Raw genomic sequence first — 916,249 nt, forward strand, 5'->3', positions numbered from 1 at the left:
GAAGGTCGCGGTCGTGGCGCTGGTCGTCATCGTCGGCGCGTTCCACATCAACACGGACAACTACAACCCGTTCTTCCCGTTCGGCATCTCGGGTGCGCTCACGGGTGCGGCGACGGTGTTCTTCGCGGTGTTCGGCTACGACGCCATGTCGACGGCCGCGGAGGAGTCGAAGGACTCGCAACGACACATGCCGAAGGCGATCATCTACTCGCTCGCCGTCTCGATGGTGCTCTACGTGCTGGCCTGCCTCGTGCTCACCGGAATGGTGAACTACAAGGACGTCGACGCGGAGTCCGCGTTCGCCACCGCGTTCGCCGACATCGGCCTGCCCGCGCTGGGCATCATCATCAGCGTCGGCGCGATCCTCGGCATCACGACGGTGCTGTTCACGTTCATGATGGGCGCGGCCCGCGTCGGCTACTCGATGAGCCGCGACGGCCTGCTGCCGCAGTGGTTCGCGAAGTCGCACCCGGTGAAGCACGTGCCGTCGCGCATCACCTGGGTGCTCGGCATCGCGTCCGCGGTCATCGCCGGGTTCCTGCCGATCGCCGAGGCCGCCGAGCTCACCAACATCGGCATCCTGCTGGCGTTCGTCGTGGTCTGCATCGCCGTGATCGTGTTGCGGTACAAGCAGCCCGACCTCCCGAGGACGTTCAGGACGCCGGGCATGCCCGTCGTGCCGATCATCGGCGTGATCTTCTCGATCTGGCTGATCACGTTCCTGACCCCGGAGACCTGGCTGCGGTTCGCGATCTGGTTCGTGATCGGCCTGATCATCTACTTCACCTACTCGAAGCGGCACTCCGTCATGGAGCGTCAGACCAGGCGGTGACGATCTGGTCGAGGGTGGAGAGCGGCACCGCGCCGCTCCCCACCACCAGGTCGTGGAACGCGCGCACGTCGAACTTCTCGCCCATCCGCGCCTCCGCCTCGGCCCGGATGCGCAGGATCTCCAGGCGCCCCACCATGTACGCGAGCGCCTGGCCGGGCACCTCGATGTAGCGGTCGACCTCCGAGATGATCTCGGGCTCGGCCATCACGGTGTTCTCGCGCAGGTAGTCGATGGCCTGCTGGCGGGACCAGCCGAACGCGTGCAGCCCCGTGTCGACGACCAGGCGTCCGGCGCGCATCGCGTCGAGGCCGAGCATGCCGAGGCGCTGCTCGTCCGACGAGTAGAGGCCCATCTCGTCCGCGAGGCGTTCGGTGTAGAGACCCCAACCCTCCAGGTACGCCTCGATGAAGGCGAACTTGCGCATGGGGTGCATCTCGGTCTCAGCCGCGATGCTCACCTGGTAGTGGTGGCCGGGCACGGCCTCGTGGAACGCCGTCACCTCGGACAGCGTGCGGCTGCGTTCGGTGGCGCCCAACGGGTTCAGCCAGTAGATGCCCGGACGTGAGCCGTCTTGCGCGGCAGGCATGTAGAACGCGATCGGTGCCGTCGCGCGACCGGCCTCGTCGACCAGGCGCACCTGGCAGTCGGCCTTCGGCATGCGGCCGAACCAGTTCGGGGCCTCGGCCTCGGCGCGGGCGATCGCCTCGGTCGCGCTCTCGACCATCTGGTCCTCGTTGTCCCACAACAGCTCCGTGCGCAACCGGCGGAAGATCTCCGGCACGTCCGTGGTGCCCCAGAGCTTCGAGCCGATCTCCGCGTACTCCTCGCGCAACGACGCGATGATGTCGAGGCCGAGGCGGTGCAGCTCGTCGGGCGTGCGCGAGGTGGTCGTGTAGTTGCGGACCAGCTTGCGGTAGTTCTCCTCGCCCTCGGGCAGCCAGCACAACCCGGCGTGCTCGTCGCTGCGGCCGTCCGTGATCGACGCCAGCTGGTCGCGGAACTCGACCACGGCCGCGCGGATCTCGGCCGAGTGATCGCCCTCCCACGGCTGGGGCGGCGAGTCCAGGAACGCCTGCACGCGCTCGACCCCGGCCTCGACGTGCCGCTGCAACGGCTTGCGGTCGGTGTCGCGCAACCGTTGCGCCGCCTGCCGGATGTAGACCGGGAACTTGTCGAGGCGTTGCGACACGTCGACCTTGGTCGCGATCATGAGCAGGCCGTTGACCGGTGCGGTCAGGCCCTGCGCGACGGTGTGCTCGACGAGGCGCGCGTCCGTGCGGTCGATGATCGCCCGGCCCTGCTGCTTGATCACCGCGAGCGTGACCGGGTCCTCGTCGCTCGACTCGGCGCGTTCGAGGATGTCGGCGATCCGCTTCAGGACCGCCTGTTCTCCCTCGACGCTCAGGTCCTCGAGCTGGTCGTCCCAGCCGGGCAGGCCGAACATCGCGGCGGACAGCGGTGACGCGTCCATCACCGCCTGGAACATCTCATCCGCCAGTGACATCAGGCCCTCCCAGACCATTCGGTGACAAGAGCGTTCAACGTGGACAACGGTACGATGCCGTTCTCCAGCACCAGGTCGTGGAACGCCCGGATGTCGAAACTCTGCCCCAGCGCGGCCTCCGCCTCGGCCCGAATGCGCAGGATCTCCAGGCGCCCCACCATGTACGCGAGCGCCTGACCAGGCGTTTCGATGTACCGGTCGATCTCGCCCTCGATCTCCGAATTGTCCATCACGGTGTTCTCGCGCAGGTAGTCGACGGCCTGCCGGCGCGACCAGCCCAGCGCGTGGATGCCGGTGTCGACGACGAGCCTGCCCGCGCGCATCGCGTCGAGGCCGAGCATGCCGAGGCGCTGCTCGTCCGACGAGTACAGGCCCATCTCGTCCGCGAGCCGCTCGGTGTAGAGACCCCAGCCTTCGAGGTAGGAGTCGACGAACGCGAACTTCCGCACGTTCGTCAGCTCGGTCTCGGCGGCGATCGAGATCTGGAAGTGGTGACCGGGCACGGCCTCGTGGAACGCCGTCACCTCGGACACCGTGCGGCTGCGCGAGGTGGCGTCGAACGGGTTCGCGAAGTAGATGCCGGGACGGGAACCGTCGAGCGCCGCGTCCACGTAGTAGGCGAACGGCGCGTTGGCACGGTCCTGTTCCGGCGTGAACCTGACCTCGCACCGCGCCTTGGGCAGTCGGCCGAACCACTTGGGCGCCTCGGCGTTCGCCCGGACGACAGCCTGCTCCGCGCTGACGAGCATGTCGTTCTCGTTGACCCACAACAGTTCCGTGCGGAGGCGGCGGAAGATCTCCGGCACGTCCGAGGTGCCCCAGAGCTTCGAGCCGATCTCCGCGTACTCCTCGCGCAGCCCGGCGATCAGGTCGTGCCCGAGCTGGTGCAGTTCGGCGGGTGTGTAGGACGTGGTGGTGTAGTCCCGGACGAGCTTGCGGTAGTTCTCCTCACCGTCGGGCAGCCAGCACAGCCCGGCCTGCTCGTCGGACCGGCCGGGCAGGCCCAGCAGCGTCTCGCGGTACTTCGCGAACGCCGGGCGCACGTCCGCGTCGCCCTCCCACTCCTGCCGGGGCAGGGCGAGGAACTTCTCGACGTGGTCCGCCCCGCTGCGGACGTGCCGGGCGAGCGGCCTGCGGTCGGTGTCGACGAGCCGGCCCGCCACCTGGTCGAGGAAGCGCGGGATCGCGTGCACCCGCTGCGAGAAGTCGACCTGCGAGGTGTAGCGGAGCAGCAACGAGACCGGCGAGTTCAGCCCGCGCGCCACGCTGTGCTCGACCAGCCGCGCGTCGATCATGGTGATGATCGACGTGGCCTGGTGCCTGATCACGTCCTTCGAGACCGGGTCCTCGTCACTCGCGTCGAGGCGGTCGAGGACGTCCGTCAGCCGGGCCCGCAGGTCGCGGTGGCCTTCCGGACTGGGATCTTCGAGTCGGTCGTCCCAGCCGGGAACGCCGACGAGCGTGGCGAAGTACGGATACCAGTCCATCATCGCCTGGAAGGTCTTGTCCGAGAGGGAGGTCACGCCCTCCTTCTTAGCCCTGTCCGGCAAGTCTGTCAGGTGGTAGGCGCGGGTGAGCGAGCCGGAGACGCTACTGCCGCCCGACGGACTTGCCGGACAGGGCTTAGCCGCGCGAGAACCGCTCGGCCAGGGATTTGACCGCTTCGGCCAGCTCGTCGCCGAGCCTGCGCACGACCTCGCCCGCGGGTTCGGCCGTCGCGAGCGGGTACGTCGTGCCCGCCCACAGCGACATGACCTCGACCTCGCCGGTGGCGCGCACGGGCTTCGTGAGGTGATGCACGTTCGGGTACGCGGCGGGCGCGTGCGGGGTGTGCTCGATCAGAAACCGGTTCACCAGGCCGCGCGCCGGACGTCCGCTGAACGCCCGCGTGAGGGCCGTGCGCCGGGCTCCTTCGGCGAGCGCTTCCCGTTGTGCGGCATTGGTTCCCGCTTCCGGGCAGCCGAGGAACGCGGTGCCGAGCTGGGCCGCGATCGCACCAGCGGCGAGCACCGCGGCGACGTCGGCACCGGTGACCAGGCCGCCCGTCGCGATCACCGGCAGGTCGACGGCGGCGCGCACGAGCCGGATCGCCGCGAGGGTGCCGTAGAGCTCGCCGCCACCGGGCGAGATGCCGTCGTCGGCGAACGTGCCGCGGTGGCCGCCCGCGTCGGACCCCTGCACGCACACGACGTCCGCGCCGATCTGCTGCGCCTGCCGGGCCTCGCTCGGGGTGGTGACCGTCACGACGATCGTGGAACCGGCCGCCTTGAGCCGTTGCACGTCGTCGACGTCGGGCAGGCCGAAGGTGAACGACACCACGGGCACCCGCAGTGCCAGCACGAGTTCGAGCTTCGCGGCGTAGTTGTCGTCGTCCCAGCGCGGATCGCCGGGGACAGCACCGACCTTCTCCGCGCAGGACTTGACGCGTTGCACGTACGACGAGATGTCCGCTGTCGGCCGTGTGCCGGGCACGAACAGGTTGACCCCGAACGGCTTCGTGGTGAGCTCGCTCGTGCGCGTGATCTTCTCCGCGAGCTGCTCGACGGTGATGTAGCCGGCCGCGAGGAACCCGAACCCGCCCGCCTCGTTCACCGCGGCGACCAGTTCGGGAGTGGAGGGACCACCTGCCATGGGCGCGGCGACAACGGGGACACCCAGCGTGGGGAACATGGAGGACAACCTAGTTGGATCGGGCGACGAATGCCTGGTGAAGGCCTGTGTTCTTGATGACGCAACGACTCCGCGCGTCGGCGCCACGTCCACAGTGGACGTGGCGCCGACCGGTTCCATCATCTAGGGCAGGGAGTCCAGATGAGGGGCGACCGTGTTGGCGAACTGCCAGTTGTTCGAAGCGTCCCAGTTGATCGACCACGTCATGGCGCCGCGGATCGACGGCCAGGTCGTGCTCGGCTTGAACGTTCCGCAGTTGGTGCCGCGGGCGAGGCAGCTGAGCGCGTTGTTGACGTTGGACGGCGACTGGTAGCCACCACCGGCACCGGACGGCGACGCGGGCAGGCCGAGGCCCACCTGGTCGGCCCGGAGACCGCTCTGGAGCTGGATGCACGCGAGCGCGGTCAGGAAGTTGACCGTGCCCTGGCCGTAGACCTGCTGGTCGCAGCCGAGCATCGTGCCGGAGTTGTAGTACTGCATGTTGACGATCGTCAGGATGTCCTTGGTCGCCAGCGCCAGCTTGAAGTACTCGGCGTTGACGTTCTGCATGTCGATCGTCTGCGGCGCCATCGTGATGACCTTGCCGCCGCCGGCGTGGATGTCGCGCAGCGCCTGACCCATGTACTGGGCGTTGACGCCGTTCTCCAGGTCGATGTCGACGCCGTCGAAGCCGTAGGACGAGATGAGGCCCTTGACGCTGTTGGAGAAGTTCGTCGCCGCCGTGCCGTTGCCGACGCTGATCGTGCCCTTCTCACCGCCGACGGAGATGATCACCTTCTGGCCGCGGTTCTGGACCGTCCGGATGTCGGCGCGGAACTGCGCGTCGGTGTAGCCGCCGAGCTGGCTGCTCAGGCCGGGGTCGAGGTTGAACGCGACCTGGCCCTGCACCGCCGTGGCGTCGGCGAACGAGACCGCGATGATGTCGTAGGTGGTGGGGACGTCGGCGAGCTTGAGAGCGCGCGCACCGTTGTAGAAGTTCTGCCAGTAGCCCGTCAGGACGTGCTTCGGCAGACCGGTGTTCGGCGGGTTGCCCGTCGTGGTGGTGGTCGTGGTCGTCGTAGTGGTGGTGGTGGACGTCGTGGTGCTCGTCGTCGTGGGCGGCGTGCCGGGGCCGTCGAGGTTGACGTCGTCGGCGTAGTAGGCGGGCTGGCCGTACCAGCCGTGCAGGTAGATCGTGACGCTGGTGGCGCTGCCGGTGGTGAAGTCGACGGTCAGCTGGGAGAAGCCGCTGGAACCGGGCGTCCAGGTGTTCTTCTCCACGCCGCCGGTGACGCCGAGGTAGACGTAGCTGCCCTGGACCCACGCGGTCAGCTTGTAGGCCGTGTTCGGTTGCACCGAAACGGTTTGCTGGCACCGCGCGTTGCTCTGGCCGACGGGCGCGCCCTGCAGGGCGTACTGGCCGGTGCGCTTGGTGCTGTTGCTGACGCTCGTGCCTTCGGTGCAGGTCCAGCCGCTCAGGTTGCCGGCCTCGAAGCCGCTGTTGGCCGCGAGGTTCGCGGCGGCGGCGTTGCCGTTGATCACCAGCACCAGACCCGCACACGCGAACAGCGCGGACAGCAGCGCTATGGCTGCTCGTCTGGCCTTGGACATGGTCCACCTCCACACATCATGCGGCGGCCATGTTGTGAGTGGACTAAAAATGGACTAGACCACTGCACTTGGTCAAGACCTGGTTTAGCTTGATGCGCGTGTTCACCCTCGAAGACGCCATCGCACTGGCCACTTCCGCGCACGACGGGCAGGTCGACAAGTCGGGCCGGCCGTACATCGGACATCCGTTGCGGGTCATGGCATCCGTGACCGGGGAGCACGAGCAGATGACCGCCGTGCTGCACGACGTCATCGAGGACACGTGGGTGACGGCTGAAGATCTTGCTTCGCGCGGCTGTCCCGAGGTCGTCGTCGACGCCGTGGTCGCGTTGTCGCACCTGCCGGAGGAGCCGCAGGAGGACTACCTGCGCCGCGTCGCCGCGAACCCGTTGGCACTCTCCGTGAAGCGCGCGGACATCGGCGACAACCTCTCCCCCGCCCGGATGGCCCGTCTCGACGACGCCACGCAGGAGCGCCTGAAGGCCAAGTACGCACGAGCCCTGGGGTTGCTCGCCGAGTACGTGAGCTAACTCGCCTTCTTCATCGGTACAGGTGCTTCTATCAGGGTGTATTATCGGATCGTAACCAAGATTGGAAGGATCCGATGACCCGCCACGACCTGTCCGTGAAGTCCCTGCGTTCGACCCTTGCCACGCGCCGCGCGGCTCGGGTGAAGCGGCAGAGCCTGGAACGGCAGTTGGCCAGCTACACCACGGAGAGCGACCGACTCGAACTGGACGCCATCCTCTCGCGGCACTCCGCGGAGGAGACCGGCGAGCTCCGTTCGATCATCAACCGCCAGGCCATGGACCGCCTCCTGCGTTCCGCCTGACGTACAAAATCCTTGGGCCACCCCGGCAACGATGCCGAGGGTGGCCTTCGCGTTTTCAGAAGAGTCGCTTGAGGGTGAGGACGTTGTCCTTGCGCGTCTCCTGCTGGCCCTCCGGCCCGACCAGCGGCCGTTCCACCACCTCGTCGGTGACGATGATCCAGTTGTCCTTGAGCCGCAGGTGGTCGAGCACGTCCTTGGTGGTCGGGAAGTAGTAGTCCTGATGCGGCGACCACGACGGTGCGGCCGCGTGCCCGCCGATGACGAGGTGCCCGCCCGGCGCGACGGCATCGGACGCGCGCTTGAGGATGCTGTTGCGTTCGCCGTCCTCCTCGACGGGCGAGTGCAGGAACTGCGCGCTGACCAGGTCGTAGAGCCCTTCGGGGAACGTGGCCTTGAGATCGTGCTGCTCCACCGAGATCTCGACGCCGGCGTCGTAGGCGTGCTGGATCGCCCGGTCCAGCGCAACCTGCGACACGTCGACGCCCAGCACCCGCCAGCCGCGCTTCGCGAGCCACACGGCGTCGCCACCCTCCGCACACCCGACGTCGAGCGCGCTGCCGGGCGTGAGCCGCTCGGCCTCGCGCACCAGCAACGGGTTGGGGTTGCCGGACCAGACCTGGTCCCGCTCCGAGTAGAAGGTCTCCCAGAACTCCTGCGCAGTCGTCATGGTGTCGACGATGCGCCCGTTCGTGCCGTTACGGCAAACTACGTTGCCGTCTTGGCAACGCCGGGGCCAGGCAGCAGATCCACGTCCCCCGCCCGCATCGGCTCACCGCAGTGGTCGCAGTGCAGCACGACGTCCGCGATCTCGCCGCACGCGTGGTGCCGGTAGAGCACAGGCGGTCCCTCCGGCGCGAGGTGGCGGTCGCCCCAGCCCTTCATGACCATGAGCAGGTCGATCAACTCGGTGCCCTTGGCCGTCAGCACGTACTCGTAGCGCGGCCGCTGGTCATACGGCCTGCGCTCCAGAACTCCTTGCTCCACCAGGTGGTTCAGCCGTTCGGTCAGCACCTTGCGGGAGATCCCGAGGTCGGCCTGGAGCTGCTCGAACCGGGTCATGCCGACCCACACGTCGCGCAGGATCAACGGCGTCCAGGGCTCCCCCACGACGTCGAGCGTGCGCGCGATCGAACACGCCATCCCGCTGAAACTGGTCCGCTGCATGGTCCCGAGGTTATCAGTTCAGGGTTCCCTTAAGGAACTGTGGCTGCTACGGTCATGGAGTCTCTTAAAGGAACCCAGATGGGAGTGGCGATGAGCAAGGTGATCGGTGCCCACGCGGTGTCGGTGGACGGCTACATCACGGGCCGCGACGCGCGTCCGGGGCACGGCCTGGGCGACGGCGGGATGCTCTTCGACTGGTACTTCGACGGCACCGTCCCGAGCACCGTCTTCGACGGCTTCAAACTGAGCGAGGCCAGCGCCCCGCTGTTCGACTCGCTGGCCGCCCGCGTCGGCGCGATGGTCGCGGGCCGCAAGACCTACGAGGACTCCGAACGGTTCGGCGGCGGCAGCCCCGTCCCGAACGCCCGAGTCGTGGTGCTGAGCCACTCTGCTGTGCCGACGCTGTCCGCACAGCAGACCCCGGCCACCACCATCGAGTCCGCGATCTCCGCCGCCCGCGACCTGGCCGACGGCCGCGACGTGGGCCTCATGGGCGGCGGCGTGCTGACGTCGGCGTTGCGCGCGGGCCTGGTGGACGAGATCGTGCTGCACCAGGTCCCCGTGCTGCTCGGCGGCGGCCGCCCGTTCTTCCAGGAACTCCCCGGCCACGTGCGCCTGAACCTGATCGAGGCCGTGCCGGCGCCGGGCGTGACGCACCTGCGTTACGAGGTGCAGCGATGAACGCCGACCTCCGCGCGCTGCTCGACGGCACCCCGATCGCCCACCTCGCCACACTTCTGCCCGACGGCGCACCACACTCCGTGCCGTTGTGGATAGGCACGCACGGCGATCACATCGCGATCCTCACGGGCCCTGCCTCGCAGAAGGCCCGCAACCTGCGCCGAGACCCGCGCGTGGCGATCTCCCTGACGCCGCCGGACAACCCGTTCCAGCCCGTGACCCTGCGCGGCCGGGTCGTGGAGTGGATCACCGGCGACGCGGCGTGGGAGATCGTGGACGCCATCGCCCAGAAGTACGTCGGCACGCCTTACGGACGCGACGAGGAACGAGTCGTCGCGCTCATCGCAGTCGCCTGAGCACGCCTGCTCCATCGCCGTGGCCCTTGAACGAGTAGAAGGCCTGGCCGTCCGGCTGCATGACCAGATCGATTCTGACCGAATCCACGCAGGTTCCCTGATATTCGATGCGCTCGACCGCACTGATCTTGTTGTCCCAGGCAGCCGCCAGTTCCCACCTGCCGCCACAACGCAGGTTCGGGTAATCCACGGAGGCAATGGTGGCACCGCTGGCCCCGCCCGCAATCACGACCTCGACCGGGTACGGATCAGAACTGCCCTGGTAGACCTGCCCGAACCACTTTCCGTGAAAGCTCTGCGGCACGGCAGGTTGCGGAGCGCCGGCGTTCACCGCAGGAGGTCTGGGTTTCGTCTGGGGTGTCGGCACCAGCGCCGCAGCGCTGGTCAACACGGTCTCCGACGCGGGCACGACGGGCGGTGTGGTGACAGGCGCCGCGACCGAGGTGATCCCGCCCTGGTCCGTCGGCAGGGTGACTGCCGCCGGTTCCTCGGTCGGCGCTGAACCAGTCCAGCCGTCGAATCCGAAAAAACCCACAACGGTCACCAAGCTCGCCAGGAAACCGACAACCGCGGCCGCCACTCCCGCACCGGCGACCACTCGTTTGCTGATCACTGAACCCGCGCCTCTCACGTCAAGCCGAATGTCCTGACGTCGAAAAGCGCAGGTGCCTTGTTACAGAACTCTTTCCACGCGAATTGGCATCCGAGGAATTCCGATGGACGTTCAGCCCAGCAACGCGATGTCCAACCGCCCGTAGTGGAACTCGCGCACCGCGATGACGAGTTCGTCCACCGTGAGCGCGCCGTCGCCGTCCAGGTCGATGCGGTCGAACGCCGCGTCGGAGTCGGCGTCGCTCAACCCCACCGCGTTCCCGAGCCACCGGCGCAACTCCACCTTGCTCACCAGCCCATCGCGGTCGGTGTCGCACAGGTCGGCGATCGCGGCGATGGCCGGGCGCAGCAGGTCGTCGAACCCCTGGTCACCCCGGCCGAACATCAGCTCCTGGTTCGCCGCCAGGTACTGCTCCTGGTTCATCGCACCAGAAGGACCGACGCCTGCGGCTTCCGCCTGGCGGCTGTGGAGGGCGATCAAAGCCTCCATCACGGCACGGCCGCGTCCGCTGCTCAGGCTCTCCCCGAACGCGTGGACGATCCGCCGTGCTTCCGCCTCGTAGTCGGAGCGGTCGATGACCCCGTCGTTGTTGGCGTCCCACTTCCGGAACCTGCGGACGTCGTTGTCATGGCTCGTAACTGAGGTCATGGCCATCGACGTTAGGCAACCGGCCCGAATGCCGACAGTCGCACGAACAGCTGAACCTGATCAGGCCCGACCGTTCGGCACGTTCTTGTGCGGCCCGAAGTATCCGACGTAGACCTTGCCGCGTTCACGCGACGTTGCGAAGTAGATCCGAGGAGCGCTCGAGCCGCCACCTTCGGCGATCTTGATGTGCGCCTGCATCTCGGTGCGGCCGGAAAGGTCCATCTCGCGGTCGACCGGAAAGATCCTCTTCGCCGCCAGCTTCGGGTTGTTCATCACCGTCTCGCTCTCCGACATGGCAAGCTTCTTCGAGGTCGCGGGCCACACGTGGGGATGACCGGACTGGGAACACCAACTCCAGAAGTCAGCCGTGCCCTCGACGTTCCGGAGCGCTTCCGCATACGCGTGCAGCGCCAGGAACGCCCGCCAGGCGGTCTGTCCCCATGCCTTCGCCTCCACCGCAGCATCGAGATCGTCGAGATCAACGCATGCGGTATCTGGGAGGCTCAGGTATTCGGACAGGATCTCCTGCGCTTGCAGGGCAGCGGTACTCGGCGAGTCGATTTCGGCTGGGTCGACGGCGTCGAACTCCTCGACGGCGGGCACCGCGGCAAGCGATCCGCTCCGCAGCAGCGCGTTCTCCTTCCACGCGACGCTGAGCCGTTGCCGCAGCAGGATGTTCTCCTCGCCGAGCGTCTGCTGATCCTCCACGAGGTTCTCGTACCTCTGGTCGAGATCCGCCTTGAGACGTTCGAGATCGTGCACCGTGGCCATCGCCAGGTCCAGCAGTTCGCGGTCTTCGCCGGACATGCCCGGCTCCAGCAGAGCGGCGGCGACCTCATAGCTCTGCGCCGCCCGCCGCACCCCTGCCCGCGGCGACACGGCGCGAAAGATCTGGGGACCGGCGTTCTCCTTCCGCAGGTATCTGGCCGCGACCGTGTAGCGGTGTCGCCATCCGTCGCTCAGCGCGGGATCAGCTCCGGGGAGGTAGATCCGGAAGGCGCCGTCCCTGACGCCGTAATCCTCACCGAGGATCTCGCCGAAATGAGCTGTCGCAACGTCATCGAGCCTGCAGACCTGGGCGAGTCCGGCGTTCTCCTCCGCCGCCCGCTTCACGGACCGCAGGTAGACGCTCTCGGCCGCGAAGCCGGGCGGTGCCAGGTGCAGCCGGTAGTCCGCGGGTAGCGCGGCGAACACCACCACCGGCAGGTCCCTGTCCAGGTCGGTGACGATCTCGGCGAGTTGTTCCGCACCGGACTCGCCCTCGTAGGTGATCGGTGACCCGGCGAGCGGTACGCAACGCCGTCGAGCGGTGCGGCTCGCTGCGAGGAGGTCCCGCACGAAGCGAGGGGAGGAGATGTTCATCCGGTCGACCTCGACGTCGTGGGAGACGACGTCGAGGTCGACCCAGATCCAGCTACCGCCCTGCCCCACCTCCTGCGTGACGGCAGGGCCTGACCAGTGCCGGACGGTCGTCGTCCACCTCACGCCATTGGCGTGCGACTCCGTGAAGGAGAGCTGGAAGATGGAATCAGCCGTACCGCTGTCTTCCCCGGCGGTGTCGACCTTCACCCGTTTCGCACCACCGTCGACGACTCCGTCAGCGAGTCCCAACCGTCCACCGGACTTGTAGCCGATCCAATGTTCCAGGGACTTCAGCAGGCGGTCTCTCACGCCTTGGTCGCTTTCGCTCCACATGCCCCGATAGACGATCGCCATATGACCCACCCCGGCTCACGTTCCCGACCGAACCTCCGCTGGATGGGTAATCGCAATCGCCCTCGGCAACGCATCATGCGTTACCCAAACGTTCGCAAGACGCCAAAGGGCCGCGTCCCCGACTCAACGGAAAACGCGGCCCTGGAAGCGAACTGATGAACCTACTTCTTGCCCTTCGGTTCGTCAGTGGACAGCGCGGCGACGAAGGCCTCCTGCGGCACCTCGACCCGGCCGACCATCTTCATGCGCTTCTTGCCTTCCTTCTGCTTCTCGAGCAGCTTGCGCTTGCGGGTGATGTCACCGCCGTAGCACTTGGCCAGCACGTCCTTGCGGATCGCGCGGATCGTCTCGCGGGCGATCACGCGGGCACCGATCGCGGCCTGGATCGGCACCTCGAACTGCTGCCTCGGGATGAGCTCACGCAGACGGGTCGCCATGCGCGTGCCGTACGCGTAGGCGTAGTCCTTGTGCACGATCGCGCTGAACGCGTCGACCGTCTCACCCTGCAGCAGGATGTCGACCTTGACGAGCTCCGCGTCCTGCTCGCCGGACTCTTCGTAGTCGAGCGAGGCGTAACCGCGGGTGCGCGACTTCAGCGAGTCGAAGAAGTCGAAGATGATCTCGCCGAGCGGCATCGTGTAGCGCAGCTCGACCCGGTCCTCCGACAGGTAGTCCATGCCGCCGAGCTGGCCGCGCTTGGACTGGCAGAGTTCCATGATCGCGCCGATGTAGTCGGACGGCGCGATGATCGTGCACTTGGTGATGGGCTCGTAGACCTCGGCGCGCTTGCCCTCCGGCCAGTCGGACGGGTTCGTCACGACGTGCTCGGTGCCGTCCTCCATCACCACGCGGTAGACGACGTTCGGGGCGGTGGAGATCAGGTCCAGGCCGTACTCGCGTTCCAATCGGTCGCGAGTGATCTCCAGGTGCAGCAACCCGAGGAAGCCGCAGCGGAACCCGAACCCGAGCGCGGCCGACGTCTCCGGCTCGTAGGTCAGAGCCGCGTCGTTGAGCTGGAGCTTGTCCAACGCCTCGCGCAGCTCCGGGTAGTCGGAGCCGTCGACCGGGTAGAGGCCCGAGTAGACCATCGGACGCGGCTCGCGGTAGCCGGCCAGCGGCTCGGTGGCGCCCTTGCGCTCGGACGTGACGGTGTCGCCGACCTTGGACTGGCGCACGTCCTTCACGCCGGTGATCAGGTAGCCCACCTCGCCGACGCCGAGGCCCTGCGACGGCTTCGGCTCCGGAGAGACGATGCCGACCTCGAGGATCTCGTGGGTCGCGCCCGTCGACATCATCTTGATGCGCTCGCGCGGCGTGATCTTGCCGTCGACCACGCGGATGTAGGTGACGACGCCGCGGTAGGTGTCGTAGACCGAGTCGAAGATCATCGCGCGGGCCGGGGAGTCGGCGGCGCCGACCGGGGCCGGAACCTTCCGCACGACCTCGTCCAGCAGCGCCTCGACGCCGAGACCGGTCTTCGCCGAGACCCGCAGCACCTCCTCCGGCTCGCAGCCGACGATGTGCGAGATCTCCTTGGCGTACTTGTCCGGGTCCGCCGCGGGCAGGTCGATCTTGTTCAGCACCGGGATGATGGTGAGGTCGTTCTCCATCGCCAGGTACAGGTTCGCGAGCGTCTGCGCCTCGATGCCCTGCGCGGCGTCCACCAGCAGCACGGCGCCTTCACAGGCCTCCAGCGCGCGGGACACCTCGTAGGTGAAGTCGACGTGGCCAGGCGTGTCGATCATGTGCAGGACGTGGTCCTGCCCTTCGAGCTGCCACGGCAGACGCACGTTCTGCGCCTTGATGGTGATGCCGCGCTCTCGTTCGATGTCCATCCGGTCGAGGTACTGAGCGCGCATCGCCCGCGCGTCGACCACGCCGGTGAGCTGCAGCATGCGGTCGGCCAGCGTCGACTTGCCGTGGTCGATGTGCGCGATGATGCAGAAGTTCCGGATGAGCTCCGGCGGCGTGAAGGTCGTGTCGGCGAACGTGGTCAAGGCAGTCCTCAACAGAAAATCGGACGGGTGTCCCCTTATGGTCCCATAGAGGGTCACGTGCTCTGCACCACTAGGGTGCGTCCGTGCAGATGAACGGTGAGGACCCCCGCCCGGACAAGGGCGCGGTGCGTGAGATCTTCGACGCCGCGGACGCCGCCAAGCTCGCCTACGAGCCCTCGATGGACGGCGACGCGGACCCCGGCGAGGTCGTCTGGGCCTGGGTGCCCTACGAGGAGGACGCCAACCGCGGCAAGGACCGCCCGCTCCTGGTCGTGGGCCACATGGGCCGCGAACTGGTCGCGTTGATGCTCTCCTCGAAAGAGCCGCGCGACGACTACTTGGAACTGGGCGCGGGCGCCTGGGACCGCGAGGGCCGCCCCTCCTACCTGCGGCTGGACCGCGTCTTCGCCCTCGACTCGGACGACGACATCCGCCGCGAGGGCGCCGTGCTGGCCCCCGCAGCCTTCGGCCAGGTCGTGGACGCCCTACGCGACCGTCACGGCTGGCGCTGAACGAACGCACGCCACGCGGGTGCGCTGAACGTCAGCGTGCCCGCGTCGGCGTTCTTGGAGTCACGCACCAGCACGTCGAGTGCGAACGACACCTCGACGCACTCGCCGTCTTCGGTGGCCCCGCTGTAGCTGCTCTTACGCCAGGTGCGGTCCTGCATCATGAAAATCCTCTCGCGGTGGGCTGACGTACTCTGCCAGCTTCCTCCGCGATTGTTCTGCATCCAAGGCGACCTCAGCCAGACGGTCGAAGAGCAGACGGGTCCTCACGATGGCGGCCGGATCCTGTACGAACACCTTCGTCAGATCGGTCTCACCGAAGGCCACCGGCATCGACTTCTCGTACTCCCACAACACACAACCGAACGACGGAACCACGATGTCCGCAGGCACGATCCGGATGACGTGTGTCTCGAACAGCAGCCGCGCGTACTGATCTTCCATAACCTGCGCGTCGCCCACCTGCTGCCGCAGCGCCAGCTCATGGACGTAGAACAAGCAGTCCGGCCGATTTCGTCGTCGCAGAAGCGTCTGCCGCGCTGCCCGAAGCTCCACGAGCACGGCGATTCGCTCCTCGGGCACGAATCCGCCCAGCCGATACAGGGCGTCGGCGTACTCCGGAGTCTGTACGAGCCCAGGTACGCCCAGCGGCGTGTAGCTGGTGATCATCTTGGCCGTGGACTCGGCGAACACCACTGTGCGCAGGTTGTCCGAGACCTGCACGATGTACTCGTCGAATGCCGTCTGGTACCGCCGCCGGAAGTCCTCGAAGAAGTCGATGTCCTTGCCGCACATCGTCAGGTACTGCACCAGGTCGATCTCGCTGGCGCGTGCCTTGCCCTTCTCGATGTTGGTGACCTTGCTCGGGTGCCAGCCCAGCCGCAGGGCCAGGTGGACGCCACCCAGGTCGGTGCAGGTCTCCCGAAGCCGGCGCAGCTCATCACCCAGAGCCCTGCTGCACGCCGTCGATGTGATCACGCTCATACGACCGACGCTAGGGATTGCAGGAGCTCCAACAAAGAGGCTCATTCGGGTGAAAACGGCTTCACGCCAGGCGCGTGATGTCGACCGTGACCTCCAACGCCGTGGCCGCGCCGCCCGAGTAGATGCCCTTCAACGGCGCCACGTCCGCGTAGTCACGGCCAAGCGCCACCCACACGTGCCTCGGTCCGACCGGCATGGCGTTCGTGGGGTCGTACCCCCACCACCCGCCGGTCCACGCTTCGATCCACGCGTGTGACTCGCCGCGCACCGTCTCTCGTAGTGCGCCGTCTTTCTTCGTGTGCAGGTATCCGGAGACATAGCGCGACGGGATGCCCATGCCGCGCAGCAGCACCAACGTCAGGTGCGCGAAGTCCTGGCAGACGCCCTTGCGTTCGTGCCACGCGTCGACGGCCGAGGTGTGCACGCCGGTGGAGCCAGGCTGGTACTTGAGCTGCTCCCACACCCATTGCGAGGCGGCGAGCACGGCCTCGGACGGCGTCTTGCCCTTCTTCAGGTCGCGCGCGATCGACAGCAGTTCGCGGTTTCGGGGCGTGTAGCGGGTGGGTTCGAGGAACTCCGTGTAGCGGTCGAGGAGGTTCTCCTCGCGCATGTCCGCCCATGTGCCCGTGGTGATCGGTTCGATCTCCGAGCTCGTCTCCACCACCGAGGACGCCACGACCTGAAGTTCCTTGTGCGGTGCGTGGAGGTCGAACGACGTGACCTCCGTGCCCCAGTAGTCCGTGTATCGGAACGCACGGGTGGCCGGCGTCGTCTCCACGCGTGAGACGACCACGTTCTGCTTGCGGTCACCGCGCGGGGTCAGCCGCGCCTCGTTGTAGGACTGCACGACAGGCGCCTCGTAGACGTAACCCGTCGTGTGCACGACACGCACTCGCCAGCTCATGGTCAGCCCACCTCGGTGTTCGTCCAGGCGACCCACGGCGCCACGTGGAAGTACTGCTGTGACACGGCTTCACCGACCTCGCGGACCGTCCGCTGCAACACGGCGAGGCGTTTCGGCAGGTCGTCGATCAGGTCGTGCGGCCGCAGGAACTCGAGTTCGCTGCGTGCCTTGCCAAGCAACCTGAGTGCCTCCGCGCGCGCACCGACGCGTACGGACGGTTGGTTCTCCAGCTGTTCCAAGCACGACTCAGCCTGGCGCAACGCGTGGAACACCGAACGCGGGAACAGCCTGTCCAACAACAGGAACTGCACCACTCTCGACGCGTCCAACGCGCCGCGGTACGTCCGTAGGTACGTGTCGTGCGCACCGGCAGACCGCAGCACCGTGACCCAACCAGGCGATGAGGCCTTGTCGCCCACACGCGCCAGCAGCAGGCGCACGATCATGTCGACGCGTTCGACAGAACGTCCCAGCACGAGGAACCGCCAGCCGTCGTCGCGGGACATCGTGGAGTCCGCGAGCCCGGCGAACATGGCCGCGCGCTCCTCCACGAAGCTGAAGAACGCGTGCGGGCCCATCGTGCGCGCGTAGGTCTGCCGTTCGGCGACGGCGTTCCACATCGCGTTGAGGCACTCCCACATTTCGGTCGACACGACCTCACGAGCGCCACGTGTGTTCTCGCGCGCGCTGTTGACCGACGACACGATGGAGCTCGGGTTCTCCTTGCTGTACGCCACCAGTTCGGTCAACGACCACACGTCGAACTGGTCGGCGCCATCGGGCGGTGTGATGCCCAGGACCGTGAGCAGCTGACGGGACGTGGCGTCGGGATCGACGGTCGCGTCCTCCAGCAGTTGGTGGACCGAGACGTCGAGGATGCGCGCCGTGTCGTCGGCTCGTTCGACGTACCGGCCGATCCAGTACAGCGACTCAGCGTTGCGTGCCAGCACTTCGCGCCTCCCTACTGCTGCTGCTGTTGTTGCTGTTGCTGGGAAGTGGTCAGCTCCGGCCCCTGCTCCGCGGCCGCCGCCTCCATTTCGGACGGTCCCGCGAGGCCCGGTTCCGCGAGCTCGCGCTCCTGCGTGGACGACTTCGCCGCCAGCACCCAGGTGTCCTTCGACCCGCCGCCCTGCGACGAGTTGACGACGAGGCTGCCCTCCGGCAACGCGACGCGCGTCAGCCCGCCGGGCAGCACGAAGATGAAGTTGCCGTCGTTCACCGCGAACGGCCGCAGGTCGACGTGCCGCGGCGCGAGCTTGTCGCCGATCTTCGTCGGCACGGTGCTCAGCTGCACGACGGGCTGCGCGATCCAGCCGCGCGGGTTGGTCTTGATCCGCTTGCGCAACGAGTTCAGCTCGCGCATCGTCGCGTCCGGCCCGAACACGATCCCGTACCCGCCGGAGCCTTCGACAGGCTTCACGACGAGCTCGTCGAGCCGGTCGAGCACGTGCGCCCGCTCGTCCGGCAGCCAGCACCGGAACGTGTCCACGTTGGGCAGCAACATCTTCTCGCCGAGGTAGTACTGCACGATCTCGGGCAGGTAGGTGTAGACGAGCTTGTCGTCGGCCACCCCGTTGCCGACCGCGTTGGCGACGACGACGTTGCCCGCCCGCGCCGCGTTCAGCAGGCCGGCGATGCCCAGCACGGAGTCGGGCCGGAAGTGCACGGGATCGAGGAAGTCGTCGTCGATGCGCCGGTAGATGACGTCGACCTGCCGTTCGCCCTCGGTCGTCCTCAGGTAGACGAAGTTGTCGCGGCAGAACAGGTCGCGCCCCTCGACGAGCTCCACGCCCATCTGCCGGGCGAGCAGCGAGTGCTCGAAGTAGGCGGAGTTCGCGAGACCGGGGGTGAGCACCACGACGTTCGGATCCGCGGCGTTGGGCGCGGCGGCGTTCCTCAACGCCCGCAGCAGATGCACCGCGTAATCGCCCACAGCGCGCACACGGTGCCGTGCGAACAGATCCGGGAACACCCGCGCCATGGTTCGCCGGTTCTCCATGACGTAAGAAACGCCACTAGGACAGCGCAGATTGTCTTCGAGAACCCGGAACGTTCCCTGCTCGTCCCGCACCAGGTCCACCCCGGCCACGTGGATGCGCACCCCGTTGGGCGGGCTGATGCCGGCTGCTTCCCGGTGGAAGTGATCGCACGACGTGATGAGGCGCCTGGGCAGCACGCCGTCCCGGACGATCTGGGCGTCGCCGTAGATGTCCGCGAGGAACATCTCCAACGCCCGCACCCGCTGGACGATGCCCTTCTCGAGCTTCGACCACTCGCTCGCGGTGATGATCCGCGGGATCAGGTCGAGCGGGAACGGCCGCTCCTGGCCGCTGAGTGAGAAGGTGATGCCTTGGTCCACGAAGGCCCGGCCGAGCGCCTCGCTGCGCGCGTTCAGGTCGTTGACCTGCGACGGAGCCACCGACTCGTACAGCGCGCGGTAGGCACTGCGCACCCCGTTGTCCGTGGAGAACATCTCGTCGTAGGCGCCGGCGTGTGGGCGTTCGGGATTCAGATAGCCGTTGAACAGCTCACCGAGCCTCGGCGCGGTGACCGTGCGGCTGCGGCGCAGTCCTGAGGTGCGGGCTCGGTGTTCCATGGTCCACATCTTCACCCCGTTCAGCCCGATTTCGCACTAGGCCGACCGGACAGAAACCTGCCGGAAACCAAGCGCGTCTCGACTGGCCACCGTTCGTTCTGCCTCGAACGAGTCCGGCGAGGCCGCACCGGGGGTGCGTGGAACACAAAAAAGCCCTGCGGGGAGCGCTTGTGGCGCTCAACCCGCAGGGCAAATTAAGTTCGGCGGCGACCTACTCTCCCACACCGTAACCAGTGCAGTACCATCGGCGCAGAAGGGCTTAACTACCGGGTTCGGAATGGGACCGGGTGTTTCCCCAACGCTATAACCACCGAAACACTATGGAAATATCAACCTGAACCCCGACCAACAGAAACCTTCTCTGCTTGGGGTCGATCGGTTCTGGTTGTTCTCCCAGAACCGCACAGTGGATGCGTAGCGTCTTTGTAACAAGTCCTCGGCCTATTAGTACCAGTCAGCTCCAACCGTTACCGGTCTTCCACCTCTGGCCTATCAACCCAGTGGTCTAGCTGGGGGCCTTAACTCACGAAGAGTGGGATACCTCATCTTGGAACGAGCTTCCCGCTTAGATGCCTTCAGCGGTTATCCCTTCCGAACGTAGCCAACCAGCAATGCTCTTGGCAGAACAACTGGCACACCAGCGGTCCGTCCGTCCCGGTCCTCTCGTACTAGGGACAGCCTTCCTCAAGTATCCTACGCGCGCGGCGGATAGGGACCGAACTGTCTCACGACGTTCTAAACCCAGCTCGCGTACCGCTTTAATGGGCGAACAGCCCAACCCTTGGGACCTACTCCAGCCCCAGGATGCGACGAGCCGACATCGAGGTGCCAAACCATCCCGTCGATATGGACTCTTGGGGAAGATCAGCCTGTTATCCCCGGGGTACCTTTTATCCGTTGAGCGACCACGCTTCCACAAGCCATGGCCGGATCACTAGTTCCGACTTTCGTCCCTGCTCGACCCGTCAGTCTCACAGTCAAGCTCCCTTGTGCACTTGCACTCAACACCTGATTGCCAACCAGGCTGAGGGAACCTTTGAGCGCCTCCGTTACTCTTTGGGAGGCAACCGCCCCAGTTAAACTACCCACCAGGCACTGTCCCTGATCCGGATCACGGACCGAGGTTAGACATCCAATACGACCAGAGTGGTATTTCAACGATGACTCCACAACCACTGGCGTGGCCGCTTCACAGTCTCCCACCTATCCTACACAAGCCGAATCGAACACCAATACCAAGCTATAGTAAAGGTCCCGGGGTCTTTCCGTCCTGCCGCGCGTAACGAGCATCTTTACTCGTAATGCAATTTCGCCGGGCCTGCGGTTGAGACAGTCGAGAAGTCGTTACGCCATTCGTGCAGGTCGGAACTTACCCGACAAGGAATTTCGCTACCTTAGGATGGTTATAGTTACCACCGCCGTTTACTGGCGCTTAAGTTCTCAGCTTCGCCACCGAAGTGACTAACCGGTCCCCTTAACGTTCCAGCACCGGGCAGGCGTCAGTCCATATACATCGTCTTGCGACTTCGCATGGACCTGTGTTTTTAGTAAACAGTCGCTTCTCGCTGGTCTCTGCGGCCGTCTCGCCCTAGCCTGCAAGAGGCTTCAAGCGCTACGGCCCCCCTTCTCCCGAAGTTACGGGGGCATTTTGCCGAGTTCCTTAACCACAGTTCGCCCGATCGCCTTGGTATTCTCTACCTGACCACCTGTGTCGGTTTGGGGTACGGGCCGCGTGAAAGCTCGCTAGAGGCTTTTCTCGGCAGCATGGGATCACTCTACTTCGCCTCAATCGGCTACGCATCACGTCTCAGGCTTAATGAGTTGCGGATTTGCCTACAACTCGCCCTACACGCTTGCACCAGTACTACCACTCACTGGCGGAGCTACCCTCCTGCGTCACCCCATCGCTTGACTACTACAAGTTCAGGTCCCGCGCTCCACATTCCATCTAGCTCCGAAGAGTTTCGACAGGTGCTTCGGGCGGTTAGTATCACAAGGTTCATCATGGGCGCGTTCACACGGGTACGGGAATATCAACCCGTTGTCCATCGACTACGCCTGTCGGCCTCGCCTTAGGTCCCGACTTACCCTGGGCGGATTAGCCTGGCCCAGGAACCCTTGGTCATCCGGCGGACGAGTTTCTCACTCGTCTTTCGCTACTCATGCCTGCATTCTCACTCGCATAGCGTCCACGGCTGGATTACTCCGCCGCTTCAACCGCTACACGACGCTCCCCTACCCATCCCGAGACAAACTCGGAATGACACAGCTTCGGTGGTGTGCTTAAGCCCCGCTACATTGTCGGCGCAGGACCACTTGACCAGTGAGCTATTACGCACTCTTTAAAGGGTGGCTGCTTCTAAGCCAACCTCCTGGCTGTCTGTGCGACCCCACATCCTTTCCCACTTAGCACACACTTAGGGACCTTAGCTGGCGTTCTGGGCTGTTTCCCTCTCGACTACGAAGCTTATCCCCCGCAGTCTCACTGCCGCGCTCTAACACACCGGTATTCGGAGTTTGGTTGATTTCGGTAAGCTTGTGGGCCCCCTAGACCATCCAGTGCTCTACCCCCGGTGAGAAACACACGACGCTGCACCTAAATGCATTTCGGGGAGAACCAGCTATCACGGTGTTTGATTGGCCTTTCACCCCTAACCACAGCTCATCCCCCAGGTTTTCAACCCTGGTGGGTTCGGGCCTCCACGCGGTCTTACCCGCGCTTCACCCTGGCCATGGCTAGATCACACCGCTTCGGGTCTAGACCACGCGACTCAAGCGCCCTATTCAGACTCGCTTTCGCTACGGCTACCCCACACGGGTTAACCTCGCCACGTAGCACTAACTCGCAGGCTCATTCTTCAAAAGGCACGCCGTCACCCCTAAAGGCTCCGACGGATTGTAGGCACACGGTTTCAGGTACTATTTCACTCCCCTCCCGGGGTACTTTTCATCTTTCCCTCACGGTACTAGTCCGCTATCGGTCACCAGGGAGTATTTAGGCTTAGCGGGTGGTCCCGCCAGATTCACAGCGAATTTCACGAGTACGCTGCTACTTGGGAACACTCTAAACAGACGCTAGGTTTTCGAGTACGAGGGTTTCACTCTCTACGCCCGTGCTTTCCAGACACGTTCCTCTAACCACACGTTTTCTGACTGTTTGTCAGCTCGGCAGAACTGACCAAGAGGTCCCACGACCCCGTACACGCAACCCCTGCCGGGTATCACACGAGTACGGTTTAGCCTCATCCGCTTTCGCTCGCCACTACTCACGGAATCACGGTTGTTTTCTCTTCCTGCGGGTACTGAGATGTTTCACTTCCCCGCGTTCCCTCCACATACCCTATGTGTTCAGGTATGGGTGACCCCACATGACTGGGGCCGGGTTTCCCCATTCGGACATTCTAGGATCTCAGCTCGGTTGACAGCTCCCCTAGACTTTTCGCAGTCTCCTACGTCCTTCATCGGCTCCTGGTGCCAAGACATCCACCGTATGCCCTTACTAACTTGCTACAAAGATGCTCGCATCCACTGTGCAGTTCTCAAAGAACAATCAGAAACCCTCGCACTACTGCGTGACGCCGGCCTGAACATCATCAGGTGGTTCATCCGCGGCAAGAGCCCGATCACTGAAAGACACTAAGCGTGTTCTCTCAGGACCCAACAGCGTACCGATCTATTCACTCAGCCCTCTCTGAACCTTTCCACGCGGCGAACCGCAGTACTCACTTCAGCGACAACTGTGTGTCAAGCCAGCCAGCATCCACTAATGAGCCCTACCCAGCATCGAGGCTGGTGCAGGTTCTGGCTTCTGCTGAGACGTTCGCTCAGAACAGAAGCAGATGCTCCTTAGAAAGGAGGTGATCCAGCCGCACCTTCCGGTACGGCTACCTTGTTACGACTTCGTCCCAATCGCCAGTCCCACCTTCGACCGCTCTCCCCCTTGCGGGTTGAGCCACGGGCTTCGGGTGTTACCGACTTTCGTGACGTGACGGGCGGTGTGTACAAGGCCCGGGAACGTATTCACCGCAGCGTTGCTGATCTGCGATTACTAGCGACTCCGACTTCACGGGGTCGAGTTGCAGACCCCGATCCGAACTGAGACCGGCTTTATGGGATTCGCTCCACCTCACGGCTTAGCAGCCCTTTGTACCGGCCATTGTAGCATGTGTGAAGCCCTGGACATAAGGGGCATGATGACTTGACGTCATCCCCACCTTCCTCCGAGTTGACCCCGGCAGTCTCCCATGAGTCCCCACCATTACGTGCTGGCAACATGGAACGAGGGTTGCGCTCGTTGCGGGACTTAACCCAACATCTCACGACACGAGCTGACGACAGCCATGCACCACCTGTACACCGGCCACAAGGGGGCCAATATCTCTACTGGTTTCCAGTGCATGTCAAGCCCAGGTAAGGTTCTTCGCGTTGCATCGAATTAATCCACATGCTCCGCCGCTTGTGCGGGCCCCCGTCAATTCCTTTGAGTTTTAGCCTTGCGGCCGTACTCCCCAGGCGGGGTGCTTAATGCGTTAGCTGCGGCACAGAGGGCGTGGAAGCCCCCCACACCTAGCACCCACCGTTTACGGCGTGGACTACCAGGGTATCTAATCCTGTTCGCTCCCCACGCTTTCGCTCCTCAGCGTCAGTATCGGCCCAGAGACCCGCCTTCGCCACCGGTGTTCCTCCTGATATCTGCGCATTTCACCGCTACACCAGGAATTCCAGTCTCCCCTGCCGAACTCAAGTCTGCCCGTATCGACCGCAAGCTTGGAGTTAAGCCCCAAGTTTTCACGGCCGACGCGACAAACCGCCTACGAGCTCTTTACGCCCAATAATTCCGGACAACGCTCGCACCCTACGTATTACCGCGGCTGCTGGCACGTAGTTAGCCGGTGCTTCTTCTGCAGGTACCGTCACTTGCGCTTCGTCCCTGCTGAAAGAGGTTTACAACCCGAAGGCCGTCATCCCTCACGCGGCGTCGCTGCATCAGGCTTTCGCCCATTGTGCAATATTCCCCACTGCTGCCTCCCGTAGGAGTCTGGGCCGTGTCTCAGTCCCAGTGTGGCCGGTCACCCTCTCAGGCCGGCTACCCGTCGTCGCCTTGGTAGGCCATTACCCCACCAACAAGCTGATAGGCCGCGGGTCCATCCCATACCGCCGGAACTTTCCACCCCCGAAGATGCCTTCAAGGGTCGTATCCGGTATTAGACCTCGTTTCCAAGGCTTATCCCAGAGTACAGGGCAGGTTACCCACGTGTTACTCACCCGTTCGCCGCTCGTGTACCCCGAAGGGCCTTACCGCTCGACTTGCATGTGTTAAGCACGCCGCCAGCGTTCGTCCTGAGCCAGGATCAAACTCTCCAATAAGGATTGTGTTTGATCGCTCCAGACGGAATATGTCTGGCATCAATCTAGTCTTGCCTCAAAGGAACTACCTCGACGAGGAGGTAATTCATATATTACTGGCTGTGTTTCGGCACGCTGTTGAGTTCTCAAAGAACACGCGCTCACCGGTTGCAGTCTCCGTTTCCGGAGGCTTTCTCTCGGGGCTGTGTTTGAAGCTTATTTGGTCTTGCTCTCCGGTGTCAAATCGGCCTCTCGGAGGCTCTTTCTCTTCCGGTTTTTTGGCCAGGCCCGTTCCGGTCTGTATTTCCCGGCCCGCTTCGCTCTGACATGGAGAACATTACACGGGGCCGTTTCGATCTCCAAATCGGGGGGTCCTGGTAACCGCCACGAGGCGGCTACCAGGACAAATGCGTCCGGCGGCGTTCGTCAGGGTGCGGAGACCCCGACGTCGGCCTTCGTCAACGGCTTCCGCACCGCCGACGAGTTGTACTCATCCGCCCCGACATCAGCCTTGCCGGCGCGCGCCTGAAGGTCGAAGTCACGCGTCACATAGGAGTAGGTACCCACCGACGCGTTGATCGCAGGACTTCCGGACGCGAGGCGCAGCAGGCCGTTCGAGTCGCGCGCTAGCTTCGGGTCCACCGTCTTGTAGCCGTTCGGCATGCCGGCGGTGCCGCCCCACACGATGTTGCCCTCGTACTTCACCGTCGAGCCGCTCATCATGTCAACGAGCTTCGAAGACGAGCCCTGAATGATGTTGTTCGCGAGCACGCAGTCCTTGGGCGCGTAAGTGCCCGTGTCGCTGTCGACCACCGCGCCCGTACCGACCAGGGTGTTGAACGCGACGGTCACGCGGTCGGGCCGGTCGTGCGAGGTGGACGACGGACCGCTGTCCGTCTCCGAGCCCTTGCCGAACACGATCGCCCTGTCCCCGGTGTTCTGCACGTAGTTGTTGAACACCTTGTGGTCGTTCCCGTGGAACCGGATGCCACTGCCGAACAGCAGGTTGCCCTCGACCGTGGTGCGGTTGCCGTGCCGCAGGACGATGTAACCCTTGCTGTCGCGAATCGTGTTGAAGCGGATCGTGTTGTCCGAGGACTTCACGGAGATGGCCTCGGGGTCGCCGTTGGCCTTCTCGAAGAGGTTGTACTCGATGATCGCGTTCGCCGACTTCGACTGCTTGTGGCTGTAGCCGAGCCGGATCGACTCGCCGCCGTTCGCGCCGGAGAAACTGTGGTTGTAGAAGTAGTTGTGGTGCACGTGGGTCCGTTGGGCGATCTCGCTGCCCGGACCGGTGATCTGCAGGTACACGCCCTCGCTGCTGCGGTTCGAGAACGTGTTGTGGTCGACCTCGACGTCGTTCGCGCTCACGGTGAGCGAGGCGCCGTCCTTGTTGCCGTTGTAGATGTTGCGGGTGATGCGGGTGGCCTGCGCTTCGACCGGGACCGTCATCGAGCTGGTTCCGTTGAAGACGAAGCCCTCGATCGTCACGTCTCGAACGGCCCCGAGTTCGAGGCCGCCCTTCTCGAACACCGTGCGGCCGACGTTCGCGGCGGCCACGGTGATGCCCGACTTGGTGATCTTGATGGGTTGTTCGGCGGTGTGCACGCCCTCGGCCAGCACGATGCGCTGCCCAGGTCGTGCGGTGTCGATCGCGGCCTGCAGGGAGGACACGCTCGAGACGCCGACGACGGCAGCGAAAGCAGGCACGTGAACGAAGGACGACAGCAGGGCGGCCGCGCCGACTGCGGCCAGTGATCGGATCATTCGCCAACTCCGGTGTTGGGTCGTCGGCGGCGGTAGATCCAAGCTAGCGCAAGATTCCGGCGGGTGGGGCAGTTCGGTACAGACCAAGGGCCGTGTCGAGCGACGGCACTCGGTCCAGTTGTCCGATGTCTGCCACCGGATGCCACTGGGCGAGGTCGGTGGTTCCACCCACCTCGCTGCGCAACTCGCCACTCACCACGCGCACCTCGTACATGATCCGAAGTGCGTGGTAGTCGCGGTCGGGGTCCAGGCGGAGCTCGGAGTCGATGCCGATCAACCGGACCACCTCGACGGCGTACCCGGTCTCCTCCTCGAACTCCCGGATGACGCCGTCGTACGGGTGCTCGCCGTGGTCGATGCCGCCGCCGGGAAGGATCCAACGTTTGCCCTTTGGGCCAAGCCAGCGCGCCAGCAGGATCTCGTCGTTCTCGTTGATGCACACCCCGTAGGCGGCCACCCGCTGCTTCTTCGCCCTCATGGCTTCCCCGCTCATGTGGCTCATCACAGCGCGCCGGCCCGCGGCGGATCAAGTCGGACATCAGCCGGTTGATTGCACGCGCCAGTGGTGTCAGGCACACAACCGCACATGGCAGAACCCCAAGACTCATCACCGTCGCGCGACGACCGGCCGGAGCGCCGCCGACGGGAACCGGACTCGTTCGTCACCCTGCTGAACGCGGCAGCGGTGGGACTCGGCGGCCTCTACGTCAGCACCGGGTCCATCGCGATCGTCGTCCTCGCGGCCGCCCTGGTCTTCCTGTTGTGCCTGATCAACTCGGCACGCGGCCGCTAGCACGCCACCCGTTCGCGTGAATCCACCGCGACGTTGCACGTTTCGCGGCTCCCGGACGCTCCAGGAGATGACGCCCAGCGAAGCGAGTGAGGAGACCGCGTGTGAGCAGGCCCCGCACTGCTGACTTCGACGGGTTCTACCGGACCGAGTTGGCGGCGTTGATCGCATTCCTGATGAAGTGCGGCTTCAGCCACCACGACGCGGAGGACGCCGCTGCAGAGGCGATGGCCCTGGCCGCGCGCACGTGGTCAGAGCTGACCAATCCTGCTGCCTGGGTCCGCACGGTCGCCTATCGAGCCGCCTGCAACGCGACGCGACGGCGCCGTGGTGAGGTCACCGGCGACGTTCCCGACTCCGCAAGCGCCATCAACATCGGTTCGCCGGCGGAACAACAGGACGTGCTTCTGTGGGCGATGAATCAGCTGCCCAGAACACAACGAGTGGTGTTCGTCTGGTACCTCGACGGCTTTCCCCTGTGCGAGATCGCGGAGAACCTCCGCATGGTGGAGAGCACCGTCCGCTCGCACTTCCGCCATGCGAGAGCTGCCCTGAAGAAACTGATCGACGACGGCAACTGGCCGTTCGACGTCTAGCGAGGAGGTGTCGAGATGAGTCACATCGATGACGAGATGGGTGACGAAGACGCGGCACGCGTCGACGCCTTGCTGCGGAACGCCGACGCGGCGTTCGTCGCCGCGGTCGAGGCGAAGACCGACGTCGAAGGCTCACTCGCCAGGTTGAAGGCACGAAACCAGCTCGCCGAGGAGACGGACATGGCGATCTTCGTCAGCTACGCGCACAGCGATGGTAGCCGGATGGCTTCCGCCCTGGTGGAGACACTGCGGGAGCACGGGCTCGACGTGGTGTGGGACGGGGATCTGTCCTCGACCACCCCCCTTTCGCTGTCGTCGTGGATGACGGAGGGCATCCGCGACCGGACCGTGCTGTGCGTACTGTCGGACGCGTACGTCCGCGCGTTCAGCGCGGACAGCCCCGCACAGTTCGAGACGAATCTGTTGCGCCACAGGTTGTACGCGCACAGGAGCACCGAGGCGTGCCCTGTGGTTCCGGTCGCCCCAGCGGGATTCGACGTGCGTCGCACGCCCGCAGTGCTGGCAAACCTCGTCGTCCACAGGTTCGACCCGGTCGGCTGTGACGTCTCGGACCTGGTGGAAAGGCTGGGCGCGGCGGGAACCGCGCCGCGTGTCACCCGAGCGTCGGCACTCGGACTACGCACCTCGTACGAGATCAGCCGCGTCCTCCGCGCGGAGGACGCTCACTCGGAGCGGGCGTGGAAGCTGCTGCACGAACTGCTCGCGAACGAGGACGGGGACGTCGATCTCGCCAGGTCCTTCGAGGTGGCGATCGCCGTCGCCGAGCAACGCGGTGACGTGAGCCTGATCCGGCAGATCACCAGGCGATGTGCGGCTGCTGCTCCCGCCCTCGGCCGCGAGCAGCCCGCGCTGCTCGCCAAGGTCATGATCTTCGGCAAGGCCTGGTACCTCGAGCGTGAGCACCGGCTGACCGCAGCTCTCGCGGCGGCAGAAGAGGGTGTCCGGCTCGCGGAAGGAGTGTCCGACCTGTGGACGCGTGCCGCCGGACTGCGGACCGTGGCTCGGCTCTACCTGAAGCTCGCGGAGCACGGACCGTCCTTCGACCGGGAGTCCCACCTGGGCACCAGCCGGTTCTGGATCACCCGCGCGCACCGCGCCGGCACCGATGAGGTGTGGGCCGCCGAGCGCATGGCCGAATGGAACTACGTCCGGTACCTGCTAACCGGCGACTCGGCACACCTGGACGCGGCACACGAAGGTCTCGACACCGCTGACGGCCTGGGGCAACCCGACGGCCAGCGAACCCTGATGCGTGCCCGGATCACCCTCGCGAAGGGACGGTTCGAGTCGGCCGCGTCGCTGCTCGCCGCTGTGCTGGCCGAGCAACTCCATCCGGAGGTCGAAGCACACGGTCACCGCCTGCTGGCCGACGTCCTGCTCCACCAGGGCGAGCGGAGCCGTGGCGTCTCCGAGCTCCTGCTCGCCATGGAGCTCTTCCAGTCGCTCGGCTCCGACCACGCCGCTGACTCGTGCTGGTGGGAGCTCGTGGGGCTGGCGCCGGAGCGCGTGACCAGAGTGCGGCTGAACCCGGACGACCTCGCGGTGCTCGCCGAGCTGACGGACGATCCGCGGATCCGGCGCCGCGCCGTCGAGGAGCACGCGAAGCGGACCATGATGCGGTTGTTCCCCGGCCGTTCGGCCGCGGACTGGGCTTCGCTGACCGACGACGCGCTGTACCGCTAGCTCCCCCGCACCGGCCCGCGCTTGCGATCACCGCGAAAAAAGTGATATCACTTAGCTACTACTTCGATAGGGGGTCAGGATGAGCGCGACGATCGAGGCGACAGTGCACATGCCCGCACCAGCCGTCCGTGAGAAGCACGCACGGGAGCTGTCGGGTCTGCCGATGTTCTTCCTGGGGTTGGCGGTGTTCGCGGTGATGGTGTGGACGATCATCAGCGGAATCAACTCCGCCGACGCGACCGGAGAGGCGCCGGTGGGGTGGATGATCGCCAGCGTTCTGCTGCTGCTGGCGGTGGCGTTGATCTGGAAGGGGCTCTTCACGGTCGCGCCCGGTGAGGTGCGGGTGTTGCAGTTCCTCGGCCGTTACGTGGGCACGGCGCGCACGGACGGCCTGCGGTGGGCGAACCCGCTCACCACGCGGGAGAAGATCTCCGTCCGGATCCGCAACCACGAGACGGCGACGCTCAAGGTCAACGACGCGGACGGCAACCCGATCGAGATCGCGGCCGTGGTCGTGTGGCAGGTCGAGGACACCGCGCGCGCACGGTTCGAGGTCGACGACTTCGTGCGGTTCGTGGGCATCCAGACCGAAACCGCCGTGCGGCACATCGCGAACAGCTACCCGTACGACAACCACGACGAGACGGGTCTCTCGTTGCGGGAGAACGCGGACGAGATCACCGAGACGCTGGCGATCGAGATCGCGGCACGGGTGCAGTCCGCGGGCGTGAAGGTGATCGAGTCGCGGCTCACGCACCTCGCGTACGCGCCGGAGATCGCCCACGCCATGTTGCAGCGGCAGCAGGCCGGCGCGGTCGTGGCGGCACGCACCAAGATCGTCGAGGGTGCGGTCGGCATGGTCGAGCTCGCGCTGGAGCGGCTCGCCGACCACGAGGTCGTCGAGCTCGACGAGGAACGCAAGGCGGCGATGGTCTCGAACCTGCTCGTCGTCCTGTGCGGGGACCGTTCCACTCAGCCCGTGGTGAACACCGGGTCGCTCTACACCTGATGGTCGATCGCAAAAGCGTTCTGCTCAGGCTTGATCCGGCGGTGCACGACGCGTTGAGCAGGTGGGCGAACGACGAGCTGCGCAGCACCAACGCGCAGATCGAGTTCCTGCTGCGACGTGCGCTGGCGGACGCGGGGCGGTTGCCCGGCGAGGCGAAGAAGATGCCTCGCCGGGGCAGGCCTCCCAAGAAGCCCGCGGAAGAAGACCCGGACGAATGAACGTCAGAGTTCCGGCCGAGCCTCCAGGTCATGGGCGCGGAAGAGCACAGCGTGCTCGACGCCCATGGCCTGGCCGCTCATCGCGGCCAGTTTCGGGATGAAGTCGGCCGGCGCGGGGTGGCCCGGGATCGCGGCCAGGTAGGCGCCGTGTGCTTCGAGTGACCGCACGCCCCGTTGCAACGGCTCCCCCGTCACGTCCACGCCGTGCGTCGCGTTCGGTCCCATCGCGGGAACCAGGTACCAGCGCGGTGAATGTGGTTCGAGTCCCTCGTCGACCTGGTCGGGGAAGACCCAGCGATTGCCCGCGTCGCGCACCGCGTCGAGGGTCGCGAGACCGGCGGCGCGGTGGTCGGCCTGGTCGAAGCCCCACGGCGCCTCGATCGCGAACGAACTGCCCAGCACCACGTCCGGCTTGAACCGGCGGATCTCGCGGCAGATGTCCCGGCGCAGGTCCAGGCCGTAGACGAGAACGCCGTCCGGGTGGTCGAGGATCGTCAGGTGCTGCACGCCGACGACGGCGCAGGCGGCCTCCTGCTCGGCGGTGCGCAGCCGGGCCGTCTCTTTTGGCGGGTTCGGCATCCCGGCTTCTCCCCTGGTGAGCAGGAGGTAGCCGACTTCGATGTTGCTGGCGGTCCAGCGGGCGATCGCCGCGGACGTGCCGTACTCCATATCGTCGGGATGCGCGACGACGCAGAGCACCCGTCTGAACGTCTCCTCAGGCAGCGCGGGCAGTGTCATCCCGCCATTTTCCTCCTTTCGGCGGGGGCTGCTGATCAGGCGTTTCACCTGCATGAAAACGCTGTCATTGAGTTCCTCCGTTCGGAGGTGTTTTGTCCGACTCCCCCTACGCGATGGTGTCCGGCGGGCGCACCGGGAACGTGGAGGAGTCTTGTCTTTGTTCTCCCGCAAGCGCGCCGGACTCGGCGTGCTGGGCGTTGCTGTGGTGATCGCGTCGCTGACACCGGCGGGTGGTCTGGCGGCGGGTAAAGAGATCTATCTGGACAGTCGGGCTTCCACCGAGCGGCGGGTCGAGGACCTGCTGCGGAGGATGACGCTCGAGGAGAAGATCGGGCAGATGGCGCAGATCCGCGTCGGGAAGCTGCGCGGTGACTGCAACAACGTCAACGGGCCGTTGGTCGACTCGTGCCTGAAGGCGGTGCTCGCCGACGCGCACGTCGGGTCGATCCTGTCCGGCGGCGGTGACGCGCCGCTCGACAACACCCCCAAGGCGTGGGCCGAGATGAACAACGCCATCCAGCGCTACGCGTTGGAGAACAACAGGTTGAAGATCCCGATCATCTACGGGTCGGACGGCGTGCACGGGCACAACAACGTCATCTCCGCGACGATGTTCCCGCACCAGATCGGGCTCGGCGCGACGTGGGACCCGGCGTTGCAGGAGAAGATCGGGGTGTCGGCGTCGAAGGCGTTGCGCGCCACCGGTGTCTTCTGGAACTTCGCGCCCGTCTCCGACATCGCGCGCGACACTCGGTGGGGTCGCTACTACGAGACCTACAGCGAGGACCCGTTCCTGTCCGGGCAGCTGGCGGCGGCGAACGTGCGCGGGCAGCAGTCCAAGGTGGACGACACGGCGCAGTTGACCGCGACGGCGAAGCACTTCGCCGGCTACTCGGCGCCGGAGAACGGGCACGACCGCGCGGCGGCGCAGATCCCGATCAGGCAGTTGCAGGACCTCGTGCTGCCGTCGTTCCAGGCGCAGTTCGACGCCGGCGTGAAGACCGTGATGATCAACTCCGGTTCGATCAACGGGGTGCCGGTGCACGCGTCGAAGTACATGTTGCAGACGCAGCTGCGCGACCGCATGGGGTTCAAGGGCGTCGCGGTCTCGGACTGGCAGGACATGCGGTACCTGGTGGACCGGCACAAGGTCGCGCCCGACTACAAGACGGCGATCGCGATGAGCGTCAACGCCGGTGTGGACATGGCGATGGAACCGTCGAACGCGGCCGAGTTCACGTCGTTGCTGCTGGCGAACGTGCGGGACGGCTCGGTGTCGCGCGGGCGGATCGACCAGGCCGTGCGGCGGGTGCTGAAGCTCAAGTTCGACCTGGGGCTGTTCGAGAAGCCGTACGTGGACCCGGCGAAGGCCGACGGCAACGTGGTGAACGCCGACCGCGACCTCGCGCGTCAGGCGGCGGCCGAAGGCACGGTGCTGCTGAAGAACGACGGCGTGCTGCCGTTGCCGACCTCGGCGAAGAAGATCGTCGTGACCGGTGAGACCGCTGATGACGTGCGGCGTCAGCTCGGCGGCTGGACCGTGGAGTGGCAGGGCGTGCCGGACGACTCGCCGTTGCCGCCGACCGCGACCGTGCTGACGGGTGTGCGCGAGGCCGTTCCCGGCGCGTCCGTGGTGCACGCTCAGACTCAGGCCGCGGCGGTGTCCGAGGCGGCGGGTGCGGACGCGGTTGTCGTCGTCCTCGGCGAGAAGCCCGGCGCGGAGGGTCCGGCCGACACAGAGAACCCGATCCTGACCCCGGAGCAACAGGCGTGGGTGGACGCGGTGCAGGCGACCGGCAAGCCGGTGGTCGTGGTGCTGCTGACCGCGCGCCCGCAGGTGCTCGGTGCGGCGGCCGACGCGAACGCGCTGGTCGCGGGCTGGTTGCCGGGCAGCGAGGGCGGCCGGGCGATCGCGGACGTGCTGTTCGGCGCGGTCAACCCGAGCGGCAAGCTGCCGATCTCGTGGCCCAAGGCGCTGGGCGACCCGACGCTCACCTACGACCAGCTGCCTGGCGCGAACACCTCGGCCGGGGCGAAGTACGACCCGCTCTACGCCTTTGGGCACGGGCTGTCGTACACGTCGTTCACGACCTCGGGGACGACGGCGTCGGTGGACCGTTCGAACGGCGTGGTCAAGTTCACGGTGGCGAACACCGGTACGCGTGCGGGCACCACCGTGGTGCCGGTCTACGTGCGTCAGCCGGCCTCACCCGTGCTCACGCCGGACGCCCGGCTGGTGGGCTTCACCCGCGTCGAACTCGCTGCGGGACAGTCGAAGCAGGTCGAGGTGTCGTTCAAGCTGGCCCAGCTCGCGCTGACCGTCGGCGACGTGGACGGTGCCGGACGGCGTGAGGTCGCGCGCGGCGGGTACGAGGCGGTGGTCGGCGCCGAGAAGGCCGCCTTCACGGTGCGCTGAGCTGGCCTGATATCCTTCGTCGTCGTGAACGCGCGGCACTCCGCCGTGGAGGAGAGCCGGTCCGTGTGGCCGGTGCCGACAAAAGCGCGTCACGAACCCCGGTTTCGACAAGAAGGGTGATGTCGCGATGGCGAACATCAAGTCCCAGCTCAAGCGGATCAAGACCAACGAGAAGGCCCGCCTTCGCAACAAGTCGGTCAAGTCGTCCCTGAAGACGGCCATCCGCAAGTTCCGTGAGGCTGCCGAGGCCGGCGACAAGGCGAAGGCCCTGGAGCTGCTGCAGGACGCGTCCCGCAAGCTCGACAAGGCCGCCACCAAGGGCGTCATCCACGCCAACCAGGCCGCCAACAAGAAGTCGGCGATGGCCCAGCGCGCGAACGCCCTCCAGGGCTGATCTCGCTCGCCGAGCTCGCATCGAGCTTCTGGAAGGGCCCCATCTCCTCGCGGAGGCGGGGCCCTTCCGCGTTTCTGGTGTAGGCGTAGTCCATGGAATCGCTTCCGCGCCTCGACTTCGTCGAACTGCACGACCTCGACGGCACGCCGCCGGTGCTGCGCACGTTGCACACGGAGTCGATCACCACCATCTACCGGCTGACGGACGCCGCCCGCGAGTACGCACGGCCGTTGGCGCTGGCTCTGCGGTCGGGCGCGGACCACCGGATCGTCGACCTCTGCGCCGGTTCCGGCGGCCCGGTGCCCCTGATCCAGCGACGACTGCACGCTCAGGGCGTCCACACCCAGGTGACGCTGACGGACCTGGTGCCGAACGTGCCTGCCTTCGACCGCGTTGCCGCCACGAACCGGCGTCGCCTGCCCGACCCGTGCTGCTCGGTCGACCACGTGCCGACGCCCGTCGACGCCACGGACTGCCGCGTCGAAGGCACGCGGACGATCTACGGCGCCTTCCACCACTTCCCGCCGCCGTTGGCCACCCGCATGTTGCAGAACGCCGTCGACGCCAGGCAGCCCATCGTCGTCGTGGACACCAAACGGTCGTGGCTCTACGTGTTGGTCTTTCCGTTCTTCCTGACGCTGACCGTGTTGCTGACGGCGCCGTTCCAGCGCAACCCGTTGCCGCGCTACCTGCTGCGGCTGGCGCTCACCTACGTCGTGCCCGTGCTGCCGTTCATGATGTTCTGGGACAGCGTCGTGTCGTTCCTGCGCATGTACGGGCGCGCGGAACTGCGGCGGATGGTCGACGGCTTGACCGACACCGGCACGTTCACGTGGACGATCGGCGTCGAACGCGGCTTCACCGGCGCCCAGTACCTGATCGGCATCCCGCGCGAGAAGTGATCCTCGGGGTCAGCGGCGGCTGTGCGCGGCGACGATCCGGAGCACGGCACGCTCCAGCGCGTAGTCGGCGTCGGCCGCCACACCCTTCACGTCGGCGTTGAGCCCCGCGACCACCTGCATCGCGTCGGCGAGCCCCGCCTGCTCCCAGCCGCGGGCCTGCGCCTGCGCCTTCTTGATCTTCCACGGCGGCATGCCGAGCGGACCGGCCAGGCTGAACGGGTCGGCCCGTCCTACAGCGGACACGCGCGCGACCGTGCGCACCGCGTCCGCCAGCGCGTCCGCGACCAGCACGTGCGGCACCCCGAGCTGCATCGCCCAGCGCAACGCCTCCATCGCGCCCGCCCGGTCACCGACGACGGCCTTCTCCGCGACCGCGAACCCCGTCACCTCGGCCTTGCCCTGGTGGTAGCGGCGGATCTCCTCGACCGTCACCTTGCCGTCGGTGTCGGACACGAGCTGCGACGCGGCCGCAGCCAGCTCGCGCAGGTTCGTGCCCACGGCGTCGATGAGCGTGGAGACGGCCTCCGAGTCGATCTTGCCGCCCGCCTGCCGCACCTCGTTGCGCACGAACGCCTCGCGCTCGGCCGGCTTGGTGACCTTGCCGCACTCCGTGACCGCCGCACCGGCCTTCTTCAACTGACCCGGCAGGTCCTTGGCCGCCTTGCTGCGGCCACCACCGGTGTGCACGACGACGAGCGTGACCCCGTCCGCGGGCGCCTTGACGTAGGAGAGCACCGTGTCGGCGACCTCCTTGCCGATGTCCTGCCCGTTCTGCAGGACGATCACGCGACCCTCCGCGAACAGCGACGGACTCACCAGTTCGGCGAGCTCGGGAGGCGTGAGATCAGTCACCTGCACGCGGGTCAGATCGGCGTTCGGGTCGACCTGGCGGGCAGCCTCGAGAGTCGCCCGAACAGCACGTTCGACCAGCAACTCCTCCTCGCCGATGACGAGGTGCAGTGACTCCGGTGCGCTCACGCTCCGCATCTTCCCACGTCCCGGATCGTGGACGTCTGTGGCTCAGCAACGGACTGGTGCCGTAGCTTGGTGACCACAACTGAACACCGCTCATCCAGAGGGGCAGAGGGAACGGCCCGAAGAAGCCCCGGCAACCGGCGTCAGCGCTGTGTGCACATACCTGTGGACGCAACTGAGCGCAGACGATCACGGTGCCAATTCCGACCCGTTCGATTTCGCGGGAAAGATGAGGAGATACCTCGCGATGACTGCTGTCACTGTGCCCACGAGCACCAAGTTCGACCTCGGCCCGGCCCGCGCGCTGTTGTGCCGTGAGTGTGGAAACGAAACCCCTCTCGCTCCTGAGTACGCCTGTCTCGAGTGTTTCGGGCCGCTGGAAGTGGCCTACGACTTCGGGAAGATCCGGCGCGAGGACATCGAGGCCGGCCCCAGGTCCATCTGGCGCTACCGCGGCCTCCTCCCCGTTCCGTCCACTGTGGAGCAGCACCCGAACACCGACCCCGGCGGCACCCGCCTGGTCGAGGCGCACAACCTCGCCAAGGCCCTGGGAGTCCGCAAGGTCTGGGTGAAGGACGACACCGGCAACCCCACCCACTCGTTCAAGGACCGCGTCGTCGGCGTCGCCCTCGCCGCAGCCCGCGAACTCGGCTTCAAGGTGCTGGCCTGCCCCTCCACCGGCAACCTCGCGAACGCCGTCGCCGCGGCCGCCGCCAGGGCCGGCTGGAAGTCCGTCGTCCTCGTGCCCTCCAACCTCGAACGCGCCAAGATCCTCATGAGCGCGGTGTACGAAGGCGACCTGATCGCCGTCGACGGCAACTACGACGACGTGAACCGCCTCGCCCAGGAACTCGCCGCGGAGAACGAGGACTGGGCGTTCGTGAACGTCAACGTCCGCCCGTACTACGCGGAAGGCTCGAAGACGCTCGGCTACGAGGTCGCCGAACAGCTCGGCTGGCGCCTGCCCGACCAGATCGTCGTGCCGATCGCCTCCGGCTCGCAGCTCACCAAGGTGGACAAGGCGTTCCGCGAACTCGGCCAGCTCGACCTCGTGGAAGCCACGCCCTACAAGGTGTTCGGCGCACAGGCCACCGGCTGCTCCCCGATCTCCGCCGCCTACAAGGCGGGCCACGACGTCATCCGCCCGGTCCGCCCGGACACCATCGCCCGCTCGCTGGCGATCGGCGCCCCGGCCGACGGCCCGTACGTGCTCGACGCGGTGCGCCGCACCAACGGCGCCATCGAGGACGTCACCGACGAAGAGGTCGTCGAGGGCATCAAGCTCCTCGCCCGCACCGAGGGCATCTTCGCCGAGACCGCCGGCGGCGTGACCGTCGCGACGGCGAAGAAGCTGATCGACTCGGGCCAGCTCGACCCCGACGCCGAGACCGTGCTGCTCATCACCGGCGACGGCCTCAAGACCCTCGACGCGCTGGGCGACACGATCGGCCCGCGCGCGACGGTTCCGCCGTCGGCCGAGGCCGTCATCAACGCTCTGCGCTAGGCAGCTGCCCGGTGGGTGCTGTCGCCATGACGGCACCCACCCAGGCTCAGCGGAGATCCGCCAGGTTTTCCTGGCTCACAAGGCGATGGCGTCGGTCTTGAGCCACCCCGTGCGCGGGAACCGTTCCAGGCCTTCGACCACGTGCGGCCCCACCGGTGTCACCGAGGCGCGCCACGCCACGATCCGTTGCGGCCACGGGGCTTCTGCCTTCAGGGCGTTGTAGTGGTAGTCGTGCCACACGTCCGGGGCGATGCGCAGGGTGTCGTCGAAGACGTGCTCTGCGGCGAGGTCGTAGGCCGCCTCCGGTGTCTCGGCCTTTGTCGGTGGGAGCACGTGCGTCATCAACGCTTTGTGCGTGATGGCGCGGGTGCCGTCGTCGAGCGATTCGCAGATGTAGTAGCCGAAATCGGGTTTCAGTTCATCGTGCGGCCACGGGGTGGCCTTGTAGTTCGTTTGCCACAGCGCCCACGCGAGGCCCGGCGTGCCGCCGGGGATCGGGTAGCGCGCGTTGAACAACCTGACCCAGACCATCTCTTCTCCTTCGTACGATTCGGTTTCCTGGCAGCACGGCCAGGTCGCCGTCCTTGTCCGTGCGCAACACCAGCGCGCCTCCGGTCCGCAGCACGTCGACCACGTGTGGGCTCGGGTGCCCGTATCTGTTGTCCGCGCCTACGCTCACCAGCGCTACCCGAGGCCGCACGGCCTTCAGGAACGCCGGCAGCGAGTACCGGGAGCCGTGGTGCGGCACCTTGAGCACCTCGGCGTTGAGGTCCCGCTCCCCCAGCAACGCCGCCTGGCCGGCCAGTTCGACGTCACCGGTGAGCAGCACCCGGCCCGCTCGCGTGTGCGCCTTGAGCACGAGCGAGTAGTCGTTCACCGTCGTGTTGCCGTCCTCGGCCACCGGTGGCCTCCGAGGACCCATCACCTCCATTTCCAGGCCTGGCAAGGAAAACCGTTCCTCTGCCTGCGGCTCGATCACCCGCACGCGCTGGGCGCGGGCAAGGGTGGCGACCTCTCGCCACGCCCACTCGGGCTCCTTGAGCGGCCCTACCGCTACCGCGCCCACCGCACGTCCGGTGAGCACGGCTTCCAGGCCGCCTACGTGGTCCGCGTGCAGGTGCGTCAGCACCACCAGCGGAATCTTCTTGATTCCCAACGTCTTCAGGCATCGGTCGACCGCGCCGGGATCGGGGCCGGTGTCGACCAGCACCGCTGTGTCCGGTGTGTCGGTGGCCAGCACCAGTGCGTCGCCCTGGCCCACGTCGCAGCTGACGACCTTCCAGCCGTCTGGCGGCCAGACCGGCGCCACCACCCTCATCGGCACCAGCACCACGAATCCGCCGATGAGCACCGCGACGACCAACGTCCGCGTCTTCTTCAGCAGCAGCAACAACACCACTGCGGCGGTGACCGCGGTCAGGGTCACCGCCCCGACCCAGCCGTCGGGCCAGCCGACCGCCGCGCCGGGCACCGACGCCGCCTGCCGCCCGACCAGCACCAGCCAGCTCACGGCGGGGCCGGCTACGTGCGTCACGACCTCGGCCGCCGTGCTGCTGATCGGCGCGACGGCTGCCGCCGCCACCCCGAGCACCGTCGCCGGTGCCACCACCGGCCCGGCGACCAGGTTGGCCACCACGGAGACCAGGCTCACCTGCCCCGACAACCCGGCCACGAGCGGCGCCGTGGCGAGGCTCGCCGCGGTGGGCACGACGATCGCCTCTGCCAGGCCGTTCGGCACGCCACGTCGTTTGAGCGCCCGCGCCCACCTGGGAGCGACGAGCACCAGCGCCGCCGTCGCCACCACGGACAACGCGAACCCCGGCTCGCCGCCCAGCGCCGGATCGTGCAGCACCAGGACGAGCACCGCCGCCGCCAGCCCCGGCACCGCCGACCGCTGCCGGCCGAGCACCAACGCCAGCAACGCCACCGCGCCCATGACCGCCGCCCGCAACACGCTCGGCTCCGGCCCGGCCAGCACCACGAACCCGACCAGCGCCACGAACGCCGCTCCGGCCGCAGGCCGAGGCCCGAGGCGCCGCGTGAGCAGGTAGACCGCGCCGCTGATGATGGCGAGGTTCGCCCCGCTCACCGCGAGCAGGTGAGCGAGCCCAGCGGTGCGGAACTCGTCCTCGATGCGCGGCACCATCTGCTCGGTGTCGCCCACCACGAGTGCCGGCAGCAGTCCGGCCTCTTCGGCGTCCAGCACCTTGCTGGCCTGCCGCAGACCGTCGCGGAGTTCCGCGGCCCAGCTCTGGTACGCCGGGGGTGGCTGCGGGTGTTGCGGCGGTCCGCGCACCCGCAGCAAGGCTGACGCCAGGTCGCCGCCACGGGGTGGGGCGAGCGTTCCCCTGACCGTGACCTTCTGGCCTGGCACCAGATCCCGCCACTTGTCCGCCGGGGCGAACACCACCAGCTGGGCACCGTCCGCCGTTGCCCTGATCACCACGTTCCCGACTCCGGCCTGGGTGCCGCCGAAGCCCTCGGCACGGATTCCTTTCGGTCTGGTGGTGAGTTCCGCGGTGAGGGTGGTGGTGCGGCCTTCGTCAGCGGCCTGGCGGAGCGGGTGGGTCTCGGCCCGGTGTACTGCCGCGCCCACCCAGATCGCGGCGACCGGGCCGGAGATCAGGAGAGCTATCGCGCAGGTCCTGGTCCACCAGGCCCTGCGCCAGGCGAGCAGGCCGAGCACACCGGCCGTCACGCCGGTCAGCACGGCTGTCTGCCAGCTCAGGAAGAGGCCGGCCAGGGCAGTCGCCCAGACCGCGGCCGCGGCGGGGACGAGGCGGAAGTCGTGTGTTGTCGGGAAGGTGCCGGCCATCAGAGGCTCTCGGTCGCGGTGGGGCGTCGCGGGTCACGCGGTTGCCTGGGCGAAGGCGGCCGTGAGGCCGGGCGGCGAAAGAGCACGCGGACGAGGGCTTTCGTTCGGTGGCCTCGGATCGCGGCTGGTGCCGCCTTGCCGAGGCCCGGGCAGCCGGGGAGACCTCGGCGCCGGGCGGTGCGGGAGAGCGCAGGTGAGCAGGTGCAGGCGCCGGGACGTGGGGTGGTGCCAGGCGGTCTCGACGTTGGTGTGGCTGGTGATGCGGACGGAGGGCATGGCTGACTCCGGTCGGTGAGCGGGAACGTGGGGGCGCCGGGAGAAGAGACGGCGGTCAGGTCTGGACCAGGCGCAGCCGGCGGAACGTGGAGCGGCGCCAGGCAGTCTCGACGATGGTCTGGCCGGTGACACGGACAGCAGGCATCGCTGACCCGGTCGGGGAGCGGGAAGAAGCAGTGCGGGGGAAGAGGCGGCGGTCAGGTGTGGACCAGGTCTGTCAGCTTGGCCAGCTTCGACTCGCCGATGCCTTCCACGTCGCGGAGTTGGTCGACCGCGGTGAAGGGGCCTTTGCGGGTGCGGTGATCGACGATGCGTTGCGCCATCACCGGGCCGATGCCGGGCAGCGCGTCCAGGTCGGCCACCGTGGCGGTGTTCAGGTTCAGCTTGGGCTGGGAACGGGGCGCTTGCGGTGCGTCGGCGGCCGGTGGGGGTGGGATGCCGACCGCGATCTGCTCGCCGTCGGTGAGCTTGCGGGCCAGGTTCAGGTTGTGCAGGTCGGTGCCCGGTTTCACGCCTCCGGCCAGGCGGACGGCATCGGCCACGCGGGCGCCGGACGGGGCGGTGACCAGGCCCGGGGCGGCCACTTCGCCGATCACGTTCACCACCAGGTCGGCGGCCGGTGCCGAGGTGCTCACCAGCGCCAGTTCGGGTGCCGGTTCGGCGGCCGGGCTCTGCCACCAACTGCCGAGGCCTATCACCGCGCACGCCACGGCTATGCCCAGGGCCAGCAGGCCTCGACGAGGGAGGGCGGGCAGGCGGAAGCGACGGGGTGGGGCGGTGTCGGCCGAGTCCTCTGATCGTGCGTGGACGAGGGTCGGATCGGCTCGCACCTTGTCGGCCAGGGCGGCGAGGCGTTCGGTCGGGAGGGGGTCCGGGTGGGAGCGGGGGGACATGCGAGGGACGCTACGGAGCGGGGTGGGTGGGGAGGTGGGGTTGGCTCCGCGGCTGTGGATTACTCGCGGGTTGTGGACAGGTCGCGATCACTCACCGGTCGCGGCCGGGGAATTGTCGGGGGTCTGTGGGATGCTGTCGGGTCCTCCCGGCAACACCACGACGCCGAGCACACCCGGTCCCGTGTGCGCGCCGATCACCGCGCCCACCTCGGAGATCACGCAGCCCGTCGAGCCGGGCAGCCGCTCGTCCAGCCGGGTCGCGAGCTCCGCGGCCCGTTCCGGCGCGGCCAGGTGGTGCACGGCCAGTCCGACGGGTCCGTCCCCCGCCGCGGCCGCCGCCAGGTCGACCAGGCGTCCCACCGCGCGGCTCATCGTGCGCACCTTCTCCAGCGGCACGATCCGGCCGTCGTCCATGTGCAGCAACGGCTTCACGGCCAGCGCGGTCCCCACCAGCGCCGCCGCCGTGCCAATCCGGCCACCCCGGCGCAGGTGCTCCAGCGTCTCCAGGCAGAAGAACATCCGGGTCTCCGCGGCAGCCGACGACGCGGCCTCCTCGACCTCGGCGTGCGAACGCCCGGCGGACACGGCCGCGCACGCGCGCAACACCGAGAACCCGAGCCCCATGCCTGTCGACCGCGAGTCGACCACGCGGATGCGGGTCGGATCGATCTCCTCAGCGGCCAGCCGTGCGGCCTCCCACGTCCCGGACAGCTCACGAGAGAGATGCACAGACACGACCGCGTCCGATGAGGACAGCGCCTCCCGGTAGACGTCGGCCATCTCACCGGGAGTGGGCCGCGACGTCGTCACCCGGCGGTGCTCCGCGAGGGCAGCGGCCAGTTCGAACGGTCCGAAGTCGACACCGTCGAGACGTCCGGCACCGTCCACCGCCACGTGCAACGGCACGACGGTGATCGCATGGCGCTTCGCGAACCCCTCGGGCAGGTATGCCGTGGAGTCGGTGACGATGGTGATGCGCACGAGCGACGAGCCTACGGGGCTCACTCCTCCGAGGGACTCAACGCCACGGACGAGATGAGGGAGGCCATCGCCGCGCCCACGAGTTCGTGCCCCTCCCAGCCCCAGTGCATCCCGTCCGGATTTCCGGCACCGGACCGCACGTGCTCCCCGATCACGGCGGGCAGGTCCAGTAACGGCACGCCTGCACCCGTGGCCCACCCGCGCACGTGCGCCACCGCAGCCGCGTGCCCCTGATGCGCGTAGGCGTACGTGGCCGCGCGATGCACCGACGGCACGATCCCGACCGCCGGCATCGTGTACTGGAGGTTCCGCACGGACTGCAACATGTCCCGCAGATACCGCGCCGTCAGTGCCGGAGGCAGCGACGCACGCGTGTAAGGCGCCAACCGAGGCTGCACGGACTGATAGCGCGCACGCACCCACCGCCGCAGCCAATCGGGCCGCACATAACGCAGCCCCTCACGCAGATAGGTGGGCAACGGCGAGGGCAACGTGTCCATGCTCCCCACCGCGAACACCAGCACGTCGGTGCGCGGCAGCAACGACCAGATCCGCGGGTCCCCGGTCAACGCCCACCAGGCGTCCCGCGCCGTCCACCCGAACCCGGCCGCGAGCTCCGCCGACCCGCCCAACTGCTCGGCACAGATGTTGTGCCACAGGCGTGGGTGGTCGGCGGGCAGCGGTCCGGACGGCCCGAAGAACGACAGCGAGTCGCCGAGGACCAGCAGTCTCAACGCGTGGTGCCCGCGTTGTACGACGTCAGCCGCCACCGGTCGTTGCGGCGGGTGAACACCGTCCAGTGGCAGTTCGAGATCCCGCCGAGCTGCGACCAGTTCTCCACCGGCAGCTCCAGCAACCGGCCGGTCAACGCGCTGATCAGGCCCCCGTGCGCGCACAGCATGACGGTCTCGGAGAACTCCGCGTCCACCTCGTGCACGACCTGGATGGCGCGCTCGGCCACCTCGACCCGCGACTCGCCGTCCGGCGGCGCGAACGTCGGATCGGTGCGCCACACCGCGACCTGACCCGGCCACTCCTGCTCGACCTCGCCGACGTTCAGCCCCTGCCACTTGCCCAGGTGCGTCTCGCGCAGCCGTTCGTCGATCCGCAGCGGGATGTCCGTCGACGACGTGAACACCCCGGCGGTGTTGCGGGCGCGTTGCAGGTCCGAGGCCACCACGATCTCCGGCTCGAACCCGGCGAGCACCGGCACGGCGAACCTCGCCTGGTTCAGACCTGTCTCGGTGAGCGCCGAGTCCAGATGACCCTGGAGACGCCCGGTCGCGTTGTAGTCGGTCTCACCGTGCCGCCACAGCACGAGTCGGCTCAGGGCCATCTGCTACCTCATTCAGCCGTCGAGTCGGCGGGGACGTCCGCTTCGAACTCGATCCGCGGGCAGTCCTTCCACAGCCGCTCCAGGCCGTAGAAGCTGCGCTCCTCGGTGTGCTGCACGTGCACGACGACGTCCACGAAGTCCAGCAGCACCCAACGGCCCTCGCGAGCCCCTTCGCGGCGCACCGGCTTCGTGCCGGCCTCCCGCAGCTTCTCCTCGATGTTGTCGACGATCGCGCCGACCTGCCGCTCGTTGGGAGCGGACGCGATCACGAACACATCCGTGATCACGAGCTGGTCGGAGACGTCGAGCACCGTCACGTCGTGCGCCTTCTTGTCGGCCGCTGCGTTCGCCGCGACCAGCGCCAGCCGTCGTGCCTCGTCGGTGGCTGCCACGTCACTCCTCTGACTTCCGGCGGACGTCGATACGCCCGCACGAGTTACTGAGGGTACCGGCGTGCGCCAACGGGTACTTCACACGCAGGCATGACGAAGGCCACCTCAGCGCCCTGAGGTGGCCTTCACCTGCGCCGAAGCTTAGAGCGGGCGGACCTGCTGGGCCTGCGGCCCCTTCTGGCCCTGGCCGACCTCGAACTCGACCTTCTGGTTCTCCTCGAGCGAGCGGAAACCCTTGGACTGGATCTCCGAGTAGTGCACGAAGACGTCTGCCGAGCCGTCGTCGGGCGCGATGAACCCGAAGCCCTTTTCGGCGTTGAACCACTTCACGGTGCCTGTAGCCAAAGTCTTGCCTTCCACGAACCAGCAACAACCCGCTGATTGTTGCTCCCCGCGCGCTCGGATGCACGCAAAATCCACTCGAACGTGGTTACGACTCGGAGTACAGGCCTGTTTTCGCGATGTACTGGACCACTCCATCGGGCACGAGGTACCAGACCGGCTGACCCGAGGCGGTCCTCGCGCGGCAGCCGGTTGACGAAATGGCCATGGCCGGGACCTCGACCAACGACACCGAGCCGGGCGGCAGGTGACGGTCGTTCAGCGTGTACCCCGGACGGGTGACTCCGATGAAGTGCGCGAGGTCGAACGCGTCGGCGGCGCGCTTCCAGGACAGGATCTGCTCCAGCGCGTCGGCGCCGGTGATGAAGAACAGGTCGGCGTCCGGGTACTGCTTCTTGAGGTCCGTGAGCGTGTCCACGGTGTACGTGGGGCCGTCTCGGTCGATGTCGACCCTGCTGACCGAGAAGCGCGGGTTCGAGGCCGTGGCGATGACCGTCATCAGGTACCGGTCCTCAGCCTCGGAGACCTCCCGCGACGCCTTCTGCCAGGGCTGACCCGTCGGCACGAAGATCACGCGGTCCAGGTCGAACCTGGCCTGCACCTCGCTGGCGGCCACGAGGTGGCCGTGGTGGATGGGGTCGAACGTGCCACCCATGACGCCGATGCGCATCAAAACAGCGTAGACCGGCGCGGGCCGCTCCCGAGGCCCAGCGCCGGTCGTGCTGATCACACCGAACGGCTCAGGGGGAGGACGAGCCGTGCGGGTCGCGGCTTACCCCGAAGCAAAGCCGCGCGCATTGGAGGAACGCGCGGGCCGCTCCCCCATGACGCGGTTGGTCCAAGATTTTTCTCACCAGGCCACGACGAGCTTCACCGGGCCTCTGACCAGCGAACCCTTCCGGAACTCGACGGGTTCGGCGAGCCGCAGACCGGGCATCCGGCGCACCAGCGTGCCGAGCGCGACCTGGAGTTCCATCCGCGCGAGCTGCGATCCGAGGCAGAAGTGGATGCCGTGTCCGAACTGCAGGTGCTGGCCGACCTCACGCTCCAGGTCGAGTTCAGCGGCGTTGGCGTACATCGACTCGTCGTGGTTCGCCGACGACACGACCACCAGCACGGCGTCACCCTCCCTCACGAGCGCGTTGCCGAGCCGGACGTCCTCGGTGGCGATGCGGGTGAAGCCGGCGCCGCTGCCCAGCGGGATGAACCGCAGCAGCTCCTCGACGGCGTTCGGGACCTTCTCCGGGTGCTCGCCGAGGTCCTTCAGCGCATCCGGGTGGTCGATGAGCGTGACGACGCTGTTCGCGATCATGTTCGCCGTCGTCTCGTGCCCGGCAACGAGGAGCGTGATGCCGAACCTGACGAGTTCGTCCTCGCTGAGCCTGTCATCGTTGTCGCGGGCGGCCACGAGCGCACTGATCAGGTCGTCCGTGGGGTGTTCACGGCGCTTGGCGACGAGTTCGGTGAAGTAGCCGTGCAGCTTCATCATGCCGTGCATGGCCTCTTCGGGCGTGTGGCCACCGACCGTGGACAACACCTGGTTCGACCACGTGCGGAAGTCGGCGCGGTCCTCGAACTGCACCCCGAGCAGTTCGCAGATGATCGTGATCGGGAACGGCATCGAGAAGCCCTCGACCAGGTCGCCGGGGTTGTCCAGGCCGTCCAGCAGCTCGTCGGTGATTTGCTGGGCGCGCGGCTTTAGTGCCTCGACGCGGCGCACAGTGAACGCCTTGGAGACCAACCGGCGCATGCGGGCGTGGTCCGCGCCGTCGTGCGTGAGGATCGAACCGCCCGGTGCGATGAGCGGCTGCATCCTCGGGACGTCCTGGTCGACCGTGCGCGCACGGCTGAATCTCGGGTCGCCCAGGACGAACTTCGTGTCTTCGTAGGACGTGACGAGCCAGCCCTCGCCGCCGTAGGGATACGTCACGCGCGTGACAGGTTCATCGCGCCGTAGACGTTCATAGGTCGGGTCGAGGGCCAGCCCGGCAGCTTCGGAGAACGGGTAGGTGGGAGCCATGTCTCCGAACGTAGAGCTACGCCTTGGGGCGCGTGTGGCCTTCTCCCCACACGACCCATTTAGAGGAAGTCAGCTCGGTCAGGCCCATCGGACCGCGGGCGTGCAGCTTCTGCGTGGAGATGCCGATCTCCGCGCCCATGCCGAACTCCGCGCCGTCGGTGTACGCCGTGGAGGCGTTGACGAACACAGCAGCGGCGTCCACACGGGCCGTGAACCGACGTGCGGCCGTGACGTCATTCGTCACGATGGCCTCGCTGTGGCCGGAACCGTACGTGGCGATGTGCTTCACCGCGTCGTCCAACGAGTCGACGACCTTCGCCGAGATGTCGAGGCTCAGGTACTCGGTGCCCCAGTCCTCGTCGGTGGCGGTCAGCACGTCCGACTGCTGGGCGAACTGCTCGTCGCCGTGGATCGTGACGTTCTCCTGCTGCAACGCCTTGGTGATGCGCGGGACGAACTCGTGCGCGACATCCTTGTGCACCAGCAGGGACTCCGCCGCGTTGCACACGCTCGTGCGCCGCGTCTTGGCGTTGAGGACGATCGCCTCCGCCATGTCCAGGTCGGCGTTCGCGTCGACGTAGACGTGGCAGTTGCCGACGCCGGTCTCGATCGTGGGCACCGTGGCCTGCTCGACCACGGCGTTGATCAGGCCCGAGCCACCGCGCGGGATCACCAGGTCGACCAGGCCGCGCGCGGTGATGAGGTGGGTGACGGACGCCCGGTCGTGACACGGCAGCAGCTGCACGCTGTCGGCCGGCAGGTTCACGCTTTCGAGTGCGTCGCGCAGGATGCCGACGAGCGCGGTGTTGGAGTGCTCGGCGGTCGAGGAACCCCGCAGCAGCGCGGCGTTGCCGGACTTGAGCGCGAGCCCGGCGGCGTCGACCGTGACGTTCGGGCGGGCCTCGTAGACCATGCCGACGACGCCCATCGGGACGCGGACCTGCTTGAGCTCGAGCCCGTTCGGGAGGATGCCGCCGGTGATCACCTGGCCGACCGGGTCCGCCAGTCCCGCAACGGTTTCCAGGCCCGCTGCCACGCCTTCGACGCGGGCCTCGTCGAGCGTGAGGCGGTCGAGGAGGTTGGCTGGGAGACCCGCTGCCTTGCCCGCTTCGAGGTCCTTCTGGTTGGCCTCGATGATCTCTGGCGCGCGCTTGCGCAGCGCGGCGGCCATCTCCTGGAGCGCGGTGTCCTTGCGCTCGCGGGTGGCGAGGACGAGTTCGTCGGCGGCGACACGGGCGCGGCGAGCTGCCGCGTGCACCTGATCGCGCAGGTCATCAGTCACGCCACACAGCTTACGACCTGCGACAATCACAATTGTCAGACCTGCCTGGCAAGCTTGCTCCCCATGGACGACATCGCGTTGCGAGAACTGGCGGAGGAACGGCTCCGGGCACTGGCGGGCCCGGAGGCGGTGCTGCGCGAGGACCAGTGGACCGCGATCCACACCCTCGTGGCCCAGCGCCGCCGCGCTCTCGTCGTCCAGCGCACGGGCTGGGGCAAGTCGGCCGTGTACTTCATCGCGACGGCCTTGCTGCGTCAGCTCGGCGAGGGGCCCACGGTCATCGTGTCGCCGTTGCTCGCGTTGATGCGCAACCAGATCGACGCGGCCGCGCGGGCCGGTGTGCACGCGGTGACGATCAACTCGGCGAACCCCGGTGAGTGGGACGCCGTGCAGGAGCAGGTGGCCGCGGGCGAGGTCGACGTGCTGCTGGTGAGCCCGGAACGGCTGAACAACCCCGACTTCCGCGATTCGGTGCTGCCCTCGCTGACGGCCTCGGCGGGCATGCTCGTGGTCGACGAGGCGCACTGCATCTCGGACTGGGGGCACGACTTCCGGCCCGACTACCGGCGGCTGCGGACGTTGCTGACGGAACTGCCGGCGGGCGTGCCGGTGCTGGCGACGACGGCGACGGCCAACAACAGGGTGGTGCACGACGTCACCGAGCAGCTGGGACTCGGCGCCGACGAGGGCACGCTGGTGCTGCGGGGGCCGTTGGACCGCGACAGCCTGCGGTTGTCGGTCGCGTTGCTGCCCACCGCCGAGTCGCGGCTCGGATGGCTGGCCGAGCAACTCGAACGGCTGCCGGGGTCCGGGATCATCTACACGCTCACGGTGGCGGCGGCGGACGACATCGCGGCGTTCCTGGCCTCGCGCGGCTTCGCGGTGGCGGCGTACTCGGGCAAGACGGAACCGGCCGAGCGTGAGCGGGCCGAGGAAGACCTGCTGGGCAACAAGGTCAAGGCGTTGGTGGCGACCTCGGCTCTGGGCATGGGGTTCGACAAGCCGGACTTGGGCTTCGTCGTGCACGTGGGCGCGCCGTCGTCGCCCATCGCCTACTACCAGCAGATCGGTCGTGCGGGCCGCGGCGTCGAACGGGCCGAGGTCGTGCTGCTGCCCGGCCACGAGGACCGGGACATCTGGGCGTACTTCACGTCGCTCGCGTTCCCGCCGGAAGTGGTGGTGCGCCAGGTGTTGTCCGCGCTGGACGGGGCGGGCAGGGCGCTGTCGACGGCGGCGCTGGAACCGATGGTCGAGCTGTCGCGCGGCAGGCTCGAGGTGGTGCTGAAGGTGCTGGACGTCGACGGCGCGGTGCGGCGGGTGAAGGGCGGCTGGGAGTCGACCGGCAGGCCGTGGGAGTACGACGGCGAGCGGTACGCGCGCATCGCGGAAGCGCGCAAGGCCGAGCAGCAGGTGATGGTCGAGTACCTGCGCACCGACCAGTGCCGCATGAAGTTCCTCCAGGACCAGCTCGACGATCCGACGTCGCACGAGTGCGGCCGCTGCGACAACTGCACGGGCGAGCGCCTGTCCGTCGAGGTCTCCGAGGTGGCAGCGGTCGCCGCCCGCGAACGCCTGCTGCGCCCCGGCCTCGACGTGGCGCCGCGCAAGATGTGGCCGACGGGCATGGGCGCGATCGGCGTCCCGCTGTCCGGCAAGATCCCGGCGACCGAGGTGGCGGCCACCGGCAGGGCGCTGGGCCGCCTCACCGACATCGGCTGGGGCAACCGCCTGCGCGACCTGCTCGCCGACGGCACCGCCGACCGCGAGATCCCGGACGACGTCTTCGCGGCGTGCGTGAAGGTGCTGTCCGCCTGGGGCTGGGACGACCGCCCGGTGGGCGTGGTGACGATCGGCTCGCGCCGGCGTCCCCAACTGGTCGGCAGCTTCGGCGCGAAGATCGCGTCCATCGGCCGCCTGCCGTTCCTCGGCACTCTCTGGCTCGGTGAGTCGACGCACCGGGCCAACAGCGCCCAACGCCTCGCCGGGCTGGTGCGGGCGGGCGAGACACCGGATCTGTCCGGTGTGGACGGTCCGGTGCTGTTGGTGGACGACCACATCGACACCGGGTGGACGATGACGGTGGCGGCGCGGATGCTCAGGAAGGAGGGCGTGACGGCGGTCCTGCCGTTCGCACTCGCGGTGACGAACTGACCTGCAGAGTTGCCCAGCCGAGCAGCCCGACAGCGATCGCGCAGACGGCGACCGCGATGAGTCCCAGCAACAGCTGGATCGACTTCGGCAGCGTCGACTGGTGCAGATGCACGTCTCCGTTAACGGCGCCCGCCTGCATCACTGTGCCTGCGGCCGCCGTCACCACGGCGTTGTCGACGATCATGGGTTCACTGCTGGCGTTCGTCAGCACGGGCGTACCTCACTGAAGAACTGTTCCGATCGACAGTGCTGAGATGCTTGCGCAACTGGGTGAGTGCACGATGTTGCGCCACCCGGACCGCACCCGGTGTCGAACCGACCGCCTCGGCAGTTTCCTCGGCGGAAAGCCCGACGATCACCCGTAGAACCACGATCTCGCGCTGCTTCTCCGGCAAGACCTTCAACAACGTGGCCATCTGGCTCGACAGCTCGCCCTGCATCGCCCGCTGCTCGGGCCCGGCCGCCGTGTCCATCGACTCCGGCAGCTCCGGCACCGCCTCAGCCCGGTTGCGCGAGAAGCTGCGGAACGAGTCCGCCACCTTGTGCGCCGCGATCCCGTACACGAACGCCAGAAACGGACGCCCCTGATCGCGGTACGACGACAACGAGGTCAGCACCGCCAGACACACGTCCTGCGCAACATCATCAGCCGACGCGAACGACCCAACGCGCGCACGGCAATACCGCACGACCAACGGCCTGATAGTGCCCAACAGCCGCTCGATCGCCCGGCGGTCACCAGCCACCGCTGCCGCAACATCATCGTTTCTGCTGTCCGCCACAACGTCGGAAATCCGAAGGCCTGGGTCGGGCTTGTCCGCTCGGAGCTTCACTTCCTTGAGCGCAGCCTCGACGTTCAACCGGTCCGCAACAGAGGCCACGAACTCCCGGTTGGCGCGGTCAAGCCAGGCGTCGACCACATGCGACTCATCCAACGTCATGCGACTCGCCCCCTTTCTCGGACTCCTGTCCCGCCGTTCCCTCGAACTCCTTCTTGAGCCGATCTTTCGCATGCCGCAAGGTCGACCGCACGGTCGCGAGGGACATGTCGAGCGCCTCCGCGATCTCAGCGTTCGTGAACGAGTCCAAGTGCCACGCGAGTACGAGCCGTTGTCGTTCAGGAAGCTTTGCCAGCAAGTATTCCACCTGAGGCTGCTCCACCACCGCCGCGAGCGTGTCCTCTGCCGAGTGATCATTGGGCGAGTTCAGCCAGCCTCCGAAGATGGCCCGTTTCACACCTTCGCGACTGCGCTGAGATGCCTTCAATGCGTTGTGATACGCGGCTTTGCGCACCCAGGCGGAGGCACAATCGATGGTGGCCCAGTTGCCCCGCACTCCGATCATCGCGTCAACAGCCGCATCTTCGGAAGTAGCCCGGTCGAAGTTCATCTTGACCAGGAAAGCAACCAGGCGCCCGAACTCATGGCGGAAGAATTCATCAAAGTCGAGCGAACTCCCCACGCTCGCGCCACCTCCTTGCCCAGGTCAGGATCAGCCGTCACTTCTGTAGTGCGCTGGGAACCTCGCCGCGTGCAAGACGTCCGGCAGATTTCGATGAACCACGTGGTCAGCTGTCGCCCGTGAACTTCACTCGGTCACTCACCGACATGAGCCAGCTGGAGTCAGGCGAGAAAACCGATGTGGTGTGGCAGTGTCGTCGCCATGATTCCGGACGTCGTGCGGTATCGGCAGGCCGATGTGCTCTCGGCGCTGCACCGGCGGTTCGGGCCGGTCGTGCGGATGGGGCCCTACACCTATCTGCTCGGGCCCGAGGCGAACCAGTTCGTGTTCGCGCACTCCGAGTTGTTCGAGGTGGAGCGGGCGTTCCAGTCGCTGGTGCCGGTGGACGGGCCCACGTCGTTGATCGTGAGCGACGGGGAGGACCACAAGCGGCGGCGGCGGTTCGTGCAGCCTGCGTTGGCTCATCGGCAGATCGCGAGTTACGTGCCGGTCATGCGGGCCAATGCCGAGGCGACGGTCGCGGGGTGGCGGGCCGGTGAGGTCGTGGACGCCTACCAGGAGTTTCGGCGGGCCATCAGGCGCAGCACGATTCATGCGTTGTTCGGCGAGGAGCTGGCGAAGGACTCGGACTTCTTCGGCGCGCACTTGCAGGTGCTGATCAACCTGATCGACCGGAATCCGACTGTGGTGACGTTGCTGCGGACGTTGCGGGCTCCTGCTTGGCGCAATGCGATGCGGGCGCGCAGGGCCGTGGACGCTCGGGTTTACCAGGCCATCGAGGGAACTCGGCAGGGCGAGTCGGCCGGGGACGTGCTGACCGCGTTGGTGCAGGGGGACGGGCTCAGCGATCTGGAGGTGCGCGACCAGATCGTCACGCTGATCGCGGCCGGGTACGAGACGACCAGTGGCGCGATGGCTTGGGCTGTGTTCAACCTGTTGCGGCACAACGGGGTGTGGGAGCGGGCCCGGGAGGACGACGAGTTCCTGGGCAACGTCGTCAACGAGACGCTCAGGCTCTACCCGCCGGCGGTGGTGTCGGCGCGGGTTGCCGCGCAAGGGTTCGAGTTCGCCGGGAAGAAGATCAAGCAGGGCACGTTCCTGCTGTACAGCCCTTACGTGACGCATCGGAGTGCGGCGGTGTTCGCGGATCCGCTCACGTTCGATCCGGACCGGTGGGTGAGCAAGCCGGCGCCGCACGAGTTCCTGCCGTTCGGGGGTGGGCCGCACCGGTGCATCGGGGCCGGGCTCGCCATGACTGAGCTCACGGTGATGTTGAAGGTGTTGCTGGAACAGCCGAAGCCCGAACTGCTCCCCCAGCGGTTGACGCCTACCGGGCTGGCCGCGATGCGGCCCAGGAACGGGCTCAGAATCCGAGCATCAGGGTGATCGTCGAGGCGAGGCAGGCCAGGCCGCGGACGTGGTTCCAGAGCGTCCACGTGCGCAGGTAGGTGGGCCAGTAGGCGTCGTCGGTGCGTTCCAGGCGGTTGTTCATCGGCACGTTCACGACCATGGTGAGCAGGAACGACCCGATGACGTAGAGCAGGCCGCCGACGATCCTGCCCTGGAAGACCTCGATCGCGCAGAGCACGGCGGTGCCGAGGAACACCAGCAGGAACACCGGGTTCTGGATGCGGGCGTTGATCCTCCGCATCGCCGCGCGGGCCTGGTCGGCGGGCAGGTCGGCCAGGCCGGGCATGACGGCGACGGAGAAGGCGAAGAACAGACCGGCCATCAGGCCGGTCAGAGTGGCTGCGATCAGCGTGATTGTCCCCATGCGGACAACTCTGGCGCTACCGGGCAGGACTCTCAATGACAATTCATCGCGCAGGCTTGCTCGTTCGTCCAGACTGAAGACCATGACGGACGCGCTGGGCGAGGCACTGCACCTGTTGAGGATGTCCGGGACGTTCTACTGCCGCAACGAGCTCACCGAGCCGTGGGGCGCGACGATGCCCGACATGGGCGACTGCCTGTGGTTCCACGTCCTCACCAGCGGGCAGTGCACCGTCGAGGTCGACGGGCAGGTCATCGGGCTCGAACCCGGCGACGTGCTGCTCGTGCCGGGTGGGCAGCAGCACCGGCTGTTCCACGGCGAGGGTGCGAAGACGCCGGTCGTCACGACGTTGCCGCACGAGTACGAGACCGAGAACTACGCGATTCTGCGGCACGGTGGTGGTGGCGCGGTGACGCACCTGGTGTGCGGCGCGGTCCGGTTCGACCACCCGGCGGCCAAGCACCTCGTCACGGTGCTGCCGAGCGTGCTCTACGTGCGGCGGGCGGACGACATGCGGGCCACCATCGACCTGATCGCCGCCGAGTCGAAGGCGGTGCGGCCCGGTGGCGAGGCGGTCATCACGCGGCTGGCGGACGTGCTGGTGATCCAGACGATCCGGTCGTGGCTCGCGAACGACCCGGCGGCGCGCACCGGGTGGCTGGGGGCGTTGCAGGACCAGCAGATCGGGCAGGCGCTCGCGCTCATCCACCGGGATCCCGCGCAGCCGTGGACGGTCGAACGGCTGGCGCATCAGACGGCGATGTCGCGGTCGGCGTTCGCGGCGCGGTTCACCGAACTCGTCGGCGAACCGGCCATGCGCTACGTCACGCGGTGGCGCATGCACGTCGCGATGAACCGCCTGAAGGACCGCGACAGCACGGTGAGCGAGGTCGCCCGCGGCCTCGGCTACGAGTCCGAGGCCGCGTTCAGCCGGGCGTTCAAGCGGATCGTCGGGGTGTCCCCCGGTCAGGCGCGGGCGGGCTGAAGCAGGTCCCAGCGGGTGCCGTAGAGGTCCTCGAACACGGCGACCTTGCCGTAGACCTCCTCGCGGGGCGTCTCCAGGAAACGCACGCCGAAAGCGGACATCCGGGCATGATCGCGGTCGAAGTCGTCAGTGGTGAGGAAGAACCCGACACGGCCACCGGTCTGGTCGCCTGCTCGTGCTCGCTGCTCATCCGTGTCAGCCTGGGCCAGCAGCAGCGACGCCCCTCCACCCGCCGACACCACGACCCAGCGCTTGTCGCCCTGCGGAGTGTCCTCGACCAGCGTGAACCCGAGTCCCTCCACGTAGAAGCGGATCGCCTCGTCGTAGTCGCGGACCACCAACGTCACCAAACCAATAGATCGCACGGCGATGAGTATCGACGACGAGAGAGGTCTACTCGCACATGGCTGACACACTCGTGCTCCTGCACCCCGGCGGCGCGGACCCCTCGGCGTTCGGGCCGCAGTACGACGCGCTCGCGGACTTCGCCCTGCACGCCCCGCATCGCGTCGACCAGGCCACCCAGGACCACACCGAGATGGCCGGTGAGACCATCAGATTCCTGGAACGCGTCGGGCCCGCGCACCTGCTCGGTTGCAGCGACGGCGCGACCGTGGCGCTTCTTACCGCCGTGATGCGTCCAGACCTCGTGCAACGCCTTGTGGTCGTGTGCGGCGTCTACCACCACGACGGCTGGCACCCGGCCACGGAACTCACGCCGATGCACCACCGCTCGCCCGCACTGACCGAAGTGGACCTCGCCAAGCTCCAGAACCGGACGCTGGTCATGATCGGCGACGACGACGAGGTGACGTTGGAGCACGCCACCACCATGTACCGCGCACTGCCGAACGCCGAACTCGCGGTCGTTCCGGGCACGTCACACGGCCTGCTGCACGAGAAACCCGCACTGTGCAACGCGATGATCGTCGACTTCCTGGCCAACGATCCGGTCGAGACGTATGCCCCAATTCGTCGCCGTGTGTGATTGGGTTCACCTATGGCGGTTACATCGGAGAAGCATCGACTGCCCGTGCGGACGCTCGTCGCATCGAGCGCCGGCAACGCCGTGGAGTGGTTCGACTGGGGTATCTACACGGCGTTCAGCATCTACTTCGCGACGCAGATCTTCCCTTCCGGCAACGAAACCGCGGCGCTGCTGAGCACGTTCGCGACGTTCGCGCTCGCCTTCTTCTTCCGCCCGCTCGGCGGGTATCTGCTCGGCCGGTTCGCCGACCTCAAGGGCCGCCGCACCGCGATGCTGCTGACGATCGTCCTGATGTCGGGCGGATCGGTGGCGATCGGGCTGCTGCCGACGTTCGAGCAGGTCGGCTGGCTGTCTCCGGCGCTGCTGGTGCTGGCGCGGATCGCCCAGGGCATGGCACTCGGCGGCGAGGTCTCGAACGCGTCGGCGTACCTCGCCGAGATCGCCCCGGCGTCGCACCGCGGCCGCTACTCGTCGTTCTTCTACATCTCGACGGGTGCGGCGGTGCTGATCGCGTCGCTGCTCGGGTTCTTCCTGTCCCGCAACCTCGACAAGGCCGCGATGGCCTCCTACGGCTGGCGCGTGCCGTTCCTGATCGGCGGGGTGCTCGGCCTGATCGGGCTGTGGCTGCGGCGGGCGCTCAAGGAGACCGAGCAGTTCGAGGACAACAAGGCCAAGGCCGAGAAGCTGCGCAGCCCGTTGCTGATGACGGTGAAGGAGCACCCTAAAGCCGTCGGGCAGATCATCGGCGTGACGCTGCTGTCGACGCTGAGCTTCTACACGTTCTTCAGCGCGCTGACGCCGTTCGCGGTGAAGACCAAGGGCGCCAACGACATCGACGTGTTCCTGGCGTTGTCGATCGGCACGGTGGTCTTCATCGCGTTGCAGTACCCGATGGGCTGGGCGGCGGACCGGTACGGCCGCAAACCGCAGATGCTCGTGTGGTCGGCGGCGATGGCGTTGCTGGTGGTGCCGCTCTCGACGCTGGTCAAACCCGGGCTGGCGAACCTCGTGGTCGTGTTCGCCGTGGGCCTCGGGCTCTACACGGCGCTCACGTCGATCGCGCCCGCGATCATGAGCGAGTTGTTCCCGACAGAACTGCGCGGGCTCGGCATCGGGGCTTGGTACAACCTGACCGTCGCGGTGTTCGGCGGCACCGCCCCGCTGGTCATCCAGGCCGTGGGCGGCACCGTCTTCTTCTGGTACGTCGCGGTCAGCGCCGTGATCACGTTCCTCGTCGTGCTGACCCTGCCGGAGACGAAGGGCGTCGAACTCACTTAGCCAGTGGCACGAGATCGTCCGCGTGCACGACCTCGCGGCGGTGCTCCAACGCCAGGTCGTGGCTCTTGCGGCCGATCAACGACGGCAGCTCCGCAGAGTCGTAGCCGACGACGCCACGGGCCACGACCTCGCCCGCGAGGCTGACCAGCTCGACGACGTCACCCGCCTCGAAGTCGCCGTCCACACCGGTGATGCCGGCCGCGAGCAACGACCGGCGGCGGCCCACGACGGCCGCGACGGCACCGTCGTCGAGGTGCAGACGGCCGTTGGCGTCGGTCGCGTAGCCCAGCCAGAAGCGGCGGGCGGTGAGGCGGGAACCCGTTGCGGCGAAAGCGGTTCCGACGTCGGCGGTGGTCAACGCACGACCCGCCTCGGCGGCACCGGTGAGCAGCACCGGGATGCCCGCCGACGAGGCCAGGCGGGCGGCGGCGAGCTTCGAGGCCATGCCGCCGGTGCCCAGGCCGGACGCGCCGGGGGCGGTGGCGTTCACACCGTCCACATCGGACGCCGAGGCGACCTCGGCGATGCGGACCGAACCCGGCTTGCGCGGGTCACCCGAGTAGAGGGCGTCGACGTCGGAGAGCAGGAACAGCGCGTCGGCGCCGACCAGGTGGGCCACCAAGGCGGCCAGGCGGTCGTTGTCGCCGAAGCGGATCTCCTCGGTGGCGACCGTGTCGTTCTCGTTCACGACCGGGACGACGCCGAGGGCCAGCAGCCTGTCGAACGTGCGTTGGGCGTTGCGGTAGTGGGCCCGGCGGACCACGTCGTCGGCGGTCAGCAGGACCTGGCCGACGGTCAGCCCGAAGCGGCCGAACGAGTTCGCGTACGCGTGCGCCAGGGTGAGCTGGCCGACGCTCGCCGCGGCCTGCTGGGTGGCGAGGTCGCGCGGGCGGCGGGAGATCTTCAACGGCGCGAGGCCCGCGGCGATCGCACCGGACGACACGAGCACCACCTGGCTGCCCGCGGCGGAGCGGGCGGCAAGGGCGTCGACCAGCGCGTCCAGGCGCGCTGGGTCGAGACCACCTTCCGCTGTGGTCAAAGAGGAAGAGCCGACCTTGACCACGATGCGGTGCGCCGAAGCGACCGCGGTTCGAGCTTGTGAGACCACGGGGGCCGTCACGGATTTACTCCTCGTCGAAGTCGTCGCCGTAGTCACCGGGCGCGCGGCGGGCCTTCTTCAGGGCCTTGCGCTCGTGGGCGCCGATGCGGTCGTTGCGCTCGAGGCGGACGTCCGTGCCACGGCCGGTCATCGTCATCGCGATGCCCGCCGGCGTGGTCGGCTCCCAGTCGAAGATCAGCTCACCGATGGTGACCTGACAACCGGGGACGGCGCCCATCTTCACGAGCTTGTCCTCGACGCCCAGCCTGTTGAGGCGGTCCGCGAGGTAACCGACGGCTTCGTCGTTGGAGAAGTCGGTCTGGCGGATCCAGCGCTCGGGGCGTTCGCCCTTCACGATGAAGCCACCCTCGACCGAGGGGTCCTCGGTCACGGTGAAGCCCTGGTCGTCCACGGCGGTCGGCCGCAGCACGATTCGGGTCGATTCCTTCTTCGGCTGGGCCTCGCGGTACTCGCGGACGACCTCGGCCAGCTTGAACGACAGCTCCCGCAGGCCCTGGCGGGACACCGTCGACACCTCGAAGACCGGCAGGCCGCGGGCCTCGATCTCCGGGCGGACGATGTCGGCGAGGTCCTGGGCGTCGGGGATGTCGACCTTGTTGAGGATCACGACGCGGGGCCGGTCCTCGAAGTTGCCGCCGAGCGCCGGGGTGTACTCGGAGAGTTCCTTCTCCAGCGCGTCGATGTCGGCGATCGGGTCGCGGCCCGGCTCGTACGTGGCGCAGTCGACGACGTGCGCGAGCACGGCGGTGCGCTCGATGTGGCGCAGGAAGTCGAGGCCGAGGCCCTTGCCCTGCGACGCGCCGGGGATCAGGCCGGGGACGTCCGCCATCGTGAAGATGGTCTCGCCCGCGGTGATCACACCGAGGTTCGGGACCAGCGTCGTGAACGGGTAGTCGGCGATCTTCGGCTTCGCGGCGGACAGCACGGAGATCAGCGACGACTTGCCCGCCGACGGGAAGCCCAGCAGGCCGACGTCCGCGACGGACTTGAGCTCCAGCACCAGGTCGCGCGTCTCGCCCGGCTCACCGAGCAACGCGAAACCGGGCGCCTTGCGGGCCTTGGACGCCAGCGAGGCGTTGCCCAGACCGCCACGGCCACCGGCCGCCGCGATGAGCTGGGTGCCCTCGCCGACCAGGTCCGCGACGACCTCGCCGGCCTCGGTCATCACCACGGTGCCGTCCGGCACGCGCAGGACCAGGTCCTCGCCGTTCGCGCCGTCGCGGTTCGCACCGGCGCCGGACTTGCCGCTGGTGGCGGAGGCGTGCGGGCGGAAGTGGAAGTCCAGCAGGGTGTGCACCTGCGAGTCGACGACGAGGATGACGTTGCCGCCACTGCCCCCGTTGCCGCCGTCCGGGCCGCCGAGCGGCTTGAACTTCTCGCGGTGCACTGAAGCACACCCGTTGCCCCCGTTGCCGGCGGCAGCGTGGATCACCACCCGGTCTACGAAGCGGGCCACGGAACTACTTCCCTTCAAGCGAACTACCAACGTTGGTCGCGGGCAACCAACTTTCTGGACAAACAACGAGGGGCGGAGCCGGGTGACCGGTTCCGCCCCTCGCAGAGGTTCTAACTACGTCGCGGAGACGGTCCTCAGACCGCGACCGGGACGATGTTGACGGTCTTGCGACCGCGCTTCGTACCGAACTCCACCGCACCCGGCAGCAGGGCGAACAGCGTGTCGTCCTTGCCGATGCCGACGCCGACGCCGGGGTGGAACTTGGTGCCGCGCTGACGGATCAGGATCTCGCCGGCCTTGACGACCTGACCGCCGTACCGCTTCACGCCCAGGTACTGAGCGTTGGAGTCACGGCCGTTGCGGGAACTGGATGCACCCTTTTTGTGTGCCATGAGAAGTCAGGTCCTCACTTACCGGTGATGCCGGTGACCTCGACGCGGGTCAACTTCTGACGGTGACCCTGTCGCTTGTGGTAGCCGGTCTTGTTCTTGAACTTGTGGATGCGAATCTTCGGGCCCTTGGTGTGCTCGACCAGCTTGCCGGTAACCGAGAACTTCGCCAGGGCGGCCGCGTCAGCGGTGACGTCAGTGCCGTCGACCACGAGCAGCGCCTGGAGGGAGATTTCGGTGCCCGGCTCGCCCTCGAGCTTCTCGACCTCGACGATGTCGCCGACAGCGACCTTGTACTGCTTGCCGCCGGTCTTGACGATCGCGTACATCAGGACGGAAGTCTCCTGCTACTCGATGGTGACGGGCCATGCGCCAACCAATCTGGGAACGGTGTTTCCACCACAGGCACCAGAGGAGGCACACGACAGGACCCGTCGGATGGCGGGCCGTCGTCAAGGTTACGGGAGTGGGTACGCCGGGAGCAAACTGGGGTGCCCCGATCACGTTTCCGCAGGCTGTGCGGTCCCTCACAACCCTTCCGGACGAACAAAACCGGGGCCGCCAGAAAGGCGACCCCGGTCTCGTTCATTCGCGTCAGTCCTCCTGAACCGGCGGCCCCGCCGGTCGCGACACGGCGCGACGACGGCGCGTGGTGGTGGTGACCACCGGTGCGGGCATCTGGACCTCGGGCTGCTTGGGCACCTCGACGACGACCGGCGCGGGCGGCGCCTCGGTCGCGGCGGGCGCACCGGCGGCACGCTTGGCCGCACGGCGCCGCGGACGGGCCGCGGGGGCCTCCACGACGGCCGCTGGGGCCTCGACGACGGGCTCCGGCGCCGCGACCGGCTCAGGGGCCGCGACGGGCTCCTGCTCGATCTCAGCGGGTTCCGGGAGCTGGGAGCCGATGCGCCCGGTCACGGCGGGCTGCTGCGCGCCGATGCGGCCGGTGACCGCGGGCTGCTGGGAGCCGATCCGGCCCGTCAGCAACGGCTTGGGCAGCTCGGGCTCGGCGACCGGCTCGACGAGTTCCTCGGTGGTCTCCTCGATCACCTCGGGCTCGAGCTCGACGGGCGCCGGGTCCTCGTGCGCCACGTGACCGTTGAGCGCCTGCTCCTCGACCACGACGGCGTCGACGACGGCCTGCGGCTCCTTGTCCCGGCCACGACGACGGCGGCGACGACGGCCGTGGCCCTCGTGCTCCTGGTCGGCCGCGACCGCGTCCTCGGACGTGTCCTCGGGCTCGCCCGGCTCGATCACCTCGGGCACGACCGGGGCCTCGGGCGCCTCGACGGACGCCTCGACGACCTCGGTGGTCTCCGCGGCGTGCTCGGACCCGCCCTTGTTGCGGCGCGACTTGCGGCCACCGCCCTGCGCCTGCTGCTGCTGGCCACCGCCGTTGCCACCGCCGCCACCGTGCGAGTGCACGGGCTCGGTGGACACGACGACGCCACGGCCGCGGCAGTGCTCGCACGTCTGGCTGAACGCCTCGAGCAGGCCGGTGCCGACCCGCTTGCGGGTCATCTGCACGAGACCCAGCGAGGTGACCTCGGCGACCTGGTGACGCGTGCGGTCGCGGCCGAGGCACTCGGTGAGGCGGCGCAGGACCAGGTCGCGGTTCGACTCCAGGACCATGTCGATGAAGTCGATGACGATGATGCCGCCGATGTCGCGCAGCCGGAGCTGGCGGACGATCTCCTCCGCCGACTCCAGGTTGTTGCGCGTGACGGTCTCTTCGAGGTTGCCGCCCGACCCGGTGAACTTGCCGGTGTTGACGTCGATGACCGTCATCGCCTCGGTGCGGTCGATGATCAGGTAACCGCCCGACGGCAGCCAGACCTTGCGGTCCAGGGCCTTCAGCAGCTGCTCGTCGATGCGGTACTCGACGAACGAGTCGCTGTTGCCGACGTGCTTCTTGAGGCGGTCCTGCAGGTCCGGCGCCACGTGGCGGACGTAGGAGTCGATGACCTCCCACGCCTCCTCGCCCTGCACGACGAGCTGCGCGAAGTCCTCGGTGAACAGGTCGCGGACGACCTTCACGAGCAGGTCCGGCTCTTCGTAGAGCAGGGTCGGGGCCTTGGTGGAGGTGCTCTCGGACTTCTCCTTGATGACCTTCCACTGGGCCTGCAGGCGCGTGACGTCGCGACCCAGCTCCTCCTCGGAGATGCCCTCCGAGGCGGTGCGGATGATCACGCCGGCGTCCTCGGGGACGACGCGCTTGAGGATGTCCTTGAGGCGCTTGCGCTCGTTGTCCGGCAGCTTGCGGCTGATGCCCGTGGCACCGCCGCCCGGCACGTAGACGAGGAAGCGGCCCGGCAGGCTGATCTGGGTGGTGAGGCGGGCGCCCTTGTGGCCGACCGGGTCCTTGGTGACCTGGACGAGCACCGAGTCGCCGCTGGAGAGCGCCTGCTCGATCTTGCGGGACTTGCCCTCGAGACCGGCGGCGTCCCAGTCGACCTCACCGGCGTAGAGCACGGCGTTGCGGCCGCGGCCGATGTCGATGAACGCGGCTTCCATGCTCGGCAGCACGTTCTGCACGCGGCCGAGGTAGACGTTGCCCACGATCGAGCCGCTGCCCGACGACGTGACGAAGTGCTCGACCAGCACGCCGTCCTCGAGGACGCCGATCTGGGTGCGGTCGCCGCGCTCGCGGACGACCATCGTGCGGGCCACGGCCTCGCGGCGGGCCAGGAACTCGGCCTCGGTCAGCACCGGGGCACGGCGGCGGCCGGCCTCGCGACCGTCGCGGCGGCGCTGGCGCTTGGCCTCCAGGCGCGTGGAACCGCGGATGCTGCGGACCTCGCTCTGCGCGGCCTCGGAGTCGGCCTTGTCGTCCCGCGCGTCCCGCACCTCACGCACGTGCACGACGGTGTTCGGCGGGTCGTCCTCGGACGTGACCTCGTCGTCCGCGCCGGTCTTGCGGCGACGGCGACGGCGGCGACGGCGGGTCGAGCTCTCGTCGCCCTCGTCGTCGGTCTCGTCGGACGCCTCGGTGTCCTCGGAGGTCTCGCCCGCGTCCTCCGCGGCGGCCTCGTCGGTCTCCTCGCCGGTCTCGGCGTCGGTGCCCTTGCCCCGGCCGCGGCCACGACGGCCCCGGCGGCGGCGACGGCGGCCGTCGGCCTCGTCGTCGCCGTCCACGTCCGCGTCGGCGTCCGCTTCCGCGGCTGCCTCGGCGGCGTCGAGCTCGTCCGCGGCGATCTCGCCGACCGACTTCTCCTCGACGACCGGCGTCTCCTCGACCACGAACGGCGAGACGGGCGCCTTCGGGCGCTCGACCGGCGTCGGGGGCAGGAAGACGGCGCTCGGCGCGGCGAAGATCGGTGCGAGCGCGGGTGCCTCGAACGCCGGGACCGCGGGGGCCTCGTAGTCCTCGGTGACCTCGCCCGTGACGACGTCGTCCCAGTCGATGAGCGTCTCGGCGACCTTCAGGGCCACGTCGCGGCTCACGCTCGACTGCGCGCTGCGGGCGACCTCACCGAGGTCGGCCAGCGCCGTCATCACGTCCTTGCTGCTGACCTCCAGCAGCTTCGCCAGCGCGTGGACCCGCAACTTGTCCGGCAGGTCCGCCAGTTCAGGGCGTGCGGCAACCACACCCTGCCCGCCGGTGCCACCGGCAGGCTGTTCCTTGTTCGACATGCAGCTCCTCCACCCCCGGGCGCGTCCCGTGAGGACGCGGCCGCGCAGGGGCCTCTCTTGTCTCTCTCCACCGCTGCTCGCGGCGGGAATCCTTGCCTCGCGCGCAGTGGCGTGGCGCCTCACCGGGCGCACGCTTGCGCAGGTCCCACGACGACGCCGCTGTCAGCGCCGCTCCTCCTGTTTGCGCGTCGCAGCTGACGCGACCTGCGCTCTCGTCAGGACTCTCTGTCCTGTTGGAGCGGGTCCACCAGCCTGCCGTCGTCATCGAGGCGTCCCTGCGCCATCCGGGTTGCTTTCGCAGGTACCGGCGGCACGAGATCGGCCACGACGCGAAGCGCATTCAGCACGTCGTCGGGTCGGACGGTAGGCGTTACCTGCCGTACGACCGTCATGAGTATCCCACACGGTTGTGACAAAGCGGTGTCATCGTGTCCCGCGTCGCTCGAACGGGGTTCGACCAGCGCCGACACGACCGCGGGCCGCACGTCGAGCATCTTCGTGCCGCTCTTGGTGAGCCGTTCGACCTCGACGGACTCCGCCGAGAGGAACACCTCCACGGCCTTGGCCAGCTCGTCGGGCGTGACCCCGTCGAGCTCGATCCGCCACTCGCTCGCGTCGATGCGCTCGGTGAGGTTGCCCCCGAGCGCCTGGACGATGTCGACGACGTCGATGCCGGGTGGCAACGCCTCGTCGAGCGCGATCTTGAGAGCCACCGGGTCGACCTTCTCGACCACGGACACCTCGACGTACTCGGCCTCGCTCGCCACGCCGGTCGGCGCGGCCCCCACCCACGACACCTTCGGGTGAGGGCTGAAGCCCTGCGAGTACGCCATGGGTACGCCTGCCCTGCGCAGCGCACGTTCGAACGTGCGAGCGATGTCGCGGTGCGAAGTGAATCGCAGCCTCCCCCGCTTGGTGTAGCGGAGGCGCAGCTTCTGCACGGCGGCGGCTGACGGGTTGTTGGGCAGGTTGCGGCTCAGTGGTGCTCCCGAGTGGTGTTCCGACGGGTGAGCGGTCCCATCGGCGCAGGCTGTTCGTCCATGAGGACGGTACCGTGAACCCGATTCAGAACGTTCAGCTTGTCTAGATCGTTGCGCGTGGCTACGGTCCGGCTGACTGGACGCCCTGCCTGACTGGAGGTCCCTGGTGCCTCTGCTCCACCGCGCCCGAGCGGCGGCGATGACCGCACTGCTCGTGGCCGGGGTATTGGCGGCGTCCCTGCCCGCCGGCGCCGAGCCGGAGTCGACGCCCGAGGCCCCCGCCTGCATCCAGCCGGGTCCGCTGCTGCGGTACCTGGTGGTGTTTCCGCAGGCCACACCCGCTGAGCAGGCCAACGCGGAGGTCGCGGGGGCGTGTGGTCTGACCACCGTCTACTACCCCCAGATCGCGGTCGCGGTGGCCACCTCGCCGGACCCCGGATTCCTGCGGCGGATCGGCCCGGAACGCGCCTACAGCGCGCAGGCCGAGAGCGTCGCCAAGCGGTCGGTGAAGCGGAAGAAGGACGACACGGAGCTCTTCCGGCCGTCCGGTGGGCGCTCGGCCGAACAATGGGACATGGATCTCATCCGGGCCCCGGAGGCGCACGAGATCACCACGGGCTCCAAGTCCGTCGTCGTGGGCGTGCTGGACTCCGGCGTCGACGCCCGCCACCCCGACCTGGTGGACGCGCTGGCCCCCGAACTCTCCGCGGGCTGCCTCACCGGCAAGCCCGACCCCACGCCGTCCGCGTGGATCCCGACGACGTCGCCGCACGGCACGCACGTCGCGGGCACCATCGCCGCCGCTGACGACGGTCGCGGCACCACCGGCGTCGCGCCTGGCGTGCGCATCGCGTCCGTGAAGGTCGTCGACGACGACGGGTTCATCTACCCCGAGTACGCGGTGTGCGGGTTCATGTGGGCCGCCGCGCAGCAGATGACCATCACCAACAACAGCTACTTCATCGACCCGTACCTGTTCACGTGCCAGAGCGAGCCTGGTCAGCGCGTCGTCTACGAGGCCGTGCGCCGGGCCGTGGACTACGCGACCTCGCGCAACGTGCTGACCGTCGCCGCCGCCGGGAACGCCGCCGCCGACCTGTCCCGGCCGGGCCGCGACTCGGTGTCGCCGACGAACGGCGAGGCGCAGACGCGGCCGGTCGACTCGACGTGCGTGGTGCTGCCCGCGCAACTCAAGAACGTGGTGGGCGTGTCGGCGGTCGACTCGGCCAAGACGAAGGCCGGGTACAGCTCCTACGGGCTCGGTGCGATCGACGTGACGGCGCCGGGAGGCGATCCGCGCACGCCGAACGGGTGCGTGCTGTCGACCGTGCCGTCCGGCTACGACTACTCGTGCGGCACGTCGATGGCGGCCCCGCACGCGTCCGGGGTGGCGGCACTGATCGCGTCGACGCACCCGGACACGGACGCGGTGTCGCTGGGCCGCATGCTGAACGCGCAGGCGCAGACGCTGGCCTGCCCGGACGACTACGACCTCAACGGCACGGGCGTGCAGGACGCGTTCTGCACGGGGTACTCCGAGTACAACTCGTTCTACGGCCACGGGCTCGTGGACGCGCTCGCCGCCGTCACGAAGTGATCGTCAACGCCTGCCTGCGCGACGGGCTCGGCGGCAGTCCGACGCTGGTGCTGCCCGACGGCGAGTTCAGCGAGGCCGAACGGCGGGCGTTGCCGGTCGAGCACGGCACCTCGCACGCCGTCTTCCTCGGACCTGAGGGCGCGGTGCGGTTCTTCACGTCCGAGGGCGAACTGCCGGGGTGCGGGCACGGAACCGTTGCGGCACTGGCGGTGCTGGCCGCCGACGGCACGCGCGAGTTCACTCTCCGGGCAGGCGCGCGGGCGTTCCGGGGCACCGCCGAGATCACTCCGGCCGGGGTCGAGGCGTTCTTCGATCCGGGCCCGATTCAGGTCCGTTCGGCAAGCTCTGCGGAACGTGACGCGGTCGTGCACGCGTTGGGCACCGACGGCTCGTGCGTGATCGCCACGCTCGGCAGGCCGCGGATGCTCATCGAGGTGCCGGACGTGGCCGCGTTGACCCCGGACCTGGACCTGCTGAAGGCGGCGACCGACGAGTTCGGACTGCTCGGCTGCTACGCCTACTCAGCCGGAAACCGGTACGCGGCAAGGATGTTCGCGCCGTCCATCGGTGTGCCGGAGGACATCGCGAACGCCAACAGCACGGCCTGCCTCGCGGCTCACCTGGCCGCGGACGTCACCGTCGACATGGGTGACTCGCTCGGCCGGCCCGCCACCATCACGGCCACCGCAACCGCGGCGGGCGTGATGGTGGGCGGGCTCGCCGTCACGGCGTGAGCGCGGGGTTCTTCACCGGCGAGCCGACACCGACCGGGGAGATCGGCAGCAGCTTGCGCCCGGTCGGCCCGACCTCGATGTCGGTGCCCATCGCGGGGCAGACACCGCAGTCGAAGCACGGGGTCCAGCGGCAGTCGTCCTGCTCGCGCTCGTCGAGCGCGTCCTGCCAGTCGGCCCAGAGCCATTCCTTGTCGAGGCCCGAGTCGAGGTGGTCCCAGGGCAGGACCTCCAGCTCCTCGCGCTCGCGGGTGGTGAACCAGGCGAGGTCGACGCCGAACTGCTCCAGCTGCTCGGCCGCCTTCGCGGTCCAGCGGTCGTAGGAGAAGTGCTCGCTCCAGCCGTCGAACCGGCCACCGTCGCGCCACACGGCCTCGATGACGTGGCCGATGCGGCGGTCGCCCCGGCTGAGCAGGCCTTCGATGAGGCTCGGCTTGCCGTCGTGGTAGCGCATGCCGATGTTGCGGCCGAGGCTGCGGTCGGCGTTGACGGCCTCGCGGAGCTTCTTGAGGCGGTCGTCGACCACGTCCGGGTCGCACTGCGCGGCCCACTGGAACGGCGTGTGCGGCTTGGGTACGAACCCGCCGATCGAGATGGTACAGCGGACGTCGTTGCGGCCGCTCGCCTGCCGACCCGCGCGGATGACGTTCTTCGCCATCTCCGCGATCTGCAGGACGTCCTCGTCCTCCTCGGTCGGGAGGCCGCACATGAAGTAGAGCTTCACCTGCCGCCAGCCGTTGGAGAACGCCGCCGACACCGTCCGGATGAGGTCCTCTTCGGACACCATCTTGTTGATGACGCGCCGCATGCGCTCGCTGCCGCCCTCGGGCGCGAAGGTGAGACCCGAGCGCCTTCCGTTGCGGGACAGCTCGTTCGCGAGGTCGATGTTGAACGCGTCGACGCGCGTGCTCGGCAGGCTCAGGCCCGTGTTGGTGCCCTCGTAGCGGTCCGCGAGGCCCTTGGTGATCTCGGCGATCTCGCTGTGGTCCGCGCTGCTCAGCGACAGCAGGCCGACCTCTTCGAAGCCGGTGGCCGCCAGGCCCTTCTGGACCATGGCGCCGATGCCCTCGATGGACCGCTCGCGCACCGGGCGGGTGATCATGCCCGCCTGGCAGAAGCGGCAGCCGCGCGTGCAGCCGCGGAAGATCTCGACGCTCATCCGCTCGTGGACGCTCTCGGCGAGCGGCACCAGCGGCTGCTTCGGGTACGGCCACGCGTCGAGGTCCATCGTGGTGCGCTTGAAGACGCGGTACGGGACCCGGTCGCGGTTCGGCACGACGCGCTGGATGCGGCCGTCCGGCAGGTACTCCACGTCGTAGAAGCGCGGGATGTACACGCCACCGGTCTCGGCGAGCCTGGTCAGCACCTCGTCGCGGCCGCCGGGGCAGCCCTCGGCCTTCCAGTTCTTGACGATCTCGGTGATCTCGAGGACGGCCTCTTCACCGTCGCCGAGCACCGCCGCGTCCACGAACCGGGCGATCGGTTCGGGGTTGAACGCCGCGTGCCCACCGGCGACCACGATGGGGTCGTCCTCGGTGCGGTTCTCGGCGTGCAGCGGGATGCCGGCGAGGTCCAGCGCCGTCAGCATGTTGGTGTAGCCCAGCTCCGTCGCGAAGCTGATGCCCATCAGGTCGAACGCCTTGAGGGGACGGTGCCCGTCGACCGTGAACTGCGGGACGTCGTGCTCGCGCATGAGCTTCTCGAGATCCGGCCACACCGCGTAGGTGCGCTCGGCGAGCACGTCCGGCAGCTCGTTGAGGATCTCGTAGAGGATCATGACGCCCTGGTTGGGCAGGCCGACCTCGTACGCGTCGGGATACATCAAAGCCCAGCGCACGGACGCCGCGTCCCAGTCCTTGACGGTCGCGTTGAGCTCCCCGCCGACGTACTGCACCGGCTTGGAGATCTGCGGCAGCAGTGGCTCCAACCTGGGGAAAACAGACTCCACACTCACACGACCAGAGTAACGGCCCTCACTGCCCGCGCCGAATCGGCGCTCAGTCCAGCAACAACTTGCCCAAACGGCGTGCCGCGACCACCGTTCCGACGGCCGACAACACCGCGAAGTACGCGACGTGCCCGAGCATGCCCCAGCCGACGACGCCCAGCGTGAGGCCGCGCATCAGTTCGACCGCGTGGTAGAGCGGCGTCCACGACACCACGGCCTGCAACCAGCCCGGGTAGACGCTGAGCGGGTAGAACGTCGTCGAGAACAGGAACATCGGCAGCACCGCGAGTTGCACCAGGTCGAAGTCCTGCCACGACCTCATGAACGTCGTCGCCGCCATGCCCACCGCCGCGAACGCGAACGCCACCAGCAGCGCCGCGGGCAACGCCAGCAACGCCCACGGCGAGAACACCAGCCCCATCCCGAGCATGACCGCGATGAACCCGGCCGAGTACAGCCCGCCGCGCAGCAACGCCCACGAGATCTCGCCGATCGCGATGTCCATCGGCCCCATCGGGGTCGTCAGCATCGCGTCGTAGAGCTTCGCGTACTTGAACTTGAAGAACACGTTGAACGTCGCGTCGTACACGGCGCCGTTCATCGCGCTGGCCGCCAGCAACGCCGGTGCCACGAACGCCGCGTAGCTGATCGGCTGCCCGTCCGGCCCGGCCACCGAGTTGACCATCTGCCCGAACCCGAGCCCGAGCGACCAGAGGAACAGCATCGGCTCGAACGCCCCGCCGACCAGCACGAACCACGCGCGCCGGTTCACCATCGCGGACCGTTCGACGAGCTTGCTCGCCTTGCCGCCGTACAACCCCGGCGGAATCACCCGCCACAACAGCCCCACGCTCGCGGGCTGAGCCTGATCGGCGCGGTCGAGGGTCTGCGTCATACCGCCAGCCTCCGGTGGAAGAACTTCACGCCGAGCACGATCCCGACGGTGACCAACGCCCCGAGGTACGCGATGTGCCCCAACGCGGGCAAGAGCCCCAACGTGCCGAACGTCGCGCCGCGCGCGAGCTCGATGCCGTGCCACGCAGGCGTCAACCACACCACCGGCACCAACCAGTCAGGCAGCTGGCTGACCGGGAAGAACGCGCCGGTGAACAACGTCATCGGCATGAGCACGAACCGGAAGATGTTGTTGAAGGCCTCGGGCTTCTCCAACGTCGCGCTGTAGGCCACCAACGGCGTGCTGAACGCGAGCCCCGCCAACGTCCCGGCCAGGATCGCGAACAGAATCCCGGGCCCGGCCGCCGCACCGAGAACAGCCGCGATCCCCACGAACACCACCGCCCGCAACAACAGCTGCGAGCCGATCCACATCACCTGCGAGTAGAGCACCTGCGCCGGTGTGATCGGCGTGGCCACCATCGCGACGAACGACTTCTGCCACATGAACTGCGACATGACGGGGAACGTCGACTCGAACGTCGCCCCCTGCACCGCCGTGACCACCACCAACGCGGGCGCGAGGTACTGCAGGTACGGCACGCCGCCGATCAACGCCGTCGACTGCACCTGCGACCCGAACCCGACCCCCAGCGCCAGCAGGAACAACACCGGCGTGAGAAAGCCCGACACCGCCGTGGCCCGCCAGTTGCGCCGGTACCAGGTCCAGGTCTTCTCGAACCCGAACCAACTCGCTTTGAGCGTCTCCATCAGTCCACCAACGTCCGGCCGGTGAGCCTCAGGAACACGTCCTCCAGCGAACTCCTGCGCACCAAACTCTGCACAGGCGTCACCCCTTGGTCGTGCACTCTCTGCAACGCCGCCTCACCGTCCGACGTGTACAACAACAGCCGGTCCGGCAACACCTCGACCCGATCGGCATACCTCGTGAGGTCGGGCTTCTCCTCGTCCGGCTGGAACCGCAGTTCCAACACCTCTTTGGTGGAGTACCTGGTGATCAGTTCCTTGGGTGACCCCTCGGCCGCGATCCGCCCGCCGTCCATCACCACGAGCCGGTCGCACAACTGCTCGGCCTCGTCCATGTAATGCGTGGTGATGATGAGCGTGACGCCCTCTTGCTTCAACCGGAACAGCCTGTCCCACAACAGATGCCGAGCCTGCGGGTCCAACCCGGTGGTGGGTTCGTCCAACAGCAACAGCTCCGGATCGTTCACCAACGACCGAGCAATCGTGAGCCGACGCTTCATCCCGCCGCTCAGCGGCTCCACCTCGTGGTCCGCCCGATCCGCCAACTGCGCGAACTCGAGCAACTCCACCGCTTTTTCCCGGCACTTCTGCCGGGACATCCCGAAGTACCGCCCGTAGATCTGCAGGTTCTGCCGAACCGTCAACTCCGTGTCGAGGTTGTCGAGCTGCGGCACCACCCCCAGCCGCGCTCTGATCTTCGGCCCGTCGGTCCCGGGATCCATCCCGAGCACCTTGAGCTCTCCCCCGGTCCGCCCGGACACGCACGAGATCATCCGCATGGTCGACGACTTCCCGGCCCCGTTGGGCCCGAGAAACCCGAACGCCTCACCCCGCCGCACCTCGACGTCGATGCCGCGCACGGCCTCGAACGACCCGAAGTGCTTGGTCAGGGCCTTGGCCTCAACGAGGTTCTCCACCCACCCGACGTTAACGAACGGGTCCGACAATTCTCACCACAATTACGATCGCCCCATGACACTGCTCTGGCTCTCGGAAGCCGACGACCACCTCCGCACCGAGATCCACGCAGTGGTCCACGACGTGGTGGCCGCAGGCGGAGCCGTCGGCTACCACTCCCCACCCTCTTACGACCGCATCTCGACCTGGCTGGACGGCGTCCTCAAACAGGTCCGCGACGGCGACGCCGCCTTCTGCGCCGTCCAGGTGGACGGCGTGGTCCGCGCCGTGGGCGTGTGGCGCCGGGGCTCAACAGCCGTCTTCCAGCACCGCGCCGAGGTCCAACAGATCATGGCGCACCCGTCGGCCCGCGGCCTGGGCCTCGGCAAGCGGGTGATGGAGGGCCTGATCGCCAACGCACGCTCCGCAGGCCTGGAAATCCTGATGCTTGGGGTACGCGGCAACAACCACGGCGCCATCGAGCTGTACGAAAGGCTCGGGTTCCGGGAGTGCGGGCGGATGCCGAACGCGATCGCCGTGGGAACCGAACGCTGGGACGACGTGTGGATGTACCTGCCGCTCGGCTACCCGGAGGGCACGACACTCAACGGCGCGACGGCAGGCGGCCTGGGCAGCAGCCCACGGCGAGCCTGACCACCCGCGAGGCCGAAGGCGAGCCAACCCGACGGCGAAGCCGAGGTGCTCTTGGCTTTTGCTTTTGTCTTTAGCCAAGCGGCTCCGCCAACGCAACCAAACCAAGCAACCGGCAGCCGCTCCAAGCAACAGGCGTGCCATCAACCCGCTCACAGCGCTGGCCCCCTGATCAGATTGCCGGGGGTCTGGGGGCAGAGCCCCCAGGGAAAGCACGCAACAGAAACCCGCCAACGCAACCCAACCACTTACGGACCAGACGCGTCAGCCCACAAACAGCAAACGGCCCCAACCGAAAACTCGGTCGAGGCCGCCGCAAAACCCGAATCAGAGGTTCGGGAACCAGATCTTGATCTCACGCTCAGCCGACTCGGCCGAGTCCGACCCGTGCACCAGGTTGTACTGAACCTCAGTGCCGAAGTCGCCCCGAATCGTCCCAGGCGTGGCCTTCTCCACGGGGTCGGTCCCACCAGCGAGCTGACGGAACGCCGGAATCGCCCGAACACCCTCGACAACGATCGCGACCAACGGCCCACCGGTGATGAAGTCGACCAGGTCGCCGTAGAACGACTTGCCGTCGTGCTCCGCGTAGTGCTGCTCGGCGGTGGCGCGGTCGGCGGTGCGCAGCTCGAGCGCAGCGAGCTTGAGGCCCTTGCGCTCGATGCGGGCGATCACCTCGCCGACGAGACCACGGGCAACGCCATCGGGCTTAACGAGAACCAGGGTGCGCTCGGACACGACGGTGTGACTCCTCAAAACAGGTCAAAACAGGTACGGGATGTGCCGACAAGCGTAACCGCGCACGTGCGGCGCTCTCCGACAGGGCTGTGACCCGGAATACTCCGCAGCGCATCTATCGCCCGCCGATGCGCCATAGTTCTGCGCGTGAGTGCAAAGCACACGGGTTCCGCCGTGACCGGCGCCGCCGTCCTCTTCGTCCTGCTCAGGCTCCTCGCGGTGTCCGGTTATAACTGGCACACGGCGTTCGCGCTCTTGCACACTCTCGCGCTGGACGACGCCCCAGGCCTGTTCCTGGGCACCTTCATGGCGGACGACCGCATCAGCACGGTCCTGCTGATGATCGTCACCCCAGCCACGTTCTTCTACTTCCTGCGCACCCGCAAAGACCCGGAACGCCCGAACACCACGGCACTCCTGGCCCTGATCGTGCTGGCAGCACTGATGGTCAGCCACACCCTGACGTACCACCGCTGGTGGCTGGCACTGGGAGCCGTGGCGATCGGCGCCGCGATGGTCCTCGCCATCCACAACGCCCGCTGGATCCTCAAGTGGTTCGCCTGGATCCTGGCCGGCTCCGCCCTCGCGGTGGCCGCGATCGTCAGCACCCCATGGGTCCCGAAGGAACGCATCAACGACGCGGAAGAGGTCTACGTCTTCGAAACGAGCCCCGGCTTCCTGAAGGTCCTCGAAGCGAAGGACCGCAAGTTCAAGATCCTGCGCACCGAGGACGTCCAGAAGCGAGAGGAACTAACCGACCACTAGTGCACCAACACGGGCTGCGCGGATCGGTCGACAGCAACCTGCCGCAACACGAACACCGCCAGCCCCAGAGCAACAGCCACCAACGAGGCCGAGATCCAGAACGCCAGGTGGAACCCGGCCGTCAACGCCTCCAACCGCCCAACCCCTGAGGCGACCAACGACGACGTATAAGACGTCGAGGTAGTGGCCAGCACAGCCAGCCCAAGTGCACCACCCACCTGCGCGGTCGTGTTCACCAGCCCGGACGCGAGCCCGGCCTCGTCGTGCGAAGCACCGGACATCGCCAACGACATCAGCGCAGGGAACGAAAGCCCCAACCCAACGCCAAGAGGCGCCACCGCGGGCAGGATGTGCGCCAAGTACGACCCGTCGACCGGCACCTGCGTGAACACCAGCATCCCGGCGAGCATGAACAACAGCCCGACGATCAGCATGTTCCGCTCGCCGTACCGCGAGTTCAGCCGAGCCGACAACGACACCGAGAACAGCGCGATAGCACCGGCGACAGGCATAAAGGCCAGCCCGATCTGCAACGGCGTGTACTGCAACACGAGCTGCATATAGAGAGTGCCAAGGAAGAACAACCCGAACATCCCGGCGACCATCGAGATCTGCACCAGGTTCGCCCCGGTCACGTTGCGAGAGCGAAACACCCGCAACGGCAGCAACGGCCGAGCAGCAGTCCGTTGGCGCACAACAAATCCCACCAGCAACGCGAGAGCAACAGCCCCAAGCCCCAACGTGTGCGCAGACCCGAAGCCGTAGTGTTCAGCCTTGACGATCGTGTACACGCCGAGCATCACCGCAGCCACGATCAACAACGCACCGACGACGTCCGCACCGGCCCGCAACCCAAGACCAACCGAGTCAGGCACGAGACGGACCGCGAAAACAGCCGCCACCAGCCCGATCGGGATATTCACGAAGAAGATCCAGTGCCACGACATGGCGTCGGTCAGCACACCACCCAGCAAGAGCCCAAGCGACGCACCCGCAGCAGCAACAAAGCTGAAGACGCCGATGGCACGGCGCTGCTCCCCCGGCTCCGGGAACATCGTCACGACCATCCCCAAGGTCACGGACGTGGCCAGTGCACCGCCCGCACCCTGCACGAACCGCGACACGATCAGCATCTCGGCGCTGAACGACAGCCCGCACAGCAGCGAGGCGACGGTGAACACGCCGAGGCCGATCAGGAACACCTTCTTGTGCCCGATCAGGTCGCCGAGACGGCCCGCGAGCAGCAGCAGACCGCCGTAGGCGATCAGGTACGCGTTCACGACCCACGCCAGCCCGGCCTGGCCGAACTGCAGGTCCTCCGCGATGGCGGGCAACGCCACGTTCACGATCGTCTGGTCCAGCACGATCATCAACATCCCCGCGCACAGCACGATCAGCGCGAGCCAGCGCGCGTCAGTTCTCGATCCCCTGAAGTCATAAGAGGAACCGTAACAGATAGTTTTGTACGGGACTATCTCTTACCCAACCGCATGACGCACGGCACGTTTCCGCGGGGGCTTCTCACACGGGGGCGGGCTGCTCAACCGGCCTTCGACCAGCCGGGTCAGGCCTCCTACCAGGCCCGATCGTTCGTCGTCCGGCAACGCACCGAGCACGCTGCTCACGACGTCCACGTACACCTCGTCGGCCTTGGCGGTCATCGTGCGACCGGCGACGGTCACCACCACCACGCGGGCGCGACGGTCCGTGGGCGACGGTTGCCGCTCGGCATACCCGGCGGATTCGAGGGCGTCCAGCGTCACGACCATGGTCGTCTTGTCGATGCCGACCCGGTCCGCGATCTCGATCTGCGTGAGACCGGCGTCCAGCGCGGTGGCCAGAACGCAGCGGGCTCGCGGAGTCAGTCCGATCTCCGCGAGCCTCGCCGTCAGCTCCGTCTCGAGCGCGTGCGACGCCCGATGCAGCAGCATCATCAGGTCAGTACACCCCGTCGTGCCCATGGACCCAACGGTAGCAAACTAATCCGAAACAAAACTATTTCTGAGCGGGACTATCGCTCCAGCACGACCACCGACCGCGCCGCACCCGCCTTCTTCTCCTCGGTCAGCGCCTTCCAGTCCCCCGCGGGCAACGTCACGGCCTGGTCCGTCGGGTACGGGTTGATCACCACGACCAGCCCTCGCCGCGCCGGATCGACGTCCGGTCCGACCGTGTCGTCGACGTGCATGACGATCACGCCGGAGGCAGCCGCAGGGAACGACACCTTCTGCTGCACCAGGTCCGCCGACCCCAGCGAGAACAACGGGGACGTCTGACGGATCCGCAGCAGTTCCAGCGTCGCGTCCAGCGAGGCCTTCATGTCGGACGAAGAAGGCTTGGCCAGGCCCAGCAACGGCTTCGCGTACGGCCACTTCGCCTCGTTGTCGGCCTTGGGCGGCAACCCGCGCCCGAAACCGTTGTCGCGCAACGACGGGTCGTAGGCGTTGAACCAGTCACCCGAGTCGTAGCTGTTGCGGTCCAACGACTTCGACCGCAGGAACTCGGTGCCCGCGTGCACGAACGGCCGCCCCTGCCCCAGCACCGCCGGCGCCAGCGACACCGTCTGCATCTTCACCCGGTCGGCCATCGACGTCTCGGGCTTCAGCTTGAACATCAACGCGTCGAACAGCGCCTCGTTGTCGTGCGCGTCGACATACGTGATGGCCTCCAACGGCTGCCCGGTGTACCCGGCGGGCGAGCCGTTGTACTGGACGTCGCGACCGGCGACCACGGGCCCGGCCGTCGACTGGAACCGGTACGAGGCCATGTTGCCCGCCATGCCCAGCTTCACCAGGTCGCTGTAGTTCTCCAGGCGCTGAGCCACGTTCCCGTTGGCAGGCGACGAGTTCACGTCACCGGCCAGACCAGACCCAAGACCCTGCACGCGCGGGTCGTCGTCGAACGGCCCGCCACCGCGCACGGCGTCCCGCAGCCGGTCGCTGAAGGTGCCGATCCCAGTACCCGCCATGTTGGCCTGGGTGGCCTGCTCGAACCGGGCGTTGCCGGCGACCTCGCCGAAGTCCCAGCCCTCGCCGTAAACGCCGATCTTGCGCCCGTCCACGCCGTCGCGCTCCACCGTCAGCGCGTCCAGAGCCGCACGCACCGCGAGGATGTTCGCCTTCGGGTGGTGGCCCATCAGGTCGAACCGGAATCCGTCGACCTTGTAGTTGCGAGCCCACCGCACCACGGAGTCCACGACGAGCTTGCCCATCATGGCGTTCTCGGTGGCCGTGTTCGCGCAGCAGGTGGAGTTCGCGACCGACCCGTCGAGGTTGAGCCGCTGGTAGTAGCCGGGCACGACCTTGTCCAGCACGGACGTCGGTGCGTCGCCGAACGCCGCCGTGTGGTTGTAGACGACGTCCACCACCACGCGGTTGCCGTTGTCGTGCAACGACTTCACCATCTCGCGGTACTGCTTCGACCGCGCTGCGCCGTTCTGCGCGTCCGCCGTGGCGTAAGAGCCCTCGGGCACGTCGTAGTGGAACGGGTCGTAGCCCCAGTTGAAGCCGTCCCGTCCGGCCACCGCGCCCACGCAGGCCTGTTGCTGGTCCGAATCCGCCGGCAGCGACGGCAGGTCACACGCGGGCGTGGCCTGGTCGGAACGCTTCTCGGGGATCGTCGCGATGTCGAACGTCGGCAGCAGGTGCACGGTGTCCATGCCCGCCGCGGCCAGCGTCTTCAGGTGCTTCATGCCGGTCGAGTCGCGGTGCGTGAACGCCTTGTAGGTGCCGCGATCCGCCGCCGGAACGGACTGGTCGTTGATCGAGAAGTCGCGCACGTGCAGCTCGGTGATCGCGCCGCCCAAGCCCTTCGCGACGTCCTTCGACCACCCGGCGGGCATCGTGCGGCTGTCCTTCAGATCCGCGAACTGCGAGTGCGTCGAGTTCACCGACAACGCCACCGAGTACGGGTCGGTGACCACGACCGTCCGCTGCCAGTTGGTGACCTCGAACTGGTAGTACTTGTTCTTCCAGTCACCGGTACCGGTCCACGAACCCGAGGCGTCGTCGCGCTTGAGCCGCACGACCTTCCGGGGTTCACCGGAGGGCTGGTCGAAGATCCGCAGCTGCACGTTCGTCGCCGTCGGGGCCCACAACCGCACCGACGCGCGGTCGTGGTCGAACGTCGGCCCGAACGTCAGTTTCGTCGCGGCGGAAGCGAACCGGTCGTCCAGCACGCCCGCGATCTGCACGCTCGTGCGGTGCCGGATCGCCCCGCCCGCGTCGACGTGCACGGCGGACAGCTTGTCCCGCAACGCCTCGTCGACGAACCCGCGCACGGCGAACACCGGCTTGCCCTTCAGGTGCGGGAACTGCGCCGGCACCTCCTCGGTCATGGGCGACAGGCGCAGCACCTTCGCGCCGTACTCGAGCCGGTAGCCGTCGGACTGCACCGAGGGCACGTCCCAGACGACCTTGTCCTTCGAGATCCAGATCGCCTTGGCCTTGGTCAGGTCGTCATCGGCGGCCGGACCGGCGTTCGGCGGCAGCAGGTAGGTCTCGTTCCCCTGCAACTGCCACACCTCGTTCCCCTTCTGCCCCAGGTCGAGGAACTGGTCGGGGCCCGGGTCCTTGGTGTCGCCGCGGTGGATGATGTAGCTCAGGCCCGCCGCACCGGCCGCGAGCGGCACCGACCAGTAGACGCCGTAGGCATCTGCGCCGTCCGGTACGCGTGACTGGTTCCAGCCCGGCGACGGCTCCGCGGAGCCGGTCCAGTGGTACATCGTCCAGTCGGTGTAGTCGCCGTCGGCGCGGTTGTAGTGGATCACCGCCCGGTTCTCGGCAGCAGCGCGTGTGGCGTGCACCTTGCCGTTCGCGACCCACGCGTGGCCGCTGATGAACTTGCCCGACGCCTCCACGGTGGTGCCGCGGACGACGGAGAAGTCGGTGGTGGGAGGCAGTTCCGCGATGCCGTTGGTGAACGGCACGTCCCCACGTCCGGCGACGCGCACGAACGCACCGGCAGCGTCACCGACGTAGTGCACGACCGCCTTGCCGGTGGCCGCCTGCTCGGACGGGTGCACGGCCGGATCGCCCTGCTTCAGCCAGATCTCCGGCGTCACGCTGGGGTCCACGAACCGGTCGACGGACGTGTCCTTCTCGTCGCCCTTGTGCGCGATGATCCCGACGGACTTGGCGCCCGGCTTCAGCTTCACCCAGGCGAACCGCCCGTAGGCGTCCTCTCCCGCGAACGGCAGCGGGGTGTTCCACTCGGTCGGCGTCTCCACGTCACCCCAGACGTGCAGGCCCCAGCCGTCGTAGTTGTCTCGCGCGTAGTGCACGACCAGCCAGTCGGGGTTCTTCGTGCCGGGGTCCGGCAACGGCGGTGCGGCCACGAGCGACACGAACGCGCCGTCCGCGCCGATCTCGCCGGACTTCGCGACCACGCGGAGTTCGACGCGCTTGCCGACCGCCGCGCCCGGAAGTGCCGACAGGTCAGCGAAAACGCGGTACGGCGCGGCGTCGTCGGTGCCGAGAACGGTCCAGTCCCGCGTGCCTTCGACGCGCGCGGCGAACGTGGCGGCGGCGTTGGGCGCGCCGATGCCGTCCGCGCGCAGTTCGACGCGCTCGTCCAGCACCGTTCCGGCCGCCGGGGCGACCAGGACGGGCGACGGCTTGGACTTCGCCACGTCGCTGGTTCCCTTGAGCACCACCGTGGACAGCGCGGGCACGGTGACCGTGACGCGGCCGTTCTGCACCTGGGCGTTCTCGAAGCCGGACGACGACACCGGCACGGTCACGGTCGCGGGTGCGGTGCCCGCGTTCGCGACGACGAGGTGTTCGCGGCCGAGGATGCGGCTGAACGCGAACACGTCGCCCTCGGCGTACCGCAGGACCTGGTTGCCGTCGCGCCACACGGGGTCCTTGTCGACCTGCGCGGCCAACGCCTTGAGCTGCTGGTACAGCGGGTGCGCGGTGTTGAAGTTGTCCTGGGCACCGGTGCGATCGGAGCCGATGAGGTTCTCCGCCATGTACTCCGGCGTCTTCGAAGCGAACATGTCCTGACGTGCGAGTTTGTCGCCACCAGTGCCCGCGAAACCCTGCTCGTCGCCGTAGTAGACGACCGGGTTGCCACGCCACAGGTACATCAGCTGGTTGCCGAGCTTGAGCCGGTCCAGCAGTTCCGCGTCGGAGATGCCCGGACGGTCGTTGCGGATCATCCACGCGATGCGGCCCATGTCGTGGTTGCCCAGGAACGTGGGCAGCGACGAGGCGTTGGAGTCGGCGTCGGTGTAGCGGTCGTCGTCCAGCAGCACCTCGCCGAGGCGCTGGGAACCCTTGCCGGACAGGAAGTTCAGCGCGCTGCTCTGGAACGGGAAGTCGAGCGTGGCCTGCATGCGGCCGTCGGTCGTGTACTTCGAGGTGTTCTCGGGCGAGGAGTCGAAGACCTCGCCGAACACGAAGAAGTCCTTCTTGCCCTTGCGGTTCGCGTACTGCTTGACGTGCGGCGCGAGGGCCTGCCAGAACTCCATGTTCACGTGCTTGACCGTGTCGACGCGGTAGCCGTCGATGTCGAGCGTGTCGATCCAGCTGGTGAAGATGTCCTTCATGCCGTTGACCACGCGCGGGTGCTCGGTCATCAGGTCGTCGAGACCGGAGAAGTCACCCTGCTCGCTCGACTCGCCGGAGAACGTCGAGTCGCCGCGGTTGTGGTAGAGCGTGGAGTCGTTGAGCCACAACGGGAACTTCGTCGGGCCGTCCTTCACCGGGGTGTACGGGAAGGACTTCTCGGCGTCGAGCTTCGGGAAGTTCTTCCTGCCCGCGTACTCGGCGAGGTCGAACGGCTTCCCGGACGCGTCCAGGTACGGCTGGGCCCCCGTGCTGACGTACTGGGTCTTGCCCTCCTCGTACTTGATCACGTCGGCGGTGTGGTTCGCGACGATGTCGAAGAAGACCTTGATGCCACGCCGGTGCGCGTCCTTGATCAGGTCGCGCATCTCCTGCGTGGTGCCGAAGTGCGGGTCCAGCTTGGTGAAGTCGAGCGTCCAGTAGCCGTGATACCCGGCGCTGTCTCCCTGCACCCAGCGGTTGAGGAACATCGGCGTCATCCAGATCGCCGTGATGCCCATGCCATCGAGGTAGTCGAGCTTCTGACGCAGGCCCTTGAGGTCGCCGCCGTGGTAGAAGCCCTTGTCAGCGGGGTTGAAGCCGTTCTCGGCGGCGTTGCTGCGGCCCCGGTCGTTTCCCGGGTCGCCGTTCGCGAACCGGTCGGGCATCACGAAGTAGAAGCGCTCGCCCCGCAGGTCGTCGCGCTTGGGTGGCAACGCGAGCCGTGCGTCCCCGTCGCGCACCCCCGGCGCTATGTCCACCACCTCGCCCACGGCAAGACGTTGCGGTGGAGCGGCAACGGCCTGGACCGGTGTGAGGGGGATGAGAACCAATGCAGCGAGCGCGGCGACTACCCGACGCATCGCGACCTCCTTGTCGCAACTTCTTGCAGGGTTGCTGCACGAAACCACGACAAACAGCGGGAAACAATACGTCGGATCCTGCAAATATTTGCAGTCAGCCTGCCGGGCGCCGGTAGGTGATCGCCATCCGCAACGGATGTGAGCGCCACTCGTTGACCGCCAGGCCCGCGAGCACGCCGATGCCTTCGACGGATTCGGCGGTGGCCGGGGCGTTGCGGCTCGTCGATCCCGCGAGCGGCCCCTCGGTGGGTGCCGGGGCGAACTGGGCGATCACCACCTGCTGGCCCTCGTGCTGCTGGACGGCCAGCAGGACGTGCGGCTCGGCCTGCTCGCCGTCGTTCTCGATCGGTTCCAGGGACAGGAACTCGCCGCGTTCGGCCGCCGCGCCCGCCATCCGGCCCGCCCACTTGAAGGCGTTCATGACGTCGTCGTCGGAGAGCTCCGCGTCCGCTTCCTGCAGCGTGACCTGCCGCAGGCGCGTGCCGTGCGCGGTCATCTGGCCATCGGTGGTGAAGCGGTCGGGAATCATCGCGTCGCCGGTCTCGACGTCGATCATGAGCATGTCCCGGAACCGGGTCTCGGCGAGCGGCGATCGGCCCATGAGGCCGCGGCCGAGCATCTCGTGCAGCTTCGGGTCGGTCACGCGCCAGAACGTGGTCTCCTCGCCGACGCGCAGGCCGACGAAGTCCCTGACCGGGAGGCTCGGCAGCGCCGTGATGAGGCGCTGACCAGGCTCGATCGGGGGCTTGGGCGGCTGAGCGCGGAAAGGCGGCAGCGAGGCGAAGCCGGGATCGACCCGTGCGGTGCGCACGACGTGATGGGCCCACGCGCGCACACGCGTCAACGGGTGGTCGGGGAACCGTGCGTCGTGGCGCGGGTCATCGCCCGCGTGGAACGGCAGCACGCCCTGCAGCTCGGGCGCGTACGGGTGCTGCATGGCCCAGCTCTCGAACCCGATCTCGGCCGCGAGCACGGCCTCGCGCGCGCCCGTCATGCCGCGTTCGACCGCGCCGAGTTGCAGCACGGCACTGCTGGCCTCCTTCGGGATGGTGAAGGAGGCGACGAACACCTGGCCGTTCGGCTGGTTCGGCAGCGGCATCTTGATGATCCGCAGCAGCGCCTGCGTTCCCCCGAGCTGGACGACGTGCGCCTCGATCAGGCAGCCGGTCTCGCCGTGGACGAGCGCGAGGTCGTGCCTGAGCTTCGGCAGGTCGTCCAGCCCGGCGGGCAGGTCGGGGACCAGGCCGTAGTAGGTCAGTTGGGCCTGGTCACCGCTGCTGTGCTGCCAGGTGTTCTGGTCGAGCTGGCGGAAGCCGGTGGTGTCGAACGAGATGGGCACCCGTCGACAGTACGGCTCCCGTCAGGCGGCCCTGAGCGTTTTGCTCCAGAGCGAGGCGCCTGTCGCGTCGCGCAGCCACACCGTGAGCTCGTGCCGCGACGCCTTGACCTCGCCGAAGTGCTGGAAGTTGTCCAGCGGCGTGGTGTTGGCGGCGGGCGGGGCGTGCACGAACACGGCCTGCGGGCCGAACGTCGGGTCGAGCGTGTTGGGACCGAACGCGCCGGAGTGCAGCGGGCCGGACACGAACTCCCAGAACGGGTCGAAGTCGCCGACCGCCGCCCGATCGGGTGAGTAGTGGTGCGCGGCGGTGTAGTGGACGTCCGCCGTGAGCCACACCGTGTTCTTGACGCGACGCTTCTTGAGTTCCCGCAGCACCCAGGCGATCTCGTGCTCGCGGCCGTTGGGGGCGCCGGGCAGGCCGTTCGCCACGCCTTCGATGTCGGTGCCGTCCGGTACGGTCAAACCGATGGGCAGATCCGCCGCGATGATCTTCCAGGTGGCGGTGCTGCGGTCGACGCTGTCGACCAACCACTTCGCCTGCTTGGCGCCGAGGATGACGCCGGGCTGGTCCTTCGGGGAGGTGTTCTTGTCCTTGTAGGTGCGCATGTCGAGCACGAAGATCTCGACGTTGCCGCCGTAGGAGAACTTGCGGTAGACGCGGCCGTCCACGGCGCGCTTCTGGTCGATCGGCATCCACTCGTGGAACGCCTGGAAAGCCCGCTGCGCCAACACGTCGACGCGCTTCTCGGTGTACTGCGGGAGGTCGAGGCATTCGGGGCTACTGAGGTTTCAGTAGACGGCCCCGCCGGGTGCGCCAACACCCGCTGACGGGGCCTCGACCTGGACACTGGAGGTCCCGGCCGTGACCCGATCTTCCCATGCTTGCAGTTCCAGGTGGTGGAGCCTGTGAGCCTCGAAGCCATCACGTGGGCGCTCAACCACGCCCCCATCCCCCGCGATCGGCGCGACGCCTCTTCTCTGGCCGTCGTCCTGCTGGGCCTCGCGAACCACGCCGATCCCCACGGCTGCAACGCTTTCCCGGCAGTGTCCACTTTGGTCCGGTACACCCGGCTGTCTGAGCGGTCCGTCCAGTACGCATTGCGTGCCCTGGAGGAACTGGAGCTGATCAGCGCGTCCGACCCGACGATCGTGGCCGCGTACGTGAAGCGCTCCGACCGTCGCCCGCGCGGCTGGGACCTGGCAGTCCACAGGACTGATCAGCCTGTGGATAACCCCCAGGACGGGGTGCAGAGTTTGCGCCCCGCTGACCAGCACGGGGTGCAAACTCGGGGCCACGGGGTGCAAACAGCGACGGCACGGGGTGCAAACCCTGCACCCGAACCGTCCTTCAACCGTCCGAAGAACCACCCCGCGCCGAGCGCGCCCAGTGGGCGCTCGGCGGTGCCGCCGGAGTGCGGGCAGTGCGACGCCCGGCCCGGTGATCCGATCAGCGCCCGCGTCATCTGGACGGACAAGGACCGCACCAGCTCCACCTCGTGCCCGCGCTGCGCGCCGCAGAGGTCCGGAGGTGCCCGGTGAGCACTCCTATCCCCATCCCCGAACCGAGTGACGAAGACGTGGAGCGCGCAGTGGCCGAGCTGGAGAAGTTCGTGGCAGGACACGCCCCGGCCGGACAGGTGGCTGACGACCTGCCCGCCTCGAAGCGGGTCCGCGAACTGCGCGCCGAGGTGGCCGAGTCGCACGCGCTGCTGGAGTTGCAGGCCGACACCGCTCCCCTGCTGGTCGACACCGACCGGGTGCGCCGCAGCCGCAAGCGCTCCGCCGAGGCCGCCCGCCTGCACGAGCTGGCGCAGGACCCGGCCGCCCGTGCCTGGCAGGCCGCCCGCATCCGCTCCGTCCTCACCACCGTAGCCCTGACCGCGCTGGTTGGCGCGCTGGCCTGGTCCACCACGGGCGTGCACCACACGCTGACCCGCACCATGACCGAACAGGGCGCGGCCTGGTGGGGCGCGTGGGCCGTGGAGCCCGTCATCTCGGCTGTGCTGCTGGTGATCGTCGGAGCGCGTGCCTTCCTGGCTACCCGTGGCCGTGCGCTCCACCACCGCCACCTGACCGTGGTCGAGTACGGCGCGCTGCTGGTGACGCTGACGCTGAACGTGTGGCCGTACCTGCCGGGGCAGGCCGACCGGTTCGACCCCATGCAGCTCCTGGCGCACGCCATCGGCCCGTTGGTGGCGGTCGGCGCGGTGGCCGTGCTGCCCATCATCTGGTCCGCGTTCGCCGCACTCGACCACGGCACCGCGGCCTCCCCTACTCCGAGCCCTACTCCCCCGGAGTACAGGGAAAACACCCCCCGCCCGGAAATCGAGGAGCAGGGGGCTACCGACCCTCGCGCCGCCGTCCTGGTGGACCGCGTCCGCCGGATGATCGCGGCCGGGGAGCTGCCCGCCAACCCGTCCGCGTCTCGGCTCCGCGAGGTGCTGGAGTGCGGCACGGACACCGCCCGCGAGGTCCGGGACGCACTGCGCGGAGGTGCCGCGTGAGCGCCCCCTATTACAAGGACACGGAGACCGGCGGCGAGCTGATCCCGTTCCCGAACGTGGCCGCCGTCGACGAGCCCCAGGCCCGCCGCGAGAACACGACGGTGGAGGCCACCCCGCCCGTGCTGGACGGCGAACTGATCACCGAGGAGGAGTACCGGCGCTCGAAGGCGCGGCGGCTCGCTGACTCGGCGGTGTCGCGCCTGCCCGCGCAGTGGCAGACCCCCGAGTCAGCCCGCCAGGCTGGCGCGGAGCTGGCGGGCCAGGTGGCGCTCGTTCCGGTGCAGTACCCGGCCGCTGTTGGGCGCGGCCTGGCGGTGTCTGCCCGCGCCTGGTGGGCGTGGGTGCGGGTCTCCGACTTCTACGAGGCTTCGAAGGCGGCCGACCGGCTGGCCGACAAGTGGCAGGAGATCGCGGTGGTGCGCCGCCGCCGGGGTGTGATCTCCCTGGTGGCCAGCGGAGTGACCGGCCTCGGCGTGCTGATCGTGGAGCTGACCGCCGGTTCCCTGCCGTTGCTGCTCACGGGCGGCGCATTTTCAGCGCTGCTGGCCGTGGCCGGACGGCGCAAGGACGGCGCTGGCGGGCGCACGACCCGCCTCGGCTCCCGCTCGCTGGCGTGGCTGATGAACGGAGACCACCTCGTGGTGGCGTTCCGTGAGGCGAAGCTGATCGGCCGGGATGAGTCGTTGATGCTGGTCAAGGCTCCGCGCCACGACGGCACCGGGTGGGCGTTGACCATCGACCTTCCACCGTCGCGCAAGGCGTCGGACGTGATCAGCAAGCGGGAAGCGCTGGCCTCCGCCCTCGCGGTGGACGAGGTGCGCCTGATCGTGGAGCGGGTGCGGGGCGATGCCGGCCACGCCGGGCGGCTGGCCCTGTGGGTGGGCGACGCGGACCCGTACGCGGCCGACCCGGTCCCGAGTCCGCTGGCCACGGCGTCGAGCTGGGACCTGTGGCGTCCGGTGCCGTTCGGCACGACGGCGCGCGGCGTGGCGGTGAACCTGCCGGTCGTGTGGACCTCGCTGCTGATCGGCGCGATTCCCCGCCAGGGCAAGACGTTCGTGGCACGCCTGCCGCTGACGGCCGCCGCACTGGACCCGCACGTGCGCGTAATCATCGCGGACGGCAAGGGCGGCAAGGACTTCCGGCCGTTCGAGCAGGTAGCGCACCGGTTCATCCGCGGCTCCAGGGAGTCCGACGCCCGGCGGCTGATCAACGTGCTGGAGGAGTGCGCCGCCGACGTGGCCGACCGGTTCGACCGGCTGGCCGAGATGGACGACGAGCTGTGCCCCGAGTCCAAGGTGACGCCGGAGATCACGCGCGACCCGGCACACCGGATGCCGCTGACCGTGATCGGCATTGACGAGGTGCAGAACTTCCTGGGCCTGGACGTGCCTCTGGATCCCGACAACCCCAAGGGCAAGAAGGTGGGGACGCGGATCTGCGAGCTGCTGACCTACATCGCGAAGACCGGCCCGGCCGCCGGGTACTCGCTGGTCCTGGCGACGCAGAAGCCGGACGCCCAGGTGATCCCGGACGGGCTGCGCGGCCAGCTCGGGACCCGGTTCGCGCTGAAGGTCATGACCTACCAGGCGTCGGAGACCATCCTCGGTGCAGGCACCTACCGGGCAGGGATGGATGCCTCCAAGCTGCTGACCAGCCACAAGGGCGTGGGTCTGCTGCTCGGCGCGGACGGCGAAACGGAGCTGTCCGCCGGGGACGCGGTGACCGTGCGGACCCACCTGCTCCACATCGCGGCCATTCGCGCGGCGTGCGAGCGCGGCCGGGCGCTGCGTGAGCAGGCCGGGACCCTCACCGGTGACGCCGCCGGAGACCACGACCTGACCCCGCTGGACCCGGCCGCAACCGAACGCCTGGCCTCCGAGGTGACCGCGAGCATCCCGGAGGCCGTGGACGCCGAACTGGTGCACGAGCTGCCCGAGGTGCTGGCGCTCCTGGCCGACGTGATCGGCGACGAGAGCGGCCTGGTGCCCACTGGCGAGTTGGCCGCCCGCATCGGCTGGGAGACCAAGCCGTTCGGGGAGGCGCTGCGCGCCGCCGGGGTGCTCTCGGCGGGCAAGCGACGGATGCCAGGCCACGACAACCCCGTCAGCGTCGCCGACATCGAGGCCGTCCGGCAGGCGATCGACAGCGCTTGAGGCCGGAACGGGGTCGGCACACACGACCGGCCGCGGTTCCAGCCGTTCCGACCTCCATCGCCGGGTTTCCGACTGCACTGATCTGCGCAAACACTGCGCGTTCCGACCTCCAGCGCGGTCTGCCCGGTTCCCCACCTACACCCCGTATGAGCCCCGAACAGGGCTTTGTTCCAACCCCTCGGCACACCGCCGAGGCCGGCCAAACCAGAGAGGACCCCATGCCCACCATCAACAGCTCCCGCGAGTTCCGTCCCGGACGCTGGCTCGTGCTTGTCGCCGCTGCGTGCTTCGCGGCCTACCTGTTCGGGGCGAACTCGGCGACGCCCACCGACTCGGCTCGTACCTCGGCCCCGGCGGCGAGCTGCCCGAGCTGACGACTCACCACGACACGAGGCCGCCCTGGCGCGTTGCAGGGCGGCCTCGTCGTGTTCGCAGCCTTAACCTTCTGTCCCTATCTACATGCCGAGCCGACTCGGCAGAACGGGGGCGGGGTGGAGGTCGGAGATGTGGCCGCCTGGGTTGCGGCCGGTATCGCGATCATCGCGGCAGCGATCGCCATGAGCAACGCGAACTCCGCCAAAACACAGGCCGGGGCCGCGCTCAAGCAGGCCTTCGAAGCAAAGAAGGCCCGTGAGGCCGCCGAAGCGCAGGTGGTCGAGGCGCAGAAGGCTGCTTCAGCCGCGGAGCAGCAGGTCGAAATCATGCGGCAGACGCAGGCCGACGAGAACGCTGACCGGCACGAGCGAGGCGGCCCAGAGTTTGAAGTCGTTGAGGGAAAACGTGCGAAGAACTCCAGGGTCGTCAAGGTCACGATGCTGTCCGGTCCGGCGGTCGTGTGGGCAACGCCGAGCTGGACCGTCGACTCTTCGCATCCTGAGACAACCGCCGAGCACCTAGGCGGAATCCAATCTGGACAGTACGAAGCACAGCGCCTGGTCAAGAACACCAGCTTTGATATTGAGCTGGGCGGTACCCCAACGACGAGGACACCCATCGTGGTCGAGGTCCACTTGCACTGCACCGATGACAACGTCCCTGGCAAGACCTGGGATCGCGTCTACTCCGTAACTCTCAAACGCCCCCAGAGTGGTGGATCAGTTTGGTAGCAGCCGCCGTAACCTGCTCGCCCACAAGAAGAAGCACCGAGCCGACTCGGTGAGATCGGAGGATCAGTGGGCGCAACGGAGTGGATCGCAATTGCGGCGGCCGTGATCGCACTTGTGGCCGCCGCGTTTTCGGCAGGGTCCATGATCGCGGCGATCCGCCAGGCAGGTGAAGCGCGCGAGTCCCGACACGCCGCGCAGGCTCAGGCGGCGGCTGCCAAGGACTCGGCGGAGATCGCAGAGTCAGGTGTCACACAGTCGCGGCGCAGCGCGCAGGCCGCCGAGGAGAGCGCGGCCGAGGCACGCAAGGCCAACGAGTATGCGAGTGAGCAACTGGCGCTTGCACGCGCTGATCGAGAGGACCGGGAACACCAGGGGCAGCGTGCCATCGTGATCGAGGTGTTGCGCACCGGTCGGCGCTACGCGAACTCGTTGGAGATGATGATCACCGTCATGGGCGCTATGCCGGGTTACATCGAACTAACCCAGATGGAAAGTTGGAACACCTTCACCGACGCTGGGTCCGCCTACGACAAGGCTCGACTGGAGGCGCGGTACGCGGTCAAGGCGTCAGACATCGCCGATGTGGTTCGAAACCTGGAGACTGTCGGCTCGATGCTGACCGAGCGGACAACCAAGCTGATCCGGAGCAAGCGCGACGCGCGCGGTCACGCCCCGCTTGAAGACATCTTGCTTGCGCTGGAAATCCCCCGCGTCATCAGCGACCGGCTGGACCGGCTGGAAGAACTGGCAAATCAGCACTTCGGTCAGTCCGGCGAGAAGGCCTAGCGGTCGACGTATCAAGCAGGTCCCCTCCCCTTGGCCAACCGCGGAGCCAGGCGATCATCGGGGGTCGGGAGCAACAGAAGTTCGTTTACAACCACCGCCAGGGAGTCGGTGAGTTCCCAGACGATCGCGTTGTCCCGGTCCACGCGGATACCAAGCGCGTCGCCCTCATCGTGAAACCGGATCGAGTCGACCCAGCCGCCCGGCCACCGGTGAAAACCGTCCAGGAACGCCTGTCCCTCTTGGTAGGGCAGGAACCTCCACCCGCCGCCCTTCAGGTCGAGCAACGGCCGCACCACCGGGAACAGTCCGACAGCGGCGGCCTCGGGAGACCCCGGCACGATCAGCGTCATGCGGCACGCTCGCTAATGGAACCGCGTTCGGCGGCCGGGTCGGGGTCGCCGACCGCCGTGCGCGGAGTAGGGAGAAGTGGCAGCGAGTCCGCGCCGCAGCGCTGGCGCAGCTCGGTGACACTCACACTGCCCGCCAGGTCGACACGCACACGAGCGACCTGGCGACGGCGTTGCTGTTCGAGACGAACGTGATGGCCCACCCAGACGATCGTCACCAACGCCACGACCCCGAGCAGGCACACGATGATCAAAGTGCCCATGCCGACGACGCTACGAATGAAGCAAGTGGATCTTTTGCCTGCGTGGCAACCTCGCCCAACCGGGCTACACGGGCAGACCAGCCCGGAACGCCATGCCCCGAAGCTCCCGCCCGACCGCGTCGCGCTTCGCCTTCACCAGCAGCTCGGCGATGATTGACCTCATGAACGGGTGCCTGTGGATACGCGCGGGCGAGATCTGCTCGGCTCGGCGCAGCATCAGCACGGCATCGTCCTGTCGGCGCGGTAGTCGCGCGAGTGCCCGCCCGAAATCGCGGTAGTACGCGGCTTGCCGAGTCGGCGACGGCAGGGCGGCCGGGTCGATTGCGGTCGCGATCCGCGCTGCCTCGGCGTGGTCGCCCGCCTCCAGCGCAACTGACATCCTCCACACGTTGACGTTCGAGACGCCAAAGCCGAGCCACAGCGGGTCGCCGTCGCCGTTGACGGCGGTGGCGAGGCCCGCGGCTTCCTCCAGCGCGGCGGCTTGGCCAACGCGGTCACCACTCGCGGCCGACACGAGGGACATCGTGAGCGTGAGCATCCCCCTCGCCGACAACTCCGCCGTCGTGGTTGTGCCAACTGCTTGCCTCGTCAGCGTCTCGGCGGCCATGTCGAACGCCCCGGCCCCCATCAGGCCGAAAGCTGTGCCGAACGCGCTGATTGCGTGCGTCACGGGGTCGTCCAGCCGCTCGGCTGCCTGCTGCGCGAGCGTCGCGGCCTGCCACGCGAGGTCCATGCTCGCACCGATGTCGGTCAGCCACGCCATCGTGCCCTGGACGTGGAGGAGCGCGAGAAGTCGAAGGACATGTGCGACATCTCGACCAGCGTCGAGGGTGGTGTGCAGGTCACGGATCAGGCCGGGGAGTTGCTGGCCGACCTCGGCGAAGCGGCACGCCCGCTGGGCGTCCAGCAGCACACCGACGCGAGCCTCCAGCAGTTCGGCCGGCATAACCTCGCCGCGTGGCTGCCTCATGCTCACCGCGAGCAGCGCCAGGCGGACCCCGTTCAGCGAACCGTCTTCCTCCAACTCCCCGGCGAACACGACGGCGGCCCCAGTGATTTCGCTGGGCGCAACCTCCAGAGCGTTGGCAAGGGAGACGATCAGAGAGCGACGGTCGAGGGCACGCTCGCCCGACTCCAGCCTGGACAGATACGAGGTCGAGATCCCCGCGAGGCCCGCGACAACCGCCAGCGACTTGCGGCGGGCGTGGCGGATCTGCCGCAGCCTGCGGCCCATCTCGCTCGTGGCGTCAGCCTGGTCAGCCACAACGGCACCCTTCCGCGCCTTCTACCCCGGATGTGGCACGTCAGCGATCCAACATCTCCAGGGTAGCCGGGGCTGCCTGGCACATCATCGGTGCGCAGCCCACCGGGACCGGAAGGCCTACGGGTGGGACGACGTGGCGACGGTCCAGCTCGGCGGGTAGGCGCTCACTCGCCTTCGACGACTAGCCACTGACCGGTACTGATTGAGGGTGGCGTGCCAGGTGGTCCTGGAGTTCGCGGTGACGGAACTGGTAGCCGATGCCTGCCTGCCGGATCAGCCCGACCTGGTAGCACCAGTGCAGGAACCGCCCAAGCCGCCAAGGCAGCCCTGGGGTCCCGAACCACCCGCGTGTGAACAGCAGCAGCGCCAGATAATGGATTCCGACCTGCCCAAACCTGATCCCCAGCATCACCCCGCTTGCGAGCCCGGCCAAGAGCCCACCCGCGAGCCAGAACCCGAGCCCGGCCATGAGCCCGCTCGTGAATCCAAGCGCAAGCCCTGTCGCGAGGTCATGTTTAATGATCTCGCGGGGATCCCAGATCACAGACGCAGCGTCGTGCTCCTGCGGGTTCTCGGTCTTGTCGCTCAGCCCGATCACGAGCCCAAGTGCAAGCCCGAGCATCAACCAGAACACGAGCCCGTACCTGAGCCCGAATATGAGCTCGACCGCGGGCTTGAGCGTGAGCATGGTCATGAGCCCGAACGCGAGTCCGACCAGAAGACTCCGGCGGCCCTTCTGGGTGCGGAGATGGCGTGTGTCGACGCGGAGGCGGCCTGTGTGGATGCGAGTCGACTCAGGCCAGATACTGCCCCAAACGAAATCGTTCCAGAGGCAACCACCAAGCGCGGCACAAGCGAACCCGAAGATCAGGACCCTCCCAGGTTCTATCTCGTTGTGGATCAGCAGAACGACAGCAGCGATGAGCCAGGTCAGAGCGGTTACTGCCAGGACGATGCCGCGAACGCGGTTGACGCCGCCGAGTGGCCACAGTTGGTGCAGTACAAGCTCGGTGCCGGACAGGGGTCCGCCGCCAAAGATGCGGCCGATGGTGGCGTTGTGGTGCAGGTAGCCGGCCAAAACCGCGAGCCACTGATGGGCCTGCTCTGCGGAGTAGGGCGTCTGTTTGTCGGACTGCACGGAGTGAGCAGTGGTGGCGGCGATGAAGTGCGCAAGCAGGTGCTCACGAACCGCGTGGTTACCGGAGGCGGCCACGCGGATCAAGGTCGCGGGGTCGCGGGTATAGCTGTTGTCGGGATTGCGCTGCTCGTAAACAACAGTGGCCAGCGACAGCCGCCATGGAGTGGACAGTCCTACGGCGAGTGGACCGCCGGGGTGGTCATCGATGGTGGACAAGACCGTCCGCCATCGGGCGGGGTTGTCCACTCGGGACTGGATGAACGCTCGGGCTTTGACAGCGTCGACGGCGTCGATGGCGACTAGGGCGGCGTCGTGGGTCCACACGTCGGCGCCAGTGAGTGCCTGGTAGTGGCCCGTCCGACAGGTCAGTACCAGCGGTGCCGCATGTCGCCCGTGTTGATAAGTGTTTAGCGCCCGCACCACGTCTGCGGCATGGGAATCATGGCCTGGGGTGTCCTCAGCGTCTACCTCGTCGAGGCCATCGATGACCGGGAGGATGAGGCCAGCATTGACGAGGGCTTGCGCGGTGCGTGAGTCCTGTTGGTATGCGGCCACCAGGTGCTGGACCAGCCAGTCACTTAATGGGTGACTTGTGTCCCAGATAGTGGCCGGAATCCGCACAGGTACCGGCTGCGCGGGCTCGCGGGTCTCCAGCAGTCCCAGCAACAGTTCCAGCGCGAGCACAGTCTTACCCGCTCCAGGAGCCCCGGTGATTACCAGGCGCTGCGGACGCAGCGCCTGGTAATAGTCCACCACTTGGGTGAGTTGGCCTTTCGCCTGGGCGTGCTGTGCAGGGTGAGCAGGGGCCGGGCGGAACGCGAAGTCCACATCGATCGTGCGGTTCTTGTTACCAAGCAGCTGTGTCCGTGCCCGGCTTTCCCTGGACCGCACGTCGTCTGCCAACCGAGCGGCCACCTCCATCACCGGCACCGGCGCTATCCGCGCTATCCGCGCTATCCGGACCGCGTGTCGTCCAGCCCACAACGCCGCTGCCAGAGCCAGCAGTGCCACTACCGCCGACACTGGGTCCACATCGCCGACTTTCGCCCCCGGCACCAGCCGCAGTCCCACCACGACTGCCACGACCAGGCACACGCCGCAGCCAAACCCGTACAACCACCCCGAACTGCCGCCCTTGGTCATAGCCTCTCCACCGCCGCCACTACATCACCCTTTAAGCCATGAACATCAGTTCATCGGCTCTTGCGGCTCCGGCATTGCACCGGCTTCGCACATGCACCCGATCTGCCTAGCGGCAGCACGCCCATCCGTCGCCGCGCGCAAGCCATCGGCCGGACAGGACAACTCTTCTGCGATCAGGTCGATCTTGCGTAGCCGAGGCCAAGGTCCTACAACCCGATGCCGGCCACCGCGTTGTCCGCCCACTGGTCCACGGTGCGCATGTAGTCGTAGAGCACCGGCGAGTTGGGGGCGTGGCCTGTGTGCTGGCTGATCGTCTTGGCGTCGTGTCCTGCTCGCCGCGCCTCCGTGGCCAGGCCCGCGCGGGCGGAGTGGCCGGTAAACCGGACGGTGACGCCCGCCCGCTCTCCCGCCGTGGTGATGATGGTCCCGATGGACTGGGCGGCCAGGCCGCCGAGGATGCGCCCGTGCCGGTCGATGCGCCGGAAAGCCGCACCCTCGGTGATGCCAGACGCTGCGAGCCATGTGCGCCAAGCCCGGACAGGACAGGTGCTCTCGTGCGAGCCGTACGGGACGGCTACGGTGCGCCCGCCGGACTTGCCGAACCGGATGGTGATCACCAGGCCCTCCGCGGCTTCCACCACGTCGGAAACCATCAGGGCGGCCACCTCGGAGCGACGGCCCGCGACAGAGAACGCGATCAGCACCACGGCCCGATCCCGGATCTGGGAAAGGGTCTCGAGGCACGCGGCGTTGATGGCGCGCAGGTGCTTGACCTCCATCGCCGGAGCCTTGCCCCGGCCGCGCGTCTCCCCTGCCTCGGCGAGCCGACGCCGGTAGCCGTTCAGGGCCGCCCTGGCGGCCTCAGTGGCGGCCTTGGGCGGCTCCGCGCCACGCTGACGGAGACCGACGACGGCACCGGCCACACGGCGGTCCACTGTCGCAGGAGCGGCCTCTTGGCGCTCCAGCCACACGACGAAGCCGACGAGCGCCCCAGCGGTCGCGGAGTCCTCCGGGATGCCCAGGGCGGTGACGTAACGAGTCCAGACCCTCCAGTCGCCTTCGTACGCGCGCTGGGTGTTCGCGGGCCGCTGGGTTCGGACGTACTCCTGGGCCGCCGTTTCGAGCGCGGCGAGGCGCTCCTCCGGGGTGGCAGGGAGGGCGTCAACGAGGGCGACCTGGACCAGATCCTGACTCACGATATGGCAACTTATCATGAGTCAGAACACGTGAGGCACGTGGGGCTCCTGCCCCTCCTCCCGCTCTCCGCGCTCTCCAGGATGCTGCTCGTTCGATGGAGCAGCGGGCAGCTTGATTCGCACCAGTCGACGCCATAGCCCTTCCAGGCCGTCCTCCTCATCCAGGAAGGATCGCGTGGTCCACCCCTCAGGCCAGGTACACACACCATCGACCGAACCACTGAGAAGCGCACCCGTGAAGTCCGGATCGAGACCACCTGCGCATTCCGCTTCCTCGAAGTTCACGACCCCCATGAAGTGCACAGCAGCAAAAGAAACTAGCTCCTTAAGCACAACACGGTTAAACCACGTGTCACCGCCGAATTTCGAGCCACTAAAGGAGACTCCGTCGCGATACTCGGCTTGCATCATGGCGTTGCCACCGAAAGTCACGTCATGAAAGGCAGCGCGACGTTCGAAAACGACGCCCTGAAACCAAGCGTCCGAAATGAACTTGGACTCATCAAAGTCAGATTGCCAGTCAAAAGACGAACGGTTGAACCATGCACCTCCATCGAAGACAGCTTCACGAAATGACACTTCCCGCACGAACACAGTGAACTGAAATTGAGTATCGCCATAGAATCTGGCGCCATCGAACCAGGCCGTATTAATGCGACAATAGTCCATGTTGAAGTTAACAAGGATGGCATCTTGAAGATCGAGATAGAGATCGCCATCCCAGTAACTCGGACCGCTCGGACCAGCGGCAGCACCGTCACGACGCAGTTCGGGCCGAAGGTGGTCAGCAAGGATTCGCTGTGCAGCGATTCTAACTTCCCCTTCCTGGAACCCTTCTTTTTCGCCCTCTCCAACAAGCGATTTAGCCAAAGTTGGATCGGCTTCCGAAGGTGCATTCATTCTGCGAACCACCGAATCGGGCGGATTATAGGGCATGCGAAGGTATGCGCATATCAGGTTAATCACGGTCTGTCGATGCTCTACATTCCCATCAGCCAACCTTTCGAGCGCATACAAACCACCAAGCCTTACGGCGGCTTTATCTGACCCCAGCTGCTCAACCGCTTTTATGTAGAGCTCCGTTAGGCGGCGCTCAGCGGCGTCGTACTTGGTATCGACGGCGGCTTTCTGCTGAACAGCCAAAGTTAGCTCCGCAGAGCGCTGACGCCGAGCGGCCAGCAACAATGCCGCTGCGCCCCCAGTCCCCACCATCAACGTTGCCGCAGTCCGGATTGCATCCAATCGTTCGGCTGGAGCAGTTCCAGAGAAGTTCACGAGAAGTAATGCCGCCGCGATGACCCCCGCGCCTAACAACACAATCGCGCCAAACACGATCGCCCGAGGCGTGAGCGCTCGCATCCGCTCCAACTCGACTTCGGGGGCAGGCTCGGACGCACTGACTGCGCGGCGGGAACGGAGCACACCAACTACGGCCGCTGCTCCGAGGAGAAGCGCCGCAAAGGGCAGGGCCCACCAGCGGCTCAACCATCCCCAAAGGGTCGGCCACCACGACCGAGCCGCCCACGCCGCCAAGCCCAATCCTGCTGCACTCAGACACCAAACCAGCACCCCCAGCCCACGCTGGCTGTCGGCGGACCTCCAGGCCTTGTAGAGCCCGACTTTTCTACTCGCTGGGGCAGCATCGCCGGTTGAAGGCGTCGCAACATCCGTCACCTCCACAGCATCGCGCGATCATCGACCGCGTTACCTGCTCTGGAGATGAGCGAACCCGACCTTCATGAGGCCTGACCAACTCCGTCGGTTCCATAGGGTCTACCGCCTCCGCTCTGTCCCAAGGGGGTACCCCTCGGGGGTATCGGCTGTGGAATCCCCCTGGGCGGGGTGCCTTTCGGGTGCGCTGCCCCTGTGGCCGGCCGGAGTCAGAGGCCCGGTCTGCTGTAGCTGAAGGCGGAGCGCAACTGGATGACGATGTCTCCCGGCCCGCCGGTCTTGCGGGCGAACACGTCCACGGTCATCTCCACGGCGTCCCGGATGCCGCCGTCCGCGCCGAGGTCCGCGGTGAGGGTGAAGCCGCCAGCCCCGGTGTACTCGAACGGCGGAGTGGTGACGACTTCCCCGTTGTCGCCGGTGACGCGCATGTAGATCAGGCCGGACTCGTTGTTGAACGAGGTCCCAAAGCCCTGGCATTCGACGTGCCGCCCCATGACGGCGGAGCGGCCGGTGAAGATGAGCCGGTCCGTGGTCTGGTTGGTCTGGATGTAGCCGCCCTGGTCTGCGCGGAACAGCATGATCGGCAGGGTCGGGAAGCCCAGGCCGCCGTGGTCGCCCTCGTGCAGGAGAGGGCGACCGTCCGCGTCGTCCATGAAGATGCGCTGACGCAACGGACGGCCTTCCTCCGGGTGAGGGTCGAACATGGCGAACGCCGTCTTCTGCTGGGGGTCGTCACGCACCAGCGAAATGCCGCGCTGGGGAGCGCCCCCACGGTTCGGGTCGCCAGGGAAGAACTCGCCGAACCACGCGAACTCCCCGCCGTATGCGCCCTTCCAGCGAGCGAGCCCTCCGTCCGCCTTGGCGTTCTTCAGCGGATTGGAGCGGAGGATCTGGTCCGCGATCCGCTTGGTGTCAGCCAGGATCGCGGTCGCGGACGGCGGAGTCGGGGTGAAGTACGCCTGGTCCATCGGGGTCTTGGACGTGGTCATGCTGGAGCCTCCATCGCATCGAGGTGGGCGGGCAGGTACAGACGCCGCAACTCGGCGAGCGCTGTCCCCTTGCCGCTGAACGAGTTCGAGTGCAGGACACGCAGGGTGGTTTGCCTTGATCCGGTCACGCGGCGACCCCCGCGCTGGCAGGTACGGGGAGCCTCGTCCTCTTGCGGTTCTTCCGTCCGGCCCTGCGGACGCCATTGGACCGCCGCATGGGGATGACCACCTCGGCCGTCCTGGTCTCTTCCGAGGCCCTGGACTGCTCGCTGGCGACCTTGGGCGGCTTGGCCACCCTGAGCGCCCATGCCTCACGTTCGCGGGCGTGCTGGGCCTTCTGAGCCTCGGCCTTGCCGCTGACTCCCATGACCTCGGCCAGGGCTTCCAGGTCGACCTCGACCCTCACCCAGGCTCCTCCCTCCACCTGGGCCGCGAGACCTTCCTCCTTGAGCCTGCCCAGCCACTTGAACACGGTCCTGCGTGCCAGCTCCGTAGAATCCACCAGCTCGGTGGCCTTCATCGGGCTCGTGACGGACAGGTGGTCGTAGAGCACGGCGGCGCTCCTGCCCAACGACCGGAACACGTCGGTGGACGCCATCGAGTGCACAGACGAGACACAGTCCTCCCCCAGGTCCCTCCTCCGGAGGGGTGTCTCATCCGTGCACTGGGTCTGGAGAGAGGAGATCGAGGGTGCCGACGTTGCGTTTCCCGTCGATGACCTGCGAGAAGGGGTGTGCACGCGGTAGGTGGTGGCGAGTGCACGGTGGCTGGGGGTGTGCACGGTGAGCCATCCCCGCGAGACGAGGGACTCCAGAGCCCGGCGGGAGGTCTCCACGCTCTGGCCAGTGCCCTCCGCGATCGTCCTCAGGGCCAGCGGGAGGACCAAGCGCCCCTGCCTCGTGGCCTTCTTCAGGATGAACTTCAGGACCTCGCGGTCTCGGACCCTGTTGCGGCCCTCCAGCACGGTCGAAGACAGCTCGGCACGGATCAGCCCCAGTTCCTGGCGGGCCTCCGAGGCGGAGATCACCGGGGGCGAGTCAGCCACGAAGGCGGACGCCTTCTCCCAGAGCTTCAGCAACTCGGCCCCGTCGCTGACGAGCTTCAACCTCATGCCGCATTCGGGCTGGGACCACTCCGTGTGGAACTTGGCCCAGGTCCAGCCCTTGTTCAGCGCAGAGGTCATCACCGCCAGAACAGCGGCCTCGGGACGCGGGTACTTCCCCTTGGTCCCGGTGCGAAGGATCTTCGACATGAGGCCCGTCAGCGGACGGGAGGCCGTAGAATTGCCCTGTTCGTTCGGGTTCTTGGAGGCCGCTCCGTCACCAGCGGGGCGGCCTTCCCCATGTGCGGTCACCGGTCTTCCCAGTGCCGCTCGACCAGGCGCGCGATGTACTCCAGGCCCTTGGGCGTGACGTACGGCGTCTTGCTGCTAACGGTCTGGCCGTGGCGCTGGTACGTGGTCACCTTGACCACGAAGCGCCCCAGGTTCACGTGCGGCTGGTACGGGGAGTTGTGGGACGGGCCGCCCTCGATCAGCACGCGCTGGGACCGCAGGAACCTGAACAGGACGTTCTGGCCCAGGCCCGGGATGCCGAGCGCCTTGGCCACGTCCGCCACCTTGTAGAGCCCGTCCGCCTGGACGAACTGGTCGTGGAACTCCACGGCCGGGCGAGCGGCTTCCAGCTCCAGCGTCCTGGACTCCAGGGCTGCCCTGGTCGCTGCCTCGCGCTCCACCGTGGCGGCCAACTCCCTCAAGGCAGCCGGGTAGTCCAGCGGCATCGCGGGTGCGGCGTGGCCAACCGAGAAGGTCCCGTCCCGGCGGATGGAGGGCAGCACCACAGAGGTGACCCACTCCTGGAAGTCCTCGGCATCGGCGGTGTTGCTCCGCATGATCAGCCGGTAGAGCCCGGCCTCGGAGATCACCGAGCGGTGCGGGTTGCCGGGAATACCGTCGCGGAACACGACGCTATTCCGATGCCGTGCGGGGACGTGCTGCTCCACGGCCGCACGTCCGTTGACGTAGCCCAGCGCAGCGGCCACGTCCGAGGCGATGAACCAGGGCTCTCCGTCGATCATGACCGAGCGGACACAGTCGGCCTCGTCCCGGCAGAACTCCTGGACGACCAGAGCGGCGTTCACTCGGCACCGCCCGCGACCGGGGCGAGCAGCGCGGCCAGCTGGGTGCGCATCGCGGGCGTAAGCGGCGGCCAACTCTCCACCGTCTCCCGGATGCGCTCTGCCAGCACAGCGGCCTTCAGCTCGGCGCGGTACTGGATCTCCTCGTCACGCCGTCCACGGGTGACTGCCATCCCCACCTTGCCGCGCAGCCGCACGACTTCCGGCGCGATCTTCCGACTGACCTTCTCCGCCATTACCGCTCTCCATTGGTGCAAGCGCGACGCCGACCAATGTGCGGTTCTCCCTGTACGTTCCGGTCGTTCCAGCTGCCTCAGGGCGTCGCTTCCGAGGTGACACCACGATAACCCGTAACCGGATGGCGATCAAACTCGAACATGCCCCTGACCTGCGCTTATACCCCCCGCCGAGGGGGGTTGTTATCGCCTGAAAGCGCAGATCAAAGCGGAATCAGAGAGCTGGAAGAAAAAAGCAAAACCCCGCCGCGCTGACACGACGGGGGCGTTGCGACGGCGTTCAGGACTCGGTGCGCGGCAGCCCCAGAACGGTGTCCGGGTTGAATTTGCGCATCCCGGCCCACCATGTCCCCACCAGGGGAGCCGACGCGATTGATCAACTATCGACCTTCGAACGGCGTTCGATCGTCACGCGTTCCAGCACGGCCAGCAAGTGGTCTTCGCGATCGGCCCACCGGCTCAGGCGTCGAACAGAAGGACCCACCTCGATCTTCTCGAAGAGGGTCTTCACCACGGAGCGTTGTCCTGCAAGGGGAAGCGATCGCCAGCGCGGCGTACCGACCTCCACAGTGAACTGGCCGTTTCCCAGCAGTTCCAAGCCTGCGGCGCAGGCTGTCAGTTCAGCCACACGCCGCTGTGCAGCGTCCAACTGCGGCTGGACTGCACGCTCAAGCGACGCAAGCGCGGCAGCTGAAATACCTTCCGGCCCGGCGAACGATTCCCTGGCTTCCACGAGCCTGGCTTGGAGCCGTGCCACCTCGACCTGCGCCGCTGACGCTTCAGCATCGGCCGGCATGAAAAGGCCGCGGGCGTCAGGGAGCGCAAGACGTTCCAAGGTCATGCGGGTGATCAGCTCATCAAGGTGATTCACACGCACCGACACGCACCCGTCACTGTTGCAACGGTACCGCGCTGGGCGGTGTTCGCCGTCAGGCTGGGCGTTCAGAAAACCACCACACGGTGCCGCGGTGCCGATGTAGCTCAAGAGGTACCTATTTGAGGCAGGAGCGGCGGCCTTGCGGTTCGGCGCAGTGAGCACGGCCACTGCTCGACGAAACACCTCTTCGCCGACGATCGGATCCCAGTTGCCTTGGTGCAGCTCACCCAAGTGGGAGCGCAGGCCGATGTATCGAGGGTGCGTGGCGAACTGCTTAACGACCCGACTCGTCCACAAGCCGCCTCTGGGGCTGGGGACACCCCTGGCGTTCAGGTCGTTCACGATGTGCCTCAACGGCTCTTCACGCGCACAGCGCTCCACGATCTCGCGCACGATCGGCGCGCGGTCATCGGGAACGTCCACATAGACCTTGCGGTCATACGGGTCGTACTGCCGCGTATAGCCGTACCCGGCGCTGCCATGAGGTTTCCCAGCGAGAGCTGCGCCAGCCATGCCGCGACGAACCACCAGCGACTTCTGTTCTGAGTCGAAGCCCGCTTCCACGCCGTCGTCCATCAGCGTGCGCCAGTCGCGCGGCACGCGAGGATCGTAGGTGCGCCCGTGCGCGGTCGCGTGGATGAGGACCCCGCGCTCGCGGCACTGGTCCACGAACGCCGCCCAACTAGCGACCGTGCGGTCTCCTCGAGACAGGTCCCACATCACGACGATGTCGAGCTTTCCGGACGCCACATCCGCGCCCAGCTTCGCCCAGTCGTCACGAGTCTTCTTGCCGAAGCGCGACGCCGAAACGAGGTCCGAGTAACGAGCGGTCTCGCTCCAGTTGCGCTGAACGCACGCCGCCGCGTTGGACCGGTGCTGATCAGCGACGGACGCGGCGTTACCTGCGGACTGACGCCCATACAGGCCAGCACGAAGGTGCGGCGTGGTCATGAGTGTTACTGTAACCCCAGTAAGCAGTAGTCCAGGATCTCGCCGGGGTACCAGTTGTTCGTGACCTCGTGGTCGCACGACGTGGGTCAACCAACTACCTTGTAGATGGGCCCCTACCAGCGAGGATGCCGAACATGAGCGCACCGACCCCTCGGACACGCCGCCGGTTCAAGAAGCAGGCCAGCACCCGCCCGCCAGTCGTGCCGTTCACGCCGGACGACGATGCCGCACTGTGCTACCTCCGGCAATCGCACTACACGGACGAGAGCCTTTCCAGCGAGGTTCAGAACGTAGAGACCCACCGCTGGTCGAACGCGTACGGCATCCCGATTGTCGTGACCGTGGAAGACCTCCACGTGTCCGGAGACCTGGAGCCCCACAAGCGAGACGGCCTCAAGACCTGGTTGTCTGACGCACCACCGAGGCCGTGGAAGACGCTGGTTGTATCCAAGCTGGATCGACTGGTTCGCAACGTCATGGATGCGCTCACCTTGTTGGATTGGCTGAGGGCGCGCGGTAAGCGGCTGATCTGCATTGCCGAAGGTATCGACTCCAGCAATTCAATGTCAGACTTCCTGATCACACTCATTGCCGCGTTCGCCCGGATGGAACGTGAGCGAATGAGGGAGCGTTTCCGCGCGTCGAAAGCGGCACTCAAGGAGGCGGGTCGCTGGGGAGGAGAAGGCCATCTCTACGGCACCATGCCCGTGCAGCTTCCTAAGGGCGGCTGGATTCTTGGACTCGATCCCTACGCCGTCAAGATTCTTCACACGCTCTCCAAAATGGCGCGACAAGGGACGAACCTCACCGGACTTTGCGCATGGCTGAACAACAATGACGTTTCCACTCCACGAAACAGGCAGCTACAGCTTGGAGCAGAGCGACGCGGGGAAGATCCCGCCACGGTCGAACTGAAAGATAAGAAGTGGCGGGGCACTACACTCCGCCGACTACTGGATGACCCAGACCTAGTAGAATTCGGCATCTTTGAACCTGCCGAACAAGCTTCGATACACGCACAGCTCGAAGAAAAGGCACGACGCAAGAAGCGGGGAAGCAACCAGCCTTACCCGTACTCAGGAATCCTGGTGTGCCCGGATTGCCTCGAACCGCTGTGGCACCAAATCACTACACTCACGAAGACGCGCAAGGACGGACACAAAGCCGATTTCACCTACAGGTATTGGCGCTGCCCGACCTGCAAGAACGGGACAGGTCTACGAGCAGAGATTGTGGAACCCATTGCCGAGCAAGCGTTCTACAAGCTCTTCGCAATGGTCCCGGTTCGCGAGCGCATCGTCCTACCGCCAACCAACCATGCCAACGAAATTGCGAAGCTAGAGCGAGAGTACGGCAAACTCATGTCGGAAGTCGCCAAGGCCAAGTCACCGGTCGACAGGCGCCGAATTTCCGATGACGGAAACAAAATCTTGGATGACATCGACACTTTGAGGGATCTTCCCGCAGATCCCGGAGGAGTCCAGTGGGTTCCGACCGATCGAACCTGGCAACAGGAGCTTGCGGGAATGTCACCAGAAGACCGACGCCTCAGGTGGCTCGAACTGGGCTTTACATTTGCAGTACAGAAGCGGCACGACGGAACCTGGCTGGGTGGCTGGCGACTACCGGAAGGATGGCAAGAAGCAATGCCAGAGGTCGCTGAATGGCGCGAGCTAATCGACTCAACAGGGCAGATTGTGACAACGGACTTGCTCGACTGGCTGAACACGAAACCGGGCGACTCACGCGCCTAGCCACACAACGGGAGAGGCCCATCCGCACACAGTGCGGATGGGCCTCTTTCATATTTCGGGCAGCACTACCCGCAGGTTCACTCCCTGTTTGACTGCTCCGGAATCAGAGCCTCACAGACTTCACTCATCCTGGCAGCCAGTTGATCGATGTTCTCACCTTCAACGAAGACCCATAGTGCACCGTCCGGAGCCATCTTGAAAGTAACCGGAACGCGCCGCTCACCGTCCTCATGCAATGCGCTAGCGGTCGCGTCATTCATCGCACAGCCGCTCTCCCCCGCCCGCAGGGAGGGAGCCCTCGGACTGCTCACCTGACGCGGGATTCACGCCTGGCGCGTCGGCGCGCGCAGGCTGGACACTGCGCCTCCCCTGGGCGTGTTCGCGCAGGCCAGCGGAGGGAGCTACGGCCAGGGAGGGGGTAGGGAAAGTTCCCTGGCTCCCTGCTGCCTCCCTTGTGTCCATTGTGGTCTCGCCGCTGTCGCCGATGCGGACGCGGTGAGCAATCGCGTCCGCGACATCTTCAGACCGGATGACCATCGTTCCATCAGATTTCCGTGGCCGGATTCCGAACCCGAGAAGTGCTGCGCGGAGGTCTCGCGCTGTCCACGGTTCGTACTCTTTGGGGTTGAGTGCTGCGAGCCGTGAGAGGACAGTTTGAGTGCGGACACGGGGCTCTCCTTCAATTGCTGACTGTATGTCGGCAAGGTGGTCGATTGGTGCGGGGTTCCCAATTTCTTTCAAATTCACGCCGGCGGTTACCGGCAAAATTTCGAGATTTGCGATTGCTCGGGCAATGATGGGGGTGACGTCATCAATACCGTCCTCGAACGGTAGATAGAACGTGCGGACGAGTTCGAACGAGTTATGCGTGACACCTACCGCGACGCATGTCCCCCGGTCGGTGTGCATCCTCAGTTCGGTTGCCCGCACACCGGCGCGATACTTCCCGGATCCCAGCAGGCCATCGTTGGCGATGTGGTCAGCGACAGCGAACGCTGTGCCGCATGAGATGTTCCGCGTGATCTCCTTCGGGATGCTGTCCTTGGTCGGCGATTGGGTGGCGAACAGAACAACGATCGCGTACTTGCGGCCACGCTTGATGAGCTTGACGGCGAGTTCCGCCGCTCGCTTTCCATACTTGGGATGCTGGAACAGTTCGTGACACTCATCGATCGCCAGAAAGAGCGGATGCAGGCCCAATCGCGGGTTGTCGGCAAGCCTGCGCGATACCTTCGGTGGTCGGCCCGGCTGCTCTCCGAGAACCCGGCCGCGCCGCTCCATTTCAACGAGAAGGTCCTCCAGGGCCTGAACGGCATCGGCGGCAACTGAGTCGTCCATTCCCATCCGATAGCGACTCAGGCGCGGCGCCAGCGGATCGAAATCTGGGCTTTCGCCCATGACGAACGCCCACAGTTCTGCGGTCGGGTCCAATGCCGCGCCGACCATGAGCACGCGGAGAAGGTTCGTCTTTCCCTGCCCCGGTCGCCCACCGACTAGCCAGTTGCTTCCGATCAGTGGCGCGTTGATGACGAGTCCGCGTTGCGTCAAGCCGAACGGAACGCCTTCGAACACGTCGACCACGCCGTCGTGTAGTAGCGGCCAATCGCCAGCGCCGCCGGAAAGTGTGCCCTTGTCGGCAATCCACAGGTCGAGCACTCCGTCTTCCTCACCTGTGGTGGGCCACGTCTCCAATGACGCGCGTCCCAGGTTCGCCGCCAGAACCTTTCGCCGGTCGGAGACCATCTCGGCTGTGACTCCGAGCGGCAGGCGGATTTGTGCTTGTGTTCCGTCGCCGTCCTTTCGTGCCGCCACGGTGTAGACGAGTTCCCCGCCACCTTTGAGAAAGGCGTTCAGCGGGGCGATTCCCAGATGTGCCAGCGCGCGGGTAGTCATTCGTTCGTCCACCCAGGACCCGGCATCGTCGCGGTCCGGCCGAGTCAGCCAGCCCGCACCCGGTGTGCGGTCGCGGCCTTCCCACACGGCCGCGCCGACAAGCCCGACCGCAGTCACCGGGGGCACCCACGGCCACGCCGCCGACACAGCGGCCCTCAGAGCGTCCCTGACGGCGTAGACGGCCCGAAGCCACCCCGGCATAGCCGAGACGTCCAGAACGGCCTCTACGAGCGCCAGGAGGACGAGCAGCGCTGTGCAGGCCGCCGCGCCGACAAGCGTCCTGCGGAGGAAGATCCCGAGCTTGGCCCACCGTGCCCGTGCATCGGAGCGGATCAACTCCTGCGCCGTGCGCCGTGCCTGGGTGTCTCCGGCCAGCCTGGCGGCCCGTGCGTCGGCCCGGAGATCCGAGTACGACGCCCATCGCCAGCCCTTGGCGATCCACCGCCCTGTTCCCCTGGTCAGGAACCACAGCAGCCGGGCCACATCACGGGGTGCTGAACGGAGTCGATACAAGATCACCGACCGTGCTCGGGTCACCCCGTCCAGGTCGCCGATAGACCTCACCGCGGTCTTGATCATGAACGGCTTTTCCTGTTGCCGCACAACGATTTCATCGTCGTCCACGATCTGTCCATCTAGGACTTGAGAGACAAGTTCCTTGCCTGGGTTTTCAAGATCATCATCCACGCCGGCCCCGACCCCGAAGATGATCACTCGCCGCTGTCACGGTGAGCGCCCGCACGAGGACCCAGGACGCGAACAACGCGGGCACCAACAGAGCGGCCAGCCGTGCCCATCCCGACGCGTCAGGGTGCGTCAGAACGAGCCACTGAACGCCAGCGATGAGCCCCGCGCCGACAAGCACCCGGCCAGTCAGCGACAGCAGCCGCGCGCCACCACGGGCAGCCTCCGCCGCCTTGCGCGCCCGCCGCACCGACAACCGCCAGCAGACCCACAACACGAGCACCGCGACCAGACCGGCCAGCACGAGCGGAGCGGACACCTCGACCCCGGTCATGGCCGCTCACCCGACCCGGTGCCGCCGTCGCGGCGTTCCTCCCAGCACTCGAAGACCTCACGCCGGGCGTCTTCCGGCAGGGGACCCCACACGCCCGCAGGCTCGTGGCCACGAGCGCGGAAATCCCACTCCAGGCACTCACGCTGAACCGGGCAGTCCGCACACACCCGCGCGGCCAACTCCCGGTCAGCCCGGAACTCTCCAGTCCATTCCGGATACTCACCACTGGTCGACAACCACCCGCACAGGCCCCGATTGCGGACCTCGTGCACCAGCTGGTCATCCGGCAGCCCGGCGAACTCGTCAAGATCGGCGGCAACCCGCTCGTAGATCTCATTCATCGACGAACACCGCCCACCGATGCGTCCGCCAGGTATGCCACCGCGCAGGCCGGAATCCACACCTGGTCGCGCCGCCACACAACGGGGAGCGTGCCAACGCGGATCGCACGGCACACGCTGGCCACACTGCCGCCCGTCAACCAGGCGACTTGCTTAATCGACAGATACTCAGAACGCGAAAGAATCACGATGTTGTTCCTTTGCTTGTGGCTTCGGCTCGCAGATTTGCAAGCCGTTGCCATCAAGTAAGGAACAGCGCAGCGGTAAGCACTATGGAAGAGTTCGCATAACTCATGCCCCAACAGGAATACCCCAGGTCAGTGGCACACCAACGAACACCAATATGCCCAGAAAGAATATTCAACCGCGACGATATGCAGGTACCGGCATAGACGTCATCGCCAGGCGGAAGCTACTTGGCACTCCTGAGGTTTGCGAACACCTCGCGGAACTCGGACCCCGCACCAGCACCATGTGCGCGCAGAGCGGTGTCAAGCTCTTGCCCGACCATGATCAAAGACGGTCGGCTCTGGCGACCTTGTTGCAAGGCCGAAAGTCCCAGGGTCGAAGCTTCTTCGACCTCTCCCTCTCGCGCCGCAATCACAGCAAGTGTCAGTTTCGCTTCAGTGTGCCGCATGGGTGACGTCATAAGACCGTCAGGAGAGATACTCCGACGGATGACTTCTAGCGCATTCCGCTTCGCGTGTTTGTTATCGCCAACGATGCGGTAGGTGTCCATTGCATAGAAGTCCCACTTCTCGGGATCAACCACGAAATGGTTCTCTGGCCTCTCCGGATACGGGAGGGTGTCGAGCAACGCACTACCGCGCTCAAGCGCAGCATGAACCTCGCTAGCCATACCCAACCTTGCGTATGCCTTCGCTTGTTGCCCGTAAAGCTGCACGGCTACAGACATAGATGACGCTGCGTCGATCCCCGCTTGTGCAGCTGGAATGACAGCACGGAAATTTCCCGCCGTCAGATGGAACCACGCGAGCATCTCATTGGACCATCCGATGATGTTTGAATCACCGGATTCGTCCCCTAGGTGCATTGCCATCTTGCGGGTTGCCTCAGCAGCAGCCTTATCCCCAAGGTCGTATTCCAAACACCCCACGAGCAAAGCCAGCATGCCCGCGTTATGAAGAAGTTCGCGGTGCTGCTTGAACGTTACCCGCTGCTCTAGCACACGAGAGATTTGACTTAGCCACAGTCGACCCTGTTCAACCAAAACAGTCGCGTCCGCATGTGCATAGTCACAACACAGCTGATCTACAGTGATCGCGATACCGTCGATTGTCGAGGAGTCGATTGCAGAGGCGCGAACCCGCGCCAATAGCTCCACTGTGTTCATTCCGGTGTTGGCGACAAGTACCGAATCGCGCGACGCGTCTTCCTGCGAATGCCCTCCACTTACTGACGGGGGCAGTATCAGTCGGCTCTCTCCGGGGAAATCGAACCACAACATATGCCGTGGTAGGTGCAATATTCGTGCGTAGTTACGGAGCAACTCAAGATTGTGCTCCTGTTTTCCGTTTTCTAGCCTGCTCACTTGGGCCTGAGTAAGGCCAAGCCAGCGGCCTAGCAAGTCCTGCGTCAAGGGCTTGCCAAACAGACGCAGATTCAGAGGATGATTTCGGTAAGCGCGAAACACATCTCCGATGTGCTGGCTTTGAAAGGCGGCCCGAAACTCATCAGTTTCAAAGAAGTCATGTCGAAGCTGAGCCGGGGGTGTGCGGAGCTCATCGCGCTGCTCACGGTGGCAGCGCGCACACTGTGCCGCCGTGTTCTCAGGCGGCAGCGTCCTACGGCAACCGGTGCATAGGCGGTTACCAAGTGGGCTGCTAGTGCTCATCCAACTCCCCCGTTGGGGTGACCAGGCGCGGCTCAACCTGATCACAGAGTACACCGCTCGACCTACCCCCGATTGAGTTAATTCAAGTCAGGGTGCGGCGGTCACACTCAGGCGTTATGCCGCGCTGGACATAAGGCATGCAAAGACTGATATGGACAAGTCGCACCCGTGTACTCAGGCTTGCCACAAGTAGCGCTTTCTTCGGCTCCAAGTAAGAGCCGGTGAGCAAGTGGAAAGTTTGCGAACAATGACAGCGGCTGAACAGTTGGTGGTCACAGCAGTCTTGACCACCGGAATGGCGGTAGTAACCCATGGCGAGACTCGATCATTTGAGTTGATAGACGCCGTGCTCTCAATGGACCACGACACCTGGGAAACTATTCTCTACGTCGGCAGTGAGGAATTTCGGCAGACAGAGGGTGGCCCCTACCCGAATCATCAGCTCCGCATCAGCGTAAATCCGCGTCGCGGTTACGCGGCGATCAACTTTCAAGATCACGATGATCCTGCGCTACCCAACGCGAACTCGTTCAATCCCGAACCTACACCCGCAGATCTATTCCTAGTTTTCAGCGGAAACACCGGAGCCGTATTTCCATCAAGCGCAGCGATAGAGGTAGAGCAGGCAAGAGCAGCCCTGCGTCAGTTTGTAGTTACACGCAAGCGTCCCACAAATATTCAGTGGCGGCCCTACGGGAGCCGGTGAGAAACCGACCACATCAACTCGTCGATGACCGGAGGTACCGCGTCGTGACAACAGTAACTTTGATTATCGGAGCAGTCGCGATTGGCTCCTGGATGTGGATCATCGGCGATGCACTGGATTGGTGGGGACGCATATCTGCCCATCGCAGGCACCGAAGGAATACCTAAGATGACAGATGAAAAGCAGCGCGAGATCGACGCACTTCCTCAATCTGACGTCGAAAGAGTCGCGGAAGCCTGGAATTCTTTGACCAATGAGCAACGAAGTGAACTGCTCCACGAACGCCGAACGCGCATGCTGAAGGAACGGGAATAACCATAAAAGTGACCAACGGTAATGCGGACACGCGCAACGCCCTAGCGAACTTGAACCCCCAAGGCATTGCACTCAAGCGTCACATTCTCGACAAACTAGCCATTTCATCGCATGCGATGACCGCATCTCAACTTGTTGTCAGCGGCGGGCCGTCTCGAAACTTCGCGTCTACTTGGTGCGCACTTCAAACGCTTGAGCGGATCGGCGTGGTTGAGATGATCCCTAGACCGTCTCCCACGCGATATGATCGCTGGCAACTCGTCCCAACCGAGAAGAAACACATCATTGCATTCCTGTCGGAGCAATCCACCTCCCCAAGGATTGAGCAGCTAAAGTTCAGCCCAATCCTAAGGGGAACCAAGAAGTTCAGGGGCGAGCTGGCCATCATTGGAGATGGCTCGTACAAGTGGGCTACGATACAGGAAATCGCCAAAAGATCTCCCGGTTGCCGCGAAGGCGCGATTCGGAAGCGTGTGATGATGCTGTTCCAAAGCGGTTACCTTGCACGCAGACTGACGGATCCAAGCAAACCAGGCCGACCCGTATACGAGTTCCGATTGAACTCAGAGGCCGACGGCCACGTGCGGCAACTACTACGAGGCTAGAGCAGGCTTGCTGAAGCCCAAGCACTGTCCGCTCATACTGTCGGCCATCCGCAGATACTACCTGAATCCGTTGTGCCACAACACATCCAGCGCGATCACGCTGGCTGGTAGGCTGTTGTCGGTTGAGACACCTCGTGGCTCATAGATGAGACCTATGAAGAATGCGTAACGGGCAAAGACTTCGGATCGATAAGCTCGTCTACAGCACACATTGGAGGCGCGCCGTGACCGGAGCAGAAATCGTCGCTGCGGGAAAAGCGATCGAGGCAGTCGGAAGCAAAGCACTAGGGCAAGACGAAAAGGTCACAGAAGCTTTGCTTCAAGCTGCTGAGAAAACGCCCGAAATGGCGGCAGCTGCCCGCAGCATGGCAGCGCGAGTCGCCGTAAAGGAACGCGTGAAGCTAAAGCTCTATCAGCCGTTCGCTCGGATGCTCGGCGTCAGCAAGGCTTACTTCGAGGACACCTTTCCGGAAGAGATGGCCGCTAAGACCGCTGATATCCCTGATGAAAACCTCATCACGCCACCCGCGAGCATTGCTGTGCCAACTCTCCAAGGTCTCAGTTACACATTCGAAGAACCAAACCTAAAGGAGATGTATCTGAACCTGCTGACGACCGCCAGCGACGACCGCCGAGCAGATACGGCGCACCCTGCGTTCGCTGAAATCATCAAACAGCTGAGCGCACGCGAGACAAAATTTCTTCATGATGTATTGAAATCGCGTTCCGTCGTGGCGGCTCAGGTCAAGAATTTGGTAGAACCTGGCGGATTCGTGGTGGTGCTGACGCATCTTCTGCCGTGGATTGATTCGGATACACAAGTGGCTACGGAAGTGGCACAAATGCCGACTTGGGTAGACAACTGGGAGCGCTTGGGGCTTGTACGTGCCACCTATACGGAATTCCGCGCAGGCGAAGGAGCGTACGACTGGGTGGCAAGTCGTCCAGAATACCTACGAACCGCCAAACAGAGTGGAATCATTGAGTTGACGTTCGACAAGGGCCTAGTTGAGGCAACAGACTTCGGGAAACAGTTTCTTCGCGCCGTTAGTTGAGAAGTTTTTGATAGCCAGCCGCAGCTTCGTTATAGGTGCTAAAACGCCGTACCAAGCAGTGACTATGCTCGCGAACCCCGGATGTGTTGGTGTGCAGGAAAAGTTCGGCGATGGCGCGCACTTGATCAAGCTGCTTGGCGCTGCTCGCCGAGCTGGTATCGTGTTTTTTGTTGACGCACTTCGTGGTCGTCCCACTGCGCGAACATCGGGACCTGGGCGGCGAAGCGCTTCACGTTGTCGTCGAGGAAGTTGTAGGCGAACTGGCCGCGGTACTCGTCGAGCGTTTCGGCCACTTTGGACTTCTCGGGCGTGACCAGGTTCCGCCAGATCCGGCCGTCCGGGAGCGTGACGCTCGCCTGCATCGGGTTGTCGGAGTAGACGCTGTCGCCGCTGTGGATGAAGAAGTCGGGCCTGCGGTCGGCCATCGCCTTGAAGATCGGCATGCCGCCGATGTCGGGGTTGATGCCCCAGCCCTGGCCCGCGACGTCACCGGACCAGACGAAGCTGACGTCGTCGCGACCGATCGGGGCGGTGGAGAAGCTGCCCGTGACCGGCGCGCTGACGCTGCGGCCGTGCAGGTCCTCGGCCGTGACGCGGTAGTAGGCGGTGCGGCCGGGCAGCAGGCCGTTGACGCGGACCTGGCCGGTGCCACCGGTCTCGGGCGTGAGCAACGGACCGCGAATCCGGCGGCAGAGGCGGAACTTCGGGTCGTTGGACACCTCGACGAGCATCCGCGAGGGCCGGTCGGCGCGCGTCCACACGATGCCGCCGTCCCAGGTGACGTCGCCGGACTGCACGCCGTGGGTGAGGGTCGGACGGTCGGACTTGGCGAGGCTGACGCCACCCGGCACGAGCGCGGCGGCCGTGCCGAGTGCGCCTGCCTTGAACAACGTACGACGGTCGAAGGTCATGCGCGGTTTCTAGTCGCCGGTTCTGGCCGGGGACCCAACCCGAGGTGAACTTCAGCAGCGGAGGTCCGTCCAGCCCGACACATAGGTCCCGCCGGGCGCCGTGACGCTCGCGACGGCCCGCGTGCACTTCTTCAAGGTGCCGGCGGGAGCACCCCAGAGTTCCTGCTTCGTGCCGCTGCGGGACTCGCTACCGGGGTACTCCTCGGTGCCGTCGATCACCGCGATCCAGTTGGTGACCTTGAAGGAGTGGTTCTGGGCCCACGAGTCCCAGACCCAGGTGTAGGCGACGTTCTTGCCGCAGCCCGCGAACTGCTTGACGGACGCGACCTTCTCCTTGTTGTGGACGACGTACCCGGTCGTGCCGATCTGCTTGGCGGACGGGCAGCCGGGGACCGTCTCGGCGTGCGCGGTACCCGTGGTGACGGACAGCAGCGTCGCGGCCAGTGCGGCGGCGAGGGCAAGTGGCTTTCTCACAGCCGCGACGCTGCGGCAGTCCGGTTATGCGGCGGTAAATCCGTTTTACGTCAGGCGCTTCAGCCAGTCGGTGATGATCTGCCGCGACGCCGGCGTCGCGTGCACCCACGTCTGGTGGTTCTGGTCGGTGTACTTGACCACGAGCCAGCGGCCGTCCTCGAAGTCGATCGTGGTGAGGAACGTCTTGGCGCGCTGCCGGCTCTCCCCGTCGCGCTTGGCCGCGTACAGCTTCGCCGTGCCCTTGCGGGGCTGCGCGAGCAACTGCCGCAACGAGATCGACGGCGACGCCTTGCCGGGCTGGTGCACGTTGATCTCGCTGGCGTGCACGTTGATCGAAGCCCCACGCCCCGCCGGCACGTCCGGCAACTGCATGGCGAGCACCTCGGGCGCGTTCTCGGGCCGGATCGGGTGCAACTGCACGAACCCGTTGTCGTGCACGGCAAGCACGCCGTGCTGCGAGTTCGCCGCCACGACCACGGGCCGAGTCTCGTTCGGCGTCACCGCGATCCACGCCGAGTAGTCGTGCTCGGCCTTGGCGATCAGGTGCAACGTGCCCCGAACGTCAGGGTGATCGAGCCCGACCCGCCGCAACTCCCCGATGACGTCGCGCTCGATGAGCACGCGCTCGTCCTCGGTCTCGCCAGGCGACTCGACACTCAGCGCAGGGTGGTACTCCCCCAGCTTCTCCTGCTTCCACAGCACGTCGAAGGCGAGGTCGGACAGTTGGATGGACGACCGCAGCACGTCACCCCCCGATCGTAGGCGGTGCGACCATCGGCATGTCGCCGATGATCTCGTTCGTGTTCTCCTCGGTGATGAGGTAGTCGGCGCTCTTGTGCTCCAGGTCGTCCTCGCCCTGGCCCTTGGCCCCTTGACCACCCATCCCGCCCATACCGGCGGCACCACCACGACCAGCGGCACCGGCAGCACCACCACGGGCACCACCAGCCGCCGACTCGCCCATGCCACCGAACACCCCGGCCTTGCCACCGGGCTGCTGCCCGGCCGACCCGGCAGTACCAGCGCTGCCGCCGATGCCGCTGCTGCCGAGGCCACCGGCGCCACCGAACTTGCCGGCGCCACCACTCATGCCACCGGCACCGCCGCCGCCACCACCGAACCGGCCGCCACCCGCACCACCGGGCCCGCCGATGCCACGGCCGCCACCGGGTCCGTTCGGACCGCCGATGTTCGGGCGCACCGGCACGCCGACGGGCGGGAGGCCCGTGGTGATCGGCCGGTCGATGACGCTGCCGACCGGCGGCTTGCCCGTGAGGTTGTCGACGATGCCGATGGGCCTGCCGGTGTTGCTCGTGTTCGTGGTGTCGACCGAACTCGTGGTCGTCGTGTCCCCGTTGGTCGTGGGAACCGTCCACCCGGTGCCGGTCGTGCTCTGCGTGCTGCTGGTCGAACTGGTCGACGAAGTGGACGACCGCGTGTGGTCGACGTTCTTGTTCCACTTCTTGTCGTCGTCCCCGCCACCGTTCTCTTTGATGACCTCGACGTTCAACGTGTCCGCGACGACACCCGGGAATTCCTTGGGGAGCTCACCGCGGTTGGTGTTGCTCGCGCTCTGGAACTCCCGGTAGACGTTGCGGTTGTACTCCTCTTCCTTGTTGTACGCGTTGATCTTGTCTTCGGTGTCCGTGTCCCACGGGCTCAGGTCGTCGTACAGGTTCGTGTCCGGCTTGGAGGCCGGCATGTTCTTGAGTTGACCCTTGTTGTGGTTGAACTGGTAGACCTGGTTCGACACCGAGTGGTCGGCCTGCCGCAACGCGTCCTGCATCTGGATCATGGCCTGGTTGATCGGGTTCGCGGCGGCCTGAGCGGCGTCCGCGCTCGCACCGGTCCACGCCTCACCCAGGGTCTCGCCGACCCGCTTGAGCCTCGACTCGATGACGGCGTAGGCGGACTCCAACTCGTTGGCCTTCTTCGCGGCTACCTCCGCCGTGCCGGTGCCCTTGCCACCATGCATCTGCGCGTAGATCTCGGCGCCGGAAAAAGCCTCCGCGCGAGAGGTGTCCTCGGAGAAACAGCTGGGCGCGGGTCGTGTCATTTCGCACCTGCCTTGATCGTCGTCATTCCCAGGTTCGCGAACTCGGTGGCCCCCGCGCACGGGTCGGCGTAGTACTTGCTCTTCTCCTCGCTCTGCAGCGAGAACATGATCGCCCGCTCGTCCGAAACACCGACGAAGAGCTCGCAGTCGCCGGACTTGCGCTCATCGACGACGAGCGCGATGGCAGCGGGATACCCCTGGACTTCCAGCGGCTCGAACACGGGGTAGGTCGAGTCCTTCTTCGCGTAGATGGACTCCAGGTTCGTGCCATCCGGCAGGATGATCATGCCGGGCGACATCGCGGCCGGCGTGAACGTGCCGGGCCACAGACAACCCGCACCGGCGGACGTGGTGTTCAGCGAGCCCTCGACACCGGAGAGTCCGTACGTCTGCAGCTGGGCCGCGGTCACCACCCCGCACGGGGCGGCTTCGGCGACCTTCACGTCGACCGGGTTCGAGACCTTGGGCGCTCCCGCACTGTTGCTCGTGCTGGTCGGCTGCGACGCGGTGGTCGGCGTGCCGCTGGTGCCACCGTTTGTGCCACAGCCCGCCAGCAGAACTAGCGCGGCGGTACCGGCGACGATGGTTCGGATGCGCAACAGCTCAATCCTTCGGCTTCGGTGTTCGGTTCGGCGGGTCACTTGCCGACCTTGCGGGCGTTCTCAGCCTCGGTCTGCTCGTACTGGGTGAGAGTGGCCTTGAGATTGTTGATCCGGGTCATCAACGTCTTCTGCAGCTGGTCGTTCGACGACTGGTGCGCAGCTCCCGCTGTGACAGCCCAGTTGTTGTAGACACCGCTCGGCCTGTCGAGCCCTGCCGGCTGAATCGCCACCAACGCTTTGCCCACGTCCTTCGCCTTCACGAGGTCGAGGTAGATCGACTCGTACTCCTTGATGGCAGCGCGCAGCGTCTCCAGATCGACCTTGGTCCCGCTCATCCCCAGCGTCCTCCCCCGTGCAGAATCGTGCGCCGATCAGCATAGCGCCAGGTGACGGGACCCGTCCCGGATTCAAAGCACGATCGGGTGAACAAGGCGGCGTGGTTGCATTGCGACAAGCAAGGGTACGTACGACGGTGCCGCCGTTAGCTCGCGCTATTCGGCGGCACCGTAAATAGTCTTTCCGAATTGTGCGAGTGCCTTCACCCGAATGCGAGTCAGGAAGCCGCGGTGTCGTTCTGCTGTTCGGCCTTCTGGGCTGCCTGCTGGGCCGGGAGGCGGCCCTCCGCCATGCGCTTCAGCAGGTCCTTGCGCAGCCACAGCATGTAGACCCAGACCAGGCCGAAGATCACGCCGATCACGCCCATCGCCGGCAGCAGCAGCCAGGTGGCGATCAGCAGGACGTGCAAACCCACGACCGCGGGGATGGCCCAGGGGCGGCGGACGAAGGCGCACATGGCGATGAAGACGACAATGAAGCCGAATGCCACGCCGCCGACCAGTGAGCCGACGCCGCCGTGCAGTTTGGCGATGACCGGGAGAGCCAGGGCCACGACGATCACTTCGAGGATGAGGGTTCCGGCCATGATGCCCCGGAACGCCTTCATCGGGTCTTTCTTCAGCGGGGCCGGGGCGGTCATGCCGGTTCCTTCCCGAACAGCGCGCGGGCCTCGCCCGCGGTCACGACGGAGCCGGTGACGATGATGCCGCCGCCGGACTGTTCGTCCTCGGTGAGGTGGATGGCTTCCTCGATGGCGTCGACCAGCCTGGGGCGGACTTCGAAGCGGTCCTCGCCGAAGATCGGGACGGCGAGGCCGGCCAGGACGTCCGGGTCCATGGCTCGCGGGGAGGAGTTGGTGGTGATCACCAGTTCCTGCACGACCGGTTCCAACGCCGAGAGGATGCCTTCGGCGTCCTTGTCGGACATGACGGCCACGACCGCGACGAGTTTGCGGAAGCCGAACTCCGACTCCAAAGCCTTGGCCAGAGCCGCTGCGCCGTGCGGGTTGTGGGCCGCGTCCACGAAGACGTTGGGGGCGCTGCGGACTCGTTCCAGGCGGCCCGGCGTGATGACGGACGCGAAGCCCTCGCGGACGAAGTCGATGTTGATCTGGCGGTCGGGGCCCGCGCCGAAGAAGGCTTCGACGGCGGCGAGTGCGATGGCCGCGTTGGCTGCCTGGTGTTCGCCGTGCAGGGGCAGGAAGATGTCCTCGTAGATGCCGCTGAGGCCCTGCAACGTGATCATCTGGCCGCCCACGGCCACGGCGCGGGAGACCACGCCGAACTCGCTGCCGAAGCGGGCGACGGTGGCGTCCACCTCGGCCACGCGGGTCAGCAGCACCTTCATCACCTCGGCGGTCTGCTCGCCGATGATCGCGACCGAGCCCGGCTTGATGATGCCGGACTTCTCCACCGCGATGTCCTCGGGACGGTTGCCGAGGTACTCGGTGTGGTCGACGCCGATCGGGGTCAGGACGGCGACCTGCGCGTCCACGATGGACGTCGCGTCCCACGTGCCGCCCATGCCGACCTCGACGACGGCGACGTCCGCCGGGGCTTCGGCGAAGGCCGCGTAAGCCATGCCGGTGAGCACCTCGAACTTGCTCATCCGGATCTCGGACTGGCTGTCGACCATCGCGATGTACGGCTCGATGTCGCGGTAGACCTCGACGTAGCGCTCCGGGCTGATGGGCTGGTTGTCGAGGCTGATGCGTTCGGTCGCGAGCTGGAGGTGCGGGCTCGTGAACCGGCCCGTGCGCAGGCCGATGCGCGTGAAGAGCGCATCGACCATGCGCGACGTCGACGTCTTGCCGTTCGTGCCCGTCAGCTGCACGACCGGGTACGACGTCTGCGGGTCGCCCAGCACGTGGGCGAGCGCCTTGATCCGCTCCAGCGACGGCTCGAGCTTCGTCTCGGGCCATCGCTGGTTGAGCTCGTTCTCGACGTCGAGGAACTCGTCGAGGTTGTTCTCCACGGTGTTTACGCCTCCGGGAGCGCGGCCAGGCGCTCGTTGATGCGGGCGATGTCGGACTCGGCGGCGGCCTTGCGAGCCTCGATGCCCGTGCGGACGTCGGCGGGCGCCTTGGCGAGGAACGCCTCGTTGCCCAGCTTCTTCGTCGTGCCGTCGAGCTCCTTCTGCGCCACCGCGAGGTCCTTCGCGAGGCGCTTGCGCTCGGCCGCCACGTCGATCGCGCCGGACAGGTCCAGCTCGACCTTCACGGCACCCTTGGGCAGGCCGACCTCGAGCGTCGCGGAGACGGTGAACTCCTCGCCCGGCTCGGTCAGGCGGGTCATCGCCCGCACCGACGGAACCTGGTCGAGCAGCCCGACGCAGCACGCGCCGCGGACCTTGCCCGCGACCTTCTGGCCCGGCTTGAGGCCCTGCTCGGAACGGAACCGGCGGATCTCGGTCGCGAGCTTCTTCAAGCCCTCGATCTCGGCCTTGGCCTCAAGATCACGCTCAGCACCGGACGGCGACGGCCATTCGGCGACGACGAGCGACTCGCCACCGGTCAGCGCCGTCCACAGCGTCTCGGTGATGAACGGGATCGACGGGTGCAGCAGGCGCAGCAGGACGTCGAGGACGTGGCCCAGCACGGCCTGCGTGGCCTCGGCGCGGCCGTCCGCGATCTGGACCTTCGCGATCTCCAGGTACCAGTCGCAGAACTCGTCCCACGTGAAGCTGTAGAGCGCTTCGCAGGCACGGGAGAACTGGAACGCCTCGAAGTTGGTGTCCACAGAGGACACCAGCGCGTCGAGCTCGTCCAGGATCCAGCGGTCGGCCGCCGTCAGCTCGTCGCGCGCAGGCAGCGGGCGAGCCACCGTCGCGCCGTTGGCCAGCGCGAACCGCGACGCGTTCCACAGCTTCGTGGTGAAGTTGCGGGAACCGGCCGCCCACTCCTCGGCGACGGCCATGTCCGAACCTGGGTTCGTGCCGCGCAGCAACGTGAAGCGCGTGGCGTCGGCGCCGTAGCGCTCCATCCAGTCGAGCGGGTCGATGCCGTTGCCCTTGGACTTCGACATCTTCTTGCCGTACTGGTCGCGGATCAGACCGTGCAGGAAGACGTGGTCGAACGGCTGGACCTCGTCCATCGCGTACAGACCGAACATCATCATCCGGACGACCCAGAAGAACAGGATGTCGTAGCCGGTCGAGAGAACAGACGTCGGATAGAACTTGCGAAGGTCCTCAGTGGACTCCGGCCAGCCCAGCGTCGAGAACGGCCACAGACCGGACGAGAACCAGGTGTCGAGGACGTCCTCGTCCTGACGCCAGCCCTCACCGGTGGGCACCTCGTCGTCCGGTCCGACGCAGACGACCTCGCCGTTCGGGCCGTAGTAGACCGGAATCCGGTGGCCCCACCACAGCTGGCGCGAGATGCACCAGTCGTGCAGGTTGTCGGTCCAGTCGAAGTACCGCTTGTTCAGCTCGGCCGGGTGGATCTTGGTGCGGCCGTCGCGGACGGCGGCGGACGCGGCCGCGGCGATGTTCTCGACCTTCACCCACCACTGCAGCGACAGGCGCGGCTCGACGACGGTGTTGCAGCGCGAGCAGTGCCCGACGGAGTGGACGTACGGCCGCTTCTCCGCGACGATCCGGCCCTCCGCGCGCAACGCGGCGACGATCGCCGGGCGCGCCTCGAGGCGGTCGAGGCCGAGGAACGGGCCGTTCGCGGTGATGGTCGCGCGGCCGTCCATGATCGTGAGGTTCGGCAGGTTGTGGCGCTGGCCGATCTCGAAGTCGTTCGGGTCGTGCGCGGGCGTGACCTTCACGGCGCCGGTGCCGAACTTCGGGTCGACGTGCGCGTCGGCGACGATCGGGATGCGGCGGCCGGTCAGCGGCAGCTCGACCTCGGTGCCGATGAGGTGCTGGTAGCGCTCGTCGTCCGGGTGGACGGCGACCGCGGTGTCACCCAGCATCGTCTCGGCGCGCGTGGTCGCGACGACGATGGACGCGTCCCCGTCGCCGTAGCGGATCGAGACGAGCTCGCCCTCGTCCTCGCTGTGGTCGACCTCGATGTCGGACAACGCGGTCTGGCAGCGCGGGCACCAGTTGATGATCCGCTCGGCCTGGTAGATCAGGCCGTCGTCGTACATCTTCTTGAAGATCGTCTGGACGGCGCGCGAGAGGCCCTCGTCCATGGTGAAGCGCTCGCGCGACCAGTCGATGCCGTCGCCGAGCCGCTTCATCTGGTCGAGGATCTTGCCGCCGTACTCCTCTTTCCACTCCCAGACGCGCTCGACGAACTTCTCGCGCCCGAGGTCCTGCCGCGACAGGCCCTGCTTCGCGAGGTCGCGCTCGACGGCGTTCTGGGTGGCGATGCCCGCGTGGTCCATGCCCGGCAGCCACAGGACCTCGTAGCCCTGCATGCGGCGGCGGCGCGACAGGGCGTCCATCACGCTGTGGTTCATGGCGTGGCCCATGTGCAGCGAGCCGGTGACGTTGGGCGGGGGCAGCACGATCGTGAACGGCGGCTTGTCGCTCTTGACGTCCGCCTCGAAGTACCGCCGGTCGACCCACCGCTGGTACAGCTCCGCCTCTACCTCCGCCGGAGTCCACGCGGCGGGGAGGTCAGGACGCTGGGTTGCGGTGTCGAGTTCAGTCACAGCCGAGAAGTCTACGGAGGCCGGGGTCTCGACTTGAAACGAGATACCTGCTAGTGGTGCGGCACGCCACGTTGCCGGTGGAATTCGCGGTCAGACGGGCGCATCGTGGTGCCGCCCCCACGTCCTCATCCTGGTTGGCTGTGGGCGTGGGGGCGGCACCGCGAGGCGTCCTGCTGAGCGTGAATTCCACCGCCGACGGGGCGTGCCGCACCACTGACGGCGCGGGCAACCCCGGCAGCCCTGCGAACGTGCTGTTCTGCGTGAACAACAAGACGGTGTCCGCCCTCAGTCTGGTCGTCATCGTCGCAGTGCTCGTCGCCCTCCACCCCTCGTGGCGCGAACCTCCCGCGATCAACCTCGCGGTCCCGTTCGCCGGCACGCCCGCCGAGCAGTGGCCCGACGGCGCCGACGGCATCGTCGTGCCGGACGACCGCCCGGTGTTCGCCCAGGTCCGCACGGCGCTCATCGCGTCCAGGACCGACCCCGAGATGATCGAACGGCACAACCCGGAGCCGTTCCTGGAGATGCTCGCCCCGCAGGTCCGCGACGAGGTCGCGAACAACCTCCCCGGCTGGACCACGCGGATCAGATCGGGCGTGCGACTGCTCGGCGTCAAGACCAGCGGCCGGATGACGCTGAGCGAGCACAACGGCCACCCGCTCGTGCTCACCGACTACGTGTTCGCCTACGCCTTCGCACCGCCGGACCCGTCGAAGCTGCGGCACCAGCGCGAGATGGTCGTGGCGAGCCGGAACCAGGTGTCGTACGCCGTCACACCGGACGGCGTCTGGCCCGCAGAGGCCAGGGGGTTCCAGTACTCGGTCGCGTGCGGCGCGGCCCGCGAGGGCTTCCTGGCGCCGCAGTTCACCGAACCGGCGCGGCCCGGCGCGGGCGTGGCGGGCGACGACCGCCGCTACTTCTCGGCCGACGGGCCGCTGCCGGATCCGGACACCTGTGCTTGATCACCCTTTCAGAGGTGCCGGACGCGAGTGACGGCGATCACAATTGGCCGTCACGGACCGTTCACACCCCTTGGGGCCCGTGTCGACGGCGCCGCCGCGTTCTTCGGGGGCGCTGGCGGCGCCGACGTCGATCGGCGTTGAATGAACACATGAGCAGCAAGCCCCCGCAGCACGACGTCGACGAGTCCGCGCTCGAAGTCAGCACCCCCAAGACCTGGGCCGCGGGTATTCCCGGCGTGCTCGTGTCGCTCGACCGCGCGGTCGAGCAGATGGGTGTCGGGCGCACGGTAAAGACGTTGCGACTGCTCAACCAGCGTGAAGGTTTCGACTGCCCCGGTTGCGCGTGGCCCGAACCCCAGGGTCACCGCAAGATGGCGGAGTTCTGCGAGAACGGCGCGAAGGCCGTCGCGGAGGAAGCCACCAAACGACGAATCGGGCCCGAGTTCTTCGCCGAGCACTCCGTCGAGAGCATGCAGACGAAGACGGACTACTGGCTCGGACAGCAGGGCCGGCTCACCGAACCCATGGTGCTGCGGCCCGGTGCGACGCATTACACACCGATCAGCTGGGACGCCGCGTTCACGCTCATCGCCGACGAGCTGACAGCGTTGTCATCCCCCGACGAGGCGATCTTCTACACCTCGGGCCGCACCAGCAACGAGGCCGCGTTCCTCTACCAGCTGCTGGTCCGCTCGTTCGGCACCAACAACCTCCCCGACTGCTCGAACATGTGCCACGAGTCGTCCGGCTCGGCGCTGAACGAGACCATCGGCATCGGCAAGGGCTCGGTGTCGATCAAGGACTTCGACCTCGCCGACCTCATCGTGGTGATCGGCCAGAACCCCGGCACGAACCACCCGCGCATGCTCAGCGCGCTCGAGGACGCGAAGAAGAACGGCGCGAAGATCATCGCGATCAACCCGCTGCCGGAAGCGGGCCTGATGCGGTTCAAGAACCCGCAGAACGTCGCGGGCGTCGTCGGCAAGGGCACCGCGCTGTCCGACGAGTTCGTGCAGATCAAGGTCGGCGGCGACCAGGCCCTGTTCCAGGCCATCGGTCACCTGCTGCTCCAGTGGGACAAGCTCGACAAGACGTTCATCGAGGCCAAGACGCACGGCTTCGAGGAGTACGCGGAGAGCCTGCGCGAACTCGACTGGGACGGCGTGCTCACCGCGACCGGCCTGACCCGCGAGCAGATCACCAAGGTCGCCGGCATGTTCGTCGACTCGAAGGCCACCATCGCCTGCTGGGCCATGGGACTCACGCAGCACAAGCACAGCGTGCCGACGATCCGCGAGATCACGAACGTCATGTTCCTGCGCGGCATGATCGGCAAGCCGGGCGCAGGCCTGTGCCCGGTGCGCGGCCACTCCAACGTGCAGGGCGACCGCACGATGGGCATCTACGAGAAGATGCCCGAGAAGTTCATGCTGGCGCTGGAGAACGAGTTCGGCATCTCCGTGCCGCGCAAGCACGGCTACGACACCGTGGATGCCATCAACGCCATGCGGCACGGCCGCGGCAAGGTGTTCATCGCGATGGGCGGCAACTTCGTCAGCGCCACCCCGGACACCCCGGTGACCGAGAAGGCGCTGGAGCAGTGCTCGTTGACCGTGCACGTCTCCACGAAGCTCAACCGCTCACACGTGATCCACGGCAAGACGGCGCTCATCCTGCCTGCCTTGGGACGCACGGAAAGCGACGTGCAGCACTCGGGCGAGCAGTTCGTCACGGTCGAGGACTCGATGTCGGTCGTGCACCGCTCGCGGGGCCGCCTCAAGCCCGCGTCGGACCAGCTGCTGTCCGAGGTCTCGATCGTCTGCCGGCTCGCGCGCAAGACGCTCGGCAAGTCGCACCCGGTGGCGTGGGAGACGTTCGAGAAGGACTACGACGTCATCCGCGAGCACATCGCCGGCGTCGTGCCCGGCTGCACCGACTACAACACGCGCGTCCGCCAGCCCGACGGATTCGTGCTGCCGCACCCGCCGCGCGACTCGCAGGAGTTCGCGACGACGACCGGCAAGGCGAACTTCACGGCGAACGAGATGACGGTCATCGAGATCCCCGAAGGCCGCCTGATCATGCAGACCCTGCGCAGCCACGACCAGTACAACACCACGATCTACGGCCTGGACGACCGCTACCGCGGCGTGAAGGACGGCCGCCGGGTGGTGTTCGTGAACCCCGACGACATCGCGGAGCTGGGGTTCTCCGACGGGCAGATGGTCAACATCATCTCGGAGTGGAAGGACGACCCGACGGGCGTCGTCGAACGCCGCGCCGAGTCGTTCCGGATCGTCTCCTACTCCACCGCTCGCGGGTGCGTGGCGACGTACTTCCCGGAGGCGAACCCGTTGGTGCCGCTGGACTCCAAGGCGGACATCTCGGGTACGCCGACCTCCAAGTCGGTCATCGTGCGGCTCGAGGCCGCGGCCTGACCTCTTCAAGCGTGCCGGACCCGGACGAACAGCCCTAACAGGCGTCGTTCGGGTTTCGGCGCGATCTTCTCCTCGGACTTCCGCACGAGCCGGCGCGCGGCCGCGTCGGTCTCGAAGTCCTGCTGACGGTACTTCGCGATAGCAAACGCTTGATCGTGTGACAGCACAGCGGATCTCCTTCGATGGGATTCGTCAGTCGGGTGCGACGGTGTGACTCAGGAAGAACCGGACGGCTCGCGCGCCTTCCGGCCGCAGTTCGGGGTTCAGGCGGCGCTCGTCGTACTTGTCGAAGAGCGTCCGCAGTTCCTCGACGAGCGCGAGGGCTTCCTCGGCGGTGACGAACTTGACCGTGCCCTCGGTGCCGACCACCTGACGCCAGTCCTCCGGCAAGAGGTCGTACTGGCGCAGCCGCGCCCGCATGCGCTCGAACTCCTGATCCAGGTAGGCCATCGACGCGGCCTCAGCCGCCATGGCCGCCTCGCCCTCCAGCCCCTCCGACGAGATGGACTGGCGCTTCGGGACGATCTTCCAGGGCTTCTGCCGGCCGGGCCCCTCGACCTCGGCGACGAAGCCGTACTTGGACAGCATGTTCAGGTGGTACGAGCAGCTCGCGACGCTCTCCCCCAACGCCGCGGAGCACTGGGTCGCCGTCTGCGGCCCCTCCTCAGTGAGCAGTTGGAGCAGCTTCCACCGGAACGGGTGCGAGAGCGCCCGCAGCGCTTTGGGGTCGGTGATCGGAGCGTCCGTCATGCCACCACGGTACGCGTATCAAGGAACCCTTAGCAAGGTTCCTTGATATAGAAGTCTTGAGTTAGCGGCTCACCAGTCCGGCGAGTTCCGGGCGACGGCCGTGACCAGAGGCAACGACTCGATCACCGGCACCCGCAGCAGCTCGGCGGGCACGTCCGGGTCGCGCACGGGTTCGATGAGTTCGCGCAGCAACGCCCCGACGACGTCGTCCGCGGACTGGTCGACCTCGTGGATCAGGTCACGCAACTGATCAGCGGCTTCGTTGAGCACGCGCGGCCGTTGCGGCTCCTCCAGCATCAACGCCGCCAGCCGCAGCACCCGACGACACGTGCGCAGCCTCAGGCTCCGGCTCGCGGACTCGCGCGTGCCCGCGAGGCCCAGGCGGCCGCGCGTGCGTTCGATCCACGGCTCGACGGTCTCGCGGCGCCAGATCGGGCCGGACGCGAGTTCCGCGTCCGGCTCGGGGATGCCGTGCGAGCGTCTCTTGCGCCACACGGCGACGAGTTGCCGACTGAGCCCCATGGCGTCGGCGATCTCCGCGATCCCGTAGAAGTCCCCCACGCCGCAGAGCGTAACCAGAGATGACGGGAGGTGTCATCAAAAATGTCTCAACTGCGCTCGAGGACGGCCCTCGCGGCGTTGTGGCCGCCGATGCCGCTGACCCCGCCGCCGCGCCGGGAGCCAGCGCCGCAGACGAAGACGTTGTCCACCTCGGTCTCGACGCCCCACTGACCGACCTGCTCGTCGGTCTCGGCGAACGGCCAGTCGAGCTCGCCGTGGAAGATGTTGCCGCCCGGCAGGCCGAGCTCTTCCTCCAGGTCGAGCGGGGTGCGGGCCTCGATGCACGGGTTGCCCGCGGCGTCCACCGCGAGGCAGTCCTGGATCGGCTCGACGAGGTGGGCGTTGAGCTGGTCGAGGTAGCGGCCCACCAGTTCGTCGCGCAGTTCGGCGTTGCGGCCCTCGAACAACGACGCGGGCAGGTGCAGGCCGAACAGCGTGAGCGTCTCGTGCCCCTGCAACGACGGCCCGAGGATCGACGGGTCGGTCAGCGAGTGGCAGTACATCTCCCCCGGCAGCACCGACGGCACCTGCCCGGCGACGCTCTCCAGGTACGCGGTCTCCAGCTGGTCGTAGGACTCGTCGAGGTGGAACGTGCCGGCGAACGCGATCCGCGCGTCCACGCCGGACTTCAGCTCGGGCAGCTTCCGGAGCAGCATGTTGATCTTCAACTGGCAGCCGGGCGCGTCGTGGACTTCCTTGCCCTGCAAGCGTCCCAGCACCGAAGGCGCCACGTTCGAGAGCACGAACCGGGCCTCGACGGTGGTGTCCCCGTACGTCACGGACGCGGTCTTGCCGTCCGACTCGATCGCGGTCACCTCGGCGCCGGTGACGATCTGCGCCCCGGCCTCACGCGCGACCCGTTCCAGTTCGGCGGTCACCCCGCCCATGCCGCCGACCGGGACCTTCCACTCGCCGGTGCCGTTGCCGATCACGTGGTAGAGGAAGCACTTGTTGGCGCGCAACGAGTGCAGCGACGAGTGCGTGCCGATCAACGCGTCGGTGGCGACGACGCCGCGCACCAGGTTGTTGTCGAAGAGCTCCTGCAGGGTGGCGCCGATCGGCCGTTCGAAGACCTGGTCCCAGACCCGGCCGCGGGTCACCGCGTCGACGTGCACGCGCAGATGTTCCCGCGACACCAACGGTTCCAGCAGGGTCGGGGCCAGCGCGGCGGCCATCTGCTCCAGGTCGGCGTACCAGCGCTGCCACCGCTGCCAGTCGTCGAGCGACCCGCACACGGCCTCGAACGACTGCTCGGTCGCCGCGCCGGGGGTGCGTTCGACCAGCAGCCCGCCCTTGCCGTTCGGCGTGTAGGACGAGGCCGAACGAGACTTCAGCGCCAGGTTCAGCCCCAGGTCCGCCACGATCCGGTCCGGCAGCAGCGAGACGAGGTACGAGAAGCGCGAGAGGCGGGCGTCGACGCCCTCCCACGGTGAGGCGCTCACCGCGGCCCCGCCGACGTGCGGCAGCTTCTCCAGCACCCTGACCGACTTCCCCGCCTTGGCGAGGTACGCGGCCGCCACCAGCCCGTTGTGGCCGCCTCCCACGATCACGACGTCGTCCATGCCCCGAGATCCCTCCCACGTAGCCTGGTCGGTGGGGAACATAGCGGTCCGAAGGAGATGTGCACATGGGCCGAGTGACGGTGCGCCGAGCGGTCGAACGGGTGTCGTCGAGCGGTCGTCGCCGCAGAGTCGACGCGCTCGCCGCCGAGGAGCCCCTGGAACTGCGGGTCAACGGCAAGGCGCTGGCGGTCACGATGCGCACGCCCGGCCACGACGTCGAGCTCGCGCACGGCTTCCTGCTCAGCGAGGGTGTCATCGGGTCGTCCGCCGACATCTCGATCGCCCGGTTCTGCGAGGGCACCGGGCCGGACGGGCTGAACACCTACAACGTGCTGGACGTCGCGCTGGCCGAGGGCGTGCCGCCGCCGGACACCGGGGTGGAGCGGAACTTCTACACCACGTCGTCGTGCGGGGTGTGCGGCAAGGGCGCGCTGGACGCGGTCAAGCTCAAGACCCGCTACTCGCCCGCGTTCGACGAGGTCAGGGTCACGCCCGAGGCGTTGACCGGGTTCCCGGACGCGTTGCGGGAACGGCAGAAGGTCTTCGAGAGCACCGGCGGGCTGCACGCCGCGGGGTTGTTCGTGGACGGCGAGCTGCTGGTCGTGCGCGAGGACGTCGGCCGGCACAACGCGGTCGACAAGGTGCTGGGCTGGGCGGTGCTGCAGAACCTGGTGCCGTTGCGCGGCGCGGTGCTGATGGTGTCCGGGCGAGCGTCGTTCGAGCTGGTGCAGAAGGCCGCGATGTCCGGGATCCCGGTCCTCGCGGCGGTGTCGGCACCGTCGTCGCTCGCCGTCGAACTCGCCGAGGAGCAGGGTATGACGCTCGTCGGGTTCCTGCGCGGCGACTCGATGAACGTCTACACCGGTGGGGAGCGCGTGGTTGAGACCGCTTGACGGGGTCGTGGTGGTGAGCCTGGAGCAGGCCGTCGCCGTGCCGTACGCGACGCGGTTGCTGGCCGATCTGGGCGCGCGGGTCATCAAGATCGAACGACCCGGCGTGGGCGACTTCGCCCGCCACTACGACTCCGCGTGCGGCGAGGTGTCGTCGTACTTCGCGTGGACGAACGTCGGCAAGGAGTCGGTGTCGCTGGACATCACCCATCCCGACGGCCGCGAGGTGCTCGAACGACTCGTGGCGCGGGCGGATGTCCTGCTGTGCAACCTTTCGCCGCGTGTTTGGGCACGTTTGGCGTTGGAGCTGTCGTCGTCGTTGATCGTCGGTGAGCTGTCCGGCTACGGCTGGAACGGGCCCTACGCGGACCGCAAGGCGTTCGACGCGCTGGTGCAGTCCGAGGCGGGGCTGGTGTCGCTGACCGGCGAGGGCGACGTGATGGCGCGCGCCGGCATCTCGGTCGCGGACATCGCGGCGGGCGTGCAGCTCCAGTCGGCGGTGCTGGCGGCGTTGCTGCACCGAGGCCGGACGGGTGAAGGCGCCCGGCTGCGGTTGTCACTCTTCGCAGCGATGGCCGAGTGGATGCACCAGCCGATGCTCTACGCCGCCGGCACCGGTGCGGCGGCTCCCCGTTCGGGCGCGCACCACCCGAGCATCGCGCCGTACGGGCCGGTGGCCTGCGCGGACGGCTCGGTGCACCTGGCCGTGCAGAACGACGGGCAGTGGCAGCGGCTGTGCGGGCTCGTCGGACTGGGTGCGGAGGAGAGGTTCGCCACAGTGGCGTCCCGCGTGGAGCACCGGATCGAGCTGCAGAAGCTGCTCGAACAGGCCTTTTCGGGCCTCACCGCGGCTGAGTTGCTCGTCACGTTGGACGAGGCCGACGTGCCGTGCGCGCTGACCCGGCCGATCACCGACCTGCCGTCGCACCCGCAGCTCGACACATGGGTTGACGTGCAGGTTCCCGGCGGAACGGCCCGGATGCTGGCGCCGCCGGTGGCCGGGTTCGAGTGGTCAGCGGGTGCGGTGCCCGGGCTCGGCGAGCACAATGAGCGCGTGCTGACGTGGCTGGGCTATTCGGGTGAGGAACTGTCCTCGTTACGCGTGCGTTCCGTCCTCTGAGAAGGAAACGAGGAACGGTGCCCACGCGATGAGGTGAGCATGGGGGAACCGAGGTACAGCCGCCGCACCCTCCTCGCGGCGATCGGCGTGGTCATCGCGACAGCCACCGGCGTCGCGACGTACGTGTCGTCGTCGTCCACGGGTGTCGTCGAGCAGCAGATCGCGACGGCGGACAAGGTGCGTGCTCCTGCTCCTGCCGCCGCGAAGCCGTTGATCCGCTTCGAGCGCGTGTACTCGGCCGCCCGCCACCGCGAGGTCACCCTCGCCTTCTACCTGCCGTCCGGCGTCAACCCGCGCGGCCTGCCGATGTCGATCCTGCTGCACGGCCTGAACGGTGACGCCCGTCACGCCGCCGTCGGTGAGCTTCCCTCGGTGCTGGCCACCGCCGTCGCCAAGGGTTCGGTGCCCGCGTTCGGCTTCATCGCGGTCGACGGCGGCAACAACTACTGGCACGAGAACGTCCCCGGCGACGACCCGATGGCCATGCTCCTCGACGAGATCCCCCGCTGGCTCAAAGAACGCGGCTACGGCGAACCGTTCGCGGTGACCGGTACGTCGATGGGGGGCTTCGGCTCGTTGCTCTACGCGCGCCGCCGTGCCGAACGAGGCGACCCGATCGCGGCCGCCGCGGCCATCTCCCCCGGCCTGATCACGACGTGGCCGGAGATGGCGAAGCGCCGCGCGTTCAAGAACGAGGGCGAGTGGGCGTCGCTCGACCCGTTGCGCCACCTCAAGGCCACCGGCTCCACCGCGGTCGGCGTGTGGATCGGCGACCGCGACAAGTTCATCGAGGGCACCCGCCGCTTCATCCGCGACGCACGACCGTTGGTGGGCACCGTGAAGGGCGGCGGGCACGACGACGGGCTGTACCGGAAGGTGACGCCCGACGTCGTCCAGTTCCTCGCGAAGTACGCGAAGCGCGCCGTCTAGACCCTGGCGGCCGCCCTGCCCCAGTGCAGGTATTTCGTGCGGTTCTGCTCGTCGCGTCCACAAAGGACGAGTACCGGGTGGTAGCCGTCTTCTTCTTGCACGGCGATGAGAGCGTCGTCGCGCAGCCCGGTGTACTCGTGCTCGTCGTCGTCGACCAGCGTCTTCCAGATGTCGTCGAGGGGCACGAACCTGAGCCGCACCGTGCCGCCGTCGCCCTCGGTCACGTGCGCCTCCAGTCCGGCCGACCGGTAGACCCCGACCACCTTCTCGACGTCGACCGGCACCGGCACGAGCGGCGGCGTGGGCAGGGGATTCGGCTTGATGCCGACCTTGTCGCCCAGCACCTTCTCGTGCACGGCGCGCACCAGCGGCAGGCTCTCCCCGCCGTTGGTGAGGACCGCGATGGCGAGTCCGGCTTCGGGGATCACCCGCAGCGACGCCTCGAAGCCCAGCGTCGATCCCGTGTGCGCCAGGCCCTTCCTGCCGTCGGCGTAGGTCTGGACGACCCAGCCGAGGCCCTGCTTGCCACCCGACCCGAAGTTCGGCAGCGTCAGCTGAACCTCTTGCATGGCCGCGAATTCGTCCGACTCGATGTGCAGTCCGGCGAACTCGACCAGGTCGCGTGCGCACATCGCCAGCGCGGTGCCGGCCGGTGCGGCGGCCTCGGTCAGGTACTTGTCGGCCGGAGTGCGTTCCTTGCCGATGTGGCCTGTGGCGATCTTCTGGTTCTCGTACTCGGCGAAGGTCGTGGCCACGGTTTTGAGGTCTCGTTCGTCGGCGATGCGTTCGCGGACGACTTCGTGGAAGGGCTTGCCGCGCAGGACTTCTACGATTCTGCCGAGCACTACGAACCCGCTGTTGCAGTACGTGTAGAGCTCACCCGGCTCCACCACCTGGCGTGCGTCCGCCATCAGGTCGACGTACTTCTCGACCTTGTCGTCGCCGTTGCCGGTGTCGAACCAGAGATCGCCGTCGAAGCCGCCGGTGTGGGTGAGCAGGTGCCTCGGCGTGATCGTCCTGGCAACGTTCTCGTTGGCGAGCTTGAAGTTCGGCAGCACGTTTCGCACCGGCTGGTCGAGGTCGAGCAGGCCCTCGTTGACCAGTTGCACCACCAGGGTGGCGGTCCAGATCTTGGTGATCGACCCGATCTGGAAGGCCGATTCGGTGGTCACCTCTTCGTTGGTGACGTTGTTCAGGACGCCAGCGGCGGTTTGTGTGACTTCGCCGTTGTGCAGGACGGCTACCTGGGCGCCGACGATGTTGTGCTGGGTGATCAGGGCGTCCAGGTCTGGCAGTTCGTTGGTCATGCATCCCCCAGGATGTTTCGACTAGCGAGGTGAGAGTGGCACCGTCCTCGAGCGCACCCACTTGAGCACCGCGGGCCATTCGCCGTAGCCCGCGTCGATGTTGATGTGGCCGGCGTTCGGGAGCACGTCCAGTTCGATCCTCAGTGCTTCCGCCAACTGCTTGGCCTCGGTCATGGAGCAGTGCGGGTCGCCTTCGCCCGCGATCAGCCTTGTTTCGGTGGCGGCTCGGCGAAGGTTGGCCGGGTCCAGTGGGGCCGGGAAGAAGGACTTGATCGCCGGTTCCGGGTGGTCCAGTTGGGGCGGGGCCACCAGGAGGACTCGGTCTACGTGGGCGATGGTGTGGCGGGCCGCGTGGTGCAGCCAGAGGTAGCAGCCCAGGGAGTGGGCTACTACTACGCGTTCCCGGTCTGTTGGGAGGGCTTCGAGATGGGTGTCCAGTTCGGTCAGCCAGGTGTCCCGGTCTGGGGCTTCTGGGCTGCTGAAGTGGGGCATGTCGGCTAGGCCGCCGTGTTCGCTCACGGTTTGGGCTAGCCAGCGCTGCCAGTGGCCTGGGCCTGAGCCGGTGTAGCCGTGGAGCAGGAGGACGTGGGGCAGCGTCATGGTTGTCAGCGTAGTCGCGGGGTGGGTTTTCGGGGTTCCGGCCGCGTTCCAGCGGGGTTGGTTGCGTTTGTTGGTTGGGCTGCGGTTGCGAGGGTGCTCGCGTAGGTCGTGACGAATGAAGTGGGTTGCGATTGGGGCTTGACCTTGAGCCTCTGGCGGGATGCGTTCGCGGCCTCAAAGCCGGGGTGAAAGCGCCCCGGCCGGACCGAGACAGGTTGGCATCCCGCCCCTCAAGGTCAAGCCCCAATCGCCAAGAACGACGGAACCGGTTCCCGATGGGGTAGCAGCCCGTTCGGGCTCGCTTCGCATCGCCACGCCAGGATTCGTAGGTGGTTGGGGTTGTGTTGGTGGCTGCCGGTTGGCACCGCGCGCCAGGCTTGCGTGCGTGGTCGGCCTGCGTTGACGATTGCGGTTGAGGGCGCCGCCATCCCCCGACTCGGCCACTCAGCCTTCCCGCCGCCCTTCCCACCCCTGCCCTACTTTCCCCAGCCGCCTGCCCTCTGCTTCCCTGAGCCGTGTCTGCCCCCTGTTTCCCGTCTTCTCCCTCTTCGCCCCTCATCTGTCCGAAGTGGGCGACCCCGGCCGTCCCCCAGGCATGACAAAGGGGCGCCGGTGGAGATCCACCGGCGCCCCTTTGGCTGTGCTGTTGAGCCCTACCTAGGCCGACTTCTCGCGGCGCTCGCGGCGCGAGGGCTGCCGGGCCACGATGGTCGGGTTCACGTTTTCCTTCACCGTTTGTTCGGTGATGACCACCTTGGCGACGTCCGTGCGGCTCGGGATGTCGTACATCACCGGGAGCAGGACCTCTTCCATGATCGCGCGCAGGCCTCGGGCTCCTGTGCCTCGCAGGATTGCCTGGTCGGCCACTGCTTCCAGGGCGGTCTTGGTGAACTCGAGTTCTACGCCGTCCATCTCGAAGAGCTTCTGGTACTGCTTCACCAGGGCGTTCTTCGGCTCGGTGAGGATCATCACCAAGGACGGCTTGTCGAGGTTCGTGACGGAGGCGACCATCGGCAGACGCCCGATGAACTCGGGGATCAGGCCGAACTTGATCAGGTCCTCCGGCATGGAGTCGGCGAAGTAGTCCGCCGCGTCCGTTTCCGCCTTGGAGCGGACCTCGGCGCCGAAGCCCAGGCCTCGCTTGCCCACTCGGTCCTGGATGATCTTCTCCAGGCCCGCGAAGGCTCCTGCCACGATGAACAGGACGTTCGTCGTGTCGATCTGGATGAACTCCTGGTGCGGGTGCTTGCGGCCGCCCTGCGGGGGCACCGAGGCGGTGGTGCCTTCCAGGATCTTCAGGAGCGCCTGCTGCACGCCCTCGCCGGAGACGTCGCGCGTGATCGACGGGTTTTCACTCTTTCGAGCGATCTTGTCGACCTCGTCGATGTAGATGATGCCCGTCTCGGCGCGCTTCACGTCGTAGTCGGCGGCCTGGATGAGCTTCAGGAGGATGTTCTCGACGTCCTCGCCCACGTACCCGGCCTCCGTCAGCGCCGTCGCATCGGCGATGGCGAACGGGACGTTCAGCATCTTCGCGAGTGTCTGCGCGAGGTAGGTCTTGCCGCACCCCGTCGGGCCGAGCATCAGGATGTTCGACTTCGCCAGCTCGACGCCGTCGTCACGACCCTCGCGCCCGCGGTCGCCCGCTTGGATGCGCTTGTAGTGGTTGTAGACGGCGACGGAGAGGGTGCGCTTGGCATCACTCTGGCCGATGACGTACTGGTCGAGGAACTCGTGGATCTCGGCGGGCTTCGGCAGCTCGTCGAGCTTCACGTCGCCGGCTTCCGCCAGCTCCTCCTCGATGATCTCGTTGCAGAGATCGATGCACTCATCGCAGATGTAAACGCCGGGGCCGGCGATGAGCTTCTTCACCTGCTTTTGGCTCTTTCCGCAGAAAGAGCACTTCAGCAAGTCGCCGCCGTCACCGATACGCGCCATGACCGCTGACCTATGTCCCCTCCGGCGCACACCTGCTGTAGTGCGCCTGCTGACTTGCTGTGGCAGTCCCACTGGCTGTGGGTGCTGAGCCCGTTCTCCTGACGGTACCTGGCCGACCCCGTTTCCGGGGAGGACCAGCGGCCCCTCGACGCGCCGATCAGGCCTGTTGACCGTCACATCGGCGTGTCGGATGGGTGCTCAGTGCCCGAGCTCTGGGGTTTCCCAGAGCTCGGGAACCTCGCTCAGGACTTGGCGGAAAGCTTGCGGTAGGGCAGCACCGTGTCGACGATGCCGTACTCCCTGGCCTCTTCGGCCGTGAGGATGCGGTCGCGCTCGATGCTCTCGCGAACCTCCTCCGCCGTCCGGTTCGTGTGCCGCGCCAGGGTGGTCTCCATCAGGCGGCGCACGCGCTGGATCTCGTTCGACTGGATCTCCAGGTCGGACACCTGACCGTACGCGCCCTCCATGGAGGGCTGGTGGATCAGGATTCGCGCGTTGGGCAGCGCGTGGCGCTTGCCGGGGGTGCCGGCGGCCAGCAGCACCGCGGCGGCCGAGGCGGCCTGGCCGAGGCAGTACGTCTGGATGTCCGGACGCACGAACTGCATGGTGTCGTAGATGGCCATCAGCGAGGTGAACGAGCCACCCGGCGAGTTGATGTACATCAGGATGTCGCGGTCCGGGTCCTCGGACTCGAGGACCAGCAGCTGCGCCATGACGTCGTTGGCCGAAGCGTCGTCAACCTGCACGCCGAGGAAGATGATGCGCTCCTCGAACAGCTTGTTGTACGGGTTCGACTCCTTCATGCCGTAGCTGGTGCGCTCGACGAACGACGGCAGCACGTACCGCGACTGAGGGGCGTGGAACTGGCTCACTTCGAGATTCTCCTCAGCTGCTAGTTGCTCGAGCCGACCGGCTGCGCGCGGGTGACGACCTTGTCGACGAAGCCGTACTCAAGCGCTTCCTGCGCCGTGAACCAGCGGTCGCGGTCGGAGTCGCGGGTGATGGTCTCCACGGTCTGACCGGTGTGCTCGGCGATGAGCTCCGCCATCTCGAGCTTGGTGCGCGTCAGCATGTCCGCCTGGATCGCGATGTCCGCGGCCGTACCGCCGACACCGGCCGACGGCTGGTGCATGAGGATGCGCGCGTGCGGGAGCGCGTGGCGCTTGCCGGGTGCACCCGCGGAGAGCAGGAACTGCCCCATCGAGGCCGCGAGGCCCATCGCGTAGGTGGCCACGTCCGGCTGAATCAGCTGCATCGTGTCGAAGATGGCCATGCCCGCCGTGACGGAACCACCCGGCGAGTTGATGTAGAGCGTGATGTCCTTCTCGGGGTCCTCAGCGGCGAGAAGCAGCAGCTGAGCGGTGATCTGGTTGGCGATGCCCTCTTCGACCTGCGATCCCAGGACGATGATCCGCTCGCGGAGCAGCCGCTCGTACACCGAGTCGTTGAGGTTCATCCCGGCGGTGGCCGACCGCATCTCGGGGGTCGGGAAGGAGTGCTGCGTCACGTCTGCCTGCCTTACTCCAGGTGGAACGAATCTGGAAGCAAAAAACTCTCTGCGATCGACCTTAACGAAGGCGGGCGGCGTCAGATGCCCGACACCGCCCGCGTTCGCTATCAGCTGTATTTACTCGAGCTCGCCCACTCGCGGGTAGGGCGGCTGAGTCGCCCGTCTGAAAGGGGCTTCGCCCCTTTCAGACGACCAACTCAGCCCTCCGCGTCCTCTTCGGACTTGGTCTCGCCGAAGAGCTCGTCCAGGTCGAGCTTGGTACCGCTGCTGTCGGACACCTCAGCCTGGCGCACGACGCTCGCGAGCGCCTTGCCCCGGCGGACGTCGGCGAAGATCGCGCCGAGCTGGCCCGACTGCTGCGCGCGCTTGACGTACTCGTCCGGGCTGATGCCGAAGCGCTGGGCCTGGTAGATGATCCGCTCGGTCAGCTCGCCGTCGGACACCGTGACCTGCTCGGCGTCGGCGATCGAGTCGAGCACGAGCTGCGTCTTCACGGCCTGCTCGGCGGCGGTGCGGAGCTCGGTGTCGAACTCCTCCTCCGTCTGGCCCTGCTCGGTCAGCCACGCGGCGAACTTCGCGTCGTCGTGGTCGAAGGCGTGCACGGCGTCGTGCTTCCGCGCGTCGATCTCGCCCTGGACGATGCCCTCGGGCAGCGGGACCTCGGTGGTCTCCAGCAGCGCCTCGAGGACCTTGTCGCGGGCCTGGACGCCCTGCTGCATCTTCTTGACGCGGCCGAGGCGGGTCTGCAGGTCCGCCTTGAGCTCCTCCAGCGTGTCGAACTCGCTGGCGAGCTGCGCGAACTCGTCGTCGAGCTCGGGGAGCTGGCGCTCCTTGACGGAGCTCAGCACGACGGTGACCTCGGCCTCGCGGCCCTCGTGCTCACCGGCGACGAGCGTCGTGGTGAAGGACTTGGACTCGCCCTCGGACGCGCCGACGAGCGCGTCGTCGATGCCCTCGACGAGCTGGCCGGAGCCGACCTCGTAGGACAGGCCGCTGGTGCGCGCCTCCTCGACCTCTTCGCCGTCGACGGTGGCGGACAGGTCGACGATGACGAAGTCACCGGTCTCGACCGGGCGGGTGACGCCGGTCAGCGTGCCGAAGCGGGCGCGCAGCTCGTCGAGCTGGGTGGTCACGTCCTCGTCGGTGACCTCCTGCTCGTCAACGGTCACGGCGAGCTCGCCGAACGCCGGCACGGTGATCTCGGGACGGACGTCGACCTCGGCGGTGAACTCGAGCGTCTGACCGTCCTCGATCTTCGTGACCTCGAAGTCCGGACGGCCGAGCGTGCGCACCTCGCCGGCGTTGACGGCCTCCAGGTACTTGGCCGGGATGGCCTCCTGGATGACCTCGTCCAGCACCGGGGCGCGGCCGATGCGGTTCTCCAGAACCTTGGCGGGGGCCTTGCCCGGGCGGAAACCGGGGATGCGGACCTGCTTCGCGAGCTTCCGGTACGCCTGGTCGAAGTTCGACTTGAGCTCGTCGAACGGCACCTCGACGTTGATCCGGACCCTCGTCGGGCTCAGGTGCTCGACGGTGCTCTTCAACGTGGACTCCTCGATACGAACAAGAACGTGCAAGACAGCCGGTACCGCCACTCGGGACGCCCGGATTCCCAGCGAGTCTAGGCGAGACCCGCGCTGTGACCGCCGCCACCCCGCTTTGGCCGCTGACAGGGCCTCTCGCAGGCCGCTACGTTCGGGCCCAGCGGCCCTTCTGGTCCGCTATGGGGGCTTCATCCGTGATCCTGGGGGACACGCATGCCGAAAACTTCCGCGCGCCTGCTCGCCGCCGTCGCAACGACCGCCGCGCTGCTCGCCACGACCGTCCCGGCGTCCGCCGCCGAGACTCCACAGGCCACCGCGGTCGCGTACGCGCTCACCGACCACGGCACCACGACCGAGGCGTTGACGGCGGAGAACGCCGACCTCACCGCGCCGCACCTCGCGTCCGGCTACACGGACGCCCACGTCGGCTGGGACATCCGGATGTCCGACGAGGCCTACAGCCCGGGCCTGCCCGAGCAGCCGTTCGTCGCGCGGGCCTCGGAGTCGCAGACCGAGGCGGGGGCGTCCGTCGGCGGCTTCGTCTCGGTGAACGACCGGCACCCGCGCGGTGTCCCGTTCGTGATGCTGAAGGTGGGCAACCTCAACGCCGCCTGTCTGGCTGGCGGCCCGGCCTTCACCGGCGGCGCGGGCGGCCCCGAGCTCTGGGTGCGCCAGGACTACCGGCAGCTCGAGAAGGTGCAGGACATCTCGTGGACCCGGCAGATCGGCGTCCTGCGCGCGCACGACCCCATATCCTCCGGCCTGCGGATCCAGACGACGGTGCGGGCGACCCCGATCACGTCGGTGAGCCAGCTCGCCGCCTACCCGCAGTTCGCGAAGTACGCCGGCCGCACCAACACCGCCGTGATCGGCTACGAGATCGAGGTCGTCCAGGCGGCAACCGAGAGGTACACCGTGCTCGTGGCCGCCGCCGCGGCGTGCTGACACCCGCTCCACAACGCCGTCACCCATCGCGGGTGGCGGCGTTTTTTGTTCGTTCAGCAAACGACTTAACTGAAAAGAGTCGGGCAACTACGGCCCGTCGAAGGCGGCAGTTCCAATTTCACTCTTTTGGCCGCAACCACGATTCCAGACCGATCAAGATGACTCCATAAGCACTAATCGGCGCCGCAGGGCGGACAGGTAGCGTTACTGCTCCCGCACCATCCGTAACAGGACCACGGGAACGAACGAGAAAAAGTCGTCGCACCGTTTTACCCCGAGGATCCGCCTGATGGAGACACGCCAGCTTCTCGCGTTCACGACCGTGGTTCAGACAGGGAGCTTCACCAAGGCCGCTGCCACGCTCAACTGCTCGCAGCCGACCATCACCACCCGCATCAAGGCGCTCGAGGAGGCCCTCGGGGTCGTCCTTTTCCGGCGCCTCCCCAGAGGTATCCAGATGACCTCCGCAGGCGTGGAACTACTCCCGTTCGCGCGAAACATCATCAACCTCACCGAAAAGGCCCGAAAAGCCATCACGATGAACGGCGAGCCGCACGGCAAACTCGTCATCGGTTCCGCACAGAGTTTGACCGACTACCGTCTGCTACCGCTCATCGAATACATGTGCTGGCGCTACCCGTCGGTCCAACTCTCGCTGCACTCGCGCAACGCCCTGAACAACCTGAACTCGGTCCGGGACGGCCAACTCGACTGCGCCTTCTTCATCGGCGCCATCGAACCCCGCGAGGGCCTGGAAACCACGGTGCTCTGCCCCGAACCCCTCGTCATGGTCGCGGGCCCGAACCACATGCTCACCCAACGCCAGTCGCTGGCCGAGGACGACCTCACGAGCAGCACCCTGATCAGGGCCGAGAACGGCGCGTCCTACCACGAGCTCTTCGAGCACTCCCTCGGCTACGACGACACGAGGGCCCCCGTCCTGGAACTGGACTCGGTGGACGCCGCCAAGCGCGCAGTGGCCTCAGGCCTGGGCATCGCCCTGATGCCGGAGGTGACCGTGTCCGCCGAACTGTCCGACGGCAGGTTGGTCCGCTTGCCCTGGTCCCCGACGTTCCGCGTGTACACGCAGTTCGGGTGGCGCCAGGACAACTCGACGAACCCGGCGGTGACGGCCCTGGTGTCGGCGGCGGCGCAGGTGGTGAGCGACCAGGTCGCCTCGCTGACCTGACGCAGCCGGGGCGAGGCGGCGACCGACGTGGCCTGGTGAGGCGACCTGTGCGAGACAGCAGAGCGCAGCGGCTGAGCGCTGGGTTGACGAGCGCTGGGTTGACGAGCGCTGGGTTGACGAGCGCTGGGTTGACGCGCGCTGGGCAGCCGGGTTGGCAGCCGAGACCTCGGTAGCCACCCAAGACCCAACGGCAATGCCGAAGGCGAGCCGACAGTCTTGGCTGAACTGATCAGCCGGTGTGGTGACGTGCGGTGTCAAGGTGCCCACGTACGCGTGGGATTGGGGCTTGACTTTGGGTGCGAGGTGCTTCCACTCGTGGCTCGGCCGGGCGCTTTTCAGCCCGGCCCTTTCCGGCCGACCAGCGCCTCGCAAGGGCCCCGAAGTCAAGCCCCAATCCCTGTCGACGCGCCAGCGGCGATGCCCGGACCACGCCCGTCCAGGTCTGCCCAGCCACCGCATCACCGAGGCGCCACCCCGGAACTCCCCCGCACCACCAACTCAGGCAGCACGTCCTGCACATCCGTGGGCAACGCCCCACCGATCACCGACATCAACGCCCGAGCCGCCCGAGCCCCGAACGCGAACGTGTCCCGGGACAACGCCGTCAACCGCCCGTGCTGGCTCAACACCGAATCGTCCCAAGCCACGATCGACAACTCCGAAGGCACCGAAACCCCCAGCGAGGCAGCGACTTCCGCCCCGGCCACCGCCATCACGTCGTTGTCGTACACGATCGCGGTAGGCGGCACCGAAGACGACAACAACTCCCGAGTGGCAGCAGCCCCGGACTCGGCCGTGTAATCCCCGGCGACCACCACACCGTCCACAACGGACGAGGCGAACGCGGCATCCCGCCGGACCGTGTGCAGCAACGACGACAACCCGGCCACCCGAGCAATCCGCCGATGCCCCAACGACTTCAGGTACTCCACCACCGAAGTCATGGCCGCGTAGTCGTCAGCCCACACTGAAGCCAGCGACCCGTGATGCCCGGACCCGCCGACAACAACGGCGGGCAACCCCAAAGACGGCATCAGCGAAACCCGGGGATCGGACACCAGCAGGTCGACCAGGAACACCCCGTCGACCCGGTGCTCAGCCCACCACCGCTGGTACAGAGCGATCTCTTCCTCCCGCGAAGCGACCACCTGCAACAACAAAGCGCACGACATCTCGGACTGCATGCCGGCGATCAGCTGGAAGAAGAAGGCCTCGTCCCCCAGAGCACGAGGCGGCCGCACCAGCACCAGCCCGACGGCATCAGCGGACGCCGACGACAACGCACGCGCGGTCACGGACGGCCGGTAGCCCAGCGAGGACGCGACGTCCAGCACGCGGGCACGGGTCGACTCCGACACGCCCGCGCGGCCGTTCAGCGCCAGCGACACGGCGCCCTTGGAGACGCCTGCCGCCGCGGCGATGTCCTTGATGGTCGGCCTCTTCACAGCACGCGCACCCTGTCCGGAACGAGACAACAAGACGTTCGGAGGCTAGCCGGAGATAAACCGGTTTAGCTAGGGTCCGCGACCAAGGAGGTGGGTGTCAATGAAGAGGCGCACGTTCCTCGCGGGCCTGGCGGCGGTGCCCGTGGCGGGATGCGGTCTGTCCGGCACGTCGAGCACCAACACGGCCACGAACGGGCAGGTCACGGGCGAGATCACGTTCCAGACCTGGTCCCTCAAACCCAAGTACACCGACTACGTCAACGGTGTCATCGACGCGTTCCAGAAGCAGCACGCGGGCACCACCGTGAAGTGGGTCGACCAGCCCGCGGACGGGTACCTGCAGAAGGTCATGGCGGACGCCAGTGCGGGGAGTCTGCCCGACGTCATCAACGTGCCGCCGGACCTGAGCTTCCCGCTCGCCAAGGCCGGGCAGCTCGTGAACCTCGACGAGAGCCTCAAGGACGCCAAGCCCGAGTACCTCGAGAACGCCTGGCAAGCGTTCGAGGTCCCCGGCAAGGGCGGCTGCTACGGGTTCCCGTGGTACCTCAACACCGGGCCGATCTTCTACAACAAGGCCCTGTTCCAGCAGGCGGGCCTGGATCCCGATAAGCCACCGAAGGACTTCAAGGAGCTCGAGGCCACGGCGCTCAAGCTCGCCGAGAAGAAGGTCGCGATCCTCGGGCAGACGCCGAGCATCGCCGACTTCGGGCTGTACGGCGTCACCCTCTTCAAGGACGACAAGTTCGCCTTCAACGAGCCCAAGGGCGTCGAGTTCGTCGAGACCTACAAGCGGATGTACGACGCGGGCGCGCTCATTCCCGAGGCGCTCACGCAGAACTACACCGGCGCGGGTGCGAAGTTCATGGCGCAGCAGACGGCGATGAACCCCGGCAGCGCGTACGACCTCGGCAAGTTCAAGACGGACGCGCCGAGCCTCTACGGCAATATCGGCATCACCACGCCCATCACGAACACGGGCAGCGCCAACATGTTCCTGCACGGCGTGAGCGTGCCGACGAGCAGCAAGAACCAGGCCACCGCGCTGGCGTTCGGGCGGTTCGTCACCAACGCCGACAACCAGGTGAAGTTCGCGAAGCTCGCCTCGATCTTCCCGAGCACGTCCAAGGGCGGCGACGACCCGTACTTCACCACCGAGGACGGCACCGACGAGGCACGGGTGCGCGTCGCCGCGGCCAAGCAGCTCAAGACCGCGGTGAACTACACGCCCGTCCAGTTCAGCGACCAGATGCGGGAGGCACTCCTGCAGCAACTCGCGGACGCCATGCTCGGCAAGAAGTCGCCGAAGCAGGCGCTGGACGACGCCGTCACCGAGTGCAACCGGCTCCTGAAGTAGGAACCATGACCCATCGCCCGTACACACCGTGGCTGTTCCTGGCCCCAGGACTGGTCATCTGCGGCCTGTTCGTCATCTTCCCGTTCATCAACATGATCGTGCTCGCGTTCACCGACGCGAGCGCGCTGGGCGGCGGCCAGTTCACCGGTGCGGACAACTTCGTGCGGATGCTCCAGGACCCCAAGTTCTGGGCGGCCGCGCGCAACAGCGCGCTGTACATGGCGGGCGTGGTCCCGCCGCTGGTGCTGTTGCCGCTGCTGATCGCGATGCTGGCGCAGAAGATGGTGCCGGGCATCGGGATCTTCCGGACGGCGTTCTTCACACCGGTGATCGCGTCCACGGTCGTGGTCGGGCTCATCTGGACGTGGCTGCTCGACAGCCGCGGCCTGGTGAACAGCGTGGTGGAGGCGTTGGGCGGCACCAGGATCGGGTTCCTGACCGACTCGACGCTCCTGCTGATCAGCTCGATGGTGGTGACGGTCTGGCGCGGCCTGGGCTACTACATGGTCATCTACCTGGCCGCGCTCGCCAACGTGCCGAAGGACCTGCACGAGGCCGCGATGGTCGACGGCGCGGGACCGGTCAGGAGGTTCTGGTCGGTCACCGTGCCCAGTCTGCGGCCCACGATGGTGCTGGTCGCGGCGCTGAGCGCGGTCAACGGGTTCCGCGTGTTCTCCGAGATCTACCTGCTGTCGGGCGGCACCGGCGGTCCGGGCGGGGCGAGCACCACGCTGGTGATGCTCATCCAGTCGGTCGGCCGCGGCCTCACCGGCGAGGTCGGGTACGCGTCGGCGCTCAGCGTGGTCCTGTTCGTGATCCTGCTGGGCCTGCTGCTGATCACCCTGAAGCTCAACCGCAGGGAGGACCAGCTGTGAAGCGCGCCCACGCCTTCCTCGCGCTGCGGTACCTCGGGCTGCTCGCCATCCTCGCGATCAGCATCGGACCGTTCCTGTGGCAGTTCGCCACCAGCATCAAGGGCCCGAACGAGGACGTCTTCGTCCCCGACTTCATCCCCGACGACCCGACGTTCAGCAACTACGCCGCCGTCGCGGACGTGGTGCCCGTCTGGACGTTCGCGCTCAACTCGCTGGGCGTGGCGAGCGTCAACGTCGTCACGAACTGCCTGGGCGCCGCCATGGCCGGCTACGCCCTGGCACGCCTCAGGTTCCGCGGCCGGAGGTTCGCCGCGGTGGTCTTCGCGAGCAGCATCCTGGTGCCGTTCGAGGCGATCATGATCTCGCTGTTCCTGGTGATGCGCGGGTTCGGCCTCACCAACACGCTCACCGGCGTCGTGCTGCCCGGCGCGATCGCCGCGCTCAACGTCCTGTTGCTGCGCAACGCCTTCCTCGCACTCCCCGCCGAAGTCGAGGAGGCCGCGATCATCGACGGCGCCAACGCCTGGCAGCGCTTCACCCGCCTCGCGCTGCCGTCGGTCAAGGGCACGCTGGTCGTGGTCGCGTTGTTCTCGTTCATGTTCAGCTGGGACGACTTCCTGTGGCCGCTCATCGTGCTGAGCGACCAGGAGAAGTACACGCTCACCATCGGCCTGGCGTACCTCCAGGGCACGTTCGTGCAGAACCAGCGGCTGGTGGCGGCGGGCACGATCATCGCCGTCGTGCCGCTCATCCTGCTGTTCCTGTTGCTGCAGAAGCACTTCTTCCGCGGAGTGGGAGAAGGCGCGATCAAGGGCTGACACCCCGAGGAGCTCAACCTTGCGTTTCGGCGTGAACTACACACCCTCCCAAGGCTGGTTTCACCACTGGCTCGACTTCTCCCTCGACGACGTCAAAGCCGACTTCGAGTCCATCGCGGGGCTGGGCCTCGACCACGTGCGGGTGTTCCCGCTGTGGCCGGTGTTCCAGCCCAACCGGGGACTCGTCCGCCCGCAGGCCGTCGACCAGCTCGGAAAGATGCTCGACGCCGCGCGCGACTGCGGCCTCGACGTCCAGGTCGACGTCCTGCAGGGCCACCTGTCGAGCTTCGACTTCTACCCGTCGTGGGTGCAGACCTGGCACCGCCGCAACATCTTCACCGACCCCGACGTGATCGACGGGCAGCGCTTCTACGTCCGCACCCTCGCCGAGGCGCTCCGGGACAAGCCGAACTTCCTCGGCTTCACCCTGGGCAACGAGGTCAACCTGCTGACCGAGTCCAACCCCTGTGCGCCCGAGCAGGCCGGCGAGTGGATCGACGCGCTGCTCGCCGAGTGCGATCGGTCGGCGCCGGGCCGCCCGCACGTCCACTCCGAGTACGACGCCGTCTGGTACGAGAGCGAACACGCGTTCCTGCCCGAGCACGCCGCCAACAAGGGCGCGATGACGACCGTGCACTCGTGGGTCTTCAACGGCACGGCGCAGCGCTACGGCTCGATGTCACCGGAGAGCGTCCACCACGCCGAGTACCTGGTCGAACTCGCGAAGGCGCACGCCGAGGACCCCGAACGGCCCGTGTGGCTGCAGGAGGTCGGCGCCGCCCAGCCGGAGATCACCGCCGAGCAGGCACCCCAGTTCGCCGAGCAAACGCTTGCGAACGTGTTGACCTGCTCGAACCTGTGGGGCATCACGTGGTGGTGCTCGCACGACGTCGACCGTGCGTTGGTGGACTTCCCCGAACGCGAGTACGAGTTGGGGTTGTTGACGACGGAACGCAAGGTCAAGCCGCTCGGCGAGGCGATCGCCCGGATCGTGCGCGAGGCAGTGCACGAGCCGGCCGAACGCACGCCGATCACGCTGCACGGCGACCGGCCCGCGTGGGGGCCGGGCGGTGCTTTCTTCGAAGAGTGGATGAGCCTCGCGCGGCAGGGCGTGCGGGCTTCGATCAAGCGGGGCTGAACCAAAGGGGATCGAGCACTGTGCACGACGAACGCGCGCTGCTGGAAGAACGACTCAACCGCACGCTGAAGGAACGCATCCGCCCGGCCGTCTACGGCGAGACCGCACCGCTGGAACTCGCCGTCTGGACCGTCCCGGACGAGCCCGTCCCGGTCGCCGAAGCGCTCACCGCCACCTACGCACCGGCGCAGGTCGGCGACGACTGGGGCGCGCCGTGGAGCACCAGCTGGTTCCGGCTCACCGGCACCGTCCCGCAGGCGTGGGAGGGCAAGCAGGTCGAGGTCGTGCTGGACCTCGGCTTCACCCACCCCGGCCCCGGCTTCCAGTCCGAAGGCCTCGCCTACACAGCCGACGGCCTGCCCATCAAGGGCATCGAGCCGCGCAACACCTACCTGCCCGTCGACGGCTCGGAGGTGCTGTTCTACCTGGAGGCCGCGGGCAACCCGACGATCCTCGACTTCCACCCGTTCCTGCCGACCCAGTTGGGCGACAAGGAGACCGCGGGCACCGAGCCGTTGTACAAGATCCTCAAGGCCGAGCTCGCGGTGTTCCAGCCGCAGGTCTGGCACCTGATGCTCGACATCGAGGTCCTCCAAGGCCTGATGAAGGAGCTCCAGGACCACGACCCACGGCGGCACAAGATCCTGCACGCGCTGGACCGGGCGATGGACGCGCTCGACCTGAACGAGGTCGCCGCCACCGCCGATCTCGCCCGGGAAGAGCTCGCGGGCGTGCTCACGTTGCCCGCCAACGCCTCCGCGCACAAGGTCTCCGCGATCGGCCACGCGCACATCGACAGCGCCTGGCTCTGGCCGCTGCGCGAGACGGTCCGCAAGTGCGCCCGCACGTTCTCGAACGTCACCAAGCTGATGGACGAGTACCCGGACTTCTACTTCGCGTGCTCGCAGGCCCAGCAGTACGCCTGGATGCAGGAACACCACCCGCACGTCTGGGACCGCGTCCGCGAGAAGGTCCGGAGTGGACAGTTCGTACCGGTCGGCGGCATGTGGGTCGAGTCGGACACGAACATGCCCGGCGGCGAGGCGATGGCCCGCCAGCTCGTGCACGGCAAGCGCTTCTTCCTGGACAACTTCGGCGTCGAGACCGAGGAGGTCTGGCTGCCCGACTCGTTCGGTTACAGCGCGGCACTCCCCCAGCTGATCAAGCTGTCCGGCTCGCGCTGGTTCCTCACCCAGAAGCTGTCGTGGAACCAGATCAACAAGTTCCCGCACCACACGTTCTGGTGGGAGGGCATCGACGGCACCCGGATCTTCACGCACTTCCCGCCCGTCGACACCTACAACTCCTCGCTGTCGGGCGAGGAACTCGCGCGGGCCTCCCGCCAGTTCGCCGAGCACGCCAAGGCGTCGCGCTCGCTCGTCCCGTTCGGCTACGGCGACGGCGGTGGCGGTCCGACCCGCGAGATGATGGAGACCGCGCACCGCGTCGCGAACCTCGAAGGCTCGCCGACGGTCAAGGTCGAACCCCCGCGCGAGTTCTTCCAGGCCGCGCAGGACGAGTACCCGGACGCGCCGGTGTGGGCGGGCGAGCTGTACCTGGAGAAGCACCGCGCCACCTACACCACGCAGGCCAAGACCAAGCAGGGCAACCGCCGCAGCGAACACCTGCTGCGCGAGGCCGAGCACTGGGCGACGGCGGCGGCCCTCCAAGGCGCCGACTACCCGTACGAGGACCTCGACCGGTTGTGGAAGACCGTGCTGCTGCACCAGTTCCACGACATCCTGCCCGGCAGCTCGATCGCCTGGGTGCACCGCGAGGCCGAGGCCACCTACGCCCGCGTCGCGTCCGAACTGAAGGCCCTGACCACGCGGGCCATCGACGCGATCAAGGGCGACGGCGACGAGCCGCTGACGTTCGACGTGTTCGGCGGCGACGCCCCGGAACCGTTCGCCACCCCGGTGGACGGCGTGCTGGACAACGGCAGGCTGCGCGTCACGATCGACGCCGACGGCATCGTCACGTCGATCCTCGACCTCGAGAGCGACCGCGAAGTCCTGCCCCCGCACGGGTTCGCGGGCATGCCGCAGCTGCACCGCGACAACCCGAACCAGTGGGACGCCTGGGACATCGACCCGTTCTACCGCAACTGGAAGGCCGACCTGATCCCGTCCGAACGCCTCGACGGCGCCGACGGCGTGGTGGTGCGGGCCAAGTTCGGCAACTCCGTGCTCACCCAGACCATCCGGCTGCGCGAGGGTGCGAAGCAGGTCGACTTCGAGACCGAGGTCGACTGGCAGGAGCGGGAGAAGCTGCTCAAGATCGCGTTCCCGCTCGACCTGCGCGCCGAGGTCTCCACGGCGGAGACGCAGTTCGGCCACCTGCACCGCCCGGTGCACACCAACACCTCGTGGGAGGCCGCGAAGTTCGAGATCTGCGCCCACCGCTTCCTGCACGTCGGCGAACCCGGCTACGGCGTCGCGGTGGTCAACGACTCGACCTACGGCCACGAGGTCACCCGCACCACCCGAGAAGACGGCGGCACCACCACGACCGTGCGGCTGTCCCTGCTGCGCGCGCCGAGGTTCCCCGACCCCGAGACCGACCAGGGCGAGCACAGCTTCCGCTACGCCCTCGTCATCGGGGACCTGCCCGCCGCCGTCGACGCGGGCTACCGCATCAACCTGCCGCCGCGAACCGTCCGCGGCTCCCAGGCGCCGGTACCGCTGGTGCGCACGGACGACCCGGCGGTCAGGATCGAGGCGGTGAAGCTGGCCGACGACCGGTCCGGTGACGTCGTCGTCCGGCTCTACGAGGCGCACGGCGGCCGGGCCCGCGCGGCGCTCACCACGTCGTTCGACTACCAGCGCGTCGAGGAGACCGACCTGCTCGAACGACCGCTGGCCGAGGCCTCGGCGGACGTGGCGCTGCGCCCGTTCCAGGTGTGCACGCTGCGGTTCTACCGCTAGGCCGATCGAGTGATTCCGAGGGCGGGGCGGCAACCGGCGCCCCGCCCTCGGGCGTAGGGAGGCGGGACTTCGCGTCGGGGAGGCGCGGAGAGGAGAGGGGGAGCTCTCGCATGCCTTCGCAGAACACCGTCGAGGCCACCAGGACGTTCGAGAACCCGGTCGCCTGCCGCTACGACAGCGTCGCCGGGTCGGTCTGGCGGTTCCGCACTCTCACCACCTGACCACCGGGGGAAGAACCATGGGACACCTCACCAGAACACGCGTCGCGGCCGCCGCGGTGGCCGCCGCGCTGATGGCCGTCGTGCTGCCCGGCGTCGCGCTCGCGGCACCGGCCAACGACGACTTCGACCACGCCACCGCGATCACCGCGCTGCCCAGCACCACGACGACCGACACCACCGGCGCCACCGAGGCACCGGACGACCCGCGCCGGATCTGCGGCGGCTACCACGTCACGAGGACCGTGTGGCTGCGCTACACGCCCACAGACGACGCGTTGGTCAAGCTGAGCCGCCTCGCCGACGACAAGTACAACACGTTCTTCGTGGTCTTCACGGGCACCCGCGGCGCGCTCACCCCGCTGCCGAACGCGTGCTCCGCTCCGTTCCCCGCCGAGAAGGTCTTCCACGTCAAGGCGGGCACGACCTACCACGTCATGGTGGCAGAGCAGGAACTCGGCCTTCCCGGGCCGTCGACCCTGTCGCTGGTGCCGTTGTCGCACGCCCCGAACGACGACCGTGCGAACGCCGCCCCGCTCGCCCTGCCCTCGCAGGTGCAGGGCGACCTCGGCCGCGCGTCGGCGGAACCGGGCGAGGCGCCGCCGAGTTGCCGTCCGGAAGCCACCCAGTCGCTCTGGTACCGCTACACCGCGACGAGGACGCACTGGGTCAACGTGGACGTCTCCTTCAAGGCCGTCAGCGTGCACCGCGCCGATCTGTCCGAAGTGGACTGCGTGCCCGGCGGCTACGGCGGCAGCGTGTTCGCCGCGGTCGAGGGCGAGACCTACCTCATCCGGGTGGCGGACACCGAGCAGAACGCGGGACCGGTGACGTTCGACCTGCGGGAGGCCGACCCGATCAAGCCGAGCGCCTGGTCCTACCCCTACAACCCCAGCGTGTTCGACGACGTCACGTTCGACGTCGGCGCGGGCGACCGCCACGGCAAGCCCCTCGTCCGCGCCGTGATCGACTTCGGTGACGGCACCACGCAGAACTACGTGCCGGGCCAGGAAGTCCGGCACCGCTACACCCGCGACGGCGTCTTCCCGGTCACGGTCACGGGCTCCACCGCGGACGGTCGCACGGGCACCGGCGGCACCAGGCTGGTCACGGTCGACACGCACGACGTGTCGGTGGCCGGGTTGTCCGTCCCCACCTCGGCACGGGCCGGGCAGACCAAGTCGCTCGAGGTCTCGCTGGTGAACCGGCAGCAGGCCGAGGACGTCCGCGTCACGCTCCACCGCGTCGACGAGTCCGGGCAGGAACAGCAGATCGGCCAGGCCGTCCAGCGCGTCGAGGCGTCCCCGACCGGCGAGGTCGACCTCCCGTTCGCCTACACCTACACCGCGCAGGACGCGGCGCTGGGCAAGGTGGCGTTCCGGGCCGTCGTGACGCTCGAGAACCCGGACGTGCGCGAGGCCCGGCCCGGCGACAACGAGGCGCGGGCGACCACGACCTCGGTCCGTCCCGCCGCAGTTGGGAAAGCGCTCACCGACTGAGCGACGTCGATCCAGACGTAGACCGAACGGCGCGATTCGCGCCGGCAGCGCAACAAAGTGGGGGTACTTTCGCATGCCTTCTTGGAGATCGATCGCGGTCGTCGCCGCGGTCGCACTGGGACTGATCACACCGGGTGTCGCGCACGCGGCACCGCCGACCAACGACGACTTCGACGCGTCGACGCCGATCACCTCGGTGCCGTTCGCGACGCAGATCGACCGGACCGAGGCCACCAGGGCGCTCGACGACCCCCAGACCTGCGGGCACCGGCCGGCCGAGGGATCCGTCTGGTTCCACCACACCGCGGCCGCGGACGGCACGTTCCGCGTCGACGTCGACGGCAGCGACCTCGACGTGCAACTGTCGCTTCTCACCGGCACCCGCGGTGACCTGCTGTCCGCCGGGTGCGCGAGCCCCGGCTACCCGCGCACCTTCCGGATGTCCGCGGGCCAGACCTACTACTTCATGGCCGCCGACGGGTACAACGGCCGCGGCGTCACCTTGAAGGTGGGCCTGCAGAAGCTGACTCCCCCGGCCAACGACGACTTCGCCGACGCGCAGCCGGTGACGTCGCTGCCGTTCTCCGCACCGCAGCCCGACTTCGCCACCGCGACCGCCGAGCCGGACGAGCCGTGGACCCCCGCGTGCCCCGGCGTCGGCGAAGGCGGTGCGTCCGTCTGGTACTCCTACACGCCGACCACCACGCACTCGGTGCACGCCCAGATCTACAACAGCGGTCCCGTGCTCGGGGTGTACGAGGGCTCGTCCCTCACCGCTCTGCGCAACCTCGGCTGCGTGAACCCCAGCTACTGGGAGGGCAAGGCGTTCCGGTTCGTCGCGGGCACGACGTACCACCTGCAGTTGCAGTACAGCTTCTACTCGGCCGACGAGGCCACGCTGCACCTCTCGGAGGCGCCGCCGCTGGAGACGAGTCTGTCCCGGGTGGAGGGAGAGCGGTCGATCTTCCAGGACGTCACCTTCTCGGTGTACCACCAGAACCACGACGGCCAGCCCGTCACGACGGAGTGGGACTTCGGCGACGGCACGGTCCTCGCACCGAGCACCGACACCCAGAAGGCGCACCGCTACACCCGGGACGGCACCTACACCGTGACGGCCAGGGCGACGTCCCAGGACGGCCGCACCACGACCTCGACCACCCCCGTCGTCGTGAAGACGCACGACGTCGGCATCGCGAACTTCGGCACGCCGGGGTCGGCGCGCGCGGGAGACCAGAAGACGATCAACGTCAAGGTGTCTAACACCCGCTACCTGGAGAAGAACACCGTCGTCACGCTCTACAAGTGGGGCGAGCACGGCTGGCAGTCGATCGGCGTCCTCGCGCTCGACGTGCCGGCGCACCCGACCCGCAAGGTCACCTTCCCGTTCGCCTACACCTTCACCGCGGAGGACGCGGCCAGGGGCAAGGCGAACTTCCGCGCCACGGTCTCGCTGACGTACCCGGCCTTCGACGCGCTGCCGATGGACAACGAGGCGATCGGGACCGCGACGACCGTCCGTCCCGCCGCCACCGCCGGCTCCGCCACCGCGAACTGAGAAGGGGGAGATCATGTTCAGACGGGCAGGCCTGATCGCCATCGCACTCGCCGTCACCGCGGTGTTCGCACCCGCCGTGGCCCACGCGGCACCGGCCGGTGACGACTTCGACTCCGCCACGGAGATCACCGCGTTGCCGCACAACACCACCATCGACACCACCGGCTCGACCAAGGCCGAGGACGACCCGAACCCCTGCTACTTCTGGGGCGAGGGTTCGGTGTGGCACAAGTACACCGCGCCGGACGACGGCCTGCTGCGCGTCACGGCGCGCAGGGGCACCTGGGGCTCGATGCTCGCCGTCTACACCGGACAGCGCGGCTCCTTGAACATCGAACCGAACGCGTGCGTCCAGGACGGCAACTACACGGTGCACGCGACCGCGGGCACCACCTACTACTTCATGGTCGTCGACTACGACGAGGACTACAGCGGCCCGCTGTCGTTCTCGGTGCGCCAGGCCACGCCGGAACCCAACGACGCCAAGGCTTCCGCGACGGCCGTGGCGGTACCGAGCGAGCAGCAGCCCGACCTCACCCTCGCCACGGCCGAGCCGGGCGAGGCGCCGCCGACCTGCGACACCACGGCGACCCGGTCGGTCTGGTACCGCTACACGCCCACCCGCGCCAAGGTCGTTCAGGTGTCGGGCAACGTGATCAGCGTCCACCGCGCGGGCGAGACGGCCGAACTGACCTGCGCCCAGCGGTACTCGAAGGCGCTGTTCTCGGCCGCTGCCAACGAGACCTACCTGATCAGGGCGGCCACGTCCCCGCACACGACCGACCGCGTCCCGGTCCTGCTGCGCACCGCTCCGGACATCACGACGTACCTGTCCACCTGGCCGCAGACCCCGAACGTGCTGGAGGACACCTCGCTGGGCGTGAGCGTGAGCGACGGCAACTACCTGCCGTTCACGAACGCCACGATCGACCTGGGCGACGGCACGGTCCTGCGCCCGACCAACGACCAGAACGTGAAGCACCGCTTCACCAGGGACGGCGACTACCGGGTCACCGTCACGGCCACGGTCGCCGACGGCCGCACCGCCACGTCCACGCGCACGTTGAGCGTCCAGACGCACGACGTGTCGGTGGTGGCCCTGTCGGTCCCGGCGACGGCGCGGGCCGGGCAGACCAAGCCGATCAAGGTGTCCGTGGCGAACGTCCAGCGCGACGAGGACGTCACCGTCACCCTCTACCGCGTCGGCGCGAACGGCGAGGAGGAGAGGTCGATCGGCACCCTCGTCCAGCGCGTCGTGGCGTCGGCGCAGGGCCGCACCGAGTTCCCGTTCGCCTACTCGTACCGCGAGGAGGACGCGGCGGCGGGCCAGGTGACGTTCCGGGCGCGCGCCGAGGTGCCGGGCTACGGCTACCGCGGTGACGACAAGGGCAGCGACAACGAGGCCCGCGCCACCACGGCGTCGGTCCGTCCCGCAGCCGGCGGCAGCGTCCTGGTCAACTAGCAGGAGCGACTGAGCCCCCGCGACCCCTCAGGTGAGGTCGCGGGGGCTCTGCCGGGTCTGCCTCAGGCACGGGTAAGGGGTCCGGCGGCGGCGCCTTAGGTGATCGTCCGATGTGACGGCCCACCCCTCAGGAGCAACCTCAGCGTTGTCGGAAAACGAACTGAGGAGTGAGTCAGATGGAGTGGACGCCCGAGGCGATCAAGGCGGAGATGGACTACCGGCAGACCGCGCTGCGCGAGGACGCGCGTCGCGTGCAGGAGTTCTACCGCAACGGCGGCAAGCCCCGTTCGTGGTGGCACCGCATGACGCACCGGCACGAGCCTGAGGTCCCCGCCGGACAACAGGCTGCATGATGCCGGGGGTAGTCGTAAGGGGTGCGGTTCCTCTCGTCCAGGAACCACACCCCTTACGGCCTTTCCAAGCTCTGGCAGCTACGCCTTGCCGGGCAGCCACGCCTTGATCTTGTCGGCGTTGGCCTCCGCCCACTTCTTGGCGGCGTCCTCGGGCTTCATCTTGTCCTCGGCGATGAACTTCGCCACGGCGTTCTGGTCCTCGTTGGTCCACTTGAAGTTCTTGACCAGCTGGAAGGCCGGGCCGTTGGCGTCGGCGAACTTCTTCGACACGATCTTGTCGAGGTCGTAGTCGGGGTAGTCGCAGGCGACCTTCTCGGCGTCCGCGTCACAGCCCGCCTTGTACTCGGGCAGCTTCACCTTCTCGAGCTTGACCTCGTTGAGCAGCCACTGCGGCGAGTAGAAGTAGCCGATGACCCACTTCTTGTCCTTCTCCGCCTGGCGGAAGGCCTGGATCAACGCGGTCTCGCTGCCGCCGTAGACGACCTTGTAGTTGAGGTTCAGGTTCTTCACCAGAGCCTCGTCGTTGGTCACGAACGACGGGTCGCCGTCGAGCAGCTGGCCCTTGTCGCCGGACTCGGACGTCTTGAACTGCTCGGCGTACTTGTTGAGGTTGTTCCAGTCCAGGACGTCGGGGTGCTCCTTGGCGAGCCACGGCGGCACGTACCAGCCGATCTGGCCCTTCACGCCCGTGGAACCCGCGCTGACGGCGGTCTTCTGCTCGTCGATGTACTTCTTGCGCAGGTCGTCGTGACCCCAGTTCTCGACGACGGCGTCGACCTCGCCGGTGCCGAAGCCCTGCCAGGCCACCTCTTCCTTGAGCTCCTTCTTGGTGACCTTGCAGCCCAGTTCCTTCTCGGCCACGTACGCGAGAATGGCGGCGTTCGCCTCGTAGCCGACCCACGGGTTGACCGCGAGGTTGAACGTGCCGCAGTCGCCGGTCGCACCCGAGGAGGTGTCACCGACCTTGGCGCCACCGCAACCAGCCAAAGCGAGTGCTCCGACGAGCACTGCTCCCAGCACGCTGTGCCTTGCCACTTTCCAGACCTCCTAGTTGGTCCACCGCTTGGCGGCCGCCTGGGTGAGGCGGTCGAGCATCACGCCCAGCACGACGATCGCGAGTCCGGCCGCGAGCCCCTTGCCGTACAACTGGCCCTGCGAGAACCCGGCCACCACGTCGTAACCGAGCGCGCCGGCGCCGACGAGACCGCCGACGACGACCATCGAGAGCACGTAGATCAGCCCCTGGTTGGCGGCGAGCGTCAACGCGCCGCGCGCCATCGGGAGCTGCACCTTCACGATCGTCTGCCACGAACTGGACCCCAGCGCCGTCGACGCCTCGACCGTCGCGGGCGACACAGCGCGGATCCCGTCCGCGATGATCTTGATCGCCACCGGGGCCGCGAACACCACGGCCGCGATGATGGCGGTGAAACGCGACGCGGAGAACAACGCCAGGAAGGGCACCAGGTAAACAAACGCCGGCATGACCTGCGCGGCGTCGAGCACCGGCCGGATGAACCGGTCGGCACGCCTGCTGCGTCCCATCCAGACACCGACGACGATCCCGAGCAGCATCACCATGATCGTGGCGACCAGCGTGGACGCCAGCGTGATCATCGAGTCCTGCCACAGGCCGGTCGCGATCAGCAGCGCGACGCACACCGCCGAGATGATCGCCGGCCGCACACCGCCGATCATGAACGACACCGCGACGATCACCAGCGCCACCAGGAACCACGGCGACTCGGCCAGCAGCGCCTGCAGCGGGTTGATCAACGCGAACGTGACGAAGTCCTTGAAACCGTTGGTGAGCACCGGAAGCGAGTCCTGCGCCCACTCCGTCACCGCGGTCGCGCCCTTGTTGATCGAGCTGCCGATCTCCACGTCCGACTGGAACTCCGCCGCCCACAGGTAGGTGTACGAGAGGTACACGCACACCGCCGTGACGCCGGCACCGCCGAACAGCGCCCAGCGCGGCAGTTTGCGGCGTTCGGTCGCGGCCGTCGTGACGCGGTCCAGCACGATCGCCAGCACCACGATCGCGAGACCGGCGTTGAACGCCGTGCCGACGTCGAGCGTCTGCAACGCCTTCACGACGGTCTTGCCGAGGCCCGGCGCGTCGATCAGCGCGGCGATCGTGACCATGGACAACGCGGCCATGATCGTCTGGTTGACGCCGAGCACGATGGTCTTGCGCGAGGACGGCAGCAGCACCTTCACGAGCGTCTGCTTCCGAGTCGCACCAAGGGATTCACTCGCCTCGACGGTGTTGCGCGGCACCGACCGGATGGCGTGCGCGGTGATCCGGATCGCGGGCGGCGCCGCGTAGATCAGCGTCGCGATCGTCGCGCTGGCGGGCCCGATCAGGAAGAACAACGTGAGCGGCGCCAGGTACACGAACGTCGGCATCGTCTGCATGAAGTCGAGCACCGGCGTCAGCACGCGGTTGGCCCGGTCGGACAACCCCGCCCAGATGCCCAGCGGAATGCCGATGAGCAACGAGATCACGACGGCGGCGAGCGTCAGCGAGAGCGTGTCCATGCTCTCCTGCCACAACCCTTGCAGGCCGAGGAAGACGAAGCCCGCGATGGCCAGCAGCGCGATCCGCCAGCCGGCGACCGCGAGGCTCACGAACCCGGCGATGGCGACCACGCCGAGCCAGCCGATCACCGGCACGGGCCTGCCGAACGACGGCTGCGCGATCATGGCCTGGATGAACGTCACGAACTCGTCGATGACGAGCCGGATCTCGTTGAAGAAGTAGAGGAACACCGGGTTGGAGTTCCTGGACGCGCCCACGGCGTCGTTGACGCCGTTGATCCACCGGTGCAGCGGGGTGAGGTCGGCGGCGCCGAGCGACAGCGTCCCCACGTTGCGGAGCACGACCCACAGCACGAGCCAGGCGAGGAAGATCCCGCCGAAGATCAGCGACTTCTTGTACTGGAGCAGGCGCGGTTGTTGCCCGGAAGAGGCGGCGACGGCAACCATGTCACGCCTCCCCGGCCACGACCCCGAGGATCTCCTCGTCCGCGACCACGCCGAGCAGTTCGCCGTCCCGCACGACCTTCACGGGCTTGTCGGCGCTCAGCACGCTGCGCACCGCTTCCCGCACAACGGTTTCCGGCGCGAGCTCAGGCCCGTCCAGGTCGTCGTCCGGACGCGGCGGCCGCATGATCCACTTGAGCGTCAGCACGTGCGAGCGCGGCACGTCCTTCACGAAGTCGCGCACGTAGTCGTCCGCGGGCGCGCCGACGAGCTCGTCACCGGTGCCGACCTGCACGACCTTGCCGTCGCGCATGATCAGGATGCGGTCGCCCAGCTTGAGCGCCTCACTCAGGTCGTGGGTGATGAAGACCATCGTCTTGCCGACCTCGCGGTGCAGCCTGATCACCTCGGACTGCATGTCGCGCCGGATCAGCGGGTCGAGGGCCGAGAAAGGCTCGTCGAAGAACAGCACGTCGGGGTCGCCCGCGAGTGCGCGCGCGAGGCCGACGCGTTGCTGCATACCGCCCGAGAGTTGATCCGGATAGGACTTCTCGTAACCGGACAGTCCCACGAGATCGATTACTTCCTGTGACCGTTCTCCGCGTTTCGCACGCGGTACCCCGCGGATTTCCAGGCCGTAACCGACGTTGTCCGTCACCGTCCGATGCGGAAGCAGACCGAAGTGCTGGAACACCATGGAGAACTTGTTCCTGCGCAGGTCGCGCAGTCGTTTCGCGTCCGCGTCGAGAATGTTCTCGCCTTCGAACATGATCGTGCCCGCGGTGGGTTCCACCAACCGCGTCAGGCATCTGACCAGTGTGGACTTGCCTGAACCGGACAATCCCATGACCACGAACATCTCGCCGGGAGCGACGTCGAAGTCGACTCCTCGCACAGCGGCGACGGAACCGGTGCGGTCCATCAGCTCCTGCCGTGACAACGCTTTGAGCTCGTCCGAGGCCACCAGTTGAGATGCGTTGGGGCCAAACACCTTCCACAGGTCCCTGACCGAAATCACGGGATCCACGCCAAACCACTCCGACCTGTTGCGGACTGCGCACACCGTTTCTCGATGCGCGACAGCATTGACCTTCGCACGGGTACGGTCAAGGTCTGATACAAATCTGATCCCTTGTGGACAGCCGATCATCCCATGACTTGACGCAGTCCGATCGATGGGGAAAAGCTGAACTGAGCGGTCTTCTGCACCGCCCTCTCCCCCCGATGAGGAGCCGTTCGTGCAAGCCCCCAGAATCGCTCTGGCAATGACGTTCGTGTTGACAATTGCCGGTTGTGGCAGCGGATCAACGGCGTCACCGCGCTCCAGCTCGGCAGCACCCACCGAGCCCTGCGACTCCATCACCATCGCGGTCAACCCCTGGGTCGGCTACGAGGCCAACGCGGCGGTCGTCGCGTACCTCGCCGAGAAGCGACTCGGCTGCAAGGTGACGAAGAAGGAGGTCGACGAACAGACCGCCTGGCAGGGCCTCGACTCAGGCGAGATCGACGTGATCCTGGAGAACTGGGGTCACGAGGACCTGAAGCAGAAGTACATCGACGAGAAGCGCACCGCCGTCCGGGTCGGCCCGACCGGCAACAAGGGCGTGATCGGCTGGTACGTGCCGCCGTGGATGAAGAAAGAGTTCCCGGACATCACGAACTGGCAGAACCTCAACAAGTACGCGGACAAGTTCAAGACCGCCCAGTCCGACGGCAAGGGCCAGGTGCTCGACGGCGACCCGTCGTTCGTGACGAACGACGAAGCCCTGGTCAAGAACCTGAACCTCAACTACAAGGTCGTCTACGCGGGCAGCGAGCAGGCGTCGATCAAGGCGTTCCGCCAGGCAGAGGAGAAGAAGACGCCGCTGATCGGCTACTTCTTCGAACCGCAGTGGCTGCACCTCGACATCGAACTGGTCAAGGTCGACCTGCCCGAGTACACCGCCGGCTGCGACGCCGACGCCACCAAGGTGGCCTGCGACTACCCGCGCTACGAGCTCGACAAGATCGCGTCCAAGAAGTTCATCGACAAGGGCGGCCCCGCTGCCCGGCTCGTCCAGAACTTCCAGTGGAGCAACGACGAGCAGGACACGGTCGCGTCGTTCATCGCGAAGTACAAGATGTCGCCGGACGAGGCGGCGAAGCGGTGGGTCGAGGCCAACCCCGACCGCGTCGAGGACTGGCTCACCAAGGCCAAGCCGTAACTTCCGTCCTCAACTCTTGCCGCGGGACCACCACTTCTCGTCGGGGCCGGAGATGTCCTCGACGCTGAGCCTGCGGACGGACCCCGCTCGTTTGAGCCGGGCCACCAACTGGTCTTCCCGTTGCGCGAGCCGGCGGTAGATCTCCACGGCGGAGGTCTCCTGCCGGCTCTGCTGCGTCTGGGCCTGCTGCGTCTGTGCCGGACTTGCCTGGGCCTGCTGCGCCTGGATCGTCTGGGCACGTCTTTCGACGGTTCGCCAGTTTCCGAGGAACTCCAGCGTGAGGTCCGCGACGGCCTGTCCGGCGTGGGCGGTCAGCGTGTCGGCGGGCGAGGCGAACCGTCCGGCGTGGAACGCCAGGTTCCTGGTCACGTAAAGCCACTCCAGCAACGCGGCCGCCGTGTCCTCCTGTTCTTTGAGCCACCCGGCGAGCACCTTGGAGTCCGCGAGCCGCGCACGCCACAGTTCCGTGAGGTCGTGCACCAGCCCGCCCTCGCTCTCGGCGAGCGCGGTGATGGCCTTTTGGGCAGCTTCCAGGGGTGCGTTCGGGCGGTTGTGCGGGATCAACGCCTCCAGCCACGCGTCCACCGACTTGAGGTGGTGCTTCACCCCGACCGTCGGCACGTGCGCGTCGAGCGGTTTGCGCAGCTCGGTGTCGTGGTTGGTGACCACCACGTGCAGGCTGATGAGGTGCTGCCGCAGCATCTGCAACGCGCACGCCTTGGCGAGCCACGGAATCTTGCTCGGGTCGAGCCCGGTCGCCTCCAGCGCACTCCACGCGAGCCCGGCGCTCGCCATCGGCGCGTCGACCTGCCGGGCGAGGTTCGCGACCCGCATCGCGCTGCGCAACTCCTCCGGCCAGTACGCGGTGAGCGGGTAGGCGTTGTTGACGGTCCGCTGGTGCTCGGTGCCGCGCGTGACCCGCCCGCCGGGCCCGCTGACCTGCCACACCGGCGCGATGTCCAACTCGGTGAGCCGCTCCCCCGCCGCATACTGGTCGAGCACCTCGCTCAGCACCCGGCGGCCTTTGAGAGCGGCCGTGTGCACGTCCGAGGAATCGACCGGCAACCGCACCAGCACCGACGACCCGGTGACCGCGTCCTTGAGGAAGTCGTCCTTGGGCAACCTGTTGCGGTGCAACGGCTCCTGCCGAGCCTGCGGCAACAGCTCGTCGAGGTGCCGCAACACCCGCGCGCCCCGCACCACGAGCGCCACCACGTGCCTGCGCCGCGCGGGCCACAACACCTCACCCAGATCGTGGTCGCGCTTCTTCAACCACCGCACCAGATCCGCGCGCAACTGCCGCCCGTCCCTGCCGTGCACCGCCACGACCACCGCCACCTCGGCGACCATCCTGGAGCGCAGCGGCAGCTCCACCCCGTTCCACAGTGGACCGATCCACTTCTGCACGGCCTTGCGCAACCCCTTGGGATCGAGCTTCGCCGCAGCCGCCGCCGTGACCAGAGGATCGACCTTCTGCCCGTCCCGCGCGATCTCCGCGTCGACCTTCACGAGAACGCGCCGCGCCTTCGCCAACTCCAGCCCACCCCCGTGCGCATAGGCGAGCTTGGCGGCGTCCATGCACGCGATCGACGTGGCGATGATGCGCCGCAACAGGTTCCACCGGGGCTGGTCCTCGGCAGCGTGGCTCTCCAACGCCGTCTTCGCCCGCGTCACCGCGAGAAACGCACTGTTGAGCCCGGCAACGTGCTCCCCCAGGTGCGCGTCGGGGTCGAGCGCCCGCAACACCCCCTGCAACAACGCCCGCTGCCCGCGATCGAGCCCGGCGTCGTCGAAGGCGAGCCGCAACCGGTCGTCCAGGTACTGATAGCGCACGTGACGCACCATAGAGGTCATGGACAACCGGAAAGCGGTCTTCGCGGGCCTCGACGGCCAGCCCCTGGCAGGCAGACTCGAACTGCCGCCGGGCGAGGTGAAGGCAACAGCCGTCTTCGCCCACTGCTTCACCTGCGGCAAGGACTCGGTCGCCGCCAGCCGCACAGCCCGCAGCCTCGCCGCCCGAGGCGTGGCCGTCCTCCGCTTCGACTTCACCGGCCTGGGCCAGTCCGGCGGCGACTTCGCCAACACCACCTTCACGTCGAACGTCGACGACCTCGTCTGCGCCGCCAACCACCTCCGCGACACCATCGGCGCCCCGAGCGTCCTCATCGGACACTCGCTGGGCGGCGCCGCCGTCCTAGCCGCCGCCCACCGCATCCCGTCGGTCAAGGCCGTGGTCACCATCGCCGCCCCCGCCGACACCAAACACGTCGAACACCTCCTCGGCTCGTCCAAGGAACAGATCGAGGCGCTGGGCGTCGCCGAGGTGCGGCTCGCCGGGCGCCCGTTCCGGATCAGCAGCGACTTCCTGCTCGACATCAACCAGCAGAACCAGACGGCCTGCATCTCGGGCCTGAACCGCGCCCTGCTGGTCATGCACTCACCGCAGGACGACACGGTCGGCATCGACAACGCGCGGATCATCTTCGACCTGGCCCGGCACCCGAAGTCGTTCGTGTCGCTGGACGGGGCGGACCACCTGCTGACGAACCGCGCGGACGCGGACTACGTGGCGGAGGTGCTGACGGCCTGGGCCAGCCGCTACCTGGTGACGTGAGCCCCGAGAAAGCCGAAAGCCCTCGACCACGTGCTTCGTCGAGGGCTTTCGTCCACCGTCGGGGCGACAGGATTTGAACCTGCGACCCCCCGCTCCCAAAGCGGGTGCGCTACCAAGCTGCGCCACGCCCCGGTTGTACCCAGCTTACCGCCACCCGCTAAGGTATCGATCGCAGCCCCGAAAAGGGCCGCAAGCGGGCGTAGCTCAATGGTAGAGCCCTAGTCTTCCAAACTAGCTACGCGGGTTCGATTCCCGTCGCCCGCTCGAGACCGAGGCCGACCCTATGTCTGCGGATTGCGCAGACCGGGTCGGCCTCTCGTCTTTTATCTGGGGGCCGAGCCCCCAGACCCCCACGCCGGGGGCACGCCCCCGGACCCCCATCAGGGGCAGCCAGGTGGGCTGCGGACCCGGCTGAGGATTCAGCCGCGTTGATGTGGCCAGAGACCTCGTGAGCCGGGTCACGCGGAGGCTATGCCGATCTGGGTGTGGCGGTGCGACGGTGACTCGATTTCGTCTACTACGGCCAGTGCGAAGTCCTCGTAGGTCAGTGCGTCGGACGGGTTGGCGGCACTGCGGCGGTAGCGGCCGGTGGGGGTGCCGCCGAAGTTGCCCGCCGGGCTCATCACCAGCCAGTCGGTGGTGGAGGCGGCGAGGACATCGATGCCCGCGGCGTGGCCCAGGCAGAACGGGCGGTGTTCGGCGGGGAAGTCCGGGCTGTCGATCACGCGGACTCCCGGTGCGGTTTCCAGCAGGGTGTAGATGCCGACCACGATGATTCGGTTCACGCCGGACGTCACCAGGGCGTTCGCGGCGGCGGTGTAGAAGTCGGCCGGGTCCTGGGTCAGGTCGACCACTGAGCTCACGGCCACGTCGTGGCCCGCGGCGGACTCTGCGGTCAAGCCTGGGGTGCGGCCTACGCGGGTTACCGAGTGGCCTCGGGTTTCGGCGAGGGTGGCGATCTGGTGGCCCGCTTTGCCGGACGCTCCGAAAACAACGATCTTCGTCATGGGCGCGAAGGTAGGGTTCGGGGTGCCGGTTTCCGCAACGATATCGGGGGTGAGCTGGTGCGATGCACGCATGAGCTGCCGTACCAGATCGGTGGTCGGTGGACCGCGCACGTGCTGCGGGGGCTGGAAGGCGGGCGGCTGCGGTTCGGGGAGCTTCGGGGCCTGATGCCCGGGGTGACGGCCAAGGTGCTGACCGAGACTTTGCGGGCGATGGAGCGGGACGGGACGGTTTCGCGTGAGGTGTTCGCGGAAAACCCGCCTCGGGTCGAGTACGAGTTGACGGCGCAGGGGCGCAAGGTGCTCGGGCTGCTCGACCTGTGTTGTGAGTGGGCGCGAGAGAACGTGGTGGTGACGTGAGGCTCGAACAGATCGTGCTCGACAGCAACGACCCGGCGCGGCTGGTGCGGTTCTGGGCCGAGTTGCTCGGGGGTGAGCCGGTCGAGCGCGAGCACGGGTGGGCGCACGTCGAGCCGCCCGGCGGGGTGCGGATGTCGTTCCAGCCGGTGCCGGAGCGCAAGGACGTGAAGAACCGCTTCCACCTCGACTTCGAGGTCGACGACATCGAGGCCGCCGTGGTGAAGGCGGTGAGTCTTGGGGCCACTCGCGACGGTGTCGTGCACACCGACGAGAAGGGCAGCTTCCAGGTCATGCGCGACCCCGAGGGCAACGAGTTCTGCTTCGTGCGCTGAGACAGCGTCATGCGGTGAGACCGCGTCGTGCGGTGAGATCGCGTCGTGCGGTGAGCGGCGGGGCTAGTGGAAGGCGCGCCAGAGCGCCTCACCGAAGCGGATCGCGAGGACCACGAGCAGCACGCCGATCGCGAAGCTGATGAGGCACCGGACGATGACCAGCAGTTTGGTGCCCTTCATGCCGCCATGATTTATCGCTGCCGGGCAAGAACAACAGAGCCCAACGGGACCAATACGATGCCGTTGTGACCGACTGCCTGTTCTGCCGCATCGTCGCGGGCGAAATCCCGGCGACCGTGGTGACGGAGACCGACACGACGCTCGCGTTCCGCGACATCGACCCCAAGGCGCCCACGCACGTGCTGGTGATCCCCAAGGAGCACCACACGGCGATCGGGGACGTCGACCCGGCGCTCGCGGGGCAGATCCTCGCCACCGCGCACCAGGTCGCGAAGTCCGAGGGCGTCGACGAGTCCGGCTACCGGCTCGTCTTCAACACCGGCAAGGACGGCGGCCAGACCGTCTTCCACGTGCACTGCCACGTCCTCGGAGGCCGCGGCCTCAGCTGGCCTCCGGGATAGCCATCTCCTGGACGAACCGCGCGTCGACCGGGTCACCGTGGCCCGGCACCACGACGCGCGGGTCGAGTTCCAGCAGCAGGTCCAGGACGTGGCGCCAGTTCGACGGCGTCGCGTCCGGTCCTGCCTGTGCGGGCGCGCCCTGCTCCACCAGGTCGCCCGCGAACACGACGCCGGCGTCCGGCACGTGCACGACCACGTCGTGCGAGGTGTGCGCGGGACCGAAGTGGTGCAGGTCGACCCGGCGGCCACCGACGTCGAGCGTCACCGACTCCCGGAACGTGTGCGTCGGCGCGACGAGCGTCCCCGTGAACGGCTCGTCGTGGTACTTCGCGCGCTCGACCAGGACGCGTTCGTCCACCACGCACTCCTCGTGCGCCCACACCTCGCACGGCAGGAACGCCGCGGTCGCCAGCACGTGGTCGAAGTGGTTGTGCGTCAACACGATCCGCGACGGCCGGACCTCGGCGGCTAGTCCCGGGTCCATGCCGGAGTCGACGAGCAGCGAGTCGCCCGAGCCGACGACGAGACCGAGCGTCAGGTCCAGTTCGGCGTGCCGCCGGACGAACACGCCGTCCGCGATCTCGATCACCGCGCCACTCCGTCGACGGACACGCCGTCGACGAACAGACCGTCGACCAGCATCGGCGCGGCGGCACTCACCTCGAGTTGCACGGCGAGTTCCACGTCGGCGGCGTGCCCGTGCTCGATCAGTTCCCGCCCCGATCCGCAGTTGCGCACGGCCTCCGCGACGTCGACACCCCGGAACGCGGCGATCGCCAGTTCCGCCTCGGGCGACGCCTCGCCGTCGAGCGAGGCGAGCACGGCACCCGCACCCAGGTAGTCCTCGACGCACGGCCGCAGCCCGCTGGCCACCCCGCCACCCGTGCGGGCCATGTTGAAGCCCCACTGCTCACCGCCGGGGATCAGGCCGATCGTCTCCCCCAGCTCCTGCGCCCGCTTCGCCACGGCGGCGGCGTTGCGCAGGCAGGCCGCCAGCACGTGCGCCCCCGTCTCGGCCGCCAGCGCGCACAGGTGCGAGCCGTTCGGCGAGTGCAGGTCGACCAGCCCTGTCGCCCCGACGAGTGATGCTGGTCGCAACGACGCCCGCGACTCCGGTGTGAACCGGAACGGCCGCAGCCGGCCACCGCCCCCGACCACGATGTCGACGGACGTGGTGAACGCCAGCACGTCCACCACGATCAGCACGTCACAGCCCCGCAGCGCGTCGACGCCTCCAGGCCCCCATTCCAGCTTCAGCTGGTACCCCTCTTGGCTGAACACATCCCCCAGCGTGTCAGACTCCGTGACGTGCGCGTTTATCTGGCAGCAGACCACGCTGGCTTCGAACTGAAGTCCCACCTGTCCACGGCTCTCACCGAGCAGGGCTACGAGGTCGTCGACGTCGGCGCCCACGAGTACGACGCCCAGGACGACTACGTGTCGTTCTGCGTCGACGCGGCCGAGAAGGTCGTCGCGGACCGCGCCAACGGCGGCGACAGCCTCGGCGTCGTCATCGGCGGTTCGGGCAACGGCGAGCAGATCGCCGCGAACAAGGTGAAGGGCGCCCGCGCCGCACTGGCGTGGAACACCGACACCGCACAGCTCGCCCGTCAGCACAACGACGCGCTGCTCGTCGGCATCGGTGCCCGCCAGCACACGACCGAGGAGGCGACCGAGATCGTGTCGGCGTTCCTGCGGACCCCGTTCTCGGGCGAGCCGCGGCACCAGCGCCGCATCGACCAGGTCTCCGCCTACGAAGACAAGCGTGCCTGAGACCCGTGACTGAGAACCGTGCCTGAAGGCCACACGCTGCACCGCCTCGCGCGGCTGCACCAGCGCCGGTACGCGGGCAGGCCCGTGACCGTGACCAGTCCGCAGGGACGCTTCTCGGCGTCCCTTGTGGACGGTCGCACGCTGGTCCGCGCCGAGGCGCACGGCAAGCACCTCTTCCACGTCTACGGCCCGGACGCGATCGTGCACGTCCACCTCGGCCTGTACGGGACGTTCACCGAGTCGCCGCTGCCGGTCCTGCTGCCCGTCGGCCAGGTCCGCATGCGGATGGCCGGCGAGACGCACTGGACCGACCTGCGCGGTCCGACGGCGTGCGAGGTGCTCAACAAGGACGAGGTCAAGGCGATCCGCGAACGTCTCGGGCCCGACCCGTTGCGCCGCGACGCCGACTCCGACCGCGCCTACGAGAAGATCATCCGGTCGAAGCAGCCGCTCGCCGTGCTGCTGATGGACCAGAAGGTGCTCGCGGGCGTCGGCAACGTCTACCGCGCCGAGGTGCTGTTCCGACACAACGTGAACCCGTTGCTGGTCGGCAACAAGGTCAGCCGCGAGCTGTGGGACGTGCTCTGGGACGACCTGGTCGTGCTGATGAAGGACGGCGTGAAGGTCGGCCAGATCAACACCGTCCGGCCCGAGCACATGCCGCGCGCCATGGGACGTGCTCCGCGTGTGGATCGGCACGGCGGTGAGGTGTACGTCTACCGCCGTGCCGGGGAGCCGTGCCTGGTCTGCGGCACCGAGGTCATGAGCGCGGAACTGGCTGCCCGCAACCTCTTCTGGTGCCCCGCCTGCCAGCCCTGAAGATCAACTTCAGAAAAGGGGTGGTGGTGACTTTTCGGGTGTGGCTGGAAAGTGCTCAGTTCGTGAGCGCTTTCCACTGATCAGAAGTCGAAGCCACCCATGTCGCCGAAGTCGAACCCTCCGGCGTCGCCACCCACGTCGGCGACGTCGGAAACGCCACCCATGTCGCCCATGTCTCCCATGCCGACGTCACCCATGCCCGCGTCGCCCATGCCGTAGTCGCCGACTCCGTGCATGCCGGAGAACATGGCGTCCATCAGCAGGAACGTGCCCACGCCCCACGCACCGGCCACGAGCGCGGGCTTCCACCACGGCTCGGAGTACCAGCCACGCGGCACCGGACGTCCGGCGACCATGCCGCCGGGGTAGTAGTAGGGCGTGCCCTGACCGGAGTGCGGCGAAGCGGCGTACTGGTGGCCTTCGACGCTGACCTGACGGTCCTCGCTGACGGCACCCGCCTGCTTCTGGCTCGCGCTCTCGGGCAACGCGGGGCCGGGGTCCATGCCCATCGCCTCGCGCGCCGCCCGCACGTAGTGCAGGCCTTCCATCGCGGTCTCGGTGACCAGCTTGGCCTGCGGAATCGTGCGGGCCTGCTCCATCTGCGAGCCGGCGGCGGTGAAGCGTTCGGACGCGTCGGCCATCGCCTGGGTCGACGCGGCGTTGCTGCCGGTGAGGCTCATCACCTGCCCGCCCAGTCGTTCGACCCAGCGGCGGGCCTCCGCCTTGGCGTCGTCGAGCTCCCGCGCCTTGCGCGCGTTGCTCTGGTTGACCAGGTAGAACACCCCTGCGATCAGCAGCACCACTACGACAATCCACACAACTGTGCCCACGGCTTTACCTCCCACGGCAGCTGAAACGTCAACGAGCACGCACGGCCGTGAGTTCCGTCAGAACACCTCGGGGCAATGCGGCTCACGTGCGCCGAGGAACGCGATCGTCAACGCGTCGACGTGTCCGGGCGTGTGCTCGACCACGCGGTGTGCACGGCTGAGCACGGAAAGCCGCGCACCGCCGAGGAACGCGCTACCGAGCGCGGCGATGTCGAGCGTGACGTCCGCCGGGTCGTCGGTCTTCGCGACGACGGCCTCGCCACCCTTGATCGTGAGGCGCCAGCGGCCGGAGTTCCACGGGCAGAAGGTGTCCTCGACCTCCAGCACGGTGTCCACATCGGACGAGTAGTGGCGCAGCGGGAGGGCGCGGTCGATGTCGACGATCCTGATCCACAGCGCGTCGGTGGCCTCGCGGCGCACCTTCCGCGGGTTGTCGACCATGTGCAGGATCGGGTCGTCCCAGGCGGTGTAGAAGGAGATCTCGCCCGCGAGGTCCATGTCGAGCAGGTACCGGTAGAGGTCCGCGTTGGCCTGGTCGGTCTCGCACATCAGCTCGCGTACGTGCAGTTCGCTCGCCGGGCCACCTGCGTCGCCCTTGTACTTCACCCGGAAGACCACGTAGCCCTCAGGATGCAGGCAGTAGCGGTACGAGGTGAGGCCGCCGCGGTCCATCTCGCGGTCGGCCAGTTGTACGTCCCAGGTGTGCTCGACCCGGCTGAGGAAGCCCGGACGCGTCTTGCGGACCCGTTCGTAGATCTCGCGCATGACGGGCAGCGCTTCTTCTCGCGACACCTGACGGATCCGTGTGTCACTCACGCGCACACCGCTGTGGAACGGCATACGCGTCGGCATCGTGAGCATGGCGAGGCTCGTCGTGTACTCGCCGTACCCGTACCTGCGGTAGATGCCGCCTTCGGACGCCCACAGCATCGCGAGCGGCTCACCACCGTCGTGCATGCCGTGCAGCTGTGTCTTCATCAGCAGCGATGCCACACCACGGCGCCTATGGCCGGGTTTCACCGACACGACCGTCACCGCGCCGGCCGGTGCCTGCCGGTTGCCGGGAACCGTGACCTCGCGGGTCAGGATCCCGGCCGTGCCGATCATCTCGTCGCCGTCGAACACGGCGTGCGCCCGGTCGTGCTCCAGGACCTTGAGCCACTTGCTGTCCTCGCCCATCGCGTCGGACAGGAACGCCGCCGCCATGACCTTCTGGAAGTCGTCGACGTCGGACTGGGTGATGGTCCTGATGCTCAACTCGGTCATACCGGCAGTGATACCCCGGTGTGACCGCCGTCGCAGCTCAATTACCGCTGGACCGACTTGACCTCGCAGAACTCGTCCAGCCCGAAGCGCCCGAACTCGCGACCGTTGCCCGACTGCCGGTACCCGCCGAACGGCGCGCGCGTGTTGAACGCACCACCGTTGATGTCGACCTGGCCGGTCCGCAGCCGCTTCGCGATCTTCATCGCCCGGTCGGTGTCCTGGGAGAACACGGCGCCGGCCAGCCCGTAGACGGTGGAGTTGGCGATGCGGACGGCGTCGTCCTCGTCGGTGTACGGCATGACCGAGAGCACCGGCCCGAAGATCTCCTCCTGCGCGATCGTCATCTCCGGCGTGACCCCGCCGAACACCGTCGGCGTGACGTAGAACCCTTGCGGCAGCGGCGCTTCCGGTCCGCCCGCCGCCAGCGTGGCGCCTTCCTCGACGCCCTTGTTGATGTAGCCGACGACCCGGTCGCGCTGCGCCTTCGACACAGCCGGGCCGATCCTGGTGGACGGGTCTGCCGGGTCGGCTGACGTGTACTTCTTCGCGGCTTGGGCCGCCAGTTCCAGGGCCTCGTCGTGCTTGTCCGCCGGCACGAGGAGCCTCGTCCACGCGCTGCACGCCTGGCCGTTGTTCATGAAGGAGTTGGCCACGGCGATCTTCACGGCCCGGCTCAGGTCGGCGTCGTCCAGCACGATGCACGCCGACTTGCCGCCGAGTTCGAGCGCGACCCGTTTGACGGTCTCGGCCGCGACCGCCGACACCCTGCGACCCGCCTTCGTGGAGCCGGTGAACGACACCATGTCGACGTCGGGGTGCTTCGCCAGCGCCTCGCCGACCACCGGGCCGGTGCCGTGGACCAGTTGGAAGACACCTGGTGGAACGGCGTTGGTGATGATCTCGGCCAGCAGGTCCGCGGTGTGCGGGGCGAGTTCGCTGGGCTTGAGCACGACGGTGTTGCCGGCGGCCAGCGCCGGGACGACCTTGGCGACCATCTGCTGGAGCGGGAAGTTCCAGGGGGTGATGGCGGCCACGACGCCGATCGGTTCGCGGAAGACCAGCGAGTTGCCGATCTCCTCCGGGTCGAAGTAGCCGTTTTCGACGGCCTCCGCGATGCCTTCGGCGATGGCGATCGGGTTCGTCGCCTGGACCTTCTGGCTGAAGGTGATGGGGGTGCCCATCTCGCGGGTCATCGTGGCGGCCAGTTCCGGGGCTCGGTCCTTCAGGCCGTCGATGATCGTGCGGATGGCTTTGGCGCGTTCTTCGATCGGGGTCTGGGACCAGGTGTCGAAGGCTTGGCGGGCGGTGGACACCGCTTGGTCCGCGTCGGCCGGGGTGCCTTCGCGGAGGGTGCTGAGCACTTCCTCGGTGGCGGGGTTGACGACCTCGATCACGGCAGGCCTCCAGGCTGGATGTGACACCTCTTCGCTGACTGTGGGTCAGCCTGTCACATTCGGGTGGGGTGGTCACGGTGGAGGGGTTGGAAGGGCACGGCTGGGGGCGGGTTGGGGCGGCTGCGATGGGGCTGTCGCTGCCAGGCGGCGTTCCCTCATCACGCGCAGGTGCACTGCGGCCCAGGTCCGGTAGGGCCGCCACGCCTCGGACACCTCGGCCAGCGGGCGGCCGTAGCGTTCGGCCACCTCGTCGGTCAGGCGGGTCTCGTTGTGCGGCACGGCGTCCGGGGCGTTGGCGCCTCGCAGGACCACCAGTTCTGCCGCGAACGGGCCCAGGCCCTTCACCTGTTGTACGGCCAGTACGGCTGCGGCGGGCTTCATCGCCCGGAGTGTGGCGGCGTCGAGCAGGCCGTCCAGGGCCGCTTCGGCCACTGCGCGCAGGTATTCGGGTTTGCGGCCCGGTAAGTCGAGGTCCAGGGAACGCAGTTCTGCGGGCGCTGGGAAGACGCCGTCGCGCAGCAGCGACGTCTTCAGGGCACTGGCTTGGGACATTCGGAGGCGTTGGGAGAGCACCGACCAGGCTGCTGCCTCGTACGGCGAGTAGAAGCCGCACGGGCGCAAGCCGGGCAGAGCGGACTGGGCTGCGGCTATCACCGGGTCGCGGGCGGCCACGTCCGGCCAGGCTCTGCCGTCCACGTCCAGGGAGAGGAAGCGGCATGCCTGGGCCGCCGCCGCTTCCGGGTCGGCGGGGCCGGAGACGGACAGGAGGGCGGTGGGGCCGCGTTGGGTCACGGAGACCTCGGCGCGGCGCCACTCGCCCTCCACCAGGAACGTCGCCCGCAGCGCCTCTTTCTCGCGCGCGGGCAGTGCGGAAGGGGTGAAGCCCTCCCAGAACGACCTGGACGTTACCAGTGACCAGGGGCCCTGAACTGCTACTTCGACGTGGTGGGTCATGTCTGGGGACGCTAGCGGCGACCCCTGACAGAAAACCGGCGAGCAGCGGTCAGCTGAAGTCCAGGTCACCCGTCCGAGTGCGCTTGAGCTCGAAGAAGTACGGGTAGCCGGCCAGCAGGCGGGCGCCGTCGTAGATCTTGCCCGCCTCTTCGCCGCGCGGGATCTTGGTGAGCACCGGGCCGAAGAAGGCGACGCCGTCGATGTGGATGGTGGGCGTGCCGACGTCCATGCCGACCGGGTCCATGCCGCGGTGGTGCGACGCCCTGAGCTCCTCGTCGTACTCGGTCGAGGTGGCGGCCTCGGCGAGTTCGGCGGGCAGGCCGGCGTCCGCGAGGGCCAGTTCGATGACCTCGGTGAAGTCCTGGTTCTTCTCGTTGTGGATGCGCGTGCCCAGGGCCGTGTACAGCTTCGGCAGCACCTCGTTGCCGAACTTCTGCTCCGCGGCGATCGCCACGCGGACCGGGCCCCAGCCCTTGGTCATGAGCTCCTTGTACTGCTCGGGCAGGTCACGGCCCTCGTTCAGCACCGCGAGGCTCATCACGTGGAAGCTCAGGTCGATGTCGCGGACCTTCTCCACTTCGAGGATCCAGCGCGAGGAGATCCAGGCGAACGGGCAGAGAGGGTCGAAGTAGAAGTCGACCTTCGCCTTGTCGGTCATGCGTGCCCCTTAAGTCTCTGTGGACGGTTATCGCCCCATCAGCCCAACGAGATCACCCTGTCATCTCTTCCCGTACGCCGGTTCCGTGATTGGATGCGGGAGTCATAACCATTCCCGACGACGTCAGCGCGTAACCACACGCGTGGCAGACGAGGTGACCAGTGGCCGCGCCCAACCTCACCCGCGACCAGGCTCAGGACCGTGCTGAGCTGCTGGAAGTGGAGTCCTACCGGATCGAGCTGGACCTGACCGACGGCGGCGGAAAGCCGGGTTCGGACACGTTCCGCTCCACCACCACCGTGGTGTTCCGCAGCCGGACTCCGGGTGCTTCCTCGTGGATCGACATCGTGGCGGCGACCGTGCACCGCGCTGTGCTCAACGGAAGCGAACTCGACGTCTCCTCCTACCGCGAGGAGGACGGCATCCCGTTGCCGGACCTCGCGGAGACCAACGAGCTCACCATCGAGGCCGACTGCCGGTACATGAACACCGGCGAGGGGCTGCACCGGTTCGTCGACCCCGTCGACGGCGGCGTGTACCTGTACTCGCAGTTCGAGACCGCAGACGCCAAGCGCATGTTCGCGTGCTTCGACCAGCCCGACCTCAAGTCCGTCTACTCCATGAAGGTGACGGCACCGCACGACTGGAAGGTCATCTCGAACGGCGAGATCACCGCCACCGAGGCCGGTGAGGGCGGCGCGGACGTGCACACGTTCGCCACCACCAAGCCGATGTCGACCTACATCGTGGCCCTCGTCGCCGGTCCCTACGCGGAGTGGCGTGACGAGTTCGTCGAGGGCGACTTCAAGATCCCGCTCGGCCTCTACTGCCGTGCCTCGCTCGCCCCGCACATGGACCACGAGCGGCTGTTCACCGAGACCAAGCAAGGTTTCGGGTTCTTCCACAAGGCGTTCGGGGTGCAGTACCCGTTCGGCAAGTACGACCAGTGCTTCGTGCCGGAGTTCAACGCGGGCGCGATGGAGAACGCGGGCTGCGTCACGTTCCTGGAGGACTACGTCTTCCGCAGCCGCGTCACCCGCTACCTCTACGAGCGCCGCGCCGAGACCGTGCTGCACGAGATGGCGCACATGTGGTTCGGCGACCTCGTCACCATGCGCTGGTGGGACGACCTGTGGCTGAACGAGTCGTTCGCCACCTGGGCGTCCGTGCTCGCGCAGGCGGAGGCCACCGAGTACCGCCAGGCCTGGACGACGTTCGCGAAGATCGAGAAGTCGTGGGCGTACCGGCAAGACCAGCTGCCGTCCACGCACCCGGTCGCCGCGGACATCTCGGACCTGCAGGCGGTCGAGGTCAACTTCGACGGCATCACCTACGCCAAGGGCGCGTCGGTGCTCAAGCAGCTCGTCGCCTACGTCGGGTTGGAGAACTTCCTGGCGGGCCTGCGGGTCTACTTCGCCAAGCACGCCTGGGGCAACGCCACGCTCGCCGACCTGCTCGGCGCGCTGGAGGAGGCGTCCGGCCGCGACCTGTCGTGGTGGAGCGCGCAGTGGCTGGAGACGACCGGCCTGAACCTGTTGCGCCCCAAGTTCACCGTCGACGCGGACGGCAAGTTCACCGAGTTCGCGGTGCTGCAGGGCGGCGCCCGTCCGGGTGCCGGTGAGCTGCGCACCCACCGCATCGCGATCGGCGTCTACGACGACGACGGCAGCGGCAAGCTCGTCCGCACGCACCGCCACGAGCTGGACGTCACGGGTGAGCGCACCGAGGTGCCCGAACTCGTCGGCGTGCACCGCGGCAAGATCGTGCTGGTCAACGACGACGACCTCACGTACTGCACGATGCGCCTCGACCCGGACTCGCTGGCCGGGTTGATCGACCACATCTCCGACATCGCCGAACCGCTGCCGCGCACGCTGTGCTGGTCGGCCGCGTGGGAGATGACGCGAGAGGCCGAGCTGAAGGCCCGCGACTTCGTGAACCTGGTGCTCGGCGGGCTGGGTTCGGAGTCCGAGGTCGGTGTGGTGCAACGACTTCTGCTCCAGGCTCAGACCTCGCTGTCGTCCTACGCGGACGACTCGTGGCGCGCGGAGGGCTGGCGCCGGTTCGTGGCGAAGGCCCTGGAACTGGCGCAGGCGGCCGAGCCGGGTTCGGACCACCAACTGGCGTTCGTGAACGCGCTGGCGTCGTCGGTGCTCGACGACGCCACGGCGGAGATCCTGCGCGGCTGGTACGACGGCTCCGCCGGACTCGAAGGCCTCGAGGTCGACACGGACCTGCGCTGGCGGCTGCTCCAGGCGTTGGTCGCGCACGGCAAGGCCGACCTGCCGGAGATCACCGCCGAGGAGGAGCGCGACCCGACCTCCACCGGTCATCGCCGCGCCCAGTCGACCAGGGCGCTGCGCCCGACGGTGGCGGCCAAGGACGAGGCGTGGGACCGCGCCGTGAACGACGACGAGCTGCCGAACGCGGTCAGCGAGGCGATCATCGCGGGCATCTCCCACCCCGGCCAGAAGGAACTGCTCGCGCCGTACGTCTCCCGCTACTTCGCCGACGTGAAGGGCGTGTGGGACCGCCGCACCTCCGAGCGCGCGCAGTCGATGGTCGTCGGCATGTTCCCGGCGTGGTCGATCACGAAGTCCACTGTGGAGGCAGCCGACGCGTGGCTGGCCGACGAGCACCCGCCGGCGCTGCGCCGGCTGGTGTCCGAGGGACGTGCGGGCATCGTGCGCGCGTTGGCCGCGCAGGAGTTCGACCGGTCCTGACGTTCTGCTCGTGGAAGCCCCGTAATGCGTTCGCGCGTTGCGGGGCTTTCCCGTAACTTCGGGCGGCCTGGGAGGTTTCTTGACACTGCCGTTTCGCTACGAAGTCTTTCGCGACGTACACGGTCACGACGAGGAAGTGCTCGTCCGGGCCGTCGATGCCGAGGGCCTGTTCGCCGACACCGTGGTGCCCCCGCGGGAACTCCTCGTGTTCCGCGGCTGTCCACCCGACATCGCCGAGTCGTTCCACGAGGTCTTCGGGTTCGAGGTCGCCGACGACGACGGCATGTACCAGTGGTGGGCACTGGGCGACGTGACCGTGCACGCCGTGACTCCGGACGGCGACGTCTTCGCCACGGCGTCACCGTGCTTCTTCCCCTGGGGGTCAGGGAAATCGTCCGGCGAGACGCGGTACCTGTTGCGGCGTGGGAACTCCCAGGACCGGCGATGCGCCTCGATCGACGGCTTTCCCCGCACGGACGGAAGTCCCGACCGCTGGCCACCCGTGCGCCTCATCGGCTGCGAGATCGCTCAGCCGGTCAGGGACGTCCTCGAGCGCCCGCACCTCTGGCACGAGCACTCGGAAGAACTTCGCGCGCTGGACGTGAACGGACGCGAGATGGCCGTCGTGCCGTTCGGCGTGGAGATCCTCGACGCCGAGCCCTCGTCGCTGGGTGACGGGCTGCTCGACATCACCTTCAGCCAGTCGCACGTCCTGGACGCGCGGTCGTTTCCGAAAGCAGGCGGACGGCCGGCGTGGGAGCGCTGGCGGGCGGGAGTGCCCACCCAGCCGAACCAGTGGGCCGGACTCAGCACCCAGGCCCGCAGCGCGTGGCTCGAACTGCTGGTGAGCAGCGACGACCGACCGGACGGATGGAGCGGCGGCGGGGTCTTCCACCTCGACGGCCGGCACGCCACCGACTCCCCCGGCCTCTTCCTCGCGTTGAACGAGGGGTTGCTCGGGCCGGGCGCGTACTTCGGCAAGTGGCGCCACGACGTGGAGGACCACCTGCACCTGCCGTGTTGCGGTCCCCCGCCCGGTGACATCACCGTGGTGTGGCACCACGCCGACGTCGCGCGGTACGCGGTGCCGGAAGAGTTCGAATGGGCCGTGAAGACGTTGGGCTACAGCGTGAACCTCGTGCTCGACTAGACCCGAGGAGGTCCTGGTGGCGCTGCCGATCCGCTACGAGGTCGTGCGCAGGTGGGTGGATGACGAGGACGTGCTCGAAGAGGTCCTCGCGCGGGTCGTGGACGTCGACGGGTTGTTCGAGGACGTACCGCCGGCGCCGCGAGGAAGACTCGTGCTGCGCGGCTGCACGGCCGGAACGCTAGACGGCGACGTGCAGCTGGAGGTGCAGGGGTCGCCGGACAGCGAGCTGTGGCGGCTGGCCGACCTGGTCGTGCACGCCGACCTCGGCGACGGTGACCTCGTCGCCACGGCCACCGCGACCTGTCTGCTCGACAGCGAGGACCTCGGGCCGTCGCCGCGGTTCATCCTCTCCCAGCACTCCAAGGAGATCGGCACTTGCGTTGCGGTGGAAGGACTTCCGCGCGAACACCGGGGTGTGGCGCCACCCGTGACGTTGATCGGGTGCGACACGCCTGAGCTCATCCGGCCCGGCAGGCCCGATGGCGAGCGTGGGCCGTACGTCGGGTTGCGCGCGTTGGACCCCGACGGACGGGTGGTGGCGCACGCGGGGGTGGCGCTGGACGTCGTGTCGGTGAGTCCGTCGGCGGTCGGCGAGGGGCTCTTCGACGTCGTGCTCGACCAGTCCGGGGACGCCTGGCACATCGCGGAACGGCCGGTGCCCGCGGCGCGCGGGGCGTGGCGGATCTGGATGGAAGGCGTTCCGGCGCAACGGAACCTGTGGGCGCCTCTGTCGAGCGAGGGCCGGCTGTGGTGGAACGAGATCGCCGCCAAGGCCCGGCGCAACCGGCCGGTGGCGGGCGTGCACGACGTCGACGGCACCTACGCCAACGACGAGTGCGGCGTGCACCTGGCGTTGAGCGAGGCGCTGGTCGGGCCCGGCGACTACCTCGGTGGCGTGCACAGCATCACCGGCGCGTACGAGGAGTGGTGGTTCGTCCCGGGCATCACGCTGGTCTGGCACCAGCCGCGGGTGGCGCTGGAGTCGGTGCCGGAGCACTTCTACGGGTTGATGAAGTACCTGCTGCGCAACGGGGTCGAAGTCCTCTTCGAACCGTCCGAACCGGACTTCAGCTACCGGCTCGACCGCGGGGTCGAGCTCGGCGGGCTCGTCGACCGCTGGATCACCGGCTGGGCCAGGGCCGCCGAGATCGACCCGCCGGACGCGTTGCTCGACAACTGGCACGTGTGGGCCGACCTGCCCGGCCGCGAGGAGGAACGGGTCCTCACCGGCGACGCGATGGTCGCCGAACACGCCGAGGACGTGGCGCTGAACCCGGTGCCGACCTGGCTGACCGTGCCGACGCGGTCCCCCGACGAGGTCGGCCTCGTCGTCGAGGAGGCGGGGCTGGTGCTGCGCGAGACCGAGGCGTTCATGGTGCGCGGACTCCTCGACCACCCGGCGCCGAAACCCCCCGACGGCTACGAGCTCCGGGTGACGCCGGGGGACGTGATCGAGGTCGTGGTGACGTGCGACGGCGAGGTGGCGGCGAGCGGACGCATGGCCGTCGTCGGGGAAGACGCCGTGCCGCACGACGTCAGGACAGCTCCGGACCATCGACGGCGCGGGCTCGGTAGCGTCGTGATGGGTGCGCTGGCCAGGGAAGCGGTAAAGGCGGGCGCGTCGGAGGGCCTGCTGTGCGCGACCGACGACGGCTGGCACCTGTGCCGGAAACTGGGCTGGGACACGATCTGCGACGTGGTGGTCGCGTCGAACGACAAGGGGGAAGCATGATCGGTGAGCTGGTGGAGCGGTGGCATCGCGGCTGGATCGCGGCGGACGGCCTCACGTCGTCCTGGCGCGACGGCTACCTGGTCGTCCACGTGAACCGGTCGCACCGGATGTTCGAGTGGATCGCCACCGACGACGCGACAGTCGGCGATCTGGCCGCGATCGTGGTCGCGGCGGAGGAACCGAGCTGGCTGAGCGTGCCCACGCACGCGCCGGAGAAGGTGGTCGCGGAGATCGAGGCCGCCGGGCTGACCGTGGCGCGGCCGGACGAGACGTTCATGCGCCGGAACCTCGCCGATCATCCCGCGCCGCAGCCGCCGTCCGGGTACGCGGTGGAGGTGAGCCGGGACCCGGTGATCAGGGTCCAGGTGCTCGCGGACGGCGAGGTGGCGGCGAGCGGGCTGATGGCCGTCGTCGGGGAAGACGCTGTGGCGCACCGGATCGAGACCGCCGAGGACCATCGGCGGCGCGGGCTCGGCAGCGTCGTGATGGGCGCGCTGGTGCGGGAGGCGGTGCGGGACGGGGCGACGACCGGGTTGCTGTTCTCGTCGACCACGGGCGTGCACCTCTACCGCAGCCTCGGCTGGGAGAAGATCTCCGACCTCGTGGTGGCGCAGAACCAGGTCAACGGTTGAGGTCGTGCCAGATCCGGGCGGTCCTCGACCAGTACGTCCGCAGGTCGACGACCTCCAGGTTCCGCACGTCGTCCTCGCCGCCGACGAAGAGCGGCTTGCGGTAGCCGACGCAGTGCCCGGCCGGGACAGGTTCGGGATTCCGTTGCCGCCACAACGCGTACAGGTCGGTCCTCAGGAACCAGTTGGGGTCTTCGGCCACGGCCTCGTCGACGGTCTCGTAGTCCATCTCGTAGAAGTCGGCCTCGGCGGGATCGAACACCCAGGGTTGGCCGAACTGACGGCCCAGCCAATCGCCCCCGATGACGTCGAACCCGTCGAGGCGGGGCTCGGGGAACATCTCGCGCACCATCGCGTACGCGGCCTTGGCCTCTGACGCGTCGTACTCGTACCAGAGCATCGCGGAACCCCCAGAACGCGGAAAACGCCCCCGGCAACACACCGGGGGCGTTCGGAAAGAGCGTGGATCAGGAACGGGGCGCGGCGCCCGCCTGGTCGGTCAGCATGCGCAGGCCCGACACGAGGCCGCCCGCGAGGTCGCCCTCCTTGAAGGACGCCACCATGCTCATCACCGCGAGCTTGGCGCCGCGGTCGGCGAGCCTGCGGTGGGACTCCTCGCCCGTCACGATCTCCACGACGCGCTCGCCCGGCGACACGGCCAGGAGCACGTGGTGCGAGGGACGCTCGGTGGAGCCGTGCAGCTCCTGCGCGCGCTCGTGGGCGTTCGCGCCCAGCTCGCCCAGGTACACGCTGAAGTCGAGGCCCGTGGAACGGCTGGACAGCGTCAGCGCCTCGTCCAGCTGCGCGAGCTGGGACGGCGTGAAGGGCAGCTCCGGGGCGTGCGGCTCGTACATCTTCGCCGCGGACACCCGGCCGCTGTTCGTCACGACGGCGCCGAGCGGCAGCGAAGCCGGGTCGACTGCCTCGATCGCCTTACCAGTTGCCACGTGCGCCTCCCTTGGCGGTCGAGTCCGAGGTACCGGACTCGGCAGCACTGTGGTGGTCCGCGCTCAACCCGGCCGGGTTCGCGCTCCACCACACCGGGGCGTAGCCCCACTCCTGGCCGGGCCGGTACCGGGGAATCCGGGTGGCCTTTGGCCTCACCGTCAGCAGCGTGATCACGCCGTAGATCGCCAGCGGGATCAGCGCGAAGACGAGAACGGTCTCCACGATGGTCACGGCGGGTACGGTAGCCGAACTCAGCCGCGCGTGAGCGGCCGGGCCAGCAAGATCGCGGTGAATCCCACGATCGAGCCCGCGACGAGGTAGACGGTGCCGAGCGAGGTGGCCTGCGCGAGCGGTCCGGCGAGGCCCGCGCCGATCGGCGAGAGGCCCCAGGCCAGCACCCGGTACGCGCTGGTCACGCGGCCCATCATCGGGCCGGGCGTCAGGCGTTGGCGACGGGTCGCGGACAGCACGTTCCACCCTGCGGACGCCACGCCGAACAACACGCACGCGAGCACGGCCACCGTCAGCCAGGGCGTGGCCCCGAACAACGCGAACGCGCCGCCGAGCAACAGCAGGAAGCCGACCATGACCCTGCCGGAACCCCACCGCCGGGCGAGTCGCGGGGACAGCCTGGCACCTAGCAGAGCACCTGCCGCCATGCACACGACCAGGAACGGAACCACCGGTTCGGCGAGGCCGAGTACCTGGATGGAGTAGAGCGCCAGCATGGCGTTGATCGCGGCCGCGCAGACAGCTGTGATTGCAACGGCAACTACCAGTGACCGCAGGCCAGAGGTCTGGACCAGGAATCTGGTGCCCTGCACGAGCTGACCTCGAAGATCACCACCGGAGCGCTCCGGGGCGACGTCCGGCACGCGGGACACGAAGATCGCCGCGGCGACGAACGAGAGCGCGTCGAGCGCGAAGCAGGCCGCCGGTGCCCACCAGAAGAGCCCAGCGGCGGCGAGTGGGCCCGCGAGGTCCATACCAACGGTCTCGACCGTGACGAACCGGCTGTTGGCCGCCTCCAGGTCGCCCTCCCCCGCGAGCTCGACCAGGAGCACCTGCGAGGCCGAGTCCGCGAACGTCTCGGCGGAGGTCAACACGAAAGCCGTGGCGCACAAGACGACGACCGTGGCGTGTCCGGTGTGGACGGCCAGAGCGAGCAGTCCGGTCACCCCGGCGCGCAGCCAGTGGGCCACGACGACCACGGTTCTGGGTCTCCAGCGATCCACGAGCGCGCCGGCGGGCAGCGCGACGAGCAACCACGGCAACGCGAGCGCCACGGCCACCGCGGAGACCGCGAGCGGGCTGCGGGTCGTCGCGGCGGTGTACAACGGCAGCGCGACGATGCGCACGCCGTCGCCCACGAGCGAGACCGCCCAGGCCGCGGTGAGCGCTCGGAAACCCCGTCCATGCACGCCTTTTGCCGTATGACGCACGTCACGTTCCATCAGAAGGAACGCTACAGAGCGTGTCCATACCGGCCAGTAAGGCCAATGAGCCCTCTCGTGCGGCGCAGCGGTTACACCCGGTCAGGCCTCACCCGGTCGGAGGCGAACGGGTGCCGGTTTGGGGTCTTGTTCCCGGATCACCCACCTCTTAGCTTTTCACCTATACGGGTCTTGCGCACCCGCCACTGACGAGCTGGAGGACACAAAATGTTCACGATGACCCGCCCCCAGGCCGTGACCTTCACTCTTCCGAGCTACAAGGACGATTCAGTGCGTATCACCGCTAGTGACTCCGTCCGGATCACGATGGACGACTCCGTTCGGATCACCATGTCCGATTCGGTGCGCATCACGGCGAGCGACTCCGTCCGCATCACGATGGCAGACTCGGTGCGCATCACGGCGAGCGATTCGGTCAGGATCACGATGGACGACAGCGTCCGGATCACGGCCCTCGACGACTCCGTCCGGATCACCGCTCAGCAGGACTCGGTGAGGATCACCGCGCGTGAGGACTCCGTGCGGATCACCATGGACGACAGCGTCCGGATCACCGCGCACGACGACTCGGTGCGCATCACGGCGCACGACGACTCCGTCCGGATCACGGCCCACGACGACAGCGTGCGCATCACGGCGCAACAGGACTCCGTGCGCATCACGGCCCACGACGACTCCGTGCGCATCACGGCCCACGACGACTCCGTGCGCATCACGGCCCACGACGACTCCGTGCGCATCACGGCGCACGACGACAGCGTGCGCATCACGGCACGCCGCGACGACTTCTCCCTCGCGGCCTGACCTGTCCCGCCGAAGAGCGGCCGATCAGGCCGCCGGTTCACCCAGGTACGGCAACCACTGCGGATCAGCCTCGGCCACGCCGGCGAGCAACCGCCAGTGCGGGCCCCGCGGCGCCGCCGGAACGACGCGCAGCCGCCAGCCCAGTTCGGACAGGAGCTTGTCCGCCTTGCGGTGGTTGCACTTCGCGCAGCAGGCGACGCAGTTGGTCCAAGTGTGAGGTCCGCCACGCGAGCGCGGCACGACGTGGTCGATCGTCTCGGCCCGCCCGCCGCAGTAGGCGCAGCGATAACGGTCGCGGTGCATGAGCCCGGCACGGGTCATCGGCACGCGGCCGCGATAAGGCACGCGCACGTAGGAGCTCAGCCGGATCACGGACGGCACGAGCACCTCGGACTTCGACGAGTGCAGCACCAGCCCGGAGGCGTCTCCGTGCACGACTTCGGCTTTCCCGCAGACCACCAGCACGACCGCGCGGCGCAGTGACAACGCCGTGAGCGGCTCGAACGTGGCGTTCAGCAGCAGGACCTTGCGTCTACCCCAGGGGTAGACCGCCGGCGTAGGACCGGAACCTCCCCCGTCTCGATCCCCATCCGGCACGGCCCGCAGCTCGGGCTGATTTCGGCATGGGAGGACCGTCGGCGCCGTCTCGCCTGGTAGCGAGCCGCCGATAGGGGTCGGTTGTCGGTCTGGCACGCGACCACCTCCACCGGTTCAGCCATAGGAGACCACACTTACCAGGAAAAAATCACGTGTGATAAGTGACGCGTCACGGATGTGTGATCAAACCTGGGGTGAACCAACTCCCTATCGGAGATGGTTTTCAAGAGCCCGCTACTCTTGACAAGGTGACAGAGGCTCCTTCCACACCACTGCCTGCGACGATCACCTACCCGATCGCCGAGCGGCTAAACATCGCCGAGCAGATCCACGGGCGCACCGTCGCCGATCCCTACCGGTGGCTCGAAGACACGCAGGACCCCCGCACCGCGGAGTGGTCGCAGGCGCAGGACGTGCTCACCCGGTCCTGGCTGGACGCGATGCCCGGCCGCGAACGCCTGGGCGCGCGCCTCAAGGAGCTGATGCGCACCGGGTCGGTGTCCACTCCGGCCTCCCGCGCGGGCAGGGCGTTCTTCACCCGCCGCGGCCCCGAGCAGGACCACCCCGTCGTGATGGTGCGCGAGGCCGACGGCACCGAACGCGTGCTGTTCGACGTCAGCGCGCTCGACCCGTCCGGCCGGACCACGCTCGACAGCTGGTCCCCCAGCCTGGAGGGCACGCGCCTGGCGTACCAGGTCTCCGTCGGCGGCGACGAGCACTCGTTGCTGCACGTCATCGACGTCGAGACCGGCGAGCACATCGAGGGCCCGATCGACCGGTGCCGCTACTCCTCCATCGGCTGGCTGCCCGGCGGCGAGGAGTTCTTCTACGTCCGCCAGCTCGACCCGGCGTTGCTGCCCGAGGACGAGAAGCTGTTCCACCGCCGCGTGTGGCGTCACCGCGTGGGCACGGACCCGGAGACGGACCTCAACGTCCACGGCGACGACCAGGCGCACACCTTCTACTACTCGCTCACCGTCTCGCAGGACGGCCGCTGGCTGGTCGTGAGTGGCGCACCGAGCACGTTGAAGCACGACTCCGTGTGGATCGCGGACCTGCACGGCGACAGCGCACTCAAGCCGATCGTGCTGACCGAGGACGGCGTGCAGTGCTCGGCGTCGGTCGCCCGCGACGGCAGGCTCTACCTGCACACCAACCACGGCGCGCCTCGGCAGCGTCTCTGCGTCGCCGATCCCGAGCACCCCACCGAGTGGACGGAGCTCATCGCCGAGGAGCCCGACTCGGTGCTGGACGGCGTGCGCTGGTTCGACGGCGACCTGGTCGTCCTGCGCACCCGGCACGCGGTGTCCGAACTGCACCTGCACGACGCGGCGACTGGCGCGCACCAGCGGGAGATCCCGTTGCCCGGCCCCGGTTCGCTGCACGGCATGTCCGTCGTGGACTCCCGCACGGAACACGACCAGGACGTGCTGTGGTTCGGGTTCACCGACTTCGTCACGCCGCAGTCGATCTTCCGGTTCTCCAAGACCACCGGCGAGACCGTGCTGCACGAGGCCGCGCCCGGCCGGGTCGAGCTGCCGACCGTGACGACGCAGCAGATCGCGTTCACGTCCAAGGACGGCACTACGGTCCGGATGTTCGTCGTGAGCGGCGAGCAGAAGCCCGACCTGCCCCGTCCCGCGCTGGTCACCGGCTACGGCGGCTTCGCGATCGGCCGCGGTCCCGGCTACAGCGCGACGACGCTCGCGTGGGTCGAGTCCGGCGGCGTGTGGGTGCACGTGTCGTTGCGCGGCGGCGACGAGGAGGGCGAGGAGTGGCACCTCGCCGGCATGCGCGCCAACAAGCAGAACGTGTTCGACGACTTCCACGCCGCCGCCGAACGCCTGATCCGCGACGGCTGGACCACGCCGCAGCAGCTGGCGATCATGGGAGGCTCCAACGGAGGCCTGCTCGTGGGCGCCGCCCTGACGCAACGGCCGGAGCTCTACGCCGCCGTGGTGTGCTCAGCGCCACTGCTCGACATGGTGCGCTACGAGAAGTTCCTGCTCGGACGGCTGTGGGCCGACGAGTACGGCAGCGCAAGCGTTTCCGAGGAACTGGGCTGGCTGCTCTCCTACTCGCCATATCACCAAGTGGTAACGGACGTTGAGTATCCTTCGGTCTTGTTCACGGTGTTCGAGTCGGATTCTCGTGTGGACCCCAACCACGCCAGGAAGATGTGCGCAGCTCTGCAGCACGCTTCGTCAAGTGATCCGACCAAGCACCCGGTGCTGATCCGCCGCGAGACCGAAGTCGGTCACGCGGGCAGGTCGGTCAGCCGGACGGTGTCTCTCGCCGTGGACCAGCTGACGTTTCTCGCGAATGCCACCGGCATGGAGTTGTAGGAGGGCACGACCACGTGACCAGTCCCGTGGATGACATCTCGGACAAGACCGCGCAGGCGGTCGGGTTCTTCGAGAAGTACGGACCCGACATCATCGCGGGCAGCATCAAGATCGTCGTGATCCTGATCGCCGCCTTCATCCTGCGGGCCATGCTGCGCAAGGTCATCGACCGGATCACGACGCCCGGCAAGGAAGGCAAGAAGCCGGGCCTGCTCAAGCCGTTGCGGGAACGCGCTCCGCAGGCGCTCGGGAACCTCATCTCCGAGCGCCGCGAGCAGCGCGCCCGCACGATCGGCTCGGTGCTCAAGTCGATCGTCACGATCATGATCTTCGGGATCGCGTTCCTCGAGATCCTGATCGTGGTGAAGCTCGACATCACGCCGGTGCTCACCTCCGCGGGCATCCTGGGTGTCGCGATCGGTTTCGGCGCCCAGAACCTCGTGAAGGACTTCCTCGCCGGCATGTTCATGCTGCTGGAGGACCAGTACGGCGTGGGTGACGTGGTGGACCTCGGCCCGGCGACCGGCACGGTCGAGGCGGTCGCGCTGCGCACCACCACGATCCGCGACACCGGCGGCACGGTCTGGTACGTCCGCAACGGCGAGATCCTGCGCGTCGGCAACTCGTCGCAGGGCTTCGCGGTCGCCGTCGTCGACCTGCCGCTGAGCTACGGCGCGAACCTCGCCGAAGCCACCCAGGTGCTCGACCGCACGGTGCGCGAGGTGGCCGACAAGGACCCGCTGAAGGCGGACATCACGGCCAAGCCCGAGGTGCTCGGCGTCGAGAAGTTCACGCCCGAGGGCATCACCCTGCGCGTGACCGTGAAGACGCGCCCCGGCCGGCAGTGGGCGGTCCAGCGCAACCTCCGCGCGCAGCTCATGCCCGCGCTCGAGGAGGCCGGCTTCACCGCCAAGTAGCCCAAACCTCGGGACCGAGTGAGTTAGAACACCCATTCGAGACGGTGATCATCCGGCGTCCTGCCAGTTCACACCCCTATGGCAGAGGCAACACCCGGGGCGGCCTGCGCGCGGCGGCCCCGGTGAGTCAGGATGAGCGGGTGGGAAACCCCGTGAGCTTCTTCGAACAGGTCGGTGGCGAGGAGACGTTCCACCGCATCGTCGCGCGCTTCTACAAAGAGGTGAAGTCCGACGAGATCCTCCTCCCGCTGTACCCGGAAGAGGACCTCGGACCTGCGGAGGAACGGCTGCGGCTGTTCCTGATGCAGTACTGGGGCGGCCCCCACACCTACTCGGACAACCGGGGCCACCCGAGGCTGCGGATGCGCCACGTGCCGTTCAAGATCGGTCCGATCGAACGGGACGCGTGGCTGCGCTGCATGAGGATCGCCGTCGACGAGGCCGGTCTGGACGAGGCTCACCGCAAGCAGCTCTGGGACTACATGGAGATGGCCGCGAACAGCTTGATGAACAGCTTTTCGTGACCGCCCATCACCCGATCGGGTCCTTTAGCAGCGAGACGAATGGCAGGATGACCCCCCGTGCGACGATCCTCCGACCTCAGCCCTGAGATCGCCGAAGAGGCCGCCTGGTGGCGTGACGCCGTCTTCTACCAGGTCTACGTGCGTTCCTTCGCCGACTCCAACGGCGACGGTGTCGGCGACCTCGAGGGCATCCGGTCCCGCCTGGGCTACCTGGAACTGCTCGGGGTCGACGCCCTCTGGCTCACCCCGTTCTACCGGTCCCCGATGGCCGACCACGGCTACGACGTGGCGGACCCGCGGGACGTCGACCCGTTGTTCGGCGACCTGGCGGCGTTCGACCGGCTGGTGGCGGACGCGCACGAGCACAACATCCGCGTGACGGTCGACCTGGTCCCGAACCACACGAGCGACCTGCACGAGTGGTTCCAGGAGGCCCTGCACGCGGGCCCGGGCAGCATGGAACGCGCCCGCTACATCTTCCGCGACGGCCGCGGCTTCGACGGCTCGCAGCCGCCCAACAACTGGGTGTCGATCTTCGGCGGCCCCGCCTGGACCCGCGTCCAGGACGGCCAGTGGTACCTGCACCTGTTCGCGCCGGAGCAGCCCGACCTCAACTGGGAGCACCCCGAGGTCCGCGCCGACCTGGAGCAGACGCTGCGCTTCTGGCTCGACCGCGGCGTCGACGGCTTCCGCATCGACGTGGCGCACGGCATGGCCAAGCCCGAGGGCCTGCCGGACATGAACCTTCAGGTCCAGGCGCCGGGCGTGCTGTCGGACGACGCGCACGACCCGCGGTTCGACAACGACGGCGTGCACGAGATCCACCGCATGATCCGCAAGGTCATGGACGGCTACCCCGGCACCATGGCCGTCGGCGAGATCTGGGTGAAGGACGACGAGCGGTTCGCCGCCTACGTCCGCCCCGACGAACTGCACCTCGGCTTCAACTTCCGCCTCGTCGAGGCCGACTTCGACGCCGACGCGGTGCGTTCGGCGATCGAGCACTCCCTCGGCGCGGTCGCCCTGAGCGGCACGCCCGCCACCTGGACGTTGTCGAACCACGACGTCGTGCGGCACGTGACCCGCTACGGCGGCGGCACGGCGGGCGAGCAGCGGGCCCGCGCGATGACGCTGGTCGAGCTGGCGCTGCCGGGCGTCATCTACCTCTACAACGGCGAAGAGCTCGGCCTGCCGAACGTGGAGCTGCCCGACTGGGCGTTGCAGGACCCGACCTGGGAACGGTCCGGCCACACCGAGCGCGGCCGCGACGGCTGCCGCGTGCCGATCCCGTGGGAGGGCACCACCCCGCCGTTCGGCTTCTCGACGGCCGTCAACACCTGGCTGCCGCAGCCGAACGAGTGGGACCACCTCACGGCCGAGGCGCAGCTGGAGGACCCGGGCTCGATGCTCTCGCTGTACCGCGAGGCGCTGGAGCACCGGAAGTCGCACGCGTCGTTCGCCGGTACCGAACTCGAGTGGTACGGCGCTCCGGCGGGCTGCTTCGCGTTCCGGCGCAAGGGTGGCGGGCTGATCTGCGCGCTGAACACGTCCGGTGCGTCGGTGCCGCTGCCGCCCGGTCAGGTGCTGCTGTCGTCCGGCCCGATGGACGGCGACCAGCTGCCGCCCGACACGGCCGTCTGGCTCGTCTGAGGTCTGGTGCTGGGGGCTCTCACGCCCCCAGCTTCTCCTCCACGGCGAGCAACGCCCCGAACACCAGCACCAGCGCGGCGACCTGGGCGATCGCCAGCCACAACCCCACCGGGATGGTCGCGAGGGCGAGCACGGCCGCGAGCACGCGCCACCGGTTCGTGCCGATCCCCATGCGGTGCCGGAAGAACACCTGTCCCGCCAGGAAGATCGCCGCTCCCCCGCCCAGCGCGAGCGCGCCGCTCAGGTAGAGGTGCTCGGTGGCGTGCCCGATGGTCTTCTTGATGCCGACGCACACGACGACGACGCCCAGCAGGATCGGCGCGTGCGCCCAGCCGAACGCCGAGAGCGCCGCCCGGGACCGTTCCACCTGGGACATGTGCGTGAGGGCGTGCTCGGCGCGCATGTCCTGTTCGCGACCGAAGTGGCACCACCAGAGCTGGTAGGCGAGCGCGAGGCCGAGCAGAGCCGCCACGACGAGTGGGACGGTGAGCGGCAGGCCCGCCGCCCCGATGCCGATGGCGATGATCGACTCGCCGATCGCGATGATCACCACGAGCCCGTGCCGTTCCACGAAGTGCACGGGCCTGATCCGGAACTCGCCGTGCCGCCGGTTCACGTACGGCGAGACGACCATGAGCACGACCGCGGCCGTCCACGCCGCGGCCCGCGCGACCGGCGGCAGGAACCCGCCGACGAGCACCAGGCCGGCGGAGCCGAGGTTGAACGGCGCCAGCCGGGCCATCGCCGTCGCGGAACCGGGCCCGCCCGAGGCGAGGAACAGCCCGGAGTGCACCAGGTTCACGATCAGGTAGCCGATGCCGAACGCGGCCCCGGCGGCGCCGAACGCGTTCGGGATCGCCAGCGCGATGACCAGGAACCCGCCCATGCCGACCATCAGCAGCAACCGGCGGACCGTCGTGTTCGGGGGCACCGAGTTCGTGAGCCAGACGTACCCGAAGTACATCCACAGGATCACGAACAGCATGATCACGACCTGCCCGAAGCCCAGCGGCGACGTGTCGTCGGCGAGCTTGCGAGTCAGCTGCGTGATGGTGAAGACGAAGACCAGGTCGAAGAAGAGCTCCAGGGTGGAGACCCGGTACTCCTCCTGCTGCTGCGGTTCGGCTGACACGCGCGACATGGTGCCACGCGCATCAGCCTGGTGCGCAACGATTTCCGCGACCCGAAACCTGGAGCTTACTCCAGGTAGGACAAAAGCCCCGGAACGGATGTCCCGGGGCTTTCGCAGTGCAGACCTGTCAGGCGAACGTGCGCACCTGCGACCAGTTGCCGCCGAGGTCCCAGCTCACTCCGCCGAACGGCACACCGCCGGGGTTGACCAGGGAACCGTTGCCGTACACCGACAACTTGCCGGTGGGCTCGACCGCGACGATGTCCGCGTAACCGTCACCCGTGGCGTCCATGACCGTGAACTGCTTGACGCCGGACCAGTTGCCGCCGCGCACGCGCCACGTCTCCCCGGTGAACGGGCGGTGGTCGCCGATCAGCGACGCGTTGTTGTAGCCGAACAGCTCACCGTTCGCGTCCACCGCGATCAGGTCGCCGTAGCCGTCGCGGTTGACGTCGGAGACACCGAGCTGCTTGACGCCGCCCCAGCCCGTGCCGAGCTTCCACGTCTGGCCGCCGAACGGCTTGCCGCCCGGATTCACCTTGCTGCCGTTGGCGTACACCACCAGCGCGCCCTCGGCGTCGACCGCGACCAGGTCGCCCCAGCCGTCGCCGGTCACGTCGGCGATCGCCAGCTGCTTCACGCCGGCCCACGAACCCTCGTACTTCCACGTCACGCCGGTGTACGGCCTGCCGCCGGGGTTGACGACCGATCCGTTGGCGTAGACGGACAGGCTGCCGTCCGCGTCCGTCGCGACCAGGTCGGCGTACCCGTCACCGGTCACGTCACCGGAGGCCAGCAGCTTCGCCGAACGCCAGTCGCTACCCGAGATCCGCCACGTCTCCCCGGTGAACGGCTTGCGGTCACCGCTGACGAGCGACGCGTTGTTGTACCCGAAGAGCTCTCCGTTGGCGTCCACCCCGATGAGGTCACCGAAGCCGTCGCTGTTGACGTCGCTCACCCGGTCCGCCGGGATCGCGACCTCCGCGATCAGGGACCGCGCCTTGCTCTCGACCTGGTCGTACCGGTCGGGGAACGCCGACCGCTGCACGTCCTGGGCGACCTGGCCCGGGGTGAACCCCGGGTTGGCGCGGGCGCTGTTGATCGCCCGCTTGAAGAACTCCCCGGAGGCGTGCTCCACGTTCTGCACCTGCTCCGGCGTGCCCCAGCCCATCGACGGCCGTTGCTGGAACACCCCGAGGGAGTCCCGGTCGCCGCAGGGGAGGTTGTTCATGCGGGACTCGACCCAGCCGGTCTCGAATCCGGCGAGCATCACCTTGTCCGACACCCCCATGTCGCGGCCGACCCGGTAGACGGTCTTGGTGACGTTCAGGTCGCGCTCGGCGGGGATGGTGCAGTCGGCCGCAAGGCCTGCCGTGTCACCGGGCCTCGCCACTGCTTCGGTCGCGGCGCCGGTAATCGTCGCGGCGGCCAGGACACCGATCACAAGTCGCTTCAGGACAGACATCTCATCGCTCTTCTCAGTGAGGTTCGTGATCGGGGATCAGGCGAAGGTGCGGACGGCGGACCAGTCGCCGACCGACATCCACGTGCGGCCGGAGAACGGCACGCCACCGGGGTTGACGAGAGAACCGTTGCCGTACATGGACAACTTGCCGTCGGGCTCGACCGCGACGATGTCGGCGAAGCCGTCGCCGGTGGCGTCCATGACGGTGAATTGCTTGACGCCGGACCAGTTGCTGCCGCGCACGCGCCAGGTCTCCCCGGTGAACGGGCGGTGGTCGCCGATCAGCGACGCGTTGTTGTAGCCGAAGAGTTCACCGTTGGCGTCCACCGCCACGATGTCGCCGTAGCCGTCGCGGTTCACGTCGGAGACGCCGAACTGCTTGACCGAACCCCAGGAACCGTTGTACCGCCAGGTCTCGCCACCGAACGGCTTGCCGCCGGGGTTCACCTTGGTGCCGTTGGCGTAGACGACCATGGCGCCGGTGCGTTCGACCGCGACCAGGTCACCCCAGCCGTCACCGGTCACGTCCGCGATCGCCAGGTGGGAGACGTTGCTCCAGTTGCCCTCGTAGCGGAAGGTCTCGCCACCGCTGAACGGCTTGCCGTCCTGGTTGACGACCGAGCCGTTGCCGTAGACGACGAGCGAGTTCCCTTCGACACCAACGAGATCCGCGTAGCCGTCACCGGTCACGTCGCCCGAGGCGAGCGTGCTGATACCGGACCAGTTGCTGCCCTTGTAGCGCCACGTCTCGCCGGTGAACGGGGAGCGGTCGCCGCTGACGAGCGAGGCGTTGTGGTACCCGAACAACTCGCCGTTGCCGTCCACGCCGACGAGGTCGCCGAACCCGTCGCTGTTGATGTCGCTCACCCGGTCCACCGGACGCGCGTCGGCGATCTTGTTGTAGCGCCACGGCTGGTAGTTGCCGCTGAAGTACGGGTAGGGGATCTCGCGGCGCACCGTGTGCCCGGGAGAGCCCGCCTGCTCGATGCCGATGTAGCGGGTCCTGGCCTCGTTCGCCCACGCCTCGAAGAGCACGACGTGGCCGGCGGCGCCTCCCGTTCCCGGGCCGAGGTTGCCGAGCACGTCACCGGGCATGAGGTCGTCCTTGGCGATCCGGGACGAGACGCCGGGGATGGTCACCGTGGTCAGGCTGCCGCCGAGCTTCCACGCCATCGACACGAAGCCGGAGCAGTCCGACCGGTACCCGCCGAACGAGCCGTTCATGTCGTAGGGCACGGGACCGTTGTTGATGGCCGTGAGCCAGGACTTCGCTCTGTCGATCACCTCTGCCCTGGTGATCGCCTCGTTCACGGCGGAGGCCGAGAGCGCGGACACAGCGAGTCCGGAGTCGGTGCCCTGACCGCCGGCGACCGGTGCCGCCGAGACGGGGTGCGCCAGCCCCAGCACGGCCAGCGCGGCGATTCCCAGTCCGATCAGCTTCTTGCTCTTCATGTTGTCCCCCAAGGGCTTTCGCGAACCTGATGTTCGCGGTGCTGGGGACTACTCTGGGCGGGACGCCTCCAAGCGATCTGAAGATCGGATTTGAGGTTCCTCTTCACGTGCCTCGCGGGCGCCGAACCGCTGGAAGATCGCCAGTGCCTCGGTCCACGCGGCCCGGTCGCCGAGCATCGCCAGGTCCCGCAACGTCCGCGCGCGGAACAGCGGCAGGGCCAAGGCGTCCCACCACCTCAACGACTGTTCGAGGTGCTCGCGCGCCTCGTCGAGGCGACCCTCGGCGAGTTCCAGCTCGCCGAGGGTGCGCAGCATCAACGCCTGCCCGAACCCGTCCTGCATCTCGTTGCACGTGACGAGGCACGCCGCCAGGTCGTCCCTGACCTCGGCGCCCCGGCCCAGCCTGATCCTGACCTTGGCGAGCGACTGCACGGCGTACGCCGTCATGAGCCGGTCCCCGGTGTCCCGCAACAACTCCAGCGCCCGCGCGCAGCACTGCTCCGCCTCGGCCAGGCGCCCGGCCGCGCGGTGCACGATGCCGACCGACCGCAACGCGATCGCCTCCGCCCGGCGGTCACCGAGCCGGCGGTAGGCCTCCCAGGCCCGCAGCGCCTGGTCCAACGCCGCGGGCAGGTCGCCCTGTTCGGTCAGCACGCGACTGATCCCGTGCACCGCCTGGGCGATCGCGGCCGGTTCGGTCAGGTCCGGCAGGGCCTGCTCCAGCGACGCGAGGGCGTCGGCGAGCCTGCCACGTTCCCGTTGCACGCTGCTCAGCACCAGCCGGACGCTCGCCTGGCCGCCCTGGTCCCCGCAGCTGCGGTACGCGCTGATCGCCCGCTCGTAGTAGTCCTCGGCCTCGTCGAAGCGGTCCTGTTCGAACCGCAGCCAGCCGAGGCCCGCGAGCAGCCTGGCCTCGCCCGCGCGGTCTCCGGTCCTGCGGGCCGCGCCGAGTGCGGCGTCGTGGGTGCGCCACCAGAGGCCGAAGAGGTTGTGCACCGCGAACCTGGACGAGCACAGCGCGGCGGCGAGTTGGGTGGCGTCGCCGCTCAGGTCGAGCTCGCTCAGGCGTTCCGTCGTCGTGACGAGGCCTGTCTGCTCCTGCGCGAACCAGTTCTCCGGATCGGCGAGCAGGTCCTCGATCGACCGTTCGTCCAGGTGGGGCACGGCTTCCGGGCGATCGGTGGCGAACGCGGCGTGCGGCATCCGCGCGCCGGCGATCCGCACCAGCGCCAACGCCGAGTGGGCCGCGCGGGAGGCGGAGGCGTGGACGTCCTCCGGTGGTTCCTCGGTCTCCCCGCGCTCACGGGCGAACGCGCGCGTCAGGTCGTGCAGGTGGTAACGGACCATGCCGCCGTTCATGGACATGTCGACGAGCTGGGCGTCCATGAGGCGTTCGACGGCTTCTTCCGCTTCGGGCAACGGACGGTCGAGGAGCGCGGCCAGCAGCCAAGGCCCGAAGTCGGGCACGCCCAGCAGCCCGAGCCGGCGCAACGCCACCCGTTCCCGTTCCGGCATGCCGTCGTAGCTCAACGCGAGACTGCCCCGCACCTCCAGATCGCCGACCTGGAGTTCCCGCAACACCTCCCGCTGATCGGAGAGACGCTCGGCGAGCCTGCGCAACGGCCACAGCGACCGCGCCGCGAGCCGGGCCGCCGCGATCCGCAACGCCAGCGGGAGGTGCCCGCACAACCGGACGATCCGCAGCGCCTGCTCCCGGTCCGCCTCGACCCGCGCCCCGCCCGCGACCTGGCCGAGCAGGTCCAGCGCCTCCTCGTCGTCGAACACGTCGAGGCCGAGGTGGGAGGCGCCGCCGAGGCCGTCGAGGCGCTGGCGGCTCGTGACGAGCAACGCGCACTGGCGTCCACCGGGCAGCAACGGCCGGACCTGCTGTTCGTCGGCGGCGTCGTCCAGCACGACGAGCACCCGCCGTTCGGCGAGCAGCGTGCGGTAGAGCTGGGCGCGTTCCTCCAGCCGGTCGGGGATGGCGGCGTTCGCGACGCCGAGAGCACGCAGGAACGCGGCGAGCACGTCCGCCGGTTCCGTGCGGACCTGCTGCAGTCCACGCAGATCGGCGAACAGGCGGCCGTCGGGGAACTGGTCGCTCGCCCCGTGCGCCACGTGCACGACGAACGCCGACTTGCCGATCCCCGGCTTGCCCGAGATCACGCAGAGCCGCACGCCTGCCCGCAACCGCCGGGTGAGCTCGTCCGCCTCGCGCGCACGGCCGGTGAAGTCGCCGATGCCGTACGGCAGCTGGTCCGGGCTGGTCGACGGCTCCGGACGCGCCGGTTCCTCGCCCCGCAGCACCTTCTCGTGCGCCGCCCGCAGGTCCTGCCCCGGTTCGACGCCAAGTTCGTCGAGCAGCAACTGCCGTCCGTCGCGGTAGCGGGCGAGGGCGTCCGCCTGCCGTCCTGCCTGGTGCAGCGCGAGCATCAGCAACGCGCGCGTGCGTTCCCGCATCGGGTGTTCCGCGAGCACCGAGGTGAGCGGACCGATCAACGCCTCGCCCCGGCCGAGCCCGAGCTTCGTCTCCGCCGCGTCCTGCACGACCGCCAGCCGCAGTTCGTCCAGGCGGAGCCGTTCGTTCTCGGCGTGCAGGCCTTGTGCGCCGCCCAATGCGGGGCCGCGCCACAACGCCAGCGCGGCGTCGAACCGGTCCACCGCCTCGTCCGGTGCGGCGTCGGCGAGCAGGCGGCGGCCGTCCTCGACCAGCCGGGTGAACACGTGCAGGTCGATCTCGTCGGGTGCCGCGGTGAGCAGGTAACCACCCCCGCGCCGGTCGATGACGTCCCCGAGCGCCCGCCGCAACGCCGACACGTAGGTGTAGAGCGAGGCTCTGGCCGTCTCCGGCGGTTCGTCTCCCCACACCGCGTCGACGAGGTGGTCCGCCGAGAGCACCCGGCCCGTGTTGATCGCCAGCAGCGCGAGCAACGTCTTCGGTTTCGGCCCGCCGAGGGGGACGGGTCTCCCGTCGACATCAGCCTCCACCGCGCCCAGCAGTCGAAAACGCACGCAATCCCCCAGGACCGTCCGACCATCAGACTGACTACCTCGGCAGCCTGAGTCACTTTAATGATCGAACGGCCGACTGTAGGCTGCCCTCATGGCGGACGTCAACGAGGGCGCGAGCACCCCTGCCGCGGTGCCGCGGACGTTGGCGGAGAAGGTCGACCACCTGTTCCGCGAGGTGCACCCGCGCGGCCGGAAGCCCTTCACCCACCCCGAGGTCTCGGTCGCGACCGGCCTGTCGACGGGCCTGCTCTCGGCGTTGCGCTCGGGCAAGAACACGAACCCCACGAAGGACACGATGCAGCGGCTGGCCGAGTTCTTCGGCGTGCCCGTCGCCTACTTCTTCGACGACCAGACGACCGAGCAGGTCGCCGCGCAGATCGGGCTGGCGGCCGCGATGCGCGACGCCGGGGTCGCCAGCGCCGCGGCCCGGATGGTCGGCCTGTCATCAGGCAGTGTCGACGCCGTGCGCGCGTTGACCGAGCAACTGCGCAAGCTGGAAGGGCTGGGATGAGACGGGCCAGGAAACTGGACCTGCCGCGCCCGTTCGACGTGCACGAGCTGTGCAACCGCGTCGGCGCCGACAGAGGCAGACCGATCGTGCTGACACCATTGCCGATGACCCTGCTCGGACCGTGCGGCCTGTGGCTCGCGGGAGAGCGCGCGGACATCGTCTGCTACGAGCAGCGCACGTCGGCGTTGCACCAGGAGCACATCATCCTGCACGAACTCGGTCACATCCTGCACGAGCACGAAGGCGCCGAGACGATGAAGGACCTGCTCCCCGACCTGAGCGGGAACACCGTGCGGATCATGCTGGCCCGCCAGCACGAGACGTTCGGCAACCGCGCGGAACGGGAGGCGGAGGACTTCGCCTTCGCCGTGCTCGCGCGGGCCAGCAGGTCCACGGGATTCCACAGCACCCTGGAGGACTGACCGTGGCACCCGCGATCGCGGCCCATCTCGTGCTGGTCGCGGTCATCGCGGCGGGTGCGCTCAGCCGGTTCTTCGCGTGGCGGCGCAACCCGTCCGACCGGGCCGTGCGCGCGGTGTTCTTCGCGTTGGCCTGCTACGGGATCTCGATGACGCTCGGGCTCGCCGCCGTCTACTGGCCGCTGTACCGCGTGTTCGGGGAGATCCCCGGTTTCCCGCAGGTGGTGCAGCACCTCGCCAACATGGGCACGGCGTTCTTCTCGCTGGCGTTCCTGCTCGCCGTGGTCAAGCCCTCGGTGGCGCTGACGTCCCGCGTCAGGCTGCTCTGCGGCGCCGCCGTGGTGACGTTCGTCTGCTACCTGCTCGGGCCGTTCCGGCTCGGGTTGCCGTTGCTCCCCGAACGCGGTCACGCCGACACGGGTGTTCTCGCCTATGTGTTGTCGTGGCAGCTTTACTGCGCGTACGCGACCGCCGACGCGTTGCGGCTCGTGTGGACAGGCCGTTCCCGTGAGCGCGGGGTCATGCGGGCGAGCCTCACGTTGCTGGGCATCGGTTCCGCGCTCACGCTCACACACGCGGTGCACAAGATGGTGTACGCGACCGCCGTGTGGCTCGGCACTCCTCCTCCGTGGGCGGACCACGGACTCTCCGGCATCCAGATCGTCCTGGTCGTTCCCGCGGGGTTGTGCACGCTGGCCGGACTGATGCTGCCGTCGGCGAGCGCGGGCGCACGCAGGCGTCGGCTGCACTGGCAACTGGCGCCGTTGGCCACCGCGCTCGATGTGCCGGAACGCGGCGGGTTCGGCTCGCGCACCCGGTTGCTGAACCGGGTGATCGGCATTCGCGACGCGTTGATCGGCCCGGTGCGTTCCCGATTGGACGCTGCCGTGCACGACGCGGCGCTGGCGCACTTCGTCGGTACCGGGATGGCCGAGTCCGACGCGCGTGCGTACGCCGAGGCCGCGTCCATCGACGCGGCCCTGCACGGCGGTCAGGGAGGCGAGCCGCCGTCGTTCTTCGCGCCCGCTCCCGAAGACGAGGCGGAGTGGCTCGCCAGGGTGAGCACCGCCTACGCCGAACTTCAGACGAGCAGCGGCAGCATGGAGTGGCGGCGCCGGACGACCGCGCCATAACGGGCGTCGATCCGCACCCACGAGTCGGTCGCGGTCACCCGGACCTCGCCGTCCTCGCCGAGGAAACCCATGCCGGACAACGCGAACAGCACCCGCAGCGGGATCTTCACGTCGAGACCCGAGCCGCTGACGGTCAGCACCGTCTGGTCCAGCAACGAGGCGGGCGGCGTGCCCTGCGGCCCGGTGTTCTCCCGTGCCACCTCGACACCGTCGTCGGCGATCTTCGCGACGACCTCGACGGGCAGCCGGTCGACCACGAGCCAGCCCTCGACGGGCGGCAGGGCCGAGCGCCACATCAGGTCCTTGGCGGGGCCGGGGTCGATGCGTTCGTCGCGCATCACCGCGAGGCCGGTCAGCAGTTCCGAACCGGACACCGTGACGTCCGCCGGATTCGCCTGTCCCGCAACGGTTCGCGTCGCGAGCGCGTCGAACGGCGTGGCCACCCACGCGTCGAGCAGCTCGTCGTTGCGGTTGCGCAGCCGGACGACGGACTGACCGTCGAGCCGCACCGCCCGCGCGGCGAACGCGCCGAGGTCGTCTCTCTCGGCCGCGTCGGCCAACACCAGCTCAGGCACCATTTCCCCCTGCCCGCCACCCGGCGAGAAAGTCGCGCTCGGCCTCGGTCAGCCGGCGCGGACGTGCTGTCGTCACGTTGTAGGGCGCCATGAGCGTTTCCGCCCTGACCACCACCGGGCTGTTCACGTCACGGCTGCCGCGCACCACGTAGTCGAGCGTGAGCGACGCGGACTTGAGCTCCCGCACCGACATCTCGACCATGATGTCCTCGCCGGTGAACACGATCGGCGCGAGGTACTCGATCACGAGCTTCGCCACGACCATGCCCTCGGCCAGTTCCTTGACGCCGTGCCGGGCGGCCTCGGTGAACAGCAGCTCGATGCGGGCCTCTTCGAGCAACGTCACCGTGTTCGCGTGGTTGACGTGGCCGAACGCATCCATGTCCGACCATCGCGGCCGCACACCAGTGACGAAGACACCCATGCAGGGACCCTACCGCCCGCGAACCTTCACAGGACCTCCACACCAGGCGATTGAAAATCGATAGGCAGCTGTCGATACTCGATCTATGTCTCGCGCAGTCGTGTTCTTCCTGCAAGCACTGCTCGCCTTCGCGTTCCTGTGCGGTCTCTTCGCGCAGGTCGCGGTGATCCCGGCGACCGCGGCGAACGAGGTCGAGAACTTCCCGCCGTACGAGTCGGTGAGAGTGCCGCTCGTGGTGCTGGCGATCGTCTTCGTGGCGTGCCTTCAGCTCCTCGCCGTGGCACTGGGCGGAATGCTGCACCGGGCCGGTCAGGGCACCGTGTTCGAGTCCGGTGCGCTCACGTGGACCAGCGTCGCGATCAGCGCCCTCGCCGCGGGCGCCGTGGTGCTCGCCGGGTTGTTCGTCTACGTCACGTTCACCGACATCCCCTCCCCCGCCGACGGCATGGAGGTCCTGGGGCTGTGGATGGGTTCCGGGGCCGGCACGGTCGCCGCGATCGGGGTCGCGCTGCTCGTCGTGGTCGGACGGCAGTGGCTGGGCCGCGCGATCGCCCAGCGCGCGGAACTCGAACAGGTCGTCTGACGTTGTAGGAGTAGCGCCGTGGAGGGGATTCCTTGGTGCAACAGAGAACCGGGGCGTCGCGGAGGGGATTCCGCGGCGCCCCGGTTCTGTTCGCTCTGCCTTACCTGACCATGCTCCGCACCTGGCGTGCGGCGACGGACAAGGTCGCCAGGTCCAGCTGGTGCACCCGATTGATCTCCTCCAGCGCACCGCGCGACCGGGCCAGGCGGGAAGCGTTGGCCTGCTCCCACTTGGTGATCTTCTCGGTCGCCGTGTCGTCCTCGTCGCTCGCCCGCAGGACGTCGACGGAGATGGCCCGCAGCGACGAGTAGAAGTCGTCGCGCAGTGCCAGGCGGGCCAGCGCGTGCCAGCGGTTGCCGCGCTCCAGGCTCGTCACCGAGTCCAGCATGTGGTCGATGTCGAGGTGGTCGGAGAGCTCGAAGTACAGCTCGGCCGACTCGCGGTGCGACCGCTCCGGGCCCATGCCACCGGCCGGGCCGATCTCGCGTTCGGCGAGCTCGGCGATCTCGGTGACGTCCAGCAAGCCGTACATGTAGAGCAGCGCCGCGACCTTGCGCGCGAGCTCGGCCGGCACGCCCTGTTCGACGTAGCGGTCGGCCTTGCCCGCCACCACGTCGAGTTCCTTGCCCTTCAACAGGTCGAAGGCGAACGGGCTGAGCTCCTCGACCACGCGGCGGAACCGGTTGATCGTCGAGCCCACGGCGAGCGGCTGCGGCCGGTTCGACAGCAGCCAGCGCGACGCGCGGTCGAGCAGGCGGCGGGTCTCCAGCACCATGCTGTCCTGGACGTCCGTGGCCACCACGCTGTCCAGCGCCTCGATCTCGCGCCAGATCGACGGGAGGTCGAAGACCTGGGTGACGACGGCGTACGCGCGCACCGCGTCCGTCGCCGACGCGCTCATCTCCTCGGCCAGGCGGAAGGCGAAGGAGATGCCGCCGCCGTCCACGACCTCGTTGACGACGACCGTGGTGATGATCTCGCGCGCCAGCGGGTGGTTCGGGATCGCGGCGCCGAAGCGTTCGCGCAGCAGGCTCGGGAAGTAGTCCGGGAGCTTGCGGGTGAACGTGTCGATCGTCGGGATGTCGCTCGCCAGCAGCTCTTCCTTCAGGGTGAGCTTGGTGAACGCGAGCAGCGTGGAGAGTTCCGGTGAGGTGAGCCCTTCGCCGGCCTTCTCCAGCGCCTTGAACTCCGCCGCGCTCGGCATGGCCTCGAGCTTGCGGTTGAGCGCGCCGCGGGCCTCCAGGTCGGCCGTGAGCCGCGCGTGCACCGAGAGCATCGGGGCCGCGTGCGCCCGGCTGACGCCGAGGACGTTGTTCTGCGAGTAGTTGTCCGCCAGCACGAGGTCGTTGACCTCGTCGGTCATCTCCGCGAGGACCTCGTTGCGCTGCGACTGCTCCAGCGACCCGTCCCGGACCAGGTGGTCCAGCAGGATCTTGATGTTGACCTCGTGGTCGGAGCAGTCGACGCCGGCGGAGTTGTCGAGGGCGTCGGTGTTGACCTTGCCGCCCCGGCGCGCGAACTCGATGCGGCCGCGCTGGGTCAGCCCCAGGTTGCCGCCCTCGCCGATGACCTTGACGCGCAGCTCGTCGCCGTTGACGCGGATCGCGTCGTTCGCCTTGTCACCGACGTCGGCGTGCGACTCGGCCGACGACTTGACGTACGTGCCGATGCCGCCGTTCCAGAGCAGGTCGACCGGCGACAGCAGGATCGCCTTCTTGAGCTCCGGCGGGGACAGCTTCGTGACGCCCTCGTCGAGGCCGAGCGCGACGCGGGCCTGCTCGGAGATCGGGATCGACTTGGCCGTGAGCGGGAAGATGCCGCCGCCCTCGCTGATCAGCGTGCGGTCGTAGTCGTCCCACGACGAGCGCGGCACGTTGAACAGCCGCACGCGTTCCGCGAACGAAGAGGCCGCGGTCGGGTTCGGGTCGATGAAGATGTGCCGGTGGTCGAACGCGGCCACGAGCCGGATGTGCTCGGACAGCATCATGCCGTTGCCGAACACGTCACCGGACATGTCGCCGATGCCGACGACGGTGAACTCCTCGGTCTGCGTGTCCACGCCGAGCTCGCGGAACGAGCGCTTCACGCTCTCCCACGCGCCCTTGGCCGTGATGCCCATGGCCTTGTGGTCGTAGCCGATCGAGCCACCGGACGCGAACGCGTCGCCCAGCCAGAAGCCGTAGCTCTGGCTCACGCCGTTCGCGATGTCGGAGAACGTCGCGGTGCCCTTGTCGGCGGCCACGACCAGGTACGTGTCGTCGGCGTCGTAGCGCACGACCTGCGGGGCGGGCACGACCTCGTTGTTGATCAGGTTGTCGGTGAGGTCGAGCAGGCCCGAGATGAACATCTTGTAGCAGGCGATGCCCTCGGACATGAAGTTCTCGCGGTCGATGCCGGGGTCGCCGGTGGGGGCGATCGGCTTCTTGACGACGAACCCGCCCTTCGCGCCGACCGGCACGATCACGGCGTTCTTCACGGCCTGCGCCTTGACCAGGCCGAGCACCTCCGTGCGGAAGTCCTCGCGGCGGTCGGACCAGCGCAGGCCACCGCGCGCGACGGAGCCGAAGCGCAGGTGCACGCCCTCGACCCGCGGCGAGTACACGAAGATCTCGAACTTCGGCCGCGGCTGCGGCAGGTCCGGGATGGCCTGCGGGTCGAGCTTGACCGACAGGTACGGCCGGGCGTTGCCGTCCGCGTCGCGGAAGAAGTAGTTCGTCCGCAGTGTGGCGTTGATGAGGCTGAGCAGGCTGCGCAGGATGCGGTCCGCGTCGAGGCTCGTCACGTCGTCGATCAGCTTGCCGATCTCGGTGACCATCACCTCCGTGTGTGCCGCACGCGTCGTGTCGTCGAGCGCCGGGTTGTACCGGGCCTCGAACAACGCGACCAGCGCGATCGCCACGGACGTGTGCCCGAGCACCGCGTCCTCGATGTAGTCCTGCGAGTACGGCGTGCCCGCCTGGCGCAGGTACTTCGCGTACGCGCGCAGCATCGCGGCCTGCTGCCAGGTCAGACCGGCCTGCAGCACCAGCGAGTTGAACCTGTCGACCTCGGCCTCACCACGCCAGACGGCGGCGAACGCGTCCTGGAACCGCACCCGGACGTTGTCCAGGTCGGCCTCGGACAGCTGGGCCAGCGCGGCCTTGTCGATGCGCAGGCCGAAGTCGTAGATCCAGCACTGCACGCCGTCTTCGCGGGCGATCTCGTACGGCCGCTCGTCGACGACGATGACGCCCATGCGCTGGAGCATCGGCAGCACGTCGGACAGCGTGATGCCGTCGCCGGTCACGAACAGCTTGAAGCGCCGCTCGCCCGGTTCGGCGTCCTCCGGCACGTAGAAGACCATGTCGAGGCCGCCCTCGACGAGCGCCTCGATGCGCCGGTAGTCCTCCAGGCCGGTGGAGGCCGGGAAGTCCTCCTTGTAGGCCTCGGGGAAGACCGTGGAGAACCGCTGCCCCTGCTCGGTGGCCGACTCGGCACCGAGGTCGCCCTCGTCGCCGACGACGGCCTCGATCATGCGGTCGTCCCAGCTGCGGACGGCCTCGGCCAGCTTGGCCTGGATCGCGTGGACGTCCGGCTCCAGCGTGCGCGCCGGGTCCGTGTGCACCATGAAGTGCACGCGGGCCAGCGCCGACTCGCCGATGCGCGCGCTGTACTCGAGGTTCAGGCCGCCGAGCTCGGCGAGCAGCACCTCCTGCATCGCGAGGCGGCTCGTCGTCGTGTAGCGGTCGCGCGGCAGGTAGACCAGGCAGCTGAAGAACCGGCCGAACGGGTCGCGGCGCAGGAACAGCCGCAGCCGGCGGCGTTCCGCGAGCGCGATGACACCCGTCGTCGTCTGGTAGAGCGTGTCCGCGTCGACCGAGAACAGCTCGGTGCGCGGGTAGTTCTGGATCACTTCCAGCATCCGCTGGCCCGAGTAGGACTGGAGCGGGAAGCCGGCGCGGTGGATGACGTCGCGCACGCGGCGTTCGACGACGGGGATGTCGAGGACGTTCTCGTGCAGCGCCGTGGTGCTGAAGATGCCCAGGAAGCGGTGCTCGCCGGTGACGTTGCCCTCGCCGTCGAACGTCTTCACGCCGACGTAGTAGGGGTAGACGCTGCGGTGCACGCTGCTCTGCGCGCTCGCCTGCGTGAGCACCAGCAGGTCGGGGCTCAGGGCCTGCTCGCCCTTGTCCGGCCCGGCGGTGAGGCTGCGCGCGGCGAGGCTGTCCTGGCGCAGCACGCCGAGCCCGCTCGCGAGCACCGCCCGCAGCGCCGGTTCGCCCTCTTCCTGCACCAGCTCGTACTGCCGGTAGCCCATGAACGTGAAGTGCCCGTCCGCGAGCCACTTGAGCAGGTTCGCGCCGTCCGTGGTGTCCGCGGACGAGTCCTTGCCCAGCTCCTCGGCGAGCTGCAGGGCCGTCGTCACCATGCGGTCGGTGTCCTCGACGACCTCACGGACGTCGGTCAGCACCGTCAGCAGCCGGGTCTCGAGCTCGCGGGCGCGATCGGGGTCGGTGATGAGGTCGACCTCGATGTTCATCCACGACTCGGCCAGCGCGTCGGCCGGCGGATCAGCCGGGTCGGCGGTCGGCAGCACCTCGGTGCGCTCGCCGGTGACCGGGTCCCGCCGCACGACGACGATCGGGTGCACGACGCGTTGTACCTGCACGCCACCCCGCGTCAGCTCGGAAGCGACCGAGTCGACGAGGTAGGGCATGTCGTCGGTGACGACCTGGACCACGGTGACAGGACACTGCCACCCGTCGGTCCCGCGCGTCGGATTGAGAATGCGCACCGCGGCGCGTCCGGGAACGCGGCTCTCGGCGAGCTGGTAGTTCGACCGCACCGCACCGACCAGGTCCACCGGGTCGTCGTCGTTGACTTCCTCGGCGGGCACATGGCGGTAGAACAAGCGGATCAGGTCTGCGAGTTCGGGGGCATTGGCGGCGGCCCGTTCGATCAATTCGTCACGGACCTGCTCAGGACTGGCCGTTGGACTTCCGCCACCCGCGGCGGGGGCCGCGGAGACGTCGTCGGTTCGGGTCGGGGCTCCAGTCGAGGTCATCTTCAGGCGACTCCACGCTATCCGGCACCTCTGTGTGCCGGGTCCGGCCCCACCATAGATGGAGTGGCGGCCGTCACCGGCAACGGGAGGGGCACTGACGGACCACTGAATCGTGGGCTGAATCGAGTCACTTCATCAGTGGTGGCAAGGCATTCCGCATCGTCGGGCGAGCACGACCCCCGGCATCCCCCGCCGGTCTCCGCACCCACCCCTGCACAGCATTCATCCGATCATGGGCCCAGCGACGTCGTGACCACCGCCGAACCACCACCCCGCCCACCGCCCGCCGTCTCCAGGACACCGCTGCTCCACCAGCCGGGTGCCCACCAGACCCCGCCCCCAGACCACCCGGCCGAGCTTGGGCAAGGCTTGAGGTGTGGCGCTGACCACCTCACCGGTTCGGCAGCGTCCACTCCGGCGGCCCATCCGGTCGGACCCGACGAATCGGACCCGTCGTCTCACTGTCCGCAGGCACCCCGACGGGCACGATGGGCCCCGTCTTCTCCTGCTCGGATTCCCCCGGCACCGCACCCAGCACGTCCGCCGCCTGTACCGGCTCGGTGGCGGGCGCGGGCTCGGCAGCGCCCCAGTCCGGCGCCGCCAGGTCCGTGACCTCGAGCTGCTCCTCGTCGGAACGCCGCCCCGTCTCGTACGCGACCAACGCCTCGGCCAGGAGGTCGGCAAGACTCATCTCGCTGGGCCGACGCCGACTGCTCGGCCGCCCCGCCGAGTCCGCGTCCCCGGACCCGACCGCACTCACCTCACCGGCCCCAACGCTGTTGGGCGCTGCGCTCTCGGTGGCGAAGAAGTCGTAAGCCGAGTCCACGCTGGGCTCACCAACAGGCCCGAAGCCGGTCTCGGTCGGAGCGTCGACGAAGGCGGGCTCGCCGGACTTGGCCCCGAGATCGGCACCGGCCGAGCCGGCCGCCGCCTGGTCGGACCCGGAGCCCACGTCAGACTGGCCGTAGCTGGAGCCCTTGCCGAAGCCGGAGTCGAACCCGGCCTCCGCGCCGTAGCCATAACTGGTGGCAGAGCCGGACTCCTCGCCGTGGGCGCTGCCAAAACCCGCCCCGGCACCAACACCCGACTCCGAGCCCTGGCTCGCACCCAAGCCCGAGTCCCGACCTTCGCCAACCCCCGACCCAGCACCAAAACCCGAGTCCATGCCCTGGCTCGTACCAAAACCCGACTCCGCGCCGAAGCCCGAGTCCGTGCTCTTGGGCGTGCCGAAGGCCGGGTCCTTGGGGCTTTCGCTTGAGCCGTAGAGGGATTCGGCGTAGCCGAGTTGGCTGCCGAAGCCTGCCTGCGTGCCGAAGGTCGGCTGGGTGCCGAAGGACTGCGTGCCGAAGCTCGTTTGCGTGCCGAACGTGGGCTGCTGCTGGTCGGGCTGCTGCACCGGAGGCGTCGGCGGGGTGTCGTCGTCCTCCACGTCCGCCGAGCTCAGGAACGTCGTCGACAGCAGGTCCGGTTCCTGCGGCGCCGGGATCTCGGACGGCGTGGGGACCGTCGGCACCTCGTCCGGAAGAGGCGGGAGGGGCGGGAGGGGTTTCTCGTCCGGGTCCGGGGTTTCGGCCGGTGGGGTGGGGACCGAGGCCGTCACGGCCTTGGGGGTGCTGAAGTCGAGGCTGCTGAAGTCCAGGTCCGGGAGGTTGCGCTCGTCCGGGTCCTGGGTGGCCGCGGGGAAGCCCACTGCCGGGGTGTGCAGCGGGTAGGCGGGCTCGTCGTCGACGTGCGGGCCGAAGTCCGGGGTCGCGGGCGGGCGGGAGAACGCCGCCGAGAGCTTCGAGCGGGTCGCGCTGTCCGACGTGTTGTGGTCGGTGAAGTAGCTCGGGCGGGGCGGGGCTCCCGCGTCGGCGAAGTAGTCCTTCTTCGGCTCGTCCTGGGAGAAGGACGACGGCGGTTCCACCCGCCACGACGGGGTTTCCGACTGCTGCTCTGCTTCCTGGGCGCGGCGACGGCGGCCACCCGCGCGCAGGCCCTGGGCCTTGAGCATGTCGAGGACGCTTTCCGACTGCGGTCTCGACTCGTCCTCGTGGGCGGCGGCTTCCTTCGCCGCCGCCGCGCGTTCCTCTGCCAGGCGGGCCACCTCCTGGTGTGCCGCTTCCTGGCGGGCCACGTCGCGGCGGACCGCCTCCTGGCGCGCTGCCTCCCGGCGGGACTCCTCCTGGCGGGTGTTCTCCTGGCGGATCGCTTCCTGCCTCGCCAGCTCCTGGCGCAGAGCGTCCTCGCGGGCGGCTTCCTGCCTCGCGGCCTCCTGGCGGGCCGCCTCCTTGCGCGCGGCTTCCTGGCGGGCCGCTTCCTGGCGGGCCGCTTCCTGGCGTGCGGCCTCTTCGCGAGCGGCCTCTTGGCGGGCAGCCTCCTGGCGTGCGGCTTCCTCGCGGGCCGCCTGATGACGGGCCGCCTCTTCGCGGGCCGCTTCCTGGCGTGCGGCCTCCTGACGGATCGCCTCCTGCCTCGCCAACTCCTGGCGGGCGGCGTCCTCGGCGGCCTGGGCCTCGCGTTCCGCCTGGGCTCGCTGCTCGGCGCGGGCCTGGCGTTCTTCCTCGATCTGGCGGCGGGCCTCGCGTTGCAGCTCCATCAACTGCTGCTCGACCTTGCGCTTGCGCTCCTGCTCCACGGTCAGCGGAGGCTGCTGTTGTTGTTGCGGGGCAGGCGGTTCGGGATCGGCCGGCACCGCCGGGATCTCGGCGATGGTGGTCGGGCGGTCGTCGTCGATCTCACCCGCGGCCACTCGGGCGGCCCGGCGGCGGCCGCTCACCATGGCGCCCGCCGAGGCGATCAGGCCCGAGGCCGGGACGGTGCGGTCAGACGGAGAAGGGGAAGGGGTAGACGGCAGGGAGGCGGGTGGCTGTTCCACGGATTCCGGCATCTTGTCATCGGGTTCGCCGAACGGCTGGACCATGCGCCACCGGTCGGCGGCGTGCTGGCGGGCCGCGGACAAACCTTCCACGGTCATGTCCTCGGCAGCGCGCCGGACGCGCTTGTTCAGCCCATCGCCCTTGCGGACCTGGACCGGGCGCCACTGCCGGAGTTGTTGCTTCAGTGCGGCGGACAGCACGCCGTCGGTGACCACCTGCATGCCCTCGACCGGGCGGAGCAGGCTCGCCAGCTGCTGGTGCAGGTCGGACGGCTGGCGGTGGACGCCGGAGAACTCGGCGGCGAGGCGGGCGCGCACCGCGTAGACGGCGCGGGCGCGGCGACGTTCGGCGGCGTGGGCGGAGCGCAGGTTCGTGAGCGCGTCGGCCAGTTCACCGGACACCTCGTGCACGTGGGCCAGCGCGAGCAGGCTTTCCGCGAGCAGGGTGTCGAGCTGGTGGCGTTCGGCGCTCGCCGCGGCTTCCCGCAGCATTTCGCGGGCCAGTGCGACCCGGCCGGCAGGCAGGTGCACGCGGGTGGCGAGCGCGAGGCGCAGCCAGCCCGTGTCGGACGCCGACGGCGCGCGCACCGGACGCTCCAGCACCGGGGTGCCCACGTCGGTCGCGTCGAGCAGGCGGTTCGCGTCCATCAGCGAGAGCGCCAGTTCCAGCGTGAGCCGGGCGACGCCCTGACCGCTGTCCGCGGCCGGATCCGAGAACCTGCTCAGCAGGTCGAGGCCCTCCCGCGCCGCACCGATGGCGGCGGCGAGATCGCCCCACCTGCGGTGCTGCGCGGCCTGCACCGCGCGGATCAGGCCGCGCAGCAGCAGACGTGCGTCCTCGTCGAGCGTCGTGTCGGCGACGTAGAGCTGGTCCGCCTCGGCGAGGGCCAGCGTGGCCTCGTCGCCGCGGCCGACCGTCACCAGGCACTCGCTGGCCTGCACCAGCGCCGACGCCCGCAGTTCTGCGGGCACGTCCGGCGCTTCGAGCACCGGCGCGACCGCCGCGAACCCCGTCAGCGGGGCTCCCACGGACCGGGCGCACTCCGCGAGTTCGACCCGCAGCAGCCACCCGGTCTCGTGCTCACCGGCCTTCTCGGCCGCCTTCAGGGCGTCGATCGCCCGGTCGGCGATCCTGACGCCGCGGCCCACGCGGTTGCCCGCGAAGACCACCAGCGACTCCGCCCGCAGGCGGTCGGCCTCGTCGCGGCGGGTCGAGGCGAGCGCGACCGCGCGCTCTCCCAGCACCAGAGCGAGCTCCGGTGCGCGCCAACGCAGCATCCAGGCGGGCACGACCAGCGTGCTCACCTCGACGTTCGCCTGCGTCTCGCCCCTCGCCGCCACGACGTCGCCGTTGCCCTCTCAGTCCCGTGTCAACTTGCGGTACGTGACACGGTGCGGCCTCGCGGCGTCGGCACCCAGGCGTTCGAGCTTGTTCTTCTCGTAGCCCTCGAAGTTGCCCTCGAACCAGTACCACTTCGACGGGTCCTCGTCGGTGCCCTCCCACGCGAGGATGTGCGTGGCGACGCGGTCGAGGAACCACCGGTCGTGGGAGATGACCACGGCGCAGCCGGGGAACTGCTCGAGAGCGTTCTCCAGCGAACCGAGGGTCTCGACGTCCAGGTCGTTCGTCGGCTCGTCCAGCAGGATCAGGTTGCCGCCGAGCTTGAGCGTGAGCGCGAGGTTCAGGCGGTTGCGCTCACCACCGGACAGCACGCCCGCGGGCTTCTGCTGGTCCGGCCCCTTGAAGCCGAACGCGCTGACGTACGCGCGCGAGGGCATTTCGACGTTGCCGACGTGGATGTAGTCGAGTCCGCCGGACACGACCTCCCACACGTTCTTCTTCGGGTCGATGCCGCCGCGGTTCTGGTCGACGTAGGACAGCAGAACCGTCTCGCCGACCTTCACGCCGCCCTGGTCCGGCTGCTCGAGCCCGACGATGGTCTTGAACAGCGTCGTCTTGCCGACACCGTTCGGACCGATGACACCGACGATGCCGTTGCGCGGCAACGTGAACGACAGGCCGTCGATCAGGACCCGGTCGCCGAAGCCCTTCTTGAGCTTGTCGACCTCGACCACGACGCTGCCCAGACGCGGGCCCGGCGGGATCTGGATCTCCTCGAAGTCGAGCTTGCGGGTCTTCTCCGCCTCGGCCGCCATCTCCTCGTAGCGGTCGAGACGCGCCTTGGACTTGGCCTGGCGGGCCTTGGCGCCGGAGCGCACCCACTCCAGCTCGTCCTTGAGGCGCTTCTGCAGCTTCTGGTCCTTCTTGCCCTGGACCGCGAGACGCTCGGCCTTCTTCTCCAGGTAGGTGGAGTAGTTGCCCTCGTACGGGTGGGTCTTGCCGCGGTCGATCTCGAGGATCCACTCGGCCAGGTTGTCCAGGAAGTACCGGTCGTGGGTCACGGCGAGCACGGCGCCGGTGTACTGCGCGAGGTGCTGCTCCAGCCACAGGACGCTCTCCGCGTCCAGGTGGTTGGTGGGCTCGTCGAGCAGCAGCAGGTCGGGCTTGCTCAGCAGGAGCTTGCACAGCGCGACCCGGCGGCGCTCACCACCGGAGAGCTTGGTGACGTCGGCGTCGGCGGGCGGGCAGCGCAACGCGTCCATCGCCTGGTCGAGCTGCGAGTCGATGTCCCACGCGTCGGCGTGGTCGAGCTCCTCCTGGAGCTTGCCCATCTCCTCCATCAGCTCGTCGGAGTAGTCGGTCGCCATCAGCTCGGCGATCTCGTTGAAGCGGTCCAGCTTCACCTTGATCTCGCCCAGGCCCTCCTGGACGTTGCCGAGGACGGTCTTCTCCTCGTTGAGCGGCGGCTCCTGCTGCAGGATGCCCACCGTGTAGCCGGGGGCCAGGTAGGCCTCACCGTTGCCCGGTGTGTCCAGCCCCGCCATGATCTTGAGCACGCTCGACTTGCCGGCGCCGTTGGGACCGACCACACCGATCTTCGCGCCGGGGTAGAACATGATCGTGACGTCATCGAGGATGACCTTGTCACCGTGCGCCTTGCGCACCTTTTTCATGGTGTAGATGAACTCGGCCATGGCGGCGATCGTAGAGCGGTGCTCAGAGGCTCCTGACCTCGGTCGCCGACAAGCAGCCGCCCACCCCCGGAACCAGCGTCACGCGAGTCGGTGACCTGCTCGTTCCGTTCGAACGTGAACGGTTGTCGACGATCGGTCCTCAGCGGCCCCGATCTACGAGCTTCCCTCCTTCTTCGTGGATCTCGGTACGTACATCTTCTCCGGCGCGCGCTACCCGATCGGGTGGCTTCCCGAAGTCCGGCACACGGTTGCCCCGAACGGCTCAGAACGGAACCGGTTCCTCAGCAAGATCTTCGGCGGCCCGAGGCTCAACGAGCGGAGCGGCGCCCAGTGACTGCACGCGGCTCAAGTCCAACCCGATGTGCATCGCGTCGAGGTTGAACGCCTGCCGCTTCACGTCGTCCTTCTCGTACACGCGAATCCGCAGCTTGCCCTGGACGATCACCGGATCGCCCTTGGACAGCGTGGTCTTCACGCTGTCGGCGAGCTTGCGCCAGCACGAGACGCCGAGCCACAGGACCTCGCCGTCCTCCCACTCGCCGGTCGCGGTGTTGTACCGGCGCTCGGTCGAGTTGATGCGGAAGAACGCGTTCGACTTGCCGTCCTCGCCGTGTTTGTACGTGATGTCGCTGACGACAGTGCCAACGCAGGTGATCATCGTGGAATTCCAGGACATCGGGCTCGCCTCCAGGTCGCGGGGTCGTGGTCCAGATTGCTCCGGGGACGGGCGGGCCGGGTGGGGTCGCGGCGGATCTGTGGACAACTCACGAGCTGTGGACAGGTCGAGATCTTGAACGGCCTCGAACCCGGGAATTGTCAGGGGTCTGTGCTAGTGCGCCACTAGGGCGGGCGCGAGTGAGTGAGCGCCCACTCATTGACATGAGTGAGTGCTCACTCATACAGTTGCGGACGTGTCAGAGGAACCACGCCGCCGCCGCGCCCCCGCGATGAGCCCGGAAGATCGCCGCGAAGCGATCGTCCAGGCGACGCTGCCGCTCGTCGTGAAGGCCGGCGCGAACGTCACCACCAGCCAGATCGCCGCCGCGGCCGGAATCGCCGAGGGCACGGTGTTCCGCGTCTTCAAGGACAAGGCGGAACTGCTCGACGCGTGCGTCCAACGCGCGCTGCGCTCCGACGAGGAGATCGCCCTTCTCGACGCCATCCCGTCGGACGTCCCGCTCGAGGAACGCCTCGTCGCGGGGGTGGCGGCGTTCAGCGGCTACCTCGACCGCATGTGGGGCCTCATCGGCACGTTGCGCGAGTCCGGCTACCACCCGCACGACGGCGACCACCAGAAGCACAAGGGACCGCCGGTCGGCATGCAGCAGCTGTCCGACGCCGTCTCCCGTCTCTTCGGCGACGCGGACCTGCGCGTCAGCCCCGACCTCGCCGGGCGCATGTTGCTCGGCACCGTCTTCACGAACCGCATGGGCTCGGGCTTCGGCCAGACCGCCGCCGAACCGGCCGAGGTCGTCGAGCTCTTCCTGCACGGCGCGCTCAAGGGGGAGACCAGATGAGTGAGCTCATGATCGAAGCCCACGAGGTGAGCAAGAAGTTCGGTGACGTGACCGCGCTGGAAGGCGTGAGCGTCACCGCGAAGAAGGGCTCCGTCCTGGGCCTCCTCGGCCACAACGGCGCCGGCAAGACCACGCTGGTCAACGTCCTCACGACGATGTTGCCGCCGTCCGGTGGCAGCGCGCGGGTCGCCGGGTTCGACGTCGTGAAGCAGAGTCACGACGTCCGCAGCCGCATCGGCCTGACCGGCCAGTTCGCCGCCGTCGACGAGCAGTTGAGCGGCCACGACAACCTCGTGCTGATCGCCCGCCTGCTCGGCGCGAGCCGCAATCAGGCCCACGCCCGCGCCGACGACCTGCTGGAGCAGTTCGACCTCACCGACGCCGCCAAGCGCAACGCCAAGACCTACTCCGGCGGCATGCGGCGGCGTCTCGACCTGGCCGCGTCGCTCGTCGGCAACCCCGAGGTGCTGTTCCTGGACGAGCCGACCACCGGCCTCGACCCGGCCAGCCGCCTCGCGATGTGGGAGATCGTCGAGAAGCTCGTCGCGGACGGCACGACCGTGCTGCTCACGACCCAGTACCTCGACGAGGCCGACCGCCTGGCCGACTCGATCACCGTGCTGTCCCACGGAAAAGTCGTCGCGTCGGGCACGTCTGCCGAACTCAAGGCCCAGGTCGGCCAGCGCACGGTGACCGTGACGCTCGACTCGGTGTCCGAAGTGGACAAGGCGTTGCAGGCCATCAACTCCGTGGGGCTGCACCCCGTCGCGGAGGGCCTAACGCTCACTACGCCCGTCAGCGCGTCACGCGACCTTGCGACGGTCGTGCGCGCGTTGGACGACAACGGCTTGGAGGCACACGAGATCGGCCTCAAAGAGCCCACTTTGGACGACGTCTACCTCACGCTCGCCGCGAACTGAAGGGGGAATCATGGCGACTTTGACCTGGCACGGCAGCAGTTACCCGACCCAAGTCCTCGTGCTGACCGGCCGTTCGCTGCGCGCGTTGTTGCGCACGCCCGCGCTCGTCTTCTTCAGCATCCTGCAGCCGTTGATCATGCTGACGCTGTTCAGCCAGATCTTCGGCAGCATCACGTCCACGGCGAACTTCCCGCCGGGCATGAGTTACATCGACTTCCTGCTGCCCGCGATCCTCGTGAACACCGCGATGCAGTCCTCTCTCGCGTCCGGTATCGGGCTCGTGCAGGACATGTCGAACGGTGTGCTCGCACGGTTCCGTTCGCTGCCCATCCGCCCGAGCACGGTTCTGTTGGCGCGCAACCTGTCCGACGCCGTGCGCACCGCGTTCCAGCTCGTGCTGATGATCGCGTTCGGCGTGCTGGTGTTCGGTTTCCGGCCGGACGGCGGCGTGCTCGGCACCCTCGCCGCACTGGGCCTCGCCCTCGTCGTCGGCTGGGCGCTGAGCTGGGTGTTCATCGCGATCGCCGCGTGGGTCCGCAAGGCGGAGCTCATGCAAACCGTGGGCTTCCTGGCGATGTTCCCGCTGATGTTCGCGTCCAGCGCGTTCGTGCCGGTCACCGGCCTGCCGGGCTGGCTGCAGGCGATCGCCAAGGTCAACCCGCTGACCTACGCGGTCGACGCCGCCCGCAGCCTCGCGCTCGCCCACCCCGTCACGGGAGTGGCCGGCGCGCTGGTCACGAGCGGCGTGATCGCGGCGATCGGAGCGTTCTTCGCGGTCCGCGGGTTCCGCAGGCCGCTGTCGGTCTAGTCCTTGCCCGCCATCTTGCGGAGCATCGCGTTGTAGGCCTCGAGGTCGGCGTCACCATCGGCGTCGGCCTTGCGGTCCAGCCGCTTCGCCTCCCGGCCGTCCTGCCGCGCCCATTGCGTGAGCAGGGCGACCATCACCACCAGCAACGGGATCTCCCCCGCCGCCCACGCGATGCCGCCACCGAGCCGCTGGTCCTCCAGCAGGTTCTGCACCCACGGCAGCGCGAGGCCCCGGTAGAACTGTTCGCCGATGACGTTCGCCGAACTCATCAGCACCACGCCGAAGAACGCGTGGAACGGGATGGACGCGAACAGCAGGCCGAGTCGGCCGAGCGGCGGCAGCTTGTTCGGTGACGGGTCCACGCCGATCACCGGCCAGTAGAAGACGTAGCCCGCGAGGATGAAGTGGGCGTTCATCGCGAGGTGCGCCCAGTGGAACGGCAGCGCGGCCTCGAAGAGTCCCGAGAAGTACAGCGCGTAGAACGACCCCACGAACAACGCCAGCGCCACAAAGGGGTTCGTCAGCAGCCGTGCGACCGGCGAGTGCACGAACGCGAGGATCCACTCGCGCGGGCCCGGCACCTCCTTGCCCACCGGCAACGCGCGCAACGCGAGCGTGACCGGTCCACCCAGGACGAACAGGATCGGCGTCAGCATGGACAGCACCATGTGCGCTTCCATGTGCACGCTGAACATCGCCGGCGAGTACTTGCCCATGCCCGACGACGTCGCGAACAGCAGCGAGAAGCAGCCGCACAGCCACGCGACCGTGCGGCCGACCGGCCACTTGTCGCCGCGCTGCACGAGCCTGCGCACGCCCAGCACGTACAGCACCGCGAGTGCCACGGCCGCGGTGCCGAAGATCAGGTCGAAGCGCCAGTCGAACAGGATCGCCGTGAGGGTGGGCGGTCCGTCCAGGTCGTAGCCGATGGCGATCTCGGTGCGGCTGGGCAGGTCCGTGCTGCCGCCGGGCGGAGGCGTGCGGGCCAGCGCCACGGCCAGGCCGATCGTGAACATCATCAGCAGCACTTCGAGGCCGGCGAGCTTGAGCAACGCGCGCGGCTTGCCGTCGACGACGCCCTTCACGCCGCGTTCGCGCTGGAAGTAGCCGAACACGCCGAGCAGCAGCAGGCACGCGAGCTTGCCGAGGGTCAGCCAGCCGTAGGTCGAGGTGACGAGGTCGGTGGGGGTGATGCGCACCAACGCGTTCACCACGCCGGAGACGGCCATCACGATCCAGCAGACCAGCGCGATCTTCGAGAATCTCGTGGCGGCCAACGGGAGGTGCGCGCCGCCACGCCTGCCGTGCGCGAGCAACGCGATCAAACCGCCCACCCACAACACCGCGGCGACGAGGTGGAACAGCAGGCTGTTCGTCGCCATGTCGTGCGAGCCGCCCGACGACGAGTGTCCCGTAACTGCAACCGGGATCAACGCGAAGATGGCGCCGAACAGCAGGACGGTCGTCCATCCCCACGTCAGCACCAGACGGCAGCCCAACGCGAGCAACGCCACGATGATCGCCGTCAGCAGCCACGCCTTCGACTGCTCCAGCAGCATCGCCGTCGCGATCATCTGGCTGAACGTGAACGAGCTCACCGGACGATCGATCGCGGCCGCTGTGGTGAACGGCACGGACAGAAGTGCGCCCACGAGCCAGACGAGCGCGAACCACCCGGCGGTGCGCATCGCGGCGTAGCCGTCCGCTGCGAGAGTGCCCGACTTCTGCGGTGGCACGAGGAAAGCCGCCAGCAACAACGAGCCGATGGTCACCACCGCGCCCGTCTCGGTCAGCACTCGCACGATCTGCACACCGACTGGCGGGTTGCTCTCGAACGAGCTCAACGCGACAGCCGCGAGCGCGGCCACCGCGAAGCCGATTGCGACGAGGGGCACCAAACCCGTTCTGGTGGAGCGTTCGATTGGCACGCCCCGGAGCCTACGACCCTCTAGTGTTGCGCCGTGTGAGACGTTCTCTCCCTCTCCTGCTCGTGCTGCTCTCGCTGACCGGCTGCGCGTACTCCATCCAGGGCGAACCCGTCGCGGCACCGCTGCCGCCGCTCGCCATCGCGACGCCCCGCAAGACCGCTGGAGTCGACCCGTGCGCCCTGGTGACGGAGAAGGACCTCAAGCCGCTCGGCACGCTGAAGTTCAACCCCGTGCCCCGTACCGAGCTCGCGAACTCGTGCCTCTACACGCTCAAAGAAGGCCCTTACGTGCTGGTGGCGGTGCCTTACCGGTCGTTCGACCAGTCGAAGAAGTCACAGCCCACGGGCAGTGAGGTCGACACGGCCAAGCACGCCACGTGGCTGAGCTGCGGCCGTCAGGACAACGACAAGACGAAGGACATGGTGTGCACGGCCACCATCGCCGTCACGCGTGAGGAGTCGTTGATGGTCGCCATCGGCATGGGCGGCGACGCGACCGAGAGCAAGGCGAGCAAGGCACTGGAGCCGCTCCGCGCCGAGGCCCTCAAACGGATGCCGCCTGCCTAGCGGCCCTCCTGGCCAGCCAGGTCGCCGGGATGATCAGCGCCGTGACGAGCGCCACGAACCCGAGCGACAGCACGAGCGAACTGACGTGCGCGAGACCACCCACGATCGGCGGGCCCGCGAGGAACCCCGTGTAGGCGATGGTCGTCACCAGGCCCAGTTCGCGTTCGCCGCCGCTGCCGTCCGCGCGTTTGCCGGTCTCGCTCGCGAGGTCCATGACCACCGGGAACGAGAACGCGAGCCCCAGTCCGGCCAGGCCGAACCCGGCGTAGCCCGCGACCGGGAACGGGACCGCGACGACGAGCGCCAGGCCCGTCGCCGCGAGCGCACCACCAGCGGCGAGCAGGCGGTGCGGGCCCAGCCGACGTTGGATCGGTTCGCCGAACCATCGGGCGAGCGCCATCGTGACCGAGAAGACCGCATAGGCGTAGGCGCCCGCAGCGTCCCCCATGCCCCGCTCACGCACCATGAACAACGCCGACCAGTCCGCCGCCGCCCCTTCCGCAATGGCACTGCACAGCGCGACGCACGCCAACAGCCAGAGGACCGGGCTCTTGAGCACGTTCGCTCGTTCGGTGACTTCTTCCCGATGACGCTCCCCCACTCCGCCGGGGATGTACTTCGCGATGAGAGCGGTGACAAGCACGCCGACGACCGCCGCCACGAGGAAGTGCCGCATAGGCGTCCAGTGCGCCTGTGCGGCGGCGGCACTGCCCAACGACCCGATGAGACCGCCAACGCTGAACCCGGCGTGGAACTGCGGCATCAACGGCCGTTGCAACGCCCGCACGACGACGACCGCGGCGATGTTCATCGACACGTCCATCACGGCGATGCTCGCTCCCAGCGCAACGAGCGTGAGTCCGAACTGGACCGGTGACTGCGACAAGGCGAGCACGGGCAGAAGCAACGGACTGAGGAGACTGCTCGCTATCAGCGCGCCACGGCTGCCGTGCACCGCGCAGTACCGCGCCGCCAGCGGAGCCGTGAACGCCAGCCCGGCGCTCGCCCCGAGCAACGCGAGCCCGAGGCTGCCCACCTCCGCGCCGATCTGCTCGGCGAGCGCGGGCACGCGGGCGGCCCAGGTGCCGAAGACAGCGCCGTTCAACAGGAACGCGACGAACGCGGCCAACCGTGGGGACATGCGCACCAGCATGACTGAAGCGCTTCAGCAACACCAGAGATTTGGGCCCTATCTCTCGCCTACGATGCTGCTGTGGACTCCGACCGCCGACGCAGGCCGACGCTGGACACCGTCGCCGCCGCCGTAGGGGTCTCCAGGGCAACGGTGTCGAACGCGTACAACCGGCCCGACCAGCTGTCGTCGTCGTTGCGCGAACGCATCCTCGAAACGGCCCGCACGCTCGGCTACGCGGGCCCCGACCCGGTCGCCCGCTCCCTGGCCACCCGCTCGTCCGCGGCCGTGGGCTTCATGCTGCCGCAGGGTCTGTCCGGCGCGTTCTCGGATCCCGCCCTGTCGATCGTGCTCGACGGCCTCGCCCAAACCGTCGACGGCCACGACCACAGCCTCGTGCTGATGCCAGGAGACGCCACGGGCGGTCCGCGCCCATCGATCGTGTCGCGCGCACAGGCAGACGTGATGGTCGCCTACTCCCTGCCCGACTCGGCCCCGGCCCTCGACGCCGTAGCGGCCCGCGGCCTCCCGTTGGTCGTGATCGACCAACCCGAACTCCCCGACGCCGCCCGCGTCGAAGTCCAGGACCACGCCGGCTGCGCCGCAGCCGCCGCACACCTCCTCGACCTGGGCCACCGCCGCTTCGGCGTCCTGACGTTCGCGCTGCGCCCGGACGGAGTATCCGGACCGGTCTCGCACGAGCGCCGTTCGGACGTGCCGTTCCGCGTCAGCCGCGACCGACTGGGCGGCTACCTCGACACTTTGGAAAAAGCCGGGGTGGAACCGGACAATGTTCCGGTGTGGGAGGCGCGCGGCAGTGATCGCGAGCTCGGACGACTAGGCGCGCGGTGGCTTCTCACCCGCACGCCGCGCCCGAGCGCTTTGCTGTGCGCGTCGGACCAACTGGCCTTCGGCGCCCTCCAAGCAGCGCGCGACCTGACGTTGACCGTCCCAGGGGACCTTTCGGTCGTCGGCTTCGACGACGTCCCCGAAGCGGCCTACAGCGACCCGCCGTTGACTACCGTGCGTCAACCCCTGGCCGACAAGGGCCGCAGAGCCGGCGAGCTGGCACTGAAATTACTGGCCGGCGCGAGACCGCCCAGGCCGACGAGACTCGACGTTTCCCTCGTGGAGAGAGCCTCAACGGCCCCACGGAAGTGATCCGCGTCACGTTTAGACAGTTTTCGTCACCCATTTGGACGTAGGGCGGAAACAGTCGATCGACTCCGGACGATGAGTCCGGTGGGGGCACCGGGCGACCACACTTCGTGGCCGCTCTCGCACCCCTCCAGCCTCTGTAGCTCAGTGGAGAGAGCGAGGGACTTCTAATCCCGAGGTCGCAGGTTCGAATCCTGCCAGGGGCACTGGAACAGAAGGCCTCTGACCTGCATGGACAGGTCAGAGGCCTTCGTCATTCTTGATCTCGCCGCCCATTCGTGGAGCCACCCGTGGAGCCGAGGGGCGTCACCTGACCGACGGCTTGTCGGGGCTGCTGGATACTTCGGCGCGTGGACAAGACGCGGTTGGGGATCTGGCTGGTTGTCGGTGTGCTGGTGGTGCAGACGGCGGCGAGTCTGTTGTGGGGCGCGGATTCGACGCTGACCGGCATCGCGCTCGCCTTCAACGCGGTCGCCGCCGTGTCGACGTTCCTCTTCGTCAAGCGAGGTGGGCAGGCCGCCTGGGTGGTGGCCGGGTGGTGTGCCGGGTTCTTCGGGTGGCACGTGCTCGGGTTGGGTGAGCTGGCCGGGTGGTGGACGACCGGGCTGGAGGCCGCCTACCTGATCGGTGGGCAGTACCAGCTGTCGGTCGTCTACCAGGCCGTGTTGGCGACGGCTTCCGGGTTTGCCGTGCACCTGTTGTTGCCTCGTCAGCGCCAGGTGTCGGAGACGTAGGCGTCGAAGGACTTCGCCGGGCGGCCTAGGAGGCGGGCGATGTCGTCGGTCGGCGTGGCCATCACGCCGTTGCGCATGCCCTCGAACATGCCGTTCAGTTCGGTGGCCACCTCCTCCGGCAGGCCGTGGGCCAGCAGGGCTTCGCGGTAGGCGGCCGGGGTCAGCTTGACCAGGTCGATCCGGCGACCGGTGGCTGCGGCGATCTTGGCGACGGCTGCCTCGAAGGTGACGCCTTCCGGGCCCGTCAGGTCGTAGGTCTGGGCGTTGTGGCCTGGGGTCAGCAACGCCAGGGTGGCCACTTCGGCGATGTCGTGGACGTCCACGAACGGCTCGGGGGTGTCGTCCACGGGCAGGGAGAGGACGCCCGCCTCGACCTCGGACTGCCAGATCTGCTCGGAGAAGTTCTGGGTGAAGTTGTTGGCGCGCAGGATGGTCCAGGCAAGGTCGCTCTCGCGCACGGCCTTCTCTGCCGCGTGCATGCCCTGGAAGACGTTCGGTGGGGTCTGGTCGAGGCCGCGGCCGGAGAGCAGGACCAGGCGGGTCACGCCGGAGGCGGCGGCTTGTTCGGTGAACGGGGCTGCGGCGGCTGGGTCTTCCGGGGCGATCACGTAGGCGGCGGTGGCGCCGTCGAGGAACGGCTTCCAGGTCGTGGAGTCGGTCCAGTCGAAGCCGGTGGCGCGGGACGCCTTGCGGACGGCGGCTCCGGCGGTTTCCAGGGCGGTGACCACTCGGCGGCCCGTCTTGCCGGTGGCGCCCAGGACGAGGATCTGTTCAGTCATGGCACCGAGCCAAGTCGCTCAGGACCCGGAAGCACATGGGTGAGCGTTCATCGATGATGTTCGATCGTTCGGGCCGTATCGTGGGGGCATGGAGCCGTTCGACGAGCTGTTGCGCGGGGTGCGCGCCGAGGGTGCCGGGGTGTGCCGGGCCGACATCGACGGGACGCACGTGTTGCCCGGGCTCACGTTGTACGCGGTGGCGTCCGGCGAGTTGGACGTGCAAGGGCGGATCGCCAAGGCCGGGGACATCCTGGTGGTGCAGGAATCCGTTGCGGCACGGGGACGTGCGTCGGTCGTGAGCGGCTCGTACAAGATCAAGGGGGCCGTGGCGAAACGGCTCACCGCGGTGTTGCCGGACGCGTTGGTGGCGCCGGGGACCGACGGCTGTGCGGAGTTCTACGGGTCGGTGGACGTCGACGCGCCTGAAGTGGTCATGGATCGGTTGCTCGACTGGTTCATGGTGTGCGCGCTCAGGGAGTGGTTCGACCGCGAGCACGGGGACGGGTGGCTGGCCGCGCTCGCGGACGCGGTCGTCGGGCCGGTGTTGCAGGCGATGCACTCACGGCCTGAGCAGGCGTGGACGCTCGCCTCGCTGGCCAAGGAGGCCGGGGTGGCGCGCACGACGCTGGCCGGTCGGTTCACCAAGATGGTCGGGGTGCCGCCACTGACGTACCTGACGCAGTGGCGGATGGCGGTGGCGGCCGACCTGCTCGCCGAGTCGTCCGCGACGGTGGCGGCGGTCGCGCGCAAGGTCGGGTACGCGGACGCGTTCGGGTTCAGCGCCGCGTTCAAGCGGGTGCACGGCTTCAGCCCCAGCGAGTGCCGCACGCGGTGCGCCGCGAGCGCGTGACCTCCAGGCAGCAGCGCACGAAGTCGGCCGCGGCCTCACCGGCGTCGGGCAGCCACGCGACGGCCACCTCGCTCGGACTCACGCCCGTCACCGGCACGTAGACGACATCGGGGCGGGAGTGGAAGTGCGAGGCGGACGACGGCACGAGCGCGATGCCGTACCCGCCGGCGATCGCGCTCAGGAACTCGTCGGGGCGTTCCACCACCGCACCGATGCGCACCTCGCGACCGTCCCTTTCGGACACCGCCAGCCAGTGATCGCGCCAGGCACCCTTCAACGCGGGCGCGACGATCACCGGTTCGTCCCGGATCTCGTGGAACGGCACGGAGTCGCGCCCGGCCAGCCGGTGCGTGGAAGGCAGTGCCACACAACGGGATTCGCTGAACAGCGCCCGCACGCCGAACGTCTCCTCGCCCGGAAAGGGTAATCGCAGCAACGCGACCGGCACCTCCGCCGCCGCGAGCCCCGCCGTCGGATCCGACCACGGCGCCTGCCGCAGGTCGACGCGCCAGCCGGGCCGGATCCTCCCGAACGCCGCCACGATGTCCTGCGTCGCGTCGTTCGCCGCGCTGCTCAGGAAACCTACGCGCAGCACACGGGCGGCGCTGCGCGTCTCGCTCACGGCGGCATCCCAGCCCGCGAGCACCGGCGACACGCGCGCGGCGAGGACGTGCCCCGCCTCGGTCAGCTTCATCCCGGTGCTGGACCGCGTGAACAGCCGCACGCCGAGCTGCGATTCCAGGTGCTTGAGCTGCTTTGTCAGCGACGGTTGCGACACGAAGAGCCGGTGCGCTGCGCGCGTGAGGTTGCCCTCTTCGGCGATGGCGGCGAAGTACCTCAGCAGCCTCGTGTCGACGTCCATGCCGTCAGGTTAGGAAGACGGACATCAACCACGAGTGAGCACACGAGAGAGTTGGTGATCTACGAGGTCCACCGCGACTTCCGCCGTGACCTGACCTATCAACACCTGAAGCATCAAGCCGTCGACGAACGCCAGCAACGCCTTGGCTTCCCGTTCCGCGTCACCGGGACCGCCCGCCGCGGTGATCATCCCCGCGAGCCACGTCGCCATCTCGCCGCTGCCCCGCCGCAACGGCTCCCCCAGCCTCGGCTCGACCACGGCGTGCGCGAGGAACGCGGCCAGCACCGGCGCCTCCTCCCGGGCCGCCTCGCTCAACGGCAGCAGCTCCAGCAAGACCGCGCGCAGGTACGCGGCGGGGTCGTCGGCACCGACCGCGCCGAGCCGGCTCGCCACCCGCTCGCTGACGAGCTCGAACGCGAACATCAGCATCTCGTCCTTGCTGGCGAAGTAGTGCTGGACGCGCCCCATGGACACCCCGGCCTCCGCCGCCACGTGCCGCAGGCTCACCGCGTCGAGGCCCCGGCTCGCGATCAACCGGCACACGGCGTCGCCGATCTGGCGCCGGCGTTCGTCGTGGTCCACCTGCTTGGGCATGCACCAACTCCAATGCGATCGCATTGCACAGTACCCGTCCCGTGTTTTACGATGCGTTCGCATTGCAAAAACGTGAAGGGGGACGTCATGCAACTGTGGGACTTCGCGGCGCTGACCTACTACAGAGCGCTCGACCGGTTCACCGGGCCGCTCAACCGGCTCGCGGTCGAGAAGCTCGAACTCAGGCCAGGGGACGCCGTGCTCGACATCGGCTGCGGCACCGGCGCGCTGATCCCGTCGCTCGTCGAAGCCGTTGGGCCACAAGGTCGTGTGGTCGCGATGGACTTCAGCGCGCGCATGGTGGCCATCGCCAAGAAGCACGAGAAGTGGCCGAACGTCGAAGTGCGTCAGGCCGACGCCTGCACAACCGATCACGGCGCCGGGCAGTTCGACGCGGCCGTGGCGCTCGGGGCGTTCAGCGCGATGCCGGACGTGCCGGCGGCGATCGCGAACGCCGCCGACGCGCTCAAGCCGGGCGGTCGGATGTTCGTGTTCGACGTGCGGCTCAAGCGCGACACCCGCTCCACCCGGTTCCTGCGCACGGCCTACCGCCTGATCGCCGGGTTCACCGGCGCGGACGTCGTCGCCGAACTCAGGAAGGTCTTCGAGAGCGTCGAGCCGGTGTTCGCGGTCGAGGGCGAGACGACGACCACGGTCATGGCCACGAAGGTCACGGATACGGCCACCCGTTCGCCTTGCACACCTTCCCGTCCTGAGGGATGAACGCGCCCTGGGAGACGCCGTTGGTGATGCGCACGATCTCGTCGTTGGACACGCTGAACGTCTGCTGCATCATCACCGGCGCCAGCCCGCCGTTCACGTCGCACGGGCGGTGGCCCTGCCCGAACGCGTGCCCGACCTCGTGGTTGACCATGTACGTCCGGTACTCGTTGAGGTCCGGCAGGAACGCCACGGCTCCGCGCGTCCAGCGAGCTGCACTTAAGTACACGAAATTGCCGTCACGACAGGAAACATCGACCGGGATTTCGTACCCGCACACGTTCCGTGCGGTCTGTTGTGACGTGAAACGTACACGCACAGACGCGGCACCGGTGACGCGGCGCACCGAAAGCGCGCCACGGGCCGTCCAGCCTCGTGGGTCCGTCAGCGTGCGGTCCACGAACGCCGAGAAGGCCTGCTCGTCGACGGTGATGCCGTCCTCGATCTCGACGGCGTAGGTGCGCACCGGGCCCGTGCCAACGACGTCACCGGTGCCGGGGACCACGTGGAACGTGCCGCTGCCGGCGACCGGGAACTCGGGGCCGTCGGGCAGGTCCGAGCTCGACGCGTACACGCGGGGCGGAGGCGGCGGCGCTGCAGGGGCGGACGGAACCGAGTCGGGCGTCTCCGACGAGGGCACCGGTACCGGGACGGTGGTCGGTGCGGCGGCGGGCGAGGTTTCGCCGGCCAGCTGGGCCGTCGTCAGCAGCAACGCCGTCAGACCGACCGCCGCCAGAGCCAAGTGGACCTTCATGTCGGCAACACTCGCCGGAACTGATGAAGAACCTGTTTACGTCTCACTTGCCTGTCGTGAAGGACTGCATACTGCGAACTGTGTGTGCCCACATTCTCGTCGCCGAGGACAACGTTCATCAGGCTGAACTCGTCCGCCGGTACCTGGAGCACGACGGGCACTCCGTGGTGGTCGTCCACGACGGACGGGCGGCGATCGACGAGACCCGGCGCCGCAACCCCGACCTGCTGGTCCTGGACGTGATGATGCCGCTGGTCGACGGCATCGACGTGATGCGCGCCATCCGGGCCGAGTCGGACGTGCCGATCGTGCTGCTCACCGCGCGGTCCACCGAGGACGACGTGCTGCTGGGGTTCGACCTCGGCGCCGACGACTACATCACCAAACCGTTCCGGCCACGGCAGATGGTCGCGCGCGTACGCACGATCCTGCGCCGCACGGGCCGTGCGCGCGAAACGAACGCCACGGTGCTCAAGGTCGGCGACCTCACCGTCGACCCGATCCGGCACGAGGTGCGCATCAAGGACGAACTGGTGAACCTCACGCCCGCCGAGTTTCGCTTGCTGGCCAAGATGGCCGCCCAGCCGCAACGCGTGTTCACCCGCGAACAGCTGCTGGAGGACGGTTTCATCACCGCGCGCACGGTCGACGTCCACATGATGAAGCTGCGGCGCAAGATCGAGCAGGACTCGCGGCGGCCGGAACGCCTGCTCACCGTCTACGGCATCGGATACAAGCTCGTATGAAAAGCCTCCTCGTCCGGTTCTTCCTGTTCTCCCTGGTGATCGCGGCCTGCTCGATCGCGGTCACGGCGTGGCTCGCGTCGCAGGCGACGACCGGCGCGATCCGGCAGGAGCAGGGCGAAGCTCTCGAGACGGACGCCCAGATCTACGACGCGCTCGTCGGGTACGCGGCGTCGCACCAGGACTGGAGCCAGGCCAGTTCCACTGTGGATGATCTGGCCAGGACGTACGACCGCCGCATCGCGCTGACCGACCAGAGCGGCAAGAAGCTGCTGGACACCGGTGACCAGAACGCTCCACAGCTGCCCATCACACCCAGGGCGCTCATCGACCCGTTGAACGTCAACGGCAAGATCGATCCACGGGCCGTGGGGCCGTTCATGCTCCACGACGACGAGAAGCGCAAGCTGCGCTCGTACGCGGACCAGCTCGTCCAGTGCAGCGGCAGAGTCGAGATCGTGGAAGCGCCGAACGGCAGGCCGCGGATCGTCGGCCTGGACCCCGGCAGAACTTCGGTGTGGGACACGTGCACCTCCGGCGAGTACCTCCAGACGCTGACCACGACGGAGGAGGCGGGCTACCGGGAGCTCCAGGGACACTTCATCGCATGCCTGGCGACGTTGCCGGGCAACGCCCAGCTGCCGGCGAAGGCACCGGGCCGGGTGGACGTGCTCGACTGGGACGTGGTGGTGCTCGAGGGCACGACGCCCGACGTGGTGCAGTGCATGGACAAGGCGCGGCGCGACATGCTCAAGTCCTACGTCGCCGCCCCGGCGCAGATGTTCCTCACCGCGCGGGCGGGGGACTCACCTCAGCCGATCGACCTGTCCACGACCGGCGCCACGCGAATCACGCTGGTGGCGCTGGGGATTCTCGCGATCGCCGGGTTCGCGTCGTGGGTCACGGCCACGCAGCTCGTGCGTCCGATCCGGGCGCTCACCGCCGCTACGAAACGCACGGCCGAAGGGGATCGCACGGCGCGGGTCGACGGGGGCGGGGGTGAGATCGGCCAGCTGGCGAAGTCGTTCAACGCCATGTCGGAGAAGCTCGCCGAGACCGAACGGCAGCGCCAGGCGATGGTGAGCGATGTGGCGCACGAGTTGCGCACGCCGTTGGGCAACATCACCGGCTGGCTGGAGGCGACGCAGGACGGACTGGCCGAGCCCGATCCGCACCTGATCGCCATGCTGCTGGAGGAATCCCTTCTGCTGCAACGACTCGTCGACGACCTGCACGACCTGGCTCAGGCCGACGCGGGAACGTTGCGGCTGCACGCCGAGCCGATCGCGCTCGACGACGTCGTGGACCAGGTCGTCAACGCGCAGCAGAACCGCGAGATCCTGCTGCGCGCCGAGACCACGCCGGTGAACCTCACCGCGGACCCGGTGCGATTGCGGCAGGCGCTCGGCAACCTCGTCGCGAACGCCGTGCGCTACACGCCGCCGGGGGGCGAGGTGGTCGTGAAGCTGTTCCAGTGGCAGGACCGGGCGATCCTGGAGGTCGTGGACACCGGGACCGGGATCGCGCCCGAGGACGTGCCGCACGTGTTCGACAGGTTCTGGCGGGCGGACAAGTCGCGCAGCCGGCGCACGGGTGGCAGCGGGCTCGGGCTCGCGATCACGCGGCACCTCGTGGAGGCGCACGGCGGTGCGGTGTCGGTGACGAGCAGGCTCGGCGAGGGCTCGACGTTCCGGATCAGCCTGCCGCTGGCATGAGGCCGAGCAGGTCCATGTTGATCATCGCAGCGGCCTGCGCGCCCTGGGCGGCGGCGACGATCACGATGGCCGTGGGGTCCGTGACGTTGCCTGCTGCGTAGACGCCAGGCACGCTCGTGCGGCCCTTTGTGTCCGTGCGCACGAACGGGCCCGCCATCGTCTCCTCGGTTTCGGCACCCAACGCGAGCAGGAACTCGTCGCGCGGTTTGACCGGCGCGGAGTACACGAGCGCGTCGGCGGGCACGCGTTCGCCGTCCGAGATCACCGCGACGAGGCGGTCGTCCTCGACCTCGATCGCGTCGACGGACGGCACGTGCGTGACGTCGTCGGACCACTGCCGGACCAGCGCGACCTTCATCTCCTCGCCGAACACCGCGAGCTTCTGGTCGCGGACCTCCCAGCCGTGGCAGTACGGGCAGCCGAAGACGTCCCGGCCCCAGCGTTCGCGCAGGTTGTCGGGCACCTCGTCGACCAGGCCGGTCGCGAAGAGCAGGCGGCGGGCGCGCACCGTGCGTTCGTTCAGGTCGACCGCGAACCCGTCGTCGAGCTTGGTCACGCCCAGGACGTCGTCGTTGACGATCTCGCCGCCGTAGCCCTCGACCTCGGCCCGTCCGTGCTTGAGGAGCTCCAACGGCGAGAGGCCGTCACGAGAGAGGTAGTTGTGCATGTGCGCGGCCGGGGCGTTGCGCGGCTCGGCACCATCGACCACGAGCACGCTGCGGCGCGCCCTGGTCAGCATGAGAGCGGCGCTGAGTCCGGCCGCTCCTCCTCCAATGATCACCACGTCGTATGTCATGGTTCGAGAGTGCGGTCGACAGCCCAGTTTTGGCAAAGTAAGTTGCCGTTATGGCAACAACCGTGGGGCAACGGCTCGCCGCGCTGCGGGCCGAGCACGATCTGACGCTGGCGACGTTGTCCGAGCTGACGGGCATCTCGAAGTCGACGCTGTCACGCCTGGAGACCGACCAGCGCAAGCCGACGCTGGAACTGCTGCTGCCGTTGTCGCGGACCTACCAGGTGACGCTGGACGACCTGGTCGGCGCGCCGGAGGTGGGCGATCCGCGGGTGGTGATGAAGCCGCGCGAGCTGGACCACGGCCGGGTCGGCATCCCGCTGACGCGCTCGATCGGGCCGCTGCAGGCGTGGAAGATGATCCTCTCCGACCCCGACCTGCACGAACCGCGCGTGCACGAGGGCTACGAGTGGTTCTACGTGCTGAGCGGGCGGATCCGGCTGCGGCTCGGCGACAAGGAGGTCGTGCTGCGGGCGGGCGAGGTCGCGGAGTTCGACTGCCGCCAGCCGCACGCGCTGTGCAGCGCGGACGGCAAGCCCGCGGAGATCCTCAGCCTGTTCGGCAAGCAGGGAGAACGCATCCACACCCGCGCGGCGCCGCCGAACAGGTCATAGTGGGGGCATGTGCCGAAACATCCGGGTGCTCCACAACTTCGAACCGCCGGCGACCTCCGACGAGGTGCACGCGGCGGCGTTGCAGTACGTGCGCAAGGTGGGCGGGGCGGCCAAGCCGTCCGCGGCGAACCAGGCGGCTTATGACAAGGCGGTCGCGGCTGTGGCGGCGGCTACTCGGGAACTGCTGGACGCGTTGGTGACGACTGCGCCGCCGAAGGACCGCGAGGTGGAGGCTGCCAAGGCCAAGGCTCGATCGGCGGAGCGGTACGCGCGTTAGCTGTGGATGGGTAGGTGCGCACGGCTGGTGGTGGCACACGGTTCGCCAGTGGGGCGCGACCGGTGGGGTGCGCACGATCGCCAGACGCACATAGCCGTGCGGCGCGCACGGCTGTCAGGTGCGCGTGGGCGTTAGTTGCGTACGCGGGTGTCGAGGTACATGCAGATCAGCTTGGCCGCGATGCCCGCGGAGCCGACGATGAACGCCTGGTCAGGGCCGAGCGTCACGGCGATGGCCCACAGCAGCAGTGCGATCAGCACGAGGATGACGGTCACCTGCACGGCGTGTGGCCAGTGCCCGACCGACGTCAGCCACCTCTCCAGCTGCCGCGGTTGCGGAACCTCTACGTCACCCGCTCTATCGGGTGAACGCTCCGCCTTTACCGCCATCGTGCTCCCTCGCCGTGATTCCTCCTGACGAACTCCATTCTCCCGAGTTGATCTTCTACGGAGTGTTACTTCGGCAGGTCGTGCGGTGAGCGTTCGGTGAGCGTCGGCGAACGGCAGACGAACGGTCATCCGCATGATCGGTTCCCGGTCCGTCACCGTCCGTTTACCGATTGCGATCTACGTCGCAACTCTGCGTGTCACCTATTCGAGCGAATGTTCAACAATACGTAACCGTTGCTCCGTTTGGCGTAGGCCGATTTTTGTCAGACCCCTTCGATAACGTCAGGTGAAGCTCGCGGTACGAGGGGAGAAAGCGTTGCCGGACAACAACGTCAGCGTCACCGCACTGTCGTTCACCGAGTACGTCATGAGCGGCCAGCGTGGACGCATCAACATCGTTTCCGAACAGCGGGGGATGTACCTCGCCGCCGACACCAGGGTGTGCGGGTTCTACAACCCGATCCGCGACGCCATGCGACGAGCGGTCAACTCGACCGAGCCGGAGATCGAGCTCAAGAAGGCGATCATGAACGCCAACCGCACGGGGCAGCCGCGGGCGTTCGAGGAGATCGCCGACGGGTTCCTGCCCTGGCTCGGGGCGTTCAAGGCGACCGGCGTGCCCGTGGAGGGGGCCACCTACCGCGCCGGCGAGCTCACCTTGAAGGTGCGGCCGCACCTGGGGCTGCGCAAGAAGGACGGCACGTCGTACGCGGTGCTCGTGCACACCAAGGAGGCGCCGCTGACGCGTGAGGCGGCGAACGTGGCGTTGCGGATCTTGCAGCACACGGTGGCGGACACGCTGCCGGACGCGACGCCGATGGTGCTCGACGCGCGGCGCGGCAAGGCGTACCAGATGCCCGCGCGGACGAACCTGGGGAAGCTCGACGTGCTGATCGCCGCGGAGGCGATGGGGTACGTGACGCACTGGAAGCTGTCCGGCCTGTTCGAGTCCGTTCAGGTCGGGTAGGGAAAGACCCGGTCTCGGGGGAGGCCGGGTGAGAGGAAGAAGCCGACGCGGCCCGTCTGGGGGGTCGGGCCGTGTCGTCGGCACACCGGAGGGGGATCTCTTGTCGAGGAACGCGGACCTCGTCGCGCTGCTGGGGTGGGAAGCGCGACGTGAACCCGGGTTGTCCTGGGACGACGCCGAGGAGCACGTGGGGTTCGCGTTCCCCGGCGATTTCAAGGAACTGCTGGGGACGTTCGGCACCGGCGTCTTCGACCACGTCGTCGAGGTGATCTCACCCGTCGAGGACGAGGAGTCGCTCGACGTCTTCTTCAGCGACGTCTACGAGTCGCGCGAGTTCGACGGGCTCGTGCAGTGGGGCAAGGCCGGTCGGTGCACCCTGTTCTGGCGCACCGACGGCGAGCCCGACCAGTGGACGATCACCTGGTGCGACGCGGAGTTCGCCGAGTGGGAGAGCTACGACGGGCCGACGACCGCGTTCCTGTTCGACCTGCTCACCGGCAAGATCAGCAGCCGGTTGATCGACTTCACGCCGACCCCGAAGCCCGGTTTCTGGCCTGACTAGCAGGCTTTGAGCATCGTGGCGAGGGCGTCGTGCTCGGCCTGGTCGACGGTCAGCTTGTAGGTGATCTTCACCGAGATCCAGTGCTGCGCGTAGGTGCACCCGTACGCCGCGACCGGAGGCTTCCACTTCGCCGGGTCCTGATCACCCTTGGAGCGGTTGGACTTCGCGGTCACCGCCAGCAGCTGGATGCCGCCGAGGTCGTTGGCGAACGCCTTGCGCTCTTCGTCGGTCCACTTGTCGGCGCCGGACCGCCAGGCCTCGGCGAGCGGGACGGTGTGGTCGATGTCGACCTCGCCCGCCTCCTTGATCACCACGCCGTCGTAGACGCTGTTCCAGGTACCGGAGACGGCCTTGCAGTCCTTGTCCGTCTTGACGTCGGTGCCCTGCTTCTGCAGCACGATCTCCCTGGTGTCGCAGGAGTTTCCCTGCGAGGCCCAGTGCGGGAAGCGGTCGCGGCTGTAGCCGGCCATCTTGCCCTCCGGCGCGATCTTGAGTGCGCCGAGATCGGACGAACCGGCCGGAGCGGACCCGGTGGTCGGGGGCGTGGTGGGCGAATTCTCCTGCGATGACTGGAGATTCGTGAGGTACCAACCCGCTGCCAGCAGCAGTACGAAGACCACCAGTGACGTCACCGCCGCGCGATTCATGCGGCAATGATCGACCATGCGGATCACGGGGCGGTCACCCGGCCCGTGATCCGCATGGTCGATCATGGCGTTCGTGCTGACGAACACTCCCGCACCGGGCATCGTGATCAGGTGAGACTCGACCTCAAGCTGACGGGCTGCCGGGCCCTCACGATGGACCCGGCCCGCCCCGCCGCGCACACGATCGGCATCTGGCAGGGCCGCATCGCCGGGCTGGACTCCGACGTCGCGGACCTCCCGGCCGCCGAGACCGTCGATCTGGGCGGCGCCGTGGTGCTGCCCGGTTTCATCGACGCCCACACGCACCTGGCGTGGAACGGGCGCCGCACCACCGACATCACCGGCGTGACGACGGTCGAGGGCGTCCTCGACCGGCTCACCCGATCACCGGGCACGGGCTGGATCGAGGCGTCCGGCTACGACCGGCGGATCATGGACCGCCCGCTCACCGCCACCGACCTCGACCGGATCAGCGACGGCAGGCCGGTCTACGTCGCGGACCTCTCCGGGCACGCGTGCGTCGTGAACTCCGTTGTGCTGCACCAGCTTCCGGAGATCACGAGTGACGGGTGGCTGACCGAGAACGAGCAGCTGGCCGCGCGCACGTTGCGTCTCCCCTACTCACTCGACGAGATCGCCGACGAGCTGCACACGAGCGCACAGCAGGTGCTCTCCGAGGGCGTCACGATGTGCGCGGAGGCGGGCATCGGCGCGGGTCTGATCGCCAGCAGCCCGCTCGAAGCCGCCGCCTACCAGCGAGCGCAGCTGCCGATCCGCGTGCAGCTCATGGTGTCCGCGCACGTCCTGCGCGACGTCACCGCCGACCCGGCCGACGGGATCCCGCGCGCGATCGACCTAGGTCTGCACACCGGGTTCGGCGACGACATGCTGTCGTTGGGGGCCATGAAGCTGTGGACCGACGGCGGCATGATGGCGCGCACCGCCGCGTTGTCCGCGCCTTACGCCGGTACCGACAACTCCGGTCAGCTGGCTGAGCCCGAGGAGTCCATGCGGGCGGCGATCGTCGACGCGCACCACGCCGGGTGGCAGCTCGCGATCCACGCGATCGGCGACCGGGCCGTCGACTTCACCTTGGACGCGCTCCAAGAAGCGCAGCGGCAACGGCCGCGCGCCGACACCCGGCACCGGATCGAGCACTGCGGTCTGGTCCGTCCCGAGCAGCTGAGCCGGATCGCCGCGCTCGGCGTGGTCCCGGTGATCCAGCCGGCGTTCCTGTGGGCGTACGGCGACGACTACAGCGAGATCATGGGCGCGGAGCGGGCACCGTGGATGTACCGCGGGCGGCGTTCCTCGACCACGGCATCACGGTCGCGGGCAGCTCGGACCGGCCGGTCGCGGACGGGGCACCGTTGCGCGCCATCGACTTCATGGTGAATCGGCGCTCGTCCGGCGGCCGGTCCGTCGGTCCGGACGAGGCGATCACGGTCGAGGAGGCGATCCACGCGTACACGCTCGGCAGCGCCTACGCGTGCCGCAAGGAGCACGTGCTGGGCAGCCTCACGCCGGGCAAGCTCGCGGACCTCGTGGTGCTCGGCGACGACCCGCGCACCAGCGACGCGATCGCGGAGATCCCGGTGCTCGCGACGATGGTGGGCGGCTCGTTCCGCTATCAGCGCGGGACTACTGGAGGTGGAACGTCGCGGCCAGCGTCGTGAGCCGGTCGGTGATGTCCGCGTGGACGTTCGTGCGGCGCACCCAGTTCTCGCTGCCCGACGAGGCGGACGGCGTCGTGCCGAGCGGCGACACCGCGTCCGTCACGCCGTACTCCAGCCGGTAGGCGAGCACGGCGATCGCCGACTCGAGCCAGAACGACGGGTCCGGCGTCGGGATCTCGCCGAGGCCGACCCGGAACCACACGGGCATGCGCGCGTACTGCCCGAGCGCCTCGGAGATGCGGCGCGCGGCGGCGTCCTTGATCTCGCCGCGGGCCTTGCCCCCGGCGAGCACGGCCTCGGTGCGCCACTCCTCACCACCGGCGTCCTCGTCGGCCTCGAGCCGTTCGGCGGCCCGCTGCGCGCTGGGTTCGTTGGCGTTGATCAGCCACTCCATCTGCCGCACCTCGTGCGACAGCGCGTCCCGTTCGAACCGCGGCACCCGCCCACCGTCCAACTTGGACCTGGCGTCGTCGCGCCGCGCCTTGAGGCCGTCGAACTCGAGCACCTCCTGCTTCAGCTCGACGCGGGCCGGGTCGGCGAGGATCTCCTGTTCCGCGTCCCACGCCTTGCGCAACGCCTCGACCAGCGGTTCGACGTCCCCGCTGACGGCGTCGAGGTCGGCGAGCGGCCCGTCACCCGCGCCGGACAACCGCCGTTCGAGCACGGTCAGCCGAGCCGTGACACGTTCGAGCTCGGCCGTGAGCTGACCGACGTGACTGATCAACGTGGCGACCTGCGGCTCGACCACGTCGAGCCGTTCCTTCTCCGTGGGCACGCGACCAGCGAACCGGACGCACGCACACCACAACAGCGGGCAGGCACCGAATGCACGCATTAGGGACGACGTTCCGCCCACCCGTGGCACGACCCCTCACAGACCGTCACAACAGGGGTGAATCGTCCCGAAACGAGGTATTAATAGGAGATGGCGACCTCCGTTACTGAGACCGAGCGCAAGTACGAGGCACCATCGGACGCGAGTCTGCCGGACCTCACAGAGATCACCGGCGTGGCGACCGGCCCGGAAGAGTTCGACCTCGAAGCCACGTACTTCGACACCGACGACTACCGCCTGGCCCGCGCCGGCGTCACCCTGCGCAGGCGCGTGGGCGGCACCGACGAGGGCTGGCACCTCAAACTCCCGGCAGGCGAGGACTCACGGCTGGAACTCCGCGTCCCCCTGGGCCGCGCGACGAAGAAGCCCCCGAAGGACCTCTCCTCCCTGGTCCGCGCACACACCCGAGGCGACACCCTGACCCCGGTGGCCGAGATCCGCACGAACCGCCGCCGCTGGCAACTCACCAACGGCGACGGCGACATGCTCGCCGAGGTCGTCGACGACGTAGTCACCGCCCAAACGATGGGCTCCTCGACCACAACGACCTCGTGGCGCGAGATCGAGGTAGAGCTCGGCGAGAGCGGCGACCGCGACCTCCTCGACACCGTGGAACGCCACCTGGGCGACGCGGGCATCCACCCGTCGTCCTCGAAGTCCAAGCTCTCCCAGGTGATCGGCGTCAAACGCGACTCCGGCCCCACCATCGGCAAGAAGTCCACGGCAGGCGAAGTGGTCCTCGCCTACCTCTACGACCAACGCGCAGCACTTCAAAACCAGGACCCGCGAGTCCGCCGCAACGAGGACGACGCGGTCCACCAGATGCGAGTGGCCACCCGCCGCATGCGCTCGGCCCTCCAATCCTTCGGCAAGATCGTCGACCGCGCCGAAACCCGCGCCCTGACCGACGAACTCAAGTGGCTGGCCTCAGTCCTGGGCACCGCGCGCGATCTAGAGGTACTCCGCATGCGCTTCACCGACGGCCTCCACGCCCTACCACCAGAACTGGCCCTGGGCGACGTGGCGGCCCGCCTGACCCGCCACTTCGCACCACTGGAAGCCAAGGCGCACAAGGACTCCGTAGCCGCACTGGACAGCGCGCGCTACTTCGACCTCCTCACCGCAATCGACACGCTGCTAGCCGCCCCTCCTCTAACCAACGCCGCCTCGGGCAAGGCCCGGGAAGTCCTGCCGCGCCTGGCGGAAAAGGCCCGCCGCCGCCTGGACGCACGCGTACAGGACGCGCTGGCCACAACCGACAGCGACGAACCACTGCACGAGGCCCGCAAGGCAGCGAAGCGCCTGCGCTACTCGGCCGAGGTGGCAGAGCCCGCGCTGGGCAAGCACGCCAAGGCCCTCCGCAAGCGCGCGAAGGACGTCCAAACGCTGCTGGGCGACCACCAGGACTCGGTCGTGGCACGACCAGTGCTGCTGGAGCTGGGCCGGGGAGACGAGAACGGCTTCACCTTCGGCCTCCTGTACGGCCAGGAAGTGGAACTGGCGCACAAGACGGAGGCAGCACTCCCAGCCCTGTGGCAAAAGCTGAGCAAGGAACACCTCTAACGCACCGAGGCAGGCTGACGCAGAGGTCCCCTCTGATTTCGGCTCCCCCGCGACCCAACGTACAGACGGGGTCTGACAGCCAAGGCGATCAAGAAACGCCAAACGGAACGCGAAGCCGAAGGCGAGCCGACCCGACGGCGAAGCCGAGGTGCTCTTGGCTTTTGCTTTTGCTCTTAGCCAAGAGGCTTCGGCGGTGGGGTCCCATCACGAGTCGCGCCACAGCACTTGCTGCACCAGAGCAGGGGTGTCAAACGGACACGCTTTTCGTCCGTTTGACACCCCTGCTCTGGTGTGGCCCGCTCTTGGCTCGACTTGTGATGGGACCCCACCGCCAACGCAACCAACAACGCAACCGGCAGCCGCCCAACACAAACAGGCGTGCCATCAACCCGCGAGCGGCGCTGGCCCCCTGATCAGATTGCCGGGGTCTGGGGCAGAGCCCCAGGGAACGCACGCAAGGCGAACCCGCCAACCCAACAAGACCACCTACGGACCCCAGGCGCAGGCCCCCGAAATTGGTCTAAACCTTGACACCCACCACACCCCCTGAAACGGTGATTGAACGCCGCCCCCGCACCCCCAGAACCACAGGAGGACGGACGGCGTGACCACAAAACTCAAAGCAGCGCTAGCAGCGCTGTTGATCGCCGGATCAGGAGCGCTGGTGACCGAAACAGCAGCGGCGGCCCCCGCCACCACCCTGCAGGAACTGGTCCCCCAACCGGCCCAGCTCCAACCCCGCCCAGAGATCACCTTCACCCTGACCGCAACAGCCAAGATCCAACTCTCCACCCCGGATGCCAGGCAACCGGCCGAGCTGCTGGCAGGCATCCTCCGCCCAAGCACGGGCTACGCACTGCCGATCACCGACACGGTCCAAGGCGACGGCATAGTCCTGACCTCAGGCGCAGACCCGAAAACGGGCCCAGAGGGCTACCAACTGGACGTGACCCCCAAGCAGGTGGTCATCCGCGCCAACACCCCAGCAGGCCACTTCAACGCCGTACAAACCCTGCGGCAACTCCTGCCAGCAAAAGCAGAAGCCAAGACCAAACAGCAGGGCCCCTGGCAAGTCCCAGGCGCCAGCATCCTCGACCACCCCAGGTACCACCACCGAGGCGCGATGCTGGACGTCTCACGTCACTTCTTCACGCCAGACCAGGTAAAGCGCTACATAGACCAGATCGCCGCGTTCAAAATCAACTACTTCCACCTCCACCTGAGCGACGACCAGGGCTGGCGCCTGGAGATCAAGAGCTGGCCGGAACTGACGAAGATCGGCGGCAGCACCGAGGTGGGCGGCCGGACCGGCAAGCTCTTCTACACCCAGGACCAGTACAAGGACCTGGTCGCCTACGCCGCGGCCAGGGGCATCACCACGATCCCCGAGTTCGACGTGCCGGGCCACACCAACGCCGCCCAGGCCAGCTACGCCGAACTGAACTGCGACGGCAAGAAGCGCCCCCTCTACACCGGGACCGAGGTCGGGTTCAGCTCGCTGTGCATCAACAAGGAGATCACGTACAAGTTCGTGGAGGACGTGATCAGGGAGGTAGCCGCCATCACGCCGGGCCCGTACCTCCACATCGGCGGTGACGAGGCGCTGTCGACGCCGGACGCCGACTACCAGACGTTCATGAACCGGGCCCTGCCGCTCGTGAAGAAGTACGGCAAGACCACGGTCGGCTGGCACGAGTTCGTCAAGACCACCAAGGACACCAGCACGATCCCGCAGTTCTGGGGCACCACGACCACCGACGAGAACGTGGCCGCAGCGGCCAAGCGCGGCAACAAGGTGCTGATGTCCCCGGCGAACCGCATCTACCTCGACATGAAGTACGACAAGAACACCAAGCTGGGCCTGGACTGGGCGGGCCTGGTCGAGGTCAAGGACTCCTACAGCTGGAACCCCGGCGCATACCTCAAGGGCGTGGCGGAACAGAACGTCCGCGGCGTAGAGGCTCCACTGTGGACCGAGACCATCAAGACCTCACAGGACATCGAGTACATGGCCTTCCCGAGGCTCCCGGTGGCGGCCGAACTGGGCTGGGCCCAGGCGAGCGTCCACAACTGGGACCGGTTCGCACCGCGGCTGGGTGCGCAGGCGCCGCGGTGGAAGGTCCAGGGGATCGGGTTCTACGCGAGCCCGCAGGTGCCCTGGAAGAAGTGACCCAGAAGGGGTGACCAGGAACTAGAAGTAGCCCTGGCCCCGGTCCGAGTAGCTGACGACCAGGTGCTTGACGCGGCGGTACTCGGCGAGCACGGCGGTGTTCGCCGGGTAGGCGTAGTAGTTGTTGACCCACACCCGCTCGGCGCGCAGGTCCTGGCCGACGTTGTGCGCGAGCACGAGGTCGCGGCACCAGAGGCCGGCGCCGAGTTGGGTGGCGGCCTCGTTGGCGATCTTCACGGCGTCGTCGCGGTCGTCGAAGCGCGTCACGGAGACGACCGGGCCGAGCAACTCTTCGGCGAACACGGCGGAGCGGTGGTCGCCTTCGAAGATCGTCGGCTGGACGTAGTGGCCGGAGGCCTCGCCGCCGAGCACCAGGCGTGCGCCCTCGGCCTTGCCCCGTTCGACGTACGCAAGAACTCGATCGCGCTGCGCAAGACTCACGACGGCGCCGACCATGGTGTCCGTGTCGAGCGGGTCGCCGAGGCGCAGCGACTGCGTGCGGACGGTCGCGAGGTGCAGGAACTCCTCGTAGACGGCGGTCTGGATCAACGCGCGGGACGGCGCCGTGGGGATCTCGCCCTGGTTGGCCGCGAACATCGCGAACCCTTCCAGGGCCTTGTCCAGGAAGTTGTCGCGCTGTGCCAGAACGTCCGAGAAGAAGATGTTCGGACACCGCCCGGCCACCACCGGGTGGTCGTCTGAGCCGGTGACGACGTTGACGACACCGGGCGGCAGCAGGTCGGCGATCACGCCCAGCAGGACGTGGATCGAGGCCGGGGTCTGCAGGGCGGGCTCCAGCACCACGGCGTTGCCGGCGGCCAGTGCGGGGGCGAGCACGCGGCAGGCGTTCATCAGCGGGAACGCCCAGGAGATGCGCTCGTGCACGACGCCGAGCGGCTGGAACGAGCGGTAGTCGACGGCCTGGCGGCCCAGCTGCTCGATCTCGCCGTTCTCGGTGCGGATGATCGCGGCGTACTGCCGGAACAGCTCGATCAGCATCGGCAGGTCGGCGACCAGGGCCTCGCGGACCGGCTTGCCGTTGTCCCAGGTCTCGGCGACGGCGAGTTCGGTCGAGTGCTCCTCGACGCGGTCCGCGATCTCGCACAGCACGGTGGCGCGTTCGCGGGCCGTCGTGCTGCCCCACGCGCGCGCGGCGCCGGTGGCCGCGTTCAGCGCGCGGGCGCGGTCGGCGTCGGTGCCGCGGGCGACCTCGGTGAACACCTCGCCGGTGACCGGCGTGACGTTCTCGACGTACTCGCCGTTCACGGGCGCCACGTAGTCGCCGCCGATGAAGTGGTCGTACCTCGCCCGGTACGCGACCACGCTGCCGGACTGCCCCGGTGCCGCGTACTGCGTCATGTCGACTCCTCGCCGAAATTCCTTGCCAAAAAGGTGCCCACCGGCTGGACGGGGTGGGAGAAATGAGAAAGTAGGCAGCAGAACGTTGCATGCTCGTTGCAAGACGTGGATGGATCAGTGACCCACGAACCCGGGCAACACGCACTGTTGCTGAGTCGAGTCAGAGATGCCGTGTTGAGTGGTACTCGCACGGTCAATTCGCCACGCTCAGTGATTTCCGCGTCGTGGCAACGGTCACTCGCCGCCAACGTCGATCCCGACCTGCACACGGCCCCCACCGTCTTCGCCGCGGACGAACTGTCCGACCTGCGCGAACGGCACCCGCTGCACCCGACGCTGCCGATTCTCCGAGAAACCCTGCTGGGCTTCGCCGAGGAGGCGAAGCACATCATGATCGTCGCGGACGCCCAGGGACACATCCTGTGGTGCGAGGGCTCCAAGGACACCCGCGGCAGCGCTGAAGACGTCGGCCTCGCGGAGGGAACGCTCTGGTCAGAGCGTGCGGCGGGAACGAACGGCATGGGCACCGCGCTCGCCACCAACGCCCCCGTCACGGTCCACTCGGCCGAGCACCTCGTGCGGACCTACCACCACTGGACCTGCGCGGCGAGCCCCATCCGCGACCCCGACACGGGCACCACGATCGGGGTCGTCGACCTGAGCGGCCCGATCGAGACCGTGCATCCCTCGATGGTGGCGCTGGTCTCGGCATCGGCCCGCCTCGCCGAGTCGGAGATGCTCGTCCGGATGCACGCCCAGGACGAGGAACTGCGGGCGCGCAACATGCGGCACCTCATCGCGTTGCGCGGCGAACCTGGCGCACTGCTCAGCCCGACGGGCCGGGTCGTCGCCGTCGAGCCGTACGGGCTGCTGCCGCCCCGCGTGGACGTGTCGAGGGACCGCGTCGAGCTGCCGGACGGCCGGGAAGCGCTGCTCGAACCCCTGGCCAACGGCTACCTGCTGCGCATTCCACGCCAACGGCACGTGCGGCGCCGGATGCTGTCGCTGTCGTTCCTGCTGCCCGAGCCCAAGGTCGTGCTGGACGGCCGCGAGGTGCCGATCTCGTTGCGGCACGCGGAGATCCTCTGCGCGCTGACCCTCCAGGGCAGGCTGACCGCGGACCAGCTCGCCCTGCACCTCTACGGCGAGCGCGGCAACCCGACGACGGTGCGCGCCGAGCTGCACAGGCTGCGCGCCCAACTCGGCACCGACGTGCTCGCGACCAGGCCCTACCGCCTCACCGCCGACGTCGAGACGGACTTCCTCGGCGTCCGCACGGCCCTGCAGAACGGCGACGTGCCGCTCGCCACCAGCCGGTACCGCGGCTCGCTGCTGCGCCGTTCCGAGGCTCCCGTGGTGCTGGCCGAACGCGACGACCTCGCGACCGGCGTGCGCAAGGCGGCCCTGCAGCGCGGCGACGCGAACGCCCTGTGGACGTTCACCCAGACCGACTCCGGCGAACACGACGTCGAGGTGCTGGAACAGCTGGTCAAGCTGCTGCCGGCGGACGACGTCCGGCTCGCCCTCGCGACCGCCCGGCTGCGGAGGCTCAGTCAGGACGATTGACAAGACTCTCAGAAACTGAATATCTTCCTTGCTAAGAGACTTGGTGAGGGGAGCTTGTCATGCGCGTGCTCGTCATCGGAGCGGGGACCGGGGGTCTGTGCCTGGCGCACGGTCTGAAGAAGGCCGGCGTGGACGTGGCGTTGTTCGAACGCGACCGCACGCCGCGCAGCATGCTGATCGGCTACCGGGTCGGGATCAGCCCGGACGGCAGCAAGGCGCTGCACAGCTGCCTGCCGCCCGAGGTGTTCGCGGAGTTCGTCCGCACCACGGCCCGGCCGCCGAAACACATAGTGATGCGCACCGAGAAGTACAAGGAACTGCTGGTCGGCGACATCGCGACGGACCTCGACGACAGCCGCAGCGAGAAGTCCGTGAGCCGGATCGCGATGCGCACGGCGTTGCTGAACGGCCTGGACGACGTCGTCCGGTTCGGCCGCACGTTCACGCACTACACGCAGAACGACGACGGCACGGTCACCGCGTTCTTCGACGACGGCACGTCCGAGACCGGTGACGTGCTGGTCGGCGCGGACGGCGCGCAGTCGAAGGTGCGTCGCCAGCGCCTGCCGCACGCCGGGGTGGTCGACACCGGCATCACGTCGATCGCGGGCAAGCTGCCGATGACCGACGAGAACGTGCAACTGCTGCCACCCCTGGCCGACGGCGGCATCACGCTGCTGTTCGGGCCGCAGGGCGAGTTCGTCATCGTGCACGTCATGCGCTTCGACGGCACGGGCGTCGAGGACGACTACATCATGTGGGGCTACGCGGCCTCACACGACAAGTTCCCGGACATGAAGGGCATGAGCCAGGCCGAACTCAAGCAGGTCGTGCTGAACCTCACCCCGAAGTTCCACCCGAACCTGCGCGCGTTGTTCGCCGGTGCCACGCCGGAAACCGTGTTCCAGATCAGGGTCCGCACGTCCGAGCGCCTGAAGCCGTGGGAACCGAGCAACGTCACGATGATCGGCGACTCGGTGCACCTCATGACCCCCGGCCGCGGCATCGGCGCGAACACGGCGCTGCGGGACGCGGAGTTGTTGTGCCGCAGGCTCGTCGAGGCCCACCAGGGTCGTGACGCCGTGCAGGCGATCGGCGAGTACGAGCGGGAGATGGTCGAGTACGGCTTCCACGCCGTGGAGGCGTCGCGCGAGATGATGGACGGCCGCAGCCTGGTCCACAAGCCCGTGATCGGACGGGTCGCGGCGGCGTTCCAGCGGACGTTCCTGCGCGTGACGAACGCCGTGCCGCCGCTCAAGCGGAAGATGCTGGCCGAGGACGCGGCGGAGCGTGATCACGTAAATTCTCCGCATGAGGTCGTTCACGCCGGGTGAGATCGTGGTGCGGCGTGAGGTGCTGCACGGCAAGGTCTGGTCGGAGATGCCCACCAGGGTGATCGTCGACGAGCCGGGCCTGCTCGCGGTGTTCGTGGAACCGGGCACCCGGCTCACCTACCCCGACCACCACCACCCGCACCCGTGGGACAAGCCCGAACGCGGTTTCTGGCGCGGCCACGGCAAGCTGATGCTGCACCGCCCGCTGGACGCCTACTCGGTCGACCTGTTCTGGAAGGGCGACGACCGGGCGTTCGGCAACTACTACCTGAACCTCCAGGCGCCCTACCGCCGCGTCGAGGACGGCTTCGAGACCCTCGACCACGCGCTCGACTACACCCTCGCGCCCGACGGCACCTGGGAGCAGCGCGATCTCGACGAGTTCGAGGAGCAGGTCGCGTCCGGCAAGTACTCGGCGCAGGAGGCCGAGGAGATCAGGGCGGAGGGCCTCAAGATCGAGAAGATGCTGGCGTCCGGCGAGATCTGGTGGGACACCGCCTGGGCCGGCTGGCAGCCATCAGTGGACTGGCGGTGAAGGTTCGGCCGCTGACCTTCGACGCGCTCGTCGCCGTGATCGTCGACCAGGTGTCGGAGCTCGACGGACGGGTGCGCGTGCTGGTCGACGGCGCGCCCGCGGCCGATCCCGCCAAGCTCGCGGACGCCGTCGTGGAACCGTTGCGCGCCTTGGGTCGCGCGGTGCAGCGGGTGTCCCTTCAGGACTTCCTGCGCCCGGCTTCGGTGCGGCTGGAACACGGCCGCACCGACCCGTACTCGTACCGGCACGACTGGTTCGACTACAAGGGTCTGCAACGCGAGGTCCTCGACCCGGCGATGGACGGCAGGCTGCTGCCCTCGTTGTGGAACGCGGCAACCGACCGGGCGAGCCGCGCCGAGTACGTCGACGTGCCGGAGAACGGCGTCGTGCTGGTCGACGGCACGTTGATGCTCGACCGCTGGCTGCCCTCAGAACTCACGGTCCACCTGTGGCTCTCCCCCGGTGCGTTGAAGCGCAAGACCACCGAGGAGTGGACGCTGCCCGCGTTCGACGACTACGACCCGGCGGCCGACCTCTTCGTGCGCTACGACCACCCCGAACGGCCGGGCCTGGTCGAGTCGTGAACCGACTCTCCTCCCGCGGACATAGGCGGGGCAGAGAGGAGGGTCCGTGACCGACGAAGAACTGTGGGCGCAGGTCCGGGCAGGTGCGAGCGAGGCGTTCGGGCTGCTGTTCGAACGCCACGCCCAGGCCGTGTTCGCCTACTGCCTGCGCCGCACCGGCACGTGGTCCGTCGCCGAGGACCTGGTGTCCGCGGTGTTCCTGGAGACCTGGCGCAAGCGCAAGTCCGTGGAGGTCGAGGAGTCCCTGCTGCCGTGGCTGTACACCGTCGCCCTCGGCGTCACCCGCAACCATCAACGTGCTCGCACGCGCTACAAGGCCGCGCTTGGCAAGGTTCCGCCGCAGCACGCCGACGACGACCACGCCGATGACGTCGCACGGCGCGTGGACGCGGAGGCGCGCACACGAGCGGTGATCGCGGAACTGGAGAAGCTGCCCGCCGGGGATCGGGAGGTGCTGGAGATGTCCGCGTGGTCGGACCTGAGCCAGGTGCAGATCGCGCAGGTGCTCGGCATCCCGCTCGGCACGGTGAAGTCCCGACTCGCACGAGCGCAGCGCGTGGTGCGCGGCGCACTGGTGGAGGAGGCGCTGTGAACATCACCCCCGAGATCCCGCAGCTCGACCCGCTGCGGCTGCAGACCCGCAAGCACGCGCTGCTCAACGAGATCGACGCGAAGCCGTCCCGCCGCTGGTGGCGCTTCACGGTGCCCGCGACGGTGCTCGTGGCCGCCGTCGCCGTGACTCTGCTGCTGTGGACCCCGACGAACCAGGACGCCGCCGCGTGGTCGGCCGAACCGAGGGCGCCCGGTGACCTGGGCCCCATGATCGCGGCGTGCACGAAGTCGCTCGACCGGATGGACGCGGACCGCGCGGCGGGAGGGCTGCCGGTCTGGCCGGGCCCGCGTGAGCTGGCGGTCACCGACCAGCGCGGCGCCATGACGATGCTGGTGTTCGCCGCTCCGCAGTCCGAGGCGCTGTGTTACGGCACACCGCAGGGCGTCGGCCTGAACGCCCACGGCGAAGTCGAGGAGCGCGAGCCGCTCGGCGACCGCCTGTTCGCCGACTTCGCCCCGCAGGTCGGCATCACGGAGGTGGACACCGGCACCAGCACGACCGTCCTGACCGGCCGGGTGAGCCCGAAGGTCGGCAAGGCGATCGTCGTCACCGAGGACGGGATGGAGGTGACCGCGAGCCTCGGCAACGGCTGGATCGTCACGTGGTGGCCCAGCCTGGGCAAGCCTCAGCAGGTTCGGTTGTATGACGTAGCAGGCACTCTGCTGCAGACCGCCCCGATTCCCGTTCGGCGCAGGTAGTCTGCAGGGCATGTGGCGGCCGGAGACCAAGACGCGAGCGATGTTGCTGCTCGCCGTCTTCCTGCCTGCCCTCTACGCCTTCACGTTGTTCTCGTCGCCGACCGAGGTCGTCGCGGCCGTGACCGCGCTCGCCCTCGCCTTGATCGTGGTCGTCGCGCTGGTGCCGCTGTCGGTGGCACCGGCGCGGTCGCTCTCGATCCGCGAACGAGCCAGGCGATCAGCCCAGTTGAGGCTGCGAAACCCTGACGCAGCAGGCAAAGCCCGTCCCCGAGCACCGGGATGCCGGACGTTCTGACACGTCCGCAGGATCCCCAACTCAAGACGGAGAACCACTCCCTTGTTCGCTGACCTGGGCGCTGCCCTGGCGAGCTTCGGCATGCCCGCGCTCGCCATCGTGCTGTTCACCATCGTCGTGCGGCTCGTGCTGCACCCCTTCTACCGCGCGGCCGTGCGCGGCGAGAAGGCCAAGGCCAAGCTCGCGCCTGAGATCCAGAAGCTGCAGAAGAAGTACGGCAAGGATCTGATGCGGCTCTCCGAGGAGTCGCAGAAGATCTACAAGAAGAACGGCGTCTCGATGTTCGCGGGCATGCTGCCGATGCTCGCCACGGTCCCGTTCTTCATGGTCATCTACCAGGTCGTCACGACGCCGAACCCGTTGCTGGAAGGCACGTTGTTCGGCATCTCGCTCGGCTCGCACTTCACGACCGGCTTCGCGTGGGTGTTCTTCGCGTTGTTCGGGCTGCTCGCCGTGGTCGCCTATCTGACCGTGCAGTGGCAGAAGTCGCGGATGACCACGACACCTCAGCCGGGGTTCATGACCGGGCTCTTCAAGGTGCTGCCGTACGGGACGATCCTGGTCGCGGCCTACCTGCCGCTGGCCGCCGGGTTGTACCTGCTCACGACCACGACCTGGACGATCGCGGAACGGGCGTTGCTCTACCGCATCCTCAGCTGAAGCTGGGCGATGAGCCGGACGAGCGGGTCGTCGAGGTCGAGGTCGATGCGCTTCAGCCGGTACCGCAACGTGTTGGGGTGCACGTGCAGACGGTCTGCCGCCGCGCGCACGTCCCCCAACGCGTCGAGGTAGGCGAGCAACGACTTCGCGAGTTCGGGGTCCAAGGCGTCGATCCGCGGGTCTCGGATGCGCGGATTGTCCTGCAACAACGCCAGGATCTCGCTCACCAGCACCTGGGAGCGGACGTCGGCGAGCGTCGCCACCTCGGCGTCGAGGTCGCGGGCCATCGCGTCCAGCACGCGTTCGGCCTCCTGCCGGGAGATCTGCGCGTCGTCCAGAGTGGACACCGTGGAGCCCACTGCGGCCTGCACGGCCGTGTGCAGGTGACGGCGTGCAGTCGTGACGATTTCGCGTGTAAGGCTCAAGAGTTGGGCGTTTGGGGCGAGGTCCGGCAGCAGGACGTAGGTGCGGCCGTTCGACTCGCTCACCAGGGCGCTGCGCCGGTACGCCGCCGCGTGCACGGAGATCAGGCCGGTCATCTCGGCGCGGCGGAGTTCGTGTTCGCTGCGGTCGCCCTCGCTGCTGCGCACCGCGAACACCACGACGGCGCAGGGTTTCTTCGGGTCGGCGCCGATCTGGCCCGCGACCGTGGCGGCGTCCATCCGGCCGGTCAGCAACGCCGCGAGGAGGTTCTCGCGGAACCTCGACGTGGGCTGGTTGCGCTGTTGGATGAGGTGCGGGGCGGTGACGCGGGCGGCGCCGAGCAACGCCCGTTCGGCCTGCTCGGTCAGCGGCTGGTCGCCCTCCTGCACCCAGATCGTGCCGAGCGGCTGCTGCCCCGCGTGGATGCCGACCGCGATGCGGCGGCGGATGCCCAGCTCAGGGCGTTCGTCGATGCGGACGACCTCCTCGCCGGAGCGGAGCAGGTTGTAGACGCCCCACTCGCGCAGCATCTTGAGGTACGGCTCGGGGCCCTGACGGCCGAGGATCGAGAGCCGGCGCAGTTCGTCGACCTCGTCGGACGAGCGGGAGTAGGCGAGCACGCGACTCGCGGTGTCCTCGATGCTGACGATGCCGCCGGTCAGCGTGGCAATCGTTTGCGCGAGCGCGAACAGGTCACCGAGCACCTCGCCGTCGTCGGTGGTCGTGCTGAGGACGCCCTTGGCGAGCGACTCCAGGTGACCCCAGCGGACCTCGGGTCTGACCTCCAGCAACGCCACGCCCGCGTCCGTCGCGGCCTGTTCGAGAGCCTGCGACGACTCCTTGACGGCCACGGCGGCGGCCTTCGCTCGTCCGGCAGCCCTGATCAGCGGCAACGCGGCCCGGCCCCGTGCGCCGATCAGCAGCGCGAGGTCACCTGCGGCAACATCGGGCGGGTCGTCCGGATCCATGATCACGACGTCGCGCACGTCGACCTCCAGGCCGAGCGGGGCGACCTGGAGTTCCACGAGTGGATCACCGAGTGCGATCAGGATGTGCCGAAGACTCATAACCTGTCCGATCGTACATCTGACCTGGTGAATCTTGGCGGTTCGCACAACGGTGGCGAGGTCGCGCGGACTTACGGTTTGCGTACCGAACAAGCCCAGAAGGAGTTGCGAGTGGACGCGGTCACCCAGGTTCCCGCCCCGGTCAACGAGCCGGTCCTGCAGTACGCCCCCGGTACCCCGGAGCGCGCCGAACTGCAGGCCAAGCTGGTCGAACTCCAGAAGGAGCCGCTCGACCTGACGCTGACCATCGGTGGCGAGCAGCGCATGGGTGGCGGCGAGCGGTTCGACGTCGTGCAGCCGCACAACCACCGCTCGGTCCTCGGCACGCTCGCCGGCGCGACCCAGCAGGACACGACCGATGCCCTGCGCGCGGCCCGCGAGGCTGCCCCGGCGTGGCGCGCGATGTCGTTCGACGACCGCGCGGCCATCATCCTGCGCGCCGCAGACCTGCTCGCCGGTCCGTGGCGGCAGACGCTGAACGCCGCGACGATGCTCGGCCAGTCGAAGACCGCGATCCAGGCGGAGATCGACTCGGCCTGCGAGCTGATCGACTTCTGGCGCTTCAACGTGCAGTTCGCCCGCAACCTGATGGCCGAGCAGCCGATCTCCTCCCCCGGCGTCTGGAACCGCACGGACCACCGTCCGCTCGAGGGTTTCGTCTACGCCATCACGCCGTTCAACTTCACCGCGATCGCCGGCAACCTGCCGACCGCGCCCGCGCTGATGGGCAACGTCGTGCTGTGGAAGCCGTCGCCGACCCAGTCGTTCGCCGCGCACCTCACCATGCGGCTGCTGGAAGAGGCGGGCATGCCGCCCGGCGTCATCAACCTGCTGCCCGGTGACGGCCTCGCGGTGTCCGAGGTGGCGCTCGCCTCCCCCGACCTCGCGGGCATCCACTTCACCGGCTCCACCCCGACGTTCCAGCGGCTGTGGGCGCAGGTGGGCGCGAACATCGCGAACTACCGCTCGTACCCGCGCATCGTCGGCGAGACCGGCGGCAAGGACTTCATCCTCGCCCACCCGTCGGCCGACCCGGACGTGCTGCGCGTCGCGATGATCCGCGGTGCGTTCGAGTACCAGGGTCAGAAGTGCTCCGCCGCGTCGCGCGCCTACGTGCCGCGCTCGGTCTGGAACAAGATCAAGGACCAGTTCCTGGCCGAGGTCGACGCGCTGACCTACGGCGATGTCACCGACTTCTCGAACTTCGGTGGCGCGGTGATCGACCGCCGTTCGTTCGACAAGCTGTCGGGCGTGCTCCAGGCCGCTCGCGCCGACTCCTCGCTGGAGATCGCCGCCGGTGGTACGGCGGACGACTCGGACGGCTTCTTCGTGCGGCCGACCGTGCTGCTCGGCACCGACCCGACGAACTCCGTGTTCACCACCGAGTTCTTCGGTCCGGTGCTCGCGGTCCACGTCTTCGAGGACGCCGACTACCTGACCGTGCTCAAGCAGATGGAGAGCGCGGCTCCGTACGGTCTGACCGGTTCGATCATCTCGCGTGACCGCACCGCCGTGGCGCACGCGCAGGAAGAGCTGCGGTTCGCCGCCGGCAACTTCTACGTCAACGACAAGCCCACCGGTGCCGTCGTGGGCCAGCAGCCGTTCGGCGGCGGCCGCGCGTCCGGCACGAACGACAAGGCGGGGTCGGTCCACAACCTGCTCCGCTGGGTCAGCCCGCGCTCCATCAAGGAGACCTTCGCGGCGCCCACCAACCACCTCCACCCGCACCAGGGCTAGATCCGGCCCTCCTGAGTGAGGGGAACGTCCATGTGCCACAAGCGTTTGGACGTTCCTCTCACCTTTCACACCCTGAGGACGTGAACTATGTTGCGCTCCAGCCTTCTTTTCGCGGCCCGCAACGCGAGCGCCCGCAAGCTCGTCGAGTCGACGCCGCTGACCCGGCCCGTCGTCGAGCGGTTCGTCGCCGGTGCCGATGTCTCCTCCGCGATCCACGCGACCGCCGAGGTGCTCGCGGACGGGCGTCTGGTGACGTTGGACCACCTCGGTGAGGACACCTTCGAGGAGTCGCAGGCCAACGCCACCGTCGAGGCGTACCTGACGTTGCTGGCGCGGCTGGAGTCGTCCGGGCTCACCGAGGGCGCCGAGGTGTCGGTGAAGCTGTCGGCCGTCGGGCAGTCGCTGGCCGTCGACGGCGAGAAGATCGCGTTGGAGAACGCCCGGCGCATCTGTGCCGCCGCAGCTGTCGTCGGCACGACCGTGACGCTCGACATGGAGGACCACACCACCACGGACTCCACCCTGGGCATCCTGCGTGAGCTGCGGGTGGACTTCCCGTGGGTGGGCGCTGTGCTGCAGGCCTACCTGCACCGCACCGAGCAGGACTGCCGCGACCTCGCGTACGCCGGATCGCGCGTGCGGCTGTGCAAGGGCGCGTACCAGGAGCCCGCTTCCGTTGCGTACCAGGACAAGCACGAGGTCGACCTGTCGTACGTGCGCTGCCTGAAGGTGTTGATGGAGGGCGACGGCTACCCGATGGTGGCCTCGCACGACCCGCGCCTGATCGCGATCGCCGCCGACCTGGCCGCCGCGCGCTCGAAGGACACCTACGAGTTCCAGATGCTGTACGGCATCCGGCCCGAGGAGCAGCGCCGCATCGCGGCCGAGGGCAACCGGATGCGCGTCTACGTCCCGTACGGCGACGAGTGGTACGGCTACTTCATGCGCCGCCTGGCCGAGCGTCCGGCGAACGTGGCGTTCTTCGTGCGTTCGCTGCTCACGAAGAGCTGAGCTCCGCCGCGGTCTCCAGCGCGAACCGCAGCTTCACCGGCTCACCTGCCTCGCGGAGGATCTCCGCCGCGTGGTGGGTGAGCCGGAGTGCTTTGGCCGTCTGGAACTTCGTCTCGGCGCAGAGCATGCCGTAGATCGTCACCAGGTCCGCGTAGTCGACGTTCGGTTCGACGCCGGACAGGTGCCAGAGCACGACGGCGGTGTGGGCGGTGTTGCGCGCTTCTTCCCGGCGTTCCGCGGCGCGAAGGCGGCACACGTACCGTTGCAGCGCCGAGAGGTAGACCGTCGGGGCCGTCTTCGTGCGCAGTGCCGCGCAGACCTCGACGCTGAACGCGGACATCCGCACCGCACGGACGTGGTGGTCCGCATCGGACAGTGCTCGGGCCGTGTTCTGCAGTGGTGGCGCCAAAGTCGTGCCGAAGTACTCGACGAGCTGGTGCGGCAGGCGTTGACAGAGGTCGAGGCATTCGTCCGCCGTGCGCAACGCCTCCTCGTCCTGGTCGCGCAGGAGTTGCTGGTCCACCAGCGCCGTCAGGGCGACCACCAGTCCGGTCTGGTGGCGCACCCGGTCTTCCTCGGTCAGTTCTCGTTGCACGGCAACGGCTTCCACCGCCGCGTCGACGTCGCCGACGACCTTGGCGACGTTCAGCAGGGCGCCGGCCAGGCCCGCCCGGTCCCCCGTCTCGCGCCAGAGCATGACGGCCTCGCGCGCGGTGAGGGCGGCGTCGACGTCGTCGGCGAGTTCGAGCAACGCCTGGCTGCGGCGGACCAGCGCGTCGGCAAGGTCCTTGCCGAACGTCTCGGGGTGCGCGACGGCGAGGTGGCGGAAGAGGTCCACGGCCTCCTTGAGCGCCTCGTTCGCGGCACCGGCCCGCCCCAGGTCGACGAACATGGTGCCCGCCGCGACGAGGTTCCGCGCGAGTTCGGGTTCGAACCTCGGGTCCTCCTGCGCGACCACCCGCCAGTTCGCGATGGAGAGCTGCATCGAGTCGGCCGCGTGCTGCCGGTTGCCCTCGAACTGGAAGCGGTGCGCCATCACGGCGGCGACCCGCGCGAAGTCGGCGCGGAAGAGCGCCGGGTGGCCCTTCGCGAGTTCCTGGAAGAGCAACGTGGCGTGGCTGATGGCGCCCGTGGCCTCCTCGTCGCGGCCGAGCGCCTGGTAGCGGTAGCTGATCTGCTCCAGCGCGGACGCGAGTTGCGGGGTGCTCTCCGGATCGGCGAGCGCGATCTCACGCCAGAGGTCGATCGCCTCCTCGGAGACCTCGAGCACCTCACCCATGCGCCCGGCGTTGATCAGCCGCAGACCCAGGTCACCCAGCGCGTCCGCGAGCAGCGGCCGGTTCTCCTGGTCCTGTTCGACCAGTTCGCGGTAGCACTCGACCTCGGCCAGGGAGGCGTCGACGGACTCCTGGCGCAGGCCGCACACCATCGTGCGGGCGCTGAGCATGCCGTACATCTCGGCGCGGTCGAGGACGTCGGTGGCGCGGTCGAGCAGGCGGCGGGTGAGGATCGAGCCGAGGGCGTCGGTGGCGAACCGCTCGTCGCGGAACACCTTGCGCGCGATGGTCTCCAGCGTCGCCGTTGAGCCCGTCTCCGCAGCGATGCGGAGGCTGTCGCGGGCCATGTCGTGCACGACCTCGGGCTCGCCGGTGATCAGCTCGTCGAGTTTCGGGCGCAGCTGCGGCCAGCGTTCGGTGGCGCGGGCCAGCAGGTCCGGGTCCGGGGTGGCCGGGGTCGCGACGGCCAGGTAGTCCTCGGCGATGCGGCCCGTCTTGCGGCCGTCGTCGCGCTTGAGCAGCTGGCGGACGAGCTGGGTGCGGTTCACGTCGCACGGGTCGCCGTGCACGACCGTCAGCGCGGCCATGTGCAGGTCGAGCACCGTCTCGTCGGCGATGTTGGGTGGCGGTTCGTCCGGCGCGGTGACCGTGAGCTGCTTCGCGAAGTGCTGGCAGGCGAGCGTGAACGACTCGGCTCTGTCGTCGAGCGTGCCGGGGAGTTCCAGGTCGGTGACCTCGTGGTCGAAGTCCGCGATGCGCTGCCGGGTGGAGGACCACCACCAGCCCGTGGTCCGCGCCGCCAGCAGCACCCGCGTGCGCGCCGGACCCCCGCGCAGCGTCTCCTGCAGGAGCAGGAAGACGTCCTGCCACGGGAGGCGGTCGGCGTCGTCGATCAGCAGCAGCCTGCCGTGCTCGTCGTCGTCCCAGTGCTCCTCTGCGAAGTGTTTGAGGAGCCTGGTCTTGCCCGCACCGGCAGCGCCGTGCAGCAGCAGAGAGGCCTGGGGCGCCGGACTGTCGCGCCACCGCATGAGTGTGCGCAGTTCGGATTCTCTGCCGTGAAAGGGGACCACCTGATGGGTGGGATCCAGCAACGCGGCGACGCTGAGTGCTCGGTCCACTCCTTCATAGTCGGTCGCAGGTCAGGCCAGGGGTAGCAAGACCACACCATCGTGGTCTTTTCCTGTTTTTCTTTCACCCCAACGCCTACTGGCTTGGAGAACGTCCAACGGCTAGCTCCCCGACCAGGCTGCAAACGTTTCCAGTTCAGCCTGGACTGAAATTGTCAGACCCTGTCGGCACAATTCGGGGTGTGCTGGTCGCTCTGGTCGCCGAGGGCGACGGTGCGGGTCGGTGGCAGAAGCTGAACGACGACGGGACCGCGGCGGGGCCTGTCATGTCGGCTTCGTCGCTGGCCTCCGCCGTCGCGTCGCTGGAACGCGCCCATCGGCCGCGCTGGGTGTGGGCGGACACGTCCGAGATCTACCCCCTGCTGCTCGCGGCCGGGGTGCGCGTCGACCGGTGCTGGGACCTGCACCTGACCGAGTCGTTGCTGCTCGGCGCGGAGGGGCGGCACCGGGAGCCGAAGGAGCTCGCCGGGGCGTTGGCGCGGGTGCTGGGCGTCGAGGCGCCGGCGGACGTCGGGCCGCCGAAGAAGGACGACGCGCTGATGTTGTTCGGGCCGGAGCCGGTGGTGCTGCCGGGCGACACCGATCCGCTGGCGGCGTTGTCGCTGGTTTTCCGCGCCCAGCAACGGAATCCGGTGCTGGGGCTGTTGGTCGCGGCGGAGTCGGCCTCGGCGCTGGTGGCGGCGGAGATGACGTTCCACGGCCTGCCGTGGCGCGAGGACGTGCACAACCGGTTGCTGGAGGAGGTGCTCGGACCTCGTCCGGCGCCGGGTCAGCGGCCGAAGTTGTTGCAGGCGCTGGCGGATCAGATCCAGGAGGCGTTCGGCGGGCGCGAGCTCAACCCGGACGCGCCGGCGAGCATCGTGAAGGCGTTCGCGCGGGCGGGCATCGAGGTGCCGTCGGCGCGGCGGTGGGTGTTGAAGAAGGTCGATCATCCCGCTGTCGCACCACTTCTGGACTACAAGGAGCGCGCACGGCTGTGGGTGGCGCACGGCTGGACGTGGCTCGACGCGTGGGTGTCCGGGGGACGGTTCCGGCCGGATTACGTCGTCGGCGGCGTGGTTTCCGGACGGTGGGCGTCGCGCGGCGGGGCGGCGTTGCAGATCCCCCGGCTCATGCGGCAGGCCGTGATCGCGGACGACGGCTGGTGCCTCGTGGCGGCGGACGCCTCCCAGCTGGAACCGCGGATTCTCGCTGCCCTGTCAGGGGATTCGCGGTTGATCGAGGTGTGCACGGACGACGACCTCTACGCGGCGCTGGCCGAGGACTCGTTCAAGGGCGAACGGCCGCGCGCGAAGATCGCGATGCTCTCGGCCATGTACGGCGGCACCTCGGGCGAGGCCGGACCGTTGCTCGCCGTGCTGCGCAAACGCTTCCCCGTCGCGGTCGGCTACGTCGAGGCGGCCGCGCAGGCCGGCGAGCAGGGGCGGATGGTGCGCACGCGGCTCGGGCGCACGTCGCCGACGCCGTCCGCGGCCTGGCAGGAGCTGACCGGCGGCGCCGACGACTCGGGGAACGTGTCGAGCTCGTCGCGGCAGGCGGCGCGCAACTGGGGGCGGTTCACCCGCAACTTCGTGGTGCAGGGCAGCGCGGCGGACTGGACGGCGGCGTTGCTGGCCGTGCTGCGCACTCGCCTGCCCGCGGACGCGCACCTGGTGTTCTTCCAGCACGACGAGGTGCTCGTGCACTGCCCTCGCGAGGACGCCGACGCCGTGATCGAGGCGATCGCCGATGCCGGGCGTGAGGCGACGCGGCTGCTGTTCGGTGACACGGCCGTGCGGTTCCCGATGAACGCCGTGCCCGTGACCTGCTACGCCGACGCGAAGTAAGTCCAAACGAGACGATCCGCAACCTAGGCCGTGTCCGGCGAGTTCGTCGGGCGACAGTAGCGACCGAGGGCCCCGGAGACAGCACCGCCGCCACGCCCGAATACGCCCGGTATGAGGGCACGGCGGCGGCACTGCCTCCGGGTCGCTCGCCCGCGCCTGTCACCTGACGAACTCGCCGGACACGACCTGGGCGCGATTTGTTCCGTTAGTCCGAACGGGCGCTTGTTCTTGCACCGTGAGAGCGCTCTCATAAGTGGACTGCACCCGTGACAAGGAGGTCACTCGCGCATGAGGCAACGCCGCCGCATCCTCGCGGCCACGACAGCTCTTATTGCTGCGGTACCCCTGGCGATCGCCGCCATGTCCGCCAACGCTTCGATCCCACCCCCTGCTGCGGGATGGACGCAGGTGTGGGGTGACGACTTCAACGGTTCGAACGGATCGCTGCCGTCGAGCGCCAACTGGATCATCGACACCGGCCACGGCTACCCCGGCGGACCTGCCAACTGGGGCACCGGCGAGATCCAGAACTACACGAACAGCACCAACAACCTGAAGCTCGACGGCAACGGCAACCTGCGCATCACCGCGTTGAAGGACGGCGCGGGCAACTGGACGTCGGCGCGCATCGAGACCCAGCGCTCGAACTTCAAGCCACCGGCGGGCGGCAAGCTCGCCATCGAGGGCCGCATCCAGATGCCGAACGTGTCGGGCGAGGCCGCGCTCGGCTACTGGCCGGCGTTCTGGACCCTCGGCTCGCCCTACCGCGGCAACTACTGGAACTGGCCGGGCATCGGCGAGTTCGACATCATGGAGAACGTCAACGGCATCAACTCGGTGTGGGGCGTGCTGCACTGCGACGTCGCCCCCGGCGGTGCCTGCGGCGAGTTCACCGGCATCGGCAACTCGCGGGCGTGCCCCGGTTCGTCGTGCCAGAGCGCCTTCCACACGTACCGCTTCGAGTGGGACGACGCCGCGAAGACGTTCACGTGGTTCGTCGACGGCCAGTCGTTCCACCAGGTCACGCAGGCTCGTGTCGGCGTGAACGTGTGGAACGCGATGACGTCGCACGCCGGCCACTTCATCCTGCTCAACCTCGCGATGGGCGGCGCGTTCCCGAACGCGCTCAACAACAACCAGCCGACCCCTGTCGCGGCCACGCAATCCGGGCACTCGATGGTCGTGGACTACGTGGCGGTCTTCTCGGCTGGTGGCACTGTCCCGACCACCACCACTACGACCACGACGTCGAACCCCGGCGGTGGGGGTTCCGCGTACAACGAGCTGCAGGCGGAGAACGCGTCCGAGCGGTCCGGCGGCTCCGTTGCGCCCGGTGATGGTGGCTCGGGCGTGCATCAGATCGCGAACGGCGGCTACCTGAAGTTCTCCGGCGTGAACTTCGGTTCGGGTCCGGCCCGGCAGTTCTACGCCCGCGTGGCGTCGGGTGCCGGTGGTGGCGTGAGCGGGTTGGTCGAGGTGCGGCTCGGGTCGCGCACGGCCACGCCCGTCGGGTCGATCGCGGTCGGCAACACCGGTGGGTGGGACGCGTGGAGAACCATCCCCGCCAACATCTCGAACATCACCGGGACGCACGACGTGTACGTGACGTTCACGAGCGGGCAGCCTTCGCCGTACGTGAGCGTGAACTGGGTGAAGTTCGGAACCTGACCCTCGGTTCGCGGCCCCTCTGGGCCATCCGCTAGGCTCTCATCCGCACGACCACGGATGATTAGCTCAGCGGGAGAGCACTACCTTGACACGGTAGGGGTCACTGGTTCAATCCCAGTATCGTCCACTTGAGAACGGGGCCTCAGTTTCCGAGGCCCCGTTTTTCTTATCCCAGGTTGTCGCCGTGGGTCAGGGTCTCCCAGGCGACGAACAGGTTGTTGGTGCCGTGTGGACGGCGCTGCGTCGTCCACGTCTCGGTGTTGGGCATGGGGTTGCCGAGGCGGTTGTGCATGGCGTTGAAGCCGACCTCGGTGATCGGGCCGAGTCCTCGTTTGACCGTTCCGCCGCAGAGCCACGACGGCGGACCGTTCAGTTCGTACGTCGCCTGGAATCCCAGTGCTTCACGCAGCCGCGTGCCGATCTCCGGGTAGAGGTCGACGCCCTGGATCCTCGTGGTCTCGGCCACGTGCGAGATGGCGGACAGGCCGTATCCCGTGTGGACGAAGTCGCGGCAGGTCTCCTGGGTGAGGCCGTTCACGAACGTGGACTGGTTGTGCCAGAAGCCGATGATCTTCTCGCGGGTGTTGAGGTTATTGCTGGGCACGGTTTTCGGCAGGGCGCCGTCCGAGGTGAGGTAGATGAACGCCGGGACCCGAGCGCGGTAGAGGCTGATGCCGCGGTCGTAGATGGCCTTGTCGTCCAGGAAGACCCCGATGCCGACGATGGCCTCGGCGATGCTGAGCTCCCAGTTGCCCGTGCGCGGGTCGCTGCCCTGGATCTCGTTGTAGTAGACGTTTCTGAGCATGGTGCCGAAGCGGGCGCTGTTGGGCCAGTTCCCGTAGACGTGCTTGATGATCTCGGCAGCGCGCGGCCAGCTCGAGCCCGCCCACGCGGTTTGCAGGTGGGCGTTGTCGTGGGTGTGGTCGCGGATGGTGTTCGACCAGGCGTCCATGATCTGGATGGCCTTGTTGGCGTACCTCGCGTCCCTGGTGACGTACCAGGCGAGCGCGTGGGTGTAGGCGGCGATGGCGTCTTCGCGTTCGTCGGTGCACCCGTTGTTGGGGTTGCTCACCGGGCCGCACTCCACGACCGCCCTGGGGTGCGGCGTGTAGCTGAGGGAGGCGTAGCGGGAGCCCATCATCGCGTCGTACGCGCGCTTCTGCGGCTGGGTGCCGGCGTTGACTCTGGTGCGCATGACGTCGAGCTGGCCTTTGCTGACGAGCACACCGGGGTGGGTGAACGTGGGCGGCGCGGCCTGGGCCTGCGGGGCTCCGGTCAGGGTGAGCACCACGGCCGCGATCAGGGGCAGGGTTCTGCGGGGCATTCGGGGGTCCTTCGGGTCGTCTCCTCCGTTGGCGACGGCGTCCCTTTGGTACCACGAATGACAACGTTTGCAGCGACCGGAAACAGGTACGGTCTGGATGTGTACGCCGAACGTCCTGCTCCTGCGGGTCTGGCCTGTCTGTGGACGCGCACGGTGTCGGTCCCGACCGTGCAGCGCGTGGTACCGGACGGCTGCACGGACCTGATGTGGGCGCCTGGTTCCGGGGCGCTGATGGTGGCCGGGCCGGACACCGCCGCGCAGATGGCTTCGGTTTCGGCTGGGACGTTGTACGGGGTGCGGTTGCCGCCCGGGGCTTTTCCCTCGGTGTTCGGGGTGCCCGCTCATGCCGTTCGCGACCTGCGGGTTCCGCTGGCTGAGCTGGTGCCGTCGGCTCGGCTGGACTCGTTTTCCGCGATGGTGGCGTTCTGCGCTTCGCGGGTGGTCGTCGATCCTGCTCTGGCCGCTACCGCGTCCTTGTTGCGGACTTCTGATGTGGCTGCCGCTGCTTGGGAGATCGGGCTGAGCTCACGTCAGCTGCGCCGCCGGTGCCTGGACGCGTTCGGCTATCCGCCCAAGGTGCTGCAACGGGTGCTGCGCTTCGACTCGGCGGTGCGGCTGGCGTGGGCTGGTGAGCCCTTTGCTTCGGTTGCGGTGGCGGCCGGTTACGCGGACCAGGCGCACCTGGCCCGCGAGGTCCGTGCGCTCGCCGGGGTGCCGTTGGGTCAGCTGATCCGGCCGTAGCGGCGCAGGGTCAGCAGGGCGTCGACGGTGGCGATGGACCGCCATTCGAAGGTGACGATCGGCGTGAAGGCCGGGAAGCCGAAGGTCCAGCCGCCGTCTTCCTGCTGTCCGTCTTGGAGCTGGTCGAGGTCCTTGGCCAGCTCTTCCTCGGTGAACCACGCTGTCGCGAGGCTGGTGGGCTTCTGCGCGAACTGGTGCAGCTCCAGGCCTTCGCCGTCCGCGTAGCCCTCGGTGCTGGGCTTGAGGTGCTTCAGCCTCTCCGCCGCGAGCTCGGCCCGTGCCCGGTCCGGCACCTCGTCCAGGAACATCGCCGCACCGCGCAGTTCGTACGGGTGCGTGTCTTCGAGCTTCTCGATCTCCTGCCAGCAGTAGTCGGTGGCCCGGTCGAGCCACGGGTCCGTTGCTTCAAGGGCGTGCAGGGCTGCGGCGATCTGCGAGGTGAGGAGCAGTCCGCCCTGGTCGTCGGCCTGCACCCACGGCGCCTTCGGGTGGTCCTTCGACGTGGACATGCCGAACGGCACGCTGCCGTCGGGGCAGGTGGCGTTCAGCCAGGTCAGGACGCTCTCGGCGTGCTCGGGAGCGTTCACGGCGGCGAAGGTCTGCAAGGCCCGCAGTGCGTGCAGCGGCTGGCTGGTGGGCCCGCGATGATCCGGCTCCAGGCCGTGGCCGTACCCGCCGTCGTCGTTGCGGTAGGCCAGCACCGCTTGGACCACGTTCGCGGCAGTTCCGCCCTCGAAGGCGTGCTCGAACCAGCGTTGTTCCAGCGTGCGGGCGTTGTGCCAGAGGAAGTTCCTCGCTTGCTCGATCATGCGTCGAACCTATGCGGCCGGGTGACTCACAGTCTTGAACGAATCGGCCATGTGACCTGATCAGCTGGTTCGTTCGCCTCCGCTTGGAACCGGTCCTATGCGAAAATCCTCTAACAGGGGTGTGGAGTTCTTCTGAGGGGAGCTGGCCGGGATGCTGATGTTCGACGCACTCGTTCCCGTGAAGGCAGCCGGTGCTGCCATGGGCGCGGCCGCTGGAGCAGCGGCAGGCGCAGGTGGCGGCGGAGTCGCGAAGTTCAGCGTCGACCCCGATCAGGCCCAAAAGATGATCGACGGCCTGAAACAGGCCGTCGCGAGGCTGGTGGAGCTGCGGACGGACAGCGAGCTGATCCAGTCCAACGGCGCTCCCGGACCGGACCCCTACAGCGGTTATGCCACCCTCGCCATGCGCAAGACCGCAGGCGCTGAGCCTGGTGGTTACCTCTGGGCGAACGACGCGGCCCAGAAGGCCTTGGAACAGACCATCAAGAACATCGAGAAGGCCCTCGCCGAGTACCGGGCCTCCGACGACGCGGCGAAGTCCGCGATGAAGGGCTGACGAGATCTTGAAGCGCATGACCGCCCTGATCACCGCCGTGCTCGCCTTCGGCGCCCTGACGGGCTGCACGGGCACCACGACCAACGGCAGCCCCACCACCGCCGGCTCCACGGGAGCCCAGGAGACGGGTAGCACGCCCACGTCGTCGGACGAGTCACCGTCGGGTATGAGCATCGAGAAGTACGTGAACGCCCCCTGCGACACTCTGAAATCCGACCAGGTGACGACGCTCGGCACCGTCCAGCCCGGCGTGGTCGCCGCCGCTGCCGGTGGTCTCGGCCAGAAGTGCACTTGGCGCGGCCAGGACGTGATCAAGAACTCGACCTACACCGTCGTCGTCACCAAGGACAAGGACTTCGACAGCAGGGTCGACGGCGTCAAGAGCAACGGGGTCTTCGCCGAGAAGAAGATCGACGATGTACGCGTCGTCTCCACCGACGGAACCGACGCGACGATGTACTGCCTGACCATGTTCCCGACGTCCAAGACCGACTCGGTCACGGTGCAGATCGCCACCGCTGCGGACGAACGAGCGACCAAGAAGCCCTGTGACGAGACTGAGCGGGTCGCACAGCTGATCATCACAAACCTGAAGGGGTAGCGAGATGGCTGGGGATGAGCCGAACATCGGCGGTTTCGCCGTACTCCCCTTCGCGGGCGGCGAGACGATCTACAAGTGGTTCGAGAACGGCAGCGGGCCGAGCCAGAGCACCGCGGTGACCTCCCAGTCCTGGCGTGATCTCTCGACCGGCCACGGCGACGTGGCCCGGCTGATCGAGAAAGCGGTGAGCGACTCCGGCGCCGCGTGGGAAGGCTCGGCGGGTGACGCGGCTCGTGGCGCGACGTCACCGCTCGCGACCTGGGCGACGGTCACCGGTGAGTCGGCGACCCAAGCGGGTACCAGCGCGGACGCTGTCGGCGAGGCGTACGTGAACGCCCGGAACGCGATGGCCATGCCGCCCAAGGTCCCGGACAAGCCGTTCCTCAACGACATGGCCTGGTGGGACACCGACTACGACAAGGCAGTCGACAAGAACCAGCAGGTCAGCGAGCAGAACATGCGGGCGTTCAACCAGTACGGGAGCGCCGTCACCGCAAGTGCGAACAACCAGCCCACGTTCATCTCGCCCAACGCCGACGACGCGAGCGTCCAAGAGGGACCGCCCGACGGCAAGTACAAGATCGACGAGGTCGGCCCCGGCAAGAACACGCCGCCGGGCATCGGCGGCAACCCCGGCGGTGGCGACCGCAGCGGCGTCGGCACCGGCCAGGACGACGGCACCAGCCTGTCCGGCTGGAAGCCGCCGACCGACAGCACGAACCCGGCCGGCATCGACGACAAGTTCCCGACCACCCCGCCGCCCGACGACGGTCGCAACCGGCCACCGACCAACATCGGTGACCCGAACGTCCCGCCCGGCGGCAGGTTCGACCCGAACGACCCGCGCCGTCCCGGTGGACCGCTCGACCCCAACAACCCGCGTCGTCCCGGCGGGCCGCTCGACCCGAACAACCCGCGCAACCGTCCCGGTGGCCTGAACGGTCCCGGTGGCGGCGGCGGTGGTGCCGGCGGCGGCCGTGGCGGTGGCGCAGGTGGTGGCGCCGGCGGTCTCGGCGGTGCCGCGGCTGCTCGCGGTATGGGCGGGCCCGGTGCCATGGGGGCCGGGGCAGCTGGCTTCGGTGGTGCGGCCGGCGTGGCCGGTGAAGGTGCCGGCCGTGGTGCCGGTGGCTTCGGGCCTGCCGGTGCCGGTGCGGCTGGCGCTGCCGGACGTGGTGGCGCGGCCGGTATGGGTGGCGGCATGGGTGCTGGTGGCGGTCGCGGCGAGGGTGCCGAGGACGGCGAGCACAAGTCCGCCTCGTACTTGCAGGAGACCGAGGACATCTTCGGCGACGGAACGATGGTTGCTCCGCCGGTCATCGGCGGATAAGGGGGAAACGTGCTGCGGAGCAGGGTCGCCATCCCTGTCACGGCGCTCTACCAGGCGTGGCAGGCCGCGGGTCTGCCGACGATGCACCGTGCGCTGCTCACCCAGGTCGACTTCGACGAGGGACTCCTCGAGTCGGGCGACGTGAGTGAGCTCGAACGGCTGCAACGGTCGGCTTGGGCGCAGCTCGAGCAGTACGGGCTCGCACGGGGCGGACAGATCCACCCGGATCTGACCAACGCGTTGCGGCTCGTCGTCGAGGCCGGGGTGGAGTACTGGGCGTTCTTCAGCCTGAAGGACGGGCCCCAGCAGAGCGTGCTGGTCGTGACGAACGGGCAGGACGCGCTGCGGATCCTGCTCACGCCGGACCAGCAGTTCGTGCTCGAACCGGTGCGGGCGGACGAGGCTCCGCAGGCACTGGTCGGCGCGCTGCCGCCGACCCCGGCGGGCAAGGGCAACCCGATCACGCTCCCCGAGGACGCGTTGCAGCAGAAGCGGCAACCGTCCTATGAGGACACCGGGTCGTTCATGCAGCAGAGCAGGCCGACGAGCACGCCGAACGACCAACTGGTCGCGCAGCTGCGGGAGATCATGGGGCAGCCGCGCACGGGCGGTGGTCAGGTGTTCTCCGCCAAGCGCGACCACCTGGGCCGCAAGCAGCGCTGCGTCAACCCGCTGACGTACATCGACACGCCGAGCGGGCGGTACCTGGCGGCGAAGAGCGAAGGCTGGCTGCGGGTGCAGCCAGCCGACTTCAGCACGTTGGCGCGGATGACCGCGACGATGCCGTAGCAGAACTCAGGAGAACCGCAGCGCGTCCGGCCCCAGGTCGGCCGGGCTGCGGTGACCCGAAAGCCCCAGCGTCAGGTCGAAGTCCGCGAGCAGGCTGCGCAGCACGTGCTTCACGCCCACCTGCCCGCCGTGCGCGAGCCCGTACGCGAACGGCCGCCCCACCATCACGGCCTTGGCCCCCAGCGCCAGCGCCTTCACGATGTCGGCGCCGGTGCGGATGCCCGAGTCGAACAGCACGTCGACCTGCTCCCCCACGGCCTCCACGATCGACGGCAACGCGTCCAACGACCCGACCGCGCCATCCACCTGACGCCCGCCGTGGTTGGAAACGACGACACCGTCCATTCCGTACTCAACGGCCTTGCGCGCGTCGTCCGCGTGCTGGATTCCTTTCAGGACAATGGGTCCGTCCCAGTGCGAACGCAGGAACTCCAGCTGGTCCCACGACTTGTCGGTGCCGGTGAACAGCTGCACCCACCGCAGGATCGCCATCGGCAGGTCCTCCTCGGGCGACTTCTGCAGTCCGGCGCGGAAAACCGGGTCGCTGAACGGAATCGCCGTGCCGACGCCCCGCAGGAACGGCAGGTAGGACTGGTCCAGGTCGTGCGGCCGCCAGGCGAGCGTCCACGTGTCCAGCGTGACGACCAACGCCGTGTACCCGGCCTTCTTGGCACGCTCCAGCAACGACGCGCACACGTCGGGGTCGTTCGGCCAGTACAGCTGGTACCAGCGCGGCCCCTCACCGGACGCCTCCGCGACCTCCTCGATGGTGTGCGAGGACGCGGTCGACAGCACCATCGGGATGCCGAGTTCGGCAGCGGCCCGCGCGGTCGCCAGTTCGCCGTCCGGATGCAGGATCGACTGCACGCCAACGGGTGCGAGCATCACCGGCGCGGGCAACTCGGTGCCCAGCACCGACACGCCGAGGTGCCGTTCGGTCGCGTTGGTCAGCATCCGCGGCACGATCCGCACCCGGTCGAACGCCTCGCGGTTCGCCCGCACGGTGGCACCCGAGCCGGCACCTCCCGCCACGTACCAGAACGGACCGGGGCCGAGCCGATCGCGCGCGGACTGCTCCAGCGCGTCCGGGTCGGTGGTGAACGGCGGCACGGTGCCGCCGAGCCCCTGGAGGTAGATCTCGTTCTGGTACGCGGCGAAAGAGGTCATGCCGCCTACTGTGCTACGGAACGACCGGCGCGCACTAGACCCTCGCGGACGTCGGACGCTTCCGCGCCACCGCCTGCCGAGGCCAGCGCGACTCCAGCCAGATCGCGATCGGAGCCGCCGTGACCACTGTGGACACCGTGCCCGCGATCAGGCCGATCAGCAGCGCGATCGCGAAGTCCGCGAGCGAACCGTCGCCCAGCACCAGCAACGCCGCCAGCACGAACAGCACGCCGATGCCGGTGTTCACGGTGCGCGGCACGGTTTGCACGACGGCGTCCGACACCACGTCCGGATACGCGGCCTTCAACCGGGACCCGCGCAACTCGCGCAGGCGGTCGAAGACGACGACGGAGTCGTTGACCGAGTAGCCGATCACGGTGAGCAGGGCGGCCAGGAACACGCCGTCCGCGGTCTTGCCCATCCACGCGAAGAGTCCGATCAGCACCAGGACATCGCTGATCAGGGCGGCGACCGTGGCGAGGCCGAGGCGCCAGTCGAAGCGGATGGCCAGGTAGACCAGCTGGGCGGCGACGGCGATGGCGAGGCCGATGACGGCGTTGCGGCGCAGTTCGGACGACAGCGACGGGCCGATCAGCTCGTTGCTCGACTGGCGGGCGCCGCCGTCGACGGCCGAGGAGACGACCTGGCCGATGCGGTTGGACGTCGCGTCGTCGATCGGGCCGGTGCGCAGCGACACCTCGTTGCCCGAGGACGACACGACCACGTCGGAGAAGCCCGCGTCGGCGAGAGCGGTGCGCACCCGCCCAGCGTCAACGCCGCCACCCGCGGTGAAGTCGAGCATGCGGCCGCCGGTGAACTCGACGCCCAGGTTCAGGCCGCGCACGAAGAGCCCGGCGAACGCGACCAGCACCAGGACGCCTGCGCTGATCAGCCACCGCGACGGCCGTCGGTACAGCACGACGGACAGGCGCTGGCGGACGTAACCCAACGTGTGCAGGCCGCTCAGGCGAGGTCGACGAGCCACGAACCGCGAGCCGATCACCCACACGACGAGCACACGGGACAGCACCAGGGCGCTGAACATCGAGGCCAGCACACCGATGGTCAACGTGACACCGAAGCCCCGCACGGGACCGGTGGCCAGCCAGAACAGCAGACCGGCGGCCAGCAACGTCGTCACGTTCGAGTCGGCGATCGCGCTCAACGCACCGCGGAAGCCGTTCTCCGAGGCACGGCGCAGATTCGGTTTTCGCGCGTACTCCTCGCGCGCTCGCTCGAAGATCAGGACGTTCGCGTCCACCGCCATGCCGATCGCCAGCACGAAGCCGGCCAGACCGGGCAACGTCAGCGTCGCCCCGATCGCCAGCAGCCCGGCGTAGGCGACACCGGCGTACCCGACCAGCGCGACGACGGCCAGGAAGCCCGCGAGCCGGTAGGCGAACATCAGGAACAACGAGGTCAGCGCGATACCGATGATCGCGGCCTTGGCGCTGGCCTCGATGGCCTCGGCACCCAGGGTGGCGCCGACGGTGCGCTGTTCGATCACCTCAACCGGCACGGGCAACGCGCCGGAGCGGATCACCAGGGCGAGTTCCTTGGCTTCCGGCTGGGAGAAGCGGCCGGTGATCGTGGTCGCGCCGCCTGCCTGGCCACCGCCGCAGGGCGTGTCGAGGCTGACCTCGGGCGACGAGATGGGCTTGCCGTCCAGGACGAACGCGATCTGACGGCCGGGCGTGCCGGACGGTTCGCAGGCCGCCTCGCCGGTGACCTTCTGCCAGGTCTTCGAGCCCTCGCCCTGGAACTGGATGTTGACCACGAAGCCGGGGCCCTGCGGGTTGCTGTTGGACTGCGCGTCCGAGATGCCCTCGCCGGTCATCACGGTCTGGCCGTTGCGCTGCACGGTGAGCTGCGCGGTCTGGCCGAGGACCTTCACGGCCTCTTCGGGGTCCTGCACGCCGGGCAGTTCGACGACGATCCGGTTCTCGCCGGAGCGGGCGATGACGGGTTCGGCGACACCGAGGGCGTCGACGCGGCGGCGCAGGACCTCCATCGACCGGTCGGCGGCGTCGGAGTCGCCCTGGGCCTGGAGCACGATCTGGGTTCCGCCGCGCAGGTCGAGGCCCAGGCGGGGATCTGTGGTGAGCAGGAGGAATGCGGATGCGACGAGGACCCCGAGCGCTATGAGACCGCGCACGAGCAACCCTCGTCGCGCGTTTTCGCGCGACATGGGTGAAGGAGCCTTCCGATGAAGAAAGTGGTTGCTGGAGAAGGAGATTCAGCGACCGGAAGGCGGTGAACGAGCGGGCTGAGGGGTCCAGCGGATGCCCTCGGGCGTGCGGTGCACGCGCCGGGCGAACGCGACGACGAACCGGATCGGCAGCGCGGGCTTCGCGACGGGCGGCACGTCGGACGCCACCTGGGCCTGCGGCACCTGGGCGGCGTGCGGGTTGTGCGGTTTGGGAGCGGTGACCGGGAGGTTCGCGATGTCGTGGCCGTGCTGGATGACGGCACCGGTGATGGTGGGCTCGACGGGCGCGCCGACGATGAACAGCTGTCCGAGGAACAGCAGAATCGCGAGCGCGACCGCGTTGCGACGCATCACCGCTTCCTGCCTCCACCGACGTAGACGAGCGCTCCCCCCACGACAGCGCACAACCAGGAAAGCACAAGTGGCTGCATCGTCGTAGCCCCGAAGAACAACGCGACGGTCCAGCCGACCAGGATCAGGGCCGAAACACCCAGCAAGGACACCGTGACGGCGAGCTTGCGCAGGCTGAAGAGCAACTTGTACGGACGCAGCCGCAGCCCCACGACCAGGCAGCACAGCACCAGCGCCCCGGTGAAGAACCCCAGGTAGGGCGTGGGCCGGGGCATGCCCGCGATCAGCGCGAGTAAACCGCCGCCGATGAGCAGCAACGAGAGAGTGCGCAGCGCACGCCACACCTGCACCTTGTTCAGCTGCACCTGCACGGGCCGTGACGAACGCCGCCGCTGCACGGTCGCGAGGTTCGCCTTGGAGTCCGCGTCGGACGGATCGAGCTTGATCGCCGCCCGGTACGCGTGCTCGGCGGTGCCCCAGTCGCGCATCCGCAGCGCCGCGTCGCCGAGCACCTGGAACGCCCGCGCCTCGCTCGGGGCGAGCTGCGAGGCGTGCAGTGCCGAGTCGAACGCCTCCACGGCGCCCTCGGGCGAGTCGGCGAGGACCTCGGCGAGCACGACGTAGCCGCGCCAGTCGCCGGGTTTGCGCCGCACGGACTCGCGGGCCGAGACCGCCGCCTCGGAGTGCCGGCCGAGGTCGCTCAACGCCAGCGCGGCCAGCCGTTGCGGCCAGGCGTCGCTGTCGAGGACCATCGCGCGCTTGGCCGCGTCCAGTGCCTGGTCCGCCTCACCCACGTCCAGGTGAGCGGCGGCGAGGCGGCACCACGCCTCGGAATGCCGAGGGTTCGCCGCCACGAGGGGCCGCAACAGGTCGATGGCCTGCCGCGGCTTCCCCGAGGCGGTGAGTTCGGCGGCACGCAGGAGCACCGCTGTCATCGGCTCGGACACGCCGCACAGTGTGACAAAGCGGTCCACGCCCCCGAACGGGTGACCTCCGGCGGGAGTCGCCGAGGTCACCCGTCAGGTGCTCAGCCCGCCGTGCCGAACCAGCGCGCGAGCGCGTCGTCGAGCGACGCCTGGTCCTCGCCGACCCACGCCACGTGCCCGTCCGGCCGGATCAGCACGGCAAGCACGTCGAGGTCCTCGCTCACGTCCACGACGTGGTCGACGCGGTCCGCCCAACCGCCGACCGACACCGTCCCGGCCTGGTCGAGCAGGATCGCGCGCCCCGCGTGCATCTGCGCGTACAACCCGCCGCGCTTCAGCGAGAGATCTCCGATCCGCTTCCCGACCAGCGGGTTCTCCGAGCCGAGGTCGTAGCGCACCGCCACCGCGATGATCTTCTCGATCAGGTACCGGTTGACCTCCTCGAACTGCACGAGCTCGGTGAACACCCGCCGCACCGCCTGCGGTCCCGGCTCGACCTTCATGAGTTCGATCTGCGCGCGGGTGTTGTTGAGCACCTCCTCGGCGACCGGGTGCCGCTCGGCCTCGTAGGTGTCCAGCAACCCGTCGGGTGCCCACCCGTGCACCGCGCCCGCGAGCTTCCAGCCCAGGTTGAACGCGTCCTGCACGCCCAGGTTGAGTCCCTGCCCACCGGTCGGCGGGTGGACGTGCGCCGCGTCGCCCGCGAGGAACACCCGGCCGGACCGGTACCGCTCGGCCTGGCGGGTGGCGTCGCCGAACCGGGACAGCCAGCGCGGCGAGTGCACGCCGAAGTCGGTACCGGCGACATTCACGAGCTGCTGCTTCACGTCGTCGAGGGTCGGCATGACGGCCCGGTCCTCGTTGACGCCGTCCGCGGGCACGACGACGCGGTACGTCGCGGTGCCGCCGATCGGCCCGATGCCGAACCGCTTCTGCGTCTTGCGGACCTCCAGCATCAACGGCATCGCCTCCTCCCACGGGATGCCGATCTCCATCTCGCCGAGCAGCGTCTCCACCCGCGACGGCTCGCCCGGGAAGTCGATGCCGGCGAGCTTGCGCACGGTGCTGCGGCCGCCGTCGCACCCGACGAGGTACCGCGCGCGCAACGACGTGCCGTCCGCGAGCGTGACGGTCACGCCCTCGTCGTCCTGCGAGAACGCCGTGACGGTGGCCCCGCGCCGGATCTCGGCGCCGACTTCAAGAGCGTGTTCGGTGAGCAGGCGCTCGATCTGCGGTTGCGGCAGGCCGAGCACCACCGGGTACTTCGTGTCGAGCTTCTCCGGCGCGGGCCTGTCGATGCCCGCGAAGAACCCGGCCAGCGGATGGGTCGTGCCCTCGTCCAGGAACCGCTCGGCGAGGCCGCGCTGGTCCATCACCTCGATGCTGCGCGCGTGCAGACCGAGCGCCTTGACGACCTTCGTCGGCTCGGCGTCCCGTTCCAGCACCAGCACGCCCACTCCGTGCACGCGCAGCTCGGAAGCCAGCATCATGCCGGTCGGTCCACCGCCGGCGATGATGACGTCGATCATGGAGTCTTCCCCATTTCCCCAGGTAGATGACGTTGGCCGGGAAATGATGAAGTAGACCCGGGGTCTTGTGGCAAGACCCCGGGTGCGCTATATGTTGAAGTGGGAGGAGAGCGCTGCTCTCCTTTTTGCGTTTTCGAGGGTCAGCGAAGAAGCCCAGCCGCGTTCAGGTGGGCGAAGATGATCCGGTCCACGGGTGAGATGCGCTCCGCGTCCGCGGTGGTCAGCCAGGCGAGTTCCTCGATCTCGGCCGATGCCACCGGTTCCCCGTCGAACGACGCGGTGTAGCAGGTCATCCGCACGGTCACCCCCGACGAGTGGCCGTGTGCCTGCGCTTCGAACGTTCCCACGTGCTCTGCCGAGCCGGCGTCGATGTCGACGGACAGCTCCTCGCGGATCTCGCGCACGAGCGTCTCGACGTCGGACTCCCCCTGCTCGCGCTTGCCGCCCGGCAGGTAGTACGTGTCCTTGCCTCGCGACCGGGTGCCGAGCACCTGGCCGTCCTTCAGATAGATCCAGGCCACCTTGTCGATCACGCGACCGACATTAGGCGGTGGCCAGCTCCTTGACCACGCGGTGCGCGTCGGCGAGCGACTCGACGGCGAGTTCGCGGAACTGGTGCATCTGCGGCACGACGTCCGCCAGGGTCAGCTCGGCGTGCACGAACTCCAGGTTCTGGTCGAGGCCGACCATCGACAGCACGGCCCGCAGGTACGGCTCCTGGAAGTCGAACCCCTCACGAGGCGTGCCCGGCTTGTAAGAACCACCCCGTGCCGTCACGACCACGACGCGCTTGCCGCCCCACGCGAACGTGCCGTCCTCACGGGCGAAGTGCTCGGACGTCGCGACCTGGTCGATCCACGCCTTGAGCGTCGACGGGATCGAGTAGTTGTACATCGGCGCGCCGAGCAGGATCACGTCCGCCGCGTCGATCTCCGCGATCAGGCCGGCCGAAATCCCCTGGTCAGTGCCGTCCTTGTGCGGGATGGGCGACGCGTGCAGGTCCCGGTAGGTGTAGCCGGAACCGGGGTTCGCGGCACGCCAGTTCTCCGCGAACGCGCCGGAGACCTCGCGGGTCACGGACCCCTCGTACCGAATGCTCGTGTCGATGTGAAGCAGATTGGTCATGCCAAGAACATACGATCGAAGAACTTCCGAGTCAAGATGTTCCGATCCAAGAACATCTCTTCTGGGATGTAGGATGGAACACATGGAGGAGCAGCCGGAACTCATCGAAGCCTGCCTGGCGAAGTGGGACATCAACTGGTTGCTGCACCGCGCCGCCCAGCGGGTCGGCGCCTCGTTCGCCGAGGAGATCACCAAGTTCGGCATCTCCCTGCGCGGCCAGCTCGTGCTCCAGGCGCTCGCCAACGAAGAGGTCCAGCGCACGCAGCTCAAGCTCGGCGCGATGCTCGGTCTCGACAAGACCACGCTGACGAGCGAACTGGACAAGCTGGAGCGCGCGGGACTCGTGATGCGCGTGCCCGACCCGAACGACCGGCGCGTGCGCACGCCGGTCATCACGGACAAGGGCCGGGCGCTGCAGAAGGAGGCCGGTGACGCGCTCGCCGAGGTCGAACGCGCCTACCAGGCCCGGTACTCCGCCGAGGAGATGGCGGTGATCCGCAAAGTCCTGCAGGACCTCTCGCGGGGCGAGGGTCCACTGCAGGGTTCCTGCATCTAGGCCGAGTCCGGCAAGTCCGTCGGGCGCCAGTAGCGGCCGAGGGACCCGGAGACAGCACCGCCGCCACGCCCGAATACGCCCGGTATGAGGGCATGGCGGCGGCACTGCCTCCGGGTCACTCGCCCGCGCCTGACACCTGACGAACTTGCCGGACACGACCTAGACGAGGGCGCCGAGGTCGGCTTCCTTCAACTGCTCCGCCGTCACGGTCGCCTGCGCGTCCACCAACGCCTTCAGCGCCGTCCCGTGATCCCACACGTTGACGTTCATCGCCGCCCGCAACCGGCCGTCGCGCAGCCAGAACGCGATGAACTCCCGCGCGGCCAGATCACCGCGCACCACCAGTTCGTCGTCGGGGTCGGCCAACCCCCGGTACTCCATGCCGAGGTCGTACTGGTCGGTGAAGAAGTACGGCGACTTCACGTACGGCTCGTCGAGGCCGATCAACGACCCGGCGGCGTGCGTGCCCTGGTCCTTCGCGTTCGCCCAGTGCTCGACGCGCACCCGGCCGCCGTAGCGCGGGTGGTCCTGCGCCGCGATGTCGCCGGCCGCGAACACGTCCGGAGCGGAGGTGCGCAGCACCGCGTCCACCGCTACGCCACCGGAAGCCAGCTCCAGACCGGCGGCTTCGGCCAACTCCAACCGCGGTGTCGCTCCCACGGCCAGCACGGTCACGTCCGGGTGCAGCTCGGTGCCGTCGTCCAGCCGCACGCCGGACGGCGAGAAGCCCGCCACCCCGGTGCCCAGTTTGAACTCCACGCCGTGCTGTTCGTGCAGGCCGCGGAACATCGCGCCCATCTCGGTTCCCAGCACGCGCACCAGTGGTTCGGCCAGCGGGTCGACGACCGTGACGCGGCAGCCGTGCGTGCGGGCGGCGGAGGCGACCTCGCAGCCGATCCAGCCCGCTCCGATGATCACGACGTGCCTGCCCTCGCGCAGCGCCGACTTCAAGGCCACCGAGTCGTCCAGGGTGCGCAGCACATGTCCTTGTGCGCCAGGCAGAACGCGCGGGCGCGACCCCGTGGCGAGCAGCAACCGGTCGTACGTGCGGACCGCGCCGTCCGAGTCGACGATCGTGTGGTCGTCCGGCCTGAGTTCCAGCACCGAGACGCCGAGCTGGAGGTCGATCTCGTTGTCGGCGTAGAAGCTCGGCTCGTGCACCCAGGCCGGTTCGGCAGCCTTGCCGAGCAGCACGTCCTTGGACAGCGCGGGAAGTTCGTACGGGCGGTGGTGTTCGGTGCCGAACATCGTGATCTTGCCGCCGTACCCGCGGTCGCGCAGCGCGCCCGCCGCCGAGGCACCGGCGAGACCCGTTCCGACGATGACGATGCGTTGCGGTTCCGCCATTTTCACCCCTCCAGGTGACCTATTCTCGTCCCAGCTGCGACGCTAACCGCAGCTCGGCGCGGTCGCCTGACGGAGTACCCGAAACCTCCGTCATGACGAACGGTGACGCACGTCTCTCTGACGTGAGCACCGGTGGGACCGCGCCGGCGCACCGATTGAGCTGGAGGAAGAAACCCGTGGGAGCCAAAGAGGAGTGGCAGGTGAGCTGCCGCGACATCGCTTCGCGCCGACGGGACATGACGGTGTTCGTCAGCCAGGGGCACATCGTGATCACCGTGCCGCCGGGCGAGGCCGCCGTCCTGACACCACTGGAGGTAGGCCGGTTGCGAGCGGCGTTGCGCGATGCCGTCGTGAGCGCCTCCAACACCGACGTGTGACCGCCGTCACACCGTTATCTACTCGCAAGTAGGTTGATGGCAGAGTGGGTCGCATGGTGACCCGCGTGCTGCTGACCCTGGTCAAAGCCGGAGTGATCCGGCCACTCGGCCCGCGAGGGCTCGTCGGCACCGTGCGCGGGTACCTGCACTGGGACATCACCCTCGCGTGGGGGTACCAGACGGGCGCCGGGCGGCACCCGGACCGGGCCGCGATCGTCGACGACGACGGTGTGCTCACGTACGCCGAAGTCCACGAACGGACCAGTCGACTCGCGCATGCCTTCCGCCCCAAGGAACGCGTCGGGCTGCTGCTGCGCAACGGCCGCGCGTTCATCGAGACGATGACGGCGTGCACGAAGGTCGGCGCCGACGCCGTGCTGCTCAACACCGGCCTGAGCAAAGGACAACTGGCCCAGGTCGCCGCGGACCAGAAGATCGACCGGATCGTCGCCGACCGCGAGTTCGCCGGCGTGCTCCCGGACCTCCCCGCGCTCTTCGCCGACGAACTCGAAGGCCTGATCGCCAACGGCCCGCGCACCGCACTCCCCCGCCGGCCTCCGCGCGGACGGCTGATCATCCTCACCTCCGGCACCACCGGCACCCCGAAGGGCGCCCGGCGTCCGGAACCCGCGAGCCTCGCCCCCGCCGCCGCGCTGCTGTCCCGGATCCCGCTCAGACACGGCGACGTCATCTCCATCACCTCGCCGCTCTTCCACGCCTGGGGCCTCGCCGCGTTCCAACTCGGCCTCGTACTCGGCGCCACCCTGGTGCTGCGCCGCAAGTTCGACCCCGCCCAGGCTCTGCGGGACGCCGACAGGTGCACGGCGATGTTCGTCGTTCCCGTGATGCTGCAACGCATGCTGGAGACCCAGCAGCGGCCGAAGCTGCGGATCATCGCGTCCAGCGGCTCCGCCCTGCCGCCGAAGGTCGCCGCCCGCACGCTGAGCGAGTTCGGCCCGGTGCTCTACAACCTCTACGGCTCGACCGAGGTGAGCTGGGCGAGCATCGCGACGCCCGAGGAGATGCTGAAGGAGCCGGGCACGGCGGGCAAACCACCGCTCGGCACCAGACTGGCCATTGTGGACGACCAAGGCAAACCCGTGGCGCAGGGCGAAACCGGGCGGATCTTCGTCGGCAACGAGATGCTCTTCGACGGTTACACCAACGGCACCAGCAAGGAGTCGCTGAACGGCCTGATGTCGACCGGCGATCTCGGCTACCTCAAGGACGGCCTGCTGTTCGTGGCCGGACGCGACGACGAGATGATCGTCTCAGGTGGCGAAAACGTTTACCCGCACGACGTCGAGGACCTCCTCTCGACGATGGAGGGCGTCACGGAGGTCGCCGTTCTGGGCGTGCCGGACGACGAGTGGGGCCAGCGCCTCGCCGCGTTCGTTGTAGGCGCAAAAACACTTACGGCCGACCAAGTGCGCGACCACGTGAAGGCGAACTTGGCGCGATACTCCGTTCCTCGCGATGTTTTCTTCGTCGACGAGCTGCCCCGCAACGCGGCCGGAAAAGTGTTGAAACGTCAACTCCGAGACCACCAGTAGGCTCGCCCCCGGAGTGAGGGGGCTTCACCATGACGGTTCCCGGCAGGACCGCGGATCCGCGGTCCAACGCCGTGCACAACCTGCGCGAGGCAAGAATCGCCCTGGACGAGGGCAGGCCGGGCGAAGCGTTGGAGTACGCCGAAAAGGCGGTGGCCGCGTTCACGTGGCTGGACGACGTCGAGGGCGTCGCGGAGGGCGTGCTGACGCAGTCGGTGGCGCTGGGCAAGCGGGGACTCTGGCCGAGCGCGCTCGACACCATCGACAAGGTGCAGGAGATCGCGACCGCCAACCGCCACATCGGACTCCAGGCGCGGTGCAGCTTTTCCCGTGCGGTGGTGGAACTGCGACTCGACTCTCGGGAACGCAGCTTCAACTCGTTCGCCCGCGCGCTGGGACTCGCGGAACTCACCGGGGACAACGAGCTGATCGGCTCCGTGCTGTTCGAACAGGCACGGGTGATGCGCATGCAGTACCACGAACACTGCATGATCCGGACCGAGGAGAGCCGGTGCAGCCTCGACGGTGAGCCGTGCGTGCGCAAGCTCCGGCGCGCGGAAGCGTTGTGCGCTCAGGTCCGCGACCGCTGGAAGACGCTCGGCGACCCGGTGCGGATGGCGATGGTCAACGTCCTGCTGACACACGTGCGCATCGATCTGGGTGAACTTGACCGCGCACACCGCAGCTGGCAGCGCGCTGACCAGTTGCTTGCCGGAAGGAACCGCCCGGTGGCCCGCGCGGAGGCGTTGATGGCACGGGCCAGGCTGAGCGGCGCGCGGGCCCGCTACCCCGAGCAGATCTCCCAGCTGACCCAGGCCGCCGAACTCGCGATGAGCTGCCTGGCACGGGAAGTCGCGGTGCACGCGCACCAGCAGCTCAGCGAGGCGCACGAACGCGCGGGCGACCTCGAACGCGCGTTGCGGCACGCACGCCTGCAACTGGAGCAGTACCGGTTGTGGGAACTGCAGGAAGGCCGCGACCTGCTGCGGATGAGGGAGCACGACCTGTCGTCGCGGCTCGTGGAACAGTTGGCGCACAGGCGTTTCGAGCCCAAGCGCGAGGACGCCGTGGTGCGCGTCCCGAACGCGGCGGAGCTCCACGAAACCGGTACCGCGGAACACACGAACACCCGGATCGCCCGCGCGTTGCGAGCAGGACTCACCAAGCGCGGCATCGAGGTGCTGCGACTCGTGGCGGCCGGGGCGAGCACGGCGATGATCGCGGAGTCGCTCGGCCTGTCCCCCAAAACCGTGCAGAACCACCTGCAACGCATCTACACGACGCTTGACGTCAACGGCCGCGCCGGCGCCATCGTGTGGTGGATGAACCTGACGACCGCCTAGTCATCTATTGTCAAGTTATTGACAATTCGTCCGGCCGGCCTTGTTGACCATCGCCCGTTCGGCCGCTTGCCGCTGACCGGGAACTGCCGATTCCTGGGTGATTTACCCATGTTGCCGCGGTGTAATTGGGTGATGTCATGGGTAACTGGTCTGTGTCATGCTCCGTTAACAAGGTGTCCAGTTAATGAGTGAGGGCCGGTCATGACGAGGCAACACCGCCGCGGAGCACTAGTGCTTGCGCAGCGCGATGCGTGCCACGTCCCGCCACAACAGCGGATCGACGCCCTCGGGGTTGATGTTCTCCAGCAACCCGGCCAGTGCGGCCCGCGCGTCACCACCGCCGGACGGCTCGACCTCGTCGGCCGCCCGCACCAGCAGGAGATGGCACCGCAGCTGCTGTTCCGAGTCGAGCCGGCCGGTGGCGAGCGCGCCCTCCGCGAGGGCGCGGGCCCGGTCGACCTCGCCGTCGCGCAACGCGAGTTCGGCCCGCAACGCGCGGGCGTGCGCGAGCAGACCGTCCTGCCGGCGCATGGCCGCGGCCGTCGTCTCCACCTTGTCCAGCAACACGACCACGTCGTCGAGGTTCGTGCCGGGCGTGCGCAACGCGATGGACGCCCCGGCGAGCCGGACGCGGCAGCGGTACTCGGGATCGCCGTCGAAGTCGTCCAGCATCGAGACGGCCTCGCGGATGCAGTGCGCGGCCTCCATGCGGTCGCCCAGCCTGTCCGCGACCTTGGCGCGCGCCCACCACGTGGAGATCGCGAGCCGGTCGCGGCCGAGTTCGGGCAGTCGCGCGGAAAGCTGGTCCACGACCTGTTCGGCGTCGGCGAGCCGGCCCGCGAAGGTGAGTTCCGCGCACAACGCGATGAGAGCGCGGGTCTGCACGCGCCGCACCCGGTCGCCGTCACCACCGGCCAGCTCGACGGCTTCGCTCGCGGCCTTCACGGATTCGGCCGTCCGGCCGAGGCGCCGCAACGAGGATGCGCGCAGGATCTCTGCGAGCGCGTCCACCGCCGGACCGGGAGACCACGACTTGCGCAGCTTCGCCGCCGCCAGCAGCAGACCCTCGTGGTCGCGCTGCCTCGCGAGCATCACCAGGCGCGTCCAGCGCACGCACCAGCCGAACATCTCCTCGTCGGACCGCTTTCCCAGCGTCTCCAGCAGATCGACGGCCAGCACCAGGTCGCCGTCGTGGTACGCGAGCAGCGCCTCGCACCACGCGAGCGCCTCGTCCTGCATGGCGGTGCGGTCCTCGTCGACCATCAGCTCGGAGGGGTCGACGCCGAGCACCTCGGCGAGTCTGCGCACGACGGTGGGCGACGGCACCCGTTCACCGGACTCGAGCCGCGACACGTAGCTCATGGAGACGCCGGGGCATGCGAGGTCCTTTTGCGACAAACCCCGTTGCAGCCGGACCGCCCGCAACCGCGCGCCGAACCTCGTCAACGACTTCCTGCCCTCATCCACGGCCGCCACCTAACGAAGGAGCCCCTTCCATGAAGTTGAACACTATCGCTCGAACCGTCGCAGCCGTGATCCTCACTTTGGGGGCCGTGGTCGCGATGGCCGGCGCGGCCTCGGCGGACGACCCGGACGCCGCGTTCACCCCGCCGTACGCCTCCGCCTCCGTCCAGCCCTGATCGACCGGCCGGGAGCGGTCCTGCCTCCCTCGCAAGCAGGACCGCTCCCGGCCACCGACACACCAATTGACGCACCTGGCCACATCACCAGGTACGCGTGGTGCACCCTTGTGGGGTGACTCTGCAACTGCGCACGCCTGCACACCAGGTGAGTCCGAAGTCGGTCCTGCTGTGGACGATGCAGGCCGCCACGTTCTGGCTGGTGCTGTTCGTGCCTCAGCTCGTCGTCTTCCTGCTGGTGAGCAGGCCGCCGACGTGGGAGCTGGTGCTCATGGTCGCCACCGGTGTGGTGGGCGTCCTGCACACCGCGATCGAGCCGAGCTGGCGCTACCGCGTCCACCGCTGGGAGACCACGCCGGACGCCGTGTACACGCTCTCCGGCTGGCTGAACCAGGAGTGGAGAGTCGCACCGGTCTCGCGGATCCAGACGATCGACACCAAGCGCGGGCCGTTCCAGCAGATGCTCGGCCTGGCCACGGTGACGGTGACGACGGCGTCGGCCGCCGGTCCCGTCGAGATCGAGGGCCTGGAGCACGAGGTCGCGCAGAGGCTCGTGGTGGAACTGACGAACACCACCCAGGCCACGCCGGGTGATGCCACGTGACCGCCGAGGTTCCCGCCGAACTGCCCACGACCGAACTGCCCGCGGCGCCGGAGTTCGCCGAGCCGTTGCAGGAGTGGCACCGCCTGCACGTGCGGATGCTCGTCGTGCGACCGCTCAACGAGGGCATCGCGATGCTGGTGCCGATCTTCGTGCTGCTGTTCACCGGCAACGGCGAGAAGTGGCGGCTCATCGCGTCCGGCGCGACGGTCGCGGCGATCCTGGCGTTCAGCTACCTCATCTGGCGCACCACGAAGTACCGCATCACCGACGAGCAGGTCGAGCTGCACACCGGTCTGTTGACCCGCAAGCAACTCGCGGTGCCGCGCGATCGCATCAGGACGGTCGACCTCACCTCCAAGCCGGGGCACCGGATCTTCGGGCTGTCGGCGGTGCGGATCGGCACGGGGCAGCAGGACGTTCCCGGCACGGACGGGCTGACCCTCGACGCGGTGACGCAGCAGGAGGCCGAACGGCTCCGCTTGGTGTTGCTGCAGAAGGGAGTCGCGCCCCGAGCCGCGGCGACCGAGGGCTCGGAGGCAGAACCGGTTCCGCTGCCCGAGTCCGAGGTGATCTCGCAGCTCGACCTGAAGTGGCTGAAGTTCGCGCCGCTGTCGTTGTCGGGGCTCGTCGCGGTCGGCGCCGTCTTCGGTGTGCTGTCGAACTACGCCGACGACATCGGCCTGCACCCGGTGCAGGACCTGTGGGTGTGGCTGTTCGAGAACCCGAGCCTCGCGCTCTTCGCCGGGTTCCTGGTCGCGCTCGCGGTCATCGGACTGATCCTCTCCGTGCCGCTGTACATCCTGCAGTTCTGGAACTACCGGCTGACCCGCGAGCCGGACGGAACCGTGCGCGTGCAACGGGGTCTGCTCACCACCCGCTCGGTTTCCGTGGAGGAGCAACGCCTGCGCGGCGTCGACATCCAGGAACCGCTGCTGGTGCGCGCGGGCAAGGGCGCGAAGCTCGCCGCCGTCACCACGGGCCTGGGTTCGAAGGGCGAGAGCAACCTGCTGCTGCCGCCCGCGCCGTTGTCGGTGGCCCACCAGGTTTCCCGCGACGTGCTGAAGGTCGGCAACGACCCGACGACGTTGCGGCTGCGCAAGCACCCGTTCGCCGCGTTGCGCCGCAGCATGATCCGGCACACCGTGCCGTGGATCGTGATCGCCGTGGGGCTCGCGATCTTCGCGCCGTCGTGGGCGTGGCCGATCCCGGTGGCGATCCTGCCGTTCGCCGCGCTGGTCGGCTGGGACAACTACCGGTCGCTCGGCAACGCGCTGGACGAGCGTTATCTGGTGACGCGCAACAACTCTCTCGTGCGCAGCACGGTCGCGTTGCAGCGCACAGGCATCATCGGGTGGCGCATCCACCAGTCGTTCTTCCAGCGCCGCAGCGGGTTGATGACGATCGGCGCGACCACGGCGGCCGGTGCGGGCGTCTACCACGTCACGGACGTCGGCGCGTCCCACGGGCTTGCGCTCGCGGACGAGGCCGTGCCGGATCTGTTGCGGCCCTTCCTGATCGACACCGAGGCCAAGTCCACTGTGGAGTGACTAGGCCGAGCGGAAGGTCTGGCGGTAGGCGCTCGGCGAGACGCCGACGCTTGCCGCCAGCTGCTGCCGCAACGCGGCCCCCGTGCCGAACCCCGCGTGGTTCGCGACCTGGTCGATCGGCAGGTCGGTGGTCTCCAGCAGGTGCCGGGCCCGGTCGACGCGTTGCTGGGTCAGCCACTGGCCGGGCGACATGCCGGTCTCGGCGCGGAACCGGCGGGTGAACGTGCGCACGCTCATCCGCACCTGCCCGGCCATCGCGGCCAGGTCCAACGGTTCTTGGAGCCGCTCCAAGGCCCACTCGCGGGCGAGCGCGGTCGAGGTGTCCGGGTAGGTCGGCACGGGCCGGTCGACGAACTGGGACTGACCGCCCTGCCGCCACGCCGGGACGACGCAGTAGCGCGCGATCCAGTTCGCGACCTCGCTGCCGTGGTCGGACCTGATGACGTGCAGGCACAGGTCGATGCCCGCCGCGACCCCCGCCGACGTGAGCACGTCGCCGTCGTCGATGAACAGCACGTCCGGGTTGAGCCGCACCTTCGGGTAGAGCCGGCGGAACTCGTCGGTGGTCCGCCAGTGCGTGGTCGCGGGCCTGCCGTCCAGCAGCCCGGCCGCGGCCAGCACGAAAGCCCCGGTGCAGATCGACATGATCCGCCGCGCGTTCGTCGTCGTCAGCACCTCCAGCACCGCCGGTTCGAGCCACCCCTCGCGCGCCGGTTGGTAGTGGGTGCCGGGGACGAGCACCGTGTCCGCGTCTTGGAGCACCTCCAAGCCGTGCTCGGGCGCGATGGTGAAGCCGCCCGTCGTGGGGATCGGGCGGCGGTCCGGCGAGCACACGACGACCTCGTAGCGGTCGTGGAGCCGGGCGAACATGTGCGTCGAGCTGCCGAGGTCGAACGCCACCGACTGCTCCAGGGCGAGAACGGCGATCCGGTGCATGGCCCGATTCTTTCACATGTTGGCCATCGGGCCACTGGTTGACCGATCGAGGATCACCGAACCTTGTCGGCGTGAGACTGCATTGGGCCTGGGTTGTCGCAGGCGTGTCCTTCATCGCCCTGGTGGGCGCCGCGTCGTTCCGCGCGGCGCCGGGAGCGTTGATCGAGCCGTTGCGGGCGGAGTTCGGCTGGTCCACCGGCACGATCTCGCTCGCCATCTCGATCAACCTGTTGCTGTACGGACTGACCGCGCCGTTCGCGGCCGCGCTGATGGACAAGTTCGGTGTCCGGATCGTCGTCACCTACGCGTTGACCATGGTCGCGATCGGCAGCGGCCTGACGGTGTTCATGACCGCGTCCTGGCAGCTGATCCTGCTGTGGGGTGTCGTGGTCGGGCTCGGCACCGGCTCGATGGCGCTGGCGTTCGTCGCGACGATCACCGGGCGCTGGTTCGTGAAGCACCGCGGCCTGGTCACGGGCGTGCTGACGGCCGGTGGCGCGGCCGGGCAGCTGGTGTTCCTGCCGACCGTGGCGTGGCTGTCGGAGAGCTACGGCTGGCGGCCCGCGTCGCTGGTCATCTGCATCGCCGCGCTGGCCGTGGTGCCGCTGGCCGCGTTCTTCCTGCGCGAGTACCCGCGTGACGTGGGGCTGCTGCCGCTGGGCGCTTCGGAAGACACTCCCCCACCGCCGTCCGGTGGGGCCGCTCGACGGGCTCTGTCCGCGTTGACGTCGGCCGCGAAGACCCGGCCGTTCTGGCTGCTCGCCGGTGGGTTCGCGATCTGCGGCGCCTCGACGAACGGCCTGGTGGGCACGCATTTCATCCCCGCCGCGCACGACCACGGCATGCCGACGACGACCGCCGCCGGGCTGCTCGCGCTGGTGGGCGTGTTCGACATCGTGGGCACGATCGCGTCCGGCTGGCTGACCGACCGCGTCGACTCGCGGCTGCTGCTCGCGGGCTACTACGCGTTGCGCGGCCTCTCGCTGATGCTGTTGCCGCAGCTGTTCGGCGAGTCGGCGCACCCGTCGATGCTGGTGTTCATCATCTTCTACGGCCTCGACTGGGTCGCGACGGTGCCGCCGACCGTGGCGTTGTGCCGGCAGTACTTCGGCATGTCCGGGCCCGTCGTGTTCGGCTGGGTGTTCGCGTCGCACCAGCTGGGCGCGGCCATCGCGGCGTCCGCGGCCGGCCTCACCCGCGACCACCTGGGCAGCTACGACCTGGCCTGGTACGTCGCGGGCGGGCTCTGCATCGGCGCGGCGGTGCTGTCAGCGTCGCTTGCGCGAAGTCCCGAAGAGCCCTCGCGTGATCTCACGAGCCAGGGCGCTGCCCGCTGACCGCAGGAACGACTTGACGGCGCTGTTGCCGAGCACCTTCTCGACCATCCCCGGTTCCTCCTTCTCCCGTCGTTCGGCAGGAGGAGGTTCCGGGGCCTGTTCTTCTTGCGGTGGCGCGACTTTCGCCATCAGCTGTTCGTAGGCCGACTCGCGGTCGATCGTCTCCGCGTACTTGCCGTGGAGATCTGAGCTTTGAGCGGCCTGCTTGATCGCGTCGTTGCCGATGGTGTCCATCAACGAGCGGGGCGCGCGCAGCCGGGTCCACGCGACCGGCGTCGGCGCGCCCTTCTCGCTCAGCACGGTGATGATCGCCTCACCGATGCCGAGCGACGTGAGTGCCTTCTCCAGGTCGTAGTGCGGGGTCGTCGGATACGTCTTCACCGTGCGCGCCAACGCCTTCTGGTCGTCCGGCGTGAACGCCCGCAGCGCGTGCTGGACGCGTGCGCCGAGCTGCGACAGCACGTCGTTCGGGATGTCGGTCGGCAGCTGGGTGCAGAAGAAGACGCCGATGCCCTTGGACCGGATGAGCTTCACGGTCTGGGTGATCTGGTCGAGGAACGCCTTGGAGGCGTTGGAGAACAGCAGGTGCGCCTCGTCGAAGAAGAACACCAGCTTGGGCTTCTCGACGTCCCCTTCCTCCGGCAGCGTCTCGAAGAGTTCGGCCAGCAGCCACATCAGGAACGTCGAGAAGAGCGCCGGGTTGCCTTGCAGCTCCGCGAGTTCGAGCAGGCTCACGACGCCCTTGCCGTCGCGTTCGCGCATCAGGTCGGCCGGGTCGAGCTCGGGTTCGCCGAAGAACCTGTCGCCGCCCTGCGCCTCCAGGTTGACCAGGGCCCGCAGGATCACGCCCGCCGTGGCGCTCGAGACACCGCCGATGCCCTTGAGGTCCGCCTTGCCCTCGTCGCTGGTGAGGTGCTGGATGACGCTGCGCAGGTCCTTGGTGTCGAGCAGCGGCAGGCCCTTCGAGTCGGCCCAGTGGAAGATCAGGCCGAGCGTCGACTCCTGCGTGTCGTTCAGGCCCAGCACCTTCGACAGCAGGATCGGCCCGAAGCTCGTGACCGTCGCCCGCAGGGGCACACCCATGCCGCCCGTGCCGATCGACAGGAACTGCACCGGGAACGCCGTGGACACCCAGTCGTCACCGGTGTCGGCGGCGCGGGTCTTGGTCCGATCGCTCTCGGCGCCCTGCTGCGACAGGCCGGACAGGTCGCCCTTCACGTCCGCCATCAGCACCGGGACGCCGTTGTTGGACAGCTGTTCGGCGAGCAGTTGGAGGGTCTTCGTCTTGCCGGTTCCCGTTGCGCCTGCGACAAGTCCGTGGCGGTTGACCATGGACAACGGGATGCGGACGTGTGCGGTCGGCTCGACCTGGCCGTCGACCAGCACAGCACCCAGTTCGATGGCCGCGCTCTCGGACGCGTACCCAGCAGCGATGTCACCCTGAGCCGTCATGCACGAGGAGCGTAACCAGGTTGCCGCACGCCGCCACTCGAAGTTGAGCCCCAGCGCAGTAATGTTCGGGGCGTGATGGATCGTCTGGTGTGGATCGACTGCGAGATGACCGGACTCGACTTGGGCAAGGACGCTCTGATCGAGATCGCGGCACTGGTCACGGACGCCGAGCTCAACGTGCTCGGCGAGGGTGTGGACATCGTGATCCACGCTCCCGATGACGTGCTGGCCTCGATGCCGGAGGTCGTCATGGAGATGCACGCCAAGTCGGGCCTGACCGAGGAGGTGCGCGCGTCCGCCGTCTCGCTGGAAGAGGCCGAGGCCGCCGTGCTGGCCTACATCAAGGAGTGGGTGCCGGATCCCCGCACCGCTCCCCTGGCCGGCAACTCCATCGCCACCGACCGCGGCTTCATCGCCCGCGACATGCCGGCGTTGGACGCGCACCTGCACTACCGCATGGTCGACGTGTCGTCGATCAAGGAGCTGTGCCGGCGCTGGTACCCGCGCATCTACTACGCGCAGCCGGGCAAGGGCCTCGCGCACCGGGCGCTCGCCGACATCGTCGAGTCGATCCGGGAGCTCGCGTACTACCGGCGCACGGCGTTCGTGCCGCAGCCGGGGCCGTCGACCGAGCAGGCCCAGGCCGTGGCCGCTGACCTGCTGAAGGACGTCAAGTAGCCCCCTGATTTTTATCTCGGTGGATGCTGTTGCTATGCTTTCCGTGCTGGTCAACGACCGGCAATGGTGGGTGTAGCTCAGTCGGTAGAGCACTGGGTTGTGATCCCAGGTGTCGCGGGTTCAAGTCCCGTCACTCACCCTTTGTCGAAAGGCCCTCGCGGTTTGCGGGGGCCTTTCTTCACGTTCAGGGAGTCTTCATGACCACGCTCGTCGCCAAGGACCTCGCCGCCGGTCACGGTGACCGCGTCCTGTTCACCGGCCTGGACCTGGTGGTCGCTCCCGGCGACGTCATCGGCCTCGTCGGCGTGAACGGCGCGGGCAAGTCGACGCTGCTTCGCACGCTCGCCGGACTGATCCCGCCCGAGTCGGGCCGCGTGGCGCTGAACCCGCCGTCCGCCAACGTCGGCCACCTCGCTCAGGAACCGGAGCGGTTGGCGGGCGAGACGGTGCGCTCGTTCCTGGCCCGGCGCACCGGGGTGGCTCTCGCGCAACAGGTGCTGGACGCGGCCACCGAGGCGTTGACCGCGGGCAACGACGAGGGCTACTCCGAGGCGTTGGACCAGTGGCTGGCTCTGGGCGGCGCGGACCTGGAGGAGCGTTCCCTCGAAGTCGTCGCCGACCTCGGGCTCACCGTCGGTCTGGACGCCCTGATGACCTCGCTGTCCGGCGGTCAGGCCGCGCGGGCGGGCATGGCGTCGCTGCTGCTCAGCCGCTACGACATCTACCTGCTCGACGAGCCCACCAACGACCTGGACCTCGACGGGTTGGAGCGGCTGGAGAAGTTCGTGACGGGCCTGCGCGCCGGCACCGTCCTCGTGTCGCACGACCGCGAGTTCCTGGCTCGCACGGTCACCAGCGTCCTGGAACTCGACCTGCACCAGAACGCCGTGCACCTCTACGGCGGCGGCTACGAGTCGTACCTCGAAGAGCGCGCGCGTGCCCGCCAGCACGCCCGTGACGACTACGAGGAGTACGCCGACACCAAGTCGTCGTTGGAGGCCCGCGCGCGCATGCAGCGCTCGTGGATGGAAAAGGGCGTGAAGAACGCACGCCGCAAGGCAGGCGACAACGACAAGAACGCCCGCAAGTTCCGTGCGGACGCCACGGAGAAGCAGGCCTCGAAGGCCCGTCAGACCGACCGCATGATCGAACGCCTCGACGTCGTCGAGGAGCCCCGCAAGGAGTGGGAGCTGCGGATGGAGATCGCGTCCGCTCCCCGCTCCGGCGCCGTCGTGGCGTCACTGCGGGCGGCCGTCGTCTCGCGCGGTTCGTTCACGCTGGGCCCGGTGGACCTGCAGATCGACTGGGCGGACCGGGTGGCGATCACCGGCGCGAACGGCGCGGGCAAGTCGACGTTGCTCGGCGCTCTGCTGGGCCGCGTGGAGCTCTCGTCGGGCTATGCCACGTTGGGCTCCGGCGTCGTGGTCGGCGAGGTGGACCAGGCGCGCGGCCTGTTCCTCGGCGACCTGCCGCTGGTGGAGGCGTTCGAGGAGGCCGTGCCGGAGATGAACCCTGCCGACGTGCGCACGTTGCTCGCGAAGTTCGGTCTGAAGGCGGCGCACGTGATGCGTCCCGCGGCGTCTCTGTCACCGGGTGAGCGGACGCGGGCGGCGCTGGCGTTGTTGCAGGGCCGCGGGGTGAACCTGCTGGTGCTGGACGAGCCGACGAACCACCTCGACCTGCCCGCGATCGAGCAGCTCGAGTCCGCGCTGGAGAACTACCCCGGCACGTTGCTGCTGGTCACGCACGACCGGCGGATGCTGGAGGCCGTGCAGGTGAACCGTCACCTGACCGTTTCGGGCGGCCAGGTGACGGTGTCCTAGCTACCCGCGGTTGCCCTGGACCCAGGTCTCCCACGGGACCTGCCAGTCGCCGAAGCCGTCCCACGACTCCAGGGCCGGGCCACCGGAGTTGACGACGGTCACGACGTCGCCCTGCTTGCTGTTGTCGAACACCCACTTGGCGTTCTCGGGCGACAGGTTGAGGCAGCCGTGGCTCACGTTGCGCTTGCCCTGGTCGCCGATGGACCACGGCGCGCTGTGGAAGAAGATGCCGCTGTTGGACATGCGGTAGGCCCAGTCGACCGGCGTCTTGTAGCCGCCGTTCTCCAGCGCGAGGCCGTACGTGGTCGAGTCCATGATCATGTGGTCGTGCTTCTCCATCAGCACGTACGTGCCGGTGGGGGTGGCGTCGGCCGGCTTGCCCATGGAGGTCGGCATGGTCTTCACGACCTGGCCGTTGACCTTGACGTTGACCGTGTGCGCGCCGCCGTCGGCCTCGTAGATGACCTCGTCGCCGACCGTCGTGGTGATCGTGCGGTCTTCCTGGCCGTAGATGCCGTCACCGATGTGCTTGCCGTAGACCTTGATGTTCATCGTGATCTTGGTGCCTGACTTCCAGAACGCCTGCGGACGCCAGTGCACCTCCTTCTTGTTGAACCAGTAGAAGGCGCCCTCGACCTTGGGCTCGGTGGTGATCTCCAGCATCTTCTCGGCCGCGACCTTGTCGGCCACCGGCTCGTCGAAGTAGAAGGCGAGCGGCTGCCCCACGCCGATCGTGGTGCCGTCCTGCGGGTTGGTCGAGACGTAGGTGAGCGTGCGCGGCTTCACCGTGGTGAAGCTGGTCTCCTTGGTCTCGGACTTGCCGTCCTCACCGGTGGCCGTGGCAACGAGCTTGTAGGCCTTGGAGTAGCCGAGCGGCTCGGTGTTGTTCCACTGCGTCGACTCGGGGTTCATCTTGCCCTCGACGACCTTGCCGTCGGCGTTGGTCAGCTTGACGTCGGTCAGCTTCCCGTCGGCCGCCGTCGCGATGACGGGCAGACCGGGCGCCACGTCGGCGGAGCCGTTGGCCAGCCCCAGCGTCAACGTGACGGGTTTCGGCGGAGGAGGGGCAGCGCTCGACTCGCCGCCGCTGCCGCCACTGGCCGCGTCACCGCCGCCCGAACAGCCTGCGATCAGCATCACAGCGATTCCCGCTGCGACCACCCCACGACCGCGCCTGCTCCACATCCCCATCGACGTACTTCCGATCTGCTTGTCGCCCGCTCCCGAGACTGCCTGCACGAAGTCGTTTTGGCGTCCCCCGACTAGGTGACGACACGGGATGGGCCGAAGTTGCGCGAGTGGCCGGATCGTTACGTGGCCGATGCACCCGCCAAACCTGCGCTGACCAGCCGATTGGGAGCGCGCTGAGGCGCTGTGCTAACGTTCTTCACGTCGGAACGAGCAAGCCTCCGGCACACAAACAAGCGCCGCTAGCTCAGTTGGTTAGAGCAGCTGACTCTTAATCAGCGGGTCCGGGGTTCGAGTCCCTGGCGGCGTACTCCAGAGAAGCAGGTAGAGATTCGTCTCTACCTGCTTCTCTGCTTTTCCGGCTCACCCGAATTCTCCGTTTCGTGGTTCTGGTTCAGAGGAACAGATCCGCGGGTCGCGGAGTTGGGGGCTGGTATGAGTCAACTCGTCGACCGCACGATCGCCGCCCTGCGTGCCGAGCACGACGTGCTCGCCGGTCTCGTCCGCACCTTCACCGACGAGCAGCTGGCGCTCACCAGTGGCGCCTCGGAGTGGACCGTCGCCCAAGCCCTGTCGCATCTCGGCAGCGGTGCGGAGATCGGCCGCGCGCCGATCGCCAGGGCCGCCGGCGAGGACGTGACGGCCGAGGACAACCAGACGATCTGGGCCCGCTGGGACGCGGCCACGCCGCGCGCGCAGGCCGAGGGCTTCCTGGAGCACAACGCTCACTGGCTCGACGTGGTCGAGGCGCTCACGCCCGAACAGCGCTCGTCGCTGACCGTCGACCTCGGGTTCCTGCCGGAGCCGGTGCCGCTGCTGACCGCGCTGGGCATGCGGCTCAACGAGGTGGCCAACCACTCGTGGGACGTGCGCGTGGCGTTCGACGCGCACGCCGGAGTGCACGCCGACTCGGCCGCCGTGCTCGTCGACCTGCTGGACGGGCCGATGGGGTTCCTGCTGGGCTTCTTCGCGAAGCCGGCCGAGCTCTCGGCTCCCGTGTCCGTCGCGATTCCCGGTGGCGGTCTGGTGATCGACGACGCGGTCGCCGTGGTGGACCACCTCGAGGCGCCCTCGGCGACGTTCGACGGGCCGCAGGAGGCGTTCGTCCGTCTGATCAGCGGCCGTCTCAAGGCACCTCACGACAACGGCGTCACCGTCGAGGGCGCTGTCACGCTCGACGACCTGCGGCGTGTGTTTCCCGGTTTCTGACGGACAAGGTCAGGGTGCGGCCGGCGGGAGGTCCATGATGCCGGTGGCCTGCGACCAGACGCAGCGCCACGTGCCGTCGGCGTTGGTGTAGACGTCGGTGTGCCAGGCCTCGTGTCGTGGGATGTCCGCGCCGTGGACGGTGAGTTCGATGACGCAGCGGTAGCGGAGGACGACGACGTCGGTGCCGACGACGGCGTCGACGTCGCCGATCAACGCCAGCTCCCGGTAGGCGACCCGCCCGGTGTCGAGGAGGTCCAGGTACTCGGCCTTCGTCCACACGGTGCCGGTCGGGTTGCACAACCGGTACTCCTCGGCGTGCAGGCGGTCGTAGGTGCCGCGGTCGACGTCGAGGAGACATCGGATTCGGTCCTGCTCGGCCTTGATCACCTGGCTGGCCACGTCGTCGGTCATGCCCGCTCCTGTTCCGCTGCGATCCGCCGGCCACCCAGCTTGCCGCAACAGCGCTTTCCGGCCGGTCAGAGCCAGCCCTGCCGGGACGCCTGCACGCCGAGCTGGAACCTGGTCTGCGCGCCCAGGACCTCCTGCAACCGGCTGATCCGCCGGGCGATGGTCCGTTCGCTGACGCCGAGTTCGCGGGCGATGGCCTCGTCGGTCAGGCCGGCCGACAGGTAGGTCAGCAGCTGCCTGGTCTCGCGCTGCGGGGTGCCGCTCGCCTCGGTGCTGTTGGTGATCGGCACGGCCATGCGCCAGAACGCCTCGAAGAAGCCCACCAGGCCGGACAGGAACGGCGAGTCGTGCACGACCACCGCGGCGATGTGCGGCTTGCCCGCCGTCTGCGCGCGGGCGGTCACCAGGGCCCAGCGGTCGTCGACGATCGCCACGTTCATCGGCACGTGCGGGAAGACCCTGGCCTGTTCGCCGGCGGCGACGCACCGTCGCACCATGTCGAGGGATTCGGCGTCGTGCAACACGTGGGCGCCGTAGATGACCTGATAGCTGACGCCGCGGGCGAGGGCGTCGAAGAGGCCGTCGACGATCTTGTGGTCCTCGGTCGAGAGGTTGCCCAGGGTCATGGCCCTGACCTGGTTCCTGGCGTCGGCCTGGATGCTGTCGAGGACGGCCCTGCCCGCTTCGGCGGACGGCAGCAGTTCGAAGTCGGTGCGGCCCGCGACTCCTCGCGCCCACAGCTGGGACAGCAGTTCCGCGCTCTGCCTCGCCAGGGCGGCTTCCTGGGTGTGGCGGTCGGCCAACGTCTCCATGGCGAGCCTCGGCGGCGCGGGGATGATCGTTCCCTCGGTGTGCTCCACCAGCCCGATCTCGGACAGTTCGGCCAGGGCCGCGGTCAGCTCCTCGTCAGTGAATCGCAGCCGCGCGGCGAGGTCGGCCGGGGTGCACGCGCCCGCCTCGACGAGGTCGAGGTACGTCTGCTCCGCTGCCGCCGAAAGACCGAGGGCCTGCAGGGGCTGCATGGAGCACTTTGTACCACCGGGATCGTCCCAACAGGACCCCAAAGCAGGCCGGGGACGCGTCCCCGGCCTGCTTCAGCACTCAGAGTCCCTCGGTCGTGCCCGGAGCGTCCGGCGCGACCAGCAGCGGGAGCTGCTTTTCGAACAGCCGCGCGAGGAACAGCGTCGGCATGACGTGGCCCTGCTTGCGGGCGCCGTCGGCGACGCCGTAGCCCCACTCGGCGGCGCGCACCCGCTGGTTCGGGGTGCCGTGGTGCGCCGGTGCGTCGAACTTGCAGTCGCCGAGCTGGGAGAACACCTGGACGAACCGCTGCACGCGCTTCCACTGCATGTTCGCGCCGCGGGCGTGGGTGAGGTAGTACGCGGCGAACCCGTCCGCCATCAGTTCGGTGCGCCTGCTCGCCTCGGGGCCGGTCAGGTCGGTGGTGAACAGGTTCCGCTGGTACTGCACGTGGTGGGCGTACTCGTGCGCCAGGATCGCCTGCGGTGCGACGTCGCTCAGGCCGACCGCCTGGAAGCCCGCGAGGACACCGTCGCCCAGGACGATCTGCGGCGGCAGCTTGCCCACGCCCGGGATCTCCGCGGTGTCGAGGGCGAAGGCGTTGAACGTGAAGGCCGGGTGCCGGCCGTGGTCGAACCTGTCGACGTCGACGAGCTGCACGACGTTGGCGGCGAGGCCCGCCGAGGTCGCCGCGTCGAAGCCGAAGCCGACGGTGAAGACCCTGGTGAGGCGCGCGGTGTCGAGGAGCATCGTGCTGCGCAGCGCCCGGAGGCGGATCTGGCGCGGGTCGACGTCCCAGAACTTCCCGAGGTCGCGGAACGTCTTGGTGATCTGGTGCGTGAACGGGCCGAACGTGCTGCTCGCCTCGTCCGGGAACAGGACGGTGTCGAGCAGCGGCAGCTGGGAGACGAAGTCGACGAGGCCCTGGTCGGTCGGCGCCCAGTCGCTCTTCTGCGCGGCGAGCCAGTCCCGCAACGGCGTCGAGGTCGAGCACACGTAGTCGGCCGGGTCGATCGCCTCGGCACCGAGCCGCTGCACGAGTTCGTCAGCCTGTGCCACCACCGACGCCGGGATGCCCGCGAACGACGACTCGGCGGGCGCGGCCTGGGCCCCGGCCGGTACCGCCGCCAGTCCGAGGGCCAGCGTCGTGGCGGCCACCGCGAGCCGCCGCGCAATGGACGTTCTCATCGTTCTCCTCAGGGCTGTGGGGGCGGGGTGCGGCCAGTATCGGCAGCGCACAGCGGCGAAATCGAGGCCTCGCGCTGACGGAAAGCGGCATGGCACCAACACGCCAACGCCCTGCGGTGAGCCGGACTGGTTCCCGTTCCCGGACCTCAAGTGGTCCCAGATCCCGGACCGGAACGGGGTTAGTTTTGGAGTCACATCGGCACGCGGTGCCGCTCACTCCGACCGAGGACGACGACATGCTGGCCATCACCGTTCAGGACAAGGGTGCCGGTCCCGCCGGGCTCACCCTGACCGACCGCCCCCACCCGCACGCCGCGGAGAACGACGTCGTCGTGCGGGTGCACGCGGCCGGGTTCACGCCCGGCGAACTGGAGTGGCCGGGCACCTGGACCGATCGGGCGGGCCGCGACCGGACGCCCAGCGTGCCCGGCCACGAGCTGTCCGGCGTCGTGACGGAACTCGGCTACGGCACCACCGGTCTCACCGTCGGGCAACGGGTGTTCGGGCTCGCCGACTGGACCCGCGACGGCTCGCTCGCCGAGTTCACCGCCGTCGAGGCCCGCAACCTCGCCCCGCTGCCCGCGGACGTCGACCACACCGTCGGCGCCGCCCTGCCGATCTCCGGACTCACGGCCTGGCAGGCGTTGTTCGACCACGCCCGGATCCAGAGTGGACAGACGGTGCTGATCCACGGCGCGGCGGGCGGGGTGGGGTCGATCGCCGTGCAACTCGCGCGCCGGGCCGGAGCGCACGTCGTCGGCACGGGCCGGGCACACCACCGCGACCTGGCGTTGAGCTTGGGCGCCAACGCTTTCGTCGACCTCGACACCGAACGGCTGGAGGACGCGGGCGAGGTCGACGCGGTGCTGGACGTGTTCGGCGGCGAAGTCCTCGAACGCTCCGCCGCTCTCGTGCGCGCGGGCGGCACGCTGGTCACCATCGCCGAGCCCACCGAGGCGCGGCCCCGCGACGGCCGCACGATCTTCTTCGTGGTCGAGGCGGACCGGCGGCAGTTGACCGAACTCGTTCAGCTCGTCCGCGAGGGCAGCCTGCGGGTGCTCGTCGGGGAGAGGTATCCGTTGGCGGAGGCGGTGACCGCGTTCACCGCGAAACACCGCGGCGGCAAGCCGATCATCGTGGTCGACGGGCACTGACGGCCGTGCGGGCGGACCGAGAACCTCGGTCCGCCCCGGTCACGAGGTCAGCACTTCCAGAAGTTGTACCAGTTGCGGCCCGGCTCGTAGCTCGTGCAGAAGAGCCCGCTGCCGTTCACCCACACCTTGAGCAACCGGTATCCGGAGCTCGGCTGGAAGTAGAAGCTGTCGATCTTGTCGGCACGGCCGTTGGTCAGGGGACGCCATCCTCCACTGCCCGGCCAGATGTGGATGACGACCCGGTCGCTCCTGACCGCGAACACCTCGTCCCCCAGACGGTCGAGGTTGTAGTCCCCCACCGCCGCGGCGGGAGGACCGCACTTGATCGCGACCCGGTACCCCCAGGCAGTGGCGAAGCAGCCGTCTTCGGACTCCGTGACGGACACCGCGGACTCGTTCTGCACAGGCGCGGCCTGTGCCGCCGGAGCACCGACCACAAGTGCCGCGAAGGCGCTCGCCGCGATGAGGGTTTTCCAGAGTGTGCGCATGGGATTCCTCCTTGAAAGAGCGGGCTCAGTAGACGTTGACGCCGTGCCGGGCGAGCACTCGCGGCAGCTTCATGACGTAGGTGTTGGCGCCCGTGGGCAACGGGCACTGGCCGGGACCGCCGGAGTGCAGACCCAGTCCGGCCGTGCCGTGCCAGACCGGTCCGCCGCTGTCGCCGGGCTGCGCGCAGGCGCTCGACGCGATGAGATCGTGCAGCCTGGTGCCGTCGCGGTAGGTGACGGTCGCGTGGAGGTCCTTGACCAGGCCGCACTTCAGGTGGGTGGTCTTGCCGCTGCGGCAGACCTTCTCGCCGAGCTTGGCCTCGCGGGAGGTGGTGATGTCCTGGTAGCGGCCGTCCCACAGGTCGGCACGGCCGTACTTGAGAATCGAGGTGCCGTTGTACTTGACCACGGCGTAGTCGTCGGTGCCGTACTTCGCGACGATCACCGTGCCGATCGGGTTTCCGTCCTTGTCGCGGACGACGTCGCCGACGTGACCGCAGTGCCCCGCGGTCAGGAAGTAGAACGTGCCCGCGGGACTGACCGTGTTGAACCCGAGCGAGCAGGGCGAGTTGCCGACGAGGATCTCGTTGCCACCGTTGATCTCGCTCGCGGCAGGCAGGAGCTCGTCGTCCACCCGCACGACCTGGACGGCGTCGCCGTAGCGCTTGAGGCGTTCGGTGAACTCGGCCAGCTGAGTGCCGGTGACGTTGTTGTAGTAGGTCACGAGCACGCGGCCGGCCTCGTGGTCGACGTGCCACGCGGTGCCGGGCACCAGCAGCTCCGGGTCGTCGTCCAGCGACGCCTTGACCTCGGCGAGCTGGGTGGCGCTGAACGTCTGTTCAGCTGCCGCGGTGGTGTAGCTCGCGGTCAGCGTCGCGGCAGCCGCCGTGACCGCGATGAGCAGCTTGAGGGCTCTCGCCATCGTCGTCCTCCCCTGTGTGACCAGGTCCTTTCCTGGTCACGGGGGCGAACCTAGGCCGGTCCTCTCACAGGTCTCTAACAACGAGGTGCGGCGGCAACCGCAGGCTCTCCGGGCGCAGGCCGAGTTCGGCCAGCGCCTGCTCGGTTTCCTCGCGGTAGCGCGTCGCAGCGGCAGCGTCACCCATGGCGTCGTGGGCGATGTGCAGCCGGGCGAGGGTTCGTGCCGCTTCCACGGCGGAGTCCAGACTTCGCCACGTCCTGAGCGACCCGAGCGCCACCTCGGCCGCCTCACGCCAGCGGCCGCGTGCCGCCAGCAGGTCGAAGCGCTGACGCACGGCCGTGGCGAGCAGGTAGTCGTAGTGCAGTTCCTCGCCTGCCCGTTCGGACGCCTCGACGTACCGCTCGGCGGCGCCCCAGTCCCGACGCTGGACGGCGACCTGCGCCAGCACGACCTGGGCGAACGCGACACCCACGTCGTCACCGATGGCAGTGGTGACGTCGAACATCTCCGACGCCGCCGCCTCGGCTTCGACGAGTTGACCGCTCTCGACCAGCGCGGTGCCGTGACTGTGGAGTTTGAGCGCGAGCTCACGGGTCGGGCCCGCGTCCCGCCCCAGCGCGACGGCCTCCGCGGTGTGCGGCACCGCCGAGCTGGGACGGCCCAGGTCGACGAGCGCGTTCGCGAGTCCTCCCAGGCAACTCGCGAGCAGCGCCGGGTCCACTTCGGACGCTCGGGCGCAGCGCACCGCCTGGTCGAGCCAGCCCATCGCGGCGTCGAGCCTGCCCGCCAGCCGTTCCGCGCGGCCCGCCTGCCACAACGCCATCGCCTCGGCCTCGGCGTCGTCGAAGTGCCGGGCGAGTTTCAGGTGCTCGGCGGCGATGCCGGGCAGCTCGGTGAGCAGGTCGAGCTGGCTGCACGACTCGTAGAACGCGGGCAGCAGCCGCAGCAGCAACCGGTCGTCACCGCGGACGTGATCGGTGACCCGCCGCAGCAGTTCCTCGCGCTGGAGGTCGTAGGAGTGCACCGTGTAGAAGCCCGACAGGCACAGGACGAGGTGCCCGGCGAGGTCGGTGGCGTCGAGGTTCAGCGCCGTCCCGACCGCTGCCTCGAGGCCGAGTCGCTCGATCTCGAACCACTCCGCCGCCATGTCCGCGTCGAGGTCCGGTCCGGACGGAGGTGGCGGCGGGGCACCGAGTTCGGCGGCGTACGTCGTGCCGTGCGGGACCAGTTCGTCGGCGGCGGACGCCAGCGCGAGCCAGCCGGACACCATCCGGGTCGTGGCCCGGTCGCACGCCTCGGCGCCGTCCTCGGCGAGAGCGCGCTCACGGGCGAAGTCGGCCACCAGGTCGTGCAGCCGGTAGCGGTGCTGTCCCAGGCCGTCCTGCCCGGCCGGTTCGACGAGATGCGCCTCCACCAGCAGGTCGAACTCCTCCGCCGACGGCCGGCCGAGCAGTTCGTCGGCCACCCAGCGCGGCCAGTCGGGCGCGGTGACGAGGCCGAGGACGCGCAGCAGCTGCCGGGCGTCCGCGGGCAGCGGGCGGTAGCCCAGCGAGATGCTCGCCCGCACGTCGAGATCGCCGACCACGAGTTCGTCCAACCTGGACCGTTCGTCGGCCAGCCTGGCCCGGAACTCGCCCAGCCCGGCGTCCTCGGTGAGCGTGAGCCGGGCGGCCGCGATGCACACGGCGAGCGGGAGGTGCCCGCAGAGGCGGACGAGCTCGCGGGCCGCCTCCGGTTCGGCCGCGATGCGCTCAGGCCCGGCGATCCTGGCGAGCAGCGCGACCGCGTCGGCCTCGGCGAGCAACGGCACCGGGTACCGGTCCGAGTCGAGCAACGCTCCGAGCTGCCGCCGTGATGTCACCACGCTCGCGCACCGTCCGGTGCCCGGCAGCAGCGGGCGCACCTGCTGCTCGCTCGCCGCGTCGTCCAGCACCAGCAGCACGGCGAGATCGGCGAGCCGGCTCCGGTACAGCGCGGTCCGTTCGGCGCGGTCCGACGGGAGTTCGGTGCCGTCCACGCCCAACGCGCGCAGCACGGTACCGGTGACGGCGTGCGGATCGGCGTGGTCGGCGTGCGCGCCGCGGAGGTCGACGAACACCTGCCCGTCCGGGAACCGCCGGGACAGCTCGTGGCCCGCCGCGACGGCCACCGCGGTCTTGCCGATCCCGCCCGCGCCGACCAGGACGACGACCGGAGGCGAGTCCTCCGAGCTGCTCAGGGACCGCACGACACCGGCGAGCAGCACCTCCCGGCCGGTCAGTCGCGCGGTCCTGGGCGGGAGCTGGCGCGGCCGCCGGGCCGGTGCGCGCAGGGGCACGGGCACCTCGTCCTGGAGGATGCGCAGTTCGAGGTCGCGCAACGCCCGGCCCGGTCCGATGCCCAGTTCCTCGGCGAATTGACGACTCAACTCGCGATAGGCCTCCAACGCCTCGACTTTGCGGCCGACGGCGGCGAGCGCGAGCAACCGGATCTCGTGCAGGCGTTCCCGGAAGGGGTTTTCGGAAATGGCGTCGACGACTTCGCGCACAATCGCGTCGAAATCGCCGAGGCGCACCATCACTTCCAACCGGGCCTGGACGGCGGCTGCCTTTTCCTCCTGCAGAACCTGCCTCAACCCCTCGGCCCAGTCGCCGGGAACGTCGGCCAGCGCGGTACCCCGCCACAGGCGCAGCGCGGTGGTCAGCGCGGCGACCGCGTGCCGGTCGTCTCCGCTGGTCGCGGCGGCCTCCACGCCCTGACGGAACTCCACGAGGTCGAGCCGGTGCCCGGTCAGGTCGAGCTCGTAGCCGGCGGGGCGAGTGACGATCAGACCCGCCGGGCAAGCATTGCGCACCGCGCTTATCGCGTTGTGCAGCTGAGCCTTGGCCGATTCGGGCGGATCAGACCAAACGACGTCCGCCAACCGCGTCACCGGCACCGGACGGCCGTCGTTGACGAGCAACACGGCGAGCAGCAGTCGTTGTCTACCGCTGAGCGGGGCGGATCCCGCGGGCCGGCCGTCGTCGAACGGACCGAGGATTCCGAAGTCGGCCATCGCACACCCCCGTGCGAACTTAACCGACCCGCGGGACCGGCGAAGCACGATCGCCGGCCTCGGCGCACCCCGTCGAGCCACACCGGACCGGGAAGAGTCCCGGTAAGAAGTTCGTTTCGGCCCGCACGCCTATTCTCGCGGACTTTGAATCGACTTCTGCAAACGATGCCACTTCCCTAATTCACATATCTGACTTTTCACATCCTCGAACGTTTTTCACGAATTTGGACACAGGTATTGACCAGCACTCTGTTCATTATTAACAATTCCACCCCGCAGTGTGAGCCGCCACACACGCATCCGTCGTCGACCAGTTCATGGAGGCATGTGTGTCCCGAAATCCAGGCTTACGACGAGCAGCCGTGCTCGGTGTCGTGGGCACACTCGCCGCGGCGGGCATCGTCGTGCTGGTCAACGCGGCCGGCGCGGCTCCCGGTGCCGGTGCGCTCACCAACCTCGACACGTCGTCGGGCAACCGGCGGGCCGCGGTCAGCGGGCTCTACGACTGGAGCAAGGCCGGTTACCGGGGTGGTCAGAACCTGCCCGGCGCGGGTGACGTCAACCCCAGCGCGGCCTGTCAGATCACCGCCGCGGAGCTGGCGAGCCAGTTCAACGTGCGGCCGAACGACGGCGCGGACGACTCCGCCGGTCTGCAGGCGGCCATCGACTCGATCAGGACCACCTGCTCGCCGTCCGCGAGCTACACCAAACTCAGCCTGATCACGCTGCCGGCCGGTGAGCTGGCCGTGTCGCGCGAGCTGCACGTGGACGCCGACTACCTGATCGTCCGCGGTGCCGGCAAGGACGCCACGAAGATCACGTACCGGCCGGACGCGAACACGCTCTACGACGCCCTCACGCCGGACGGGTCCGACTGGGACGAGGACGGCATGGTCTCCGGCGCGGGCAAGGGCGGCTGGCTGTGGCCGGGCCGCGGCCTGTTCCGGGTGCAGTCGCGCGGGGTCGACCCGAGCTACGCGAGCGACTACGCGGCGGCGCCGGAGAACCGCAAGGACATCTTCGAGGGCACCGTGAACGTGCACTGGAAGGTCGGCGCGAAGGTCGCCACGGCCGCGAAGATCGGTGACCGCACGATCGCCGTCGCGTCCGCCGGCAAGATCAAGGTCGGCGAGTTCGTGAACGTCCGCGCGGCCAACTCGGTCAAGTTCTACGAGCAGCAGCAGGCGACCGGCACCGAGTGGCCGATGCTGAACATGCACATGCGGCAGCAGATCTTCACGGTCACGGCCGTCTCCGGCAACACGGTCACGCTCGACAAGCCGCTCGAGTTCGACGTCCCGGTCACCTCCGTCTCGGACGGCTCGGCGCCGATCGCCGGTGCCCCGTACGACTCGAAGGTCTCGCCGCTGGTCGACCCCGTCGTCGGCGTCGGCTTCGAGGACTTCGGCTTCACGCAGGCGATGCCGGGCCTCAACCAGGCCGACTCGATCAACAACTACGGCAACATGGCGCCCGCCGCCGAGATGCACGGCATCGTCTTCAAGTGGGCCGCCAACTCGTGGGTCAAGGGCATCCGCGCCGACATGACCGGGTCGCACCCGATCGTCACCGAGGAGGCCAAGAACCTCCAGATCGTGAACAACGAGCTCGACGGTTCGTGGAACAAGGGCAAGGGCGGCAACGGTTACTTCCGCGGCTCCCGCGTGTGGGACTCGCTGTACGCCGGCAACACGTCGCGCAACCTGCGCCACTTCACGTTCCAGTGGTCCGCCTCGGGCAACGTCGTGATCGGCAACGACTTCGACTCCGACCTCAACCTGCACGGCGGCTGGGAGCGCAACAACCTCTTCGAGCTCAACACCGTCCGCGTCCCGTACGCGCACCGCTCGGCCAACTGCCGCGCCAACTGCGGTGAGGAGGGCGGCGGCGGTCCCGACAACTCCAACTGGTTCCCGATCTGGTGGGGTGCGGGCAAGAAGGCCGTGAAGTGGTCCGGCGCGTCCGGTCCCCGCAACGTCTTCTTCAACAACCAGATGACCAAGCAGACCGCGACCGGTGGCCCGTTCAACGACTACTACGCAGACCGGTCGCGCATCTACCAGTTCGGCTGGAACGGCACGGCCTACCAGCACCTGGACGTCAACGGCACGCCGATCACCGACTGGGCGTCGAACGAGCAGCGCGACTTCACCAACGGCCACGGCATCGACGCCACCAAGACCGACTCGCGGGCGTCGCTGTTCCTGAACTCGGTCAACGGCACCCCGCCGACCAACACCACGACGTCCACGACCACCAGCACGACGACGACCACCACGACCACCACCACTACGACCACGACGACGACCAACCCGCCGACGGGGTCGTGCCTCACCGCGAAGGTCACCCAGACCTCGGTGTGGAACGGCGGCTACGGCGCCGACGTCACGCTGACCAACGCCTGCGCCACCGCGACGAACGGCTGGACGGTCGAGTTCGACCTGCCGTCGGGCACGAAGGTCAGCAGCTCGTGGAGCTCGGTCCGGACGAACTCGGGCCAGCACTACAAGTTCACCAACGCGAGCTTCAACGGCTCCATCAAGGCGGGCGCCACGGCGAAGTTCGGCTTCAACGCCTCGGGCTCCGGTCTCCCGACCGGCTGCACCGTCAACGGCAACTCCTGCGGAGGCAACTGATGCGCGGCATGAGAGCACTCACGCTGGGCGCGATCGCCGCGACAGCAGCGGCATTGCTGAGCGCCGCACCGGCACAGGCCGCGGCCGTGCTGAAGGCGACGATCACGCAGACCTCGGTGTGGAACAGCGGCTACGGCGCGGACGTCACGATCACCAACACCGGTGACACCGCCAGCACGGGCTGGACGCTCGAGTTCGACCTCCCGTCCGGTACGACGATCTCCAGTTCCTGGAGTTCGGTCAGGACCTCGACGGGTCAGCACCACAAGTTCACGAACGCGAGCTTCAACGGCAGCATCAAACCGGGCGCGTCAGCGAAGTTCGGCTTCAACGCGGCGGGCGGCAGCCTCCCGACGAACTGCACGGTCAACGGTGCGTCGTGCGGTGGTGGCGGCAACCCCCCGGCGGACACGCAGGCCCCGACCGTCCCTTCCGGACTGAGGTCGACCGGCGTGACGTCGGGCTCGGTGTCACTCGCCTGGACCGCCTCCACGGACAACGTCGGCGTCACCGGGTACGAGGTGCTGCAGGGCGGCGCGGTCGCCGCGACCGTCACCGGCACGTCGGCCACGGTCACCGGCCTCTCCCCCGCGACCGCGTACTCGTTCTCGGTACGCGCCACCGACGCGGCGGGCAACAAGTCGGCGGCGAGCACGGCCGTGAACGCCACCACCAGCCCGGGCAGCGGCGGCGGCACCACCGTCAACGTCTCCACGGCGGCGGAACTCCAGTCCGCGCTGGCCGGTGCCCAGGCGGGTCAGACGATCAAGCTCGCGGCGGGCACATATCGCGGTTCGTTCCTCGCCAACGGCAAGGCGGGCACGTCGTCGCAGCCGATCACGTTGAGCGGCCCGGCGAACGCCGTGCTGATCAACGACGGCCCGACCGGCGAGGCCCCGTCCTGCCCCGCGCCCACCGCGGGCTGGGACTCGGGTTACGGCCTGTGGCTCTTCAACTCCCCGTACTGGAACCTCACCGGGTTCACCGTGCAGGAGTCGAAGAAGGGCATCGTGCTCGACAACTCGCACCACACCACGATCGACTCCGTGTCGGTGCACCACCTCGACGAGGAAGCGGTCCACTTCCGGCGTTCGTCGGGTGACAGCGTGATCCGCAACTCGACCATCACCGACACCGGTCTCGTGCAGCCCGGCTACGGCGAGGGCGTGTACCTCGGTTCCGCGAACTCCAACTGGGCCTGCCACGGCAACAGCGGCGGCATCGACCGCAGCGACCGGATCCAGGTGCTGAACAACCGGATCGGCCCGAACGTCGCGGCCGAGGCGATCGACGTCAAGGAAGGCACCTACGACGGCATCATCCGGGGCAACACCTTCAACGGCACCGGGATCACCGGCCAGAACTCGGCCGACTCCTGGGTCGACGTGAAGGGCATCAACTACCTGATCGAGGACAACACCGGCACGTTCCGCAGCCCCGGCACGTTCGCCAACGGCTACGAGACGCACAACACCAGCACCACGCCGAGCCTGCCCAACGGCTGCGGCAACGTCTGGCGCAACAACCGTTCCGACCTCGGTGGTGTCGGTCAGTACGCGATCAACATCACCTCGGTGTCGAAGTGCACGGCGCAGCCGAACGTCGTCTACGCCTCCAACACCGCGACCGGTGCGGTGAAGGGCCTGACGAACGCCAAGGTCACTCCGTAACCACCCCTGCGCGGCCGATGCCCGGCGGACGCCGTCCCGCCGGGCATCGGCCGTTTCCCCAGCTCTGCTCAGTTCTGTTCCGCGACGAGCCAGCACAGGCAGAACGGGTGACCGGCCGGGTCCGCGTACACCTGGAAGTCGTCGCCGGACTCGTTTCCGCGAGCGGGCTTGAGCACTGTCGCGCCCAGCGCCATGACCTGCTCGTGCGCCTCGGCGAAGTTCTCGACCCACAGGTCGAAGTGGATCTGCTGCTTGACCGGCCCGTCCGGCCACGTCGGCGGGGTGTGGTCGGGCGCGTGCTGCACGCCGATCCTCGGTTCGCCGCCGACCATCACCATGTGCCAGTCGCCGTCCTCCTCGACCGTGCCGCCCAGCACCCCGGCCCAGAAGTGACTCTCCGCACCGAGATCTGCGGCGTCGAACGTGACAACCTGGAATTTGATGCGCATCACCGCATCCTGCCAAGGATCTTCTGGGGGCACCGATGGAACGAGCGCTTTACGACGAGATCGGCACCGGGTACGCACTGGGCCGCCGGACCGATCCGCGCTGGATGTCCGAAATCCTCAGGGCTTTGGGCACGGCGGAGACGATCGCCGACATCGGCGCGGGCACCGGGTCGTACGAACCGGAAGGCCGCACGATCATCGCGGTCGAACCGTCCGGAGAGATGATCAGGCAACGGCCGCCGGACGCGTGCCCCGCCGTGCGAGCGGTCGCGGAGTCGTTGCCGCTCAAGGACAACGCGGTCGACGCCGCCCTGGCCGTGCTGACCGTCCACCACTGGACGGACTGGCGTGGCGGCCTCGCCGAACTGCGCCGGATCGCGCCGGTGCGGGTGGTCCTCGCCTACGACACGAGCCTGCACGCGGACTTCTGGTTCGTGCGCGAGTACGTGCCGGAGATCGCCGACCTGGAACGGACTCGGCCGTCCGCCGACGACATCGCTCACGAACTGGGCGCGGTGAGCGTGACGCCGCTGCCGGTGCCGTGGGACTTCACCGACGGCGTGTTCCCGGCTCACTGGCGCCGCCCGGAGGCCTACCTCGATCCACGGGTGCGCGCGGCGTGTTCCGCGTTGGCGCAGACGGATCCCCAGGTCGTCGACCGCGGCATCGGCCGGCTGCGCGAGGACCTGTGCAGCGGCCGATGGCACGCCGATCACGCCGACCTGCTGGAACTCGACGCGTGGGACGCGGGGTTCCGGCTGATCGTCGGCTAGGCCCTGTCCTGGTCAGGACCACTCCGGCGCACGCCCCAGCGCGGCCAGGATCCGATGCAGCGGGTCGTCGTCGTTCGAGGTCACGGCGGGCGCGAACGGTGCGCCCGGCTCTCCGCGGCCGGCGTCCGGCACCGACAGGGCGATGCGCAGCGCGGGCTCGGCCAGTTCCGGGGCCAGCCGGTAGTCGAGGCCGAGCGAGCGCGCGACGTCCCAGCCGTGCACGACGTAGTCGATGAAGTGGAACCCGACGGCCTGGAGCGCCGGGAAGCTCGCGCCGAACTCCGGCAGGTCGAACACCCGTTGCGGCACTTCGGGTTCCGCGAACGCCGCGAGCAGGTCCGCCGCCGCCTCGACGTGCTCGGCCACGGTCGCGGGCCTGACTTCCCAGACCGTGAGGTCGTTGCCGTTTCCCCTTGCCGCAGCAGCGAAACCGCGGTGCTGCGTGGTCATGTGGGCGAGCAGGTCGGCGAGTGTCCACTCGGCACACGGGGTGCGGTTGCCCAGGTCGTCGGCGGACGCCTTGGACACGAGCTCGACGCTGGTCTCCACGGCGGTGCGGTGGAGCTTGAGCAGGTCATTGATAAGCATGTGCTTACGATAAGCATGCGCATACGATCTGCGCAAGGTCGCTATCATGCGCACTGTGGACGGCCGGCGACGTGACCTCGCGGCGATGATCGCGCCGCTGCAACGCGCGCTGGTCGCCGCCGAGCAGCCGGTGCTGCGCGCGCACGCCCTGAGCATGTGGGGCTACGTCGTGCTGGACGCGCTCGAAGGCCAGCCGGTGCGCACCCAGGTCGCGCTCGCCGAGGTCATCGGCGCCGACAAGAGCCGGATCATCAGCGTGCTGGACGAACTGGAGAACGAGGGCCTGCTGGAACGCACGCGCGATCCGGCGGACCGGCGGGCCCGGCTCGTGAGCATCACCGCCGAGGGGCGCCGCCGGCACGGCGAGGTCCAGGCCGAGATCCAGCGCGGCGAGGAACGCCTGCTCGCGCGGCTGGCCCCGGCCGACCGGGAGACACTGCTGCGCACGTTGGCGTTGCTCGCCGACGAGGCGCAGAAGCAGGACTGAGGAGGGAAGCCCCGTGCCCGACCTGCACGCGCTCTACCGCGACCTGCACGCACACCCCGAGTTGTCGTGGCAGGAGTTCCGCACGGCCGGAGTGCTCGCGGATGCCCTGCGGCCGTTGGGGTACGAGGTCACGACCGAGATCGCCGGCACGGGCGTGGTCGGCGTGCTGCGCAACGGCGAGGGCCCGACGGTCATGCTGCGCGCGGACATCGACGCGTTGCCCGTGCTGGAGGCGACCGGACTTCCTTACGCCTCAACTGTCCGTGCGACCACTTCGGACGGTGCGGACGTGCCAGTCGCGCACGCGTGCGGCCACGACATGCACGCCACCTGCCTGATCGGGGCGGCCGAACGGCTGGCTACCACCCGTGACGAGTGGTCGGGAACGCTGCTCGTGGTGTTCCAGCCCGCCGAGGAGCTCGGTCAGGGCGCGCGGGCGATGGTCGACGCGGGGCTGTTCGACCGGTTCGGCACGCCGGAAGTCGTGTTGGCACAGCACGTCAGCCCGTTGCCCGCCGGGATGATCGCGCACGGCAGCGGACCGGTGATGGCGGCCTCCGACTCGGTGCGGGTGACGCTGCACGGGCGCGGCGGTCACGGTTCGGCGCCCGAGACGGCGATCGATCCGGTGCTGATGGCGGCGCATTGCGTGGTGCGGCTGCAGGGCATCGTGTCCCGCGAGATCGCGCCGTCCGAACGGGCCGTCGTCACGGTCGGGCGACTCCAGGCGGGCACCAAGGAGAACGTCATCCCGGACACGGCCGAGATCGGCGTGAACATCCGGTCGTTCAACGAGCACGTCCGCGGCATCGTGAAGGCCGCCGTGGAACGGATCGTGCGGGCCGAGGCCGCCGCGTCCGGTGCGCCGCGCGAGCCCGAGTTCGACTGGTACGACGGCACTCCCGTGCTGGTGTCCGATCCGGACGCCACCACGAGGACGATGGCCGCGTTCGCCGAGCACTTCGGCAAGAACAACCTGATCCCCGGCGCGGTGGTGAACGCGAGCGAGGACGTCGGCGTGTTCGGTGCGGCGGCGGGCGTGCCGACGGTGTTCTGGTTCCTCGGCGGCACGGACTTCAGCAAGCGCGAACCCGGTCAGCCCGTCGCGATGAACCACGCCCCCGAGTACGCGCCGGACCTCGAACCGACGCTCACCACCGGGATGGACGCCCTGGTCGTGGCCGCGCGGACCTGGCTGGGCCAGGCCGTGTCCCGAAAGTTCGTCGGGCGACAGTAGCGGGCGAGGGCCCCGGAGACGGTGCCGCCGCGATACCCGAATACGCCCGGTATGAGGGCACCGCGGCGGCACCGTCTCCGGGTCTCTCGCCCGCGCCTGTCACCGAACGAACTTTCGGGACACGGCCTAACGCGCGGCGATGCCGTCGTACATGACCCTTCTGAGCGCTTCGCTCTGCGCCGCCTGGGCATCCGGCGTGCGCAGCGACGAGATCGCGGTGCCGAGGATCATGCCGTTGATGGCCCGCGAGGTGTTGTCGACGTCGAGGTCCGCGCGCAGGTAGCCGAGCTCCACGCCGTGCGTGAGGTACGCGGCCGTGAGCGAGGCGGCCAGGTCGAACAGGTCGAGGATGCGTTCGGCCATCGCGCGGTCGATGCCGGGCGCCTCGAACAGCAGCAGGCGCGGCACCCTCGGGTCCTCGCCGAAGATCTTGCCGAGCGACTCGCCGATGCGCGCCGACTGCTCGCGATACTCGGCCAGCGTCGACACGGCGTCCGGGGCGTTCTCGGCGGTGAGGGCGCCGGTGACGCGGCCGACCAGGTCGTCCACCACGTGGTCGACGATGTCCCGCTTGTTCTGGAAGTAGCGGTAGAAGGTGCCGTGCCCGATGCCGAGCCGCGCGGCCACGTCGGCGATGCCCGTGGCGTGGTAGCCGCGGTCCGCGAAGCAGTCGAAGGCCGCGTCGATGATCTCGCGGCGCAACTCCTGCTTCTTGCGCTCGGCGCGGCTGACGGGCTCGGCACTGGACGTCATGGCTCCGAGTCTATGACCTGCGCGCTCTTGTGATCATGCGGCGAACTGACATACGGTTCCGAAACTGACACGCGATTCCGTTTCAGGGTTCGGGAGGCAGCGATGCACGACGCGGTGATCGTCGGCGCGGGGTTCGGCGGCATGGGCGCGGCGATCGAGCTCAGGCGGCTCGGGTTCGACGACCTGCTGATCCTGGAGCGGGAGGACGACCTCGGCGGCACGTGGCACGTGAACCGCTACCCGGGACTCGCCGTCGACATCCCGTCCGCGACCTACTCGTACTCGTTCGAGCCGAATCCACACTGGTCACGGCTGTTCGCGCCGGGTTCCGAACTCAAGCGGTACGCCGAGCACGTGGCGGTGAAGTACGGGCTGCGGCCGTCGATGCGGTTCGGGGTGACGGTGACTTCGGCGCACTGGCGCGGAGACCACTGGGAGGTCGTCGCCGGGGAGTCGGTGTTCACCGCGCGGTACCTGGTGACGGCGACGGGGTTTCTGTCGATGCCGAAGATGCCGGACATCCCCGGCGTTTCGTCGTTTGAGGGTCGAGTGGTGCACACGGCGGCGTGGGAGCCCGTCGACCTGACCGGCAAGCGGGTGGCGATCATCGGCACCGGCGCGACCGCGGTGCAGCTGATCCCCGAACTGGCACGCCAGGCGTCGGAGTTGACGGTCTTCCAGCGCACGCCGATCTGGGTGAGCCCGAAGCCGGACTACCCGATTCCTCCTGCCGTGCGCACGTTGTTCGCACGGCTGCCGTTCGCGCAACGGGCCGTGCGGTGGATCGGCAACGCGGTCCTGGAGCTGATGATGATCTCCGGGGTCGTCCGCTACAAGCAGCTGCGGGTGGTGAACCGGCTGGCCGAGCGGTGGTGTCTCCGGCATCTGCACCGGCAGGTCCGGGATCCGTTGCTGCGTCGCAAGCTCACGCCCGACTACTCGTTCGGCTGCAAGCGCCCGACGTTCTCGAACGACTACTTCCGCACGTTCACCCGGCCGCACGTGCGCCTGGAAACCGATGGCGTGGAACGGATCGACGCGCGCGGCCTGGTGACTTCCGGTGGTCGAACCGATGTCGACGTGCTCGTGCTGGCCACCGGCTTCAACCTGTGGGACACCAACTTCCCGGCGTTCGAGGTGATCGGCCGCGACGGCAGGGACCTCGGCGCGTGGTGGCGACAGAACCGCTTCCAGGCCTACGAGGGCGTGACGGTGCCGGGGTTCCCGAACTACCTGTCGCTCAACAGCCCGTACTCCTACAGCGGTCTGTCGTACTTCACGACGATCGAGTGCCAGATGACGCACATCCGCCGCCTGATCACGGGGATGCGTTCGCGTGGTTCGTCCGTTTTCGAGGTCACACAACGCGCGAACGACGAGTTCCTCGACCGGATGCGGTCGAAGGTCACGCAGAACACCGTGTTCTCGCTCGGCCAGTGCGCCACGGCCCACAGCTACTACTTCAACCAGCACGGCGAGGCGACGCTGCTGCGGCCGACCTCGACCGTGAGCGCGCACCGGGCGGCGGGCTGCTTCCCGTTGTCGGACTACGACTTCACCCCTGTGCGCACGGCGACCCCGGCATGACCCGGCGCGGTCTCGCGATCGGCTGCGGTGGCACGCTCGGGTTCGCGTGGACGGCCATCGCGTTGCAGGCCGTGGAACAGGACCTGAGCTGGGACGCCCGGACGGCCTCGGTGCTCGTGGGCACCTCGGCGGGGGCGGAGATGGTGGCACTGCTGGGTTCCGGGCGTTCAGTCACCGACGTCGTGCACGCGCTCGGCTCCCCCGGTCCCGGCATCCGGCCACCGTTGCCCCGTCTGCGGTGGCCGGCGCTGGGGTTGCTCGGCCGCCGCGACCTCGATCCGTTGGGACGGCTCGCCGGACTGCTGCCGGAAGGGGGCGGTGACGCCACCTGGCTGCGCGAGTTCGGGGCGCGGCTCGCCGGTCCGAACGGCTGGGTCGAGCACCCCGCCACCTGGATCGTCGCCGCGGACGCCCGGACCGGTGAGCGCGTCGCGTTCGGTTCCCCTGGTGCGCCGAGGGTTCCGCTCGGAGAGGCGATCGCGGCCTCGTGGGCGATCCCCGGCTGGTTCCCGCCGGTCTCCCTGGCCGGACGCCGGTTCGTGGACGGCGGCACCGTCTCGTCCGTCTCCGCCGACCTGGTCGCTCCGCTCGAACTGGACGAACTCGTCGTCGTGGCACCGATGACGAGCCGCGACCCCGTTCCGGCCCGCGGACTCACGCGGCTGGAACGGGTGCTGCGGCGCCGGATGACCCGCGGGCTCGACCGCGAACTCAGGACGGTGGCAGGCACTCGGGTGATCCGCGTCGAACCCGACCAGGCCGCGCTCGCCGCGATGGGCTTCAACTTCATGGACCACCGCCGTCTGCCCGCCACGATCACCGCTGCCCGAGGAGTCCTCTCATGACCCGCTACCCGGCGATCGACCTGCGCGGTGCGACCGTGGCCGTCACCGGTGGCGCGCAGGGCATCGGCCGCGCCACCGCCACGGCGTTCGCGGCCAGGGGCGCCCGCGTCGTGATCGGTGACCTCGACCTGGACCAGGCACGGCGGACGGCGGCGTCCATCGGAGCGGTCGCGCACCCGCTCGACGTCACGGACCTGGTGTCGTTCAAGGCGTTCCTGGACGCGGCGGGCGAGGTCGACGTGCTCGTCAACAACGCGGGCATCATGCCCAACGGCGGGTTCCTCGACCTCGACGACCGCGTCGGCTGGGCCACCGTCGAGGTCAACCTGTTCGGGGTCGTGCACGGCCTGCGGCTGGCGTTGCCGGGAATGCTCGCGCGGGGCTGCGGGCACGTGGTCAACATCGCCTCGCTGGCGGGGAAGTTCCCGGTGCCGGGCCTCGCGATGTACAACGCCAGCAAGTTCGCCGTCGTCGGGCTGACCGCCGCCACCCGCCGCGAGTACGCCCGGCGCGGTGTCAGCGTGAGTGCGGTGCTGCCGTCGGCCGTCGACACCGCGCTGGCGTCCGGGCTCGACATGAAGCCGATCCCCAAGGTGACGCCGGAGGAGATCGCTCGTGCGGTGATCGGTTCGGTGGCGCACCGCAGGGCCGAGATCGCGGTCCCGCGCTACGTCGGCGCGCTGGCAACGCTTTCGGCTCTCACCCCGGAGCCCGTCCTCAACGCCGTGCGCCGGCTCGTCCGCGACGACCGCGCCCTGCTGCCGGACTCCGGCAAACGCGCCACCTATCGCGCACGGCTCAACGGGAACTTCTCCGGGCAAACCGACCATCAAGCCTGACAAAGGAATGCACGGACGCAAGTCCCACAAATGCGCACGAATGATTTGTGTGAATAAGTTAGTCCTTGTTAACGATCTCGCTGCGACTCATCCTTTCGTTGCCCTGACTGAACATTCACCTCGACGGACACCCGGCTCCCCCTGCAACCGAGGGCCGGGTCTGTTCGCCCTGCAACGAGGAGAAAAATGCAAGCGAGACGTTCTCTCGTGCTGGCCGCTGCGGGTTCACTCGTCGCCGCCGTGCTCAGCCCGCTCGGCAGCCCCGCCTCCGCCCAGCCCGTTCCGTCCGCCGAGGCGCTGGCCGTCGACGCGGCCGCGAGCCTCGTCGCGAACCGCCCGGCCGAACTGCACGCCGGCGCGGACGACGCGTTCGTGCGGCACGGCGTCATCTCGTCCACCAACGGCCTGAAGTACGTGCCGTACGACCGGACTTACAAGGGAATGCCGGTGGTGGGCGGCGACTTCGTCGTCGTCACGAACTCCACCGGCCAGGTCCTCCAGACCTCCGTCAGCCAGAACGCCACCATCAACCTGCCCGCGACCAAGGCTTCCGTCAGCAAGGCGCAGGCCGAGGCCACCGCCCGCACCACGATGTCCACTGTGGACGGCGTGGGCGCGGCCGAGCAGGTCGTCTACGCCCTCGACGCCGCACCGGCGCTGGCCTGGAAGGTCACCGTGACCGGCCGGGACGCGGAGGGCCCGAGCAAGCTCGACGTCGTCGTGGACGCGCTGAGCGGCAAGGTGCTGCGCAAGCAGGAACGCGTCATGCACGGCACCGGCACCAGCGGCTGGAACGGCCCGAACCCCGTCACCATCGCCACCACGCACTCCGGTTCGAACTACTCGCTCAAGGACCCGACGCTCACCAACGTGAGCTGCCAGGACGCGGCGAACAACACGACGTTCACCAAGACCACCGACACGTGGGGCAACGGCACCCAGACCAACCGCGAGACCGGCTGCGTCGACGTGCTGTTCGCCGCCCAGGCCGAAGCCAAGATGCTCTCGCAGTGGCTGGGGCGCAACGGTTTCGACGGCAACGGCGGCGGCTGGCCGATGCGGGTCGGCCTGAACGACCAGAACGCCTACTACGACGGCAGCCAGGTCCAGATCGGGCACAACAGCGCGGGCCAGTGGATCGGCTCGATCGACGTCGTCGCCCACGAACTCGGCCACGGCATCGACGACCACACGCCCGGCGGCATCTCCGGCGCGGGCACCCAGGAGTTCGTCGCGGACGTCTTCGGCGCCACCACCGAGTGGTTCGCGAACGAGCCGTCCCCCTACGACACGCCGGACTTCCTGGTCGGCGAGACGATCAACCTGGTTGGCCGCGGCCCGATCCGCAACATGTACAACCCGTCCGCGCTGAACCACGCGAACTGCTACTCGAGCTCCATCCCGAACACCGAGGTGCACGCGGCCGCCGGCCCCGGCAACCACTGGTTCTACCTGCTCTCGCAGGGCACCAACCCGACCAACGGCCAGCCGACCAGCACGACGTGCAACAACACGTCCGTCACGGGCCTGGGCGTCGAGAAGGCCATCAAGATCTTCTACAACGCCATGCTGCTCAAGACCTCCAGCAGCTCCTACCTGAAGTACCGCACCTGGACCCTCACCGCCGCCAAGAACCTCTACCCCGGCAGCTGCGCGGAGTTCAACACGGTCAAGGCCGCCTGGGACGCCATCAGCGTGCCCGCCCAGTCCGCCGACCCGACGTGCAACGCCACCGGCACCGTGACCGTCAGCAACCCGGGCAACCAGTCCACGGCCGTCGGCACCGCGGTCAGCCTCCCGCTGTCGGCCAGCGGCGGCACCGCCCCGTACACCTTCTCGGCCACGGGCCTGCCCGCCGGCCTCGCGGTGAACGGCAGCACCATCTCCGGCACCCCGACCACCGCCGCCACCTCGAACGTCACCGTGACGGCCACCGACAGCGCCGGCAAGACCGGCACCGCGTCGTTCTCCTGGACCGTCGGCTCCACCGGCGGCAACTGCTCGGGCCAGAAGCTGCTGAACCCGGGCTTCGAATCCGGCACCGCCTCCTGGACCGCCACCTCGGGCGTCATCGGCCAGCACAGCGCCGACGGCCAACCCGCCCGCACCGGCACGTGGTCGTCGTGGCTCAACGGCTACGGCTCCTCGCACACCGACTCGCTCTCCCAGTCGGTGACGATCCCCGCGGGCTGCAAGGCATCCCTGACCTTCTACGTCCACATCGACACCCGTGAGACCGGCAGCACCGTCTACGACAAGCTGACCGTGACGGCCGGAACCACCACGCTGTCCACGCTCTCCAACACCAACGCGGCCGCGGGCTACGCCCTGAAGACGGTCGACCTCTCGTCGTTCGCCGGCCAGACCGTCGCGCTGAAGTTCACCGGCGTCGAGGACGCGTCGCTCCAGACGTCGTTCGTGATCGACGACACTGCGGTGACCTTGAGCTGAGACTTCCAGTGCCGCGTCAGTCGGCCTTTGCCCCGTATTCGGTGATCAGACGGTCGCATCGTGGCGGCCTGCTGAGCATCGAAGACGCGGCGGAGGTCGGCTGACGCGGCACTAGTCTGAGCACCTCAATGGCGAGAGGTGCTCCATGAAGAACCAGGTGTACGCGGTTGCCGCGATCGTGGACTCGATCGCGGCAACCGTGCGTCGCGGCAACGTCCGTCCTGTGACGAAGACCGCACTGATGCCCGCCCTCGCCCTGGCCACCCCTCCCCGAGACGCGGGCATGGCCGTGGGCCTGGCCGGCTCCTGGGCAGGCGACATAGCCCTGCTGGGCGACACGGACCGGGCATTCCGGACAGGACTCTTCAGCTTCCTGGCCGCCCACCTCGGCTACACCGCTGCCCTCGCCCGCCGTTCCACCCCAGGAACCCGCAAGGCAGTCCTCCCGATCGTCGCGGCCTCGTCCGTCGGCGCGGTCGTGTTCGCCCGGGCAGCGGGCCCGCTCGGCAAGCCGGTGGGCCTCTACGCGTTGACGTTGGGCACGATGGTGGCCGCCGCCTCCACCGCCCGAGGCACCGGCGCCCGGCGCGTTCTCGGTGGTGCAGCACTGTTCGCGGTCTCCGACGCCCTGCTCGGCGCAAGCCGGTTCGTCCTCAAAGGACGCGCGGCGCGGGTCGCGTCGGCAGGCGTCATGCCGACCTACACAGCGGCCCAGTGGCTCCTGCACACGGGGGTCGCGGCGTCCGGCAGGTGACCCCCGCGAAAACTCTGTGGAACCCCCGTGCTAACGTTCTTCACGTCGGAACGAGCAAGGCTCCGGCACACAAACAAGCGCCGCTAGCTCAGTTGGTTAGAGCAGCTGACTCTTAATCAGCGGGTCCGGGGTTCGAGTCCCTGGCGGCGTACTCCAGAGAAGCAGGTAGAGATTCGTCTCTACCTGCTTCTCTGCTTTTCGGGCGGTGGGCGCGCCCCTGACGGCTGCGGTCGCCTTTCGCGGTCAAACCAATCCGCGGCGCGGAAGACGCCGAATCACCGGTGTGCGCGGCGCGGCTTGAGCGCTGGAGTCCATCGGGAGGCCGATCAGCGTGTATCAGACCGGCATCGTGCTGATCGCGGTGATCGCGGCCGTGTCACTGCTGCCGTCACCCGCGCCGGCGTTGTGGGTGGTTCGTGCTCTCACGCTGAGCCTGGCGCCTCCGTTGGCGCTGTTGGCGATCGTGTTGGCGGTGGTAGCCGCGTTCCAGGGGGACCTGGTCTTCGCGGTCGTCGCCGCTGTCGTCGCCGGCGCGCAGGTTTGCGTTGCCGGGGCGCAGTGGGGGCAGGCGCTGGCGATGGGTGCCCGCCCCTCGTTGGTCGCGGCGTTCTTGGACCTCACCGGGTTCCTTCGGGCGCGGGCGCCTGAGACTCGTGAGCTCATCTCCCGCGACGGGGCTCGTCTGCCGCTCGGTGTCTGGCATCCCGCGGACCGCGCCGGCACGGGGCCCGCGGTCGTGCTGGTGCACGGTGGTGGCTGGGCGGGCGGTAACTGGCGGCAGCTGCGCGCGTATGCGAACTGGTTGGCGGACAACGGGTATCGGGCCGTCTGCATCAGTTATCGGCTGGCTCCGCCGGGGCGGTGGGACGTGGCGCCGTTCGACGTGATCGACGCGGTGCGCTGGGTCGAGGAGCACTCCGCCGAGCTCGGCGTCGACCCTCAGCGGATCGCGTTGTTCGGTTCGTCCGCGGGTGGGCACCTGGCGTTGCTCGCGGCGAGCCTCGACGAACGGCCGTGCGCGGTGGTGTCGGTTTACGGGCCGGTGGACCTGCTGTCGCTCTACGACGTGTTGCGCCGCAGGCGGATCACGCCGGTCGATCGGGAGGTGTCGCCGTTGGTGGACTTCCTCGGTGGTGCGCCGCAGGAGGTGGCGTCGCGTTGGGAGTGGAGCTCTCCTGCCGCCCATCTCGAATCCGCACCGGCACGTATCTGCGTCGTCACCGGCGTGCAGGACCAGTGGGTGCCGTTGGAGACGATCACGCCGTACATGGTGGCGCCGGAGTTGCCCACGCTCGTGGCGCTCAAGCGGGCAGACCACTGCTTCGACCTGGTCTGGGGTTCGATCCCCGCGCAGACCGCGCGCTTCGCGATTCTCGAGTTCCTGCGGCAAGCCTTCGCGGGCCGCTGACGCCGGAGCGTCAGCGGCCCTGACGGTCACTTCGCGAACGCCACGCCGACGACGTCGCCGCCCGCGAGGCCGACGACCGAGGCGCGGCCGGTCTCCAGGTTGATCTTCACCAGGATCGAGCCTCCGAGCAGGTTCAGTGCGGGGCTCACGGCGGCGAGGGCGTGGTGCCGGCCGTTGACGGTGGCGATGTCGAAGCCGTTGGTCTTGTCGACGTCGACGCCGAGCTTGCCGACGGTGAAGAGCTGGCCGGTGTTCGGCGAGACGACCGGGGTGACGCCGACCGCGGTGCCCTGCGTGACGAGCGTGTCCTTGGCGCTGTCGAGGTCGTAGAGCGTGGTGGACGTGGCACCGGCGACGCTGTTGGTGTAGCCGGCCCCGGACACCCTGGGGGTGGTGCCCGCCGCGCGGTCGCCCGGTGCGTAGGCGAGGGGGCCGTCCGTCGCGGCGAGGGCGCCGGTGTCGGGGACCAGGCGCAGGTTCTGGCCGGTCGAGGTGACCAGGCGGATGCGGTCGACGGTCGGGTTGAAGTCGAACCCGATCGCGGTGCCGGTGAGGGCGAGCGGGGTGCCGACGGCGGTGGCGCGGCCGGTGCGGGTGTCGACGGTGTAGAGCTGGCCGGAGCGGCCGATCGCGTAGAGGACACCGGTGGCCGGGCGCACGTCGATGCCCGCGAGCCGGTCGTGCTTGGCCAGCCCGGTGACGCGGACGCGGTGCTGGGCGAACAGCGGCGAGGACCAGGTCCGGGTGCTCAGCACGCCGTCGCCGGTGAGCAGGTGGACGCGGAGCTGGTCACCGGACGCCGAGGCGGGGGCGGCGCCGAGGACGCCGGCGAGCAGGGCTGCGGCTGCGGCGATGGCGGTCGTGCGAGCGATGCGCATGGTTTCTCCCAGAGCCTGTGAACGCGGAACACAGGTGTGTACGACGCGACTCCTCCCGGCGTTGAAGCACGAACCGAACAAATCAGACCCATCCGCGCCGCACCCGGTGACGAACTGGCTTTCAGGCGCGTCGACGGGGAGCTCATGGCGATCATCGGCAGGAGAGCGGACCTGGACCTGCGGGAGGTCTACGCCGCGCACGGTCCTGAGCTCTACCGCTTCGCCCTGCGGCAGCTCGGCGACGGACCGGCGGCCGAGGAGGCCGTGCAGGAGGTGTTCCTGCGGGCCTGGCGGTCCGCCGACCGCTTCGACCCGGACCTCGCGAGTCTGCGCGTGTGGCTGTTCGCCATCGCCCGCAACGTCGTCGTCGACGAGGCTCGGGCGCGTGCCCGGCACCACCGGCGGCTCTACGCGGCAGCGGCGGACCAGCCGGGGAACGTCTCCGATCACGCTGACGCGGTGCTCGACCAGCACCTCGTGGAGCAGGCGCTGCTCAGGATCAGCGACAGCCACCGCGTGGCCCTCGTGGAGACTTACCTGCGCGGCCGGTCCTACCGGGACGTGGCGGCCGAGGTGGGCGTCTCGCAGGTGACGTTGCGCAGCCGGGTCTTCTTCGGCCTGAAGGCGTTGCGGCTGGCGTTGGAGGAGATGGGGGTGCGGCCGTGACCGACTCCGTGCACGAGCGACGCACCGAACTGCTCGGCGCCTACGTGCTCAACCAGCTCTCCGGCCACGAACTCACGGCGGTCGTGGACCACCTCGACCACTGCGCGGACTGTCAGCGCACGGTCGCCGAACTCTCCCCCGTGGCACGCGCGTTGGCCGGAGTGAATCCCGACGACGTCTCCGTACCTGCGCATCTGGAAGAACTGGTGGTGCGCAGGGTCGGAGCCAGTCGGAGGCGTCCGGCTCTGCTGCTCACGGCCGCCGCAGCCGTGGTGATCGCGGCGGGAACGACCTGGTGGTTCCTGCGCCCGGCCGTGCCACTCGAACCGGTCGCGCTCGTCCAGCAGGCTCCCGGGGTGAGCGCGGAGGCGTCGCTCGTCCCGCACACGTGGGGTGTCGAGATCAAACTCGACGGCCGGGGGTTCGCCGCCGGGCAGACGTACCGGGTCACCGTCACCGGCTCCGGCGGCGAGGAGGTGTCCGCGGGGTCGTTCGTCGGTACCGGCGAGAACCTCATGCACTGCAACCTGAACAGCTCGGTGCTGCGCGCGGACGCGGCGGGCTTCGTGGTGCGGGACGCGGCCGGCGCGATCGCCCTGTCCTCGACGTTCCCCCGGCGCTGAAACCGTTCTGAGAGCGCGAAAAAGCGGGACCGGCTCGCACCGGCCCCGCTTTGTGATCACCTGATGGTCACGCCTTCACGGAGTGCTTCTTCCCGTGGGTCCAGGCCATGGCGTCGCCGCCATCGCCCGCCGGACCGGAGTGGCCACCGACCGTGTTGCTGTGGTTGGACGCGTCGCCGGTCGGACCAGTGGCGCCGGTGTCACCGGAGTTGCCCGAGGTGACCTCGGTCCAGGACTTGGTGCCGTGGTTCTTCCAGTCGTGCTTCCAGCCCTTGTGCTTCCAGTTGTGGTGCTTCCAGCCGTGGCCCTTGTCGCCGCGGTGGTCGTTCCACTTCTTGTTCTCGGTCTTCACCACGGCCGAGTTGCCGCCGGTGTCGCCGGAGTTCCCGGAGTTGCCCGAGTTGCCGGTCGTGGCGTTGTTCGAGCTGGTGGCGTTGCCGCCGTTGCCCGAGTTGCCGCCGTTGCCCGCGGTGGCCTCGGTGGAGCCGTTGTTGCTGTGCTTGCTCCACTTGCCGTGGTTCCAGGACTTCTTGCCCTGCTCGGTCATCGCCCACGCGTTGCCGCCGTCACCGGCCGGGCCGGAGTTGCCGCCCAAGGTGGCGCTGTGGTTCCACGCGTCACCGGTCGAGCCGGTGGCACCCGTGTCGCCCGAGTCGCCGGACGTGACGGTGGTCCAGGACTTGGTGCCGTTCCAGGACTTGCCGTGGCCCTTGTCCGAACCGATGGTGCGCACGACGGCCTTGTTGCCGCCGGTGTCGCCCGAGTTCCCGGAGTTGCCCGAGTTACCGGTCGTGGCGGAGTTCGAGCTGGTGGCGTTGCCGCCGTTGCCCGAGTTGCCGCCGTTGCCGGCGGTGGCCTCGGTGGAGCCGTTGTTCTTGTTGTGGTGGCCCCACTTCTGGTCCTTGCTCACGGCCTTGGCGTCGCCGCCGTCACCGGCGGGACCGGAGTTTCCACCCACGGTGTTGCTGTGGTTGGACGCGTCACCGGTCGAACCCGTGGCACCGGTGTCACCGGAGTCGCCCGAGCTGACGTTGGTGTGGCACTCGGCCAGCACGCAGAGCCCGTAGGCGCTGTTGCCGCCGGTGTCACCCGAGTTGCCCGAGTTACCGGAGTTGCCGGAGGTGGCGTTGTTCGAGCTGGTGGCGTTGCCGCCGTTGCCCGAGTCACCGCCGTTGCCGGCGTTGGCATTCGCGTTCTGCGCACGGCCCGCGGCAGTGGCGTCGCCGCCGTTGCCCGCCGCACCGGAGTTCCCGCCCACCGTGTTGCTGTGGTTGGACGCGTCACCGGTCGAGCCCGTGGCGCCCGTGTTCCCGGAGTTGCCCGAGCTCACGTTGGTGTGGCACTCGGCCAGCACGCAGAGGTTCGTCGCGCTGTTGCCGCCGGTGTTGCCCGAGTTCCCGGAGTTGCCCGAGTTGCCGGACGTGGCGTTGTTCGAACTGGAGGCGTTGCCGCCGTTGCCCGAGTTGCCGCCGTTGCCACCGTTCACCACCGAGTGCACGACGTCGCCGACGCCACCGAGCAGGCCGTTGCCGCCCGTGTCAGCGCTCGCCATCGCCGTTCCGGCCAGGAGGAAGCCTCCCGAGAACGCCGCGGCCAAGAGGCCGCGTTTCACATAGCTGTGCATTGCTGATCTTCTTCCTGTCAATCAAGCTTGGTGATCTGGTCTGCTTGGTTGCCAGGACTGATCAACTGGGATGACTTCGGCCGTAGTAGTAGCACCACGACCCGTGGACCTGGTGATCCGCGATCACCACGGGCGACTCGCCGTCCGGATGAACCCCTTGTGTCGCAGGGAGATCCGAGACAGTCGCGCCCGCCGATCCGTTGGAGGACGCCGATCCCGTCGTGCCGGGAAGTAGCGCGAACGGCACGTCAGGCGACTGCTTCTGCGGCGCCTCAACGGGGGGCGCCACGTCAGGTGCGGAGATCTGTTGCCGCTGCGGGGTTGCCCCCACCGCGACCCGATCGGGCGTTGCCGGAGAACGAACCTCCCGCACCTCGACCGGCACCTGCGGAACGTCCGGGACGGCAGGCACGGCGACCGGTGGCATGACCTCCTCCGCCGGAGCGGAAGGTGTCGTCACCAACGGCTGCGCGGCGCGAGCCACGACCGGCACGTCCTGCACCGTGTTCACCACGGGAGCGAGCAGCGGCGCCGTGACGGGGTGCAGTGGCTCCGCCACCGGGCCCAGGGCCCGCACGGCTGTGTCCACGGTCGGTGCGAGCGGTGCCAGCACCGGACCGGTGACCGGTTCGGCTGCCTTCAGCACCGGCTTCACCACCGGGTCCGCCACCGCGGTGACGGTCCGGGTGACCGGCGCGACCGCGTCAGCCACCGGCACGAGCGCGTCGGTGACGGGCGAGACCGCCTCGGTGACGGGCGAGACCACGTCGGTGACCGGTGCGACGAGGTCGGCGACCCCGCCCAGCAGGCCGGGTGAGTCACCCTCGTCGGCACTCGCCACTCCTGCGGACAGGAGACCGAATCCGATCAGGAATCCGGCCACACCGAGTGTCCGCCGAATCACTCTGGAGCATGTCGACTTCATGTAATCACCCCCTCTCGACGAATCAGCACCTGTACATCGAGGGATTCGATGCACCACGGTCGCCGGTTCACTCGAAAGTGGAAGTTTTTCTTCAGTCGCAGCTCAGAGGCTCAAACAAATCTGAAACATTTGTTTCCAACTACTTTGGGACACAAATTAACGCCGATAACCTCGACACACGGTGATCGCCAATCCGGTGACGGGCCGAGCCCCTGTGCGTCCGGTTCCAACAACAGACGCACAGGGGCGTGCGTGGCGCCGTCCCGAGCCGGCTGAACCGCATCTGGCGGATCCGCGCGCAGTACATCCGTAGCGCGGTGCGGCATCGGATCGGTGCCGTGCAGCCGTTCCACCCGATGGAGTGACTACTTCGCGACGGTCAGGTCGACGTCTTCGAGCGCCCGCTCCAGTTCGCGCCGGTTCTTGGCACCGAGCTTGTTGCGGATGCGGGTGACGTGGTGTTCGACGGTCTTGGCCGAGATGAACAAGGCGTCGCCGACCTCGCGGTAGGTGAGCCCGTCGCGGACGAGCGCGGCTACTTCCTGCTCGCGGTCGCTGAGCACCTCGGCGTTGCTCTGCCCGCTGCTCGTGCCGTGGAACTGCCGTGCGATGTCGAGCAGCTGTGTCATGGCCTTGCGATCGGTGGTGTGCATGGCGGCGTGCCCGGCCAGTCGCGCGGCGTCCGCACGCAGACCGTGAGCACGCAGCTCCTGCGCCACCGTCTCCACGCGCACGTGGTCGACCTCGCCCCGGCCGGCACGGCTCCAGCACCGTGCGCCGGCGGCGAGTGCGCGGGCGAACGGCAAGGCCTCTGCGGCGTCTTCGAGCGCCGCGGTGTGTTCCTCGGCCGCCGCGTGGTCGCCGAGGAGCAGCGCCGCGTGGAAAGCGTGCCACCGCGGCAGCACCGACCACAGTGGAGGGTTGCCGAGGTCGCCGAGCAACGTCCACGCCTCCGTCAGGTGTGCTTCGACGCGGTGGAACTGGCCGATCCTGGCCGCGGCGACGGCGATCTCGGTGAGCGGGAGGAGCGTGTAGAGGTCGACGGGGTGCACGACGAGCGCCTGCTGGGCCGGTTCCCACGCGGCGCGCAGAGCGTGGAGGTCACCGGTGCGGCGGGCGGCGCCCAGCTCCAGCGCCGCGGCGAACAACGCCTCCCTCGGTTCTCTTGCCGTCTCCGAGGACAGGAAGCGCTGCGCTTCCTCGACATCACCGCACAGCAGTTCCGCGGTGGCGAGCAGCAGCCGGTGGCGGTCCGCGTGCAGCCCTCTGCCGTCGTCGCCCTGGACGGCTTTGGTCAGCAAGGACTTCGCCACCGTCAGCTCGCCCGCGTGCACGCAGATCAACGCGGCGAGCGCGGTCGGGCTGTCGGGCTGCACCGAGGCGCGGGACCCCGCCTGGTTCACCCCGGCCGTGGCGACAGCGGCGGAGACGGCGGCCATGGGTGGCCCGGTGACGGTGTCGAGCACCACGGCGGCCAGTCGTTGCCCAAGCGTGTCGGTCAGCGAGCCGCCGTGCTGCGGGCCGAGCCGGACCGCGCGAGCCTCCTCGAGGCGTCCGGCACCGAGCAGGCCGGTCACCGCGAACCCCAGGGCCAGTGCGTTGTCCGAGCGCCGCAGCAGCTCGCCGCCGCGACCGACCTGCCCGCGCATCGTGAGCACGGTGGCGGCGACCAGCAGTTCGTCCGCGTGGTCGAGGTTCACGGCCTCCACGGCGCCGTCCAGGTCGCCGCTGAGCGCCCGTGCTCGGGCCACGTCGGCGGACGTGCCGGTGCCGGTGGCGGTGAACAGCCGCGCGGCCAGCGCCGGGTCGTCGTTGATCACCTCGTGGCCGGCGGCCGAGAACACGCCGAGAAGGCCCGGATCCGCCACTCCGAGTGCCAGCAGCTGTTCCGCGTAACCCGACACCGGTCGCGCACGTCCAGCCTGCGAGAGGGCGAGTTTGCGCAGGAAGTCCGCGCGCTGTTCCGCAGGAGCGAGAGCGGTGACGGCGTCGGCCGCGACGGGAAGCGGGGTCCCGTCGAGCTGGAGCAGGCTTTCCGACCGCAGTGCCTCGACGGACTGCGACACGGTGCCGGGGTCCAGCGCCAGCACCGTCGTGAGCAGGTCGACGTCGAACGGCGCGCCCAGCGCCAGGGCCAGCAGCAGATCGTTCGCGGCAACGGACAGCTCGTCGAAGTGACGGGCGAACGCGGCGCGAGGGTCGGGAGAGAGTTCGTCCAGCACGAACCTCGGCGTGCCGCCGGTGCGCCCGTGGAGGTGGTGCGCGAACGCCTCGCTCACCTCGGTGCCCAGCGCGTGCGCCGCGAGGGAGCGGACGTGCTCGCGGGACAAGGGCCGCAGCTGCAGCCGGACCACGGAGCCGGGAAGCGCGGCGACGAGACGGGTGAGGGCGCGGTTGTCCGGCCACAGCCGATGGGCGACGGCGAGCCGGGCCCCGGCCGCCGCCTCGCGGAGCAGGCGGTCGACGTCGTCCTCACCGAGAAGCTGCCCGTCGTCGACCGCGGCGGCGTCCTCGAAGGTCCGCAGGACGGTGGTCTTGCCGCATCCGGCCGGACCGGTCAGCACGACGTGGTCAGCGGCACGGGCGCGTTCGAGGGCGCGGGTCGTCCCGCTGTCGAGCAACAAGGGACCGGCCGACAGCGGGGACATGAGCGCGTGAACCTCCTGGTGCCTACTCGTACCCCAATACTTCGGAGCATCACCCGTTCGAGTTTGGTCACGGCTCAAAGATCAGGACATCCCCCTAGTCCCCTACTCGCGGTGCCTGCGATCCCCCATGCACGCCCGCAGGACCAGACCAGGCATGTCACCCGATGCGGCGAACGGCCGGTTCTTCGTAACTTTCTGTGGCACAAGCTCAACGACGTGATCTGGAGTTCGACGTGACCCTGCCGCAGACGCTGCACGACTTCACCCTCGGCCTGCTCAGCGACCCCGACGCCCGGTCTGCCTTCCAGCTCGACCCGCAGGGCTCGCTCGACGCCGCCGGTCTCGGTGACGTGGCGCCGGCCGACATCCAGGAGCTGCTGCCGCTCGTGCTCGACTTCGCCCCGGTCACCGACCTCGGCGACTTCGGCTCGTCGATCTCCGGTCTCGACCTGGACCAGCAGCTCGACCTGATGAGCACGGTGCACAACACCGTCGGCCAGCAGATCGACGACAACACCGTCTTCGGCGCGGTCTCCGGCCTGACCGCCGCGGTGCACGGCGTGACCACCGGCTTCGACGTGCTCTCCGACCCGACGAGCACGCTGGACGTCATCGGGAACACCGAGATCACCGACGTCACCAAGACCGTCACCGACCTCGACGTGACCAACACCGTCGGCGACATCACCAACGGCACCGAGCTGCTCGACACCACGCACGTCACCGACGTCGTCGGCGACGTCACCAGCGGTGTGAACGCCGGCAACCTCGGTGTCGAGGACGTGCTCAACGGCGACGTCACCTCGGTCGTCGGCAACGTGACCGGCAACGACCTCTCCCTCGACCACGTCGGCAACGTCACCGACGTCGTCTCCAACGTGGGCAACCTCGGCGACGTGACCGGCGTCGGCCACGTCGGGGACATCGGCAACATCGGCGACGTCACCGGCAACCTGGGCGACGTCAACGTCGGCGGCGTGCTGAACGACCTCGACCTCGGTCTCTGATCCCTCCCGCACCACCAAGGCCGCCCCGACCGCGCCCCGGGGCGGCCTTGTCGCGTTCACCCGAGGGCAATCCGATGATCGGACCGCTCCGAAGTAGGAGCGTGAACCGGGGAACAACCAGTGCGATCAACCCGCACCTGCTGACCGGTGCACACGCACTCGGTGCACTGCCCGATGCCGAACGCGACGAGTTCGAGGCGCATCTGGGGCGGTGCCCGGCCTGCACCGACGAAGTGGCCGGGCTGCAGGAGACCACCGCCCGGCTCGGCAGGGCCGTTGTCCACGTCTCTCCGCGTGCGCTGCGGCCTCGTGTGCTCGGCGCCGTCCGGTTGGTCCGGCAGGCACCTCCGACGTCGGAGATCACGACGTTTCCCACGCGACGGCAAGGTTTTCGCCGCGCCGCGGCCCTCGTCGCCGTTGCCTGCGCCGCCGCTGCGGTGGTGGCCGGCGTGCACAGCGCGTCGACCACACCGACCCGCACGTCCCCGGTGACTCCGCCACGCACTCGGGTCGGTGATCTGCTGGCGGCACCGGACCTGCGCCTCGCCACAGCGGGAACTCCGTCCGGCACCGTGGCGATGTCGCACGACCGCGACGAAATGGTGTTCCTGGCGGACGATCTGCCCACGTTGCCTGCTCGTCGCGCGTACCAGCTGTGGCTGGTGGGCGATCAGGACACGCGGTCGGCCGGGCTCCTGCGGCCGGCGGGCTCCGCGACGTCGTCGCTGGTGTCGGGTATCGCCGGAGTGCGTGAGGTCATCCTCACGGTCGAGCCCGCGGGTGGATCACCCGGCCCGACGGGCGCACCGGTGCTGACGATCGTGCTTCGCTGAAGCGGACCGCAGACGTGAAAACTCCGGGAACCGCAACACAGTGCGGTTCCCGGAGTCGCGGTGACTGCTACCCCTGGAGATGTCAGGCGGGGAGCAGCACCGAGTCGATCAGGTACACGGTCGCGTTCGCGGTGTGCACGCCGCCGCAGATCACGTTGGCGTCGTTGACCTTCAGCGCGTCCTTGGTGCCGGAGACCTTGACGGTGCCGGTCTGGACGGTCTTCTGGTCGCCGACGATCTTGTCGGGCGTGATCTGGCCGGGGACGACGTGGTACGTGAGGATCTTGGTCAGCAGAGCGTCGTCGGTCTTGAGCTTCTCGATGGTGGCGGCGTCGATCTTCGCGAAGGCCGAGTCGACCGGCGCGAAGACGGTGAACTCGGCACCGTTCAGCGTCGAGACCAGGTTGACCTTCGGGTTCAGCTTGCCGGAGACGGCGTCCACCAGGGTCTTGAGCAGCGGGTTGTTGCTGGCGGCAACCGCAACCGGGTCAGCAGCCATGCCCGCGACGGAACCGGCGCCGGACGGCACCTGCTTCGCGTAGTCCGCACAGCCGGGACCCACGAGGTCCTTGGCCGGGTCGGCCATGGCGGCGGACGAGGTGGTGGTCGGGGCGGCCGCGGTCGAAGAGCTGCCACTGCTGGCCGTGTCAGCCGAGCCGCACGCCGCGCCGAACAGGGCGAGCGAGGCGGCGCCGACGGCAAGGGCGATGTTGCGGACGGACTTGTTCATGACGAGACATCTCCAAGGAGTGTTCGGGCAGTTGCTGACCGTGATTCGGCACCCCTCGGGGAACGGATGGGTCTGGTTATCGACCTGTTACCAATCGATCCGCAAATGGCCCGCCACCTGGGGAAAACGCCCACAGTCCACAGTCGACGATCAACTCTGGCACTCCTCGCGCCGCCGTGACACTTCCGGGGGCGAGGGCAATCCGGGGCGTGATCGGCCGCGAAGCACCGACATCACGCACTTCCGTCAACCCGAGTAGGGCTCCCCCATGTTGACCCTCGCACTGATCGGTCTGATCGGCGGCCTGGTCACCGGTATCTCGCCGTGCATCCTGCCCGTCCTTCCCGTGATCTTCTTCTCCGGCGGCACGCAGAGCGCTCGGACAACGGAGCCGGCGGCAGGTGGAGTGGCCGTGGCGACCAAGCCGGCGTCGCGTGCCCGCCCCTACCTCGTGATCGCGGGGCTCGTCGTCAGCTTCAGCCTCGTCACCCTGTTCGGCTCACTGCTGCTGTCGATCCTGGGCCTGCCCCAGGACGTGCTGCGCTGGGCCGGAATCGTCGTGCTCGTGCTGATCGGCATCGGCCTGATCGTGCCGCGCTTCGAGCAGTTGCTGGAGAAGCCGTTCACCTGGATCCCGCAACGCAACCCCGACGCGAGCCGCGGCGGCTTCACCCTCGGCCTCGCGCTCGGCGCCGTCTACGTGCCGTGCGCCGGTCCCGTGCTCGCCGCGATCACGGTCGCGGGCTCCACCGGCAGGATCGGCGTGGAGACCGTGGTGCTCACGCTGACCTTCGCGCTCGGCGCCGCGATCCCGTTGCTCGTCTTCGCCCTCGCCGGCCGCCGCGTCTCCGAACGCGTGCAGGCGTTCCGCAAGCGCCAGCGGGGTATTCGCATCACCGCAGGCGTGGTCATGATCGCGCTCGCGATCGGACTGGTGTTCAACCTGCCGCAGTTGCTCCAGCGCGCGATCCCGGACTACACGGCCTCGTTGCAGGACAAGGTGAACAACTCCGAGCAGGTCAAGAGGGCGCTGAACCTCGGCGGGCTGGTCAACGACCAGAACAAGGACCTCGACAAGTGCTCCGACGGCGCACCCGAGCTCGAATCCTGTGGCACCGCACCGGATCTCACCGACATCCAGCAGTGGGTCAACTCGCAGCCCCTGGAGCTCAAGGCGTTGCAGGGCAAGGTCGTGATGGTCGACTTCTGGGCCTACTCCTGCATCAACTGCCAGCGCTCCATCCCGCACGTCGTCGCGTGGGACAAGGCCTACCGCGACGCCGGGTTCCAGGTCATCGGTGTCCACTCTCCCGAGTACGCGTTCGAGAAGGAACCCGCCAACGTCGAGGCCGCGGCGAAGAACTTCGGCATCACCTACCCCGTCGCCCTGGACAACAACCTGGGCACGTGGACCAACTACCGCAACCGCTACTGGCCCGCGCATTACCTGATCGACGCGTCCGGGACCGTGCGGCACATCAAGTTCGGCGAGGGCGACTACCAGGTCACCGAGAAGCTCATCCGGCAGTTGCTGAACGACGCCAAGCCCGGCGTCCAACTCCCCGCGGCCACCGAGCTGCAGGACGACACCCCCGTGGTCGCCGACATCACCCGCGAGACCTACCTCGGCTCCACCAAGCGCGTGAACTTCGCCGGCACCGAGGAGTACACCAGCGGCGAGAAGTCCTTCCAGTTCCCCGCGAAGCAGGACCCGGACAGCTTCGCGCTCGCGGGCGACTGGAAGCTCGACACGCAGTCCATCACGCCCATCGGCGCATCCGGGCAGATCAAGCTGAACTACCGCGCCAAGGAAGTCCGCATGGTGTTGTCCGGCAAGGGAACCGTGACGATCCAGGACTACGGGAAGACCACCACCATCCAGGTCGACGGCACCCCGAACTCCTACCAGCTCATCTCCACGCCGACGATCCAGGGCGGCTCGCTCACCGCGACCGTCAGCGCCGGCGTCCAGGCCTTCTCCTTCACCTTCGGATGATCAGGAACACCACCATGCAGCTCGACGACGTCACCACGGACTCCTTCGACACCAACGTTCTCGGCGCGGACAAGCCCGTGCTCGTCGACTTCTGGGCACCCTGGTGCGGCCCGTGCAAGCAGCTCAGCCCGGTCGTCACCGCCCTCGCCGAGGAACACCAGGACAAGATCTCGGTCGTCAAGGTCGACATCGACGCCAACCCGGACATCGCCGTCCGCTACAGCGTTCTCAGCATCCCCACGCTGATCCTGTTCTCCGGCGGCGAGCCCGTCGCCACCCTCACCGCGCCCCGCAACCGCGCCACCATCGTCAAGGCGCTGTCCACCTGGCTCTGAACACCAGCAGAGACGACGCGACCCCGGCGGCCTGGCGGCTACCGGGGTCGCGTCGTGTCCGGATCAGACCATCGAGATCGCGAGCACCGGAGTCGTCGTCGGTGCGGACGAACCGCCGCTCGGTTCCACGGTGAGCGCGATCGCCTGAGCGCCGGCCACCCTCTCGGCCACCACGGGCTCGCCCCGCACCAACCCGGCCGAGCGCGGCCCACCGGACTCGACGACCCACAGCTGGTACACGCGATCCGTTGGCAACGCAGGCAATCCGTCCGCGATGAACGCCGCCTTCCCTAGGCGCGGCGACATCACAACGGTCCCATGGCCACCACCGGATCCGTTGCCGCTCAACAACTTCACATCGGCAGCACCGAGCAGCTCCGACACCTGGCCGTAGCCGGTCGCAGACTGCCGCAACGCGTCGAGCTCGCTGCGGTACTGCGCACCCTGAACCCCGACCACGATCGCCACGAGCACACTGGCCGCCGCCGCGAGCACACTTCCGCGCACCAGCCACCGGTTCCGAGTGGGCAGCACCGGTACAACCGGCACCGGAACAGGCTCCTGCGGCGGCAGCTGACGCGTGGCCACCACCGCCGTCAGCACCTGGGCCCGCAACCGCGGGGGTGGCGCGACGTCGGCGACCGCGCCGAGAAAACCAGCGGTCGCCTGCAACTCGGCGACTTCCTGGGCACACGACGAGCAACGCGACAGGTGCGCCTCAAACTCCGCGCGTTCGGCATCGGACAAGGCGTTCATCGCGTACACGCCCGTCAACATGTGCAGATCCGACGCCGTGCTCACACCGTCACCCCGAGGCAATCCCTCAGCCTGATCAGCCCGTCCCGCATCCGGGTCTTCACCGTGCCCAGCGGAACGCCGAGCAAGCCGGCCACCTCCGGATAGCTGTGGCCCTGGTAGTAGGCCAGCACCACGGACTCACGCTGCAGCTCCGTCAGGAACTTCAGACACCGCCGGACCTTGCGCTGCTCCAAGCGTTCGGTCACCTGCTCGACGACCTCGTCGAACGGCGTCGTCACCCCCAGCGCGCCGACCCGTTCGTCACGGATCGAAGCCGCCTGGGCCGACCGCACCCGATCCACCGCGCGCCGGTGCGTCATCGTCATGATCCAGGTCATGGCCTTGCCCCTGCCGGGGTCGAACCGGCCGGCGGTCCGCCACACCTCCAGCATGACCTCCTGGAACACCTCCTCGGACTGCGCCTGATCCCGCACCACCCGGCGCACCAGCCCGAACACCGAACCCGACACCACGTCGTACAACTGCCCGAACGCCGCCTCATCACCACGGGCCACCCGCAACAACAGGTCATCGGCGCCCGCAGGCCCCTCGAAGTCCTCAGAACCACGCAGGACTGTCGACTGCGCCCGCTCTCGCTCCAGCATCGAGCTCCTCATCGTCACCTGCCCGGCTCGCATTCGGAGCCGACGCCTACTCGGATGGGTGAGGCGCGCGTCACGTCGATGCGGCCGCCAGACGGCGCCACACATCGCGGGTCAGAGGGCAGTGGTCGACACCGGCCTACCACCCCGGTCCCGCGTTCACTGAATCGCTGACACCATCGAGTGAATCAACCGCCACATCGACACACGGCAGGACCAATCCTCGACCAGGGGGGTGCCTACCGCTGGGCTTGGCCGAGGTTTCTCCGGAAGTGGTCGAGGATCTCGCAGTCGCAGGAACCCAGCAGCTTCACCGAGGACCGGGAGAGCAGGTCCCAGGACAGTCCTCTGTCCTCGATCCAGTTCCGCACGGCGGGAAAGGCGCGCCGGTGGTCGCACTCCGCGCTCGCCAGCCGTTCCCGCAGGTGGTCCACGAGGACCTGGCGGTCGTCCGGCGCCAGGTCGAGCCGCCGGTCCGCGCGCCGGACCTGGTCCGCGTAGAACTCCTCCCGCCGGCCGCGGGCGACCGGTTCGGGCAGCCCGGCGGCGTGCAGCCGCGCTTCGAAGACCTTCACCCGGAACCGCTCCAGCGACAGGACGGTGGTGAAAAGGCCATCGGTGGGCAGGACGGCGATCTCGTGCCTCTCCCGGTGGAAGCGCTCGAGCGCCTCGTCCAGCAGCACGTCGACGTCGACCGGGACGGCCGGACCAGCGTCCTCGAACCCCATCGCCTCGGCGGCCATCACGGCCAGCCGGGGGTGCGGCCACAACGGGACCAGGGCGTTGTCCTGGTCGTCGATCTCCAGCAGGCCGGTCTCGAAGTCCCACGCCCACACCGTCCCGGTGGCGGCGACGGTGCCGAAGAAGTACTCGTCGCGGCCAGGCCGGTCTCCGGACCACAGTCCCCGCGCCTCGTCCTCCGACAACGGCGAGATCGTGGTCATCGGGTCTGCTCCTCGACGTGCGCGGTGTGGTGGGCGAACCTTATCCGGCCGGAGTGACGGGAACCGCCGCTTCGAACCTGCTCGTTCCGCTTCGCCGCTGATGGCCTCGGACCCGAAACCGGCATCCACCACTGCGTGCCCTGTTCGGTCGTTTCCGCAACGAGCACTGCGAGTAACGACGCAAGCGGCGAACGCGACTGAGATGGTGATCTGCACAAGGCGATCGCTGTTCTGTCAGCGGCTCGACCGCGGCCAGGAACAGGCGAAGCCGAAAGCGCGGCGAGGGAGCGACACGGTGCGGCCTAACGTGTTTGTCGGGGTGGGTATTGACCACTACGCCTCCGCGACGGGGTTGACGAACCTCGAACACGCCGTTGCCGATGTCAAAGCGGTGGCAAGCGCACTCGTGCCGCCGTTCGCCGGCGAACCGTTGATCGATGCTGACGCCGATGCGGTGCACAAACGCCTTCGGTCGATGAACGGCAGCGCTGCAGGCGGAACGTTGGTGCTGATGTGGAGTGGCCACGGCGCTGAACTGGGCGGACTGCGACTGGCCACCGCCGACGAGTTCGACGGCGTCGCCGCTTCGGAGGTGATCCGCGCTTGTGTGTTGTCCGGTGCGAGTCAGTTGCTGTTGGTGATCGACACCTGCAGTGCGGCGGCCGCGCTGGAATCCGCAGCGATGGCCCGTCAGCTGTTGCAGCAGTTTCCCACGTCCGATGTTCGGGCCTGGCTGGGAATCCTGGTGTCGTGTTCGGCAACGGACGTGGGTGCTCGCGACGGGGCATTCGGCCCTTTGCTGGTGAAGTTGCTGACCGAAGGACCGGATTCGGCGGACCAACAGCGTCGCTGGTCGAAGCACAACAACCAGATTCTGGGCGAGGATCTGGGGCTGGCCCTGTTGGAGGAGTGGTCCGGTGTCGATCACCGACCGGAATTCCTCAAGGACGGGCATCCGCTCGCGATGATTCCAAACCCGTTGTACGACGACGGCGCGCCGGAGGAAGTCGTCGAACACCTCCTGCTCGCGGCGCGGGGCGGCGGCCCCGGCGACGAACAGTCGTGGTTCACCGGCCGGACCGCCGAAATGGACGAAGTGGTGGCCTGGGTGCGCTCCCGCGAGGCCGGCGTGCGCGTGGTGACGGGGTCCGCGGGTACCGGCAAGTCGGCTGTGGTCGGGCGGGTCGTGTCGTTGTCCAACCCGCACGAGCGCACCCGTTTGCAGTCGCGCGATGAGAACTGGGGACACGACGATCCCGGTGTCCGATCGGTCGCGGCACATGTGCACGCGCGAGGGTTGACCGTCGAGAGAATCGCCGAGCTGATCGAGTGGCAGCTGATCCGCGCGAAGTTCCTCGAACCGTTCGCGGACGGCCGGCGCAACGCGGCAGACCTGCTGGGAGCGGTGCAACGAGCCGTGGAAGGCGGCCGTGCCACACCGGTTGTGGTGATCGACGGGCTGGACGAGGCCCGCGGCCAGGCGTTCGCCATCGCCGAGAACCTCCTCCTCCGGCTGGCACCGTTCGCGACGGTGGTGGTCTCCACCCGGCCGGTGACGCATCAGGACGGATCGGCGTTGCTGGACAAGCTCGCCCCGGCAGCCGTGCTGGACCTGGACAGCGAGGACTGCCTGGAATCGGCGCGAACCGCGATCGGTGACTACGTGCGCAAGCGCCTGACCGGCGTCGACCAGACCATGGACGCGTCCATGGTGGCCGCGCACCTGGCCGGCGTCGCACTGGCGGCGGCCGACCGGCCGTTCCTGTTGGCCAGGGTCATCACCGACCAGCTGCGGGCGCGCCCGGTGAGCACCGTCCGACCGGAGTGGCGGGATCGCGTGGCGGGGTCGACCGAGGACGCCTTCGACGCCGACCTGAGCCGCATCGCACCACCACCGGGCAGCACCCTGGACGGCCCCACCGCGCGGCACCGGGCACGGACGATGCTGATCGCGCTGACGTGGGCGGTAGGAGCCGGCTTCCCAGAACAGGAATGGCTGACCGTCGCCTCCGCGCTGACCGAAACCGCCCTGGACCGCGACGACGTGAGCTGGGTGCTGGACCAACTCGGCCGCTACGTGGTGCAGGACGGCGACGCGGGCGTGGCGGTGTACCGGCTCGCACACCAGAGCTTCGCCGACCACCTCCGCCCGCCGTACCGCCCGACCGGCCAGCACCCGTTCAACCCAGCCGCTCTCCCGGTGAGCGTGGCGCTCATGCAGCAGTACGACCAACTGTTGACCGACGGGGTGTCGGCAGAGACACCGGCGTACCTGTGGAGCTACACCTGGGTGCACGCGGCCAGCGCGGGTTTCGAGGGACTCTCCGGGCTGCGCGAACTCGCCCGTGCACGGCCTGAGCTTCAGCCTGATGTCGCCATGGCCGCACTCCAGACGGGCAACATCGCCGCGGTGTGGGGGCGGAGGAACGAAGCTGTTGCTCCGGCCGAAGAAGCAGTCGCGATCTACCAGGCATTGGCCGAAGAAGTCCCCGCCTACGCCCCCGACCTCGCCAACGCACTGGACAACCTCGGCATCAGCTACGGAGAGGTCGGCCGACGCGGCGAAGCTGTCTCTCCGGTCTTGGCAGCGGTCGCGTTCTACCGGGCACTAGCCGAGGAAAACCCCGCCTACCTCCCCTACCTCGCCGGCTCGCTGAACAATCTCGGCATCCGCTACAAGGAGGTCGGCCAACGCAGTGAAGCCCTCCCGCCGACCGAAGAAGCGGTCAACCTCTATCAGGCACTAGCCGACGAAAACCCCGTGCACCTTCCCTACCTCGCCAGCGCACTGAACAACCTCGGCATCCGCTACAGCGAGGTCGGGCGGCGCGGCGAAGCTGTCACGCCGACCAAGGAAGCGGTCGAGCTCTACCGGGCCTTGACCGAAGAAAACCCCGTGCACCTTCCCTACCTCGCCAGCGCGCTGAACAACCTCGGCATCCGCTACAGCGAGGTCGGGCGGCGCGGCGAAGCCCTCCCCCCGACCGAAGAAGCGGTCGAGCTCTACCGGGCCTTGACCGAAGAAAACCCCGTGTACCTCCCAGAACTCGCCAGCGCACTGAACAACCTCGGCGTCCGCTGCGTCCAGGTAGGACGACGCGGCGAAGCCCTCCCCCCGACCAAAGAAGCGGTCGAGCTCTACCGGGCCTTGACCGAAGAAAACCCCGTGTACCTTCCCGACCTCGCCGGCGCACTGAGCAGTCTCGGCATCAGTTACAACCAGGTCGGACGACGTAGCGAAGCTGTCGCCCCAGCCGAAGAAGCAGTCACGCTTCGCCGGGCACTGGCCGAAGAAAACCCCGCCTACCTCCCCGACCTCGCCGGCTCGCTGAAGAACCTCGGCATCACCTACAGCGAAGTCGGACGACGCGACGAGGCTGTCACTCTGACCGAGGAGGCAGTCAAGCTCTACCGGGCACTCGCCGAAGAAAACCCCGCCTACCTCCCCAGCCTCGCCGGCGCACTGAGCAGCCTCGGCATCCGCTACAACGAAGTGGGACGAGGTGACGAGGCCCTCTTCCTGACCGAAGAGGCAGTCAGGCTCTACCGGGCACTCGCCGAAGAAAACCCCGCCTACCTACCCGACCTCGGCGGTGTGCTGAACAACCTCGGCATCAACTACAACGAAGTGGGACGACCCGACGAGGCCCTCTTCCTGACCGAAGAGGCAGTCGAGCTCTACCGGGCACTCGCCGAACAGAACCCCGCCTACCTCCCTGACCTCGCCGGCACGCTGAACAGCCTCGGCGTCCGCTACGACCAGCTCGGACAACCAGACAAAACCATCGCTTCGACCGAAGAAGCAGTCACGCTCCTTCGGGCGTTGGCTGAAGAAAACCCCGCCTATCTCCCCGGCCTCGCCAGCGCGCTGAACAACCTGGGCATCAGCTACGTCCAGGTCGAGCAGCAGGGTGACGCCCCGATCGAAGAAGCAGTCACGATCTACCGAGCACTAGCCGAACAGAACCCCGCCCACCTCCACGACCTCGCCAACACGCTGAACAACCTCGCCGTCAACTACAGCGAGGCCGGACGACACAGCGAAGCTGTTGCTCCAGCCGAAGAAGCAGTCACACTTCACCGGGCACTGATCGAAGAAAACCCCGTCTACCTCTCCGACCTCGCCGAAACACTGGAGAACCTCGCCAGACAATTGGCAGCCGTCGACCGTCGCGACGAAGCCGATGCGGTCTGGGCAGATGCGCTGGCCACGGCAGGCAAGCGAAACCAGATGGCGCTCCTGCTCTATCGAGCCGCGTACGCGCAGCCCGGTGACCCGAGATCAGCAGCATGGTTGTACGCGGTTGTGACGGAAGGAGGTCGCGAGTCGATGGGCCCCGCGCGCTCGATCGCTCGCCGTCACCGGGCGGCCAACCCCGAGCCGTGGGAACGAGCATGGACCGCCGTTGCCCACTCACCACTGCCAACCTGGCTCGTTGTCGACCCGGACATGCTCTCGGTCGCGTCCGGCTGGATCACCACCGAGAACTACGAAGACGAGCGCGATTACCTGGCCGCCCACCCAGAGATTCTGGACGACACGTTCGACCTGGCGATGGAGGAGGCCGTGCTCGCGGTCCCCGAGTCCGAGGCAACCCGCCACACCGAACTGCGCGCTGCCGCACGTTCCATCGGCGTCATGGCCGCCTACCGGCCTGTGCTCGTCGCTCTCCTGGCCCAGGCCTTCGCCTTCGCCGAAACCACCGAACGGCAACGCCTTCTGGCGGACCGCAAGCCGGACCTGCTCGACGATCTGTCGCTGGCTCGGCTGACAATGATGGCTGAACAGACAGAAGAAGACAGCCGGCCAGCGGTGGCACTGGCGTTGCTGCACTTGGCTCGGGCCAAGCCAGACGACGACCTCGCCGACGTCTTCGCCGCGCTCGACACCGGGCAATTCGCGACCCTGCTGCACGCCGCCGCCAGCGAACTCGACGTAAACATCATGCGCAACCTCGCGTTCGTTGCCCTCAGCTCCGCCCGCACTGCCGCAGATGCTGCCGAAGCGGGGTTCCACCTCTCGCTCGTCGCCGTGATCGAGGAACACAACTCCGCACCACTGTTCCTTCGCGAGGCGATCAAGCTGGCGCCCGAAAAACGCGACGCGTGGATTGCGCGGATCGCCGAACTCGGTGCGACTCGCCCCGCCGTGCTGGCGCTCATCCCGACGCTGATGGAGCCGAACTCCGACGACTGACAAGGACCTCGGCGCGCACGCGAACACACGAGTGGAGCGGGTGAGCCAATTCACCCAAATGCTCCTTTGTGGACGGACAGATCATGACCTGACCACAGGTGGAAGCTGGGATTTCCCTACTCCGGCACGACTTTTGATGATCGGATGCGCCTTCGGCGTTGCGCGCAGACACCGGGTTCGATTGGGGGGCGACGGTTGGACCTTCTCATCTTTTGTCGTACGTTCGCCGCACCGAAGTCGCCCGAACTGGCGTTCAGGCGGATCAGCTGTCACGCGGCCAGGTGCAGCGCGGTGTCCAGCAGGCGGTGGGCGAAGCCGGTCTCGTTGTCGTACCAGCCGCTCACCTTCGCGGTGCGGCCACCGATGACCTTGGTCAGGCCCGCGTCGAACACGCAGGACGCCGTGCTGCCGACGATGTCCGACGACACCAGCTCGTCCTCCGCGAACTCGAGAACGCTCGCGAGCGGGCCCTCGGTGGCGGCGGCCGCGAACGCCGCGTTGATCTCCTCGACGGTGGTGTTCCTGCTCGTGTGCACGGTGAGGTCGGTCAGCGAACCCACCGGCACCGGCACGCGGATCGCGTAGCCGTCCAGCTTTCCGGCCAGTTCCGGGAGGACGAGGCCGATCGCCTTGGCGGCGCCGGTGGTGGTCGGGATCAGGTTCGTCGCGGCGGCGCGGGCCCTGCGGAGGTCCTTGTGCGGGGCGTCCTGCAGGTTCTGATCCTGGGTGTAGGCGTGCACGGTGGTCATGAAGCCGTGGTCGATGCCGACGGTGTCGTGCAGAACCTTTGCCAGTGGTGCCAGGCAGTTCGTGGTGCAGGAGGCGTTGGAGACGACGGTGTGGACGGCCGGGTCGTAGGCGTCGTGGTTGACGCCGTAGGCGAGGGTGAGGTCCTCGTTCCTGGCCGGGGCGGAGATGATCACCTTGCGGGCGCCTGCTTTCACGTGGGCGGCGGCCTTGGTGGCGTCGGTGAAGACGCCGGTCGACTCGATCACCAGGTCCACGCCGAGGTCTGCCCACGGGAGGGCGGCCGGGTCGCGTTCGGCCAGCACGGTGATCTTGCGGCCGTCCACCGCGATGGAGTCCTGGCCTGCCCGCACGTCGTGGCGGAGGACGCCCGCGGTGGAGTCGTACTTGAGCAGGTGGGCCAGGGTGGCGGCGTCGGTGAGGTCGTTGACCGCCACGATCTCCACGTCGTCGGTGCGGGACAGGGCGGCGCGCAGGAAGCCGCGGCCGATGCGGCCGAAGCCGTTCACGCCGATGCGCAAGGTCATCGTGATCCCCCTCTGAAGCGATTCATAACCGGTCTAGGCGGTTACGCTAGGCAGAGCGCGCGTAACCTGTCAAGGCGGTTAGGATTACGGGCATGGCGTTTGTGTTCATCGGTGGCCACGTGGCGTTGGACCTCATCGGCACCATGGGGCGCTGGCGCACGGAACGGATCGAACTGCTCGACGGCCCCGACCGGCTGGCGCGGTGGTGCGTCGACGCGGGCGTGGTCGACGACGAACCCGTGGTGCGCGTGGCGGATCTGGAGCGGGCACGAGCGTTGCGGGCCGCGATCTACCGGCTGGCCACCGGGTCCGGCGACGGCGAGGACCGGCGGACGGTGAACGACGTGGCCGCTGCCGCTCCGGTCAGTCTGCGGCTCGGCGACGACGGTGCCGCGATCCGCAGCGGTGACATCGGTTCCGCACTGTCCACTGTGGCCCGTGCCGCCGTGGAACTGTTGACCGGACCGGAGCTGGAGAACGTGCGCGAGTGCGGGTACGACACCTGCACCCGGCTCTACGTCGACCACTCCGCACGCGGCTCGCGGCGGTGGTGCGACATGAAGAAGTGCGGCAACCGGGCCAAGGCGCAGGCTTTCCGCGACCGGCAGAACCTCACCGCCCGGTGAGTGCCGTGACCTCCTCGTCGGTCAGCTGCGCGCCGCGTTCGAACGCCCGCGCGAACGCCTGATCACCCAGCGCGGAACGGGCTGCACCACCGATGCGGTCGACGTCTCCGCGTTCGGCCGGTGGCAACGGCGCGTCGACACTGCGACGGGCCGCGTCGGCAGCCCCGAGCAGCACTGCCGCGCGTTCCGGGACGACGGACGCGCCCGCAAGACCTTCCAGCGACAGGGCCAACGCCCGCGGTTCAGCGAGTTCGCGGGCCAGGTCGAGGCCGCGCAGGTGGTGCGCAGCGGCGGTCTCGGGGTCGCCGCGCAGTTCGGCGAGAAAACCGAACTCCGCGCACAGCAGGTGATCGCCCGCCGGCGAGGAGAGGTCGGCGTGGTCGTCGCGGATGCGGGTGAGGTGGTGCTCGGCGGCGTCGAGGTCGCCGGAGCGGCGGGCGCCCAGCGCCAGGCCCATCTCCGCGTGGATCTGGCCGTAGCTGTAGCCGTGGTCGACGGCGATGCGGTGGGCTCGCTGGTGGAGGTCGCGCGCCCTTTCCCAGTCGCGGTCGAGCAACGCCAGGCGGCCCAGGCCGGACAACCGGGCGGCCACTTCCGCTTGTAGCCCGAGCTCTCGCGCGATCGTCAAGCCCTCGTGTTGCAGGCGAGCCGCGTAGCCGTAGTCGCCCTTGATCTCGGCGAGGGTGGCCAGCGACGGGATGGTCTGCATCTCGCCCCAGCGGTCGCCGAGGTCGCGGAACAACTCGGCGCTGCGGCGGCCGTCTCGCCCCAGGGCGGCCAGGTCACCGCGCACCAGGGCGAGCATCGCGTTCAGGCCCAAGGAAGCAGCGATGCCCCAGTGGTCACCGTCCGCGGTGAACCGGGTCAGGGCTCGGGTGTTCACCTCGTGGCTCGACGCCACGTCCCCCGCGCTGAACAGGCCGTAGGCGCAGAGCCACGACGCACGGGCGGGCACCTCGAACTCCACCGCCGCCACGTGGTCGCCGTTGAGCAGGGAGAACGCGCCGTGCAGCGCGGCCAGTTCCGGCGTGCCGGCACCACCGCGCAGGACGGACGCGAGTGCGCGGCGGCCCTCGGTCAGGCGGCCGCGCAGGAGCCACCACCACGACAGGGCCTGCACGAGCCGGACGGCCTCGGGAGATCCGCCGGCGTGGTCCAGGGCCGCACGCAGGTTGCCCGCGTCGGCGTCGAGGCGGGTGAGCCAGATCCGTTGCTCGGCACCGCGCAACAACGGTTCGGCGCGTTCGGCCACCGCCAGGTAGTGCCGGAGGTGACGGTCGCGCGCCGCGGTGAAGTCCGCCATCTCGTGCAGACGTTCGGTGGCGTAAGCGGAAACGGACTCCAGCAGGCGGTAGCGACGCCCCGCCGGACCCTCCGCCACGACGACCAGGGAACGGTCGACCAGCCGCGTGACGAGGTCGAGGACTTCGGCCCGGGTCACGCCGTCGCCGGCGCAGACCTCTTCTGCCGCACCGAGATCGCAGCCGTCGCTGTGCACGGCCAGGCGGCGCAGCACGATGCGTTCCGGCGCGCTGAGCAGCTCCCAGCTCCAGTCGATCATCGCGCGCAACGTCTGCTGGCGGGCGGGAGCACCGCGCCGGCCCAGCGTCAGGATCGAGAACCTGTCACTCAGCCGCACCGCCAGTTCCCGCACGCCCAACGCGCGCACGCGGGTCGCCGCGAGTTCCAGGGCGAGCGGAATCCCGTCCAGGCGGTGGCAGATCTCGGCGACCGCGGCGAGGTCGGCCGGATCGCAGTCCTCGAGCCGGGAAGGAAATCCGGGTGCGGATGAGGCGGCGCGCGTGACGAAGAGCCGGTGCGCGTCGTCACGCGGCAGTGGTTCGACGGCGAAGACGCCTTCCCCCGCCAGGCCGAGAGGTTCCTGACTGGTCACGATCACCGCGAGGCCACGGGCGTTGCGCAGCAACAGATCGGTGAGCTCGGCGGCCGCGTCGATGACGTGCTCGCAGTTGTCCAGCACCAGCAACGTCCGCCGGTCGCGCAACGCCGTCGCCAGGCGCTGCACGGACGTCGTCTCACCACCGGCGGAGCCCGGCAACGGCGCGTCGTCCCGGATGCTCAGCACGGCCGCGATCACCTGGGCGAGGTCCGCGACCGCAGCCGACCGCAGGCCCGCGAACTCGACGAACCACACGCCGTCCGGGAAATCCTCGGGCCGCACCAGCGCTTCCTGCGCCGCCGCGGCGACGGCGAGGCTGGACTTGCCGACGCCGCCCGGCCCGGTGAGCGTCACGAGCCGGGCCGTCGACCGCAGTTCGGCCAGCTGCGCCAACGCCTTCTCCCGCCCGACGAGCGGCGTCAGGGCGTTCGGCAGGTTCGTCTGCACCGGCCGAACGACCACCTCGGCCACGCTCTCCCCAGGCGCTCCCAGTTCGGCGTCCTGGCGCAGCATCGCCTGGTGCAACGCGCGCAGCTCGGGGCTCGGGTCGATGCCCAGTTCCTCGGCCAGCCGGGTACGCAGGTCCTCGTACGACGTGAGCGCCTCACTCTGCCGCCCGGTCAGGTACAACGCCCGCATCTGCACGGCCCGCAGGCTTTCCCGCAACGGGTGCGCGGCCACGACGGACGCGAGTTCGCCGACCGCGAGCGCGTGGTCACCGGCCTCCAAGCGGGCCTTCGCCTGCTCCTCGACGACCGACAGCCGCAACTCGGTCAACCGGTGAGCCGCCGACCGCACGAACTCCTCGTCCGCGAAGTCCGCGAAAGCCGCGCCACGCCACAGGTCCAGCGCCTCGGTCAGCACCGAGGCCCGCGCAGACGAGTCCACTGTGGTCCGAGCCTGGGCCACCAGATCGCGGAACCGAGATGCGTCCAGATCCCCGGCGCCGTCGAGCCGCAGCAGGTACCCCGGTGGCTGCCGGACGATCCGGTCCCTGCCGAGGATGCGCCGCAACTGGGAGATCTTCGCCTGCAACGCTCCGGCGGGCTTGCCCGGCGGGTGATCACCCCACAGGTGCTGGATGAGGGTGTCCGCGGCCACCGGGTCGCCGTCCTGCGCCACCAGCGCCGCGAGCAACGCCCGCACCTTGAGCTCCGGGACGGTGACCGGTTCCCCCTCCTCGTCCCACACCGCGAGCGGGCCGAGCACCCCGAACCGCATGCACCACTCCCCTGATGTCACGTCGTGATCGACCGCAAGCCGATCGTAAGCGAGTCCGAAGCCCCTCCCGGCACGGTGGCCCAACACGTGGGAGGGAGCGGAACGCATGACGAAGTACGCGGGCACACGGGCAGCGGTCGTCGTGGCGGCGGGCGACATCAGCCTCGCCATCGCCAAGCGACTCGCCGAGGGTGGCGCGCGGGTCGTGCTGACCGCGGACACCGAGGACAGGCGCGCGGAGGCACGAGCCGAAGTGGGTTCGGCGGCGCAGGCCGTCGCACCGGCGGAGGTCACCGCGGCCCTCGGACACCAGCGCGTCGACTTCCTGTTCACCGACGCGGTGGCGGGCACGTCCCCGCTGCTGCCGGGGCAGCGCCGAGGAGGTGGCCCGCGTCACGCTCTTCCTCGCCACCGAGGCGACGTGCACCACCGGCGCCCACGTCCCCGTCGACGGTGGCCTCAACCACCGATGATCACGTCCGCAGGAGAACCGGAGCACGCCACATGAGTGCAACACCAGAAACCACTTATGGCACGGGTTCCGTGCCAGCAGCGGGGACGGACGGACAGCGGCTGCCCCGGTTCGCCCTGCTGTCCCTCGCGACCGCCGTGTTCATCACGAGCCTCACCGAGACGTTGCCCGCGGGCCTGCTGCCGGCGATGAGCGGGTCGCTCGGCGTGAGCGAGTCCGCGACCGGCCAGACCGTCACGATCTACGCCCTCGGCACGGTGCTGACCGCGATCCCGCTGTCGTCGATGACGGCGGGTTGGCGGCGCAAGAAGCTGCTGCTGACCTCGATGGCGGGCTTCGCCGTGGCCAACACGGTCACGGCCGTGTCGTCGGTCTACAGCGTGACGATGGTGGCCCGGTTCGTCGCCGGTGTCGCCGCCGGTCTCGCGTGGGCGTTGCTCGCGGGCTACGCGCGGCGCATGGTCGCCACCCACCTGCAGGGCCGGGCGATCGCGATCGCCATGGCCGGCATTCCCGTGGCGCTGTGCCTGGGCGTGCCCGCCGGTACGTTCCTCGGCCAGGTCGCGGGCTGGCGCACGGCGTTCTGGTCGATGACCGTGCTGACCGTGATCCTGCTGGTCTGGATCGTGGTGGCGGTGCCGGACTACCCCGGCTCGAAGGCTGGCGAACGGCCGAAGATGCTGGCGACGCTGAAGGTTCCCGGTGTGACGCCGGTGCTGTTCGTGACGCTCGTCTTCGTGCTGGCGCACACGATCCTGTACGCCTACATCGCGTCGTTCCTCGCGGGCCTCGGCATGGGTGACCAGACCGGTCTGGTGCTGCTGATCTTCGGCATCGCCTCGATCGTGAGCATCTGGCTCGTCGGCGCCCAGATCCACCGCAGGCTGCGGGCGTTCTCGGTAGCGAGCGCGTTGCTCGTCGCGGTCGCGGCGCTGATGCTCGCCACGATCGCGAAGGACCCGCTGCTCGTCTACGTCGCCGCGGCGCTCTGGGGTCTCGGCTGGGGTGGCGTGCCGACGCTGTTGCAGACCGCGGCGGGCGACGCCGGTGGCGAGTCTGCGGACGCGGCACAGGCGATGCTCGTCACGTTGTGGAACGTCGCGATGGCCGCCGGCGGTGTGATCGGCGGCCTGCTGCTCGATTTGAGCGGAAGCGGTTCGTTCCCGTGGACGGTGCTGGTGCTCGTGTTGCCGGTACTCGCCGTAATCGTCGCCTCGAGCAGGCACGGTTTCCCCGCACAGCACACCACCGGCTGATAAGAGCACGTCAGCTCAGTCGAGGAACGGCCGCCGAAAGCCGCACGATTGCGCGGCTTTCGGCGGTTGTTGTCGTCGTGCGGCCACTCGCCGGTCCCGGATTTCGCGATTTCACGCGACGTTCCGGAAGAAATTCCGTGCCGCAGACAATCAGGCGGGGAGCAGAACCGAGTCGATCAGGTAGACGGTCGCGTTGGCGGTGTGCACGCCGCCGCAGATCACGTTGGCGTCGTTGACCTTCAGCGCGTCCTTGGTACCGGTGACCTTGACGGTGCCGGTCTCGACGGTCTTCTGGTCGCCCACGATCTTGTCGGGCGTGATCTGGCCGGGGACGACGTGGTACGTGAGGATCTTGGTCAGCAGAGCGTCGTCGGTCTTGAGCTTCTCGATGGTGGCGGCGTCGATCTTCGCGAAGGCCGAGTCGACCGGCGCGAAGACGGTGAACTCAGCGCCGTTCAACGTCGAGACCAGGTTCACCTTCGGGTTGAGCTTGCCGGAAACGGCGTCCACCAGCGTCTTGAGCAGCGGGTTGTTCGACGCCGCCACCGCCACCGGGTCAGCGGCCATGCCCGCGACGGAACCGGCGCCGGACGGCACCTGCTTCGCGTAGTCCGCACAGCCGGGGCCGACGAGGTCCTTGGCCGGGTCGGCCATGGCGGCGGACGAGGTGGTGGTCGGGGCGGCCGCGGTCGAAGAGCTGCCACTGCTGGCCATGTCACCCGAACCGCACGCCGCGCCGAACAGGGCGAGCGAGGCGGCGCCGACGGCAAGGACGGTGTTGCGAACGGTCTTGTTCATGACGAGACATCTCCAAGGGGTGATCGAGCAGTTGCTGCCCGTGATTCGCCGCCCCTTGAAGGGCAGATTGGCGGGGTTATCGATCCGTTACCAAACAGCCCGCGTTTCCCCGGACACCGAACAAAAGACGACTCATTCAGGACCGATCCAAAGACGCGTCTGCTGCGAACACCAAGCGACAACGCAGTGGAGAGGACCTCGGATGCCAGAGCGTGAGCGGGCGCTGCAAAGCCTGCAGAGCACTCCGCGGGACGTCGGCCCCACCGCCGACGAGCTGCTCCCCCTGGTCGCCCGGGGGGACGAGGCCGCGTTCGAGCGGCTCTACGACGTGGTGTCCGGCTCGGTGTTCGGGCTCATCAGACGGGTCGTGCGCGACCAGGCGCAGTCGGAGGAGGTGTTCCAGGAGGTGATGCTCGAAGTGTGGCGGACGGCGACCAGGTTCGACGCCGAACGCGGCAGTGCCACCGCCTGGATCCTCACGCTGACGCACCGCAGAGCCGTCGACCGGGTGCGGTCCGCCCAGGCGGCGACACATCGCGAGGACCGCGCGGCGCGGCTCGATCCGGGCAGGCCGTTCGACGAGGTGAGCGAACAGGTCGACGGCAAGCTCGAGCAACGCCAGGTGCGCCGCTGTCTGAGCTTCCTGACCGAACTGCAGCGCGAGTCCGTGCTGCTCGCCTACTACCAGGGCTACTCCTATCCGGAGGTCGCGAGCCTGCTGGGCATCCCGCTCGGCACGGTCAAGACCCGGATGCGCGACGGCCTGATCAGACTCCGAGACTGCATGGGGGTGACCGGATGAGGACCACATCCGCAGATCTGCACACGCTCACCGGTGCCTACGCCGTGAACGCGTTGTCGGACGACGAACGCACCGCGTTCGAGGCGCACCTGGCCGGGTGCGAGCCGTGCTCGCTGGAGGTCGCCGAACTCGCCGCGACCGCAGCGCGACTTGGTGCTGCCGTCGAATCGCCGCCACCGCCTCAGTTGCGGGCCCGCGTGCTCGCCGCCGCGGCCGAGACGCGGCAGGTCTCCCCACACGTCACCAAGATCTCCGACCGCAGGAGACTCAGGTGGGCCGGCGGGTTGCTCGCCGCCGCCTGCCTCGCCGCCGTGGTCGTCGTGACCGTGCAGAACGTCGAGACCGCCGACGAACGCAGGCTGGCGCAGCTCTCCAGCGAGTACAGCCGGTTCTCGGACCTGCTGTCCACTCCGGACGCGAAGCTGATCAGCGGCACGGCACCGAACGGCGCCACCGGCACGGCCGTCATCTCGGTCAGCCGGGACGAGGCGTTGTTCCTCGCCAAGAACCTGCCCAAGCCGGCGGACGGCAAGACCTACCAGCTCTGGTTGCTCGGCAGCGGCGGCGAACGCTCTGCGGGACTCGTCGCGCCGGGCTCGGGGCCGACCGTGGTGACGGGACTGACCGGCGCCGACCAGGTCGCGCTCACCGTCGAACCGGTCGGTGGGTCGGAGAAGCCGACGACTTCCCCGGTGATGTCGATGAACATCGTCTAGCAACCAGGGCAGTCGTTGTCCTCATTCGACGTCATCATGCTCCGCATGATCGGACGTTGGCACGGCCTGGTGATCGACTGCCCTGACCCGCAAGGGCTCGCGGAGTTCTACGAGAAGTTGCTCGGCATGGTCCGGGTCCAGGACGACGGCGCGTTCGTCGTCATCGGTGACGCCCCGGACCGGCCCGGCGTCGCGTTCGCGCGCGTCGAAGGGTGGGTACCGCCGAACTGGCCGGACGAAACCGCGCACATGCATTTCGACGTGCGGGTGGACGACCGGGAGTTGGCGGGCAAGCAGGTGCTGGAACTGGGTGCGCGCAGGCTGCCCGGCGGTGGCGAGTCGTTCGACGTCTACGCCGACCCCGCCGGGCACCCGTTCTGCCTCGTGGCCTGGTGACTTACGTCAGGCGGAAGCGCAGGACGTGCGCGTCCAACGGCAGCGCGTTCGTCTCGACGAGTTCGAACCCGGCCTCGGCGAGCAACGCGCGGTAGTGCGACTCGGTGCGCTCACGGCCACCGGTGTTGCACATCATGTGGATGTCCCACGGGATGGCGAGCGACTCGGCCCCGCCGTTCTCGGGCAGAAGTCGTTCGATCACCAGGAGTTCGGCGTGCGCGGGCATGTTGCGCGCGCACGTCGCCAGGATCGTGCGGCACTGCTCGTCGTCCCAGTCGTGCAGCACGCGCGACAGCAGGTAGATGTCACCGCCGCCGGGCAGAGCACGGGTGAAGTCGCCAGGCACCAGAGACACGCGGTCCGCGAGGTCGGCGAGGCGCGGTTCGGCGGCCGCCAGGGCGTTCGGCAGGTCGAGCAGCACGCCCCGCAACGCCGGATTCGCGTGCAGCACGCGGGAAAGCAGCTCGCCGTTGCCGCCGGCCACGTCCACGACCGTGCGGGCGCGGGAGAAGTCCACGACCTTGGTGACGCCGGTGAACATCGCGTTGCTCGCGGCCATGGAACCGTGGAACAGCTCGGCCAGCGCCGGATCGCCCGCCATGTGCGCGAAGTGGTGCGCGCCGAAGGCTTTCGCGTACGACTCCTCACCGCTGCGCACGGACTCGGTGAGTTCCGCGAACGACCGGTAGAACGGGCCGCCGTACATCAACGCGAGCGGGCGCATCGACCCGGTGAGGTCCGAGCGCAGCAACGTCCCGAGGTCGGTGAGGCCGTACCGCTCGCCGGCCACGTGCACGACGCCGAGGGAGTCCAGGTACCGCAACAACCTGGCGAGCGCCTGGGGTTCGGTGCCGGTGGCGGCCGCGAGACCCGGCAGGTCCTCGATCGTGCCGAGGTGGTCGAGCAACCGCAGTTCGGCCGCCGTCGCGATGGCCTGCGTCGCCCACGCGCCGGTCAGCAGGCGCAACAACTCCGTACCCGCGCAGGACTCGCGCTGGTGCACGGCCTGCAGCTGCGGGAATCGCCCGGCCGCGATCAGCTCCAGGCGGCGGAACGCGAAGTCGGCGCTGTGCTCGTCGCGGAAGTAGAGGACCGAGTTGTTCTCGTAGCCGTTGTAGCCACCGCCGTCCGGGCGCATCACGCCGGCGATCATCGTGCGCAATCCGCGCAGCAGCACCGGATCCGGCCTGCGCACGGCCAGCGCGACGTGGTTCTCGTGCTGGTGGCGGCGTTCGTCCTCGGCGATGTGCGCCAGCTCCGGCGGCGTCACCATCACGAAGATCTCCAGCTCGCACGGCCAGCCGTTGCGATCGGGCACGGGCGCGCGCAGGATGCCGATGTTCAGGTCGGCGACGGGCACGGAGTAGCGGGCGCTCAGGCGTTCGCGGACGACGACGCTCGGGGTCATCGTGCCGACCTGGAGGCCGAGGCGGGCGAGCTCGTCCGTGAGCCCCACCAGGGTTTCCGGGAAGATCAGCAACGCGGCGTGGTCCAGGGACGCATGCCGCGTAATGGCGACGCGCTGGTCCTTGGGCAGCGACGGCACGGCGGCGGCGAGCGCCGTGTGCGTGTCGTGCCTGCCGATGAGGGAGATCGCGGCGGTCAACCGGCCGAGGTCGGCGGCGGCGATGACGGGTGTTGTGGTCGAGATCATGATGGCGGTTCCCGGTGGCTCAGATGCCGACGTAGTGCTCGGCGAAGAAGTTCTGGTGGGCACGGCAGTCGCGCAGGCTGTGCAGCCGGGCTCGCCGCAGAGCGCGGTGGAAGTCGTCGTCCGGCGCGTGCAGGAGGTCGATCATCCAGCGCGAGAACTCCTGCGCCCGCCAGACGCGGGGCAGGCAGGTGCGCGAGTACTCGGCCAGCGGCCGTTCGTCGTCGCGCAGCAGAGCCGAGGTGAGCGCGGACGCCAGCACCTCGGCCTCCATGATCGCCAGGTTGGCACCCTTGGCGGCGGACGGGCTGATGTGGCTCGCCGCGTCCCCGACGAGGAACAGCCTGTCGTGCTGGATCTCCTCGCCGACCTCGGAGCGCAGTCGCACGACCCGGCGTTCGATGATCGGGCCTTCCTTCAACTGCCCGAAGTCGTCGACGCGCATCCGGGTGCGCAACGCGGCCCAGATCCGTTCGTCGGACCAGGCCTCCTGGTCGTCGCCGGGAGGGACCTGGAGGTAGTAGCGGGTCACCTCGGGGCTGCGCGCCATGTGGCCCGCGAAGCCGTCGTCGTGGATCGCGTACGTCACCGCGGCCATGCTCTGCGGTGCCTCGGCGAGCACGGCGAGCCAGCTGATGCCGTGGTCCGCGACGGAACGCCGACCGGGCACCGCGGTGCGCGAGATGCCGTTGCTGCCGTCGCACCCGGCCAGAAACCGGCCGCCGACAACGCTTTCGCCCTGCTCGTCGCGGTAACGGATCGTCGCGGTGCCGGAATCCACACCGGTGACGGTGACACCGAACCGGATCTCGCCGCCGCGGTCGAGGTACTCCGCGATCAGGTCCGTGACGAGATCCTGCTGCGGGTACACGGTGTGCACCTCACCCCGTCCGAGAGCGGAGTAGTCGAGCTCGAACTCCCCGTCCTCGCCCCGGAAAGCGCAGACGCCGTGCGACCGTCCTTTGTGGAGCATCCCGGCGCCGAGGCCGTGCTCGGACAGCACACGCGCACTGTTCGGACCCAAAAAGCCTGCCCTGGCGCGGGTTTGCACCTGCTCCCGGCTCGCCCGTTCGACGACGAGGGTGCGAATCCCTTGCGCCTGCAACAAGTTGCCTAACACGAGCCCCGCCGGCCCCGCGCCCGCGATGAGCACGGTGGTGGTGTCGACCACGCCTGTTGGTCCTCTCTACCGATCAATTTCGGCAGCACTGGACCTCAACGCCGCGTGCGCGTGCGCGCGGCTCGCCGGAGATGAAGATCATGATCACTCCATCGTGTCCGTGCGGAACGACGCGGTACCGGTTTCGGGGCCGCCGCTCGTGGTTGGTAACAACTTCATCGGCCGTGCATGACTTCGTCGCCGCCATCCGGCATTCTGCGCAAATGGTGCTTCGCCCGGCGAGCGACTTCGCCCAGTTGTCCGTCCTGATCAAACAGGCCGGTCTCCTCGAACGACGACGTGGTCACTACTACGCCCGGATCGGGGTGAATCTCGCCGTCTACGCGGCGACCTGGGTGGCGTTCGCGCTGCTGGGCGACTCGTGGTGGCAACTCCTGGTCGCGGCCGTCCTGGCGGCGATGACGACGCAACTCGCGTTCATCGGCCACGACGCGGGCCACAAGCAGATCTTCGCCTCGCGGCGGTGGAACGAGGTCGTCGGCTACGTCCACAGCGGCATCGTGGGCGTCAGCTACGACTGGTGGGTCGGCAAGCACAGCCGTCACCACGCCAACCCGAACCACGAGGACGAGGACCCGGACGTCGACATCTCGGTGCTGGCGTTCACGCAACGCCAGGGCGAGGCGAAGAGCGGCGCGCTGCGCTGGATCGCGTCGAAGCAGGCCGTGCTGTTCTTCCCGTTGCTGTTCCTCGAAGGCTTCGCGCTGCACTGGCACTCGATCCGCCACTCCGGCCGCGAACGGGTCGTGATGATCGCGAACGTCGTGGTGTACCTCGCGGTGGTGTTCTGGGTGCTCTCCCCCGTCTACGCCGTCGCGTTCGTCCTGGTGCACCAGGCGTTGTGGGGCTTCTACATGGGATGTTCCTTCGCCCCCAACCACAAGGGCATGCCGGTGCTGTCCGCCGGGCACACGCTCGACTTCCTGCGCAAGCAGGTGCTCACGTCGCGCAACATCCGCGGCGGCTGGTTCACCGACGTCCTGCTGGGCGGGCTGAACTACCAGATCGAGCACCACCTGTTCCCGAGCATGCCCCGGCCCTCGCTGCGGCACGCGCAGTCGATCGTGCAGAACTTCTGCGCGCAAAGGGGCATCTCGTACGCCCAGTGCGGCCTCTTCCGCTCGTACGGGTACGTGCTGGAACACCTGCACGAGGTCGGCACCGCTTTGTCCGAAAGTGGACAGAGGTCGCTCAAAACGCCCGCCTGACCCCCAGGCACTGATTTCCTCGGTTCGGAGAGTCCGAACTGGGGAGTTCAGATGCACAAAAGGCTATTTGGCGTGCTCACGGCCGGTGTGGCCATGGCTCTGGTGGCCGGCGGGCAGTCTGCGGCAGAGCCCGTGGCGACGCCGGTCCAGCCCGATCCGATGCTCGCGTTCCTGCCCGCCGAGGCGCAGGTCGACTGGGCCGCCGTGCAGCGCGGCCGGGACGTTCGCAAGCAGAACCGCGCGCAGTCGCGGGCGGCGGCGAAGAGCGCGAGCCAGCCGTTGAGCTACACCGAGAAGGAGACCGGACAGGGCGCGAACGACGCGCCCTCGAAGGCCGAACACGTGGCCGGCTTCGGCACGGGCCGCGGCAAGAACCCGAAGCTCACGATCACCGGTGGCCTCGCGGGCGACCCGGCGATCCCGGTCGCGCAGCCGTTCGCCGAGACGAACGACGCCATCCCGCTCGCGAGCGCGGTCACCTCGCCGCTGAAGACCAGCGGCAAGATCGGCGACGGCCCGCACGGCAGCACCGGCAGCGGTGCCAAGACCGGCGACCACGACTTCTACAAGCTGTCCGGTGGCACGACGGGCAAGACCGTCGTCGTCACGACCGACACGCCGTCCGGTGACCTCGACACGCTGCTCGTCACGTTCGACGCGAACGGCATGCTGCTGCAGAACAACGACAACCTCGCCGGCACCACCGACAGCAGGCTCGTCGTCGGTGTGCCCGCCGGTCAGGACGTCTACGTCCTGGTCACGTCGGCCGGTCCGGGCGGCATCCCGTCCGACCCGATGAAGCCCGGCACCGGCAAGCAGGTCCTCACCGAGGGCGCCTACGACATCACGTTCGCCGAGAGCGAGCCCGACAAGGACTACTTCTCGGTCGACCTCAAGGCCGGTGACGTGCTCGGCGCGTCGGCCGCGGGCAAGGCGACCAGGGTCGTGATCCACGACCCGGCCGGGCGTGAGGTCTTCGGTTCGTCGCAGGACTTCAGCTTCCTGTACGCCGACAACTCGCCGCTGCCCGCCGGGGGCAACGCCGTCGCGGACTTCGTGGCGCCGAAGGACGGTCGCTACACCGTCGGTGCCGAGAACGGCGACGGGCGCTACGACGTCACGGTCGAGGCCTACCGGCCGGGCTCCGAACTGAACCCGCGGCCCGAGGTGCTCACGGTCTTCCTCGACTTCAACGGCGCGCGCGTCAACACCCGCGTCTACAGCAACGAGCCGACGGCCGGCAACAAGGACCTCTCGCCGTTGAAGAAGTTCCTGCCCGGCTGGGGCCTCACCGACGCCGACGAGAACAAGATCATCGACGGCGTCGTCGCCACCGTGCGCGAGAACATCGAGAAGGACCTGGCCGCGAAGGGCACCAACAAGCGGTTCGGCGTGCGGATCCTGAACAGCCGCGACCACGCCGACCCGTGGGGCCAGCCGAACGTGAGCCGCGTCGTCGTCGGTGGCTCGATCGCCGAGTCCGGCATCCAGACCGTCGGCATCGCGCAGTCGATCGACGCGGGCAACTTCGGCAAGGAGGAGACCGCGTTGGTGCTGCTGGACATCCTGAGCGCTCCGGCCGCCCAGACCGGCACCTCGCTGAACCGCTACATCACGCCCGCCAGCGACAAGACCACGTTCATCGGCCGCGCGATCGGCAACATCGTGGCGCACGAGGCCGGTCACATGTCCGGCAGCTGGCACACCGACCAGTTCAACGCCCTCGACGCGATCATGGACCAGGGCGGCAACCCGAAGGGCATGTTCGGCGTGGGCCCGGACGCGATCGGCGGCACGGCCGACGACGTCGACGTGGACTTCCACGAGGACGTGCTCAACCCCAACGAGGGCTTCACCGGCCTGGAGGACACCCTCAACCGCACGGCCTGGGGTTACACCAAGGGCAGCAACTGACGGTCCGATTCCCGCCAGATTCTCTGCGGTGATCCCGGCAGGCTCGACGGCATGGGATCACTTGAGGGGAAAGCGGCTCTCGTCACCGGCGGGAGCCGCGGCATCGGGGCCGCGGTGGCGCGGAAGCTGTCCGAGCTCGGCGCCCTGGTCGCCGTGACGTACCAGAACACCAAGCCGGACAACGGTTTCGCGATCCAGGCCGACAGCGCCGACCCGGACGCGGTGGTGGCGGCGGTCGACCAGACCGCCGTCCACTTCGGACGGTTGGACGTGCTCGTGAACAACGCGGCGGTCTTCCAGGTGGGACCACTGGACGAACTCGGCCGGGAAGAGTTCGACCACACCATGGCCGTGAACGTGCGCGCGCCGTTCCTCGCGGCGCGCGCGGCGGCCAAGCACATGGTGCACGGGGGAAGGATCATCAGCATCGGCAGCAACGTCGCCGTGCACGCGCCGTTCCCCGGCTTCGCCCTGTACTCGGCGAGCAAGACGGCGCTGGTCGGGATGACGAAGGGACTCGCGCGGGACCTGGGCCCGTCGGGCATCACCGCGAACGTCGTCAACCCGGGCCCCACGGACACGGACATGAATCCGGCGGACGGCCCGATGGCGGACACTATCCGCGGCCTGACCGCGCTGGGGCGTTACGGGAAAGCAGAGGAGATCGCCGCCGTCGTGGCGGCTCTGGCCGGCGAGGCCGGTGCGTACGTCACCGGTGCCAGCATCAACGTCGACGGTGGCTTCACCGTCTGACGGTCACCACCCGACGGGCAGGGCGTGCACGCCGTAGATGTTCATGTCCGTCCTGAGCTTCACCTCGCGGGCGGGTACCGCGAGGTGCAGGCTCGGGAACCGGCGCAGCAACCCCTCGAACCCGGCGCGCATCTCGATGCGGGCCAGCTGCTGGCCGAGGCACTGGTGCACACCGTGTCCGAACGCCAGGTGGCCGCGGGCGTTGCGGTGCACGTCCAACTCGTCGGCGTCCTCGTACCGCGCCGGGTCGTGGTTGCCCGCCAGCAGCGACAGCACCACCATCGACCCCTCGCGGATCGTCTCCCCGAAGAACTCGACGTCCTCCGCCGCGTACCGGAAGAAGATGTCGCCGACCGCGAGGTAGCGCAGCAGTTCCTCGACGGCGTCGGGGATCAGCTCCGGGTTCTCCCGCAGCGCCGCGAGCTGGTCCGGGTGCTCCAGCAACGCGAAAGTGCCCAGCGCCAACATGTTCGCCGTCGTCTCGTGGCCCGCGAGCAGCAGCAGGAACGCCATGCCCGTCAGTTCCTCGAGGCTCAGGTCCTCGTCCTTCGCGAGGTCCGACAGCAGGTCGTCGGCCGGTTCCGCGCGCTTGGCGGCGCACAGCTCGTACAGGTAGGTGTTCATCGCCATGTACGCGGCCATCTTGTCCTCCAGGTTCACCTGCCTCTCCATGAACTTCGAGGAGTTGTGCTGGAAGCTGTCTCGGTCGGCGTACGGCACGCCGAGGATCTCGCAGATCACCAGGGACGGCACGGGCAGCGCGAACGCCTGCACGAGGTCGACCGGCGGGGTGAGCTTCGCCAGTTCGTCCAGCTGCCGTTCGGTGATCTCGTGGATGCCCTCTTCGAGAGCCTTCATCCGCCGGACCGTGAACGCCCCGGTGAGCTTGCGGCGCAACCGGGTGTGGTCCGGCGGGTCCATCGCGATGAACAGGCCGGGCGTCTGCGGGACCGGTTCGGTCATCTCCGGCATGCCGGGCGTCGGGAACGGCACGTGGATGATGCCGAGGTCCTGCCGGCTGCTGAACCTGGTGTCGGACAACGCTTGCCGGACGGCGTCGTAGCCGGTGATCAGCCAGCCCTCGTGGCCGTCGGGGAAGAGCATCGGGCTGACCGGACGCGACGCGCGCACCTTCGTGATCTCGCTGGGCGGATCGAACGGCGTGACGTCGCGATCCATGGGAAGACCGTGCAACATCAGAGGTTTCTCCTTCAGCGGGTGGATTCGCGGTTGAAGAGCTTCTTGGACCAGAGGAAACCGCCGACCCCGATGACGACGCACCAGGCGAAGGCGATGTAGCCGCTGTTGCCGATCTCCGTGCCCATCAGCAGGCCGCGAAGGGCGTCGATGAACGGGGTGAACGGCTGGTATTCGGCGAACCAGCGCAGCACGGTCGGCATCGAGTCGGTGGGCACGAAACCGTTGCCGAAGAACGGAAGCAGGATCAGCGGCAGGCCGACGTTGCTGGACGACTCGACGGACTTGCTGACCAGGCCGAGCGCGGCGGAGAACCAGATCAGCGCGAACGACATGCCGATCAGCAGGCCGGCGATCACGAGCCACTCCAGCGCGTTCGCCTGCGGCCGGAAGCCGATCGCGACCGCGATGCCGAACACGAACGTCATGGCCAGCACGGTCTGCAGCAGGCTGCCCACGACGTGTCCGGTGAGGACGGACACCCGCGCGATCTTCATGGTGCGAAAGCGGTCGACGATGCCCTCGGTCATGTCCATCGCGATCGAGATGCTCGTGCCCTGCACGGCCGCGGTGATCGCCATCAGGATGATCGTCGGCGTGACGTAGTTGAGGTACTCGGCTCTGCCGCCGCTCGGACCGCCGAGGCCCGCGCCGAGCGTGCCGCCGAAGACGTAGACGAACAGCAGCAGGAACACGACGGGCATGATCAGCAGCTGGAACGTGAGCGACGGGTAGCGGACCATCCGCTTGAGGTTGCGGCGGATCATCGTCGCCGAGTCGGTCAGGACGTAGGTCATGGCTGGCGCACCTTCTCGGTCAGGGCGAGGAAGACGTCGTCGAGGTCGGGGGTGTGGGTGCTGAGCGAGTCGACCTGCACCGAGTTGTCGTCCAGGTGGTCGAGCAACGCCTTGAGCGAGCGGACGCTGCCGTCGCTCGGCACGCGCAGGGCGAGCGCGTCGCCGTCGCGGCTGGCGTCGCGGACGACCCGGAGCGCGGCGTCGAGGTGTTCGAGGTCGTGGAACTGCAGCAGGACGTGCCCGCCGGGGATGCGGCGCTTGAGCTCGTCCGCGGTGCCCTCGGCGACGATCTTCCCGTTGTCCAGCACCGCGATCCGGTCCGCGAGCTCGTCCGCCTCCTCCAGGTACTGGGTGGTCAGGAAGATCGTGATGCCGCTCGCGACCAGGTCCCGCACGATGCCCCACATGGTGCGGCGGCTGCGCGGGTCGAGGCCCGTGGTCGGTTCGTCGAGGAAGATCACCTGCGGCGTCCCGACCAGCGTCATGGCGAGGTCGAGCCGGCGCCGCATGCCGCCCGAGTAGGTGCTCGCGGACTTGTCGGCCGCGTCCACCAGGTCGAACTGCGCCAGCAGCTGCTCGGCCTTGCGCTTGCCATCGGCCTTGCCGAGGTGGTGCAGGTCGGCCATGAGCTTGAGGTTCTCGCGGCCCGTCATCAGGTTGTCGACGGCGGAGAACTGGCCGGTGACACCGATCGCGGCCCGCACGTCGTCGGGGTCGTTCGCCACGTCGTGGCCCGCGACGGACGCGCTGCCGCCGTGCGCCGCGATCAACGTGGAGAGGATCTTGACGGTGGTGGTCTTGCCGGCGCCGTTCGCGCCGAGCAACGAGAAGACGGTGCCGCGCTGGACGTTCAGGTCCACGCCCTTGAGCACCTCGGTGTCGCCGTACGAGCGGCGCAGGCCTCTTGCCGTGATCGCGTTCAACGTCGTTCCCCTCAGGCGCGGCGGACGGAGATGTCGCCGAAAGCGGTGTGTGCGGTGACTTTGACGGTCTGCGCGGCGCCGCCGGGACCGTCGCTGCCCTCGAGCGTGTTGCTGACGCGGCCGAACGAGGTCTTGGCGTCGATCCACGCGGCGGTGCCCTCGGCGATGCCGAGTTCGATGCCGCCCATCGCGGTGTTCAGCGTGACGGTGTCGCGGACGACCTCGCCGACCTCGATGGAGCCCATCGCGGTCCGGGCCTCCACCAACGCCCCGGCCCGTTCGACGTTGATGTCGCCGTTGGCCGAACGCGCCCGCAGCTCGCCCTCGACCGTGCCGACGTCGATGTGGCCGTTGGAGTTCTTCACGACCAGCGCGCCCCGGACCGTGCCGATGCGGAGGTGACCGCTGCCGGTCTTGACCTCGGCGTTGCCGGTGACCGCGCCGACCTTGACCTGCCCGGCGCCGGTGTCGGCCTTCAGCGCGCCCGTCCGGTCGAGGTGGATGTTGCCCGCGGACAGGTCGACCTCGGTCACGCCGAGCACGCCGCTGGTGCGGACGCTGCCGGCCGTCACGTCGAGGTCCACTTTGGACCCGGCGGGCAGCTCGATCGTGATGTCGACCGACCTGGTCTTCTTCGAGAAGTCGAACGTCCGCTTCGGCCCGCGCACCATCAGCGTGCCGTCGGCGTAGTCGACGGTGGTCTTCCGCGCGGCCTCCACGTCCGACGAGTCGTGCGCGTCGGACGGCCGCACCTCGACCGTCGTGGTGGTGCGGTCGGTCGCGACGATCTGGACGTGGCCCGCGTAGACGTCGAGCAGTACGGAAATCGGTTCCGGCGTGTCGAAAGAAGGCATGGCTGTCCCCTCAGAAGGTGGTGGTGGAACATCCCCGCAGGTCGGGGCGAAGTGGTGAAAGGCTGTGGTTAGCGGACCCAGCCGACGAAACGCGTCGAGCCGGTGATCTCGGACGTGATGGTGTCGGCGAGGGTTTCGCGCTTCGGGCTCAGCTGGGCCGACGCGGCGCGCACGAGCCACGCGTTGATCGAGCGGCCCTCCTTGGCCGCGGCCTCGTCGATGGCGGCCTTGAGCGGCTCGGGCAGCCGGACGTTGATGCGCACGGTGGTGCCGTCGTCGAACCCGGCCGCGACGTCCTCGGCGGGCGGCGCGGGAGCGGGCTCCGGCGCGGCGGCCGCGGGCGTCGGCGTCTGGCGGTTCACGACGAACTTCGGGTCACGGCCCCGCAGCAGCACCTGCACCGAGTCCGGTGCCAGGTCCGCGGTGATCTCGTCGGCGGCCGCGGACAACGCCTCGAGCAGCGCCAGCCGGATCGCCGACTCCATCGTCACGGTCAACCGCTCGACCAGCGCGTTCGCTTCGTCACCGCCGGTTTCGACGGCGGTCAGCAGCTCGCGACCGAGGGAAGCCACATACGGGGTCAGATCCATGGCACCACTATGGCACACGGTGGCACCACCAGCAAGCAATTCTGGCTCAACTTGGCACCATTTTGGCTCACTGCAGGTCAGCGGCGGTGCCACGATGGCTCAGGGGCGGCTCAGGCGAGCGCCGCCTCGAACGCCGCGAACGTCGGCGTCCCCTTCGCGCGGTCCAGCACCGCGAACACCACGTGCTCGAAGTAGCGGTTGTCCCGCAACGCCAGCGCGAAGATCCGCGCCACCGCCTCGGGCTCGTTGCCGAACACCCCGCAGCCCCACGCCCCCAGCACCAGTCGCCGGTGCCCGTGCGACGCCGCCACGTGCAGCACTCGGATGGCCCGCCGCAGCAACGCGACCTCGATGCCCTCGATCCGGTCCGGCTGGCTGCGCAGGATCGCCGTGCGGTTCGGCGCCGCGGCCGTCAGGAACGAGACCGCGTACGGCTCCGGCAGCAGGTTTCCCCTGTCGTCCTTGAAGACCGGGACCTGCGGCGAGTAGATCACCCGGTCGCTGTAGGTCAGGTCCTCGTGGGCGCGGTGGAAGGCGTAGAAGTCGCCGGCCGCGCGCAGCGTGAGGTAGAGCGCCGATCCCCTGGCGACGCTCTCCTCCTGCGCCTGCGCGCCGTTCAGGAAACCGCCGCCGGGGCTGCGGGCCGAGGCGAACACCAGTGCGGCCACGTCGCCGCCGAGACGGCGGGTGGCGTCCAAAGTGGACTCGTTGGTGACGTCGATCCGCACAGCGGACACCTGCGGCGGCAAGGAAAGCACCTCGTCCGGCAGATGCAGGCGAGTTCCGGCGACGGCCGGGGCGACGACGACGCGCACCTCGCCCGCCGGAGTGGAGTAGGAGCCTCGCTCCGAGATGGCCACCGTGTCGTGGGCGATGGCGCGCAACCTGCTGCTCATGATGTCCCGAGTGTGACCGGCGGGCAGCAGGCGGCCAAGCGAGTTAAATCCGGGCGTAGACCTCGGCCACGGCGGCGAAGGCCTCCTTCGGTTCCCAGGTGCCGTCGTCGTACACCTTCACGATGCCAGGGCCTGCCATGTCGAGGTCGCGGCTCGGGTCGTCCGGCCGGTGCGGGTGGCTGGCCAGGGCGAACAGGTAGACGAACGCCGCGTCGACGCCCGCCACCTCGAACGTCTCCAGCACCTCGCGCAGGTACGCGGCCTGCTCGGCCTCGTCGCGGACGTAGCCGTCGAGCACGCGCACCGCACGGCCGGAGGCGTCGTTCTCGACGATCTCCATGCTGCGCGGCGCGACAGCTCCCGACCCACGCCACGCCGCCGTGCCGAAACCGGTGATCGCGACGGGTTTCCCTTCCGCCACCACGTTTCTGATGCTCGCCTCGTACACGTCGGCGACCTCGGCGGACCGGATCAGCTCGAACGACTTGATGTCGAAGATCTCCCAGTCGGGGTTCTCGAACGGGATGCAGGCGTAGGTGACCTTGCCGCCGAAGTGCTGCCGCACAACGGACACGGCCGACGCCAGGAACTCGCGCAGCCGTTCACCGGCCTCCCGCATCCGCTCGGGATGTCCCAGCAACTGCCCCACTCGATCCAGCACGTCGTCGCCGGGCAGGAAACCGGAGTTCATGACGCTGAGCTCGACGCCCGTCACGAACACCACCTCGGCACCAGCCGCCCGCACCCGTTCGGCACGGACGGCGCAGTCGGTGAACAGCGACAGCATCTCGGCGGGCGTCAGTTCCAGCGGATAGGGCGAGAACCAGACCTCCAGCCCCAGGTCCGCCGCGATCTCGGCGGCCCGCTCCAGCCGTTCGGAATCACCACCGACGAGGTGGACGGCGGTGCAGTGCAGGTCGTCCCTGATCACGGTCAGGTCCGCCCGGACCGCGTCGAGGTCGAACTTCGGAACGGAGTTCTCTCCGTGGCGCACGAAACCCGTGTCGTACGCAATGCCTTTGGCGCGCATGCCCCAGAGGGTAGGCGCGAAAAGTGCGTGCGCGCAAGTTTGCACTGACGAAGCTACGAGGGCCAGACCAGCAGCACCGGGCACGTCGCGTGGTCGACCACGAACCGCGTCGCCGGACCGAGGCTGCGCGGACCGGCGTGGCTCACGTCCCCGTCGCGGCACAGCACCAGCAACGACGCACCTTCCGCCGCCGCGACGACTTCGTGCTCCACCCGACCGACCCGCGTCCGCGTCTCGCACGGCACCCCGAGGCGTTCGGCGGCGGCCGCCAGCAGGCGCGTCGAGTGGTCGGCGGCGAGGTCGTCCATCCGCGTGCCGGGGTCCAGCGACGACCGTCCGAACAGCCCGGCGAACGCCCCGTGCGCCGCGCCCGGCACGTCGTGGTCGCTGACGTGCAGCAACAGGAAGTCCGAGCCCTCGTACCCGCGGGCCGCGTCGACGCAGTCCTGCCAGGTGTCGTCGGCGATCCACACGACCACCGTCATGGTCATCCTCCGATCAGCTGCAGGGACGCCCACAGTGCCACGACCGCGCCGACCAGGGTGGCAGGCACGGCGAGCAGACCGAGCTTCGTGAACTCGCCCAGGTTCACCTCGGTGTCGTGGTCGTGCACGATCCGCCGCCACAGCAACGTCGCGAGCGAGCCCGCGTAGGTGAGGTTCGGCCCGAGGTTCACGCCGAGCAGCACCGCCAGCACCACCCCCGGCCCGAACGGCGCGACCAGCGGCAACAGCACCAGCACGGCGGGCAGGTTGTTGATCACGTTGGCGAGCACGGCGGCGACCGCGGCCACCCCGAGCAGGGCGAGCAGCCCCGTGCCGTCCGGGATCGCGTGCCGCAGCAGGTCGTCGAGGCCGTTGTCGACCACCGCCCGCACCACGATCCCCAGCCCGAGCACGAACGCGAGGAACGGCAACGACGTCGCCTTCAGCACCTTGGTGACCGTCGTCCTGCGCAGCGCCAACGCCCGGCCCGCCATCACGAGCGCGCCCGCGCAGGCCGCCCACGCCGGGTCGACGCCGGTGGCCGACGCGACCACGAACCCGACCAGCGTGAGCCCGACGACGGTCAGCGCGAACACCGGCAGTTCGGGCGCGGGCTGCGACAACGGCGCGTGCACCGGCGCGTCCAGGTCCGTGCGGAAGAACCGCCGGAACACCAGGTACTCCACGCCGATCGCCACCACCCACGGCAACGCCATCAGCGCCGCGAACCGCGTGAAGCTCAACCCGCTGGACGCGAACGCGAGGAGGTTCGTCAGGTTCGACACCGGCAGCAGCAGCGACGCGCTGTTGGACAGGTGCGTGCACGCGTAGACGTGCGGCTTCGGCCGGACACCGAGCTGTGCGGCCGTGGCGAACACGACGGGCGTCAGCAGCACGACCGTCGCATCCAGACTCAGCACCGCCGTCGTCACCGAGGCGGTGACGAACACCCCGCCGAGCAACGTCCGGGGCCGCCCACCGGACGCCCGCGCCATCCACGTGCCGCAGGCGTGGAAGAGCCCCTCGTCGTCGCAGAGCTGGGCGAGCACGAGGATCGCGGCCAGGAACCCGATCACGGGCCCGAGCCGCACCGCCTCGTCCACGGCGTGCTCGACCGGCAGCATCCCGGCCACCACGACCAGGATCGCGGCGGGCACTGCCACAACGGCCTCAGGCCAGCCCCACGGCCGGACGACCGCACACACCAGAACGGCCACCAGCAACAAAACGGACAGCGCGAGCACGGGAATCCTCCTGCGCCGGAAGGGATTCCCGGCCGCGCTGACTCTAGGTCCTGCGTGCGCCTAGCTCATCTTGGCCGCCGCGCTCTTGATCGCCTGCCGGATCCGGAAGTACGTCCCGCACCGGCAGACGTTCGCGATCTTGTCGATGTCCGCGTCCGTTATCTGCTTCTTCGTCCGGAGCAACGCGGCCGCGGCCATGATCTGCCCCGGCTGGCAGTACCCGCACTGCGCGACGTCCTGCTCCAGCCAGGCCTCCTGGACGGGGTGCAGGTCGTCCCCGGACGCGAGCCCCTCGATCGTGGTGACCTCCTGCCCCGCGCACTCCGCGACGGGAGTCACGCAAGGCTGGATCTCCGCGCCGTTCAGGTGGGACGTGCAGGCGCGGCAGACACCGATGCCGCAGCCGAACTTCGGCCCGCGCACCCCGAGCTTGTCGCGCAGCACCCAGAGCAGGGCCATGTCGGCGGGCGCCTCGACGGTGACCGGCTTCCCGTTGACGATCATGGTGTAGTCAGGCATGACGCTCCTTCAGCGCGGGAACGGCTCGAAGTCGACCGGGAAGTTGATCGGGAAGCTGCGCGGCACCACACCCGTGGCACGGGCGTAGGCGTTGGCGATGGCACCGACCGCGGCCGGCACGCCCAACTCCCCCGCGCCGCCCGGTTCGCCCGTCGCCGGCATCACGTGGATGCGAACGTCGAGCGGGGCGTCCTTCTGCCGGGCGTAGTGGAACTGCGAGAAGGAGCCTTCGAGCGGCAGGCCCTTGTCGATGTGCAGACCGGCGCGCAACGTGGTGGAGATGGCGTCGGTCAACCCGCCGAGCATCTGCGCTTCCAGGCCGCGCGGGTTGATCGGACGGCCGACGTCGACCGCGATCGTCGCCTTGACCACGCGCGGGTTCTTCGGGTCGCGGGCGTCGATCTCGACCAGGCAGGCCGTGCACGACTTGTACTCGTCGTGGAACCCGATGCCCTGGGCGAAACCGCGAGGCATCGTCTTGCCCCACTGGCCTTCTTCCACGACCTTGTTGAGCACGGCGCGTTGGCGGGCGCTCTTCAGGAACTCGCGGCGGAACGCCACGGGGTCCTTGCCGAGCTTCGCGGCGAGCTGATCGACCAGGATCTCCTCGGCGCCACGGGTGTTCGCCGAGTAGACCGACCGCCACGAGCCGGTGTGCATGCGCAGCGGCACCTCGTTGAGCAACGACGTGACGACGCCGAAGTTGTACGGCACCTTGCACGTCGTGAGGAACACCGTCTGCGCGAACGAGAGGTTGCCCGCGACCGGCAGCTTCGCGGCGGTGGCCGTGAGGATCTCGCCGAGGCCGTGCCGGAAGTCGGTCTCCACAGACGCCACGCGGTGCTCGAACGTCAGCACGTTGCCGAGCGCGAACGTCGCCCGCAGCTTGTGGTGACTCGCCGCGCGGGCCCGGCCGTGCCGCATGTCGTCCTTGCGGTCCCACATCAGCTTCACCGGGCGCCGCAAGGCTTTCGAGATCTGCGCGGCCTCGATCGCGGCGTCGAAGAACAGCCTGCGTCCGAACGACCCGCCGCCCTGCATGACGTGCACGGTCACCGCGGACTCCGGCAGCCCGATGGCCGCCGCGATGGTCTGCTTCGCCACGATCGGCGACTTCAGCCCCGCCCAGATCTCCGCCCGGTCCTCACGGACGTCCGCGATCGCCGAGTTCGTCTCCATCGGCGCGTGGCTGACGAACGCGAAGTCGAACTCCATGTCGACGTGCTGGGTCAGCAGCGGCGGCACGATGAACGGCAGCGCGGCGGCCTTCAGCTTGTCGCGGATCTCCTTGTCCGACAACGCGTCGATCGTGCCCGCGTTCCAGGTGACCTTCAGCGCGTCCCGGGCGGCCATGGCCTGCCCGAACGTCTCGGCGACCACCGCGACCCCGGTCGGCACGACCCCGATCGCGAGCACGCCGGGCATCGCCTTGGCGGCCGCCGAGTCGACCGACTTCACCGACCCGTTGATCGTCGGCGGGCGCCGCACGACCGTCGGCATGGCGCCGGGCACGTCCTGGTCGAGCGTGTACTCGAACTGACCGGTGACCATCGCGCGGGCGTCGATGCGCGACTGCGGGGTGCCGACGAGCCGGTGTTCCGAGGCCGGTTTCGGTTGTGCGGCAAAGACTCCGGTGAGCTGCGCGGCCGCCGACGTCAACAGGCCGTAGAGGATCGGCCGCCCGTCCGGCAGGATCACCGCACCGTCGCGGGTGGACAGCCGGTCGACGGCCACGCCGTGCTGCTTCGCCGCCGCCGCGAGCAGTCTGGCGCGGGCCGCGGCCGCCGCCTGCCGGACCGGTCCGTAGACCGACCGCATCGTGTTGGAACCACCGGTGAGCTGGTTCATCAGCAACTCGGGCCGCGCGTCGGCCAGCGTCACGCGCACCTTGCCCAGCGACAGGTCGAGTTCCTCGGCGACGAGCATCGCGCACGCCGTGGTGATGCCCTGGCCGACCTCCGCACGGGGCAGGTCGAGGGTCACGACGCCGTCCTCACCGACGCTGAGCACCGCGAGCGCGCCCGCCGTCGGAGTACCGGCCAGGATCAGAACATCGCCGAGATCCAGGATCTCGGCCGGTTGCGGCAGCGTCGGGATGACGGCCTCGGCCGTACCGGGAACCGCGACGGTGAGCACCGGCGCGGCGACCAGGAACGTGAGGAACTGCCGACGACGAACCGGGACCCGCGTCTCGGGGACCGGGACTTCGTTGTCACAGGTCATGTACTCGTCAACGACATCCGGCGGAGCAGGGTACGACTGTCAGCCGATCGAGTTCAGGCCGAACAGCCGATCACCGTAACTGCGTCTCCGCAGGGGACGATCTGCCGTACATGAGACGATTAGCAGTACTGCTGCTGGCACTCTTCCTGGTCTCTCCCAACGTCCCCGCCCTCGCGGCCGCCGGCCCGATGGCGATGATCTGGGCTCCGACCGAGCAGGCCTCGGTCCCGTTGAACGAGCCGCTGCTCGTGATCGGCGGCGCCGTCAACGGCGAGTCCGGCGGCATCACCGAGGTCGAGTTCTCGACCGACCACCAGACCAACTGGACGCCCGTCGACGCCACCGGCGAACGCTGGTCCGTCCTGCTCTGGCCGTCCGTCCCCGGCCCGCTGACGATCCACGCCCGCGCCAAGACCGCGACCACCACCGGCCCCGTCACCGTGTCCCGCACGATCTACGTCGGCGGCACGACCGTCCCGCCGTTGCAGTACGAGACCTCTCTCTACCTGAACGACACGCACAGCCCCACCATCAACGACCCGGACGAGCAGGCCGTCGAACTCGGCATGCGCGTCGCCTTCGACCGCCCCGGCTCCGTGACGGCCCTGATCATCAGGCGCGGCAACTACACCGGCCCCGTCACCGCGCGAATCTGGGCGGACGGCACACTGCTGGCCGAGCAGGAGGCCCCCGGCGCCGCCTACAGCCAGCGGATCACCTTCAGCACACCGGTTCCCGTGACCGCGGGCACCGAGTACGTCGTCTCGTACTACACACCCGCCGGCGGTTACCGGGCGACGGAGAACTACTTCACCGGCAACATCGTGCAGACGCCGTTCAAGATCCCACCGAACGCCGGGGTGTACAGCTACACCGGCGGCTTCCCCACCGACACGTGGTTCGGCAGCAACTACTGGATCCAGCCGGTCTTCAAGCCCTAGTCGGCTTCCACGACCCGGCGCTTCAACACCTTCTCGGCGCCGCCGGTCGCGACCAGGAGCCGCACCAGCGCGCGTTTGGTCTCCTCGTCACCGTGCACGTCCAGTTCGCGCCGGAGCCGGCGGCTGTCGTCGACCAGCCGCCGGCCCTTGTCGGTCAGCTGGGCGCGCCGGATCCGGGCGTCCGCGCGGTCCGGCACGCGCCGCACGTACCCGAGGCGTTCGAGCTCCAGCAACTGCTTCGAGGCGGCCTGCTGCGTGACGCCGAGCAGGTCGCCGAGTTCGCCCACCTTCGGCTCCTCGTCGACGAGGTGCTGGATCACGTAGCCGTGCGACATCCGCACGCCCTTGTGCCCGATCTCGTGCAGCCGCTTGATGATCTCGTCGTTCGCGGAGCTGCCCGCGAGGTACGCGAGGGTGGCGATATCGATGCCCATCAGGTCCACAGCCTGCATCCTGACATTGACAACCAAGGTTGTACAACTATGGTTGTGAATATGAATCCAGTCGACCTCGCCACCTCGTTGCACCGCGCGCTCGAAGCCGGGGAATCCGGCTCCGCGCTGCGCCGCCACTTCACCGCCGACGCGGTGACCGTCGAGCGCCCGAACCTGATCAAGCCGCACGGCGCGCGCTCGCCGTTGGAGGAGATGCTCGCCAACTCCAAGAAGGGCGCCGGGCTGCTGGCGAGCCAGAAGTACGACGTGCACTCGGCGTTGACGGCGGGCAGCACCGCGATCCTGCGGCTGACCTGGACCGGGGTGCTGCGGGACGGCCGCGAGCTCGTCGCGCACATCGCCCAGTTCGTGGACACGCGCGACGGGCTCATCAGCTCCATCGAGACGTACGACTGCTACGAGCCGTTCTGAACTCCTCCCCCTGCCAGCGTTGGCGCAGCAGCCGATCGTGCGACGCCACGACGACCGCGCCGGGGTAGTCGGCGAGCGCCGCCTCCAGTTCCTCGACCAGGGCGAGCGACAGGTGGTTCGTCGGCTCGTCCAGCAACAACACGTCAGACTCCTGGTTCAGCAACCGCGCGAGCGCCAGCCTCCGCCGTTGCCCGACCGACAACGCACCCACGGGTGTTGCGAAGTCGTTGCGGTGGAACAAGCCCAGCGATTCGAGCCGCTCCGCGCTGCCACCGAACGCCTTGAGCAGCGGCTGCTTCGGTTCGTGCACAACGGTTTCCTGCGGCAGGTACCCGACGGCACCGACCGCTGCCCCGGCCAGCGCCCTGAGCAGCGTCGACTTGCCCGACCCGTTCGGTCCTGTCACCAGAACCCGTTGCCCTGCCTCGACTTTCAGCTCACCGAACGCCACCACCACACCCTCGCTGATCGCCGCGTCGAGCGGAGCGTTGAGGCGCAACGGTTCCGGCGGCTTCGGCACCGGATCGGCACGCAGCCGCTCCAGCCGTTCGGACGCGCTGCGCACCCGCGTCCTGATGGACGCCTGCACGCGCCGCCCGTCGCCGTTGTACTTGCACTTGTTGTGGTCGGGGATCGGACGCCCCGGCGCGACGCGATGTGCTGTCGTGCCACGCCATTCGGTCCAGTGCCCGATCTCGCCGACCCACTCCGCGTACGCCTGCTCCCACCGCTGCCGCGCCGCCCGCTTCCCGGCGACGTACCCCGCGTACCCGTTGCCGTACCGGGTGATCGTGCGGTTCTCCACCTCGACGATCGCGGTGGTGACGCGTTCCAGCAGCAGCCGGTCGTGCGTCACCACGACGAGCGTGCCCGTGTGTTTGCGCAGCCGGTTCTCCAGCCACGCGAGCGCCTCGTCGTCGAGGTGGTTGGTGGGTTCGTCGAGCAGCAACAACTCGGGTTCGGCGCTCACCACACCCGCGAGCGCCAACCTGGCCTTCTCGCCGCCCGACAAGGTGCCGAGCGTGCGGTCGCGGCCGAGTTCCCCGAGGCCCAGCACGGACATCGCGGCCTCGACCCGCGCGTCGGCCGCGTAGCCGTCGCGCAGTTCGAACGCCGTGAGCAGCTCACCGAGTTCGTCCAGCCTCTCTTCTTCGGCCGCGACCGCGATCTGCTGTTCCAGCAACCGGATCTCGACCAGTGCGGCGTCGATCGCGTCGCCGACGGTCGCGTCCTCGGGCAGGTCGAGCACCTGCCCGAGGTAGCCGACGCCCTGCGCCACCACGCTGATCTCACCGTCGTCCGGCACGTCCTGCCCGGCGATGATCCGCAGCAGCGTCGACTTGCCGGAGCCGTTCTCACCGACCACGCCGAGCTTCTCGCCGGGCCTGACCGTGAGCGAGACGGCGTCGAGCACGCGCTTGAACGCGTAGTTCCTGGTGACCTTCCTGATCGTCAACTGAGCTGACACGAGTTACCACCCCCAATAACCTAACCCATGTTGCCATACGCTGTACGAGGCCGCCACCTTGATAGACTGACACCCATATCTACCTGGGGGTTTGCCGTGAATCGACACGTGCGCACGATCGACGACGTGATGGCTTTGCTCGACGATCTGCTGCCCGCGCAGCCCGGCGACTGGTGGGACCGCTTCTACGCGGACCGCACCCGCGAGGTGCCGTTCTTCGTCGCCAAACCGGACGAGAACCTGGTCGCGCACGTGGAGAGCGGCGTGGTCAAACCCGGCCGCGCGCTCGACGTCGGCTGCGGCCCCGGCCGCAACGCGCTCTTCCTGGCGCGCAACGGTTTCCAGGTCGACGCCGTGGACATCTCGACCACCGCGATCACGTGGGCGCGCGAACGTGCCGAGGGCCTCGACATCGACTTCCGGCACGGCGACGCGTTCACGACCGAGGGCTCGTACGACCTGATCTACGACTCCGGCTGCTTCCACCACCTGCCACCGCACCGCCGCGTCGGCTACCTCGCCCTGCTCGACCGCGCGCTGGTCCCCGGCGGCCACTTCGCCCTCACCTGCTTCACGGCCGAGGAGGGCACCGCCGTCCCGGACGCCGACCTGTACCGGGCAGGGCTCGCCGGCGGCGTCGGCTACACGCCGGACGAGCTGCGGTGGATCTTCCAGGACCTCGCCGAGGTCGAGCTGCGCCGCATGACGGAGGAGCCCGCCGACTCGCCGCGGTTCGGCAAGGACTTCCTGTGGACAGCGCTGTTCCGAAAGGACTAGTTGCAGCCAACGGACGTGCGCGTCCGGCAGGCGGAATGGCCGGGCGTCGCCACCTGCGAAAGTAGGGACATCCCCCTGCTCCAGTAGGTGATCCAAGGCACAAAACCGCCAGTATCGTCAGCCGCGTGAGGCGAGCCGCCGATGTGGCGCCGGCGCTGCTCGTGGCAGCGCTGGGGATCTCGCGCGAGTTCACCCTGGACCTGCCGTCGCGGCTCGTGGTCGCGTCGCTCTCCTTCTACGTGGCGATCCACCTGCTGTCGGCGGCGGCGCTGTGGTGGCGGCGCACGCGTCCCGTCGAGTCGAGCCTGGTGATCGCGTTCCTCTCGTTGCTCACCCCGACCTACGCCTCGCTGGTGTCGGCGTACTCGGTCGCCGCGCACGCGCCGAGGTACCGCTGGCTCGTGTTCGCGCACCCCGTGACGTGGGCGATCGGCGCCGGGGCGTGGGTGGTGCCGCACCTCGCCGGGCCCGGCCTGATCGTGATCGCCGGGCTCCTCGGCCTCTACCTCGGCACGCGGCGCAGCCTCGGGCAGGCGCTCGCCGAACGGGAACGGGAGTTGCTGACCGAGCGGGTCCGCGCGGACCAGCGCACGAGGCTCGCCGGCGAGATGCACGACGTCGTGACGCACCGGCTGAACCTGATGATCCTGCACGCCGGGGCGTTGCGGATCGCCGCGCAGAACGACGGCACGCGCACCGCCGCCGAGGAGTTGCGCACGGCGGGCTGCCAGGCGTTGGCCGAGATGCGCGACCTGGTCGGCGTGCTGCGGTCGGGCCAGACCACGCGGATCCCGGACGTGCTGCCGGACCGGTTGTCCCGGCTCGTCGCCGACTCCGCGCTGGAGGTGACGCTGACCGAGCACGGCGACGCCGACACCATCTCCCCCGCCGTGCGCCGCACGATGTACCGGGTCGTCCAGGAGTCCCTGACGAACGTGCACAAGCACGCACCGGGTGCGCACACGGAGATCACGATCCACAGTGGACCGAGCACGGTCCGCGCGGTCATCCGCAACACCCGGCCGTCCACCGCGCCCGGCCTCGCGCTGCCCGGCACCGGCTCCGGCCTGCTGGGCCTGCGCGGCCGCGTCGAGATGGTCGGCGGCACCCTCACGGCCGGTCCGACCGACGACGGCGGGTTCGAGGTGGACGCCGTGCTGCCCGCGTTCGTGCCGACCTGATCACTCGTCGCCGGCGCGCACCGCCCGGCACGCGAGGTGCACGGCGAGGCGTTCGTCCGGGTTCAGCAGGCTGACGCCGAGCAACTGCTCGGCCCGGTTGATCCGCTGCGCCACGGTGTTGCGGTGGACCTTGAGCCGCACCGCCGCCGAGGACGTCACGGACTCCTCGTCCAGGTAGATCGCGAGGGTGCGGAGCAGCTGCCCGTCCTCGACACCCGCCAGCGGTTCCAGCAGCCGCGTCGCCTGCTCGACCAGCGCAGGCGTCTCGGCCGCCATCGACAGCAGCCGCCGCACGCCCAGTTCGTCGATGTGCACGACCTTGGCCGTGCCGGTCATCGCGGCGGCCTCGCGGGCCTCGGCGAGGGTTTTGCCCACGCCGGAGACGCCGGGGTGCGGGCGGCCGATGCCGGCGACGAGCGGGCAGCAGCCGAGCGCCTGGGCGATCCTCGTGGTCAGCTCGCGGTGTTGCGACTGCGGCGGTTCGGAGTCGTTGGTGAGCCAGAAGCTCCAGCCCTCCGCGCCCTCGACCAGCTGGCCGTGCAGGCCGCGCCGGGAGAGTTCGACGCGCAGCCGTTCGGTGTCGAGCTGGCCGGGCGTGGCGGGCACCGCGTAGATGCCGGTGTGCCAGCCGTCGAGGCGCCAACCCGCCAGCACGGCCTGCTGCACGAGCTGCGGCGGCACGTCGTCGCCGCAGGCGAGGAGTTCCGCCAGCAACGAGCCGCGCGACCGGGCCTGGCGTTCGGCTTCGAGGCGTTCGGCGGCGACCCAGCTCCCGAGCGCCCACGACGCGACCTGGCTGATCTGCAGCACCGTCTCGGCCCAGCGCTTGTTGCGGCCGCGGCCGTGCGAGACGAGCCACAGGTGCACGTGCCCGGTCCGGTCGGTCTCCACCGGCACCGCGACGGCGAAGCCCTCCTCGATCTCGGCGGTGGCGGCGACGGAGCCCGCGAGCAGGTCCGGCGGCAGGCCGGGCGGGGAGACGCCCTCGATCGCCGTGCCGTCCGCGCTGATCACCGCGCAGCTGACGTGCAGTTCGCCGGTCAGGATCGTGATCACCGAACGCGGGTCGGTCCGGCTGCGGCCCAGGCGTGCGGTGACGGCGTTGAGCAGCCTCGCCGCGCTCAGCTCCGGGCGCCGCACGGCCGTGCGGAGGGCGTCCGCGACCAGCAACGGGTCGTCGGCGGTGATCTCCAGCAACGGCACGCCGAGGCGGTTCGCGAACGAGGTCGTGGCGGCAGAGGGCGGCTGGTAGGCGCCGGTCGTCGGCTTGCACAGCACGACCGCGCGGACATCCGCGCTGTAGGCCCGGCGCAGCGCCACCTCGACCAGGTACGGCTGGTGCCCGGTGAGGATCACCAGGTCGCCCGCCGCGCACGCCTCGACGGCCGTGAGGTCCGCCGCCAGCCGCACGTCGCCGACCTCGGTGTCGACCCCGCGTGCGCCCGCGAGCAGCTCCGTCTCGCCGAGCACGCCGATCTCCAGCAGGTCCCTGACGGTGAGGGAGCCGGCGTCCTCGATCACTCGGCGCCCCGGAACGGCACGTAGCCGAGGTCGTAGCCGAACGCCCTCGGGTCCACCCTGGACCGCATCTCCTCCGGTACCCATTCGGGTGGCGATGGGAGCGCTACCACGTCGATCACCGCGCCGAACCCGAGCCGTTCGGTGGTCAGCGGCTGACCGGTCTCCGCGTCCAGGCAGCACAGCAGATCAGGCGTCGTGACCAGCGGTTCGCCGTCCGCGAGCGCGACGAGGTACTCACCCTGCATCTCCAGGCGCACGTACGCATCGTCGGCGTCCAGGCGGCGCAGCGCCACCGTTCCGCGCGGAAAGTCGCCGACAGATTCACGCCAGACCTCGACGACTTTGCCTCGAACGAGGAGAAAACCGCCGGATTTCCGGGCCCGTTCCTCGACGGAGAGCTCCTTGCGCGCCCAGATATCCCCGAGCGAGAGCGCTCTCGCGAGCGAGCCCGTGATGCCCGCGCTGATGGCGTCCGCGAGCTTGAGCGGCTTCGCGACCATCATCGCCCAGCCGCCGAAGTCGACCATGACGGTGCGGGCGAGCTTCTCGATGCCGGTCGCGTCCAGCACCGCGCGGTTGCCGCCGGGTTCGGTGATGGCGAGCGGGGTCGTGGGCAGGCCGGCCGCCGCGTACGTCGTCTGGTCGATGCGTGGGAACGCTCTCCCCATGCCGTCCACGTCGACGTAGGGCAGGCCCAGCCGGGCGGCCAGGATCAGCGGCAACAGGCCGTTGCACCCGCCGATCTCCCACCCGATGACGGCCGTGACGGGCGTGGAGTCGTGCGCCTGCAACGCCTTCAGCGCCTCTTCGGCCTCCCGGCCGCTGGGCAGCTTCTCGATCATCACGGTCGGCGCGCCGATCAGGCCCACCCGGATGCCGTGGCCGTCGAGGTCGGCTTCTTCTGCCGTGAGGACCGTGATCGGGCCGCTCTGCCGGATCTCGTGCCGCAGCATCGCGGCGAACGCGTGGGTCTCGTGCTCGCCACCCCCGCCCCCGCTGCCGAGCACGACCACGCCGAGGGCGAGCTGGTCCACCTCGTCGGGCCCGAGCAGGTGCATGGGCGAGACACTAGGCCCTGTCCTGCAAGTCTGTCAGGTGGCAGGCGCGGGTGAGCGAGCCGGAGGCGGTGCCGCCGCGATGCCCTCATACCGGAGGTATTCGGGCGTCGTGGCGGTGCCGCCTCCGGCTCCCTCGGCCGCCACTGGCGCCCGACAGACTTGCAGGACCGGGTCTAGTGGCCGGGCAGCAGATCACCCACCGCACGCGCCCGCACCCGGCTCGCGTTTCCCGGGAGGTAGGCGAGCGGGATCTCCTCGACGTCGACGATCCGCACGCTGCCCGCCCTCGCACCTGCGGCGACAGCCCGGTCGACGGCCTCCTGCCTGGCCCCGTCGAGCACCTCGTCCCTGGTGCCCGGCGCCATCGTGAACACCCGGTCGACCTCGCCGCCGACCTGGGCGATCGCGGCCCCGATGGCGCCCGCGAAGGCGTGATGTTCCGGGCGGACGATCTCGCTGGCGCCGTCAAGCCGTTGGACGAGCGCGCTGCCGCCCCCGACCAGCACGACCGGCAACGGTTCGGGACTCGTGCGCAGGCGGTCGAGCCGGTGAGCGATCTGGTCCTGGATCCGGTCGAGCGTGTCGTGGACGAACGTGCGGTCGAGGTGGCGGGTCCGTTCGCGGTCCCCGATGTCGGCGTGGCCCGCGGCGACCACGACGTCGGTGGCGGTGAGCGTGTCGCCGCCGAAGACCAGGGCTTCGTCCGTCAGCCGGTAGCCGACGCTGTCCGGGCCGATCCGGTCTTCCCTGATCACGCTGCCGCCGCCGATGCCCACCGACAGCACGTCGGGCATCCGGAAGTTGGTGCGCACGCCGTTGATCAGCACCTCGGACGACGCCTCGCGCGGGAAACCGCGGTGCAGCACGCCGATGTCCGTCGTGGTGCCGCCGACGTCGATCACCGCGCAGTCGTCCGTGCCGGCCAGGAAGGCGCCGCCGCGCATGGAGTTCGTCGGCCCGGACGCGAACGTGGCGACCGGGTGGCGGCGCGCGTGGTCGAGGTCCATCAGCGTGCCGTCGTTCTGGCTGAGGTAGAGCGGGGCCTCGACGCCCTGGGCCTTGAGGGAGTCCGCGAGGCCGTCCGCGATCTGCCCGGCCAGCACGCGCAGGGCGGCGTTGATGATCGTCGCGTTCTCCCGCTCCAGCAGGCCGAGCCGCCCGATCTCGTGGCTGAAGCTGACCAGCAGTCCCGGCACGCGCGCGGTGAGGATCTCCGCGGCCCGGCGCTCGAACTCGTTGCTGACCAAGGAGAACACCGACGAGATGGCGACGGACTCGACGTTCTTGGCGGCGAGGTCCTCGGCCACCGCCTCGAGTTCGTCCTCTTGGAGCGGTGAGATGACCCGGCCGTCGTACTCGTGGCCGCCGTGGCAGAGGTACGCGTGCCCGCCGATCGCCTGCCGCAGCCGTGCCGGCCAGTCGACGAACGGCGGAAGTGCCGTGGTGGCGGGGAGTCCGAGCCGGACGGCGGCCGTGCGAGCGAGGTCGCGGCCCTCGACGACGGCGTTGACGAAGTGCGTGGTGCCGATCATGACGGCGGTGATCTGCCGCGGTTCGAACGCGTGCCGCAGCCCGCTGACCGCCGCGACGATCCCGCCCGTCACGTCGGCGGTCGTCGTCGCCTTGCACGAGGCCAGCACCGTGCGCCCCCGCACCAGCACGGCATCGGTGTTGGTGCCGCCGACGTCGATCCCGATGTGCACGTCAGGCAGCCTTCGCTTCGCCGATCTTGCGGGTGGTGGCCCGGCGCGTCCGCATCTGCAACAGGTCGAGCCGCCCCGCCGTCACGTACAGGCCGAACGCGAGCACGAGCGAGTTCAGACTGGACTGCCCGAACGGCAGCACCTCGCCGAGGATCGCCGAGGCGGGCCAGATGACCACCGTCGCGGGCACCCACGAGGGCGCCGACCGGGGCACGTGCGGGCGCGTCGAGATGATCTCGTTCCGCCACCGCCGCACCACGTGGTACTCGGCCATCATGATCCCCGCGACCGGCGGGAACACCACCCCGAGCAACACCAGGAAGTGGCTGAACTGCTGCACGATCCCGGCCGCCGCGAGGAAACTCCCCGCGCACCCGACCATGACCGTCACCTGCGCGCGGCTGATCCGGAGGCGGAACACGGCGTCGACGAAGTTCACGAGCCCGAGCGAGGCCGAGTAGAGGTTCCAGTCGTTGATCTTCAGCACCGCCGTGACGACGATCAGCGCCCCGATCCACCCACCGGTCCCGGTCACCACCCCCAGGACGTCCGTGGTGCCGAGCCCCCGCGCCAGCAACACCCCGACCAGGCTGATGACCCACTCGCCGGCCGTGATCCCGAGAACCGTCTGCTTGACGACGTCCCACCCGTTGCGGTGAAAGCGCGTCATGTCCGGCGCGATCGCCGCCCCGACGATGAAGCTGCCGGTCACCAACGTGATGGCGGTCAACATCCCGATCGAGTTGACCTGACTCCGACCGACCGCGGCACCGACATCGTCCACGTGGACGAGCAACACCCACCCCAGCAACGCCAGGAACGCGGGCACCGCCACGTACGAGGTCCACGCCATCCACCGAAACCCGTAGGCCGCGATGACCGTGACCAGGATCCCGAACGCCAACGCCCACACCGGCGCCGGCAACACCCCGGCCGTGCCGGCAAGTGCGGCCCCGGCCAGCCCGGTCTGCACCCCGAACCACCCGGTGCACGACAGGGCGATGATCAACCCCAGCACCGCCGACCCGGCGTGCCCAAAACCGGTCCACCGACTGAGCAGCGCGGTGGAAAGCCCTTCCCGCTGCCCGACGACCCCCACACCGACCGCGACGACGCTGAGCAGCACCGCCCCGATCGTCAACGCCAGCACCGCGTCCCAGAACGACATCCCGAACCCGAGCGTCGCCCCCAACAGCAACTGGCTGAGCGCCGTCGTCTGCCCGAACCGCTGCGTGGCAACGGACAACCACCCGTGCCGCGCCTGATCCGGCACCCGGCTGAGGGCCTGATCATCACGCCCGAGAAGAGCGGCCACAACCATCCCTCCGCCCTGTGATCGACAACCCGGACAGTAATAGCCCACCCACGATCGAGCTACAGACAATCTGCACAGTCGACTGAATCACCACGTTGCGATGCGCACACCCACGTCAATTCATCGCCAACGCAATACGCCTGCGCGCCACCAACCGAGTCTGGTGCACATCCAGACTCACCCCGAGCCCAGGCCGCCGCTCAAACCGGTCATAACTGCGGCTGAGCAGCCAGTGAGCAGCCACCGGAGTGATCAACTCCAACCGCATCTCATCCCGCAACCTGGCGAGCGCCTCCTCGACCTGCCGCGTGAGAAAGGCGTGCCGAGTCAAGCTCCCGCTGATTTCGTCGATCATGAAAACCATCGCATGAGGCACATCCCCGTACGCATAACTGCACAGCAGTGCCAAATATCCCGCGTCGATCGACCGGTCCCCGATCCAGCACTCCCCGAATGAAAGCGCTCCCAGATCCCACTGCGGCCCGGGCTGATGAGCAGCCGCCTCCTTGGCCCAGCTCCCGGACCGCCCGGGAAGGAGATGGCCGAGCGCGGTGAGGAGCGCGGCGCTGCGCCTGCTCGGCACCTCGTCCAGGTGCCTCACGACCACTTCCCAGAGTTCTTCGTTGTCGGCGAAGGGGCCCGCGAACGCGCTGACCTGAAGCTCGACCTCCAGCGGATCGGTCAGCTGGGGCAGGGGGCGACCGGCGTCCACCACCGCCTGCTGCATGGGGGTCAGCCTCGTCCGCATGGCGGGAGATTAGGCCGATCGGCGCAAGGCGGGGCGTTCGTCGATCAACGCCACCACGGGGATCACCCCATCGTGATCACCACCCGCTCCCCTTCCACGCCCCGCGAAACCAGACCCACGTCACTCGTTTGGGTATAGCCTGATCAGGCTGTCACGCGTGGTGATCTTGGGGGAGATAGTGCCGCTCGTTCGAGGCTCGGCCGCTGGTCTGTTGTCGCAGGCACGGCAGGGCGTTCTGACCTCTCGGCTCACGAAGGCCCAGTTCGACCGCTTCGGCTACGTGTCGGGTGAGATCCAGTCGTGGAGCGAAAGCCCGCGGGCGTTGCTGGAGGCGATGGTCTCGGCTGGGCTCGGGGAGAGCGAGGTGTTGCTGGAGTACACCTTGCCGCGTTCGTCGTTGCGGATCGACGCTGTCGTCTGCGGTACCAATCCCGTGACAGGTCGTCCGTCCTACGTGTTCGTCGAGCTGAAGCAGTGGGAGAACGTGCACTCCGTGGTGGGAGGGCTCGTCCGGCTGTCCGCGAAGGACAAGCTCCGCTCACATCCCGTGGACCAGATCCAGGGCTACTGCCGCTACGTCCGGCACTCCATCCCGTTGATCGCGGAGGAGGAGAAGCTCGTCAGCGGACTCGCCTTCCTGCACAACGCGAAGCGGTCGCACGTCGAACTGTTGCTGGACCGCGGACAGGACCACTGGGGCGAGCTGTACACCCGCGAGGACCTGTCGGACTTCGAACGACGACTGGCCGAGCTCATCGACGCACGCCGCTCGCACGAGGACAACGAAGGCGTCGCCAACCGGTTCCTCGCGTTCCCGGTGCGGCCTTCCGCGAAGTTCATCGAGATCGCCAAGGAGGCGGTGGTCAACCGCAGGCTGTTCCCGCTCGTGGACCAGCAGCTGACCGCCTACCGACGCGTCGAGAACGCCCTGGTCGGGGCGGACGAGCACGTGCGGAAGACCGTCGTGGTCGTGGTCGGAGGACCGGGTTCGGGCAAGAGCGCGATCGCGCTGAGCCTCGTGGGTCAGTTCGAGGCGCTCGACCTGAGGGGCTACCACTCGACCGGCTCCCAGTCGTTCACGGAGACGCTGCGCCGCGACCTGGACCCGGGCAACGACAACGGTGTGCGGGCGATGTTCAAGTACAACAACAACTTCCAGACCCTGAATGGCCGCAGGATCGACATCATCGTCAGCGACGAGGCCCAGCGGTTGCGCCGGTCCAGCACCCGTTCCGGCTCACGCGGCCAGAACGACGACCGGCCGCAGATCGCCGAGGTGATCAACGCGGCGCGGGTGCCCGTGTTCCTGCTCGACGAGAACCAGCGCGTCCGCGCGGACGAGGTCGGTTCGGTGACGGAGATCAGGAGGGTCGCCGAGCAGCTCGGCTGCCGGGTCGAGGTGATCAACCTGCGCGGGCAGTTCCGTTACGGAGGCTGTGAGGCGTTCGACGGCTGGGTGGACCGTCTGCTCGGGATCGTCGACGAACCTCCCCTGGTCTGGTCCGAGGTCAACTCCCCCAGCGGGTTCCAGGTGCACGTGGGTGAGTCTCCGCGCGACATGGAGAACTGGATGCGGGACCGCAAGGGTCCAGATCAGAGAGCACGCATCACCGCGGGGTTCTGCTGGCCCTGGGAGTCCCGGCGAGACCTGGAAAATCCCGAGATCGTGATCGACGACTGGAAACGCTGGTGGAACTTCCGCGAGCGTCAGCCGGATGGTCCCAAGCACGTCTACTGGGCCACTGACGACGGCCTGCGCCAGCAGGTCGGCTGTGTCTACACCGCCCAGGGGTTCGAGTACGACTGGGCAGCGGTGATCTTCGGCAAGGACCTCGTGTGGCGGGACGGCAGGTGGGTGGCGCAGTTGCGCGAGTCCCACGACAAGAAGGCCAAGGAGATCCCGGCTCTGTTCCCCGAACTCGTGCGCAACGCCTACCGCGTCCTGCTGACCAGAGGACTGCGCGGAGTGACCATGTTCTCGGTCGACCAGCGGACGCAGGAGCACCTTCGGGCGATGGTCGGCCCGAGCGCCACTTGATCAGTTAGCCTCGGGATCGCGGCCCGCCAGGCACCGGTTTCGTCCGATTCCGTCGCTGCCTCCACCCGTGTGTGGATCACGCATGCCCATTGGGGGGACCGTCCGTGGCTCTCGTCCGCAAGAGTGCCGAAGCGCTGCTCGCCGACGCGCTGGAGAACCGGCTGCACAAGCTGCTCGAGGACCAGGCGCGCATCCAGTTCGAGGCCGGGGTGAGCGACGGCGAGGTGCGGTCGTGGCAGAACAGCCTGCCCGCGTTCCTCGGCGACCTGGTCGACGCGGGTCTCGGTCACGTCGAGGTCCTGCTCGAGCACAAGCTGCCGCACAGCCCCAAACGCGTGGACGTGGTGCTCTGCGGCCGGAACCCGGCGCACGGCAGGGCTTCGTACGTGCTGGTCGAGCTCAAGCAGTGGTCGAAGGCGGAGCCGTACGGCGACGATCTGGTGAAGATCGACCACTACTCCCAGCCGGTGCTGCACCCGGTCGAGCAGGTGCGGCGCTACTGCGAGTACCTGGTCGACTCGACGCCGGCCCTCGCCGAGCAGCCGGGTTCTCTGCACGGCGTCGCCTACCTGCACAACGCCCGCGAGGCCGGCGTCTGGCGGATCTCGGAGTACGCGGTCGACGAGTTCGGCGATCTGTACACGCTGGACAGCAAGAGCAGGCTGACCGACCGGCTCCGCTCCGTGCTGAACGAGGACGCCGCGACCAGGGACGGTGCTCGCCAGGCCGCCGACGAGTTCCTCGGCATGCGCCACGCCCCGTCCAAGCCGTTGCTGACCGCAGCGGCCAAGGAGCTCCAGGAACGCGAGCAGTTCGTGCTCCTGGACGAGCAGCAGGTCGCTTACCGCCTGGTCACCAAGGCCGTGGAGAAGGCCCGTGCGTCACGCAAGCAGACCGCGGTGATCGTGCTCGGCGGCCCTGGTTCCGGCAAGAGCGTCATCGCCCTGAGTCTGCTCGGCGAACTCGCTCGTCAGGGACGGACCGCGCTGCACGCGACGGGTTCCAGCTCGTTCACGAACACCATGCGCAAGCACGCGGGACGTCGCAACCGCCGCGTGCAGACGATGTTCAAGTTCTTCAACGACTTCATCGACGTCGAGCGGTTCGGGCTCGACGTGCTCATCTGCGACGAGGCGCACCGCATCCGCGAGACCAGCGTCAAGCGCTACACCCCGAAGGCGGTGCGGGAGAAGGCGCGCCGGCAGATCGAGGAGCTGCTCGACGCCGCCAGGGTGCCGGTGTTCCTGCTCGACGAGCACCAGACCGTGCGTCCCGGCGAGATGGGGTCGCAGGTGGAGATCGAAGCCGCGGCGGAGGCGGCCGGCTGTGACGTCCAGGTCGTCCGGCTCGGCGGCCAGTTCCGTTGTGGCGGCTCCGAGTTCTTCGACGCGTGGGTCACAAGGCTCATCGGCGTCAAGGGCACGCCCGCGCCGTGGTCGTCGCTGGTCACCCGAACCGATGACGAGTTCGTGGTGCGCAGCGCGGAGTCGCCGCGGGAGATGGAGTCGTGGCTGCTCGACCGGCAGGCCAAGGACGGTGGCACGGCGCGGATCGCCGCCGGGTACTGCTGGAAGTGGAGCGACCCGGTGACGAAGGAAGGCACGAAGGTCCTCGTGCCGGACGTGCGCATCGGCGACTGGGAACGGCCGTGGAACGCGAAGCCGGAACAGCGCGTCCCCGACGCGCCCGCCTCGCACTACTGGGCCAGCGACGAACGCGGCTTCGGCCAGGTCGGCTGCATCTACACCGCCCAGGGGTTCGAGTACGACTGGGCCGGGGTGATCTTCGGGAAGGACTTCGTCTGGCGGGACGACCACTGGGAGTCGCGTCGCGAGCACTCCCACGACCCCGCCGTGAAGAAAGCTGAGGAGCTGCACTTCGCCCGGCTGATCCGGAACACGTACAAGGTGCTGCTGACGCGCGGGATGCGCGGGGTGTGCGTCTACTCCGAGGACCCCGAGACCCAGGAGCACCTGCGGGCCATGTCCGCCTGATCGGTACCGGGATCTCGTTGCGGAGATCGGCGCCGCCCTGTCACCCGAAAGCCCTACTCCGACAAGCTACGGTGACACAGGTGACGACGTTTCCACGGGTGCCCGCGGACCTGTTCCGCTTCACCACGGCCCCGCACGCGGAGCTGCACACTGCGGTGATGCGCGTGTTCGGGGTGGCGAACGAGCGCCTGGAGACCGTCCTCACCGCCGATGACGTGCAGCAACGGCTCAGGGGTGTCGGCTGGGCCGAGCAGGTGACGGACGACGACCTGCTGGCGTCGCTCAACGCCCTCCGTCAGTGGGGGCTGCTCGACGCGAGTCAGCACCGGTACGGGCTGACAAAACTCGGCGAGGCGGCGTGCGAAGGGCTCAAGCACGCGCTCACGTCGCTGGCCACCAACGGGTCGTTGCAGACGGCTGTGCTGGACGCGATCGCGGGCCGGCTCGACGACCTCGCGGAGCCGCTCAGCGACGGGCGGGTGTTCAGCGCGTTGATGGAGCTCGAAGGGCACCTCGACGCGCTCACCAGCGGGACTACGCGGTTCAACGCCGAGTTGCAGCGGTTGCTGCGAGACGAGCAGGCCGACCTCGCCACGTTCCAGGACGTCAAGCGGACGACGGTCACCTACCTGCGGGATTTCATCGCTGACCTGGACGGGCGCAAGGCTCGGATTCGCGATGCTGTGGAGAAGCTCGATCCTGCGGAGTTGCACGCCAAGGCGCTCAACGGGGCGGGGGTGCTCCACGACGAGACGTGGTTGTACGAGCGCAAAGAGCGGTGGAAGAACCTCAAAGCGTGGTTCGTGGACAACCCTCCGCGCGTGGACGAGTTGCAGGACGTGTCGCGCAAAGCGATCGTGCAGCTGCTGCGTGTGCTCGATCGCATTAGTGAGCAGCGGAAGAAGCCTACGAACACGTCTGCCGACTTCCGGGCGTTGGCCGAGTGGTTCGCGCGGACCGAGACCGAGGACGAGGCGCACGAGTTGTTCAACGCGGCGTTCGGGCTCTACTCGTCGCGGCACGCTCATCTCGCGCACGCGGACGGCGAGTTGTTGCCCACCGCCGAGGCTTGGGAGAACACGCCGCCGGTGCCCGTGTCGCCGCAGTTGCGAGCCACCGGTAAGCAGGAGCACATCGGGGCCACCGGGAAGGTTCGCGACGTCGAGGAGGTGCGGCGGAACCGGCGGGAGCAGGCGGAGAGAGAGCGTGCGGAGCTGGAGCACGCCTGGTCGCTGATCCAGACGGACGGCGCGATTCGGATCTCCACGCTCACGAACCTCGACCACGACACGTTCCACCGGCTCATCGACCTGGTGGGGCGGGCGCTCGGCAGCGATCCGGACAGCACCGGCACGCGCACGGCCGGCACCAGTGACGGGCGGATGCAGATCAACCTCCGCAACGCCCGCGGCTGGGCGACCATGACCACCCAGAAGGGCACCTTGAGCGGGCCTGACTACGTGATCGACGTGCAGAGCCGATGAGCCGCACGGGGAACCAGCTCGCACGGTTGGAGAGCGAGGAGGTCGCGCGTGGTGTGCGGCTGTTGCTCGCACGGCCGTTGCTGACCGCACGGCAGGATCACGACGGGTTCGACGTCATCAGAAGACGGCGCGAACCGATCACGAAGTGGTTCGACTACTACTGCGGCTGGCGGGTCGTGGTGGAGCCACGGGCCGGATACGCGCGGTTGTTCAAAACGACGTCACGGCCTGATCGCACTCGTCCGGCGTTCGATCGCAGGAGGTACATCCTCCTGTGTCTGGTGTGTGCGGAGTTGCTGACCACACCGACGACGACGCTCGACGACCTGACGGCGCGTCTTCCTGACTTCGACTCGGCACGGCGCAGTGACCGCAACGCGCTCAACGACGTTCTGTCGTTCCTCGAAGAGCACGGTGTGGTGGAGCTGAACGAGCAGGTCCACGCCGATCCGACGCTGATCACGCGGCTGCTGGCCGCGCCGGTGCCGCCCTCCACTGTGGACACGGTCGAGGCGCTCACCACCGAGACCCGCTACGACACCGCGCACCGCAGCCTGTGGCAACGGCACTCGGTGATGCGCAGGCTCATCGACGACCCGGTGGTCTACAAGGACGACCTGAGCGTGACGCAACTTGCGTTCCTCAGTTCGCCGGCCGGGCGCAAGGTCGTCCAGACGGGCATCACGCTCGCCGGCTGCACGCTGGAAGAGCGCAAAGAGGGGTACGTGGTGGTGGACACCGACGCCATCGCCACGGACACGAGGTTCCCGGACGACGACAACAACGCGAAAGTCGCCGCGTTGTTGTTGCTCGACCGGTTGGCACGAGGGCCCGCCACGACAGAAGATCTCGTCGAGGAATCACGCGAGCTGCTCACCAGGTTCCGCACGTGGGCGAAGGCCTACCAGTCGGACGGTGGCGCGGACAGGCTCGCGGCGGACGGGATCGAACTGCTGGAGGCGTTCGGGCTCGCGCGCACGGAGAACGGCACCGTTCACAGGCTGCCCGCCGCAGCCCGGTACGCGGTCGAGGAGCTGAATGACTGACCGGTGGCAACCCAGCCGCGCCGGCATCATCAACGTCTGGCGCTACTACGACGAGATCTTCTCGTTCTACCAGGGCAGATTGCTGCTCAGAGGCCCCAACGGCACGGGCAAGTCCAAGGCGCTCGAGCTGCTGCTGCCGTACCTGTTCGACGCGAACCTGCGTCCGCACCGTTTGTCGACGTTCGGCAGTGCGGACCGCACGATGCACTGGAACCTCATGGGCGAGGGCAGCCAGGGCAACAGCACGCGCGTCGGGTACGTGTGGCTCGAGTTCCAGCACGGCGAGCAGTGGTTCACGTGCGGCGCGCGCCTCCAGGCCACCACGAACACGTCGAACGTCGGCGCCACCTACTTCACGACGTCACAGCGGATCGGCGACCTGGCGCTGGTGAACGAGTCCGGGCGCCCCCTGACCACCACCGACCTCACCGCGGCCATCGGCGAGCACGGTGTCGTGCACACCTCACCGGTCGATTACCGGAACACGGTGCGGACGACGTTGTTCCCCGGTGTGAGCGAGCAACGGTACGACTCGCTGATCACGGCACTGCTGCAACTCCGCACGCCGAAGCTGTCCGAACGGCTCGACCCGAGCGTGCTGTCGTCGTTGCTGTCCAAGGCACTCCCGCCGCTCGACCAGTCTGATCTGACCGAGATCGCGGAGGGGTTCGAACGGCTCGACCGGCGGCGCGAGGGATTGCGGCGGCTCGACGACGAGATCACCACCGCCGGACGGCTGGCGGACGTGCAGCGCGTCTACGCCCAGCGGGTGCTCTCCGTGGCGACGAGGGCGTTGGAGTCGTCGACCGAGCAGCTTGAGGACCTGACCAGGGCCGCGCGCATGAGCGAGCGCCGCTACCAGCGGCAGATCACGCTGACCGACGAGGCGTTCGACCAGCTCGCGGCACTCGGACGGGAGGCGAGCGCGGTCGACGCGGAGATCTCCGGCATCTCCGACCTGCCCGCCTACCAGGAGGGCAAGCAGCTCGACCTGTTGCGGCAGCAGCTTTCCGCCGCGAGCCTGCGTGCGTCGGAGGCGGCCGCACACGCCGCGAAGCTGCGCGCACGGGCCGTGGCGGACGAGGAACAGGCCGGGCAGGCCAAGACCGATGCGGCCGCACGCGCTGATGAACTGCGACGGTCCGCCACGGTCGCACGGGAAGCCGCCGAGCGGGCCGGCATGGCGTCGGTGTTCGAGGAGATCGACTCCGGCGGTGACGCACGCACGGGACGACAGCTGCTCACGGCGGCCGTTGAGGCCCGTTCGGCCGAGATCAACTCGATCACGCGCACCGTTGCCGCGCACAAGAGAGCTGTCGACGCACGGGACGCCACCCGCCGACGGCTCGATGAGACGCGCGACGAGCTGGAGCAGGCCAACGAAGCCGAGGTCGTGGCGCAGAAGGCGTTCGAGCAAGCGTTTGCGAAGTTCCTCGCGGACTTCGACACGTGGTCGCGCGGCTGCGCCGAACTGGACATCCACGAGCACGGCCAGATCGTCGAGGCCGCCGCGATGGCGCGGGAGGAGTTCAGCCGCATAGAGGCTCGGCTGGACGAGACGCGCGAGACGTTGAACAGCCAACTCCTGCAGTACCGGTCCATCCGCGAGAAGCTCGCCAATCAGGTCGATGTGCCACCACCGGCGCCATACACGCGTGACGGCGCCTATCGCGCGTCGGCCGCAGGTGCTCCGTTGTGGCGTCTGGTCGACTTCCGCCAGGGCACCCCACCGGCCGTGTGCGCCGCGGTCGAGGCCGCGCTGGAGGCGTCCGGCCTGCTCGACGCGTGGATCACGCAGGACGCCTCGTTCGACGTGTCCGCCCACGACCGCTTCGGCGAACCGCTGCTGGTCAGCCCCGCCGCCGGCACGACGCTGCTGGAGGTGCTGGCCACCGAGGACGAGCGGTGCCACCGGTTCCTGGAGACCATCGCGTTCGGCGACACGGCGTCCGGGCACGCGGCCGCGATCGGCGCGGACGGCACGTGGCGCCTCGCGAACGCGCACGGCAGCTGGGCCAAGCCCTTCCCCACCTACATCGGCTCCGACGCCCGCAAACGCGCTCGCGGCGGCCGAATCGCCGAACTCACCGGCCTGATCGAGCAGCTCGCGACCGATCTGTCCGGGGTGGACGCCGCGCGCAACCAGATCGCCGTGCGCCGCGCGACGCTCGCGGGCGAACTCGCGCGGCAGCCCTCGAAGGACCCGATGGAGGTCGCCGAGGAGCAGCGCGACAAGGCCCAGCTGCGGTGTGCGGCGCGTCAGGACGCCGTCGCGGCGGCCACGAGGCTGGTGGCCGAGGCGGAGGCCGCCGTCGCCCGGCACACGGTCAGCACCGAGGTCCCCGACGCCGCGGAACTCACCGCGTTCGGCAGCGCCTGCCACCACTGGCTCGACGACCGGCACGACGCGTTCACCACCGAGGCGTTGTCGATCGAGGCGGGCAACCGCGCGTCGCTCTCCAACACCCTCGCCGGCGAGGCCGAGGAGACGTCGGCCGCCCGTCAGCAGGAGGCCACCGACCTCTCCATCACGCTGGAGACCGTCGAACGGGCGGCGGGCGCGGAGTTCCACGCCCTCGACCAGCAGCTCATCTCGTTGCGCGCCAAGGCACTCGAAGTCGCCGAACAACGCGACCTACTGCAAGACAAGCAAACGGGCCTGGCGCGCACACTCGGCACGTTGGAGGAGAAGCGCAAGAACGACACCGCACGTGCCGCGGAAGCCAGCGTGGTGCATGAGGCGGCGGAAGCGCGCCATCGCCACCTGACCAGCGCGCACCTGCCCGCCGACGCCGGGGAGGTGCCCGACGTCATCGTCGACCCGCGCCTGATCCGCGACTCGGAGTCCAAACTCAGCATGGCCGTGCACGAGGCGCAGCAGCAGCTGGCCGGACGCATCGAACTGTCGCTGGATCCCGACGACGACGTCACCGTGTTGACCGCAACGCTGGACGGCGCGCGCATGGGTGCGCACGCCCTACTACAGACGTTGAAGGCCGAACGCGACCGCGTGCGCACGCACATCACGGACGTCGAGCGCGACCTCTTCGACCAGACCCTCACCGGCGACACCCGCCGGCACCTCGCGCAGCGCATCCAGGCCGCGACCGCGCTGGTCGGCACGATGAACCACCACCTGGCGCGGGTGCGGACCGCGTCGGGCATCCGCGTGCAGCTCGACTGGCAGGTCGATCCGCAACTGCCGCCGGGCACCCGCGAGGCCCGCGACCTGCTGCTGCGCTCAGACCTGAACGACGACGAACGCGCGTTGCTGCACCAGTTCTTCCGTGAGCGTGTGGAGGAAGCACGCGCACACGACTCCGCAACGGGCTGGGAACAACAACTCGCGCAGGTGCTCGACTACACGACGTGGCACCAGTTCGTCGTGAAGGTCGACAGGGGCGAGGGCTGGGTTCCGGTCACCAAACGCGTGCACGGCGCGTTGTCCGGCGGTGAGAAGGCCATCGTGCTGCACCTGCCGTTGTTCGCCGCAGCAGCAGCGCATTACCACGTGACCCCGACCGCACCCCGGCTGATCCTGCTGGACGAGGTGTTCGTCGGCGTCGACGCGACCAACCGCGGCCAACTGCTGGAGCTGCTGGTCAACTTCGACCTCGACTTGGTGCTTACGTCGGACCACGAGTGGTGCGACTACCGGGAGCTGACCGGCATCGCCATCCACCAGCTCACGACCGGTACGGACGGAGACGACGCCGTCACGACCGTGCGCTTCACATGGGACGGACACAGCCTCACGGCCGATGACTGAACAACGCCAACAGTTCTCGTTGGTCGTCGTTGAGCGCTGAGTGGGGCCGCGGGTAGATCTCCGCGGCCTCCCACAGCTCTTCGCGCACGCTGGACGCCGTGCCGATCTTGCGTCCACGCGCGCGCAGGTCGTCCATGATGTCGTTGGCGTCGAACAGGTACACGGCGTCGATGACCAACGGCCGTGCGGTGCCGACGGAACTCGCCGCGACCGACTTCGGCCCGGTCAGCACGAGGTAGACCTCCGGCCCGCCCTCTTCCTTCAGGTCGAGGATGTTCTCCCGCTTCGGGTACCAGCGGATGGTCACCGTGCGGCCGTCCGGCAGCCGTCCGTCGATGCTCGCGTTGGCCTGCGGTTCCAGGGCTATGCCGAGGATCCGTGCCGCGATCCAGTCGCCGAGGTGCCCGGTCGTGGCCGGACGCCTGATGCACGCCGACAGTGCCGCGTCGACCCGGTTGCGTTCCCCGATGAGCCCGGCCACGCGCCTCACGTCCTCCGTCATCGCGACCCGCTCAGCTGACCGAGCAGCCCGGCGAACAGGTCCTCGGACACGATCGGGATTCCGTACGCGCGCGCCTTGTCCGCCTTGCCGGACATCGAATCCGGGTCCGCCGCGATCACCACCGCGGTCTTCTTCGTCACGCCCGCCTTCACTGTGAGACCGGCGGACAGCGCCCGGCTCTCCCACACGTCCCGGCCCTCGCGCATCTCGCCGGTGAACACGACGAGGTCGCCCAGCGAGAGCCGAACCGATCTGCGCAGCGCACTGTCGACTTCGACGCCGAGCAAGGACGCGACCAGCCGCAGGTCGGCCTCCTCGTCCGCGGTCACCCGGCCGTCCGCCCACGCTGCCTCGGCCAGGGCGGCGAGGTAGCCGCGGTGCAGTTCCATCACCTGCGGCAGGCCGAAGTCGAGCGCGTGAGCCACTTCGAGCAGCTCGTCCTGTTCCTCCGGCGACAGGTGCCGGTCGACCAGCGCGCGGTCGAGCACGTCGAGGTACTCGTCACCCGACGACATCTCCACACGGGGCAGCAGTCGCACGAGCTTCGCCAGGAAGTGCTGTTCGGCTCCGTGCGCGTGGCCGCGTTGCACGGCGAACGCGTTGACGGTGCGCGGCACGGTGAGCCGCACCGGCTCCACGTGCCCGATGCGGTCCAGGCACAGTGCGAGCAGTCCCGCCGACGCCCGTGCGTCGTGCAGTGCGGAGTGCGCGGTTCCCATCGGGACTCCGGCCACCTCACAGCACGCGGCGAGGGAACGCGACGACGCGCCGAGGTGACGACCGGCGAGGTTCATCGTGCACAGCCCGGCCGGCGCGGCGAGTTCGTGGCCGAGCCGGGCGAACTCTGCCTGCAGGAACCGCAGGTCGAACGACAGGTTGTGCGCGACGAGCACCCGTCCCGACAGTCGCGCGGCGAGCTCACCGGCGATGCCGGCGAACTCGGGCGCACGCCGGGCGTCTGCGGCGCTGATGCCGTGCACGCGCTGGGCGCCGAGATCGCGGCGGGGGTTGACGAGCGTGCACCACTCATCGGTCCGGCGACCGGATCCGTCGAGGTGCACGACGGCGACCTCGATCACCCGGTGGTGCTGACCTGGGGAAAGCCCGGTGGTCTCGACGTCGACGACCGCGTACCCGTTGCTCATGCCCGGCCTGTCGTTCGGACCCGTGCCGGACGTTATCCCTGACCGCCCGCGTCATCCGATAGGACCAACGCGAGCTCGCCGCGGGTCGTGATGCCGAGCTTCGAGTAGGCATTGGACAGATGGTTGTCCACGGTCCGAACGGAGATCACCAACGACGACGCGATCTCCTTGTTCGTGAGTCCCCTTGCAGCCAGCACGGCCACTTCGCGCTCACGGGGCGTGAGTGGCGTGAGCGTCAACGCGGCCAACGCCGGTGTGCGCGCACCTTCGCACAGGGCTGCCAACCGACCGGCCAGCGCTCGGTTGCCCGACTCTGCGGCCGCTTCGGCCGCGAGCAACATGAACCCGGCCTCCTCGAACCGCGCGGCCACCGCTTCCAGGCCCGCGGAGTCGTTGCGCACCAACGCCTCCGCGTGCGCGGCGAACACCGGCACCAGCAGACCCGTGAGGCTGGAAGCGAGTTCGCGCAACCGTTCGACCACGTCAGCAGCGCGTCCGAGGCGCACGGCCTCGTGCAGGAGCAGGGCCTCGGCGGCGAACTCGCCGTGCTCACGGGCCTCGGCCGCCCCGTCGAGCGGAGACGCGCCGCCGGCCCAGATCCGTGCCGCCCACAACCCGTGCCGGTAGATCCGCATCCCTTGCGGTGCATGCTTTTCCGCCTCGGCGAGCAACTCTCGCGCGTCGTTGCCCAACATCGCTTCGACCTGCGCGAGTTCGCAGAGCCTCGGGAACGGCTGGACGGGACGCGCCTCGTGCAGCCACCGGCGGGCTTCGAGCAGTCGTCCACCCGCCCTGGCGAGTCCGGCGCACGACACCGCCCAGCTGGCCCGCATGGAGTCCCATTCGGCTTTCGCCCGATGTGCCTGCACGGCAAGACGTTCCGCATGGCGCAGATCGCCGTGCATGGAGTGCACGAACACCTCCACGAACACGTTCATCGTGGCGCCCAGCCCGACCTCGGGCACGGCCGGCACGACCGGGAACGGCCCGACGTACCGCCCCTGCACCACGTCGATCATCGCGAGGATCGAGGCCTCGCTGGGGTCGGACGCCGTGAGCAGCTCACGGGACTCGTCGTACTTGCCCGCGAACAGCAGCAGCGCTGCCCGTGCCACCGGCATCACGTCCATCGCGGCTGCTTCGTCGCTGCGGCCGAGGCCCCAGCCGAGGTTCATGGCGCGCATGGTCCTGATCATGATCGGGTCGTCGTCGGTCGCGACCATCGCGAAGACCTCTTCGGCCTCCGCCGGACGGTCCGTGAACAGCAGCACGAGCGCCAACAGCCGTGCGGCCTCCACACCGCCGCCGATCAACCATGCGGCGCGTGCGAGTCGTTCTGCCAGAACAACACCACCCGCAGCGCTGGCGATGTTCCCGGCCTTGAGCAGCAGTGCCGGATCGTCTGCCGTACCGCTTTCCAGCCGCAGCACGGCTACGCGCAGCGGATCATCGAGCAACGAAGCCAGGTGCCGTTGATGGTTGCGCTTGCGCAGAGGAGGGCATTGCGCGCGCAACACCTCGCCGTACAACGGATGTGCGAGCCGCAGCCCTTCATCCGTCACGGTCACGAGGCCGTCCAACGCTTCCGAAGCGGCGAGGTCCAGTGGCTCACCGAACGCCAGCAACTCGAGCACGCGGCGTTCTTCGTCGGGCACGGCGGCGAGGTGTGCCTCGATCAGCTCGACCAGCCGTGGCGACAACGGCAGCGGACCGTCCAACGACCACACACCGCCGTGCGACACCCACTGCGCGGCGAAGTGCATCTCTCGCAGCAGCAACATGTTTCCGGCCGACGCAGTCCACAGCCGATCGGCCGTGGCGCTGTCCAGCACACCGCCGAGCACGGTCTCCAGCACCTCGACCACCGCCGCACGGCCGAGCGGGTCGAGTTCGATGCGCGGCAGCAGTTCGTCCTTCCAGAGCGCCACCACCGGGTCGGGTGCGCGTTCGCCCGACCGCAACGTCGCCACCACAACGGATTCGCGGTGTTGCACGAGTTGGTGCAGCAATCCGGCTGACGCGTCATCGAGCAGATGAACGTCGTCCACCACCACGACCCGCCCACGCAACGCTGCCCGTGCGCCGGTCAGCATCGCCAACGGCGAGGAGTCCGCTGACGGCAGGAAGGGCGCCATCACGCCGAGTGGAATCTCCGACATCGCCGCCGTGGCACGCAAACGGACGTCGCACGCCACCTCGTCCAACAGCCGTGTCTTGCCCACGCCCGCTGGGCCCGCCACGATCAGCCCCGCGCCCCGCACCGCACGCCGGACCGCGGTCAGTTCGGCGTCCCTCCCCACGAACGGCCACCCCATGCCCCCAGGCTAGGCCGTGTCCTGCAAGTTCATCGGGCGGCAGTAGCGGCCGAGGGCCCCGGAGACAGCACCGCCGCCACGCCCGAATACGCCCGGTATGAGGGCAGGGCGGCGGCACTGCCTCCGGGTCACTCGCCCGCGCCTGCCACCTGACGAACTTGCAGGACACGACCTAGGTGATGGGCGGCGGCAAGATGGGTGATCACCTACTCATGCCTCTGACCAGCGCGAACACCACGATGAGAGCATGAACTTCTTCACCGATCCGACCCCGTACTTCGACCGGTGGCGCGAGCAGGGACCCGCGGTGGTCGAGACCCCGGACGGCCAGCGGTCCTGGATGATCAGCCGCTACGAGGACGTCGTGCAGGCACTCGGCCACCCCGGTCTCAGCAGCGCGGTCATCCCCGGCGGCATGCTCAACCACACCGATCCGCCGGAGCACACGCGGCTGCGCAAGCCCATCGCGCGCGCGTTCACCACACGGCGCATGGAAGCCCTTCGGCCGCGTATCGAGGAGATCGCGAACGAACTCCTCGACGCGTGGCAGGGCGCGGAGGAGGTGGACGTCATCGAGACGTTCGCCCATCCCCTGCCCATCACCGTCATCTGTGAACTTCTAGGTGTGCCCGAAGAGGACAGAAATGAGGTCCGAACGCTCTCCGCGGAGCTGCTCGAGCCCGCGACGATGGCCGAGGCGTTCGGCAGGTTCGCCGCGTACGTCGAGCGGCTGCTCGCGATCAAGGAGCCCGGTGACGACGTCATCACCGAGCTCCGCGACGAACCGAACCTGGTGATGACGCTCGTGTTGCTCATCACAGCAGGGCACGAGACGACCGTGCAGCTCATCGGCAACGGTCTGTTCGCGCTGTTCCGCGATCCCGCGCTGAAGCGGGCGCTGATCGAGGACCCCGCCCTGGTTCCGGACGCCGTCGAGGAGTTCCTGCGCCTCGACGGACCGCTGTCGCTGGGCGTGGGTCGTGTCGCCACTGCCGACGTGGTGATCGGAGGGGTCACGATTCCGAGATCTTCGCAGGTCACCGTCTCACTAGGAGCGGCGAACCGGGATCCTTCCCGGTATTCCGATCCGGACGTGTTGCAGCTGGGTCGAGACCCACACGTCGCGTTCGGTCACGGCATCCACTACTGCGTGGGGGCGCGGCTTGCTCGTATCGAGGGTGAGATCGCCTTCGTAGCGCTCCTTCGGCGTTTCCCGGAACTCGTGCTCGCCGCTGAGCCCGAGTGGAGGGAGTCATTCATCCGAGGCTTGGGATCATTTCGCGTGCGACCGAAGCCTTGACGGCGGCACGGGCGGCCGACAGGTCGTCGACAGCGTAAATCTCCGGGCAGGACGCGATGACGAGGTCCTTGTCTGACGCAACAGTCAGCAAAGAAACTTTCTCGGTCAACGACTTGGCCTGCCGGACAACTCCCTTGGAGTCGACGCGGATCAGCGTGACCCACGTCTCTGACCAGGGAAAGTCGGCAACAGCGCTGGATTTGCGCAGGCCTTCCACATCGAACTCGGCAAATCTGGGCATGACACCAAGATAACGAGTCGAGGTAGCGGAAAGGCAAAGATCACCCCTTTACCGCAATGCCGCCAGCAGATGGGACAGGTTGACGCCTACGGCGTCGGCCAACCGGCGCACGACTTCCGGAGCGGGTGCCAACGGGTGTGTCTCGCGGGTGAACGGCAGGCCTTCACCGCCGGAAAACTTCGATTGCGGCGTAACGGGCGCGAGGATCGGGTAGATGCGCCAGCGCGGCACCTTCGAGTCCGCCATGGCGAGCGTGTTCTCGTGCCACAGCATCACGGTGGATTGCTTGATGTTGCGCGCGAGGACGCAGCCGTGGCCCGTGAGCGTGATCGCGCGCGCGGCGGCCCGTACCGCGTTGCGGAACTCGCCTTCCACGACCCACACGCCGTTCATGAACTCTGCCGTGAAGCCCTCGGTCTCCAGCGCGGCGATCGTCTCGGCGTGCTGGTCGTCCGCTGCGGCCGTGGCGAGTTCCACGACCTCCTGGACCTCCGAGGCCGTCACCACGCGCGCACCGGCCTCCGTGGAGTGGTGCAGGAGGCGTTCCACGTGCCGGTCCTCCGCGTAGGCCGCCCACTCCTGGGCCTTCTCCCACGCCGACCGTGCGATGACATCGGCCTCGGAACCGCCACGCAGCCGTGCGTCCTGAAGCAGCTGTGCGAGCACCACTGCGATGACAGAGCTCAACAGGGCGTCGTCACGCGTCTCGTCGTCCTCGGGCACGAGAGAGACGACCAGGTCGCGCAGTTCGGCACGCCAGCTCTCGTCGCCCGCCCACACGCCGATGGCGAGCAGGTTCAGGTAGTGGTCCGCAAGTGCCATCCGCACGAGCAACGGCTGGGCGGCCGCCTCGCGCGCGTCGCGGCGCGCGGTCACCTTCAGCTGCTGCCGTTCCGCGGGATCCACCACGCTCACGCGGATCTTGTCGAGTTCGTCGAGGAAGTCGTCCCACCGGTCATCCGAAAACCGGGCGAAGACGTCGTCCACCTGATACCTCCAGCTCACAGTCGAGCGACGGACTCGATTACTCGTCTGGTGCGCGCCACCTCGTGCGCGCGAAAGACCGCGGCGCCCGCCAACGCCGCGATCGCAGTCGCGACGAGGGTGCCCTCGACGCGCTCGTGCAGTTCCACGCCGAGGGTCTCCCCGACGAAGTCCTTGTTGGACAACGCCATCAGCACCGGCCACCCCGTCGCCACCAAGGCGTCCGTGTGGCGCACCAGCGCGAGGCTGTGCCATGTGTTCTTGCCGAAGTCGTGTGTGGGGTCGATCAGCACGCTCTTGCGAGGCACACCGAGTGCGACCACCCGTTCCGCGCGCGTCGTCGTCTCCGCCACGACGTCCGCCACGAGGTTCGGGTAGCTCACCCTATGCGGCCGGGTGCGGGGCCTCGCACCGCCCGTGTGCGAGCAGACATACCCGGCGCCGTACTCCGCGGCGACCACGGCGAGCTGCGGGTCCGCACCCGCCCACGTGTCGTTGAGGAGGTCGGCACCGGCCTCGCAGACGAGCCTGCCGACGTCCGCACGCCACGTGTCGCTGCTGATGATGAGATCCGGGTATGCGGCGCGCACGCGTGCGATGAACGGCACGACGCGACGCACTTCCTCGCTGGAGTCGACCAGATCTCCGGGACCGGCCTTCACGCCGCCGATGTCCACGATGTCCGCGCCCTCGTCCACGACGCGGTGCACGGCCTCCATGGCCACGTCCTCGGCGTAGGTGGCGCCCCTGTCGTAGAACGAGTCGGGGGTGCGGTTGATGATCGCCATCACCAGTGCGCGGTCGCGGACGACCGTCCGGCCGCGGAACTGGAGCTCGATCACATCCCGTGTCTACCAGGTGGTCCCCGACCTGTGCACATGGCGGACGTCTCATACTGCGTGGCGTGGAACTGGTGAAAGCGGTCGATGCGCTGTGGGAGCGCGGTTGGCTGCCGTACGACGTGCGCGAGATCGTGGCGCGTTCTCTCGATGAGTCCGCCGCCTCTCTCGTGGTGGACGTGATCGCTTTGTCCTGTTCGCCGCATGCGGCGACGACCGTGCACCCGCGGTGGCAACGTCAGCTGGACGAGATCGGCGCCTCCGTGTGGTGGGAGGGACCGCTGCTGGAGGCGTGGGCGTCGCGGCACATCGAGACTCGTTCGTACGCCGAACGCACTGCTGCTGAGCTGTTGAAGTTCATCGGTCGTTTGCCGTCGTTGCCGCTCATCCTGCCGTTGCCGGGTGACGCGCTGATGTCCGCCGTGCGCGCGGGGCTCGATCCCAAGGTGCTCAACCGCGTGCGTGGCCTGCTGGCGAAGGCCGAGTCCACGGCGTTCCCGGAGGAGGCCGAGGCGCTGTCGGCCAAGGCGCAGGAGCTGATGAACCGGCACGCGCTGGAGCGGGCGATGCTCGACGCGGACCTGCCGGCGCAGGCGACCTCGCGGCGGATGTGGCTCGACAAGAGCTACTTCAAGGAGAAGTCGCAGCTCGTGCACGTGGTGGCCGAGGCGTTCCGGTCGCGCGCGGTGGCTTACGACGGGTTCGGGTTCGTCGCTCTCGTGGGCGACGAGGTGGACTTGGAGAGCGTGGAGCTGTTGTCGACGTCTCTGCTCGTGCAAGCCACACGGGCGATGGTCGCCGTCGGTGGCAAGTCCGGAAAGGGCAGTGAGGCGCGTTCGCGGCCGTTCCGGAAGTCGTTCCTGGTGGCCTACGCGTCCCGGATCGGCGAACGGCTGACGGTGGTGGAGGAGACGCCCGTCGTCGAGGACGAGCGGTTGTTGCCGGTGCTGGCGGAGCGCAAGCAGGCCGTGGACACGTTGTTCGAGCAGATGTTCACGCGGACGCGCACCTCGCGCGTGACGGTCCGGTCGGCCGCCGGGTGGGGCGCGGGCCGTGCCGCCGCGGACGCCGCGGACATCGGCACCGGTCGCAGTGCGGTGACCTCAGGCTGACCGGCCACCCCTTCGAGTGAACTCCCGCCAGGAAAGGGCGGCCGAAGGGCTCCACCCCGGATTTCCCGTCAGACCCCCTCCCTAACGTCGACCCCATGACATCCACCTACCACAACGAAACCAAGCTCGGCGAAGTCAGCTACCGCCTGAGCGCCACCACCGACACGACCGACGCGATCGTCCTCGACCTGCTCGGCTCCCTCGACTCCGGCGAGGTCGTGGCCGACGGCCGCCTGCGCCTCCCGGTGGAGGGCGGCTCCACCGTCGGCAAACTGCTGGCGCGGGTCCTCACGGCCCACACCCGCCTGCGCACCCGCCCGTCCCGCCACGCCAACGCCAACCAGCCCTGGACCGACACGCTCGACTCCGAACTCCGCACCGAGTGGCTCACCGCGCCGGAACCCGACGCGGCCAAACTGATCAGGTCGATCGCCGACGACATGGCCCGCTCCGCCACCGCGATCCGGGCCCGTCTGGCCCGAGTCGGCTGCGACCCGGACGTGCCAGGCCGCGAACTCTCCCCCGCCGCGGCCACCCTGCTAGGGGCGACCTCAGGGCAAAGTCAGGGAAAGACCTGATCCGCCGTTCAGGCCCCCGGGCGGAGGCTGGAGTAGCAAGCACCAGAGCCTCAGGGGGTACACAGTGGAAATCGGCGGCCTGTTCACAGCCCTGCTCTTCGGAGCCATCATCGGCGGCCTCGGCCGCCTCGTGGTCCCGGGCAGGCAACACGTCTCGCTGCTGGCCACCATCCTGGTGGGCATCGTCGCCGCCCTGCTGGGCACGGCAGCCGCCACGGTCCTGGGCGTGTCCGACACCCCGGGAATCGACTGGATCGAACTGGCCCTCCAGGTGGGCCTCGCCGGCGCCGGCGTGACCCTCTGGGCCAACCGCTCCAGGCAAAAGCTCCCCCGCTGACCCGACCACCAGGGCAAGGGCGGCCCCGCCGCCCACCCACACCCGGCACCACCCCGCACCGCCGCCAGACCCGAGCCGCCAGGCCCGCCGAGCGCACCCAAGCCACAGCGCCCGGCCCGCCAGCCTCAGCCGGGTCAAGGCGGCTGGGCGAGTCGAGGCGGGACCGACGAGTCGAGGCAGCCATCTTCCACACCGCTCGCGCCGCATTCACGTGGCGGAAGCTCGCTGCCTTGGCACGGCTGAGCCGCGTCAGTTTCGCGTCCCACGTGCGCGGCTGAGTCGCGCTGCCTTCGCGTACCTCGACGAGCCGAAAGCTCGGGGGCACAACGGGTTCCGCAGCATCGGAGGCCAGCATCAACCGAACCCCTACAGGTCCGGCGATTCAGCTTTGACGAACACCCGCCCGGTCTTCGGACACTCGCCCTCGCGGTCCATCTGGGCTCCGTCGTCGAGATCCCGCGCGCCCAAGCCGTCGCCCCGCCGCCAGGCCGCCCTTCCGCTCCCTCAGACCCCTTCCGTTCCCTGCCTCGTGCCGTTCCCTCACACCCGAGCCGTTTCCGTCCCATGCCCGTTCCCACCCTTCGAGCCGTTCCCACGCCACCTTCACTCACGCGCGACGAGCCGCCAGCCGTTGCGCCCCAACCATCAGGAGGCCGCGCACACCCCAGCTCACCCCAGATGATCAGCAGACGTTCATCCACCAGACGACTCCGTCAGCCACAATGCGCGCCTCCGAGAGCGTGATGAGGAGGACCAGTGGTCCGGTTGTGCACAGGCCTGGTGGCCGTGGTGTTGCTCGCGTCCGCCGCGCCCGCCCAGGCGTCGGCGCCGTCGCGGTTCCAGCGGTTCGACACGATGTCGGTGTTCCGGAACACCTCTGCGGGTGGGCACACGGCGGCCGAGATCGCCGCCGCTACGGCGGACGGCAGGCTGGTGGTCTACACCGACTCGCCTGGTAGACGGATCGGGTTCGCGAAGACCGGGTCGAAGTTGACGCCCGACGGGGTGTTGGCGATGCCGGGTGAGCCCACGTCGGTGGACATCGTCGGCAACCTCGCGTTGGTGGCGGTGAACACGTCGGAGTCGTTCACGGCGCCGTCCGGTTCGCTGTTGGTGGTGGATCTGAAGAGCCGCAAGGTCGTGGCCAGTCACGAGTTGGGTGGGCAGCCTGACTCCATCGACATCTCGAAGGACGGCCGGTACGCGGCCATCGCCATCGAGAACGAGCGGGACGAGGACGTCAACGGCGGCGCGATTCCGCAGGCGCCCGGTGGGTTCCTCACCATCGTGGACATCAGGCAGGACCCGGCGAAGTGGCAGCTGCGCAAGGTCGAACTGACCGGCATCGCCGAGGTCGCGCCCGGTGACCCCGAGCCCGAGTACGTGAGCATCAACGGCCGCAACCAGGTGGCGGTCACGTTGCAGGAGAACAACCACATCGCGATCGTGGACCTCAAGTCGGGCCGGATCACCAAGCACTTCTCGGCGGGCTCGGCGACGGTCCGGAACGTCGACACCGAGGACGACGGCAAGTTCGACCCGAGTGAGACCGTCACGGCCGCGCGGGAGCCTGACGCCGTCGCGTGGCTCGACGACCACACGCTCGGCACCGCCGACGAAGGTGACTACCTGGGCGGGTCGCGCACGTGGACCGTGTTCGACGCCGACTCCGGCAAGGTCGTGTTCTCGTCGGGCAACGACCTGCAGCAGATCGCGGTGAGGCAGGGGCAGTACCCGGACGGGCGGTCGGACAACAAGGGCGTTGAGCCCGAAGGGCTGGCGGTCGCGACGTTCGGCAGGGACAAGTACGCGTTCGTCGGGTTGGAGCGGGCGAACCTCGTTGCCGTCTACGACGTGAACAACCCGCGCAAGCCGCGGTTCCTGCAGGCGCTGCCGACCGGGGTGGGGCCGGAGGGTCTGCTGCCGATTCCGGCCACCAACACGCTCGTCGTCGCGGCGGAGGAGGACTCGGCCGAAGACGGCATCCGGTCGTCGCTGAGCGGGTACGAGCTCACGCGCACGCCGCTCGCGGTGTCGTTGCAGCGCAACCAGGGGACGCCCTCGATCGTGTCGGACGGCATCAGTTTCGGTGCGCTGTCGGGGCTTTCGGGCATTCCCGGCAACTACCGCGACGTCGTTTCCGTCACGGACGCCGCCTACACGCCGACCCGCATCCTGACGATCGACACGGTGCAGGCGCCGGCGAAGGTGCGCAAGGCGTTGACGCTCACCAAGGACGGCAAGCCGGCCGGCTACGACGGTGAGGGCATCGCCGCGCGGCACAAGGGCGGGTACTGGATCGCGGTCGAGGGTGACGGCAAGCAGAAGCCGAACCTGTTGCTCGAGGTCGCCGCGAACGGCGCTGTCACCAAGGAGATCCCGCTGCCCGAGGCGGTCGCGAAGACGGCCACCAGCAACGGGTTCGAGGGCGTGACCACCACCGGCCACGGCAAGAACGAGCAGGTGTGGCTGGCCGTGCAGCGCGAGTGGAAGGCCGACAAGACCGGTCAGGCCACGCTGGCCCGGTACACGCCGGCGACCGGCGAGTGGGCGTTCGCCGCGTACCCGCTCGACGCGCCGCAGGCCGGTGCGTGGATCGGCCTGTCCGAGATCACGGCGTTGAACGACCGCACGCTGCTCGTCCTCGAACGCGACAACCAGCGCGGTGACGCGGCCAGGACCAAGAAGGTCTTCCGCGTCGACATCAGCACCCTGAAGCCGGTCACCGCGGGCGCTGAAAAGCCGGTGGTCACCAAGAAGCTCGCCGAGGACCTCGTCCCCGCGCTCAAGGCCGACGGTGCCGCCACGCACGACAAGCCGGAAGGCCTGGCCGTGATCGGCACCTGGCCGCTGCAACGCCTCGTCGGCGTCGTCGACAACGACGGCCTCGAGGACGCGCCGGGCGAGTCGGTCTTCCTGCGCCTCGGCTGGGTTCGCTAGTCGGCGGGCTTCAACGCGAGGTAGGCCGGGCGCACCAGCTCGGCCAGCGAGTCTCCACCCACGGTGATGGGCACGGAGTCGAGCTGGTCGAGCACCGCGTCCGGCCGCACCGCCGCGGTCGGGTCGCCGAGGTTCAGGCTCGTCGTGGTCTGCTTGTGCCAGAACGTGTCCAGGCACCTCGTCAACGGCGGTGCCTCCTCGCGCGCCGGTGCCGCCAGCGTGCTGCCGCGCAGCGTCCGCAGCCGTTCCAGCAGCTCCTCACGCCCGCGCCCGCGCCACGCGAGGATCTCGAACGGGTCGTTGTCGAACGACTCCGCCAGCAGGTAGCAGGTTGCGGCGAGGTGCTTGCACGGCACCTCCCAGTCCGGGCACGAGCAGTCCATCGTCAACTCGCGCTGAGTGGCGGGGAACAACCCCAGCCCGAGCGACGCGAACAACGACTCGATGTCCGTCGGCATCTCCCCCGCCAGCAACTTGGCCGCGTACAAGGCCTTCCCGGCCAGCGCGTGCTCGATGCGCTGCCACTCGGCACCGGTGAACGACTTGATCGCGATCCGCGCCTTGTACGGCGTCGGCCGCGACCCCTGCACCAACGCGACGACCATGCTCGTGGACAACGTCAAGGACAGGACCTGGCCCTGCCGCGCGTAGTTGCGGCCGCGGGTCAGCCGCCCGCCCATCCCGAACGACTCCAGCACCTCGACGAACCGCCGCGACCACCACGTCGCGCCGATGTCACCGCGCTGGCTGCGCGCCTTGATCCCGTTGTCCGCCTTGATGGTCCTGCCGTACCGGGGCCGCTCCCCGGACCAGTGCTCACTCACCGACGGCCTCCCCCGACAACGACAGCAGGTCGCGCAGCTGGGCCGTCGACAGCTCGGTCAGCCAGTTCTCACCGGCGCCGACGACCAACTGCGCCAACGCGCGCTTCTCCTCGATCATGGTGTCGATGCGCTCCTCCAGCGTGCCGATGCACACGAACTTGCGCACCTGCACGTTGCGTTGCTGCCCGATCCGGAACGCGCGGTCGGTCGCCTGGTCCTCGACGGCGGGGTTCCACCAGCGGTCCAGGTGAATCACGTGGTTCGCGGCGGTGAGGTTGAGCCCGGTGCCGCCTGCCTTGAGCGACAACAGGAACAGCGACGGCCCGCGCTTGTCCTGGAAGCGCTCGACCATCCGGTCACGCGAAGCCTTGGAAGTGCCGCCGTGCAGGAACAGCACCTCGGTGTCGAAGCGCGCGGCCAGGTACGGCACGAGCATGCTGCCGAACTCGGTGAACTGGGTGAAGCACAACGCCTTGTCGCCCTCGGCGAGCACTTCCTCCAGCACCTCCTCCAGCCGCGCGAGCTTGCCGGACCGGCCCGCGACGCGGGAGCCGTCGCCCAGGAAGTGGGCGGGGTGGTTGCAGACCTGCTTGAGCTTCGACATCGTCGCGAGCACGAGTCCGCGCCGCTCGATGCCCTCGTCCACTTCCTCGATCTTCTCCAGCATGTCGTTGACGACGGCCTGGTACAGCGACGCCTGCTCGGGGGTGAGGTTGCAGAGCTGGCGCATCTCGACCTTGTCCGGCAGGTCGCTGATGATGCGGGGATCGGTCTTCACCCGCCGCAGCACGAACGGGTTCGTGATCTTGCGCAGGCGAGCGGCGGCGTCCTGGTCGTTGTGGCGCTCCACGGGAACGGCGTAGCGGGCGCGGAACGTGTTGACCGTGCCGAGCACGCCGGGGTTCGCGAAGTCCATGATCGACCACAGCTCGGCCAGCCGGTTCTCGACGGGCGTGCCGGTGAGCGCGACGCGGTGCCGTGCCTTGAGCTGCCGCACGGCCTGCGACTGCCGAGTGGCGCTGTTCTTGATGTTCTGCGCCTCGTCCAGCACCACGCGGTCAAAGACCAAGTCCCCCAACGCATCCGCGTCGCGTGCGGCCAGCGAGTACGTGGTGAGGATCAGGTCGTTGCTCTCCACGGCCTCGCGCAGCGCGTCGCCGTCCAGCCGGTCCGCGCCGTGGTGCACGTGCACCTTGAGCTCCGGCGTGAACCGCGCCGCCTCGCGCTGCCAGTTGCCGACGACCGACATCGGGCAGATCAGCAACGTCGGCGGCCGCTTGCCCTGCGCGCGGTTCAGCGCCTCCAACGCCAGCAGCTGCACGGTCTTGCCGAGACCCATGTCGTCCGCCAGGCACGCGCCCAGGCCGATCTTGTCGAGGAACGCGAGCCACGCCAGGCCGCGTTGCTGGTACGGGCGCAGCCGCGCGCCGAAGTTCTCCGGCGGGTCAACGGGTTCCAGCTGCTCGTCGGCCCTGCCGGTGAGCAGGTCGCCGAGCCATCCGTCCGCTTCGACGTCCACCAGCGGCAACGGCAGACTTTCGTCCGCCTCCGTCAGTCCACTGTGGAGCATGACCTCGGCCGCCGTCATCTGCCCGCCGCCGCGCTTGAGGAACGCGAGCCCGGCCGCGAGCCGCTTCTGGTCGACCTGCACCCACTGGCCGCGCACCTTGACCAGCGGAACCTTCGCCCTGGCCAGCTCGGCGAGCTCGGCATCGGTCAGCGTGTCCTCGCCGAGAGCGAGCTCCCACTTGTAGTCCACAATAGACTTCAGGCCGATCTCGCTCTCCTTGGCGACGGTCCCGGCCGTGCCGCGGCTCTTCGTCGTGAGCTTCAGGCCGAGCTTCGTCGTCTGCTGCCACCACGACGGCAGCAGCACGCCGAACCCGGCCTGCGCCAGCGCGGGCGCCGCGGTCAGGAACCGGTACGCGCCCTCCGCGCCGACCTCCAACTCGGAGGGGTGCTGGCCGCGCAACGCCTCGTCCAGGTCGGGGTGCAGCTTGCTCGCGCGCCCCAGGTCGGCGAGCAGGTGCTCCTGCGGCGCGGGGATCCAGCGGCGCAGCACGCCGTCGTCCGCGAACCACACCTGCTGCGCGGGCACGAGCACGCTCGGTTCGTCGACGGCCTGGAGCAGGAACTCGACGGCCCACTCCTCCTCGTCGCGCTGCTCGGGCGAGCGCAGCCGGAAGCACGTGCGCACCGGACTCTCGTTGCCCGCGCTGGTCCGCCACCGGTCGAGCTGCTCGCGCAGTTCGTAGAGCTCGACGGGGTCCGCGTCGAACGTGGGTTCGCCGGTGAGCGCGGCGAGCCACGCCTCAGCGGTCGTCCTCTGTCGTTGCGGAGCAAGTGCCACGCCTTCGAGACGGTCGCGCACCTGTTCGTCCACCGCGGTCGTGAGTGCCGCACGGACCAACTCACCGGGGTCGCCGGCGATCTCCTCGCAACGGCATGCGGGCGGCATCGCTGCCTGCAACGCGGCGAACCGCGCCGAGTCCGTTCCCGACAGCACCGGAATCCACCGCGCGCGGGGCTGATCCGGCGCGACGGCGGGCAGCACGCGGCCGCGTTCGACCAGGTCAGCGGCGAATCCTGCCACGTCGAACACGAACCGCGCCGAGTCGCTCAGCCGCGTCTCGGCGGGACGTTCCGGGGTGCCGTGCAGCCGGACCGCGGGCACGCCCCACTGCCGCAGTTGCACCTTGCCGCGCGGGGCGCGCCCAGCGGTGAGCGGGTCGCGCACCAGCTCCGGCGACGCCATCGGACCGGACGAGAACGACGGCAGCAGCAACGCGCGGGTGGTCGCTTTGAGCGGCTCCAGGCCGAGCGCGGCGGTCAGCGTCTCGGCCGTCGCGGCGAACGGATGGGGCGCGTCCCGTCTCGTGCTGTCGCTGCGGGCAGGCAGCCCGGAGTCCTCGGCCCACAGCGCAAGGACGCCGTCGGTCGTGCAGAGGCCATGCAGTACGAGCACCTTTGAACCCTATGTGCTCACATTGGTGCCATGGTCGAAGACTCCCCTGTCGTGCTGGACGGTCAGTCCCTGAACTCCGACGACGTGGTGCGCGTTGCGCGGTATCACGCCCCGGTGACCCTCCACGCTGATGGACTCGCACGGCTCGATGCGTCGTGGCACGCCAGCCAGCGTCTCGTGGTGCGACGACAGGTGTACGGCCGTACGACGGGCGTAGGCGCGAACCGCGACCAGATCGTCAGCACCGAGGGCTGGGCCGAGCACGGTCTGCGCCTGCTGCGCAGCCACGCGGGCGGTCTCGGCGGCATGCTGCCCGAGGAGCAGGTGCGCGCGATGATGGTCGTCCGCCTCAACCAGTTGCTGGCGGGTGGCGCCGGCGTGCGGATGGCCGTGGCCGACGCGCTGCTGGCCGCGTTGAACAGCAGCTGCTACCCCGGCGTCCACGAGTACGGCGCGATCGGCACCGGCGACCTCACCGCGCTGGCCGAGACGGGCCTGACGTTGCTGGGCGAGCGCTACTGGCTCGGGTCCACCCAGACGCCGGACCCGATCGAACTCGACTCGGGCGACGCGCTGGCGTTGATCAGCAGCAACGCCCTGACGATCGGCATGGCGGGCCTCGCCTGGCAGGACGCGCACCACCTGTTGAAGGCCACCCAGGTCGTGGCCGCGCTGTCGTTCCTCGCGGTCGACGGCGCCGTCGAGGCCTACGACGAACGCGTCCACCTGGGCCGACCGCACCCCGGCCAGGTCGCGGTCGCCGCCGAGATGCGCCGCCTGATCGGCGAACCCGCACGGCCACCGGCCCGCATCCAGGACCCGTTCGGCTACCGCTGCTTCCCGCAGATCCACGGCCCGGCCGTCGACGCCGCCACCGACCTCAGCCGCGTGCTGGACGTCGAGTTCAACGCCGCCGCCGAGAACCCGCTGATCGTCGCCGACCACTTCGGCCCCGAGGACGACGCCGCGTACCACCACGGGGCGTTCCACAGCGCGTACCTGGGCCAGGCGCTCGACCGCCTGCGCCTGGCGATGCTGCACACCGGCCACATCTCGACCGCACGCCTGGCAACGCTGGTCGAACCGAACTTCACCGGCCTGCGCCCGTTCCTCGCTGAGGGCGTGCGCGGTAGTTCGGGCGTGATGATCCTCGAGTACAGCGCCAACTCGGCCCTCGCCGAAGTCCGCACCCTCGCCGAGCCCGCGAGCATCGGCAACGCCGTGGTGTCGCGCGGCCAGGAGGAGAACTCGAGCTTCGCGTTCCAGTCGGCCTCCCAGGCGCTGCGCTCGCTGGGCGCGTTCCGCCTGGTCCTCGCCTGCGAGGTGGTGGCCGCCGTCCGAGCCCTGCGCCTGCGCCGCATCGTTCCTTCGTCGCCGGGTTTGCGCGCCGCCTTCGAGGCGGCGGAGGCGAAGCTCAACCCCGACATGTCCGACCGCCAGCTCAGCCCGGACGTGGAGGTGGCGTCCGCCCTGCTCGACGACTTCGCCGCCGTCTGACCCTTGATCTCGACCAATCTGGAGCTTTTACGGTGGGGTGCGACCAGGTTGTTCGAGGTGGGGGTTGCAGATGCGGGCGGTTCGCGTGCACGAGTTCGGCGGAGCCTCGGTGCTCCGCGTGGAAGAGATCGAGGCACCCTCGGCGGGCCCGGGACAGGCCGTGGTGGCCCTGGAGGTCGCCGACGTGATCTTCCTGGACACCCTGCTGCGCGGCGGCTGGGGCCAGGAGTACTTCCCGCTGACGCTGCCGTACGTGCCGGGTCTCGGCGGCGCGGGCGTGGTGCTGTCCGTCGGACCCGACGTCGACCCGGCGTGGGTGGGCAGGCGCGTCATCGCCCGTGGCGCCGGTGCCTACGCCGAGCAGGTCGCCTTCGCGGCCGAGAACCTCGTCGCCGTGCCTGCCGACCTGCCGTCCACGACGGCGGCGGCCATGATCCACGACGGGGCCACCGCTCTGTTGTTGCTCCGCCGGGTGGAGATCGTGCCGGGCGCGTGGGTGCTGGTGTCGGCGGCAGCGGGCGGCGCGGGGTCACTGCTCGTCCAACTCCTGCGTGACGCCGGAGCACGCGTCATCGCCGCAGCTCGTGGCACGCGCAAGCTGGAACTGGCCCGTGAGCTGGGTGCCGAGGTGACCGTCGACTACTCCGTGGACGGCTGGCAGCACCAGGTCCGCGAGGTGTCCGGGGGCGTTGGTCTTGCCTACGACGGTGCGGGTGGCGCGCTCGGCCAGGCCACGTTCGACGCGGTGGCCGAGGGCGGGCGGTTCGTCACCTACGGGTCGTCGGACGGGCTCACCTCCATCGACCCGGCCGAAGCCTCGCGGCGGCGGGTGCAGGTGGACGACGTGCTGGCGGCTGGAGCGCCGGCTCCTGATGTTGTGCGGGAACTCCTTTCCGATGCGCTTGCCCTCGCGGTGGAGGGGCGGATCCGGCCGGTGATCAGTGCCACGTATCCGTTGGTGGAGGTGGAGAAGGCTCACCGGGCGCTGGAGGAACGCACGACGCTCGGCAAGTCGCTCCTGCTGATCTAGTGGCGGCAGGAGGGTGGGGCTGGGACGGCGGGTAGGTGGAACCATGGCGAGCGAGCGGGGTGGCGGTCAGCCCCCTGCCACGCTCGGGAGGATCTGCACCTCCGCCCCCTCCGGCAGCGGTGTGCCCGGCCCGTCCAGCCGGCGGCATTCCTCCCCGTTGACGTAGAAGTTCACGTACCGCCGCAGGCCCGCCCGCTCGTCCCGCAGCCTGCGGTCCAGGCCCGGGTAGCTGGCGGCCAGCACGTCCAAAGCAGCGCCGAGGGTGGCTGGAGGCGGTACGTCCACCTCCAAGGAGGCCGCGCCGTCCACCGCGCCTCGCAGCACGCCGGGGATCAGCACCTTCACCTTCATGCGGGGACCACCGCCGCTCGCACCGACATGACGTCCGGCAGGTGGGCTGCCACCTGGTGCCAGGTGTCGCCCTCGTCGGGGCTGGCGTAGACCTCGCCCGAGCGGGAGCCGAAGTAGACGCCGGAAACGGGAGCGTCGTCGGTGCACATCGCGTCCCGCATCACGGCGCTCCAGAAGGTGTCCGGCAAGCCGGCTCCCAGCGCTGTCCAGGTGGTGCCCGCGTCCGTCGAGCGGTAGACGCGGCACTTGCCTTCCGGTGGGAAGCGGCGGCCGTCGGCTTCGATCGGGAAGGTGAAGATCGTGTCCGGGTCGTGCGGGTGGACGACCATGGTGAAGCCGAAGTCGGTGGGGAGACCGGCGGCGATGGACTGCCAGGTGTCGCCTCCGTCGTCGCTTCGGTAGACGCCGTGGTGGTTCTGGGCGTAGAAGCGGGAAGCCAGCGCAGAGTGTTGGGCCACCTTGTGGACGCACTGACCGAACTCCGGCCAGGGGTCCGGGTAGAAGTACGCCTTGATGCCCTTGTTGCGGGCTTCCCAGGACTTGCCGCCGTCGGCGGTGCGGTAGACGCCGCCGGTCGACATGGCCACGAGCATGCGGTCCGGGTCCACCGGGTCGGGGACGATCGTGTGGATCGCCTGGCCGCCGAACCCCTCACCCCAGTCCGGGCGGTGCGGGTGGTTCCAGAGGCCCTCGACGAACTCGAACGAGCGGCCACCGTCCGAGGACTTGAACAGGGCGGACGGCTGGGTGCCCGCCCAGACGACGCCCGGCTGCGAGGCGGGGGCCGGTTGGAGCTGCCAGACGCGTTCCAGGGAAGCGTCCTCCACCGGGAACGCGATCGGGGGCGTCTCCGACTCCTCCCAGGACGTGCCGAGGTCGTCCGAGATGGAGACGCCGGGGCCGAAGTGCGGGGACGAGACGCCGGCCAGCAGGCGCAGGCCCTCGCGGGAGTCGAACGCGACGGCGTACACCTCCTGCATCGCGTGGTGCGGGCCGTCGACCTGCCACGAGACCCGGTCCTCGCTGCGGGCCAGCCACAACCCCTTGCGCGTCCCGATCGCCACCACCACCGTCATCGCCATGCCCGCCTCTCGAACCGGAAGATGTGATGTGGAGCACGCTACGCCGGGGGTCTGACAATTTCTGAGCAGGAGGGAAACCCCACGTAGACCCACAAGTTACTCACTGGTAGCGTCCGAACGCAGAGACGCAAGGAGGCGCACAGTGCTGCTCGACCCGAACCACTACGACCCGGCCCACCTCGACGACGAGACCCGCCGCCTGCTCAGGGCGACCGTCGACTGGTTCGAGGCCCGCGGCAAGCGGCAGCTCATCGCGGACGCGCAGGACAAGGTCTGGTACACCGAGTTCCTCGACTTCGTGAAGCGCGAGAAGCTCTTCGCCACCTTCTGCACACCGGCGAGCGTCGACGGCACCAAGCGCTGGGACGCCGCCCGCAACGCCGCGTTCAGCGAGGTGCTCGGCTTCTACGGCCTGCAGTACTGGTACGCCTGGCAGGTCACGGTGCTCGGCCTCGGCCCCATCTGGATGAGCGGCAACGAGGAGGCCAAGCAGAAGGCCGCCGCGCTGCTCGACTCCGGCGCCGTCTTCGCGTTCGGCCTCTCCGAGAAGGAGCACGGCGCCGACGTCTACAGCACCGACATGATCGTCACGAAGACCGAGAACGGCTACGAGGCCACCGGCGGCAAGTACTACATCGGCAACGGCAACGTCGCCGGCATGGTCAGCGTCTTCGGCAAGCTCGCCGACTCCGACGAGTACGTCTTCTTCGCCGTCGACAGCCAGCACGAGAAGTTCGAACTGGTCAAGAACGTCGTCGACAGCCAGATGTTCGTGAGCGAGTTCAAGCTCGACGGCTACCCCATCACCGACGCCGACGTCCTGCACCGCGGCCCCGACGCGTTCTCCGCCGCGCTCAACACCGTCAACGTCGGCAAGTTCAACCTCTGCACGGCGAGCATCGGCATCTGCGAGCACTCGTTCTACGAGGCGATCACCCACGCGCACAACCGGATCCTCTACGGCAACCCGGTCACGAACTTCCCGCACGTGCGCCAGAACTTCGTGGACGCCTACGCCCGCCTCACCGCCATGAAGCTCTTCGCGGACAGGTCGGTCGACTACTTCCGCACCGCCAACGAGAACGACCGCCGCTACCTCCTCTTCAACCCCATCACCAAGATGAAGGTCACGAGCGAGGGCGAGCAGGTCATCGATCTGCTCTGGGACGTCATCGCGGCCAAGGGCTTCGAGAAGGACACCTACTTCACCCGCGCCACGGCCGACATCCGCGCGTTGCCCAAGCTCGAGGGCACCGTGCACGTGAACCTGGCCCTGGTGCTCAAGTTCATGCCGAACTACCTCTTCAACCCCGCGCCATACGAGGCTGTCCCGACCCGCCACGACGCGAGCGACGACGACTTCTTCTGGCACCAGGGCCCGGCGCGCGGCCTCGGCAAGATCCAGTTCCACGACTGGGAGCCGATCTACGCCGAGCACGCCCACCTGCCCAACGTGGCGCTGTTCCACGAGCAGGCGAAGGCCATCAAGACCCTGCTCACGACGGCCGCGCCGGACGAGGCCCAGCAGAAGGACCTCGACTTCCTGCTGAACCTCGGCCACCTCTTCACCCTGGTCGTCTACGGCCAGCTCGTGCTGGAGCAGGCCAAGATCACCGGCACCGACCAGCACGTGCTGGACCAGATCTTCGACGTCCTGGTCCGCGACTTCGCGGGTTACGCGACCGCCCTGCACGGCAAGGCGAGCAGCACCGAGGCCCAGCAGCAGTGGGCCGTGAGCCAGATCCGCAAGCCGCACGTCGACCAGGCCCGCTTCGACGCCGTCTGGCAGCAGGTCGAGGCGCTCTCCGGCCGCTACGAGATGCGCCCATAGCAGCACGAAACGAGACGTCAAGGGGGCGGAGCCGACAGGTTCCGCCCCCTTGACGCATCCGTTCCACAAACGTTTACATGAAGGCCTGCCGCCGCACTCCACGAGCACCGAGGGAGCGCGCGCAAAGTGGATCACCGCAGATGGCGCACGGCCGCAGCAGCCACCCTGATCGCCACGACCCTCCTCACCCCGACGGCACGGGCGGAGAAACCAGAGCTGGCCCTGACCCCGCCGATGGGCTTCAACAACTGGAACAGCACGCACTGCCGCAACGACTTCAACGAGGACATGGTCAAGGGCATCGCCGACATCTTCGTCAGCAAAGGCCTCAAGGACGCGGGCTACGAGTACGTCAACATCGACGACTGCTGGGCGCTCCCCGAACGCAACGCCCAGGGCGACCTCGTCCCCCACCCCACCCGCTTCCCCAACGGCATCAAGGCCGTCGCCGACCACGTCCACTCCAAGGGCCTCAAATTCGGCATCTACACCAGCGCCGGAACCAAGACCTGCAACAAGGAAGGCGGTTTCCCGGGCGGCCTCGACCACGAGACGCAGGACGCGAGGCTGTTCGCGAGCTGGGGCGTCGACTACCTCAAGTACGACAACTGCAACAACCAGGGCGTGGACGCGAAACTCCGCTACACCAGGATGCGCGACGCCCTCGACGCCACCGGCCGCGAGATCGTGTTCAGCCTCTGCGAGTGGGGCCAGAACAAGCCGTGGGAGTGGGCGAAGGACGTCGGCCACCTCTGGCGCACCACCGGCGACATCAGCGACAACTGGAACTCCATGGTGTCGATCGCCAAGCGCAACATGGAACTCGCCGACCACGCGGGCCCCGGCCACTGGAACGACCCGGACATGCTCGAAGTCGGCAACGGCGGCATGACGGACACCGAGTACCGCAGCCACTTCAGCCTCTGGTCGATCATGGCCGCCCCGCTGCTGATCGGCGCCGACCTGCGCAAGGTCACGTCGGAAACGTTCGAGATCCTGGAGAACCGCGAGGTCATCGCCGTCAACCAGGACAAGCTCGGCGTCCAGGCCAAGGTGCTCAGAAACACCGGCGGCAACCACGTCCTCGTCAAGCCGCTGAGCAACGGCGACAAGGCCGTCCTGCTGTTCAACGAGAACGACAGCGCCACCGACATCTCCGTCACCGCAACGGAGTTGGGCCTCAGCAAGGCGCACGGCTACCAGATCCGCGACCTCTGGGCCAAGACCACCACGCACTCCGCGGGCGAGATCAGCGCCGCCCTCCCGGCCCACGGCTCGGCGATGTTCCGCGTCAGCACGGCGAAGAACTGGTACTCCTACCCACCGGCCGTCACCACCTCAGCCAACGGCGAAGTCCTTTACCCAGGCGCACTTCCGCTCGTCCAGCCCGGCAAGACGGTCACCTACACCACCTCCGTCACGAACACCGGCCGCCTGCCGATCGCCCTCGTCCAGGCCACTCTCCAGGTCCCCCAGGGCTGGACCGCGAAGACCACCACGAGCTTCAAGGCGATCCTGCCCGGCCAGAAGAGCTTCCGAACCACGTGGAAGGTCCAGGTCCCCGCGAACGCCCAGCCGGGCAGGTTCGCGCTCACCGCGGGCTTCACCTTCCACAGCCCGCACGAGCACAACCCCGTGATCAGGCAGTACGCCGCCGAGGCACTCGTACCGGGCGCCGCACCGAAGGGCGAGAACTTCGTCAGCGACCTGAAGTGGTTGCGCGCCACGAACGGCCACGGGCCAGTGGAAGTCGACACCACCAACGGCGAGGCCAAGCAGGGTGACGGCGGCCTGATCACGGTGCGCGGCAAGGTCTACGCCAAGGGCCTCGGCACCCACGCCCCGGCGCACGTCGAGTACTACACCGGCGGTGACTGCGAGAAGCTCACCGCCACCATCGGCATCGACGACCGGAAGGTCAACCCGCTCAGCCTGGTGAGCTACGAGGTCTGGGCCGACAACAGGATGGTCTACGACAGCGGCCCGGTCAGCGGCACCGACGCCGCGAAGCAGTTGGAGGCCGACATCTCCACGGCGACGGTCACCAGGCTGATCGTCAAGGACGGCGGCAACGGCAAGTCCTACGACCACGCCGACTGGGCCGACCTCAGGATCATCTGCTAACCCGACCGGTACCGCTCCAAAGCCGCGATCAGGAGTTCGAGCCCGAACTCGAACTCCTGGTCGTGGTCGTAGGTCCCCAGCTCGTCGATCACCCCGGCGGACAACGGGAACGCCGACACGTCGACGTCCCCGTACGGCGACAACGCGATCCCGCCGAGCTCCGGCGACGTCGCGACCTCGCGCATCAGCGTCCCCAGCAGGTACGACACCATCGCCCGCATCATCCCGACGGCGATCTTGCCGCGAAAGCCCGCCCGGTCGAAGTTCAGCAGCGCCGACTCGATCGTCCGGAACCCCGCCTCGGAGCTCAGTCGCCGGGTCGCCAGCAGCACGAACGCGCGGGGGTGCCGTCGCGCCAGCTCGCGCACCGCACGGGCGTGCGCCCGGATGTGATCACGCCAGTCGTCGCTGTCCACGTGGTACGGCTGCGCGTCCGCCATGATCCGCTCGGCCGCGAGGTCGACCAGCACCGCCTTGTTCGGCACGTGGTTGTACAGCGACATCGTGCCCGCGCCCAGCTCGGAGGCGAGCCGCCGCATCGAGACGGCCTCGACGCCCTCGCGTTCGATCAGCCGCACGGCCGCATCGACGATGCGGTCGCGGGTCAACGGTTCACGAGTGGAGGACACTGGCGGAGACCATACGACGTGGAGTAGCTTCCCTGCGACGTACGGCGTACGTAGGAGGGTCAGCCGGCATGACCGAGTCCAAGGCGCTCAGAGCGCTGCGTGAAGCGATCGTCTTGGAGCACATGGAGTCGCAGAACCAATTCGACTTCGACACCTCCCTGAACACGTTCCCCCACCCCCGCTACGAGATCATGGCGTCCGGCCAGGTCCTCGACGGCGTGGACGCGGTCTGGGACTACTGGCAGCGCACCCGCGCGGCGTTCCCCGACCAGCGCAACAAGGTCATCGACGTCCACCACGCGGACGACGCCGTGATCCTGGAGTTCGAGCTGCAGGGCACGCACCTCGGCAGCCTCACCGGCGAGCCGGTGACCGGACGGTCGTTCAAGGTCAGAATGGTCGGTTTCTTCCTGTTCGACAAGGACGTCCTCGTCTGCCAGCGGGTCTACGGCGACACCGCGACCGTGATGGCCCAGCTGGGCATGCTGGACGTGCCGGAAGAGTTCTAGAAAACCACCCGAACCTCCCCGACGACCTGTCCACCTCCTGACACGGGTACGGACAAGGATTCCTTCGCGGGCGACACGTCAAACCCCATGGCCGCCAACGCGGTGAGCCCGATCGCCGTCGTGGCGCGGGGATTGCCGTCGAGCACCTTCACCGCCACGGCGTGCCCAGCCGCCGTCGCGAGCACCAGCACGCCCTCCGCACCGCCCTTGGCCACCACGCCCGGCAGTTGCTGCATGATCACCGTGTTCACGTGCCCGGTTCCCCCGACGTACTCGGGAAATCCGCGCATCGCGTCGGCCACGGGCGTGCGCACGAGTCCCTGCATCGCGCGCGCCAAGCCGTGCAACGACAACGCGAACACCGGCGCTCCACAGCCGTCGATCGCCGTGTGCACGACGGACTCGCCGGCCAGTTCCTCAAAAGTCCGCAACACGAGCTGTTGCAACGGATGCGACGGCTCCAGATAGCTCTGCGTGGGCCACCGCGCCGCCACGCACGCCGCCAGCATCGCCGCGTGCTTGCCGGAGCAGTTCATCCGCACCCGCGACGGCTCGGTCACCCGTTGCCGCGTCTGCTCGTCCTCCGGCCACGACGGCGGGCAGCGCAACAACCCCACCGGCAGCCCGCCCAGCAGTTGCATGACGAGCTCGACGTGCCGGTTCTCCCCCGTGTGCGACCCCGCCGCGATCGCCAGCGAGGGCCCGGCGAGCGGTGCTCCCGCGGCCAGGCACGCCAGCGCCTGGAACGGTTTCATGCACGACCGGGGCAGCACCGGGTCCTCGACGGCGCCGACCGACACGCCCACGGCACCGTCCGGCAGCAGCCCGACGACGCTGCCGTGGTGCAGGCTCTCCACGAACCCGGACCGGGTGACCTCAGCGAGCAGTGCGGGCACGGGATGCCTCCAGCCGGTGGGCCAGCCTGGACAGCGCCAGGTTGACCACGAGGTAGACGAACGCGACGACGAGGAAGGTCTGGATCAGCAGGCCGTTGTAGTTCGCCAGCACCCGGCCGTTGAACAGCAACTCGGTGTAGGACACGACATAGCCCAGCGAGGTGTCCTTCAACAGGCTGACAGCTTGCGTCACGAGCAACGGCGTCATGTGCCGCACGGCCTGTGGCAGCACCACGAACCGCGTCACGACCCCGTCCGGCATGCCGAGCGAGAGCCCCGCCTCCCGTTGCCCGGGGTCGACCGCCTCGACGCCCGCCCGGAAGATCACCGCGTACGACGCCGCGTGCGACAGGGCCAGCGGCACCACGAGCTTCCAGAACAGCGGCAGGTTCACGCCGAACGACGGCAGCACGAACAGCATCACGTACACGAGCAGCAGCACCGGAACCGTGCGCATGACCTCGGCGTACGCGCGCGTGAACCGGTTGGGCCGCAACGCGAGCAGCCCTCCCGCCATCGCCAGCACACCAGTCGCACACGCCGCCACCACCGTCGAACCCAGGCCTTCAAGCAGATAACGCCACACGGGCCAGGTCAGATACGGCTTCCACCGAACTGGCTCCAGCTGGCCGTTCGCCGCGAACCGCCACAACCCCAGCGCCACCAGGCCGAGCAGCACGACAGCGGACGCCGCGGAGATCCAGAAGACGCGGCGGCGGAACCGGGGACCGGGAGCGTCGAACATCAGGCCAGCCGCCATTCCAGCACGCGCGCACCGAACCCGATGCCCGCCGCCATCACCAGATAACAGAGTCCGACGCCGGTGAACACCAGCAACGGCTGGGCGATCTCCAGGTTGATCCGTTGCGCCGCACGGGTCATGTCCACCACTCCGACCACGCCGGCCAACGCCGTGGCCATCGTCAACGCGATCGCGATGTTCGCCAACGGCTGCACGACGTTCTTCACCGCCTGCGGCAGGATCACGTGCCGCAACGACTGCCGGAACGTGAGCCCCAACGCCCGTGCGGCCTCGCCCTGCCCCGACGCCACGGAGTGCACGCCCGACCGCAACGCCTCCGCCACGAACGCCGCCTCGTACAGCGCGATCGCCGTGAAAGCCGTCCAGAACAACGGCATCTTCACACCGACCTCGGGCAGCCCGAACACGAACAGCACCAGCCACGCGAGCAGCGGCACGTTGCGCCACACCTCGACGTACACCGCCCCGACCCCGCGCAACAACGGAACCGGCACGATCCGCAGCACCGCGACCAGCAGTCCGACGACGAGAGCACCGCAGAACGACAGCAGGGTCAACGCGATGGTGTTCAGAAAGCCTTCGAGCACCAGGCTCATGAGACGATCGCGGGTGGCGCGGGAGGAGCGCCGGTGACCACGGTGCCGATCGTCTGCTGCCAGACCTCCTGCCACAGCCCGGACTTGCCGATCTCGCGCAGCCAGTCGTTCACGAACTTCGTGAACTCGGCGTCGCCGTGCTTGATGCCGATGCCGTACGGGTCCTCGGTGAACGGCTCGCCGACGAGTTCGAGTTCGGAGTCCTTCGACGCGTCCGCGACTAGAATCGCCTGGTCCTGCACGTAAGCATCGCCGCGGCCCTGCTTGAGCGCCGTCACGCACTCGGGGTCGGAGCCGAACTCGACGATCTTCGCGGTCGGCGCGGCGTCCTGAACCGCTTTGACACCAGGGGTGTTCGCGCCGACGATCACCGTCTTGCCCGCCAGGTCAGCGGGTTTCGAAACACCGGTCGTGCCCTTGCGGACGGCGATGGCCTGCCCCGACTGGTAGTACGGCCCGGCGAACGACACGCGCTCCTGCCGTGCGGGCGTGATCGTGTAGGTCTGCAGGATGACGTCGACGGTCCCGTTGGCCAGCAACGGTTCGCGCGTCTCGGACGTCGCGGTGAGCAGCTCCGTCGAGGGCTTGCCGACGATGTACTGCGCGAGCAGCTTGCCCAGGTAGGCGTCGAATCCGGTGAGCTCGCCGCTGATCGGGTCGAGCTGGGACAGCAGCGGGGCGTCCTGGGAGCCGCCGATGAGCAGCTTTCCCCGCTGCTTGATCCGGTCCACTGCCGAGCCAGGGGTCACCTGACCTGCGTAGACGGGTGCTTTGGCCACCAGGGCATCGATCTTGCTGCCACCTGGCACCGACTCGGCACCGCCGGAACACCCGGCCACGAAGAGCAACAGCACGGCTACGAACAGTCTCCCCATGCCCCGAAACTACTGATCGCGTTCCAACGTGCACAAGACGCACCAAAGCCGCCTGTCCTATACAGGACAAGCGGCTTTGGTGTGAGATCAGCTGTGCTGATCAGTCAGACTCAGACGGCGCGAACGCCCTGGGCCTGCGGGCCCTTCTGGCCCTGACCGATCTCGAACTCGACCCGCTGGTTCTCCTCGAGAGCCTTGTAGCCGTTCATCTGGATCTCGGAGTAGTGGACGAACACGTCGGCGCCACCGTTGTCGGGGGAGATGAAGCCGAAGCCCTTCTCCGCGTTGAACCACTTGACGGTGCCCTGTACTGCCATCTTGCTACTTCTCCTCTAACAGGTGCCGGATCGCGCTCGCGACCACCGGGTCAAGTCGAAAGAGCGCTCTCTCCGGAACCTGGAGAAACCGCACAACTCGCGACCTCGTTCCGCGAGCGGGGTTTGTCCACGAACACGAAACGTACGACCTTGGACAGTCAACCACGCCTCCCTGGTCGCAGTCGAGCCATCAATCTCACTGCTACCGTGAGACCCCGAACGACCGCACGGAGGTCCCGGTGTCCGAGCTGACGACGATGTCGATCACGGTCACCGTCGCGCCCCACGCCGCCGGATCCCTCTCCGCTCTCACCTCCAAGCAGGTCGCCGTCAGGCCCGCGAAGCGCCCCCGTCACAGCGACGGGAACTCCGTTCACAACCAGATCGTGGGCACGGTGCTCCAGATCGGGAACGTGCACGGCAACGTCAACATCAACGACAACCGGTAACCTGGAGGGTCGTTGACCCAGGGGGCCGTGGTGTGACCGGCAGCGAGAGACTGCTCTTCTTCTTCATCGGTTTGGTGACCACCTTCGTGTTCATCCGCATCAGCGTGCGCATGATCAGGGCGAAGGTCCGCTGGTGGCCGGGAAACTTCGTGCACGGCGACACGCACGTGCATCACGTCGTGTTCGGCACGGTGCTGATGCTGCTGTCCAGCGTCACGGGTCTGGTGATCCCGGACGACATGTACGGCGCCAGGCTGGCCGCCGCGGCCGGGCTCGGCGTGGGCGCGGCGTTGGTGCTGGACGAGTTCGCGCTCATCCTGCACCTGCGGGACGTCTACTGGACCAAGGCGGGCCGGCTGTCCGTCGACGCCGTGTTCCTCGCCATCGGCCTCACCGGCACGTTCCTGCTGGGCGCCCGCCCGCTCGGCTACGACGAGGTGCTCCAGCTCAACCCGGAGACGACGCCCGCGTCGACGTTCACGCTCCGGGTGATCGCGATCGGGGTGAACCTCTGCTTCGCGATCGTGGCGCTGCTCAAGGGAAAGATCTGGACGGGCCTGCTCGGTCTGCTCGTCCCCGTGGTGCCCGCGGTGGGCGCCGTGCGGCTCGCACGGCCAGGATCGCCGTGGGCGCGCTGGCGGTACCCCGAGGGTTCGCGGAAGCTGAGCCGCGCCTACCGCCGGGAGGCGCGGATCAGACAGCCGATCATCCGGGCGAAGATCGCCGTGCAGGAGTTCATCTCGGGCCGTCACGACCTGCCCGACCAGGACAGGCCGTAGAGCGCGGTGGCGTGAACCCTTGCGGCCGGTTCACGCCACCGCGCTCACCCGCCGACGATGTCCTGCTGCGCGCACACCGGTCCGAGATCGCCGGCGCACAGTTCGGCCGCCTTCACGATCCCCTCGGTGACCAGTCCGCGCACCGAATCCTTCTTGACCAACGTGGCACCCAGCAGCACGGACTTCATGTCGCGCCGCGACACGGGGTCCCGGAGGTTGCCGGTGGCGAGGTCATCGGCACCGTCCAGGTCGCCCTTGGCGATGGCGATGGCGAGCCGGGCGGCCGCCTCCGCCTCGTCGCGCACCGGCTTGTAGACCGTGACGCACTGGTCGCCCGCGAGCACCGCGCGCAGACCGTCGATCGTGGCGTCCTGTCCCGTGACCGGCACCTTGAGGTTCTTCTTCTTGAGCACCGCGATGACCGCGCCCGCGAGGCCGTCGTTCGCCGCGACCACGCCGTCGACCTTGCCGCCGTTCTCGTTCAGGATCTGCTCGAACAGCTGCCCGCCGAGTTCGTTGTCCCAGTTGTCGACCGGCTGCGACTTCACCAGCTTGAGCGCGCCGCTGTCGTACTTCGACGACAGCCGCGACTTCTGGCCCTGGGTGAAGAGCGTGGCGTTGTGGTCGGTCGGCGCGCCCTCGATCTCGATGATCTGCGCACCCGGCTTGCTGCCGAGGCACTCCAGCAGACCGTCGGCCTGGAGCTGGCCGACGTTCACGCTGTCGAACCCGACGTGGTACTCCGCCTGGCCGCCGAGCGTCACCCGGTCGTAGTCGATGACCGGGATGTTCGCGGCTTTCGCCTTCTTCTGCACAGCGAGGCCGCCCGCCGCCGACAACGGCGTGATCATCAGGACCTTCACCTTGCGCCGGATCATCTCGTCGGCGATCTGCGCGAACTTCGCCTCGTCGCCCTCGGCGTTCTCCATGAACGGTTCGATGTCCGCGTAGTTGAACGCCTGCGTGAGCAGCGGCCGGTCCTGCTCTTCCCAACGCGCGGAAGTCGTTCGGTCAGGAAGGATTACCCCGACGATTGGTTTGGGACCGCGCGTGGGCAGCGTCGGAGAACCCTGACCAGCACTACCGCAGGCAGAGAGGAGAAAGAGCAGGCACGCCGACGATGCCATTACCCGTCTTCGCATAATCGCGAAGTCCAGCGCTTGAATCTTGTTAAGTCAAGATTTCTTCTCATAACATCACGCTCCGCTTCCGATCGGCTACAGTTCGATTCCGTACGAAAGGTGCTGATGCGAGGCGAATTTTCGTGTCAGTGTGTCCAACTTGGGCGGCAATCGGGGGCCGCGCCGATGTTGTTGGATCCAGCCCTGACCGGGTGTGAGGAGACAGCTAGGTGAGAACGCGCAGAACCGTGATGGCGGTGGCGGCAACGGTGTCGCTGATCGCCGCGGGCACTTCGGCGGCGGGGGCCGCGCCGGCCACGACCGGGCCGGCGACGGAGTACACCGTCCTTCTGGAACAACCCGGTAACCGCGACTTCGCGATCGACGCCGTGGAAGCGGCCGGTGGCGAGGTCCTGCGGAGCAACGACGCCGTCGGCCTGCTGACGGTCAAGGCGCCCGCGAACGGCTTCGTGGAGAAGGTCTCCGCTTCGAAGGAGATCGTCGGCGCCGCGCGGACCACGCCGATCGGGCACGCGCCCGCGGCGAAGGCCGCGAAGATCAAGCAGGACAACGTCGAGAAGGAGAACAAGGGCGAGAAGCCGAACAAGGCTCCCGCCCAGCAGGGCTCGACCGCCGGCATGGACCCGCTCGACGGGGACCTGTGGGGTCTGAACCTGGTGCGCTCCAACATCGCCCGGGCCAAGCAGGCCGGCGACAAGCGCGTGTACGTCGGCATTCTCGACACCGGTGTGGACGGTTCCCACCCGGACATCGCGCCGAACTTCAACAACGAGCTCTCGCGCAACTTCACCATCGACATCCCGAACGACTCCGATGGTGGCGTGTTCGACGGCCCGTGTGAGTTCCGCGGTTGTGTCGACCCGGCCAACTGGGACGACGGCGGCCACGGCACGCACGTCGCCGGCACCATCGGCGCCGCTGCCAACGGCTTCGGCATCTCCGGTGTCGCACCGGGCGTGTCGCTCGTCAACATCCGCGGCGGCCAGGACGCGGGCTCGTTCTTCCTGCAGCCCGTCGTCGACGCCCTCACCTACGGCGCCGACATCGGCCTGGACGTCATCAACATGTCGTTCTACGTCGACCCGTGGTACATGAACTGCGCCAACGACCCCACGGCCACCGCCGAGGAGCAGCTGGAGCAGCGCACGATCATCAAGTCCGTCCAGCGCGCGTTGAACTACGCGCACAAGAAGGGCGTCACGCTGATCGGCGCCGGCGGCAACAATCACGAGGACCTGGGCAAGCCGCGCCAGGACGTCGCGAGCCCGAACTACCCGCCGGGTCACGCCCGTCCGCGTCCGGTCGACAACGCGAACTGCCTGAACCTCCCGACCGAGGGCAACCACGTCATCTCGGTGTCGGCTCTCGGCCCGTCGACCCTCAAGGCCGACTACTCGAACTACGGCCTCGAGCAGACCGCGGTCTCGGCTCCCGGTGGTTACTTCCGCGACGGCCTCGGCACGCCGTGGTACCGCACCAACGAGAACCTGATCCTCTCAACCTACCCGCGCAACGTCGCTCTCGCCGAAGGCGCGATCGACGAGGCCGGCAACATCACGGAGGCGGGTCTCGCCGTCGGCGTGAAGAAGGCCGTGCAGGGCGACAAGGTCGGCTACTACCAGTACCTGCAGGGCACCTCGATGGCCGCCCCGCACGCCGCTGGTGTCGCCGCGCTGATCGTCAGCCAGTACGGCAAGAAGGACAAGAAGAACCCGGGCCTCACCCTCGACCCCGACAAGGTCGAGAAGGTCCTGCTCAAGACCGCGACGCAGCGCGCCTGCCCGAACCCGCGCACCGTGTCGTACGTCAACGTGGGCCGTCCGGCCGAGTTCGACGCCACCTGTGAGGGTGACGCGAAGTTCAACGGCTTCTACGGCCACGGCATCGTGGACGCTTACGGCGCTGTCACCCGTGGTGGCCAGTTCCTGTAAGTCCTGGTAACGCGACAAAAGGCCCCCGGTGTCTTGCCGGGGGCCTTTTGCGTGCGACGAAAGTGGACCGTCCCCGACACCTTCGTCGGAAAGATCCGTTCTGCCTTGACCGTGCCGTAGCGGCATAGTTTCAACTGGGTCATGTCAGCGAGCCGGAGAGGAGGAACGTCGTGGGGTGGAGCACCAGTCAGCTGGCCGATCTCGCCGGCACGACGTTGCGCACGATCCGGCACTATCACGACGTGGGCCTGCTCGCCGAGCCGGAACGCCGCGCCAACGGCTACAAGAGCTACGGCGTGGACCACCTCGTGCGGGTGCTGAGGATCAAGCGCCTCAACGACCTCGGGTTGTCGCTCACGCAGATCGCCGAACTCGGTGACGGCGACGAGCACCCCCGTGAGGCGTTGCACGAGCTCGACGCGGAACTGGCCGCGCAGATCGAACGCCTGCAACAGATCCGCGCGGATCTCGCGCTGGTCCTGCGGCAGGAGACACCGACCGATCTGCCGCCGGACGTCGCGGCGATGATCGCGGACGCGAACCTGTCGCCGCAGGACCGGTCGTTCACGGTGGTGCTGGCCCAGTTGCTCTCGCCGGAGACGCTGGCGCGCTACGCCGAGACGTTGAAGGACTACTCGCGGGATCCGTCGGTCGTGGCATTCGACAACCTGCCGGAGGACGCGGACGAGGAGACCCGGCAACGCGTGGCGGACGGCATGAAAGCGATGCCGTACATGGCCGAGATGCGGGCCGCGTTCCCGGATCCGGCCGGCCTGTACAGCGACGCGCCGCGCGGTGTGGAGCACGCGAGACGCACGGTCATCAAGGTCCTGGTCGAGCTCTACAACAAGGCCCAGCTGGACGTTCTCGTCCGCATGAACGGCTGACTTTCATTGGTTTGGCGCGCCGAGGGGGCGCGTCGTCGGGGAGGTATTTGCTAATGCGAAAAACGATGTCGCTGGCCGCGGTGGTGACCGCGGCAGCAGCACTGGTGATCACGCCGGGGGTGTCGTCGGCGACCACGCCGATCACGGAGATCAAGTGGGCCGCGTGCCCGTCCGACGTGGCGCTGGAGGGTCTCGAGTGCGGGACCATGCAGGTGCCGCTCGACTACCGCAAGCCGGAAGGCCGCAAGACCGAGGTGATGATCTCGCGCCTCGCCAGCAAGAGCCCGGAGAAGCGCAGGGGAATCCTGCTGACCAACCCGGGCGGGCCGAGCGAGGGCCTGACGTTCCCGTTCGTGCTCAAGGCTTTGGGCCTGCCGCAGAGCGTGCTCGACGCGTACGACGTGATCGGCATGGACCCGCGCGGCATCGGCTACAGCTCGCCGTCGACGTGCGACATGACCGAGGAGCAGATGGCGGACGGCAGCGTTCCGCCGTACGCCAACAACTCCGCCGACGTGCGGCAGCGCGCCGCCGAGGTGAAGCAGATCGCCGAGCAGTGCCTGAAGTCGGCCTCGGCCGAGGCGTTGCCGTACAACACGACGCAGAACATCGCGCGTGACCTGGACACGGCCCGTGCGGCGCTGGGCGAGAAGAAGGCGTCGTTCCTCGGGTACTCCTACGGCTCGTACCTGGGTTCGGTGTACGCCACGCTGTTCCCGAAGACCTCCGACCGCGTCGTGATCGACAGCAACCTGCCGAAGACCGGCTGGGACGTCGAGGGCGGCCGGCTGATGGGCCGCGGCGTCGAGGACACGTTCCCGGACTTCGCGAAGTGGGCGGCGGCGCACCCTGAGTACAACCTGGGCACGACGCCCGCGCAGGTGAAGGCCAAGTTCTTCGAGCTGGCCGCCCGCCTGGACAAGAAGCCTTCGGTGGAGGGCATCGACGGCAAGCTGTTCCGCTTCACCGTCTTCACGAAGCTCTACGCCACGGGTGACGCGACGTTCAAGAAGATGGCCGAGTCGTGGCAGGCCTTCGACACCGGCAAGCCGCAGCCGCCGGAGGAGTACCCGCCGGTCGCGCGCGTGCAGGCCCTGCTGGCCGGTCGCCTGAACGTGATCTGCGGCGACTCGGCGTGGCCGACCTCGGTCAGCACCTACGAGCGCAACGTCGCGATCGACCGCATCAAGCACCCGATGTTCGGTGCGGCGGCCGCGAACATCCAGCCGTGCGCGTTCTGGCCGAAGCCGGTCGAGAAGCAGGTCCTGCCGTCCGAGAAGGGCCCGCGCAACGTGCTGCTGGTGCAGAACGAGCGCGACCCCGCGACGCCGCTGGTCGGCGCCCAGTCGACGCGCCGCGCGTTCGGCGACCGGGCCGCGCTGATCACCATCGACCAGGGTGGTCACGGCGCCTACGCGCTCGGCAAGAACAAGTGCGCCAACGACAAGGTCACCGCGTACCTGCTCGGCGGCGAACGTCCGAACGACACCAAGTGCGCAGCTGAAACTGGCTGATCACTGACAGGGCCGGTCCGCTTCCCGCGGGCCGGCCCTTGTCGTGCGAGCGCTCTCACGCTAGCTTGGCTCCCGCACCAACGTCGCCGCCGAGTCCACTGTGGAACGGAGCGGCATGAAGACGTTTACAAGGCTCACCGCAACACTCGTCTGCGCGGCGGCGTTGATCACGCCAGGCACCGCCCAGGCCGCGGACCTGAACGACCCGGCGCTCAAGGACATCGCGATGCAGCTGGTGTCCAGCGCGGAGAACTCCTCTTTGGACTGGCGCGCGCAGTTCGGCTACATCGAGGACATCGACGACGGCCGCGGCTACACCGCGGGCATCATCGGCTTCTGCAGCGGCACCGGCGACATGCTCGACCTGGTCCGCCTCTACCGCGACTGGTCCCCCGGCAACGTCCTGGAGAAGTACCTCCCGGCCCTGGAACGCGTGAACGGCACCCCGTCACACGACGGCCTGGACCCGAACTTCCAGCAGGACTGGCGGCAGGCGGCCCAGGACGGCACGTTCCAGGGCGCCCAGGAACACGAACGCGACCGCGTCTACTTCACCCCGTCCGTGAACAGGGCGAAGCAGGACGGCGTCCAAGCCCTCGGCCAATTCATCTATTACGACGCAATCGTGATGCACGGTGACGGTTGGGGCGATCTGGACTTTTCGTCCATCCGCCAACGCGCCCTCAACACGGGCGCCCGCCCGCCGGCTCAGGGCGGCAACGAAACCCAGTGGCTGCACGCGTTCCTGGACGCCCGAGTGTGGACCATGAAGCAGGAACCGGCCCACGAGGACACCAGCCGCGTCGACACAGCCCAGCGCCGCTTCCTCAACGAGGGCAAGCTGAACCTGGAACGCCCCCTCCAGTGGCACGTCTACGGCGAGCAGTTCGACATCAGGTGACCTGACGATCCGGCGGAAGCGTTCACACACAAGCGTTTCCGCCGGATTGCCTCCCAGAACGGCAATTGTCCGTTTCGCGAATTAGTAAAGACTCTTGCCAATAAAGGTCTACACCCCTTACCGTTGCTCCCACGCCGCCCGGGCCCCCACAATCCCTGCCCCGGAGGGAACTTCGTGAAAATCACTGGTCGCCTCGCGGCCGCACTGCTGACGTGCGCCGCTCTCTTCACCACCACCGTTGGCACCGCCTCAGCAGCCAACCTCGACGAGCCGCGCCTCAAGGACATCGCGATGCAAATCGTGTCCAGCGCGGAGAACTCCTCCACGGACTGGAAAGCGCAGTTCGGCTACATCGAGGACATCGACGACGGCCGCGGCTACACGGCGGGCATCATCGGTTTCTGCAGCGGCACCGGCGACATGCTCGACCTCGTCGAACTCTACAAATCCCGCAAGCCCGGCAACGTCCTGGAGAAGTACCTCCCGGCGCTGCGCAAGGTGAACGGCACCGACTCGCACTCGGGCCTCGACCCGAACTTCACCAAGGACTGGAAGACCGCGGCCAAGGACTCGACCTTCAAGGCCGCCCAGGAATCCGAGCGCGACCGCGTCTACTTCAACCCGGCCGTAGCCCAAGGCAAGGCCGACGGCGTGCGCGCCCTGGGCCAGTTCGCCTACTACGACGCAATCGTCGTGCACGGCGACGGCGGCGACAAGACGAGCTTCACCAACATCCGCAAGCGCGCCCTCGGCAAGGCCAAGCCCCCGTCACAGGGCGGCAACGAAACCACGTGGCTCAACGCCTTCATGGACGCCCGAGTCTGGGCCATGAAGCAGGAAGCGGCCCACGAGGACGTCTCGCGCATCGAAACGGCGCAGCGCGTCTGGCTGAAGGCGGGCAACTTCGACCTGAAGACCCCGCTGAAGTGGAAGGTCTACGGCGACAGCTTCAGCATCAACTAGCAAGCAAGCACAGCACCACAGCAGAAGAGGGACGCTCCGACAGGGGCGTCCCTCTTCGCTTTCAACTCACAACGCAACCGCAGTCGCCAACGCAAGGTGACCACCGTCTTAGCCCGGCGCGCGCACGCAACCGGCGGCCACCAACGCACGCCAACCACCTACGAATCCTGGCGTGGCGACGCGAAGCGAGCCCGAACGGGCTGATCAGCTCTGGGAACCGGTTCCGCCGTTCATGGCGATTGGGGCTTGACCTTGAGGGGCTGGATGCCAACATGTCAGCCCGGCCGGGGACGCTTGTGGACCCCGGCTTTTGAGGCCGATCAGCATCCAGCTAGAGGCTCAAGGTCAAGCCCCAATCGCAACCCACTTCAAACGTCACGACCCGCCGGACCACCCTCGCAAGGTGACGGAACCTCAGGAACGCAACCAACCCCGCTGGAACCGCCACCCAACGCACGCGACTCGACCCGACGACCTACAGCTGAGTCCAATCCAACACAGGCGCAGCAAAGTCCCGAATCGATGCCAGCAACCCGAGCCGAGCCGCCTTCACCGACTCGTCCTCAGCCATCACCAGCACCTCCTCGAAGAAGGTGTTGATCGGCCCGGTCAGCCCCTCAACAGCAGCAAAGAACGCCGCCAGCCCGACACCGTCCCGGGAAACCCCGTCGAACGCCTTGTGCAGCGCCACCTCGGCGGGTTCCGACAACACCGAGGCGTCGTAGGAGGCCTCGACATCCGACGGCACGATCCGCCGGACCCTCTGCAACGCCGCCACCAACGCGTCAAACGACTCATCCCCGGCCAACGCTTCCAACTGCGAAAGCGTCTCATCCGCCAGCACCGGCGAATCGGCCAACGGCAACACGGCCTGCACGAACCGGTGCTCGTGCCCGGCATCCAGCAACGCCTGCTCGTACCGCCGAACCGCGAACTCCCGAGCGGTCTCCAGAGCCTCGGCAGAAACCGAAAGCCCCTCGGCGGCAAGCGAAAGCGCCACCGGCAACGTGATCGCCCGCAGATCGGGGAACGCCCGAAGCACGGTCACCGCGCCCAGAGCCGCCCGCCTCAACCCGAACGGGTCGGAAGACCCGGTCGGCTGAGCGCCGATCCCGAACAACCCGGCCAACAGGTCGAACCGGTCGGCCAACGACAACAACGCCCCGGGCACCGACGAAGGCAGCGTGTCACCGGCAGAACGCGGCAACTCCATCTCCCACAACGCCACCGCGACCTCGGGCGTCTCCCCTGCCCGGACCGCGTACTCGCGCGCCATCACACCGGCCAGCGACGACAGCTCGATCACCATCTGCGACCCGAGGTCGAACTTGGCCAGCGCACCGGCCCGCGCCAACGTCTCCCCGTCCACCTCGACGACGGAAGCGAACCGTGTGGCCAGGGCGGCGATCCGCCCAGCACGATCCGCCATCGACCCGAGCTTGTCCGCGAACGTCAGCTTCGCCAGCCCGGCCTTCATCTCCTCCAACGGCGTCTTCAAGTCAGCCCGCCAGAAGAAGGCAGCGTCCTCGTACCGAGCCCGCAGCACAGCCTCGTTGCCCGCTCGAACCAGATCAGCGTCCACAGACCCGTTGGCCACAGCCACGAAGTGCGGCAACAACGACCCGTCAGCCGCGCGAACCGGCAGGTACCGCTGGTGCTTGCGCATGACGGTGGTCAGAATCTGACCGGGCAGCTCCAGGTACCGCTCCTCGAACGACCCGAGGATCGGCGTGGGCCACTCGACGAGGTTCGTGACCTCGTCCAACAGCCCGTCGACCTCGACCACACCCCCAACCGAAGCGGCCAGTTCCTGAGCGGCCGAAACAATCGAGGCGGCCCGCACCGAAGCATCAGCCTGAATCCCGTGCGAGACGAGGAACTCCAGGTACCCGTCGGCAGACGAAACCGGCACAACCGGCGCGTCCGCAGTCCGATGCACCCGCGTAGAAGTACCGGCGGACAACGAAGAAACAGAAACCGGCACCGGCGTCTGCCCCAGCAACGCGAGCAACCACCGAATCGGCCGGGTGAACGACAGCTTCGGGTCGTTCCACTTCATGTTCTTCTCGGCCCGCAGCTCGACAACGACCTCGGCCAGCAGCCCGCTCAACACCTCGACGGCCCCACGCCCGGCATCGGTCTTCGTCAACGCCACGAACTCGACGTCGTTCTCGACCACCCGCCCCAGAGCGGACACCTCGACACCCTGACCACGAGCAAAGCCCTGCACGGCCTTCGTCGGGTTCCCGTCCGCGTCGAAAGCGGCAGAAACCCGAGGCCCTCGCACAGTCCGCTCGGCGTCCGGCTCGCGCGGAGAAACAGCAGGCACCACAACGACAATGCGACGCGGCGTGCCGTGCACGGTCACCTCGCCGTGCGTCAACCGCGTACCGGAGAGCTTCCCGGCAACGGCCTCCCGCACCGCGGCAACGGTCCGAACGACCTCAGCGGGCGGCAGCTCCTCGGTACCGATCTCGAACAACAACGTCGAAGGCGCCACAACGTCCTCAAAGGACGAAGGAGGAGCAACGACCGCCGGCAACGCGGCAACCCCGAGTGGATGCCCGAGCTCGGCCCGGCGCTCGGCCCACAACCCGGCCACCTCACGCGCCAGCCCGCGCATCCGGCCGAACGCACGCGCGCGCTCGGTGGTCGAGATCGAGCCGCGCGCGTCCAGCACGTTGAAGATGTGCGAGCACTTCAGGACGAAGCTGTGCGCGGGCACCGGCAGGCGCGCGTCCAGCATCCGCCGCGCCTCGGCGGCGAACTCCTCGAACAGGCGCTTGTTGGCCTCGACGTCGGCGTCGTCGAGGTAGTAGCGGGACATCTCGTACTCGGCCTGGCCGAACGCCTCGCCGTAGGAGATGCCGGGTGCGTAGGCGATCTTCTTGAAGTGGTCGACGCCCTGCAGCGCCATCATGATGCGCTCGATGCCGTAGGTGATCTCCACCGAGACGGGGTCGAGCGTCATGCCGCCGGCCTGCTGGAAGTACGTGAACTGGGTGATCTCGAGCCCGTCGAGCCAGACCTCCCAGCCGAGGCCCCAGGCACCCAGCGCCGGCGAGGCCCAGTTGTCCTCGACGAAGCGGACGTCGTGCGCGCGCACGTCGATGCCCAGCGCCTCCAGCGAACCGAGGTAGAGCTCCTGCGGGTCGCCCGGGTCGGGCTTGAGGATGACCTGGAACTGGGTGTGCGTCTGCAGCCGGTTCGGGTTCTCGCCGTAGCGGGCGTCGTCGGGCCGCACGGACGGCTCCACGTACGCGACGCGCCACGGCTCGGGACCGAGCACCCGCAGCACGGTGGCGGGGTTCAGCGTTCCCGCCCCGACCTCGGTGTTGAACGGCTGCACCACGATGCAACCTCGGTCGGTCCAGTACTTGGTCAGCGCGAGCAGCGCGTCCTGCATCGTCAACACGGCAACGAGTCTACGAAACAGACAAAACCGCTGGTCAGGGGGTCTGAATCGGGTGGTCTCCGCCACTGTGTCACCCTGTGCACAACCGAGTGGACCTCCCGCACGTCTACTTGGAGTACCCGGATGTGCTGAGAGGAGTGGGTGTGGACAACCGGCCGCCGCGGCCAGGAGACCCGAACGGGAATCCCAGGCGACCCTCCGCCACCCCGCGCCCCCAGGCGGGCCAGCCCCGCCGCCCGCAGACGCCTCCGCGTGCCTCTGACCAGCCGCCGAGCCGGCAGCCGGGCCGGGCCGATCCGCCCCGCAGGGATCCCCAGAAACGTGCGGAACCGCCGCGCGGCCAGGCGTCCAACCGCGGCGAACCTCCGCGCCGGGAACCGGTGAAGCGCTCGGAGCCTCCCCGCCGCGAACCCCCTCGGCGTGACTCGGCCGCCCGCAGCGAACCTCCCCGCCGCACGTCCGCGGACCGCGAGTCGGCCAACCGCTCCGAGCCGCCGCGCCGGGCGTCCGTCGGCCGCACCGCCCCTCCCCGCGCCACGTCGTCGGCGCCGCGCCCGCGTCCGGTCGCCGACCGCCCGACGGTCCGCACCACGCCCGCGCAGGCGAAAGCCGCCGCACCCCGCCCGCGCCCCAGGCCCGCGGCCGCTCGCAGGCCGAGCAGCGCCCAGCGTGGCGCGTCCACCGGCGCCAAGATCTTCCTCAGCATGCTGTCGGCCACGATCCTGCTGGTCACCGGCATCGCGTGGCAGAACCTCACGGCGTTGACCGACGGTCTCACCAAACAGGACCTGAACCTCGCCGAGGCCGCCGAGAAGCCCGCCGACGGCGCGGTCGACATCCTGCTCGTCGGCATGGACAGCCGCACCGACTCCAAGGGCAACCCGCTGCCGCAGGAGATCCTCAACGAACTGCAGGCGGGTGGCAGCGACGACGGCGGGTTCAACACCGACACGCTGATCCTGCTGCACATCCCGAACGACAGCGGCAAGGCGTACGCCGTGTCGTTCCCGCGCGACTCCTACGTGAAGATCGCGGGAGGGTTTGGGCGACACAAGATCAACTCTGCCTACGGCTACGCCAAGAACGAAGCGGCCGAGAAGCTGCAGGGCAGCGGCAAGCAGGGGCCGGAGGTCGAGATGGAGTCGCGCAAGGCGGGCGCGAACAACCTCATCCAGACCATCCAGGACCTGACCGGCGCGACGATCGACCACTACGCCGAGGTCAACCTGGTCGGCTTCTACGAGATCACCAAGGCCATCGGCGGCATCGACGTCTGCCTCAACACCAAGGTCCGCGACAGCTTCTCCGGCGCGAACTTCCCGGCGGGCCAGCAGACCATCGAGGGCAAGAACGCGCTCGCGTTCGTCCGGCAGCGCCACGGCCTCCCGATGGGCGACCTCGACCGCGTCGTGCGCCAGCAGGTCTTCATGGCGGGCCTCGCCAAGAAGATGCTGTCGGCGGGCGTGCTCACGGACAGCACCAAGCGCAACGACATGATCAAGGCCGTCAGCGGCGCGATTGTGCTCGACGACGGCTGGGACATCACCAAGTTCGCCCTGCAGATGAAGGACATGACGGGCGGCAACATGACGTTCCAGACGATCCCGACCGGCAGGCCGGACCTGGAGACGCCCGAGGACGGCTCGGCGGTCGAGGTGGACGCCGCCGACGTCAAGACGTTCGTCAAGAACCTGGGCAAGGCACCCGCGTCGAACGCCCCCGCCGACCCGAAGTTCGACAAGGCCTCGGTCACCGTGGACGTCCGCAACGCCTCCGGCAGGCCCGGCCTCGCGGCCACGGTGCTCAACTCGCTCACCGCGAAGGGCTTCACCGGCGGCCAGACGGGCAACGCCGACGCCATGGCGAAGTCGGTCGTCCGCTACGGCAAGGGCGGCGAGGCGGGCGCGAACGCGGTCTCCGAGGCCCTCGGCGGCGTCAAGATCGAAGAGGACGTGAACGTGCCCGCCGGCGCGGCCCGCGTCTTCCTCGGCTCCGACTACTCGGGTCCCGGATCGCAGGGTTTCGCCGGATCCGGACTGCTCGCCCTGGACGGTGCGCGTCAGCAACCGGCTGACCCCGCGGCCCCTCCGCCCATCTCCGCAGACGGCGTGCGCTGCGTAAACTGATACTGAGAGTAGAGATGTATAGCCCGTTCGGGGGATTCTCCCAGTAAGTTGCGTAAGCGACGAAGCACCAGCGCCTTCCATCACCGTGAGACCCGCTCACGGGGTGGAGGGACCAGTGCAGACTGCGAACGGCCAAATCGACACAGCGGCGTACCAGCGCGTGCTCGGTGATGAGATCCGCAGCCTTCGCAAGCAGCGCGGATGGACCCGCAAGGAACTGAACAAGCGGTTGCAGACCGAGATCTCGCTGCAGACGCTCGCGACGTACGAGCTGGGCACGCGGCAGTGTTCCGTCGTGCGCCTGGTGGAGATCTGTCACGCCCTGGACGTGCCGGCGCACGAAGTCCTCGCTCGTGTGCACGAACGCTTCTTCGGCGACACCCCGGCAGGGCACCTGACGCTGAGCCTCACCGCGATCGCCGCGAGCGACAACCCGCGCATCCTGCCGTTGAAGCGGTGGGCGGCGGGCCGGCTGCACGCGTTGCCGCCGGGTGCGTCCCCGGAGATCCACCTCGATCTCCCCGCGTTGGAGAACATGGCTCAGCTGTGCCAGTTGCCGACGGTGGAGCTCATCCGGATCCTGCGCGGACTGAGCCGGTAGTTGTACCGAACCCCGTTCACACCAACGCTGGCGGCCGTCCGAAAGGGGCAAAACCCAACGCCGGTAGAGTCTTTGGGGTGAACGATTCCCCCGCCCGCCTCCCTCTGCGGACCGCAGCCGCCGTGAAGCTGGGCAACCTGAGCTCCACGTTGTCGCAGAAGATGGGCCTCGGCGCCGGTGGCATGATCGGCGGCCGGGTCGCGCTGAAGCTCGACCCGCAGGCGCTCGCCCGCCTCACGCAGGGCCGCAACGTCGCCGTCGTCACGGGCACCAACGGCAAGACCACCAGCACGATGATGCTGGCGAGGGCCGTGGGCGCGCTGGGCGAGGTCGCCACGAACCACAGCGGCGCGAACATGCCCGACGGCCACGTCACGGCGCTCTCGAAGCAGCCGGACGCGCCGTACGCGGTGCTGGAGTGCGACGAGGCCTACTTCCCCGCCGTCGCGGGCGCCAGCCACCCGTCGGTCGCGGTGATCCTGAACCTGTCGCGCGACCAGCTCGACCGGGTCGGCGAGGTCCGCACGATCGAACGCTCGCTGCGCGACGCCATCAACAAGCTGCAGAACTGCACGATCGTCGCCAACTGCGACGACGTGATGGTGACGAGTGCGGCTTGGAACGCCCCCAAGGTCGTGTGGGTCGCCACCGGCACCGGCTGGCACCACGACTCGGCGAGCTGCCCGCGCTGCGGCAGCCCGATCCGCTGGCAGGGCGAGCACTGGCACTGCACCGGCTGCGACCTGGCGCGCCCGCACCCGAGCTGGATCACCGCCGACGAGGCCATGATCACGCCGGAGCACCGCAAGCTGGAGCTGCGCCTCACGCTGCCGGGCAAGTTCAACCAGGCCAACGCCGTCATGGCGGCCGCGGCGGCCCACTCGATGGGTGTGCCCGCGGACGAGGCGGTGCGCCGCCTGCGCGGCGTCTCCAACGTCAGCGGCCGCTACCGCACGATCCAGCGCAACGGCCGCAGCGCGCGCCTGCTGCTGTCGAAGAACCCCGCGGGCTGGAGCGAGACGCTCACGGTCGTCAAGGAGGCCAACCACCCGGCCGTCCTGGTGATCAACGCCCAGGAGGCAGACGGCCGCGACCTGTCGTGGCTGTGGGACGTCCCGTTCGAACGCCTGCAGGGCCGCACGGTCATCGCCGCCGGCGAACGCGCCACCGACCTGGCCGTGCGTCTCACGTACGCCGAGGTCCAGCACACGATCGTGCCGGACCCGTTGAAGGCCATCGACCAGATGCCCCAGGGCGCGGTCGAGGTCATCGCCAACTACACCGCGTTCCGCGACTTGAATGCCAGGGCTGCCGCTGATGAGTGAGTCGACAATCCAGATCGCGCTCGTGCTGCCGGATCTCCTCGGCACGTACGGCGACTTCGGCAATGCCGTGGTCCTCGAGAAGCGCATGAAGTGGCGCGGCATCAAGGCCGAGATCGTGCCGATCAACTACGGCCAGCCGGTGCCGGACTCGTGCGACATCTACGTCGTCGGCGGCGGTGAGGACACCGCGCAGACGCTGGCGGTGAAGCACCTGCGCGAGCACCCCGGTCTGCAGCGGGCCGTCACGAAGAACGCCGTGGTGCTGGGCGTGTGCGCCGGCATCCAGATCTTCGGCGAGAGCTTCACCCGCGCCGACAACGTCACGCACCCCGGCATGGGCCTGATCGACTCGTCCTCGCACGCGGGTGGCAGCCGTGCCATCGGCGAGGTCGTGGCGGAGCCGGCGAACGGCCTGTTCGCGGGCCCGTTGATCGGCTTCGAGAACCACCAGGGCCGCACCACGCTGGGCCCGGCCGCACGGCCGTTGGCGCACGTCAAGGTCGGTACCGGCAACGACGGCAGCGTCGAGGGCGCCGTGCAGGGCCGGATCGTCTGCACCTACCTGCACGGCCCGGTGCTGCCGCGCAACCCCGCGCTCGCGGACATGCTGATCGAGTGGGCCACCGGTACGAAGGTCGCTCCGATCGACCTGCCCGCCGTCACCGCTATGCGGGCTGAGCGGGTTCGGGCAGCCTCTTAGCAACACCTGGCCAGATCACGGCCATCACGTAGTCGGTTGCGAGCGCAGGTCCTACTTTGGGCCTGCGCTCCATCCACACAGCGAGCCGTTCGGTCGCCCCGACGACTATCTCCGCGAACGCCTCGGACTCCAGCGGGTCGATGTCCGGCGTGAACGACGCCAGCACGGCCCCGATCATGTCCGTCTGCTGCTGACGGATGCCTTCCACCTCTTCCTGTGCCGACGGCACGGCCACGGCCGCCTCCTGCCGCAGCAGCGCCCACGACTTGCGGTGCTCGTCGATGAACTCGAAGAACGCCAGCAGCCCCAGCCGGAGGAACTCCTCGGGGTTCTGCGCGCCCGAGATCGCCGCCGCCGTCTTCTCCCTCAACTCGGTGCGCGCCCGGTGGATGCACCCGATGAGCAGGCCTTCCTTCGAGCCGAAGTACTCGTAGAGCATCGGCTTCGAGACGCCGACGCGTTCGGCGATCTCGTCCATCGACGTGGCCAGGTACCCCTGCTCGGCGAAGATCTCCTCCGCGACCGTGAGCATTTGAGCCATGCGCTGGGCCTTGGGCATGCGGCGCCGCGGAGCAGTCACGAAAGGAGTCTACCGCTCGTAACTTACTTCGAGTAACCTACTGCGAAGTAGCCACCGCGAGCGGAGGGACTCCCCCATGCACCGAACGACGAAAGTGCTCGTCATCGGCACCGGCTTCTCCGGCCTCGGCATGGCCATCGAGCTGAAGCGCCGCGGTGAGCACGACTTCGTGGTGCTGGAGAAGGCCGCCGACATCGGCGGCACCTGGCGGGACAACTCCTACCCTGGCTGCGCGTGCGACGTGCCGTCGCACATGTACTCGTTCTCGTTCGAGATGAACCCGAAGTGGTCGCGGATGTTCGCGCGGCAGGGCGAGATCCAGGACTACCTGCTGGGCGTCACCGAGAAGTACCGGCTGCGGCCGCACATCCGCTTCAACACCAAGGTGTCCGGGGCGCGGTGGGACGACGAGGCCAAGCTCTGGACCGTGACGACCGAGCAGGGTGACACCTACACCGCCCAGGCGCTGGTCGCGGGCGTCGGCGCGTTGCACATCCCGAACGTCCCCGAACTGCCGGGCATCGAGAACTTCACCGGCAAGACGTTCCACTCGGCGCAGTGGGACCACGACTACGACCTGACCGGCAAGCGCGTCGCCGTGATCGGCACGGGCGCGTCGGCGATCCAGTTCGTGCCGAAGATCGCGGGCCAGGTCGCGTCGATGAAGATCTTCCAGCGCACGCCGCCGTGGATCATGCCCAAGGCCGACCGGTCGATCAACGGCTGGGAGCAGAAGCTGTTCCGCGCCTTGCCGTTCACACAACGGGCGTACCGCAACTTCGTGTACTGGACCCGCGAGTCGTCCGCGCTGGGGTTCGCGGTGAACCCGAAGATCATGCAGTTCGCGCAGGGAATCGCGTTGCGGCACATGAAGAAGCAGGTGCCGGACCCGGAACTGCGCCGCAAGCTCAAGCCCGACTACACGATGGGCTGCAAGCGCGTGCTGATCTCCAACGACTTCTACCCGGCGCTCGGCTACCCGAGCGTGGACCTGGTGACGGACAAGGTCTCCGAGGTGCGCGAGAAGTCCGTCGTGGACAGTGCGGGCGTCGAGCACGAGGTCGACGTCATCATCTACGGCACCGGGTTCCACGTCGTCGACTCGTTCGACTACCTGGACATCCAGGGCAAGGGCGGCGTCGACCTCGCGAAGCAGTGGCGCGAGAAGGGGATCGAGACCTACTTCGGCATCACGGTCTCCGGCTTCCCCAACCTGTTCTTCCTGCTGGGCCCCAACACCGGACTCGGGCACAACTCGGTCGTGTTCATGATCGAGTCCCAGATCCGGTACATCTCCCAGTGCCTCCGGCTCCTCGACCAACACCGCGCAGCGGAGCTGGACGTGCGGGTGGAGGCCCAGCAGGAGTTCAACCGCGAGATCCAGCACAAGCTGTCGAAGGCCGTCTGGACGCAGGGCGGCTGCAAGAGCTGGTACCTCGACGCGCAGGGCGTGAACCGCACCGTGTGGCCGGGCTTCACCTGGCGGTACTGGATGCGGACCAAGCGCGTGCGCGCCGAGGACTACGTGCTGACCTCGGCCAAGAAGGCTACGGCTGCACGATGACCTTGAGGGCGGTCCGCTCGTCCATCGCCTGGTAGCCCAGGGCGACGTCGTCGAGCGAGACCGTCCGGTCGAAGACGGGGCCGGGGTCGATGCGTCCGGCGAGGACGTCCGCGAGCAGCTCGGGCAGGTACGCGCGCACCGGCGCGACGCCACCACCGATGTTGATGTTGCGGCCGAACAGCTTGCCCAGCGGCAGCCCCGGCATCTCGTGCGGCACACCGACGTACCCGATCTTGCCGCCGTCGCGCACGATGCCCATCGCGGTCTCCCACGACTGTTCCGTGCCAACGCATTCGAGCACCGCCGACGCACCGAGCCCGCCGGTCATCTCCTTGATCCGCTCGACGGCTGCCTCACCGCGTTCGGCGACCTGGTCCGTGGCACCGAAGAGGTGAGCGATCTTCGCTCGGTCCTCGTGCCGCCCCATGGCGATGATCCGCTCGGCCCCGAGCCGCTTGGCCGCGAGCACACCGCACAGGCCGACCGCGCCGTCCCCGACGACCGCGACCGTGCTGCCGGGCCCGACCCCCGCGCCCACGGCCGCGTGGTGACCGGTGCCCATGACGTCGCTGAGGCTCAGGAACGCGGGCAGCAGCGCCGCCGGGGCGTCCGAGGGCACCCGCACGAGCGTGCCGTCGGCCTGCGGCACCCGCACCGCCTCGCCCTGCCCGCCGTCACTGCCCTTGCTGCCCCAGAACCCACCGGCGCGACAGGACGTCTGCAACCCGGCCTGGCAGTACGCGCATGTGCCGTCGCTCCACACGAACGGCGCGATGACGCGGTCGCCGACGTTGACGGACTTCACCGCGCTGCCGACCTCCTCGACGATGCCGAGGAACTCGTGCCCGATCCGCTGCCCCTCCTGGCGCTTCGCCACGCCGCGGTACGCCCACAGGTCGCTGCCGCAGATGCACGCGAGCTCGACCCGGACGACGACGTCGGTGGCCTCCTGGACGGCCGCGTCCGGCACCTCCTCGACGCGGATGTCCTTGGTGCCGTAGATCGTCGTAGCCCGCACGCGGAGCCCTCCTCATGTCTCGTTGCCCAACCGTTACATCGTCCTCCTGTCCTGGCGTTTCCGCCGAATCGAGACACTGTGGAATTGCTTACTCATGCTTAGTATCGAGGCGTGATCACTGACCTCGTGCGGGCGCGCGGAATCCGATATGCGACGTCTTCCCGTTTCGCCCCACCGACTCCCGTCACCTGGGACGGCGTTCGCGGTGACGAGCGCGGCCCCGCCTGCCCGCAGCCCCCGTCCGCGCTGCTGGCCGTCGTCGGGAACTCGGTCGAGGGCCTGGAGTTCTCCGAGGACTGCCAGGTGCTCTCGGTCACCGCTCCCGCCGACGCGGCCGGCCTGCCCGTGATGGTCTGGTTCCACGGCGGCGCGTACGTGACGGGCAGCGGCGAGTCGTTCAAGTACGAGACGTCGTTGCTCGCGTCGGAAGGCGTGGTGGTCGTCAGCGTCAGCTACCGCCTGGGCGTCTTCGGCTACCTGCGGGACAACCTCGGCCTGCAGGACCAGTTCGTCGCGCTGCGCTGGGTGCGCGACAACATCGCGTCGTTCGGCGGCGACCCGGCGAACGTCACGATCTTCGGCCAGTCCGCGGGCGGCGACTCGGTCTACGCGTTGATGCTGACCGACACCGAGTCCCTGTTCCACCGCGCGATCATGCAGAGCGCGCCGCTGGGCACCCGCAGCCCCGAACGTCCCGAGATGACCGCGGCCCTGCAGGCCGCCATCACGGTCGACGCCTCCACGTCCGCTGCGGACGTGCTGGAGGCACAGCTGGCGGCCGTCGCCTCGTTGGGTCCGCAGTTCGTCCCGTCCGGCGGCATGCCGTTCGCCCCCGTCGTCGAGGGTGACCTGGGCGCGGCGGCGTCCCGGATCGAACTGCTCATCGGCCACACGGCGGACGACGGCAGCCCGTACGTGCCGAGCCGTGAGCACTGGGAGGCGGTCACCGAGCTGATCTTCGCCGGCGGCGCGCGGTCGTTCGTGGCGGACTGGACGGCCGCGGGCGGTGAGGTGGCGACCTACCTGTTCAAATGGGCACCGGAAAACGCCCCTCTGGGCTCGTGTCACTGCATGGAACTGCCGTTCCTCTTCGACCCGGAGCCCTGGCTGGGGGCGGGCATGCTCGCGGGCGCCAAGCCGGACCCCGAACTCGCGCAGACGATCCGGAGCACGTGGGCGGGTTTCGCCCGCGACGGCCTGGCCGCGCTCCCGTCCCGCACGCTTGAATTCGGCGGGTGACCGACCTCCGGACCACCTTCGGTCAGGACGCGGCCCGCTACCGGCGGGCCCGTCCGACCTACCCTCCCGCGCTGTTCGCCCACCTGGCCGGTCCGCGCATCCTGGAGATCGCTCCGGGCACCGGCCAGGCCACGCTGCCGTTGACCGCCCTGGGGCACGTCACGGCCGTGGAACTGAGTCCGTCGCTGGCCGCCCTGGCGCGCGTGCACGCCCCCGCCGCCGACGTGGTCGTGGCGGACTTCGACCACTGGCCGCTGCCGGACCCGTTCGACCTCGTGGTGTGCGCGACGGCGTTCCACTGGCTCGACCCGGCCACCCGGATGTCCCGCTGTGCCGCGGCGTTGCGTCCGGGAGGGACGCTGGCGGTGATCTCGACCCATCACGTGGCAGGCGGCACCGAGCAGTTCTTCGTGGACGTCCAGCGGTGCTACGAGCGCTGGGATCCCGCCACACCACCGGATCTGCGTCTCTCCCCCGCCGCCGCTATCCCCCGGGAGTTCGACGAGAGCGATCTCTTCGACGCCCCCGAGTTCCACCGGTTCGAGTGGGAGCAGGCCTACGACACCGAGGCGTACGCCGACCTGCTCCTCACCTACTCGAACCACATCGCCCTGCCCGCCCGCGACCAACTGATCGCGGACATCAGGGCGTTGATCGACACCCGGCACGGCGGCCGGGTCGTGAAGCGGTACCTGACCCAGTTGGCCGCCGCTAGGCGCAGGTGATCCGCGGCGTGGCCCAGTCGCCGTGGTCGGAGTTGATGCCGTCACCGGCGTCCGTCAGCACCAGCCGCAGGTTCTCGGCGTCGGTGAGCGCCGCGGTGAGCTTCTTCGCCGCGTCGCTCCCGGTCAGCCGCCCCGAGTCCGCCACCTTCACGTCGTCCGCGAACACCTGGAACACCACCGACCCGCGGCCGGCGGCCACCTCGTCGTCCACGCCGACGTCCACCGCCAGCGAAGAACACTTGCGCCCCAGGTAGAACTCGATCGACGAGGCCGCGTGCGCCCCGAATCCGCGCGCGTGCGCGACGCCGTTGATCGTGATCGCGCGCCCGTCACCGGCGCCCTGTCCGCCCACCGACCGGTCGATCTCGACGGGGCCCCAGCCGTTGCTCGACGACGACGCCCCGAACGCCGACAGGTCCGAGACGCCGGCGGGCGGGGTCGGGCGCGGGCCGTTCGACGAGACGCGGTAGATCACCGTGGCGTGCGAGGGGACCGAGGCCGAGATCGTGCCCGTGGTGGTGCGGATGGTCTTGGTCCAGAGGTCCTTCAGCGTGGCCGGGCCGGACATGCCGATCTCCGCCAGGGAGGTGGAGATCGTCTGGGTGGAGTCCGACTTGTTGAACAGCGCCACCGCCCTGTCGCCGCCGGCGAGGGGCTTCACGATCACGTCGACGCCGGACTTGCCGGTGGTGCGGATGCGTTTGCCCTGCACGCCGAGCTTGTCCTGGTCGACGGCGATCACGTCGCGGTTCTCCAGGATCGTGAACGTGTCCGCGGAGACCTTGCGCAGGTCGGAGCCGATGAGCAGGGGCGCGGCCATGATCGCCCACAACGAGAAGTGGCTGCGGTACTGGACGGCGCTCATCTTGCCGTTGCCGACCTCGAGCATGTCGGGGTCGTTCCAGCGGCCGGGTCCGGCATAGGAGTCCAGCACCACGTTCTTCTCGTAGATGTCCATGGTGCGTGGCCAGGTGTCATTGATGTCGCCCGTGGTGCGCCAGAGGTGTCCCGTGTCGGAGGCCCACTCCCACGGCTTGTTCTGACCCCATTCGCAGAGTGAGAACACGATCGGACGGCCGGTCTTCTTCAGTGCGTCACGCATCTTGCGGTAGCGCTGTTTGGCGTCCACGCCCTGGTTGTTGCAGTTGTCGTACTTGAGGTAGTCGACGCCCCACGACGCGAACTGCTGCGCGTCGGACTCCTCGTGGCCGAGGCCGCCCGGGAAACCGTTGTCCTTGTTGCAGGTCTTGGTTCCGGCGCTGGTGTAGATGCCGAACTTGAGGCCCTTGGAGTGGACGTAGTCGGCGACGGCCTTGATGCCGTTGGGGAAGCGGGTGCGGTGGGGAACGAGCTTGCCCGCGGCGTCCCGGGTCTTCTCGGCCCAGCAGTCGTCGATGTTCACGTACTCGTAGCCCGCGTCCTTCAGGCCCTTGCTGACGAAGATGTCCGCGATGCCCTTGACCATCGCCTCGTTGAACTCGGCTCTGCAGGCCGTGGTGTTCCAGTTGTTGAAGCCCATGGGCGGGGTGAGGGCGAGGCCGTCGGGCAACGCCGTAGCGGCGGGCACAGCGCCGAAGCTGACCAATGTGGATAGAACCACCAGTGCGACCGTGCGCATGAAGAACCTCTTCCGGTGAGTGGTTCGCAGTCCGCACGCGACGAGTTCGGCTGGTTCGCAGTGATCTTCAGGTTTCCGACAGGAAGCGGAAGACATCCGATGGCCCGGTCGCTTTCCCGGTTGGGACACCCGCACCAACCGGCGGCACCGCGACCTCGACGACCCCGGAAAACCCTTTCTGCCGAAGACCATCACCCACTCCTCGCCCGCGCATGACGACTGCTCACGTTCGGCCGCGCGGCGAGGCAGCCTGGCCTGGACAAGTCGAAAGGTAGGAGTTCTGGGGTATATCGCGCAAGACCCAACCAACAACAACACAAAGCAACAACCGGGTGCTGCTCACCCTGCAAGATGGGCAAGACGCCTAGGATGTCCCGCCAAAGGGGCGGGGAGGACACGCACGAGCCGTGCCCTGGTACGAGGAGGTGGCATGGCCGTGTCGACAACGGCGTTCAACGAGGGAAGGACCCCGCAGCGGGGTCGTCCTCGGGACGCCAGCAGGGACGACGCTTTACGTCAGGCAGCGCTGGAGGTGATGGCCGAGGTCGGGTACCGGGCGCTCACGATGGACGCCGTGGCCGCCAGAGCCAGGGCGGGCAAGGCGACGATCTACCGGCGGTGGGAGTCGAAGCTCGATCTCGTGATCGACACGTGCACCCAGCTCGCCACGCAGAACCTCGCGGCACCGGACACCGGGTCACTGGCCGGCGATCTCCGCGAGTTCCTCTCGTCGTTCGCCGCGTTCCTCTCGGGACCGATCGGCAAGGCGGCTCAGGCGCTCGTGGGCGAACTCCCGCACGAGCCGGAGCTGGCGGCGGCGTTCCGGGAGACGTTCCTGATCTCGCAACGCGACGTGCTGCGCGGAATTCTCGACCGGGCCGCCGAACGGGGTGAGCTCAAGGCGGACGCGCCGCGCGGCATGGCCGTCGAGATCGCGGGCGCCGCGTTGATCTACCGGCTGATGCTGACCGGGGACCCGCTCGACGAGCCGTTCGTGGAGAAGGTCGTCGAGCAGGTGCTCCTGCCGTTGGTGCGGGTCGTCTAGCGGAAGAGCTTGCGCACCAGCGCGAAGCCGACCACCGCGCCGACCGCGATCAGCGTGTACTTGACCTTGGGCTGGTTCAGCACGTCGAGCACGGACGACTTGCCCTGCTCGACGAGCTTCTGCGGGTTGGCGCGCTCGCTGAGCTCGTCCAGGGTGGCGGCCAACGCGGCGCGAGCCTGCTCGATCTCGCGCTGGATGGTGTCGGGATCGCGAGCCACATGTCCTCCTAGCAGCGGTTCTGCCCGCAACCGTAGTGGACGGTCAGGACGGTGGCTTCGCGCGACCCGCGAGAGCGAGTCCACGGAGGGCCTATAGGCTTCTCCGCGAGGGGTCGTAGCCCAATTGGCAGAGGCACTGGGTTTAGGTCCCAGCCAGTGGGGGTTCGAGTCCCCCCGACCTCATTGATCTGCGGTTTTCAATGGTTCGCCGCGGGGGCTGGCCCGCGGCGAACCGCCCTCAGGTTAGCGGTCGGGGTACCGGGTGTATCACCAGCGAACTGCTCCGCGAGGCGTTCGCGGCCGTAGAGCCGCACGGACTCCAGTTGCTCGAACCGGCCCGCTCCGGTGAACGTCAGCAGCGACTTCGCGACCAGCGCCGACAGCAGCACCAGCACCCGATCCGACGGCAGGTCGCACGCCTGCACCGCGCCGTCGAGGCCGAACCCGCCGGGTGTCTGCGAGATGCACCTCAGGACGTGCTGCTCGTCGGCGCTCAGGCGGTCGTAGCTCCAGCCGATCGCGGCGCGCAGGCTCTGGTGGCGGACGGCGGCGGTGCGGTTGCCGCGGTTCAGCAACTCCAGCCGGTCGTCCAGACGCGCCAGGAGTTCCTGCACCGGCAGGACGGTCACGAGCCGCGCCGCGAGTTCGATCGCGAGCGGCAGGCGGTCCAGCCGGGTGCACAGGGCGGCGATCACGTTCCGGTCGCCGAGCCGCAGCCCCACCTGGTTCGCGCGGGCCCGGTCGGTGAACAGGTCGACGGCGTCCGTGCTCGACAACGGCTGCACGGCGAACAGGACCTCGCCCGGCACCCGCAGCGGTTCGCGGCTCGTCGCGATCACCGTGAGGCCGGGGCAGCCGAGCAGCAGCGGTTCCAGCAGGGCCGCGCACTCCCGCGCGACGTGCTCGCAGTTGTCCAGCACCAGCACGGTGCTGCGGGTCGCCAGGGCGCGCACGAGCGTGCTCAGCACCGGTTCGGCGGTCTGCTCGCCCAACGCCTCCGCGCACGCCCGCGCGACGTCCTCGGCCTCGTCGAGCTCGACCCACGTCGCACCGTCCCCGGCGAACTCCCTGAGCAGCCGGCTCTTGCCGACCCCCGCCGGGCCGACGAGCGTCAGCACGCGCGTGTTGATCCTGTCGAGACGGACCAGTTCCGCGTCGCGGCCGATGAAACTGTCCAGTGCCGTAACGGGTTCGTGGACGCGCTGCCGGTAGGCACGTTGCCGGCAGGCGTTCGAGCAGTACCTCGCGTGTCTGCGCCGGGAGGTGGCGGTCGCGGTGCCGCAGATCGCACACGTCCCCACCAGGTCAGCCATCGAACCCGATCGTAGTCAAACGATCAGCCGCCCGGAAAGGCCTTTCCCCCGGGTTGTGGACCAACGGCCCTCGACCGCGTATACATCGGATGTGTCGCCGCCGCGACCGACGTCTGGAAGGACTGGGCATGCGGTTGTCCACCGCGCGGCGGCACGTGGCGGGAGCACTCGTCGCCGCGCTCGCCATGAGTGCGTTAACTCCAATTGCAGCAGCAGAAAACTCAACTTGGACGAAAGCTGTCGTCACGCTGTCGAACGGCATCCCGAGCCTGTCGGTGACCCGAGGCGGGGTGACGGTGCTGGAACCGAGCCCGCTGGGCGTGGTGACGGAAAGAGCGGATCTTTCGTCAGGCCTGCGGTTCACCGGACGGACCGAACGGCGCGTGGTCGAGCACTACACGGCGTCGTCGGGCAAGCAGCGGCAGCGTTCGGTGGTCCACCGGGAGGAGCGCTACTCGTTCGCGGGAGCGGCCCGGATGGATCTCGTCGTGCGGACCGCGGCGGACGGCGTGGCGTACCGGTACGAGCTTCCGGCCGGGCTGGGCGACGTGCTGCGCGAGACGTCGGCGTTCCACGTGCCGCCGTCCGCGACCGGCTGGATCGCGAAGTACCGGCGTGACTACGAAAACCCGTTCGTGCAGACGAACGCGGCGGCGGCCGAGACGGCCGAGTACCTCCATCCCGCACTGTTCGAGACGAACGGTGTCTACGCGCTGCTCACCGAGTCCTCAGTGGACGGACGTCATTCCGGCGCTCGTCTCGCACACACGGCAGGCTCGGGCGTCTACTCGATCAAGTACTGGGACGAGCGGGTGGCGGTGGAAGGCGCCTGGCAGTCGCCGTGGCGCACCGTCGTCGTGGGACCGCTTGCGGACGTGTCGACGTCGACCCTGGTGGACGACCTGGCACCGCGCTCGAAGGTGCGCGACACGTCGTGGATCAGGCCGGGCAAGGTGTTCTGGAGCTGGCTCGCGGGCGGGCGCGAGGCCGGGCAGAGCCTGGCGATGCAGAAGCAGTACGTGGACTACGCGGCAGCACACGGATGGCCTTACGCACTGGTCGACGCGGGTTGGTACTTCGACCCGAACTGGGACTACGACCCCACGTGGGAGCAGACGTCGTGGATCCCGTCGCTGATCTCGTACGCCTCCGCGCGCGGCGTGAAGATCCACCTCTGGGTGCACTACGACGAACTCGACACCCCTGAGGAGAGCGCGGCACGGCTGGCGCTGTTCGAACGCTGGGGCGTGGCGGGCGTGAAGATCGACTTCATGGACTCCGACGGCCAGGACCGCTACCGCTGGTACGACCGGATCCTCGCCGAGACCGCCGCGCACCACCTGCTGGTGAACTTCCACGGCTCGACGATCCCGCACGGCATCCACCGCACCTGGCCGCACGTGATGACGATGGAAGCCGTCCACGGCGGCGAGAAGTCCTCAGGTCTCACCGGCGCACACCTGACGGCGTTGCCGTTCACGCGCGGCGTGGTCGGCGGAATGGACTACACACCGCTGGCCTGGCACCGCCCGTCCCGCACCACCTCCGACGCACACGAACTGGCGCTGACGGTGATCTACGAGTCGGGCCTGGCCAACCTGGCCGGACGCCCGGAGGACTACGCGACGCGACCGCTGGCCTCTCGTTTCGTCGACCAGGTGCCCACCGCCTGGGACGAAACCCGCCTGCTGGCCGGACGCCCCGCCGACTCGTCGGTGTTCGCCCGCCGTTCCGGCGACCGGTGGTTCATCGGCGGCGGCTACTCGGGCCCCGCCCGAACCGTGTCAGTCCCTCTCTCCCTGCCCGCCGGCCGCTGGCTGGTGGAGATCACCCGAGACGGCCCCGCCGGCCTCGTCTCAGAGTCACGAACCATGCGCTCTGGCGACGCACTAACGCTGGACGTGGTGGCCAACGGCGGTTTCGCAGCCATCGCGTGCCGCGTGGGCTCGCGCACCTGCGCACGCCCGATACCCACCGTGCCTTCGACTTCGGTGTCAGCCTCCGCACGAGGCTTCGTGGTGAGCGGCCTGTTCACAACCGCGGCAGACGCACGGAACGTCACGCTCGCACCGCGCGTACCCGCCGGCTGGTCACTACAGGGATCTCCCGCAACCGCACGGGTCGTGCGCCCAGGCCAAGCCCTGTCCGGCACCTGGACCGTCGTGCCGCCCGCCTCCTACGGCTACTTCGACATTCCGGTGGTCGCGTCCTTCAACGGCGGCGTCGAATCCGAACAGACAGCCCGCGTGCACGTGGTGCGCCCCTTGCCAGACGGCTGGTCGTACCTCTCGGACCGCGCCTGGACATCAGCCACCGGCGGCGACGGCCCGGTAGAAAAAGACCTGTCCAACGGCGGCCCAGCCGCCGGTGACGGCCGAGGCATCGCCCTACGCCGAGCCACCTACAGCAAGGGCCTGGGCACACACGCGTCGTCCGAAATCACCTACACCCTGAACGGCCAATGCAGCACCTTCGCCGCTTCCGTAGGCGTGGACGACGAAGCGGGCCTGGACGTGGCCCGCCAACGCACCGGCGGCACGGTGACGTTCGAGGTATCGGGCGACGACAAGGTGCTGACCACCACGAACACGCTAGGCGTGCGCTCCCCGGCCACCGACCTGACCGCAGACCTGACCGGCGTGAGGACTCTCACCCTACGAGTTCGAGACGGCAACGACGGCACGCAGAACGACCACGCTTCCTGGGCAGACGCAAGGATTCACTGCACCTGACCCCACACCCTGAGAGTGGGGTGGGGTTTTCCCCACCCCACCTTTGCGGTTTACCCCAATGTCCTCCACCCCCGCACTCCGTAACTTGGAACCCATGAACCTCGTCGACTGGGTCACCGACCTGATGCACACGGCCGGTGCACCCGGAGCGGCCTTGGCGATCGCGCTGGAAAACCTCTTCCCGCCGCTGCCAAGCGAGGTCTTCCTCCCCCTGGCCGGCTTCACCGCCGCCCAAGGCAAGATGTCCCTGCTCGACGCCATCCTCTGGACCACCTTCGGCTCAGTGGCAGGCGCCATCCTCCTGTACTGGATAGGCGCACTACTGGGCCGAGACCGAGTACGAGCCATAGCAGCCAAAATGCCCTTGGTCAGAGTGTCCGATGTGGACAAGACCGAGGCCTGGTTCCTCCGCAACGGCTACAAAGCGGTCTTCTTCGGCCGCATGATCCCAGTCTTCCGCAGCCTGATCTCAATCCCAGCAGGCGTAGAACGCATGCGCTTAGCCCCGTTCCTCGCCTACACAGCAGCAGGCAGCCTCCTCTGGAACACGGCCCTGATCCTGGCGGGCTACCTACTAGGCGACAACTGGCACCTGGTAGAGCAATACGTAGGCCTAGCTTCCAAGGTCGTCCTAGCCCTGGCCGCCGTAGCAGCAATCATCTTCATCACCACCCGCCTGACCAAGCGCCGCGCCAACTCCAACACCTAACCCAACGCTCACCAAACCGCACCGAGCTCACCGCGCCCCAGCTCCACCCCAGACGCGCACTCCTGGCAACAGCCCCGGCGGGCTGCGTGGAACGCACCATGCCGGGCGAGGTGACAGAGCGCGAGGCAACCAAGAGCCAGGCACACAAGGCGGCCTGTGTAGCCGAGCGACAGGCAGCCGAGCGACAGGCAGCCGAGCACCAGGCAGCAGAGCGCCAGGCAGTCGAGCGACAGGCAGCCGAGCACCAAGCCGCCGAGCACCAAGCCGCCGAGCACCAGGCAGCAGAGCGCCAAGCAGGCAAGAGCTGGCTAGCCGAGAGCCGACTAGCCAAGAGCTAAGCAACCAATGGCTTGAGGAGAACGAAGCCGCAGGCCAGACCGACCGAGCGCAAGCATCGCGATGGCGCAGCCGAGCCACCCAAGACCCAACGGCAACGCCGAAGGCGAGGCGTCCCTCTTCTTAGGCTCACCACACCGCCCGCCACACGCAATGGCGAAGCCGAGGCGTCCTTGAGTTTCTTGGCTCAACGCGCACCCGAGCTACGCAATGCCGAAGGCGAGCCGACACTCTTCTTGGCTCTGGGTAAGCGGTTTCGGTGACGTGCCAACGAAACCCAGCCACGCTGCAACGGGATTGGGGCTTGACTTTGGGTACGAGGTGCTACCACCAGTGGCTCGGCCGGGCGCTTTTCAGCCCGGCCTTTCCGGCCGACCAGTGCCTCGCAAGGGCCCCGAAATCAAGCCCCAATCCCTATCGACGCGCCAGCGGCGATGAAACGACCCGTCCCGTCTCAAGTCTTTGCACCCAACGCAACCACCACCCCAGGCGACCGAACCACAGCCCCCAGAAGCCAAGAAACTAGCCAGCCCTCACCAAGCCCAAGTACCCGACCAACTCCCGAACAGCCGCCCGCCCAGCCCGATTAGCCCCAACAGTGCTGGCAGAAGGCCCATACCCCACCAAATGAATCCGAGGATCCGACACAACCCGAGTGCCATCCACCTGAATCCCACCCCCAGCCCCCCGCAAATGCAACGGCGCAAGATGCTCAAGATCATGCCGAAACCCGGTAGCCCACAAAATCACGTCGGCATCGAACCGCTCCCCAGACCCCCACAAAACCCCAGCAGGAGTGACAGAAGAAAACATGGGCCACCGCTCCAAAACCCCAGCCTCACGAGCAGCCCGCGTCTCATCATTCAACGCCAGCCCGGTAACACTGACCACACTCCGAGGAATCAGCCCGGCCCGCACCCGCTCCTCCACCATCCCGACAACCCACCGCCCGTAATCCTCACTGAACGGCCCCTCCCGCCAAACCGGCTCAGTACGCGTAACCCACCGAGTAGCAGCAGCAACCGGAGCGATCTCCATCAACAGCTGGGTAGCCGAAGCCCCACCCCCGACAACAACCACCCGCTGACCAACGAAGTCGGCCGGCCCGGAGTAGTCGGCAGTGTGAAGCTGACGACCGGCAAACGTCTCCTGCCCGGGGTAGTAGGGCCAAAACGGCCGCCGCCAAGTACCCGTCGCGTTGATCAACCCGCGAGCAGCCCACACCCCACCAGACGTCTCCACCTTCAACAACGCCCCGTCGTCAACGACAGAAGTGACGTTGACCGGCCGAACCACAGGCAGGTCAAAGAGCTGCTCGTACCGCGCGAAGTAAGAAGGAATCGCCTCGTTGGCCCGCGACTCGGGCGAAGGCTGCTCGAACGGCATCCCGGGCAGCTCATGGATCCCGTGCACAGTCCGCATCCGCAAGCTCGGCCACCGATGCAGCCAGGCACCACCCGCACCGGAGTTGGCGTCCAGCACCACGTGGTCGACACCGCGTCGCTGCAAGAAGTAGGAGGCGGACAGGCCCGCCTGTCCCGCGCCGATCACCACCACGTCCGTCACATCCACGTCAACCGAAGGAGGGCCTCACTCCTTCTCCCCCTGTGAGCGACAAAACATCAGGCAAAAGGTCAGGACCACCGCTAGCTTCCGGGGGCGTGCACCTACTTCTGACGATGGCGTTGCTCGCGGCCCCTGTTCCCACCACCACGGCGTCCTATGCGGTCTACGACCGGATCACCCACACGTTGACCGGACGAGACGTGCACAAGCAGGTCAGATCTGCCTCGCTCGTGAAGATCCTCATCGCGATCGAGCAGTTGGAGACGCGGGGGGACGACCCGCGCATCGAACCCATGTTGCGGGTCAGCGACGACAACTCGGCCAGTGAGCTGTGGGTCGAGAACGGCTGGGAGCAGCTGGTCGTGCGGGTGGCCGAGAGGTTGGACCTCAAGGACACGCGGCCGCCGGAGAACCGCGGCATGTGGGGTTACACGGCCGTGAGCGCCTACGACATGGTGAAGGTCTACCGGTACCTGTTGGAGGACGCGAAGCCCAAGGTGCGACACACGATCATGGGGCACCTGCAGCGGGCCGAGAAGTGCGCGTCGGACGGGTTCGACCAGTCGTTCGGGTTGCCGTCGGCGACGTGGCACCCGGCGTTCAAACAGGGCTGGTCGGGATTTGGTGACCCGACGAAGCCGTGCGTGGACAGGCCGAGGCCGCGGCTTCAGTGGGACCTCGACACCAAGTCGCCTGCGCTGCACACGTCGGGGACGTGCCTGTTCAGCATCGTCGTGGTGCTGACGCTGCACCCCGAGGGCACGACGTACGAGAAGGCTTCGAAACGAGTTACCCGGCTCACGGAAGAAGTCACGAAGTATCGGTGTTGATCGATGTATGAGCCGTCTGAGTGAGATCCCGCTGTCCGTTCTCGACCTCGCGCCCATCGCGTCGGGATCGGACGCCACGACCGCCCTGCGGAACTCGCGGGAACTCGCTCAGCAGGCAGAACGCCTCGGCTACCAGCGCATCTGGTTCGCCGAGCACCACAACATGCCGGGCATCGCGTCGTCCGCGCCGGCCGTGCTGATCGGGCACATCGCGGACTCCACCGAGACGATCCGCGTCGGGTCGGGCGGCGTGATGCTGCCCAACCACCCGCCACTGGTGGTCGCGGAGCAGTTCGGACTGCTGGAGGCGTTGCACCCCGGTCGCATCGACCTCGGCATCGGGCGCGCGCCCGGTACCGACCAGAAGACGGCGCGGGCGTTGCGGCGCACCGAGGCCGGGCTGTCGGCGGAGAACTTTCCGCAGGAGCTCACCGAGCTGATCAAGTACTTCGAGGGCACGGCCGAGCTCAACGCCGTGCCCGCCGCGGGCAACAAGCCGCCGATCTGGCTGCTGGGCTCGTCGGGGTACAGCGCGCAGGCCGCCGGGCTGCTCGGTCTGCCGTTCGCGTTCGCCCACCACTTCAGCGCCCAGAACACGTTGCCCGCGCTGGCGTTGTACCGGCGGCACTTCCGGCCGTCCGAGGTGCTCGACGAGCCGTACGCGATGGTGTGCGCCTCCGTGGTCGTCGCCGACACCGACGAGCAGGCTCGCTACATCGCCGGTCCGGGAGCGCTCTCATTCGTGAAGTTGCGGCAGGGCAGGCCCGAGCCGCTGGCGACTCCGCAGGAGGCCGCGGACTACCCGTACACCGAGATCGACCAGCTCGTGATCGAGGACCGGATGGCCAACCAGATCATCGGATCCCCCTCAACGGTCCGCTCCGGACTGGACGAGTTGCTGGAGTCGACGGCGGCCGACGAGCTCATGGTGACGACGATCGTGCACGGGCACGATGACCGTCTGCGTTCGTTCGAACTCCTCAGCGAGATCGCCGAACGGACGCCTTCGCTGGGCCGTTCAGCCGCACATACGTGAGTCGGTCAGGCGTGAGCTTCACGTTTCGTACGACTGACGCTGCTCTGAACGGGTGATAAACGGCTCCGCTTGTAGCGCGCGGCACACAGTGGGCGATGATCGGTGTGAGCGCGCACGCCCCCCGACGCGCTCCCTAGCTTCACCCAGTGGTCTCGACCACTAGGACGGCGTGGGGCCGGCGCACTCTGTGGCGCCGCCCACGCCGCCCATCACACTTCGGCCACGGCCCGGCACCAGGTCCGCTTCAGAGGCCACTTTCGTTCGCACTACTCCCTTCGGCACCGTCACAGTTGACGTGAGTCGCTCACACCCACCGCCGGGGTGGGAAAGGGGAGTTCGTGAAGTTCGCCAAAACGGCCGCGGGCCTGTGCCTGCTGGTGGCCGTGGCGGGATGTGCGGGCCCCAGTGTCGCCGTCACCCCCGACGAGAACCTGACCGTGGAGCAGCGAGCCGAGACGCCCAACGCGTCCACGTCCGCCGCCTTCGGCACACAACGCGTGTGGACCTCGGGCCTCTCCGTCGTCGTGTCCGCTCCGCGCTCCCTCTCACCGTCCGAGACGGCCATCCCACCGGCCAAGCGCACCGCGGTCTTCACGATCACCGTCTACAACGGCTCCAAGACGCCCTACCGGCCCTCCCAGCTCGCCGTGAAGGCGACGGCGGACGACCAGCAGGCCGCAGAGCTCCTCGACTCCGTGCAGGGCCTCAACGGCCTCGCCTCGGCCATCGCCGAACTCCCGCCAGGCCGCGACACGCAACTCCAGCTGGCGTTCGCCGTGCCGGAGACACCGGTGCGGATGAAACTGACGATCCAGCCGGGTGGCCAGGACCAGAACGCGCCGACCGTCTTCGAGGGCCAGGCATAGTCTCTGGGGCATGACCAGTCGTCTCGAACCTGGTGACACCGCGCCCGCGTTCACGCTGCCCGACAGCGAGGGCAAGCCGGTGTCCCTGTCCGACTACCTCGGCAAGTCCGTGGTCGTGTACTTCTACCCGGCCGCGAGCACCCCGGGCTGCACCAAGCAGGCCTGCGACTTCCGCGACAACCTAGGCGTGCTCGCCGAGTCCGGCTACGAGGTCGTCGGCATCTCCCCCGACAAGCAGGCGAAGCTGGCGAAGTTCCGCGACGAGGAGGGCCTGACCTTCCCGCTGCTCGGCGACCCGGACAAGACGGTCCTCACCGAGTGGGGCGCGTTCGGCGAGAAGCAGAACTACGGCCGCACCGTCCAGGGCGTCATCCGCTCCACGTTCCTCGTCGGCCCCGACGGCAAGATCGTCAAGGCCATGTACAACGTCCGCGCCACCGGCCACGTGGCCAAGCTCCTGCGCGAACTCCCCGCCTGATTTCCGCCTGATTTCCTCCGCAGAGGTGCTGCCGCCGTCGTTTTGGTTGCGACGGCGGCATCTTTCTGAGGTATGGTCGAGGCGAGGGCGTGCAACAAAGCCGCCTCTGTTCCGGTGAGGGTGATACACCGTGTGTCGTTTGACGGCACCTAGCGGCCCCGACATCCCGTCTGATTTCGTCTTGCGAGTCCACTTCCCCACGCGCGGCGGCTGACCAGGCCTAACGGCCTCAACGTCAACCGTTCTCTTCAACACGCATGCCAAGCGCTGCGTGCATTTCGTGCTGGGAAAATTCAATGCTCAAGTGGATCCTGCTAGCCCTCGCGGTCGCAGCAGAGGTTTTCGCGACCCTCTGCCTCAAATACTCCGACGGCTTCACCAAACCCTGGCCGGTGGCCGGCCTCGCAACGGGCTTCCTCACCGCCCTCTACCTCGAATCGCTAGTGATCAGAATGGGCGTCCCGGTGGCCATCACCTACGCGATCTGGGCAGGCGCGGGCATCGCCCTGGTGGCCATCACCAGCCGAGTCCTCTTCGCCGACCCCCTCAACCTCGCCATGCTGGCGGGCATGGCCCTGATCGCCGCAGGCGTCTGCGTCGTGTCGGTGGCCTCGCACGCCCAGGCAGCCGTCTAATCTCGTTTGGGTGGGCTTAGAAATCCAGGCCGTCTCCCGTCTCGGCCAGTCAGTAGCGATGCGCGCCGCCACCGAGTGGCTGGCCGTCCACACCGACGAGCGCACAGCGTCCCTGACCGAACTGGCGGCAGCCGAACTATCCAAGCCCACCCAACGAGCCAAGCTGGACACCCTGATCCAACACATAGGCCACCAGGTGACCGAGCAGTTGGAATCGGCCCTGGAACGCTTCTCCGACAACGAAATCGCCTCCGCCCTGACCGCAGTGACGGAGGCGATCTCGTCCATCGACCTGTCCGACGCCGCCCTGCTCGCAGACGATGCCGACCCCGAGGCCCTGGCCCAACGCATCCGCCGCTCACTGCCACGCACGGACCTGGGCCGCTGCTACGAACTGGCACTCGACCAGTCCTGCCGGTACCTGGTCGAGATCATCAGAAGCCTCCCGGCCTTCCAGCCGAGAGCACTGGCCGAGGTTCTGTCCCGAGCGAGCGTGCAGGCCGCGCAGTTGGACGACGTCCTGGGCCGCCTCCCCCGAACCTCGCTCTACGCACCGCAGGGCACCGACAACGACGCCGAGTTCCGCGACGAGTACCTGCGCTACATCGGCGCGACCCTCGACCGCCTGGAACTCCTGGGCCTGTCCATGAAGGACCGCCCGCGCCTCGCGCTGAGCGTCGCCTACATCAGCCTCACGGTGACAGGTCAGCAGAAGCGGCACGACACCTGGTTCAACGAGCCCGACCATCGAGCGCACTCGGGAGTCCGCGTCGAGTCAGCCCTGGTCGACCGAACTTTCGTGCGCGGCGGAGCCGGTTCCGGCAAGACCACCCTGCTGGACTGGCTCGCCGTCACGGCCGCCCGCGGCGGTTTCACCGGCAGCCTCCAGGACTGGAACGGGTTGGTGCCGTTCCCGATCCGCCTGCGCGAGCACGCCGACGCGCCACTCCCGACCAAGCCGGAGAAGTTCGTCACCGGATGGCTCGCCGGCATCATGCCGCCGGGGTGGGTGCATCGAGTTCTTCGGGCAGGCAAAGGACTTCTGCTCGTGGACGGCGTCGACGAGGTGCCGCCGCACAAACGTCAGAAGGTCCGCGAGTGGCTGCGCGAACTCGCACAGGCCTTCCCCTCGGCACGAGTCGTCGTCACGGCTCGCCCGGCCGCCACGGACGAGAAGTGGTTGGCGGAGCTGGACTTCTGCTCCGTCGAGCTGGAACAGATGAGCCCCGGCGACGTGAAGATGTTCCTCCAACGCTGGCACGAAGCCGCCAACGCCCCAGAAGAAGCGCAACGACGTCTCGTCACCCAACTGGAAAGCCGTGAGCACCTACAGGGCCTGGCTTCGTCCCCTCTGTTGTGCGCGATGTTGTGCGCGCTGAACCTAGGCAGGGTCTCGGAACTGCCGCAGAACCGCATGGAGCTGTACGCGGCAGCCCTCACCATGTTGCTGGACCTGCGCGACGCCGAACGGGGAATCGCCCGCATTCTGACCGCCTCCGACAAGACCGTGCTCCTGCGCGACCTGGCCTGGCGGCTGACACTGGGCGGACTGTCCCAACTCCCGACCAGCAAGATGCGCGAACACGTGACGCGCAAGATCCGGTCAATGCCCAACGTCGACCACGCGCCAGAAGAGGTCGTCGCGCACCTGCTCGAACGCAGCGGCGTCATCCGCGAACCCGTCCCCGGCCGGGTCGACTTCGTGCACCGGACCTTCCAGGAGTACCTCGCCGGCGAGGAAGCGATGCAGGACGACCAGGTCGACACCCTGATCTCGCACGCCATCTGGACTCCTGGACCCAGACGATCGTGCTCGCCTGCGGCCACGGCCAACGCACCCAGGTCACCGAACTGCTGAACGGAGTGCTCGCCAGAGCCGACCGAGAACCGCGCAAGGCCCGAAGGCTTCGCCTCCTCGCCGCAGCGTGCCTGGAGACCGTCACCGACGTGGACGGCGACGTGTGCGACCGGATCGACGCGATCATCCGCGACCGGATCGTCCCCCCTCGCAGCAAGCGGGAGACCAAGTCGCTGTGCGCGATCGGTAATCGCCTGCTCCGGTATCTGCCCGCATCGCTCAACGGACTCTCCGAAGCCGTGGCGACCGCGACCGTGCACAGCGCCGCACTGGTCGGCTCGCCGGAGGCGATGACCAAGCTCGCCGCATACGCAAACGATTCGCGCAACGCCGTGCAGGAAGCACTGCTGACTGCCTGGCCCAGCTTTGATCTGGAACGCTACGCGGAAGAGGTGCTCGCGGACGCACCACTCAACGAGGGCATCACCAATGTCGAGTCGGTCCGGTTCTTCCCCCACCTATTCCGGCTCCGGCATCTGAAGGGTGTGGACGTCTGGCTGCCGCCGAATGAGCCTCAGTTTCACTTGCGCGACTTGGCGGAACTACCGTCACCGCGCTACCTGTACTCGTGGGTGAGCGGGGACATCGATCTGAGTCCGCTTGCTCCCACGAAGCCGCATTTACTCCAGTTGATGGGCGCCAAGCGCTACTCGAACCTGGAAAGCATCCCAGAGGTGAAGTTCTCGCTCGGCCTATACCAGCAAGAGCCCTGGCGAAGTCTCGACTTCCTGCGCGGCAGGCGGGTGCGAAGCCTCCACCTCAGCGGCCTGGCACCTGACTGCGATCCGCGGGCGCTCACCGAGGTGATCGGCCTACGCGCCATGTACTGCGAGAACTGGTATGACGCGGAGGTCTTTTCACTGGTGCCGACACTGACCAGGCTCACACTGAAAGGGGCCGCGCCGATCGACCTCCGCCCGTTGCGAGACCGATCGCTCACGCTGGCGTTGCGCAGGCGTTGTACTTACGTCGGGGTCGATGAACTCGGCCCCGACGTGAAGGTCGAATGGCGCGGCTAGGCCAGCTTTCGAAGGTGCGGCACGAGGAGCTTGAGGGCGCGGCCACGGTGGGACTCCGCGTCCTTCTCCTCCGCCGTCATCTCGGCTGAGGTGATCTCGTACCCGGACGGCACGAAGATCGGGTCGTAGCCGAACCCATTGGTGCCACGACGAGCGCGCAGCAACGTCCCCCGCCACTCACCCCGAACCACAACCTCGTCGCCGCCAGGCACCACAAGAGCGACCACGGACACGAAGGCGGCACCGCGGCGCTCGTCCGGCACGTCGCCGAGCTGGCCCAGCAGCAGGTCCAGGTTCGCGTCGTCGTCGCCGTGACGCCCGGACCAACGAGCCGACAACACACCAGGCATGCCGTTCAACTCGTCCACGGCAAGACCGGAGTCGTCCGCCACCGACACCAGTCCGGTGGCGGCAGCGGCGTCGCGGGCCTTGGCCAGGGCGTTGCCCTCGAAGTCCGGCGCGGTCTCGGGTGCCTCGGGGAACTCCGGCACGTCCGAAAGGGACAGCACCTCGATCCCAGCGAGATCTTCGGCCACCACGATGCGCTGGAGTTCGCGGAGCTTCTTCGCGTTGCGGGAAGCCAGCAGGAGCTTCATCGCTTGCCGCCGGACTTCGGCTCGGGCAGCACGCCGGGGTAGGGCAGAGCGAGAGCCTCGGCCTGGATGCGGTTCAGTTCCGCGCAGCCCTGCAGGGCGATGTCGAGCATGCGGTCCAAAGTGGAACGGGCGAAGGTCGCGCCCTCGCCGGTGCCCTGGACCTCGATCAGCGTGCCCGCGTCGGTGGCGACGACGTTCATGTCGACCTCGGCGCGCGAGTCCTCCTCGTACGGCAGGTCCAGCCGGACTCGGCCGTCGACGACGCCGACGGACACGGCGGACACCGCGCACGACAGCGGTGCGGGGTCGGCCAGGCGGCCGGCAGCGCCCAAATACGTCACCGCGTCGGCCAGGGCGACATAAGCGCCGGTGATGGCGGCCGTGCGGGTGCCGCCGTCGGCCTGGATCACGTCGCAGTCGATGACGATCGTGTTCTCGCCCAGCGCCCTGAGGTCGATGCAGGCCCTCAAAGAACGGCCGATGAGGCGCGAGATCTCGTGCGTGCGGCCGCCGATGCGGCCCTTCACGGACTCGCGGTCGCTGCGGCTGTGCGTGGCTGAGGGGAGCATCGCGTACTCGGCGGTCACCCAGCCGAGGCCGGAGCCCTGCCGCCAGCGGGGCACGCCTTCGGTGACACTCGCGGCGCACAGCACGCGGGTGTTCCCGAACTCGATCAGGACCGAGCCCGCGGGCCAGGTCTGATATCCACGCGTGATCCGGATGTCACGCAACACGTCGTCGTATCGGCCGTCGCTTCGCACCACGGGCCCTACCCTAATGAACCCTGCGGAGCGCCTTGGCGTAGGGAGAGACATGCTGACGATCGACGGTATTCCGCTTCACCCGTTGCTGGTGCACGCGGTGGTCGTGCTGTTGCCCCTCGCGGCGCTCAGCTCGATCGCGATCGCCCTGGTCCCGAAGTGGCGGCGCAAGTACGCGTGGCCTGTTCTCGGGGTCACGCTGGCCGGTGTCGCCGCTGTTCCGGTGGCCAAGCAGGCCGGTGAGGACTTCCAGGCGGCGCTCGAGCGCAACGGCGTGCAGAACCCCCTCATCCAGACGCACGCCGACCTCGGCACGATGTTGCTGCCCATCGCGCTCGGCTTCGGTGTCGCGGTGATCGCGCTGCTGGTCGCCGGTCGGCTCGCGGACCGCGAACGGGACGCCGAGGCACCCACTACGAAGACGTGGCGGGTGATCTCAGTCGTGGTGTCGGTGCTGGTGGTGCTGCTCGCGGTCGGCACGACGGTGCAGACCGTGCGGGCCGGTCACAGCGGTTCGGAGGCCGTCTGGAGCGGCGTCGGGAGCTGAAGCGGCGAGGTCGCCGACTGCTTCAACGTGCGCGTGACCGTGCAGAACTGCTCCACGGCACGACGGACGACGACCTCCAGGGCTTCCGGGTCTTCGACGGCGGACAGGTCGTACGAGAGCGTCACGGGGATGGAGATCACCTCGTTGCCGCTCTCGGACTGCACCGCGTCCGCCTGGGCTGTCAGCTCCTCGCCGCCTGTTCTGCGCAGGATCAACGTCTCCGACGTGACCATCGCGCACCCGGCGGCGGCCGCGACCAGCAGTTCCACCGGGCTGAACGAGCCCTCCTGGCCCTTGCGCCCGATCCGCACGGACGCACCGCGCCCGTTGGAAGCGACGAACTCGTGCTCGCCGACCCGCTCGATCTCGATCATGTCCGCTCCCCCACCTCGTACCGGCCGCCCTGCACGACCAGCTCACTCGGCCCGCCGAACGCCGACCGGGCCTCCTCCAGCACGTCCTCCCGCGACGTCCACGGCGGCACGTGCGTGATCAGCAGCCGGCCCACCCCGGCCCGCTCGGCGAGCTCACCGGCCTCGCGCCCAGACAGGTGCAGGTCCGGCTGGCGGTCCGGGGCGTGCGTCCAGCTCGCCTCGCTCAACAGCACGTCCGCGCTGGCAGCCAACACGTCCAAGGCGGCACAGGGCCCGCTGTCGCCGGTGTAGGCGAGCGTCACGCCGCCGTGCGAGATCCGGAACCCGTAGGCCTCGCAGGGATGGGCGACCACGGCGGAGTCCACGGTGAACGGTCCGATCTCGACCCGCGACCCCAGGCCGTGGAAGTCGAAAACGTCGCTGAAGTCCAACGAGGACCGCTCGGCGGCGTTCGGCGCGTAGGCGGCGACGAACCGCGAGGGAGCCTCCGCGGGCGCGTAGACCGGCAACGCCGAGGCAGGCGGCACCGGGTGGTACTTCCTTGCCACGTAAAGGGAAGACACGTCGACGCAGTGGTCGGGGTGCAGGTGCGAGAGCACCAGCGCGTCCATCGAGAACAGCGGCCGTTCCTCCTGGAACCGCGACAGCACGCCGTTGCCGAACTCCAGCGCCAGCGTGAACCCCTCGGCCTCCAGCAGGTAACCGGAGGCGGCCGCGCCGGGGCCGGGAATGCTGCCGGAGCAGCCGAGGACGGTCAGCAGCACATCAGCCCCACTGTTCGAAGGTCGGCAGGAACCGGGCGGCGAGCTTCGCGAACCGCTCGGGCGGCCCTGTGCACGTCACGCGGTGGATGGCGGGCTCGGTGGCGAACTCGTCCCGCTCGGTCAGCAGCCGGACGACGTCCTTGACCGTCTCCTCGGCGCTCGACACCAGCGTCACGTGCTCGCCCATGACGATCTGGATCACGCCGGTCAGCAACGGGTAGTGCGTGCAGCCGAGCACGACGGTGTCGACGTCGGCGCGCTGCAACGGTTCCAGGTACGCCTGCGCGAGCCCGAGGACCTGCCGCCCCGACGTGATGCCGCGTTCCACGAAGTCGACGAACCGCGGACAGGCGGCCGCCGTCACCGTCACGTCGCGGGCCGCCTGGAACGAGTCCTGGTACGCGTGCGAGTTGATCGTGCCGAGCGTCGCGATCACGCCGACACGACCAGAGCGAGTCGTCATCACCGCGCGCCGCACGGCGGGGAGGATCACCTCGACCACCGGCACGTCATAACGCTCACGGGCGTCGCGGAAGCACGCGGCGGAGGCGGTGTTGCACGCGATGACCAGCATCTTCGCGCCCTCGTCGACGAGCCGGTCGCAGACCTCCAGCGCGTGCTTGCGGGCCTGCGCGATCGGCAGCGGCCCGTAGGGACCATGCGCCGTGTCGCCGATGTAGTGGATCGGCTCGCCCGGCAACTGGTCCATGATCGCGCGGGCGACCGTGAGGCCGCCGACGCCCGAGTCCATGATCCCGATCGTCACGCCGTGAATGTAGCCGGTGCGCTCGTGCGGCGGTTGTCACGAGACACACCCCACGCAGCCAAAACTCCGCCGATTGCGCCGAACAGGTGGCCTTCCCACGACACCCCGGGCTGGCCCGGCAGCACGCCCCAGAGCGCCGCGCCGTACAGCGCGAACACGCCGACCGCGATCAGCAACTGGAGCCACGAGCGTGCGAAGATCCCGCGCACCAGCAGGAACGCGAGGAACCCGAACACCAGCCCGGACGCGCCGATGTGGCTGCCGGGACTGCCGAACACCCAGACGCCCAGCGCCGACGACAACCAGATGACGGCGGTGATCTGGAAGAACTGCTTCAGGCCACCCGAGTTCGCGAGGAACCCGAGCAGCAGCAACGGAACGGCGTTGCCGGTGAGGTGACTCCAGTCGCCGTGGATCAACGGCATCCAGAGCAGGTTGTCCCACTCGCTGAAGTTGCGCGGCAGCACGCCGTCGTCCTCCAGCGAGCCGCCGGTGGCCACGTCGTAGGCCTCGACGACGTAGAGGAAGCCGACGAAGCCGGCCACGACGAGCAACGACAGCACTGGATGCGGCGGTATAACCCGTTTCGCTAGCGCGGTGCGGTCCACACAACCAGCGTACGTGCAGTTTAGGGTGGTTGGGTGGCTATCGAAGTAGCGGTGCGCACGTCCGCTCAGTTGGGCGAAGGTCCTACCTGGGACCACAGCAGCTCCACGTTGCTGTGGGTGGACATCCTCGCCTCCGAGGTGCACCGGTACGCACCGGCGCGCGACGACGACGCGGTGCTGGTCATGCCGCAGCACGTCGGCGCCGCCAAGCCGCGATCGCACGGCGGCATCGTCTGCAACCTGCGCGACGGCATCGCGCTGGTCGACCGCGACGGCACCAAGTCCTGGCTCGTCTACTGGGCGCGCGAGGGCGTGCGCGGCAACGACGCCGGCGTCGACCCGTCGGGCCGCCTCTGGGCCGGCACGATGCGGTACGACCAGGCCGCGAACGAGGGCTGGCTCGCCAGGATCACCGGTGAGGGCGCCGCGAAGGTCATGGTGGACAAGGTGAACACGAGCAACGGCGTCGGCTGGAGCCCGGACGCCACGCTCATGTACTACATCGACACGCCGACCCGTCGCATCGACGTCCTCGACTTCGACAACGCCACCGGCACTGTCGCGAACCGCCGCCCGCTCGCCCACGTCGGCAACACCGACGGCTCGCCGGACGGGCTCACCGTGGACGCCGACGGGTGCGTCTGGGTCGCGCTGTGGGGTGGCCGGGCCGTGCGCCGGTACACGCCGGACGGCGTGCTCGACCGCGAGATCGAGGTGCCCGTCGACAACCCCACGGCGTGCTGCTTCGGCGGCCAGGACTTCACCGACCTCTACGTCACGTCGGCCCGCTCCGGCCTCTCGGACGAGGCGTTGATGGACCGTCAGCTCAACGGGTCCGTGCTGGTGCTGACAAACGTCGGCCAGGGGGTGCCGAGCGTGGCGTTCAACGGCTAGATGCTCTCGCGCTTCATCGGCCGCACGAAGCTGCTCGCCGACCTGCACGACCTGCTCGCCGATCATCGCCTCGTCACGTTGACCGGCGCCGGTGGCGCGGGCAAGACCAGGCTGGCACGCGAGATCGCGGGCACCGTGTTCGTGGAGCTGGCGACGATCAGCCGTCCGGACATGCTGCTGCGCGGGGTCGCCGAGGTGCTGGAGGTCGAGGACAGCGCGGTGCCCGACCACCTCGCGGACCGCAAGACCGTGCTGGTGCTCGACAACTGCGAACACCTGAAGGACGCCGCCGCCGACCTCGCCCAGCGGCTCCTGCACAGCGCTCCCGGGCTCACGATCCTCACCACCAGCCGCGAACGGCTCGGCGTGCCCGGCGAACGCGTGCTCGTGGTGCCGCCGCTCGACGTCCCGCCCGCCGACGCCCCGATGAGCACGGCCTACGAGTCGGTCGCGCTGCTGGCCGACCGGGCACCGAGCTGGCAACTCACCCCGCAGAACTGGCCCGACGTGGTGAAGCTGCTGCACCGGGTCGCTGGCCTGCCGCTCGCCATCGAACTCGCGGCCGTGCGCCTGCGCGCCATGCCGCTCACCGAGGTCGTCAAACGGCTCGACGACGAGATGAAACTGCTGACCCGCAACGACCGGGTGGCGTTGCCGCACCACAAGACCCTGCGCGCGGTCATGGACTGGAGCCACGACCTCTGCACGCCGGAGGAGCAACGGCTCTGGGCGCAGGCCTCGGTGTTCGCGGGCGGCTGGGACCTCAGCGCAGCCGAGGCCGTGAGCGACTCCGACACGGTGCTGGACGACCTGGACGGACTCGTCGCCAAGTCGATCGTCACGTTCGAGCACGATCGCTACCACCTGCTGGAACCGTTGCGGCAGTACGGCGCCGACCGGCTCGGCGACGACCGCGCCGCCGTGCTCAAGCGCCACCTCGACCACTACGGCGAACTCGTCCGGCACGTCTCGGCGGGCTGGATCACCGACACCGCGCTGGTCGGCCTGCTGCGGGTGGAGATGGCGAACGTCGAGGCCGCGCTGGAGACGAGCCTGGGCGAACCCGGCCGTGCGCTGGAGCTCGAGTTCCAGCTCGCCCGCATGCACGGCGCGTTCTTCGCGAGCGGCTGGCCCGAGCAGTACCGCAGGCTCCGGCGCGCGCTCGAAGGCGGCGCCCGCGACCATTGGCACCTCGAAGCGCTCACGTTCTCCGCGTCGCTCGCCCTCACCCTCGGCCGTCCCGACGAGGCGGCGGAGTTGCTCGCCGAGGCCGAACAGCTCAACGGCGAGTTCGCGGGCGTGTTCTACGCACGCGGCGAACGCCAGTGGTTGCTGGACGGCGACTACACGGCGCTGGCCACGATGCGCGAGGCACGCGCCCGGTTCGAACCCGAGCGCCAGGTGATCTTCTCCGTGCACATCGCGATGGCGTCCGCGCTGCTCGCCGAGGAACCGGAAGTCCGCGCGGACATCGCCGACCTCGCCGCGACCGCCGAGGGCAACGAGATCGCCGTCGGCGGGCTGCTGATGGCTCAGGGCGTCGCCCAACTCCGGTTCGGCTCCCCTGACGACGCCGCTGACCTGCTGCGAAGCGCCCTCGCCCGGCAACGCGACAGCGGTGACCAGTGGGGTCCGGTCTGGGCCGTCGAGGCACTCGCCTGGGCGACGGCGGCGAGCGGGCAGGCACGCCGGGCCGCCCGGTTGCTCGGTGCCGCGGAGGCCGCGCAACGGCTGACCGGCCGTCCGCTCGCGAGCCACGAGACGTTCCGTCAGATGCGCGCGGAGGCCGTGGCCAGGGCCCGCGACCCCGAGTACCGCCGGGAGCACGCGGCGGGCGTGGGACTCAGGTCGTTCGACGAGATCTTCGCGGTCGCGCTCGGCGAGGACACCGTTCCGCTCACGCCGGCGCAGCTGGAAGTGGCGAAACTCGTCGCCGAAGGCCTCACCAACCGCGAGATCGCGGCACGGCTGCACAAGTCGCAGCGCACTGTCGAGACCCAAGTGCAGCAGATATTCGCAGCTCTGGGAATCAAGAAGCGCGTTATGATCGCTGCACGGCTCAACCTGAGTTGATGGGCGCCATACGTAGGCAGTCTTGCGGTTTATACGGATGTGCGCTCGCTCGCCGGTGAACTACAAAGAAGCAGTTCACCGGCCCGCACGAGCATCTGGGGGGATGCACATGAGTGAAGATCTGGCCTGGAAGGGCGCCTGAGTCAGCAGGCTTCCATCACGCCCAGAGGTGGCCGTCGAGCTTGGCGGCCGCCTCGTCCAGCGTTCCGGCGTAGGCGCCCGTGGACAGGTACTTCCACCCGGCGTCCGCCACCACGAACACGATGTCCGCGGACTTCCCCGCCACCTCGGCCTTCTGCGCCACGGCCAGTGCCGCGTGCAGGATCGCGCCCGTCGAGATGCCGGCGAAGATGCCCTCGGTCTCCAGCAACTGCCGGGTGCGGCGCAACGCGTCGTAGGACCCGACCGAGTACCGCCCGGTCAGCACCGACTCGTCGTACAGCTCCGGCACGAAGCCCTCGTCGAGGTTGCGCAGCCCGTAGACCAGCTCGCCGTACCGCGGTTCCGCGGCGATGACCTGCACGTCCGGCTTGGCCTCGCGGAGGAACCGGCCGACGCCGACCAGCGTGCCCGTCGTGCCGAGACCGGCGACGAAGTGCGTGATCTCCGGCAGGTCCTTCAGGATCTCCGGCCCCGTGCCGCGGAAGTGCGCCTCCGCGTTCGCCGGGTTCCCGTACTGGTAGAGCATGATCCAGTCCGGGTTCTGCTTGGCGAGTTCCTTCGCCGTGGCGACCGCCTGGTTCGACCCGCCGGCGGCGGGCGAGAACACGATGCGCGCGCCGTACGCCTGCAGCAGCTGCTTGCGTTCGGTCGAGGTGTTCTCCGGCATCACGCACACCAGGCCGTAGCCCTTGAGCTTCGCGGCCATGGCGAGCGAGATGCCGGTGTTGCCGGACGTCGGTTCGAGGATCGTCGCGCCGGGACGCAGAATTCCGTCCCGCTCCGCCGCCTCGATCATGGCCAGCGCGGGCCGGTCCTTGATCGAGCCGGTCGGGTTGCGGTCCTCGAGCTTCGCCCAGATGCGCACGTTCTCGGACGGCGACAGGCGCGGCAGGCCCACCAGAGGCGTTCCGCCGAGCGCGTCGAGGAGCGATTCGTAGCGGGCCATGTCGAAGATCAGCCGCCTGCGACAGCCGGGAGGATGGTGACGTTGTCGCCGTCCTTCACCGCCGACTCGAGGCCGCCGGAGAAGCGCACGTCCTCGTCGTTGACGTAGACGTTGACGAAGCGGTGCAGGACACCCTCCTTGACCAGGCGGGCCTTGAGGCCGCCGTGGTTGTTCTCGAGGTCGTCGATGATCTCGGCGAGCGTCGTACCGCTGGCGGACACCGACTTCTCGCCCCCGGTGTGGGTGCGCAGGATCGTCGGGATCGACACGGTGACTGCCATGGTGGTTCTACCTCCGGGAAACGGGTGCAACTCAGGATTCGATGATCTTGACCGGTTCCTCGGTCACGACACCGTCGACGATGCGGTACGACCGCAGCTCGTGCTCGATCGGGTCACGCGTGGAGATCAGCACGTAGTGCGCCTGCGGCTCGCCCGCGAACGAGATGTCCGTGCGGGACGGGTAGGCCTCCGTCGCGGTGTGCGAGTGGTAGATGACCACCGCTTCCTCGTCGTTGGCCTGCATCTCGCGGTACACCTTGAACTGCTCGGCGGAGTCGAACCGGTAGAACGTCGGCGACCGCTCCGCGTTCTCCATCTCGATGATGCGCTCAGGGCGATCGGAGCCCTCAGGCCCCGCGATCTGCCCGCACGCCTCGTCGGGATGATCGCGGCGGGCATGGGCCACCATCGCGTCCACCAGGTCACGGCGAATCACCAGCACGTCCCCAATCCTACGGGCTGGCGGGAGTTGTCTCGGTATGCGAGATACCGGCGCGTGCACCTGGTTTAACCTGGCGCGATGCGCTTCACGAAGGAGATCGTCCTCGACCGGCCGATCGAACGGGTGCGGGTCCTCACGTCCGATCCCGCGCACCTGCACGAGTGGCAGCCCGACCTCGTGAGCATCACCCAGCACAGCCAGACGCCGGGCGCGGCCGGTGCCACGGCGACGTTGGAGTACCGGCACGGCAGGCTGGAGGAGACCGTGCTGGCCGCGAACGCCGACGAACGCGCGTTCCGCTACGAGTCGCGGGCGCAGGTGCACACCGTCAGCTACCGCTACGCCCCGCTGCCCGACGGCCGCACGCTGCTGACCTACACGAACGAGATGCGGCTGTCCGGGGTGCTTCGGCTCTTCACCCGCCGGATCACGAGGGTGACGCGCGAACGGGCCGAGCAGGGCCTCGACCGCTTGAAGGCGTTCGTCGACAACGCCTAAAGGTCGCGGAACGCCGTCACGCCGTTCAACGACGTCGCCTCGCGCACCCCGGACACCACGGCCTCCGCGAACACCTCGGCGGCTGCGGCGCACAACGCGTCCAGCGCGAACACCCTCGGCTCCACGAGCGGCACGGCCCCCGTGGCCAGCGCGAACACCGTGTCGCCGTCGAACATCGAGTGCGCGGGCCGCACGGCGCGGGCCAGTCCGTCCTGCGCGGCCATGGCGATCCGGCGGCACTCGGCCTTGGACAGGTCGGCGTCCACGGTGACCACGCCGATCGTGGTGTTCAGGCCGTCCGGCTTGCGTTCGGGCAACTCCACCGCGGTCGTCCCCAACTCGGGCAGCCACGGCAGTCCGGACGCCCGGTCGACGACCTCGCCGGCCGCGTTCACCACGGCCAACGCGCCGATCTTGTGCTCGCCGACCTGCCTCACGGCCGCGCCGACGCCACCTTTCAGAGCCCCGACGCGGGCTCCGGCACCGGCGCCGACGCAGCCGAGTTCGAACGTCTCGGCCGCCGCCTCGCAGGCCGCGTGGCCGAACGACGAGTCCGGCCGGTTGCCCCACTCGGACATGGGCAGGTCGAAGATCACCGCGCCGGGCACGATCGGCACGACGTGGTGCGGTTGCGCGCCGACCTGGAAGCCGATCGAGCGTTCGGAGAGCCAGCGCATGACGCCGTCCGCCGCCGCGAGCCCGTAGGCCGAGCCGCCGGACAGGCACACCGCGTGCACCTGCTGGACCAGGTTCGACGGGTCGAGCAGGTCGGTCTCGCGGGTGCCGGGCGCGCCGCCGCGGCCGTCCACGGCACCGACGGCTCCGCCGGGCACGAGCACGACGGTCGTGCCGGTGGCCCAGCCGTCCTCGATGCGGTGGTGGTGCCCGACGAGAACGCCGGGAATCACGGCATCATCGCTTCGACCAGCGTGTCCTGCACCCAGGTCAGCCAGTGGTACACGCCGAGGTGCGGCGAGCGCGGGTCTTCCGGCGGCAGCTCGTCCGGCATGTCCTCGGTGACGTCGAGCGCCGTCCCGAGGGCCAGCCGGACGTCGTTCAACGACGCCATCCACGCCTCGGCCTGCGCGATCGACAGCCGGATCTCCCCGCCGTCGGGCGAGCAGGTCTCCAGCACGACCTCGGCCGCGTTGGTCTTGTGGTCGAGCAGCTCCGGCTCGTGCAGCGAGCGCAGCGCCGCGGCCGAGTTGACCTCGTCCGGGTCGGGCGCGTCGTCGTCGAGCCGGTGGAAGTCGGGCAGCAGCCTGCCGAGGATCGGGTCGTCGGGTGCTTCCGACGGGCCCGTCCTGATGCCGGTGAGCTCGGCCAGCTCGTCCTGGGGCGCTTCCTCGGCGCGGGCGATCAGCATGTCCTGGATCTGGCTGACCAGACCGCGCACGACCGCGGCCTCCTGCCGATCCAGCCTGCCGACGACGACCTCGCCGTCGCGGATCCACCTCTTCACGAGGCCCGCTGCATGGTCGCCCAGAGCCCTGCCGCGTGGAGCTTCGCCACGTCGGCCTCCACCTTGTCCTTGGTCCCCGATGTCACGATCGCCTTGCCCTTGTGGTGCACGTCGAGCATCAGCTTGGTCGCATGGTCCCTGCTGAACCCGAACAGCTTCTGGAACACGTACGTCACGTAGGACATCAGGTTTACCGGGTCGTTCCAGACCACGGTCTGCCAGGGGCGGTCCTCGGCGGCGACTTCCTCACCGACGGCCTCCGGCTGCGTCCGTTCCTGTTCGACGGGCGTGGTCATACCGCCAATGGTGTCATGTTCGCCGCAGTGACGGAGACCGCGTGCGGGTAAACCACCTGCGACCTTAGGGTTGGTGACCATGAACTCGACGGCGTTGCTGACCGACCACTACGAGCTCACCATGCTCGCGGCCGCGTTGCGTGACGGCACTGGTGACCGTCCGTGCGTGTTCGAGGTGTTCGCCCGCAGGCTCCCGGACGGACGGCGCTACGGCGTGGTCGCCGGCGTGAACAGGCTGCTGGACGCGATCGCGGACTTCCGCTTCGGCGAGGAGGAGATCGACCAGCTGCGCCGCAACGCGGTCGTCGACGATTCCACTTTGGAATGGCTCGCGAACTACCGGTTCTCCGGCGAGATCGACGGCTACCCCGAGGGCGAGCTGTACTTCCCCGGTTCGCCGATCCTCACGGTCCGGGCGTCGTTCGCCGAGGGGGTCGTGCTGGAGACGCTCGCGTTGTCGATCCTCAACCACGACAGCGCCATCGCGTCGGCCGCCGCCCGGATGGTGACCGCCGCGAACGGCCGTCACATGATCGAGATGGGCTCCCGGCGGACGCACGAGGAGGCGGCCGTGGCGTGTGCCCGCGCGGCCTACCTGGCGGGCTTCCACGCCACCTCGAACCTCGAAGCGGGCCGCCGCCACGGCATCCCGACGGCCGGCACGTGCGCGCACGCGTTCACGTTGCTGCACGACACCGAGGAAGAGGCGTTCGCGAGCCAGGTCGAGGCGCTCGGCGTCGGCACGACGTTGCTGGTCGACACCTACGACATCTCCGAGGGCATCAAGAAGGCCATCGCCGTCGCGGGCCCTGAGCTCGGCGCGATCCGGATCGACTCGGGCGACCTCGGCGTGATGGCCAGGCAGGCCCGCGACCAGCTCGACTCGCTGGGCGCCCGCAACACCCGGATCGTCGTGTCGAGCGACCTCGACGAGTACGCGATCGCCGCCCTGCGCGCCGAACCCGTGGACGCGTACGGCGTCGGCACGTCGGTCGTCACCGGCTCGGGCGCGCCGACCGCGGGCATGGTCTACAAGCTGGTCGAGGTCGACGGGCGGCATGTCGAGAAGCGCAGCACGTCGAAGCAGTCGCGCGGCGGCTGGAAGAAGGCGCTGCGCCGGCACAAGGACACCGGAACGGCGCTGGAAGAGGTCGTGTTCCAGGCCTCGGCGCAACCCGAGCTCGGCGAGTACGACAAGCTCGTGCAGCTCCCGTTGATGCGCGGCGGTCAGCAGACCGACGAGGTCCCGGCGCTGGAGCAGAACCGCGAACGCCTGCGCGCGGCGCTGGTGAGCGTGCCGTGGGAGGGCCTCAAGCTCTCGCGCGGCGAGCCCGCGATCCCGACGATCTACCTGGAGGGCTGACATGACCAAGGCGCTGATCGTCGTGGACGTGCAGAACGACTTCTGCGAGGGCGGCTCGTTGGCCGTGGCCGGTGGTGCGGCCGTGGCGGCGGCCATCTCGCAGCACATCGCCACCTCGGCGTACGACCACGTCGTCGCGACGCGGGACTACCACGTCGACCCCGGCCCGCACTTCTCGCTGACGCCGGACTTCATCGACTCGTGGCCGGTGCACTGCGTGGCGGGCTCGCCCGGCTCGTCGTTCCACCCGGAGCTCGACGTGTCCGGCATCGAGCAGGTCTTCTCGAAGGGCCGGTTCGCCGCCGCCTACTCGGGTTTCGAGGCGGAGAACGACCTCGCGGGCTGGCTCACCGACAAGGGCGTGACCGAGGTCGACGTCGTCGGCATCGCGACCGACCACTGCGTGCGCGCCACGGCGTTGGACGCGCACCGCAACGGGTTCCGCACGACGGTCCTGGTGGACCTGACGGCGGCCGTGGCCCCGACGACCCGCGACGCGGCCGTCGAGGAACTGCTCGCCGCGGGTGTCCGGGTTTCCTAGGTCTTACGGCGTCGGTGAGCAGGCCACCGTGCCGACGGTGACGGTGCCGGTGTAGCCGGACGACGGTTCGAAGGTGATCTTCAGCAGCGTCATGCTGATGCTGCCGTCGTTCGGCTCCGGGAACACCGTGTCGGTGAACTTGGCCTTGGCCAGCACGGTGCCGCTCTTCGACACGATGTCGTGCACGTAACCGGGCTTGATCTCCTTGGGCAGACCGGTCCAGCCGGACATCGCCTTGAGCTCCCAGCCCGCCGACGTGCCCTTCTCGTCGGCGGTGCAGGTGATGCTCCACTCGCCGATCTTGAGCCGCGGTCCGCCCGGACCGCCCGCGAGCGCGGTGAGCGCGGACAGGTCGAAGCCCGAGCCCTTCGCGACGGACGTGGTCTTGGACGTGAGCTTGGCCGCGTCCACGATCTCGGTCGTGCACGTCGACGTCGTCGGGCCGATGGCGAGACCGGTCCGGTTCACGGCCTGGCTCCCGCCGCTGACCGTGCCGGCCGCCTCCGGGTTCACGTCGCACACGGCGAGCGGCGCGACCTTGTAGGCCTGGTCGGCCTTCGCGAAGTCGGCCGACCCCGCCGACGCCGTTCCGGGCGGATTGCCCGCCAGTGCCGGGGAGGCGGTCGCCAGCGTCAACGCGACCACCGCGCCCGCGATCGAACTCCTGCGCATTTTTCGCATTGCCTCGTTTCCCACGGCCCGATAATGGTTGTGATGGGGTGCGCTGATAACGCCTCGGCACCCCATGTCACCCATTCGTGTAGGCAATTACCTGACCGAGTGACACCTTTCAGCGGACTCCGGCCAGGGTGGCGAACGGCTCCCGGCGCGGCAGGGCCGTCGGGAGTCCCGCCAGCCTCTCCAGGGCGGAGCACACCCGCACGGCGGCACGCCCGTCGCCGAACGGGTTGCGCCCCAAGGGGAGCCGCAACCGGGAGCCGAGCACCCAGCCCGCTTCGGCGAGGATGCGGGTGGTGTCGGTGCCGACGAGCCAGGCGCACCCGGCGTCGACGGCGAGCATGCGTTCGGTGGTCTCGCGCAGCACCAGGACGGGCACGCCGAACGACGGCGCCTCCTCCTGGATGCCACCGGAGTCCGTCAGCACGAGGGACGCGCGCTTGAGCACGCGCACGAGGTCCGGGTAGTCGAGCGGGTCGGTGATGACGACGCGTTCGTGGCCACCCAGCAACGACACGACCTGTTCGCGCACACCGGGGTTCGGGTGCGCGGGGATCAGCACGTGCAGGTCGGGGTGGCGGTCGGCGATGGCGCGCACGGCGTTGAGCACGCGCATGAGCGGGCGGCCCCACGACTCGCGGCGGTGCACGGTCAGCAGCATGAGCCGGCCGCCGGTGGCGTCGAGGGTGCGTTCGAGGGCCACGAGGTCGGGGCTGCGCGCGGGCAGGTCGAGCGCCGCGACGCGTTGCACGGCGTCCACGACCGTGTTGCCGGTGACGACGATGTGGCTGTCCGGCAGGGATTCCTCGTTGAGCGCGTTCGCCGCGTCGTCGGTCGGTGCGAGGTGCAGCGACGTGATGCGGGAGATCATCTGCCGGTTCCCCTCCTCGGGGAACGGGCCGTAGAGGTCACCGGTGCGCAGCCCGGCTTCCAGGTGTGCCACGGGAATGCCGCGCCAGAACGAGGCGAGGGCCGCGGCCAGCGTCGTCGTGGTGTCGCCCTGCACGAGGGTGACCGCGGGGTCGCGTTCCTCGAGGAGGGCGTCGAACTCGGGCAGCAGCCGCGAGACCAGTTCGGCCTGCGTGCCGTTGTCGCGGGGCACGTCCAGCCGGATGTCCGGCACCAGGTCGAACGCGCCGAGCGCCTGCTCGACCATGCCGGAGTGCTGTCCGCTGTGGACGATCGTGGGGTGCAGGCCGGGGTGGCCGCGCAGGGCGATGGCGACCGGGGCGATCTTCAGTGCTTCTGGCCGGGTACCGGCCACCAGCAGAACCTCTTTGCTCACCGTTGCGTCCTCTTTCTCGCGGGAGACCGGGGAGGTCCGTCCCGGGGCCGGGGGCAACCCCTGGGACGGACCCATGTCAGCCAGCTCGGTTCGGTCTGGCCTGAGCGGGGACGGCACGGCGCCTCTTCCTCGTGGCGTGCAACAAGAACGCACCCACGGTCAGGAAGACGACGCCCGCGACGATCCACCACGTCACGTCGGCGCCGGTGACCGCGAGGGCACCCACGCCTGTGCCGACACCCACGCCGGTACCGGGGACCTTGTACATCTGCCGCTCTCCTCAGGCCGCGTTCAGCGACGCGCGACGGCGCAGCGCCACGAAACCGACCGGAGCGGCGACGACACCGAGCAGGCCGAGGCCGATCCACAGGCCCGCCCCCGACGCCATCGGGATGGGCAGGCCGGCGGGGCCGCACGTGGCCGACGAGATGATCACGTCGCCCGTGCCGATGCCGCCGAGCACGCCCTGCAGCAGCTTGATGTGAATCGCGTTCACCGTCAGGCTGCCGTCGTTGTTCTTGATCTGCTCGTTGAAGATCACTTCAGCGATCTTGATGCCCGCCAGCTGGACGTCCAGCTTGGTGTTCGCGGCGGGGTCGGCGTTCACCTGGCCGAGCTTGCCGAGGTTGACGCCCGCGAGCTTCGCCTTGCCGGTCAGACCCTTCTGGGTCGCCGAGCACTCCGCCTCCACCAGTTCGGCGGAGATCTTCCCGGTGACCTTGGAGAGCAGGTCGACCCGGACGTCCGCGGTGCTCGCTCGCGAGTAGACACCGCCGGACTTCTCGTCACGCGACGCCGAAGCGTTGATGACACCGGTCTTCAGAATCCCGGTGAGGTCGACGCCTGCGAACGTGTTCTGCGTGGGACCGTTCGCATTGGCTGCGGCGAACGGCTCCGCGTTGACCGCGGGGCTGCCGAGCAGCGTCACGTTGAGCTTCGCACCGTAGGCCGAGGCGTCCCCCGGAGCGGCAGAAGCGGGTGCGGCACCGACCAGGAGTGCGGCAATCGCGATGACTCCGGCCAGTCCCGTCATTCGGACTCGCATGAAACTCCTTCCCTTGATTCCTCCGGCTCCCAGGGCGTGCTGATACCAATCTGGTTTCACGCTTTCCGGGGGCAATTACCGGCATCGGCTTTCTTTCGAGGGAACTGAGGGTTACTCCCCGTATCGGGCGACACGACCACTCGTCTCGACCAATCGGCGCCACTCATCGTGGGTTTTTTGATCAATTTCCGGTTACGGCGTCACCCGATCCGGGGGTGAGGGATGACGGTGCGTCTACCGATGGATGGTCAAGTAGCCCGTCTGGGCGCTCCCTCATCGGTGGAAAGGATCTTCGGGTGACGCTTGCCCTGCGCCGCACCGCATTCCCGAGCCGGGTGACCGTGGTGGTCCTGCTCGCCGTCGCGGCGGGACTCGTGTTCGCGCACCAGCTGTACCGGACGGTGGAGATCTCGCTGTCCGGCGCGGTCCTGAGCGTCATCAGCTCGTACGGCGTGGACGTGGTCCCCGAACGTCAGACCGTCTACTTCGGACTGGGGTCGGACACTCCCCTGGGTCTGCGGATGACGCCCGAGTGCACGTCGGCGTTCCTGGTGCTGCCGCTGATCGTGGTCGGCGCGGTGATGATCGCGCTGCGGCCGCGGATCCAGGCGCGGGTCCTGTTCGCACTGGGCGTCGCGGCGCTGGCGGTGGTGATCGTGAACCAGTTCCGCGTGTTGACCCTGGTGGGGTTGGTGAACTGGCTCGGTGTCGACACCGGTTACTACTGGGGTCACACGCTGCTGGGATCGATGGTGAGCGTGTTCGGTGGCGCGGCCGCGTTGGTCGCGTTCGTCTGGCTGGCCACCCGGAAGTGAGCCTCGACCTCGTCCTCGGGTTCACGCAGGCGCTCGCTCTGACGATGAGCGTCGCCTTCGTGACGTACGTGTTCGTGATCGTGGTGCCGTACCTGCGGCGCAAGCCCGCACCCGTGGGCGAGCCGTCGTCGTTGGAGTGGCACTTCTTCGTGCCGTGCCGCGACGAGGAGGCCGTCATCGGCGGCACGATCAGGTACCTGCGCGAGACGTTCCCCATCGCGCACGTGTGGGTCATCGACGACGACTCCGACGATCGCACCGCCGGTGTCGTGCGGACGTTGAAGCGCAACGGCGGTGTGCGCGATCCGCAGATCCATCTCGTGCAACGCCAACGGCCGTACGCGCGCACCGGCAAGGGCAACGCGCTGAACGACGCCTACCGCACGTTGAAGATGTGGATGGGCCGTCGTGCCGACGCCGACCGCGCGATCGTCGTGGTGGTGGACGCGGATGGACGGCCGGCGCCGAACTGCCTGGAAGTCTGCGCGGCGACTCATCTCTTCGGCAATCCACGCATCGGTGCCGTCCAGGTGGACGTGCGGATGATCAACGCTGGCTTGAGACAACCGGGTGTGACCTGGTGGCGTCGGGCGTTCGGTGCCGGACTGGTGCGGATGCAGGACCTGGAGTTCCGCACGGCCATCGCGGCGATCCAGATGTCGCGCGGTGCGACGGGCACGATCTCCATGGGCGGCAACGGACAGTTCACCCGACTGTCCGCTTTGGACTCCATCGCGGGCCCGACCGGGTCACCGTGGCGCGGGTCGTTGCTGGAGGACTTCGAACTCGGCGTGCACCTGCTGACGGCGGGATGGCACACGGGCTTCTCGTTGGACACTCACGTGAACCAGGAGGCGTTGTACTCGTTGCGGCGTTTCCTGGCTCAACGGACCCGTTGGGGTCAGGGAACCATGCAGTGCATGCGGTACCTGCGCCGCATCTGGGACTCCGAGCACCTGACGACGTTGGGGGCGGCGGAGATGATGTACTACCTCGCGCAGCCGTGGATGCAGTTGCTCGGCACGCTGATCTACCCGATTCCGATGGCGATGATGGCGTACCGGTTCGTGGTGTCGCCGTCGGAAGTCGTGTCGTGGTTCTTCGACGGCGCGTGGATCCTCTTCACCGTGTACGGCGCCTTTGGTTTGTTGCCGTTCGTCTTGTGGGGACCTGTCTACCGCGCGCGTTGTGTGCCCGTCGGGTTCTGGAAGTCCATCATGTACGGGTTCGGCTACGCGCTGTACATCTACACGTTCTACATCACATCGTGGCGCGCGCTGATCCGGTTGGTGCGCGGTAACAACGGCTGGACGAAGACGCGCCGCAACGACGACCGCGTCGCCGGCAAGGTCGCACTCGATGTGTGACCGGTCACTTTGCGGACATGGAACAAAGACGTTCTCGAGTCGGCGTGGTTAATCTCAGGTTCTCTCGATTCCGCCTGGGAGGGAACGTGACACTCGCACTCGCGCCCCGTCGCACCGTGCTCGCCGACTTCGTGCCGGGAGCCCTCGTCCGCGACCTGACGCTCGTCGTCGCCGGTGCCGCCTTCACCGGACTCGCCGCTCAGGTGGCGCTGCCGATTCCGGGCAGCCCGGTTCCGCTGACGGGCCAGACGTTCGCCGCACTGCTCGTCGGCGCTTCACTTGGCTGGCAACGAGGTGCGACCTCGATGCTGCTGTACCTGATCGCGGGCGTCGCGGGCGTGCCGTGGTTCCAGGGAGGCTCGTCCGGCGTCCCGGTGTCGCTCGGCTACGTCGTGGGCTTCGTGTTCGCCGGTGCCCTGGTGGGGTACCTGGCCGGACGCGGCGGCGACCGCACGCCGTTGCGCACGATCGGCCTGATGGCGCTGGGCAACCTGGCGATCTACTCGGTGGGTGTGCCGTGGCTGATGGCCGCCACCGGCATGTCGTTGGGCAAGGCGCTGGCCGTCGGCGTGCTGCCGTTCCTGATCGGCGACGCGCTGAAGATCGCCCTCGCCGCGGGTGTGCTGCCGGGAGCCTGGGCGCTCGTCCGCCGTCGGTAGCTTGGACCGGGTGGTCACACCTGGGGAGTACTTGTCTTTCTTGGATGCGCGCCTGCCGGGCCTTGTGGCAGGTGCGCATCTTTAGATCGGCGAGCAGCACCTTGACAACCCGAGCGCGCCGTTGGCCTCGTGTTGCGAGGGGTCGGGTGGTCAGCCCCCGGGAGGGCCCTGCGCTCCCAACACCGCACGAGATCGTCAGCAAGTCCCGCACGGCGAACTGGCCGCCGCCCGCTGGCCCGACCTCCCGATCTTGGAACTGGTCGCCTCACGCCGAGGCTCGGCCGTCCCGCTGAAGGTCTCGCACGCCCTCGCGTCCCTCGACCTGTACGACCGGATCATGGCCGACGTAACGACGTAGGCCCCGCGGCCGAGAAATCCGCGTGACGACGCATACCCCCGAAGAGCTGGGCTGCCTCGCGGGCGGCCCGGCCCGCGCGGCCGAGGTCGCCCTGGCCCGCCTGATCCAGGCAGGCCTGGTCCGGGTCTCGCGCGAGGGCGTGCTGAGCGCCGTCCACGTGCCGGGCCAGGGCCCCGCGACCCCGCTGGAGGCCCAGATCCTGCGCGGTCTGCGCCACGGCCGTCTCCTGAACGACGTCATCTACGGCGCGTTCGCCTCCCCCGAGGCCGACGGCCTGCGCACCCACCTGATCAACCGCAAACTCCTGCGCCGCCGCCGTTCCTACCGGCCGCGCCTCTACCCGTGGCTGTTCCTGCTGACGCCACTCCTCTTCATCGCCGGAGTGCTCAGCGCCGTGGCACCGGACCTCCTGGTGGACTTCCTCGACTTCGCGCCGCCGCTGACCGAGTTCCCGTTCTGGTACTTCTTCGCCGCCGGTGTCGTCGCGCTGATCTGGGCCTCGGTCCTGCGCGCCCGCGACCCCGGCCGCCTGCGCACCCGCGCCGGGTACGTGCTGGTGAAGCGCGCCCAGAACCGGGCGAACTCCCGCGACCCGATCGGCGCGGTCGCGGCCCGAGGGTTGCGCGGCCGGGCCGGTGGGATGGCGATCGCGGGCATGTTCGGGCTGTCCGCGCTCGCGATCGGGATGTTGCCGGGGCGTGAGACGACGTCCAGCAGCAGTTGCGGTGGCGGGTGCTCGTCGGACAGCAGCTGTTCGTCGGGTGACAGCGGGGGCAGCAGCTGTGGCGGCGGAGGATGCGGCGGCGGCTGTGGTGGAGGCGGCGGCGACTGAGCCCCGGCTTCGGGCCTCGGCCCACCGCCACAGCTCCTCGAGCACATCCTGAAAACCGCCTTCCTCTCGCGGGTCCGGCGAGACTGTCGGACCTGCCGGGTACGGTCTCTCTCGTGCCTGAAGTTCCCCCCACCCTGAGCCTTCTCGAAACCGCCGTCCACGCCGTCGGCGGTGCGGAGCGCCCTGGTCAGGTGGAGATGGCCGAGGCCGTCGACCACTCGATCCGCACGGGCGAGCACCTCGCCGTGCAGGCGGGCACGGGTACCGGCAAGTCGCTCGCCTACCTGGTGCCGTCCATCCGGCACGCGGTGGCCGAGGACGAGACGGTGGTCGTGTCGACGGCCACGATCGCCCTGCAGCGGCAGCTGGTCGACCGGGATCTGCCGCGGCTGTCGAAGGCGCTCAAGAAGGACCTGGGGCGGGAGCCCACGTACGCGATCCTCAAGGGCCGCCGTAACTACCTGTGCATGCACCGCGTGCACAACGGGGCGCCGGACGAGCCCGAGGAGGACGCGCTGTTCGACCCGTTCGCGGTGTCGAAGCTCGGGCGTGAGGTGAAGCGGCTGCACGAGTGGTCGTCGGACACCGAGACCGGTGACCGCGACGAGTTGGTGCCCGGTGTCAGCGAGCAGGCGTGGCGGCAGGTGAGCGTCACGGCGCGGGAGTGCCTGGGCGTCAGCAAGTGCCCGATCGGGGCCGACTGCTTCGCGGAACGGGCGCGCGCCGAGGCCGGCAAGGCGGACGTGGTGGTCACGAACCACGCGATGCTCGCCATCGACGCGTTGGAGGGCTACCAGGTGTTGCCCGACCACGACGTGGTGGTGATCGACGAGGCGCACGACCTGGTCGACCGCATCACGTCCGTGGCGACGGAGGAGCTGAGCGGGTCGAGCGTCGGCATGGCCGCGCGCCGCTGTGGCCGGCTGATCGACCAGGACATCGCGGACACGCTGGCCGAGTCCGGCGACGGGCTCGCGATGATCCTCGAGGACATGCCGTCGGGCCGTCTCGACGCCCTGCCGCGCGCCCTCTCGGGTGCGCTCGCCGCCACCAGGAACGCGGCGCACAACTGCATGGCGGCCATGGGCTCGGAACGCAAGGAGGACCCGGACGGGGCGACGGCGCGCAAGCTGGCCCTCGCCCTCCTCGAAGAAGTGCACGACTGCGCGGTGCGGGTGCTGGAGGCGTTCGACGAGGAACGCGACGTCGTGTGGGTGTCGGGCGACTTCAACCAGAAGGCGCCGTCGTTGCGGGTCGCCCCGCTCGGTGTCGGCGGGCTGCTGCGGGAACGGCTGTTCGCCAAGCGCACCACGGTGTTGACGTCCGCGACGCTCACACTCGGCGGCGCCTTCGACACGATGGCGCGCCAGTGGGGGCTGCCGCCGTCGGAGAAGGTCCGCAAGATCGAGGGCGCGGCCACCGAGAAGGACATCGACGGTCCGAAGTGGACGGGCCTCGACGTCGGCTCGCCGTTCCAGCACGGCACGAGCGGAATCCTCTACGTGGCAAGGCATCTGCCGCAGCCGGGCCGCGACGGGCTGCCGCCCGAGTACCTGGAGGAGATCGAGGGCCTGGTGAACGCGGCCGGCGGGCGCGCGCTCGGCCTGTTCTCCTCGACGCGCGCCGCCAAGGCCGCCACCGAAGCGCTGCGGGACAGGATCGACTACCCGATCCTCTGCCAGGGCGACGACGCGACGGGCCTGCTGGTCAAGAAGTTCTCCGAGGACGAGCGCACGTGCCTGTTCGGCACGCTGTCGCTGTGGCAGGGCGTGGACGTGCCCGGCCCCAGCCTCCAGCTCGTGATCATGGACAGGATTCCGTTCCCCCGGCCGGACGACCCGCTGGCGTCGGCCCGGCAGAAGGCGGTGAGCTCACGCGGCGGCAACGGCTTCCTGACCGTCGCCGCCACGCACGCCGCCCTGCTGATGGCCCAGGGCGCGGGCCGTCTGCTGCGGTCGATGTCGGACAAGGGCGTGGTGGCGGTCCTCGACCCGCGCATCGCCACGGCCCGCTACGGCGGTTTCATCCGGGCTTCGCTGCCGCCGTTCTGGACGACCTACGACCCCGAGGTCGTCCGGGCCGCGCTCAAGCGTCTGGACGCTGCCCAGACGAAGTGATCCGTTCGATCAACTCGTCGCGGAAGGCCTCGGCCTCCGTCACGTCCTCGGAGGCGTCGGCCTTCTTCAACGCGCCTTCGAGGATCTTCAACGCCTGCCGCTCGTCCCCGCGCGCGTCCGCCTGCCGTGCAGCGTTCTCCATGGCACGGGCCAGCGGGGTCTTCGCCTCGGGCTCCTGAGCGGCCTTGCTGAACCGGACCCAGTTGCCGCCCGGATCGACGACGACGAACCCGGTGTACCGGTCGTTGCGCAGCCGAGGCCGGGTCATCCGCGGGATGCCGGCGATGAGCACCTTCTTGTGCACCGCGCGCATCCCCGCCGCAAAGGCCTCGTACAACGGCCCGGTGTCCTCCACGATCACCACACACGTGCTGTGCGACTCCTCCGGAACATGTCCGGGCATCCCGTAAAAGTGCAGGTTGCAGTCTTCGCGCCGCATAGCCACGTACGGGTTCGGCTTCGTCTGCCGATAGGTGACGGAGAAGCCGAGCATCTCGTAGAACGACGCCATTTCGTCGATGTCCACACACGGCAGGAGCGGGATTGTCAGTTCGTTGGCCACCGCCCGAAGCTAAGCCCGAATCACTCAAAACGACACGGAGCAATTTGCTCAAGCGAATAGTAGAACGACCCCGCCCACCAACAACAACGCCGACACCACGGCGAGCATGAGCACCCGCTTCCGAGGCGTCCCGGCGTGCTTCAACGCAATCCCCAACGGACCGACCACAACGGCTCCTCTCCCAGGCATCACGACAGCGGCCCGCACCGCCCCGAACGCCACCGACCACGGCGACATCCCGAGCTCACGAGCCCCGACCACGTCCGCTTCCCACTGCTCACGCCAGCGCGCGTCCGACGCCACGACCCGCACCAACCACAACGCGACCCTCATTGCGCCGCCCGAGGCACGAACCGAGGAGCCGGCGCGGCACGGGCCACGACCTTGCGCGCCTCAGCGGCCCCTTCCGGAGTCAGCCGGTACATCCGCCTGCGCGGCCCACGCCGTTCCGCGTCGTCGTCCCAGGCAGACGTCACCCAGCCGGCCCGCTCCAGCCGGTCCAGCAACGGGTAGACGCTCCCGGACGGACGGCCGGTGAGCTTGATGATCTCCAGCCCCCACCGCGGCTCGTCGGCGCCCAGCAGCACCTCGAGCACGTCGACGGTGGCCTTGCCGATGCGTTGCAGTGGCTCCACGCCACTAAGACTACCTATGTAGATTAAGCCGTTCAAGCAGCTCTTCGCGGAACTCCAGCGCCGACGCCCGCTCCTCCTCCGAAGCGTGCACCTCCCGCACCAGCGCCCCTTCGAGGATCTTCAACGCCTGCCGCTCGGCCCCGTGCGACCCGGCCAGCGTCACCGCGTTCGTCAACGCCCGCGACAGCCCGTTGCGCCCCGGCTCCTGCCGCTCCCGCACCGCCGGCACCACGCGCACCCAGTTCCCACCGGGGTCGACCAGCAGGAACCCGTCCCGCCGGGGCCTGGTCATCCGCGGGATCCCGCTCAGCAGCACCTGCCCGTAGACGGCCCGCATCCCCGCCGCGAACGCCTCGTACAGCTCGCGCGGGTCCTCGGCCTGGATCAGGCACGAGCTGTACGACGACGTGACGTCGAACCCCGGGATGCCGAAGAAGTGGAGGTTGATCTCCTCCCGCCGCACCGACAGGTACTCGTTCGGGCGGTACTGCCGGTACGTGACGGTGAACCCGAGCATCACGTAGAACTCGGCCACCTCGTCTATGGAGGCGCACGGCAGCAGCGGGATCGTCACCTCGTTGGCCACGTCGCCAAACTAGCGCCGCAGGTCAGCCGTCGACCAGCAATCCACGTAACGGTCCTTGCAATCTTCCGGCACGACGGGACACACCGGGCAAGGACGTCACCCGGCCGGACCCCTCCAGCTCGGTCCGCCACACCTCGTCGACGACGCGGTGCGCCGGGCCGGAAACATCCGCCTCCAAATGTTCCGACCACAGCCGCAACCGCGTCGCCCGCACGACCGAGGCGTCGTCGGTCACGACGTTCACCTCGGTGTCGTTGAACAACGAGTGCTCGTTCAGGTTCGCCGACCCGATCGACATCCACCGATCATCCACAATGGACAACTTCGCGTGCACGTACACCGGCGCATCACCATGCGCCACCAGTGTTGCGGCCACCAGACGATCATCAGTGTCCGCGTCGAGCAACCGGCCGAGCTGGCCACGGGTGGTGTCGGCGCCGTTGCTCGGCTTCTGCGGCAACAACAACACCATCCGGAACTCGTCCGACGGCGGCCGCCGCAACTTCTCCAGCAGCACCTCGGTGATCTCCGGCGACCACAGGAACTGGTTCTCCACGTAGATCAACGACTCCGCCGCCCGCAGCGCGCGCAGGTACGAGTCCAGCAGGCTGAAGTCGCCGTGCGGGGCGAACGAGTACGTCTTCTCCGGGATCGTCCGCACCAGCTGCACCGACGACGACCCGGCCTCGGGCGGCACCTCGGGCGCGGGCAGCGTCTCTCCCGCGATCTCCAGCCACCGCGCCGCGAAGTGCGCCGCCACCTCGGCGACGACCGGGCCCTCCAGCTTGGCCACGTGGTCGTGCCAGCCCAGGTCGCGCGGCGGGTGCTCGGGCGAGTCGTGTCGGTCGCCCTCCACCGCCGTCATGTCGAGGCCGCCGACGAACGCCACGTCGTCGACGATCACGACCTTCTCGTGGTGGCAGTGCATCGTCCGCTCCCGTGCGTCCAGCTCGCAGCGGACGGCACCGGAGTCCCAGAAAGCCTTCTGCGCGGCCAAAGCACGCTTGCGCGTCGGTTCGAACATCGGCACGGGCGGGCCCGCCCACATCAGCACGCGCACCGGAACCCGTTCCGCGGCAGCGGAAAGCAGCTCGCGCAACTGCGGCGCGCCCGGCTCGCGGGTCAGCCGGAAGTCCGGCGACGCGTGCCAGTTCGCGATGTGCACGTACTTCCGCGCATTCTCGATCGCCTTGGCCACCACGGGAAACGCCGTGGCGCCGTCGACCAGGATCTCGACGGAGTTCCCGTGCTGCACGGGCCGGAGCGGCGTGAACCACCCCGTGCTCTCGCCGTCGAGCACCTCGCCCCACCCCAGTCGCCGCAACCGGCGCGTGTGGTGCGAGCACAGCATGTTCTCCAGCCCGTCGCCGAGCCGGGCGTCAAGAACGTCGAGTAAGCCCACGAAACGCGGATTTACCCGTTTCGCCCGTACCTAAACGGCGATGACCGTCGTCGTGCCCGGCTCGACCTCCGTGAAACCCGCGTCCCGCACGGCCACGACGTCCCCGCGCGCCACCAGCGAGTCCCACTCCGCGACGGACGGCGTCCGCACGGCACAGCGGAAGTCGAGCGCGGTCCACGCCTTCAGCTCGTCCACGGACAACGTCGGCGCCAGCAGCATCGACGCGTGCCCGACCTGCGCCGCGAGCTTGCCGGCGGACATCTCGACGCGCGGGTTCACGTACAGCAGCCGCGCGCCCTCGGGCACCGCGCCCGGCTCGTCGAACGGCAGGTCGGACCCGGAGATCTGGAGCTTCGCGACCTCCCGGGGCGTCTCCGACACCAGCACCGGCAGCAGCGAACGGACCGAGGCGCCGTCCACCGTCACCGTCACGCCGGGCAGCTCCTGCACCGCCTCCCACTGCACCCCACGAGCCCGCCGCGACACCTTGCGGATCCGCCCGGCCACCCACGAACGCACGGCCTCGTGCCACTCCCCGTCGACGTCCGCGCGGGGATCGAGGCACACCGCGACCGCCGAAGCAGCCGCGGCCTCCAGCAGCGCCGTCCGCGACGGCGGGTCGACGCGTTCGATGCGCAACACCATCGGCATCGCGCGGACTTCGGACTCGGTCACATTTTTTCTGGCTGCGTAGTACTCGGAAGCGATCAGGTCGAGGATCATCACAGCCGGGTCAGCTCCAGGCCATCGGCGGCGTCGGCGGCCTCCACCTCGGCGCGCGTCACGCCGAGGATGAACAGCACGGCGTCGAGGAACGGGTGCGACAAAGCGGTGTCGGCCACCTCGCGCAACGCGGGCTTGGCGTTGAACGCGATGCCGAGACCGGCGGCGTTGAGCATGTCGATGTCGTTCGCGCCATCCCCGACCGCCACGCACTGGGCGAGCGACACGCCCACCTCGTCGGCGAACCGGCGCAGCGCCACGGCCTTGCCCGGCCGGTCGACGATCTCGCCGATCACCTGGCCGGTCAGCTTGCCGTCCACGACCTCCAGCGTGTTGGCCGCGCAGAAGTCGAGCTGGAGCTCGTCGGCGAGATTGGTGATCACCGACGTGAACCCGCCGGACACCACCCCGCAGAAGAAACCGAGGCGCTTCAGCGTGCGGATCGTCGTGCGGGCACCTGCCGTGAGCTCCAGCGTCGCCCCGACCTCCTCCAGCACCTTCTCGTCGAGGCCCTCCAGCAACGCGACCCGGCGCCGCAGCGACTCGGCGAAGTCGAGCTCCCCGCGCATCGCGGCCTCGGTGATCTCGCGCACCTGCTCCTCGCACCCGACGTGCGCGGCCAGCATCTCGATCACCTCGCCCTGGATCAGCGTGGAGTCGACGTCGAACACCACGAGGCGCTTGGCCCGGCGGGTGAGCCCGGCCCGTTCGACGGCGATGTCGAGCCCGACCCGCACCGACACCTCGGCCAGCGCCGAGCGCAGCGCCGCGTCGTGCTCCATGGTGTCGTCCGCGACGGAAACGCGCAGTTCAAGGCCCGTGACGGGGTAGTCGGCGACGCCGCGGATGGCGTCGATGTTGACGCCCAGGGACGCGAGCCGGCGCGCGACCTCGGTGAACGCCTTCGCGGTGACCGGGCGGCCGAGCACGATCAGCACGTGCGACGACTCGAGGCGCGCGGTGCGCTTCGAGTCCGCGCCGATCTCGATCTCCACGTGCATCGAGACGGTGGCCATGGCCTGCTCGACCGACTCCTGCAGGCCCTCGGGGTCGTGCTCGGTCGAGACCAGCGCGCCGAGCACCAGGCGTCCCCTGATCACGACCTGCTCGACGTCCAGCACCTCGACGCCGTGGCGGGTCAGCACGGCGAAGAGCACCGAGGAGACACCGGGCTTGTCGGGACCGGTCACGGTGATCAGCACGGGCGTTTTCACGTCGTCGTCTCCTCGTCAGACGCGACGAGCCCCGGCCGCGCGAGGCAGCCGGGGCTCGTCGTTGAACCTGTGAAGAGCAGGTTACTTGTCGTGGTCCGGGTCGTCCTTCTCGGACGCCGTACCCGACTTCATGGCGGCCGCGGCCAGCTCCGAGGGAGCGGGCTTGGCGTCCTTGTGCGCGATCGTCTTGCCGGTGAAGGTCACGTGACCCTCGTTCCGGATGCGTTCGATCATGTGCGGGTAGTGCAGCTCGAACGCCGGGCGCTCCGAACGGATCCGGGGCAGCTCGGTGAAGTTGTGCCGCGGCGGCGGAGACGAGGTCGCCCACTCCAGCGAGTTGCCGTAACCCCACGGGTCGTCCACCGTGACGACCTCACCGAAGCGGTAGCTGCGGAAGACGTTCCAGATGAACGGCAGCGTCGACGCGCCCAGGATGTAGGCACCGATCGTGGAGATCATGTTGAGCGTCGTGAAGCCGTCGGACGCCAGGTAGTCGGCGTACCGGCGCGGCATGCCCTCGTTGCCCAGCCAGTGCTGGACGAGGAACGTCGCGTGGAAGCCGAGGAACGTCGTCCAGAAGTGCAGCTTGCCGAGCGGCTCGTCCATGAACCGGCCCGTGATCTTCGGGAACCAGAAGTAGATACCCGCGAAGGTCGCGAACACGATCGTGCCGTAGAGCACGTAGTGGAAGTGCGCCACGACGAAGTACGTGTCGGACACGTGGAAGTCGATCGCGGGCGCGGCCAGCAGGATGCCGGACAGACCACCGAAGAGGAACGTGACGATGAAGCCGATGCTGAACAGCATGGGCGTCTCGAACGTCAGTTGGCCCTTCCACATCGTGCCGATCCAGTTGAAGAACTTCACACCGGTCGGAACAGCGATGAGGAACGTCATGAAGGCGAAGAACGGCAGCAGCACGGCGCCGGTCGCGTACATGTGGTGCGCCCACACGGCGACGGACAGGGCCGCGATGCCGAGCGTCGCGTAGACCAGGCCGTTGTAACCGAAGATCGGCTTGCGGCTGAACACCGGGAAGATCTCCGACACGATGCCGAAGAACGGCAAGGCGACGATGTAGACCTCCGGATGCCCGAAGAACCAGAAGAGGTGCTGCCACAGGATCACACCGCCGTTGGCGGGGTCGAACACGTGGGCGCCGAGATGCCGGTCCGCCAGCAGGCCCAGCAGGGCCGCGGTCAGGATCGGGAACGCGAGCAGCACGAGCACCGACGTCACCAGGATGTTCCAGGTGAAGATCGGCATCCGGAACATCGTCATGCCGGGCGCGCGCAGGCAGACCACGGTGGTGATCATGTTCACCGCGCCGAGGATGGTGCCGAGACCACCGACCACCAGGCCGGAGATCCACAGGTCGGCACCCGCGCCGGGCGAGTGGATGGCGCTCGACAGCGGCGTGTACGCGAACCAGCCGAAGTCAGCCGCGCCACCGGGCGTCACGAAGCCCGCCATCACGATCAGGCCACCGAAGAGGTACAGCCAGTACGAGAAGGCGTTGAGCCGCGGGAACGCCACGTCGGGCGAGCCGATCTGCAGCGGAAGGACGAAGTTGGCGAAGCCGAACACGATCGGCGTCGCGTACAGCAGCAGCATCACGGTGCCGTGCATCGTGAAGAGCTGGTTGAACTGCTCCTGCGAGAGGAACTGCATGCCGGGCCGGGCCAGCTCGGTCCGCATCAGCATGGCCATCGCGCCGCCGACCATGAAGAAGGCGAACGAGGTGACCAGGTACATGATGCCGATTTGCTTGTGGTCCGTGGTGCGGAACATCCGCAGCAGGAAGGACCCCTTGACCGCAGTGCGCGTCGGATAAGGACGCGTTGCGATCGGCTGCGGGGCTACGGCCGTCACGGTGCCTCCAGGCCTTGGTGGGACCAGTCGTTCGGGAAACTCCCCGGGATATTAGACGGAGCCGATCAGCTCCATTCGGGTGGGCCACGGCCGGTGGCCAGCGGCGTAGCGCAGGTCACACGTATCCTGCCGCCGTGCTCCGAATGCTCGCTGTCGCATCTGTCCTGTTGCTGGCCGCCTGTGGCTCTCCGGCCACGCACAACTCCGCGGACGTCGAATTCGCCCAGGGGATGGTCCCGCACCACGAACAGGCGCTCGAGATGTCCGGCCTGGTGGCGTCCCGCACGGAGAACTCGCACGTGATCGACCTGGCCAAGCGGATCGCGGACGTGCAGCAGCCGGAGATCGACCGGATGAACGGCTGGCTGCGGACGTGGAACGCGCCGGTGAAGGCGTCCTCGCACACCTCGCACGGCCACACCGAGGACCACGGCATGGTCGACCTCGGCAACCTGGCCGACCTCGACGGCACCGAGTTCGACCGCCAGTGGCTGTCGCTGATGATCCAGCACCACCGCGGCGCCGTGGACATGGCGCGCAAGCACCTGACAGCCGGCACCGACCCCGAGACCCGCAAGCTCGCCCAGGACGTCGTCAGCCACCAGGAGAAGGAGATCGCGGAAATGGAGTCGTTCCTCCCCCAAGGCTGATGCCAACCTTCTCGGCGTGAACGTTCATGGGTCCGTGCGCGCCGCCGTCTCGTTGGCGGCCTCGCACGGCGTGGTGTGCACCGATCCGGTGGTCCTGAAGGCCGCGAGCAACGTCCTTGTGCACCTGCGCCCGGCCCCGGTGGTCGCCCGCATCGCCGGCCGCACGGCCCTCATGCGCCCCTCGGTGGCCTCTCACTTCGCCCGTGACCTGGCGGTGTCGACCTTCTTGGCTCAGCGCGGCGTGCCGGTCGTGATGCCGTCTGATGAGCTCCCCGCGGGCCCTCACACCCACGACGGCTTCGTGGTGTCGTTCAGCACGTTCGTCCCCCACGACCCGGACACGAGGCTCCCCCGCCACGACGTCCTGAAGCTGCTGCCCGCACTGCACGCCGAACTACGGCACTACGACGGCCCTCTACCCGTGCGCGGCCCTCTGGACGATCTGGAGAACACCCTCACCTATCTGGGCGACCTGAGCGTCCCCTTGGAGCCGCTCCAAGCCCAGTTCGCCGAACTGCGGTCGCGCTGGAACCTCCTCGACGTCCAACCGCTGCACGGCGACGCGCACCACGGCAACGTCATGGTGACCCCGTCCGGCCCGGTCTGGAACGACTTCGAGGACACCTGGCGCGGCCCGATCGCGTGGGACCTGGCCTGCGCCATCGGCCCCAACGACGAAGGAGCCGCCCAACGCGCCGTAGAGACCTACGGCGGCGGAGCGACTCCTTCAGACGTGGAGTTCCACCTGGAGCTACGCAGCTTCTTCGCCACGCTCTGGGGCGTGTTCAAAGAGCACAGCTAGGCGCGACGCCTGCGCATCACCAGCACGAGCGCGGCACCGGCAGCCACCAGCGCTGCCCCGAACCCGACCAGCCACGTGGACCCGAACCCGGTGGCCGCGAGGTCGTCGACCTCAGCCACCGGCACGGGCGCAACCGTGGTCGTAGTAGTGGTGGCCGCAGTCTCTTCGCTCGAAGACGACGGCACGGATGTCTCACTGGTCGTAGTAGTCGTCGACGACGAGCTCGACTCAGTGGTGGTCGTAGTCGTGGTGGTGGTCGTGGACGTCGGCGAAGACGAGCTGCTGGTGGGCGGCTCCTCTTCCTTGATGCCGCACCCGAACCACTGACCGATCTCGGGCAACTCACCGCCGTTGAGCACCGGCGCGCGCAACTCGTTCCACGGCACGTCACCGAGCTTGTCGACCAGGTACACGTTCAGCAGGTCACCAGACCGCACCACCATGCCCGTGACCTTGACGTCCGCGGGCAACGCGGTGATGTTCAGGTACTTGGTGTTGTCGCCGCCGCTGTAGGTGAACCCGTCAGGCAGGACCACAGACCCGGTGAGCCCGCCCACGGTGCAGGCCTCGGGATGGTTGACGTCGACGAACTTGAGAAAGGCCTGCGCACGCGGGTCGTCCGTGGTCGCCTCGTCGGCGAACGCACTGGTGGCCAGCACGAGGGAGGCAACGGCGGCCAGCGCGGCAGAGGCGAGCAGGCCGGAACGTCTCAGGGGCGTCAAACGCATCGGGTCACTCCGTGGGGTTGGCGGATGCCGCGATCTAAGACGATCGACGTCCCCCGAACGGCTTAAATCACGATCAACAGTGATCCCGTTGGCCGAGTTGTTACTGCTCTGTGAAGTGGCGTCCCAAACGACCGAACGCCGGACGGGGCCCGCGAAGTGGCCCCGTTCCGGCGTTCGAAGATCAGGTGGTGATCAGCCCTGCTGGCCCTCGGCGGGCTTCACGTAGACCGTTCCCCCGGTAGGCATGCGCCTGAACCACTGAACAGGGGTGACCGGCTGGCCGATCACCGGGCCCACGCCAGGAACGGGGTGGGCAACAGGCGTGCCGGTGTTCTGCGGGAACTGCGGCAGGCGCGAAGGCTGGTTCGGGGAGGTCATTGTTCCTTCTCGGGAGGCGTTTAATTTACCTGGGGCGACCCGACGATCGAAGTGCGGAGCAACCAGCCGAGTGCGGTTCTGAGTCTCTCCGCCGCAGTGGCGGAGTCGATCTTCCATTCCTCGGTCGCCCGGGCGAGCATCCACCCGAACGTTTTCTCCGCCCTATCGTTGCGCCACTGGCCCAGCACCCAGCTCGAATCTGCGTCGAGCCAGAAGATCTGGGGCGGTTGTGCCGCTCGTCCCACCACCACACGACCTGAGGCAGTGCACTTGTGGCGCACGTCCGGGAGCAGGAAGAAGTGGAGGTGAACTGCAATCTCAGGGGATAGTGTGACACCGTCCACTTGGGACGGCGCAACAACCCTGCCACTGAGTTCATCCGTGTCGCCCCGGAAGGCGTGAAGGAGCCAGCGCGCATCCGCACGCAGGTCGGTTTCATGCGCGTGCAACCACGTGCCGATCTCTCCGGCGCGTTCACTTGCTTTCGCCAGCAATGAATCCGGGCCGAGTTGTTCGGGACCGATTGACGCATTGAACTGCGCAAGGCAGCTGTAGGCGTGCCATGCCGCGAACGTCTGTTCCAGTGGCCACTGTGCACGCGACCACGAAGTCACGAAATAATCCGCGTCTTCGGCGTTCAGGTCAAGAAAATCTTTTGCGATGGCAAGATCGAAGAACTTTTCGTGCGCACCTTCGTGCACCAACGCTTCGGCGACCTCCATCGGGAGGCCGGGTTCGTCGATCAGCACGAGTCCCGGCGCGTACCGCGACGACGCCGACACCAGTCCGCCGGAGGTCTCGCGCTTGAGCACCGCGAGCATCGAGACGTGCGCGAGCAGGTCCTCCGCCATCTCGGGCGCGAGCTTCCGCAGCAGCAGGACGCCCTCTTCGACCACCACCATCGCGCGCTCGAACCGTTCGCCGTCGGCTTCGGTGAGCGGCTCCGGCTTCGCGCCGGGAGGGGCGACGATGCGCAGCGGGTCCTGGAGCATCTCGGCCGCCGCCGGGTCCGCGGCGACGTGCACGCCCGCGTCCCGCACCTTCATCGAGGCGACCGCGGTCAGCCGATCCGGGTCCAGCTCACCGTGACCGGCGAGCACCCTGCCGATCTCGAATCGGACGATCGGGTGATCCGCGAGGTTGTCGGACAACTCCGTGCCCGGCGCGAAGATATCGACCGCAAGGCGATAAACGGCGCGTCTCTCGTCCACCAGAGCGGGCGCAGGAACCAGCGCCGCATGCAGCGAGTGCACCGCGAACTTGCTCATGGTGGGCGAACCCATGCCAACGACCCCTACTCACGTCCCCCGACGCCATGGAGTCATGACCGCGCCACGTCGACGCAGCCCTGATGGCCGGAAATTAGACCACACAGTGACCTCCACAACACAAAAGCAGGTGCCCCGGTCGCGTCCTGTGGTCGACGCGTCCGGGGCACGGTTCAGGTTGGTCTCATCAGCCGAACATGATGCTGGTGACGTTCACGAAGCCGACGACGGCCAGCGCGACGACCGAAACGGCGATCATCGTGATCACCGTCCGCCAGCCGATGGCGGTGACGGCGACTGCTACGGCGGCGGCGATTCCGAGTGCACTCCCTGCGGACATCTCGTTCCCTCCCGACTAGGCGAGCACGTGCTCCCAGGTGTGGGCGGTCCTGGGCGTCTCGCCATGGACTAAAGGGTCCCGCGTTGTAGGTTGTCTGTCAACGGTCGCCAGGTTGCCAGACAAGTTGCAACCCGAGGGCAACAGGCCTAAGCTGGACCAATGCCCGCCGACGACGTCCATCTCGGCGAGAGCTGGTCGCTCTCGCCTGATTCGCGACGGCCCCTCCCGGAACTCATCGAGCAGAAGCTCCGCGAGCAGATCATCGGCGGCACCCTCAAGGCGGGCGACCGCCTCCCCACCGAGCCCGAGCTCGCCCGCAAGCTCGACGTCGCCCGGTCGTCGCTGCGCACAGCCCTGCAGCGACTCCAGCTCCAGGGCATCGTCGAGGTGCGCCGGGGTCTCGGGTGGTACGTCCGCCGCACCGATCTCGCCGCCGTCGAGGAGCACCTCGAGGGCAGGCTCGCCGCGCGGCAGTTCTCCCAGACCGACCTGCTGGAAGTGCGGATCGCGCTGGAGACCACCGCCGCGTCGCTGGCCGCCGTGCGCGCGGGCGACGGTGAACTGGACGAACTCGCGAAGCTGAACCAGCGCTACCAGCGCGCGCCGATCGACGACATGCAGGAGGTGATCGAGTCGGACGAGGAGTTCCACTCGGCACTGATGCGCGCGTCGCACAACGAACTCCTCGAGCAGATGTACCACGCTCTCGTGCCCGGTCTGCAGGACTGCAAGCGGCAGGCGCACCCGACCCGCGAGATCCACAACCGCTCCGCGAACGAGCACGAGCAGGTGATCTGGTTCCTCCGCCGGCACGACGAGGTGGGCTCGAAGAGCGCGATGACCACCCACCTGCTCGGGCTGTACAACGACGTGGCGTCCGACGACACCCAGCCGCGCGCGACGCTGAGCACCTACGTCGGGGTGTCAGACAACCCCATCTGGGGCAAGTCGCGCTGACGTCGCGCTGGTACGACACGGACCGAAAGGGTCTGGCGCTGAACCCCCTTCACTCCCACCATGTATGGACAACGGGGTGGAGTGAGGGGGCGGCGACCAGGTGGTGGCGGCGCGCAGACAACGACAAGCGCTGACCGTCGCGTTCCTGCTGTTGCTCGTCGCGGCCGTCGACCTGACCGCGGTCCTGCTCTGGCAACCCACCTCCCGCAGCCTGCTGCACGACGTGCTCGTGGTGCTCTGGCCGTTGCCGGCCCTGGCGGGTTTCCTGCTGGGCACCTACGAACTCTTCCTGCACCAACGGCTCGTCACCGAACTCGGCCGCATCTCCGGCCCCGGCATCGTCGAGCACCTCCTGCCGAGCGACGTGCTGCGGACGTTCCTGACGAAGATCTACGGCAGCGGCCAGCAGAACGATGACGTGGTGTCCGGCGTGCTCGGCGGCAGCGGCATGCGCCCCAAGGGCGACGACCTGACGATCAGCACCCGCACCACCGTCCGCCTGGAACTGCAGGGCGTCGACACGCTGACCTACCACCTGACCACGACCCAGTCGCACCAGTTCCGGCACAGCGTCCCGGTCGACAGGTTCGTCATCTTCGCCACCAGCAACGCCACCCTGCGCGACACGATCAGCGCCGCTTGCCGCTACCCGCTGTTCGAGCTCTACTTCATGCCGGACGCCTCGCTGTTCCTCGACTCGGTCGACGACATCCGCGACTCCACCAAGATCTCCATCGACTACCTCGACCACGAAGGCCAGAGCCGGTCCGTCGAACCGAGCCAGATCCCGCCCGTCGAGGTGCGGTTCGACCAGTGGGCGAACTACCTGACGTTCTTCCGGGAAGCCATGGCCCCGCTGCCGAAGCTCAGTCCGCTCGACCACATGAGCGACCTGCGCATCCTGGAGTGCGACCTCAGCGGCATCGCCGACGACCACGTGGTGCGCGCGATCCTCGGCCTCACCGTGTCGTCACGTTCCTTGCAGCGCACCAACGACGGCTTCGCGTACTGGCAGTCGCCCTACCCGTCCTACGTTGACACGATCAGCTTCGACGCCACCGAACTCGCGGTCGACCACTCCCCCGGGCACGAGTTCCGCATCATGCCGTTCACGTTCCGGTCGGGCACGGAGGCGGCGCACTGGCTGCGGCCGGACCAGCTCGGCGATCTGGACGTGCGGTCGTGGATGCTGCCGGGGCACGGGGTGGCGCTGCTGTGGCGGGAAGCGCGCAACCGCTGAGAAGTCGGCTGTCCGCACGCCGAACGGTGCCGCCGCCGACCGGGTGAACCTCGCTTGCAAGCGGACGCAAGAAATTGCGTACACTTGCGCCATGACGCAACGGAGGCTGGCCGAGGTCGCGGCCAAGGTCGGGGTCAGCGAGGCCACCGTCAGCCGGGTGCTGAACGGCAAGCCAGGCGTCTCGGACGCCACCAGGAGTGCCGTGCTCACGGCACTTGACGTGCTGGGATACGAGAGGCCGACGCAACTGCGGGGCGAACGGGCCCGGCTGGTCGGGCTGGTGTTGCCCGAGCTGCAGAACCCGATCTTCCCCGCGTTCGCGGACGTCGTGGGCAACGCGCTCGCGCAAAGGGGTTTCACGCCCGTGCTGTGCACCAGGACGGCTGGTGGTGTCACCGAGGCCGAGTACCTGGAGCTGCTGCTGGAGCAGCACGTCAGCGGGATCGTGTTCGCCGGCGGGCTGTACGCGCAGAAGGACGCGAGCCACGGGCACTACCAGCAGATGATGTCCCGGAAGTTGCCTGCGGTGCTGGTCAACGCCGCCATAGACGATCTGGCGTTCCCGCGGGTGTCGTGTGATGACTCGGTGGCGGTGGAGCAGGCCTACGGGCACTTGACGTCGTTGGGGCACAAGCGGATCGGGGCCGTGCTCGGGCCGCCGGACCACGTGCCGAGCCAGCGGAAGATGCTGGCCATCGAGAAGTGCGGCGGGGCCGATGTCGAGCACGCCATGTTCAGCCTGGAGGGCGGGCAGGCCGCGGCGACCAAGCTCGTGCAGCGCGGGGTCACGGCGATCATCTGCGCCAGCGACCCGTTGGCGCTCGGTGCGATACGGGCCGTGCGGCGGGCCGGGCTCGACGTTCCCAAGGACGTGTCGATCATCGGGTACGACGACTCGGCGTTCATGACCTGCACTGATCCGCCGCTCACCACCGTGAGGCAGCCGATCGAAGCCATGGGCAGGGCGGCGGTCGAGCTGTTGGCCAACCAGATCTCCGGCAACGCCGTGGCGCCGGACGAGTTGCTGTTCGAGCCGGAGTTGGTGGTGCGGGCGTCCAGTGCGCCGGTGAGGTAACGAACGCAGTCAGCTTCTTGCGAGTTTTCGTCTGGATATTGCGTTCAGATGTAACGGGGACTTATGGTCGCCGTCACATCGACGCGCTCGCGAGAAGGGCGGCCCCACCATGAAGAAGTCCGCTGCCGTGCTGATTGGCGGTGTCCTGGCGCTAAGCACCGTCGGCTGTGGGAGCGGTTCCACGACCGAGCCGGGCGGCAAGGTCCAGATCAACATCAACGGTCAGCCGCCGCAGACGCAGGCGTTCGACCGCAAGGTGTTCGACGAGGACGTCGCCGAGTTCGAGAAGGCGAACCCGGACATCGACCTCGTGCCGCACGAGGGGTTCATGGACCCGAAGACGTTCAGCGCCAAGCTCGCCGGCGGTCAGCTGGAGGACGTCTTCTACGTCTACTTCACCGACCCCGCCGCGCTCATCGCCCGCAAGCAGGCCGCGGACCTGACGGACTACGTCAAGGACGTGCCGCACTACGGCGACATCAAGCAGGAGCTCAAGGACGTCTTCACGGTCGACGGCAAGGTCTACGGCCTGCCGACGGCGAACTACACGATGGGCCTGCTCTACAGCCGCACCAACTTCACCAAGGCGGGCCTCGACCCCGACAGCCCGCCGAAGACGTGGGACGAGGTGCGCGCCGCCGCCAAGAAGCTCAAGGACGCCGGTGTCACCGGGTTCGCCGAGTACAGCAAGAGCAACCAGGGCGGCTGGCACTTCACGACGTGGATGAAGTCCGTCGGCGGTGACATCGCCAAGAAGGACGGCGACAAGTTCGTCGCGGACTTCAACAACGACAAGGGCAAGGAAGTGCTGCGCAGGCTCAAGGAGATGCGCTGGGACGACAACTCCATGGGCGAGAAGCAGCTCCTGGAGATCGGCGACGTGCAGAACATGATGGGCGCCGGGCAGCTCGGCATGTACCTGGCCGCGCCGGACAACGTCGCCGCGATCGTCAACCAGTTCAAGGGCAAGTACGACGACTACGGCCTGGCCGCGATCCCGGAGCAGAAGGGCACCCTGCTCGGCGGCGAGGGCTACATGATCAACCCGAAGGCCTCGCCGGACAAGATCAAGGCCGGCCTGAAGTGGATCCAGTGGAAGTACCTGAACCCGGACCGCCTCGAAGGCAACCTGCAGAAGTACAAGGACCGCGGGCAGCCCGTCGGCCTGCCGATCCCGCCGATCGCCGACGTCTGGACCGGTGAGCCGCGCAAGAACCAGGAAGACCTCAAGGCCAAGTACGCCACCATGCCGGTGAAGAACTTCCAGGCCTATGTGGACGGTTCCGAGTCGACCAAGGGCTCGCTCGAACCGCCGCAGGCGCAGCAGGTCTACGCGATCCTCGACACCGTCGTGCAGGCGGTGCTCACCAACAAGGACGCTGACCACGCGGCACTGCTGAAGGACGCCGAGACGAAGGTCAACGCTGTTCTGGCGCAGGTGAAGTAAGTGCGGCGCCACGTCACCGCGTACGGCTTCCTGAGCCTCGCGCTGGTCGTCTTCGCGATCTTCTCCTGGTGGCCGATCGTGCGCGGGGTGGTCCTGAGCTTCCAGCAGGTCAACTTCGTCACGAGCCCCGACTGGGTCGGCTGGGAGAACTTCGAACGACTCTTCGCCGACCCGCTGTTCGGGGTGGCGTGGCGCAACACGCTCTACTTCACGCTCCTGGCGCTGCTGCTCGGCTTCGGCGTCCCGTTCCTCACGGCCGTGGTGCTCAACGAACTGCGGCACGCCAAGGGGTACTTCCGCCTGCTGGTCTACCTACCGGTGATGCTCCCGCCGGTCGTGACGGCCCTGCTGTGGAAGTGGTTCTACGACCCGGGACCCGGCCTGTTCAACTCGGTCCTCAGAGGACTGAACCTGCCGACGCTGCAATGGCTCGACTCGGCCGACACCAGCATGATCAGCCTCGTCCTCGTGATCACCTGGGCGAACATGGGGTCGGCGACGCTCATCTACCTGGCGGCGTTGCAGACGATCCCCGGTGAGCTGTACGAGGCCGCGGACCTGGACGGCGCCGGCATCGTCAAGAAGGTCTGGCACATCACGATCCCGCAGACCAAGTTCGTGATCCTGATGCTGTTGCTGCTCCAGGTCGTCGCGACCATGCAGATCTTCACCGAGCCGTTCATCATGACCGGCGGCGGCCCGGAGGAGTCCACGGTCACCGTGCTGCTCCTGCTGTACCGCTACGCCTTCTACTACAACGACTTCGGCACCGCGAGCGCGCTGAGCCTGATCCTCTTCGCGGTGCTGGGCGTCTTCTCCTTCCTCTACCTCAAGATCACGAAGAAGGCCGACGCATGAGGACTCTCACCAGGGGCACCGGCCCGCTCTACTGGGTCGTCCTCGCCGGCACGCTGGTCCTGTTCACCGCCGCGTTCCTGCTCCCGCTCGTCTGGGTGCTGCTCGGCGCGTTCAAGCCACCGGCCGAACTGGCCCAGCAGCCGCCGACGATCCTGCCGCAGACCTGGGAACCGGGCGCGTACGCCGAAGCCTGGAACTACATGGAGCTCGGCAAGTTCTTCATCAACACGCTGGTCGTCGCGATCGGCGCGTGGGCGGTGCAGATGGCCGTGATCGTCCCGGCGGCCTACGCGCTGAGCAAGCTCCGGCCGATCTTCGGCAACGCGATCATGGGCCTGATGCTGGCGACGCTGATGCTGCCGTCGACGGCCGTGCTGGTCCCCGTCTACCTCACGCTCACCGATCTCGACCTGCTGAACAACCCGGCGGGCATCTGGTTGCCGGCCGCGGCCAACGCGCTGAACGTCTACCTGCTCAAGCGCTTCTTCGACCAGATCCCGGAAGAGCTCCTCGAAGCGGCCAGGATCGACGGCGCGAACACGTGGACGACCCTCGTCCGCATCGTGCTGCCGATCTCCCGCCCCATCCTCGCCGTCGTCTCGATCTTCGCGGTCGTGGCGGCGTGGAAGGACTTCATCTGGCCGCTGCTCGTGTTCCCCGATCCGGCGAAGCAGACGCTCAGCGTCGCGCTCCAGCGCTTCGCTCCGGACACACCGATCAACCTCCTGCTCGCGGGCCTCGTGCTGGCGAGCCTGCCGATGGTGGCGCTGTTCCTGGCGTTCCAGCGGCACATCCTCGCGGGGCTCACCGCGGGCGGCGTAAAAGGGTGAAAGGAAACACCAGATGAGTTGGTGGCGGAACGCTTCCATCTACCAGGTCTATCTGCGCAGCTTCGCGGACGGCAACGGCGACGGCATCGGCGACATCGCCGGCCTCCGCGCCAAGCTCCAGCACATCGCGAGCCTCGGCTTCGACGCGATCTGGCTCAACCCGTGGTACCCGAGCCCGCTCGCCGACGGCGGCTACGACGTGGCCGACTTCCGCGACATCGAGCCGGTCTTCGGGTCGCTCGCCGACGCCGAGAAGCTCATCGCGGACGCGCACGGCCTGGGCATCCGGATCATCATCGACCTCGTCCCGAACCACGCGAGCGACCAGCACCCGTGGTTCAAGGACGGCCTGTGGGATCGCTTCCACATCCGCGACACCGAGGAGCTGCCGAACGACTGGCAGTCGCGCTTCGGTGGTCCCGCGTGGAGCAAGCTCGAGGACGGCCGCTGGTACCTGCACCTCTACGCGGCCGAGCAGCCGGACTTCAACTGGGAGAACCAGGTCGTCCACGACGAGTTCGAGGACATCCTGCGCTTCTGGCTCGACCGCGGCGTCGACGGCTTCCGCATCGACGTGGCCGACGGCCTGGTGAAGGACTTCAGCAAGCCCAACGCCGACCTGCCGTACTCCGACCAGGACGGCGTGCACGAGATCTACCGGCGGTGGCGCCAGATCGTGGACGAGTACGACGGCGACCGCATCCTCGTCGGCGAGATGTGGCTGCCGGACCCGGTGCGGTTCGCGCGGTACCTCAGGCAGGACGAGATGCACAGCGCGTTCAACTTCGACTTCCTGTGCTGCCCGTGGAACGCCGACGAACTGCGCAAGGTCGTCGACAGCACGCTCGCCGCGCACGAACCCGTCGGCGCGCCGCCGACCTGGGTGCTGTCCAATCACGACGTCACGCGGCACGTGACCCGCTACGGCCGCGAGAAGACCGGTTTCTCGTTCGCGGACCGGCAGCACGGCGCCCCGAGCGACTTCGACCTGGGCACGCGCCGGGCCCGGGCGGCGATCATGCTCACGGCCGCGCTGCCCGGTGGCGTCTACGTCTACCAGGGCGAGGAGCTCGGCCTCTGGGAGGTCGAAGACCTGCCGGACGAGCTGCGCGAGGACCCGGTGTGGCACCGCTCGGGCTTCACCGACCGGGGCCGCGACGGCTGCCGCGTGCCGCTGCCCTGGTCCTCTGAGGACGGTCCGAGCTGGCTGCCGCAGCCCGCGAACTGGCAGCAGTTCTCGGTGTCGGCGCAGCAGGACGACCCGGACTCGATGCTCGCCCTGTACCGCCAGGTGTTCGCGCACCGCCGCGGTATCGACGGCGGCCTGGAGTGGCTCGACCTCGGTGAGGACGTGCTGGCGTTCAAGCGCGGCGACCTCACGTGCGTCGTGAACCTGTCGGACGCGCCGATCGAACTTCCGGCCGTGCCAACGTTGTCAAGCGTCCCGCTGGAGGACGGCAAGCTGCCGTCGGACGCGGCGGCCTGGCTGAGCTGACGGGCGAAACCCGGCAACAAACCAACAGGTACCGGAGCGGTTGTGGTCGAAAGATGACCACGACCGCTCCTTCGTTTCTGCCCAGATGGGGGCAATACGGGCACCGTCTCACCGTGATTCGGGCGTGCCCGGACGCATCGACCTGCGTGAACGACCCGTTACACAGTGCGAGACGGGCAAAAGTCGGGCAGCATCTCAATCAGTTGTGGTGCCGACCACAGTGTTTCAAGGGTGTTTCATCTATGCACGGCCCGAACGGGCAACCCGAGAGCCGAATGGGCAGGTGACATGCGAGCCGAGGAACGCAAGCGCCGCATCCTGGCCAGGGCCCGCGCCGACGGCCGCGTCGACGTGGTGGAGATGGCGCAGGAACTGCACGTCGCGCCCGAAACGGTCCGACGCGACCTGCGCGTGCTCGACGAGCACGGCCTGGTGCGACGCACGCACGGTGGCGGTGTCCCGGTCGAGAGCGCCGGCTTCGAGACAGGACTCCGGTTCCGCGCCGGGTCGCACGTCCCGGAGAAGCGGCGGATCGCGAAGGCGGCCGCCGAACGGCTCGACGACGCCGAGACCGTCTTCATCGACGAGGGCTACACGCCGCAACTCGTCGCGGAGGCGTTGCCCACCACCAACCCGCTCACGATCATCACCGCGTCGCTGCCGACCGCGGCGGCGATGTCCGAGCACCCGTCGTGCACCGTCCTGCTGCTGGGCGGTCGCGTCAGGGGCCACACACTGGCCACTGTGGACCACTGGACCACGAGGATGCTCGGCGAGATGGTCATCGACCTCGCGTACATCGGCGCCAACGGCATCTCCCGCGAGCACGGTCTGACCACGCCCGACCCGGCGGTCGGCGCGGTGAAGGCCAAGGCGCTCAGCGCGTCCCGCCGAAAGATCTTCGTCGGGACGCACACGAAGTTCGGCGTCTCCAGCTTCCACCGGTTCGCCGAGGTCTCCGATCTGGAGGCGATCGTCACCGACAGCGGCCTCACCGCGCACGAGGCCCACCGGTACACGCTGCTAGGCCCCAAGGTCGTAAGAGCCTGATTTCTCTTGGGCCCTGATCTGCTGCCCTCCCTCCTCGGGCACGACATCCCCCGTCTTAGACGTGCCCGGAAACCCTTGAAAGGAACCGACGATGTCGTCGATTCGCACACTCGGAGCCGCCACCGCGGTGTTGCTGCTCGCATCCGCCTGCTCGGGCGCGGGAGGCGGAGGCGGTGGTGAGAACTCGGTGAACGTCCTGATGGTGAACAACCCGCAGATGCAGGACCTGCAGAAGCTCACCGCGGACAACTTCACCAAGGAGACGGGCATCAAGGTGAACTTCACCGTGCTGCCCGAGAACGACGTCCGCGACAAGATCAGCCAGGACTTCTCGAGCCAGGCCGGCCAGTACGACGTCGCCACGATCTCCAACTACGAGACGCCGATGTACGCCAAGAACGGCTGGCTCGCGCCGATGGACGACTTCGTGTCCAAGGACAGCGCGTTCGACCAGGCCGACATCCTGGAGCCCATCAGGCAGTCGCTCACCGCGGCCGACGGCAAGGTCTACGCGCAGCCGTTCTACGGCGAGTCGTCGTTCCTCATGTACCGCAAGGACATCTTCGAGGCCAAGGGCGTGACGCTGCCCGAGAAGCCGACCTGGCAGCAGGTCGCGGACGCGGCGGCGAAGGTCGCGACGCCCGAGGTGCGCGGCATCTGCCTGCGCGGCCAGCCGGGCTGGGGCCAGGTCATGGCGCCGCTCACGACGGTCGTGAACACCTTCGGCGGCACGTGGTTCACCAAGGACTGGCAGGCGCAGGTCAACGCGCCGGAGTTCAAGGAGGCCACCAAGTTCTACGTGGACCTCGTCCGCAACCACGGTGAGAACGGCGCCCCGCAGGCCGGTTTCGCCGAGTGCCTCAACAACATGACGCAGGGCAAGGTCGCGATGTGGTACGACGCCACGGTCGCCGCCGGTCTGCTCGAAGCGGCCGACTCCCCCATCAAGGGAAAGCTCGGCTTCACCCAGGCGCCGGTCGTGAAGACCGACAGCTCCGGCTGGCTCTACACCTGGGCGTTCGGCATCCAGAAGGCGTCGAAGAAGCAGGACAACGCCTGGAAGTTCATCTCCTGGGCGTCCGGCAAGGGCTACGAGGAGCTCGCGGGCAAGACGCTGGGCTGGTCGAAGGTCCCGGACGGCAAGCGCTCCTCGACCTACCAGCGCGCCGAGTACAAGCAGTCCTCCGGCTCGTTCTCCGCGATGGCCGAGGCCGCGATCAAGAGCGCGAAGCCGCTCAACCCCGGTGTGCAGGAACGTCCGGCGCCCGGCATCCAGTTCGTCGGCATCCCCGAGTTCACCGACCTCGGAACCCAGGTGTCGCAGCAGATCAGTTCTGCTATCGCGGGAGCGGTGAGCGTGGACGACGCGCTGAACAACGGTCAGGGTCTCGCAGAGAAGGTCGCAGCCAAGTACAAGGGACAGTGACATGGCAGTCCTGACTCGCGCGGAGCGGCCGGTGGACAACCGGCCGCCCCCGGTCCCCCGCAAGGGCTACTCGAAGTGGGCGCGGCGGGCTCCCCTGCTGCCCGCGCTCATCTTCCTGATCATCGTGACGCAGCTGCCGTTCGTCGCGACGCTCGTCATCTCGTTCATGAAGTGGAACTCGCTCGACCCCACCAACCGCGGGTTCGCCGGGTTCGACAACTACATCAACGTCTTCACCGACCCCGATCTGCGGTCCTCGGTCGTCAACACGATCGTGCTCACCGCGTCGGTCGTGATCATCAGCCTGGTCCTCGGGCTGGGGCTCGCGCTGTTGCTGGACAAGAAGTTCGCGGGCCGCGGCTTCGTCCGCACGCTGCTGATCGCGCCGTTCCTCGTGGTCCCGGTGGCGGCGGCGCTGATCTGGAAGCACGTGCTCTACAACCCGGAGTACGGCCTGTTCAACGGAATCCTGAACTGGCTGGGCTTCGACGCCCAGCCGGACTGGATCTCGAACATGCCGATGAGCGCCGTGGTGCTGTCGCTGGTGTGGCAGTGGACGCCGTTCATGATGCTGATCCTGCTGGCGGGCCTGCAGTCCAAGCCGATCGAACCCGTCGAGGCCGCGACGATCGACGGCGCGTCGTCGTTCCAGATCTTCAAGTACCTGACGTTCCCGCACCTGCGCCAGTACCTGGAGCTCGGCGGGCTGCTCGGGTCGATCTACATCGTGCAGAACTTCGACGCGGTCTTCACCATCACGTCCGGCGGTCTGGGCACGGCGAACCTGCCGTACATGATCTACCAGACCTTCTACCAGGCCCACGAGTACGGCGAGGCCTCCGCGGCCGGCGTCATCGTGGTGGCGGGGTCGATCATCATCGCGACGTTCGCGCTGCGCACGGTGTCCTCGTTGTTCAAGGAGGAGAAGCGATGACCGCGCGACTGGTCAAACACGGCTGGGGTGTGCTCGCCTGGCTCGCCGGCATCGTCTTCTTCGCGCCGGTGGCCTGGATGTTCCTGACCTCGCTGCACAGCGAGTCGGACGCGGCCACCAACCCGCCGTCGCTGCTCGCGCCGATCACGTTCGACGGGTACGCGGAGTTCTTCGACTCCGGCGCGTGGCCGCCGCTGATCAACTCGTTCAGCGCCTCGATCGGGTCGACGATCATCGTGCTGCTGCTGGCGATCCCGGCCGCGTACGCGTTGTCGATCAAGCCGGTGGAGAAGTGGACGGACGTCCTGTTCTTCTTCCTCTCCACCAAGATGATGCCGGTCGTCGCGGCGCTGCTGCCGATCTACCTGATCGCGCAGTTCTCCGGGATGCTCGACAACATCTCGTTCCTCACGCTGCTGTACTGCTCGATGAACCTGCCGATCGCGGTGTGGCTCATGCGCTCGTTCCTGTCCGAGGTGCCCAAGGAGATCCTGGAGGCCGCCGCGATCGACGGCGCCGGGCTGCTCACGATCCTGCGCCGGGTGGTCGCGCCGATCGCCATGCCCGGCATCGCCGCGACGGCGTTGATCTGCTTCATCTTCAGCTGGAACGAACTGCTCTTCGCACGGGTGCTCACCGGTGTCGTCGCCGGTACCGCTCCCGTGTACCTCACCGGGTTCGTCACCTCCCAGGGCCTGTTCCTGGCCAAGGTGTGCGCGGCCGCGGTCGTGGTGTCTCTGCCGGTGCTCATCGCCGGGTTCGCCGCCCAGGACAAGCTCGTCCAGGGCCTTTCGTTGGGAGCGGTCAAGTGAAAGCAGCAGTGATCACGGGCGTCGGGTCCGTCGAGGTGACCACTGTGGACGATCCCAAGTGCGGTCCGCGCGAAGTTGTCGTGGACGTGGCTGCCTGTGGACTCTGCGGTACCGATCTGCACATCCTCCAGGGCGAGTTCGCTCCCACCCTGCCGGTCGTGCCGGGCCACGAGTTCGCGGGCACGATCGTCGAGATCGGGTCGCAGGTGAACGAGCTGCAGGTCGGCGACCGCGTGGCCGTCGACCCGTCGCTCTACTGCTTCGAGTGCCGGATGTGCCGCAACGGCATGAACAACCTCTGCGAGCGCTGGGCCGCCATCGGTGTCACGACGGCCGGTGGCGCGGCGGAGTTCGCGGTGGCGCCCGTCGCGAACTGCGTGAAGCTGCCTGACCACGTGCGGCTGGAGGACGCGGCGCTGATCGAACCGCTGTCGTGCGCGGTCCGCGGCTACGACGTGCTGAAGTCGAAGATGGCGCAGCGGGTGCTGATCTACGGCTCGGGCACGATGGGCCTGATGATGCTCCAGCTCGGCAAGCTGACCGGCGCGTCGTCGATCGAGGTCGTGGACCTCAACGAGGAGCGCCTGAAGACCGCCGTCCAGCTCGGCGTCACGTCGGTGGCCACCTCGGCGGACGAACTGGACCGGTCGCAGGGCTGGGACCTCGTCATCGACGCCACGGGCAACGAGAAGGCCATCCAGGACGGCATCAACCGGGTCGCGAAGGGCGGCACGTTCCTCCAGTTCGGCGTCTCGGACTACTCCGCGCGGGTCACCATCGAGCCGTACAAGATCTACAACCAGGAGATCACCATCACCGGCTCGATGGCGGTGCTGCACTCGTTCGAACGGGCGGCGGACCTCTTCGCGACCGGAGTACTGGACCCCGAGATCTTCATCAGTGACAGGGTGCCGCTGGACGACTACGCGTCGGCGTTGGACCAGTTCAAGGCGGGTGTGGGCCGCAAGATCCAGGTCCTGCCGTGAGCTGATCTGAGAAAGTTCTCGGAAGTTGCGGGCACTCGTGTATCTGGGCGAGTGCCCGTGACTCCTTCCTGGCATGTCGAAGTCCGGGCAGAAATTGGTACCGCCGTACTTTTCGCACATGTCCGACGAAGAGCTCCTCGCCTGGTACGCGGAGCTTCAGGCGCGCGCGGTCAGCCCGCCGCCTGGGGACGTCGATTTCGACCACGTCCACAAGGCCGCTGAGCCGGTGACCGTGGAGCAGTTGCGGCACCGCATCATGACCTTCCAAGGCTGGCCGGGTGGACTGTCCACCCTCGACGCCGGTTCTCCGTTCCACAACCTGTGGCACTGGCTCAGCGACTGACGCGGCGCGAGGTAACCCTCGCCCGCGTCATTGGTGCGTTGGTGGCCATCTGTGTGCTCTACGCCGTCGTGCACACGGTGGTCACCGGCACCGTTTCGCATCCGCGGAACTGGCTGGTCGCGTTCGCCTGCACCCTGCTCGGGGTGCGGGTGATCGGCCACGTCCGCAGGTCGCCCGTCGGGTGGCTGCTGCTGGTCATGGGCGCGTTCGGCGGGATCGCCGTCGCGGTCGCGGGCCAGCCCGCCGACCACCCCGCCCGGTGGGTCGAGGCGTGGATCTGGTGGCCCACGTACGCGTTGCTGCCCGCGGTGGCGCTGGTCTTCCCGAACGGCAGGCCGTTGAGCAACCGGTGGTGGGTCGCCATCGGTGCGTCGCTGTTCAGCGCTCTCTTCGGCACGATCGGGATCGCCTGGGCGTCGTGGAGCGATCCGGCGTCGTTCTGGCAGTCGGACGGTGGCGGGTTCGCGAAGACGATCACGCTGGTGTCCGTGCTGGCGGCGGGGGTCGCGGTGATCGCGGCGGTGGTGTCCTTGGCTCTGCGGTGGCGGAGGGCTGAAGGGGACGAACGCCGGTTGCTCGTGTGGGCGTTCGCGTTGCTGACGTTGGCCGGCGTGGCGACCGTGGTGGAGACCACGGACGGACACGTCGCATGGATCGTTGGTGTGCTGGCGTTTCCTGCGGCGGCGGTGATCGCCATCGTCCGTTATGGCCTCTACGACATCAGCCTGCTCATCCACCGGTCGTTGCTCTACGGCTCGTTGACGGTCGTGCTGCTGCTGGTCTACCTCGGCGTGATGGTCGGCGCCGGTGAGCTGTTCACCAGTGACGCCGAGGTCATCGGGGTGGTCGCGGCGGGACTGGCGTTCGCTCCTATTCGGTCTTGGGTGCAGCGCAAGCTCGACCTGTGGCTCTACGGCCAGCGTTCCGATCCTTATGCCGCGTTGTCGACGTTGAGCGAGAAGCTCGAACGGTCGAACGACGTGCTGCCGACGGTCGCGGCCACCGTGGCCGAGTCGTTGAAGCTGCCGTACGTCGCGATCCGCGGCGGGTCGGTGCTGGCCGAGCACGGACGCAGCCGGGGCTGGCCGCAGCTCCGGTTCCCCATGACGTACCGGGGAACGCAGGTCGGCGACCTCGTCGTGGAGCCGCGCGCACCCGACGAACGGCTGAGCGACCGCGAGCTGAGCCTGCTGGTGGACCTGGCCCGGTCGACCGCTCCCGCCGCGCAGTCGATCAAGTTGACCGCCGATCTCCAGCTCGCCCGCGAACGGCTCGTGCGGGCGCGCGAAGAAGAACGGCTGCGGTTGCGGCGCGATCTGCACGACGGCGTCGGCCCGGCGTTGGTCGGCATCCGGTTGCAGCTCAAGGCGTTGCGCCGGTCGTTGGGCGACGTGCTGGACCCGGTGCTGGCCGACGTCGACACGACGGCCGTCGAGGTGCGCAGTCTCGTGGACGGGCTGCGGCCGCCGATCCTCGACCAGGGCCTGGCCCTGGCCGTGCGGGACGAGGCGGCGCGGTTCCACGGCGACCTGCGGGTAGAGGTGGAGGCCGAGCAGATCGACGGCCTGTCCGCCGCCGTCGAGGTCGCCGCCTACCGGATCGTCGCGGAGGCGCTGACCAACACCGCACGCCACTCCGGCGCGTCTCGTTGTGTGATCACCGTGCGCACCGACGGCGACCTGGTGGTGGAGATCGTGGACGACGGCACGGGCGTCGCGGCGGATTCCAAGCCGGGTGTGGGGCTGGATTCGATGCGTGAACGCTGCGCCGAACTGGGTGGATCGTGCACAGTGGGACCCGCGCAACCACACGGCACTCGGGTGGTGGCTCGGATCCCGTTGGAGGCCCAGTGACGCGGGTAGTGATCGCGGACGACCACCCGGTGTTCCGCCGCGGTCTGAAAGCGTTGCTGGACGGCGAGGACGGCCTCGAGGTCGTCGGCGACGCGGCCGACGGCGCCGAGGCCGTGCGCGTCGTCCTCGACCTCGAACCCGACGTCGTCGTGATGGACCTGCACATGCCGGTGCTCACCGGGGTCGAGGCCGCGAAGCAGATCCGCGAGGTCCTGCCCGGCATCGGAGTCCTCGTGCTGACCATGCACGAGGACGACGAGTTGGTGTTCGCCGCGATGAAGGCGGGCGCGCGCGGGTACCTCGTGAAGACGACGGACGACGACGAGATCGTGCGCGCCGTGCAGGCCATAGGAGCCGGTGAGGCGATCTTCAGCGCCACCATCGCCCAGCGCATGATGGGCTACTTCACCGCGATCTCGTCGTCGAAGGTCCTGGCGTTCCCCCAGCTCACCGACCGCGAACGGGACGTGCTGGAGCTGATGGCGTCCGGACTGGACAACCCGTCGATCGCGTTCCGGTTGTCGTTGTCGGGCAAGACGGTCCGCAACCGGGTGTCCGCGATCTTCACCAAGCTCCAGGTGGCCGACCGCGCCCAGGCCATCGTGCGGGCCCGCGAGGCGGGACTCGGAAGTCCCTCCTAAGTCGGGACACCGGTCACCTGACGGCGGGACCAGGCCCCCGATTGGATCGGCTTTCCGCCGAAGGGGGCCCAATGGACATCACCTGGGACGTCGCACACGCGCGGCTCAGCCACGACCGCATGCTGCACATCGCCAAGGCGCTCATCTCGATGCGCCCCGAGACAGTCACCCTGGGCGGCGGCGAACCGCTCGGCGTGCCCGGCCTGTTCGAGATCGTCGAGCAGTTCCGCGCCGCCGGCATCGACGTCGTCCTCCGCACGTCCGGCAAGTCCCTGCACCCGTCGATGGTGCGCACGCTGCTGGCGTCGTGCGCGCGTATCGAGGTGTGCGCCATGGCGTTCACGCACGCCATGCACGCGTTGCACCTGCTCGACATCGGTGCCGCGAAGCTCTCTTCGCACGCTCAGTTCGGGCTCGACGCCACCGGCATCCGGCGCGGGTTCGACCGCCTGGAGGACTTCTGCGCCACCACCGCCTTTGAGATGCCTCGGCTCGCGTTCATCGCGTTCAGCGACACCATCGGCCCGGACCACGCGCAGTACCTGCAGTCGCTGGCGCCGCAGTCGGTGCGGGTGACGGTCGAGACCGCGGACACGTCGGTCGTCAGAGCGAGTTGAGCAGGGCGCGCCAGGCAGAAGTGGAGAACGCGAGAACGGGACCGCTCGCGTTCTTCGTGTCCCGCACGAGGGCGTCCTGGGCAAGCGACACCTCCACGCAACTTCCTCCACCATCGGCGTTGCTGTAGGTGCTCTTACGCCAGGTCCGTTCCGCGGCCATGGGGATCCTCTCGGAGTGCGCTGACGTACTCCGCCAGCTTGCGCTTCGATTGTTCCGCATCCAGAGCCACGGCATCCAGCCGCTGAAAGAGACGCCTGGTCCGTGCCACGGCAACGCTGTCCTGCGCATACACGTTCGCAGTGTCAGTCTCGCTGTACACGACCGGCGACGCCTTGCCGAACTCGTACAGCGTGCAGGCGGAGCGGAAAGCACTCACGCTCGCAGGCACGATCCGCAGGATGTGGGTGTTGAAGAGCAGGTGCAGGTACTGGTCCTCCCAGAGCACCGCATTCCCGAACGGCATCCGCAGCGCCAGTTCATGCAAGTAGAAGACGCACTCGGGGCGATTCGGCCTCCGCATGATCGTCTGCCGTTCCATGCGTGCCTGGACGAACCTCTCGATGTCCTCCGGCGCCTCGATCTGGCCATCGACGAACAGCTCCTGGGCATAGCCCCTGGTTTGCAGGAGTCCGTGCACGGTCATGATGTCGAGTGAGGTGATCTTCGTGGCCATCGCCTCGGTCATCGTGAGGGTGCGCAGCTTGTCCGGCATCTGTGCGAAATACAGGTCGAAGGCGTTGTAGTAGCGGCGCCGGAACTCCTCCACGAACTCGATGTTCTTGCCGCACGTCGCCAGGTACTGCACGAGGTCGACCTCGCTCGCCCGCGCCTTGCCGAGCTCGATGTCGGACACCTTGCTCGGGTCCCACCCCAGTTGGACGGCCATCGCACGGCCGTTGAACTGCGTGGACGTCTCCCTCAGGTGGCGAAGCTCGTCACCGAGATCCCGGCTGTACGGGGTGGAAATGATCGCGGTCATACCCGGCGACGCTAAGGAATGGATTCACTCCATGCCACGGGCTCGTTCGGGTGAAAACGTGCTGCCCTATGGCGCCGTGTGTCGCGCACGGCGCCATAGGTCCTGACCTGCGCATTCATCCGATCGTGGAATGGAATTCGAACAGGTGTTCATGCCACGATGGACGCATGACAGCACTCGGCCTCTCCACTCCGCTTGAGCTCCTCGACGAGCTCAGGCGGAAGGTCCGCGCGCTCAACCAGCTCCAGTTCCAGGTTCTGCAGCTCATCGGCGCGCTCGATCAGCAGGGCGCGGCGGAAGCGCTGGGCTACAAGGATCTGGTCGAGGTCTTCAAGCACGCGCTGCGCTGGGACCCCAAAGTCTCGCGCCGCAAGGTGAAGCAGGCCCAGGCCCTGTGCCCCTCGATCACGCCGACGGGCTCACCGATCGCCCCGGCGCTGCCCGGAGTGGCGGCCGCGATGGCCGAGGGAGAGCTGTCCGAGGACCACGTCGAGGTGCTGGCCGAGGCGATGGCGGGGTTGCCCTCCGTCGCGGAGGAGCACGTCGTCGGCTACGCGCTCCAGCACGAACCTCGCTCGGCGAAGGCGTTCTGCAAGGAGCTGGCGTACCGGCTCGACCAGGACGGTCCGGAGCCCCGCGAGCCGGAGCCGATCCAGCCGAGGAACTCCCTGCGGCGTCAGTGGAAGGGCGGCCGGTACCTGCTGTCCGCCGATCTGGACGCCGAGACGGGCGCGAAGCTGGACGCGTTGATCGACCCGCTGGCCAAGCCGGAGCCCGGTGACCTGAGGATGGCACCGGAGCGCGAGGGCGATGCCCTGTGCGAGGTGGTCGACCTGGCGCTGCGCGGCAGCGGCGACCGGATCCACGGCGGCGACCGGGTCCAGCTGACCGTCACCGTCGACTACGACAAGCTCCGCGAGGGCATCGGCACCGCGCTGCTGGACAACGGCGACCGCCTCCCGATGAGCCGGGTCCGCAGGATCGCCTGCGACGCGGCCGTCATCCCGGCCGTGCTGGGCAGCCGCTCCCAGATCTACGACGTGGGCCGCAAGACCCGCACGATCAACGCGGGCCTGCGGCGAGTCCTGGTGGCGCGTGACAAGGGCTGCGCCTTCCCCGGATGCACCAGACCGCCGAAGCACTGCGAGGCGCACCACATCAGGTTCTGGGCAGACGGCGGCGAGACCAACGCGGCCAACCTCGTCCTGCTCTGCCGCCGCCACCACGACCTGGCACACCACTCACAGTGGCAGATCCAGATGTTCGAAGGCCGCCCGGCCTTCCGGCCTCCCGCGTTCATCGACCCGCTCCGAAGGCCGAGAACGAACGAGATCCGCGCCGCCTGACGCGGCACCTCGCCGGGCCGAACGTCCGCGGCAACGTCTTCCGAACCGTCAGAAGACGTTGCCGCGCAACGCGAACACGTTCTCCACCGCGCTCCCCGCCCCGAGTGCGAGCCGCAGCAACACCCGTGCCTTGCGGGGACACAACCATCCGGCCATGACGGCACCGCGTCCGATCAGGTCCGCCTCGGACCCGACGAACCCGTAGGTGCTGCGGAACGTCGTCCCCGCACCGGTCCTGCTCGCCACCACGACCGGGAACCGGGCCCGGGAGATCGCCTCGGCCATGCCCGCCGAGACGTGCCCCACGCCCGTTGCCGCGACCACGACACCCTCGACGTCGAACCAGTCGAGGATCGCGCCGTCATCGTCCACAGTGGCCTCGACGAGCGGCACGGCCGGCGCTTCTTCGGGTCGTGGCAGCGCGGGCAGCTTGTGCGCGGGGTGGAAGTACTGCGGCACGCCCTCGATGTTCAGCCCGGCCGGTCCGGGGAACGACTGGAAGGCGTTCATCAGACTGCTGTGCGCCTTGCGAACCCACCGCGCGGCGTGGATCTCGTCGTTGAGCACCAGGAGTGCGCCGCGCCCGCGTGAGTTCGGGGCGCCGGCCGCGGACACCGCCGCGGCGAGGTTGGCGGGGCCGTCCGCGCCGGGCAGTCCGGGGTGCCGCATCGCGCCGGTGACGACGACGGGTTCGTCGTGCGGCCACAGGCAGTCGAAGAAGTACGCGGTCTCCTCCAGCGTGTCGGTGCCCTGGATGATCACGACACCCCGTGCGCCTTCTTCGACCTGCCCGGTGGCCCAGTCGAACGCCTCCAGCAGGGTGCCGAACGTGAGCGAGGCGCCGGGGATCGTGGCCAGCGTGGCGATCTCGCCGACTTCCAGGCCCTGCACCAGGTCCTGCGCGCCGAGCGTGGGCGTCACCGCGCCGGAGCCGGTCATCGTGATCGTGCCGCCGAGCGAGGCCACCGCCACCCGAGAGTCCATGCGGGTCACTCTAGGGTGGTTGGCATGACCGGACCCTCGGCGTGGCCACCGATCCCGATCAGGACCGACCGGCTCGTGCTGCGCGAGTCCGAAACAGCCGACCGGGACGCGTTCGTCGAGTTGTTCTCGTCACCGGAGGTGGGCACCTACATCGGTGGCTCGAAGCCGCGCGACGAGGTCGACCGCACCGCGCCTCCGATCCCCGGCCGGCGGCACGGTGTCTTCGTGGTCGCGCTGGACGGCGCGATGATCGGCATGGTCTCGTTCGACCCGCTGGACGAGAAACGGGAGCTGGGTTACCTGTTTCTGCCGTCCGCGTGGGGCAAGGGCTTCGCGTACGAGGCGTGTACGGCAGCGCTGGACTGGTACGCCGCCGCGCACCCCGACGAGCCTCTCGTGAGCGTGACGCAAACAGCCAACACGGCTTCAATGCGTCTCCTGGCGAAGCTGGGCTTCACCGAGGGCGAGCGCTACGAGGCCTTTGGCGCCGAGCAGTGTCACTGGCGCCAGTAGGTGATGTTGCGGAAACGGGCTTCCGCCCGCCCGCTGCCGTGGTGGTAGACGCCGTTCTTGAAATAGCGGTTGGCCGGTCCTTCGTCCTGCGTCGTCAGTTTCAGCGAGCCGTTGAAGTAGGTGCGGATGGCGCCGCGGCCGCTCGCGTTGGCGGTGTGTTCCACTCGAATGGTGAACCACTTGTTGTAAATGCCCGTCGCGACGACCTGGTTGCTGTCCTTGCGCAACGTGCCGCCGTTGATGTTGGCGACGTTGAGCATGATGTCGGTCGCCCGCGTGCCGGCCGGGCGGTTCTCGCGCAGGATCTGCACGACCGTCGGGCCGCTGACGCCGCTGGGGATGTAGATCTCGCCCTGCCACGCCCGCGAGCCGCTCGTGTACTCCTGGTTGAAGCGGAGCTCGGTGCGCGGATCCGTTGGGCTGCCAGGGGTGTGCGGCTGGTCGTAGTCGTACACCCACATCGTGTGGATGCCGCCTTCGAACTTGTAGCGCGCGCTCTGGGCGAGGTTGTGCGGCTTCTGCACGGTGTAGCTGTACGGCGCCGACACCCATTGTGCGGACGGCGGCTGAGCGAGGGCCTGAGCCGCCGGTGCCACGAGCAGGGGTGCGGTCAAAGCGAGGGCGAGCACGGAGCGTCGCGTGTGGAGCGCAGGGGTTTCCACGGTGAATCCCTCCGACCTTCGATAAGTGGTCTGTACCACTTTGGGGTCAGAAGGCGGAGGGATCAATACCTGATTCAGAATCCGGGAAAAGATTCAGGTGGATGAACTTTTCACATTCCTGAACGGATCTCGTCGAACGTCGGGAACTTCTTCGCGATGTCGCTTCCGGTGAAGTTGCCGATCCACCCGTCGTCGTCGTGGAAGAACCGCACCGACACGTAGTCGGGTTCGGTGCCCATGTCGAACCAGTGCGTCGTGTTCGCCGGAACGCTCAGCAGATCGCCCTCGGTGCAGAACACCGCGTAGACCTTGTCGCCGATGTGCAGGTAGAAAACGCCTGCGCCACGGGCGAAGTAGCGGTCCTCGTCGTCGTCGTGCGTGTGCTCGGCGAGGAACTTGTTGCGGAACTCCACGGCCTTCGCGCGGTACTCGTCCGTGTCGGCCGGAGCCATCTCCATCGCGTCGACGTAGGTGTACCCCTCCGTCTCGCTGACGCGGGCGATGTCCTTCTCGTAGGCCTGCAGGGCGTTCTCGGCGGTGACACCGTCCACAACGGACCAACGGCTGAAGCGCACGCCGTGCTCCTTGAGCGCGGTGGCGATCTCCTCGGCGTCGGTGGTCCGCAGCACGGTCTCCTCGGGGCCGGTCTCCGGCCACACCGTCAGCAGCGTCATGAGTTGCTCCCCGTCTGTCGTGTCTTCACCTTGAAGCGCAGCAACCACTCCAGGCATTCCAGGCGGTGCCGTGCCTGCATCAGGTCGGCGCCCCACACGTACACGCCGTGCCGCGCCACGATCAGCGCGGGCACCTTCGGGTCGAAGCCCTTCTCGAACGCGTCGCCCAGTTCGACCATGTCCTGGGAGTTGCGCACGACCGGGATCACGACCTCCTCGTGGTCGTAGCGGCCGAACCCCTTGAGCATCTCGAGGTCCTTGAGCACCACGCCGTCCGGCCAGTGCTCCGCCGCCACGACGGGGGCGAGCGCGTGGACGTGCACGACGGCGCCCGCTCCGGCCACGTCGGCGATCCGCGCGTGCAGACCCGCTTCGGCCGACGGGACCTTGCCGCTGTCCACCGCGTTGCCGTGCACGTCGATGACAACGCTGTCCTCGGCGGTGATCTCGCCCTTGTCGACGCCGCTGACCGTCACCGCGAGGCGCAGCGGATCACGTTGCAGGACCACGGAGAGATTGCCGGACGTGCCGCGCATCCAGCCCATCTGCGCGTAGCGGATGCACTCGTGCGCGAGCTCCGCCGTCACGAGAGTTCCCACACGGTCGGGTGGGGCGTGAAGTCCGCGTTGCCGTAGGGCTCGCCCGCGCGCGCGACACCGACCGTCTTCCAGCCCGCCTCCTGCGCGGCGTGCAGCTCCGCAGGAACGTCGCTGTAGAACGTGATGTCGTCGCTCTGAAGCGTCTCGGCGATCTTGTGGTACGACGCGGCTTCACGCTTCGGACCGGCGTTGACCGTGTCGAAGTGGTGCTCCAGCAACGGGGTCAGGTCGCCGTCCGTGGTGTGCTGGAAGAACGCGACCTGGCCTGCGACCGAGCCGCTGGAGAAGATCGCGAGCTTGATGCCGTCGCCGTGCCACTTGCGGATCGCGGGGACGACGTCCGGGAAGAACTCCGCCACCAGGTCGCCCTGCGCGTAACCCTGCTGCCAGATGAGGCCCTGCAACGTCTTGAGGGGCGTGACCTTCTGGTCGGCGTCCATCCAGTCGTGCAGCGCCTTCACGACGTCGTCGTGCCCGGCGAGTTCCTTGATCTGCCGGACGGCGTCGGCGACCACCGGGTCGTCACCGTGCTGCTCGATCCACGGCCCGAGGCGCGGGCGCGCGTAGTCGTAGAGGACGACCAGCACCTGGTCCGTCGCGCTCAGCGTGCCCTCGATGTCGAGCACGACCCACTTGCTCACCGCTGTTCTCCCTCGTAGTACTCGTCGAGCTGACCGGCGCCGTAAACACCCCGGTCCGTCACCACTGTGGTGACGAACCTCGGTGGCGTCACGTCGAACGCCGGATAGTGCCCTTTCACCCTCGGCGTGGCACTCGGCCTGCCCAGCACCTGCAACACCTCGGCGCCGTCGCGGTACTCGATCTCCACGTGGTCCGCGGTGGGTGCGTGCAGGTCGGGCGCCTGCACCTGCGCGTGGAACGGCACGCCGAACGCGTGCGCCGCCACGGCCAGGCCCAGTGTGCCGACCTTGTTGATGACGTGCCCGTCCATGGTGACGCGATCGGCCGCCGTGACCAACGCGTTCACCTGACCGCTTTGCAGAACTGCGGCGCCCATGCCGTCCGTGATGAGCGTGGTGTCGACGCCCATCTCGATCAACGTCTCCGCGGTGAGCCGGGCTCCCTGCAGGTAGGGCCGGGTCTCGGTGCAGAAGAACCGCAGCCGCTTACCTTGGTGCTGCGCCGCCCTGACCGTTTCGGTGAGGTACAGGTCGGCCCAGCAGTGCGTCATGACCGTCGCGTCGTCGGGCAGCAGGTTCGCCGTGTGCTCCCCCAGCGCCTGGCTCTTGGACCGGTACCGGCGGTCGCCCTCCAGCGCGCCGGTCAACGCCTCCTGGACGTCCTGCGCGGCGTCCACGTGCTCCAGGACGACTCGGGTCGCCTTGCGCAGAGCGTTGTTGGTGCGCCTCGTGTTCTCCAGCAGCAGAGCGGTTTCACCCAGCTGTGCACGAGCCTGCTCGAACGGCTGGTTCTCGAGCGTGCGCGCCTTGAGGACCATGCCGAACAGGACCGCGAAGTACGGGCCGGAGGACTGGGTGACCATGTCCTCGATGGCCCGTGCGACCTCCTCGGCCGTGCGGCACAGCACCCACTCGCGTTCGAACGGGAACCTGCGGCGGTCGAGGATGAGCACGCCGTCGTCGGTGAGCCTGACCGAGTCGGCGAGCACCGGCTGCATCAGCTGTACCCGGTGTAGGCGGGGCGCGCGCCGGTCAGGAAGTGCTCGCCGACCTCGCGGGCCTTGTAGACGACCGGGTCGTGCAGCGTGAGCGTGCGGGCGTTGCGCCAGAAGCGGTCCACGGCGTACTTGGCCGCCGTGCCGCGCGCGCCGACCTGCTCGAAGATGCGGCTCGTGACCTCGTTGACGAGCTTGGTGCTGACGACCTTGGCCTCGGAGATGGCGACCGCGACCTCGGCGCGCTTGGCCGGCGTCAGGTGCCTGCCGAGTTCGCTCGCCTCCCAGAGCTTGCGGGCGGCGTCGTCGGCGAGCAGCCCCGCGGCCCTCGTCTGCGACACCATCTCGCCGTACGCCACCACGATGTACGGGTCCTCGGTCGCGGCCTCGACCCCGCTGACGAACCACGGGCGGGTCTTGGTGCGGGTGTAGTCGGCGGCCTCGGCGAGCGCGCCCTCCGCGAGGGCGACGTAGATCTGCGCGAGCACCAGCTGGAAGCCGATGGCGGCGAGGCTGATCCGCGGGTCCTCGTTGGCGGGCTGGACGCCGAGGATCTCGGTCACCTCGACGTTCTCGAAGTTCACTCCGCCGGACGCGGTGAGACGCTGACCGATGTTGTCCCAATCGTCCAAGTAGGTGATTCCGGTCGCTTTGCCGTCGAGCAGGAACGTGAGTTTTTCGCCGTTGTCCGTGCGGGTCGCGCTGACCACGAGCCGGTCGGCGACGGCCGCGCCGGTGGCGAACGTCTTGCGGCCGTTGAGCGTGAAGCCGGTGCCGTTGGGCGTGAGTTCGAGGGCCGCGTCGAGCGGGTTGCTGACGCCGGCCCAGAACTGGTCGGGCCGGTCGCTGAAGGGCGAGTCGAACAGCCCGCTGCGCCAGATCTGCAGGTAGTGGTACCCGAGGAGGTGCCCGACGTTGGCGTCCGCGGCGCCGATGATCCGGCCGACCGCCTGCTGGACGGACCACTCACGCACGTTGAGAAGGCCGCTCTGACGGAGCAGTTCCACCTCTTTGGTGGGTGGCTGGTTGGCCCGGTCCCTGTCCGCCGCGTCGGACCTGAGCGTCGCCGCCACCTCGTGCGCGACGTCCAGCCAGTTCGTCATTCCTGCTCCTCTCGTGGTGCCCGGTCCAACTTACTTCTTCACACCACTGGGCTAACCACGATGTGAGAGTGACGTTCGCCTGGCAGACTGCGCGCGAACCTCGCTCTGGCGGGGGTCCAACATCTAGGGAGCATTCGGTATGGCGCAGGGCACCGTGAAGTGGTTCAACGGCGAGAAGGGCTTCGGATTCATCGCGCAGGACGGCGGCGGTCCGGACGTGTTCGTGCACTACTCGCAGATCTCCGGCACCGGCTTCAAGTCGCTGGAAGAGCAGCAGCGCGTGGAGTTCGAGATCGGCCAGGGTCAGAAGGGTCCGCAGGCGCAGGACGTCCGCGCCATCTGATTTGCCTCGGGGCCCGCTCGGCGTTCTGCCGGGCGGGCTCTTTTGCGCCCGGACGGCCTTGAAAGCGGCCCTGACCTGGGCTTCCGGAATTGTCAGACCCGTCTGTCATCGTGATGGAGTCAGCTCGTTTGGACCGCCACGATGATCGGAAGGTCTCCCATGCCGCACTCTCCACAGGCTTCGGAACGTGCACTCGCCCAGGAGGCGCCCACCTCGCACTGGTTGCGGAAGTCGCTCAACAAGGCGGCCTTCCTGCTGGCCGCGGAGACCGGCCGCCATCCGGGGTCGGTGAACGTGGAGGTGAACCGCGTGATGGGGGTGGAGCGGCGGGCCGAGGCGAGCAGGGACCAGTTGCGGCGCGGGCTGAAGCACGTGGGCGATCAACTCAGAGCGTTGACCAAGGCGACCGAGCCGAGCACCGCTTCGAGCGGCGACCCGCCATTCTGAAGGCGCCCCCCGCACGAGAAAGGCGCCGCGACCCGTCAGCCGTGACGACCAGCAGCCAGACGGGCACGGCACTCCAGGATCCACCTGGTGCCTACTCGACCTCGGCGCTGTACCACTTTCCGGGCGCATAGATCGCGACGGTCGGGCGAGTCGTCCTCTTCTCGACAAACGCGCCCTTGACGAACAGGTGTCCGTCCTCAACCTCTACCGCTTCCCCGCCGGCGTGGGTTGCAGTCTCGGCACGGTTGTTCGCAACGTGGTGGTAGCTGACTTTGACTGCCATGAATCCATGGTCCTTGCGTTCCTGATGTTTGGCGCCACTCGATCAGGTGATCTGGTGCAGCATCGCCACGTTCGCCCTGCTCACGCCAGCAGCACCCACCAATCCAACAGCGCTGAGGCTTGCAGTGCCATGACGAACGCTTCATCCGGCTGACCACTGCACGAGAAAGGCGCCGCGACCCGTCGGTCGCGACGCCTGTACTTCCCGCCGCGGGATGTCGACGAAGAAGGCCCGCAAGTCCCCTGCGAGCAAGTGGCAACCGAGGGAGTCGAACCCTGCGCGGCTTGTGAAGGCGGCGCTCAAGTACCGGCCCGAACCCTTCGGCTGGGCGACGGCTGCCGTGGAGTTGTGCTGGTCGGGAGCGTTCTCCCGACGTTTGCTCTCACCAGGTAGGAGCGGCTCGTGTTGCGTGGGATACCCGAAGTGTTAAACGTCCAAACGCTTGAGGACGTTTCATGTTTCACTCGGGTGGGTGACCCTGGTCACCGTGCGACTCCTCCCTGCCATCGCAGCCCTGCTCCTCCTACCGCTGGTGCCCGCGACCGCCGAGGCGGCTCCCGCAGGCACGTTCTACGTCACCAGTGTCCGGACCGGCCTCAACGTCGCCCAGAGCGGCAGTGGACTGGCACTGCACCGTCCGAAGGGCAACGAGGACCGCCAGCAGTGGCGGCTGAGCGACGGGAGGTTCGAGAACACCGACTCGCCGGGCCAGTGCATCACCCGCCAGCTCACCATGGGTTCGTGCTCACAAGGGGATACGGTTCACGAGCCTCGTCAGTTCGGTGATCAATGGGAATTCTTCGCCCTGGGCGGTGAGACGCGGTGGTACCTGACGCCGGTCACCAGTCAGACGAGCCCGATGCCGGCGGATCCCCGGCTCGACCAGATGACGTTCCTGACCGCCCACAACGCCTACGCGAACGGGGTGGACGGCGGGTTCGCGCCGCCGTTCGTCAACCTCGCGAAGAACCAGACGCGCGGCATCGTGCAGCAGCTCCAGGACGGCGTGCGCGGATTCATGCTGGACATCCACCAGACGCCGGACGGCGCGATCCTGTGCCACAACAGCTGCACGCTGGTGAGCAAACCAGTGGCGCTCAACGTCGACGTCCAGCGGATCGTGGACTTCCTGAAGAACAACCGCAGCGAGATCGTCACGGTCTTCCTGGAGGACTACGTCGACGCGAACACGTTGAGGAACGAACTGCGCAAGGTGCAGGGGCTCAACGACGTCCTGAACCGAGCAGAGGGCGTGCAGCAGAACGGGTGGCCGACGCGCAGTCAGATGGTGAGCAGCAACAAGCGGTTGCTCATCTTCACCGACCACGGCAAGGACGGGCGCGAGGACTCGGGCGTGCTCTACCAGAAGGACTGGACCGTCGAGAACTACTGGTCGATGGGTTCGGGACTCGGCAGTTCCGACTGGTCCTGCTACAGCCGATGGGATGAAAAGCCGCTCACGGCCACGGGCAACTTCCAGCCGTTGTTCGTCATGAACCACTTCCGCGACGTTCCGTTCACGAGCACGGCGACGACCGACAACGGCAAGCTCGGCAACCGCGCGCAGCAGTTCTGCCAGCCTGCGGCCAGGAAGAAGCCGAACTTCCTCGCCGTCGATCTCTACCACCTCGGAAACGCGGCGCAGGCCGTGCAACAACTCAACGCATACGTATATAGGCCGTAGCCCAAATCGTGGGAGTTGTACGCTCCGCGCATGGCCTCGATCCTGTTCACGCGCGGAGCGCCCTCTCTCGACATCATCGACCAGGAAGGCCTGCGCGACGCAGCGCAGAAAGCCTTCACGGACGACCCCGGCGGCACCTTCGCGTACGGCACGAGCGTCGGCTACGTGCCGTTGCGCACCTGGCTCGCCGAGCAGCACGGTGTCGAGCCGGAGCAGGTGCTCGTCACCAACGGCTCGATGCAGGCCGACGCGTTCCTGTTCGAACTGCTCGTCAGCAAGGGCGACGACGTCGTGGTCGAGGCGCCGACCTACGACCGCACGCTGCTGAACCTGCGCCAGCGCGGTGCCAAGATCCACGCCATCGAGCTGGAGACCGACGGCATCAACGTCGACGCGCTGGAGGCGTTGCTGGAGAGCGGGGTGCGCCCGAAGCTCGCGCACATCATCCCGAACTTCCACAACCCGGCCGGCTACACGCTGTCCGAGGCGAAGCGCGCGCGTCTGCTCGACCTCGCGGCCAAGTACGACTTCGTGCTGTTCGAGGACGACCCGTACGTCAAGGTGCGCTTCGAGGGCGAGCCCCTGCCGACGATGCTGTCGCAGGACAAGAACGAGAAGGTCGTCTACGCGTCCTCGTTCTCGAAGACGATGGCGCCCGGCATCCGCTGCGGTTACCTGGTCGGCCCGAAGTCCGTGATCAAGTCGATCCAGGACATCGCGACCACCACGTACATCTCGCCGAACATGGTCGCGCAGTCGATCGTCAACTCGTACTGCCGCTCCGGCCGTCTCGACGAGTCGGTCAAGAACGTCCGCGAGGCCCTCCGCGCCCGCAGGGACGCCCTGGTCACCGCACTGCGGCGGGAACTGCCGGAGGCGGTCTTCACCGCACCGCAGGGCGGCTACTTCATGTGGGTCGAGCTGCCCGGCGTGTCGATCGACAAGCTGGTGCCGGTCGCCAAGGAGCACGGCGTCGAGTTCGTGAAGGGCTCCGACTTCCTGCTGGAGGGCGGCGACAACGCCATCCGCCTCGCGTTCTCGGGCGTCACGCCGGAGCAGATCGACGAGGGCATCACCCGCCTCGGCGCGGCGGTCCGCGCGCTCTGAAACACCTCGAAAGTGTCAGTTACTGCCAAAACTTCTGGCAGTAACTGACACTTCGCGCTACCGTGGCGCTGTGGACACCTTGACCACGCGCGCCGCGAAGGACCTGCGCACCCGCCTCGCGATCCAGGAGGCGGCCATCGCCCTGTGCCTCGTCCAGGGCTTCGCCGCCACGTCGACCAGGGCGATCGCCGACCGCGCGGGCATCTCCGAGCGCACGCTGTTCCGCACGTTCGGCAGCAAGGCCGCGATCTTCTGGTACGACGCCTTCCTCAGCCGCGTCGTCCGCGCGCTCTCCCCGGACCCCGATCCCGTTGTGGCGCTCCAGAAAGCCGTCCACACGGCCATCGACACCATCACCGCGGAGCAGTGGTCGCTGGAGCTGGGCCGTCGCGCGGTGATCATCCAGGAGCCGGATCTCATCGCGACCGGGACGCAGGAGCTCAACACCGGAGCCGCCCAGATCGCCGCGATCCTCACACCACCGCTCGCCTCACCCGCACAAGCCTTCGACCTGGTGCTGTTCGCGCGGTTCGTGGTGGCGGGCATGGGCGCTGTGCCGATCCACGCGGAGACCACCCCCGCCCAGTGGGGCGCGGAACTGGAACGAGTCGTGCACAAAGCGGCACACGGCGCGCTGGAGCGGCCATGAAGCTGATCACCGACCCGAACACGCTGGCGAACCTCAGCCACGACGAGGCCGAGTGGGCGCCGTCGGGCACGCCACAGGCGGCGTTCCGGCCCGAGTCCACTGAGGACGTTCAGGAGGCCGTGCGGCACTGCGCCGCCAACGACATCCCGATCGTGCCGCGCGGCGCGGGCACCGGTCTGTCCGGTGGCGCCAACGCCGTCGACGGCTGCCTGGTCCTCGATCTGAGCCGGATGACCGGGATCGTCGAGATCGACCGGGACGACCTGCTCGCCGTCGTGCAACCGGGCGTCGTGAACGACGACCTCAAGAAAGCCGTTGCCGCAGAAGGACTCTGGTACCCACCGGATCCGGCGAGCTCGCCGTGGTCGACCATCGGCGGCAACGTCGCCACGAACGCGGGCGGCCTCTGCTGCCTCAAGTACGGCGTCACGCGCGACTACGTCCTCGGCCTCGAAGCGGTGCTGGGTGGCCCCGTCCCGTACGGCACGGCGGTGAGGCTGGGCCGTCGCACCACCAAGGGCGTCGCGGGCTACGACCTGACCAGCCTGCTCGTCGGCTCCGAGGGAACGCTGGGCGTCATCACCGAGGTCACGGTCCGCCTCCGCCCGGCCCCACGCCCGCCCGCGACCGTCGTCGGCGCGTTCGACAGCCTCGTCGCCGCAGGTCAGGCCGTTGCGCTCAGCACCGCCCGAGGCCTGCAACCCGCTGCATTGGAACTGATCGACCGCGCGTGCCTGCAGGCCGTGGAGGACTGGAAGCACCTCGGCATCGAGCCCACCACCGAGGCCATGCTGCTGGCCAGGGCCGACACCCCGGACGACGCCGACGGCCTGGAAGCCGCCTTCACCGACGCGGGCGCGGCCTGGACGGAACGGTCGACCGACTCGGCCGAGGCCGAAGCCCTCTTCGCCGCCCGCCGGCTCACCTATCCGGCACTGGAACGCCTGGGCCCGCTGCTCACCGAGGACGTGTGCGTGCCGAGGTCGGCGATTCCCGCCATGCTCGGCCGGATCGAGGAGATCGGCGCCCGGCACGAGGTCCGGATCGCCACCATCGCGCACGCCGGCGACGGCAACCTGCACCCGTTGCTGATCACCCCGCCCGGCGACGACAACGCCCGGCGAGCCGCGCAGGCAGCGTTCGAGGACATCATCACCGAGGCACTGGCCCTCGGCGGCACCGTCACCGGCGAGCACGGCGTGGGCCTGCTCAAGCGCGACGGCATGATCCGCGAACTGGGCCCGGACGCGCACGCGCTGCATCGGGCCGTCAAGCAGACGTTCGACCCCCTGAACCTCTTCAACCCGGGCAAGGCCTGAAGGAGGCAGTCATGCGAGTACCGGTAGACGGCGGCGACCTGGCCGTGGAGATCCACGACGGCGACACTCCCCCGGTGCTCGCGATCCACGGCGTGAGCGGCAGCCGCAAGCTGTGGAACTGGGTGGCAGCCCACGGCTTCTCCCTGATCGCCCCGGATCTGCGCGGCCGCGGCGACAGCGCGCACGTCCCAGGAGCGGGCATCTCCCAGCACGCCGACGACGTGCTCAACGTCCTCGACGCGCTGGAACTCCCCTCGGCCACCGTGATCGGCATGTCCATGGGCGGCTACGTGGCCGTAGACCTCGCCGTGCGCCATCCGAACCGAGTGCGCGCGCTCGTGCTCGTGGACGGCGGCCTCCCGATGGCCGCACACGCGCACATGACCCCAGAACTCCTGGAAGCAGCCTTCGCCCCACAGATAGCGGCGCGCGAACGCACGTGGACCGCCGACGAGTACCTCACCGTCCAGGCGACGCTGAACCCGTTGATCGATCCCACCGACCCGTTCATCCGCGAGTACTTCGCCCACGACCTCACGGAGGACGGCCGCCTCAGGCTCCCGGCCGAGACGCTGGTGGCCGACGCGAAGGACGTCATCTTCGGCGCCTCGCGCTGGCAGGAACTGACCGTGCCGACGTGGTTCGTGCACGCCGAGTGGAGCACCGGACCGGACACCCCGCCCGCCTACACCGTCGAGCAGGCCGCCGAGTTCCGGGCCGCGCTGCCGGTCCTGCGGGAACCGATGTTGATCAACGAGGTCGACCACGGCGGCACGGTCATGACCCGCTCCGGCGCCGCCGTCACCGCGGAAGCGCTGGCCGACGCCCTGAAGTGACCGGACGGGTCGTCCACGCCTGACAGACCGGACCGTCTCCTGCGCCACACCTCTTGGCCTTCAGCCTGCGCGCGAGTTATTGTGTACACCAATGATTAGTACACCAAGTATCCCGGAGAACCCGCTCGAACTCGAGCGGCAGGTCTGCTTCGCGCTGGCCGTGGCCAGCCGGACGGTGATCGCCGTGTACCGGCCGATCCTGGAGCCGCTGAACCTCACGCATCCCCAGTACCTGGTGATGCTGGCGCTCTGGGAGCGGTCGCCGCGGACCGTCAAGGACCTGAGCAACGCGCTGCAACTCGACCCCGGCACGCTCAGTCCGCTGCTCAAGCGGCTGGAGGCGATCGGGTACGTCGAGCGGCAACGGGACAAGACGGACGAACGCGCGCTCGCCCTCACCCTGACCGAGACGGGTCAGGAGCTGCGGAACGAGGCGCTGAAGATTCCCTTCAAGGTCGTGGAGCAGCTCGACATGACGTTCGAAGAGCTCGCGCAGCTGAACCAGGTGCTGCACAAGGTGATCGCGAAGGCGACGCGATGACGCCGAACCTCGCACTCAAGGTCTGGTACTACGCGGGCGGGCGGTTGCCGCAGCAGTACCGGGAGTTCGTCTACGACGACGTGACCGGTCCGAAGTGGCTGTTGCGGTTCACCGTGCGCAGTCTGGTGCAGGTCACGCCACTCACGACGGCCATCACGCTGGCGCTCGTGTTCGGACTCGGCTCGGCGTGGCCACTGGCAATTGCGTGCGGTGCGCTCGGTTTCGTTGTAGGACTGTACTTCGCGTTGTCGTATGCACCTGAAAGTGTGGACTACCGGCTGACGAAGTACGGGTACCCCAGAGGTTCGGCGACTCAGGGACGCCGGGAGCGTAACGCCGCCAAGGACAGCGTTCGACAAGCGAAGTACGACGCGGTCTGGCGGCGATCCGAAGGGTAGAGACCTATGGCCTTGCTGAACGATCAGTTCGAGTTCACGAGGCCACAGGCGCTCACGCTCACAGCGGGCGTGCTGCAGTTCGCACTGGGCTGGTTCGACGTGTTCGGTTTGGACCCCAACTACCACGTGATCCAGGTAGGCGTTGGGGCGCTGGGGATCGCGATGGCGTGGCGGCACGATCTCGCGCGCATGTACGGACTTCTGCTGTTGCTCGGGTTCGGCATGTTGGCGTTCTCGCTCAACGACGTGACAACCGAGAGCTTTCTCGAAGTTCGCACGGCGTTGATCGGCCTCATCATCACGCTGGCCAGGCCGGCAAAGCGCGTTCCGCACTGACGTCGCGCCCGACGGAACGCAACGCGGTCAGCGTCGCGTATCCCTCCGCCAGCAACGCGGTGTCCGTTCCGGGTACCAGCGACTCCTCGGCGTAGACGTGCACCAGCTCCACCTCGTTGTCACCGACGTCGTCCACGCGGCTCTGCACGGCACCGAACCGCGCCAGCTCCGCCCAGCGAAGTCCTTGCACGTCAACGACGTTCGGCACGTTCAGCGAGAGCACGGACGCGGCAGGCAGGTCCAGCAGGAACGGCAGCACGACGCGCACCACCTCGCCTGCCTTGTCCCACAACGGTTCGGGCCCGTCCAAACCGACGTCGAGCGACACCGCGAGCGACGTCACGTCGCTCAGGTGCGCGGTCAGCGCGGCGCCGACGGTGCCGGAGTGCAGGATCGCGCGGCCCACGTTCGCGCCCAGGTTGATGCCGGACAGCACGACGTCGGGCTTGCCACCGAACCCACCTCGGCACGCGATCAGCGAGATCAGGCCGGGGTGCGCGGCCACGGCGTAGGCCTCCACGTCCAGCCCCGGCAACTCCCGCCGGTTGCTGACGACGCGCCCTGAGTCACCCAGCGCCGCGACCGACGCACTGGTGCCGCTGGCCTGTGCGACGGGCGCCGCGACCACCACGTCCAGACCGCACGATTGGGCGGCCTCGGCGAGCACGTGCAGGCCGGGAGAGTCGATTCCGTCGTCGTTCGTGATCAGCGCGCGCATCAGTTCATTCCTCGATCGGCTCCAGTTCCACGCGGGTGCTGAGCTCGCGCACGGCGTCACCGCTGCCGCTGCCCAGGCCGTGCCTCGTCACGTTCACCGCTCCCGCGGCCGCGCCGAGCTTCACCGCGTCCGTCAACGACATACCCAGCGCGAGGCCCGCCGAAATTCCCGCGGTCATCGAGTCACCGGCACCGCGTGTGTCGACGGGTTCCAGCTTGGGCATCCGCACCAGGTACAGCCGGTCTTCGAGCAGCGCCAACGCCGGTTCGTCGGCACGGGACACCACGACGCCGTGCACGCACGAGGAAGCGATCTCGCGGGCTCGCTCGATCAACTTGGCCAGGTCCTCCTCCCCCAGTTCCTCGTGCGAGACCTTCACGACGTGCGGACCGCCGCGCACGGCCTCGGCCAGCCGGTCGCCGGCGAGATCGACGATCACGCGGCAGCCGTTGGAGGTCAGGTCGGAGGTGAGGCGGAAGTACGTCTCGTGGGGCAGCACGCGGTCGTCGGAAGGTCCGCTCAGCACGGCGGTTCCGGCGCGCATGCCTTCCACCAGAGCGAGTTCGTAGACGTCGTCCAGTTCGTGCCGGGACAACGCGTCGGGCAGCATCTCGACCATCTCGGACCGGCTGCCGTCGCGGCGATCGTGCACGTAGGCGCCGTTGCGGGCGGCGACCAGACGTGACTTCAGCTCGACGTGCTCGCCTTCCAGGAGCGTGTGCAGCACCCGGCCTGTCTCACCGCCGAACGTCGCGCACACGACGGCCTCGACGCCGAGGGCGGCGATCATCCTGGACTGCCAGAAACCCTGGCCGCCGGCGTGCAGGTGCACGTCCGGCTCACCGTCGAGGTCCTCGACGGTGACGGTCAGCTGAGGGGACGGGGCAAATACGGCAACTCGGGCATCCACGACGTTCTGGTACCCGGTGCGGGCGGAGTTCACCCGCACCGGATCGTTCAGAGATCAGCAGGCGCCGCCGTCACGCCAGACGCCCCACTGACCGGTGGTGCCGGGCTCCTCGCCCCGCGTCCACCACTGCGCGGTCCACTTCTTGCCGTTGTGCGACACGACGTTGCCGCCGGTGTAGACCTTGTCGCGCTCCCACGCGGGCTGGGTGCACGGGCCGGGGCCCGGGCCGCCGCCGGTGTCCCACGGGACCTGCGTGGACTTGTAGAAGTTGATGCCCATGGTGGTCCAGCGCGGACCCTGGGCACCCAGCCTGACCTTGAACTGGTCCCAGTTGTGCGTCGACCACGGCGACCAGCCCAGTTCGGCGATCGCGCCGAGCCTCGGGAACGCCATGAACTCGATGTCCTTGCCCGTCACCAGCGTCTCGCTCCACAGTGGAGCTTCGACGCCGCGGACGGCGGACTCGGGCACCCCGCTGACGTGCGTGCCGGGGTTCCAGTCGTACGCGGTCTGGACCTCGATCAGGCCCGCCCAGGACAGGCCGAGCGGCGTGCTGGAGTTGTACTTCATGTCCAGGTACGCCTTGTTCGCGGGCGACATGATGACCTTGTGGCCGCGTGCCGCCGCTGCCTGCACCACGGCGTTGGACGTCGAGGTGCCCCAGTACTGCGGCATCGTGGCCGTGTCGGTCGTCGTCTTCACGAACTCGTGCCAGCCGAGCGCGGTCTTGCCGTACTTCTTGACGAGCGGCAGGGTCCGGTCCATGAACGTCTGGTAGTCCGCGTCGGGGGTCGAGTGCGCCTCGTCGCCACCGATGTGGAAGTACGGACCGGGCGTGAGCGCGGCGATCTCGCGGATCACGTCCTCGACGAACGTGTAGGTGATCTCCTTGTTCACGCACAGCGAGGAGTAACCGACCTCGATGTCCGTGCGCAGCGGCGGGGCCTGACCGTTGCAGTTGAGCTCCGCGTACGACGCCAGCGCGGCGTTGGTGTGGCCGGGCAGGTCGATCTCGGGGATCACCGTGATCTTGCGCGACGCCGCGTACTGCACGATCTCGCTGTACTGCGCCTTGGTGTAGTAACCGCCGGGGCCGCCGCCGACCTGCGTGCTGCCGCCGTACGTGGCGAGCCGCGGCCAGCTGTCGATGACGATCCGCCAGCCCTGGTCGTCGCTCAGGTGGATGTGGAAGTAGTTGATCTTGTAGAGCGCGAGCTGGTCGATGTAGCGCTTGACCGTCTGGACGGAGTGGAAGTGGCGGGCCACGTCGAGCATCGCGCCGCGGTACGAGAACCGCGGGTAGTCGACGATCGCGGCACCCGGCACGGTCCACGGACCGGCCTGCGCGGTCGTGCTCTCCACCTTGGCGGGCAACAGCTGCCGCAACGTCTGCACGCCGGCGAACAGGCCTTCCGAGGTGTTGGCGCGCAGCACGATGTTGTTCGCCGCCACGTCGAGCTGGTAGCCCTGCTGACCGACCGTGCCCGGCGCACCCGAGAGCAGCAACGAGATGCCGTCCGCCGGTGTGCCGGACGTGTCGGACACCGGGAACGCGTAGCCCGTCGACGGCCGCAGGATCCCCGCCAGGAACGTGCCGACGTCCCGTGCGGCCGGGGCTGTGTAGATCTTCGTGCCGGCCGTGAGGGTGTGCGTGACACCGCTCTTGGCCTGCACCGAGACCGGGACGGGCACCAGGCTGTTCAGTGGTTCCGCGGCTTGCGACTGCGCGCTCACGGACAACGCCGCTGTGACAGCGATGACCGCGGCGAGAACGCGAGTTCTCACGACTCCTCCTCACGAGTCGGGGGCGGCGACCCTGTGCTCAGGGTGCTCAAACATCCCTTTTGTCGTCAATGGTCTGGGCCAATTCTTTGTTCGAGACCTGCTCGGACGCGGCCTTCCGCGCGACACCGCCCGTTCGGCACAATCGCGCGGATGGGGGACTTCCAGAAACTGATCGACGACACCGTGCCGCGGATCGAGGCGTTGATCCCGGCAGATCCGGCCGCACTGATCGGCCGCTACGCCACCCGCGGAGCCGAGCACCACGGCTGGGCCACGTCGGTCCTGCAGCAGGCCCTGCAGCGGTTCCCGAGCCTGCCCGCCGAACGCCTGCTGGGCGCGCTGGAACTCGCCGTCGCGCAGCTGGACCTGACCGCGCCCGCCGACCTGATCGCCGGTCTGGCACCGCCGAGGGACGGCGCCTTCTCGTACGTGAGCTTCGAGGGCCAGAGCGCTCTGTCCTCACCGATCACGCTCGTGCTGGCCCTGCACCAGGGCATCGACGACCTGATCATCAGGCACGTGCGCGCGGCCGTTCCGGACCAGAGCGGCATCACCGGTGACGAGGACGCGATCGTCGTGCGGCGCGGCCGCGCTCACCTGGCCACGGCCGTGGTCGTCGCGCGGGCGATCCTGAACGCCGTCGGCACGCCGTTCGCGAAGGATCCGGTGGCGGCCATCGGGTTCGGCATCGCCGCGACCGCGGAGATCGTCCCGGACGTGCCGATGCCGGCCGCGTACACGCTGGCGTTGCTGGAGAAGCGCCGCCGCGACTACATCGGATCGTCCTGGCCCACCAAGGCGTCCGTGGCGAACCACCAGTTCGCGCTCGCCGAGGAACCGGGCGAGGCGACGGACTTCGGCGCCACCGGCCTCGCCGCCCCGATCGAGACCGGGTTCGCCGTGCGCACCGGCATCGAGGAGGGCCAGGTCGACGTGTCCGTCCGGACGCTGATGCAACCGCCGGAGCCGCAGGACCTGGAGGACTGGGACGAGGTCGTCGAGATCAGCTACACCGCGGTCAACGGCGACGCGAAACTCGGGCACGGGACCACCGCGCCGTGGCCCGGCGAGTTCCGCGCACGGGTCTGCGCGAGCGGCAGGGACGACGACGGTGAGCGCTACGAACTCACCATCTGGCAGGCACCGCAGGCGGATCCGTTGGTGCACAAGGCGACCGACCGCGTCGGGCACGCGCTGCGGGGTGAGCCGCTGCCGCCGCCCGTCCCGCGACCGGACCGGCCGTACCGGTGGATCGAGGAGGAACTCCCGGTGGCGGCCACCCTCACGATCGTCACCGGGCTCGACGTGGACGACGTGGTCGACCACTTCGACGAGGACTCGTTCGCGATCGAGATCGACGGCGGGGTGCTTGTGGTCGAGCACAACGACTACCGGGGCACGAACACGGACGTGCTGGAACACCTGTCCCGCAACGGGAAGGCCGCGAGCCACTACTGGAACGTCAACCGGCTCACCCGGCTGTCGTTCGCCCGCGACGGCCGGGTGCTCGGGTCGTGCGAGCCGATGGAGGAGGCGGACTTCGGAGACGACCCCGAGGTCCTGGAAGCGTTGCGGGACATCAGCTTCGCGGACTGGCGGCACACCGACGCCAAGGGGATCGCGGCGGCGGTGAGGTTCACCGGCACCGCGATCCCCGAGGCGGACGTCCGCGCGGCGATCCAGGACTCCCGTCAGTAGGTCGGCAGGCTGAGGCTGTTGACGACGGCGGCGAACTCCTCGGTGGGTGCGCCGCCGTTGATCTGGTTCTTCAGCGCCATCTCCTGGTTCGCGAGGACGTACGGCCGCAGGACCTCCTCGTAGCGCTGGAAAACGGTGGAACGGTCGCGGGCCAGCTCACCGGCGAGCACGTACGCGCCGACGAGCGCCATGCTGGTGCCCTGCCCGGACAACGGCGACCCGCAGTACCCGGCGTCGCCGAGCAGCACGACGTTGCCCGTGGACCACGACTCCATCCGGATCTGGCTCATCGAGTCGAAGTGGAAGTCCGGCGCCTCCCACATGTGCTTCACCGCGGTCGGCCACACCCACCCGGCGCCTTCGAACTTCGAGGCCAGCAATGCGCGCTGCGCGTCGACGTCGCGGTAGTCGAAGTCGATCTCGCCGTTGAAACCCATGTACACGCGGCATTCCGAGTTCGACCGGGCGCTCATGATGCCGCCGCCCACGACGTCGCCCTGCTGGAACGTCTGCCAGTGGTCGAGGCCGAGGAAGTTCGGCGCGGTGAAGACGGCGAGGTTCAGGCCGAGGTGCGTGATGAAGTCCGACTCGGGACCGAACGCGAGCCGCCGGACGTTGGAGTGCAGGCCGTCCGCGCCGACGATGACGTCGAAGTCGCGCGGCGCCGCCTTCTCGAACGTCACGCGGGTGCCGTCGATCGCGGTGATGCTGTCGTCGAACAGGTACTCCACGCCCTCAGCCGCGTCGAACAGCATCTTGGCGAGGTCGTCGCGCAGCAGTTCGACGTCGGGGCTCGACAGGTCGCCGCCGCTCAGGGTGTGCGTGATGGAGCTGAACAGCTCGTTGCCGTCGGCGTCGACGACGTTCATGCCACGCATGTTGGTGCTGAACGACCGCAGCTGGTCACCGAGGCCCATCCGCTCGATCACCTCCAGCGCCGGGCCGCGCACGTCGATGGCCTGGCCGCCGGGCCGCATCCCCCGGTGCCGCTCGACGACGGTGACCTCGAAACCGTGGTGGCGCAGCCAGTAGGCGAGGGCGGGGCCGCCGATGCTGGCGCCGGAGATCAGGACGTTCTTCATGGTGTTCCCCCTGTGAGTCGGTGTGTGCTCACAAGGTGCCGACCAGCACTGACCATCGGCTGACCGTCCGCCGTCAGCGGTGGTCAGGCTTTGACAGCGACCCCCGCGAAGGGCACTTCGTTGATCTCCGCGTTGGCCGCGAAGTCACCCGCGCCGTCCGGCCGCCACGACGGGCAGCCGACCAGGCCGGGCTCGACCACCTCGAACCCGCCGAAGAACGCCATCACCTCGTCGTGGGTGCGCGGGAACGCCTGGTTCGCGGTGCTCTTCACGTTGTAGGTCTGCACGGCCTCGTCCATGCCGGCGGGCTTGGCCTCGGCGGACGCGTGCGACACGGCGAGGAAGCTGCCGGGCGCGAGCCGGTCGCGGTACTGCCCGACGATCGTCACCGGGTCCCACTCGTCCGGCACGAAGTGCAGCACCAGCAACATGAACAGGCCGACGGGCTGGTCGAAGTCGAGCAGCTTGCGGGTCGCGTCGGCGTTGAAGATCGCGTCCAGGTCGCGCAGGTCCGCCTGCACGACGGCGGTGTTGCCGTTGCCGGAGAGGATCAACTCGCTGTGCGCCACCGCGACCGGGTCCCTGTCGACGTAGACGACCCGGCAGTCGGGTGCCTCGGCCCGCACGATCTCGTGCAGGTTGCCGACGGTCGGGATGCCGGAGCCGATGTCGAGGAACTGCCGCACGCCGTTTTCGACCATGTGGAGCGCCGCTCTGCGCAGGAACGACCTGTTCAGCCGTGCCGCGTCGCGCACGCCCGGCATGATCTGCAGGATCTTCTCGCCCAGTGCGCGGTCCGGGGCGAAGTTGTGGCCGCCGCCGAGCCAGTAGTCGTACACCCGTGCCGGTGACGGCACCGTCGTGTCCACACCCGGAGGAACCCAGCCGGAGTCGTTGCTCACCGACTGAGCGTATCCGTGCGCGCCAGACCGGACGAACGAACGAGCATCCGATCGTGTGTATCTGCTCGCCACCACTGGACGGATGGCCCTAGTTTGTTCGGGGTCGCACGAGAGGGTGGTGGTGATGCCGAGCGTCACGACGGTGCCGGGCCGCTGGCCCCTCGTCGGGCACTCCGTCAAGCTGCTGCGCGCACCGGTCGAGTTCCTCGCGTCGTTACCCGCCAACGGGGACGTGGTGAAGGTCTTCCTCGGTCCCCTGCCGGTGCACATGGTCACCTCCCCCGCGCTGGCGCTGGAACTGCTGGCGTCGGACAAGTTCGACAAGGGCATCGTCTTCGACAAGATGCGCCCGCTCTTCGGCAACGGGCTCGCGACGTCGAACGGCGCGTTCAACCAGCGGCAGCGGCGGATGATGCTGCCCGCGTTCTCCCGCGCGCGGGTCTCGACCTACGCGGAGAACGTGATCACGACGCTCGCGACCGAACTGCGGGACTCCTGGCACGACGGGCAACGACTCGAAGTCGACGCCCTCATGCAGGACTTCGTGATGACCGTCGCCGGGCGCACGTTGTTCTCCGCCGAACTCGGCCAGGAGGTGCTGACCGAGATCAAGCGCTCCATCCCGATCATGCTCAAGCACGTACTGGTGCGCGCGTTCTCGCCGGGTTTCGTGGAGAAGCTGCCGCTCAGGGCCAACCGCGAGTTCGACGAGGCCGCTGCCCGCCTGCGCAAGGCGATCCCCGCGGTGATCCTGAACGCGCGGGAGGAAAGCACCGACCACGGCGACCTGCTCTCGGCCCTGCTCGCCGCGCGGGACGCGGACACCGGCGAGGCGATGACCGACGAGCAGATCACCGACGAGGTCGTCACGATCCTCACCACCGGTGCCGAGACGACGGCGGTCGCGCTGGCCTGGTTCTTCCACGAGGTCGGCACCAGACCCGCTGTGCGGCACCGGTTCCACGCCGAGGTCGACGCCGTGCTGGGTGGCCGGCCGGCGACGTTCGACGACGTGGCGAAGCTCGAGTACACCGGCCGGATCATCAACGAGGTGCTCCGCCGCACCCCGCCGGTGATCCTCATGCGCCGGGCCCGCGAGGACGTCGAGATCGGGGGCGTGCTCGTGCCGAAGGGCTCGGAGATCGCTGTCTCCCAACACACTCTGCACCGCGACCCGCGCTGGTTCCCCGACCCCGACGGGTTCGACCCCGACCGCTGGGAACCGGAGCGGGCGGCGACACTGCCCAAGGGCGCGTTCATCCCGTTCGGTGCCGGATCGCGGTTCTGCCCCGGACACTTCCTCGCCCACACGGAGATCGCGATCGCCGCCGCGACGATCGCGACCCGCTGGGACCTCGTCCCCGTTGCGGGACACCGCGTCTACGCCCAGGTGAAGGCGACCATGCAGCCGAACCAGCTGCCTATGGTCGCCACGAAGAGAAAGCCTCACGCGTGAAACTGCTCCCCGTTCTGGCGGCCGTGCTGGCGCTGACGTCGCTCACGCCCGCCGCGCACGCCTCCGGTGCCGACTGCTCGCTCACGACGCTCCCGGTGGCCGGGCCGAACGGCACCGCGACGGTCTCCGGTCAGCTCTGCAAGCCCGCGGGCGCGAACCCGGACACCGTCCAACTCCTGGTGCACGGCGGCACGTACAACCGCGCGTACTGGGACCTGCCGGGTGTGCCGGAGTCCTATTCGTACCAACGCACGATGGCGCGCGAAGGCAGGGCGACGTTCGCCGTCGACCGGCTCGGCACCGGTGCCTCGTCGCACCCGCTGAGCCTGCCGCTGCTGATCTCCGTCGAGGCCCGGTCGATGCACGAGGTCGTGCAGCACCTGCGGGCCGGACGCGTCGGCGGTACGGCGTACCGCAAGGTCGTCATCGTCGGGCACTCCGTCGGCTCCGGCATCGTCGCGCTGGAGGCCGCGACCTACCGCGACGTCGACGGCGTCGTGTTGTCCGGCATGACGCACATGCCCGCCGTCCCGGTGCTCGCTCTCGGTGCGGCACTGGGACTTCAGCCCGCGTTCCTGGACAACGTGCTGGCACGGCTGGGCAGCGACCCGCTCTACTTCACGACCCGGCCGGGCGCACGAGCCGGGTTGTTCTACGCGATGGGCGACGCCGACCAGGCCGTGGTGAACGCGGACGAGGCCACGAAGGACCAGGTTTCCGTACCGGGCATGGGAACCGTGGCGGTGTTCGGCATCGTGCTGCCGACGACGCTCGGCATCACCGTCCCGGTGTTCCAGGCGGTCGGCAGCGAAGACGTGTTGTTCTGCGGCCTGTTGGCGTTGCGCGACTGTTCCAACGCGACCTCGTTGCGCGCTCAGGAAGCCCCTTACTACGCACCGGAAGCGCAGCTCCAGACGTACGTGCTGCCCGGCGCGGGGCACTCGCTCGGCCTGCACCGCAACGCGGAGGACTACCGAGCGGCGACCCGCGCCTGGCTGAGCTCTAAGTTCGGGATGTGAAGCTCAGCGACGACGTGCCGAGGCCGGACGGTCCCTGGTGGAACACCGGGTACCCGCCGGTCTCGTCGTAGCGGCTGGTTTCCTGGTGCCAGTGGATGATCCCGACGATCCAGTCCTTCAGCTCGTCGGCGTACCGGGTCAGCCCGGCCCGTGCCCCGGAGTCGAGGGCGAGATCTTCGAAGAGGCGCGGCAGGTCCGTTTCCACCGACCTCACGAACTGGTCGAGGCGGGCGTCCATCAACGCGTAAGTGATCTCGAAAGCCCTTGATTGGGAGACCCCGAGGAAGTTCTCGACCACCCGCACCATGTTGTGCACTTCGCCCTCGTGCTGAATCTCCTTCGAGTACGAGAAGACGTCGTTCAGCATCGTGCAGTAATCCATGGCGGACCGCTCCATGGTCTGCACGACCCGCGTTCCCCACAGTTCGGCGGGCACGGTCGCGGAATGCGAGAAGCGCGACAGCGAGGTCGTCAGCTCGGAACCGAACGTGCTGCGCCGCATTTCCACGTAGTCGATCGGATCGGGGATGCGGTTGAAGTGCATGTTGATCACTTCCCACACCCAGGCGTCGAGCATCGCGTCCACGGTCTCGCGGAACGTGGCACGGAAACCCGAGGTCATCGACCCCGCGGTCCGCTGCCAGAGATCAGCGAGCGACACCTCCATCGCGTTCGCGGGAACGACCACCGGCACCAGGTCCAATGGCATGCAGGCCTTCAACCGCGCCGTTTGCGCTTTCACTCCCGCGAGATTGCGCGAGGTGCCGTACCAGAGCGGGTAGACGTCGTCGGCGTACGTGCCCCAGGTGAGCCAGCAGCCGGACAGGAACAGCTCCTGCGGCGTCGCGTCCGGGTCGATGCCCGCCGAGCACAGCGGGAAGTCGTACCCGCGCACCTTGGCCTCGGTCCAGACGCCCTCGCCGGTCATGCCGTGCTCGACGGCCCACGCGACGACCTCGTCGCGGGCCTGGTCGAGGTGCGGCGCGAGGACCAGCGGGAACGGCACGTCGAAGCGCGGCAACGTGTACGGCTCGACGGTCTTCGGCGTGCTGGAGAACTGCCTCAGCCGTTGCGGCAACGTCTTGGCGAACGACCCGAGAACGCCAGGACTCCTCTGCGGCGCCGAGTTCATGTACCGGGACGACCGCAGGTGCCACTCGTGCCCGCCCGCCTGCCAGTCCTGCAGGCCCTTCACGTACCCGAGGACGGCCGCGCGCCCGATGGGGTCGATGGCGTGCTCGTCGAGCAGCAGAGGCACCTCCGTGAGCGCCGTGTGCTCGAACTGGTGCAGCCGGGACGTCAGCAGGTCGTTGACGGCCTCCGCGGCCTGCTGGGTGGGCAGGCCGAGGAACTTCTCGAACACCAGCACGCCGTTGGACAGCTCGCCCTCGTCGCACACCTCGCGTTCGTACGAGAACAGGTCGTTGCGCAGGTGGACGGCGTCGCTGAAGGTGTCCCGCAGCACCCCGATCGGCCGTGACCCCGCGATCGACGCCGGCACTTCAAGACCGACGGCGTGCTCGACGAGGTTCGCGCTCCACGGCGCACCGCCGACCTTGCGCCGCATCTCGACGTACTCGATGGGGTTGGAGAGCCGTTTCGAGCTGATGTTGTGCAGCTCCCACATCGACTCGTCCAGCAGGTGCTTCGTGTTGGCGGCGAACCGTTCGCGCCAGTCGAGCGAGTGCCTGCCGACCGTGCGGCGCCAGAGGTCCGCGAGGCCCTTCTCGACGGGGTTCTCGGGCGTGGCCGTGATGACGCCGTTGACGGGCATGAACAACGGCAGCCGGTCGAGGTAGACCTGCGCGCCCGCGATGTCCGGGCTGCGCTTGTACAACTCGACGAAGTGGTCGTCGAAGTAGAAGACCCACACGTACCAGTCGGTGATCAGGTCGAGCGTCTCGCCGTCGCAGTCGGGGTGGGTGTAGGCGCAGAGCAACGCGTAGTCGTGCGACTCCAGGTCCTCGGCGGTCCAGATGACCGTCCCGTGCTGCGGCACTTCGACCATGTCCATCTCGCGCGCCCACGCCCTCGTGTGGCTGCGGGCGCGTTCGAGGTTCGGATTCAGCCTGGCCGGATGGGGCGTGTAGAACTCCGGCAGCTGGAACGGCTGCATGTGCGTTGGACCTCCGCGCGTCGGGCTGGACGCACTGCACGCAACCAGCCCGGCGCACGAGAACGCCAGATGGTGAAACCTTGATCCACACGAGCGTGGACGAGCGTCGCCCGTTCAGCCCAGCGGAGTCAGCGCACCAACGACTGAGCGCTGAGTTTCACCGCGAACGGGAATTGCAGTTCGATGATCTCTTCGCCGTCGGAACGGCCCTGTTCGACGTACACGCCGTTTTCGAGGTGCAGGCACCGCAGCCACGGCTGGTCGTAGTCGATCATCCAGTAGTTCGCGCAGCCGACTTCCTGGAACTTCGCCCGCTTGAGTTCGAGGTCGACGTGTCGCGTGCGCGGCGACAAGACCTCGACCGCCAATACCGGCGGCCCGATGAGCGCCTGCTTCGAGAACTGCTCGCGCCGGCCCACCACCAGGTCGGGGATGAAGACCGTGTCGTCGGCGAGCACGACGTCGACCGGGGCCGGGAGGACCTCCAGCTCCGGTGGGCAGGCAGCGGTCAGCGCCACCAGCAGTCGGGCGACGACCCGCTGGTGGACCGGTCGGGGTGAGGGGCTCATGACGAGCACCCCGTCGACGAGTTCGAAACGGTGCCCGTCATCAGGCATCGCCTCCAAGTCCGCCCACGTCAGCGGTCTGCCGTGGGGAAACGTCGGGACACCACCCATGGTGCGTTCCACCCCCGTGTCGAGGCCACTGTCCGCCGGACGGGTCCCGGCGATGCCATTAGACAAGACTGGTCCGATTCTCACGACTCGCAAGCCCCTTTTGGCCGACCCCGCACCACTGCACGCACACGTCTTCGTCACCACCGTCCCGCTAGGTGAGCGGCGAATGGTCCTGCCGTGGAGACTCTCACCCGGACGGAGCAGCAAGATGGTTTCAATCGAACAAGTGGCTAATTTTTGATCAATTTTCGGGCGATTTTCGGTAACGTCATCCACCCTGCCAATTGCTCGCGAATGCGACCCTAACGGAATCTTACGGGGGAGCCAAGCACTCGGTTGGAGCAATAGCTCACACCAAGCTCACCTCCACAAGATCCAAAAAGGCCGCACGCATTTCCTGGAGTACCCGGGTTCACTCTTTCTCAGTCTCACCCAACGACCTCGCGTACGCGTGCAGCAGGTCCGGCAGCCGGAACCGGCCGCGGCCGTGCGCCTCGATCAGGCTCGCGCTCTCCAACGAGGACAGCGGCCCGCGCACGTCGTCCACGCCCATCAGGCCGGACGCGGTGTGCGCGGTGAAGTCGTTGCCGGGCAACGATCCCAGCTGCCGGAAGAGCTTGGCCGCATCCGCCGGCAACGCGCGCACCGACCGCTCGAACGCTCCCGTCACCGCCGCCCGCCGGTCGCCGTTGATCGCGAGCAACGCCAGTCTGTTGCCCCGCACGAGTTCCGCGACGGCGTCGGCGATCCGGTCGGGCCCGAGGTTCGCGACGGCGATGCGGATCGCGAGCGGCAGGTACCCGCACACCGCGGCGAGTTCGGCGACGGCGTCCGGTTCTCCCCCGGTGAGCCGGGTGATCAACGCGTGCGCCTCGTCCGGCGGCAGCAGACCGAGTTCGACGGGGTGGGCGTCGTCGAGGGCGGTCAGTCCGCGCAGGTGGTTGCGGCTCGTGACGACCACCGCGCACCCCGGCGTGCCCGGCAGCAACGGCCGGACCTGGTCCTCGCTCGCCGCGTCGTCCAGCACGATCAGCACCCGGCGGTCGGCGAGGACCGATCGGAACAGCCCCGCCCGTTCCCCGGTCTCCACGGGAATCCGGGCGACGCCGAGCGCGCGCAGGAACTGGGCCAGCACGTCCGCGACCGTCGGGGCCGGAACGTCGTCGTGCGCCCGCAGGTTCACGTAGAGCTGCCCGTCGGGGTACCGGTCGCGCACCCGGTGCGCCCAGTGCACGGCCAGCGCCGTCTTGCCCACGCCGGGTCCACCCGTGATGACCGCGAACGCACCCGCGTCCAGTTCGTCCACACAGGACTCGCGACCGACGAACGCGGCCGGGCGAGCGGGCAGCTGCGCGGGCGCGTCCGGCGCGGGCGAACGCTGCTTGCTCAGGATCGCCTGGTGCGCCTTGCGCAGCCCGTGCCCCGGTTCGACGCCGAGCCCGCTCGCGAGCAGCCTGCGCGTCCGGTCGTAGAGCTCCAGCGCGTCGGCCTGCCGATCGGACCGGTGCAGCGCGGTCATCAACTGCTCGACCAACTGCTCGCGCAACGGGTTCGCGGCGACCAGCACGGACAGGTCGGTGACCACCTGCGCGTGCTGCCCGAGTTCCAGCTGCATCGCGAAGCACTGCTGCGCCACCACGATCCGGCGTTCGTCCAGCCGTTGCGCCTCGGCCAGCAACGCCCGGCTGGTGATCCCCTCCAACGCGGCCCCGCGCCACAACGCCAGGGCCGCCCGCAGCACCCGCACGGCCTCCGCGGGCTCGGCGTCCCGCGCCGCGGCCACGTGCCGTTCGAACGCCACCGCGTCGAGCCCGGCCGACCCGAGCACCAGCCGGTAGCCGGGCCCGTCCGTGACGATCGCGGACGGCGCCCCGAGGGTGACGCGCAGGTCGCCGACGGACTTCTGGATCTGGTGCCGGGCCGTCGAGGGCGGCTCGCCGTCCCACACGACGTCGACGAGGTGCGTCAGCGGCACCACCCGGTCGGGCGCGAGCAGCAGCGCCGCGAGCACCTTCTGCCCGCGCACCCCGCCCAGCTCGAGCCGCACCGCGCCGTCACGAGCCTCCACCGGCCCCAGAATCCCGAAGTCCACGGGCGGCCACGGTAGGCCAGTTTTCCGGCCTCACCGCCGTGAGAGCGAGCCCACCGCCCCGTTTCCGAGCATTGCGGCCCGTCTCCGGAATTCGGGCGTGTGCTCGCCGTGGGGACGAGGTGTGGGCGGCGTTCCCGACCCTCGGTGGTGTTCACCACCGAGGGGAGCTGGAGATGCGCAGGACCGGGGACAGGGTCGGGCAGTGGGTGGCGTTCGCCGTGGTGGCGGCGGCCGTGGTCATGCTGGTGGTGCTGGGGCTGACGCTCTAGCAAGCGTGGCTCGCGTGACAGCGAGGACACGAGGCCGGTGGTGGCGCTCCGCCGCCTCCACCGCCTGCTTCGCGTAGCGGATGGCCGCCTCCCGGTCGCCGAGCGCCAGGTGTGCGGCGGCGAACTGATCGAGCACGCGTGCCTCGCTCCACCAGCGGCGCGTGGTCCTCAGTTCCCGGAACCGCCTCAGGTAGCCGACCGACTCGGCGGGCCGGCCGCCGGTCAGGGCTTCGAGCGACAGAGAGAAGTACAGCGTCATCTGGCCTACGTGATCGCGTCCCTCCCTCATCGCGGCCAGCACGGCTTCGTCGTCCGGCAGGTTCGTGTACTCCCGGCAGAGCCTCGCGACGTCCCGTGCCAGCGCCCCCGCGACGGCGTGGTGGCCCATCTCGTAGCGCCACCGGGCGAAGTCGGCCAGGGCGAGCGCCTCGCCCCTGCGGTCACCGCACTCCCGGTAGCCGGCGAGCGACCGTTCCATGCAGGCCAGGCACTCGTCGTCCCGGAAGGCGTCGAAGTGCACGTGGGCGATGTTGTTCAACGTCACCGCGAGCTCGCGGACGTCACCCCGTTCCGACACGAGTTCGGCTGCTTCCAGCATGTGCGTCAAGGCCTGCTCGGTCCGCCCCAGCTCCGCGTGGTTGATGCCGATGTTGTGCAGCGCGTTGGCCACTCCGGTGGGCGCGTCCGCCTCTCGCATGAGCACGAGACCGCGTTGGAAAAGCTCCATCGACTCGTCGTAGTCCTGCCGTTCGCGCGCGATCATGCCGAGCATCCCCGTCGCCGAACCCTCGCCGCGCAGGTCGCCGATCTGCCTCATCAGGACGATCGCCTCGCGCAGGTGTTGCTCGGCCTTCGGGTTGCCGTCGTCCATGTGCGCCGCCCCCAGGCCCCGCAGCGCTGCCGCACGCGCCTTCAGGTCGCCGAGCGCGTGTGCGGCCGCGAGCGCGACGCTCTGCAGCTCGATGCGTTCGCGTCCGGATCCGCCCATCCACAGGTAGTGCGCGAACTTGTTCGGCAGTTGCCAGGCATGCTGGTAGTGCCCTTCGTACGCGGCCAGGTACACGGCGGCCCTGAGGTTGTGCCGTTCCGCCTCCTGCCACACGAGGGCCTCGACCGGGGTGGTGAACACCGGCGGGTCGACCGGCACACGGGTCACGGCGGAGTGGAACTTCGGGCGGCCGGGGGCGATCTGCCCTGCCGAGTTCTCCGCGCCGAGCAGGTAGTGGTCGAGGATCCGGACGATCGCCGCGTCCCGTTCCTCCGGCCTGACCAACGCCTTCGCGTGGTCGGCCAGCAGGTCGTGGAAGCGGTAGCGGCCGTTCTCCTTCTGCTGCAACAGGTGCGCGTCCAACAGCTCTTCCAGCAGTCGTTCGGCCTCCACCCGCGTCGAGTCGATCACGGCCGCCGCGAGGTGTGCGTCCCAGTCCTCGCCGGTGTGCAGCCCGAGCAGCCGGAACAGCCGTTGCTGCGGCGGCGTGAGTTGCTGGTACGACAACGAGAACGCACCCGCGACGCTGCGTTCGCCCGCGGCCAGTTCGGTCAGCCGGTGCTCGGACAGGCGGCGCACCAGGTCCCGCGCCGACCACGCCGGACGGGTGCGCCAGCGGGCACCGGCGATCCGGACCGCCAGCGGCAGATGGCCGCACAGCCGGACGATCTCGCGTGCCGACTCGTCGACGTTCGCGCGTCCGGAGATGCTCGCCAGCAACGCCAGTGAGTCCTCCTCGGACAGAACGTCCAACGAGATCGTGTGCGCGGCATCGAGGTCGACGAGCCGGCGTCGACTGGTCACCAGCACAAGACCGGTGCCGGGCAGCAGTGGACGGACCTGGGAGGCGCTGCCCGCGTTGTCGAGCACCACGAGTGCCTTGCGGTGCGCCATTTCCGCGCGCCACCGGGCGGCCCGCGCGTCCAGTCCGTCCGGGATGTCCTGCGCGGGCACGCCCAAAGCGGTCAGCAACGCCAGCAACGCGTCCGACGGCGTGCGCGGCTCGACGCCCTCGGTGTAGGAGTGCAGGTCCACGAACAGCTGCGCGTCCGGGAACCTCTCCGCGAGCCGATGTGCGGCGCGCACGGCCAGCGTTGTCTTGCCGATGCCCGCCATTCCGTCGATCGCGGTGATCGCGACACATCCGGACGGCACGGCGGCGATGATCTCGTCCAGGTCCTCGCCGCGGCCCGCGAAGTCGGCGATGTCGCCGGGCAGGTCGTTGCGCGCCCTCGGCCGGTTGTCCGCCGTCAGCACCTGCCGGTGCGCCTTCTGCAGGTCCTTGCCCGGGTCGAGGCCGAGTTCCTCGGCGAGCCGGCCGCGGATGTCGTCGTAGGCCTGCAACGCCTCGGTCTGCCGGTCGCAGCGGTGCAGCGCCACGATCAGCTGCGCCCACATCCGTTCCCTGGTGGGGTGCTGACTCGTCAACGACCGCAGTTCGGGCACCAGCCGCTCGTGCGCGCCGGACCGCAGATCGGCCTCGATCCGCGCCTCCAGCACCGCGAGGTACTGCTCCGTCAACGCGGGCACGTGGTCGCGTTCCAGCGCGTCGCTGCCGATGTCCGCGAACGGCCTGCCGCGCCACAACGCCAGCGCGGCACTCGGCTCCAGCGTGCCGAACCGGTGGACGTCGACCTCGTCCGGCCGCACGTCGAGCAGGTACCCGCCGGGCTTGGTCAGCACCAGGCCGGGCAACGCCTCGCGCAGCCGCCCGACCGTGGTCTGCAGGGCGTTGCGCGATCCGCCGACGAGCTCGACCAGTTCGTCGACGCCGACCACCTGGCCCGCGCGCATCAGCAACGCCGCGAGCACGACACGCCGCTTGCCGGGAGAGACGTGGACGCGGCGCCCGTCGAGCACCACGTCCAACGGCCCGAGGAGGCCGAAAGACCTCACGCCCACTGGTCCCAGTGCACCATCTCGTCGTGCGGCTTGCGCTTGCGCCGCAACGGCGAGGCGCCCTCGGAGATGCCCTCCTCGGCGGAGTGCCCGATCGCGATGACACCGATCGGCGTGTACATCTCGGGCACCCCGTACGCCTCGCGCAACGCGGGCCAGGTGTCCCTGTCCGTCCCGAAGAACACCGCGCCGAGGCCCTCGTCGACGGCGGTCTGCAGGATCAGCAGCGAGGCCATGCCGGTGTCGATGTCCCAGTAGGGCACCGGCCACCTGTCCTCGGTGAGCTCGGCGAACGCCTTGTCGGGCTCCGCGTACCGGTCGAGGTAGACCTTCTTGGCCGAGAACGGGATGACGACGAGCGGCGCGCTCTTCGCGTCCTCACCGCTCCACCACTCGAACATCTCGGAGAACTTCGTCAGCGACTCTCCCCGCAGCACCAGGAACCCCTGCCCCTGGGAGAACCCGGCCGACGGACCGCGCACGGCGTTGCGCATGATCCGCTGGACGCTCTCCTCGCTGACGGGCTCGTCGGTGAACTTGCGCACCATCCGCCGACGGCGGACCACGTCCTGGAACTCCACGTCTACCCCCAGAGTTGAGTCGACCCCGACCGTATCAGCGGCCGGGGTCACCCACCTGGAACCACTAGAGCCTGCGCAGACCGGCGAGAACGCGTTCGAGCAGCATGCCGTCGGGCCGGTCGCCGCCGAACGACGACGCCGTGCGGTGCACGTCGATCAGCCCGTGCCCGGCCATGTCGCCGAGCAGCACCTTCGTGACGCCCAGCGGAAGCCCGCGCAGGGCGGCGATCTCCGCCACCGAACGGGGCTGCGCGCACAACGCCAGCACGTCCTGGTGCTCGGGCCGGACCGCGGTGGACGAGAACTCGTTCACCGACACCAGGGTCTCGATCTCCAGGTGCACGTCGGACGTCGTGCGGCCACCGGTCCACGCGTAGGCGCGGACGATCGACGACGACGCGTCGAAGCCGGTCTCCACGGACGGCAGCGGCGGTACCGCGGGGAACGGCTGGAACGGCGCCGTCGCGTACGGATCCGGCTGCTCCGGCGGCGGTTCGGGCGCGCGCTGCGCCTTCTTCTTGCCGCGCCTGCGGATCCGTTCGCTGTCGAAGCTGAAACCGCTGATCAGGTCACCGAAGTTGACCTGATCGTCAGGCTCTCTGCTCATGCGAGCTCAGCCCGCAGTTCCGGTGTGAGCATCTGGCCCACCTGGCGCGTCACCACGGTCATCTCGTAGGCGATCTGGGCGACGTCGGCGGACGACGACGCCAGCACCGCGAGGACCGAGCCGTCGCTGATCGAGGACAGCAGCATGACGCCCCTGTCCATCTGCACGACGGTGCGGACGACCGCGTCGCCCGCGAAGACGTACGACGCCGACTCGGCGAGGGACACCACGCCCGCCACGATCGCCGCGAACTGCGGTGCGACGTGCTCGGGCAGCTTCGAGGACGAGATCAACACCAAGCCGTCCGCCGAGATCACCACGGCGTGTTCGATGCCCGGTGTGCGTTCGGCGAAGTTGGTGACCAGCCAGCCGAACTGGTCCACCTGCGTGCTCATCGACTCTCCTGGTTTTCGGGAAGGCCGCGTTGCACACCCCGCTGGAAGGCGTTGAGGAAACCTCGGGCCGATTCCGGCGACTGGCGTGCGGGTGCGGGGGGAGGTGGCGGTGCGGCGGCTTTCGTCTGCTGGAACCACGACGCCTGCTGCCGTTCGATCGCCTCCCCTCGGAAAGACTCCCAGGACTCTTCCCGTCGTGGTGCCAGTTCGGCCGGAACCAACACGATCGCGCGAGTCCCCTTACCTTGTTTGGCATCCACACGTACCACGATCTGGTGGCGTGCGGCGAGCCTGCCGACGACGAAAAGTCCCATTTCGCGGGAGACCTCGACGTCGACACCCTCCCCCGCGGCCTCGAGGCGGTGGTTCACCGCGGCGAGTGCCTCGGGGTCGATGCCGATGCCCTGGTCGACCACGTCGATCTGCACGATGTCGCCCGCCTCGATCGACGCGCTGATCGCGACCTGCGAGTTCGGGGGCGAGAACGACGTCGCGTTGTCGAGGAGTTCGGCGAGCAGGCGGACGAGGTCGCTCGCCACGTACCCGACGACCTCGGCGTTGGGCGCGGTGTGCACCATCACCCGTTGGTACTGCTCGATCTCCGCCGCCGCCGCGCGCAGCACGTCGGTGAGCGGGATCGCCTGGTGGAACCGCCGGGCCACGTCGCCGCCGGAGAGCACCATCAGGTTCTCGTTGTTGCGGCGCATGCGGGTCGCGAGGTGGTCGAGCTTGAAGAGGTTCGCCAGCTGGTCCGGGTCCTCCTCGAACTTCTCCAGCTCCTCCATCAGCCTGAGCTGGCGTTCGACGAGGCTCTGGCTGCGGCGCGAGAGGTTGACGAAGATGTTGCGCATGTTGGCGCGCATGCTCGCCTGCTCGATGACCGACTTCACGGCCTGCTGGTGCACCGCGTCGAACGCGCGCGCCACCTCGCCGAACTCCTCGGTCGTGTCGACCGGGACGGCCTCGATCTCGGTGCTGCCGCGGCCGGTCGCGACCATCTCGGGCAGCTTGGTCCACGCCACGTCGAGCGCGGAGCGGCGCAGCGCGTTCAGCGAGCGCAGCAGGTAGCGGCCGACGACGAAGCCGACCGTGGCCGCCAGGATGAGGCTGGCGAACAGGATCGCGGACGCGGTGCCGGCGGCGTCGCTGGACTCGTCGCGCAGGCGGTTCGCGGTGTTGCGCAGGTCGTCCTGCAGACCGGTGACCACGCTGTCCATCGCCGTGACGACGGCGCCGGTGGCCTTGGTCCAGTCCTGCGTCGCGATCGGCAACGGCTTGGGCCGGTTGTTCGCGTTGTTGTTGCCGGTGGCCGCGGCGTCCGAGGTCGGGTGCAGCACGGCGGCGGCCAGCATCGTGCGCTGGGCCTCGATGTCCGGGCCGCTGAAGTTCTTGCCGTAGACCTTCATCTGGTCGGGCGTCGCGAGGGCCGCGAACTCGTCCGCGATGTAGCCGAGCTTGACGTTCGACTCGACCAGCGCGCGAACCTCGGCGTTGGTGAGCTGGCCGCGGGTGAGGCCGGACAGCACGACGGCCTGCTGGTAGAGCACCTGGTCGCGGACGTGCACCACGTGGTGCAGGCCCATCGCGGTGCGCAGCAGGGCGGCGTCGCCGAACTCGCTGGCCATCACCTCGTCGACGTCGAGCAGCGAGTCGGTGAGCTCGGAGTAGATCTTGATCACCGCGGGGATGTCGTTGCTGCTGCGGTCGCGCAACACCGTCAGGTCGCCGATGCGGTTCTGGACCTCGGTGATGCGGGCGGTCACGACCTCGCTGAGAGAGGTCCTGCCGATCTGGTCGCGCAGCACCGCGCGGGCGTCGTCGGTGCGCTTGCTCTGCTCGGAGAGGGCCTCCGGACCGACGCCCTCGGCGACGATCCGCCGTTCCGCCTGCACGCCCTCGATCACGGGGATGAGGGCGGCCCGGACCTTCACGAGCCGTTGCAGCGCCGCGTAGGAGTCAGCGCGCTCGATCTGGGAGTTGATGAGCACGACGCCGGCGCCCACCGCGATGGTGACCGGAACGATCAACACCGCGGCGAGCTTCACCGGCAGGCGCCAGTTGCGCCAGTTGGCGAACTTGGTGAACATCAGACGAAGAGCTTGGCCGCGTTCAGGAAGAGCCGGTACAGCCCGTAGGCGAGGGGCAGCCCCACCCACAGCCAGGCACCGACGAGCAACAACCGCTGCTGGGAGCTCACTTCTTCACCACGCCTTCCGCGTCTTCCTTAGCGGCCGCGTCGGCCTTCTCGGCGGCTTCGGCCTCGTTCCACTTGGCGACGGTGTCGTCGTCACCCTGGGGCGACGGCTCGTCTGCCTCGACGGCGGCCTTCGGCTCGTGGAACTTCGGGTTGACCGGGCGGATCAACTCGTTCGCGACGAAACCGACGACCAGCAGCGAGATCATGATGTAGAACGACGTCGCGTACAAGTCAGGACCGGTGTGCCCGGCCTTCTTGCCGGCGTCCGCGATGGCGTTGACGATCAGCGGCCCCAGGACACCGGCCACGGACCACGCCGTGAGCAGCCGGCCGTGGATCGCGCCGACCTGGTAGGTGCCGAACAGGTCTCGCAGGTACGCGGGGACGGTCGCGAAGCCCGCGCCGTAGAACGACAGGATCACCATCGCCGCGATCACGAACAGCGGCGTGCTGGTCGAGCCGACGGTCAGCAGCACCAGGTAGAGCAGCGCGCCGACGCCGAGGTAGAGGCGGTAGATGTTCTTGCGGCCCACGATGTCCGAAGTGGACGACCAGACGAACCGGCCCGCCATGTTCGCGGCCGACAGCAGCGCGACGAAGCCGGTGGCGGCGGTCGCGGCGACCGGCGTCGAGGACTCCTTGAAGAAGTCGACCAGCATCGGGGCGGCCTTCTCCAGGATGCCGATGCCCGCGGTGACGTTGAAGCAGAGCACGACCCACAGCAGCCAGAACTGCGGCGTCTTGATCGCGTTGTTCGCGGAGACGTTGTGCGAGACCGTCGCCTTCGGCTTGTCCTTGAGCAGCGCCTCCTTCTCCGCGGTGAACTCCTTGGAGGGCAGGCGGATCAGCAGGACGCCGAGGCTCATGAAGACCGCGTACGCGACGCCGTGCACGAGGAAGGCCTGGCCGATGCCCGACGTGGTGGAGCCGAACGCCGTCAGCATCGAGGTCGACCACGGTGACGCGATCAGCGCGCCGCCGCCGAAGCCCATGATCGCGATGCCGGTCGCCATGCCCGGCCGGTCGGGGAACCACTTGATCAGCGTCGAGACCGGCGAGATGTAGCCGATGCCGAGACCGATGCCGCCGACGAGGCCGTAGCCCAGCACGACGACCCAGTACTGGCCGGCCCACACGCCGAGAGCCGAGATCAGCAGACCGGAGCAGAAGGCGATGGTGGACATCAGCATGGCCCAGCGCGGACCCCGGCGTTCCACCGTCGTGCCGAGCACGGCGGCCGAGAGCCCGAGCATGACGATGCCGAGCTGGAACGGCAGTGCGGACTGCGTTCCGGTGATGCCCAGAGATTTCTCCAACGGCGTCTTGAAGACGCTCCAGGCGTAGGCCTGACCAATGGAGAGATGAATCGCCAGAGCTGCGGGCGGAACGAGCCAGCGGTTCCATCCGGGAGGCGCGACTTGGCGTTCGCGCGCTAAGAACCCCACTTTATCCCCAACCGTCACCACTTAATGCGGACCGGCCGATCCTAGGACAGGTGCACACGTGCGACAACGGCCTTGACCAAGACTTCAGGTGTTGCACACGGTGCAACTCTTGACCGTCCACTTGACACAAACCCTGGTTCGAACCATTTGAGACGAATGGGCTCACCGGTTTTCAGTCCGGTTTCGGTCCGGTCCCGCTCCGCCATTGGTCCGGTTTCGCCCGGTTCACGGGTCTCCGGCACGTTGACTGCACACGTGAGAGCGCTACAGTGGGCCCGCACACGAGGGGCAGGGGTACATGACCAAGGCGATGAGGTCGCCTGGCGAAGCGCACCACGAGTACCGGGAAATCCGGGGTTTCGCGTCGTTCGACGACCCCGAGACTTTGTCGTACGTCGATTCCGACGGCAACCCGAAGTTCGAGGCGATTCGCCAGACCGATGAATTCCGCACTCTTCGGCGCCGTCTCACGACGTTCATCTTCCCGATGACCGCGCTTTTCCTCACGTCCTACCTGACCTTCGTGCTGCTGTCCGCGTACGCGAAAGACTTCGTCAGCACCAAGGTGATCGGCGTGATCAACCTGGGCATCCTGCTGGGTCTCGGACAGTTTGTGACTTCGATCATCATCACGCTCGGTTATGCCCGTTACGCAAAGCGACGGCTGGACCCGCAGCGGAAATTGCTGGCAGAGAAGACAGGCGTCGAGGAGTAAGGCATGCCCACCACCGGCAACCCGGTGCTGAACCTCAGCGTCTTCGCGGTGTTCGTCCTGATCACCCTCTACATCGTCTACCGCGCCTCGAGCCGCAACGTGACGGCCTCGGACTACTACGCCGCGGGCAGCTCGTTCACCGGAGCCCAGAACGGCGTCGCGCTGTCCGGCGACTTCCTGTCCGCCGCGTCGTTCCTCGGCATCTCCGGCGGCATCGCGGCCCACGGCTACGACGGCTTCCTCTACTCCGTCGGCTGGGTCGTCGCCTGGCTCGTAGGCCTCCTGCTGATCGCCGAGGGCCTGCGCAACACGGGCCGCTTCACCGTCGGCGACGTCCTGGCGTTCCGCATGCGCCAACGCCCGGTCCGCGCGGCCGCGGCCAACGCCACCCTGGTCATCTCGTTCTTCTACATGATCGCGCAGATGGCGGGCGCCGGCGGCCTGATCGCGTTGCTGCTGAACGTGACCTCGAAGTGGGGCCAGGCGATCCTGATCGCCCTCGTGGGCATGGTCATGGTGCTCTACGTGCTGGTCGGCGGCATGAAGGGCACCACCTGGGTGCAGATCATCAAGGCCGTCCTGCTGCTGCTCTGCGTGACGTTGATGAGCGTCTTCCTGCTGGGCAAGTTCGGCTTCTCGCTGTCGGCGATCATGGACCAGGCCACCGACAACAACAAGCTCGGCGACGCGGTCCTCGACCCCGGCGCCAAGTACGGCTTCAGCGCGATGTCCAAACTGGACTTCGTGTCGCTGGCCCTGTCGTTGGTGCTCGGCATCGCTTCGCTGCCGCACGTGCTGATGCGCTTCTACACCGTGCCGAACGCCTCCGAGGCGCGCCGGTCCGTGGTGTGGGCGACCTGGACGATGGTCATCTTCTACCTGTGCACGCTGGTCATCGGGTTCGGCGCGATGGCTCTCGTCGGCACGGACAAGATCGCCGCCGCTCCTGGCGGCGAGAACTCCGCCGCGCCGTTGCTGGCGTTCGAGATCGGCGGGGCGGTGCTGCTCGGTGTCGTGTCGGCGGTGGCGTTCGCGACGATCCTCGCCGTGGTGGCCGGGTTGACGTTGGCCGCTTCTGCTTCGTTCGCGCACGACGTGTACGCCAACGTGATCAAGCGCGGGAACGCCGAGCCGCGGCGGGAGATCCGGGTTGCCCGGTTGACTGCCGTGGTGGTCGGCGTGTTGTCGATCATCGGTGGGATCGCGGCCAACGGGCAGAACGTGGCGTTCCTGGTGTCGTTGGCGTTGGCGCTTGCCGCTTCGGCCAACCTGTCGACGATCCTGTACACGATCTTTTGGCGGCGGTTCAACACCGTTGGGACGTTGTGGAGCATCTACGGCGGGTTGGGGTCCTGTCTGGTGCTGATCATCTTCTCGCCGGTGATGTCCGGGGCTTCGACCTCGATCTTTCCCGGCGTTGACTTCGCTTGGTTCCCGTTGGGGAACCCCGGGTTGGTTTCGATCCCGTTCTCGTTCCTTTGCGGGTTCCTGGCGACTGTGTTGTCCAAGCGGGAGCCGGAGTTGGATGGGCGGGCGGCTGAGATGGAGGTTCGGGCGATCTCCGGGATCGGTGCCCGTACCTAGGGTTCGGCCGCTGTGGTCCGGGTGCGTGCGGTCTGTTCCTGTTCCAGAGCGGGGTGGGTTGCGTTCTGTTGGTTGGGCTGCGGTTGCGAGGGTGGTCCATCAGGCAGTGACGAAGAGCGGGGTTGCGATTGGGGCTTGACTTCGGGGCCCTTGCGAGGCGCTGGTCGGACCGGAAAGGGCCGGGCTGAAAAGCGCCCGGCCGAGCCACGAGTGGTAGCACCTCGCACCCAAAGTCAAGCCCCAATCGCCATGAGCGGCGCAAACCGGTTCCCAACCTGATAGCAGCCCGTTCGGGCTCGCCTTCGGCTTCGCCACGCCAGGACTCGTAGGTGGTGGGGTTGCGATGTCGGCTATCCGGTTGGCACCTCGCGCCTGGCCAAGACGGTGGTCGCCTTGCGTTCGCGACTGCGGTTGCGTGCGCCTAGGCCTTCGGGATGATGCCCGACTCGTGCGCGATGATCGCTGCCTGCACGCGGTTCCGGACCCCCAGCTGGCGGAAGATCGTGCTCACGTACACCTTCACGGTGCCTTCGACCACGTAGAGGCGCGCGGCGATCTCCGCGTTCGACAGGCCCGCCCCCACCAGGCCCAGCACCTCGCGCTCGCGGGCGGTCAGGACCTCGATTCGTTGCTGGGCAAGCGGTCTTGGCCTTGCGTGGGAGAGTTGGTCCACTACGCGCTTGGCCACCAGGGGTGAGAGGAACGCGCCGCCGCTTGCCACGGCGCGGACGCCCGAGATGATTTCCTGCGGGTCGCCCGTTTTCAGGACGAAGCCTGCCGCGCCCTCGGCCAGGGCTCGGGTGATGTAGGCGTCGTCGGCGAAGGTCGTGAGCATCAGGGTGCGGGTGTCCGGGTGGCACTCTTGGATCACCTTGGCCGCGTCCAGGCCGTCGAAGACCGGCATGCGGATGTCCAGGACGGCCACGTCTGGGCGGTGGCGGGCCACCAGGTCGATGGCCTGGCTGCCGTTCTCCGCCTCGGCGATCACCTCGACGTCGCCTGCGGTGGCCAGGACCGCTTTCACGCCGAACCTGACCACCGGTTCGTCGTCGGCCAGCACGACCCTGATCAACCGCTTCTCCTGACGAGCCACTGTTTTGACACGAGTCGATCATTCCGGAAGCAGAGTTGGTGCAGGTCGTGGCGGTCGCCGTCGAACGGGTTGGGGTGCGTGCTGTAGTAGCGGCACTCGGTGTTCGGGGGTGCGGTGAGGCCCAGCGGGTTGTCCACTCGGGTGCGGAGCGGGAGGTCCAGGGTGTCCTCGTCCTGCCCGAGTTGTGCCCGTTCGAACTGGGCCGGGGTCAGGACGGACGTCACGGCGTCGAACACCATGTAGCCCGGGACGCCGATGGCGATTCCTGCGCACACGACTGAGGTGATCAGCATCGTTCTGCGCGCGCTCTTGCGGATCTCCTCCTCTGTGCGTTCGCGGCGGACGTGGGTGGGGGTGGTGCTGGCGCGTGGGCGTTCTGGGAGTTTGGCTCGTACTTCGAAGCCGCCGTCGTCGGACGGGGCCGCTTCGAACCAGCCGCCTACCAGCGCCACTCGTTCGGCCAGGCCCACCAGGCCCTTGCCGCTGCCCACCGCGTGGGTGCGCGGGGCCGGGCCGTTGGTGATGCGGAGTTCCAGGTTCGCGGTCAGGGTGACGGTGACGTGGGCGCCTGGGGCGTGTTTGATCACGTTCGTCAGCGCTTCGGCCGTCACGCGGTGGACGGTGCGGGCGATGATGCCGTCGATCGCGGTTTCGCGGTGGTTGGTGAGAGCTGCGTTCAGGCCGCTTCTGGCCACTACTTCTTCCAGCGTTGCCACCGGTTCGTCCTCGTCGGCGCGCAGCACCTGCATGACGTCGGCCAGGCGTTCGGCTGCGGCGGTGACGCTCGCACGGGCCGTTTTCGCCGCTTCGCGTTGCTGGGACGTGAGGGTGGGTTCGAGTTCCAGGGCACCGGTCAGCAGGGCTGCGCGGGCCAGTTCGTGGCCGACCAGGTCGTGCATTTCGCCTGCCAGGCGGGCACGTTCGGCGTTGCGGGCGTTCTCGACGCTGCGTTCCAGCAACGCCGCGTGCTCCCAGCCGACGTCCTGGAGTTCCACGTAGCGGCGGCGGAAACGGCCGATCGTCCACGGCACCACGCCCAGCACGCCGATGCCGGACGTGACGGCCAGCGCGGTGTCCGAGCCACCGCGTTCGGTCAGCGCCACGACCACGCCGGCGATTTCCGCCAGGGTCAACGTGATCGCGGTCGCGCGCGGGTCGTGCGCGTGCCGTCCGGCGAGGAAGCTGAGCAACGCCAGGGCCGGTGCCAGCGCGAGCACACCGGTGGCGCTGTCGAACTCGACCCGCAGCAGGTAGCAGAGCAGCCAGGCGCCGAGCCCCAGGCCCAGCGCCACGGCCGGTCTGCGGGGCACGACCAGGAACGCGGCGGCGAGGATCACCAGGTACAGCAACAACTCCCAGACCGGGAGCCGGCCAGGACGGGACGTCGCCGCCGCCGCGACGACCAGTGAACCCGAGCCCGCCCACAGAACCAGCCGCAACCACACGGCACCCATCATCGCAGTCGCTGCATCACCACGGTCGGCGCCTCCTCCGGGCGCGACGCCTTCGTCGGGAGCTTCTTCTTCAGCAGCACCGCGATCGCCCACGACACCAACGCACCGAGCGCGAGCCCGGCCAGCACGTCGTGTACATAGTGGACACCCACGACCACGCGCGACGCCGCCGCCGCGATCGCGCACACCGCCGCGATCCAGCCGTAGGTGCGGTGCAGCATGAAGATCGCCATCGCGGACGCACCCGCGATCACCGAGTGGTTGCTGGGGAACGACCAGTCGTCCGGCGCGGGGCACTCCGCGATCGACGGCCTGGTGCGGCACGGCCGGTCCTCCCGCACGACCAGCTTGATCACCTCGCTGATCGCGTACGCCACCACGACCCCGGCACCGGCGAGGAACGCCCGCAGTTTGTGCTGAAACCACAGCATCAGGAACATCAGCGCGAACACACCGAGCACCGCGTCGGTGCCCACAGTCAGCCAAGTCACCCAGCCGAAACTACGAAGACGACGACCTGGGCGCCCCTGCCCTTCGGAACCGGCTGACCCTAACTTTCGACAGGGAATGCGGCGTCTGTTCGGTCCGCACCAGGCCCGGTGGTCGGGGCGCTCGCCATGCTCAGGACCAGGTCGTAATAGCCCTCCGGGTTGTCCGCCCCGGACCGCCCGTCGATCAGCTCCCGCACGACGTCGCAATGCCCGGCGTGCTGCGCCGTCTCGGCCGTGACCCGCGCGAGCAGGTGCCCGAACGTGGTGGTTCTGCGGTGTTCCGGCCACCACGGGACCGACGCGGGCGCGTCGAGCGGTAACTCCGCGATCGACGCGTCCGAGTGCTGCCAGGCCGCCCGGTAGAGATCTAAGAGGTACTCCCTGCTCTCGTCCGGCTTGGCCCACATGTCGCCGTTCTGCCAGATCGAGCCGTCCTCGACCCAGGGCAGCAACGGCGCCGGCCGGCCCGAGCTGGCGCCCAGGTAGCCGAACTCGATTCCGGTCAGGTGCTTCACCAGCCCGAGCAGGTTGGTGCCGCTGGGCACGAGCGGGCGCCGGACGTCGAACTCGCTGAGCCCCTCCAGCGAGCCGACCACCGAGTCGCGGCACTCCTGGAGGTAGTGGCGGAGGTCGTCGGCAATCATCCTCCGACCGTAGCGCCGGGGTCTGACAGTCCCACTCGTTCGTGCCGATCCAGGTCAACGCCGAATCGCTCGAATCTCGCTCAAGTTCCGCTTGAGCGCCCGTTCGTCTAGGACACAAGCTGACCTCAAGTGGTCCTAGAGTCCTTCATGTCGGGACAAACGAACGAAGGACAGAAGCGATGACCACCACCGAGATCCTCACCGGCGAGCGCGCGGACCTCCTCGAGACGCTGCGGCAGCACCGCTGGTTCCTGACGTTCACCGCGCAGGGCCTCACCGACGAGCAGGCGTCGTCGAGCCCGACCGCCAGCGCCCTGTCCATCGGCGGGCTCATCAAGCACGTCGCGTCGGTCGAGGAGAACTGGGTCAAGTTCATCGAGCACGGCACGTCGGCCATGGAGTCCGACCCCGAGTCGACGGACTACGAGAACCACGAGGCGAACTTCCGGATGGAGCCGGGCGAGACGCTCGAGAGCATCATCGCCCGCTACAACGAGGTCGCGGCCTACACCGACAAGCTGGTCGAGACGGTCGACATGGACCTGTCGCACGCGCTGCCGGCCGCGCCCTGGTTCCCCGAGGGCAAGACCTGGTCGGCCCGGCGGGTGTTCGTGCACATCGTGGCGGAGACCTCGCAGCATGCCGGGCACGCGGACATCATCCGGGAGACGATCGACGGCCAGAAGACGATGGGCTAGGCGACACCGCCTAGGGCTTGGGCGGGCTGAAGGCCGACAGGAACTGGTCCCGGAAGTCGCTCATCCGCGACACCGGTGCCGTTCCTCCCGGCCGGATCCCCTCGTCCCACTTCCAGTCGGCGACCTTCTCCAGCACGGCGGGGTCCTTGGCCACGATGGTGATCGGCACGTCCCGCGAGGCCCCCTCGCCGGTCACCATCTGCGCCGGCTGGTGGTCCCCGAGGAACACCATCACCAGGTTCTCGTCGCCGTACTTCTCGAGGTACGAGATGACGGACTCGAGCGAGTACGAGATCGAGTGCGCGTAGTCTGCGCGCACCGCGTTGGGGTCGCGGCCGAAGATGGACTCCGGCGGGTCGTTCGAGGCGGGCATGGTGCCGTAGATCGAGCCGTCGCCGATCTTGTCCCAGTCCACGAAGTCCGGGGTCGGTGACCACGGCGCGTGCGACGAGACCATCGGGATCGCCGCCATCACGGGGCCGGTGGCCTTGGCGCGTTCGTTGCGCTGGAACGATTCCAGGGTGAACTGGTCGGGCGTCGTCGCGTAACCGAAGCGCGGCCCGGCGTACCCGAGGTCCTGGGCGGCGTAGATCTCGTTGTAGTGGAAGAAGTCGCCCTCCGGCCAGGCCTGGGTGATGCCCGGGACCACGCCGACCGAGCGCCACGAAGATTCGCGGAACGCGCGGGGCAGGGTCAGGCGGTCGGAGGCGACGAGGTTGCGGTAGCGCTGCTGGTTGTCGATCCACAGGCCGGACAACAGGGTCGCCTGTGCCATCCAGCTGCCGCCACCGGCGGTCGGCGAGGTCAGGTAGGCCGAGCGGGCCGAATACCCGGCCGCTTTCAGACGGTCGTTGCCGGAAGCGAGTTTCGCGGCGACGTCGGGCATGTCGAGGGCGGACTTGCCGTAGCTCTCCACGAACGTGAAGACGACGTCCTTGCCCTGCAACGAGGACAGCAGGTCGGGGTGACCGCGGAACGCGTCGACCGAGGCTTCGGCGGCGAACACCTCCTGGTCGTGCAGACCGGCCTGAACGCGCCGCGCGTGGTCGACGAGAGAGGTCGCGGCGGCGTCGGAGTAGACGGGAATCCCGGGAACCGCAAGCGAAACGCACGCCACGGCGACGAGAGCGACGGCGCGGATCGCCACGGGGCGGCGTCCGGCGGCGACGGAACTGAGGCGCAGCACGGAAAGCGCGGCCAGCCAGACGATGCCGACGACCAGAGCGACGGCCAGGCCGATGGCGAGCACGGAGGCGAAGCGGCCGAACGTCACGTCCACGAAGTCGATGGCGGGCACCAGCAACGGCCAGTCCAGCACGAGGTCGAACGGCCGGTACAGGACCATGTCGAAGCCGATGTCCATGATCTTCACGACGGTGAAGATCCCCAGAGCGACACCGCCCACCACAGCGAACGGCTTGCGGTAGCGGTCCGGCAGCAGCACCAGCACCATGACGCCGATCAGGCCCTCGAGCGGCACCCGCAGGAACGCCTCCCACGAGAACTTCTCCAGGTCGTTCGGGGCGATGAGCACGAACAACACGAACAGGCCGGCCAGCACCGTGACCGTCCGCCGCAGCAACATCCTCACCGAGACTCCCCTTTCCCGAACCCTATGAGGTAAACGCGGCGCGGCCCGTGGCCGGTTCAACTGCTCTACCATCGGGTTCGTGACTCGCCCGCACGTTCTGCTGAGCGTCGCCGTCAGCCTCGACGGCCACATCGACGACCGCGGCACCGAGAGGTTTCCGCTTTCGAACGCCGAGGACTTCGACCACGTCGACCGTATGCGTGCGGAGTCGGACGCGATTCTGGCCGGGGCCGAGACGTTGCGCCGCGACAACGCGCGGCTGCTCGTCTACAGCGACGAACGGCGTGCGCGGAGAATAGCCGACGGCAAACCCGAACTCCCGCTGCGGGTCACCGTCACGAGGAGTGGCGACTTCGACCCTGAGCTGCGGTTTTGGCACTGCGGCGGCGCCAGTCTGGTCTACACGCAGACCGCCAGGACGACGGTCGACCACCTCACCGAAACCAAAACCTTCAGCGAATTCTCAGAGATTCTCGACGATCTCGGCGCGCGCGGCGTGAGAAAGCTCATGGTCGAAGGTGGCACGAGCATTCACACGGCGTTCCTGCGAGCCGGACTGGCCGACGAGATCAGGGTCGCGGTGGCGCCGATGCTGATCGGACAGGCGACGGCCCCGCGTTTCGTGAATCCCGCCGAATTCCCCGGTGGACCGGCACGCCGATTCCACCTGGAGGACGTCACGAAAGTCGGGGACGTCGCGGTGCTCCGCTACTTCCCGAAAGTCACTTCCGAACGAGCTTGAGCGCCCCGAGGATCTGCTCGCGGCGGTACGCGGCGATCACCAGCGCCCACCCGACGTAGATCAACGGCCACATCGCGCCCTTGAAGCCGCCGTTGGTCACCAGGAACACCTCGGTGAACGCCGCGCCGGCCATGATGCCCGCGAGCGCCAGCGCCGCCAGCCCGCAGATGCGCGGGATGAGCAGGCCGATCGCGGCCGCGATCTCCAGGGTGCCGGTGAGGTAGCGGAACCACTGGCCGAACCCGATGTCGTCGAACTTCGCGACGAACTGGTCGGTGAACAGCGAGTAGCCGTTCCGCACGAACTCCACGGCGAGCACGATCTGCAGGATCCAGACGACGACGTTGCCGATCTTCGCCGCGGTAGAGGTCTGCTCAGACATGGCGGGATTCTCCCACCGAAACGGGCGCGTTGTTGTACAGCCACAACACATCGCGACCGAACGACCACACCAACGATGCCAACGCGAGACCAACGAGCACGCCCGCGAACGGCAGCAGCCCGGACGCCGCCACCACGAGGAAGATCCCTTGCACCGCAGCGACGACCTTGCGGGCGTAGCTGGCCGGCAGCGGCGCGTTCATCCAGCGCAGACGCCACGACGCGGCCACGAACACGTACCGCATCAAGCCGATCGCGAGCACCCACGGGCCCAGGTGGACGGCCACGTACGCGCTCAGCACCAGGATCAGGAACGCGTCGACCTCCATGTCGAACCGGGCGCCCAGCGCGGTCGAGGTGCCCGTGCGGCGAGCGACCTGACCATCCACCCAGTCGAGTGACAACGCGACCGCCGCCAACGTCACGACCAGCGCGACCGGAACGTCCTGACCTGCGCGGTCGGCCACCAGAGCAGTCACCGCGCCGACCATCAGACCGCGGGCGAGCGTCACACGGTCAGCCGGGCCGAGAGCTAAGACGCGATGGCGCTGCATGCCGTAGCCGAGGAACGCCCAGGTGGCGAAGCCGTAGGCGAGACCGGCGGCCCAGCCGAGCGGACCGAGACCGGCGGTGGCACCGACCACGGCCAGCGCGAGGACCTGGAACCCGGCCCAGATGGCAGGCTCCCGCAGGACGGGTGCCGTCCTGGTGTGCTGAAGTGTGATCATCAGGTGCCCCTAACGAACTTCGTGCGGCGGAGGTGTTGTGAGTGACACGTACGGCGAGTGCCTTTTGGCTCAATGAATCGGGAAAAGGGGAAGTTCGGCAGGTCACACTGGCCGAGCCCGGTCCCGGTGAGGTCGAGGTGCGCACGCTGTTCTCGGGGGTGAGCCGCGGCACGGAGACCCTGGTGTTCCGCGGTGGCGTGCCGGAGAACCAGCACGCGGTGATGCGCGCGCCGTTCCAGGAGGGCGACTTCCCGTGGCCGGTGAAGTACGGCTACCTCAACGTGGGCGTCGTGCAGAACGGGGACCTCAAGGGCCGCACCGTGTTCTGCCTCTATCCACATCAGACTCGGTACGTCGTCCCGGAAACGTCGGTCACGCTCGTGCCGGAGGCGGTTCCGGCCGAACGCGCGGTGCTGGCGGGCACCGTCGAGACCGCAGTGAACGCCGTGTGGGACGCACGGCCGTTGATCGGTGACCGGATCGCGGTCGTCGGTGGCGGCATGGTCGGCTCGAGCGTCGCGGCGGTGCTGGCGGCGTTCCCCGGAACCCGCGTCGAACTCGTCGACGCCGACCCCGCCAGGGAGGAAGTTGCCCGAAAGCTCGGTGTCGGCTTCGCGCTTCCGGGCAACGCGCTCGACGGATGCGATCTGGTGTTCCACGCGAGTGCGACCGAGGCGGGGCTGTCCACCGCGCTGAACCTGCTCGCGCCGGAAGGCCGGGTGATCGAGCTGAGCTGGTACGGCGACCGGAAGATCTCCGTGCCGCTGGGCGAGTTCTTCCACTCGCGGCGGCTCACGATCCGCAGCAGTCAGGTCGGCGTGGTCGGCCGTCCCGACCGCACCTACGCCGAACGCATGGCGGTCGCGCTCGACCTGCTGGCCGACGCCAGGTTCGACGCGCTCATCACGGGCCACAGCCCGTTCGAGGAACTGCCCGAGGTCGTGCCGAAGCTCGCGGACGGTGAGATTCCGGCGCTGTGCCACCGGATTGACTACGGTCGGGACCATGTTTCCGAGTGACACCACGGTCGACGTCCGCGGTAAGAGCGTGGCCGTGCTCCCGGTCGGCAGCACCGAGCAGCACGGCCCGCACCTGCCGCTGGCGACGGACTCGGTGATCGCGTGGACCATCGCGTCGGCGATCGCCGAGCGGTACCCGGAGGTCCGGCTGCTGCCGCCGATCCAGTTCTCGTGCTCGCAGGAGCACGCCGACTGGCCGGGCACCGTCAGCATCTCCGCGCGGACGTTGATCTCAGTGGTCGACGACATCGCCGAGTCCTTGCGGCGCACAGGAGTCACGCACGTGGTGCTGGTCAACGGCCACGGCGGCAACTACGTGCTGTCGAACGTCGTGCAGGAGGGCGAGGGCCTGGCCCTCTTCCCCGGCCGCGACGACTGGGCGTTCGCGCGGGAGAAGGCCGGCATCGAGACCTCGGCGTACAGCGACATGCACGCGGGTGAGCTGGAGACCTCGATCCTGCTGCACGCCCACCCCGATCTGATCCGTCCTGGCTACGAAACCGCCGACCACCTGGCTGAGGACCGGCGGCACATGCTCACCCTGGGTCTGGCTCCGTACACGGAGTCCGGCGTCATCGGGCGGCCCTCGCTCGCGTCAGCGCGCAAGGGCGAGCTCCTGCTCACGGGACTCGTCGACTCGTTCCGTCACTACCTGGACCTCTTCGGCCCTGGCCCGGCGTGACAGGAACAGCACGACCGCGCCGGGCAGAGCGGCGATGAGCGCCAGCACGCCGTAGACGATGCCCGTGGTGAAGCCCTGCGCGGCACCGAGACCGGCGGCCCCGAACGCCACAGCGAGGAACGCCTCGCGCGGGCCGAACCCGCCGATGTTGACCGGGATCGCCATGATCAGCAGCGCCAGCACGACGACCGGCGCGAGCTGGGTGACCGTGGCGTCCGACCCGGCGGCGCGGGCGGCCACCAGGAACATCGCCACGTACCCGGCGACCGTCGCGGCCGACAGTCCGATGACCGCGGGCCACGTCTTGAACGACAGCAGCCTGATGCCGTCGGCCAGGGTGTTGACCAGGGCCTTCCGCACCGGGCGGATGTTCCAGCCGATCACGACGGCAACGGCCAGACCGGCGAGGATCGCCGCGACGGTGGTGCCGCTGAGCTCGAGGTCGAGGCCGGGCGCGGGGTGCGTGAGCAGCACCGCGAGCCCGATCCCGATGAGCACGACCTGGCCCGCCATGCGCTCGAAGAACACGGCGCGCACGCCCCGTCCGACGTCGCCGGACTCACGGCCGTGGTTGACCGCGCGGTGCACGTCGCCGAGCACGCCGGCGGGCAGCACGGCGTTGACGAGCTGGGCGCGGTAGTAGTCGCTGACCGCGTTCTTCATGGTCAGCGGCAGGCCGAGGCGGCGCGCGACGAGGACCCAGCGACCCGCGCTGAGCACCGTCGTCACGAGCCCGATCGCCAGCGCGGCGGCCACGGAGAACGCGTCGATGGCGCGCAGTCCGTCGAGGAACGCCCCGGTGCCCAGGCGAACGCCCAGCGCCACGAGGATCCCGGCCGCCAGCAGCAGGCGAAGCCAAGGCCAGAACTTCTTCATCACACAGCTCCCGGTAGTGCCAGCAGGTCGACGTGGTGGACCACCGCGGAGGCTGTTGACCTGCGACGCAGGTACTCGGAGGCCTCGGAGGCGAGTGCGGGTTCCTGCTCCACCGCGGCACCGACCCAGCCCTTCAGCCATTCCTGCTGAAGTGCGTCGCCGTTCATGCGCCAGGGGCTCGAAGCCGTCCGAACCGAAGCGCCGGCTGCCACGAATGCCTCTTCAGCAGCAGCTGGTGCATCAGGTCCGAGCAGACGGCGCCCGTCCACGACGCGGCGCTGGTGAGCGTTGAACGCGTCCTGGAAGGCGGCGTCGAGCGGCTCGGCCGGATCGATGTCGATTCGGCCTGCCACCGAGAGCGTGAACAGAGCGGGCACATGTGCTTCTACGCATGCAACCGCCAGAGCGTTCATCTCGTCAGTAGTGAGCAAGTCGAGCAGTGCGGAGCAAGTGACCAGGTCAGCACCCGCGAGATCGGCGGCTGTCAGGGACGTGAGGTCGCCCTCCCGCGTTTCGGCGGTGACGTTCGGCAGCGCGCTCATGCTGGCCTCCGCCAGCCCGAGCAGCCGGGGGTCGCGGTCGTGCAGCACCCAGTGCTGTACGCCGCCGAGCCTGCCGGCGAGCCATCGTCCCATCGATCCCGTGCCACAACCGAGGTCACGGATCGTCAGGGGGTTTCGGTTCACCAGAGTTTCGCGGACGTCGTCGGCGAGCTCGGTCGAGCGTGCCTGTGCGTCGGCGTTTTCCCGCAGTGCCAGCCATTCCGGGGCGAAGGTCATGGCCGGAGCGTAGCCAGCACCCTCCGCAGGTCCTCTGTGGATCGCTCCCAAGTGGACAGTCGAGCCCGCCTGGCGAGTGCTCTGGACCGCAGATCGGCCCGGAAATCCTGATCTTCAAACCAGCGCGTTAGTGCAGCTACCAATGCACTTTCATCCCCGGCCGGAATCAGCAGGCCGCCGTCTCCCAGCGCGTCCGGAACAGCACTCGCGATGATCGGCAGACCGTGCGCGAGGGCCTCGGTGACGACCATGCCGTACGTCTCGGCGCGGGAGGCCAGCACGAAGAGGTCGGCACTGGTGTATGCGCTGGTCAGAGCCTCGCCGGCGAGTGGACCGGGGAAGCTGACGCGGGCGTCGCGCGGGAGTTCGCGCAGGAATGGCCGGTGCGGGCCCACACACGTCAGCCGCCAGTCGCGGTCGATCGTCCGCAACGCTCTGACCAGCAGGTCGTGGCCTTTGCGGGGTGTGATGGACGCGACGCAGAGCAGGTGGTGGACGCCGTCCGTGCCGTGGGCGAGCGGGGCCGGATCGGTGCCGGGAACGACGACGTGGACCTCGCTGAGGCCGTGCCGTTCGGCGATGTTCCTGGCGGCCGTCGGACTCGTCGCGATGACTGCACGCGCGGCCCTCAGGACCTGCCCTTCCTTGTCGTTCAGGAGGGCGGCGGTGGCGGGGTCGAGTCCGGTCTCGTCGGCCAGGGGCAGGTGGACGAGGACGGCGATTTCCAACCGACGTGTGTGAGGGACCACGATCTCGGGTAGTCCGCAGCTCACGAGACCGTCGAGGAGCACGACGTCTCCGTGCGGGATCGCCGCAAGCGCTTGCTCCAACGCGGTGGGGTCGGCTGGACGCGGCCAGTCACCAGCGACGGTCAGACGGGTCATGCCGGCGCTCACGCGCAGGTCGTAGACGTTGCCGCCGCTGGGACTGCCCGGATCCTCGACGTCAGCCGGAAGGACGAAGTGCACGTTCGTAGCCGGCCCACGCCACGTGTGACTCGTGGAGTGTGACGGCGATCGCATCGATCCCGTGAGCGCCCTCACCGAGAGCACCTTCGGCGATCTTGTCCGCCAGCTGGTCGGCGATGTGCTTCGCGAGCCATTCCGTGGACGTGTTGATGCCCGCGAACTGGGACTCTTCGTCCAGGTTGCGGTAGTTGAAGACGGCCAGGACCTTGTTCAGCTCCTGGGTGGCGAGTCCGATGTCGACGACGATGTTGTCCGAATCGAGCTCAGTCCGTTTGAACGTTGCGTCCACCAGGAACGTTGCTCCATGCAGACGTTGTGCTGGACCGAAGACCTCGCCGCGGAAACTGTGCGCGATCATCACGTGATCGCGGACGGTGATGCTGAACAGGATGACCTCCGCTGTGCGGTCGGGTTACGGTGCGACCTCCATCCGAGCGTAGCTGCACGTTCGGAAGGCGCCAGGTGACAAGGGGACCGTAGATGTTCGAACAGGCCTTCAGTGACGAAGACGTGGCGGAGTCCGACCTGGTGACCCGCCGTGGCACTTTCCGCGCAGTGGCGTTCCGCGCGGACGGCAGCGAACACATGGCTTTGGTGTACGGCAAGACGAAGCTGCGCGAGAACGTCCTCGTGCGCATTCACTCCGAGTGCATGACCGGTGACATCTTCGGAGCGATGCGGTGCGAGTGCGGCGAGCAGCTCGACGCGGCGTTGAACACCATCGTGCGTGAGGGCAGCGGAATCCTCGTGTACCTGCGCGGGCACGAAGGCCGTGGCATCGGGCTGGTGGCGAAAATCCGGACGCACGTGCTCCAGGACGAGGGACTGGACACGTTGGACTCGGCGACCTCGCTCGGCCTGCCCGTCGACGTGCGTGACTACACGCCTGCAGCGCGCGTGCTGAAGCATCTGCGCGTGCAGTCCGTACGGCTGATGTCCAACAACCCCGACAAGATCGCGGCTTTGGAGTCCAACGGCATTCCGGTGACAGCGCGCGTGCCGTCGTTGATGACGCCGAACCAGCACAACATCGCGTATCTGACGGCCAAGCGCGACCGGCTCGGGCACGACCTGCCGCAGGTCGACTCCTTCACCCTGCCGCACGCCGCTGACCGTTGATTATCCGGCACGCGAAGCACAGAATGTGCCGATGCTGGCGCTGCGTGCTGCGCGTGCGTTCGACGGTGAGCGGTCGATCGCCGGTCCCGTCACGGTCGTCACCGAGGGCGGGAAGATCAAGGCCGTCGAGCAGGGTCATCCCGACGTCGCCGGTGCCGAGGTGGTCGACCTCGGCACCGCCACCGTCCTACCGGGACTGATCGACACCCACGTCCACCTGTGCGGGGACAACAGCGTCGACGCCCTCGACCGGTTGCCGTCGTTCACGCCCGAACACCTGGACGACGTGATCGCCGACGGCCTCGCCCGCCACCTCCGGGCAGGCGTCACCACCGTGCGCGACCTCGGTGACCGCTCGTGGGCCGTGACGGACCAGCGCGACCGCCACCGGCAGCGCGTCCTCGCCTCCGGGCCTCCCATCACGAGCCCGCGCGGCCACTGCTGGTCGATGGGCGGGGAGGCCGACGGCGACGAGGCGCTCCGCCGTGCCGTGCGCGAGCGCGCGGAGCACCGGGTCGACGTCGTCAAGATCATGGCCAGCGGCGGGTTCGCCACCCCCGGCACGATCGTCGACGACTGCCAGTTCACCGAGCACGAACTGCGCGTGGTGGTCGAGGAGGCCCACTCGCTCGGCCTCCCGGTGACCGCCCACGCCCACAGCCTCACGGCCGTGCAGCACGCCGTGGCCGCGGGCGTCGACGGCATCGAGCACTGCACGTGCCTGTCCGGCGGGGCCATGGTGATCCCCGTCGAACTGATGGACGCGCTGGCGGAGGCCGACATCGCCGTCTGCCACACGCTCGGTGCGACCCTCGCCCCGCCTCCCCACATCAGGGAGGCGTTCGAACGCGTCGGGATGAGCATCGCCGCGAAGATCGCCGCGGTCGGCCGGATGTACGACCACGGCGTGCGCACCGTCTCCGGGACCGACGGCGGCATCGGCCCTGGCAAGGCGCACGGGATCTCCGCTCACGCCCTCGGCAACATGGTCGACGCCGGCATGCCCAACGCGGCGGTGCTCGCGAGCGCCACGAGTCAGGCGGCGCGGGCGTTGGGGGTGAGCAAGGGGATGCTGCGCCCCGGCTGGGACGCGGATGTGATTGCCGTGCAAGGAGATCCCATGCGGGACATCACGGCGTTGCACCACGTGGGGACCGTGGTGATCGGTGGTCAGATCGCGACGACCGTCTTGCCGACCGACCGTCGCGAGTAGACGTGGTCCACCGCGTTCAGCGCTTCGGACAGCGGGAAGACCTTGTCCACGGCGGGTTTGACGTCACCGTTCTCGACGAGGACGCGCAGCTCGTCGAAGATGTCACCGCGTTCCGCCGACATCAGCGGGACGAGCTTCTTGGAGGAGAACAGGTTCAGGACGGGCGCGGCCATCATCTTGTGGAAGCCGCCGGTGATCTTCCCACCGGTCTCCGCGCCCACGAGCACGATCCGGCCGCGGTCGTTGGTCGCCTTGCGCAACCTGCCGAACGGCCTGGCGCCGCCGCAGTCGAGGATCAGGTCGTAGGTGCCGCTGAAGTCGGCGACCGTGTAGTCGAAGACCTCGTCCGCACCTAGTTGCCTGGCCAGTTCGACCTTGCGTGTGCTGCACACGGCCGTTACGTGCGCACCCATCGCCTTCGCGATCTGCACGCCGTACGAACCGACTCCCCCGCCCGCGCCGAGCACCAGAACCCGTTGCCCCGCCTTGACTTCACGCAGTCCCTGGAGTGCCGTTCCGCCGGAGATCGGTACCGCCGCGGCCTCGGAGAACGAGACGTTGTGCGGCTTGCGGGCGAGCCTCGTGACCGGAGCGACGGCGTGTTCGGCGAACGACCCCTCGCACGTGCCGAACACCTCGTCGCCGAGGTGGAACTCCGTCACGCCCGGCCCGACCTCCGTCACGACACCGGCGACGTCGCGTCCCGGCACGATCGCCTTCGGTGCGCGGAAGCCGAACCCGAGGATCCGCAACAGGTACGGCCTGCCGGTGAGGATGTGCCAGACGCCCATGTCGACGCCCGCCGCCCGCACCTCCAGCAGAACCTCGCCCTTCCCAGGCACAGGCACATCGAGGTCACCGAGCACCGCCGATCCGTATCTTCGTTGCACGACAGCCTTCACAGCTCTTCCTCCTCCGGGTACTGGAACACGTCTTCGAGCGACACCTTGAACACGCGCGCGATCTTGAAGGCCACCTCCAGCGAGGGCGAGTACTTGCCCTGCTCGATGGCGATCAACGTCTGCCGCGTCACGCCGATGGCCGAGGCGAGGTCGGCCTGCTTCATCTCGTCGTGCGCGAACCGCAGCGCGCGGATGGAGTTCGTGACTTTCGTGGGCTTCACAGCATTCCCCGCCGGTAGAGCGCGAGCTTCGCCATCGATCCGAGCACCGCGGACAGCACGAAGCACAGGTAGAGGACGTTGGCGATCCAGAAGTAGGGCGCTTCGACCATCGCGAGGGCCATCGCCGAGATGCCGCCGATGACGACGAACGACTGCCCGACGTGGTCGCCGAACCGGGCGATCTCCTGGTCTCGTTCGTCGGCCTGCAACCCGTCGTTGCGGGAGGCGATGCCGAACCAGATGCCCGACACGATGCCCGCGACGATGCCGAACCCGATCGTCCACAGCATCGCGCCGATGTAAGGCGCGTCACTCAACGGTCCGTCCGGTCTGCCGTTCAGGACAAGCACGACGTACACGCCATAACCGACCAGGGAGATGACCGCCAGGGCCCACGCCCGCTTTTCCTCGAACGCCATGGTCCCGCTCCTGATGTCAAAGAAACCTGACACGACCAAGGTAAAGCTACTTGGACACCGTGTCAAACATCTTTGACTCGCCCGCTTGATGATCGACGCGTCCGGATGGCGGTCGACTACCTCCGATCGGACCCATTAGCGTGCGGCGCATGCTCCGTCCGATCCTTGTTGCGTGCGCGCTTGCCCTCACGGCCTGCGGCCACGCAGTGACGGCGGAACCACCCGCCGTCGCGCGCACGCAGCCCCCGTCGCACACCCCGGCCGCAGCGCCCCTGGTCGCGACGCCCGAGGTCTGCCCGCTGCCCGACAGTGGCTTCGAGTGCGACTTCCAGAAGAAGCTGAAGGCGGCCCAGGACTACGCCGAGACCAGGCCAGGATCGGTCGGCTTCGTGCTGCGCGACCGCAAGACGGGCGCGATCTGGCGCAACTCCCACGCCGGCGACATGACGTGGACCGCCTCCACCATCAAGCTCGCCATGGTCGTGAACCTGCTGGAACGCCACCGCAACGGCGTCATCAAGCTCAGCAGCGAGGACCGCCGCCTGATGACCGCCATGCTGCACAGCTCGGACGACAACGCGGCCGACACCCTGTGGAAGCGCTACGGCGGCGCCACCTTCAACGCGGCGTTCGGCAAGTACGGCATGACCGAACTGGTCCCCCAGCGCGGCTACTCCTCGGCGTTCCCCTACTGGGGCTTCGAGAAGTGCACGGCCAACGACCTGGACCGCCTGATCAACTACGTCCTCGACCAGGTCCCCGCCGACGACCGCGACTACATCACCGGCCAGATGCGCCAGGTGGGCCCCGAACAGCAGTGGGGCGTCTGGGGCCCGGACGCCGGCGCGAAGAACGGCTGGTCGGAGGAAGACGGCGGCTGGGTGATGAACTCGGTCGGCTTCGTGGGCACCGACGCCCGCTACACGTTGGCCATCATGAACAACCTCAAGGGCGAAGGCGCCTACGACGAAGGCCGCGCCACCGACACCGAACTGACCCGAATCCTCTTCCGCTGAGTCCACTCAGGACTCTGGTGACTCCCACAGGCAGAGCACGGAGCCCTCGCTGTCCTTGACGTACTGCGAGAACCCGAACTCCCCCACCTGCTCCTTGTCGTTGAGCAACTCACCACCGGCAGCCACGACCTTGCGCGCCGTGTCGTCGACGCTGTCCACGTCGATGATCAGCACGGGCCCGCGCACGAACTCGGTGCGCGGCGAGATCCCACCATCGGCGTCCTCGACGTCGACAGCCTCACCGCTGGCGTTGACCAGCACGTAGTCGAACGGCAACCGCTGCGCCGACCACCCGAACACCTCGCGGTAGAACGCCGTGGCCCGCTCCAGGTCGTCCGCGGGCACCTCGAACTTGACCCGCCTCATCGCGCGAGATCCGGCACCGCGGCAACAAGTTCCTCGGGCGCCGACAACCGCCACGCCTCGAACACGAGCTCGTTCACCTCGTCGGCCTCGACACCCTCGAGGTACACCACGACCCACCCGAACCCGCCGGCCGTGAACTGCACCTCGAACACGTCGGGCCGTTCCGCCACCAGAGCCAACTGCTCGGACAGCGTCTGCTTCAGCCCGACCGTCTGCGTGCGCGGCCAGTAGTACCCGAACACCTTGCCGCGCACGCGGAACGTGTCGTGCTGCTGCCCGGAGGACCGAGTCGCCTCGGCGAGCCCGTCCACGATCTTGAAGAGCTGTTTGTTCGTCGTCGCCACTACCGACCCCCAAAGCCGAAGGCAGAAAGTATAAATCCGGCTTTCAGGACGTGTGAGCGGCAATCCTCCTCACGTGATCGGCGACCAAGGCGGCGTGCGACAACGGCGTGCTGAGGTCCTCGACGTCACCGTTGGTCGTGTAGTCGAGCAGCACGACGTCGGCGGTCTCCGCCAACTCGCGCAACTGCTCCACCTCGGCCCGCAACCTCTGCTCCAGCACCCAGCGGTACGCCGGTAAGTAGATCTCCTGCCGGGCCGTCCGGTAGTCGAGCAGCCGCTCGCCCTCCAGCCCCGCGCGGTGGCCGCGCACCGACCCGAACCGGCGGACCGTGCGCTTCAACCCCTTCATGGAGGTGACGGCGAGCTTCGACGGGTCGACGTCGGCTCCCTCGAAGACCTTCAGCGCCTGCCAGAGACCTTCGACGGACTCGCTCGTCACGCCCGGCGACAGCGGCACCGGGATCTGGCCGTGCGGGTAGAACGGGCTGAAGCGCACCCACGGGTCGGGGCCGCGGGAGGTCACGTCGATGACCACCGCGTCCGGGCGCTTCACCTTGCGACGCTTGCTCGCGACTTCGATCGGCATGGGTCGAGGATGGCAGGAGGGTCTGACAATTTTCGGCGGTGCGGGGCGTGGACTCAGAACTTGGTGAGCTCGTACAGCTTCGCGCCGTTCGAGCCGTAGACCACCGCGTGGTCCGCCTGGTCGAACTCGATCTTGAAGGTCGCCTGGTTCGGCCCCTGCTTCACCATCAGCGAGTAGCGGTTCTGCGCGTCCGGCGCGGAGGACAGCGTGCAGCTCATCGGCCCGCCGATGTCGAGCGGCTTGCCCTGGTGGTAGTAGAAGCCGTCGCACTGCGCGCCGTTGCCACCGAACGTCTTCGTGCCGGTGCCGTCCGACGCGGTCCAGGTCCCGACCGCTTTCGAGGTCACCTCGGTGCTGTCGGCGGCACCGCTGTCCCCGGTCATGTTGACGATCACAGCCTTGCCGGCGAAGAACAGGGCGACGATCGCGACAGCGGCCACCAGGATCCCGCCGAAGTTGACCTTCTTGTTGTGGCTGTTGCGGACGTCGCGTCCCGCGATGGTGCCGTTCCCGCTCGCGTTGATCGAACCGCCTGCGGAGATCCCCGCACCGGACTCCTCGTCACGCGGGGGCATTCCGGACTGTGGCTGCACGTTCGTCTCCCTCTGGTCGACAGTCCCCGCCACTCCACCACCGGAGACGGGCGCCGACTGGCCGCAGTGCGTCACGTGCGGCACTCACGTCGGTTTTCGTTATGGCACGACCTGCTTCCCCAGCTCACCCAGATCGCGGATCGAGATGCGTGACCTGTCTACGGAGACGAGATTATTCCGCTTCAGTTGTGCCAATGCGCGACCTACCGACGAACGCGAGATTTCCAGTTCTTTGGCCAGTTCCGCCTGCGATCCGATGTAGACGACCGGATGGACCGTCGCGTGCTCGAACAGAAATCGCGTCACCTTGGCTGCCGCACCGCCACCGCGTTCGAGCAGGTTGGCATCGGATTCGCGCAATCGGGTCGACACGACCGCACTGAGAAGACGTAGCACACCGGGACGCACCGAGATGACGTCGTCGAACTTCTCCCGCGTCAAAACAAGAGCGCGCACCTTCGTCGCCGCCATGACGGTGGCAGACCTGACGCCTTTGTCCAAAAATGCCAGTTCGCCGATGATGTCACCTGATCCCCGCACGGCGATGACCCGTTCGCCGTCCTCGCTCATGACGCGCACCCTGCCGCTGAGCAGGACCATCACCTCCGATCTGCGGGCAGCCGCCTTGATCACCGCCTGCTTCCGGTCGATCAACACCTCCTTGCCGGCCGACGCGATCATCGTGCGTTCCGGCTGGGTGAGCCGGCACCAGAAGCTGTCCGCGCGCTGTTCTCTCGTGACGATGTCCAATTCGGGAGTGCGCAAATGTCCACTTCCTTCGCCAGCGGGCAAACCCGCATGCACATCGTTGGCCATCACCGAAACGCAACGAAAACATACGGGTGTTCACACGACAGGAGCAACTGCGTCACACATCGCCTGATCCGAGCGATGACTGGGATTGCCGCACTCACCGAACGATCAGGACCGAACATGACAGCCACCCAAGTCGTCACCTCGGTGACCCGGGAACATCGCGACGGCAGTTTCTGGCACCGCCTCACCGAAGTGGAAAGAACGGCGTTCGCGGCGAACGCGCAATTCCGGTACTTCGCCAAGGGCTCCGAGCTGATCTCCGCCGGCGACCGGAGCAAGTGGGCCGCCGTTATCTACAGCGGACGGGTGCGCATCGTCGACGACGAGCGGAAGGTCGTCGGGATGCGCTGGGCGGGCGACATCGTCGGCGAGCAGGCGGTGATCGACGCGAGCGCGCGGCCAGGCGCCGTCCTCGCGGACACGAACGTCAGGGCGATCCTGCTCGGCAAGCAGGAACTCGAGGGCCTCTTCGCGCGGTTCCCGCACGCGGTGCTGGCGTTGTGTGCCGTGGTGTCCGAACGGCTGCAGGAGGCAGACCGACTCCTGCAGAACCAGGCGAACGACGCGTTCACGCGCGTCGTCGACTCACTGGTGCACCTGGCCGGGCAGGTGCGGGGCGACGAGCACGGGCTGCTGCGGATCCCGATCGGCTCCCAGTCGGCGTTCGCCGAACAGCTGCGACTCTCGAGGGAATCGGTCGTGCGGGCGTTGCGCACGTTGCGCAGCCGACGTCTCATCTCGACCGATCGCCGCGGTGTGGTCGTGGTGCACGATCTCGCGGCTCTCCGCGCGACATAACGGTTGGTGGCCCCAGTGCCGCACGTGACGCAGAAGTCGCGCCACCCAGTCGGGCGGGATGTTGCAGTAACCGGCATGGATCCCCTTCCCGGCTTGGTGCTCACGTTCGACGTCCGGTCCTTCAGCGGTCAGCGCAACGAGACGATGCTGTCCACTCGGGAGACGCTGTACCGCATCGTGGCCGAGTCGTTCGATCACGGCGGTGTGCGCTGGGAGGACTGCGCACACGAGGATCGCGGCGACGGAATCCTCGTCGTCGTGCCGGCATCGGTGCCGAAGACGACCGTCCTGGGCTCCGTCCTCACCGAACTGGTGCACCGCATCTCCAACGCCCCCGTCAACGCCGACGGGACCGGCCTGGAGGTGCGCATCGCCGCACACGGTGGCGAGATCCACCGCGATGCCAAGGGTTTCGCCGGATCGGACGTCATCCTGCCGTTCCGGCTGCTCGACTCGCGCGAGTTGCGCGACGCACTGGCCGGGTCGACCGCGCGCTGCGTCGTCATGGTGTCGGACTCCTTGTACGAGAGCACGGTGCGCCACGACTACCCGGGAATGGCCGGCCGCGCGTTCCACCCCGTCGAGGTGCGAGTGAAGGAGACCAGCGTGCGGGCATGGCTGCACGTGCCAGGAGCCGCGACGCCCGCACCGGCCGCACCACCACCCGTGTCGCCCGAACCCGCGGTGGCACAGCACAACGGCGCCCGCATCAGCGCGGGCGGGGACATCAAGGTCGAGAACGGCGTTCTCGCCGGACGCGACGTGATCACGACGGAAAGCCACCGCGATCCTCGGTGGCTCAGACGAGAGGACAACCAATGAGAAGGCTGCTGGCACTGGGTTTCGTCATCACCCTGACCGCGTCTGGCTGTGGCCTGCTGGACACCAAGCACAAGGTCGGCGAGTGCGTGCACACCCGCACGTCCCTGGGCGGCACCGACATCACCAGCACCGACTGCCCCACCAAGAAGGGGATCGACCCGGGATCGTTCACGAACCCGGTGTACAAGATCACCGCCGTGCTCGACTACGAGCAGAGCTGCCCGAACGGCCGGTCGTTCGGTGGCATCGAGCTCAAGCACGAACCCGATGACGCGGTCTACTGCCTCGCCCTGGCGGCGGGCCTGTGAACAAGGACACCGCGTTCACGGTCGTCGACCTCGTCGGCCAGCTCCCGCTCGGCTACCTCTCCCCAGAGGACGAGAAGCGAGCCCAGGCGCTGCACCGCATCCTCGTGCAGCACCACGTGCAGATCGTCGGCGTGAACCGCACGACCCTGCTCGACCGCGTCATCGAGCTGCTCGACGACGACCCCGCCTTCCGCCGCTCGGTCACCGCCCAGCTCGCCACCACCGGCACCACGATCTCGGCCGGCGGGTCGATCACCGCGTCGGGCAACGGCGTGATCGCCGGTCGCGACGTCGACCAGAGCAGGCACACCCAGCACAAGAAGACCAACTACGGCGGCATCCTCGTCGCCGGTGTGGCGGTCGTGGCCCTGTTCCTGGTCGGCAAGACGGTGATCAACAACCTGGGCACCGACGAGCCGAGCACCCCCGGCACCTCTTCGGTGCTCACCGGCAACCACACCTGCCGCGACTTCCTCGCCGCCGACCAGCCCACCCAGCTGGCGACGTTGAAGCGCATCTACCTGGACGCGGGCGACGCGGAGCGCGCCGGCGACCCGTTCATCATGCAGAACGGCCAGTACACCTGCGGACAGGCACCGAACATGAAGCTCTCCGGCCTCGCCCGGCGCTGATCTCGAACGGAGCAGGCCATGAACATTCGTTTGCTCACGTGCGCGCTGCTCGCCGTGACGACGACCGCGTGCGGCACGATCGCCGTCGGGCCGCCCGACCCCGAGTTGCCCGAGATCATCGCCCCGGCGCAGATCACGCTGAAGCCGCAGGAGGTCGCGAACCTCCCCAAGGGCAGGGACGGCTTGCCGCACAACGCCATTCTCGCGTGTGAGGTGATGGACTGGCCCGTCGTGCACGCCTTGATGGGCCGGGAGTTCCGGCACCAGGAAGGCTACGACGACGAGCACGAGGCGCGGGACTGCCGTTCCCACATCGAGGACATCGACTCGGGAAAGGGCATGGTGGCCGCGACCAGGACGGACCGCTCAGACGCAACACCCTTGTACGACAGCCTGAAGGCGTTCGCCGAGGAGAAGGACATCCTGGAGGAGTACACCGGACGGAAGCCGAGCACCGTCCGGGAGTGCTTCTGGCTGCGCGACTTCCTCGATCACTCGCTGAACACCGGGATGGTCTGCCGCGACACCAACAACGTGACCGTGCACTTCATCATCAACCTCGGGATCTCGAAGGCCGACACGATCAAGCTCATGGCCGTGGCGCTCGCACGATCTCGGGCGTACTTCGAGGCGTACCACCGCTAGGCACGCGGCTGCGCTGCGTCAGCACGACGCAGACGAGCACGACCGCTGCGGTAGCGAGAGCGGGCCAGCCGACCGGTTCGCCGAGCACCAATGCCGACCACACCAGCGTCAGGACGGGTTGGGCCAGCTGGATCTGGCCGATCTTGGCGACTCCACCCGCGGCCAGGCCCGCGTACCAGGCGAAGAAGCCCAGGAACATCGAGATCAGTGCCACGTAAGCGAAACTGAGCCACACGACGGTGTCGGCGCGCGAGAAGTCCGCTGTGTACAAGGAGACCGGGATGGTCACCGGCAGCGAGACGACCAGCGCCCAGCAGACGGTGCGCGCGCCACCCAGCTCACGGGAGAGCGCGCCGCCCTCTGCGTAACCCAGGCCGCACAGCACAACGGCGATCAGCAGGTACGCGTCGGCGAGGCTCAGCGAGCCGGAGAAACCGCCACCGGTGGCCACGAACGCCAGCACCGCGAGCAGTCCGGCGCCGCTGGCGAGCCAGAACGCGAGAGGCGGGCGTTCCCCCGCCCGCGCCACGGCCCAGATCGCCGTGGACATCGGCAGCACGGCGATCACGACGGCGCCGTGGGCCGAGGTCTGCGTGGTGAGAGCCAGCGACGTGAAGAGCGGGAACCCGATCACGATGCCGAGCGCGACGATGAGCAGACGGCGGACCTGTGCTGCCGACGGCAGCGGTGCGCGCGATAACGCCAGGTAGCCGATCGCCAGCAGGCCGGCGACGAACGCGCGTCCGAACGCGACGAACCACGCGTCCAGACCTGCCACGGCCAGCCGGGTCGCCGGCAGGGAGAAGCTGAACCCCAGCACGCCGAGCGCGCCGAGTGTTACCCCCGCTGGCACGATAACGTTACTCTTGGCTCTCATGAATGAGGATAACGCAGCCGTCCGCGTTATCGAGGACCTGAGAGCAACGGCACGTGCCGGTCGCGCCGGCGACCGCATGCCCTCGGTGCGCGACCTGATGGCACGGCACCGCGCCTCGCCCGCGACGGTCCAGCAGGCCATCCAGCGCGTCGCCGCGGAAGGTCTCGTCGAGGTGCGGCCCGGCCGGGGCAGCTACGTCGCCCAGCGCGCCACGACGGCGAGCCACGACCTCTCGTGGCAGGCCGTCGCGCTTGGCGAGGGCAGGCCCGGTGAGGACCTCGTGGCGAACCTCGTCGCGGTGCCCAAACCCGAGGCCATCCCGCTGACCAGCGGCTACCTCGACCCCGACCTGCAGCCGACCGACGCGCTCGGCGCCGCGCTCAGCCGTGCGGCACGCCGCCCGGCGAGCTGGGGCCGCGTGCCGGTCGAGGGCAAGGAGGAGCTGCGCGCGTGGTTCGCCAAGGAGGCGGGCGGCGAACTCAGGGCAGGCGACATCACCGTCTGCGCGGGTGCCCAGGAAGCACTCGCGACCGTGTTCCGCGGTCTCGGCGAGCGCGGTGACGCCGTGCTCGTCGAGTCACCCACCTACCTCGGCGCGATCGCGGCCGCCCGCGACGCGGGGCTCAAGGTCGTCCCCGTGCCCGCGGACCAGGACGGTGTCCGCCCCGACCTGCTCCAGGCCGCGTTCGAACGCACCGGCGCGAAGGTCTTCTACTGCCAGCCGTTGCACGCGAACCCGCACGGCGCCGTGCTGTCCGACGAACGCCGCACGGAGGTCATGCGGATCGTCCGCCGGGCAGGCGCGTTCCTCGTCGAGGACGACTGGGCGCGCGGCTTCACGATCGACGGCACCGCCCCGCCGACGCTCGTTTCGCAGGACACCGACGGCCACGTCGTCTACGTCCGCTCGCTCACCAAGGTCGCCGCGCCCGGTCTGCGCGTCGCCGCGATCGGTGCCCGCGGCCCTGCGGGCACGAGACTCAAGAACACCCGGTCCCGACAGGACCTGTACGTCGCCGGGCCGTTGCAGGAGGCGGCGATCGACTTCGTGACCTCCCCCGTCTGGCGGCGGCACCTGCGCACGCTCCAGCAGTCGTTGAGGACCAGGCGGGACGCTCTGACGCGCGCGGTCGCCGAGCACCTGCCCGAGTTCGAGATCGCCAGGTCGTCCGGCGGCCTGCACCTGTGGGCAACCCTCCCCGACGGTGTGGACGATCTGGAGCTGACGGCGGCCGCGGCGGCACGCGATGTCGTCGTCGTTCCGGGACGGTCGTGGTTCGCCGCTGAACCGCCGGGCAGTTTTCTTCGTTTGACCTACGGCGGCGCACCGGAACACGTGCTCGCAGAAGGAGTCCGGCGCCTCGCCCACGCCGTGTCCACTGTGCGGAGATGACCACTTCGAGTGAATTGCATCGTTCGTTAACTTGACTCAATCCAGAAAAGACGGCAGGGTGGCTGCCGTGCCCACGGCTTCCGATTTCGAGCGCTTGTTGCGTGGAGCGTCGCTTCGGGTGACGGCTCCGCGGATAGCTGTGCTGTCCGCGGTGCACGCCCACCCGCACGCCGACACGGACTCGATCATCGGTGTCGTGCGTCAGAACCTCGGCGCGGTCTCCCACCAGGCCGTGTACGACGTGCTCCGCGCGCTGACCGGAGCCGGCCTCCTGCGAAAGATCGAACCCCAGGGCTCGGTCGCCCGCTACGAGGCGCGCGTCGGGGACAACCACCACCACGTCGTCTGCAGATCCTGCGGCGCCATCGCCGACGTCGACTGCGCGGTCGGCCACGCGCCATGCCTGGACGCATCCGACGACCACGGGTTCGTCATCGACGAGGCCGAGGTCATCTACTGGGGCTCCTGCCCCGAGTGCACGACCGCCGCGAAAAGTTCCTGAACACCCGGAAGGATTCCCGTGTCCGACAGCACTGACGCCAAGCTGGCCGATCTGAACGTGGAGGAGGCCGGCGGCTGCCCGGTCGCGCATGGTCGCATCAGCCACCCCAGCGAGGGCGGCAGCAACCGAGACTGGTGGCCCAACCAGCTCAACCTCCGGATCCTCCGCAAGCACCCCGTCCAGGCCGACCCGTTCGGTGGCGAGTTCGACTACGGCCAGGCGTTCCAGACCGTCGACCTGGACGAGCTGGCGCGCGACGTCGACGCCGTCCTGACCGAGTCGAAGGACTGGTGGCCCGCCGACTTCGGCCACTACGGCCCGTTCATGATCCGCATGGCGTGGCACAGTGCGGGCACGTACCGCACCCACGACGGCCGCGGTGGTGCCGGCGCGGGCATGCAGCGCTTCGCCCCGCTCAACAGCTGGCCGGACAACGGCAACCTGGACAAGGCCCGCCGTCTGCTGTGGCCGGTCAAGAAGAAGTGGGGCCGCAACGTCTCCTGGGCCGACCTGATGATCTTCACGGGCAACCGCGCCCTGGAGACCATGGGCTTCGAGACCTTCGGCTTCGCCGGTGGCCGCGCGGACGTGTGGGAGCCGGACGAGGACGTCTACTGGGGCCCGGAGACCACGTGGCTCGGCGGCGACGCCCGCTACAGCGGTGAGCGCGACCTCGAGTCGCCGCTCGCGGCCGTCCAGATGGGTCTGATCTACGTCAACCCCGAGGGCCCCAACGGCACCCCGGACCCGCTCGCCGCCGCTCGCGACATCCGCGAGACGTTCGGCCGCATGGGCATGAACGACGAGGAGACCGTCGCTCTCATCGCCGGTGGCCACACCTTCGGCAAGGCGCACGGCGCCGGTGACCCGGACCTGGTCGGCGCGGAGCCCGAGGGCGCCACGATCGACGCGCAGGGCTTCGGCTGGATCAGCACGCACGGCTCCGGCAAGGGCCGCGACGCCATCACCTCCGGCCTGGAGGTGACCTGGACGCAGCAGCCCACCAAGTGGACGAACCTGTTCTTCAAGAACCTGTTCGAGTTCGAGTGGGAGCTCACCAAGTCCCCGGCGGGCGCGCACCAGTGGAAGCCGAAGGACGGCGCGGGCGCCAACACCGTGCCCGACCCCGAGGACGGCACGCTGAACCGCGCGCCGGAGATGCTGACGACCGACCTCGCGCTGCGCATCGACCCGGTCTACGAGCCGATCTCGCGCCGCTTCGCCGAGGACCACGCGGCGTTCTCCGACGCGTTCGCTCGCGCGTGGTTCAAGCTGACGCACCGCGACATGGGCCCGATCCAGCGCTACCTCGGCGCGCAGGTGCCGCAGGAGGAGCTGATCTGGCAGGACCGTCTGCCGGTCGTCGACCACGAGGTCGTCTCCGCTGACGACGTGGCGTCGCTCAAGGCCAAGATCCTCGAGACCGGCCTCTCGGTCTCGCAGCTCGTCAAGACCGCGTGGGCCTCGGCCTCGTCGTTCCGCCAGAGCGACAAGCGCGGTGGCGCCAACGGTGCGCGCATCCGCCTCGAGCCGCAGCGCGGCTGGGAGGTCAACGAGCCCGACCAGCTCGCCCAGGTCCTGCGCACGCTGGAAGGCGTGCAGGAGGCCTTCAACTCCGCGCAGTCCGGCGGCAAGAAGGTCTCGCTGGCCGACCTGATCGTCCTCGGCGGCGCCGCGGCGATCGAGCAGGCCGCCAAGGCCGCGGGCCACGACGTCGAGGTGCCGTTCCTCGCGGGCCGCGCCGACGCCACCCAGGAGCAGACGGACGCCGAGTCGTTCGCCGTCCTGGAGCCGACGATCGACGGCTTCCGCAACTACCGCGGCAAGGGCCACCCGCTCCCCTCGGAGTACCTGCTCGTCGACAAGGCGAACCTGCTCGGCCTCTCCGCTCCGGAGCTGACCGTGCTGGTCGGCGGCCTGCGCGTGCTGGGCGCCAACCACGGCGGTTCGACGGCGGGCGTCCTCACGGCCAAGCCGGAGACCCTGACCAACGACTTCTTCGTGAACCTCCTCGACATGGAGACGGAGTGGAAGTCGGTCACCGAGGACCAGGAGAACTTCGAGGGCCGCGACCGCGCCAGCGGTGCCGTCCGCTGGACCGCGACCCGCAACGACCTGGTGTTCGGCTCCAACTCCGAGCTCCGCGCCGTCGCCGAGGTCTACGCGAGTGACGACGCCTCCTCGAAGTTCGTCACGGACTTCGTCGCGGCGTGGACCAAGGTCATGAACGCGGACCGCTACGACGTCTGATCCAGCTCCACCCCGGTACCCCAGGCCACTCCCCCGGCCTGGGGTACCGTCGTCTTCATGGGGGTGCGCATCTCGGGCACGGTTCTGCCTTCGCGCGAACAGGTCTCGTTCGTCGTGTCCGGCGACCGCCTGCACACCGAACCGTCCACTCAGGACCCTGGCCTGTGGCTGCTGCCCGGCCTCGTGGACGTGCACTCGCACGCGGGCATGGAACAGCCCGGCGACACCTACTCGCACACCCAGTTCCGCCGCCACATGCTCGACCACCTCGCGGCCGGCGTGCTGACCGTCCGCTCCCCGGGCTCGCCCGACCCGATCCGCGACCGCCCGGACGACCCGGACCTCCCCCACCTGGTGCGAGCCGGAGCGTGGCTCGCCACCCCAGGCCGCTTCTTCCCCGACTACGGCCGCCGCGTGACCGAGGCAGACCTGGTCACCGCCGCCGTCGAGGAGGCCTCCACGGGCTGGTGCAAGGTGATCGGCGACTGGATGCCGGACGATCCCCCAGTCTCGCTGGACGTCCTGACCGCCGTCGTCACCGCAGTGCACGCCATCGGCGCCCGCGTAGCCGTGCACTGCCAAACCGAAGCCGGCTGCCGCAACGCCGTGCTGGCAGGCGCGGACAGCCTCGAACACGGAATGCACCTGGACCACTCACTCCTTCCTCAGATGGCCGCCCAGGGCACCGCCCTGGTCCCGACCTTCACGACGTTCGCCAAGATCAGCGCCGACATCCCCGACACCGTCGACCCCCGCGTGCGCGACTGGCTCCTCACCGGCTGGGAGCACGCGTTCCCGACCGTCCGCGCCGCGCACGAGGCAGGCGTGACGGTGCTGGCGGGCACCGACAACAAGCCGTGCGGCGAAGTCGCGGGCGAGATCGCCTGGCTCATCAAGGCCGGGATGCCGGTGGAGGCGGCCATCGGCGCCGGCTCGTGGACCGCGCGGGAGTGGCTCGGCCTGCCGGGCCTGACCGACGGTGGGTACGCCGACGTGGTCGCCTACGACGCGGACCCGGTGCAGGACCCGTCGGTGCTGACGCGGCCGAGCCGAATCATCCTGCGCGGCAAGGTCATCGCCTGACCCGACCGACACGCGAAGCCCGCTGGGACACACGCGGGTTGGCGCCGAACACACGTTTACGCGGCCGAACCCGTTGCACGGCAAGGCCATCGCCTGACTCGACCAGCACGCAGCGCCCACCGGGCCGACGGCCTCACGACACGAGCCAGCACCGGCACAAGGTGGCGCGGTTGGACCTGGTGCGTGGCGCGGTCAGCGGCTGATTCGGGGTAACACCTCCGTCGACTCCGGGTCGGCCTTGCGGGGTTGACGCAGGCGGGTGACCACGAACAGGGTCAGGGCTAGGGCCACGGCGGCTATCACCAGCTTCTGGAAGATGCCCGCGTAGGACTCGACTCGGTGCCAGTTCTCGCCCAGCTGGTAGCCGGCCACCACGAACGCCGTGTTCCAGATCAGGCTTCCCAGGGTGGTGAGCAGCAGGAATTTCGGGAAGTTCATGCGCTCTACGCCTGCGGGTAAGGAGATGAAGCTGCGGAACAGCGGAATCATTCGGCCGAAGAAGACTGCTTTTGTGCCGTGGCGGGTGAACCAGGCTTCGGTCTTGTCGAAATCGGTGACGCGGACCAGAGGAATGCGTGCGACCAGGGCTCGGGTTCTGGTGCGGCCCAGGAGCATGCCCGCGAGGTAGACGATGACGGCGCCGGCCACTGAACCCAGGGTGGTCCAGAAGAGTGCTGCGGGCAGGCTGAACACGCCCTTGCTGGCGGAGAAGCCTGCTAGCGGGAGTACCAGTTCGCTCGGGATCGGCGGGAAGAGGTTGTCCAGGCCCACTACTACCGCGGCGCCCACGCCTCCCAGCGACTCCATCAGCGAGACGGCCCATTCAGCCAGCATTGTTTCCCCTCGGGTGGTGGTGAGGTCTGCTGGGATTCACGCTAGGAACGGGGAGGGCGGCGGGCCATGAGGTTGTCCGTCGGGAATCGTGGGGGAAACCGCAGGGCAATACTGTGGTAAACCGCAATGCCGGGTCGGCTGGGGGTCGGTACGGTGGCGAATGTGCATCAGGAAGGGCAGCTCAGTGCTGGTTCACTGGTCCGGCGCTGGTTCCGGATGCTCCTCGGGCTGATGATCGGGTCCGTGACAGGAATGGCCGGGCTCGCGGCCGCCGCCGCGGATGTCGGCGTGGTCCGGCTGACCGAGTACGAGCTGGGCCGGATCGCGCGCTTCGACCAGGCCGTGCACACCAATCCCTTGACGCGTAGGGGATGCCGCCGCTACCTCGCGGTGCGGTGGCTGGTCGGAGCGCTCGGTGCGGGCGTGATCTACATGCTGGTGTTCTGGTATGGCGTGGCCGTTTCGATGGTGACGGCGTGGCTGTTAGGAGGTGATTGGGGCTTCATCGAGGAGGACGACCGTGTTTCGCTGGGACTGATCCTGCTGGTGACGGTGCCGGGCGTGTTGGTCATCTTCGTGACGACGGTCGGTGTGGCGGGTGTGGCGGCGCTGGAGAGAAGGCTCGCCACGGCGCTGCTCGGGACCAGTCAGCAGACGTTGCTGCGGCAGCGCGTCGCCGAGCTGACGAGCACCCGGGCCGAGGTCATCGAGGCGATCGACGACGAGCGGCGGCGCATCGAACGCGACCTGCACGACGGAGTCCAGCAGCGTCTGGTCGCGCTCGGCATGCTGATCGGCAGGGCGAAGCGCGCGAGGAGCGAAGGGCACATGCACGCGTTGTTGCAGCAGGCGCACGACACCGCGAGCGAGGCGATCGACGAGCTGCGCGAGGTCGCGACGCGTGTCTACCCTTCGGTGCTCGACCACTCTGGTCTGGCCGCGGCACTGGAGGCGTTGGCGGAGCGGGCGAGCGTGCGCGTCGACATCAGGAACGAGCTGACGGAGTCTCCGGGCAAGGCGCTGGAGGCGGTGATCTACTTCGTGGCGTCCGAGGCGGTCACCAACGCGGCCAAGCACGCCGATCCGTCGGTGGTCGAGATCTCCGTGTGGTCGAGCGGGTCCGAGGTCGCCGTCCGGGTGCAGGACGACGGGGTCGGTGGCGCGGACCGCAGCGGGTCCGGGTTGTCCGGGCTCGCCAGGAGGGTCAAGGCGGTGGACGGCGCGCTGGACGTGCTCAGTCCGGTCGGCGGTCCCACCGTGATCTCCGCGAGGTTGCCGTGCGCGTGATCCTCGCTGAGGACTCGACGTTGTTGCGCGAGGGCCTGATCCGGTTGCTCGCCGAGGAGGGGCACGAGGTCGTGGCCGCCGTCGGCACGGCTCCGGAGCTGCTCAAGGCCACCGAAGAACACCGGCCGGACATCGTCGTCACCGACGTCCGGATGCCGCCCGGTCACAAGGACGACGGCATGCGGGCCGCGCTCGAGATCCGTGAGCGGTGGCCGGAGGTGAGCGTGCTGGTGCTGTCGCAGTACCTGGAGAACCGCTACGCCACCGAGCTGATCACCAGCACCGGCGGCAAGGTCGGCTACCTGCTCAAGGACAGGGTCGCGCAGGTGGACGAGTTCCTGGAGGCCCTGGAGAGGGTCGCGGCGGGCGGCGCGGCGTTCGACCCCGAGGTCGTGCGCAGGCTGCTGACCAGAACGACCCACGTAGACCCGCTCGAAACCCTGACAACGCGAGAGAAGGAGGTCCTGGAACTGATGGCGCAAGGGCTCACCAACGCCCGCATCTCCACCCAGTTGCACATCTCGCAGAGCGCCGCCGAGAAGCACATCAACGCGATCTTCGACAAGCTCGGCCTCTCCGGGTCGTCGGGCATCAGCCGCCGAGTGCTGGCGGTGGTCCGCTACCTGGGCAGCTGATGGGCGTCGAGGAGCTGCTCGCCACGCCGGGCACAGAGGTCGCCCGTGGCCTGTTCAACGATGCCGTTGTGCTGCACGGAGAGTGGGTGGCGCGGTTCCCTCGGCACAGCCTTCCCGACGCACGACGGCGCGCGCGGGCATTGCGGCTGATCTCCTCGCTGGAGCTGCCGTTCGCGGTGCCCGAGGTCATCGAGGACAGGCTGGACCTGCCGCTCGGCGAGGCCCACGTCGTCATCTCGTACGTGGCCGGCGAGCAGTCGGAGACGGCGAGCGACGAGGCCGTCCGCGAGGTGCTCGACGCGCTCGAGAGCGTCGAGTTGAGCGATGAACTCGTTGCCCTGCTGGACGAACCGTTGTTGCACGCCGGCGGCCGGAGTGCGGCTGAGTCGATCAGCGAGCTCGTGTTCCCGCTGTTGACCGAGGACGAGCGCGGGCAGGCTTCGCAGGTGCTGCGGCGGTGCGCGGAGCTGCCACCGGCCAGGAGCTTCGTGCACGGCGACCTGGCACCGGTGAACCTGCGGTGGCACAACGGAAAGGTCAGCGGGATCATCGACTGGGACTTCGCCTGTGCCGGTGACCCGGCGCTCGACGCGGCGGCGTTCGCGAACTACGGCTGGCCGGTGGTCAGGCGTGCCCGGCCCGAACTGTACGAGCGGGCGCTCACGCACGCGGCGATGTTTCCGTTGACGGGCGCGGTGTCCGCGCTCCTGCAGGGCGGAGACCCGGCGAGGTTCCTCGCCTGGTTTCGGCGCCGCTGCTCGGTGCGCGAACACCCGCCACTCGGCTAGCTACTGCCAGGACGCCGGGATGAAGACGTCGAAGCTGCGGTCGGAGAGCCCCAGGTGGTCGCGCCTGGTGACGATGGCGCACGTCACCTGGGCGCAGTCGAGGTTGCCGCCTGCCTGCTTGATGTGGATCTGCGCGGTGAACGAGCCGTTCGCCGCGATCGTGGCGGTGCCGCCGGGCAGGTTGGTGACCCAGGCCGAGGGGCCCACGCCTGTGCCGCCCTGTCCGTCGCCGCCGAGGCAGGGAGTCGGTGCCGCGCCGTAGCTGTAGTCGTCGGGCACCTGGCACAGCGCCACGTAGTAGCCCTTGGCCGGGTCGTAGCCGGTGCCGGTCACCGTGATCGTCTCGCCGGCCACGACCAGGTCGGTGGCGTTGGAGGCGCTCAGGGTGTGGCCGTTGCGGGAAGCGCTTCCCGGAGCGGCCGCGGCGGGCACGGCGGTGGTCACTAGAGCAGCCGCGACGGCCGCCATTGCCAGCAGTTTCCTTGCCATCACTCGTCCTTGGTGTGAATAGGAACTCGGATGTGGTGGGACCCTCACCCTAGACGCTTAGGTAAGGCTAAGTTAAGTTCAAAGAGTGAGAATCTGGGTGGTTGTGCTCACGGTCGCACTGGTCGCGGGATGCACCGGGCCGGTGAACCGCAACGCGCCGACGGTTCCGGCGGGTGATCCGAGCAGAACGCCGCTGGAACAGCTGGAACCGGTGCAGGATCCGCGCCAGAAGTCCGGTCCCGGCACCGCGACGGTGGCGGTGCCGGACGTCGTGCCGATCACCGGCGACGCACGTCCGGTGTTGCCCACGACGGTCACCGACGCGCAGGACACGCAGGTCACGGTGGCCAGCGCCGACCGGATTCTCGCCTTCGACATGTACGGCACGCTCGGCGCGACGGTGTTCGGGCTGGGCCTCGGCGGGCGGATGGTCGGGCGCGACACGTCGACCGGATTTCCTGCTGCCGCACAGCTTCCGCTCGTCACGACGAACGGTCACCAGCTCAACGCGGAGGCGATCCTCGCGCTGCGGCCGACCGTGGTGATCACCGACACCACGCTCGGGCCGTGGGACGTGGTGTTGCAGCTGCGGGACTCCGGCATTCCCGTGGTGGTCACGGACTCTCGGCGGGCCGTCAACAACGTCGGAGACCTGATCAAGCAGGTCGCCGACGCCCTCGGCGTGCCCGGAGAAGGCGAGAAGCTCGCCTACCGCACGACCGTGGAGATCGAGAAGGCCAAGATCACGGCCCAGCGGCTCGCGAACGGGTCCGGGCTGCGGATCGTGTTCCTGTACGTGCGCGGCCAGTCCGGGGTCTACCAGATGTTCGGGCAGGGCACCGGCGCCGACGAGCTGATCAGCGCGGTGGGCGGGGTGGACGTCGCCACCGAGGTCGGGTTGCAGGGTTCGAAGCCGATCAACCCCGAGGCGTTGTCCAAGGCCGCGCCGGACGTGATTCTGGTGATGTCCAAGGGACTTCAGTCGGTCGGCGGGGTCGACGGCATGGTCGCGGTGCCCGGTGTCGCGCAGACGCCCGCAGGGCAGAAGCGCCGGATCGTCGACATGAACGACTACCAGGTGCTGAGCTTCGGGCCGTTGACCGCCTCCGTGATCGACGGCCTGGCCAGGGCGTTGTACACGTGAGGTCGCTGCTCTTCCTGACGCTCGCCGGTCTGCTGTTCGGGGCCGTGCTGCTGTCCGCGTCCGTCGGGCAGTTCCCCATACCTGTCAACGATGTCTTCGCGTCGCTGTTCGGCAGCCCGGCCGCCGATCCGATGGCCGAGGCGACGCTGTGGAACGTCCGGTTCCCGCGCGTGGTCATGTCGATCGTCGTCGGTGCCGTGCTGGGCGTGGCGGGTGCGTTGATGCAGGGCGTGTTCGGCAACCCGCTCGCGGAGCCCAGCGTCGTCGGGGTTTCAAGCGGCGCGGCCGTCGGCGCGTGTCTGACGATCGTGTTCCAGCTGAGCTTCCTCGGTCAGTTCACGACGCCGGTGATCGCCTTCGCGTTCGGGCTGGCCGCAACGCTGCTCGTGTACTCGTTCGCCCGGTCGGGCGGGCGCACCGAGGTCGTCACGTTGATCCTGACCGGCGTCGCGGTGAACGCGGTGGCGGGCGCGGGGATCGCGTTCCTGACGTTCCTCGGCGACCAGCAGGCACGGGAGCAGATCGTGTTCTGGCAGCTCGGCAGCATCGCCGGTGCGCGCTGGAGTTACGTCTGGACGGTGCTGCCGCTCGCGGTGGTGGGCGTCGTGCTGGCCGCCGTGCTCGCTCGCCGGCTCGATCTGCTCGCGTTGGGCGAACGGCCCGCGCGGCATCTCGGCGTGAACGTCGAACTGCTGCGGCTCGGGTCGATCGTGCTGGTGGCGTTGATGGTGTCGGCCGCGGTGTCGTTCACCGGCGTGATCGGGTTCGTCGGACTCGTGGTACCGCACCTGATCCGCATGATCGTGGGGCCGGGCCACCGCGTGCTGTTGCCCGCCAGCGCTTTGGGCGGCGCGCTGCTGCTCGTCGCCGCGGACCTGGGCGCGCGCGGTGTGATCACGTTCGTGGACCTGCCGATCGGCATGCTGACCGCGCTCGTCGGTGGACCGTTCTTCTTCTGGCTGCTGCGCCGGACCCGGCAGCAGGCGGGTGGCTGGGCGTGAAGCCGGAGATGTTCTGCGAGAACGTGTCGGTGCGCCTCGGCAACACCGAGATCCTCCGCGATCTGAACCTCACGGTGACCTCCGGCGAGGTGCTGGCGCTGGTCGGGCCGAACGGCGCGGGCAAGTCGACGGCTCTGGCCGTGCTGGCGGGAGACATCAGGCCGGACGCGGGTTCGGTGTGGCTGGACGGCAAGCCGCTCGACGAGTGGTCCGCACGCGAGACCGCCCGGCGCAGAGCCGTTCTGCTGCAACGGATCACGCTGTCGTTCCCGTTCACCGTCGCCGAGGTGGTGCGGATGGGCCGCGCGCCGTGGGACGACGACGGGGACGTGGTCGCGTCGGTCATGGAGCAGACCGAGATGACGGCGTTCGCCGGGCGGAAGTTCACGACGTTGTCCGGTGGCGAACAGGCTCGTGCCGCCCTGGCCCGCGTACTCGCGCAACGGGCCGGGGTGCTGTTGCTGGACGAACCGACCGCCGCGCTCGACATCCGGCACTCGGAGCTGGTGTTGCGGACCGCACGGGAGCAGGCGGCGCGGGGCAACGCGGTGCTGGTGGTGTTGCACGACCTCGGGATGGCCGGGGCGCACGCGGACCGGGTCGCGGTGATGGCCGAGGGGTCGATCGTCGCGGACGGGCCGCCGGGCGAGGTGCTGACGGAGGGGTTGCTGAGCGAGGTGTACCGGCACCGGGTCGAGGTGCTGGCGCATCCGCGGACGGGGCGGCCGGTCGTGCTGCCGTGGAGAGGGGAAGCATGACGCCGAAAATTGTCGGTGCCGTCTGGAAGAATAAAAGCAAGGGGACCCCCCGGAGGGGACCCCTGCGAAAGCTTGCGGCGCAAGCGATGTCGGTGGCACGTCGGGGTGCAGCGGCGCGTCGGGGTGCAGCGGCACGTCGGGTTGTGGTGGCGCGTCGGGGTGCGGCGGCGCGTCGGGGTGCGGCGGCACGTCGGGTTGTGGTGGCGCGTCGGGGTGCGGCGGCGCGTCGGGGTGCGGCGGCACGTCAGGGCATGGCGGCACGTCAAGGTGCGGTGGCACGTCGGGTTGTGGCTGCTCTAGTGGCCGTGGCCGGGCTGGTCGTGGTGACGCCGTCAGCTCAGGCTCAGGGGGCGCGGGTTGCCGCGACGCCGGCCAGCGCCGATCCCGAGTACGCGACCACGTTGTCGTTGCGCGGCAGCGGGTTCCAGTCCGTCAAGAACGGCTACGGCGGCATCTACGTGTTCTTCGGGTGGGTGGCGGAGCAGTGGCGGCCCAGCCAAGGGGGCGCTTCCGGCACGACGATGCGGTACGTGCAGGACCGCGAGGCCAAGGACAACAACGGATATCAGCGGTTCATCTCGTTCCCCGGTGGGGAGACCGAGCAGGCGGCCAACGGGGTCGTCAACGCGGACGGCAGTTGGACCGCGCAGCTGAACGTTCCCGGGGCCAGGTTCAGGACGGCCGGGCGGGACGGGGCGGTGTCCGAAGTGGACTGCACCAAGGTCACGTGCGGGGTCATCACCATCGGGGCGCACGGCGTGGTGAACGCGAACAACGAGACGTTCACGCCGATCAAGTTCGCGGTGCCGAACCAAACCACTCAAGCGCCCCCTAAGCCCACCACGACAACAACAACTACGACCACGGCTGTCCCGACGACGAGCACGACCACCACCACAGCGACGACTACAACGACAACCACGACTCAGCCTGAGGTTCAGCCCGCAGCCCAGGCCAGTCCGGACGAACGGCCCGGCTGGCTCATCGGAGGCGGCATCGGTGCCGCCGTGCTGCTCGCGGCGGGTCTCGTGTGGTGGCTGCGGTTCAGGAAGGGCAAGACCGATGCGTAGGACATTCGCGGTGCTCGCGGTCGCCGCGGCACTCGTCACCGCCACACCGGTGTCGGCCCAGGAGCAGATGACGCCGTCGGTGACGGTCTCGCCCAACGTCAGCGGGTTGCACCCGGACGGCGAGAAGATCACCCTCAGCGGCGCCGGGTTCGACCCCAAGGCCAACGACGGCAAGGGATGGGGCGTCCGGGTCGGGCCGAAGCGCGACGGGTGGCGGGACAAGACGACGACCACCAGCCAGTACTCCAAGCTGCTCAAGGAGAACTGGGCGGTCGGCATCAACCTCAAGGCCGACGGAACGTGGCAGGCGACGCCCACCGTCAAGGCCAACTACAAGGTGGGCAGCGAGGAGTTCAGCGCGGCCACCGAACAGCTGTACCTGATGATCTTCAGCTGGGACAGCCCCGACACCACGAGGGACCTCGTGATTCCGTTGCAGTTCAACGGGGTCACCTCACCGTCGCAGCCAAGACAAGGCAGTCTCAGCTGGAAGGTCACGGACAACGGCACCGGCACCCCGAGCGACGGCACGATCAACCACACCTGGCCGCTCGCAGACAGCACGCCGACCACCCTCAGGTTCGGCGGCAGGATCGACGTGCCGGCCCGCATCACCAAGCCCACGATCGACCTCGTGAACAAAACGCTGACGGTCGACGTCAACGGCGTCACGACGAAGTTCGCCGACTTCAAGGGACAGCCGGTCTACAACGGCAACAACGCCACGCTCCAGGCCGAACTGACCCTCACCGAGCAGGCCACCACGGCGCTCAACGGCACACCACCGGCGATCACCGCAACCATCACGTACCCGGTCGCCGCCCCCACCCTCACCCTGCAGCAGTCCGAAGTCGAGCAGAACGGCACGCTCTCCTTCACCGCCAACGGTTTCGCGGGCAACGAGCAGGTCAGCCTGGACGACCTCGGCACGTTCACCACGAACGCGGAGGGCAGCGTCCAAGCACAAGCACGGACCACCAAGGCACCGGGGCAGCACACCGTCACCGCCACCGGCCTCACGAGCAAGCGCACCGCGAGCGCCACCTACACGGTCAAGGTCAAGGGCTGTGAGGCGACGACCGTCGACAAGGGCACGGTGCTGTGGGGCTTCAAGAAGAGCTTCCGCGACTACATCGGCAAGGGCAGCGGCAACAGCATCACCGGCACGAACGGCGCCGTCGTCACCGACCAGGACGCCACCCCGAACGCCAACGGCGTCACCACGGGCGCGCACCAGTACGCGTTCCAGAAAGCGCAGTTCACGTCCAAGCAGCAGTTCGAGGTCCAGTTCCAGGGCACGATCACGTTCAGCTACCCGGCCCACTTCTTCACCATCCACCTCAGCAACCCGAAGGTCGAAGTCACCAACGCCACCGGCAAGCTGAAGGCGGACGTCGAACTCCAGACCAGCGGCCAGACACCGGGCAAGCCGACGAAGCTGACCGGCGTCGACCTCGCTGACCTGGATCTCCGCAACGCCACCACCAGCGACAACGCCGGTGTGCTCACCGTCACAGGCATCAAGTCGACGCTCACGAACTCCGAGGCGTTCGCGGGCTTCTACGGCGCGGGCGACAAGCTCGACGACCTCACGCTCACGCTGGGTTCGTCCTGCGCTCAGCTGCCCGAACAGCCAGGTCCGGCAGCGATTCCGCCGGCGCAAGCTCCTCAGGACCTCGTGCCGCCGCTCGCGTTCCGTCCGCAACGGCTCGCGAACACCGGTGCGTCTCCGCTGGTGGCCCTCGCGCTGGGAATTGTGCTGGTGGGCAGCGGAATCGCGCTGCTCGTGACGACTTCACCCGGACGGAGGACTTGATCACTATGATGGGTGGGTGCCCCTGAGTCGTCGACCTCTCGCGTTACTCGCTGCGCTCGCGCTGGTCAGTGCGGTCACGGCGTGCACCAACGCAGCGGTCGGCGACCCGGTCGGGAGCCAGCTGGACGCGCAGAAGCCCACGTCAACGAAGAAGACGCCCCCTGCGGCACCTCCCCGGGACAAGATCAACCTCACCACCGAGAACGGTCGGCAGAGCGCCGGGACCGTGCTCGCGGGGGCCGGGGACGCGCCGTACAACTACGCGCCCGCCGTCATGCTCGACAACGGCCGGGTGCGGGCGTGGTGGTGCAGCCAGCTGAGCGCGGCGCCACCCGGTGGCGACGACATCCTCTACAGCGAGGGACCGGCCGTCGGTGGACCGTTCACGACGGCCGTTCCGGTGTTCTCGGGCAGCGGTGGCAGCTTCGACGCGATCCACACGTGCGACCCGTCGCTGATCAAGATCGGCAGCAAGTACTACCTGTACTACACCGGCGCCGCGCGGGACAACCACGCGAACGGCAGCTCGGTCGGCGTCGCCTCCAGCCCCGACGGCATCAGCTGGACCAGGGAGAACGGCGGCCAGTCGATCGTCGCCCCCGCCGGGGACAACTTCCGCGAGAACACCTACGGCGCCGGTCAGCAGTCGGCCGTCTACGTCGACGGCTGGGTGTACCTGATGTTCACCGACACCACCGGCCTCGCCTCACACCAGAACGGCGCCGGCCAGTACGTGCTGCGCTCGAAGGACCCGACGTTCGCCACGGGTGTCGAGGCGCTCGGCAAGCAGGGCTTCAAGCCGGTGACGTCGAACAACCAGCCGCGCACGCGGTCGATCGTCGAGGCGTTCAGCGCGGACTGGATGTGGATCGAGGCGGTCTCGTCGTTCGCCATCGCCCACGAGACCGACGCGGGCACGACCATCACGTTCTGGAACAAGGACTTCACCCGGCACCCCTTCGAGCCCGTGACGATCACCGGGCCCTGGAAGGAAGGCCCCGGCCTGCTGCGCACCCCCGAGGGGCACGCGCCGGTCGACCCCAAGGACCCGTGCGGCCGGGTCGCGCTGGACGTGCTGCGCGGCACCATCGAGGGCCCGGCGGGTCCGACGAACATCTCCCACTTCGGCTTCGACGCCGTCGGCCTCAAGGGCTGCGCGACGGCGGCGGAGGCCAAGGTCCTCAACGGTTTCGCGGTGCCTTCGCCGGAACGCACGCTGGACGTCGTCGTGGGCACCAACGTGATGCGGTTCGAACGTCGTTCGGTGGCCGAGAAGTTCGCCCGCGGTGTGCTCGGCACGCGGCCGCAGGGCGTCGACTCGCTCAAGCTCACGGTCACCGTGCCCGCGGGAGCGCCCGCCGTCACGAACCCGGACGGCGAGGTCGGGCTGCTGCTCGGCGAGAAGCTGTGGGTCGTCGGCTCGGCGCAGGTCGCGACGTTGAACTCGTCGCAGATCACGCCGGTGTCCATGGACCAGTGGGCCAAGTACGAACGCCTGCCGGATCTCGTCCGGCGCTGACCGGATACGTTCTCCCCGAGGGTCGAAATCGGACATGGGGGACCGGGAAGTGGCAATCACGACGCAACGGCCGAGAGCGCTCGCGGACAGCGTGGTGCCGGTGCCGGACGAACCGCGGCACGAGCTCGCCTGGCTGGGGTTCTCCGCCGCGTTCGTGGCCTCGGTGGCGTTCCTGCTGCTCATCCCGGCCGGTTGGTCCCGGCTCGACCACCTGTGGGCCGAGGACGGCGCCCGGTTCATGGTCGACGCGGTGCGCTCCCCCGTCCTCACGAACCTGGTCGACCCGTACGGCGGCTACCTGCACGCCTTCCCGCGGCTGGTCGCGCAGGTCGTGGCGCTGCTGCCGTTCGAGTGGACGGCCGCGGGCTTCGCGGTCGGTGCCGCCGTCCTGCGCGCGCTGATCGCGCTGATCACGTTCGCCGCGTCGAAGGCGTACCTCCGCTCCACGCCGATGCGGTTCGCGCTGGCAGCGCTGGTCATCGTGTTGCCGGCGGGCAACTCCGAGACGCTGAACAACGTCACCAACCTGCACTGGTTCCTGCTCTACGGCGTCTTCTGGGCGTTGCTGTGGCGCAACGCCCCGCGCGTGCCGGTCGCGTTGTTCGTGGTGCTCTCGGCGCTGACCAGCCCGTTGGTGTTCATCCTGGCGCCGATCGCGCTGGTGCGGCTCTTCCAGCCGCGCAAGGAGGTGCCGATCGCGTTCCTCGTCGGACTGGTCGTGCAGGGCGTCACGATGATGGTCGCCGACCGCACGCCGTACTCGCACGACGAGGTCGACCCGGTGCAGGTGCTGCTGGCGAGCCTGCTGCGGGTGCCCGTGGTGGCGTTCACGGGGTCGGAACGGGTCAGCGACTTCTACCCGGCGCAGGGCAACCTGGTGATCATCGCCGCGCTGCTGGTGGCGGCCGTGCCGATCGTCGCCGGACTGCGGTTCGGTGACCGGGCCGGGCGGACGCTCGTGCTCGTCGCCACCGCGTACAGCATCGTGCTGATCGTGGCGTGCCTGGTGCTGAACTGGGCGCAGGTGCTCCAGGTGCAGGCGCCCGACGTCGTGATGGCCGGGCAGCGGTACAGCATCCTGCCGTGCCTGTTCCTGTTCACCGCGATCTTCGTCGGACTGGACGCGACGCCCGCGAAGACCTGGGAGCGAGCCGTCGTCGCCGGCAGCCGCTACCTGATCGGAATTCTCGTGGTGGTCAGCGTCTTCGCCCACCTGCGGGAGCCCGCAACCGTGCTGGACGGCGTCCCGTGGGACGAGAGCCTCGCCCGTGCGCGGGCGGAATGTTCCGCCGGCGCAACGGAAACGCGGTTGGAGCACGAGCCGCAGGGATGGTTCTTCATCGTCCCGTGCGAGTCGGTGCGCTGACGAAGTCCCGGAACAAAGTCGGCGGCTTTCCCGTCACGTCCTCGACCGTCGTGGTGACCCGATCCTCTGCGCCACCACGGATGTCCTCGTCGAGCCGCGCCAGCACGGCCGCGAAATCCCTGGGCAGACCAGCGGAAATTCGTTCGGTCAACTCGAGAGTGCTCACCGAACGGTGTCGCACGGGCCTGCCCGTGACGTCGGTGATGATCGCGGCGGCATCGGCGTAGCTCAACGCCTCCGGGCCGGTGAGCACGTGATCAGTGTTGTGCGGCAACGGATCGGTCAACGCCCGCGCGGCCACGGCGGCGATGTCGGCGGCGTCCACGAACCCCACCCGGCCGTCGCCGGTGGCCGTGACGATCTCGCCCGCCTGCACGCCCGCCGCCACCGGGTGGTCGCCGGTGAAGTTCTGCATGAACCAGGACGGGCGCAGCACCGCCCACTCCGGCAGGGTGCGCACGAGTGCGGGGAGAGCGCCCATCCCCGTGGCGCTCTCCGGCACCGCGGACGAGCTCAGCAGTACCACCCGCCGCACGAGTCGCGCTCGAGCGAGCATCGACTCGACCACCGGAACGGGGTCCACGACCCCGATCGGGGGGATCAGGTAGATCTTTCTTATCCCGTCCAGCGCGGGTTCAAACGTCGAGGGGTCGTCCCAGTCGAACCTGACGTGGTTGTCCCCCACCGGCTTCCTGGTCCCGACCAGGGCCTCGGGCAGCAACGACGCCAGTCGGCTGCCGGTCGTGCCGGTACCGCCGATGATCAGCACGCTCACGCTGCCAACTCCTGCGCCAGCAGCGGGTTCCAGTAGTCGCGGTAGTTCAGGATCTCGCCGTCCCTCAGGGTGATCACCGCGATGTACGAGGCGCGGTAAGGCTTTCCGGTCGCGACGACCACGCCTTCCGCGTCGAACTCGGCCACGAGCACGTCCGGGGTCTCGTGCACGACCTGCTTCGGGAACGACCTGATGTCGAGCATCTTCGGGTAGTCGCGCAGGTAGTCCTCGATGGCGGCACGGCCCTCCAGCCGGGCGGGCCAGCCCGGTGGCGCGAACGGGAACTCCATCACGCCGTCCTCGGCCCACAGGCCCGCGAATCCGATCATGTCCTTGTCCAGCAGCAGTTGCAGCGCCCTCGGGATGAGGTCCACGAAAGCTCCTCCGAGAAGAAATGGACGAGACGGTCCCGTCCCGTCCAAAGTTAGACGGAACGGGACCGTCTCGTCCAGTCCTATGATGTGTGCCATGACCAAGCGCACCCCCACCGGCGCCGCCGTCCTGCAGCCCCAGGTGACGCAGGCGATCACCGAGGCCGTGTTCGAGGAACTCGCTCTGCACGGCTACGCGAGGCTGTCGATGGAGGCAGTGGCGAAACGCGCGGAGGTCGGCAAGAGCGCCCTGTACCGGCGCTGGCCGTCCAAGCAGGACATGGTGGTCGCGGCCCTGTCGGAGTTCTCCGTGCCGCTGGCCGAGGTGCCGGACACCGGCTCGTTGCGCGGCGATCTGCGCGCGACCGTCCAGGCCGTGCACGACTGGCTGACGCACCCGCGGTTCGCCACGATCCTGCCCGACCTCACCGCCGAGGCCGTCCGCAACGCGACGTTGTCCGAGGCGATCGCGGCGACGATCGGCGAACCCCGGCGCGCGCTCGGTGCGACGACCCTGCAGCGCGCGGTGCAGCGCGGCGAGCTACCGGCCGACTTCGACGTCGAGATCGCTCTCGACCTGGTCGCGGCGCCGGTCTACTGGCGGCTGTCCGTCCGCCGCGCACCCGTGGAGCCCGACTACCTCGACCGGCTCGTCGACCACCTCGTGCGCGCCCTGAAACCCTGATCAGTGCTGGTAGCTGGGGTAGTCGACGTACCCGGACGGCGCGGAGAACCACGTCTCCCGCTCGGTGCTCACGAGCGGCAGCCCGAGCCGGAACCGTTCGACCAGGTCGGGGTTGCCGAGGTAGGCGCGGCCGTAGCTGATCAGGTCGGCGCCGTTGGCGAGCCACCGCTCCCCCTGCTCCAGCGTGCTCTCGACCGGCCCGATCTGGCCGCCGGGATTCAGGATGAACGCCGTCGGCCACGCCTTGCGCAGCCCCATCAACGTCTCGTCGTCGGTGGTCGCGAGCACGTGGACGTACGCGATGTCCGGCAACGCCTTCAGCAACGAGCCGTAGAGCGCCGGCACGTCCTCCTCGACGATCCCCTGGATCTCGCCGCCGGGCGAGAGCCGGATGCCGACGCGGTCCGCCCCGATGGCGTCGACCGCGGCTTCGACGGCCTCCACGGCGAACCGGATGCGACCGGAACCGCCGTAGTGATCGGTCCGCTCGTTCGCGCTGGACGAGAGGAACTGCTGGATCAGGTACCCGTTGGCGCCGTGCAGTTCCACGCCGTCGAACCCGGCGTCGACGGCCCGCCGCGCCGCGTCCCCGAACGCCTGGACCTGCTCGCCGACCTCGCTGGTCGAGAGCGCGCGCGGAACGGGTGCGGGCGCCATGCCGGACGGGGTGAACACGTCGGTCCCGGCCGCGATCGCCGACGGACCGACGGGGTGGTGCCCGGCGACGTCGGCGTGCCCGATGCGGCCGCCGTGCATGAGCTGGGCGAAGATCCGGCCGCCGTTGGCGTGCACGGCGTCGGTGACCACGCGCCACGCCTCGACCTGCGCGTCGTCGTGGACGCCGGGCATGGACGGACCGGCCTGGCCCACGGCGTTGGGGTGCACGCCTTCGGTGACGATGAGCCCGGCCGTCGCGCGCTGGGCGTAGTAGGTGGCCGTCTCCGCCGTCGGTACGCCGTCAACGGCCCGTGCGCGGGTCATCGGCGCCATCACGAGGCGGTTCGGCAGGGTCAGGTTTCCGAGTCGGTAGCTGGTGAGGAGCATGCCGTCTAGGCTAGAAACCTGACATTGACGTCAGAGGTAGCTTTTGTGGCGGAGGTCTCAATGCGAATCGGTGAGCTGGCGGAACGCACGGGCGTGAGTGTGCGGGCGTTGCGCTACTACGAAGAGCAGGGCCTTCTCGCCGCCGAACGCAGCGGGAGCGGCCAACGGCGTTATGCCGAGAACGCCGTCGACCGCGTGAAGCTGATCCAGCAGCTCTACGCCGCCGGGATCACCAGCGCGGCAATCCTGGAGATGCTGCCGTGCATGGTCACCGGGATCGCGTCTCCGCAGGTCCTGGCCAAGCTGCGGGGCCACCGGTCGTCGGTGATCAGGCAGATCGAGGAGCTGCAGGAGACGCTGCTGCGGCTCGACACGGTCATCGAGGGAGCCGTGTCGAGCCACGAGACGGGCACGCCGTGCACGGGCAGCAAGGCCGTGCTGGATCCGGATCAGATCGTCGCGGTGTCGATGACGAACCGGTAGCGCACGTCGCTCGACAGCACCCGGTCGTACGCCGTGTTGATCTCGTCGGCGTTGATCAGCTCGATCTCGGCGCCCAGGCCGTGCTCGGCGCAGAAGTCCAGCATCTCCTGGGTCTCCGCGATGCCGCCGATGATCGACCCGGCGAGCGTCTTGCGCTGCATGATCAGGCTGAACAGGTTCAGCGAGATCGACTCCTCCGGCGCACCGACGTTGACCATCGCGCCCTCGGTCTTGAGCAACGACAGGTAGGCGCTGAAGTCGAGCGGCGCGGAGACCGTCGAGATGATCACGTCGAACGTGCCGGCGAGCTCGGCGAACGTCGCCGGGTCGTTGGTGGCGCGGAAGTCGTGGGCGCCGAGCTTGAAGCCCTCTTCCTTCTTGCGCAACGACTGCGACAGCACGGTCACCTCGGCACCGAGCGCGACGGCGATCTTGACGCCCATGTGGCCGAGGCCGCCCAGGCCGACGATCGCGACCTTGCTGCCGGGGCCGACGTTCCAGTTCTTGAGCGGCGAGTAGAGCGTGATGCCCGCGCACAGCAGCGGCGCGGCCACGTCCAACGGCAGCGCGTCGGGGATGCGCACGGCGTAGTTCTCGTCGACGACGATCTGCTTCGAGTAGCCGCCGTAGGTGACTTCGCCGTTGTAGTCGGTCGCGTTGTAGGTCTGCACGTGACCCTTGGCGCAGTACTGCTCCAGGCCGCGCAGGCAGTAGTCGCACTCGCGGCAGGAGTCGACGAAGCAACCGACGCCGACGCGGTCACCGACGGCGTACCTGGTCACCTCGGCACCGACCTCGGTGACGACGCCCGCGATCTCGTGACCGGGGACCATCGGGAAGGTGGCCTGCCCCCAGCCCTCGTTGACCTGGTGGATGTCGGAGTGGCAGATGCCGGCGAACTTGATGTCGATCAGGACGTCGTGCGCGCCGACCGCGCGACGCTCGATGGTGGTGCGCTCCAGCGGTGCCTTGGGTGCGGGAGCGGCGTAGGCAGCGACGGTGCTCATTCTCGGTGTCTCCTCGGTTTCGGTGTCGACGACGACACTGCTCCCGTTCGCGAGGGCTACCCAGACACCTGGTTTTCGTACGTCCCGCGTGCCTACCACCAGCAGTAGCAGGCACGATTTTGCAGGTCCGGGGATACTCGGGTGCATGGACGTAGACCCGCGCACCGAGCTGAGCGAGTTCCTGCGCAGCCGCCGGGCGCGGCTGTCCCCCGACGACGTCGGCCTGCCGCGCTACGGCCGCACCCGTCGCGTACCCGGCCTTCGCCGCGAGGAACTGGCGCAGCTCGCGGGCGTTTCCGTGGCGTACTACACGCGCCTTGAGCAGGGCAACGGCCGCAACGTCTCGGACGAGGTGATCGACTCGATCTCCCGCGCGTTGCGGCTGACCGACGCCGAGTACACGCACCTGCGCAACCTCACGGCGTGCCCGTACGACACGACCAGCAGGAAGAAGCGGAAGAACCACACCCGCGAGGTCCGGCCGGCGCTGCGGCACCTGCTCGACACCGTCACCGTGCCCGCGTACATCGGCGGGCGGCGCACCGACATCTACGCCTGGAACCCGATGGCGGCGGCGTTGTTCGGCGACTGGAGCGAACTGGAGCCGCGCGAGCGGAACTGGGCTCGGCTGATCTTCCTGAACCCCACCGTCCAGCGACTCTTCGTCAACTGGGAGAGCAAGGCCGCCGACATCGTCGCGTTCCTGCGGATGGACGCCGGCTGCTTCCAGAACGACCCGGACCTCACCGAGCTGATCGGCGAGCTGTCGCTCAAGAGCGAGCTGTTCCGCCAGCTCTGGGCGCAACACGACGTGAAGGAGAAGTCCTTCGGCACCAAGGTGTTCCGGCACCCGCTGGTCGGTGACATGACGCTGTCGTACGAGACGTTGCGGATGCCGAGCGAACCCGAGCTGTTCCTGAGCACCTACCACGCCGAACCGGGCACCGCGTCCGCCGAGGCGTTGCAGCTGCTGGCGAGCTGGGGCAAGGACGCGACGCGGGTGTCTGCTAAGACTCAGGCATGAGGACACCGCGTCTGGAGATCGAGTACTGCACCCAGTGCCGTTGGCTGATGCGGGCGGGCTGGACCGCCCAGGAGCTGCTGACGACGTTCGTCTCGGAACTGGGCGAGGTCGCGCTGATCCCCGGCACCGGTGGCGTGTTCGACGTGCGGCTCGACGGCGAGACCCTGTGGTCGCGCAAGGCCCAGGAAGGCTTCCCGGACCTCGCCGTGCTCAAGCAGCTCGTGCGCGACCGGGTGGCACCAGAGCGTTCGCTGGGCCACACCGATCGCAAAGCATCAGATTCCTGACGCCAGGCGCGCGTTCTCGGCGGCCTGCGTCACCGTGGCACCGACGCCTTCGAAGAAGATCGTCGGCTTGGTGCAGCTCGCCTTGACCTTGTAACCACCGGAGACGGTGGAGATGAAGTCGTGCGAGCAGTGCCGGTCCGGCGCGATCTCCTTGAGCAGCCGGGCTTCCCTGGCCGCGTCCGTCAGCGTGGTGCCGTAGGCGTCGGCGAACGAGGTCGGGCTCGTGCAGGTCAGCTTGAACTCGTATCCGCCCGTGACGGGGCTGCTCAGGAACCCGCTGCACAGCGGTCCACCGTTGTTCTGGAACTGGCGCAGCAGCAGGCCTTCCCTGTTCGCGTCGCCGACCGTCGTGCCGAAGCCGTCGATGAACGCGGTGGGGCTGGAGCAGTGCAGCTTGACCATGTGCCCGCCCGGGGTAGTTCTCGTGTTGCTGACGGAGCACGGCCCCGCGGCGTTCGCCGGTCCGGCCGCGACGACCACGCTGCCGAGAGCCAGCAGGACACCTAATAGCGTTGCGCGCATTCGGTTCTCCCCCTTCGGTTTCGCACCAACCTCTCGCGCCGGGCCGACGGGGTCAATCGGGCAAAACGCCTGCCGCACTGGGCCTTCTGCGAATTCCCTGCGGCATGGGCGCGTGGCTCGTATCGTGACGGCCGTGCATCCGAACCAGGGTTGGCAGGTCCAGCAGGGACACGGTCCGGGATACGGCCCCGCGCCCGGCTGGGGACAGCAGCCGTTGCGGCCGAGCGTCGCGCCGGCGTTCCTCGCGGGTGGACTGTGGCTCGCCGTCGCCGTGCTGTGCTTCGTGCTGGCCGGGCTCAACTCCGCCGACGGCAAGGGCATCCGGCAGACCCCGGAGGCCGCCGTCGCGTTGCTGGGACTCGCGTTCGGCCGCGGTTTCATCGCCAACGGCGACCCGGCGATCGTCGCCACCTACGTCGCGGGCGGGGTGGTGCTGCTGTTCGCCGCGTTGCTCTTCGCCCGGCTCGGGTTCGCACGGTGGGTGCTGGCCGCGCTCGGGTTCCTGGTGGTCGCGTACTACGTGTTCGCGGTGGTGCGGCTGACCATCAACAACGGCGGCACGTTGATCATCGTGCCGGGGATCGCGTTGATGCTGTGGCTCGCGGCGTCGATGGTGTCGGTGCTGCCGCCGGTCGGCCGGGCGATGCGATGAACGACGCGTGGTCCGGTTACTCGTTCACGTGGCCTGCCGTACGACGACTGGCGGTCGCTCGGGTTCGACGTGCACGTCGTGCACACGGAGCTCGACTTCGCGTTCCGGCGGGACGGGGAAACGGTGCGCAGCGGTGGCCTGGTCTACGCGACCGTGTCCGCGGAAGGACGTGCGGCGATCGCGTTGCCCGCCCGGCTCGTCGAGATGCTGGGCGAGGTGCGGTCGATCAGGCCGTCGAGATGAACCCCTTCGACACCATCCAGTCGCGGGCGACCGTTCCCGCGTCCTTGCCGTCCACGTCCACCTGACGGCACAGCTCGATCATCTGCTCGTTGGTGAGCGCGGCGCTGACCTCCTCGAGCGGTCCGCGGATCTGCGGGTACCGCTTCAGGAACTCCGCCCGCACGGTCGGCGCCACGTTGTACTGGGGGAACGCCTTCTTGTCGTCCTCCAGCACGCGGAGCTTCTGCGCGGCGATGCGGCCGTCGGTCGTGAACACCTCGCCGATCGGGCAGGTGCCACCCGCGATGGCCGAGTAGATGGTGCCGATGCCGAAGTTCTTCACCTCGGTGGTCGGGAAGCCGTAGACCCGTTGCGCGGCCGGGAAACCGTCCTGGCGGCTGGTGAACTCGGTCTCCAGGCAGAACACCGCCTGGTCCGGGTTCTGGGTGAGGAACGCGGCCATGTCCGAGGTGGTCTTGAGGCCGTGCTGCTCGCCGTAGGCCTCGGTGACGGCGAACGCGTACTGGTCGTTCAGCGGTGAGTAGGCGAGCCACTCGACGCCGAACTGTTCCAGGTCCGCCTTCTTCGTCGCCTCGTACTGCGCCTGTTCACCGCCGGTGACCGGGAGTTCGTTGCCCTGGTAGTTGATCCAGCCGGTGCCGGTGTACTCCCAGGTGACGTCGACCTCGGCGTTGAGCAGGGCCTGCCGCGCGGTCTGCGAGCCCTTGAGGTCGGTGAGGTCGATGACGTCGGCGCCCGCGGCGGACAACGCCATCTCGGCCATGTAGCCGAGCAGGATGTTCTCGGTGAAGTCCTTGGACCCCACGGTGATCTCGACGCCCTGCAACGCCTGGTCGGGTTTGATCGAGCCGGGCAACACGTCGTACGGCAACGCGCTGTTGACGTCCAGGCCACAGCCGGACAGCACCAGCACCGCGGCCAGCAGCAGCCTCTTCACCTGACCCCCTTGGGGCCGAACCAGTGTTCCATCACCGCGCCGGCCCAGTCGACCAGCAGCGCGAGACCCGCCGCCAGTGCCGAGCCGGTCACCAGGACCTTCATCAGGTTCAGCTTGTAGCCGGTGTCGATGAGCAACCCGAACCCACCGGCGTTCACGAACAGTCCGAACGTCGCCGTGCCGACCGCCAGCACCAGCGAGGTGCGCAGGCCGGCGAGGATCAACGGCGTGGCGAGCGGGAACTCCACCCGCCACAGCACGCTCGACGCCGACATGCCGATGCCGCGCCCGGCGTCCACAAGGGACGGATCGACCTGCTGGATGCCGACGATCGTGTTGCGCAGCACCGGGAGCAACGAGTAGAACGCGAGCGGCAGCGCGGCCACCCACAGACCACCGGACGCGCCGGTGACGAGGAACCACAGCACCAGCACACCCAGCGCGGGCGCGGCCTGGCCGACGTTCGCGACCGCCAGCAGCACCGGCGCGAGCCAGCGCGCCCACGTCCTGGTGGCGAGGATGCCCGCCGGCACGGCCACGGCGACCACGATCGCGGTCACCACGACCGTCATCATCAGGTGGTCGTACAACGCCGTGAACAACGACTTCGCGTTGAGCGTGCTCTTCTCGGTCGCGGTCAGCTCTCCGCTGAACACCCACACCAGCACGCCGCCGACGATCAGCAGCACCGCCAGCGGCTGCGCCCAGAACCGGATCCGCTCGGCCGTCATGCGTTCGACCTCAACTGCTGCACGACCTCGGTCACCGTCGCCAGGTCGACCGTGCCGACGTACTCGCCACGACCACCCGTGACGACCGCACGGCCGCCTTCGTTGACGATGGCCTCCAGCGCGTCGCGCAACGTCGACTGCACCGACACCGAGTCCTGCACCGGCTGCCCGATGCGCTCCAAGGACGTGGCGCGGCGCAGGTCGTTCACCCGCACCCACCGCACCGGCCGGTCACGCCGATCGAGCACCAGCACGAACTTCGCGTCCCCGGCCTCCACAGTGGACGGATCGGCGTCCACCCGGACGGTGACCGCCTGCCCCAGCTCGACGTCCCGCACGCGCATCAACGTCAACGCCTTCAACGACGCGCCCTCACCGACAAACCCGGCGACCGTGTCGTCCGCGGGATTGGCGAGAATCGCGTCCGGTGTGTCGTACTGCAGGATCGTGGACCGGTCACCGAGCACGGCGATCTTGTCCCCGAGCTTCACGGCCTCGTCGAAGTCGTGCGTCACGAACACGATCGTCTTGCGAAGTTCGTTCTGCAGCCTCAACAACTCATCCTGCAGATGGCCACGGGTGATCGGGTCGACCGCGCCGAACGGCTCGTCCATCAGCAACACCGGCGGGTCGGCCGCCAACGCCCGCGCCACCCCGACCCGCTGCTGCTGCCCGCCGGACAGCTGCCGGGGAAACCGATCACCGAACTCACCGGGATCGAGCCCGACGAGATCCATCATCTCCTCGACCCGAGCCGAGGTCTTCTTCTTGTCCCACCCCAACAACCCGGGCACGATCCCGATGTTCTGCGCCACCGTGAAGTGGGGGAACAACCCGGCCTGCTGAATCGCGTACCCGACCCGCCGCCGCAAATCGTCCGGGTCGATCTTCAACGCGTCCTCGCCACCAATGGTGATCTTCCCGGACGTGGGCTCGATCAACCGGTTGATCATCCGCATGGTCGTCGTCTTCCCACACCCCGACGGCCCGACGAACACCACGATCTGCCCGGCGGGCACGACCATGGAGAACTCCTCGACCGCCGCGGCCTTCTGCCCCGCGTACCGCTTGGTCACGTGGTCGAGCTCGATCTCAATCCCTTTTTCAGCCACGGACGCCCCTCGACACGGTGAAACGGTTGACCAGCACGTAGACGCCATCGAGCACCAGCGCGAGGATCACCACGCCGATCGTCCCGGTGAGAGCCTGGTTCATGGAGTTGGCACTCCCTGCGTTCGCGAGCCCGGAGAACACCTCGGACCCCAACCCGGGTCCCTTCGCATAGGCAGCGATCACCGCGATGCCCATCAACATCTGCGTGGCGACCCGCATTCCAGCCAGAATCGCGGGCCACGCCAACCGCAACTCAACGCGCGTCAGCACCCCGATTCTGCTCATCCCAATGCCTCTAGCGGCATCGCTCACAGCCGGGTCCACTCCGGCCAGTCCCACGATCGTGTTGCGCACGATCGGCAACAGCGCATAAAGCACCAGAGCCACCACCGTCGTGTCCGCGCCAAGGCCGAACACCGGAATCAGCAACGCCAGCAGAGCAAACGACGGAATCGTCAAAATGGTGCTCGCCAACGCCGTGGCCAGCGCCGATCCGGCCGGACTCCGATAGACCAGCACGCCGATCAGCACACCCAGCAAAGCCGCCAGAACTGTGCACTGCACAACAGCACTGACGTGCAGGAACGCTTGCAAAGACAGCCGATCCCAGCGATCGGCTACGTACTCCAGCAGATTCATCCTCGTGGCCCCGCCCTCGAAGTTGGCGTCCACCCAACACCATTGTGGACGGAGCGGCAACCATCGGTCATGAATGCTTATACCCGGATGGACGAGTTTCAAACCTGGCAATCACGGCAAGTGAGCGGCGGGCCAACCGCAGTCGCCAACGCAAGGTGACCACCGTCTTGGCCCGGCGCGAGGTGCCAACCGGACAGCCGAAGACGTAAGCCAATCACCTACGAATCCGGGCGTGGCGAAGCCGAAGGCGAGCCCGAACGGGCTGATTCCTGTCTGGGTAGCGGTAACCCCGCTCATGGCGATTGGGGCTTGACTTTGGGTGCGAGGTGCTACCACTCGTGGCTCGGCCGGGCGCTTTTCAGCCCGGCCTTTCCGGTCCGTGAAGCGCCTCGCAAGGGCCCCGAAGTCAAGCCCCAATCGCAACCCCGCTCTTCGTCACGACCCGCGCGCCCACCCTCGCAACCGCAGCCCGACCAACAGAACGCAACCAACCCCGCTGGAACAGGAACCCACGCACCCAACGGAACCAACGGAGCCACGCCACAGCCTCCACCGGCCTTCGAGCCCGAACTCATACGTTCTTCAACAAACGAAACACATCCCGCACCCGCCCACGTCCGCTGACCGCTTGGGGGATTTCTGAGATGTCGCACGAAGCTGAAGTGGACGGCGGCTGCCTCCCCGACCTGCTCCGCAAGCAGGTCGAGGAACACCCCGATCGCACGGCCGTAGTCTTCGGCGCGGAGAGCATCAGCTACGGCGAGCTCTTCGAACAAAGCTCCGCCCTGGCCACCCACCTCCGCAGACTCGGCATCACCGAAGACGACTGCGTGGGCATGTTCGTGGAACCGTCGCTCGACCTCGTGGTCGGCGCCTGGGGCATCCTGTGCGCGGGCGGCGCCTACCTGCCGCTGAGCCCGGAGTACCCGGAAGAGCGCCTGCGCTACATGATCGAGGACTCGCGCACGAAGGTCGTCGTCACCCAGCGCGAACTCAAGCAACGCCTCCAGGAACTCGCCCCGGCCACCACGCGGATCGTCACGCTCGACGACTGCGACGAGGCGTTCGACGACGGGTTCTCGCCCTCGCACACCAGCCTCGCCTACATCATCTACACCTCGGGCAGCACGGGTCGTCCCAAGGGCGTGATGATCGAGCACCGCAGCATCGTCAACCAGATGCTGTGGCTGCACGACGCGCACGGCATCGACGGCACGAAGCGCGTGGTCCAGAAGACGCCGATGAGCTTCGACGCAGCCCAGTGGGAGATCCTCGCCCCGGCCGTCGGCAGCACCGTCGTCATGGGGCGACCCGGCATCTACCGCGACCCCGAGATGCTGATCGAGACCATGCGAGAGCAGGGTGTCACCACGCTCCAATGCGTGCCGACACTGCTCCAGGCGTTGATCGACACCGAGGAGTTCCACACCGTCACGAGCCTCAAGCAGGTCTTCAGCGGCGGCGAAGCACTCTCCCGCACACTCGCGCAGGCGTTCGTCCAAGACATGCCGAACGTCAAGCTCATCAACCTCTACGGCCCCACCGAAACGACGATCAACTCGTCGTCCCACGTGGTCGACCCGGCCGAACTCGCCGAGGCCCCGAAGTCCATCTCCATCGGACTACCCGTCGCACAGACCACGTACCTGGTGCTCGACGAGAACCGCAACCCAGTGACCCCAGGCGAGATCGGTGAGCTGTACATCGGCGGCATCCAGGTGGCCCGCGGTTACCTGCACCAGCCGGAACTCACCGAGGAACGCTTCGTGGACGGCATGTTCCGCACCGGCGACCTCGTCACGCAGAACCTCGACGGCACCGTGCAGTTCGCCGGACGCGCGGACAGCCAGGTCAAGCTGCGCGGCTACCGGGTGGAGCTGGACGAGATCCGGCTGGCGATCGAGACGCACGACTGGGTGCGCAACGCGGCGGTGATCGTCAAGGAGGACGAGCGCACCGGGTTCCAGAACCTCATCGCGTGCGTCGAGCTGAACCCCAAGGAAGCCGCCCTGATGGACCAGGGCAACGCGGGTTCGCACCACCAGTCGAAGTCGAGCCGCCTCCAGGTGCGGGCGCAGCTGTCGAACCCCGGCGTGCGCGACGACCTCGGTGGCAGGCAGAGCTTCGAGCTGCCCGGCGAGGAAGCCAGCTGCCTGCAGCGCAAAGTCGTGTTCTCCCGCAAGTCCTACCGCTTCTACGAAGGCGGCCAGGTCACCGACGCCGACCTCGTCCGGCTGCTGGAGCGCAAGCCGATCGGGGCGGGCTCGAAGGACCCGAAGAGCATCCACTTCGCCGAACTCGGCGAGATCCTGCGGTACTTCGGCGCGCACTTCAGCGACCAGCGCCTGCTGCCCAAGTACGGCTACGCGTCACCGGGTTCGCTCTACGCGACGCAGCTGCACCTGGAACTGCACCACATCGCGGGGCTGCCGGCCGGGCTGTACTACTACCACCCGCTGCGTCACCAGCTGGTGCTGATCCACGACCTGCCGGAGAGCTTCGAGGCCAAGGCCAAGCTGCACTTCATCGGGCGCAAGGCCGCCATCGAAGCCGTGTACCTCAACAACATCCAGGAAGTGCTGGAGATCGAGACCGGCCACATGGTCGGGCTCTTCGAGGAGGTCCTGCCCGGCTACGGCCTCGACGTCCAGGCCTCCGAGCACACCCCGCAGACCAAGGACCTGCTCGACGTCGCCGAGGAGGACTACTACCTCGGCACGTTCGAGCTGTGCGCCTACACCGGGCTGCGCGAGGACGACGTCGACGTCTACGTCCAGACGCACCCCGGCCGCGTCACGAACCTGCCCGGCGGCCAGTACCGCTACGCCGACGGCGAGTTCGAGCGGGTGTCCGACGAACTGGTGCTGCGCAAGCACGTCATCGCCATCAACCAGGCGGTGTACGAGCGGGCGAGCTTCGGCGTCACCGCCATCAGCCGGTCCACAGAGGACTGGCGGCGGTACGTCGACCTCGGCCGGACCATGCACCGGTTCTCCGCCAACGACGTCGACCTCGGCTTCATGTCGTCGGGCTACAGCTCGAAGTCGGACAACGACCTGCCGTCGGCCAAGCGCATCAACGGCATCCTCGCGGAACTCGGCGAGGAGCCAGGCCCGTCGTACTTCTTCCTGGGCGGCAAGGTCTCCTACGACCAGCGCCGCAGCCCCGGCATGAAGGAAGACGTCGTCCACATGAAGGGCCCGGCCGAGCTGATCCGGGACGACCTGGTGAACTTCCTGCCGGACTACATGATCCCGAACAAGGTCGTGGTCCTCGACGCGCTGCCGCTCTCCGCGAACGGCAAGATCGACGTCAAGGCCCTGGAGGCGTCCGACAAGACCAACGTCGACGACCAGGACCGCCCGTTCGTCGCGCCGCGCACCCTCACCGAGCGCCGCATCAGCGAGATGTGGAAGAAGCTGATGAAGCGCGAGACCGTCTCGACGCACGACGACTTCTTCGAGACCGGTGGCAACTCGTTGATCGCGGTCGGCCTGGTCAACCGCATCAACAAGGACTTCGGCACGAGCCTGCCGCTCCAGGTGCTCTTCGAGTCGCCGACGATCGAGCAGCTCAGCAGGAGGGTCGACGGCCTGCACGAGGGCCCGATCTCGCGGCTGGTCCCGTTGCAGCCCAACGGCGACGACGTGCCGGTGTTCTGCTGGCCCGGCCTCGGCGGCTACCCGATGAACCTGCGCACGCTCGCCAGTCGTTCGGAGCGCCCGTTCTACGGCGTGCAGGCGCACGGCATCAACGAGGGCGAGACCCCGTACGGCACCATCCGCGAGATGGCCGCGGCCGACATCGAGGCCATCAAGAAGGTCCAGCCGGAGGGTCCGTACACGCTGTGGGGCTACTCCTTCGGCGCGCGGGTCGCGTTCGAGACGGCCTACCAGCTCGAGCAGGCCGGTGAGCAGGTCGAGAACCTCTACCTGATCGCGCCGGGCTCGCCGAAGGTGCGGTCGGAGCGGGACAGCGACGAGGCCTCGTACGCCAACACCGCGTTCGTCACGATCCTGTTCTCGGTGTTCGCGGGCAGCATCACCGACCCGCGCCTGCAGCAGTGCCTGGAGATCGCGCAGGACGAGGACAGCTTCGCCGCGTTCATCAGCGCGGAGATGCGGGACCTCGACAGCGAACTCGTGCGGCGGATCATCAAGATCGTCACCGAGACGTTCTCCTTCAAGTACACCTTCAGCGAGCTCGCCGAGCGCACCATCGCCGCGCCGCTCACGATCTTCAAGGCGCAGGGCGACGACTACTCGTTCATCGAGGGCAGCGAGGGCTTCTCGATCACCGAGCCCACGATCGTCGAGCTCGACGCCGATCACTACAGCCTGCTGCGCGAACCCGACATCGACGAGCTGCTGGCGTCGATGCGGCAGAACGAGACCGTGCAGAAGGAGATCGCCCAGGTGCCGGTGCTGCTGTCCGACGAGCAGATGGCCGAGCTGATCGCGGCCGTCACGAAGGCCGTCACGCTCGCGATCGCGGGCGGCCAGTCATAAGGGGGACGTCGTGCCACACGTGAACATCAAGCACTTCCCTGCCCCGCTCAACGAAGAGCAGGCGTCCGAGCTGGTCTCGGCCATCACCGAGGCGGTGACGAAGGCGTTCGGCTGCACGGAGGACGTCGTGTCGATCGCCCTCGAACCGGTCGAGCGGCAGGCGTGGCAGGACCAGGTCTACGCGCCGGAGATCGTGGAACGGAAACACCTCCTGCACAAGACCCCGAGCTACTGAGGTGCCGATGAACATTCCCCTTGTCTACAGCGAGGAAGTGGCCGAGGCGATCACGTCCGGGCAGCCCGTCGTGGCCCTGGAGTCCAACGTCATCACGCACGGCCTCGACTACCCGGACAACGCCGAGACCGCACGCCGGGTCGAGGACGCGGTCAGAGCGAGCGGCTCGGTCCCGGCCACCATCGGCATCGACAACGGCCGGATCCTCATCGGTCTCACCGAGTCCGACATCGAGCGGTTCGCGACCGTCAAGGGGATCCCGAAGGTCAGCAGCCGCGATCTGCCGATCGTGCTGGCCCGCGGCGGGATGGGCGCGACCACCGTCGCGTCCTCGGTGATCGCCGCGCAGCTCGCCGGGCTGAAGTTCTTCTCGTCGGCGGGCATCGGCGGGGTACATCGTGGCGCGGAACGCACGATGGACGTCTCGTCGGACCTCGTGCAGTTCACCCGCTCCAAGGTCGCGGTGGTGTGCGCGGGCGCCAAGAACATCCTCGACCTCGGGCTGACCATGGAGTTCCTGGAGACGCACTGCGTGCCGGTCGTGGCCTACCGGTCGGACGACTTCCCGGCGTTCTACTGCGTGTCCAGCGGTCTGCGCGCACCGCACCGGATCGACGACCCGACAGTGCTGGCGAAGGCGATCGAGAACCACTGGGCGCTCGGCAACCCCGGTTCGTTCCTCGTCACCACGCCGACCAAGCAGGCCGACGCGATCGACGGCGCCGAGGTCGAGTCGGTGATCGCGGAGGCCGTCGCCCGCGCCGAAACCGAAGGCGTGTCAGGACAAGCCATCACGAAATACCTTATGCGTGCCGTAGACCGCGCGACGGAGGGGCGTTCCGCGAAGGCCAACATGGCGGTGCTGATCAGCACCGCCGAGGTCGCCGGAGAACTCGCCGCCGCCCACGCCAAGGAGTTCGCCTCATGACCCGCCGATGCGCCATCTTCGACCTGGACGGCACGCTCGTCGACACACCCCGTGGCATCGTCACGACGTTCGCCGCCGTGTTCGCCCAGCTCGATCTGCCCACAGTGGACTCGGGAGCCATCCGCGGCACGATCGGACTGCCGCTGCCCGCCGCGTTCGCGAAGGTCCTCGGCACGGCCGAAGACGAGCCGGTCGTCGCGCAGTGCGTCGAGCTGTACCAGGCGACGTTCCGCCGGATCGTGCTGCCGATGGCGACGCAGCTCGTGTTCGCCGGCGTGTACGACGGGCTGAAGTCGCTGCGGGAAGAGGGTTTCCTGCTCGCCGTGGCGACGAGCAAGTTCATCGTGAACGCCGAGGCGCTGCTCACCGCAGCCGGTCTGCGCGAGGAGTTCGCCGTCGTCGTCGGCGCGGACCAGGTGGCGAAACCCAAGCCGGACCCGGAATCGGGGTTCGTCGTGCTGCGCGAACTCGGGGTGGCACCGGCCAACGCGGTGATGGTCGGCGACACCACGCACGACGTCCTGATGGCGCACGGGGCGGGCATGGCGTCGATCGCGGTGTCCTACGGCGTGCACAGCGTCGACCAACTGCTCGGCGCCAACCCCACCTGGCTCGTCGACTCCTTCGCCGGGGTCGTGGCCGCCGTCAAGGAGTGCTCGTGACCTCCATCGAGGCGTACCTGGAGAAGAACGTCCACGTGTTGCCGCAGACGAACCAGCTGCGCGCGATGCACACGATCGTCCGCGACCGGGACGTTTCGCGGGAGGACTTCGTCTTCTACACCGAGCGGATCAACCGGCTGCTCATCGAGGCAGGCCTCGACCTGCTGCCGTTCGAACCGCACGACGTCACCACCCCCGTCGGCGCGACCTATCACGGGTTGCGCGCGACGGAGAGGCTCGTCGGCGTCCCGATCATCCGGGCCGGCGAGAGCATGGAGGCCGGGCTGCGGGCGGTCGTGCGGGGCGCGCGGATCGGCAAGATCCTGATCCAGCGCGACAAGACGACCAAGCTCCCGAAGCTCTACTACTCGAACCTGCCCGACGACATCGCGTCCCGGCAGGTGCTGCTGCTCGACCCGATGCTCGCCACCGGAGGCACCGCCAACGCGGCGATTCAAGTGCTGCTCGACCGGGGTGTGTCAGAAGAGAACATCGTGTTCGTCACGTTCATCACGGTGCCGGAGGGCATCGAGGCGGTGTGCTCGCGGTTCCCGCGGGTGCGGATCGTGACGTCGGCGATCGAGGAACGACTCAACGAGAACGCTTACATGGTGCCGGGAATCGGTGACTTCGGAGATCGGTTCTTCGGCACGGACGACTGACGGGGGCACGACCATGAAGGGCAACCGGCTGCTGGCCGACTCCGCGATCACGGCGCTCGCGCCGATGATCTGGGGCAGCACCTACATCGTGACGACCCAACTCCTGCCGCCGGACCGGCCGCTGCTCGCCTCGGTCGTCCGCGCACTGCCCGCGGGCCTGATCCTGCTGCTGGTCGGCCGGGTCCTGCCCAAGGGCCTCTGGTGGTGGCGTGCGCTCGTCCTCGGCACGCTCAACATCGGCGCGTTCTTCTTCCTGCTCTTCCTGGCCGCCTACAAGCTTCCCGGCGGGGTCGCGGCCCTGGTGGGCTCGGTCCAACCGGTGATCATGCTGGGGCTCGCGGCACTGGTGCTCGGCGACAAGATCCGGCTGCCGCACGTGCTGGCCTGCTTCGCCGCCACCACCGGCGTCGCGTTGCTGGTCCTGAAGGCCACCGCGGCGCTGGACGTGGTCGGCGTGGTCGCCGCGATCGGCGGGGCGATCAGCATGGCGTCCGGGGTCGTGCTCACCAAACGCTGGCAGCGACCGGCCGGGGTCAACGTGCTGATGTTCACCGGCTGGCAGCTGACCGCGGGCGGGCTCGTGCTGCTGCCCGCGCTGTTCCTGCTCGAAGGCCTGCCGAGCTCGATCAACGGCACCAACGCGCTCGGCTTCGGCTACCTGATCGTGTTCGGCTCGCTCGTGGGCTACTCGGTGTGGTTCCGCGGCACCGACCGCGTGCCCGCGATCGGCCTGTCGTTCCTCGGCTTCTGCAGCCCGATCATCGCCACGGTCCTCGGGTTCGTGTTCCTCGGCGAGACGCTGTCGTTCCTGCAGTTCGTCGGCGCGGCGATCCTCATCGGCGCGATCCTGCTGGTGCAGCTCACGCCGACGAGGAAGCCGGTGCTCGACGAACCCGTGCGCGAACTTCAGCGCACGACGTCGTAGACGAACTTCTGGATGCCGTTGCCGTAGGTCTCGCTCTCGACGACCTTCAGCAGCTGCTTGTCCTTGTCGGTCTCGCTGAACAGGCGCTTGCCGGCGCCGAGGATGACCGGGAACACCAGCAGGTGGTAGCGGTCGATCAGGCCGGCGTCGGACAGGTTGCGGTTCAGCGTCGCGCTGCCGTGGATGGAGATCGGGCCGCCCTCGGTCTCCTTCAGCGCGGCCACGTCGTCCAGCGAACGCAGGATGGTGATGTCGCCCCAGTTGTCGACCAGCTGGTCCTCCTTGAGGGTGCTGGAGACGACGAACTTCGGCATCACGTTGTACTTCGGGAAGTACTCGAGCGTCGGCCACACCGGGGAGAAGCCCTCGTAGCTGACCCGGCCCATCATCATCGCGGTGGCCTCGTCCTGCTCACGGCCCTTGAGCTCGTAGGCGGCCTCGTCGAACTCGACGTCCTTGAACGTCCAGCCGGAGCTGCGGTGACCGGGCTCGCCACCCGGCGCTTCGATGACGCCGTCGAGGGACATGAACGCGGTGGCGATCAGGGTGCGCATTGTGGTTCTCCTCGGTGTTCGCACTTGCTTCTCATCAGTGCGTCGAACGGGAGACTACGTAAATCGACATCCGTCGCGAGGAATTTTCCGGCGTGCGTGTCGGCGGCGCTGAACACCCCACCGAGTCCAGCGCCGCCGCTCGGGTCAGGAGTCTTCCCGCTGGTCGGCGCGCTGACATGGGGGCTCAGCCCCCAATTAACGGGCGGGCGTGGGCGATCAGCTCGGCCCGGTTCTGGCAGCCGGTCCGCGCCTTGAGGCTCCCCACGTGCCGTTCGACCGTGCGCGGCGACAGGAACAGGCGTTCGGCGATCTCGGCGTTCCCGAACCGTTCGACGACCAGGCGCAGCACCTCGTACTCGCGGACCGTCACGCCTGCCCGGCGCAGCTCGGCCGGGACCGTGTCGTGGTCGCGGCGGCGGCGTTGCTGGGGTGCGCCCGCCTCGCGCAGCACGGCCCGGCAGGCCGCGGCGACGGCGGGCACGCTCAGGGCGTGGAAGTACTCCTCGGCCTCGCGCAGCCACTCCAGCGGCTCACCCCAGCCGTCCTTCAGCGCTGACTGGCCCGCGAGCCTGAGGCCGAGGTACCGCGGCAGGCCGAGGCCTCTGCTGAGTTCCAGGGCTTCTGCTGCTGCGGCGGTTGCCTGGGCCGTGTTGCCTTCACGGCCGTGCAGGATCGCGTTGCTCCACGCGAAGTAGGTGCGGTGCAGCTGGACCTGCGACAGGTGCGACTCGGCCAGCCGTTCGTGCTCGGGACGGCCCGCGAGGCCGTGCGCGACCCTCGTGAGCAGCCTCGGGCCCTGGTAGAAGGTGCCGCGGAGGATGCGCGGCTCGGTGACGGCGTTCTCGATCTCGTCGAACTCGGCCAGCGCCCGCTCGTGCTGTTCCTCCATCAACGCACAGACCGCCGAGCTGTACGACCAGATCTCCTCTGACCCGCCGTGGTCGCGCAGCTGGGCCAACGCGCGGTCGGTCGCCTTGCGGTCGCCGTGCATGGCCGCGATGCCCGCCTCGATGGCGACGGCCAGTGCTTTGAGCGCGTGCAGGCCCAGCTTCGCGGCGGCCTCCCCGGCGCTGCTGCCGTACCGCGCGGACTCCTCGTACTCCCCACGCACCAGGTAGGTCGCGCCGAGGTGCAGGTCAGCGGCTATGAGGATCACGATCGCGCCGGTGTCCAGCGCGGCCTGGCGGGCAGCCAGAAGGCTGTCGACGCCGGTGGTCAGGTACTTGTCGGTGATCCCGAGTTCCAGCAACGCCCGCAGCCGCCACGCCGCGAGCCCGTGCTGTTCGGCCGTGTGCAGCCAGCGCTGGATGTGCTGCCGGGCCTCGGCGAGATCCTGCCCTCTCGTGCACCGGGTGAGCACCTCGAGGGCTTCGCAGACGATCTCCGGGGTGCCCGTCGCGGCGGCGCGTTCGGCCAGGGCGCGGACCTTGGGCAGCAGGTCGAGCTGGTTCAGGCCGAGCAGCAGGGTCGCCTTGACGACGTCGATCTCCGCGCAGGTCTCCCTGGTGGCGGCGAGCAGGTCGAGGCCGCGTTCCCACTGCCCCGCGACGGCGGCGACCCTGGCCTGCGCGAGCGTCACCGCTGCCCTTCTGGCCTGCTCGGCCTTGGCCGCGGTGAGGGCTTGCTGGAGTCGTTCTCCGAGCGCGAAGGCCCGTGCGCCGTTGTCCGCCGGGACGACCACGGCGGCCAGCGGCAGGACGTCGGCGAGCGCGGTGAGCAGGTCCGCGGTGAGGTCGGGATCGGTGGTGAGGGCCTGGCCGCGTTCGAGCAGCTCGACCGCCGTGCCGTACCGGCCGAGCGCGGCGGCGTGGTGTGCCGCTCTGGCCAGGGTTTGAACGGCTTTCGCCGGTTCGCCACCCCGCTCCCACAGTTCGGCGATGAGCTCCAGTTCGTTGGGGCGCAACGACTCCGTGGTCTGCGCGGCTCTGCGGGCCAGGGTGGCGCGGGCGGTCGGCGTCATCCTGCCGGTGATGGCGTCGGCGGTGAGCGCGTGCCGGAACTGGTTGCCGTGCACGAGCTGCGCGCGTTCGGCGGCTTGGAGCGGGGTCGCGCCGGTGAGGGCCGTGACGACGTCGAGCGGGAACGTCTGCCCGAAGATCGCGGCGGCTTCGAGCACCGCGACCGTCTCGGGCCCGAGGGCGTCGACCCGCTGCACCGTGGCCGCGGCGACCGTGGGTGGCACTGCGCGCAGGTCGCCGTTGAGCAGCTCCTCCACCACGAACGGCACGCCGTCGGACACCTTGACGAGGTGCCGCAGCACGTCCTCCGGCGGAGGTGCGCCGAGGCAGTGGCGGGCGAGTTCGGCGACCTCGTCGTCGGTCAGCCCGGTGAGCCGCACCGTCGACGCCGTGCGCCTCGCCGTCGCCGCGTCCGCGAGTCGTTGCGCGCCTTCGGGATGCGGGCGCAGAGTGGCGACGACCAGCACGGGTTCGTTCCCGATGTTGTCGAGCAGGTAGTCGACGACGGCCAGCGTCTCGCCGTCCGCCTCGTGCAGATCTTCCAGCAGCAGCACGGTTTTCTCGGCCGTGAGCAGCCTCAAGACCGCCTCTGCCCTGACCACCGCGGGGTCCGGCACCGCCGCCGGGGCGTCCGGGGTCATCCGCAGCAGCACCGGCAGGTACGCGCCGAGCTGTCGTTCGTCCGGCGCGACCTTCCGGAACGCCGACAGCACCGCCTCGCACAACGCCCGCAGCGGCACCGCCCGGCTCGCCCGGCCCCTGAGCACCCGGAACCCGCTCCTGGCGGCCTGCGCCGCGGTGTCGGACGCCAGCCGCGACTTGCCGATCCCCGGTTCGCCCACCAGGAACACCGCGCCGCCTTCGTGCTGGTCGGCGCGTGTCAGGGCGGCCCGCAGCGCTGAGGTCTCCTCGTCACGACCGACCAGCACCGGGGACTGCATGGCGCCCGAGGGTACTAGGGCGCGTGGTGGTCAGGAATCGAGAAGCGCGGCTCGGCGGACGCTCTTACCGTTGTCCTCACCAGACGAGAGGGAGGGCAGCGAGATGGCCGGCAGCAAGGGGATTCGCCAGTTCCACCGCGTGGTCAGCATGGTCTTCATGGCCACCGTGGTGTTCACCGCGGTCGCGCTCACCGTGAACGCCGAGGCGATCTGGGTGTCGTACGTGCCGTTGCTGCCGCTGTTCGTCCTGATGGGGACGGGCGTCTACATGTGGTTCCTGCCGCAGCTCGCCCGCCGCCGAGCGCGCCGGGCCACGGCCTAGCCGTTCAGCCGAGCCCGGATGTGGTCGAGGGTGGTGTTGAGCGCCACCCCGTACACCGCGATCCGGCACGCCAGCCGCCACAGCGTCGCGTCCGTCGGCGCCACGGCGAGGCCGACCACGAGTTCCCGCACGAGCCGCCGGGTCTGCGCGACCAGCACCCCGACGCTCTCGGTGATCTCCCCGAACGCCGCCGACACCGAACTCAGGCCCCGCAGCGCCTCGACGTTGTGGCTCATCAGCCGCACGTGCTCGTCCGCGCCGGTCCACTCGGGCACGTCGGCGTCGAGGAAGTCCTCCAGCTCGTCGGCCATGGCCTGCTGCTCGGCGGCGATGTTGTACCAGGTCTCGGCGTGCGCGGCGACGACGTCCGGCAGGCCGGTGAGGTCGTCCAGCACGGCCCGCAGCGGCCCGATCCGCTCCAGCGCGGCGGTGGTGGTCTCCTCGACCGGCGCGACCAGCGACGGGAGTGCCGCCTCGCGCACCGGGTCCTGGGCGGGCGCGCGCACGCCGTAGAGGTCGTAGAGGCCGGCCACGATCAGGCGGAGGTTCTCCTCGACGTACGCGACGAGCTCGTCCTGCCGGGCGTGCTTCTCCAGGACCGGGTGGATGATCCACCGGCAGAGCCGGCCGTAGACGGTCTCGTCGCCGACCACGACGGCGCTGGCCTCGTGCACGGCCGCGAACCTCAGGCGCACGGCCTCGACCCGGCCGGCGTGGCGGACGATCTGGCCGGTCACGCGCCTCCCTCTGGTCGCCCGAAGACGCAGGCTAGCAGCGTTGGGCTGAGTCCATGGGGGACAACGAGAACACGCCGCGCCTGGACGTGAACAGATTCGCCGGCAAGCCGTCTGACGGCCGGGCCGCGACTTGACTCTGCACCGTGGTGCAGGGTCGATCGTGGCCCGCATGACTCCTGTGGCCCGTTGGGGCAAAGCCGGTGCGCTGTACGACCTGGTGGCGAGCATCGCGTTCGTCACGCCGTGGAGCGCCGCTCTGGCCCTGGACCTGCTGGGTACGCCCCGCAGTTCGCAGACGCTGTTGTTCGCCACGCTGTTCGGCACCGTGGTGGTGATGTGGTCCGTGGTGAGATGGCTGCGGCCCGAGCCGTTGCTGATCGCGGCCGACACGGCCGGACGCGCGCTGTTCAGCGTCTGGTTCGCGTGGGCTCTGTGGCAGGGGCACACGCCGGCGCTCGCGGGATTCCTGGCGCTCGAACTGTTCTGGGGCGCGGCCCAGCTGCGCGCGTTGGTGCGCGGGTAGTTTCCGGTGGTGCGCATATCCGAACTGGCCCGCGCCGCCGGGGTGGGCATCAGCACCGTGCGGTTCTACGAACGCCGAGGCCTCGTCCTGCCGTCCGCCCGCTCGCACGGCGGCTACCGGCACTACGACCAGGAGGCGTTGCGGCGGTTGAAGTTCATCCGCCGCGCCGCCCGGCTCGGCTTCACCCTCACCGAGGTCGAGCAGTTGCTCACCGCCTCCGTCGAGCCTGACGTCGGTGACGTGGTGAGCGTCAAGGTCGCCGAGATCGAACAGCGGATGCGCGACCTGGAGAGGGTGCGGCTCGCGTTGCTCGACGTCGCCGAGAACGGCGTCCGGGCTCAGTGTCCGGTGGTCGCGGCGCTGAGCGACTGAGCGCGTTCGACGGCGAAGGCCCGCAGCAGGCCGTGCAGCACGTAACGACCGGGGCGCCGCTCGATCAGCAGGTGCTCGCGGGCCAGTTCCGCGAGCAACGGCCTGACCCGCGGCGTCCCCGCGGTGACGTCCTCGTCTGCCCTGAGCCCGAGCACGCGGAACAACCGCGCCGCCTCCGCGCTCAGGGTGCTGTAGGACTCGGAGAACGCCACGCGGAGGGTCGAGTCACCACCGTCGAACGCGTCGAGACCCTCCCCCAGTTCCGCGGCCACCTCGCGCACGTCGAACCCGCCGCACGCCAGTCGCGCGGCCACGGCCGTCAACGCCAGCGGCAACCCCGCACACCGCCGGACGATCTCGTCCACGGCCTGGACGTCGCCGAGCCGTTCCGCGCCGAGACGTTCGACCAGCAAAGCTCGCGAGTCCTCAGTGGACATCAGGCCCACGGCGACGGGGTGCGCGCCGTCCGCCGCGACGAGTCCCGTCAGCCGATCACGACTCGTCACCAGCACCAACGACCGGGGAAACCGCCGCAACAACGGCCGCACCTGCTCCGCGTCCCGCGCGTTGTCCAGCACGACGAGCATCCGTTCGCCCGACCCGTCGGCACTGGCCGAGCGCAGGTCGACGTGCGTCTGCCCGCCGGGAAACCGATCGGCGACCCGGCGTGCCCAGTGCAACGCCAACGCGGACTTGCCGACCCCCGCGGTTCCGATGATCGCCACGAGAGAACGCCCACCGGCCAGTGCGGCGTCGAGGGCGGCGAGTTCCCGCTGCCGCCCGGCGAACGAGGGCACGGCGGGTAGTCTCGCGGGAGTGACCAGGTTCGCGGTGAGGATCTTCCGGTGCAGCGCCCGGAGTTCCGGCCCCGGGTCGGCACCGAGTTCGTCGGCGAGTCGCACCCGCATCCGGTCGTAGCGCAGCAACGCCTCCGCCTGCCGCCCGCCGCGGCACAACGCCAGCATCAGCTGGCCCGTCACCCGTTCGTCCAACGGGAACGTCTTCGCCATCCCCTCCAGATCGGCGAGGTCGGCGGGCCTCCCCTGCGCCAGCAGCAGATCGTTCCGGTCGAGCACGGCAGCGAGTCTGCGGGCCTCCAGCGCGGAACGGACGTCCGCGAGCCACGGTGTGTCCACAGTGGAGAAAGGATCGCCCCGCCACAACCCGAGCGCCTCGTCGAGCAGGCTCAGCGCGTCGGCGGAGGACCTCGCCTGGCGCACCAGGGCGTCGAACCGGTGCAGGTCCACCGACAGCGGGTCCGCCGTCAGCACGTAACCCCCAAGCCTGCCCACGATCCGCACACCGTCGGTCAGCACCTGTCTCAGTCGCGACACGTAACCGGCGACGGCGTTGCGCGCCCGGTGCGGCGCCCGCGCTCCCCAGACCCGGTCCACCAGCACGTCGACCGGCACCAGCCTGCCCGCCTCCACCAGCAGCACCGCCAGCACGCTGCGCTGCCGGGCGTGCCCGGCGTCCACCAGCCTGCCGCCGACCCGGACCTCGACGTCGCCGAGCAGTCCGAACTCCACGCCACACTCCCCCTGACCAGCTGATCACATGATTGCCGAATCCCTGCCGAACACCGGGAGGAAATGCTCGTCCACGACAGATCGGGCGCAGGGATCCGATCGTCAGCAGACCTTCGGAGGGCACAATGTCCAGGACGCTTCTTCGCCGCGTGGGCGCCGCGATCGTGATGACGGCCGCCGCGCTGGCGTTCGCCGGTGCGGGGACCTCGTCCGCGGCCGTCACCTACGACCTGCTCCGCAACTCCAACAGCGCCAAGTGCCTCGACGTCGCGGACGGCAGCGACAGCAACAAGGCCGCGATCGTCCAGTACACCTGCGACGCGTCGAAGTCCCACCAGCAGTGGACGCTGGAGCAGGTCGGCGACGGCAGCGGCGCCGTGCGGATCAAGGCGGCCCACAGCGGCAAGTGCGTCGACGTGTGGGACTCGAGCCAGGACCCGACCGCGGACGCCACGCAGTACACGTGCAGCCCCACCAAGTGGAACCAGCAGTTCCTGGTGGAGACCACCGCGTCCGGCACGATGAAGTTCCGTGCGCGTCACAGCGGCCTGTGCCTGGAGATCGAGGGCCGCAACTTCAACAACAAGTCGAGGCTGCACCAGAACACGTGCATCACCCATCGCGCCCAGGAGTTCACCATCGGCTGATCACTCCTCCGCAGCGGCTTGTGCCTCCGGCAAGAGGCACAAGCCGCCTTTTTCGGTGTTCGCTCGTAGGCTGTCGGGCGTCGGTGGCGAACGGGAGGTCTGACGGTGGCAAGCGAGACGGTGACCGTGCTCATGGCCGAACTGGCCGCGCTCGACGACCCGAAGATGCGCGCGGTCAACGAGAAGCACGGCGACGACCACGGCGTGAACCTCACGAAGCTGCGCGCGATCGCCAAGCGCCTGAAGACCCAGCAGGACCTCGCCGTCGAGCTCTGGGCCACCGGGGACACGGCCGCGCGGCTGCTGGCGTTGCTGATCAACCGCCCCAAGGCGTTCACGCACGACGACCTGGACGCGATGCTGCGCGAGGCCGAGCGCCCCAAGGTGCACGACTGGCTCGTGAACTACGTGGTCAAGAAGTCCCCGCACTGCGAGGCGTTGCGCGTGCTGTGGTTCGCCGACGACGACCCGGTGGTGGCGAGCGCGGGCTGGGCGTTGACGGTCGACCGGGTGGCGAAGCAGCCGGACGGTCTCGACCTCGACGGGCTGCTCGACCGCATCGAGAAGGACATGAAGGACGCGCCGCAGCGGTTGCAGTGGGCGATGAACCACTGCCTGGCGCAGATCGGGATCGAACGGCCGGAGTTGCGGGCTCGGGCGCTGGAGATCGGCGAACGCCTCGAGGTGTTGAAGGACTACCCGACGCCGGCTGGGTGCACGTCGCCGTTCGCACCGGCGTGGATCGAGGAGATGGTGAAGCGCAAGGGATAGCGCCGGGCTAGAGCCAGCCGCGTTCCCTGGCCGTGTTCGCCGCCTCCGACCTGTTGCGCGCCCCCAGCTTGGCCATCGCCGTCGACAGGTAGTTCCGCACGGTCCCCTCGGCGAGGTTGAGCCGGGCCGCGATGTCCGCGTTGCTCGCCCCCGTCGTCACCTCCTGCAGCAGCTCGCGTTCCCGCGGCGTCAACGGGTCCGCGCTGTCCCACGCGGCCATCGCGAGTTCCGGCGCCACCACGCGTTCGCCCGCGTGGACCCGCCGCAACGCCGACACCAGCTCGGCGATCGGCGCGTCCTTCAGCACGTACCCGGCCACGCCCGCGTCCATCGCCCGCCGCAGGTACCCGCTGCGCGCGAACGTCGTGATGATCAGCACGCGCGTCGGGTCACCCCGCTCGCTCAGCGCCTGAGCCACGTCGAGGCCTGTGCGGCCGGGCATCTCGATGTCGGTCAGCAGCACGTCCGGGCGGTGTTCCGCGACGGCGGCCAGCGCCTCGTCGCCGTCCCCCGCCGTCGCGACGACCGTGACGTCCGGTTGCAGGTCCAGCAACTGCGCGAACGCGCCGCGCACCATCGCCTGGTCCTCCGCGAGCACGACCCTGATCACGTGGCCACCTTCAGCGGGACGGCGATGGTGACGGTGGTGCCGGCCGAGGCGGTGCGGGCGACCAGGCCGCCCAGTGCGGCGATCCGTTCGCGCATGCCCGTCAAGCCGTTGCCCTCCGGCGCGTGGCCGCCGACGCCGTCGTCCGCGACGACGAGCCGCAGTTCGCCGTCGCGGGCCTCGACGGCGATGTGGCACGTCCGAGCGCGGGCGTGCCTCGCCACGTTCGTCACGGCCTCGCGCAACGCCAGCGCCAGTTCGTGCTCGGTCGAGCCGACGATCACGAGCTCCGGGTCGCGCCGCATGACGACCTCCACGCCCAGGCTCGACAACGCGGCCCGTGCGGCCTCCAGTTCGGTGTCGAGGGACGCGGTGCGCCAGCCGCTGACGGCGTCGCGGACCTCGCCGAGCGCCGCCCGCGCGGTCCGTTCGATCTCCGCGGCCTCCTCCTGCGCCCGGGACGGGTCCGCGCTGACGAGCTGAGCGCGCACGATGATCGCGGTCAGCGTGTGGCCGAGCAGGTCGTGCAGGTCGCGGGCGATGCGTTCGCGTTCGGCGAGGGTGGCGAGGTGCTCGATGCGGGCGGTGCGGATGCGCAGGTCCGACTGCTCGCGTTCGCGTTCCGACCAGTCGACCTGCACGACGCCGATCAGCCACAGGAAGATCAGCGACGGCAGCAGGCCCCAGATCCGGTACGGCAGCTCGACCGTCGACACCACACCGAACAGGCAGATCAACGCCGTCAACGCCACGAACCAGCGCATCGCCACCCGCCGCGACTCCGCGAGACCCGCGAACACCCCGGCGTAGACGAAGAGCACCGCCGCACCGGTGTTGAACGGCGTGACCAGCGCGCCGAGCACGACCGTCGGCACCAGGCAGCGCCAGCGGATCAGCTCCGGGCGGTACCAGGCCAGCACGTACATCGGGACGAAGGCCACGACCACGACGGCGACGAGCGCCCAGTCCACCCAGTCCGTGGCCGGGTCGAAGATCGGTGCCCACAGCAGGTTGCCCAGGTAGATCAGGTGCACCCAGCGCGAGAATCCCACGACTTTTCTCATGACCGGGCATGACGATACGACACGCCCGCGGCCACCGCAGCCACCGCGGCGAAGGCCAGCAGCACCAGCACGTGCGTGAGCACGGGACCGCCGTTGAGCTGCGCGCGGGCCAGTTCGGACAGGTGGTAGTTCGGCAGGAACGCCGCGATGTCGCGGAAGAACGGCGGCATGATGTCGAGCGGCATCCACAGTCCGGACACGACGGACGTGGGGATCATGATCGCGTTCAGGATGGCGGCCCCCGCGCCCGCCTTGACCTGGAACCCGATCGCGAGACTCACCAACGCGAACGGCAACGAGCCGACCACCAGCACGACGCCGAGCTTCAGCAACGCGAGCACGGGCGCGTTCAACGATCCGGTCAGCGCCGCCGTCGCCGTCATCGCGACCAGCACGCCGGCCGCGTAAGGCAGTGCTGCCACCACTTTCGCCGTGAGCGTCACGCCGATCGGCACCGACGACACCTGCTTCGCGCGCAACCAGCCGCGTTCCCGGTCGGCCGCGACGCCCAGGCCGGGATTCATCAGCACCACCGAGATCACGCCGAACGCGCCGAACGTGGCGATCATCTGGGTGCCCGCGGACAGCCCACCGCTGCTGAACTTCCCGAACAACGACACGAAGAGCGCGAAGAACGCCACCGGCATGACCACCGAGAAGAACAGGGCGGCGGGTTCGCGGACGATACCCCTCAGCTCGTCCGCGACCTCCACCCCGAAGACCTGCCTGGTCATGCCGCACCCCTCTCGATCAGTCCCGCCACCGCTTCCTCCAGCCCGGCACCCTCGACCCGCAGGTCGGAGAGTCCGGGGTCCTGCGCGAGCAGCACCCGCAGCAACGCTTCCGGCGTGCGGGTGCCGAGGTGCACGTGGTCGCCGTCGTTGCGCAGCGACACGACACCGGGCAGCGCTTGGAGCTGCTCCAAGCCCAGCCCCGTCCGGGCGATGACGGTGCGGTCGGGCAGTCGCGCGACCAGTTCGTCCGGCGTGCCCTGGGCGACGACCCGGCCGCGGTCGAGCACCACCACGCGGTCGGCGACGGCCGAGGACTCCTCGATGAGGTGCGTGGTGAGCAGGACGCCGACGCCGCGCTCGCGTCGTTCGGCGAGGATCTGCCAGAACCGCTTGCGCGCCGGGACGTCCAGGCCCGCCGTCGGTTCGTCCAGGACCAGCAACCTCGGGTCGCCGACCAGCGCCATCGCGAGTTGCAGCCGTTGTTTCTGGCCGCCCGACAGCTTCACGGCACGGCGCCCGGCCAGGTCCGTGAGGTCGAGCTCGGCCATCACCGGACCGGCCGCCGACCTGGGCTTACCCGCGCGCACCGCAGCCCCGATGACCAGTTCGGACACCTTCAACGTGGTCGGGAACCCCAGCGACTGCTGCACCACCCCGAGCTGCCGCCGCGTCGCCGCGATGCGCGGGTCTCCTCCTCCGACACGCACCGACTCGCCGTGGTGCGGCAACAGTCCGACGATCTGGTTCACCAGCGTCGTCTTGCCCGCGCCGTTCGGCCCGAGCAACGCCACGCACTCCCCCGCGCCGACGTCGAGATCGACGCCGTCCAACGCTTTCGTGGCGCCGTAGTTGTGTCGCGCCCCTCTGACTTCGAGCACCGTTTCCATGCCTCAAAGCCTGATCGGAACGGCCTCCGCGCAGTAGTGAAGGCGAGTCACGAGGTCCGGATGACAAATGTCATTCGGGACGGACGGCCTGCGCCCTCGGGTACTTGCGGCCGGGGATCGGGGCGGGCGAGCCGGTGAACGACACGGGCGTGCCGGCGAGCAGCAGCGTCAGCCCGTTCGGCAGTTCGTCGCGCGAGACGAACCACGAACTGCCGCGGGTGTCCGTGATGAACCCGTGCGCCTGCCCGGTCTTCCAGCTGGCGACCGTCCCCTTGCGGCGGCCGCGCGGCGCCCCGACCGGGGACGCGACGGCCTGCGAGGACCGCACGAACGCGCGCCGCAGCGGGTAGTCGGCCTGGTCACCGGGGGCGAACAACGAGTCGAAGCCGGGCGTGAACGGGGTCGCGGCCCGCAACGGCGCGGCGGTGCGCGGGGTCCACGCGGGAGGCTTCTCGACGGTCTGGATGTCGACGACCGGGACGATCACGTGCACGCCGCGTCCGGTGAGGCGCTGGGCCAGCGGGGCGAAGTCCGAGTCACCGGTCAGCAGGACGACCCACTGCAGCGGCCCGGTCATCGCCCGGTCCCACGCCTCCAGCGCGAGCAGGACGTCGACGCCCTTCTCCTTGCCGTTGTGCAACGGCAGGTCGTGCCGCGTGATGCCGGCGGCGGCCAGGGCCCGGTCGAACGACTCCGCCGGGGTGTCGATGCGGCCTCGGACGTAATGCGCCTCCGCGACCACGCACTCGTCCAGAGGACGACCCGTCTCGGTGTGGACGTACCAGCGCACCGCGTCGTGCAGGCCGTCGAGAGAGATGCGCGCGCCTCTGGGGTGCGCGGTGGCGTAGAAATCGCTCAGGTAGGCGAACCACGTGCCGTCGTAGAACACTCCGATCCGGACGGTCTCACCCACCGGTCGAGATTACTACTTCCTCTCGAACGTCGAGTGACCAGGCGCGACCGGGAGCTCCAGCAGCTGGTTCGCGACGTCCAGGAACTCACCGCCGCACTGCCACATGGTCAGGTCCGGGTCCACCACGAACGGGTCGGTGGGGTCCGCGTCCTGCTCGGCCACGCGGTAGGCGAGCGCCTCCCGCTCGGAGTACGCGAGCACCGTCTCGTTGGTGCCGCGCCACACCCTTCTGAACATCACCGCGTTGACGCAGGTGAAACGATCTTGCACGACGGTTCGCCGGAACCCGCGACGCAGCAACAACTTCATGCATTCCTCGACGCTGCTCACAGTCACCGATCCTGCCTGGGCGCAGGCGTGCACCCCACCGTGTATCACTCGATAGGGTCAAAACTTTCGGGCACGTGCACAACCGGGGCGTCCCTCTTTCGTGCAGAGAACCAGACCGGAACGGGCTATCGCGCCCGCCGACCGGATGCGCAAGCCTCTGGCGGTGGTCGACATCCCTGCCCCGAAGCCCGACGCCCCGCTCTACGACCGTGCCGCGACGCAGATCCCGCGCATCGCCGAGAAGGTGCTGGAGGCGTTCTTCGCCCGGTCCGCCACCTATAGGCAGCTGCCGCACCAACTCGTGGACCGCGAGATCACCGAGGCCGTGACCAGGCACCTGCAGGTCTTCCTGCGTGCGTTGCGGGAACAACGCCCGCCCGCGCCGGAAGAGCTGGACATGCAGATCGCCACCGCCGTGCGACGCGCTCAGCAGGGCGTTCCGCTCGACATCGTGCTCAGCACGTACCACGTCGCGGCGACCGTGGGCTGGGAGGCGATGGCCGCCGTCGCGGAGCCGGACGAGATCCCCGACCTGCTCGCGACCGTGCCCGCGCTGCTGCGGTACCTGAGCGTCGCGGTGCCCGCCGTCGCCGGGTCGTACCTCGGTGAGCAGCAGGCCCTGCACGCCGAACGCCGCGAGGCAGGCCGTGCGCTGGTCGCGGCGTTGCTGACCGGTCGTGAGGCCGAGCCGCTGGCCGAACGGATCGGGCTGGAGCTGTCCGGGCACCACGTCGTGGTCGCCGTACGGGTCGAAGCACCTTCCGTTGCCGATGGCTCCGACGCACGGTTGGCCGTTCATGGGCTCGTGCGACGTCTACGGGCCGAACTGCCCAAGCACGCCCTCTCGGCGTTGGACCACGACGGCGGCACCGTGCTCCTACCTACTACGGCCGACGCCGTGGACCTGGAGATGGACGCGGCCGGTGAGCTGGTCCGCAACCTGCTGACGGCAGCGGGCACCAACCTGACCGGCGGCATCGCGGCGGCGGAGAGCCGTGAGGACATCCCGGCGGCGGCCCGGCAGGCGGCGGACATCGCCGAACTCGCCCAACGCCTGGGGCGCGCACCCGGCGCGTACGTGCTGGACGACGTGCTGCTGGAGTACCAGCTCTGCCGCCCCGGCCCCGGCCGCAAACGCTTGGCACGCGTGATGGACAGCCTGTCCGAACACCCCGACCTGCTGCACACGTTGCGGGTGTTCATCAACAGCGACCACAACCGCCACCGCACGGCCGAGGAACTGCACCTGCACCGCAACACGCTGAACTACCGGTTGCGGCGCGTCGCCGAACTCACCGGCTACAACCCGGCCGATCCCACCGACATCAGGCTGCTCTCGGCGTCGTTGATCGTGCACGACCTGCGCGCCTGAAACGGTTCCAAGGCGAGCGCACCGGAGTGCGCTCGCCTTCACGGGGTTGCGTATCAGTCGCCGTGCGGGTTCTGCACCGAGACGTGGACGTGGTCGTAGTGACCGGCCGTCACGCCACCGACGTTGTAGTTGCGCCAGCCCTCGGACGCGCGGGCGACGCTCCAGATCTTGCCCTGCCAGATGACGTACCGGACGTCGAGCTTCGAGGCGTGCTTCTGCAGCCAGTAGGCGAGCTTCCAGCCCTGTGCCTTCTGCGCCTCGGTCGGGTAGGTGCCGATCGCGTTGGAGATCGTGCAGTCGAGCGCGTTACCGGTGTTGTGGTTGCTCGTCGCGGACTCGTAGCTGCGGTAGTCGCCCACCCAGCACTGCTTCTCGCCGGTCTTCGAGGCGATCTGGTCGTCGATGAACTGCGTGCGCTTCGTCGCCTGCGGCGCGCGGGCCGTGGCCGACGGGTGCGGGTTGGTCTCCGGCGTCGGGTAGGTGCCCGGCGACGGGTCGGGGTCGTTGCCGGCGTCACCGATGCGGTGCGAGGCGTTCTCGTTCTTGAGCTCCGCCTTCAGGTTTCCCTTGGCACCGGCGGCGAAGGTCTGCTTCGCGCCACCGTAGTTGCTGTTGTAGAAGACCGTGACGGCCTTGGTGGTCTTGTTCCAGACCGACGCCGCGTTGTTCTTGACGCAGACGCCCTGCCCGTTGCCCGCGCTCTTGAACTCGTAGCAGCTCGGCTGCGAGTCACCGTAGTCGGCGATCGAGCCGGCGAAGTCCGACACCGATCCGGCCTGGTCGCTGTTGTAGAACAGGCAGAACTCGCCCGTCTCGCACGACCCGTTCCGGTCCGTCGCCGCCTGCGCGACGCCCGCCCCGAACGACGCGCTCACCAGCGCGCCCATCAACGCCACAAAAGTCATTTTCTTCAGCACGGAACCGAGCATCGCGAGGCGCGCTGACATCCCGCTGACACCGGCAGCAACTGATCTGTCAGGGCACACTGGAGGCATGAGCGACAGGTGGAGCGCACTGCCCGAACGCCCGGAGCCCGCGGAGTGGGTGGCCGAGAAGGACACCAACCCCGTCCCGGGCGCCATCGAGGAAGCCGAGGGCGACCGGGAGCTGCGGGAGGCGCGGCACGTGATCGAACGAGGCTTCTAGTGGTGTGGCTCGGAACGTTGCTGGGGGAATTCGCGGTCAGACGGGTGCATCGTGGTGCCGCCCCCACGTCCTCGTACTGGTGGTACGGGGGCGTGGGGGCGGTGCCGCGAGGTGCCCTGCTGAGCGTGGATTACCTCGCCAACGTTCCGAGACGCGCCACTAGCTACTCGCAGGCGACGCCGTCACCGTCGCGGTCGAGCTTCGAGCTGTAGCCCGGCTGACCTCGGTAGAGCGGTGCCGCTCCGGCCGCCCTGGCCGCCGCGCAGTTCGCGTAGTACGCGGGTGCGGGCGCAGGTGGTGCGGGCGCGGGTTGCGGTTGCGGCTTGGGCTGCGGCACGACCGGTTGCGGTGCGGGCTGCTGCACCACGGGCGGTGCCACGACCGGCGCGGGCTTCACGTCGAGCCCGCCGCACGACGGTCCCCAGAACCCCGTGGCCCCGGCCTTGGCCGTCGCCTGAGCCGTCTGGATCGCCGCCTCCGCGCCGTCGAGCGCGCGGGCCACGCCCTGGCTCGCCGCCAGCACCGCGTAGTCGGTGCCGTCGAGCAACGTCAGGCTCGACGCCGCCGCCTGCACCGGCTTGCCCACCAGCGTCTTGGTGGCGAAGTCCACAGCCGACGCCGCCCAGCACTCCCCCGGCTGCGCGAGCCCGGACACCAGAAGCTTGGTGCCGTTGGACAACATCACCGTCCGACCGTCCACAACGGACTCCACGGTCACCGGCGGCGCGGTGGTCGTCGTCGTGGTGGTCGTGGTCGTCGTGGTGGCGGACGAGGAGAGGCCGGTCGCGAGCTTGGTGGGTTCGGCGGTGCCGCACGCGGACACCACGAGCACGACCCCGGCCGCGAGCGCGGCTCCCTTCGACAGCTGCGTGAAAACGGTCATGGCCGCCACATCGCGACCTTCGCCATCCGTTGTTACACAAGTCCATTCGACTGGGCATAAAGCGCGGCCTGCGTGCGATCCCGCAAGCCGAGCCGTCCGAGAATCCGCGAGATGTGGTTCTTCACCGTGCCCTCGGACAGGTGCAGCCGGTCGGCGATCTCCCGGTTGGTGGCGCCCGAGGCCACGAGCCGCAGCACCTCGACCTCGCGCACGGTCAACGGTTCGCGGTCACCGGTCCGTTCCAGCGCCGCAGCCAGCCGCAAAGCAGCGGCCGGATCGAACTGGGCCACCCCGGCAGCGGCCAGCCGCACGGCCGCCGCGAGTTCCTGCGACGGCAGGTCCTTCAGCAGGTAGCCGGTGGCGCCCGCGCGCAACGAGCGCACCACGTAGTCCTCGTCGTCGAACGTCGTCAGCATCACCACGCGGCACGACGGCGCGCGGCGGCGCAGCACCGCCACCGCCTCGACGCCGTCCATGCCGGGCATCCGCACGTCCATCAGCACCACGTCCGGCGCCAGGAGCACCGCCTGTTCCACGGCCTCGTGCCCGTCGGCGGCGGTGCCCACGACCTCGATGCCGGGCTGCAGGCCCAGCAACGACGCGATGCCCTCACGGATCAGCCGCTGGTCGTCGACGACCAGCACGCGCGTCACGCCGGCCCCGGGATCGTCACGGTCAGCACCGTTCCGGCCGGCGTGCTGGCCAGGTCGACGCGGCCGCCCGCGAGCGCCACCCGTTCCCTCATCCCGAGCAACCCGAACCCCTCCGCCGCCGCGCCCATGCCCCGCCCATCATCGGTCACGGTCAGCACCGCGCGCTCGGTGTCCAGCGCGAGCGCGACGGAGATGTGCGTGGCCGAAGCGTGGCGGCGAGCGTTGGTGATGCCCTCCTGGGCCGCCCGGTACAACGCGTGCAACGCGCCCGTGCCAAAGGGATCCGGCGCACCGCTGACCGTCAGCGTCACGTCGCCCGCGGCCAGTTCCTCCAGCGCGGACGGCAGCGAGAACGACCGCAGCGACCTCACCGACTCGCGCACCTCGGTCAACGCACGCCGCGCAGACCGCGAGGCGTCCAGAACAGCCTCTTTCGACGTGTCCGGCGACCGGTCGTGGAACGCGGAGGCCTTCTCCAGCTGCACCACGATCGCGGTCAGGTGGTGGCCGAGGTCGTCGTGCAGGTCGCGCGCCACCCGCGCCCGTTCCGCCGCCGCCGACAGCTCGGCGATCGTCCGTTGCGACTCCTGCAACCGGATGCGCCCGTCCCGTTCCCGCACGGCCACCGCCGCCATCGTCAGCGTGAGCACCAGCCCGACCACGAACATCACCAGGTCGGACGTCTGCTCGAGGTGCGCGTACCAATCCGGCGTGCTCACCACGGCAACGGCCAAACACACAACGGCCAGCCCGACGGCCACCCGCAGTCCGAACGCGAAGTAGGCCGTGAAAGGCACCAGCAGCAACAACAACCGTGCGAGCCCGGAACCGTCCACAAAGGCCAGTCCGACGTACAACGCGGTCCGCACCGCCAACAACCCGGCAGCCACCAGACGAGGCGTGCGCACCGGATACCGGCGAAACTCGAACACGTCCACGGCCACCAACAGGAGAAGCCCGCCGACCAGCCACGGCAACCGGGTGTCGCCGAGCCCGGACACACCGGCGTACACCCCCGCGACCAGCACGGCGGCGCACAGCACCGGCGACACCCAGAACGCCGGTCGCGAGGTGTTCATGCCGCTCAGGCTAGTGCCGGACGAGCAGACCAGACCGAAACCGACAGCCACACCAGCACCGCCGCGCACGCCACGTGCACCAGCGCGGACACCGGCGTGTCCGGCAGCACCGCGAACACCGCCAGCAGCACGAACCCGATCCCGTACCCCCAGGAAGGCACCGCCGGGAACACCCGCGCCCGCACCAGCGACACCCCGAACAGCACGCTGCCGACCACGAACACCAACGACCCGGCCTTCAGCACCAGAGCCGTCAACGGCGCCACCGGCCCGGGCGAGAAGAAGATCACCAGGTTCAACGCGAACGCCACCCCGGTGAAGACCCCGAGCCCCAGCAGGTTCGCCGCGAACGCGAACGCCCCGAACTGTCCCGACGCGTGCGCCTGATGCCCGTGCAACGCGAGCACGGCCGGTGCCCCGAAGGCCGTGCCCAACCCGATCACCGCACTGGTGAACGCCGTCTCGCCGGTGAAGGCCTCGACGGCCCCCGGCACCCCGATCGACAGCGCGAGCACGATCCCGCACGCTGCCCCGAACCTCGGCAAGTAGATGTTGTCCGTCACGCCGTCGAAGCTACGAAGACTCCATCAGCGCCCAGAAGTCCCGACCGGCCAACACAATCGCCGGAGGTCATGCCGTCAGGGGTGCCGTTCGGCACGTGCCTCCAGGTACGCCGCGACCCGCTGCACGCCCTCGGTCAGGTGTTCCGGCGAGGCCGCCAGCGACAGCCGCACGTAACCCTCGCCCAAGGCCCCGAACGCCGTTCCCGGCGCGATCGCCACCCGTTCCGAGGCGAGCAGCCCGAGCGCGAAGTCCCGCGCCGCACCGGGACTGGCGTCGCGGATGTCGACCCAGCCGTAGAACGCACCCGCGGGCGTCGGCATCACCAGCCCCGCCGACTTCGCCAGCTGCGCCACGAGGTCACGGCGTTCGCGGTAGCACGCCAGCATGTGCGCGACGCAGTCCTGCGTCCCGTCCAGCGCGGCGAACGCGGCGTGCTGGGTCGGCGCGTTGACGCACGCGACGATCGTCTCCTGCACCTTGGTGATCGTCGCGGCCACCGTGCGCGGCACGACGAGGTACCCGATGCGCCAGCCCGTCATCGCGTAGGTCTTGGAGAAGCTGTAGACGGCGATCGTGCGTTCCGGCGCGAACACCGCCGGGCTCGTGCACGGCGCGTCGAACACGATCTCGTCGTAGCACTCGTCGGAGATCAGCCAGAGGTCGTGCCGCCGCGCGAACTCCGCCAGTGCCTCGATCCGCTCGCGATCCGCGACCGTGCCGATCGGGTTGGACGGCGAGTTGACCACCAGCACCTTGGTGCGCGGCGTGACGAGGCCTTCCAGCACTTCCAGGTCCGGCTGGAACTCCGTGGCCGCCGTCAGCGGGTAGTGCACCGCCGAAAGTCCTTGGAGCTGGGCCATCATCACGTAGTTGGGCCACGCCGGGTCCGGCAGCAGCACCTCGTCGCCGGGTGCCGCCAACGCGGCCAGCGCGGCGTAGATGCCCTGCGTCGCGCCCTGGCTGACGAAGACCTGCCCGGGATCGGCCGCGAACCCGTTGCGCTGAAACACCTTCGCGGCCAAAGCCTCGCGCAGGAACGGCAGCCCGGTGTTCGGCACGTAGTGCGTGGCACCGTCCGAGGCCGCCCGCAGCCCGGCCTCGACGACGTGCGGCGGCGTGGCGAAGTCGGGGTCGCCGATCTCCAGCCGGATCACGTCCGGGCGGCCGAACGCCAGGTCCATCACCTCGCGGATGCCGGAGGCGGGCAGGGCTGTCGCCAGCGGGTTCACCCGGCGGCTCCTTCCGTGGTGCGGCGGCGGATCGTGGGTCCGAGCAGGAGCTGACCGCAGGCGGCGGCCAGGCACAGTCCGAAGCAGGTCAGCCACAGCACTGGTGCGCCGTGGACGAGCAGCTGCGTGCCACCCAGCGGCGCGGCGAACGCGGCCACGCCCCAGGCCGTGCCGTACACCCCGTTGTAGCGGCCGCGCAGGTGAGCGGGCGCGAGATCGGCGACGAGCGCGACGCCGACCGAGTGGATGATGATCTCGCCCAGCGTCCAGACGACCACGCACACCGCGTACGACCACGTCGTGGACGCGAAAGTCATTGCCCCGTAACCGATGCCGAGCACGGTGATGCCCACGGCGAGCGTCCGCGACCGGTCGAGTCCGCCGAGCCGATGCCCGATGAACGGCTGCATCACGACGATCGCGATGCCGTTGATCGCCATCACGATGCCGTAAGAAGCCGTCGACAGCCCGTCGGCGTTCATCGCCAACGGCAGTGTGGCCAGGCATTGCAGGAACGCGAACCCGGCGATCAGCGTGATCACGAAGACGGCGAGCATCGCCCGGTCCCGCAGCACGTCCGCGAAGCTGCCCGGCTCGGCGTCCTTCGCGACGACCCGCGAGCCGGTCTCCGGGATCGCCCGCCACACCAGCAGTCCGAAGAGGACGCACGTGGCGGCGTTGGCCCAGAACAACGTGCTGAACCCGGCCTTGGCCATCGTGCCGCCGAGCACCATGGCGACCGAGAAGCCCAGGTTCACCGCCCACAGCAGCAATCCGAACGCGCGGGTGCGTTCGGCGGCCGGCACGAGGTCGGCGACGATCGCCTGGGACGCAGGCCGGAACGAGTCGATCGCCAGGCCGAGCACCGCTGAGCACACGACGATCGCGGTGAGGCTCTCGGCGTACCCGAGGGCGAGCATCGTCGCGCCGGTGACCAGCATGCCGCCGGTCAGCGTGGCGCGACGACCGACCCGGTCGGCCAGGATCCCGCCGATGAGCTGCGAGAACATCTGCCCGACACCCACCACGGCGAGCACGACGCCCGCCGTGGTGACCGGCAGGTTCCGGCCGTTGGTCAGGTAGAGCGAGAGGAACGGCAGCACCATCGTGCCGAGCCTGTTGACCAGGGTGCCGGTCCAGAGGAACCAGAACGCCCTGGGCAGCCCGCCCAGTCTGGTGTGGACGAACTCAGCTGTTGCCGTCACCGCTCGATCCCTTGAAGGAACTGAAGGACTTGGTCAGCGCGCGCACGGTCTCGTCCGGCCCGACGAGCCCGACGGCGATCACGTCGAGCTCCTCCGTGCCGGACTTCCCGACCAGCTCGACGTAGGAGTCGAAGCTGTTGCTCAGTCCCCTGCCCGCGCTGCTGAACACCGCGTTCGGCACCCCCGCCTCGGTGGCGGCGCCGACGAGCTTCGTGACCTGGCCCGGCCGTCCGGTGAGGATCACCGTGTTGAACCGGATGCCCGCGTGCCGCACACCGTCGGCGTCGGTGACGCCCTTGCCCTCGAACAACTCCGGCTCCAGGTGGGCGAGCTGGCCCATCAGGATCGCGGCGGCGTTGGCCACGGCGGCGGCGTCGAGCGTCTTGTGCACCACGATGGCGGCACGGAGCAGGTCGGTCACACTTGATCCTTTCGGCGGAACACCACGAACCCCATAGGTGTGCCTGCGGACAACACCTTGACGGTGCGCAAACCGTAGTGGTCGGCCGAAGTCTGGTTCGTCACGGCGCCCGCCGGACCGTCGTGCTCCACGGCCTCGCGGCAGGCCGCGCTGTTCGACGTGGAGTACACGGCCTTGGTGACGCCGAGGGTCTCGACGAGCGTGCGGGTGGCCGGGTGGTGGTAGACGACGTCGAGTTCGTGCTCCTGCGTCCCCTCCGGCACGGCGAACACCATGTCCGGCAACGTTCCCAGGAACGTCTCGACCGCGTGCAGCACGGGGTCGAAGAAGAACCCGCGGATCTCGGGGTAGGCGGAAGGCACGAGCAGCACGTCGTGCCGTCCCTCCCGCACCCCGTCGGCGGCCAGTTCGAAGGCCGGATAACCGACCACCGATCTGGCGCGCCCGCGAGCCCACTGACGGCCGACGGTGACGCTGCAGGTCAGTCCGGCGGCGTCGTCGGCCAGCGTGGCCACGGAGTCGAACGGCGGGTCGAAGGCGAGGTCCTCGTGGAAGGCGGCAAGTCCTTGAGTCACCTGAAGCGGTCCCCTCAAACAGAATCGGTCAGTTCGTAGAAGCCCGCGCCGTCCAGGTACCTCGTCGTGCCCAGATCGCGCATGACGATCTCGTCCACCTCGTGCATGAAGGTGACGATGATCGGATAGGTCGTGTCGTCCACCGTGCGACGCAGGTGCTGGCCCGGTTTCGTGAGCTCCCACATCTCGTGGAAGCTCTCCAGCGCCTTGATCTGCTCGATCGCGCGGTAGCTCTTCAAAGTGCCCTCGACCGGTGAAATCAGTGCGGCCCAGGAGTAGTAGCGCTGGATCTCGTAGTCCTCGTCGGCCCGCGCGGTGAACCGGTCGGGACGCAGGCACGCGTCGACCAGCCAGTCGAACTGCGACTCGCCGATCGCGAGGCGCGCGTAGTGCGGCAGGTCGCCGCCGGACAGCCGGGCGCCGACCTCGATCAGGCACGGCCCCTGCGGCGTGAGCTTGAGCTCGACGTGCGCCGCCCCGTGCCGGATGCCGACGGCGTCGAGCACCGCGAACGCGTACTCGACCAGCGCGTCGTGGCGCGGGCCCCGGCGCGGCACCAGGTAGCAGGCGCCGGACAGGTCCGTGATGCCGTTGACCGAGAACCGCTGGCTCTTCCAGATGTCGCAGACGTGGTGCCGTCCGTCGAGGCTCACCGTGTTGATGATGAACTCCGCGCCGATCAGGTACTCCTGGGCGACCACGACGTCGTTGTCCTCGGAGAACAGGTTCTGCCGGCTGGTGATCGCGGTCAGCGCGGCGACGGACTGCTCGGGCGTGTCGCAGAACGACACCCCGTCACCACCGGCGCTGCGCACGGGCTTGACGACGATCCGTCCACCGAGCTCGCGGTGCCACCGCGCGAGTTCTTCCGGGTCACCAGTGCGGATCTGCTTCGCCGCCTTGAGCCCTGCGGCCCGGACGGTCTCGACCATGGTCGCCTTGTCCCTGCGCGCCAGGCTGAGAGCGGTTCCATTGCCGGGCACGCCGAGCGCCTCGGCGAGCACGTCGGTGAACGCCACCCCGTACTCACCGCCCGCGACCACCGCGACCGGGTCGTACTGCCGCAGCACCTCGACGGTCTTCTCCAGATCGCCGTCGTGCACCACGTTCTCGACGTAGTTCTCCAGCGTCGGCGAGGACGACCGGTACACGCCGGGCGCGTCGGGTGCGCTCTGCACCCGGACGCACCGCGCACCGGCGGCGATGAAGGCGGGAGCGATGTGCCGCGCGGTCTGCGGCACGCCGTGGTCAGCCGTCTCGTAGGTGTCCACGAGCACGACGAAGTCGTCGTCCAAAGTTGTTGCCCCCACTGGCATTCGAAGGGCGCCGGCCTCCCCAGGCAGCGCCAGCCGCGAACCTACCCGCGCGCCGAGCGTGGCGTGATGTCACAGCGGCTAATTGCCGATCGAACCACCCGATCAGCCTAGAGTGCCCACCATGTGGGCACTTCTCCGTCCACAGAGGACGATCAACCTCGCAATTCCGTCACGGCGGACAGCCCGCCGTACCGCGCGGCGAGCGCGGTGCCGATCGACGCCAGGTGCTCCAGCACCCCGGGCGGCCCGGTCACCTCGAGCCAGTCGACCAGCCCGGCGAGTTCACCGGCCAGCGCGTACTCGCTGTACCCGCGGATCACCACCTCGACGCGCCCACCGGCCGCCGCGCCCACTTCGAGCCGGTCCCCTACCACCATCCGGAGCAGCCCCGTCGCGTGCGGCACGCACAGCGCCCGCACCTCGACGGGCGTGCGCTTGCGGTCCACCTCGTCGGCGATCTCCCGCCAGCTCTCGGCCAGGTCGAAGCCGTCGGGCCGCTCCACCGGTTCGTCCGTCGGCTCCGCGCTCCACACGCGGTCGATCCGGAACGTCCGCCGCCCCGCCTCCGTCCCGGCGACGAGGTACCACGACGGCCCCTTCGCGACGATGCCCAGCGGATCCACGGTCCGCACGGTCTCGGCACCAGCCCGGTCGGCGTACCCGAGCCGCACCCGCACCCCGCGAATCACCGCGTCCTGCACCTCGTCGAGGAAGCGCGGCGGCCGTTGCTCGACCCGGCCCGCACCCCACCGCCCCGGATCCACGACCAACGACGACGAAGCCGCCTCCGCCTGCCCCCGGAACGGCTCCGGCAGGGCCTGCACGAGCTTGCGCAGAGCCGCTTTGACGGCCGGCGTGGCCGCCGTTGCCTGCCCTGCCACCAGGAACAACGCGCGCGCCTCACCGGCGGTCAACCCGGACAGGTCGGTCCGCGCACCGCCCACGAGCCGCCAGCCGCCACCTCGCCCCTGCACGGAGTACACGGGCACCCCGGCCATGCCCAGGGCGTCCAGGTACCGGCGAGCGGTCCGCTCGGACACCTCCAACTCCCGGGCGACCTCCGCCGCCGTCACCTGCCCCCGCCGTTGCAGCAGGAGCAGGACGGCCACCAACCGGTCAGTCCCCACGCCGGCAACATTCCCACGAAAACCGGTCACGAGCTGACCGGTTTCACTCCGCAAGATCCCCGCCATGACCTCTTTCCCGAAGCCCACCCTGATCCCGGTCAACGGCGTGGAACTCGAAGTCTTCGAAGCCGGCACCGGCACGCCCGTCGTGCTCTGCCACGGCTGGCCGGAGCACGCCTACTCCTGGCGTCACCAACTGCCCGCCCTGGCCGCCGCGGGCCACCACGTCATCGCCCCGAACCAACGCGGTTACGGCAACTCCTCACGCCCGTCCGAGGTGACGGCCTACGACATCGCACACCTGACCGGCGACCTGATCGCACTCCTCGACCACTACGGCTACGCCGACGCCACGTTCGTCGGCCACGACTGGGGCGCCTACGTCGTGTGGGCGCTGGCCCGCCTGCACCCGGCGCGCGTCAACAAGGTGATCAACCTGAGCCTGCCGTACCCCGATCGCGCGGCGATGCCGTCGATCGACTTCATGGAAAGCGTGCTGGGCGGCGACAACTACTTCGTCCACTTCAACCGGCACCCCGGCGTGGCCGACGCGCTGTTCGAGGCGAACACCGCCCACTTCCTCCGCAACCTGTACCGGACGCCCGCGTCCGCCATCCCGTTGATCGACCTGGCCACGGCGGAGCTCCAGCCCGGCGAGCCCGTGCTGACCGAGCCCGACCTGGCCGTCCTCGTCGACGCCTTCACGTCGTCCGGCTTCACCGGCGGCATCAACTGGTACCGCAACTTCGATCGCAACTGGGACCTGCTCCAGCACGCGGACCCGGTCGTCCACCAGTCCACGCTCATGATCTACGGCGACCGCGACACGATCCCGAAGTCGCCGAACCTCGAGGACTTCGTGCCCGGCGTGGACGTGATCAGCCTGGACTGCGGCCACTGGATCCAGGAGGAACGGCCGGACGAGACGACGCAGGCGATCACGAAGTGGTTGGCGCAGGAGGACTGACCGCTTCACCAGGCGCCGGGGTGGGAGGCATCGGGCGGGCCCCGCCAGCCCGGGAACGTGGGCCAGACGGGCAGGAACTTCTGGTTGGGATCGGGTGGCAGGAGCAGCGGGGCGCCGGTCTCCTGCTTCTGCGAGGCCGGGTGCCGCGAGCAGGTGGTCTCGTGCGCCGACGGTTCGAAGTCGGGGATCCACTGCCCGCACTCGGAACAGTACGACTGCTCCAGCAACGAGGTCTGCTGCTGGTCCTGGCGCACTCGTTGCGCTGCCTCGGTTTCCAGGCGCGACGTCCACAGCGCGCGCCGCAGCGGGGTCAGTTCCGGGTTGACGTCAGCCAGAGCGGACTTCCACTCCTGCAACGTCGGGCAAGTGTCGAGACCGCTGGACCACCAGAGCCTGCGGAACAGCGCGCCGAGCTGCGGCGCCTGACCGTCGAGGGCCGCCGCCACGGCGTCGAACTTCGCACCAGGCCTGCACAACTCGCGCGGGGCGAACAGGCTGTCGCTCATGGCGGCGGCCCTCAGTTCCGGGTGCTGCCAGACGACCATCTCGGTCAGCAGGACACCGCCCGCGAACCGGTCGCCGTACGGGTTGCGGCAGCCCAGGCCCACGTTCTTCGGGTGGGCGTACCCCGCAGTGCCGTCCGGCGGGGACCGCACCTCGACGAACGCCGGGTGGTACATGTCCTCGACGTCGATCAGCTCGATGCGCGGCCAGCCGTCGAGGTTCTGGACGAACACGTTGCTGCTCGAGATGTCCGCGTGGACGTACTCGTCGGACTCCAGCGCCGCGAGGACCATCGCGGTGTACCTCGCGAGCGCGAGGCAGTGGTCCTGTGTGAGGACGCGCCTCGACTCGATCAACGCCGTCCACGGTTCACCGTCGATCCACGGCATGAGGATCGCCCACGCGAGGCCGGGTTCACCGATGTCCTCGGCTTCGGCGACGTCGATCCAGCGCCGGGAGCACACGCTCAGCCCCGGCCTCGTCTTGAGGCTGTTGAGCTGGATGCTGGTCAGGATGTTCTCGCTGAGCGCGTACCGCTTCTTGAACACCTTCAGCGCCATGTGCCGGCCGTCGCGGATGACCTTGTAGACGGTCGCCTTCTTGCCGACACGAGCGTAGGCGACCGGATCGCCCGTCCTGAGGTAGTCGTCGGCCACCAGCCGCAAACTGCCCGTCTGGAGCTTCATCGGCTGCGACAACCACTGATGGCCCCGGAACTCGTGGTAGCGCGCGCTCACTGCCGGTACGTCCGCACGTCGCCGACGTGCAGCCAGGCGCTCTCCCAGTCCGTCCCGGCCGACCGCAGGTAGACCGAGTACTCCTGGTGGACCTCGACCTGGGCCTCGTTCCGGCGGAACGGCACGATCTTCAGCCTGCCCTCGTCATCGACCAACTGCACGTGGTACGTCTTCGCGCCACGCACCGCCGTCCAGCGCAGGTGCAGAAGCGAGTGCTCCTGGTCGTAGTCGACCTTGACGTCGCGTGGGGGCTTGGCCACGGCCCTGTACCTGGACACTTCAAAGCGCAGCTGACGGGATTTCGGCTCGATCGTGTGCTCGACCAGCGGGTTCTCGATCATTCTGCGGTCGCCCCACCTGCCTGGCTGAGCCGCGGCCAACGCTCGCAACCGCACCCAGCTGGTGCTTCCCGGCAACTGCGGCAGCACGAACGCCGTCGTGGTCAGCAGGTGGTAGTCGATCGGGTTCTGGAATCCCAGGTCCTCGCCGATCTGCAGGTGGTAGCCGACGGCTCCGGTCGTGCTGGTCCAGCGCAGTACGCCCTCAGTCAGGTGCCACTCCGGCGGCTCGGGCCCGTCGACGACTTCTTCGTCGGCGTTCTCGTCCTCTACGCCTTCCCCTTCAGCCCCTTCGTCTTCTTCGGGTGCGAACGCCTCTTCGGTGCCCCCCTCGTCGGCCGGCGTGTCGACCGGAGGCATCGCGGACGTGTCCAGTGCGATGTCGACCAACGCCGTGTCATCGGAGCTCGCCTTCGCGGCCAGCCCGGCCAGGACCGGTTCCAGCTCGGCGTCGGACAGCCTGACCACCGAGGACAGCCCTGCCAGCACTCCGTCCGAACAGGCGATGACGCGCGCGGCCTCGTCCGCCGACATCACCCTGGTCTGCACGCGACCACGCGGACCGAGCCGGGTGGACCAGCGGTCGGCGGTGCTCCCGGTCAGATCCAGCTCGCTGCCATCCGGTGCCACCACGCGCAGGCAGGCGTCTCCGAGCCAGGCCAGCGCGACCTGGGCGGGTCCCTCCTCCGGCCAGTCGATCCGGCCGCAGGCGAGCATGGCCTCGCTGCCGTACTTGCGCTTCTCCTCGAGCACCTCGCGCACCAGACTGTTCGGGCGTCCCGGGATGCCGAGTTTCAAGATCATCGGGTGGAACTTCTTCGCGATCCACTTGAGGTAGTCCGTCAGCTCGTCGCGCAACTCCGACTCGGACCGCGGCGGCGGTCGTCCGAACATCCAGCCGGTGACCAGGCGGGCCAGCATCTCCGCGGCACGATCTCCTCTGAACGAGGAACCGACTCCGTCGGTGACCGCGAAGCAGATCCGATCCGGCTCGTGTTGCACGACCAGGAAGTCCTGCGTCGGTTCGCTGCGGCTCGCGCTCTCCGCGGATCTGTCGACCGCCAGCCTGACGACGGCCCGTGCCGTCTCGATCCGGGTGAGAGGCTGGCGAAGATGCGGGTTCGGCTCGAAGTAGCCCAGCGTGAGTTTCCCTGCTTGGTCAGCGTCGGACGATGAGGTCATGCCTGCACCGCGCCTCTCAGACCGTGGGAGTCATGCCGGACATGGTGAACGCGGCCTCGATCATCTCCGGCGTGTCGCCCGGGAACATCAGCCGCGCGTCCGGCCGCAGGCTGTACCCCTTGTCGCTGAACAGGTTCAGGTAGCTGGCCGGGATTGGTGACGACATGGAGAACAGCTGCTTGGCGGTGTCCCCGCTCAAGTCGTCCTCCGACACGACACCGGGCCACTCGTAGGGATCGGTGACGGGCCGGTGCAGCGCGTCCGCGTCGAAGAACACGTTCTCCACCAGCACCGGGCCGTCCGGGAAGGCCATCTGCTTGATGCGTTCGACCACGGGCAGCGGATCGTCGCCGTTGTACTGGCCGTCGGTCAGGTGGCAGACCAGCGGTGCCGGGCAGTCGCGCAGGGCGGCCCGCTCGCCGATGATCAGCTGCTCGGCCGCGGCGAACGCCTTGGCCGTGTTGGTCAAACCGCTCGGTTCCAGCACCGGAACGCCGCGTTCGACGACGTCGGTGATGGCCCGCGGCCCGCCGAGCACGTCCTGGACCTGCCCGTTGTAGGCGTAGATAGCGATCCGGTAGCGCGGCGCGGGCACCGGTCCTTTCATGGACCGGATCACCATCTCGCGGACGACCTGGGTGAGGGTGGCGGACACGAGGTGGATCTTGCGGACACCGTTCACCTCGGCGTTCATCGAGGAGCTCTTGTCGAGCAGGTAGATGATCAGCGCCGGCGCAGTGCTCGTCGCGGCGACTTCATAGGGCATCGTTCACACTCCTGGCAGGGGCGGTGGGAAATTCGTCGGTGGGAATGCACACGTCGGTCGCCGCGGCCACCTCGGCGGCGACCCTGCCGAGGTACTCCACGATCTCGCCGGGCGACGGGAGCCCGCGATGCACCGGAATCACCTCGAAGGAGCACTCCGTCGCGACCTCCGCGCCCCAGTCGGCGACGCGGCGCGGCCAGTCGGCCGGGACCGCCGTGCGCCCGGTCGCGATCCGGAAGTGGCGCTCTCCCTCGCTGATCAACCGGATGAGGCGGTTCACCGCCGCGTCACCGAGTTCGGCGGTCTGCTTGACCTCGCGCAACCCGGCCCGGAACCGCGTCAGGTCCAGGACCTCCGGAGTGGACGCGGACTTCGTCTTGGGTGGAACTGGCTTCGTCTTGGGTGACTCGGGCTTCGGCTTGGCTGACACGGGTTTCGGCTGTCGCACGCGCACCCGGCCGGTAGCTGTCGCGGACACCAGCGCGCTGTTGCTCGTCTTGCCCCGCACGGCGATCGTCACCTTGCCCCCGCGATCGCCGTAGTGGTTGCGGAACTCGATCTGACGTTCCTCGTCCGGCACGAGCGCGAACGGCCCGCACAGCTGCGTACCGGAGGCGTCGGTCACCTCGATGACCTCCACCGGTTCCTGACCGTCGTTGGTCACCGCAACGGTCCAGATCACCTCGGTATGAGGCGCGACCCGTCCTTTGTGCGGCTTGACCACGACCGCGAGGGAGCCGACGACTTCCGGATCCCGTTGCCCCGAAGGCACTTCCCCTGCCGGCGACTCCCCCACGCCCAGCGCCGTGAGTGCCTGCTTCGCACGTTCGCGGACGCGGTTGCTGTCGTCGGCCTCGGCCACGCGCCGCAACTCGGCCACCGCGACCGCCTCGAGTCCGTCCTCGGTGCCTGCCAACAGCTCTGCCTCGAGTTGCTCCACGCCCGCGATGCGCCCCTTGGGCAGCTGCTGCCTCATCAACGCGACGTAGTAGTCCGGCAGCGCGGCCTCGGCGTACGCGGCGTTGCGGAACAACTTGTACCGCGAGACCGGCTGCCCGTCCTCCTGCTTCGGCGAGTGCACCTCGGGCAGCGTCCCGCTCCCGCCGTGCTGGTCCGCGATGAGCTGCCGGACCCGTTCGCCCACCATCTCCAGCGACAGCAGCGGCCCCTTCTTCTCGATCCCGCACCGCAGCACCTTCAGCACAGCCCCCGAGAACATGGTGTAGCGGGAGCCGTTCGGACTCAGCGCCACGTCGTCCTTGGAGGACGCCGCGAGCAGTGCCGTACCGGAACTGGGAAACACCGCGGACACCTTCGTCTCGATCAGATCGCCGGGATCGTCGGTCTGGAACTCGCGCAGCGCCTCACCGGCAAAACAGCAGTCGAGGATCACGTAAACCCGCTTGCCGAAGTACCGCTTCACCACCTGGGCGAGAGCACTCACCCGCAACCCGCCGAGCTCCTCGAACTCGGCCCGCGTGCTGCGCAACGTCAGGTAGTAGTCGCGCTGACTGAGAAAACCACCGTGACCGATGTAATAAATGATGAGGTCGGTCGCGGTGGCCTCGTGCTCTTTCAGGAAATCCCCGATGGCATACCCCAGCTCCGCCACGCACTCCTCGCTGTCGAACAGGTTCTTGACGTGGTAGACACCACGACCAGGCTGCCCGGAGAAGTACGCGGCGATGTCCTCGGCGGAGTTGCGAAACGCCTCCGACCTGCCCAACTTGGGCAGTCCGGGAAACTCGCCGGCGCCGAGGATCAGGACCAGGTGCACAGGGGATTCGGTCACGGAGCGCCGATCGACGACCGCAACGCCTCGGCGGTCTTCGCCACGTCGATGTTGGACGCCGCCGACCCGCGAGCGATGACCTCACCACCGTTGGTCTTGATGACGACGGAGTCACCGCGCTTGGCCACATACGTGTAGATCGCCTTGGCCACGATGATGGCCACCTCGGTACCGAGCACGAGCAGCAGCGTGGCCCCGAAGTCCTGCGTGTCCTCACGTTCCTTGACCACGCTCACCTCAGCGCGCCCGCGCACCACCTGCTCGATGGCGGCCTGCAGCTCGGCGGCGGCCCGATTGCCCTCCGCAGCCGTCAGACCCTCGAACTCGACGCGGACAGCCGCGGTCGGCTCGACCTGCATCTGATCATCTCCTCGTTCGGACCGATACGCACTGCCCCCTTGCATCGCCGCACCCGCCGAATTCGTGACGCTGATCGGGTCACAAATGTGCGATCCCCAAACCAAACCCGCGACCAGTGCGCCAATCGAGTGAAAACAACCCGATCGAGTGACGAACTACGCGCGTCCGGCGATTCAAGCCTGAAGCACGTTAGCCACGAAGCCGTCAATGTCGCCAAAGTCGCGCAACAATCCGCCGTGCCAATAGTTGGACAAGCCTTCGGCCAAGGATTGGCCACTTTCCAGCTCAAAGCGAATAAACGGCAACCCGAAGGCATACCTCGGTAACGCCGCATAGGACTTCGCGATGTCTTGACCAGAATCCGGCAGGAGATCGCACGGAACAGCGAGCCGCTGCCGCACCGCACACCCGGCAACGCGCCGCTAGTTGGCTCGCATGCGTCTGGTGTCGTACGCCCACATCGCGATCTCCACGCGGTTGCGGGCGCCGAGCTTGGTCATCAACGACGCGACGTGGAACTTGACCGTGCTCAGGCCGACGTAGAGCTCGGCGGCGATCTCGGCGTTGGTCCGGCCGCGTGCCACCAGCGCGAGCACTTCCTCCTCGCGTTCGGTGAGCGGGTCGACGGGCTGGACCGGCATCGCCGGCGACTGGTCGGCGAAGATCGCCAGCAGTCGGCTGGTGACGTTGGGGGCGATCAGCGCGTCCCCGTTCGCCGCCGCGTGGATGGCCTGCACGAGGAGTGCCGGGCCGGCGTCCTTGAGCAGGAACCCGCGGGCGCCGGCGCGCAGGGCTCCGAGGACGTACTCGTCGAGGTCGAAGGTGGTGATCACGACTACCGCCATCGGGTCCGGCACGTCCGGGCCGGCCAGGCGCCGCGTCACCTCCACGCCGTCGATCCCTGGCATGCGGATGTCGGCGAGGAGGACGTCGGGGCGCAGCCGGGTCGCCAGGTCGAACGCCGCGAGTCCGTCCGCCGCCTCCCCCACGACCTCGATGTCGGGTTGCGCGCCGAGGATCATCACCAGCCCGGCGCGGACCAGGTCCTGGTCGTCGGCCACGACAACGCGGATGCTCATCCCAACGCCTCCACCGGCAGCACGGCCTCGACCACCCAGCCGCCCTCGGGCCCCGGTCCGGCGGTGAGCGATCCGCCGAGGAGCTGGGCGCGTTCGGCCATGCCCAGCAACCCGTACCCGTGCTCCGCGGCCGGCTCGGTCCGTCCGTCGTCGCTGACCCGCAGCCTCACGACGGCGCCCTCCCGACGCACGTCGATCCTGACTCGGGTCGCGCTCCGGGCGTGCCGCACGGCGTTGGTCAGCGATTCCTGTGCCAGCCGGTACAGCGCGGCGTCCACGGGTCGTGCCAGCCGGGTCAGCGAACCGTGCAGCGAGACCTCGACGGCGGGCGTCGCGTCGGTGCGCGCCAGAGCCGGCAGATCCGCCACGCCCGACTGCGGTGAGTAGGCGACGGCTTCCTCTTCTCGCAGCACCCGCACCATGGTTCTCATCTCCGCCAGCGTCCGCGACGCCTCGGACTCGATCGCGGCCAGGACCTCGGCGGCCTTCTCGGGCTGGATGCCCGCGACCACTCCACCGGCCTGCGCCTGCACCGCGATGGCCGACACGTGGTGCGCCACCGTGTCGTGCAACTCTCGCGCCAACGCCACGCGCTCCTGATTGCGGATCTCGCGCTGCTGGCGGTGCCAGAGGTCCGCGCGATAGCGGAACACGGCCGCGAGGGCGACGAACAACAACAAGAGAACGCTGCCACCGAAAGCATCGGCCCAACCCGCTGCGGCGACGTACATCCCCAGCGCGACAACGGCGGCCACGAACGCCGTCCCCAGGACCATCTCCCGCCCCGACCCCCACCGCACCAGCGAGTAGAGCAGGACCAGGACGGCCATCATCGAGTAGAGGCCGATGTCCCCGGAGTACGCGGTCAGCTGGAGCACCGAGAGCAACCCGACGAAGCCCCACCCGACCAGAACGGCGGTCAGGGGGCGGGCCCGCCGCCAGAACAGGACAGGCGCCAGCCCCAGGGCGAGCACCGTCACGAGGGGCTGCCAGGCCAAGCCGGGCCGAGCGACGCCCTCGGCCAAAGCCGCGACCGCGAACACCCCCACCAGCACCCGGTCGAGACGACCGACGGGTGGCGCGTCAGCGGGTCGCGGCTCCCGCCAGATCGAACGCCAGACAGTGACCACGGCACCAGCCTAGGGATCGTCGCGCCCCGGCGTACCAGCCAAAAGAACAGGAGCGAGCCCGTGCCATCGGCCAGGCGAACTCCGGCCTCCGGACCGGGGCGCCCGCGGCCGGGCTCGGCGATCGTGGGGACCTGCCGATCTTCACCCACGACCACGGAGCACATGATGAGCACACGTCACCCCGCCACCCTGGAAGACGAGCGGGTCTCAGTGAGAGTCAAGCTCGCCGCAGCGTGGGCGAGCCTGATGTTCCTGTACGTCTACGTGGACATCCTCAACTTCTTCACCCCTGGCGTCATCGAGGAGATCCGCGCCGGCAAGGTCTTCGAGTTCGACGTCTCCCAGACCTTCTCGACCTCGGCGCTGACGCTCATGTCCGTCCCGGCCTTCATGGTCTTCCTGTCGGCGACGCTCCCCGCCCGGGCGAACCGCATCACGAACCTCGCCGTCGCCGCGCTCTACGTCCCCGTCACGGTGTTCAACGCGGTGGGCGAGTCCTGGCTGTACTTCTACGGCCTCGGCATCGTGCTGGAACTGGTCCTTCTCGCCCTCATCGTGCGGTACGCCTGGAGCTGGCCCCGCACCGCGTCGTCGACGACCCGCCTGGACCGCGGACCCGTTCGCGCCCAACAACAAGCGTGACCAAGCACCAAAAACAAAAGAACCCCTCTGATCCGCGTAATCGCAAATCAGAGGGGTTCTTCGAAAAGTGGAGCTGAGGGGACTCGAACCCCTGACCCTCACACTGCCAGTGTGATGCGCTACCAGCTGCGCCACAGCCCCTTGAAGGTCCACGTTCCCGGCGGGTTTCCCCGTCGTTCTCGTGTGGCAATACCGTACATCACCTGTGCCACAAGATAAAAATCGGGGGTATCCAAAGCGCATTCGGCCTGGTAGGACCGGGTGATGACCGCCGGAGCACCTCCCAGCACCAAGATCGGGGACATGGCCCCCGAGGCCCTGCGTGAACTGCAGGAACAGCGGCTGCGCGCCATGATCGACCTGCTGCTGAGCACCGACAACCTGCAGGCGCGCAGACTGCGGGAAGTCGGAGTGACGCGCGGCACAGATGTGCGGCTCGACGAGATCGGCGGCCTGCCGACGATCAGCAAGCAGGACCTGTGGGACCACTACCCGTTCGGGCTCCGAGCCGCGGCCGAAGAAGACATCGTCTGCGTGCACGGGTCGTCGGGAACGGGTGGCCGGCCGACGCTCATTCCGTACACCGCGAACGACGTGGAGGTCTGGTCCGAGGTGATGGCCAGGGCGCTGGAAGGTGCTGGGGCCACCAGGAAGTCGACCGTCCACAACGCGTACGGCTACGGGCTTTTCACGGGCGGGCTCGGGGTGCATCACGGCGGGCTCAGGCTCGGGGCGACGGTCATCCCGATGTCCGGCGGCATGACGGAACGGCAGGTGCGGCTCATCGAGGACCTGAAGCCGGATGTGTTGTGCTGCACGCCGTCCTACGCGCTCAGGCTCGCCGAAGACCTCGACCAGAACAACTCCGTCAAGGTCGGCATCTTCGGCGCCGAGCCGTGGACTGACGAGATGCGGCGGGAGATCGAGCAACGCCTGGGCATCAGGGCGTTGGACATCTACGGGCTGTCGGAGATCATCGGGCCCGGGGTGGCGTGCGAGTCGTTGGACTCGGAGGGGCTCCTCAACATCGCGGAAGACCACTTCTATCCCGAGACGCTGGACGGCGAGCTGGTCTTCACCACGCTCACCAAGACCGGGATGCCCCTGCTCCGGTACCGGACCGGGGACGTGGCGACGCTGCACGAACCGAGGAACGGCCCGCTCCGCCGGATGAGCAAGCTCAAGGGGCGCAAGGACGACATGCTGGTCATCCGGGGTGTGAACGTGTTCCCCACGGAGATCGAGGCCGTGGTGCTGGAACTGGCGAGCCCGCACTACCTGATCGTCGAGGACCGCCGGACGACGACGGCGCAGCTGCACGTCGTGGTGGAGTCCACTGAGGACGTCCGAAGCAGACTGACGGAGAAGCTCAAGGAGCGGCTGGGGATCACGTGCCGCGTGCTCGTGCTCGAGCCCGGGAAGGTGCCGCGGACCGAGGTGGGCAAAGCACAGCGCCTGGCCCGGTGGACGCAGGGCCAGGCGCCGATCAACGGTCTTACCTAGTCAGGTCGGACAGCCAGTTCTTGTTGTCCAGGTCGATCAGCTTGCCGCCGGAGGCGACGCTGGGCGTGCCGCGGAAGCGGCCCGACTCGGCGTCGCGCAACGCCGGGTCGTTGCTGGTCTTGGACATCAGCTCGTCCAGCTGGGTCTTGTAGGTCTGCGAACGCACGCAGGACTCGAAGCCGGTGGCAGTCACGCCGACGTCCTTGCCCAGCTTGATGAGCTGGTCCTGGGTGTAGCCGGCTTCGCCTTCCTCGGGCTGCTTGGCGAACAGCGCCGCGTGGAACGCGTTGAACTTGCCGTCGTCGGCCACGCACAGCGCGGCGTTGGCCGAGTCCGTCGAGTAGCCCTCGGGGCTCGACAGGCGGTTCAGCATCGGCAGGATGTTGTACCGGATCTTGACCTTGCCGTCCTCGACGGCCTTCTTGATGTCGGTGCCGTAGGTCTTCTCGAACGTGCCGCAGATCGGGCACAGGAAGTCCTCGTACACGTCGACCGTCACGGTGGCGGTGTCCTTGCCGACGAGGACGGTGTTGCCCTCGCGGACGGCGGGCGCCGAGATCGTGTGGTCGGCCGGTGCCAGCGGAATGGCGTCCGTGGCCGACGTGTCGGGTTTCATCTGCTGGAAGACGACGTACCCGATGACGGCGACGGCCAGCACCGCGACCACGGCGATGCCGGCGATGACCTTCGTCCGGTCAGAACCGCCACCCGTGCCGCGTGCGGCGGCCACCGCGAGCGCGGCCTGCTTCTTCTTCCGCGCACTGCGCTCTGCTCCACCCACGGCGACGAGGGTAGCGACACAAACTAAAAGAAAGCTGAGCGCGCAATCACGCTTCAGGGTGACGTGGCTTGCCGCCGACGCGTTCGCCGGTCGGGACCTCGGCACTCTCGTCCAGCGCACCGCACTCCGGCGCCACGGCTGTGGCCGTGTGCTCCTCCTCATGTGTGGGCAGCGTCTCGGGCGCGACGAACCAGAACACCACGGACAGCAGCAGCGCGGCACCGGTGATGGCGAACGACGCCTCGAAGCCGAACGAGTCGGCGAGCACACCCGCCATCATCGGGCCGATGATCGCGCCCAGGTCCGTGACCATCTGGAACCCGGCGAGCACCGGTCCACCCTTGCCGCGCGCCCCGATGACGTCGGCCACCACGGCGTTCTGCGGCGGGTTCAGCAACCCGGCACCGGCGCCCGCGACCAGCGAGGCCGCCATGAACGTCCACAGGTCGCCGCTGAAGCCCATCCAGACCGTCGCGAGACCGCTGATGATGAGCCCGGCGATGGCGACGGGCTTGCGGCCGCGGGTGTCGGCGATCCGGCCGGACAGGAACAGCATCGCCGCGTTGCCGGCCGCGAACACCGACATCGAGATGCCCGCGACGGCCGCGCTGTGCTCCAGGGCCTCGATCACGAACACCGGCACCAGGGAGATCCGGACGCCGAACACGGCCCAGCCGTTCGCGAACCCGGACGCCAGCGCCGCGCGGTACGCACCGTGCCGAACGGCCTCACGCACGGACATCGGCACTTCGGTGTTGGTGCGGTCGATCTCCACCAACGTCGAACGGCGCAGGAAGAACCAGACCACGAACGCCGCGAGGCACAGCAACAGGCCGTACGACACGAACGGCACCCACAGCCCGAACGGCACGAGCCCGGCGCCGACGATCGGCCCGGCGATGTTGCCGATCAGGAAGCCCGCCGCCCACATCCCCGACGCACGTCCGCGCATCGGCGCCGGCGTGATCCGGATCAGCAGCCCCAGCGCCGCGACCGTGAACATCGTCGACCCGACGCCCGCCAGCGCCCGCCACGACAGCATCTCGGCGTAGCTGGACGAGAACCCGCACATCGCGGTGCCGACGGCGACGATGAGGATGCCGGCGATGTAGATCTTCGGCTCGCCGAACCGGTTGACCAGCTTGCCGCTCACCGGCGCGAACGCCAGCCGAACGAACGCAAAAGCGCTGATCAGAGCTGCAACAGCCGTGTGACCGACACCGAACGATGACGCGTACACCGGCAGAACGGGTGCCACGATTCCGAACCCCACGGCGATGATGAAGCTCGCCGCGACCAGAACCCACACCTCGACCGGTAACCGATCGCGCACAAAGCCTCCCTTAGCCCTGCTAAGGATATGTCACGCGGCAACTAAGTAACTCAGTCGAGCAGCTCATCCACTCTGCGTACATAAGCAGTCACGGGATACGCCGCAACGAACCCGCACGCCTCGGCGAACCGCTCCCCCGGACCCTCGTCGACCTGCGACGCGACCAACATCGCGCCCGCAGACCGCAGAGCCGACACCGCGGACACCACCAACGACTGCCCCACGCCCCGACGCCGCCGCGCCGGACGCACCACGCACTGCTCGACCAGGCCCACACCACGCTCGGCGAACCCCGACACGAATCCGCCGATCCGGTCGCCGTCGTCCACCACCAGGAGCAAACACCGCGGGTCGTCCAATCGATGCCCGAGCCAGCGCCCCAATCGCGCGCGGTTGCCGACCAGCTCGTCCGACAGCAGGTCGACGATTCCCATCAGATCAGCGTCGACAGCCCGTCTGACCTGCTCAGACGCCGAAGCGGCACCCCGGTGCACGACCGTCAGCAACTCCTCGACGGCGTACCAACCGGCGTCGTCGGCGATGCCCTCGATCTCGTCCACAGTGGTCGGCGACGCGTACACGACGGCCTCCGCGCGCCCCACGTCCGCGAACGTCTGCTCCAGCTGCAACAGCGTCGACGCGACCTCGACCGATGTGCCATCCAAAGCGCAGCCGAAGTTGCCGGACGGCAGCGGGTTCTCGCGGTTGATCACCACGGCGGCGCTGCCGACCTTGCCCACCTTGCCGTAGCGAACCGCGCCGGACGCGAGCCGCGCGCCCTCCACCAGGATCGCGAGGGACCGCGACTGGTAGGGGTCGAGCAGTTCCGGGTCGTCGGGGTCGCGCAACGGGTCAACCAACGCGGCGGTCCTTCCACTGGGCACCTGGACGCAACGCGCAGTCCAACAGGAACACGCCAATCGTCGCCCATGCGAACGGCGCGAGCACCGCCGAGGCCTGCGGCTGCCCGATCCGCCGCACGAACTCGCGGTGCGGCACGGCCTGCGCGAACCAGGCGAGCCACGACCACGGCGACTGCGGCCGCAGCACCGGGAGCAGCCCGTACGCGAGGTGCAGCAGCCCGGCGGCGACCAGCAGCGGACGCCCCCACGGCCCGAACATCTCCCGGAACGCCGGCTGGATGCTCTTGCGCAACGACCGCCAGCAGTCCCCGAAGGTGTCGATGCCCGAGGTCGTCAGCAGCATCGAGGCGTCGATGAACCGCGGCACCCCGCCGGAGTCCCTGATCAACGTCGCGAGCCCGACGTCGTCCGCGTGCGTCCCGGCCAGCGCCTGCCACCCACCGGCGGCCTCGAAAGCAGCCCGTCGCACCAGGATGCAATGCCCGACGGCCAACGCGGTCGGCCCGCGACCGTCCGGCGGCGACCCCTCGAACACCAGCGTGTTGAACGCGGGCAGCAGGAACCACCAGGCCGGCCCCGCACCACGCCCGGACGACGACACGAGGTCGGCACCCAGTTCCACGGCCGACGCCACCAGCCGTCCCACCAGGTCGGGCGTGCACGTCACGTCGGCGTCCACGAACAACAACCACTCTTCGTCCTGAGCTGCAGCAACGCCCAGGTGCATCGCGTGCGTCTTGCCTGCCCAGCCGTCAGCGGGCCCGGAGGACTCGATCACCTCGGCCCCGAGCGACCGCGCGACGGCAGCCGTCCCGTCCGAAGAGGCGTCGTCGACGACCACGACGCGCACACCGGGCTGACCGACCAGCCCGGGCAGCAGCCGCGGCAACGTCATCGCCTCGTCCCGCGCGGGCACCACCGCCAGCACCGAGGCGAGCACCGACGCCGTCGACACCGAAGGCACGTGCTTCCACTGCGCGAACATCCGCCCGGACCTCGCCACGGACGCGAGCGCCGACACCACGCCGATCATCCCCATGCGCCAACCCTGACACACTCACAGACGTGGACCTGCCTGATCTCCCGGTGAAATCCGTACTCCCCCAGCTGCTGGAGCAACTCCAGGAGCGCGGGGCGGCCGTGCTGGTCGCGCCTCCGGGCACCGGCAAGACGACGCTGGTCCCGCTCGCCCTCGACGGCAAGGTGATCGTCGCCGAACCGCGCCGGATCGCCGCACGGGCCGCCGCCGCGCGGATGGCGAGCCTGCTCGGCGAACCCGTCGGCCACACCGTGGGCTACTCGGTCCGGGGCGACCGCAAGACCAGCAGGCACACCCGCATCGAGGTCGTGACGAGCGGCCTGCTGGTCCGCCGGCTCCAGCACGACCAGGAGCTCAAGGGCGTCGGCACGGTCCTGCTCGACGAGTGCCACGAACGCCACCTCGACGCCGACCTGCTGCTCGCGCTCCTGATAGACGCCAAGTCGGGACTCCGACCGGACCTCAGGATCCTCGCGACGTCCGCAACGGTTGCCGCGCAACGACTCTCGGACCTGCTCGACGCCCCGGTCCTGACCTCCGAGTCGCGCATGTTCCCGACGCAGATCACCTACGTCCCACCGGCCCGCAACGAGCACGTCGAGAACACCGTCGCCCGTGCCATCACCAAGGCACTGTCCGAAGTGGACGGCGACGTGCTCGCCTTCCTGCCCGGTGTCAAGGAGATCAACCGCACCGCCCGGCTCCTCAACGCCGACACGGTCATCCTGCACGGCCAGCTGAACGCGCAGACGCAGGACGCCGCGCTGAAACGAGGCAGCCGCCAACGGGTCGTGCTCGCCACCAGCATCGCCGAGTCGAGCCTCACGGTCCCGGGCGTCCGCGCGGTCGTCGACGCGGGCCTCGCCAGGGTTCCGCGCGTCGACCACCGCCGCGGCCTCGCCGGTCTCGCCACGATCCGCGTCTCCCAGGCGGTAGCCGACCAACGAGCCGGACGCGCGGGCCGTGAGGCACCGGGGCGCGTCTACCGCTGCTGGCCAGAACACGAGCACAGCACGCTCCCCCGCTACCCCGAACCGGAGATCAAGACCGCCGACCTGACGAGGCTCGCCCTCGAACTCGCGGTCTGGGGCACCCCGGACGGCAGCGCCCTGAACTGGTGGGACGCCCCGCCGGAGGGTGCGCTCAAGGCCGCGCAGGAAACGTTGAACGCCATCGGCGCGCTCGACCCCGGCCGCCGCGACCGCATCGCGAACATCGGCCTGCACCCGAGGCTCGGCCGCGCCCTCATCGACGGCAGCGCGCTCGCCGGAAACCGGACCGCCGCCGAGGTCGTCGCGCTGCTCGACGACAGCACGCACCACAACACGAGCTACCTCGCGGACGCGCTGAAGGCCCCCGGCAAGTGGCGCCAGGAGGTCAAGAAGCTCGAAAAGCTCGGCAGCAACCCACAGGGCAACGGCGACCCGGCGCTCGTGGTGGCCCTCGCCTATCCCGAACGGCTGGCCAAGCGCAGGTCCAAGAACAGCAACATCTACCTGATGGCCAACGGCACGGCGGTCGAGCACACCGACTCGCAGGCCAAGTGGCTCGCCGTCGCGATCGCCGACCGCGAACCCGGCAGCAAGCACGGCCGCGTCCGGCTGGCCGCGCCCGCCGACGAGGAACTCGCCATCACTGCGGCGGAAGCGTTGGTGCACACCGAGGACGACATCCGGTGGGAGAAGGACGTGGTCGCGAACGAGGTCCGCAAGCTCGGTGCGATCACCCTCGACGAACGTCCGCTCAACGACCTCGCCAAGTCGCAGCAGGCACTCCGGATCGGCCTCGAGACCGAGGGCCTGGGCCTGCTCAAGTGGCCCGACAGCGCCATCAAGCTCCGCGAGCGGATGGCGTTCCTGCACCGCACCCGCGACTGGCCGAGCGTCGACGACGAGGCCGTGATCCGCGCGATCGACCTCGGCAAGGCGAAGAAGCGCGCGGACCTCGCCAAGATCGACACCACGTCGTTGCTGCGCACCATGCTGCCGTGGCCCGAGGCGGCGGACTTCGACAAGCTCGCGCCGGAACGCATCGGGCAGGGCAAGGTCGACTACACGCAGGACCAGCCCGTTCTCTCGGTCCGCATCCAGGACGCCATGAAATGGGCGGACACACCGGAGATCGCCGGAATTCCGGTGGTGGTGCACCTGCTCTCGCCCGCCGGTCGGCCGACGGCGGTGACGAGCGACCTCAGGACGTTCTGGCGCAACGGCTACCTGCGAGTTCGCAGCGAACTGAAGGGCCGCTACCCCAAGCACCACTGGCCGGAACGCCCCTGGGACAAGAGCAAGAAATCACTTTGAACCATTAGGAATCGAACAACGTTAATCTCTCTTATGGCGCACATCGCGATCTTCCTGATGCCCGAGCGAGGACACTTCCTGCCCGCGCTCGGAATGATCGCGGAACTCGTGCGCCGGGGTCATCGGGTGAGCTGCCCGGCCACCCCGCGATTCGCCGCCGCCGTGACGGAGTGCGGCGCGACCGCGATCCCCTGCGAGTCGACGCTGCCCGACGACCTGCCCGGCTCGTTGCTCGACGCCGCCCGGCTCGCGCTGGCCGAGGCCGAGTCGGCGTTGCCCCAGCTGGAGGACACGTTCCGGGACGACCGGCCGGACTTCGTCGTGTGGGACATCGCGGCCTGGTGCGGTGGCGTCATCGCGCACCGGCTGGAGGTGCCGAACGTGCTGCTGGAGGTGTTGCTGACCAGCAACGAGCACTGGTCGCTCGGCACCGAGGTGATCCCGCCGCGCACGTTCGACCCGGCCGCGATCCGGTTCTTCACCAGGGTGCACGCGTTCGTCGGCAGCTCGCTGCCCGAGTTCGTCGCGGGCGCGCGCCGCCGGATCGCCTTGTTCCCCAGGGAGTTCCAGCCGCACGGTGACACGTTCGGCGAACACGTGACGTTCGCCGGGCCGTGCCTGACCGAACGCGGATTCCAGGGCACGTGGGAACCTCCGGCCGATCGGCCCGTCGTGCTCGCGACGACCGGCACGCAGGTGTGCGCGGACGCGGCGCGGGGAATGCCGTGGCACCTGGTCACGAGGGGCAAGGTGCTCAGCCCCGCGCTGAACGTCGAGACGCACGACGAGGTGCCGCAGCTCGCGGTGCTGGAACGTGCCAGTGTGTTCGTGACGCGCGGCGGCATGGGAGGCGTGATGGAGGCGTTGCACCACGGCGTTCCCATGATCGTCATCCCGCACATGGCCGATCAGCGGCTCAACGGCCAGCGCGTCGAGGAGCTCGGACTCGGTGTGCTGCTCGACACCGTGACCGTCGAGGGGGTCCGCTCGTTGGTGAGTCAGCTGTCGTCGGACTCCGCGATCTCCGCGCGTGTGAAGGACATGCAGCGGATGATCCACCGGGCGGGCGGGAGCACGGCCGCCGCGGACGTCGTCGAGGAGGAGCTGGCGCGGTGAGACGGACCTGGGACGACGCTGTCCGCACGTTGGGTGGCGCACCGGACGCGGGTGACCTGATGGAGCGCTACGCCGAACCGCACCGGACGTACCACAACACGTTCCACGTGGTCTCGGTCGTGCGCGACTCGTCAGCGCTGGCGGATGCCTTCGCGTTCACCGTGGAGGAGCGCGCGATCCTCGCGCTGGCGGCCTGCGCGCACGACGTGATCTACGACGGCAAACCCGGTGAGGACGAACGCGCTTCGGCCGCGTGGGCCCGCGAACGCCTGGCAGGCCTGGAAGAACCGACCATCGCCCGCGTGGAGTCGTTGGTGCTGGCCACGATCACGCACTCGTCGGACGACCCGCTGGCGCACGTGCTGCTCGACGCCGACCTCGCGATCCTCGGTTCGGAGCCGGAGCACTACGAGCGGTACAGCGCGGCCGTGCGGCAGGAGTACGCGCAGTACGACGACGAGACGTGGCGCGCGGGCCGGTCGAAGGTGCTGAAGACGTTGCTGGACCGCGAGGTGCTGTTCGTGACCGAGCCCGCGCGGCAGCTGTGGGACAACGCCGCGCGGACCAACCTGGCCCGTGAGCTTCAGTCCCTCGCGTAAAGCACCTTCGTCGCGGTGGTGAACCTGCTGACCGTCTCCGGGATCGGCTCGATCCCGATGCCCGGTCCCGTCGGCACGCGCATGAACCCGTCCTGGAGTTCGAACGGCTCGGTGAGGTCCTCGGCGAAGTAGCGGCGAGAGGCCGAGACGTCGCCGGGCAGCACGAATCCGGGCAACGCGGCGAGCGCGAGGTTCGGGCCGCGGCCGACGCCGGTCTCCAGCATTCCGCCGCACCACACCGGAATCCCGTGCGCGACGGCGACGTCGTGGATCCGGCGCGCCTCCAGGTACCCGCCGACCCGCGCGGGCTTGACGTTGATCACCCGGCACGCGTCGAGCGCGATGGCCGTCGCCGCGTCCTTGGCAGAGGTGATCGACTCGTCCAGGCAGATCGGCGTGCGGATGCGTTGCGCCAACAGCGAATGACCGCGGATGTCGTCCTCTTCGAGCGGCTGTTCGATCAACAGCAGGTCGAACTCGTCGAGCCGGCGCAGGTGTTCGGCGTCGGCCAACGTGTACGCGGTGTTGGCGTCGACCTGCAACAGCACGTCCCCGAACCGTTCGCGCACCGCCCGCACCGGTTCGACGTCCCAGCCCGGTTCGATCTTGAGCTTGATCCGCGCGTAGCCCTCGGCCAGGTAGCCCTCGACGTCGGTGAGCAGCTCGGGGATCGAGTCCTTGATCCCGACCGAGACGCCGGCGGGCACTTTCTCGGCCGTGGCACCGAGGTAGGTGCCGATCGACATCCCGAACGACCGCAGCTCGGCGTCGAGGATCGCGGTCTCCAGCGCGGCTTTCGCCAGCTTGTGGCCCTTGATCGCGTGCGTCCGCGAGGCGACCTCGGCCGTGGTGATCTCGGGCGTCACCCGCGGCACGAGGTGCTGGTCCAGCACCAGTTCGGCGGCGCCGACGAACTCCGAGCAGTACAGCGGTTCGGGGTCGGCCGCGAACTCCGACCAGCCCTCCGCCGCGTCCGTGACCACCCGCAGCAGGAACGTGTCCTTGGTCGTCATCGTCCCGAACGACGTGCGGAACGGCGTCACCAGCGGAATCGCGACGTGCAGCAGTTCGACCCGGTCGATCCTCACGGCCGCTCCAACTCGTACCAGCCCTCGCGGGACATCGACGTGGCCACGAAACCCTGCGCGAAGGCGTCCACGAACACCTCGCGCACGGCCTCGCGCCACTGCTTCGCCTGCTCGGGCGACTCCTTGCGCACCCGCACGACGTCGTGCGGCACCCGGCACCAGATCCGGTCGCCGTCGGTGCGCGCCAACGGTTCCCCGTCCGGCGCGATCGCCGTGACCTCGCCGGACGGCACCGACTCGTGCGGCTCGCGCGCCCCGGCGAGGTCCCACCGCACGGTCAGCCGGTCGCTCTCGTCGCCGTCGTTCACGCCGTCGCGCATCGGCCCGTAGAAGTCGACCGTGTACTCGGTGACGACGGCACCGAGCTTGACCAGGTTGAACCGGGCGTTGCGCGCGATCAGCGGGTCGTAGGTCCAGCGCATCGACTTCGCGCCGAGCCCGACGGCCCAGTCCTTCTGCGCGAGCTTCAACGGCTGCCCGACGCCGGACCGCGCGGCCGCGATCATCGAGTACACCGAGCCGTCCGGACAGAAGAGGCCCGTCGTGGCGCCGATCAGCTCGTCGCCGTCGAACGCCCCGATCGTCGCGCCACCCGCGTGCCTGATGCAGTGCAACGTCTCGGAGGACAGGACGTCCTCGGACGTGTCCCAGACCTCGGCGTAGTACCTGCTGACGGCAGCGATGCCGGCGACGTCAGTGATCACCTGGAACCGCAAGGCGTGCCTTCCTGACGCTGTAGGCGAAGTAGATGACGAACCCGAGCGCCATCCAGGCGAGGAACGCGATCCACGTGTCCAGCCCGAGGCTGAACATCATGTAGACGCAGAACCCCAGTCCCAGCACCGGCGTCACCGGCGAGAACGGCACCCGGAACGTGCGCTTCCGGTCCGGTTCGGTGCGGCGCAGGATGATCACCGCGACGTTGACCAGCGCGAACGCGAACAGCGTGCCGATGCTCGTCGCGTCGGCCAACGACCCGAGCGGCACAAGTGCGGCCAGCACCGCGATGAACAGGCCGACGATCACCGTGTTGGCGAACGGCACACCGGTGCGCGGGCTGAGCTTCGCGAAGATCGACGGCACCAGTCCGTCCCGTGACATCGCGTACAGGATGCGCGTCTGTCCATAAAGAACGGTCAACACGACCGACGTCGTCGCCACCACAGCACCGATCGACAGCAGGATCGGCCAGATCGCGCCGTCGACGTTGTCGGTCAGCACCCGGCTGAGCGCCGCCTCCGTGCCCTCGAACGTCTGCCACGGCATGGCACCCACGGCCGCGAGCGCGACGGCGCAGTACAGCGCGGTGATCACGACGAGCGAGATGATGATCGCCCGCGGCAGGTCGCGCTGCGGGTTCTTGGCCTCCTCACCGGCGGTCGACGCGGCGTCGAACCCGATGTAGGAGAAGAACAACGTGGCCGCACCGGCGCTCATGCCCGCGAGCCCCAACGGGAACAGCGGCTGCAGGTTGCCGGCCTTCAAAGCGGTGAAAGCGACGGCGCAGAACATCAGCAGCGCGCCGACCTTCACCCACACCAGGATCGTGTTGGTGCGCGCACTGCCCTTGGAACCGCCGAGCAGCACCAGCATCGAGATCACTACGACCAGCACCGCCGGGACGTTCACGATCCCGCCCGCGCCCGGCGGCTGGCTCAGCACGTCCGGAATCCGCAGCCCCGTCACGAGGTGCAGCAGTTCGTTGACGTACTGCCCCCACCCGACCGCGACGGCCGCGACCGACACGCCGTACTCCAGCACGAGGCACCAGCCGCAGACCCACGCGACGATCTCGCCGAGCGTCGCGTAGGTGTACGAGTAGGACGAGCCGGACGCGGGGATCAGGCCCGCGAGTTCGGCGTACGACAGCGCGGAGAACAACGCGGTGATGCCGGCCAGCACGAACGACAGCACGATGGCGGGCCCGGCGAGCGGCACCGCCTCCCCCAGCACGACGAAGATGCCGGTGCCGAGCGTGGCCCCGATGCTGATCATGGTGAGGTGGCCGACACCCATGGTGCGCTTGAGTTCGCTGCCAGGATGAGTCAGCTGGTCGATCGGCTTGCGCCGCAACACCCGCGCCCCGATGCGCTGTTCGTTGCTCATCCGGACAACCTAACGCCCACCGATGTGGCTAACGGCCACCAACAGGGCGGAACGTGCGGCGGTATGTGTCGGGAGGCACACCCACGGTCCGGTGGAAGTGCCGCCGCAACGTCGTGGCCGTGCCCATCCCGGACGCCTCGGCGATCTGGTCGACGCTGTCGTCCGTCATCTCCAGCAACTCCTGCGCGCGCCGGATCCGTTGCGTGTGCAGCCACTGCAACGGCGTGGTGCCCGTCACCGCCCTGAAGAGCCGGGCGAGGTGCCGCGAACTCATGTTGGCCTGCCGCGCCAGGTCCTCGACGGTGATCGTCTGGTCGAACCGCTTCGACACCCACTCGAACAGCTCGGTCAGCGGGTGTCCCTCGCCCGACGGCACCGGGGCCAGCACGAACTGCGCCTGCCCGCCGTCGCGGTGCGGCGGCACCACGAGCCTGCGCGCCGCCGTGTTCGCCGTGGCCGTGCCGTAGTCGCCGCGGATGACGTGCAGGCTCAGGTCGATCGCCGCCGCCTTGCCCGCGCTCGTCAGCACCTGGCCGTTGTCGACGTACAGCACGTCCGGATCGACCTCGACCCGCGGATACCGCCGGGCCAGTTCGTCGGTGTGCCCCCAGTGCGTCGTCGCCCGCAGCCCGTCCAGCAGCCCGGCCTCGGCCAGCACGAACGCCCCCGTGCACAACGACACGATCCGCGCGCCCTTGTCGTGCGCGGCTTTCACGGCTCGCACCAGCTGCGGATCAAGCGGCTGCTCAACGTCCTCGACGGCGGGCACGACCACGGTGTCCGCTTCGGGCAACCGGTCGAGCGGCAGGTCGGGTTCGAGCGTGAACCGCCCGACCCGCACCAGCGCGTTGCCGCAGATCCTGACCTCGTAGTCGAGCTGCGGCGCGGTGAAGATCTCGTACGTGGCGGTCAGCTCGAAGTGCAGCATCCCGGTGGTGACGGCGAACGCGAGCATGTCCGAAAGTGTACGCATCGTGTCGTTCCAGACACTAGCTCGCTCCCACTCCCGGGGCTTGAATGGTCCACATGGGACACAAGATCGCGGTCTACGGCGCGTCTGGCACGACGGGCCGCTTCGTGGTGGCAGAACTGGAAAAGCGCGGCCACGAACCGCTGCCGTTCGGCCGCGCCCAAGCCACCGCCGACGACCCGGCAGCCCTCGACCGCGCGCTGGCAGGCGCCTCGGCCGTGATCAACGCGGCGGGCCCGTTCGCGGTCACCGCCCTCCCGCTGCTCGCCGCCGCCGAACGCGCGGGCGTCCCGTACGTCGACGTGGCGGCCGAGATCGAGGCGAACGCGGACACGTTCGCCCGCGGCGCCTCGATCCCGGCAGTGCCCGCGATGGCGTTCTTCGGCGGCCTGGCCGACCTGCTCGTCACCGCCGCGATGGGCACGTGGACGTCCGCCGACGCAGCCCACGTCGCGTACGGCCTGAGCGGCTGGCAGCCCACCGCGGGCACGCTCGCCGCCGGCCAGGTCTCCCGCGACCGCCGCGCCGGGCAGCGCGTCCGGTACCGCGACGGGGCCATGAGCTACCACGACGACGCCCCACCGACGCTCACCTGGGAGTTCCCCGACGGCCCCCGCCAGGTGATCGGTGAGTTCTCGATGGCCGACGTGGTCACGATCCCGAGCCACCTGGCCATCCCGTCCGTAACCGACTACATGTCCGTGGACGCCGCCGAAGGCCTCCACTCCGCCTCAGAGCGCACCGAGCCGGAGACCTTCGTCGTCGACGTGCGCGTGCGTTCAGGTTCCGAAGAGCGTCGCCTGACCGCCTCCGGCCGTGACATCTACGCCGTGAGCGCCCCTCTGGCCGTAGAAGCCGTCGAGCGCCTGCTGTCCGGCCGCTTCAACGCCACCGGCGTCGCCTCGGCCGGCGCCATGTTCGACGCCCCGGACTTCCTGGCGTCTCTCTCCGACGTCATTCAGGCCAAGCGCTCTTCGTGATGATGTCGACGAAGTCCTTGCGCTGGAAGGAAGGATCGAAGTGCGCGAGCACGTCGTCGTTCATCGTCCCGTACGTCGTGTCCGGCCGATGGGCCATCCCGTCGTAGAACGCCTTCAGGATCCGGTTCTTGAAGTCGGGCCGCGGGTGCGCCGCCACCACCTCGGCCCGTTGCTCCGCAGTCACCTCGTCGAGCCCGATCCCGAGCACGTCCGTCTTGACCCCCAACGCCACCGCCACGACCTCCGGCGACAGGTGCAACGGCACCTCGGGCGTCGTGTGCAACGCGATGGCCAGCCACACGTTCCGAGCGTCCTCTTCGGACCGTCCGTGCTCCAGCAGGAACAGCCGTGCCGCCTCGGCCCCGTCGATCTCGAACCGGATGTCCTTGGACGCGTACGACTCCGTGAGCCCCAAGTCGTGGAACAACCCGCCCACGTAGGCCAACTCGAGATCGACGTCCAACCCTCGTTGGGCCGCCTTCAACGCGCCCCACAGGAACACCCGGCGCGAGTGGTGGAACAACGTGTCGTCAGTGACCTTGCGCACGAGCGAGGTGGCCTCGCGCGCCAACTCCGTGTCAGGAACAACCACACCTGCGATGACCTCTGCCATGGCTCAATGCTCTGGTCACCGCGACAGACTTCCCACCGTCAATCCCGACCGACACCCCACAGATCCGGACATCACCCGCGGGTGCTCCCGAACCGAGCCCGGTACTCACTCGGCGACGCCCCGAACCGCGCCACGAACACCCGCCGCATGGTCTCGGCGCTCCCGAACCCGGCCAGCTTCGCCGCCCGAGCCACCCCGTGTCCAGCGTCCAACAGGGCCTTCGCATGATCCAACCGAACCTGCTCGACGAACCGCGCGGGCGTGGTCCCCAACTCACTGGCGAACAACCGAGCCAAATGCCGAGCACTGACCCCCACCCGTGCCGCCAACGCGGCAGCACTGTGATCCAACGCGGGCTGCGCCGCGACCACGTCCACCACCTCCCGCAACGCGGGCGTGCCGGGCCGCCGCACCTCCAACGGCGCCGAGAACTGCGACTGCCCGCCGGGCCGCTGCATGAACATCACGAGGCTCCGCGCCACACTCCGCGCCAGGTCAGCCCCGTAGTCCTGCTCGACCAACGCCAACGCCAGATCCATCCCGGCCGACACCCCGGCGGACGTGAACACCCCGGCGTCCTCGACGAAGATCGCGTCCGGCACCACCTCGACCGAGGGATACCCGCGAGCCAACCGAGGCGCCTGCTTCCAGTGCGTGGTGGCCCGCCGCCCGTCCAGCACTCCGGCCGCAGCCAGCGCGAACGACCCGGTGCAAATCGACACCAGCCGCCGAGCCCGAGGCCACAACGCCTGAATCGCCTCGACCAACTCCACCGGCACGCCACGCCGGATCAGCACCTCACCACCGGCCACCACAACGGTGTCCGGCTCCACCACGTCACCGGCCGCGCCATCCACCGGCAGCCGAATCCCGACCGAGGTGTCGACCGCCTCCCCGGACGGCGACACGTACCTGATCACATACCCGGCCCCGGCCGCGTTGGCCTCGGCGAACACCTCGGCAGGCCCGGTGACGTCGAGCATCTTGGTCCCGTCGAACACCAGGAAGACGACCGACCGCCGCGCCACTACGCCTCCGTGTCCGGGTCAGCCGCGCCGCCGCGGCTGGAACAACAGCCGGATGACACGACCGTCCTGAAAGACGGCGATCGAGGAGAACAGGCCGGACTTGACGTCCCGCGCCCGCAACGCCGCCGCACGTTCGTCACCGAGAAGCCAGTCTTCCAGCAACTCGGGCAGCGCGAACCGGAGCGTGAACGCGCTGGGCTCTCGCGCCGGCACGATCACCCAGTCGCCGGTGACCTCGCGGCGCCTGGCGAACTCGATGTGCACCGGGACATCCGGCCCGTGCTCACGGACGTAATCGGAGAAGGCAGCGGGATCGTCAGGCCTCAGGGCCAACACGAACGGCGCGGCCGGAAAACCGAGGAGCAGCCTGCCGCTCTCCCATCCGCCCAGGTCCTCTGTGATCTCAGCGAGCTGGTAGTCAGGCAACTGGTGGGGCTCGCGCCGCGCTGGGTTCACCTCGGACGCGAAGACCGCACGTCCACCGCGCTCTGCGCCGACCTGCCGATCAGGGAACGTGTCCGCGGTCCAGGTTCCGAGAGCGAGCCTGAACGCCGAGCGGACTTGACCAGTGGGAAACGACGTTGTCTGCGTCGCTTGAGCGAGCGTGAGGAGCTGCCGTGCCGCACGGTCGGCCACAACGAGAAGCCTGGCGAATGCAGGGCTGGACAGATCGACGAGAGAGATCTGCTGGGCCAAAGCGAACTGCTGAGCAGGCTTGGTGAAACCGCTCGTCGAGAACAGCGTGTACCGGTAGTGGTAACGCCGCACCGGTATCGCACGAGCACCCGCCGCAGCCGTCGAAAACTGCTCGTTCACGTCGTGAACGACACCGTGCGCGTTGCGAACGTCGAACAGCCCGGTCTTCCTGCTGCGGTATTTGGCCTCCACGAAGATCCGCACCGGCAGAGAGAACGGCACTGGCAACGTCAGCTCACCGAGCACGTCAGCTTGGTGGTCAGCACCGCGCCCTCGCACCAGCAACCCGTGCGCGCCACGCTTCAACGCCTCGGGATCCTGATCCTCGGACACCAACAGCCGATAGCCGTTGTCGTACAAGAGCCGCGCCAACAACTCCTCAAGCACATACCCACGAAGCGCAGCGACACCAACCACAACCGCAGACTAGGCCGCACAACGCAGGCTCGCCCGATGTCGCGAAGCGACGAGGCGACAGAGCGCAAGCCGAAGATTGGGCCTACCGACGCCGAAGGCGAGGTGGCCGGGGGTCCGGGGGCTTGCCCCCGGCGTGGGGGTCTGGGGGCTCGGCCCCCAGAAGACACCCGAGAACGAAAAAGGTGAGCGCTGTCCGCGAACAGCGCTCACCGAGAGTGGAGGTGCCGGGAATCGAACCCGGGTCCTGTGGCGGTTCATCAGGGCTTCTCCGTGCGCAGTCCGCGATGTCTCTGCTTGACCCCACCAGTCATGCGGACGAGCTGGTGTGACGGGCCCAGTCGCTGTGAGTTTCCCCAACAGTCTCCGCGACCGAGACTGCGAGTAAGCCCTCTAGCTGATGCCGAACACTAGGCCGAAGGCACTCCTAGGTCGACAACCACTAGCTCTGCTGTCAGGCAGCGAGAGCGTAAGCGGTGCGCTTGTCGTTAGACGTGGCGCTTATTGGTTTGCGATGACGCTTGCGGTGGTCTCTCGCCTGCACCGGCACGCTTCCCCTGAATCAACGTCCACAGTCGAAACCGTTCACCCCCTTGTAGTGGTACGCATAGCATAACGAGTGTGGCGACTGAGTTCTTCCCGAGGCTGGTAGGGCTGTCCCCACCCCGGACCGGATAGCTAGCCAGATGGTCTCTGACCAGCGGGAACGGCACGATGGACGGTATGAGGAAACCGAACGCGCTCGCAGCCGGGGTGTACCTGCTGACCAACTTGGTGACAGGCATCCTGTGGTTCACCCTCACGGTGGTGCTGATGGTCGTGGGGTTCGCGACGTCGGTGCTGTGGGTCGGGCTGCCGATCTTGTGGGCGTCGATGTACGTGGTGCGGGGCGCCGCGACGATCGAGCGTTCGTGGGTGCGGGCGGCGTTGCGGACGGACATCCCGCGGCCGTACCGCGACAGGCCGGACGGGTCGTTGTGGCAGCGCTGGAAGTCGCAGTTCACGGATCCGGCGACGTGGCGGGACTTCGGTTACCTCGTGCTCCTGCTTCCCGTGGGCATCGTGGAGTTCGCCTCGGTGCTCGCGATGTGGGCGGTGGCGGCGGCGTTCCTCGCGGTGCCGTTCTGGATCGGTGAGGCGCCGTTCGCGGTGATCGTGGGCGAGTTCTGGACGATCGACAGCTTCGTGTCGGCGTTGCCGATGGCGGTGGTGGGTTTGGCGCTCATTCCGTTCGCGGCGCTCGGCACGCGGTGGATCGGCACGCTGCACGGCAGTTTCGCGAGGGCGATGCTCGGGCCGACGCGGGCCGACGCGCTCGCCATCGAGGCGGAGCGCCTCCAGTCGAGCCGTGCGCGTGGTGTGGAGGCTGCGGAGGCGGAGCGCCGGCGCATCGAACGCGATCTGCACGACGGCGCGCAGCAGCGGCTCGTCGCCGTGGCGATGGGCCTGGGCCGAGCGAAGTCCAAAATGGACTCCGATCCGGAGGGTGCGGCCGTGTTGATCGCAGAGGCGCACGCGGACGCGAAACTCGCCATCAAGGAGCTGCGCGACCTTGCTCGGGGCATCTACCCGTCGGTCCTGGGCGACCGGGGCCTCGACGCCGCGCTCAGCGCGCTCGCCGCCCGCGTCCCGATCGAGGTCGATCTTCAGGTCAACGTGGAGCCGCGGCCGCCGACCTCGGTGGAGAGCGCCGCGTACTTCACCGTCGGCGAGGCGCTCACGAACATCACCAAGCACTCCAACGGCACCAGGGCGACCGTGCGGGTCAACCGGGTGGACACGGGGGTGCTGGTGGAGGTCACCGACAACGGTCAGGGTGGCGCGGAGCTGAAGCCGGGTGGCGGTCTCGCCGGGCTCGCGGACCGTGCTGCGACCATCGACGGTGTGGTTGTCGTCGTCAGCCCCGTGGGTGGGCCGACCGTGATTCGAGCGGAGTTGCCGTGCGCGTGGTGATCGCCGAGGACTCGGTGCTGCTGAGGGAGGGCGTGCAGCGGTTGCTCGCCGACGAGGGCATCGAGACCGTCGCGGCGGTGGAGAACGGCGACGGGCTGCTCGACGCCGTCACCGAGCACCGGCCTGACCTGTGCGTGGTGGACGTGCGGATGCCGCCGACGTTCACCGACGAGGGGCTGCGGGCCGCCATCGAGTGCCGCCGCCGCTATCCCGGGCTGCCGGTGCTGGTGTTGTCGCAGTACGTCGAGGAGCGCTACGCCGTGGAACTCCTCGCGGGCGGCGCGAGTGGTGTCGGGTACCTGCTCAAGGAGCGGGTGGCGGACGTGAAGGAGTTCGTCGACGCGGTGCGCAGGGTCGCGGACGGCGGCACGAGCATCGACCACGAGGTGATCACGCAGCTCATGGTGCGCAGCAAGAAGAGCCCGGTCGACAAGCTCACGCCGCGCGAGCGCGAGGTGCTCGGGCTGATGGCCCAGGGACTGTCCAACACGGCCATCGCCGGCACGCTCGTGGTGTCGGACGGCGCGGTCGAGAAGCACGTCGGCAACATCTTCGCGAAGCTCGGCCTGGAGCCGTCGAACTCGGAGCACCGGCGCGTGCGGGCCGTGCTCGCCTACCTCGACAGCTGAAGCAGACGGGCGCCGTTGTCGTGCAGCACCATCTGCAGGGCGGCGGCGTCCAGGCCCCACGACCTGATGGCGTCGATCTGCACCTCGTACGGGTACGGGATGTTCGGGAAATCGCTCCCCAGCACCACACGGTCCGCGAGCCCCGCGACACGCGCACGCCAGTCAGCCGGCAACGGCGCCATGGCCTCCGAGAACGGAACGCCCACCATCGTCGTGTCGACGTGCACGTTCCGATAGCGCTCCACGAGGTCCAACGCGCCTGAGTAGTCAGGCATCCCCGCGTGCGCGAGCACGGCCGTCAGCCGCGGGTGCTGCTTCAGCACCTCTTCGAACACGCCGAGCCCCGTGTGCTCACCGGGGTACGGCCCGTCGCCGCAGTGCACGACGACCGGCACGCCGGACTCCGCGAGCTGCCCCCACACGCCGTCCAGCAGCGCGTCCCTCGGGTCGTAGGCACCGACCTGGACGTGCGACTTGAAGCAGCGCGCACCGGCCTCCAGGGCCTTGCGCACGTACGCCTCGGCGCCGGGTTCGGCGTAGAACGTGCCGGTCTGGACGGCCTCGGGCACGCGGGCCGCGAAGTCCGCCGCCCAGTCGTTCAGCCACTGCGCCATGCCGGGCTTGTGCGGGTACACCAGCGGCGCGAACGCGGAAACGCCCAGCTCCCGCAGTGCGGTGAGCCGGGCGTTCTCGTCAGTTCTGTACTGGATGAACCAGTCGACGCCTGCTTCGCGCACGCGGTCGAAGTAGGCCCAGACCTTGTCCAGGACGTTCTGCGGCATGAAGTGGACGTGCACGTCCACCAGTGCCGCCGACGTCATGAGTAGCGGCCCTTCAGCGCCCGGCCGTGGGCCTTGGCGATCTCGCGGTTGGCGTCGCGCTTCGCGAGGTCCTGGCGCTTGTCGTAGGCCTTCTTGCCCTTCGCGAGGGCGATCTCGACCTTGACGTAGCCGTCCTTGAAGTACATCTGCAACGGCACGAGCGACAGACCGGACTCCTTGGTCTTGCCGATCAGCCGTTCGATCTCCGCCTTGTGCAGCAGGAGCTTCCGCTTGCGCCGGACCTCGTGGTTCGTCCAGGTGCCCGCGACGTACTCCGGGATGTGCAGCGCGTGCAGCCAGATCTCGCCGTCGTCGACCTGGGCGAAGGCGTCCACGAGGGACGCCCGTCCCATGCGCAGGCTCTTCACCTCGGTGCCGACGAGCTGAATGCCCGCCTCGTAGGTGTCCAGAATGGACCAGTCGTGCCGAGCCTTGCGGTTCGACGCGATGACCTTCTGCCCGCGTTCCTTGACCATGACGACCAGTTTAGGTGGTCGGCAAAATTCTTAAAGCCGCACGTAGAGACGTAGCGTCACGTAGCCGGTCGTCGCCGAGATGACTATCGCGACGAGGAACAGCCAGGGCGACACGATCAGGATGTCCAGGTACCCGATCGGCGGGATGATGCCGGACTCGGTGAGGTTTCTGGTGATCCGGTCGAGGAAGAACGCCTTGAACAGCACCAGGCCGCCGACCGCGGTGACCGAGCCGATGATGCCCGCGACGACCGCCTCGATGAGGAACGGCAACTGCGTGTACCACCGGGTCGCGCCGACCAGTCGCATGATGCCGACCTCGACGCGGCGGGTGAACGCCGACACCTGAATGGTGTTCGAGATCAGCAGCAGCGCGGCGAACGCCTGGATGAGCGCGAGGATCAGGGCGACGTCGCGCATGCCGTTGAGGCCCTCGAAGAACCTCTCCAGGAACTTGCCCTGGTCGTCGACGCCCTTCACGCCCGGCTTGCCCTCGAACGCCGTCTTGATGACGTCGGTGCGCTCGGGGTCCTCGAGCTTCACCCGGAACGTGGCGGGAATGGCTTCCGGCCGGGCGAGCTTGAGCAGTTCGGGCTGGGCCTCGAAGATGCGCTTGAAGCGCTCGAAGCCCTCGTCGCGGTTCTGGAACACCACCGTCTCGACGCCTGAGGTCGCCTCCAGGTCCTTGCGCAGACTCGCGCACGGCTGCTGGGTGCAGTCCTTGTCGTTGGCGCTGACGTCGTTCGTGAGCAACACGGAGACTTCGAGCTTGCCCGCGTAGTTGGCCTGCATCTTGTCGACCATGCGGACGACGAGCAGGCCACCGCCGAGCAGCCCGAGCGAGATGGCGGTCGTGAGGATCATCGCGATCGTCATCGTGACGTTCCGGCGAAGTCCGGTGATGACCTCGCTGAACACGAAGCTGGTACGCATCGGGGGCGGGGTTCCTTGGGGGTCGGGGATCTAGGGACGCTTAACGGCCAACGCCGTAAACGCCGCGCGCGTCATCACGGACGACCTTGCCGTACGAGAGCTCCACGACGCGGCGGCGCATCGAGTCGACGATCCCGTGGTCGTGGGTGGCCATGATGACGGTCGTGCCGGTGCGGTTGATCCGCTCCAGCAGCAACATGATGTCCTGGCTCGTGTCGGGGTCCAGGTTTCCGGTCGGCTCGTCGGCGATCAGCACGAGCGGGCGGTTCACGAACGCACGGGCGATCGCGACGCGCTGCTGCTCACCACCGGACAGCTCGGTCGGGAACCTGTCCTCCTTGCCGTCGAGGCCCACCAGCTGCAGCACCTCCGGCACCACCTTGACGATGGTGTTGCGGGGCTTGCCGATGACCTCGAGCGCGAAGGCGACGTTCTCGGCGACCGTCTTCGTGGGCAGAAGACGGAAGTCCTGGAACACGCAGCCGATCGACTGCCGCAGGCGGGGGACCCGGCGCCGCGACATCTTGGCGACGTCGAAGTTGGAGACGTAGACGCGTCCCCTGGTCGGCACCTCTTCGCGCAGCAGCAGGCGCAGGAACGTCGACTTGCCGGAGCCGGAAGGCCCGATCAGGAAGACGAACTCGCCCTTTTCCATCTCGACGGACACGTCGTCGAGCGCAGGACGCGTGGAGGTCTTGTAGACCTTGGAAACGTGTTCGAGACGAATCACGAGGCGCGAGTCTACTCATGGCCGGGGTAAAGCCCCCGTTCCGGTTAACTTCTCGCCCCGGAAGGGGTCAATCCCACCAGTTGAAGAGGGCTTGTCCTGCGGTTTCGGGCCGCCAGTAGCGCACGTCACGGGCGTCGAGCAGGGGCCAGTCCGCGGCCCTGAACGGCCGGTGCAACTCGGCCGGCGTCCGGACGGTCAGGCCCAACTCCTCAAGCACGCCCGTGAGCGCCGCGTCGTCGGCGAACACCAGCGGCTGCCGCTCGTGGTCGTGCGTGAGCGCCACGTCACCTGCGTGCGTGAGAAGTACCGCGACCGTGGGCCTGTGGTCGCGGTACTCGACGTACGCCGCGTGGAAGTTCGGGGTGACGTGCGGCTCGCACCAGCGCGTCACCGCTCCCCCGGCACGCCGCGCGGCCTCGTGGACGAGGCCGCGGAACTCGGCTACGCCTGCTGGGACTGCTTGCGCCACCGGATGCCGGCCTCGAGGAAGTCGTCGATCTCGCCGTCGAGCACCGCGGACGGGTTGCCGACCTCGTGCTCGGTGCGCAGGTCCTTGACCATCTGGTACGGGTGCAGGACGTAGGAGCGCATCTGGTTGCCCCAGCTGGAACCGGAGTCCTTCAGCGCGTCCATCTTCGCCTGCTCCTCCTGCCGGCGGCGTTCGAGGAGCTTCGCCTGCAGGACGTTCATGGCCGTGGCCTTGTTCTGCAGCTGCGAGCGCTCGTTCTGGCAGGACACCACGATGCCGGTCGGGATGTGCGTGAGGCGCACCGCCGAGTCCGTGGTGTTGACGCCCTGGCCGCCGGGGCCGGACGAGCGGTAGACGTCGACGCGCAGGTCCTTCTCGTCGATCTCGACGTGGTCGGTCTGCTCGACGACGGGCACGACCTCGACGCCGGCGAACGACGTCTGGCGGCGGCCCTGGTTGTCGAACGGCGAGATGCGCACGAGGCGGTGCGTGCCCTGCTCGACGCTCAGCGTGCCGTAGGCGTAGGGGGCGCTGACGCGGAACGTCGCGGATTTGATGCCCGCCTCTTCCGCGTAGGACGTGTCGAACACGTCGACGCCGTAGTTGTGGCGCTCGGCCCAGCGGGAGTACATGCGCAGCAGCATCTCGGCGAAGTCCGCGGCGTCGACGCCACCGGCTTCGGCGCGGATGGTGACGAGGGCGTTGCGCTCGTCGTACTCGCCGGACAGCAGCGTGCGCACTTCGAGCGACGCGATCTCGTCGCGCAGCTTGGCGCGGTCGTTGTCCGCGTCGGCTGCCGCGTCCGCGTCCTCTGCCTCTTCGGCGAGTTCGTAGAGCAGCGGCAGGTCGTCGAGGCGCTCGCGCAGGCCGGTGACGCGACGCAGCTCACCCTGCTTGTGGGAGAGCGCGCTGGTGACCTTCTGCGCCTTCTCCTGGTCGTCCCAGAGGTCGGGGCGGGCCGCCTGCTCCTCCAGGTCCGCGACAGCGGCGCGCAGCGCATCGAGGTCCAGCACCGCCTCGATGCTCGAAAGGGTGGCGGAGAGGTCCTTGATGTCTGCTTCGACGTCCGGGTTCACGCAAAAAGATTACGCCAGCACCGGTCACTGTTCGCGACCGGTGCTTCGCTGGCGTCCCCTCTCACGGGAAAGGGGAGGACGTCTCAAGCCGTCGGGATGGCGTCGAGCAGCTTGAGAACGGCCTTCGCGTGAGCGAGACCGAACTCGGCCACCGCCTTGGCGTAGGGGTCCTCCGCCGTCTTGGCCGCGCTCTTCGCGCTCTCCTGTTCCTGACCGTACGTCGAGCGTGCGGTCGTGATCAGGGACTCGCGCTGCTTCGCGGTCAGCGAGCCGGCGTGCACCAGGCGCAGGATGAGCGGGCTGCGCAGGTGGTCCGGGCCGGGCTCGGACAGCAGCCAGTTCTTGAAGGCCTTCTTGCCCGCGGCCGTCAGCACGTACTGCTGGCTGGACCGCGGTCCCTGCTTGCCGAGGCGCAGCAGGCCTTGGTCAGCCAGCGCGGGCAGCTCGCGGTACACCTGGGAGCGGGTCACGCTGAAGAACGCGCCGAAGCGGTCTCCGGCTTCCGCCACCAACTGGCCACCGGTCTTGGGTCCGTCGTGCAGCAGCCCGAGCAGGGCGGCTGCGGTCGCATTCAGGTCTGACACGCCAACAACGTTCCCACGTCTGGGGGAAGCTGTCCACAATGGTCAGCCGTTCTGTCCACAGTGGCTGATCACCGGGCTAGTCTGATGGGCCATGCGGAGCAACGAAAAGTCTCGCTGAGTAAGCGGCAGTTTCCGAGCCTCACGCGTTTGGCCTCTTGACCGTCTGTGTCCATCCCGGATGGAAAAGTCCTTTCGCAGAAACGAAAGTCCCCCGCTCTCACTCGATCGGCGGTACGGGACTCACCGGCCGGAGCCACCCGAATGGACGGACGAGCGCTCTCGTCGCACGACCTGGTGAAGCCCGCGCGGACCTCTTTCCCACGCCTGAAGTTCCGGGAAAATGATCATTGCCATCCAGGCGCAGTAGGACTACGGAGGTCGGGGACCGTGAAGAACCTGAACTTGAAGTGGCTGGACCACAAGAAGGTCGCCGCGCACACGCGGGCGTGGGTGACCGGTGGCATCCCGGAGCAGGCCGGCAAGGACGAGTGCATGGTGTGCGGCAAGCAGATCCGCAAGCACCGCACCGTCAACGGCGAGGGCCGCATCTGCTCCAGCATGCTGTGTGCCCAGTACTGGGCGGAGAACATGACCTGAAAGACCCCGCCCGCGCGCGACCAGGCCCCCGTACGACTCATCTGCGGGGGATTGGGGTTCGGGGGCTCGGCCCTCACCGCACAAAGCAGAAGGCCCGGTTCACGTTGACCGTGAACCGGGCCTTCCGACTAGTAGCGGGGACAGGATTTGAACCTGCGACCTCTGGGTTATGAGCCCAGCGAGCTACCGAGCTGCTCCACCCCGCGCCGCTTCTAGCTTTTTGTTGCTGTCTTGCTGTTGTAAGTAGAACTATACACGCCCTGGAAACCTGTTTTTCACCACCCCCCTCTAACCGCGTTTCCGCAGGCAGAGGGCCTCTCAGCAAGCTCAGGGCCGCAATCCGGCAAACCTGCGCCCGCCCGCACGCTCTGGTCAACCTACGGGGGTCTGGGGGCTTGCCCCCAGGGTGGGGTTTGGGGGCTCCGCCCCCAATGTGAAATGCGAAAAAGCCCTGTCAGCGATTTCCGCTGACAGGGCTCTCCCACTTTGTAGCGGGGACAGGATTTGAACCTGCGACCTCTGGGTTATGAGCCCAGCGAGCTACCGAGCTGCTCCACCCCGCGTCGGTAATTGGAACTCTACGCGGGGTGGAGCAGGTAATGCAAATCGTCAGGTCAGCCTGACGGTGTGGGGCTCGGCACAACCGACGACTGGCCCGTGGAGGGCGACGACGGCGCACCGGTGTTGAACTGCTTGAAGCGCTTCGACGCCTCGTCCAGCTTCGCGTACGCCTGGCCGAGTTCGGTGAAGTTGCCGCTCGACTGCGCCCGCTTGATGTCGGCCAGCGCGGTGTCGATGTCGTTGATCGCCTTCTGCAGGTCCGGGTTCAGGTTCCCGTTGGCAGGCGGCGTCGACGGCGGTGTGGACGGGTTGCTGGTGTTGCCGTTGCCGTTGTTGTTGTCGCTCGGCGGCGGCACGACCGCGCCGGCCCCGCTCAGCACCTGGTCCAGCGCCTCGTTCAGCGTGGACGCGTACCCGACCCGGTCGCCGTACCAGACGAGGACCTTCGACAGCTGCGGGTACGAGGTGTTGTTCGACGCCCGCTCGATGTAGACGGGCTCGACGTAGAGCAGCGCTCCGCCCAGCGGCAGGGTCAGCAGGTTGCCGTAGACGACTGTCGTCTTCTGCTGCGTCAGCAGGTTGAGCTCACGACTGACGTTGTCGGACGTGAGGAACTGCGTCTGGATCTGCTGCGGGCCCTTCGCGTCCTGGTTGAGTTGCAGGACGCTGATCTTCCCGTAGTTGTCCGGGTCGGAGCCGACCGAGACGTGGGCCGCCATGAACTCGCGGTTCTCGCGCACCAGAGGGCTGGTCAGCTGGAAGCGGACCTTGCTCGGGTCGCTCGGGTCACCCGCGAGGACGTAGAACGGCGGCTGGGCGTCCCGGCGCTTGCTCGCCGCGTCGCGCTGGGCGTCGGCCGTCGTGATGTTGTCGATCGTCGGGTCCTGCGGCGGTGCCCAGTAGGCGACACCGGAGTAGAAGTCCGACGGCGACGAGACGTGGTACTTCGACAGGATCTGCCGCTGCACCTTGAACAGGTCCTCGGGGTAGCGGAAGTGCTGGCGCAGCTCGTCGGAGATCTCGCTGCCCGGCTTCACCGTGTTCGGGAAGACGCCCATCCACGCCTTGAGGACCGGGTCCTTGTCGTCGACCTGGTACAGGTTCACCGTGCCGTCGTACGCGTCCACAGTGGCCTTGACCGAGTTGCGGATGTAGTTGACGGGCTTGTTCTCCTGGGAGATCACCAGCGATTCGCCGGTGAGCGAGTCGTTGGTCGCGTCGCCGAGCTGGGTGCGCTGCGCGTACGGGTAGTTCTCGAGCGTGGTGTAGCCGTCGACGATCCACGTGATGCGGCCGTTGACGACGGCCGGGTACGGGTCGCTGTCGGCGGTGAGCCACGGCGCGACGGCCTGCACGCGTTCGCGCGGGGTGCGCTTGAACAGGATCTTCGAGTCGTCGGCGATCGACTGGTTGAAGAGGATGTTCCGCTCGCCGTAGTACGCCGCGAACGCCATCTTGTTGAGCAGGCTGCCGATCGGGACGCCACCCGCGCCGGTGTAGGTGTAGGACTTGGCGTCGGTGTCGTACTCCGCCGGCTGACCGGCCGGGCGGCCGCCGACGATCGAGTAGTCGGTCTGGCCGAACAGCTCGCCGTAGTACGTGCGGGGCTGGTCGACCTTGATGCCCTTGGGGTCGTTGCCGACGTCGCCGTTGGACTTGACCTCACCGGTCTTGAAGTCCGGGTAGCCGCCGTTGGACTCGTCGGCGACCGCGTTCACCTTGTTCGCCTCGGCGTAGACGAAGCCGTTGCCGTGCGTGTAGATGAGGTGCTGGTTGATCCAGTCGCGCTGGCCCTGCGGCAGGCTGTCGAGCTTGAGCTCGCGCACCGCGACGATGTAGTCGCGGAGCTTTCCGTCCACTGTGTACCGGTCGACGTCGAGCTTGTTCGGGAAGCCGTAGAACGGCCGCAGCTGCTGGAACTGCGTGAAGGTGCGCGAGAGCACGGCCGGGTCGAGCAGGCGGATGTTGCCCAGGGTGGCCGCGTCGTTGGTCTTGATCTGGTCGTTGGTGACGTTCTGCTTGCCGTCGTACGGCTTCGTCTCGACCTTGTCGTCGGTCAGCCCGAACGACTGCCGTGTCGCCGCGATGTTGCGGGTGATCGACTCGGCTTCCTTCTGGATGGCGTTCGGCTTGACCGAGAACTGCTCCAGCACCGCGGGCCACGCGGCACCGACGAGCACGCTCGACAGCACCAGCAGCACGGTCGCGATGGCGGGCAGCTGCACGTTGCGCATGAACGCGCCCGCGAAGAACGCCACGGCGCAGAACACCGCGATGCACAGCAGGATCAGCTTGGCGGGCAGCACCGCGTTGAGGTCGGTGTAGCTCGCGCCGACGAACTTCTCGTTCTCGTGCAGCAGCAGCGTGTACCGGTCGAAGAAGTACGCGACGGCCTTCAGCAGCACGAACGAGCCGGCGACGAGCGCCAGGTGCAGTCGCGCGGGACCCGAGAGCTGACCGCCGCGACCGGCCAGCCGGATGCCGCCGAACAGGTAGTGCGCGATCACGGCGCCGATGAACGACACCGCCGTGGTGATGAACAGCCACGACAGCAGCCACTCGTAGAACGGCAGCTGGAACGCGTAGAAGCCGATGTCGTGCCCGAACTGCGGGTCGGTCACGCCGAACGGCTCAGAGTTGAGGAACAGCTGGATCTGCTGCCAGTCGGCCTGCGCCGACGCGCCGGCGATCAACCCGACGAACACGGGGATGCCGATCGCGAACAGCCGCATCCGCCGCATCACGACGGTCCGGTAGCGCGCCACCGGGTCGTCCGGCCCGGACACCGGCACGAACACGGGCCGAGCGCGGTAGGCGAGGAAGAGGTTCAGCGCGACGATGCCACCGACCACCGCGCCGACGGCCACGAACAGCCCCAGGCGGGTGAGCAGGACTGTGCTGTAGACGTCGCGGAATTTCACCTCGCCGAACCACAGCCAGTTCACGTAGGTGTCGAGCAGCCGCGATCCCGTGATGAGACCGAACAGGAGCACAACACCCACGATGAGCAGTATTCGGCTGCGTCGGGACAGTTTCGGCAGTCCGACCGGAGGCCGTGTGGCCACGAGGCACGCTCCTGGATCGCGGTAAATCGATACGTACGTTTAGTCCAACTCTACGGACGACGCCCTGGGTTCCCGTGAAGTCCGCCGTCTTACGATGACACGCGTGTCAGCGAGTGAAACGCCAGCGGTCATCCTCCCCACGGTCGCCCGTGAGGTAGAGCAGTTCGTCGGGTCGGGCGGCTGGGAGCAGCCCCCGCAACTGTTCGCCCTTGTGGCCACCTCGGACCTGCTCGCCCAGCAACCGGAGCTGGCCGACCAACTGGACCCGGAGTCGAGCCCGCTGACCCCGATCGCCCAGGACTCCCTGGAAGGCGACCTGGGCGACGCGCTGGCAGGCATCGAATGGCCCCCGGTCGTCACCGGCTGCGCCCTGGCCCAGGAGATCGTCGTCCTGCCGCCCGAGGCCGAGACCGAACTGAGCCACGGCGAACTCGACGACGAGGCGGCCCGCCAGTTCGCGGCAGCACACCCGGCCCGCCGCGAGGCCCGCCTGGTAGCCGCGGTCCTGCGCGACGGCAGCGTCTCGTGCGTGCTGAGGCTGCGCGGGACGGTCGAGGTGCCAGAGGAGGTCGTCGAGCACCCCGAGCTGGCGCCCAACCTCACCGACGCCCTGCTCGCCACGCTGCGGCCCTAGTCGTCACGCCCCCAGGCTGGCACAACCCCGGCACGACCTCGCGCCGGGGTTGTCAAGTCGTTGCGCGCTGTTCGCGGCAAGCGGACACCGCACCCGCGGCGTGACGGTGACGGAGGAACTAGTGGAGCTCGAGGTCGTCGGGTGCGCCACGCCTTTCCCCGGGCGCGACCGTCCGTGCTCCGGCTACGTGCTGTCCGAGGGCGATCGCAGAGTCCTCCTCGACTGCGGATCCGGCGTCGTCGGCCATCTGAACCCCGGCGAGCTGTCCTGCGTCTGGATCTCTCACCTGCACCCGGACCACTTCGGCGACCTGCCGGCGTTGGCGAACTGGGCCCTGAACACCCCTGGAGCGGTACGTCTCCCGGTGTTCGGCCCGCGGGGGTGGGACCGCCGCCTGAACGTCTTCCTGACCGGCGATCCGGACAGCGGCACCGCGAGCGACGTCTTCGAAGTCGGGTACGTGTCCGACGGGGCCCGCATCGACCTGGGAGACCTTCGGCTGGAGTCCAGGGCGGTGCACCACTCCGTCGAGGCTTACGGCGTCCGGGTCACCGGCGCCGACCGTTCGTTCGCGTACTCGGGTGACACCGGCCCGTGTGCAGCGCTCGTCGATCTCGCGCTCGATGCCGACCTCTTCCTGTGCGAGGCCGGTTCGACCACGCCGAGCGAACACCACCTGACGATGCGGCAGGCCTACGAGATCGCCGTCGCCGCTCGGGCAGGAGAACTTCTCCTCACCCACGTCCAGGAGACCTCGACGGCGATCGTCGAACCGAGCGAGTTGCCGACGAGCCTCGCGCGGCCGGGTGAGGTGCGGCCGATCGGGCCTCGCACGGCGAGCTGAGCTCCGCCGGCCGGAACGCGCGAAAACTGTCAGACCCCCCTGAGTACGTTGAGATGCGAGGGGATCCCAGCTCAGGGGTACCCCTGCGTCAGCTTGGGGGAGCAGACTTTGATCATCAAACCGACCGACAACGGCCGCGAGATCCCGTGGATCGACGACTGGCTGCGCCCGGTCGTCCGCCTGCACCAGTCGCCGGGCACACCGGCGCGGGCCGACAGTCACAGCGGCGGCCCGATGCTGTGGCCGAGCGACGAGCCCTGGCCGCACTGCGACGGGTCCTCGCACGGGACCGGCTACGACCTCACCGCAGAGCAGGTCGAGTTGGTCCGCGGCCGCAGCACGCCGTTCACCGGCGCGATGCAGCTGTACCGGCGCGACTTCCCGGAGCTGCCGTTCCCGGACGGCACCGACCTGCTCCAGGTCTTCCTGTGCCTGCTCGAGCACGAGGAGATCTACGGCCCGGACGTCCACCTGGTGTGGCGCGCGGCCGGCGAGGTCACCGATCCGCTGGCGGAGCCGCCCCTCCCGGAGGTGGTGGATCCCGTCTACGCGATCTGGCCGTGCGTGTTCACGCCGTGCCGCTCCCACGAGTACCCGATGCACTACGAGATACCGCACGAGCTGCTCTACGAGCTCGAGTTCGCCCAAGCCCCTGACTTCAGAGGGGGTCCCGTCGAGTGCTGGCCAGGCCACGGCGACAGCACGAAGATCGGCGGCTGGACCCGCTGGTACCGCGGGATGCCGGGCGGCGAGACGTGCCCCGACTGCGGTGCCCTCCGCGTTCAGATGCTCGCGCTGGCGTCTTCGGAGAACGAGTGCCCCGCGTGTGACCGACCGGAGGGCAAGGCCGGCTGGCGGCTCGACGGCAGGGACGACACGGTGAACGTCTTCGCCTGCCCGAAGGACCCCCGGCACGCCCTGTGGGTGGACATCCAGTGAGTGATGGGGACCCCGCGCGGGGTCCCCATCACCACGTCAGCACTTCGGCGTTTCCTTGCCCGCGTTGAGGGCCTCGAGCGACGACACGGCGTCGGTCAGGGTGTCGACCTTGATCAGCTTGAGGCCCTCGGGCGTCTGCTGCTTCGCCTCGTTGCAGTTGGCCGCGGGCACGAGGAACGCCTCGGCGCCCGCCTCCTTCGCGGCGACCATCTTGAACGCGATGCCGCCGATCGGGCCCACCTTGCCGTCGCCCGCGATCTCGCCGGTGCCCGCGATGGCCTTGCCGCCGTTCAGCTCGCCCGGCGTCAGCTTGTCGACGATCGCCAGCGCGAAGATCAGGCCGGCCGAGGGGCCGCCGACGTCGGACAGGCTGATCTTGATCTTGAACGGCACGTCGGCGCGGTCCACCGGCGAGATGCCGATGAAGCCGGCGGGGCGGCCGTCGTCGCGGGTGCCGAGGGTGAGCTGCGTCGACTGGGAGGTGCCGTCCTTCTCGAACGCCACCTCGATGCGGTCACCCGGCTTGGTGTTCTCCAGCGCCGAACTGACGTCCGCGGCGCTCTGCACTTGCTTGCCGTTGACCGAGATGATCCGGGCGCCGAGCGGGATGACGTTCTCCGCCGGGCTGCCCTTGGTGACCTGGTTCGCGATCACCATGCCCGGATACTTCAGGTAGTTCAGCGCGGCGACCTCGGCGGCGGTCTGCGACTCGCTGAACGCCCGCTCGTTGTTCTCCTGCACCTCCTGCTCGGACTCGCCGGGCTTGAAGAACTCCTCGCGCGGGGCCAGCGCGTAGCGGCCGGAGAGCCAGAGGCCGAGCGCGCCGAACAGCGAGACCTCGTCGGTGAGCGAGACCGTCGTCATGCGCAGGGTTCCCTTGGTGGGGAAGGTGTCCTGCCCGTCGACCGACACGACGTCGGTGTCCTTGACCTTGCCGAGCACGTCGTAGGTCGGGCCGGGGCCCAACGCGACGTACGGGACTCTGGCGAAACCGCCGAGCAGTCCGAGCGCCGCCACCACTAGGAAGCTGACGATCAGCGTCCACGTCCGGCGGGTCAGTCCGCGTTCCCTCGGCGGGAGCGCGGGTGGGGGTGCGGTCGTGACGGTTTCACTCACGGCTGAACAGCGTACGACCATGTCTATCCGCGTACGGTAGAGGCATGAGTGACGTGCCGTTCGGGTTCAGCCCGCACGACCCCGACGACAAGAGCGGGAAGCCGGGAGACAACCCGTTCGACTTCAGTCAGCTGGGCAACATGCTCAGCCAACTGGGCTCCATGCTGAGCAACGCGGGGTCGTCGAGCGGGCCGGTCAACTACGACCTCGCCAAGCAGATCGCGTTCCAGCAGCTGTCCTCGACGACGACCACGATCGGGTTCGGCGCCGACCAGTCGAGCGCGGTCACCGACGCCGTGCACCTGGCCGAGATGTGGCTCGACCCGGTCACGTCGCTGCCCGCCGGCACCCGCACGACCCAGGCGTGGACCGCGCGCGACTGGATCGAGCGCACCATCCCGACCTGGCAGCGCCTGTGCGACCCGGTCGCGCAGCGCATGTCCGGCGCGTGGGTCGAGGCGATGCCCGCCGAGGCCAAGCAGGCCGCCGGCCCGTTGCTCGCGATGCTCGGGCAAATGGGCGGCATGGCGTTCGGCTCGCAGCTCGGCAACGCGCTCGCGCAACTCGGCTCCGAGGTCCTCACCTCGACCGACGTCGGCCTGCCCCTCGGGCCCGAGGGCACCGCGGCCCTGCTGCCGGCGAACATCGAGAAGTTCACCGAGGGCCTGGAGCGCCCGGCGTCCGAGGTGATGGTGTTCCTCGCTGCCCGCGAGGCCGCCCACCAGCGCCTCTTCACGCACGTGCCGTGGCTGCGGCAGCGCCTGCTCGACACCGTCGAGGAGTTCGCCAAGGGCATCAAGGTCGACACCTCCGCCCTGGAGCAGCTCGCGGGTCAGATCGACCCGTCGAACCCGGCCTCCATCGAGGAGGCCATGGGCTCCGGTCTGCTCGAACCGCAGACCACCCCGGAGCAGAAGGCCGCTCTGGAACGGCTGGAAACCCTCCTCGCTCTCGTCGAAGGCTGGGTCGACGTCGTGGTCGACGCCGCTGTCGCCGACCGCCTGCCCGGCGCGCCGGCACTGCGCGAGACGCTGCGCCGCCGCCGCGCCTCGGGTGGTCCCGCCGAGCAGACGTTCGCAACGCTCGTGGGCCTGGAACTGCGCCCACGCAAGTTGCGGGCCGCCTCCGCGCTCTGGAAGCTCATCGGCGACCAGCACGGCGTCGAGGTGCGCGACAGCGTCTGGGAGCACGCCGAGCTCGTCCCGACCGCGGCCGACCTGGACGACCCGCTGGAGTTCGCCGAACGCCTGACGAACACCCGCAAGGCGCTGGAAGACCCGATCGCCGAGCTGGAGCGCACGATGCGCGAGGACGAAGGCAAGCAGGAGGGCGGGAACAAGCCCGAAGGGGCCTGACCCGCTTCCCGCACACCGCGCCTGGTGAGGACCTTCCTCACCAGGCGTGTTGCGTTCGAGGACCTGGTGCTCGCGTGCTCGTCGACCATGCGAAACGCCCGGCGCGCACACCCGCGCCGGGCGTTTCGCGTTCGTCAGATCTCAGTCTTCGGTGATCCCTAAGCCTGCGGCGGCTGAGAGACCTTCCAGGTATCCCATGGCTCGCTCGGTCTTCGGGTAGCGGTGAACCCACTCCCAGAAGTCCTTGCCGTGCCCTGGGACGAGCAGGTGCGCCAGTTCGTGCACCAGCACGTAGTCGAGCACCCACGGCGGCACGTCGCGCAGCCGTTCGGACACGCGGATCGTGCCCTCCGTCGGCGTGCACGACGCCCACCGCGTGCGCATGGGCGGCACCCAGCGCACGCTCGCGGGCTCCGCCAACGAGTCCAGGTACCGCGCCGACAGCTCGGCGCACCGCGCCATCAACGCCTCGTCCGACGTGCGCGCAGGAGACTTCCTGCGCGTCTCGCTGCGCTGGAGGCGGCTCAACATCTCCGCCACCCAGTGCTTCTCTTCCCCCTTGGTCATCCGTGCCGGTAGGAGGACGACGACGGTGTCACCCTCCCGGTACGCGCTGACCATGCGGCGGCGCCGGGGGCTCCGCCGCACTTCCACCCGCGGTTCGGCCATGGAGTCACCGTAAACGTCGCCACCGACAATTTTCCGCCCCCAACCGGCGGCAGGCCCGCACCCGGCGGGTGAAGTTCCACCGAACGGCGGCTGGACACGCGCGGAAACGACATGCGCGGTTTCGCACGCTTGCAGAGGTACCGTCGCGCCAAGGTCCCCGAGTGTGTCCGCACTCACAACTGCAAGGGAGGGGCTGTGGCCGAGTCCTACAACGGCTATTGCGTCAAGTGCCGCGAGAAGCGGGACTTCGACGGCAACGTCGAGGAGACCAATGGTCGGCGCATGGCGAAGGGCACCTGCCCTGTCTGTGGCACGAAGATGACGCGGATCCTCGGCAAGGCCAAGGTCTGACGTTTTGGCTGGCAGGGGGCCTCGCCCCCTGCCAGTCTGTACCGCTGTGGAGACAAGACCCAGAGTGCGTGCCGGACTGGCCGTGGTCCGCAGATCCGCCGGTGTCGTGCAGGTCGGAACCGACCCGAAGCACGCCGTGGTGATCGACTCGCTGTCCGACGCCCTGGTCGAAGAGTTGATCAATCTTGACGGCCGGCTCACGGTCGCTGAACTGGGTGAAAAGCTGAAATCCCGAGGCGAGAGCCTCACCCGGTTGAGTGAAGTACTTGAATCGCTCGACCAGGCGGGCCTGCTGGAGCCCGGCTCCCCCGCGAAGAGCGGGACGGCCGCGGTGCACGGGTCGGGACACCTTGCGCTTTCAATTACTTCGCTTCTAGCTGAATCAGGCGTGCAGCTCGCGCACAACGCCGATTTGACCGTTTTGGCGGCGACGCTGGTCCCCGACCCGAACCTCGTGAGCACGCTGATGGCGTTCCGTACGCCCCATCTGGCCGTGCGCGTGCGTGAGGGCGTGGCGATCGTGGGGCCGCTGGTGCTGCCCGGTCGTTCGTCCTGCTTGAACTGCGCCGACCTGCACCGCACCGACCAAGATCCGCAGTGGCCCGAGATCGCGGCCCAGCTGGTCGGCAGGCCCGCCTCCTACGACGTGCTGTTCGCGTCGGGAACGGCGGCGCTGGCCGTGGCGCAGATCCTGGAGTCGCTGAGCTACCTGACGGGCCGCGACCAGGCACCTCCGCCCGTGGTGAACGCCACGGTCGAGCTCGACCTCGCGACCGGCGTCGCTGAGAGGCGTAGCTGGTATCCGCACCCTGACTGTCAGTGCTCCGCACATAACATGGCCGAGTGACCGAGATTCCGCGCAAGGCCGTGCAGCGCACCGCCAAGCTGGCGAGCCTCCCGCTCGGGGTGGCAGGCCGGGTTGTCGGCGGCTGGGGGAAGCGACTGACCGGACGCGCGGCCGACGAGGTCAACGCCGAGGTGACGGCCAAGACGGCGGAGCAGGTGTTCGCGGTGCTCGGCCAGCTCAAGGGCGGCGCGATGAAGTTCGGCCAGGCCTTGAGCGTGTTCGAGGCGGCGGTCCCGGACGAGCTGGCGGCCCCGTACCGCGAGGCGCTGACCAAACTGCAGACCGCGGCCCCGCCGATGCCCGTCCGCACCACGCACCGCGTGCTCGCCGAGCAGCTCGGCACGTCCTGGACGAAGCGCTTCAAGTCGTTCGACGACTCGCCGGCCGCGTCGGCGTCGATCGGCCAGGTGCACCGCGCGGTGTGGCACGACGGCCGCGACGTGGCGGTGAAGGTCCAGTACCCCGGCGCCGACGAGGCCCTGCGCGCGGACCTGAAGCAACTGCTCCGGTTCTCCCGGCTGCTGCAGGCGATCATGCCCGGCACCGACGTGCGCCCCCTGCTGGAGGAGCTGCGCGACCGGTACCTGGAGGAGCTCGACTACCGCGACGAGGCCGCCAACCAGCGCACGTTCGCGAAGGCGTTCGAGAACGACCCGCACGTGCTGGTCCCGCGCGTGATCGCCTCGGCCCCCAAGGTCATGGTGACGGAGTGGACCTCGGGCGTCGGCCTCGCGAAGATCATCCGCGACGGCTCGGTGGAGGACCGCGACCTGGCGGGCCAACTCCTGGCCGAGTTCCACTTCTCGGCCCCGTCCCGCTCGGGCCTGCTGCACGCCGACCCGCACCCCGGCAACTTCATGCTGGGCGACGACGGCCGCCTGCGCGTGATCGACTTCGGCGCCGTGGCCCGCCTCCCCGACGGCCTCCCGAAAACCCTGGGCCTGATGACCCGCCTGGCGCTCGACAGCCGTTCCGCGGACCTGGTCGACCTCCTGCGCACCGAGAACTTCATCCGCGAGGGCATGGAACTGCACGGCGAGGACGTCCTCGGCTACCTGGCCCCGTTCGTCGAACCGCTGCGCACCGAGTCGTTCCACTTCACCCGCCGCTGGCTCCAGTCGCAGGCCGAGCGAGTGGGCGACCTCCGCAGCCCGGACTCACAAACGGGCCGCTCCCTGAACCTGCCGCCGCAATACCTGCTCATCCACCGCGTGACGATGGGCGCCACCGGCATCCTCTGCCAACTGGACGCCCACGTAACGGCCCGCGAAATCGTGGCCCGCTGGCAACCAGGATTCGACGACTAACTCGTCCGAGTGAACCGCCTCGAAGTTATCCACAGGTTGGTTCTCAGCCCGATTCAGCCCAGTCATCGTGGTCCACGATGACTCCATGACCTCGATCACCACCACCGCTGAACTGCGCAAATCCGGTCTCTCCCAGCGAGCGATCCACCGCGCCTGCACCCCGTCGGGCCCGTGGCAAAAACTGCTGCCCGGCGTGGTCCTGACCACCGTGTCCCCACCAACCCGCCTGGACCGCCTGCGAGCAGTCCTGTCCTTCGTGGGCCTCACCGCAGTGATCACCGGCGCCGACGCCCTGATCCGCCAGGGCGCCACCCTCCCCCTCCCCCGCCACATCCACGTGCTGGCAGGGGTGAACGCGCGCCGAGCCCACCCCTGGATCCTGCTGGAACGAACAACCCGCCCACCCGAAGTAATCGAACGCCACGGCCTACGCCTGGCCACCCCGGCCCGAGCAACCCTGGACCTGGCCCGCCGCGAAACCAACCCACGAGCGGTGGTGCACCTCTTCGACGCCGTGGTGGACGTCCGCCTGTGCACACCGCGCGACCTGCGGGAGGAGCTGGAATCGGCCTGCCGCCGAGGAACGTCCCTGGCCAGACAGGCCTTAGCCCACCTCTACCCACCGTGACGCCCACCAGCCGCCACCGATGGGCAGGCAAGCGGCTGAGCTCGGAGGAAGGGGCCGACCGCGAGAGCCAACGGCCAAGGCCGACAGGCTGCCCTCGGCGAGCCAGTGGTCGACGGCAGTGGTCGACGGCGAGGAGAGAGAACGCGAGGGCGAAGGCCGAGAGCGGAGAGCTGAAGCGTCGGCGGAGGGCGAGAACTGAAGGCTGTGGCGGGCTGGTGCTGGTGCTGGTGCTGGTGCTGGTGCTGGTGCTGGTGCTGGTGCTGGTGCTGGTGCTGGTGCTGGTGCTGGTGCTGGTGCTGGTGCTGGTGCTGGTGACGACACCGAAGCCGATGGCAGGGATCGGGCGACAGGAGCCAACGGCAAGAGCCGACGGGACTCCGAGGCCAGGCGCACGCACGCCAACCGCAGTCGCCCAGGCAAGGTGACCACCATCTTGGTCAGGCGCGCGGTGCCAACCGACGGCCACCAACGCACGCCCACCACCTACGAATCCTGGCGTGGCGAAGCGAAGCGAGCCCGAACGGGCTGATCAGCTCTGGGAAGCGGTCCCGCCGTTCATGGCGATTGGGGCTTGACCTTGAGGGGCTGGATGCCAACCTGTCTCGGTCCGGCCGGGGCGTACTACTCCCCGGCTTTTGAAGGCCGCGAATGCATCCAGCTAGAGGCTCAAGGTCAAGCCCCAATCGCAACCCCGCTCATTCGTCACGACCTACGCAAGCACCCTCGCAACCGCAGCCCACCCCAACAGAACGCAACCAACCCCACTGCGAACCGGAACCGGCCAAAACAACCCGCCCCGCAACCAGCAACGCCCCAGGTCAGCGCCAGTACTCGTCAGGCAACTTGCCTTCGATGTCCCGAACATGGGCCTTGGCACAAACCTGACACAACCACCGCACCCCACCCCCAACCCGCTCCGAAGACCAAGCCAAGAACTCCAACTCGGAAACGGAGGACCGCAACCGCCCACACCGATGACAAGCCGCACCAGCCACCGCGGACGAACTCACCGCCGTCTCACCGCCGCCGCCCAACGTGCACAGTGTCGGTCTCAAGCAAGAACACGTCCTCCCGCACCCCGAGAAACTCGGAATCGGACGGATTGAGCAACCGGCGCAACGCCTCCCGATCCCCAGGATGCAACTGCGGCCCGGCGATCTCAGCCAGCCAGGTCAACCGATCGACAGCCCAGTCCCGCACCAACTGCTTGGCCGGCGCCGGATGATCCACCACAAAGCTGAAGGCGCTGATCTCACCAAGCCCGGCATCGGCCAACGCCACGTTCCACCCGACAGGCAGCCGCACCGACCCGGCCATGCCCTCGCGCATGGACACGAACCAAGAAGCGCGGGCCGCAGCCAGCCGATCCTGCAAACCAGGGGCACCCACCCCCAGGTCCCACGGCAGGAAGCGAGTCTCAAGGCCACCCTCGGCCACCGCCAGCCAACCGCCAGGTGCCAAGGCGGCGACCAGACGGCGGAGGCCTCGCTGCTGGTCGGGAAGGTGGTGGACCACGCGGGAGCCCCAGATGAGTTCGACGGGGCCGGCGAACGACAGCGGGTCTTCGGAGGCCAGGTCGGCGAGGACCGGTTTGATCTGGACGACGCCGTCGGCTTCGGCTCGGGCCGCGGTGCAGGCTGCGTCCAGCAGTTCGGGGGTGGCGTCGACCAGGACCAGGACGCCTCCGCCGTGCTCTCGCAGCGCGGAGACGAGGGGGACGCTCATGGTGCCAGCGCCGCAGCCCACGTCCATCACCACCGGTGAGTCGGGTAGTGGCTCGACGAGTCTGCGGGCGACAGAGGACAACGCCTCCGCCTGCAGGGAGCCGTAGCGCCTCATCGCGTGGAGGCGGGAGGACCAGTCGATTCCGTCGTGTGTGTGGTGCGGCACAAAGGGGACGGTACGGAGGAACGGCGAAGGCCGCCATCCACCTTCTCGTGGATGACGGCCTCAGCTCGTGACTGTCAGAGGTCGAAGCGAGCCGCTCTGCGTCCCGCCCATCGCGACAACCTGCGCCAACGTTGCGCTGCCGCGAGGCGGTTCGCCACGCGTTGCTCTTCAGCGAACCTCTGGGCTTCTTGTATTCGTATTCGCACGAGTTCTTCGGACAGAGACATGGGAGTCAGACCCTCGTTCAGGTAGGCGGGCATTGCGCTGTGGTTGAGCTGCGAGGTGTTCACGCCGCCGACTCCGTCCTGCTGGCCGGAACAACTGCCGCGTCCTTACGCGGACGGCCACGCGGCCGCTTCCGCGCGATGACGACACCACGCTCGAAGATCTCTCCACCCCAGACGCCCCACGGCTCGTGACGCGCGATCGCGCCGGCGAGGCACTCGGCGAGGACCGGGCAGGTCCCGCAGAAGGACTTCGCCTTCTCCAGGTCAGCTGGAGCGTCGGCGAACCAGAGGTCGGGGTTGTGGGTGCGGCAGGGGATGTCGAGCCCCTCCGCGAGGTCCGGAAGTGTCTCGCCCGTGAGCGGGACAGTCGCGGTCAACATCAGGTGTTTCTCCTTGTGTGGGGTACTGCAAAAACACGAAAGCCGCGGACTCTGTGCGAGTCCGCGGCTTTCGTGAGCCTGGTGGTCCTTCGACCCCTCTATGGGGTCGGCAGGAGCCTTCTCACTTGATGCGCGGACAGCGCATTCGTGTAGTTGTGGACGGCATCGATGACCGGCAGCACGGTGGGCTGCTCGTTGCGCAGTTCGGCGCCGATCAGTGCGCTGCCGCCTCGCAGGGCGGTGCCGCGCTCGCGTCCCTTGAAGCCGACCGGCTTCCGGACAGAGCTCTGCCACATCGCTTGAGCGGCGGCAGACGTGCAGAGGCCCTCGGTCAACGGGAGGCCGAGCGCGCGCGAAGTCAGTGAGAGCTTCACAACGGTCACCTCCGACATAGAGAGCTCTGCGTAGAGAGCTAGTAGTAGTTCTTCTTCCCCAGACGGGTCCTCCGGACCCGGCATGAGCAGGTTATGACCCTGTCCCACAGGCTCGCAACCTATTTAACGAAACTTGTCCCGATCAGGTGGCGGAGTACCCGACACCGGCCCGGACCAGCCCCAACACGTCGTCACCGAACTTGTCGAGCTTCGAGGCGCCGATGCCCGAGATCGCGACCAGTCCGGCCGAATCCGTGGGTCGCTGCTCGGCGATCGCCATCAGGGTCGCGTCGGTGAAGACGACGTACGCGGGCACCTTCAGCTCCCGCGCGCGTCCCGCACGCCACTGACGGAGGGTCTCCAGCAGCTCTTCGTCCACATCGGACGGGCAGGACCTGCATCGGCCGAGCTTGACGGCCTGCGCCTCGACCAGCGTCGACGCGCACACCCGGCAGGTCGGCTTCTCCTTCTTCATGAGAGGTGGCCTGGCCGCTCCGGCAGATACCCGCGCGGCCGGGTGGTTCTCGGGCACCAGGTTGTAGAGGAAGCGGGACCGGCGGCGGTACTTGCGTCCACCGGCGGCGCGCGCCAACGCCCACGACAGCCAGATGTGCTCACGCGCGCGCGTGACACCTACGTAGAGAAGACGTCGTTCTTCTTCGATCTTCGCGTCGTCGCCGTCGGCGTACTGGATCGGCATGGTGCCCTCGACCAGGCCGACGAGGAACACGGCGTCCCACTCGAGGCCCTTCGACGCATGCAGCGACGCCAGCGTCACGCCTTCGACCGTCGGCGGGTGCTGCGCCTCGGCCCGCATGTCCAGCTCGACGCAGAACCGCGGCAGGTCGGCCTCGGGAGACGCGGCGGCGAACTCCTCGGCCAGCTCGACCAGAGCGAGCAACGACTCCCAACGCTCTCGCGCGCTGCCACCGGTCGGCGGCTCGTCGGTGAGGCCGACGCGGTGCAGCGCGGACCGCACCACCTCGGGCAGGCTGCCGGACACCTCGCCCGCCGAGCGCAGCGTGATCATCGCCTGGCGCACCTCGGCGCGCTCGAAGAAGCGCTCACCGCCGCGCACCAGGTACGGGATGCCGAGCGACGCGAGCGCCTGCTCGTACACCTCGGACTGGGCGTTGACGCGGTAGAGGATCGCGATCTCGGACGCGGCGACGCCCTCGTCGAGCAGCGTCTTGACGCGCCCGGCGACGGCGTCGGCCTCGGCAGGTTCGTCGTCGAACTCGTGGAACCGCGGCTTCGGCCCTTCCGGCCGCTGCCCGATGAGGTTCAGCCGCGAGCCCGCCGGACGGCCGCGCGCCCACTTGATCACGTCGTTGGCCAGCTCCACGACCTGCGGCGTCGACCGGTAGTCGCGTTCGAGCCGGACGACGACAGCCTCGGGGAACCGGCGGCCGAAGTTCAGCAACGGCTGCGGCGAGGCGCCCGCGAAGGAGTAGATGGTCTGGTTCGCGTCACCGACCACCGTCAGGTCGTCGCGCGCGCCCAGCCACGAGTCGAGCACGCGCTGCTGCAACGGCGTCACGTCCTGGTACTCGTCCACGACGAAGCAGCGGTAGCGGTCGCGGAACTCCTGGGCGACCTCGGCGTTGTCCTCCAGCGCGCCCGCCGTGTAGAGCAGCAGGTCGTCGAAGTCGAGGAGCTGTGCCTCGTTCTTGAGCTCCTCGTAGGTCCGGTAGAGCTTCATGATCTGCTCGGCGGGCGCCGGGATGTCCCGCGCGGCACGAGACGCGGCGGCCGGGTAGTCCTCCGGCGCGAGCAGCGACGCCTTCGCCCACTCGATCTCGCTGGTCAGGTCCCTCAGCGCGTCCGACTCGGTCGGCATGCCCAGCCGGGTCGCGGCGCGGGCGACGACGCGGATCTTCTGGTCGACCAGCTCCCAGCGCGGACCACCGATGACGCGCGGCCAGAAGTACCGCAACTGGCGTGATGCGGCGGCGTGGAACGTCACGGCCTGTGCGCCGTGCACGTCGAGAGAACGCAAACGCGTGCGCATCTCCCCCGCGGCACGCTTGGTGAACGTCACGGCCAGGACCTGCGTCGGAGCGACATGACCACGTTGGCAGAGGTAGGCAATGCGGTGCGTGATGGTGCGCGTCTTGCCGGTACCGGCACCCGCGAGCACGCAGACCGGGCCGCGCGGAGCCTCGACCGCTGCGCGCTGTTCCGGATCGAGACCCTCCAGCAACGCGTCCATCCCGGCAGTCTCGCAGACGGCCGATGCGAGTCTGATACCACCGCGCCGTATCCTGTCCACATGGCTGGTAAGCAGGACAAGGCGGCGGCGAAGGAAGCGACGAAGGCTCGCCGCGCGGCTTCACGCGCACGGCGCAAGCAGATCTTCGAGGCGTTCAAGATGCAGCGCCGCGAGGACAAGGCGCTCGTGCCGATCATGCTGGGCGCGGTCCTGGGCGTCACCGCCATCGCCGTGGTCCTCGGCCTGGTCTTCGACGCGGTCTGGATGTTCGTGCCGCTGGGCGTCGCGATCGGCGCGCTGCTGGCCGTGATCATCTTCGGCCGCCGCGTCCAGAGCAACGTCTTCCGCAAGGCGGACGGCCAGCCGGGCGCGGGTGCCTGGGCCCTGGAGAACCTGCGCGGCCGCTGGCGCGTCACGCCCGCCGTCGCGAACACCACGCAGCTCGACGCCGTGCACCGCGTGCTCGGCCGTCCGGGCGTGGTCCTGGTCGCCGAGGGTGCCCCGCAGCGGGTGAAGCCGCTGCTCGCGCAGGAGAAGAAGCGCATCTCCCGCGTCGTCGGCGAGACCCCGATCTACGACTTCATCATCGGCACCGAAGAGGGCCAGGTCCCGCTGAAGAAGCTGCAGTCGACCCTGATGAAGCTGCCGCGCAACATCACGGCCGCCCAGGTCGACACCCTGGAGACCCGCCTCGCCGCGCTGGCCAGCCGCGGTCCGGCCCTGCCCAAGGGCCCGATGCCGGCGGGCGCCAAGATGCGCAACGTCCAGCGCGCGATGCGCCGCCGCTGACCTGCTGAGCCACCGAGCACCAGCTCCCACCACGTGAAAGGGCCCGCCGCACATCCCGTGCGGCGGGCCCTTTCACGTGCGAGGACGTTCTGAACCCGGCTAGCGGACCTTGATGACCACGGTGCCCGCGGCCTTGTCGTGCAGGCAGCGCCCGTCCGAGTCCCAGACCAGCGCCGGGATCAGCGGGAAGATGAGGACGGTGCGCAGCAGCGCGCGCGGCAGGTGCACGAACTGCTTGCCGTCGATCCGCGCCACCCGCAGGCCGAGCAACGCGTGACCGGGCGTGAACCCGAAGAACGCGACGGCGACGGTGGTGATGACGAACCAGGCGAGCAAGCTCCAGTTCTTCGGTAGGTCGGGCTGCGTGAACAGCGCCGCGACCCCGGCCGAGAGCAGGAAGTCGACGAGGATGGCGAACGTGCGCCGCCCGATCGAGGCGATGGAGCCCGGCCCGTCCTTGGGGAAGCCGTGCCGCTCGCCGCGCCAGCGCTGTTGCGTGCCGTCGTTCGAGCCTTCACCCGGAGACAGCACTGAGTCGGGTCCTGACAGCCACGAACCGGTCCACCTGCTCACCCCACCAGAGTAAAGCCGTGCTCAACGGGTGAGCACGTCCAGGTCGCCTTGCCCCTTCGGACCGCCCCGTTAACACTGGCGAAACATCCGAGTGACGGACGGGCAACACCGCCCGCATACGGTCGCTCGTGATGACAAGCCGTTGTCCATAGTCAAGGAGTCGACGAGGGTGTTCAAGAATTCCGACGAGGTGCTGAAGTTCATCACCGACGAGGGCGTCAAGTTCGTCGACGTGCGGTTCAGCGACCTGCCCGGTGTGATGCAGCACTTCACGCTGCCGGCCAAGGCGTTCGACGCTGACGCCATCGAAGAGGGTCTCGCCTTCGACGGCTCCTCCGTGCGCGGCTTCCAGTCGATCCACGAGTCGGACATGCTCCTGCTGCCCGACCTCTTCACCGCGCGCCTCGACCCGTTCCGGATCGAGAAGACGCTGATCGTCAACTTCTTCGTGCACGACCCGTTCACGCGTGAGGCGTACAGCCGCGACCCGCGCAACATCGCGCGCAAGGCCGAGCAGTACATCACCGACTCGGGCATCGCCGACACCGCGTACTTCGGTGCCGAGGCCGAGTTCTACATCTTCGACTCGGTCCAGTTCGACACGACCGCCAACTCCGCGTTCCACAAGATCGACGCGGTCTCCGGCTGGTGGAACACCGGCCGTGAGGAAGAGGGCGGCAACCTCGGCTACAAGGTCAAGTACAAGGGTGGCTACTTCCCCGTCACCCCGAACGACCACTACGCCGACCTGCGCGACCAGATGGTCCTCAACATGGAGGCCCAGGGCTTCACCGTCGAGCGCGCGCACCACGAGGTGGGCACCGGCGGCCAGGCCGAGATCAACTACAAGTTCAACACGCTGCTGCACGCCGCGGACGACCTGATGCTGTTCAAGTACATCATCAAGAACACCGCCTGGCAGGCCGGCAAGTCCGTCACCTTCATGCCGAAGCCGCTGTTCGGCGACAACGGCTCAGGCATGCACACGCACCAGTCGCTGTGGAAGGACGGCCAGCCGCTGTTCCACGACGAGAGCGGCTACGCGGGCCTGTCCGACACCGCCCGCCACTACATCGGCGGCATCCTGCACCACGCGCCGTCGCTGCTGGCCTTCACCAACCCGACGGTCAACTCGTACCACCGCCTGGTGCCGGGCTACGAGGCCCCGGTCTCGCTGGTCTACTCCCAGCGCAACCGCTCGGCGTGCATCCGCATCCCGATCACGGGCAACAACCCGAAGGCCAAGCGCGTCGAGTTCCGCTGCCCCGACTCCTCGGGCAACCCGTACCTCGCGTTCTCCGCGATGGTCATGGCGGGCCTCGACGGCGTGAAGAACAAGATGGAGCCGCCGGCCCCGATCGACAAGGACCTCTACGAGCTCCCGCCCGAGGAGGCCCGCGACGTCAAGCAGGTCCCCGCGACGCTGGACGCCGTGCTGGACAACCTCGAGGCGGACCACGAGTTCCTGCTCGAGGGCGGCGTGTTCACGCCGGACGTCATCGACACCTGGATCTCGTACAAGCGCGAGCAGGAGATCGACCCGCTGCGTCTGCGCCCGAACCCCTACGAGTTCGCGCTCTACTACGACGTGTGATCGGTTGAGCTTCACCTGGAAGGCCCGGCAGGACTCCTGCCGGGCCTTCCGGCTGTCTAGGCGCTGTCCTGTAAGTCTGTCCGGTGGCAGGCGCGGGTGAGCGAGCCGGAGGCGGTGCCGCCGCGATGCCCTCATACCGGAGGTATTCGGGCGTCGTGGCGGTGCCGCCTCCGGGTCCCTCGGCCGCTACTGCCGCCCGACGGACTTACAGGACAGGGCCTAGGCCCCCAACAGCGTCGCCTTCGACGAGACGCCGTTGATCCCCTCGCTCACCCGCACGTTCGACACGAGCACGTCCGCCTCGCCGCCGGTCGGCAGTTTGATGCGCGCCTCGCCGCCGGTCAGCTCCTCCGCGGCCGAGCCGGCACCGGACAGCTGCCACATGCCGGCGTCGTTCACCGTCTCGATCAGGTCGACCCGGTCCAGCTCGACCGCGTTGCCGTCGGAGTAGACGAGGCGGGCCGGGCCGGAGTAGCTGAACATCGCGGTTCTCCCTGTGAGGTCGGCGTCGACATGTACACGGACGCGGTACCGCCTCCCGTTCAAATGAGAACCGCAGTGCCGCTCAACGAGATCGCGTCGATCCGAAAAGGACTGAGATCACGTCGGCGCGCTCACCGCGCTGCGAGCTTCGAGCGAACCTCCATCAGGGCCTCGCCGAGCAGGTTGAGGCCGAGCCACTGCGACGGATCCGACGCACGCGGGTCGGTCGCCACGAGGCCGATGCCCCACACGCGGTCCTGCGGGCTGGCCTCGACCAGCACGCGGGAACCCGTGCCCAGCAAGTAGGTGCGCAGCGCCGGGTCCTGGCCGAACTTGGCCAGGTTGGCGGCGACGACGATCTCCATGCGCGCGGAAACCCACGCGGCATCGGAAAAACCAGCTACCTGACGCCCCAGAGACTTGGCCTCGGCCGGAGTCCGTGCCGCGAGCACGCGACGAGCGATGTCGGCGTCGTCGAACAGCAACGCCTTGCGCCACATCATGTAGTGCTCGGCGGACGTGAACGTTTCGCCGTCCGCCTCGAAGGTGCACGGCCACCACTGCGACAGGCATCCCTTGCCGATGCCGCCGTCGCGTTCGGGCTGGTGTCCCCAGAAGAACAGGTACTTCATGGCCCGGAGACTAGGCGTCCTAGCGCAGCGAGTCCTCGGGATTTTCGTCCGGCTCCGGCATCTCCGGTTCGCGCCAGGCCTCCGAGCGCGTCGGGCCGTTGGCACGCAGCTCGTTCTCGATCTCCTTCTTCAGGAGGTCGTCCTTCGCGAAGCCGTGTTGGTCACTTCCGCGTTGAGTCATGCCCTGGGCGTACCCAGGTCATGTCGGAAAATCACTTCGGCAGCGGGATTCCGGTGACCGTGATCGCCGCGCCGGTCGGGGCGAACTGGCCGGAGATCGACGAGAACGTCAGGGTGAGTGACTTCACATTCGCGCCGAGCTTCTCGTCGAGCACGACGGTGCCCGAGGCGGTGGTGCCCTGGATGACGGGGCCTTCCCACTTGCTGCTCGACGCCGCGTAGGTGCGGTTCAGATCGTCCAGGACCGCGATGCCGACGACGGGGAGGGTCATGCGGGCCTGGGAGGCGTTCGTGGCCGTCACGAAGAGCTTGACGCGGCTGTTCGCCACCTCGACGCGGGTGACCTCTATGGTCAGCATGCCGCGCTGCTGCTTGAACGAACCCGTGCCGACCTTCACCTCGGCCGACGGCTCTGTCGTTTCCAGTGCACCGTCAGGGGTTTCGACGACGTTCGTCGTGGTCGTACCGGTCGGGTTGGGCTGAGCGGCCGAGTTCTCACCGCTCAGTGCGAACTGGATGACACCCAGTAGCGCGAGCACACCAACGGCAACACCCGCGATCGTGACCGCGGTCTTCGTTCCGCGCGTGACGCGACGATGCTGCATGACTTCCTTCGTTGGACCCCGGGATGCCCACAGCTCCCCCTCTGGGCGCGCCTAGTCTCATCTCGATTGGGTGAAACGTCAATGCGCTAGTGTCCGCGCGTGTCTCAAGATGTCGCCGAATTCACGGCTCCGCAGCTGCTCACCACTCACATCTTCGACTCCGCTGGAGACGCACTCGAAGCGGTTCAGGCCGCTGACGTGCTCGACCTCGGTGTCCGCGTCTACAACCGGCTCGTGCCCGACGTCGACGACGCGGAAGCGTTGGAGGAGGAGTGGGTGGTCGAGGTCTACACCAGCGCTCCGGCCGTGGACCCCGAATCCGACGAGGACTGAGCAGTTCCAGAACTGGGGGCACCCCACCAGGAGTGCCCCCAAACCTGAAGAAATACCTGAAGATTTCAGACGGTCAGCACAACTTTTCCGCGCACATGGCCACCTTCGAGCAGCTTGTGCGCCTTAACGGCCTCTGCCAAGGGAAAAGTCTGCTGCACCTCGACGTGCAACCGCCCCGCGGCGACCAGGTCCACCAGCCACTGCGTCTGCTCGGCGTTCGGCCGGGCCCAGGTGTTGACCACGCCGTTCTCCAACGCCCGCGGTCCGTCCACAATGGACGTCATGCGCGCCCGGTCGCGCACCAGTTGCAACGACTGGTCGAACGCGAGCCCGCCGGCGTTGTCGATCACCACGTCCACCTGGCCGTCGCCGCCGACGAGCTCCGCGACCGCGTCCACCAGCGCGTCTCCGTACGCGACGGGCTCGGCGCCGAGCGAGCGCACGAAGTCGTGGTTGCGCGGCGACGCGGTCCCGAGCACCCGCGCCGCGCCGAGTTCACGGGCGATCTGCACCTGGAGATGCCCGACACCACCCGCGGCCGCGTGCACCAGCACGACGTCCCCGGAACCGGTTCCGACCGCCTTCAACGCCTGCAACGCCGTCAGCCCCGCCAACGGCAGCGCCGCCGCCGACACGTTGTCCACGGTGGACGGTTTGCGCGCCACCAGCCGGTCCGGCAACGAGATCAACTCGGCGTAGGCACCGAACTGGACGTGGTCCTTGCGGGCGTAAGCGAGCACCTCGTCGCCGGGCTTCCAGTCCTGCACGCCGATGCCGACGGCCCGCACGACCCCGGAGACGTCCCAGCCGGGGATCAACGGCATGTGGTGCGGCATCAGTCCGCTCAGGTACCCGGCTCTGATCTTGAAGTCCACCGGGTTCACCCCGGCCGCCCGCACCTCCACCAGGACCTGGTCGGGCCCGAGCAACGGGTCGGGCAGCTCCTGCAACGACATGACCTCGGCATCGCCGAAGTGGGTCAACGCGATCGCTTTCACGGTTTCTCACCGTAGAAGACACGCTCCGCCACCGCACGCGCACGGCGGGTGGTCCTGCGGTACGACTCCAGGAACTCCCCCGGATCGCCGCCGAGTTCGTGCCCCATCACCGACGCCACCGCGACGAGATCACGCCCGGACGTCGGCAGTTGATCAGATGCCTTGCCCCGCACCAGCGTCACGGCGTTGCGCGCCTGCGTCGCCAGGTTCCACGCGGCGGTCAACGCCGTCGCGTCCTCCTCCGCCAGCAGCCCGGCCTCTACGGCGGCGGCCATCGCGGCCATTGTGGACGGTGTGCGCAACCCCGGCACCGCGCCGGAGTGCTGGAGCTGCAACAACTGCACGGTCCACTCGACGTCCGCGAGCCCGCCGCGGCCGAGCTTGGTGTGCGTGCTCGGGTCCGCGCCGCGCGGCAGCCGTTCCGCGTCGACCCGCGCCTTGATCCGCCGGATCTCCCGCACGGACGCCGCGTCGAGCCCGTCGGCCGGGTAGCGCAACGGGTCGATCAACGCCTCGAAGTCGGCACCCAGCGACGCGTCGCCCGCGATGAACCGGGCCCGCAGCAACGCCTGCTTCTCCCAGATCTCCGCCCACTGCCGGTAGTACGCGCGGTACGACTCGAGCGTCCGCACCAGCGGCCCCTGCCGGCCCTCCGGCCGCAGATCCGCGTCGACCTGCAACGGCGGGTCCTGCGACGGCGCCCCGAGCAGCCGCCGGATCTTCTCGACGACCCCGCTCGCCCACTTCACCGCGTCAGCGTCGGACACGCCCTCGTGCGGCCTGCACACGAACAGCACGTCCGCGTCCGACCCGTACCCGAGTTCGTGCCCGCCGAGCCGCCCCATGCCGATCACCGACAACGCGGCGACCGGCTCGCCGGACGCGCGCACCGCCGCGTCCAAAGCGCTTTGCAGCACCGAACTCCACACCTCGGACAGCGACACGCACACCGTCTCGAGCGGCATGAACCCGAGCAGGTCCGCGGCCGCGATGCGCAGCAACTCGTGACGTCGCAACGATCTCGCCGCCGCGATCGCCCGCCCCGGTTCGCCGTAGCGGGAAACGGCGCTGCGCAACGGTTTCCCGATCGCGTGCGGATCACCGCCGACCAGCGCCTCGGTGTCCGCGAGCAGCCGCAACACCTCCGGCGCGCGCACCAGCAGGTCCGGCACGAGCCGGGACGTGCCGAGCAGCACCGCGAGCCGTTCGACGACCGCGCCCTCGTCGCGCAGAAGCCGGAGGTACCAAGGGGTTTCCGCGAGCGCCTCGGACACCTTCCGGTACGCGAGCAGCCCGCCGTCCGGGTCGGGCGTGCCGGCGAACAGGTCCAGCAGCACCGGCAGCAACGCACCCTGGATGCGCGCCCGCCGGGACATCCCCTGCGTCAACGCCTGGATGTGCCGCAACGCGCCGTCCGGCGACGTGTACCCCAGCGCCGCCAGCCGAGCCACGGCTTCCTTGGTGGTGAGCCGCAACGCTTCCGTCGGCACCCCCGCGACCGACTGCAACAGCGGCCGGTAGAACAACTTCTCGTGCAGCCGCCGGACCTGGTTGGCGTGCCTGCGGAACTCCGCCAGCAGCACCTGGCCCTCGGACTTCCGCCCGTCCGCCGCCAGCCCCACCGACCGCGCCAGCCAGCGCAACGCCGCCACGTCGTCGTCGGCCGGGAACAGGTGCGTGCGCAGTAAACGCTGCAACTGGAGCCGGTGCTCCAACGTGCGCAGGAACCGGTACGAGCGCCCGAACTCCGCCGCGTCCTCACGCCCGACGTAGCCGCCCTGGCCCAACGCGGCCAACGCCGCCGTCGTCGCCTGGATGCGCAGGTCTTCGTCGGAACGCCCATGCACGAGCTGAAGCAGCTGCACGGCGAACTCGACGTCCCGCAACCCGCCGCGGCCGAGTTTCAACTCGCGGTCCGCGAGCCCGGACGGCACGTGGTCCTCGACCCGGCGCCGCATCGCCTGCACGTCCTCGACGAAGTTCTCGCGCTCGGCCGCCGTCCACACGTAGGGCCGCACGACGTCGAGGTACGCCTGCCCGAGCTCGGCGTCACCGGCGACCGGCCGTGCCTTCAGCAACGCCTGGAACTCCCAGGTCCGCGCCCACTTCTTGTAGTACGACGCGTGCCCGTCGAGCGTGCGGACGAGTGCGCCCGCCTTGCCCTCGGGACGCAACGCCGCGTCGACCTCGAAGCACGACTGACCGGCGATCTGCATCATCGTGCTGGCCAGCCGGGTCGCCACGGAGAGTTCGCCCTCGGCGACGAACACGACGTCGACGTCGCTCACGTAGTTCAGCTCGTTGGCGCCGCACTTGCCCATCGCGATCACCGCGAGTCGACAGCGATCAGCGCCGTTGACGCGTTCGGCCGCGAGCTTCAACGACGCCCGCAACGCCGACACGGCCAGTTCGGACAGTTGCTCGGCCACCGTGTCGTACGGCACGAACGGCAGGTCGGGCTCGACGACGTGCGCCAGGTCGTTGGCGGCCACGAGCAGCAGCTTCGCCCGGTACTCCGTGCGCAACACGTCGTCTTCGGCCAGCTCCAACGACACGTTGACGTCGTCGGTCAGCGAACGCCACCGGTCGGGGTTCACGACGAGGAAGTCGGCGAGCGCCGTGGACGAGCCGAGCACGGCGAGCAACCGCCCGCGCACCACCACGTCGTCGTGCAGCGCGGCCGAGAGGGCAGCCCAGTCGGCGACGTCGTGCAGACGTTCGAGGCCCCGCAGCGCGAGGTCGGGATCGGGGCAGCGGGACAGCGCGTGCAGCACGGCCTCGGCACCGTCGGAGGGCCTGCGGTCAGCCCACAGACCGAGGCCGCGCAGCACTTCCTCGCTGCGCGGCTCGGTGAGCCCGAACCGGGCTGGAGACGCGTGGCGGACAGGTTCGCTCATTGTGAGCCAACCCTATGCCCCGCAACGTCAGAAGACGATCAGAGACAACCCGTAGAGCACCACGGCGACGCACCCGGCGAAGCTCGCGTACGCGGGCACCTTCTTCTCGCCGGACAACGCGCGGATGCCGACGACGAACAGCGTCACGACCAGAACCGTGACCAGCAGCGTGGCGCCGAAGACCTGGACGAGCGCCATCCAGTCGACCTTCATGCCGCCACCTTGTGCAGTTCGGCCTGCGCGGCCACCTCGTCGACGATCTGCTCGGGCTTCACCGGTTCGCGGCGGGCCAGCAGCCAGATGCCGAGCGAGACGACGGAACCGATGACGGCGACGCCGACGATGCCGACCGTGCCGGTGGACGCCCACTTGCCGGCGAGCGCGCCGACGATGCCCGCGGCGGGCAGGGTGAGCAGCCAGCCGGCGGCCATCTTGCCCATGGTTCCCCACTTGACGCCGCGGCGGTCGCGGCCGAGACCGGAGCCCATGATGCCGCCGGACGCGACGTGCGTCGTGGACAGGGCGAAGCCGAGGTGCGAGGACGCCAGGATGGCCGTGGCGGTGGAGGTCTGCGCCGCGAAGCCCTGCGCCGGTTCGATGGTGGTGAGGCCGCGGCCCAGGGTGTGCGTGATGCGCCAGCCACCGAGGTACGTGCCGAGCGCGATCGCGAGACCGGCGCTGACGATCACCCAGGTGGGCGGGCCGGAGCCGGGCGCGAGCGAACCGGACGTGATCAGCGCGAGCGTGATGATGCCCATCGTCTTCTGCGCGTCGTTCGTGCCGTGCGCGAGGGAGACGAGCGAGGCGGACGCGACCTGGCCGACCTTGAAGCCGGTGTGCGCGGTGCGCGGGTCAGCTGCCTTCTTGAGGCGGTACACGATGATCGTGGCGATGGCCGCGACCAGGCCGGCGACGAGCGGCGCCACGATGGCGGGCACCAGGACCTTGTCGACAACCTTGGCGAAGTGGATGGCGTCCACACCGGACGAGACCCAGGCGGCACCGATCAGGCCGCCGAACAACGCGTGCGACGAACTCGACGGCAGCCCCGCGTACCAGGTCACGAGGTTCCACATGATCGCGCCGACCAACCCGCCGAAGATGATCGCGGGCGTGATCTTGGCGTCGTCCACGATGCCGCCGGAGATGGTCTTGGCCACCTCGACCGAGAGGAACGCGCCGACGAGGTTGAGCACCGCCGACAGCGCGACCGCCGTTCTGGGCTTCAGGGCGCCAGTGGCGATGGAGGTGGCCATGGCGTTGGCCGTGTCGTGGAATCCGTTGGTGAAATCGAAGATGAGAGCAGTGACGACGACGATGATCACTACAAGTGCGGGATCCACACTGATCCTCCGGCTGGATCGAACAAGCTGTCCAGGAGGTTACGGTACCGCCAACGGAGGATGTCTTAAAACCTACGAAAGTAACGTCACACCAACGGAAGTTGTGTGCCGAAACCTCCTGCGGGCGACAGTTCTCCCCGAACGAGTTTGGCGAATCTGGCCACGAACGGCTGCCACACCTCTTCGATGTCGCGGTGCGCCTGCTCGAGGAACTCCTGGTCGAAGTGGTGAGCCCGCGCACAGGCCGCCGATTCAGGGTCCTTGGCAGCCCAGTTCAAGACGATTTCCGGCGTCGTCTCGATGTGGAACTGAAGGCCGTAAGCGCTCTCCCCGACCCGAAACGCCTGATTCGGATATTTGGGAGATGCCGCGAGGTGTTCCGCGCCGGGCGGCAGCAGGTGCACCTCGTCGTTGTGGAACTGCAGGACGTCCGGGGTGAACGGCAGGTCCACGAACAACGGGTCCATGCCCGCCGCGTCCCGCTTCGCCACGAGCAGCACGCCGACCTCCGGCCCTTGTGGACCCTTGCGCACCTGACCACCCGTGGCGGCCGCGAGCAGCTGCGCGCCGAGGCAGATCGCGAGCGTCGGCAGCTTCTTCGCGACCGCGCTGGACAGCAGCCGGCGGGCGTCCGCGAGCCACGGGTGGTCGAGGTCGTCGAGCGCGCCCATCTCCCCGCCGAGGCAGATCACGCCGTCGTAGCCGTCGAGGTTCGCCGGCGCGGGCTGGTCCTTGAGCGGCACGAGGTCGAGTTCGACGCCCTCGGCGTCGAGCCAGTCCCCGAGCTTGGCCAGCGGGTCTGACTGCGAGGGCTGCAGGACGAGCAGGCGCGGTGCGTTCACGCATTTGAGCCTAGGTGCACGGTGGTCAGCAGTGACACGCGACCTTGGTTACCACCGCGCCGTCGAGCTGGTCGGACTCGACCGGGTAGCCCGCGTCCCGCCAGGCCGTGATGCCGCCGGAGAGCCGCTTCACCCGGTAGCCGCGCTGGGCGAGCGCGAGGGCTCCCTTGGTGGCGGCGTTGCACTGGAAGCTCTCGCAGTAGCAGACGTAGACGAGGTCCGGATCGAGGTCGAGGGTCTCCGGGAGGTCGCGGTAGGGCAGGTTGATCGCGCCGGGGATGCGGGCCTGGGCGAACGCCTCGGGCGCGCGCGTCTCCACCAGGACGTAGCCGGTGACGGTGCCGTCCTGCAGGTCGCGGTGCACGTCGTCGGGGTCGGCCTCGAACGCGAGCTCGGCGGCGAAGTGGGCAGCCGCGGTGCGCGGGTCGGCGGCGGGGAAGCGCAGTGCGTTCGTCATGCCGTTGATCCTGCTTGGCTGGTCGTGCCGCGGACATGTCGAAGTCCAGGCGTTCGGGCCGTTCTTCCTATGATTTCCAGGTGGAACTCGACGCGGTGGACTGGAAGATCCTGTCGTTGCTCCAGCAGGACGGGCGGATGTCGTTCACGGAACTGGGCCGGCAGGTGTCGTTGTCCGCGCCCGCTGTGACCGAACGCGTGCGTCGGCTGGAGTCCCTCGGGGTGATCACCGGGTTCACCGCGGTGGTGTCGCCGGCCCGGCTGGGGTTGCCGATCGAGTCGATCGTGCGGGTGCGGGTGCGGTCGCTGGACACGCCGCGGTTCCGTTCGCAGGTGCTGGTGCTGCCGCAGATCCTCGACGCGGACCACGTGACCGGCGACGACTGCTGGCTGCTGCGGGTCGTCTGCCGGTCGATGGTGGAGTTGGAGGAACTCGTCGAGGTGATGCAGCGGTACGGCGACACGACGACGTCACTGGTGTTCTCGTCGCACGTGCGCAACCGAGCGCTGGCACCGGAGCTGTTCGACTAGCTCTGCCACCACAACTCGGACCAGTCTTCGACCGGCTCGTAGCCGATGCGCTGGTAGATCGAGTTCGAGACCGGGTTGCTCAGGTCGGTGAAGAGCAGGACGGCGATGGCGCCCCGGTCGAGGGCCCACTGCGTGACGGCGGCGGTGGCTGCGGCGCCGTAGCCGTGCCGGCGGTGCTCGGGTGGGGTGTAGACGGGACCGACCCTCGTCATGCCGGCTTCCGGGAGGCTGCCCGCGGCCCAGGCGACGGGGGTGCCGTCGATCTCCCAGAGGAGGTGGCCGCTGCCGAGTTTGAGGGAGCCGCGCATGGCTTCGGTCGTGCCCTCGTTCGGCGCCTCGGGGACGGCCTCGATCAGGAACTCCCTGCGCCAGGCGCCGAGGAGGTCGACGTCGTCCTCGGTGGCGAGGCGGCCGGTGCCGGGGACGGTCGGCGGGGCGAGCGTGCCGAGTCGGTAGAGGCGGGTGGCGAGGGATTCGCGGTAGTTCTTGCCGGTGGCTGTGGCGAACGCCTCAGCTCTGTCCTTCGGTCCGGTGACGCCGGGACCGTCCGGGTCGATGTCGTTGATGATCTGCACGGCCAGTTCGGCCGCGGCCGGGGGCAGGTCGGCCACCTGGAACGGCCACGGTGGGGTGCGGACCAGGGAGCCGATCACGTTTCCGTTGTCGTGGAAGGTGATCAGGGTCGGCGGGAGTTCGGCCGGCAGACGTCGGATGCGGTTGAGCGACGTCAGTGCGACGGTGTTCCTGACCGGATCGGCGGTCAGCCGTTCGTGGGTGGCGGCGTCGAACGACGCCAGGTCTGGGTGCACAACCGCGTCCATGGCTTCCATCAGACCAGTGGAGGCAAGCGAAATAGTCCGAACATGCCAGAAGACCCCTGAGGGGAGCACCCGAAGTGCTCGACCCTCAAGGGTCTTCTGGAATTAATGTTCGGCGACGACCTACTCTCCCACACCGTAACCAGTGCAGTACCATCGGCGCAGAAGGGCTTAACTACCGGGTTCGGAATGGGACCGGGTGTTTCCCCAACGCTATTATCACCGAAACTCTATGGAATTTTACCTGCGGCGATCGGTTGCCGCTCGGTTCTTCCAGAACCGCACAGTGGATGCGTAGCGTCTTTGTAACAAGTCCTCGGCCTATTAGTACCAGTCAGCTCCAACCGTTACCGGTCTTCCACCTCTGGCCTATCAACCCAGTGGTCTAGCTGGGGGCCTTAACTCACGAAGAGTGGGATACCTCATCTTGGAACGAGCTTCCCGCTTAGATGCCTTCAGCGGTTATCCCTTCCGAACGTAGCCAACCAGCAATGCTCTTGGCAGAACAACTGGCACACCAGCGGTCCGTCCGTCCCGGTCCTCTCGTACTAGGGACAGCCTTCCTCAAGTATCCTACGCGCGCGGCGGATAGGGACCGAACTGTCTCACGACGTTCTAAACCCAGCTCGCGTACCGCTTTAATGGGCGAACAGCCCAACCCTTGGGACCTACTCCAGCCCCAGGATGCGACGAGCCGACATCGAGGTGCCAAACCATCCCGTCGATATGGACTCTTGGGGAAGATCAGCCTGTTATCCCCGGGGTACCTTTTATCCGTTGAGCGACCACGCTTCCACAAGCCATGGCCGGATCACTAGTTCCGACTTTCGTCCCTGCTCGACCCGTCAGTCTCACAGTCAAGCTCCCTTGTGCACTTGCACTCAACACCTGATTGCCAACCAGGCTGAGGGAACCTTTGAGCGCCTCCGTTACTCTTTGGGAGGCAACCGCCCCAGTTAAACTACCCACCAGGCACTGTCCCTGATCCGGATCACGGACCGAGGTTAGACATCCAATACGACCAGAGTGGTATTTCAACGATGACTCCACAACCACTGGCGTGGCCGCTTCACAGTCTCCCACCTATCCTACACAAGCCGAATCGAACACCAATACCAAGCTATAGTAAAGGTCCCGGGGTCTTTCCGTCCTGCCGCGCGTAACGAGCATCTTTACTCGTAATGCAATTTCGCCGGGCCTGCGGTTGAGACAGTCGAGAAGTCGTTACGCCATTCGTGCAGGTCGGAACTTACCCGACAAGGAATTTCGCTACCTTAGGATGGTTATAGTTACCACCGCCGTTTACTGGCGCTTAAGTTCTCAGCTTCGCCACCGAAGTGACTAACCGGTCCCCTTAACGTTCCAGCACCGGGCAGGCGTCAGTCCATATACATCGTCTTGCGACTTCGCATGGACCTGTGTTTTTAGTAAACAGTCGCTTCTCGCTGGTCTCTGCGGCCGTCTCGCCCTAGCCTGCAAGAGGCTTCAAGCGCTACGGCCCCCCTTCTCCCGAAGTTACGGGGGCATTTTGCCGAGTTCCTTAACCACAGTTCGCCCGATCGCCTTGGTATTCTCTACCTGACCACCTGTGTCGGTTTGGGGTACGGGCCGCGTGAAAGCTCGCTAGAGGCTTTTCTCGGCAGCATGGGATCACTCTACTTCGCCTCAATCGGCTACGCATCACGTCTCAGGATATATGCCTGGCGGATTTGCCTACCAGACTCCCTACACGCTTGCACCAGTACTACCACTCACTGGCGGAGCTACCCTCCTGCGTCACCCCATCGCTTGACTACTACAAGTTCAGGTCCCGCGCTCCACTGACTTCTAGCTCCCGAAGGAGTTTCGAAGGGCTTCGGGCGGTTAGTATCACAAGGTTCATCATGGGCGCGTTCACACGGGTACGGGAATATCAACCCGTTGTCCATCGACTACGCCTGTCGGCCTCGCCTTAGGTCCCGACTTACCCTGGGCGGATTAGCCTGGCCCAGGAACCCTTGGTCATCCGGCGGACGAGTTTCTCACTCGTCTTTCGCTACTCATGCCTGCATTCTCACTCGCATAGCGTCCACGGCTGGATTACTCCGCCGCTTCAACCGCTACACGACGCTCCCCTACCCATCCCGAGACAAGCTCGGAATGACACAGCTTCGGTGGTGTGCTTAAGCCCCGCTACATTGTCGGCGCAGGACCACTTGACCAGTGAGCTATTACGCACTCTTTAAAGGGTGGCTGCTTCTAAGCCAACCTCCTGGCTGTCTGTGCGACCCCACATCCTTTCCCACTTAGCACACACTTAGGGACCTTAGCTGGCGTTCTGGGCTGTTTCCCTCTCGACTACGAAGCTTATCCCCCGCAGTCTCACTGCCGCGCTCTAACACACCGGTATTCGGAGTTTGGTTGATTTCGGTAAGCTTGTGGGCCCCCTAGACCATCCAGTGCTCTACCCCCGGTGAGAAACACACGACGCTGCACCTAAATGCATTTCGGGGAGAACCAGCTATCACGGTGTTTGATTGGCCTTTCACCCCTAACCACAGCTCATCCCCCAGGTTTTCAACCCTGGTGGGTTCGGGCCTCCACGCGGTCTTACCCGCGCTTCACCCTGGCCATGGCTAGATCACACCGCTTCGGGTCTAGACCACGCGACTCAAGCGCCCTATTCAGACTCGCTTTCGCTACGGCTACCCCACACGGGTTAACCTCGCCACGTAGCACTAACTCGCAGGCTCATTCTTCAAAAGGCACGCCGTCACCCCTAAAGGCTCCGACGGATTGTAGGCACACGGTTTCAGGTACTATTTCACTCCCCTCCCGGGGTACTTTTCATCTTTCCCTCACGGTACTAGTCCGCTATCGGTCACCAGGGAGTATTTAGGCTTAGCGGGTGGTCCCGCCAGATTCACAGCGAATTTCACGAGTACGCTGCTACTTGGGAACACTCTAAACAGCCATCGGGTTTTCGAGTACGGGAGTTTCACCCTCTACGCTCACGCTTTCCAGACGTATTCCTCTAACCACAATGGTTTTTGACTGTTCGCTAGTCCGGCAGAACTAGCCAAGAGGTCCCACGACCCCGCGAATGCAACCCCTGCCGGGTATCACACAGACGCGGTTTAGCCTCATCCGCTTTCGCTCGCCACTACTCACGGAATCACGGTTGTTTTCTCTTCCTGCGGGTACTGAGATGTTTCACTTCCCCGCGTTCCCTCCACATACCCTATGTGTTCAGGTATGGGTGACCCCACATGACTGGGGCCGGGTTTCCCCATTCGGACATTCTAGGATCTCAGCTCGGTTGACAGCTCCCCTAGACTTTTCGCAGTCTCCTACGTCCTTCATCGGCTCCTGGTGCCAAGACATCCACCGTATGCCCTTACTAACTTGCTACAAAGATGCTCGCATCCACTGTGCAGTTCTCAAAGAACGAACGGTCATCATCTCTTCTGTGCTGCTCGCCTGCTGGCCTTGAAGGCCGGCGGTTCGAGCGCTGAGATGACCCGATCACTGAAAGACACGAAGAGCGTGTTCTCTCAGGACCCAACAGCGTACCGATCTGTTCATCCAGCCCTCCCGACACCTTTCCACGCTCCGAAGAGCAGTACTCACTGTCGTGACAACCGAACGTCTAGCCAGCCAGCATCCACTAATGAGCCCACCCAGCATCGAGGCTGGTGTGGTTCTGACCGATGCTCGGAACGTTTGCCCAAGATCATCGGTAGATGCTCCTTAGAAAGGAGGTGATCCAGCCGCACCTTCCGGTACGGCTACCTTGTTACGACTTCGTCCCAATCGCCAGTCCCACCTTCGACCGCTCTCCCCCTTGCGGGTTGAGCCACGGGCTTCGGGTGTTACCGACTTTCGTGACGTGACGGGCGGTGTGTACAAGGCCCGGGAACGTATTCACCGCAGCGTTGCTGATCTGCGATTACTAGCGACTCCGACTTCACGGGGTCGAGTTGCAGACCCCGATCCGAACTGAGACCGGCTTTATGGGATTCGCTCCACCTCACGGCTTAGCAGCCCTTTGTACCGGCCATTGTAGCATGTGTGAAGCCCTGGACATAAGGGGCATGATGACTTGACGTCATCCCCACCTTCCTCCGAGTTGACCCCGGCAGTCTCCCATGAGTCCCCACCATTACGTGCTGGCAACATGGAACGAGGGTTGCGCTCGTTGCGGGACTTAACCCAACATCTCACGACACGAGCTGACGACAGCCATGCACCACCTGTACACCGGCCACAAGGGGGCCAATATCTCTACTGGTTTCCAGTGCATGTCAAGCCCAGGTAAGGTTCTTCGCGTTGCATCGAATTAATCCACATGCTCCGCCGCTTGTGCGGGCCCCCGTCAATTCCTTTGAGTTTTAGCCTTGCGGCCGTACTCCCCAGGCGGGGTGCTTAATGCGTTAGCTGCGGCACAGAGGGCGTGGAAGCCCCCCACACCTAGCACCCACCGTTTACGGCGTGGACTACCAGGGTATCTAATCCTGTTCGCTCCCCACGCTTTCGCTCCTCAGCGTCAGTATCGGCCCAGAGACCCGCCTTCGCCACCGGTGTTCCTCCTGATATCTGCGCATTTCACCGCTACACCAGGAATTCCAGTCTCCCCTGCCGAACTCAAGTCTGCCCGTATCGACCGCAAGCTTGGAGTTAAGCCCCAAGTTTTCACGGCCGACGCGACAAACCGCCTACGAGCTCTTTACGCCCAATAATTCCGGACAACGCTCGCACCCTACGTATTACCGCGGCTGCTGGCACGTAGTTAGCCGGTGCTTCTTCTGCAGGTACCGTCACTTGCGCTTCGTCCCTGCTGAAAGAGGTTTACAACCCGAAGGCCGTCATCCCTCACGCGGCGTCGCTGCATCAGGCTTTCGCCCATTGTGCAATATTCCCCACTGCTGCCTCCCGTAGGAGTCTGGGCCGTGTCTCAGTCCCAGTGTGGCCGGTCACCCTCTCAGGCCGGCTACCCGTCGTCGCCTTGGTAGGCCATTACCCCACCAACAAGCTGATAGGCCGCGGGTCCATCCCATACCGCCGGAACTTTCCACCTTCAATCATGCGATCGAAGGTCGTATCCGGTATTAGACCTCGTTTCCAAGGCTTATCCCAGAGTACAGGGCAGGTTACCCACGTGTTACTCACCCGTTCGCCGCTCGTGTACCCCGAAGGGCCTTACCGCTCGACTTGCATGTGTTAAGCACGCCGCCAGCGTTCGTCCTGAGCCAGGATCAAACTCTCCAATAAGGATTGTGTTTGATCGCTCCAGACGGAATATGTCTGGCATCAATCTAGTCTTGCCTCAAAGGAACTACCTCGACGAGGAGGTAATTCATATATTACTGGCTGTGTTTCGGCACGCTGTTGAGTTCTCAAAGAACACGCGCTCACCGGTTCCAGTCTCCGTTTCCGGAGGCTTTCTCTCGGGGCTTGTGTTGAAAGCTTAGCTCGTTCGTTTTCGCTTTGTCAAATCGGCCGTTTCGGCTTCTTCTTCGCGGCGCAAACTCGCTTCGCATTCAGTTTTTGCTTGGTTCAGAAGTTATCTGAGTGGCTTTCCCGGTGTCAAATCGGGGTCATTTTCAGATCCCGGACAGCACGTTAGGCCGCTTATTTACTTCTGGGGGTTTGACGCCGTGAGACTTTACCCGGCCCGATCCGCGGTGTCAACCGCTCGTTCCGGGGTCTCGCTTGCGACTTGGAGAAAGTTACTCACGGCGTGGATCAAAGTCAAATCGCCTGGTCAGCGGGCTGCTTGATCGGCACGGACGGCGCCGGACCAGCCGGCTTGGCGCCAACCGGACGCGGTCGCAGCCACAAGGTGATGGAACGAAGTCCCTCCATCGCCCGCACGATCTGGTCCGCGGGCGCGGGCTGCCGGGTCGCCACCGGGACCAGGTCGTAACCCCAGACGCCGAACTCCTTGAGCACCGTCACCGGATCGTCACCGAGATCCGCCGTCGCAGTCGCGGAGAACTCGATGAACACGTGCGGCCTGTCTCGACGCAACAACCGGACGAGTCCCGCGAGAGCACGATGCCCACGTCCAGGCGTGTCGACCCGCACGACGGAAAGCTTCATGCCCTGCACAAGTGCGATCTCTTCGAGCGCCTTGTCCAAGCGCACGGCACGAACGCGTGCGACGTCTTCGCCCGCGTCGGCCGGCAACGGCGACACGGACACGCCACCGGTCAACGTCGGAGAGACCGCGAGCTCGCCCGCGCTCTCCCACGCCGCGCCCTCGACCACGGTCAGACGAGAGGCAACAGCAGCAGGGAGGTTCGCGGAAACGTTGTGCTTCAAAAGCGCGGCTGCGGACGCATCCGGCTCCACGGCGACAACGGCACCCATCAGCCCGAGCCGCGACAACACGCGAATCGAGTGATAGCCGACGTACGCGCCGACGTCGAGGAAGATCCCGTCCGGCTCCAGCACGGAATCGAGCAGTTCCGCGAGGTCCGGCTCCCACACGCCGTTGGACGACAACAGCGGAAGCATGAACGCGTCGTCGGAGGGCAGTCGCATCATGCCCGCGTCGCACAACACCAACGACGAACGCACCTCAGGCGCGTCCCCGGAAGACTCGTGCTGACGAACCACCACGCGCCGCAACGCGTCCGCGGTCTGTTGTGCCTGGTGAGCGGTGCGCAGAGCGGCGTCGAGCCGGCTGTCGCGCTCGCGGAACACCTCGACGACCTTGGACTCGAGCCCGTCGATGCGGTCCAGCGTCCGGTCCAGGGCCACGGTCAGCTTGTCGATCCGCTCGGCCAGGACCTCGTCCGACTTCGCGCGCTTGGCGGCCTCGGCGACGACCGCGTCCTCCAGGTCCCGCTGGCGACGGCCCTGACCGGCCATGTCCGCGCGCACGCGCACGACCCCGTCGTCGATGCCGACCAGCTGGTCACCGAAGTGCGCCTGGCGTTCGGCGACCTGCTCGACCTCGGCGCGCAGGAGCTCCAGCTCACCGGCTCCGACGCCGGCTTTCAGCGCCTCCTGCCGGTTGACCAGCTCGGCCACCGTGCGCTCGACCCCGTCGATCAGGGTGTGCAGCACCTGGCGCATGTGGTTGTCGTAGTGGTCCAGCGCTCGCAGCACGACCTTGCGCAGCGCGGGTGCCATCGGCGTCCGGCTGGGACCGTCCACGGTCGGCTGCCGGAGTAACGCGTGCTTGGCCGACTGCAACGCGAGCATCGGGTCGACCTCGGCCTTGGGCTTCGGCCGACGGGCGCGCCAACCGCGGTACGCGTGCTCGACGCGTTCGCGAAGAACCTCGGCAACGCGCGCAACGGAACGCGCGGACAGCACGTGGTCCCGTGCGGCTGCACCCAGCGCAACGGCCGTGGGCAGGTCATCTGCCAACGAGCGCAACAACTTCGCGGCAGCCTGAACGTCCGGCTCGGCGCCCTGGTGACACGGCACGAGGACAGCCGTCTTGCCGAACAGCTCGGCAACGGCACCGTGACCGGACGCCACCACCGGTACGCCACGCACGGCGAGTTCGGCCAGACGCAACGAGATCCGGTCGTCGGCCCCACCGCGGTGCAACGACACCACGGCGTCGGCGACCTCGGCCACGTCGAGCCCGTCGACCAACGAGATCCGCTGGTCAGAGGCTGTGGCGAGACGCAGCCGCTCGGCCGCCTCCGGGTGTTCGAACGCCCCCGACACGGCGATCCGCAGTTCGACGTCGGTGCGATCGGGGAACGCCGTCAAGAACGCCGACACGGCCCCCAGCACGTTGCCGGACCTGTCGAGAGAGTGGTCCGCTATCGCCGCGAACACCACCACATCGCCAGCAGAGTGCTCACGGGCACCAAGGTCGTGCACGGGCACAGGCACCACACGCACGACGGGCCCGCCGATGCGTTCGGCAGCAGCACGCGACACGTCTGACGACAGCCAAAGTTCATTAACGCCCGTGCGGTCGTCCGCAGCCGTGGCATCCAGTGCGACGTCCACGACGAAACGTCCGGAAGGCACCTCGTCAGAAGAAGATGCCCGCAGCACAACGGGATAGCCAGCTTCGGTCGACACGGGCAGTCCGGACGCACGCGCGGCGGCGAGCATCAGGTCGACCAACGACCCGGACCCCACGACGGACACGCCGAGCTGGTCGAGCAGCGCCGGCCCTTCCGACCGCGGCTGCGGCACGGCGGGCGCCGGCAACCGGCCGGACCCCACCCCGACACTGGCACACCACTCGCGCCAGGCGTCCGCGTCCGCCCCGTAAGGCGCCGGGAACTGCTGCTGCAACGCGGCATCGGCACGCCACACGGCGTCCGCCCACCGCGTGCCACCGGTCTCGGTCGGCTCGCACGCCCAGATGAGGAACCCACCACCACCGTCCTCACCGAACGCGGGCGGTGGCGGCGCGGCGGAGGCCCGGTAGTCGGCGCGCAGCTCGGACGGGATCTGCGTCCCGTCGATCAGCGCGTCGAACCGGTACGGCACGGGCGCGACGGTCCAGCCGCTGCGCACGAGTTCGGCGCGGTAGGACTGGCAGAGCTCGGCGACCTCGGGGTGTTCCGACAGCAGCACGCGCGGCCGTTCCGCGAAGTCGGCGGACAGCAGCCACGGCCGTTGCGGGTCGAACCCCCGGAAGTGGACGGTCAGCAGGTCCTGGCCCACGACGGCCAGCGCCCCGGACTCGGTGCGGTGCAACGGCCGGTCGGCGACGTTCCACACGGACAACCCGACCCGTGCGTCCCGCACGACGTGATGCGGCACGATCGCGGGCATGTCCAAAGAGGTCAGGTAGGGCTCGGCCCCCGGACCGACCGCGATGAACCCGGGGTCGAACGCCCCGAGTTCGTGCAGGTCGGCGGGACCGGGCTGCAGACCGTCGGACGCCAACGGCCGCAACGTGCGCGGCAGCAGCACGACCGGCGCGGTGCGCAACGCCTCCACGACGAGCTTCGTCACCGACCCGAACACCTGCACCCACGGGTCGAGGTACAGCACGGGCATGCCCTGCGACAGCAACGCCTCGAGCAGCCGCGGCATCATCGCGGCCTTCAGCCCGGCCGCGTCCAGCGACGTCGCCAGCACGTGCAGTTCGAGCTCGTCGACACCGATGTCGAGCGGCGTCATCAGGCCCGGCCCCGAGTGCTCCGGCTGCGCGTCGACGATCAGCGCGACGAACCGGCCCTCGGGGTGCTCCGCGAGGAACGAGCTGGACAGGACCTTGACCGCCGGGAGTTCCGCCGCCGTCGCGACCGTGCACGCGCAGATCGTCGGCTGGAACTCGGGAACCTCAGTCACGGAGAGCACGTAGCTGCCTCACAGCATGGGAAGAAGTGTGCGCAATTCGTACGGGGTGACGCTTCGACGGTACGCGTCCCACTCCGTCCTCTTGTTGCGCAGGAAGAAGTCGTAGACGTGCTCGCCGAGCGCCTCGGGGAGCAGCTCCGAGTTCTCCATCTCGGCGAGCGCCTCACCCAGGTTCTGCGGCAGGTTCGCGTACCCGGCCGCACGGCGTTCGCGGTCGGTGAGCGACCACACGTCGTCCTCGGCGGGCGGGGGCAGTTCGTAGCCCTTCTCGATGCCGCGCAGGCCGGCGGCCAGGATCACCGAGTAGGCGAGGTACGGGTTGCACGCGGAGTCGAGCGAACGGACCTCGACGCGGCGGGACGACGACTTCCCCGGCGAGTACATCGGCACACGGACCAATGCCGAGCGGTTCGCGTGACCCCAGCACACGGCCGTGGGTGCTTCACCGCCGACGATGAGCCTCTTGTACGAGTTGACCCACTGGTTCGTGACGCCGGAGATCTCGCGCGCGTGCTTGAGGATGCCCGCGACGAACTGCTTGCCGACGTCGGAGAGCTGGTACGGGTCCTCTTCGTCGTAGAAGGCGTTGCGGTCACCCTCGAACAACGAGAAGTGCGTGTGCATCCCCGAGCCCGGCTGGTCGGAGAACGGCTTGGGCATGAACGAGGCGCGCACGCCCTGCGTGATCGCGACCTCCTTCACCACGTAGCGGAACGTCATGACGTTGTCCGCCATGGTCAGCGCGTCGGCGTAGCGCAGGTCGATCTCCTGCTGGCCGGGCGCTCCCTCGTGGTGGCTGAACTCGACGGAGATGCCCATGGCCTCCAACGCCTCGATGGCGTGGCGGCGGAAGTGCGTGGCCGTCTCGTGCGAGGTCTGGTCGAAGAACCCGCCGTTGTCCGCCGGCTCGGGCTCGCTGCCGTCGCCCGGCAGGCCCTTGAGCAGGAAGAACTCGATCTCGGGGTGGACGTAGCAGGTGAACCCGGCCTCGCTGGCCCTCGACAGGGTGCGGCGCAGCACGTGCCGCGGGTCGGCCCACGACGGGGACCCGTCCGGCATGGTGATGTCGCAGAACATGCGCGCGGAGTAGTTCGTGCCCTCCGGTGTCTGCCACGGCAGCACCTGGAACGTGCCGGGGTCCGGCTTCGCGACCATGTCCGACTCGTAGACGCGGGCGAAGCCCTCGATCGCGGAGCCGTCGAACCCGATGCCCTCGCTGAAGGCGCCCTCGAGCTCGGCCGGTGCGACCGCCACGGACTTCAAGAAGCCCAGGACGTCCGTGAACCAGAGCCGGACGAACCGGATGTCGCGTTCCTCGAGCGTGCGGAGCACGAACTCCTGCTGGCGGTCCATAGAGCGCAGCTTAAGGGCTGGGGTGACTCTACGATCAACGCATGTCGGCACGTTGGTTGTTGGTTTGCGCACTCGCCCTGCTCACGAGCTGCACGTCCGGGGGAGATCTCCCCGATGGTGCGACCTTGCTCTCGAAATCGGCCGAGTCGATGAGCTCGGTGAAGAGCGTCCACTTCACGATCAAGGTCGACGGCGAGCTGCCGGACGTGCCGGTGAAGGAGGCGGACGGCGACCTCACGTCGGCCGGTGACTCCAAGGGCACCGCGAAGGTCACGTTCGGGGGCAGCCTGCTGTCCATCGAGTATGTGCTGACCGGCGGGAACCTGCACTTCAAGGGCCCGACGGGCGGGTTCACCAAGCTGCCGGCCGCGTTCGCCGGCCAGGTGTACGACCCGTCGGCGATCCTGAACCCCGAGAAGGGCGTCGCGAAGGTCCTCTCGTCCGCGAAGGACGCCAAGACCAAGTCGTCCGGTGACGTGTCGGTGGTCGAGGCGACGGTGCCGAAGGACGTGGCGGCCGGGCTGGTGCCGGGCATCTCCGCGGACGTGAAGTCGACGTTCTCGATCGACAAGGACAACAAGCTGAAGAGCGCGTTGTTCGAGCTCCCCGGTGGGCAGAAGGTCGACATCGGCCTCACCGACTTCGACAAGCCCGTCACCGTGACGGCGCCTGCGTAGGCCCTGTCCTGCAAGTTCGTCCGGCGAGAGGCGCGGGCGAGCGACTCGGAGACGGTGCCGCCGCGGTGCCCTCATACCGGGCGTATCCGGGCTCTGCGGCGGTGCCGTCTCCGAGTCCCTCGGCCGCTACTGTCGCCCGACGAGACTTACAGGACAGGGACTACATGAGACGAGTCGCTCTCGCCGCGTCCGGCGCGGCTGTGCTGCTGGGGGCCCTCGACGCGTACGTCGTCGTCGGGGTCCTCACGGACATGGTGCGTGACCTGGGCATCGCGGTGAACCAGCTGGAGCAGGCGACGCCGATCGTCACCGGCTACCTGCTCGGGTACGTGGCGGGCATGCCGTTGCTCGGGCAGCTGTCGGACCGGTTGGGGCGGCGGTTCGTGCTCCAGGTGTCGTTGCTCGGGTTCCTGGTGGGCTCGGTCATCACGGCGTTGGCGGCTGACGTGCCGTTGCTCGTTCTTGGGCGCGTGGTGCAAGGACTCGCTGGTGGCGCGCTTCTGCCCGTGACGATGGCACTGGTCGCGGACCTGTGGGAGGAGCATCGGCGGTCGTCCGCGTTGGGGACCGTCGGTGCTGCTCAGGAGCTCGGGTCGGTGCTCGGCACGCTCTACGGCATCGGGGTGGCGTCGCTGTTCAACGCCATGCCGTTGTTCGAGGGCTGGGAGCCGCAGAGCTGGCGGTGGATCTTCTGGATCAACATTCCGTTGGCGGTCATCGCGATGGTGATCGTGCAACGGACCGTGCCGAACACACGGCGCGAGGTGCGCATCGACGTCGTCGGTGGTGTGTTGCTGGCCGCGGCGTTGTCGTTGTTGGTGGTGGCGCTCTACAACCCGACGCCCGCTGAGTCCGTGCTGCCGTCGTGGGGCTGGCCGACGCTCGTGGCGGCTTTCGTCGTGTTGGGTGCCTTCTTCTTGTGGGAACGCCGTGCGTCCGTGCGGCTCATCGATCCCGAGGGCGTGCAGTGGCGGCCGTTCTGGGCCGTGCTCGGGGTGTCCTTGGCGGCCGGTGCGGCGTTGATGGTGACGCTGGTCGACGTGGAGTTGTTCGCGCAGACCGTGTTGCGGCGGGACTCGGCCTCGTCGGCGACGCTGCTGACGCGGTTCCTGATCGCGTTGCCGATCGGTGCCGTGCTCGGCGGGTTCCTGGCGTCCCGGGTGGGCGACCGCTGGGTGTCGTTCGGCGGCCTGGCGATGGCGTCGGTGTCGTACGTGTTCATCGCGCAGTGGCCCGCTGACGTCAGTGGGCTCGTTCTCACGCGTGACCTGGCCATCGCCGGGTTCGGGCTGGGCCTGGTCATCGCGCCGTTGAGCGGTGCTGTGCTGCGTGTCGTCCCGTCAGTGCGGCACGGCGTGGCGTCGGCGTTCGTCGTCGTCGCGCGCATGACGGGCATGCTCGTCGGTGTGGCGGCGTTGTCCGCGTGGGGACTGCACCGCTTCCGCGAGCTCACGGCAGACCTGAACACACCGCTGCCGTTCGGCGTGGAGAAGGCCGAGTTCGAACGGCAGATGGCCGAGTACCAGCGCGGGCTCACCGACGCGCTGCTCACCGAGTACCACGAGATCTTCCTGATCACGGCGGTGATTTGCGCTGTCGGCGCGCTGGGATCGATCCTCCTGCCCGGGAAGACTCAGCAGACGGCGTCCGTTTCCGGCAGCCTCAAGTCCGCCAGGTAGTTCGTGCCCACGGTGTCCACGCAGTTGATGCCCGCGAGGAACGCCGTGTGCTGGTTGCCGTTGTACGTCAGCAATCGCGCGCCAAGTGCGCGGGAGAGGTCCACGCCGGACTGGTAGGGCGTCGCCGGGTCACCGGTCGTCGAGACGACCAGCACCTGGGGCAGGCCCTGCACGTTCGGCGCGTGCGGTTCGGACGTGTGCGGGGCGGGCCAGAACGCGCACGGGCCGAGCGCCGTCTCGTCGGTGGGCACCGTGTCGTTGCCGAGGAGTTCCAACAGCCTCCGACGGTTGGACTCCAGGGTGGCGCGGTCCTTGATCGGCGGTTCGTCGACGCACCGGATGGCGACGAACGCGTCCTGGATGCGGCTGTAGCTGCCGTCCTGGGCGCGGCCGAGGTACTGGTCCGCGAGCTGGAGCAACGTGGTGCCCTTGTTCTGCTTCAGCTCCTGCAGGCCCTTGAACGCCGTCTCCCACAACCGGTCCGTGTACATCGCCTGGATGATCGCGGTGTTCGCGTCGGAGTGGGACAGCTTGCGGTCGCCGACCTGCATCGGGTTCTTCTTGAGCGGCTCGATCAGCTGGCGGAACTTGGACTCCGCCGTGCTCGTGTCCCTCCCGATAGGACAGTCGCGCTGGGCGCACCAGCCGGCGAAGCGCTGGAACGACTCCTCGAAGCCCTGAGCCTGACGGGCGGACGCGGCCACCTTGTCGGCGTTGGCCTCCACCGCGCCGTCGAGCACCATCGCGCGTACGTTGCGAGGGAACATCTCGGCGTACAACGTGCCGATGCGCGTGCCGTAGGAGTAGCCGAGGTAGCTCAGCTTCTTCTCCCCCAACGCCGCGCGCAGCACGTCGACGTCACGCACGACATCGCGCGTGCCGACGTTGCGCAGCAGGTCGATGCCACTGCGTTCGGCGCAGCGCTCGACGAAGAACTTGTTCTCCTGTTCGGTCTGGTTCGCGCTCTCACCCTTGGGCCGCAACCGTTGCGCGTCCCGTTCGGCGTCGGTCAGGCACTGGACGCGGGGCTGGCTCGCCCCGACGCCGCGCGGGTCGAAGCCCACGACGTCGAACCTCTTGCCGACCGGGTTGTTCGGCTGCATGTTCGCGACGTGCGACATGCCGGAACCGCCCGGTCCGCCGGGGTTGAGCACGAGGGAACCGACGCGCCGGTCCTTCTCGGTGGCGGGACGGCGCAGCAGTCCGACCGTGATCGTGCCCGCGTCCGGCTTCTCGTAGTCGAGCGGGACCTGCAACCGCGAGCATTGGATGCCCTCGCGCTCGTACAGGCCCTTGCTCTTCGCATCGGTCGCGTAGGGCTGGCACGCGCCCCACGACAACACCTGCGCGTAGAAGCGCTCGATGCCCTTGCGCCCGGCGACGGGGCTGCCGTCGATGTGCGCGTAGGACGTGGACGTGGTGAGCACAACGATCAAGGCGAACAAGGCCGCGGTGACTCGGGATCGCCTCTTCGTCATTAGGCGCACCGGGTTCCGTCAGCGGGCAACGTCTGGTCGATCAGGTACTTCACGCCCGCGGTGTCCACGCACCGGTCGCCCTGCAGGAAGACCGTGTGCTGCACGCCCTCGAACGTGAGCAGCCGCGAGTTGAGCGCTTTGGCCAGGTTCACGCCGGCCTCGTACGGCGTCGCCGGGTCGCCCGTGGTGGAGATGACGAGCAGCGGCGGGATGCCGTCGGCCTTGGGCGGGCCGGTGCGGGCGGTCACCGGGGCGGGCCAGAAGGCGCACGAGTCGAGAGCCGCACCGGCGGGGTTGCCGTCGTCGAGGAACGGCGCCGCCTCCTTGTACTTCTTCGCGGTCTCCAACAGCGCGTTCTTGTCCGTCAGCCGTGCGTCGTCAACGCAGTGCACGGCGTTGAACGCGTCGGTGATGGTCGAGTACTGGCCCTGCTCGTCGCGGTCGAAGTACGCGTCGGCGAGGCGCAGCAGTGTCGTGCCCTTGCCGTTCTTGAGCTCGATCAGGCCGCTGAGCAGGATCGGCCAGAGCTGCTCGGAGTACATCGCCTGGATCGCGGCGGTGATGGCGTCGTTGTACGACAGCTTGCGGTCGCCGACGTTCACCGGCTTCTGGATCAACGGGGTCGTGAGCTGCCGGAAGCTCGCGTTGGCGTCATCGGCCAGGGGGCAGTCTTTCTTCTCTCGGCACCACTTGACGAACTCGTCGAACGCCTTCTGGAAGCCGGCCGCCTGGGCGACCAGCGACGCGAGCTGGTCCTGGGTCGGGTCGACGGCTCCGTCGAGGACGAGCGCGCGCACGTTCTGGGGGAAGGTCTCGGCGTACTCGGTGCCTATGCGGGTGCCGTACGAGTACCCGACGTAGCTCAGCTTCGCGTCGCCGAGCGCAGAGCGGAGGACATCCATGTCCTTAACTACGTCCCGCGTGCCCAAGTTGGCGAGCATTGCTGCCCCGAATTTTGTCCCGGCGGCACACTTCTCGGCATATGCCTTGTTCTCTTGCTCCGTTTGGGCGATTCCGGCCGGACTCGTGTCCGTGTCGAGGTCCAAACGCTCCGCGTCGCGCTCCGGTCCGGTGAGGCACTGGACGGCCGGTTCGCTCGCGCCGATGCCCCGCGGGTCGAATCCGATGAGATCGAACTTCTCCGCGAGCTCGGTCTTGCGGTACTCGGTGATCATGCCCGCGGCCGACGCCATGCCGGACGCGCCGGGCCCGCCGGGGTTGGTGAGCAACGAGCCGATCTTCTGCCCGGTGGCCTTGTACCTGAGCACGCCGATCGAGATCGTGTCGCCCGTCGGCTTGCTGTAGTCGAGGGGGACCCTCAGGCGTGTGCACTCGACGTCGCGCTTGGTGCCGAACGCGTCCCTGCTGGAACCGGTCGTGGCATAAGGCGCGCAGTTCTCCCAGCCCAGCTTCTGGCCGTAGAACTCCTCCAGACCGGCGGGCACCGTGCCGGCCGGGCCTGACTTCTCGAAGCTCACGCCGGGCTTGGACGTCCCTTCGATGATCGTCGTGCAGGACGCGAGCAGCGGAATGACGAGCAACACGCTCAAGAGACGGACCACAGCCCGATGGTATGGGAGATGATGAGGGCATGCCGCAGCTTCGGATCGCGCTCGCCCAGGTCAACGCCACTGTCGGCGATCTCCGGGGCAACGCTTCGCTGGTCGTGGACTGGACGCGCAAGGCCCGTGAGGGCGGCGCGCACCTCGTCGTGTTCCCCGAGATGGTGCTGACCGGTTACCCGGTCGAGGACCTCGCGATCCGCACGTCGTTCGCCCGCGCGTCCGCCGAGAAGCTCGAGGAACTCGCGCGCACGCTGGACGACGCGGGCCTCGGTTCCGTGGCTGCGGTCGTCGGCTACCTCGAACACGACTCGGTGGGCCCGCGCAACGCCGCCGCCGTGCTGCACGGCGGCCGTGTCGTCGCCCGGCAGTGCAAGCACCACCTGCCGAACTACGGCGTGTTCGACGAACGGCGCTACTTCAAGCCCGGCTCGTCGCTCGACGTCGTGCGCGTCAACGGCGTCGAGGTCGGCATGGTGATCTGCGAGGACCTGTGGCAGGACGGCGGCCCGATCACCGCACTCGGTGACGCGGGCGTCGACGTCATCGTGTCCCCGAACGCCTCCCCGTACGAGCGCAACAAGGACGACCTCCGGTTGCCTCTCGTCGCCCGCCGCGCCGCCGAGGCCGGCGCGCCCCTCGCCTACTGCAACCTGGTCGGCGGCCAGGACGAACTCGTCTTCGACGGCGACTCCCTCGTCGTCTCCGCCGAGGGCCGCCTGGTCGGCCGCGCACCGCAGTTCGTCGAGCACCTGATGTTCGCCGACTTCGACGTCCCCGGCGACCGGGACTGCGAGCAGGGCCAGATCGGCGACTTCTACGTGCGCCGCGTGTTCCTGTCAGACGCTTCCCCCGCGTACGAGCCGCTGCCCGCGCCGCGCGTCTTCGAACCGCTGTCCGACGAGGCAGAGGTGTGGCACGCCCTCGTGACGGGCCTGCGCGACTACGTGCACAAGAACGGCTTCCGCTCCGTGGTGCTCGGCCTCTCCGGTGGCATCGACTCGGCCGTGGTCGCCTCTCTGGCCGTGGACGCTCTTGGCGCCGACGCGGTCTACGGCGTCTCGATGCCGTCCTCCTACTCGTCCGAACACTCCCGCTCAGACGCCTCGGACATGGCCGCGCGCACCGGCCTGCACTTCACCACCGAGCCGATCGGCGAGATGGTCTCCGTCTACGTCTCGCAGCTGAAGCTGTCGGGCCTGGCCGAGGAGAACATCCAGGCCCGCTGCAGAGGCATGCTGTTGATGGCGTTGTCGAACCAGGACGGCCACCTCGTCCTCGCGACGGGCAACAAGTCCGAACTCGCCGTCGGCTACTCGACGATCTACGGCGACGCGGTGGGCGGCTACGCCCCGATCAAGGACGTGCTGAAGACCCTGGTCTGGGACCTGGCCCGCTGGCGCAACGCCGAGGCCGAGAAGCGCGGCGAAACCCCGCCGATCCCGGAGAACTCGATCGTCAAGCCGCCGTCGGCCGAACTCCGCCCCGGCCAGGTCGACACCGACTCGCTGCCGGACTACGAGGTCCTCGACGCCCTGCTCGACGACTACGTCCACGACGACAAGGGCTACGACTCCTTGATCGCCGCCGGGCACGCACCCGAGCTCGTGGACCGGGTGCTGCGGATGGTCGACAAGGCCGAGTACAAGCGCCGCCAGTACCCGCCGGGCACGAAGATCTCGAACAAGGCCTTCGGCCGCGACCGCCGCCTGCCGATCACGAACGGCTGGCGCGAAGGCTGAGCACTCCACTCGCGGAGATGCCCTCGTAGACGCGGGCGTACTTGCCTTCGGGCTGGTCGTAGTAGTCGGCCAGCCCGCCGTGCGTCGCGATGAGCGTCGTACCGGCTTGCCACCAGGAGTCGGCGACGCCGCGCACCTCCTCGACCGGCTCGAAGCCGTCCAGATCCGGCTCGTCCATCTTGCTGATCTTCTCGGCCTCGACGGTGGCGTAGTAGGCGAGGGCGAGGGACTCGATCCAGCCCTCGACCGACTCGTGCAGGGCGGTGAACTTGCCGCAGCCGAGCCCGAACTCGCCGTCCGGTCCGATGTCGAAGGTGTAGGGCAGGGCGCTGCGGGAGTGGCCCGCGTCGAATCTGTCCGCACCGTCCGCGCCGGTCGGCAGATCGGCGGCAAAGCAGCGCGGTCCGCCGTCGTAGGCGAGGGACGGTGGCAGGACGAGGCCGCCCCACCGTTCGTGGTGCTCCGCCGCCCGGTCGATCACGGACTCGCTCATGCCTGCTGCCCGCCACCGTTCTCGGTCGAGCGGCGGGACGTCGACGCGGTGGCCGTGCGTGGTGACGAAGTACCGGGCCAGGTAGCTGAGGGGCACAGGACCAGATTCTGCTGCACGTCACGCGAACCCAACCGCAGTCGCCAACGCAAGGTGACCACCGTCTTGGCCCGGCGCGCGGTGCCAACCGGACAGCCACAGACGTAAGCCCACCACCTACGAATCCTGGCGTGGCGAAGCGAAGCGAGCCCGAACGGGCTGATGCCAGGTTGGCCAGCCGGTTACGCCGTTCATGGCGATTGGGGCTTGACCTTGAGGGGCTGGATGCCAACATGACAGCCCGGCCGGGCGCTTTCAACCCCGGCTTTTGAGGCCGATCAGCATCCAGCTAGAGGCTCAAGGTCAAGCCCCAATCGCAACCCACTTCATTCGTCACGACCTGCTGGACCACCCTCGCAACCGCAGCCCGCCCAACAGAACGCAACCAACCCCGCCCCAACAGGAACCAACCCGCAAACAGGAGTAGAGCCTGCTCCACCGCGCACACCAACCCTGGCCAGCTACGTTTCTCCACATGAAACGGATCTGGGCAGCACTGGTCTACCTGGCGACCGGTCTGCTGACGGCCATAGCGTCGTGGCTGGCCATCGGCGTGCTGCTGCTGTCCGTCGTCGTCCTCCCGTTGCTCCCCATCACCGCGCCGCATATCCGTCGCATCGTGGACTTCGACCGACGACGAGTGGCCCGCCTGACCGGAGTCGAACTCGCCTCGCCGCCCCCGCTCGACGGCCCGTGGCTGCACCGCGCCCAAGGCGTGCTGGCCGATCCGCACAGCCGGCGGGACGGCCTGTGGCTGATCACGCACGCCCTGGTCGGGACCCTGCTGGGCTCGATCGCGATCGGTGTGCCGGGCGCGCTGGTCCAGCAGCCGTTCGTGTTGTTGCTCTGGTGGACGGTTCCGGGTGGGTTCGAGAACTCGTTCGGCATCTTCGTCGACTCCTGGGGCATGGCGCTGCTGAGCATCCCCGTCGCGATCGTGCTGGGGTTGATCGTCACGCAGCTGCCGAGGCTCGCCACCTTCGACGCCACCCTCGCGGCCAGGATGCTGGCGGCGCCCAAGGCGTCGCTGGAGAAGCGCCTCGCCGAGGTGGTCGCCACCCGCGCCGCAGCCCTGCAGGCCCACGGCGCAGAACTCAGGCGCATCGAACGAAACCTGCACGACGGCACGCAGAACAAGCTGGTAGGCGTGGTCATGATGCTCGGCATCGCCGAACGCACCCTCAAGCAGAACCCGGACAACGCCGTACAGGCCCTCCTCAGAGCGCAGGACGCGGCAGGCGACGCGCTGGAAGAACTGAGGAACGTGGTGCGCAGCATCCACCCGCCGGTGTTGGATGATCTGGGCCTGGACGGCGCGATCCAGGCGCTGGCCGCGCGATGCCCGGTGCCGTGCGTGCTCACGGCCGAGCCGCTCGGGCGGTTGCCCGCGGCGGTGGAGGCGGCGGCGTACTTCGCGGTGGCGGAAGCCCTCACCAACGTGGCCAAGCACAGCGGGGCGCAGCGGGCCTGGGTCAGCCTGAACATCATCAAGGAGCAGCTCACCGTCATCGTCCACGACGACGGCAAGGGTGGGGCGGACGAGAAGCAGGGGACGGGGTTGGACGGCATTCGCGGCAGGGTGGCGGCGTTGGACGGCAACGCGGAGGTCACCAGTCCTGAAGGTGGGCCCACGGTGCTCACGGTCGTGCTGCCGGTGGGGAGGTAAGGCGATGCGGATCGTGATCGCGGAAGACGACGCGTTGCTTCGTGAGGGGCTGACGTTGTTGTTGCGCAACGAAGGTCTCGACGTCGTCGCGGCCACCGACAACCCGGACGACCTGTTGAAGGCCGTGGCCGAGCACGAGCCGGACATCGCCGTGGTCGACGTGCGGATGCCTCCGACGTTCACGGACGAAGGTCTGAAAGCCGCGGTCGAGGCCCGACGCAGGCACCCCGAGCTGGCCGTGCTGGTCCTGTCAGCCTGGGTCGAGCAGAGCTACGCGCACGAACTGCTGGCCGGCACGAGCGGTGGCGTCGGGTACCTGCTCAAGGAACGGGTCGGCAAGGTCGCGGACTTCCTCGACTCGTTGCACCGCGTCGCGAACGGCGGCACGGCGCTGGACCCCGAGGTCGTGTCGCAACTCCTGGTGCGCCGCAAGGCGGACGACGCGCTCAGCATCCTCTCGCCGCGCGAACGTGAGGTCCTCGGCCTGATGGCGCAGGGACTGTCGAACGCCGCCATCGGCGAGCAGCTCGTCCTCAGCGCCGGAGCCGTGCACAAGCACATCGGCAACGTGTTCCTGAAGCTCGGCCTCAACACCGAGGACGGCTCAGGAGACCGCAGGGTCCAGGCCGTCCTCGCGTACCTCGATCACTGAGGCCGGACGAAGGGGAAGAGCACGGTCTGCCGGATCGACGTGCCGGTCAGCATCATCAGCAACCGGTCGACGCCCATGCCGAGCCCGCCCGTCGGCGGCATGCCGTGCTCCAACGCGCGCAGGAAGTCCTCGTCCAGTTCCATCGCCTCGACGTCACCCGACGCGGCCTTCAAGGACTGCGCCTCCAGCCGTCGCCGCTGCTCCAGCGGGTCGGTCAGCTCCGAGTAGGCGGTGCCGATCTCCGCGCCGAACGCCACCAGGTCCCAGCGTTCGGCGAGCCGCGGATCGACGCGGTGCTGCCGGGTCAGCGGTGACACCGACGTCGGGAAGTCGATGTAGAAGGTCGGGCCGACGGTGGACGCCTCGACGAACGAGTCGTAGGCCTCCTGCACGAGCTGCCCGTGGTCCCAGTCCTCGTTGATCTCCACACCCCGCGCCGCCAGCAACGAACGCAGCTCCGGCACCGAGGTCGAAGGCGTGACCTCCACCCCCAACGCCGAGGAAACCGCCGTGTAGACCGGAATCACCGGCCACTCCCCCGAGATGTCGAACGTGCCCTCCGGCCGATGTGCGACCTCGGTGCCGAACGCCTCCCGCGCCGCGTGCTGGATCAACGTGCGCACCAGGTCGAGCATGACCCGGTAGTCCGCGTAGGACTGGTAGGCCTCCAGCATCGTGAACTCGGGGTTGTGCGTCGCGTCCGCGCCCTCGTTGCGGAAGTTGCGGTTCAGCTCGAACACCCGGTCGACGCCCGCGACGCACAGCCGTTTCAGGTACAGCTCCGGCGCGATCCGCAGGTACATGCGCATGTCGTAGGCGTTGATGTGGGTGACGAACGGCCGTGCGTTCGCGCCGCCGTGCACGGCCTGAAGCATCGGCGTCTCGACTTCGAGGTACTCCTGCGCGTGCAGGAACTCGCGCACGCTGCGGATGACGTCGCTGCGCAGCTTCAGCAGGTGCGCGGAGTCGGCGTTCACCACCAGGTCGAGGTAGCGCTGGCGGACCCGGGCCTCCGGGTCGGTGAAGCCCTTCCGCTTGTCCGGCAACGGATGCAGGCACTTCGCGGTCATCGACCACGACTCCACCCGCACGGAGATCTCGCCGTGGTCGGACTTGATCACCCGGCCCGTCACGCCGACGTGGTCCCCCAGGTCGACGTCGGACTTCCAGGACGTCAGCGCGTCGCCCAGCGAGTCCACCGACAGCATCAGCTGGATCTCACCGCTGAAGTCGCGCACCCGCGCGAAGCAGAGCTTGCCCATCTCCCGCAACGCCACCACGCGCCCGGTGACTGAGACCTCCTCGCCGAAGCGTTCCCGGGCTCCCGCAAGGAGATCCGAGCGTTCGAAGCCCACCGGGTACGGGTCGACGCCGGACGCCACCAGCCGTTCGACCTTCGCGATCCGCACCCGCACCTGCTCCGGGCGGCGCACGGTCTTCGGTTCGACGCGCAGCGCGTCGATCTCGGCCACGCGCGCCGCGAACTCGTCGCTCACGTCCGTCTTCTGCAACGCCCGCTTGCGCAACGACCGCAGCGACGGCACGAACCCCTCGGCCACACCGGCCGCGATGCTGACCCGCGGCAACGACCGCGAACGCTGGTAGCAGAGGAAACGCGGCTCCCACTCCGGCAGGTACTTGGCGTTCGAGCGGTAGAGCGACTCGAGCTGGAAGAACCGCGACGCCAGCGACAACACCCGCCGCCACGCCCGCAGCACCGGCCCGGCGCCGATCTTCTCGCCCTCCTCGAACACCGCGCGGAACATCGCGAAGTTCAACGAGATCCGTTGCACGCCAAGGTGTCCGGCGGCGGCAGCGAGCTGGGCGACCATGTACTCGTTGAGGCCGTTCTCCGCCGCACGATCACGGCGCATCAGGTCCAGCGACACACCACGACGGCCCCACGGCACGAACGACAGGAGCCCGCGCAACGCACCCGACGCGTCGTAGGCCTCGACCATCACGCAGCGGCCGTCGCTCGGATCTCCCAAGCGCCCCAACGCCATCGAGAACCCGCGCTCGGTCTCTGCACCGCGCCAGGCCTCGGCCAGGTCCAGAATGGACGCCATCTCGTCGGGCGCGATCTCGCTGTGGCGGCGGACGCGGGTGGTGTACCCGGCCCGTTCGACGCGCGACACCGCCTGGCGCAGTCCCTTGCGTTCCGGACCGGCCAGCACGAACCGGCGGACGTCCAGGATCGCCTCGTCACCGATCTCCAACGCCTTCAGCCCCGCGTCGGAGTAGACCTGCGCACCGCGTTCGGAGGCACCGAGCACACCCGGCATCCAGCCGTAGGTGCGCGCTTCGGAAAGCCACGCCAGCACCGCCTCCGGCCAGTGCTCCTCGTCACCGATCGGGTCGGCCGAGGCCAGCGTGACACCGCCGATCACCCGGTACGTCAGCGCGGCCCGGCCCGAGGCCGCGAACACCACGCTCTTGTCGCGCCGGGTCGCGAAGTAGCCCAGCGAATCGGGTTCGCCGTCGGCCGCGAGCAGGCGGCGCACGTCGAGCTCCTGGTCGCCGCTGATCATGCTCTGGCTGCGGACACCCCGGAAGAACAGGTACATCGCGCGGATCGCGACCAGCGCGCCGAGCAGACCCAGCACGACGCTCAGCCACTGCGGACCTTCGGGGATGTCCAGCCGTCCCAGCCGGACGACCTCACCCGTGGCCTGGTTCGCCGCCCACGCGAGCTTGTCGGTCTGCGCGACGAGCTTGCCGGGGAAGATCTCGGTGAGACCCCAGCCCACCAGCACCAGGGCGATCATGCCCAGCACGAACGACGCAAGCGCTTGCCGCCACGCGCCGCGGGCCAGCCGGGCGGGGAACGCCTCGCGCACCACGAACAGCAGCGTCACCAGCACCAACGACGTCGCGACCCCGATGCCGAGAAACACCCAGTGCGGCTTCTCGCCGTCGTCCAGGACTTCTTCAGGTGCCAGGGCCAAGATGACCATGATGAAGCCGACCAGCAGCAGGCCCATGACCTGGAACAGCAGCAGCGTCCACAGCGCCGCTCGCTTGTGCCTGCGCAGGGCGGCGCCGAGCACGAAGAACACCATGGCGATGAACAGGTTGCCGTCGATCGGCAGGCCGAAGAAGTACCCGATGCCGTCCGCGACGTCGGTGAACCAGCTGTCCTCCGGCAGAATCACTCTGAGCAGCGACAACACCCCGGCCAGTTGCACGATCGTCGCGATCGCGCCCGCGGTCTTCCACTTCCACGCCGGTGCCACTTCAACTCCCGAGGTCTGCCGATGACCGCCATGATTCCGTCTTCTGCCGGACGGGTGCATGTCGCGACCTCCGGGCGTGTCGACGGTCCGGTCGTGGTGCTCAGCTCAGGCCTGGGCGGGGCCTGGTTCGACTGGGACCGGACCGTGCGGCTGCTCGCACCACACGCTCGGGTGATCGTGTTCGACCGGCCGGGGCTCGGCCTGAGCGGTCCTGCCCGGCGCGGGCCGTCGCTGGCGCGCGAGGTGGCGGTGCTCGACGCCGTGCTGCGCGGGGTGCCGCGGGCGATCCTGGTCGGGCACTCGATGGCGTCGATGCACGTCGAGGCCTACGCCCGGCTGCGGCCGCACCGGGTCGACGGGGTGGTCCTGCTCGACCCGGACGCGGAGACGCCGGGCGCGGGAGCCCCGTTCGACGTGTCGGCGGTGGTCGCGCAGGGCGTGCGGGCGCTCGGCAGCCGCTGGCTCGGCGCGCGGATCACCCAGCGGTACGGGCACTCGTTCCGCAACTGGCTGACGGCGGTCTCGACGCTCGGGATGACCGATCCCGCACCCTCTGACCTGGTCGAACTCGTCTACCGACGGCCTGGCGTCGGGCGGGCGGCGCTGTGGGAGCTCGCGTCTTACCCCGGTCAGGTGGCGACGCTCGAACGGTTGCGCGCGCGGCGGCCGTTGCCCCGTGTGCCGTGGTTGGTGCTCACGGCCGGACGCAAGGTGTGGCCGGAACACCGGTCGTTGGCGGCCCTCGTGCCGTGGGGACGCAACGTGCCGGTGCCCGGCAGCCGTCACATGATCCAGATGGACCGGCCGGACGCCGTGGTCATGGCCGTCCGGGAGGTGCTCAGGGGTCTGCCCGACCGCTGAGCAGGCAGAACTCGTTGCCTTCGGGGTCGGCGAGCGTGTACCAGCTCGCGTCCTCGGCCTGGCCGATGTCGACCCTGGTGGCGCCGAGCGCGAGGAGTCGTTCGAGCTCCTCGTCCTGCGTGCGGTCGGTGGCCCTGACGTCGATGTGCAGGCGGAGCTTCTGCAGCTTGCGGTCGGGGTTGCGCAGGAAGAGCAGGGTCGTGCGGCCGTCGAGCTCTCCGATCTCGACCGACACCTCGTCCCGATCGAGCACCTCGTACCCCAGAACCTCGGCCCAGAAACCCGCGAGGCGTTCGGGATCGGTGCAGTCCAGCACCAGTTCAGTGATTCGCGCTGCCACGCGTGTGACGGTAGCCGCATCCCTGTTCCGTTTCTGGCCAACGGTGCCACTCTGGTGTTCGGCAACCGTGCACCAAAGCGCCCGGGGACCCGCTTGCGGGCCTCGAGGAAAGGAACGGTCGACGATGACCACTGCCGAAGTTTCCGCGCCGTACGGGTCCGGAGCGGGCCAGAAGCCCCCGGCCAAGCGCGTTCGCGTCCACCACCTGCGGGAGATGAAGGAACGCGGCGAGGCGTGGCCCATGCTCACCTCGTACGACACCTTCAGCGCCTCGATCTTCGACGAGGCCGGCATCCCCGTCCTGCTGGTCGGTGACTCCGCCTCGAACACCGTGTTCGGCAACGACACGTCTCTGCCCGTGACGGTCGATGAGCTCATTCCGCTCGTACGGGCCGTGACGCGTTCGGTCAAGCGCTCTCTCGTGGTCGCTGACCTGCCGTTCGGCTCCTACCAGGTGTCCGTCGAGCAGGCCGTCGCGACGGCGGTCCGGTTCATGAAGGAAGGCCAGGCGCACGCGGTCAAGCTGGAGGGTGGCGCCTACTTCGCGCCGCACATCCGCGCGATCACCGCCGCGGGCATCCCGGTCATGGCGCACATCGGCTTCACCCCGCAGTCGGAGCACCAGCTCGGCGGCTACCGCGTGCAGGGCCGGCACGACAACCACGACGTCGTGGTGCAGGACGCGATCGCCGTCCAGGAGGCCGGAGCGTTCGCGGTCGTGCTGGAGATGGTGACCGCCGAGGTCGCGAAGCAGATCACGCACGACCTCGTCATCCCGACCGTGGGCATCGGCGCCGGGCCGGACACCGACGCCCAGGTGCTGGTGTGGCAGGACATGATGGGCCTGAACCGCGGCAAGGCGCCCCGGTTCGTGAAGCGCTACGCGGACATCGGCAACACCATGCTGGGTGCCGCCCAGGAGTTCGCCAACGAGGTGCGCGGGCAGCAGTTCCCCGGTCCGGAGCACACCTTCCACTGATCGTTCGTGCGGCTTGTTCGTGCGGCTAGCGGGTCCAGGCCTCCGGGTCTGGGCCCGCGGGCACGATGCCCGTCGGATTGATGCCGTGGTGCGTCACGTAGTAGTGGCGCTTGATGTGGTCCCAGTTCACCGTGTCTGCGAACTGCGCGTAGAGGCGTTTCGCGTACCGCCACAGGTTCGGCATCTCGATGAGCTTGTTCCGGTTGCACTTGAAGTGGCCGTGGTAGACCGCGTCGAACCTGACCAGCGTGGTCCACAGCCGGATGTCGGCCTCGGTGAGCTGGTCGTTCACCAGGTGGGTGCGGGTCGAGAGGTGGGCTTCGATGCGGTCGAGTTCTCGGAAGAGGGTCGTGTACGCCTCCTCGTAGGCCTCCTGTGACGTGGCGAAACCCGCCTTGTAGACGCCGTTGTTGACGTTGTGGAAGATCGGCTCGATCCACGCGTCGATGTCGGCTCGCAGGTGTTCGGGGTAGAGGGTGCTGTCCGGGCGCCACTTGAGGCTGAAGTCCAGGGTGAGCTGCGGGTAGTCGTTGGTGACGACCTGGTTCGTGGTGGTGTCGATCAGCGCCGGGACGGTGACCCGGCCCTCGTAACCCGGGTCGGCGTTGTCGTAGGCCTGTTTGAGGTGGTCGAGGTGCAGGACCGGATCGGTTTCCTCGAACCGCCAGCCCTTCTCGTCGCGGATGGGATCGACGACGGCGAGCGAGATGTCGTCCTCGAGGTTCAGCAGCTTGCGGACGATGACCGCGCGGTGCGCCCACGGGCAGGCGAGGCTGACGACCAGCCGGTAGCGGCCCGGTTCCGGCTCCGGGCGCGCGGTGAAGCGGTTGGGCTGCCGGACGAACGCCCCCGTGGTGGAGGTCTCCTGCGAGAACTGCGCCATGTGGTCGACCATAGGCCCATGTACCCGGAGATCGAGCCTCACGCGTCAGGCCACCTGGACACCGGCGACGGCAACCTCGTGTACTGGGAGGAGTGCGGCAACCCGTCCGGCAAGCCCGTGGTCTTCCTGCACGGCGGGCCCGGCGGTGGTTGTTCGCCGTCGCACCGGCGGCTGTTCGACCCGTCCGCCTACCGGATCGTCCTGTTCGACCAGCGCGGGTGCGGCCGGTCGTTGCCGCACGCGTCCGCATCGGACGATCTTTCGCTGAACACGACCTGGCACCTGGTTGCCGACATGGAGCTGCTGCGCTCGTCGCTGGGGATCGAGCGGTGGCAGGTGTTCGGCGGTTCGTGGGGTTCGACGTTGGCGCTGGCCTATGCCGAGACGCATCCGTCGCGGGTGCCGGAGTTGGTGCTGCGCGGTATCTTCACGCTGCGTTCGTCCGAAGTGGACTGGTACTACCGCGGCGGGGCGGCTCAGCTCTTCCCCGATCTGTGGGAGAAGTTCATGGCGCCACTGGCCGGGCTGTCCGGGGATCCCGTGGAGTTGTACGCGCGGTTGCTCGCCGATCCTGATCCTGCCGTGCACGGTCCGGCGGCTGTCGCCTGGAGCACCTGGGAAGGGGCGACGGTGACGTTGTTGCCGCGGCCTTCTTTGGTGGCCGAGTTCGCCGAACCTTCTTATGCGCTGGCGTTCGCACGGATCGAGAACCACTACTTCGTGCACGGCGGGTGGCTCGAGGAGGGACAGCTGATCCGGGATGCGTCTCGCTTGAAGGACATTCCCGGCGTGATCGTGCAGGGGCGGTACGACATGGCCACGCCGGCGGTGTCCGCGTGGGATCTCCACCGGGCGTGGCCGGAGTCGTCGCTGGTGCTGGTGCCTGATGCCGGGCACGCTTACGACGAGCCCGGCATCCTGGCGGCGTTGCTGGAGGCGACGGATCGGTTCCGCTCCTAGCGCAGGCCGTTCCACTTGGCGGTGGCGGTCGTGCAGGTCGCCACCGTCACCTGGGCTGTGAGGCACTTGTTGGTGCCGACGTTGCGGAACTGGAACGACGTGCCGGTGGCGATGCGGCGCCACCGTTGGGTTCCGCTTGCAGTGCAGGCTTGGCCTCGGACGTCGCCCGCGGTGGTGGCGGTGAGGCACTTGTCGGTGGCCATGTTGTGCGGCCAGTCGACACCGCCGCTGATCGGGACGATCCAGCGCTGGTCGTTCGAGACCTCGTTGCAGAGCTTGAGGATCACGTCACTGCCGGTGTCGGCCAGGCACCGGTTGGTGCCCGCCAGTTGGTAGACGACGACCGGCTCGGCGCTGGCCGGGACGGCGGTGAGGGTGATCGTGGCGGCGGCTGTCGCGATGATCGCGGCTAGTTTCCCCATGGGGCCGAATCCTGGCAGCGGTTCGGGTTCGGCGAATCCCCCTGCGGTTGTCAACCCTGGCCGTAGTCGAGTGCCTTGCCGAGACCAGCTCTTGCTTCCACGAGCGAAGGCCCGTACCAGGTGAGGTGCCTGCCGTTGACGAGCGCGTACGGCAGGCCCGGGAAGCTCTCCGGGCCGTCGTCGTGGGTGAAGACGTACGGCTCGTCGGGGAGGATGACCAGGTCGGGCTTCTTGTCGTTGAGGGCTTCGAGGGACGGGCGCGGGTAGCGTTCTTCGTCCGCGGCGTAGACGTTCTCGATGCCCAGCCTGCGCAGCACGTCGGTGGCGAACGTGTCCCTGCCCACGACCACCCACGGCCTGCGCCAGACGGGGATCAGCGCGGTGAGTTTGGTGGGTTTGGTTTCCTGCCAGAGGCTTTCGGCTTCGGTGAGCCAGTCCGGGGTCAGGTCCCAGGCCAGGTTGAAGAGTCTCTTCAGGGAGTCCAAGGCCATCGGGACCGTCTTCGGGGCCTCGGTCACCCAGACGTTGATGCCGTTGGCACGCAGGCGTTCCACATCCTCCGGGCGGTTCTCCTCGGAGTTCGCGATGACCAGGTCCGGCTGGAGTTGCATCACCTTGTCGACGTCCGGGTACTTCGAGCCGCCGATTCTCCGGACGTCCAGGTCTTCCGGGTGAGTGCAGTAGTCCGTCGCGCCGATGAGCGCTGCGGGAACTGAGCGCGCGACGGCCTCGGTGATCGAAGGGACCAGGCTGACCACTTTGTTCGGCTGGTCCAGCGGGACCGGCTCACCGAGGTCGTCGGCGGGGAGCATCAGACTCCCGTGATCTTCAGGCCGGCGTGCGTCTTGTAGCGGCGGTTGACCGCGATCAGGTTGGCGGTGAACGCCTCGACCTGGTGGGCGTTGCGCAGGCGGCCGCCGTAGACGCCGCGGAAGCCCGGCACCAACTCGGCCAGCTCGCGCACGGTGTCGGTGGCCTCGCGGTCGTCGCCCAGGACCAGGACGTCCATGTCCACTTCGGACACCGTGAGGTCGGCGAGCAGGACGGCGGAGACGTGGTGGAACGCGGCCGTGACCTTGGACTCCGGCAGCAGCAGCTCGGCCTGCTGGGCGGCGCTGCCCTCGGTGACGGGCAGGGCGAACGGGCCCTGCTTGTCGAAGCCGAGCGGGTTGACGCAGTCGATGACGATCTTGCCCGCCAGCTGGTCGCGCAGGCTGGTGAGGAGGTCGCCGTGGCCGTCCCAGGGGACCGCGATCAGGACGATGTCCGAGTCTGCGGCGCAGTTGGAGTTGTCGGCGCCTCGGACGTCACCGCCGGCCGCGTCCACGATCTCCTTGGCAGCCAGTTCGGCTCGGTCGGCGCTGCGGGAGCCGATGATCACCTTGAGGCCCGCCTTGGCCCAGCGGATGGCCAGGCCCTTGCCCTGGGCTCCGGTGCCGCCTAGGACGCCGACTGTGAGGTCCTTGATGTCTGTCACCCCTGCATCTTCACACGTCGGTGGGTGGGAGGGGTTGTGACCTTGGGTTGGGGGTGGGGGCCAGCTTGCGTTGGGGCTGCGGTTCGGTCGCCTCGGGGTGGTGGTTGCGTTGGGTGCAAAGACTTGAGACGGGACGGGTTGCGTCATCGCCGCTTCGCGACGATAGAGATTGGGGCTTGACGTCGGGGCCCTTGCGAGGCGCTGGTCGGACCGGAAAGGCCGGGCTGAAAAGCGCCCGGCCGAGCCACTAGTGGTAGCACCTCGCACCCAAAGTCAAGCCCCAATCTCGTTGGTGCGTGGCCGAGTTGGGTGCGTACGTCACCTCACGCGCTGCACGTGTGGCCTGAGAGGGACGGCTCGCCTTCGGCATTGCGTAGCTCGGGTGCGCGTTGAGCCAAGAAACTCAAGGACGCCTCGCCTGCGGCATTGCCGTTGGGTCTTGGGTGGGCTCGGCTGCGCCATCGCGATGCTTGCGCTCGTTTGGACTCGCCTTCGGCTTCGTTCTCCTCAAGCCATTGGTCACCTAGCTCTTGGCTGCCCAACTCTCCGCAACCTGTCGCTCCACGACTCCACACTCGGGCGCCCTGCGCTCCGCAGCCCTGCGCTCCGTGGCCTCGTGCCGTGTTCTGTGGCCTCGTGCTCTCTGCGGGACGGTCACGCCCGTTCGAAGCGCACCTTGCGATTGGCGGCGTCGGCCTCGGCCAGGCGCACCGTGATGCGCTCGCCTTCCGGCAGGCGCTTGCCCGTGCACTTGGCGAGGACCGGAGGTTCGGTCACGAAGACCTCGGCCTCGTTGTCGCCGGACCGGAGGACGGCCGCGTCGAACTCCTGGCCCACCCTGTCCGCCAGCACCCAGGCTTCGACCTGGTCGGTGGCTGCTCGGTCCACCTTCGAGGCGAGGGAGTCCGAGGAACCCATGAGTGACGGGAGTTCCGGGAGGGCTTCGGACAGCCACGTCGGGAGGGGGTCTCCTGCGGTGACGGCCAGGCAGACTTCGGTGGCGAAGCGGTCCACCAGGCGGCGGAGTGGGGCCGTGACGTGGGTGTACGGGGCCGCTACGCCTGCGTGGGTGGTCAGGTCGGGGGTCGAGCCGTTGAAGGTTACGTAGCCCGCGCCTCGGAGCAGGCGGGTGGCGTCGGTGAAGAGGGCCAGGGCTTCGGGGGTCGTGGGGTCCAGGCCCGCCAGGAAGGCGCCTGGGGTTTGGGACGCGGGCCACTTCACGTGGAGGGCGGCGGCTGACTTGCGGAGGGCCTTCACGGCCTCGGCGTCCGGGTTCGGGAGGGTGCGGAGGACGCCCACCTTGGCGGACAGCATGATTTCTGCTGCGGCCATGCCGGTCATCAGGGAGATCTCGGCGTTCCAGGAGTCGACGTCGGCTCGGGGGCGGGCCACCAGCTTCCAGCCGGAGCCGTCGTGTTCGATTTCCTGTTCCGGGAGTTGGAGTTCGATGGCGCCGCGGGTTACGGCGTAGGCGCGGCGCAGGGGGCCGAAGGACGCCAGGGCCGCTACGGACGGGTGGGGGTTGCCCGCGTCGAAGGAGGCCTGGACCTCGGCGTAGTCGAACTGGGCTCGGGAGCGGACCAGGGCTCGGCGGACCTGGACGTTGGTCGGGAGGCCCCTCGCGTCGCAGGTGAAGGTCCAGAGGACGGCCGGGCGGGTCACGTTCGGGAGTAGTGAGGCCGCGCCTTCGGAGAGGGTCGTCGGGTGCAGCGGGACGTTGCCGTCCGGGAGGTAGATGGTCTGGCCCCGGCGGCGGACCTCGGTGTCCAGCGCGCCGCCCGGGGTGACGAAGAGGCCCAGGTCGGCGATGGCGTAGTGGACGACGAAGCCGTCGCCCTCCTGGGTTACGCAGAGAGCCTGGTCGAGGTCTTTGGCGCCCGGTGGGTCGATCGTCACCAGCGGGATCGACGTGAGGTCCTCGCGGTCTCCCGGTGGACGGGAGACCGCTTCCTCCGCTTCGGCCAGGACGTCTGCCGGGAAGGCGGACGGCAGGCTGAATTCAGTGCGCAGGTTGTCGAAGGACACCTCGGCACGGCCCGTGCGGATCACCTGGGTAGCCACCCGCACAGATTAGGAGGCGAGATCTGCTCCTCGCCGCCGCCTCGCCAAGCAAAACCGAGCAAAGCCGGGCAAAGCCGAGACGGAGGAACTAGTCCTCGTCGTCGCCGCGCCACTTCTTGTCGGACTCGTCGGCCTTGCGGGTCTTCTCCCTGGCGATCTCCAGGGCCCTGGCCGCGGTGGCCTCGTCCGGGTAGGGGCCCATCCGGTCCCCGCCCCGGCACCCCTTGCCGTGCTCCACCGTCTGGTGGGTCAGGCAGAAGTACCACCCGCTCGTGTCGCTCTCGCTGTCACTCATACGCGTTCGCCTCCCAAAGGCGCCGGGAATCCCCGCGGCGGCGTCGACTGGTTGGCGTTGGCGTACTCCGACGGGATCGGATCCAAACACGAGACCAGCACCGTGCGGTCCTCGGCGTTCTCGATCTTGCGGCCGGAGCGGTCACGGTAGACGAGAGAACCGTCGGAGTCGATCTCCATGATCGCGCCGACTTCGGCCAGCTGTTCCTCGTCGAGGTCGGCCAGCTTCTCGTAGCGGGACGGCACCACGCGGTAGACCGGCCACTTGAGGTGCCCGTACGTGCGGTGGAAGTCCGCGAGCAGGTGCACGAGGTGCTGCTGCCACGGCAACGGCATGGCCTCGGCCAGTGCTCGTGGGATCACCACGTAGTCGGACGAGACTCCCGGTGCTCCGGCCGCCGTGTAGTCACGCACTGGTGTGCTCGACGCGGGTGGTCCGGAAGGCCTCGGGATGGGGTCGTGGTTGAACATGCAGCGCCTCCCCGCGATCTACACGCCCGGCCGGACGGCCAGCGGCATCAACTCGTAATAGTCCCAGTTGAGCTTGCTGATCTTCACGACATCACCCGTTTGAGGTGCGTGGATGTACTCGTCTCCGCCGAGGTACATGGCCACGTGGTGCACCGTGCGCGGGTTCGACGTGTCGGTCGCCCAGAAGATCAGGTCGCCTGCCTGGGCCTCGCGCACCGGCAGGTGAGCGCCGCCCTTCTCGTACTGGTCGTTCGCGACGCGCGGGATCTGCACGCCCGCCGCTCCGAACGCCTTCACCAGGATGCCGGAGCAGTCCCACGCGTCCGGGCCGTTGCCGCCCCACAGGTACGGCTCGCCCAGCTGCTGCTTGGTGAACTCGATGGCGATGCCCGCCGCGTTCGAGGCCAGCAGGAACTCGCCCGCGCCCGCGCCGCAGCCCGCCGGGTCGGCGATCTCGCCCAGTTCGCTCAGCAGGAAGGCGGCCATGGCCTCCCAGTTGTGGTAGCGGTCCGGGAACGCCGACCGCTCGACGGCCTGGGCCGAGTCACCGGGACGCTTGTTCTCCCAGTCCGGCACCTTCAGCAGCACGTCGTAGAACTTGTTGATCGCGTACGTCGGGTCGATCACCTCGGCCGGCGTGCCCCAGCCCATCGACGGTCTCATCTGGAAGATGCCGAGCGAGTCGCGGTCGCCGTAGTTCAACGGGCGCAGGCCCGACTCGGTCATGCCCGCCTGGATCGCGATCTGCCACGCGAGCGGCGGCAGCTTGCGTTCCTGGCCGATGGAGATGATGCGCGCGACGATGTTGCGCTGTTCGTCGTTGAGGCGCGACGCGTCGTGGCGGCCCCTATCGCCGCCGCCCGCGTCCCACGGGCCGATGGCGGCGTTGCAGCTCATCCGCTGGAAGTTCGCGCCCACGGCGGGGTTCGTGGAGTTGCTCACGACCTGCGTGACGCCCGAGGTCGCGACGACGACCACGATGATCGCGCCGATGGCTCCGAGCAGCAACATGAGGCGCATGGCTCAGTCCGCCTTCGTGTAGCTGTTCACACGCCATTCCTTGGACGGCGTCTTGACCAGCGTGATCACGACCTTGCCCGAGTCGGTGCCCACCTCGAAGTCGGCCGACGACACGAAGGACTTCTTCGCCGTGACCTTCTGGGTGATCCTGGTGGGCACGTTCTTCGGGTCGATCGTGGCCATCTGCGCGAGGAACTCCTCCGTCGTGTACGGACGGAGCTGCGCGAGCCACTTGTTCACGTCGTCGTCCGGCGGCGGCTTGATCCAGTTCTCCGCCCACAGCTCGGCGATCAGCTGCGCGTCGGCCTGCGGCGGCGCGGCGGACGCGGAGATCGACGGCGGCGGCTGCTTGGTCGGCAGCGAGGCACCACTGCTGCCCGGCAGCTGGCCGACCTGCGTGCCCTGCGACGACGTCGAGTTCTGGCCCGCCGCGTTCGGGTCGGCGGGTTTGCGGTCGAGGACCTTCGGGATGATCACACCCAGCGCGACGACGAGCACCACGAAGATGATGATCGAGGCAGCCAGGTGCCGCGGGGAACGCAGCGGCCATCCCCACAGCCTGCGGTAGACCGCGGCACGGCCGCGGTTGGTACGGATCGGCACCTACGCCTCCCTTCAGTTGTCCCTGACTTCGAAACCGCGCGACGGTCGGTAGATCACGTGCACCGGACGCCCTGCCACCACTTCTGTTTCTGCCCTGCGAGGTTCCTGCACCGGGGCGGAGTAGGCGTTCGAGCGCGACGGCACGAGCACCGCGTCGTCGACCCGGTCCCACTGGCGGTCGGTGACCGTCGGGCTGTCCACCACGCGCGACCGGGCGGCGGGCAACGCGGCCGGACCGGACCCCGACGGCAACGCGCCGGCGCGGACACCGGACCCGTTCGGACCGCTGACGATCTGTCCGGGCACCGAGTCGCGGTCGAGCCGCTGCGCCGTCGCCATGACCGGGCTGGACGCCTCCGGGCGCACCCGGCCGCGGCCGCGCTGCGGCACCTCTTCGCCGTTGGGGTCGTTCTCCCGCACGGACTCCCAGAACTCGTCCTGGGGCGTGGGGCCCTGCTGCCTCTTGCGGCCCATCATCTTCGACCAGACGCCACCGCTCATCGGCAGGACGTTGCCTGCGGAGCCGACGGACATCTCGACCATCTGCCACATGCGCCGCAACGGTTTGCCGATCACGAAGCACACGAGTGTCAGCATCAGGCCGAGCAACGTCCTGGTGAGCAACGAGAGCCCGGTCGCGTTGAAGATCGCCTGCAACAGCAACGCGTGGACACCCGCGAGGACCGCGAGCACCAGCACGTTGAACACCGTCACGGCGGCCGCGCGGGCGACCTTGCGCAGCAGGTCGTGGTGCAGCAACGCGACCAGACCGATGAGCGGCCCGGCGAGCGTCAGGATGCGCAGCAGCAGCTGGGCCAGCAGCACCGCGGCCTTCGCGAACAGCTGGAACAGAGAGAACGCGATCGACTGCAACAGCGCGAGGAAACCCGCGCCGGTGCGGCTGCCGTCGGTGCCGTCGAAGTAGCCCTTGGCCGTGCCGAGCTGGGCTTCGAGCGCCTTCCACTCGGACTTCTTGGCGTCGAGCGCGGCCTGGTCGCCGTCCTTGCCCTCGGCGATCTCGGCCGTGGTCCACGCCTGCGCCTTGAGGATGCGCGGGCCGTACTCGGCGGCCTGCGGTGCCTCGGGCGTGCCGAACGCTCCGCGCAGCCAGCTCTGATAAACGACGGCGTCGTGCAGTTTCGTTGGTAGTACGTGAAGTGTGCCTTGTTCTTCAGGCGCCTCGATGAACCCCGCCTGGATCTCCGATGTCTTGGAGACCAGCGTGTTGTCGAGGAGGTTGTAGAACTGGGGTAGGGCCAAGGTGGACGTTGCCAGCCACATGGCCGCCAACGCCCAGAGCCCGCGTTTGGAGATCGTGGCGAAGTCGCCGGTCCAGATCTGCCGGAACATCAGGATCGCGAGGATCAACGCCACCAGGCCGAACCAGCGCAGGTAGACGTTGTCGTAGACCTTCTGCACGCCGTTCTTCACGGCGTCGTCCAGCGGGACCAGCAGACCGCGGCCCATCACGGTGTAGTGCAACGCGTTCGTGGCACCGACGATGTTCTTGCCGATGCTGAAGAGCTCGTTGCCCGCCCACGTGTCGAGCGTGGCGTTGGCGTCGGGCAGGACGTTGCACTTGGCGTTGTAGTTGTGCCACACCATGCCCGCGTAGCCGTACTCGAGGTACGGCGTGCCGGGCAGGCCGTTGCCGACGGGCGGGTCGAGCGCGCCGACCATGCCCGCGCCGGGACGTTCCGGATTCGGTGCCTCGCCACAGGTTTGGGCGTGCGCCATCGGGGCACCCAGCACCACCTGAAGCGCCAGGATCGCCGACACGAGGGTGAGCGACTTGGCGCGTGCTGACGCGCGCAGCGCGAACCGCCGCCTTGCCCAGAGCAAGGCGGCGATCGCGAGCACGATCGTCAGCGCGGTCATGCGCCGCCGTCCCGGCGGCGGTTGGACCCGTCACCGTGGCCCACCAGATGGGCCTCTTCCTCCGTCAGTCCGAGTTCCATGTCCGCCGCCAGTTCGTCGTCGATCTCGTCGGGCACGTAGGCGGGCGGCTGGGGAGCCGCGTTGTCGTCCGCCGGCACGAGTTCGGCACCGGATTCGCGCTTGGCGTCCGGCGTCGTGTCGAGGGCGTTGCGCAGGTGCTCGAGGTGCGGTCCGCTGAAGTCGATGCGGATCCGCTCCACGCCACCGGCGCCGTCGCCGAAGATGAACTGACGGGGCGCGCGGTCGCGTTCGGTCGCGGTGCGCTCGCCACCGGGGCGGCGGCCCAGCGAGGCGATGACCTGCTCGTAACCGGCGCCGACCGGCACCTTGAGCAGCCGCAACGCGTCCGCCTGCGCCTGGTCGTCGTCGAGCCTGCCGACGAAGACCGAGTCGAGCAGCGCGACGAAGCCCTGGATCTTGAGGAAGTCGGCCGGGATCTGCGAGGAGAGCAGCACGCGGACGTTCCACTTGCGCGAGTCACGCGCGAAGCGGTTCATCAGCACGCGACCGGTCGGGACCTCGGAGAGGAAGAACGCCTCGTCGATCCAGACGCCCTTGCGCTGGTCCTTCGGCTTCTCGTAGATCGAGCGCTGGGTGAGCCAGGCGGCGAGGTTCAGCATCTCGACGCCGAGCGACTCCGCGTCCGTCCAGTGCTCGCGGCCGACGCCGTCCTTCGGCAGGTTCAGGCCCGCCATCGTCAGGACGGTGAGGCGGTCGTCGCGCACCTCGTTGTACGGGTCGTGGTTCTCCTCGGGGATGAGCAACGACATGCGCTCGCGCATCTCGTCGAGGAAGTCCGCGACGACGACGGCGTGCTCGTGGTGCTCGGACGCGTCCCGGCGCAGCGCCTCGAAGACGAGACCGGGGTGGGCGTCGAAGCGGCCACCGACCGTGCGGACGGCACGCAGCAGCACGATGCGCGTCTGCGGGAGACGGGCGACCTCGAACGGCAGCAGACCGGTGAGGACGTCCAGGACGAGACGGCGGCGGGTGGCGGCCGCGAGGGCCTTCTCCCGGCGCCAGGCCCGTTCGGGGTCGTCCTCGTCGAGGAAGTGCTCGATCATCGGCTCGGCGACCACCCGGTACGGGTTGAGGATGCCGGGCTCGGCGTTGAGCAGGTTGATCGGACGGGCGTACGGGCGCAGCTCGGGCAGTTCGCACAACGCCGAGAGCGGGCCGGACGGGTCGAGCAACGTCCAGTGAGCCCCGGCGCGCAGGGTCTTGTAGACCATGCCGCCGCCGAGGAACGACTTGCCGGCGCCGAGGCCCGCGACCATGGCCGTCAGACCCGAGGCGTCACGGAGTTCCTGCGCCATCCACGGGTCCCACGCGACCGGACGGCGGGTGGCCGTGACGGTCTCGCCCAGCAGGATGCCGCGGCGGTCACCGACCTCGGCCGTCGCCGTCGGCACGGCGGACGCGGCCCACAGCACGCTGCCGCGCCGCAGGTACGCGCCGTTGGACAGCGGTTCGCCGGGGATGAACTCGCGGGCGATCGCGAACTGGGCCTCGGGGTGCTCGATCGCGACCTTCGGCTTGTACAGCTCCAGCAACGACTGGGCGAGCCGCAGCGCCTCGCGCTCGGTCGGGCCGGAGACCGCGAGCCGCCACCAGCTGCGCACCCGGGTGCCCAGCGCGGTGAAGCCCGACGTCATCTCGTCGTCGATCTCCAGCACGCGCCCGGCCTGGCGGGCGAGCGACTGCGGCGGTTCGAGCTCGTGCTCGTCGGTGTAGTGGCGGACCTGCGAGCGGACCTTGCTCATCTGCCGCGACAGCTCGCCCGACACCTCTTCGGGCTTGCGCACGTAGATGCGGGCGGACCACTCGACGCTCGCCGGGAGGCGGTCGGCGCGCTGCACCCACGGGTCGTCGACCTCGGGGATCTGCAGGCCGTGCATGAGCCCGACGGTGAGCACGGCGACGTGCCGCTTGACGCCCGCGTTCGAGCCGGTGCGGCCGCGGACCGTGACGGTCGGCGAGTAGGGCTCCTGGTGGAAGTCGGCGGCGTCGGTGAACGACGCGAGGTCCTCCGGTTCCCAGGCGGCACCCGGCACGGCGGGCATGTTGCGCGGCGCGGGCAGGCCCAGCGAGCACGACCTGTGCATCAGCCAGGACATCTCCTCGGCCGTCGCGGGACGGCCTTCGAGACCGGCGGACCCGATGACCTGGTCGAGGTGCTCGACCTCGGAGTCCAGCGCCACGAGTTCGGCGTCCACGGCGTCCGGGAAGACCTTGCGCAGCACGGGGGCGGCGCGTTCGACGGCGCGGTCCATCATGTTGCGGGTCTGCACCTGGACGCCCAGGTAGACCTCTTTCTCCGCCATCGAGCGGCCCATCAGCTGCTGCTGCTCGCCGACCATGTAGTCGTCGAACGACAGCGTGCCGGGCGTGTCCGGCAGGCGCTTGACGGCGTTGTGCACGTGCGCCTCGGCCCACATGCGGATCGGGTACGGCCGCGTGGTGACGCGCAGGTGCATCCAGCGGCCCTGCAGCTCGGCGTACTGGCCCGCGATGGCGGCGATCAGGTCCTGGCGTTGCGAGTCGCTGCGGAACGACCAGCGCTGCGGCGCGAGCCGGTACCAGGCGTAGACCTCCTGGCCGGTGCGCAGCAGGTGACCGTCGATGCTGCGGGCGCTGATCGACGGCGTGTAGCTCGGCACGGCCTGCTCGCCGGGCAGGCGGCGGCCGCGCTTCGAATACGCGGCTCGGTCACGCTCGCGGGGGTCGGCCGCGGCGTGCTGGGCGATGTGCTGGGCGGAGCGACGGTCACGGTCTCGCCGGCGTCCGAACACCGCGAACCTCCTTCTTACGGCTGGCTGACGTCCGGCGGGGCTGGGCCTGCTGTCTCGCCCGTTGTTTCTTGCTCAACTTGGGACGAGGCCGCTGCGGGGTGACCCGGATCCGGGCGGCACTGGCCGCTCCGCCGGTACTGGCCGTGCGCTCTCGAGGTGCGGTGAGCTCGCGGACCCACATCGACATGACGGCCGTGAGGGGCCGTTCATGGCTGATCCGCTGGGTGATGAACCTGGTGAGGATGATCGTCGCGACGAGGGCCCACGCGGTCGAGAAGAACCCGAACCCGACGCCCATCTGCCGTTCGATCGTGAGTACGACGAGGAAAACGACGATCCCGACGCCCCACGCGACGTATCGCGCGCGCCAGGGAAATGTCGCTTTGGGCGGACCGAGCCAGACGGCGTCGACCCGGTAGACCTCGTCGTCGGTGCGAACCCGCACGTGTCAGCCTCCGACGAACAAACCGGCGAGCCACTGACCGATGTTCGCGCCCGCGTCGGTAGTGACGGCAAGACCGATGATGGCCAGCGCGACGATCACGCCACCGAGGCGGCGCATGACGCCCGCGTTGTCGCCCTTGCCACCACCCAGCCAGAGGAGCAGCAGCGCGACCGTGAGCAGGAGCAACGGGACGATGTTGTCCAGGATCCAGGTCCGGACGTTGCCTGTGCCCGGCACCTGCGGCTGCTGCTGAGCGAGTGTCACCAGGTCCATGGCGGTCATTTCTTACTCCAGAGTGCGCTGGGGCTTGCGCTACGAGTAGAACACGAGTTCGTCACGTCGTGTGGGGCTGTTGCTGCGGGGTGTAGATCATCTGGCCGTTCCCCCTGGGAGGAATTACGTCTAATCTGGCCGACACATCATCACTGAGGAGAGGTCAGTGGGGAACACCCGGATGAAGATTCTCTCCGTCGCTGGCAAGGTTCACCCGACTGCGAACGCCCTGGTCACCCACAGTGCGTGCGTCTCAAACACGCGCACGTGTACACCCATGTGAACGCCCAGATCGGCCGGTTCGCCGCCTCCGTGGCAGACACGGTGGGCGCGCTCCGGAGCCACGACTCCGAGGAGATTCGTTCATGCTCGAACCTGACCTCGTGCCGGATGGAAGTGTGGACGGAATCACAGCCTCCCCTAGTGCTCCAGGCGTGGACGAGCCTACCGGGCAAGCCACGCAATCCCGGCGCCGGGTCCAGCGGACGATCAACTTCGACCGCGAGGTGCTGGAACGGGCTCGGGCGGCGGCCACCTACCTCTCTTCCTACGAGCCTCAGGCGGGGGTTCGGTCGCTCGCGGACATCGTGAATCCGGCGGTGCTCGCCTACGTGACGGAGTTGGAGGAGCTCTACAACGCCGGGGAGCCGTTCCGGCCGGTGCTGCGCATGCCGTCCGGGCGTCCCGCGAACCGGTGAGACCTCAGGTCGCCGTCTGGTTCAGCGACCGGTACCTGGCGAACTGGGCGACGTAGTTCGCGAGCAGCGCGAGATCGACGCCGAGCACCACCCACGTGACCCAGTTGGTGTTCACCGCCGCCAGAGGTATCGCCACCACCGCCGGCGCGATCGCGATCAGGGCGAGCGACAGCTGGTACGGCAGGAGTCGCCGGGCAAAGCGGTACTCGGGCTCGCGCTTGTTGACGTGCCAGCCCACGAAGCCGTCGATCCGCTCGGCCAGCGGCCCTTCGAACCGCCTGCGGAGATACCGCGAGATCTCCGCGATCTGCACGTTGTGGAAGAGGATCAGGGTCCCCAGCAGCAGCGAGACCAGCGGCGAGACGAGCAGGAGCGCTCCGCTCTTCCGGTCGATGCCGAAGCCGAGGACCGCGGAACTGACGGTCACCGAGCAGACGACCAGCGACGTCCGGTGATCCATCTTCTTGAGGATCTCGTCCCGCAGCGACTTGTACTCGGCCAGCAGGACATCGGCGGCGAACTTCGGGTCGGCCAGCACCTGTTCCAGGTCAGGCCGATCCCCGGCTTCTCGAAGATCTTCAGACGTCACGCCTGTCCACTCGTCGCACACGTCAGTCCCGTTACCCGAACCGGTGAAGCCCGGCGACCTCGCGGCCACCGGGCTTCGGTGCGTGTTCAGGCACGGGTCCTAGCTGGCCCCGGAGATCCTCCAGAACCACCCGGTCGAGGCGTAGTCAGGCCCGACCGAGCCCTTGCCCCAGAAGTAGTCGTCGTAGTTGCCCAGCCCACCGCTGGCCGGCAGGTAGACGCCCATGGTGGCCCACCGGACCTGCGCCGGCTGGGTGTCGATGCTGGCCTGCGCCCACGCGTCGCGGACCTTCATCGGGTTGTTCCACCACAGGAACGGCGAGCGCCACATGTAGTGGCCGAACTTGCCGCCGTGGTTCGCGGAGTTGTAGCTGACGGTCGTGAAGCTGTTGATCTGGTGCAGGCCGCGGAACGCCTGGCCCCAGCGCTGCGCCCAGGTCTGGCCGCCGGTGTTGTCCTCCAGGATCAGGCAGGTGAAGAGGCTCATCCACTCGACGTCGTTGTTGCCCCAGCGCGCCTCGGTGTTGGCGAGCTTGGTGTCGTTGTGGTTGGAGCAGCCGGTGAAGTAGAAGCCGGTGCCGCTGCCGTGGCCCTGCCAGTAGGTGAGGTCGACGTTGTCGGTCCAGGTGGTGTCCTGGCCGCCCGCGAACGCCGGGTCCTTGAAGTCGCTCTCCCACGCGTTGCCGTCGGTCCAGCTGAACGAGCGCGAGATGCCGTGGTTGCTCGCCTCGGTGTTGAAGGTGCCGATGTTGGCGACGGTGTTGGGCAGGCCCGAGCAGTTGCCGGTGCCCTCGCTGCCGACCTGGGTGCCGGCGGCCTGGATCTTGAACTGGGACTGGGCCTCGGGGCGCGGGTCCTGGACCGGGCCCGGCTGCGGCAGTTCGGCACCGACCGCGGCGGGCAGGGTGATCGCCTGCGGGGCGCCACCGTCGGCGTTGCGGCCGGTGCAGCGGAACGACGGCTCGACCTTGTCCGCCTTCTCCTCCAGCGGCGCGGCCACGTAGACGTAGCTGGCGTCGGCCTTGACCTCGCCGCCCAGGTACTTCTGGCACAGCTTCGCGCCGAAGGTGAGGTCGTTGACCTTGACCGAGCCGGCCTTCTCGTAGCTGCGGGCGGCGTGGCTGACCGCCGTGACGCCCTGCGCGTCGAACGAGACGCGGATGTTCGCGCCCTCGCCCTCCAGCGGGATGCCGCCGAGCTGGAACGTGTACGAGACGCTCGTGTCGAGGTTGGCGGTGAGTGCGTTGCGGCCGTTGGGGTCCGCGAGTTCGAACGTCGTGTGCTGCGCGGTCGGCGTGGCGTTGGCGGGCAGGACCCCCGCCTCCCTCAGGCCTTCCTGCGCGCGCTTGGCGGCCTCTTCGGTCGGGATCGTCCTGATGCGCTTGATCGCCTCGGTGTCGAGGGCGGTCTGGGTGGTGGCGTTGCCGTCCTCGTCCGGCTTGCCCTGTCCTTTGTCGACGGTCGGCAGGTACTGGTAGCGCTGCTCGTCCGCGAAGGAGACCGCGCCGGCCTCCGATCTCTGGACGTCTTTGAGCCCGAACGCTCTCTGCAGCTTCTGCGCCTGCTCCTGGTCGAGACCCGAACTGGTCACCCCGTAGACGGGCAGTTCCGTGGCGTCGGCGGTCGCGATGCCGGCCGCTCCCGCGGTGACGAGGCTGGACAGGGCCAGCACCACCGTCAGCTTGCGTTGCATGTCTCTTCCCTCCCTTGGGGACGGCCGGCTGCAGGGGCCGGCCGTCTGTGAGGAGGATGTGGACGATTTTGCGGTGATACCCAGAGTGGCCAGTTGGCACGGCCGCACCACTCGAACGGCCGAAATTCTGTAACACCCTTGGGGCAGCGGCGAATCTAGAGGCGGACAGCTGGGTATTTGATGCCCGCGCCGGTGTTCAGCACGACCACTTCGTCTTGTGCGTTTAGCCATCCGTTAGCGCGCAACGCCCGTACGGCACTGATCGTCGCGGCGCCTTCGGGGCACAAGAACACGCCTTCGAGCCGTGCGGTCTCGGCGCGGTCCTGAGCGATCTGTTCGTCCGTGACCGCGATCGCGGTGCCATTGGTTTCTCTGATGGCCTGCAAGATGATGAAGTCCCCCAACGGTTTCGGCACGTTGATCCCGAACGCGTCGGTGTACGCGGCGTCCCAGAAGGTCGACTCCGCCCTGCCCTCGTCGAACGCCTTCACGATCGGCGCGCAGCCGGTGGACTGGACGGCGACGAGCCGCGGCAGCTTCCCGGTGATCCACCCGAGCGCCAGCATCTCGTTGAGCGCCTTGTGAATCCCGATCAGGCCAACGCCACCGCCGGTCGGATAGACGATCACGTCGGGGACGCGCCAGCCGAGTTGCTCGACGATCTCGTAGCCCATCGTCTTCTTGCCTTCGATGCGGTACGGCTCGCGCAACGTCGACGCGTCGAAGAGGTCGACGTCCGCGATGGCCTTGCCGGCGTCGGCGATGGTGCCCGGCACGATCCTGAGCTCCGCGCCGCTCGCCTCGACCTCCTCGCGGGTGATCAGCGGGGCGTCCTCGGGCATCGCGATGACGCTGCGCAGACCCGCCCGCGCGGCGTACAGGGCCCAGGCGGCGCCCGCGTTGCCGTTGGTCGGCATCTTGATGCCCTCGATGCCGAGTTCCTTGGCCCGCGCGACCCCGACGGCGGCACCGCGGGCCTTGAACGAGCCGGTCGGGATGAGCGATTCGTCCTTCATGAGCACGGTCGCGTCGAGGTGCCTGCTGATCGCCGGCAGCGGCACGAGCGGGGTCATGCCCTCGCCGAGGCTGAACGCCGGATCGGGGTCGCGGACCGGCAGCACGTCGCGGTAGCGCCACAGCGAGTTCTCGTCCGTGGGACGGCCGACGCGCGTGAGGTCGTAGCGGGCGAGCAGCGGCGACGCGCACTCGTGACAGAGGTTCTGGACGGCGTTGGCGTCGTGTTCGCGGCCGCAACGGGCGCATTCCAGATGCGAGAGCATGCTCACATGCATACAGGCGGATGAGCCGGCATGTAAGCCGGATCCTGTTCGTGGGACCGAGGTCCCAGTCGGCGGCCATCCATCTGGGCCTGCCGTTGCCGACAGGCTCTAGCGGCCTACCCGCGAGCATCGGGCGGGCAGCCCTCGAACGCTCGCGCAGGCACCGTCCCTTGCGTTCGGGTGCCCTCTTGGCCTTGCTCCGGGTGGGGTTTACCTAGCCGCCCCAGTCACCTGGGGCGCTGGTGGTCTCTTACACCACCGTTTCACCCTTACCGCGGCTTGCGCCGTGGCGGTCTGCTTTCTGTGGCACTGTCCCGAGGGTCGCCCCTGGTTGCCGTTAACAACCACCCTGCCCTGTGGAGTCCGGACTTTCCTCGACACTCGCGTGCCGCGGCCGCCCTGCCGACTCATCCGCGACCCGAGGATATCCCAGCGTCTGGAACCGGTTGTCCACTGGTGCGGACGTTGGTTGACTCTGGGGCTATGACACGACGTCGCCACGTCGACTACGGCCGCGTGGCAGCAAGCCTGTGTTGCCTCCGCTGAAGGTGCTCGTACCCACGACGACCTCAGGGAGTGCCCCGTCATGTCCGATGTGCTGATCATCTCGGCCGCGCCGTCCCACGCCGCGCCGACCGGAGTCGTCGTGGAGCACGTGGCCGAGGTGCTGCGGGCGGCCGGGCACCGCGTGTCGTTGCTCGACGTCCGCTCCTTGCCCACGTTGTCGCTGCTCACTGAAGACCTGCGGGATCCGGAGATCGCGCAGGCGGTGAGCAGCGTGCTGTCGGCGGACGGCGTGGTGGTCGCTTCGCCCGTCTACCGCGCCGCCTACAGCGGGCTGGTCAAGGCCCTGCTCGACCTCCTGCCGAAGAAGGCCCTGCGCGGCCGTGCGGTGCTGCCGCTGGCGACCGGCGGCAGCCAGGGCTTCCTGGTGGCGATGGACTACGCGCTGCACCCGTTGCTCGCGGCCAAGGGCGCGGACCAGGTGGTGCGCGGGGAGTTCGTGCTGGACCAGCACGTCGGGTCGGCGGAATCGGCCGCCGCACTGGAGGCGGCGGCCGACCGGTTCGCCTCGGTGCTGACCCCGCGGCTGCGCAAGGTCAGCTGAGGTCGTTCCGCTGCCGGGTTTCAGAGCTCGCGGACGAAGTAGGGCCGCGTCTCCACCCAGCCCTTGCCCGAAGCCCCGTTGAGGACGCCGCCGCCCTGCTCGGACAGCGTGTACCAGGACTCGACGTAGTCGGGGTCGTCGGTGTATTAGCTGTCCGGGATGGCGTCGAGCACCGCGCTGACCAGCGGGATGTACGCGCCGCCGTCCACAATGGTCAGCAGCGCGGCGGCCAGCGCCTGGGCGAGCGCCTTGTAGTTCGTGTCGCCGTCGTCCTCCATCAGGACCACGTCGGCGAGGTCGTACTTGTAGTTGTTCCAGTGCACCAGCAGCTGGTTCGGGGAGTACGTCGTGTTCTCGTCGTCGAGGTACGGCATCGTGACGGGGTCGACCCTGACCTTGCCGTCGAGCCCGAACCCGGACACCAGCGCGAAGATCTCCGCGTCACCCTTGAACCAGGGCTCCTGGACGTCGCTGACGCTGATCCTCGTGACCTGGGTGGCCCAGTAGCCGGCGAGCTGCCGCGTCCGCTCGGTCGGCATCCCCTGCTTGATGACGTCCATGCCGCGTTGCACGGCCCGTTCGACGTCGATGTCGATGATCGTCAACGGCTGATTCGGCTCGTGCGCGGTCGTCAGCTCGTGGACGTTGCCCTTGCGGTCGTACGCCTTGATGGTCTTGGCGTTGTCGTCGTCGGGGGCGGCGGCGACGAGTGGTTCGCCCGTGGTCGTGCCTGCCCTCCGGAACGTGATCAGGCCGCGTCCGTCCGGCAGTCCCTTGGCCTTGGCGATCTGCCGTTCGGCGTCGGCGACCGCGATGCCGCCTCGGGCGAGGCCGTCGAGGATCTCGCCGACGCTCCTCGGCGCCGCGGCCGCCGTGCCGGTGGGCACGACGGCGGCGACCAGTGTCAGAACCACGAGAGTTGCGCGCAGGGTGTTGGCTCTCATGTCTCCGGATCGTGGAGCGGTTCGTTGTGTTCGACAAGCCGCCGATCGACTACTCAACCGCAGGTCAACCCAGGTGTGAGGTGTCGTTCACCAGCTTCACCGACGCGTGCCCGTCCGGGTAGAACTCGGCGATCGACACGCCCGTCAGATCCAGGTGCATCCGGAAGAGGAACTGCGGCCCGACGTCCAACGCCTGCCGGAGCATCGTCTTGATCGGCGTGACGTGGCTGACCAGCACCAACGTCTTCCCGCCGTACCGCGCGATGATGTCCGTGCGCGCCTTCCGCACCCGCGCGTGCACCTCGTCGAAGCTCTCGCCGTTGGGCGGCTTCTGCGCCGTGTCCCCCAACCACCTGCGATGCACCTCGGGGTCTTTGGCCGCGGCTTCGGCGAACGTAAGCCCCTCCCAGTCGCCGAAGTCCGTCTCGATCAGCCCCTGGTGCGTGACGACCTCGAGCTCGATCTTGTCCGCGAGTTTCTGGGCCGTCTGCTGCGCCCGTTGCAACGGAGACGAGATGATCCCGGCAATCCCGTCCACAGTGGACAGCCTGGTCGCCGCCTTCTCCGCCTGCTCCAGCCCGGTCTCGGTCAGCGGGTGGTCCCCGCGCCCGGAGTACCGCCGGTCGACGGACAACCTCGTCTGCCCGTGCCGCAGCAGGATGATCCGCGTGGGCTCCCCCACCGCCCCGCTCCAGTGAGGCTGCTTGGCTCCTTCGGCCTTCTCGGGCGCGGCGGCCTCGGACTTGGCGGCTTTGGTCTCGCCGTCCATGGCCTCGTTGGCCAGCCGGTCGGCCTGCTTGTTCCGTTCGCGCGGAATCCACTCGTAGGTGACCCGAGGCAACGCCCCGGCCACCTCCTGGGCCTCGCGGTTGAGCGGCTGCATCGAGGGGTGCTTGACCTTCCACCGCCCCGACATCTGCTCGACGACGAGCTTGGAGTCCATCCGCACGTCAACGCTGTCCGCCCCCAGCTCGACCGCGGCCCGAAGCCCCGCGATCAGCCCCTGGTACTCGGCGACGTTGTTGGTCGCGACCCCGATGAACCCCTTGCGCTCGGCCAGCGTCTCGCCGCTGAGCTTGTCCCGCACCACCGCGCCGTACCCGGCAGGCCCGGGGTTGCCACGCGACCCGCCATCGGCCTCGACGATCACCTTCACGGGCCGATCGTAACCCCGCGTTCAGACCCCTTCCGGGACCCTGTATTCTGTTCACGTAAGTCTGGGTGGCGGAATGGCAGACGCGCTAGCTTGAGGTGCTAGTGCCCGTAAGGGCGTGGGGGTTCAAGTCCCCCCTCGGACACAGGTTGAACCCCCACGGAGTTGATGGAGACATCAGCTTCGTGGGGGTTTTTGCTTGTGCGGGACTTGCCTCAATTCGGTTGCCGCCCTACGGCAAGCTGAGGCGATGCGGCAGATGACGGTGCTCGGCGGCTGCGGCGCGTACCCGGAACCGGGCCGGGCGTGCAGCGGTTTCCTGGTGGAGTGGGACGGCTTTCGATTGGTGCTCGACCTGGGCTACGCCACCCTCCCCCGGCTGCTGACCCACTGCCCGGACGCCGACGTGGACGCCCTCGTCATCACCCACGAGCACCCCGATCACTGCATCGACGTGCACGGGCTGTTCCGGATGTTGCTCTACGGCGGGACCGGACGCAGGCTGCCGCTGTACTGCACACCGGGCGTGCTGACCCGGTTGGGCGGGCTGGAACCGGAGGTCGACCTGCGTGCCGTTTTCGACGTGCACGAGCTGCCCGGCGTCTACCAGGTCGGCCCCTTTCAGCTGACCGGCGTCCTGCTGCCGCACTACGTTCCCAACGCGGGTGTCCGGTTGCAGGCCGGTCAGACGATCCTCGCCTACACCGGGGACACCGGCCCCGACGCCGTGCTGACCGAACTCGGCCGGGACGCCGACCTGTACGTCATGGATGCCACCGATCGCGTCGGTGAGTCGCAGCGGCCGCAGCGGAACCTGCTCACGTCCGAAGAGGCCGGGTACTGGGCCACTCAGGCAGGTGCCCGCAGGCTGATGCTCAGTCACTTCTGGCCTGGCAACGACCGGGTCGCCGCCGTGTCCGCTGCGCGACGCACGTTCGCCGGCGAAGTGCTGACCGCCGAGGAAGACCTCGTCGTCCCGCTCGATGTCCATTAGAGAAGCGCCCCCTAGTGGACGCGGCTCTGGCGGACCGAAGTCAGGACGTGCGGGACCTCAGGATTCCCTCGACCGCCTCGCACAACGTGTCGCCGATCGGCCCCGGATCGGTCAGGCAACCGGCGGCCATCGCTCCGTCGCGCAACATCACGAAGTGCCGTCCGTCGAGTTCGGCAGGGCTGTCGCCAACGCGCGCAAGCAGGTCCGTCACGGTGTCGAGGAACCATTGGCGGTGTGCCAGCACGGCCTGGTGCACTGGGTGGGTGGGGTCGGCGTACTCCGCGACGGCGTTGAGGAACGCGCAGCCGCGGAAGCCCCCGCTCTGGATGTGCCCGGCGATCCCCTTCGCCACGGCGCGCACGGCGTCGGCGTCGGTGGTCGCCGCCTTGACCCCCGCTTCGACGTTCTGGCGAGTGGCCCGGTCGGCCTCCGCGAGGTAGGCGAGGACCAGCTCCTCCTTGCCGGCGAAGTGGCGGTACATGGTCGCCCTGGTCACCTTGGCCTCGGCGAGGATGCGGTCCACGCCGACGGAGTGCAGGCCTTCGGAGTAGAACAGGCGGCTCGCCGTTTCCAGCAGGCGGTTGCGGGCCTCGGAGATGGTGCTGGTCACGCCTCCAAGGTAACAGAGAGAACGTTCGGTCTTGACAACTTCGGCGCGACGGTGCCAGGCTCAGGACATCAGCAGAAAGAACGTTCTCCCTACCGCAAGGACTGAAGCCGTGAGCACCGTTACCGAGTCACCCAGCCTCGCTCCCGCCCTCCGCACGCTCTACTTCGTCCGCTTCGGCTTCGCGATCGTGTGGGCGACGCTGCTGTTCGTCACCGGCAGCGAGATCGGGCTGGTCAGCGGCACGTTGCTGGTGCTCTACCCGCTGTTCGACGTGGCGGCGATCGTGATCGACAGCCGGACGTCGCGCGGCAAGGCGTCGCTCGCGCTCTACGCGAACATCGCGGTCAGCCTGGCGGCTGCGGCCGGGCTGGCGTTCGCGGTGACGTCCGGGATTCCCGCCGTGCTGCGGGTGTGGGGTGCGTGGGCCGTGGTGTCCGGGGTGGCTCAGCTCGCGGTCGCGCTGGTGCGGCGGGGCATGGGCGGGCAGTGGCCGATGATCCTCAGCGGCGGCATTTCGACGCTCGCCGGTACGTCGTTCGTGTTGATGGCCGGGGCTGAGAACGCGACGTTGAGCAACCTCGCCGGGTACGCGGCGATCGGCGGCATCTTCTTCCTGGTGTCGGCGCTGCGCCTGCGCAAGTGAGCCAAGAAGCGCAAAGCCCCTCTGACCGGATGAGGTCAGAGGGGCTTTCTCACGCTGTCGCTATTCGGGCTGCCACTCGGTGACGTCGGCGTGGTTCAGGCCGTCGGCGCGCAGCAGCTCCAGCGCCGCCTCGCTGACCACCAGCCGGCCGATCCGGTCGGCCCCCAGGTCGTCGACCCCGGGCGTGCCGTCGACCACCAGCCACCGGAACTCCGGCAGCTCGACGCCGGGGTTGAAGAGCTCGAACTGGTCGTGCTTCGTCACCTGCACGTCCGCCAGCCGGAAGCTCCGGAACCCCGCTTCCTGCAACCTCGCTGCCGTCTTGGGCACCACCATGTGCTCACCGGCGGCCGTGACGATGCAGTCACCCAGCCAGTCGGCCGCCTCGTAGTGCAGGTGAGTGACCACCGGCACGCCCGAGGAGTGGTCGAGGACCGCGTCGTCGCCCAGACCACCCGACACCTCGGGCCTGATCATGTAATAGCTGCCCAACTCAGGCACTCCGTTCAACGCTTGCGCGGGACCATCCAATGGCCCAACTCGTCATCGACAAAGGTCGCATGGTCCAGGACCTCCTGCCGGGTCGGCGTCCTGCCTGCCGCCTTCATCCGGTTGTAGAACCCGTCCCACATGATTCTGATGGCGCTCAAGTGCACGCGGCTGTTGATCTCCCCGCCGGGGAAACCGCGCAGGTTCTCCTTGGAGTGGATCTCGTCCCAGCTGAACAGGTTGGGGTACAGGTTCTGGACCTGCTTCTCGATGGCGTGGTGGACCCACATGCCGACCGGGCTGATACCGGTGTCCTTCTCGTAGATTTCGCGGTACTTGTCGCTGCCGCCGGCGTTGCCCACCGATGCCGGCGTGCGGATCGGCAGGTCGGCGCCGAGCGACGGCATCTGCTTCACCTTCTTGCAGTCGACGGTGTCCTTCCCGATGTTGTGGGTGAGGACATCGACTTGCCCGGCCTGCACGAAGTAGGTGTGCAGTCCGTCGACCGTGAAGTTGTAGACCAGCTGCGCCCTCGAGAACGACCTGGTGCCGGTGACCGTCGCCGGGCGGTTGTCCGCCGTGGTGAAGGTGTAGCCGGGCTTGAGGTCCTCCGCGTGCTTCCACTCGTTCAGCGACGAGACCCAGAACGGGTGTTCGTCCGTGGCGACCATCGAGCCCGTGCCGGAATCGGTCGACACCGTGATCTCGTAGAGCTCGCGGTCGGCGACGTGCGAACGGACGTCGGTCACCTCGCGCGGGCCGGTCGTGCCGGTGGTCGGGTCGGTCGCGAGGACGACGTCACCCACCTGCATGGACGCGATCGGCTTGCGCTCGCCGGAGGCCAGCAGCACCGGCGTTTCGCCGCTGAAGCTGTTGGAGTCCCACGACAACGGGCAGGAGGCTCCGGCGGCCGCGTTCTGCTTGGCGTCCTTGCCCCTGTCGCCGGCGCCTCTCTTCTTGCGGCCGCCGCCCGCGATGTCGAGGATGTCCTCCGCGTAGGGAACTCCCAGGGTGGCAAGGGTTTCCGCCACCTGGGCCTGCGCGGCCTCCTTCACGACCTCCTTGCCGACGCCCAGGATCGCCGTCCTGATCGTGTCGTAGACCTTGTTGAGGTCCTGCACGTTCGTGACCGCGGTCTGGACGATGCGGGCCGGGGCGTTCGGCATCGCCGAGATGATGTTCTTGGCGTTCGCGATGCGCGGCTTGAGAGCAGCCTTCAACGTCGGGATCGGGTTGGTCTTGACGGCCCTGGCGACGGCTGCCTTCGCGGCTGCCGTACGTCGCACCGCTGCCTGGTAGGCCGCTGCTGCTGCCGCGGCTCTTCGTGCTGCCGCTTCTGCTGCCAGCTTTCTGGGATCGGGCAACGACTTCGAGGCGTTCGGGACGTCCGTCTTCTTCAACGGCATGCCGTCCGGGCCCTTGCCGGCGTTGGGGCCGTCGGGGCGCCTCGGGTGCGGGGCGTCCGGGCTGCGCGGGGTCGGCACGTTGTCGGCGCCGCGCATGGCGTCGTAGCCGCGGTTGCCCCACTTGGCCGCCGTGGCTCCCCAGCCGCCGAACGGGATCATGCCCGCCGCGGACAGGGCGGCGTCGGTGTAGTTGCCCTCGGCGAGGTACCAGACGGCGTTGATGCCGTCGGCGATCTCACCCAGGCCCGGGACGAGGCCCGCTACGTCGAGGACGGTGTGGCCGACGGTGGAGATGTTGTCGCCCACCCACGACACGGCGTCGCTGAACCAGTTGTGGCCGTTGGGGTCGAAGCCGTTGACGGGTGAACCGACGCCGTAGGCGTAGCGGTTGAAGCCCGCCGAGCCCGGACCGCCCTGGTCGACCGAGTCACGCGACGAGAAGCTGCCGGTGGACGGGTCGTACCAGCGGGCGCCCATGTTGACCTGGCCGCTGTCCGGGTCCGTCCAGTCGCCCTGGAAGCCCACCGCGCGCTTCGTGCCGGACGAGGCGGTGACCTTGCCCCACGGGTCGTACGCCGCCGAGTCCTTCAGCTGCGCGGCCGAGGCGTCGAGGCCGCCGACCACGTCGCCGTGCTTGTCGGAGAGCAACAAGCGCTTGTCCGCACCCGAAGACAGCGACAGGAGTTCGCCGCCGGCTCCTCGGCCGAAGATCGAGTCCGAGTCGGACACCGGGTCCTGGCTCGCGCCCGAGTACTTGAACTGCTTGGAACCGCGCGTGACCGGGCGGTCCATGCCGTCGTAGGTGTAGGTGGCGGCGCCGACCTTGGTGAGGCGGTCGAACGCGTCGAACTCGAACTTCTCCTCGAGGCCCGACGACGTCCGCGACTCACGGGTGCCGCGCGGCGTGTACTTGTAGGTGTAGTCGCCGTCGGACAGCACGCGGTTGCGCGCGTCGAAGGTCGAGGTCTTGGCGCCGTTCTGGATCCGGTTGCCCGACTTGTCCCACGCGTAGGCCGTGGTGGCCCCACCCGAGGTCCAGGACGTCATCCGGCCCAGGTCGTCGTAGCCGTAGGTCTGCTCACCGCCGCCGGCGGTGCCGGTGGTGGTCTTCTTCTTGAGGCGGTCGGCCAGGTCGTACTCGTAGCCGACCGACGCCAGGACACCACCGGTCGAGTTCTTCGTGACATCCGAAGTCTCGCGGCCCAGGTCGTCGTAGCCGAACGTGCGGACCCTGCCCGCGCCGTAGTTCATCGACTCGACCAGGCCGGCCGGGTTGTAGCCGAACGCCACCAGGGCGCCGGTCACGCCGTCCTGCGCGGAGTTCAGGCGGCCGTTGACGTAGCTGAACGACGACGTGCCCGAAGCGTCCGTGCGGGTCGAGAGGCGACCGACCTCGTCGTAGCCGAAGGTCGCGTCACCGGACGGACCCGTGGCCGAGGTCAGCAAGCCTCGCGTGTTGTAGGCGTAGGTGTTGTCGACACCGCCGGGAGCCGACACGGAGGTCGGGCGGCCGACGAGGTCGTAGTTCACCACGCGGTCCGGAGTGGACACTGACGTGCCCGCGCCGGTTTCCTTGCGCATCCGGCCCAGGGCGTCGTACTCCCGCGTCCGCGTCACGCTGCCGGGCGCGGTGAGGGTGGTCGGCCTGCCCGAGCTGTCGTACGTGGTGGTCCACGTGCGGTCGGCGAGGCTCGGGTGCGTCGGAGTGGACGGTTCGATGACCGATTCCGGCTTGCCCAAGGCGTTGTAGGTGTAGAACGTCGCGTTTCCGCGGCCGTCCGTCACGCGCGTCCGGCGGCCCGAGGTGTCGTAGCCGTAGGACGTGGTGATGGACTCGGTGGCCGACACCGGCTCTTCCAGCGAGGTGAGCTGGCCGAGCGCGTCGTAGGTGTTCCTGGTGACCTTGCCGAGCGGGTCGGTCGCGGTCAGCACGTTGCCCGCGACGTCGTGGGTGTACCTGCCCTGCCGCAGCACCTGGCCGTTGGGGGCGAGGCTCAGGTCCATGACCTTGTTGCCCGCCTGGTCCAGGCGCTGGTACCCGGCACGGCCCTGGGCGTCGCGGGTGTAGACCTGGTTGCCGAACGAGTCGTAACCCAGCTGCGTCACGACACCGGCGGCGTCGGTGACGCTGGTCTTCTGACCCAGCGCGTCGTAGCCGAAGCGGGTGACCTCGTTGCGAGGCGACGTCACCGTTTCCAGGTTGCCCTTGGCGTCGTAGCCGAACTTCGTCTCGAACGCCGCCGGCTGCGGCTTCGTCTCGAGCACGGTCTGGGTGACCGCGCGCCGGAACTGGTCGTAGGTGCGCTGGGTCGTGCCGCCCGTCGGGTCCTGAGTGGACAGCAGGTCACCGGTGTCGGTGTAGCTGTAGCGCCACGAACCACCCGGCGTCGTGCGCTCGTCCGGGTTCGGGTCGCGCTTCTCCACCAACCGGCCGCGCTGGTCGTAGTACATCCAGATCGACGCACCGGACGGATCGGTCGTCTTCACCGCGCGGCCCATCGCGTCGTACTCGACGGACGCGACGCCGGTGACCGGCGAGCCGGAGCCCGGTGCCTGGTACGACGGCGAGGTCGTGCGAACCGCGCGACCGGCCTTGTCGTAGGCCATGCTCATCACGCCGCCCGCGGGGTTGCGGATCTGCGTGACGTCACCGAACGCGTTGTAGCCCGTGGTCGAGACCGGCCGGGTCACCGACGGGGACTGACCGAACTGCTCGGTCGTCACCGGAGGCGAGATCATCGAGATCGAACGACCGCGCTCGTCGTACTTGTACTCGGTGGTGTGGTTCGCCTCGACGGCACCGGCGACGTTGCCGAGCGGCGCGATCACCGACGTGACGAGGTCGCGCTGGTCGTACTTCTTGCGCGTGACCACGAGCCCGGCCGAACCGCGCGTCGACTCCTTCACCTGACGGCCGAACGCGTCGTACTCGAAGTCCACGACCTCGGCGAACGCCGCGGTGAACGCACCGGTGTTGGAGTGCGCGCCCGTGTTGGTGACCTTGGTGATGTTGCCGCTGGTGTCGTAGGAGTAGTCGGTACGGCGCCGCAGCGTGTCCGGTTCCTGCGTGGAGGACTTCAGCCTGCCGGTGGCGTCGACCTCGTGGACGACGACCTTGCCGCCCATGCCGACCTGACGGATCAGGTTGCCCGCCGCGTCGTACCTGTTCTCCTGGATCGTGATCGCCGGCGTGCCGGACTTGTTGTCCGCCCGCGCCTTGATGTCCTTGACCAGACCGTCGGCGTAGTAGGACGTCTCGGTGCGACGACCCATCGCGTCGGTCTGCACGATCAGCTTGCCGCTGTGGTCGTACTGGTTCGACTCCAGCACCAGGTCCGGCAGCGGTTCGTCCGGGTCGAGCGGCTCGAAGCCGGTGGCGCCGGGCGTGATCGCCTTGCCGTGGTTGCCGACGAGCCGCACCTGCGCGACCTTGTTCCGGGCCGTGTAGGTGTAGACGGTCTTCACGCCGTTGGCGTCGATAGCCCACGTGCGGTTGCCGAAGACGTCATAACCGAACGACGCCTCGTTGCCCTCCGGCCCGATCGTCTTGGTCATGCGGCCGAAGTCGTCGAACTCGAACGTCGACCTGCGGGGGTTGCCGGGGTCCTGCGAGTCGACGAGCTCCGCCGCGGTGGTGTTGCCGTCCGCGTCGTACTCGGTCTTCGCCGTCTCCGTGTGCGTCACGCCGGTGACGGCGTTCTTGGTCGCCGGGTAGGTCACCTCGGTGACGCGGCCCAGCTTGTCGTACTGGTAGGACGTCGTCGCGCCGCCCGGGACGGCGTCGGAGATCTCCGTCGCGGTCTTCTTGCGGCCCAGCACGTCGTAGGTGAACCGGGTGAGCATGCCGGCCGGCGACTTCGTCTCGGCCAGGTCACCGTTGCGGTAGTACCTGTTGACCGTCGTCGCGCCGCGCGGGTCGGTGGTGGACTTCAGCAGCCGCACCGGTTCCGCGGCGGGGCTCTGCGGCGTGGAGTCGAACGCCGGCGTCGACCCGTCGGTGTAGCGGTGGATCGTCGAGCCGCCGTCCGGGTTCGTCTCCTGTTCCAGGTCACCGAAATCGGTGTACGTCGACTGCGTCAGGTAGGTGTTGTCCGTCGGGCCGGACGACCGGGCGTCGCGGGTCTCGACGAGCTTGTCCGCGCGTGGATCGGTCGGGTCGGCCGTGGGCGCCTGGTACTTGTAGTACGTGGTCTGGCAGTCCCAGGTCTCGTCCGCGCGCTTCTCCCGGCAGCTGACCTTCTGCGTCAGGTTGCCGCGCTCGTCGTGGATCAGCTGGGCCTCGTTGCCGAGTTCGTCGCGGATCTTCTGCTGGAAGCCCGACTTGTCGTACTCGAACAGCCGGACGCCCAGCGCCACGACGAGACCGCCGCACGAGGTGATGCCGTCGGCGTTGGTCACGCAGTCGCGGCCGACCATGTCCTCCGGCCGGACGGCGGCGCCGATCGGCGTCACCTGCCGCAGGATCCGGCCCTTGAGGCCGTCGAAGTCGTAGTACTGCGGGCGGTTGCCCGGATCCACCACCCGCACCGAGCGGATGATGTTCTCCTCGTTGCCGCCCACCGTCGGCACGCCGAGCTGCCAGCGGCCGCCGTCGCTGTCCACGTACTCGCGCATGCGGTCGTGCACGTGGTCGTAGCTGATCTTCGCCGCCACCCGGTCCGTGCTGCTCGGCATGGTGACCTCGGTGATCTGGTCACCCGCCGCCTGCGCGGCGTAGTGGGCCGCGACCTGGCTCAGGCCGAGCGGACGCGCGTAGAACGCGACCTCGTCCACGAGACCCGCGAACGACGTGCGGCCCGAGGCGATCGACGGCCACGAGCCCGTCGAGTTCGCCGCGCCGACCTGCGCGAACTGGAGCAGCGCGTGGTCGATCGGACCGTCGAGCGGCGTCGTGTTGACGACCTTGCCGTCGAGGTACAACGTCTGGCTGGCAACGGAACCCGAGAGCACGACGTGGTGCCACTTGTCGTCGTTCACGGTGCCGGTCGACGTGATCGGGTTGATCCCGCCCTGCCAGAACTGGCCGCGCAGCTTGCCGTCGGAACCGACGTAGAGCAGCGGGACACCGCGACCGGGCGTCTCGCCGATCGCCTTGTCCTGGTAGCCGACCAGCGGACCGGCCGAGGTCGTCTTGAACCACAGCTCGATCGCGAGGTCGCGGTGCTTGTTGACCTGCTTGTCCGGCAACGCGACGTGGCTGCCGCCGCCGAGGCGCACGGCGCGGTCGTCGCTGCCGGTCAGCGCACCGGTCTGGTTCTGGTTCGGGGCGCCGACGCCGACGAACTTGCCGAGGTCCTTGTTCAGCTTGATGCTGATCTGGCTGTTCGCGTCGTCACCGCCGGCCTCGCCCAGCCGCCAGTAGGAGTCGGGGCGGGAGTCCAGCACCGTGCTGCGGTAGTGCGACCCCTTCTCGTAGTTGTAGCGCGTGCACTTCCCCGTCGGGTCGCACACCTCGCGCAACTGGTCGGCGTCGTAGACGTACTTCCACTCCAGCCTGGCGCCGTCGACCTGCTCGGTGCGCACCCACTCGACGTGGGTCTGGTCGGCGTTCCAGGCGAAGGACAACGAGCGGTTGCTGGTCCTGCTGACGACCTTGTCCAGCAGCTGCTTGCCGTTCTCGGTCTTGTACTCCAGCTCGACCAGCCGCGCGGCGCTGTCCTTGATGGACGCCAGCAGGCCGGAGGTGGTGAAGCCGTAGACGGTGCGGTCCTTGTCGACCAGCTTCCAGTCCGAAGTGGACTTGACGAGCGTGGCGGCACGACCGGGCGGCGGGGTGAAGGACCCGTCGGGGTTCTTGCCGAACCGGACCTGCTGGCCGTCGGGGTAGGTGACCACGACGTTGCCGCTGCCGTCACCGTCCTCGACGATCCGCATGTCGTAGCGGGTCGACCAGCCGCTGCCGAACGTCAGCTTCGCCCGCGGGTCGAGGCTGTTGTAGGTGCGGGCGACGTTGAGCTCGGGGCCCGCGGTCGCGGCGGCGGCGTCGATCGCCGCGGTGGTGTAGTTGCCGACCATCGGGTCGAACCCGAGGCCGTTGCCGGTGTAGGGCGCGTTGCCCATCCGCGAGGTGACCTCGGGCTGCGGCACCGACGCGAAGAGCCTCGACCAGTCGGTGTACGGGCTCTCGCTGTTGCCGTCCTTGGCCGCGACGTGCCAGAGGTAGACGCGGTCCCAGCGCAGCTTGCCCTCCGGCACCGTCCAGTAGGCCGGGTTGATGAAGCCGGAGTCGAAGCAGCCCACGGCGTTGCCGGCCTGGTCCTGCTCGCAGACCTGGAACTTGTAGCTGATGCTGTCGTTCTCGTGGTCCTCCGCCTTCGCCCACAGCTGCGGGCGCAGCGTTTCCACGCTCCAGCCCGACGGCGGGTACTGGTCGGTCACGACCGGCGGGAGGTTGAAGACCTCCAGCGTGATCCGGCCCGGCGCCACCTGCTCGTCGGTGAACGTCGTGTTCCCGTGCCGCATGGTGAAGTCGAAGATGTACTTGCCGTACGGCAGTTTCTCGATCGCCGCTTCGAGGGTGACCTCGTCGCCGCGGTTCACCGTGCCGGGCAGACCGGCCGCGGACTTCACCGCGACGAGTTCGTTCGTGGTGGCGTTGAAGACCTTGTACGCCAGGTCGTAGTTGCCGGGGGTCCAGGCGTTCGCGCCGGTGTTGCGGACCTTGACCTTGATCTTGCCGCCCTGCTGGCTCGTCAGCGGCGGGTCCGGGATCGGCTGGTCGATCTTGTACTCGGCGTTGTACGGGCTGTGCGTCACGAACAGCTTCGGCGGGTTCGCGGTGCCCGCGCCGACGATCTTCTTCCACTGGCTGCCGTTGCTCTGGTTCTGCGCCTGCAACGCGATGCCGTTGTTCGCACCGCCGTTGGCCCAGCCCTGCACCAGCTGCTCGCCGCCGACGCCGAGGTCGATCAGCTCGGGCGCGGCGGGACACGCCGACCGCGTCTGCCCGACCGACATGAAGCCGTGCGAGAACGACCCGCCGCCGATCACTCCGCCCAGCCCGGGACCCTGGTTACCGCCACCGTTGAAGTCGCCGGCCACCGACCGCACCACCATCGGCTGCGGACGGCACGTCGCCGAGTCGAAGTTCACCAGCTGGAGCTGTGCGCCGAAGATCTTGTGGTTGCGCAGGGTCGTGCTCACCGCGCCGAACCGCAGCAGCGCCGTCTTGCCGGAGCCGATGGTCAGCTCGCCGGGCACCGCGTTCTGCCCGATCTGCCGGGCCTCCGGCCTGCCCTCGAACACCGTCGGGTCGACCAGCACCGGGTACACCCGCGCCGGGTCGTCCAGCCACGCCGAGTCGAGCGACACCCGCAGCGTGCGGCCACCGTCGGTGATCTCGTACTTCACCCCGAACGACTGCGCCGGAACGACGTCCTCGACGCGAGGCGCGGAATCGGTCATGAAGCCGGGCGGGATGGTCAGCCGTTCGCGGCCCGTCCCATCGGACAGCACGACGGAGCCGTCCACGACCTTCGCCGTCAAACCCTTGAGGCGCAACGGGAAGTCCCACGACCGCGCCGCAGCCCGGTCCTTCAGGACCAGGATCTCCTTGGCACCACCGGGAACCGACTCGACGCGCAGGTCGGCGTGGTCGGCCACGCCGGGGTAGGTGACGGTCGTGCCCGTTTGGACACCCGCGCTGCCACGGGCGCCCGCGAAGCCGTAGGCGAACTCGTGCGCGTCGTCGAGCTTGATCGTGACGAGCGCCGGGGCGTCCGCCTTGCCCGCGAGCTGCACGGAGACACCGTCGGCCTTGTTGCGCCACGAACCGTTCTCCGCCAACAGAGACGGATCGATCGGCGCCCAGGTGCCGTCGGCCTTGCGGTAGTTGAGCGGCGTGTCGCTGAACTCCGTGGTCCGCGTGCCGTCGGTGTTGCGGTACGTCGTCTCATTACGCGCACGCGAATCCGGGACGCTCGTCTTCGAGTCGAACCCGGTCACGTTGCTGGGGCCCTGCTCCACCTTCGCGGCGTTGCGGACCCCCTGACCCGGCGTGCCGAACTTCGGCCGCGGGTACTTGGCCATCTCGGAGACCGGCAGGCCGAGGTTGCCCTCACGGCTGTCGCTCTCGGAGGAAAGACCGTCCGCGGTGCCGCCGTCCTGCTGGGCGGCGAGCCCGCGGGCCCTGTCGAGCTGCTCGGCGAGCTCTCGACCGGCGTCGGTGAACCACGGCAGCAACGACGTGATGCCCGGCCCGCCGATCCCGATGACGAGTGTCACGGTGAGCAACAGTCCAAGGACAGGAACCAGGTACTTGGGCGCGCGGAAGCGCCCGGCTCTCCGGCCGGTCATAGTGATCTTCCCCCAGGAAGTGAGGCCCCCAGATGCAGGCGGACCGGAGCATAAGACGCTAAACGCCGTCTTTACAAGGGATGTGCGTCTGGTCACCTTGTGTAACGAAGAACGTCTGATGAGAGGTTCGTCCGCAGGATTCCCTTCCGGGGATTTCGTCTGCTACAAAGCGTTCCGTCAGCATCCTCTGGGGGATGTCCACTGCTACCTGCCGCGCGACGAGCGCGTGCTTTGGCATGTCCGGAATTGGGGGACCAACAGCCATGACCAGACCCGAGCGCGGGTCGTGGAGACGCTGGACGCGGGTGCTTCTCGCCGCCGCCGTGGGGATCGCCGGCCTGCCGGTCCTCATGAGCGGGGCCAACGTCGCCCACGCCGTCGACACGATCTTCTGCAAGCCCACGGGCAACGTGTTCGTGAGCATGAACAACAGCCCCGGCCTGAACCTGCGCACGACCAACGAGCCGTCCGCCGGGTACAACCAGTGGACGGACCAGGGCATCGGCTGGGGCTGGGACTTCCACTTCTCCGCCGGTCCCGACGGGTACATCTGGTTCACTTTGGACAACGGCGAACTCCGCCGCCACCGGTGGATCGACGGCGTGGGCTGGGCCGACAACGGCATCAGCAAGCTGATCGCGACCGGCTGGGGTGGCTGGAACCTCCCCCAGTTCCGCAACCGGTTCACCGTGGACAGCACCAACACGCTGTACACAGTGGACGACAGCGGAAGCCTGAAGCAGCACAAGTACAACGAGACCACCGGCCAGATGGCGACCAAGGTCATCGAGGCGGGCTGGGGCAAGTACGACGTGGTCTTCGCGGCCGGCGCGGGCGTCCTCTACGCGCGTGACCCCGCGGTCCAGGGCGGCACGCTCTACCGCTACCAGTACGACGACGCCTCCGGCACGTTCACCCAGCGCGAGAAGAACATCGGCTGGGGCTGGAACGGCTACAAGCAGATCACCTCGCCCGGCGGCGACATCATCTACGGCACCTTCCCCGGTGGCGAGACCTGGTGGTACCGCTGGATTCCCGAGAGCGCCGAGAACCCGACCGGCCGCTCCGAGCGCGGTGGCTCCGGCGAGTGGAAGCAGAAGATCAGCACGTGGGGCGACGTCGACGAGATCGCCCCGGCGGTCGACACGTGCAGCATCAAGCCGATCGCGTCCGACGTGGTGTGCAAGCAGGACGCGAACATGTGGGGCTCGAGCCCTGACGCCGGTCTCTACCTGAAGAAGTACCTGGAGCCCGAGAGCGGCCTGACCGCGTGGGACCACTCCACCGGCCGGATCGGCAACGGCTGGAACAACATGCGGTTCATCGCCGGTCCCGACGGTTACAAGTACCTGATCCTCGCGGACGGCAAGGTCGCGCGGCACCGCTGGATCGAGGGTGTCGGCTGGGACAACGGCGGCGTCAGCAAGGAGATCGCGACCGGGTGGACCGGCTGGACCGATCCCCGGTACATCAACCGGATCACGGTCGACACCAACAACCACTTCTACGCCGCGCTCGCCAACGGCCAGCTCCAGCACAGCACCTACACCGAAGCGCCCGGGACCGGGGCCGTGACCTGGACCCAGGAGGTCATCGACGACGGCTGGGGCAAGTACGACCAGGTCTTCGCCGCGGGTGACGGCGTGCTCTACGCCCGCGACCCGAACATCGGTGACGGCACGCTGTTCCGCTTCCACTACGACTACAAGAACAAGCGGTGGATCGAGTACGGGCGCAACGTGGGCACCGGCTGGAACGGCTACACGCAGATCCTCTCGCCCGGCGCCGACATCGTCATCGGGCACGCCGGTCCGGACACCTGGTGGTACCGCTTCGACAACGCCACGAAGAGCTTCACGAACGGCGCGGAGAACACGTGGAAGGAATACATCATCTGGTGGGAAGGTCTCCAGCAGATGATGATCGACGTCGACGCGTGCAAGCTGAAGAACCCCGAGAAGATCACGCCTCCGCAGACGCCCGCCCCGGGAGTCGACAAGGCCGAGATGATCTACAACGCGCACAAGTCGCGGTTCGAGATCGCCTTCGCGGACGAGAACGGCTCGGTGAAGAACTACTACCAGCAGGTGTCGAACAGCGAGTGGCTCACGGTCAATCCCTTGTCCAGCACCGGGTACACCGGCCGGGCGACGCTCGCCCAGCAGGAGGACAACAAGATCGTCGTGATGGCGCGCGGCACCAACGCCCAGACGAAGGCCTTCGTCGAACCGGCGCCCAACTCGGGCACGTTCGTGTGGTCGCAGAAGGACGTCAAGGGCGCGCTCAACACTTCGCCGATCCTGGTGCGAGGTAACAACAAGCTGCTCACGGCGTTCGCACTCGACGGCAACAACAAGCTGTGGTTCGCGGAGCAGTTCGGGATCAACGGCGAGTTCAAGCCGTGGCGTCAGGCCACCGCGCCCGACACCTACAACATGTCCGGCGAGATGACGATCGTGCCGTCCGGTGACGGCTTCGAGATCGCCTACACGAGCGTCACCAACGTGGTCGCGGTCAAGAAGTTCGTCAACGGCGCGCTGAGCCCGCACCGGGTCGCCTCCGGCATCACCGCCGCCGGCGCTCCTGCCGCGGTCGTGTTCGCCGACGGCAAGGTCCAGCTGGTGGTCCGCGCCAACGACAACAAGCTCTACACGCAGAAGGAAGGCGCGTCGGGCTTCGCCGGCTGGACGAACATCAGTGGTGCCGTGCAGTTCACCGGCTCCCCCGAGGCGTTGCTGAACAAGTTCAACATCGTCGAGGTCGTGGCGCGCGACACCAACGGCGGGATCCACCGCGGTGGCCAGACCGCGCCGGGTTCCACGACCTGGCGGGTGTGGCACTACATCGCCTCGGACTCGCAGTACGACGTGTCGTTCGCCGCCGGCGCGAACAGCGAGCAGCGGATCTTCGCTGACACCGGCAACGGGAACTACATCCTGGCCGAGGCGCCGCCGTACGCCTCGGAGCCGAACCTCGCCATGTCCTCGGACGCGGCGACCTCGCTGGAGAAGTCCAGCAGAAAGGTTCCCGCCAACGCGACCGAGCACAAGCTGCCCGAGAAGTAGCACTGGGCTGAAGTAGCACCGCGCTGAAACGAGAAGGGGGCCGCCCGCCTGGGCAGCCCCCTTCTTCGTGCTCCTGGGTTACAGGCCCGATTCCGTGGTGCGGACCAGGATCGCGCCGCACTCCTCGCAGCGCACGACCTCGTCCGCGGCCGCGTCCCTGACCTTCGCCACGGCGCTGCGGTCCAGCTCGATCCGGCACGCGCCGCAGCGGCGGGACTGGATGAGGGCCGCGCCGATGCCGCGCTGCTCGCGCTGGCGGTCGTACGCCTTCAGCAGGTCGTCCGGGAAGCCCTTGGCCATGACCGCGCGGTCGGCGGTGCGGCGGGTCTCGACGGCCTCGAGGTCGGCCAGCGCCTCGTCGCGGCGGCTGGTGGCGGCCGCCAGGGTCTCCCCCGCCTTGTCGAGTTCGACGCGGGCGAACGAGACGTCCGCCTCGACGGCCTCGCGGCGTTCCATCAGCTCCAGCAGGTCGTCCTCGAGGATGCCCTGGCGGCGCTGCAGGGTCGCCAGTTCGTGCTCGAGGTCGGTGAGCTGCTTCGCGCCGACCGAACCCGACTGCATCAGCTTGCGGTCGCGCTCCTCGCGGGCGCGGACCTGGTCGATCTCGGTCTCCTGGCGCTTCACGTCGCGGTCGAGGTCGCCCAGCGTCGTCTCGACGGCCACCAGCGCGTCCTGCTTGGTGCGCGACAGCTGCTCGGCCTCGGCGATCTCGGCGATCTCCGGCAGCGTGCGGCGACGGTGGGTGACACGCGACAGTTCGGCGTCGACCCCGGCGAGGTCGAGCAGCCTGCGCTGCACTGCTGGGTCGGCTTTCACGCATGTCCTCCTGCTGATGGGCTCGTGGCACCGACGGTCCACGGATCGGTCCGGCGAGTGGAGACGAGTACGTCGACCCTACCGCCGAAGGCCTGCCGCAGGATCTCCGCCGCCTGCTCGCACCACGGCCACTCGCTGGCCCAGTGCGCGACGTCCACCAGCGCGGGGCCGCCGGACTCCAGGTGCTCCGACGCCGGGTGGTGCCTCAGGTCGGCCGTGACGTAGGCGTCGACGCCCAGGTCCCTGACCGCGCCGAGGTAGCTGTCGCCCGCGCCGCCGCACACCGCGACCCTGCTGACCAGGCGTTCCGGGTCGCCCGCCGCGCGCACGCCCTGGACCGTGGCGGGCAGGGCGTTCGCGACGCGCTGGGCGAAGACCTTCAACGGCTCGGGCTCCGGCAGGGTGCCGACGCGGCCGATGCCGGTGCCGGGCGCCTCCGCGGGGTCGAGCGGGCCGGTGATCTCGAGGCCGATGGCCTTCGCGAGGGCGTCCGAGACGCCGTTGAGGGCCGCGTCGGCGTTGGTGTGCGCGCAATACAGCGCCGCACTGTTCCGGATCAGCTTGTGCACCAACGCACCCTTGGGGTCGTCGGCCGGAACGCCGTTGACGCCGCGCAGCAGCAGCGGGTGGTGGGCGATCAGCAGCTGCGCGCCCGTTTCGACCGCTTCGTCCACAGTGGACGCGGTGGGGTCGACGCAGACGAGGATCCTGCTGACCTCCTCGCCGGGATCACCGCAGACCAGGCCTACCGCGTCCCACTTCTCCGCGGTCTTCGGCGGATACGCGGACTCCAGGACCGCGATCACGTCGGCGAGCTTCACACCAGTTCCTCCATCACTACCCGCAGCGCGTCCACGAACACCGCGAACTCCTCCGGCGGCCGGATCGCGACGCGCACGTAAGTGTCGTCCAGTCCGGGGAACGTGTCGCAGCGGCGGACCGCGATCCCCTTGTCCCGCAACGCCTGCCGCGTGCCCCTGGGCGCCCTGAGCAGCAGGAACGGCCCGTTCGGGGCAACGACGACGAGGTCTTGGAGCTGCTCCAAGGCGTGCTGGGCGTACTGCTGTTGCTGCCGCGCGAACTCCGCCGACTGCGCGAGCGCCTCCGGTTCGCAGCACGCGGTGATCGCTTCGAGGGTGAGACTGCCCACCGGCCAGTGCGGCCTACCGTGCGCGAGCCGCGCGAGGGTCTCGGGGTCGCCCAGGAGGTACCCGGCCCGCAGGCCCGCGAGGCCCCAGGTCTTGGTGAGGCTGCGCAGCACCAGCACGTCCGGGTCGTGCGCGAGCGACTCGGGTTCGCCGGGAACGGCGTCCATGAACGCCTCGTCGACGACCAGCCGGCCCGGCAGCGCCTTGATCCGGCGCGCCTCGTGCAGCACGGAGGTGGGGTTCGTGGGGTTGCCGATGACGGTCAGGTCGGCGTCGGACCGGACGTGCTCCGGCAGCCGGAAGTCGCCGTCGAGCAGCACGTGGTCCACCGGAATTCCGGCATCGCGAAAAGCCACCTCCGGCTCGGTGAAGCCGGGGTGGACGATCGCGGCACGGCGCGGCGCGAGCTTCGGCAGCAACGCGAAGCCCTCGGCGGCACCGTTGAGGAGCAGAACCTCGTCCGGCGAGCGCCCGTGACGGCGTGCGACGGCCTCACGAGCGCGCAGTTCAGCCAGGTGCGAGGGGTAACGCCCGAGCTCGTCGAGCGCCGCGGCCAGCCGTTCGCGCAGCCAATCGGGCGGGTGCGGCACCCGCACGTTGACGGCGAAGTCGGCGAGGCCGGGTGCGGCGTCGACGTCACCGTGGTGGCGCAGGTCTGGGCTGGTCATCGCCGGAAATGGTAAGCGATGGGCTCAGACCGGCACGTCACTGCATGTAGCGGCGGAGCTCGGTGAGGTGGCTGATCAGCTCGTCCAGCTGGAAGGCGTCGAGCTGCGCGGACTCACCGGGCGGGGTGCGGAAGCAGACGCGACCCTTCTCGTTGAGGTACACCTCGAACGCACGACGGCGCCCGAGGGCGTCGGTGCACCCGATGATCTCCCGTTGCGGGGGCACGTCGGTACCTGTCTGCATGGGCGGCCTCCATGTCGTTTGTCCGTACATCTTGCGACAACGGTTGAGCGTTACCGTGCGGCGGTGCTCACTCGCCGATCTTCTCGGCGGGCGGCCAGGCTCTGCGCCGTCGTCTCCCCAGTAGAGGCCGGCTGCCTGCATCGTGTCCTTGAGCCTACTGGTGCAGCACGCCCGCGACGTCGGGAACGGTGCACCTGTTACCCGCTGTGCGCAACCAAATCCCATAGGCTGCAAGACATGCACGTCTCGTTCGTCTGCACCGGCAACATCTGTCGGTCACCTGTCGCCGCCCTGGTGTTCCGGGAATGGCTGGCCCGCGAAGGCCTTTCCGACCACGTCGAGGTGTCGAGCGCCGGCACCGGCGGCTGGCACGTCGGCGACCCCGCCGATCCGCGCGCCCTGAAGACGTTGGCCGACAACGGCTATCCCACCGACCACGTGGCCGCGCAGGTGGGCCCGGCCCACCTCGACGCGGACCTGTTGGTGGCCCTGGACTCCGGTCACGCGCGTGCGTTGCGCCAGATGGTCGAGCCGGACCGCGTGCGACTGCTCCGTTCGTTCGATCCGGACGCCGACGGGGTGGACGTGCCGGACCCGTACTACGGCGACGCGGCCGGGTTCGACGAGGTGCTCTCGATGACCGAGGCGGCGATGCCGGGGTTGATCGCGTGGGTGCGCGAGCGGCTCTGAGGACGAAGGTGGGGACGCCGTCGGCCACTGCTGCCGAGGCGGCCGGGCTGCGGTGGTTGCGCGTCGACGGCGGGCCGCCGGTGCCGGTCGTGCACAGCGCTCTCGGCGGTCGGTTGGTGATGGACGAGATCCCGCACGGCCCGCCGAATCTTCAGGCGGCCGTGACCTTCGGGCGCCGTCTTGCTGCCTTGCACCTCGCTGGGGCCGAGGCTTTCGGGTCACCGCCTCCCGGTGGGCCGCGTGAGGCGACCATCGGGATGGCGGCGATGGTGAACGAGCCTGCTGCCGAGTGGCCGTCGTGGTTCGCGTCACACCGCATCGCGCCGTACGCGCATCAGGCGGGCGTTGACGTGAGCGAGGTGTGTGCGCGGATCGACTCGTTGGCCGGTCCTGCGGAACCGCCTTCTCGGCTGCACGGCGACCTGTGGGCCGGCAACGTCCTGTGGGGCGCGGACGGGCAGGTGTGGCTGATCGACCCGGCGGCGCACGGCAGGCATCGGGAGAGCGATCTCGCGATGCTCCAGCTGTTCGGGTGTCCGTTCCTCGACCACGTGCTGGGTGCGTACCGGGAGGTGGCGCCGCTGGCCGATGGGTGGGAGGCGCGCGTGCCGTTGCACCAACTGTTCCCGCTGCTCGTGCACGCGGTGCTGTTCGGCGGCGGGTATCACACGCAGGCCGAGGCCGCAGCTCGCGCGGCTCTGCGGTCGTGACCCAGTTCCACGAGGTCCGGCTCACCCGATCGCGCGTTGCGTTTGTTTCGAATACTGCGGATACTTCGACTGGAGGGAAGGAGGAAACCGATGAGTTCCGCAGCATTGCGAGCCGTGCAGCCTGATGCCGAGGACGTCGTCACCGCTCACGCCGCGCTGAACAGGGTCAAGGCGTACCTGCACGATCACCTCGACGAGGAGGGCGACGTCCGCGTCCGGGTCGAGGAGAACGACGACGTCCTGGTCCTGCCACGCGCTGCAGTCGAGCTCTTCGCCCAGATCCTCGCCTACATGGCCGCAGGCCACGGCGTGTCCGTCGTGCCCGCCGACGCCGAGTTGACCACGCAACAGGCCGCAGACCTGTTGAACGTGTCACGCCCGTACCTGATCGGTCTGCTGGAAGCCGGCGAGATCGAGTACCGCAAGGTCGGCAAGCACCGCCGCATCAAGGCCGCGTCGCTGGTGGAGTACATGCGCAACGACGACCAACGTCGGCGCCGCGCCGCCGACGAGTTGTCCGCGCTCACGCAAGAGATGGGCATGGCCTGAGTGAGTTTCGTCGTCGTCTACGACGCCAACGTTCTGTATCCGAGCACTTTGCGAGACCTGCTGATCCGCATCGCCGCAGCGGGTCTCGTCCAGGCCAAGTGGACCGATCAGATCCTCGACGAGGTCTTCCGCAACATCAGGAAGAACCGGCCGGACCTCTCCGAGCAGCAGCTCCAGCGCACCCGATCCCTGATGCTCACCGCGGTCAGGGATTGCCTGGTCACGGGCTATGAGCGACTGATACCCGCGCTGGACCTGCCGGATCCGGACGACCATCACGTGCTGGCGGCGGCGATCAGGGCACGTGCGCAGGTGATCGTCACCGACAACCTCAAGGACTTCCCAGCGGAGTCGCTGGGCGAATGGGACGTCGAAGCCAAGGACGCGGACGACTTCGTCATCGACCAGATCGGACTCGACGCCAAAGTCGTCTGGAGTTGCGTTCAGCAGATCGCGAACTCGTGGCGCAATCCGCCCGGCACGGTCGAGGACGTGCTCGCCTCGCTCGAGCGCTGCGGACTGGTGCAGTCAGTGGCCGCACTCAGGGCGCTCTGACCGGTCAACTACCGTGAGGTCGTGCGGTTCAAGTTCCTCCTCAAGCCGGGCTGGCTGGCGCTGACCCTGGCCGTCTGGGTGTTCGCGGGTGCCTGCATCTACTTCCTGTCGCCGTGGCAGTTCGGCCGCAACGACGAACGGCAAGAGCAGAACTCCGCCATCACCAAGTCGCTGAAGAGCGACCCCGCGCAGTTCGGGGCCCAGCACGACGAGTGGCAGAAGGTCGAGATCAAGGGCCGCTACGTGCCGGAGCTGGAAGCTCTCGCCCGACTGCGGACCGTCCAGGGCGAGGCGGCGTTCGAGGTCATCACGCCGTTCGAGACCACGACGGGCCACAAGATCCTGATCGACCGCGGGTACGTGCGGCCGATCAACGGCATCAAGCCGCCGAACTTCGACGCGCCGCCCACGGGCGAGGTCACGCTCATCGGGCTCGCGCGGCCGAACGAGTCGAACGACCAGCCCGCGTTCGAGCAGGACGGCCGCAAGCAGATCTACTCGATCAACAACAACGCGGTCGGCGCGGGCATCGAGCCCGGCTACTACCAGCTGATCGAGAACCAGCCGGGTGCGCTCGACACGTTGCCGCTGCCCAGGCTCGAGTCCGGGCCGTTCTTCTCCTACGCGCTGCAGTGGATCGCGTTCGGCGTGATGGCGGTCGGCGGGTGGCTCTACTTCACGATCCGCGAGGCACGGCCTGGTGGCGTGCTGTACGAGGGCCGGACGAAGAAGAAGTCGATCGCCGAGCTACTTGCGGAAGAGAGCGATGAAGGCGCTGACGAACCCCGCGCCGAAGCCGACGACGCGGGACAGCTCCACGGCTCGCGTCACGTGACCTGAGTCCGGGTTGCGGCCGTGGCCGAGCACCGGGCGTTCCTCGACGCCGTGCGCGTAGACCGTGCGGCCGCCGAGCCTGATCTCCAGCGCTCCGGCGAACGCCGCCTCCACCTGGCCCGCGTTGGGCGACGGGTGGGCTGACGCGTCGCGGCGCCAGGTCTCCAGCGCCTGCGAGGCCGAGCCGCCGACGACCGGGGCACCGCCGACCGTCAGCAACGCCGCGAGCCGCGACGGCAACAGGTTCAGCACGTCGTCGAGACGAGCCGACGCCCAGCCGAAGCGCAGGTAGCGCGGCGACTTGTGGCCCACCATCGCGTCCAGGGTGTTGGCGGCGCGGTAGCCCAGGAGCCCGGGGACGCCGGCGACGGCTCCCCAGAACAGCGGCGCCACGACGGCGTCCGAGGTGTTCTCGGCGACGGACTCGACGGTCGCGCGGGCCAGGCCCAGCGTGTCGAGCCGGGAAGGGTCGCGGCCGCAGAGCGAGGGCAAGCGGTCCCGGGCCGCGTCCAGGTCGCCGTCGGCCAGTTCGCGGCCCATCGACGTGCCCTCGGTGGCGAGCGAGTTGCCGCCGAGCACCACCCAGGTGGCCAGGCCGGTCGTCAACGCCTGGGCGAGCCAGTGGCGGCGCGCGGCCCGTTCGACGGCCACGCCGAGCGCCACGGTGCCGCCCACGAGGACGGCGGAGTGGATCACTCCGGCGGCCTCCGAGTCGCCGTAGAGCTTCTTCTCGACCGCCGCGGCGGTCGACCCGAATGCCGCTACCGGGTGAAATCGGCGTGGATCACCGAAGACCGCGTCCGCCGCCACGCCCAGCAACAACCCCAACGCGCGACCCGCGCCCACGGCATCCTCCCCAGCTCGTCGAAGGCACGGTAGCGCCGCATCACACCTGCGCGCGCATTAGGGTGGCCGGTCGTGGAGCACAAGCGGCTGAAGTTGTACGCCTACCTGGACGCGCGCGATCACCAGCGCACGTACCTGGCGATCATGCGGCTGTTCACCTCCACGTTGCTCGCGGATCTCTCCGCAGGCGAGGTCGCCGGAGCACTGGCCGGGCAGGAGCGCGAGGGCCGCGTCGAGCAGGGCGAGAGCCGCATCGAGAACGTCATCAACCGCCTCAAGCAGCTGGTCGAGTGGGGCAACCTCGTCCAGGGCCGGCGCGAGGTCGTCGCGGCCAGCATCGCCGAGTTCCAGCACGGCAGCGTCCGCTACCAGGTCTCCAAGCTCGCGGTCCGCGTCCAGCGCGACGTCGACGAGCTGCTCAGAGTCCCGGAGGGCGCCCGCGAGGTGTCCCGCGAACTCCTCCCCGCCATCGAACGCGGCCTCAACGAGCTGGGTGGATCTCTCAGCGTCGCCCTGCTGAACGAGGGCGACAAGACCAAGGAACTGCTGGCCGAACGCGTCACCACGCTGTTCCTCCAGCACGCCGAACTCGCGGCGACGGTCCGCGACTTCTACGCCTACCTCGGCCAGGTCGTCACCAGGAACCACCTGGCACCCGAGGAGATCGCGGGCTTCCGCAACCTGCTGGTCGAGTACATCCAGCGGGTCGTCGAGGACGTCCTCAAGTACACGCCCCCGATCGCGGAAGCCCTGGCCGGACTCACCAAGGCACGCAGCGAACTCGTCCGCCTCCTCGGCACCGACCTCGGCCAGAACGTCGAACGCGCCCGCGGCCGCACCCCGGAGGACTGGCAGGAGCTGACCGACTGGTTCGTCGACCGGCCGGGCCGTCCGAGCCAGGTCACGGCTCTCAGAGAAGCAACCGCCCGCGCCATCGGCAGCCTGCTCGCCAGCGTGAAGCGCGCGACGTCCGGCGGTGGCCTGCTGCCGGGACGCCGGGCCGAACTCCTCAAGCTCGCGAGCTGGTTCCAGAACTCGACCCGCGAAGAGGCGCACGAGATCTACGCCTCGGCGTTCGGGCTCTACAGCGCACGGCACCTCTCCCCCGCCCCCGAGCACGACTCGGACAACGAACGCACGCCGTGGCGCGACGGCCCGGTCTGCGACGTGACCGTGTCCGTCCGCACGAGAGGCGACCGGGGCGGGCGCGGCAGGCCGTCCAGGATCCTCGACGACCCGATGACCGAGCAGTCGCTGCTGGCCGAGGCGCGCGAGGCCGACGAGATCCGCGCCCGGCACGTCGCCGAGCTCACCCAGGCCGCCGGGAACCTGGAGAACACCACGCTCACGCACGGCGCGCTGGAGGTGTTCTGCGAGCTGCTGACGCTCGCGATGGCCCAGCGCGACTCGCCGAACGACAGCGGGTCGGCCAGCGACCCGGTGCGCGGCCTCAAACTCGAGATCGCCCACGGCACCACGACGCAGATCCGCTCCGCCGCCGGGACGCTCACGCTCCACGACGCGACGGTGGCCCTGAAACGATGAACCACTTGGACAACCTCTCCGACATCGACGCCGCCAACGTCGTGCGGTGCGCGCGCACGTTGCTGCGCCGCCCGTTGCTGCGCAGCGAAGGCCCCGACGGCGAACTGCTCAGCCTCGTCTACCGGCACCGCGCGGTGCTCCAGGACCTGTTCGCGGGCCTGCTCGGCTACCGGCTGGTCGTGGAACGCCGGTTCGCACGCCTCTACAAGTCCGGGCCCGGCAACGACGACACGCGTGGTGTGCTCAGCATGTCCCCGCGCGGCTACGCCTACCTGGCGCTCACGCTCGCGGTGCTGACCGGCATCGGCCGCCAGACGTTGCTCAGCAGGCTGGTGGCCGACATCCGTTCCGCCGCAGCGGAAACGGGCATCGACGCACCGGACGACATCGGCGAACGGCGGGCGCTCACGGCCGCGCTGCGGCACCTCGTGTCGCTGGGCGTGCTGCACGAGACCGAGGGTTCGGTCGCGCAGGACGTGCTGCCGCAGGAAGCGCTGATCACGATCGACACCGACCTGCTGGGCCAGCTCGTCACCGGCCCGGTCGGCGAGGCGACGTCCCCGGCCCACCTGGTCGAACTCGCGGCACGCCCCGGCCCGCGCGGGATCGAGCACGCCGTGCGGCGCAGGCTCGTCGAGACGCCGCTGGTGCTGTACGCGGACCTGCCGGACGAGCAGGCGGAGTGGCTGCGGCGCAACCAGCGCAAGGAGACGGCGTTGCTGGAGCAGGCTTTCGGCCTGCACACCGAGTGCCGCGTCGAGGGCGTGCTGGCCGCCGACCCCGAGGACTTCCTGACGGACCTGTCGTTCCCGGGCGTCTCGACGGTCGCGCGCATCACGCTGCTGGCGTTGCCCGACCTGCTGGGCAGCGAGGACGAGGACGCACCCACCCGGCACGTCGTCACGGTCGAACGGCTGCGCGAGGTCTGCGCCGGTCTGGTCGAGGACTATCCTGCGGCGTGGTCGAAGCAGTTCACCGACGACCTCGACCGGCTGGTCGCCGAGGTGACGGAGCTGTTGCGGCGCATGGGATTGGCCGTGCGGCTGGACGACGGCGCGTGGTCGGTCAGCGCGGCGGCGCACCGCTGGCTGCCCTCGCCCGACGGCGACCCGGAACGCGAACGTGAGCAACCCGAACCCGTTGTGGTGCAAGAAGTACCGAGCTGGTCCCTGTTCGACGAGGAGAACGTTTCATGAGCAGGTGGCGGCTGCACCGCGGCGGCGTGGTCAACATCTGGCAGTACACCGAGCAGACGTTCGACTTCTCCGGTGGCCGCGCGATCTTCCAGGGCACCAACGGTTCCGGCAAGTCCCGCACGCTGGAGCTGCTGCTCCCGCTGTGCCTCGACGGCGACCTGCGCCAGCTCGGCTCGAAGGGCTTCGACACCGTCAGCCTGCGCCGCCTGATGCTCGACGACTACGACGGCGGCCCGAACCGCATCGGCTACGCGTGGGTCGAGCTGATCCGCGAGGCCGCTGACCACAGCGGCAACGAGTACCTGACGTGCGGGCTCGGCGTGAAGGCGTCCAAGACCTCGCAGGCCATCACGGACTCGTGGCGGTTCGTCACGCCCATGCGCGTCGGCACGGAACTCCAGCTGGCGGGCCCGGAACGCGTCCCGCACGGCCCGGCCCAGCTGCGCGACCTCATCGGCGCGGACTGCATGTTCGAGGAACCGGCGTTCCGCGCGAAGATCGCCGAGACCGTCTACGGCGTGCCCGCCGCGCGGTACGGCGACCTGCTGCACCTCCAGCGGACGCTGCGCAACCCGGACGTCGGCCTGAAGGTCCTCGAAGGCCAGCTCGAACAGATCCTGTCCGACGCCCTGCCGCCGCTGGACCAGGCGATGGTCGAGCAGCTCGCGACGTCGTTCGACGACCTGGAGTCGATCCGCGAGAACATCGTCCGGCTGTCCTCTGCGGACAGTGCGCTGACGACGTTCCTCAAGACCTACAGCGACTACGCGTTCGGAGGGCTGCGAAGCGCCTCCGAACGGCTGGAGGCCGCCGAGAAGTCGGTGACGAAGCTGCGGCGTGAGCAGGCGAAGCTCAGCCAGGAGCTCGACCTCACGCGGATGGAGCGCTCGGCGTCCGAGCAGGCGCTCACCGACATGGAGACCGGCGAGCAGCAGGCAGAGGAGACCATCGCGGCGCTGAAGGAGCTGCCCGCGTTCCGCGACCTCCAGGACCTCAAGACGCGCGAGAACCTGGTGGCGGAGAAGCGTTCCTCGGCCGTCGCCGCGCTCGAGACCGCGCACCGCCAGCGCGCGCAGGAGGACGCGGCCGTCGACAACGTGCTGCGGTTGCTGCGCAGGCTCGCCGAGGACCTCCAGGCCGCGGACGCGTTGAGCGACCCGTTGCGGGAGAACCTGCGGCTGGCGGGCATGGACGCCGACTTGGCGCCGGACGTGCCGCAGGTCCCGGCCGCCGAGGCCACGGTGACCACGGACTCGGTGCGCGCCAAGCCCGATCCCGAGGCCGGGCCGCTGCCGATCGAACGCCGGGTGCCGCCCGCCGCCGCGACCGAGGACGTGCTGGCCTCGCTGTCGTCCGTGATCGACCAGACCTCCGGCATCGCTTCCCTGGCACGCCAACGAGGTGCGCTCGCGCTGGCGTTGCACGAGCAGGCACTCGCCCTGGACGCGCAGCACCGCGAGGTGGAGTCGTTGCGGCAGAAGGCCCGCGACGCCCAGCTCGGCGCGACCGAGTCGACGTCGATGCGCAACCAGGAGATGCAGGAGCTGGCCGAGGTCGTGCAGGCCTGGCTGGAGCAGGTCGAGGTGTGGACGACGAGCGGCCCGCTGCTCGACGATCGCCCCGCCGGTGCGCTGACGCTGCCGCAGACCGCCGACCCGGCCGCCGCGAAGACGTTGAGCACCACCGCCCGCGAGTGGGCGGGACCGCTCGTGCAGGCGGCCCGCGACGCCGCGCACGCGTTCACCCAGCAACGCGCGGACCTGCGTGCCCGCCTCGACACGCTGGACGAGGAACTCGTCGGCCTGCGGTCGGGCAACGAGCGCGTGCCGGTGCCGGGTCAGTACACGTCCGCGACCCGTGATGTGGCGGTGGGAGCACCGTTCTACCGGCTGGTCGACTTCGTGCCGTCGCTGACCGACGACGAACGCGCCGGGCTCGAAGCGGCGTTGCAGGCGAGCGGACTGCTGGACGCCTGGGTGAGCACGGCCGACGCCTCGTTGGAGGACGTCCTGGCCGTACCGCGACCGGCGGCGGACGGGCGGTCGCTCGCCGACTACCTGGTGCCCGCGGTCGAGGGTTCGCCGGTGCCCGAGGAGTTCGTCGCGGACCTGCTGCGCGCGGTGTCGCTGGACGACATGACGACCACCGGCGACTGGCGCACGGGCGTGCTGACCGGCCGCTGGACCAAGCCGGAGGCCGAGTTCATCGGCGCGGGTGCCCGGCAGGCCGCGCGCGGCCGTCGAATCGGTGCCCTGGAAGAGGAACTGGCCGACCTGCGCGACCAGCTCGGCACCGCCGAGGACGAACTCGCCCGCGCCCACGAGCACGTCGCCACCTGGGAGGCGCACCTCGCGGCGTTCCCCGCCGACGGCGAGCTGATCGCGAAGCACAGCCGCGTCCAGGCCGCCGACGAGTCCGCCGCCCGTTCGCAGCAACGCACGTTCGAACTGCGGGAAGCGTTGGAGAACGCCAACTCCCGGCTCGAAGCCGCGCGGTCGGAGCTGACCCGGCAGGCCGGTGACGCCGACCTGTCGTCCGACACGGAGGCGTTGCGTGCCGCCCAGGCCGCGGCCTCCGAGGCCCAGCGCACGGCCGACCTGCTCGGTGACGCGGTCAAGAGGCGTTGTCAGGGCACGATTTCCGACCTCACCGACGCCTCGCACCGCTACCACGAGGCCGTCGCCGACCGGCAGACCGCCGAGATCGACGCCGACAGCCGGTGCGTCGACTACGCGGCCCAGGCCGGAACGCTCGCCGAACTGACCGACGCGGTCGGCGGCGAGGCCAAGGAGATCAGCGAGCAGCTGACGTCGTTGGAGAAGTCGCGCAAGAAGATGCGCGAGGACCTCAAGGGCGTGCGCGAGAGCATCACGACCGCGCGGGAGCAGGCGGCGAAGCTGGCGGCGTTGCTGGAGACCAACTCCACGCAGGTCGCCGAGTCCGAGGACGCGCTGGGCCGCGCTTCCGCGAACTTCACGGCGACGGTGCGCGCACCTGGCCTGATCGCCGCCGCGTTCCCGGACCTGGGCGGCGGCGAGGCCGCGGACCAGAGCGGTTCCACCCTCGACGCCACCGTCCGTCAGGCCGTCGCCGACACCCCTGACCGGCGCGGCGGCACCGAGGCCACCGTCATCGCGAAGCTCCAGGCGTTGCAGACCTCCCTGGCCGGCAGCCACGACATCGCCGCCGAACAGCACGCGGGCCTGCTCACCGTCACCGTGACCGGCGAGGAGGGCGCGAAACCCGTCGCCGTCGCCGCCCGCCAGGTGACGACGAAGCTGACCGAGCAGCGCGGCTTCCTCGACGAGCAGTACCAGGGGATCTTCGCCGACTACCTGATCCGCGACCTGGCCGAGTGGCTGCGCGGCCAGATCACCGTCGCCGAGGACCTCACCAAGCGGATGAACGAGGTGCTCGGCCAGGCACGCTCCAGCCAGGGCGTGCACGTCAAGCTCGCCTGGAAGTCGTCCAGCGCGTTGGACGACGCGACCCGGCAAGCGCTTGCGCTGGTGCGGTTGCCGTTCGGCGAACGCACGCCGGAGCAGGACGCCACGCTGCGCCGCGTCTTCACCGAGCGGATCGAGAACGAACGCGACGCGCACTCCGGCGGCTACGCCGAGATCCTGTCGCGCGCCCTCGACTACCGCACCTGGCACCAGTTCACGGTCACCGTCGCCGACACCGGCCCCGACGGCGGCCCGCGCGAACGACGACTGAAGCAACTCTCGTCCGGCGAGACCCGCCTGATCTCGTACGTGACGCTGTTCGCGGCGGCGGCGAGCTTCTACGACGCGGTCAGCGACGAGTTCGACCCGCTGCGCCTGGTGCTGCTCGACGAGGCGTTCGAACGGCTCGACGACCCGACCATCGCGCGCATGCTGGGGTTGCTGGTCGACCTCGACATGGACTGGGTGATCACCTGGCCGAGCGGCTGGGGCGTGTCGGACAAGATCCCGAGGATGCACATCTACGACGTGCTTCGGCCCAAGAACGGCCGGGGCGTGGCGTGCACGCAGACGACGTGGGACGGCGCGGCGCTGGACCGGATCGACCCCTAGGCGAACGAGGGAGTACCGCGGCGGTGCGGACGACTTCCCACCGCCGCAAGCCTTTGCGGCGTCCAGATGTCGTCGCGGTCGTTGAGGCTGAGCTCGCCGCCGCGGCGGAGCAGCCACACGACTTCGTAGTCGAAGTGCAGCACGGCGTCGCCGGGCACCTCGTCGAGCACCGCGATCGTCCGGCGGACCACGTCGTCGAGCTGGCGAGCGGTGTCGGTCTCCTTGTCCAGCCGGAACACGACCCAGACCGTCGGCGCGAACCCGAGATCGGACTCGACGACGCTCCACGGGCTGGGCTCGGTCGCCCCCACCCTGAGCCAGGTGCCTTCGGCGACGGCAACACCCTGCAGGAGCTGCCCCAGCGTGACCTCCGGGTCCCCCGGCAGCACGGGCAGCCTGCGCGCGACCTGGTCCGCCGACAGCGAGGTCGCGATGTCGAGGCTGTACGAGAGGGCCATCTGTTGTTCCTCGCCTACGGGTAGATGTGGAGCACGTTGCCATTCTTGTCGATCACAATGGCTTCCTTCAGCCCTTCGACGGGCCAGTCGCGCAACTGAGCGCGCAGCGCGTCAGCGCTCACGGTGCTGTCGCCCAGGTTGACCACGACCCGGTCGGTCTGTTCCGCCTCGACCTTCTTCTTGACCCGGTCGGCGACGTTGCGCACCCTGTCGGTGTTCGGGGCGACGTTGTCGAAGACCTTGCCCTCGATGAGGTAGTCGGGGTTCTTCCGGCCCGGCACAGTCGGGTTCTGCTCGATCTTGTACCCGGCCTGGGCGAGTTTCGTGGCCGACTCGTTCTCCCGCTCCAGCGCCCGCTTGTTCTCCGGTGCCTCGTTGTCCCGGATCCTCGTCGGGTGCCCGTCCGGGGTCGCGTCAGGATCCGGTGCGCCGGACGGGGACGTGTGGTCGGGATGGCCACCAGTACCGGGCGGGTCGTTCGGGTTTTTCGGCGGCTCGCCACCACCGCCGTTGCGCCCGGAGAACTCGTCCATCTTCTTGCGGATCTGCTGGAGCAGCTCGCCGAGCCGCTTCAGCAACGGCTTCAACTTCTCGAACGCCCGCAGGAGCTGCTTGATGATCTGGGCGATGCGAGCAGCCCACTTGGCTGCGGCCGTGGCCGCCTGTGCCGCCACGATCGGCGCGCCGACCACGGTCAACGCCTCAATGGCCCACACCACGCACCGTCCGACGAGGTCGGCGATCAGGTCGCGGACGGTCTCCCGCACCACGCCGACGAGCACGCCGGCCATCTCGACGGCACCCGCGATGCCGCTGGACGCCTCGGCCGCACCGCCGAGCAGCGCGGCCGTGTCCGCGGCACGTTTGCGGTAGGCGTCACCGGCCCTGCCCACCCAGCCCGTCGTGTCCCCGACCGCCTCGCGCTCGTACTCGGTCTTCACCTGGCTGACGGCCTTGGCGACGTTGTTCCACGTGCGCGCCTGCGCGGCGACGCCGTCCGCGTTGCCCGCCAACTGGTCGAGGGCCTCCTGCAGCGGTCCGACGTGCTCGATGACGAACGAGATCAGGTTCGACGCCACCGACCCGATCGGGTCCATGTAGAGGCTGAGCGCCTCCAGTCCCGTCGTCGCCGCGCCGAGACCGATGTCGGCCCAGTTGCCGCTCTGGATGCCCTGCACCAGGTCGCTGATCGACTCGAGGATCCCGATACCGGTGTACCACTCGGTCGAGTCTTCCTCCGGCGAGATCAGCGGGTTGCCGGTCACCGCATCCCCTGGAACTTCTGCTTCACGGCGCCTTCGCGGGTCTCGTAGTCCGCGGCGGTGGCGCGCAGGTTCTCGGACGTCGACGCGAGCCCCTCCTGACAGGCCCGCAACGCCTGCCGAGCCGTCTCCTCCAGCTCGTTGAAGAACGAGGGCAGGAACTGGCAGAGCTCTCCGTAGGTGTCGTCGGACATCGCGTTGTTCGCGGCGTCGACAGTCTGCCCGAGGGTGGCCCCGTGGCGATCAACCTTGGCGGCGTGCGCCCGCAACTCGGCCGGCGCGACCTCGAAACCGGACATGACGTTCCCCCAGACCGTCAGCGGTAGACCGAGCCGAAACCCTCGTCGTCCGGGCGGCTGGCACGCGGTGACTGCTCGGCTGCCGCGCCGAACTTCTGCTCGTAGTACCCGGTGATCCGGCTCCCCGCCTCGTCGCCGACGACCTGCCCCGCCACGGCGCGGACCCGGCCGGCGATCTTCGCCTTGGCCTGGTTCACGGCGATGAGGAGCTGGCGGCCGAGCTCGTCGGGCGAGGTGTTGATGACGCGTTCGGTGAACTTGGCGTCCACCAGCACCCCACTCGCGTCGATGGTCACGGTGACCGCGCCGTTCGGACTGCTCTCGCTGATCCGCACCTCGTCGACCTCGCGCTGGAGCTCCTGGTACCGGGCCGCGTTCTGCTCGAACCCGGCCACCCACTCGTCCAGGCCCCGCTCCACGTCGGCCGGATCGCCCCCGAAAAGGTTCATGCCCTGTGTCATGTCGTGGCCTCCCCGTCACCGAACGCACCGAAGACCTGCGTCTGCGCGCGGCGAATCGGCATCGGTGGACCCGATCAAGCCGCTAGAACGGCACCTCGGTGTCCAAGGGAGCGCTGCCGCGGCCACCGATGACCCGGCAGAACTCGACGGCGTCGAACTCCAGCTCCGGCCCGTCGCCCCAGGTGCCACCCGCCGGCCCGGTCAGCGTCAACGCGACCGGGCGACCGTGCCGTCCGAACCACTCGCGCACCACGTCGTCGACCAGCACACCGTCGTGCTCGGCGGTGAGGTCGAGCGGCTTCGCGACGGCGAGTGCGATGTCGGTGCGGTGCATCCACGGGTCGCGGGTCATGATCACGTCGGACAGGAAGCCGAGCGTCCACGCCTCGTCGGCGCCGTTGACGCGTTGGGCGCCGGGCATCTTCCTGGCGCGCACGAACCTCGGCATGCGGCGGCGTGCCCGTGCCGCCTTCGGGGCCACCTCGGCGAGTCTGGCGACGATCTCGGCCGGGGTGAGGTTCGCGCGTTCCTCGACCTGCAACGCCGTCAGCTCGTCGATGAACGCGCCGGCGCGGGCCTGGGCGGCCCTGACCTGGCGGAGGTTCTCGCGCATCGACGCGGACATCTCGGCCATGCCGAGCACGTGCGTGGCCATGGCGCGGACGTCCCAGCCGGGACAGCAGGTGGGTTTCGCCCAGTCATCCGGGTCGAGGCCGGCGAGCAGGGCGATCGCCCGGTCGTACTCGGTCGCGGCGAGTCGCATCGCGGTGTCGCGGTCGAGCGCGGACGTGCGGGGTCTGACGGCGAGTGCGGTGGTCATCTCGAACTCCTCAACGAAGGTCCTGGCAGGCCGAGCTCGTCGGCGAGCATGTCGATCACGCGGGGAAGCTGCTTCAGCCAGCGGTCGCCGCCCGGTTCGTTGGCGAGCTGGCGGTCGAGCAGGCCGCCGCAGAGCGCCAGGAACAGGTCGACGTCGGCGGACTCGGTGACGCCGAGGCCGCGCGCGATCTCCCGCAGCAGGCCCATGACCTCGACGGACGGGGCGTAGGCGGCCTCGGACGGGGTGAAGCCGGGGACGGCGTGCTGGTTGAGCAGCTGGTAGCGGGCGGGGTCGGCGAGCGCGAACGCGAAGAAGTGCTCGGCGATCGAGAGCAACGCCTCGCGCGGCGCGGCGGGCAGCACGTGCTGCCTCATCTCGTCGAGGTAGCGGGTCCAGCCCTGCCCGAACATGGCGTCGTAGATGGCGTTCTTCGAGTCGAAGTGCGAGTACAGCGACGGTGACCGCATCCCGATCATGGCCGCTACCTCGCGCAACGTGACGGCTGCCAGGCCGTCGCGGCGCGCGATCTCCCACGCGGCGTCGACGATCTCCCGCCGGGTCGCCTCACGCCGTTCGGCTTGCCTATCACGATTAGGCAGAACGCTCATGGTTAGGGAGAGTCCCCTCACCAGGGCTTTCTGTCAAGGCTTAGCGGCATGGCTCGAAACGTCGCCGTGCGAACTCGTGGTCAGACGGGCGCATCGTGGTGCCGCCCCCACGTCCTCGTACTGGTGGTACGGGGGCGTGGGGGCGGTGCCGCGAGGCGCCCTGCTGAGCGCGAGTTCGCCGCCGACGTTTCGAGCCATGCCGCTAGGTTGGTGGGCGTGAACCTGGACTCCCCCGAACTCGCCGAGTTCTGGCGCCTCGCCCGCGAGACCGTGGAGGGCGGCGGCCGGTCGGCGTTCAGCTTCCGCGTGGAGGACGCCCGCACCGCCGCCGTCCTCGGCGAACTGCTGCGCAAGCCCGTCGCGCACCCGGCTCGCCGGCAGATCTCGTTGGCACGCCTGGACGAACACGTCCGCGCGCACGGCAGCACGTTGCCCGAGGTCCTGGAATCGGTGCACGGCAGGCCGATCGCGCTGTCCACCACCGAGGAAGCGTCCACAGCGGACGCCGTGCTGAAGTTCGCGTTGCGGGAACACGGCCTGCTGCAAGAACCCTGGGCCGCCGAGTGGATCGAGCACGTCCGCCGGTACGGCAAGATCCCGCAGCCCGCGCTGCCGATGATCGCGAACCAGGCCGCGGCGATCCTGGCGAAGCTCCGCCCGCAGCCGCGCCGGTTCACCACCCGCTTCGCGTTGGCGGGCAACGACCTCGACGAGGGCCGCCCGCTCACCCGCGTGCTCGCCAAGGCGTTGCAGCTGGCCGGGACCGACTGGGAACGCTCCGGCGTGCTGCCCGACGCCTACACCGACCCGGTGCTGACCTCGCAGGGCTACCTGACGCTCAACGACACCCTTCAAGCCGACGAGATCACCGTCGTGCGCAGCCCACGGCTGCTGGAGTCGGGCGTGCCCGGCCCGTTGATGGTGCTCCCGCACGGCCTGACGCCACAGGCCAAGCACCACCTCAACGACAAGACCGTGTTGTGCCACAACGACTTCACGCCTGAAGGCCTCCAGATCACCAACCAGGTCCTCGCCTGGACCGGCGGCACGGCGTGGCGCATGTCCGCCGCCGACTACCGCGAGGCCGTCGCCACCTCGATCGCGCGCGGCGTCGAACTGCCGACCCTGAACACGCATCCCGAACCCGCGAGCTGGGACCCGGACCTGGCGGGCACGATGGCGACGACGGGCCTCGTGGTCACCGAGGAACACGTGCTGCCCTCACTACTCCGATAAGCGCACACCACGGCGTCGAACTGCCAAGATGAGGTGCATGAAGCCGCACCACTGGCCGTTCGTCGCGTTGGGCGTGTCGGCCGCCGCCGCGATCACGTACGTCGTCCTGCACCCGAACGCGACACCCGCGATCAACATGGCGATCATCGTCGGCGTCCCGTTCGTCGTGACGTACCTCGTCCACCTGGTGTCGAAGCGCGCACCCGGCAAGGTGCGCTTCGAGTTCCGCGTGGACCCGCGGCCCACCTGGTACTCGGACGCCGTCGACGTCACCGCCACCGGGCTGGAGATCAGGGCGGTGTCCGGGGGCGGACGACTGGACGCCTCCGGACCGAGAGAGGTGTCGTACGGCTTCGGCGACCTCCTCGGCATCAGCACCAGGCCCGCGGTGCCCGGTGAACGGCCGTGGATCACGCTGATCGACGGCCGCGGCTTGCCCGTGCCGCCCGGTGAGGTCGTGGTGCTGCGGACCACCAGGGGCGAGCAGGTGCTGCCCGTCGACGAGCCGCAGCGGTTCGTCGACCTGGTGCGGTCCAAGGTCTCCAGCCTGGCCGAGGTCCACTCCGGTCCCGCCGTCGTCGCCGGTCCCAGTGTCGTCGCCGAGACCACCGAGGTCGGCGAGGCTCCTCCCGTGCCCGGACGGCCGACGACTCCGGTGCAGGGCCCGGCCGTGACGCCCGCCGGGCCGTCGCTCGTCGTGCGGTGGCTCCTCGGCGCCGCGCTCGCGCTGACCGGGACCGTGGTGCTGCCGGTGGTCGCGCTGCTCCTGGTGCCCGGCAGGACGTGGCCCGCGATGGCCTTCGCGGGTGTCGCGGGCGTGGTGTGGGTGCTGAACCGGAACGTGCCCCACGTGTGGGGCCGGGTGGCGTTCCTCGCCGTGCCGGTGAGCGTGTTCTGGTTGATCGGCACGCGCAACTTCGTCTGGATCCCGGTCCTGCTGGTGCTGTGCCCGCTGCTGGGTCACCTCGGCGCGCGGATGTTCCGGCTGGGAGCCGATCTCGGCCGCACCGTCGAGGTGGAAGTGCCGCTGCGCAACGGAACGACCCTGTACGTGCAGCGGGATCGCTTGGTGCACAAGCTGAACAGGTCGTACGACGGTGGCGTCTACCCGCAGGCCGTGTGGCTCGGCGACCTCACCGTGGTGCAGCCCGGCACCGCACCGGACGAACCGTGGCGGGTACCCGGCGGCGTTCCCCTCCGGCTCGGCGGCGGACCGATGGTGCGGCTCGTGGCCCGCCCGCAGCAGTGGCTGCTGCCGCTGGACCAGGCCGGCGAACTCGCCGAGTTGATCAGGTCGCGGCAGGGCGCGCCGAGCCGGCCGGGCGTCGCGTCCGTCGAGGAGTGGCGCGACCTGCACCAGTGGGCGGTGCGGCGGACGACCGGCACGTACAACGGCAACTTCCGGACCACCGGCATCGGCTGGCGGCTGTGGAGTGCCGCCATCGCCGGCAGCTTCGCCTGGATGCTCCTCACCACCGGGCCGATGGTGTGGATCGGCGGCGTGATCGCCGTGCTGACCGCGGGCCTGCTGGCCGACTGGTGGCGGGTGCGCGGGCGGATGCGGCTCGCCGAGCACAACGTGCTCCCGCCGGGCAGCCCGGACTGGGGCGAGACCCGTGCGGATCACGCCCCGATCCCGGGCTGGCAGCCCTGGCGGTAGCTACTTCTTCGGTGGCGGCGGCGGTGGTGGCGGGTCGGGCAGGTCGAGGCGCCCGACCATCTGCGGCGGGTTCGCCGAGGACTTCACCCGGTAGTCGCTGTCGTGCGGGTCGTTGACGTTGTTCGGCCCGATCTGGCCGCCGGCGTTGTGCATGCCGGCCTCGCCGCCCGAGGAGAAAACTCCGCCCTGGTGCGGGTTGTTCGGGATGTTGGCCTGCACCGTCGCCCCGTCCCGGGTCGTGAAGGTGTGGCCCTGGGTGTTCGCTCCCGAGGTGTACTGACCGTCCGGCGACGTCGTGTTGCCCCAGGTGTCGACGAGTCCCGCGTGCCGTTGCGACATCCCGCCGATCGCGCCGCCGACGCTGCCGGAGGTCGCGCCGGACACGATCGCCGTGCCGAAGTCCTCCAGCGAGACCTTGCCGTGCGCGACGTTGGTGAGGACGTTGCCGGCCGCGCCCGAGACTGCGCCTTCCACCGCACCGCGCGTGGCGGCCTGGACGAAGTTGCTGGTCGTGCCACCGATCGCCCCGCTCACCGCGCCGACTCCGCCCGACGCGACGCCGGCGGCGACGCCTGCGATGCCCGCGTCGACCGTCTTGCCGAAGTCCCACGACTGCCGGTCGCCCTTGGCGAACTGGAGGGCCTGGATGGCCACGTCGGACCCGACGTTGATCGCCAGGTTGACGACGATCTGCTTGAGCAGCTGCTGGAAGAGCGACTGCACGGTGATCCGCGTCGCCGCCTGCGCGATCGGGACGCCCGCCGTCGACGCGCCGAACGTGGCGACCGCCGAGGCGATCATCGCGATGATCTGCGCCAGCAGGATGCTCAGCGCGATGATGATGCTCATCTTCGTGTACTCGATGCCCAGCGCCGCGTCGTTGCAGCCTTCCGCCAGGTCGGTGCAGAGCTGTTCGAGGCTGACCAGGTAGGCGTCGCCGCCCTCGCCGAACTTCTGCCAGTGCTCCTTGAACTTCTCCGCGGTCTGCCCGCTCATGCAGCCCAGCGCGGCGGAGGAGGCACCGTTGCCGTCGCCGAGCACCTCTTCGACGGCCTGCGCGGCCGCCTTCCACGCGTCCCGCATGGCGCGCAGCTTGTCCTCGTCACCCTCCGGCCAGCTCGCGCCGACGACGATCGGGGTGAGCCACTGGACGGCTTCGGGAATCTCGATCGCCACGGCTCACTTCCCTCCCATCGACTTGGCGTTCGCCTTGTCGGCGGCTTCCCAGGCGTTCGCGGACTCGTCGAGACCCTTGCGGATCGCGTGGATGCCCTCGGTCAGCAACGGGAACGCCTTGCCGCCGGAGTCGGCGAGGGGCAGGTAGGTCTTGGCGAACTCCTGGCCCGCCTCGTCACCGCCCCAGCAGCCGTTGTTGGCGTCGAGGACGGTGCGCAGCGCCTCCCACGCGGTCTGGAGCTTGTCGCCGGTCGCCGAGAACTTCGGCGAGGCGGCCCGCAGCGCCGTGGGGTCGACCTCGAAGCCGGTCACCAGCTGGTCCCTCGGCGGTCCATGAAGGACTCCGGCGGCTCGTCTTCGTTGTGCTGCTGGGGTTTCGGCGCCACGATCGGCGGCGGTGCCGGGATGAGGTCCTTGATGGACGGCATGCCCGGGAAGATGTCGGGCAGGTCGGGCACGTCCTCGGTGAACGGGCTCAGCAGGGCGTCGGCCTGCTCACGGGCGTGGAGGGCGGCCTGCTGGATGGTCGCGACGACGCTCTGCCCGAGCTTCTCCGGTGTGCTGCGGGTGAACGCGGCCGGCGCGAACGTGACACCGGTGACGATGCCGCCCGCGTTGACGGTGACCTCGACCAGTCCGTCCGGCGAGGTCGCGCGCCCGACCTTGGCCATGGCCTCGGCCTGTGCCTGCTTCAACCCTGCGGTCTGCCGTTCGAGGTTCGCGAGCATCGTGTTCATCTGGTCGCGCAACGCCGCGTTGCGCGCTTCGAACTCGGAGTTGTTCATGGGACCCCCTTCCCATAGGTGTCGTGGGTCTCACTAGACCACACCGGGGGAGGCTATTCGGCGCAACCGGGGCGCGCAGGAGAATCGGCCATCCCGGTTCCGGCCGGGTCAGCCTGCCAGCCGTTCGACGAGCAGCACCCCGCCGATGCCGATCATCATCGCTCCGCTGACCCTGCCGACCACCTTCGCCACCCCCGGCCGGGTCGCCAGCACGAGCCGCGCCGAGACGCCCACGGCCAGGTAGACCGTCAGGCACAACGCCATGTGCAGCACGCCGAGCACCGCGGTCTGCACGCCGACCGGCCAGCTCGCGGCAGGGTCGATGAACTGCGGGAACAGCGAGACGAACAGCAGCATCGCCTTGGGGTTGAGGCCGCTGATCCCCGCTCCCTTGAGCACCACCCGCCCCGGCGAGGACGCCAGCGTCTCGGCCGCGCCCGGTGCCGCGGGCCTGGCCAGCACGCCGAGTCCCAGCCACACCAGGTACGCCGCGCCCGCCACCGTCAACGCCGTGAGCAGGCCCTGCGAGCTCGCCACGACCACGACCAGCCCGGCCACCGCGAGCAGCGTGTAGCCCGCGTATCCGGCGACCAGCCCGAGCACGGCGGGCAGCACGAACCGGCCGCGCAGCCCCGCCGCGATCGCGTACGCCCAGTCCGCTCCCGGGGTCAGGACCAGCAGGAGGTCCACCGCCAGGAACGCCAGCACAGTGCTCAGTTCCATGCTGGAAAGGCTAGGAAGCAACGGCTCGAAGGTGTTCCCGTCTTTGCCCGCGTTGGAGCCGCACAAGGGTAAGAATGTGCCGATGGACGCCGTTGACCGACAGATTCTTGCCGAGCTCCAGCAGGACGGCAGGCTGACCGTCACCGACCTGGCCGCGCGGGTGAACCTGAGCATCTCGCCGTGCCACCGCCGGCTGCGCGATCTCGAACGCGCCGGGGCGATCCGCGGCTACCGGGCCGTGGTGGACCCGGCCGCGGTGGGCCTGAACTTCGAGGCGCTGGTGTTCGCCACCGTGCACTGGGAGAACGAGAGCACGGTGGCCGACTTCGAACGCGCGGTCGCCGCGATCCCGAACGTCCTGCAGGCGCAACGACTCTTCGGCGAACCCGACTACCTGCTGCGCATCGCGACGGCGGATCTGCCCGCGTACCAACGACTTTATGACGAGGAACTGGTGAAGCTGCCCGGTGTGCGGAGGATGAGGTCGACGGTCGTCATGAAGCACGTGGTCGACGACCGTCCACTCCCCTAGCTAGCCGCGGGACCAGCTCTGCAACATCCGGAACGCGATCGACGCGCCCCCGGCGAGCCCGAGGCCGGGAACGCTGCCCGGCTCGTCGATCGCCTTGCGCACGTCCGCGCGGGACACCCACTTGGCCTCCGCGATCTCGCCCTCGGCGAGCCGCAGCGGTTCGGCGGGGTCGGCCACGGCCTCGAACCCGATCATCAACGACCGGGGGAACGGCCACGGCTGCGAGCCGAGGTAGCGGATGTCGCGCACGGTGACCCCGACCTCCTCGCAGATCTCCCGCGCCACGCAGGCCTCCAGCGACTCGCCCGCCTCGACGAAGCCCGCCAGCACCGAGAACCTGCCCTCCGGCCACTCCGGGCCGCGCGCGACGAGCACCTGGTCGGCGCCGTCGTGCACGAGGCAGATCACGGCGGCGTCGGTGCGCGGGTACTCCTCGCGCCCGCACCCCGAGCAGACCGAGGTCCAGCCCGACTTCTCCAGCACGGTGCGCGCGCCGCACTTGGCGCAGTACTTGCCCAGGCGGTGCCACTGGAACAGCGCGGCGGCCGTCGTGAAGAGGCCCGCCCACATGTCTTCCAGCGTCGCGCCGGCCTGGCGCAGGTCGAGCCACTGCGGTTCGTCGGTGAGTTCGGCCGGGCCCCAGGCGCGGCTCGGCGGCGTCACCTCGTCGTCCTCGGCGGGCATCAGCACGGCGAAGTACGCCACGCCGTCCTGCTGACCCAGCAGGACGGCGTTCACCGGCGGAAGGTCGCCGAACTCCAGTGCGGGCCGGTCCGCGAGCCGCGTGCCGCGGTCCGCGACCAGGGTGCGGCCGCGGGTGTCCACGACGATCATCCTGGCCTTGGGCCAGAGCGCGGCGAGCTGCTCGTCGTCGCCGCGCAACGGCTCACACCTGTCGACCGTCGACCGCGACAGCGCGGGCAACCCGAGGAGATCGAAACTCACTGGAACGAGACCCCGCCGAGGGCCGCGAGCTTCGGCTTGAGCTGCTCGGCGTCACCGACGAGCACACCCGTGAAGTTGGCGGGGGCGAAGAAGTCCAGCGCCGCCTGCGCCACCTGCTCCGCCGTGACGGCCTGCAGGCGTTGCGGGTGCTCCACCAGCCAGTCGATGCTGAGCCCCAGACCGACGAGGTTCACCAGGAACGACGCCAGGCCGCCCTGTGACGACGTGCTGGTGAGCAACGTGCCGACGGCGTAGCTGCGCGCGGTGTCCACTTCGGACTGCGACGGCGGCACCATGCCGAGCCGGGCCAGTTCGTAGCGGGTCTCGAGCAGCGCGGCCGCCGTGACGTCCGACGCGGTGTCGGCGTCGATCAGCAGCGTCGCGCCGTGCACGGTGAACTCGGGGTGCGACCGGGCGCTGTAGGTGTAGCCCTTGTCCTCGCGGATGTTCTCGACCAGCCGCGAGGAGAAGAACCCTCCGTAGACCAGGTTCGCGAGCTGCAACGCCGGGTAGCGCTCGTCGGTGCGCGGGATCGACTGCGCGGCAAGGCGGATCTGCGACTGCACGGCACCGGCGCGGTGCACCAGCACGACGTCGCCGCCCTTGACCTCGGGCAGCGGCGGCAGCTGGACGGCCTCGCCGTCACCCTGCCACTCGCCGAGCGTGGCGCCGACCTGCTCGACGGCGCGTTCCGGGTCGACGTCGCCGACGACCACGAACACCGAACCGCGCGGCAGCAAAGCCTTGCCGTGCAACGCGGCGACGTCCTCGCGGGAGACGGCGGCGACCTCGTCGGCCTCCGGCATCTCCTTGGCGAACGGGTGGTCGCCGTACAGGATCTTCTGCAGCGCCTCGCGGGCGATGACGCTCGGCTGCGAGCGGGCGATCGTGATCCGCTCGACGAGCCTGCCGCGTTCGCGCTCGACCTCGTCGGCCGGGTAGGACGCGTTCTTCAGCACGTCGCTCAGCACGTCGAGGACGGTGCCGAGACCGGACGCGAGCGCGTTGCCGGTGAAGCTGAGGCGCTCAGGGTCGACCACCGAGTCGAGTTCACCGCCGACCAGCGCCAGTTCGGTGTCGATCTGCACGCGCGAGCGGGACTCGGTGCCCGTGAGGACCGTGTTCGCGAGGATCTCGGCGATCGCGGAGTGCTGCGAGCCGACGCTCGTGCCGGACGGGTCGGCGAACGGCACGCGCAGCCGCACCTCGACCATCGGCACGTTCGGGCGGCGCACCGCGATGACGCGCAGACCGTTGGGCAGCGTCGCGTCCACAGTGGACAGCTTGGCGGGCGGTTTCTGGCTGCCCAGCTCGGGAAGCGGGCGCGGGCCGATCTCGGTGCGCCCGATCTCCTCGGCGGATCGGTGGGTCTTTGCCGAGGTCACTGGGCTCCTCCGGTGGGCTTGACGAAGAGAAGGGCGCGGGCGTCGGGACGCAGCGCCTTGGCCGCGGCGGACACCTCGTCGACGGTCACGGAGGCGATCCGCTCAGGCAGTTCGTAGATCAGCTCGGCGCGGCCGAACAGCAGCTCCGCGGAGCCGAGGCCCAGCGTGCGGTTCGTGAGCCGGTCGTGCTCCTTGTGCATGGTCGACGCCCAGCGGGCGGTGACCTTCGCGAGCTCCTCGGCCGACGGCGGCTCCTGCGCGAGCTTCTGCAGTTCCTCGTCGATGGCCGCGATGACCTGGTCCGCCGAGACCTCGTTGGTGTGGATCGCGGTGATGCTGAACGTGTCCGGGTCGCGCGCTTCGAGCGGGCCGAACAGGCCGCAGCCGGCGTTCAGGTCGATCACGATGCCCTCGCGGTGCACCAGTCGCTGCTGAAGACGCGAGCTGTCGCCGTCGGTCAGCACGCCGGCGAGCACCAGGTACGCGAGGTAGCCGTCGATGTCGGTGACGGGGTCCGGCACGCGGTAGCCGATCGCGATCGCGGGCAGCGGGGCCAGCGCGTCGCCGTGCTCGTGCCGCACCTCGCCCTGCGGGGCGGGCTCGGCGAACGAGGGGCGCTCCGGGCGCGGCCGGGCGGGCACGTCGCCGAAGTGCTTCTCCACCAACGTCTTCGCGACCTCCACGTCGAGGTCGCCCGCCACCGTCAGCACCGCGTTGGCCGGGCTGTAGTAGGTGTCGAAGAACTCCGCGCAGTCGTCGACCGTGGCGCTCTCCAGGTCGACGAAGTCGCCGTAGCCGTTGTGGGCGTTGGCGAACGTCTTGAACAGCACCGCCGGCAGCAGGATCCAGGGGAACCCGCCGTACGGGCGGTTGAGCACGTTGAGCCGGATCTCCTCCTTCACCACGTCGATCTGGTTGCGGAGGTTCTCCTCGGTGAGCTTCGGCGCGCGCATGCGGTCCGCTTCGAGGAAGAGCGCGCGCTCCAGGGCCGCGCTCGGCAGCACCTGGTAGTAGTCGGTGTAGTCCGGGTGCGTGGACCCGTTGAACGTGCCGCCCGACGACTGCACGTGCCGGAAGTGGGCCAGCTTCTCCAGACTCTCGCTGCCCTGGAACATGAGATGTTCGAAGAGGTGCGCGAAGCCCGTGCGCCCCTCCGGCTCGGAGCGGAAGCCGACGTCGTAGTGCACGCTGACGCCGACGACCGGTGCGCCGGCGTCGGGGGCGAGCACCACCCGCAGGCCGTTGGGCAACGTGAACCTGTGCAGTTCGGGTGAGGCCATGCGGCAAGCCTACGGGTTCGGCGCCCGGAGCGATCGCAGGTGGCCCGCCTGGGCGAGCACGCCGTCGAGCGCCCCGAGGAACGCGGGGAAGCTGCGGCGGAAATCGCTCGCATTGCCGTACCAGTAGAGGTCCTGCTGGCTCTGGCTCTGCCCGAACGTCGTCAGCCAGCGCTCGGTCTCGCCGAGCACCACCGCGTACGGCAGCGAACGGGAGAAGACGAGTTCGCGGTCGGCCTCCGGCACGTCGTCCGGCGTCACTCCGTGGAGGTACCCGCGCAGGCCTCGGACGTGTTCGAGGAGTTCGCTGCCGCGCTTGGTGCGGGCGGGCATGGACCGCGCGCCGAGCGCGAGGGCCACCCCGCCGACGGCGACCGCGAGTCCGAAGAGGGCGTTGCCGACCGTGAGCGCGAGCACGACCGTGGCGACGACACCTGTCGCCGCCAGCGCGATTCCGGCCCACCAGAACTTGGTGCGCTCGGCGTCCGGGCGGCGCACGAACCAGCGCTTCTCGACGACGTCCTCGTACAGCTTGTCGCGCACGGCGGCGAGGTTGATCTGCTTGCCGCGCAGCTCCGCAACGCTGACCGCCTCCACGTTCGGCGGCAGCAAGGCCTCGGCCACCGCCCGTTCGTAGCCGGACAGCGAGGCGTCGAGGGGGTTGCGGCGCACGATCTGCCAGTCGTGGCCGTCGGTCTCGGTGATCCACAGGTAGTTGCGGACGGCGAGGTCGATCACCGTGGCGGTGACGTCGACGACGTCCACGTGCTCGTCGACGACCGTGCCGACCTGCCCGGGCAGCACACCGTCCGGCGAGGCGAACGCGACCCGGTTCTGCTCGTCGCGAACAAGAACGCTGACCGCGCCGACGTCACCGGCGAGCGCGGCGGCGTCCCGTCCGCGCAGGTACCAGAGCAGCGCCACGCCGCCGAGCAACAGGAGCAGGAGCACGCCCAGCGCCACCGCGCTGATCGGCGTGAGCGCGAAGGCGGCGAGGAACCCGGACTGCTCGACCACGACCGCGTTCGGCGGCACGACCCCGGCACTGAGCCCGATCGCGATGTCGATGCGTTCCTGGGGCGCGAGCTTGATCTCCTGCGCCCGCACGCCCTTGCCGTCCGCGAGGTCCGCGCTCGTGCACGGCTGCGACGACCCGACGGGCCCGGCGAGGCAGTTGACCGACGTCGGCGAGTCCGGCGCCGAGAACGACACGGCGACCCGGTCGAGTTCGGCGTCCCAGCCACCCGCGACCTGCCAGCGCACCTCCAGCGTGTCGCCGACCGGCGCCACCGCCCCGACGACCGTGTAGGTCAGCGTGGACGTGCCTTCGAGCGTGACGCTGAACGTGTCGTCGGTCGTGTCCGTGCTGCCCTTGCCGTCGACCTTGGCGTCGGTGACCTGGTACTGGCGTTCGAGTTCGTTGCCGACGGCCAGTCGCAAGGGGACGGTCCTCTTCACCGTCTTGCCCTCGGGCACCTGGACCGTCTCGGTGACGGACAGCCGGGCGTCCCGCTCCAGCTTCATCCGCACCTCGGTGCTGACCGTCCCGGGAAGCGGCTGCGCGAGCGCGCCACCAGCCGTCACGACGGACCCGACGGACGTCAGCGCGGCGGCGACGAGGACCGCCGCACCCCAGTTCTTCAACACGGCTGCGGACAATAGCGGAGTCCTCATATGCTCCGGCGGACTTTCGAACAGACGCCATCTGGGGGATCTTCGGCGATGACGCAACCACCGCCGCCGGACAACGCACGACCAGGCAACTGGCCGCCGCCGCGCCCGGTGGGGCCGCCGCCTGTTCCGGCACCGCCGCCACTGCCTCCCCGCCCGGCGTCGGGCCCGCACCAGCCGCCGATGGGACCGCCCGCCGGACCGCAGAGGGCTGGGGGCGCACCCGCCGGACAGCCGCCGACGCACCCGCAGGGCGGAGGCAGGCCGAGCGGACCGCAGGCGGCCGGACCGCAAGGTCCGGGAGGCTGGCCGTTGGGTCCGCCTCCTCCTTATGGCACGCCATCTCCCGTAGGTGCGCCACCTCCGTACGGCCAGCCGCCCGCCGTGGGCGCGCCACCTCCGTACGCGCCCCCACCCTCCGTTCCCGCCTACGCCCCGCCTCCCGGCCGTGCCCCGCTCCCACCGCCGCGCCCCGTCATGCCGCCACCCCGCGCGGTCATGCCCCCACCCCAGCAGAACTGGGGCCACCCAGGCGCGTTCGCACCGCCGCCCTACCCGATGGCCCCACCGCGCCGCAGCAACAGCGGCCCGATCGTGGCCCTCGTCCTGGGCGGCGTGGTGGTCCTCGGCCTCGGCGCGATCGGCGTCTTCGCGGCCGCCCTGAACAGCAAGGTCAAGGACACGGGCTACTCCAGCTACACGACCTACAGCCCCACCTACACGTCCGAAGCGACCACGACCACCACCACGACCACACGGCCCACCACACCGACACGGCAAACGAGCACCCAGCAGACGCCGGTCGGCCCGAAGGCCGTCTACAAGCTCGCTGACCACCCGATCTTCAGCACGAACATCGGCGCCAACGACTTCGACTCGTGTCCGTTGCCGCAGATGGAATACAGCCCCGCCGGGGAGAAGCGGTTCCTCGAGGCCGCGTTGCCGTGCATCGAGAAGGCGTGGCAGCCGGCCCTCAAGGCGGCCAACCTGCCGTACCAGCCGGCCGAGTTGCAGGTGTTCACCGGCACGACGCAGACGCCGTGCGGGAGCAGGCAGAACAACTCCACGGCCATGTTCTGCCGCGGCGTCATCTACTGGCCCGGCAACTACTACGCCAACGAAGGTGGCACGACGGTGCGGCATCCCGGCGTGTACCTCGGGCAACTGAGTCACGAATACGGGCACCACGTGCAGTGGTTGACGGGCATGATGCGGGCGGCCGATCAGGCGCAGTACGACGTCGGCGGGTTCGACACCCCCAAGGGGCTCGAGCTGAACCGGAGGCTGGAGTTGCAGGCGACGTGTCTCGGCGGGATGACGCTGGCGCCGTTCTCGCACAAGAACGTCGTGCCGATCGAGGTCGTGAACACCGGGCTGAGCGACGCGGGTCAACGTGGCGACTACGACCGAAGGCCCGACCACGGCAGTGCGCCCAACAACGACCGGTGGGTCATGCACGGCCACAAGCAGAACAACATCAAGGCGTGCAACACGTGGGCGGCGAGTGCGGGGGACGTCTCGTGAACCGAACCCGCGACTCGCGCGTCTCATCAACGTGGGCGGGACGCGTTAGCCCGGTCGGGGGACACGCGATCTCCGTCCGCCTATGCTCGTACCCGACCCAGGATGACCAATGGGGGGACCTCAGGCGATGACGCAACCACCGCCGCCGGGCAATTGGCCGCCGCCGCGCCCGGTCGGCCCGCCACCGATGCCCGCACCACTCGGGCAGCGTCCGCCACAAGGCCCGTATGGCGCGCCACCACCACAGGCACCGCCGTACGACGCACCGCCGCCGTACGGCACGCCACCACAAGGCATGCCGCCGCAGGGTCCGCCGCCACAAGGTCCGCAGGGCATGCCGATGTACGGCACGCCACCGCAAGGCACGCCGCAGGGTTACTACGGCCCGCCGCCTCCCGGCCCGGTCATGCCCCCGCCGCACCCGCAGTGGGGCGGCCCGCAGGGGTACGGCCAGTTCCCGCCGCCGCGCCGCAAGAGCAGCGGTCCGATCATCGCCCTCGTCCTGGGCGGCGTCGTGATCCTCGGCCTCGGCGCGGTCGGCCTGTTCGCGGCGACGCTGAACAGCAAGGTCAAGGACACGGGCTACTCGAACTACACGACGTACAGCCCGACCTTCACGGTCCCCACGACCACGGAAGCGGCCGAAACGACGACCAGCGCCCCGCGCGCGCCCTCGTCGAGGACGCCCTCCGCCCCGCAGACGCCCGCCGGTCCGAAGGCCGTGTACGCGCTCGCCGACCACCCGTTCCTCAAGCCGGGGTTCGGCGCGAACACGATCTCGGGCTGCGCGCTGCCGGCGATGGACTACTCGCCCGCCGGACAGGACAGGTTCCTGCGGGCCGCGCTGCCGTGCATCGAGAGCATGTGGAAGCCCGCGCTGCAGGCGGCGAACCTGCCGTACCAGCCCGTTGAGCTGCACATCATCACCGAGCAGGCGCAGTACCCGTGCGGCACGGTGCGGCCGGACCAGACGGCCCGGTACTGCCAGGGCGGCATCTACTGGACGGCCAACGCCTACGCCGCCGAGCGCAACCCGAACAACCCGAACCACCCCGGCAAGTACCTCGGACAGCTCGCCCACGAGTACGGCCACCACATCCAGTGGCTGACCGGAATGCTCAAAGCGTCGGACCGCGCGCAGTACGACGCGGGCGGGTGGGATACTCCGAAGGGCCTCGACCTGAACCGCCGGATGGAGCTGCAGGCGACCTGCTTCGGAGGCATGTCGCTGGCCCCGTTGTCGCACGGCGCGATCCCGATCGACGTGATCAGGGTGGCGCTGACGGACGCGGGCAACCGCGGCGACTACGACATCTATCCGACGAAGGACCACGGCACGCCGCAGAACAACGCGTCGTGGGTGGACCGGGGCTACAAGTCGAACAAGGCGTCCGAGTGCAACACCTGGGCAGCCGACGCAGGAGCCGTCTCCTAGGAAGGGGAGAGCGTGACCCAACCAGCGAAGAACAACCCTGTCCTGCTCGCGGGAGTGTTCGTGCTGGTGGTCGCGTTCGTCCTCGGAATCGGTCAACTGAGTCGCCCGAGAGTGGTGACGGGGCACGCGCTGGCGGGGTCGAAGCCCGCGTCGACGACGCCGACCGAGCCGTCCACGCCGATCCGCCCGCGCGCGGTCTACCGGCTGGCCGACCACCCGTTGCTGGTCAAGCCGGTGACGATCGCCCCGGCGACGTGCGCGCTGCCGCAGTTCGGCGTCGCGGACGAGCAGCTGGCTGCGTACTACGCGGCGGGCGTCGACTGCCTGGACGCGGCGTGGGGCCCGTTGCTCCAGGCCGCGAACCTGCCGTTCGACAAGCCCGTCCTCGACGCCTCGCCGACGTTGAAGGACGGCCCGTGCGGCGCCGCCCCGGAGTCCGACCACGCGGTGGCGTACTACTGCGGCCGCAACCGCACGATCTACATGCCCACGGCCCGGCTGCGCGACAACGGCGGCGGTGAGGCCCCGGCGACCCACCTGGCCACGCTCGCGCACGAGTACGGCCACCACGTGCAGGCGTTGACCGGCCTGCTGCGGGCAGCGGACCTGAAGATCACCGACGCGGGCGAGAAGACCCCGGCCGGCCTCGAGATGTCCCGGCGGATCGAGCTGCAGGCGAACTGCTTCGCCGGCATGTTCCTCGCCGCGGCGGCAGGGCGCGGTTCGGTGACGGCGGGCCTCGCGCGGTCCGCCCAGGAGGACTTCCAGTACGCCATCGAGGAAAAGCCCGAGAACAACGCGCACGGGTCCGCCAAGAACCAGGCCCAGTGGGCGGGCGCGGGCTTCAAGGCCAACTCGACGGACGCCTGCAACACCTTCGCGGCGACGCCCGCGGCGGTCGGCTAACGCAGGTAGGTCTGCTCGTCGACGTGCCGCGTCGGCGTGCCGAGGAACACCTTCAGGTCGTCCGGCGGGCCGTACACCAGGTTCAGCGTGGTCAGCTGGTAGTTCCAGCCGCCGTCCCGAGGTCGTCCCCACCGGTGGTTGAGCTGCCAGCGCACCCACTCGCCGCGCGCCAGCCGGACCGGTGACGGCCGGTTCCTCCGCCGGGGCGTGGCGATCATGGTGTCCTGCAACTGCACGGACAGCACGTCGTCGTCCTCGCGCAGGGTGAGCGTGATCCGGTCGATCTCGTCGCGCTCCTTCTCCCACACGGGCGTGAAGTCGGGCTCGCTCAAGCGGATCTCGTGCATCGCGGGCCTCAGGTGCGGCAGCGCGAACCCGACCGGCGCGGCGTTGCGGCGGGTCGCCTCGGCGCCACCTCGGGAGCTCTTGCTCCACACGGTCTTGACCAGCTGCACCACCACGTCGACGTCCACGCCGTCGATGGAATCAAAGAGCGCCGGGCGTGGCGACCGGATTTACGGCGGGCAAGCGCACCCGGAAGACCGCACCGGACGCCGACGGCTCGCAGGTCAGGTCACCGCCGTGCGCCCGGATCACGCCGCGCGCGATGGCGAGCCCGAGCCCCGACCCGCCTGAACGGCGGTCGCGGGCGTCGTCGAGCCGCACCAGCCGGTCGAAGATCCGTTCCCGTTCGGCGTCCGGCACGCCGGGCCCGTTGTCGGACACGGTGAACCCGGTCAGGTCGACCCGGATCCGGACCGTCCCGCTCGGACCGGTCGCCTGCCGCGCGTTGTCCACGAGGTTCGCCAGCACCTGCGCGAGCCGTTGCCCGTCCCCGACGACCGCGACCGACACGCCCTCGGCGGTGATGTCGAAGTCCGGTGCCACGAACCGGGTCCGCGCCACCTCGGCTTCTGCCAGCCCGAGCAGGTCGACGGACTCGCGCTGCATCTCGTACCCGGCGTCGAGCTGCGCCAGCGCCAGCAGGTCGTCCACCAGCCGTCCGGCCCGGCGTGCCTCCCGCACCAGCAGGAACGACATCTGGTCGCGGTCCGGCGAGTCGACGGGCGCCTGCACCAGCGCCTCGGCCACGGCCTGCACGCCGGTGATCGGCGTGCGCAGCTCGTGCGCGGCGTCGGCGACGAACCGCCTGGTCCGTTGCTCGGAGCCTTCCAGCGAGTCGAGCATCCCGTCGAACGCGGCCGCGGTTCTACCCAGTTCGGTGTCCGTCCGCGACGGGTTCAGCCGCCCGCCCCGGTGCCCGGCCGCGATCGACTGTGCGAGCGACGTCATGGCGTCCAGCGGCGCCAACGCCTTGCGCACCGCCACGACGATCAGCAGGCCGGTGACCCCGATCGCCACGAGCCCCAGGATCAGCAGCAGCTTGCGCAACCGGTGCTGCGCGTTCGAGATCGCCTCGGTGTCGGCGTAGAAGGTGACCTTGTTGCGGCCGATGACGCGGTTGCGCGCCTCGAACTGCCCGTCGGGCTTGACCCCGATCGTGGTGCCGTTGGGCTGTTCGATGGTGACGTGCACGTTCCGCTTGGTCAGCAGGCCGACGACCTCGGCCGGGCGGCGACCGTTCTTCAGCATCTCGACGGCGCGGTTCTCGGTGTTGACCAGCACCCCGTCGACGTCGCGGGAGGACTGCGTGGCGAACGTCCGGTCGACCGAGATGACCAGCGCCACCAGCACGAGGAACAGCACCAGCAGCACGGACACCACGACGCGGCGGCGCAACGAGACCGTGCGAAGGTTCATTCTTCGGCCCGCAGCACGTACCCAAGGCCGCGAACGGTGTGCACGAGCCGCGTGCCGTGTTCCTCGATCTTGCGACGCACGGCGCTGACGTGGACCTCGACCAGGTTCGGGTCGTAGTCCTCGTAGCCCCACACGGCCGTGAGGATCTGCGTCTTCGACACGACGCGTCCGCGTTGCGCGGCCAGGTAGACGAGCAGCCGCAGTTCGGTCGCGGTCAGTTCGATCGGCTGGTCGGCGCGCATGACGACCCCGGCGTCGGCGTCCACGACCAGGTCACCGACCTGCACGGTCGACGGCGTGCGACCGAGCCTGCGCAGCACCGCGGACACCCGCGCGACCAGTTCGGCGAGCACGAACGGCTTGCCCACGTAGTCGTCGGCACCGCCCGCGAGCCCGCGCAACCGGTCGGGCACGCCGTCGCGCGCGGTCAGCATCACGACCCCCGCGCCGGACGACCGGCGGATGACCTCGAGCAGCTGGAACCCGTCCCGTCCGGGCAACATCACGTCGAGAACGACCAGGTCAGGCCGGAAGCGGCCGAGGTCGGCCTCCAGCTGGCGCCCGTCCAGACGGTGCTGCACCTCGTACCCGGACTCACGCAGCGCGGACGACACCGCAGCGCCGATCGCCTCGGCGTCCTCGATCACCAACACCCTGGCGGACACCCCTCCATTCTGCTGATCATCCGGACTTCGGGCGACTCGCCTTCAGCTGGCCCTCAGTTTGCCCGCGCACCCTGAGGCGCATGTCGAAGAAATCAGCGTGGGCCGGCGCCATCGTCGCGGCCGTCGGACTCACCGTCGGCGGCATCGCCGTCGCGACTGCGGCCGAGGGTCACGACGGCCCGCCCGCGGCGTTCGCCGAACGCCACCCCGGCCCCGGCGGTCCCGGTCACCCCGGCAAGCCCGGCCGCGCGGACAAGGCCAAGCTCAAGGACAGCACGCTCGTCGTCGGCCGCGTGAAGAGCGTCGAAACGGGCAAGCTCGTGATCACCAAGGACGACGGCAGCGAAGTGTCGTTGACCACTGACAGCGCCACGAAGCTGCGCGGCGGCGACCTCGCGGGCCTCAAGGCCGACCAGCGCGTGACCGTGCGCGTCAAGGACGGCAAGGCCCTGAACGTGGCGCTGGCCAAGGCCCAGACCCGCGGCACGATCAAGGACGTCAACGGCAACAACGCGACGCTCGTGCAGGTCGACGGCCTGCAGACGCCGCTCGACCTGTCGTCGGTGACCGAGAAGCCGAAGAACGGCGACCTGGTCGCGGTGACCGGCACGGTGTCGGACGGCAAGACCATCAAGGTCGACAAGCTCCGCCAGCTGCCGAAGTAAACCTGGGCTCCACGCGGGCCGCCGCGTCTGCGAACATCGCAGTGTGGCGGTTCCGCGAAGCCCGGACAGATGGGTGTTCATCCTGCTGGTCGTCGGACTGGTCGGGATAGGTGTCGCGGTCGCGCTTCTGGTGCCCGCCAAGGTCCTCGGCGCTGAGGAGCCCCCTCCGCCGGTGATGGCGACCGTCGTCGAGAGCGGGTCGTGCGGGTCTGGCATGGACACGGTCGAGTGGGACGCGGACGGGTCCAAGAAGCAGGCCAAGTTGGACGGGTGCGGGCACACCAAGGGCGAGACGGTCGAGATCGTCAACACCGGTGGCGAGATGGTGTCCTCGGCCGCGTCCGTCCCGGTTGGACTGCCGGTCGGGCGTCGGCTCACTGCCCTTTTGTTGTGCATGGCCGCGCTGGCGGGCGGGTTTTACGCGTTTCTGTTCCGGTATGCGCCTTTGCGGGCGCCGGCCGTGCTGCCGGCGCCGCGTCAGGGCTGAACCGGGTCGGGTCCGCTCACTCCTCGCCGGGCGGCGTCACCTTCTTCACGTACAGCAACCGGTCCCCAGGCTCGATCGCATCGGCCTCAGGCGCGTCCACCCGGTACAAGGTCCCACCCCGCACCACACCCAGCACGATGTCCGGCAGGTGCCGAGGCGAACCCCCGATCTCGCCGGGTTCGACGTCCCGTTCGGAGATGGCGAGCCCCTGGTCAGGCGTGAGCAGATCCTCGACCATCGCCACGACAGACGGCGTGGCAGTGGCCATGCCGAGCAGCCGACCAGCCGTCTCGGACGACACCACCACCGAGTCCGCACCGGACTGGCGCAGCAGGTGCTCGTTCTCCCGCTCACGAACGGAAGCCACGATCTGCGCCTTGGGCGCGAGTTCGCGGGCGGTCAGGGTGACCAGCACGGCCGTGTCGTCCCGGTTCGGGGCCACCACGATCGCGCGGGCCCGAGCCGCACCCGCCACCCGCAGCACGTCGTTGCGCGTGCCTGAGCCGTGCACGACGACGAGGCCCTTGGCCGTGGCCGCGTCCAGCGACTCCTGCACGGTGTCGACCACGACGATGGAGCCCGGGTCCACGCCGTCGCCGAGCAGTGCGGCTACCGCGGACCGTCCCTTCGTGCCGTAACCGACGACCACCACGTGGTCCCGCACAACCCGCCTCCACTTTTGAATGCGCAACGCCTGACGGGAGCGCTCGGTGAGAACTTCTAGTGTCGTGCCGACCAGCACGATCAGGAACAGGACGCGCAACGGTGTGATGACCAGGACGTTGACCAGGCGTGCCGTCGACGACGCGGGCGTGATGTCGCCGTAGCCGGTCGTCGAGAGAGAGACGGTCGCGTAGTAGAAGGCGTCGAGCAGGGAGACGCCGTCCTCGTTCACGTCGCGGTAGCCGTCGCGGTCCAGGTACACGATCATCACCGCGAGCAGCAGGGCCGCCATCGCGCCCACGACGCGCTTCAGGATCGCGCGGACAGGGCTTTCCACCTTGTCCGGCATCCTGATCACGCCGACGAGCGAGTGCGACGCTTCCTCGGACAAGCTCATCGGGACAACCTCTTCGCGATCTCCGCTCGGGCGAGCGTCCGCCACAGGTGGGCAGCCGCCTCCGCGCCTTTGAGGAGCAACGGCACCACTACGCGCTCGTTCGGCGCGTGGACGCGATCATCCGGCAACGTCGCGCCGAGGTACACGAGGGGCACCCCCAGGAACTGCTGGAGCACCGCGGCCGGGCCGGAGCCGCCTGCCCTGGCGAAGCGAACCGGCTGGTCGAAGGCCAGGTCCATGGCCTCGCGGACGGCCTCGTTGGCCGGGTCGTCCGGGCTGATCGCGTACGGTGGCACGCCCTCGCCGCGGAAGCTCACCTCGGCGCGGATGCCGGGCGGGGTGTGCCGCTCGACGAACGCGCCGAGCTGCTCGCGGACCCGGTCGGGGTGCTGGTCGGGCACCAGGCGGAAGCTGATCTTCGCGGTGGCGGAGGCCGGGATGATGGTCTTCAGGCCGGGACCGGTGTAGCCGCTGCTGATGCCGTTGATCTCGGCGGTGGGGCGCACCCAGATGCGTTCGAGGGTGCTGTAGCCGGTCTCGCCGTGGGTGGCCTGGGCGCCGCCGCCGTTGTGCCGCAACCACTTCTGCTCGTCGAACGGCAGCGAGGCGTAGTCCGCGCGTTCCGCTGCGGACGGTTCGCGGACGTCGTCGTAGAAGCCGTCCAGCTGGATCCTGTTGTCGTCGTCGTGCAGCGCGGCGATCAGTTTCGCGAGTGCCGTCGCCGGGTTCGGAATGGCGCCGCCCGCGCGTCCGGAATGGACGTCGTCGGTGCCGCCGAAGAATGTGATCTCTCCGCCGAGGACGCCGCGTTGCCCGGTGTTGACGGTCGGCGCGTCGCGTTCGTGCAATGCGGTGTCGGTGAACACGACGAGATCGCACGCGAGCGATTCGGAATGATCTTCGAGGAGCTTTCGCAGGTGCGGCGAGCCTGATTCTTCCTCGCCCTCGACGAACAGCTTCAGCGTCACGCTCGGCGCTTTCTGGCCAGTTGCCGCCAGATGTGCCAGAACGCCGAGCAGGTGCATCGCGACCTGCCCCTTGTCGTCGCTCGCGCCACGCCCGCGGATCTCGTCGCCGCTGATCACGGGCTCGAACGGCGGGTGCTCCCAGCGCTCGACCGGGTCGACGGGCTGCACGTCGTGGTGGCCGTAGACCAGCACGGTCGGGGCCTGCGGATCTTCGGCGGGCCAGCACGCGAACACGGCGGGAAGCGCCGGTCCGTCACCCCAGACCGCGACCTCTGGCCAGCCGTCGGACCTCAGCCGGTCCGCGAGCCAGTCGGCGGATCTGCGCACGTCGGCGTGATGCGCGGGGTCGACGCCGATACCGGGAATCTTGATCCACTCGCACAGCCCGGCCACGAACGAATCGGCCAGGGCGGCGACGGCCGCGCGTTCACGAAGTTCGGAATGACGAGAATCACCTGCCACGCCCGTGGACAATAGGCCAGCCCCATCTCGCCTACGCGGCGTAGGCATGACATGGTGACGCCATGGAACCAACCCGTTCCCGAACGCGGTCGGCCCTGGCCCTGGCCGCGCTGCTGGGCCTGGCAGGAGCAACCCACTTCGCCAGGCCGAAGCCGTACGACGCGATCGTCCCCCGCTCGCTGCCCGGCACCCCGAGGCAGTGGACGTACGTGTCCGGCGTCGCGGAGCTCGCGGTCGCCGCGGCCGTCGCCACCCCGCGCACGCGCCGTCTGGGCGCGTTCGCCGCTGCCGCGTTGTTCGTGGCCGTCTTCCCGGCGAATGTGAAAATGGCTCTGGATTTCCGGGACAAATCCCCCAAAGCCCGCGCCATCGCCTACGGCCGCCTGCCCCTTCAGATCCCGCTCGTCGCGTGGGCCTGGAAAGTGGCGAAAGCGTCCCCATGACCACCCTGGGTAATCCTTAACCAAGTGTCCCGCAAACGCTGTCATTTTCCGCGCGAGGAACCTTAGGATGCGCCCTGTGCACACGCTTCTCCAGCGCGCCGCCACCGCTCTCGGCTGGGACGGAGTCGTCGTACCCGACGTCGCCGTCCTGGGCCAGCAGGTGTCTGCGGTCGTGCGCCTGCTGCCTGACGTGCACGAGTGGAGAACCGAGAACGGCTGGCCTCCCAGATCGGACCCGTCCTGGTTCCGCTCCTGGTTCGAGCCGGAGGCCCACGACCGCCTCCCGGTGGCCGCCGTCGAACTCGTGGGCGTGCTCGTGAGCGAGTCCACCACGGATCGCGCGCTCCAGTCGTGCGGCACCCTGCTGACCCTGGCCCCGTGCGCGGTGATGCTCCCCCGCACCGACGAGTCCCAGGCCTGGTCGTTCATCGAACTCGACTACTACGGCATCGGTGTCGTGGTCGCCGACGACACCTCGGCCGACCTGATGGTGCCGCCGGAGGACCGTTCGCCCGAGTTCGGACCGTCCCTCTTCGGACGGTGGCTGCTCGAGGTCCTCTACGAACGCGTGCTGAAGGAATCGCACGCGCCCGCGAACTCCACCCAGCAGGCCTGAGCCGCGCAACGCACCGGTAAGGCCTTTCCAGACCCGAACCTCACCCTACGGACCGGATGAGGTCCTTCAGGCCCTGCTCGTCCAGCAGGTCAGCCGGTCGTTCCGTGTGGTCGTGCCGCACGTAGTGGAACGCTGCCCGCACCTGCTCCAGCGGGACCCCCATCAATGCCGCCCACGCCAGCCGATACGCCGCGAGCTGCACCGACAGCGCCGGCATCGCCTCGGCGTCCGGAACCGCGCCGGTCTTCCAGTCGACGACCGTCCAGCCGTCCGGGTCGCGGTAGACGGCGTCCATCCGGCCGCGCACCGAGATGCCGTCGAACTCCGCCTCGAACGGCACCTCCACGTCGTGCGGGGTGCGCTCGGCCCAGTCGCTCGCGAGGAACGACTCCTTCAGGCGTTCGAGGTCGGCGTCCGGTGAGGCGTCGGCGTCCCCGGCACCGGGCAGTTCGTCGAGGTCCAGCAGCCGGGTCGCGCCGAAGCGGTTCTCCAGCCACGTGTGGAAGGCCGTGCCGCGGCGGGCCAGCGGGTTCGGCGGGAACGGCAGCGGGCGGCGCAGGCGGCGGGCCAGCAGGTCCGGGTCCTTGGCCAGCTCGACGAGCTGCGACACCGACAGGTGCTCGGGCAGCAGGACCTGCTCGCGGCGGTTCTGCGACGCGGCGCGTTCGGCCAGCAGCACGTCCACGTCGGCCGCCCAGCCCTCCGGGTCCGCGTCCTCGGGCATCTCCGGGTCGTCGGGGACCACGTCGTCGGGCAGCGGTTCGGGCTCCGGCGGGAAGTCGTCGTCCGGGGGCTCGTCGGTGGGCGGCGGGTAGTCCTCGTCCACGACCTCTGCCTGCGGTTCCTCCTCGTCGAAGATCAACGCCAACGGCTCGGGCGGGGCATTGCGCAGCTGGTCGAGGGCGGCCAGCACCATCTCGGCGCCCTCGACGACGGCGTCGCGGCGCTTGCCCAGCGGGTCGGCGGGCCAGATGGACGACTTCACGTCCTCGGCCAGCGGGTTCGGGGTGTCCGGCTCGGGTTCGGCGGCCCAGACGCTGATGTCGCCGGGCGGGTTCTCGCGTTCGAACACCTCGTGCATCTCGCGCAGGAACACCGACGGGCCCTTCGGCTTGTCGCCCGCCTCGGACCACCAGTGCCCCGACATCAGCAGGCTGTGCTCGGCCCTGGTCACCCCCACGTAGAACAGCCGCCGCTCCTCGACGAGCCTGCGTTCCTCGAACTCCTCGGTGTGGATCGCGAGCGCCTCGTCGACCTCCTTGCGGTTGTAGCCGGCGGACAGCTTCAGCACCGGGAGGTCGGCCGAGTCACCGCGCAACGACGCGGGCAGCTCGGTCACGTTCTTCAGCCAGCACGAGGACTTCTTGCGGCCCGGGAACACGTCGCGGACCAGATGCGGCAACGCGACGATGTGCCACTCCAGGCCCTTCGCGGAGTGGACGGTGACGATCTGCACGCGGTCCTCGGAGACCTCGACCTCGCCGGGTTCCAGGCCGTCCTCCGCGTGCTCGGCGGTGTAGAGGTAGTCGAGCAACGACGGCAGCGTCGCCGACGGCGAGGCTTGAGCGAAGTCCGCGACGACGTCGGAGAACGCGTCGAGGTGCGCGCGCCCGACCATGCCGGGCCGCGACATCGACTCGATGTCCAGCAGCAACGTGCGTTCGACGTCCGCGACGAGCTCGGGCAACGGCTGGTCGAGCCTGCGCCGCAACGCCGCGAGCTCACCACCGAGCCGGCGGACGCGCCGGTAGCCGTCGGGCGAGTACGCGTCGGGGTCGCCGGGATCGTCCAGCGCGTCAGCGAGGCCCGCCTGTTCCGCGTGCTCGCCGGGCAACGCGTCCGCGAGCACCATGAGCGGATCATCCACAACGGACTGTCGGGGTGCGACACCGGCGAGTTCGCGCGCCCTGGACCACAACGCGGCCAGGTCGACGGCCGCGAGCCGCCAGCGCGACCCGGTCAGCAGGCGGGCGGCGGCCGTGCCGGCCAACGGATCGACCAGCACCCGCAGCGCCGACACCAGGTCGCGCACCTCGGGTTCGTCCAGCAGACCGCCGAGACCGACGACCTCGACGGGCAACCCGCGTTCGCGCAGCGCGGCCGCGATGGCGGCCATGTCCGAACGCCGCCGCACCAGCACGGCCGCGGTCGGCGGCACGCCCTCGGCGTCGAGGTGCGCTTCCCACTGCGCGGCCAGGTTGTCCGCCATCCAGTCGAGCTCCTGGCGGATGTTCTCGTGCAACGCGAGCCGCACGTCACCCGGCCCGGCACCCGGCCGCGCGCGCAGTTCCTCGACGTCCAGCCCGGCCTCGCGCAACGGCAGCGAGACGGCGTTCGCGAGTTCGAGGACCTCCGGCGGGTTGCGGAAGCTGGTCAGCAGCCCGAACTTCTTCGTCGGCGGGAAGTCGTCGGCGAAGCGCGGCAGGTTCGCCGCGGACGCGCCGCGCCAACCGTAGATGGCCTGCGCCGGGTCACCCACCGACGTCACCGGCATCGGCTCGCCGTCACCGAACAACGACCGCAGCAGCACGCGTTGCGCGTGCCCGGTGTCCTGGTACTCGTCCAGCAGCACCGCGCCGTACCGCTCGCGTTCGCCCGAGGCCACCTCCTCGAACTGCGCGAGCTGCGCGGCCAGCGACATCTGGTCGGCGAAGTCGAGCGCCGCTTCCTTGCGCTTGCGCTGCTGGTACGCGTCGAGCAACGGCAGCAGCGCAATGCGGAGGCGTTGCGCCGCAACGACTTCCTTGAGCTTCTCCGGCAACGCCTCGCGCTGCCGCGGCGCGCGCGGGGCGTTCTCGATCAACGCCGTCAGCGCGGCGGCGTGCAGTTCCAGCTGCTCGGGCGTCACGAGGTGCTCGCCCAGCTCGCCCGCCAGCGACAGCAGGTAGCCCGTGATCGTCGCGGGCACCTTGTCCGTGTCGAGGTCCTTGGCCCACGTCGACACGACCCGGTGCGCGAGTTGCCAGGACGCCGTCTCGGTGAGCAGCCGCACGCCGGGCTCCACCGGCAACCGAAGCCCGTGCTCGGTCACCAGGCGACCCGCGTAGGCGTGGTAGGTCAGCACCACGGGTTCGCCGGTCAGCACGGACATCTTGCGCTCGCCGCTCGGGTCGAGTTCGTCCAACAGGGACGATCCCGCAAGCCTGCGCAGCCGCGCCCGCACACGGTCCGCGAGCTGCCGCGCGGCCTTGCGCGTGAACGTCAGGCCGAGCACGCGATCGGGCTGCACGAGCCCGTTCGCCACCAGCCACACGACCCGCGCGGCCATGGTCTCGGTCTTGCCGGCACCGGCGCCCGCCACGACCAGCGCGGGCTGCGCGGGTGCGGCGATCACCTCGGCCTGCTCGGGAGTCGGCTTGTTCAGCCCGAGCGCCTCAGCGATCTCAAACGGGCTGACGGTCACCGGTACATCTTCCTACCCGCGCCCAGCGCGCCCGCACCACCCGGGACGGTGTGTTCGCCGACCGTTCCGCACCTGGTCGCGAGGCCCGTGCCCGCCGTTCTGCAGCTGGTGGTGTGGCGTGGGCCCACTGCTCTGCAACCAGCAACGCCGACGGCGTGCCCGCGCTCAGCGGAGCGCATCACCCCACTCCCCCGCACAACCCGCACGAGGGCTCGGGGGCGGCACCACGCCACACCCGTCCGACCGCGACTGCACCAACACCGGCACCGGTTCCAGCCGCACCACCAAACACGCAGGTCAACGACGCTTACTCACTCACCTGACGCCCGGAGGGGTGCACCGGGCACGTCGTGCGCGCCGGGCAGCGGTCGCAGTCCGCGTTCTCCCTCGCCGTGTACTCGGGCCCGAGCACGGACTCCGCCGCGCCCTGCACGACCTCGAGCCACGCCTGCACGCCCTGCTCGTCGAGCGGGGCCTGGGTGCGTTCGACGGCTCCTGTCTTCTTGTCCTCCTTGGCCACGTAGAGCAGGCGCGCGCCGCCTGGCTCCGTGCCGAGTCCGATGTGGGTGAAGCCGCCCAGCGACGACGCCAGCTGGTACACCGCCAGCTGCGGGTGTTCCTGCGACGCCTCCTTCGACACCGGGTTCTTGCCGGTCTTGAGGTCGATCACGACCGGGCGGCCGTTCTCGTCCTTCTCCAGCCGGTCGACGCGGCCCCTGACCTGCAACCACGGGCCGCCGTCGCGCTTGGGGACCTCGACGACCATCTCCTCCTCGACGGCGACCTGGGTGAGCTGGGTGCGGCTCATGGTCAGCCAGGCGAGGAACGTGTCGAGCATCTTCTCCACGCGCAGGCGTTCGCGGCGGGAGAACCAGGGTGCGCCCGCGTCCACCGCGGCCCACGCCTCGTCCAGCTTCTCCCGCAGCTGCTTCGAGTCCGCGCCGCTGGATGCGGCCTGCGCCAGGGCGTGGACCAGGGTGCCGGTGACCGAGGCGAGTTCGGCCGGGTCCTGGCCGCCGTGCCGTTCGACGACCCAGCGCAACGGGCACTTCGTGATCACCTCGATGGTCGAGGGCGTCACGCTGACCTTCTGCTCTTCCGTCCACAGTGGAGCGTCGACGGACACCTCGGCCAGGCCGTACCAGGACTCCGGGTGCGCGCCGGGAACCCCGGCCTCGGCCAGCCTGGCCAGCTGAACCGCGGCCCGTTCGCGGCGCTCGGGTGGTTCGGTGTCCGAGCAGACCACCCTGCGCAGCTCGCCGACGAGTTCGCCGAGCACCAGACCGCGTTGCGGTCGGTGCAGTTTGCGTTCGTCCTCGGCGGACGACTCGATCTCGTCGAGGAACCGCGACGGCTGCTCGTCCTCGCCGCGGACCGCGCTGATCAGCAGCTTCGAGCGCGCCCTCGACGCCGCGACCAGCAGCAGTCGCCGTTCCTCGGCGAGGATCGGCGCCACCGCGGACACGGACGGCTCCAGGCCCGCCAGCACGTCCACCATGCGTTCGACGCCCAGGACCGTGCCGCGCAGCCTCAGATCGGGCCAGCTGCCCTCCTGAACTCCGGGCACCGCAACGACTTCCCACTCACGTCCGGCCGCCGAGTGCGCCGTCAGCACCGACACCGCCTCGCCGGTGGGCGCGGAGGCCGCCAGCGTGTCGCCGACGATCCGTTGCGACTCCAGGTAGTCCGCGAACCCGGCCACCCCGGACCCCGGCAACCTGTCGACGTACTTGGCCGCCGCCTCGAACAACGCCACGATCGCGTCCAGATCGCGGTCGGCCTGCATGCCGGGCATCCCGCGCCGCGCCGACTGCGCCACCCACCGCTCCTGCAGACCGGTCGCCGTCCACAGGTCCCACAGCACGACCTCGACGGACTTGCCCGACTCGATCGCCTTGCGCGCCAACGCCAGCAGGTGCCCGATCCGGCGCGCGGGCATCGACTCGACGTCCTCCAGCGCCGCCAGCCTGTCCGCGGTCTCCACGACCTCGACCAGCAACTCACCGCTCGGCCTGTCGCCACCCGCGGCCATCTCCAGCCGGCGCAGACCACGCCGCAACCTGCGCAACGCCAACGGATCCGCGCCACCGTAGCTCGACGACAGCAGCATCGACGCCGTGTCCTCGTCCATCGATCCCGGCGCCGCCGCGGCCCTGATCAACGCCAGCAACGGCCGCACCGAAGGCTGCTGCGCCAACGGCAACTCGTCCGACGACACCGACACCGGCACGCCCGCCGCGAGCAAAGCCCGTTGCAGCACCGGCAACGACAACATCGCCGACCGCACCACCACGGCCATCCGCGACCACGGCACCTCGTCGGCGAGATGCGAGCGCCGAAGCTGGTCCGCCACCCACGCCGCCTCCTGCGCGGACGACGCGAGCAACCGCACCTGCACCGACCCCTCACCGTCCACGGGGTCGACGGTCCGCGACGGCGAAGCACCGGGCAGCCGGGCGGCCAGCCGCGCCACCGCGTCCCTGACCTCGGGCATCATCCGGTGCGACTGCCTGAGCACTACCGTCTCGCCGTCCGCGTCCCGGAGGATCTCCGGATCGGCCCCGCGGAACGTGAAGATCGCCTGGTCCGGATCGCCCGCCAGCACGAACCGCGCGGCCTGCGACCCCAACGACCGAATCAGCGAGTACTGCATCGGATCGAGGTGCTGCGCGTCGTCCACCAGCAGGTACCTGATCCGCCGCCGCTCCGCGAACAACAGGTCCTCGTCGTTCACGAACGCCGCGTAGGCCGACGACACCAACTCGGCCGCGTCGTAAGCGGGCGTGTACGCCGTGGCGGAGTCCATGCCGGACAACAGGTTCACGGCCTCGTACTGAGCCCCGAACCGCCCGGCCGCCACCCACACGTCCCGCCCGTGCTGCTCACCGAGCTCGATCAGGTCCTCGGGCCCCAGCCCACGTTCCGCCGCCCGCAACAGCAGATCCCTGAGCTCGTGCGCGAACCCGGGCAACTCCAACGCCGGCCGCAACCGCTCCGGCCACTGCAACGCCCCCAGCTCGACGTCACCGGCCAGCAGCTCACGCACCATCGCGTCCTGATCGGGCCCGGACAACAACCGCGGCGGCGGCTCCCCCATCAGCACCGCCTGGTTGCGCAACACCGCGAACGCGTACGAGTGCACCGTCCGCACCAACGGCTCGCGGATCGCCTGCAGCCGGCCCGTCAGCAGCTGCGTGATCCGCGCCCGCAACGCGACCGACGCACGCCGGTTCGCCGTGAGCACCAGCACGTTCTCCGGGTCGGCGCCCTGCTCCAGCACGACGTGGGCCGCGAGTTCGGCGAGCAACGTCGTCTTGCCGGTGCCGGGACCGCCGAGCACGCGGACGAAGCCCTCGGTGTCGAAGACGCGCTGGGCAGCGGCGTCCCACCGGGGACGCGGGCGCGTCTCCGGCTTCCGGCGGACCAGCTGGGGTGCAAGTGCCACACACCGATTGCACCACGCACCACCGACAAGATCGTCGAGGCGGGGGTCGGCGAGGCGTGAAAGCAGCGGTGAGCGGGCTGAGGTGACGGTCGGAGGCAGGCCTGCGAGATGAGCCGGCGGGCGAGCGACGGGTGGCGGGGCAACGGCGGCGGGCGGCCGCGTGTGGCGCGCGAAGCAGGCATCTGGTGTCAGCCAGCGGTGGCGGCCTCACTTCCGGCGATACCGCGCCGCAAGATCCCCGACCACACCTCCCACCCCGGAACTGCGCAGTTCAGAGGCATGAACCGCCCCTCCACCTCCAGTTCGTCCAACCCCGATGCGGCCCCGAACCACCCCCGCAACCGATTTCGTCTACCTTCTTGACAGATAGCTGTGGTCTAGTCCACTTTTAGAAACGTTGTGAGCCCCCTCACTGCCAGCTCCGCCGCCCTGGACCGAGCAGTCTTTGGAGGACTGATGAAGCGGTTCCTCGTCGGCGCTGTCGCTGCCACCTGCGCGGCGATCATGCTGCCCACGACCGCCCAGGCGGCCGTCAACCCAGTGCTCGCGGCCCCCTACCTCTACCAGTGGGGCGGTCAGCCGAACCCCGCCACGGTGATGCAGCAGACGGGCATCAAGGCGTTCACCCTCGCCTTCATCCTCAGCGACGGCACGTGCAACCCGAAGTGGGACGGCAGCCGCTCGCTGACCGGGTCGGACAGGACCCTCATCAACAACATCCGCGCGGCCGGCGGTGACGCGGTGCCGTCGATCGGCGGCTGGTCCGGCAACAAGCTCGGCCAGTTCTGCTCGAGCCCCACCGCACTCGCGGGCGCCTACCAGAAGGTGATCGACGCCTACCAGCTCAAGGCGATCGACATCGACATCGAGGCCGCCGAGTTCGAGAACAACACCACGCAGGACCGGGTGCTCGGCGCACTCAAGATCATCAAGCAGAACAACCCGAGCGTGAAGACCGTCATCACCATGCCGACGGACCGCAACGGCCCCAACTCGTGGGGCAAGCGCCTGATCACGCGCTCCAAGGAACTCAACGCACCCGTCGACACGTGGGCCGTCATGCCCTTCAACTGGGGCAGCAGCGGCGACATGGTCGCCTACACCAAGACCTCGGTCGACGGCCTGAAGAACCACGTCAAGTCGACGTTCGGGCTGACCGACGACGCGGCGTACCGGCGCAGCGGCCTGTCGTCGATGAACGGCAAGACCGACACCGGCGAGACCGTCACCCCGCAGAACTTCCGCGACATCGTCACCTGGGCGAACTCGAAGCACCTGTCCCGGGTGAGCTTCTGGGCGGCGAACCGGGACCGCGGTAACTGCGGAGCAATGAGCTCCTCATGCAGCGGCATCAACCAGCAGACCTACGAATTCACCAAGGCGCTGGCGAAGTTCACTGGTTAGACAGACTCCTCCGGTGGCCGGACGTGACCCCGACCCCGTCCGGTCACCGGAGTTCCACCACGAACTCGGCGGCGTCGCGCGCCACCCCGAAGTGGTCTCCGGTCGCGAAGTCCGCACCGGCGTCCCGCCACCACGCCGCCTGCTCGGCGTCCCCGATCCCCTCGACGGCGATCCGCACGCCGCGTTCGCGCAGCAACGGCAACAACGCCGCCACGTAAGGAGATCGTGACGCCACCAGGTCGCGAGCCACCCGCACGGCGCGCACCGGCACGTCGGACGCGAGCAGACCGAAGTCCAGCGGTCCCATGCCGAAGTCGTCGATCGCGGTCAGCACCTTCATCCTGGTCAGCACCGCGAGGTTGTCGACCGCGTCGGGCAGCACGAGCACCCCGCCGGGCACGCTGATCATCAGCATCTCCGGCGGCACGCCGATCCCGTCGAGCACCTCGACGACCCGGGACACCAGGTCCGCGTCGGACGCCTGGTGCGCCGTGAGCCGCACCGCCATCGGCAGGTCGAACTGCCCGCGCTGACGCCACCACGCCGCCTGTCCACCGGCGACCTTCAGCAACCAGCTGCCCAGCGGCAGGATCAGGCCGGTCTGCTCGGCGAGCCCCGCACAACGGTCGTGGTCCAACGGCCCGGAAGCCGTGTCCCAGAAGAACTCCGCCTCCACGCCCGCGACGGAACCGTCGGCCAGTCGTACGACCGGCCGGTACCGCACGGTGATCTCGCCGTTCTCCCACGCGGCCGGCATCTCCACGGCCAGCGCGTCGTCGCGGCGTTCCTCGGCGTCCTGGCCCGCGTGGAACAGCTCCCACTGCCCGCGCCTGCCCTTCTTGGCACGCCGCAGGGACCGTTCCGCCGAGCGCAGCACGTCGAGCGGTTCGGTGTCGCTCGACGGCCGGTGCACGACACCCGCGCTCATCGACGCCGACAGCCCGTGGCCGTCGACGAACGTCGGCTCGGACATCAGGTCCTCGTTGATGCTCTTCATGATCGTGTCGATGCGGGGCGTCGTCGCCGTGTTCTCCAGCAGAACGCCGAACTCGTCGCCGCCGAACCGCGCGATCATGACCTTCTCGCCCGCCAGCAACGTCTTCAGCCGGCCTGACACGTGCTGGAGGTACCGCTCGACGACACGGCCGCCGAAGCTGTCGCGCAGCATGCCGAACGCGTCGAGGTCGAGATGGAAGACCGTGATGCCATGCTCGGGATCGGCCTTGCGCAGCGCCGTTTCCAGCTGCGTCGTGAAGAACTGGCGGTTCGGCAGGCCGGTCAGCGGGTCGTGCAGCGACTGCCGCTTGAGCTCGCTCTGCAGCAGTTCGAGTTCCGTGCCGTCCTCGACCACCACGACGAAGTGGCTCGGCTTGTCGTCGGCACCGCGCAGCATCGACGCCGTCAACGTCACCCGCGCGGACTCGCCGTCCTCGCGCAACAACCGCTGCGACTGCTGGACGCGGTCGACGGCACCGCCGGCGAGGTCGGTCATCGCCTCGCGCAGCATCTCGGTGAACGCGGGCTCGATCAGGTCGAGCAACGGCGTGCCGACGAGCTCGTCCGGCGTGCGGCCGAGGATCTGGCCGATGGCCTCGTTGACGGTGATCAGGCGCCCTTCGAGGTCGACGATCAGGACGCCGTTGGTGGACGACGTGACGACCTCGTTGAAGCGGGCCTCGCTCTCCTTGAGGTTCCAGTTGGCGTCGCGGACGGCCTTGAGCAGCGACCGCTGCATGCTCTCCTGCTGCGCCAGCACGGATTCCGCGTTGGCCGCGGTGAACCCGGCACCCAGCGCGCCCATCGCGAGCGCGATCCGTTCCGCGTACTGGCTGACGGGCTGGAACTCGGGCAGCGAGAGCAGGCCCTTGCCGAGCACCTCCGCGGTGCAGCGCAGGCCGTGCTTGCCGAGGTGACCGAGCGTCGCCAGATCCGCGCCCGCACCCTCGATCGGGGTCGTGGCGAACGGTTCGGCGTGCAGCATCGAGCACAGCGCGTCCAGCCGGAGCGCCAGTTCCTGGTCGAGATCGTCGCGTCCCATCGGAATCGCGACGGAACCGAGCAGCTTGTAGGACCATTTCCGGGCAAGCGTCATCCGCGCCCGCGCATTGTCCTGCGGCGAGGGCGTTACACGAGTTATTCGACTCGGGTTGGACATTCGGGGCTGCCTCGCAATGGGCTCTTGAGGTACGGCAGTTTACCCACGCACTGTCGATCCCACCTCAACCGGCAGCGTGAATCGACTTCACTCTATAGAGGACGTCTATGGCTTTCGACCCACGCCCGCGAACGCGATCCTGTTCACCGCCGGGTCGTCGGAGATGTCACCGGGACCACCAGGTCGCCATTCGGCGAATTTGACCAGACCCGGTTCGACCAGCTCGAAATCACCGAAGAACGACTCGATCTCGCCCCGATCACGGTAGGTGATGTTGTCGCCGCCCGACTTGGCCAGCCTGGCCGTGACGGAGCGGGCCTCCTCGTTGACGTGGTCACCGGCCATGTGCGAGATCGCGAGGTAGCTGCCGGGCGCCAGCGCCTCGCGGTACCGCTTCAGCAGGCTCTGCGGGTCGGCCTCGTTCGGCACCCAGTGCACCATGAACAGCATCAGCACCCCGATCGGCTGGTCGAAGTCGAGCAGCCGGTTCGCCTCCCCGCTCGCGAGGATGCTCTCGGGATCACGCATGTCGGCCTGCAGCACGCCGACGTTGTCGTTGCCGGCGACGATCAGCTCGCCGTGCGCCACGGCCACGGGATCCCGGTCCACGTACAGGACGCGGCACTCCGGAGCCTCGTCCTGCGCGACCTCGTGCACGTTGGCCACGGTCGGGATGCCCGAACCGATGTCGAGGAACTGCCTGATCCCCTGGTCGGTCATGAACCGGACCGCGCGCCGCAGGAAGGCGCGGTTCAACCGTGCCGCGCTGCGCGAGTTCGGCATCATCTCCTCCGCCTTGTCGCCCATCACGCGGTCGACCGCGAAGTTGTGCGCGCCGCCGAGCAGGTAGTCGTACACGCGTGCCACGCTCGGCACCGAGACATCGACGCTCTGCGGAATCCAGTTCTGCCCGTCGGACACGACGACCCACCCTCTTCAGGTTGCGGACGCACTAGCTTAGTCACGCACAAACCGGACACGTTTACGCCGCAAGTGTGAACGCAAGCCACCCGATCGGGCACTGTCACTCTCATCCGAACGACTCATAGGGTGACTCGATCTCTTTCCGCCTCGCGTAGGAGCGATGATGTCTGTCCCGGTGGCACCCGGAAGGCTGCCGTTCCTCGGGCACACGTTGCCAATGCTAAGGAAAAGATTCGCTTTCACCGGGAATTTGCGTGATCAGGGCGAACTCGTCGAAGTGCACCTGGGTCCGTTGCGCGCGTTATTCGTGGCAAGTCCGCGGTTGACGCACCAGGTGCTGGTCACGGACGCGTCGAAGTTCCACAAAGGCCGGATGTACGACAAGTTCCGCCCGTTCGTCGGCAACGGCCTCGCGGTGTCGAACGGGTCGTTCCACCTGCGCCAGCGCCGGATGATGCAACCGGCGTTCCACCGCGACCGGATCGCCGGGTACGCGGAGATCATGCGCCGCGCGGCCACCGACGTCGTGGACGGCTGGCAGCCTGGCGAGGTCCGGCAGTTCGAGGCCGACATGCAGGGCCTCGCGGTCACCATCGTCGGCGAGGCGCTGTTCTCCACCGAGATCGGCAAGAAGGCCATCGACGAGGCCCGCCGCTCGGTCTTCGTGATCATCCGCAACGGCATCATGCGCGCGCTCTCCCCGGGGTTCGTGGAGAAGCTGCCGATCCCGGCGAACCGCGAGTTCGACGAGGCCATCGCACGGATGCGCGCGATCGTCACCGAGGTGATCGAGAGCCGCCGCGACGACGAGACCGACCACGGCGACCTGCTGTCGACGTTGCTGATGGCCCGCGACCCCGAGTCCGGCGAACCGATGACCGACGAAGAGGTCTTCGACGAGGTCATCACGCTGCTGACGGCGGGCATCGAGACCACCGCGCTCGCCCTCGCCTGGATCTTCCACGAGATCGCCACCAGCCCCGAGGTCGAACGACGGATCCTCGCGGAGCTGGCCGAAGTGCTGGGAGACCGCGAGATCACCGTCGACGACGTGCCGAAGCTGGCCTACGTCGGCCAGGTGGCGCAGGAGGTCCTGCGGAAGTACCCGCTGTGGCTCGTCATGCGCCGCACGGCCGTCGAGGTCGAACTCGGCGGCGCGGTGCTGCCGCCGGGCACCGAGGTGATCCTCAGCCCGCACACCATGCACCACGACCCCGTGAACTTCCCGGACCCCGAGCGGTTCGACCCCGACCGCTGGGCTCCCGGACGTGCCAAGGAACTGCCGAAAGGCGCGTTCGTGCCGTTCGGCGGCGGCATCCACCAGTGCATCGGCAACCACTTCGCCCTGACCGAGATCGCCATCGTGGTGGCGACGGTCTGCCGGCGCTACCGGCTCGTCCCGGACCGGCCGGTGCGCACCAAGTTCACCAATGCGGCATACCCCAACGACCTGATGATGAAGGTCGTCCCCCGCTAGCTGGAAGGTTGTCCCCCCATGCGTTTCCGTCGGCTTTGTGCCGCCGTGCTGCTGGCCGCGTTCATACCGGTGTCCACGCCGGCGAACGCTGCCCAGACGACCTGTGAGGACGTCTACACACCCGTTCAGTTCGGACTCATCAAGCAGACGATGTACGGCCGTCTGTGCGTGCCTCAGGGCGCGAAGACGGTGCAGGTGCTCGTTCCCGGCGGCACGTACACGAGCGGCTATTGGGACATCCCCGTGGACGGCGACAAGCGGTCGGTCGTGCGCGCGATGAACAGCGCGGGCGTCGCGACGATGGCCGTGGACCGCATCGGTTCCGGCAAGTCCACCAAGCCGTTGAGCATCCTGGTCGACGTGCCGAACCAGGCCCAGGCGGTGCACCAGATCATCCAGAAGCTGCGGCCGCGGTTCTCGAAGGTCCTCGTCGGCGGCCACTCCATCGGCTCGGCCATCGCGATGGCGGAAGCGGGCACCTACAAGGACGTCGACGGCGTCCTGATCACCGGCATGACGCACCAGTGGGACTACGTCCGCGCCGTTCCCGCGCTGACGAACCTGATCCCCGCACTGCTCGACACGAAGCTCTCCGTGCGCGGCCTCGACGTCGGCTACCTGACGACGGTGGCCGGCAGCCGGTACCGCATGTTCCACGCGCCCGGACCCGAGGTCCCGGCCGTGAACGCCTGGGACGAGGCGAACAAGGACGTCGTGTCGGCCGGCGAGTTCGTCACCACCGCGCTGATGTCGAACCTCGTGCTGCCGGTCAGCGCCGCGATCAACGTGCCGGTCATGACCATGCAGACCTCTGACGACTACTTCTGCGGAACGCCACCGCTCGGCGCCGACTGCTCGTCCGGTCCGGCGCTCGTGCGTTCGGAGAAGCCCTTCTACCCCAGGGCTCCGCGCGTCGACGGGTTCGTCGTCAGCGGGTACGGGCACGTCTTCAACTTCGACACGAAGGTCGCCGACAACTACCACGCGGCACTCGTCGCCTGGCAGCGCGGCATCTAGTCAGGCAGCGTGCGCAGGAACTCCCCTGCGTCCTTGGGCGAACCGAAGTGGGGGCCGATCGCGAGGTCGGCCCCTTCTGCTTGCCACCACTTGGCCTGCTCGGCGGTCTCGATGCCGTCGACGCACAGGTTCACGCCGACGTCGTGCACGGCCTGGATCAACGCCGTGGAGCGCGGGTCCTGGCGTCGCACCAGGTCTTTCGGCACGAGCACGGACACGATCGGCAGGTCCGTCAGCCACACCAGGTCGCGCGGCCCGAGCCCGAAGTCGTCGAGTGCGATCCGCACGCCCATGTCCGCGAGGGTGCCGAGGTTGTCGGCCGCGTCGGCCACGCCCAGCACGCCGACGGGCATGGTGAGCGTGAGGCGTTCGCCGGGCATTCCGGTCTCCTCCAGCACCTTCGCCACCCGCGACACCATGTCCGCGTCGGTGGCCTGGTGGTGCGTGAGCCGCACGCCGAACTGCTGGTCGAGTTCGCCGCGCTGCCGCCACCACTGGGCCTGGCCCGCGGCGATGCGGATCAGCCACTCGCCCATCGGCAGGATGAGGCCGCTCTCGTCGGCGAGGGCCGCGCACCGGTCGCTGAGATCCCAGTGCAGCACCGCTTCCACGCCGACCAGCGCGCCCGTCGCCAGTTCCCGGACGGGCTGGTAGGCGACACCGATGTCGCCCTGTTCCCACGCGCCCGGCATGACGACGGCCAGCGCGGCGTCCCGGCGTCCGGCCGAGTCCTCGTTGGTGTGGAACAACTCCCACTGGCCGCGCCGGTCGCGCTTGGCCTGCCTGAGTGCGAGGTCGGCGGTGCGCAGCAGTTCGACCGGGTCGACCTCGGGTGACGGCTTGTGCACGACGCCCGCGCTCACCGACACCGCCAGGCCGTGGTCGTCCACATAGGTCGGTTCGCCGAGGTCGGCGTTGATGGCGGCCATCGTGGTCGCGATGTCCGGCGTCTGCGGGGTGTTCTCCACGAGGATGCCGAACTCGTCGCCGTCGAACCGGGCGACCATGGACTTCTCGTTCGACATCACCGCGCGCAGCCGGCGGGCGACGTGCTGGAGCAGGTGCTCGCCGACCCGTGCGCCGAGGCTGTTGCACACCAGGCCGAACGCGTCGAGGTCGAGGTGGAAGATCGTCACGCCGAGCGCGGGGTCGGCGCGGCGCAGCGCGGTTTCCAGGTGGGTGGTGAAGAACTGCCGGTTCGGCAGGCCGGTCAGCACGTCGTGCAGCGACTGCCGGCGCAGTTCTCCTTGCAGCAGCGCGAGTTCCGTGTCGTCATCGGCCATGACCAGGACGTGACTGGGCTTGCCCTCGTCGTCGCGCAGCAACGATGCCGTGAGGGTGACCTTGGCGAATTCGCCGTCACCGCGCACGAGTTGCATCGGTTCGCGTTCGAACTCGCCGCGCTCGCCGAGGACGTGTTCCATCATCTCGCGGAACACGACGATGGAGGTCGGCGCGATGAGTTCGACCAGGCGGGTGCCGGGTTCGGGCTGACGTCCGATGATCACGCCGATGGACTCGTTGCCCCAGGCCAGTCTTCCGTCGAGGCCGACGATCAGCACGCCGTTGGTGGACGAGGACGCGATGCCCTCGAACTTCGCCTCGCTCTGGCGCCGGTCGCGTTGCGCGTCGTGGGCGGCCTTGAGCAACGCCTGCTGCATGCTCTCCTGCTGGTCCAGGATCGCGCGAGCCCTCGCCGCGGTGAAGCCGCACGTCAGCGCTCCGATGCCGCCGACGACGCGGACCGTGTGCTGGTCGCTCGCCCGGAACTCCTGCAACGCCAGCAGACCCTTGCCGAGCACGTCGACCGTGCGCTTCAGCCCGGGCTCGTTGACGTAGCCGAGAGCGACGAGCCGCTCGCCCACCTCCTCGAACGGAGCAGGGTCGAACGGTTCGCGGTGCAGCGCCGCGCACAATGCGTCGAGCTGAGCGCCCAGTTCGGCGTCCAGCTCGTCTCTGCTCAGCGCGACCACAACGACGCTGCTGAGCAAGTAGCTCCACTTGCGCGACAAGGCTTCTCGCGCGCGGACGGCGGCGGTGTCCGTGAGTGGAGCGGCATCGGGTCTTCGGCTTGGTTTCGTCATTCCCGTTGCCCTGTATGGGTTGGAGAGTGTCCGGGAGTTTACCTACCGGCAGTCGACACCCATTGCGCCAACCGTGTGATCCTCCGACACTACAGCGTGGTTTCAGTCCTTACGACCGACCCCAGCGTACAAGAACATGTTCATCGACGCCTCGTCAGCGAAGTCACCAGGTCCGTCGGGACGCCACTCGCCACAGCCGACGAGACCGGGTTCTACCAGCGCGAACCCGTCGAACAACGCGCTGACCTGCGCGTGCGTCCGCATGTGCATCTGATCGGCTGACCTGCTCTGGTTCACGACCGCGGCGGCCTGGTCGACGCTCTCGTCGATCTGGTCCTTGGCGACGTGCGTCATCACGACGAAGCTGCCGGCGGGCAGGGCGTCGCGGTAGTGGGCGACGAGCTTCTCCGGGCTGTCCTCGTCGGGCACCCAGTGCAGCATGAGCAGCATCAACAGCCCCACCGGTTCGTCGAGGCGCAGCAACCTCTTCACCTCGGGACTGGCCAGCACGACCTCCGGATCGCGCATGTCGGCCTGCACGATGGCAGCGTTTTCGTTGTCAGCCAACAACAACTGGCTGTGCGCGTACGCGACCGGGTCCTTGTCGACGTAGACGACACGAGCGTTCGGGTCCCGGCGCTGCGCGACCTCGTGCACGTTCGCGACGGTCGGGATGCCAGACCCGATGTCGAGGAACTGCCGAATTCCCTGGTCCATCAGGAAGTTCACCGCCCGGCCGAGGAACCGGCGGTTGAGTCTGGCGACGTTCTGCAGTCCGGGTACGAGCTTCTCGATCTGGGACCCGACCTGCCGGTCGGCGGCGAAGTTGTGGGCACCGCCGAGGATGTAGTCGTAGACGCGGGCCATGCTCGGGACGGTCGTGTCGATGCCGAGCGGAACCCAGTTCTGGGTCTCTGCCACGGGGAACACCTCTTCGGTTTCGTGGCTGTCCGGGGAAGACGCACGACTGTAGCCACCCGAGCGGCCTGTGCACTGAACCATCCGAGTGATGGTGGAACCACCCGATCAGGCACTGTCGTCTTCGTCCAAACGGCTCCTAGGGTGGTCCGTCCCCATATGGCCCAACTCCGCAGGAGTCCGGATGCCAGTCCCGGTGGCTCCCCACCGCTGGCCGCTGCTCGGACACACCCCGGCGATGCTCGCCCGGCGCGCCAAGTTCACCGACGCGCTGCACGAACACGGTGACGTGGTGCGTCTCGACCTCGGCCCTCTGCGCGCGCACTTCGTGACCAGCCCGGCGCTGACCCACGAAGTGCTTGTGTCGCAAGGATCGAAGTTTCGAAAAGGCGCCATGTTCGACAAGTTCCAGCCGTACCTCGGTTCGGGACTGCTGCTGTCGAACGGCGAACACCACCTGCGCCAACGCCGGATGATGCAACCGGCGTTCCATCGCGAACGGATTGAAGCGTATGCCTCGACAATGGCTCGTGCTGCTACTTCGCTGGCTGCGCGGTGGGAACCAGGCGAGATCCGCGTCATCGAGAACGACATGCAGGAGCTCGCGGTCACCGTCGTCGGCGAAACCCTCTTCTCGTCGGCGATCGGCCGCCACGCCGTCGAGGAGGTCCGCCGGTCCGTCTTCACGATCATCCAACAGGGCATGATCAGGGCGCTGACCCCGACGTTCGTCGAGAAACTCCCCCTCCCGGGCAACCGCGAGTTCGACGCGGCCATCGCCCGGATGAAGTCCGTTGTGCTGCAAGTGATCGAGAGCTGGCGCACCGACGCGACCGACCACGGCGACGTCCTCTCCATGATCCTGCTCGCCGAGGAAGACGGCGCCCGCATGACGAACGACCAGGCCTACGACGAGGTCCTGACCCTCCTGACCGCAGGCATCGAAACCACCGCGATAGCCCTGGCCTGGGCGCTCTACGAGGTGTCGATCAACCCGGACGTCGAACGCCGCCTGCACACCGAACTCGACGAGGTGCTGGGCACCCGCCAGCCGACCTACGCCGACCTGACTTCCTTGCCCTACACCACTTCGGTAGTCCACGAAACGCTGCGCAAGTACCCGATCTGGTTCGTCATGCGCCGCACCCTCACCGAAGTGCAGCTGGGCGACGCCACCCTCCCCGAGGGCGCCGAGGTGATCATCAGCCCGCACGCCCTGCACCACGACGAGCGCTACTACCCGAACCCCGGGCTCTTCGACCCGGACCGCTGGACCCCGGCCTTCACCTCGTCGCTCCCCCGAGGCGCCTACGTCCCGTTCGGCGGCGGCACCCGCCAGTGCCTGGGCAACACCTTCGCCCGAACCGAACTGATCATCACCCTGGCCACCATCGCCACGAGATGGCGCCTCATCCCCACCCGTCAGGCCAAGGTCAAGTTCACCTCGGCCCCGTACCCCACCGGCCTGCTGATGAAGGCCGTCCCCCGCTAGGAGAGATCCCCCATGCGTTTCCGCAGGCTCTGCGCCACCGCGCTGCTCGCCACCGGAACCCTGTTAGCCCCCACCACCCCGGCAACAGCCGCCACGACGTGCCAGGAGGTCAGCTACCCGGTCCAAGTGGGCCTGACCCCGCTGATCACCACCCAGGAAACCATCGCCGGCACCCTCTGCACCCCAACGGGCGCAACGACAATCCAGGTGCTCATCCCCGGCGGCACCTACGACCGCACCTACTGGAACGTGGGCTTCGAACCCGAAACCCACTCCTACACCCAGTCCCAGAACAAAGCAGGCTTCGCCACCCTCGCCCTGGACCGCCTGGGCACCGGCAAGAGCTCAAAACCCCTCAGCGCCCTGGTAACCGCCTCCACCCAAGCGAGCGCGGCCCACCAGGTGATCGAAAAACTGCGCCCGCGCTTCTCCAAGGTGATCATCGCGGGCCACTCCATCGGCTCAGCGATGGCGATGATCGAAGCGGGCACCCACCAGGACGTCGACGGCGTCCTGATCACCGGCTTCACCCACAAGATGAACTACATCACCGTGGTCCCAGTACTGGCCAACATGATCCCGGCGGGCCTGGACCTCGGCTACCTCACCACGGCCCCCAACACCCGCTACAACTCGTTCCACAAACCGGGCCCGCTGATCCCAGGCTCCATCAACTTCGACGAGTCCACCAAAACCGTCTTCGCCGCAACAGAAGCCGTCGACACGATCCTCCTGAACACAGTGATCATCCCGATCAGCCGCCGCATCACCGTCCCGGTCTTCCTCGTAGTAGGCAACGACACCCACTTCTGCAGCGCAGGCGTCCCCTTGATGGGCAGTGACTGCTCCTCACCCGCCGCCCTCAAAGCAGACGAGGCGCCGTTCTTCCCAGCCACCCCACGCCTGGACACCTACGTCCTCAACGGCTACGGCCACTCCATCAACTACGCCCCGAACGCCCCCGACTACCACAAGGCAGTAGCCGGCTGGGCCAAGAGCATCTAGCTAGACTCACCACATGGACGAAGAGATCCACGAGCGAGTCCGCGACTTCATCAGGGCCATCCCCCGCGGACGAGTCGCCACCTACGGCGACATCTCCGATCTCGCAAAGGCGCCGTCCCCCCGCCTGGTGGGCCGCGTCCTGCAGGAAGACGGCCACGACCTCCCGTGGCAACGAGTCCTGAAGGCCGACGGCACCTGCGCCCCACACCTCCGCGACACGCAACTCCAACTCCTCCACGAGGAGGGCGTGCCGAACCTGGACGGCAAGGTCAACCTGCGGGAGTACCGCTGGGAAAAGGCCCGCAAGGAAGACACAGGCCCCACCGGCCTCTGGTAGGCACGCACGCAACCGCAGTCGCCAACGCAAGGCGACCACCGCCCAAGCCCGGCGCGCGCACGCAACCGGCAGCCACCAACGCACGCCCACCACCTACGAGTCCTGGCGTGGCGACGCGAAGCGAGCCCGAACGGGCTGATCAGCTCTGGGAAGCGGTTGCGCCGTTCATGGCGATTGGGGCTTGACCTTGAGGGGCTGGATGCCAACCTGTCCGGTCCGGCCGGGGAGCTTCTATCCCCGGCTTTTGAGGCCGCGAATGCATCCAGCTAGAGGCTCAAGGTCAAGCCCCAATCGCAACCCCGCTCATTCGTCTCGACCCAACGGAACCACCCTCGCAAGGCGACGAAACCCCAGGGACGCGACCAACCGCCTCCCAATACCTCCGCACCAACGCAGCAACAACCAGCGGATGGTCCCCAACAGGCTCAGAAACCAACTCCGCCCCACTCGCAGCCAACGACGAGTGGAACACCCCAGGCGCCAGCAACCACGAAGCAATCACAACCCGCCCGGACAACCCAGCCACCACATCGGCAATCCGAGGCGAGGCAGTAGCCACGTACCCAACGGCACAGGCCCCCACCATCTCAGCCGCCCGCCGAACCGTGGCCAACGCGGACACATCAGAAGACCCAGCAGCAGCCAACACCACAGAATCCCCAGCCCGAACCCCAACCTCAACCAACCGCTCCCGAACAGCCGGCACAGCATCCAGCCCCAACGGCGGAGTCACCACAACCCCGGCCCGCCCACCAACCTGCTCGGGAATGTCAACCCGAACGTGATACCCAGCAGCCAAGAACACCGGCACCACAACACAAGGCGAGTCCACAACAGACCGAACAGACGGCTCGAGCACATCCGCATAAGCAACAACCACAGGCACATCAACAAGTTCCTGCACCCGACCAGCAACCGCAGCACAAACCGCAAGCCCGCGAGCATCCCGAGTCCCGTGAAATGCCAACACCAGCTTCATACGGGCTCCCTCACACAGGCTCCATAGCAAGCCGATACCCCCGCTTGACGACGGTGCACACCATCTGCGGCGCCCCCAAAGCAGTCCGCAACCGCCCCACAGCAGCCTCCACCGCATGCTCCTCCCCACCGGAAGGCAACGCAGCCAACAACTCCTGCCGAGAAACCACCCGCCCCCGAGCAGCCACCAACGTCCGCAACACCGCCATGGGCGCAGGAGCAACAGGCCGCAGTTCCCCGTCGACCACCACAGCCTGAGCCCGCATCTCCATGTCCCGAGAAGCAATCCGCAACCGCAACGCCCGAGAAGGCAACTCCACAGCCAACTCCCGAACCATCGACCCGATCCGAGACCGAGCAGGCTGCACAACAGGAATCCCTGCAGCGACCAACGGCCCAGCGGTGATGGCCCCCACCCCCACCACCAGCACATCCCGCCGCAACCGAGAAACCAACGCCGCAGAATCAGGCGCAGACCGCAACACCGAAGCAGCAGCAGGCGCCGAAGTGAACGTCAAAGCATCAACAGACCCGGCAACCACAGCATCGATCAACCGCAACAACGGCCCGGAATTAGCCGGCGGCTCCCACCGATAAACGGGAATCTCGACGACATCGGCCCCAGCCGCCACCAACGACCCGACGAAATCCGGCAACGGCTCCCCGTGCAGCTGAACGGCAATCCGCTTCCCGGCAACCCCAAGACGCAACAGGTACTGCAACAACTCGGCATTGGACTCGGACGAAGGCGACCAGGCCTCCACCAACCCAGCCGCCCGCACGGCCCCCTTGGCCTTGGGCCCACGCGGCAACACCACGGCCCCTTCCAACGCCCGGTGCAACCGAGCCGCGAGCCCCCATCCCTCAGCAGCCTCGAACCACCCGCGAAACCCGATAGCCGTGGTAGCAACCACCACATCAACGGCCGACGACACCAACTCCAACGTCGCAGCGTGCAGAGTCGCGTCATCAGGCAAAGGCACGATCCGCAACGCAGGCCCGTGCATCACCGAGGCCCCCTTGCGCTCCAGCAACGCAATCAGCTCGTCCGCACGACGAGCCGCCGTGACACCGATCGTGAAGCCGGCCAACGGCAGCGGCCCGGTCATGTCAGCTCCACGACACCGTCACGCACGCGCACCCCGTGCACGGCAACGGAAACCGAAGGCGAGTCCAGGCACTTGCCGGTGGCCAGCGAAAAGGCCTGCTTGTAGACCGGCGACACCACCACGGCCTCGCCGCCCCGATCGCCGACGATCCCGCGGGACAGCACGGCCGCCCCGCTGAAGGGATCGATGTTGTCCAGGGCGTGCACCGAGCCGTCCGCGGTCAGGAACACCGCCACCTGCGATCCGTCCGGCAACAGGGCCGCGACCCCCTGCTCCGGACGCAGAGCCTCAACGCCACAGACGATCACCTGACGACCTCCGGTATTCCCAAGGACACGGGCACGCGCTGTCCCCGCTCCGCACGGAACGAGATGGTGGGGTCGGGAACCCCGGGGGCGTTCACGAACGAGGTGAACCGGGCGAGCTTCTCCTGGTCCTCCAGCACGCCGCGCCACTCGTCGGCGTAGTCGTCGACGTGCGAGGCCATCGCGGCCTCCAGCTCGGCGCAGATGCCGAGCTTGTCGTCGACGACGACCTCGCGCAGGTGGTCGAGGCCGCCGTCCAGGCCTTCCAACCACACCGAGGTGCGCTGCAACCGGTCGGCCGTGCGGATGTAGAACATCAGGAACCGGTCGATGATGCGGATCAACGACGCGGTGTCCACATCGGACACCAGCAGGTCGGCGTGCCGGGGCGTGAAGCCTCCGTTGCCGCCCACGTAGAGGTTCCAGCCGTTCTCGGTGGCGATCACGCCGAAGTCCTTCGACCGCGCCTCCGCACACTCACGTGCACAGCCCGACACCGCCGACTTGAGCTTGTGCGGCGACCGCAACCCGCGATACCGCAGCTCCAACTCGATCGCGAGCCCGACGGAATCCTGCACCCCGTACCGACACCACGTCGTACCGACGCAGGACTTCACCGTGCGCAACGACTTGCCGTAGGCGTGCCCGGACTCGAACCCGGCGTCCACCAACCGGCGCCAGATCAACGGCAACTGGTCCACGGTCGCCCCGAACAGGTCGATCCGCTGCCCGCCGGTGATCTTCGTGTAGAGCCCGAAGTCGCGGGCCACCTCACCGATGACGATCAGCTTCTCCGGCGTGATCTCGCCGCCGGGAATGCGCGGCACGACCGAGTACGTCCCGTTGCGCTGCATGTTCGCGAGGAACCGGTCGTTGGTGTCCTGCAACGAGACCTGCGAGGCACCGAGGATGTGCCCGTTGCCCAGCGAAGCCAGGATCGAGGCCACCGCAGGCTTGCAGATGTCACACCCGCGACCGGTCCCGTGCCGCGCGACGAGCTCGGAGAACGTGGAAACCCGAGTGGCCCGCACGATCTCGAACAGCTCGGCCCGCGAGTGCGTGAAGTGCTCGCACAACGCCTTGGACTGCTCGACCCCGCACTCCGTCAGCAGCTTCTTCAACATCGGCACGCACGAACCGCACCCGGTGCCGGCCTTGGTGCACGCCTTCAACTCGGCCACGTCACAGGCAACCCCGGACACGATCGCGTCCGTGATCGTCTGCTTGGTCACCGCCAGGCACGAGCAGACCTGCGCGTCAGCAGGCATCTCGACGTCAACTGCCCCACCGGGCTGCAGCAGTGCAGCCGGAATTTCCTTGCCCACCAACGGCCGCAGCGACAGGTAGGAAGAAGCGTCGCCGACCAGCACGCCACCCAGCAACGTCCGGGCGTCGTCAGACACCACGAGCTTGCTGTAAGTGCCGGCGACAGCGTTGTTGACGACGACCTCGAGCGCTCCCTCGGTGGCAGCGTGCGCGTCACCGAACGAGGCCACGTCCACGCCGAGCAGCTTCAGCTTCGTGGACACGTCCGCACCGGGGAACGTCCGCGCACCACCGGCGAGCTGGTCCGCGACCACCTCGGCCATCGAGTAACCGGGCGCCACGAGTCCGTACGTCACGCCTTCGACCGCAGCGCACTCACCGATGGCGAACACAGCGGGATCAGCCGTCCGGCAGGCCTCGTCGACCAGGTACCCGCCGCGTGGCCCCAGTTCCAGCCCCAGGTCGAGGTCGGTCCGCGGCCGGATGCCGGCGCTGAACACCACGACGTCGAGGTCCAGCTCCAGGCCGGACGCCAGCCGCGCGATCAACCGCGACCCGTCCCGTTCGATGGACGAAGCGGAGGTCCCGGTGTGCACGGTCAGGTCGAGCTTCTCGACCAGCCGCTTCAGCAACGACGCACCGCCGTCGTCGACCTGGATCGGCATCAGCCGCGGCGCCAGCTCCACGACGTGCGGCGACACTCCCATGCCGCGCAACGCGTTGGCGGCCTCCAGCCCGAGCAACCCGCCACCCAGCACCATCCCGGACTTGCGCCCAGGCCGGGACGCGGCCTCCACGGTCGTGCGGATCGCGTCCAGGTCGTCGATGGTCCGGTAGACGTGGCAACCGGGCAGGTCGCGGCCGGGCACCGGCGGCACGAACGGCACCGAGCCGGTCGCGAGCACCAGAGCGTCGTACGGAACCTCGACACCGGAAGCCCCGACGACCACGCGCCGTTCCCGGTCCACCGACACGACCTTCTCGCCGAGCCGCAGCTCGCAGCCGGTCAGCGCGGGCAGTTCCAGGCCGTCCGAGCTCCAGCTGTCCACATAGGACGACAGCGCCACCCGGTCGTACGCGGGGCGGGATTCCTCGCCGAACACGACGATCCGCCACGCGGAGTCGCGCAGGAGGTCGACGAGCCGGTGGCCCACCATGCCGTGGCCGATCACGACCAGCGTTCGAGTCATCGGAGTCCCTCCTTCCGCCCCGGCATCGTCACCGGGCCGTGTGTCATCCCCAGGTCTGCTGTGTGTCGGCGCGGTAAAGCGGCCGCGGTCACACGCCCGCGTGGGCGAGCGACGGACGTGCCGCGAACACGGTGCGGCGCAGGTAGAACCACCAGGTGGTGGCGAGGCAGAGGCCGTAGAAGACGAGGATCGCGGTGAGCGCGGGCGTCAGCGTCTTCGAACCCTCCAGCGAGAACTTGAAGACGAGGTTCACCAGCACGCCACCGGCCGCGCCGATCGCGCCCGCGATGCCGACCACGGCGGCGGCCTGGCGCTTCGCGGACTTGTCGTCGGCGGACTGCGTGCGGAAGATCGCCGGGATCATCCGGTACGTCGAGCCGTTGCCCACGCCCGCCAGCACGAACAAGGCGATGAACGAACCGAAGAACAGCGCGAAGTTCTTCGTGTCGACGCTGAGGATGACGCCCAGGGTGCCGATCGCGAGCCCGACGAACGTCCCGAGCGTCACCTTGGCGCCGCCGATCCGGTCCGCGAGCCACCCGCCGAGCGGCCGGGCCACCGACCCGATCAACGCACCGAGGAACGCGAGCGCCACCCAGCCCTTGTGATCCGCGAAGGCGAGCTTGATCAGCGACGGGAACGCGAACGAGAACCCGATGAACGATCCGAACGTCCCGATGTACAGGAACGACATCACCCACGTGTGCTGGTTCGACAGCGCGAGCTTGTACGACTGCCCGTCCGGCTTGGCCTGCGTCAGGCTGTCCATGAAGAACCACGCGCAGGCCGTCGCGACGACGATGAACGGCATCCAGATCAACGCCGCGTAGGCGAGGTTGACGCCGGTGCCGATGGTGATCACGATCGGCACGAGCAGCTGCGTGATCGCGACGCCGAGGTTGCCACCGGCCGCGTTCAGGCCGAGCGCCAGCCCCTTCTTGCCCTCGGGGTAGAAGAACGAGATGTTCGCCATCGAGGACGAGAAGTTGCCGCCACCCAACCCCATCGCGGCCGACGTGAGCAGGAAGAACCAGTACGGCGTACCCGGCGTGCTGACCGCGTAGGTGAGCATCGCGCACGGGATGAGCAGCAGCCCGGCGCTGATCGTCGTCCACGCCCGGCCACCGAACCGCGGCACCGCGAACGTGTACGGCACCCGCAGCGCCGCGCCGACCAGGTTCGGCACGATCAGCAGCCAGAACTGCTGGCCCACGCTGAAGTCGAAGCCGACCGACCCCAGGCTCACCACCACGATGCTCATCAGCACCCACACGCTGAACCCGAGGTTCTCCGCGAGAATCGAGAACGCCAGGTTCTTGCGCGCGATCCGGCGGCCCTTGCTCTCCCAGAACTCGGGCTTCTCCGGCTCCCAGTGGTCGATCCAGCTCATTGAAGTCCTCCGCGGGTCGGCGTTGCCCGGAAACCTAAGAACCGCGCGTTACCAGGACGTTCTGGCCGATGACGGCGACGGCAACTCCGCCGCACATCACGCCGGGGCCGGCTGTGAGGCGCCGAGCCAGTCGAGCAGTCCGCACACCGCGTCCTTGCACCCACCGCACCCGGTCGTGGCCCGCGTGGCCTCCGCGAGCTGCGGCAACGACTCCGCCCCCGCCCGCCACGCCGACACGATCTGTCCTTTGGAGACGGTGTTGCACCGGCAGATCACCGCGCTGGACGGCAGATCGGCGGGCGACGCGGCCTCGGCCGGCAACGCCCTGCCGAGCAGGAGTGCGAGCCGGTCCGTCGGCGCCGGGATGCCCCGGTCGTAGAGCTGCGTGATCGTGGCGGCCGCGTCCGGCGCACCGAGCACGATCGCGCCGGCCACCCGGTCGTCGCGCAGCACGAGCTTGGCGTACCGGCCGCGCGAAGGTTCCTGGAAGCACAGGACTTCCGAGTCGGGACAGTCGACGTCCACGTGCACGTCCCCCAGTGCCGCCAGGTCCACGTCCCGCGCCTTGAGCCTGGTGACGACGGATGTGCCGTTGTACCGGGCGGCCGGGTTCGCGCCGGTCAGGCGGTCGGCGAGGACTGCGGCCTGGTCCCACGCGGGTTGCACCAGACCCGACACCGTGCCGGGGTGCTGGGCGCAGTCGCCGATGGCGTGGATGCGCGGGTCGCTGGTGCGGAGCGCGTCGTCGACGACGATGCCGCGATCGACTTTCAGCCCTGCCTTGAGCGCGAGGGTCGTTTCGGCGCGCACGCCTGCGGACACCACGACCAGTTCAGCCGGGACGTGGGTGCCGTCGTCGAGGACGAGGCCGTCGCCGGGCAGGTACTTGGCGGCCAGGGCGTTCAGGCGGAACTCGATGCCGAGCTTGCCCAGGGTGCGGGCCAGGACGCCGCCGGCGCCGGGGTCGAGTTGGCGTTCCATGAGGTGGCCGACGGGGTGGACGACGGTGACGAGGCAACCGCGTCCGGCCAGGCCTCGCGCTGCTTCGATGCCGAGGAGGCCGCCGCCGAGAACGACCACGGGGGCGCCTTTGTCGGCGGCGGTCGCGATCTGGGCGCAGTCGTCGAGGGTGCGGAAGGCGACGACTCCGGGGGCGAGCTTGCCGTCTTCGAGAAGGCCCTCGGCCGGTGGGACCCAGGGGACGCTGCCGGTCGCCAGGACGAGCGCGTCGTAAGGAACTGCTTCACCAGAACCGAGTTCGATCGTTCGCGTGGCGCGGTCGATCCCCACCACCTCGGTGCCCAACCGCAGGTCGATGCCGTGCTCCGCCGCCCACCCCTCGTCGTGCAGCCGCGTCGACTCCGGCGTCATCGCCCCCGCCACCACCGTCGACAGCAGCACCCGGTTGTAGGCGGCGTGCGGCTCCGCACCCACCACGGTCACCGACACGTCCGGGTCCCGGCGGCGCAGTTCGTCCGCCAGCCGCGCACCCGCCATGCCGTACCCGACGATCACGACTCGCCTCATGCCCGCTCCAATCGCACCGCGCACACCTTGAACTCGGGCATCCGGCTCGTGGGGTCGAGCGCGGGGTTGGTGAGCAGGTTCGCCCGCCCGTCACCGGGGAAGTGGAACGGCAGGAAGACCGCGTCGGCCCGCATGCTCGGCACGCAGCGCACGACCGCCGTCACCGTTCCGCGCCTGGACACGACGTGTGCCAGACCGTTCGGAGTCAGCCCCGCGCGCGAGGCCGTGTCCGGGTGCATCTCCACGTACATCTCAGGAACGGCCTTCATCAGCTCACCGACGAGCCGCGTCTGCGCGCCCGACTGGTAGTGCTGCAGGACGCGGCCGGTGGTGGCCTGCAACGGGTACTCGGCGTCCGGCGGTTCGGCCGGGCCTCGGTGGTCGACGGGGACGAAGCGAGCCAGGCCGTCGGCATGCGCGAACCGGTCGAGGAAGAGCCTCGGCGTGCCGGGGTGGTCGACTGAGGGCACCGGCCAGTGCAGCTGCTCGGTCTCCAGCCGCTCGTACGTGATGCCCGAGTAGTCGGAGAGGCCGCCCGCCGATGCGCGCCGCAGTTCCTCGAAGACCTCTTGCGGCACAACGGGAAACCCGTCGGGGACACCCAGCCGAGCAGCCAACCCGTTCAGCAGTTCCAGGTCGCTGCGGACGCCGGGAGGTGGGTCGAGTGCCTTGCGGCGCCTGATGATCCGGCCCTCGAGGTTGGTCATGGTGCCGTCTTCCTCGGCCCACTGCGTCACCGGGAACACGACGTCGGCCATCGCCGCCGTCTCCGACATCACGAAGTCCGCCACCACCAACAGGTCCAGCGACCGCAACCGGTCGGCCACACCGGACGCGCGCGGTGCCGACACCACCGGGTTGCTGCCGAACACCAGCATGGCCTTGATGTCCTCGGCGACCAGCAGTTCGTACGCGCTGCGGCCGGGACCGGGCAGCCACGAGACACCCCAGACGTCCATGATGTGCTGCCGCGCAACGGGATCGTCGATCTTGCGGTAGCCCGGCAACTGGTCGGCCTTCTGCCCGTGCTCGCGGCCGCCCTGGCCGTTGCCCTGCCCGGTCAGGCAGCCGTAGCCCGAGCCAGCGCGGCCGGGAAGTCCCAAGGCCAACGCCAGGTTGATCCAGGCCGAGACGGTGTCGGTGCCGGACGCGTGTTGCTCGGTACCGCGCCCGCTCAAGATGTACGACCGGCCTGCCAGCATGTGCACGGCGGCGCGCTGGTCCGCGGCGGAGACGCCGGTGACGCGTTCGGTCTGCTCCGGCCACCACGACGCCGCGACGCGCCACGCGTCGTCGAAACCCGTTGTGCGCGCGGAGATGTACTCCTTGTCGATCACGCCCTCGATGACGGCGGTGTGCAGCAAACCCAGTGCCAGTGCCAGATCGGTGCCCGGTGCGGGCTGCAGGTGCAACGTCGCCCGCTCGGCGGTGGCGGTGCGGCGCGGGTCGATGACGATCAGCCGCGCGCCTTCGAGGTGCCGCAGGAACGGCGGCATCGTCTCGGCCGGGTTCGAGCCCGCGAGCAGCACGGTGTCCGCGGTGCGCAGGTCCGTCAACGGAAACGGCATCCCGCGGTCCAGTCCGAACGCCTTGTTGCCCGCCGCGGCGGCAGACGACATGCAGAACCGGCCGTTGTAGTCGATCTGCGAGGTCTTCAAGGCCACCCGCGCGAACTTGCCGAGTGCGTAAGCCTTTTCGTTCGTCAGCCCGCCGCCGCCGAACACGGCGACCTCGTCGGGCTCGTAGAACTGGATCCGCGACGCCACGTAGTCCAGCGCCTCGTCCCACGACACCGGCACGCCGTGCAGCAGCGGAGTGGTGAGCCGGCCGGGGTGCCGCAGCAACTCCCCCGCCGTCCAGCCCTTCTGGCACAGCCCACCGGGACCAGGGGCCACCTGGCCGTCGATGACGCTCATGGAGCACTGCAGCGCGCAGTAAGGGCAATGGGTCACGCCTCCGAACGCTAAGAAGCGCTCGTTAACCCAAAGCGATGCAATGTTTCGTCAGTGGAAATTGGCCCGCTCAGAGCAGTGCGGTGACGAAGTGAGCAGCTCGTTCCAAGCCCGCAAAGGACTGCGGCGTTGACAACGGGTGCAGCGCGTGCACGGCGAGCCGGAACATCGTCGCCCGCACCAGCGCCTGCTCCCACTCGGCCTGGTGGCTCCAGCGGTGGAACAGACCGGTGTCCGCGCCACCCCACGCCACGGCGTCCACGGCGATCACGGCCGCGGCCCACTCGGCGGGACGCCAGTACGCGGTGAAGTCGATGACGGCCGGCGGGGCGTTGCCCGCGAACAGCACGTTGCCGAACAGGTCCCCGTGCACGACCTGCGACTGCAGGTTGGTCGGCTTGCGCAGGTCCTTCAGCTGGTCGAACAGCCGTCCGCCGAGATCGGCGTCGAGCGGCACGTCCTCCTCGCCCCACGCCTTGCGGTCCGCGACGGCGAACACGTCGGTGCGCGAGTCGAGAAACCGGGGCTTCGGCAGTTCTGCCGTGGCCTGGTGCAGGCGCTGGGCGACGGCGATGACCTCGTCGTGGCGCGGTTCGGCCCGTCCGGCCAGGAACTTGGTGGCGGACCAGCCGCCGACGACGTACCGGCCGTCGGTCGACCGCAAAGGCCTGCCGATGCGCAGGTGGTGGACGTCGAGACCGTCGAGGGTCTTCGCGATCCAGGTGGCCTCGGCGGGCTTGGGCGCGGGCCTGATCGTGGCGTCACCGCACCGCCAGGCCGGGCCGCCGTCGATGAGCTCGGGTTCGGCGTCACGAGCCCCGAACGCCGCACGCACGTGCGCTGGGGGCGGTTCGGGGGAGCGGGTCACGGTCGGGCACGCTACCTGCTTAGACCGTCCGGGTGGTGGATCACGGCACGTGGTGATTCGCGCCGCCACTCGAAAAGCCGAACGAGTGACGGGTGCTTTCGGGTGTCAATGCCCCCGAAAGCAGCAGTGTTCGATCGCCCCTGCTCCGCAGATGGCGGCGAGTTCGTCGAGAAGTCGGTCGTCCGGCCGAATCGTTCTCGTCGGATTGGGCTGCGCCGAATCCGACGAGAACGGTTGACCGGACGACCGACACGAACTCGCGAGCGCTAGTACGTCGGCAGGCTCGGGTCCACCTCGCGGGCCCACGCCAGCACGCCGCCACCGACGTGCACGGCGTCGGAGAAGCCCGCCTTGTGCAGCGCCGCCAGGGCCTCCGCCGAGCGCGCACCGGACTTGCAGTGCAGCACCAGCGGCTTGTCCTGCGGGAGTTCGGAGAACGCCTCGCCGGACAGGATCTTGTCCTTCGGGATCAGCACGGAACCGGGGATCCGGACGATCTCGAACTCGTGCGGCTCGCGCACGTCCACCAGCAGGAAGTCCTCACCGGACTCCTGCTTGTGCTTGAGCTCGAGCGGCGTGATCGTGTTGCCCGCGGCCGCCTGTTGCGCGTCCGTGGACACGACCCCGCAGAACGCCTCGTAGTCGATCAGCTCGGTGATCTTCGGGGACTCCGGGTCCTTGCGGATCTTGATGGTCCGGTACGACATCTCCAGCGCGTCGTAGACCATCAGGCGGCCCAGCAGCGGGTCGCCGATGCCCGTGAGCAGCTTGATCGCCTCGGTCACCATGATCGAGCCGATCGACGCGCACAGCACGCCCAGCACGCCGCCCTCGGCGCACGACGGGACCATGCCGGGAGGCGGCGGCTCCGGGTAGAGGTCGCGGTAGTTGAGGCCCTGGCCGTTCGGGGCGTCCTCCCAGAAGACGCTGACCTGGCCCTCGAACCGGAAGATCGAACCCCACACGTACGGCTTGCCCAGCAGCACCGCGGCGTCGTTCACCAGGTACCTGGTGGCGAAGTTGTCGGTGCCGTCGAGGATCAGGTCGTAGTCGCGGAAGATCTCCAGCGCGTTCTCGGAGTTGAGGTGCGTCTGGTGCAGGATCACCTTGACGAACGGGTTGATCTCGGCGACCGAGTCGCGCGCCGACTCCGCCTTCGGGCGGCCGACGTCGGACTGGCCGTGGATCACCTGGCGTTGCAGGTTCGACTCGTCCACGACGTCGAAGTCCACGACGCCGAGCGTGCCGACCCCGGCCGCGGCCAGGTACAGCAGTGCCGGGCTGCCCAGGCCGCCCGCGCCGACGACGAGCACCTTCGCGTTCTTCAGCCGCTTCTGCCCGTCCACCCCGACGTCCGGGATGATCAGGTGCCGGCTGTAGCGCGCGACTTCTTCCTTGGTCAGCTCCGCGGCTGGCTCAACGAGCGGCGGAAGCGCCATGCTGGTCCTCCTCGACGAATGTCTCCGTGTCCGAGACAACGTCTACCCTGCCTCGACTCTTCCCCGTTGGAAAGCTGTCTCAGCCTGCGGGAAAGGCGTTCGTCTTGCACACCTTGCCGTCGGCGGGCACGACGTCCTGGCCCGCGTTGAGCTGCGCGACGAAGTCGTTCGCGACGCCGAACGTCTGCTGCATCATCACGGGGGCCGGCGCGTCGTTCTCCTGGCAGGCCGCGTGGCCGTTGCCCAGAGCGTGCCCGACCTCGTGGTTGATCACGTAGGTGCGGTATCCGGCCAGGTCGGGGCCGTAGACCATGGCACCGCGGACCCAGCGGGCGACGTTGATGACCACGCGCTTCTGACCGGGGTTGTAGCAGGAGGTCTCGAACGGGATCTCCTTGCCGCAAAGCGTGTGCGTGGTCTTCGTGGTGGTGAGCGTCACGGTGAAGTCGGGGTTCTGGTTCCCCTCGACCCGCTGCAACGCGACCTGCTTCGTGCCGATCCAGCTGCGCGGGTCGGCCAGGATGCCGTCGATCGTGCGCGCGAACGCGGCCGCGTCGTCGTTGTAGTCCGCCGCGTTGACGCCGTCCTCGATGGCGATCGCGTACTTGCGGAACTTCTGCGCGCCCGCGTCACCGATGCGCTGACCGGCGCCGGCGATGGCCTTGAACGTGCCGACGCCGTTCTCCGAGAACGCCGGACCGCCCGGGAGCTCGGCGGTCGGGATGTTGAGCACCGGCTTCTGCTTCGGCACCTCGGAGGCGGGGACCTCGGGCGTGCTGGCGGGCGTCTCGGCGGCGTTCGTGCTGCCGGTCTCACCGCCAGCGCCCGTCTTGGGCTGGACGGTGTCGAGCACCACCAGCGCCGTCAGCACCAGCAGCACGGGGATCGCGTAGATCCGCCACCCGTAGTTGGAGACGAGTTTCTTCATCCCGCTCTTCTTGCGCGGGCGTCGCATGGCCTGGGTCGCATCCGGTTCCCAGGCGGCCGCGAGCGGTTCCGCGCTGGTCCGCCGCTCGCCGCGGCGGTAGCGGTCGGAGGGCGGCACAGGACGTCCTCGCTCGGGGGCGCGATTCACGTCGTCCAGGGTCCCACATCCCCCGTATAGCCGTCGTTCGTCACCATGTGTGTCGGTCGACCGCCTCCCACATGCCCAGCACGGCCCTCGCCACGGTGGCGGGCCGCTCCATCTGGGCGACATGGCCGGTCTTGGGGAGCACGAGCAGTCGCCCCTTGGGCAGCAGCCGCGCGGTCCGCGGCCCCTTCTGCACGCTGACGAGCCGGTCGTTCTCGCCCCACAACACCAGCGTCGGCGCCTTGACCAGCGGCAGCAGCCGCCACAGCGACTTCGGGCCGGGCGTGAGCCAGCTCTGCATCAGCCCGAACGTGCTGCGGTTGAGCGCCTGCCCCGCCCACTTCTGCCGGGCGCGCTCCTCGTTCTCCTTGATCGACTCCTCGATGCGGTGGTCCGGCACCACGCTCGGGTCCGCGAAGCACAACGTGAGCATCTGCCGGGTGCGTTCGTGCGCGGTGAGCTTGGCGAGTTCACGGCGGACCTTCGACCCGATGATCGGCAGCACCGCGAGCGCCATCCGCGGGTCGGACATGCGGTCGAGCCGCGGCCTCAGGTCGGGCACCGCCGGCGAGACGAGCGTGAGCGTCCTCACCAGATCCGGCCTGCTCGCGGCAACGATGACCGAGATCGCGCCACCCATGGAGTTGCCGAACAGGTGCACCGGCTCGTCGAACGTCTCCAGGTACTTGATGACCGTGCGGGCGTGCGTGGCGAGGCTGAAGTCGTACCCGGGAACCGGCTCGGACCGCCCGAACCCGGGCAGGTCGACCGAGTAGCCGCTGACGTGGTCCTTGAGCTGGGTCGCCAGGTCCGTCCAGTTCGTCGCCGACCCTCCGAGCCCGTGCACGTAGACCGCTTTCGGCCCGTCTCCCGGCGTCACCCTGACGTGCACCTCATGGCCGTCCACCTGGTGCAACTCTCCAGGCCACGGCGTTTGCGACGTGTCCAGCGGAGGCAGCGAGACGGTGGACAACGGGGCAGGAATCAGGGTGCTCACCAGACCAGGATGCGGGAAATCGGGCGCAGATGGTTCCCGCATGTGGGCTACCAGCGAGTAAGGTTGCGCTCAGCCTCGGTCAGGCAACCCCTCTCCGACGGCGCATCACTCGTGCTGGAGGCACCATGACGGAGACGGCGCAGAGCGCACCCGCAGGCAGGGGCGTTCGACTGCCGCGCACCGCCCGCCGCGCGCAACTTCTCGCGGCCGCGCAGGACGTGTTCGTCGCCAACGGCTACCACGCCGCGGCGATGGACGAGATCGCCGAGCGAGCAGGCGTGTCGAAGCCGGTGCTGTACCAACACTTCCCGGGCAAGCTCGAGCTCTACATGGCACTCCTCGAGTCCCATGTGGACGAGCTGGTCGGCCGCGTCCGCACGGCCATCGGCTCGTCGTCCGACAACAAGCTCCGCGTCCGCGCCGCCGTGGCCGCCTTCTACGACTTCGTGGACGGCGAGGGCCAGGCGTTCCGCATGGTGTTCGAGTCGGACCTCCGCTCGGAGCCGTCCGTGCAGTCGGCCGTGGAACGCGCGACCACCGATTCGGTCGACGCGATCACCGAGACGATCACGGCCGATGCCGGGCTGGACGAGGAACGGGCTCGGTTGCTGGCCGTCGGGCTGGTCGGGTTGTCGCAGGTCACCGCCCGGTCCTGGCTGGCGGACAACCGGCGCGTGCCCAAGGAGGACGCGGTGGCGTTGATCTCCAACTTGGCTTGGCGCGGCATCGGCGGCGGGTTCCCGCTCCAGCACTGACCGCACGAAAAAAGGGCCCGCGAGTGCGGGCCCTTTTTCACATCAGCGCGGCTATGCGTCTCGCCACGTCCTCTGACCGTTCCAACGGCAACATGTGCCCGGTCCTCGGGTAGATCACGAACTCGGCCGACGGCAACGCCTCCGCCAGCACCCGCGAGTGCCGCATCGGCGTCAGCACGTCCCAGGACCCGGCCATCACCACCGTCGGAATGTCGGACAGAACAGCCAAAGCCTCCCGCCGCTGATGCAGCGTGAGCTCCTCCCGGATCCCGACGAACGCCTCCCCGGAGGTGTTCCCGGCCATCGCCGCGGCGGCCCGCACATCAGCCCAGCGCGGCCGACGCCCGAACGTCACCCGCAGCCCGGGTGTGATCACCCGCCCGAACCCGACCCGAGCCCGCTTGCCCAGCCACTTCCCGGCCAGCCGCTCCACCGCGAGCTGCCGGGGCAGGTTCCCGCACGAGGTCGCGATCAACGCCACCCCGGACACCCGCGAGAACAACTCTGGCCGTTGCTCGGCCAACGCCATGATCGTCATGCCGCCGAGCGAATGCCCGGCCAGCACGATCCGCCCGGTGGGCGCAACGGACTCCAGCACGGCAGCCAGATCATCGGCCAGCTCGGAAATGGTCCCGGAACCCGAAGACCCACCGTGGCCGCGCACGTCGTACCGCACCACCCGGCCAGGCAGTGCGGCGGCAACGCGGTCCCAGGTGGTCAGATCCATGGTCCAGCCGTGCAGCAACACAGCGGTCACGTCGGAGGACGAAGGCCCCGACGTGACGATCTTCAGACGATCAAGAACGAGCGACGCCATGCGTGCATCCCCGGCTTTCCGACGAGTCCGGCCTCCTGCAGGAACGACATGATCCGTTCGCCCGACCAGCGGATGGTCTCCTGGAACCGCGGGTTGCCCAGCGCCTGGCGGTGGGCCTCGCGGACGTCCAGACCGACGGCCGCGTAGACCTCGGGGTTGATGATCGTGCGGGTGATCATCATCGACACGGTCGCGATGAGCCACTTCTGGTACGGCTTCTCGAAGCCGCGCAGGCCTTCCATGCCGCGGGTGAGCTCCTCGCGGGCGAAGCGGACGTGGCGGGCCTCTTCGAGCACGTGGATGCGGTTGACCATGCGCACGAGCGGCTGCACGGTCTCGTCGTTCATCGCCTCGCGCTGCAGGCGGTCGAGGATCTCCTCGGCGACCAGGATCGAGCCGTACATCGCGGGGCCGTAGCCGATGGTCGGCAGCAGCTTGCCCAGTCGGTGCGTGTGCTGCCTCGGGCCGTAGGGCGGGCAGCCGATGCGTTCGACCAGGCGCGCGAACATCGTCGAGTGCCGGCACTCGTCGGCCACCTCGGTGAGCGCGTACTGGGCGTGCCGCGAGGTCGGGTCGGTGTTGTAGACGACCTTCACCAGCATCTGCATGAGCAGCAGTTCGAACCACAGGCCGACGGACGCGATCGACGCGAGCTCGTGCTTGGACAGCTCGATGCGCTGTTCCTGGGTCAACGTGTCGTAGAGAGGCGTGCCGTAGAGCGAAATGCGCTGTTCAGGGATGTAGAAGAGGCCGTCCACCAGAGGTGCGGACCAGTCGATGTCCACCTCGGGGTCGTAGAACTTCTCGGCGGACGACTTGAGCAGCCGTTCCGCGGTCTTCTCCCGATCGGCGACCCTCATCGATTGCCCTCCCCGGTAAGTGTTACTTGAGGTAACGGTTACTTCTGGTAGCGTGCGTCACATGGCACGCACTGTCAAGGGGCCGGACGCGCGACGTGAGCGGTGGAAGGGTCATCGCGAGCAGCGCCGGGCGGAGTTCGTCGAGGCCACGATCGCCGTGGTGGCCAAGAAGGGGCCGGACGTCGGCATGGACGACGTGGCCGCGGAGGCCGGCGTCAGCAAACCCGTGCTGTACCGGCACTTCACCGACAAGTCCGACCTGTACCTGGCAGTGGGTCAGAAGGCCACCGAGGTGCTGATGGACCGGATGGGGCCCGCGCTCGCCGCGGAGGGCTCGATCCGCGACCGCATCACCAACATCGTCGACGCCTACCTGTCGGTCATCGAGGAGAACCCGAACCTCTACCGGTTCGTCGTGAAGGGCTCCTTCGCGGACCGGCCGGTCGAGAAGGACGTGGTGGCGGAGGACAAGAACCTCATCGCCGCGACGCTGGCCCGCCTCATCGGCGACTACCTGCGCGCGTTCGACATGGACTCCGGCGGTGCCGAGCCGTGGGCGCACGCGCTGGTCGGCATGGTGCAGAACGCCGGCGACTGGTGGCTCGACCGCCAGACCATGTCCCGCGCGAACCTGAGCGACTACCTCGCCACGATCATCTGGCACGCCCTCGACGGACTGCTGCGATCGGCAGGGGTCGAGATCGACCCCGCAACGCCACTCACCCCTCTGCGATTGGTGGACTGATGAGCGAGCACGAGCACGACGAAGAGGGCTACACCGGCGCCGCCACGCTCGTGTTCGGCGAGGACGAGGTCGCCGTCGAGGTCGAACTGCGGGGCTACTTCCAGCCGATCGACGGCCGCTACCACTGGTACGGCCGCGTGAAGAAGAACGACGACGTCACGAGCCGGGTCGAAGGCGGCGCGCGGTCCGCGTTGCTGCGCACCCCCACCGGGCAGGCGGAGGGGACGCTCACCGACCAGGACCCGTGGGGCCGGTACCGGGTCGGTGGCATCTCCACTCCGCCTTACAAGATCGAGGAACCCGCCGAGCACTAGGCTCGGCGCCTCATCCACACACCCACGACCAGCAGGATCAGACCGAACGCCGCCAACGGCAGAGCCGGGAAACCGGTCCACGCGATCGGCGAGTCATCCCGCACCTTCACGGTCGCCGAGCAGCGGGGATCGGACCCGCCGGGCTTGCAGTTCGAACCCGGCACGTCCGACGTCACGACGTTGCGCAGGTCCCCGGCACCCGAGGCGGTCACCCAGTACGTGACCGTCGCCGAAGCACCGACCGCCAGCTCACCGCTCCAGCTCAACACCGGTGACGCGAACGTGCCCGCGTCGGTGCCGCCCCAGGTCGCGTGCTTCAGCACGTCGGCCAGGGAGTCGTCGAACGACGCGGAAACCGGTGTCTGCCCGGTGTTCCGCACGGTCACGGTGTAGGTGATCCGGTCGCCCGGCTTGGCCTGCGCCCGGTCCGCCTTCTTCACGATCTCCAGCCCGGACACCGGCGTCTCGGTCACGCAGTCGTCAGGGCAGTTCGACGGCGTGTCCGACGTGACCACGTTGCGCAGCTTGAAATCGCCGGTCGGCGGGTCGTTCACGCGCACCCGGTACGTCACCGACTTCGTGGCGCCGATCGCCAGCTCGCCACTCCACGTCAACCGCGGCTTGCTGAACGTCCCGGCACTCGTGTCCACAAAGGACGCGTCGTCCAGCACGCCGCTCAGGTCGTCCACGAACGTGGCCGGGGCCAACGTGGTCTGGCCGGTGTTCGTGACCGTCACGGTGTAGCTGACGAGGTCGCCGGGTTTCGCGGACGTCCGGTCGACCTTCTTCACGATCTCCAGCCGCGGCACCAGCACCTCGACCGAGCAGCCCTCGCGGCAGTTCGAGCCGGGGGTGTCGGACGTGACGACGTTCTTCAGCCGCAGGTCGCCCTTGCTCGTGACGGTCACCGAGTACCGGACCGTCGCGGACGCGCCCTGGGCGAGGTCGCCCTTCCACGTCAACCGAGGCGCCGCGTAGACCGCGAGCCCCGAAGTCGAGGCCGCGTCACCGTTGTAGGTCGCGTCGTCGAGCACCTCGGTCATGTCGTCGACGAACTCCGCGTCGCGCAGCATCGTCGCGCCGGTGTTGGTGACGACGATCGTGTACGTGACCTTCTCCCCCGGCTTGGCCTCGGCCCGGTCAGCCTTCTTCACGATCTGGAAGCCGGCGATCGGGGTGTCCGTGGTGCAACCGTCCGAGCAGTCGGTGTCCGGCACGTCCGACGTCACCACGTTCTTCAGCCGCTTGTCGCCGGCACCCGTCACCTTCACCGAGTACGTGACGGTCACCGACGCACCGACCGCCAGGTCACCGGTCCACGTCAACTGAGGCGCCGCGAACGACACCGAGCCGCCAGAAGCCGCCTGGTCACCGTTCCACGTCGCGTCGTCCAGCACACCGCTCAGGTCGTCGGTGACCGTGATTCCACTGTGGACCGTCTTGCCGGTGTTGGTGATCACGACGGTGTACTCGACGTCGTCACCGGGCTTGGTCGAGGCCGCCGAAGAGGTCTTCACCAGCTTCAGCCCCGCGATCGGAGTCGAAGTCGTGCAGTCGACGCACTTCCCGCCCGGCGTGTCGGTCGTCACCACGTTGTCGAGGCTGAAGTCGCCGGTCACCAGGTTCTGCACGACGACGGTGTACTTCACGGTCGCCGTCGCGCCGACCGGCAGATCGCCGGTCCAGGTCAGCTTCGGCGCGGCGACCGTCACCGTGCCGCTCGACGCCGACCAGGTCCCGAACGTCGCGTCGTCCAGCACCTTGCTCAGGTCGTCGGAGAACGTCGCCCCGTCGAGCTTCGTCTTGCCGGTGTTCCGGACGGTGACCGTGTACGTGACGGTGTCGCCCGGCTTGGTCGACTCCACGTCGACGGACTTGCTGACCTCCATGCCCGGCAACGGGGTCGAGGTCGAACACTTCGGGTCCGTCGATCCCGGCGGGCAGTTGCCACCGGGGTTGTCGGACGTGACGACGTTGTTCAGCAGGTGGTCACCAGCCGCGGTCACCTGCACCGAGTACGTGATCACGGCCTGCGACCCGATCGGCAGCGCACCGGTCCAGGTCAGCTGAGGCGCCGCGAACGTCACCTCGCCCACGGTCGCCGCCGCGTCGTCGTTCCAGGTCGCGTCGTCGAGCACGCCGGTCAGGTCGTCGCGGAACGAGGCGTTCTGCGCGGTCTGGCCGGTGTTCCGCACGGTCACGGTGTACGTCACGACGTCACCGGGCACCGGGTTTCCGGGCGAGACCGCCTTCACGATCTCCAGGCCCGCCACGGGAGTGTCGGTCGTGCAGCCCTCGGAGCAGTCGGTGCCGGGAGTCTCCGACGACACGACGTTCTTCAGCCGCTTGTCCCCCGCACCCGTCACCTTCACCGAGTACGTGACCGTCACCGACGCACCGACAGCGAGCGAGCCGGTCCACGTCAGCTGAGGTGCCGCGAACGACACCGAACCCGCCGACGCCGCCTGATCGCCGTTCCACGAAGCGTCGTCCAGCACACCGCTCAGGTCGTCCGACACCGAGATTCCACTGTGGACGGTCTGGCCGGTGTTGGTGATCGTCACCGTGTACGTGACGGTGTCACCGGGTTTCGTCGTCGCGGGATCGGCCTTCTTCACCAGCTTCAACGAAGCCACCGGCGTGTCCGTCGTGCAGCCGTCGACGCAGTCGTTGCCGGGCGTCTCGGACGTGACGACGTTCTTGAGCCGCTTGTCACCGGCCCCGGTCACCTTGACCGTGTACGTGACGGTCGCGGTCTCCCCCACGGCCAGCTGCCCGGACCAGGTCAGCACCGGTGCGACGAACACACCGGCGCTCGTGCCGACCCACGTGGCGTCGTCCAGCACGCCCGTCAGGTCGTCGCGGAACGACGCGTCGAGCACGGTCTTGCCGGTGTTCCGCACGGTCACCGTGTACGTCACGACGTCGCCCGGCTTGGTCGACGCGGGCTCGGCGGTCTTCTTGATCTCCACGCCGGAGACCGGGGTCGTGGTCGTGCAGTTCGGCACGCAGTTGTTGCCGGGGGTGTCGGAGGTGACGACGTTCGTCAGCTCGTGATCACCCTTGCCGGTCACGACGACCGTGTACGTGATCGTCGCCGACCCGCCGATCGGCAGCGTGCCGTTCCAGGTCAGCACGGGCGAGGTGAACGTGCCCGCGCTCGTGCCGCCCCACGTCGCGTCGTCCAGGACCTTGGTCAGGTCGTCGCGGAACGAGGCGTTCAGCTCGGTCTGGCCGGTGTTCCGCACGGTCACCGTGTACGTCACGACGTCACCGGGGTTCGCGGACTTCCGGTCGACCGTCTTCACGATCTCCATGCCGGGCAACGGGGTCGTGGTCGAGCACTTCGGATCGGTCGAGCCCGGCGGGCAGTTGCCGGGCACCTCGGTGCTGACCCGGTTGACCAGCTTGTGGTCGCCCTTGATCGGGTCGTCGACGCGCACGACGTACGTGACGGTGGCCGTGGCGCCGATCGCCAGGTCGCCGGTCCACGTCAACGTCGGCGCGACCAGCGCGACGGTGCCCGGCGTGGCCTGCCCGGACACCCAGGTGGCGTCGTCGAGCACGCCGGACAGGTCGTCGGTCACCTTCTCGCCGGTCAGCGGCACCTGGCCGGTGTTGGTGATCGTCAGCGTGTAGGTCACGGTGTCGCCGGGGTTCGCGGCCTGCCGGTCGACCTTCTTCTCGATCGTCAGCTCGCGGCCGGGCGTCTCGGTGCTGCACGACGGATCCTTCGAGCCCGGCGGGCAGTTGTTGCCCGGGGTGTCCGAGGTGATCTTGTTGTTGAGCTTCTTGTCGCCGGGGTTCGGGTTCTTCACCGTCACCGTGTAGGTGATCGTGGCGGTGCCGCCGATCGGCAGGTCGCCCTTCCACTCCAGCCGCGGCCACACCAGCGTCACGGCACCGACCGTGGCCTGCGCGTCGTCGTTGTAGCGCGCGTCGTCCAGCACCTGCGTCAGGTCGTCGGTGAACGACGCTCCTGTTTGGACGGTCTGGCCGGTGTTGGTGACCCTGATCGTGTACGTCACGGTGTCGCCCGGCACGACCTGGTCGCGGTCGTCGGACTTCTCGATGCGCAGACCGGCGATCGGCGTGCTGGTCGAGCACTTGTCCCCGCCCGGGCAGTTGGCGCCGGGCGTGGTGGACGTGATCACGTTGTCCAGCTTGAAGTCCTGCGGGTCGCCGACCTTCACGGTGTAGGTGACGGTGGCGGTGCCGCCGACCGCGAGGTCACCGGTCCAGGTCAGCCTCGGCGCGGTGAACGTCGCGGAACCCGTTGAGGCCTCGGCGGAAACCCACTCGGCGTCGTCCAGCACCTTCGACAGATCATCGGTGAAGGTCGCGCCCGCGACCGGGGTCTTGCCCGTGTTCCGGACCGTCACGGTGTACTTCACGACGTCGCCGGGCTTGGCCGACTCGCGGTCCACCGCCTTCTCGAACTCGACGCCGGACACCGGAGTGGTCGTCGTGCAGTTCGGCACGCAGTTGTTGCCGGGCGTGGTGGACGTGACGACGTTCGTGAGCTGCTTGTCGCCCTTGCCGGTCACGACCACGGTGTAGGTGACCGTCGCCGACTCCCCGACCGCCAGCGCGCCGGTCCAGGTCAGCGTCGGGGCGGCGAAGTTCGCGGTGCCCGCAGAAGCCGTTGCGGAGCCCCAGGTCGCGTCGTCCAGGACCTGGGTGAGGTCGTCGGCGAACGAGGCGGCGAGCGGCGTCCTGCCGGTGTTCCGGACGGTGACCGTGTACTTCACGGTGTCACCGGGGTTCGCCGACTGCCGGTCGACCTCCTTCTTGATCTCCACCCCGGAGACCGGCGTCGACGTGCGGCAGTCCGCGTCCGTCGAGCCCTCCGGGCAGTTGTTGCCGGGCGTGGTCGACGTGATCACGTTGTCCAGCAGGTGATCGCCCTTGCCGGTCACCTTGACCGTGTACGTGATGGTCGCCGAACCACCGACCGCGAGCGAGCCGGTCCAGGTCAGCACGGGCGAGGTGAACGTGCCCGCGCTGGTGCCGATCCAGTCGGCGTCGTCCAGCACCTTCGACAGGTCGTCGGAGAACGTGGCGTTCAACGGAGTCTTGCCGGTGTTGGTGACTTTGACCGTGTACGTGACGGTGTCACCAGGGTTCGCGGACTGCCGGTCGACGGCCTTCTCGATCTTCAGGCCCGCGACCGGAGTGGTGGTGCCGCACTTCGGATCCGTCGACCCGGGCGGGCAGTTGCCACCAGGAGTCGTGGACGTGATCGCGTTGTCCAGCTGGAAGTCGCCCTTGACCGGGTTGGTGACGCGCAGCGCGTACCTGACCGTCGCGGAGCCGCCGATCGGCAGGTTGCCGGTCCAGGTCAGCTTCGGCGCGACGAACTCGGCGGTGCCGGACGACGCCTCGGCCGACACCCACTCGGCGTCGTCGAGCACGCGCGCCAGGTCGTCGGTGAAAGTGGCGCCCTGCCAAGGAGTCTTGCCGGTGTTCGTGACGGTGACGGTGTACGTCACGGTCTCGCCGGGGTTCACCGACTGCTTGTCGGCCTTCTTCTCGAAGCTGATGCCGGACACCGGGGTGTCGGTCGTGCAGCTCGGCACGCAGTTGTTGCCGGGCGTGTCGGACGTGACGACGTTGGTGAGCTGCTTGTCGCCGTTGCCGGTGACCACGACGGTGTAGGTGATGGTCGCGGACGCACCGACGGCCAACGCGCCGTTCCACGTCAGCTTCGGGGAAACGAAGTTCGCCGTGCCAGAAGAAGCCGTTGCGCTGCCCCAGGTGGCGTCGTCGAGCACCTTGGTCAGGTCGTCGACGAACATCGCGTTGAGCTGCGTCTTGCCGGTGTTGGTGACCTTCACCGCGTACGTGACGGTGTCGCCGGGGTTGGCCGACGCGCGGTCGACCGACTTCTCGATCTTCAGGCCCGGCGTGTTCACCGTGGTCGAGCAGTCGGGGTCGGTCGAGCCGACGAGGCAGTTGCCGGCGCTGCTGACCACGACGTTGCGCAGCTGGTGGTCGCCGGTGATCGGGTTCTTGACCGTGACGGAGTAGGTGAGGGTGACGGTCTTGCCCTTGCCGATGTCACCCGACCACGTCAGTTTCGGGGCGGTGTAAGAGATCGAGCCCGAGGTCGCGGCCTGGTCGTTGTTGAACGTGGCGTCGTCGAGCACCTGGGTGAGGTCGTCGGACACGCTCAGCCCGGTGACGTCGGTGGCGCCGGAGTTGGTGATGGTGACCGTGTACGGCACCTGCTCACCGGGGTTCGCGGTGGTCTTGGTCGTGGACTTCTTGATGTCCAGGCACTCGACCGGCAGGCGGTAGTCCTCGACCTCGCCGCTGTCCGCGAGGCCCTTCTCGTTGCGCACCTGCTCGAGGTTGTAGCTGGCCCGGAAGCGCGCGTAGGTGTTGCCGCACTTGATTCCTCCCGGGATCTTCCAGGTGATCGTGACCGACGTGGCACCGGCACCGAAGTCCGTGCAGGCGCGTTCGTTGCCGCTGTCGAACGTGCCGTTGCCGTTGAAGTCGATCCACGCGCAGACGCGGCCTGATTGCGAGGCTCCGGAGAGCTTCACCGCGACCGAGTAGTCCTCGCCGGCGTTCGACCTGGCCAGGCGTGGGAACGTCGCCACGCCGTCGTCGAGGTCGTCACCGTTGGGCAGGTTGTTGTCCGCGCCCGCCGCCACGGCCTTGGGGCTCGGCGACGTCGACCCGGTGTTGATCACCGTCGGGTTGTCGGCCGACACACCCGAGCCCAGGACGAGGTCGCTGATCGTGTGACTCGCCGCGGCACCGGTGTCGTAGCTCGCCGGGGCGTCGCCGAAGTCCTCGTCCACGGACACACCCGCGACGTAGAAGTCGTCGGTCGCCGTGCTGCTGTTGGTGAGCATGTCGACCTGGAAGCTCACGGAACTGATGGTGCCGTTGAGCTTCACGCTGCCGCACGACGCGGAGGCCTGCCTCGCGCCGTTGGTGTTGCACGTGACGTTGAGGTTGCGGTTGGGCGCCTCGATGCGGGTGCCGTTCTGCCCGATCGTCATGTTCATCGCGCCGTCGAGCGGCCCGCTCAGCGTGACTCCGCCCGAGGTCAGCGTGTGCGCGACGTGGGTGCTGCCGGTGTTGCCGATGGTCGCGCCACTGCCCGCGATGTGCAGCACCGGGTTGAGCACCGGCCGGTTGAACGAGAACGTCAGCGTGCCCCGGTTGAAGCAGTCGACGAACGCGGGACACCCGGTGGCCGCCGCCGTCAGGCCGATCAGGGCCGTGGAGGCGGGGATCTGCGGCCGGAAGTTGCCGGGCACCGCGCCCCGGTCGCCGGGAGGCGAGTTCAACGTCGTCAGCCGCAGGTTCGCCCCGGACACCGACGCCGTGACCTGCGTGCCGGACGACAGCGTCGACCGCGCGGAGGCGTTGGTCGCGGGCAGCCCCGACGACGAGGACCACGACCCGGCGGCGTGCGACTGGTACGCCTGCGCGGGCAACGAGAAAGTCGTTGCCGAAACCACGAGCAACAAGGCCAGCAGGGCGGCGCGCATAGCACTCCTCAGCAGCGTGACGACCCGATCACGCTATGTGCGCGCACATGCCTCTACCAGCGCATTCACCGCTTCAGGCGACTGTGACGCGGCGCCGGAATGCGAGTTCGGAGACCGTGCCCGATACTGCGCGGTCTCGAAAGAAAGGGCCCCGGTCGCGATGACCGGGGCCCTTCTCGTGCTAGCTGACTCAGGCGCCGAACCCGACCTTGCGCGAGTCCTGCGGGCCGATCTCCACGTACGCGACGCGGCCAGCGGGCACGACGAACCGCGCACCCTTGGCGTCCACCAGCGACAGCACGCTGGACTTGCCGGACACCGCGTCCGCGACCAGGGCTTCGACCTCGGACGGGTTGAGCTCACTGGTCACGACGAGTTCCCGCCCGCTGTCGGCGACGCCGATCCTGACCTCCACGCTGACCTCCGTGCTCAAGAGAAAAATCTAGGGCCGAGCCTACCTAGCCGAGACCCAGCTGCGTCATGCGCCGCGCGTGCGACTGCTGAAGCCGGCGGAACAGCTGACCGATCCCGGCGAGGTCCCCGGACCCCCTGATGATCAGCTCCGAGAGGCCGTCCCGCTCCGCCACCACGTACTGGGCCTGCGTCAACGCTTCGCCGAGCAGCCGCCGGCCCCACAGCGCGAGCCGGTCGCGCACCCGCGGATCGGCCTCGACGGCGGCCTGGACTTCGCGTTCAGCGAACGCCGAATGACCCGTGTCGGCGAGCACGTGGAGCACGAGCTCCTGCGTCGGCTCGTCGAGCCACGTGGCCACCTCGCGGTAGAAGTCGGCCGCGAGCCCGTCCCCCACGTACGCCTTCACCAGCGACTCGAGCCACGACTTGGGGCTCGTCGACTCGTGGAACGCGTCGAAGCCCTTCACGAACGGCGCCATCGCGTCCTCGATGGCGATGCCCTCGGTGGCGAGGTGCTTCTGCAACTGCGTGAAGTGACCGATCTCGGCGGCGGCCATCTGCGCGAGCGCGGCACGCCCGGCCAGTGTCGGCGCCGAACGCGAGTCCTCAGTCATCCGGTCGAAGGCTGAGAGCTCACCATATGCAACCGCTCCCAGAAGATCGACAACACCCTCCGCAACACCCATGAGACCGAACTCTAGTAGTCAAATGTGTCTTGGCAGGTAGAATGGCCTTGGACGCCCGGCGTGACGAGTGTGACGAACCGCCGCGAGGCGCACGAAATGGTGCGCGTACACCTTTCCCGCAGCTGATCCTCCAAGCGCGGTCGAGAGGCCCGGCAGGGCTCGTACGCGCTTGGTACGAGAGAGGCTGATCACCCTGACCGCTGAAGTAGAAGCACATCTGGACCCGGTTCTCCTGGAACACAGCGAGGCCGGAGTCGTCGAAGAAGACACGTCGCACCCGTTGCTGGCAGACGCCCCGGTGCAACCCACTTCCCCGTCGTTCGCCGAGCTCGGAGTCCGCGACGAGATCGTCAAGGCGCTCAGCGAAGCCGGTATCGAACGCACCTTCGCCATCCAGGAGCTGACGCTCCCCATCGCGCTCGCGGGTGACGACGTCATCGGCCAGGCGCGCACCGGCACCGGCAAGACCCTCGGGTTCGGCGTACCGCTGCTGCACCGCGTCGAGTCGCCCGGTGACGGCACTCCGCAGGCCCTGGTGGTCGTGCCCACCCGTGAGCTGTGTCTCCAGGTCGCGCACGACCTCACCGACGCCGGCAAGCACCTCGACCTGAAGGTCGCCGCGATCTACGGCGGCATCCCCTACGAGCGGCAGATCTCCCAGCTGCGCAAGGGCGTGGACGTCGTCATCGGCACGCCCGGCCGCCTGCTCGACCTCGCGGAGCAGCGCCACCTGGTGCTCGGCAAGGTCCGCATGCTGGTGCTGGACGAGGCCGACGAGATGCTCGACCTGGGCTTCCTGCCCGACATCGAGCGCATCCTGAACATGGTTCCGGACGAGCGGCAGACGATGCTGTTCAGCGCGACCATGCCGGGCCCGATCATCACGCTGGCGCGGACGTTCCTGAACCAGCCGACGCACATCCGGGCCGAGGAGAACGACGCCGGCCAGACGCACGAGAACACCTCGCAGTTCGTCTACCGCGCGCACTCGATGGACAAGCCGGAGATGCTGGCCCGCGCGCTGCAGGCCCGCGGCCGGGGTCTGACGATGGTGTTCGCGCGGACCAAGCGGACCGCGCAGAAGGTCGCCGACGACCTGACCGAACGCGGGTTCGCCGCGGCCGCCGTGCACGGTGACCTGGGCCAGGGCGCGCGCGAGAAGGCGCTGCGGGCGTTCCGCAACGGCAAGGTCGACGTGCTGGTCGCCACCGACGTCGCCGCGCGCGGCATCGACATCGACGACGTGACGCACGTCATCAACTACCAGTGCCCCGAGGACGAGAAGACCTACGTCCACCGCATCGGCCGCACGGGCCGTGCCGGGCGCACGGGCGTCGCGGTCACGTTCGTCGACTGGGACGAGACGCACCGCTGGGCGTCGGTCAACGACCTGCTCGGCCTCGGCGCGCCGCTGCCGGTGGAGACCTACTCCACCTCTGACCACCTGTTCTACGACCTGGACATCCCGACCGGCTCGACGGGCAGGCTGCCGCTCAGCCACCGCACCCGCGCGGGTCTCGACGCCGAAGAGGAGGAGCAGCTCGACACCGGCAAGCGCAAGCGCCGTCGTCGCACCGGCTCCACCCGCTCCGGTGAGGGCCAGGCGCCGGAGGCGGCGGAGGAGACCCGCCCGAAGCGGACCCGGTCGCGCACGCGCAGCCGGGCAGGCGTGACGCCGGAGGGTGGCGAGCAGACGCAGGTCAGCGCGCCCGAAGGGGCCGAGAAGGCCGCCTCCGACAAGCCGCGCAGGCGTCGGCGTCGTCGAACCTCTGCCGAACAGGCCGCTCCTTCGGCAGACTGATCACCATGTCGTCCCCCGGTTCCGACGTCACCGAGGTCGAGGACGTCCTCGACGAGCCCGCGCACGAGAGCGCGGCGCCCGTCGGGGACCGCCCGCCCGCCCGGTCCTGGCGCACGCGCGCCGACTTCATCGCCATCGCGTTGATCGCCGTAGTCTCGATCACCGCGTCCGCGCTGACCTGGGCGTTCAGTGATGCTCGCGCCACGACGTCGGTCACCGGGCCGTCGTCGTTCGAGCAGCTGCCCGACGTGGCGAACCTGCCGCCCGCGCTCGCCGAGGTCTGGCGAGCGGCGAGCGGCGCGACGCTGTCTCCCGTGGTCGTGCAGACCGCGTCGAAGGAGACCGGCGAGGAGAAGCCGTCGACCGTCGTCACCGGCACCGGTGGCGAGGTCAACGGCCGCGACCCGCTGACCGGGGACGTGCGGTGGACGTACTCGCGCGACCTGCCGTTGTGCACGGTCAGCACGGCGTGGGGCCGGGCGATGGCGCTCTACTCCAAGGGCACGAACTGCTCGGAGCTCACCTCGCTCGACGGCGTGACCGGCGAGCGGCGGGCCCAGCGCAACGGGGACGCCGAGACCGGCACCGCGCTGCTCAACGAGGGTTCGCACCTGATCACGACCGGGTCGAAGTTCGTCGAGGTCTACCGGCGCGACGACCTGGTGCGGTCGCTGGAGTACGGCGGCCTGCGCGCGATCGTGAACCCGAACAAGCAGCCGCGGGTCGGCTGCACGTACGGCTCGGTGGCCGTGACGACCGGCAAGTTCGCGATGATCGAGCGCTGCCCGGACGACGCGTCCGACCGCGTGACGATCCTCAAGCCGAACCCCGACAAGTCCGACGAGCCCAAGGTGTTCGGCAGTTCGGTCACCGGCGCGAAGAACGCCCAGGTCGTGGCCATCACCGAGAAGTACGTCGCGGTGGCCGTGCCGAACCCGAGCCGGGTGCTGATCTACGACGCCGAGACCGGCAACCAGATCAACGAGGCACCGATCGACGTGCCGGAGTCGGACTTCACCGACCCGCCGAACCACGTCTCACGGGTGTTCACGACGAAGACGAACGCCTTCTGGTTCACCGGATCGCGCACGGTCTCGCTGTCGCTGGAAACGCTCACTCCACTGTGGACCGCCAACGACACGCTCGGCGCGGGCACCACGCTCGCCGGCCGCGCGCTCATCCCGGTCAAGGACGGGCTGCGGGTGTTCGAACAGGCCACCGGCGCCGTCGTCGGCACGTTCCGGGTGAACCGCGAGGGCCACACCGGGCCTGTGCAACTCGCCACAGCGGGTCCCGTTGTGCTCGAGCAGCGTGGCGAAACCCTGGTCGCGCTGCGATAGTTCAGCTCGTGTACTCGCAGCTCAGCCCGCACCGGGCGCAACGCGTCGACTTCCCGGGCCGTTACGGCACGATCGCGGCGCTGCGCGCGCCCGCCATGGGTGACGACGCGATGCGCACGACCGTGCTGCTCGTGCCGGGCTACACGGGGTCCAAAGAGGACTTCGCGCCGATGATCGATCCGATCGCGGACGCGGGTTTCGAGGTCGTCGCGATCGACCTGCCCGGCCAGCAGGACTCCGACGGCCCGGACGACGAGGCGCTCTACCGTCCCGCTCCGCTGGGTTCGGTGATCGCCGAGCTGATCGGGAAGATCGCGGCGGACGGCCGGAAAGTGCTGCTGCTGGGCCATTCCTACGGTGGTCTGGTGTCACGGGCGGCGGTGTTCGCGGGTGCGCCGATCGCGGGTCTGACGCTGATGTCGACGGGCCCGTCCGAGCTGCCCGCCGGCGAACGCCGGATGGTGCTGGACGTCGGCGAGCACGTGCTGGCCGAGCAGGGCGTCGAGGGCACGCAGAAGCTGAACGAGCTGCGCTCGCAGCAGAACCCGGCCTACGCGGCGTTGCCGCAGGAGCTGAGGGACTTCTACCGCAACCGGTTCCTGGCCTCGCCCGCCGCCGCGTTGCTCGGCATGGGCAACGGCCTGCGCTACGAACCGGACCAGGTGGCGAAGCTAGCCCGCACGTTGCGCTCGTCCGGCACGCCCTGTCTGGTGGTGTGCGGTGACGCCGACGACGCGTGGACGCCCGCCACCCAGCGCGACATGGCCGAACGCCTCGACGCGGACTTCGCCGTGCTGCCCGGCGGCGTGATGCACTCGCCGAACACCGAGGCGCCGCTGGAACTCATCGCCACGCTGCTGCCGACGTGGCGGGCCTGGCTGACGTCGTAGAACGCCGGCCAGACCCCTGGACCCGTCGAACTACTTGACGCCGATGTAGCGCTCGTCGAAGGCGTTGTTCGGGTAGGCCTGCAGATCGGCCTTCACGTACGCCTTGTTTCCCTTGACGAACGCCTTGGTGGACGCGGCGACGGTGACCTTCACCGTCTCGAACCCGCCCGTGCAGGTGACGCCCTTGGACCCGCCGCCGGTCGCCACGTTGCCGTTGCCGACGGCCTGCGTCGCGCTCACGTACATGTACGCCGACGTCGAGGTCACCGGGCAGACGTAGGTCACGTCGACCTCGATCGTCGCGCCCTTGGCCCTGAGGTTCGCGGGCGCCTCGACTCTGACCAGCGACTGCGAGGGCGACTGCGCGCTCACGTCCGCCATGACCGGCGCGACGGACGCGAGGATCGCGCCCCCGGCGACGGCGAAGACGGCGAGCGACTTGCCCCCGGACAGCTTCTTCATGGTGTTGCGGTCCCCTCTTCCATTCCGTCCGTTGTGGACGGAAACCCCAATCCGGCGCAGAGTCCGGCGACGATCAGAACCACGGGCAGGTGCCACAGGAAGTCGAACCCGCTGTGCACCAACACCACCACCACAGCCGCGAACGCCCCGGCGTGCAACGGCGTGCTCTTCTTCCCGCCCCACATCCGCACGAGCACGGCACCGATGACCGCGAGTGCCAGCGCCAGCCCCACCACGCCGAGCTCGACAAGCACCTGCAAGTACTCGTTGTGCACATAACGCATCACACGGGCCCCTTCGTCGCCTCGGACGAAGAAAAAGATCGCTTCCCCGGGCCCGGTACCGATCAACGGCTGCTGCCCGACGAGCTCGAACGCCGCCTCCGTGGCCTGGCTGCGGTCCGGCGAACTGAACGAAACCCGCGTGGCCAGCCGGTCGGCGAAGGCGACCGCGATCGCCGCAACCCCCGCCGACACCACCACGGCCACCGGCAACAGCAACTTCTTCAGCCGCGGCAACCCCACCGCGACAACCGCGCCCGCCACCAGCCCGGCGAACGCCAGCAACGCCTGCGGCTCCTCGTCGACCCGCATGGTCGGCAACAACGCGGCGACGGCGGCAGCGGCACCGAGCAACGGCGGCACAGCCCGCTCGACGGTCTCCTTGACCCCCACCAACACCGCGAGCACAACCAGCCCGACCAGCACCGCGATGACCCCGGCACGACTCATCGTCGCCCCGATCCCCACGCAAAGCAGGAACCGCATGACGTTCATCAACAACGAAGTCTTCAACACCAACGACAACACCGCCGCAGCCGCCATGACCGCAGCAGCAGCGTTGGGATAGGTCAACGTGGAAGCGGCCCGCGCCAGCCCCTCCGCCACCGTCGTCCACCCCGGCACCCGCCACACCACAGCGACCCATCCGGTCACCCCGACGAGCGCCCCGACCCCGACCACCACAGTGGCGAGCAACTCCCGTTGCTCCCGATCACCCTGCGCCGCAACGACTGCGGCTCCGACGAACACCGCAACGGCCACCGCAGAAGGCACCCCGCTCAGCACATCGCCGGCGAGCACCCCGCGCCCCAGAGCCCAAACCGCAAACGCTCCCCCAAGCGCCGCGAGCGCGCCGAGCCGAGGCCGTGCCACCACAACAGCAGCCACGACCAACACAGCCGACAAAATCCGCCCAGGCAGGTAGTACCCACCCTGAGCAACAACGGCAGCCGCGAACCCGGCGACCACCAACAACGCGGGCACCGACAACGAATCACGGCGCGCGCCGACAACGTCCCCCACGGCCACCGCGTCCCCCAAGGCTCGCCGAACCCGCTCCCCAAGCGGATCGACTGCACTGTAGGTGCCCGACGACCAGGACGGAAGCACAAATAGCGAACCGATGCACCAACCGCCCACCTCAGGCGGCTAGCACCGACCTATGCCCACCAGAACGTCCACAACGTGACCCCGCTGACCACAAACACCCCGAGCGAGGCCACAGGCGCCCGCCAATCGGCATACCGATCGGCCACAACCTGCCCACCAACCACCAACACAGCAGCCACGACGTGGGCAACGACAGACAACGTGCCGGGCCCGGGCAGGTCACGCGTGTTGGCGTAGAACTGGACGCCGATGTTCCCCAGGGCGAGCAGCACCAGGCCTACCGCGAGCACCCCGCTCACAGCACGCAACAACCCGAAGACCCGCGAGGGCCGCTCAGCCACGTCCACTTCCACCTCCGCCACCCTACGGGTCCGCCCGATTCCAGCCAGTCAGGCCCCGAGCTCCCCCAAGCCGAGACCACCGCCGCCACAGTGGCAGACGCACGACCGCGGCCCTGGTTCCAGCCGGGGCGGGAGTGCGAGGTGAGGTGGGGCCGGGTGAGGTGGGCAGAGCTCTAGCTGGCCGAGCGCGAGGCAGCCGAGAGCCGGGTAGCCGGGAGCTAAGCGACCAATGGCTTGAGGAGAACGCGGCCAAAGGCGAGGCGTCCTTGAGTTTCTTGGCTCAACGCGCGCCCGAGCTACGCAATGCCGAAGGCGAGCCGACCGTCTTGGCTGCACCGATCAGCCGGTGTGGTGACGTGCGGTGTCAAGGTGCCCACGTACGCGTGGGATTGGGGCTTGACTTTGGGTGCGAGGTGCTACGCCTGTCTGGGATCGGCCGGGCGCTTTTCAGCCCGGCCTTTCCGGCCGACCAGCGCCTCGCAAGGGCCCCGAAGTCAAGCCCCAATCCCTATCGTCGCGAAGCGGCGATGAATTGACCCGGCTCGTCTCAAGTCTTTGCCCCAACCTACGGCGCCAACAGATCCCAAGGCTCCAACGGCGGCACAGCAGCCTGCCCCTCATCACAACTACGCCGAAAATCGCACCACTGACACTGCCGCCCCACCACAGCCGGAAACAGAATCTCCTGATCCCCACCGGCCTTCAAAGTCTCCGCAGCCAGATCGATCTCATCGGCAGCCTCCTCGGCCCGCCGAACATGCCGCCCCAACGACTCCTCGGTGTGCTCCCACACCGCAACCGACCCGGACGGCAGATGATGCAACTCCACCCGCCGACAGGGCTTCCGCAAGGTCCGCCGAGCCGCCAAGGCGTACAAAGCCAACGCCTGCGACCCGCGAGCATCATCAGAAGTCAGCACGTGCCGCCCGGTCTTGTAATCCACGATGACCAACTCGCCATCGCGGTAGTCGATCCGGTCGACCCGCCCCTCGGCCACGATCCGCTCGGTAGGGGAAGAAACCCACCGCTCAACCCCGAGCGGCTCGAAGTCGACATCCAACGAAGAAACATAATCGTGCACCCACTCCTGAGCCCGCCCCCGGTACTCAGCAGCCTGGTCCACGTCCCGGAACCCGTCCGACTTCCACTGCCGCCCCACCAACGCCACCGCCTGGTCAGGCGTGCGACGGTCAGCGGGCAGATCAAAAAGTGCCTTCAGCGCGTTGTGCACCACCGCACCGAGGGTGTTGTGCGCCCAAGCACCGCCCCGAGGCGGCGAGGGCCGGTCCAGGTACGTCATCCGGTACCGGCGCGGGCAGCTCGTCCACGTCGAGAGCTTCGCGGGCGTGACGCGCACCAGCCGGCGCGGTGCGGCGGTGCCGAAGTCGAAGCCGAGTTGTTCCACCCCAACCAAGTTACTCACCACCCCTGACAGAAAATGAGGGGCATGGAGATCTGGCACAACCCGCGCTGCTCGAAGAGCCGCGCCGCGAAGCAACGCCTCGACGAGGCGGGCACCGACTACACCGAACGGCGCTACCTCGAGAACCCACCCACCGCGGCCGAACTCGACCACGTCCTCGAGCTCCTCGACAAGCAACCCTGGGAGATCGCCCGCACCAAGGAAGCCGCCTACCCCCAGGACCTCGAGCACGACCGCGCCAAGTGGATCGCGCACATGGTCGCCAACCCGAGCCTCATCGAGCGCCCGATCATCATCGACGGAGACCAGACGCGCATCGAGCGTTAAGCGCCCGCGATGAAGCCCTGCACGGACGACGCGACGAGCTGCACGGCGATCGCGGCCAGCAGGAGGCCGGCGATCTTGGCCATCAGCAGGATGCCGCTCTCCTTGAACACCTTGATCAGCAGGCCGGCGGACCGCAGCGTTCCCAGCAGCACGAGGTGCACGGCCACGATCGCCGCAGCCAGCGCGAAGTACGAGCCCCACGCGCCGTCGGCCTGACGCACGAACACGATGGTCGCCGCGATCGCACCCGGACCGGCCAGCAGAGGCGTCCCCAACGGCACGAGGGCGATGTTCACGTCCTCCACCTCGGGGTGGTTGGTCGCGCCCTTGCCCGTCAGCAGGTCCAGCGCGCGATCAGCAACAGCAGCAACCCGCCCGCACCCTGCAGGGCGGGGATGCCGATGTGCATGTAGGCGAGGATCGAGTTGCCGGCGACCGCGAACAGCGTGATCACCAGGAACGACACCAGCACGCCCTGGCGCGCCGCCTGCTTGCGCGCCTCCCGCGACTTGCGGCCGACCAGACCCAGGAACACCGGCACGGTGCCCGGAGGGTCCATGATCACCAGCAGCGTGATCGAGGCCTCGATGAACAGCCGCACGTTGAACACCGCACCACCGCCCTACCCGACGAGGATCTTGGCTCCGGTCGCCTTCTCCGCCAGAGCATCCAGCATCTCCGGTGCCGTCGTCTCCGCGCCGAGCCGCACCGTCTTGTTCGTGCCGTGGTAGTCACTCGACCCGGTGACGATCAGTCCCAGCTGATCAGCCAGCGTCCGCAACGACCGCCGCGTCTCCAGGTCGTGGTCCGGGTGGTCCACCTCGACACCGGCCAGACCGGCGGACGCCAGCGAGGACACCACCGAAGGCGCCACCACGGGACCGCGGGACCGGGCGAACGGGTGCGCCAGCACGGTGACGCCGCCCGCCTCGGTGATCATCTCGATCGCGCGCTCGACGGGGGTGTCCGTGCGACCGACGTAGTACTGGCCGCCGGTCAGGAACGTCGCGAAGGCCTCGTCGACCGACGACACCACGCCGGCCCGGATCAGCGCCTGGGCGAGGTGGGGGCGGCCCGCGGGGGCGTCGAACGGCAGGCGCGACATCAGGTCGACCGGGTCGATCGGGAAGCCGTCGGCCTGCATCATCTCGGCCATCTTCTGCAGCCGCGAGCGCCGTTCCTCACGCAGGCGTGACTGTTCCTTCATCAACATGGCGTGCGTGGGGTCGTACAGGTACGCCAGCAGATGCACGGTGATGGTGTGGCCGTAGCCGTCCGCCGAGGAGCACGAGAGCTCGGCGCCGCGGACCAGCCGCAGGCCAGGAGGCAGTGCGGCGGTGGCCTCGGCCCAGCCGGCCGCCGTGTCGTGGTCGGTGATCGCCACCGCGTCGAGCCCGGCTTGCGCCGCAGCCTTCACCAGTTCGGCAGGGCTGTCGGTGCCGTCGGACTCGGACGAATGGGTGTGCAGATCGATGACCACGTCGTCCAGTGTGGACGACGTGACGAACGACCCGCGTTACGGGACCATCTTCTTGCCGCGCGCGGCGCGCTGGGCCTTGATCATCGAGAAGCGCTCGGCCTGGGCCTTCTTGTCGCCGAAGGTCAGCTCCGAGATGGCGTCGTAGACCTCTTCGGGGTCCGGCAGGAACTCCAGGCGGTTCAGCGCCTGGATCTGACCTGCCGACTCCACGATGAGCGTGCCGTAGCCGAGCATGCGCCCGCCCACCGTGCGCTCGTAGGTGAGGTCGGTGACCTTGCTGATGGGCATCATCGCAACCTTGGTCTCGAAGACGCCCGAGGTCAGCATGAAGCGCTTGTCGGTGACGACGATGCGCTCCACCCACCACTCGATGATGAAGTACGAGAGGCGCAGCAACACGAGCAGCGCCCCGTACCACAGCACGTTCTGGATCACGCCGGCGTCGGCCGGGAGCAGGTACGAGATCATCATGAAGCCGGCGAGCAGCGCCGCCGCCTCCAGGACGTCCCAGATCAGGTAGGACCAGTGCCTGCGCACCCGGATGACCCGACGCTCGCTCGACAGCAGGTAGTCGTCCGGATCACGAGGTGCGAACATGCGCTACCAGCCCTTCCTGGTACCAAGACCTGCTCCAGGCCACCGCACAGGTGGCTGGTACCAGACTAGAAGACGGAACGCACAAACGTGATCAGTGCCTCGGCCGCCGTGCGGAGCGAGTTGAGGATGTTCTGCACGAGTTGGGCCGCCTGCTGGGGCTCCGCGATCAAGAAGAACAGCAGCAAGGCGATTCCAGCGAAAGTGAGAATCTTCTTCAAGTTCACGGTGTCCACCCCGTCCGCGTCGCACCCGTTTGGCGCCGTTCGTGACCGTTGTACAGCACGATTCAGCACCTTGGGAGATTTGTACCGCAGCCGGGGTAGCGGACAGCACCGCCATTCCAGTGTGACTACGCTTCGTGATCGTGACCGCCAGCAGCAAGCGCACGATCCGTTGCGTCGGAGCCATCGTTTTTGACTCGTTTGGGCGACTCCTGCTCGTGCGACGCGCCAACCCGCCTGGTGAGGGCATGTGGTCGGTACCAGGCGGGCGCGTGGAGCCAGATGAGACGGATGAGGCGGCCGTGACTAGGGAACTAGTCGAGGAGACGGGACTCTCCGTCACCGTCGGGCGCCTGGTCGGCTCCGTTGAGCGACCGTCCCCGAACGGGGTTTACGCGATCTTCGACTACGAATGCCAGGTCACGTCGGGTGTGCTCCGAGCGGGCGACGACGCATCGGATGTCGCTTGGGTCGACAGTGCGACCTTGGACACACTTCCGACCACCGAAGGGCTCGTGGAAGCGCTCTCCGAGTGGAACTGCCTGCCCAAGGCCTGATCAGGGTTCACGCGATCGGGGCGGGCGTTCAACGCCAAACGAGACGTTGCCCGTGGGCCTCGGTGGTGGCCAGAGTGGTCACTTGCACGCCTGACTCACCGACACGGATGAGGCGCAGCTCACCGTCCTCGTGCGCGGCCCACCAGACATCCTTCCCCAATGCGGACAAAGCGGGTGTGAGGTCCAGTCCCGAGCCGCTGGAGATGACGACCAGCGGAACGTCGATCGGCTCGACGGCCTTGGCGAGGTCCGCGACGGGGTCTCCGGCCACGAGGCGCGGCGGGTTCTTGCGCAGCACCCCGGCCGCCACCCCGAACAGCCGCAGCCGCTCCGGCTGGTCGGCCCACACACAGGCCTCCAGCCACGCGTAGGCGTCCTCGTCGGCCAGGTCGGCCGGTGCCACCCCGATGCCCGCCTTCGCGGCCACCTTCACCGTCTTGGGCAGCTTCGGCAGCACGGCGCCCGGCGCGAGCTCCAGCGCGCAGTGCAGCCCCAGCGCGGCCTTGGCCGGTCCGGCGACGACCTGGCCCGCCTCCGCGGTCTGGTAGCGGTACGAGTACTGGTCGAGCCCGAGCAGCAGGCCCGCGGTCGTCGCGACCTCCACGAGCCCGATCGGCCCGCCCGCCTGCTTCGCCGCCGCCGCGACGGCCGGGTAGAGCAGGGCCGCGCGCCGCACCTCGTTCGACTGCACGACCTGGGTGCTCACGAGCGCGCGGACGCGTTCGGCACGTTCCAGCACGAAGTCCCGGAACAACGGCCAGGTGCTCTCGTCCGCGCCATAAGTGCCGCCGAGCGACGGGTAGTAGTTCGAGAGCTGGTGGAACGGCTCCGCCTGCACGAGCCGATGCGCCGCCGCCAGCAGGAGTTCGCCCGTGGCGTTCTCCTCGCCGGCGGCGGTCAGCAGGTCGGCGACCTCCGGATCCGCCGCAGCGCGCGACGCGAGGTGCTCGTAGAGCGGCGAAGTCGCCGCAGCCTCCTCCGCGAACGCTCTCAAGCGCTGCTGTGCCAGATCCAGAGAAGTCACGTCACTACCCCAAAATCAGTTGGAGACGGGTTCAGGGCGCCCCGGCTGCTCTCCACCGCGGGCCTCGCCGTATGACTGCTTCGGCACCATGACCTTGCGCCTGAAGATGCACACGACCGTGCCGTCCTGCTTGTAGCCGCGAGTCTCCACGTAGACGACGCCCCTGTCGTCCTTCGACTTGGACGGCGTCTTGTCGAGCACCTCGGTCTCACCGTAGATCGTGTCACCGTGGAACGTGGGCTTCACGTGCCGCAGCGACTCGATCTCCAGGTTGGCGATCGCCTTGCCGGAGACGTCGGGCACGGACATGCCCAGCAGCAACGAGTAGATGTAGTTGCCGACGACGACGTTCTTGCCGAAGTCCGTCGTGTTCTCCGCGTAGTTCACGTCCATGTGGAGCGGGTGGTGATTCATCGTGAGCAGGCAGAACAGGTGATCGTCGTACTCCGTCACCGTCTTGCCCGGCCAGTGCTTGTAGACCGCTCCGACCTCGAACTCCTCGTAGTACCGACCGAACTGCACCGCGCCTCCAACTACGTGTGATCGAGATCTGCCACAGGTGGGGAGACAGTCTTTACGCGGAGGGAGTACCCTCGGCAACCGGTGTGTGAGGATTTCCACCACCAGTGACTTCGCCCCGAGGAGGTGAGGACCCCTAAATGAGCAAGGACCCCCACCCTGCCAGTACCAGGCGCGTCCTCTCCGAGGTGGCTCTCTAGATCCCTTTCTGGATCGTTTCGCCGTTCCACCCGGTCAGGACGCCCGTCGTGCATCTGCACTTCACGTCGGCGCGTGTGTACCTGGAGGAACTCACCATGCCCAGCCTGCCCTCGATCCGCGGACGCGGACACCAGCGCGGCCCTGCGGGACAGGCCCCGCACGTCCCCGTGCCGTTGTCGGCGTACGTGGTCGACTGCGCCGTGTACCTCGACGGCAAGCGCTTGCCCGGCCGCTGGACGCACACCGACGCCGTCAAAGAGGTCCGCAAGCGCAAGGACGGCTTCGTGTGGATCGGCCTGCACGAGCCGGACGCGGAGCAGATCGAGGGCATCGCCGAGACGTTCGGGCTGCACGAACTCGCGGTCGAGGACGCGGTGCACGCGCACCAGCGCCCGAAGCTGGAGCGGTACGACAACACGCTCTTCATGGTGTTCAAGACGGTTCGCTACGTGACGAACGAATCTCCCGACACCGCCAACGAGATCGTCGAGTCCGGCGAGATCATGGTGTTCCTGGGCAAGGACTTCGTCATCACCGTGCGGCACGGCAACCACTCCGGCCTCTCCAAGCTGCGGCACGTGCTGGAGGCCGACCCGGAGCGCCTGGAGATCGGCCCCGCCGCGGTGATGCACGCGATCGCCGACCAGGTCGTCGACAACTACCTCGAGGTGACCGACCACATCGAGGACGACATCGACCGCATGGAGGAACGGGTCTTCGCGCCGCGCACCGAGGTGAGCGCCGAGCAGATCTACATGTTCAAGCGCGAGGTCGTGGAACTGCGCCGTGCGGTCATGCCGCTCGCGAACCCGTTGCGCCGCTTGGCCGAGGGCTACACGCCGCTCATCCCCGAGCAGGTGCGCGCGTTCTTCCGCGACGTCGACGACCACCTCACCGAGGTCTCCGAGCGCGTCACCGCGTTCGACGAACTGCTGACGACGCTGGTCGACGCGACGCTCGCGAAGATCACGCTCCAGCAGAACACCGACATGCGCAAGATCACCTCGTGGGTCGCGATCATCTCCGTGCCCACCATGGTCGTCGGCGTCTACGGCATGAACTTCGAGTTCATGCCGGAGCTCAAGTGGAGGTTCGGCTACCCGCTGATCCTCAGTCTGATCCTGGTCGCCTGCCTGACGCTCTACCGAATATTGCGCCGAAATCGCTGGCTGTAGTCCCGGTTTCGCTCGCTTTGCTCGTTGTAGAAGAGGTTTGTCATGACCAGAATTCTCACCAACATCCGCTTCTGGATCCTCGCGTTCCTGCTCTGCTGGATCACCACCGTGTTCGTGCTGATCAGCGGAACTCCCTGACGTGCTCGCGCGGATGAGGAACATCAGGTTCTGGCTGCTGGCGCTCCCGGTGGCCTGGATCGTGATGGTGTTCGTCTCCGTCGCGGCGTGGCCGGATCCGGGCGCCGAGTCCCCGGACGCGCTCGCCGCCGAGGTGACGAACGCGTTGCGGGCACACGACTTCCACAAGTTGCAGCCGTTGCTCGCACTCGGCGGCGAGGACGTGGCGCAGTCGACGACCGACCAGTTCCAGTCCGCTCAGGTGGAGCGCGGTTCGTACCGTGACGGTGCCGTCGTCGTCGAGTACACGCATGACGGCACGCGCGCGGAGTTCCGGTTGCCCGTGGAGTTCCAGGACGGCCGGTACGTGATCAACCCGGTGATCACTCCCAAGGGGTGACGTTCCAGGTGAACGGCGTGCCGTGGCCCGCTCCGTGGCCGAGGTTGAGCGAGATCCCGGCCGGCCAGAGCCGCAGCAGCAGTTCGAACCGGTAGTCGTCGTCCTCAGCCGACCGGCGCGGCTCGAAGACCAGCAGTGCCAACGGTGTCGTGGGTGTCGCCTTAGCGGCGGCGTCCGCGAGCACGGCCCTGCCCATCGCCCGGTCGGCAGGCGAAACGTACTGCCACACAACGGAATGCCACACGACGGTGAGCACGTCGCGTTCGGCGCGGGCGAGCTGTTTGGCGAGCCACTCGGGTCCCGCCGACCGTTCGACCTTCACGGGGTCGGTAGCGGCGAGGTCGAGGGCCTGCTTGAGGCGGTTCCACCGGTCGACCTGGTCCGCCCAGACGAACGAGCTGAGGTGCAGCCGTCCGTCCTCTGTGGACACGTCGACCGGGGTGAGGTCGCAGCCCGCCCTGCCGACGACGCGGAGGGTGTGGTTGAGATCGGCGGGCGGCGTGCCCGTCCACTCCGGGTTCAGCACCAGCAGGCTGTCCGGGTCGCCCAGCACCCGGTCCGGAAGCTGGTAGCCGACGTGGTGCGGGCGCAGGTTGAGGCCGCCGCTCGCGCCGACCTCCAGCAACCGCACGCAGAACGGCACCTGCCGTCCGGCGGCCTTCGCGGCCTCCTGCGCGGCGACCAGCAACCCGCCGTACAGGGGCGCGCTGCGGCCGGGTTCGTTGGTCTGCACGACCGTGGCCTGGATGCGGTGCCGCAGCAGGTCGGCGTGCTCGGTGAGGGCGGGCAGCGCGTCGTCCCAGAGCGTCGGCAGGTGCGGCTGCCCGCCGACCGACGGGTAGTGCTTCGCGAGGGCCGGCGCACGCCCTTCGAGCACGAGCCGGTGCACGGCGCCCGCGAACCGCAGCCCGGGCACGGTGCCTTCCCGGTCGCGTTCGGACCCCGCCATGATCCTGGTCGTGACGCCGCCTCTGGCGAGGTCGTCGGCCGCGTCGGTGAGGAGTCGCTGGGTCAGCGGACTGCGGTCGCGGCAGCCGTGGGCGGCCGCGGCGAACAGCTCGGCAAGCACGACGCTCACGCTAACGGCAGCGCTCGCTCCCGTCATGTGGTGAAAGACCTGATTAGGCTGGCTTGATGGTGCGGGTTCTGGTGGTCGCGGACGAGGTCGTCGAGGCGCTGTGGACCGACCAGGTGCACAACTACGACGTGGACCTGGTCCTCGCGGCGGGCGACCTGCCGTTCGACTACCTGGAACACCTGGCCAACGCACTCGACAGGCCGCTGGTGTTCGTCCCCGGCAACCACGACGCCGACCTCTCGGGCTACTCGAACGTGCGCGGCCTCTGGACCAAGGCGGGCGTGCCGGTCCGCTGGCCAGGTCCAACCGGTGCGGTGAACGCGGACGAACGCGTGATCGACGTGGCCGGGCTGCGCATAGCGGGCCTCGGTGGTTCGATCCGCTACAACAAGGGCCCGAACCAGTGGACGGAACGGCAGCAGGCCCGCCGAGCCCGCCGGGTGACCAGGCTGGCGGCGTGGCGCAAGCTGCGGGACGGACGTGGCGTGGACGTACTCCTGACCCACTCACCCCCGCTCGACTGCGGCGACGAACCAGACGCCCCACACCGAGGCTTCGCCTGCCTGGGCGCGTTGGTGTCGCGCCTGCAGCCCACGCTGATGCTGCACGGCCACATCCACCCCCACGGCCACGCGCGCCCGGACCGTTTCGTGCGCTCGACGCGCGTCGTGAACGTGGTCCCCCTGAAGGTGCTGGAGGTAGGGCGATGAGACGCGACACCGGCTTCCCCGCCGCCGACGCCGAGAGCGACTTCCTGCGGGCCCGCCGCAGCCAGGTGATGTCCCGCCTCGCCACCTGGCTCCGCCGCGAACCCGACGACGTCAACATCATGCTGCCGTTCCACGAGGTGGTAGAAGCCCTGGGCATGGCCTCCGAGAAGCGCCTGGGCCTCCAGTCCATCCGCCTGGACTCCATCGTCGGCAGCGTCGACCGCACCCGAGACTTCGACCGCCGCTTCCGCCCGACCTCGGGCCGAGTCCGCGAACGCTGGCAACGCCTGGCCCAAGCGGCCCGCCGAGGCGAACCGGTCCCGCCCATCGAGGTCTACCGCATCGGCGAACTCCACTTCATCATCGACGGCCACCACCGCGTCTCCGTGGCCCACGCCCTGGGCCTCGAGACCATCGACGCGTACGTCACCCAGGTCATCACCCGCCTCAACTCGTCCGGCATCCGCTACCGAGGCGACCTGATCGTGAAGGACTACCGCCGCCTGTTCCTGGACCGAGTCCCGCTGACCGGCGAGTCCCGCGCGGCCGTGGTCCTCTCCGACCCGTGGCATTACGCGCAGTTGGGCGAGCACGTGGAGGCGTGGGGCTTCCGGCTGATGCAGGACACCTGCACGTTCCTGGACCGGGGCGAGGTGGCGCGCCGGTGGTACGCCGACGAGTACCGGCCTGTGGTCGCGATGTTGCGGCAGGCGGACATGATCGGGGACCGCACCGAGACCGAGGCGTACATGTGGGTGGCGGCGGAGCGGTACCGGCTGATCCGGACGCACCGGTGGGATGCGGAGGTCATCAACGCGGTGCGGGAGGAGAGCCGGTCGCAGGGGCGGGGGCCGCGCGCCTAGTGGTGGAGGGCGGGGGCTGAGGGCTGGGTTGCGGAGCGCCAGGTTGGCCAAGCGCAGGGCAGCTGAGAGTTGAGTAGCCAAGAGCTATGCGACCAATGGCTTGGGGAGAACGACGCCGAAGGCGAGGCCGACCGAGCGCGCGGATCGCGATGGCGTAGCCGAGCCCACCCAAGACCCAACGGCAATGCCGAAGGCGAGCCGACAGTCTTGGCTGAACCGATCAGCCGGTGTGGTGACGTGCGCCCGCAACGCAACCACGTACGCGTGGGATTGGGGCTTGACTTTGGGTGCGAGGTGCCACCACTCGTGGCTCGGCCGGGCGCTTTTCAGCCCGGCCCTTTCCGGCCGACCAGCGCCTCGCAAGGGCCCCGAAGTCAAGCCCCAATCCCTGTCGACGCGCCAGCGGCGATGAAATGACCTGTCCCGTCAAGGTCTGCACGACCACCGCATTGGTGACCATCACCGAGGCGCCACCCGAGGCCCCTCGGCATCAGGCAACGGCCGAGCCTGATCCAGCACCTCATCCGTGTACTTGTCCAACAACCGAGTCCCGATCTGCTGCGAATACCCGAAAATCACCGCCCACAACAACAAAGCAGCAGCAGAAGGAATCCCGATCAGCCCACTCGTGACCCCGGCCCCCAACGCCAAGATCCCCACCACGGCCAACGCCGCCCCGAGCATGATCTTGATCAACGCCTGATACCCGATCATCACGTAGGGCGACAACGAGGGCCGCCGCCGCAACAACAACACGACAGCGGCCAGCACAGCCCCAAAAGCCCCCAACACCTGCACCAACCAAACGTCCACACCGGACGCCCGAGACCCACCACCGGGGCACACCGTCGGCAGCGCGTTCTCCTTGGGATCAACGCACAACGGGATGATCCCCGGCCGCAGGATCCCCACGACGCCCAACACCGTGTTGATCACGAACAACACCAGCGAAGCCGCGATCAGCTTGTTGCGCAACGCCCGCGACCCGGCATGCGCGAAGTCCGAGTTGTCGTAGGCGGCCCGCAGCGCGTCCACCACGATCGCCCGCTCCACCGCAGGCGTGAACTCCCCCGGCCGCAACGCCTCCAGCGCACGCCGCCGCGGATCGTCCTCGTCCAGGTACTGCGCCACCCGAGCCCGCAACCCGGGCAGCCGCCCCAGGAACCCGCGCTCGGCCGAGATCGTCGCCACCTCGGCCTCGTGCAGAGCACGCCAGGCGCGCTCGATGTGCCACCCGGACCACCACGACGGCACCGCCCGCCACCAGGGATCCCTGGCCCCCAACATCGCCTCGACCACCGCGGCCTGTTCCAGGGCCGTGCGCCGCCACACGTCGCCCTCGGGATCGACCGGGTCGGGCGGGCCGAGCGCAGCCAGATCCGCGCGGACCCGGTCGAGCCGGGACTGCACGACGAGTCGCCAGTCGGTGACTCTGGGTTTGCGCTCCGCCATGTGCCGATGGTGACAGGCACCCCCGACAATGTCGGCGGCCATCCGTGTGACGTGCGGAAACGTCACCGAAACGCCTCAGTGCGTGATCAGGTCAGCGGTTCGAAGAGGGTGCGGTCCCGCAGGTTGTCCTCGGGACCGAAGACGGGCAGGTTGATCGTCTGGACGCTCCGGCCGCTCAGCCACTCCACGATCAAGGCCGCGAGCGACAGCGGCAACGGCGGTTCCTGCTCGTCGGGATCCCCATGACGCTCCAGGAAGATCAATGGCCAGCTGTCCGGATCACCGGACGTGAGCCAGCCGAACTTGTCGCCCTCGATGTTCTCCCCGAACGGCAGGAACCCTCCCGGCTCCGGCCACATCGGCAACGGCTGCTCGTCGGAAATGCTCCGCGCGTCCTCGATCGCCTCCGGCGCCAGAAGAGGAAGGCCGCGCTCGTCCAGCGGCGTCCACAGGAACAGGCCGCGGCCGAACGTCCCGCCGCCGTACACCTTCATCAGCGCCACGTAGTCGGCCGGGAGCGCGGTGCCGAGTTCAGCGAACAACCAGTCCCACGACCGGTTGCCGGCAACAGGCCGAGCGGGCGGCGCAACGAGTCGCCACAACGCTTTCAGATCGTTCTGCACGCCGAACTGCTCCTCTCTAACGGTCGTGGAACCGAGCGACCCACGCGTGTGCTCGGGAGAACTCACCGGCGGCGTCCCCGCTGTACCCCCAGGGCCACTGCGACGCGCGCTCACCGCCACGCGCGAGGTGCGCTGCGAGCCGGTCCGTCACGAAGAGCTTGAAGTAGTAGTTCGCGAAGATCTGGTGCGCCCACGGGGAACGCGGGTGGTCGTCGGGGCCGGCCAGCAGGCGGTCGGACGCCGCGTCGATCTCGGCGCGCTGCTTCTTCAAGTACGAGCGGGTGATGGAGTGCCACATTCGCACCGCGAAGCTCGTCTTCCAGGTCAGGTACACCTGCATCTCGATGTGCGCGGTCGGGATCAGCGCCAGCATCGGATGCCCGTCCGGCAGGCCTTCGACGGCGCCGCGGGCGAAGCCGTACATCTCGTCGTGGCTGCCGTACCACTTGGCGCAGGCCGCGTGCAGGCGGCGGAACGACGCGTTGAACAGGTCGGGGACGCGCTCTACGACCTCGTCGTAGACGTCGGCGGCTTCGCGGCGGTACTCGGGCATCGCCACGGCCATCGACATCATCAACGCCCACGGCTGGACGTCCTCGGGGTCGAGTTCGGCGGCACGCTGCAACGTGCGGTGTGCGGCGGCGGAGAACTTGCGCAGGCCCGTCCACTGCCCCTCGCTCGTCCGGTCGGCGCCCGCCGCGCCGCGCGACTCCCAGCCCGCGACGGACTGTGCGCTGCCGAGCAGCAGCAACAGGTCCACGTTGTCCGGTTGTTCTTCGGCCGCGTCGAGCAACCGGGGCAGCACGGCGTTGCCCACGCCGCCCAGCACGTCGAACGCGAGTTCGCGGCGGTGCGGGTCGGCACGGACCAGGGCGAGCAGGCGGAGCGCGGTGTCGATGTCGCCGGAGACAAGAGAAACAGCCGCGTGCATGAGTTCGTCGTCGTCGAAGTCCACGCCGACGTAGGAAGGGAGCTGGGAAACCACGCGCGGAAGCTAGCACCGCGTCAAGCGCGACTGTCCACAGTTGACCAAAAAGAGCGGTGCGGGAGACGCTCCCCCGCGTCCCCCGCACCGCTGCGGGCTAGGCGGTCTGCGAAGGCTCCACCAGCGCACGGAGCCGGGGAGGCATCCTCTTCTCCAACCCGTACGGTTCGAGGTGCGCCTGCAGAACGCCCGTGAAAGCCCGCTCCACGGAAGCCGTGTCCCAGTTGTCGCTCTCCAGGATCGGTTGCTTGAAGTACGGCTGGCCGACGATGTGCAACTGCCTGCCGTTGCAGCGGATCACCTGGCCCGTGATGCCCTCCGCGCGGTCGGAGAGCAGGAACAGCACGAGCGGCGCCACCTTGCCCGGCGTGCGGTCGGCCGGGATGGCGCGCAGGGAGCGTTCCGACTTCCACACCATCCGCGTGTGCGCCACGGGGCACACGGCGTTCACGCGGATGCCTTCGGCTTCGAGGTCCAGCGCCCACGAATAGCTGAGCGACGCGACCGCGCCCTTGGTGGCCGAATAGGTCGCCAGTTTGCGCTGTCCGAAGGAGGCGCCGGAGGAAATGTTGATGATCGAGCCGCCGCCGGTGGCGCGCATCGCCCGCATGGCCGCGATTCCGGTGTAGATGACGCCCAGGACGTTCACCTCGACGACGTGCTTGATCGTCTCCGGGTCGTCTTCCCACGGCGCTGTCTCGTAGTTGAGGCCCGCGTTGTTCACGAGGCCGTCGACGCGGCCGAATTCGTCCAGGCACAGGTCCACGATCTTCGCGGCCTCGCTGGGGTCGGCGACGGTGTGGTTCGAGGCGACGGCGCTGCCGCCGAACTCGCGGATGTGCTCCGCGACCCGTTCCGCCAGGTCACCGTCGTTGTCGTTGACCACAACGGACGCGCCGGCGAGGGCCGCGTGCATGGCGTAGGCCTCACCGAGGCCTCGTCCGGCTCCGGTGATGACGACCGCTTTCCCGTCCAGGATCCCCATTGCACGCTCTCTTTCAGTCGGGCGGCGGTTCCCCGGAAGCCCCCTGTGGTCCTTAGTACCCGCCTTCGACAAGCGTGCTGACGTTCCGAAGGCGCGTACTCCATGTTTCGACGAGATGTCGCTGCCGAGCGCCCAATGGCGAACCCAGTTCGGCAGGGCAGATGACCCCGACTGATCGGCCCGGGCGAACCCGAGTCTTTCGTCCTAATCCGATCGAGTGACATAGAAAGAGCCGCCTTCCCGGAGGGGGAAGGCGGCTCGGTAAAACGAGAATTCACCGTTCCGTGTAGGTCAGGTTCCTGCCGTTCGACGGATCGAAGAGCTGCACCTTGTCGGCGTCGAACCAGATCTCCGAGTCCTGGCCCTCGGCCGCGCCGGACGCCGACGACAGGCGCGTCACGAGCGAGATGCCGTCACCCGGCACGTCGTCCGATCCCGCGTCCGCCGCGAGCTCCTGCAGCTCGGCCGAGGCCGCCTGCTCGCCCGTGAGGTTGAAGTAGGCGTACTTGTCCGAGCCCATGGACTCCAGCACGTCCACGTGGGACGTGAACTTGCCGCCCGCCGACAGCTTCGCGGGCTCGACCAGTGCCGCGTCCTCGAAGTGCTCCGGGCGGATGCCGAGGATCACCTCGCGGGGCGCGTCGGCGCCTTCGAGCAGCTGCCGCACCCGGTCCGTCAGCGTCACGTCGCCGATGACCGACCGCAGCGCGCCGTTCTCCAGCGACGCCGGCACGAAGTTCATCGACGGGGAGCCGATGAAGCCCGCGACGAACAGGTTCGCCGGCTGCTCGTAGAGGAACTGCGGCGCACCGATCTGCTGCACGACACCGCCGCGCATGACGACGACCCGGTCGCCGAGGGTCATGGCCTCGGTCTGGTCGTGCGTCACGTACACCGTCGTCGTGCCGAGCTGCTTCTGCAGGCGCGACACCGAGGTGCGCATCTGCACGCGCAGCTTGGCGTCCAGGTTGGACAGCGGTTCGTCCATGAGGAACGCCTTGGGGCTGCGCACGATCGCGCGGCCCATCGCCACGCGCTGCCGCTGGCCACCCGACAGGTTCGACGGCTTGCGCTCAAGGTGTTGGGAGAGATCCAAGATCTCCGCCGCCTCCTTGACCTTCTTCTCCACCGTCGCGTTGTCGACCTTGGCCAGCCGCAACGGGAAGGCCATGTTCTCCTTGACCGTCATGTGCGGGTACAGCGCGTAGGACTGGAACACCATCGCGATGTCGCGGTCCTTGGGCGCCTTCTCGTTGACGCGCTGCCCGCCGATGCGCAGCTCGCCGTCGGTGATGTCCTCCAGGCCCGCGATCATGTTGAGGGTGGTGGACTTCCCGCAGCCGGACGGTCCGACGAGGATGATGAACTCCCCGTCGGCGATCTCCAGGTTGACCTCCTGGACGGCCAACGCGCCGTCCGGATACCGCTTGGTCACCTTGTCCAGAACGATCTCTGCCATTGGTCAACTCACCCCTTGACGGCGCCGGAGGTCAGGCCGGCGACGATCCGGCGCTGGAAGAACAACACGAAGAGGATGATCGGGATCGTGATGACCACGGCCGCGGCCGCGATCGACCCGGCCGGGTCCTCGAACTGCGAGCTGCCGGTGAAGAACGACAGCGCCACCGGCACGGTCCGCGACTGCTCGGTCGAGGTGAGCGAGATCGCGAACAGGAAGTCGTTCCAGCAGAAGATGAACACCAGGATCGCCGTCGTGAACACGCCCGGCGCGGCCAGCGGCGCGATGACGCGACGGAACGCCTGCCCCGGCGTCGCACCGTCCATCTTCGCCGCCTTCTCGAGCTCCCAGGGGATCTCGCGGAAGAACGCCGACAGGGTGTAGATCGCGAGCGGCAGCGCGAACGTGATGTACGGCAGGATCAGGCCGGGCCACGTGTCGAACAGGCCGAGCGAGCGCTCGATCTCGAACAACGGCGACACCAGCGAGACCTGCGGGAACATCGCGATCAGCAGCGAGACGCCCACCAGCAGGTTCTTGCCGGGGAAGTCGAGCCGCGCGATGGCGTAGGCGGCCATCGTGCCGAACACCACCGCGATCGCCGTCGCGATGACCGCGATGCCGATGGAGTTGATCAACGCGCGGGTGAACTCCGACGTCGAGAAGATGTTCTGGTAGTTCTCCAGACTCCACTCGCGCGGGATGAAGTTGCCGTCCGACAACGTCGCCGAGGACTTGAACGACAGCGACACGATCCACAGCACCGGGAACAGCGCGTAGATCACGACGACCGTGTTGAGCACGCCCCAGCCCCACTTCTTGGCCGGGGTCTCCGCTCCTCCGATGCCCGCCATCAGCGCTTCCCTCCGTCGTCACTGCCGGGGGCAGCGGTGCCGAAGAGCTTGATGAACACGAACGCGATGATCGCGACCATGATGAATATCAGGACCGACATGGTCGATCCGATACCTAGGTTCAAGCCCTTGATGAGGTTGTTGTAGGTCAACATCGACACCGACGACGTGCCCTGCGAACCCGCGGTGAGCACGAAGAGGTTGTCGAAGATCCGGAACGCGTCGAGCGTGCGGAACAGCAACGCCACCAGGATCGCCGGCTTCATGATCGGCACGGTGATCTTGATGAACCGCTGCCACCCGCTCGCGCCGTCCATCGCGGCGGCCTTGAGCAGGTCGTCCGGCACCAGCGCCAGGCCCGCCATCAGCAGCAGGGCCATGAACGGCGTGGTCTTCCAGATCTCCGCGATGCTCACGACGATCAGCGCGGGCACCTTCTCCGTCAGCACCGGGTCGCCGCCCAGGGCCTCGGCGAGGTAGCCGGTGCCGGGCGTCCAGGCGAAGCGCCAGGAGAACGCGGCCACGACCGTGACGATGCCGTACGGGATCAACGTCGTCGTGCGGACGATGCCCCGGCCGACCAGCGCGCGGTGCATGATCAGCGCGAGCGACATGCCCAGCACCAGTTCGATCGCGACGGTCACGACCGTCAGCACGACCGTCACCCACACCGCGTTCCACCAGTACGGGCTGCTGAGCACGGTGATGTAGTTGTCGAACCAGATCCACTCGGTGCGGTCCGGGAACTTCAGGTCGAACCGCTGCATGGACAGCAGCAGCGAGTAGAGGATCGGCCAGCCCGTCACCGCGACCATGGTGAGCGCGGCGGGAGCGCAGAGCAGCCAGCCGAGCCTGCGTTCGGCCTTCTTGCCCTCGCTCAGCGCCACCTTCTTCTTCGGCGGCGCTGATTCCGTTGCGGCATCAGGCTTTTCGGTCACAGCGTGGCTCACGGCAACACTCCCTTCGAGTCGAGAGCGTCCTGGAGTTCCTTGCGCAGCCTGTCTCCCGTCGCCTGCGGGTCGATGCTCGCGGGCGGCGACAGGATGGTGGAGATGACCGTCGACGCGTTCTGGTACGCGGGCGTGCGCGGCCGCACACTCGCGTTCTTCAGCGTCTCCTTGATGTCGTCGCGCATCGGGTACGCCTCGGCCATCTCGGGTTCGTCGTAGACGGACTCGATGGTCGGCGGCACACCGTCCTTGAGCGCGGCGAGCTTCTGCGCTTCGGCACCGCGCAGACACAGCACGGCGTCGAACGACTCGTCCGGGTGCGTCGTGTAGTTGCTGACGGCGTAGTTGATCCCGCCGACCGTGACCTTCGCGGAGTCACCGCTCACCGTGGGGTACGGCGCCCACTTGAAGTTCTTCGCGAAGTCCGGCTTCTTCTGCGCCGCCGCGTAGACGTACGGCCAGTTCAGCTGGAACGCCGCCTCGCCGTTCTCCATCGCGAGCCGCGCGTTGTCCTCGGCCGCGTTGGAGAAGGACGGGTCGATCGCACTCGACGTCGCCAGCTTCTTCAACGCCGCCAACGCTTCCACGGCCTTCGCGTCGACGACGGCCTTGGTGCCGGTGTCGTCGATGATGGTGCCGCCGTTGGAGTTGACGAGGGTGTTGTACAGCACGACGAGCCCCTCGTACTGCTTGCCCTGTCCCACGATCCGGCCGGGCTTCCCGTCCGCCACCAGCGCCTCGGCCATCGAGATCATCTCGTCCCACGTCTTCGGGGGCGTGGGCACGAGATCAGAGCGGTACCACAGCAGCTGGACGTTCGTGTTGTCCGGAGCCGCGTAGAGCTTGTTGTCGTAGGTCGCCGTCTCCAGTGGAGTCTTGAGCGTGCCGTTCTCCACCTGGGACTTGACCGAGCCGGTGAACTCCTTGAGCCACCCGGCCTCCGCGAGCTCCGCCGTCCACGTGACGTCGAGCCCGAGCACGTCCATGCTGTCGTCTTCCGCCGCCAGTCTGCGCACCATCTGCTCGCGCTGACCGTCCGCCTCACGCGGCAGCTTGTTGTAGACGATGTTGTAGCGCCCGCCGGCCTTCGCGTTGCAGCTGTCGACGATGGCCTGGAAGTTCTCCTGCGGGTACTTGTAGACGTTCACGGTGATGCCTTGGTCGCCAGACCCGCACGCCGCGAGAGTTCCGGCCGCGAGAACCGCGGCACCCACTCCGGCGGCGAGTCGATAGCGCCTTGTCGCACCCATCGGCCCTGCCTCCTTCCCGACTGCACGGAGGAGCCAGACCGCAGCGCCCGGCACCCCTTCGTGCCACCGGCCGCACCGGGCGGACCGGTCAAATGAAACTAAGCCGGGTGATCACGGGCCGCAACCAAAGGAAGCAACGATTCAGAACCAATGGCCTTATGAAACCTTTAAGAGCTCGGGTTCACCGGCCGCATCGCGAGCTTCGCGAGCAGGTCACGGCCCTTCTCGGCGGACTTGGGGTGACACAGCACGTCATACCTGTTGGCCACCAACTGGGACGCTGACTGGAAATCCCTCTTGCCCTTCGCCGACCCGTACCCGACAGCCGCGAACACGAGCCCGAAGAACACACCGGTGATCAGACCCGTGAGCACCGGCCCGACCGTCACCCCCGGCTCAGGGCTGAAGAGAGTGAGCAGCAGACCCACGAAGAGACCGAACCACGCGCCGCTCGCCGCGCCGGTCATCAGCACGCGGCCCCAGGTGAGCTTGCCGGTGATCCGCTCGACCAGCATGAGGTCGACGCCGACGATCATCACGTCCTGCACCGGGAAGTCCTCGACGGCCAGGTGGTCCACCGCGCGCTGGGCTTCCTCGTAGGTGGCGTAGGACCCGATCGGCCAGCCCGTCGGCGGGGTGGGCAGACGGGGAGGGACGCCGGGTCGGTTCGGATTGGCGAACGGACTCGTCACGGGGACCACCTCTGTCGGACGTGCTGATCGTTCCATCCTGCCAGTGCCCGGTGCGCGACGCCGATACGCCTAAGGGTGTTTTGCCGGGATCGTGACGCCGGACCCGGTCCGGCGCGGTTCACGCGGTGCGGAACGAGATCGTCGGCCCGTAGTCCTCGGGGTCGTCGCTCACCGTGAAGACGAACTCGCGGCCGGGCATCCTGAGGTTCAGCGCCGCCTGCCACATCTCCGCGATCTGACGGGCCAACCCGGACAGGAACGCCGACTCCGGTCCGGGTTCCGGGCTGAAGGCGTCCCACAGGTGCAGGTGGTTCACCACGCCCTCGACCGCGCGCACGTCACCGCTCAGCTGGTCGAACCACAGGTCGACACCGGACGGTTCGAACGTGAGGCCCAGGAAGACGCCACCGCGGTACTCGACGAAGGCGGGCCAGAAGAGCAGCGAGAAAGCGGCCGCGTCGCTCACCGATGCGTTGGCGCGCAGGTACGTGCGGGGGTCCGTGTCGACGAGCCAGTCCTTCAGTCCCGGGAGCGCACTGGGTTCCACCCGCGCATCCTAGGAGGCGAAGACCGGTTCGAAGCGGTGCGGGCGTGCGCCCTGGACAGGTCAAACGTGGTTCCGGACCACCTCCGACAACCTCGGCGCGCTTTCGGTGTCACCCAGCGCCTCGCCCAGCTCGACCAGCCGCACGTAGTAGTCGTGCTCGATCTCCAGCTGGGTCGTCGAAGATCCAGCTGCACATCGTGTCGAACGCGAGCTCGACCTCCCCGGCCGCGACCGATTCCTGAACGTCGGCCCTCACCTCGTCGCGCGTCAAGGGCGACTCGGCGAGCAGGCTCAGGACGGCTGCGTGGAGTCGACGAGAATCCATGACAGCTGTTCTAGCGCGTGAACGCCAGCTCGAACCGGTGCGCGAACGCCCGGTACGACCGCGCGTACACGTCCCGGCTGTCCGCCACCCGCTCGCGTTCCTTCTTCAGCACCTCACCCGCCGCACCCGCGTTGCCGTTCAGCACGTGGATGATCGCGAGCTTGCGTGCCCGTTCGAAGTCGAGCAACGACTCGGGCTTCGCGACGAGCTCACGCGCCACCGTCTCCCACTTCGCGTACTTGTCGACGTACGGCTTGCCGAACTTCAGAATCGAGGCCACCAAAGCGGAAGCGACTGCCGCGTGATCCCCGTCGGGCGGGAAGTTCCAGTGCCACACCGGTTTCTCGCCCATCAACGCTCCCACCGGCATGGAAATCATGGGCGTGGCGGGGATTCCGACGCCCAGGGCGCGGCACACCTCGTCGTAGCGGCGGAAGCAGACGCCGACGAGCGGGGTCAGGTCGAGGGAGCCGGACACGCCGAAACCGAGCCAGCCCGCCACGCCGTCGCCGCGCTCCTGGAGCCAGGCGTGGCCGCGGCGGACGAAGCCGGTCGGGCGCAGGGCGGTGTCCACGGCGACGAGCACATCGGTTTTCGGTGAAGGCCTCACGAACGACAGGGTCCCAAACGAAGCCGCATCCCGCCGGTCAACCCGTGGTCACCCGGTCCGCGGGCGGGAGGTGCGTGGGCGGTTCGTCGGTGACCCAGGCGTACTCGATCGCCGACAGCCTGCCGCCGGCGGTCCACAGCAGGATCTCGCCGACGTACTCCCCCGCCACGTGCACCGGGGCGTCGATCGGGAGGACGCCGTCGGGCACCTCGGCGGCCGGGCCGGTCGTGTCGACGTCGAGGCTGGCCGAGCCCTCGTACCAGGGCTTCAGGACGCGGACGTGGTCGAGTTGCCCCAGCAGGCCGGGGGCGCCGGTGGCGAGGATTCGGGCCAGCAAGGCACGTTCCGAGGGCGCCAGCGGGCGCGGACCGCCGTCGAAGGGCAGCAGGCGCAGGAGTTCGGCGGCGAGCCCTCGTACCTCGGCCCACTGCGGCGACTCCGCCAGGGCGTCGACGTGCCAGACCGGGCCGGGACCGCTCATCTCGTCCAGCAGGGCGTCGATGCGCTCGGCCACGGCGACGGTCTCGGGACCCTGGCGCAGCAGGTGGTGCTTGACGTCGTCGAACTGCAGTGCGAGCTCGTCGGCGGACGGCGCGGTGCCGATCGACTCCAGGTACTCGCGTTGTGCCTGCGCCGGCAGCGCGAGCCGTCGCACCGGGTTCACGAGTCCGTCCTCGGAACGCACGGGCACCCCCTCAGTGCAGGACCGGGCCCAGGAACTCGGCCAGCTTCCGCACGACGTCCGGCGGCACCTCGTCCAGGTGCTCGGTGAGCTGCAAAAGTATGCGGCCGCCGCCGAGGTGTTCCACGGAATAACAGGGCGCCGTGGAGCAGACCTCCTGCACGCCGCCCAGCGCGGCGACCTGGCGCGGGCCGAGCAACGTCGCCCAGTGCGGGCCGCGGGCCAGTTCGGCCGCCATGAACAGCGACTCGTCCAGGCCGACGCCGACGGACACCTCGTGCGCGGTCCGCACCCCCACCCGGTCGAGCGTGATCCAGCCGCCCGAGGCCTGGACCAGGGACGCGCCGGTGCGGAACGCCGACAGCCACTCCCCCTGCACGGCGTGGGAGATCCAGCCGCCGAACAACGTCCGCGAGGCCGTGACGACGATCTGGTGCGGGAACGCCGGGTCGTCCTTCAGCAGGACCTCGGCGGTCCAGCCGTCCTCCACGAGTGGCAGGCCCTGCGCGTCGAGTTGGACGAGTTGCACGCGCAGGAACGACGGGAGGTCGTCCAGGGCCGCCGCCCACGACGATCGGGTGAACTCGCCCGTCGAGAGCCGCAGCCGGGCGTATCCGGGCGGGCCCCAGGGCGTTGTGTCAGAGGGGTCGTAGTCGCGCGCCACCGCCACGAGTTCGTCGATCGAGGCGGGGCACAGCGGGGCGAGCAGGTCGGTGAACAGCGCGCCGAACCACTCGGCCAGCGCAGGACGGTCGACGCCGAAGAACGTGTCCAGCTCCAGGCGGACGACGTGTGGCGGCGACACAGGTCTCGGAAGCGTCAGATCTGTGCTCAAAGTGAGCGAACCTTATGGGCCGCAGGCGAAATCCGTTAGAGGCCAGTTCCGTGAAAGATTGGCCCCTAACGGGTTAACCGCGAACTTCGTCCAGGGCCTAACCGCGAGACTGGTAGTCGCGGAGCAGGCCGCGACTGATGATCGTCTTCTGGATCTCGGACGTGCCCTCGCCGATCAGCAGGAACGGGGCCTCGCGCATCAGGCGCTCGATCTCGTACTCCTTGGAGTAGCCGTAGCCGCCGTGAATGCGGAACGACTCCTGGGTGACCTCGGCGCAGTACTCCGAGGCGATGAGCTTGGCCATCCCGGCCTCGACGTCGTTGCGCTGGCCGGAGTCCTTCAACCGAGCCGCGTTCACCATCATCAGGTGCGCGGCCTCGACCTTCGTCGCCATCTCGGCGAGCTTGAACGCGATGGCCTGGTGCTCGGCGATGGCCTTGCCGAACGTCTTGCGCTGCTGCGAGTAGTCGATCGCGAGCTCGAACGCGCGGATCGCGATGCCGCACGCGCGGGCGGCCACGTTCACGCGGCCCACCTCGACGCCGTCCATCATGTGCCGGAAGCCCTGGCCGGTGACGCCGCCGAGCACCTGGTCCGCGGCGATCTCGAAGCCGTCGAACACCATCTCGGTGGTGTCGACGCCCTTGTAGCCCATCTTGTCGATCTTGCCCGGGATGGTGAGACCGGGCAGGACCTCGCCGTAGCCCTCGGGCTTCTCGACCAGGAACGTCGTGAGGTTCTGGTGCGGCTTCTCGGCGCCCTCGTCGGTCTTCACCAGCACGGCGGTCAGGTTGGACGTGCCGCCGTTCGTCAGCCACATCTTCTGGCCGTTGATGGTGTAGCCGCCCTCGGAGCCCTTGACCGCGCGGGTGCGGATCGCGGCGACGTCGGAGCCGAGTTCGGGCTCGGACATGGAGAACGACCCGCGCACCTCGCCCGCGGCCATCCGCGGCAGGTACTTCTCCTTCTGCTCGGGCGTGCCGTGCTGCTTGAGCATGTGCGCCACGATGAAGTGGGTGTTGATGACGCCGGAGACGCTCATCCACCCGCGCGCGATCTGCTCGACCACCAGCGCGTACGTCAGGAGCGACTCGCCCAGGCCGCCGTACTCCTCGGGGATCGTCAGGCCGAAGAGGCCCATCTCCTTCATGCCGTCGACGATGTCGGCGGGGTACGTGTCGCCGTGCTCCAGCGTCTGGGCGTGCGGAATGATCTCCTTGTCCACGAACGTGCGCACGGTCGCGAGGATTTCTTCCTGGATGTCCGTGAGACCCGCGGTCTGGGCGAGGCGCGCCATCGCACTTCCCTTCCAAGGCTGAGGTTACCGGCGAGTATGGACCGGTTAACGCTCGTTTGCGACCGGGGTGTGCTCTCCACAACACACTGGAACCAGCTGTACCGAAACAGCATCCCTGACAGGTGTAATCACGCACCCACGCGCGACGAACCCGAGGGCGCGACCTTAAGATCCCGGCTCACACGTCCAGGGGGAGCAAGATGACCTACGACCCTTACAACCCGAAGCAGCCGGGTGACCCGTACGGCCAGCAGCAGCCTTACGGCCAACAAGCGCCCTACGGTCAGCCAGGCGCTTACGGTCAGCCAGGCCCGTACGGCCAGCCGATGTACGGCTACGGCTACCCGCCGCCCATGCCCAAGCCGCAGACGAGCGCGATCGTGTCGCTGGTGCTGTCCATCGCGGGCTTCGTGACGTGCGGCGTCTCGTCGATCGTGGGCGTCGTCTTCGGCCACATCGCGATGGGGAAGATCAAGCGCGGCGAGGAGGAGGGTCACGGCCTGGCGCTCGCCGGCATCATCGTCGGCTACTGCGTCCTCGGCGGCTGGCTGCTCTACCTGGGGTTCTACCTCTTCGTGATCCTCGCGGTGTTCAGCGGCGCCAACTACAACTGAGCCGCGGGCTCACCCCGCGAGGGCGATCTCCAGCGCGCCACCGCAGTGGCGGCAGACGTCCGCGAACACGTGGACGTCGGCGGCACAGCCGGGGCAGCTCCGAAAGCTGCGCTCCAGCAGGTCGTCCTCGCGACGTTTGAAGAGCCGCAACCGTCTGCTCGTCTTGCCGTTACTCGAACGTGACATGACGACGAGCATGCACCCGCACCGGGGCATGATCGCAAACTCTCGTCACGGATTGTGCCCCACTTCACCCGTTTTGAACGCAACCTGTGACGGTCGAACACGTCCAGTAACAGTTGGGGTGAAGTAGGGCACAATCAGTAACGGATTTCAGTCCTCCGGCGGCGTCCACACGTTCGCGCGCGCCATGCCCGCGGCACGGCCCTTGCCGGAGATCACCAGCGCCATCTTGCGCGACGCCTCGTCGATCATTTCGTCGCCGAGCATCACCGCGCCCCGCTTGCCGCCCGCCTCGGACGTGTAGAACTCGTACGCGTCGAGGATGTTCTCGGCGTGGTCGTAGTCCTCCTGCTTGGGACTGAAGACCTCGTTGGCCGCGTCGATCTGGCCGGGGTGCAGCACCCACTTGCCGTCGAAACCGAGTGCGGCGGAGCGGCCGGCGACGCGCTTGTAGCCGTCGACGTCGCGAATCTGCAGGTAGGGGCCGTCGATGGCCTGCTTGTCGTGGGCCCGCGCGGCCATCAGGATGCGCATCAGGATGTAGTGGTAGGCGTCGCCGACGTCGTAGCCGGGCGGCTGTTCGCCGACCACGAGCGACTTCATGTTGATCGACGCCATGAAGTCCGCCGGGCCGAAGATGATCGTCTCGACGCGCGGGGACGCGGTGGCGATCGCGTTGACGTTGTTGAGGCCCAGGGCGTTCTCGATCTGCGCCTCGATGCCGATCTTGCCCACCTCGTAGCCCATGGTCTTCTCGATCTGCGTGATCATGAAGTCCAGCGCGACGATCTGCTCGGGCGTCTGCACCTTCGGCAGCATGATGCAGTCGAGGTTCGCGCCCGCGCCCTCGACGACCTCGGTGACGTCGCGGTAGGTCCACTCCGTCGTCCAGTCGTTGACGCGCACGACGCGGGCCTTGTCGCCCCAGCCGCCCTCGTTGAGCGAGGCGACGATGGTCTTGCGGGCGTCCGGCTTGGCCAGCGGGGCGCAGGCGTCCTCCAGGTCCAGGAAGACCTGGTCCGCCGGCAGCGTGCGGGCCTTGTCGATCATCTTCTGGCTGGATCCCGGGACCGCCAGACACGAGCGACGGGGACGCTGCTGGTCGACCACTGGAGTACCTCCTCGTACCGGCCGGTAACTATGTGCGCCACAGTGGCACGCATCAACTCCGGGCGCATGTTCCATGAGTCCCGTTTCACAGCACCATGGCACGCTGAACCGGTGGAGATCACTCGAATCCTGGACGCGGCGCTCCGCAAGGCCGCTGCCGTCTGGATCACCTCACCGGGCCACGAACCGCGTTTGGTCCACGCGCATTGGCGTGCCGACGCGCTGTGGGTCATCTCCGGCGGCACCGAACCGACCGCGCCGTTGAGCGACGGCGCCGAGGTCACCGTCACCGTGCGCTCCCCCAGCACGCACTCGCACCTCGTCGACGCCCAGGCCGTCGCGCACCTGACCGAGCCGGACGACGAGACCGCGCAGGCCCTGCGCACCGCCCGCCTCAACACGAAGCCGGAGTGGGAAGCCGTGTACCGCCTGGAGTTCAGCTCGTGATCACCGTCCCCGCGGGCTTCGGTGAAAGCCTCGGCGAGGGCTCTGCCTCCTGGGCGGCGTCGTTGCCGAAGCTCGCGACAAAGGCGTGCGCGCGCTGGCGGTTGACGCCGGATGGCCCGCTGATGAACGGGTTCTGCGCGGTCGTGCTGCCGGTGCGCCAGGCCGACGGGCACCCGGCCGTGCTGAAGCTGACCTGGGTCGACACCGAGACCGAGCACGAGCCGCTGGCGTTGAGGCTCTACGACGGCAACGGCGCGGTCCGGTTGCTGGACCACGACGGCGACCTCGGCGCGTTGCTGCTGGAACGCCTCGAACCGCACTCGCTGGACGACGAACCGGTCGACCTGGCCATCGGCGTGATCGGCGACCTGATGCGCCGCCACCGCGGAATCCAGGCGCCGGACGAGATCCGGCGGTTCACCGGCGAGCTCGAAGATCACCCGGCGGTGCCTCGCAGGCTGCTCGACGCCGCCCGCGAGGCCGGCACGCGGCCGATGGGCACGACGCTGGTCAACGAGGATCTGCACTACGAGAACGTGCTGCGCGGCGCCCGCGAACCGTGGCTGATGATCGACCCGAAGCCGTTGTCCGGCGATCCGGAGTTCGGCGTGCTTCCGTTGCTGCGGAACAGATTCGACGAGATGGACGGGCGAAAGGGACTCGCCGACCGGTTCCACGCGATCTGCGCCGCGGGCGAGCTGGACCCCGAAGCGGCCAGGGACTGGGTGCTGCACCGCGCCGTGACGAACTGGATCTGGTGCCTGGACGACGACGAGGACACCGTGATCTGCGCCGAGATCGCCGGGTGGGCGGCCAGAGCGTGATCTAGCCTGGTCGTCGTGGTGGCCGTGAACAGGATCTACATCGCTCAGCTGGCCGGACTTCCCGTCTTCGGCCCCGATGGCGAACCCATCGGCAAGGCCCGCGACGTGGTGATCAGCCTCCGCATCGACCGGCAGCCGCCGCGGGTGCTCGGCATGGTCGTGGAACTGGTGACGCGCCGGCGGATCTTCGTGCCGATGCTGCGGCTGACGTCGATCGAGCCGAACGCCGTGACGCTCGCGACCGGGTCGGTGAACCTGCGGCCGTTCCACCAGCGCGTCAACGAGGTGCTGGTGATCGGCGAACTGCTCGACGCCAAGATCCAGCTCGAGGACAGCGGCACGGCCGCGGTCGTCGACGCCGCGATGGAGCTGACCCGCACCCGCGACTGGCGGATGGTGCGCGTCGCGGGCCGCGAGCGCACCGGCCGGTTCAGCCTCAAGGGCCCGGTGCAGGTGTGGCGCTGGGAGGACGTCGGTGGCCTGAGCGTCAACGAGATCGCGGGCCAGCCGCAGGGCGCGCAACAACTCGTCGCGGTCTTCGAGGGCATGCGCGCGGCCGACGTCGCCCACGCGTTGCACGAACTCCCGCCCAAGCGCCGCCACGAGGTCGCCGACGCGCTGGACGACGAGCGGCTCGCCGACGTGATCGAGGAACTGTCCGAAGAGGACCAGAAGGACATTCTCTCGCACCTGGACGAGGAACGCGCCGCGGACATCCTGGAGGCGATGAACCCGGACGACGCGGCCGACCTGCTCGCCGAACTGGCCGAGGGCACCAAGGACCGGCTGCTCGAACTGATGGAACCCGAGGAGTCCGAACCGGTCCGGCGCCTGCTGGAGTACTCGTTCGACACCGCCGGCGGCCTGATGACGCCGGAGCCGATCATCCTCACGCCGGACGCGACGATCGCGGAAGCGTTGGCACGAGTGCGAAATCCCGACCTCACGCCCGCGCTGGCGTCGATGGTCTTCGTCTGCCGCAGCCCGTCCGCCACTCCGACCGGCCGCTACCTCGGCTGCGTCCACATCCAACGACTGCTGCGCGAACCACCGTTCGACCTCGTCGCCGGAGTGCTCGACACGAGCATGGCGTTCCTGTCGCCCGGAGCGTCGTTGAGCGACGTGACCCGCTACTTCGCCACCTACAACCTGGTGTGCGCCCCGGTGCTGGACGAGGACGAGCACCTGCTCGGCGCCGTCACCGTGGACGACGTGCTGGACCACCTGCTGCCGGACAACTGGCGCGAGACGGGACTGAGCCATGCCTGAACTGCTGCCCCGGCGCAGACTCGACCAGCCGCGCGGCCCCCGTGGCTGGCGGCTCTCGATCGACCCCGACACGTTCGGCCAGTTCTCGGAACGGCTCGCGCGGTTCCTCGGCACCGGCAAGTTCCTGTTCTGGCAGACGCTGATCGTCGTCGCGTGGATCGTGGTGAACCTCGTCGCGGTGTCGCTGCGCTGGGACCCGTACCCGTTCATCCTGCTCAACCTGGCGTTCTCGACGCAGGCCGCCTACGCCGCGCCGTTGATCCTGCTCGCGCAGAACCGGCAGGACGACCGGGACCGGGTGTCGCTGGAGGAGGACCGGTCGCGAGCCGCGCAGACCAAGGCGGACACCGAGTACCTGGCGCGGGAACTCGCGGCGGTGCGGCTGGCGCTGGGTGAGGTGGCGACGCGCGACTTCATCCGGGGTGAGCTGGAGAAGCTCGTGAAGGAGCAGAACAACCTGAAGAAGGTCAGGCCCTGACCTGTCCACTCGCGACCAGGTCCGCGAGGACCTCGTGGATCGCGGGAGCGGTCTCGGCGTGCGCCCGGTACTCGTCGCGGGTCACGTACGTCAGTTCGGCGATCTCACCTGTGGGCTGCGGCGTGCCTCGGAGGGCGGCCGTGAAGCAGGTCATGTCGACCATCGCGCCTTCGCCCTCGCCGTACGCCGGGGCGACGTAGCGCTCGAGTTGCGAGGGTTCGTCGATTTCGACGCCGAGTTCTTCCCTGACCTCCCGGCGCACGGCGTCCACGAGGGACTCACCGGGTTCGATCTTGCCGCCGGGAAGGTAGAAGGCCTTCTTGTTGCGTGAGCGCACAACGAGGAGGCGGCCAGCCTCGACGTGCACCAGTCCCACCACCGTGATCATGGGGTCACGGCAACACGTCGTCCGCGGCGAGGCGGTCGCACGTGCGGCCGAACGCCTCGAGCTCACCGGGGCCGAAGCTCTCCCCGAAGTGCTCGGCGACGCCGGCGAGGTGGGTGGCGGAGGCACTGCGCAGACGCTCAGCGCCAAGGGGTGTGAGCACGGCCACGATGCCGCGTCCATCACCGTCGGCGCGTTCGCGTCCGACAAGACCAGCACGTTCCAAACGGTCCACGAGGCGGGTCACGCCAGAGCGGGACAGCAGGACGGCATCGGCCAGTTCGGTCATGCGCATGCGCATGGAAGGCGTCTCGGCCAGTTGAACCAGCACGTCGTACGCCGCGAGCGATAGGCGCTGCTCAGCAATCAGTTCGGCCTCGAGGACCCTCGTGATCCGTGCATGCGCGCGGAGGAACGATCGCCACACCCCGAGCTCGACACGGGTGGGCAACCGGGAACTACCCGATTCCGGCACGGACGTCGATGTTACGGACAGCGCCCCCGTGGCTACGACCTGGCCCTGTGCTGCAAAGTGACCGGCCGGTAGGACGGGCACGAACCGGACGTAGCATGGATCGGTGACCACCACGCAGCCCCGCCCCACCGTCGAGGACGTCCGCAAGGCGCTCGCCGGGGTGCAGGACCCTGAAATCCGCCGCCCGATCACCGAGATCGGCATGGTCAAGGACGTCGAGGTCGGCACGGACGGCGCCGTGGTCGTCGGGGTGTTCCTGACCGTCGCGGGCTGCCCGATGCGCGACAAGATCACCGCCGACGTCACCGCGGCCGTGTCGGCGCTGGAAGGCGTCGCGTCCGTGCGCGTCGACCTCGACGTGATGAGCGACGCCCAGCGCACCGAACTGCGGAAGACGCTGCGCGGCGGCACCGAAGAGCCGGTCATCCCGTTCGCCCAGCCCGGGTCGCTGACCCGCGTGTACTGCGTGGCATCGGGCAAGGGCGGCGTCGGCAAGTCCTCGGTCACCGTGAACCTGGCCGTGGCGATGGCGGCGCGGGGCCTGTCGGTCGGCATCGTCGACGCGGACATCTACGGGCACTCGATCCCCCGCATGCTGGGCGCCGACGGCCGTCCCACCCAGGTAGAGAAGATGATCATGCCGCCGCAGTCGCACGGCGTGAAGGTCATCTCGATCGGCATGTTCACCCCGGGCAACACCCCCGTGGTGTGGCGCGGGCCGATGCTGCACCGCGCGTTGCAGCAGTTCCTGGCCGACGTGTTCTGGGGCGACCTGGACGTGCTGCTGATCGACCTGCCGCCCGGCACCGGCGACATCGCGATCTCCGTCGCACAGCTGGTGCCGAACGCCGAGATCCTCGTGGTGACCACGCCTCAGCAGGCTGCGGCGGAGGTGGCCGAGCGGGCCGGGTCGATCGCTCTGCAGACGCGGCAGCGGGTGGCCGGGGTCATCGAGAACATGTCGTGGCTGGAGATGCCCGACGGCTCGCGCATGGAGGTCTTCGGGACCGGGGGCGGCACGGCCGTCGCGGAGTCGCTGACCAAGGCCATCGGGTCGGACGTGCCGTTGCTCGGGCAGGTGCCGTTGGATCCTCGGTTGCGGGAGAACGGGGATTCGGGGACGCCGATCGTTCAGGCGGTGCCGGAGTCGGCTGCGGCTCAGGTGTTGACCGGGATCGCCACGAAGCTTTCGGTTCGGTCGCGTGGGCTGGCTGGGCGGTTGTTGAACGTTTCGCCTGCTGGTCGCTGACGGTTCGGCTCGCCTTGGGCGAGTGGTCTTGTTGGCGCGCAAAGAACTTCGACGAGCCGGGTCATTTCATCGCCGCTTCGCGACGATAGGGATTGGGGCTTGACTTCGGGGCCCTTGCGAGGCGCTGGTCGGACCGGAAAGGCCGGGCTGAAAAGCGCCCGGCCGATCCCAGACAGGCGTAGCACCTCGCACCCAAAGTCAAGCCCCAATCCCACGCGTGCGTGGCTGGGTTTGTGCTGGTACGTCACCACACCGGCTGATCGATCCAGCCAAGACGGTCGGCTCGCCTTCGGCATTGCCGTTGAGTCTTGGGTGGGCTCGGCTGCGCCATCGCGATGCTTGCGCTCACACGGCCTGGCCTGCGGCTGCGTTCTCCTCAAGCCACTGCTTACCGAGCTCTCGGCTAATGAGCTCTTGGCTGCCTCGCGCTCGGCTGCCTCGTGGTCCGCAGCCCTAGCGCTCGCGTCAGCGGCCTTCGCTCAGGTCGCGTCCGGGTCGTAAGGCGGCCGCTCCCCAGGCCCCAGCGGCCGCTGCTCCGCGGCGGGCGGGGTCGAGGGCGTCGGGTAGCCGTTCGACTTCGTCGTGGGCTCCGGGTCCTCGAACAGGTGCTTGGTCACCGCGCGCTTCGGGTCGAAGTTGCGCAGTTCCCGCAGGTCCTCGAGGGGCTTGCGGAGCGACTCGAACTCCGGGCCCATCTCCTGCTTGAGCTGTTCGCGCGCGCCGGTTGCGTACTCGCGCACCTGACGCACTGTCTTGCCCAGCCAGGCCGCGGCCGATGGCAGGCGTTCGGGCCCCAGGATGAAGAGACCCGCGACGACGATGATGAGGATCTCTACCCATCCGATGCTGTCGAACACGGGTCCCAGCCTACTTGTCAGTCGCTCTTGAGTGTCACGTCGAGTTTGAGCTCACGGCCCTGGCGCGCAAGCGTTACCTGCACCGTTTGACCGATTTCGTGCTCGCGGACCGCAACGACCAGTTCGGCGGCGTTGCGGACCATGCGGTTGCCGACCCTGGTGATGACGTCGCCCTCCTGGATGCCGGCGGCCGCCGCGGCGCCGCCTGCCGGGACGTTCTGCACCTGGGCGCCCTCGGAGGTCTCCGCGGACACCGACTTCACGTTGACGTTCATGTCCGCGTGCTTCACGGAGCCGTTGCGGATCAGCTCCTGGCTGATCTTGCGGGCCTGGTTGCCGGAGATCGCGAAGCCGAGGCCCACGGAGCCGCCGGTTTCGGTGCGGATCGACGAGTTGATGCCGATCAGTGCGCCGCGCGAGTCGACCAGCGCGCCGCCCGAGTTGCCCGGGTTGATGGCGGCGTCGGTCTGGATCGCGTCGTAGGTGACCTGGGGGCCGCCGTTCTCTCCCGCCGCGGTGACCGGGCGGTGCAGGGCGGAGACGATGCCCTCGGTGACGGTGTTGGAGAGTTGGAGGGGCGAGCCGATGGCGATCACGCTGTCGCCGACCTGGAGTTCGTCGGAGTTGCCGAACTGCAGGACCGTCGGGTTGGTGACCTCGACCTTGATGACGGCCAGGTCGGTCTTCGGGTCGCGGCCGACGACGCGCGCGGCGGCTCGGGTGCCGTCGGTGAAGACGGCGCTGAGCTTCGCGGACGAGTCCTGCGCGGCCGGGGCGACGACGTGGTCGTTGGTCAGGATGTAGCCGCCGCCCTCGATGACGACGCCGGAGCCGACGCCCGCGACGTTGGCGCCCTTGAACTCGATCGAGACGACGCTCGGGGTGACGCGCTTCGCGATGTCCGAGATGGAACCCGCGGGGCGTTCCTTGCCCTGTTCGACCTCGGCCAGGGTGACCGTCGAGTCGGTGAGCGGGTTGCCGGCGCGGCCGATCAGCCAGCCGACCAGGCCACCGAGGGCGCCGAGCACCAGGGCAACGGTCAGCAGCAACGCCATGGCCGTCGGCTTCACGCGGCGGCCGAAGAGCAGCTCCGGGATGCTCAGCTGCGGGCCGGGTTCTGGCTTGCGCTCAGGTTCGCCAGGCGGGTCCTCACCGACGGCGGGCGGGCCGATCACGGCGCCGGACGTCGGGTCGCGCCACGGGTCACCCGCGGGCTTGTCGCCCCAGAACACCGGGTCGATGTCCGGGTCCGGGTCGGAGGTGGGCTGCGGCGGGCGCTGGAGCAGTTCGGAGGAGCCCTGGCGGCCGAACGCCGTCACGAGGGACTCGGGAGGGGGCGGCGCGGACTCGACCTGCGTGACGGGCACGTCGCGGGCGGCGAACGCGCTGTCGACGCCGTCCGGGCGACCGAAGGCCGTGGCGTACGCGGGGTCGACCGGCGGCTGCACCAGGGGCCGTGGCCGGAGCCTGCGGTGCGCTCCGTCGTCCACTCCGGAAACGGGTGTGGACGTCTGGCCGTTGGGCGACTGCTGGCTCATCTCTCCCCGGTTTTTCGCTCAGGAGTGCTGAACTACAGCGTGCCTCACGAACAGTGAAATGGCTGTCAGGGGGTGGTCGCGAAGACCGCGCCGACGTTCTGCGGTGCCGGAGCAGGCGCGGGCGCGTCGCTGCTGTCGGGCGTGGTGAACGCGAGGGCACCGAGCAGCATGCCGCTCACGACGACCCCGGCTCCCTGGCGGGCGCGACGGCCGCTGAACCAGCCGTTGCTGCCCAACGGTCTCGAAGACCCGAGCACCGGACCCGTGCCGAACGCGGGCTTGTCCGTGCGCTGAACGGCGACGAACTGGCCGTCTTCCGTGATCGCGAGCCCGTCCGGAGCGGACGGCAGCTCGACTTCCTGGGGGATCGCACCGAGCCTGTCGAGCAACGACGCCGGCGCCGTGGGCGCCGAAGCGGTGCGCACGGCCGCGCGCGCCTGCTGCTGCGTGAAGGTCTCGAAGGCGCAGAACCCGCAACGCTGGATGTGCGCGGCAGCTCGTTCGTGGGCGGTCGAGGAAAGCTCCCCGTCCACGAACGCCACCACCGCGTCCAGCGCGAGGTGCCCCTCAGGAAGGCCCCAACCACGGAGGTCGGTCATGCAGAGTCCTCCAGCAACGATTCCTGACGACGGCGCTCGAGAGCGACCTTCAGAGCCTGGCGGCCCCGATGGATCCGACTCCTCACGGTACCCATCTTCACCCCGAGCGTGGCGCCGATCTCCTCGTAGGAGAGACCTTCCACGTCACAGAGCACGACCGCGGCGCGGAACTCCGGCGGGAGCTCGTCCAGCGCGGCCTGCAGATCGGGGTCGAGGTGGTTCTCGTCGTAGATTTCCTCGGGGGACAGGTCGTCACCCTCGAGGCGGTCGTTGTCCTCGGGCAGCGCCTCCATGCGCACGCGCGAACGCCTGCGTGCCATGTCGAGGAAGAGGTTGGTGGTGATGCGGTGCAGCCACCCCTCGAAGGTGCCCGGCTTGTACGACGCCAACGAGCGGAACACGCGGATGAACGTCTCCTGCGTGAGGTCCTCGGCGTCGTGCTGGTTGCCGGTCAGACGGTACGCGAGCCGGTAGACCCTGTCCGCGTGCTCGCGGACGATGGAGTCCCACGAGGGCGGCGTCCAGTCAGCCGTCTCGATGGGAGCGACGGCCTCAGCTGAACTCGACTGCGTGCGCATCAGGTGTTTCGGCACCTCCATGTGGGCCGCCCGGCGACCCTTATGCGGCTCAACGGGCGACGGGTCCGGCTTGTTCCCGACTAGAGCCTGGCTTCTTGCTTCTGTACCTTCTCCTGCCCGGTTTAAACGATCGTGAGAACTGGCTGAGAGCACCCTGAGAATCTCGGTTCGGGCCGCGTTCACCCGTTTTGGGCACAGTTGGCACTAACCTGCTAGACCGTGACCACGGAATCGGCCCTGCGGGAGTACGTCGAGCAGTACCTCCCCGAGGACGACGTGCACCTGGCCGCACGTGCACGCGGCGAGGAACTGGGCTGCGTGCCCATCGGCGCGGGCGGAGGCGCCGCCCTGCGGTTCCTCGCGACCGCACTCCAGGCCCGCGCGGTGGTGGAGATCGGCACCGGAGCGGGCACCAGCGGCCTCTACCTCCTGGCGGGCATGCCGCAATCCGGCATCCTGACCTCGATAGACGTGGCCTCCGAGCACCAGCGAGCAGCCCGCCAGGCCTACGCCGCGGCAGGCATCTCCCCCTCGCGCACCCGCCTGATCATGGGCCAGGCACTCGACGTCCTGCCTCGTCTCACCGACGCGGCCTACGACCTCGTGTTCGTGGACGCCCACAAGCCCGAGTACCCGCAGTACCTCGAACACGGCGTCCGCATGCTGCGACCGGGCGGCGTCATCGCGTTCGACAACGTCCTGTGGCACGGCTCGGTCGTGGACCCGTCGGCACGGGACGAGTCGACGCAGACGATGAGGGACATCGCGCGCCTGGTGAAGGAGGACGACCGCCTGGTGCCGGTGATCCTCCCGCTGGGCGACGGCCTGCTGGTCGCCGCCCGACGTCCCTGACAACGCGAAGCCGAAGGCGAGCCGACCCGACGGCGAAGCCGAGGTGCTCTTGGCTTTGAGCCAAGAGGCTTCGGCGGTGGGGTCCCATCACGAGTCGCGCCACAGCTCTTGCTGCATGCCTGGAGGGGTGTCAAACCGCCACGCTTTTCGGCGGTTTGACACCCCTCCAGGCATGTGGCCCGCTCTTGGTGCGGCTTGTGATGGGACCCCACCGCCAACGCAACCAAACTACGAAACAGGCAGCCGCTCTAAGCAACAGGCGTGCCATCAACCCGCAGGCAGCGCTGGCCCCCTGATCAGATTGCCGGGGGTCTGGGGGCAGAGCCCCCAGGGAAAGCACGCAACGCAAGGTGGCCGCCCGCAAGGCGACCACCTACGGACAGGGCGACCACCTACGGACAGCGCGACAGGCCCGGTCAGTAAGCCCGAACACCCTTCCCCAACACAGTCACCCCACCAGCGGACACCGTGTACCGCTCCCGATCCATCGGCGCGTCCACACCGATCAACGCCCCATCTGGCACAACAACGTTCTTGTCCAAAATGGCCCGCCGAACCACAGCGCCCTTGCCGATCCGAACCCCGGGCAACAACACGGACCCCTGCACCACCGACCCGACTTCAACAGTCACATCGGACGAGATCACCGACCCGTGGATCTTCCCGGAGATGATCGACCCGGGCCCCACCATCGAGTCCTCGGCAGAACCACCGGCGATGAACTTGGCCGGCGGCAACGGCGGCGTAGCCGTCCGAATAGGCCACAACTGGTTGTACAGGTTGAAGATCGGATGGACCGAAACCAGGTCCATGTGCGCGTCGTAGTAGGCGTCGATCGTCCCCACGTCACGCCAGTACCCGCGGTCCCGATCCGTAGCGCCGGGCACGACGTTGTCCTGGAAGTCGTAGACGTGCGCCTTCCCCCGGTCCACCAGCATGGGGATGATGTCGCCACCCATGTCGTGGTCGGAGTCGGGGTTCAACGCATCCCCACGAAGAGCGTCCAGCAACGCCTCCGTCGTGAAGACGTAGTTGCCCATCGAAGCGAAAGTCACTTCGGGGTCGTCCGGCACGTGCGGCGGCTCGGACGGCTTCTCCAGGAACCGGGTGATCTTCCCCGACGCGTCCGAGTCGATGCACCCGAACGCCTTGGCCTCGGCCCGCGGCACCCGGATGCCGGCCACGGTGACGGCCGCGCCCGACTCGATGTGCTGCGCGATCATCTGGCCGGGGTCCATCCGGTACACGTGGTCGGCGCCGAAGATGACCACGTGGTCGGGCTTCTCGTCGTGGACCAGGTTCAAGGACTGGAAGATCGCGTCGGCCGAGCCCGTGTACCAGCGCGGGCCCAGGCGTTGCTGCGCCGGGACCGGGGTCACGTACTGACCGAGCACATTGGACAGGCGCCACGTCGTCGAGATGTGGCGGTCCAGTGAGTGCGACTTGTACTGCGTCAGCACGCAGAGCCTGGCGAGGCCCGCGTTGACCAGATTCGACAGCACGAAGTCGACCAGCCGGTAGTTGCCCCCGAAGGGCACAGCCGGTTTCGCGCGGTCGGCCGTCAGCGGCCATAGGCGCTTGCCTTCACCACCGGCAAGCACAATTCCGAGAACGTGCGGCTGCCCCTTCACAGCATGTGACCCTATCCGTGCGATCGTTCTCGAACCAGACGCAAAGTGGCCAGTCCCAACACCTACGCGAGTGATCTACGGTGAGTGCGTGCGAGTTGCGCTGCTGACCCGGGAGTACCCGCCGGAGGTTTACGGTGGAGCTGGCGTGCACGTGGGATTCCTCGTGCCCCATCTTCGCGAGCTCGTGGACGTCGACGTGCACTGCTTCGGTGCGCCCAGATCCGACGCCACGGCCCACAACGCCCCGCACAGTCTCGAGCAGGCCAACGCGGCCCTGACGACCCTCGCGGTCGACCTCGAGATGGCCGCCGCGATCTCCGCGGCGAACCTCGTGCACTCGCACACCTGGTACGCCAACATGGGCGGTCACCTGGGCAAACTCCTGCACGGCATCCCGCACGTGGTGACCGCGCACTCGCTCGAACCGCGTCGTCCGTGGAAGGCCGAGCAGCTCGGTGGCGGGTACCGGATCTCGTCCTGGGCGGAGCGCACGGCCTACGAACACGCCGACGCGGTCATCGCCGTGAGCGACGGAATGCGGGCCGACGTGCTCGACGCCTATCCCGCGCTCGACCCCGCCAAGGTGCACGTCGTGCGCAACGGAATCGACAGCAACGCGTACCGGCCCGTTCAGGAAACGGACGCGCTGACGTCTCGTGGAATCGATCCCACGAAGCCGATCGTGGCCTTCGTGGGAAGGATCACCCGCCAAAAAGGTTTGAGCCATCTCGTCGCCGCCGCGCACGAGATCGACCCCGAAGCGCAGATCGTGCTGTGCGCGGGGGCACCGGACACGCCGGAGATCGCCGAGGAGATCCGGACGGCGGTCAGCGCACTCGCGGAGACGCGGGCGGGCGTGTTCTGGATCCAGAAGATGCTCCAGCCCGCCGAGGTGCGGCAGATCCTCAGCCACGCGACGGTGTTCGTGTGCCCGTCGGTCTACGAACCGCTCGGCATCGTGAACCTGGAGGCGATGGCGTGCGGCACGGCGGTCGTCGCGAGCGACGTCGGCGGCATCCCCGAGGTCGTCGTGCACGGCGAGACGGGTCTGCTCGTCCACTACGACGAACATGATTTGTCGACATATCGACACCAGCTCGCCGAATCGATCAACGAACTCGTCACAGACCCCGCACGGGCGCAGCGCTTCGGAGTGGCCGGGCGCGCACGGGCTGAGCAGGACTTCTCGTGGTCGACGATGGCCGCGCAGACCGTCGAGGTGTACCGCAGTGTGATCTGAGACACACTCTTCCAGGGCAACCCTGAAGAGTGAGCACCGCCTTTAACCAGTAGTGACGTTTCGGTTTCAACTGGTGAGGGGCGCGAGGACTGTGCGTTGTGCGGTGCTGGGTCTGACGGTCCTCCTGGCAGCGACCGGATGCGCCACATCAGCACCCGCGTCGCAGCCTGCGTCCATCCAGGTCACGATCGACGGCAAGAAGCTCGCCGACGCCCCTGACCTGCAGGCGAGCGCCGAGGCCCAGCTCGCGTACACGCTGGAGTACGGCTACGTGGCACGGGCGGGCGCGGCCGCGGTCAGCTGCTGGTTCGCGAAGACGGGCGTCGAGTCCGAGGTCGACAAGCGGCTGTGGTGCGGGCCCGTCCAGGTCCCCGGCACCGGTGCCGGCACCGACTGGGTGCCCGTGCCGCTGAAGGAAGTCACCAAGACGGATGACGAGGTCCGTTACGAGGTGCAGTCGCCGCAGGTGCCGGAGAAGGGCAACCGGAGCAACCCCGGCGGCACCCTCGTGCGCACCGACGGCAAGGAGTTCGACCCGTCGAAGCAGCAGGACATGACCGCCGGACGCGACTTCCTCGCCGTGCTGCCCGACGACGGCAAGCGCAACAACGTCGACCTGGGCCTCGGCAACGCCGACGTGAAGCTCCGCGACGACCTGCTCGGCGTCGCCGTGACCGGCTGGGCCAACCCGGACATCTGGTACACGTCCGAGGGCACCGTCCGCGCCGAGGCCGGGTCGAAGCTGCGCGTCATCCGGATGAAGGTCGAGAAGTTCAACGAGACCGACAGCGGCTTCACCCGCACCAACTGGCAGGGGTTCGCCCCGCAGCCGTCGGAACTCTCGCTGGAGGTGCCGGGCAAGCGGCAGACCCTCCCGGCCGATCGGCTGCCCGCAACCGGCTCGGTGTTCGTCGTCTTCACCGTGCCGGACCCGCAGGAGGGCACCGAGTCGCTGGTGCTGAGCACGCTCGGCGCGAAGTCGCTGGAACAGCGGGTCGAGGTCCAGACGGGCAAGCGCTCCGACACCCCGCCGCCGGTGCTGCAGCGCGCCGCCGCGCCCGGCCAGTTCCAGGAGCACACGCAGAAGATCCGCTTCGGCGACCGCGAACTCGGCATGAAGGTCACCGGCGTCCGGCTCGGCCGCCAGCGCCCGATCAAGCTCGGCGAGAGCCAGTACGACGTGGCCACGATCTCCGCACCGGACAAGGCGCTGCTGGAGGTGCGGGTCGAGGCCGTCGGCAACCTGCCGGACACGGCGGGCGGCCTGCTCACCAAGGACCTGATCACCGTGACGCTGCCGGACGGCTCGACCGCACGGCAGGTCGGCGCCCGCTACGACGGCGGCCCGCTGCCGTTCGCGGTCGTCGTCGAGATCCCGGCGGACACCCGCTCGGTGTCGGTCGGCATGGTCGAGGGCGCCCCCGACCTGCCACGCCTCGGCACGACCACCATCGCGCCGGTCGACTCGCGGGTCACCCTCGCGCTGGAGTTCTGAGCGAGCATCGCGGCGAGCGCGAGCCAGCCGAGGATCACCAGCACCAGCCCGCCCCAGCCCCACTCCTCGTAGGAGGTGGCGCCGGACGTGCCGCCGACGCTGCTGCCCAGGTAGAACCCGGCGAGGTAGAGCCCGGACGCCTGGCCGCGGGCGTGTGAGGGAGCCCTGGCCGCGACCCAGCCGCTGGCCGTGGTGTGCGAGGCGAAGAACCCGGCCGTGACGATCGCCAGCCCCAGCGGCACCCACACCAAGCTCGCGAGGGCACCCAACGCCAGGACGCCGATGCACAGCAGCAGCACGCGCCCACGGCCGTAGCGGTCGGCCATCCTGCCCGCGACCGCCGCCGCCGTGCTGCCGAAGCCGTAGAAGAGGAACACCAGCGTCTCCAGCCACGCCGGGCCGCTGAGCTGGAAGCCCGCCACGTTGTAGAACGAGATGAACGCGCCCACGAGCAGCACGGCGACCACGTACAGCGAGAGCAACACGGGGTCCCGCAAAGCCGCCCGCATGCCGCTGGGCGCCTGCTTCGGCCGGGCGTGCTGCTTGGGCAGCAGGAACACCACGATCAACGCCGCCACCAGCCCGAACGCCCCGGCGAGCAGCACCGAGTGCCGCCAGCCGAGCCAGTCCGTGGTCATGCCCGTGACGAGCCGCCCGGTCATGCCGCCGAGGCTGTTGCCGGCGATCATCGCGCCCACCGCGGCACCGAGGCTCTTCTTCTCCAGCTCGTCCGCCAGGTACGCCATGGACGCGGCGGGCACGCCGGCGGCCGCGATGCCCTGCAACACCCGCAGCGCGAGGAACACCTCGTAGTTGGGCGCGAACGGCAGCACCAGCCCGAGCACCGCCGCCACCAGGACGCTGACCACGATCACCGGCCGCCGCCCGACGCGTTCGGACAGCATCGCGATCGGCACGACCACCGCGGCCAGCGCGAGCGTCGCCGCCGAGAGCGCGAGCGAGGCGGCGCTCGGCCCCAGCCCGTACTCCGCCGCGATCTGCGGCATGACCGCCTGCGGGGTGTACAGCAACGCGAAGCACGCGAACCCCGAAGCGGCGATGGACGTGGTCAACCTGGTCACGCATCTGACGCTAAGCCATACGTCCAATACGGAAATGCGTGAGAATCAATCCATGAACGAATCGGACCTGGCCCCGAAGCTGGCGGTGCTGAAAGCGCTTGCCGCGGACGAGCACGTGACTCGCGTCGCAGAACGCGTCGGGCTCCCCCAGCCGACCGTCAGCCGCTGGATCGCCGAACTCGGCGAGCAGCTCGGCGCGCCGCTGCTGGTGAAGACGGGCCGCCGGGTCCGCCTCACCCGCGCGGGCCGGTTGCTGGCCGAGGCCGCCACCCGGTCGCTGGCCGCCCTCGAACCCGGTCTGCGCGAGGTCGAGGAGGAGCTCGACCCCGAGAAGGGCCACGTGGCGCTGGGGTTCCTGCACATGCTCGGCCGCGCGATCGTGCCGGAACTCGTGCGCAGCTACCGCGCCGAACACCCGCACGTGCGGTTCAGCCTCGTGCAGAACGCCCGCCACGCCGTGGTCGAGAAGCTCGTCGCCGGCGAGATCGACCTCGCCCTCGTCGCCCCGCCACCGGTCGGGCCGGAGTTCGAGTCGATCGTGGTGTTCGAGCAGCCGCTGATCGTCGTGGTGCCGGCGGGGCACCGGCTGGAGTCGCGCAAGGCCGTGCGGATCGAGGACATCGCGGACGAGGACCTGATCACCCTCGAACACGGCTACGGCCTGCGCCAGATCACCGACGACATGTGCGCTGCCGCAGGCATCACGCCTCGCTACGTCTTCGAGTGCCAGGAGATCGAGACGGTGCGCGGGCTGGTGGCGGCCGGACTCGGCGTGGCGTTGCTGACCCACGCCGAGTTCGTGCCGCCACCGGGCCTGCGGGAACTACCGCTGACGCCGCGGACGGGCCGGATCTTCGGGTTGGCCTGGTTGAAGGACAACCCGCTGCCGCCCGCGGTCAGGGCCTTCCGGGATCACGCCCTGAAGATCCACGGCGTCGAACGCTGAACTGTCTACCGCTGAACCGTCGTGCGCCGGCTCACCGGCTCCAGGTCTGCGACCGCTGCCACGTCCGCAGGTACGACTCCGCCCCGCTCAGCATGTCCTGCACCAGCTGGTCACCGCCGAGCTGGCGCACCTTCTCCACCCAGTCCGGCAGCAGCCCGATGTGCGCGCCACCGTCCACGTTGATGTCCCACACCCGCTCGCCGGTCCGCTGCCGGTCCACCAGCGGCCCGTCCGGGTAGCTGCGGAACGGGTAGGTCACGCCGGTCTGCGGTGCCGGGTGCGACCCCACGCCGTTGTAGTCGGAACCGAACCCGATGCCCACGTCGTACTTGCGCCGCAACGGTTCCGCGGCCGCCGCCTGGGACACGTAGCCCTCGGGCGAGTTCTCGTAGCCCGCGACGAACCCGCCGAGCGAGTAGACCTGCTCGGTCCACTGGGCGTCCATCCAGCTGTGGCTGGACACGATGCCGGGGTACTTCGCCTGAGCAGCCAGCTCCAACGTCCGACCGGCCGCCTTCACGCTCATGTGGTCGATCTCGATCATCATGTGCCGCTTCATCATCGCCTGCACCGCGTACTCGCCGAGCGACGTCAGCCCGCGCACGTTGCAGCGCTTGGCCGGGTCGTAGGCGGGCGCCACGGCGGAGGCGGGGATCAGCGCGTTCGGGCCGACCGTGCCGATCGGGTTGTCCTGCTGCGGGCCCTTGCAGACCTCGGTCTGCCACCACTGGCCGGTGCGCAGGAACTGGCCCGCGTTGATCACGCCGCCCTGCGTGCCCGAGTCGAACCGGACGCCGCACAGGGCGTTGTCGAACTTGTGGCACAGGAACGCGCTGCGCACCCCGAGCGCGTACATCTCGTCGAGGCCGCGGTCGATGTCGGACCTGTTGCACAGCGGGATGTCGAGGAACGTCCGGCAGCCGAAGATCTCCGAGGTCTCGATGCCGAGCACGACCGCGAGCTTGCCCTGGGTGATCACGTCCCGCGCCTGCTCGGCGGACGTGACGATGCGGAACCAGCCCTTGCCCGCGCCACCGAACATCTTGTCGATGAACGTCTGCATCTCGTAGGTGCGCTGCGCCTGCAACCGGACGGACTGCATCTCGTCGCAGGGCTTGTCCTTGAACGGGTGGATCACGCACAACGTCGCGTTGCTCGTCAGGTCCTGCACCAGCACGCGCTGGCCGCCGCGCCACGCCCGTTCCAGCCAGGCGTAGTAGTTCTGCTGGTGCGAGACCGTCGTCGAGGACGGCCAGTCCTTGAACGTCGGCCAGCCCACCGGGTCGTGGCCGTCGAAGTCACCGGTCACGATCGCCTCGAAGATCGCGCCGAGGCCTGCCGGGTGGTGCTCCGAGCAGTCCTTCAGCGCGTCCGCGATGCCCTGCTCGGAGAACGGCTTGCCGCAGATCAGCTTGCCGCCGAAGCCCTCGTTGGTCATGAGGTGGTTGTGCGCGTCGACGAACCCGCGCACCCTGCCCTGCCCGTCGACGCCCTTGAACGGCTCTCCGGTCACGTTGATCTGCGAGTCCGGGGCGGGCCGCGCCACCGGTTCCCACCACGGCGTCGCGGCCGTGGCGGGGGATAACGACGCTATGACCAACGAGACGGCGAGGGCCAGGCGGAGTAACACAGGGAGCTCCTCTACGGCGTTGTGAAGGAGCTCACATCATGCCGTGGAACGCCACCGTCTCGTATGGCCCGTTCGTAGGTTAACGCGAATATTTTTCAGCCAACTGGACCAGCGTGCGTGCGCCGAAGCCCGTCGCACCCGCGACGACCTCGTCGTAGACCTTCTCCGACCGCGCCGGGCCGGCGATGTCGAGGTGCGCCCACGGCACGTCCCCCGCGAACTTCTGCAGGAACAGTGCCGCCGTGATGCCACCCGGTCCGGGCGGGCACTGCTTGTAGTCCGCGATCTCGCTGGCGACGGCACCGACGTGCTCCTCCAGCAACGGCATCCGCCACCACTTCTCGCCGACGCCCGCGCCCGCCTCGACGACCTCGGCCGCGAGCTCGTCGGACGCGCTGAACACCGCGCCGGTGCGCAGGCCGAGCGACACCTTCATGGCCCCGGTCAGCGTCGCCACGTCCACGATCAGGTCGGGCTTGAGGTTCTTCACCGCGTACGCCATCGCGTCGGCGAGCACCATGCGGCCCTCGGCGTCGGTGTTCTGCACCTCGGTCGTCTTGCCGCCGTAGTGCCGCACGACGTCGCCGGGCCGGTAGGAGTTCGCGCCCACGTGGTTCTCGGCGCACGGCACGAGCCCGGTGACCCGGATCGGCAACTGGCGACGGGCCACGGCGAGCAGCGCGGAGATCACCGCGCCGCCACCGGCCATGTCGGTGCGCATGAGGTGCATGCCGTCCGCGGGCTTCACCGAGATGCCGCCGGTGTCGAACGTGATGCCCTTGCCGACGAACACCAGGTGCGGCCCGGTCGTGCCGTAGGTGAGTTCGATGAACCGCGGCGGGCGGGCCGAGCCGCTGCCGACCGCGAGCACCCCGCCGAAGCCCTGCTGCGCCAGCCACTTCTCGTCCCGCACGGTCGCGGTCAGGCCGTCGACCTTGTCCGCGAGCTTCGCGGCCGTGGTGGCGAGCCAGCGCGGGTCCTTGACGTTGGACGGCGTGTTGGCGAGGTCACGGGCGAGCGAGGTGGCGGTGGCGAGCGCGTGGGCCTTCAGCGCGGCCGACGTCAGCACCTCCTCGAACCCGGTGTCGCCGGTGACGAGCCGCAGCGAGCCGACCCGCTTCGGGGCCTCCTCGGCGGTGACCTTGAACCGGTAGCCGCCGAGCGCCGCGCCGAGCACGAACGCCCGCACCTTGTCGCCGTCGAAGTCCGGGGTCAGCAGCACGTCGGCGGTCTTGGGGGCGTCCTCGCCGCTCAGCGCGCGCACCAGCGACGCACCGGCCGCGCGGTAGTCCGCGAGCGAGCCGGTGCCGACGCCGAGCGTCCAGGCCTCGTCGTGGCGGACCGTCTCGCCCGCCTTGCCGGTGAGGTCGGAGACGTCGATGCCGTCGCCGCCCGGTCCCAGCGCCGGTCCCGTGGCCGTGAGCACGACCTGCGGAACGGCGCGGCGCGAGGTGGTGGCCACCTCGACGTCCACGAGCTTGCTCGGCACTGACGGCACCGTCGACGCCACGACTGGACCTCCCCTAACGCATTAACGACCGTTCATTCTCACCCCGGCGTGGTGACCGCCGGCCTCCGCCCCCGTCACGACCCTGCGAGAACGAAGCGATGCCCCGGTCTCCACTGTGGAAACCGGGGCTCGACAGCTCCTCGCCGGGGTGCCTCAGCCGGCGGCGGCCTTCAGCGCGTCGCCCAAGGCGCTTGCCTCGTCTGCCGACATCTCGACGACAAGGCGCCCACCACCCTCAAGCGGCACGCGCATGACGATGCCGCGCCCCTCCTTGGTGACCTCAAGGGGACCGTCGCCGGTCCGGGGCTTCATGGCCGCCATCGCGTGCTCCCTCCGTCAACATCTTCCCCGTCCGGCCAGGCCGGATCTGCTCCATTCTCCCCTATCGCGACTCAGGGGCGAAACCGAACCGATCTTTTGGCGAGTCCGGGTGACGGTTGTCGATCTTGACTTGTGCCTGATCAACACCTGTATCCACGACACCACAACACTATCCGTTCCGAAGATCGTGCCGGGCGATTCCGCCCGAGGAAGGTCACGACGGGGCGACGGCCGCCGCGATCACCGCGACCCCGCACGACCTCGTGGCGGGCGTGACAGACTGGGCCGGGTGCGAGCCCGTTCCGCGCTCTTCGACGTCTACGGCGGCCACCTGCGCGACCGCGGTGGCGCTGCCACCATCGCCGCGCTCGTCCGGTTGCTGGAGCCCCTCGGTTTCGCCGCGCCCGCCGTCCGCACCGCCGTCTCGCGCACCGTCCGGCAGGGCTGGTTGCAGCCGACGCGGCTCCCTGACGGGCCCGGATACGCGATGACACCTCGCGGGGAACGCCGTCTGGACGAGGCCGCCGCCCGCATCTACCGCACCGGGCCGTCCACCTGGGACGGTCGCTGGCACGTCGTCGTGTTGGAGGAGATGCCGGGCCGTGACTCGCGCGACCACCTGGCGTCCGAACTGCAACTGCTGGGCTACGGCGCGCTCGGTCCTGTGACGTGGATCGCGCCCCGGCCGTCCCCCGAACTGGCCGACGTGCTGGCCGCCGAGAGCGTCCCGGCACGAACTTTTCACGGTTCACACGACGGTGGCGACGCCGACCTCGCGGCGAAGGCCTGGGACCTCGCCGAACTGGGCCGCGACTACGCCGGTTTCGTCGCGCACTGGCACGAGGTCGTGTCCGATGTGGACGAAACGGACGACGCGGCGGCGTTCGCGGCCTCGCAGCAGCTCCTGCACGCGTGGCGGAAGTTCCTGTTCCGCGATCCCGGTCTTCCTGCTGAACTGTTGCCACCGGACTGGCCGGGGCACGCGGCAGCGTCGTTCTTCGACGAACAGACCCTGCGGCTGGCATCGGGCACGAGTCGGTTCGTCGACGAGTGCCTGCGGCCGGTGCGCAACGTTTCCACAGCTTGATGGAGGTCCAGTGTCCGAGCTCCTCGTCGAAGACGCCGACGGTGTGCGCACGCTCACGTTCAACCGCCCCGAGTCGTACAACGCCTTCACGACCCCGCTGAAGGAGGCGTTCCTCGCCGCGTTGCAGGACGCGGCGGCGGACGCTTCGGTGCGCGCGCTGGTGATCACGGGTGCGGGCCGGGCGTTCTGCGCGGGCCAGGACCTCAAGGAGCACATCGGGCTGCTTCAGGCAGGAGACCCTGCCCCGTTGAACACGGTCGAGAAGCACTACAACCCGATCGTGCGCGAGCTGATCGCCATGCCGAAGCCGGTGATCGCCGCCGTCAACGGCAGCGCGGCGGGCGCTGGCGCGTCCATCGCCTACGCGGCGGACCTGCGCATCGCGGGCCAGTCGGCGAAGTTCCTGATGGCGTTCGCCAACGTGGGCCTGACCGCCGACTCGGGTGCGTCCTACACGCTGCCGCGGCTGATCGGGTACGGCCGCGCGATGGAGATGATGCTGCTCGCCCAGCCCGTCGGCGCCGAGGAGGCGTTGCGGGTCGGCATGGTCAACCAGGTCGTGCCGGACTCCGAACTGCTGTCCACCGCGCACCTGCTGGCCGCGAAGCTCGCCAAGGGGCCGACGACGGCGTACGCGAAGATCAAGGAAGCGCTGGCGGCGGCCGCGGACGGGACGCTGGAGGACGCGCTCGAGGCCGAACGCCGCACCCAGGCCGAGTGCGGCGCGACCGAGGATCACCGCGAGGCGGTCGACGCGTTCGTGAACAAGCGGGCCGCGAACTTCAGCGGGAAGTAGCGGGTTTCTTCGCCCGGAAGCACGCCGAGATGTGGTCGTCGACCATGCCGGTCGCCTGCATCAGCGCGTAGCACGTGGTGGGGCCGAGGAACTTGAAGCCGCGCTTCTTCAGTTCCTTGGCCATCGCCTTCGACTCGTCGGTGATCGCCGGCACGTCCGCGAACGTCTTCGGCCGCTTGTGCTTGGCAGGCGCGAACGACCACAGCAGCGCGTCCAGGTCGACGCCCTCCGACACGATCACCTGAGCGTTGTGGATGGCGGCGTCGATCTTCATCCGGTTGCGGACGATGCCCGTGTCGGCCATCAGCCGTTCCACGTCGGCGGGCCCGAACTCGGCCACCAGCTTCGGGTCGAATTCCCCGAAGGCCGCGCGGAACGCCGGGCGCTTGCGCAGGATCGTGATCCACGACAGGCCGGATTGGAACGCCTCCAAGGACATCCGCTCGTAGAGCTCCGGCGTGCCGTGCAGCTCCACGCCCCACTCGGTGTCGTGGTACTCGGCGTAGTCCGGGGTCGAGTCGCCCCACGGACAGCGGACGATCACCGGTACTCCTCGGCGAAACGGGCGAAGCGCTGCAACGAACGCTGCAACAGCAGCACGAAGACCGGCTTCACCAACGGGTAGAAGAACGGCACGTCGAGGCGTTCGCTCCACACGAAACGACTGCCGCGCACGGCGAACACGCCCGTGCCGCGGACAACGCGGCCCAGGTGCAGGACCTCGACGGCGTGCGGCGGGTCCCAGCGGGTGATTCGCATGCGGTCGCTGACGCCGAACGTGCGGGCGTCGATCTCGCTGCCGACCGACCGGCCGTCACCGGAGACGACGGACACGGTCGTGCCGAAGATCCACTCCGACTGGCGTTCCCAGTCGGACATGGCCCGGAAGATCGTTTCCGGCGGGGCGGCGACCTCGACGGTCAGCTCAAGCTCGGTGGTGCTCACTGCTCTCCAGCTCCTCGACGCGCGCCCGCAGCGTCTCGACCTCGGCCGAGAGCCGTTGCAACGCCCAGTCGACCTCGGTCATCTTGTAGCCGCGGAAGGCCTGCTGGAACTTCAGCCCGCGCACGTCGTCCGCGGTGATGCCCTCGGACGGCAGGCGCGTCGGCGACGCTCCGGGCGGCAGCGGCGCGAGCTCCTCGCCGCGCCCGAACACCAACGCCGCGAGCAGGAACACCACTGCCGCGACGGCGATCATCACGATCAGGTAGATCAGGGCGTTGGTCACGCGACGATCGTGGCACAGCTCAGGCTGCGGCGAGCGAGCAGACCGAGGCGAACGATCACGATCCAGGTGATCAGGCTCGCGATCGACATCGGCAGCGACTGCACGAGCCGGGCCGCGTCGACGTGCGCGGTGGCGGCGATGATCGAGATGTTGCCCAGCAGCACGGCCCCGACGGCCCCCAAAGCGACGCCCGCACCGATCTTGGCCAGCAGTTTCGTGTCGAACCGGCGCGCGAGCACACGGCCGAGGATCAACGCCACCAACGCCACACCGGACGCGATGCCGCTCGTCAGGTCGTTGGCCTTGGCGATGAACAAGTACCAGGGCGGCGGCATCGCGCCGAAGTCCTGCCACGGCCCGATGAACAGCATCCGGCCGTACTCCCACGTCATGTGCATCAGCGGCAACACGATCGCGAGCCACACGAGCGTGCGCGTGCCATAAGCGACGGCGAGTTCGGCCTGGTACTCGTTGGCGATCTCGCGGACCGGCCCGAACTCCTCGACCGCGCGCCGCTGCGCCTCGGTCTCGTCCAGGCCGCGGTCCAGGTGCGCCTCGGCCGCGTCGGTGAGGCTGTCCCGCGTCTCCGTGAGCATGTCGCGGACCTGCTTCTTCGAGCCCCGCAACCGCGACCCGAGATCGGACACGTACCTCTCGATGACGTCCGCTGCCATCACGTCTGCGCCCACTTGCCGTCACCCCCCAGCACCCCGTCGATGACCGTCGTGAACTCGCGCCACGCGCTGCGCTCGGCGTGCAGGGCTCGTTGCCCGGCCTGCGTGAGCTTGTAGGTGCGGCGCTTGCGGCCGCCGACGGTGCTCCAGTCGCTGACCACGTGGCCGGCCCGTTCCAGGCGCCGCAACGCCGGGTAGACGGTGCCGGTCGGCAGGTCGAGCGCTCCCCCGCTGCCCTGCTGCAACGCCTCGATGATCGCGTAACCGTGCAGCTCCCGGCCGTCGAGCGTGGCCAGCAGCAACGCGTCGAGATGACCGCGGAGCGCGTCGGGCTTCATGGGTAGCGAGTCTACTGATGCACGCCCTCGGAGTGGCCCCTGAAATCTGCGCTCAGGGACAGCCCTGAGATCCCCCTGAGATGCGATCGGAAGCCTTAATAAGTAGCCGCGCTACACATAGCGTCTCTACCCATGAGCGCAGTAGACCTCGCCCGCCTCCAGTTCGCGTTGACGACGTCGTTCCACTTCCTGTTCGTGCTGCTCACGCTGGGTCTCGTCACGTTGCTCGTGATCATGCAGACGCGGTTCACGATCACCGGGGCGCCCGTGCACGAGCGGATGACGCGGTTCTGGGGCCGCGTCTACGTGATCAACTACGCGCTCGGGATCGTCACCGGCATCGTGATGGAGTTCCAGTTCGGGCTCAACTGGTCGGGCCTCGCGACCTACGCCGGCGACGTGTTCGGGGCGCCGCTCGCGCTGGAGACGCTGATCGCGTTCTTCCTGGAGTCCACGTTCCTGGGGTTGTGGATCTTCGGCTGGGGCAAGCTCAACCGCTGGCTGCACCTGGCGTTGCTGTACCTGACGGCGCTGACGGCGTTCGCGTCGGCGTTCTGGATCATGGCGGCGAACGGGTTCCTCCAGCACCCGGTCGGCTACCGGATCGACGGCGACGTGTTGCGGCTGGACGACTTCGGCGCGTTGCTGACGAACCCGACGTTCACGTCCGCGCTGATGCACGTGATCTTCGCGGCGATCACGGCCGGCGGCGTGTTCATGACGGGTGTCTCGGCGTACCACTTCATCAAGCGGACGCCGGAGGTCGACTTCTTCCGCCGCTCGCTGCGGATGGGCGTGTGGACGACGGCGCTCGCCACGCCCTCGCTGATCGGCGCCGGTTTCGCGCAGTTCCCGGTGATCTCGCAGTACCAGCCGGGCAAGTCCGAGGCGACGCCGTGGGTCGGCGCGCCGCTGGGATTCATGATCATGATCGGGATGACGCTGACGACCGTCAGCTGGTTCACGCTGCCGCTGCTGTTCCGCGACGCCGTGATCCGGATGCGCTTTCCGTTGTACCTCATGGTGATCGGCATTCCGCTGCCGTTCGCGGCGGCCATCTTCGGGTGGATGTTCCGGGAGATCGGGCGGCAGCCGTGGCTGATCTACGGGCTGTTGCGCACCGAGGACGCCGTGTCGCATGTGGATGCTTCGCAGATCCTGTTGTCGCTCATCGTGTTCACGTCCCTGTTCGTGGTGCTGGCCTTCGTCGACTGGGCGTTGATCGCGCGTGCGGTCCGTCGCGGTCCGGACGTGGCGCCCGCCCCTGTCTCGCCGTTGGTGGTGACGCTCTGATGGAAGCTCTCTGGTTGACCGTGCTCGGTGTGCTCGCGGTCGGGTACTTCGCGCTGGCGGGGTTCGACTACGGCTCGGGGTTGCTGCTGCCGTTCCGGCCGCGCGAGGTCGTGCTGCGGCAGATGAACCCGTTCTTCCTGGGCAACGAGGTGTGGCTGGTCGCGGCGATCGGCGTGCTGTTCGCGGCGTTCCCGCGACTCGAAGGCGAACTGCTCTCCGGCGCGCACAGCACGTTCACGCTGGTCCTGGCCGGGTTGGTGCTGTTCATGGCCGCCGTGCAGCTGCGGTTGTGGTGGTGGCTGGTGTTCTCCGGCGCGTTGATGGTGTCGGTGGGTTGGGGGCTCTTCCTGGCTCACCTGCTGCACGCGCCGTGGCCCGTCGCGTTCGTCATGCCGGTGTTGTTCGCGGTGCACGGCTGGGTGTTCCAGGCGCGGCGCTGGAAGGTCTTTCCCTTTACGGCGGCGTTGTGCGCGGTGCCGATCCCGCTGGCGTTCTCGTCGATCGACGTCACCGGGCTGATGGCGCACTCCGACACGCTCGGTCTGCTCGCCTGGGTCGCGATCCCGATCATCCCACTGGTGGTGGTGCTGCAATGGTCGATCGTCGCCATCTCCTCGCGCTGATCCCGATCCCGTTCCTGGTGCTGGCGCAGGCCGAACTGCTGGCGTCGGTGCTGAGCGGCGGATCGGGACTCGCCTTGCTGTGCCTGGTGATCGGCGCGCGCGTGCTGGTCTGGTGGGGGCATCGCGTCCTCGCGCATCGGGCCGCCGAACGCACCCGAGCACGCCTGCGCGAGGCGTTCCTGCGCACTCCCGGCACCAAGGCCGGCGAGGTCGCCACGCTGGTCACGCGCGGCGTGCACGACGTGACGCCGTACGTCGCCGGCTATCTGCCGCAGCAGGTCCTGGCCGTCGCGGTGCCGCTCGCGGTCGTGATCAGGCTGGGGTTCGCGGACCTCACCGCGGCCCTGACGATCCTCGCGACGCTGCCGTTGATCCCGATCTTCGGTGCGCTGGTCGGCGCGCACACCCGCGAACGCACGGCCCGGCAGTGGGACGCCCTGGCCACCCTCGGCGGCCACTTCCTGGACGTGGTCAAGGGAATCGGCACGCTGCGGGCGTTCGGGCGGGCCGAGGCGCAGTCCGCGACGGTGCGCAACCTCGCGGCCCAGCACAGGACCGAGACGATGTCGGCGCTGCGGATCGCGTTCCTGTCCGCGTTGGTGCTGGAGGTCGTGGCGACGATGTCGGTGGCGCTCGTGGCCGTGCCGGTCGGGCTCCGGTTGCTCGACGGCGGGGTGCCGTTGCAGACCGCCCTGCTCGTGCTCTTCCTCGCACCCGAAGCGTTTCTGCCGCTCCGGGCGGCCGGAGCGCAGTACCACGCCAGCGCGCAGGGCCGTGAGGTGCTCGCGAAAGTCCCGCAACACAAGGAAACCGGCGGCCAGACGCCACCCGATCTCGCCGGCGCGGAGATCGTGTTCGACAGCGTTTCGGTCCGCAGCCTCAGGAACTTCTCCCTCACCATCCGGCCCGGTGACCGGATCGCGCTGGTCGGTCCGAGCGGCGCGGGCAAGAGCACGATTCTGGGGCTGCTGCTGGGGTTCGTGCAGCCTGACGACGGACGGGTGCTCGTCGGCGGTGTCGACCTGAAGGACATCGACCACCGCCAGTGGCTCGACGCGCTGTCGTGGGTGCCGCAACGCCCCACGCTCGTCCCGGCGAACCTCTCGTCCGGCGAGCAGCAACGCGTCGCCCTGGCCACCGCCCTGGACCGGCGCCAAGCCGGCTTGTTCCTGCTCGACGAACCCACCGCGCACCTCGACGCGGACACGGAATCCCTGGTGCTCAAGGCTTCACGCGAGTTCACCCGCGGCCGCACCGCCGTGATCGTCGCGCACCGCCCGGCACTGCTGAACGAGGTCGACAGGGTGGTCCACGTATGAAGCTCGCGATCCTCGTCGGCACGCTCGCCGAACTGGCCGGCGTCGGCCTCACCGCCACCGCGACGTGGCTGATCATGCGCGCCGCCGAACACCCGCCTATGCAGGCGCTGACGGTGGCGATCGTGGCCGTCCGCACGCTCGCCCTCGCCAAGGGCGCCCTGCGCTACCTCGAACGCCTGACCAGCCACAAAGCGGTGCTCAGCGAGGCCGTCGAACTGCGCGGGAAGGTCTACGACGACCTCGCGCGCCGCAAGCACGTCCCGTCCGGCACCGCGCTCACCCGCATCGTCACGAACGTCGACCAGCACCTCGACACCCGGCTCCGCGCCACCCTGCCGTGGCTCACCGCGGCCCTGGTCGGCACCGTCGTCGCGGTCTTCTCGGGCTTCTCGCTCCCGTTGATCGCCGGCCTGCTGATCAACCTCGCGCTCCTCCCGTGGCTCGCGATCAGGAACCCGCGCGACCTGACCCCGTTGCGCGCCAGACTGACCGACCAGACCACCGAACTGGTGCACAGCAAGGAAGAGCTGATCGCCTACGGCCTGTTCGACGCAAAGTTCGCCGCAGCAACCAAAACCGCGAAGGAACTCTCTCGCCGGGAACGCACCAGGGACCTCACCCCGCTGGCCATCGCGGTCCAGTTCGCCGCTGCCATCACGATGCTCGTCCAGCACGAACCGGCGTGGCTGATCATGGCCGCCGTCGCCACGTTCGAGATCACCATCCCGCTGGCGGCCCTCACCAAACCCAAGCCGGAACCCACCGACGAACCCGAGCCCGCGACCACCCACAAAACCCCTGACCTGCACGGACGTACCGCAATCGTCGGCCCGAGCGGTGCCGGCAAGACCACCCTGCTCAACGCGATCGCGCACGACCTGGAACCCAGCAGGGGCGCGCTGGCCGACGCGCACGTCTTCCACACCACGGTCCGCACGAACGTCCTGCTGGCCAAACCCGATGCCACGCAACAAGAACTCGACAGGGCCGCGCAGATCACCGAGCTGGACCTCGACTGGGACCGGGTCGTCGGCGAACGCGGCGAGGAGATCTCCGGCGGTCAACGCCAGCGCCTGATCCTCACCAGGTCGGTCCTGGCCCGCCCCGAGGTCCTCCTGATGGACGAACCCACCGAAGGCTTGGACCCGCTCCAAGCAGACCGGGTCCTCGCGAAGATCCTGGACGACCACGGCGGCACCGCCCTGGTCGTCACCCACCGGACCGAGCAGCTAGCCCTTTTCGATCACGTGCATCATCGGCGGCCGATCGGCGACGACGACGTCAGTCGAGTCGGGTAGCCACTCGCCGCCGACCTGCACGAACTGCGTCAGCGGACCAGATTCGGCCGCCACCCCGCAGCGGGCCAGCGCCGTCCCCATGATCTGCGACGACATCGCGCCGAGCTGCAACAACGACCGGTTCCGGTGCTTGCGCACCCCGAGGTTCACCTGCGCCAGCGCCGCCAGCCCGTGCATCCGGTGCACGTCCAGCAGCAGTCCGATCTCCACCCCGTACCCGGCCGCGAACGGCACGGACTCGAGGAACGACCGGGTGGCCGCGTACTCGCCGCCGAGCGGCTGCACCACCCCGGAGAGCTCCGGCCGCAACGTGTTCAGCAACGGCCGCGCGACCAGTTCCGTGACGCGCCCGCCGCCGGAACTCTCCAGCCGCAACGGCCGCCGGTAGAACCCCTTCACCAGGTGCACGTCCGCGTCCAGCAGCAACGGCCCGAGCAACGCCGTCACGAACGCCGTCTCGGGGTCCACCAGGTCCGAGTCGAGGAAGACGATCAGGTCCCCGGACGTGGCCGCCAGCGACCGCCACAGCACCTCGCCCTTGCCGGGCAACGGTTCCAGCCACGGCACGACGTCCTCGCGCAGCACCACCCGCGCCCCGGCTTCGGCGGCGACCTCGACGGTCCGGTCTGTAGATCCGGAGTCCATCACCACGAGTTCGTCGACGAGGGTCCCGAGCAGCGGCCTGACCACGGCGACGACGTCACCGACGGTCTCCTCCTCGTTCAACGCGGGCAGCACGACGGACACCGTCCGCCCGCGCTTCAACGCCACGAGCTCGTCGACGGTCCAGGACGGCTGCTGCCAGGTGTGCGTGGCGAACCAGGCTTCGACTGCGGGCAGCATCAGGCCAGCGCCCGCATCGCCCGGACCGGCGGCCGGGTCCCGACCACACTCGCCACCATCTCCACAACCTTCCTCGCCTGCCGTACGTCGGACGCACGAACGGCCCGTGCGCCGGACATCGCAGCCACCGTGGCGGCCGCCAGGGTGAAGTCCTCGTCCCCTGGGGGGATCGTCACGACGTCCAACGTTTCGGTGAGCGACGGCATTTCCAGCTCGCCGTCGAACTCGACGACGTCGGCTCCGTCGGCGACCACCTGAGACAGGGCGTCCGCGCTGGTCAGATGCGCAACGACCAGCACGCGGTCTTTCGGCAGCTCAGTGACGCGGAATCGGTTCACGCCACCCAGCGTAAACACCTCTCCGCAGGGTGACCTGGCTCACACGGTCTTGCTACCCATGAGTAGCAGCCTGGTTTACTCCGCAGTAACAACCCTGTGTGATCTACGTCATGGTCAAGGAGGACCAGCGTGCGACGATCACTTGTTTTGGTCCTGGTACTCCTCACAACCCTGCTCGGTGCTCCGGTCGCCGCAACGGCCGCTCCGGGACACCAGATCTCCTACCGCTCGATCCCCGGCGTCGGCGGCACCACCCTGAAGGCCCTCGTCGTCGAACCGACCGGTCAGGGCAGCGGCCCGTTCCCGCTGCTCGTCATGCCGTCCAGCTGGGCGGTCCCCAACATCGAGTACGTCGGCGCGGCCGCGAAGCTCGCCAAGCAGTCCGGTTACGTCGTCGTGAGCTACACCAGCCGCGGCTTCTGGGACTCGGGCGGCACGATCGACGTGGCGGGCCCCGAGACCGTCGGTGACGTCAGCAAGGTCATCGACTGGGCCATCGCCAACGCGCACGCCGACGGCACCAAGGTCGGCGCGGCCGGGATCTCGTACGGCGCGGGCCAGTCCCTGCTGGCGGCGGCGAACGACAAGCGCATCAAGGCCGCCGCGGCGCTCAGCACGTGGACGGACCTGGCCCGGTCCCTCTACCCGAACAACACCGTGAACAAGCAGGCCGTCGAGGTCCTGCTCGCCGCGGGCAAGGCCACCGGACGTCCCGGTCCCGTCCTCCAGGCGGCCGAGGACGCGTACCGCGACGGCAGGTTCTGGGAGGTCGTCCCGATCTCCGCCGAACGCTCGGCCGCGTCCAAGGTCGCGCAGATCAACGCCAACGGCACCGCCGTCATGCTCGGCAACGCCTGGAACGACGGCATCTTCGCGCCCGGCCAGATCGCCGACTTCTACGGCGAGCTGACCGGTCCGAAGCGCCTCATGCTCTCGCCGGGCGACCACGCCACCGCCGAACTCTTCGGCGCGGCAGGCCTCCCGAACGAGATCTGGGAGTCTGTCGGCCGCTGGTTCGACAAGTACGTGAAGGGCATCGCGAACGGCATCGACACCGAACAGCCCGTCCGGCTCAAGCCCAACAACGGCGGCGCCTGGCGGACGTTCGGAGCCTGGCCCAACGCGAACTTGGAGACCCTCCAACTCGACGGCAAGCGCATCACCGCGGGCTGGGGCACGGTCGCCGACAGCGGCACGATCCTGCTCTCCGGTGCCCTGCAAGGGTTCCTGAACATCCCGACGGGCGTCTCCCTGCCGTTCGTCGACCGGAACGTCGCCGGTGTCTGGAACGGCCCGGCGTACTCCCGCACCACCACCCTGGCGGGCACGCCTCGCCTCAACCTGACGGTCACCCCGAGCGCCGAGACCACGACCCTCTTCGCGTACCTGTACGAGGTGGGCCCGCTGGGCCTCGGTGCCCTGATCACGCACAAGCCGATCAAGGTGACCGGCGCGGGCCGCACCCAGACCCTCGACGTCGAACTCGAGCCGACGGTCTGGAACGTCGACGGAGGCAACCGCCTCGCACTGGTGATCGACACGGTCGACCCGCGTTATCTGACGGAATCAACTCGCGGCTCAACCGTCACCTTCGGACCGTCGAGCCTCACGGTTCCGAAGGCGTAAGAATGTCCGGGTGGACCTCACCCGGCAACAGGTGCTCTTCCACCGGATCCATCAGCACGAACTGGACCGGCGGACCAGCGACGCAGACGAGCTGGCGGTGTTCTCCCTGGGCGTCCAGGACAACACCGCCGGCTCGGCCCTGCTGAGTCTCGCCGCCAGGCTGAAAACACCGACAACAGACGACTTCACCGTCACCTGGTCCGTCCGCGGCGCCCCGCACCTGCACCGAGCAGGCGAACTGAAAGCGTTCTCCCGGGCCCTCTGGCCGTGGAGCGACGCCGACGCGAGGGCCCGAGCCGCCCGCCCCAAAACCGACGACATGCTGGCCGCACTCCGCCACATAGCCACTGCGATGCGCTCGATCGTCACCAAGCCGATGACCAAGGGCGACCTCAGCAAGGCCCTGACTCCCCTGGCCCCACAACAAACGGTCGAAGCCTGCCGAGGCTGCGGCACCGACCACGTGAGCGACCCGATCTTCCGCCTGGGCGCCCTCCCGGCAGGCCTGCGCATCCTCCCGGAGGAGAAAACCGTCACGTTCGAACGAATCCACGGCTGGCCAGGCGTCCCCCGCAAAACCGCAGGCTTCGACGAACTGATCCACCGCTACCTGACCCTGCACGGCCCGGCCGGACCGTCCGAAGTGGCCAGTTACTTCGGCACCACAGTCCGCGAACTCAAGAAGCGCTGGCCCAAGGAGGGCCTGACCGAAGTCACCGTCGACGGCACGCCCGCCTGGCTCCCGGAGGGCCTGGAGATCGCCGACGCCGAACCCCCGGACGTCCGCCTGCTCCCACCCACAGACCCGTACCTGCAGGCCCGCGACCGAGACCTGCTCCTCCCGGACAAGGCCGCACAAAAGGACATCTTCCGCATCCTGGGCCGCCGAGGCGCCATCCTGATCGACGGCGAGATCGCAGGTTCCTGGCAGGGCAAAGTCGTGTCCGGCAAGCGCTACGAGGTCACCGCGACCCCGTACCGCCCACTCCCCGACCTGCTGCCGGAAGCCGAACTCCTGGCCCAGGCCAAAGGCCTAAACGACGCAAGCGTCAAGAGCAACTGACACGTCGTCCGTGACGATCAACGACGTCAACGCCGCGTGCGACACGAACCCCTTGTCCCGCAACTCGGTCAACCACTCCACGAGCCCCTTGTAGTGGTTGTCGACGTCCAGCAACACCACGGGCTTCCCGTGCATCCCGAGCACCCCGGCCGTCCACACCTCGAAGAACTCCTCGGCGGTCCCAATACCCCCAGGCAGGGTGAGGAACGCGTCCGCCTTGTCGTCCATCATCTTCTTGCGCTCGCGCATCGTGTCGACGACGTGCAACTCAGTCGACTCGCGGTCCGCGATCTCCCGCGTGGCGAGTCCCTTCGGGATCACCCCGTAGGTGTGCGCACCACCGGCCCGCGCCTCCCGGGCGACCGCGCCCATCATCGAGGTCTGCCCGCCACCCCACACCAGATTCCAGCCGCGGGCAGCGATCTGACGCCCCACCTCGGCAGCCAAATCGACATAACTCTGGGGAACGGTGGCGAGGCTTCCGCAATACACAGCTACGTACATCAGTCTGAAGTCCACTCCTGACGGGGAAGGCCGCACACTATCGCTCAAGGCCCCACGACAGCCACGCAAATCGCGGCGAGCACCCAACCGCAGTCGCGAACGCAAGGCGACCACCGCCCAAGCCCGGCGCGAGGTGCCAACCGGACAGCCGAAGACGTAAGCCAACCACCTACGAGTCCTGGCGTGGCGAAGCCGAAGGCGAGCCCGAACGGGCTGCTACCGCGTTGGGAACCGGTTCCGCCGCTCATGGCGATTGGGGCTTGACCTTGAGGGGCTGGATGCCAACATTTCAGCCCGGCCGGGGACGCTTGTGGACCCCGGCTTTTGAGGCCGATCAGCATCCAGCTAGAGGCTCAAGGTCAAGCCCCAATCGCAACCCACTTCTTTCGTCTCGACCCGCGCGCCCACCCTCGCAAGGTGACCGAGCCCCAGGTACGCGACCAACCCCGCTGGAACGCGAGGCGACGCACCCAACTAGACCCGCGCACCCCAACTAGTGCGCGTCAGCCCAAGCCTTGTGCGCGTCCTTGACCACCCGAACCGCATCATCAATGTCATCAGTCAGGTGCAACAGGGCGAGGTCCTTCTCCCCGACCTTCCCACCCTCCAGCACCGAGTTCTGGATCCAGTCGTACAGCCCCTGCCAGTACGAGGTCCCGAACAACACCACCGGGAACTTCGTGACCTTCTTCGTCTGCACCAACGTCAACGCCTCGAACAACTCATCAAGCGTCCCGAACCCACCCGGCAGACAGATGAACGCCTGCGAGTACTTGATGAACATCGTCTTCCGCACGAAGAAGTACCGGAAGTTCACCCCAAGATCGACCCAGGGGTTCAACCCCTGCTCAAAAGGCAACTCGATCCCAAGCCCGACAGAAAACCCACCGGCCTCAGAACACCCCCGGTTGACGGCCTCCATGGCCCCAGGCCCACCACCGGTGATGGCGGCGAACCCGGCCTCGGCCAGAGCCGCCCCGAGGTCACGCCCGATCTGGTACTCGGGATGATCCCGCCCGGTCCGAGCCGACCCGAACACGGTCACGGCCGAAGGCACCTCGGCCAGCGCCCCGAACCCCTCCACGAACTCGGCCTGGATCCGCAGCACCCGCCACGGGTCCGTGTGCACCCAGTCCGACGGACCGCGGGAGTCCAGCAGCCGCTGATCAGTGGTGGTGCGCTCGTCCTTGCGGTCACGCCGCAGCACGACCGGTCCGCGCTGCTTCTCGGTGGGGCGCTCGTCCACGGCGCCGTTCTTGTCTTCGTTCATCACTGAGATGCTAGTGATCAGCCCAGCAGAAATCGCTTAAGCACGTCGAAACACCCGGTGATCTGCTGGACCGGCACGTGCTCCTCCTGGGTGTGCGCGAGCGTCGGGTCGCCGGGACCGAAGTTGACGGCAGGCATCCCCAAAGCGGCGAACCGCGCAACATCGGTCCACCCCAGCTTGGCCACCGGCGAACCACCGGCAGCGGCAACCAGCTCACCAGCGGCCGGCGACTCCAGCCCAGGCAGCGCACCACCGGCGAAGTCCGTGACCACGACGTCGAACCCGGCGAACACCTCGCGGAGGTGCGCCTCGGCATCAGCGACCGAACGATCCGGCGCGAACCGGTGGTTCACGGTCAGCACGGCCGAGTCCGGCACGACGTTGCCCGCGACCCCGCCGACGACCTTCACGGCCTGCAGACCCTCGTGGTACTGGCAGCCGTCGATCAACGGCTGGCGCGGCACGTACGTCTCCAACCGCCGCAACGCCTCGCCCAGGCCGTGAATCGCGTTGGAGCCCATCCAAGCCCGCGCGGTGTGGGCGCGCTTGCCCGACGTGCGGATCTCGATCCGCATCGTGCCCTGGCACCCCGCCTCGACGACGCCGTTCGACGGTTCGCACACGATCGCGAGGTCGCCCAGCAGCCATTCCGGCAGGTCGCGCTGGATGCGGGTGAGGCCGTTGCGCTCGGCCTCGATCTCCTCGCAGTCGTAGAACACGAACGTGAGGTCATAAGCAGCAGACGAACTCAGAGCGGCCAGGGCGAGCATGACCGCGTCGCCGCCCTTCATGTCCACGGTGCCGCAGCCGTGCAGGACGTCGCCCTCGCGGCGGCTCGGGAAGTTCTGGTTGATCGGCACGGTGTCGAGGTGCCCGGCGAGCACGACCCGGCGCGACCGCCCCAGCGTGGTTCGCGCCAGCACGGCGTTGCCCGATCGGGTGATCTCCAGATGGGGCGCGTGCGCGAGCAGCGAGCGTTCGACGAGGTCCGCGATCTCCGCCTCCTCCCCGGACACGCTGCGCACATCCACGAGCGCGGTCGTCAGGTCGATCGGGTCGGCGAGGAGATCAAGGGTGTCGGACACGCGGTTCACCCTACTCAGCGCGCTTGGGCGCTAGGCCGTTCAGCCGATACGGTACGGCGCGTGATCAAGCGCACACTCCTGGTCATCTCCCTGCTCCTCACGACCACCTCCTGCGGCGAGGCACCCGCCGCGTGCGACCGGCAGTGCGGCGAGATCCGGACGCTGTTCACCGCGCCCTGCGGTTCGCAGCACAGCTTCACGCCCGCCGACTGCGCCGGGTGGGTCGAGGACGTGAGCTCGATGACCCGCAGGCTCGACAGGTCGTTGCAGGGCAAGCACGTCCAGGAGGACGTCAGCGAGGTGCTGCCGCGGCTCATGACCGCGGTCGGCGACTTCGAGGCGCACCAGTGCGGCGAGGTGCGCGTCGACAACGTCTCCAGCACCGACGCGCGCCAGTCCAAGTGCAACGAGGCCCTCATCGCCACCCGCGGCGACCTGGGCTCGCTCTACTTCAGCGCGGACGTTCCCGACTGACCCGGTGCTGCTCCTGGCTCGCCACGAGTCAACGCACCACCCGGTGCCGCCCGATCGGCACCACCATCGGTGTCGCCGACACCGGGTCCTGCACGATCCGGCAGTCCATTTCGAACACTTCGCGCACGACGTCCTCGGTCAGCACGTCGTTCGGCGCCCCCTCCACCACGATCCGCCCGGCCCGCAGCACCAGCAGGTGATCGGCGTACCGCGCGGCCAGGTTCAAGTCGTGCAACACAAGAGCAACCGTCGCGCCCTCGGCCTCGTTCAGATCCACCAACAGGTCCAACACCTCGACCTGATGCGTCACGTCCAGGTACGTCGTCGGCTCGTCCAGCAGCAACACCGGCGTCCGCTGCGTCAACGCCATCGCGATCCACACCCGTTGCCGCTGCCCACCGGACAGCTCGTCGACCACCCGATCCGCGAGGTCGAGCGTGCCGGTCGCGACCAACGCCGCCGCCACCGCCTCGTCGTCCTCGGAAGTCCAGCGGTGCAACCACCCCTGGTGCGGGTGCCGACCACGACCGACCAGGTCCGCGACCGTGATCCCCTCAGGTGCCGTCGGCCCCTGCGGCAGGATGCCGAGCAGCTTCGCGACGTCCTTGCTCGGCATGGTGTGGATCGGCGTGCTGTCCAGCAAAGCCGCGCCGGACAACGGGTGCAGCAACCGCGCCAGCCCCCGCAGGTACGTCGACTTGCCGCAGGCGTTCGGTCCCACGATCACGGTGATCTTGCCGGTGGGCAGCACGGTGGTCAGCGAATCGACCACGCGCCGATCGCCGTAACCCAGCGACAGGCCTTCCGACCGCAACTCGGGCGGCGTCATCGGTTTCCTCCTGAACGGTTGCCAGAGGCGAGCAGCCACAGCAGATACGGCCCGCCGACGATGGCGGTGACGACCCCGACGGGGAACGACAGTCCAAACGGCAGATGGGAACCCGCGTAGTCGGCGACGAGCACGACCAGCGCGCCCACCAGTCCGGCGGCCAGCAGCGCGGGCCGTCCGCCGCCGGTGAGCCGCGCGGCGATCGGCCCCGACACGAACGCGACGAACGCCACCGGGCCCGCCGCGGCCGTCGCGACCCCGGCGAGGCAGACCGCCACGCCCAGCAACGCGATCCGCCGGCGCTGCGCGGACACGCCCAGCCCGGTCGCGAGGTCGTCGCCGAGTTGCAGCGCCGCCATCGCCCTGCCCAGCACCAACGCCGCCGGCACCAGGACCACCACGGCCGCCAGCAACGGCCACACGTGCGTGTAGTCGCGGCCGTTGAGGCTGCCGGTGAGCCACACCAACGCTTCCTGCGCCGCCCGCACGTCCGCCGTGATGAGCACGAACGACGTGATGCTCCCCAACACCGCGCCGACGCCGATACCCACCAGCACGAGCCGATACGCGGGCGCTCCTCCGTGCCGAGCCAGCAGGTACACGAGCAGTGCCGTCGCGAGCGCACCACCCAACGCGCTGAACGAGAGAACCGCAGCGCTCGCCCCGAAAACGACACCCGCCAGCACCGCCGCCGTGCCCGCGCCGACCGTGATGCCGATGACGTCGGGACTGGCCAGCGGATTGCGCAGCAGCCGCTGGAACACGGCCCCGGCCACCCCGAACGCGAGCCCGACCAGCAGCCCCACCAACGCCCGCGGCAACCGCAGCCCCAGCACGACGTGGTCGACGCGCGGCACGCCCTGGCCCGTCAGCGAGAGGAACAGGTCCTGCGCCGACACCGTGAACGACCCCGTCGACAGCGTCAGACAGAAGACGAGCACGACCGCGACGATCAACCCGACGCACGCCCGGAACTCGACGCGATCACGCCGTTTCCGCGCGGCGGCAACAACAGCGACGGGGTTCACAGCTCAGCAACCTTCCGTCGCCGGGCAAGCAACACGAACACCGGTCCGCCGATCACCGCCGTGACCAGCCCGACCTGCACCTCGCCGGACGGCAGCAGCACCCGCCCCAGCACGTCGGCCAGCAGCAACAACAACGCCGCCAGCAACGCCGAGTACGGCAGCAGCCAGCGGTGATCCGGCCCGGTGATCAGCCGGGCCACGTGCGGCACCACCAGCCCGAGGAACCCGATCGGCCCCGCCATCGCCGTGGCCGCACCGCAGAGCAGCACCACCGACACTCCACAAAGGATTCGTGCGCTGCGGACGTTCAGCCCCCACGAGGTGGCGACGTCCTCGCCGAGCGCCAGGGCGTTCAACGACCGCGCCGCCCCGAACGCGAGCAACGCGCCCAAAGCGAGGAACGGCACCCCCTGCACCGCGACGTCCATCCCGCGCCCGACCAGCGAGCCGACCTGCCAGAACCGGAAGTCCTCGAACGTGGTCAGGTCGGTGAGCAGCACTGCCGTCGTCAACGACCCCACGACGGCGCTGAACGCGGTCCCGGCCAGCGCCAGCTTCATCGGGGTCGCGCCACCCCGGCCGAGCGATCCGATCAGGTGCACCACGACGGCGGCGAGCGCGGCACCGGCGAGCCCGAACCACACGTAGCCGGTCAGCGTGGTCAGCCCGAACACCTGGATGCCGAACACGACGAACAGCGCGGCGCCCGAGTTGACGCCGAGGATTCCCGGGTCCGCCAACGGGTTGCGGGTCATGCCCTGCACGACCGCGCCCGCGACGCCGAGCGCGGCCCCGGCCAGCAGTCCGATGACGGTGCGCGGCAGCCGCAGTTCGGAGATCACCAGGTGGTCGACGCTGGCGGGGTCGAACGCCACCAGCGCCTGCCAGATCGTCGCGAACGGGAGATCGCGGGTGCCCACCACCAACGACAGGAAGGCAGCCGCGACCACCGCACAGGCCAGCAGAACCAGCCCGAGGGACTTCGTCACTTGTCGAGCGCCGCGGCGAACAGCGGCACCGTCTTGTCGAGGGCCCAGGCGAGGCCGGGCACCGAGTTGCTGGAGAACGCCTGCGAGACCTGGCGGTCCTCCAGCAGGACGCTGCGTCCGGCCTTCACCGACGGCACGGCCTGGAACAGCGGGTCGGCCTTCACGACGGCGGCGGTGTCGCCGAGCGCCTGCATCACCGTCAGGTTCGCGTCGAGGAGGGCGAGCTGCTCCGCCGACACCTTCACCGAGAAGCCCGTGGTCTTCAACGCCTCGATCGCGGGCGAGTTCGTGAACCCGAGCTCGGTCATGAAGTCGACGCGCCCGGCACCCTTGATGTACGCGGCGTACGCGTCGGCGTTGCGGACACCGACGACGACGGACGCGCCCTTGAACTTCGGGTGCTCCTCGGCGGCCTTCTTGAACTTGCCTTCGAGGTCGGCCTTCAGCTGCGCGGCCTTCTCGGTCCTGCCGACGGCCTTGCCGATCATGTCGAGCTGGTCGCGCCACGACGTCAGGTACGCCTCGGCGCCGGCGGGGATGCCGACGACCGGCACACCCAGCTTCGCGAGCTGCTCCTGGCGTTCCTTCTTACCGCTCGCCTTGGTGTCGAGGATGAGGTCCGGCGACAACGCGGCCAGCGCCTCCAGGTCGACCTCCTGCGTGCCGAGCATCTTCGGCGCGGTCGTGTACTTCTCGGTCACCCACGGCCCGAGCCCGTCCTTGCCGACAGCCAGCCAGTCCGCCGCGCCGACCGGCTGCACGCCGAGCGCGAGCGCCGTCTCGGCGTCGCTCCAGCCGAGCGCCACGACCCGTTGCGGCTGCTTGGGCACGGTCACGTCACCGAACGCCGTCTTGATCGTGACGGGGAACTGGCCCTCACCGCCGGAGTTGCCCGTCGCGGGCGCTTCCGGGGTCGTCGAACACGCCGTGAGCGCCAGTGCCGCGAGCGCCGCGGCGAGGAGGGACCGGAAGGTGCGCATGCGGGAACTGCTCCAGCCGAGTGAGTAGTAGTAATTTATCTTGGACAGATTAAGGCAGCCTTGCCTAAGTGAACATGGCTGTGAGGGCACGTCACACTTCCCCGCCGGACGGTGGCGGGCAGGGTGGTCGGACTAAGCTCGGTTGCCGTGAGCACCGCATACGGCATCGGCCTGGCCACTGTGACCCCGGACGGCACCGTCCTCGACACCTGGTACCCGTCCCCCGCACTCGGTGACGTGGAGCCCGGCACGACGCGCGTGTCGTCGGCCGAGGTCGCCGAAGCCCTCGGCGAGGCCGCCGCGAAGCTGCTCGGCGAGGACCTGGAACGCGGCGTCGAGATCGTCGGCGTGCAGGTCGCGATCGACCTGGACGCGGCCCCGCGCGACACCTACGACGTCTGGCTGCGCCTGCACCTGCTGAGCCACCGCCTGGTCCAGCCGCACGGCGCGAACCTCGACGGCCTCTTCGGCCTGCTGACCAACGTCGTGTGGACCAACCACGGCCCGTGCGCGGTCGACGGCTTCGAGCAGACCCGCCTGCGCCTCCGCGTCCGCGGCCCGGTGACGGTCTACGGCGTGGACAAGTTCCCGCGCATGGTCGACTACGTGGTCCCGTCCGGCGTCCGCATCGCCGACGCCGACCGAGTCCGCCTGGGCGCGCACCTCGCGTCCGGCACCACGGTCATGCACGAGGGCTTCGTGAACTTCAACGCGGGCACGCTCGGCACGTCGATGGTCGAGGGCCGCATCTCCGGCGGCGTGGTGGTAGGCGACGGCTCGGACGTCGGCGGCGGCTCGTCGATCATGGGCACCCTGTCCGGCGGCGGCAAGCAGGTCATCAGCATCGGCGAACGCTGCCTGCTGGGCGCGAACGCGGGCCTCGGCATCTCGCTGGGCGACGACTGCGTCGTCGAAGCGGGCCTCTACATCACCGCGGGCACGAAGGTCACACTTCCGGACGGCGAGGTCGTCAAGGCCCTGTCCCTGAGCGGACAATCGAACCTGCTGTTCATCAGGGACTCCGTCACCGGCACGGTCCGGGTGTTGCCCCGCAAGGGCACCGGCGTCGAACTGAACACGGCCCTGCACGCGAACGACTGAGAGACGCCCGAAACTCGGTGCCAGGGGCCGGTCTGCCGAGGCAGACTGGCCCCGGCCCATCTAGAGGGAGGTGCACGTGCTGAAACAGCGACTGGAGTTGAACGCTCGCGCCGCCATAGAACGTGCCCTCCAGGGCGCGCAGTCCGAGGACTCCTTCGTGGAGTTCAAAACCCAGTGGCCGGTGGACCACGGCAAAGCGGCCCGCCAGATCGCCGCCCTCTGCAACGCGGCCAGAGGCTCCGAAGCCATGTGGATAGTCGGCGTGGACGAGAAGGGCCGCTACGTCAAAGGCGCCCCAGCCGAAGAACTCTCCTCGTGGTGGCCCCGAGTAGAGAGCCACTTCGACGGCGTGGCCCCAGGCCTCACCACCGTCGCCTTCGACTGGGCGCGCGGCCGAACAGTCGTCGTCCTCTCCTTGCAGACGGACAACGCCCCGTACGTCTTCGTCACGAAAAAAGAGCCTTACAGCCGCGAAATCCCGTGGCGCTCAGGCGAACGAACCCGCTCGGCCCGCCGAGGCGAAGTCCTGGAACTCCTCGTCCCGAAGCTCGACATGCCGGGCTGGGAGTTCGTGAGCGCCCGAGCAACCCTCAGCCAGCACTCCCCGACGCTGCGCTTCGAGGGCGACCTCTACCTGGAAACCAACCAGCCTCTGTCTCTCCCCCACCACCGTTGCCACTCCTACGCCACGTACGGCCTGGACAGCGAAACGGTGGACCTGGCCTTCAGCTTCCGCACGAACACCCGCGACGTACGCGCCGTCGAACGCGTGGTGCGGGTGGCCGAGCCTGCCGTGCTGCACGTGAGCGCGGACGCGGACGTGGAACTGGACGCGTTCGCCGACCTCTGGGACCTGCACTGGCACCTGGTGCTCGGCCTGGGGTTGAGCGGGGAGGAGATCAGCACCAGCGTCCGCCTGACGACAGACGCGGTGCCACCAAACCAGTTCACCCGCCGCGTGTGGTCAGCCCTGAAGCCCTAACAGCACGCACCAAACCGCACTCGCCAACGCAAGCCGACCACCGCCCAAGCCCGGCGCGAGGTGCCAACCGGACAGCCGAAGACGTAAGCCGCCCACCTACGAATCCTGGCGTGGCGAAGCCGAAGGCGAGCCCGAACGGGCTGATCAGCTCTGGGAACCGGTTCCGCCGCTCATGGCGATTGGGGCTTGACTTTGGGTGCGAGGTGCTACCACTCGTGGCTCGGCCGGGCGCTTTTCAGCCCGGCCTTTCCGGCCCGACCAGCGCCTCGCAAGGGCCCCGAAGTCAAGCCCCAATCGCAACCCACTTCAGACGTCACGACCCGCGCGCCCACCCTCGCAAGGCGACCGAACCCCAGGAACGCAACCAACCCCGCTGGAACAGGAACCGGCCAACGCAAGCCGACCCGACGTCAGCCCTGCAACCGCTCCACAGCAGCCGTAATCCGCTCATCCGTAGCAGTCAACGCAACCCGGACGTGCCGTTCCCCAGCGGGCCCGTAAAACGTCCCAGGCGCGACCAAAATCCCACGATCGGCCAACCAGGACACGGTCTCCCAGGCGTCCTCGCCCCGAGACGACCACAGGTACAACCCAGCCTCGGAGTGAGAAACAACAAACCCGGCCGCCTCCAGCGCGGGCTTCAACACCGAACGCCGAGCCAGATACCGCGACCGCTGCTCAGCAACGTGCGAATCATCCTCAAGCGCAGCCCGCATGGCTTCCTGCACAGGCCGAGGCACGATCATCCCAGCGTGCTTCCGCAGCTCCAACAGCCCGGCGATCAACTCGGCATCCCCGGTGATGAACCCGGCCCGATACCCGGCCAAGGACGAAGACTTCGACAACGAGTGCACGGCGAGCACGCCGTCAAAGGACGAAACCACCGACGGGTGCAACACCGAAACCGGCGAAGAATCCCAAGGCAACGCGAGATAACACTCGTCCGAAGCCACCACAGCACCCACCGCACGAGCGGCGGCAACGGCGTCCCGCAGTTGCACGGCGGAGAGCACGCGCCCAGTCGGGTTGGAAGGCGAATTGAGCCACACCAGTTTCGTCCCGGCCGGCGGCGCCTCGCCATCGGCCAGCCGCACCACGGACGCCCCAGCCATCAACGCACCGACCTCATAGGTCGGATAAGCGACAGCAGGAACAGCCACCACGTCACCGGGCCCAACCCCGAGCAACGTGGGCAACCAGGCCACCAGCTCCTTGGACCCGATCGTCGGCAACACAGCGGCAGCGGACAACCCGAAGATCCCGTACCGACGCTCCACCGCGGCGACGAAGGCAGCACGCAGCTCAGGAGTGCCATGAGTGGTCGGATAGCCGGGAACGTCAGAGACCGACGACAAAGCCGCCTGGATCACATCGGGAACCGGGTCCACGGGCGTGCCGACCGACAGGTCGACCACGCCGCCGGGGTGCTTGCGCGCCTTGGCGGCGTGGTCGGACAGCTGGTCCCACGGGAAGTCCGGCAGCGCCGGACCCCTGCGTTGGATGATCAATGCCCCTCGGCCTGCGGCTCGAGCGCCTTCACGAACTCCGGGTCGGCACTGACCTTGCCGACCTTGGACGCGCCACCGGGCGAGCCGAGTTCGTTGAAGAAGTCGACGTTCGCCTTGGTGTAGTCCTTCCACTCATCGGGGACGTCGTCCTCGTAGTAGATGGCTTCCACCGGGCACACGGGTTCGCACGCGCCACAGTCCACACACTCGTCGGGGTGGATGTAGAGCATCCGGTCGCCTTCGTAGATGCAGTCGACGGGGCACTCTTCGATGCACGCCTTGTCGAGCAGATCTACGCACGGCTGGGCGATCACATAAGTCACTGCGCTCTCCAACTTCATCTGGTCCACACCGCGCAAGCCGGAGAGTACGCGGCGCATACGAGTATCACCCGGTCAGGCTTGCCTTAGCTATGTGGTGCGCCCCGCCACAACTCCCGCTCGGAAATCCTCTCGCCAACCTAGTCAGGATGGAGAGGTGCACACCGTGGATCACCTGGAATCGCTCTGCGCGCGAGCATGGCCTGCCCTGGCAGAAGTTCCGCTCGGAAACTGGTTGATGCGCGCCGCCGAAGGCTTCACCGGCCGCGCGAACAGCACTCTGACCTGCGGCGATCCCGGCATACCGATACCGGACGCCCTGATCGCCGTGGAGAGGTTCGCCCGCGAGCACGGCATCAAACCCACCGCGCATGTGGTGAACGGCTCACTCGCCGAACCCGCGATCGAAGCCGCTGGTTGGAGGGTCGATCTGGATCATCCGGGCGGGTCGGAATCGCTCGTGATGACCGGTCCGCTGGAGAAGTTCGCGCAGGGCGTAGCCGAGAGTCGTGATCTTCCCGGATGGTGGGAACTGACGGCAGGATCCGAGACGACCGCCGCCCAGCGCCACGTCCTCGGCAGCGGCGGCAACGTCTGCTTCGCGAGCATCGAGGACAACGGCACGGTCATCGCCGCCGTGCGGGGCGCGGTCGTCGAGGACCTCCTGCACGTCGCGCGGCTCGCCGTGCGGCCATCACACCGCCGTCAGGGCCTCGCGCGGCGCCTCATGGGCGAGCTGGCCGGCTGGGGGCTCGAGCAGGGCGCCACGACGTGCGTGCTCCAGGTCGCCGAGCACAACGAACCGGCGATCCGCCTGTACGAGGACCTCGGCTGCACCGAGCACCACCGCTACCGCTACTGGATCCCGGCGGTCTCGTAGAGGCCCGGGCGGTTCGCGGCGTTGCGGGCCATCACGGCCCCGACGGCGACCGCGCCCGGCAGCGCGCCACCGGCGATCAGCAGCAGCGTCCGCCAGTCGCCCAGCAGGAACTGCCCCTGGCCACCCGGCTCGAAGAAGCCGAGCACGAAGATCGTGAAGAACCACACGATCAACGGAGCCGCGGCGGCCAGGACCCGGCTCGACAGCCCGGCCGCCCACTGCACCAGCAACGGCGTGGTGACCACGGCCACCACGATCGTCACGGGGAACGGCAGGTCCGCCAGGCGCGGCAGCAGCGTGCCGTCCAGGCGGACCGGGAGGAAGAACGTTTCCAGCAGGGCGAGCACCGCTGCCTCGACGCACAGAAGCAGCAGCAGAACCACTCGCCAGCTAGCGGTCACCCAGTCCTCCGAACAAGTCCGCGGCCGCACCCTCCGGTGAGCCCTTGGCCAGCACGTAGAACTCGCCGCCGACGATCGGCTGCGCGATGTTGTTGGACAGCGCATATCCGCCGTCCCACACACTGACCTGCGTCGAGTGTGCCCTCAAGGCACGCCTTTTAGCCGTCAGGTGCTCCGAAACGTCGACAACCGTTGTGATCTCTTCATCCGGCGTCACCGGGAGTTCGCCCGGCTCGGGCAGCCGGAACGCCTCGGGGACGTTCTCCAGCGCGGCCACGCCGGCCTCGGTCGCGTCGCGGGACGTCACCGCGTAGAAGACCCGCTCGACCTCGGAGACCTGCGCGCACGCGGCGACCGTGATCTCGTGCGCGCGGATGTGGTCGGGGTGTCCGTAGCCGCCGAACGCGTCGTAGCTCACGACGACCTGAGGCTTGACCTCGCGCAGGATCTCGACCAGCTGAGCGGTCTGCTCGTCGAGCGATCCCTGGACGAACGCGCGCGCCTTGGCGTTGGACGGCACGTCGACCATGCCGGAGTCGCGCCAGCGGCCGATCCCGCCGAGGAACCGGTGGTCGGTCACGCCGAGGGCCGCGCACGCGGATCTCAGCTCGCCGACCCGGTATCCACCGAGCTGATCGGCCTGGTCGGCGGCCAGGTGCGCGAGCGCGGGCGGGATGATCTCGCCCTCTTCACCGAGGGTGCAGGTGATGACGGTGACGTGCGCGCCGGCCGAGGCGTAGCGCGCGATGGTGCCGCCAGTCCAAAGACTCTCGTCGTCGGGGTGGGCGTGCACGAAGAGCAACCGCGGTGGGGCAGTCAGGGTCACTGAAACAGAGTAAAGGCCGCCCTCATCAGTTGATAAAGGCGGCCTTTGCTAACGGTCCGAAGACACAGGTATTACTGCTACACGACCGAACGTTCCTCGGCGAAGTGGCAGGCGGACAGCGTGCCGTCCGGCCCGCCGCGCCTTTCCAGCCGGGGTTCTTCGGTGGCGCAGATGTCCTGCGCCTTCCAGCACCGGGTGCGGAAGCGACAGCCCGACGGCGGATTGACGGGCGACGGCACGTCCCCGGTCAGCACGATCCGCTGGCGCTTGCGCTCCGCCTTCGGGTCGGGCATCGGCACGGCCGACAGCAACGCCTGCGTGTACGGGTGCATCGGCTTGTTGTAGATGGCCTCGCGCTCGCCCATCTCGATGATCTTGCCGAGGTACATGACCGCGACTCGGTCCGAGATGTGCCGCACCACCGAGAGGTCGTGCGCGACGAACAGGTAGGCCAGCCCGAGCCGTTCCTGCAACTCCTCCAACAGGTTCACGACACCGGCCTGCACCGAGACGTCCAAAGCGGACACCGGCTCGTCCAGCACCAGGAACCGCGGGTTCAACGCCAGGGCGCGGGCGATGCCGATGCGCTGGCGCTGGCCGCCGGAGAACTCGTGCGCGTACCGGCTGCGGTGTTCGGGGTTGAGGCCCACGAGCTCCATCAGCTCGTTGACCCGGCGCTGCACGCCGCCCTCGACACCGTGGATCACCAGGGGTTCCGCGATGATGTCGTTGACCTGCCACTTGGGGTTCAGCGACGCGTACGGGTCCTGGAAGACGATCTGGATGTCCTTGCGCAACGGCCGCAACTGCTTGGTGCTCATGGACGTGAGCTCGCGGCCCTCGAACTTCACCGAGCCCGAGGTCGGCTTGTGCAGCTGCAGGATCGCGCGCCCGGTCGTGGACTTGCCGCAACCGGACTCGCCGACGAGACCGAGCGTCTCACCGGGGTGCAGGGTGAACGACACCCCGGACACGGCCTGCACCGTACCGACGTTGCGCGGGATGATTCCCTTGCCGCGCACCGGGAACTCCTTGACGAGGTCGGTGACCTCCAGCAGCGGAGCGGTCACTTCGCCTCCTCATCGGTTACCAGCGAGCCGTGCACGGCGGTCACTTCGAGCGACTCGTCGGGGTTGGCCGCGACGAACGCGGCCGGGTTCTCCACCGAGCCGATCTCCTCGTGCAGGAACAACCGTTGCGGCGTCTCGATCGTCGCCAGGTGCTCCCAGCGGTGGCAGCGCGTCGTGTGGTTCGCCGCGCCCGCCTCCTCGAGCATCGGCTCCCACTCGTGGCACACGTCGGTGACGAGCGGGCAGCGCGGCGAGAACGAGCAGCCGGACGGCAGGTTCACCAGCGACGGCGGCGCGCCCTTGATCGGGGTGAGCCGCTTGCCCAAAGTGGACGGATTGGGCACGGAGCCCAGAAGTCCCACGGTGTAGGGCATCCGCGGCCGTTCGAAGACGTCGTCGACCGGGCCGGACTCGACCACGGTGCCGCCGTACATCACCTGCACGCGGTTGACCATGCCCGCGACCACGCCGAGGTCGTGCGTGATCATGACGATCGCCGCGTCGGTCTCGGACTGCAGCCGGAGCATGGTGTCGAGGATCTGCGCCTGCACCGTCACGTCGAGCGCGGTGGTCGGCTCGTCGGCGATGATCACGCTGGGGTCGTTGATGATCGCCATCGCGATGACCACGCGCTGCCGCATGCCGCCGGAGAACTCGTGCGGGTACTGGGCCGCGCGCTTGTCCGGCTGCGGGATGCCGACGAGTTCGAGCGCCTCGACCGCCTTGGCCCACGCCGCCTTCTTCGACACGTCGTGGTGCGCGCGGTAGGTCTCGGCGAGCTGCCACCCCACGGTGTAGACGGGGTTCAGCGACGTCATCGGGTCCTGGAAGATCATCGAGATGTGCTTGCTGCGGAACGGCTGCATCTGCTTGTAGGTGCGGCCGTTCAGCTCCTCACCGCGGTAGCGGATCGAGCCTTCGATGACGGCGTTCTTGGGCAGCAGGCCCATGATCGCCATGGAGGACACCGACTTGCCGGAGCCCGACTCGCCGACGATGCCCAGCACGTCGCCCGCGTTGAGGTCGAACGAGACGTTGCGCACGGCGCGGACGTCGCCGTCGTCGGTCGGGAAGGTGACGCTGAGGTCCTTGACCGAGAGCAGCGGCGCGGTGGTGTTGGAGGGCAGGAAGTCCTCCGTCAGTTCGGAAACACTCATCAGGCACGCACCTTCGTCTGCCTCGGGTCGAACGCGTCGCGCAGGCCGTCACCGATGAAGTTGACGGCCAGGGAGAGCGACACGAGCACGATGAACGGACCCCAGAAGAGCCACGGCCGGTTCATGAACTGCCCGTAGTTCTCCAGCACGATCACGCCGAGCGAGGTGTCCGGGGGCTGGACTCCCAGTCCCAGGAACGACAACGCGGCCTCGGTGAGCACCGCGGCGGCGATCGCGAGCGTGGCGTTGACGGTGATGCTGCCGATCATGTTCGGCACGAGGTGCTTGAAGATGATCCGCGGCGTCGAGGCGCCGCACGCGCGGGCGGCCTCGATGAACTCCCGCTGTGCCAAGGAAAGCGTCTCACCCCGGGTGATGCGGGCGATCGACATCCAGGCGAACGCGGCGAGCACGAGCGCGACGACGTACCAGCTGCCCGAGAACCCCTTGACGACGATCGCGGCGACCGCGATCTGGGGGATGATCAGCAGCAGGTCGACGAGGCGCATCAGCGCCGTGTCGACGAAGCCGCGCAGATAACCGGCGAGCGCGCCGAACGTCACGCCGATCGCCGTCGCCAGCGCGGCCACGATCAACGCGATCTGCAGCGAATAACCGGTGCCGCGCATGAGAAGCGCGAGCATGTCCTTGCCGACCTGGGTGGTGCCGAGCGGGTGCGTGCCGCTCATCGGCTGGTAGGACTTGCTGCTCACGTCCTCGTAGTCGAACGTCCAGATGAACGGTCCGAGGAACGCGAACAGCACGAGGAAGACGAAGACGCCGAGGCTCACCATGGCGAGCCGGTGGCGCAGGAAACGCCGCATGACCAACTGGCCCTGCGTGCGGGTCTTGGTGGCGTCGAACTCGTGGGAGTCGGACTGGGGAGCGCTGTTCACCACGCCGCCCTCGGACGCCAAGTTGATGTTAGCCAAGGCGAATCCTAGGGTCGAGGATGCCGTACACGACGTCGGCGATCAGGTTGAACAGCACGATCAGGGTGGCCGTGACCGCGAGCCAGCCCATCAGCATGGGCGGGTCGAACTGCCGCACGGAGTTGACCAGCAGCGTGCCCATGCCGGCCCAGCCGAACACGGTCTCGGTGATGATCGCGCCGGACAGCACGGCACCGAAGTTCAGCGAGAACAGCGTCGACACGGGGATCAGGGCGTTGCGGAACGCGTGCCGGAAGATCACGCGGCTCTGCGAGATGCCCTTCGCCCGCGCGGTGCGCACGAAGTCCGAGTGCAGGATCTCCAGCATGGAGGCGCGTTCGAACCGGCTGTAGGCGGCGAAGCTGATCAGCATCAGCGCGACCGTCGGCAGCAGGAACGTGCCGGTGTACTTGAAGATCACTTCGCCGAAGCTGCCGCTGAAGCCACCCGGCCGCGGGCCCGCGGTGGTGAGCCAGCGGTCCAGCCCCATCGACTCCAGGACGTTGTTGAACTGGATGCCGTAGTTCTTCACGATGACCGCGACGCAGAAGATCGGCATCGAGAACATGAGGAACGCGGTGCTGGTGGCGAGGTAGTCGAAGATCGAGTACTGGCGCACGGCGGCGAGCACGCCGACCGAGACACCCAGTGTGAGCGCGAGGAGTTCGGCGCCGATGACGAGGCGGCCGGTGGTCCACAGCGCGTCGGTGACGGCGGGGAAGACGGCGGTCTTGGCCTGACCGAGGGCGATGCTCTGGCCCCAGTCACCGGACAGGAAGTCGGTGAGCCAGTTCCAGTAGCGGATGACGACGGGCTGGTCCAAGCCGAGGGCGACCTCGGCCGCCTTGAGGTCGGCTTCGGTGACGCCGGGCCGGAATCGCATCTCCGCCAAGGGGTTTCCGGCGGTGGCGACGAGGACGTAACAGGCGAAGCTGCCGATCAGCAGGATGGGTATCGAGATCAGCAGGCGCCGGATGATGTAGCGGATCACGGGCGGGCTCCTAGGGGGCAACCCGGCTCGGGCGGGGCCGGACTCGTGGTCCGGCCCCGCCCGGTCAGGCGTTGCGCACTTCAGCTATGGCGATTACTTGGTCTGCCACTCGTTGGCGTTCCACAGCGCGCCGTAGTAGCTCTGGAAGTACACGCGGTCGAGCTCCTTGAAGGCCCACATGTTCGGCATCTGGAAGAGCGGAAGCGAACCGTAGGCGTTCGCGATCTCCTCATCGGCCTTGGCGAAGAACTTGAGCGACTCGGAGATCGACGTCTGCGAGACGGCCTCCTTCATGGCGGCGTCAGCAGCCGGGACGCTCAGGTTCTGCCAGTTCTGGCCACCGCCGGTCTCGTAGATCGACTTCTTGTCGCTCTTCAGCGGGCCACCGGACCACGCGAACAGCGCGACGTCGTAGTCACCCTGCGAGACGCGCTCGTCGAGGAAGTTCGGGTCGGTGTCGTCCTTGACCTCGATGCCGGCTTCCTTGCACTGGCCCTGGATCAGCTCGACGGTCTGCTTGCGCCGCGGGATGTCGGTGTGGCTGATCCGGAAGGAGGCACGCACGCCGTCCTTCGCGAACACGCCGTCCGCACCCTGCGCCCAGCCGGCGTCGGTGAGGATCTTCTTCGCCTCGGCCGGGTCACCCTTGGCCTTGTCGGCGTAGACGTCCTTGTAGCCCTCGTCCTTCGGGAAGAAGATCAGGCTGCCGAGCGGCTTCGCGTCGGCCTGGACCTCGGTGACCAGCTTGTCGATGATGTCCTGGCGCTTGACGCACATGAAGAACGCCTTGCGGATCTCTTCCTTGGCCAGCACCGGGTTCTTGAACTGGATGTCCAGGTGCTCGAACGACAGGCCGGGGCCCGCGCCGAACGTGATGCCCTGGGCGCTCAGGCCCTTCAGCTTCGTCGCGGCGTTCGCGTCGGGCTGGGCCATGGAGTTGACGGCGACCTCACCGTTCTCCAGCGCCTGCGCCTGCGCGACCGGGTCCGGCACCGCCTTCAGGATGATCTTGGCGGGGCCACCGGGCTTGCCGGCCCACTTCGGGTTGCGCTCGAGCGTGACCGACTGGTTCGGCTCGAAGGCGGTCAGCATGTACGGGCCGGCGCCCGGCATGAGGTCCTTCGTGAAGCCGTTCCACTTCTCGTTCCAGAAGTCAGCAGCCTTCTGGATTTCGGCGGGATCGGAAGCCTTGTTGAGCTTGGTGATGTCGGCGATGCCGGCGTTCTTCTCCAGGATGTGCGCGGGGAGAACGTCGTTGTTGAACAGGCCGATGTAGTCCGGGTACGGCGACTCGAAGGAGCCGACGAACGTCTGGTCGTCCTTGCACTCACCGGTCATCAGGTTGTACCCGGTGGTGCCGGCCGCCTTGAAGAACTTGCTGGCGTCGGCCTTCTTGGCCGAGTCGCTCTGGGTGAACCACGCCATGTAGAAGTCGTCGCAGTCCCAGGCCTCGCCGTCGGACCAGGCAACGCCCTTCTTGATCTTCCAGGTGACGACCTGCGGAGACTGCGAGGTGACCTCGACGCTCTCCATGACGTCCTTGTTGAGGCTGTACTTGTTGTTGCCGTTCAGGATGTGCGCACCCGGCTGTGCGAGAACCAGCGCGAACGTGTTGTAGGACTGGTTGGCGTCCTCGGTCGCGTTGTTGTACGACGTGAACGCTTTGTCCGTAGAGACGACGATCTGGTCGCTCTGCTTGGTGTCCGGCGCGGTGTACCCGTCCCCGGACTCACCGCGTGCGACAGCCATCTCCGCGATGGTGGCGTCGCCACCGTTGGCGTCGCTGCTGCCACCGCCGCCGCCACCGCAGGCACCCAGCACGAGAGACGCGCTGGCCACCAGCGCGATCGCCGGCAGTGCTTTGGTTCTCCTCATCGACACGTGCCCTCCTAGCACTGGGCGGCGTGGCCTGGTCGGCTTGCACGCCCATAACCGTGATGTGCCATACGCGCCCCGAACCGGCACATCGTGGGCAGCACGGTAAGAACCCGCTGAGGCGGTGGTCACTACCTGGGAGGGCGATCGTGACCCAATGGAAACAGGTTGTAGCGCGGCGCAATGGCCCGATTACCGGGCGCGTGCGTTCGTTGACCGGGCGCCAGAAATTCTGTCAACGAGAACGGCCGAACGTAGCAACGGTTGAACAGCCCGCGCAAACGATTTCCGGCCCCCCGACTACTTGTCGAGGCGCCGCCATTCGGGTGCACCGCTGAGCACGCCCGCGAGGGGTGCCCCGGTTCCGACTCCCGAAACCATCGTGGGCAGAACTCCGAGCAGATCGACCACCTGGAACAGCGGCACCGACACCGCCTGAGCCCCGATCAACGGCTCG

The 916,249-nt window shown here is 68.5% G+C and carries 853 protein-coding genes, 12 tRNA genes, 6 rRNA genes, 2 other RNA genes, 6 pseudogenes and 1 riboswitch (2 of these 880 cut by a window edge); of the genes and pseudogenes, 378 read left to right on the top strand and 501 right to left on the bottom strand.

Annotated features, from left to right (window positions below):
* Positions 1-832, top strand: the 3' portion of a protein-coding gene (locus JNUCC0626_RS24160) for an amino acid permease (RefSeq protein WP_394613049.1). The gene continues 587 nt to the left of window position 1, outside the view; only the last 832 of its 1,419 coding nucleotides appear in the window; the start codon falls outside the window, past its left edge; it ends in the stop codon at positions 830-832.
* On the opposite strand, the gene JNUCC0626_RS24165 is transcribed toward JNUCC0626_RS24160, so the two are convergent.
* From JNUCC0626_RS24165 to JNUCC0626_RS24180, 4 genes are all read right to left on the bottom strand, one after another.
* On the bottom strand, positions 807-2,336 hold the full coding sequence (locus JNUCC0626_RS24165; protein ID WP_394613050.1) for a DUF885 domain-containing protein: 1,530 nt from the start codon (positions 2,334-2,336) through the stop codon (positions 807-809). The genes JNUCC0626_RS24160 and JNUCC0626_RS24165 overlap by 26 nt on opposite strands.
* Positions 2,336-3,859, bottom strand: a complete 1,524-nt coding sequence (locus tag JNUCC0626_RS24170; RefSeq protein ID WP_394613051.1) for a DUF885 domain-containing protein — start codon at positions 3,857-3,859, stop codon at positions 2,336-2,338. The genes JNUCC0626_RS24165 and JNUCC0626_RS24170 overlap by 1 nt, the downstream gene beginning before the upstream one ends.
* Before the next feature lie 100 nt (positions 3,860-3,959).
* Positions 3,960-5,006: an NAD(P)H-dependent flavin oxidoreductase gene (locus JNUCC0626_RS24175; RefSeq protein WP_394613052.1), complete on the bottom strand. Its 1,047-nt coding sequence runs from the start codon at positions 5,004-5,006 to the stop codon at positions 3,960-3,962.
* 123 nt (positions 5,007-5,129) lie between these two features.
* Entirely contained in the window at positions 5,130-6,596 is a 1,467-nt protein-coding gene (locus tag JNUCC0626_RS24180; protein WP_394613053.1) for a chitinase, read from the bottom strand.
* Between the two features lie 98 nt (positions 6,597-6,694).
* On the opposite strand from JNUCC0626_RS24180, the gene JNUCC0626_RS24185 reads away from it, so the two are divergent.
* Both JNUCC0626_RS24185 and JNUCC0626_RS24190 read left to right on the top strand, forming a co-directional pair.
* Positions 6,695-7,126 carry a phosphohydrolase gene (locus tag JNUCC0626_RS24185; protein ID WP_394613054.1) on the top strand — a complete coding sequence of 144 codons (432 nt, stop codon included), beginning with the start codon at positions 6,695-6,697 and terminating at the stop codon, positions 7,124-7,126.
* 74 nt (positions 7,127-7,200) lie between these two features.
* On the top strand, positions 7,201-7,428 hold the full coding sequence (locus JNUCC0626_RS24190; protein ID WP_382439506.1) for a hypothetical protein: 228 nt from the start codon (positions 7,201-7,203) through the stop codon (positions 7,426-7,428).
* A 55-nt stretch (positions 7,429-7,483) separates the two neighbouring features.
* On the opposite strand, the gene JNUCC0626_RS24195 is transcribed toward JNUCC0626_RS24190, so the two are convergent.
* Both JNUCC0626_RS24195 and JNUCC0626_RS24200 read right to left on the bottom strand, forming a co-directional pair.
* Entirely contained in the window at positions 7,484-8,095 is a 612-nt protein-coding gene (locus tag JNUCC0626_RS24195; RefSeq protein ID WP_394613055.1) for a class I SAM-dependent methyltransferase, read from the bottom strand.
* Between the two features lie 38 nt (positions 8,096-8,133).
* Positions 8,134-8,592, bottom strand: coding sequence for a winged helix-turn-helix transcriptional regulator (locus tag JNUCC0626_RS24200; protein WP_394613056.1), 459 nt, complete (start codon positions 8,590-8,592; stop codon positions 8,134-8,136).
* Between the two features lie 90 nt (positions 8,593-8,682).
* Here JNUCC0626_RS24200 and JNUCC0626_RS24205 point away from each other — a divergent pair, with 90 nt between their 5' ends.
* A complete protein-coding gene (locus tag JNUCC0626_RS24205) occupies positions 8,683-9,273 on the top strand; it encodes a dihydrofolate reductase family protein (protein ID WP_394613057.1) in 591 nt (196 codons plus the stop codon).
* Positions 9,270-9,629, top strand: a complete 360-nt coding sequence (locus JNUCC0626_RS24210) for a PPOX class F420-dependent oxidoreductase (protein WP_394613058.1) — start codon at positions 9,270-9,272, stop codon at positions 9,627-9,629. The genes JNUCC0626_RS24205 and JNUCC0626_RS24210 overlap by 4 nt, the downstream gene beginning before the upstream one ends.
* On the opposite strand, the gene JNUCC0626_RS24215 is transcribed toward JNUCC0626_RS24210, so the two are convergent.
* The 4 genes from JNUCC0626_RS24215 to lepA form a co-directional block, all read right to left on the bottom strand.
* The gene (locus JNUCC0626_RS24215) at positions 9,613-10,242 is read right to left on the bottom strand and encodes a hypothetical protein (RefSeq protein WP_394613059.1); all 630 of its coding nucleotides are present in this window, start codon (positions 10,240-10,242) and stop codon (positions 9,613-9,615) included. The genes JNUCC0626_RS24210 and JNUCC0626_RS24215 overlap by 17 nt on opposite strands.
* 111 nt (positions 10,243-10,353) lie before the next feature.
* Positions 10,354-10,890: an EF-hand domain-containing protein gene (locus tag JNUCC0626_RS24220; protein ID WP_394613060.1), complete on the bottom strand. Its 537-nt coding sequence runs from the start codon at positions 10,888-10,890 to the stop codon at positions 10,354-10,356.
* 60 nt (positions 10,891-10,950) lie between these two features.
* Positions 10,951-12,606: a hypothetical protein gene (locus JNUCC0626_RS24225; protein WP_394613061.1), complete on the bottom strand. Its 1,656-nt coding sequence runs from the start codon at positions 12,604-12,606 to the stop codon at positions 10,951-10,953.
* Between the two features lie 161 nt (positions 12,607-12,767).
* Complete coding sequence (gene lepA, locus JNUCC0626_RS24230) at positions 12,768-14,603, bottom strand: translation elongation factor 4 (RefSeq protein WP_394613062.1); 1,836 nt, start codon at positions 14,601-14,603, stop codon at positions 12,768-12,770.
* 89 nt (positions 14,604-14,692) lie between these two features.
* On the opposite strand from lepA, the gene JNUCC0626_RS24235 reads away from it, so the two are divergent.
* A complete protein-coding gene (locus tag JNUCC0626_RS24235; RefSeq protein WP_382439812.1) occupies positions 14,693-15,115 on the top strand; it encodes a type II toxin-antitoxin system PemK/MazF family toxin in 423 nt (140 codons plus the stop codon).
* Here the strand turns inward: JNUCC0626_RS24235 and JNUCC0626_RS24240 are convergent.
* The 10 genes from JNUCC0626_RS24240 to JNUCC0626_RS24285 form a co-directional block, all read right to left on the bottom strand.
* A complete protein-coding gene (locus JNUCC0626_RS24240) occupies positions 15,100-15,276 on the bottom strand; it encodes a DUF397 domain-containing protein (protein ID WP_394613063.1) in 177 nt (58 codons plus the stop codon). The genes JNUCC0626_RS24235 and JNUCC0626_RS24240 overlap by 16 nt on opposite strands.
* Positions 15,251-16,096, bottom strand: coding sequence for a helix-turn-helix domain-containing protein (locus tag JNUCC0626_RS24245; RefSeq protein WP_394613064.1), 846 nt, complete (start codon positions 16,094-16,096; stop codon positions 15,251-15,253). Before JNUCC0626_RS24245 ends, JNUCC0626_RS24240 begins: the two co-directional genes overlap by 26 nt.
* 61 nt (positions 16,097-16,157) lie before the next feature.
* The gene (locus JNUCC0626_RS24250) at positions 16,158-17,000 is read right to left on the bottom strand and encodes a transglutaminase family protein (RefSeq protein ID WP_394613065.1); all 843 of its coding nucleotides are present in this window, start codon (positions 16,998-17,000) and stop codon (positions 16,158-16,160) included.
* Between the two features lie 2 nt (positions 17,001-17,002).
* Entirely contained in the window at positions 17,003-17,950 is a 948-nt protein-coding gene (locus JNUCC0626_RS24255; protein ID WP_394613066.1) for an alpha-E domain-containing protein, read from the bottom strand.
* 11 nt (positions 17,951-17,961) lie between these two features.
* The gene (locus tag JNUCC0626_RS24260) at positions 17,962-19,596 is read right to left on the bottom strand and encodes a circularly permuted type 2 ATP-grasp protein (RefSeq protein ID WP_394613067.1); all 1,635 of its coding nucleotides are present in this window, start codon (positions 19,594-19,596) and stop codon (positions 17,962-17,964) included.
* Positions 19,597-19,794: 198 nt separating this feature from the next.
* A 5S ribosomal RNA gene (rrf, locus tag JNUCC0626_RS24265) occupies positions 19,795-19,911 on the bottom strand.
* Positions 19,912-20,020: 109 nt separating this feature from the next.
* Positions 20,021-23,106 (bottom strand): 23S ribosomal RNA (locus tag JNUCC0626_RS24270).
* A 340-nt stretch (positions 23,107-23,446) separates the two neighbouring features.
* Positions 23,447-24,963, bottom strand: a 16S ribosomal RNA gene (locus JNUCC0626_RS24275).
* Together the 16S, 23S and 5S rRNA genes form the textbook arrangement of a ribosomal RNA operon.
* 405 nt (positions 24,964-25,368) lie before the next feature.
* Positions 25,369-26,709 (bottom strand): polysaccharide lyase 6 family protein, encoded by a 1,341-nt coding sequence (locus JNUCC0626_RS24280; protein ID WP_394613068.1) that lies wholly within the window; start codon positions 26,707-26,709, stop codon positions 25,369-25,371.
* A 43-nt stretch (positions 26,710-26,752) separates the two neighbouring features.
* The gene (locus tag JNUCC0626_RS24285) at positions 26,753-27,202 is read right to left on the bottom strand and encodes an NUDIX hydrolase (protein WP_394613069.1); all 450 of its coding nucleotides are present in this window, start codon (positions 27,200-27,202) and stop codon (positions 26,753-26,755) included.
* Between the two features lie 93 nt (positions 27,203-27,295).
* Here JNUCC0626_RS24285 and JNUCC0626_RS24290 point away from each other — a divergent pair, with 93 nt between their 5' ends.
* From JNUCC0626_RS24290 to JNUCC0626_RS24310, 5 genes are all read left to right on the top strand, one after another.
* Positions 27,296-27,502, top strand: a complete 207-nt coding sequence (locus JNUCC0626_RS24290) for a hypothetical protein (protein ID WP_394613070.1) — start codon at positions 27,296-27,298, stop codon at positions 27,500-27,502.
* 101 nt (positions 27,503-27,603) lie between these two features.
* Positions 27,604-28,095, top strand: coding sequence for an RNA polymerase sigma factor (locus tag JNUCC0626_RS24295; protein ID WP_394613071.1), 492 nt, complete (start codon positions 27,604-27,606; stop codon positions 28,093-28,095).
* A gap of 15 nt (positions 28,096-28,110) precedes the next feature.
* On the top strand, positions 28,111-29,799 hold the full coding sequence (locus JNUCC0626_RS24300) for a TIR domain-containing protein (protein WP_394613072.1): 1,689 nt from the start codon (positions 28,111-28,113) through the stop codon (positions 29,797-29,799).
* Between the two features lie 79 nt (positions 29,800-29,878).
* Entirely contained in the window at positions 29,879-30,808 is a 930-nt protein-coding gene (locus JNUCC0626_RS24305) for an SPFH domain-containing protein (protein ID WP_394613073.1), read from the top strand.
* On the top strand, positions 30,808-31,026 hold the full coding sequence (locus JNUCC0626_RS24310; RefSeq protein WP_394613074.1) for a hypothetical protein: 219 nt from the start codon (positions 30,808-30,810) through the stop codon (positions 31,024-31,026). The genes JNUCC0626_RS24305 and JNUCC0626_RS24310 overlap by 1 nt, the downstream gene beginning before the upstream one ends.
* Before the next feature lie 3 nt (positions 31,027-31,029).
* On the opposite strand, the gene JNUCC0626_RS24315 is transcribed toward JNUCC0626_RS24310, so the two are convergent.
* Positions 31,030-31,764 carry a PIG-L deacetylase family protein gene (locus JNUCC0626_RS24315; RefSeq protein WP_394613076.1) on the bottom strand — a complete coding sequence of 245 codons (735 nt, stop codon included), beginning with the start codon at positions 31,762-31,764 and terminating at the stop codon, positions 31,030-31,032.
* A gap of 151 nt (positions 31,765-31,915) precedes the next feature.
* Between JNUCC0626_RS24315 and JNUCC0626_RS24320 the strand changes: the two genes are divergently transcribed.
* The 3 genes from JNUCC0626_RS24320 to JNUCC0626_RS24330 all read left to right on the top strand — a co-directional run bounded on the left by JNUCC0626_RS24320 (position 31,916) and on the right by JNUCC0626_RS24330 (position 35,476).
* The gene (locus JNUCC0626_RS24320) at positions 31,916-34,180 is read left to right on the top strand and encodes a glycoside hydrolase family 3 N-terminal domain-containing protein (protein ID WP_394613077.1); all 2,265 of its coding nucleotides are present in this window, start codon (positions 31,916-31,918) and stop codon (positions 34,178-34,180) included.
* Positions 34,181-34,307: 127 nt separating this feature from the next.
* On the top strand, positions 34,308-34,574 hold the full coding sequence (gene rpsT, locus JNUCC0626_RS24325; protein WP_394613078.1) for a 30S ribosomal protein S20: 267 nt from the start codon (positions 34,308-34,310) through the stop codon (positions 34,572-34,574).
* Positions 34,575-34,666: 92 nt separating this feature from the next.
* Positions 34,667-35,476 carry a hypothetical protein gene (locus JNUCC0626_RS24330; RefSeq protein WP_394613079.1) on the top strand — a complete coding sequence of 270 codons (810 nt, stop codon included), beginning with the start codon at positions 34,667-34,669 and terminating at the stop codon, positions 35,474-35,476.
* A gap of 9 nt (positions 35,477-35,485) precedes the next feature.
* On the opposite strand, the gene holA is transcribed toward JNUCC0626_RS24330, so the two are convergent.
* Positions 35,486-36,463: a DNA polymerase III subunit delta gene (gene holA / locus JNUCC0626_RS24335; protein ID WP_394613080.1), complete on the bottom strand. Its 978-nt coding sequence runs from the start codon at positions 36,461-36,463 to the stop codon at positions 35,486-35,488.
* Positions 36,464-36,541: 78 nt separating this feature from the next.
* Positions 36,542-36,687, top strand: a riboswitch (SAM riboswitch).
* A gap of 11 nt (positions 36,688-36,698) precedes the next feature.
* Between holA and thrC the strand changes: the two genes are divergently transcribed.
* Complete coding sequence (thrC, locus tag JNUCC0626_RS24340) at positions 36,699-37,955, top strand: threonine synthase (RefSeq protein WP_394613081.1); 1,257 nt, start codon at positions 36,699-36,701, stop codon at positions 37,953-37,955.
* A gap of 75 nt (positions 37,956-38,030) precedes the next feature.
* Here the strand turns inward: thrC and JNUCC0626_RS24345 are convergent, their stop codons facing one another.
* From JNUCC0626_RS24345 to JNUCC0626_RS24395, 11 genes are all read right to left on the bottom strand, one after another.
* On the bottom strand, positions 38,031-38,486 hold the full coding sequence (locus JNUCC0626_RS24345; RefSeq protein ID WP_394613082.1) for a hypothetical protein: 456 nt from the start codon (positions 38,484-38,486) through the stop codon (positions 38,031-38,033).
* A complete protein-coding gene (locus tag JNUCC0626_RS24350) occupies positions 38,374-40,770 on the bottom strand; it encodes a DNA internalization-related competence protein ComEC/Rec2 (RefSeq protein WP_394613083.1) in 2,397 nt (798 codons plus the stop codon). Before JNUCC0626_RS24350 ends, JNUCC0626_RS24345 begins: the two co-directional genes overlap by 113 nt.
* Before the next feature lie 473 nt (positions 40,771-41,243).
* Entirely contained in the window at positions 41,244-41,939 is a 696-nt protein-coding gene (locus tag JNUCC0626_RS24355; protein WP_394613084.1) for a helix-hairpin-helix domain-containing protein, read from the bottom strand.
* Positions 41,940-42,026: 87 nt separating this feature from the next.
* Positions 42,027-42,920, bottom strand: coding sequence for a DegV family protein (locus tag JNUCC0626_RS24360; protein WP_394613085.1), 894 nt, complete (start codon positions 42,918-42,920; stop codon positions 42,027-42,029).
* Positions 42,921-42,940: 20 nt separating this feature from the next.
* Positions 42,941-43,654 (bottom strand): diglucosylglycerate octanoyltransferase, encoded by a 714-nt coding sequence (octT, locus tag JNUCC0626_RS24365; RefSeq protein ID WP_394613086.1) that lies wholly within the window; start codon positions 43,652-43,654, stop codon positions 42,941-42,943.
* Complete coding sequence (locus tag JNUCC0626_RS24370; protein ID WP_394613087.1) at positions 43,651-44,256, bottom strand: histidine phosphatase family protein; 606 nt, start codon at positions 44,254-44,256, stop codon at positions 43,651-43,653. The genes octT and JNUCC0626_RS24370 overlap by 4 nt, the downstream gene beginning before the upstream one ends.
* Before the next feature lie 8 nt (positions 44,257-44,264).
* Entirely contained in the window at positions 44,265-44,648 is a 384-nt protein-coding gene (gene rsfS / locus JNUCC0626_RS24375; RefSeq protein ID WP_045316502.1) for a ribosome silencing factor, read from the bottom strand.
* Between the two features lie 141 nt (positions 44,649-44,789).
* The gene (gene cspE, locus JNUCC0626_RS24380; protein WP_030468099.1) at positions 44,790-44,993 is read right to left on the bottom strand and encodes a transcription antiterminator/RNA stability regulator CspE; all 204 of its coding nucleotides are present in this window, start codon (positions 44,991-44,993) and stop codon (positions 44,790-44,792) included.
* Between the two features lie 85 nt (positions 44,994-45,078).
* Positions 45,079-45,660 (bottom strand): nicotinate-nucleotide adenylyltransferase, encoded by a 582-nt coding sequence (gene nadD / locus JNUCC0626_RS24385; RefSeq protein WP_382444478.1) that lies wholly within the window; start codon positions 45,658-45,660, stop codon positions 45,079-45,081.
* A 180-nt stretch (positions 45,661-45,840) separates the two neighbouring features.
* Positions 45,841-47,010: a cytochrome P450 gene (locus tag JNUCC0626_RS24390; protein ID WP_394613088.1), complete on the bottom strand. Its 1,170-nt coding sequence runs from the start codon at positions 47,008-47,010 to the stop codon at positions 45,841-45,843.
* Between the two features lie 16 nt (positions 47,011-47,026).
* Complete coding sequence (locus JNUCC0626_RS24395) at positions 47,027-48,325, bottom strand: glutamate-5-semialdehyde dehydrogenase (RefSeq protein ID WP_394622086.1); 1,299 nt, start codon at positions 48,323-48,325, stop codon at positions 47,027-47,029.
* Positions 48,326-48,355: 30 nt separating this feature from the next.
* Here JNUCC0626_RS24395 and JNUCC0626_RS24400 point away from each other — a divergent pair, with 30 nt between their 5' ends.
* The gene (locus JNUCC0626_RS24400; protein WP_394613089.1) at positions 48,356-50,443 is read left to right on the top strand and encodes a RecQ family ATP-dependent DNA helicase; all 2,088 of its coding nucleotides are present in this window, start codon (positions 48,356-48,358) and stop codon (positions 50,441-50,443) included.
* A 188-nt stretch (positions 50,444-50,631) separates the two neighbouring features.
* Here JNUCC0626_RS24400 and JNUCC0626_RS24405 read toward each other — a convergent pair whose 3' ends face one another.
* Together JNUCC0626_RS24405 and JNUCC0626_RS24410 are read right to left on the bottom strand one after the other, a co-directional pair.
* The gene (locus JNUCC0626_RS24405) at positions 50,632-51,225 is read right to left on the bottom strand and encodes a sigma-70 family RNA polymerase sigma factor (protein ID WP_394622087.1); all 594 of its coding nucleotides are present in this window, start codon (positions 51,223-51,225) and stop codon (positions 50,632-50,634) included.
* 145 nt (positions 51,226-51,370) lie between these two features.
* Positions 51,371-51,904 (bottom strand): RNA polymerase sigma factor, encoded by a 534-nt coding sequence (locus JNUCC0626_RS24410; protein ID WP_394613090.1) that lies wholly within the window; start codon positions 51,902-51,904, stop codon positions 51,371-51,373.
* Between the two features lie 201 nt (positions 51,905-52,105).
* Between JNUCC0626_RS24410 and JNUCC0626_RS24415 the strand changes: the two genes are divergently transcribed.
* Positions 52,106-53,290, top strand: coding sequence for a cytochrome P450 (locus JNUCC0626_RS24415; RefSeq protein WP_394613092.1), 1,185 nt, complete (start codon positions 52,106-52,108; stop codon positions 53,288-53,290).
* Here the strand turns inward: JNUCC0626_RS24415 and JNUCC0626_RS24420 are convergent.
* A complete protein-coding gene (locus tag JNUCC0626_RS24420; RefSeq protein WP_394613093.1) occupies positions 53,268-53,678 on the bottom strand; it encodes a DUF1772 domain-containing protein in 411 nt (136 codons plus the stop codon). The genes JNUCC0626_RS24415 and JNUCC0626_RS24420 overlap by 23 nt on opposite strands.
* An 82-nt stretch (positions 53,679-53,760) precedes the next feature.
* Between JNUCC0626_RS24420 and JNUCC0626_RS24425 the strand changes: the two genes are divergently transcribed.
* Positions 53,761-54,663, top strand: coding sequence for an AraC family transcriptional regulator (locus JNUCC0626_RS24425; RefSeq protein WP_394613094.1), 903 nt, complete (start codon positions 53,761-53,763; stop codon positions 54,661-54,663).
* On the opposite strand, the gene JNUCC0626_RS24430 is transcribed toward JNUCC0626_RS24425, so the two are convergent.
* Positions 54,645-55,010 (bottom strand): VOC family protein, encoded by a 366-nt coding sequence (locus JNUCC0626_RS24430; RefSeq protein WP_430623478.1) that lies wholly within the window; start codon positions 55,008-55,010, stop codon positions 54,645-54,647. The two genes, JNUCC0626_RS24425 and JNUCC0626_RS24430, sit on opposite strands and share 19 nt — an antisense overlap.
* 56 nt (positions 55,011-55,066) lie before the next feature.
* Between JNUCC0626_RS24430 and JNUCC0626_RS24435 the strand changes: the two genes are divergently transcribed.
* Positions 55,067-55,651 (top strand): alpha/beta fold hydrolase, encoded by a 585-nt coding sequence (locus JNUCC0626_RS24435; protein ID WP_394613095.1) that lies wholly within the window; start codon positions 55,067-55,069, stop codon positions 55,649-55,651.
* Between the two features lie 12 nt (positions 55,652-55,663).
* Entirely contained in the window at positions 55,664-56,929 is a 1,266-nt protein-coding gene (locus JNUCC0626_RS24440) for an MFS transporter (RefSeq protein WP_394613097.1), read from the top strand.
* On the opposite strand, the gene proB is transcribed toward JNUCC0626_RS24440, so the two are convergent.
* The 6 genes from proB to JNUCC0626_RS24470 all read right to left on the bottom strand — a co-directional run bounded on the left by proB (position 56,922) and on the right by JNUCC0626_RS24470 (position 64,468).
* The gene (gene proB, locus JNUCC0626_RS24445; RefSeq protein WP_394613098.1) at positions 56,922-58,049 is read right to left on the bottom strand and encodes a glutamate 5-kinase; all 1,128 of its coding nucleotides are present in this window, start codon (positions 58,047-58,049) and stop codon (positions 56,922-56,924) included. The genes JNUCC0626_RS24440 and proB overlap by 8 nt on opposite strands.
* A gap of 4 nt (positions 58,050-58,053) precedes the next feature.
* Positions 58,054-59,505, bottom strand: a complete 1,452-nt coding sequence (gene obgE, locus JNUCC0626_RS24450) for a GTPase ObgE (RefSeq protein ID WP_394613099.1) — start codon at positions 59,503-59,505, stop codon at positions 58,054-58,056.
* 134 nt (positions 59,506-59,639) lie between these two features.
* Positions 59,640-59,897: a 50S ribosomal protein L27 gene (gene rpmA, locus JNUCC0626_RS24455; RefSeq protein WP_330855589.1), complete on the bottom strand. Its 258-nt coding sequence runs from the start codon at positions 59,895-59,897 to the stop codon at positions 59,640-59,642.
* Positions 59,898-59,911: 14 nt separating this feature from the next.
* Positions 59,912-60,223 (bottom strand): 50S ribosomal protein L21, encoded by a 312-nt coding sequence (gene rplU / locus JNUCC0626_RS24460; protein WP_030479431.1) that lies wholly within the window; start codon positions 60,221-60,223, stop codon positions 59,912-59,914.
* A 265-nt stretch (positions 60,224-60,488) separates the two neighbouring features.
* On the bottom strand, positions 60,489-63,527 hold the full coding sequence (locus JNUCC0626_RS24465; protein WP_394613100.1) for a translation initiation factor IF-2 N-terminal domain-containing protein: 3,039 nt from the start codon (positions 63,525-63,527) through the stop codon (positions 60,489-60,491).
* A gap of 215 nt (positions 63,528-63,742) precedes the next feature.
* On the bottom strand, positions 63,743-64,468 hold the full coding sequence (locus JNUCC0626_RS24470) for a TIGR03936 family radical SAM-associated protein (RefSeq protein ID WP_394613101.1): 726 nt from the start codon (positions 64,466-64,468) through the stop codon (positions 63,743-63,745).
* A 205-nt stretch (positions 64,469-64,673) separates the two neighbouring features.
* Here JNUCC0626_RS24470 and JNUCC0626_RS24475 point away from each other — a divergent pair, with 205 nt between their 5' ends.
* On the top strand, positions 64,674-66,104 hold the full coding sequence (locus JNUCC0626_RS24475) for a S8 family peptidase (protein ID WP_394613102.1): 1,431 nt from the start codon (positions 64,674-64,676) through the stop codon (positions 66,102-66,104).
* Complete coding sequence (locus JNUCC0626_RS24480; protein ID WP_394613103.1) at positions 66,101-66,838, top strand: PhzF family phenazine biosynthesis protein; 738 nt, start codon at positions 66,101-66,103, stop codon at positions 66,836-66,838. Before JNUCC0626_RS24475 ends, JNUCC0626_RS24480 begins: the two co-directional genes overlap by 4 nt.
* On the opposite strand, the gene JNUCC0626_RS24485 is transcribed toward JNUCC0626_RS24480, so the two are convergent.
* Genes JNUCC0626_RS24485 through JNUCC0626_RS24500 form a run of 4 tightly spaced genes read right to left on the bottom strand, consistent with a single transcriptional unit; the run spans position 66,828 to position 71,362 of the window.
* Positions 66,828-68,789: a TIGR03960 family B12-binding radical SAM protein gene (locus JNUCC0626_RS24485; RefSeq protein WP_394613104.1), complete on the bottom strand. Its 1,962-nt coding sequence runs from the start codon at positions 68,787-68,789 to the stop codon at positions 66,828-66,830. The genes JNUCC0626_RS24480 and JNUCC0626_RS24485 overlap by 11 nt on opposite strands.
* Before the next feature lie 43 nt (positions 68,790-68,832).
* The gene (locus JNUCC0626_RS24490) at positions 68,833-69,678 is read right to left on the bottom strand and encodes an ABC transporter permease (RefSeq protein ID WP_394613105.1); all 846 of its coding nucleotides are present in this window, start codon (positions 69,676-69,678) and stop codon (positions 68,833-68,835) included.
* The gene (locus tag JNUCC0626_RS24495; protein ID WP_394613106.1) at positions 69,675-70,448 is read right to left on the bottom strand and encodes an ABC transporter permease; all 774 of its coding nucleotides are present in this window, start codon (positions 70,446-70,448) and stop codon (positions 69,675-69,677) included. Before JNUCC0626_RS24495 ends, JNUCC0626_RS24490 begins: the two co-directional genes overlap by 4 nt.
* Positions 70,448-71,362, bottom strand: coding sequence for an ABC transporter ATP-binding protein (locus JNUCC0626_RS24500; protein WP_394613107.1), 915 nt, complete (start codon positions 71,360-71,362; stop codon positions 70,448-70,450). The genes JNUCC0626_RS24495 and JNUCC0626_RS24500 overlap by 1 nt, the downstream gene beginning before the upstream one ends.
* Before the next feature lie 55 nt (positions 71,363-71,417).
* Here JNUCC0626_RS24500 and JNUCC0626_RS24505 point away from each other — a divergent pair, with 55 nt between their 5' ends.
* Positions 71,418-71,996 carry a GNAT family N-acetyltransferase gene (locus JNUCC0626_RS24505; protein ID WP_394613108.1) on the top strand — a complete coding sequence of 193 codons (579 nt, stop codon included), beginning with the start codon at positions 71,418-71,420 and terminating at the stop codon, positions 71,994-71,996.
* Between the two features lie 324 nt (positions 71,997-72,320).
* Here the strand turns inward: JNUCC0626_RS24505 and ndk are convergent, their stop codons facing one another.
* A complete protein-coding gene (gene ndk / locus JNUCC0626_RS24510) occupies positions 72,321-72,731 on the bottom strand; it encodes a nucleoside-diphosphate kinase (RefSeq protein WP_330270318.1) in 411 nt (136 codons plus the stop codon).
* A gap of 147 nt (positions 72,732-72,878) precedes the next feature.
* Here ndk and JNUCC0626_RS24515 point away from each other — a divergent pair, with 147 nt between their 5' ends.
* A complete protein-coding gene (locus tag JNUCC0626_RS24515; RefSeq protein ID WP_394613109.1) occupies positions 72,879-73,496 on the top strand; it encodes a hypothetical protein in 618 nt (205 codons plus the stop codon).
* Here JNUCC0626_RS24515 and JNUCC0626_RS24520 read toward each other — a convergent pair.
* The 5 genes and pseudogenes from JNUCC0626_RS24520 to JNUCC0626_RS24540 all read right to left on the bottom strand — a co-directional run.
* Positions 73,493-74,887 carry a DHA2 family efflux MFS transporter permease subunit gene (locus JNUCC0626_RS24520; protein ID WP_394613110.1) on the bottom strand — a complete coding sequence of 465 codons (1,395 nt, stop codon included), beginning with the start codon at positions 74,885-74,887 and terminating at the stop codon, positions 73,493-73,495. The two genes, JNUCC0626_RS24515 and JNUCC0626_RS24520, sit on opposite strands and share 4 nt — an antisense overlap.
* A gap of 87 nt (positions 74,888-74,974) precedes the next feature.
* On the bottom strand, positions 74,975-75,457 hold the full coding sequence (locus JNUCC0626_RS24525) for a MarR family winged helix-turn-helix transcriptional regulator (protein WP_394613111.1): 483 nt from the start codon (positions 75,455-75,457) through the stop codon (positions 74,975-74,977).
* Between the two features lie 50 nt (positions 75,458-75,507).
* The gene (gene pulA / locus JNUCC0626_RS24530) at positions 75,508-80,907 is read right to left on the bottom strand and encodes a pullulanase-type alpha-1,6-glucosidase (RefSeq protein WP_394613112.1); all 5,400 of its coding nucleotides are present in this window, start codon (positions 80,905-80,907) and stop codon (positions 75,508-75,510) included.
* Positions 80,908-81,001: 94 nt separating this feature from the next.
* Positions 81,002-82,246: a hypothetical protein gene (locus tag JNUCC0626_RS24535; RefSeq protein ID WP_394613113.1), complete on the bottom strand. Its 1,245-nt coding sequence runs from the start codon at positions 82,244-82,246 to the stop codon at positions 81,002-81,004.
* Between the two features lie 21 nt (positions 82,247-82,267).
* Positions 82,268-83,014 (bottom strand): annotated as a pseudogene (locus tag JNUCC0626_RS24540) (alkaline phosphatase D family protein); the annotation flags it as partial.
* Between the two features lie 138 nt (positions 83,015-83,152).
* On the opposite strand from JNUCC0626_RS24540, the gene JNUCC0626_RS24545 reads away from it, so the two are divergent.
* The 6 genes from JNUCC0626_RS24545 (at position 83,153) to JNUCC0626_RS24570 (ending at position 88,798) form a co-directional block, all read left to right on the top strand.
* The gene (locus tag JNUCC0626_RS24545; protein WP_394613114.1) at positions 83,153-83,785 is read left to right on the top strand and encodes a helix-turn-helix domain-containing protein; all 633 of its coding nucleotides are present in this window, start codon (positions 83,153-83,155) and stop codon (positions 83,783-83,785) included.
* Positions 83,782-84,750: a hypothetical protein gene (locus JNUCC0626_RS24550; protein WP_394613115.1), complete on the top strand. Its 969-nt coding sequence runs from the start codon at positions 83,782-83,784 to the stop codon at positions 84,748-84,750. Before JNUCC0626_RS24545 ends, JNUCC0626_RS24550 begins: the two co-directional genes overlap by 4 nt.
* Positions 84,747-86,906, top strand: a complete 2,160-nt coding sequence (locus JNUCC0626_RS24555; RefSeq protein ID WP_394613116.1) for a cell division protein FtsK — start codon at positions 84,747-84,749, stop codon at positions 86,904-86,906. The genes JNUCC0626_RS24550 and JNUCC0626_RS24555 overlap by 4 nt, the downstream gene beginning before the upstream one ends.
* Positions 86,907-87,124: 218 nt before the next feature.
* Positions 87,125-87,280, top strand: coding sequence for a hypothetical protein (locus JNUCC0626_RS24560; RefSeq protein WP_394613117.1), 156 nt, complete (start codon positions 87,125-87,127; stop codon positions 87,278-87,280).
* A gap of 132 nt (positions 87,281-87,412) precedes the next feature.
* Positions 87,413-88,012 carry a hypothetical protein gene (locus tag JNUCC0626_RS24565; protein WP_394613118.1) on the top strand — a complete coding sequence of 200 codons (600 nt, stop codon included), beginning with the start codon at positions 87,413-87,415 and terminating at the stop codon, positions 88,010-88,012.
* A 66-nt stretch (positions 88,013-88,078) separates the two neighbouring features.
* The gene (locus tag JNUCC0626_RS24570; protein ID WP_394613119.1) at positions 88,079-88,798 is read left to right on the top strand and encodes a hypothetical protein; all 720 of its coding nucleotides are present in this window, start codon (positions 88,079-88,081) and stop codon (positions 88,796-88,798) included.
* An 11-nt stretch (positions 88,799-88,809) separates the two neighbouring features.
* Here the strand turns inward: JNUCC0626_RS24570 and JNUCC0626_RS24575 are convergent, their stop codons facing one another.
* From JNUCC0626_RS24575 to JNUCC0626_RS24630, 12 genes are all read right to left on the bottom strand, one after another.
* Positions 88,810-89,148, bottom strand: coding sequence for a hypothetical protein (locus tag JNUCC0626_RS24575; protein ID WP_394613120.1), 339 nt, complete (start codon positions 89,146-89,148; stop codon positions 88,810-88,812).
* Positions 89,145-89,408 carry a hypothetical protein gene (locus JNUCC0626_RS24580; protein WP_394613121.1) on the bottom strand — a complete coding sequence of 88 codons (264 nt, stop codon included), beginning with the start codon at positions 89,406-89,408 and terminating at the stop codon, positions 89,145-89,147. Before JNUCC0626_RS24580 ends, JNUCC0626_RS24575 begins: the two co-directional genes overlap by 4 nt.
* Before the next feature lie 64 nt (positions 89,409-89,472).
* Entirely contained in the window at positions 89,473-90,672 is a 1,200-nt protein-coding gene (locus JNUCC0626_RS24585) for a helix-turn-helix domain-containing protein (protein ID WP_394613122.1), read from the bottom strand.
* Between the two features lie 181 nt (positions 90,673-90,853).
* On the bottom strand, positions 90,854-92,953 hold the full coding sequence (locus JNUCC0626_RS24590; protein WP_394613123.1) for an NACHT domain-containing protein: 2,100 nt from the start codon (positions 92,951-92,953) through the stop codon (positions 90,854-90,856).
* Between the two features lie 206 nt (positions 92,954-93,159).
* Positions 93,160-94,149 carry a tyrosine-type recombinase/integrase gene (locus JNUCC0626_RS24595; RefSeq protein WP_394613124.1) on the bottom strand — a complete coding sequence of 330 codons (990 nt, stop codon included), beginning with the start codon at positions 94,147-94,149 and terminating at the stop codon, positions 93,160-93,162.
* A gap of 21 nt (positions 94,150-94,170) precedes the next feature.
* Positions 94,171-95,508 (bottom strand): pentapeptide repeat-containing protein, encoded by a 1,338-nt coding sequence (locus tag JNUCC0626_RS24600; protein ID WP_394613125.1) that lies wholly within the window; start codon positions 95,506-95,508, stop codon positions 94,171-94,173.
* A gap of 521 nt (positions 95,509-96,029) precedes the next feature.
* Entirely contained in the window at positions 96,030-96,809 is a 780-nt protein-coding gene (locus JNUCC0626_RS24605; protein WP_394613126.1) for a hypothetical protein, read from the bottom strand.
* A complete protein-coding gene (locus JNUCC0626_RS24610; protein ID WP_394613127.1) occupies positions 96,806-96,937 on the bottom strand; it encodes a hypothetical protein in 132 nt (43 codons plus the stop codon). The genes JNUCC0626_RS24605 and JNUCC0626_RS24610 overlap by 4 nt, the downstream gene beginning before the upstream one ends.
* Positions 96,934-98,163 (bottom strand): hypothetical protein, encoded by a 1,230-nt coding sequence (locus tag JNUCC0626_RS24615; RefSeq protein WP_394613128.1) that lies wholly within the window; start codon positions 98,161-98,163, stop codon positions 96,934-96,936. Before JNUCC0626_RS24615 ends, JNUCC0626_RS24610 begins: the two co-directional genes overlap by 4 nt.
* Positions 98,160-98,948, bottom strand: coding sequence for a phage antirepressor KilAC domain-containing protein (locus JNUCC0626_RS24620; protein ID WP_394613129.1), 789 nt, complete (start codon positions 98,946-98,948; stop codon positions 98,160-98,162). Before JNUCC0626_RS24620 ends, JNUCC0626_RS24615 begins: the two co-directional genes overlap by 4 nt.
* On the bottom strand, positions 98,945-99,181 hold the full coding sequence (locus JNUCC0626_RS24625) for a hypothetical protein (RefSeq protein WP_394613130.1): 237 nt from the start codon (positions 99,179-99,181) through the stop codon (positions 98,945-98,947). Before JNUCC0626_RS24625 ends, JNUCC0626_RS24620 begins: the two co-directional genes overlap by 4 nt.
* A gap of 376 nt (positions 99,182-99,557) precedes the next feature.
* Entirely contained in the window at positions 99,558-101,009 is a 1,452-nt protein-coding gene (locus JNUCC0626_RS24630) for a recombinase family protein (protein ID WP_394613131.1), read from the bottom strand.
* A gap of 134 nt (positions 101,010-101,143) precedes the next feature.
* Between JNUCC0626_RS24630 and JNUCC0626_RS24635 the strand changes: the two genes are divergently transcribed.
* Positions 101,144-102,763, top strand: coding sequence for a recombinase family protein (locus JNUCC0626_RS24635; protein WP_394613132.1), 1,620 nt, complete (start codon positions 101,144-101,146; stop codon positions 102,761-102,763).
* A 252-nt stretch (positions 102,764-103,015) separates the two neighbouring features.
* Here the strand turns inward: JNUCC0626_RS24635 and JNUCC0626_RS24640 are convergent, their stop codons facing one another.
* The 4 genes from JNUCC0626_RS24640 to JNUCC0626_RS24655 all read right to left on the bottom strand — a co-directional run bounded on the left by JNUCC0626_RS24640 (position 103,016) and on the right by JNUCC0626_RS24655 (position 107,567).
* Complete coding sequence (locus JNUCC0626_RS24640; RefSeq protein ID WP_394613133.1) at positions 103,016-105,370, bottom strand: hypothetical protein; 2,355 nt, start codon at positions 105,368-105,370, stop codon at positions 103,016-103,018.
* On the bottom strand, positions 105,336-105,674 hold the full coding sequence (locus tag JNUCC0626_RS24645) for a hypothetical protein (protein WP_394613134.1): 339 nt from the start codon (positions 105,672-105,674) through the stop codon (positions 105,336-105,338). Before JNUCC0626_RS24645 ends, JNUCC0626_RS24640 begins: the two co-directional genes overlap by 35 nt.
* Entirely contained in the window at positions 105,671-106,015 is a 345-nt protein-coding gene (locus tag JNUCC0626_RS24650; RefSeq protein WP_394613135.1) for a WhiB family transcriptional regulator, read from the bottom strand. Before JNUCC0626_RS24650 ends, JNUCC0626_RS24645 begins: the two co-directional genes overlap by 4 nt.
* 412 nt (positions 106,016-106,427) lie before the next feature.
* Positions 106,428-107,567: an XRE family transcriptional regulator gene (locus JNUCC0626_RS24655; RefSeq protein WP_394613136.1), complete on the bottom strand. Its 1,140-nt coding sequence runs from the start codon at positions 107,565-107,567 to the stop codon at positions 106,428-106,430.
* Between the two features lie 598 nt (positions 107,568-108,165).
* Here JNUCC0626_RS24655 and JNUCC0626_RS24660 point away from each other — a divergent pair.
* Together JNUCC0626_RS24660 and JNUCC0626_RS24665 are read left to right on the top strand one after the other, a co-directional pair.
* Complete coding sequence (locus JNUCC0626_RS24660) at positions 108,166-108,576, top strand: Imm1 family immunity protein (protein WP_394622089.1); 411 nt, start codon at positions 108,166-108,168, stop codon at positions 108,574-108,576.
* 1,144 nt (positions 108,577-109,720) lie between these two features.
* Positions 109,721-110,551, top strand: coding sequence for a DUF4393 domain-containing protein (locus JNUCC0626_RS24665; protein WP_394613137.1), 831 nt, complete (start codon positions 109,721-109,723; stop codon positions 110,549-110,551).
* A 176-nt stretch (positions 110,552-110,727) separates the two neighbouring features.
* On the opposite strand, the pseudogene JNUCC0626_RS24670 reads toward JNUCC0626_RS24665, so the two are convergent.
* The 9 genes and pseudogenes from JNUCC0626_RS24670 to JNUCC0626_RS24710 all read right to left on the bottom strand — a co-directional run.
* Positions 110,728-111,462, bottom strand: a pseudogene (locus JNUCC0626_RS24670) (alkaline phosphatase D family protein); the annotation flags it as partial.
* A 51-nt stretch (positions 111,463-111,513) separates the two neighbouring features.
* On the bottom strand, positions 111,514-111,936 hold the full coding sequence (locus JNUCC0626_RS24675) for a hypothetical protein (RefSeq protein ID WP_394613138.1): 423 nt from the start codon (positions 111,934-111,936) through the stop codon (positions 111,514-111,516).
* Positions 111,937-111,981: 45 nt separating this feature from the next.
* Positions 111,982-112,680, bottom strand: coding sequence for an ESX secretion-associated protein EspG (locus JNUCC0626_RS24680; protein WP_394613139.1), 699 nt, complete (start codon positions 112,678-112,680; stop codon positions 111,982-111,984).
* A 1-nt stretch (position 112,681) separates the two neighbouring features.
* Positions 112,682-113,992, bottom strand: coding sequence for a hypothetical protein (locus JNUCC0626_RS24685; RefSeq protein WP_394613140.1), 1,311 nt, complete (start codon positions 113,990-113,992; stop codon positions 112,682-112,684).
* On the bottom strand, positions 113,989-114,591 hold the full coding sequence (locus JNUCC0626_RS24690) for a DUF3558 domain-containing protein (protein ID WP_394613141.1): 603 nt from the start codon (positions 114,589-114,591) through the stop codon (positions 113,989-113,991). The genes JNUCC0626_RS24685 and JNUCC0626_RS24690 overlap by 4 nt, the downstream gene beginning before the upstream one ends.
* 38 nt (positions 114,592-114,629) lie before the next feature.
* Positions 114,630-114,929: a PE domain-containing protein gene (locus JNUCC0626_RS24695; protein ID WP_394613142.1), complete on the bottom strand. Its 300-nt coding sequence runs from the start codon at positions 114,927-114,929 to the stop codon at positions 114,630-114,632.
* Positions 114,930-115,147: 218 nt separating this feature from the next.
* The gene (locus JNUCC0626_RS24700; RefSeq protein WP_394613144.1) at positions 115,148-115,570 is read right to left on the bottom strand and encodes a DUF4233 domain-containing protein; all 423 of its coding nucleotides are present in this window, start codon (positions 115,568-115,570) and stop codon (positions 115,148-115,150) included.
* Positions 115,567-116,904, bottom strand: coding sequence for a bifunctional tetrahydrofolate synthase/dihydrofolate synthase (gene folC / locus JNUCC0626_RS24705; protein ID WP_394613145.1), 1,338 nt, complete (start codon positions 116,902-116,904; stop codon positions 115,567-115,569). The genes JNUCC0626_RS24700 and folC overlap by 4 nt, the downstream gene beginning before the upstream one ends.
* Before the next feature lie 5 nt (positions 116,905-116,909).
* Positions 116,910-119,537, bottom strand: a complete 2,628-nt coding sequence (locus JNUCC0626_RS24710; RefSeq protein ID WP_394613146.1) for a valine--tRNA ligase — start codon at positions 119,535-119,537, stop codon at positions 116,910-116,912.
* Between the two features lie 179 nt (positions 119,538-119,716).
* Here JNUCC0626_RS24710 and JNUCC0626_RS24715 point away from each other — a divergent pair, with 179 nt between their 5' ends.
* Together JNUCC0626_RS24715 and JNUCC0626_RS24720 are read left to right on the top strand one after the other, a co-directional pair.
* A complete protein-coding gene (locus JNUCC0626_RS24715) occupies positions 119,717-120,499 on the top strand; it encodes a hypothetical protein (protein ID WP_394613147.1) in 783 nt (260 codons plus the stop codon).
* Positions 120,500-120,648: 149 nt separating this feature from the next.
* On the top strand, positions 120,649-122,937 hold the full coding sequence (locus JNUCC0626_RS24720; protein ID WP_394613148.1) for an FdhF/YdeP family oxidoreductase: 2,289 nt from the start codon (positions 120,649-120,651) through the stop codon (positions 122,935-122,937).
* 5 nt (positions 122,938-122,942) lie between these two features.
* Here the strand turns inward: JNUCC0626_RS24720 and JNUCC0626_RS24725 are convergent, their stop codons facing one another.
* From JNUCC0626_RS24725 to JNUCC0626_RS24740, 4 genes are all read right to left on the bottom strand, one after another.
* Entirely contained in the window at positions 122,943-123,104 is a 162-nt protein-coding gene (locus tag JNUCC0626_RS24725; RefSeq protein WP_394613149.1) for a hypothetical protein, read from the bottom strand.
* Between the two features lie 25 nt (positions 123,105-123,129).
* The gene (locus JNUCC0626_RS24730; protein ID WP_394613150.1) at positions 123,130-123,687 is read right to left on the bottom strand and encodes a winged helix-turn-helix domain-containing protein; all 558 of its coding nucleotides are present in this window, start codon (positions 123,685-123,687) and stop codon (positions 123,130-123,132) included.
* A 69-nt stretch (positions 123,688-123,756) separates the two neighbouring features.
* Entirely contained in the window at positions 123,757-124,248 is a 492-nt protein-coding gene (locus JNUCC0626_RS24735) for a hypothetical protein (RefSeq protein WP_089922227.1), read from the bottom strand.
* Between the two features lie 47 nt (positions 124,249-124,295).
* The gene (locus tag JNUCC0626_RS24740) at positions 124,296-125,810 is read right to left on the bottom strand and encodes a phytoene desaturase family protein (protein WP_394613151.1); all 1,515 of its coding nucleotides are present in this window, start codon (positions 125,808-125,810) and stop codon (positions 124,296-124,298) included.
* A 65-nt stretch (positions 125,811-125,875) separates the two neighbouring features.
* On the opposite strand from JNUCC0626_RS24740, the gene fdhD reads away from it, so the two are divergent.
* From fdhD to JNUCC0626_RS24755, 3 genes are read left to right on the top strand one after another with little or no spacing between them, the layout of a single operon-like run.
* Complete coding sequence (gene fdhD, locus JNUCC0626_RS24745; RefSeq protein WP_394613153.1) at positions 125,876-126,703, top strand: formate dehydrogenase accessory sulfurtransferase FdhD; 828 nt, start codon at positions 125,876-125,878, stop codon at positions 126,701-126,703.
* Positions 126,690-127,820, top strand: coding sequence for a CaiB/BaiF CoA transferase family protein (locus tag JNUCC0626_RS24750; RefSeq protein ID WP_394613154.1), 1,131 nt, complete (start codon positions 126,690-126,692; stop codon positions 127,818-127,820). Before fdhD ends, JNUCC0626_RS24750 begins: the two co-directional genes overlap by 14 nt.
* Positions 127,821-127,859: 39 nt before the next feature.
* Positions 127,860-128,750 (top strand): alpha/beta hydrolase, encoded by an 891-nt coding sequence (locus JNUCC0626_RS24755; protein ID WP_394613155.1) that lies wholly within the window; start codon positions 127,860-127,862, stop codon positions 128,748-128,750.
* Here the strand turns inward: JNUCC0626_RS24755 and JNUCC0626_RS24760 are convergent.
* The 6 genes from JNUCC0626_RS24760 to tig all read right to left on the bottom strand — a co-directional run bounded on the left by JNUCC0626_RS24760 (position 128,747) and on the right by tig (position 135,649).
* Positions 128,747-130,057: a serine hydrolase domain-containing protein gene (locus JNUCC0626_RS24760; protein WP_394613156.1), complete on the bottom strand. Its 1,311-nt coding sequence runs from the start codon at positions 130,055-130,057 to the stop codon at positions 128,747-128,749. The genes JNUCC0626_RS24755 and JNUCC0626_RS24760 overlap by 4 nt on opposite strands.
* A gap of 21 nt (positions 130,058-130,078) precedes the next feature.
* A complete protein-coding gene (locus JNUCC0626_RS24765; RefSeq protein ID WP_394613157.1) occupies positions 130,079-130,657 on the bottom strand; it encodes an RBBP9/YdeN family alpha/beta hydrolase in 579 nt (192 codons plus the stop codon).
* 657 nt (positions 130,658-131,314) lie between these two features.
* The gene (clpX, locus tag JNUCC0626_RS24770) at positions 131,315-132,595 is read right to left on the bottom strand and encodes an ATP-dependent Clp protease ATP-binding subunit ClpX (protein ID WP_191305687.1); all 1,281 of its coding nucleotides are present in this window, start codon (positions 132,593-132,595) and stop codon (positions 131,315-131,317) included.
* A gap of 242 nt (positions 132,596-132,837) precedes the next feature.
* A complete protein-coding gene (locus JNUCC0626_RS24775; protein WP_382436920.1) occupies positions 132,838-133,467 on the bottom strand; it encodes an ATP-dependent Clp protease proteolytic subunit in 630 nt (209 codons plus the stop codon).
* A gap of 20 nt (positions 133,468-133,487) precedes the next feature.
* Complete coding sequence (locus tag JNUCC0626_RS24780; RefSeq protein ID WP_394622090.1) at positions 133,488-134,072, bottom strand: ATP-dependent Clp protease proteolytic subunit; 585 nt, start codon at positions 134,070-134,072, stop codon at positions 133,488-133,490.
* Between the two features lie 230 nt (positions 134,073-134,302).
* The gene (tig, locus tag JNUCC0626_RS24785; protein ID WP_394613158.1) at positions 134,303-135,649 is read right to left on the bottom strand and encodes a trigger factor; all 1,347 of its coding nucleotides are present in this window, start codon (positions 135,647-135,649) and stop codon (positions 134,303-134,305) included.
* Between the two features lie 213 nt (positions 135,650-135,862).
* Here tig and JNUCC0626_RS24790 point away from each other — a divergent pair, with 213 nt between their 5' ends.
* Positions 135,863-136,594 (top strand): hypothetical protein, encoded by a 732-nt coding sequence (locus JNUCC0626_RS24790; protein WP_394613159.1) that lies wholly within the window; start codon positions 135,863-135,865, stop codon positions 136,592-136,594.
* Between the two features lie 289 nt (positions 136,595-136,883).
* Positions 136,884-137,783 (top strand): LysR family transcriptional regulator, encoded by a 900-nt coding sequence (locus tag JNUCC0626_RS24795; protein WP_382444424.1) that lies wholly within the window; start codon positions 136,884-136,886, stop codon positions 137,781-137,783.
* Between the two features lie 458 nt (positions 137,784-138,241).
* On the opposite strand, the gene JNUCC0626_RS24800 is transcribed toward JNUCC0626_RS24795, so the two are convergent.
* Positions 138,242-139,228, bottom strand: a complete 987-nt coding sequence (locus tag JNUCC0626_RS24800) for a LacI family DNA-binding transcriptional regulator (RefSeq protein ID WP_394613160.1) — start codon at positions 139,226-139,228, stop codon at positions 138,242-138,244.
* A gap of 100 nt (positions 139,229-139,328) precedes the next feature.
* Between JNUCC0626_RS24800 and JNUCC0626_RS24805 the strand changes: the two genes are divergently transcribed.
* From JNUCC0626_RS24805 to JNUCC0626_RS24845, 9 genes are all read left to right on the top strand, one after another.
* Entirely contained in the window at positions 139,329-140,582 is a 1,254-nt protein-coding gene (locus tag JNUCC0626_RS24805) for an ABC transporter substrate-binding protein (protein WP_394613161.1), read from the top strand.
* A 5-nt stretch (positions 140,583-140,587) separates the two neighbouring features.
* Positions 140,588-141,457, top strand: coding sequence for a carbohydrate ABC transporter permease (locus JNUCC0626_RS24810; RefSeq protein WP_394613162.1), 870 nt, complete (start codon positions 140,588-140,590; stop codon positions 141,455-141,457).
* Positions 141,454-142,275 carry a carbohydrate ABC transporter permease gene (locus JNUCC0626_RS24815; protein ID WP_394613163.1) on the top strand — a complete coding sequence of 274 codons (822 nt, stop codon included), beginning with the start codon at positions 141,454-141,456 and terminating at the stop codon, positions 142,273-142,275. Before JNUCC0626_RS24810 ends, JNUCC0626_RS24815 begins: the two co-directional genes overlap by 4 nt.
* Positions 142,276-142,306: 31 nt before the next feature.
* Positions 142,307-143,413, top strand: a complete 1,107-nt coding sequence (locus JNUCC0626_RS24820) for a glycoside hydrolase 5 family protein (protein ID WP_394613164.1) — start codon at positions 142,307-142,309, stop codon at positions 143,411-143,413.
* A gap of 20 nt (positions 143,414-143,433) precedes the next feature.
* On the top strand, positions 143,434-146,340 hold the full coding sequence (locus tag JNUCC0626_RS24825) for an alpha-mannosidase (RefSeq protein WP_394613165.1): 2,907 nt from the start codon (positions 143,434-143,436) through the stop codon (positions 146,338-146,340).
* Between the two features lie 238 nt (positions 146,341-146,578).
* Positions 146,579-148,057, top strand: coding sequence for a PKD domain-containing protein (locus tag JNUCC0626_RS24830; RefSeq protein ID WP_394613166.1), 1,479 nt, complete (start codon positions 146,579-146,581; stop codon positions 148,055-148,057).
* A 73-nt stretch (positions 148,058-148,130) separates the two neighbouring features.
* A complete protein-coding gene (locus JNUCC0626_RS24835; RefSeq protein ID WP_394613167.1) occupies positions 148,131-149,615 on the top strand; it encodes a PKD domain-containing protein in 1,485 nt (494 codons plus the stop codon).
* A 13-nt stretch (positions 149,616-149,628) separates the two neighbouring features.
* Complete coding sequence (locus tag JNUCC0626_RS24840) at positions 149,629-151,077, top strand: PKD domain-containing protein (RefSeq protein WP_394613168.1); 1,449 nt, start codon at positions 149,629-149,631, stop codon at positions 151,075-151,077.
* 176 nt (positions 151,078-151,253) lie between these two features.
* The gene (locus JNUCC0626_RS24845) at positions 151,254-151,430 is read left to right on the top strand and encodes a hypothetical protein (RefSeq protein ID WP_394613169.1); all 177 of its coding nucleotides are present in this window, start codon (positions 151,254-151,256) and stop codon (positions 151,428-151,430) included.
* Between the two features lie 78 nt (positions 151,431-151,508).
* Here the strand turns inward: JNUCC0626_RS24845 and JNUCC0626_RS24850 are convergent, their stop codons facing one another.
* Genes JNUCC0626_RS24850 through JNUCC0626_RS24860 form a run of 3 tightly spaced genes read right to left on the bottom strand, consistent with a single transcriptional unit; the run spans position 151,509 to position 155,379 of the window.
* Positions 151,509-152,465, bottom strand: coding sequence for an ABC transporter substrate-binding protein (locus tag JNUCC0626_RS24850; RefSeq protein WP_394613171.1), 957 nt, complete (start codon positions 152,463-152,465; stop codon positions 151,509-151,511).
* Positions 152,466-152,477: 12 nt separating this feature from the next.
* Positions 152,478-154,418 (bottom strand): ABC transporter permease, encoded by a 1,941-nt coding sequence (locus JNUCC0626_RS24855; protein WP_394613172.1) that lies wholly within the window; start codon positions 154,416-154,418, stop codon positions 152,478-152,480.
* Between the two features lies 1 nt (position 154,419).
* Positions 154,420-155,379: a quaternary amine ABC transporter ATP-binding protein gene (locus tag JNUCC0626_RS24860; RefSeq protein WP_394613173.1), complete on the bottom strand. Its 960-nt coding sequence runs from the start codon at positions 155,377-155,379 to the stop codon at positions 154,420-154,422.
* Between the two features lie 274 nt (positions 155,380-155,653).
* On the opposite strand from JNUCC0626_RS24860, the gene JNUCC0626_RS24865 reads away from it, so the two are divergent.
* Complete coding sequence (locus tag JNUCC0626_RS24865; protein WP_394613174.1) at positions 155,654-156,619, top strand: ABC transporter substrate-binding protein; 966 nt, start codon at positions 155,654-155,656, stop codon at positions 156,617-156,619.
* Between the two features lie 9 nt (positions 156,620-156,628).
* Here JNUCC0626_RS24865 and JNUCC0626_RS24870 read toward each other — a convergent pair whose 3' ends face one another.
* Positions 156,629-158,452, bottom strand: a complete 1,824-nt coding sequence (locus tag JNUCC0626_RS24870; RefSeq protein ID WP_394613175.1) for a hypothetical protein — start codon at positions 158,450-158,452, stop codon at positions 156,629-156,631.
* 19 nt (positions 158,453-158,471) lie between these two features.
* Between JNUCC0626_RS24870 and JNUCC0626_RS24875 the strand changes: the two genes are divergently transcribed.
* Complete coding sequence (locus JNUCC0626_RS24875; protein WP_394613176.1) at positions 158,472-159,233, top strand: alpha/beta hydrolase family protein; 762 nt, start codon at positions 158,472-158,474, stop codon at positions 159,231-159,233.
* Positions 159,234-159,291: 58 nt separating this feature from the next.
* On the opposite strand, the gene JNUCC0626_RS24880 is transcribed toward JNUCC0626_RS24875, so the two are convergent.
* Positions 159,292-159,365, bottom strand: a tRNA-Pro gene (locus JNUCC0626_RS24880).
* A gap of 61 nt (positions 159,366-159,426) precedes the next feature.
* On the opposite strand from JNUCC0626_RS24880, the gene JNUCC0626_RS24885 reads away from it, so the two are divergent.
* Positions 159,427-159,497, top strand: a tRNA-Gly gene (locus JNUCC0626_RS24885).
* 194 nt (positions 159,498-159,691) lie between these two features.
* On the opposite strand, the gene JNUCC0626_RS24890 is transcribed toward JNUCC0626_RS24885, so the two are convergent.
* Positions 159,692-160,240: an NAD(P)-dependent oxidoreductase gene (locus JNUCC0626_RS24890; protein ID WP_394613177.1), complete on the bottom strand. Its 549-nt coding sequence runs from the start codon at positions 160,238-160,240 to the stop codon at positions 159,692-159,694.
* Between the two features lie 57 nt (positions 160,241-160,297).
* Between JNUCC0626_RS24890 and JNUCC0626_RS24895 the strand changes: the two genes are divergently transcribed.
* From JNUCC0626_RS24895 to JNUCC0626_RS24905, 3 genes are all read left to right on the top strand, one after another.
* On the top strand, positions 160,298-160,597 hold the full coding sequence (locus tag JNUCC0626_RS24895) for a winged helix-turn-helix transcriptional regulator (protein WP_394613178.1): 300 nt from the start codon (positions 160,298-160,300) through the stop codon (positions 160,595-160,597).
* Positions 160,594-160,929: a VOC family protein gene (locus JNUCC0626_RS24900; protein ID WP_394613179.1), complete on the top strand. Its 336-nt coding sequence runs from the start codon at positions 160,594-160,596 to the stop codon at positions 160,927-160,929. Before JNUCC0626_RS24895 ends, JNUCC0626_RS24900 begins: the two co-directional genes overlap by 4 nt.
* Positions 160,930-161,174: 245 nt before the next feature.
* Complete coding sequence (locus JNUCC0626_RS24905) at positions 161,175-161,510, top strand: histidine triad nucleotide-binding protein (RefSeq protein ID WP_394613180.1); 336 nt, start codon at positions 161,175-161,177, stop codon at positions 161,508-161,510.
* Here the strand turns inward: JNUCC0626_RS24905 and JNUCC0626_RS24910 are convergent.
* Together JNUCC0626_RS24910 and JNUCC0626_RS24915 are read right to left on the bottom strand one after the other, a co-directional pair.
* Positions 161,491-162,099, bottom strand: coding sequence for an MBL fold metallo-hydrolase (locus tag JNUCC0626_RS24910; RefSeq protein WP_394613181.1), 609 nt, complete (start codon positions 162,097-162,099; stop codon positions 161,491-161,493). The genes JNUCC0626_RS24905 and JNUCC0626_RS24910 overlap by 20 nt on opposite strands.
* Entirely contained in the window at positions 162,096-162,791 is a 696-nt protein-coding gene (locus JNUCC0626_RS24915; protein WP_394613182.1) for a 2-phosphosulfolactate phosphatase, read from the bottom strand. The genes JNUCC0626_RS24910 and JNUCC0626_RS24915 overlap by 4 nt, the downstream gene beginning before the upstream one ends.
* A gap of 27 nt (positions 162,792-162,818) precedes the next feature.
* Between JNUCC0626_RS24915 and JNUCC0626_RS24920 the strand changes: the two genes are divergently transcribed.
* A complete protein-coding gene (locus tag JNUCC0626_RS24920; RefSeq protein WP_394613183.1) occupies positions 162,819-163,283 on the top strand; it encodes a ribose-5-phosphate isomerase in 465 nt (154 codons plus the stop codon).
* 18 nt (positions 163,284-163,301) lie between these two features.
* Positions 163,302-164,102, top strand: a complete 801-nt coding sequence (locus JNUCC0626_RS24925; protein WP_394613184.1) for an Fpg/Nei family DNA glycosylase — start codon at positions 163,302-163,304, stop codon at positions 164,100-164,102.
* Between the two features lie 80 nt (positions 164,103-164,182).
* On the opposite strand, the gene JNUCC0626_RS24930 is transcribed toward JNUCC0626_RS24925, so the two are convergent.
* From JNUCC0626_RS24930 to JNUCC0626_RS24950, 5 genes are all read right to left on the bottom strand, one after another.
* Positions 164,183-164,932, bottom strand: a complete 750-nt coding sequence (locus JNUCC0626_RS24930; protein WP_394613185.1) for a hypothetical protein — start codon at positions 164,930-164,932, stop codon at positions 164,183-164,185.
* A 57-nt stretch (positions 164,933-164,989) separates the two neighbouring features.
* Positions 164,990-166,198 (bottom strand): GNAT family N-acetyltransferase, encoded by a 1,209-nt coding sequence (locus JNUCC0626_RS24935; RefSeq protein WP_394613186.1) that lies wholly within the window; start codon positions 166,196-166,198, stop codon positions 164,990-164,992.
* A 41-nt stretch (positions 166,199-166,239) separates the two neighbouring features.
* A complete protein-coding gene (locus JNUCC0626_RS24940; RefSeq protein WP_394613187.1) occupies positions 166,240-167,592 on the bottom strand; it encodes an aldehyde dehydrogenase family protein in 1,353 nt (450 codons plus the stop codon).
* 72 nt (positions 167,593-167,664) lie between these two features.
* Entirely contained in the window at positions 167,665-168,546 is an 882-nt protein-coding gene (locus JNUCC0626_RS24945; protein ID WP_394613188.1) for a DNA-3-methyladenine glycosylase family protein, read from the bottom strand.
* Between the two features lie 49 nt (positions 168,547-168,595).
* Positions 168,596-169,204: a DsbA family protein gene (locus tag JNUCC0626_RS24950; RefSeq protein ID WP_394613189.1), complete on the bottom strand. Its 609-nt coding sequence runs from the start codon at positions 169,202-169,204 to the stop codon at positions 168,596-168,598.
* Positions 169,205-169,365: 161 nt separating this feature from the next.
* On the opposite strand from JNUCC0626_RS24950, the gene pepN reads away from it, so the two are divergent.
* From pepN to JNUCC0626_RS24970, 4 genes are all read left to right on the top strand, one after another.
* Positions 169,366-171,927 carry an aminopeptidase N gene (pepN, locus tag JNUCC0626_RS24955; RefSeq protein ID WP_394613190.1) on the top strand — a complete coding sequence of 854 codons (2,562 nt, stop codon included), beginning with the start codon at positions 169,366-169,368 and terminating at the stop codon, positions 171,925-171,927.
* A gap of 79 nt (positions 171,928-172,006) precedes the next feature.
* Positions 172,007-173,077: a hypothetical protein gene (locus JNUCC0626_RS24960; protein WP_394613191.1), complete on the top strand. Its 1,071-nt coding sequence runs from the start codon at positions 172,007-172,009 to the stop codon at positions 173,075-173,077.
* 16 nt (positions 173,078-173,093) lie between these two features.
* Positions 173,094-174,809, top strand: coding sequence for a GNAT family N-acetyltransferase (locus tag JNUCC0626_RS24965; RefSeq protein ID WP_394613192.1), 1,716 nt, complete (start codon positions 173,094-173,096; stop codon positions 174,807-174,809).
* On the top strand, positions 174,806-175,441 hold the full coding sequence (locus JNUCC0626_RS24970; RefSeq protein ID WP_394613193.1) for a GNAT family N-acetyltransferase: 636 nt from the start codon (positions 174,806-174,808) through the stop codon (positions 175,439-175,441). The genes JNUCC0626_RS24965 and JNUCC0626_RS24970 overlap by 4 nt, the downstream gene beginning before the upstream one ends.
* Here JNUCC0626_RS24970 and JNUCC0626_RS24975 read toward each other — a convergent pair.
* The 4 genes from JNUCC0626_RS24975 to JNUCC0626_RS24990 form a co-directional block, all read right to left on the bottom strand.
* Positions 175,431-175,838 carry a hypothetical protein gene (locus JNUCC0626_RS24975; protein ID WP_394613194.1) on the bottom strand — a complete coding sequence of 136 codons (408 nt, stop codon included), beginning with the start codon at positions 175,836-175,838 and terminating at the stop codon, positions 175,431-175,433. The two genes, JNUCC0626_RS24970 and JNUCC0626_RS24975, sit on opposite strands and share 11 nt — an antisense overlap.
* Before the next feature lie 67 nt (positions 175,839-175,905).
* A complete protein-coding gene (locus JNUCC0626_RS24980; RefSeq protein WP_394613195.1) occupies positions 175,906-176,385 on the bottom strand; it encodes a DUF5130 family protein in 480 nt (159 codons plus the stop codon).
* A complete protein-coding gene (gene ctaJ / locus JNUCC0626_RS24985) occupies positions 176,372-176,617 on the bottom strand; it encodes an aa3-type cytochrome oxidase subunit CtaJ (RefSeq protein WP_285638576.1) in 246 nt (81 codons plus the stop codon). The genes JNUCC0626_RS24980 and ctaJ overlap by 14 nt, the downstream gene beginning before the upstream one ends.
* Positions 176,618-176,637: 20 nt before the next feature.
* Positions 176,638-177,840, bottom strand: coding sequence for an MFS transporter (locus JNUCC0626_RS24990; RefSeq protein WP_394613196.1), 1,203 nt, complete (start codon positions 177,838-177,840; stop codon positions 176,638-176,640).
* 270 nt (positions 177,841-178,110) lie between these two features.
* On the opposite strand from JNUCC0626_RS24990, the gene JNUCC0626_RS24995 reads away from it, so the two are divergent.
* Positions 178,111-178,644 (top strand): DUF2345 domain-containing protein, encoded by a 534-nt coding sequence (locus JNUCC0626_RS24995; protein WP_394613197.1) that lies wholly within the window; start codon positions 178,111-178,113, stop codon positions 178,642-178,644.
* Between the two features lie 24 nt (positions 178,645-178,668).
* On the opposite strand, the gene JNUCC0626_RS25000 is transcribed toward JNUCC0626_RS24995, so the two are convergent.
* Positions 178,669-179,241, bottom strand: coding sequence for an HNH endonuclease (locus JNUCC0626_RS25000; RefSeq protein WP_382445422.1), 573 nt, complete (start codon positions 179,239-179,241; stop codon positions 178,669-178,671).
* Positions 179,242-179,489: 248 nt separating this feature from the next.
* Here JNUCC0626_RS25000 and JNUCC0626_RS25005 point away from each other — a divergent pair, with 248 nt between their 5' ends.
* The 4 genes from JNUCC0626_RS25005 (at position 179,490) to JNUCC0626_RS25020 (ending at position 184,677) form a co-directional block, all read left to right on the top strand.
* Positions 179,490-181,586 carry a prolyl oligopeptidase family serine peptidase gene (locus tag JNUCC0626_RS25005; protein ID WP_394613198.1) on the top strand — a complete coding sequence of 699 codons (2,097 nt, stop codon included), beginning with the start codon at positions 179,490-179,492 and terminating at the stop codon, positions 181,584-181,586.
* Positions 181,587-181,621: 35 nt separating this feature from the next.
* Positions 181,622-182,503 carry a mechanosensitive ion channel family protein gene (locus JNUCC0626_RS25010; RefSeq protein WP_394622091.1) on the top strand — a complete coding sequence of 294 codons (882 nt, stop codon included), beginning with the start codon at positions 181,622-181,624 and terminating at the stop codon, positions 182,501-182,503.
* A 140-nt stretch (positions 182,504-182,643) separates the two neighbouring features.
* Positions 182,644-183,027, top strand: a complete 384-nt coding sequence (locus tag JNUCC0626_RS25015) for a globin (protein ID WP_382445420.1) — start codon at positions 182,644-182,646, stop codon at positions 183,025-183,027.
* A gap of 57 nt (positions 183,028-183,084) precedes the next feature.
* A complete protein-coding gene (locus JNUCC0626_RS25020; RefSeq protein WP_394613199.1) occupies positions 183,085-184,677 on the top strand; it encodes a glycoside hydrolase family 13 protein in 1,593 nt (530 codons plus the stop codon).
* Positions 184,678-184,696: 19 nt separating this feature from the next.
* Here the strand turns inward: JNUCC0626_RS25020 and JNUCC0626_RS25025 are convergent, their stop codons facing one another.
* The 4 genes from JNUCC0626_RS25025 to JNUCC0626_RS25040 form a co-directional block, all read right to left on the bottom strand.
* Positions 184,697-185,809 (bottom strand): low temperature requirement protein A, encoded by a 1,113-nt coding sequence (locus JNUCC0626_RS25025; RefSeq protein WP_394613200.1) that lies wholly within the window; start codon positions 185,807-185,809, stop codon positions 184,697-184,699.
* 127 nt (positions 185,810-185,936) lie between these two features.
* A complete protein-coding gene (locus tag JNUCC0626_RS25030; RefSeq protein WP_394613201.1) occupies positions 185,937-187,274 on the bottom strand; it encodes an FG-GAP repeat domain-containing protein in 1,338 nt (445 codons plus the stop codon).
* Between the two features lie 36 nt (positions 187,275-187,310).
* Positions 187,311-188,726, bottom strand: a complete 1,416-nt coding sequence (locus tag JNUCC0626_RS25035) for a hypothetical protein (protein ID WP_394613202.1) — start codon at positions 188,724-188,726, stop codon at positions 187,311-187,313.
* A gap of 48 nt (positions 188,727-188,774) precedes the next feature.
* The gene (locus tag JNUCC0626_RS25040; protein WP_394613204.1) at positions 188,775-191,738 is read right to left on the bottom strand and encodes an AfsR/SARP family transcriptional regulator; all 2,964 of its coding nucleotides are present in this window, start codon (positions 191,736-191,738) and stop codon (positions 188,775-188,777) included.
* A 91-nt stretch (positions 191,739-191,829) separates the two neighbouring features.
* Between JNUCC0626_RS25040 and JNUCC0626_RS25045 the strand changes: the two genes are divergently transcribed.
* From JNUCC0626_RS25045 to JNUCC0626_RS25055, 3 genes are read left to right on the top strand one after another with little or no spacing between them, the layout of a single operon-like run.
* A complete protein-coding gene (locus JNUCC0626_RS25045) occupies positions 191,830-192,249 on the top strand; it encodes a helix-turn-helix domain-containing protein (RefSeq protein ID WP_394613205.1) in 420 nt (139 codons plus the stop codon).
* The gene (locus tag JNUCC0626_RS25050) at positions 192,246-192,671 is read left to right on the top strand and encodes a hypothetical protein (RefSeq protein WP_394613206.1); all 426 of its coding nucleotides are present in this window, start codon (positions 192,246-192,248) and stop codon (positions 192,669-192,671) included. The genes JNUCC0626_RS25045 and JNUCC0626_RS25050 overlap by 4 nt, the downstream gene beginning before the upstream one ends.
* 2 nt (positions 192,672-192,673) lie before the next feature.
* Positions 192,674-193,801, top strand: a complete 1,128-nt coding sequence (locus JNUCC0626_RS25055; protein ID WP_394613207.1) for a DUF6545 domain-containing protein — start codon at positions 192,674-192,676, stop codon at positions 193,799-193,801.
* Here JNUCC0626_RS25055 and JNUCC0626_RS25060 read toward each other — a convergent pair.
* Entirely contained in the window at positions 193,750-194,376 is a 627-nt protein-coding gene (locus JNUCC0626_RS25060; RefSeq protein ID WP_394622092.1) for a hypothetical protein, read from the bottom strand. The genes JNUCC0626_RS25055 and JNUCC0626_RS25060 overlap by 52 nt on opposite strands.
* Complete coding sequence (locus JNUCC0626_RS25065) at positions 194,369-194,800, bottom strand: acyl-CoA thioesterase (protein WP_394613208.1); 432 nt, start codon at positions 194,798-194,800, stop codon at positions 194,369-194,371. The genes JNUCC0626_RS25060 and JNUCC0626_RS25065 overlap by 8 nt, the downstream gene beginning before the upstream one ends.
* 85 nt (positions 194,801-194,885) lie before the next feature.
* Between JNUCC0626_RS25065 and JNUCC0626_RS25070 the strand changes: the two genes are divergently transcribed.
* On the top strand, positions 194,886-195,383 hold the full coding sequence (locus JNUCC0626_RS25070) for a DUF2975 domain-containing protein (RefSeq protein WP_394613209.1): 498 nt from the start codon (positions 194,886-194,888) through the stop codon (positions 195,381-195,383).
* Positions 195,384-195,483: 100 nt separating this feature from the next.
* Here JNUCC0626_RS25070 and JNUCC0626_RS25075 read toward each other — a convergent pair whose 3' ends face one another.
* The 4 genes from JNUCC0626_RS25075 to JNUCC0626_RS25090 all read right to left on the bottom strand — a co-directional run bounded on the left by JNUCC0626_RS25075 (position 195,484) and on the right by JNUCC0626_RS25090 (position 206,978).
* Positions 195,484-200,427, bottom strand: coding sequence for an NAD-glutamate dehydrogenase (locus tag JNUCC0626_RS25075; protein WP_394613210.1), 4,944 nt, complete (start codon positions 200,425-200,427; stop codon positions 195,484-195,486).
* Positions 200,428-200,818: 391 nt separating this feature from the next.
* Positions 200,819-204,625 carry a hypothetical protein gene (locus tag JNUCC0626_RS25080; RefSeq protein WP_394613211.1) on the bottom strand — a complete coding sequence of 1,269 codons (3,807 nt, stop codon included), beginning with the start codon at positions 204,623-204,625 and terminating at the stop codon, positions 200,819-200,821.
* 18 nt (positions 204,626-204,643) lie between these two features.
* The gene (ettA, locus tag JNUCC0626_RS25085) at positions 204,644-206,320 is read right to left on the bottom strand and encodes an energy-dependent translational throttle protein EttA (protein WP_394613212.1); all 1,677 of its coding nucleotides are present in this window, start codon (positions 206,318-206,320) and stop codon (positions 204,644-204,646) included.
* Positions 206,321-206,582: 262 nt separating this feature from the next.
* A complete protein-coding gene (locus tag JNUCC0626_RS25090; protein WP_394613213.1) occupies positions 206,583-206,978 on the bottom strand; it encodes a single-stranded DNA-binding protein in 396 nt (131 codons plus the stop codon).
* 253 nt (positions 206,979-207,231) lie between these two features.
* Here JNUCC0626_RS25090 and JNUCC0626_RS25095 point away from each other — a divergent pair, with 253 nt between their 5' ends.
* Genes JNUCC0626_RS25095 through JNUCC0626_RS25105 form a run of 3 tightly spaced genes read left to right on the top strand, consistent with a single transcriptional unit; the run spans position 207,232 to position 209,565 of the window.
* Positions 207,232-207,837, top strand: coding sequence for a TetR/AcrR family transcriptional regulator (locus JNUCC0626_RS25095; RefSeq protein WP_394613215.1), 606 nt, complete (start codon positions 207,232-207,234; stop codon positions 207,835-207,837).
* Positions 207,834-208,757 carry an ATP-binding cassette domain-containing protein gene (locus JNUCC0626_RS25100; protein WP_394613217.1) on the top strand — a complete coding sequence of 308 codons (924 nt, stop codon included), beginning with the start codon at positions 207,834-207,836 and terminating at the stop codon, positions 208,755-208,757. The genes JNUCC0626_RS25095 and JNUCC0626_RS25100 overlap by 4 nt, the downstream gene beginning before the upstream one ends.
* Positions 208,758-208,767: 10 nt before the next feature.
* The gene (locus tag JNUCC0626_RS25105) at positions 208,768-209,565 is read left to right on the top strand and encodes an ABC transporter permease (protein WP_394613218.1); all 798 of its coding nucleotides are present in this window, start codon (positions 208,768-208,770) and stop codon (positions 209,563-209,565) included.
* Here JNUCC0626_RS25105 and JNUCC0626_RS25110 read toward each other — a convergent pair.
* A complete protein-coding gene (locus JNUCC0626_RS25110; protein WP_394613219.1) occupies positions 209,562-211,493 on the bottom strand; it encodes a cytochrome c oxidase assembly protein in 1,932 nt (643 codons plus the stop codon). The genes JNUCC0626_RS25105 and JNUCC0626_RS25110 overlap by 4 nt on opposite strands.
* 35 nt (positions 211,494-211,528) lie before the next feature.
* Between JNUCC0626_RS25110 and JNUCC0626_RS25115 the strand changes: the two genes are divergently transcribed.
* Positions 211,529-212,059, top strand: coding sequence for a hypothetical protein (locus JNUCC0626_RS25115; RefSeq protein WP_394613220.1), 531 nt, complete (start codon positions 211,529-211,531; stop codon positions 212,057-212,059).
* Here the strand turns inward: JNUCC0626_RS25115 and JNUCC0626_RS25120 are convergent.
* Positions 212,037-213,200, bottom strand: a complete 1,164-nt coding sequence (locus JNUCC0626_RS25120; RefSeq protein WP_394613221.1) for an MFS transporter — start codon at positions 213,198-213,200, stop codon at positions 212,037-212,039. The genes JNUCC0626_RS25115 and JNUCC0626_RS25120 overlap by 23 nt on opposite strands.
* Positions 213,201-213,272: 72 nt before the next feature.
* On the opposite strand from JNUCC0626_RS25120, the gene JNUCC0626_RS25125 reads away from it, so the two are divergent.
* From JNUCC0626_RS25125 to JNUCC0626_RS25135, 3 genes are all read left to right on the top strand, one after another.
* Positions 213,273-214,352, top strand: coding sequence for a LacI family DNA-binding transcriptional regulator (locus JNUCC0626_RS25125; protein ID WP_394613222.1), 1,080 nt, complete (start codon positions 213,273-213,275; stop codon positions 214,350-214,352).
* A gap of 130 nt (positions 214,353-214,482) precedes the next feature.
* A tRNA-Arg gene (locus JNUCC0626_RS25130) sits at positions 214,483-214,555 on the top strand.
* A gap of 144 nt (positions 214,556-214,699) precedes the next feature.
* Positions 214,700-215,083 (top strand): hypothetical protein, encoded by a 384-nt coding sequence (locus JNUCC0626_RS25135; protein WP_394613223.1) that lies wholly within the window; start codon positions 214,700-214,702, stop codon positions 215,081-215,083.
* Here the strand turns inward: JNUCC0626_RS25135 and JNUCC0626_RS25140 are convergent.
* On the bottom strand, positions 215,059-215,862 hold the full coding sequence (locus JNUCC0626_RS25140; RefSeq protein ID WP_394613224.1) for an NAD(P)H-binding protein: 804 nt from the start codon (positions 215,860-215,862) through the stop codon (positions 215,059-215,061). The two genes, JNUCC0626_RS25135 and JNUCC0626_RS25140, sit on opposite strands and share 25 nt — an antisense overlap.
* 88 nt (positions 215,863-215,950) lie before the next feature.
* Here JNUCC0626_RS25140 and JNUCC0626_RS25145 point away from each other — a divergent pair, with 88 nt between their 5' ends.
* Positions 215,951-216,712: an AraC family transcriptional regulator gene (locus tag JNUCC0626_RS25145; protein ID WP_394613225.1), complete on the top strand. Its 762-nt coding sequence runs from the start codon at positions 215,951-215,953 to the stop codon at positions 216,710-216,712.
* Here the strand turns inward: JNUCC0626_RS25145 and JNUCC0626_RS25150 are convergent.
* The gene (locus JNUCC0626_RS25150) at positions 216,669-217,574 is read right to left on the bottom strand and encodes a LysR family transcriptional regulator (protein WP_394613226.1); all 906 of its coding nucleotides are present in this window, start codon (positions 217,572-217,574) and stop codon (positions 216,669-216,671) included. The two genes, JNUCC0626_RS25145 and JNUCC0626_RS25150, sit on opposite strands and share 44 nt — an antisense overlap.
* A 24-nt stretch (positions 217,575-217,598) precedes the next feature.
* Positions 217,599-218,168, bottom strand: a complete 570-nt coding sequence (locus tag JNUCC0626_RS25155) for a TetR/AcrR family transcriptional regulator (protein ID WP_394613227.1) — start codon at positions 218,166-218,168, stop codon at positions 217,599-217,601.
* An 87-nt stretch (positions 218,169-218,255) separates the two neighbouring features.
* Between JNUCC0626_RS25155 and JNUCC0626_RS25160 the strand changes: the two genes are divergently transcribed.
* The gene (locus JNUCC0626_RS25160; protein WP_394613228.1) at positions 218,256-218,891 is read left to right on the top strand and encodes a class I SAM-dependent methyltransferase; all 636 of its coding nucleotides are present in this window, start codon (positions 218,256-218,258) and stop codon (positions 218,889-218,891) included.
* Here JNUCC0626_RS25160 and JNUCC0626_RS25165 read toward each other — a convergent pair.
* Complete coding sequence (locus JNUCC0626_RS25165; protein ID WP_394613229.1) at positions 218,839-219,642, bottom strand: DUF3152 domain-containing protein; 804 nt, start codon at positions 219,640-219,642, stop codon at positions 218,839-218,841. The genes JNUCC0626_RS25160 and JNUCC0626_RS25165 overlap by 53 nt on opposite strands.
* Positions 219,643-219,722: 80 nt before the next feature.
* On the opposite strand from JNUCC0626_RS25165, the gene JNUCC0626_RS25170 reads away from it, so the two are divergent.
* A complete protein-coding gene (locus tag JNUCC0626_RS25170) occupies positions 219,723-220,388 on the top strand; it encodes a response regulator (protein ID WP_394613230.1) in 666 nt (221 codons plus the stop codon).
* Complete coding sequence (locus tag JNUCC0626_RS25175) at positions 220,385-222,100, top strand: sensor histidine kinase (protein WP_394613231.1); 1,716 nt, start codon at positions 220,385-220,387, stop codon at positions 222,098-222,100. The genes JNUCC0626_RS25170 and JNUCC0626_RS25175 overlap by 4 nt, the downstream gene beginning before the upstream one ends.
* On the opposite strand, the gene JNUCC0626_RS25180 is transcribed toward JNUCC0626_RS25175, so the two are convergent.
* Positions 222,081-222,896: an NAD(P)/FAD-dependent oxidoreductase gene (locus JNUCC0626_RS25180; RefSeq protein WP_394613232.1), complete on the bottom strand. Its 816-nt coding sequence runs from the start codon at positions 222,894-222,896 to the stop codon at positions 222,081-222,083. The two genes, JNUCC0626_RS25175 and JNUCC0626_RS25180, sit on opposite strands and share 20 nt — an antisense overlap.
* Before the next feature lie 50 nt (positions 222,897-222,946).
* Here JNUCC0626_RS25180 and JNUCC0626_RS25185 point away from each other — a divergent pair, with 50 nt between their 5' ends.
* The gene (locus JNUCC0626_RS25185; RefSeq protein ID WP_394613233.1) at positions 222,947-223,507 is read left to right on the top strand and encodes a helix-turn-helix domain-containing protein; all 561 of its coding nucleotides are present in this window, start codon (positions 222,947-222,949) and stop codon (positions 223,505-223,507) included.
* 7 nt (positions 223,508-223,514) lie between these two features.
* Positions 223,515-223,784 carry a DUF2277 domain-containing protein gene (locus JNUCC0626_RS25190; protein WP_285638524.1) on the top strand — a complete coding sequence of 90 codons (270 nt, stop codon included), beginning with the start codon at positions 223,515-223,517 and terminating at the stop codon, positions 223,782-223,784.
* Between the two features lie 131 nt (positions 223,785-223,915).
* On the opposite strand, the gene JNUCC0626_RS25195 is transcribed toward JNUCC0626_RS25190, so the two are convergent.
* Positions 223,916-224,059, bottom strand: a complete 144-nt coding sequence (locus tag JNUCC0626_RS25195; protein ID WP_394613234.1) for a hypothetical protein — start codon at positions 224,057-224,059, stop codon at positions 223,916-223,918.
* A gap of 400 nt (positions 224,060-224,459) precedes the next feature.
* On the opposite strand from JNUCC0626_RS25195, the gene JNUCC0626_RS25200 reads away from it, so the two are divergent.
* Entirely contained in the window at positions 224,460-225,140 is a 681-nt protein-coding gene (locus tag JNUCC0626_RS25200) for a hypothetical protein (RefSeq protein WP_394613235.1), read from the top strand.
* 100 nt (positions 225,141-225,240) lie between these two features.
* Positions 225,241-225,702: a hypothetical protein gene (locus JNUCC0626_RS25205; protein ID WP_394613236.1), complete on the top strand. Its 462-nt coding sequence runs from the start codon at positions 225,241-225,243 to the stop codon at positions 225,700-225,702.
* Here the strand turns inward: JNUCC0626_RS25205 and JNUCC0626_RS25210 are convergent.
* On the bottom strand, positions 225,699-226,349 hold the full coding sequence (locus JNUCC0626_RS25210) for an HNH endonuclease family protein (RefSeq protein ID WP_394613237.1): 651 nt from the start codon (positions 226,347-226,349) through the stop codon (positions 225,699-225,701). The genes JNUCC0626_RS25205 and JNUCC0626_RS25210 overlap by 4 nt on opposite strands.
* A gap of 153 nt (positions 226,350-226,502) precedes the next feature.
* On the opposite strand from JNUCC0626_RS25210, the pseudogene JNUCC0626_RS25215 reads away from it, so the two are divergent.
* A pseudogene (locus JNUCC0626_RS25215) lies at positions 226,503-228,025 on the top strand (amidohydrolase).
* Here the strand turns inward: JNUCC0626_RS25215 and JNUCC0626_RS25220 are convergent.
* On the bottom strand, positions 227,991-228,800 hold the full coding sequence (locus JNUCC0626_RS25220) for a hypothetical protein (RefSeq protein ID WP_394613238.1): 810 nt from the start codon (positions 228,798-228,800) through the stop codon (positions 227,991-227,993). The pseudogene JNUCC0626_RS25215 and the gene JNUCC0626_RS25220 sit on opposite strands and share 35 nt — an antisense overlap.
* A 150-nt stretch (positions 228,801-228,950) precedes the next feature.
* Between JNUCC0626_RS25220 and JNUCC0626_RS25225 the strand changes: the two genes are divergently transcribed.
* Entirely contained in the window at positions 228,951-230,423 is a 1,473-nt protein-coding gene (locus tag JNUCC0626_RS25225; RefSeq protein WP_394613239.1) for a CHAD domain-containing protein, read from the top strand.
* 604 nt (positions 230,424-231,027) lie between these two features.
* On the top strand, positions 231,028-232,593 hold the full coding sequence (locus JNUCC0626_RS25230; RefSeq protein ID WP_394613240.1) for a beta-N-acetylhexosaminidase: 1,566 nt from the start codon (positions 231,028-231,030) through the stop codon (positions 232,591-232,593).
* A 21-nt stretch (positions 232,594-232,614) separates the two neighbouring features.
* Here the strand turns inward: JNUCC0626_RS25230 and JNUCC0626_RS25235 are convergent, their stop codons facing one another.
* Positions 232,615-233,952 carry an aldehyde dehydrogenase family protein gene (locus tag JNUCC0626_RS25235; RefSeq protein WP_394613241.1) on the bottom strand — a complete coding sequence of 446 codons (1,338 nt, stop codon included), beginning with the start codon at positions 233,950-233,952 and terminating at the stop codon, positions 232,615-232,617.
* Positions 233,953-234,162: 210 nt separating this feature from the next.
* On the opposite strand from JNUCC0626_RS25235, the gene JNUCC0626_RS25240 reads away from it, so the two are divergent.
* Genes JNUCC0626_RS25240 through JNUCC0626_RS25275 form a run of 8 tightly spaced genes read left to right on the top strand, consistent with a single transcriptional unit; the run spans position 234,163 to position 240,237 of the window.
* The gene (locus JNUCC0626_RS25240) at positions 234,163-235,518 is read left to right on the top strand and encodes a GAF domain-containing protein (protein ID WP_394613242.1); all 1,356 of its coding nucleotides are present in this window, start codon (positions 234,163-234,165) and stop codon (positions 235,516-235,518) included.
* Positions 235,519-235,577: 59 nt separating this feature from the next.
* Positions 235,578-236,852, top strand: coding sequence for an FAD-dependent oxidoreductase (locus JNUCC0626_RS25245; protein ID WP_394613243.1), 1,275 nt, complete (start codon positions 235,578-235,580; stop codon positions 236,850-236,852).
* Positions 236,830-237,387 (top strand): DUF402 domain-containing protein, encoded by a 558-nt coding sequence (locus JNUCC0626_RS25250; RefSeq protein ID WP_394613244.1) that lies wholly within the window; start codon positions 236,830-236,832, stop codon positions 237,385-237,387. Before JNUCC0626_RS25245 ends, JNUCC0626_RS25250 begins: the two co-directional genes overlap by 23 nt.
* On the top strand, positions 237,384-237,971 hold the full coding sequence (locus JNUCC0626_RS25255) for a uridine kinase (protein ID WP_394613245.1): 588 nt from the start codon (positions 237,384-237,386) through the stop codon (positions 237,969-237,971). Before JNUCC0626_RS25250 ends, JNUCC0626_RS25255 begins: the two co-directional genes overlap by 4 nt.
* A 46-nt stretch (positions 237,972-238,017) precedes the next feature.
* A complete protein-coding gene (locus JNUCC0626_RS25260; RefSeq protein ID WP_394613246.1) occupies positions 238,018-238,563 on the top strand; it encodes an RNA polymerase sigma factor in 546 nt (181 codons plus the stop codon).
* Positions 238,560-239,282 carry a hypothetical protein gene (locus tag JNUCC0626_RS25265; RefSeq protein WP_394613247.1) on the top strand — a complete coding sequence of 241 codons (723 nt, stop codon included), beginning with the start codon at positions 238,560-238,562 and terminating at the stop codon, positions 239,280-239,282. The genes JNUCC0626_RS25260 and JNUCC0626_RS25265 overlap by 4 nt, the downstream gene beginning before the upstream one ends.
* A gap of 10 nt (positions 239,283-239,292) precedes the next feature.
* Entirely contained in the window at positions 239,293-239,577 is a 285-nt protein-coding gene (locus JNUCC0626_RS25270) for a DUF6412 domain-containing protein (protein WP_394613248.1), read from the top strand.
* Positions 239,578-239,619: 42 nt separating this feature from the next.
* Positions 239,620-240,237, top strand: a complete 618-nt coding sequence (locus tag JNUCC0626_RS25275) for a YidC/Oxa1 family membrane protein insertase (RefSeq protein ID WP_394613249.1) — start codon at positions 239,620-239,622, stop codon at positions 240,235-240,237.
* Here JNUCC0626_RS25275 and JNUCC0626_RS25280 read toward each other — a convergent pair.
* A complete protein-coding gene (locus JNUCC0626_RS25280) occupies positions 240,219-241,727 on the bottom strand; it encodes a PucR family transcriptional regulator (RefSeq protein ID WP_394613251.1) in 1,509 nt (502 codons plus the stop codon). The genes JNUCC0626_RS25275 and JNUCC0626_RS25280 overlap by 19 nt on opposite strands.
* Before the next feature lie 111 nt (positions 241,728-241,838).
* On the opposite strand from JNUCC0626_RS25280, the gene pruA reads away from it, so the two are divergent.
* Positions 241,839-243,464, top strand: coding sequence for an L-glutamate gamma-semialdehyde dehydrogenase (gene pruA / locus JNUCC0626_RS25285; protein WP_394613252.1), 1,626 nt, complete (start codon positions 241,839-241,841; stop codon positions 243,462-243,464).
* A gap of 87 nt (positions 243,465-243,551) precedes the next feature.
* Complete coding sequence (locus tag JNUCC0626_RS25290; protein ID WP_394613253.1) at positions 243,552-244,475, top strand: proline dehydrogenase family protein; 924 nt, start codon at positions 243,552-243,554, stop codon at positions 244,473-244,475.
* Here JNUCC0626_RS25290 and JNUCC0626_RS25295 read toward each other — a convergent pair.
* Complete coding sequence (locus tag JNUCC0626_RS25295) at positions 244,462-246,870, bottom strand: hypothetical protein (RefSeq protein ID WP_394613254.1); 2,409 nt, start codon at positions 246,868-246,870, stop codon at positions 244,462-244,464. The genes JNUCC0626_RS25290 and JNUCC0626_RS25295 overlap by 14 nt on opposite strands.
* Before the next feature lie 191 nt (positions 246,871-247,061).
* Between JNUCC0626_RS25295 and JNUCC0626_RS25300 the strand changes: the two genes are divergently transcribed.
* The 3 genes from JNUCC0626_RS25300 to JNUCC0626_RS25310 all read left to right on the top strand — a co-directional run bounded on the left by JNUCC0626_RS25300 (position 247,062) and on the right by JNUCC0626_RS25310 (position 250,500).
* On the top strand, positions 247,062-248,705 hold the full coding sequence (locus JNUCC0626_RS25300) for a bifunctional 3'-5' exonuclease/DNA polymerase (RefSeq protein WP_394613255.1): 1,644 nt from the start codon (positions 247,062-247,064) through the stop codon (positions 248,703-248,705).
* Positions 248,706-248,993: 288 nt separating this feature from the next.
* On the top strand, positions 248,994-250,373 hold the full coding sequence (locus JNUCC0626_RS25305) for a carbohydrate-binding protein (RefSeq protein WP_394613256.1): 1,380 nt from the start codon (positions 248,994-248,996) through the stop codon (positions 250,371-250,373).
* Between the two features lie 55 nt (positions 250,374-250,428).
* Positions 250,429-250,500 (top strand) — tRNA-Val (locus JNUCC0626_RS25310).
* Positions 250,501-250,539: 39 nt separating this feature from the next.
* Here JNUCC0626_RS25310 and JNUCC0626_RS25315 read toward each other — a convergent pair.
* Positions 250,540-251,697 carry an alginate lyase family protein gene (locus JNUCC0626_RS25315; RefSeq protein ID WP_394613257.1) on the bottom strand — a complete coding sequence of 386 codons (1,158 nt, stop codon included), beginning with the start codon at positions 251,695-251,697 and terminating at the stop codon, positions 250,540-250,542.
* 99 nt (positions 251,698-251,796) lie between these two features.
* Here JNUCC0626_RS25315 and JNUCC0626_RS25320 point away from each other — a divergent pair, with 99 nt between their 5' ends.
* Complete coding sequence (locus JNUCC0626_RS25320) at positions 251,797-252,438, top strand: helix-turn-helix domain-containing protein (protein WP_394613258.1); 642 nt, start codon at positions 251,797-251,799, stop codon at positions 252,436-252,438.
* Here the strand turns inward: JNUCC0626_RS25320 and JNUCC0626_RS25325 are convergent.
* On the bottom strand, positions 252,420-253,247 hold the full coding sequence (locus JNUCC0626_RS25325) for a hypothetical protein (protein ID WP_394613259.1): 828 nt from the start codon (positions 253,245-253,247) through the stop codon (positions 252,420-252,422). The two genes, JNUCC0626_RS25320 and JNUCC0626_RS25325, sit on opposite strands and share 19 nt — an antisense overlap.
* A gap of 151 nt (positions 253,248-253,398) precedes the next feature.
* On the opposite strand from JNUCC0626_RS25325, the gene JNUCC0626_RS25330 reads away from it, so the two are divergent.
* Genes JNUCC0626_RS25330 through JNUCC0626_RS25345 form a run of 4 tightly spaced genes read left to right on the top strand, consistent with a single transcriptional unit; the run spans position 253,399 to position 256,520 of the window.
* Positions 253,399-253,803 (top strand): hypothetical protein, encoded by a 405-nt coding sequence (locus JNUCC0626_RS25330; protein ID WP_394613260.1) that lies wholly within the window; start codon positions 253,399-253,401, stop codon positions 253,801-253,803.
* A gap of 16 nt (positions 253,804-253,819) precedes the next feature.
* Positions 253,820-254,404, top strand: a complete 585-nt coding sequence (locus JNUCC0626_RS25335) for a DUF3558 family protein (protein ID WP_394613261.1) — start codon at positions 253,820-253,822, stop codon at positions 254,402-254,404.
* Positions 254,405-254,408: 4 nt separating this feature from the next.
* Positions 254,409-255,731 (top strand): PPE domain-containing protein, encoded by a 1,323-nt coding sequence (locus tag JNUCC0626_RS25340; protein ID WP_394613262.1) that lies wholly within the window; start codon positions 254,409-254,411, stop codon positions 255,729-255,731.
* Between the two features lie 9 nt (positions 255,732-255,740).
* Complete coding sequence (locus tag JNUCC0626_RS25345; RefSeq protein WP_394613263.1) at positions 255,741-256,520, top strand: ESX secretion-associated protein EspG; 780 nt, start codon at positions 255,741-255,743, stop codon at positions 256,518-256,520.
* 6 nt (positions 256,521-256,526) lie between these two features.
* Here JNUCC0626_RS25345 and JNUCC0626_RS25350 read toward each other — a convergent pair whose 3' ends face one another.
* The 7 genes from JNUCC0626_RS25350 to JNUCC0626_RS25380 form a co-directional block, all read right to left on the bottom strand.
* Positions 256,527-257,687 (bottom strand): lactate 2-monooxygenase, encoded by a 1,161-nt coding sequence (locus tag JNUCC0626_RS25350; protein WP_394613264.1) that lies wholly within the window; start codon positions 257,685-257,687, stop codon positions 256,527-256,529.
* A gap of 34 nt (positions 257,688-257,721) precedes the next feature.
* Positions 257,722-259,842 carry a protein translocase subunit SecD gene (gene secD, locus JNUCC0626_RS25355; protein WP_394613265.1) on the bottom strand — a complete coding sequence of 707 codons (2,121 nt, stop codon included), beginning with the start codon at positions 259,840-259,842 and terminating at the stop codon, positions 257,722-257,724.
* A gap of 81 nt (positions 259,843-259,923) precedes the next feature.
* Positions 259,924-260,247 (bottom strand): hypothetical protein, encoded by a 324-nt coding sequence (locus JNUCC0626_RS25360; RefSeq protein ID WP_394613266.1) that lies wholly within the window; start codon positions 260,245-260,247, stop codon positions 259,924-259,926.
* The gene (locus JNUCC0626_RS25365; protein WP_394613267.1) at positions 260,247-261,194 is read right to left on the bottom strand and encodes a tetratricopeptide repeat protein; all 948 of its coding nucleotides are present in this window, start codon (positions 261,192-261,194) and stop codon (positions 260,247-260,249) included. Before JNUCC0626_RS25365 ends, JNUCC0626_RS25360 begins: the two co-directional genes overlap by 1 nt.
* An 80-nt stretch (positions 261,195-261,274) precedes the next feature.
* Positions 261,275-262,702, bottom strand: a complete 1,428-nt coding sequence (rox, locus tag JNUCC0626_RS25370) for a rifampin monooxygenase (protein ID WP_394613268.1) — start codon at positions 262,700-262,702, stop codon at positions 261,275-261,277.
* 140 nt (positions 262,703-262,842) lie between these two features.
* Complete coding sequence (locus JNUCC0626_RS25375) at positions 262,843-263,235, bottom strand: NUDIX hydrolase (protein WP_394613269.1); 393 nt, start codon at positions 263,233-263,235, stop codon at positions 262,843-262,845.
* Positions 263,236-263,245: 10 nt separating this feature from the next.
* Positions 263,246-263,827 (bottom strand): FMN-dependent NADH-azoreductase, encoded by a 582-nt coding sequence (locus tag JNUCC0626_RS25380; RefSeq protein ID WP_394613270.1) that lies wholly within the window; start codon positions 263,825-263,827, stop codon positions 263,246-263,248.
* 82 nt (positions 263,828-263,909) lie between these two features.
* Between JNUCC0626_RS25380 and JNUCC0626_RS25385 the strand changes: the two genes are divergently transcribed.
* Complete coding sequence (locus JNUCC0626_RS25385; RefSeq protein ID WP_394613271.1) at positions 263,910-264,383, top strand: MarR family winged helix-turn-helix transcriptional regulator; 474 nt, start codon at positions 263,910-263,912, stop codon at positions 264,381-264,383.
* A 159-nt stretch (positions 264,384-264,542) separates the two neighbouring features.
* Here the strand turns inward: JNUCC0626_RS25385 and JNUCC0626_RS25390 are convergent, their stop codons facing one another.
* Positions 264,543-265,730: an NAD(P)/FAD-dependent oxidoreductase gene (locus JNUCC0626_RS25390; protein WP_394613272.1), complete on the bottom strand. Its 1,188-nt coding sequence runs from the start codon at positions 265,728-265,730 to the stop codon at positions 264,543-264,545.
* A gap of 176 nt (positions 265,731-265,906) precedes the next feature.
* On the opposite strand from JNUCC0626_RS25390, the gene JNUCC0626_RS25395 reads away from it, so the two are divergent.
* Genes JNUCC0626_RS25395 through JNUCC0626_RS25405 form a run of 3 tightly spaced genes read left to right on the top strand, consistent with a single transcriptional unit; the run spans position 265,907 to position 269,000 of the window.
* Entirely contained in the window at positions 265,907-266,107 is a 201-nt protein-coding gene (locus tag JNUCC0626_RS25395; RefSeq protein ID WP_189158430.1) for a hypothetical protein, read from the top strand.
* A 53-nt stretch (positions 266,108-266,160) separates the two neighbouring features.
* On the top strand, positions 266,161-267,660 hold the full coding sequence (locus JNUCC0626_RS25400) for an AMP-binding protein (protein ID WP_394613273.1): 1,500 nt from the start codon (positions 266,161-266,163) through the stop codon (positions 267,658-267,660).
* Between the two features lie 29 nt (positions 267,661-267,689).
* Positions 267,690-269,000, top strand: a complete 1,311-nt coding sequence (locus JNUCC0626_RS25405) for a response regulator transcription factor (RefSeq protein ID WP_394613275.1) — start codon at positions 267,690-267,692, stop codon at positions 268,998-269,000.
* A 228-nt stretch (positions 269,001-269,228) separates the two neighbouring features.
* On the opposite strand, the gene JNUCC0626_RS25410 is transcribed toward JNUCC0626_RS25405, so the two are convergent.
* Complete coding sequence (locus JNUCC0626_RS25410) at positions 269,229-270,467, bottom strand: helix-turn-helix domain-containing protein (protein ID WP_394613276.1); 1,239 nt, start codon at positions 270,465-270,467, stop codon at positions 269,229-269,231.
* Positions 270,468-270,496: 29 nt separating this feature from the next.
* Here JNUCC0626_RS25410 and JNUCC0626_RS25415 point away from each other — a divergent pair, with 29 nt between their 5' ends.
* The 3 genes from JNUCC0626_RS25415 (at position 270,497) to JNUCC0626_RS25425 (ending at position 272,791) form a co-directional block, all read left to right on the top strand.
* Positions 270,497-270,640, top strand: a complete 144-nt coding sequence (locus JNUCC0626_RS25415; RefSeq protein ID WP_394613277.1) for a hypothetical protein — start codon at positions 270,497-270,499, stop codon at positions 270,638-270,640.
* 121 nt (positions 270,641-270,761) lie between these two features.
* A complete protein-coding gene (locus JNUCC0626_RS25420) occupies positions 270,762-271,244 on the top strand; it encodes a PH domain-containing protein (RefSeq protein ID WP_394622093.1) in 483 nt (160 codons plus the stop codon).
* A complete protein-coding gene (locus tag JNUCC0626_RS25425) occupies positions 271,241-272,791 on the top strand; it encodes a PH domain-containing protein (protein WP_394613278.1) in 1,551 nt (516 codons plus the stop codon). The genes JNUCC0626_RS25420 and JNUCC0626_RS25425 overlap by 4 nt, the downstream gene beginning before the upstream one ends.
* Here JNUCC0626_RS25425 and JNUCC0626_RS25430 read toward each other — a convergent pair whose 3' ends face one another.
* Positions 272,792-273,727, bottom strand: coding sequence for a GlxA family transcriptional regulator (locus tag JNUCC0626_RS25430; RefSeq protein ID WP_394613279.1), 936 nt, complete (start codon positions 273,725-273,727; stop codon positions 272,792-272,794). It abuts the gene before it with no gap.
* 71 nt (positions 273,728-273,798) lie between these two features.
* On the opposite strand from JNUCC0626_RS25430, the gene JNUCC0626_RS25435 reads away from it, so the two are divergent.
* Entirely contained in the window at positions 273,799-275,064 is a 1,266-nt protein-coding gene (locus tag JNUCC0626_RS25435; RefSeq protein ID WP_394613280.1) for an MFS transporter, read from the top strand.
* On the opposite strand, the gene JNUCC0626_RS25440 is transcribed toward JNUCC0626_RS25435, so the two are convergent.
* Positions 274,996-276,516 carry a helicase HerA-like domain-containing protein gene (locus tag JNUCC0626_RS25440; RefSeq protein ID WP_394613281.1) on the bottom strand — a complete coding sequence of 507 codons (1,521 nt, stop codon included), beginning with the start codon at positions 276,514-276,516 and terminating at the stop codon, positions 274,996-274,998. The two genes, JNUCC0626_RS25435 and JNUCC0626_RS25440, sit on opposite strands and share 69 nt — an antisense overlap.
* A gap of 72 nt (positions 276,517-276,588) precedes the next feature.
* On the opposite strand from JNUCC0626_RS25440, the gene orn reads away from it, so the two are divergent.
* From orn to JNUCC0626_RS25455, 3 genes are all read left to right on the top strand, one after another.
* Positions 276,589-277,194 (top strand): oligoribonuclease, encoded by a 606-nt coding sequence (orn, locus tag JNUCC0626_RS25445; protein WP_394613282.1) that lies wholly within the window; start codon positions 276,589-276,591, stop codon positions 277,192-277,194.
* A gap of 66 nt (positions 277,195-277,260) precedes the next feature.
* Positions 277,261-277,333 (top strand) — tRNA-His (locus JNUCC0626_RS25450).
* Positions 277,334-277,391: 58 nt separating this feature from the next.
* Positions 277,392-279,017: an ABC-F family ATP-binding cassette domain-containing protein gene (locus JNUCC0626_RS25455; protein WP_394613283.1), complete on the top strand. Its 1,626-nt coding sequence runs from the start codon at positions 277,392-277,394 to the stop codon at positions 279,015-279,017.
* On the opposite strand, the gene JNUCC0626_RS25460 is transcribed toward JNUCC0626_RS25455, so the two are convergent.
* Positions 279,018-280,154, bottom strand: coding sequence for a L,D-transpeptidase (locus JNUCC0626_RS25460; protein ID WP_394613284.1), 1,137 nt, complete (start codon positions 280,152-280,154; stop codon positions 279,018-279,020).
* 287 nt (positions 280,155-280,441) lie between these two features.
* Between JNUCC0626_RS25460 and JNUCC0626_RS25465 the strand changes: the two genes are divergently transcribed.
* Together JNUCC0626_RS25465 and JNUCC0626_RS25470 are read left to right on the top strand one after the other, a co-directional pair.
* A tRNA-Lys gene (locus JNUCC0626_RS25465) sits at positions 280,442-280,515 on the top strand.
* 125 nt (positions 280,516-280,640) lie between these two features.
* Positions 280,641-281,414 carry a maleylpyruvate isomerase family mycothiol-dependent enzyme gene (locus JNUCC0626_RS25470; RefSeq protein ID WP_394613285.1) on the top strand — a complete coding sequence of 258 codons (774 nt, stop codon included), beginning with the start codon at positions 280,641-280,643 and terminating at the stop codon, positions 281,412-281,414.
* Between the two features lie 9 nt (positions 281,415-281,423).
* Here JNUCC0626_RS25470 and JNUCC0626_RS25475 read toward each other — a convergent pair whose 3' ends face one another.
* The 3 genes from JNUCC0626_RS25475 to JNUCC0626_RS25485 all read right to left on the bottom strand — a co-directional run bounded on the left by JNUCC0626_RS25475 (position 281,424) and on the right by JNUCC0626_RS25485 (position 284,030).
* The gene (locus tag JNUCC0626_RS25475) at positions 281,424-281,825 is read right to left on the bottom strand and encodes a nuclear transport factor 2 family protein (RefSeq protein ID WP_394613286.1); all 402 of its coding nucleotides are present in this window, start codon (positions 281,823-281,825) and stop codon (positions 281,424-281,426) included.
* A gap of 65 nt (positions 281,826-281,890) precedes the next feature.
* Positions 281,891-282,844: a helix-turn-helix transcriptional regulator gene (locus JNUCC0626_RS25480; RefSeq protein WP_394613287.1), complete on the bottom strand. Its 954-nt coding sequence runs from the start codon at positions 282,842-282,844 to the stop codon at positions 281,891-281,893.
* Between the two features lie 79 nt (positions 282,845-282,923).
* The gene (locus JNUCC0626_RS25485; RefSeq protein ID WP_394613288.1) at positions 282,924-284,030 is read right to left on the bottom strand and encodes a hypothetical protein; all 1,107 of its coding nucleotides are present in this window, start codon (positions 284,028-284,030) and stop codon (positions 282,924-282,926) included.
* A 236-nt stretch (positions 284,031-284,266) separates the two neighbouring features.
* Here JNUCC0626_RS25485 and JNUCC0626_RS25490 point away from each other — a divergent pair, with 236 nt between their 5' ends.
* On the top strand, positions 284,267-285,184 hold the full coding sequence (locus JNUCC0626_RS25490) for an NADP-dependent oxidoreductase (protein WP_394622094.1): 918 nt from the start codon (positions 284,267-284,269) through the stop codon (positions 285,182-285,184).
* Between the two features lie 47 nt (positions 285,185-285,231).
* Here the strand turns inward: JNUCC0626_RS25490 and JNUCC0626_RS25495 are convergent, their stop codons facing one another.
* The 3 genes from JNUCC0626_RS25495 to JNUCC0626_RS25505 form a co-directional block, all read right to left on the bottom strand.
* Positions 285,232-285,672, bottom strand: a complete 441-nt coding sequence (locus tag JNUCC0626_RS25495) for a hypothetical protein (protein WP_394613289.1) — start codon at positions 285,670-285,672, stop codon at positions 285,232-285,234.
* A gap of 25 nt (positions 285,673-285,697) precedes the next feature.
* Complete coding sequence (locus tag JNUCC0626_RS25500; protein ID WP_394613290.1) at positions 285,698-286,594, bottom strand: S1 family peptidase; 897 nt, start codon at positions 286,592-286,594, stop codon at positions 285,698-285,700.
* 64 nt (positions 286,595-286,658) lie between these two features.
* Positions 286,659-289,628, bottom strand: coding sequence for an AfsR/SARP family transcriptional regulator (locus JNUCC0626_RS25505; protein WP_394613291.1), 2,970 nt, complete (start codon positions 289,626-289,628; stop codon positions 286,659-286,661).
* Positions 289,629-289,990: 362 nt separating this feature from the next.
* On the opposite strand from JNUCC0626_RS25505, the gene JNUCC0626_RS25510 reads away from it, so the two are divergent.
* Positions 289,991-292,264: a cellulose binding domain-containing protein gene (locus tag JNUCC0626_RS25510; RefSeq protein WP_394613292.1), complete on the top strand. Its 2,274-nt coding sequence runs from the start codon at positions 289,991-289,993 to the stop codon at positions 292,262-292,264.
* Complete coding sequence (locus JNUCC0626_RS25515; protein WP_394613293.1) at positions 292,264-293,934, top strand: cellulose binding domain-containing protein; 1,671 nt, start codon at positions 292,264-292,266, stop codon at positions 293,932-293,934. Before JNUCC0626_RS25510 ends, JNUCC0626_RS25515 begins: the two co-directional genes overlap by 1 nt.
* A 68-nt stretch (positions 293,935-294,002) precedes the next feature.
* On the opposite strand, the gene JNUCC0626_RS25520 is transcribed toward JNUCC0626_RS25515, so the two are convergent.
* A complete protein-coding gene (locus JNUCC0626_RS25520) occupies positions 294,003-294,383 on the bottom strand; it encodes a VOC family protein (RefSeq protein ID WP_394613294.1) in 381 nt (126 codons plus the stop codon).
* Between the two features lie 104 nt (positions 294,384-294,487).
* On the opposite strand from JNUCC0626_RS25520, the gene JNUCC0626_RS25525 reads away from it, so the two are divergent.
* Complete coding sequence (locus JNUCC0626_RS25525) at positions 294,488-295,156, top strand: class I SAM-dependent methyltransferase (protein WP_394622095.1); 669 nt, start codon at positions 294,488-294,490, stop codon at positions 295,154-295,156.
* A gap of 12 nt (positions 295,157-295,168) precedes the next feature.
* Here JNUCC0626_RS25525 and JNUCC0626_RS25530 read toward each other — a convergent pair whose 3' ends face one another.
* Positions 295,169-295,744 carry a TIGR03086 family metal-binding protein gene (locus tag JNUCC0626_RS25530; protein ID WP_394613295.1) on the bottom strand — a complete coding sequence of 192 codons (576 nt, stop codon included), beginning with the start codon at positions 295,742-295,744 and terminating at the stop codon, positions 295,169-295,171.
* Between the two features lie 46 nt (positions 295,745-295,790).
* On the opposite strand from JNUCC0626_RS25530, the gene JNUCC0626_RS25535 reads away from it, so the two are divergent.
* A complete protein-coding gene (locus JNUCC0626_RS25535; RefSeq protein WP_394613296.1) occupies positions 295,791-296,231 on the top strand; it encodes a MarR family winged helix-turn-helix transcriptional regulator in 441 nt (146 codons plus the stop codon).
* Positions 296,232-296,244: 13 nt separating this feature from the next.
* Positions 296,245-297,468 (top strand): amidohydrolase, encoded by a 1,224-nt coding sequence (locus JNUCC0626_RS25540; protein ID WP_394613297.1) that lies wholly within the window; start codon positions 296,245-296,247, stop codon positions 297,466-297,468.
* A 126-nt stretch (positions 297,469-297,594) separates the two neighbouring features.
* Here the strand turns inward: JNUCC0626_RS25540 and JNUCC0626_RS25545 are convergent, their stop codons facing one another.
* Positions 297,595-298,221 (bottom strand): TetR/AcrR family transcriptional regulator, encoded by a 627-nt coding sequence (locus JNUCC0626_RS25545; RefSeq protein ID WP_394613298.1) that lies wholly within the window; start codon positions 298,219-298,221, stop codon positions 297,595-297,597.
* Positions 298,222-298,323: 102 nt separating this feature from the next.
* Here JNUCC0626_RS25545 and JNUCC0626_RS25550 point away from each other — a divergent pair, with 102 nt between their 5' ends.
* From JNUCC0626_RS25550 to JNUCC0626_RS25580, 7 genes are all read left to right on the top strand, one after another.
* Entirely contained in the window at positions 298,324-299,808 is a 1,485-nt protein-coding gene (locus JNUCC0626_RS25550; RefSeq protein WP_394613299.1) for a flavin-containing monooxygenase, read from the top strand.
* Entirely contained in the window at positions 299,805-300,653 is an 849-nt protein-coding gene (locus tag JNUCC0626_RS25555) for a patatin-like phospholipase family protein (protein WP_394613300.1), read from the top strand. The genes JNUCC0626_RS25550 and JNUCC0626_RS25555 overlap by 4 nt, the downstream gene beginning before the upstream one ends.
* Positions 300,650-301,492: an SDR family oxidoreductase gene (locus JNUCC0626_RS25560; RefSeq protein ID WP_394613301.1), complete on the top strand. Its 843-nt coding sequence runs from the start codon at positions 300,650-300,652 to the stop codon at positions 301,490-301,492. The genes JNUCC0626_RS25555 and JNUCC0626_RS25560 overlap by 4 nt, the downstream gene beginning before the upstream one ends.
* A gap of 186 nt (positions 301,493-301,678) precedes the next feature.
* Positions 301,679-303,943, top strand: a complete 2,265-nt coding sequence (locus tag JNUCC0626_RS25565) for a M4 family metallopeptidase (protein WP_394613302.1) — start codon at positions 301,679-301,681, stop codon at positions 303,941-303,943.
* A 145-nt stretch (positions 303,944-304,088) separates the two neighbouring features.
* Positions 304,089-304,697 (top strand): lysoplasmalogenase, encoded by a 609-nt coding sequence (locus JNUCC0626_RS25570; RefSeq protein ID WP_394613303.1) that lies wholly within the window; start codon positions 304,089-304,091, stop codon positions 304,695-304,697.
* A gap of 77 nt (positions 304,698-304,774) precedes the next feature.
* Positions 304,775-304,848, top strand: a tRNA-Lys gene (locus JNUCC0626_RS25575).
* A 180-nt stretch (positions 304,849-305,028) separates the two neighbouring features.
* On the top strand, positions 305,029-306,105 hold the full coding sequence (locus JNUCC0626_RS25580; protein ID WP_394613304.1) for an alpha/beta hydrolase: 1,077 nt from the start codon (positions 305,029-305,031) through the stop codon (positions 306,103-306,105).
* Positions 306,106-306,131: 26 nt separating this feature from the next.
* Here the strand turns inward: JNUCC0626_RS25580 and JNUCC0626_RS25585 are convergent, their stop codons facing one another.
* Positions 306,132-306,983 (bottom strand): DUF4394 domain-containing protein, encoded by an 852-nt coding sequence (locus JNUCC0626_RS25585; protein ID WP_394613305.1) that lies wholly within the window; start codon positions 306,981-306,983, stop codon positions 306,132-306,134.
* Positions 306,984-307,127: 144 nt separating this feature from the next.
* On the opposite strand from JNUCC0626_RS25585, the gene JNUCC0626_RS25590 reads away from it, so the two are divergent.
* Both JNUCC0626_RS25590 and JNUCC0626_RS25595 read left to right on the top strand, forming a co-directional pair.
* Complete coding sequence (locus tag JNUCC0626_RS25590) at positions 307,128-307,649, top strand: sigma-70 family RNA polymerase sigma factor (RefSeq protein WP_394613306.1); 522 nt, start codon at positions 307,128-307,130, stop codon at positions 307,647-307,649.
* Complete coding sequence (locus tag JNUCC0626_RS25595; protein ID WP_394613308.1) at positions 307,646-308,272, top strand: anti-sigma factor family protein; 627 nt, start codon at positions 307,646-307,648, stop codon at positions 308,270-308,272. Before JNUCC0626_RS25590 ends, JNUCC0626_RS25595 begins: the two co-directional genes overlap by 4 nt.
* A gap of 67 nt (positions 308,273-308,339) precedes the next feature.
* On the opposite strand, the gene JNUCC0626_RS25600 is transcribed toward JNUCC0626_RS25595, so the two are convergent.
* From JNUCC0626_RS25600 to JNUCC0626_RS25610, 3 genes are all read right to left on the bottom strand, one after another.
* Complete coding sequence (locus tag JNUCC0626_RS25600; RefSeq protein WP_394613309.1) at positions 308,340-309,896, bottom strand: hypothetical protein; 1,557 nt, start codon at positions 309,894-309,896, stop codon at positions 308,340-308,342.
* 61 nt (positions 309,897-309,957) lie between these two features.
* Complete coding sequence (locus JNUCC0626_RS25605; protein WP_394613310.1) at positions 309,958-310,779, bottom strand: hypothetical protein; 822 nt, start codon at positions 310,777-310,779, stop codon at positions 309,958-309,960.
* A gap of 407 nt (positions 310,780-311,186) precedes the next feature.
* A complete protein-coding gene (locus tag JNUCC0626_RS25610) occupies positions 311,187-313,469 on the bottom strand; it encodes a helix-turn-helix transcriptional regulator (protein ID WP_394613311.1) in 2,283 nt (760 codons plus the stop codon).
* 233 nt (positions 313,470-313,702) lie between these two features.
* Between JNUCC0626_RS25610 and JNUCC0626_RS25615 the strand changes: the two genes are divergently transcribed.
* Entirely contained in the window at positions 313,703-314,476 is a 774-nt protein-coding gene (locus JNUCC0626_RS25615; RefSeq protein WP_394613312.1) for an IniB N-terminal domain-containing protein, read from the top strand.
* 101 nt (positions 314,477-314,577) lie between these two features.
* Positions 314,578-315,309, top strand: coding sequence for an anti-sigma factor (locus tag JNUCC0626_RS25620; protein WP_394613313.1), 732 nt, complete (start codon positions 314,578-314,580; stop codon positions 315,307-315,309).
* A gap of 82 nt (positions 315,310-315,391) precedes the next feature.
* On the opposite strand, the gene JNUCC0626_RS25625 is transcribed toward JNUCC0626_RS25620, so the two are convergent.
* Positions 315,392-316,039 (bottom strand): fasciclin domain-containing protein, encoded by a 648-nt coding sequence (locus tag JNUCC0626_RS25625; protein WP_394613314.1) that lies wholly within the window; start codon positions 316,037-316,039, stop codon positions 315,392-315,394.
* Between the two features lie 268 nt (positions 316,040-316,307).
* Here JNUCC0626_RS25625 and JNUCC0626_RS25630 point away from each other — a divergent pair, with 268 nt between their 5' ends.
* Together JNUCC0626_RS25630 and trxA are read left to right on the top strand one after the other, a co-directional pair.
* The gene (locus tag JNUCC0626_RS25630; protein WP_394613315.1) at positions 316,308-318,035 is read left to right on the top strand and encodes a cytochrome c biogenesis protein DipZ; all 1,728 of its coding nucleotides are present in this window, start codon (positions 316,308-316,310) and stop codon (positions 318,033-318,035) included.
* Positions 318,036-318,049: 14 nt separating this feature from the next.
* Complete coding sequence (gene trxA / locus JNUCC0626_RS25635) at positions 318,050-318,370, top strand: thioredoxin (protein WP_394613316.1); 321 nt, start codon at positions 318,050-318,052, stop codon at positions 318,368-318,370.
* A gap of 63 nt (positions 318,371-318,433) precedes the next feature.
* Here trxA and JNUCC0626_RS25640 read toward each other — a convergent pair whose 3' ends face one another.
* From JNUCC0626_RS25640 to JNUCC0626_RS25650, 3 genes are all read right to left on the bottom strand, one after another.
* Positions 318,434-319,171: an anti-sigma factor gene (locus JNUCC0626_RS25640; RefSeq protein ID WP_394613317.1), complete on the bottom strand. Its 738-nt coding sequence runs from the start codon at positions 319,169-319,171 to the stop codon at positions 318,434-318,436.
* Positions 319,168-319,773, bottom strand: coding sequence for an ECF RNA polymerase sigma factor SigK (gene sigK / locus JNUCC0626_RS25645; protein WP_394613319.1), 606 nt, complete (start codon positions 319,771-319,773; stop codon positions 319,168-319,170). The genes JNUCC0626_RS25640 and sigK (JNUCC0626_RS25645) overlap by 4 nt, the downstream gene beginning before the upstream one ends.
* Positions 319,774-320,009: 236 nt before the next feature.
* On the bottom strand, positions 320,010-320,714 hold the full coding sequence (locus tag JNUCC0626_RS25650) for a DUF2695 domain-containing protein (RefSeq protein ID WP_394613320.1): 705 nt from the start codon (positions 320,712-320,714) through the stop codon (positions 320,010-320,012).
* Between the two features lie 202 nt (positions 320,715-320,916).
* Between JNUCC0626_RS25650 and JNUCC0626_RS25655 the strand changes: the two genes are divergently transcribed.
* The gene (locus JNUCC0626_RS25655) at positions 320,917-325,911 is read left to right on the top strand and encodes a tetratricopeptide repeat protein (protein WP_394613321.1); all 4,995 of its coding nucleotides are present in this window, start codon (positions 320,917-320,919) and stop codon (positions 325,909-325,911) included.
* Positions 325,912-326,180: 269 nt separating this feature from the next.
* On the opposite strand, the gene gap is transcribed toward JNUCC0626_RS25655, so the two are convergent.
* Positions 326,181-327,185 (bottom strand): type I glyceraldehyde-3-phosphate dehydrogenase, encoded by a 1,005-nt coding sequence (gene gap / locus JNUCC0626_RS25660; RefSeq protein ID WP_394613322.1) that lies wholly within the window; start codon positions 327,183-327,185, stop codon positions 326,181-326,183.
* A gap of 92 nt (positions 327,186-327,277) precedes the next feature.
* Here gap and JNUCC0626_RS25665 point away from each other — a divergent pair, with 92 nt between their 5' ends.
* Positions 327,278-327,811, top strand: coding sequence for a CGNR zinc finger domain-containing protein (locus tag JNUCC0626_RS25665; RefSeq protein WP_394613323.1), 534 nt, complete (start codon positions 327,278-327,280; stop codon positions 327,809-327,811).
* Here JNUCC0626_RS25665 and JNUCC0626_RS25670 read toward each other — a convergent pair.
* The gene (locus tag JNUCC0626_RS25670) at positions 327,798-330,932 is read right to left on the bottom strand and encodes a BTAD domain-containing putative transcriptional regulator (RefSeq protein ID WP_394613324.1); all 3,135 of its coding nucleotides are present in this window, start codon (positions 330,930-330,932) and stop codon (positions 327,798-327,800) included. The genes JNUCC0626_RS25665 and JNUCC0626_RS25670 overlap by 14 nt on opposite strands.
* Before the next feature lie 106 nt (positions 330,933-331,038).
* On the opposite strand from JNUCC0626_RS25670, the gene JNUCC0626_RS25675 reads away from it, so the two are divergent.
* Positions 331,039-331,440, top strand: coding sequence for a hypothetical protein (locus JNUCC0626_RS25675; RefSeq protein ID WP_394613325.1), 402 nt, complete (start codon positions 331,039-331,041; stop codon positions 331,438-331,440).
* Positions 331,437-332,660, top strand: coding sequence for an MFS transporter (locus JNUCC0626_RS25680; RefSeq protein ID WP_394613326.1), 1,224 nt, complete (start codon positions 331,437-331,439; stop codon positions 332,658-332,660). Before JNUCC0626_RS25675 ends, JNUCC0626_RS25680 begins: the two co-directional genes overlap by 4 nt.
* A gap of 150 nt (positions 332,661-332,810) precedes the next feature.
* Here JNUCC0626_RS25680 and JNUCC0626_RS25685 read toward each other — a convergent pair whose 3' ends face one another.
* On the bottom strand, positions 332,811-333,458 hold the full coding sequence (locus JNUCC0626_RS25685; protein ID WP_394613327.1) for a fasciclin domain-containing protein: 648 nt from the start codon (positions 333,456-333,458) through the stop codon (positions 332,811-332,813).
* A gap of 202 nt (positions 333,459-333,660) precedes the next feature.
* Here JNUCC0626_RS25685 and sigK (JNUCC0626_RS25690) point away from each other — a divergent pair, with 202 nt between their 5' ends.
* From sigK (JNUCC0626_RS25690) to JNUCC0626_RS25700, 3 genes are read left to right on the top strand one after another with little or no spacing between them, the layout of a single operon-like run.
* Positions 333,661-334,260, top strand: coding sequence for an ECF RNA polymerase sigma factor SigK (gene sigK / locus JNUCC0626_RS25690; protein ID WP_394613328.1), 600 nt, complete (start codon positions 333,661-333,663; stop codon positions 334,258-334,260).
* The gene (locus JNUCC0626_RS25695; protein WP_394613329.1) at positions 334,257-334,976 is read left to right on the top strand and encodes an anti-sigma factor; all 720 of its coding nucleotides are present in this window, start codon (positions 334,257-334,259) and stop codon (positions 334,974-334,976) included. Before sigK (JNUCC0626_RS25690) ends, JNUCC0626_RS25695 begins: the two co-directional genes overlap by 4 nt.
* A gap of 45 nt (positions 334,977-335,021) precedes the next feature.
* Complete coding sequence (locus JNUCC0626_RS25700; protein ID WP_394613330.1) at positions 335,022-335,372, top strand: VOC family protein; 351 nt, start codon at positions 335,022-335,024, stop codon at positions 335,370-335,372.
* Position 335,373: 1 nt separating this feature from the next.
* On the opposite strand, the gene JNUCC0626_RS25705 is transcribed toward JNUCC0626_RS25700, so the two are convergent.
* Positions 335,374-337,026, bottom strand: coding sequence for a methyltransferase (locus JNUCC0626_RS25705; protein WP_394613331.1), 1,653 nt, complete (start codon positions 337,024-337,026; stop codon positions 335,374-335,376).
* Between the two features lie 19 nt (positions 337,027-337,045).
* Positions 337,046-338,194, bottom strand: coding sequence for a 4-hydroxybenzoate 3-monooxygenase (locus JNUCC0626_RS25710; protein WP_394613332.1), 1,149 nt, complete (start codon positions 338,192-338,194; stop codon positions 337,046-337,048).
* Positions 338,195-338,406: 212 nt separating this feature from the next.
* Between JNUCC0626_RS25710 and JNUCC0626_RS25715 the strand changes: the two genes are divergently transcribed.
* The 3 genes from JNUCC0626_RS25715 to JNUCC0626_RS25725 are packed head-to-tail and all read left to right on the top strand — an operon-like array spanning position 338,407 to position 342,078.
* On the top strand, positions 338,407-339,411 hold the full coding sequence (locus tag JNUCC0626_RS25715) for a fatty acid desaturase family protein (RefSeq protein WP_394613333.1): 1,005 nt from the start codon (positions 338,407-338,409) through the stop codon (positions 339,409-339,411).
* A gap of 51 nt (positions 339,412-339,462) precedes the next feature.
* A complete protein-coding gene (locus JNUCC0626_RS25720) occupies positions 339,463-341,325 on the top strand; it encodes a hypothetical protein (protein WP_394613334.1) in 1,863 nt (620 codons plus the stop codon).
* A gap of 51 nt (positions 341,326-341,376) precedes the next feature.
* Positions 341,377-342,078 (top strand): SDR family oxidoreductase, encoded by a 702-nt coding sequence (locus JNUCC0626_RS25725; protein WP_394613335.1) that lies wholly within the window; start codon positions 341,377-341,379, stop codon positions 342,076-342,078.
* A gap of 3 nt (positions 342,079-342,081) precedes the next feature.
* Here the strand turns inward: JNUCC0626_RS25725 and JNUCC0626_RS25730 are convergent, their stop codons facing one another.
* From JNUCC0626_RS25730 to JNUCC0626_RS25780, 11 genes are all read right to left on the bottom strand, one after another.
* Positions 342,082-343,257: a cytochrome P450 gene (locus tag JNUCC0626_RS25730; protein ID WP_394613336.1), complete on the bottom strand. Its 1,176-nt coding sequence runs from the start codon at positions 343,255-343,257 to the stop codon at positions 342,082-342,084.
* A gap of 32 nt (positions 343,258-343,289) precedes the next feature.
* The gene (locus JNUCC0626_RS25735) at positions 343,290-344,072 is read right to left on the bottom strand and encodes an ABC transporter permease (protein WP_394613337.1); all 783 of its coding nucleotides are present in this window, start codon (positions 344,070-344,072) and stop codon (positions 343,290-343,292) included.
* On the bottom strand, positions 344,069-344,995 hold the full coding sequence (locus JNUCC0626_RS25740) for an ATP-binding cassette domain-containing protein (RefSeq protein WP_394613338.1): 927 nt from the start codon (positions 344,993-344,995) through the stop codon (positions 344,069-344,071). Before JNUCC0626_RS25740 ends, JNUCC0626_RS25735 begins: the two co-directional genes overlap by 4 nt.
* Positions 344,996-345,006: 11 nt before the next feature.
* Positions 345,007-345,849 (bottom strand): DUF4097 family beta strand repeat-containing protein, encoded by an 843-nt coding sequence (locus JNUCC0626_RS25745; protein WP_394613339.1) that lies wholly within the window; start codon positions 345,847-345,849, stop codon positions 345,007-345,009.
* A 68-nt stretch (positions 345,850-345,917) separates the two neighbouring features.
* On the bottom strand, positions 345,918-346,439 hold the full coding sequence (locus JNUCC0626_RS25750; RefSeq protein ID WP_394613340.1) for a ribbon-helix-helix protein, CopG family: 522 nt from the start codon (positions 346,437-346,439) through the stop codon (positions 345,918-345,920).
* A 110-nt stretch (positions 346,440-346,549) separates the two neighbouring features.
* Positions 346,550-347,335 (bottom strand): TIGR02452 family protein, encoded by a 786-nt coding sequence (locus JNUCC0626_RS25755; protein WP_394613341.1) that lies wholly within the window; start codon positions 347,333-347,335, stop codon positions 346,550-346,552.
* Positions 347,336-347,378: 43 nt separating this feature from the next.
* Entirely contained in the window at positions 347,379-348,365 is a 987-nt protein-coding gene (locus tag JNUCC0626_RS25760) for a hypothetical protein (RefSeq protein ID WP_394613342.1), read from the bottom strand.
* 53 nt (positions 348,366-348,418) lie between these two features.
* Positions 348,419-348,850, bottom strand: coding sequence for a universal stress protein (locus JNUCC0626_RS25765; RefSeq protein ID WP_394613343.1), 432 nt, complete (start codon positions 348,848-348,850; stop codon positions 348,419-348,421).
* A gap of 2 nt (positions 348,851-348,852) precedes the next feature.
* Positions 348,853-350,085: an arsenic transporter gene (locus JNUCC0626_RS25770; protein WP_394622096.1), complete on the bottom strand. Its 1,233-nt coding sequence runs from the start codon at positions 350,083-350,085 to the stop codon at positions 348,853-348,855.
* Positions 350,086-350,154: 69 nt separating this feature from the next.
* A complete protein-coding gene (locus JNUCC0626_RS25775; protein WP_394613344.1) occupies positions 350,155-350,613 on the bottom strand; it encodes a (2Fe-2S)-binding protein in 459 nt (152 codons plus the stop codon).
* 9 nt (positions 350,614-350,622) lie between these two features.
* On the bottom strand, positions 350,623-352,836 hold the full coding sequence (locus JNUCC0626_RS25780; protein ID WP_394613345.1) for a xanthine dehydrogenase family protein molybdopterin-binding subunit: 2,214 nt from the start codon (positions 352,834-352,836) through the stop codon (positions 350,623-350,625).
* Positions 352,837-352,946: 110 nt separating this feature from the next.
* On the opposite strand from JNUCC0626_RS25780, the gene JNUCC0626_RS25785 reads away from it, so the two are divergent.
* On the top strand, positions 352,947-353,777 hold the full coding sequence (locus tag JNUCC0626_RS25785; protein ID WP_394613346.1) for a DUF4082 domain-containing protein: 831 nt from the start codon (positions 352,947-352,949) through the stop codon (positions 353,775-353,777).
* On the opposite strand, the gene JNUCC0626_RS25790 is transcribed toward JNUCC0626_RS25785, so the two are convergent.
* Positions 353,774-354,211 carry a MarR family winged helix-turn-helix transcriptional regulator gene (locus tag JNUCC0626_RS25790; protein WP_394613347.1) on the bottom strand — a complete coding sequence of 146 codons (438 nt, stop codon included), beginning with the start codon at positions 354,209-354,211 and terminating at the stop codon, positions 353,774-353,776. The two genes, JNUCC0626_RS25785 and JNUCC0626_RS25790, sit on opposite strands and share 4 nt — an antisense overlap.
* A 60-nt stretch (positions 354,212-354,271) precedes the next feature.
* On the opposite strand from JNUCC0626_RS25790, the gene JNUCC0626_RS25795 reads away from it, so the two are divergent.
* Positions 354,272-354,643 carry a nuclear transport factor 2 family protein gene (locus tag JNUCC0626_RS25795; RefSeq protein ID WP_394613348.1) on the top strand — a complete coding sequence of 124 codons (372 nt, stop codon included), beginning with the start codon at positions 354,272-354,274 and terminating at the stop codon, positions 354,641-354,643.
* Here JNUCC0626_RS25795 and JNUCC0626_RS25800 read toward each other — a convergent pair.
* Entirely contained in the window at positions 354,603-356,111 is a 1,509-nt protein-coding gene (locus JNUCC0626_RS25800; protein WP_394613349.1) for an ABC-F family ATP-binding cassette domain-containing protein, read from the bottom strand. The two genes, JNUCC0626_RS25795 and JNUCC0626_RS25800, sit on opposite strands and share 41 nt — an antisense overlap.
* Positions 356,112-356,207: 96 nt before the next feature.
* On the opposite strand from JNUCC0626_RS25800, the gene JNUCC0626_RS25805 reads away from it, so the two are divergent.
* Complete coding sequence (locus JNUCC0626_RS25805; protein ID WP_394613350.1) at positions 356,208-356,888, top strand: class I SAM-dependent methyltransferase; 681 nt, start codon at positions 356,208-356,210, stop codon at positions 356,886-356,888.
* Between the two features lie 125 nt (positions 356,889-357,013).
* A complete protein-coding gene (locus JNUCC0626_RS25810; protein ID WP_394613351.1) occupies positions 357,014-358,069 on the top strand; it encodes a sensor histidine kinase in 1,056 nt (351 codons plus the stop codon).
* Here JNUCC0626_RS25810 and JNUCC0626_RS25815 read toward each other — a convergent pair whose 3' ends face one another.
* From JNUCC0626_RS25815 to JNUCC0626_RS25835, 5 genes are all read right to left on the bottom strand, one after another.
* On the bottom strand, positions 358,070-359,590 hold the full coding sequence (locus tag JNUCC0626_RS25815; RefSeq protein ID WP_394613352.1) for a helix-turn-helix domain-containing protein: 1,521 nt from the start codon (positions 359,588-359,590) through the stop codon (positions 358,070-358,072). It lies immediately after the preceding gene.
* Positions 359,587-360,648 (bottom strand): DUF917 domain-containing protein, encoded by a 1,062-nt coding sequence (locus JNUCC0626_RS25820; RefSeq protein ID WP_394613353.1) that lies wholly within the window; start codon positions 360,646-360,648, stop codon positions 359,587-359,589. Before JNUCC0626_RS25820 ends, JNUCC0626_RS25815 begins: the two co-directional genes overlap by 4 nt.
* 173 nt (positions 360,649-360,821) lie before the next feature.
* On the bottom strand, positions 360,822-362,351 hold the full coding sequence (locus JNUCC0626_RS25825; RefSeq protein WP_394613354.1) for a hydantoinase/oxoprolinase N-terminal domain-containing protein: 1,530 nt from the start codon (positions 362,349-362,351) through the stop codon (positions 360,822-360,824).
* A 1-nt stretch (position 362,352) separates the two neighbouring features.
* Positions 362,353-363,666: a purine-cytosine permease family protein gene (locus JNUCC0626_RS25830; RefSeq protein ID WP_394613355.1), complete on the bottom strand. Its 1,314-nt coding sequence runs from the start codon at positions 363,664-363,666 to the stop codon at positions 362,353-362,355.
* A 115-nt stretch (positions 363,667-363,781) separates the two neighbouring features.
* Entirely contained in the window at positions 363,782-364,393 is a 612-nt protein-coding gene (locus tag JNUCC0626_RS25835; RefSeq protein ID WP_394613356.1) for a hypothetical protein, read from the bottom strand.
* A gap of 178 nt (positions 364,394-364,571) precedes the next feature.
* Here JNUCC0626_RS25835 and JNUCC0626_RS25840 point away from each other — a divergent pair, with 178 nt between their 5' ends.
* The 5 genes from JNUCC0626_RS25840 (at position 364,572) to JNUCC0626_RS25860 (ending at position 374,745) form a co-directional block, all read left to right on the top strand.
* A complete protein-coding gene (locus tag JNUCC0626_RS25840) occupies positions 364,572-366,452 on the top strand; it encodes a DNA/RNA helicase domain-containing protein (RefSeq protein WP_394613357.1) in 1,881 nt (626 codons plus the stop codon).
* A gap of 104 nt (positions 366,453-366,556) precedes the next feature.
* Positions 366,557-368,446, top strand: coding sequence for a DNA/RNA helicase domain-containing protein (locus JNUCC0626_RS25845; protein ID WP_394613358.1), 1,890 nt, complete (start codon positions 366,557-366,559; stop codon positions 368,444-368,446).
* Positions 368,447-368,526: 80 nt separating this feature from the next.
* Positions 368,527-369,930 carry a TIGR02677 family protein gene (locus JNUCC0626_RS25850; RefSeq protein WP_394613359.1) on the top strand — a complete coding sequence of 468 codons (1,404 nt, stop codon included), beginning with the start codon at positions 368,527-368,529 and terminating at the stop codon, positions 369,928-369,930.
* Positions 369,927-370,976 (top strand): TIGR02678 family protein, encoded by a 1,050-nt coding sequence (locus JNUCC0626_RS25855; RefSeq protein WP_394613360.1) that lies wholly within the window; start codon positions 369,927-369,929, stop codon positions 370,974-370,976. The genes JNUCC0626_RS25850 and JNUCC0626_RS25855 overlap by 4 nt, the downstream gene beginning before the upstream one ends.
* Entirely contained in the window at positions 370,969-374,745 is a 3,777-nt protein-coding gene (locus JNUCC0626_RS25860) for an SbcC/MukB-like Walker B domain-containing protein (protein ID WP_394613361.1), read from the top strand. The genes JNUCC0626_RS25855 and JNUCC0626_RS25860 overlap by 8 nt, the downstream gene beginning before the upstream one ends.
* Here JNUCC0626_RS25860 and JNUCC0626_RS25865 read toward each other — a convergent pair.
* The 3 genes from JNUCC0626_RS25865 to JNUCC0626_RS25875 are packed head-to-tail and all read right to left on the bottom strand — an operon-like array spanning position 374,729 to position 378,707.
* Complete coding sequence (locus JNUCC0626_RS25865; protein ID WP_394613362.1) at positions 374,729-375,247, bottom strand: hypothetical protein; 519 nt, start codon at positions 375,245-375,247, stop codon at positions 374,729-374,731. The genes JNUCC0626_RS25860 and JNUCC0626_RS25865 overlap by 17 nt on opposite strands.
* Positions 375,244-376,392 (bottom strand): exonuclease domain-containing protein, encoded by a 1,149-nt coding sequence (locus tag JNUCC0626_RS25870; RefSeq protein WP_394613363.1) that lies wholly within the window; start codon positions 376,390-376,392, stop codon positions 375,244-375,246. Before JNUCC0626_RS25870 ends, JNUCC0626_RS25865 begins: the two co-directional genes overlap by 4 nt.
* 32 nt (positions 376,393-376,424) lie before the next feature.
* A complete protein-coding gene (locus JNUCC0626_RS25875) occupies positions 376,425-378,707 on the bottom strand; it encodes a LuxR C-terminal-related transcriptional regulator (protein ID WP_394613364.1) in 2,283 nt (760 codons plus the stop codon).
* A 247-nt stretch (positions 378,708-378,954) separates the two neighbouring features.
* Between JNUCC0626_RS25875 and JNUCC0626_RS25880 the strand changes: the two genes are divergently transcribed.
* Entirely contained in the window at positions 378,955-380,007 is a 1,053-nt protein-coding gene (locus tag JNUCC0626_RS25880) for a cytochrome P450 family protein (RefSeq protein ID WP_394613365.1), read from the top strand.
* Here JNUCC0626_RS25880 and JNUCC0626_RS25885 read toward each other — a convergent pair.
* From JNUCC0626_RS25885 to folP, 3 genes are read right to left on the bottom strand one after another with little or no spacing between them, the layout of a single operon-like run.
* Entirely contained in the window at positions 379,964-380,248 is a 285-nt protein-coding gene (locus tag JNUCC0626_RS25885) for a hypothetical protein (protein WP_285638247.1), read from the bottom strand. The genes JNUCC0626_RS25880 and JNUCC0626_RS25885 overlap by 44 nt on opposite strands.
* A gap of 48 nt (positions 380,249-380,296) precedes the next feature.
* Positions 380,297-381,235, bottom strand: a complete 939-nt coding sequence (locus tag JNUCC0626_RS25890) for a hypothetical protein (RefSeq protein WP_394613366.1) — start codon at positions 381,233-381,235, stop codon at positions 380,297-380,299.
* A gap of 14 nt (positions 381,236-381,249) precedes the next feature.
* Positions 381,250-382,074 (bottom strand): dihydropteroate synthase, encoded by an 825-nt coding sequence (gene folP / locus JNUCC0626_RS25895; protein ID WP_394613367.1) that lies wholly within the window; start codon positions 382,072-382,074, stop codon positions 381,250-381,252.
* Between the two features lie 62 nt (positions 382,075-382,136).
* Here folP and JNUCC0626_RS25900 point away from each other — a divergent pair, with 62 nt between their 5' ends.
* The 4 genes from JNUCC0626_RS25900 (at position 382,137) to JNUCC0626_RS25915 (ending at position 387,038) form a co-directional block, all read left to right on the top strand.
* Positions 382,137-383,183: a DUF2786 domain-containing protein gene (locus JNUCC0626_RS25900; protein ID WP_394613368.1), complete on the top strand. Its 1,047-nt coding sequence runs from the start codon at positions 382,137-382,139 to the stop codon at positions 383,181-383,183.
* A gap of 95 nt (positions 383,184-383,278) precedes the next feature.
* On the top strand, positions 383,279-383,761 hold the full coding sequence (locus JNUCC0626_RS25905; protein ID WP_394613369.1) for a hypothetical protein: 483 nt from the start codon (positions 383,279-383,281) through the stop codon (positions 383,759-383,761).
* Between the two features lie 64 nt (positions 383,762-383,825).
* The gene (locus JNUCC0626_RS25910) at positions 383,826-384,098 is read left to right on the top strand and encodes a GlsB/YeaQ/YmgE family stress response membrane protein (protein WP_394613370.1); all 273 of its coding nucleotides are present in this window, start codon (positions 383,826-383,828) and stop codon (positions 384,096-384,098) included.
* 756 nt (positions 384,099-384,854) lie between these two features.
* Positions 384,855-387,038 (top strand): esterase-like activity of phytase family protein, encoded by a 2,184-nt coding sequence (locus JNUCC0626_RS25915; RefSeq protein ID WP_394613371.1) that lies wholly within the window; start codon positions 384,855-384,857, stop codon positions 387,036-387,038.
* On the opposite strand, the gene JNUCC0626_RS25920 is transcribed toward JNUCC0626_RS25915, so the two are convergent.
* Together JNUCC0626_RS25920 and JNUCC0626_RS25925 are read right to left on the bottom strand one after the other, a co-directional pair.
* Complete coding sequence (locus JNUCC0626_RS25920; protein ID WP_394613372.1) at positions 387,035-387,862, bottom strand: SWIM zinc finger family protein; 828 nt, start codon at positions 387,860-387,862, stop codon at positions 387,035-387,037. The genes JNUCC0626_RS25915 and JNUCC0626_RS25920 overlap by 4 nt on opposite strands.
* The gene (locus JNUCC0626_RS25925; RefSeq protein ID WP_394613373.1) at positions 387,855-390,827 is read right to left on the bottom strand and encodes a DEAD/DEAH box helicase; all 2,973 of its coding nucleotides are present in this window, start codon (positions 390,825-390,827) and stop codon (positions 387,855-387,857) included. Before JNUCC0626_RS25925 ends, JNUCC0626_RS25920 begins: the two co-directional genes overlap by 8 nt.
* A gap of 30 nt (positions 390,828-390,857) precedes the next feature.
* Between JNUCC0626_RS25925 and JNUCC0626_RS25930 the strand changes: the two genes are divergently transcribed.
* Together JNUCC0626_RS25930 and JNUCC0626_RS25935 are read left to right on the top strand one after the other, a co-directional pair.
* Positions 390,858-392,324 carry an aromatic amino acid ammonia-lyase gene (locus JNUCC0626_RS25930; RefSeq protein ID WP_394613374.1) on the top strand — a complete coding sequence of 489 codons (1,467 nt, stop codon included), beginning with the start codon at positions 390,858-390,860 and terminating at the stop codon, positions 392,322-392,324.
* A 70-nt stretch (positions 392,325-392,394) separates the two neighbouring features.
* On the top strand, positions 392,395-393,354 hold the full coding sequence (locus JNUCC0626_RS25935) for a zinc-binding dehydrogenase (RefSeq protein ID WP_394613375.1): 960 nt from the start codon (positions 392,395-392,397) through the stop codon (positions 393,352-393,354).
* Positions 393,355-393,420: 66 nt separating this feature from the next.
* On the opposite strand, the gene JNUCC0626_RS25940 is transcribed toward JNUCC0626_RS25935, so the two are convergent.
* Both JNUCC0626_RS25940 and JNUCC0626_RS25945 read right to left on the bottom strand, forming a co-directional pair.
* Entirely contained in the window at positions 393,421-393,705 is a 285-nt protein-coding gene (locus tag JNUCC0626_RS25940) for a MoaD/ThiS family protein (protein ID WP_394613376.1), read from the bottom strand.
* On the bottom strand, positions 393,702-394,787 hold the full coding sequence (locus JNUCC0626_RS25945) for a WD40/YVTN/BNR-like repeat-containing protein (protein WP_394613377.1): 1,086 nt from the start codon (positions 394,785-394,787) through the stop codon (positions 393,702-393,704). Before JNUCC0626_RS25945 ends, JNUCC0626_RS25940 begins: the two co-directional genes overlap by 4 nt.
* 142 nt (positions 394,788-394,929) lie before the next feature.
* Between JNUCC0626_RS25945 and JNUCC0626_RS25950 the strand changes: the two genes are divergently transcribed.
* Together JNUCC0626_RS25950 and JNUCC0626_RS25955 are read left to right on the top strand one after the other, a co-directional pair.
* Positions 394,930-396,618 carry an acyl-CoA dehydrogenase family protein gene (locus JNUCC0626_RS25950; protein WP_394613378.1) on the top strand — a complete coding sequence of 563 codons (1,689 nt, stop codon included), beginning with the start codon at positions 394,930-394,932 and terminating at the stop codon, positions 396,616-396,618.
* A 126-nt stretch (positions 396,619-396,744) separates the two neighbouring features.
* Positions 396,745-398,742: an NPCBM/NEW2 domain-containing protein gene (locus JNUCC0626_RS25955; RefSeq protein ID WP_394613380.1), complete on the top strand. Its 1,998-nt coding sequence runs from the start codon at positions 396,745-396,747 to the stop codon at positions 398,740-398,742.
* On the opposite strand, the gene JNUCC0626_RS25960 is transcribed toward JNUCC0626_RS25955, so the two are convergent.
* The gene (locus JNUCC0626_RS25960; RefSeq protein WP_394613381.1) at positions 398,739-399,371 is read right to left on the bottom strand and encodes a TetR/AcrR family transcriptional regulator C-terminal domain-containing protein; all 633 of its coding nucleotides are present in this window, start codon (positions 399,369-399,371) and stop codon (positions 398,739-398,741) included. The genes JNUCC0626_RS25955 and JNUCC0626_RS25960 overlap by 4 nt on opposite strands.
* A 68-nt stretch (positions 399,372-399,439) precedes the next feature.
* Between JNUCC0626_RS25960 and JNUCC0626_RS25965 the strand changes: the two genes are divergently transcribed.
* Positions 399,440-399,880 (top strand): ester cyclase, encoded by a 441-nt coding sequence (locus JNUCC0626_RS25965; RefSeq protein WP_394613382.1) that lies wholly within the window; start codon positions 399,440-399,442, stop codon positions 399,878-399,880.
* Here the strand turns inward: JNUCC0626_RS25965 and JNUCC0626_RS25970 are convergent.
* The 5 genes from JNUCC0626_RS25970 to JNUCC0626_RS25990 form a co-directional block, all read right to left on the bottom strand.
* A complete protein-coding gene (locus JNUCC0626_RS25970; protein ID WP_394613383.1) occupies positions 399,877-400,776 on the bottom strand; it encodes an asparaginase in 900 nt (299 codons plus the stop codon). The genes JNUCC0626_RS25965 and JNUCC0626_RS25970 overlap by 4 nt on opposite strands.
* The gene (locus JNUCC0626_RS25975; RefSeq protein WP_394613384.1) at positions 400,757-401,536 is read right to left on the bottom strand and encodes an amino acid ABC transporter permease; all 780 of its coding nucleotides are present in this window, start codon (positions 401,534-401,536) and stop codon (positions 400,757-400,759) included. The genes JNUCC0626_RS25970 and JNUCC0626_RS25975 overlap by 20 nt, the downstream gene beginning before the upstream one ends.
* Positions 401,521-402,135: an amino acid ABC transporter permease gene (locus JNUCC0626_RS25980; RefSeq protein WP_394613386.1), complete on the bottom strand. Its 615-nt coding sequence runs from the start codon at positions 402,133-402,135 to the stop codon at positions 401,521-401,523. The genes JNUCC0626_RS25975 and JNUCC0626_RS25980 overlap by 16 nt, the downstream gene beginning before the upstream one ends.
* Positions 402,132-403,010, bottom strand: a complete 879-nt coding sequence (locus JNUCC0626_RS25985) for a glutamate ABC transporter substrate-binding protein (RefSeq protein ID WP_394613387.1) — start codon at positions 403,008-403,010, stop codon at positions 402,132-402,134. Before JNUCC0626_RS25985 ends, JNUCC0626_RS25980 begins: the two co-directional genes overlap by 4 nt.
* Before the next feature lie 110 nt (positions 403,011-403,120).
* A complete protein-coding gene (locus JNUCC0626_RS25990) occupies positions 403,121-403,327 on the bottom strand; it encodes a cold-shock protein (protein WP_030468404.1) in 207 nt (68 codons plus the stop codon).
* Between the two features lie 239 nt (positions 403,328-403,566).
* Between JNUCC0626_RS25990 and JNUCC0626_RS25995 the strand changes: the two genes are divergently transcribed.
* Both JNUCC0626_RS25995 and JNUCC0626_RS26000 read left to right on the top strand, forming a co-directional pair.
* Positions 403,567-403,776, top strand: coding sequence for a hypothetical protein (locus JNUCC0626_RS25995; protein WP_394613388.1), 210 nt, complete (start codon positions 403,567-403,569; stop codon positions 403,774-403,776).
* Between the two features lie 32 nt (positions 403,777-403,808).
* Entirely contained in the window at positions 403,809-404,555 is a 747-nt protein-coding gene (locus JNUCC0626_RS26000; protein ID WP_394613389.1) for a hypothetical protein, read from the top strand.
* A gap of 44 nt (positions 404,556-404,599) precedes the next feature.
* Here JNUCC0626_RS26000 and JNUCC0626_RS26005 read toward each other — a convergent pair whose 3' ends face one another.
* Positions 404,600-405,697, bottom strand: coding sequence for a sugar ABC transporter substrate-binding protein (locus JNUCC0626_RS26005; RefSeq protein ID WP_394613390.1), 1,098 nt, complete (start codon positions 405,695-405,697; stop codon positions 404,600-404,602).
* Between the two features lie 230 nt (positions 405,698-405,927).
* On the opposite strand from JNUCC0626_RS26005, the gene JNUCC0626_RS26010 reads away from it, so the two are divergent.
* The 5 genes from JNUCC0626_RS26010 to JNUCC0626_RS26030 all read left to right on the top strand — a co-directional run bounded on the left by JNUCC0626_RS26010 (position 405,928) and on the right by JNUCC0626_RS26030 (position 411,893).
* Entirely contained in the window at positions 405,928-407,628 is a 1,701-nt protein-coding gene (locus tag JNUCC0626_RS26010) for a S8 family serine peptidase (protein WP_394622097.1), read from the top strand.
* A 170-nt stretch (positions 407,629-407,798) separates the two neighbouring features.
* The gene (locus JNUCC0626_RS26015; RefSeq protein WP_394613391.1) at positions 407,799-408,515 is read left to right on the top strand and encodes a MerR family transcriptional regulator; all 717 of its coding nucleotides are present in this window, start codon (positions 407,799-407,801) and stop codon (positions 408,513-408,515) included.
* 53 nt (positions 408,516-408,568) lie between these two features.
* On the top strand, positions 408,569-410,029 hold the full coding sequence (locus JNUCC0626_RS26020) for an alpha/beta hydrolase (RefSeq protein ID WP_394613392.1): 1,461 nt from the start codon (positions 408,569-408,571) through the stop codon (positions 410,027-410,029).
* Between the two features lie 115 nt (positions 410,030-410,144).
* The gene (locus tag JNUCC0626_RS26025; protein WP_394613393.1) at positions 410,145-410,930 is read left to right on the top strand and encodes a chitosanase; all 786 of its coding nucleotides are present in this window, start codon (positions 410,145-410,147) and stop codon (positions 410,928-410,930) included.
* Positions 410,931-411,104: 174 nt separating this feature from the next.
* Positions 411,105-411,893, top strand: coding sequence for a chitosanase (locus JNUCC0626_RS26030; RefSeq protein WP_394613394.1), 789 nt, complete (start codon positions 411,105-411,107; stop codon positions 411,891-411,893).
* 475 nt (positions 411,894-412,368) lie between these two features.
* Here the strand turns inward: JNUCC0626_RS26030 and JNUCC0626_RS26035 are convergent, their stop codons facing one another.
* Positions 412,369-415,299 carry a glycine--tRNA ligase gene (locus tag JNUCC0626_RS26035; RefSeq protein WP_394622098.1) on the bottom strand — a complete coding sequence of 977 codons (2,931 nt, stop codon included), beginning with the start codon at positions 415,297-415,299 and terminating at the stop codon, positions 412,369-412,371.
* A gap of 389 nt (positions 415,300-415,688) precedes the next feature.
* Here JNUCC0626_RS26035 and JNUCC0626_RS26040 point away from each other — a divergent pair, with 389 nt between their 5' ends.
* From JNUCC0626_RS26040 to JNUCC0626_RS26055, 4 genes are all read left to right on the top strand, one after another.
* On the top strand, positions 415,689-417,434 hold the full coding sequence (locus tag JNUCC0626_RS26040) for an LCP family protein (protein ID WP_394613395.1): 1,746 nt from the start codon (positions 415,689-415,691) through the stop codon (positions 417,432-417,434).
* 115 nt (positions 417,435-417,549) lie between these two features.
* Positions 417,550-418,035 (top strand): helix-turn-helix domain-containing protein, encoded by a 486-nt coding sequence (locus JNUCC0626_RS26045; protein WP_394613396.1) that lies wholly within the window; start codon positions 417,550-417,552, stop codon positions 418,033-418,035.
* 77 nt (positions 418,036-418,112) lie between these two features.
* Positions 418,113-419,360: a MurT ligase domain-containing protein gene (locus JNUCC0626_RS26050; RefSeq protein WP_394613397.1), complete on the top strand. Its 1,248-nt coding sequence runs from the start codon at positions 418,113-418,115 to the stop codon at positions 419,358-419,360.
* Positions 419,353-420,060 carry a type 1 glutamine amidotransferase gene (locus JNUCC0626_RS26055; protein WP_394613398.1) on the top strand — a complete coding sequence of 236 codons (708 nt, stop codon included), beginning with the start codon at positions 419,353-419,355 and terminating at the stop codon, positions 420,058-420,060. The genes JNUCC0626_RS26050 and JNUCC0626_RS26055 overlap by 8 nt, the downstream gene beginning before the upstream one ends.
* Here the strand turns inward: JNUCC0626_RS26055 and JNUCC0626_RS26060 are convergent.
* Positions 420,026-420,601 (bottom strand): TetR/AcrR family transcriptional regulator, encoded by a 576-nt coding sequence (locus tag JNUCC0626_RS26060; RefSeq protein WP_394622099.1) that lies wholly within the window; start codon positions 420,599-420,601, stop codon positions 420,026-420,028. The genes JNUCC0626_RS26055 and JNUCC0626_RS26060 overlap by 35 nt on opposite strands.
* A gap of 115 nt (positions 420,602-420,716) precedes the next feature.
* Here JNUCC0626_RS26060 and JNUCC0626_RS26065 point away from each other — a divergent pair, with 115 nt between their 5' ends.
* Complete coding sequence (locus tag JNUCC0626_RS26065) at positions 420,717-422,204, top strand: flavin-containing monooxygenase (protein ID WP_394613399.1); 1,488 nt, start codon at positions 420,717-420,719, stop codon at positions 422,202-422,204.
* Here JNUCC0626_RS26065 and JNUCC0626_RS26070 read toward each other — a convergent pair.
* Complete coding sequence (locus JNUCC0626_RS26070; RefSeq protein ID WP_394613400.1) at positions 422,188-423,222, bottom strand: zinc-dependent alcohol dehydrogenase family protein; 1,035 nt, start codon at positions 423,220-423,222, stop codon at positions 422,188-422,190. The two genes, JNUCC0626_RS26065 and JNUCC0626_RS26070, sit on opposite strands and share 17 nt — an antisense overlap.
* Positions 423,223-423,333: 111 nt before the next feature.
* Here JNUCC0626_RS26070 and JNUCC0626_RS26075 point away from each other — a divergent pair, with 111 nt between their 5' ends.
* A complete protein-coding gene (locus JNUCC0626_RS26075) occupies positions 423,334-424,461 on the top strand; it encodes a carboxylesterase family protein (RefSeq protein ID WP_394613401.1) in 1,128 nt (375 codons plus the stop codon).
* Complete coding sequence (locus tag JNUCC0626_RS26080; RefSeq protein ID WP_394613402.1) at positions 424,458-425,186, top strand: class I SAM-dependent methyltransferase; 729 nt, start codon at positions 424,458-424,460, stop codon at positions 425,184-425,186. The genes JNUCC0626_RS26075 and JNUCC0626_RS26080 overlap by 4 nt, the downstream gene beginning before the upstream one ends.
* Here the strand turns inward: JNUCC0626_RS26080 and JNUCC0626_RS26085 are convergent.
* Entirely contained in the window at positions 425,173-426,804 is a 1,632-nt protein-coding gene (locus JNUCC0626_RS26085) for an NPCBM/NEW2 domain-containing protein (protein ID WP_394613403.1), read from the bottom strand. The two genes, JNUCC0626_RS26080 and JNUCC0626_RS26085, sit on opposite strands and share 14 nt — an antisense overlap.
* Before the next feature lie 430 nt (positions 426,805-427,234).
* Between JNUCC0626_RS26085 and JNUCC0626_RS26090 the strand changes: the two genes are divergently transcribed.
* Positions 427,235-427,849 carry a TetR/AcrR family transcriptional regulator gene (locus JNUCC0626_RS26090; RefSeq protein ID WP_394613404.1) on the top strand — a complete coding sequence of 205 codons (615 nt, stop codon included), beginning with the start codon at positions 427,235-427,237 and terminating at the stop codon, positions 427,847-427,849.
* Here JNUCC0626_RS26090 and JNUCC0626_RS26095 read toward each other — a convergent pair.
* Positions 427,846-428,067: a DUF3618 domain-containing protein gene (locus JNUCC0626_RS26095; RefSeq protein WP_394613405.1), complete on the bottom strand. Its 222-nt coding sequence runs from the start codon at positions 428,065-428,067 to the stop codon at positions 427,846-427,848. The genes JNUCC0626_RS26090 and JNUCC0626_RS26095 overlap by 4 nt on opposite strands.
* Positions 428,068-428,176: 109 nt before the next feature.
* On the opposite strand from JNUCC0626_RS26095, the gene JNUCC0626_RS26100 reads away from it, so the two are divergent.
* Positions 428,177-428,250 (top strand) — tRNA-Leu (locus JNUCC0626_RS26100).
* A gap of 14 nt (positions 428,251-428,264) precedes the next feature.
* Here JNUCC0626_RS26100 and JNUCC0626_RS26105 read toward each other — a convergent pair.
* Positions 428,265-429,380, bottom strand: a complete 1,116-nt coding sequence (locus tag JNUCC0626_RS26105; protein WP_394613406.1) for an ATP-binding protein — start codon at positions 429,378-429,380, stop codon at positions 428,265-428,267.
* A gap of 185 nt (positions 429,381-429,565) precedes the next feature.
* Here JNUCC0626_RS26105 and JNUCC0626_RS26110 point away from each other — a divergent pair, with 185 nt between their 5' ends.
* Together JNUCC0626_RS26110 and JNUCC0626_RS26115 are read left to right on the top strand one after the other, a co-directional pair.
* Positions 429,566-432,112, top strand: a complete 2,547-nt coding sequence (locus JNUCC0626_RS26110) for a glycoside hydrolase family 97 catalytic domain-containing protein (RefSeq protein ID WP_394613407.1) — start codon at positions 429,566-429,568, stop codon at positions 432,110-432,112.
* A 94-nt stretch (positions 432,113-432,206) separates the two neighbouring features.
* Positions 432,207-432,821, top strand: coding sequence for a DedA family protein (locus JNUCC0626_RS26115; protein WP_394613408.1), 615 nt, complete (start codon positions 432,207-432,209; stop codon positions 432,819-432,821).
* Positions 432,822-433,679: 858 nt separating this feature from the next.
* Here the strand turns inward: JNUCC0626_RS26115 and JNUCC0626_RS26120 are convergent.
* Entirely contained in the window at positions 433,680-434,729 is a 1,050-nt protein-coding gene (locus JNUCC0626_RS26120) for an FAD-dependent oxidoreductase (RefSeq protein WP_394613409.1), read from the bottom strand.
* 89 nt (positions 434,730-434,818) lie between these two features.
* Between JNUCC0626_RS26120 and JNUCC0626_RS26125 the strand changes: the two genes are divergently transcribed.
* From JNUCC0626_RS26125 to JNUCC0626_RS26155, 7 genes are all read left to right on the top strand, one after another.
* Complete coding sequence (locus JNUCC0626_RS26125) at positions 434,819-435,553, top strand: hypothetical protein (RefSeq protein WP_394613410.1); 735 nt, start codon at positions 434,819-434,821, stop codon at positions 435,551-435,553.
* 7 nt (positions 435,554-435,560) lie between these two features.
* The gene (locus tag JNUCC0626_RS26130; protein WP_394613411.1) at positions 435,561-436,589 is read left to right on the top strand and encodes an LLM class flavin-dependent oxidoreductase; all 1,029 of its coding nucleotides are present in this window, start codon (positions 435,561-435,563) and stop codon (positions 436,587-436,589) included.
* A gap of 338 nt (positions 436,590-436,927) precedes the next feature.
* Positions 436,928-437,455, top strand: a complete 528-nt coding sequence (locus JNUCC0626_RS26135) for a hypothetical protein (protein ID WP_394613412.1) — start codon at positions 436,928-436,930, stop codon at positions 437,453-437,455.
* A gap of 10 nt (positions 437,456-437,465) precedes the next feature.
* Positions 437,466-437,933: a thioredoxin-dependent thiol peroxidase gene (gene bcp, locus JNUCC0626_RS26140; protein WP_394613413.1), complete on the top strand. Its 468-nt coding sequence runs from the start codon at positions 437,466-437,468 to the stop codon at positions 437,931-437,933.
* Positions 437,934-438,229: 296 nt separating this feature from the next.
* Positions 438,230-438,568 (top strand): DMT family transporter, encoded by a 339-nt coding sequence (locus JNUCC0626_RS26145; RefSeq protein WP_394613414.1) that lies wholly within the window; start codon positions 438,230-438,232, stop codon positions 438,566-438,568.
* Between the two features lie 10 nt (positions 438,569-438,578).
* A complete protein-coding gene (locus JNUCC0626_RS26150) occupies positions 438,579-440,426 on the top strand; it encodes an NACHT domain-containing protein (RefSeq protein WP_394613415.1) in 1,848 nt (615 codons plus the stop codon).
* An 89-nt stretch (positions 440,427-440,515) separates the two neighbouring features.
* A complete protein-coding gene (locus tag JNUCC0626_RS26155) occupies positions 440,516-441,445 on the top strand; it encodes a hypothetical protein (RefSeq protein ID WP_394613416.1) in 930 nt (309 codons plus the stop codon).
* On the opposite strand, the gene rdgB is transcribed toward JNUCC0626_RS26155, so the two are convergent.
* Both rdgB and rph read right to left on the bottom strand, forming a co-directional pair.
* Positions 441,442-442,041, bottom strand: coding sequence for an RdgB/HAM1 family non-canonical purine NTP pyrophosphatase (rdgB, locus tag JNUCC0626_RS26160; RefSeq protein WP_394613417.1), 600 nt, complete (start codon positions 442,039-442,041; stop codon positions 441,442-441,444). The two genes, JNUCC0626_RS26155 and rdgB, sit on opposite strands and share 4 nt — an antisense overlap.
* Positions 442,038-442,805 (bottom strand): ribonuclease PH, encoded by a 768-nt coding sequence (rph, locus tag JNUCC0626_RS26165; protein WP_394613418.1) that lies wholly within the window; start codon positions 442,803-442,805, stop codon positions 442,038-442,040. Before rph ends, rdgB begins: the two co-directional genes overlap by 4 nt.
* A gap of 49 nt (positions 442,806-442,854) precedes the next feature.
* Here rph and JNUCC0626_RS26170 point away from each other — a divergent pair, with 49 nt between their 5' ends.
* Entirely contained in the window at positions 442,855-443,349 is a 495-nt protein-coding gene (locus JNUCC0626_RS26170; RefSeq protein ID WP_394613419.1) for a DUF2231 domain-containing protein, read from the top strand.
* On the opposite strand, the gene JNUCC0626_RS26175 is transcribed toward JNUCC0626_RS26170, so the two are convergent.
* From JNUCC0626_RS26175 to JNUCC0626_RS26190, 4 genes are read right to left on the bottom strand one after another with little or no spacing between them, the layout of a single operon-like run.
* Complete coding sequence (locus JNUCC0626_RS26175) at positions 443,307-443,723, bottom strand: OsmC family protein (protein ID WP_394613420.1); 417 nt, start codon at positions 443,721-443,723, stop codon at positions 443,307-443,309. The two genes, JNUCC0626_RS26170 and JNUCC0626_RS26175, sit on opposite strands and share 43 nt — an antisense overlap.
* A complete protein-coding gene (locus JNUCC0626_RS26180) occupies positions 443,720-444,487 on the bottom strand; it encodes an MBL fold metallo-hydrolase (RefSeq protein WP_394613421.1) in 768 nt (255 codons plus the stop codon). The genes JNUCC0626_RS26175 and JNUCC0626_RS26180 overlap by 4 nt, the downstream gene beginning before the upstream one ends.
* A 1-nt stretch (position 444,488) precedes the next feature.
* On the bottom strand, positions 444,489-445,238 hold the full coding sequence (gene murI, locus JNUCC0626_RS26185; RefSeq protein ID WP_394622100.1) for a glutamate racemase: 750 nt from the start codon (positions 445,236-445,238) through the stop codon (positions 444,489-444,491).
* An 11-nt stretch (positions 445,239-445,249) separates the two neighbouring features.
* Positions 445,250-445,861: a rhomboid family intramembrane serine protease gene (locus JNUCC0626_RS26190; RefSeq protein ID WP_394613422.1), complete on the bottom strand. Its 612-nt coding sequence runs from the start codon at positions 445,859-445,861 to the stop codon at positions 445,250-445,252.
* A 33-nt stretch (positions 445,862-445,894) separates the two neighbouring features.
* On the opposite strand from JNUCC0626_RS26190, the gene JNUCC0626_RS26195 reads away from it, so the two are divergent.
* Entirely contained in the window at positions 445,895-446,755 is an 861-nt protein-coding gene (locus JNUCC0626_RS26195) for an SMP-30/gluconolactonase/LRE family protein (protein ID WP_394613423.1), read from the top strand.
* Positions 446,756-448,828: a helix-turn-helix transcriptional regulator gene (locus tag JNUCC0626_RS26200; RefSeq protein WP_394613424.1), complete on the top strand. Its 2,073-nt coding sequence runs from the start codon at positions 446,756-446,758 to the stop codon at positions 448,826-448,828.
* 157 nt (positions 448,829-448,985) lie between these two features.
* On the opposite strand, the gene JNUCC0626_RS26205 is transcribed toward JNUCC0626_RS26200, so the two are convergent.
* Genes JNUCC0626_RS26205 through JNUCC0626_RS26215 form a run of 3 tightly spaced genes read right to left on the bottom strand, consistent with a single transcriptional unit; the run spans position 448,986 to position 450,659 of the window.
* Positions 448,986-449,936 (bottom strand): PLP-dependent cysteine synthase family protein, encoded by a 951-nt coding sequence (locus JNUCC0626_RS26205; protein ID WP_394613425.1) that lies wholly within the window; start codon positions 449,934-449,936, stop codon positions 448,986-448,988.
* 8 nt (positions 449,937-449,944) lie between these two features.
* Positions 449,945-450,217, bottom strand: coding sequence for a MoaD/ThiS family protein (locus tag JNUCC0626_RS26210; RefSeq protein ID WP_394613426.1), 273 nt, complete (start codon positions 450,215-450,217; stop codon positions 449,945-449,947).
* Positions 450,218-450,248: 31 nt separating this feature from the next.
* Entirely contained in the window at positions 450,249-450,659 is a 411-nt protein-coding gene (locus JNUCC0626_RS26215; RefSeq protein WP_394613427.1) for a Mov34/MPN/PAD-1 family protein, read from the bottom strand.
* Positions 450,660-450,737: 78 nt separating this feature from the next.
* On the opposite strand from JNUCC0626_RS26215, the gene JNUCC0626_RS26220 reads away from it, so the two are divergent.
* Positions 450,738-451,157 (top strand): SRPBCC family protein, encoded by a 420-nt coding sequence (locus tag JNUCC0626_RS26220; protein ID WP_394613428.1) that lies wholly within the window; start codon positions 450,738-450,740, stop codon positions 451,155-451,157.
* On the opposite strand, the gene JNUCC0626_RS26225 is transcribed toward JNUCC0626_RS26220, so the two are convergent.
* Genes JNUCC0626_RS26225 through clpS form a run of 3 tightly spaced genes read right to left on the bottom strand, consistent with a single transcriptional unit; the run spans position 451,154 to position 452,915 of the window.
* Positions 451,154-452,065: a P1 family peptidase gene (locus JNUCC0626_RS26225; protein ID WP_394613429.1), complete on the bottom strand. Its 912-nt coding sequence runs from the start codon at positions 452,063-452,065 to the stop codon at positions 451,154-451,156. The two genes, JNUCC0626_RS26220 and JNUCC0626_RS26225, sit on opposite strands and share 4 nt — an antisense overlap.
* Entirely contained in the window at positions 452,062-452,619 is a 558-nt protein-coding gene (locus tag JNUCC0626_RS26230; RefSeq protein ID WP_394613430.1) for a DUF2017 domain-containing protein, read from the bottom strand. The genes JNUCC0626_RS26225 and JNUCC0626_RS26230 overlap by 4 nt, the downstream gene beginning before the upstream one ends.
* The gene (gene clpS / locus JNUCC0626_RS26235) at positions 452,616-452,915 is read right to left on the bottom strand and encodes an ATP-dependent Clp protease adapter ClpS (RefSeq protein WP_030479230.1); all 300 of its coding nucleotides are present in this window, start codon (positions 452,913-452,915) and stop codon (positions 452,616-452,618) included. Before clpS ends, JNUCC0626_RS26230 begins: the two co-directional genes overlap by 4 nt.
* 79 nt (positions 452,916-452,994) lie before the next feature.
* Between clpS and JNUCC0626_RS26240 the strand changes: the two genes are divergently transcribed.
* Both JNUCC0626_RS26240 and JNUCC0626_RS26245 read left to right on the top strand, forming a co-directional pair.
* Positions 452,995-454,278: a nicotinate phosphoribosyltransferase gene (locus tag JNUCC0626_RS26240; RefSeq protein ID WP_394622101.1), complete on the top strand. Its 1,284-nt coding sequence runs from the start codon at positions 452,995-452,997 to the stop codon at positions 454,276-454,278.
* Between the two features lies 1 nt (position 454,279).
* Positions 454,280-454,819: an isochorismatase family protein gene (locus tag JNUCC0626_RS26245; RefSeq protein ID WP_394613431.1), complete on the top strand. Its 540-nt coding sequence runs from the start codon at positions 454,280-454,282 to the stop codon at positions 454,817-454,819.
* A gap of 3 nt (positions 454,820-454,822) precedes the next feature.
* On the opposite strand, the gene JNUCC0626_RS26250 is transcribed toward JNUCC0626_RS26245, so the two are convergent.
* The 4 genes from JNUCC0626_RS26250 to JNUCC0626_RS26265 all read right to left on the bottom strand — a co-directional run bounded on the left by JNUCC0626_RS26250 (position 454,823) and on the right by JNUCC0626_RS26265 (position 457,827).
* Entirely contained in the window at positions 454,823-455,491 is a 669-nt protein-coding gene (locus tag JNUCC0626_RS26250) for a hypothetical protein (RefSeq protein WP_394613432.1), read from the bottom strand.
* Between the two features lie 118 nt (positions 455,492-455,609).
* Positions 455,610-456,782 (bottom strand): non-hydrolyzing UDP-N-acetylglucosamine 2-epimerase, encoded by a 1,173-nt coding sequence (gene wecB, locus JNUCC0626_RS26255; protein WP_394613433.1) that lies wholly within the window; start codon positions 456,780-456,782, stop codon positions 455,610-455,612.
* A 76-nt stretch (positions 456,783-456,858) separates the two neighbouring features.
* Positions 456,859-457,050 (bottom strand): LPXTG cell wall anchor domain-containing protein, encoded by a 192-nt coding sequence (locus JNUCC0626_RS26260; RefSeq protein ID WP_394613434.1) that lies wholly within the window; start codon positions 457,048-457,050, stop codon positions 456,859-456,861.
* A 12-nt stretch (positions 457,051-457,062) separates the two neighbouring features.
* Entirely contained in the window at positions 457,063-457,827 is a 765-nt protein-coding gene (locus tag JNUCC0626_RS26265; RefSeq protein ID WP_394613435.1) for a choice-of-anchor P family protein, read from the bottom strand.
* A gap of 296 nt (positions 457,828-458,123) precedes the next feature.
* Between JNUCC0626_RS26265 and xrtP the strand changes: the two genes are divergently transcribed.
* From xrtP to JNUCC0626_RS26290, 5 genes and pseudogenes are all read left to right on the top strand, one after another.
* Complete coding sequence (xrtP, locus tag JNUCC0626_RS26270; RefSeq protein ID WP_394613436.1) at positions 458,124-458,642, top strand: exosortase P; 519 nt, start codon at positions 458,124-458,126, stop codon at positions 458,640-458,642.
* Between the two features lie 44 nt (positions 458,643-458,686).
* Entirely contained in the window at positions 458,687-460,009 is a 1,323-nt protein-coding gene (locus JNUCC0626_RS26275) for a glycosyltransferase (protein ID WP_394622102.1), read from the top strand.
* 116 nt (positions 460,010-460,125) lie between these two features.
* Positions 460,126-460,668 (top strand): biotin transporter BioY, encoded by a 543-nt coding sequence (locus JNUCC0626_RS26280; RefSeq protein WP_394622103.1) that lies wholly within the window; start codon positions 460,126-460,128, stop codon positions 460,666-460,668.
* 368 nt (positions 460,669-461,036) lie between these two features.
* Positions 461,037-461,858, top strand: a pseudogene (locus JNUCC0626_RS26285) (TIGR04222 domain-containing membrane protein); the annotation flags it as partial.
* Between the two features lie 197 nt (positions 461,859-462,055).
* Positions 462,056-463,975: an ATP-dependent DNA helicase gene (locus tag JNUCC0626_RS26290; protein ID WP_394622104.1), complete on the top strand. Its 1,920-nt coding sequence runs from the start codon at positions 462,056-462,058 to the stop codon at positions 463,973-463,975.
* Here the strand turns inward: JNUCC0626_RS26290 and JNUCC0626_RS26295 are convergent.
* The 7 genes from JNUCC0626_RS26295 to ctaD all read right to left on the bottom strand — a co-directional run bounded on the left by JNUCC0626_RS26295 (position 463,944) and on the right by ctaD (position 470,969).
* On the bottom strand, positions 463,944-464,537 hold the full coding sequence (locus JNUCC0626_RS26295; RefSeq protein ID WP_394613437.1) for a hypothetical protein: 594 nt from the start codon (positions 464,535-464,537) through the stop codon (positions 463,944-463,946). The genes JNUCC0626_RS26290 and JNUCC0626_RS26295 overlap by 32 nt on opposite strands.
* A gap of 329 nt (positions 464,538-464,866) precedes the next feature.
* The gene (locus tag JNUCC0626_RS26300) at positions 464,867-465,172 is read right to left on the bottom strand and encodes a helix-turn-helix transcriptional regulator (protein WP_394613438.1); all 306 of its coding nucleotides are present in this window, start codon (positions 465,170-465,172) and stop codon (positions 464,867-464,869) included.
* A 10-nt stretch (positions 465,173-465,182) separates the two neighbouring features.
* Positions 465,183-465,758, bottom strand: coding sequence for a hypothetical protein (locus tag JNUCC0626_RS26305; protein ID WP_394613439.1), 576 nt, complete (start codon positions 465,756-465,758; stop codon positions 465,183-465,185).
* 22 nt (positions 465,759-465,780) lie between these two features.
* Positions 465,781-467,160, bottom strand: coding sequence for a phospholipase D-like domain-containing protein (locus JNUCC0626_RS26310; RefSeq protein WP_394613440.1), 1,380 nt, complete (start codon positions 467,158-467,160; stop codon positions 465,781-465,783).
* A 30-nt stretch (positions 467,161-467,190) separates the two neighbouring features.
* Positions 467,191-467,883, bottom strand: coding sequence for a peptidyl-tRNA hydrolase (locus JNUCC0626_RS26315; RefSeq protein ID WP_394613441.1), 693 nt, complete (start codon positions 467,881-467,883; stop codon positions 467,191-467,193).
* A complete protein-coding gene (serB, locus tag JNUCC0626_RS26320; RefSeq protein ID WP_394613442.1) occupies positions 467,883-469,097 on the bottom strand; it encodes a phosphoserine phosphatase SerB in 1,215 nt (404 codons plus the stop codon). The genes JNUCC0626_RS26315 and serB overlap by 1 nt, the downstream gene beginning before the upstream one ends.
* Positions 469,098-469,178: 81 nt before the next feature.
* Positions 469,179-470,969, bottom strand: coding sequence for an aa3-type cytochrome oxidase subunit I (gene ctaD / locus JNUCC0626_RS26325; protein ID WP_394613443.1), 1,791 nt, complete (start codon positions 470,967-470,969; stop codon positions 469,179-469,181).
* A gap of 143 nt (positions 470,970-471,112) precedes the next feature.
* Here ctaD and JNUCC0626_RS26330 point away from each other — a divergent pair, with 143 nt between their 5' ends.
* On the top strand, positions 471,113-471,619 hold the full coding sequence (locus JNUCC0626_RS26330) for a DUF305 domain-containing protein (RefSeq protein ID WP_394622105.1): 507 nt from the start codon (positions 471,113-471,115) through the stop codon (positions 471,617-471,619).
* 16 nt (positions 471,620-471,635) lie between these two features.
* A complete protein-coding gene (locus JNUCC0626_RS26335; RefSeq protein ID WP_394613444.1) occupies positions 471,636-472,421 on the top strand; it encodes a phosphotransferase family protein in 786 nt (261 codons plus the stop codon).
* Here the strand turns inward: JNUCC0626_RS26335 and JNUCC0626_RS26340 are convergent.
* From JNUCC0626_RS26340 to JNUCC0626_RS26355, 4 genes are all read right to left on the bottom strand, one after another.
* Positions 472,418-473,149, bottom strand: coding sequence for an LPXTG cell wall anchor domain-containing protein (locus JNUCC0626_RS26340; protein ID WP_394613445.1), 732 nt, complete (start codon positions 473,147-473,149; stop codon positions 472,418-472,420). The genes JNUCC0626_RS26335 and JNUCC0626_RS26340 overlap by 4 nt on opposite strands.
* 192 nt (positions 473,150-473,341) lie before the next feature.
* A complete protein-coding gene (locus JNUCC0626_RS26345) occupies positions 473,342-473,527 on the bottom strand; it encodes a hypothetical protein (protein WP_394613446.1) in 186 nt (61 codons plus the stop codon).
* 20 nt (positions 473,528-473,547) lie between these two features.
* Positions 473,548-474,795, bottom strand: a complete 1,248-nt coding sequence (locus JNUCC0626_RS26350) for an aKG-HExxH-type peptide beta-hydroxylase (RefSeq protein WP_394613447.1) — start codon at positions 474,793-474,795, stop codon at positions 473,548-473,550.
* A 187-nt stretch (positions 474,796-474,982) separates the two neighbouring features.
* The gene (locus JNUCC0626_RS26355) at positions 474,983-475,135 is read right to left on the bottom strand and encodes a hypothetical protein (protein ID WP_198680755.1); all 153 of its coding nucleotides are present in this window, start codon (positions 475,133-475,135) and stop codon (positions 474,983-474,985) included.
* Positions 475,136-475,294: 159 nt separating this feature from the next.
* Here JNUCC0626_RS26355 and JNUCC0626_RS26360 point away from each other — a divergent pair, with 159 nt between their 5' ends.
* The 16 genes from JNUCC0626_RS26360 to JNUCC0626_RS26435 all read left to right on the top strand — a co-directional run bounded on the left by JNUCC0626_RS26360 (position 475,295) and on the right by JNUCC0626_RS26435 (position 491,699).
* Positions 475,295-476,092 carry a FadR/GntR family transcriptional regulator gene (locus tag JNUCC0626_RS26360; protein ID WP_394613448.1) on the top strand — a complete coding sequence of 266 codons (798 nt, stop codon included), beginning with the start codon at positions 475,295-475,297 and terminating at the stop codon, positions 476,090-476,092.
* A gap of 103 nt (positions 476,093-476,195) precedes the next feature.
* Positions 476,196-477,332, top strand: coding sequence for a hypothetical protein (locus JNUCC0626_RS26365; RefSeq protein WP_394613449.1), 1,137 nt, complete (start codon positions 476,196-476,198; stop codon positions 477,330-477,332).
* Positions 477,333-477,423: 91 nt separating this feature from the next.
* Complete coding sequence (locus JNUCC0626_RS26370; protein ID WP_285638047.1) at positions 477,424-478,407, top strand: LacI family DNA-binding transcriptional regulator; 984 nt, start codon at positions 477,424-477,426, stop codon at positions 478,405-478,407.
* A 109-nt stretch (positions 478,408-478,516) separates the two neighbouring features.
* A complete protein-coding gene (locus JNUCC0626_RS26375; RefSeq protein WP_394613450.1) occupies positions 478,517-479,854 on the top strand; it encodes an ABC transporter substrate-binding protein in 1,338 nt (445 codons plus the stop codon).
* Entirely contained in the window at positions 479,855-480,712 is an 858-nt protein-coding gene (locus JNUCC0626_RS26380) for a carbohydrate ABC transporter permease (protein ID WP_394613451.1), read from the top strand. It abuts the gene before it with no gap.
* The gene (locus JNUCC0626_RS26385; protein ID WP_394613452.1) at positions 480,709-481,542 is read left to right on the top strand and encodes a carbohydrate ABC transporter permease; all 834 of its coding nucleotides are present in this window, start codon (positions 480,709-480,711) and stop codon (positions 481,540-481,542) included. The genes JNUCC0626_RS26380 and JNUCC0626_RS26385 overlap by 4 nt, the downstream gene beginning before the upstream one ends.
* 13 nt (positions 481,543-481,555) lie before the next feature.
* On the top strand, positions 481,556-483,037 hold the full coding sequence (locus tag JNUCC0626_RS26390) for a glycoside hydrolase family 13 protein (RefSeq protein ID WP_394613453.1): 1,482 nt from the start codon (positions 481,556-481,558) through the stop codon (positions 483,035-483,037).
* 288 nt (positions 483,038-483,325) lie between these two features.
* On the top strand, positions 483,326-484,087 hold the full coding sequence (locus JNUCC0626_RS26395; protein ID WP_285638029.1) for a DeoR/GlpR family DNA-binding transcription regulator: 762 nt from the start codon (positions 483,326-483,328) through the stop codon (positions 484,085-484,087).
* A 91-nt stretch (positions 484,088-484,178) separates the two neighbouring features.
* Positions 484,179-485,513, top strand: coding sequence for an ABC transporter substrate-binding protein (locus JNUCC0626_RS26400; RefSeq protein ID WP_394613454.1), 1,335 nt, complete (start codon positions 484,179-484,181; stop codon positions 485,511-485,513).
* 1 nt (position 485,514) lies between these two features.
* A complete protein-coding gene (locus JNUCC0626_RS26405; RefSeq protein WP_394613455.1) occupies positions 485,515-486,447 on the top strand; it encodes a carbohydrate ABC transporter permease in 933 nt (310 codons plus the stop codon).
* On the top strand, positions 486,444-487,259 hold the full coding sequence (locus tag JNUCC0626_RS26410) for a carbohydrate ABC transporter permease (protein ID WP_394613456.1): 816 nt from the start codon (positions 486,444-486,446) through the stop codon (positions 487,257-487,259). Before JNUCC0626_RS26405 ends, JNUCC0626_RS26410 begins: the two co-directional genes overlap by 4 nt.
* On the top strand, positions 487,256-488,245 hold the full coding sequence (locus JNUCC0626_RS26415) for a zinc-dependent alcohol dehydrogenase family protein (protein WP_394613457.1): 990 nt from the start codon (positions 487,256-487,258) through the stop codon (positions 488,243-488,245). The genes JNUCC0626_RS26410 and JNUCC0626_RS26415 overlap by 4 nt, the downstream gene beginning before the upstream one ends.
* Positions 488,246-488,363: 118 nt before the next feature.
* Entirely contained in the window at positions 488,364-488,588 is a 225-nt protein-coding gene (locus JNUCC0626_RS26420) for a hypothetical protein (protein WP_285638020.1), read from the top strand.
* Between the two features lie 41 nt (positions 488,589-488,629).
* The gene (locus tag JNUCC0626_RS26425) at positions 488,630-490,441 is read left to right on the top strand and encodes a sensor histidine kinase (RefSeq protein ID WP_394613458.1); all 1,812 of its coding nucleotides are present in this window, start codon (positions 488,630-488,632) and stop codon (positions 490,439-490,441) included.
* Complete coding sequence (locus JNUCC0626_RS26430; RefSeq protein WP_394613459.1) at positions 490,438-491,082, top strand: response regulator; 645 nt, start codon at positions 490,438-490,440, stop codon at positions 491,080-491,082. Before JNUCC0626_RS26425 ends, JNUCC0626_RS26430 begins: the two co-directional genes overlap by 4 nt.
* A gap of 71 nt (positions 491,083-491,153) precedes the next feature.
* A complete protein-coding gene (locus JNUCC0626_RS26435) occupies positions 491,154-491,699 on the top strand; it encodes a hypothetical protein (protein ID WP_394613460.1) in 546 nt (181 codons plus the stop codon).
* Here JNUCC0626_RS26435 and JNUCC0626_RS26440 read toward each other — a convergent pair.
* Positions 491,686-491,796, bottom strand: a complete 111-nt coding sequence (locus JNUCC0626_RS26440; RefSeq protein WP_394613461.1) for a DUF397 domain-containing protein — start codon at positions 491,794-491,796, stop codon at positions 491,686-491,688. The genes JNUCC0626_RS26435 and JNUCC0626_RS26440 overlap by 14 nt on opposite strands.
* A gap of 37 nt (positions 491,797-491,833) precedes the next feature.
* The gene (locus tag JNUCC0626_RS26445; protein WP_394613462.1) at positions 491,834-492,679 is read right to left on the bottom strand and encodes a helix-turn-helix domain-containing protein; all 846 of its coding nucleotides are present in this window, start codon (positions 492,677-492,679) and stop codon (positions 491,834-491,836) included.
* Positions 492,680-492,846: 167 nt separating this feature from the next.
* Here JNUCC0626_RS26445 and JNUCC0626_RS26450 point away from each other — a divergent pair, with 167 nt between their 5' ends.
* Positions 492,847-494,025: an HNH endonuclease signature motif containing protein gene (locus tag JNUCC0626_RS26450; RefSeq protein WP_394613463.1), complete on the top strand. Its 1,179-nt coding sequence runs from the start codon at positions 492,847-492,849 to the stop codon at positions 494,023-494,025.
* A 48-nt stretch (positions 494,026-494,073) separates the two neighbouring features.
* Here the strand turns inward: JNUCC0626_RS26450 and JNUCC0626_RS26455 are convergent, their stop codons facing one another.
* Positions 494,074-495,009: an asparaginase gene (locus JNUCC0626_RS26455; protein ID WP_394613464.1), complete on the bottom strand. Its 936-nt coding sequence runs from the start codon at positions 495,007-495,009 to the stop codon at positions 494,074-494,076.
* Between the two features lie 24 nt (positions 495,010-495,033).
* Here JNUCC0626_RS26455 and JNUCC0626_RS26460 point away from each other — a divergent pair, with 24 nt between their 5' ends.
* Entirely contained in the window at positions 495,034-495,522 is a 489-nt protein-coding gene (locus tag JNUCC0626_RS26460) for a GNAT family N-acetyltransferase (protein WP_394613465.1), read from the top strand.
* Here JNUCC0626_RS26460 and JNUCC0626_RS26465 read toward each other — a convergent pair.
* From JNUCC0626_RS26465 to JNUCC0626_RS26490, 6 genes are all read right to left on the bottom strand, one after another.
* Positions 495,507-496,184, bottom strand: coding sequence for a polysaccharide lyase family 7 protein (locus tag JNUCC0626_RS26465; protein WP_394613466.1), 678 nt, complete (start codon positions 496,182-496,184; stop codon positions 495,507-495,509). The genes JNUCC0626_RS26460 and JNUCC0626_RS26465 overlap by 16 nt on opposite strands.
* Positions 496,185-496,294: 110 nt before the next feature.
* Positions 496,295-496,858: a 1,2-dihydroxy-3-keto-5-methylthiopentene dioxygenase gene (locus JNUCC0626_RS26470; RefSeq protein WP_394613467.1), complete on the bottom strand. Its 564-nt coding sequence runs from the start codon at positions 496,856-496,858 to the stop codon at positions 496,295-496,297.
* The gene (gene mtnB, locus JNUCC0626_RS26475) at positions 496,855-497,445 is read right to left on the bottom strand and encodes a methylthioribulose 1-phosphate dehydratase (protein ID WP_394613468.1); all 591 of its coding nucleotides are present in this window, start codon (positions 497,443-497,445) and stop codon (positions 496,855-496,857) included. The genes JNUCC0626_RS26470 and mtnB overlap by 4 nt, the downstream gene beginning before the upstream one ends.
* Complete coding sequence (gene mtnC, locus JNUCC0626_RS26480; protein ID WP_394613469.1) at positions 497,442-498,098, bottom strand: acireductone synthase; 657 nt, start codon at positions 498,096-498,098, stop codon at positions 497,442-497,444. The genes mtnB and mtnC overlap by 4 nt, the downstream gene beginning before the upstream one ends.
* Positions 498,095-499,096 (bottom strand): s-methyl-5-thioribose-1-phosphate isomerase, encoded by a 1,002-nt coding sequence (locus JNUCC0626_RS26485; protein ID WP_394613470.1) that lies wholly within the window; start codon positions 499,094-499,096, stop codon positions 498,095-498,097. The genes mtnC and JNUCC0626_RS26485 overlap by 4 nt, the downstream gene beginning before the upstream one ends.
* Positions 499,096-500,196, bottom strand: a complete 1,101-nt coding sequence (locus JNUCC0626_RS26490; protein ID WP_394613471.1) for an acyl-CoA dehydrogenase family protein — start codon at positions 500,194-500,196, stop codon at positions 499,096-499,098. Before JNUCC0626_RS26490 ends, JNUCC0626_RS26485 begins: the two co-directional genes overlap by 1 nt.
* A 139-nt stretch (positions 500,197-500,335) precedes the next feature.
* On the opposite strand from JNUCC0626_RS26490, the gene JNUCC0626_RS26495 reads away from it, so the two are divergent.
* Positions 500,336-500,539 carry a cold-shock protein gene (locus JNUCC0626_RS26495; protein ID WP_285637992.1) on the top strand — a complete coding sequence of 68 codons (204 nt, stop codon included), beginning with the start codon at positions 500,336-500,338 and terminating at the stop codon, positions 500,537-500,539.
* Between the two features lie 159 nt (positions 500,540-500,698).
* Positions 500,699-500,986, top strand: a complete 288-nt coding sequence (locus tag JNUCC0626_RS26500; protein ID WP_394613472.1) for a hypothetical protein — start codon at positions 500,699-500,701, stop codon at positions 500,984-500,986.
* Between the two features lie 91 nt (positions 500,987-501,077).
* Here the strand turns inward: JNUCC0626_RS26500 and JNUCC0626_RS26505 are convergent, their stop codons facing one another.
* Positions 501,078-501,269 carry a hypothetical protein gene (locus JNUCC0626_RS26505; protein WP_394613473.1) on the bottom strand — a complete coding sequence of 64 codons (192 nt, stop codon included), beginning with the start codon at positions 501,267-501,269 and terminating at the stop codon, positions 501,078-501,080.
* A gap of 472 nt (positions 501,270-501,741) precedes the next feature.
* On the opposite strand from JNUCC0626_RS26505, the gene JNUCC0626_RS26510 reads away from it, so the two are divergent.
* The 8 genes from JNUCC0626_RS26510 to JNUCC0626_RS26545 all read left to right on the top strand — a co-directional run bounded on the left by JNUCC0626_RS26510 (position 501,742) and on the right by JNUCC0626_RS26545 (position 508,139).
* Positions 501,742-502,953: a PI-PLC domain-containing protein gene (locus tag JNUCC0626_RS26510; RefSeq protein ID WP_394613474.1), complete on the top strand. Its 1,212-nt coding sequence runs from the start codon at positions 501,742-501,744 to the stop codon at positions 502,951-502,953.
* Positions 502,954-502,983: 30 nt separating this feature from the next.
* On the top strand, positions 502,984-504,060 hold the full coding sequence (locus tag JNUCC0626_RS26515; RefSeq protein ID WP_394613475.1) for a PLP-dependent aminotransferase family protein: 1,077 nt from the start codon (positions 502,984-502,986) through the stop codon (positions 504,058-504,060).
* 70 nt (positions 504,061-504,130) lie between these two features.
* On the top strand, positions 504,131-504,709 hold the full coding sequence (locus JNUCC0626_RS26520) for a TetR/AcrR family transcriptional regulator (protein WP_394613476.1): 579 nt from the start codon (positions 504,131-504,133) through the stop codon (positions 504,707-504,709).
* A complete protein-coding gene (locus JNUCC0626_RS26525; RefSeq protein ID WP_394613477.1) occupies positions 504,706-506,028 on the top strand; it encodes an FAD-binding oxidoreductase in 1,323 nt (440 codons plus the stop codon). Before JNUCC0626_RS26520 ends, JNUCC0626_RS26525 begins: the two co-directional genes overlap by 4 nt.
* Before the next feature lie 11 nt (positions 506,029-506,039).
* Complete coding sequence (locus JNUCC0626_RS26530; protein WP_394613478.1) at positions 506,040-506,864, top strand: alpha/beta fold hydrolase; 825 nt, start codon at positions 506,040-506,042, stop codon at positions 506,862-506,864.
* Positions 506,865-506,955: 91 nt separating this feature from the next.
* Positions 506,956-507,405, top strand: a complete 450-nt coding sequence (locus tag JNUCC0626_RS26535; protein ID WP_394613479.1) for a MarR family winged helix-turn-helix transcriptional regulator — start codon at positions 506,956-506,958, stop codon at positions 507,403-507,405.
* Positions 507,402-507,803: a DUF5313 family protein gene (locus tag JNUCC0626_RS26540; protein WP_394613480.1), complete on the top strand. Its 402-nt coding sequence runs from the start codon at positions 507,402-507,404 to the stop codon at positions 507,801-507,803. The genes JNUCC0626_RS26535 and JNUCC0626_RS26540 overlap by 4 nt, the downstream gene beginning before the upstream one ends.
* Positions 507,804-507,809: 6 nt before the next feature.
* Positions 507,810-508,139 (top strand): hypothetical protein, encoded by a 330-nt coding sequence (locus tag JNUCC0626_RS26545; protein WP_394613481.1) that lies wholly within the window; start codon positions 507,810-507,812, stop codon positions 508,137-508,139.
* Here JNUCC0626_RS26545 and surE read toward each other — a convergent pair.
* Genes surE through JNUCC0626_RS26560 form a run of 3 tightly spaced genes read right to left on the bottom strand, consistent with a single transcriptional unit; the run spans position 508,102 to position 511,552 of the window.
* Positions 508,102-508,857 carry a 5'/3'-nucleotidase SurE gene (gene surE, locus JNUCC0626_RS26550; protein ID WP_394613482.1) on the bottom strand — a complete coding sequence of 252 codons (756 nt, stop codon included), beginning with the start codon at positions 508,855-508,857 and terminating at the stop codon, positions 508,102-508,104. The two genes, JNUCC0626_RS26545 and surE, sit on opposite strands and share 38 nt — an antisense overlap.
* A gap of 4 nt (positions 508,858-508,861) precedes the next feature.
* Positions 508,862-509,800, bottom strand: coding sequence for a 1-phosphofructokinase family hexose kinase (locus JNUCC0626_RS26555; RefSeq protein WP_394613483.1), 939 nt, complete (start codon positions 509,798-509,800; stop codon positions 508,862-508,864).
* Positions 509,801-509,821: 21 nt separating this feature from the next.
* Complete coding sequence (locus tag JNUCC0626_RS26560) at positions 509,822-511,552, bottom strand: family 20 glycosylhydrolase (protein ID WP_394613485.1); 1,731 nt, start codon at positions 511,550-511,552, stop codon at positions 509,822-509,824.
* A gap of 150 nt (positions 511,553-511,702) precedes the next feature.
* Here JNUCC0626_RS26560 and JNUCC0626_RS26565 point away from each other — a divergent pair, with 150 nt between their 5' ends.
* Complete coding sequence (locus JNUCC0626_RS26565; protein WP_394613486.1) at positions 511,703-513,250, top strand: DUF6461 domain-containing protein; 1,548 nt, start codon at positions 511,703-511,705, stop codon at positions 513,248-513,250.
* Here JNUCC0626_RS26565 and JNUCC0626_RS26570 read toward each other — a convergent pair.
* Together JNUCC0626_RS26570 and JNUCC0626_RS26575 are read right to left on the bottom strand one after the other, a co-directional pair.
* Positions 513,244-514,332, bottom strand: coding sequence for an FAD-dependent monooxygenase (locus JNUCC0626_RS26570; protein WP_394613487.1), 1,089 nt, complete (start codon positions 514,330-514,332; stop codon positions 513,244-513,246). The genes JNUCC0626_RS26565 and JNUCC0626_RS26570 overlap by 7 nt on opposite strands.
* Before the next feature lie 83 nt (positions 514,333-514,415).
* Positions 514,416-515,234 carry an SAM-dependent methyltransferase gene (locus JNUCC0626_RS26575; RefSeq protein ID WP_394613488.1) on the bottom strand — a complete coding sequence of 273 codons (819 nt, stop codon included), beginning with the start codon at positions 515,232-515,234 and terminating at the stop codon, positions 514,416-514,418.
* 124 nt (positions 515,235-515,358) lie between these two features.
* Between JNUCC0626_RS26575 and JNUCC0626_RS26580 the strand changes: the two genes are divergently transcribed.
* The gene (locus tag JNUCC0626_RS26580) at positions 515,359-516,690 is read left to right on the top strand and encodes a cytochrome P450 (RefSeq protein ID WP_394613489.1); all 1,332 of its coding nucleotides are present in this window, start codon (positions 515,359-515,361) and stop codon (positions 516,688-516,690) included.
* Positions 516,691-516,704: 14 nt separating this feature from the next.
* The gene (locus tag JNUCC0626_RS26585; protein ID WP_394622106.1) at positions 516,705-517,709 is read left to right on the top strand and encodes an alpha/beta hydrolase; all 1,005 of its coding nucleotides are present in this window, start codon (positions 516,705-516,707) and stop codon (positions 517,707-517,709) included.
* On the opposite strand, the gene JNUCC0626_RS26590 is transcribed toward JNUCC0626_RS26585, so the two are convergent.
* The 10 genes and pseudogenes from JNUCC0626_RS26590 to JNUCC0626_RS26630 all read right to left on the bottom strand — a co-directional run.
* Positions 517,693-519,825, bottom strand: a complete 2,133-nt coding sequence (locus JNUCC0626_RS26590) for a terpene synthase family protein (RefSeq protein ID WP_394613490.1) — start codon at positions 519,823-519,825, stop codon at positions 517,693-517,695. The two genes, JNUCC0626_RS26585 and JNUCC0626_RS26590, sit on opposite strands and share 17 nt — an antisense overlap.
* 128 nt (positions 519,826-519,953) lie before the next feature.
* Positions 519,954-520,586 carry a Uma2 family endonuclease gene (locus JNUCC0626_RS26595; protein WP_394613491.1) on the bottom strand — a complete coding sequence of 211 codons (633 nt, stop codon included), beginning with the start codon at positions 520,584-520,586 and terminating at the stop codon, positions 519,954-519,956.
* A 328-nt stretch (positions 520,587-520,914) separates the two neighbouring features.
* Positions 520,915-522,594 carry an AfsR/SARP family transcriptional regulator gene (locus JNUCC0626_RS26600; RefSeq protein ID WP_394613493.1) on the bottom strand — a complete coding sequence of 560 codons (1,680 nt, stop codon included), beginning with the start codon at positions 522,592-522,594 and terminating at the stop codon, positions 520,915-520,917.
* A 237-nt stretch (positions 522,595-522,831) separates the two neighbouring features.
* Positions 522,832-525,747: an AfsR/SARP family transcriptional regulator gene (locus JNUCC0626_RS26605; protein WP_394613494.1), complete on the bottom strand. Its 2,916-nt coding sequence runs from the start codon at positions 525,745-525,747 to the stop codon at positions 522,832-522,834.
* Positions 525,744-526,331 carry a nitroreductase family protein gene (locus JNUCC0626_RS26610; RefSeq protein WP_394613495.1) on the bottom strand — a complete coding sequence of 196 codons (588 nt, stop codon included), beginning with the start codon at positions 526,329-526,331 and terminating at the stop codon, positions 525,744-525,746. The genes JNUCC0626_RS26605 and JNUCC0626_RS26610 overlap by 4 nt, the downstream gene beginning before the upstream one ends.
* Before the next feature lie 64 nt (positions 526,332-526,395).
* Entirely contained in the window at positions 526,396-526,938 is a 543-nt protein-coding gene (locus tag JNUCC0626_RS26615) for a DUF742 domain-containing protein (RefSeq protein ID WP_394613496.1), read from the bottom strand.
* Positions 526,935-527,333, bottom strand: a complete 399-nt coding sequence (locus JNUCC0626_RS26620) for a roadblock/LC7 domain-containing protein (RefSeq protein ID WP_394613497.1) — start codon at positions 527,331-527,333, stop codon at positions 526,935-526,937. Before JNUCC0626_RS26620 ends, JNUCC0626_RS26615 begins: the two co-directional genes overlap by 4 nt.
* Positions 527,330-529,420: a sensor histidine kinase gene (locus JNUCC0626_RS26625; RefSeq protein ID WP_394613498.1), complete on the bottom strand. Its 2,091-nt coding sequence runs from the start codon at positions 529,418-529,420 to the stop codon at positions 527,330-527,332. The genes JNUCC0626_RS26620 and JNUCC0626_RS26625 overlap by 4 nt, the downstream gene beginning before the upstream one ends.
* Positions 529,420-529,530 (bottom strand): MFS transporter small subunit, encoded by a 111-nt coding sequence (locus JNUCC0626_RS50540; protein ID WP_430623479.1) that lies wholly within the window; start codon positions 529,528-529,530, stop codon positions 529,420-529,422. Before JNUCC0626_RS50540 ends, JNUCC0626_RS26625 begins: the two co-directional genes overlap by 1 nt.
* Positions 529,531-529,658: 128 nt before the next feature.
* A pseudogene (locus tag JNUCC0626_RS26630) lies at positions 529,659-530,975 on the bottom strand (OFA family MFS transporter); the annotation flags it as partial.
* A gap of 298 nt (positions 530,976-531,273) precedes the next feature.
* Between JNUCC0626_RS26630 and JNUCC0626_RS26635 the strand changes: the two are divergent.
* Positions 531,274-531,690: a DUF485 domain-containing protein gene (locus JNUCC0626_RS26635; RefSeq protein ID WP_394613499.1), complete on the top strand. Its 417-nt coding sequence runs from the start codon at positions 531,274-531,276 to the stop codon at positions 531,688-531,690.
* Positions 531,691-531,693: 3 nt separating this feature from the next.
* Entirely contained in the window at positions 531,694-533,274 is a 1,581-nt protein-coding gene (locus JNUCC0626_RS26640) for a solute symporter family protein (RefSeq protein WP_394613500.1), read from the top strand.
* Positions 533,275-533,695: 421 nt separating this feature from the next.
* On the opposite strand, the gene JNUCC0626_RS26645 is transcribed toward JNUCC0626_RS26640, so the two are convergent.
* Genes JNUCC0626_RS26645 through JNUCC0626_RS26660 form a run of 4 tightly spaced genes read right to left on the bottom strand, consistent with a single transcriptional unit; the run spans position 533,696 to position 536,956 of the window.
* The gene (locus tag JNUCC0626_RS26645) at positions 533,696-534,346 is read right to left on the bottom strand and encodes a response regulator (protein ID WP_394613501.1); all 651 of its coding nucleotides are present in this window, start codon (positions 534,344-534,346) and stop codon (positions 533,696-533,698) included.
* Positions 534,343-535,812, bottom strand: coding sequence for a sensor histidine kinase (locus JNUCC0626_RS26650; RefSeq protein WP_394613502.1), 1,470 nt, complete (start codon positions 535,810-535,812; stop codon positions 534,343-534,345). Before JNUCC0626_RS26650 ends, JNUCC0626_RS26645 begins: the two co-directional genes overlap by 4 nt.
* A gap of 8 nt (positions 535,813-535,820) precedes the next feature.
* Positions 535,821-536,312 (bottom strand): phosphatase PAP2 family protein, encoded by a 492-nt coding sequence (locus JNUCC0626_RS26655; RefSeq protein WP_394613503.1) that lies wholly within the window; start codon positions 536,310-536,312, stop codon positions 535,821-535,823.
* A 59-nt stretch (positions 536,313-536,371) separates the two neighbouring features.
* Complete coding sequence (locus tag JNUCC0626_RS26660) at positions 536,372-536,956, bottom strand: DinB family protein (RefSeq protein ID WP_394613504.1); 585 nt, start codon at positions 536,954-536,956, stop codon at positions 536,372-536,374.
* A gap of 179 nt (positions 536,957-537,135) precedes the next feature.
* Between JNUCC0626_RS26660 and JNUCC0626_RS26665 the strand changes: the two genes are divergently transcribed.
* Entirely contained in the window at positions 537,136-537,654 is a 519-nt protein-coding gene (locus JNUCC0626_RS26665; RefSeq protein ID WP_394613505.1) for a DinB family protein, read from the top strand.
* Between the two features lie 10 nt (positions 537,655-537,664).
* Here the strand turns inward: JNUCC0626_RS26665 and JNUCC0626_RS26670 are convergent, their stop codons facing one another.
* Positions 537,665-539,239: a sulfatase-like hydrolase/transferase gene (locus JNUCC0626_RS26670; protein WP_394622107.1), complete on the bottom strand. Its 1,575-nt coding sequence runs from the start codon at positions 539,237-539,239 to the stop codon at positions 537,665-537,667.
* A gap of 85 nt (positions 539,240-539,324) precedes the next feature.
* On the opposite strand from JNUCC0626_RS26670, the gene JNUCC0626_RS26675 reads away from it, so the two are divergent.
* Positions 539,325-539,987, top strand: coding sequence for a RibD family protein (locus JNUCC0626_RS26675; RefSeq protein WP_394613506.1), 663 nt, complete (start codon positions 539,325-539,327; stop codon positions 539,985-539,987).
* On the opposite strand, the gene JNUCC0626_RS26680 is transcribed toward JNUCC0626_RS26675, so the two are convergent.
* Together JNUCC0626_RS26680 and JNUCC0626_RS26685 are read right to left on the bottom strand one after the other, a co-directional pair.
* Entirely contained in the window at positions 539,968-540,369 is a 402-nt protein-coding gene (locus tag JNUCC0626_RS26680; RefSeq protein ID WP_394613507.1) for a DoxX family protein, read from the bottom strand. The two genes, JNUCC0626_RS26675 and JNUCC0626_RS26680, sit on opposite strands and share 20 nt — an antisense overlap.
* Positions 540,362-541,096 (bottom strand): CDP-alcohol phosphatidyltransferase family protein, encoded by a 735-nt coding sequence (locus JNUCC0626_RS26685; protein WP_394613508.1) that lies wholly within the window; start codon positions 541,094-541,096, stop codon positions 540,362-540,364. Before JNUCC0626_RS26685 ends, JNUCC0626_RS26680 begins: the two co-directional genes overlap by 8 nt.
* A 41-nt stretch (positions 541,097-541,137) precedes the next feature.
* Here JNUCC0626_RS26685 and JNUCC0626_RS26690 point away from each other — a divergent pair, with 41 nt between their 5' ends.
* Both JNUCC0626_RS26690 and JNUCC0626_RS26695 read left to right on the top strand, forming a co-directional pair.
* Positions 541,138-542,115, top strand: coding sequence for a zinc-dependent alcohol dehydrogenase (locus tag JNUCC0626_RS26690; protein WP_394613509.1), 978 nt, complete (start codon positions 541,138-541,140; stop codon positions 542,113-542,115).
* Positions 542,102-542,797, top strand: a complete 696-nt coding sequence (locus JNUCC0626_RS26695; RefSeq protein WP_394613510.1) for a creatininase family protein — start codon at positions 542,102-542,104, stop codon at positions 542,795-542,797. Before JNUCC0626_RS26690 ends, JNUCC0626_RS26695 begins: the two co-directional genes overlap by 14 nt.
* On the opposite strand, the gene JNUCC0626_RS26700 is transcribed toward JNUCC0626_RS26695, so the two are convergent.
* Genes JNUCC0626_RS26700 through JNUCC0626_RS26715 form a run of 4 tightly spaced genes read right to left on the bottom strand, consistent with a single transcriptional unit; the run spans position 542,711 to position 545,808 of the window.
* The gene (locus JNUCC0626_RS26700) at positions 542,711-543,673 is read right to left on the bottom strand and encodes a lysylphosphatidylglycerol synthase transmembrane domain-containing protein (RefSeq protein ID WP_394613511.1); all 963 of its coding nucleotides are present in this window, start codon (positions 543,671-543,673) and stop codon (positions 542,711-542,713) included. The genes JNUCC0626_RS26695 and JNUCC0626_RS26700 overlap by 87 nt on opposite strands.
* The gene (locus tag JNUCC0626_RS26705; RefSeq protein WP_394613512.1) at positions 543,673-544,452 is read right to left on the bottom strand and encodes a class I SAM-dependent methyltransferase; all 780 of its coding nucleotides are present in this window, start codon (positions 544,450-544,452) and stop codon (positions 543,673-543,675) included. Before JNUCC0626_RS26705 ends, JNUCC0626_RS26700 begins: the two co-directional genes overlap by 1 nt.
* On the bottom strand, positions 544,449-545,420 hold the full coding sequence (locus JNUCC0626_RS26710; RefSeq protein ID WP_394613513.1) for a glycosyltransferase family 4 protein: 972 nt from the start codon (positions 545,418-545,420) through the stop codon (positions 544,449-544,451). The genes JNUCC0626_RS26705 and JNUCC0626_RS26710 overlap by 4 nt, the downstream gene beginning before the upstream one ends.
* The gene (locus JNUCC0626_RS26715) at positions 545,398-545,808 is read right to left on the bottom strand and encodes a 6-pyruvoyl trahydropterin synthase family protein (protein ID WP_394622108.1); all 411 of its coding nucleotides are present in this window, start codon (positions 545,806-545,808) and stop codon (positions 545,398-545,400) included. Before JNUCC0626_RS26715 ends, JNUCC0626_RS26710 begins: the two co-directional genes overlap by 23 nt.
* Positions 545,809-545,900: 92 nt before the next feature.
* Between JNUCC0626_RS26715 and ribA the strand changes: the two genes are divergently transcribed.
* The gene (gene ribA / locus JNUCC0626_RS26720) at positions 545,901-546,539 is read left to right on the top strand and encodes a GTP cyclohydrolase II (protein WP_285637906.1); all 639 of its coding nucleotides are present in this window, start codon (positions 545,901-545,903) and stop codon (positions 546,537-546,539) included.
* 31 nt (positions 546,540-546,570) lie between these two features.
* Positions 546,571-547,752 (top strand): amidohydrolase family protein, encoded by a 1,182-nt coding sequence (locus JNUCC0626_RS26725; RefSeq protein ID WP_394613514.1) that lies wholly within the window; start codon positions 546,571-546,573, stop codon positions 547,750-547,752.
* On the opposite strand, the gene JNUCC0626_RS26730 is transcribed toward JNUCC0626_RS26725, so the two are convergent.
* The 3 genes from JNUCC0626_RS26730 to JNUCC0626_RS26740 are packed head-to-tail and all read right to left on the bottom strand — an operon-like array spanning position 547,710 to position 549,294.
* Positions 547,710-548,654 (bottom strand): NAD(P)-dependent alcohol dehydrogenase, encoded by a 945-nt coding sequence (locus JNUCC0626_RS26730; protein WP_394613515.1) that lies wholly within the window; start codon positions 548,652-548,654, stop codon positions 547,710-547,712. The two genes, JNUCC0626_RS26725 and JNUCC0626_RS26730, sit on opposite strands and share 43 nt — an antisense overlap.
* Positions 548,651-548,818, bottom strand: a complete 168-nt coding sequence (locus JNUCC0626_RS26735; protein WP_394622109.1) for a helix-turn-helix transcriptional regulator — start codon at positions 548,816-548,818, stop codon at positions 548,651-548,653. The genes JNUCC0626_RS26730 and JNUCC0626_RS26735 overlap by 4 nt, the downstream gene beginning before the upstream one ends.
* 53 nt (positions 548,819-548,871) lie before the next feature.
* Positions 548,872-549,294 (bottom strand): hypothetical protein, encoded by a 423-nt coding sequence (locus JNUCC0626_RS26740; protein ID WP_394613516.1) that lies wholly within the window; start codon positions 549,292-549,294, stop codon positions 548,872-548,874.
* A 149-nt stretch (positions 549,295-549,443) separates the two neighbouring features.
* On the opposite strand from JNUCC0626_RS26740, the gene JNUCC0626_RS26745 reads away from it, so the two are divergent.
* Positions 549,444-550,310: a serine hydrolase gene (locus tag JNUCC0626_RS26745; protein ID WP_394613517.1), complete on the top strand. Its 867-nt coding sequence runs from the start codon at positions 549,444-549,446 to the stop codon at positions 550,308-550,310.
* A gap of 6 nt (positions 550,311-550,316) precedes the next feature.
* Here JNUCC0626_RS26745 and JNUCC0626_RS26750 read toward each other — a convergent pair whose 3' ends face one another.
* The 5 genes from JNUCC0626_RS26750 to JNUCC0626_RS26770 form a co-directional block, all read right to left on the bottom strand.
* Complete coding sequence (locus tag JNUCC0626_RS26750) at positions 550,317-550,676, bottom strand: VOC family protein (RefSeq protein WP_394613518.1); 360 nt, start codon at positions 550,674-550,676, stop codon at positions 550,317-550,319.
* On the bottom strand, positions 550,673-551,020 hold the full coding sequence (locus tag JNUCC0626_RS26755) for an MmcQ/YjbR family DNA-binding protein (RefSeq protein WP_394613519.1): 348 nt from the start codon (positions 551,018-551,020) through the stop codon (positions 550,673-550,675). The genes JNUCC0626_RS26750 and JNUCC0626_RS26755 overlap by 4 nt, the downstream gene beginning before the upstream one ends.
* Before the next feature lie 43 nt (positions 551,021-551,063).
* Positions 551,064-551,606, bottom strand: coding sequence for a DUF6939 family protein (locus JNUCC0626_RS26760; protein ID WP_394613520.1), 543 nt, complete (start codon positions 551,604-551,606; stop codon positions 551,064-551,066).
* A gap of 53 nt (positions 551,607-551,659) precedes the next feature.
* A complete protein-coding gene (locus JNUCC0626_RS26765) occupies positions 551,660-552,199 on the bottom strand; it encodes a hypothetical protein (RefSeq protein WP_394613521.1) in 540 nt (179 codons plus the stop codon).
* Positions 552,200-552,298: 99 nt separating this feature from the next.
* Positions 552,299-553,015 carry a Crp/Fnr family transcriptional regulator gene (locus tag JNUCC0626_RS26770; protein ID WP_394613522.1) on the bottom strand — a complete coding sequence of 239 codons (717 nt, stop codon included), beginning with the start codon at positions 553,013-553,015 and terminating at the stop codon, positions 552,299-552,301.
* Between the two features lie 117 nt (positions 553,016-553,132).
* Here JNUCC0626_RS26770 and JNUCC0626_RS26775 point away from each other — a divergent pair, with 117 nt between their 5' ends.
* The 5 genes from JNUCC0626_RS26775 to JNUCC0626_RS26795 all read left to right on the top strand — a co-directional run bounded on the left by JNUCC0626_RS26775 (position 553,133) and on the right by JNUCC0626_RS26795 (position 556,220).
* Positions 553,133-553,813, top strand: coding sequence for a Crp/Fnr family transcriptional regulator (locus JNUCC0626_RS26775; RefSeq protein WP_394613523.1), 681 nt, complete (start codon positions 553,133-553,135; stop codon positions 553,811-553,813).
* Between the two features lie 75 nt (positions 553,814-553,888).
* A complete protein-coding gene (locus JNUCC0626_RS26780; RefSeq protein ID WP_394613524.1) occupies positions 553,889-554,635 on the top strand; it encodes a hypothetical protein in 747 nt (248 codons plus the stop codon).
* Positions 554,632-554,943, top strand: a complete 312-nt coding sequence (locus JNUCC0626_RS26785; RefSeq protein ID WP_394613525.1) for a hypothetical protein — start codon at positions 554,632-554,634, stop codon at positions 554,941-554,943. The genes JNUCC0626_RS26780 and JNUCC0626_RS26785 overlap by 4 nt, the downstream gene beginning before the upstream one ends.
* Entirely contained in the window at positions 554,940-555,575 is a 636-nt protein-coding gene (locus JNUCC0626_RS26790) for a hypothetical protein (protein ID WP_394613526.1), read from the top strand. Before JNUCC0626_RS26785 ends, JNUCC0626_RS26790 begins: the two co-directional genes overlap by 4 nt.
* Positions 555,576-555,593: 18 nt before the next feature.
* Entirely contained in the window at positions 555,594-556,220 is a 627-nt protein-coding gene (locus tag JNUCC0626_RS26795) for a hypothetical protein (protein WP_394613527.1), read from the top strand.
* Here JNUCC0626_RS26795 and JNUCC0626_RS26800 read toward each other — a convergent pair.
* Complete coding sequence (locus JNUCC0626_RS26800; RefSeq protein ID WP_394613528.1) at positions 556,165-557,097, bottom strand: DMT family transporter; 933 nt, start codon at positions 557,095-557,097, stop codon at positions 556,165-556,167. The two genes, JNUCC0626_RS26795 and JNUCC0626_RS26800, sit on opposite strands and share 56 nt — an antisense overlap.
* On the opposite strand from JNUCC0626_RS26800, the gene JNUCC0626_RS26805 reads away from it, so the two are divergent.
* The 4 genes from JNUCC0626_RS26805 (at position 557,096) to JNUCC0626_RS26820 (ending at position 562,325) form a co-directional block, all read left to right on the top strand.
* On the top strand, positions 557,096-558,490 hold the full coding sequence (locus JNUCC0626_RS26805; protein WP_394613529.1) for a PLP-dependent aminotransferase family protein: 1,395 nt from the start codon (positions 557,096-557,098) through the stop codon (positions 558,488-558,490). The two genes, JNUCC0626_RS26800 and JNUCC0626_RS26805, sit on opposite strands and share 2 nt — an antisense overlap.
* Before the next feature lie 67 nt (positions 558,491-558,557).
* Positions 558,558-558,992: a Fur family transcriptional regulator gene (locus JNUCC0626_RS26810; protein ID WP_394613530.1), complete on the top strand. Its 435-nt coding sequence runs from the start codon at positions 558,558-558,560 to the stop codon at positions 558,990-558,992.
* Between the two features lie 18 nt (positions 558,993-559,010).
* The gene (gene katG, locus JNUCC0626_RS26815) at positions 559,011-561,242 is read left to right on the top strand and encodes a catalase/peroxidase HPI (protein WP_394613531.1); all 2,232 of its coding nucleotides are present in this window, start codon (positions 559,011-559,013) and stop codon (positions 561,240-561,242) included.
* 57 nt (positions 561,243-561,299) lie between these two features.
* Positions 561,300-562,325 (top strand): amidohydrolase family protein, encoded by a 1,026-nt coding sequence (locus JNUCC0626_RS26820; protein WP_394613532.1) that lies wholly within the window; start codon positions 561,300-561,302, stop codon positions 562,323-562,325.
* Between the two features lie 192 nt (positions 562,326-562,517).
* Here JNUCC0626_RS26820 and JNUCC0626_RS26825 read toward each other — a convergent pair whose 3' ends face one another.
* Positions 562,518-563,159 carry a DedA family protein gene (locus JNUCC0626_RS26825; protein ID WP_394613533.1) on the bottom strand — a complete coding sequence of 214 codons (642 nt, stop codon included), beginning with the start codon at positions 563,157-563,159 and terminating at the stop codon, positions 562,518-562,520.
* 162 nt (positions 563,160-563,321) lie between these two features.
* On the opposite strand from JNUCC0626_RS26825, the gene JNUCC0626_RS26830 reads away from it, so the two are divergent.
* Genes JNUCC0626_RS26830 through JNUCC0626_RS26840 form a run of 3 tightly spaced genes read left to right on the top strand, consistent with a single transcriptional unit; the run spans position 563,322 to position 565,869 of the window.
* Positions 563,322-564,446 carry a sensor histidine kinase gene (locus JNUCC0626_RS26830; protein ID WP_394613534.1) on the top strand — a complete coding sequence of 375 codons (1,125 nt, stop codon included), beginning with the start codon at positions 563,322-563,324 and terminating at the stop codon, positions 564,444-564,446.
* On the top strand, positions 564,437-565,081 hold the full coding sequence (locus tag JNUCC0626_RS26835; RefSeq protein WP_394613535.1) for a response regulator transcription factor: 645 nt from the start codon (positions 564,437-564,439) through the stop codon (positions 565,079-565,081). Before JNUCC0626_RS26830 ends, JNUCC0626_RS26835 begins: the two co-directional genes overlap by 10 nt.
* Positions 565,081-565,869, top strand: a complete 789-nt coding sequence (locus JNUCC0626_RS26840; protein WP_394613536.1) for an aminoglycoside phosphotransferase family protein — start codon at positions 565,081-565,083, stop codon at positions 565,867-565,869. The genes JNUCC0626_RS26835 and JNUCC0626_RS26840 overlap by 1 nt, the downstream gene beginning before the upstream one ends.
* On the opposite strand, the gene JNUCC0626_RS26845 is transcribed toward JNUCC0626_RS26840, so the two are convergent.
* Positions 565,870-566,358 carry a hypothetical protein gene (locus tag JNUCC0626_RS26845; RefSeq protein ID WP_394613537.1) on the bottom strand — a complete coding sequence of 163 codons (489 nt, stop codon included), beginning with the start codon at positions 566,356-566,358 and terminating at the stop codon, positions 565,870-565,872.
* A gap of 85 nt (positions 566,359-566,443) precedes the next feature.
* On the opposite strand from JNUCC0626_RS26845, the gene JNUCC0626_RS26850 reads away from it, so the two are divergent.
* From JNUCC0626_RS26850 to JNUCC0626_RS26885, 8 genes are all read left to right on the top strand, one after another.
* Complete coding sequence (locus tag JNUCC0626_RS26850; RefSeq protein WP_394613538.1) at positions 566,444-567,502, top strand: heme/hemin ABC transporter substrate-binding protein; 1,059 nt, start codon at positions 566,444-566,446, stop codon at positions 567,500-567,502.
* Positions 567,499-568,503: a FecCD family ABC transporter permease gene (locus tag JNUCC0626_RS26855; protein ID WP_394613539.1), complete on the top strand. Its 1,005-nt coding sequence runs from the start codon at positions 567,499-567,501 to the stop codon at positions 568,501-568,503. The genes JNUCC0626_RS26850 and JNUCC0626_RS26855 overlap by 4 nt, the downstream gene beginning before the upstream one ends.
* Positions 568,500-569,261, top strand: coding sequence for a heme ABC transporter ATP-binding protein (locus JNUCC0626_RS26860; protein WP_394613540.1), 762 nt, complete (start codon positions 568,500-568,502; stop codon positions 569,259-569,261). Before JNUCC0626_RS26855 ends, JNUCC0626_RS26860 begins: the two co-directional genes overlap by 4 nt.
* A 105-nt stretch (positions 569,262-569,366) precedes the next feature.
* Positions 569,367-569,561 carry a hypothetical protein gene (locus JNUCC0626_RS26865; protein ID WP_394613541.1) on the top strand — a complete coding sequence of 65 codons (195 nt, stop codon included), beginning with the start codon at positions 569,367-569,369 and terminating at the stop codon, positions 569,559-569,561.
* Positions 569,534-570,331 (top strand): hypothetical protein, encoded by a 798-nt coding sequence (locus tag JNUCC0626_RS26870; RefSeq protein WP_394613542.1) that lies wholly within the window; start codon positions 569,534-569,536, stop codon positions 570,329-570,331. Before JNUCC0626_RS26865 ends, JNUCC0626_RS26870 begins: the two co-directional genes overlap by 28 nt.
* On the top strand, positions 570,324-572,147 hold the full coding sequence (locus tag JNUCC0626_RS26875) for an HtaA domain-containing protein (protein ID WP_394613543.1): 1,824 nt from the start codon (positions 570,324-570,326) through the stop codon (positions 572,145-572,147). The genes JNUCC0626_RS26870 and JNUCC0626_RS26875 overlap by 8 nt, the downstream gene beginning before the upstream one ends.
* A gap of 16 nt (positions 572,148-572,163) precedes the next feature.
* On the top strand, positions 572,164-573,666 hold the full coding sequence (locus JNUCC0626_RS26880) for a beta-xylosidase (RefSeq protein ID WP_394613544.1): 1,503 nt from the start codon (positions 572,164-572,166) through the stop codon (positions 573,664-573,666).
* A 49-nt stretch (positions 573,667-573,715) separates the two neighbouring features.
* Positions 573,716-575,032: a hypothetical protein gene (locus tag JNUCC0626_RS26885; protein ID WP_394613545.1), complete on the top strand. Its 1,317-nt coding sequence runs from the start codon at positions 573,716-573,718 to the stop codon at positions 575,030-575,032.
* On the opposite strand, the gene JNUCC0626_RS26890 is transcribed toward JNUCC0626_RS26885, so the two are convergent.
* Positions 575,004-575,807 (bottom strand): ergot alkaloid biosynthesis protein, encoded by an 804-nt coding sequence (locus tag JNUCC0626_RS26890; RefSeq protein ID WP_394613546.1) that lies wholly within the window; start codon positions 575,805-575,807, stop codon positions 575,004-575,006. The genes JNUCC0626_RS26885 and JNUCC0626_RS26890 overlap by 29 nt on opposite strands.
* Entirely contained in the window at positions 575,804-576,181 is a 378-nt protein-coding gene (locus JNUCC0626_RS26895) for a nuclear transport factor 2 family protein (RefSeq protein ID WP_394613547.1), read from the bottom strand. The genes JNUCC0626_RS26890 and JNUCC0626_RS26895 overlap by 4 nt, the downstream gene beginning before the upstream one ends.
* Positions 576,182-576,275: 94 nt before the next feature.
* Between JNUCC0626_RS26895 and JNUCC0626_RS26900 the strand changes: the two genes are divergently transcribed.
* Positions 576,276-576,863 carry a TetR/AcrR family transcriptional regulator gene (locus JNUCC0626_RS26900; protein ID WP_394613548.1) on the top strand — a complete coding sequence of 196 codons (588 nt, stop codon included), beginning with the start codon at positions 576,276-576,278 and terminating at the stop codon, positions 576,861-576,863.
* On the opposite strand, the gene JNUCC0626_RS26905 is transcribed toward JNUCC0626_RS26900, so the two are convergent.
* Positions 576,864-577,907, bottom strand: a complete 1,044-nt coding sequence (locus tag JNUCC0626_RS26905; protein ID WP_394613549.1) for an alkene reductase — start codon at positions 577,905-577,907, stop codon at positions 576,864-576,866.
* A 60-nt stretch (positions 577,908-577,967) separates the two neighbouring features.
* Here JNUCC0626_RS26905 and JNUCC0626_RS26910 point away from each other — a divergent pair, with 60 nt between their 5' ends.
* On the top strand, positions 577,968-578,390 hold the full coding sequence (locus JNUCC0626_RS26910; protein ID WP_394613550.1) for a MerR family transcriptional regulator: 423 nt from the start codon (positions 577,968-577,970) through the stop codon (positions 578,388-578,390).
* Here the strand turns inward: JNUCC0626_RS26910 and JNUCC0626_RS26915 are convergent.
* Entirely contained in the window at positions 578,357-579,397 is a 1,041-nt protein-coding gene (locus JNUCC0626_RS26915; RefSeq protein ID WP_394613551.1) for an NAD(P)-dependent alcohol dehydrogenase, read from the bottom strand. The genes JNUCC0626_RS26910 and JNUCC0626_RS26915 overlap by 34 nt on opposite strands.
* 145 nt (positions 579,398-579,542) lie before the next feature.
* Here JNUCC0626_RS26915 and JNUCC0626_RS26920 point away from each other — a divergent pair, with 145 nt between their 5' ends.
* Both JNUCC0626_RS26920 and JNUCC0626_RS26925 read left to right on the top strand, forming a co-directional pair.
* Entirely contained in the window at positions 579,543-580,421 is an 879-nt protein-coding gene (locus tag JNUCC0626_RS26920; RefSeq protein ID WP_394613552.1) for a helix-turn-helix domain-containing protein, read from the top strand.
* Positions 580,418-580,708: a SelT/SelW/SelH family protein gene (locus tag JNUCC0626_RS26925; RefSeq protein ID WP_394613553.1), complete on the top strand. Its 291-nt coding sequence runs from the start codon at positions 580,418-580,420 to the stop codon at positions 580,706-580,708. The genes JNUCC0626_RS26920 and JNUCC0626_RS26925 overlap by 4 nt, the downstream gene beginning before the upstream one ends.
* Here JNUCC0626_RS26925 and JNUCC0626_RS26930 read toward each other — a convergent pair.
* Positions 580,697-581,230, bottom strand: coding sequence for a hypothetical protein (locus JNUCC0626_RS26930; RefSeq protein WP_394613554.1), 534 nt, complete (start codon positions 581,228-581,230; stop codon positions 580,697-580,699). The genes JNUCC0626_RS26925 and JNUCC0626_RS26930 overlap by 12 nt on opposite strands.
* A gap of 133 nt (positions 581,231-581,363) precedes the next feature.
* Between JNUCC0626_RS26930 and JNUCC0626_RS26935 the strand changes: the two genes are divergently transcribed.
* Positions 581,364-581,882, top strand: coding sequence for a hypothetical protein (locus tag JNUCC0626_RS26935; RefSeq protein WP_394613555.1), 519 nt, complete (start codon positions 581,364-581,366; stop codon positions 581,880-581,882).
* 78 nt (positions 581,883-581,960) lie between these two features.
* The gene (locus JNUCC0626_RS26940; RefSeq protein ID WP_394613556.1) at positions 581,961-582,125 is read left to right on the top strand and encodes a hypothetical protein; all 165 of its coding nucleotides are present in this window, start codon (positions 581,961-581,963) and stop codon (positions 582,123-582,125) included.
* On the opposite strand, the gene JNUCC0626_RS26945 is transcribed toward JNUCC0626_RS26940, so the two are convergent.
* From JNUCC0626_RS26945 to JNUCC0626_RS26960, 4 genes are read right to left on the bottom strand one after another with little or no spacing between them, the layout of a single operon-like run.
* A complete protein-coding gene (locus JNUCC0626_RS26945; protein WP_394613557.1) occupies positions 582,109-583,062 on the bottom strand; it encodes a glycine betaine ABC transporter substrate-binding protein in 954 nt (317 codons plus the stop codon). The two genes, JNUCC0626_RS26940 and JNUCC0626_RS26945, sit on opposite strands and share 17 nt — an antisense overlap.
* The gene (locus JNUCC0626_RS26950; RefSeq protein WP_394613558.1) at positions 583,059-583,793 is read right to left on the bottom strand and encodes an ABC transporter permease; all 735 of its coding nucleotides are present in this window, start codon (positions 583,791-583,793) and stop codon (positions 583,059-583,061) included. The genes JNUCC0626_RS26945 and JNUCC0626_RS26950 overlap by 4 nt, the downstream gene beginning before the upstream one ends.
* A complete protein-coding gene (locus tag JNUCC0626_RS26955) occupies positions 583,790-584,953 on the bottom strand; it encodes an ABC transporter ATP-binding protein (RefSeq protein WP_394613559.1) in 1,164 nt (387 codons plus the stop codon). Before JNUCC0626_RS26955 ends, JNUCC0626_RS26950 begins: the two co-directional genes overlap by 4 nt.
* On the bottom strand, positions 584,898-585,545 hold the full coding sequence (locus JNUCC0626_RS26960; RefSeq protein ID WP_394622110.1) for an ABC transporter permease: 648 nt from the start codon (positions 585,543-585,545) through the stop codon (positions 584,898-584,900). Before JNUCC0626_RS26960 ends, JNUCC0626_RS26955 begins: the two co-directional genes overlap by 56 nt.
* A 644-nt stretch (positions 585,546-586,189) precedes the next feature.
* Here JNUCC0626_RS26960 and JNUCC0626_RS26965 point away from each other — a divergent pair.
* From JNUCC0626_RS26965 to JNUCC0626_RS26990, 6 genes are read left to right on the top strand one after another with little or no spacing between them, the layout of a single operon-like run.
* On the top strand, positions 586,190-590,053 hold the full coding sequence (locus JNUCC0626_RS26965) for an amino acid adenylation domain-containing protein (RefSeq protein ID WP_394613560.1): 3,864 nt from the start codon (positions 586,190-586,192) through the stop codon (positions 590,051-590,053).
* A gap of 10 nt (positions 590,054-590,063) precedes the next feature.
* Positions 590,064-590,288 (top strand): tautomerase family protein, encoded by a 225-nt coding sequence (locus JNUCC0626_RS26970; protein ID WP_394613561.1) that lies wholly within the window; start codon positions 590,064-590,066, stop codon positions 590,286-590,288.
* A 7-nt stretch (positions 590,289-590,295) separates the two neighbouring features.
* Positions 590,296-591,216: a pseudouridine-5'-phosphate glycosidase gene (locus JNUCC0626_RS26975; protein WP_394613562.1), complete on the top strand. Its 921-nt coding sequence runs from the start codon at positions 590,296-590,298 to the stop codon at positions 591,214-591,216.
* A complete protein-coding gene (locus JNUCC0626_RS26980) occupies positions 591,213-591,878 on the top strand; it encodes an HAD family hydrolase (protein WP_394613563.1) in 666 nt (221 codons plus the stop codon). Before JNUCC0626_RS26975 ends, JNUCC0626_RS26980 begins: the two co-directional genes overlap by 4 nt.
* Positions 591,875-592,540: a uracil phosphoribosyltransferase gene (gene upp / locus JNUCC0626_RS26985; RefSeq protein ID WP_394613564.1), complete on the top strand. Its 666-nt coding sequence runs from the start codon at positions 591,875-591,877 to the stop codon at positions 592,538-592,540. Before JNUCC0626_RS26980 ends, upp begins: the two co-directional genes overlap by 4 nt.
* A gap of 13 nt (positions 592,541-592,553) precedes the next feature.
* Positions 592,554-593,465, top strand: a complete 912-nt coding sequence (locus JNUCC0626_RS26990) for an EamA family transporter (RefSeq protein WP_394613565.1) — start codon at positions 592,554-592,556, stop codon at positions 593,463-593,465.
* On the opposite strand, the gene JNUCC0626_RS26995 is transcribed toward JNUCC0626_RS26990, so the two are convergent.
* Positions 593,447-594,019, bottom strand: coding sequence for a dihydrofolate reductase family protein (locus tag JNUCC0626_RS26995; protein ID WP_394613566.1), 573 nt, complete (start codon positions 594,017-594,019; stop codon positions 593,447-593,449). The two genes, JNUCC0626_RS26990 and JNUCC0626_RS26995, sit on opposite strands and share 19 nt — an antisense overlap.
* 184 nt (positions 594,020-594,203) lie before the next feature.
* A complete protein-coding gene (locus tag JNUCC0626_RS27000) occupies positions 594,204-596,918 on the bottom strand; it encodes an ATP-binding protein (RefSeq protein ID WP_394613567.1) in 2,715 nt (904 codons plus the stop codon).
* Between the two features lie 103 nt (positions 596,919-597,021).
* Here JNUCC0626_RS27000 and JNUCC0626_RS27005 point away from each other — a divergent pair, with 103 nt between their 5' ends.
* Entirely contained in the window at positions 597,022-597,240 is a 219-nt protein-coding gene (locus JNUCC0626_RS27005) for a hypothetical protein (protein WP_382444724.1), read from the top strand.
* Here the strand turns inward: JNUCC0626_RS27005 and JNUCC0626_RS27010 are convergent.
* Positions 597,237-597,977, bottom strand: coding sequence for a hypothetical protein (locus tag JNUCC0626_RS27010; protein WP_394613568.1), 741 nt, complete (start codon positions 597,975-597,977; stop codon positions 597,237-597,239). The genes JNUCC0626_RS27005 and JNUCC0626_RS27010 overlap by 4 nt on opposite strands.
* 169 nt (positions 597,978-598,146) lie before the next feature.
* On the opposite strand from JNUCC0626_RS27010, the gene JNUCC0626_RS27015 reads away from it, so the two are divergent.
* Both JNUCC0626_RS27015 and JNUCC0626_RS27020 read left to right on the top strand, forming a co-directional pair.
* Positions 598,147-598,500, top strand: coding sequence for a hypothetical protein (locus JNUCC0626_RS27015; protein WP_394613569.1), 354 nt, complete (start codon positions 598,147-598,149; stop codon positions 598,498-598,500).
* 9 nt (positions 598,501-598,509) lie between these two features.
* Positions 598,510-598,872: a MerR family transcriptional regulator gene (locus JNUCC0626_RS27020; RefSeq protein WP_394613570.1), complete on the top strand. Its 363-nt coding sequence runs from the start codon at positions 598,510-598,512 to the stop codon at positions 598,870-598,872.
* Here JNUCC0626_RS27020 and JNUCC0626_RS27025 read toward each other — a convergent pair.
* Positions 598,839-600,401 carry an AfsR/SARP family transcriptional regulator gene (locus tag JNUCC0626_RS27025; RefSeq protein WP_394613571.1) on the bottom strand — a complete coding sequence of 521 codons (1,563 nt, stop codon included), beginning with the start codon at positions 600,399-600,401 and terminating at the stop codon, positions 598,839-598,841. The genes JNUCC0626_RS27020 and JNUCC0626_RS27025 overlap by 34 nt on opposite strands.
* Before the next feature lie 125 nt (positions 600,402-600,526).
* Here JNUCC0626_RS27025 and JNUCC0626_RS27030 point away from each other — a divergent pair, with 125 nt between their 5' ends.
* Both JNUCC0626_RS27030 and JNUCC0626_RS27035 read left to right on the top strand, forming a co-directional pair.
* Positions 600,527-601,048, top strand: a complete 522-nt coding sequence (locus JNUCC0626_RS27030) for an RICIN domain-containing protein (protein ID WP_394613572.1) — start codon at positions 600,527-600,529, stop codon at positions 601,046-601,048.
* 132 nt (positions 601,049-601,180) lie between these two features.
* On the top strand, positions 601,181-601,819 hold the full coding sequence (locus JNUCC0626_RS27035) for a DNA alkylation repair protein (RefSeq protein ID WP_394622111.1): 639 nt from the start codon (positions 601,181-601,183) through the stop codon (positions 601,817-601,819).
* 7 nt (positions 601,820-601,826) lie between these two features.
* Here the strand turns inward: JNUCC0626_RS27035 and JNUCC0626_RS27040 are convergent, their stop codons facing one another.
* The 6 genes from JNUCC0626_RS27040 to JNUCC0626_RS27065 form a co-directional block, all read right to left on the bottom strand.
* On the bottom strand, positions 601,827-602,429 hold the full coding sequence (locus tag JNUCC0626_RS27040; protein WP_394613573.1) for a response regulator: 603 nt from the start codon (positions 602,427-602,429) through the stop codon (positions 601,827-601,829).
* Complete coding sequence (locus tag JNUCC0626_RS27045) at positions 602,426-603,490, bottom strand: sensor histidine kinase (RefSeq protein ID WP_394613574.1); 1,065 nt, start codon at positions 603,488-603,490, stop codon at positions 602,426-602,428. The genes JNUCC0626_RS27040 and JNUCC0626_RS27045 overlap by 4 nt, the downstream gene beginning before the upstream one ends.
* A complete protein-coding gene (locus JNUCC0626_RS27050) occupies positions 603,487-604,224 on the bottom strand; it encodes an ABC transporter permease (RefSeq protein ID WP_394613575.1) in 738 nt (245 codons plus the stop codon). Before JNUCC0626_RS27050 ends, JNUCC0626_RS27045 begins: the two co-directional genes overlap by 4 nt.
* The gene (locus tag JNUCC0626_RS27055) at positions 604,221-605,111 is read right to left on the bottom strand and encodes an ABC transporter ATP-binding protein (protein WP_394613576.1); all 891 of its coding nucleotides are present in this window, start codon (positions 605,109-605,111) and stop codon (positions 604,221-604,223) included. Before JNUCC0626_RS27055 ends, JNUCC0626_RS27050 begins: the two co-directional genes overlap by 4 nt.
* A gap of 70 nt (positions 605,112-605,181) precedes the next feature.
* Complete coding sequence (locus JNUCC0626_RS27060; RefSeq protein WP_394613577.1) at positions 605,182-606,024, bottom strand: NYN domain-containing protein; 843 nt, start codon at positions 606,022-606,024, stop codon at positions 605,182-605,184.
* A 12-nt stretch (positions 606,025-606,036) separates the two neighbouring features.
* Entirely contained in the window at positions 606,037-606,333 is a 297-nt protein-coding gene (locus JNUCC0626_RS27065) for a hypothetical protein (RefSeq protein WP_394613578.1), read from the bottom strand.
* A 121-nt stretch (positions 606,334-606,454) separates the two neighbouring features.
* On the opposite strand from JNUCC0626_RS27065, the gene JNUCC0626_RS27070 reads away from it, so the two are divergent.
* Positions 606,455-607,726, top strand: coding sequence for a PucR family transcriptional regulator (locus JNUCC0626_RS27070; RefSeq protein WP_394613579.1), 1,272 nt, complete (start codon positions 606,455-606,457; stop codon positions 607,724-607,726).
* A gap of 53 nt (positions 607,727-607,779) precedes the next feature.
* On the opposite strand, the gene JNUCC0626_RS27075 is transcribed toward JNUCC0626_RS27070, so the two are convergent.
* A complete protein-coding gene (locus JNUCC0626_RS27075) occupies positions 607,780-608,643 on the bottom strand; it encodes a peptidase inhibitor family I36 protein (protein WP_394613580.1) in 864 nt (287 codons plus the stop codon).
* Positions 608,644-608,719: 76 nt separating this feature from the next.
* On the opposite strand from JNUCC0626_RS27075, the gene JNUCC0626_RS27080 reads away from it, so the two are divergent.
* Complete coding sequence (locus JNUCC0626_RS27080) at positions 608,720-608,872, top strand: hypothetical protein (protein WP_285637801.1); 153 nt, start codon at positions 608,720-608,722, stop codon at positions 608,870-608,872.
* A gap of 163 nt (positions 608,873-609,035) precedes the next feature.
* On the opposite strand, the gene JNUCC0626_RS27085 is transcribed toward JNUCC0626_RS27080, so the two are convergent.
* The 10 genes from JNUCC0626_RS27085 to JNUCC0626_RS27130 form a co-directional block, all read right to left on the bottom strand.
* Positions 609,036-609,755 carry an excalibur calcium-binding domain-containing protein gene (locus tag JNUCC0626_RS27085; RefSeq protein ID WP_394613581.1) on the bottom strand — a complete coding sequence of 240 codons (720 nt, stop codon included), beginning with the start codon at positions 609,753-609,755 and terminating at the stop codon, positions 609,036-609,038.
* A gap of 32 nt (positions 609,756-609,787) precedes the next feature.
* Complete coding sequence (locus JNUCC0626_RS27090) at positions 609,788-610,408, bottom strand: response regulator (protein ID WP_394613582.1); 621 nt, start codon at positions 610,406-610,408, stop codon at positions 609,788-609,790.
* The gene (locus JNUCC0626_RS27095) at positions 610,405-611,487 is read right to left on the bottom strand and encodes a sensor histidine kinase (RefSeq protein ID WP_394613583.1); all 1,083 of its coding nucleotides are present in this window, start codon (positions 611,485-611,487) and stop codon (positions 610,405-610,407) included. Before JNUCC0626_RS27095 ends, JNUCC0626_RS27090 begins: the two co-directional genes overlap by 4 nt.
* Before the next feature lie 5 nt (positions 611,488-611,492).
* Complete coding sequence (locus JNUCC0626_RS27100) at positions 611,493-612,050, bottom strand: hypothetical protein (protein ID WP_394613584.1); 558 nt, start codon at positions 612,048-612,050, stop codon at positions 611,493-611,495.
* A gap of 75 nt (positions 612,051-612,125) precedes the next feature.
* On the bottom strand, positions 612,126-613,280 hold the full coding sequence (locus JNUCC0626_RS27105; protein ID WP_394613585.1) for a pyridoxal phosphate-dependent aminotransferase: 1,155 nt from the start codon (positions 613,278-613,280) through the stop codon (positions 612,126-612,128).
* Positions 613,277-614,485: an MDR family MFS transporter gene (locus JNUCC0626_RS27110; RefSeq protein WP_394613586.1), complete on the bottom strand. Its 1,209-nt coding sequence runs from the start codon at positions 614,483-614,485 to the stop codon at positions 613,277-613,279. Before JNUCC0626_RS27110 ends, JNUCC0626_RS27105 begins: the two co-directional genes overlap by 4 nt.
* The gene (locus JNUCC0626_RS27115; RefSeq protein WP_394613587.1) at positions 614,469-614,906 is read right to left on the bottom strand and encodes a DUF2000 family protein; all 438 of its coding nucleotides are present in this window, start codon (positions 614,904-614,906) and stop codon (positions 614,469-614,471) included. The genes JNUCC0626_RS27110 and JNUCC0626_RS27115 overlap by 17 nt, the downstream gene beginning before the upstream one ends.
* Positions 614,903-615,481, bottom strand: a complete 579-nt coding sequence (locus tag JNUCC0626_RS27120; protein WP_394613588.1) for a hypothetical protein — start codon at positions 615,479-615,481, stop codon at positions 614,903-614,905. The genes JNUCC0626_RS27115 and JNUCC0626_RS27120 overlap by 4 nt, the downstream gene beginning before the upstream one ends.
* A 14-nt stretch (positions 615,482-615,495) precedes the next feature.
* On the bottom strand, positions 615,496-616,776 hold the full coding sequence (locus tag JNUCC0626_RS27125) for an ATP-grasp domain-containing protein (protein WP_394613589.1): 1,281 nt from the start codon (positions 616,774-616,776) through the stop codon (positions 615,496-615,498).
* A gap of 173 nt (positions 616,777-616,949) precedes the next feature.
* Positions 616,950-617,924, bottom strand: a complete 975-nt coding sequence (locus JNUCC0626_RS27130) for a helix-turn-helix transcriptional regulator (protein ID WP_394613590.1) — start codon at positions 617,922-617,924, stop codon at positions 616,950-616,952.
* 64 nt (positions 617,925-617,988) lie between these two features.
* Between JNUCC0626_RS27130 and JNUCC0626_RS27135 the strand changes: the two genes are divergently transcribed.
* Positions 617,989-618,891 carry an alpha/beta fold hydrolase gene (locus JNUCC0626_RS27135; protein ID WP_394613591.1) on the top strand — a complete coding sequence of 301 codons (903 nt, stop codon included), beginning with the start codon at positions 617,989-617,991 and terminating at the stop codon, positions 618,889-618,891.
* A gap of 5 nt (positions 618,892-618,896) precedes the next feature.
* Here JNUCC0626_RS27135 and JNUCC0626_RS27140 read toward each other — a convergent pair whose 3' ends face one another.
* The 8 genes from JNUCC0626_RS27140 to JNUCC0626_RS27175 all read right to left on the bottom strand — a co-directional run bounded on the left by JNUCC0626_RS27140 (position 618,897) and on the right by JNUCC0626_RS27175 (position 626,779).
* Positions 618,897-620,132, bottom strand: coding sequence for a hypothetical protein (locus JNUCC0626_RS27140; RefSeq protein ID WP_394613592.1), 1,236 nt, complete (start codon positions 620,130-620,132; stop codon positions 618,897-618,899).
* Positions 620,129-621,652 (bottom strand): protein phosphatase 2C domain-containing protein, encoded by a 1,524-nt coding sequence (locus JNUCC0626_RS27145; RefSeq protein ID WP_394613593.1) that lies wholly within the window; start codon positions 621,650-621,652, stop codon positions 620,129-620,131. Before JNUCC0626_RS27145 ends, JNUCC0626_RS27140 begins: the two co-directional genes overlap by 4 nt.
* Positions 621,653-621,668: 16 nt before the next feature.
* Positions 621,669-622,418, bottom strand: coding sequence for a VWA domain-containing protein (locus JNUCC0626_RS27150; protein ID WP_394613594.1), 750 nt, complete (start codon positions 622,416-622,418; stop codon positions 621,669-621,671).
* A complete protein-coding gene (locus JNUCC0626_RS27155; RefSeq protein WP_394613595.1) occupies positions 622,408-624,210 on the bottom strand; it encodes a caspase family protein in 1,803 nt (600 codons plus the stop codon). The genes JNUCC0626_RS27150 and JNUCC0626_RS27155 overlap by 11 nt, the downstream gene beginning before the upstream one ends.
* The gene (locus JNUCC0626_RS27160; RefSeq protein ID WP_394613596.1) at positions 624,207-624,569 is read right to left on the bottom strand and encodes a hypothetical protein; all 363 of its coding nucleotides are present in this window, start codon (positions 624,567-624,569) and stop codon (positions 624,207-624,209) included. Before JNUCC0626_RS27160 ends, JNUCC0626_RS27155 begins: the two co-directional genes overlap by 4 nt.
* 174 nt (positions 624,570-624,743) lie before the next feature.
* Complete coding sequence (locus JNUCC0626_RS27165; protein WP_394613597.1) at positions 624,744-624,971, bottom strand: hypothetical protein; 228 nt, start codon at positions 624,969-624,971, stop codon at positions 624,744-624,746.
* A gap of 21 nt (positions 624,972-624,992) precedes the next feature.
* On the bottom strand, positions 624,993-625,649 hold the full coding sequence (locus JNUCC0626_RS27170) for a response regulator (RefSeq protein ID WP_394613598.1): 657 nt from the start codon (positions 625,647-625,649) through the stop codon (positions 624,993-624,995).
* Positions 625,646-626,779, bottom strand: a complete 1,134-nt coding sequence (locus JNUCC0626_RS27175; RefSeq protein ID WP_394613599.1) for a sensor histidine kinase — start codon at positions 626,777-626,779, stop codon at positions 625,646-625,648. Before JNUCC0626_RS27175 ends, JNUCC0626_RS27170 begins: the two co-directional genes overlap by 4 nt.
* A 165-nt stretch (positions 626,780-626,944) precedes the next feature.
* On the opposite strand from JNUCC0626_RS27175, the gene JNUCC0626_RS27180 reads away from it, so the two are divergent.
* Complete coding sequence (locus JNUCC0626_RS27180) at positions 626,945-627,421, top strand: DUF6326 family protein (RefSeq protein ID WP_394613600.1); 477 nt, start codon at positions 626,945-626,947, stop codon at positions 627,419-627,421.
* A 68-nt stretch (positions 627,422-627,489) separates the two neighbouring features.
* On the opposite strand, the gene JNUCC0626_RS27185 is transcribed toward JNUCC0626_RS27180, so the two are convergent.
* Positions 627,490-627,562, bottom strand: a tRNA-Ala gene (locus JNUCC0626_RS27185).
* A 123-nt stretch (positions 627,563-627,685) separates the two neighbouring features.
* Between JNUCC0626_RS27185 and JNUCC0626_RS27190 the strand changes: the two genes are divergently transcribed.
* Positions 627,686-628,924 (top strand): phenylacetate--CoA ligase family protein, encoded by a 1,239-nt coding sequence (locus tag JNUCC0626_RS27190; protein ID WP_394613601.1) that lies wholly within the window; start codon positions 627,686-627,688, stop codon positions 628,922-628,924.
* Here the strand turns inward: JNUCC0626_RS27190 and JNUCC0626_RS27195 are convergent.
* Genes JNUCC0626_RS27195 through JNUCC0626_RS27210 form a run of 4 tightly spaced genes read right to left on the bottom strand, consistent with a single transcriptional unit; the run spans position 628,917 to position 632,940 of the window.
* Positions 628,917-629,705: a DsbA family protein gene (locus tag JNUCC0626_RS27195; protein WP_394613602.1), complete on the bottom strand. Its 789-nt coding sequence runs from the start codon at positions 629,703-629,705 to the stop codon at positions 628,917-628,919. The two genes, JNUCC0626_RS27190 and JNUCC0626_RS27195, sit on opposite strands and share 8 nt — an antisense overlap.
* Positions 629,706-629,751: 46 nt before the next feature.
* Positions 629,752-631,038: an MFS transporter gene (locus JNUCC0626_RS27200; protein ID WP_394613603.1), complete on the bottom strand. Its 1,287-nt coding sequence runs from the start codon at positions 631,036-631,038 to the stop codon at positions 629,752-629,754.
* Between the two features lie 50 nt (positions 631,039-631,088).
* Entirely contained in the window at positions 631,089-631,898 is an 810-nt protein-coding gene (locus JNUCC0626_RS27205; protein ID WP_394613604.1) for a GNAT family N-acetyltransferase, read from the bottom strand.
* Positions 631,891-632,940 (bottom strand): glycosyltransferase, encoded by a 1,050-nt coding sequence (locus JNUCC0626_RS27210; protein WP_394613605.1) that lies wholly within the window; start codon positions 632,938-632,940, stop codon positions 631,891-631,893. The genes JNUCC0626_RS27205 and JNUCC0626_RS27210 overlap by 8 nt, the downstream gene beginning before the upstream one ends.
* Before the next feature lie 26 nt (positions 632,941-632,966).
* Between JNUCC0626_RS27210 and hrpB the strand changes: the two genes are divergently transcribed.
* Genes hrpB through JNUCC0626_RS27225 form a run of 3 tightly spaced genes read left to right on the top strand, consistent with a single transcriptional unit; the run spans position 632,967 to position 636,958 of the window.
* Entirely contained in the window at positions 632,967-635,243 is a 2,277-nt protein-coding gene (gene hrpB, locus JNUCC0626_RS27215; RefSeq protein ID WP_394613606.1) for an ATP-dependent helicase HrpB, read from the top strand.
* 33 nt (positions 635,244-635,276) lie between these two features.
* A complete protein-coding gene (locus JNUCC0626_RS27220) occupies positions 635,277-636,359 on the top strand; it encodes a macrolide family glycosyltransferase (protein ID WP_394613607.1) in 1,083 nt (360 codons plus the stop codon).
* Positions 636,356-636,958, top strand: coding sequence for an HD domain-containing protein (locus JNUCC0626_RS27225; RefSeq protein WP_394613608.1), 603 nt, complete (start codon positions 636,356-636,358; stop codon positions 636,956-636,958). Before JNUCC0626_RS27220 ends, JNUCC0626_RS27225 begins: the two co-directional genes overlap by 4 nt.
* Here JNUCC0626_RS27225 and menC read toward each other — a convergent pair.
* The 4 genes from menC to JNUCC0626_RS27245 are packed head-to-tail and all read right to left on the bottom strand — an operon-like array spanning position 636,943 to position 641,125.
* Positions 636,943-638,046, bottom strand: a complete 1,104-nt coding sequence (gene menC / locus JNUCC0626_RS27230; protein WP_394613609.1) for an o-succinylbenzoate synthase — start codon at positions 638,044-638,046, stop codon at positions 636,943-636,945. The two genes, JNUCC0626_RS27225 and menC, sit on opposite strands and share 16 nt — an antisense overlap.
* On the bottom strand, positions 638,043-638,750 hold the full coding sequence (locus JNUCC0626_RS27235) for a hypothetical protein (RefSeq protein ID WP_394613610.1): 708 nt from the start codon (positions 638,748-638,750) through the stop codon (positions 638,043-638,045). Before JNUCC0626_RS27235 ends, menC begins: the two co-directional genes overlap by 4 nt.
* Positions 638,740-640,152, bottom strand: a complete 1,413-nt coding sequence (locus JNUCC0626_RS27240; protein WP_394613612.1) for an amino acid permease — start codon at positions 640,150-640,152, stop codon at positions 638,740-638,742. Before JNUCC0626_RS27240 ends, JNUCC0626_RS27235 begins: the two co-directional genes overlap by 11 nt.
* 28 nt (positions 640,153-640,180) lie before the next feature.
* On the bottom strand, positions 640,181-641,125 hold the full coding sequence (locus tag JNUCC0626_RS27245) for a GlxA family transcriptional regulator (protein ID WP_430623480.1): 945 nt from the start codon (positions 641,123-641,125) through the stop codon (positions 640,181-640,183).
* 53 nt (positions 641,126-641,178) lie between these two features.
* On the opposite strand from JNUCC0626_RS27245, the gene JNUCC0626_RS27250 reads away from it, so the two are divergent.
* Complete coding sequence (locus JNUCC0626_RS27250; protein WP_394613614.1) at positions 641,179-642,102, top strand: saccharopine dehydrogenase NADP-binding domain-containing protein; 924 nt, start codon at positions 641,179-641,181, stop codon at positions 642,100-642,102.
* Here JNUCC0626_RS27250 and JNUCC0626_RS27255 read toward each other — a convergent pair.
* From JNUCC0626_RS27255 to ssrA, 4 genes are all read right to left on the bottom strand, one after another.
* A complete protein-coding gene (locus tag JNUCC0626_RS27255) occupies positions 642,077-642,715 on the bottom strand; it encodes an HD domain-containing protein (protein WP_394613616.1) in 639 nt (212 codons plus the stop codon). The two genes, JNUCC0626_RS27250 and JNUCC0626_RS27255, sit on opposite strands and share 26 nt — an antisense overlap.
* A 71-nt stretch (positions 642,716-642,786) precedes the next feature.
* Positions 642,787-643,743 (bottom strand): GlxA family transcriptional regulator, encoded by a 957-nt coding sequence (locus JNUCC0626_RS27260; RefSeq protein ID WP_394613617.1) that lies wholly within the window; start codon positions 643,741-643,743, stop codon positions 642,787-642,789.
* Between the two features lie 18 nt (positions 643,744-643,761).
* Complete coding sequence (locus JNUCC0626_RS27265; RefSeq protein WP_394613618.1) at positions 643,762-644,856, bottom strand: restriction endonuclease; 1,095 nt, start codon at positions 644,854-644,856, stop codon at positions 643,762-643,764.
* 213 nt (positions 644,857-645,069) lie between these two features.
* Positions 645,070-645,446: a transfer-messenger RNA gene (gene ssrA / locus JNUCC0626_RS27270) on the bottom strand.
* A 121-nt stretch (positions 645,447-645,567) separates the two neighbouring features.
* Between ssrA and JNUCC0626_RS27275 the strand changes: the two genes are divergently transcribed.
* Entirely contained in the window at positions 645,568-646,806 is a 1,239-nt protein-coding gene (locus JNUCC0626_RS27275) for a sensor histidine kinase (protein WP_394613619.1), read from the top strand.
* Positions 646,794-647,435 (top strand): response regulator transcription factor, encoded by a 642-nt coding sequence (locus JNUCC0626_RS27280; protein ID WP_285637739.1) that lies wholly within the window; start codon positions 646,794-646,796, stop codon positions 647,433-647,435. Before JNUCC0626_RS27275 ends, JNUCC0626_RS27280 begins: the two co-directional genes overlap by 13 nt.
* Here the strand turns inward: JNUCC0626_RS27280 and JNUCC0626_RS27285 are convergent.
* The 7 genes from JNUCC0626_RS27285 to JNUCC0626_RS27315 all read right to left on the bottom strand — a co-directional run bounded on the left by JNUCC0626_RS27285 (position 647,420) and on the right by JNUCC0626_RS27315 (position 652,524).
* Complete coding sequence (locus JNUCC0626_RS27285; protein WP_394613620.1) at positions 647,420-648,256, bottom strand: amidohydrolase family protein; 837 nt, start codon at positions 648,254-648,256, stop codon at positions 647,420-647,422. The two genes, JNUCC0626_RS27280 and JNUCC0626_RS27285, sit on opposite strands and share 16 nt — an antisense overlap.
* Positions 648,253-648,732 (bottom strand): SsrA-binding protein SmpB, encoded by a 480-nt coding sequence (smpB, locus tag JNUCC0626_RS27290; protein ID WP_394613621.1) that lies wholly within the window; start codon positions 648,730-648,732, stop codon positions 648,253-648,255. The genes JNUCC0626_RS27285 and smpB overlap by 4 nt, the downstream gene beginning before the upstream one ends.
* A gap of 30 nt (positions 648,733-648,762) precedes the next feature.
* The gene (ftsX, locus tag JNUCC0626_RS27295; protein WP_394613622.1) at positions 648,763-649,665 is read right to left on the bottom strand and encodes a permease-like cell division protein FtsX; all 903 of its coding nucleotides are present in this window, start codon (positions 649,663-649,665) and stop codon (positions 648,763-648,765) included.
* A 40-nt stretch (positions 649,666-649,705) separates the two neighbouring features.
* On the bottom strand, positions 649,706-650,395 hold the full coding sequence (ftsE, locus tag JNUCC0626_RS27300) for a cell division ATP-binding protein FtsE (RefSeq protein WP_030470385.1): 690 nt from the start codon (positions 650,393-650,395) through the stop codon (positions 649,706-649,708).
* A gap of 67 nt (positions 650,396-650,462) precedes the next feature.
* Positions 650,463-650,864 carry a hypothetical protein gene (locus tag JNUCC0626_RS27305; RefSeq protein ID WP_394613623.1) on the bottom strand — a complete coding sequence of 134 codons (402 nt, stop codon included), beginning with the start codon at positions 650,862-650,864 and terminating at the stop codon, positions 650,463-650,465.
* Positions 650,837-651,940: a peptide chain release factor 2 gene (prfB, locus tag JNUCC0626_RS27310; protein WP_394613624.1), complete on the bottom strand. Its 1,104-nt coding sequence runs from the start codon at positions 651,938-651,940 to the stop codon at positions 650,837-650,839. Before prfB ends, JNUCC0626_RS27305 begins: the two co-directional genes overlap by 28 nt.
* A gap of 83 nt (positions 651,941-652,023) precedes the next feature.
* Positions 652,024-652,524 carry a PadR family transcriptional regulator gene (locus tag JNUCC0626_RS27315; protein WP_030470382.1) on the bottom strand — a complete coding sequence of 167 codons (501 nt, stop codon included), beginning with the start codon at positions 652,522-652,524 and terminating at the stop codon, positions 652,024-652,026.
* Positions 652,525-652,911: 387 nt separating this feature from the next.
* Between JNUCC0626_RS27315 and JNUCC0626_RS27320 the strand changes: the two genes are divergently transcribed.
* Positions 652,912-653,121 carry a hypothetical protein gene (locus JNUCC0626_RS27320; RefSeq protein WP_089922009.1) on the top strand — a complete coding sequence of 70 codons (210 nt, stop codon included), beginning with the start codon at positions 652,912-652,914 and terminating at the stop codon, positions 653,119-653,121.
* 132 nt (positions 653,122-653,253) lie between these two features.
* Here the strand turns inward: JNUCC0626_RS27320 and JNUCC0626_RS27325 are convergent.
* The 3 genes from JNUCC0626_RS27325 to JNUCC0626_RS27335 all read right to left on the bottom strand — a co-directional run bounded on the left by JNUCC0626_RS27325 (position 653,254) and on the right by JNUCC0626_RS27335 (position 656,747).
* Positions 653,254-653,327 (bottom strand) — tRNA-Met (locus JNUCC0626_RS27325).
* Positions 653,328-653,610: 283 nt separating this feature from the next.
* Positions 653,611-653,684 (bottom strand) — tRNA-Met (locus JNUCC0626_RS27330).
* A gap of 51 nt (positions 653,685-653,735) precedes the next feature.
* Positions 653,736-656,747, bottom strand: a complete 3,012-nt coding sequence (locus tag JNUCC0626_RS27335) for a UPF0182 family protein (RefSeq protein WP_394613625.1) — start codon at positions 656,745-656,747, stop codon at positions 653,736-653,738.
* A 94-nt stretch (positions 656,748-656,841) separates the two neighbouring features.
* Here JNUCC0626_RS27335 and JNUCC0626_RS27340 point away from each other — a divergent pair, with 94 nt between their 5' ends.
* The 3 genes from JNUCC0626_RS27340 to JNUCC0626_RS27350 all read left to right on the top strand — a co-directional run bounded on the left by JNUCC0626_RS27340 (position 656,842) and on the right by JNUCC0626_RS27350 (position 659,164).
* Positions 656,842-657,381: a PPA1309 family protein gene (locus JNUCC0626_RS27340; RefSeq protein WP_394613626.1), complete on the top strand. Its 540-nt coding sequence runs from the start codon at positions 656,842-656,844 to the stop codon at positions 657,379-657,381.
* A gap of 121 nt (positions 657,382-657,502) precedes the next feature.
* Positions 657,503-658,225, top strand: a complete 723-nt coding sequence (locus tag JNUCC0626_RS27345; protein WP_394613627.1) for an MBL fold metallo-hydrolase — start codon at positions 657,503-657,505, stop codon at positions 658,223-658,225.
* A gap of 108 nt (positions 658,226-658,333) precedes the next feature.
* Positions 658,334-659,164 (top strand): hypothetical protein, encoded by an 831-nt coding sequence (locus JNUCC0626_RS27350; protein WP_394613628.1) that lies wholly within the window; start codon positions 658,334-658,336, stop codon positions 659,162-659,164.
* 36 nt (positions 659,165-659,200) lie between these two features.
* Here JNUCC0626_RS27350 and JNUCC0626_RS27355 read toward each other — a convergent pair whose 3' ends face one another.
* Positions 659,201-660,280, bottom strand: coding sequence for a YlbL family protein (locus tag JNUCC0626_RS27355; RefSeq protein WP_394613629.1), 1,080 nt, complete (start codon positions 660,278-660,280; stop codon positions 659,201-659,203).
* Positions 660,281-660,324: 44 nt separating this feature from the next.
* On the opposite strand from JNUCC0626_RS27355, the gene JNUCC0626_RS27360 reads away from it, so the two are divergent.
* Positions 660,325-661,635, top strand: a complete 1,311-nt coding sequence (locus tag JNUCC0626_RS27360; RefSeq protein ID WP_394613630.1) for a zinc-dependent metalloprotease — start codon at positions 660,325-660,327, stop codon at positions 661,633-661,635.
* Positions 661,636-661,776: 141 nt separating this feature from the next.
* Here the strand turns inward: JNUCC0626_RS27360 and JNUCC0626_RS27365 are convergent, their stop codons facing one another.
* Positions 661,777-662,304, bottom strand: coding sequence for a M48 metallopeptidase family protein (locus JNUCC0626_RS27365; protein ID WP_266039418.1), 528 nt, complete (start codon positions 662,302-662,304; stop codon positions 661,777-661,779).
* 195 nt (positions 662,305-662,499) lie between these two features.
* On the opposite strand from JNUCC0626_RS27365, the gene JNUCC0626_RS27370 reads away from it, so the two are divergent.
* The 5 genes from JNUCC0626_RS27370 to JNUCC0626_RS27390 all read left to right on the top strand — a co-directional run bounded on the left by JNUCC0626_RS27370 (position 662,500) and on the right by JNUCC0626_RS27390 (position 665,862).
* Complete coding sequence (locus JNUCC0626_RS27370) at positions 662,500-662,655, top strand: DUF5679 domain-containing protein (RefSeq protein WP_189160476.1); 156 nt, start codon at positions 662,500-662,502, stop codon at positions 662,653-662,655.
* A 64-nt stretch (positions 662,656-662,719) separates the two neighbouring features.
* On the top strand, positions 662,720-663,502 hold the full coding sequence (locus JNUCC0626_RS27375; protein WP_394613632.1) for a TOMM precursor leader peptide-binding protein: 783 nt from the start codon (positions 662,720-662,722) through the stop codon (positions 663,500-663,502).
* Positions 663,499-664,809, top strand: a complete 1,311-nt coding sequence (locus JNUCC0626_RS27380) for an ABC1 kinase family protein (protein WP_394613633.1) — start codon at positions 663,499-663,501, stop codon at positions 664,807-664,809. The genes JNUCC0626_RS27375 and JNUCC0626_RS27380 overlap by 4 nt, the downstream gene beginning before the upstream one ends.
* 85 nt (positions 664,810-664,894) lie before the next feature.
* Positions 664,895-665,437, top strand: a complete 543-nt coding sequence (locus JNUCC0626_RS27385; protein WP_394613634.1) for a hypothetical protein — start codon at positions 664,895-664,897, stop codon at positions 665,435-665,437.
* A gap of 215 nt (positions 665,438-665,652) precedes the next feature.
* Entirely contained in the window at positions 665,653-665,862 is a 210-nt protein-coding gene (locus JNUCC0626_RS27390) for a hypothetical protein (protein WP_394613635.1), read from the top strand.
* A gap of 592 nt (positions 665,863-666,454) precedes the next feature.
* Here JNUCC0626_RS27390 and JNUCC0626_RS27395 read toward each other — a convergent pair.
* The 4 genes from JNUCC0626_RS27395 to JNUCC0626_RS27410 all read right to left on the bottom strand — a co-directional run bounded on the left by JNUCC0626_RS27395 (position 666,455) and on the right by JNUCC0626_RS27410 (position 670,520).
* On the bottom strand, positions 666,455-667,276 hold the full coding sequence (locus tag JNUCC0626_RS27395) for a class I SAM-dependent methyltransferase (RefSeq protein ID WP_394622112.1): 822 nt from the start codon (positions 667,274-667,276) through the stop codon (positions 666,455-666,457).
* A 337-nt stretch (positions 667,277-667,613) separates the two neighbouring features.
* Positions 667,614-667,934, bottom strand: a complete 321-nt coding sequence (locus tag JNUCC0626_RS27400) for a WhiB family transcriptional regulator (RefSeq protein WP_285637687.1) — start codon at positions 667,932-667,934, stop codon at positions 667,614-667,616.
* 98 nt (positions 667,935-668,032) lie between these two features.
* The gene (locus JNUCC0626_RS27405; RefSeq protein WP_394613636.1) at positions 668,033-668,308 is read right to left on the bottom strand and encodes a hypothetical protein; all 276 of its coding nucleotides are present in this window, start codon (positions 668,306-668,308) and stop codon (positions 668,033-668,035) included.
* A gap of 142 nt (positions 668,309-668,450) precedes the next feature.
* Positions 668,451-670,520: an ATP-dependent DNA helicase UvrD2 gene (locus JNUCC0626_RS27410; protein ID WP_394613637.1), complete on the bottom strand. Its 2,070-nt coding sequence runs from the start codon at positions 670,518-670,520 to the stop codon at positions 668,451-668,453.
* A gap of 60 nt (positions 670,521-670,580) precedes the next feature.
* Between JNUCC0626_RS27410 and JNUCC0626_RS27415 the strand changes: the two genes are divergently transcribed.
* Positions 670,581-671,309, top strand: coding sequence for a DUF4191 domain-containing protein (locus JNUCC0626_RS27415; RefSeq protein WP_394613638.1), 729 nt, complete (start codon positions 670,581-670,583; stop codon positions 671,307-671,309).
* A 99-nt stretch (positions 671,310-671,408) separates the two neighbouring features.
* On the opposite strand, the gene JNUCC0626_RS27420 is transcribed toward JNUCC0626_RS27415, so the two are convergent.
* The gene (locus JNUCC0626_RS27420; RefSeq protein ID WP_394613639.1) at positions 671,409-671,882 is read right to left on the bottom strand and encodes an RDD family protein; all 474 of its coding nucleotides are present in this window, start codon (positions 671,880-671,882) and stop codon (positions 671,409-671,411) included.
* Between the two features lie 169 nt (positions 671,883-672,051).
* On the opposite strand from JNUCC0626_RS27420, the gene glnA (JNUCC0626_RS27425) reads away from it, so the two are divergent.
* A complete protein-coding gene (gene glnA, locus JNUCC0626_RS27425) occupies positions 672,052-673,476 on the top strand; it encodes a type I glutamate--ammonia ligase (protein WP_394613640.1) in 1,425 nt (474 codons plus the stop codon).
* Positions 673,477-673,695: 219 nt separating this feature from the next.
* On the opposite strand, the gene JNUCC0626_RS27430 is transcribed toward glnA (JNUCC0626_RS27425), so the two are convergent.
* The 4 genes from JNUCC0626_RS27430 to JNUCC0626_RS27445 all read right to left on the bottom strand — a co-directional run bounded on the left by JNUCC0626_RS27430 (position 673,696) and on the right by JNUCC0626_RS27445 (position 675,376).
* Positions 673,696-673,959: a hypothetical protein gene (locus JNUCC0626_RS27430; RefSeq protein WP_394613641.1), complete on the bottom strand. Its 264-nt coding sequence runs from the start codon at positions 673,957-673,959 to the stop codon at positions 673,696-673,698.
* 131 nt (positions 673,960-674,090) lie between these two features.
* Positions 674,091-674,591, bottom strand: coding sequence for an NADAR family protein (locus tag JNUCC0626_RS27435; protein WP_394613642.1), 501 nt, complete (start codon positions 674,589-674,591; stop codon positions 674,091-674,093).
* A gap of 19 nt (positions 674,592-674,610) precedes the next feature.
* On the bottom strand, positions 674,611-674,772 hold the full coding sequence (locus JNUCC0626_RS27440) for a hypothetical protein (RefSeq protein WP_394613643.1): 162 nt from the start codon (positions 674,770-674,772) through the stop codon (positions 674,611-674,613).
* A 31-nt stretch (positions 674,773-674,803) separates the two neighbouring features.
* Positions 674,804-675,376 carry a hypothetical protein gene (locus JNUCC0626_RS27445; RefSeq protein ID WP_394613644.1) on the bottom strand — a complete coding sequence of 191 codons (573 nt, stop codon included), beginning with the start codon at positions 675,374-675,376 and terminating at the stop codon, positions 674,804-674,806.
* 99 nt (positions 675,377-675,475) lie between these two features.
* Between JNUCC0626_RS27445 and JNUCC0626_RS27450 the strand changes: the two genes are divergently transcribed.
* Entirely contained in the window at positions 675,476-675,709 is a 234-nt protein-coding gene (locus JNUCC0626_RS27450; protein ID WP_394613645.1) for a hypothetical protein, read from the top strand.
* A gap of 65 nt (positions 675,710-675,774) precedes the next feature.
* On the opposite strand, the gene JNUCC0626_RS27455 is transcribed toward JNUCC0626_RS27450, so the two are convergent.
* The 6 genes from JNUCC0626_RS27455 to JNUCC0626_RS27480 all read right to left on the bottom strand — a co-directional run bounded on the left by JNUCC0626_RS27455 (position 675,775) and on the right by JNUCC0626_RS27480 (position 682,246).
* On the bottom strand, positions 675,775-676,707 hold the full coding sequence (locus JNUCC0626_RS27455; RefSeq protein ID WP_394613646.1) for an NADP-dependent oxidoreductase: 933 nt from the start codon (positions 676,705-676,707) through the stop codon (positions 675,775-675,777).
* Positions 676,704-679,604: a bifunctional [glutamine synthetase] adenylyltransferase/[glutamine synthetase]-adenylyl-L-tyrosine phosphorylase gene (locus tag JNUCC0626_RS27460; RefSeq protein WP_394613647.1), complete on the bottom strand. Its 2,901-nt coding sequence runs from the start codon at positions 679,602-679,604 to the stop codon at positions 676,704-676,706. Before JNUCC0626_RS27460 ends, JNUCC0626_RS27455 begins: the two co-directional genes overlap by 4 nt.
* A 27-nt stretch (positions 679,605-679,631) precedes the next feature.
* Positions 679,632-679,817, bottom strand: a complete 186-nt coding sequence (locus tag JNUCC0626_RS27465; RefSeq protein WP_285637663.1) for a hypothetical protein — start codon at positions 679,815-679,817, stop codon at positions 679,632-679,634.
* Complete coding sequence (locus JNUCC0626_RS27470; RefSeq protein ID WP_394613648.1) at positions 679,814-680,947, bottom strand: inorganic phosphate transporter; 1,134 nt, start codon at positions 680,945-680,947, stop codon at positions 679,814-679,816. Before JNUCC0626_RS27470 ends, JNUCC0626_RS27465 begins: the two co-directional genes overlap by 4 nt.
* A gap of 86 nt (positions 680,948-681,033) precedes the next feature.
* Positions 681,034-681,789: a type 1 glutamine amidotransferase gene (locus JNUCC0626_RS27475; RefSeq protein ID WP_394613649.1), complete on the bottom strand. Its 756-nt coding sequence runs from the start codon at positions 681,787-681,789 to the stop codon at positions 681,034-681,036.
* Between the two features lie 25 nt (positions 681,790-681,814).
* Positions 681,815-682,246 (bottom strand): rhodanese-like domain-containing protein, encoded by a 432-nt coding sequence (locus tag JNUCC0626_RS27480; RefSeq protein WP_394613650.1) that lies wholly within the window; start codon positions 682,244-682,246, stop codon positions 681,815-681,817.
* Positions 682,247-682,326: 80 nt separating this feature from the next.
* Here JNUCC0626_RS27480 and JNUCC0626_RS27485 point away from each other — a divergent pair, with 80 nt between their 5' ends.
* Entirely contained in the window at positions 682,327-682,776 is a 450-nt protein-coding gene (locus tag JNUCC0626_RS27485) for an Lrp/AsnC family transcriptional regulator (RefSeq protein ID WP_394613651.1), read from the top strand.
* Here the strand turns inward: JNUCC0626_RS27485 and JNUCC0626_RS27490 are convergent.
* From JNUCC0626_RS27490 to glnA (JNUCC0626_RS27515), 6 genes are all read right to left on the bottom strand, one after another.
* Positions 682,773-683,597: a GNAT family N-acetyltransferase gene (locus JNUCC0626_RS27490; RefSeq protein WP_394613652.1), complete on the bottom strand. Its 825-nt coding sequence runs from the start codon at positions 683,595-683,597 to the stop codon at positions 682,773-682,775. The genes JNUCC0626_RS27485 and JNUCC0626_RS27490 overlap by 4 nt on opposite strands.
* A 107-nt stretch (positions 683,598-683,704) precedes the next feature.
* Positions 683,705-683,821: ribosomal RNA gene (rrf, locus tag JNUCC0626_RS27495) — 5S ribosomal RNA — on the bottom strand.
* Between the two features lie 77 nt (positions 683,822-683,898).
* Positions 683,899-686,984: ribosomal RNA gene (locus tag JNUCC0626_RS27500) — 23S ribosomal RNA — on the bottom strand.
* 343 nt (positions 686,985-687,327) lie between these two features.
* Positions 687,328-688,844 (bottom strand): 16S ribosomal RNA (locus JNUCC0626_RS27505).
* A 480-nt stretch (positions 688,845-689,324) separates the two neighbouring features.
* Positions 689,325-692,855 carry an FkbM family methyltransferase gene (locus JNUCC0626_RS27510; RefSeq protein ID WP_394613653.1) on the bottom strand — a complete coding sequence of 1,177 codons (3,531 nt, stop codon included), beginning with the start codon at positions 692,853-692,855 and terminating at the stop codon, positions 689,325-689,327.
* 18 nt (positions 692,856-692,873) lie between these two features.
* Positions 692,874-694,217: a type I glutamate--ammonia ligase gene (gene glnA, locus JNUCC0626_RS27515; RefSeq protein ID WP_394613654.1), complete on the bottom strand. Its 1,344-nt coding sequence runs from the start codon at positions 694,215-694,217 to the stop codon at positions 692,874-692,876.
* 41 nt (positions 694,218-694,258) lie between these two features.
* Here glnA (JNUCC0626_RS27515) and JNUCC0626_RS27520 point away from each other — a divergent pair, with 41 nt between their 5' ends.
* Both JNUCC0626_RS27520 and JNUCC0626_RS27525 read left to right on the top strand, forming a co-directional pair.
* A complete protein-coding gene (locus JNUCC0626_RS27520; RefSeq protein WP_394613655.1) occupies positions 694,259-694,894 on the top strand; it encodes an LppX_LprAFG lipoprotein in 636 nt (211 codons plus the stop codon).
* A 101-nt stretch (positions 694,895-694,995) separates the two neighbouring features.
* Complete coding sequence (locus JNUCC0626_RS27525) at positions 694,996-696,573, top strand: MFS transporter (RefSeq protein ID WP_394622113.1); 1,578 nt, start codon at positions 694,996-694,998, stop codon at positions 696,571-696,573.
* Here the strand turns inward: JNUCC0626_RS27525 and JNUCC0626_RS27530 are convergent.
* Both JNUCC0626_RS27530 and JNUCC0626_RS27535 read right to left on the bottom strand, forming a co-directional pair.
* A complete protein-coding gene (locus JNUCC0626_RS27530; RefSeq protein ID WP_394613656.1) occupies positions 696,528-698,051 on the bottom strand; it encodes an alpha/beta hydrolase in 1,524 nt (507 codons plus the stop codon). The two genes, JNUCC0626_RS27525 and JNUCC0626_RS27530, sit on opposite strands and share 46 nt — an antisense overlap.
* Positions 698,051-699,613, bottom strand: coding sequence for an alpha/beta hydrolase (locus tag JNUCC0626_RS27535; RefSeq protein WP_394613657.1), 1,563 nt, complete (start codon positions 699,611-699,613; stop codon positions 698,051-698,053). The genes JNUCC0626_RS27530 and JNUCC0626_RS27535 overlap by 1 nt, the downstream gene beginning before the upstream one ends.
* Before the next feature lie 29 nt (positions 699,614-699,642).
* Here JNUCC0626_RS27535 and JNUCC0626_RS27540 point away from each other — a divergent pair, with 29 nt between their 5' ends.
* Positions 699,643-701,355, top strand: coding sequence for an NAD+ synthase (locus JNUCC0626_RS27540; RefSeq protein WP_394613658.1), 1,713 nt, complete (start codon positions 699,643-699,645; stop codon positions 701,353-701,355).
* On the opposite strand, the gene JNUCC0626_RS27545 is transcribed toward JNUCC0626_RS27540, so the two are convergent.
* Positions 701,330-701,944 (bottom strand): hypothetical protein, encoded by a 615-nt coding sequence (locus JNUCC0626_RS27545; RefSeq protein WP_394613659.1) that lies wholly within the window; start codon positions 701,942-701,944, stop codon positions 701,330-701,332. The two genes, JNUCC0626_RS27540 and JNUCC0626_RS27545, sit on opposite strands and share 26 nt — an antisense overlap.
* Positions 701,945-702,419: 475 nt before the next feature.
* On the opposite strand from JNUCC0626_RS27545, the gene JNUCC0626_RS27550 reads away from it, so the two are divergent.
* The gene (locus tag JNUCC0626_RS27550; RefSeq protein ID WP_394613660.1) at positions 702,420-703,610 is read left to right on the top strand and encodes a sensor histidine kinase; all 1,191 of its coding nucleotides are present in this window, start codon (positions 702,420-702,422) and stop codon (positions 703,608-703,610) included.
* A 4-nt stretch (positions 703,611-703,614) separates the two neighbouring features.
* On the top strand, positions 703,615-704,262 hold the full coding sequence (locus JNUCC0626_RS27555) for a response regulator (RefSeq protein ID WP_394613661.1): 648 nt from the start codon (positions 703,615-703,617) through the stop codon (positions 704,260-704,262).
* On the opposite strand, the gene lysX is transcribed toward JNUCC0626_RS27555, so the two are convergent.
* Positions 704,256-707,558 (bottom strand): bifunctional lysylphosphatidylglycerol synthetase/lysine--tRNA ligase LysX, encoded by a 3,303-nt coding sequence (gene lysX, locus JNUCC0626_RS27560; protein ID WP_394613662.1) that lies wholly within the window; start codon positions 707,556-707,558, stop codon positions 704,256-704,258. The two genes, JNUCC0626_RS27555 and lysX, sit on opposite strands and share 7 nt — an antisense overlap.
* Here lysX and JNUCC0626_RS27565 point away from each other — a divergent pair.
* Positions 707,520-708,359, top strand: a complete 840-nt coding sequence (locus JNUCC0626_RS27565; RefSeq protein ID WP_394613663.1) for an alpha/beta fold hydrolase — start codon at positions 707,520-707,522, stop codon at positions 708,357-708,359. The two genes, lysX and JNUCC0626_RS27565, sit on opposite strands and share 39 nt — an antisense overlap.
* On the opposite strand, the gene JNUCC0626_RS27570 is transcribed toward JNUCC0626_RS27565, so the two are convergent.
* A complete protein-coding gene (locus JNUCC0626_RS27570; protein ID WP_394613664.1) occupies positions 708,337-708,699 on the bottom strand; it encodes a VOC family protein in 363 nt (120 codons plus the stop codon). The two genes, JNUCC0626_RS27565 and JNUCC0626_RS27570, sit on opposite strands and share 23 nt — an antisense overlap.
* Positions 708,700-708,823: 124 nt before the next feature.
* On the opposite strand from JNUCC0626_RS27570, the gene panB reads away from it, so the two are divergent.
* Complete coding sequence (gene panB / locus JNUCC0626_RS27575; RefSeq protein ID WP_394613665.1) at positions 708,824-709,678, top strand: 3-methyl-2-oxobutanoate hydroxymethyltransferase; 855 nt, start codon at positions 708,824-708,826, stop codon at positions 709,676-709,678.
* 25 nt (positions 709,679-709,703) lie between these two features.
* Here the strand turns inward: panB and JNUCC0626_RS27580 are convergent, their stop codons facing one another.
* Positions 709,704-710,561 (bottom strand): glutathione S-transferase family protein, encoded by an 858-nt coding sequence (locus tag JNUCC0626_RS27580; protein WP_394613666.1) that lies wholly within the window; start codon positions 710,559-710,561, stop codon positions 709,704-709,706.
* Between the two features lie 18 nt (positions 710,562-710,579).
* Between JNUCC0626_RS27580 and pip the strand changes: the two genes are divergently transcribed.
* Entirely contained in the window at positions 710,580-711,521 is a 942-nt protein-coding gene (gene pip / locus JNUCC0626_RS27585) for a prolyl aminopeptidase (RefSeq protein ID WP_394613667.1), read from the top strand.
* Here the strand turns inward: pip and JNUCC0626_RS27590 are convergent.
* From JNUCC0626_RS27590 to JNUCC0626_RS27645, 12 genes are all read right to left on the bottom strand, one after another.
* A complete protein-coding gene (locus tag JNUCC0626_RS27590; RefSeq protein ID WP_394613668.1) occupies positions 711,518-711,943 on the bottom strand; it encodes an RICIN domain-containing protein in 426 nt (141 codons plus the stop codon). The two genes, pip and JNUCC0626_RS27590, sit on opposite strands and share 4 nt — an antisense overlap.
* 50 nt (positions 711,944-711,993) lie before the next feature.
* Positions 711,994-712,755, bottom strand: a complete 762-nt coding sequence (locus JNUCC0626_RS27595; protein WP_394613669.1) for a helical backbone metal receptor — start codon at positions 712,753-712,755, stop codon at positions 711,994-711,996.
* Positions 712,755-713,420: an NADPH-dependent F420 reductase gene (gene npdG, locus JNUCC0626_RS27600; protein WP_394613670.1), complete on the bottom strand. Its 666-nt coding sequence runs from the start codon at positions 713,418-713,420 to the stop codon at positions 712,755-712,757. Before npdG ends, JNUCC0626_RS27595 begins: the two co-directional genes overlap by 1 nt.
* Before the next feature lie 654 nt (positions 713,421-714,074).
* The gene (locus JNUCC0626_RS27605) at positions 714,075-715,469 is read right to left on the bottom strand and encodes an RNB domain-containing ribonuclease (RefSeq protein WP_394622114.1); all 1,395 of its coding nucleotides are present in this window, start codon (positions 715,467-715,469) and stop codon (positions 714,075-714,077) included.
* A 100-nt stretch (positions 715,470-715,569) separates the two neighbouring features.
* The gene (locus JNUCC0626_RS27610; protein WP_394613671.1) at positions 715,570-715,776 is read right to left on the bottom strand and encodes a hypothetical protein; all 207 of its coding nucleotides are present in this window, start codon (positions 715,774-715,776) and stop codon (positions 715,570-715,572) included.
* Positions 715,773-716,246, bottom strand: a complete 474-nt coding sequence (locus JNUCC0626_RS27615) for a hypothetical protein (protein WP_285647514.1) — start codon at positions 716,244-716,246, stop codon at positions 715,773-715,775. The genes JNUCC0626_RS27610 and JNUCC0626_RS27615 overlap by 4 nt, the downstream gene beginning before the upstream one ends.
* Before the next feature lie 18 nt (positions 716,247-716,264).
* Positions 716,265-717,266, bottom strand: a complete 1,002-nt coding sequence (locus tag JNUCC0626_RS27620; RefSeq protein WP_394613672.1) for a C40 family peptidase — start codon at positions 717,264-717,266, stop codon at positions 716,265-716,267.
* A gap of 3 nt (positions 717,267-717,269) precedes the next feature.
* A complete protein-coding gene (locus JNUCC0626_RS27625) occupies positions 717,270-717,869 on the bottom strand; it encodes a hypothetical protein (RefSeq protein ID WP_394613673.1) in 600 nt (199 codons plus the stop codon).
* Positions 717,870-717,881: 12 nt separating this feature from the next.
* The gene (locus tag JNUCC0626_RS27630) at positions 717,882-719,747 is read right to left on the bottom strand and encodes a hypothetical protein (protein ID WP_394613674.1); all 1,866 of its coding nucleotides are present in this window, start codon (positions 719,745-719,747) and stop codon (positions 717,882-717,884) included.
* A complete protein-coding gene (locus JNUCC0626_RS27635; RefSeq protein ID WP_394622115.1) occupies positions 719,744-722,554 on the bottom strand; it encodes an ATP-binding protein in 2,811 nt (936 codons plus the stop codon). Before JNUCC0626_RS27635 ends, JNUCC0626_RS27630 begins: the two co-directional genes overlap by 4 nt.
* A 19-nt stretch (positions 722,555-722,573) precedes the next feature.
* Positions 722,574-723,044: a hypothetical protein gene (locus JNUCC0626_RS27640; RefSeq protein ID WP_394613675.1), complete on the bottom strand. Its 471-nt coding sequence runs from the start codon at positions 723,042-723,044 to the stop codon at positions 722,574-722,576.
* A 3-nt stretch (positions 723,045-723,047) separates the two neighbouring features.
* Positions 723,048-723,326 carry a hypothetical protein gene (locus JNUCC0626_RS27645; RefSeq protein WP_285647521.1) on the bottom strand — a complete coding sequence of 93 codons (279 nt, stop codon included), beginning with the start codon at positions 723,324-723,326 and terminating at the stop codon, positions 723,048-723,050.
* Positions 723,327-723,751: 425 nt separating this feature from the next.
* On the opposite strand from JNUCC0626_RS27645, the gene JNUCC0626_RS27650 reads away from it, so the two are divergent.
* Complete coding sequence (locus JNUCC0626_RS27650; protein ID WP_394613676.1) at positions 723,752-724,015, top strand: hypothetical protein; 264 nt, start codon at positions 723,752-723,754, stop codon at positions 724,013-724,015.
* 4 nt (positions 724,016-724,019) lie between these two features.
* Here the strand turns inward: JNUCC0626_RS27650 and JNUCC0626_RS27655 are convergent, their stop codons facing one another.
* The 4 genes from JNUCC0626_RS27655 to rnpB all read right to left on the bottom strand — a co-directional run bounded on the left by JNUCC0626_RS27655 (position 724,020) and on the right by rnpB (position 727,986).
* Entirely contained in the window at positions 724,020-724,604 is a 585-nt protein-coding gene (locus JNUCC0626_RS27655) for a hypothetical protein (protein WP_394613677.1), read from the bottom strand.
* Positions 724,605-724,703: 99 nt separating this feature from the next.
* On the bottom strand, positions 724,704-726,296 hold the full coding sequence (locus JNUCC0626_RS27660; protein WP_394613678.1) for a DUF6345 domain-containing protein: 1,593 nt from the start codon (positions 726,294-726,296) through the stop codon (positions 724,704-724,706).
* 155 nt (positions 726,297-726,451) lie between these two features.
* Positions 726,452-727,576 (bottom strand): threonine synthase, encoded by a 1,125-nt coding sequence (locus JNUCC0626_RS27665; protein WP_394613679.1) that lies wholly within the window; start codon positions 727,574-727,576, stop codon positions 726,452-726,454.
* Positions 727,577-727,593: 17 nt separating this feature from the next.
* An RNA gene (gene rnpB, locus JNUCC0626_RS27670) (RNase P RNA component class A) lies at positions 727,594-727,986 on the bottom strand.
* A 176-nt stretch (positions 727,987-728,162) separates the two neighbouring features.
* Here rnpB and JNUCC0626_RS27675 point away from each other — a divergent pair.
* On the top strand, positions 728,163-728,684 hold the full coding sequence (locus JNUCC0626_RS27675) for an NAD(P)H-dependent oxidoreductase (protein WP_394613680.1): 522 nt from the start codon (positions 728,163-728,165) through the stop codon (positions 728,682-728,684).
* A 146-nt stretch (positions 728,685-728,830) separates the two neighbouring features.
* Here JNUCC0626_RS27675 and JNUCC0626_RS27680 read toward each other — a convergent pair whose 3' ends face one another.
* Positions 728,831-729,628, bottom strand: a complete 798-nt coding sequence (locus JNUCC0626_RS27680; protein ID WP_394613681.1) for a DUF3103 family protein — start codon at positions 729,626-729,628, stop codon at positions 728,831-728,833.
* 64 nt (positions 729,629-729,692) lie between these two features.
* Positions 729,693-730,778: a bifunctional RNase H/acid phosphatase gene (locus tag JNUCC0626_RS27685; protein WP_394622116.1), complete on the bottom strand. Its 1,086-nt coding sequence runs from the start codon at positions 730,776-730,778 to the stop codon at positions 729,693-729,695.
* Between the two features lie 65 nt (positions 730,779-730,843).
* On the opposite strand from JNUCC0626_RS27685, the gene JNUCC0626_RS27690 reads away from it, so the two are divergent.
* Together JNUCC0626_RS27690 and JNUCC0626_RS27695 are read left to right on the top strand one after the other, a co-directional pair.
* Positions 730,844-730,926 (top strand) — tRNA-Leu (locus JNUCC0626_RS27690).
* Positions 730,927-731,031: 105 nt separating this feature from the next.
* Positions 731,032-731,775 carry an MBL fold metallo-hydrolase gene (locus tag JNUCC0626_RS27695; protein ID WP_394613682.1) on the top strand — a complete coding sequence of 248 codons (744 nt, stop codon included), beginning with the start codon at positions 731,032-731,034 and terminating at the stop codon, positions 731,773-731,775.
* 40 nt (positions 731,776-731,815) lie between these two features.
* Here the strand turns inward: JNUCC0626_RS27695 and JNUCC0626_RS27700 are convergent, their stop codons facing one another.
* Positions 731,816-732,373 (bottom strand): TetR/AcrR family transcriptional regulator, encoded by a 558-nt coding sequence (locus tag JNUCC0626_RS27700; protein ID WP_394622117.1) that lies wholly within the window; start codon positions 732,371-732,373, stop codon positions 731,816-731,818.
* A gap of 121 nt (positions 732,374-732,494) precedes the next feature.
* Between JNUCC0626_RS27700 and JNUCC0626_RS27705 the strand changes: the two genes are divergently transcribed.
* Positions 732,495-733,028: a hypothetical protein gene (locus JNUCC0626_RS27705; protein ID WP_394613683.1), complete on the top strand. Its 534-nt coding sequence runs from the start codon at positions 732,495-732,497 to the stop codon at positions 733,026-733,028.
* A gap of 60 nt (positions 733,029-733,088) precedes the next feature.
* Here the strand turns inward: JNUCC0626_RS27705 and JNUCC0626_RS27710 are convergent, their stop codons facing one another.
* Together JNUCC0626_RS27710 and JNUCC0626_RS27715 are read right to left on the bottom strand one after the other, a co-directional pair.
* Positions 733,089-733,505 carry a hypothetical protein gene (locus tag JNUCC0626_RS27710; protein WP_394613684.1) on the bottom strand — a complete coding sequence of 139 codons (417 nt, stop codon included), beginning with the start codon at positions 733,503-733,505 and terminating at the stop codon, positions 733,089-733,091.
* Positions 733,506-733,534: 29 nt separating this feature from the next.
* Positions 733,535-743,146: a LamG-like jellyroll fold domain-containing protein gene (locus tag JNUCC0626_RS27715; protein ID WP_394613685.1), complete on the bottom strand. Its 9,612-nt coding sequence runs from the start codon at positions 743,144-743,146 to the stop codon at positions 733,535-733,537.
* A 335-nt stretch (positions 743,147-743,481) separates the two neighbouring features.
* Here JNUCC0626_RS27715 and JNUCC0626_RS27720 point away from each other — a divergent pair, with 335 nt between their 5' ends.
* Positions 743,482-746,283 (top strand): tachylectin-related carbohydrate-binding protein, encoded by a 2,802-nt coding sequence (locus JNUCC0626_RS27720; RefSeq protein ID WP_394613686.1) that lies wholly within the window; start codon positions 743,482-743,484, stop codon positions 746,281-746,283.
* 78 nt (positions 746,284-746,361) lie between these two features.
* Here JNUCC0626_RS27720 and JNUCC0626_RS27725 read toward each other — a convergent pair whose 3' ends face one another.
* From JNUCC0626_RS27725 to JNUCC0626_RS27740, 4 genes are read right to left on the bottom strand one after another with little or no spacing between them, the layout of a single operon-like run.
* Positions 746,362-747,099, bottom strand: a complete 738-nt coding sequence (locus tag JNUCC0626_RS27725; RefSeq protein WP_394613687.1) for a zinc ribbon domain-containing protein — start codon at positions 747,097-747,099, stop codon at positions 746,362-746,364.
* On the bottom strand, positions 747,096-747,920 hold the full coding sequence (locus JNUCC0626_RS27730) for a Nif3-like dinuclear metal center hexameric protein (RefSeq protein ID WP_394613688.1): 825 nt from the start codon (positions 747,918-747,920) through the stop codon (positions 747,096-747,098). Before JNUCC0626_RS27730 ends, JNUCC0626_RS27725 begins: the two co-directional genes overlap by 4 nt.
* A complete protein-coding gene (cobC, locus tag JNUCC0626_RS27735; protein ID WP_394613689.1) occupies positions 747,917-748,915 on the bottom strand; it encodes an Rv2231c family pyridoxal phosphate-dependent protein CobC in 999 nt (332 codons plus the stop codon). The genes JNUCC0626_RS27730 and cobC overlap by 4 nt, the downstream gene beginning before the upstream one ends.
* A 37-nt stretch (positions 748,916-748,952) precedes the next feature.
* Complete coding sequence (locus JNUCC0626_RS27740; RefSeq protein WP_030472678.1) at positions 748,953-749,159, bottom strand: hypothetical protein; 207 nt, start codon at positions 749,157-749,159, stop codon at positions 748,953-748,955.
* Positions 749,160-749,396: 237 nt separating this feature from the next.
* Here JNUCC0626_RS27740 and JNUCC0626_RS27745 point away from each other — a divergent pair, with 237 nt between their 5' ends.
* The 5 genes from JNUCC0626_RS27745 to JNUCC0626_RS27765 all read left to right on the top strand — a co-directional run bounded on the left by JNUCC0626_RS27745 (position 749,397) and on the right by JNUCC0626_RS27765 (position 752,503).
* The gene (locus tag JNUCC0626_RS27745) at positions 749,397-749,849 is read left to right on the top strand and encodes a low molecular weight protein-tyrosine-phosphatase (RefSeq protein WP_394613690.1); all 453 of its coding nucleotides are present in this window, start codon (positions 749,397-749,399) and stop codon (positions 749,847-749,849) included.
* A gap of 8 nt (positions 749,850-749,857) precedes the next feature.
* The gene (locus JNUCC0626_RS27750) at positions 749,858-750,559 is read left to right on the top strand and encodes a fructosamine kinase family protein (protein WP_394613691.1); all 702 of its coding nucleotides are present in this window, start codon (positions 749,858-749,860) and stop codon (positions 750,557-750,559) included.
* 90 nt (positions 750,560-750,649) lie between these two features.
* Entirely contained in the window at positions 750,650-751,108 is a 459-nt protein-coding gene (locus tag JNUCC0626_RS27755) for an excisionase family DNA-binding protein (RefSeq protein WP_394613692.1), read from the top strand.
* Positions 751,109-751,663: a PIN domain-containing protein gene (locus JNUCC0626_RS27760; RefSeq protein ID WP_394613693.1), complete on the top strand. Its 555-nt coding sequence runs from the start codon at positions 751,109-751,111 to the stop codon at positions 751,661-751,663.
* Between the two features lie 21 nt (positions 751,664-751,684).
* Positions 751,685-752,503 (top strand): SURF1 family cytochrome oxidase biogenesis protein, encoded by an 819-nt coding sequence (locus JNUCC0626_RS27765; protein ID WP_394613694.1) that lies wholly within the window; start codon positions 751,685-751,687, stop codon positions 752,501-752,503.
* Here the strand turns inward: JNUCC0626_RS27765 and JNUCC0626_RS27770 are convergent.
* Positions 752,411-753,343 carry a cobalamin biosynthesis protein gene (locus tag JNUCC0626_RS27770; protein WP_394613695.1) on the bottom strand — a complete coding sequence of 311 codons (933 nt, stop codon included), beginning with the start codon at positions 753,341-753,343 and terminating at the stop codon, positions 752,411-752,413. The genes JNUCC0626_RS27765 and JNUCC0626_RS27770 overlap by 93 nt on opposite strands.
* Before the next feature lie 72 nt (positions 753,344-753,415).
* Between JNUCC0626_RS27770 and JNUCC0626_RS27775 the strand changes: the two genes are divergently transcribed.
* From JNUCC0626_RS27775 to JNUCC0626_RS27785, 3 genes are read left to right on the top strand one after another with little or no spacing between them, the layout of a single operon-like run.
* Entirely contained in the window at positions 753,416-754,888 is a 1,473-nt protein-coding gene (locus JNUCC0626_RS27775) for a DUF2397 domain-containing protein (protein ID WP_394613696.1), read from the top strand.
* Positions 754,885-756,084 carry a TIGR02678 family protein gene (locus JNUCC0626_RS27780; RefSeq protein WP_394613697.1) on the top strand — a complete coding sequence of 400 codons (1,200 nt, stop codon included), beginning with the start codon at positions 754,885-754,887 and terminating at the stop codon, positions 756,082-756,084. The genes JNUCC0626_RS27775 and JNUCC0626_RS27780 overlap by 4 nt, the downstream gene beginning before the upstream one ends.
* Positions 756,081-760,142 (top strand): TIGR02680 family protein, encoded by a 4,062-nt coding sequence (locus tag JNUCC0626_RS27785; protein ID WP_394613698.1) that lies wholly within the window; start codon positions 756,081-756,083, stop codon positions 760,140-760,142. Before JNUCC0626_RS27780 ends, JNUCC0626_RS27785 begins: the two co-directional genes overlap by 4 nt.
* Here the strand turns inward: JNUCC0626_RS27785 and JNUCC0626_RS27790 are convergent.
* The 6 genes from JNUCC0626_RS27790 to JNUCC0626_RS27815 all read right to left on the bottom strand — a co-directional run bounded on the left by JNUCC0626_RS27790 (position 760,139) and on the right by JNUCC0626_RS27815 (position 764,050).
* Positions 760,139-760,600 (bottom strand): SitI3 family protein, encoded by a 462-nt coding sequence (locus tag JNUCC0626_RS27790; protein WP_394613699.1) that lies wholly within the window; start codon positions 760,598-760,600, stop codon positions 760,139-760,141. The two genes, JNUCC0626_RS27785 and JNUCC0626_RS27790, sit on opposite strands and share 4 nt — an antisense overlap.
* Positions 760,601-760,614: 14 nt before the next feature.
* Positions 760,615-761,865, bottom strand: a complete 1,251-nt coding sequence (locus JNUCC0626_RS27795; protein WP_394613700.1) for a hypothetical protein — start codon at positions 761,863-761,865, stop codon at positions 760,615-760,617.
* Positions 761,862-762,161: a type VII secretion target gene (locus tag JNUCC0626_RS27800; RefSeq protein WP_394613701.1), complete on the bottom strand. Its 300-nt coding sequence runs from the start codon at positions 762,159-762,161 to the stop codon at positions 761,862-761,864. Before JNUCC0626_RS27800 ends, JNUCC0626_RS27795 begins: the two co-directional genes overlap by 4 nt.
* Before the next feature lie 17 nt (positions 762,162-762,178).
* Entirely contained in the window at positions 762,179-762,610 is a 432-nt protein-coding gene (locus tag JNUCC0626_RS27805; protein ID WP_394613702.1) for a YbaB/EbfC family nucleoid-associated protein, read from the bottom strand.
* Positions 762,611-762,704: 94 nt separating this feature from the next.
* Entirely contained in the window at positions 762,705-763,442 is a 738-nt protein-coding gene (locus JNUCC0626_RS27810; RefSeq protein ID WP_394613703.1) for a maleylpyruvate isomerase family mycothiol-dependent enzyme, read from the bottom strand.
* Complete coding sequence (locus tag JNUCC0626_RS27815) at positions 763,439-764,050, bottom strand: TetR/AcrR family transcriptional regulator (RefSeq protein WP_394613704.1); 612 nt, start codon at positions 764,048-764,050, stop codon at positions 763,439-763,441. Before JNUCC0626_RS27815 ends, JNUCC0626_RS27810 begins: the two co-directional genes overlap by 4 nt.
* Before the next feature lie 216 nt (positions 764,051-764,266).
* Here JNUCC0626_RS27815 and JNUCC0626_RS27820 point away from each other — a divergent pair, with 216 nt between their 5' ends.
* Positions 764,267-765,286 carry a DUF2399 domain-containing protein gene (locus JNUCC0626_RS27820; RefSeq protein WP_394613705.1) on the top strand — a complete coding sequence of 340 codons (1,020 nt, stop codon included), beginning with the start codon at positions 764,267-764,269 and terminating at the stop codon, positions 765,284-765,286.
* A 37-nt stretch (positions 765,287-765,323) separates the two neighbouring features.
* A complete protein-coding gene (locus tag JNUCC0626_RS27825) occupies positions 765,324-766,946 on the top strand; it encodes a hypothetical protein (RefSeq protein ID WP_394613706.1) in 1,623 nt (540 codons plus the stop codon).
* Here JNUCC0626_RS27825 and JNUCC0626_RS27830 read toward each other — a convergent pair whose 3' ends face one another.
* The 4 genes from JNUCC0626_RS27830 to JNUCC0626_RS27845 form a co-directional block, all read right to left on the bottom strand.
* On the bottom strand, positions 766,947-768,122 hold the full coding sequence (locus tag JNUCC0626_RS27830) for a hypothetical protein (protein ID WP_394613707.1): 1,176 nt from the start codon (positions 768,120-768,122) through the stop codon (positions 766,947-766,949). It lies immediately after the preceding gene.
* Positions 768,123-768,125: 3 nt separating this feature from the next.
* Positions 768,126-768,434 carry a WXG100 family type VII secretion target gene (locus JNUCC0626_RS27835; protein ID WP_394613708.1) on the bottom strand — a complete coding sequence of 103 codons (309 nt, stop codon included), beginning with the start codon at positions 768,432-768,434 and terminating at the stop codon, positions 768,126-768,128.
* Positions 768,431-768,907, bottom strand: a complete 477-nt coding sequence (locus tag JNUCC0626_RS27840; protein ID WP_394613709.1) for a YbaB/EbfC family nucleoid-associated protein — start codon at positions 768,905-768,907, stop codon at positions 768,431-768,433. Before JNUCC0626_RS27840 ends, JNUCC0626_RS27835 begins: the two co-directional genes overlap by 4 nt.
* Before the next feature lie 108 nt (positions 768,908-769,015).
* Positions 769,016-769,630, bottom strand: coding sequence for a LysE family translocator (locus JNUCC0626_RS27845; protein WP_394613710.1), 615 nt, complete (start codon positions 769,628-769,630; stop codon positions 769,016-769,018).
* Positions 769,631-769,712: 82 nt separating this feature from the next.
* Here JNUCC0626_RS27845 and JNUCC0626_RS27850 point away from each other — a divergent pair, with 82 nt between their 5' ends.
* Complete coding sequence (locus JNUCC0626_RS27850; protein ID WP_394613711.1) at positions 769,713-770,162, top strand: Lrp/AsnC family transcriptional regulator; 450 nt, start codon at positions 769,713-769,715, stop codon at positions 770,160-770,162.
* On the opposite strand, the gene nudC is transcribed toward JNUCC0626_RS27850, so the two are convergent.
* Genes nudC through JNUCC0626_RS27870 form a run of 4 tightly spaced genes read right to left on the bottom strand, consistent with a single transcriptional unit; the run spans position 770,163 to position 775,416 of the window.
* Positions 770,163-771,107, bottom strand: a complete 945-nt coding sequence (gene nudC, locus JNUCC0626_RS27855) for an NAD(+) diphosphatase (protein ID WP_394613712.1) — start codon at positions 771,105-771,107, stop codon at positions 770,163-770,165.
* The gene (locus JNUCC0626_RS27860; protein WP_394613713.1) at positions 771,104-772,492 is read right to left on the bottom strand and encodes a M16 family metallopeptidase; all 1,389 of its coding nucleotides are present in this window, start codon (positions 772,490-772,492) and stop codon (positions 771,104-771,106) included. The genes nudC and JNUCC0626_RS27860 overlap by 4 nt, the downstream gene beginning before the upstream one ends.
* Positions 772,489-773,772 carry a M16 family metallopeptidase gene (locus JNUCC0626_RS27865; protein WP_394613714.1) on the bottom strand — a complete coding sequence of 428 codons (1,284 nt, stop codon included), beginning with the start codon at positions 773,770-773,772 and terminating at the stop codon, positions 772,489-772,491. Before JNUCC0626_RS27865 ends, JNUCC0626_RS27860 begins: the two co-directional genes overlap by 4 nt.
* A gap of 9 nt (positions 773,773-773,781) precedes the next feature.
* Positions 773,782-775,416: a DUF2207 domain-containing protein gene (locus JNUCC0626_RS27870; RefSeq protein WP_394613715.1), complete on the bottom strand. Its 1,635-nt coding sequence runs from the start codon at positions 775,414-775,416 to the stop codon at positions 773,782-773,784.
* 522 nt (positions 775,417-775,938) lie between these two features.
* Between JNUCC0626_RS27870 and JNUCC0626_RS27875 the strand changes: the two genes are divergently transcribed.
* The 3 genes from JNUCC0626_RS27875 (at position 775,939) to JNUCC0626_RS27885 (ending at position 779,305) form a co-directional block, all read left to right on the top strand.
* Positions 775,939-776,964, top strand: a complete 1,026-nt coding sequence (locus JNUCC0626_RS27875; protein ID WP_394613716.1) for a neutral zinc metallopeptidase — start codon at positions 775,939-775,941, stop codon at positions 776,962-776,964.
* A gap of 109 nt (positions 776,965-777,073) precedes the next feature.
* Entirely contained in the window at positions 777,074-778,399 is a 1,326-nt protein-coding gene (locus JNUCC0626_RS27880) for a neutral zinc metallopeptidase (RefSeq protein ID WP_394613717.1), read from the top strand.
* Between the two features lie 12 nt (positions 778,400-778,411).
* The gene (locus tag JNUCC0626_RS27885; RefSeq protein ID WP_394613718.1) at positions 778,412-779,305 is read left to right on the top strand and encodes a neutral zinc metallopeptidase; all 894 of its coding nucleotides are present in this window, start codon (positions 778,412-778,414) and stop codon (positions 779,303-779,305) included.
* Here JNUCC0626_RS27885 and JNUCC0626_RS27890 read toward each other — a convergent pair.
* From JNUCC0626_RS27890 to JNUCC0626_RS27900, 3 genes are read right to left on the bottom strand one after another with little or no spacing between them, the layout of a single operon-like run.
* Positions 779,302-779,778, bottom strand: a complete 477-nt coding sequence (locus JNUCC0626_RS27890; protein ID WP_394613719.1) for a hypothetical protein — start codon at positions 779,776-779,778, stop codon at positions 779,302-779,304. The genes JNUCC0626_RS27885 and JNUCC0626_RS27890 overlap by 4 nt on opposite strands.
* A gap of 13 nt (positions 779,779-779,791) precedes the next feature.
* Positions 779,792-781,066, bottom strand: coding sequence for a sensor histidine kinase (locus tag JNUCC0626_RS27895; protein ID WP_394613720.1), 1,275 nt, complete (start codon positions 781,064-781,066; stop codon positions 779,792-779,794).
* The gene (locus tag JNUCC0626_RS27900) at positions 781,063-781,731 is read right to left on the bottom strand and encodes a response regulator transcription factor (protein WP_394613721.1); all 669 of its coding nucleotides are present in this window, start codon (positions 781,729-781,731) and stop codon (positions 781,063-781,065) included. Before JNUCC0626_RS27900 ends, JNUCC0626_RS27895 begins: the two co-directional genes overlap by 4 nt.
* An 80-nt stretch (positions 781,732-781,811) precedes the next feature.
* Here JNUCC0626_RS27900 and JNUCC0626_RS27905 point away from each other — a divergent pair, with 80 nt between their 5' ends.
* The gene (locus tag JNUCC0626_RS27905) at positions 781,812-782,396 is read left to right on the top strand and encodes a hypothetical protein (protein ID WP_394613722.1); all 585 of its coding nucleotides are present in this window, start codon (positions 781,812-781,814) and stop codon (positions 782,394-782,396) included.
* Positions 782,397-782,439: 43 nt separating this feature from the next.
* A complete protein-coding gene (locus JNUCC0626_RS27910) occupies positions 782,440-782,883 on the top strand; it encodes a hypothetical protein (protein ID WP_394613723.1) in 444 nt (147 codons plus the stop codon).
* A 16-nt stretch (positions 782,884-782,899) separates the two neighbouring features.
* Here JNUCC0626_RS27910 and JNUCC0626_RS27915 read toward each other — a convergent pair whose 3' ends face one another.
* Positions 782,900-783,943 (bottom strand): potassium channel family protein, encoded by a 1,044-nt coding sequence (locus JNUCC0626_RS27915; RefSeq protein WP_394613724.1) that lies wholly within the window; start codon positions 783,941-783,943, stop codon positions 782,900-782,902.
* A complete protein-coding gene (locus tag JNUCC0626_RS27920) occupies positions 783,940-785,373 on the bottom strand; it encodes a M20/M25/M40 family metallo-hydrolase (protein WP_394613725.1) in 1,434 nt (477 codons plus the stop codon). The genes JNUCC0626_RS27915 and JNUCC0626_RS27920 overlap by 4 nt, the downstream gene beginning before the upstream one ends.
* Before the next feature lie 62 nt (positions 785,374-785,435).
* On the opposite strand from JNUCC0626_RS27920, the gene JNUCC0626_RS27925 reads away from it, so the two are divergent.
* Together JNUCC0626_RS27925 and JNUCC0626_RS27930 are read left to right on the top strand one after the other, a co-directional pair.
* Positions 785,436-785,816, top strand: a complete 381-nt coding sequence (locus JNUCC0626_RS27925; RefSeq protein ID WP_394613726.1) for a DoxX family protein — start codon at positions 785,436-785,438, stop codon at positions 785,814-785,816.
* Between the two features lie 76 nt (positions 785,817-785,892).
* Complete coding sequence (locus JNUCC0626_RS27930; RefSeq protein WP_394613727.1) at positions 785,893-786,432, top strand: hypothetical protein; 540 nt, start codon at positions 785,893-785,895, stop codon at positions 786,430-786,432.
* 40 nt (positions 786,433-786,472) lie between these two features.
* Here JNUCC0626_RS27930 and JNUCC0626_RS27935 read toward each other — a convergent pair whose 3' ends face one another.
* The gene (locus tag JNUCC0626_RS27935; RefSeq protein WP_394613728.1) at positions 786,473-789,835 is read right to left on the bottom strand and encodes an ATP-dependent helicase; all 3,363 of its coding nucleotides are present in this window, start codon (positions 789,833-789,835) and stop codon (positions 786,473-786,475) included.
* 307 nt (positions 789,836-790,142) lie between these two features.
* Positions 790,143-793,280 carry an ATP-dependent helicase gene (locus tag JNUCC0626_RS27940; RefSeq protein WP_394613729.1) on the bottom strand — a complete coding sequence of 1,046 codons (3,138 nt, stop codon included), beginning with the start codon at positions 793,278-793,280 and terminating at the stop codon, positions 790,143-790,145.
* Between the two features lie 456 nt (positions 793,281-793,736).
* Here JNUCC0626_RS27940 and JNUCC0626_RS27945 point away from each other — a divergent pair, with 456 nt between their 5' ends.
* On the top strand, positions 793,737-794,684 hold the full coding sequence (locus tag JNUCC0626_RS27945) for a chitinase (RefSeq protein WP_394613730.1): 948 nt from the start codon (positions 793,737-793,739) through the stop codon (positions 794,682-794,684).
* A gap of 43 nt (positions 794,685-794,727) precedes the next feature.
* Here JNUCC0626_RS27945 and JNUCC0626_RS27950 read toward each other — a convergent pair whose 3' ends face one another.
* Positions 794,728-796,776: a putative bifunctional diguanylate cyclase/phosphodiesterase gene (locus JNUCC0626_RS27950; protein WP_394613731.1), complete on the bottom strand. Its 2,049-nt coding sequence runs from the start codon at positions 796,774-796,776 to the stop codon at positions 794,728-794,730.
* A 168-nt stretch (positions 796,777-796,944) separates the two neighbouring features.
* A complete protein-coding gene (locus JNUCC0626_RS27955; RefSeq protein WP_394613732.1) occupies positions 796,945-797,760 on the bottom strand; it encodes an SAM-dependent methyltransferase in 816 nt (271 codons plus the stop codon).
* Positions 797,761-797,926: 166 nt separating this feature from the next.
* Here JNUCC0626_RS27955 and JNUCC0626_RS27960 point away from each other — a divergent pair, with 166 nt between their 5' ends.
* Positions 797,927-799,240, top strand: coding sequence for a cytochrome P450 (locus JNUCC0626_RS27960; protein WP_394613733.1), 1,314 nt, complete (start codon positions 797,927-797,929; stop codon positions 799,238-799,240).
* Positions 799,241-799,258: 18 nt separating this feature from the next.
* Entirely contained in the window at positions 799,259-800,257 is a 999-nt protein-coding gene (locus JNUCC0626_RS27965; protein ID WP_394613734.1) for an alpha/beta hydrolase, read from the top strand.
* On the opposite strand, the gene JNUCC0626_RS27970 is transcribed toward JNUCC0626_RS27965, so the two are convergent.
* Positions 800,254-802,248 carry a putative bifunctional diguanylate cyclase/phosphodiesterase gene (locus tag JNUCC0626_RS27970; protein WP_394613735.1) on the bottom strand — a complete coding sequence of 665 codons (1,995 nt, stop codon included), beginning with the start codon at positions 802,246-802,248 and terminating at the stop codon, positions 800,254-800,256. The genes JNUCC0626_RS27965 and JNUCC0626_RS27970 overlap by 4 nt on opposite strands.
* Positions 802,249-802,443: 195 nt before the next feature.
* Positions 802,444-803,262 carry an SAM-dependent methyltransferase gene (locus JNUCC0626_RS27975; protein WP_394613736.1) on the bottom strand — a complete coding sequence of 273 codons (819 nt, stop codon included), beginning with the start codon at positions 803,260-803,262 and terminating at the stop codon, positions 802,444-802,446.
* 181 nt (positions 803,263-803,443) lie between these two features.
* Here JNUCC0626_RS27975 and JNUCC0626_RS27980 point away from each other — a divergent pair, with 181 nt between their 5' ends.
* From JNUCC0626_RS27980 to JNUCC0626_RS27990, 3 genes are read left to right on the top strand one after another with little or no spacing between them, the layout of a single operon-like run.
* Entirely contained in the window at positions 803,444-804,751 is a 1,308-nt protein-coding gene (locus JNUCC0626_RS27980) for a cytochrome P450 (RefSeq protein WP_394613738.1), read from the top strand.
* 12 nt (positions 804,752-804,763) lie between these two features.
* Positions 804,764-805,756, top strand: a complete 993-nt coding sequence (locus tag JNUCC0626_RS27985) for an alpha/beta hydrolase (RefSeq protein WP_394613739.1) — start codon at positions 804,764-804,766, stop codon at positions 805,754-805,756.
* Positions 805,757-805,769: 13 nt separating this feature from the next.
* Positions 805,770-806,093, top strand: a complete 324-nt coding sequence (locus JNUCC0626_RS27990) for an MGMT family protein (protein ID WP_394613740.1) — start codon at positions 805,770-805,772, stop codon at positions 806,091-806,093.
* A 280-nt stretch (positions 806,094-806,373) separates the two neighbouring features.
* Here JNUCC0626_RS27990 and JNUCC0626_RS27995 read toward each other — a convergent pair whose 3' ends face one another.
* From JNUCC0626_RS27995 to JNUCC0626_RS28045, 11 genes are all read right to left on the bottom strand, one after another.
* Complete coding sequence (locus JNUCC0626_RS27995) at positions 806,374-807,189, bottom strand: sirohydrochlorin chelatase (RefSeq protein WP_394613741.1); 816 nt, start codon at positions 807,187-807,189, stop codon at positions 806,374-806,376.
* The gene (locus JNUCC0626_RS28000; RefSeq protein ID WP_394613742.1) at positions 807,083-808,180 is read right to left on the bottom strand and encodes a uroporphyrinogen-III synthase; all 1,098 of its coding nucleotides are present in this window, start codon (positions 808,178-808,180) and stop codon (positions 807,083-807,085) included. The genes JNUCC0626_RS27995 and JNUCC0626_RS28000 overlap by 107 nt, the downstream gene beginning before the upstream one ends.
* Positions 808,177-808,488, bottom strand: coding sequence for a nitrite reductase small subunit NirD (gene nirD, locus JNUCC0626_RS28005; RefSeq protein WP_394613743.1), 312 nt, complete (start codon positions 808,486-808,488; stop codon positions 808,177-808,179). Before nirD ends, JNUCC0626_RS28000 begins: the two co-directional genes overlap by 4 nt.
* On the bottom strand, positions 808,485-810,941 hold the full coding sequence (gene nirB, locus JNUCC0626_RS28010) for a nitrite reductase large subunit NirB (RefSeq protein WP_394613744.1): 2,457 nt from the start codon (positions 810,939-810,941) through the stop codon (positions 808,485-808,487). The genes nirD and nirB overlap by 4 nt, the downstream gene beginning before the upstream one ends.
* An 88-nt stretch (positions 810,942-811,029) precedes the next feature.
* Positions 811,030-812,331, bottom strand: coding sequence for an MFS transporter (locus JNUCC0626_RS28015; protein WP_394613745.1), 1,302 nt, complete (start codon positions 812,329-812,331; stop codon positions 811,030-811,032).
* Between the two features lie 96 nt (positions 812,332-812,427).
* Positions 812,428-813,858 (bottom strand): FAD-dependent oxidoreductase, encoded by a 1,431-nt coding sequence (locus tag JNUCC0626_RS28020; RefSeq protein WP_394613746.1) that lies wholly within the window; start codon positions 813,856-813,858, stop codon positions 812,428-812,430.
* Positions 813,855-815,774: a molybdopterin oxidoreductase family protein gene (locus tag JNUCC0626_RS28025; protein ID WP_394613747.1), complete on the bottom strand. Its 1,920-nt coding sequence runs from the start codon at positions 815,772-815,774 to the stop codon at positions 813,855-813,857. The genes JNUCC0626_RS28020 and JNUCC0626_RS28025 overlap by 4 nt, the downstream gene beginning before the upstream one ends.
* A 106-nt stretch (positions 815,775-815,880) precedes the next feature.
* Positions 815,881-816,678: a TIGR02569 family protein gene (locus tag JNUCC0626_RS28030; RefSeq protein ID WP_394613748.1), complete on the bottom strand. Its 798-nt coding sequence runs from the start codon at positions 816,676-816,678 to the stop codon at positions 815,881-815,883.
* Between the two features lie 266 nt (positions 816,679-816,944).
* A complete protein-coding gene (moeZ, locus tag JNUCC0626_RS28035) occupies positions 816,945-818,117 on the bottom strand; it encodes an adenylyltransferase/sulfurtransferase MoeZ (protein ID WP_285646822.1) in 1,173 nt (390 codons plus the stop codon).
* Positions 818,118-818,196: 79 nt separating this feature from the next.
* On the bottom strand, positions 818,197-819,162 hold the full coding sequence (locus tag JNUCC0626_RS28040; protein WP_394613749.1) for a DUF3152 domain-containing protein: 966 nt from the start codon (positions 819,160-819,162) through the stop codon (positions 818,197-818,199).
* A 70-nt stretch (positions 819,163-819,232) separates the two neighbouring features.
* The gene (locus JNUCC0626_RS28045) at positions 819,233-820,186 is read right to left on the bottom strand and encodes an alpha/beta fold hydrolase (protein ID WP_394613750.1); all 954 of its coding nucleotides are present in this window, start codon (positions 820,184-820,186) and stop codon (positions 819,233-819,235) included.
* 125 nt (positions 820,187-820,311) lie between these two features.
* Between JNUCC0626_RS28045 and JNUCC0626_RS28050 the strand changes: the two genes are divergently transcribed.
* The gene (locus JNUCC0626_RS28050) at positions 820,312-820,941 is read left to right on the top strand and encodes a TetR/AcrR family transcriptional regulator (protein ID WP_394613751.1); all 630 of its coding nucleotides are present in this window, start codon (positions 820,312-820,314) and stop codon (positions 820,939-820,941) included.
* A 37-nt stretch (positions 820,942-820,978) separates the two neighbouring features.
* Here JNUCC0626_RS28050 and JNUCC0626_RS28055 read toward each other — a convergent pair whose 3' ends face one another.
* Positions 820,979-821,758 carry an alpha/beta fold hydrolase gene (locus tag JNUCC0626_RS28055; protein ID WP_394613752.1) on the bottom strand — a complete coding sequence of 260 codons (780 nt, stop codon included), beginning with the start codon at positions 821,756-821,758 and terminating at the stop codon, positions 820,979-820,981.
* Complete coding sequence (locus tag JNUCC0626_RS28060; protein ID WP_394613753.1) at positions 821,731-822,618, bottom strand: AurF N-oxygenase family protein; 888 nt, start codon at positions 822,616-822,618, stop codon at positions 821,731-821,733. Before JNUCC0626_RS28060 ends, JNUCC0626_RS28055 begins: the two co-directional genes overlap by 28 nt.
* A 61-nt stretch (positions 822,619-822,679) precedes the next feature.
* Here JNUCC0626_RS28060 and JNUCC0626_RS28065 point away from each other — a divergent pair, with 61 nt between their 5' ends.
* The gene (locus JNUCC0626_RS28065; protein ID WP_394613754.1) at positions 822,680-823,363 is read left to right on the top strand and encodes a TetR/AcrR family transcriptional regulator; all 684 of its coding nucleotides are present in this window, start codon (positions 822,680-822,682) and stop codon (positions 823,361-823,363) included.
* Complete coding sequence (locus JNUCC0626_RS28070) at positions 823,363-823,677, top strand: DUF4873 domain-containing protein (protein ID WP_394613755.1); 315 nt, start codon at positions 823,363-823,365, stop codon at positions 823,675-823,677. The genes JNUCC0626_RS28065 and JNUCC0626_RS28070 overlap by 1 nt, the downstream gene beginning before the upstream one ends.
* Here the strand turns inward: JNUCC0626_RS28070 and JNUCC0626_RS28075 are convergent.
* From JNUCC0626_RS28075 to JNUCC0626_RS28085, 3 genes are all read right to left on the bottom strand, one after another.
* Positions 823,674-831,188 (bottom strand): DUF7507 domain-containing protein, encoded by a 7,515-nt coding sequence (locus tag JNUCC0626_RS28075; RefSeq protein ID WP_394613756.1) that lies wholly within the window; start codon positions 831,186-831,188, stop codon positions 823,674-823,676. The genes JNUCC0626_RS28070 and JNUCC0626_RS28075 overlap by 4 nt on opposite strands.
* Before the next feature lie 190 nt (positions 831,189-831,378).
* On the bottom strand, positions 831,379-831,603 hold the full coding sequence (locus JNUCC0626_RS28080; RefSeq protein ID WP_285646894.1) for a DUF3107 domain-containing protein: 225 nt from the start codon (positions 831,601-831,603) through the stop codon (positions 831,379-831,381).
* A 43-nt stretch (positions 831,604-831,646) separates the two neighbouring features.
* A complete protein-coding gene (locus JNUCC0626_RS28085) occupies positions 831,647-832,288 on the bottom strand; it encodes a ferritin-like fold-containing protein (protein ID WP_382440228.1) in 642 nt (213 codons plus the stop codon).
* A 184-nt stretch (positions 832,289-832,472) separates the two neighbouring features.
* Between JNUCC0626_RS28085 and JNUCC0626_RS28090 the strand changes: the two genes are divergently transcribed.
* The 3 genes from JNUCC0626_RS28090 to JNUCC0626_RS28100 are packed head-to-tail and all read left to right on the top strand — an operon-like array spanning position 832,473 to position 836,319.
* Positions 832,473-834,089, top strand: a complete 1,617-nt coding sequence (locus tag JNUCC0626_RS28090; RefSeq protein WP_394622118.1) for a DEAD/DEAH box helicase — start codon at positions 832,473-832,475, stop codon at positions 834,087-834,089.
* Between the two features lie 5 nt (positions 834,090-834,094).
* Positions 834,095-835,429 (top strand): Rv3212 family protein, encoded by a 1,335-nt coding sequence (locus JNUCC0626_RS28095; RefSeq protein ID WP_394613757.1) that lies wholly within the window; start codon positions 834,095-834,097, stop codon positions 835,427-835,429.
* 8 nt (positions 835,430-835,437) lie between these two features.
* Positions 835,438-836,319: an alpha/beta fold hydrolase gene (locus JNUCC0626_RS28100; RefSeq protein WP_394613758.1), complete on the top strand. Its 882-nt coding sequence runs from the start codon at positions 835,438-835,440 to the stop codon at positions 836,317-836,319.
* Between the two features lie 30 nt (positions 836,320-836,349).
* Here JNUCC0626_RS28100 and JNUCC0626_RS28105 read toward each other — a convergent pair whose 3' ends face one another.
* The 4 genes from JNUCC0626_RS28105 to JNUCC0626_RS28120 form a co-directional block, all read right to left on the bottom strand.
* The gene (locus JNUCC0626_RS28105) at positions 836,350-836,781 is read right to left on the bottom strand and encodes a hypothetical protein (RefSeq protein ID WP_394613759.1); all 432 of its coding nucleotides are present in this window, start codon (positions 836,779-836,781) and stop codon (positions 836,350-836,352) included.
* On the bottom strand, positions 836,778-838,085 hold the full coding sequence (locus tag JNUCC0626_RS28110; RefSeq protein WP_394613760.1) for an O-antigen ligase family protein: 1,308 nt from the start codon (positions 838,083-838,085) through the stop codon (positions 836,778-836,780). The genes JNUCC0626_RS28105 and JNUCC0626_RS28110 overlap by 4 nt, the downstream gene beginning before the upstream one ends.
* A gap of 137 nt (positions 838,086-838,222) precedes the next feature.
* Positions 838,223-838,513 carry a hypothetical protein gene (locus JNUCC0626_RS28115; protein WP_394613761.1) on the bottom strand — a complete coding sequence of 97 codons (291 nt, stop codon included), beginning with the start codon at positions 838,511-838,513 and terminating at the stop codon, positions 838,223-838,225.
* Between the two features lie 565 nt (positions 838,514-839,078).
* On the bottom strand, positions 839,079-839,918 hold the full coding sequence (locus JNUCC0626_RS28120) for a RecB family exonuclease (RefSeq protein WP_394613762.1): 840 nt from the start codon (positions 839,916-839,918) through the stop codon (positions 839,079-839,081).
* Positions 839,919-839,960: 42 nt separating this feature from the next.
* On the opposite strand from JNUCC0626_RS28120, the gene JNUCC0626_RS28125 reads away from it, so the two are divergent.
* On the top strand, positions 839,961-840,263 hold the full coding sequence (locus JNUCC0626_RS28125; protein ID WP_394613763.1) for an ArsC/Spx/MgsR family protein: 303 nt from the start codon (positions 839,961-839,963) through the stop codon (positions 840,261-840,263).
* On the opposite strand, the pseudogene JNUCC0626_RS28130 reads toward JNUCC0626_RS28125, so the two are convergent.
* From JNUCC0626_RS28130 to JNUCC0626_RS28145, 4 genes and pseudogenes are all read right to left on the bottom strand, one after another.
* Positions 840,260-840,822 (bottom strand): annotated as a pseudogene (locus JNUCC0626_RS28130) (MarC family protein). The gene JNUCC0626_RS28125 and the pseudogene JNUCC0626_RS28130 sit on opposite strands and share 4 nt — an antisense overlap.
* 63 nt (positions 840,823-840,885) lie before the next feature.
* On the bottom strand, positions 840,886-841,743 hold the full coding sequence (locus JNUCC0626_RS28135) for a PHP domain-containing protein (RefSeq protein WP_394613764.1): 858 nt from the start codon (positions 841,741-841,743) through the stop codon (positions 840,886-840,888).
* Positions 841,744-841,779: 36 nt separating this feature from the next.
* Entirely contained in the window at positions 841,780-842,340 is a 561-nt protein-coding gene (locus JNUCC0626_RS28140) for a PH domain-containing protein (protein ID WP_285646795.1), read from the bottom strand.
* Positions 842,341-842,405: 65 nt separating this feature from the next.
* Positions 842,406-842,564 carry a hypothetical protein gene (locus JNUCC0626_RS28145; protein ID WP_169746024.1) on the bottom strand — a complete coding sequence of 53 codons (159 nt, stop codon included), beginning with the start codon at positions 842,562-842,564 and terminating at the stop codon, positions 842,406-842,408.
* Between the two features lie 140 nt (positions 842,565-842,704).
* Between JNUCC0626_RS28145 and JNUCC0626_RS28150 the strand changes: the two genes are divergently transcribed.
* Complete coding sequence (locus JNUCC0626_RS28150; protein ID WP_394613765.1) at positions 842,705-843,118, top strand: NUDIX hydrolase; 414 nt, start codon at positions 842,705-842,707, stop codon at positions 843,116-843,118.
* A gap of 28 nt (positions 843,119-843,146) precedes the next feature.
* On the opposite strand, the gene JNUCC0626_RS28155 is transcribed toward JNUCC0626_RS28150, so the two are convergent.
* Both JNUCC0626_RS28155 and JNUCC0626_RS28160 read right to left on the bottom strand, forming a co-directional pair.
* A complete protein-coding gene (locus JNUCC0626_RS28155; RefSeq protein WP_394613766.1) occupies positions 843,147-844,142 on the bottom strand; it encodes a DUF2332 domain-containing protein in 996 nt (331 codons plus the stop codon).
* Between the two features lie 15 nt (positions 844,143-844,157).
* Positions 844,158-844,664, bottom strand: coding sequence for a MaoC family dehydratase (locus tag JNUCC0626_RS28160; RefSeq protein WP_090065688.1), 507 nt, complete (start codon positions 844,662-844,664; stop codon positions 844,158-844,160).
* Between the two features lie 293 nt (positions 844,665-844,957).
* On the opposite strand from JNUCC0626_RS28160, the gene corA reads away from it, so the two are divergent.
* Entirely contained in the window at positions 844,958-846,037 is a 1,080-nt protein-coding gene (gene corA, locus JNUCC0626_RS28165) for a magnesium/cobalt transporter CorA (protein WP_394622119.1), read from the top strand.
* A 151-nt stretch (positions 846,038-846,188) separates the two neighbouring features.
* Positions 846,189-846,554 carry a hypothetical protein gene (locus tag JNUCC0626_RS28170; RefSeq protein WP_394613767.1) on the top strand — a complete coding sequence of 122 codons (366 nt, stop codon included), beginning with the start codon at positions 846,189-846,191 and terminating at the stop codon, positions 846,552-846,554.
* Here the strand turns inward: JNUCC0626_RS28170 and JNUCC0626_RS28175 are convergent.
* Positions 846,538-847,632 carry a DUF2332 domain-containing protein gene (locus JNUCC0626_RS28175; RefSeq protein WP_394613768.1) on the bottom strand — a complete coding sequence of 365 codons (1,095 nt, stop codon included), beginning with the start codon at positions 847,630-847,632 and terminating at the stop codon, positions 846,538-846,540. The two genes, JNUCC0626_RS28170 and JNUCC0626_RS28175, sit on opposite strands and share 17 nt — an antisense overlap.
* A 56-nt stretch (positions 847,633-847,688) precedes the next feature.
* Between JNUCC0626_RS28175 and JNUCC0626_RS28180 the strand changes: the two genes are divergently transcribed.
* Both JNUCC0626_RS28180 and JNUCC0626_RS28185 read left to right on the top strand, forming a co-directional pair.
* Positions 847,689-848,342, top strand: a complete 654-nt coding sequence (locus tag JNUCC0626_RS28180; protein ID WP_394613769.1) for a metallophosphoesterase family protein — start codon at positions 847,689-847,691, stop codon at positions 848,340-848,342.
* Positions 848,339-849,205: a chromosome partitioning protein ParB gene (locus tag JNUCC0626_RS28185; RefSeq protein WP_394613770.1), complete on the top strand. Its 867-nt coding sequence runs from the start codon at positions 848,339-848,341 to the stop codon at positions 849,203-849,205. The genes JNUCC0626_RS28180 and JNUCC0626_RS28185 overlap by 4 nt, the downstream gene beginning before the upstream one ends.
* Before the next feature lie 459 nt (positions 849,206-849,664).
* Here JNUCC0626_RS28185 and JNUCC0626_RS28190 read toward each other — a convergent pair whose 3' ends face one another.
* From JNUCC0626_RS28190 to JNUCC0626_RS28255, 14 genes are all read right to left on the bottom strand, one after another.
* Complete coding sequence (locus JNUCC0626_RS28190) at positions 849,665-850,657, bottom strand: hypothetical protein (RefSeq protein WP_394613772.1); 993 nt, start codon at positions 850,655-850,657, stop codon at positions 849,665-849,667.
* 86 nt (positions 850,658-850,743) lie between these two features.
* A complete protein-coding gene (locus JNUCC0626_RS28195; RefSeq protein WP_394613773.1) occupies positions 850,744-851,280 on the bottom strand; it encodes an SMI1/KNR4 family protein in 537 nt (178 codons plus the stop codon).
* Positions 851,281-851,296: 16 nt separating this feature from the next.
* The gene (locus JNUCC0626_RS28200) at positions 851,297-852,265 is read right to left on the bottom strand and encodes a hypothetical protein (RefSeq protein WP_394613774.1); all 969 of its coding nucleotides are present in this window, start codon (positions 852,263-852,265) and stop codon (positions 851,297-851,299) included.
* 97 nt (positions 852,266-852,362) lie between these two features.
* The gene (locus tag JNUCC0626_RS28205; protein WP_191304270.1) at positions 852,363-853,250 is read right to left on the bottom strand and encodes an SDR family NAD(P)-dependent oxidoreductase; all 888 of its coding nucleotides are present in this window, start codon (positions 853,248-853,250) and stop codon (positions 852,363-852,365) included.
* Between the two features lie 274 nt (positions 853,251-853,524).
* Entirely contained in the window at positions 853,525-854,709 is a 1,185-nt protein-coding gene (locus JNUCC0626_RS28210; RefSeq protein ID WP_394613775.1) for an ABC transporter ATP-binding protein, read from the bottom strand.
* 8 nt (positions 854,710-854,717) lie between these two features.
* Positions 854,718-855,563 (bottom strand): carbohydrate ABC transporter permease, encoded by an 846-nt coding sequence (locus JNUCC0626_RS28215; RefSeq protein ID WP_394613776.1) that lies wholly within the window; start codon positions 855,561-855,563, stop codon positions 854,718-854,720.
* Positions 855,563-856,501, bottom strand: coding sequence for a carbohydrate ABC transporter permease (locus JNUCC0626_RS28220; protein WP_394622120.1), 939 nt, complete (start codon positions 856,499-856,501; stop codon positions 855,563-855,565). The genes JNUCC0626_RS28215 and JNUCC0626_RS28220 overlap by 1 nt, the downstream gene beginning before the upstream one ends.
* Before the next feature lie 8 nt (positions 856,502-856,509).
* The gene (locus JNUCC0626_RS28225) at positions 856,510-857,763 is read right to left on the bottom strand and encodes an ABC transporter substrate-binding protein (RefSeq protein ID WP_394613777.1); all 1,254 of its coding nucleotides are present in this window, start codon (positions 857,761-857,763) and stop codon (positions 856,510-856,512) included.
* 167 nt (positions 857,764-857,930) lie between these two features.
* Positions 857,931-858,491 (bottom strand): general stress protein, encoded by a 561-nt coding sequence (locus JNUCC0626_RS28230; RefSeq protein ID WP_394613778.1) that lies wholly within the window; start codon positions 858,489-858,491, stop codon positions 857,931-857,933.
* Positions 858,492-858,573: 82 nt separating this feature from the next.
* Positions 858,574-859,002, bottom strand: coding sequence for a hypothetical protein (locus JNUCC0626_RS28235; protein ID WP_394613779.1), 429 nt, complete (start codon positions 859,000-859,002; stop codon positions 858,574-858,576).
* A 335-nt stretch (positions 859,003-859,337) separates the two neighbouring features.
* Positions 859,338-859,937, bottom strand: coding sequence for a hypothetical protein (locus JNUCC0626_RS28240; protein WP_394613780.1), 600 nt, complete (start codon positions 859,935-859,937; stop codon positions 859,338-859,340).
* 37 nt (positions 859,938-859,974) lie between these two features.
* Complete coding sequence (locus tag JNUCC0626_RS28245; protein WP_394613781.1) at positions 859,975-860,622, bottom strand: hypothetical protein; 648 nt, start codon at positions 860,620-860,622, stop codon at positions 859,975-859,977.
* 10 nt (positions 860,623-860,632) lie between these two features.
* Positions 860,633-861,454: a hypothetical protein gene (locus tag JNUCC0626_RS28250; RefSeq protein WP_394613782.1), complete on the bottom strand. Its 822-nt coding sequence runs from the start codon at positions 861,452-861,454 to the stop codon at positions 860,633-860,635.
* 97 nt (positions 861,455-861,551) lie between these two features.
* Positions 861,552-862,751: an acyl-CoA dehydrogenase family protein gene (locus tag JNUCC0626_RS28255; RefSeq protein WP_394613783.1), complete on the bottom strand. Its 1,200-nt coding sequence runs from the start codon at positions 862,749-862,751 to the stop codon at positions 861,552-861,554.
* A gap of 200 nt (positions 862,752-862,951) precedes the next feature.
* Here JNUCC0626_RS28255 and JNUCC0626_RS28260 point away from each other — a divergent pair, with 200 nt between their 5' ends.
* On the top strand, positions 862,952-863,365 hold the full coding sequence (locus JNUCC0626_RS28260; protein WP_394613784.1) for a DUF4190 domain-containing protein: 414 nt from the start codon (positions 862,952-862,954) through the stop codon (positions 863,363-863,365).
* A 9-nt stretch (positions 863,366-863,374) separates the two neighbouring features.
* On the opposite strand, the gene JNUCC0626_RS28265 is transcribed toward JNUCC0626_RS28260, so the two are convergent.
* Entirely contained in the window at positions 863,375-863,551 is a 177-nt protein-coding gene (locus JNUCC0626_RS28265) for a hypothetical protein (RefSeq protein ID WP_285643394.1), read from the bottom strand.
* A 147-nt stretch (positions 863,552-863,698) separates the two neighbouring features.
* Positions 863,699-864,658 (bottom strand): HpcH/HpaI aldolase/citrate lyase family protein, encoded by a 960-nt coding sequence (locus tag JNUCC0626_RS28270; protein ID WP_394613785.1) that lies wholly within the window; start codon positions 864,656-864,658, stop codon positions 863,699-863,701.
* A gap of 111 nt (positions 864,659-864,769) precedes the next feature.
* Between JNUCC0626_RS28270 and JNUCC0626_RS28275 the strand changes: the two genes are divergently transcribed.
* Genes JNUCC0626_RS28275 through JNUCC0626_RS28290 form a run of 4 tightly spaced genes read left to right on the top strand, consistent with a single transcriptional unit; the run spans position 864,770 to position 867,676 of the window.
* Positions 864,770-865,105 (top strand): hypothetical protein, encoded by a 336-nt coding sequence (locus JNUCC0626_RS28275; RefSeq protein ID WP_394613786.1) that lies wholly within the window; start codon positions 864,770-864,772, stop codon positions 865,103-865,105.
* Positions 865,102-865,929 carry an aminoglycoside phosphotransferase family protein gene (locus tag JNUCC0626_RS28280; protein ID WP_394613787.1) on the top strand — a complete coding sequence of 276 codons (828 nt, stop codon included), beginning with the start codon at positions 865,102-865,104 and terminating at the stop codon, positions 865,927-865,929. Before JNUCC0626_RS28275 ends, JNUCC0626_RS28280 begins: the two co-directional genes overlap by 4 nt.
* 15 nt (positions 865,930-865,944) lie before the next feature.
* The gene (locus JNUCC0626_RS28285; RefSeq protein ID WP_394613788.1) at positions 865,945-867,198 is read left to right on the top strand and encodes a magnesium transporter MgtE N-terminal domain-containing protein; all 1,254 of its coding nucleotides are present in this window, start codon (positions 865,945-865,947) and stop codon (positions 867,196-867,198) included.
* Positions 867,191-867,676 carry a DUF1003 domain-containing protein gene (locus tag JNUCC0626_RS28290; RefSeq protein WP_394613789.1) on the top strand — a complete coding sequence of 162 codons (486 nt, stop codon included), beginning with the start codon at positions 867,191-867,193 and terminating at the stop codon, positions 867,674-867,676. Before JNUCC0626_RS28285 ends, JNUCC0626_RS28290 begins: the two co-directional genes overlap by 8 nt.
* Here JNUCC0626_RS28290 and JNUCC0626_RS28295 read toward each other — a convergent pair.
* Together JNUCC0626_RS28295 and JNUCC0626_RS28300 are read right to left on the bottom strand one after the other, a co-directional pair.
* Positions 867,666-868,064 carry an NUDIX hydrolase gene (locus JNUCC0626_RS28295; RefSeq protein WP_394613790.1) on the bottom strand — a complete coding sequence of 133 codons (399 nt, stop codon included), beginning with the start codon at positions 868,062-868,064 and terminating at the stop codon, positions 867,666-867,668. The genes JNUCC0626_RS28290 and JNUCC0626_RS28295 overlap by 11 nt on opposite strands.
* Positions 868,065-868,068: 4 nt before the next feature.
* Positions 868,069-868,536 (bottom strand): MarR family winged helix-turn-helix transcriptional regulator, encoded by a 468-nt coding sequence (locus JNUCC0626_RS28300; RefSeq protein ID WP_355307503.1) that lies wholly within the window; start codon positions 868,534-868,536, stop codon positions 868,069-868,071.
* 103 nt (positions 868,537-868,639) lie between these two features.
* On the opposite strand from JNUCC0626_RS28300, the gene JNUCC0626_RS28305 reads away from it, so the two are divergent.
* Complete coding sequence (locus JNUCC0626_RS28305) at positions 868,640-869,785, top strand: Mrp/NBP35 family ATP-binding protein (RefSeq protein WP_394613791.1); 1,146 nt, start codon at positions 868,640-868,642, stop codon at positions 869,783-869,785.
* A 479-nt stretch (positions 869,786-870,264) separates the two neighbouring features.
* Here JNUCC0626_RS28305 and tatB read toward each other — a convergent pair whose 3' ends face one another.
* The 4 genes from tatB to sigE all read right to left on the bottom strand — a co-directional run bounded on the left by tatB (position 870,265) and on the right by sigE (position 873,378).
* Positions 870,265-870,642 (bottom strand): Sec-independent protein translocase protein TatB, encoded by a 378-nt coding sequence (tatB, locus tag JNUCC0626_RS28310; protein ID WP_394613792.1) that lies wholly within the window; start codon positions 870,640-870,642, stop codon positions 870,265-870,267.
* Between the two features lie 17 nt (positions 870,643-870,659).
* The gene (locus JNUCC0626_RS28315; RefSeq protein WP_394613793.1) at positions 870,660-872,180 is read right to left on the bottom strand and encodes a S1C family serine protease; all 1,521 of its coding nucleotides are present in this window, start codon (positions 872,178-872,180) and stop codon (positions 870,660-870,662) included.
* Positions 872,181-872,245: 65 nt separating this feature from the next.
* Positions 872,246-872,779 (bottom strand): zf-HC2 domain-containing protein, encoded by a 534-nt coding sequence (locus tag JNUCC0626_RS28320; RefSeq protein WP_394613794.1) that lies wholly within the window; start codon positions 872,777-872,779, stop codon positions 872,246-872,248.
* Positions 872,776-873,378, bottom strand: coding sequence for an RNA polymerase sigma factor SigE (gene sigE, locus JNUCC0626_RS28325; RefSeq protein ID WP_382440275.1), 603 nt, complete (start codon positions 873,376-873,378; stop codon positions 872,776-872,778). Before sigE ends, JNUCC0626_RS28320 begins: the two co-directional genes overlap by 4 nt.
* A gap of 198 nt (positions 873,379-873,576) precedes the next feature.
* Between sigE and JNUCC0626_RS28330 the strand changes: the two genes are divergently transcribed.
* Complete coding sequence (locus tag JNUCC0626_RS28330; RefSeq protein ID WP_394613795.1) at positions 873,577-874,209, top strand: O-methyltransferase; 633 nt, start codon at positions 873,577-873,579, stop codon at positions 874,207-874,209.
* 416 nt (positions 874,210-874,625) lie between these two features.
* Here the strand turns inward: JNUCC0626_RS28330 and glgC are convergent, their stop codons facing one another.
* Complete coding sequence (glgC, locus tag JNUCC0626_RS28335) at positions 874,626-875,840, bottom strand: glucose-1-phosphate adenylyltransferase (RefSeq protein WP_394613796.1); 1,215 nt, start codon at positions 875,838-875,840, stop codon at positions 874,626-874,628.
* 88 nt (positions 875,841-875,928) lie between these two features.
* Between glgC and glgA the strand changes: the two genes are divergently transcribed.
* Entirely contained in the window at positions 875,929-877,080 is a 1,152-nt protein-coding gene (gene glgA / locus JNUCC0626_RS28340) for a glycogen synthase (RefSeq protein ID WP_394613797.1), read from the top strand.
* 1,332 nt (positions 877,081-878,412) lie between these two features.
* On the opposite strand, the gene JNUCC0626_RS28345 is transcribed toward glgA, so the two are convergent.
* Positions 878,413-879,657 carry an MFS transporter gene (locus JNUCC0626_RS28345; RefSeq protein ID WP_394613798.1) on the bottom strand — a complete coding sequence of 415 codons (1,245 nt, stop codon included), beginning with the start codon at positions 879,655-879,657 and terminating at the stop codon, positions 878,413-878,415.
* Positions 879,658-879,709: 52 nt separating this feature from the next.
* Here JNUCC0626_RS28345 and JNUCC0626_RS28350 point away from each other — a divergent pair, with 52 nt between their 5' ends.
* Entirely contained in the window at positions 879,710-880,603 is an 894-nt protein-coding gene (locus JNUCC0626_RS28350; RefSeq protein WP_394613799.1) for a LysR family transcriptional regulator, read from the top strand.
* A gap of 31 nt (positions 880,604-880,634) precedes the next feature.
* Here JNUCC0626_RS28350 and JNUCC0626_RS28355 read toward each other — a convergent pair whose 3' ends face one another.
* The 3 genes from JNUCC0626_RS28355 to JNUCC0626_RS28365 all read right to left on the bottom strand — a co-directional run bounded on the left by JNUCC0626_RS28355 (position 880,635) and on the right by JNUCC0626_RS28365 (position 884,064).
* Positions 880,635-882,233, bottom strand: coding sequence for a hypothetical protein (locus tag JNUCC0626_RS28355; RefSeq protein WP_394613800.1), 1,599 nt, complete (start codon positions 882,231-882,233; stop codon positions 880,635-880,637).
* A 79-nt stretch (positions 882,234-882,312) separates the two neighbouring features.
* Positions 882,313-883,743 carry a leucyl aminopeptidase family protein gene (locus tag JNUCC0626_RS28360; protein ID WP_394613801.1) on the bottom strand — a complete coding sequence of 477 codons (1,431 nt, stop codon included), beginning with the start codon at positions 883,741-883,743 and terminating at the stop codon, positions 882,313-882,315.
* Between the two features lie 153 nt (positions 883,744-883,896).
* Complete coding sequence (locus tag JNUCC0626_RS28365) at positions 883,897-884,064, bottom strand: DUF3117 domain-containing protein (protein ID WP_065914675.1); 168 nt, start codon at positions 884,062-884,064, stop codon at positions 883,897-883,899.
* Between the two features lie 289 nt (positions 884,065-884,353).
* Between JNUCC0626_RS28365 and JNUCC0626_RS28370 the strand changes: the two genes are divergently transcribed.
* Both JNUCC0626_RS28370 and JNUCC0626_RS28375 read left to right on the top strand, forming a co-directional pair.
* On the top strand, positions 884,354-885,151 hold the full coding sequence (locus JNUCC0626_RS28370; protein ID WP_394613802.1) for a PaaX family transcriptional regulator: 798 nt from the start codon (positions 884,354-884,356) through the stop codon (positions 885,149-885,151).
* 10 nt (positions 885,152-885,161) lie between these two features.
* Positions 885,162-885,947 (top strand): enoyl-CoA hydratase-related protein, encoded by a 786-nt coding sequence (locus JNUCC0626_RS28375; RefSeq protein WP_394613803.1) that lies wholly within the window; start codon positions 885,162-885,164, stop codon positions 885,945-885,947.
* On the opposite strand, the gene JNUCC0626_RS28380 is transcribed toward JNUCC0626_RS28375, so the two are convergent.
* Genes JNUCC0626_RS28380 through JNUCC0626_RS28400 form a run of 5 tightly spaced genes read right to left on the bottom strand, consistent with a single transcriptional unit; the run spans position 885,934 to position 888,187 of the window.
* A complete protein-coding gene (locus tag JNUCC0626_RS28380) occupies positions 885,934-886,488 on the bottom strand; it encodes a DNA-3-methyladenine glycosylase I (protein WP_394622121.1) in 555 nt (184 codons plus the stop codon). The two genes, JNUCC0626_RS28375 and JNUCC0626_RS28380, sit on opposite strands and share 14 nt — an antisense overlap.
* Positions 886,488-886,892, bottom strand: coding sequence for an SRPBCC family protein (locus JNUCC0626_RS28385; RefSeq protein WP_394613804.1), 405 nt, complete (start codon positions 886,890-886,892; stop codon positions 886,488-886,490). Before JNUCC0626_RS28385 ends, JNUCC0626_RS28380 begins: the two co-directional genes overlap by 1 nt.
* The gene (locus JNUCC0626_RS28390; RefSeq protein WP_394613805.1) at positions 886,873-887,175 is read right to left on the bottom strand and encodes a DivIVA domain-containing protein; all 303 of its coding nucleotides are present in this window, start codon (positions 887,173-887,175) and stop codon (positions 886,873-886,875) included. Before JNUCC0626_RS28390 ends, JNUCC0626_RS28385 begins: the two co-directional genes overlap by 20 nt.
* The gene (locus tag JNUCC0626_RS28395) at positions 887,172-887,864 is read right to left on the bottom strand and encodes a permease prefix domain 1-containing protein (RefSeq protein WP_394613806.1); all 693 of its coding nucleotides are present in this window, start codon (positions 887,862-887,864) and stop codon (positions 887,172-887,174) included. Before JNUCC0626_RS28395 ends, JNUCC0626_RS28390 begins: the two co-directional genes overlap by 4 nt.
* On the bottom strand, positions 887,849-888,187 hold the full coding sequence (locus JNUCC0626_RS28400; protein WP_394613807.1) for a PadR family transcriptional regulator: 339 nt from the start codon (positions 888,185-888,187) through the stop codon (positions 887,849-887,851). Before JNUCC0626_RS28400 ends, JNUCC0626_RS28395 begins: the two co-directional genes overlap by 16 nt.
* 132 nt (positions 888,188-888,319) lie before the next feature.
* Between JNUCC0626_RS28400 and JNUCC0626_RS28405 the strand changes: the two genes are divergently transcribed.
* From JNUCC0626_RS28405 to JNUCC0626_RS28420, 4 genes are read left to right on the top strand one after another with little or no spacing between them, the layout of a single operon-like run.
* Positions 888,320-889,480: a cytochrome ubiquinol oxidase subunit I gene (locus tag JNUCC0626_RS28405; RefSeq protein ID WP_394613808.1), complete on the top strand. Its 1,161-nt coding sequence runs from the start codon at positions 888,320-888,322 to the stop codon at positions 889,478-889,480.
* Positions 889,480-890,103 carry a cytochrome d ubiquinol oxidase subunit II gene (locus tag JNUCC0626_RS28410; protein WP_394613809.1) on the top strand — a complete coding sequence of 208 codons (624 nt, stop codon included), beginning with the start codon at positions 889,480-889,482 and terminating at the stop codon, positions 890,101-890,103. Before JNUCC0626_RS28405 ends, JNUCC0626_RS28410 begins: the two co-directional genes overlap by 1 nt.
* Positions 890,073-891,422, top strand: coding sequence for an ABC transporter ATP-binding protein/permease (locus JNUCC0626_RS28415; RefSeq protein WP_394613810.1), 1,350 nt, complete (start codon positions 890,073-890,075; stop codon positions 891,420-891,422). Before JNUCC0626_RS28410 ends, JNUCC0626_RS28415 begins: the two co-directional genes overlap by 31 nt.
* Positions 891,419-892,720 carry an amino acid ABC transporter ATP-binding/permease protein gene (locus JNUCC0626_RS28420; RefSeq protein WP_394613811.1) on the top strand — a complete coding sequence of 434 codons (1,302 nt, stop codon included), beginning with the start codon at positions 891,419-891,421 and terminating at the stop codon, positions 892,718-892,720. Before JNUCC0626_RS28415 ends, JNUCC0626_RS28420 begins: the two co-directional genes overlap by 4 nt.
* On the opposite strand, the gene JNUCC0626_RS28425 is transcribed toward JNUCC0626_RS28420, so the two are convergent.
* Entirely contained in the window at positions 892,652-893,563 is a 912-nt protein-coding gene (locus JNUCC0626_RS28425; protein WP_394613812.1) for a glucosyl-3-phosphoglycerate synthase, read from the bottom strand. The two genes, JNUCC0626_RS28420 and JNUCC0626_RS28425, sit on opposite strands and share 69 nt — an antisense overlap.
* Complete coding sequence (locus JNUCC0626_RS28430) at positions 893,563-893,901, bottom strand: hypothetical protein (RefSeq protein ID WP_394613813.1); 339 nt, start codon at positions 893,899-893,901, stop codon at positions 893,563-893,565. The genes JNUCC0626_RS28425 and JNUCC0626_RS28430 overlap by 1 nt, the downstream gene beginning before the upstream one ends.
* 129 nt (positions 893,902-894,030) lie before the next feature.
* Here JNUCC0626_RS28430 and JNUCC0626_RS28435 point away from each other — a divergent pair, with 129 nt between their 5' ends.
* Together JNUCC0626_RS28435 and JNUCC0626_RS28440 are read left to right on the top strand one after the other, a co-directional pair.
* A complete protein-coding gene (locus JNUCC0626_RS28435) occupies positions 894,031-895,527 on the top strand; it encodes a CocE/NonD family hydrolase (RefSeq protein ID WP_394613814.1) in 1,497 nt (498 codons plus the stop codon).
* A gap of 10 nt (positions 895,528-895,537) precedes the next feature.
* Entirely contained in the window at positions 895,538-896,590 is a 1,053-nt protein-coding gene (locus JNUCC0626_RS28440; protein ID WP_394613815.1) for a winged helix DNA-binding domain-containing protein, read from the top strand.
* Here JNUCC0626_RS28440 and JNUCC0626_RS28445 read toward each other — a convergent pair.
* The 3 genes from JNUCC0626_RS28445 to dapE form a co-directional block, all read right to left on the bottom strand.
* A complete protein-coding gene (locus JNUCC0626_RS28445) occupies positions 896,561-897,094 on the bottom strand; it encodes a TIGR00730 family Rossman fold protein (protein ID WP_394613816.1) in 534 nt (177 codons plus the stop codon). The genes JNUCC0626_RS28440 and JNUCC0626_RS28445 overlap by 30 nt on opposite strands.
* Before the next feature lie 493 nt (positions 897,095-897,587).
* Positions 897,588-898,364: a TIGR00730 family Rossman fold protein gene (locus JNUCC0626_RS28450; RefSeq protein WP_394613817.1), complete on the bottom strand. Its 777-nt coding sequence runs from the start codon at positions 898,362-898,364 to the stop codon at positions 897,588-897,590.
* Positions 898,365-898,381: 17 nt separating this feature from the next.
* Positions 898,382-899,449 (bottom strand): succinyl-diaminopimelate desuccinylase, encoded by a 1,068-nt coding sequence (gene dapE / locus JNUCC0626_RS28455; protein WP_394613818.1) that lies wholly within the window; start codon positions 899,447-899,449, stop codon positions 898,382-898,384.
* A gap of 60 nt (positions 899,450-899,509) precedes the next feature.
* On the opposite strand from dapE, the gene JNUCC0626_RS28460 reads away from it, so the two are divergent.
* On the top strand, positions 899,510-899,923 hold the full coding sequence (locus JNUCC0626_RS28460) for a hypothetical protein (protein WP_394613819.1): 414 nt from the start codon (positions 899,510-899,512) through the stop codon (positions 899,921-899,923).
* 28 nt (positions 899,924-899,951) lie between these two features.
* On the opposite strand, the gene JNUCC0626_RS28465 is transcribed toward JNUCC0626_RS28460, so the two are convergent.
* From JNUCC0626_RS28465 to JNUCC0626_RS28480, 4 genes are read right to left on the bottom strand one after another with little or no spacing between them, the layout of a single operon-like run.
* Complete coding sequence (locus JNUCC0626_RS28465; protein ID WP_394613820.1) at positions 899,952-900,752, bottom strand: ABC transporter ATP-binding protein; 801 nt, start codon at positions 900,750-900,752, stop codon at positions 899,952-899,954.
* Entirely contained in the window at positions 900,749-901,780 is a 1,032-nt protein-coding gene (locus JNUCC0626_RS28470) for a FecCD family ABC transporter permease (protein WP_394613821.1), read from the bottom strand. The genes JNUCC0626_RS28465 and JNUCC0626_RS28470 overlap by 4 nt, the downstream gene beginning before the upstream one ends.
* Positions 901,777-902,769: a FecCD family ABC transporter permease gene (locus JNUCC0626_RS28475; RefSeq protein ID WP_394613822.1), complete on the bottom strand. Its 993-nt coding sequence runs from the start codon at positions 902,767-902,769 to the stop codon at positions 901,777-901,779. Before JNUCC0626_RS28475 ends, JNUCC0626_RS28470 begins: the two co-directional genes overlap by 4 nt.
* Positions 902,766-903,749 carry an iron-siderophore ABC transporter substrate-binding protein gene (locus JNUCC0626_RS28480; protein WP_394613823.1) on the bottom strand — a complete coding sequence of 328 codons (984 nt, stop codon included), beginning with the start codon at positions 903,747-903,749 and terminating at the stop codon, positions 902,766-902,768. Before JNUCC0626_RS28480 ends, JNUCC0626_RS28475 begins: the two co-directional genes overlap by 4 nt.
* A 147-nt stretch (positions 903,750-903,896) precedes the next feature.
* Between JNUCC0626_RS28480 and dapD the strand changes: the two genes are divergently transcribed.
* Positions 903,897-904,850, top strand: a complete 954-nt coding sequence (gene dapD / locus JNUCC0626_RS28485) for a 2,3,4,5-tetrahydropyridine-2,6-dicarboxylate N-succinyltransferase (RefSeq protein ID WP_394613824.1) — start codon at positions 903,897-903,899, stop codon at positions 904,848-904,850.
* Positions 904,851-904,926: 76 nt separating this feature from the next.
* Positions 904,927-905,832: a hypothetical protein gene (locus JNUCC0626_RS28490; RefSeq protein WP_394613825.1), complete on the top strand. Its 906-nt coding sequence runs from the start codon at positions 904,927-904,929 to the stop codon at positions 905,830-905,832.
* Between the two features lie 410 nt (positions 905,833-906,242).
* Here the strand turns inward: JNUCC0626_RS28490 and dapC are convergent, their stop codons facing one another.
* Positions 906,243-907,334, bottom strand: a complete 1,092-nt coding sequence (dapC, locus tag JNUCC0626_RS28495) for a succinyldiaminopimelate transaminase (RefSeq protein ID WP_394622122.1) — start codon at positions 907,332-907,334, stop codon at positions 906,243-906,245.
* A 2-nt stretch (positions 907,335-907,336) separates the two neighbouring features.
* Positions 907,337-907,663, bottom strand: a complete 327-nt coding sequence (gene fdxA, locus JNUCC0626_RS28500; protein WP_382440405.1) for a ferredoxin — start codon at positions 907,661-907,663, stop codon at positions 907,337-907,339.
* A gap of 154 nt (positions 907,664-907,817) precedes the next feature.
* Here fdxA and JNUCC0626_RS28505 point away from each other — a divergent pair, with 154 nt between their 5' ends.
* Positions 907,818-908,540, top strand: a complete 723-nt coding sequence (locus tag JNUCC0626_RS28505; RefSeq protein WP_394613826.1) for a GNAT family N-acetyltransferase — start codon at positions 907,818-907,820, stop codon at positions 908,538-908,540.
* Here the strand turns inward: JNUCC0626_RS28505 and JNUCC0626_RS28510 are convergent.
* From JNUCC0626_RS28510 to JNUCC0626_RS28545, 8 genes are all read right to left on the bottom strand, one after another.
* A complete protein-coding gene (locus JNUCC0626_RS28510; protein WP_394613827.1) occupies positions 908,516-908,941 on the bottom strand; it encodes a hypothetical protein in 426 nt (141 codons plus the stop codon). The genes JNUCC0626_RS28505 and JNUCC0626_RS28510 overlap by 25 nt on opposite strands.
* Entirely contained in the window at positions 908,931-909,767 is an 837-nt protein-coding gene (gene mshB / locus JNUCC0626_RS28515; RefSeq protein ID WP_394613828.1) for an N-acetyl-1-D-myo-inositol-2-amino-2-deoxy-alpha-D-glucopyranoside deacetylase, read from the bottom strand. The genes JNUCC0626_RS28510 and mshB overlap by 11 nt, the downstream gene beginning before the upstream one ends.
* A 77-nt stretch (positions 909,768-909,844) precedes the next feature.
* Positions 909,845-910,837: an ABC transporter ATP-binding protein gene (locus tag JNUCC0626_RS28520; protein WP_285643452.1), complete on the bottom strand. Its 993-nt coding sequence runs from the start codon at positions 910,835-910,837 to the stop codon at positions 909,845-909,847.
* Entirely contained in the window at positions 910,834-911,994 is a 1,161-nt protein-coding gene (locus JNUCC0626_RS28525; RefSeq protein ID WP_394613829.1) for an ABC transporter ATP-binding protein, read from the bottom strand. Before JNUCC0626_RS28525 ends, JNUCC0626_RS28520 begins: the two co-directional genes overlap by 4 nt.
* Positions 911,994-912,890: an ABC transporter permease gene (locus JNUCC0626_RS28530; protein ID WP_382440406.1), complete on the bottom strand. Its 897-nt coding sequence runs from the start codon at positions 912,888-912,890 to the stop codon at positions 911,994-911,996. The genes JNUCC0626_RS28525 and JNUCC0626_RS28530 overlap by 1 nt, the downstream gene beginning before the upstream one ends.
* 28 nt (positions 912,891-912,918) lie before the next feature.
* Positions 912,919-913,917, bottom strand: a complete 999-nt coding sequence (locus JNUCC0626_RS28535) for an ABC transporter permease (RefSeq protein ID WP_394613830.1) — start codon at positions 913,915-913,917, stop codon at positions 912,919-912,921.
* A 93-nt stretch (positions 913,918-914,010) separates the two neighbouring features.
* Complete coding sequence (locus JNUCC0626_RS28540) at positions 914,011-915,792, bottom strand: ABC transporter family substrate-binding protein (protein ID WP_394613831.1); 1,782 nt, start codon at positions 915,790-915,792, stop codon at positions 914,011-914,013.
* A 300-nt stretch (positions 915,793-916,092) separates the two neighbouring features.
* Positions 916,093-916,249: the 3' portion of an ABC transporter family substrate-binding protein gene (locus JNUCC0626_RS28545; protein ID WP_394613832.1), read on the bottom strand. The gene runs 1,508 nt beyond the window's last position; 157 of the gene's 1,665 nt are visible here — the last part of the coding sequence; the start codon falls outside the window, past its right edge; it ends in the stop codon at positions 916,093-916,095.

Origin of the sequence: Lentzea sp. JNUCC 0626 (genome assembly GCF_043632865.1) — a bacterium.
Classification (GTDB): Bacteria; Actinomycetota; Actinomycetes; order Mycobacteriales; family Pseudonocardiaceae; genus Lentzea.

Excerpts from the sequence above, each read along its gene's own strand:
- JNUCC0626_RS24165 (WP_394613050.1), bottom strand. The coding sequence starts at position 2,336 with ATGTCACTGGCGGATGAGATGTTCCAGGCGGTGATGGACGCGTCACCG.
- JNUCC0626_RS24175 (WP_394613052.1), bottom strand. The coding sequence starts at position 5,006 with ATGTTCCCCACGCTGGGTGTCCCCGTTGTCGCCGCGCCCATGGCAGGT.
- JNUCC0626_RS24180 (WP_394613053.1), bottom strand. The coding sequence starts at position 6,596 with ATGTCCAAGGCCAGACGAGCAGCCATAGCGCTGCTGTCCGCGCTGTTC.
- JNUCC0626_RS24190 (WP_382439506.1), top strand. The coding sequence starts at position 7,201 with ATGACCCGCCACGACCTGTCCGTGAAGTCCCTGCGTTCGACCCTTGCC.
- JNUCC0626_RS24195 (WP_394613055.1), bottom strand. The coding sequence starts at position 8,095 with ATGACGACTGCGCAGGAGTTCTGGGAGACCTTCTACTCGGAGCGGGAC.
- JNUCC0626_RS24200 (WP_394613056.1), bottom strand. The coding sequence starts at position 8,592 with ATGCAGCGGACCAGTTTCAGCGGGATGGCGTGTTCGATCGCGCGCACG.
- JNUCC0626_RS24205 (WP_394613057.1), top strand. The coding sequence starts at position 8,683 with ATGAGCAAGGTGATCGGTGCCCACGCGGTGTCGGTGGACGGCTACATC.
- JNUCC0626_RS24210 (WP_394613058.1), top strand. The coding sequence starts at position 9,270 with ATGAACGCCGACCTCCGCGCGCTGCTCGACGGCACCCCGATCGCCCAC.
- JNUCC0626_RS24220 (WP_394613060.1), bottom strand. The coding sequence starts at position 10,890 with ATGACCTCAGTTACGAGCCATGACAACGACGTCCGCAGGTTCCGGAAG.
- JNUCC0626_RS24225 (WP_394613061.1), bottom strand. The coding sequence starts at position 12,606 with ATGGCGATCGTCTATCGGGGCATGTGGAGCGAAAGCGACCAAGGCGTG.
- JNUCC0626_RS24235 (WP_382439812.1), top strand. The coding sequence starts at position 14,693 with ATGAACGGTGAGGACCCCCGCCCGGACAAGGGCGCGGTGCGTGAGATC.
- JNUCC0626_RS24240 (WP_394613063.1), bottom strand. The coding sequence starts at position 15,276 with ATGATGCAGGACCGCACCTGGCGTAAGAGCAGCTACAGCGGGGCCACC.
- JNUCC0626_RS24245 (WP_394613064.1), bottom strand. The coding sequence starts at position 16,096 with ATGAGCGTGATCACATCGACGGCGTGCAGCAGGGCTCTGGGTGATGAG.
- JNUCC0626_RS24250 (WP_394613065.1), bottom strand. The coding sequence starts at position 17,000 with ATGAGCTGGCGAGTGCGTGTCGTGCACACGACGGGTTACGTCTACGAG.
- JNUCC0626_RS24260 (WP_394613067.1), bottom strand. The coding sequence starts at position 19,596 with ATGGAACACCGAGCCCGCACCTCAGGACTGCGCCGCAGCCGCACGGTC.
- JNUCC0626_RS24280 (WP_394613068.1), bottom strand. The coding sequence starts at position 26,709 with ATGATCCGATCACTGGCCGCAGTCGGCGCGGCCGCCCTGCTGTCGTCC.
- JNUCC0626_RS24285 (WP_394613069.1), bottom strand. The coding sequence starts at position 27,202 with ATGAGCGGGGAAGCCATGAGGGCGAAGAAGCAGCGGGTGGCCGCCTAC.
- JNUCC0626_RS24290 (WP_394613070.1), top strand. The coding sequence starts at position 27,296 with ATGGCAGAACCCCAAGACTCATCACCGTCGCGCGACGACCGGCCGGAG.
- JNUCC0626_RS24300 (WP_394613072.1), top strand. The coding sequence starts at position 28,111 with ATGAGTCACATCGATGACGAGATGGGTGACGAAGACGCGGCACGCGTC.
- JNUCC0626_RS24305 (WP_394613073.1), top strand. The coding sequence starts at position 29,879 with ATGAGCGCGACGATCGAGGCGACAGTGCACATGCCCGCACCAGCCGTC.
- JNUCC0626_RS24310 (WP_394613074.1), top strand. The coding sequence starts at position 30,808 with ATGGTCGATCGCAAAAGCGTTCTGCTCAGGCTTGATCCGGCGGTGCAC.
- JNUCC0626_RS24315 (WP_394613076.1), bottom strand. The coding sequence starts at position 31,764 with ATGACACTGCCCGCGCTGCCTGAGGAGACGTTCAGACGGGTGCTCTGC.
- rpsT (WP_394613078.1), top strand. The coding sequence starts at position 34,308 with ATGGCGAACATCAAGTCCCAGCTCAAGCGGATCAAGACCAACGAGAAG.
- JNUCC0626_RS24330 (WP_394613079.1), top strand. The coding sequence starts at position 34,667 with ATGGAATCGCTTCCGCGCCTCGACTTCGTCGAACTGCACGACCTCGAC.
- holA (WP_394613080.1), bottom strand. The coding sequence starts at position 36,463 with ATGCGGAGCGTGAGCGCACCGGAGTCACTGCACCTCGTCATCGGCGAG.
- thrC (WP_394613081.1), top strand. The coding sequence starts at position 36,699 with ATGACTGCTGTCACTGTGCCCACGAGCACCAAGTTCGACCTCGGCCCG.
- JNUCC0626_RS24345 (WP_394613082.1), bottom strand. The coding sequence starts at position 38,486 with ATGGTCTGGGTCAGGTTGTTCAACGCGCGCTACCCGATCCCCGGCGGC.
- JNUCC0626_RS24350 (WP_394613083.1), bottom strand. The coding sequence starts at position 40,770 with ATGGCCGGCACCTTCCCGACAACACACGACTTCCGCCTCGTCCCCGCC.
- JNUCC0626_RS24355 (WP_394613084.1), bottom strand. The coding sequence starts at position 41,939 with ATGTCCCCCCGCTCCCACCCGGACCCCCTCCCGACCGAACGCCTCGCC.
- JNUCC0626_RS24370 (WP_394613087.1), bottom strand. The coding sequence starts at position 44,256 with ATGGCCCTGAGCCGACTCGTGCTGTGGCGGCACGGTGAGACCGACTAC.
- nadD (WP_382444478.1), bottom strand. The coding sequence starts at position 45,660 with ATGCGCATCGGCGTCATGGGTGGCACGTTCGACCCCATCCACCACGGC.
- JNUCC0626_RS24390 (WP_394613088.1), bottom strand. The coding sequence starts at position 47,010 with ATGGCTCCCACCTACCCGTTCTCCGAAGCTGCCGGGCTGGCCCTCGAC.
- JNUCC0626_RS24400 (WP_394613089.1), top strand. The coding sequence starts at position 48,356 with ATGGACGACATCGCGTTGCGAGAACTGGCGGAGGAACGGCTCCGGGCA.
- JNUCC0626_RS24415 (WP_394613092.1), top strand. The coding sequence starts at position 52,106 with ATGATTCCGGACGTCGTGCGGTATCGGCAGGCCGATGTGCTCTCGGCG.
- JNUCC0626_RS24420 (WP_394613093.1), bottom strand. The coding sequence starts at position 53,678 with ATGGGGACAATCACGCTGATCGCAGCCACTCTGACCGGCCTGATGGCC.
- JNUCC0626_RS24425 (WP_394613094.1), top strand. The coding sequence starts at position 53,761 with ATGACGGACGCGCTGGGCGAGGCACTGCACCTGTTGAGGATGTCCGGG.
- JNUCC0626_RS24435 (WP_394613095.1), top strand. The coding sequence starts at position 55,067 with ATGGCTGACACACTCGTGCTCCTGCACCCCGGCGGCGCGGACCCCTCG.
- JNUCC0626_RS24440 (WP_394613097.1), top strand. The coding sequence starts at position 55,664 with ATGGCGGTTACATCGGAGAAGCATCGACTGCCCGTGCGGACGCTCGTC.
- rpmA (WP_330855589.1), bottom strand. The coding sequence starts at position 59,897 with ATGGCACACAAAAAGGGTGCATCCAGTTCCCGCAACGGCCGTGACTCC.
- rplU (WP_030479431.1), bottom strand. The coding sequence starts at position 60,223 with ATGTACGCGATCGTCAAGACCGGCGGCAAGCAGTACAAGGTCGCTGTC.
- JNUCC0626_RS24465 (WP_394613100.1), bottom strand. The coding sequence starts at position 63,527 with ATGTCGAACAAGGAACAGCCTGCCGGTGGCACCGGCGGGCAGGGTGTG.
- JNUCC0626_RS24490 (WP_394613105.1), bottom strand. The coding sequence starts at position 69,678 with ATGACGCAGACCCTCGACCGCGCCGATCAGGCTCAGCCCGCGAGCGTG.
- JNUCC0626_RS24495 (WP_394613106.1), bottom strand. The coding sequence starts at position 70,448 with ATGGAGACGCTCAAAGCGAGTTGGTTCGGGTTCGAGAAGACCTGGACC.
- JNUCC0626_RS24505 (WP_394613108.1), top strand. The coding sequence starts at position 71,418 with ATGACACTGCTCTGGCTCTCGGAAGCCGACGACCACCTCCGCACCGAG.
- JNUCC0626_RS24525 (WP_394613111.1), bottom strand. The coding sequence starts at position 75,457 with ATGGGCACGACGGGGTGTACTGACCTGATGATGCTGCTGCATCGGGCG.
- pulA (WP_394613112.1), bottom strand. The coding sequence starts at position 80,907 with ATGCGTCGGGTAGTCGCCGCGCTCGCTGCATTGGTTCTCATCCCCCTC.
- JNUCC0626_RS24560 (WP_394613117.1), top strand. The coding sequence starts at position 87,125 with ATGCCCACCATCAACAGCTCCCGCGAGTTCCGTCCCGGACGCTGGCTC.
- JNUCC0626_RS24575 (WP_394613120.1), bottom strand. The coding sequence starts at position 89,148 with ATGACGCTGATCGTGCCGGGGTCTCCCGAGGCCGCCGCTGTCGGACTG.
- JNUCC0626_RS24580 (WP_394613121.1), bottom strand. The coding sequence starts at position 89,408 with ATGGGCACTTTGATCATCGTGTGCCTGCTCGGGGTCGTGGCGTTGGTG.
- JNUCC0626_RS24590 (WP_394613123.1), bottom strand. The coding sequence starts at position 92,953 with ATGACCAAGGGCGGCAGTTCGGGGTGGTTGTACGGGTTTGGCTGCGGC.
- JNUCC0626_RS24600 (WP_394613125.1), bottom strand. The coding sequence starts at position 95,508 with ATGCGAGCGCTCACGCCTCGGGCGATCGTGTTTGGCGCGATTGTGTTG.
- JNUCC0626_RS24605 (WP_394613126.1), bottom strand. The coding sequence starts at position 96,809 with ATGACCACGTCCAAGACCCCGATGGACCAGGCGTACTTCACCCCGACT.
- JNUCC0626_RS24625 (WP_394613130.1), bottom strand. The coding sequence starts at position 99,181 with ATGGCGGAGAAGGTCAGTCGGAAGATCGCGCCGGAAGTCGTGCGGCTG.
- JNUCC0626_RS24630 (WP_394613131.1), bottom strand. The coding sequence starts at position 101,009 with ATGACCACGCCGCACCTTCGTGCTGGCCTGTATGGGCGTCAGTCCGCA.
- JNUCC0626_RS24635 (WP_394613132.1), top strand. The coding sequence starts at position 101,144 with ATGAGCGCACCGACCCCTCGGACACGCCGCCGGTTCAAGAAGCAGGCC.
- JNUCC0626_RS24645 (WP_394613134.1), bottom strand. The coding sequence starts at position 105,674 with ATGACCGGGGTCGAGGTGTCCGCTCCGCTCGTGCTGGCCGGTCTGGTC.
- JNUCC0626_RS24650 (WP_394613135.1), bottom strand. The coding sequence starts at position 106,015 with ATGAATGAGATCTACGAGCGGGTTGCCGCCGATCTTGACGAGTTCGCC.
- JNUCC0626_RS24660 (WP_394622089.1), top strand. The coding sequence starts at position 108,166 with ATGGCGGTAGTAACCCATGGCGAGACTCGATCATTTGAGTTGATAGAC.
- JNUCC0626_RS24685 (WP_394613140.1), bottom strand. The coding sequence starts at position 113,992 with ATGACACGACCCGCGCCCAGCTGTTTCTCCGAGGACACCTCTCGCGCG.
- JNUCC0626_RS24695 (WP_394613142.1), bottom strand. The coding sequence starts at position 114,929 with ATGAGCGGGACCAAGGTCGATCTGGAGACGCTGCGCGCTGCCATCAAG.
- JNUCC0626_RS24700 (WP_394613144.1), bottom strand. The coding sequence starts at position 115,570 with ATGACCGCCCCGGCCCCGCTGAAGAAAGACCCGATGAAGGCGTTCCGG.
- JNUCC0626_RS24720 (WP_394613148.1), top strand. The coding sequence starts at position 120,649 with ATGAGCAGCAAGCCCCCGCAGCACGACGTCGACGAGTCCGCGCTCGAA.
- JNUCC0626_RS24730 (WP_394613150.1), bottom strand. The coding sequence starts at position 123,687 with ATGACGGACGCTCCGATCACCGACCCCAAAGCGCTGCGGGCGCTCTCG.
- JNUCC0626_RS24740 (WP_394613151.1), bottom strand. The coding sequence starts at position 125,810 with ATGGACGACGTCGTGATCGTGGGAGGCGGCCACAACGGGCTGGTGGCG.
- fdhD (WP_394613153.1), top strand. The coding sequence starts at position 125,876 with ATGGGCCGAGTGACGGTGCGCCGAGCGGTCGAACGGGTGTCGTCGAGC.
- JNUCC0626_RS24755 (WP_394613155.1), top strand. The coding sequence starts at position 127,860 with ATGGGGGAACCGAGGTACAGCCGCCGCACCCTCCTCGCGGCGATCGGC.
- JNUCC0626_RS24760 (WP_394613156.1), bottom strand. The coding sequence starts at position 130,057 with ATGACCAACGAACTGCCAGACCTGGACGCCCTGATCACCCAGCACAAC.
- JNUCC0626_RS24765 (WP_394613157.1), bottom strand. The coding sequence starts at position 130,657 with ATGACGCTGCCCCACGTCCTCCTGCTCCACGGCTACACCGGCTCAGGC.
- clpX (WP_191305687.1), bottom strand. The coding sequence starts at position 132,595 with ATGGCGCGTATCGGTGACGGCGGCGACTTGCTGAAGTGCTCTTTCTGC.
- JNUCC0626_RS24780 (WP_394622090.1), bottom strand. The coding sequence starts at position 134,072 with ATGCGGTCGGCCACCGCCGGGATGAACCTCAACGACTCGGTGTACGAG.
- JNUCC0626_RS24790 (WP_394613159.1), top strand. The coding sequence starts at position 135,863 with ATGCCGAAAACTTCCGCGCGCCTGCTCGCCGCCGTCGCAACGACCGCC.
- JNUCC0626_RS24795 (WP_382444424.1), top strand. The coding sequence starts at position 136,884 with ATGGAGACACGCCAGCTTCTCGCGTTCACGACCGTGGTTCAGACAGGG.
- JNUCC0626_RS24805 (WP_394613161.1), top strand. The coding sequence starts at position 139,329 with ATGAAGAGGCGCACGTTCCTCGCGGGCCTGGCGGCGGTGCCCGTGGCG.
- JNUCC0626_RS24810 (WP_394613162.1), top strand. The coding sequence starts at position 140,588 with ATGACCCATCGCCCGTACACACCGTGGCTGTTCCTGGCCCCAGGACTG.
- JNUCC0626_RS24830 (WP_394613166.1), top strand. The coding sequence starts at position 146,579 with ATGGGACACCTCACCAGAACACGCGTCGCGGCCGCCGCGGTGGCCGCC.
- JNUCC0626_RS24835 (WP_394613167.1), top strand. The coding sequence starts at position 148,131 with ATGCCTTCTTGGAGATCGATCGCGGTCGTCGCCGCGGTCGCACTGGGA.
- JNUCC0626_RS24840 (WP_394613168.1), top strand. The coding sequence starts at position 149,629 with ATGTTCAGACGGGCAGGCCTGATCGCCATCGCACTCGCCGTCACCGCG.
- JNUCC0626_RS24845 (WP_394613169.1), top strand. The coding sequence starts at position 151,254 with ATGGAGTGGACGCCCGAGGCGATCAAGGCGGAGATGGACTACCGGCAG.
- JNUCC0626_RS24855 (WP_394613172.1), bottom strand. The coding sequence starts at position 154,418 with ATGGTTGCCGTCGCCGCCTCTTCCGGGCAACAACCGCGCCTGCTCCAG.
- JNUCC0626_RS24875 (WP_394613176.1), top strand. The coding sequence starts at position 158,472 with ATGGACAACCGGAAAGCGGTCTTCGCGGGCCTCGACGGCCAGCCCCTG.
- JNUCC0626_RS24890 (WP_394613177.1), bottom strand. The coding sequence starts at position 160,240 with ATGACGAAGATCGTTGTTTTCGGAGCGTCCGGCAAAGCGGGCCACCAG.
- JNUCC0626_RS24935 (WP_394613186.1), bottom strand. The coding sequence starts at position 166,198 with ATGACCGAGTTGAGCATCAGGACCATCACCCAGTCCGACGTCGACGAC.
- JNUCC0626_RS24945 (WP_394613188.1), bottom strand. The coding sequence starts at position 168,546 with ATGACCCACCACGTCGAAGTAGCAGTTCAGGGCCCCTGGTCACTGGTA.
- JNUCC0626_RS24950 (WP_394613189.1), bottom strand. The coding sequence starts at position 169,204 with ATGACCGACAAGGCGAAGGTCGACTTCTACTTCGACCCTCTCTGCCCG.
- JNUCC0626_RS24970 (WP_394613193.1), top strand. The coding sequence starts at position 174,806 with ATGATCGGTGAGCTGGTGGAGCGGTGGCATCGCGGCTGGATCGCGGCG.
- JNUCC0626_RS24975 (WP_394613194.1), bottom strand. The coding sequence starts at position 175,838 with ATGCTCTGGTACGAGTACGACGCGTCAGAGGCCAAGGCCGCGTACGCG.
- JNUCC0626_RS24990 (WP_394613196.1), bottom strand. The coding sequence starts at position 177,840 with ATGGAACGTGACGTGCGTCATACGGCAAAAGGCGTGCATGGACGGGGT.
- JNUCC0626_RS25030 (WP_394613201.1), bottom strand. The coding sequence starts at position 187,274 with ATGTCTGTCCTGAAGCGACTTGTGATCGGTGTCCTGGCCGCCGCGACG.
- JNUCC0626_RS25035 (WP_394613202.1), bottom strand. The coding sequence starts at position 188,726 with ATGAAGAGCAAGAAGCTGATCGGACTGGGAATCGCCGCGCTGGCCGTG.
- JNUCC0626_RS25045 (WP_394613205.1), top strand. The coding sequence starts at position 191,830 with ATGGCGGACGTCAACGAGGGCGCGAGCACCCCTGCCGCGGTGCCGCGG.
- JNUCC0626_RS25050 (WP_394613206.1), top strand. The coding sequence starts at position 192,246 with ATGAGACGGGCCAGGAAACTGGACCTGCCGCGCCCGTTCGACGTGCAC.
- JNUCC0626_RS25065 (WP_394613208.1), bottom strand. The coding sequence starts at position 194,800 with ATGGGTGTCTTCGTCACTGGTGTGCGGCCGCGATGGTCGGACATGGAT.
- JNUCC0626_RS25070 (WP_394613209.1), top strand. The coding sequence starts at position 194,886 with ATGTCTCGCGCAGTCGTGTTCTTCCTGCAAGCACTGCTCGCCTTCGCG.
- JNUCC0626_RS25075 (WP_394613210.1), bottom strand. The coding sequence starts at position 200,427 with ATGACCTCGACTGGAGCCCCGACCCGAACCGACGACGTCTCCGCGGCC.
- ettA (WP_394613212.1), bottom strand. The coding sequence starts at position 206,320 with ATGGCCGAGTTCATCTACACCATGAAAAAGGTGCGCAAGGCGCACGGT.
- JNUCC0626_RS25090 (WP_394613213.1), bottom strand. The coding sequence starts at position 206,978 with ATGATCACCTGCGTTGGCACTGTCGTCAGCGACATCACGTACAAACAC.
- JNUCC0626_RS25100 (WP_394613217.1), top strand. The coding sequence starts at position 207,834 with ATGAGTGAGCTCATGATCGAAGCCCACGAGGTGAGCAAGAAGTTCGGT.
- JNUCC0626_RS25105 (WP_394613218.1), top strand. The coding sequence starts at position 208,768 with ATGGCGACTTTGACCTGGCACGGCAGCAGTTACCCGACCCAAGTCCTC.
- JNUCC0626_RS25120 (WP_394613221.1), bottom strand. The coding sequence starts at position 213,200 with ATGTCCCCACGGTTGGCCGCGTTCGTCGCGTTCCTGTTGAACGGCGCT.
- JNUCC0626_RS25140 (WP_394613224.1), bottom strand. The coding sequence starts at position 215,862 with ATGACTGAACAGATCCTCGTCCTGGGCGCCACCGGCAAGACGGGCCGC.
- JNUCC0626_RS25145 (WP_394613225.1), top strand. The coding sequence starts at position 215,951 with ATGGAGCCGTTCGACGAGCTGTTGCGCGGGGTGCGCGCCGAGGGTGCC.
- JNUCC0626_RS25150 (WP_394613226.1), bottom strand. The coding sequence starts at position 217,574 with ATGGACGTCGACACGAGGCTGCTGAGGTACTTCGCCGCCATCGCCGAA.
- JNUCC0626_RS25155 (WP_394613227.1), bottom strand. The coding sequence starts at position 218,168 with ATGCCCAAGCAGGTGGACCACGACGAACGCCGGCGCCAGATCGGCGAC.
- JNUCC0626_RS25160 (WP_394613228.1), top strand. The coding sequence starts at position 218,256 with ATGCAACTGTGGGACTTCGCGGCGCTGACCTACTACAGAGCGCTCGAC.
- JNUCC0626_RS25165 (WP_394613229.1), bottom strand. The coding sequence starts at position 219,642 with ATGAAGGTCCACTTGGCTCTGGCGGCGGTCGGTCTGACGGCGTTGCTG.
- JNUCC0626_RS25175 (WP_394613231.1), top strand. The coding sequence starts at position 220,385 with ATGAAAAGCCTCCTCGTCCGGTTCTTCCTGTTCTCCCTGGTGATCGCG.
- JNUCC0626_RS25180 (WP_394613232.1), bottom strand. The coding sequence starts at position 222,896 with ATGACATACGACGTGGTGATCATTGGAGGAGGAGCGGCCGGACTCAGC.
- JNUCC0626_RS25185 (WP_394613233.1), top strand. The coding sequence starts at position 222,947 with ATGGCAACAACCGTGGGGCAACGGCTCGCCGCGCTGCGGGCCGAGCAC.
- JNUCC0626_RS25190 (WP_285638524.1), top strand. The coding sequence starts at position 223,515 with ATGTGCCGAAACATCCGGGTGCTCCACAACTTCGAACCGCCGGCGACC.
- JNUCC0626_RS25210 (WP_394613237.1), bottom strand. The coding sequence starts at position 226,349 with ATGAATCGCGCGGCGGTGACGTCACTGGTGGTCTTCGTACTGCTGCTG.
- JNUCC0626_RS25225 (WP_394613239.1), top strand. The coding sequence starts at position 228,951 with ATGGCGACCTCCGTTACTGAGACCGAGCGCAAGTACGAGGCACCATCG.
- JNUCC0626_RS25235 (WP_394613241.1), bottom strand. The coding sequence starts at position 233,952 with ATGACGCAGTACGCGGCACCGGGGCAGTCCGGCAGCGTGGTCGCGTAC.
- JNUCC0626_RS25245 (WP_394613243.1), top strand. The coding sequence starts at position 235,578 with ATGCGCGTGCTCGTCATCGGAGCGGGGACCGGGGGTCTGTGCCTGGCG.
- JNUCC0626_RS25250 (WP_394613244.1), top strand. The coding sequence starts at position 236,830 with ATGAGGTCGTTCACGCCGGGTGAGATCGTGGTGCGGCGTGAGGTGCTG.
- JNUCC0626_RS25270 (WP_394613248.1), top strand. The coding sequence starts at position 239,293 with ATGTGGCGGCCGGAGACCAAGACGCGAGCGATGTTGCTGCTCGCCGTC.
- JNUCC0626_RS25280 (WP_394613251.1), bottom strand. The coding sequence starts at position 241,727 with ATGAGTCTTCGGCACATCCTGATCGCACTCGGTGATCCACTCGTGGAA.
- JNUCC0626_RS25290 (WP_394613253.1), top strand. The coding sequence starts at position 243,552 with ATGTTGCGCTCCAGCCTTCTTTTCGCGGCCCGCAACGCGAGCGCCCGC.
- JNUCC0626_RS25305 (WP_394613256.1), top strand. The coding sequence starts at position 248,994 with ATGAGGCAACGCCGCCGCATCCTCGCGGCCACGACAGCTCTTATTGCT.
- JNUCC0626_RS25315 (WP_394613257.1), bottom strand. The coding sequence starts at position 251,697 with ATGCCCCGCAGAACCCTGCCCCTGATCGCGGCCGTGGTGCTCACCCTG.
- JNUCC0626_RS25325 (WP_394613259.1), bottom strand. The coding sequence starts at position 253,247 with ATGATCGAGCAAGCGAGGAACTTCCTCTGGCACAACGCCCGCACGCTG.
- JNUCC0626_RS25330 (WP_394613260.1), top strand. The coding sequence starts at position 253,399 with ATGCTGATGTTCGACGCACTCGTTCCCGTGAAGGCAGCCGGTGCTGCC.
- JNUCC0626_RS25335 (WP_394613261.1), top strand. The coding sequence starts at position 253,820 with ATGACCGCCCTGATCACCGCCGTGCTCGCCTTCGGCGCCCTGACGGGC.
- JNUCC0626_RS25340 (WP_394613262.1), top strand. The coding sequence starts at position 254,409 with ATGGCTGGGGATGAGCCGAACATCGGCGGTTTCGCCGTACTCCCCTTC.
- JNUCC0626_RS25350 (WP_394613264.1), bottom strand. The coding sequence starts at position 257,687 with ATGACCTCTTTCGCCGCGTACCAGAACGAGATCTACCTCCAGGGGCTC.
- JNUCC0626_RS25360 (WP_394613266.1), bottom strand. The coding sequence starts at position 260,247 with ATGCGTCGCAACGCGGTCGCGCTCGCGATTCTGCTGTTCCTCGGACAG.
- rox (WP_394613268.1), bottom strand. The coding sequence starts at position 262,702 with ATGATCGACGTCATCATCGCCGGCGGTGGACCGACCGGCATGATGCTG.
- JNUCC0626_RS25380 (WP_394613270.1), bottom strand. The coding sequence starts at position 263,827 with ATGACCAATCTGCTTCACATCGACACGAGCATTCGGTACGAGGGGTCC.
- JNUCC0626_RS25385 (WP_394613271.1), top strand. The coding sequence starts at position 263,910 with ATGGAGGAGCAGCCGGAACTCATCGAAGCCTGCCTGGCGAAGTGGGAC.
- JNUCC0626_RS25390 (WP_394613272.1), bottom strand. The coding sequence starts at position 265,730 with ATGGCGGAACCGCAACGCATCGTCATCGTCGGAACGGGTCTCGCCGGT.
- JNUCC0626_RS25400 (WP_394613273.1), top strand. The coding sequence starts at position 266,161 with ATGGTGACCCGCGTGCTGCTGACCCTGGTCAAAGCCGGAGTGATCCGG.
- JNUCC0626_RS25405 (WP_394613275.1), top strand. The coding sequence starts at position 267,690 with ATGACGGTTCCCGGCAGGACCGCGGATCCGCGGTCCAACGCCGTGCAC.
- JNUCC0626_RS25415 (WP_394613277.1), top strand. The coding sequence starts at position 270,497 with ATGAAGTTGAACACTATCGCTCGAACCGTCGCAGCCGTGATCCTCACT.
- JNUCC0626_RS25430 (WP_394613279.1), bottom strand. The coding sequence starts at position 273,727 with ATGCACCGGATCGCCGTTCTCGCCCTGGAGCAGTCGGTGGCGTTCGAC.
- JNUCC0626_RS25440 (WP_394613281.1), bottom strand. The coding sequence starts at position 276,516 with ATGACGGCTCAGGGTGACATCGCTGCTGGGTACGCGTCCGAGAGCGCG.
- JNUCC0626_RS25455 (WP_394613283.1), top strand. The coding sequence starts at position 277,392 with ATGACCACGCTCGTCGCCAAGGACCTCGCCGCCGGTCACGGTGACCGC.
- JNUCC0626_RS25460 (WP_394613284.1), bottom strand. The coding sequence starts at position 280,154 with ATGCTGATCGCAGGCTGTTCGGGCGGCGGTGACGCGGCCAGTGGCGGC.
- JNUCC0626_RS25470 (WP_394613285.1), top strand. The coding sequence starts at position 280,641 with ATGAGTCAACTCGTCGACCGCACGATCGCCGCCCTGCGTGCCGAGCAC.
- JNUCC0626_RS25475 (WP_394613286.1), bottom strand. The coding sequence starts at position 281,825 with ATGACCGACGACGTGGCCAGCCAGGTGATCAAGGCCGAGCAGGACCGA.
- JNUCC0626_RS25480 (WP_394613287.1), bottom strand. The coding sequence starts at position 282,844 with ATGCAGCCCCTGCAGGCCCTCGGTCTTTCGGCGGCAGCGGAGCAGACG.
- JNUCC0626_RS25485 (WP_394613288.1), bottom strand. The coding sequence starts at position 284,030 with ATGAGAACGTCCATTGCGCGGCGGCTCGCGGTGGCCGCCACGACGCTG.
- JNUCC0626_RS25490 (WP_394622094.1), top strand. The coding sequence starts at position 284,267 with ATGCTGGCCATCACCGTTCAGGACAAGGGTGCCGGTCCCGCCGGGCTC.
- JNUCC0626_RS25495 (WP_394613289.1), bottom strand. The coding sequence starts at position 285,672 with ATGCGCACACTCTGGAAAACCCTCATCGCGGCGAGCGCCTTCGCGGCA.
- JNUCC0626_RS25500 (WP_394613290.1), bottom strand. The coding sequence starts at position 286,594 with ATGGCGAGAGCCCTCAAGCTGCTCATCGCGGTCACGGCGGCTGCCGCG.
- JNUCC0626_RS25505 (WP_394613291.1), bottom strand. The coding sequence starts at position 289,628 with ATGGCCGACTTCGGAATCCTCGGTCCGTTCGACGACGGCCGGCCCGCG.
- JNUCC0626_RS25515 (WP_394613293.1), top strand. The coding sequence starts at position 292,264 with ATGCGCGGCATGAGAGCACTCACGCTGGGCGCGATCGCCGCGACAGCA.
- JNUCC0626_RS25520 (WP_394613294.1), bottom strand. The coding sequence starts at position 294,383 with ATGCGCATCAAATTCCAGGTTGTCACGTTCGACGCCGCAGATCTCGGT.
- JNUCC0626_RS25525 (WP_394622095.1), top strand. The coding sequence starts at position 294,488 with ATGTCCGAAATCCTCAGGGCTTTGGGCACGGCGGAGACGATCGCCGAC.
- JNUCC0626_RS25530 (WP_394613295.1), bottom strand. The coding sequence starts at position 295,744 with ATGCTTATCAATGACCTGCTCAAGCTCCACCGCACCGCCGTGGAGACC.
- JNUCC0626_RS25535 (WP_394613296.1), top strand. The coding sequence starts at position 295,791 with ATGCGCACTGTGGACGGCCGGCGACGTGACCTCGCGGCGATGATCGCG.
- JNUCC0626_RS25545 (WP_394613298.1), bottom strand. The coding sequence starts at position 298,221 with ATGACGTCCAGTGCCGAGCCCGTCAGCCGCGCCGAGCGCAAGAAGCAG.
- JNUCC0626_RS25550 (WP_394613299.1), top strand. The coding sequence starts at position 298,324 with ATGCACGACGCGGTGATCGTCGGCGCGGGGTTCGGCGGCATGGGCGCG.
- JNUCC0626_RS25555 (WP_394613300.1), top strand. The coding sequence starts at position 299,805 with ATGACCCGGCGCGGTCTCGCGATCGGCTGCGGTGGCACGCTCGGGTTC.
- JNUCC0626_RS25560 (WP_394613301.1), top strand. The coding sequence starts at position 300,650 with ATGACCCGCTACCCGGCGATCGACCTGCGCGGTGCGACCGTGGCCGTC.
- JNUCC0626_RS25565 (WP_394613302.1), top strand. The coding sequence starts at position 301,679 with ATGCAAGCGAGACGTTCTCTCGTGCTGGCCGCTGCGGGTTCACTCGTC.
- JNUCC0626_RS25570 (WP_394613303.1), top strand. The coding sequence starts at position 304,089 with ATGAAGAACCAGGTGTACGCGGTTGCCGCGATCGTGGACTCGATCGCG.
- JNUCC0626_RS25585 (WP_394613305.1), bottom strand. The coding sequence starts at position 306,983 with ATGCGCATCGCTCGCACGACCGCCATCGCCGCAGCCGCAGCCCTGCTC.
- JNUCC0626_RS25590 (WP_394613306.1), top strand. The coding sequence starts at position 307,128 with ATGGCGATCATCGGCAGGAGAGCGGACCTGGACCTGCGGGAGGTCTAC.
- JNUCC0626_RS25600 (WP_394613309.1), bottom strand. The coding sequence starts at position 309,896 with ATGCACAGCTATGTGAAACGCGGCCTCTTGGCCGCGGCGTTCTCGGGA.
- JNUCC0626_RS25610 (WP_394613311.1), bottom strand. The coding sequence starts at position 313,469 with ATGTCCCCGCTGTCGGCCGGTCCCTTGTTGCTCGACAGCGGGACGACC.
- JNUCC0626_RS25625 (WP_394613314.1), bottom strand. The coding sequence starts at position 316,039 with ATGAACAAGTCCGTCCGCAACATCGCCCTTGCCGTCGGCGCCGCCTCG.
- JNUCC0626_RS25630 (WP_394613315.1), top strand. The coding sequence starts at position 316,308 with ATGTTGACCCTCGCACTGATCGGTCTGATCGGCGGCCTGGTCACCGGT.
- trxA (WP_394613316.1), top strand. The coding sequence starts at position 318,050 with ATGCAGCTCGACGACGTCACCACGGACTCCTTCGACACCAACGTTCTC.
- sigK (WP_394613319.1), bottom strand. The coding sequence starts at position 319,773 with ATGCTGGAGCGAGAGCGGGCGCAGTCGACAGTCCTGCGTGGTTCTGAG.
- JNUCC0626_RS25650 (WP_394613320.1), bottom strand. The coding sequence starts at position 320,714 with ATGACCACGATCTCGCCGTTGTCGGAGGACGAGGCGCGGGGACTGTGG.
- JNUCC0626_RS25655 (WP_394613321.1), top strand. The coding sequence starts at position 320,917 with ATGGTGATCTGCACAAGGCGATCGCTGTTCTGTCAGCGGCTCGACCGC.
- gap (WP_394613322.1), bottom strand. The coding sequence starts at position 327,185 with ATGACCTTGCGCATCGGCGTGAACGGCTTCGGCCGCATCGGCCGCGGC.
- JNUCC0626_RS25665 (WP_394613323.1), top strand. The coding sequence starts at position 327,278 with ATGGCGTTTGTGTTCATCGGTGGCCACGTGGCGTTGGACCTCATCGGC.
- JNUCC0626_RS25670 (WP_394613324.1), bottom strand. The coding sequence starts at position 330,932 with ATGCGGTTCGGGGTGCTCGGCCCGCTCGCGGTGTGGGACGAGGAGGGG.
- JNUCC0626_RS25675 (WP_394613325.1), top strand. The coding sequence starts at position 331,039 with ATGACGAAGTACGCGGGCACACGGGCAGCGGTCGTCGTGGCGGCGGGC.
- JNUCC0626_RS25680 (WP_394613326.1), top strand. The coding sequence starts at position 331,437 with ATGAGTGCAACACCAGAAACCACTTATGGCACGGGTTCCGTGCCAGCA.
- JNUCC0626_RS25685 (WP_394613327.1), bottom strand. The coding sequence starts at position 333,458 with ATGAACAAGACCGTTCGCAACACCGTCCTTGCCGTCGGCGCCGCCTCG.
- sigK (WP_394613328.1), top strand. The coding sequence starts at position 333,661 with ATGCCAGAGCGTGAGCGGGCGCTGCAAAGCCTGCAGAGCACTCCGCGG.
- JNUCC0626_RS25695 (WP_394613329.1), top strand. The coding sequence starts at position 334,257 with ATGAGGACCACATCCGCAGATCTGCACACGCTCACCGGTGCCTACGCC.
- JNUCC0626_RS25700 (WP_394613330.1), top strand. The coding sequence starts at position 335,022 with ATGATCGGACGTTGGCACGGCCTGGTGATCGACTGCCCTGACCCGCAA.
- JNUCC0626_RS25705 (WP_394613331.1), bottom strand. The coding sequence starts at position 337,026 with ATGATCTCGACCACAACACCCGTCATCGCCGCCGCCGACCTCGGCCGG.
- JNUCC0626_RS25715 (WP_394613333.1), top strand. The coding sequence starts at position 338,407 with ATGGTGCTTCGCCCGGCGAGCGACTTCGCCCAGTTGTCCGTCCTGATC.
- JNUCC0626_RS25720 (WP_394613334.1), top strand. The coding sequence starts at position 339,463 with ATGCACAAAAGGCTATTTGGCGTGCTCACGGCCGGTGTGGCCATGGCT.
- JNUCC0626_RS25725 (WP_394613335.1), top strand. The coding sequence starts at position 341,377 with ATGGGATCACTTGAGGGGAAAGCGGCTCTCGTCACCGGCGGGAGCCGC.
- JNUCC0626_RS25730 (WP_394613336.1), bottom strand. The coding sequence starts at position 343,257 with ATGGATCGCGACGTCACGCCGTTCGATCCGCCCAGCGAGATCACGAAG.
- JNUCC0626_RS25735 (WP_394613337.1), bottom strand. The coding sequence starts at position 344,072 with ATGACCTACGTCCTGACCGACTCGGCGACGATGATCCGCCGCAACCTC.
- JNUCC0626_RS25745 (WP_394613339.1), bottom strand. The coding sequence starts at position 345,849 with ATGCCTTCTTTCGACACGCCGGAACCGATTTCCGTACTGCTCGACGTC.
- JNUCC0626_RS25750 (WP_394613340.1), bottom strand. The coding sequence starts at position 346,439 with ATGGATCTGACCCCGTATGTGGCTTCCCTCGGTCGCGAGCTGCTGACC.
- JNUCC0626_RS25755 (WP_394613341.1), bottom strand. The coding sequence starts at position 347,335 with ATGAGCAGCAGGTTGCGCGCCATCGCCCACGACACGGTGGCCATCTCG.
- JNUCC0626_RS25760 (WP_394613342.1), bottom strand. The coding sequence starts at position 348,365 with ATGCGCGCCAAAGGCATTGCGTACGACACGGGTTTCGTGCGCCACGGA.
- JNUCC0626_RS25765 (WP_394613343.1), bottom strand. The coding sequence starts at position 348,850 with ATGACGGTGGTCGTGTGGATCGCCGACGACACCTGGCAGGACTGCGTC.
- JNUCC0626_RS25775 (WP_394613344.1), bottom strand. The coding sequence starts at position 350,613 with ATGCCTGACTACACCATGATCGTCAACGGGAAGCCGGTCACCGTCGAG.
- JNUCC0626_RS25780 (WP_394613345.1), bottom strand. The coding sequence starts at position 352,836 with ATGACCTGTGACAACGAAGTCCCGGTCCCCGAGACGCGGGTCCCGGTT.
- JNUCC0626_RS25785 (WP_394613346.1), top strand. The coding sequence starts at position 352,947 with ATGAGACGATTAGCAGTACTGCTGCTGGCACTCTTCCTGGTCTCTCCC.
- JNUCC0626_RS25790 (WP_394613347.1), bottom strand. The coding sequence starts at position 354,211 with ATGGGCATCGATATCGCCACCCTCGCGTACCTCGCGGGCAGCTCCGCG.
- JNUCC0626_RS25795 (WP_394613348.1), top strand. The coding sequence starts at position 354,272 with ATGAATCCAGTCGACCTCGCCACCTCGTTGCACCGCGCGCTCGAAGCC.
- JNUCC0626_RS25820 (WP_394613353.1), bottom strand. The coding sequence starts at position 360,648 with ATGCACCTGCTCGGGCCCGACGAGGTGGACCAGCTCGCCCTCGGCGTG.
- JNUCC0626_RS25835 (WP_394613356.1), bottom strand. The coding sequence starts at position 364,393 with ATGCAGCAGGCGGTGGTGGACGCCGGTCGCCCCCTGCCCCAGCTGACC.
- JNUCC0626_RS25855 (WP_394613360.1), top strand. The coding sequence starts at position 369,927 with ATGAGCCGCACGGGGAACCAGCTCGCACGGTTGGAGAGCGAGGAGGTC.
- JNUCC0626_RS25860 (WP_394613361.1), top strand. The coding sequence starts at position 370,969 with ATGACTGACCGGTGGCAACCCAGCCGCGCCGGCATCATCAACGTCTGG.
- JNUCC0626_RS25865 (WP_394613362.1), bottom strand. The coding sequence starts at position 375,247 with ATGACGGAGGACGTGAGGCGCGTGGCCGGGCTCATCGGGGAACGCAAC.
- JNUCC0626_RS25870 (WP_394613363.1), bottom strand. The coding sequence starts at position 376,392 with ATGAGCAACGGGTACGCGGTCGTCGACGTCGAGACCACCGGGCTTTCC.
- JNUCC0626_RS25875 (WP_394613364.1), bottom strand. The coding sequence starts at position 378,707 with ATGGGGTGGCCGTTCGTGGGGAGGGACGCCGAACTGACCGCGGTCCGG.
- JNUCC0626_RS25880 (WP_394613365.1), top strand. The coding sequence starts at position 378,955 with ATGAACTTCTTCACCGATCCGACCCCGTACTTCGACCGGTGGCGCGAG.
- JNUCC0626_RS25885 (WP_285638247.1), bottom strand. The coding sequence starts at position 380,248 with ATGCCCAGATTTGCCGAGTTCGATGTGGAAGGCCTGCGCAAATCCAGC.
- JNUCC0626_RS25905 (WP_394613369.1), top strand. The coding sequence starts at position 383,279 with ATGACATCCACCTACCACAACGAAACCAAGCTCGGCGAAGTCAGCTAC.
- JNUCC0626_RS25930 (WP_394613374.1), top strand. The coding sequence starts at position 390,858 with ATGGTCGAAGACTCCCCTGTCGTGCTGGACGGTCAGTCCCTGAACTCC.
- JNUCC0626_RS25935 (WP_394613375.1), top strand. The coding sequence starts at position 392,395 with ATGCGGGCGGTTCGCGTGCACGAGTTCGGCGGAGCCTCGGTGCTCCGC.
- JNUCC0626_RS25940 (WP_394613376.1), bottom strand. The coding sequence starts at position 393,705 with ATGAAGGTGAAGGTGCTGATCCCCGGCGTGCTGCGAGGCGCGGTGGAC.
- JNUCC0626_RS25945 (WP_394613377.1), bottom strand. The coding sequence starts at position 394,787 with ATGGCGATGACGGTGGTGGTGGCGATCGGGACGCGCAAGGGGTTGTGG.
- JNUCC0626_RS25965 (WP_394613382.1), top strand. The coding sequence starts at position 399,440 with ATGACCGAGTCCAAGGCGCTCAGAGCGCTGCGTGAAGCGATCGTCTTG.
- JNUCC0626_RS25975 (WP_394613384.1), bottom strand. The coding sequence starts at position 401,536 with ATGGCGGCTGGCCTGATGTTCGACGCTCCCGGTCCCCGGTTCCGCCGC.
- JNUCC0626_RS25980 (WP_394613386.1), bottom strand. The coding sequence starts at position 402,135 with ATGAGCCTGGTGCTCGAAGGCTTTCTGAACACCATCGCGTTGACCCTG.
- JNUCC0626_RS25985 (WP_394613387.1), bottom strand. The coding sequence starts at position 403,010 with ATGGGGAGACTGTTCGTAGCCGTGCTGTTGCTCTTCGTGGCCGGGTGT.
- JNUCC0626_RS25990 (WP_030468404.1), bottom strand. The coding sequence starts at position 403,327 with ATGGCAGTACAGGGCACCGTCAAGTGGTTCAACGCGGAGAAGGGCTTC.
- JNUCC0626_RS26005 (WP_394613390.1), bottom strand. The coding sequence starts at position 405,697 with ATGCGAAGACGGGTAATGGCATCGTCGGCGTGCCTGCTCTTTCTCCTC.
- JNUCC0626_RS26010 (WP_394622097.1), top strand. The coding sequence starts at position 405,928 with ATGGCGGTGGCGGCAACGGTGTCGCTGATCGCCGCGGGCACTTCGGCG.
- JNUCC0626_RS26020 (WP_394613392.1), top strand. The coding sequence starts at position 408,569 with ATGCGAAAAACGATGTCGCTGGCCGCGGTGGTGACCGCGGCAGCAGCA.
- JNUCC0626_RS26025 (WP_394613393.1), top strand. The coding sequence starts at position 410,145 with ATGAAGACGTTTACAAGGCTCACCGCAACACTCGTCTGCGCGGCGGCG.
- JNUCC0626_RS26035 (WP_394622098.1), bottom strand. The coding sequence starts at position 415,299 with ATGCAGGACGCGCTGCTCGCGCTGACCAAGTACTGGACCGACCGAGGT.
- JNUCC0626_RS26055 (WP_394613398.1), top strand. The coding sequence starts at position 419,353 with ATGAGTGAGTCGACAATCCAGATCGCGCTCGTGCTGCCGGATCTCCTC.
- JNUCC0626_RS26060 (WP_394622099.1), bottom strand. The coding sequence starts at position 420,601 with ATGGCTCAAATGCTCACGGTCGCGGAGGAGATCTTCGCCGAGCAGGGG.
- JNUCC0626_RS26065 (WP_394613399.1), top strand. The coding sequence starts at position 420,717 with ATGCACCGAACGACGAAAGTGCTCGTCATCGGCACCGGCTTCTCCGGC.
- JNUCC0626_RS26085 (WP_394613403.1), bottom strand. The coding sequence starts at position 426,804 with ATGCGCACGGTCGCACTGGTGGTTCTATCCACATTGGTCAGCTTCGGC.
- JNUCC0626_RS26090 (WP_394613404.1), top strand. The coding sequence starts at position 427,235 with ATGGCCGTGTCGACAACGGCGTTCAACGAGGGAAGGACCCCGCAGCGG.
- JNUCC0626_RS26105 (WP_394613406.1), bottom strand. The coding sequence starts at position 429,380 with ATGGCTGACCTGGTGGGGACGTGTGCGATCTGCGGCACCGCGACCGCC.
- JNUCC0626_RS26110 (WP_394613407.1), top strand. The coding sequence starts at position 429,566 with ATGAGTGCGTTAACTCCAATTGCAGCAGCAGAAAACTCAACTTGGACG.
- JNUCC0626_RS26115 (WP_394613408.1), top strand. The coding sequence starts at position 432,207 with ATGAACCTCGTCGACTGGGTCACCGACCTGATGCACACGGCCGGTGCA.
- JNUCC0626_RS26130 (WP_394613411.1), top strand. The coding sequence starts at position 435,561 with ATGAGCCGTCTGAGTGAGATCCCGCTGTCCGTTCTCGACCTCGCGCCC.
- bcp (WP_394613413.1), top strand. The coding sequence starts at position 437,466 with ATGACCAGTCGTCTCGAACCTGGTGACACCGCGCCCGCGTTCACGCTG.
- JNUCC0626_RS26145 (WP_394613414.1), top strand. The coding sequence starts at position 438,230 with ATGCTCAAGTGGATCCTGCTAGCCCTCGCGGTCGCAGCAGAGGTTTTC.
- rdgB (WP_394613417.1), bottom strand. The coding sequence starts at position 442,041 with ATGAAGCTCCTGCTGGCTTCCCGCAACGCGAAGAAGCTCCGCGAACTC.
- JNUCC0626_RS26170 (WP_394613419.1), top strand. The coding sequence starts at position 442,855 with ATGCTGACGATCGACGGTATTCCGCTTCACCCGTTGCTGGTGCACGCG.
- JNUCC0626_RS26175 (WP_394613420.1), bottom strand. The coding sequence starts at position 443,723 with ATGATCGAGATCGAGCGGGTCGGCGAGCACGAGTTCGTCGCTTCCAAC.
- murI (WP_394622100.1), bottom strand. The coding sequence starts at position 445,238 with ATGGACTCGGGCGTCGGCGGCCTCACGGTCGCCCGCGCGATCATGGAC.
- JNUCC0626_RS26200 (WP_394613424.1), top strand. The coding sequence starts at position 446,756 with ATGCTCTCGCGCTTCATCGGCCGCACGAAGCTGCTCGCCGACCTGCAC.
- JNUCC0626_RS26205 (WP_394613425.1), bottom strand. The coding sequence starts at position 449,936 with ATGGCCCGCTACGAATCGCTCCTCGACGCGCTCGGCGGAACGCCTCTG.
- JNUCC0626_RS26210 (WP_394613426.1), bottom strand. The coding sequence starts at position 450,217 with ATGGCAGTCACCGTGTCGATCCCGACGATCCTGCGCACCCACACCGGG.
- JNUCC0626_RS26220 (WP_394613428.1), top strand. The coding sequence starts at position 450,738 with ATGCGCTTCACGAAGGAGATCGTCCTCGACCGGCCGATCGAACGGGTG.
- clpS (WP_030479230.1), bottom strand. The coding sequence starts at position 452,915 with ATGACCACGCCCGTCGAACAGGAACGGACGCAGCCGGAGGCCGTCGGT.
- JNUCC0626_RS26240 (WP_394622101.1), top strand. The coding sequence starts at position 452,995 with ATGAACTCGACGGCGTTGCTGACCGACCACTACGAGCTCACCATGCTC.
- JNUCC0626_RS26245 (WP_394613431.1), top strand. The coding sequence starts at position 454,280 with ATGACCAAGGCGCTGATCGTCGTGGACGTGCAGAACGACTTCTGCGAG.
- JNUCC0626_RS26250 (WP_394613432.1), bottom strand. The coding sequence starts at position 455,491 with ATGCGCAGGAGTTCGATCGCGGGCGCGGTGGTCGCGTTGACGCTGGCG.
- JNUCC0626_RS26260 (WP_394613434.1), bottom strand. The coding sequence starts at position 457,050 with ATGTACAAGGTCCCCGGTACCGGCGTGGGTGTCGGCACAGGCGTGGGT.
- JNUCC0626_RS26265 (WP_394613435.1), bottom strand. The coding sequence starts at position 457,827 with ATGCGAGTCCGAATGACGGGACTGGCCGGAGTCATCGCGATTGCCGCA.
- JNUCC0626_RS26275 (WP_394622102.1), top strand. The coding sequence starts at position 458,687 with ATGAGCGTCGCCTTCGTGACGTACGTGTTCGTGATCGTGGTGCCGTAC.
- JNUCC0626_RS26290 (WP_394622104.1), top strand. The coding sequence starts at position 462,056 with ATGGCCGAGGCCGTCGACCACTCGATCCGCACGGGCGAGCACCTCGCC.
- JNUCC0626_RS26315 (WP_394613441.1), bottom strand. The coding sequence starts at position 467,883 with ATGATCCTCGACCTGATCGCTTCCGAGTACTACGCAGCCAGAAAAAAT.
- JNUCC0626_RS26330 (WP_394622105.1), top strand. The coding sequence starts at position 471,113 with ATGCTCGCTGTCGCATCTGTCCTGTTGCTGGCCGCCTGTGGCTCTCCG.
- JNUCC0626_RS26340 (WP_394613445.1), bottom strand. The coding sequence starts at position 473,149 with ATGCGTTTGACGCCCCTGAGACGTTCCGGCCTGCTCGCCTCTGCCGCG.
- JNUCC0626_RS26345 (WP_394613446.1), bottom strand. The coding sequence starts at position 473,527 with ATGACCTCCCCGAACCAGCCTTCGCGCCTGCCGCAGTTCCCGCAGAAC.
- JNUCC0626_RS26350 (WP_394613447.1), bottom strand. The coding sequence starts at position 474,795 with ATGAGCAAGTTCGCGGTGCACTCGCTGCATGCGGCGCTGGTTCCTGCG.
- JNUCC0626_RS26355 (WP_198680755.1), bottom strand. The coding sequence starts at position 475,135 with ATGTCCGCAGGGAGTGCACTCGGAATCGCCGCCGCCGTAGCAGTCGCC.
- JNUCC0626_RS26360 (WP_394613448.1), top strand. The coding sequence starts at position 475,295 with ATGCCCGCCGACGACGTCCATCTCGGCGAGAGCTGGTCGCTCTCGCCT.
- JNUCC0626_RS26370 (WP_285638047.1), top strand. The coding sequence starts at position 477,424 with ATGACGCAACGGAGGCTGGCCGAGGTCGCGGCCAAGGTCGGGGTCAGC.
- JNUCC0626_RS26375 (WP_394613450.1), top strand. The coding sequence starts at position 478,517 with ATGAAGAAGTCCGCTGCCGTGCTGATTGGCGGTGTCCTGGCGCTAAGC.
- JNUCC0626_RS26385 (WP_394613452.1), top strand. The coding sequence starts at position 480,709 with ATGAGGACTCTCACCAGGGGCACCGGCCCGCTCTACTGGGTCGTCCTC.
- JNUCC0626_RS26390 (WP_394613453.1), top strand. The coding sequence starts at position 481,556 with ATGAGTTGGTGGCGGAACGCTTCCATCTACCAGGTCTATCTGCGCAGC.
- JNUCC0626_RS26395 (WP_285638029.1), top strand. The coding sequence starts at position 483,326 with ATGCGAGCCGAGGAACGCAAGCGCCGCATCCTGGCCAGGGCCCGCGCC.
- JNUCC0626_RS26400 (WP_394613454.1), top strand. The coding sequence starts at position 484,179 with ATGTCGTCGATTCGCACACTCGGAGCCGCCACCGCGGTGTTGCTGCTC.
- JNUCC0626_RS26405 (WP_394613455.1), top strand. The coding sequence starts at position 485,515 with ATGGCAGTCCTGACTCGCGCGGAGCGGCCGGTGGACAACCGGCCGCCC.
- JNUCC0626_RS26410 (WP_394613456.1), top strand. The coding sequence starts at position 486,444 with ATGACCGCGCGACTGGTCAAACACGGCTGGGGTGTGCTCGCCTGGCTC.
- JNUCC0626_RS26420 (WP_285638020.1), top strand. The coding sequence starts at position 488,364 with ATGTCCGACGAAGAGCTCCTCGCCTGGTACGCGGAGCTTCAGGCGCGC.
- JNUCC0626_RS26435 (WP_394613460.1), top strand. The coding sequence starts at position 491,154 with ATGGACATCACCTGGGACGTCGCACACGCGCGGCTCAGCCACGACCGC.
- JNUCC0626_RS26445 (WP_394613462.1), bottom strand. The coding sequence starts at position 492,679 with ATGACCGCGATCATTTCCACCCCGTACAGCCGGGATCTCGGTGACGAG.
- JNUCC0626_RS26450 (WP_394613463.1), top strand. The coding sequence starts at position 492,847 with ATGACAGCACTCGGCCTCTCCACTCCGCTTGAGCTCCTCGACGAGCTC.
- JNUCC0626_RS26455 (WP_394613464.1), bottom strand. The coding sequence starts at position 495,009 with ATGGACTCTCGGGTGGCGGTGGCCTCGCTCGGCGGCACGATCACGATG.
- JNUCC0626_RS26460 (WP_394613465.1), top strand. The coding sequence starts at position 495,034 with ATGACCGGACCCTCGGCGTGGCCACCGATCCCGATCAGGACCGACCGG.
- JNUCC0626_RS26470 (WP_394613467.1), bottom strand. The coding sequence starts at position 496,858 with ATGACGCTGCTGACGGTGTGGCCGGAGACCGGCCCCGAGGAGACCGTG.
- JNUCC0626_RS26485 (WP_394613470.1), bottom strand. The coding sequence starts at position 499,096 with ATGCAGCCGGTGCTCGCCGACTCGGTCAGGCTCACCGACGACGGCGTG.
- JNUCC0626_RS26490 (WP_394613471.1), bottom strand. The coding sequence starts at position 500,196 with ATGACGAACTGGCTGGACGTCGCGCACGAGGTGGCGGCGACGCTCAGG.
- JNUCC0626_RS26495 (WP_285637992.1), top strand. The coding sequence starts at position 500,336 with ATGGCGCAGGGCACCGTGAAGTGGTTCAACGGCGAGAAGGGCTTCGGA.
- JNUCC0626_RS26500 (WP_394613472.1), top strand. The coding sequence starts at position 500,699 with ATGCCGCACTCTCCACAGGCTTCGGAACGTGCACTCGCCCAGGAGGCG.
- JNUCC0626_RS26505 (WP_394613473.1), bottom strand. The coding sequence starts at position 501,269 with ATGGCAGTCAAAGTCAGCTACCACCACGTTGCGAACAACCGTGCCGAG.
- JNUCC0626_RS26515 (WP_394613475.1), top strand. The coding sequence starts at position 502,984 with ATGGCCTCGATCCTGTTCACGCGCGGAGCGCCCTCTCTCGACATCATC.
- JNUCC0626_RS26525 (WP_394613477.1), top strand. The coding sequence starts at position 504,706 with ATGAAGCTGATCACCGACCCGAACACGCTGGCGAACCTCAGCCACGAC.
- JNUCC0626_RS26530 (WP_394613478.1), top strand. The coding sequence starts at position 506,040 with ATGCGAGTACCGGTAGACGGCGGCGACCTGGCCGTGGAGATCCACGAC.
- JNUCC0626_RS26535 (WP_394613479.1), top strand. The coding sequence starts at position 506,956 with ATGATTAGTACACCAAGTATCCCGGAGAACCCGCTCGAACTCGAGCGG.
- JNUCC0626_RS26540 (WP_394613480.1), top strand. The coding sequence starts at position 507,402 with ATGACGCCGAACCTCGCACTCAAGGTCTGGTACTACGCGGGCGGGCGG.
- JNUCC0626_RS26545 (WP_394613481.1), top strand. The coding sequence starts at position 507,810 with ATGGCCTTGCTGAACGATCAGTTCGAGTTCACGAGGCCACAGGCGCTC.
- surE (WP_394613482.1), bottom strand. The coding sequence starts at position 508,857 with ATGCGCGCGCTGATCACGAACGACGACGGAATCGACTCTCCCGGCCTG.
- JNUCC0626_RS26565 (WP_394613486.1), top strand. The coding sequence starts at position 511,703 with ATGGGGGACTTCCAGAAACTGATCGACGACACCGTGCCGCGGATCGAG.
- JNUCC0626_RS26570 (WP_394613487.1), bottom strand. The coding sequence starts at position 514,332 with ATGAAGAACGTCCTGATCTCCGGCGCCAGCATCGGCGGCCCCGCCCTC.
- JNUCC0626_RS26580 (WP_394613489.1), top strand. The coding sequence starts at position 515,359 with ATGCCGAGCGTCACGACGGTGCCGGGCCGCTGGCCCCTCGTCGGGCAC.
- JNUCC0626_RS26590 (WP_394613490.1), bottom strand. The coding sequence starts at position 519,825 with ATGCAGCCGTTCCAGCTGCCGGAGTTCTACACGCCCCATCCGGCCAGG.
- JNUCC0626_RS26615 (WP_394613496.1), bottom strand. The coding sequence starts at position 526,938 with ATGAGCAGAGAGCCTGACGATCAGGTCAACTTCGGTGACCTGATCAGC.
- JNUCC0626_RS26620 (WP_394613497.1), bottom strand. The coding sequence starts at position 527,333 with ATGAGCACGCAGGTGGACCAGTTCGGCTGGCTGGTCACCAACTTCGCC.
- JNUCC0626_RS26625 (WP_394613498.1), bottom strand. The coding sequence starts at position 529,420 with ATGTTCACCAAGTTCGCCAACTGGCGCAACTGGCGCCTGCCGGTGAAG.
- JNUCC0626_RS26635 (WP_394613499.1), top strand. The coding sequence starts at position 531,274 with ATGACCAAGGCGATGAGGTCGCCTGGCGAAGCGCACCACGAGTACCGG.
- JNUCC0626_RS26640 (WP_394613500.1), top strand. The coding sequence starts at position 531,694 with ATGCCCACCACCGGCAACCCGGTGCTGAACCTCAGCGTCTTCGCGGTG.
- JNUCC0626_RS26660 (WP_394613504.1), bottom strand. The coding sequence starts at position 536,956 with ATGATTGCCGACGACCTCCGCCACTACCTCCAGGAGTGCCGCGACTCG.
- JNUCC0626_RS26665 (WP_394613505.1), top strand. The coding sequence starts at position 537,136 with ATGACCACCACCGAGATCCTCACCGGCGAGCGCGCGGACCTCCTCGAG.
- JNUCC0626_RS26670 (WP_394622107.1), bottom strand. The coding sequence starts at position 539,239 with ATGTTGCTGCGGCGGACGGTCACGGTGCTGGCCGGCCTGTTCGTGTTG.
- JNUCC0626_RS26680 (WP_394613507.1), bottom strand. The coding sequence starts at position 540,369 with ATGTCTGAGCAGACCTCTACCGCGGCGAAGATCGGCAACGTCGTCGTC.
- JNUCC0626_RS26685 (WP_394613508.1), bottom strand. The coding sequence starts at position 541,096 with ATGATCACACTTCAGCACACCAGGACGGCACCCGTCCTGCGGGAGCCT.
- JNUCC0626_RS26695 (WP_394613510.1), top strand. The coding sequence starts at position 542,102 with ATGTTTCCGAGTGACACCACGGTCGACGTCCGCGGTAAGAGCGTGGCC.
- JNUCC0626_RS26700 (WP_394613511.1), bottom strand. The coding sequence starts at position 543,673 with ATGAAGAAGTTCTGGCCTTGGCTTCGCCTGCTGCTGGCGGCCGGGATC.
- JNUCC0626_RS26705 (WP_394613512.1), bottom strand. The coding sequence starts at position 544,452 with ATGACCTTCGCCCCGGAATGGCTGGCACTGCGGGAAAACGCCGACGCA.
- ribA (WP_285637906.1), top strand. The coding sequence starts at position 545,901 with ATGTTCGAACAGGCCTTCAGTGACGAAGACGTGGCGGAGTCCGACCTG.
- JNUCC0626_RS26725 (WP_394613514.1), top strand. The coding sequence starts at position 546,571 with ATGCTGGCGCTGCGTGCTGCGCGTGCGTTCGACGGTGAGCGGTCGATC.
- JNUCC0626_RS26735 (WP_394622109.1), bottom strand. The coding sequence starts at position 548,818 with ATGAAGCAGGCCGACCTCGCCTCGGCCATCGGCGTGACGCGGCAGACG.
- JNUCC0626_RS26740 (WP_394613516.1), bottom strand. The coding sequence starts at position 549,294 with ATGGCGTTCGAGGAAAAGCGGGCGTGGGCCCTGGCGGTCATCTCCCTG.
- JNUCC0626_RS26745 (WP_394613517.1), top strand. The coding sequence starts at position 549,444 with ATGCTCCGTCCGATCCTTGTTGCGTGCGCGCTTGCCCTCACGGCCTGC.
- JNUCC0626_RS26750 (WP_394613518.1), bottom strand. The coding sequence starts at position 550,676 with ATGAGGCGGGTCAAGTTCGAGGTGCCCGCGGACGACCTGGAGCGGGCC.
- JNUCC0626_RS26760 (WP_394613520.1), bottom strand. The coding sequence starts at position 551,606 with ATGCCGATCGAAGTCGCGAGCAAGCGTCGCAAGGTGAAGCGCCCGGAC.
- JNUCC0626_RS26770 (WP_394613522.1), bottom strand. The coding sequence starts at position 553,015 with ATGGCCAACGATGTGCATGCGGGTTTGCCCGCTGGCGAAGGAAGTGGA.
- JNUCC0626_RS26775 (WP_394613523.1), top strand. The coding sequence starts at position 553,133 with ATGACAGCCACCCAAGTCGTCACCTCGGTGACCCGGGAACATCGCGAC.
- JNUCC0626_RS26780 (WP_394613524.1), top strand. The coding sequence starts at position 553,889 with ATGGATCCCCTTCCCGGCTTGGTGCTCACGTTCGACGTCCGGTCCTTC.
- JNUCC0626_RS26785 (WP_394613525.1), top strand. The coding sequence starts at position 554,632 with ATGAGAAGGCTGCTGGCACTGGGTTTCGTCATCACCCTGACCGCGTCT.
- JNUCC0626_RS26795 (WP_394613527.1), top strand. The coding sequence starts at position 555,594 with ATGAACATTCGTTTGCTCACGTGCGCGCTGCTCGCCGTGACGACGACC.
- JNUCC0626_RS26805 (WP_394613529.1), top strand. The coding sequence starts at position 557,096 with ATGAATGAGGATAACGCAGCCGTCCGCGTTATCGAGGACCTGAGAGCA.
- JNUCC0626_RS26800 (WP_394613528.1), bottom strand. The coding sequence starts at position 557,097 with ATGAGAGCCAAGAGTAACGTTATCGTGCCAGCGGGGGTAACACTCGGC.
- JNUCC0626_RS26820 (WP_394613532.1), top strand. The coding sequence starts at position 561,300 with ATGGGGGTGCGCATCTCGGGCACGGTTCTGCCTTCGCGCGAACAGGTC.
- JNUCC0626_RS26825 (WP_394613533.1), bottom strand. The coding sequence starts at position 563,159 with ATGCTGGCTGAATGGGCCGTCTCGCTGATGGAGTCGCTGGGAGGCGTG.
- JNUCC0626_RS26840 (WP_394613536.1), top strand. The coding sequence starts at position 565,081 with ATGGGCGTCGAGGAGCTGCTCGCCACGCCGGGCACAGAGGTCGCCCGT.
- JNUCC0626_RS26845 (WP_394613537.1), bottom strand. The coding sequence starts at position 566,358 with ATGGCAAGGAAACTGCTGGCAATGGCGGCCGTCGCGGCTGCTCTAGTG.
- JNUCC0626_RS26875 (WP_394613543.1), top strand. The coding sequence starts at position 570,324 with ATGCGTAGGACATTCGCGGTGCTCGCGGTCGCCGCGGCACTCGTCACC.
- JNUCC0626_RS26900 (WP_394613548.1), top strand. The coding sequence starts at position 576,276 with ATGACCAAGCGCACCCCCACCGGCGCCGCCGTCCTGCAGCCCCAGGTG.
- JNUCC0626_RS26905 (WP_394613549.1), bottom strand. The coding sequence starts at position 577,907 with ATGCTCCTCACCAGCTACCGACTCGGAAACCTGACCCTGCCGAACCGC.
- JNUCC0626_RS26910 (WP_394613550.1), top strand. The coding sequence starts at position 577,968 with ATGCGAATCGGTGAGCTGGCGGAACGCACGGGCGTGAGTGTGCGGGCG.
- JNUCC0626_RS26915 (WP_394613551.1), bottom strand. The coding sequence starts at position 579,397 with ATGAGCACCGTCGCTGCCTACGCCGCTCCCGCACCCAAGGCACCGCTG.
- JNUCC0626_RS26920 (WP_394613552.1), top strand. The coding sequence starts at position 579,543 with ATGGACGTAGACCCGCGCACCGAGCTGAGCGAGTTCCTGCGCAGCCGC.
- JNUCC0626_RS26925 (WP_394613553.1), top strand. The coding sequence starts at position 580,418 with ATGAGGACACCGCGTCTGGAGATCGAGTACTGCACCCAGTGCCGTTGG.
- JNUCC0626_RS26930 (WP_394613554.1), bottom strand. The coding sequence starts at position 581,230 with ATGCGCGCAACGCTATTAGGTGTCCTGCTGGCTCTCGGCAGCGTGGTC.
- JNUCC0626_RS26950 (WP_394613558.1), bottom strand. The coding sequence starts at position 583,793 with ATGACGGCCGAGCGGATCCGGTTCTGGGCGCAGCCGCTGGCGGTGCTG.
- JNUCC0626_RS26955 (WP_394613559.1), bottom strand. The coding sequence starts at position 584,953 with ATGGCGTCTACGTGCTGGTCAACCGTTTCACCGTGTCGAGGGGCGTCC.
- JNUCC0626_RS26960 (WP_394622110.1), bottom strand. The coding sequence starts at position 585,545 with ATGAATCTGCTGGAGTACGTAGCCGATCGCTGGGATCGGCTGTCTTTG.
- JNUCC0626_RS26965 (WP_394613560.1), top strand. The coding sequence starts at position 586,190 with ATGTCGCACGAAGCTGAAGTGGACGGCGGCTGCCTCCCCGACCTGCTC.
- JNUCC0626_RS26975 (WP_394613562.1), top strand. The coding sequence starts at position 590,296 with ATGAACATTCCCCTTGTCTACAGCGAGGAAGTGGCCGAGGCGATCACG.
- JNUCC0626_RS26980 (WP_394613563.1), top strand. The coding sequence starts at position 591,213 with ATGACCCGCCGATGCGCCATCTTCGACCTGGACGGCACGCTCGTCGAC.
- JNUCC0626_RS26990 (WP_394613565.1), top strand. The coding sequence starts at position 592,554 with ATGAAGGGCAACCGGCTGCTGGCCGACTCCGCGATCACGGCGCTCGCG.
- JNUCC0626_RS26995 (WP_394613566.1), bottom strand. The coding sequence starts at position 594,019 with ATGCGCACCCTGATCGCCACCGCGTTCATGTCCCTCGACGGCGTCATC.
- JNUCC0626_RS27000 (WP_394613567.1), bottom strand. The coding sequence starts at position 596,918 with ATGCAGTCCCCGGTGCTGGTCGGTCGTGACGAGGAGACCTCAGCGCTG.
- JNUCC0626_RS27005 (WP_382444724.1), top strand. The coding sequence starts at position 597,022 with ATGGCCGGCAGCAAGGGGATTCGCCAGTTCCACCGCGTGGTCAGCATG.
- JNUCC0626_RS27015 (WP_394613569.1), top strand. The coding sequence starts at position 598,147 with ATGACTCCTGTGGCCCGTTGGGGCAAAGCCGGTGCGCTGTACGACCTG.
- JNUCC0626_RS27030 (WP_394613572.1), top strand. The coding sequence starts at position 600,527 with ATGTCCAGGACGCTTCTTCGCCGCGTGGGCGCCGCGATCGTGATGACG.
- JNUCC0626_RS27035 (WP_394622111.1), top strand. The coding sequence starts at position 601,181 with ATGGCCGAACTGGCCGCGCTCGACGACCCGAAGATGCGCGCGGTCAAC.
- JNUCC0626_RS27045 (WP_394613574.1), bottom strand. The coding sequence starts at position 603,490 with ATGAGAAAAGTCGTGGGATTCTCGCGCTGGGTGCACCTGATCTACCTG.
- JNUCC0626_RS27050 (WP_394613575.1), bottom strand. The coding sequence starts at position 604,224 with ATGACCAGGCAGGTCTTCGGGGTGGAGGTCGCGGACGAGCTGAGGGGT.
- JNUCC0626_RS27055 (WP_394613576.1), bottom strand. The coding sequence starts at position 605,111 with ATGGAAACGGTGCTCGAAGTCAGAGGGGCGCGACACAACTACGGCGCC.
- JNUCC0626_RS27065 (WP_394613578.1), bottom strand. The coding sequence starts at position 606,333 with ATGAAGTTGTTGCTGCGTCGCGGGTTCCGGCGAACCGTCGTGCAAGAT.
- JNUCC0626_RS27080 (WP_285637801.1), top strand. The coding sequence starts at position 608,720 with ATGAGCGACAGGTGGAGCGCACTGCCCGAACGCCCGGAGCCCGCGGAG.
- JNUCC0626_RS27085 (WP_394613581.1), bottom strand. The coding sequence starts at position 609,755 with ATGACCGTTTTCACGCAGCTGTCGAAGGGAGCCGCGCTCGCGGCCGGG.
- JNUCC0626_RS27095 (WP_394613583.1), bottom strand. The coding sequence starts at position 611,487 with ATGAACACCTCGCGACCGGCGTTCTGGGTGTCGCCGGTGCTGTGCGCC.
- JNUCC0626_RS27135 (WP_394613591.1), top strand. The coding sequence starts at position 617,989 with ATGACCTCTTTCCCGAAGCCCACCCTGATCCCGGTCAACGGCGTGGAA.
- JNUCC0626_RS27145 (WP_394613593.1), bottom strand. The coding sequence starts at position 621,652 with ATGACCTCATCGTCCGACGCTGACCAAGCAGGGAAACTCACGCTGGGC.
- JNUCC0626_RS27150 (WP_394613594.1), bottom strand. The coding sequence starts at position 622,418 with ATGCCCTATGAAGTCGCCGCGACGAGCACTGCGCCGGCGCTGATCATC.
- JNUCC0626_RS27160 (WP_394613596.1), bottom strand. The coding sequence starts at position 624,569 with ATGCAGGTCGAGCCGACCGCGGCTGTCCGCGTCGAGTTCGAGGGTCTG.
- JNUCC0626_RS27170 (WP_394613598.1), bottom strand. The coding sequence starts at position 625,649 with ATGAGCATCCGCGTTGTCGTGGCCGACGACCAGGACCTGGTCCGCGCC.
- JNUCC0626_RS27180 (WP_394613600.1), top strand. The coding sequence starts at position 626,945 with ATGAGCACACGTCACCCCGCCACCCTGGAAGACGAGCGGGTCTCAGTG.
- JNUCC0626_RS27190 (WP_394613601.1), top strand. The coding sequence starts at position 627,686 with ATGACCGCCGGAGCACCTCCCAGCACCAAGATCGGGGACATGGCCCCC.
- JNUCC0626_RS27210 (WP_394613605.1), bottom strand. The coding sequence starts at position 632,940 with ATGGGGATGATCGGCGTGGTGTCGGCGCTCGCGTCCGTGGCGAGGTCC.
- JNUCC0626_RS27220 (WP_394613607.1), top strand. The coding sequence starts at position 635,277 with ATGGCGCACATCGCGATCTTCCTGATGCCCGAGCGAGGACACTTCCTG.
- JNUCC0626_RS27240 (WP_394613612.1), bottom strand. The coding sequence starts at position 640,152 with ATGAGCAACGAACAGCGCATCGGGGCGCGGGTGTTGCGGCGCAAGCCG.
- JNUCC0626_RS27245 (WP_430623480.1), bottom strand. The coding sequence starts at position 641,125 with ATGCGTACACTTTCGGACATGCTCGCGTTCGCCGTCACCACCGGGATG.
- JNUCC0626_RS27250 (WP_394613614.1), top strand. The coding sequence starts at position 641,179 with ATGGGACACAAGATCGCGGTCTACGGCGCGTCTGGCACGACGGGCCGC.
- JNUCC0626_RS27255 (WP_394613616.1), bottom strand. The coding sequence starts at position 642,715 with ATGGCAGAGGTCATCGCAGGTGTGGTTGTTCCTGACACGGAGTTGGCG.
- JNUCC0626_RS27275 (WP_394613619.1), top strand. The coding sequence starts at position 645,568 with ATGGACGGTATGAGGAAACCGAACGCGCTCGCAGCCGGGGTGTACCTG.
- JNUCC0626_RS27285 (WP_394613620.1), bottom strand. The coding sequence starts at position 648,256 with ATGACGTCGGCGGCACTGGTGGACGTGCACGTCCACTTCATGCCGCAG.
- smpB (WP_394613621.1), bottom strand. The coding sequence starts at position 648,732 with ATGGTCAAGGAACGCGGGCAGAAGGTCATCGCGTCGAACCGCAAGGCT.
- ftsX (WP_394613622.1), bottom strand. The coding sequence starts at position 649,665 with ATGCGTACCAGCTTCGTGTTCAGCGAGGTCATCACCGGACTTCGCCGG.
- JNUCC0626_RS27340 (WP_394613626.1), top strand. The coding sequence starts at position 656,842 with ATGACACGCGTGTCAGCGAGTGAAACGCCAGCGGTCATCCTCCCCACG.
- JNUCC0626_RS27360 (WP_394613630.1), top strand. The coding sequence starts at position 660,325 with ATGAGTGACGTGCCGTTCGGGTTCAGCCCGCACGACCCCGACGACAAG.
- JNUCC0626_RS27365 (WP_266039418.1), bottom strand. The coding sequence starts at position 662,304 with ATGGCCGAACCGCGGGTGGAAGTGCGGCGGAGCCCCCGGCGCCGCCGC.
- JNUCC0626_RS27385 (WP_394613634.1), top strand. The coding sequence starts at position 664,895 with ATGACCTCGATCACCACCACCGCTGAACTGCGCAAATCCGGTCTCTCC.
- JNUCC0626_RS27395 (WP_394622112.1), bottom strand. The coding sequence starts at position 667,276 with ATGAGGCGCTACGGCTCCCTGCAGGCGGAGGCGTTGTCCTCTGTCGCC.
- JNUCC0626_RS27400 (WP_285637687.1), bottom strand. The coding sequence starts at position 667,934 with ATGTTGACCGCGACTGTCCCGCTCACGGGCGAGACACTTCCGGACCTC.
- JNUCC0626_RS27410 (WP_394613637.1), bottom strand. The coding sequence starts at position 670,520 with ATGGACGCGTTGCTGGAGGGTCTCGATCCGGAACAGCGCGCAGCGGTC.
- JNUCC0626_RS27415 (WP_394613638.1), top strand. The coding sequence starts at position 670,581 with ATGGCTGGTAAGCAGGACAAGGCGGCGGCGAAGGAAGCGACGAAGGCT.
- JNUCC0626_RS27430 (WP_394613641.1), bottom strand. The coding sequence starts at position 673,959 with ATGTTCAGCTACTCCGGCCCGGCCCGCCTCGTCTACTCCGACGGCAAC.
- JNUCC0626_RS27435 (WP_394613642.1), bottom strand. The coding sequence starts at position 674,591 with ATGAAGTACCTGTTCTTCTGGGGACACCAGCCCGAACGCGACGGCGGC.
- JNUCC0626_RS27440 (WP_394613643.1), bottom strand. The coding sequence starts at position 674,772 with ATGACTCAACGCGGAAGTGACCAACACGGCTTCGCGAAGGACGACCTC.
- JNUCC0626_RS27445 (WP_394613644.1), bottom strand. The coding sequence starts at position 675,376 with ATGCAGCATCGTCGCGTCACGCGCGGAACGAAGACCGCGGTCACGATC.
- JNUCC0626_RS27460 (WP_394613647.1), bottom strand. The coding sequence starts at position 679,604 with ATGAGCGAACCTGTCCGCCACGCGTCTCCAGCCCGGTTCGGGCTCACC.
- JNUCC0626_RS27465 (WP_285637663.1), bottom strand. The coding sequence starts at position 679,817 with ATGAAGGTCGACTGGATGGCGCTCGTCCAGGTCTTCGGCGCCACGCTG.
- JNUCC0626_RS27480 (WP_394613650.1), bottom strand. The coding sequence starts at position 682,246 with ATGACGAACGCACTGCGCTTCCCCGCCGCCGACCCGCGCACCGCGGCT.
- JNUCC0626_RS27490 (WP_394613652.1), bottom strand. The coding sequence starts at position 683,597 with ATGGACGCGGTTGTGCACCCAGACCTGGCGTCGTTCGACGCCGCCACC.
- glnA (WP_394613654.1), bottom strand. The coding sequence starts at position 694,217 with ATGGACCGCCAGCAGGAGTTCGTGCTCCGCACGCTCGAGGAACGCGAC.
- JNUCC0626_RS27520 (WP_394613655.1), top strand. The coding sequence starts at position 694,259 with ATGTCGGCACGTTGGTTGTTGGTTTGCGCACTCGCCCTGCTCACGAGC.
- JNUCC0626_RS27530 (WP_394613656.1), bottom strand. The coding sequence starts at position 698,051 with ATGACGAAGAGGCGATCCCGAGTCACCGCGGCCTTGTTCGCCTTGATC.
- JNUCC0626_RS27540 (WP_394613658.1), top strand. The coding sequence starts at position 699,643 with ATGCCGCAGCTTCGGATCGCGCTCGCCCAGGTCAACGCCACTGTCGGC.
- JNUCC0626_RS27550 (WP_394613660.1), top strand. The coding sequence starts at position 702,420 with ATGAAACGGATCTGGGCAGCACTGGTCTACCTGGCGACCGGTCTGCTG.
- JNUCC0626_RS27555 (WP_394613661.1), top strand. The coding sequence starts at position 703,615 with ATGCGGATCGTGATCGCGGAAGACGACGCGTTGCTTCGTGAGGGGCTG.
- JNUCC0626_RS27565 (WP_394613663.1), top strand. The coding sequence starts at position 707,520 with ATGACCGCCATGATTCCGTCTTCTGCCGGACGGGTGCATGTCGCGACC.
- lysX (WP_394613662.1), bottom strand. The coding sequence starts at position 707,558 with ATGCACCCGTCCGGCAGAAGACGGAATCATGGCGGTCATCGGCAGACC.
- panB (WP_394613665.1), top strand. The coding sequence starts at position 708,824 with ATGACCACTGCCGAAGTTTCCGCGCCGTACGGGTCCGGAGCGGGCCAG.
- JNUCC0626_RS27580 (WP_394613666.1), bottom strand. The coding sequence starts at position 710,561 with ATGGCGCAGTTCTCGCAGGAGACCTCCACCACGGGGGCGTTCGTCCGG.
- pip (WP_394613667.1), top strand. The coding sequence starts at position 710,580 with ATGTACCCGGAGATCGAGCCTCACGCGTCAGGCCACCTGGACACCGGC.
- JNUCC0626_RS27590 (WP_394613668.1), bottom strand. The coding sequence starts at position 711,943 with ATGGGGAAACTAGCCGCGATCATCGCGACAGCCGCCGCCACGATCACC.
- JNUCC0626_RS27595 (WP_394613669.1), bottom strand. The coding sequence starts at position 712,755 with ATGCTCCCCGCCGACGACCTCGGTGAGCCGGTCCCGCTGGACCAGCCG.
- JNUCC0626_RS27610 (WP_394613671.1), bottom strand. The coding sequence starts at position 715,776 with ATGAGTGACAGCGAGAGCGACACGAGCGGGTGGTACTTCTGCCTGACC.
- JNUCC0626_RS27615 (WP_285647514.1), bottom strand. The coding sequence starts at position 716,246 with ATGTTCAACCACGACCCCATCCCGAGGCCTTCCGGACCACCCGCGTCG.
- JNUCC0626_RS27620 (WP_394613672.1), bottom strand. The coding sequence starts at position 717,266 with ATGCGCCTCATGTTGCTGCTCGGAGCCATCGGCGCGATCATCGTGGTC.
- JNUCC0626_RS27630 (WP_394613674.1), bottom strand. The coding sequence starts at position 719,747 with ATGACCGCGCTGACGATCGTGCTCGCGATCGCCGCCTTGCTCTGGGCA.
- JNUCC0626_RS27645 (WP_285647521.1), bottom strand. The coding sequence starts at position 723,326 with ATGACCGCCATGGACCTGGTGACACTCGCTCAGCAGCAGCCGCAGGTG.
- JNUCC0626_RS27660 (WP_394613678.1), bottom strand. The coding sequence starts at position 726,296 with ATGCAACGCAAGCTGACGGTGGTGCTGGCCCTGTCCAGCCTCGTCACC.
- JNUCC0626_RS27665 (WP_394613679.1), bottom strand. The coding sequence starts at position 727,576 with ATGCTCTCGCATCTGGAATGCGCCCGTTGCGGCCGCGAACACGACGCC.
- JNUCC0626_RS27675 (WP_394613680.1), top strand. The coding sequence starts at position 728,163 with ATGTCCGATGTGCTGATCATCTCGGCCGCGCCGTCCCACGCCGCGCCG.
- JNUCC0626_RS27680 (WP_394613681.1), bottom strand. The coding sequence starts at position 729,628 with ATGAGAGCCAACACCCTGCGCGCAACTCTCGTGGTTCTGACACTGGTC.
- JNUCC0626_RS27695 (WP_394613682.1), top strand. The coding sequence starts at position 731,032 with ATGCGGCAGATGACGGTGCTCGGCGGCTGCGGCGCGTACCCGGAACCG.
- JNUCC0626_RS27710 (WP_394613684.1), bottom strand. The coding sequence starts at position 733,505 with ATGATCAGGCCCGAGGTGTCGGGTGGTCTGGGCGACGACGCGGTCCTC.
- JNUCC0626_RS27720 (WP_394613686.1), top strand. The coding sequence starts at position 743,482 with ATGACCAGACCCGAGCGCGGGTCGTGGAGACGCTGGACGCGGGTGCTT.
- cobC (WP_394613689.1), bottom strand. The coding sequence starts at position 748,915 with ATGACCAGCCCAGACCTGCGCCACCACGGTGACGTCGACGCCGCACCC.
- JNUCC0626_RS27740 (WP_030472678.1), bottom strand. The coding sequence starts at position 749,159 with ATGCAGACAGGTACCGACGTGCCCCCGCAACGGGAGATCATCGGGTGC.
- JNUCC0626_RS27745 (WP_394613690.1), top strand. The coding sequence starts at position 749,397 with ATGCACGTCTCGTTCGTCTGCACCGGCAACATCTGTCGGTCACCTGTC.
- JNUCC0626_RS27755 (WP_394613692.1), top strand. The coding sequence starts at position 750,650 with ATGAGTTCCGCAGCATTGCGAGCCGTGCAGCCTGATGCCGAGGACGTC.
- JNUCC0626_RS27780 (WP_394613697.1), top strand. The coding sequence starts at position 754,885 with ATGAACCACTTGGACAACCTCTCCGACATCGACGCCGCCAACGTCGTG.
- JNUCC0626_RS27785 (WP_394613698.1), top strand. The coding sequence starts at position 756,081 with ATGAGCAGGTGGCGGCTGCACCGCGGCGGCGTGGTCAACATCTGGCAG.
- JNUCC0626_RS27790 (WP_394613699.1), bottom strand. The coding sequence starts at position 760,600 with ATGGCCCTCTCGTACAGCCTCGACATCGCGACCTCGCTGTCGGCGGAC.
- JNUCC0626_RS27800 (WP_394613701.1), bottom strand. The coding sequence starts at position 762,161 with ATGTCCGGTTTCGAGGTCGCGCCGGCCGAGTTGCGGGCGCACGCCGCC.
- JNUCC0626_RS27805 (WP_394613702.1), bottom strand. The coding sequence starts at position 762,610 with ATGAACCTTTTCGGGGGCGATCCGGCCGACGTGGAGCGGGGCCTGGAC.
- JNUCC0626_RS27810 (WP_394613703.1), bottom strand. The coding sequence starts at position 763,442 with ATGACCACCGCACTCGCCGTCAGACCCCGCACGTCCGCGCTCGACCGC.
- JNUCC0626_RS27815 (WP_394613704.1), bottom strand. The coding sequence starts at position 764,050 with ATGAGCGTTCTGCCTAATCGTGATAGGCAAGCCGAACGGCGTGAGGCG.
- JNUCC0626_RS27825 (WP_394613706.1), top strand. The coding sequence starts at position 765,324 with ATGAAGCCGCACCACTGGCCGTTCGTCGCGTTGGGCGTGTCGGCCGCC.
- JNUCC0626_RS27840 (WP_394613709.1), bottom strand. The coding sequence starts at position 768,907 with ATGAACAACTCCGAGTTCGAAGCGCGCAACGCGGCGTTGCGCGACCAG.
- JNUCC0626_RS27845 (WP_394613710.1), bottom strand. The coding sequence starts at position 769,630 with ATGGAACTGAGCACTGTGCTGGCGTTCCTGGCGGTGGACCTCCTGCTG.
- JNUCC0626_RS27850 (WP_394613711.1), top strand. The coding sequence starts at position 769,713 with ATGGACGCCGTTGACCGACAGATTCTTGCCGAGCTCCAGCAGGACGGC.
- JNUCC0626_RS27865 (WP_394613714.1), bottom strand. The coding sequence starts at position 773,772 with ATGGCCTCACCCGAACTGCACAGGTTCACGTTGCCCAACGGCCTGCGG.
- JNUCC0626_RS27875 (WP_394613716.1), top strand. The coding sequence starts at position 775,939 with ATGCCCCCACCCCAGCAGAACTGGGGCCACCCAGGCGCGTTCGCACCG.
- JNUCC0626_RS27880 (WP_394613717.1), top strand. The coding sequence starts at position 777,074 with ATGGGGGGACCTCAGGCGATGACGCAACCACCGCCGCCGGGCAATTGG.
- JNUCC0626_RS27895 (WP_394613720.1), bottom strand. The coding sequence starts at position 781,066 with ATGAACCTTCGCACGGTCTCGTTGCGCCGCCGCGTCGTGGTGTCCGTG.
- JNUCC0626_RS27905 (WP_394613722.1), top strand. The coding sequence starts at position 781,812 with ATGTCGAAGAAATCAGCGTGGGCCGGCGCCATCGTCGCGGCCGTCGGA.
- JNUCC0626_RS27915 (WP_394613724.1), bottom strand. The coding sequence starts at position 783,943 with ATGAGCTTGTCCGAGGAAGCGTCGCACTCGCTCGTCGGCGTGATCAGG.
- JNUCC0626_RS27925 (WP_394613726.1), top strand. The coding sequence starts at position 785,436 with ATGGAACCAACCCGTTCCCGAACGCGGTCGGCCCTGGCCCTGGCCGCG.
- JNUCC0626_RS27945 (WP_394613730.1), top strand. The coding sequence starts at position 793,737 with ATGAAGCGGTTCCTCGTCGGCGCTGTCGCTGCCACCTGCGCGGCGATC.
- JNUCC0626_RS27950 (WP_394613731.1), bottom strand. The coding sequence starts at position 796,776 with ATGACGCTTGCCCGGAAATGGTCCTACAAGCTGCTCGGTTCCGTCGCG.
- JNUCC0626_RS27960 (WP_394613733.1), top strand. The coding sequence starts at position 797,927 with ATGTCTGTCCCGGTGGCACCCGGAAGGCTGCCGTTCCTCGGGCACACG.
- JNUCC0626_RS27965 (WP_394613734.1), top strand. The coding sequence starts at position 799,259 with ATGCGTTTCCGTCGGCTTTGTGCCGCCGTGCTGCTGGCCGCGTTCATA.
- JNUCC0626_RS27980 (WP_394613738.1), top strand. The coding sequence starts at position 803,444 with ATGCCAGTCCCGGTGGCTCCCCACCGCTGGCCGCTGCTCGGACACACC.
- JNUCC0626_RS27985 (WP_394613739.1), top strand. The coding sequence starts at position 804,764 with ATGCGTTTCCGCAGGCTCTGCGCCACCGCGCTGCTCGCCACCGGAACC.
- JNUCC0626_RS27990 (WP_394613740.1), top strand. The coding sequence starts at position 805,770 with ATGGACGAAGAGATCCACGAGCGAGTCCGCGACTTCATCAGGGCCATC.
- JNUCC0626_RS27995 (WP_394613741.1), bottom strand. The coding sequence starts at position 807,189 with ATGCGGTGGAGGCTGCTGTGGGGCGGTTGCGGACTGCTTTGGGGGCGC.
- JNUCC0626_RS28000 (WP_394613742.1), bottom strand. The coding sequence starts at position 808,180 with ATGACCGGGCCGCTGCCGTTGGCCGGCTTCACGATCGGTGTCACGGCG.
- nirB (WP_394613744.1), bottom strand. The coding sequence starts at position 810,941 with ATGACTCGAACGCTGGTCGTGATCGGCCACGGCATGGTGGGCCACCGG.
- JNUCC0626_RS28015 (WP_394613745.1), bottom strand. The coding sequence starts at position 812,331 with ATGAGCTGGATCGACCACTGGGAGCCGGAGAAGCCCGAGTTCTGGGAG.
- JNUCC0626_RS28020 (WP_394613746.1), bottom strand. The coding sequence starts at position 813,858 with ATGAGGCGAGTCGTGATCGTCGGGTACGGCATGGCGGGTGCGCGGCTG.
- JNUCC0626_RS28025 (WP_394613747.1), bottom strand. The coding sequence starts at position 815,774 with ATGAGCGTCATCGACGGCCAGGTGGCCCCTGGTCCCGGTGGGCTGTGC.
- moeZ (WP_285646822.1), bottom strand. The coding sequence starts at position 818,117 with ATGGCGCTTCCGCCGCTCGTTGAGCCAGCCGCGGAGCTGACCAAGGAA.
- JNUCC0626_RS28050 (WP_394613751.1), top strand. The coding sequence starts at position 820,312 with ATGACGGAGACGGCGCAGAGCGCACCCGCAGGCAGGGGCGTTCGACTG.
- JNUCC0626_RS28055 (WP_394613752.1), bottom strand. The coding sequence starts at position 821,758 with ATGGCGTCGCTCGTTCTTGATCGTCTGAAGATCGTCACGTCGGGGCCT.
- JNUCC0626_RS28060 (WP_394613753.1), bottom strand. The coding sequence starts at position 822,618 with ATGAGGGTCGCCGATCGGGAGAAGACCGCGGAACGGCTGCTCAAGTCG.
- JNUCC0626_RS28065 (WP_394613754.1), top strand. The coding sequence starts at position 822,680 with ATGGCACGCACTGTCAAGGGGCCGGACGCGCGACGTGAGCGGTGGAAG.
- JNUCC0626_RS28070 (WP_394613755.1), top strand. The coding sequence starts at position 823,363 with ATGAGCGAGCACGAGCACGACGAAGAGGGCTACACCGGCGCCGCCACG.
- JNUCC0626_RS28075 (WP_394613756.1), bottom strand. The coding sequence starts at position 831,188 with ATGCGCGCCGCCCTGCTGGCCTTGTTGCTCGTGGTTTCGGCAACGACT.
- JNUCC0626_RS28085 (WP_382440228.1), bottom strand. The coding sequence starts at position 832,288 with ATGGGTGTTGCGGAGGGTGTTGTCGATCTTCTGGGAGCGGTTGCATAT.
- JNUCC0626_RS28095 (WP_394613757.1), top strand. The coding sequence starts at position 834,095 with ATGTCGTCCCCCGGTTCCGACGTCACCGAGGTCGAGGACGTCCTCGAC.
- JNUCC0626_RS28105 (WP_394613759.1), bottom strand. The coding sequence starts at position 836,781 with ATGAAGAAGCTGTCCGGGGGCAAGTCGCTCGCCGTCTTCGCCGTCGCC.
- JNUCC0626_RS28125 (WP_394613763.1), top strand. The coding sequence starts at position 839,961 with ATGGAGATCTGGCACAACCCGCGCTGCTCGAAGAGCCGCGCCGCGAAG.
- JNUCC0626_RS28140 (WP_285646795.1), bottom strand. The coding sequence starts at position 842,340 with ATGTTCGCACCTCGTGATCCGGACGACTACCTGCTGTCGAGCGAGCGT.
- corA (WP_394622119.1), top strand. The coding sequence starts at position 844,958 with ATGCCCAGCCTGCCCTCGATCCGCGGACGCGGACACCAGCGCGGCCCT.
- JNUCC0626_RS28170 (WP_394613767.1), top strand. The coding sequence starts at position 846,189 with ATGAGGAACATCAGGTTCTGGCTGCTGGCGCTCCCGGTGGCCTGGATC.
- JNUCC0626_RS28180 (WP_394613769.1), top strand. The coding sequence starts at position 847,689 with ATGGTGCGGGTTCTGGTGGTCGCGGACGAGGTCGTCGAGGCGCTGTGG.
- JNUCC0626_RS28185 (WP_394613770.1), top strand. The coding sequence starts at position 848,339 with ATGAGACGCGACACCGGCTTCCCCGCCGCCGACGCCGAGAGCGACTTC.
- JNUCC0626_RS28190 (WP_394613772.1), bottom strand. The coding sequence starts at position 850,657 with ATGGCGGAGCGCAAACCCAGAGTCACCGACTGGCGACTCGTCGTGCAG.
- JNUCC0626_RS28205 (WP_191304270.1), bottom strand. The coding sequence starts at position 853,250 with ATGGGGATCCTGGACGGGAAAGCGGTCGTCATCACCGGAGCCGGACGA.
- JNUCC0626_RS28210 (WP_394613775.1), bottom strand. The coding sequence starts at position 854,709 with ATGGCAGAGATCGTTCTGGACAAGGTGACCAAGCGGTATCCGGACGGC.
- JNUCC0626_RS28215 (WP_394613776.1), bottom strand. The coding sequence starts at position 855,563 with ATGGCGGGCATCGGAGGAGCGGAGACCCCGGCCAAGAAGTGGGGCTGG.
- JNUCC0626_RS28225 (WP_394613777.1), bottom strand. The coding sequence starts at position 857,763 with ATGGGTGCGACAAGGCGCTATCGACTCGCCGCCGGAGTGGGTGCCGCG.
- JNUCC0626_RS28230 (WP_394613778.1), bottom strand. The coding sequence starts at position 858,491 with ATGGAACGATCAGCACGTCCGACAGAGGTGGTCCCCGTGACGAGTCCG.
- JNUCC0626_RS28255 (WP_394613783.1), bottom strand. The coding sequence starts at position 862,751 with ATGGCGCGCCTCGCCCAGACCGCGGGTCTCACGGACATCCAGGAAGAA.
- JNUCC0626_RS28260 (WP_394613784.1), top strand. The coding sequence starts at position 862,952 with ATGACCTACGACCCTTACAACCCGAAGCAGCCGGGTGACCCGTACGGC.
- JNUCC0626_RS28265 (WP_285643394.1), bottom strand. The coding sequence starts at position 863,551 with ATGTCACGTTCGAGTAACGGCAAGACGAGCAGACGGTTGCGGCTCTTC.
- JNUCC0626_RS28290 (WP_394613789.1), top strand. The coding sequence starts at position 867,191 with ATGCCTGAACTGCTGCCCCGGCGCAGACTCGACCAGCCGCGCGGCCCC.
- JNUCC0626_RS28295 (WP_394613790.1), bottom strand. The coding sequence starts at position 868,064 with ATGATCACGGTGGTGGGACTGGTGCACGTCGAGGCTGGCCGCCTCCTC.
- JNUCC0626_RS28315 (WP_394613793.1), bottom strand. The coding sequence starts at position 872,180 with ATGAGCCAGCAGTCGCCCAACGGCCAGACGTCCACACCCGTTTCCGGA.
- JNUCC0626_RS28320 (WP_394613794.1), bottom strand. The coding sequence starts at position 872,779 with ATGACCGACCTCCGTGGTTGGGGCCTTCCTGAGGGGCACCTCGCGCTG.
- sigE (WP_382440275.1), bottom strand. The coding sequence starts at position 873,378 with ATGGAGGTGCCGAAACACCTGATGCGCACGCAGTCGAGTTCAGCTGAG.
- JNUCC0626_RS28350 (WP_394613799.1), top strand. The coding sequence starts at position 879,710 with ATGAACGAATCGGACCTGGCCCCGAAGCTGGCGGTGCTGAAAGCGCTT.
- JNUCC0626_RS28365 (WP_065914675.1), bottom strand. The coding sequence starts at position 884,064 with ATGGCGGCCATGAAGCCCCGGACCGGCGACGGTCCCCTTGAGGTCACC.
- JNUCC0626_RS28400 (WP_394613807.1), bottom strand. The coding sequence starts at position 888,187 with ATGAAGCCCGACGCGCTCCGCGGTCATCTCGACGCGTTGCTGCTGGCC.
- JNUCC0626_RS28405 (WP_394613808.1), top strand. The coding sequence starts at position 888,320 with ATGAGCGCAGTAGACCTCGCCCGCCTCCAGTTCGCGTTGACGACGTCG.
- JNUCC0626_RS28410 (WP_394613809.1), top strand. The coding sequence starts at position 889,480 with ATGGAAGCTCTCTGGTTGACCGTGCTCGGTGTGCTCGCGGTCGGGTAC.
- JNUCC0626_RS28415 (WP_394613810.1), top strand. The coding sequence starts at position 890,073 with ATGGTCGATCGTCGCCATCTCCTCGCGCTGATCCCGATCCCGTTCCTG.
- JNUCC0626_RS28420 (WP_394613811.1), top strand. The coding sequence starts at position 891,419 with ATGAAGCTCGCGATCCTCGTCGGCACGCTCGCCGAACTGGCCGGCGTC.
- JNUCC0626_RS28425 (WP_394613812.1), bottom strand. The coding sequence starts at position 893,563 with ATGCTGCCCGCAGTCGAAGCCTGGTTCGCCACGCACACCTGGCAGCAG.
- JNUCC0626_RS28445 (WP_394613816.1), bottom strand. The coding sequence starts at position 897,094 with ATGTACGTAGCTGTGTATTGCGGAAGCCTCGCCACCGTTCCCCAGAGT.
- JNUCC0626_RS28450 (WP_394613817.1), bottom strand. The coding sequence starts at position 898,364 with ATGAACGAAGACAAGAACGGCGCCGTGGACGAGCGCCCCACCGAGAAG.
- JNUCC0626_RS28465 (WP_394613820.1), bottom strand. The coding sequence starts at position 900,752 with ATGACGCCGCCCGAGTTGCGGTCGGAAGGCCTGTCGCTGGGTTACGGC.
- JNUCC0626_RS28480 (WP_394613823.1), bottom strand. The coding sequence starts at position 903,749 with ATGCGCACCTTCCGGTCCCTCCTCGCCGCGGCGCTCGCGGCACTGGCG.
- JNUCC0626_RS28525 (WP_394613829.1), bottom strand. The coding sequence starts at position 911,994 with ATGAGTGTTTCCGAACTGACGGAGGACTTCCTGCCCTCCAACACCACC.
- JNUCC0626_RS28540 (WP_394613831.1), bottom strand. The coding sequence starts at position 915,792 with ATGAGGAGAACCAAAGCACTGCCGGCGATCGCGCTGGTGGCCAGCGCG.